Raw genomic sequence first — 916,638 nt, 5'->3', positions numbered from 1 at the left:
ATCGGCACCCCCGCCGAACTGAGCCTAAACCCCGGAAAATTCCAGCGCCCGCTGGCCCAAATTCGGGGTGCACGTCATGTCATATCGTACCCAGCATGTTGTTTGTCGTAGGATGGATTGTCCTTAGATTGAGCCAGCAACTTTGTCTATTGTACGCAATTATTCAAGAAGGCGCCCGCGCAGAAATTTTTCTAATGCTAGACCGAGAAGTAGAGCAATGGTTGCAAACCATAACACGTAGTTAGTATATACAAGTCGATCACTGTATGTTTCGTAATATGCGGTTCTCATCCACTCGACACAGACAGTTACCGGGAGATAAGAGAGAGCGTTTCCTACACTGTACGGTAGATTTGAAGGAATGAATACAGTTCCGGAAAGGACATAAATTACAATTGTTGATAATTGGTACATTGTCATTATCATGGGCTGAAGCATGGATAGCACGCCAACCAGCGTTCCGCACCCTAATGCCAAGTAAATCGTTGCAAAATAACAAATAACTGCTCGCTCAAGATCAGTTGGAAATGGTTTTTCCCCAAGAGCCCACAAAATGATCATGAGAAGGACGATGGTTATTACTGAAGAAATGAATTCCAGCGCCGCGCGCCCAAACAAAACGTCTAGGATCTTTACTCTTGGAAATGCGAGCATCGCCCTGTTTGTTAAAAGCGAATAACCCATAAATCGCGACATATAAACAAATGAAAGTGTTGGTATCAGGCCGGTTGCATAGAATGTGAGCGAACTCTCGCCATACGGAGGCGACGCTCCGTGAAGCGCTACGGCTCTGATCGCCAATATGATTCCCATGTGTGCAAGTGGCCACAGCGGAACAAGAATGAAGCCCATTCCGTGATTAAAGAATCGGCTTCTCATATCTCGCAGCATAACTGCCCATATGGCGTTGCGCTTCGATTGCAATGCCTCAAGGGTCGGTGACCTTGTTGCTTTTCGTTGTGATAGTATTCTCAAGAAGCACCAATTTAGATTCAAGCTAGAAGAACAGTTTTGCTAGAAAGGCACCATGCCCTGTTGCTTTCTTAATAAAGTATATGGCAAGAAATAAAAGCGAAGTAATTAATTTTAATATAATTGAATCATTGGAATAAAAAGTAAAATAGTGATTAGTTTCAGATATATTCTCTTGCTTCTTGAATAACTTCATCTTCTGTCATTCCGTATCGACCCGAGATTGTCTCTCTAGGATGTGACCATAACTCAACCCTCTGGGAAATACAACGAAACTGACACTCACCCTTAAACTGGGGCATAGGGCTTGCAGCCATTCCTGGATGGGTAATTTCAAAACGAACAACATGCTGTACGTGCCGTTGAAAGTTGGTTTCGTTAGCGCGGAAATCTGACGGATAGCTGATAGAGCAGGTCGTTGAGGTGATCACATCGGTCAAGCCGGGTCGGCGTTGGTGTTGGGAGGACAAGGAGCGGCTGGTTGCGACAACGTTTACCCAGGTTGCAAGGGTGGCGTATCGGAGATAGCGCGACCGGCGTGGAAGAGCGTCTGGGTAGCGCCCTCAAGTGCAGACCCACCACTATCACAACACCCATTCTAGACACCCCAACCTAGTTTCCGGTAATCTCCCGTCCGGCCCCAATCACCCCGGACATACGACCCTTCAATGAAAATCGACATCCAGCCAAGCCAGCCAGACACCGACGATCGTCCTTCGGGCGCCAATCATGGTCGTCTTGGCACACGGTTGCGGCTTGCCAGGCAGACGCTTGGGATGACGTTGAAGGCGTTGGCGATGGCGGCGGATTGTTCGGAAAGTCTGCTGTCCAAGATTGAAAACGGCAAGGCGTCGCCCTCGTTGCCGATGCTGCATCGGCTGGTGGAGGTGCTGGGCACGAATATCGGCTGGATGTTCGAAGAGGCGGATGGCGAGGAGGGGATTGTCTTTCGCGCTGGAACGCGCCCACTGATCGGGCTTGATCCGCTGCGGCGCGGCGAGGGCATCTCGCTTGAGCGGATCATCCCTTATTCGCCGGGCCATTTGCTTCAATGCAACATTCATCATATCGAGCCGGGTGGTGAGAGTGCGGGACCCATCCAGCATGCCGGTGAAGAGGTCGGCTATCTGCTTGCCGGCTCGATAGAGCTGATGGTCGGTGAAAAGACCTTCAAGCTTTCGATCGGCGACTCCTTCGTGTTCCGGTCCGAACTGCCGCATTGGTACAGAAACGTCGGAACGACGCGTGCCAGCATCTTCTGGGTCAATACGCCGGCGACATTCTGATCGTCCGATAGGCTCCAGAGCTTTTGTGTTGCTTTCCGGCGTGCTGCGCCGAGTTAAATTCAAGAGACTTGACAATAATTCAAGTCTCTTGAATTATGCCCCCGCTGATAATGCCAATGAGCCCGAACACGGGCCTTTCCGCAAGGGGAACACATATGCGCCTTTCCAGATTTGCAGTGCGTTGCGCTGCTGCCGCAGCTTTGACATTTGCTTTCGGCTCTGCATCCGCTTCCGCCGAAACCTTCGCGCTGGTGACTATCAACCAGCAGGCTCTCTTCTTCAATCAGATCAATGACGGGGCGAAGGCCGCGGCCAAGGCCGTCGGCGCCGATCTCGTCATTTTCAACGCCAACAACGTGCCGAGTGCGCAAAATGATGCGATCGAGAATTACATCACCCAGAAGGTCGATGGCATCATTCTGGTCGCGATCGACGTCAACGGCGTGAAGCCGGCGGTCACGGCCGCCAAGAAGGCCGGTATTCCGGTCATCGCCATCGATGCGCAGATCCCGGATGGCGATAACATCGCCTTCGTCGGTGTCGACAACACCAAGGCCGGCGGTGATATCGGCAAGTTTTATGCTGAATACGTCAAGAGCAAGATGAGCGGCTCCGCCAAGATCGGCGTCGTCGGCGCGCTCAATTCCTTCATCCAGAACCAGCGTCTCGACGGCTTCAAGAAAGCCGTTGCCGATAGCGGTGAGAAGGTGACCTTTCTCGACACCGTCGATGGCCAGAACGTCCAGGACGTCGCGCTTAGCGCCGCCGAAAACCTGATGACGGCCAATCCCGACATGACGACGCTCTATGCGACCGGCGAGCCGGCGCTGCTTGGCGCGGTTTCAGCCGTCACAAGCCAGGGCCGTACCGGTGATATCAAGGTGTTCGGCTGGGATCTGACCAAGCAGGCGATTGAAGGTATCGAGCAGGGCTGGGTCACCGCGGTCATCCAGCAGGATCCGGCCGGCGAAGGCAAGGCTGCCGTCGAAGCGCTTGACAAGGTCAAAAAGGGTGGGACGATCGACAAGATCATCAATGTTCCGGTGACCATCGTCACCAAGGACAATGTCGACAAGTTCAAGGACATGTTCAAGTAAGCAGCCCGAATGTGCGACCGTGGCCATTGAGCGGCCACGGTTCTCGCGACATCCGCATAGCAGAGCTTTTTCTCAGGTGGAAACGCCATGAACGACGACATCTACCGCGTCAAGATGACCGGTATCTCCAAACGCTACCAGACGATCCAGACGCTCGACAATGTATCGTTGACCCTGAAGCCTGGCGAGGTTCTCGGCCTCGTCGGTGACAATGGCGCCGGCAAGTCGACCTTGAGCAAGGTCCTGTCCGGGGCTGTCATTCCCGATTCCGGATCCATCGAAATCGATGGCAAGACGGTGAGCTTCGCATCTCCCGCCGATTCACGCGCCGCTCGTATCGAGATGGTCTATCAGGACCTCTCGCTCTGCGACAGCGTCGATGTGGCCGGCAATATCTTTCTCGGCCGCGAGCCCCGGCGTCGCCTGCTCGGGCTTCCGTTTCTCGACAACAGGAAGATGCATGACGAGGCGCGCGACATGCTCGACCGGCTCGGCATCGTCATTGCCGATACGCGGCTGAAGGTGGAAAACCTGTCCGGCGGCCAGCGTCAATCGATCGCGATCGGCCGGGCGGCATCGTTCAACCCTTCTGTTCTGATCATGGACGAGCCGACGGCTGCTCTCGCCGTCGCCGAAGTCGAGGCCGTACTCGATCTCATCAAGACGGTCAGCGCCCGCGGCGTCAGCGTCATTCTCATTACCCACCGCCTCCAGGATCTGTTCCTCGTCTGTGACCGTATCCAGGTCATGTACGAAGGGCGCAATGTCGCCGAACGCAGGATTGAAGACACCAGCATCGAGGAAGTTGTCAATCTGATCGTCGGTCGTAAATTCCAGGCACGCTCGGCCGGCCATCGCCAAGACCAGGGAGCTCAGGCATGACGACATCCTCTTCTACGGCACATGCGCCCGTTGCGGCGGCGCCGCACTCGCGCATCCACAAGAGCAGATGGCGCGACAAGGTCATGAGCAATGGCAGCATCATTTCGATCGCGCTGTTCTTCCTCGTCGTCTGTGTTTTCTTCTCCGTCTTTACCAGCGCCTTCCTGACGGCGCCCAATCTGTTGAATGTCGTTCGACAGTCGGCACCGTTGCTGATCGTTGCTGCCGCTATGACATTCGTCATCACCACGGGCGGAATAGACCTTTCCGTCGGATCGGTGCTGGCTTTGGCTGCCACCCTTTCGGCGGCAGCGCTGCAGGCGGGGATACCCTGGCCGCTCGCTGTCGTGTTGATGTTGCTTCTCGGCGCTGCTGTCGGTGCCTTGCAGGGATTCTTCATCGCTTATGAGCGCATTCCGGCCTTCATCGTCACGCTTGCGGGGCTCTCGGTCGTGCGCGGTCTGGCATTGCTGATCACCGCCGGCTATTCCATCCCCGTGGATGCGGAAAGCCCGTTCACGGCAATCGGCAGGGCGTGGTTTCTCGGCGTGCCGGTGCCGGCGTTGATCGCGCTCCTTGTCCTGGTTCTCGCCTATATCGTGTTCAACCAAACGCCTTTCGGCCGTTATGTGACCGGCGTCGGCGCCAATGCCGAGGCGGTGCGCCGGGCCGGCGTCAACACCCGCTTTGTCACCCTCTGCGTCTATATGCTGTCCGGTACGGCGGCCGCCCTTGCGGGCATCATTCTCGCGGCTCGTCTCGGCTCGGGATCCTCCAATTCCGGACAGGGTTTCGAGCTCGACGTCATCGCCGCGGTGGTTCTCGGCGGTACCAGCCTGTTCGGTGGGCGAGGCACGATCCTGGGTACGGTTCTCGGCGCGCTGACCGTTGCCGTCATCGCCAATGGGCTCATCCTCGCGCATATGTCGCCGTTTCTCACGCCAATCGTCACCGGCGCCATTATCCTGATTGCGATCTGGCTGAACTTCCGGATCTTCAAGGGTGCCGTCAGGAGCCGATGAAGCATGGATCATCTGTTTGAAACCTCACCGCCGGAGCGGGCGCCGATCGGCATTGCATCCGGCACCGCCATGACGGTCCTGGGGCCGGTCTCGGTCGATGATCTCGGCATCACGCTCATGCACGAGCATATCCTGCTTGACGGTGCGCGGACCTGGAAATGCCCCTGCCATCCCGATGAAAGGCTGATTGCCGAGCAGAAGGTCAATATCGAGATCGTCGGCGAGTTGCGGATGAATCCCTATATGAACCGAGACAATGTCTCGCTTGATGATAGTGATCTGGCGCTGGCCGAGCTGAGGAAATTCCAGGCGCTCGGAGGCCGTACGGTCATCGAAGCGACCAATATCGGCATCGGCCGCGATCCGGAAAAGCTCGCGCGTATCTCACGCATGTCCGGCATGAAGATCGTCATGGGGACGGGGTTCTATCTGGAACATACCCATCCGGAATGGTTGAAGGGTATGGACCTCGACGCCGTCACGGAGTTCATCGTCAATGATGTCGGCGGCGGTGCCGAACAGCCTGACATCATGGCCGGCATCATCGGTGAAGTCGGCGTCAGCAAGGATTTTACCTCCGAGGAGCTGAAGTCGTTGCGCGCCTCTGCCCGCGCGTCTCGTATCACCGGCTTGCCGCTTACGATCCATCTTCCCGGGTGGGAGAGGTTGGCGCACAAGGTGCTTGATGTCGTGGAGGAAGAAGGAGCCGATCTCAGGCACACCGTCCTTTGCCATATGAACCCGAGCCACAACGACCTCGCCTATCAGAAGAGCCTGGCCGGGCGTGGTGCGTTTCTCGAATACGACATGATCGGCATGGACTATTATTATGCCGATCAGGACGCGCAATCGCCGTCGGACGAGGAAAACGCCCGTGCCATCCGGTCGCTGGTCGACATGGGCTTTGTCGACCGGCTGCTGCTGTCACAGGATGTCTTCCTGAAGATCATGCTGACGCGTTATGGCGGCTTTGGCTACGGCTACATCCTCAAGCATTTCGTGCCACGGCTGCTGCGCCATGGTGTCGAGCAGGCGGCCATCGACCGCATGCTCACCGACAATCCGAAATCCGTTTTTTCCGCCGCTTGACCGGCCAAGAAATCTGCATTGCAAGGAGCATACATGTCCAAGAAGAAGATCCTTCTCGCCGGGGAATCCTGGGTGTCGACGGCAACCCACATCAAGGGTTTCGATCAGTTTCCAACCGTGACCTATCACACCGGCGCCGACGAATTGCTGGCGGCGCTGAAGAACAGCGACTTCGATGTCACCTTCATGCCGGCGCACGAGGCGCAGCGCGATTTCCCGCAGACCATCGAGGCCCTGTCGGCCTATGATGCGGTTGTCCTGTCGGATATCGGCGCCAACACGCTGCTGCTGCATCCCGATACCTGGATACATTCCAAGACAACGCCGAACCGTCTGCGCCTCCTGCGCGATTATGTGCGAGGTGGCGGTGGCCTCTTGATGTTCGGTGGCTATTACAGCTTCCAGGGCATCAATGGCGGCGCGCGGTATCGCAAGACGCCGGTCGAAGATGTCCTGCCGGTGGAATGCCTGTCCGTCGATGACCGGGTCGAGGTGCCGGAAGGGTTTGCACCCGTCGTCACTGGCGACGAGAGCCACCCGATTCTGGCGGGGCTCGGCAAGGACTGGCCGGTTCTGCTCGGTTTCAACGAAGTTGTCGTCAAGGACGACGCGGAAGTGCTGGCGACGGTTTCCTCCGATTATGGCTCCCTGCCGCTGCTGGTCACGGGGCGGTATGGCAAGGGGCGCACCATTGCCTGGACATCGGACGTCGGACCGCACTGGCTGCCGCAAGACTTCATTGCCTGGAGTGGCTATAAGACGCTGTTTGAACAAATGCTCGCCTTCGCCACCGCCAAGGATTGATGCACCATGCCGGTCCATGTCGTCGGCAATGTCTGTATCGATACCACGTTTCGGGTCGATCGCTTTCCGCTGCCGGGTGAGACGCTCAATGCGAGAGATCATTCGGACGGTGTTGGCGGCAAGGGCGTGAACCAGGCCGTTGCCGCCGCGAGGACCGGTGCTGAAATCCGGTTTTTCGCAGCACTCGGAACCGATCCCGCGGCCGCTTTCATCAAGGAGCGGCTGAAAGGGGAGTTCGATCTGGGTGGATTGTCGGAAAAGCCCTTACCGAGCGACAGGTCGACTGTCGTCGTCAACCGGGATGGCGAAAACCTGATCGTCAGCGGCGTTGCCTGCGCCGCTGATTTCGATCCCTTGCGGGAGACCGGTCTTCCGGCGCTGATCACTAGCGGCGACATTCTGGTCATGCAGAGCAATCTCAGGGCAACGGTCACCGACGCATGCCTCCGGGCTGCGAAGGATGCGGGCGCGACCACTATTCTCAATCCGAGCCCCTTATCGGGCGCGACACCTGATCTTACGGCGGTCGATATCGTCATCGTCAATCAAGGCGAGGCGTTCGAGATCACCGGCGAGCCCGATCCAGAGCGGGCCGCACGAGATCTTCTTCGACGCGGCGCAAGGGCGGCGATCGTCACGCTGGGTGCCGAGGGATGTTTGCTGCTGGAAGGCGAGAGCGCCAATTTGATCCCCGCGGTCAGTGTGGCTGCGGTCGACACCAGCGGTGCCGGCGACGTCTTTTGCGGATGTCTCGCCGGATGCCTGATGAAGGGGTGGACGCTCGCGCAATCGGCGCGGCTGGCTGTTGCGGCTGCCGCTTTGGCGGTAGGTCGTCCTGGGACACTGGAAGCCTGCCCGAGCCGGGTAGAGCTATCGAAACTCATGAACACAATGGAGGCGGAAAGCCTATGACATCCTCCCAGAAGCCTGTCGGCCAAGCAGCCGGCGATGCGCTTACCTCATTATTCGGCGGGACGAAGGTCGTGATCGGGGTCGTCCACCTGGCGCCTCTCCCCGGTGCGCCGCGCTATGACGGCGAGGCGGTGGAAGCGATCTATCAACGTGGTCTCGACGACGCCAGGGCGTATCTGCATGGCGGCTGCGACGGCGTTATCGTCGAAAATCACGGCGATATCCCTTTCTCGAAGCCCGACGATATCGGGCCGGAGACCGCAGCCTATATGTCGGTCGTGTCCGATCGCATCCGCCGGGAGCTCGGTCGCCCGATCGGCATCAACGTTCTGGCCAATGCCGCGATTCCTGCCTTGTCCATTGCCAGTGCATCCGGCGCGGGCTTCGTGCGCGTCAACCAATGGGCCAATGCCTATGTCGCCAATGAAGGCTTCATCGAAGGCGAGGCGGCGCGCGCGATGCGCTTTCGCGCTAGACTGCGGGCGAACGGCATCAAGATTTTCGCCGATGCTCATGTGAAGCACGGGGCGCATGCGATCGTCGCCGACCGGCCGGTCGAAGAACAGGTCAAGGATCTGGTCTTCTTCGATGCCGACGCGGTGATCGCCACCGGCCAACGCACCGGCCACGCCGCCGATCTCGGCTATATCCGCATGATCAAGGAAGCGGCGGGCCTGCCGACGCTCGTCGGCAGCGGTGTCACGCCGGAAAATGCCAATGACATTCTCGATATCGTCGACGGCGTCATCGTTGCAAGCTCGCTCAAACATGGTGGCGTCTGGTGGAATGCCGTCGATCTGAAAAGGGTCGAGGCCTTCATCGCCGGATTGCGCCGATGAGAGGTAGGCCTGAGGTCGACGGCGAGCGCCTGCTTCGCCGGTTGAGCGAGTTCGCAGAAATCGGCAAGACAAATGCCGGTGGGGTTAACCGGCAGGCATTGAGCAGCGAAGACCGGGCCGCACGGCGTCTTCTCGCAGATCTTGCGGTAGCGCGCGGTTTTAGAGTCTTTCAGGATGCGATCGCCAATCTCTTCATCCGTCGTGAGGGTCGCAATGCGGCGCGGCCACCGATGCTGATCGGCAGCCATCTCGACAGCCAGCCGACGGGCGGCCGTTACGATGGCGCGCTTGGCACGCTTGCCGCTTTCGAAGTGCTGGAGGCTTTGGAGGATGCGGGCCATGAGACCGAGGCCGCTATCGAAGTCGTCGCCTGGACCAATGAAGAGGGCAGCCGCTTTGCGCCTGGCGTCATGGGATCCATGGCCTTTGTCGGCGCAGCGCATCCGGACGATTTTCAGTCTGCGACCGCAAGCGATGGCGCAAACTTCCGGGAAGAACTGGCAGCGACGCTCGCGGCCCTGCCGGACGCCGAGATGCGCCCGCTCGGTACGCCGATCTCGGCCTATCTCGAGCTGCATATCGAACAGGGGCCGTCGCTTGAACGTGAGAACCTGACCGCCGGTGTCGTGACCGCCGTTCAGGGGACGCGATGGCTGACCGTAGCCTTCTCGGGAAGTGCCGGCCATGCCGGCACCACGTCGCTTGCCTATAGGCGCGATCCGATGGTGGCGGCAATCGCGGCGCTGAACCGGCTGCAGATGTCGGTCATGCCGCAGGACGATGATGCGCGACTGACCGTCGGGCGGTTTTCGGTCCATCCGGGTTCGATCAATGCCATTCCGGATCGGGTGACCTTTACCGTCGATATCCGGCATCCGGATGCGGCGACGCTGACTGCCATCGAAGCAAGGGTTCGTTCGGCATGCGAAGAGGCGGCGCTGTCACAGCGGTGCAGCGTCGAGATCGCGACATCCTTTGATATGCCGCCTGGTTCGTTCTCCAAGGTGATGACGGACCGGATCGAGGCGGCAGCGAAGGCGCTTGAACTGCCTTATAAGCGGATGATTTCCGGCGCCTTCCACGATGCCCTGTTCGTCGCTCGGGTGGCACCCGCCGCGATGATCTTCGTCCCATGCCGCGACGGTATCAGCCATAACGAGGCCGAACATGTCGAGCCGGCCGACGCCATCAATGGTGCCCGGTTGCTTCTGGAGGCGACGATGGAAAGCGCGACCTAGCCGTTCGGCTGATGCCCTGCGCGAGCAATAACCTGCGATCGTGTCGGCGCGCCTGAACGGCCGCCGAACACCTCGCATTTGAGCGCAGCGGCGATCGATGAAAGCCGGATGGCATCCTTTGGCGTCTTGCTCTCGGCGATGGCAAGGGCAAATGCGCCGTGGAAGATATCGCCGGCCGCAAGCGTATCGATGGCCTTGATGGCAAGGGCCGGCCAATGCTCGATCTTGCTGCTCTCGTCGTCGAACCAGTAGCTGCCGGCAGCGCCGGCGGTAACGCTGATGAAGGCATGGTTGAACCTCTGCTTCAGGCGATGGACCATCTCCACGACATCGGTGGTGCCGGCGAGCCGATGTGCGGCCGGCTCCGAAAACACGATATGGCTTGCCGCAGGCGCCAGTCGTTCGATAACGCCGTCGGGCGCGACATCGCCGTCGAGAATGGCGGGCTTACCCGCATCTCTTGCCGTTTGCAGGACCTTTAGCGCAAGTGCCGGCCAGCGGACATCGACCAGGACGGCGTCGACAGCTGCGATATCGTCCGCTGTGACAGTCTTCACCGTCTCATGCAGTCTGGGATCGTAAAAGGGTACGATCAGCCGTTCGCCGTCGTCATCGACCAGGATCGTCGACAGTGCCGAGCGCGCTCCCTCGGCGCGCAGCATACCATCGGTGATGATCCCGTCGGCGCTGAGATCGCGGACAATACGCTCGCCGGTCTCGTCGTCTCCCACCGCGCCCCACAGGCTTGCCTTGCCGCCAAGACGCGCGACCGCATAGGCCGCACTTGACGCCATGCCTTCGGCGATCTGCAACATCTCGTAGGGCAGCACCTTTCCCTGGCCTGACGGCAGTGTGTGGACGCGAAACAGCGTGTCGAGAACGGCGGCGCCGACGCAGAGGACGTGTCTCGGTGCACCCGCCGGCGGATCGAAAATCGTAGAAGACATCAGAGCCGCTTGCCGCTCGCCTTGTCGAACAGATGCACGCTGCCCGCATCGATCGCGATGCCGACCGTATCACCGAAGCGAATGTCGAGCCGTTCGCGGAAGAGGCAGGAGATTTCCTGGCCGCTGCAATCGAGCTTGGCGTAAATCTCCGAACCGGTGCCCTCGACAATTTCGACACGTCCCGAAATGCCGCTGGTTGCGGCGCGAATATGTTCGGGCCGGATACCGTAGACCAGCGGGCGCCCGCCATATTGTGAGATGGGCAGATCTTCCGGCAGAGGCAGGATAAGGCCCTTGTCGCTGCGGAATACGCCTTCTTCGATCTTGCCGTCGATGAAGTTCATTGCCGGCGAGCCGATGAAGCCGGCGACGAAGAGATTGGCTGGGCGGTCATAGAGGTCGAGCGGTGCCCCGATCTGTTCGATCAGGCCGCCGTGAAGGACGACGATCTTGTCGGCCATCGTCATCGCCTCGACCTGATCATGCGTTACATAGATCGTCGTCGTGCCGACGCGCTGATGCATGGATTTGATCTCGGCGCGCATCTGGACGCGAAGCTTGGCATCAAGGTTGGAGAGCGGCTCGTCGAACAGGAAGACCTGCGGATCGCGCACCAGAGCGCGGCCCATGGCGACACGCTGGCGCTGTCCGCCGGAAAGCTGGCGCGGAAAGCGGTCGAGCAGCGCTTCAAGGCCAAGAATACCGGCCGCCTTCTCTACTTTCGCTGAAATCTCCGAAGGGTTGGCTTTCCTCAGTTTCAGCGCAAAGCCGAGATTTTCGGCGACGGTCATATGCGGATAGAGGGCATAATTCTGGAACACCATGGCGATGTCGCGATCTCGCGCCGGCAGATTGCTGACCTCGCGCGCGCCGATACGGATCTCGCCGTCACTGACCTCTTCCAGGCCGGCGATCATGCGCAGCAAGGTGGATTTGCCGCAGCCCGACGGGCCGACGAGGACCACGAATTCGCCATCGGCGATATCGACGCTGATATCATGGATGACCTTGACCTGGCCGAAGCGCTTCTGGATGTTTTGTATGTTCACGGGTGCCATGATTGGATCCTGTTCGAAAGGGAGTTCAGCCGCCCTTGACGGCGCCGGCGGTGAGGCCGGCAACGATCTGCTTCTGGGCAAATATTGTGAGAACCAGCACCGGCAGCGTCACGATCAGCGCGGCGGCGGCAAGCGGCCCCCAGCTCACCTGCTCGAAGGACAGCATGTTGTAGACGGCAACCGGCAGGGTGCGCGTCTCGCGGCTGGCAAGCACGATGCCGAAGACGAAATTGTTCCAGGAGAAGATGACCGAGAGGATGAAGGCAACGACGATCCCCGGCTTGGCGATCGGCAGGGCCACCAGCCGGAAGACCTGCCACGGCGTCGCGCCGTCGATGCTGGCGGCCTCTTCCAGTTCCATCGGCGTCGTCTCGAAATAGCCGATCATGATCCAGACGACGATCGGGACCGTCACGACGAGGTGGATGATGATCTGCGGCCAAAGCGTTCCCAGAAGGTTCAGCCATTGGAAGAGCAGGAACAGCGGGATCAGGAAGGAGAGGCCGGGCGTCATCCGCGCGATCATGATGACGACCGCCGATTTCTCCGCCTTCAGCCGCGCGATACCATAGCCGGCGGGAACGCCGATCAAGAGGGCAAGCAATGTCGCGGCGCCGGTCACCAGAATGGAGTTCCAGAAATAGAGGAGGAAATTGTTCTCCTCGAAAACCTTGACATAGTTCGACCAGGCGAAGCGTTCCGGAATGAAGATTGGCGGATAGGCGCCGTTATCGATCTCGTATTTCAGCGAGAGCGAGATCATCCACAGGAAGAACAGCACCACCGGCGAAATCATCACCAGCGCCACGAAGAAAAGACCGATCTTGTCGAGCGTCTTGCGTTTCATCACCGTGTCTCCGTGTCCGACCAGTTCGCGCGCTGTCTTGCCATCAGGAGGACGAAGGAGAGCGCGACGATGAGGATGAAGAAGACGACCGCCATGGCCGAGCCGTAGCCGATGTCGTAGTAGGAAAAGGCGGTGTTGTAGAGATAGATGTTGATCGTCTCGGAGGCGGTTCCCGGCCCGCCCTGCGTCATCGCATAGATGATGTCGAAGCTCTTGACCGCATCGATGCTGCGAATGATGACGGCGATCATCAGGAAGGGTGCGATCATCGGCATGGTGAGATAGCGGAATTTCTGCCAGACATTGGCGCCATCGATCTCCGCGCTTTCATAAGGTTCGCGCGGGACGGCGGCGAGACCGCCGAGCACGATCAGCATAACGAGCGGCGTCCATTGCCAGGTTTCCACCAGCACCAGGGACGGGATGACGGTTACCTGATTGTAGATCCACTCCTGCGGGCCGATGCCGACGAAGGACAGGAGATAGTTGAGCACGCCGAGCTGGGGATGAAGCATCATCGTCCAGACGAGCGCGATGGCCACGGGCGTTGCCATCATCGGCATGACGAAGATGCCGCGCAGGAAACCGCGCAAGGGAAACTCCGCATCGAAGATCAAGGCGGCGAGGGTCCCTAAGAAAACCGGCGCGATGACGGAAAGGCCCGTATAGAGCACTGTATGCCACAGCGCCTCCCAGAACCGCATGTCGGTCGCCAGGCGGGCGTAGTTGGCAAAGCCCGCAAAGCTCTGGGATTGTCCGAGCGTCCAGCTATTGACGCTCATCCATAGGGTAAAGACCCACGGAAAAACGATGACCGCGGCGATGACCACGAGCGCGGGGATGACGAAGGGCCAATAGTTGGGAACAAGCCCTCTCCTGGGCTTGCTCCTTTTCTTGGCGGCGGTCGCCGCGGTATTCTCGATGCTCACGGACGCCATCACCCCTCGCTTCGTGCCAGTACCGGCTCGAACTGTGCGGTTGCATTCTTCAGTTCACTTGCCGGATCCGCGCCGCCGATCATGTTGGTGAGCGCCACGCCGTAGATGTCGCGGAATTCGGTAACCGGGATGATGACGGGCAGGCCGAGTGCCGAGACCTTGCCGGAACCAACGACGGCATCCAGCCAGGCCCCAGGCATCTTGACGCCTTCGCGGACTTTCTTGTCCTCAAGGACGGACTGGCGGAACGGCACGCCGGCGCCGGCCTGCAGTAGCCGCGCGCCCATGTCGTGCGAGATCACCCATTGGCAGAAGAGATAGGCGGCTTCCTTCTTTTGGCTCGCCGCCGTCACGCCGATACCGTCGCCGAAGGTAGCCGCAGCTTGTCCGGCAGGCCCCTTGGGGATGACACTATAGCCGACCTGGCCGACGACGCGGGATTTCTCCGGGTTTTCGATCGGCGGCGCAAAACCGACGCCGTCGAACCACATGCCGATCTTGCCCTGCAGGAAGGCGGATTGGGACTCGGCCCAGTTGAAGCCCGAGACGCCAGGAGGTGCAGCCTTGGTCATCAGGCGCTGATAGAGCTTGGCAGCCTCTACCGCTTCTGGCGAGGTGGTGCGCAACTTGCCGTCCGCAGACAGCGGCGTTATGCCGTAGCCGAGCATGAAGGCGGTCCAGACCGGGGTGTTGGCATTCTTCAGGCCGCGGGCGACGAAGCCGTAGGTATTGGTCGATTTGTCGGTGAGCGCTTCGGCTGCCTTGGCCATGTCCTCGAAGGTCTCAGGGTAGGCGAGGCCCTTCTTTTCGAAGAGCGTCTTGTTCCAGTAGACGATCCAGTAGTCGACCGAGAAGGGCAGGGAGCGCAGGACACCTTTGGAATCCTTGGCGAATTTCAGGCCCGCCTCGGCGAAATCACCTTCCGTCAGCGATGGGTCGGTCAGGGACGGATCCTTCAGGAAGCCGCTGATGTCGGCGAGCCAGCCGCCCTTTTCGAACTGCCGCTTCTGGACGTGATAGCTCAGATGAACCACGTCGAAGCTCGGCTTTCCGGAGCTGAGTTCGATCGTCGTCTTCTGGCGCTGCTGCTGCTCCGGCGTTGCCTCGGCATTCACCTTGATGCCGGTCAGCGCCTCGAATTCGCTGAGGTACTTGATGATGATTTCGCTACGCGGGCTCTTGACCAGATTGACTTCCAGCGTCGTTCCGGAAAAGCGCTTCCAGTCCACGGCCGCCGATGCGGTGCGGACACCGAGCAGGCTTGCTGCCCCCAAGGCTGCCGTGCCCGCCATGAAATGGCGGCGTGTGGGATTGATGAATGACGATGACATCTTGTTCCTCCTCCTTTGGCCGAAAATCTCCTCATTCGCGGCCTGTTTCATTCAAATTTTCAAAGCGCGGTCTCTTGCCCCGTTGATGTGCGAAACGAGAGACGCGACGGCATCTTCCGCCGATCGTCTCTGGATCGCCTCAAGCACCTTGATGTGTTCGACCATGACCGGTCCGACATGTCCGTTGATCCGGAACCGGTCCTGGCTGATCAGCCGCATCTTGATCGAGTTGACGCGATAGGCATTCGAAATAATGGTGTTGCCGAGCGCATCGATAAAGGCATCATGCATGCCCCAATCGACCGATTGCGCATGGAGTTCGAGTTCCTGCGACGTATCGCCGGCCTGGATGGCATCGGCAATGTCGCGGTGCTGCTTCAAGAGTCCGGCAATGGTTTCGTCCGAAGCCGAACGGGTAAAGAGCGCGACGGCTTCCTTCTCCAGAAAAATGCGAAGCTGAAACGCCTCGCGGATAAGGTCGAGATCGATATGGGCAATCTGCAGGCCACGCTGCGGCACGGTCTTGATCAGGCCTTCGGCTTCCAACCGCGGGATCAGCTCGCGGATGGCGCCGAGCGGCAGCCCGGTCAGCTCCACGAGCCTGCGCTGCGAGACGAATTCGCCAGGCCGGACATCACGGGCGAGCAGATGCTGGGTAAAGCTGGCATAGGCTTTTTCCCGCAATGTCGGCTGCTCGTTGATGCCGTCCATTCGTCCCCTCCCTGTCCGGTTCGCCTAAGCGGCTTTGGATCTGAAAAGCGCATTGAAGGCGCCGGCCAGATGATTCCGTCCTTCGCCGGATATTGAAACCAGCGGCGGGCGAACTGCAAGCCAGATTTCATCTCCGGAGAGTTGCGCAACCATGACCTTGACCGCCGCCGTCACTGGAAATTTCAGTAGTTCCTGGACAAAATCCTCGACGCGCGGATCATCCTTTCCTTCTTCGGCCATCAGCCGGACTTCATGGGGCACGAAATTGGCCATCCCTGAGATCGCACCCTGGCCGCCCAGCCGAACACCCCGAGCCAAATGGCGTTCATCGCCGATCAGGATGATGAGATCGCTATGCGCCTTCAGAAGCGCCTCCGTGTAAGGCCAATCGCCGGAGGAATCCTTGACGCCGGTGACAATGCCGGGAAAGGCGCTGTGCAGCCGGCCGATCAGCGCCACGGAGAGCGGCACCATGGTGACGGAGGGGATATTGTAGACGATGATGTCGCGGGCCTTGTCCGCGAGCCGCGCAAATACCGCTGAAAACCAGCGAAACAGGCCCTCGTCGCTGACGTTCTTGAAGTAGAAGGGCGGTGCCAGCAGGATATTGCGCACGCCCCTGGAAAGCGCCGATCCGGCTTGGGCGGCGGCATCCTCGACGGAATCCGCCATGACGCCGACAATGATGCGGTTTGGCGCTATCCCCAGATCGAGGAAGGCGTCGAGCACTTCTTCACGCTCCTGCGTGCCGATCGAGGATCCTTCGCCGGTGGTGCCGAAGAGCGTCACGCTCGAGCATCCCGAGGCAAGGCTCAGCCTGGCCTGCTTGATCATCGGGCCAATGGCGATATCGCCGTTGTTGTCGAAGGGCGTCGTGAGCGCGACCGATAGGCCAAATTTCTGCGACAAGTTCCATTCCTCCAAATGTGTTGTCAGTACATACAGACTAACATGTTAGTTGTATAGCCTGAATCTTATGCCCATGTCGAAGCGTGAAAAAATGTCGCGGAGAAAGTCTGTCAGGGCAGGGTCTGGCGTGATCCTGCACCTTGATGACAGGCCGGTTGATGTTACGATGCCCCCGAAATCATAGCCGGCGGCATCGTCTCCCAGGCCCTGCAAATGCCGCTTTTCCCACAGCCAGGAATGCCCAAATGTCAAAGCCAACCAACGACCAGATCGAAGCCGTGCTTTCTCATGTCGATCAGACAATGGATCAGAGCCTGCAACGGCTTTTCGATCTCATCCGCATCCCCAGCGTCTCAACCGATCCCGCCTACCGCGATCATTGCCGTCGGGCAGCCGAATGGCTTTCAAGCGATCTGGCCAGCATCGGCTTCGATGCATCGGTGCGCGACACCAGCGGTCATCCCATGGTTGTCGGTCATGAGAAACGGGCCGGCGGGCCGCATGTTCTGTTTTATGGCCATTACGATGTCCAGCCGGTCGATCCACTGCCGCTCTGGAAGACTGACCCTTTTGAACCCGTCCTGCAGCCGCTGGAAAACGGAGACACGGCAATCGTCGCGCGCGGCGCCTCCGACGACAAAGGACAGTTGATGACCTTCGTCGAGGCTTGCCGTGCGTGGAAATCCGTGACCGGAACACTGCCGATCAAGGTCAGCATTCTCTTCGAAGGGGAAGAAGAGGCCGGCAGCCCCAGCCTTGCGCCATTTCTGGACAAAACCGCGTCCGAGCTTGCCGCCGATACGGTGTTGGTCTGCGACACCGACATGTGGGACCACGATACGCCGGCGGTGACGACCATGCTACGCGGCCTCGTCAGCCAGGAAATTGAAATCACCTGCGCCGATCGCGACTTGCACTCCGGCATGTTCGGCAATGCCGCCCGTAACGCGCTGCAGGTTCTGTCGGAGATCGTTGCCAGCCTGCGCACGCCGGACGGCGGTGTGGCGATCGCCGGTTTTTACGACGGCGTCCGGGAATTGCCCGAGGCCGTCAAGGCACAGTGGAAGAGCCTGCCCTTCGATGAGGACGGCTTCCTGTGCGATATCGGCCTTTCGATTCCGGCGGGCGAGAAAGACCGCTCCATCCTCGAACAGGTCTGGGCAAGGCCGAGTTGCGAGATCAATGGCATGAGCGGCGGCTATACCGGCGATGGTTTCAAGACGGTCATTCCGGCAAAGGCGAGCGCCAAGATTTCCTTCCGCCTGGTCGAGGGGCAGGATCCCGTTGCCATCCGGGACGCATTCCAGGCGCATGTGCGGGCGCGCATTCCATCGGACTGCTCGGTCAACTTCAAGCAGTATGGTTTGGCACCAGCCACCACCATGCCGCTCGATAGCCCGTTTCTGCGCAAGACGCTGGAAGCGCTGACCACCGAATGGCAGCGCGAGGCAGCTCTTGCCGGCACCGGCGGCTCCATCCCGATCATCGGCGAGTTCAAACGACGCCTTGGCTGCGATGCTCTTCTGGTCGGCTTTGCCCGTTTCGACAATCGCATCCACAGCCCGAACGAGAAATACGACCTTTCGAGCTTTCATAAAGGCATACGTTCCTGGGTGCGTATCCTCGCGTCTTTTTGTGAGATCGAACAAGCGGCGTCTTGAACCGATGGCGTGGCTTGCGCCTTCCTGAAAATCGACGGGGCCGACCGACGGATTTCCGTCGGTCGGCCGTTAAAGCCGAAATGCGTCCATGCGCTTTTGAAGGAAAAGACCGGCCTGTCGGAGATATCGCAAGCACATAGCCTGAGGTCACCGGGTCTGATCGATGGGCTCGAAGCCCTTGTCATCGACAAGGAACAGGCGTGCTATGGGGACGTCACGCGAAACCCGGATGGTGGCGATTGGCAATGAATGGGGATCGCTCACCCAAAGATGGTGATCCGGACGAGGATTTGCTTGGTCGCGTCGCGGCCGGCGATGTCAAGGCAACCCGCGCTCTGATATCGCGGCAGTTGCCGCGCATTCTGGCTGTCGCGACCCGCATGCTTGGTGACGCGAGCGAGGCCGAGGATGTGGCGCAGGAGACATTCCTGCGCGTCTGGCGTAACGCCGGCGGCTGGCGGCAGCGCAATGCGCGCTTCAGCACCTGGATCCACCGCGTTGCGATCAATCTTTGCTACGACCGCCTGCGTCGCCGCAAGCATGTGCTCGCCGAGGATCCGCCCGATGTTCCCTATGAGGGGCCTGCGCCGGATGCCGGCCTGCTGAGCGAGGACGATCCGGGCAGGCGCGTGGAGCGGGCCATGCAGATGATCGCGCCGCGCCAGCGGGAGGCGATCATTCTGGTTTACTATCAGGCAATGTCGAACGCGGAGGCGGCCGGGATTATGGAAATCAGTGTGGACGCATTGGAAAGCCTGCTCGCGCGCGGAAGGCGCTCGCTGCAAACGCTTTTGTTGAAGGAGCGGATCGATGACTGAACATATGGTCATGAGTGCCGACCGATTTGCGGCCCTGGCTGCGGCATATGGCGGCGTGATCGATCGGTGGCCCGAAGAGGAGCGGGCCTCGGCCGAGACGTTCGCAAAGACACCTGCGGGGGTATCCGCACTCGCGGCCGCCGGTGGCCTCGACCAGCTGCTCGACGCCTATGCCCTGAAGGCAAGGAATGACGGTCTCGGGGATCGGATTCTCACGCGATTTGCTCGCCGGTCCCGGATGCGCAAATGGTTTCGCTTTTCCTCCGCCGGTATCGGCCTTGTCGGCGTGGGCGTTGCCGGCGCACTGGCGGGAAGCATTGCCATCGCCGTTCTGACGCCAAACGTAACATCCGACACGACCGTCGCCACGGACCGGACCGCCACGGTTTTCGGCGATATCGGAACCGACGAGAACGCGACACAGGACACCCAATGACAGACCGCGGCTTTCGGATATTCGTCCTATCTCTATTGGTGCTGAACACCTTTCTGATCGGCGCTTTGGCGGGTGGTGGACTGACCTGGATCAGCAGCACGCAGACCCACGTCGAGACGCTGCCGCTTGCCGGCGAGCAGCTTCCCTCCGGGCAGAAAAAAGCCTTCCGTCAGGCGCTCAGCGATGCGCGCAAGGCGGAGCGACCAAGTGTACTGGAATCTCAGCAGGCGAAAATAGATGCAGCCTCTCTTCTGGGGCAACCGACCCTGGATACCGAGGCGCTGTCCGCGGCACTGGCGAGAGCCCGCAACGCCGATATGGCCCTGCGCGCGAAGCTCGAGCAGCGCGCCGTCGATTTTGCCGCCACGCTATCCTACGACGAGCGGCGCGCGCTCGCGGAAAGCTTGATCCGCCGCAGCGTCCCGAAACCCGCTGCCGCAAAATGATCACATTTGCCGGCCGACGGATCCGCCGGTTGCCTGCGTTTAACGGGTAGTTGACGCAGGAGTTGGCAAGGACATGACGCAATCGTCAAATGACGTTTATGCCGCAATCGCCCTTTCGCGCTTTGGGCTCGGCGCCGACAACAATGGCGTCGCCGCCATAGGGTCGGACCCGCGCGGCGCATTGCGGGAAGAGATCACCGAACGTTTCGTGCCGGTGCCTGTGGGCGTGGAGCTGAAACCCACGGCCGATCTTCTCGTGGCTCTCTATGATTTTCAGGAGCAGCGCAAACAAGCAAGGGAACAGCCAGTCGCAGTCGCCGTGCCGCCGATGACGGCTAACCAGAGTCCGCAACCGGCGATGTCGGGTGGCGACATGAAGGCCGGGCAGCCGTCGGCGATGCCAAAAGCGATGGCAAGCCCACCACCGCCAGCCGCGCCCTATCTTCCGCAACAGGTTTTCCTGGCCGAGGCTGAGGCACGCTTCAACGGCACCATCCATCAGCCGCTGATCGGCTTTGGCGAGCGCCTGGCGATGTTCTGGGCAAACCATTTCGCGGTTTCGACGTCGAGCGGGGAGGAGGTCCATATCCTTGCAGGCGCATTCGAGCGGGAAGCCATCCGGCCGCATGTCTTCGGGCGCTTTTCCGACATGCTGCTGGCCGTTGAGACTCATCCCGCCATGCTGACCTTCCTCGACAACCGGCAATCGATCGGGCCGGATTCCAGGGCGAATGCGAAGGGAAAGCGTGGGCTGAACGAAAATCTCGCCCGCGAGACGCTTGAGCTCCACACGCTCGGCGTGGATGGCGGTTATACGCAGGCCGATGTCACGACGCTTGCAAGGATCATCACCGGCTGGACGGTCGTGCGAGGGCAGTCGCCTTTGGGTCCTTCGGGCACCTTCGCCTTCAATGCCAGTGCCCATGAGCCAGGCGACCAGACACTCCTGGGGCTTACCTATGCCGACCATGGCTTCGGGCAGGGCAGGGAGGCGTTGCATGACCTCTCACGCCATCCGGCGACGGCCAGACATATCGCCACGAAGCTCGTTCGCCACTTTGTTGCGGACGTGCCGCCGCCGGCGCTCGTTCAAAAGCTTGCGGCGACCTTCACCAAGACCGATGGCGATCTCTCGGCCGTCTATCTGGCCCTGCTTGGGTCCGACGAAGCCTGGGATCCGAAACTGGTCAAGATCCGGTCGCCGCTCGAATACGTCATCGCGCTTTTGCGCGCCAGCGGCGAGAAGCCGAAACCCAATGTCATCGTCGGCGCTTTGGCCGCCATGGGCCAGCCGTTCTGGGCGCCGTCCGGACCGAATGGATTTCCCGACACGGTCGACGCCTGGGCGTCCGGCCAGGGGCTCAGCACGCGGATGGATGTCGCCAATCTGATCGCCAACGCCGTGCCCCCGCAGATCGATCCCCGTCACTTTGTCTCCGACAGCCTCGGACCGCTCCTTTCCGACGAAACCTTGCAGGCCGTGTCGCGCGCGGAAACCCGTAGCCAGGGGCTCGCGATTGCCTATCTCTCCCCCGAATTTCAGAGGCGCTGATCATGACCTGTGAACTCGTCACCCCCACCCGCCGTGCCGTCCTCGGAGCTTCGGGCGCCTTGTTCGCTTGGGCGTTTATCCCGCGCTTTGCCCATGCAGCCGGCGGCCGCGATCCGCGATTCATCACCATCATCCTGCGCGGCGCTTTGGACGGTTTGACTGCAGTCCCGCCGGTCGGCGATCCTGACTACGAAGCCTTGCGTCAGTCGATCGCGATGACGACCGACGGTCCCAATGCGGCCCTTCCGCTGGACGGCTTTTTTGCCCTGCATCCCTCCATGCCCAATTTCAACCGGCTCTATCGGGCGGGACAGGCAGCCGTCGTTCACGCCAACGCCACGTCCTATCGTGATCGTTCGCATTTCGACGGCCAGGATGTGCTCGAATCCGGCTATGAAACGCCGGGCCGGGTGGATTCCGGCTGGCTGAACCGCATGCTCGAAGGTCTTCCGAAAGGCGACAAGGTCGCGCCCGACAGCACCAATCTCCGTGGGCTTGCCGTTGGCGCGAACGCACCGCTGGTCATTCGCGGCAAGGCGCCTGTTCTCGGATGGTCGCCGTCGAGCCTGCAGCCCGTCAGTGCCGACCTTCCACCCCGCCTGATGGATCTCTACACCCACACCGATCCTCTTTTCGCCAACATACTGGCCGAGGGCATCGCCACGGGCAAGATTGCGGCGGGTGTCGATGTCAAAGCTCGGGGCGGCCCGGGCGATCCCGCGGGGATGGAGCAGATGGCAAGAGGTGCGGCACGCCTGCTGGCACAGGACGACGGACCACGCGTCGCCGCACTCGCCTTCGAAGGCTGGGATACGCATGCGGGGGAGATCGGCCGCCTGACACGGCTTCTGACTGGGCTCGACAATTCGCTGGCGGCTTTCGAGCAGGAGCTTGGGCCAAGCTGGAAGGATACGGCAATTGTCGTTGCAACGGAATTCGGACGCACCGCGCGGATCAACGGCACTGATGGTACCGATCACGGGACCGGCACGACAGCCTTCCTCGCCGGCGGCGCGATCAAGGGGGGGCGCGTCATCGCCGATTGGCCGGGCCTCAAGCAACCGCAACTACGCGACGGCCGCGATCTTGCCGCGACGACGGATCTGCGGGCCGTGATAAAGGGCATTGCCGTCGACCTGCTCGGCGCTTCCCCCGCCATATTGGCCCGCGATGTCTTTCCGGGATCGGGTTTCGTGGCCCCGATGAAGGGGCTGATTGCGTGATTACTTGGTAAGGCGTCGCGCCATCATGATGTCGTCGATTTCCCGGCCGTTGTGGCGGACCCCGCCGGGAATTCGGCCAAATTCGGAGAAACCTTCCCGGCGGTAGAAACCTATCGCCTTCGGATTTTCCGCGCTGACGACCAGTTCGATCTGCACGATGCCCTCGCTCAGCGCGTAGGCAATCACCGTGTCCAGGAGATCCTTCGCAAGACCCATGCCTCGCAGATCCTTGCGCACATAGACCATGATCAGCGTGGCGCGATGCGCCATCTTGCTGGATCGCTGACGCAGCAAGCCCATCACTCCAACGGGCTCATCGTCTCGAAACGCCACGAAAACGGGATCAGTCAGTCGCTGGCGCCATTCCTCGTCGGACAGAACCTCCCAGTCCTCCACGCTGCTCGCAAAGGAAGAGGGCTCGGCGCGAAGCGCCTCCAGGCGAATGCGCCGAAAGATATCGAACTCGTCGGCGCTGATGTGCCTGATCGTTATCCCGTTTGCACTCAATACGGCCTCCCGATGCTGATTCCATCACTATAGATGGCAGAAACAAGAGCAGGCAACGCCTCAAGCAGAGAGATCATCGCGGATGCAGGCCTTGAAATGGCCGGGCGAGACTTCCCGCAGCTTCGGCACGGCGTCGGCGCAGGCCGGCAGCGCATTCGGACAGCGGGTGCGAAAGACGCAGCCGCTGGGCGGGTTGGCCGGGCTCGGAATGTCGCCCTTGAGGATTTGCCGGTCGCGCCGCGCGTCCGGATCGGGCGAGGGGATCGCCGAAAGCAAGGCCCGCGTATAGGGATGCTGCGGCGAGACATAGAGTTCGCTGCTCGGCGCAATCTCCATGATGCGCCCGAGATAGAGCACGATGATCCGGTCGCAGATATATTCGACCACGGCGAGGTCATGCGAGATGAAGAGCATGGTGAGGCCGAGGCGTTGCTGCAGGTCGCGCAAGAGGTTGATGACCTGCGCCTGGATCGACACGTCGAGGGCCGACACGGGTTCGTCGGCAACGAGGAAATCCGGCGCGAGCGTCAGCGCCCTTGCAATGCCGATGCGCTGGCGCTGGCCCCCGGAAAACTCATGTGCATAGCGATGGATGGCATCGGCCGGGAGGTCCACTTGCTCGAGTGCGGTTCGGGCGCGATCAAGCCGCTCCTTCGAGGTGCCGATAGCCTGGATCGTCAGGCCCTCGGTGAGGATTTCACCGATCGTCATGCGGGGCGAGAGGCTCGCGAACGGATCCTGGAAGATATATTGCATGCGCGGCCGGAGCCGCCGCATCGCCGATGTCGAGAGGGTGGTGAGATCATTGCCGTCGAAGCGGATGCTGCCTGCCGAGGGTTCAATGAGGCGCAGCACCGAGCGGCCGATCGTGGTCTTGCCGCTGCCGGATTCGCCGACGAGACCGACCACTTCACCTCTGCCGATCTCGAAGGAGATGTCCTGCAGGACGTTGGTCTTGGTGCCGCGGGCCGTATAGTGCTTCGCGAGATTGCGAACGGAAAGCAGGGGCTCGTTCATCTAGATCTCCTGCCAGCGGATGCAGCGGCTTTGATGGCGCGGATTGATTTCGGCGAGCGGCGGCACGGCGGCGCGACAGGCGTCGATCGCGAACGCGCAGCGCGGCGCGAAGGCACAGCCGGCCGGCATGTTCATGAGGGTGGGCACCATGCCTGGAATGGCAGCGAGCTTTTCGCCGGCCTGCTTCATGCGGCTGGCATCGCCGAGCCTCGGCATCGAGGCCAGTAGCCCGATGGTATAAGGGTGTCTCGGATTGCGGAAAACCTCGCTCACCGGCCCTGTCTCGACAATCCGGCCGGCATACATAACCGCCACCCGATGGGCGATCTCTGCGACCACGCCGAGATTGTGCGTGACGAACAGCATGGCCATGCCGCGCTCGCGCTGCAGTGCTCGCAATAGGTCGAGAATCTGCGCCTGGATGGTGACGTCGAGCGCCGTCGTCGGCTCGTCGGCGATCAGCAGTGTCGGGTCGCAGGCGAGTGCCATGGCGATGGTGGCACGCTGGCGCATGCCGCCCGACAACTCATGCGGATATTGGCCGGCGCGGCGTCTGGCATCGGGAATGCCGACGCTATCGAGAAGCCCGATGGCCGCATCCAGCGCGGCTTTGCTACTCGCTTCACGATGGATGCGGATCGGCTCGGAAATCTGGTCGCCGATGGTAAAGACCGGATTGAGGCTCGACATCGGCTCCTGAAAGATCATGCCGATATCGTCGCCGCGGATTGAGCGCATCTCCTTCTCGTCGAGCAGTACGAGATCGCTGACCTGGCCGGACTTGCGCTTCAGCCGGATGCTGCCGGCCGCGATCATGCCGATATCGCGCGCCAGCAGGCGTATCACCGAAAGGCTGGTCACCGATTTGCCTGAACCGGATTCGCCGACCAGCGCCAGCGTCTCGCCGGCCGCGATAGAAAGACTGAGATCATCGACCGCCGTCACCGCGCCGGAGCGGAGGCGGAAGACCGTCCGCAGCCCCCTGATGTCGAGTATGGTCTCAGTGCTTTCTTGCATCATGACCGTCAGTCAAGCAGGCCGGTGGCGCGCAGAATATCATTGATTTTGCCGGTCTCGGCGTCGTTGAGGGCGGCGCGCGGTCTCGGCATCAGGGCGGTGTCGATGATCCCCAGGCTCTTCATCGCGGCCTTGAAGGCGCCGATGCCGGAGGCTCCGCCGCTGACGCGGCCCTGCGCCACCCAGACGATCTCGAACAGCCGGCAAAGGCGCTCCTGCTCCTTGCGGGCCGCGATCCAGTCGCCACGTTGCGCGGCATCCCAGAGCCGGACATAGCCATGCGGATCGACATTGGCGATGCCGGGCACAACGCCATGCGCGCCCATTAGCAACGCATTGTCGACGACGATTTCCGAGCCGGTCATCAGGAAGATATCCTTCCGGTCGGCGAGATCGAGCAGCAGGTAGCGGAAATTGCCGTCGTCGCCGCTGGAATCCTTGACGCCGATGATCGTGCCTTCGCGGGCAAGCTTGACGGTCGTCTGGCGTTGCAGCTTCGCATGCACGCAGACCGGGATGTCATAGGCGATCAGCGGTACGTCGACCGCGTCGCGGATATAGCGGAAATGATCGAGGATCTCCGGTTGGCTGGTGACGGTGTAGAAGGGAGCGGTAACGACGATCGCATCGGCGCCTGCCGCCTTGGCGACCTTTGCGTGGTCGATGACGCGGTTGGTGGTCGGATCGATCACGCCGACGATCAGCGGCACGCGGCCGTTGATCACCTTGGCCGAGTGCTCGATGATCTCCTGTCTCGTCTTTTCGTCATGGAAAATCACTTCGCTCGTCGAGCCGAGCACGAAGAGACCATGGCAGCCGGCTTCGATCAGATGCTCCAGCACCCGCGTATAGGAGGCGTAGTCGACGGTGAAATCTGCGTTCAGCGGCGTGACGACGGGGGGAACAACACCCTTGAATTTGCTCATGTTAGCTTTCTCTCAGTGGTTAGCTTTGCTCAGTGCGAGGGTCGAAGGCATCACGAAGGCCATCGCCGATGAAGTTGATGGCAAGGACGGCAAGGACGAGTGCGCCGCCGGGGAAGAGCCATTGCCAGGGGTATTGCTCGAACACGGCCGTCGAGCGGGCGGTGTTCAGCATGTTGCCCCAGCTTGCGGCGGGCGGGGCGATGCCCAGCCCCAAGAAGGAAAGGCCGGCTTCGAGCAGGATGGAATTGGCGATCTGCAACGTCGCGAAGACGACGAGAATATCGATCGAGTTCGGCAGGCCGTGGCGCAGAAGCAGATGCGGGAGACCGGCGCCCATGCCGCGCGCCGCAATCACGAAATCCCGCTCGCGCAGTTCGAGGAGGCGCGAGCGGATCATGCGCGCCAGAAGCGGCCAGGAGAGCAGCGAGATGACGAGGACCGTCGGCCAGATGCCGGTGCCGGCGATCGAGGCCAGCACCAGAAGGAAGATCACCGGCGGCAGCGTCATGACGAGATCGACGAAACGCATGGTGACCGCGTCCGCGAAGCGGCCGGCAAGGGCGGAGATCGCGCCAACCAGGAAGCCGATGGCTGCCGAGATCGCGGTCGATCCGATGGCGACGAGCAGCGAGATCCGTCCGCCGGCAAGCACGCGGGCGAACACGTCGCGACCGACGCCGTCGGTGCCGAACCAATGCTTGGCGGTCGGCCCGCTGTTCATGGCAAGCAGGTCGATGTCGTTCGGCCTGAAGCTCCACCATAGAGGATAGGAGAGGATCAGCACGAGCATCGGCACGATCAGACAGATGCCAAAGAGAGCAAGCCGATTGAACAGGAAGCGCTCGAAGGCACGGGCGAGCGGGCCAGGGCTGCGGGTGGGGGAGCGGGCCAGCATCGCTCAACCCACCTTGATGCGCGGATCGATCACCGCATAGGTGATGTCCGTCAGGAGGTTGACGACGATGACGCAGGCGCCGATCACCAGTGTCGCGCCCATGATGACCGGATAGTCTCGCGCGCCGACGGCGTCGACTAAAAGCAGCCCCATGCCTGGCCAATTGAAGACACTCTCGATGAAGATCGCGCCGCCGATCGCAAGGCCGATGGTCGAGCCGATGAGGGTGACGACGGGAAGCAGCGCATTGCGCAGCGCGTGCTTGGCAATGACCCAGAATTCATAGACGCCCTTGGCGCGCGCGGTGCGGACATAATCCTGATTGAGCACCTCAAGCAGCGAGGCGCGCATGTAGCGCGTGATGAGAGCCGCCTGGGCGATGGCGAGAAGCGAGGCGGGTAGAATGAGATGGCGCAGCAGATCGCCGATGGAAAAATCCGCCCCCGGTGTCAGCATGCCGCCGGATGGCATCCAATGCAGCCTGACGGAGAAGATATAGAGCCCGATCAGCGCGCTGAGGAAAGCAGGGCTCGAAATTCCGGCAAGCGCGAAGACGGAGAACGAGACGTCCAGCAGCGAGTTGCGGCGCACGGCGCTGACGACCCCGATCGCGATGCCGGCCACCACCGCAATCAGGATCGCCGAGCCCATCAAGAGCAGCGTTGGGCCGATGCGGGACAAAACGAGGCCGAGGACGGGTTGATCGAACCGCTTGATCGAATAGCCGAGATTGCCGGTGAGAGCCTCTTTGAGCCATGCCAGATATTGCACCGGCAACGGACGATCGAGGCCGAGCTGGGTCCGCAATTCCGCAAGATCGGCCGGCGACATCGGTACGTTCGGGTTGACATAGGCGTCGACCGGATCGCCGGGAGTAAGCCGCAAAAGAATGAAGGTCAGCAGGCTCACGGCGAGCAGCATTCCCAAGCCGATCAAAAGGCACCGGGCACTATATTTGAGCATGAAAACCGTCCCCTGTTGGGGTGGCACGGCTGAGCGCGCCACCCTCACGCTGCGGGAATGTCAGGCCTATTCGGCGAGCGACCACTTTTCCGGATGCGCCTGATAGGGGCCGCCGCCCGGTGCCGGGGTCCAGACGAAGTCCTTCACCTTAGAAGAGACGACGCCATAGCGGTTGGCCACCCAGAGCGTTCCCCAGGGGAGTTCACTGTTCATGACCTTGCAGACGTCCTGGTAGTGCAGGTTGCGCTTGGCGGGGTCCGTTTCGCCGAGCGCTCCGTCGAGCGCTGTGGTCAGATCCGGCATGCGAGCGCGCACCACGTTGGCGCCGGCCGGCGGGATCTGCTTCTCGTTGAGGCCGGCATTGATGCTGCTTGGATCTGGGCCGTTCTGCAGGCCGGCATAGATCATCTGGAACTGCGCGACATCCGGTTTCGGATTGAGCACGATGCTGTTGAAGGTCGGTGTGTCGACCGCGCGCGGCGTGACGTTGATGCCGACCTGGGCGAGCATGGCCTGCAGGGCGGCCATGACATTGGCCGCGAGCGGCGTGCTGTAATAGGTCAGCAAGGTGATCGGCTTGTCGCCATTGATCTTGTCCCAGCCGGCCTCTTTCAGCAGTTGTCGGGCCTTTTCCGGATCATAGCCATAGGGCTCGACATCCTTCGGCACGAGATGATCGGCGACATAGGCGCAATTGGCCTGCTTGGCGGCGCCGCCATAGAGGCTTTGGACGATGGCGGGGCGGTTGACGGCATACATGACCGCTTGGCGGACGCGCAGGTCCTTCCAGATCGGTGAGTCATGGTTGAAGCCGAGATAGTTCACCACGAAGGACTCACCCTCGATCACCCGGAAATCGGCGTTGCCCTTGAAGGTCGATACGTCGTTGGAATCGACATAGGTGAACTGGATTTCGCCAGCCCTCAGCGCTGAGATCGCCGCCGCTGGATCGGCGAAATACCGGTCTATCAGCTTCTCCAGCGCCGGCTTGCCGCCGCGATAGTCTGTGTTGGCCGAAAGCTCCACATATTGGTCCGCCACATAGCGGGTGAATTTGAAGGGGCCGGTGCCGATCGGCGCAGTGGACCACCAGCTATTCTTGGCAAGCTGGTCGGCGGGGATCTGCGATAGCGCATGCTCCGGCAGCATCATGATCTTGGTCATCGTGTCCATCAGACTGGCCGATGGCGTGCTGAGCTTGACAACCAATGTTCTATCGTCCGGTGTCTCGATCGAGGAGACGGCCGTCAGGCGGGCGGCGAGAACGGAGCCGGTCTTGGGGTTCTTTGCAAGCTCTATGGTGAACTTCGCATCCTTAGCCGTAAAAGCCTGTCCGTCATGCCATTTCGCGTCCGTGAGCTTGAAGGTATAGCTGCGCTGATCGGCGCTGACCTCATAGGACGAGGCCAATACGCCGACGACCTTCTGCAGCTTCTCGTCATAGCTTACCAGCGGCTCGTAGTAGATGCTGAGCCAGGTGAAGCCGCCAGTGGCCGCCAGCGGATTGAAGTTACCCTGAAAGCCGCCGGGTCCGACATCGAAGCCGCCGGACAATGTTGCCGCCGACGCCGGAGCGGAAATAGCCGGGATGGTCACCGTTGACGCCAGCGTGGCGAGCGCGATGGCCGATGACAGTCTGGACAGTCGATTCATTATGTTCCTCCCACATTTGAATTCGTCTTGTTATTGGCGATCACCCGGGAAATGCCCTGGTAATGGCGGTCCAGCCTCAGCTTGGCCTCCGCGAGGTCCCGCGCCTCCACCGCGTCGACGATTGCCGCGTGATCCTTCCAGGTGCCGACTGGATCGAGATTGTCGAGGTTGACGAAATCGGAGGCCTTGTAGAAGGCCATCCAGAAGACATCGATGAGCCGGACGAGCGTTTCGTTGTCCTGGCAGCGGAAGAGCAGGCGATGGAAAAGCTGGTCGTCCTCGGCGAAAGCCTCTCCCTTCTCGGCATGTACGCGCATGCGGTTCACGGTTGCCCTGAGCTCGGCGATATCCTCCTCGCCGATGATCTCCAGGGTTTTGCCGATAAGGCCGACTTCCAGCGTGCGGCGGATCTCCAGGACTTCCTCGATCTGGCGGAGCGCGCCGCCAAGTCCATAGGCGAGGTTGTCGAGCAGCGGCTCGAAGGAGAAGGCTTTGACGAAGATGCCGACACCGCGCCGCGATTCCAGCACGCCGAGCGATTCCAGCGCCTTGATGCCTTCCCGCAATGAGTTGCGGCTAACCCCGAGCTGATGGGCAAGTTCCCCCTCGGCCGGCAGCATGGCGCCGGGCTGAAGCGTATTATCGGCGACGTAGGCCCGCAGACTCTCTTGTACGGACACATGCAGCAGCGGCGCGCGGGTTAGAGGCTTCATCGTCTTGAGGGTCATGAAAGGTCTCGCTTCATCATCGTGCCAAAAGCAAATATCCACTTGTAGGATATCTGTCAAATGGATATCTGGTGCAGCGGCGATGATTGACCCTTGGGTGACCGTCTCAGCAGGCTTTTGCACAGGGAGGTTTCGTGTCGCAGGAGGTCGCGGCCTTGACTCCCAAAACGTTTTGGAGTTCATTCCCAAAACGTTTTGGAAGAGGCGATGTCAAACCTCAAGCAGCTTGCCAATTCTCTTGGCCTGTCGATCACGACCGTCTCGCGGGCGCTGGATGGCTATGCGGATGTTTCGCCGGCAACACGCTTGCGGGTGGAAGAGGCAGCACGCCTGGCGGGGTATCAACCGAACGCCTCCGCGCGACGGTTGCGGCGCCAGCGTGCCGAACTGGTCGCCGTGCCCCTGCCGAGCGCGCCGGGCCAGATCAGCCCGCCATACTTCATCGACATGCTGTCCGATTGTGCCGAGCATCTCGCCGTCGCGGGCCTCAATCTGGTGATTGCACCGGTGCCGAGAGGCAAGAGCGAGCTGGACATGTGCCGTCGCTTCGTCGATGGCCACCGTGTCGACGCTATGGTTCTCGTCCGCACGAAACGGCACGACGAGCGCGTCGAGTTTCTGCAATCGCGGGGCATTCCTTTCGTCACCCATGGCCGCACGGAGGCGGGGACGCCGCATGCCTTCATCGATGGGGACGGCCATGCCGGGTTTCGCGAGGCCACGCTTCGCTTCGCGAAAGAGGGCCATGTCCGCATCGGTCATCTCGCCGGGCCGGGCGACTACAATTTCGCGCATTTGCGGCGGACTGGCTGGGAAGCGGGGCTTTCCGAGGCCGGTCTGAATGCGGATCTTTTTGCGGTCGGCGATCCGACCGAGCGCGGCGGATATGAGGCTGCGAAGGCGCTGATGTCGGGCGCGCTCAAGCCCACCGCTATCCTGTGCTGCACCGATGAAATGGCGATCGGGGCTCTCAGTGCTCTTCGCGAGATCGAGGGTGGAGACGCGGTGAGCCTTATCGGGCACGACGATGTGCCAATGGGCGCCTATAGCGACCCACCGCTTTCGACCATGCACATGACCGGAGCAAACGTCGGCGAGCGGCTGGCGTCGCTGCTTTTGCGTGCGATCGCAGGCGAGGATCCCGCGAGACTTCAGGAAATCTATCCGGTGGAATTCGTTCCGAGGGAAAGCCACCGCCGCCGCCCCTGACAGCCGAATGCATGCCCGGCCCACGCGGCCGACGTTTCAAAGAGGAGGAAACCAATGAAGCGCTCATATCTATACGGCCTGGTCGTTGCCGCAAGCTTTGCGACCACCTCGCTTGCTTATGCGGACACGATTTTCCTGTCCACGCAGTTGCGGCCGATCGAAGAGGCGACCGTGGTGCGCGAACAGCTCCTGAAGGATGTGAAGACTCCCGTCGAATATGTGGTCGAGGAGCCGCCGCAATTTGCTGTTCGCATGGAAGCCGAGCGGCAGGCGGGTAAGCACACGATCAGCCTGGTCGGCGCTTTGCATGGCGAGCTGTCGCCGATCGCCGCCAAGGACGGGTTTGTGCCGCTTGACGATATGGCCGCCAAGTTGGAGGCGGCCGGCATGCCGAAGAGCGTGATCGATCTCGGCAAGCTGGGGACGGACAAGCAGCAGTACATTCCCTGGATGCAGGCAACCTATGTGATGGCCGCTAACAAGGAGGCGCTGCAATATCTTCCGGATGGCGCCGATATCAATGCGCTGACCTACGACCAGCTCATCGCCTGGGGCAAGAAGATGCAGGAGGCGACGGGCCAGCCACGCATCGGTTTCCCCGCTGGTCCCAAGGGTCTGATGCCGCGGTTCTTCCAGGGCTATTTCTACCCATCCTTCACTGGTGGCGTGGTGCGGCCGTTCAAGTCCGCTGAGGCGGCCAAGGCCTGGGAGAGCTTCAAGCAGCTCTGGTCGGTCGTCAATCCGAACTCGACCAACTACAATTTCATGCAGGAGCCGCTGCTGTCCGAGGAAGTCTGGGTCGCCTGGGATCATCTGGCGCGTCTGAAAGAGGCTGTCAGCAGCAATCCCGACCAATATGTCGTCTTCCCGGCACCAGCAGGCCCAGAGGGACGCGGCTATATGCCGGTTGTGGCCGGTCTCGCCATCCCGCAGGGCGCGCCGGACGAAGCGGGCGCGCGCGCCGTGATCGAGCATCTCATCCAGCCCGACATCCAGCTCACGGCGGCCGAAAAGGTCGGCTTCTTCCCGACGGTGGATGCGAAACTCCCCGAGAATATCGATCCGGGTATTGCTCTTCTGGCTGGGGGTGTCGATGCGACGCAGAACGCCAAGGACGCCATCGTCTCGCTGCTCCCGGTCGGCCTCGGCGACAAGGGTGGGGAGTTCAACAAGGTCTACATGGATACGTTCCAGCGGATCGTCATCCGCAACGAGCCGATCGATCAGGTGCTGAACGAGCAGGCCGCCGCTCTTTCCAAGATCATGACGGACACTAAGGCGCCGTGCTGGGCGCCGGACAAGGCCAGTGATGGCGCTTGCCCGGTCGAATAGGCCATCCGGTCGCCGTGGGTTCCGGCTGTTGCTGGAGCCCACGATCCAACGCGAGTAATATTCATGACTGCAAACCGCTCCGTGGTTCCCTATCTGCTGATTGCACCGGCCGTCCTTTTCCTGGCGGTCCTGTTCGTCGTTCCGCTTGTGCAGACGATCTGGCTTGCCGTTTCGCAGGACGGGAGCTTTTCGGCCGCCAACTTCCAGACGCTGACGCGCGATCTGAATTTCTCGTCGGCCATCCGCAACACGTTCCTTCTGACGCTTGCCGTGGTCCCGATCCAGATTGCCATGGCGCTCGTCATGGGCAGCATGGTTGCCAAGGTTGGAGGAGGGCGGGAGACGATCCTCTGGATCTGGACGATCCCGCTCGGTATTTCCGATCTGGCCGCCGGCCTGGTCTGGCTCTCGATCCTGCAAAACAGCGGCTATCTCAATAGCCTCCTCTTCGAGCTTGGTATCATCTCGCGGCAGGCAAATTGGCTGACCTACCAGACCCCGGTCGCCCTGTTCATCGGGATTGCCATCGCCGAGATCTGGCGCGGCACCGCGATCGTCATGGTCATCATCGTCGCCGGTCTCAACCAGGTGCCCAAGGAATTCCGTGAGGCGGCCGAGATCTTCGGCGCCAGCCGCTGGACGCGGTTCCGCCGGATCACGCTGCCGTTGATCCGGCCGGCGCTGCAATCGGCACTGATCCTCCGCACGGTGCTCGCCTTCGAAGTGTTCGCCGTCGTCTACGCGCTCGGAGGGACCAACATGCCGGTGCTCGTTGGCGAGGCCTATACCTGGCAGAATCAGAACCAGAATTACGGCGTTGCCGCGGCCTATGCCGTGCTGATCATGGTCATCTCGCTTGCTGCCACCGTCGTCTATCTCAAGGCCGTCAAGGTCGACCCGGAGCGTCTGCCATGAGCGCGTCACGCACAGCGAGCTTCACCGGCGCGCGTACTCTCCTGTTGTGGAGCGGCATCGTCGTGCTCTGTGCCTGGGTCCTGGTGCCGATCTATCTTGTGGCGCTCGGCGCTCTCGGCGGCAAGACGGGCGTCTATAAATGGCCGAAGTCGATCCTGCCATCCAGCATCTCGATCGATCCCTTCCTGCTCTTTCTGAAGACGGAGGGGGTCGCGACCGCCTTCCTGAATTCGCTCGGCGCGGCGGCAATCACCGTCGTGCTGTCGATCCTGATCGGTGCCCCGGCGGGTTATGCGCTTGCGCGCTACCAGTTCCGGGGCAAGGATAGTTTCCGGTTGCTGGTGCTGCTGACGCGCGCCTTTCCGCTGGCGATCCTCGCCTTGCCTCTGACTGTCTCCTTCATCCGCATGGGGCTCTACGACACCGTTGTCGGCGTTGGTTTGGTGCATACGGTGCTGGCGCTGCCTTTTGCCGCGCTCGTCACCCAGGGCATCTTCATGGGCGTCCCACGGGAGTTGGAAGAGGCGGCATGGGTATTCGGCTGCTCGCGCATCGAGGCCTTCTTCCGCATCGTCGCGCCGATTGCGCTTCCGGGGCTTGCGGCAACCGCCGTCTTCGCTTTCGTCATCTCCTGGAACGAGGTGTTCGCGGCATCCGTGCTGACCGTGCGCAACAGGACCTTGACGGCCTATCTCCTGACTGTGCTTGCGGAAAGTCCGCTGCATTATCGTTTCGCGGGAGGGCTGCTTCTCATCCTTCCTTCCGTCGTCTTCATCTTCGCGGTCAGGCGCTACCTGTTCGCGATCTGGGGCATCTCCAGCAAATGAGCGGGATCTGACCATGGCAAATATCAAAATCGATTGCATCAAGAAGAGCTTCGGCTCTTTCGATGCGCTGAAGGAAATCTCGCTGGACATCGGTGATGGCGAATTCGTGTCGCTGCTCGGCCCGTCGGGATGCGGCAAGACGACCTTGCTGCGCATCATCGCGGGGCTGGAAACCGAGACGTCGGGCGACATCCTGATCGGCGGCAAGGCCGTGAATGGCCTGGCGCCTAAGGATCGTGGTCTTGCCATGGTGTTCCAGAACTATGCTGTCTTTCCGCATATGACGGTTTTCGAGAATGTCGCCTTCGGCCTGCGCATGCAGAAGGCTGATGCTATCAGGGTCAAGACGCAGGTGGAGAAGGCGGCGGCGCTGCTTCATATCGAACCCTATCTCGACCGCTATCCGAACAAGCTGTCCGGCGGCCAGCGGCAGCGTGTTGCTGTGGCCCGCGCGCTGGCGGTCGAGCCGCAGGTGCTGCTGATGGACGAGCCGCTGTCCAATCTCGATGCGCTTTTGCGGCTGGAGATGCGGACCGAGCTTAAGGCCGTATTGCAGGCATCGGGCACGACCACCGTCTATGTCACGCATGACCAGACCGAGGCCATGGGCCTCTCCGACCGCATCGCCGTCATGTACAACGGCCGCATCGAGCAGGTAGGGCCGCCTGTCGAGATCTACAGCCATCCGGCAACTCGTTTCGTCGGCGGCTTCATCGGAAATCCTCCGATGAACTTCATCCGGCTACCGGTCGAAGGCGGGACGGTGAAGCTTGGGAGCCAGGCACAGGCCGTGCCGCAGACAAGCGGCGATATCGTGCTTGGCCTGCGCGGCGAGGACGTGGCGCTTGCGCCTCTGTCTGAAGGCCTGCCGCTCGACGTGCGCGTCTCCGAACCGATGGGTTCGCACCTGCTGCTGACCGGAACGATCGCCGGCCAACCCGTCCGGGTGATCCTGCCGTCGGGTGAAAAGGTCAGAGCCGGCGACAGGATCGGGCTGAGGCCTGATCCGAGCCGCTTGACCTGGCTCTCGCCGGATACCGGCATTGCGCTCAACACCGCCGCCAACTGACCAGAATTCCATATAGGACCACGACATGACGGATTTTATTGCCCAGGCCCGGGCCATCCTGAAGACGAACGATCGCGGTGGCTACACGGTGCCGACCGACCGGCTCTATCCCTTCCAGTGGAACTGGGATTCTGCCTTTGTCGCCATGGGGTTTGCGGCCTATGACGTGCCCCGCGCCTATCGCGAGCTCGAACGCCTGGTGGAAGGCCAGTGGGCTGATGGCATGATACCCCATATCGTTTTCCACGCGCCGAGCGACAGCTATTTCCCTGGTCCGGATGTTTGGCGGACCTCGCACACCACCGCGACCTCCGGCATCACCCAGCCGCCCGTCTTCGGCATGGCGCTGAAACGCGTCCATGATGCCGCGGTTGGTAACGGTCTTGCGAATGCCGCCGAACGGTCCGCACCCCTCTTTGAGGCAGCGCTGCGCTGGCATCGGTGGTGGTATGCGGCGCGCGACCCCAAGCAAACAGGGCTTGTCGCCCTGCTGCACCCTTGGGAAAGCGGCAGCGACAACTCGCCGGCCTGGGATATTGCGCTGGCGCGCGTGCCCACCACGACAGAGACCGTCGTCGCGCGCAAGGATACCGGCCATGTGGATCAGGCCATGCGCCCGCGCGATGAGGACTACCGGCGGTTCATCCACCTTGTCGATACCTATGCGGCCTGCGGCTGGGGTCCCGAGCGCCAATGGAAGGCAGCCCCTTTCAAGATCGCTGAGGTGCAGACGACCGCCATTCTCCTGAGATCAGGCGAGGAGCTGGAGCGTCTTGCCATTGTGCTTGGCCGGACTGACGAGGCAGCAGAGCTGCGGCAGATGAATACCCTGTCTCGGAAGGCATTATTGGCACAGTGGCGCCCGCATCTACGCCGCTTTGTCTCGCGCGATCTCATATCTGGAGAGGATGTGGAGGCTCCGACGCAGGCCGGGTTCATTCCGCTGCTGGCACTCGACCTGGAGCCCGCCATTCTGGACGCAGCCTGCGCGGAGATGGAAAGCTGGGCCGAAGGATTGGCAGTGGCCTTTCCGTCAACGCCGCAAGCTTTTGCAGGGTTTGAAGCCAAGCGCTATTGGCGCGGTCCGGTGTGGGGCGTCATAAACTGGCTGCTGATCGCCGGCCTTCGCCGCAATGGTCGTGTTGATCTGGCCGAAGGGCTTCGCGCCGCGACGGTTCAGGCGGTCGAGCGACAGGGTTTCGCGGAGTATTTCGATCCACTGACCGGCGAAGGCTGCGGCGGTCTCGATTTTTCATGGACGGCGGCGGCCTATATTGAGTTCACGCGAAAGGCGACTTGAGGTTGCTCGATCGACCCCATGGTCGCCTGAGCTGATCTGCCGTTCGCAGGCAGGTCGAGCCGGCCCCTGCATACAGGGCCGGCTTGCTGTCGCCAGCCACGGTCATTTGCCGTGGCAGCAGCTCCCTTTTCCTTCCGAAGATGACGGCTGCCGGTTGTCGATACTGTGATGGTTCGTCTTGGCCGGCAGGTTCATCGCGATATTCTCGCCAAAGAAGCCGTTCGGCTTCAGCGTGAAGCCCGCATATTCGACCGGCATGATGGGAAAGTCCTCCGGCTTGCAGACATGCGTGTGGCCGAAGGAGTGCCATAGGACTACATCTGCGTTTTCGATCGGCCGGTTCTGCTTCACATATTTCGGCAGCCCGTCACCGCCGGCATGGACATTGGGATAATCGCCGCTTGCGTACTTCTCCTTGGGATCGAAGGCCGTGACCCAGATGTGTTTGGTCGCAAAGCCGCCGCGCTCGCGCACGGTCGAGCCTTCCTGCGCGAGCATCAACGGGCTTGGCATGACGGCGATCTTGTAGCCGGGGGCACGACCGACGCTGTTTTTCTCGTTCGGATTGCTGACCTTCCAGTATTTGCCGGTGACGCCGTCGGCAACGGCAGGCGAATCCAGTTCGCGTGCGAGTACCTTCGTCGTCGTGTCGAAGACGTTGCCGTAGGGGTTGTCCTTGCCCCAGGGACGCGGCACGAATTCGTGCTCGCTCACCGTGTTGCCGCCGCCGTCAACATCCATGTGCAGGCGTGCGTTGAAGAAATGCTGATGGGTCGGGCCGCCGAGATTTTCGTCGACCATGCCGCCCCATGCATAGGTCTCGCCGGGTGCTACCGCCGCCGTCTGGATGATGCCGGTCAGCTTGGCTTCGAGCTGGATGGTGCCGTCCTGATAGAGATACCAGTAGAAGCCATAGTCGTAGTTTCCGACCGTTGCGAAGAAGCTGATCACCAGGCGGCGCGAGCGGCGCACTTCGAAAATATCGTTGCGGAACTCATAGTGCTTCCAGAGGATGCCGTAATCTTCCTCGTGCATGCAGACGGCATTCTTCATGACAAAGGGCTGGCCGAGGTCGTCGGCTGCCGGAATATCGAAATAGTGGATCTGCCCCAGGCAGTCGCAGCCGAGTTCCAGCGAGTTCGCCAGTCGGCCAAGGCCATATTCACCGGCGTCGAAGGCGCTCTTCCAATAATGGTTTGCCGTCGGATCGGCATAGGGGACCACCATTTCCGTGACACTGGCGCGGAAGATGACCGGCCGCAGCCTGCCCTTGTCGTTGATCGCCAGTTCGTGCAGCACGAGCCCCTCGCGGGGCGTGAAACCGACGCGGAAGCTCCAGTTCTGCCATTCGACCTTCCAACCGTCGACGCTGAAGCTCGGGCCGTCGGGCTGGACGATGTTCAGCGGCTTGACGTCCTTGCGCGTCTCCGGAAAGGCTTCGCGGCCATAGTTTCGCTTCTTCTTCGGAACCGGCGGTGCTTTCTCGTCATCAACGAGGTCGACGACCTTGTTGCTGGTCAGATCGACCACCGCGACGACGCCCTCGATCGGGTGGGCGTAGCCGTTGTCGCGAATGTCCTCGCGCCAGTAGCTGACGGCACGGACGATGCGCTTGCCCTTCTCGAAATCGCGGCCGAAATAGCCCGAGGAAAAAGGGTCAATCTGGACGAGGGGAATGTCCTCTTCGGTGATACCACGACGCTTGACCGCCCCGCGCCAGGCCGGGTCGTTCTTGACGATCTCCTCGCAGCGCATGAACTCCTCGATCATGACCGGCGGCTGGCCGTAAGGCGCCTGATCGAGCGGCAGGCGCTCGAAGCCGTGCACCCGCTTGCGGCTGAGATCGACGATCGCCTCGGCGACCTCGCCGGACAGGGTATCGAGCACCAGCACGAAAGCGAGACGCGGGAGCGCCGCGCCGGATTTCCAACCGGCGATGTCCACCTTTGTCGGCTCCTCCAGCCGGACGATCGGGAAGCGGCATTGCGGTCCGAGCTTGCGCTCCTCCCTGGCGATCAGCACCGCTTCCTCGATTTCGGCGAGGCTCAGGGGATCGAGCGGATGGGTGACGGAAACCTGAGTATCCATGAAACTATCCTTTCTGAATAGGCGCGGCGCTGACGGCTTTGGTGTTGGGATGATGGCAGCCTGGGGCTGCGTTCAATGGCCAGCCGTGGCGGCGTGGCAGATATCGGCAGGCATCATTGCGTCTTCGCCATGAAGGCAGACAATGCCGCAGAGGAGGTGGAAGTGAACGGACGCGGTGAAGAGCATCGCGATCACGGTGGTGGCGATGACCGCGGAAAACCCGCGATCATCGAAGGAGGGAAGAAGGGCCTGCATCATTCGAAGACCTTCCCGAGCGAAGCGTAGAGGGTGGGACGGCTGGACTTCAGCCATACGGCGAACGCAGCCCCCAGCAGGCCGACAAGCGCGATGAGGTAGGGGAAGGATGCGACGATCAGGCTTTCCGAGCCGGAGAGCAGCGACAGGTTGGCGCTGACGAGCCCGAGTGCGCCAAGAAGGCCAAGCAGGCTGATCAGCGGTGCGATCAGGGTCTTCCAGAGGCTGAGGCCGCTGTTCGTCTTGCGGAAGAAGAGGATGATCGCCACGCAGACCAGCACCTGAACGGCGAGAATACCGATCGTCGCGAGCGCCGCCATCCACGAGAAGACCACCGCATACGGATCCTGACCGCCGATGACGAAGCCCGCCAGGATGATTGCGGCAATCGCACTCTGCACAAGGCCGGCAATATAGGGCGACCCATGCTTGGCGTGCACCGTGCCGAGGACTTGGAGCACGATCCCTTCGCGACCGAGTGCGAAGAAATAGCGGTTGATGGTGTTGTGGAACGACAGCACGCAGGCAAACAGGCTGGTGATCAGCAGGATGTTCATCACCTGCACCGACCAACTGCCCAACACGGCGCCGGCGGCGTTGAAAAAGAAGGTATCGAGGCCGGCTTGGGCTGCCCCCGAAACCTTGGATGGCCCGTAATATTGCACGATCGCCCAGGTGGAGAATGCGTAGAAGACGGTGATCAGCAGCACCGCGACATAGGTCGCGCGCGGAATGGTCTTCTCCGGCGTCTCGGCTTCTTCGGCGAAGATCGCCGTTGCTTCGAAGCCGATGAAGGAGCCGATGACGAAGACCAGTGCCACGCCGAGCCCGGGGCCAAGCACGGTGGAGGGGGCAAAGGATGTCAATCCCATGCCTTCCGGTCCACCGCCGGAAAAGACGATGCCGATATCGAGCAACAGCAGGATGGCGATCTCGGCGATCATGCAGACGCCAAGAATATGACCGCTGAAGGCGATGTTTCGCTGTCCGCACAGGGTCACGATGATGATCGCGGCAAAGGAGTAGACCCACCATGGCAGCGTCATGCCGAGCGGCGCGAGAGCGCCACCGACAAAAACGCCAAACAGCGCGTAGATCGCGATCTGGACGGCGCTATAGGTGACGATCGCCATCATCGCCCCGCCGACGCCGGCCGGTTTGCCGATGCCCTGGGCGATATAGGTATAAAATGCGCCCGCGCCGCCGACATAACGGCTCATGGCCGTAAAGCCGACGCTGAAGATCAGGTAGAGCAATCCGGACAGCACGAAGGCGCCGGGGACGCCAGCGCCGTTGCCGAAAGCGAAGGCGGCGGGTGAAGCGCCGACCACCGCCGTCAGCGGCGCTGCCGCTGCGACGACGAAGAAGACGATGTGAAGAAGGCCGATCGAATTCTTCTGAAGCCGGCCTGATGGTGGTTGATTGGGCATGCTCGTTTCGACAGACATGAGAACCCCTCTTTTTAGCTTTTATCGGCTCAGGCTAGGGGCTTCGGTCTGGTCCAAGAATTGCAAGATACGCCATAGTTTCGATAAACCGCGCCACGCGGCGCCATGAAGGTGAATTGAATGGCAGGTGCATCCGATTTCAGCAGGCGCCCTCCCGCGATTGCCGCAATTCGCGCCTCCGTGTTGGTCCCCCTGGTGCAGGAATTGGATAAAAGACACGGCAAAACCGACGTTCTTCTCGCCTGCCACGGGATTTTGCGGTCGCAACTCGACGATCCCTACGCATTTGTACCCTTGGCGCGTTATGTCGCTATCTTCGAAGAGGCAGCCGAAATCTTGCGTGAGCCGACGCTTGGCGCGCGGCTCGGTATCTCGTTCAAACCGGCCGATATCGGCCCGCTGGGCATCTTGTTTTCCGCCTCCTCGACCATCCGCTCCGCCTTTCAACGCCTGTCGAAACATGTCGTCGCGCTGCAGGGCGTGACGCGCGCCGGCCTGATCGAGGAGGGCGATAATCTACTCTGGAGCTATAAGCTGGAGGATCCACGGCTGTGGCCGCGCCATCAGGATACGGAATATTCCCTTGCCGCATCCTGTCAGCTCGTCCGCAGCTCCTTCAGTGCGTCCTGGCGGCCTGTCGAAATCCACTTCGAGCATGCGGCGCCCCGCGACCGGGAGCCGCTGCAGAGGATCTTCCGGGCGCCGCTTCTCTTTTCGCAATCCAGCAACCGGATTGTCATGCTAAAGGCGGATGCCGACCGCCATTATCGCAACGAGGATAGCGATCTGACGGCGATCCTCGAGCGCCATATCGGTGATCTCTCCTCCGGCAATGTCGATCAGGACAGCGTGCGGGAAAAGGTGCTATCGGTCATCGCCATCTATCTCGGCCACAAGCCGATCACCATCGCAGCCATTGCCACCGAGCTGAAGCTTTCGGTCAGAACCCTGCAGCGGCGCCTCGGCGACGAGAACACGTCGGTTCGCGCCCTGGTGCGGGAATATCGTGCCGGGATCGCGCAGCTTTATCTCAGGGCCGGCACATCGGGCTACTCCCGCCTCGCCGACACGCTGGGCTATGCGGACAGCACGGTATTCTGGCGGGCGTTCAAGGCCTGGACCGGCCTGTCACCGTCGACCGTGGCGGCGGAAGACGAGCGCGTGCGGTCGTCCTGATCTCCAGAACTAGACCTGCGTTGCGGGTGTAACCCGGAGGTCCAGTATCAGACGCTCGATATAGCTGGCGACGGCACCCACCATGTCGAAAGATGTCGGGTCGCGCAGCCATAGCATCTGCAGGCCGTCCATCATGGCGATCACCTCGGCGGCGATCGCCGGACAGTCGACTTCCCGCTTCACTTCCTCACGCAAGATGCCATCTTCGAGTTTCGCCGCGATATTCGTCTGCAACTGCCGTGCGCGATCGCTGAACCAGGCCTTTGCCGGATGGTTCTGCGTCAGGCTTTCGGCGTTGAGGATCGCAAAGGCGCGGACGACTTCCGGAATGCTTGTGTTGTATTTCGCGATTTGGATCAGGCCGAGCAGGAAGGCGCGCCAATTCGCCTGACCGACGTCGATCGCGGCCGAACTTTCGAGATCCCGCTTGTCAAGGATCGCCAGCAGCAGATCCACCTTGGTCGGAAAGTGATGCAACAGGCCGGGAAGGGACAGGCCGACATCCTTGGCGACATCCGCGATGGCGGCGCTCTGATAGCCCTCCCGGGAGAAACGATGCATGGCGGCGGCGAGGATCGCCTCACGCCGCGAGGCGCCTTTGGCAGAGTTTCGCCGCTTTATGCCTTCGCTTTGATTTTCGGTGCCCGGCCCGACGGTCATTCCCTGTTCCCCCGATTCCGTTCGGTTCTAGCGCGATTTGTATGCCCCGGCCAACCTGTGGGTACTCCTCTCTTGACTCTTTAAAAAGACCGAGTAATCGGTAGGTTTAATAGTATAAGATATCTCATGTCCATCGTACATGTCAGTCTCGACGCAAATCAGGGCAACGGTGCGCCATGCAGATGGCGCGTTGATAAGGTCAATATTTCGGGCGGCAACGCCTGCCTGATGGTCCCGACCGGATCGGGCTAAGATGAGAGGGTCCCCTATGATCGACGATATTCTCGACAAGATGACACTGGAGGAGCAGGTCTCGCTGCTCTCGGGCGCGGATTTCTGGACGACGGTTGCGGTCGAGCGGCTCGGTGTGCCGAAGATCAAGGTCACCGACGGCCCCAATGGCGCACGCGGCGGCGGGTCGCTGGTCGGCGGCGTCAAATCCGCCTGTTTCCCGGTCGCGATCGCGCTCGGAGCAACCTGGGACCCGGCGCTCATCGAGCGCGCTGGCGTGGCGCTCGGCGGGCAGGCCAAGAGCAAGGGTGCATCGGTGCTTCTGGCTCCGACCGTCAACATTCACCGCTCGGGCCTCAACGGACGTAACTTCGAATGCTATTCGGAAGACCCGGCGCTGACGGCGGCCTGCGCTGTCGCCTATATCAACGGTGTGCAGAGCCAGGGCGTTGCCGCCACGATCAAACACTTCGTCGCCAATGAGTCCGAGATCGAGCGGCAGACGATGTCGTCCGATGTCGACGAGCGGACGCTGCGCGAAATCTACCTGCCCCCTTTCGAGGAGGCGGTGAAGAAGGCCGGCGTGAAGGCCGTCATGTCCTCCTACAATAAGCTGAACGGCACCTATACCAGCGAAAACCCCTGGCTGCTGACGAAAGTTCTGCGCGAGGAATGGGGCTTCGACGGCGTCGTCATGTCCGACTGGTTCGGCTCTCACTCGACGGCCGAGACCATCAATGCCGGGCTCGATCTGGAAATGCCAGGCCCCGCGCGGGATCGCGGCGAAAAACTGGTCGCAGCGGTCCGGGAAGGCAAGGTAAAGGCCGAGACGGTGCGGGCTTCGGCACGCCGTATCCTCCTTCTTCTCGAGCGGGTAGGAGCGCTTGAAAAGGCACCGGATCTCGCCGAACACGCGCTGGACCTGCCGGAAGATCGCGCGCTCATCCGTCAGCTCGGTGCTGAGGGCGCCGTGCTCCTGAAGAATGACGGCGTTCTGCCGCTTGCCAAATCCTCCTTCGACCAGATCGCCGTCATCGGCCCCAACGCTTCCTCCGCGCGCGTCATGGGCGGGGGAAGCGCGCGGATTGCCGCGCACTACACGGTGAGCCCGCTCGAGGGCATTCGCACCGCCCTGTCCAACGCCAACAGTCTCCGCCATGCCGCCGGCTGCAACAGCAACCGGCTGATCGACGTCTTCAGCGGCGAGATGACCGTGGAATACTTCAAGGGACGTGGCTTCGAGAACCGCCCGGTCCATGTCGAGGCCGCCGAAAAGGGTGAATTCTTCTGGTTCGATCTTCCATCCGAAGATCTCGACATCTCCGATTTCTCGGCGCGCATGACGGCGACCTTCGTCCCGCAGGAAACCGGTGAACACGTCTTCGGCATGACCAATGCCGGGCTTGCTCGCTTGTATGTGGACGGCGAACTGGTGGTCGATGGTTATGACGGCTGGACGAAGGGCGAGAACTTCTTTGGCACCGCGAACACCGAGCAGCGTCGGGCGGTAACATTGGATGCAGGACATCGCTACCGGATCGTGGTCGAGTATGAGGCGCCGAAGGCAAGTCTGGACGGTATCAACATATGTGCGCTCCGTTTCGGCGTCGAAAGGCCGCTTGGCGATGCCGGTATAGCGGAGGCGGTCGAGACCGCGCGCAAGTCTGATATCGTGCTGCTTCTCGTTGGTCGTGAAGGCGAGTGGGACACCGAGGGCCTGGATCTGCCCGACATGCGCCTGCCGGGCCGGCAGGAGGAACTGATCGCGAAGGTCGCGGAAGCCAATCCCAATGTGGTCGTGGTATTGCAAACGGGCGGTCCCATCGAAATGCCCTGGCTCGACAAGGTGCGCGCGGTGCTGCAGATGTGGTATCCCGGCCAGGAACTCGGCAATGCGCTCGCAGATGTTCTCTTCGGTGACGTCGAGCCTGCCGGCCGCTTGCCGCAGACCTTCCCGAAGGCGCTCACTGACAATTCCGCCATCACTGGCGATCCGTCGATCTATCCCGGTCGGGACGGGCATGTGCGCTACGCGGAAGGGATTTTCGTCGGCTATCGTCATCACGATACAAGAGAGATCGAACCACTCTTCCCCTTCGGCTTCGGCCTCGGCTACACCCGTTTTGCCTGGGGTGCCCCGCAACTATCGGGAACGGAAATGGGTCCGGATGGTCTCACAGTGATAGTCGATGTCACCAATATCGGCGACAGGGCGGGTTCGGATGTGGTGCAGCTCTATGTTCACTCTCCCAACGCCAGTGTCGAGCGGCCGTTCAAGGAACTGCGCACATTCGCCAAGCTCAAGCTGGCCCCGGGCGCGACCGGCACGGTGGTACTAAAGGTGGTCCCTCGTGACCTGGCCTACTTCGATGTCGAGTCAGGCCGCTTCCGCGCCGACGCAGGTGAATACGAGCTGATCATCGCCGCCAGCGCGACGGATATCCGGGGAGGGGTAAGTATTCACTTGCCGGTCGATCATGTGATGGAGCCGTAGGTTCAACTGCACAAATAGAATTGCGCTGCCACGGTTTTATCCGGGCGGCGCAAGTTACAAATAGGGTCGAACGAATGCTCGGAAGTGGATGGCCTAGAACAGCCGCTCCAGCCAGCCGTGCGTGTCGGGCGCACGACCGTTTTGAATGTCGAGCAGTGCCGTCTTGAGGCGTGTTGTCACCGGACCTGCACCGCCATCACCGATGGTGAAGTTGTGCTTGCGGCCCTTGAGCTTGCCGATCGGTGTTACCACTGCTGCCGTGCCGCAGGCGAAGGCTTCGCGCAAGCGGCCGCTGGCTGCATCCGCCTGCCATTGGTCGATCGCATAGGGCTCTTCGCGTACGGTAAGCCCGAGCTCGCGCGCCAGTATGATCAGGGAATCGCGGGTGATCCCCGGCAGGATCGTGCCGGTCAGCGGCGGGGTCTGGAGCGAGCCGTCATCGAAGACGAAGAAGACGTTCATGCCGCCGAGCTCTTCGACGAAACGACGCTCCACCGCATCGAGGAAGACGACCTGGTCGCAGCCTTCGCGGGTCGCTTCCGCCTGCGCGGAAAGGCTTGCCGCATAGTTGCCGCCGCACTTGGCTTCGCCGGTGCCGCCAGGGGCTGCGCGCGTATAGTTCTCGGACAGCCAGATTGTCACGGCCGACGCTCCGCCCTTGAAGTAGGCGCCGACGGAGGAGGCGATGACGCAGTAGATATAGTCGGCCGAAGGCTTGACGCCGAGCAGGCTTTCGGTCGCGATCATGAACGGCCGCAGATAGAGTGCAGCGCCATCCGTCGTCGGTATCCAGTCCCGATCAATCTTGACCAGCTCGCGCACGGATTCGAGGAAGAGCTCCTCCGGCAGTGTCGCCATCGCCAGCCGCGTGGCGGAATTGAGGAAACGCCGCGCATTGGCGTCGGGACGGAAGAGCGTGGCACCGCCATCGGGCAGGCGATAGGCCTTCATGCCCTCGAAGATTTCCTGGCCATAGTGGAACACCAGTGTTGCCGGATCGAGATTGAACGGCTTGCGCGCCTCGATCTTTGCGTCATACCAGCCACGGCCCTCGGAATAGCGGATAGTCGCCATGTGATCGGTGAAGACACGACCGAAACCGGGGTTCTGGAGCAGCGCTTCGCGCTCGCTGGCCGGAACGGGGTTCGAATTTCTCTCAAATACCAGGGTCTGCGGGCCGCTGTCACTCATCGTCTATTCCTGTCTGTTCCTCATTCGTGGCGGGCCGATTCCCCGCTCGCTCCTGCAGGCTGGTTTAGCCTAAATCGAGTGGCATTTGTTTGCTTTTATATTTGTTCAAATGAAAGTTTTCGCGTTCCTCCTCTGATTTTTCGACATTTCTAGTATTTTCTGCTCGTGGCGGGTAATTGGCGCGTGATGCCGCTCTAATGTATCGGCCCCTTATTTCCGGCAAAATGGATGCGATCGAGATCGGGCTGAATATCCATTCCGAGGTGCTGCGGCATTTTACCGGCGATCTCAAGCACGAGCTTGCGACGGATCGCGACCGCATAATCCTCGATCCTGTCCGGGGCGATCACGAAGGATCTGGGGCCGCCGATGACCTGCTGCCGGAAATAGCCGGGGAGGTCGGCGGTAACTCCCGGTTCGCTGCGGGCAACGGCGATGACGTTGATCACGTAGCCCTTCTTCATGGCCTCATCGCGGCTTTGCTCGACCGGCATGCCGTCATTGTTGGTGCCGTTCGAGGATATGTCGATGATCTTTCTCGTGGCGTGCCCCGGCCAGCGTTCGAGCAGGAAGCTGCTGATGTCGATGGCAAAGGACAGCGATGTCCCACCGCGTCCTCGGCGCTCCAAACCTGCATTGCTGTTATGAAAGATTGCGTCCGCAGCGGCTTCCAGATCCGCACGGCTGCATAGTTTCGTCCATGGCAGGACTGTGTCTAGGTCGCCGACGCTTGCCCATTCGACATAGGTGACTGCAATGCAGCCCGTCATTCCGCCCTCGATCGCGGACAGAACTTCTTTGGAGCGAAGGGCGGCGGCATGGCCGTTGCGCTGAAAATCGGCGGTCATCGGATCGATCGAGGACGATTTATCGACGGCAAGCACGATGGCCGCGTCGACGGTTTCCGGATAGGGGCTGGCTGCGAAAGAGGATACGGTGGGAATAAGCAGAGCCAATGCGCCGGCGAGAGCCGATAGTCTCCATCGGCGGCCATGCCTTGCATCCGTGGCGGGTGAGCTTGGATTCCCCAGCCGGAAGACGTCTTGCCATCGGATCATAATTCTTCCTCCTTGTTGATCAGCCATGTCGCTGCACGAGCGTGACGCCGAGGCCGACGGCAGCGATATCGGCTGCCGAGAAGATGAGGTTGACGGCCATTCCGAGGACGAGGAACTGCGCGCTGACCGGCATCGCAGCGGCAGGATCGACGAATTGCGGCAGGAACGTCAGAAAGAAGAGCGCGGTCTTCGGATTGAGGATCTCGACGACCATGCTGTCGCGCAGGACGGCGGGCTTGTGGTCGGCAGTTTCGCCGTGGCTTTGATGCCGGCCAAGGAGCATCGTCACGCCTAGCCTGACGAGATAGGCCGCACCGGCGAATTTCATGACCGCGTAGACCGTTGGGGCCTGATCGAGGAGAGCAGCAAGGCCGACGGTGGCAGCGGCGATATGAACATAGCAACCGAGATGCACGCCGAGTGCCGCCATCAATCCGGCGCGACGGCCATGCGCCAGCGTCTGCGCGGTCAAGTAGAGAATGGCCGGTCCGGGCATGCAGGCAAAGACAAGCGTCGCAAAGGCGAACGAAGTCCAGTGTTCCAGTGAAAGCATGGCGTATCCTTCGCTTTTGAAGACCGCTCTCCTCACATGGAGCGGTGCGAAGCGGATGGACCCGTATGGATTGCCGCTCGCCGGAAGAGCTACGCCTTATGCGTGCCGGCGCATATACGACGCCTGCCGTATTTCAGCATCGATGGAGGGCTGGTTACGGTGCGCTGGTTAAGACAAGGCGATCGGGCGCAAACCGTCCAGGGAGGCGCGCATGCATGCTTTATCCAGCGGGCAATCCAAGGCGGACGGCATAGGCCGTGACCTCGGCCGTGCTGTGAAGATTGAGCTTGCGCATCAGGTTTTCCCGGTGCTTGCGCGCCGTCAGCGGGCTGATGCCGAGCTGCTCCGCCATCTGCCTCGAGGTCTGCCCCTGCGCCGAGAGAAGCAGGACCTGCCGTTCCCGCAATGTCAGCGGAATGGGCGAGACGATCTCCCCGGTGACCGGCATCTTGCCCGGACGTTCCGGATCGGCGACCGCAAACCGGATCGATTTCGCCAGATAGGTCTTGCCGCTCTTCACGGCCTCGATGGCCGCATCGAGCTCCTCGGGATCGCCGTCCTTGGTCAAATAGCCATTGGCGCCGGCATCGAGCGCTGCTCGCACCGTCCTCGGTTCGATATTCGCCGTCAGCACCAGGATCTTCATGCGCGGCGCCAGTGCCCGTATGTCGGAGATGAACTGGATCCCGGCAACGCCCGGCATGCCGAGATCGAGGATCAGCAGGTCTGCGCGGGTGCTGCGGACAAGATCGAGCAGGGTGTCGCCATTGGCCGCCTCGGCAACGATCGACACATTCGTCATGGCCGAGATCAGCAGCTTCAACCCTTCGCGCACGATGGCGTGGTCGTCGGCTATGATGGCGGTAAAGGGGCGATTCATCTGGCTACCACTTATGGATGTGCGGCTTAAATTCTTTAATCGCTAATTTATTTGAAACAGGTTACCGATAAATCAACCTTGCCGGGAAAGGTTGTTTTCAAGACTTTGTTCGGCGAATTGGAGGGATCCCATGCAGGACGGCAAGATACGCCAGGCTTTGGTCGAGCTCCTGTATCGCAACTCCTATGGCGTGGTCGTCTCCAACATCGTGATCTCGCTTGCGGCGGCCTATATTCTGAGAACCGCCGTTTCCACGAACTGGCTCCTCGGCTGGCTTGGTGGCCTGTATCTGCTGACCGCCATACGCGTGCTTGCCTCCCACCGCTTCTTCAGTCGCGAGCGAGAGCCGGGGTCGATCGCGCGGTGGGCTTGGCTTGCGGCGTCGTTTTCCTGGGTGTCGGCTCTATTGTGGGGCGCGATGGGTTGGGTCGGCTTCCTTCCCGAAGAGCCTGTCGTGCTCTCCTTTACCGTCATCGTGCTGACCGGGCTGGTTTGCGGCACGGTGCCGTCGCTGTCCGCTTTCCCACCGGCGCTGATCGGCTCGATCATCATCACGGTGATACCGATCGCCCTGCGGTGCATTCTCAGCGGTAGCGACATGTCCGGCGCTTTCCTGTTCCTGCTCGTCTCCATGGTGTTCATCAACATCTATTATTGCCGCATCACCTACCGCATGCTCCGCGAAACCGTTGCGCTGCGATTGGAGAACGAGGAACTGGTCGTGAGCCTGCAGGAGGAACGCGACCGTGCGCAGACGGCCGATCGCTCGAAAACCCGCTTTCTGGCAGCTGCCAGCCATGATCTGCGTCAGCCGACCCATGCCTTGAGCCTGCTGGTGTCGACGCTGGCGATCCTCGGGCAGCGTGGCGACGTGGCCTCTCCCACCGCTCGCGAATTGGCGGCCAAGGCCAAAGCCATCGTCGGTAATCTCAGCGGCTTGCTGAATGCGCTGCTCGATATTTCCCGGCTCGATGCCGGCGTCGTCACCGTGGCGAGGGAGCCGGTCTCGCTGAACAGGCTTTTCGCCGAGCTTCGTGATGAGTTCGCGAGCGCCGCCGGGGACCGCGGCCTTGGGTGGCGAACGGTGGACAGCACGCTCTCGGTCGATAGCGACCCGATCATGCTCAAGCGCATCCTCGACAATCTGGTTTCGAACGCATTTCGATACAGCACGAAGGGGCGGGTTCTGCTTGGCTGCCGCCGTCGTGGCGCTTCGGTCGAAATCCAGGTCTGGGATACCGGCGCCGGCATCCCCGCCGATCAGCAGAAGGCGATCTTCGAGGAGTTCATACAGCTTCACAATCCGGCGCGCGACCGCACGCAGGGTCTCGGGTTGGGTCTGGCGATCGTGCGGCGAACCGCCTTGCTTCTCGGCCATCCGTTGCGTCTGGTCTCCACGGAAGGGCGTGGTTCCATGTTTGCCCTCACCGTACCCGTTGCCACCTCAGCCGCCTCCGAGGCGAGGACCGACAGCAGCAGGATCGCAGCCGAGGGCACGCTTGCGATTGCCGTGATCGACGACGAACGCGATGCGCTCGATGCGATCAGCTTGCTGCTCGAAACACTCGGTTACAGGGTCTATGCCGGGCGTTCGGCGGCGGAGGCATGCCATGCTCATGCCGAGGCGTCGCCGGATGGCACAGCACCCATCGATCTCGTCATCACCGATTATCGGCTGGAAGCCGGGATGACCGGGATCGAGGCGATCGAAGAGGTCCGCACCCATGCGGGACGGCGTTTGCCTGCGATCATCTTGACCGGCGACACGTCGCCGGCCCGCCTTCGGCAGGTCACCGAAAGCGGCCACCTGCTGCTACACAAGCCCATCGATGCCGAGCAGATGCAGCAGGCAATCACCGAATTATGTTCTCCGCGCCCGCTGGACAGTCGCGAAGGGTCGAGCAGAGGCTGACCTATTCCGCGCCACTGCTAATGACGTTTCAGGAGGCCGCGCATCCCTTCTGCGTGATCGATCTGCTTGCCTCGCGTGGATTCTGCTGGTAGTGAGCGCTCCCGCAGCTTTTGGAAAGCTCAGGTATCCGGTCGCAGCCCACCCGGTCAAAACAAGGGATCATAGATTATGAAGACCATCGTCGTCTGCTCCGGCGGACTGGACTCCGTTTCGCTCGCCCACAAGGTCGCAGCGGAACAACAGCTTATCTGCCTTGTCTCGTTTGACTACGGCCAACGGCACCGCAAGGAGCTGGATTTCGCCGCCGCTTGCGCCAAGCGCCTCGGCGTGCCGCATGAGATCATCGACATCACCACCATCGGCAAGCATCTGACCGGCTCGGCGCTCACCGACGATGTTGATGTGCCCGACGGGCATTATGCCGAGGAAACGATGAAGGCGACCGTCGTTCCCAACCGCAACGCCATCATGCTGGCGATTGCCTTCGGTCTTGCCGCCGCGCAGAAGGCGGATGCGGTTGCCGTCGCCGTTCATGGCGGCGATCATTTCATCTATCCGGATTGCCGGCCCGGCTTCATCGACGCCTTTCAGCAGATGCAGAACCAGGCGCTCGACGGCTATGCCAGCGTTTCGCTCTACGCGCCCTTTGTCATGACCTCCAAGGCCGACATCGTGACGGACGGCGCCCGGCACAACACGCCTTTTGCTGAGACCTGGTCCTGCTACAAGGGTGGGGAGCGCCATTGCGGCCGCTGCGGCACCTGCGTCGAGCGACGCGAAGCCTTTCATCTCGCCGGCGTCGAGGACCCAACGGATTATGAGGATCCGGATTTCTGGGTGACGGCGACGTCAGGCTTTTCGGCCCAAGAGGTGAAGTGATGTTCCGCATTACCAAGGAATTCCACTTCTCCGCCTCGCATCAGCTGACGCATCTTGCCGACGATCACCAATGCGCCCGGATGCATGGGCACAATTATATCGTCGAGGTCGAGCTTTCGGCGGCCGAGCTCGACGCCAATGGTTTCGTGCGCGACTATCATGAGCTCACGCCGCTGAAGCGCTATATCGACGACAATTTCGATCATCGCCATCTCAACGACGTCCTTGGTCATGGCCGCGTCACTTCGGAATGTCTGGCCAAGCATTTCTACGACTGGTGCAAGGCGATGCTGCCCGAGACCTCGGCGGTGCGCGTCAGCGAAACGCCCAAGACATGGGCGGAATACCGGCCATGAGCGAGGCACGCGAGGCCCGGATCCGCGTCAGCGAGATATTCGGGCCGACGATCCAGGGCGAGGGCATATTGATCGGCCTGCCGACCGTGTTCGTGCGGACCGGCGGCTGCGACTATCGCTGTTCCTGGTGCGATACGCTGCACGCGGTCGACAGCGATTATCGCGATCAGTGGCAGGCGATGTCGGTCGAGGAGATCTGGCAGGACGTAACCCGGCTTTCCGGGGGCAAGCCGCTGACGGTTTCGCTGTCTGGCGGAAACCCGGCGATCCAGCCGCTCGGTCCGCTGATCGCTCGTGGTCACGGCGAGGGCTACAGTTTCGCGCTGGAAACGCAGGGGAGCGTCGCGAAAGACTGGTTCGCGGATCTCGATACTCTCGTGCTGAGTCCGAAGCCGCCGTCGAGCGGCATGGTGACGGATTGGGCCGCTTTCGACGACTGTCTGCGCTCGGCGGCGGATAAGCCGCAGATCGCGCTGAAGATCGTCGTCTTCGACGACCGCGACTATGCCTATGCGCGCGATGCCGCCGCCCGTTATCCGCATCTGCCGGTCTATCTTCAGCCCGGCAACCATACGCCGCCGCCACCGGATGCGGACGACGCGACAATCGACATCGATGGGATCATGGACAGGATGCTTTGGCTCGTGGACAAGGTCATGGCCGACGGATGGTTCGAAGCGCGTGTTCTGCCACAGTTGCACGTCTTGCTCTGGGGCAACAAGCGCGGCGTCTAGCCGTCCGCGCCTGTGCCATCGCGGCACGGCGTTCACGCTTGGATAGGATATTCGAAAAGCACCCTGGGGATGAAGGCCCTTTCACGTTGCCGTGACAGCTCACGGGATGCCATGTTGGCATACATCTGCGGATGAGATGCCGACAAGAATCATCGACGGGAGGGATGCTTGAAACAATTCATTGCCATTTGCGCCATCGGATCATCGATTGCCTTTGCGGCCCATGCCACGGAGCAGCCCACGCTCTCGGCCCACGAAACCAAGACGTTGGTGTCGGACGGGCTTTCGTTCAAGGATCTCAATCGCAACGGAAAGCTCGATCTTTATGAGGACTGGCGCCTGCCGGCTGCCGAGCGCGCCGCCGATCTTGTCGAGCAGATGACACTTGAGGAAAAGGCCGGCCTGATGATGCATGGCACCGCGCCATCCATCGGCCCTGGCGCCGGCATGGGCGTCGGCTCTGAATATGATCTCGACCGAGCCCGGGACATGATCGACCGGCGCAAAGTCGTCACCTTCATCACCCGGCTTGGCGGCGATCCCGCCGTTCTGGCCGGAGAGAACAACAAGCTGCAGGAGATCGCCGAGGCTGGCCGTCTCGGTATTCCAGCGACCATCAGCACCGACCCGCGCAATCACTTTCAGTTTGTGCTTGGCGCCAGCGTGGCGTCCGGTGGCTTCTCCAAGTGGCCGGAGACCCTGGGATTTGCGGCCATCGGCGATGCGACGCTGGTGCGTCGGTTCGGCGATATTGCTCGCCAGGAATATCGTGCCGTCGGCATTCAGGAGGCACTGTCTCCCCAGATCGATCTCGCCAGCGAACCTCGCTGGCCACGCATCAACGGCACCTTCGGTGAGGATGCGCAGATCGCCAAGACCATGGCGGAAGCCTATGTGGCCGGCTTCCAGAACGGAGAGGCCGGTATCAACCGTGACAGCGTCATCGCAGTTGCCAAGCACTGGGTCGGCTACGGCGCGGCCAAGGACGGCTATGACAGCCACAATGCCTACGGCCGGCACGCCACTTTCCCCGGAAATGATTTCGCCGAGCATCTGATCCCCTTCGAGGGAGCCTTCAAGGCCAAGGTCGGAGGTGTCATGCCGACCTATTCGATCCTCGACGGTGTCACCATTGACGGCAAGCCGCTGGAGCCGGTCGGGGCGGGATATAGCAAGCAGCTTCTGACCGATCTTTTGCGCGGACATTACGGTTTTGACGGCGTCGTCCTCAGTGACTGGTTGATCAGCAATGACTGCAAGGACGCCTGCCTTGACGGCGAGAAGCCGGGCGTGAAGCCGACATTGAACGAGGAAACCTTCGGCATGCCCTGGGGCGTCGAGGATCTGAGCCGCGTCGATCGTTTCGCCAAGGCCGTCAATGCCGGCGTCGACCAGTTCGGCGGCGTGACCTCTTCGGATCTTCTGGTGGAAGCGGTGAAGGAAAAGAAGATCAGCGAGGAGCGCCTCGATCAATCGGCGACCCGGATCCTGATCCAGAAGTTCGAGCAGGGCCTGTTTGAAAACCCCTATGTCGATCCGCAAAAGGCCCGCACGATCGTCGGCAACCCGACATTCGCAGCCGAGGCCGCCGCCGCGCAGGCCCGCGCGATGGTGCTGCTCGACAACAAGGCCAAGCTTCTGCCGGTGAAGGACGGCAGGAAGGTGTTCCTCTATGGCGTCGATCCGAAGGTGGCATCGGCCCGTGGTTTCACGGTCGTGGCGAGCGCTCCCGAGGCCGATTTCGCGCTGGTGCGCCTGAATGCGCCCTATCAGCAGCCGCATATGAACTATTTCTTCGGCTCCCGGCATCAGGAAGGCGACCTTGATTTCAAGGACGGCAATCCTGATTTCGAAGCCTTCAAAAGTGCGGCGAAAGCGGTTCCGACCATCGTGACCGTCTATCTGGCACGTCCGGCGATCCTTACCGGCATTCACGATCAGGCCAGCGCCATCCTCGGCAATTTCGGCGCGAGCGACGAGGCGCTGTTCAATGTGATCGAAGGAAAGCAGAAGGCGGAAGGCAAGCTGCCTTTCGAGCTTCCCTCCTCGATGGTCGAAGTGCTGGCGCAGAAGTCCGACGTTCCGCACGATACGCTTCATCCGCTGTATCCGATAGGCTATGGGCTGGCCTATTGATCCGGGTGATGGAGACCTTCGCTCCGGTGGGACAATGGCCATAGTTGCATTGGCGGCATCTCACGGCTAAGTATCTTGGTACGCCATAATACGACTTGCGAACAATGGTCCGAGAAAAACGGCCAATGATCGTGACAACGGTGATGTCTTCGAGACCGGGGTGCAGGGATGAATGATGATTTGCGGGGCGCGGCAATTCGGGTGGAGCGTCCGGCGAAAACCTTGCGCGAGCTGGCGCTCGACAAGGTGCGCGAAGCGATAGTCAACGGGTACTTTCGCCCCGGCGACCGTCTGGTCGAGCGCGATCTCTGCGCTCAACTCGGTGTCAGCCGTACGATCGTCCGCGAAGTTTTGCGTCATCTCGAGTCGGAGGGCCTTGTCGCCAATTTGCCGAACAAGGGGCCGATCGTCGCGCTGCTCGACCTTGGCGAGGCAAAGCAGATCTATGAGATCCGCGGCGCGCTTGAAGGCATGGCGGCGCGGCTTTGCGCCGAACAGGGCAATCCCGCAATCGCCGATGCCCTGGACAAATCGCTGCAGGATATCCGCAATAGCTATCAGGACAAGGATATGCCGGGCGTGCTCGCGCACACCTCGTCCTTTTACCAGACGCTGTTCAGCATGGTCGACCGCCATGTCGCCTGGGGGATCGTTAACCTCCTGACCGTCCGCATCAATCATCTGCGCTCGATGACGATCAAGACGGAGAACCGTGGCGTCCAGGGTCCGGCGCAAATGGCTCGTATCGTCGATGCCATCCGGCGCGGAGATGGGCCGGGGGCCTATCAGGCGGCAATGGATCATGTCGCCAGCGCCAGCGCGATCGCCGAGGCGGTTCTGTCCGGGCAGCAATCGGTCGACTGATTGATCGGTCGCGGGCTGTTCCCCCAAGTCATTTCCTTGAATACGAAAAGTGAACTGGCTTCGCGAGCCGGCTTGTTGTCGCGCGAAATTGCGCCTGAAAACGCGCTGCCAGCTTGACACCGCACTTTGTTCAATGTGACGGTATGCCATAATCAAGAATACCAAAATGGAACGTCAATGAACTGGGATGTCGCTGTGAGGTCGCGCCCTCGCTCTTGAGCGAACGGCGGTCTGTTTTAGCGCCAACTCATTGCTATTGTTATCTTTATCGAACGGCATCGCGGATTTTTCGCGACTCGCAGAAACGAACTTGACAGTTTTGTATGATGGCATACCATAATACAAAATCTTGAAAGCGAGACGACCGATGACCCTTCAAATCCGAAAGACCGTGCTGCAGATCGAAACGACACTGATTGAGGGCGGGAAGGCGGCGGCCATTCCGCTGAAACTGTTTTCTGCATTGGCGGTCGTCAAAAATCCCTGGGCCGGTCGCGGTTTTGTCGAAGACCTGAAGCCTGAGATCCATGCCGTCGCGCCGGTTCTCGGTGAACTGCTGACCAAGATGATCATTGAGGCGGTCGGCTCCGGCGAGGCGGTCGAAGCTTATGGCAAGGCGGCGGTCGCCGGTGTTGACGGCGAGATCGAGCATGCCTCGGCGCTGATCCATACGCTCCGCTTCGGCAATCACTATCGCCAGGCGGTCGGCGCCAAGTCATACCTCGCCTTCAGCAATACCCGCGGCCCGGCCAGTGCGCCGATCATGATCCCGTTGATGGACAAGAACGATGAGGGCCGACGCTCGCATTACCTGACCATCCAGACGTCCATTCCCGATGCTCCGGCTGCCGACGAAATCGTCGTGGCGCTCGGCGCCTCGGTCGGCGGTCGGCCGCATCACCGCATCGGCGACCGCTATCAGGATTTGAGGGATCTGGGGCAGGACGTCGCCAACCCTGCCGGCGTTTGACGGGGTCGGGATGTCGACAGTGGAAACCATAGCGCAACACAATGCCGACGAAGCCACAGCGAAGGGCCTGCCCCGCAGCAGGACGGCAAGTGGCACAGCCTATCATGAGGCCGGCAGCGGCGAGCCGCTCATCCTCATCCATGGCGTCGGCATGCGGCTTGAAGCCTGGGCGCCGCAGATATCTGCCTTTGCGCGGACGCATCGCGTCATCGCCGTCGATATGCCCGGTCACGGTGAAAGCAGCAGACTACCGGCCGCCAGCCCCCTTGAGGCGTTTGTCGATTGGTTCGGCGGGTTTCTGGATGAAATGGCGCTCGACGGCGCAAATGTCGCCGGACATTCCATGGGTGCGCTGGTTGCCGGCGGAAGTGCCGCCACATTCGGTCGCCGGATAAAGCGTGTTGCCTATCTGAACGGCGTCTATCGCCGGGATCCCGATGCGAAGGCGGCGGTTCTCACGCGTGCGGCGGCAATCCCGCTTGCGGGCGTCGACAAGGAGGGGCCGCTCCTGAGGTGGTTCGGTGATGACAGGCAAAGTGCGGTCGCGCGCGAATTGACGCGTAACTGGCTGAGCCTCGTCGATCCGCAAGGCTATGCGACGGCTTACGCCGCCTTTGCCGGTGGCGACGAGACCTATGCGGATCGCTGGCCGGACGTGCATGTGCCGGCCCTGTTCCTGACCGGGTCGGACGATCCAAACTCGACACCGCAAATGGCCGAGCAGATGGCGTCCATCGCGCCGAATGGCTGGGCCAGGATCGTCGAGGGCCATCGGCATATGGTGAATTTGACGGCGCCGGAGATCGTCAACGAGCTGCTCGCCGAGTGGCTCCTGAGCGAGGAGGATGCAGGATGACGACGGAGCAATTGGATCCCAGAGCGCTGCGCGATGCCTTCGGTGCCTTTCCGACAGGGGTCACGGTGGTGACCACGCGCGATCAGGCCGGAGTGCCGATCGGCTTCACGGCAAACTCGTTTACCTCGGTGTCGCTCGATCCGCCGCTTCTGCTGGTTTGCCTGGCAAAGACATCGCGCAATTTTACGGCCATGACGAGCGCCACTTCCTTTGCGATCAACGTGCTGTCGGAGACGCAGAAGCATATATCCAACACCTTCGCGCGGCCGGTCGAAGACAGGTTCGCCACCGTGGAATGGGCGTCGGGTTCTGCCGGCTGTCCGATATTGGCCGATGTTGCCGCCTGGTTCGAATGCACGCTGGAGCAGGTCATCGAGGCCGGTGATCACGTCATCCTGATGGGGCGGATCGCCTCTTTCGAGAACAGCGGCCGCAACGGATTGGGCTATGCCCGCGGCGGCTACTTCACGCCGATCCTCGCCAGCAAGGCCGTTTCGGCAGCGGCAGAGGGTAATATCGAGCTCGGAGCCGTTCTGGAGCGACATGGTGAGGTCCTCCTCCTTGGCGATGACGCCCTTTCGCTGCCGGGCTGTGACGGCAAGGATGGCAGCCCGGGCGACCTCCTGCGGGATTATCTAGAAGAGCTCACCGGTCTCTCCGTGACGATCGGCTTTCTCTATTCGGTCTATGAGGGCAAGAGCGACGGAAAGCAGCACATCGTCTATCGTGCCTTCGCCTCGGATGGCGAGCCACGCAATGGCCGCTTCCTGAAGCCCGATACCTTGACCAAGGCCCATTTCAAGACGAGTTCGACAGCCGATATCGTCGCGCGTTTCGCGGTCGAGAGCCAGATCGGCAATTTCGGCGTTTATTTCGGCGACGAGACCGTCGGCACGGTCCGCCCGGTTCCAGCAAAGGCGGCACGCGCATGAAATTCTCTCTCTTCGTTCACATGGAACGTCTCGATGCCAGCCAGAGCCACAAGAGCCTCTATGAGGAATTCGTCGCGCTCTGCGAGATTGCCGACAAGGGCGGCATGCATGCCATCTGGACAGGCGAGCATCACGGCATGGATTTCACCATCGCCCCCAATCCTTTCGTGACCATTGCCGATCTGGCGCGCCGCACCTCGCGTGCAAGGCTCGGGACGGGGACGGTGATCGCGCCGTTCTGGCATCCGATCAAGCTTGCCGGCGAGGCGGCCATGGCCGACATCATCTGCGACGGCAGGCTCGATATCGGGATTGCGCGGGGAGCCTATTCTTTCGAATACGAACGCCTGCTGCCGGGGCTCGATGCCTGGGGTGCGGGCCAGCGCATGCGGGAACTTATCCCGGCGGTCAAGGGTATCTGGAAGGGCGATTACGCCCATGACGGCGAGTTCTTCAAGTTCCCCTCGACCACTTCGGCGCCGAAGCCGCTGCAGGAGCCGAACCCGCCGATCTGGGTCGCCGCCCGCGATCCGAATTCGCATGAGTTTGCCGTCGCCAATGGCTGCAATGTTCAGGTGACGCCGCTATGGCAGAGCGATGACGAAGTCGAAGGACTGATGGCCCGCTTCGACGACGCCTGCGCCAAGCATCCGCAGATCGAGCGTCCGAAGATCATGCTGCTGCGCCACACCTATGTCGGCTCAACGGAAGACGACATTGCACAGGCCGCACATGAGCTCAGCGTCTATTACAATTACTTCTTCGCCTGGTTCAAGAACGAGAAGCCCGTCAAGCAGGGTCTGATCGAGCGGATACCGGACGAGGAGATCAGGGCAAACCCGATGCTCTCCGACGCGGTCATGCGCAGCAACAACGTCGTCGGCAACGCCGAGACCGTCATTGCGCGCCTCAGGGCCTATGAAGCTCTGGGATATGACGAATATTCCTTCTGGATCGACACCGGTATGTCCTTCGAGCGCAAGAAGGCGTCACTCGAACGCTTCATCGCCGAGGTCATGCCGGCATTTGCGGAGTGAGACCCATGCAACGCTTCCAGGCTTTTATCGACGGCGAATTTTCAGACGGAGAGGCCCGGTTTCCGAGCGTCGATCCGGCGACCGGCAAGGTCTGGGCCGAGATGCCGGAAGCGCGGGAAAACGACGTCGATCGCGCGGTCAACGCGGCCGAAAAGGCGCTCTATGATGGCCCATGGTCGAAGTTGACGGCCACCCAACGCGGTAAGCTCCTCTACAAGCTTGCGGATCTGGTTGCGGCCAATGCGCAAAAGCTTGCCGAGTTGGAGACCCGCGACACCGGCAAGATCATCCGCGAGACGTCGGCGCAGATCGCCTATGTCGCCGATTATTATCGCTATTACGCCGGCCTTGCCGACAAGATCGAAGGGGCCTATCTGCCGATCGACAAGCCGGACATGGATGTCTGGCTGCGGCGCGAACCGATCGGCGTCGTCGCCATGGTCGTCCCCTGGAACAGCCAGTTGTTTCTGTCCGCCGTCAAGATCGGTCCGGCGCTGGCGGCCGGCTGCACCATGGTCGTCAAGGCTTCCGAGGATGGACCAGCGCCGCTTCTGGAATTCGCCCGCCTCATTCACGAGGCAGGCTTTCCTGCCGGCGTCGTCAACATCATCACCGGCTTCGGTCCCTCCTGCGGTTCGGCCCTCAGCCGGCATCCGAAAGTCGCGCATATCGCTTTCACCGGTGGGCCGGAAACGGCGCGGCATGTCGTGCGCAATTCGGCGGAAAATCTTGCCTCCACCTCTCTCGAACTCGGCGGCAAGTCGCCCTTTATCGTCTTTGCCGATGCCGATCTCGAAAGCGCGGCCAATGCCCAGGTCGCGGGCATCTTTGCCGCGACCGGCCAGAGTTGCGTCGCCGGCTCGCGGCTGATTGTCGAGCGCGGCGTCAAGGACAAGTTCCTGGCCATGCTGAAGGCAAAGGCGGAGGCGATCCGTATCGGGGCGCCTCTGGACATGGCGACCGAGGTCGGACCGCTCGCGACGAAGCGCCAGCAGGATCATGTTGCGGCGCTGATTGAAAGATCCGTCCAGAGCGGCGCCCGCCTCGTGACCGGCGGTAGAAGGCCGGAAGGAGAGGGCTATTACTTCCTGCCGACGATCCTCGATTGCGACGATGTGGCTTCGCCGTCGCTTGCCGAGGAGTTTTTCGGTCCTGTCCTGTCGGTCGTCTCGTTCGAAACCGAAGCTGAAGCGTTGCGGCTTGCCAACGATACCCGCTACGGCCTTGCATCCGGCGTCTTCACCCAAAATCTCACGCGCGCCCACCGCCTGATGAAGGGTCTGCGCGCCGGCATCGTCTGGGTCAACACCTATCGCGCCGTGTCGCCGATCGCGCCTTTCGGCGGTTTCGGGCTCTCCGGTCATGGCCGGGAAGGCGGCTTGGCCGCAGCCCTCGATTATACCCGCACGAAGACGATCTGGCTCAGGACGTCTGACGATCCGATCCCCGATCCATTCGTGATGAGGTAACGCCGATGTTCTACGAAATCCGGACCTATCGGCTGAAGAACGGCACGATCCCGCAATATCTGAAGGTCGTCGAGGAGGAGGGGATCGCCATCCAGAAAGCTCATCTCGGCAATCTGGTCGGCTATTTCTTTTCCGAGATCGGAACCATCAACGAGATCGTTCACATCTGGGCCTTTGCGAGCCTCGATGATCGCGAGGCGCGGCGGCAAAGACTGGCTGCCGATCCGCGATGGCAGGCCTTCCTGCCTAGAATTCGCGACCTGATCGAAGTGGCCGAGAACAAGATTATGAAGCCGGCGAGTTTCTCCCCTCAAGGGATCGTCTCGCCCGTCGCATAAGGCATGCCTGTAAGACATTAAAAACAAGGACAAGGGAACATGAAAGCAAGAATTGCACTCGCGGCCTTTGCCGCAATAATGGCAGTGTCCGGGGCCGCCAAGGCCGAGACGCTCGTCTTCACGAGTTGGGGAGGGACGACACAGGACGCGCAGAAGGCCGCCTGGGTGAATCCGTTCACCGACAAGACCGGCATTGCCGTTGCGCAGGACGGTCCGACCGATTACGGCAAGCTGAAGGCCATGGTCGAGGCAGGCCAGGTGACCTGGGACGTCGTCGATGTCGAGGGTGACTATGCCGCACAGGCGGGCAAGACCGGGCTTCTGGAAAAGCTCGACTTCTCCGTCATCGACAAGTCTAAGCTCGACCCGCGTTTCGTCACTGACTATTCGGTCGGCAGCTTCTATTATTCCTTCGTGATCGGTTGCAACGCCGATGCCGTCAGCGCCTGCCCGAAGACGTGGGCCGATCTGTTCGACACCGCGAAATTCCCTGGCAAGCGCACCTTCTATAAATGGTCGGCTCCGGGCGTGATCGAGGCGGCGTTGCTGGCCGACGGCGTTCCCGCCGACAAGCTCTATCCGCTCGATCTCGACCGGGCGTTCAAGAAACTGGATACGATCAAGTCGGACATCGTCTGGTGGTCGAGCGGTGCGCAGTCGCAGCAGCTGCTTGCGTCCGCCGAAGCTCCGTTCGGCAGCCTTTGGAACGGGCGCATGACCGCGCTTGCCGCCAGCGGTGTCAAGACGGACACGTCCTGGAACCAGAACATCACCGCCGCCGATTCTCTCGTCGTGCCCAAGGGCGCGCCGAACCTCGAAGCAGCGATGAAGTTCATCGCTCTGGCAGCCTCCGCCCAGCCGCAGGCCGATCTGGCAAAGGCAACCGGCTATGCACCCATCAACATCGAGTCGGCAAAGCTGATGGATCCGGCAACGGCCAAGACCCTGCCGGATCAGCAGACTGCCAGCCAGGTCAATGCCGACATGTCATATTGGGCCGAGAACCGTGATGCCATCGGCAAGCGGTGGTATGCCTGGCAGGCCCAATAGGCCGAAAGACATCCGAAGGAGCGCCGCGGGCATCTTGTCCGCGGAGCAGGAGAGCGGGTCCGGCGCCCGCATGGGAGCCGGCCGTTCATCTTTGCTCGAGGTGGGAAAGGAATGCCATGTCGACATATATTGACGTCGCCAGCGAGACCGTGCCCGCGTCGAGGGCGGCTAGACCCAATGGCTTCGGCGGGGTTATGCCGGCGCTGATCTTCGTTGCGATCTTCTTTGTCGTTCCGGTCATCGCCCTTCTGCTGCGCAGCGTGATGGAGCCGGCTCCAGGCTTCGGCAATTATGCCGAACTGCTGGGCTCGGCGACCTATCTCAAGATATTTGCCAATACCTTCATCGTCTCCGGTCTCGTCACCGTGATTTCGCTGCTGATCGGCTTTCCCGTCGCCTGGACGCTCGCGATCATGCCGACGAGGCTGGCCTCGCTGATCTTCGCGGTGCTGCTTCTATCGATGTGGACCAACCTGCTCGCCCGGACCTATGCCTGGATGGTGCTGCTTCAGCGCACGGGGCTGATCAACAAGATGCTGATGGCAACGGGGCTGATCGACCGGCCCCTGGCGCTGGTCAACAACCTGACCGGTGTGACGATCGGCATGACCTACATCATGCTGCCCTTCATCATCCTGCCGCTCTACGGCGTCATCCGCAAGATCGATCCGGCCATCCTGCAGGCGGCGGCACTTTGCGGCGCGAGCCGCTGGCAGTGCCTGACCCGCGTTCTCCTGCCCTTGGCCGCGCCGGGCATGGTGGCGGGCGCGCTGATGGTCTTCGTTATGTCGCTTGGCTACTACGTCACCCCGTCTCTTCTCGGCGGCACGGCAAACATGATGCTTGCGGAACTGATCGCCCAATTCGTGCAGTCTCTCGTCAATTGGGGCATGGGCGGAGCCGCGGCCCTTGTTCTCCTCGTCGTCACGCTGTCGCTCTATGCCGTCCAGTTGCGGCTGTTCGGTGTGCAGAATACGGGAGGGCGCTGAGATGCTGCTCAATTTCGACCGTCTCGGCTGGTGGAAATATCTGCTCCTGGCGATAACGCTGCTGACGGCGGCCTTTCTGCTATTGCCGATCGTCTTCATTGCGGCGCTTCCTTCGGATCGTCGCAATGGCTGATCTTTCCGCCTCCCGGCTGGACTCTGAAATGGTATGGCGAGCTATTCTCCGACCCACAGTGGCTGGCATCGGCCTGGACGAGCTTCAAGATCGCGTCGATCGTCACGGTTCTGTCCGTGCTGCTCGGGCTCGTGACGTCCTTCGGGCTGGTGCGCGGCACCTTTCTGTTCCGCAATACGCTGAAAGCGCTTTTCCTGACGCCGATGATCCTGCCCGTCGTCGTTCTCGCGGTGGCGCTCTATGCCTTTTTTCTGAGAATTGGCCTCGGCGGAACCCTGGTGGGCTTCGTCATCTCGCATCTGGTTTTGGCACTGCCCTTTTCCATCCTCTCCATTTCCAATGCGCTCGAAGGCTTCGATAAATCCATCGAGGATGCGGCGGTGTTGTGCGGTGCTTCACCGCTTGAGGCGAAGATCAGGGTAACCCTGCCGGCGATCAGCCATGGGCTGTTTTCGGCGGCGGTCTTCTCGTTCCTGACCTCCTGGGACGAGGTGGTGGTGGCGATCTTCATGGCGAGCCCGACGCTTCAGACGCTGCCGGTGAAAGTGTGGGCGACGCTGCGGCAAGATCTGACGCCGGTTGTGGCGGCTGCCTCGTCCCTTCTCATCCTTTTGACGATCACGTTGATGGCGCTTGTCGCGATCGCACGCAAGGTACTGAAATCATGAGCGAACCCTTTCTGAAGATCAAAGGCATCCGCAAGGAGTACGGTCCCGTCGTTGCCGTGCACGATGTCAATCTCGAGGTTCGGCGCGGCGAGTTCCTGACCTTTCTCGGCCCATCCGGTTCGGGCAAGAGCACGACGCTCTATATATTGGCGGGCTTCGAAAATCCGACCAGGGGTGACATCACCCTCGATGGGCAGACCCTGCTGTCGACCCCGTCGCACAAGCGCAACATCGGCATGGTTTTCCAGCGCTACACCTTGTTTCCGCATCTGACCGTCGGCGAGAATATTGCCTTTCCCCTGAAGGTGCGGCGCAAGTCCAAGGCCGAGGTCGATGCCAAGGTCAAGGAGATGCTACGGCTTGTTCGCCTCGAAGGCTTCGAGGATCGTAAGCCGTCGCAGATGTCGGGTGGCCAGCAGCAGCGCGTCGCGCTTGCCAGGGCCTTGTCCTACGACCCGCCGGTGCTTCTGATGGACGAGCCGCTTTCGGCGCTCGACAAGAAGCTGCGCGAGGAAATCCAGCACGAGATACGACGCATCCACCAGCAGACCGAGGTGACGATCCTTTACGTGACCCATGACCAGGAAGAGGCGCTGCGGCTTTCCGATCGCATTGCCGTTTTCTCCAAGGGCATCATCGACCAGATAGGCACCGGGCCGGAGCTTTACGCCAATCCGCGCACCCGCTTCGTCGCCGAGTTCATCGGCGACAGTGATTTCATCTCCTGCGATCTCCTGTCGTCCGATAATGGTCAGGCGACGATCTCGCTCGGCGGCAAGTCTGTGTTTGAGCGGATCCCAGTCCATGGCAAGGCGACATCAGCTGGGAAGGCGGCTCTGATGCTGCGGCCGGAGCGGATCCGGCTAGGGCGCGGCAACGGCGCGAGCGACGGCTTCAGCGCGACGGTCAGCGACATCACCTTTCTCGGCAACAATGTCCATGTAGCAACGCAAACGGCGGCTGGCGAAGCCCTGTCCGTGCGGTTGCCATTCGGCCATGAGGCAATCTCAGGCCTCAGTCGCGGCGACCGCGTCCATCTCGACTTCGATCCGGATGCCGCGCATGTGTTTTGCTGACGGTCGCGATTGAGGTGCGGCGATGGTGTGGCGCTGTCCATCCTGCTAGCCTGCGCCCGTGTCCAATGAATTCCATATCGGCCGATGCCCACTATGCCGGCAAGGGCGCCTCTTTCTGTTTCGGAATGTCGAGACGGGGGATATCTATGGCCACTGCGAAGAATGTGAGCACGGATACCTTTCACCGGATGATCTTGAAACGGAGCAAGGAGGGTTTCTGACCTTGCTTGATGATGCGGACGCCGAATGGGCGACGCAAGAAGAGGTCGCCCGGAGCGTTTGGGCAAACTATAAGCTCTGGATTATTGAAAAGTAGGCCACATAGCCCTGACAGTCGTCGGTTTATAACCAGCGGCTTGGAGACAGGCTCCGGTATCGCCAGGACGGCATTACGTGTCGCTTTAGCATATGATTATAAGCACGTGCCTCCGTTCAGAGAGTAAATTCTTCCGCTGAAGACGCCTTCAATGCGTTCGATCGATCTCTCTTGCCCCCAACATTGGTACGTCTTTGCCTTTCAAAAGACCATCAAATCTATAGGGTATTGGAATAATATGGAGAGCAGGAGACAGGAATGACATTGTCCAACACCGTCAACGAAGCGGTCAAATTCGCTTACTGGGTGCCGAATGTTTCGGGCGGCCTGGTGATTTCGAATATCGAGCAGCGCACGAGCTGGACGATCGAATATAACAGAAAGCTTGCGCAGATCGCCGAAGCCAGCGGCTTCGAATATGCCCTGAGCCAAATCCGCTTCACCGCCGGCTACGGTGCGGAATTCCAGCATGAATCGGTTGCCTTCAGCCATGCGCTGCTGGAATCGACGACCACACTCAAAGTTATCGCAGCGCTTCTTCCCGGACCGTGGAACCCGGCCCTTGCGGCAAAGCAGATCGCGACCATCAATCACCTGACCAACGGACGTGTTGCCGTCAACATCGTCAGCGGTTGGTTCCGCGGCGAGTTCGCGGCGATCGGCGAGCACTGGCTCGACCATGACGAACGCTATCGCCGGTCGGAAGAATTCATCCGGGCGCTTCGCGGCATCTGGACCGAAGACAACTTCACCTTCCGCGGCGACTTCTATCGCTTCAACGAATATTCGCTGAAGCCGAAACCGATCGATCCGCAGCCGGAAATCTTCCAGGGCGGTTCTTCACGGGCGGCCCGCGACATGGCGGCGCGTGTGTCCGACTGGTACTTCACCAACGGCAATACGCCTGCCGAGATCCGCAAGCAGGTCGACGACCTCAAGTCGAAGGCGAGGGAAAACGGCCATTCCGTTCGCGTCGGCGTCAACGCCTTCGCCATCGTCCGCGAGACGGAAGAGGAAGCCAAGGCCGTTCTTGCCGAGATCATCGAGAAAGCCAATCCGGATGCGGTGAAGGCCTTCGGTCATGAGGTGAAGAATGCCGGCAAGGCGTCGCCGGAAGGCGAAGGCAACTGGGCAAAATCCTCCTTCGAGGATCTCGTTCAGTACAATGACGGCTTCCGCTCGAACCTCATCGGCACGCCGCAACAGGTCGCGGAGCGGGTCGTCGAGCTCAAGCGCGCCGGAGCGGATCTGATCCTGCTCGGTTTCCTGCACTTCCAGGAAGAGGTCGAATATTTCGGCAAGCATGTGATCCCGCTGGTTCGTGAACTCGAAGAAGCCGGTAACGCGCAGGCGGTGGCGGCCGAGTAGAGGCTAGCCAGACCCTCAGTATATCTCGCAAGAGACCGATCATTAGAGCGTGGACCGGAAACGGTCCACGCAGCGGGAAGGTGCGCGCCGCATTCGCGCGACACCCGAAAGCCGTATGGAGGACAGCCAATGCCCGCCGCAAGTTATTCCTTCGACGCGCCGACAACCGGCGCTTTGTCGCAGGATGTTGTCGAACAGATCGGCCGCAACTCTTCGGCGTCCTTGGACGAAAAGAGTGTGCTGAACGTGTCCGAGGATACCAGTGGCCTTGCATTGCACGGGATCAGCCTGTCGTTTGGTGGGGTTGCGGCTCTTGTTGATGTCGACCTGTCGGTCAAGCCCGGCGAGATCCGTGCGATCATCGGACCGAACGGCGCCGGAAAGAGCTCGCTGATCAACGTGATCAGCGGCGTCTATCGTTCGGACCGGGGTCATGTGCGCATCGGCACCACCTCGTATCGGCATGTGCCGACCGAGAGGCTGGCATCCCTCGGTGTCAGCAGAACCTTTCAGAACCTCGCCTTGTTCAAGGGATTGAGCGTCATCGACAACGTTGTTGCTGGTCTGGCGCATCGAGTGCGCTCGACCTTTGCCGAGCAGGTTCTGGGTCTTCCGCGCGCGCGCCGGGAGGAGGCGGATACGCGCGAACGGGCAATCCGCATCCTTGAATTCCTCCATCTCGACCATGTCGGCGGCCGGCTGGCGGGGACGCTGCCCTATGGCTTGCAAAAGCGCGTCGAGCTTGCCCGCGCCCTCGTGGCCCAGCCGAAGATCCTGCTTCTGGACGAACCCATGGCGGGGATGACAGCGACGGAGAAGAACGACATGGCGGACTTCATCCGAGCCGCCCGCGATCAATACGAAACGACGGTGATCCTCATCGAGCACGATATCGGCGTGGTCATGCAGCTCTCCGACCGGATCGCCGTCCTCGATTATGGCCGCAAGATCGCCGATGGGACGCCGGATGAGATCCGTACCGACCAGAGGGTCATCGACGCCTATCTCGGCGTTGCACCGGAGAACGAAGACGGGGAGGGCATCTGATGGCGGATTTCGACTGGGCGTTTTTGATCGAAGTACTCATCGGCGGCCTGCTGTCCGGCGTCATGTATTCGCTCGTGGCGATCGGTTTCGTGCTGATCTACAAGACCTCGGGTGTGCTCAATTTCGCTCAAGGGTCGATGCTGCTGTTTGCGGCGCTGACCTTCGTCAGCCTTGTCGAACGGGGCGTGCCCTTCGCACTGGCATTCGCCATCACCTTCGTAGTCATGGTGTTGATCGGCATCACCATCGAACGTACCGTGCTGCGTCCGCTGACCAACAAACCACCGATCACGCTGTTCATGGCGACGCTCGGGCTTTCCTACATCATCGAGGGCGCGGCCCAATTGATCTGGGGCACGCAGGTCCATGGGCTTGATCTTGGGATTGAAGATGTACCCTTCGAGGTCGGCGGCGTGTTGATCAGCCAGTTCGACATTTTCGCGGCGGCCGTTGCCGCCGGGATGGTGGCGCTGCTGTCGATCTTCTTCCGCTACACGCGGATCGGCCTGGCGTTCAGGGCCGTGGCGGACGATCAGTTCGCAGCACTTGCCGTCGGGCTGAAACTGCCCTGGATCTGGGCGACGGTCTGGGCCGCCGCCGGCATCGTGGCGCTGGTTGCGGGTCTACTGTGGGGCGCGCGGCTCGGTGTCCAGTTCTCGCTGTCGCTGGTGGTGCTGAAAGCGCTTCCCGTCCTCGTGCTCGGCGGCTTCGATTCCATTCTGGGTGCAATCGTCGGCGGCCTGCTGATCGGCGCGACCGAGAAGCTCGCGGAGGTCTATATCGGCGAATATTTCGGCGGCGGCATCGAAAGCTGGTTTGCCTATGTCGTGGCGCTCGCCTTTCTGCTCATCCGCCCCTCCGGTCTTTTCGGACAAAAGCTCGTGGAAAGGGTCTGACCATGGCCGTCGTCACCGCCGATCTTCATTCCACGCAGCCGTCCTATCGCTGGCTCGCGCCGGCAGCGGTGATTGCGACTGCCTATCTCGTCGTGCCGTTCATCGGCTCGACCTATCTCTATGAAGCGATCCTCGTGCCGTTCCTGGCGCTCAGCCTTGCGGGCGTCGGTCTGAACCTGCTCACCGGCTATGCTGGCCAGGTCTCGCTCGGAAGTGCCGCCTTCATGGCGGTTGGTGCCTTTGCTGCTTATAATTTCAATCTGCGCGTCGACGGCCTGCCGCTGATCGTCAGCATTCTGCTGGCTGGTCTCTGCGCGGCGGCGGTCGGCATCGTTTTCGGCCTGCCGAGCCTGCGCTTGAGAGGTTTCTATCTTGCCGTCTCGACGCTGGCCGCGCAGTTCTTCGTGCAATGGGCGCTGACCAAGTTCAGCTGGTTTTCCAACGATTCCGCCTCCGGCGTCATCGACGCGCCGCCGCTGACGCTGGCCGGCGTCGAGTTCACAGGTCCGGTCGGACGCTATCTGTTTTCGCTCACGGTCGTCGTCGTCCTCACCTTCCTTGCCCATCGGCTGGCAACCTCGCAAACCGGCCGCAACTTCATCGCGGTCAGAGACAACGAGACGGCGGCGCGGATCATCGGCGTGCCGGTGCTGAAGACCAAGCTGCTCGCCTTTGCGATTTCATCCTTCATCATCGCGGTCGCAGGCGTTCTCTGGGCCTTCGCCTATCTGCGGACCGTGGAGCCGGCTGGCTTCAATCTCGATCGGTCGTTCCAGATCCTGTTCATCATCATCATCGGCGGACTGGCCTCGACGCGGGGGGCCTTTTTCGGTGCGGCGCTGATCGTCGTCTTCCCGCTCGTCCTGTCTCGCCTCGGCTCATTCCTGCTTGGCGACCTGTTCGATTCCGGTGTGCTCGACATGAGCCAGCGGATCGTGCTCGGCGCCCTGATCATCCTGTTTTTGATCCTCGAACCGGACGGGCTTTCCTCGCTCTGGGGCAAGATCCGAAGGCGGCTCGGCTCGGCTGTCGCCGGGCGAACCTGACCGAGGCGGAGCGTAAGCTCCCAAGACCAACAAACGCATTGCTCATTCAAACCAGATCCGGTCTTGGTGCCGGACAACACCCGGAGTGTATCCAGATATGACCATGCTTACGAAACTGAAAGCCGCAGTCATTGCGGCTGGCCTGGCCGTCTCGGCCGCCATACCGGCGGCACATGCGGACGAACAATATTTCCCGCTGCAGAGCTACCGCGTTGGACCCTATGCGGCTGGCGGCACGGGCTTCTTCGGCGGCTTCATCGATTATCTCAACCTCATCAACACGCGTGACGGCGGCGTCAACGGCGTCAAGCTCACCTGGTCCGAGGCTGAGACCCAGTATGAGGTCGAGCGCGGCGTCGAGGCCTATGAGCGCCTGAAGAGCAATCCGAACATCGCCGCCTGGAACCCGCTTTCCGTCGGCATCGCCTATGCCATGATCGACCGCATCACCCAGGACAAGGTGCCGCTGATCACTATCAACCACGGCCGCACGGATTCCACCGATGGCCGCGTCTTCCCCTATGTCTTTCCGCTGCTCCTCAACCCCTATAGCGAGACCTCGGGCATCGTGAACTATATCGCCTCCAAGCTCGGCGGTGTTGATAAGCTGAAGGGCAAGAAGATCGTCGTGCTCTATCACGGCTCGCCCTATGGCAAGGAAACCATTCCGATCTACGAACTACTGTCGCAAAAATACGGCTTCGAGCTGCAACAGATCGAAGTGCCGCATCCCGGCAATGAGCAGCAGGCGCAATGGCTGACGATCCGCCGCGCCAAGCCGGATTACGTGGTGCTGCGCGGCTGGGGCGTCATGAACCCGGTTGCCCTGAAGACGGCAGCCAAGACCGGTTTCCCCGTCGACCACATCATCGGCAATGTCTGGTCGAACTCCGAGGAAGACGCGATCCCGGCGGGCGATGCGGCCAAGGGATACACTGCGATTACGACACAGGCCTCCGGCACGGAGTATCCGATCGTCCAGGAAATCGTGAAGACCCTCTATGACAACGGCAAGGGCAATCTCGAAGACAAGAAGCGCATCGGCTCGGTCTACCACAATCTCGGTATCGTCAACGGTATCCTGAACGTCGAGGCGATCCGCATCGCGCAGGGCAAGTTCGGACACCGCACGTTGACCGGCGACGAGGTTCGTTGGGGCTTCGAGCATCTGCAGCTCGACCCGGCGCGCGTTGAAGCGCTTGGCGCCAAAGGCCTCTTCCACTCGATCAACGTCACCTGGGACAATCACGAGGGCAACGGCTACGTGACCTTCCAGCAGTGGGACGGCAAGAAATGGAATGTCGTCTCCGATTGGATCGCGCCGGATTGGGCGCTGCTGCGTCCGATCATCGAGAAGTCCTCCGAGGCCTATGCCAAGGAAAAGGGCATCAAGTTGCGCACCTCTGAAGACGCGCAGGCCGTGACGAACTGAGCCTAGTGGCCGGGTATCGGCAAGCGGCGGTTCCCCCGTTCCTTGTCGGTGCCCGGCTGCCCCGCAAACCACACAGAGATCGGGTGGATCATGGCTGGAAAAGACGTCCTTTTGAGCGTCGATGGCATCAAGGCGACCTATAATGGAGCGATCACCGCGCTCCACGGCGTCAGCTTCACGCTCCACCGCGGTGAGATTCTTGCCCTGCTCGGTGCCAATGGCGCCGGCAAGACGACGACGCTGAAAGCCATTTCGAACCTGCTTCCGGCCGAACGCGGTGAAATTACCGCCGGCAGCATCCGTTACGAAGGCCGTGATGTCACGACGGCAACGCCTGCCCAGCTCGTGCGCGCTGGTCTGGTGCAGGTGCTGGAAGGCCGGCACTGCTTTCGCAATCTGACCGTCGAGGAAAACCTCATTTCCGGCGGTCTCGGCCGCAGCGGTTCGCGTGCAGAAATTGCCTTCGACCTGGAGAAAATCTACGCGCTTTTTCCCCGATTGAAAGAAAAACGCCGCGCTCTGGCGGGTCTCACCTCCGGCGGCGAGCAGCAGATGACGGCCATCGGCCGCGCGCTGATGTCGCGTCCGGCTCTTCTGGTGCTTGACGAGCCTTCCATGGGGCTTGCGCCGATCGTCGTACAGGACATTTTCAAGACGCTGCGGCGGCTGAATGCCAAGACCGGCCTCTCCATTCTGGTTGCGGAACAGAACTCCGCGATTGCGCTGCGCTATGCCGACCGGGCGACCGTCCTCGAAAACGGCGTCGCCGTGCTTTCGGGAGAGGCAGCCGAGCTGCGCCAGCGCGATGACGTCAAGGCGTTCTATCTCGGCCAGAAATCGGCTCCCGCACCTGCCCTCACTCCAGCAAACCTTCCATCCGCCTGACTGTCCATGTTCAACGAGGAGAAATCAGCATGACGCTTTCACAGGTTAATACAGAAAACGCCGTTCAGGCCGTGCCGGCGGTGCCCCGCCCAACCGCGCCTGCCCACATCATCAAGGATGATGCCGAGGCGATCGCCGTTGCCAGGCAGCTTGCTGCCGAGTTCGTCAAGGAGTCGGCCAAGCGCGACCGTGAGCGGATCTGGCCCGTTGCCGAGCTGGATGCCTTTTCCCAAAGCGGTCTCTGGTCCATCAATGTGCCGAAGGCGTTCGGCGGCTCGGAGGTCTCCTACGCCACGCTCGCCAAGGTCATCGAGATCATATCGGCGGCGGATTCTTCGATCGGCCAGATCGCGCAGAACCATCTGGGCGTGGTCGCCGCCATCCGGACCGTGTCGGACCCCGAGCAGCAGAGACTGCTTTTCGCCGAGGTTCTGAAGGGCACCCGCTTCGGCAATGCCTTCTCCGAGTTCGGCTCAAAGCGGGCGGTCGATTTCGAAACCCGCTTCACCGATGCCGGCGATCATGTCGTCGTCAACGGGCGCAAGTTCTATTCCTCCGGCGCACTGCTTGCCCATCTCGTGCCGATCGTGGCGCTCGATGATGAGGGGCGGGCCTGGTATGCGATTGCCGAGCGCGATGCGCCCGGTCTCACCGTCATCGACGACTGGTCCTCTTTCGGCCAGCGCACGACACTGTCCGGCACCGTGCTGCTCGACAACGTCAAGGTGCCGAAGACGCATCTCGTGCCGGGATACAAGGGATATGAGGTGCCGACGGCCGATGGCGCGATCTTCCAGATCATTCAGGTGGCAGTCGACACCGGCATCGCACAGGCAGCCATCGACGAGACGGTCAACTTCGTCCGCACCAAGAGCCGCGCCTGGGTGGATAGCGGTGTGGAGAATGCATGGGACGATCCCTATACGATCCAGGCCGTCGGTGACCTGACGCTCCGGCTGCATGCGGCGCAAGCGCTTCTGGAAAAAGCCGGCTACGCGATCGACCGGGCGGTGCTGAACCCGACGGCCGATACTGTCGCCGAAGCGCAGATCGCGACGGCGGAAGCCAAGGTGCTCTCGACCGAAATCGCAATCGCGGCCACCAACAAGCTGTTCGAACTGGCGGGTACCCGCTCGACGCTCGCCGAACATAATCTCGACCGCCATTGGCGCAATGCCCGCACGCACACACTGCACGATCCGGTGCGTTGGAAATATTCGATCCTCGGCAAGTTCTTTCTGAATGGCGAGAAACCGCCGCTCCACGCCTGGAGCTGATGCGGAAAGGCCACTCCGCCTCATTGCGAGGCGGAGTGGCCGGTATCATTGCTTGCCGTCAGGGCAGGTTGACGATTTCGACCCAGTTCGCGCCGGCACTGACCGGATAACGGTCGATCGGCGTGAGCGCGCCATTCACCTGATCGATGACATAGACCGCGATCTTGTCGGATTTTTCACCGGTCGCGACCAGGAAGCGGCCCGACGGATCGATACGCATGCCGCGCGGCTGCTTTTCAGTCGGATAGTTGGTGACATAGGTCAGATTTCCGCTCCCGTCCGCAACATGGAAGAGGGCGATCTTGCTGGTGGTTCGCTCGGTCGTATAGAGGAATTTGCCGTTCGGGGTGATGCCGATATCCGCCGCCCAGACCTTCGGCTTGCCATCATCGACAGGTGCGGCAGCCGGCGTCGTGGCGTTGAATGCTGGCGGGGCCGGCGGGGCAATGCCCGGAGACAGGCCGGCGTCGGCGGGAACGGAGGCTACGCTTTCTACCTCGCTCAGCGTCCCCTTGGCGGGATCGAGCGCATAGTGGATGACGTGGCCGGTCAGTTCGGTGAGGACATAGACCGATTTTCCGTCCGGGGAGAAAATGATATGGCGAGGTCCGAAGCCCGGCTTGGTGGCGACCTGCGCCGGGCTGTTCGGCTCCAGCATGCCGGTCTCGGGATTGAGCACGAACTGAAGCACGACGTCGGAGCCGAGATTGGTCGCAAAGACATATTTGCCGGAGGGGTCGCTGACGATCGAGTGAGCGTTGCGGCCGGTCAGGATCATCTGGCGAGCGCCATCCGTGACGCGGCCATCGGCGCCGATCGGCAGCACGGCGATCTTATTTCCGCCATAGGCCGAGGTGAAGAGCAGACGTCCGGATGGATCGGTCGACACATAGGGCATGCTATCGGGCAGGGCCGCGACTGCCTCTTGCGTGAGATTGCCGGTGGCAGGGTCGATTGCCAGCGTCAGCACCCGATAGGGCTGCGAGCGCACCACGGCGTAGAGATGCTTCTTGTCAGGGCTGACGGTCATCGGCATGACCATCTTGCCCGCGTCGAAGCTCGAGCCAGGCGTCAGTGTGCCGGCTTTCTCGTCCATGCTGTAGCTGTCGATCTTTCCGTCGGTCGCGGCAGAGACGTAGACGAATGTCCTGGCAAGTGCGCTGTCGGTCGCCGTGAGTATCGCCGAGGCGGCGATGACCGAGGCAAAAATTCCAGATGATAACCTAACCACGAGTGTTCCTCCTCCTTCCAAAAGACTGATCGCCGGCTTTGCCGACGATCATTTTCTACGGGACTATGATTTACGCGGCCTTGGCTGTCTCGATGATCTTCGCGAGAGCTGCCAGTTCCTCCGGCGTCAGGTCGGTCAATGGCGGGCGCACAGGCCCGGGATCCTGTCCGAGCACGCGCAGGCCGGCCTTGATGATCGAGACCGCATAGCCCTTCTTCCGGTTGCGCAGGGCAACGAACGGAAAGAAGAAGCCCTTGAGGATTTCATCGACGGTTGCCTGGTCGCTGGTCCGCAGCGCGCCATAGAAGCGCTGGGCGAGCGCCGGTACGAAGTTGAAGACGGCGGAGGAATAGGTCGTGACGCCGGCCGCGAAATAGGCCTGGGCGTAGACTTCATGCGTCGGCATGCCGCCGACATAGACCAGACGATCCTGGAGCTTGGTGGTGATCTCAATCACCTTGTCGACATCGCCAACGCCGTCCTTGAAGCCGATGAGGTTCGGGCACTCATCGGCAAGCCGCGCGATGCTGTCGGCGTTGAGGACGGCATTGTCGCGATTGTAGACGATGACGCCGATGCCGACGGACTGGCAGACCGCCTTGACGTGGGCGATCAAGCCTTCCTGTTCCGCAAACATCAGGTAAGGCGGCAGCAGGAGCAGGCCATCGGCGCCCGCTTTCTCGGCCGCCTTGGCGATCTCGACGGCGATCGCGGTGCCGTATCCGGTTCCCGAAATGATCGGCGTGTTGCCGGCGACCGCCTTTGCTGCCTGAACGACCTGCGGGACTTCGGCGGGACTAAGGGAGAAGAACTCCCCGGTGCCGCCGGCGGCGAACAGCGCGGCTGCATCGTAGCCGGACAGCCATTCGACATGGTGGCGATATTTCGCCTCGTCGAACTTCAACTCGTTGTCAAAATGGGTGACGGGGAAAGACAGCAGACCACTGCCTACGGCCTTTTTCAGTTCAATCGGGTTCATCTTGGAATCCTGTTATCGATTGGTATGGGCAATGGTTCTCAGGCGCCTTCGAGCGACTGAACGAGGGCGGCGATGTAGCCGTAGCAGTAGGCGAAGGCGACGCCGGTCGGGTCGCGGCCGCTGATCGTCGGTACGTGATCGGGCATCAGCATGTATTGATAGCCGATCTCCTTATAGATCCGGGTGGAGCGGACCATGTCCATGTCGCCTTCGTCCGGGAAGGTCTCCATGAAGGACAGCTTCCCGCCGCGGATGTTGCGGAAGTGGACGTTGAAGATCTTGCCGCGCGTGCCGAACCAGCGGATGATGTCGTCGATTTCCTCGCGCGGGTTGTCGAGCATCTCGCCGATCGAGCCCTGGCAGAAGTTGAGGCCGTGATAGGGGCTTTCACGCATCAGCACGAATTTCTTCAGGCCTTCCACCGTGCCAAGGACACGCGTCACGCCGCGATAGCCCGGCGGCGTATAGGGATCGTGCGGATGGCAGGCGAGGCGGACGCGATTGCTCTCTGCTACGGGAACGACGCGCTCGAGGAAATAGTCGATCCGCTCCCAGTTCTCGTCTTCCGACAGGACGCCGGCAAGGCCGGGTGCGGCCTGGTGATCCGCCTTGTCCCAGCGGAAGCTCGCATTCTTCGAACCGCCGCGTCCCAGTTCCTCCGGCGTGCGGGGAATGCCGATCAGGTTGAGGTTGTATTTCGCAGCCGGGATCCCGGCTGTGGCAACATCCTCGATCAGCTTGCAGACGGCATCGATCTGCCGGTCACGATTGGGGCCGGCCAGCAGGATGTCGGGATAGGAGGCCTGCTCGATCGGGTTGGAAGGCAGGGGCAACTGGATCATATCCAGGATGAGCCCATAGCTTTCGACCTTGTCGCGGAGACGTTCCAGATCGGAGAGCGTCCAGCTCTCGGGCTTTCCGGGCGGGTCCGCACAAATATGCTTCAGCCCCAATTGCGCGAAAACGCGGTAATCATCATCGTCCCGCGCGCCGACCTGTGTTCCTACATACACTGAGCGTCTCTCCCATGAGATTGTTTGATGTCATATGACATAATATGAATCTCATGGAGTGTCGAGTGCTATTGCTGCTCGGCAAGCATTCGATAGCGTCTTTGGCTCGCGAGCATATGTGCCCGCATCGCCTGTCGCGCGCGTTCCGGATCCTGTTCGGCGATCGCCGCAAGGATTTCGCCGTGTTCGGCGTGGACCTTGGCGAGATAGGCGGGATCATTGGCTTCCGGCAGGTTTGGAAACTGCCTGCGCGGAATGGTTCGTGCACCGAAATGCCTGAGAACGTCCACGTAAAACCGGTTGTTCGTGGCGGCGGCAATCGCCATGTGGAATTCGTAGTCCGCCTCCACGGTCGGCTGGCCCAATTCGATGAGAGTAGCCATTTTCCGGTTGGCAGCGCGAATCGCCGCCTCCTGCTCGGCGGTGCGGCGATAGGCGGCGATTGCGGCTGCCTCGCCCTCGGCTGCCATGCGAAACTCCAGCAATTCCAGGGTTTCCGGGATGCTCTTGATCTCTACCGGTGTTAGCGACAATCCGGGGCGTTCAGCGAGATCGGCAACAAACACGCCCTTGCCCTGGATCGGCTTGACGAGGCCAGCGGCGCGAAGATCGGCGATCGCCTCGCGCACGACCGTGCGGCTGACGCCGAATGTCGCCTCGAGCTGCGGCTCCGTCGGCAGTTGATCGCCCGTGCGAAGCTTGCCGGTCTCGATCTGAGCGCGCAGCTGATCGATCACTTGTTGTGCCAGTCTTTGCCGGCCCCGGCTGAGTGTTGTCATTCCTGGTCCCCCGGTTCATTTGCATCAAGCCATCCGTGCGGTCTTGCAAACCCTATCGATCTTCGATAAATCATCATACGACATACGGACGACATCATACGTATTCTATACTAATCCAGGGAGGAGGCATAATGAAGCACTTTTCGAAGGCGATGTTTATCGGCGCTGCAATTGGCATGCTGACGCTAACGGCGCCACAGCTTCAGGCTGCCACGCCTAAGGATCAATTGGTGATCGGGACGTCGCTTGCGCAGGTGCTTTCCCTCGATCCGCAGCAGGCCACCGAACCCAAGGCACTCGAAATCCTTGCCAACCTCTACGATCGTCTTGTCGCGACGACGGCGGACGGCAAGATCGTGCCGCAGCTGGCGGAGAGCTGGACGGATGACGGCAAGTCGCTGACCCTGAAATTGCGCGATGCGGCCTTCGTTTCCGGCAATCCGGTCACCGCCAACGATGTCGTCTTCTCACTCACCCGGCTGCTGAAACTCAACCAGTCGGGCTCCTCCTATTTCAAGCGCATCGGCTATTCCAACGAGACGATCGCCGAGCAAATTCATGCGGTAGACGCTAAGACGGTGCGTATCGATCTGACGGACAAGGTGACCACCGAAGGCCTGCTCTATCGGCTGGCGCTCGGCGTTTCGAGTGTCGTCGATAGCGTCGAGGTGCAGAAGCATGTTGTAGACGGCGATTCCGGAAATGCCTGGCTGCGCACCCATTCGGCCGGTTCCGGGCCGTTCACGCTGAACAAGTGGACCCCGAACGAGATTGTCCTCCTGGATGCCAACAAGGCCTATGTCGGCGGAGTGCCGAAGATGCGCCGCGTCATCATCCGCCATGTGCCGGAAAGCCAGGTCGAAAGGTTGATGTTGGACCGAGGCGATATCGATATCGGTAATGCTCTGTCCAAGTCCGACCTCGAAACCTTCGAGACCAAGAGCAATTTCGTTATCCAGCGCGTGCCGACGGGCGGCTTCTATGTGCTGGCGATGAATGCCGGCAACCAATATCTCGCGAACCCCAAGGTTCGTGAAGCCATTGCCTATGGCATCGACTACAAGGGCATCGAAAAGACCATTATGGGTCCTTACGGACGGGCAAGGAATATTCCTGTTCCGGAAAATTTCGAATACGCACTACCGAACCCGGATTGGCACCTCGATGTCGACAAGGCAAAGCAATTGCTGGCGGAAGCTGGTTTCAAGGACGGCTTTTCGCTGACGCTGAAGACGATCTCGCAGACGCCGCGCATCGATCTGGCCACCGCTATCCAGGCCTCGCTCGCCCAGATCGGCATCAAGGTCGAAATCCAGCAGGGCAATGGTTCTGAAATCATCGCCGCCCACCGTTCGCGCAACTTCGATCTGTTGTTGCCGCAGACAAGCGCGCTGATGCCGAACGTGCTTGGCTCCATGGACGATTTTGCCAACAATCCCGACAATAGGCTTGAAGCCAACAATGCCGGCAATTTCGCCTGGCGCTCGGCCTGGGACATCCCGGGGCTGACGGCGCTGGCCCAGAAGACCTCCGTCGAGCCTGATGCCAAGAAGCGCGCGGAACTCTATGCGCAGATGCAGCAGATGTTCGTCGACCTGAAGCCGGCTCTGCTGCCGCTCTTCGAACGGTTCGAGCCCCTCGTTCTCTCCGGCAGGGTCAAGGGCTATCTCGGTCATCCCAACCAGATGACCCGTCTTGAAAATGTGACCAAGGCTGAGGCCGAATAAGCAATCGAAAGCAGCCGATCATGAAGGAACTATCCGTAGCCGAATTCGGCCGACGCATCGCGCATCTGATCGTCAGCCTGTTCATCCTCCTATGTGTCACCTTCGTGATCGGCCGCGTCCTGCCGGCCGATCCGGTGGGAGCGATCGTCGGCGAGCTGGCCGACCCCGCCGCCTATGCGGCGATGCGCCAGCGGCTTGGACTGGATCTTCCCCTTTACGAGCAATTCTTCATCTACCTGAAGGGCCTTGTCCACGGCGATTTCGGCACGGCAATCCTGACGGGAAATCCCGTCTCTGCCGATCTTGCCCAGGCTTTTCCCGCGACATTCGAGCTTGCAACGTTTGCCGTCATCATCTCGACCTTCGTCGGCGTACCGCTTGGCCTGGTCGCGGCGCTGTACCGTGACCGGCTCATCGATAAGGTCGCCCGCGTCGTCTCTCTCGTCGGTCATTCCATTCCGGTCTTCTGGTTCGGGATCGTCGGGCTTGTCGTCTTCTATGCGGGCCTGAACTGGGTCGGCGGTCCGGGCCGGGTCGATGTCTATTATGAGGGCATCGTCACGCCGCGAACCGGCCTGCTGTTGGTCGACAGCCTCTTGCAGGGCGAGACGGATATTTTCTGGAATGCGCTCAGCCACATCATCCTGCCGGCCTTCATCCTAGCCTATGCGGCGGTCGCCTATATCACCCGCATGACCCGCAGCTTCACCCTGGAGCAGCTTAGCCAGGATTATGTGATCGCGGCCCGCGCCAAGGGCGTCAGCCCGGCTGGGACAATCATCGGTCATGTTCTGCCTAATATCGCCGTGCAGCTCATCACCATTCTCGCGATCTCCTATGGTGGGCTCCTTGAGGGTGCGGTGGTGACCGAAATCGTCTTCTCCTGGCCGGGTATCGGCCAATACATGACGAATGCACTGATGATCGGCGATATGAACGCCATCCTCGCCGCGACCATCATTGTCGGATTCTTCTTCATGTTCCTGAATTTCCTTGCGGATATCGCCTATGCGGTCTTCGATCCGCGCACCAGGGAGGCCGCTCGATGAGTGATGCGATCCATGTGGACGTAACTGTTCGTCCGCCAAATTTGATGAGCCGTGTGGCAACGTCGCTGAAAAGCGCCGGCGGCAAGCTGACGCACGAGCCACTCGGTCTCGTGGGCTTCATCATCCTTGGCCTTTTATGCCTGATCGCGATCTTTGCGCCGCTCCTGGCGCCGTATGATCCAAACATGCAGGTGCTCGCCAACGCTTTGCAGCCGCCGAGCCTTGCGCATCCGGCCGGCACGGACGAATTCGGACGCGATATCCTCAGCCGGCTGATCTTCGGCACGCGCATCACCATCCAGACGGTGCTGTCGATTTCCGTGATCGTCGGGCCGATCGGCCTTGTGATCGGCGTCGTCGCCGGTTTCTTCGGAGGTCGCGTCGATGCGCTTTTGATGCGCGCCACCGATATCGTGCTGTCCTTTCCGTCGCTGATCCTGGCGCTGGCTTTTGCGGCGGCACTCGGCGCTGGTCTGACAACGGCGATCATCGCGATCTCGCTGACGGCCTGGCCGCCGATCGCGCGGCTGGCGCGCGCCGAGGCGCTCGTCGTCAGGAACACCGACTATGTTGCTGCGGCGCGGCTATACGGTGCCTCTCGGCTGCGTATCCTGTTTTTCTATATCGCGCCGATGTGCATCCCCTCGGTCATCGTGCGTCTGACGCTCAACATGGCAGGCATCATCCTGACGGCGGCGTCGCTCGGCTTCCTCGGGCTTGGCGCCCAGCCGCCCGCGCCGGAATGGGGCGCGATGATTTCCAACGGGCGCAAATATATGCTCGATTTCTGGTGGGTCGCCGTCATGCCCGGCATTGCGATCCTTCTGGCAAGCCTCGCCTTCAACATCGTCGGTGACACCCTGCGTGATATACTGGATCCCCGCCATGCAAGATCGTGATCCCCATCCCGTCCTCGCGGTCAAAGGTCTGAACGTCCGGTTCGGACGCAACTCCCTGGCGGCCGTCTCCAATGTCAGCTTCGATGTCGGGCGCGAACGCGTCGGGATCGTCGGCGAATCCGGCTCCGGAAAGTCGACAACGGGCCGTGCAATCATGCGCTTGCTGCCACCGATCGCGAGCGTTGCGGCCGAACGCATGGATCTGGACGGCGTCTCCCTGCTCGACAGGTCGGAGCGCCAGATGGGCGCCCTACGCGGCAAGGATATTGCGCTGATCATGCAGGACCCGCGCTATTCTCTCAATCCGGTGCTGACTGTCGGCAAGCAGATCGCCGAGGCGGCGCGGCTTCACATGGGATTGCGAGGCAGCAAGGCGAAGGATGCGGCGCGGGCCATGCTTGAACGCGTCCGCATCAGCGATCCAGAGCGCGTGATGGCACTTTACCCGCATCAGATCTCGGGCGGCATGGGCCAGCGTGTCATGATCGCGATGATGCTCCTGGCAAAGCCGAAACTGGTGATCGCCGACGAGCCGACTTCCGCACTCGATGTCAGCGTTCGCAGAGACGTGCTCACCCTGCTCGACGAACTGGTCCGCGAAAACAATTCCGGGCTGCTGCTCATCAGCCATGACATCCGCATGGTCGCGGCCTTCTGCGAACGCATCATCGTCATGTATTCCGGCCGGATCGTCGAAACCCTGACACGCCTGGAAGATGCGCAGCATCCCTATACGCGTGGCCTGATGTCGGCACTGCCGGATCCGCACAAGCCAGTGCGCCGCCTGGCGGTGCTCGACAGGGCGAAGCTTGATCTGGAGACCAGCCGATGATTAGCGTGCGTGATCTTGATGTCGTCTTTACCTCCGGCAAGACCGAAAACCATGTCGTCCGGCGGGTGAGCTTCGACGTGGGGAAGGGTGAGACCCTGGGGATCGTCGGCGAGTCCGGCTGCGGCAAATCGACGGTGCTGCGCTGCCTCTCCGGCATGGAAAAAGGCTGGTCCGGTGAAATAAAGCTCGCAGGAAAACCCGTGGGCAAGATCCGGTCGCGCGACGAGCTGCGGCATGCCCAGATGGTGTTTCAGGATCCCTATGGATCGCTGCATCCCCGGCATCGCATCGGGACGGCGCTCTCCGAGCCATTGCGGGCGATGGGGCATGGCGATGTCTGGGCGAAGGTGGACAAGGCATTGCGTCAGGTCGGCTTGCCGCCGGCCTTCGCCAACCGCTATCCGCACGAGCTTTCCGGCGGCCAGCGCCAGCGCGTCGCGATCGCCCGTGCGCTGATCCTGTCGCCGCCGATCCTCTTGCTTGACGAGCCGACCTCGGCGCTCGACGTCTCGATCCAGGCCGAAATCCTCAATCTCCTGGCCGACCAGCGTGAAGAGCGCTCCCTGACCTATGTCCTCGTCAGCCACGATCTCGCCGTCATCGCGCATATGTGCGACCGGGTGCTGATCATGAAGGGCGGCACCTTCGTCGATGAGCTGACCAAGGCCGATCTGCAGGCGGGCATAACGCATGATGCCTATACCCGCGAGCTGTTCGAGGCGAGCTTCCTTTGACGCGGATATAGGCTGTAGGGCCGGTGCTGACAGCCTACTTGTCGGCGCCGTTATAGTACTGGATTTCCAGCGAGTTTAATTCGATCGCCGGGACGCAGCGCAGGTTGACCGCCCGCGTCGGCGTGCCATCGGGGCTCGTGGCCATAGAGAATGGCTGCGTACCGCAATCGACGCAAAATTGATGGTCGATTCTGTGGGTATTGAATTTATAGCTACGCAGTGAATCCTCGCCACTATCCAGCGTGAACTTCCCCGTCGGGAAGAAGGCAAGCAACATGCCCTTGCGGCGGCAATACGAGCAGTTGCAGCTGAGCGCCTGGCTCGGCAGATCGGCGTCGACTGTGAACGCCACTTTTCCGCAGTGACAAGTTCCTTGGAATGCCATTTTTTATCCTCCCGATTCTCGAATCGTTGCGCGGATATTCTGTAATATCCCGTCGCAACATATCTCAATATTATCGAACACAGCATTACACTCGTATTTGCTATTCTAGAGGAGCCCCAATCTCTGGAATATGATCGTGTCACAAAAATCCGATGGCAGGACGAGGGTCCTGCTCTGCCCGTCTGGTAGCAACGCAGGCGCCACCGCCAACACTATCTTGAGGTCCCAATGCTTCGCGGTGACGGCAGCTGCTTTTCGATTGGCACAGGTCATGGAAGCATCAGCGTGACATATCAGTATCCAGGTGAGATAATTTCGCGCGCGATAGACCGTGCGATGGGCACTCAAACGAAGGCAGCGGCCTCCGAAATGGCAATGTTCGACCAACCTCATATTCTGATCGTCGAAGACGATACCGACATAGCGCATATGCTGGTCGAACTGGTGAAGAGCAATGGCTTCGAGGCGACATCGGCAGCAAGCGGCGGCGAGATGGATCGCTTGCTGGCGCGCCACAAGTTCGACCTGATCGTCCTCGACGGTATGCTTCCCGGCGAGGACGGCTTCAGCATCTGCCGGCGACTGCGCTCGTCCCGATCGATTCCGATCCTGATGCTGACAGCGTTGCGAGAGGATGTCGACCGCATCCTGGGCCTTGAGCTCGGCGCCGACGATTATGTCACCAAGCCTTTCAATTCCCGTGAGCTCGTGGCTCGCATCAAGAGCATCCTGCGACGGGCATCACTTTCCCAGCAGCCGGAGGAGGACGTCGCGCCGATGACGTTTGCGGGTTGGCGCATCGATCCGAAAAGCCGGCAGCTTTTCGACGCCGAAGGCGCCGAAGTCTCCATGACGACTGCGGAGTTCGACCTGCTTTGGGCGTTTTGCAGCAATCCGAACAAGGTGCTGACGCGCGAACAGCTTCTGTCCATGACGCATGCCGGATCGGCAGGCCCGGTCGAACGCAGCATTGATGCCCATATCAGCCGCGTCCGCCAGAAGATCGAACCCAACCTCAAGGATCCGACCTTTATCAAGACGGTGCGTCTGGGAGGCTATCTGTTCGCCTCCAAGGTGGAGCGTCTGCCGTGAAGGGTCTTCGCACCGCCTCCATACGAACGCAGATACTCGTATTGGCGACGTTGCTCATCATCCTGGTTTCCGTTGTGGCGACGCTTTCCGAGCCGTTTATCTACGGCCGGCATGACAAGGGTGTTGCGATCGGTTTGTTGGCGGGACGAATTGAAAGAGTGCTGGACCAGTATCGACGCGCCAGTTCACCCGACGAGGAAGATGCCGCCTTAAAGTTCGCCGCAACCCTCGGGATTTCAGCGGACAAAATGTCGGCAAGTCAGATCCCTCCGCAAAGCGAGGATGCTGCTGCGTCGAACGACATCGTCGAGCGGGTAAGATCAGTGCTCGAAATCGGTGTGTTCAAGGCAATTGAGAACGTCTTTGCCGATCGGTCTGCGGGGAATATCCTGATCGTCAAAGTCGATGCTGATCGTGCGCTGGTTTTTCACTTGCCCGTGTTCCCCAACTATCTCTGGCTTTTCCCCGCCATGGCCAGCGGGATTTTGAAGATCGTCGTTCCGCTGGCGCTCATGGCCTATTTCAGTAGCTGGCTCATTACCCGGCCGGTGGTCCGGTTCGCCGCCGCCGCCGAGCGGGCAAGCATGGACGACAGCCTGGAAAAGCCGTTCGTGGCTGACGGCGCCTCGGAAATGAGAAGCCTGGCCGCCTCGCTCAATGTGATGCGAAGCCGAATATTGGAGATGGTCGACAGTCGAACGCGCATGCTCAGTTCCATCAGTCATGATCTGAGAACACCGCTGACCCGTCTGCGGATGCGCGCCGAGCGCTGCGAGCAACCCGAGCTTCAGCGTCAGATGCTCGCCGATATCGCCACCTTGGGCTCGATGATCGACGAGAGCCTGACGTTTCTGACAAACGCCTCCCATAGCGTGCCTTCGCGCAAGGTGGATATTTCAAGCCTCCTTCAGACGATCGCGACCGATTTTTCGGACACCGGCATCGAGGTGGGCTTTAAAGGCCCCCGCCGGCTTACCTGCATCTGCAAGCCGCAAGCCATCACCAGAGCGATTACCAATGTCGTCGAGAATGCCTCCCGCTATGCGACCGAGATTGAGATCGAGTTGCAAAGCGCCAGTAATGGCGGGGTTTTGATCAGAGTGAGCGACAACGGCCCCGGCTTGACAGATGCACTCAAAGTGCGGGCTCTGGAACCTTTCTTCAAGGCGGACAAAGCCCGAACGACGGGAATGGGCGGCGGCTTTGGCCTTGGCCTTCCGACCGCGGAAGGGATTGTCAGGAAGGGGCATGGCGGGACGCTCAAACTGCTCGACCGCAAGCCCAATGGCCTGATCGTCGAAATCACCCTGCCGCCAACCCAGGACGAGACGATGGGACGACTTGCGGGCGATCCGAAGAAGGTCCCGTCTACGAGTTGAGTTTCTATTCTTCGCGGTCCACTTTCGGCCGGCTATCGCGCCTCCTATGCTCTCCCCCGAGCGGCGACAGCCCCTTTGACGTTCCGCCATCATCTTCGCGAACATTTCCATATATTAAAGAAAACACTGCAACACACCGTTTCAATAGAACTGGCTCTGGCAACACTCTGCCATATTTTCCAGGAGCCAAATCTTTGCTGAGAACACCCACCATCAGTGTCGCGCTGATCGCCCTGTGCGCGACCGTCGCGGGATGCACCACCGCTGACCCCACCGTTTACGCAGGCCTGGCCTCGGCACCGCAGCTTCAACCGAATCCGGACGATAAAGGCGGCCGCGTACCCTATAGGTACAAGGGCAATGTCGACTGGAGGCAGTACAACAAGATCATCGTCGATCCCGTCACTGTCTATAACGGTCCGGACAACCAGTTCGTGAAGATTGCCGACGAAGACAAATCGGTCCTTGCCGGTTACATGCAGGAACAATTCACGCAAAAGCTGCGGACGCGCTTTGCCGTCGTCAGCAATCCCGGCCCCGGCACGCTCCGGCTCCATCTGACGCTGACAGGCGCCAAGGATACCACCCCGGTCCTCGGACCATTCTCGCATCTTGATGTCGGCGGCAATGCAATCAATGCCGTTCAGGCCGTTCGTGGTCGCGAAGGAACGATGGCAGGCTCGGTGAACTATGCCGTCGAAATTTACGATGCGCCGAGCAATCGTCTGCTCTCGGCCTATGTCGCCAAGCAATATCCGAATGCAATGAACGCTGGCGCGACCTTTTCCCGCTTGAAGGGCTCCAAGATCGGGATCGAGAAGGGTGCCGACGCTCTGCTCGAGCAGTTGCAATAGACAGCACGGCGATCGGCCCTGGTGCGGGCAAACGCACTATTGATATGTGTCGGGAAACGCATTCTGCTTTGCGTTTCCCGACTTTAACCGAGTGCCTTTGACTGCGCGTGGCACAATCTCAATCGGCGTCGAAAATCTCTGTCAAAACCTCGAGAAGCCGGAGCACGTCCGGATGATCGCAGGAGTAATATCTGAACTGCGCCTCGCTGCGAAATTTTATGATTCCCGATCGATGAAGACGCGTCAGATGCCGGCTCAAGGCCGGCTGAGATATGCCTATCCTTCGGGCCAGGCTGTTAACATCCTGTTCTTGGTCCGACAGGAGAACGCAAACCTGCAGCCTGCTCGGGTTGGCAAGCTGGCTGAGAAGATCTGCATGCCATGACAGGCGTTCGTCTCGTGTTGCGTGATCTGAATACATGGAACGATCGATTGTTAGGAACGAATCGGGTGGGCTTGCGGGGAACCCCATGATCCTCCGACGGTACTCGCACTGGCTGTAGAGTTTTATTCTAATTTGTTACGATATGTTGCGTCTTGCGAGGGGCTTCCGGCTGAGCATCTCTGACGAACGATGCACGCCAAACCGTCGACTGAATGTATCGATGTATCACCACGAAGGCCGCTTGCGACAAACTGTAACAAAAACGAACCGATTGCCTTGTTTTGGTCCGGCTTTTGACATCACGCTGCTAATTAGACCGGTTATCTCTGTGTCTAGCGAACAGGAGGTAGCCATGACTTATAAAGAATTGACGATAGCCGATGTTCTCAACGATCCGTTGATCCGACAGGTAATGCGCGCGGATCAGGTGTCCCTGACCGGAATGACGAACCTGCTGCAGGATGCAGCGCATAGGCTGAAAAGCGCGAAAACATTGCGCGGCAAGGCGGATATCGGCTTGCCGGGCGGTATAAACCCGATCGCGGTGGCCAACGTGGCTTGCAATGATGCGTGGCGGCCACATCAATCGTGTGGCCGTTGATGATCGCTTTCGCTGAAGCCCAGCTTCCAAAAACTGACGGCGCGCGTATTCGCGCGTGAGAGGCCGAGATCTTTGCGCCAATAGGTCCTGAGAGCCCGCGCCGTCGCTGATTCCGCTCCGGCCCACAGGCCGAACGATACGTCGCTAGGCGGCCGGATAGCCTTCACTGCCTCTTCGAGCAGCAGCGAGCGCCCGGCGGCCTCGCCGTTTCTATGCAGCCATCTGATATCCATGCCGGCCGGACCCGGAAGCGTCTGTTCCTCGCCCTTGTCGGCCACCTCGATCAGGACAATGCCCTGTGCCGTCTCGGGCAGGGCTTCGAGCATGCGGGCAATAGCGGGAATGGCGGTCTCGTCACCGGCCAGTAGGCACCAGTCCATCGCCGGCATGCTGCCACCGCCGGGACCCATCATGCCGATGACATCGCCGGAACGCGCCGCCTCGGCCCAGGCGCTGGCCACGCCCTGGTCGCCGTGCAGCACGAAGTCGACATCGATCTCGCCGGCGGCAACGTCAATGCGTCGGATCGTATAGGTACGGGTCGTCGGCCGCTTGCCGTAGGGCGGCCAGGCCGGGCGCCCGTTCGGGCCGAGAACTGGCCATTCGGGAACCTCAAGGTCGGCCGGCGGAAACAGCAGCCAGATATGGGGATCGCCGGTGGTGAACCAGTCGAGGTTCTCACCCTTCAACGTAATGCGGCGCATGCGCGCCGTCAGATCGGCGACGGCTGCGACCGTCATGATCCGCAGATTGGGAACGACGCTGCTGTCGCAACCGTCGCCGCTCCAGCGAATATCCGGCTTCTCGCGCCAGGCGAATTCCTCGAGATGGCTCGTCATCACATCCCTGACGGTCGCGAGCGATGGCAGGTCTCCGGCTTCCGCGTATAGACGCAGGCCCTGTTCGGTGACATCCATCGTGCCGATCCCCCAGGGGAATACGGCGCTTCCCATATTTCCCGAAAACGTGGTCGGCACTTCCTCGGCGAAATGTTCGAAGACCTCAGCGAGATATTGTTTCGGCGTAGGCAGGGCGACTTCGGCGCGGGATGTCAGCTTTGTCATGAGGCGGTAAGTCCTGAGTTGGCGATGCGAGGCGGAGCGATGGCGGGATCCGCGCTTCGGCGGGAGAGGGGTCATGGATCGCGAAGATCGGCCCAGTAGGTTCCTTGCATCGGAACCGCGAGAAATTTTTCGTTGATCTCCGACAGCGTCCGTTGCGGGTCGATATCGGCGAAGAGATCCGGGTGAAACCACTTCGCCATCGCCTCGACCGCAAGCACATTGGTTGGAGAATGGAAGAAGAAGAGCCAAAGCGCATGCGCGCGGCCCTTTGCGAAAGCCGAGAGCGTTCCGATCCCCGGCTCCTGCGCCGCGTCCTTCAGCGCGGAATGAACAAGCTCCGTGGAAGCGCCGGGGCCGATCATAAAGCCGCCGCTGCCGGGAAGATCGGCTCCGCCGGCGGCGATATAGACGTCCGGGTCCTGCGACAGGACATATTCCAGGCTGAGCTGGCCAGTCGCACCCTTGATGACCGATTTCGCGATATTCTCGCCACCGGCGAACTCGATGAATTCACCGACCTTGCCGCCAGCCGACCAACAGCACTCCCAGCCGCCGGCGCGGGCATGCAGGAAGACCTTGGGTCTGACGACATAGGCTCCGGCCAATCGCTCCGAAATTCGCCGCATATGGCTCTCGTAGAAATCGATATAGGCCTCGGCACGACCTTCCTGCCCGAGCGCCTTGCCAAGAATCCGCATGCTGGCGGCGGTATTCTTGATCGGGTCGTTGAAGAAATCGACATAGGCGACAGCGACGCCGGCCGCGCTCAACTGCGTCTCCATGGTGGTGGACGTGCCGAACCACAGCGGGACAATGACAAGGTCCGGCCGGAGGCTCAGCGCCTTTTCGACCGAGAACGTATCGGCGGTCGTCCCGCCAACAACCGAGATGTCCGCCATACGGGGAAAGCGCTGCTTGTATTGGCCATAAGTCGATGGGTCGAACCGAACGAAATTATCCGCCCAACCGACGATCTGATCCGTCGGATCGGACTCGAGCAGGGCCAAGGCCATCAGCAACTGGCCATCGGCGAGGATGATGCGGCGGGCCGGGTGGGGCAGTTCGATCGTCCGTCCGGCAATGTCGGTGAAGATCACGGGCTCTGCATTCGCCGCCGCCGCGCCGCAGATGATCGCGGTGCAGGCGACAATGATCAATATGCCGCGCGCGACGAGACGCGCGCGGTAGACTGCCATTGTCCGAAGCAGGAGGTTCAGCCCGAGCACTTGCACTACCACCGATATTTCAGATTGGCGGTAATCGTCCGGCCGTTACCGTAGAAGCACGAAGTCTCGCTCCAGCACGACGACACGAAGGTCTTGTTGAACAGATTGGTCGCGTTGACCGATAGCTGCAGATTTTTCATATCCGGGTTCAGTTTGCCGAAGTCATAGCGCAGGGCAGCGTCCACCAGCGTGTAGGCGGGAACCTTCAAGCTGTTGGCGGCATCGCCATAGGACGAACCGACATAGCGGACACCGGCTCCGAGGCTGAGGCCATCCAATGTGCCGTCGTCGAATTCATAGTTGCCCCAGAGCGAGGCGAGGTTGCTCGGCACGCCATAGGGGCGCTTGCCCTGATAGGTCGTGTCCTCGGTATTCTTGATGTCGATATGGGAATAGGAGGCGATCAGGCTCAGATTGTCGTTGACGTTGACATGGGCTTCGAGTTCGACGCCGCGCGACCGGACCTCACCCGTCTGCACGGAGGCATAGGGATGCGACGTATCCGGGTCCGCCGTCTTTACGTTCTGCTGGGTGATGTCGAACAGCGATGCCGTGAGGAAGCTTTCCCAGCCATCCGGCTGGTATTTGACGCCGACTTCATATTGCTCGCCCTTGGTCGGCTTGAACGGATTGCCGGACCAGTCCGTGCCCAACACCGGCTCGAAGGATGTCGAATAGCTCGCATAGGGCGCGATGCCGTTGTCGAAATTATACATAAGCGCCGTGCGCCAGGAGAAAGCCTTGTCCGACTGGGGCACGTAGGCCGGCGCATAATTGTTGCGGGTTTCGGCGTCGACCCAATCGCCACGGATACCCGTCAACAGCGACAGGTTGCCGAGTTTCATCTGGTCCTGAACGTAAACGCCGGTCTGGTTGAGCTTCTGGCTGGTCACATAGTCGAGGCTCGGCGATGCGATGGTCTGGTAGTAAACTGGATTGAGTACGTCGAGCGGATCGACCGCCCCATAACCCATCTTCACGTCGGCATTGTTGCGGCGATAGTCCAGCCCGAACAGCGCGGTGTGCTGGATCTCGCCCGTCGAAAATTCGGCCTGGGCCTGGTTGTCGATGGCGAGACCATCGAAGGATTCGACCGAATGGATCGACATGCGCGACAGTTGGGTTGGCGTCAGCCATCCATTCTGGAAGACCGACTTGTAATCATAGTCGGCATGCATGAAGCGCAGGTTCTGCCGCACGGTCCAGATGTCGTTGAAGCGATGCTCGAATTCGTAGCCGATCGAATATTGCGATCGCTGCGACTGGTCGAAATTCGGATCGGCCTCGGTGAAGTTGCGCGACAGCTTGCCCCAGGATGCTGATTTCACTGTGCCGACATAGGGAAGATAGTTGAAATTCCCGGCATTCGGATCGCGCTGGGCATTGCCGAGAATGGTCAGCTTGGTGTCGCCGTCCGGCTGCCATGTTACCGCCGGAGAGATCGAGAGGCGCTGATCCTTAGCGAAATCGACCTGGGAATCCGCGTCACGCGCAACACCTGTCAGACGATAGAGCACCGTGTTGTCATTATTGACTGGACCGCTGAAGTCGAAGCCGATCTGCTTGCGGTTGAAGGTGCCGTATTGCAGGTCGACCTCGTGAAGAGGCTCTTCCGTCGGCCGCTTGCTCCAGAGATTGACCACGCCACCCGGATTGACGGCGCCGTAAAGGATGGAGGAGGGGCCTTTCAGCACCTCGACCCGCTCCAGCATATAGGGGTCGATCGAGGGCGCGATGTAGTAAATGCCGCGCGGCATGCGCAGCCCGTCCATCAGCCCGACCCAGTTTGCCTCGGAGCCGCCGGGCGTGCCGAAGCCTCGGATGTTGGGATAGTCATAGCGTCCGGTGCGCGTTTCGGCGGCGACGCCCGGCGTATAGCGCAGCGCCTCGGAAACCGTCTTTGAGTTCTGGTCTTCCATCTGCTTGCGCGTGACGACGGAGACCGATTGCGGCGTTTCGATCAAGGGCGTGCCGGTCTTGGTTCCCGTCAGGGCATTCTGCGCGATATAGCCATCGGTCGGGCCGAAGGCCCCATCCTGACCGGTCACGGTGATCGGCGCGAGTACGGTCGAGCCGTCCGCCGCCGTTCCGCTTGCCGCCGTGGTGGTGGGGTCGACGAGGGCCGCCGAGCCGGGTGCGCCGACGCGAACGACAATGCCGGTGCCGGCGACAAGGCGCTGCAAGGCCTGCGTCGGTGTCATCGACCCGATCGCAGCACCCGATGTCTTGCCGCGTGCGATTGCCGAGGAATAGCTGATCTGCCAGCCGGTTGCGCGAATAAAGGCACCGATGGCCGAGCCAAGCGGCTGCGCCGGAATCTGGAAATTCATCGCTTGCGTGGCGGCCGGACGCGCTTGTTGCGCCATGGTGGGCGATACAGAAGTGACACTGAGGCAGCTTAGAAGTGTCGACGCCAGAAGCGCCCGCACTAGGATGCGCTCCCTGCCTTGTTTCCTGATCTGCTGCCCATGCGATGACATCCGCCCCATTTCCATCTTGCCGATAATCCCTTCTGGCCCCAGAGGGTTCGGACCGCATCGTGCGCAACCGTCACCCTTCAATACGTAGACGCGGTGGGAATGCGGAACCGGCAAAAAAAGTTGAGAAATTATCGCAAGATTATGATTCCGCCCGGAATCCGGGTCATTCCTACGCCCGCGGCGTCCGCCAGGGTGCGAATGGCGCCTTCGATACTGTCGAGGCGATAGTTGCCGGTGACGATCAGCCGGCTGATGCGGCTGTCGGCGACGATGATCGTGCCGCCGTAATAGCGGCGCAATTCGTTGAGCACGGTCCCAAGCGGCTGGTCCTCGAAGACGATGCGTCCATCGCGCCAGGCGAGAGCGCGGGACGGATCGGCCTTTCGCACCGCCGACAATGACGTGGCCGTCGCCGTTACAGCCTCGTCGGGCTCCAGCCTGACCTGCTCGGCCGCATTGCAAAGACAGGTGACTTCGACATGGCCCCGCTCCAGCACGACATCGTCGGAGTCATCGTCGGTACGCACCGAGAACGCCGTGCCGGTCACCTCGACCTCACCGAAATGGCCGGCCACCCTGAACGGATGGGCTGCATCATGCTGCACGTCGAAGAAGGCCTCGCCCTTCAGCAGCCGCACCGTGCGCTGGCCGTTCTGGAAATCGAGCGCGACGGCCGACGCGGTATTGAGGATCATGGTCGAGCCGTCGGGAAGGCTGACTGTGGATTGATCGCCGGTCGCGGTGATGTAATCAGCCTGCCAGTCCAGCATCAGTTTCGGATATTGCCAGGCACCCAGCACGGCCAATAGCACCGCAGCTGCGGCCGCAAGGCGGGGAAGCCAGCGCACCTCTTGTCGCCGCGATGCGGCGGTCTGCTTGGCGGCGCTTTCCGCCATCGGGAGAGAGGCGACCGCCTTTGCTAAGGCGGTGGAACCCCACATTGCCTCAAGGGCGTGAAACTCCTCCGCGTGTCGCGTGTCGCGATCGAGCCAGGCTTGAAACTCTCGCATGGTGCCGGTGTCGGGTTCGGCGTTGCGCAGGCGGGCGAACCACTCGAGCGCCGCATCGGCGATCGGATCGTCGTGAACGTAGCCTTCGCCCGTCTCGTCCTCGTTGTCCGTGCCGTTCCGTCCCACTCAGGCCATCCCATCTTCAGTGCATCGCGGGTCCCTATAACCTAGACGTTCGGCAATCTGAAACCCGGCAAAAAAGGTTTCCCTCGGGCATACGATGTCTCGTAAGCCAGTGACGGGAAGGGGTAACCCTCGCAACGTGATAGATGTCATTGCCATCGGGGGATCATTTCTTGTCGAGCCGCGCGAGCGCGTCCCGGCAATGCCCCATGGCGAGCTTGAGATCATTGAACACCGTCCGCTCGGAAATGCCCAGATGCTCGGCGATGCGGAGGTTCGACCATTCTTCCAGACGGCTGAGAACCATGATCGTCTGCGCCCGCTCGGGAAGTCCGGAAAGCGCCTTTTTGAACCAGCACAGTCTTTCGCGCTCGATGATCGCATCCTCGATAGAGGGGATATCGGCGGCAATAGCGGCGATGGTCGCTTCCTCGACACCTTCGGCCTCGATGCCGGCGCGGGTGTTCTTGCGGCGCAGATGATCCAGCGCGAGATTGCGGGCTGTCTGATGCAGGAAGGCCTCGACATGCTCGATCGGGCCGTTGTCGGCTGCCCGCCGCGCCCTGACATAAGTCTCTTGCGCGAGATCCTCGGCCGTTTGCGGATCGCGCACGATACGCATCACGCTCCATAATAGCGAACGCCGCTGTGTCTCGAATATGGTGTTCAGGACGGAGGACATGACGACGCCTCTTTCCTCAAGCTTGACGATACCCAATAACCGAAATCAACGCATGTCGTGGCGGGAGCCGCGAAACCTGCCGGTTCCCACGCCCGCTCGTGTCCTGTTCCCGTGTCCCGGTCAGTTCGCGTCGACAATCAATCACACCCGCGTCATCAGTCTCTGGCAAAGGGCTTCACCCAAACACCGATCCTGCCATAGGCGGACTGAAAAAACCTTGCAACCGCAGTGATTTAGAATGGATGCAAACTTTCGTGCGGACGTGAATAAAAGTGGATTATAATTGACATGTTTTCTACTTGATTTTATTGCGCCTCTGCCGTCCGGTCAGATGACAGGCGGGGCGTTACACACTCTTGGCAGGCCGTGAATTGATGATCCGGCGTTGCGCCCGTGCAACAGTTTAGCCATGCCGACTGGCCTGCGGACGAAGCCGGTGAAAAAAGTGGGGAATGAGCGAAGATCGGGGCGTCTTGGCCTTGCGGTGTCCGCGGACGATCGGGGATTTGTAGGGCCAAGGCTTGGAAATGTTGATCTCCAGACAGCTCGAGGCTAATCGTTCAAATACTTAATGTCCGTCAGGTCGCTTGCCGCACCGAATGAAGGCAAAGCGTTCTTCTCCACAGGCTCTCCGGGATACCAGCAAGATGAATTCGCACGTCAATGACCTCAATGCGCTCGTACAGCAGCTTTCATCGCAGCAAGAGGAGCATTTGATCGAGGTCCGCCGCGATATCCATGCCCATCCAGAGACTGGCTTCGATGTCGTCAGGACGAGCGGCGTGGTCGCCCGCGAGCTCGCAAGCCTCGGGATCGAGCATCAGACCGGCATCGGCCGTACCGGCGTTGTCGGCTTTATCAAGGGTGGGCGCCCCGGCCCGACGCTTCTCATCCGGGCCGACATGGATGCCTTGCCCATGCAGGAACAGACCGGCTTGCCGTTCGCCAGCCAGATCGAGGGCAAGATGCATGCTTGTGGCCACGACCTGCATACGGCGACCTTGATCGGCGTCGGCGCGATCCTCAAGGAGATTGCACCCCGTCTCAGCGGCAACGTCAAATTGATGTTCCAACCGGCGGAGGAAACCCAGGAAAGCGGCGCGGCGGCGATGATCGTCGACGGCGTGCTTGATGGTGTCGACTATGCGCTCGGCTTCCACAATTATCCGGATGAGCCCGTCGGAACATTCAGCTTCATCCGGGGCATATCGAACGGCTCCTCCGACGAGTTCGACATCACCATCCACGCCAAATCCGGCCACGCCGCGCGCCCGCATGCGGCAATCGACCCTGTCGTCGCCACAGCACATCTCATCACCCAATTGCAGGCAATCGTTTCGCGCGAGGTCGACCCCATGCGCCCGGCTGTCCTAACTGTCGGCTCCATTCATGGCGGCAACACGCACAACATCATCCCCGACTCCGTTGCCATCATGGGAACGGTTCGTTGCCAGGACGCGGAATCCCGCGACGTGATCGAGGCTGCCATGCGCCGCGTCTGCGAGGGGCTGGAAGCATCCATGCGCGTTCGCTGCGAGGTGAATTACGTGCGCGGCGTGCCCTCGCTGATCAATGACGAGCATATTCTGACGACCACCATGTCGGCGATCCGCGAGCATTATGGCGACGTCGTCCTGGAGCGCGAGGCGGGCCTCGGCGCGGAGGATTTCGCTCTGGTCGGCGCGAAGGTTCCGGCCTTCCAGCTCGGCGTCGGTTCCTCCCAGGAAGGCCGCAACGACCGTGTCCACAATTCCGACTATCAGCCGGATGAGCGCTGCATTGCAAACGGCGTCGTGGCGCTGTCGCTGGCAGCCGTAAAGCTCCTGGCTTAGCCGGCGGAGCCTCCATTTACGACACTGGAGCAATTGCCGAGCCTACTTTGCATTTTGTTTCTTCCGGATCGTTGATTTTTAGGAGGAAATTGCGCGCTTGATGTTAGCCGATACCATAGGAAATGTGCCACGCGGCCACCGCGATGCGGAGCCGGAGGCGATAAGATGAAGAGGAACAAATTTTAATGCCGGGCGAAAAGACGATTTCGAACATCCTGCAGCCGACACGGCGCCGGTTCCTGCAAACCGCGGGCGCCCTGTCGGCGACGCTTTCGGCAGGCGGGCTTTTGCTTCCTGGCAGCGCTGCGGCGCAGGCGGAAACGCCGGTCAGGGGCGGACATCTCGTGCTGGGGCTGGATACGGCCTCGAGCTCAGACAGGCTCGATCCTGCCTTCTACACCGAAGCTTATATGTACACGGTCGGCTTCCAGCTCTTCAACACCGTCGTCGAGCTCGGCCCGGATGGCAAGCTGATCGGCGCACTCGCCGAAAGCTGGGAACCGGCAACGCCCGATGGCAGCAAGTGGGTCTTCAAGCTGAAGAAGGGCATCCAGTTCCACAATGGCAAGGAACTGACCGCGCAGGACGTCGTCTATTCGCTCAACCATCATCGCGGCGAAAAGAGCAATTCCGGTGGCAAGGGCCAGCTTCTGGCGGTGACCGACATCAGCGCTTCCGGCACCCATGAAGTGACCGTGACGCTGAACTCGGGCAATGCCGATTTCCCCGCTGCTCTCGTCGACTACCATCTCGGTATCGGCCCCGACGGCGGCGACTTCGACAAGGGCGTCGGCACCGGCGCTTTCATCCTCGAAGATTTCCAGCCCGGCGTGCGCGCGCTCACCAAGCGCAACCCGAACTACTGGGCTTCGGACCGCGCCTTCGTCGATTCCGTTGAAACCATCGCGATGAGCGATGCGACCGCCCGCATGGCGGCGCTGTTGAGCGGGCAGGTGCATATCATCAACCGTGTCGAGCCGCGGGCCGTCAGCCGGCTCACGGCCCGTCCGGGCGTGCAGATCCTGCGTTCGCAGGAAAACACGATGTATTGCTTCCCAATGCGGGTCGACACTGCTCCCTACAACAATCTCGACCTGCGGCTGGCGCTGAAATATGCGATCGACCGCGAGGAATTGCAGAAGAGCCTTCTCGTCGGCACCGGCGCCATCGGCAACGACAATCCGATCGCCTCCTGGAACCCCTATTTCGCCAAGGACATTCCGCAGCGCGCCTATGATCCCGAGAAGGCGTCCTTCCACTTCAAGAAGGCGGGTTCGCCGAGCGGCATCCAGCTTAGCGCCTCCGACAACGGTTTCCCCGGCTCGGTCGATGCGGCACAGCTCTATCAGGCTTCCGCCGCCAAGGCCGGCATCACCATCGATGTCGACCGCGTTCCCTCCGACGGATATTGGGACGAGGTCTGGCTGAAGAAGCCATTCGTCGCCTCCAACTGGTCGGTACGCCCGACGGCGGACGCCATGCTGTCGCTGATCCTGCAGTCCGACGCGCCTTGGAACGAAACCGCCTGGCGCGACGAGTCCTTCGACAAGCTGCTGGCAGCGGCTCGTGTCGAGCTGGACGAGACCAAGCGCAAGCAGATCTATCATGACCTGCAGGTGAAGCTGGTGGATGAAGGTGGCGAGATCATCCCGCTCTTCGTCGACAATCTGGCGGCTGCCAGCGACAAGGTCGGCGGCTATGTGCCGGTCCCGGGCGGCGGTGATCTCAGCGGCTACCGCATCGCCGAGCGCGCCTGGCTCAAGGCCTAAGACACCCCGCAACAGAACGCCTATCGGTCCCCGGATTGCCATCCGGGGGCTCTTTTTTCCCGATAGGGCCGCTAAACCGTTGCGCTAGGCTGTCATTCGCGATAGCGGCCATGCGTGGAATTTTTCGGAACAGACAGATGAACAACCAGCCTCTGGCTGAGGAGATCCAGCTCGAAACGCAGGCATTGACGCCACCGGCACGCAAATCGGCCAGTGGTCATCTCTTGCGCCTGCTTATCAAGCGCCTGGCTCTCGGTCTCGTGCTGTTATGGGCGGTCTCGCTGGTTATCTTTGCAGGAACCCAGATCCTGCCCGGTGATGTTGCAACCGCCATGCTCGGCCAGCAGGCAACGCCGGAAGCGGTCGCGAGCATCCGCAAGGAGCTTGGCCTGGAGAAGCCCGCGCCACAACGCTATGTCGAATGGCTCGGTGGCGCCGTGCGCGGCGATTTCGGGCGCAGTTACAGCAATCGCCAGGATATCGCCAAGAGTATCGCGCCGCGCCTGAAGAACACGCTTTATCTGGCGGCGATGGCGGCGATCATTGCCGTGCCATTATCGATCCTGCTTGGGATCCTCTGCGTGCTTTACGTCGGAACCTGGGTCGACCGGACCATCGGCATCGTCACGCTCAGCGCCATATCGCTGCCGGAGTTTTTCGCGGGCTACCTGCTGATCGCCTATTTTTCCGTGAGCCATTTCTGGCTTCCGAGCAGCGCCACCGTTTCCGACGCTATGCCCTTGGGGCAACGTCTCATCACTATGCTGCTTCCCTGCCTGACGCTGGTTCTCGCCGTCGTCGGACATATGATGCGTATGACACGAGTAGCACTTCTGAATGTCATGGCGTCTCCCTATATCGAGACGGCGTTCCTGAAGGGGCTGCCGGGCTGGCGCATCATCTGGAAACATGCGCTGCCGAATGCCGTATCGCCGATCGTCAATGTCGTGGCGCTCAATCTCGCCTATCTGATCGTCGGCGTTGTCGTGGTCGAGGTGATCTTCGTCTATCCCGGCATGGGCCAGTATCTTGTCGATCATGTCGCCAAGCGTGACGTGCCGGTCGTGCAGGCTGCCGGCCTGATATTTGCCGCCGTCTATATCCTGCTCAACATCATCGCCGACATGGTGGCGATCCTGGCCAATCCCCGATTGAGGCATCCGCGATGAGAAATCTGCCGCGTTTGACGCCCCTGGCGGTGATCGGCCTTGCCGGTCTCATTATCTTTCTCGTCATGGCGGTGCTGGCGCCCTGGATCGCACCGCACCCGGTCTCGCAAGTGGTCGGCGGTGTCTGGGACATGCCGTCCGCCAACGCACTGCTCGGCACCGACAATATCGGTCGCGATCTCTTCTCGCGCCTGCTCTGGGGCGCGCGCATCACTTTTGTCATCGCGGCGCTTGCGACCCTCCTTGCCTTCGTCATCGGCGTATCGCTCGGCTTCTACGCCGCTGTCCGGCGCGGCATCATCGATCAGGTGCTGTCGCGGTTGAACGATTTGGCAATGGCGATCCCGACGCTGATCCTGGCGCTGGTCGTGCTCGCCGTTCTGCCGAAAACCACGATCGTGCTGGTCCTCGTCATGGCCGGGCTCGATGCAACGCGGGTCTTCCGCGTCAGCCGGGCGCTTGCCAGCGATCTCGTTACTCTCGACTATGTCGAAGTGGCGCGCCTTCGCGGAGAGGGCTGGGGCTGGATCATCTTCAGGGAAATCCTGCCGAATGCGCTGTCGCCGCTGCTCGCCGAATTCGGCCTGCGCTTCGCCTTCGCCATTCTCTTCCTGTCGACGCTTTCCTTCCTCGGCCTCGGCGTCCAGCCGCCCATTGCCGATTGGGGCAGTCTGGTGAAGGAAAACAAGGATGGGCTGGTGTTTGGCGTCTTTGCCGCCCTCATTCCGGGTGCTGCAATCGCGATCCTCGTCATCTGCGTCAATCTCGTCGTCGACTGGATGCTCCAGAAGACCACCAGCCTGAAAGGTGTTCGCCGCCATGGCTGATACCTTGCTCAAAGTCACAGATCTGGAAATCAAGGCCGGCGATCAGATTATCGTCGACAAGGTGTCGTTCACGCTGGAAAAAGGGCGTGTACTCGGCCTGATCGGTGAATCCGGGGCAGGGAAATCCACGATCGGGCTCGCCTCGCTCGGCTATAGCCGCGACGGCTTGCGCATCACCGGCGGTCGCGCGGACCTGAACGGCACCGACATCTTGAGCTTGCGCGGTCGCGATTCCAGACGTCTGCGCGGCGCGGCGGTCACCTATGTCGCCCAGTCGGCCGCAGCGGCCTTTAATCCGGCCTACCCGCTGATCGAACAGGTGATCGAAGCCACGCTCTGGCACGGCCTGATGAACCGCAGCGATGCCATAGCGCGGGCAAAAGAGCTTTTTGCTCTGCTCGGCCTGCCCGATCCGCAGAATTTCGGCGACCGTTATCCGCATCAAGCGTCTGGCGGTCAGTTGCAGCGTGCGATGACGGCGATGGCGCTCTGCCCGCATCCCGAACTGATCGTCTTCGATGAGCCGACGACCGCGCTCGATGTGACCACCCAGATCGAAGTCCTCGCCGCCATCAAGCAGGCGATCGAGAAGACCGGGACCTCCGCGCTCTATATCTCGCACGATCTCGCCGTGGTGGCGCAGGTGGCCGACGAAATCCTGGTGCTGCGCCATGGCCGAACGGTCGAGCAGGGACCGGTCGATCGCATCTTCAATGCGCCGCGGGAAGACTACACGAAGCAGCTGGTCGCGATGCGCCAGTCCGAAAAGCCGGCGAAGCCTGTAGCAGATGCGCAGGCCCTGCTTAGCATCAAGGACATAGAGGCAGGATATACGCCCGGCACGACCGTACTCAAGGGCATCAGCCTGGATATCGGTCGCGGCGAAACGCTGACGGTCGTCGGCGAATCCGGCTCGGGAAAATCGACGCTGGCGCGCGTCGTTACCGGCCTGCTGCCTGCCGCCAAGGGCAGCCTGCGTTTCAACGGGCAGGCCCTGTCGGGCGACCTTGCTTCACGCGGACGTGACATCTTGCGCGACATCCAGATCATCAACCAGATCCCCGATCTCGCGCTCAACCCGCGTCAGACGGTCGAGGCGATCCTTGCCCGGCCGCTTGCCTTTTATTTCGGTCTTGGTGGGGCCGAGCTCGACCGGCGCGTGACAGCGCTCCTCGATCAGGTCGAGCTGGCGCAGACCATGCGTGACCGCTATCCCTCGGAACTCTCCGGCGGCCAGAAGCAGCGCATCTGCATTGCGCGCGCGCTTGCGGCGAGCCCCAAATTGATCATCTGCGACGAGCCGACATCGGCGCTTGACCCGCTGGTGGCCGAAGGCATTCTCGGCCTTTTGACGCGACTACAAAACGAGAGCGGCACATCCTATCTGTTCATCACGCACGATCTCGCCATCGTGCGCGCCATAGCCGATACGGTCGCGGTCATGCTCGATGGTAAAGTGGTGCGCTATGGCCGTAAGGACGATGTCCTGGCGCCGCCCTTCGACGCCTATACGGAAAAGTTGATCGCATCGGTCCCGGAAATGCGCCCCGGCTGGCTAGACGAGGCAATCGCCAGGCGGACGCCCGGAAAAGCCGCTCACTGATCGCTGCCGGAATTACGATTTAGTAGAAACAAGGAATGACATGATGACAAAGCGCGGACTTATTCTGGATGGCGGCACAGGCCGCGAACTCGAACGGATCGGCGCACCTTTCCGTCAGCCGGAATGGTCGGCGCTGGCCTTGATGGAAGCCCCAGAATTCGTCCGCAAGGTCCATGACAATTACATTGAGGCCGGCACCGACGTCATCACCACCAACAGCTATGCTGTCGTGCCGTTCCATATCGGCGACGAGCGCTTCGGGGCCGATGGCGCCATGCTGGCCGCCCGCGCTGGCCGGATCGCACGCGAGGCTGCGGACGCATCGACGGATCGCAAGATCCTCGTTGCCGGTTCGCTGCCGCCCGTTTTCGGCTCCTACCAGCCGGATCTTTTCGATCCCAAGCGGGCAGGGCACTATCTCGACACGCTGGTCGGCGGCATGGCGCCTTACGTGGATCTGTGGCTGGCCGAGACCCAGAGCAGCCTGGCCGAGGCGCGCGCCGCCCGCGAGGCGACGCTTTCGACCGGCAAGCCCCTCTGGGTCTCCTTCACCCTGCGTGACGATCTCGCCCCCTCGGACATGCCGGAACCGCTGCTGCGCTCGAACGAGACCGTCAAGGCCGCCGCCGAACTCGTTGCCTCCTTTGGTGGCGAGGCCATGCTTTTCAATTGCAGCATGCCGGAAGTCATGGAAGCCGCGATCGAAACGGCGCGCGCGACCTTTGCCGCCTTGGGCGTGGACATTCAGGTCGGCGTCTATGCCAATGCCTTCCCATCGCAGCAGGACGACGAAGAGGCCAATGCGACACTGAGCGAGATCCGCAACGATCTCGATCCTGACAGCTACGGTCAGTGGGCCGGACGCTGGGCCGCCTCCGGCGCCAGCATCATCGGCGGCTGCTGCGGCATCGGCGTGGATCACATCCACGCATTGTCGGGCCGCTATCGCTGCGTCTGATCTGGCGCTCTACTTTGCGGACGCGATGAGGCGAGGCCGGTCTGACCGGCCAAGCCTTAAAGTGCTCCGCTTCTGTTGAGCGAGATCGCGTAGACGCTCGTCGTCGCGGTGATGAAGAGCTTGTGCTTACCGCGCCCGCCGAAGCAGATATTGGACACGGTCTCTGGAACCAGCAACTTGCCCATGAGATGGCCGTCCGGTGCGATGCAATGGACGCCGTCGCGTGCGGAGGACCAGAGATTGCCGTCGCTGTCCAGCCGCATGCCGTCGGCGCAGCCCGGCGAGATCACATGAAAGACCTCGCCGCCGGTCAGCCGCCAGTTTTCGCCGACATTAAAGACGCGGATGTGCTGCGGATCGTTGCTATGCATGCGGCCGGTATCGGCGACATAGAGCTTCTTCTCGTCCGGGCTGAAGGCAAGTCCGTTCGGGCAATTGAAGTCGGTCAGCACGGCCGATATCGAACCTGAAGCGTCGACACGATAGACATTGCAGGGCGATTCCTGCTCGCTCTTATAGCCTTCATAATCGGTGGCGATGCCATAATGCGGATCGGTGAACCAGATGGCGCCATCGGAGGCGACGATGACATCATTGGGCGAATTCAGCCGCTTGCCCTGATAGCTGTCGGCGATCACCGTGATCGAGCCATCATATTCCGTCCGGCTCACGCGACGGCCGCCATGCTCACAGCTTATAAGGCGGCCTTGACGGTCGCGCGTGTGACCGTTGGAGAAGTTCGACGGCTCGCGAAAGATGCTGGTACCGAGGCCCGGGATCCAGCGCATGATGCGGTTGTTGGGGATGTCGGAAAACAGCAGGCAATTCTGGTCGCCGAACCAGACGGGTCCCTCCACCCAATCGAAGCCGGTGGCAATCTGCTTTACGGGAGCGTTGCCGAGCACGAACCGACCGAAGGCCGGATCCACGATTTCAAAGAACGGCATTTTGACATTACCTCCCATAATGTTGCATCCTGTTATCGATAACATAATCGGATGCGTCCGCAAGCGGGAGGATAGTGCATGAGCCATATTGTGGCGTCGAGTGTCTTGAGCGACGAGGGAGTGATGACGCTGCTGACCGCGGCGATCGGCGAGGCCGCCGCAATGGGACAGCCGCAATGCATCGCCATTGTCGATGCAAGCGGGGTGTTGCTTGCCTCTTTCCGCATGCGTGGATCGCGCTTCCTGTCGTTGAAAAGTGCGCTTGCCAAGGCACGGACAGCGGCGTCCATCGGCGCGCCGAGCCATTCCGTTCCGGAGCATGCGAAGCTCCTGCTGGCGGCTGCCACGCAGGGTGAGGCAACGGGTCTTCGGGGTGGGCTTCCCATCCGCATTGCCGGCGTGCTTGTCGGCGGGATCGGCGTTGGGTCCGGCTCGGGGGAGCAGGACGAGGCGGTTGCCCTTGTCGCGCTGAAGGCAATCGGAGCGGATCTGGACTGAAAAGCCTGGTTATTTGCGAATAGGCCCGCCGGCAAATCATCCTTGCCGGCAGGCCTTGTTCATTTGATGGCTTAGGCGAAGACGATCTGCGCCTTCATCGCGCGGCTGCGGTCCGAGGCGATTTCAAAGGCGCTGATCGCGTCATTCAGCGGCACGGAATGGGTGATCAGCGGCTTTACGTCGATCAGGCCCTTGCGCATCAGATCGACGCCGAAGGCGAATTCCTCATGGAAGCGGAACGAGCCGCGCAGGTCCAGTTCCTTTGCGGTGATGCTCAACATCGGCAGTGTCATATCGCCACCGATACCCAGTTGCACAATGATGCCGCGCGGTCGGAGCGCGGCGATGCCGCCGATGAGGGCAGGGGCAGCACCCGAGCATTCATAGAGCACATCGAAGGTACCCTTGTCGGCCGAATAGGCGGCGAGCGCCTCTGGGTCTTCCTTCGTATTGATGACCCGGTCGGCGCCGGCCTGTTTTGCAAGGGAAAGCGTGAAATCCGACAGATCGGTCGCGACGATTTCCACAGCACCGGCGCGGCGCGCGGCAAGGATCGACAATACCCCGATCGGTCCGCAGCCGGTGACGAGGACGCGCTTGCCAAGCAGCTCGCCGGCGCGCTTCGTTGCGTGCAGGGTGACTGCCAGCGGTTCGGCCATCGCGGCTTCGCCAGCGGTCAGGCCGTCGGCGGGAACACACTGAATGGCGTCGGCGACCAGCGTTTCGCGGAATGCGCCCTGAATATGCGGGAAGGGCATGGCGCTGCCATAGAAGCGCATGTTCAGGCACTGATTGTGCAGGCCCTGCTGGCAATAGCGGCAGGTCCGGCAGGGACGCGACGGGGAAACAGCGACGAGCTGGCCGACTTCGAGCCCTTCGACGCCGGGGCCGAGAGCCGTAACCGTCGCGCTGACTTCGTGCCCGAGGATCATCGGCTGTTTCAGGCGGACGGCGCCGAAGCCGCCGTGATGGTAATAGTGCAGGTCGCTGCCGCAAACCCCGCCGGTGGCGAGCTTCAGCTTGACTTCTCCCGCACCCGGCTCTTCCTCCGGATAGTCCTCGATCCGCAAGTCCTTGGCGGCGTGAGCGACGATGGCTTTCATGTCATTCTCCTTAGAGCAAATCCAGGAAAAGTGCGCAGCGGTTTTCCGTCCGGATTTGCGTAAAAACAATAAGTTAGAGCGTATCAGCGGTTCCGTTAAGCGCTGATACGCTCTAAAGAACGGGTGTCAGCAACGGCTGGCCGGCAAAATGGGCGGCGAGATTGTCGCGGACGAGCTGTCCCATGGCCTTGCGGGTCTCGATAGTACCCGAGGCGTGGTGGGGCTGCAAAAGAACATTGTCCAGCGCCAGAAAGCGCTCATTGAGTTTCGGCTCGCCTTCGAAGACGTCGAGTGCCGCCGATCCGAGCTTACCGGTTTCCAGAGCATCCAGCAGTGCGTTCTCATCGATGTTGGAGGCGCGCGAGATGTTGATCAGCATGCCTTCCGGGCCGAGCGCTTCGATCACTTCTTTTCCGACGATGTGACGGGTCGCGGCCGAGGCTGCGAGCGTCACGAACAGGAAATCGGATTGCTCGGCGAGCTTCACCGGATCGGCCACGAATTCCATGTCGGTCGCGTAGCTCTTTGCCTCGACGTCGGAATAGCCGACCTTCATGTCGAAGCCCTTCAAGCGCTTGGCGACCTCGAAGCCGATGCGGCCAAGGCCGAGCACGCCGGCGCGGCGTCCCCAGACGCGGCGCTTCAGCGGATAAAGGCCCTTGTTCGCCCAGCTGCCGTCGCGCACCCAAGTTTCGGCACCAAGCATGCCGCGAGACTGGCAGAGCATCATGGCGATACCCAGATCGGCGACATCGTTGGTGAGCACGTCGGGCGTGTTCGTCACGCGGATGCCGCGTTCGCGGCAGGTCTGGAGATCGACCGCATCGAAGCCGACGCCATAGACCGAGATCACTTCCAGCTTGGGGCAGGCCTCGATCATGGCGCGATTGGCCCCGAGTTCGCCGCGCGTGGCGATCGCCTTTACCGAGGGACCAACGTCTGCCAGAAGAGCTGTCTTGTCTTCGGATTCGAAGTAGCGATGAACGCGAAACGCCGCGTCCAGAGGCTCCTGATCCCATTGCGGATAGGGTCCGATCTGAAGAATTATCGGCTTGTCCATCTTTTTGCATCCTCCCTTGACATCGAATGTTATCGATAACATAAACAAGGGCAACAGCATTTGTCGAGATAAAAAACGGAGGAAACGATGTCTCTTGGCCTCTTCGATCTGAAAGGGCGGCGTGCTCTTGTAACGGGTTCGTCCCAGGGCATCGGGCTTGCGCTTGCCAAGGGATTGGCCGCAGCAGGTGCCGAACTGGTGCTCAACGGCCGTGACGCGGAAAAGCTCGCGAGGACCGCGGCCCTGTTCGAGGGCAAGGTTCACACGCTGCCTTTCGACGCGACCGATCACGAAGCTGTCCGCAACGCCGTCGACGCGTTCGAAGCCGAGACCGGTGCCATCGACATCCTCGTCAATAATGCCGGAATGCAATTCCGTTCGCCCCTGGAAGAGTTTCCCGCCGATGCATTCGAGCGGCTTCTTCGCACCAACATATCGAGCGTCTTCAACGTTGGTCAGGCCGCCGCCCGCCATATGATCAAGCGCGGCGCCGGCAAGATCATCAATATTGCCAGCGTTCAGACCGCACTGGCACGCCCCTCGATCGCTCCCTACACCGCGACCAAGGGCGCCGTCGGCAATCTTACCAAGGGCATGGCGACGGATTGGGCCAAGTATGGGCTGCAATGCAATGCCATCGCGCCGGGCTATTTCGATACGCCGCTGAATGCCGCGCTCGTTGCCGATGCCGATTTCTCGGCTTGGCTTGAGAAGCGCACCCCGGCCGGTCGCTGGGGACGTGTTGAGGAACTGGTCGGTGCCTGCGTCTTCCTGGCCTCTGATGCCTCCTCCTTCGTCAACGGGCATGTGCTCTACGTCGACGGCGGGATCACGGCATCGCTTTAAAGGGATGCAGCATGCCGCAGGCGGTTTCGGCTGCGGCAAACTCCTGGTCGGCGGGATGAGGACGCGCGGGCCATGACGACGAATATGGATCACCGTTCGTAACGGGCGCCGCGATTGATGTCGCGGCATTGGAGGAGGAACAGCCATGAGCAACAAGGTGGCGCTGATCGGCGCGGGCGCAATGGGCGGAGCCATCGGCACGCGCCTCGCCGAGACCGGCAACAGCCTGACGGTCTTCGACCTCGACAAGGAGAAGGTGGCGGCGTTGACGGCCAAGGGCGCGAGTGCTGCACCCAGCGCGGCGCAGGCGGCTGCCGTATCCGACTATGTCATTCTCAGCCTGAATTCTCCGAACATCGTGCGGGCCGCCGTGTTCGGCGCCGGCGGTGTCGCGGAAGGCGCCAGGCCTGGAACCTTGATCATCGACATGTCCTCGATCGATCCTGATGCCACCAAGGCACTGGCCGCGGACGCGGCGGCAAAGGGACTGCGCTGGGTGGACAGCCCGCTATCCGGTGGCGCTCCCAAAGCGCTGATCGGCCAGCTGACGCTGATGGCCGGCGGCAGCGAGCAGGATGTCGCCGACGCGCATCAGGTGCTCAAGCACGTCGCTTCGAACTACACCCATATGGGACCATCGGGTGCCGGTCAGACCACGAAGCTGATCAATCAGGTGCTCTGCGCGCTGAATTTCCTTGCCGTTGCGGAGGCGACCCAACTCGCGCTCGACGCCGGCGTGGATGCCGCCAAGATCCCGCAGGCGCTGAAGGGCGGGCGGGCCGACAGCGCCCTGCTGCAGGAATACATGCCGCGTTACGTGGCCAAGGATTATCGCCGCACGGGCCGGATCGACAACATGGTCAAGGATCTGAACGGCGCGCAGGATCTTGCCCGGCGCACCAACACGGCCATGCCGCTGACTGCCGTCTGCGCCGAAGTTCACCGCATGCTGACCGCTTCCGGTCTCGGCGGCGAGGATCAGGCGGCGCTGATGGAATTCTTCAAGGGACCGAACAAGGAGATCGCCGGATGATTACCCGATACGCACTATTCGAAGGCAAGGTCAGGGATGGCGAGACGGAAGCGTTTCGTGCTGCGGTCATGGAAACCATTTTGCCGAAATGGAAGCAATTTCCCGGCGCTCTCGATGTTCGCGTGTCCTTTGCCGAGGCCCGGGACGAGGGCGCTCCGGAATATCCGATGATCCTTGCCATCAATTATCCCGATGCGGCCGCGGTCGAGGCAGCTCTTGCAAGTCCTGCTCGAGCCGAGGCCCGTGCGGCAACGGAAGCGGTGCTCTCGCGGTTTTTCGAGGGCCGCATCCACCATCACGTAACGGTTGCCAATGAATTCGTGCTGTAAGCCTCTTGCCGCAGCGCCTGTTCGACGGGAGCCAACCCTCGTTTTCTCGTCTTAGGATAAGCAAAGGGCATGCACTTGCCATTTAGAGGCGATGCATATTACTCTCGTGGTAACGATAACATAGGCTGTCGATGAGCAATATCCGCAAGCCGCCGACCATGGCTGACATTGCCCGCGTCATGGGAGTTTCCCCCATGACCGTGTCGCGCGCATTCAAGGCGGACAGTCTGGTCAGCGCCGAGACCAGGGAGGCTATTCTCAAGGCCGCCGAGGATCTGGGGTATGTCTTCGACAGCACGGCATCCAATTTTCGCTCGCAAAAATCTGATTTCGTCGCCGTCACCATTCCCTCCATCAACAACGCCAATTTCGCGGATACCGTCGGCGGGCTCGCCGATACGCTTGCCACCCGCAACATGCAGATCCTGCTGGGTTACACCAATTACGACATGCAGGAGGAGGAGCGGCTCATCGAGCAGCTTCTGCGCCGCAAGCCGCAGGCAATCGTCGTGACCGGCGGCAAGCATACGCCGCGCGCGCGCCGCCTGCTGGAGACGGTCAATATCCCAGTGATCGAGACCTGGGACATCCCGACCGAGCCGATCGGGCATTATGTCGGCTTTTCCAATGCCGGCGCCGTTCGCCAGATGGTGGATCACTTCGTCAGCGCCGGCCATCGCCGCATTGCCTTCATCGGCGGTGATGTCGGGCGTGATACGCGCGGCAGCGAGCGCCGGGCCGGCTTCATTGCCGCAATGGAAGCACACGGGCTCGATGCGTCCCGCCTGATCGCCGCCGGAGCACCGCCCATTTCGATGCGCGAAGGCGCCAATGCGATGGCACGGCTGATCGAAATCCATCCGGATACGCAGGCCGTGGTCTGCGTGTCGGATCTCGCGGCCTATGGCGCGCTGACCGAATGTCGCCGGCTTGCCGTGCCCGTACCAGAGCGTTTTGCGATCGGCGGCTTCGGCAATTATGAAATCGGCGAGGTCTGCGTGCCCACGCTGACGACGATCAATGCTTTCGCGCGTGAGATCGGTGAAAAGACCGCTCGATTGATCCTGGATATTCTGGATGAGGGGTCGGCTGTCGAGGATGTCAGGATTACGCCGGAGCTGATCGTGCGCGACAGCAGCCGCTAGATTTTTGCCATAGGCCGAATGCAAAAGCGCGGCCCGAAGGCCGCGCCGGTTTTCATATCAAGACGGGATCACTTGCCCCAGATCTTCTGGTACTGATCCTTGTAGCCATTGCCGGGATCGAAGGTGTTCTTCGGGCCTCCGTCCGTTTCGACATTGTCGGCCGTGACCACATGCAGCGGCGACAGATAGCCGGACCATTTCTCTCCCGAAAAAGCCCGGTTGAGCTCGTCGACCAGTTGCCAGCCCTGCAGGTTCAGGGGCTCGGCGACCGTCACCTTCTGATACTGACCGGCGCGGATTCGCGCATAGGCGGATTCTGAACCGTCCCCGGCGGCCACGTTGATCGGCGCGTCCGTGCCGCCCTTGCCGGCGGATGCAAGCGACGGCCCCATGAAGTCGAAATAGAGGTCGTTGATAGCCAGCGAATGGGTCCAGCTATCGCCGTATTTCTGCAGAAGCGAGGTGGTGAGCTGCGGCATGCGCTGCGAGGTCTCGGCAATCGGCGTGTCGACATATTCCAGCACCTTCCCGCCAAGACGTTCGATTTCGGCTTTCATCTTGTCGGCCTTGGCGATGGCGATGGCATAGGTCGAGTCGGTGAAGATGATGACGCCGGGCTTGCCCTTGGCGTCAACGAAGGCCCAGTCGGCTGCGGCCGTCGAGACTTCCATCGCGTCGGTGCTGACATTGGCGAACAGCCCACTCTTTTCATCCGGGCCGATGACGGGGCCTGCATGCCAGGCAACCAGCGGGATCTTTGCGGCCTGCGCCTGCTCCAACGCCGGGGCCTGTTCGATTGCGTCAAAGCCGTCGATGATGATGCCATCTGGCTTCAGGGCCATGGCCTGGCCAAAGGCTGCGGTTCGTCCCCCGATCGAGCCCGCGCCATCCAGAACCTTGACCTGCCAGCCAATTGCCTTGGCTGCTTCCTCGACCCCGTTGCTGACGCCGAGGATGCCGCCGTTCTTCAGGTCGCCGGCCAGCACGACAATGGTCTTGCCGACTTGCGCCTTGGGACCGGTGGTGGGGCCGTCCCATTTGGTGACCGGCGACGCATATTTGTCGACGACGGCCTTCGCGTCGGTCAGTGGATCCGCATAGGCGTGGCTCGCGCATAGCATCAACAGGCCTGTGGTTGCCTGCAGGAAATATCTGCGTTTCATTGTCTGTCTCCTCCCTTTGGTAATCAAAACAATATGATCTTCACTATTCGACTGCCTTGGCGGGCAGTTGCGGCTTTTGCGCCGGCGCCATTCGGCCGGCAAGGCTGCGTCGGCGCTGGGCATAGCCAGCGATCCCGATGGCGACGAGCAGGGTCACGCCGTTAAACAGCGGCTCCACATAGAAGGAGCCGCCGATCTGCTGGATGCCGGCAATGCCGACGGCCAGAATGATGACGCCGATCATCGTTCCCCAGACGTTGACGCGGCCAGGCTTGATGGTGGTGGAGCCGAGGAAGGCTCCGACGAGCGCCGGCAGAAGATATTCCAGCCCGACGCTGGCCTGGCCGATCCTGAGCTTCGAAGCGAGCAAGACGCCGGCCACGGCGGCAAGCGTGCCCGAGGTGACGAAGGCACCGATGACGAAGCGGCGGACGGGGATGCCGTTTAGGGCAGCCGCTTTGGGATTGGCGCCGATGGCGTAGACGTAGCGGCCGATCGGCGTGTATTCGAGTATGATCCACATCACGAAAGCCAGGACCAGGACATAAAGCCCGGTGATCGGCAGGCCGAAGATCATGGTTCCGTTGAGTGCGTAGAAGCCCTGCGGCAGCATGCCGACCACCTGCCGTCCGCCCGTGTGCCAAAGGGCGATAGCGTAAAGCACGGTGCCGGTGCCGAGCGTCGCGATGAAGCTGTCGATCTTGGCGATCTCGACCAGCAGCCCGTTGAGGAATCCGGTCAGCGCTCCGAGCGCGAGTACGATCAGGACGGCGACTGGCCATGGCAGGCCGAACATCGTCTGCAGGCTGATCGCCAGCACATGCCAGAGCACGATGCCATAGCCGATCGTCAGGTCGATGCGTCCAGCCGCCATCGGGATCATCGCGGCGAGCGACAGGATGGCGATGATGGTCTTGTCCGAGATGATCGAACGCAGGTTGAGCAGCGTCGGAAAGGTCTGCGGCAGCAGGATGGAAAATAACAGGATCAGGAAGGCGGTCAGGATGACCAGGCCATAGACCGGCAGCAGCCGCTGGATTTTCTGGCCGAAGCTCATTCCCGCCAGTTCGGCCCGGGTGGGTTCGAGCGCGTTGGATTCGATCGATTGCATGGGGGTTCCTCTCCGATTTAGGCGGCTTCGGATGCAGATGCGGCGGCGATGACCGCCGGTGTCGTGAGTTCCGCGCCGCTCAGTTCCCGCACGATTTGACCGCGTGAGAACACCAGGGCGCGATGGCAGATATGGGCGATTTCCTCGAAGTCGGTGGAGACAACGAGCACGGCAAGCCCTTCCTCCACGGCCTCGGCGATTAGCTTGTAGATGTCCGCCTTGGCGCCGACATCGACGCCGGCTGTCGGGTCCTCGGCAATCAGCAGCTTGCGGCCCGTGGCAAGCCAGCGGCCCACCACGACCTTTTGCTGATTGCCCCCGGACAAGGCTTCGATCGCAAGCGCCTGATCATTGGGTCTGAGACCGACCCGGCTGCCGAGCGAATAGGCCATTTCGGCCTCGCGCTGCGGCGGCAGGAAGGACAGCATGCCTCGCCCGGACGCGCCGGGATTGAGGAAGGTGTTTTCCCTGAGGCTGAGCGACATGGCGACCGACTCCTCCGTTCGGTCCCTTGCGATCAGGCCAATGCCTGCGGCCATGGCGGCCACGGGGCTGGAAAGATCGGGCTCCGCACCGTTCAGCCGGACGGTTCCGCTCGATGGCTCGCAACCGAACAGCGCGCGTCCGATCAACTCCTGGCCGGCGCCTCGGAGCCCAACAAGGCCGAGTAGTTCTCCTTGCCGGATGTCGAAGGACACTGGACCTGCGCCACGGCAGGCGAGATCCTTGACGGTGACGATGGCGGGGCCGGCGGTTCGTTCCGCCTTGACGAAGAGCTGGTCGGCCTTGCGCCCGACGATCATGCGGATCAGTTCGTCTGGCGTGGTGTCGGAGACCGGCTTTTGTCCGACAAGCTGCCCGTCGCGCAGTACGGCGACGCGGTCGGCGATCCGGAAGATTTCGTCCAGCCGGTGTGAAACGTAGATCATCGCAACACCGCGCTCCTTGAGCGGGCGGATGGCGGCAAACAGCTTCTCAACCTCATCGGCGGGCAGACTTGCCGTTGGTTCGTCAAGAACGAGAACGTCTGCTTCGACGGCGAGCGCGCGGGCGATCGCCACCAGGGATTTTTCGGTTCGCGTCAGTTCCTGGACCCGCGTCGACGGATCGAAATCGCATCCGACGAGCTTCAGGGCCTCCGCCGTGCGGCGTTCGGTCGCCCGCCAGTCGATCAACTTGCCGCGCAGCGAATAGCCCTGCGCCAGACCGACATTTTCGCCCACGGTCATCCACTCGATCAGCCCGAGATCCTGATGGATGAAGGCGACCGGTTGGCGCTGATTGGGCTTCGGCGGGCGATGTTGATATGGCTTGCCGCGAAACAGGATCTGTCCGCCATCGGGCTTGTAGATGCCTGCGAGCGTCTTGATGAGGGTGGATTTGCCCGCGCCGTTCTCGCCAAGAAGCGCCAGGATTTCTCCGGGCTTCAGATCCAGCGAGACGTTGGACAGGGCGCGTGTTCCACCGAATTCCTTGGTGATGTCGCAAAACTCGAGCAGCTTTCCGTCGTTCATCCCGCTCCTCCCAAAGCTTCGATGAGAGAAGGCTATGTTATCGATAACATTCCGTCAAGAGGCTCCGACTGACAACGCCGTTTCATTGACGGGATGGCGTCGCTTTCGCCGCGTGCTGATCATCAGCCGCTCTTTTCTGCGTATGGCGGCTATCTTCTGCGTATATCGGATAGGAAATATCTTCAGGCAGATATACTTTGAACCTAAAGCAATTGAGCAACTTAAATAGATGTTTCTTACATATTATGAATGAAGATATGAGCATATCGTCGTTTTACGATGAAGCTAGTAAGACGTGTTCGGGAAATGTTTGGGGCAAGCGGTTGGTTTGCCTGAGAAAAATTCAGGATTTAACGCCTCATTGTGGACAATACTGTCCTCTCTAGCATGATGTTTAAATCGATCGTGCATTCACACTGTCTATGGTTTAGTACTATTTATTGGGAAACCGCGATCTGCGGTCTACCTTTTTGTCGTTTGGTGGCCCTTCGGGTCCGCTCCCAGGAATCGGCCGTTCAGGAGCTTTGATGAGGTACGCTACTCAATCCGTTTTCAAGATTGTGAAAGCCGATGCCGATGAAATGTCGGAGCACTATGCCAGGACCTTGTCGCCCGCAAAGGTGGAGCCCCTTCGGCAGCATTCGCTGATCTCAGTGGAGGATCGTCATTTTTCTGTCGGACGCTTCAGCGTCTGGAACGGACGATGCCAATCCGGAATGCAGGTGACCCTTTCGCAGGCGCCGGATGCCTATGCCCTCTACTTGCCATCCTCCGGGGTAATGGAGATAGACGCGGGCAGCAAACGGCTCATTTCGAAGCCGACCACCGCTCTTCTTGGTGACATGTCACGCTTTGAGAGGCTGACGCTCCACGAGGGACGCGGCCATATGGGCGTGGCCTTCGAAAAGTCCGCAATGATCCAGCAATTGAGCGAATTGCTGGATGCCCCCGTCATCGGCGGCATCGATTTTGCCGACACGATCGACCTGGCAACGGCAAAAGGAGCGCGGGTAGCGGCGCTCAGCCATCTGGTCTGGAGCTGTCTGAACGTCGACGAGGCGGACCGACCATCGTCGGCATTCGTCGAGCGCCTTTTGCAGGCGATGATGATCGCGCTGCTGGAAACAGTCCCCAACAATTACTCGGCGCGGCTGACGAAGCCAATATCCCCGGCAATCCCGAAGCGCCTAAAGAGGGCGATCGAATACATGCACAACAATGTTTCGTCGTCGATGGGTGTCGCCGATATCGCGCGGGAAGCCGGAACAAGTGTGCGCGCATTGCAGGCTGCCTTCCAGCAGTTCAAGGACACCACGCCCCTGAATTATCTGCGGACGATCCGCCTGGACGGCGCTCGTAAAACCCTGACGGATCCGGCTATCTCCCTGTCGGTTGCCGAAGTTGCCCGGAACTGGGGATTTTCCCATATGGGACGTTTCGCTGCGCTCTATCACCAATCTTTTGGTGAGATGCCGTCGAGCACGGCAAAGATGGGAAGAGGCGGGAGCAAGTAACGGACTGCGAGCGGCGCTGCCGGAGCGATGCGATCAGGATCTGGTCATCGGCTCGAACTCCGAGGGCAGTGTTCAACAAACGCAGATTTTATACCGAACACGCAGGAAAGAGGACCTGGAGCTATTACGATCACATGATTGCATTGAAGTTTGCCGCGCAGTGCCCACTCTATGCGACGGATGCTGTGGTTAGTAGCTACTGCTCCTAACGACAGTATCCCCCGCCCGTCGACACCCCAACTTCGATGGGCGGGATTTGTTTATCCGGGCTGTTGTCTTCCAAGTTTCATAAGACCGGCGAACACTCCACCGCGCTCCGGCGTCGCGAGCTATGGAGAGAAGATTAAGCGGTCGCCCCAGTTTGCTTTATCCATATGGCGTCATTTGCATCCTGAATGCGAATGCAAAGTCGCGATCTTGGTGTGGCGGAACACGGTCTTAAATAATTCTTAGCCATATTGCATCTGATTACCCAGCTATTCCAGCGAGTTATTGTTCTGGCTGCAATTTCATAAAGGTATTTTCCGATGCGACTTACGATTAAAGCCACTCTTCTTAGCTTGTTTGGAGTTCTTGCCACAATTTCCGTTGTGCAAGGCCTCGTCTCGGTGAACAGGCTGACCGTGATCAGCGAAGCGAACCGCTCGATCGCCGACGATACGATCCCGTCCGTGCTGTCACTGAGCCAGTTGAATACGGACTACGGCGATTTGCGCGTCGAACATGAGGGCTATCTGCTCGCGCGCAGCGAGGACCGGCAGTCCATCCTTGCGGATATAGCGGAGACGCGGGCGAAAATTGCCAAGGACGTGCAGGATTATCTACCCGCGATCACAAGCGACAGCGAACGTGCCGTCTATCAGAGGTATGTGGATGCGGATGCGGAATATCAGCGAATTTGGGAGCGTGCCAAGGCCCTGAAGGACGGTGGCAACGATAGCGAGGCTACTGCGTTGCTGTTGGGCGACGGCAAGAGGGCGTATGACAAGGCCGGGGACACAATCCAGGAGGACGTGGATCAGAATGTCGCCGACAACAAGGTCAGTCTAGATGCGACGAATGCTGCGGTCGCTTCGAGCTTGAGCGCTGCCTATGTCGCCCTTTGCATTGCCATTGTCGGTGCGGTCGGTGCCATGGTTCTGACATTGCGGCGCGTCATTTCCCCCCTCGGACGGATCACCGGCTACATGAACCGGCTTAGCAACGGCAATACGGCGGACGCCGTGCCGGATCGTGACCGACTGGACGAGATCGGCGAGATGGCCGGTGCCATCGAGGTATTCCGTCAGGCGGCAATTGAAAACAAGCGGCTGGAAGAAGAGGCCGAGGCAAACCGTCATCGTGCGGAACAAGATCGAATTTCCGCGCAGGAGATGGCAGAGGCGGATGCCGCCGCGCGGCTCAAAGTCGCAACGTCCGGTCTTGCCGCGGGGCTGAAGCGGTTGGCCGCCGGCGATCTCGCCTTCCAGCTTAACGATGCATTTGCGCCTGACTTCGAAGCGTTGAGACATGATTTCAACGCTTCGGTTCGGCAATTGAATGAGGCGCTCGCAGCGATTTCGCAGGCGACGGCAACGATCGACGGCAATTCGCTTGAGATCAGCCAGGGGGCGAGCGATCTGTCCAGACGCACGGAACAGCAAGCCGCCTCGCTCGAGGAGACGGCGGCGGCGCTTGATCAGATCACGAACAATGTCGGTAACTCCGCCCACCGCGCCGATGAGGCGCGCGCCGTCGCCAACGAAGCCAATGTCAGCGCGAAGCGATCGGGAGAGGTGGTCGCGAACGCCGTCGACGCCATGAGCCGGATCGAGCAATCCTCAAACCAGATCTCCAACATCATCGGCGTCATCGACGAAATTGCTTTCCAGACCAATCTGCTGGCGCTCAATGCCGGCGTCGAGGCCGCTCGTGCCGGAGATGCAGGCAAGGGCTTTGCGGTTGTCGCCCAGGAAGTGCGTGAACTGGCGCAACGCTCGGCCCAGGCGGCCAAGGAGATCAAGGCGCTGATCCGCTCGTCCTCGGTCGAAGTCGCAGGCGGCGTTCGCCTCGTCAGCGAGACCGGCGACGCGCTCCGGATCATCGAAGCGCACGTCGAGACGATAAACCAGCATATGGAAGCGATCGCGATTTCCGCCAAGGAACAGTCGATCGGGCTTTCGGAGGTCAACATCGCCGTCAATCAGATGGATCAGGTCACGCAGCAGAACGCGGCGATGGTCGAAGAGACGACCGCCGCAAGCGCCACCCTGGCTGCGGAGGCTGTCAATCTGCGTAGCCTCGTGGCTCAGTTCATGCTGGAAAATGGTACCACACGCCAGAACCAGGTCGCAGCGCTACGGGCGACCGAAAGCCGATTGGCAGCACCGGATCACTCGATCAAGGCGGGTTACGGAACTGCCCGGCGGTATGGCTGAGGCGTCTCTCGGCGAAGAGCAATGATCTGGCCGCAGCCTCCATATCAACCTTTGATATGGAGGCTGCGGCCCGAAAAGCACCTTCAAATGTCAAAAAAGTATCAGTTCTTGGTGCAGGGCGTAGTAGCGGTTCATGACATCCACGCGTAACCTCTGATTATCAGATCGGGCAGCGTCTCTGGGAGGAGGTGCGACGAGACAATGATCGAAGGCGAAGGGAGGTGTGCAGGATGAACCCCGATTTGGAAGTGGTCGCCATCGGTAGCGGTGAATCCTTCAAGGCCTGGGAGCATGGCTATCCCTACCGCACCGTTCGCTGGCATTTTCATCCCGAATACGAGATCCATCATGTGGTCGCCACCACGGGGCAGTATTTCGTCGGCGATTTCATCGGTGAGTTCGAGCCCGGCAATCTGATCTTGACGGGACCGAACCTGCCGCACAACTGGGTCAGCGATGTGCCGCCCGGCACCTGCCTGCCGCTGCGCTGCCGCGTGCTACAGTTTTCCGAATTCTTCCTGGCGGACGCGACCAAGATCTTTCCGGAGCTTTCCGCCTGCGCCGGCATCCTCGAGATGAGCCGCCGCGGCGCGCTCTTCACGCCCGAGACCGCCGCTGTCGTCGGCCCGATCCTCGGCGATCTGGTCGAGGCGCAGGGTATCCGCCGCATCGAGCTCTTCATGAATGTGCTGAATGCGCTGAGTTCGGCGCAGGGCACCCGGACGCTTGCGAGCGCGCTTTATCATCCCGATCCGTCCGGCTTCATGTCGGCGGGCGTCAACAAGGCGCTTTCCTATATCAACACGCATCTGACCGAGCCATTCAGCGAAAGCGATCTGGCCGAGCTTACCGGGCAAAGCCCGAGCTCGTTTTCCCGCAGTTTTCGCCGGCATACCGGCATGGCGCTGGTGCAATATGTCAATCGCCTGCGCGTCAACTTTGCCTGCCATTTGCTGATGAGCCAGTCGGACATGTCGATCACCGACATCTGCTTTGCGACGGGCTTCAACAATATCTCGAATTTCAATCGCCGTTTTCTGGAGCAGAAGGGCATGGCGCCCTCGCGGTTCAGAGCTTTGCTGGCGCAGAACATAGGAGCGGTGGAGGCCGCCTAAAAAGGGGAGGACAGGGAGGAGAAACCAACAATCCGGGCAGGATGAGACGGGCGACCAGCTAGGCGCCCGAAGGAGAAGTCTTGTCCGAAAATAAGCCCTTGGGCGCCGGCCGCAGAGCCCGCCTTAGGTCAAGACACACGCAAGGCCTCGGGCTCGATTGACGAGCTTGAGGTTTCATCGAAGACTTTACCAGTAGGGATGGAGATATCTAATGACCAAATTCGCATGGAAACTAACAGGTGCCGCGGTGCTTGCCGCTGGCCTTCTGAGCGGCGCATCCGCCTTCGCGCAATCCGCGAAAGTGACGGACGCAACCGTTGCCTTCCTGATGCCCGACCAGGGCTCGACCCGTTACGAAGAGCATGATTATCCGGGCTTCCAGGCTGAGATGAAGAAGCTCTGCGCCGGCTGCAAGGTGATCTACCAGAACGCCAATGGCGATGCCTCGCGCCAGCAGCAGCAATTCAACTCGGTGATTTCGCAAGGTGCCAAGGCGATCGTGCTCGACCCGGTCGATTCCACGGCGGCAGCGTCGCTCGTCAAGCTCGCGCAGAACCAGGGCGTCAAGGTCATCGCTTACGACCGGCCGATCCCCTCGGTCCCCGCCGATTACTATGTGTCCTTCAACAACGAGGAGATCGGCAAGGCGATCGCCAAGTCGCTCGTCGATCATCTGAAAGCGAAGGGTGTGAAGGCGGGTGATGGTGGCCTGCTCGAAATCAACGGCTCTCCGACAGATGCCGCTGCAGGTCTCATCAAGAAGGGTATCCATGCCGGTCTCGCAGATGGCGGCTATCCGGTGCTTGCCGAATTCGACACGCCGGATTGGGCGCCGCCGAAGGCACAGCAATGGGCAAGCGGCCAGATCACCCGCTTCGGCAAGAAGATCCTCGGCGTCGTCGCGGCCAATGATGGCACCGGTGGCGCTGCCGTCGCAGCCTTCAAGGCCGCCGGTGTGGACCCGGTTCCGCCGGTAACCGGCAATGACGCGACGATTGCTGGCCTGCAATTGATCATCGCCGGCGATCAGTACAACACCATCTCCAAGCCCAGCGAAATCGTGGCGGCGGCAGCGGCCAACATCGCTATCCAGCTGCTCTCCGGCGAAACGCCGAAGGCCGACACCAAGCTCTTCGACACGCCGACGCAGCTCTTCACCCCGGCGCTGGTGACGGCGGAAAATCTGAAGGCGGAGATCATCGACAAGCAGGTCAATGGCAAGCCAATCCAGACGCCGGAGCAACTGTGCGGCGATCGTTACGCCGAGGGCTGCAAGACGCTCGGGATCATCAAGTAACCTCCTCCCAAGCCAAACTCCGGCCGCCCAGCGCGGCGGCCGGGGAACCGCTCACGGAAGCAGGCCCAATCAAGGAAAGGCTCGCGACACATGACTGGCGCTAGCGATCAGATAACCCCGACAGGTGAGCTCATTCTCAGCCTCAAGGGCATCTCCAAACATTTCGGCGCGGTCTCCGCGCTCACCGACATCGATCTCGACGTCCATGCGGGTGAAGTCGTTGCCCTGGTCGGCGACAACGGTGCCGGCAAGTCGACGCTCGTCAAGGTTCTGGCCGGCGTGCACCAACCAAGCGCGGGCACCATCACCTTCGGCGGCAAGACGGTCACGCTTGACGATCCGAGCGCAGCCCTTTCCCTCGGGATTGCCACTGTGTTTCAGGATCTGGCACTCTGCGAGAACCTCGATGTCGTCGCCAATATCTTTCTCGGCCGCGAGCTTGCACCGCTGCGGCTTGACGAAACGGCGATGGAAGTCCGTGCCTGGACGCTGTTGAACGAGCTTTCGGCCCGCATTCCAAGCGTCCGCATCCCGATCGCCTCGCTTTCGGGCGGACAGCGGCAGACGGTGGCGATCGCGCGCTCGCTGCTTCTGGAGCCGAAGATCATCCTGCTCGACGAGCCGACGGCCGCTCTTGGTGTCGCCCAGACGGCGGAGGTGCTGAACCTCATCGAGCGCGTGCGCGATCGCGGCCTCGGCGTCGTGATGATCAGCCATAATATGGAGGATGTCCGCGCGGTCGCCGATCGCATTGTCGTGCTCCGGCTCGGACGCAACAACGGCGTCTTCTATCCGGATACGTCGAACCAGGAGCTCGTCAGCGCCATTACCGGCGCCACGGAGAATGCCGTTTCGCGCCGCGCCAGCCGCCGCCAGGCACAGCAGGACATCAGCCAGGAGGGTCAGATATGACCGGCAATGTAAAAGGGACCACGACGCTGCTCGACCGTAGCGATATCCGCGTCAATCACGATGCCGGGCTGGCGGCAACGATCCGTTCGTCGATCGACAAGGTGCGCTCCGGCGATCTCGGATCGCTGCCGGTGGTCGTCGGCCTCGTCATCATCTGGACCGTCTTCGGAACACTCAATCCGACGTTCCTCTCCAGCAGCAATCTCGCCAATCTGCTCTTCGACGCCTCGACCGTCGGTGTGATTTCCCTTGGTATCGTCTGCGTGCTGATGGTCGGCGAGATCGATCTTTCCGTCGGCTCGATCAGCGGCTTCGCCTCGGCCATGGTCGGCATGCTCTGGGTCAACGAAGGCTGGCCGGTTGCGGCTGCCATCCTCGCTGCCCTGATCGTCGGCGGCGTCATCGGATCGCTCTACGCCTTGCTCTTCAACCGGCTGGGCATGCCGAGCTTCGTCTCGACGCTTGCGGGGTTGCTCGCTGTGCTCGGCATGCAGCTCTATCTGCTCGGTAATACCGGCTCCATCAACCTGCCCTATGGCTCGGCGGTCGTGAACTTCGGTCAGTTGCTGGTCATTCCGAAACCGTTGGCTTACTTGCTTGCGCTGCTTCCGGGCATTGCGATGCTGTGGACGGGCTATCGTGTTGCGGAGCGCCGTCGCAAGGCCAATCTGTCGGCACGCTCCATCGGCGGACTGGTGGCGCGATCGGTCGCGCTGACGGCAGCCCTCGAATTCGTCGCCTTCTACCTCAACCAGGAACGCGGCATCCCCTGGATGTTCGCATTCTTCGTCGCACTTGCCATGATCATGAACTATGCGCTGACCCGTACCCAATGGGGCCGGTCGATGGCCGCGGTCGGTGGCAATCGTGAGGCGGCGCGGCGCGCAGGTATCAACGTCCGGCGCATCTATGCGAGCGCCTTCGTCCTCTGCGCGATGTTTGCAGCACTCGGGGGCGTGATGGCCGCCGCGCGTCTTGCCTCGGCAAGCCAGCAGGCCGGCACCGGCGACGTCAACCTGAATGCCATCGCGGCCGCCGTGATCGGCGGAACCAGCCTCTTCGGCGGACGCGGCAGCGCCTATTCCTCGCTGCTGGGCATCATCGTCATCCAGTCGATCGCCAGCGGGCTGACCATGTTGGATCTGTCATCGGCCCTTCGCTACATGATCACCGGCGCGGTTCTTGCCATCGCCGTCATCGTCGATTCCGTCGCTCGCCGCTCCCGCGCTTCGCACGGGCGAGCCTGATATCCCCTAGAACTAAGAGCATAAAGTAGGACCATCATGAGACAGGATCTTTCCGGTAAAGTCGCAGCGATCACCGGCGCCGCCTCCGGCATCGGGCTCGAATGCGCCAAAGCATTGCTGAACGAGGGCGCTAGCGTGGCTCTTGTCGACCGGGCCGAGGACAGGCTGAAGGAACTTTGCGCCGAATTGGGGCCAAGCGCCTTTCCCATCGTCATCGACCTCACCGATCCGGCAAGCGTCGCAACGATGCTGCCGCAAATTCTCGACAAGTTCGGTAAGCTCGATATCTTCCACGCCAATGCCGGCTCCTATATCGGTGGCGAAGTGGTGGAGGGCGATCCGGATGCCTGGGACCGGATGCTCGACCTCAACATCAATGCCGCCTTCCGCTCGGTGCAGGCCGTCCTGCCACATATGGTGGAGCGGCAGACCGGGGATATCATCATGACCAGCTCCATCGCCGGGCTGGTGCCGGTGGTGTGGGAGCCGATCTACACCGCCTCGAAGCATGCCGTGCAGGCGTTCACCCATACGGTGCGCCGTCAGGTCGCCAAGCATGGCATACGGGTCGGCGCCGTGGCACCGGGGCCGGTCGTTACCGCGCTCATCAGCGATTGGCCGCAGGCAAAGCTTGACGAAGCCGTTGCGGCTGGTGGATTGATGGAAGCGACCGAGGTCGCCGAAGCGGTGATCTTCATGCTGTCGAGGCCGCGTAACATCACGATCCGCGACCTCGTCATCCTGCCGCTCAGCACGGATCTTTGACAATGGCTGCGTATTTTATTGGCATCGACGTCGGCACTGGCAGCGCAAGGGCAGGGGTCTTCGATGATAGCGGCAAGCTGATGGGCTCCGCGAAACGCCCGATCACCATCTGGCACGAGGCCGGTCATATCGTCGAGCAATCGAGCGAGCAGATATGGCAGGCCATCTGCGGCAGCGTTCGCGATGCTGTCGCTGAAGCCGGGATCGCGGTCGCCGAGGTGGCGGGCATCGGCTTCGATGCGACATGCTCGCTGGTCGCCGTCAAGGCCGACGGATCGCCGGTTGCGGTCGGCCCTTCTGGCGATCCCGCTCGCAACATCATCGTCTGGATGGATCATCGTGCCGCCGGGGAGGCGGCGGAGATCAATGCCGGCGATCATGAGGTGCTGCGCTATGTCGGCGGGCGTATCTCGCCGGAGATGGAGACGCCAAAACTCCTGTGGCTGAAGCGGAACCTGCCGCAATCCTTCGCGGCTGCCGATCATTTCTTCGATCTTGCCGATTATCTGACATGGCGCTCCACAGGTTCCCTCAGCCGCTCGGTCTGCACCGTCACCTGCAAATGGACCTATCTCGCGCATGAGAAGCGTTGGGATGCGGCCTATTTCCGGGATATCGGCCTTCCCGAGCTTGCCGATGAAGGCTTTTCGAGGATCGGCACAGACATTGTCGATCCGGGCTCAGCCCTTGGTGGCGGCCTCATCGAAAGCGCCGCCCGCGATCTCGGCCTTGCCGCCGGTACGCCGGTTGCCGCCTCGCTGATCGATGCCCATGCGGGCGGGATCGGCACGCTCGGGGCCGAGGGCGCGGACGGCAAAATCAATCTCGAAAGCCGTCTTGGCTATATCTTCGGAACCTCGGCCTGCTCGATGGCGTCGAACCAGTCTCCGATCTTCGTCGATGGCGTCTGGGGGCCTTATTACTCGGCCATGGTGCCGGGGCTGTGGCTGACCGAGGGAGGCCAATCGGCGGCAGGTGCCGCCATCGACCATCTCGTCATCCTGCACCCGGCTTCCGCTGAGGCGCAGTTCAAGGCGGAGGCTGCTGGCCTGCCGCTGGTCGCCTGGCTCGATCGTCAGGCAAGCGAACTCTGCCCTGATACGAAAGAGGCAGTGACGCTTGCGAAATCGATCCATGTCGTGCCGGAGTTTCTGGGCAACCGATCTCCCTTTGCCGACCCCGATGCGCGTGCTGTTGTCGCCGGGCTTGGTCTGGAAAATGATATTTCGGACCTCGTTTCGCTCTATATCGCCGGCCTTTGCGGCATCGGCTACGGTCTCAAGCAGCTCATCGAAACACTTGCCTCTAACGGCATCCACATCGACACCATCGTTGCCAGCGGTGGGGCGGCGCAAAGCAATCTGGTGCGCCAGCTTCTCGCCGATACGACCCATATCCCCGTCGCGGTGACCGATACGGACGAGCCCGTACTCCTTGGCGCAGCCATGCTGGGCGCGCTTGCATCCGGTCAATACCAGTCGCTAGATGATGCCATGCGGGCCATGTCGAGATTTTCTCAAATCTTCGAGCCTGCCGGTGGTGCCACGGCTTCTCTTCATGGGAAGCGCTACAAGGCCTTCGAGCGATTGCAGAGCGCCGAGAGAGAGGTGAGGGCTCTTTTTTCCAACACCGCATCCGCCGGATGATGCGGATGCGCCGGATCAGGCGTGCGGCGGCAGGGGCGCACCAGAGAGCTTCGTTTTGACCCAGTCAGCAACGCGGTAATAGCGCAACGTCATCTGCGGCGCGAAACCCATATAGAAGGGTGCCGCCGACAGCGGCTCGATCTTCAGCGCGAGATCCTTGTCTGGGACACCCTTGGCCCACTCGGAAAGAATGCCGCCCAACATGCTGCCCGTCGGCACGCCGCGGCCGGAAAGACCGGTGAGCGCGACAACGCCCGATGCCAGATCGTAAAGCCGCGGCACGGTCCGGTGCTGCATGTCCAGCTCGCCGTACCAGAGATAGTCCCAGCGGACCTCCCGCTTGATCTGCGGATGCAGCCATCGCAACCGGTCCGACATCACCTGATGGGTATAGGCGAGATCGCGCCCGCGCCGACCCATGGGGAACATCGAGGCGACGATCCGGCCTTCGGCATTGTACTTGTAGACGTAGATATCGCCGCGTCCGTCATGGATCGTGGTGTTCCTTGGTAGGACGCTCAGCCGCTCGTCATCGGAAAGCGGCTGGGTCGCCGCGACGAAAACCCTCTGGATCTTGAAGGTGCGGTCAAGTTTTGGCCAGCCGCCGACGGTGTAGGCGCCGGTGGCGAAGATGACCTTGTCCGCAAGCACCGAGCCTTTTTCGGTTTTCACCGCCCAGCCGGTGCCTTCACGTTCGCAACCGGTGACCGGCGATTGCGTGTAGACGTGGCCGCCTTCCTGAATGACGGCGCGCGCCAGGCCGCGTGCGTAGCCGAGCGGATTGAGGTGGCCGCCCTCTTCGTGCAGCCAACCGCCGTAGAAACGAGGGCTACCGGTGATCGCCTCCACCTCTGTCTTGTCGATAACCCGGGTGCGGGCGCCGACGGCATTGTAGTCACGGGCTTTCGCTTCGAGCGTTTTGATAGCCTTGGGCGTGTGGGCGCCCATGACATAGCCGTTCTGCTGCCACTCGCATTCGATCTGGTAGTGCCGGATCATGTCGGAGACCTGATCGTTGGCCCTCGTCTGGCGGGCAATCAGCCGCTCGGCCCAGGGCTCGCCCAGCATGCGGCGAAGTTCCGGCAGGCTGTAATGCGTGAAGGTCGGCGTGCAGTGGCCGGCATTGCGGCCCGACCCGCCGAAACCGATCTCCTGCGCCTCCAGCAGCACGACACGCACGCCATCCTTGGCGAGGGCGAGCGCGGTGGTGAGGCCAGTATAGCCGCCGCCCACCACGCAGACATCCGCCTCCACGGGGCCTTCGAGTGGTGTCGTTGCCGGAGCTGCGGTCGCAGTCGCGTACCAAAGCGACGTTGCGAAGGGAGAGAAGACCGTCACCGCTGTCGCCTTTCTCAGTTGAGGTCGCTGCGCGCGTCCAGCGCGTCGCGCAGGCCGTCGCCGATGAAGTTGAAGCTGGTGACGGCAAGCGTGATAGCAACGCCAGGGACGATGGCAAGCCATGGCGCGCTTGCGAGATATTGCTGGGCGCCGTTCAGCATGTTGCCCCAGCTCGGCAGCGGCGGCTGGATGCCGTAGCCGAGGAAGCTGACATAGGCCTCGAGCAGGATAGCGCGCGCAACCGTCAGCGTGGCGGCGACGATGATCGGGCCAATGGCGTTGGGCAGCAGCTCGCGGAACATGATCCATCTGTTGGTGAGCCCGAGCATGCGCGCGGCCAGCACGAAGTCGCGTTCCCGCAGTGAGCGCACCTCCGCCTCGACGATGCGCGCGGTTTCCATCCAGCTCGTTACCGCGATGATGACGGTGATCATGAAGGGGCTTGGCTTGATGAAGGCGGCGAGCGCCAGCAGCAGGAAGATGCCGGGAAATGAGAGGAAGGCATCGACGAAGCGCATCAGAAGCATGCCGACGCGCCCGCCGTAATAGCCGGCGACGACACCAATCGTGGTGCCGATCAGCGTGCTGAGCACCATGGCGAAGAAGCCGACCAGCAGTGAGATGCGGCCCGCCATGAACAGGCGCACGGCAACATCGCGCCCGAGCGGATCTGTCCCGAAGATATGGTAGCCGGCCGTAAAGGGCGGCGCGAAACGGGCGCGCAGGTCGATGAAGAGCTCGTCATAGGGAAGCAGCGACGGCCCGATCAGGCAGGCAAGGATGATGGTCGTGATCATGGCGACGCCGAGGAGGGCGAGCTTATGGCGGGCAAAGCGGCGCAGCGTGCGGTTCTGCCACCAGCGGCTATGCGCGAAGACGGGCGGGGTGAGAGTTGCTGGGGACGAGGAAGACATCGTGTTTCTCCTAACCGAGCCGGACGCGCGGATCGACGAAGGCGACCAGCAGATCCGCGAGCAGATTGCCGATCAGCACGAAGATCGCCGAGAACATCAAGAGGCCCATGACAACGGGATAGTCGCTGTAGCCGAGGCTATCGAGAAACAGCCGTCCCATTCCCGGCCAGGTGAAGACGGTTTCAGCGACGAGCGCGCCGCCGAGGATCGTCGGCAATTGTACGCCGGCAAGCGTAATCATCGGCAGCAGTGCGTTTCCGACGACATGTCGCATCAGGACGCGCCGGGGCGACAGACCCTTGGCCTTGGCGGTGCGGACGAAATCCTGATTGATGACATCGAGCGTGGCGGTTCGCATATAGCGGCTCCACACGGCGATGTTGACGAGAGCGAGCACCAGGCTCGGCATGATCAGATGGATCGCATAGTCGCTGAACGAGCCGTTGCCGACCGTGTACATGTTGCCGGCTGGTAGCCACTTCAGTTTCAGTGAGAAAATATAGATGGCGATAAGGCCGAACCAGAAGGTCGGGATCGACAGCGCCACCATGGCGCCGATGGTGGCGCTGTAGTCGAAGATCGAATAGCGCTTGGTCGCGCCCCTGATGCCGATCCAGGTGCCGGCCGCGATCGCGATCACCATCGAGGTGCCCATCAGCAGCAGCGTCGCGAAGAGGTGGCCGAGAATGATCGACAGCACCGGCTGGTTGTCGCGATAGGAGTGACCCCAATCGCCCATCAGCATGTGCCGCAGCCAGTCGAGATACTGGATAGGCAGCGGCCGGTCGAGGCCCATCTGCGCTGCGATCCGGTCGAGCGCCTCCTTGGTCATGCCCGGCGTCAGCGTGAATTGCGACAGCGGACCGCCGGGTGCGAGGGTGAGAACGGCAAAGCCGATCATCGATACCAGCAGCAGCAGTATCAGGCTCTGCCACAGGCGACTGAGGAGATAACGAAGCATGGCATTCGTCTCCGATGGTTGCGAGATAGGAAGCGGCCAGCCCTTCGACCCCTCATGGATCGAAGGGCTGGAACGGGACGATCAGGCCTTGGCCCAATACCAGGTGCCAACATTCCATGTGTCGATGCGCACGTTGATGTTGGGGGTGACGTTTTCGACGCCTACCTTGTGGCCGCGCACGGTCGCATACTGGAACAGCGGCAGGAAAGGCAGGTCGTGGCGCATGACCTCCTGGATCTTCTGGTAGACCTTCTTGCGTTCCTCCGGCACGAAGATCTGGCCACCTTCCGCCAAGAGCTTATCGACCTCGGGATTGGCATATTGCCAGCTGTTCTGACCGGCTCCGCCCTTGGCGGTGATCGCCGTGGAGCGGAAATAGTCCGATGTGTCGGGATCGGAACCGGTCTGGAAGTTGATGCCGACGACGACGGAATCGAACTTCGACATTGTCCAATAGTCGCCCCACATGACTGCTGGCGGCAGGTTGGAGATGGTGAGCTCTACGCCGATATCCTTGAAGGTCTGCTGCATGAACTGCTGCACCTGCTCGCGGATATGGTTGCCGGCGGTGGTGGAGTTGGTGAAGGCAAGCCTGACGCCGTCCTTCGCGCGAATGCCGTCGGCACCGGGCTTCCAGCCGGCGTCGTCGAGGATCTTCTTGGCCTTGTCGGTGCTGAACTCCTGCTTCGGCAGGTCCGGATTGTAATAGTAGGACTGCTGCGGAATGTAGCTCTCGGTCGGTGTCGGCAGGCCGTAATAGAGCGCGTCGATGATCGTTTGCTTGTCGATCGCGTGGTAGAGCGCCTCGCGCACCGCCGGATCCTTGAATTGCGGTCGCTCCATGTTGAAGCCTATGGATTCGACGGTAGCGGCGGGAACGACGGCAACGGCCTTGCCATCCAGCGCCTTGGCTTCGTCATAGTGATCCGGCGTAATCCATTGCAGGCCGACGACGTCAATATCACCGGTCTTGAACTGGGTGTAGAGCACCGTCAGGTCGGGAACATATTTGTAGACCAGGGTTTCGAGATAGGGGCCATCGCCGAAATAGTCGGTGTTAGCGGCAAGAGTGATGTGATCGCCGGGGATACGCTCGACCCATTTGAACGGGCCGGTGCCGACCGGCGCATTGTTGAACGGGGCGGTGTTCTTGTCCTTCTCCGCGCCGAGGATATGCTTTGGCACGATGAAGGTCATGGCGAGGATCGACGGGTAGGGCGCAAACGGCTTTTCCATCCGCCAGGTGATTTCCGTCGGTGAGACCACGGTGAGGTCACGCACCAGTTCGTGGCCTGTCTTGCGCCAGCTGCGGAAATCCGGATCGACCATGAGTTCGAGGGTGAACTTGACGTCTTCGGCGGTAAACGGCGTGCCGTCATGCCACTTCACGCCATCGCGCAGTTTGACCTTCCAGTTAAGGCCGTCAGCGGAGATGCCGCCGTTTTCGACGGTCGGGACTTCGGTTGCAAGCGAAGGCGAGAACTTGCCCTCCGGGGTGACGACGAAGAGCGGATCGAAGACGCTGAAATGGATGCCCTCATCGACTTCGATGTGGATCAGGTGCGGATTGAAGACGGTCGGCTCCTGCGAAAAGCCGATGACGAGCTGGCCGGTCGGCTTGGCGGGCGGTGCGGCGAAAGCCTCGCTGCGACCGAGAATATTGGGCATGATCAGCCCGGAAGCGCCGAGCGCCATCATGGTCAGTGCCTGGCGGCGGGTGGGTTTCAGGAGCATAGTGTCGTTTGCATCGGACATGTTGGTTCCCCTTTTTGTTCGTAGGATGTTGGCTGTTCTTCTCTCTTGTTGTTTTTACTGCCTTCTTTTGGCGGGCAGGTCAGAAACCGCTGATCAGTTCGATCTTCGAACCGTCGTGGAAGCGGGAGAAACGGAAATTCTTGCGGTCGACGATCGGTGGCTTGCCGGTGACGATGTCTGCCATCAATCGTCCGGCGGCCGGGCCGATGCCGAAGCCATGGCCGGAAAAACCGGTGGCGATGTGGAAGCCCGGAATATTATCGATCGCGTCGATCACCGGCACGGCATCCGGCGTGACGTCGATATAGCCAGCCCAGCGCTGGGCGATCTCGGCCTTTTCAAACACCGGAAAGGCTTTCTTGAGATTGGCAAGCGCCGTATCGGAAAGCTTGGTCGACGGCTTCGGATCGAGAACGCGGCAATATTCGAAGGGGCTGGCCTCATCCATCGCCCAGCGGTCGGGAATGCGGACCTCATCGAAGAAGCGGCCCGAGAGGCGGAAGTTCAGCGAGCGCCATTCCTTTCGCAGCGCGGGAAAGAACTTGCCGGCATAGCGAAAGGACTTCGGCACGATATCGACGATGTTTTCGTGGCCGGAGGCGATGGTATAGCCGCCATCCTGGCGCTTGCGCAGGGCAAAGCCGTTGGCCCAGATCGCCTGCTCGGGACCACCTTCCAGCGGCTTGGTGCGCAGCACGGAGTTCATCACCTTCAATTGCGGCAGGTCGAGCCCGAACATGCCGGCAAACAGGCTCGACCAGGCGCCGCCCGCAAGCACGACTGCCTTGCAAGCGATCGGGCCGCGCTCGGTGATCACACCGGAAATCCGGCCAGCCGCCGTTTCGATGCCGCGCACGGCGCATTCGGTGAGGATGGAGGCGCCCTTGTCGCGGGCGGCTTCGGCAATCGCCGGTGCTGCCCGCTGCGGCTCGGCGCGGCCATCGGCGGCGGTGTAAAGCGCGCCCTTGATGTCCATTTGCGAACCGGGAACGAGGTTTCTGAATTCGGCACCGCTGACCATGCGGCTTTCGAACTGATAGCCTTCGAGATTGCGGTTCCAGCGCTCGTGGTCGGCATATTCCTTGTCGTTGGCGCAGGTGAAGATGATGCCGGCGCGCTTGTAGCCGGTATCGCGGCCGGTGCGTTTGTCGAGCGTGCTCCAGATGCGCAGGGCTTCCGCCATCAGCGGCACTTCGCGCGGATCGCGCCTGGAGATGCGTACCCAGCCCCAGTTGCGGCTCGATTGCTCCTGGCCGATGCCGCCTTTCTCGCACAATGCGACGCGCAGGCCTTGCTCGGCCAGTTCCAGGGCGGTCGACGTGCCGATGATGCCGCCACCGATGACGACGACATCGACTTCCTTGGGCAGTTCAGCGTCCCCGTGAACGGGGACCACATAGGGGCCGGGCATGGTCAGAAAGACTCCTCTAGCTGGCAGTTGATGGCGAATTCCGCGACGCTTGCCTCGTTCGGCAGCTCGATCAGCATGGCAATGACGCGGGCAAGATCGCGCGGATCAGTCATCTCGCTGTCTGCCTTGCTCGAGAGGCCGCGCGCCATGTCTGTCGCCACGAAACCGGGGCAGATAGCGGTGGCTCGGATGCCGAGATCAAAGCCGGTGTGGCGTATGGCATGGGCAAGCGCGACGGCTGCAAATTTGGAAACGGCATAGAGCCCGGAGTTCGCGGACTTCACTCGCTTTCCCGAGAGCGAAGCGACGATGATGATCCGGCCGCGACCGCTTGAGGCTAGTGCCTCCCAGGCGGACTTTGCTAGCCGTCGCGGCGCCTTCACATTCACTTCGAGCAGATCGTCCAGGTCGGCCTCGTCGGCCTCGATCACGTTTTTCGCGACGATGATGCCGGCATTGGCAACGACGGCATCGATGCGACCGAAGGCGTTGAGCGTCTCTTCGGTCCACAATGACGACGCATCGGGATCGACGGCGTCATAGGCAAAGACGGCGACGCGGGCTGGGTCGGCCCAGGCGGGCATGACCGGTTTGCGCATGCCAAGGGACAGCCGCCAGCCTTTGGCGGCAAGCTCCTCGGCAAGTGCCGCGCCAATCCCCCGGCTGGCTCCGGATATCATTGCAACTCGTTCTTCATTCATGCGTTGCTCTCCATGGCCGGCCCGTTCACGATTGCGCGGCGACACGCCTGTAGGTGCGGCGCAGGATGTCGATGAGGAGCTTGTGTTCCTCGTCGCTGATGTCGGAAAAAAACTCGCGCGATTGTCTGGTGACGATGCCGCGCACGCGCTCGGCCAGTTCGTGCCCTTTTTCGGTGATGTAGAGTTCCTGCGCGCGGCTGTCGTCCGCCGATGTCTCGCGGAAAAGAAGTCCGTGCTCCTCCATCTGGTCGATTAGCCGGCCCGTTGCCGAGCGGTCCTTCAGGATCAGCTTGGCGATGGTGGAGGGCCGGATGCCGGGATTGCCGTCGACGAGAAAAAGGGTGGTGATCTTCCCGGTTCCGCGCGCAACATCCAGCCCTTCGAGCTTCTCATCCAGATCGCGCGAAACGGCCAGGTTGATGCTGCGGATGTAGAAGCTCAGCGTATCCTCGAGGACATCGATATCGATGTCCTTTACGGAAGTCGGCGGACCTTTGGGCGGCGGCAGCATGGCTCGGAACCTTCGAAAGGCAACAAAATAGCGTTCCCGCAGGCCCGGTAGGGCAGCGGGTTCATTATTGTCGGCGGCGGATCGTCGCGGAACTTATGATCGTATGAAAGGACGGATAGTGGACAAATGCAACTATTTTCTTTCGTGGTGCGATAAGTTTTTGAGCAGAAAGAAAAGATGCCTATTTCTGAGACAGGCAGACCTCTCGACGCAGGCATTCACGACAGTAAATGTGCATCATCCGCATGGCTGGTGGTGGAGTTGACGGGTCAGCCCGTCGCCTCCCAGTCGCTGCCGGGAATGGCGGCGAGCAGGCGTTGCGTATAGGCATGCTCCGGTGCCCGGAAGATTTGCGAGGGCGGCCCGCATTCGACGATCTCGCCCTTGTACATGACCGCGACCTCATCGCAGATCTGGCTTGCGACGCGCAGGTCGTGGGTGATGAAGATCATCGCCACTTTCGTATCCTGCTGGATTTCCGCGAGAAGCTTGAGGATCTGCGCCTGGATGGAAACGTCGAGAGCCGAAACCGCCTCGTCCGCCACCAGCAGCACGGGATCGAACATCAAGGCCCGGGCAATGCCGACACGCTGGCGCTGGCCTCCGGAGAATTCATGCGGGAAACGGTCGAAGGCGCCTTCATCAAGGCCGACGCGTTTGAGAAGCCGCAGCGCCTTGGCCTTTGCCTCATGCATCGGCAGGCCATGCGCGATCGGCCCGACGGTCAGGATCCGGCCGATCGTGTGGCGCGGATTGAGCGAGGCGAACGGGTCCTGGAAGATCATCTGGATATAGGGACGCAGCGGGCGAAACTGCTCGTCCGTCAATGCCGCGATGTCGCGGCCATCGAACAGGATCCTGCCGCTGTCCGATTTCAGAAGCTTCAACAGCACCCGGCCAAGGGACGATTTGCCGGAACCGGATTCGCCGACGACGCCGAGCGTGCGTCCCTTGCGGATCGAGAAGCTGACATCGCTCACCGCCTGAACCGTCCGCGCCTTGGACAGAAAGCCACCGCCGGAGCGATAGGTCTTGTTGAGCTTGTCTACTTCCAGCACGACGGGCGTATCGGCGATAGCATCGCGATCCCTTGTCGTCATCCGAGGCACCGCGGCGATCAGGCGTTGCGTATAGGGATGGGTGGGCGCATTCAGCACCTGGGTGGCCGTTCCCTGCTCGACGAGATGGCCCTTCTCCATGACGATCACCCGATCGGCGATCTCCGCCACCACCCCGAAATCATGGGTGATGAACATGACGCTCATTTTTTTGCGTCGCTGGATCTTGCGGATCAGTTCCAGGATCTGGGCCTGTGTGGTGACGTCGAGGGCGGTGGTCGGCTCGTCGGCGATCAGTACGTCCGGATCGAGCGCTAGGGCCATGGCGATCATCACGCGCTGGCGCTGCCCGCCGGACAGACGGAAGGGATATTGGTGCTGCAGGAGATCGGGATCGGGCAGGCCGACTTCGGTAAGCAGCTCCTTCACCTTCTGCCGGCGGCTTTCCGGTGTGCCGACTTTATGGGCATCCAGCACCTCGATGATCTGCTCACCGATCGTCATCAGCGGGTTGAGCGCCGATAGCGGGTCCTGAAAGATGATCGAGACGGCTCGCCCCCTCAAACCTTGGAGCGTTACGTCGTCCGCGCTCAACAGGTCCATGCCCCTGAACCAGATCGAGCCGGCCGTCACCTGGATAATCGACGGCAGCAGCCCCATGACCGCGCTGGCGGTCACCGATTTGCCCGAACCGGATTCCCCGATGATACAAAGGATTTCGCCATCCATCAGATCGAAGGAGACATCAGTCACCGCATGCGGGCGCTCCATGGCCTTCGGCAGGCTGATCGTCAGGTTCTTGACCGAGAGAACGGCTTCCCGGGTTGGCGAGGACTGAGCGGCATCGATCTGCGTCATGGGGAGCCTTCCTTTGCATGGAATGTCTGCCTGTGCGCCCGACCGAGCCGGACGACCGATCGCGGGCGGGAACTAAAACGCAAGAAGCATGCCGGTCCGCGCCCGCGTACAATTCACCGATCAGTTCAACCTGGCAAGCGTTCTTCCCTCTTGGTCGAAGAGATGGCAGGCGGCCGGGTCGATCTGGAGCGAGATCGGTGTGTGTAGCGGGGTGGTGTCGGTGCCTTCCGTCTGCACGACGAGGGACTGGTCGGACGCGATATCGACGTGAAGAACCGTTAGGCCGCCGAGCCGTTCGGCAAGGATCGCCTCCCCGGTGAACTGGCCACCTTGGCCGATGCGGATATGTTCCGGCCGAATGCCCAGTGTCAGCGTCGAGCCCGTCTTCAATGCTCCGGCGGTGACCGGAACGGTGATGATGCTTCCACCCGGCAGCGCGACGGAGATACCGCTCGGGCCGGTCTTCTCGACGGTTGCCGTCAGAAGGTTCATCTTCGGCGAACCGATGAAGCCGGCGACGAAGATGTTTGCGGGGCGATTGTAAAGATCGAGCGGAGAGCCGACCTGCTCGATGCGGCCGCTGTTGAGAACCACGATCTTGTCGGCCATGGTCATGGCTTCGATCTGGTCATGGGTAACGTAAATCATCGTCGCAGCCAGTCTTTCGTGCAGGCGCATGAGTTCCAGACGCATGTTGACCCGTAACGCCGCATCGAGATTGGAAAGCGGCTCGTCGAACAGGAAGATCTTCGGATTGCGCACGATGGCCCGGCCGATGGCGACACGCTGGCGCTGGCCACCCGACAGATCCTTCGGCCGGCGGTCAAGTAGATGCGATAGCTCCAGAATCTGGGCCGCGTCCTTGACCTTCCGCTCGCGCTCGGCCAATGGAATGCCGGCAATTCTGAGCGCGAAGCCCATGTTCTCGGCGACCGTCATATGCGGATAGAGCGCATAGGATTGAAACACCATCGCCAGGCCACGCTGCGATGGATCAATGTCGTTGGAGCGCGTGCCGTCGATCACCAGATCGCCGCTGTTGATTTTCTCCAGACCGGCGATCATACGCAGAAGCGTGGACTTGCCGCAGCCGGAAGGGCCGACGAAGACGACGAATTCGCGGTCGTCCACATCCAGATCGATGCCCTTGATGACTTCGAGGGCGCCGTAGGTCTTACGGGCGTCACGGAGCTTGAGATTAGCCATTGCTGGCCTCCTTTGTGCCGGCGGACGTATCCGCACCAATATTGTTCGAGCCCGGAAGGTTCGATGGTTCGGGGCTGGATGTTGCCTCGCTTCCGAGGATGAGGCTGGCTGCACCGATCAGGCCCGCATGTCGCCCAAGCTGCGCGGCAACGATCGGCACATCGCGATAGGCCGGCATGGCCCGGTCGTGAATTGTCGCCATGATGGTGTCGTGGAGAAGGTCGAACCCATGGGATATGCCGCCGCCCATCACCAGAACGTCCGGGGAGTAGAGGTGAAGCAGGTTGGTGAAGCCGATCCCCAGCCATCGTGCCTCGGCATGCAAAAGTTCCAGTGCCAGCGCATCGCCGTTTCGCGCTGCGTCGACCACATGCCGACCTGTCACATCTGTATCGGCCGACAGCGCGCGCAGCATCGAGCCATCGGATCGCCGGGTGCGCGCCGTTGCTCGCCTGCCGAGGGCCGTGCCGGAGGCCACGGCTTCAAAGCAGCCGACTGCGCCGCAAAAACATTGCTCCCCGTCGCTCGTGATCGTCATGTGGCCGATTTCCGCTGCCAAGCCACGCCTGCCATGCAAGATCCGCCCGTCGGCAATCACGCCGCCGCCGATGCCGGTCGAGACGGTGACGAACACGATTGATCTTGCGCCGCGGCCGGCGCCATATCGCCATTCGCCAACTGCTGCCGCATTCGCATCGTTTTCCAGCCGCACCGGCAATTGGAAACGGCTGGAGAGAATATCTGCGAGGGGAACCTCGTTCCATCCGGTCAGGGTCGGCGCCGCAATGACGACACCGGCTTCCGGATCGAGCGGGCCAGGCGCGCCGATCCCGATGCCGACGGGCAGAAGATCAGGCGTTTCCGCCAGCACGGCTGCTGCCAGCAACTCGATCTGCCGGATGACCGCATCGGGGCCTCCGGCTGCTTGCGTCGGCACGGCGGAAAACGACAGAAGGTTTCCCTCCTCGTCCACCAGTGCGGCACGAAGCTCGGTTCCGCCGAGATCGAAGGCAAGAGCGACCTTTTTCACGAAATCCGGCTCTCCAGTCCATGCAGCCATTCTATCCGCTTGCCCAGGTCCTTATCGCCGAAGGCGAGCGACCCAAGAACGACCGTCTGCGCCCCGGCCGCACGCAGCTCCGGCACCGTCTGCTCACGAATGCCGCCATCGGCCGCCAGGATCACCTGATCCTCCCTGCCCGCCTGCTTCAGCAATGCCCGCGCCTCGATCAGCCGGCCGCATGCCTTTTCGGAAAGACTTTGTCCTTTGACGCCGATCGAGGTACCGAGCAGGGTCACGAAGGCGACATGGTCGATGAACGGCTTGATCGCCGAGACGGGCGTTTCCAGCCGCAGCACGACGCCGGCTTCGGCGCCGAGCTCCTTTGCAAGCGTGACCGCACGCAAACCGGCTTCGCCGTTTTCGGCATGAACGCTGATGAGATCGGCGCCGGCTTCGATGAACTGGCGCGTTTGCTCTTCGACGATTTCGGCCTCGACCATCAGATGAACATGGATCGGCTTGGCGGTCGATTTGGCGATGCGCGCGACGAAATCCGGAAAGAACAGGAAGCCTGGCGTAAAGCGCGCATCGGCAACGTCGATGTGATGCAGGTCGACATAGGGCTCGATGCGTTTGAGATCGGTTTCCATATTGGCGAGATCAGCCGACCAGAGCGAGAATTCGCCCAGCAGCCGGTTGCGGGGCAGGGCGGCGATGGCCGCCGGGCCTGAAAGGGTTTTGGACGTCATGATGGCGCGAGGCTCCGGATTGTCTTGGATGCGAGGAAACGGGTGATGGCGTCTTGGACTTCGGCAAAATGGCGCAGCTTGTCGGCGGCCTTGGGGGTGACTTCGACAAAGCTTGCGCCCGGAATGGTGTCGGTGAGAGTTTGTGCATGGGAGAGTGGATGGATCGCGTCTTGCTGGTTGCCAATGATCAGGGTCGGGATGGCAAGGGCGGCTGCAGCTGCTTGCGATACATCAGGTCCATCAGCGGCGATGTCGGCCAGCACGTCCGCGAAAGCGACAGCATCTGGCCGGTCGAAATAGCCGAGCAGGGACGCGAAATTGTCCGGCGCGTCGGTCTTTATCCGCATGCCGATTTCGGAGTCTGCAAACAGCGCCTGCGCCTTGTCGATCGGATGCGAGCGGAGCAGGGCAGCAACGGCGCGGATCGGCTCGAGATTGTCGGGCGCTGCGGCAAAGATCCAGGCGGGGCGGACAAGAATGAGTGCGGCTATGCGCTCCGGGTGATGATGGGCGAGATGCAGGGCAAGTGCTGCGCCCATGGAAATGCCGCCGACGACAAAGCGATCAAATCCGCGCTCGCTCGCCGCAGCCAGCACATCCTCGGCAAACATCTGGAGTGAGAAGGGCCGCACACTGCCGAGCGACGACGCGCGATGTCCGCGGCAATCCACCGTGATCCGCCGGAAGTCTCCACCTGGCGGAAAGGTTTGCGCAACCTGCGCCTCGTCTCCGCCTAAGCCATGCTGAAAGACGACAGGCAGCCCTTGCCCGCCATCGAAGACGGACAGGCTGGCATCGCCACGCATGAGAGTTGTCGTTCCGCCCATCAGACCAAGTCCTTGAGAAAGGCGGCGACCTGAGGTGCTTCGGCTGCGGACAGTCCGTGAGTGACGAGGGGACCATCGAAGCCGGTAGATTTTAGCCGTGCGATGAAATTGGGAAAATCCACGACGCCCTGGCCGGCAGTTGCGAAACGTCCATCGGCATAGCGATCCTTGGCATGCGCCATGGCGATATGCCCGGCCGCCGTTTCAACCGCGCGCTCGACGATATCTCGGGATTCCGCTGGCGTAGCGCTTTCGAAGAGATTGGCCGGGTCGAGGACGATCCGCAGTCTTTTCGATCCCATCTCAGCGATCAGCCGCTTGGCGTCCTCGGCCGACGTCACGATATTGGCCTGTTCCGGTTCGATGCCGAGATCGACACCACGCTTTTCGGCCAGCGCCAAGGCTTTCGACATCTCCGTCACCATGTCCGCCCAGGCCGAGGGGTCGGTATTCTCAGGATGATGCGCCCACTGATCGGCCGCATTGCGGGTGCCGGTGCAGAGCGTGACGAGCGGAATGGAGAGGGCGGCGGCCGTCTCGACTACCACGGCAAGCTGGCGCAGACCCGTTTGCCGCACCGAGATATCCGGGTGGGCCATATTGTAGGTTCCGGACAGGGCGACCAGTGAAACACCCGTCGCTTCCGTCGCTGCCTGGATTGCTGTTATGACGGAGTCCGGCACTGCGTCGGGCATGGACGGCAGCCCGCAGCAGGCGAGGTTGAACTGGGTGGCCGCATAGCCGCTGTCGCGCACCGCCGTCAGCACGCTCAGGGGATCGGTCCCCGGAAAGGTCTTGGCGAAGATCCCGAGCTGCATCAGACGGCTCCCGTCACGGACGCAAGCTCGACCCGTTCGCCGGTTTCCACCGACCGGGCGATCGCCACCATCGCGCGGATCGAAGCGATGCCGTCCTCGACATTGGCGCCGCGCATCGGTGCGCCGTTCAGCGCTGTGTCGGCGAGACCCTCGAGCTGGCGGCGGAAGAAATGTCCGTCCGCGCCAAGCGGCTTCCGGCTCGTCGCATCCTTCTCGTGGAAGATCTCGACCTCGCTGGAGCGGAAGTACCATGGGTTGAAGGTCTTCGCGAGTACGGAGCCGTTCTCGCCGTAGAGCTGGAAGCCCTCGTGCCAATCCATACGGACGGCGACCGTGAGATCGAGATGGCCGAGGGCACCATTGGCGAACTCGGTTTCCACGAACCAGCAGTAGGCCCCGGCACGTTCCAGCAGGCGCGCGCGCACGGCAACGATATCACCGCAGAAGAAGCGGGCGGTATCGACCAGATGCGAGCCATGCGCCAGCATGAAATATTGCCTGAGATCGGCCTTCGGATTGCCGCCCGGCTTGCGCGCAAGCTTGCTGGTAACCGGAAGCGGCTGCACCGCATCGGTGTTGGTATAGCGGTGGGTGGAGTCGCAATACCAGGCTTTCAGCGCGAAAATCTCACCGATATCGTCGCGCACGAAATCGCGCGCAGCTTCCAGCGCCGGGTCGAAGCGCTTCATATGCCCGACCTGCAGGATCTTGCCGGAGCGCTTGACGGCATCGGCCAGCTGCTGCCCTTCCTCGACGGACACGCCGATCGGCTTTTCGCAGAGCACATGCTTGCCAGCCTCAAGCGCCTTGATGGACATCGGCACATGATATGCATCCGAAGTGGCGACGATCACCGTCTCCAGTTCGGGGTCGGCCAGCATGGCGTCATAGTCGCTGAACATCTTCTGCGGCTCATAGGTCGCACCCATGCGTGCCAGCAGATCCGGTGCTGCGTCGCAGATTGCGTAGAGATCGGCATTCCTTGCCTTCACGCAGGATTCCAGATGCGCGAACTGGGCAATTGGCCCGCAGCCGAGCACACCAACACGAAGACGGCGATTTTCCTTCTGGATCATGGTCTTCTTCCTCAAGCCCCGTAGCTGCGCATGGTGTCGCGGTTGGTCTTCACTGCGGCAACAGGATCGGCGCCGGCCGCCTCGGATTCCTCTTCCAGCACCAGCCAGCCATTGAAACGCGGCGCCTTCGCCACGAGATCGATCACCGCCGGCGTGTCGAGGATGCCTTTGCCAAGCATCGCCCAGCGGTCGTTCGCATCGACGTCCTTGAGGTGGAGGTAGCGAATGCGGTCCTGATAGGTGCGCATGGTGTCGAGGATGTCCTCGTGCCCGCGCAGGATATGGCCGGTATCGGGAACCCAGCCGACCAGAGCGGGATCGAGAAGCGCGAAGATCCGGTCGTAGTCGGCGCGGTCGAAGAGCAGGGTATTGTGATGCGAGCTCGGGTGGACGGCGATATCGATGCCGGATGCCTTGCCGAGCGCGCCGGCGCGATTGTAGAACTCGGCGGCAATGGCAAACTTGTCGTCACGCGGTCCTTCGGAGACGACGGTTGCCGAACCGATCGAGACCAGCGCGCCCGGAAACTGCGCGGCATAGTCGATCCAGCGCTGCGTCGTGGCCAGATCGTTGTTGATCGCCTCGGCAACCGTAAAGCCGCTTTCGGAGCCGAAGGCGAAGGAGACCAGCTGTAAGCCGCTATCCTTCAGCGCCTTTGCGAATTCGCCGGGCTTGGCGGCATAGTGGCCGATCATCGTGTCGGTGATTTCGATGCCCGAATAACCGCCGGCGGAAATTGCCGACAGCAGGTCGTCCGGCGTTCCGGTCCAGGCCTTGCCGAGCATTTCCCATGTAAACGTCTGGCAACCGACCTTCAGATCGCTAGTCATGTCACTATTCCTTGATTCCGCCCTGTGTCAGGCCTTCGATAATGTGTCGTTGGAAGAAGAGGACCAACACGATCAGCGGCACCGTGACGACAGCCGAGGCTGCGGCGATGTCTCCCCAAGGCACGTAGTATTGGTTGGTGAAATTGGCGATGCCGACCGGGATGGTCTGGGTGCCGCTATCCGATGTGAAGGCGAGCGCGAACAGAAACTCGTTCCAGGCGGTGATGAAGGCAAGCAGGCCCGTCGTGACCAGGCTCGGCAGCGACATCGGCAGGATGATATGCCAAAGCAGGCCGATGACGCCGACGCCGTCCATGCGCGCGGCCTCATCGATCTCGCGCGGCAGCGTCTCGAAATAACCGAACAGAACCCAGGTCACCAGCGGCAGCCCAAGCGCCAGATAGGTGATGATCAGCGCGGTATAGGTGTCCAGAAGGCCAAGGTCGGAGGCAAGAAGGTAGAGCGGGCCGACGAGCGCGATCTGCGGGAACATCGAGACCGAGAGGATCACCGTCAGGATCCCGAAGCGTCCCTTCACATCGAGACGCGACAGCGCAAAGGCGGCGAGCGAACCGACGATCAGGCAGAGGGCGGTGGTCGCCAGCGAGACAACCAGCGAATTCCATAGATAATGATGCAGGCCCTTTTCGACGAAGGCATTGTAGTAATGCTCCAGCGTGAACGGGCTCGGGATCAGCGACGGTGTTCCCTCAGTCAGCGCCCTGTCGAGCTGGAACGACGTCGAGAATTGCCAGAGAAACGGGCCTGCCGACCAGACGAGGATGAGGAGCGCGCCGAGATAGATCATCACGCTTTGAAAAGGGGAACGGGTGTCGTTCATGTTGTCTTCCTGATCTGTCGGACGAGGAAGAGGCAGAACACCACGGCGATCAGCCCTTCGGTGATGAACATTGCGGTCGAAACGGCCGAACCGTAGCCAAACTGCAGCGTCGAGAAGAGAACCTTGTAGGACAGCGTCGACAGCGTTTCCGTGGAATCGGCCGGGCCGCCGCCGGTCAACACATAGACCAGATCGAAAACGCGGAAGGCGTCGAGCGCCCGGAAGAGCCCGGCAATCAGCAATGTCGGCAGCAGCAGCGGTAGGCGGATGTTCCAGAAGATCGTCCAGGCCCTGGCGCCGTCCATGCGTGCCGCTTCGATCAGTGATTTCGGTACGGTCTGAAGCCCTGTCAGCAATAACAGCGCCATGAAGGGCGTCGTCTTCCAGACATCGGCGAGAATGATCGTTATCAGCGCCGTATCGGGCGACCCGTACCAGTTCACGTTCTGGTCGATCAGCCCGAGATGGAGGAGAATGAAATTGATGATGCCGTGCTGTCCATCGAACAGCCATCCGAACATTTTCGAGGTGACCACCGTCGGCATCGCCCAGGGAACGAGCATTGCCGCGCGGATTATGCCACGGCCGGCGAAGGCCTCACAAAGGATCAGCGCCATGGCGAGACCGATCAGCGTCTCGAGCGTAGTCGAGGCGATGGTGAACCAGATCGTATGCCACCACGCATTCCAGAACGGCGGATCGGCGAGCAGCTGCACATAATTGGCGATGCCGACGAAATCATTGTCCTGCGTGATCAGGGAACGATTGGTGAAGGAAAGATAGACGCCATTGACGATCGGATAGAAGGACACCGATGCAAGCGACAGGAAGGCCGGCAACAGCAGGAGCCAGGGCCAGAGGGCGCTTGGGAGCGCCCTCGTCGTTTTCGGGGTGCGGTCGGACATGGGGACCGTGACTGCGGCAGCCATATCAGGCAACGATCTTGTTGATCTGTTCGGCGGCGGCCTTCAGCTCGGCCTGAACATTGCCGCTGACCAATGCCTTGGAAATGCTCGACTGCAGCGCCAGCGTCACCTTCGCATATTGCGGCGTGATCGGCCGGGGCGTGGCACCGGTGAAGACACTTTGCAGGCTCGCCATGAACGGCTGTTCGGCTTTCAGTTTCGCATCCTGGAAGATCGCCGGGCGCGACGGTGCAAGGCCGAAGTTCAGGGCGAGGCGGGTCTGCGTTTCCGGAGAGGACATCCAGGTCAGGAACTCGATCGCCGCTTCCCGTTTCTTGGAGTTGGCGTTGACGCCGAGCTGGTAGCCGCCGAGACAGGCGGCACTCTTTCCGCCGGCAAAATGCGGCAACGGCGCAACGGCGACCTTGTCCACCACATGTGAGGCTTTCGGATCCTGCGCGATCGGATAGACATAGGACCAGTTGCGCATGAACATCGCTTCGCCCGAGGTGAAGGGCTGGCGGGAAGGCTCTTCATCCCACGAGAGAACGTTCTGCGGGCTGATCTTGGTCTTGTTGATCGTATCGTAGAGGAACTGGATTGCCTCGACCGCCGCCTTGTCGCCGATGACGGAGGATTTGCCGTCTGGCGCAAGGATAGAGCCGCCGTTCGAAGTGATGATTTCCACGGCATCACAGATCAGGACTTCGGCCTGCTTGCCCTGCCAGAGATAGCCGAACTTGGCGTCGCCGGCCTTCTGGGCCGCCGCCGCCATGGTCGCCATGTCGTCCCAGGTTTCGGGAACCTTGCCGCCATGCTGTTCCACCAGATCCTTGCGGTAGTAGAACATGCCGGAATCGACGAACCACGGAAGCGCGGTCAGCTTTTCATTGTAGGTGCAGGCGGCGACCGTTCCGGGGAAATAATCGGCGCGCTTTTCCTTCGGGAAATATTCGTCGAGTGGCAACGCCCATCCGGCCGCCGCGAAGCCGGCGATCCAGACCACGTCCTGGGTGAAAACGTCGGGGGTTCCGTTGCGGCGCGCCAATTGCTGGACAAGGCCCTGATAGACCTCGGTCGACGAGCTCGGCGGCGGCAGTTCGATGAACTTGACCGTGATCCGGTCCTGCGATTCGTTATAGGCCTTGACGAGATCGCCGAGGCCTTCCTTGCCGAAGAAACTGGCGCTGGCAAAGCTGATCTCGGTGCGATCGGCGGCGCGCGCGGGGCGCATGCCAAGTCCCGACGCGACACCAAGGGTCGCCGCTCCGACTGCGGCGCTTGCAGCACCCATCAGCATCTGGCGGCGGTCGAGCAGTGTGGACAATACGGCCACGTTTGAGCCGGCCGGCGTCTTCTTGAAATCAGACATGATTTCCCTCCCAGGAAAACTGGCGACCTCCAAAATCTCCGCGCCAGTATTGTCGTATGTTTCATAAAAAATTGTCGCGCGTCAAGAAATAAGATGCTTTAACTCACTTTAAAGCGCGCCGGGCTGATATGGCTGTCGGTGACGTGCGGGTTATCGGATCCAGGGAGGATTGAGGAATATGACTGGGAACACAAAGGCAAAGCTGGGCATTGGCATCGTCGGCTGCGGCAACATTTCAATGACTTATCTGCGCAACGCGGCGCTGTTTGCTGGCGTCGAGTTGCGTGCTTGCGCCGATATTTCCGCCGATGCCGCGGCTCTTCGCGCCCGCGAATATGGTATTCGGCCGCTGAGCGTCGACCAATTGCTCGCAGATCCAGAAGTCGATCTCGTTCTCAACCTCACCATTCCCGCCGTGCACTTCGACGTCACCATGTCGGCGCTGTCCGCGGGCAAGCATGTCTTCACGGAAAAGCCGCTGGCGACCTCGGCCGCCGAAGGACGGACGCTTGTCGCCGAGGCGAAGACACGCGGCCTGCTTTTGGGCTCGGCGCCCGACACTTTCCTCGGTGCGGCCGGCAGGCGTGCCCGCCGTTTGATGGAGGAAGGCGCAATCGGCCGTCCGGTCAGCGGCACCGCCTTCATGATGGGACGCGGCATGGAGCACTGGCATCCTAATCCGCAATTCTACTACCAGCCTGGCGGTGGTCCGGTTTTCGATATGGGGCCTTATTATTTGACCATGATGGTGAACCTGCTGGGACCGGTGGTGCGCGTCATGGCGATGGCGACGAAGGGGCAGGAGGAGCGCCTGATCACCGCGGACGGTCCGTTCAAGAACACGACCTTCAAGGTCGGCACGCCGACCAACGTGCTGTCGCTCCTGGAGTTCCAGTCCGGCGCGACTGTCAATTTCGGCGCATCCTGGGACGTCTTCCGTCATTCCAACCATCCGATCGAGCTGCACGGCACCGAAGGCTCCCTTCGCCTGCCGGATCCCGATACGTTCGGCGGCACGGTCTCGCTGTCGGAGCGCGGCGCCGACTGGCGTGATTTCGACAGCGACGGCGAGCTTTACGGCAAGAGGAATTGGCCGTTCGCTGCACCGGATCGCGCGAATTATCGCATGCTCGGCGTCGCCGACCTCGCACGGTCGCTGGAGGAGAAGAGAATGCCGCGCGCGTCCGGCGAGCTTGCCCTGCATGTGCTCGAGATCATGGAGGCTATTCTCGCCTCCGGCGAAAGCGGCCAGTCAGTCAGCGTCGGCGGTGATCTGGTGCGTCCGCCGCTTCTGGGCGAAGATGAAGCCCGCAGCCTCCTCGCCTGATTGCGGAAGGGAGAGACGACATGACAGAACAGCTCGATGAGAGTGCCCGACGCCTTCTCGACATGAGCAATCGGTCGAACCCCCGGCCGTTTGAAACCGGCACGCCTCTGGAGGCTCGCATTGACTACAATGCGGGCTGCCCGACGGTTCAGGGCGCGCGCGAGACAGTCGCCTCGGTGGAGGATCGTCAGATCGACGGTCCGAACGGCCCGATCACCCTGCGTATCTATCGCGGCATCGGCGCACGATTGAAGAATGGTCCCAGCCTCCTTTATCTTCACGGCGGCGGCTGGGTGATTGGCAATCTCGATTCTCACGACGAGATCTGCCGCTGGTTCGCTAATCTCGCGCAATGCACCGTGGTCTGCCCGGACTACCGACTGGCGCCGGAACACAAGTTCTCGGCCGGGCTGACGGATTGCACCGCTACACTGGCCTTCATGGCGAAATCCGCCGCCGATCTCGGCATCGATCCGGAGCGGATGGCGGTCGCCGGCGACAGCGCCGGCGGCAATCTCGCCGCCGTTCTGGCGCTGATGGCGCGCTCCGGTGACGCCCCAAAGCTTACAGGGCAACTGCTTATCTATCCAAACACGGACGCCGCGCAGACGGCAGACAGCTATCGTCGCTATGGCGAAGGCTACGGGTTGACCGCATCGGCGATGAAGTGGTTTCGCGACCACTATATCCGCACCGAGGCCGATATCGCCGACTGGCGGGTTTCGCCGTTGCGGGCTGACAGCGTTGCCGGGGTTGCGCCGGCCTTCATGATTACCGCTGGGCACGATATTCTGGTGGACGAGGGCCTGGCCTATGCCGAACGGCTGAAGCAGGAGGGCGTGCGCGTGGTGCTCCGCCACTGGCCCGGCCAGATCCACGGCTTCGTGTCGATGGGACGATACATATCGGGCGCACGCCAGGCTGTGGAGGAGGCCGTGGAGGCATGGCGCAGCTTTGAAGGCGCTTCCGAGTAAACGGACAGCAACCTAGTCCTATGCCGATTGCCGCATGACCAGCGTACCATCCAGGCGAACTTTGTCGGCGATGGTCTGAACCGGCGCGTCCGTGTCGCCGAGCAGCGTCAAAAGCGTGTCGACGCTATTTGCCGTCATCGCGGCAAAATCCTGCGCCATTGTCGTCAGCGGCGGGCAGGTGTAGCGGCTGAGCGGATGGTCGTCATGGGCGGCCACGCGGAGATCGTCACCCTTCTTGCGCCCGACCTTCAGCCCATGCGCGAAGGCGGCCGCCATCACGCCGAAGGCGAGGCGGTCGTTGGCGCAGAGGATGGTCTTGCCGGGAAGCGCCTTTGCGTTCAGCATCTCGTCCATCTGCTGATATCCGATATGCTCGAAGTCCCAGGTATAGGCCGCGTTGGTCTTGATCACCACCGGCTCGTAGCCCGAAGCTTCCATCGTGGCGATATAGCTCGCCAGCCGCTCCGGCGAATTGTGGTTGACATGTGGAATGTCGAGATAGGTCGGCGCCTCTCCGGATCGGCAGAGATATTCGACGATTGTCGCGACGCTCTGATAATTATTGTTGCCGATAAACGGTGTGTTTCCCTCGATATACGTGTCGAAATAAACGAGGGGCACATTCTGCGCGAGCTTCTCGAACGCGCGCGGGTCGGATTTTTGTCCCAACGGCGCGGCAAGCGTGCCCGCTACCTTCAAGGAGAGCATCGTGCTGACGGCTTCGGCTTCCAGCTCCGGCAGTCCGTGCGAGGAAAACACGATCGGCCAATAGCCCTCATTTCGCAGCCGCAACTCCAGGCGGTTGACCATTTCGGCGTAGAAAGGGTCGGTAAGGGCCGGCACCAGGATGCCGATGTTGCGGGTTCTCTTCCGATTGAGATTGCGCGCATAAATATTGGGTTGATAATCGGACGAACGGAGGGCTGCTTCGATCAGCGCGCGCGTCACAGGCTTGACGCTCGTCGGGTCATCGAAATACTTCGAGAGGGTGGGTCGGGAGACGCCGCAGGATTTCGCGAAATCCTCCATTGTCTTGTGCGTCATTTTTTCCATCGAAAGTCGACCATTTCTCGAGCCGATCCGCCCATCTGGGACCTGTTATGCGTCCCCAAGAAGGGAAGCGCAACCATGGAGGTAAGTTCCGAGCAAGTTCTTTTTAGCCTCAAGTTGCTCAAAAATATTACATGCGTCAATTTCTTAATTGACGCATAAAAGTTCAAGCCATAGAAAAGTCGCGTATCGGCCTGCGGCAGTCGTAAGCCGAGGCAAGAGTTTCACCGGGAAGTGGGTGCGCCATCTCATGAAAAAGCTCGTCAGTGCCGGAGAGATCGTCGTCGAAATCATGGCGGATCGGCTCGATCAAAGTCTGGCCCAGCCCGGATTGCTGCACGGACCGTTTCCGTCCGGAGCGCCGGCGATCTTCATTGCGCAAGCCGCAAGGCTCGGCCAGCCGGCCGGTCTGATCAGTGCCGTCGGCGAAGACGATTTCGGGCGAATGAACATCGACAGATTGCGCGACTGGGGGGCGGATATCTCCGCCATCACGGTTCATCAGGGGCAGGCGACCGGCACGGCTTTCGTATCGTACCGAGCCGATGGTTCCCGTCATTTCGTCTTCAACATCAAGAACAGCGCGGCGGGATTGATCGAAACCGGCGATGGCGCGACAGCCCTGCTGGCCGGCGCCAATCATTTCCATGTCATGGGCTCCTCCCTGTTTTCCGAGAGGGCGATCTCCGTTGTTCTGGCGGGCATCGAGACGATCAAGCGCAGCGGCGGCACAGTTTCCTTCGATCCCAATATACGCAAAGAGATGATCGAGCTGCCCGGCATGCGCGAGGCACTGAACCAGGTTCTGGCGCTCACGGATATTTTCCTGCCGAGCGGCGAAGAGCTGTTCATCTTCACCAAGGCGACCGACGAGGCAGAGGCGGCAGCGGAAATGCTCGAGCGCGGGATTTCGGCGGTGATCGTCAAGAAAGGCGCGGAGGGCGCGGTCTATTACGATCGGCATCGCAAAGTTGTGGCATCCGGCTTCGTCGTCGACGAAGTCGATCCGACTGGTGCTGGCGATTGCTTCGGCGCGGGTTTCGTCTCCCTTTGGCTCCGGGGTGCGGCGCCAGAGGAAGCTTTGAGGCTGGCTTGTGCCTGTGGAGCCTTGGCCGTGACGCGCAAAGGCCCCATGGAGGGCATTGCCACCTTTGCCGAGGTACAGTCCTTTCTGTCCGGCGCGACCGCGAGGGCACCGTCATGAGTTCCGCGACGCAGCGACTGGCAAATATGCCGAAAAGCCGTGGCAGCGGTCTACCATCCGGCATCACCTCCGTCTGCTCGGCCCATCCCCTGGTGATCGAGGCGGCTCTGTTGCACGCAAAGGGCCGGAATGCCGATGTGCTGATCGAGGCGACCTGCAATCAGGTCAATCAGGACGGCGGCTATACCGGCATGACGCCCGCCGATTTTCGCTCATTCGTCGAAAAGATCGCGGCGGCAGTCGGCTTCCCCCTGGATCGTCTGATTCTCGGCGGGGATCATCTCGGGCCAAATCCCTGGAAGCATCTGCCGTCCGGCGAAGCGATGCGCAAGGCAGGCGCAATGATCGACGCCTTCGCCGCTGCCGGTTTCACTAAGCTGCACCTGGATACGAGCATGGCCTGCGCCGACGATCCGGCCGCTCTTCCAGACGAGACGATCGCATCCCGGGCAGCCGAACTGGCTGCCATCTCGGAAGCAAGAATACGCCAGTCGAAAACGCAGGCACCGAGCTACATTATCGGCACCGAGGTTCCCGTTCCAGGCGGTGCGTTCGAGGCCCTCGATCATCTGCACGTCACAACGCCCAAGGATGCGCTTGCGACCGTGGAGCTGCACCGCACGGCCTTCTTCAGGCTCGGACTGAACGAGGCTTTTGAGCGCGCGATCGGCATCGTCGTCCAGCCGGGTGTGGAATTCGGCAATGCCGATGTTGTTGCCTATGTGCGGGATGCGGCAAGAGATCTCGTCGCGACATTGGATGAGATGCCGCAATTCGTGTTCGAGGCTCATTCGACGGATTACCAGAGCGGTGAGGCGCTGCGCGATCTTGTCAGCGATGGATTTGCAATCCTGAAAGTCGGCCCCTGGCTGACCTTTGCCTTGCGCGAGGCACTGTATGGCCTTAGCGCCATTGCCGAAATCCTGGTGCCGGATGCGGTCGGTGAGGCCGTTCCCGCCGCCATGGAGCGGATCATGCTGTCATCGCCCGAGCATTGGCTGAAATACTATCCCGGCGATGCCCGCGAGCAATATGTGCAGCGACACTATTCGTTCAGCGATCGCATTCGTTATTATTGGACCGTACCGGCTGCGCAGAAGGCCGTGGACGAACTGATGTTGGCTCTTGAGGATGTTACAATTCCGCGCCCGCTGATCAGCCAGCATCTCGGCCATCTGGAGCCGCTGGTGGCCAACGGATCGGTGGCGCCCCAGGCGCGTACGCTGCTGCTTGCCAGTGTTACGCGCGTGCTCGACATCTATGCGGACGCCATCGCGTCGGCTTCGTAACGGTTTTGGCTTGCGAGGTCGGTGCCCGGCCTTCAGCCTTGCTTGGCGGAAATCCGAAGGGATCCGGCGGGCGTGAGAGTCGCCACGATTTCCTCATAGCTCACAACGCTCGGATGCCGCGTCGACAGCACGGTCTTATGGGTCGCGCTGATCACAGCCACTGCGGCACCGGCTGCTTCCGCTGCTTCTATCCCGGCTGGAGCGTCTTCGAAGACCAGGCATTCCTCTATGGGCTGGCCCAGGGTTTTGGCGGCCAGCAGAAAGCAGTCCGGTGCCGGCTTGCCGTTCTGTACATCCTCGCCGGCGATCAACAGCGGCGGCCAGGGAATGCCGGCGGCCTTGAGGCGGACAGCCGCGAGATCCCGTGGTGCGGATGTGACGATTGCCCAGCGATCCCTGGGTAGGGCGTTCAGGAAATCGACTGCGCCCGGGATCGGTACGACGCCCGCGACATCGGCGATTTCGGCGAGTGTCAGAAGTCTGGCCTCTTCGGCCGGATCGATTCCAGACAGGCCAAGCCGCGTGATCGTTTCCGTCGCTTTGCGTCCGTGCACAATCGCCAGCAGACTCTCGGCATCGACACCGTGGCGCAAGGCCCAGGCCGTCCAGACCCTCTCGGCGACCGCGATCGAGTTCAGCACGGTTCCATCCATATCGAACAGGAAGGCGCCGAAGGAGCGATCGGGGTGCAGGGACAGGGCCATTTTGAGAGTTCTTTCTTAGCTTTTCTGGGAAGCGGCGGATAGGCGATCGAGGATCGCCTGCGCCGTATTGGCGTCCGTCACGAGGGCATTGATCATGCCTGATCTCGCCGCGCCGATGACGCCGGGCGCCTTGGCCGGTGTCGCGGCAACCGCGATGCAGAGAGGAACCCGTCGCAGCTGCTCGGGAGTGGCGGCGATCATGCGCTCTTCGCCGTCCCAATGCAGGATTTCGCCGGCTTCGGTGATGTAGTGCCGCAATACGTCGCCCGCTGCTTGGCTGAGGGCTTTTTCTCCCGGAAGCGCCGCCGTCGCCTCGGACGGATTGGCCGCGTGCGTCAGGCCGACGCCGACGATCGCCGCATCGAGCTTGTTCCAGAGCGCGGTGACCTGCTGCACCGTGGGGTCGGCGAGGAAAGCATCGCGCAGCTCGGAGGACGAAATGTATGGCGCGTGCAGGAAATGCGGCAATCCGCCCATTTGTTCCGCCGCCTGGCGCACGAATTCGTTGGTCTGGAAGTGCGCCGCCGCCTGCTGCATTCCGCCGTTGAGGGCAATGGTGACGATGCCGGGCAGTTGCGGCAGGCCGGCGAGGGTAACCTCCCGAACGGCGCGTCCCCAGCCGATGCCGAGCGTCGAGCCGGAGTGCAGCCCCGTCTGCTGCAGCATGGAGCCGACCGGAGGGGCAAGTGCGCTGAGGACGTTGGAGGACGGCGTGTCGATCACGGCGGCGTTGCGCAGTTTCAGGCCGTCAATCAGTGCCGCACTCAGGTCTTCCGACGGGGAAAGGTCAATCACCTCAATTCGCACGATACCGGCCAGCCGAGCCTTCTGGAGCAGGCGTGAAACCGTAGCCGTTGATAATCCTAGCTTTTTAGCAATGTCGACCTGCGACATGTCGGATTGGTAGTGCAACTTTGCAACCATATGCAGCAATGCACGGTTTGTTGCAGGCTCCTGCGGTTGAGACGAATTCAGGTTGAAATTCCTTTCTGCAATGTGTTACATATCTGAGCGCTGAGGGAGTTATCGCTCAAAATAGCCGATTTCGCAACGGTTATGCGGCGGAGGAGAACTCTCAACATTCATTGGCATCCCTTCCGAACCTTGGAACGGGATGCACGTTCAGCAACCCGTTTCGGGCACGCTATAGGGAGGAGCATATATGTCCAGATTAACCACCGCCGAAATGCGCGGCTACCAGCAGATTTGCGGGAGCGACGGCGCCATGATGGTGATCGCCTGCGATCAGCGCGGCGGCATGCGCAGCCTGCTTGCCAAGGAACCGGAGGCGCAGGCAGCGATCTCCGACAAGACCCTCGGCGACACCAAGGCCGATATCGCCCGATTCCTCGCAAGCAAAGCATCCTGCGTTCTGGTTGATCCGATCTGCGCCGTTCCGGCTCTGGTCGACGACCGCATCATTCAGCGCGATACGGCGCTTCTCATCGGTCTCGATGCATCCGGCTGGGATACGTCGCCGGAGGGATATCGCCTGTCCAAGCTGGTTCCCGGCATCACGGCCCGTCGTGTGCGCCAGCTCGGCGCGACCGGCGGCAAGATCATGGTCTATCTCCGCTCGGACCGGGATGAGGCCAATGTTCACAACATCAAGATCCTGCACCAGTGCATCGAGGATTTCGCCCGCGAAGACCTGCTGCTCGTTGTAGAATTCTTGACTTATAGGTTCGATGACGAGGATGAAGCCGAGTACAAGGCGAAGATCCCCTCCCTGATCGTCGGCGGAAGCCGGATCTGCCTGGATTACGGCGCGAAGGTTCTGAAGATCCCGTACCCCGGAAGCCCTGAGGCTTGCGCGGAGGTCACCAGGCTTGCGGGAGATGTTCCCTGGGCGGTCCTGTCCGCCGGCGTCGATCATTCGACCTTCTTGAAGCAGGTGGAAGACGCCATGCGCAACGGCGCCTCCGGCGTCATCGCGGGCCGTTCGCTGTGGAAGGATTGCATTTCGCTCGACCGCGCTGTCACGAAGGATAGACTGGAAACCGTCGCGGTTCCGCGTCTTCGCGAAATTCAGGCTGTGATCGCCACCCATTTCAAGGGTAGCAAGTCTGAAGCCGTCGGCCGGGGACAGAAAGAACATGCCTGAGACAGCCATTGGCGTGGACATCGGCGGCACGAATATTCGTGCCGCTCTCGTCTCCGATCGAGGCGAGATTCTGAAGAAGCTATCGGATCGGACACCCACCGATCCCTTGCAGGTGGTTGAGCGCGTCGTGGCGATGGTCGAAGCGCTTGATGTGACGGGAGCTGCCGGCATCGGTGTCGGCATTCCCGGTCGTGTCGATGCGGCCAGCCGCACGATCCTTTCGGGCGGTATCCTCAATCTGGCCGGCATCGACTTTGCCGATCGACTGGAGACGCGCCTCGGCAAGCGGGTCGTCATCGAGAATGATTGCAACATGGCACTGATCGCCGAAATGCGCGTTGGTGGCGCCAAGGGATATCAGAGCGTCGCGATGCTGACGATCGGAACGGGCATCGGCGGCGCCGTCGCCCATAATGGCAGCATCTATCACGGCCATATGACGGCCGGGCAGCTGGGCCATATCTCCGTGCTGCAGGATGGCCCGCTTTGCGCGTGCGGACGGCGCGGTTGCGTCGAAACCTTCAGCTCAGGCACGGCTCTGCGTCGGCATATGAACGAAGCCGGCCTTTCGGCCACATCCATCGGCGAGATTTTCGAAATGGCTGCCGAGGGAAATGGTACGGCGAGGGTGGTCTTACGCGCATGGGCATCCCCGCTGCGCACCGCACTCGACAATATTGCGGCCACGATGGATCCGGACGTTATACTCCTGGGTGGCGGGCTCGGCTGTGACGCGGCGCGTGCCCTTGCCGACCTTCCGGCGGTGGCGCCATGGTTCCGGCCGACGATCCTGCCCGCGAAGCTTGGGGACGATGCCGGCGTGATCGGCGCGGCCTTGTCGACCTTCGATGTAGGCGGCGCCGCAGAAAAACATGTCGTGCTCGTCAACGGCGTTCCGGCTTCGGGAAAGAGCCGGCTCGCAAAATCGTTGTCGCAACGCACCGGTTGGCCGGTTCTTTCCCTCGACGGGATCAAGAATCCCTTCCTGGAGCACATCGGCCCCGTCGACCGGGATTTCAATCGGACTTTGGGAAAGGCGAGCTACCAAGCGATCTGGTCGTTCATCCGCGAGGCGCCGGCTGGGTCCACCTTCATCGTCGATGCATGGTTCGGTTTCCAGCCGAAGGCGCTGCTGGAAACCTATATCAAGGATGCTGGTGTGGATCGCGTCGCGGAGCTTTGGTGCAAGGTGCCCGGCGCGGTTGCGGCGGAACGCTATGCCAGCCGCTTGAAAGACCGGCTGCCGGGCCATCCGGGCGCTGAGTATGTCGCCGAACTCGCAGTGCTTGCCGATCGCGCCGAGCCGATGGCGTGCGGCGCGCTGAGGACGGTCGACCAGACGAAGGAACCGGACATGGATAGCATAACCGCCTGGATTTCAGAGATGTTTGGCCAGGCCGGAAAGTAGCCGCCGTCCCGGCGGCAGATGAAAGCTTGATATGACTTCAAACCGTCGCCCAACGCATTGTTGGCGGCGAAGTGTATCGCTTTGCCGATCTTCCAGATTGGCAAGGTATTTCAAATAGATGGCGGAAATTCGTTGCAGAAAAATATTACTTGACGGCCCGCTATAAGCCACTGATTATCCATTCCGCCGGACAAGGGAGATGTTCGGCTTTCAAGGGAGGAAATTATGGAACGACGTTCATTTCTAAAGGCTAGTGCCGTGGCGACGCTTACCACCGGCGTGGCGGCTGTTGCCGGAGGCGCCAAGGCGCAGGACAAGAAGTTTACCATCGCCCTCATTCCGGGCCTGACGACGGATGCCTTCTACATCACCATGCGCAAGGGCGCCGAAGCTGCCGCCAAGGCGGTGGGTGCGACGCTGGTGTTCCAGGGTGCGCCGGACTTCAATCCGGTCACGCAGGTTCCGGTTCTCGACGCGATCATCGCCAAGAAGCCTGACGCGATCCTGATCGCGCCGACCGACAAGGATCAATTGGTCCAGCCACTGAAGAAGGCTGCGGATGCGGGTATCCCGGTCATCACTGTCGATACCTTTATCGGAAGTGGCGTTTACCAGACGGGAAGCGGCGATGCGGATTTTCCACTTTCCTACATCGCCTCGGATAACCTGCTCGGCGGCGCAATTGCCGCTCGCGCGCTGGCCAAGGCCGTCGGCGAAAAGGGCAAGGTCTACGTTTCGAACGTCAAGCCCGGCATCTCGACCACCGACCAGCGCGAGCAGGGTTTCAAGGAAGAGATGAAGAAATTTCCGAACATCACCGTTCTCGACACGCAGTATAATGACGACGATGCCAACAAGGCGGCGTCGCAGCTGCAGGCCGTCTTTGCCCGCAATTCGGACCTCGACGGCGTTTTCGGCGCCAACCTGTTTTCCGCCCTCGGTGCCGCGAACGGCGTGCAGCAGGCGGGCCAGACGGGCAAAATCCGCGTCGTCGCCTTCGATGCGCCGACCACGATTGTCGACAACATCAATTCCGGCCTCGTTGATCTGGCGATTGCCCAGCATCCGGCCGAAATCGGCTATTTCGGCGTGATGGCGGCCTATGCCCACCTGACCGGCAACTCGATCCCGACTGCCATCGGCACCGGCTTCACGGTCATCGACAAATCGAACGTCGCCGACAAGGACGTCGCGAAGTTCATCTACTCCGACTAATCGGATGAAGTCTGTGCCTCGTCCAAGGGACGGGGCACGTCTCTGATCATAATGGAGGAAATGGCGTGACGACATCTGTACGTCCTCGCTCGAGTTTGGATTCATCCATGACTACCGAAGATACCCAGGCCCGCAAGGCGGACCAGCATGTGGCGCCACAGGCGGACCACGGCGATCAGGCAAAAACCATCGTCAACTATATCGCGCAGTTGCGCGCATGGCTCTTCCTTGCCGCGCTGATCGTGACGTTCGAGATCTGGGCACGCATTGATTTCGGCGGCACCTTTATCGGCTCGTCCTTCAACTGGCAATCGGTCGCGGTTTTTGCCGTGGCACCGCTATTGCTGGCGATCGGCCAGACCTTCGTCATCATATCCGGCGGCATCGACCTTTCAACCGGCTTCATCATGGGTCTTGCGGCGGTCGTTGCTGCCCATATCACCAATATCGCCGGTCTCTATATGCCGCTGCCGATGGCGATGGTGCTCGGTATTCTCGTCGCGATGCTCGCCGCCACCGTGCCCGGCTTCATCAATGGCCTCTTGATTTCCCGCCTCAAGGTTCCACCTTTCATCGGCACGCTCGGCATGTTCGGTGTCGCCCGTGGCACGGCCTTTCTTCTGGCCGGCGGCACCACCGTTCCGGTCAAGAACTCGTATTTTGCCGAACTCGGCAATGGCCGCTTCTATGGTGTGCCCTATCTCGTCATTGTCGCCTTTATCTTCGTGCTGATCATGCACTACCTGCTGAGCCAGACACGCTTCGGTCAGCACAATTATGCGATCGGCGCCAATGCGCAGGCGGCGCGGCGCGCCGGCATCGATATCAAGTCTCATCTGCTGCGGCTCTATATGCTCTCGGCGGTCTGCGCCGGTCTCGGCGGCGCGCTTTATGCTGCCCGTTTCACGGCTGGTGCTGCCCAGGCCGGTGAGCCGCTGCTGCTCGACAGCGTGGCCGCGGTCGTCATCGGCGGCGCCAGCCTGTTTGGCGGCTCGGGAACGATCATCGGCACGGTCGCCGGGGCGCTCGTCATTGCCGTCATCCAGTACGGTCTGGTTTTCATGAATGTCGAGCCGTTCTGGCAGTTCATTGCCGTCGGCATCGTCATCATCATTTCGGTGCTTATCGATCAGGCGCAGCGCCGGTTCAGCGGAGCAAAACAGGATGAATAGCGCAACGCCCCTTCTCGAAGTCCGCAACCTGTCGCGTTATTTCGGTGCCGTCCACGCTCTGGATAATTGCTCCCTGGTCGTCCACCCCGGCGAAGTCGTCGCGCTGGCGGGAGACAATGGCGCCGGCAAGACGACGATGATCAAGGCGATCTCGGGCGTCTATCCGCCGACATCAGGCGAAATCCTCATCGAAGGAAAGCCCGTTACCTTCTCCTCGCCACAGGATGCGCGGGAAAAGGGGATCGAGACGATCTATCAGGATCTGGCGCTTGCCGACAATCTGACGATCGGCGCCAATATCTTCCTTGGCCGCGAGCCGATGAAGAAGCTCTTCGGCTTCTTGCCGGTCATCGACCGAAAGGCGATGGCGGAGGCCGCGCGCACAACGATGGCGCAGCTCGATTTCCATGTGAAACGGCTCGACGCGCCGGTCAGCAACTTCTCCGGCGGCCAGCGTCAGGCGGTGGCGATCGGGCGTGCGGTCTATTGGAACGCCCGCATCCTGATCATGGACGAGCCGACAGCAGCCCTTGGCGTGCCGGAACAGCGCAAGGTCGTGGCGCTGATCAAGTCGCTGAAAGCGCAGGGACGCGGCGTGGTCTTCATCTCGCATAATCTGCAGGACATCTTCGCCGTCTCCGACCGGATCGTCGTCCTTCGCCGCGGCATCGTCGCGGGAGAGCGTAAGATCAGTGAGACCACGCATGAGGAAGTCGTCAAGCTGATGATCGGCGGCTAGGCTCGCCGATCATGTCCATCGTCAGGCGACGCCCAGATGCTGGCGGGTGAAGGCGATCAAGCTTTCTATATGGAGAGCGACGGCGTCGCGGGTCTGTTCCGCGTCGCCACGTTCCACGGCCTCGATGATGACGAGGTGCTCGGTGGAATCGGGCTTCAGGCGATCCTTCAGGCGGTCGATCTCGAACAGGCGCGTGGTGGCGCGCAGCTCCCGTAGCACCTTCGCCATGACGGTATTTCCGCAGTGATCGATGATCAGGTTATGCAGATTGTCGTCGGAGACCCAGTGCGCGTCGGTATGATAGGCGGTCGCATCGAGAAGTTCATGGATCTCGCGCCGTACGGCGATCAGTTGCCGGCGCGGAATGTTGGGGATCGCCAGCACTGCCGCCTCGGGCTCGATCAGCAATCGCAGCCGCAGGCTTTGCAGATATTCACCGATATCCACCTGACGCACGACGTAGTTGCGGCCATCACCCTTGCGCACCAGCCCTTCGCCTTCCAGCCGCTGTAGCGCTTCCCGCAATGGGGTGCGGGAAATGCCGAGGGTTTCAGCGAGCCTGGCCTCAACGATGACCTGTCCGCCCTTCAATCGGCGATGGCGGATCATGTCGGAAACGGCTTTGTAGGTCAGCGAGGCAAGATTGTGCTGTCCGCCCGTGGACGACGGCGTCGCCGGCATGATTGAAGTATCTGTCACCCTTACCTCATTTCCCGTGCTGCCCGCATTTCGCACGACAACGCACTTTCTTCGTATAGGCAGCTGTTACATATGATAGCCGATCTCGCAAAGAAGCAAAAAGGGAACTCATGGACGATCGCCTGAACGACGAGGGAGAGGCAAGCCTTGCCGACGAAACCTATCGTCTGCTTTTAGCCGACATTCTCTCCGCCCGGCTGGTGGGTGGGTCGGTGGTGCAGCAAAGGCGGCTTGCAAGCAAGCATGCCGTGTCGCGCTCTCCGATGCGCCACGCACTCGGCCGCCTCGAAGGGGAGGGCCTGCTGGTCCGCAACGACAAGGGCGTGCTTTGCGTCCGGGTCATAACGCTGAAGGATTATCTCGACAGCCTGGCGATGCGGATGCTGCTCGAGCCGAGCGCTATTGCCCTGGCGGCTCCGCATATAGCCGAGGAGGAGTTGGCGTCGCTATCGTCAATGCTCGATGCGATCGAGGCCGAGCCGGATCCGGATCCGGAACTCGTCTGGCAGTTTGACGATGCGCTGCATGGATCGATCGCCGCCGCCAGCGGCAATCCCTTCATGGCAGCCACGATTGGTGAGATGCGGCGCTATACCACGATTTTCGAAAGGCAGATGGCGGTGGTCCGAGCAAAGCCCGGCGTTGCCGAGCATCGGGCTATCCTGGTCGCCCTTTCGGCGCATGATTCCGATGCGGCGCGGCAGGCCATGGCCCGCCATCTTGAAGCCGTTCGACAGGGCGTTCTTACAAATTACTGAGGGGTCTCAGCAGCAGCTCTTGCATCAGTGGTAAAATTTTGTATAAAAGTGGGATCCCAGATGAATGCAAACTTTGGGACGCCAATAAGAAAACCAGCTCCAGAGGTCATCATGCTCCGAATTCAATTGTCCCGCGGCGTTCTCGCCGCTTCATTTCTAGCCCTGACAACATCGTTTGCCCTTGCGCAATCCTGCACGCCGAAGGTTGCGGCCGGCGAGCTGATCACGCCCGGCAAGCTCACCATGTCAACCAATCCGACATTGCCGCCCTTGCAGTTCATCGACTCCAGCGGTGACCTGAAGGGGATGCGCGTCGAGCTCGGCACCGAGATCGCCAAGCGTCTCTGCCTCGAGCCGGAATATGTCCGCATCGAGTTCTCCGCCATGGTGCCCGGCCTGCAGGCTGGCCGTTGGGACATGATCAACACCGGCATCTTCTTCACCGAGGAGCGTGCCAAGATCATGCAGATGATCCCCTACGAGGATCAGGCGATCAGCGTTTCGATCGCGCCGAATTCGACCAAGAAGGTCGCCAGCAAGGACGATCTGGATGGCATGACGATCGGCGTAGAAATCGGTGGCTTCGAAGAAACCAAGACGCGCCTCCTCGACAAGGAATTGCGCGATGCCGGCAAGAAGGGCCTGACGATCCAGACCTTTGACAATTTCGCGCTCGCCTATCAGGCCCTGCGTGCCGGCCAGGTCGATGGCGTGGTGTCGATCGATGCCGTCGCCAAGGACTATGATGCGCGCGGCGACTTCAAGCGTGCTCTGAGCGGCCTCTATCCCGCACCGGTCGCTGTTGCTTTCAAGAGCCCGGCGCTTGCCGATGCCGTATCGGCGACGCTCAAGGAAATGAAGGCCGACGGATCGCTGAAGGCGCTGTTCGACAAGTACGGATTGCCTATGGTGTCCGGTGATTATTCCGTGAAGGGTCCCGGCCGCTGATCGGCCTGATCGGTTCATCGGAATGGCGATGCGCGGATCTTCCGCGCTCGCCTTGAGCAGAAAGTTACGTTCATGACGCTTTGGAGCTGGTCGGGTTTCTTCGGATACCTGTTTAATCCCTTCATCCTCGGTGGGGTCTTCACGACCATCTGGCTGACCGTCGTGTCGCTGACGGCGGGTCTTATCCTCGGATTTGTCCTTGCCCTGATGCGGCGATCACCATTCCGGTTGGCCAAGACACTCGCCAAGATCTACATCTGGCTGTTTCGCGGCACGCCGTTGCTCGTCCAGCTTATCGCTCTCTATACGGCGCTGCCGCAGTTCGGCATTCGCTTCACCGTGATCGAGGCGGCCCTGATCGGGCTCGCGCTCAACGAAGCCGCCTATCTCGCGGAAATCATCCGTGCCGGCATCGAGGCTGTCCCGGAAGGGCAGGCCCGCGCCGCCCGGGCACTAGGGATGACGGAACGGCAGATCATGCGCCATATCGTCATGCCGCAAGCCTTCAAGGTGATCATCCCGCCGCTCGGAAACTCCGTCAACGGCCTGTTGAAGACGACCTCCGTGACCTCGGTCATCTCCATGGAGGAACTTCTGAGGCGCACCCAGGTGCTCATCCAGGAACACTTCATGGTGCTGGAGCTCTTCGCGGTGGCGGCCATCTACTATCTTCTTCTGACCACGCTCTGGGATTTCGTCCAGAACCATATCGAGAAGCGCTTCGGTCAAGCCACCAACTCACGGCTTTCCGTCACCGAAAAGCGCTAGAACCAGGATATCAGACATGACTAGGAAGTTTCGCGGTGTCTATACCGTGATGATCACGCCGTTGGATGCGAACGGCGCCGTGGATCTGAAGGCGCTGGCCGCCTTTACCGACTGGCAGGTCCGCGAGGGCATTCATGGCCTCATCCCGCTCGGGTCGACCGGCGAGTTCCTGTCGCTGAGCGAAGAGGAACGCGATGGCGTGGCACGCACGGTCATCGAAACCGTCGCTGGCCGTGTTCCGGTGTTGATCGGCACCGGCGCGGAAGATACGCGCGAATGTGTTCGTCTCAGCCAAAAGGCGGAAGCCATGGGCGCCGACGGCGTCATGATCATTCCGCCCTTCTATTCCACGCCGACGGATGACGAGCTGGTCCATCACTACCGCACCGTCGCATCGGCGATTTCCATTCCGATCATGGTCTACAACAACCCGGCAACGGCTAATGTCGACCTAAAGCCGGAGCTGGTGAAGCGTATCGCAGAGATCAAGGGCTGCGACTATATCAAGGAATCCACCCTCGAAGTGACGCGGGTGCGTGACATCATCCGTCTGGCGGGCGAGAATATGACTGTCTTTGGCGGCATTCTTGGCTTTGAATCCTTCGTAATGGGAGCGGAAGGCTGGGTCGCCGTCGCTTCGAACGTGGCGCCAGGACCGATGGTGCGTATTTTCGAGCTTGCTGCAGATGAAAAGAAGACAGATGAGGCGCGCGCGCTTTACCTGAAGTGGCTGCCGATCATCCAGGCGGTCGGCGGGCAGGCCTATGTCGCCGGTTCGAAGGCGCTGCTGACGCATATGGGCTTTGCTGCCGGCACGCCACGGCCGCCGCGCCTGCCGCTGCCGCCCGAACAGGATGCCGCCATGAAAAAGCTGGTTTCGGACTTTGGTCTGACGTTCAGCACCTGAGGATCGAGTAATGTCCGCCTCGCATGCCAACCCGCATTCCGGATCGGAACCACCCGTCGAGTTCTTCCTCGACGGCGTGGCTTTCCATGCCGAACGTGGCATGACGATCGCCGCGGCGATCGAGGCTGGTGGGCGGCATGATTTCTCGCGAGGCCTCAAGGGCGAGGCGCGTGGCCTCTTTTGCGGCATGGGCGCATGTCACGATTGCCTCGTCACGGTCGATGGCAGGGTCAGCCAGCGTGCCTGCATGACATCGATCACGGAAGGAATGCAGGTGCGCCGGCCGGCTTCAAAGCCGGCGCCCACGGCGGACCATGCCGACCTCTGCGAGGTGCCGGCGGAGATCCTCTGTCTCGAGATGGACGTGCTGGTGATCGGCGCCGGGCCAGCTGGCCTGGCTGCCGCCGAGGTGGTCGCGAACGCCGGAGCGAGCGTGACATTGGTCGACGAGCGCGCTATCGCTGGCGGACAATATTTCAAGCAGCCCTCGACGTCGAAGGCGGCATTGCGTCTTGGCGACGATGAGCAGGCCCGATCGGGTGCCGACCTGATCCGGCAAGCCCAAGCCGCCGGGGTGTCGATGATTGGTGGAACGCTCGTCTGGGGCGCGGAGAATGGCGAGACCGGCGCAAAGATTGCCTGCTACGGTCCGCAAGGCGCCTTTTACTGTAAGCCCAGAATGATCGTGATCGCGACGGGGGCCTATGAGCGGCCGCCGGCCATTCCCGGCTGGACACGCCCTGGCGTCATGACCGCTGGTGCGGCGCAGACGTTGCTGAGAAGCTACGGCACGGTGCCCGGCGGACGGATTGTCGTTGCCGGCAACGGTCCCCTTAATATCCAAGTCGCCAATGAGATCCGGAAGGCCGGCGGCTCCGTCGTCGCGCTGGTGGAAACCGCTCCCGCGCCGTGGAAACAACCGCTGGCGGCGCTCAAGCTTCTGGCGGCGGACAAAGCGCTTGCGATCGGCGGGTTGCGGCAGGTCGCCGCTTTGCGGACGGCCGGTATTCCGATTCTGTGGGAAAGCCGGATTGCATTGATGGATGGGCAAGCCGGCGTCGAGGCCGTCACGGTCAACGGACCGGACGGCGAAGCGAGACTTGAGGCCGATACCGTTCTGATCGGTGGCAGCTTTGCGTCCTCGAACGAACTTTCCAGATTGCTCGGTTGCGGCCATGAGGTCATCGATGGCGATCTCGTTGCCATCACTAGGGATGATGGCGAGACCACGCTTGCCCATATCCATGTGGTCGGAGAAGCCGCCCGCTTTGGTGGCGCGCATATTGCCATGGCGCAAGGCCGGCTTGCCGGGATTGCCGTGGCGCGCAAATTGGGCTTCGACGTCACGCCCGACGCAGGCGCCGAACGCAGGCTGGCGCGGCATCGGGCCTTTCAGGCGATGCTTTGGACGGTCTTCAAACCAGCTCGCCCGATAGACGACAAACTGCCACCTGACGATGCCGTCATCTGTCGCTGCGAAGGTGTCACCTACGGCACGCTGAGGGCGCTTGGCGAGAACAGCGCCAAGGATATTGCGACGCTGAAGCGGTTGTCGCGTGCCGGGATGGGGCGCTGCCAGAGCCGTTATTGCGGCCACGCGATCGCGGCCGTCGCGGGAGAAACTCGCACGTCCGGAGAGACACGCGGCTTTCTGGCGCCGCAAATGCCATTGCGGCCGGTGCCGCTGGCAGCGCTTGCGGTCGAAAAGCCCGAGTGGGGTGGCCATAGGCGGGCGCTATTGCCCGAAAAACCGCCGCTCGAAAGCCGCGAACCGCTGCCGCTGTCGCAGACCTCGACGCTGGTCATCGGGGCAGGGATTGCCGGGCTATCGACGGCCCTCTTTCTCGCCCGTGAAGGCGAAGAGGTCACCGTGTTGGAGCGCGCCTTTCCGAACTCGCTGGCCTCGGGCGGCAATGCGGGTAGTCTGCATGCGCAGCTCCTCTCCTTCGATCATGGCGCCCGCGCCGAAGGCGGTGGCAGCGCGGCGGCGCAGACGCTGCCTCTGCAGCGCGATTCCATCGCCCTTTGGGCAGCCCTGCAGGATGAACTTGGCTGCGATTTCGAAATGAAGGTGACGGGCGGTCTGATGGTTGCCGAGACCGAGGCGCATATGCGCTTCCTAGCCGAGAAAGTCGGCGTCGAGCAGCGGGCCGCCATTGATTGCAGGCTGATCGGCCAGGCGGAATTGCGAGCACTGGAACCGGCCCTGTCGCCAGATTTTGTCGGTGCCGCCTATTGTTCGCAGGAAGGCAAGATCAATCCGTTGGTCGCAACCCAGCACATTCTTGAAGCGGCGCGAGCGAAGGGCGCCCACATCTTCGAGACATGCGAAGTCCTTCGCATTCAAGCCGTTCCATCCGGCTTCGACGTCACCACGTCGCGCGGCACGATCCGCGCAAAACGTATCGTCAATGCGGCCGGCGCCTTCTCGTCGCGTATCGGATCGATGCTCGGCCTGGATATTCCGGTCTTCGGCGCGCCGTTGCAGATGGTGGTGACGGAAGCTGCCGCGCCCCTGATCTCCTGCCTCGTCGCTCATGCCGACCGTCATCTGACCTTGAAGCAAGCGGCCAACGGCAATTTCATCATCGGCGGCGGCTGGACGGCCGGCCTCGACCCGGTGCATCAGCATCCAAGGCCGCTGCTGTCGAGCCTCGAAGGCAATCTCTGGGTTGCCCAGCATGTGGTCCCGGCGCTGCGCAAGCTGCATATCATCCGCAGCTGGGCGGCGATGAACATCAATATCGACGGCGCGCCGATCCTCGGCGAGCATCCGTCGCAGCCCGGCTATTTCAGCGCCGTGACATCCAACGGCTATACGCTCGGCCCGATCGTCGGCCAGTTGACCGCCCAACTCGTCCTTGGCCGAGAGACCGGCAGAGCACTGCAACCTTTTTCCATCACTCGTTTCGCGAAAGGCCGCTCATGATCGAAATCAGTGGCGTCTCCAAATTCTACGGCAATTACGAAGTCCTGAAGAATTGCTCCGTCAATGTCGATCGCGGCGAGGTCGTCGTGGTCTGCGGCCCGTCGGGCTCCGGAAAATCGACGCTGATCAAATGCGTGAACGGACTGGAGCCTTTCCAGAAGGGCTCCATCCGCGTCCACGGCATCGAGGTGGGCGATCCGAAGACGGATCTGCCGAATCTGCGCACCCGCATCGGCATGGTCTTCCAGAATTTCGAGCTTTTCGCGCATCTGACCATCATCGACAATCTGATGCTGGCGCAGAAAATCGTGCTCGGGCGCAGCGAGACGGCCGCAAAAGCTAAGGCCATGCAGCTTCTCGATCGCGTCGAGCTTGCCGATCATGCCAACAAGTATCCGAGCCAGCTTTCCGGTGGCCAGCAGCAGCGTGTGGCGATTGCCCGGGCACTCGCCATGGACCCCTTGGCGATGCTCTTCGACGAGCCGACCTCGGCGCTCGATCCGGAGATGATTTCCGAAGTGCTTGACGTCATGACCGGTCTTGCGAAGGACGGCATGACGATGATGGTCGTCACCCATGAGATGGGCTTTGCCCGCCGCGTCGCCACCCGCGTGATCTTCATCGATCAGGGCGAGATCGTCGAGGACCGCCCCAGCGAGGAATTCTTCGCCGGCAAGCATAATCCGAGGACGGAAGCGTTCCTCGGCAAGATACTGCAACACTGAGGAAGCGATCCATGTCCGATTTCAATCTCATCATTCAGAACGGCACGGTTGCGACCGCGTCCGACGTGTTCAAGGCCGATATTGGCATCCGCGACGGCAAGATCGTCCAGATCGGTGAAAACCTTTCAGGCGCTGAGCGCATCGTCGACGCGTCGGGCAAGTACGTGCTGCCGGGTGGTATCGACAGCCATGTGCATATCTCGCAGCCATCTGGCGACGGTATCGTCATGGCCGATGATTTTGCCAGCGGCACGCTGTCGGCGGTCTTCGGCGGAAACACGACCCTCATGCCGTTCTGCCTGCAGCAGAAGGACATGTCGTTGCGTGAAGCCCTGACGGCCTATCACAAGCTCGCGGACGGCGAATGCTATACGGATATCAGCTTCCACCTGATCGTCTCGGATCCGACGGAAGCGGTTCTCGGCCAGGAGATCCCGGCACTGGTCGCGGATGGCTACACCTCGCTGAAGGTCTTCATGACCTATGAGGGCCTGCGGTTGAGCGACGGGGAGATCCTGAGAACGCTCGACGTGGCGCGGCGCACCGGCGCCACCGTCATGGTCCATTGCGAAAACGAGGATGCGATCCGCTTCCTGATCGACAAGCACGAGCTGGCGGGCGATGTCGCCCCGCGCGCTCACGCCTCGACCCGGCCGATCGCCGTCGAACGTGAGGCGACGCACCGCGCCCTGTCGCTTGCCGAGATCGTCGATATCCCGATCGTCATCGTTCACGTTTCGAATGGCGAAGCGATGGAGGAGATCATGAGGGCGCGGGCGCGCGGCATCAAGGTCATTGGCGAAACCTGTCCGCAATATCTGACGCTGACCGCCAAGGATCTTGACGGAATGGACTGGGAAGGCGCCAAATTCGTCTGCTCGCCGCCGCCGCGCGACGAGGCAGCGCAGGCCGATTGCTGGCGCGGGATCGAGACGGGTGTGTTTGAACTCTTTTCCTCAGATCATTGCCCGTTTCGCTACGAGGATGAGCGCGGCAAGCTGAACCCGAAAGGCAGCACCAATTTCCGGCATATTCCGAACGGCATCCCGGGCGTCGAAACCCGTCTTCCGATCCTGTTCTCACAGGGCGTGATGACCGGCCGGATCGATCTTCCGCGCTTCGTGGCGCTGACCTCGACGAACCATGCCAAGACTTATGGTCTCTATCCGCAGAAGGGCACGATCGCGATCGGCGCCGATGCCGATATTGCCATATGGGATCCAGCCATTACCCGCACAATCCGCCATGCGGACCTGCATGACGGTGCCGATTACTCACCCTATGAGGGGATGGAGATCAACGGCTGGCCGGTGACCACAATCGTCGCAGGCAAGATCATGGTCGATGACGGCGTGCTGGTCGGTTCGAAGGGACACGGCAAATATCGTTCCGCACAGACGGGACCGATAAACGACATTACCAACGCAAGGAAAGACATCCGATGAAATTAAAAATTACCGCCGGCCCCTTCGAATTCGATGCCGTACTTGAAACTGCGAAAGCTCCGAAGACCTCGGAGGCTTTCCTGAAGCAGATGCCGTTCGAGGGCCAGATCGTGCATGTCCGCTGGTCGGGCGAGGGCGTCTGGATTCCGCTAGGAGACCTCGATTTCGGCGTCGGATATGAAAACCATACCAGCCATCCGGCACCGGGGCATATCCTCCTCTATCCGGGCGGCATCAGCGAAACCGAAATCTTGCTTGCCTATGGCGGCGTCGATTTCTCCTCGAAGATGGGCCAGCTTGCCGGCAATCACTTCATCACGGTAACGTCCAACCTCGACAAGCTGCCCGAACTTGGCCGTCTTACCCTGTGGGAAGGTGCGCAGAAGATCCGTTTCGAGACGGTCGAGGGCTGAGGCTCCGCTAGTGAACCGCGATCACGGACATCGAGATGGTCCGTGATCGCTTGCTTGATCGGCGCGTAAACGCGCACTATCCGATCGACATCAGGCTCGCATTCCCGCCCGCTGCGGCTGTGTTGATGGAGGTCGTCACCTCCTCCAGCAGCCAGTTGAGGCAATAGGCATCAGGCCCTTTCGCGATTTCGTCGCTCGATGCGCCCTGGACAAGAACCAACGGTCCCGGAAGAGCTGCAATCGCCTGCACCGCTGCTTTTATCCTGTCCGCGTCACCTTCGATCAGCGCGCCCGCAAAGGGGCCATCCGCTGCCCAATCGTTCGACCAAGCGATACGGCTTGCGACCCTCTCCGGCAGGCCGCGAAGCTCGTCCTGAAGCGCGGAGGCGGCGTCCACCACGATGGAATTGCCGGTGGCAAGGGCTGCCGCAAGCTGAACGCAGAGGCCCAGCGCCGTCTGCGGCACGAGCAATATCTTCCCACGAGGATGCAGTTGGTAAAGGTTCAGCTCGCCGACGGGGCCGGGTAGTTCGATGTTGAGGCCCAGCGATGACCCGCTGGCAATGGCTCGCGCCCGCTCGGCCGTTTGGGGTGCTCCCTTGCCGTCGAGCCAGGTGAGGAAGTCGCTTGCGGCCTGATCCATCTTGACGCTCGCATCCCGAAGCGGCTCGGTCGGGGAGGCGACCAGCCGGCGAAGATAGAGGGGGCCGCCGGCCTTCGGCCCGGTGCCGGAAAGGCCGCGCCCGCCAAATGGCTGGACACCCACCACCGCGCCGATGATGTTGCGATTGACGTAGAGGTTGCCTGCCTTCACGCGCCCAGTGACATGCGCGATGGTCCCGTCAAGCCGTGTGTGCAGCCCGAAGGTCAGACCGTAGCCCGAGGCGTTCACCGCATCTATCAGCTTGTCGAGCTTCTTGCGTTGGTAGCGGATGATGTGCAGCACCGGCCCGAACACTTCCTTCTTGAGATCTGCCAGGTTCTTCAGCTCGATGATCGTCGGGGCGACGAATGTCCCCTTTGCGGCGGCGGGTGGAAGGTCGAGTTGCTGTACCTTGCAGCCAAGTTCGCGCATGCTTTCGATATGCCCGTCGATGCTCTGCTTGGCGTTGTCATCGATGACGGGACCGATATCGATAGCCAGCCGATCGGTGCGGCCAATCGACAATTCACCGAGCGCACCACGCAGCATGGTCAATGTCCGGTCGGCGATCTCCTCCTGCAAGCAGAGAACGCGGAGGGCCGAGCAGCGCTGTCCGGCGCTGTCGAAAGCCGAGGCGATGACGTCGCCGACGACCTGTTCGGCGAGCGCCGAGGAATCGACGATCATGCCGTTCTGGCCGCCGGTCTCGGCAATCAGCGGGATCTGCTTGTTGAATTTCGACAGCCTCTCGGCGAGTTGCGCCTGGATGAGCCGGGCCACTTCCGTCGACCCGGTGAACATTACGCCTGATGTTTCCGGGGCGCCCACGAGGGCAGCACCCGTTCGGCCGCTACCGGGCACGAACTGGAGCGCGCCCCGCGGAATTCCCGCTTCATGAAGGATGCGAACGCCTTGCGCGGCGATCAGCGGCGTGACGCCGGCCGGCTTGGCGACGACCGGATTGCCGGCGACAAGCGCGGCCGCGATCTGACCGGTGAAAATCGCCAGCGGAAAATTCCACGGGCTGATGCAGACGATCGGGCCGAGCGGAACGCTATCGGGTTTCAGCACCTTGCGCGCCTGTTCGGCGTAGTAGCGCAGGAAGTCGATGGCTTCCCTGACTTCGCCGATGGCGTTGGCCGCGGATTTTCCGGCTTCCCGCATCACCAGGCCGATCAGCGTTTCCATCTCCACCTGCATCAGGTCCGCCGCCCGTTCCAGCCGAGTCGCCCTGTCCGCTGGGCTGACGGCGGCCCATTCCGCAGCCGCTTCAGCTGCAAGACGCATCACGATGGCCGCATCATCGGTGGCCAATTCGGTGACATGACCGACAAGATCGGAATGATCGGCGGGATTGAGGACCGGCCGGGTTTTTCCTCGTGCGGACCCATCCGCGAGCAGGGGCTTGGCGACCCATTCCGTCGCCGCCGATGCGACCAGGCGCTTGGCAAGGCCCGCGAGCGATGTTTCGTTTGACAGATCGATACCGGCCGAATTCCTGCGGACGTCATGGAACAGATCGGCGGGAAGGGCGATCTTGTCGTGTTGCGCGCCGACGATCTGCATCGAGAGCACCACTTCGACCGGATCGGCAATCAGGTCTGCGACCGGGACGGCGGGGTCGGCGATCTTGTTGACGAAGGAGGAGTTGGCGCCGTTTTCAAGCAGGCGCCTGACGAGATAGGCAAGCAGTGTTTCATGTGTACCGACGGGCGCATAGATCCGGCAGGGACGATCGAGATTGTCGCTGCCGACGACTTCCTCATAAAGCGGCTCGCCCATGCCATGCAGGCATTGGAATTCATACTTACCGACGGAAAAATCGCTGCCGGCCATGTGATGGATCGTCGCCAGTGTCTGCGCATTATGCGTGGCAAATTGTGGGAAGATCAGATCGGTTGCCGCCAGCAGCTTCTTGGCACAGGCGATGTAGGAAACGTCGGTATAGACCTTGCGGGTATAGACGGGGAAGCCGTCCAAGCCGTCGACCTGGGCGCGCTTGATCTCGGCGTCCCAATAGGCGCCTTTCACCAGACGGACCATCAGCCGGTGCCCCGAGCGGCGGGCGAGATCGATGATGAAGTCGAGGACATAGGGGCAGCGCTTGCCATAGGCCTGGACGACAAAGCCCATGCCGTTCCAGCCGGCAAGATCGGGGTCGAGGCAGAGTTCTTCCAGAAGGTCGAGCGACAGCTCAAGCCGGTCGGCCTCCTCGGCATCGATGTTGAGGCCGATATTGTATCTCTTGGAGAGAAGAGCCAGCGCCTTCACCTTCGGCAGCAGTTCGCCCATCACCCTTTCGGTCTGCGAGCGCGCATAGCGCGGATGCAGGGCGGACAGCTTGATGGAGATGCCGGGGCCTTCGTAAACGCCGCGGCCCGCCGAAGCCTTGCCGATCGCGTGGATGGCGGCTTCGTAGTCGCGATAATAACGTTCGGCGTCGGCCTGCGTCGTCGCGGCCTCACCCAGCATGTCGTAGGAATAGCGGAAGCCCTTGGCTTCGAGCGTGCGGGCGCGCCGCAGCGCCTCGTCGATCGTCTCGCCGGTGACGAATTGCTCGCCCATCATCCGCATGGCCATGTCGACGCCACGCCGAACGACCGGCTCGCCGCAGCGCGCGATCAACCGCGTCAGCGCGGCCGACAGCCCCTTGTCGTTCACGGTCGAGGTGAGCTTGCCGGTAACGACCAGTCCCCAGGTGGCGGCGTTGACGAACAGAGAGCGACCGCCGCCCAGATGCGACTTCCAGTCACCGTCGGCGATCTTGTCGCGGATCAGGGCATCGCGCGTGGCGGTGTCCGGAATGCGAAGCAGGGCTTCGGCGAGGCACATCAGCGCCACGCCCTCCTGGCTCGACAGCGAATATTCATGCACCAGACCTTCGACGCCGGTTCCCTTGTGTTTGGCGCGAAGAGCTTCGATCAGTATGCGGGCGGTCTCCTTGACGGCATCCCGGACGGTGGCTGGCAAGGTTGCTGCCTCGAGCAGGGGTGGCAGGCATTCCGTCTCCGGACGCCGGTAGGCATCGGTGATTGCCCGCCGGAGAGGACCTTGTTCGCGGATCGGCGGCGCGAATTGTGCGAATGGCGGGGCGGGCGGCGGTGTCGGCTGATCGGCAAGTTTGGCGGTGGCTGTCATGGTAACCTCGAGGTGCAATGGTCTGAAATGCCGATCGCCTGTTAGGCGTCTGTTGCCTGGCCGGAAGGACGCTCCGGTTGCTTCGAGAGACTATATCTTAGCCCGAAAGGGCGTTCTGCCTTGAATTTACGAAATTGCAGTCATATTGAACTTCAATATCCGCTATTTCAAATGGGATTGCCTATAGAAATGACTAAAACCAGTGAAATAGACCAGTTCGATCAGAAGATCCTCGATGCGCTCGTGGAAGACGGCCGCATGTCGATCACGGATCTTTCCGAGCGTGTCGGCCTTTCCAAGACACCCTGCCAGGCGCGTTTGAAAAAACTGATCGACACAGGTTACATCGACGGCTTCAAGGCAATTCTCAACCCCGCCAAGTTCGGCCTCGATCATGTCGCCTTTGCCGAGGTGAAATTGATGGATACGCGTGAGCAAGCTCTGCTCAGCTTCAACAATGCCGTCAAAAAGATCAAGGAAATAGAAGAGTGCCACATGATCGCTGGCCGCTTCGATTATCTTCTCAAGGTCAGGACGTCGGATATCCGCCGATACCGCATCGTGCTCGGCGAAAAGATCTCAAGCCTACCATTTGTGGCGAGCACATCGACCAATGTCGTCATGCAGGCGGTCAAGGAAAGCTGGTCCTAAAGCGCTGCAGATTATTGGTGAAGAGAGACCTTTTAATCGAACATATCGGCCATCAATCTTGCCTTCGTACGGTTCTTCCTACGATACAACTATAGTAAGAGAAATTCGCGTTTTGGGAGGATGCGATGGAAAAATTGTCTGCCGATGCCATTGTTGTGGGAGCCGGCCTGTCGGGTCTTGTCGCAGCGACTGAACTTGCGGATGCGGGTCGCAAGGTGATCGTCGTGGATCAGGAGCCGGAGCAGAATTTCGGCGGACAGGCTTTCTGGTCGCTAGGGGGATTGTTTCTCGTCGATTCGCCGGAGCAACGCCGGCTGGGCATCAAGGATTCCCGCGATCTCGCATGGCGGGATTGGCAGGGCACGGCAGGCTTCGATCGCAACGAGGATTATTGGCCAAGACGTTGGGCGGAAGCCTATGTCGATTTCGCAGCCGGTGAGAAGCGTAGCTGGCTACGCGCCATGGGCCACCGCATCTTTCCGATCGTCGGATGGGCAGAGCGTGGAGGGGCCAGTGCGACCTCGCACGGCAATTCCGTTCCGCGTTTTCATATCACATGGGGAACAGGGCCTGGGGTTGTCGAGCCATTCGAACGGCGTGCCCGAGCGGCTGAGGAGAAGGGCCTGATCCGCTTTTTATGGCGGCATCGCGTCGACAGGCTGACCGTCACCAATGGTAGTGTCACCGGCGTTTCGGGTGCCATTCTGGAGGACAGCGACGCAAGCCGTGGCATGGAAACCTCGCGGGTGGAAGTCGGCGATTTCGAACTGACCGGTGGTGCCGTCATTGTGGCGTCGGGCGGCATCGGCGGCAATCTCGACCTCGTGCGCCAAAACTGGCCGGAGAGATTGGGCAAGCCGCCGCAGACGATGGTCTCGGGCGTTCCAAAGCATGTCGACGGCAGGATGATCGGAATTGCCGAGGACGCCGGCGGACGTCTCATCAACCGCGACCGAATGTGGCACTATACCGAAGGCCTCAAGAACTGGGCGCCGATCTGGCCGAACCACGGGATCCGTATTCTCCCCGGCCCATCGTCGATTTGGTTCGACGCCCGGGGCAACCGGCTACCCCAACCCAACTATCCCGGCTACGATACCCTGACCAGCCTGCAACACATCATGTCGACCGGCTATGACTATAGCTGGTTCATCCTGAACCAGAGCATCATCCGCAAGGAATTCGCGCTTTCCGGATCCGAACAGAACCCTGATTTCACCGGCAAAAGCTGGAAGCTGGTGATACGCCGCGCGCTTGGCAAGACGGCGCCCGCGCCCGTGGAGGCGTTCAAGCAGCACGGCGAGGACTTTGTGGTTGCCAATAGCCTGCCGGAGCTCGTGGCCGGTATGAACCGCCTCGTCAAAACGGAACTGCTGCAGCTGGAAAAGATAGATCGCGAGATTCGCGCCCGCGACGGACAGATCGCGAACCGCTTTTCCAAGGATGCCCAGATCATGGGCATTCACAATTCCCGTAACTATCTGGGCGACAAGATCGGTCGCACCGCCAAGCCGCATCCGATTCTTGACCCTGCCCACGGCCCGCTGATTGCGGTTCGCCTCAACATTCTCACCCGCAAAACCCTGGGTGGTCTGGAAACCGATCTCGAAGCCCGCGTTTTCGATGGTCGCGGCGACATCATTCCCGGCCTTTATGCGGTCGGAGAAGCCGCTGGCTTTGGCGGCGGCGGCATGCACGGCTACCGCGCGCTGGAAGGGACTTTCCTGGGCGGCTGCCTCTTTTCCGGCCGCGCCGCGGGACGCTCCGTTGCCCGGCTGGGGGCTTGAGGTTCGTCCGGCAAGCGATCACCGCGCCGATCGGACAATTGCCTCAAACGAGGCGGTGAGTGAGTGCCGATAATAAAGGCGAGATGATCGGAAATATTGAAGAATAAGGCAGGTTATACATTAATTGTGATGAATCTACTCAAGATAGTGTGATGAATATACGTTCGGAATGCGTATAGGCCGGACGGTTTCCGGCTGGCATTCATGCCACGCTATGTCGATATTGGTATCTGCGTCATCGTCACTCTGAAACGATGATGCTCGACAAGAATGGTTTATGCAAATCGGGGGGGTTGCACGAACCCGTGCGGGGGATGATACATGTTGATAACGGCTAGTGATGGCCAGACTGATGTCTTGGATGCAGCACTCAGACTAATCTGGAAGGATGTTCATGGATGGGTCGGCGATAGAATTCCGCATATTCTGAAGTTTGTTCGCGAGCTTCACGAGGCTGACAAGGTGGAGGGCGACATTCTCGAGATCGGCGTCCACCATGGTAAGCTGTTCTTCCTGCTTGCGGCAGCGTCGAGAGATACCGAGCACTGCGTCGCCGTCGATCTTTTCGAGGATCAACAAAAGAACCTTGATCATAGCGGCAAGGGCTCACTCACGATTTTCGAGCAGCATCTGCAGAATTTCTTCCCGGAGCTTGAACCTCGTGTAACGGCGATTTCGGCAGACAGCATGTCGCTTACGCCGGCGACAGTGCGCGAACGGCTCGGCACAAAGGGTGTCAGATTGATGTCCGTGGATGGTGGACACACGGTTGCGCATGTCGTCAACGATATGGAGATCGCTCAGGAACTCCTCGTTTCCGGTGGCATTGTGCTTCTGGATGACTTCCTGGGAGTGCATTGGCCGACCGTGACCGAGGGGTTTTACAAATACATGGAGGTTGCAAATCGTCGCTTGGCCCCATTTCTGATCTTTCAGAATAAACTGTTCCTGACGACGTTTTCAGACCAGCCCGCAACATTGACCAAACTGCGGGGATTTCTGGATCGAACCTTGCCGAAGGAAATCCATTCCGGGCGCTGGCGTTACGCAACAGTGGGCGAGCACAAAGTTCTTTCTTTTGCGTGAGGCTCGGGCTCCATCATCGCACTTGAAATAGCCCCCCGCTTCCGGCACACAGCCCATGGAACGAGGGCGTGGACATGCGGCACATCTATATTGTCGGTATCGGAACGGGAAATCCCGAGCACCTGACCGTGCAGGCGATCAATACGCTGAACAAGGTCGATGTCATCTTCATCCCCAGCAAGGGCGAAGCCAAGGCCGAGCTTGTCGAGGTGCGCAGGGAGATTTGCGAGCGCTACGTCACGAAGGAGAGTATCCGCGTCGTCGACTATGCCGTGCCCGTGCGCCAGACGGCGGATCGCAGCTATGTCCAGAGCGTCGATGACTGGCACGCGGAACTTTCGGCAACCTATGAACGGCTGTTCCAGGGTCATATTCCGGAGAGCGGCAGCGCCGCCTTTCTGGTCTGGGGCGATCCGAGCCTTTACGACAGTACGATCCGCATCATCGAGCGGGTCAGCGCGCGCAGGCAGGTTGCCCTCGACTATAGCGTCATTCCCGGCATCACCAGCATCCAGGCGCTGACGGCGAGTCACCGTATTCCGCTCAACCTCGTTGGAAAGCCGGTGCAGATCACCACCGGCCGTCGGCTTTCCGAAAGCTTTCCGGGCATGGTCGAAACCGCCGTCGTCATGCTCGACGGCGAGCAGGCCTTCAGCAAGATCGATGATCCCGATGCCCATATCTATTGGGGCGCTTATCTCGGCACCGAGGATGAGATCACCATCGCCGGACGGCTTGCCGATGTGTCGGATCGTATCGTGGCGACCCGTGCGGAAGCGCGGGCAAGGCATGGCTGGATCATGGATATCTATCTGCTTCGCAAGGGCCAGGATTTCGACGATCAGGCATGAGGCGGCGCAGAGCGCCAAATTATCTGCCCGCCGATGCGGATTATGTCAGGACATGTCCTTCATAGGGACGAAGGGCATCGTAACGTTAACCGCACATCGATCAAAATGTGCGATCTGGTGGGATGACCAGATTTATCCGTGATCCTCTTTATCGTCGCCACCGATTTCCTGCGGAGGTGATCGCCCAGGCCGTTTGGCTCTATTTCCGGTTTCCGCTCAGCCTGCGGATGGTCGAGGATATGCTGGCAGCTCGTGGCGTCATCGTCTCTCACCAGACCGTGCGGCTCTGAGCTGGGAAGTTCGGCAGGCACTTTGCCAATGATATCCGGAAGCGATCAGCCGGCAGCTTCGGCTACAAATGGCATCTTGATGAGGTTGTCATCACCGTCGGTGGAAAGAAACACTGGCTTTGGCGCGACGTTGATCAGAACGGCTTTGTTCTCGATGTGCTGGTGCAAAGCCGTCGCAATGCCAAGGCTGCAAAACGTTTGGTGCGAAAGCCTCTCAAAGGGCAAGGCCGTTCGCCGCGTGTGATGATCACCGACAAGCTCCGGTCCTATGGCGCAGCAAAACGCGATATCATGCCCGGTGTCGAACACCGCTCGCACAAAGGCCTGAACAATCCGGCGGAAAACTCTCATCAGCCGATCCGACGACGGGAGAGGATCATGAAGCGCTTTAAATCAGCGCGACAGCTTCAGCTTTTCGTTTCCATCCACGACCCGATCGCCAACCTCTTTCACGTTTCCCGCCACGATATTCCATCTGCCCACCATCGCGAACTGCGAGCGGCAGCCTTGGGTACTTGGCGTCAAATCGCACGTCTTCACACCGCGTGAACCAAGGCCTCACTCCAAGATCTTGTTTTCAGAGCGTTAAGTTTACAGTGCTCACTGCAAGTCGACGGTAAAATCAGCTTCCGTTTTCGCCTGAATTTCCTCGATCGACACGCCGGTTGCCAATTCGATCAAGACCATCTGCGGCTCACCGCGTCTGGCGACGGAGAAGACCCCCAGATCTGTGATCAGAAGATCGGTGACACGCTTTCCCGTCAGCGGCAGCGTGCACTCTTTGAGCACTTTCGACGTACCCTTGGCTTCGTGTTCCATGACGACGACAACCCGCTGCACGCCGGCGACAAGATCCATCGCGCCGCCCATTCCCTTGACCATCTTTCCCGGGATCATCCAGTTCGCAAGATCCCCATTCTCGGCGACCTGCATGGCACCGAGAATTGCCAGATTGATATGGCCTCCCCGGATCATCGCGAAGCTATCGGCGCTCGAGAAGTAGCTGCTTTCGGGCAGTTCCGTGATGGTTTGCTTTCCGGCATTGATCAGATCCGCATCCTCTTCTCCCTCGAAGGGAAAGGGACCCATCCCCAACATGCCGTTTTCGCTCTGCAGCCGAACGTCGATGCCAGCCGGGATGTAATTTGCCACCAATGTTGGAATGCCGATCCCAAGGTTGACGTAGAAGCCATCCTGCAATTCGCGAGCAGCCCGAGCTGCCATTTGTTCACGATTCCAAGCCATTAGTGGTTAGCCTCCACTTGGGGTTTTCTGACTGTGCGCTGCTCTATCCGCTTTATCACGTCGGGAACCTCGACAATCCGGGAGACGAAAATTCCGGGCGTATGGATGAGATCGCCCCCGATCCGTCCATTCTCGACCAGGGATTCAACCTCGGCGACGACAACCTTGCCTGCCGTTGCCATCACCGGATTGAAGTTACGCGCGGTTTTTCGGTAAACGAGATTGCCCTCGGCATCGCCCTTCCAGGCATGAACGAGCGCCAGGTCGGCGACCAGCCCTTGCTCCATGACGTAGTGCTCACCGTTGAATTCTCTAATTTCCTTGCCGTCAGAAATAACGGTTCCGACGCCTGTCTTGGTGTAGAACGCCGCGATACCGGCGCCGCCGGCCCGGATTCTCTCTGCCAGAGTTCCCTGTGGATTGAACTCGAGCTCGAGCTCGCCGCCGAGATATTGTTGTTCGAAAGTCTTGTTCTCGCCGACATAGGAAGAGATCATTTTGCGGATCTGACGGCTCTCCAAGAGGCGGCCCAGACCAATTCCGTCGACACCTGCATTGTTGGAGATGACAGTCAGGTCTTTCACACCGGAAAGCCGAACCGCTTCAATCAGCGCCTCTGGAATGCCACACAGACCGAAGCCGCCGGCCATGATGACCATGCCGTCTTTGAGAAGGCCGGCCAGGACCTGTTTTGTGTCGCTATAAACCTTATCCATCTATCTGCTTCCTCCCAGTCTGCATGTCAGGTTTGTTCAAAAATCTAGCTCTTGAATTCGAGAGTAGGTTAGCCGTATTTATACTGCATGTCTCCCATCGAACTCCGCACCGCTCGGGACAAGGAAGCCCCATCTTTCCGCTTCTCGCTAAGCGATATTCCGGTGCCGATGGTCTGTGCCGCCTACCGGATCATTCGTGACTGTAACGATGCTTTTGCGGGCCTTTTCGGTTATGAACGAGAGGATCTGGTCGATCAGAGTTTCGCACGACTTTACCCGAAAATCTCCGACTTCGCCCGGACCGGTCGGATGTGGCAGGAGCACCTCCATGGCGGACAGTCATACTATGACGAGCGCGTTATGAACCATCAGACCGGTGCGCGGTTCTGGTGCCAGGTCAACGGGCGGACCCTTCAACCGAACGATCCTTTTGCTCTTGCTTTATATTGCTTCCAGAAGATGAACCGGTCCGTCGACGCCGGCCAGTTGCAGCTTACAGCGCGCCAGCGGCAAATCATGGCGCTCGTTGCTCAGGGCAAAACGAACGAGGAGATCGGGCTGGAGCTAGGGCTCTCGAAGCGAACGATTGAATCGCACCGTGCACGGTTGATGTTGCGGGTGGGAGCTTCCAATGGCGCAGAGCTTGTTTCCTGGTTTAGCTAGAAAATGGGATGGAGAGGTCCGATGTGTCGCGCGATCGCGCTTTAATCACCAACATTCCGCCGTCTCAGATGCCAGAGTCGACATTACTTTCGCGGTCGAAAGTTCCATAATCTGGCGTTATGTTCATCCGGTAGCGTCGCCTAATCGGTTCTAGAGTGAAGTGCGACTTGCTAATGATCAGGATGCCATCGACAAGCTGCTCGGCAGTATGTGTGCCACACAATCTCTCATGCTCTCCAGCCATATCCTTACCCTCAGCCGTCGATAATGGCGACGGCCCGTGTCCAACCGGCGGAGGCGCGCTCGATCTTGACGGGGAAGCAGCTGATCTTGAAGCCCGTCGAGGGAAGCGCTTCGAGATTGTGCAGTTTCTCGATATGGCAATAGCCCCGGTGCCGTCCCGCCTTGTGGCCTTCCCAGATCAGGGAGGCGTCGCCGGTTGACGCATATTTTTGGGCGGTATGGACGAAGGGCGCATCCCAGCTCCAGCCATCGGTGCCGGTCACCTTCACGCCGCGCTCCAGAAGATACATGGTCGCCTCATATCCCATGCCACAACCGCTGGCGACATAGTTATCCTGACCGAAGCGTTTGCCGGCGGACGTGTTGACGACGACGATTTCCAGCGGCTTCAGCGTGTGACCGATCCGTTCAAGCTCGGCCTCGACATCCTTTGCCGTGACGACATAGCCGTCTTCGAAGTGACGGAAGTCCAGCTTGACGCCCGGTTGAAAGCACCATTCCAGCGGGATCTCATCGATCGTCAGCGCCGGCAGGCCGTGATCCATGGTGGAATGATAGTGCCAGGGAGCATCGAGATGGGTGCCGTTATGGGTCGTAAGGGTAACGCGCTCGACCGCCCAGCCTTCACCGTCCGGCAGGTCTTCGGCGGCAAGGCCCGGGAAGAACGGCAGGATCTGTGAAAGGCTCTGCTTGTGGTCGATATATTCGATATGCGGGATCTGGATCGGAGGATCCGCCGGGATATCGTTGGCTATCGGTACCGACAGATCGATAATGGATTGCGCCATATTTCATTTCCTCCCTTGAATCCGTCCGTTAGTCCCGGCGGATCACTTTGTTCTTGAGTACACCGATCTTTTCGAATTCCAGCTCGACGGTATCGCCGTCAGACAGATACCGGCCGTGCTCGAGCCCGCAGCCGTTGCCGAGCGTGCCCGAGCCGATGAATTCGCCGGCGAAGATCGTCTCGCTCTGCGACATATGTGCCAGGATCTCCTCGAAACTGAACAACATGCCTTCTGTCGTTCCCTGGGACCAGATTTCACCATTCACTCTTGCCTGCGCCTTCAGCGAGTAGGGGTCGCCTATCTCATCCGGGGTCACAATCCAGGGGCCGATGACGTTTGCACCATCGAAGCTCTTTCCCTTCGCCGGTCCCAGCCAGCCAGGTATTTCCTTGGCCTGCTGATCGCGCGCTGAAAAATCGTTGAAGATCGTAAAGCCGAAGATGTGTTCGCGCGCATTGGAGGCCTTGATGTCTGCCGCCGTGTTCATGGTGACGATACCGAACTCGAGCTCGTAATCCATCACCTTGCTATAACGCGGCCAGACAACGGTCGAACCCGGGCCGCCCACGATCATCCGATTGGTGATGTAGTAGATCGGCAATTCGCGGTAGAGGGCGGGCAGCTCCGCCAGGGGCTCGGCATCGATCTCCGCTATGAGCTGGGCATTACCGTTCGCGTAGAGCTTTCGCATGCCGCGGGGCGACTGGCGGATGTGCAGCGGGAAGCTCATTCCATCGCGCATTTGCCGGGGCAACGGCAGCGGAGCCTGAAGGTCGACCATGTCGGTCGGGACCGAGAGATCTTCCTCCGATCCATATTTCTCAAGGAGCAAGGCCGCGGCATCCAATCCGCGTTTGCCGGCGTCGATCAACGACAGCATCGTGGAAAATGTTTCCGCATCTTGGCCTTGACGGCGGGATGCGGTTGTCAGGTCGAACAGATAGCGGCCCGCGTCTAGGACGATCGCGACGTGCTGTTCGCTATTGCCGTTTCGGAACGTAGCGAGTTTCATGGCATCACCTCGTTGCAAATATATATATTCTGTGTTTATATCGATAAACGAAAAATATGTATATGAAAAGACCTGTCTTGGGAGGAATTGAGATGAGGACTTTTGTACCGGCTGTCGCGGCAGCTGCCGTGGCGACGCTATGCATGTCCGGCGTCGCAATGGCAGAGGACGCAAAAGTCACCGTTGGCTGCACGGCCACGACCGACTGCGCCAGTGCCGCCATTGCCATAGAGGATGGCATCTTCAAGAAGAACGGGCTCGATGTTCAGCTCGTCCTTATCGGCCTCAACTCGAATATTCCGGCAGCGTTGCTTTCAAACTCGATCCAGATCGGCGGGCCGACGCCCTCGGTCCTTCTTCAGGCCGTCGATGGCGGGCTGGATCTTGTCGCGGTCAGCGGGGCGTCCTCGACGGCCGATTCCACGGCGGAGGCGGCCGGCGTCGTCGTTGCCAAGGGAAGCTCGATCAAAACGGCCAAGGATTTCATCGGCAAGAAGGTCGGAGCGCCTGGTATCGGTGCCTTTCTTCAGGTCTTGTTCGTCAAATGGCTGATGGATAACGGCGTCGATCCCAAACAGGTGAACTTCGTCGAGGTCACATTTCCGACCATGAATGACGTGCTGAAGTCAGGTGCGGTGGACGCCGTGGTCTCCGCCGATCCGATCATGTCGCGGATCATTTCGAGCGGCACCGGTACGGCTGCCGCCTACTTCCTCAAATCCCTGCCCGAGAAGCGTCCGCAGATCCTCTATGCCGGCTCGCGCGAGTGGGCGGATGCCAACCCGGATGCGGTCGCCGCCTTCCGCAAGTCGATCGCCGAGGCATCGACGGTGGTCAACGGTCAGCCCGACAAGGCAAAAGCGGCAATATCCCGCTTCACGAAGATCTCACTGGACGTACTCTCATCGATGAAAGTTGCCGTTGCCGACCCCAATCTCACGGCTGAAGAGCTTGGATGGTGGGTTGACGTTATGGACAAGCAGGGCATGCTTCAATCGAAACCGGATGTGGCAAAGCTTATACAAAAATGACAGATACAAAGGCACGGGAAAGCAAGTGGCAGGAACAGGATGACGGCGAGCGGACAGCCGCCGACACCCTGAGCGAACAGGCGGCCAGCCTGGTCGAGCAAGACATCCTTGCCGGACGCTGGAAACCGGAAATGCGTCTCGGGATCCATGCGCTGTCGGCCCATTACGGCATCGGCGCGACACCGCTGCGCGAGGGACTTTCCCGGCTTGTGTCCAAGGGGCTGATTTCCGTTGTCGGGCAGCGCGGCTTTCGCGTTGCCAGCGTCTCGCGCGCGGATCTGGAGGACATTACGAATCTGCGCAAGCTGATCGAGGCCGAGGCCTTGCGGCTTTCGATGCAGAAGGGGGACGACCAATGGGAAGCGGGGATTCTTGCTGCCCTTCATCGCCTTCGCCGCAATGTGGAGAACAATCCCGAGCAGATGCAGGATGGCAATCCGGAGTTCGACATGCTCCACAAGGCATTCCACAGGTCGCTGATCGCTGCCTGCGGCTCGGAGCGGATGCTGGCGCTGCACGACAGCCTCTATCTGCAGGCCTATCGCTATCGCCGCGCGATGATGGGTGCGATCAGGGAGAAAAGCTGGTTCCTCTGGGAGCACCAGGAGCTTGCGGACCTGGCGATCGCGCGGGACGAGGAAACGGCGGTCGCCCGTCTCTCCGCACACCTCCATCATACCTTGGATGTCGTCTATGATTCAGGACAGGCGAACACGGTAAAATGACAATCTCCCTGGCATCACAGTTTCACAGCATCGAGTTCGAACACGTTTCCCTTTCCTATGGAAATCGCGCGGCCATTTCCGATCTGAGCTTTTCCGTCAACAAGGGCGAGATCGTCTGCGTGATCGGCCCATCGGGTTGCGGCAAGACCACGGCGCTCCGAATGGCCGGTGGGCTTGTGCGACCGGACAGCGGCAGCGTCAAGGTGCTGAGCCAGAAGCTGGACGGCCCACGCCGCGATGTCGCGATCGTGTTTCAGGATTACGGCAAGGCGCTCCTTCCCTGGCGAACGGCCCGCGGCAATGTTTCGCTGGCGCTCGAGGCGACTGGCGTGCCGGCGCGACAGCGCGAGGAGCAGATCATGTCACTCCTTGCCAAGGTGGGGCTCGCCTCGCACGCGGACAGGTATCCGACGGAGATGTCGGGAGGAATGCAGCAGCGCCTGCAGATTGCCCGCTGCCTCGCCCAAAAGCCCGACGTCATCCTGATGGACGAGCCATTCGGCGCGCTGGACGCCATGACCCGGCAGAGCCTGCAGGACGAAATGCTGTCTATCGTTTCGGAGACCGGCGCCACGGTCTTCTTCGTTACGCACGATATCGAGGAGGCGATCTATCTCGGCGACAAGGTCATAGGGCTCTTGCCGAATCCGGGCCGTATCGGCCGGGTCTTCGATATTCCCCTGCCGCGGCCGCGCAGCCAACTCGCTACCCGGGAGCTTCCGGAGTTTCTCAAGCTTCGCCGCGAGCTCTTCGCCTTCATCGAAAAGGCGGAGAGATGAGGGCGACGATGAAAGCCCTGGCGGTTCCGCTGGCGTTGCTGATCGTCGCGGAAATTGCGGCCCGCCTGTCGAGCGGCGGCAGTGATGCCGTGGCGCCGCCGAGCGCCGTTCTTGTGGCGCTGGTCCGTGCGGTTGCCGACGGTTCGATCGTCATGGCGACCCTGGAGACGCTGGCAATGGCTTTCGCAGGCCTGCTTCTGGGTGTTGTCATCGGCCTTGTCCTCGGGCTTCTCCTTGGTCTCGTGCCATTTCTTAATGGTGCGCTGGAACTGTCGATCGAGGCGATACGCCCGATCCCCTCCGTCGCCTTGCTGCCCATCGCCTTGCTGGTCTTCGGTTTCGGATTTCGCATGGAGATGACAATCGTCGCATTCTCCTGCATCTGGCCGATGCTGATCCTGACGCGGTCCGCCCTGGCGGGAATAGAACCACGCCTGATGGAAGTGTCGCGCGCTTTGCGGCTCTCTCTGCTGGATCGAATATGGAAGATCATTCTTCCTGCCGCCTTGCCGCGCATCGTGCTGGCGTTTCGTCTTGCCGCGGGCATCGCGCTCGTGGTGGCGGTGACGGTTGAGATCGCCGTCAATCCGCTCGGGTTGGGCTATGGCATTCTCATTGCCCAGCAAGCTCTGAGGCCGGATCTCATGCTTGCCTACCTGCTTTGGGTCGGCATCGTCGGTTATGGCTTCAATTGGCTGCTCGGCGTCCTCCAGCGTCATGCCGGGCGGGCAGCCATGCCGGGGACGCGCTGATGAGAGCGGACCGGCTTTTATCGCTGTTTTCGGGTCTGCTGGTTGCCGCCCTGCTGGTGCTCCTGTGGCAGTGGATTGCCGACCATCGCTTTATCTCGCCGGTCTTCCTGCCGGGACCTGATCGCGCCTGGACTGCGATGATAAAAGGCTTTGCGACCGGCGACCTCCTGACGAAGCTTCTTTCGACGATCGAGCGCATGTTCTGGGGATGGCTGGTCGCATCCTTGGTCGGGGTCGTGCTTGGTGCCGCCGTCGGCACGTCGCCAGCCTTGCGCAGTTATCTTGGCCCGATGCTGGAATTCCTGCGTCCGCTGCCGGCATCCGCAATCATTCCGGTCGCCATCGCGATCCTTGGCCTGACCGACGCCATGGTCCTGAGCGTCGTCGCCTTTGGCGCCTTATGGCCGGTGCTGCTTTCCACGATACAGGGGTTTTCTTCCGTCGAGCCGACGCTTTATGAGGTCGGGCGAGCCCTTGGGCTTTCACGGACTGCAACGATCATGAAGATCGCCTTGCCCTCCGCCAGCCCCGATATTCTGGCGGGTATGCGGCTGGGACTGACCGTGGCGCTCATCGTCGCGATCGTCTGCGAAATGCTTGCCGGTCGGGACGGGCTCGGAAACTGGATCCTGCTTGCCGCGCGGGCGTTCCGGGCGCCGGACCTTTATGCAGGCGTCATCCTGCTCGCCGCTCTCGGATGTTTGTCGTCATTGTTCCTGGCAATCGTGGAGAAGCGGCTTCTTCGTTGGAGAAACAGGGCCAGATAGTCTTGGCAAGCTCCATGCCGCCGCCTTCACACGCGAATATCGGCTGAAACGGGCGGCACGCACGGCCTCGTCTTCGTCCGCCACGCGGATGATCGGCTTCACCGGCCCGAAGGACTCCTCCGTATAGACACGCATGTCAGGGGTGACGTGATCGAGAAGGGTCGCCTCGACGACCGTGCCTGTCCGCTTGCCGCCGGCAACCAGCTTTGCGCCCTCGGCCTCGGCAATCAGTGCTTCCATCTTCTGGGCGGCGTCGAGGCTGATGAGGGAGCCCATCACGACATGGCCGCGCGGATCACCCGCCGGGAGTTTCGCGGCCCGCGCCGCGAGCTTGGCGACGAATTCGTCGGCAACCTTCATCAGGATCGCGCACCGTCCGAGCAAAGGAAGAGAATGGCGGGAGCGATATCGGCCAAGGTTGCGGCGGGGTCGACGCGGGTGATGTCGCTGTCGACACGCTCGTTGCCGAGGACCGCACGGAATTGGCTGAGGATCGGCGTTTCGACCGGCCCGGGGCTCACGGCATTGACGCGGATGCCACGCTCCCTGAGCTGCGGCTGATGGGCAGCTCGCTTCGTCCAGAGCAATGACGTGGGCGGAAAATCGTGGCTCTTATGGCTGAGGGACGGCATATTTTATCCGAAATACGCACGTATATCCTAAGTGCGCAGCGTTCATATATTCCAACGCACCCAGAACTTTCAGATAGCAGTTTATTAAAGAAATTCGGTTTAGCTATAGTGCGAAAGTTCGCTATATCGAATAATTCTGCGCGGCGCCGGCGATAAAAACCGCATCTGTAGTATAGTGCGCGCATTGTGATTGCATGACGCAGTCAATCCTCAAAAATGACGCTTACATTCAGAATGACTCATTCGATTCATTCTGGATTTCCTCGATCTATTGTTATTGCTTATTGGTATTTATGCGAAATATCTAATTTATAGAGGATAAATTGCTATATTAAAGCAACGTAATAGTGAACGTCACTATTTTATGAATTATATATAATAATGTAAAAATTTATAAGGCAATACACCGGTATTATCTATCTGAATTTCGATTCAATATATATTTTCATTTGAGAAAATATAGTCTTATAGGGGCAACTGGCCGCACATATCTGTGCCTCCAATCCCATGTCGTTGGGAGAAGACATGAATTTCCTCAGGAACCTTAAGCTTCAGGCCAAACTTGCTTTGATGCTTGCAATATTTGCAACGTTAACGATTGTATCAGTCGTCTTTGCAACAGCCAAAATGCGTGTCATCGAAGCGGGATATAGCAGCGCCAGCGAGCATCAGGCAGAGGCCGCCCTTCACCTGGCCAGCGCGGGACGCGCGCTCGTTGCCGCTGGAAGATCCGTAGCCGGCCTCACGATAGCCCCGGACGATGACAGGCGTAAAGACGCTCTCGGAGAGATTGCAGAGTCAAAGAAAGACTTCGTGGAGCAGATCAACGCCGCGAAGATTGCCTATCCAAAAAATGCCGATGCTTATGAAAAGATTGCGAGCCAGGCCTCGTCGCTGTTTTCCGAGGCTTGTGCCGAGTCTGCCAAGCTTGGCGAAACGGCGACGTCAAAAGCAGAACTCGTCGCCGCACAGGCCAGCTACATGTCGAGTTGCGAACCTGCATTCGATCCGGTCATCGATGCCATCGATGGTATGACGCAGGCCGCCGATGGCGAGAAGATCAAGATCAACGAGGACCTTACAGACCTGGCGAACAGGGCCATTGTGACCACGTATTGGATGATCCTTGGCGGCCTGGCGATATTCAGCATCGGTGCTTTCCTTGTCGTCCGCAGTGCGCTGGCAAAACCCTTGGTCGAGATCACCAGAACAATTGAGCAGCTCGCGAACGGCGATCTCACCGTTTCGCCGCAAGGTACGGCACGTCTTGACGAGATCGGTTTGATAGCCCGCGCCGTGCAGGTATTTAAGGAAAATGCGTTGAGGACACGCGAGCTTGAAGCCGAGGCTGCGGCCACGCGACAATCTAGCGAGCAGGAGCTTCTGCGCAGTAGTGTTGAAGCGAGAAGGATTGCGGAAGAGGAGATGCAGCAGGCGTCATCCGGCCTCGCTCTCGGCTTGAAGCGGCTGGCTGCCGGCGATCTGGCGTTCGCGTTGACAGAGCCGTTCGCGCCGAATTTCGAATCTCTTCGCCATGACCTCAATGCAGCGGTCGCCCAGCTCGGCGAGACCTTGCGCTCGGTTACCCAGTCGACCAATTCGATCGATACCGGAACACGCGAGATCAGCAGGAGTGCCGACGATCTGTCGAAGCGGACCGAGCAGCAGGCAGCCTCGCTTGAGGAGACGGCTGCGGCGCTTGATCAGATCACCGTCAATGTCTCGAACTCCTCCAAGCGGGCCGATGAGGCGCGTGCGGTGGCCGTCCAGGCAAACACGAGTGCTGCGCAGTCGGGCAAGGTCGTTGCCAGTGCTGTCGATGCCATGCAGCGCATCGAGCAGTCCTCAAAACAGATCTCCAACATTATCGGCGTCATTGACGAGATTGCTTTCCAGACCAACCTTCTGGCGCTCAATGCCGGCGTAGAGGCGGCCCGGGCGGGCGAGGCGGGCAGGGGGTTTGCCGTGGTTGCGCAAGAAGTGCGCGAACTGGCTCAACGTTCTGCAAAAGCGGCCAAGGAGATCAAAGGTCTGATCAGCACCTCCACCAGCGAAGTGGAAAGTGGTGTCCAGCTGGTTCGAGATACGGGTGGGGCACTCAGGACGATCGAGGAATATGTCGTCACGATCAACCATCATATGGATGCGATTGCCACCTCCGCACGGGAGCAATCGACCGGACTTGCCGAGGTCAATACGGCGGTCAATCAGATGGATCAGGTCACCCAGCGGAACGCCGCCATGGTGGAAGAGACCAACGCGGCCAGCGCATCACTTGCCAGCGAAGCGGGACGCCTGCACGCACTGATCTCCCAGTTCAACTTTGGCGCAGGGGACAACAAAGTGCCAAGCGTGGCAGTGCGTCACCAGGTCGCCCCCGTGAAGGGTTCTCCCGTCCAGGTTCTCCCCGGTCATAAGCCCGTGACGTCCCCAGCGCGTAAAATGGTCGCTGACGTTGCCAGAGCCTATGGCGGTGCGGCGGCCGCGGCGAAGGAAAGCTGGGAGGAATTTTGATGAGCGCGCTTCATCAAAATACCCAGCCTAGCGGCCAGACACTGGAGATCATCGCCTTCAGGCTCAACGAGCAGGAGTTCTGCGTCAAGACCACAGCCATCCGCGAGATTCGCGGATGGGCTGCCGCAACACCGATACCCCATGCACCGGCTGACGTTGTCGGTGTGATGAACCTGCGCGGTGTCGTGATCCCGATCATCGACCTTGCCTTGAAACTCGGCATGAAAAGCATCGCGCCGACAGAACGCAGCGCCATCGTCGTCGCCGAGATCAATGGCGTGGCGATGGGGCTCGTCGTTGACAGCGTCTCGGACATTCTGACGATTGATGCAGCGTTGCTCCAGCCGGTGCCCAACATGAACGTGCCCGGCGGCACCAGCTATTCCGACGGCATCATCGCCCAGCACGACAGTATGATCTGTTTCCTGAACCTCGAACGTATGTTCGAGCAGGACGGTGACGCAAATCTAGCCGCCTAGAGCGACTGGAGGCTTCGACGCTTCCTGCCACGGAAATCGGATTGCGGGTGAATTCAGGCGCTGGTCTACCAGATGGCGGCAAGACATTGGAACAGGCTGTAGGGAATGGAACATAGCGAAGCTGCACGCGACGAACATGTAAGGGGGCACAGAACAACTGCCTGGATGCGAGCGTCTACGAGGGATTCAACAATATGATTCTGAAACTGCCAAACCCGCTGACCAAAACGCAATATTCAGTCGAAAAATATATCAGATCTATAGGGCGACATTATCTCAACGCCGTCGTGGTTATGACATTTCTCATCGGGGCCACATATCTAACGGTCATGATCGCCCTCGATCGTCATTCCTTGCAGCAAAACATCAGCTTCCTCACGAGCAGCCAGTTTATCCGGTTTCAGCAGCTTGCCAATCAGACGCGAGCACTGATGCGAGCCTCGGCCGATCCCGATTTGCCGGACTATATCATCGCGCCGATGATCGATGACATCCACGGGGCCATTGCTAAAATTCGAACCACGAGCGGGCAGCTAGAGGAATTGCACCATAAGATCGGGCAGAACTTTCTCGAGGAACTCAATCCTCGCGATGAGACCTCAGAGCAACTGCGTGTCGAGCTCGGTCGGCGACTTGACGATTTTCTTGATCGTGCCGATAGAGTGGCCGCTGCTTCGAAAGAAGATCGGCGGCAACGCTATACCTTCTGGGGGCCAATCGACTTTGCCGTCTCGTCGGACAGTGTCCTGATCCGCCAATTCAGCGACCTTATTGACCGCGCTCATGACCGCAGCGACATCAGCATTGATAACGCCAAGAAAATCAGTTCTGCTCTTCTCGCATTGATAGCAGCAACGCTAATCTTAGCGAGCACATTTCTCTTTAGCCCACTGTTGAAGAAGTTGCGGAACGAACACCGTCGGACGATGGATTTCGAGAACCAGCTGACGCAACTTGCCCATACCGACTCGCTCACCGGGCTCGACAATCGATCCGCGTTCAATTGCGCTCTCGGTAATCTATTCAGTGACTTGGAGAAGAACAAAACCGGGTTCTCCATGCTCCTTGTGGACCTTGACCGCTTCAAAAACATCAACGACAACTTTGGACATCCTGCCGGTGATGCAGTGTTGCGTCATGTTGCAACCGCGCTTCAGAGCACCTTCCGTTCGAGCGACGTTGTCGCGCGTCTCGGCGGCGACGAGTTCGCCGTGCTTCTGCCCGGGATTGCCGACGCAGCATCGCTCGCGGTAGTCGCCAACCGAGCCATCGAAGCGATTGCTGCGGAGGTTCTTTTCGAGGGCCACACCTTTCAGATATCGGCCAGCGTCGGCGGCGCTCTTGTACCAAGCCATGCGACGGACGAGCCAAGCCTTATTCGCGTCGCCGACCTTGCACTCTACGCCGCGAAGAGCGCGCGCAGCTCGGTGGTCATCTTCGACGAAGCATCGCTTGCGCTGCGGCTCGAGGCGAACCAATTGTCCGCTGCCCTGGTTGTCGCGGCCGATCACAACGAATTCATTGTGCATTACCAGCCGAAGGTCAGCCTGCTAACCGGCGAGCATCTTGGCTTCGAGGCACTTGTGCGCTGGAACCATCCCGAACTCGGCATACTTGCCCCGGGCCGTTTCTTACCGCTGATGGAAGGATCGCATCTTATCCGTGGCATGACCCGTGCGGTGGTGACGATCGTCAGTCATGATCTTAGGGCATGGAAGGACGAGGGACTGATACCCGGACCGATCGCCATCAACCTGCCCGAGGCCTTGCTGGTCGGCGAGGAAGGTTACGAAATGCTCTTTGATGCAATTCGGGAGAACGGCCTCGACTGGCACGATTTTGCGGTAGAGGTGACCGAGGACGTCTTTCTCAATCGCAGCGCCGACCAGATTCTCGGGACGGTCACGCGCTTCCGGGAGCACGGCCTGTCGATCTCGCTTGACGACTTTGGGACTGGATTTGCCTCATTGGTGCATCTGCGAGATTTTCCCTTTGACGAACTGAAGATCGACCGCAGCTTCGTCGCCAACATAGGTACCGACATCCGGTCCGAGCAGATCATCCGCGCCATGGTCGATCTCTCCCGCAACTTGGGCAAGCGCTGTGTCGCCGAAGGCATCGAGACTGAAATTCAGCGACGGTTCCTCTTAAACGCCGGCTGCGAGATCGGCCAGGGCTACCTCTTCGCCAAGCCGCAGCCTGCGGCCATGGCAGGCACTCTCCTGCCAAAGAGGTTCACTCGCTCTAAAAAGAGTACTGCGGCGAGGCAAGATGCCGGCCGGACAGCCGGATGGTTGGCGGGGAGCCAGCCACTCTATTCCCCGGAAACGGCTGCTTGATTTTTCTCATGCCAAAGGAAAGACTGCGATGAAGTCCAAGGTCAGATCGTTAAGTTTCGCGGCAACCATTGTGCTTGCGAACCTGTGCCAAGGTCAGCCGGCGGCTGCCGATCAGGCGATGGCGGTTGACGTCGTGCATTTTTGGGTATCGCGGAGTGAGGCGGCCGCGCTCAACGTCTTCAGGCAGGCATGGATCGCGGGAGGCAATCAATGGGCCGATATGCCGACCAAGAACAAGGTGGAAGTCCAGAGGGTCGTGAGCGAGCGTATCGCAAATGGCTACGCACCGGCGGTTATGCAGTGGAACGCCAATGAGGGCTCACGCGAACTTCCGGAAATGGGGATTGTGCGGGACATCGACCAGGTGGCTCAGGCAGACCATTGGCGCGACGTTCTCCCCGCCACTGTGCTCGACCGCATCACCTACAAGGGCAAGATCTACTTTGCGCCGACCAATATCCATGCAGAAAACTGGTTCTGGACAAGTCCGGCTGTTTTCCATGAGGCTGGTTTGGCGCCACCGCAAACCTGGGACGAGATCTTTGCGGCCGCCGACAAGATCAAGGCGAATGGTCGCCTGCCAATTGCTCTCGGTGGAGGTCGCTGGGAAGCATCACTGATTTTCAACGACATCATGTATTACAAGCTGGGACCGGAGGGGTATGCCCGGGTCATCAGCGGTGACCCAGACATGGTCGCAGATCCGCGGATGATCGAGGCGCTGGAGATGCTGCGCCGTCTGTCTCGATATGCCGAGCCTGCGGCCGTGCGAGCGAACAAGACCTGGGCAGACGCCACCGCAGCTGTTGGGCGAGGCGAGGCCGGCATGCAGTTCATGGGAGACTGGGCCAAGGGCGAGCTCGTGGCCCGTGGCTACACGGTCGACAAGGATTTCGGTTGTAGTCTGGTGCCAGGCACCGCGATTGCATACTTCATGGTGATCGATGCCTTCGCCTTCCCGTTGACCAACCGCGAGGGAGCCACAGAGGCACAGCAGGCTTTTGCACGCATGGTGCTAGATCGGGACAATCAGGTCGCCTTCAGCCGCATCAAGGGTTCCCTGCCGGTACGCACTGACGTCGATCCAGGCAAGCTCGATCGTTGCGGCCAGCTTGGTTTGCAGATGATCGCCGAGAAGAAGAGCGTGGTCAGCGCTCAGTCCATGGCAATGCCCACCCAAATGTCGGAGGGTTGGATCGGTATCCTTGGCGACTTCTTCAATGATCCGAATATGTCCTCCCAGGCAGCGCAACAGCGACTGCACGAGGTTGTCATGCAACGTTAAAGCGCGTCGGTTCAACGAAATGACGGGATCGGAAGTTCAAAACGGCCCAAGTCGTCCGTGTTCCTTCATGCTGTGAGGCTTGACGACAGAGACATTATTTTTCGAAGTCTTCCGGGTTCGTTGTAGAACGGCAAACTCAAGCTCTGATATCAGAAGGATGCCATCCGGTTGCTTAAGGAGCAGCATCATGCAAATAACCAAATGGAAGGCGCCTTTCAGCAAAATCCGTTCAGTTTAAGGATCTTATGCGCTTCGATCGATGCTCGAAGTTCGTCCTCGGAAGTGCGGTCGCCTTGGTTGGCATCGGGATGGTGCATTTTGAGCCTTTCCTTATAGCGGCTTTTGATTTCCTCCGGGGTCGCATCCGGTGAAAGACCGAGTGTCTCAAATGCCTTGGCTTCCAGCACCTTGAGTTTGCGTATCTGCAAATCAGCCTTCTGCGCCTTACGCTGGGCGGCAGTTTTGCGGGCATTCAATGCCTTTGCAGAACCAGAACGGACGTTGCCTGGGAGCGGAGTTTCTGAAGCCTGCCTGACGCTGGTCCCCCAGGTCGGACGGCCGCCAGCGGCCGCTTCCTTCTGATAGCGGGCAATGTCCTTGTCAGATAGACCCGTCACGAAATTGTAGCCCTTGTTGTACTCCTTCACATGCTCAAGGCAGAAGAGCAGATATAGGCCTTCTGCATCCCGCCCCACCGGCGCGCGATGCAGACCATTCTTTTCGCAGCCGTCCCATTGGCATCTGGGACCGGTGGGTTCGCTCTGCGGAGCAGCCCTCTTACGAGAGGATTTCAGGCCAACGAATATCTTCGAATCAAGCGTCATGGCACCTATATGGCGGCGGCGCTTCATCTGGGCAAGAAATAGCGAGATGGCCGTTAACGGATTCCAGGCAATCTGCGAATATTCCAGCCAATTCACCAACCACCGCGGTGCGAATGGCACTTGGGATCAAGACGCCACTGACATTCATCGTCGCTGATGATCTGGTGTCAATTCTGGAACATGTACAGTCGACCATGCGTGGAGCGCGCCGAACGCCGCGCCCCACCTGATTGCACTCAGTCCAGCTTGTGTTTCGCAAGCCAATCGCCGGCCACGGCATCGAAGCTGTCATGGTTGGCCAGGCGGCCATTCATGACAACAAGATCCGTGGTCGTCAGAGCAGCAGAGACCGCATCGAGCGTCTTGGTTACGACGTCGTTGACTTTGGGCGTGGCGATCACCGGAACGATGTTTTGAGCAGAGAAGAGATTTTTGACGTCTTCGAGCACAACGAGGTCGTTTTCGGCGATTGCCGGGTCAGTCGAAAATAGATTTGCAACCTGCACCTGGTCATTGACGAGTGCCGCAAGCGTCAAAGGTCCGCCCACATCGAGCGCTCTTAGCGACTTGAACTCTATGCCGTAGAGATCTCTCAGGCCGATCTGGCCTTCCTTGCGCGTCTTCCATTCCGGCGGACCGCCAAGCACGAGTTGTGAGGCGACAGGTGTAAGATCAGCGATCGTCTTCAGCTTGTATTTCTCGGCTGTTTTACGCGTCACGGCAATGCTGTCGGAATCCTGCGCTGCGGAAGGCGTCAGCATTGAGATTCCCTTCGGCAGGGCCGCCTTCAGGGCCGCGGCGACATCACTCGGCGAGTGGGCGGTGGCGTTTTTATCGAGATAATTTAATGTCGCGCCTGCATATTCCGGCAGAAGATCGATCGATCCGTCGAGCAGCGCCGGAATATATACCTCGCGACTGCCAATGTTCAGCTTCGTTTCCACTGGAACACCCTTTGCAGACAGCGCCTTGGCGTAGATCGTGGCCAATAGCTGGCTTTCAGGAAAATCCGCGGAACCGACGACGATGGTCGTGGTGTCGCTTCGCACAGCAGGGGCTGCTGACAGCGGATCGCCTGCTGCCAGTCCTGACGCGGCTGAAAGGGCCATAAGCGCGAATGCGCCAACGGCGGTGATGATCTTGAATGTCATGCAAGCTACTCCGTTTTGTTAAATGTCATTGGGGTGAAAAAATCGGTCTTTGATGAGCTCTGCCGTCCCAAGCATCGCGTCAGTCCAGCAGACACGGTGGACCTCGATATGATGCCGATTAGGACGATTATACTTAGAGAAACTAAGCGGCAGCATTTTAAATGGTCTTGTTCTCCGCAGATGGCTGGTCAAATCGCGATCGCATGAAATTACCCGAAAGAACGTGAGTGACCCCAACTCCGGCAGGCGAGCAAATCTATGATATCATTAGGAGATTATAGCACTGACCCACGGGTGAAGTGGTCGAAAATCATCAACTTTTGCGGGGTGATAGAAAAACATGCCTTCAAGTTGTGCGATAGTGCCATGGCATTCTAAGGCGTCGATAGGATTGGTCGGAATTGCAACTCGCCCGCAATATTTGGAACGAGCAATGTTTCGCGCTCCTCGGCGATCCATCTGTGATGCACGGTTTTATCGATGCATCAGGTCATGTGACAAGCGCGGGCGATTCAACACACCGCACGCACTGTGCCGCAAACCAGGTTTTGAACGACGTCACCATGGGGCGGTTTGCGCTGCGCTGAGGTAGGTTGATGCAATACGGATTTGCGAGCAGGATTCTTTGTTTCGTAGCCACAACCAGACGGCCCGCTTCGACTAGATCGGCGCAGAACAGTCCTTGACCAAGCGCGATACCCAGACCGCCGCAAGCGAAATCGATCGCCGCCATCGATGAATTCGCCGTAATACCGCGTTGCATCTGGCGGTTCGGTGTCAAGCCTGCTTTTTCAAACCAGGTTCTCCATGACGGGAACGATGCGGCGGAAGGTCCCCAGTCCGTGTGGATCAAGGTCGCCCCCAGCATGCTCTCGGTGGAGAGCGACCCGCCATATTTGTCCAGGAATGCGGGCGAGCAGACCGGATAGACGGCGTCAGTGACAAGGTCTTCAACGTGATGCTGTGGGTAATGCGAGCGCCCATAAGAAAGACGGAAATCGATCCGCTCACGTTCGAATGGCACAGGGTCATCTTCCCCTCGCAGGGAAATATCGACCGCGCCGTGTAAGCGAAGAAAGTCCGGCAGGCGCGCGGATAGCCACCCCATTGCCACAGACGGCGCCACCGATATCACCAGTGAGGACCGATGGTCGCCCCCGTCGAGTTCGCGTGCAACGCTGCGCAGGTCTGCGAAGGCGTTGAGAAGTTGCGGGAACACGTCCATTCCTGCTTCCGTCAGCACGACACGCCTGTTGGCGCGGTGAAACAATTTGCGTCCGGCCTGCTCTTCGAGGGCGCGGATGAGCTGACTGACGGCGGCCGCCGAAATCCCGAGCTCTTCGGAGGCCGCGACGAAGCTTCCTGACCGGGCGGCGGCCTCAAATGCCTGCAGACCTCGAAGAGATAGAACACCAGTCATGCATGCACCAAAGTTAAGCTGAGCTTTTCATTCTGGAAGAAATAATCGTTTTTACCGGAATGTAAACTTGCCTAAATTGTCCACACAAAGCGCGTGCTGGGAAGCAGGCGCTGCACTAGCTTACCATCCTGAACCCCGAAATGGAGTGCGGAATGTCGCGCCAAAGCATGATCCTGGCTGGTTTCTTCTTCAATCCGCAGGGAGACCACCGCCTGTCATGGCGGCACCCGCGCGCGCCTCGTCACGAATTTCTCGATCTCGACTACTACCGCCGGCTTGCCAGCATCGCCGAGGGCGCCAAGCTGGACGCAATTTTTATCGCGGACCATCTCGGCGTTTGGGATACCTACGGAAGCGGATTGACCCATTATGCCAATCCCCGGCTGGAGCCTCTCTCGCTCGTCTCCGCCCTATCCGCTGTCGTCAAGGACATTGGGTTCCTGGTTACTGCATCCACTTCCTACACAGAGCCTTTCAACACGGCCAGAATGTTTGCCTCGATCGACCACATCAGCAAGGGACGCGTGGGCTGGAACGTGGTGACGTCGGCACTCGAGGAAGAGGCGGTTAATTTCGGGCGCGATTCAAACATCGATCATGCGACACGTTATGAGCGTGCCAATGAATTCCTCGACGTCGTGAAGTCTCTATGGGACAGCTGGGAAGATGATGCGCTGGTGATCGACAAAAGCTTGGGCGTTTTCGCCAATCGCGACCATGTGCACGCCCTCAACCATCATGGAAAGCACTTCAAGGTCAAAGGTCCCCTTAACGTCCCGCGCCCGCCGCAGGGGCATCCGGTAATTGTCCAAGCCGGCTCGTCGGATGCCGGCAAGGAACTCGCCGCCGCGCAAGCAGATTTGCATTTCGCCGTCGTTCGCAATGAGCAGGAAGGGCTTGCCTATCGCGCCGACCTCAATGACCGGCTGGCAAAATACGGACGCAAAGCCGAAAGCCTCAAGCTGCTGCCGGGCATCCTGCCGATCGTGGCTTCATCGACCTCCGAGGCGCAGGAAAAGCAGGCATACCTGGAATCGCTGATGCTTGATGAGGTCGCTGTCGATCTCTTGTCGAGCTGGGCCGGTACGGATCTTTCTATCTACCCTCTCGACGGTCCTGTGCCAGACCTGCCCGAAGAGGCCAGCTACAATGGCTGGAGAACCTGGCTGGCGATTGTCCGGAACGAGGCCAATAAGGGGCTCTCGATCAGGCAACTGGCGCGCAAGATCGCCAACACGGGTTCCGTGCCGCTCGTCGCGGGGACACCGCGCCAAGTGGCGGACGAATTGGAACACTGGTTCGTTTCGGGTGCGGCCGACGGCTTCAATCTCATGTTTCCGCTCTTGCCTGAAGACTGGGAGAATTTCATGACTCAGGTGGTTCCCGAACTGCAAAGACGTGGTCTTTTCCGTACCGAATACGAACCCGGTACGCTGCGTGAACGCCTGGGCTTGGCTCGTCCGGCAAACAGATTTTCGGGGCCGTAACCAGATACATGCCTGCCGTTCGAGGGGCTGCCGCAGCGAGCCCATCGACCAGGGCGTATTGCTTGTCGATGTTAAGGCCCTGCACCGAAAGCTTTTTTCCACGTAAGTCGATAAAATAAGTAGATTTTATTTTCTAAAACGAACCCGTCTCAAATAACCTGTCGGAATTGATAGGGGAAAATACATCATGCTCGATAGATCAAAGGCCGTGGGCGGAGCACACCCCGCTGCGCGATTGCCGGAGTGGCCGACCGTTGCGCTTTCGGTCGCTATTTATGGTGGTTTCCTAACGGTGACTTGGTGGTGGCAATCGTTGCCGCTGGCTTTGGTGGTGGTCGTCGGGGGATGGTTGATTGCTTGGCATGGTTCACTTCAACATGAGGTCATTCACGGCCATCCGACCAGGCTAAGCTGGGTGAACGACGCCATCGGTTGGCTGCCGCTCTCGCTCTGGCTTCCCTATACGATCTACAAGGAAAGCCATCTCGAGCATCACCGCGACGAGCATCTTACCGACCCGATCGAAGATCCTGAGTCCTCGTATTTCACTCGAGCCGCCTGGGAGCAGCTCGGGGCTGCCGGAAGAATCTTGGCGCTTTGGAATACGACGTTGTTCGGCAGGCTGACCATCGGTCCGGCGGTGATGATCCTAAGCTTTCTGGCGCAGGAATGGCGCCTTGTCCTTGCAAACGAGCCAGGCCGGCGACGTATGTGGGCAGCTCATGGCCTCGGTGTCGCTGTGGTCATTTTTTGGGTAACCGCCATTTGCGGCATGCCACTTTGGCTTTATCTTTTCGGCTTCGTCTACGTTGGTGCAGCGATGACGCGGCTCAGATCTTACGCTGAGCACAGATACGCTGAAAGCCACGACGAACGCACCGCGATTGTCGAAAATAGCCGTCTTTTCGGTTTGCTTTTCCTGTACAATAATCTGCATGTCCTTCACCATCGCAAGCCCGGCATACCGTGGTATCGTTTGCCGCGGATCTATCGCGACAACCGTGAAACCCTCATTCGTTCAAATGGCGGGCTCGTCTATAACGGCTATTGGGATATCATGCGCCGGTTCTTCTTGAAGCCGCATGACGACCCGACGCATCCTTGTCACTCATGAGCGTATAGTCTTGCCGCCCGGAGGCTCGCCTGTCAGGGCCGGAGATAGTAAAAAAGGCGCCGTTAGGCTCGTTTCAGATATTCTGTCAGATCTGCTCTTTCGAGCTATGAAAGTGTGAGAAATGCGCCTTGCAAGCCTTGCGATGTATGTCAGTCCGCCACCGGTGGCAGAAGCCACGACAGCGCTTTGGAGCTTCCTTCGAGATGAGCTGCGCAAGGAAGGCGTCGACGGGGTTCCGGAATCGCTGGACGATCGGGTCCAATACAACGAAGCATGGCTTCATCCGGACCTGTTGCTGGCGCAGACCTGCGGCTATCCCTACGTCAAGCACTTGCGTGGCAAGGTCCGGCTGGTGGCAACTCCGATCTTTGGTCACCCAGGTTGCAACGGTCCCGAAAAGTGCAGCTTCGTCGTCGTCCGAGAGGAGAGCGAAGCGCATTCACTGGAAGACCTGCGCGGCGCCAAGGCGGCAATCAACGAACCCGACAGCAATTCCGGCGTCAACCTGCTTCGTGCCTCCATCGCACCGTTTGCCAGAAATGGTCACTTCTTCTCCTCGGTCATCGAAACCGGCGGACATTTGAACAGCATCGCCGCCGTTTCCGCTGGTCTCGCCGATGTGGCCGCGATCGACTGTGTTACCTATGGTAATACGCTGCGTTTCGATCCGGAGCGGCTTTCCGGAGTGCGGGTCCTTGCGGAGACCGTCAAAGGGCCGGGGCTTCCGTTCATCACCCGGCTAGGCGCCACGGAGGAGGAGATTGTCAAACTTCGTAGCGCGCTCGAAAAAGCTGCGGTCGAACCGGCGATTGCCGAAGCACGCGACACCCTGTCTCTCAAAGGGTTTGCCGTCCTTTCCGATGCGGACTACCAGCCTCTGGCCGATCTTGAGCGTGAAGCGCAACGTCTGAATTATCCTGTTATCGCCTAAGCACCGCTCAGCGAAAAACGAACGATTTTGCCTCGCATTTGCATACTGGCAGGATGTCGCCGCTGGGCCTAAGCGCCGTCGGAATGCCAGGAAACTACGCTCGCATGCGTGCGCAATGGTTGAACGGATTTTTCCTGGTGGGCAGTAGGGAAAGATGCTTATTTCTTTTGTCTACTATTTTTATGGACAATATTGAGGCCGTCGTGGAAATGAACGTCGATGGCTCGTTTCAAGTTGCACCGCGTTGGCGATCTTTCCTTTCTGTCAACGCCGCATCGCCGGCCGCCGAAAGAATGGAGATGTGCGATGCGTCAATATCCAGAAGAAGGAATGAGGAAAGCGGATACACCGAAGATGGAAGAGGCTCCCTGGAGTGTCTTCGCCTTTGCTCGTCGCTATCGTCTGGAAAAGAATGAGGAAGATCGTCTTCTGACGCTGTTTGGCACGGAAGCACCGCTTCGCGAGCTTCTTTTCAATGCAAGACGTCTGTCGTGAACCGGCGATGTGAGGTGAATTCGACGTGAGCGGTATTCTGGAAGAGATTCTGCAATTAGACAAAAGTTCGGCTGCTTTGACATCGCCATTGAGGGCATGAGCAATCTGTACGACCCGACGGTGGGGATCCAGCGTCCCTATTGGTCGAAGAGTTTCAAGCCGGGCGTCCCTTTCGCGAACAGATCCAAATATTCAAACCCGGAAGTGGATCGCTTGCTCGAAACCGCAGACGTCGAGGTCGATCCGAAGAAGCGGCTGGTCATTGAGACCACCCTCCTCCTTGGCCTCAACTTTTCTGCGGTTTGGTGACGGATGAGTCGCTTCCACACCCAGAAGCCCCAGGGCTTCATCCCTCAGACGAATGAACTCCGGGCTTGGGCGCTCCTGCCACGCCGGTTATAGCCGACGAGGCGACAGGCCGCGTTTTCAACCGGTTCGATGGGGACGATATTCCGGCGGCAGTCCATACCCGGTGGGTTGGAGAACAGGCCTGATTCCGAGGCGCGTAATTCGACCAGATCGAGCCCTGCCGCCTGGATGACCAGCGTTGCAACTGAGGAGCCGGGTACGGTGCGATTGGCCAATCGCGGCGGTGGCTTGCGGTCCGTGGGCACTCTTCAGAACCAGCCATTCGCAGGCACTGCGTCGGTCTTTCCGGTTGCACGGGTGATCGATGCGATTATAGCCTCTTTTGTTTCCCTGAATGCGCTTCCGCAGCGAGATCCTGCCAACGAGCTTAGGCAATGTGGCCCCAATGAGCGACTGGCTGGGTCTCCGGTGTGAAATATATTTCATTATGTGAATTATATTGACATATCGATTTCCCCGGGGCTAACTACAGTCACCGGGGTTCGAGGAGGAAGTCCGGTTTCACGAACAAGGCGCGCTGTGCGCCATCGACTTTTTGGGAGGGGCGTCAGCCTCGAGGAGGAACTTTGCGCAATTTTCTGGGCACGACAGCGATGGCTGTTTTGGCTGTCGCGACATTAGGCGCAGCTGCGTCAGCGGCTGAAACGGAAAATCCGTTTCGCTGCAAGCCGGGCGAAAAATACGTCATGAACGTCATGGTTTCAGGTGTCGAATACTGGTTCCCGGTCTATGAAATGTTCAAGCAGGCCGGCCGGCAGCTTGGCTGTGAGACCGCCTATACCGGTACGCCGGAATATGACGTCAACAAGCAGATCGCCACTTTCGATCAGGCGCTTGCGCAGAACCCGGCAGGCATCCTTGTCCATCCGATGAATTCCGACCCCTTCATCGAGCCGATCAATCGCGCGGTCGATCAGGGCACGGCAGTCGTCACCTTTGCGGCGGACTCGCCTCTCTCTAAGCGTATATCCTTCATCACCTCGGACAATAATCGCGAAGGCGCTTATGCGGCCGATGCGATCGCCGAGAAACTTGGCGGCAAGGGTGAATATGCGGTTCTGGAAAATCCGGGGCAAGACAATCACGACAAGCGCATCGCGGCTTTCATCGCTCGGATGGAAACAAAATATCCTGGCATGAAGCTCGTCGGACGGGCCGCATCGAACCAGGACCCCAACAAGGCCTATCAGGGTCTGATGAGCCTGGTGCAGGCGCATCCGAACCTCAATGCCGTGTTCATGCCGGAGGCAAACTCGGCCATCGGCGCGGCCCAGGCCAACAAGGAAAGCGGCGGCAAGATCCTCGTGATGTGCGCCGACGTCAACGCCAATATTCTCGATATGATCAAGGCCGGCGAAGTGTTCGGCTCGATCAACCCGAACCAGGGCATGCAGGGTTATATGGGCTTCATGATGCTGTGGTTTGCCAAGCATCCGGAATTGATTGACCCGATGAACGACGCCAAGCGTTCCGGCTTCAACCCGATGAGCATTCCCTTCGTCGATAACGGCCTGTCGATCGTGACAGCCGCCAATGCCGACGACTTCTATTGGGATAAGTACCTGAAGCGCCGTGGTACGAAGGGTATCGAGGAGTAGACCTTGCAAAGCGGCTGTCCGGGATGAGGAAATCCCGGACAGCCGATGCAGGGACGGTAAGGGAAGAGAGAGGATGTCATGACGCCAGCGCCGGTCTTGGAGATACGCAATGTCAGCAAGCGCTTCGGCGCCATCAAGGCACTGACGGATGTGACATTTGCCCTGGAAAGGGGCGAGGTCCACGCGCTGTGCGGCGAAAACGGTGCAGGCAAGTCGACGCTCATGAACATTATCGCCGGCGTGCTGCAGCCAAATGAGGGGGAGATCCTCATCGACGGCGCGTCCGTGAAGATCGCGTCTCCAGCCGCCGCCCAGTCGCTGGGTATCGGTCTGGTCCATCAGGAAATCGCGCTTTGCCCGGACGCCACCGTTGCCGAGAACATGTTCATGGCGACAACGAACCGGCGCCGCTCGCCCTTCATGAATTTTGCCAGGCTGGAGCGCGAAGCGCAGGCCGTTATGAACCGGCTTGCTCCCATCGATGTCCGCCAGAAGGTCGGCGATCTCTCGATTTCCAGCCAGCAGCTTGTCGAGATCGCCAAGGCGCTGACGCTCGACTGCCGAATTCTCATTTTTGACGAGCCGACGGCCGCGCTGACCGAAGCGGAAGCCCAAGTGCTCTTTGGCATCATCAACGACCTGAAGGCCCATGGCATCTCGATCGTCTATATCAGCCACCGCATGGCGGAGATTTTCAATCTCTGCGACCGCGTCACTGTCTTTCGTGACGGTCGCTATGTCTCGACGGAACGGGTGTCGGCTATCACTGCCGAAGATGTGGTGCGCCGCATGGTCGGCCGCGAAATCACCCAGCTCTATCCGGAAAAACAGTCCGCGGCGGAGCGCAGCGACGAAACTATTCTTTCCGTCCAAAATCTTGGCGACGGCAAGCGCTTTCACGATGTCAGTTTCGAACTGCGCAAGGGTGAAATTCTCGGGATCGGCGGCCTGATCGGCTCCGGCCGGACCGAGATTGCCGAAGGCATCTGCGGGCTGCGCCAGACAACGGCAGGCGAGGCTCGATTGCAGGGTAAGGCGCTCCGGCTAACGTCCTATGCGGATTCTGTGCAAGCAGGTGTCGTTTACCTGTCCGAGGACCGCAAGGGTTCCGGCGTCTTTCTCGACCTGTCGATCGCGCAAAATATCGCCGCTCTCGATTTGAAGTCGCTGACCGGACGGTTCGGGCTCTTAAATGCGAAGGCAGAGGCAAAGCGGGCAGGCGAACTTGCGCGCCGTCTCGGCGTCCGCATGGGGGGCATAGACATGCCGGTATCCTCGCTTTCCGGGGGTAATCAGCAGAAGGTCGCCATTGCCAAACAACTGGCGGTCGATCCGAAGGTGATCCTCATGGACGAGCCGACCCGCGGCATCGACGTCGGCGCGAAATCAGAAATTCATCGCCTGCTGCGTGACCTCTCGCATTCCGGGATCGGCATCGTCGTCATCACGTCGGAACTGCCGGAACTTCTTGGTCTTTGCGACCGGGCGATCGTCATCCGCGAAGGCACGGTCGCCGGCGAGCTCGAAGGAGCAGCGATGACGGAAGAGGCCATCATGCGGCTCGCTTCGGGCATCGGCACCGGACAACACACCACAACGAAGGCATCAGAGCATGCCGTCTGAGAAAAAGGCAGAAACGGGGGACAAGGCAATGACAGATCACGCATTGGCGGTGACGAGGGAGCGTACCTCTTCCTGGCGGCGGCTCGGAACAATGCGGGAAGCGGGGCTAATCGCCATCATTCTCGCCCTCTGTATTCTGATGAGCTTTGCCTCCCCGCATTTCCTGACGCTCGGCAATTTCAGGGCGATGCTGATGTCATTCTCGGTCGAGGGCATCGTCGTCGTCGGTATGACGATCCTTCTGATCGTCGGGGGTATCGATCTCTCGGTCGGGTCGGTCGTCTGCTTCTCGATGGTGCTGTCGGGATCGCTGTTCCTGATGGGACTGGATCCTTGGAGCGCGTCGCTGATCGGCATCCTCGCCAGTGCGTTGATCGGCTGCGCCATGGGCTTCTTCGTCACCGTCATCGGCCTCAACCACTTCATCACATCGCTGGCCGCCATGGTCATTGTGCGGGGCATCTGCCTCATCATTACCAAGGGAACGCCGCTGTCGCTGTTCACGCTACCGCCTTCGTTCAAGGCCGTCGGACAAGGCACGTTTTACGGGGTACCCTATGTGATCCTGATCTTCGTCGCCGTGGTCGCCATCTTCGACTTCCTGCTGCGCCGGGCAACAGCCTTCCGTAAGGTCTTTTATACCGGCAGCAATGAGAAGGCGGCGCTCTATTCCGGCATCAAGACCAACCAGGTGAAGTTCTGGGTTACCGTCCTCTGCGCCACGCTATCGGGTGTTGCCGGCGTCATCTACATGTCGCGGTTTGGCGCTGCGACCCCCACCTTCGGCGTCGGAATGGAGCTCAATATCATCGCGGCGGCCGTTATCGGGGGCGCGTCCCTGAGCGGCGGTTCCGGCACGATCCTCGGCGCCATCCTCGGCATTGCGCTTCTGTCGGTGGTCTCAAGTTCGCTGATCCTGCTCAATGTATCCGTCTATTGGCAGGACATGATCAAAGGCTGCATTCTGCTCGCTGCCGTTTCCATCGACCATTTCCTTCACAAGCGGAAGGCTGCCTGACATGCCGATTGCAAAGCTGAAATCCCCATCTGCGCCTCGCGAAGAGATCGTCATCGCACGCCAGATGCACCAGGCTCTCGTCCTGCACTTCCTTGAGGGCCTGACCCAGGCGCAGATCGCCGACCAACTCGGCCTCTCGCATGCGACCGTCAACCGGCTGATCAAGCGCGGCCGTCAGCTCGGCCTGGTCGAGATCAAGATCAAATCCCCCGTCGAGCCCCTGGTCGACATGGAGGAGCAGCTTCTTGCCCTTGGTGGCATCAGCCGCGCCATCGTCGTGCCAACGGTATCCGACAATCTGCAGACCACGTTGCAGACGGTCGGCGAAGCGGCGGCCCGTCTGCTTCTCGAGCAGATTGCCGATGGCGATACGATCTGCATCACCGGCGGCAAGGGTGTCAGTGCTGTCGTTGCCGGTCTTCAGGCGCCGCGCCGCTTCGATGTCGCCGTCATCCCGGCAACGGGCTGCGTCCAGGGCAAACACTATACCGATGTGAACCACGTTTCGACCATGATGGCCGATCGCCTCGGCGGCCACTCGTTTCAGATTCACGCGCCTCTCTTTGCCGACAGCGCCGCCGAGCGCGACATGCTGATCAACATGCGCTCCGTTGCCGATGTCTTCCGGCAGGCGCGCGAGGCGAAGGTCGCGGTCGTCGGCATCGGCTCCATTCTCTCCGACGATTCCAGCTATTATGACCTGCATCCCTCTTCGAGCACGGACCGTGCGGCCATCGAGCGCTCCGGTGCCTCGTGCGAATTGCTCGCCCATCTGCTCGATGACCGGGGCGGCGTTTGCGACTACAGCCTCAACCGCTCCCTCGTCTCGCTGACCCTTCCGGAGTTTGCGTCGATCCCGACGAAGATCGGTGTGGCAAGCGGCCCGAACAAGGCAGGCCCGATCCTCAGCGTCATGCGCGGTCATCATCTCGATACGCTGGTCACTGATGAAGCGACCGGCGCGCGCGTTCTGGCGCTGGCAAATGGCGAAGGACAACGCGCATGAGCGGACAACAATTGATACGCAAGATAGGCGGCTCAGACGTCAGCGCTTCGGCGGTTGGCTTGGGAACATGGGCGATCGGCGGCTGGATGTGGGGCGGCACGGACGAGGCGGAATCGATCGCCGCGATCCAGGCGTCACTGGATGCCGGCGTCACGCTGATAGATACTGCGCCGGCCTACGGCCTCGGCCGGTCGGAAGAAATCGTCGGGAAAGCGCTTGCCGGTCGCCGCGACAAGGCTGTTATCGCCACCAAATGCGGCCTCGTATGGCACACCGACAAGGGCGGACATTTCTTCGATCAGGATGGCAGGCCGGTTCACCGCTACCTTGGCCGCGACGCGATCTTCCACGAAGTCGAGGAAAGCCTGCGGCGCCTCGGCACCGATTACATCGATCTCTACATCACCCACTGGCAGGATCCCACGACACCGATCGAGGAGACGATGCGGGCGCTGGAGGACCTGAAGACGTCGGGCAAAATCCGGGCGATCGGCGCCAGCAATGTCGGAGCGACGGAGCTTGAAGCCTATATTGCGACTGGTGGGCTTGATGCTATCCAGGAGCGCTTCAGCATGATCGACCGGGAGATCGAGAGCGACCTGCTGCCGTTGACCCGTACGGGCGGTGTTTCGACGTTGAGCTATTCTTCGCTTGCGCTCGGTTTGTTGTCCGGGGCCATCGGACCTGACAGGGTCTTTTCCGGCGACGATCAACGGCGTGACAATCCGCGCTTCTCCGTTTCCAACCGCGAAAAGGCTTTGGCTTTTGCCAGTGCCATCCGGCCGGTTGCCGATAAGCACAAGGCGAGCATTGCCCAGATTGTCATCGCCTGGACACTTGCCCAGCCCGGTGTCACCTTTGCTCTTTGCGGTGCGCGCAATCCCGCGCAGGCGCTCGACAATGCCCAGGCCGGAACCATCCGGCTGGACGCGGATGACCAATCAGCCATCGATGCAGCCATTTCTGCGAAACTGACCGATATGGACAGGTAACGGATCACCATCATGAATCGTGAAGAGACGTTGGACGGGCTTCGCCGGAGCCCGAAGGTGGACGTGTGTGTCATCGGCGGCGGCATCAACGGCATCAGTGTCTTCCGGGAGCTGGCGTTGCAGGGGCTCGACGTGCTTCTGGTCGAGAAGCACGACTATTGCTCCGGGGCGAGCGCCGCATTGTCGCGCATGGTGCATGGCGGCCTTCGCTATCTCGAGAACGGCGAGTTCAAGCTGGTGCAGGAATCGCTCGTCGAGCGTGACAGGCTGCTGCGCAATGCTCCGCACTATGTCGCGCCGCTGCCGACGACCGTGCCGGTCTTCGATATCTTCTCCGGACTTGGCAATGGTCTCGTCCGTTTTCTGGGGCTCTCCCGTCGACCCAGCCGCCGCGGCGCCATCGCCATCAAGGCAGGGCTCAGCATCTACGATTTCCTGACGCGCAAGCGGGCGATGATGCCGCGCCATCAGTTTCGCGGCCGGCGCAGCACGCTCGCCAAGTGGCCGGCGCTCAATTCCGACATCAAGAGTTCCGCCACCTACTACGACGCCTGGGTCAGCCACCCGGAACGCCTCGGCGTCGAGTTGCTGGATGATGGCCTATCCACGGGATCGAGGGCGCTGAACTACGCGGACATCCGCGTGATGGGGGAGGGCCGATATCTCGTGCAGGACACTATCACCGGCTCTTCGGCGGCAATCGAACCCAGACTCATCATCAACGCAACAGGCGGATGGATCGACATTACCAACGGCACGCTCTTTAAACCCGAAACACGGACCGTTCCTCTGATGGGTGGAACAAAGGGATCTCATCTCATCATCGACAATACGGCGCTCTACAATGCGCTCGCCGGCCATATGATCTACTACGAGAACGAGGACGGTCGGATCTGCATCCTGTTTCCTTACCTGGGCAAGGTTCTGGTCGGTTCGACCGACATCCGCATTGATGACCCCGATAGCGTACGATGTGAGGCGGACGAGCGGGACTACATCTTGCAATCCCTGTCCTTCGTGCTTCCCGATATTAAAATCAGGCCGGAAGAGATCAGCTTCCAGTTCTCGGGCGTCCGTCCGCTGCCGGCGAGCACCGACAGCTTTACCGGCCGCATCCCGCGCGATCATTTCTGCACGGTCGTGGATGCCGCCGATGGTGGCCCATCGGTCGTGTGCATGATCGGCGGCAAATGGACGACTTTTCGTTCGTTCGGCGAACTCGCCGCCGATCTCGCTCTGGAGCGGCTGGGGAAGGAGCGGCGCATTTCAACAGCCGACCGGGCGATCGGCGGCGGCCGGCGATTTCCGCTCGATCGTGCTGCCTGGATCGCTCAGGTGGCCGCGGAAAAGGGCGTTCCGGGTTCTCGCATGGCGGCGCTTTTCGGCCGCTACGGCACACAAGCGGAAGCCTTCGCTGGTTTCATTGTCATGGCACCCGACAAACCCATGCCGCATCCGGATTACTCGGAGCGCGAACTGCTTTTTCTCATCCGCAACGAAGCGGCGGAGCATCTTGATGACCTGCTGCTAAGGCGCACAACGCTTGCGATATCAGGCAATCTCTCCCAGCAGATGATGGACGCGGTGCTCGATCTTCTGGTGGGGCACAAAGGCTGGACGCCGGCAGAACGGAATGCCGAGCGTAACCGTTTTCTCACCCTTTTGCGTGAACGCCATGGCGTTACCGAAAGCACCCTTACAGACCGGAACGAACAAAGGAGCATGGAATGCGAAGCAACAGCAAAGTCCGGATGAACCGGCTGTTCAACGGCGGTCGCTGCCTGGACGTGGCGATCGATCACGGTGTCTGCAACGAGCCGTCCTTCCTCAACGGCCTCGAAGACATGCCGGCGGTCGTGAAGACCCTGGCGGCGGCGGCACCCGATGCGATCCAGATGAATTACGGCCAGGCCGACCTGCTGCAAACTATTGCCGCCAAGGACAAGCCGGCGCTGGTCATGCGCATCGACATGGGAAATCCTTATAACCGCACGCGTCACCGGGACATGTGGGCTGTGCTCCAGAACGCAGCCGAGCCGTTGATCGGCGCGATCGAGATGGATGCAGCTTGCGTCGTCGTCAATCTCTTCATGCTTCCCGACGAGCCCGATCTCTTTCGCCAATGCGTTGAGAATATTGCCCGCGTGCGCGCGGACTGCGACAAATACGGCCTGCCGCTGATGATCGAGCCGCTCGTGATGCAGCCGGTGGATAAGGCCGGCGGCTATATGGTCGACGGCGACGCGGACAAGATCGTCACCCTGACCCGATTGGCGCGGGAGATGGGGGCCGATATCGTCAAGGCGGACCCGACCACCAATGCGGAGGATTTTCACAGGGTTGTCGAGGCTGCCCGTTGCCCGGTTCTGGTTCGCGGCGGCGGCAAGGAAGACCTTCGCGCCGTCTTCGATAAATCGGCAGCCTTGATGCGGCAGGGCGCCATGGGCATGGTCTATGGGCGCAATATCTATCAACACGCCAATCCGGGCGCCGTCGTGCGCGGGCTGATGGCGATCATACATGATGATGCTGGTGGTGAAGACGCTTTCGCGCTTTATCAGCGCGGTTGACAATGAAGACGGGAGCCTTGGGAGGGGTTCGGCATGGCAGAATATCTATTGGGGCTCGATGCCGGCAACACCGTCATCAAGGCGGTCATCTTCGACGGTGACGGCAATGAAATCGCGGCCGCGTCAGCGGAGGGGCACAGCCGCATGCCGTGCCCTGGGCATGTCGAGCGCGGGCTCGACGAACTCTGGGCCAACGCCCGTATGGTCATCCGCAGCTGCATAGAGCAGGCGGGAATCCGAGCCGAGGATATTGTCGCCGTTGGCTGTGCAGGTCACGGAAACGGACTTTACGCGCTGGATCGTGACGGGCAGCCGCTGCTCGGGATTCAATCGCTCGATACGCGTGCGGCTGCTCTCGTCGAGGAATGGCAGGCGCAAGGCGTTGGCGACCGCACCTATCCGATCGGCCAGCAGCGGCCGTGGCCGTCGCAGACGCCGACCTTGCTTGCCTGGCTGAAACGGCATCGGCCGGAAACCTTCGCCAGGATCGGCACGGTTTTCCTGTGCAAGGACTTCATCGTCAATCGGCTCACCGGCATGCGGGTCAGCGAAGTGTCTGATATGACCGGCTGTGGACTGCTTGATGTCGCCAATCGCCGCTACGATCGCGTGTTGATGGAGGCCTATGGCCTTGGCGACTGCATGAAGCTTCTGCCACCGTTGATTGAAAGCGCGGATATCGCGGGGGAGATTACGAAGGAGGCGGCCATCGAAACCGGGCTTGCCGCCGGCACGCCCGTTGTCGGTGGTCTGTTCGATGTCATCGCGTCCGCCGTCGGCTCCGGCGTCACGCGAACGGGTGCCGCCTCGATCATTGCGGGAACCTGGAGCATCAATCAGGTCATCATCGACAGGCCGCAACTGGCCGGGCCAGTCTTCATGTCCTCCACGTTCGACCGGGAGCGCTATATGGCGATCGAGTCGAGCGCCACGTCGGCGGCAAATCTTGAATGGCTGGTGCGGGTATTCTTTTCCGACGCTTCGACGGATGGCCGCTCACCTTTCGATCTCTGCGGCGAACTCGCCGCCGCTATTGAGCCGGCTGCGGATGACCCGATTTATCATCCGTTCCTCTATGGCGCGCAGCAGAACGGCAATGCCCGCGCCGGCTTCTATGGCGTTGCCGGCTGGCATACGAAGGGGCATCTCGTGCGTGCTGTCCTCGAAGGCGTCGCTTTCGGTCACCGTGAGCACATAGAGACAATGCGCCGGGCCGGAGCCGTTTTCAACGAAGCGGTGCTTTCCGGAGGCGGTTCCCGCAGCCTGATCTGGCCGCAGATATTTGCCGACGTTCTGGGCCTACCTGTGTCGATTGCGCGCTCACGCGAAACCGGTGCGCTTGGGGCGGCGATTGCCGCAGGAACAGGCGCCGGTATCTTCGCGGACTTTGCCGCAGGCGCGACCTCAATGGTGCGGATAGAGCGTCACTATGTTCCGAACGCAGGTTTCGCGGCTCACTATCAGCGGCGTTACGGCCTTTACCGCGATATCGCCGAGGCGATGGCACCGATCTGGCGACGCCTTGCCTCAGGGGCCGATCAGGTAGCAGGAGCCATGAAATGAGCGGATCTTCGAACGAGGCGATCGCAGATGCCGGTTCCTATGACTTCATCATCGTCGGAGCGGGGTCGGCCGGGTGTGTGCTGGCCAACCGTCTCTCCGCAAATCCGGCAAACCGTGTGCTGTTGCTCGAGGCAGGCGGCAGCGACCGATATCATTGGGTGCACATCCCGATCGGTTACCTCTTCTGCATGGGCAACCCGCGGGTGGATTGGATGATGAAGACTGCCGCTGAGCCCGGACTCAACGGCCGATCGCTTCCCTATCCGCGCGGAAAGCTGCTTGGTGGCTGCTCCTCGATCAACGGAATGATCTACATGCGCGGCCAAGCCGCCGATTATGACGGATGGCGGCAGGCGGGCAATGCCGGATGGGGCTGGGACGATGTGTTGCCGTATTTTCTCAAGTCCGAAGACAATTACCGCGGAAAATCGGCCCTGCATGGGGAGGGCGGCGAATGGCGTGTGGAGCGGCAGCGCCTCTCCTGGCCGATCCTCGATGCGTTCCGGGAGGCTGCGGCGGAACTCGGCATCCCGAAGACGGATGATTTCAACGGCGGCGATAATGAGGGCTCGGGCTATTTTGAGGTCAATCAGCGCGGCGGAGTGCGTTGGAACACCACCAAGGCCTTCCTACGCCCGGCGATGAAAAGGCCCAATCTCAGGGTCCTGACCGGCGCGGAAACGGAAAAACTTCAACTCGATGGCCTCCGGGCCACCGGCGTCCGTTTTCGAATGAACGGCAGGCTGCATGTGGCGCGTGCCGGGCGAGACATCATTCTCTCGGCCGGAGCGATTAATTCGCCAAAGATACTGGAAATTTCGGGGATCGGCAGACCCGACATATTACGGGCCGCAGGCATCGACGTGGCTCATTCGCTGCCCGGCGTCGGCGAGAATTTGCAGGATCACCTGCAGATCCGCACCGTCTTTCGCATCGAGGGCGCAAGGACGCTGAACCAGCTCTACCACAGCCTTTTTGCTCGCGCAGGCATGGGGCTTGAATATGCTTTTCGCCGCTCCGGTCCGCTTTCCATGGCGCCCAGCCAGCTCGGCATCTTTGCAAAGAGCGATCCATCCCTGGCGTCGGCGGACCTTGAATATCATGTCCAGCCTCTCAGCACCGACAGGTTGGGCGAGCCGCTGCATCGCTATCCGGCCGTAACCGTATCGGTTTGCAACCTCCGTCCGGAGAGCAGGGGAACGGTTCATATGGCTGGTCCAAACGCCTCGGCCACACCGGATATAAGACCGAATTACCTGTCGGCCAGCCGTGATCGCATCATAGCGGCCAAATCGATCCGCCATGCCCGCAGCCTGATGCGGACAAGCTCAATCTCGGCCTTCGCGCCAAAGGAAATGCTGCCAGGCACGGAGTTCCAGAGCGACGAGGAACTGATCCGAAGGGCAGGCGACATTGCGACGACGATTTTTCACCCTGTCGGCACCTGCAAGATGGGGAGTGACGAAAGCGCGGTTGTCGACGCCCGGCTGCGCGTTCATGGGATTGGGGGACTGAGGGTCGTTGATGCCTCGATCATGCCGAATATCGTTTCGGGAAACACGAATTCGCCGGTCATCATGATCGCCGAGAAAGCGGCGGAGATGATTGTCGAGCGAGTGTGAGCTGCAAGGAAAAGATCGTGTCATAGGTGCAAGCCACAGAGGCGTCCGATCCACATGCGGTAATCGTGGAACTGCGGCATCCTAAAAGTCGGGCAAATTCTAGAGAGCGACTGCTTTCCGAGAAGAGGAAAGCACGAGGGTGATGTCAGGTTAATTCCGATTGAATGTGATGGTCGTTAGCTGGCGCCATGATCCGGAATCCTGTCAGCTACAAACGCCATCGTTTCCCGTCTTCTGTAATTGCCCAAGCGGTTTGGCTCTACTTTCGCTTTCCGTTGAGCCTGCGCATGGTCGAAGAGCTGCTGCAGCGCGGTCTGCCGAAGCGGATCGTCACCGACAAGCTGTGTTCTTATGGCGCAGCACGGCGGCAGTTGATGCCAACCGTCGTGCATCGATCACACAAGGGGTTGAACAACCGCGCCGAAAACTCGCATCTTCGTCTGCGAAAGCGCGAGCGGGTCATGCAGCGATTTCGCTCGCGGGCCGCTCTGCATCGTCTTGCAGTGATGGCACATTGGAAGGTCGTCACCGGGACATCGGCCTGATCCAGCCGGCATCCCAAGAAGAGTATTTGACCGAGCTAACCTGACATCACCTCCCAAATTGATCTCGGTCCGTTGCTGCTGTCGGCTATTGTGATCAGAACGGACCTCAGCTACCACATGGACCGGTATTCAAGTGTGAGTTTGGAAATCAAAAGCAAACAGAAAAGCGGTTTCGTTGCCAGACGGAATATTGGAAGAGCAGTGAGAGGCCTGGGCAACTCCTGCGTAACGCATATTCCGTGGTGTCCTGGTGGGATCTCGAGTGCAAATCATCCGCTGAGCCTACTTGGATATTGCTATAACATATTGAATATCATAAGAAAAAAGACTGCGCTTAAGAAGGTTATAGTCTCGATCTTATCCTTCATAAGGATTGTCTCATGGCGGTAGCCGACAGGTACAGGACGGAAAGGCACGACGTCGCCTCGCGGCAGGCGGCCGATACCCTTGCCTGTGTTCCCGCGCCGTCGTCTATGGCCCGTGGCGCCTGCCCATCGCTTAGCGCTCCGATGGTGACTGGCGACGGTTTGCTCGTGCGGCTGCGTCCGACAACGCCGGGCCTGACCATCGCGCAGTTTCGAGCGCTCGCCGAGGCGACTGCGAAGCATGGCAACGGGCTGATCGAGATCACGGCACGCGGCAATCTTCAACTGCGCGGCATGACGACGGACAGCATGGCTGGTCTGGCAGCAGACATCGATCGTGCCGGCATCGTGCCGGAGAGCGGAATTGCCATCGAGGTTCCGCCGCTCAGCGGGCTGGACCCGCGGGAGATTGCCAGCGCCCGGGATCTGGCCATGCGGCTTCGTCGGGCGATCACAGCGCTCGATCCTCAACCGGTGTTGGCTCCCAAGCTGACCATCATCATCGATGGTGGTGGGCGGCTGACGCTGGATGCGATCTCGGCTGATATAAGGTTGAGGGCTACAAGAACTGACGGCGGCTCGATCGTATGGAGCCTCGCAATAGGCGGAACGGCACAGACAGCGAAGGTTCTCGCTTCTCTGTCCGCCGAACAGTCCATCCCGGCTGTTATCGAGCTGCTGAAAACACTGGCCCATCTTGGGCCGAACGCACGCGGCCGCGATCTCAATGTGGTCAGTCTGCGGGCAGGATTTCCTTCGACGCAGGACCGTACATTCAGCGCGGCCGACCGGCCTATTTCGCCGATCGGCATTCATCATCTTGGCGACAACAACCTCGTTCTTGGCCTGCGTCCATCTTTCGGACAGATCCATGCCAGAGATGTTCTGAACTTCCTCGACATCGCTGAAGCTGCCGGAGCAAATGAAATCCGGACCGCACCCGAGCATGCCCTGCTGGTGCTGGGTCTTGATGATCGAGCGGCTCAGGATATTCAGCTGATAGCGGCTAAGCATGGCTTTCGCACGCGTGCGGATGATCCGTCGAACCACATAGATGTCTGTTCCGGAACGGGAGCCTGTGCTTCTGCCTTTTACGCCACGAAAGCGGCGGCTGTGGATGTGCTCGATATGGCACCGCAGTTGCTTGATGGGTCGCAGATCGTGCATCTCTCCGGCTGCCGCAAAGGCTGCGCTCATCCGGGCAAGGCAGCGCTTACAATTGTTGGTGCGCCAACGGGCTACGGGATTGTCGTAAATGGGTCTGCATCGAGCGAGCCCGTGGCCTACATCGGAAAACAAGAGCTGAAATCGGTACTCGCGCGGATGAACCGGCTGGTACGGAATAATAAAGGTGCTGGCGAATCGGCGGAGGACTGTCTTACACGGCTTGGCGCCGATGCGGTCGTTACAGCGCTACGACAGGGGTAGGAATGCCAGACTATGATTATATCCGCGAGGGGAATGCGATCTACGAGCGCTCCTTCGCGATCATTCGCAGCGAGGCTGATCTGTCGCGCTTTTCGGAAGCGGAGGCCGATGTCGCCGTTCGCATGATCCATGCCTGCGGCCTGGTCGAAGCATCCGAGCATTTTGTCTTCTCTCCCGATTTCGTCGCCGCCGCACGCGGAGCCCTCTCGCGTGGTGCGCCGATCCTTTGCGATGCCGAGATGGTCGCGCATGGCGTCACCCGCGCCCGCCTGCCGGCCGCCAACGAGGTGATTTGCACGCTGCACGATCCGCGCACGCCCGAATTGGCAAAGACGACCGGCAATACCCGCTCGGCGGCCGCGATGCATCTTTGGGGCGACCGCCTGGCCGGCTCCGTCGTCGCCATCGGCAATGCGCCGACGGCGCTGTTCCATCTGCTTGAAATGCTGCGCGATGGCGCGCCGAAGCCCGCCGCTATCATCGGCATGCCGGTCGGTTTCGTCGGGGCTGCGGAATCCAAGGATGCGCTGGCCGAAAATTCCTATGGCGTTCCCTATGCCATCGTCCGTGGCCGGCTTGGCGGGAGTGCCATTACCGCGGCTGCCCTCAATGCATTGGCGAGGCCCGGCCTATGAACGCGCATTCCACCGGCCGGCTGATCGGTGTCGGCACCGGCCCCGGCGATCCGGATCTCCTGACCGTCAAGGCCGTGAAGGCGCTGGAGCAGGCTGACGTCGTCGCCTATTTCGCCAAGCAGGGGCGGAGCGGCAATGGCCGCGCCATCGTCGAGGATCTGCTGCGAGCCGACGTGACGCTCCTGCCGCTCTATTACCCCGTGACCACGGAAATCGACAAGGACGCGCCGGAATACAGCCGCCAGATCACCACCTTCTACGACGCCTCGGCCGAGATCGTCGCGGCGCATCTGAGGGCTGGGAAAACCGTTGCGGTGCTCAGCGAGGGCGATCCGCTTTTCTATGGCTCCTATATGCACCTGCATGTGCGTCTTGCCGACCGGTTTCCGACGGAAGTCATTCCGGGCGTGACGGCCATGTCCGGCTGCTGGTCGCTCGCAGGCCTGCCGATGGTGCAGGGGGACGATGTTCTTTCCGTGTTGCCCGGTACGATGGCGGAAGGCGAGCTGGCCCGCCGTCTCGGCGATACCCATGCGGCCGTGATCATGAAGGTCGGCCGCAACTTACCGAAAATCCGTCGTGCGCTTGAGACTGCCGGACGGCTCGAAGAGGCCATCTATGTCGAGCGCGGCACGATGATGAACGGCGCGATGACGCCGCTTGCCAGCAGGGCCGATATCGAAGCGCCCTATTTCTCGCTGATCCTCGTTCCCGGTTGGGAAGGCAAGCCATGAGCGGGCGTCTCTCGATCATCGGTACAGGCCCGGGCAATCCGGAGCAGATGACGCCGGAGGCTCTGGCCGTTGCGGCTGATGCCACCGAATTCTTTGGCTATGGCCCCTATCTCGATCGGCTGTCGCTGCGCGCGGATCAGATCCGCCACGCCTCCGATAATCGCGAAGAGTTGGATCGCGCCAAGGCCGCGCTGGAGCGCGCCGTGGCAGGTGCCAATGTCTGCGTCGTCTCCGGTGGCGATCCTGGTGTCTTCGCCATGGCTGCGGCAGTCTGCGAGGCGATCGACAATGGGCCGGACGCATGGCGCAATGTCGATCTGGTCGTGGTCCCGGGCATTACCGCCATGCTTGCCGTTGCCGCGCGCATCGGTGCGCCGCTGGGACACGATTTTTGTGCCATTTCGCTGTCCGATAATCTGAAGCCTTGGACTATCATCGAGAACAGGCTTCGCTCGGTTGCGCAGGCGGGGCTGGTGATCGCCCTCTACAATCCAATCAGCAAGGCACGCCCTTGGCAGCTCGGCAAAGCTTTTGAGATATTGCGGGAGGTATTGCCGGCCGCAACGCCGGTCATTTTCGGCCGCGCCGCTGGTCGGCCGGATGAGCGCATCGTGATTGCGCGGCTTGCAGAGGCCGAGGCATCGCATGCTGATATGGCGACCTGCGTGATCATCGGCTCTGCCGAGACGCGCGTCATCGCTCGCGACGGAAAGCCCGATCTGGTCTACACGCCGCGCTTCATCAAGGAAGAGGTGAGATGATCGATACGGTGCAGGGCAGCCTCGACAGTTTCGACAGCTGGCCAGCCGGCCGCCTGCGCGCGCTCGACCATGATCACTTCGATACCCAATTGCCGCGCAGCCTCGATCTTCGCATAGGTGGCATCGCCACCACTATTCTTGGCGACAACCGCATCGATGCGGTATTGCCGCAGCATCGCCAGTTCGTCTTCCAGACGGAAAGGGCCTTTGGCGTAGATATAGGCGACATCAGGCACCGTCAGAACCGGCTCGACCGGATCGACGCTGCGCACCCAATAATGATGGATGGGCGCGGCATTGGCTTGATGAGCCTCCTGTCGGCCGATCGCCAGGAAGACGCGAAGAGGGGAAGAGCCGAGCACGGCAATCGCCTCGGCAACGCTTCGCACCATGCGCCAGCGATCACCCTCGACTGGCAACCAGGCGGCCCGACGGAGTGCGAAAGCGGCAATGCCAGTGCGGCCGGCGGCGTCGACGGCGTTGGCGGAAATGCGCGCCGCGAAAGGATGGGTCGCGTCGATCAGCAGATCGATCCGCTCATTCTTCAAATAGCGGGCGAGCCCCTCGGCGCCTCCGAAGCCACCGGTGCGAACGGGAACCGGCTGCGGAGCCGGATCGGCGGTCCTGCCCGCCAGCGACAGGATGATATCGAGATCGGCGCGGGCAGCCAGCGCTTGTGCCAACCGGCGGGCTTCCGTCGTGCCACCCAAGATCAGAATGCGGGTTCCGCCCATGTCTGAGATACCTTCCGCTCAACGCTGGCTCACTCTTATCGGCATCGGCGAAGACGGTCCAGCCGGGCTTGGCGGCGAGGCCAAGCGGCTGATTGCATCAGCCCCCTTCGTCTTCGGCGGCGCGCGGCATATCGAGCTCATGCGGCCCTTGATCAAGGGCGAGGCGCGTGCCTGGCTGAGCCCGTTCGAGAAATCCATCGAGACTATACTGGCCCTACGCGGCAAGCCGATCGTCATTTTGGCTTCCGGCGATCCCTTTTTCTACGGCGTCGGCGCGACGCTTTCGCGACATGTCCCCGTCTCGGAAATGACGGTCATCCCCGCACCGTCTTCCTTTAGTCTTGCCGCCGCGCGTCTCGGCTGGCCCTTGCAGGATGTCACAACGATATCGCTGCATGGCCGATCACTCGATCTTATCCGTCCGCATTTGCATTCAGGCCGCAAGATCCTCGCTCTGACCTCAGACGGGCAGGGGCCGGCTGATCTTGCAAGGTTGTTGCAAGCAAACGGCTTCGGCCAATCGATGCTGACAGTTCTTGAAGCTCTGGGCGGGCCGAACGAGCGCGTTTCCACGCAGCAAGCCGCCGATTTTGTGCTCTCCGGCATCAATGATTTGAACGTTTGCTGCATCGAGGTCGTAGCGGGTGAGGGCGCGCGCGTCCTGCCGCTCACCGTCGGGCTTGACGACAACCTGTTTGAGCATGATGGCCAGATCACCAAGCGAGAAATCCGGGCGATGACCTTGTCGACGCTCGCGCCGCGCCGTGGCGAATTGCTGTGGGATATTGGTGCCGGCTCAGGTTCGATCGCTATCGAATGGATGCTCGCCGATCCCTCCATGCGTGCCATCGCCATCGAATCCAACAGTGACCGTGCTGCCCGCATCCGCAATAATGCCGCGAGCTTCGGTGTTCCGGGACTCGCCGTCGTCGAGGGGCAGGCACCGCATGCGCTTGCCGGGTTGCCCACGCCAGATGCGATCTTCATCGGCGGCGGTGGCAGCGATGCTGGCGTCATGGAAGCGGCCATCGATGGGTTGAAAAAAGGCGGCCGGCTGGTTGCCAATGCGGTGACGACCGAGATGGAGGCGATCTTGCTTGCCGAACATGCCCGGCGTGGCGGCTCGCTGATCCGCATCGATATCGCCCGCGCCGCGCCCATCGGCAGCATGACCGGCTGGCGGCCGGCGATGCCGGTGACACAGTGGTCCTGGGTCAAAGAATGAGAAATGAGGGAACGGAATGACGGTGCATTTCATCGGAGCAGGACCGGGTGCGGCTGACCTGATCACCGTGCGCGGCAGGGATCTGATCGGCAAATGCCCGGTCTGCCTCTATGCCGGTTCGATCGTCTCGCCGGAACTCCTGCAATATTGCCCGCCGGGCGCCCGCATCGTTGACACAGCACCGATGTCACTGGATGAAATCGAGGCCGAATATCTGAAGGCGGCTGCGTCCGGTCAGGATGTCGCGCGCCTGCATTCCGGCGATCTCTCGGTCTGGAGCGCTGTGGCCGAACAGATCCGCCGTTTGGAAAAGCACGATATCCCCTACACGTTGACCCCCGGCGTTCCCGCCTTTGCAGCCGCCGCCTCTGCCCTCGGGCGTGAGCTGACCATTCCCGCCGTCGCGCAAAGTCTTGTTCTCACGCGGGTTTCCGGCCGCGCCTCGCCGATGCCGAACAACGAAACGCTGGAGAAATTCGGTGCAACGGGTTCGACGCTTGCCATCCATCTGGCGATCCATGCGCTTGGGCAGGTGGTCGAGGAGTTGACGCCAATCTATGGCGCGGATTGCCCGGTTGCGATCGTCGTCAAGGCCTCCTGGCCAGACGAGCGCATCCTGCGCGGCACGCTCGCCACGATCGAGGCCAAGGTCGCGGCCGAGCCGATCGAGCGCACGGCGCTGATCTTCGTCGGCCCGTCGCTCACCGCCGACGATTTCCGCGAGAGCTCGCTTTACGATCCCGCTTATCAGCGCCGCTTCCGGGGTAGGGAATGACCAGCGGCGGACGCCGTTGCAATTGCCGCCGAAATTTCCTCTAGTCAGGGCATTCGCAAAAGGGGAAAGAGATGCAGCGCATCACCATTACCATCGATGACGATCTTCTGGAGACGATCGACAAGATCAGCGAACAGCGCGGCTATGCCAGCCGCTCGGAAACGCTGCGCGACCTTGTGCGCGATGCCGTCACCCGCGAACAGGTAGCCGTCAGCAGTGAAACGAAGTGCTACGCCACGCTGACCTATGTCTACGAACACGAGACCCGTGATCTCTCTCGCCGCCTGACGACAACGCAGCATCATCACCATGACCTTTCGGTTTCCACGCTGCATGTCCATGTCGACGGACATGATTGTCTAGAGGTCTCGGTGCTGAAAGGCACAGTCGGGGAGATCAAATCCTTCGCCGACAGCGTGGTGACCCAACGCGGTGTGCGCTTCGGGAATTTGCATCTCATTCCGTCGGAACATGGCCCACACGATCATGGGCCACATTCACACGATTGATCCACGAGATCCGGTTGGAATCTCGCGTCGCTATCATCAAACCTGCGCGGACAGATAGGTCATGCTTTGCTTCAACGCCTCCACCGGCTCTTTTAGCGCATGCACATCGGGCGCAAAGGGCTCGAAGGAAAAGGGGCCGGCATAGCCGGCGGACAGCAGCGCCCGCATCTGGCCAGTATTGTCGAGGCGGTCACTGGCGTCGACGAGGATGCGATGCGGGTCGCGCATATCGGAGATCGCGACAGTCGGATCGCTGACGCCGGAGATGTGGACCAAGCCTGTAAACTCCGGGAAAGTGGCCGTCTCGCCGGCAAGGTGATGATGGAACGTGTCGTGGACGAGGCGGAAGGTAGATTGGGCGCCGAGGGATTCGATCGCGGCGGCGGCTTCCGTCTTCGAGCTTAGCGAGCAGATCTCGAAGCCGAGCGGCTCGACCAGGCCGATGATCCCGGCCTTATCCAGCAACGGCTTCAGCGCGGTCAATGCGGTTAGAAGATTTCGCTGACGAACTTCCGGCTCACGGCCGCTGCCGTCGTTGACCGGAACGAGCACCAGCGCCTTGGCGCCGCAATCGCGCGCGTAGTCGATGAGCTCGGCCGCCTCCTTGGCGCGAACCTCATTCCATTCGTTGAAACGTTGCAGCGCGTTGATCGAAATGATGGTCAGCCCATGCTGTGCCGCAAGCGCCTTGACGGTCGCCGCCGGCGTGCCGTCGATGATCGCGTTGCTGGAGAGGTCATTGCGGATTTCGACGCTGTCGATGCCGAGGCTTTTCGCCGTGGAGAAGAAGGAGCCAAGGGATAGGGACGGCGCGCACATATGATTGAGTGCGAAACGAATGGAGCTCATGTGGGTATTCCTCCTCATTGGCCGGCGGGACAATTGCTCGACCGTGTATGCCACAGATGACTACCCAGAATCGCGCGGACGATCCATCACCGAGCGATTGCATCGACTATCATTGATGATAGAAATACCCGTGCGATGATGGGATTCCATCAATTCGGGCTAGATGTTTTCCGAGATGAAAATATCGAAGGGCAGGAAGGATTGCCCCGGCATGCTCGCCTCGCCGCGCTCGACGGCGCCGATCATCAAGCCAAACAGCTCCTTGCAGAGCGAGGGGAGAGGCGTGCCGATCACCATGGTGACGACATCGTCGGCAAGCGCCGCCTTCGATTCGGGCGTCAGTTCGTTGACGACGACGACCAGCTTGCCGGCAAGCCCTTCCTCGCGGATGGCGGAAATCGCGCCCTCCATGCCGCCGCCGCAGACGTAGAAACCGATGAGATCGGGGTGTTTCTGCAAAAGGTTCAGCGTCGCCTCATGGGTGATCTCCGCAGTGTCCAGATTGATCAGCGTATCCAACACCTCGAAATCAGGCGCATTCTCGCGAAAATAAGAGCGAAAGCCGATCTCGCGCAGCTCGTGGCCGTGAAAGCGATGGCTGCCAACGAAGCAGGCGACCTTGCCTGGGTGATCCGCCGACTTGGCGATGGTCCAGGCAGCCGTGCGCCCGACCTTGCGATTGTCGACGCCGATATAGGTTTCGCGCACGCCCGTCGCGAAGTCGGATAGGAGTGAAAAGACGGGGATTCCCTTTTCCTTCAGTTCCTCAATTGCTGTGGTTACCGCGGGATAATCGGGTGCGACAAGCGCAACGGCCTGGGTCCGTGCCGCCATGGCTTTCAACTTTTCGACGATCGCTGACGGTGTCGACGCGGCAACGAAATCGACCTGCGCATGGATACGTGCGGTCGCGACCGTCTGCGCCGTCGCGGCAATCTCCTTGGCGAAGGCCTGATAGAAGGGCTGCGACGGCTTCTGCAACACGAAGCCCAGCCGGTATTGCGGCAGGTCCTCAAAAACGCGCTGCCGCAGCAGGCCCACCGCATGATAGCCGATCGATTGGGCTGCCTCATAGACGCGCCGGGCCGTTTCTTCCCGGACGCGATGCCGCCCGTTGAGCACGCGATCGATCGTCGCGACGCTGACGCCGGATGCTTTTGCGAGATCGGAAATCGTCGGGCGGCGCATATCGGCTCCTGAGGTGTTCTATCAGTAATGACATCGTAGAATGATTGCTTTTGATAGATTCCATCATTCCCGCATTGAGGCAAGTAGAAACTCGGCCTATCCTTTTCGGCATGAGGTGCGGCGCGCCGTTCATGCGTGTCGCGGGAGGAAGAGATGACTGAGATAATCAAACGCGATTACAGCTTGCTTGGCCCGAGCGGCAAGCGGGCCGTCGAAACCGGGCTGGCGGCGGCGGAGTGGTATCACACGGATATTCCCCGCAAGGAGATGAAGGCGCTGATGCAGCGCTCCGACAAAGCCGCCATTCGCGACACGGTCGTCTGGCTGGGCAGCATGCTCGTCTTCGCCGGCCTCGGCATCTATTTCTGGGGCTCGTGGCTCTCGGCTCCCTTCTTCCTCTCCTACGGTGTGCTCTATGGCTCGGCCTCCGATAGCCGCTGGCACGAGTGCGGCCACGGCACGGCTTTCAAGACCCGCTGGATGAATGACGCGGTCTACCAGATCGCCTGCTTCATGATCATGCGCAATCCGGTGACCTGGCGCTGGAGCCATACACGGCATCACACCGATACCGTCATCGTCGGCCGCGACCCGGAAATCGCCGTCATGCGGCCGCCGGATCTCCTGCGCCTGGTCCTGAATTTCTTCGGCATTCTCGATGCTGCCTACGGCATGCTGGATATGATCCGCAATGCCGGAGGCATCGTCAGCGCCGAGGAAAAGACCTTCATCCCCGAACAGGAGCAACCGAAGGCGATCCGCATTGCCCGCATCTGGACGGCCATCTATGTCGTGACGATTGTTGCGGTTCTTTATACCGGCTCGATCCTGCCGCTGGTGCTGATCGGCCTGCCGCGGCTCTATGGCGCCTGGCATCATGTGCTGACCGGCCTGCTGCAACATGGCGGCCTTGCCGACAATGTCATCGATCACCGGCTGAACAGTCGCACGGTGCTGATGAACCCGATCAGCCGCTTCATTTATTGGAACATGAACTACCATGTGGAGCATCACATGTTCCCGATGGTGCCCTATCACGCACTGCCGAAGCTGCATGCGATGATCAAGCATGATCTACCGCAGCCCAATCCGTCCATATGGTCGGGTTATCGTGAAATGATCCCGGCCTTTCTCCGGCAGCTTCGCAATGAGGATTATTTCCTGAAGCGCGAGCTGCCGCCGACGGCGCGGCCCTATCGGGAAGAGTTCCACGGCGCATTGCCCGAAGCGGCACAATAACTGGCAAAAAACTACAAACAGGGAGGCAGGAATGAGCGGCAATTGGATCGAGGTCTGCGCAGCCGATGCGATAGACGAAGAAGACGTGATGCGCTTCGACCATGGCGGACGGACCTTCGCCATCTATCGCAGTCCGGAGGATGACTACTTCGCGACCGATGGTCTCTGTACGCATGAGCAGATTCATCTCGCCGACGGACTGGTCATGGACAACATCATCGAATGTCCGAAGCACAATGGCCGTTTCGATTACCGGACCGGGGAGGCCAAGGGTGCGCCCGTCTGCGTCAACCTCAAGACCTATCCGGTCAAGGTCGAAGGCGGCATAGTCTTCATTGCGGTGTAAGGAGAAGACCATGCCGCATTTCGTCATCGTCGGGGCAGGGGAATGCGGCGCGCGCGCCGCCTTTGCGCTCAGAGAAAAGGGCTTTGAAGGCGACATCACCCTGGTCGGTGGCGAACCGGTCGCGCCCTATGAACGCCCACCGCTCTCGAAGGAAGGGCTTGCCCACGCAGCCGAACCGAAATTCGTGGCGGCATTGGAGCGTTATACGGAACAGCGTATCGGCTTGCGGCTGGGCATTGATGTGATCGACATCGATCCGACTGCCAAGGTGGTCACGCTCGCCGGCGGAGAAAAGCTGCACTATGACAAATTGCTGCTGGCAACCGGAGCATCTGCGCGGCCCTTTCCGGGCCTTGGCGCGACTAGCAAGCGTATACGCGCGCTTCGCACCCATGCCGACGCTTGCGCCTTGCGATCGGCCCTTCATCCCGGCCAGCACATCGCCATCATCGGCGGCGGCTTCATCGGTCTTGAATTGGCGGCGACGGCGCGCAAGCTTGGCGCGGAAGCTACTGTCATCGAGGGCCTGCCGCGCGTCCTGAAGCGAGGCGTGCCGGAAGAGATTGCCGAGGTCATAACAGAGCGCCATCGGCAAGAAGGCGCCGATATCCGCTGCGGTGAGACTATCGTTGCCCTCGAAGAGGGGGGCGATGGCGCGGTTGTCCGCCTGGCAAGCGGCGATATCATTTCCGTCGACCTTGTCCTGGTCGGCATCGGTGCCCTGCCGAATGTTGCGCTGGCGGAAAAAGTCGGCCTCGCCATCGAAAATGGCATCGCAGTCAACGAGCGGCTGGAAACCTCTGAAACCGATATCTTTGCGGCTGGCGATTGCTGCTCTTTCCCGCTCGCGCTTTACGGCGGGCGGCGGATTCGGCTGGAATCCTGGCGCAATGCGCAGGAGCAGGGAACGCTAGCCGCCGGCAACATGCTTGGCGAAGGGAGCTGCATCTCCGCCGTGCCGTGGTTCTGGTCCGATCAATATGATCTGACGCTGCAGATCGCCGGCCTCGCCGATGGCGCGACGACGACGCTGAGGCGCGATCTCTCCGACGGAGCCTTCATTCTCTTTCATCTCGACGATACCGGGCGGCTTCTTGCAGCGAGCGGCATCGGTCACGGCAACGCTGTCGCCCGCGATATCCGCCTTGCCGAAATGCTCATCGCGGCCCGCGCGCATCCAGATCCCGAGGCTCTGGTGGCAAGTCACGTCAAACTGAAGTCGCTTCTGGCCGCCTGATCGGAGATCAAATGCGTGTTCTGGTCTTGACGAGCGGATCGGAACGACAAACTCTCATTATGCGATTATCAAGGGGGGAGTGCGATGAAAATTCTGGGCATATCGGGTAGCCTCCGCAAAGGCTCCTTCAACACGGCTTTGCTGCATGCTGCTGTCGAGCTGGCGCCATCAGGCGTCGAACTCTTCCCCAGCACCATTCACGGCGTACCGCTTTACGACGCCGATCTCGAGGTGGCCGAGGGGATTCCGCAGAAGGTCACCGAGCTCAAGGAGCTGGCCGCCGCCGCCGATGGGCTGATCCTGTTTACGCCGGAATACAACAATTCGCTTCCCGGCGTTTTCAAGAATGCCATCGATTGGATGAGCCGGCCATCGACCGATATCTCCCGTGTCTTCGGGGCAAAGCCCGTCGCCATTCTCGGCGCTTCGCCCGGCAATTTCGGGACGATCCTCAGCCAGAATGCCTGGCTGCCGGTGCTGCGAACGCTTGGCACCAATCCGTGGTTCGGTGGGCGGTTGATGGTCTCGCGCGCCGGCAACGTTTTCGATGCGGACGGTAAAATTGTCGACGAGAAAGTGAAGCATAATCTCGCTGTCTTCATCGAAGGATTTGCTGCCTTTGTCGAGGGTACGAAAAACAGCTGATACGCATATTTCGTGCGTGGGGACCATTTCTAAAGCCTATGATTGAAAGATCGGATGGCCTATTGTCATTGCCAGCGTCGAGTCAGCCGACGCTTCCGGGGCCGCATACAATCTTCCTTTGAGCCGAAATGAAATCCAACACTGCCGGTTATGTCTTCACGCTGTTGGCGATCAGCATTTTCGCCATACAGGACGGCATCTCCAAACATCTTGTCAGCGCCTATCCGCCGCTTTTCGTGGCGATGATCCGCTATTGGGGGTTCATGCTGTTTGCGATCGCGCTGGCGGCGCGCTCGCCGGGCGGATTGCGCGTGGCCGTCCATACCAGGAAACCCGGCCTGCAGGTCGTTCGCGGGCTGCTGCTCGCCTTGCAGATCGTCATCGCCATTTCGTCCTTCGTCATGGTCGGCCTTGCGCATTCGCAGGCGATCTTCTCGTCCGGCCCGCTGATCGTGGCGCTGCTGTCCGTGCCGATCCTCGGTGAAAAGGTCGGCTGGCGGCGCTGGCTGGCAATCTCTGTCGGCTTTGTCGGGGTTCTGTTGATCCTGAAGCCTGAAAGCGGCTTTTTCGATATCCGCTTCCTGGTGCCACTGGCGGGCGCCCTGGTGTTTTCGCTCTATGTCGTCATCACCCGCTATGTCAGCCGGGTGGATTCGTCGATGACGAGCTTCTTTTATACCGGGGTTGTGGGGGCGGTTGCGATGAGCACTGTCGGACCATTTTTTTGGACGCCGCTTCTGCCGTCCGACTGGGTCTTCATGGGCCTGCTCTGCCTTACCGGCATGACGAGCCACTATTTCCTCATCCGCGCCTATGATCTTCTCGACGCGGTGGTGATCCAGCCGCTCACCTATCTACAGCTCGTCTTCTCCGCCATCATCGGCGTCACGATCTTTGGCGAGACGCTCGGCATCAATATGATCATCGGGGCCGTCATCGTCGTCGGCGCGGGCATCTTCACGATCTGGCGTGAAAATGCCCTGGCCAAGTCACGGTCGAAGGGTTCTGGTCGGTAGAGGCTTTTACGCCTCTACCTGAGTCTTCGGATGGTCTTCGGTGTAGTAACTGACATACTTCTGCCGGTAGCGTTCGGTGGCGCCGAACTCGCTATAGCGCGCCAGTTCCGACATGTCGGTCTTGTTGAGGATAACGCCGAGGACGCGCGAGTTGATCTGCGGCTCCTGCTCCAGCAAATCCCTGACAAGGTTGGTCGGCGTCGCGCCCCATTCGGCAACGAGCAGGAAGGCGTCCACCTGCGGCGCAAAAGCCTTGGCGTCGATGACAGGTCCGAGTGGCGCAAGATCGACGACGATATAGTCGAACATCTTACGTGCGTTTTCCATCAGCGTCATCATGCCCTGCGAGGACAGAAGCTCGCTGGTGTGAAGCAGATGATCGCGCAGCACCACCGGCAGGATGGCAAGCTTGGTACGCGGATCGACCTTGACAGCGCTTGCCCAGGGCACTTCGCCGAGAGCAGCTTCGATAAGGCCGACCTGAGGAGGCGTCTTCAGTGTCCGGCTCAAGCCCGGATTACGCAAGTCGGCGTCGATCAGCAGCGTCCGCTTGCCGCTGCTGGCGAGCAAGGCGGCGAAATTGGCGGCCGTCGTTGACTTGCCTTCGCCCGGCAGCGCCGAGACGACGCCGATCACCCGATCCGCACGTCCCTGCAGCATGACATCGCTGGCAAGCTTGGCGTTTCGCAGGGTCTCGGCGAACATCGAACGCGGCGCCTCGACGGAGACACGCATGATGCGTTCGAAAGCAACCCCGCTTTCGCCCTCGTCGGCAGTTGCCGTTGCCATTGCCGGCACTGGACCGGCCTTGCGCTTGTTCTTCTTCTTCGGGAAGCCCTGTTGGCCGAGCAGCGGCAGGTAGCCCAGGAATTTGAGCCCGAGCGCTGCGCGCACATCGGCTTCGACGCGGAAGAAGCGATCCCGGAATTCCTGGAATGCGGCAAAGCCACCGCCGGCCATCAAGCCGAGAATGATCGAAAGCGCCATGACGAGCGTCTTCTTCGGGCTTGACGGCGCCGTCGGAACGCCGGCGGCGGATATGACGCGCGCCTTGGCGATCGGGAAGGACCGCTGTTGCGCCGCGGCTTCAAAGCGGCCCAGATAGGATTCGTACAGCGTCTTCAGCGCCGTCGCCTTCTGGTTCAGCTCGTTCAGCTGCACGAGGGATTTGTTGGCCTCGGAATTCTTGCCGACCATGCCCTCGATGCTGCCACGCAGCGATGTCGCGCGCGATTGCGCCACGTCAAATTCATTCTTGTAGCTCGCCGTCAGTTGCTGGAGTTCCTCATAGATCTGACGGGTAATGTCCTGGCGCTCGGCTTTCAAGGCCACGGCCTGCGGATGGTCGGCGCCGAAATTCTGCGTCACATCCTGTTCGCGCTTCTGCACGGCAAGATAACGGGTCTTCAGGTCCTGCAGGACGCTGTTGCCGGACTGGCTGGACGAGATCGTCGCATTCTTCACCGCATTGTCCGGCCCCTGGTCGATGATCGACTTGTACTGGTTATAGCGGGCGGAGGCGCTGGCGGTATCGGCCTGGGCGATGATCAGCTGCTTGTTCAGATCGGAGATCTGCTGCTCCGACATCAACTCGCCGCCGGTCGAGGTCAAGCCATTCTCGGCCTTGTACTTCTCGACTTCGAGCGATGCCATCTGCGCGCGCTGGCGCAGATCGTTCAGCCGTTCCTGCAGCCAGACGGATGCGCGCTCCGTCGCATCGAAATTGGCGTTGAGCTGGTCGGTCAGATAGGCGTCCGCATAGGCGCTGGTGATCTTTCCCGCCAGTATCGGATCGGTCGAGGTGAAGGATACCAGAATAACGGAGCTGCGCGTGACACGCTCGACCTTGAGAGCGTCCTGCAGCGTGGCTGCGATGAGCTGACGTTTCGCCTCCCGTGCTTCCGCAGGCGTCAAGGGAGGCTTTGCGGGTTTGAAGACGCTGGCGATCAGCTTTACGCCGGATTTGATCAAAGCGACTGGCGACTGCGGCGGATTGGCGAAGGCGTCGTTGTCGATGAGACCGGTCGTATCGACAACGCGCAAGGCCATCTCGTTGGATTTGAGAATTTCGACGGCGCTGGCAATATCCATGTCGGCCTGCTGGCTGCTGGCCGGCGGAGGCTGATCCTCCGCATATTTGGTCATGTTTTCATCGAGCAGTATCTGCGTCGCCGACGTATAGCCCGGGGTGGCGACCAGCAGATAGGCGATCGCCAGCCCAACGAAGACGGCCACGCCGAGCATGATGGTGCGGATGCGGCGGATCACCACCGCCATCAGGCGATCAAGGTCAATGAAGCCATCCTGCTCCTCCGCTTTGGGGGTAGCGCTGTGGAAAGTGAAATTTTTCTGATGCATGGCGACCACCTTGTCGGAGAAGCCCAATTGAATGACGGCTCGGGGCCTGCGGCCGCCGGGGCCGCAGGCGGAGTGATTTGCTTTAAGCTGCGTTCATCTGCGCTTCGTGCGAGAGAACCAGGTTCCGGATCGAGTCATAGACGAGACCGCCAATATCGGCACGCGCGAGCGCGAAGGCGACGTTCGCCTCGATGAAGCCTTGCTTCGATCCGCAATCGTAAGTCCGTCCATTATAGGCCTGAGCATGGAACCCCTGTGTTTCAGACAGGCGCAGCATGCCGTCGGTGAGTTGGATCTCGTTACCGGCGCCGCGCTCTTGCCGGGCCAGAATATCGAAGATTTCGGGCTGCAGAATATAGCGCCCATTAAGGTAAAAGTTAGAAGGCGCCTCCGAAGGATGCGGCTTTTCAACCATTTTAGTCACGCCGAAGCCATGGCGAACCGGCGCTCCCCTGCCGATAATGCCGTAGCTCGACGTTTCTTCAGGCGAGCATTCCTCGACACCGACGACATTGCCGCCGACTTCGTTATAGAGATCCATCAGGCCAGCGGTGCAGCCGCGCACGCCCTGGCAGACCATGTCGGGCAAAAGCAGCGCGAAGGGTTCGTTGCCGATCAGGTCGCGGGCGCACCACACGGCATGGCCGAGGCCAAGCGGCGACTGCTGGCGGGTGAAGCTGACGGAGCCGGCGCGCGGCAAAAGGCGCTCCAGTTCGGACACCTGCTTCGTCTTGCCTGCCCTGTTCAGCGAGGAAATCAGTTCCGGCGTGTCGTCGAAGTGGTCTTCGATCGACGTCTTGTTACGGCTGGTCACGAAGACGATGTGCTCGATGCCGGCTTCGATGGCTTCATCGACGGCATACTGCACCACCGGACGATCGACGATCGTCAGCATTTCCTTCGGCATTGCCTTGGTGGCTGGCAGAAAACGGGTTCCGTTGCCGGCAACCGGAATGACTGCTTTTCTCACAGGAAGCTTACGGTCCATGGCTCTATCCTTTGTTAGAGTGAGGGCCTGCGCCCAAACTGGGGAGGGAGGAGGAGATTTGCGGGGCCGCCGCCACTTCACCGCCCGTGAGGACGGTCGTTTCGCCACGACCCCGAAGGGAGGTGGCGAGACGTCGAAAGCGAGCTGCAATCGGCATGCGCAGGTGGAGGGTCGCGCGTGGATTGCGGCATGCAATCTTCAGCGCGGCCGGTAGGGCGCCATCCTTGAGGCTGTCGATCAGCATCAGGAAGGACAGTACGTCCTTCAGGTTCCGCGTCCGTCGTCGCTGTGCGGCGAGGGCGGCGGCACCAAAAGGATGTTCGGCAAAAAACTTGGCATCGGCGTCGATCATCGCTTCGACATGCTGCCGCTTCAGCACCCGCGAGATCGAACCATCGCGGATGTAATAGAGGTAGCCCGCCGTCGGCTCGACCGCGCAGACGCCGCCTCTGGCGAGAGCGGAGGCGAGAAAGATGTAGTCTTCACCGATGCGGAGGGATTCCTCGAAGCGCAGGTGGTGCATTTCCAGGAAGGCCCGTTCGAAGACCGGCTTTGTGTAGCCGAGATTGTGCTCGGACTGGAAAATCATGTTCGAGGTGATGAATTTCGCGAGTGTCAGGATCGGCATGCGCGCAAGCATCGCTTCGGGGAACATGGCGCCAACGGCCTCGTTCTCGCCCCGGATGACGTCGAGATTGTCGATCACGATCTGCGCCTCGGCCTTTTCGGCCCGGGCGATCAGCCGCGCCATGCGGTCCGGACGGAGCGCATCGTCGGAATCGAGCACGGCCACCCAGCGGCCGCGCGCCGCATCCAGCCCGGCATTGCGCGCAGCGCCTGGACCACCGTTGCGGGGCATGGCAACGAGACGAACGCGCGGGTCCGGATGATTATTGACGATGTCCGGGGTGCTGTCGCTGGAGCAATCGTCGACGACGATGACCTCCATGCTCACAGCGCCCTGCGCCAGCGCGCTGTCGATGGCACGCTCCAGCGTCTCCTCGGCATTGTAGGCTGCGATGACGAAGCTGACATCAGGGATGAAATCCGTCATTGCGGCGCTTTCTCCAGATTTCCGTATTGTTCGATTTCGCGCACGCCAAACAGGCCGCTAACGACGCCGGCATGCATGATGCCGCGCAGGCCATAGCGATGACGCTGTATCGGCAAGGGGGACAGAAGCGTGGCGGCGGCGAAGCAGTAGGCGGACTTGGTGCCGGCAATCGCGATTGCCTTCCAGCGGCCGAGGCCCGCCGCCACCTCAAGAAGCATCCGCCCATGCGTCTGCCCCATGCGGTAGCGCCGCTTCGAAAGCCACGACAGCTTGGCGCGCCCGCTCGGCACGGGCTCATAGACCAAGGCATCCTCGGCAAAGGCGATGCGCCCGCCCGCCTGGTGCATGTGAGCGAAAAATTCCGTGTCCTCACCACCACTGCGTCCAAGCGCAAGGTTGAAGCGGCGACCGGCAAGCGATGGCGCCTTGCGCCGCAAAAGCACGTTGCAGGTATAGCCGGTGCGGATATCGCCCGCGACCCAGACTGGCAGGGTCGAATGGAAATCGCCACGGCGCATCCAGCCCGGCGCCACGTTTGGATAGACGGCGCGAACCGGTCCGAGAACCGCGTCGGCCCCGCTCGTATCCGCTGTCACCAGCAATTCCGTCAGCCAATCCTTCGACGCCGTCTCGTCGTCATCGATGAAGGCGACGAAGTCGCCAGTCGCGTGTTCCAGGCAGGCGTTGCGGGCAATGGAAATATTCGAAGCCGGGCAATGCACATAGGCAATCTCGAAGGGTACAGCCGCGCGCATGGCCTCGACGCGGTCTTGCGCGCTCGGCGTCACATCGTTGTCGGCAACGATAATGCGAACGAGGGCGCCGGTCGGCACGGTCAAGACCGCCAGCGACAACAAGGTCTGGTCCAGCTCGGCACGACGATAGGTGCACACGGCGATATCGATCTTCACGCGCGGGCTCTCAAGGCTTTGCGTCATGACACCACCTTGCGTCCGCGGAATTTCAGGACTTCCAGCCAGAAGCCCATCGACCAGGCGAAATGCATCACCATGGCGGAGATGGCGGCAAGCGGTCCGTATGGGTTCTTCTGGCCAAGGGCGATCCAGAAACCGTAGGCGATGCAGGCAAAGGCCCACAGGCCGATGGGAATGACCGCGATCCAGTTGAGGATGGCGAGGAAAGCGCCGATAAAGATCGGCACGACGGCCAGCGGCAGCATCTGGCGAACGCTCGGCATGCTGCGATGCTTCAGAATATTGCGTGCACGGCCGCGGCCGTAACCGAGATACTGCCGGAACAGCGTCGGAATGCTGGCGCGCGGATAATAGGTCATCGTCGTCTTGTCGGTGAGCCAGATGCGATAGCCGGCCTTGCGCAGCCGGTAGTCGAGCTCGGCATCTTCGTTATGGCTGAAGGTCTCGTCATAGCCGCCGACGGCGCGGAAGGCGGGGACGCGCATCAGCGCATGGTGGCCATGATCGGCCCAATGCCCCTTGGCGCCCTCGCGATGCTTCGAGCCGCCATTGCCGAGCTTGGAGTTCTGCGCCACCGCCGTCGCCTTTTGGAAGGCGCTGAAACCCTGGGTACGCATGGCGACGACGACCGAATCCGCTTCGGTCGCGTCGGCCTCCTCGACCAGTCTCTGGCAATAATCGGCGGGGTAGTCGCCATGGGCATCGATGCGAATGAGATAGTCGTAATCGTTGCCGAAGGTCTCGACGGCGAGATTGATCGCAGCGCTCTGCAGCCGCTTCGGGTTGTCGAGCAGGAGCACGCGCGGGTCGGCCCCGGCAATCTCCGTGACGATCTCCCGCGTCCTGTCCGTGCTACCGCCATCGGCAACCACGATCCTGGCGTCAAGCTCGTCCAGAGCGCCGCCGAGCTTGGCGATCAGCGGCTCGATATGCTTCTCTTCGTTGAGGCAGGGGATGACGATCAGGCAACGCATTTGCTTGGGGTCTCCAGTTTTCATTGCAATCCACCTCTATTGCGATGCAGTTGTGGGAGTGCCTGTAATTCGGCGGTTTGCTCGTTGGTGCGGGTCAGGGAAGCGAGCCGCTGCACCAGTCCCTGGCAGTCGGCACGGTCGGTCATCCATTGCCGGCGGTCCTGCGCAGCCACGGTGTTGAAAGCGGCGAGATAGCGCTCCTCGTTCATGTCGCTCATGAGGGAGACGAGGTGGGCGGGGTTTGCCTTGTCGAGCGTCAGGCCGATTTTACGGCTCGCCAGGAAGCGTGAGGTCTCGGTTCCGTCCATGGCGATCGGCACGGCGCCATAAAGGCCGCCCTCGTAAAGCCGGTTCGGCAGCAGCCAGCTTGAATTCAGCCCTTCTTCGAAGAAATCGATCGCCCAGGAGAATTGTACCTCGCCATAGATGGTCGCGAGGTCCTCCGGGTTCTTGTAGGGGCCGCCGAAATGCATGAAAGGCGCATCGCGCACGATGCCATCGAAGTCGTCGAACTCCGAATGGGCTGGCCGGCCGCGCAGGATGATCTCGAAACGCCCGTCCATCCGGCGGGAAAATTCATCGAGCAGCGCCAGTGATTTGCGGCAGCGAAGAGCGCCGAACCAGCCGATCTTCCAGGGCTCGCCCTTGCCCGGCAGCCGGGGGGAGGGAGCGGCCATATCGTCAAGGCCATCGAGCGCCAGAACCTTGTTCTCCAGCAGCATGATCGGCAGATCGAGGCCGGATTGAGGGCGGAAATAACGCTCGACGAAGGCAGGTGAACTGGTCAGCAGCAGCGCGGCGTCCGTCCCGAAATGACGCTCCACCCCTCGAAGGGCTGCGCCAAGCGTGTCTTTGCGCAGTAGCAGCCGGTGGATATCGAGACACTCGTAGACGACAGGCATATCGCCGCCGAAGATCGATCTCGCCCGATTGGCCAAGGCCAGCATTTCAAGATTGCGGCCGATGATGACGTCTGGCTTCTGCACCGAACGCAACGAGCCGCGCAATTTCAGCGCGGACTTGGCAACGGCCGCGATGCGATGCGTGAATTGCGCATCGCGCGTCCGTCCGAGCTCGATCGGCTCGATACCGTGCACGGCCGCCAGCGCGTTGTCGTCACGCCGGAAGCCCGCCAATGTCACTCGTGCTCCGCCCGCCTGCAGCATCAACACCCGCCGGCGGACGGCGGGGTCGGCAAGATCGTGGACGAAGTAGAGAATATGCAGCATTCAGACTTCCGTTTTCGTGCCCGGTCGAAGCCAGGCGTTTCGTTTGTGTCGCAGCCGGACTGGTTCAATTCAGCTTGCAGGCGATCGATTCTGGGAATTGGCACTTGTCGCCTTCCGCGGTGAAGGCAACACGTTTGATCTGCATGGTCGCCGGGCTGCCGCCATAGGCGAACTTGCCCATCCAGCCGCTCAGCGTGTCCGTGCCCCAAAGACTGAAAAAGATCTTCTGGGCATGTGTCGGTATCTTCGAAGGGTCGGTAACGTCCTGGACCAGTTGGCCGTTCACATAATAGCGAAGCCGATCCTTCTCCCAGACGAAGGCATAGTCGTTGAAGCCCTGATCGGCGCCACCGGGGACCGGAACCAGTTTCTCGTTGCCGCCCTTGGCGGAGATATATTGATTGACCTGGACCTGTCCTGCATTCTTGCCGAGAACCTCGAAATCGATCTCGTCATGCGGTCTTTTGTCGGTTGGACCGATATAGGTGAAGAACGCCGAGTTGAGGCCGGGACCGCTGGCGGTACGATAGCTCGCCTCGTAGGTGCCGTAGCCAAAACGCTTGGTGGTCTGGATTTCGCCGCAGGCATAGTCGCGCTCACCGGTCTTACCCTGGGTGAATTGAAGCTGCAGCATGCCGTCTTGGCGGCTGACCTGCTTCTTCGACCAGGTGCAGTTCTGGTGCGGGCCGTTGTTCCAGCCATCCGAAATGTACCAGCGGCTGCTGTCGATCCTGTCGAAATTGTCGACGAAGGAGGTGCCGTTCGGCCGGTCCTCCTGCGCGGAAACCACGCAAGGAACAAGACCGGCGCTCAAGATGGCCAGTGAAACAAGGCCCAGTGAAACAGGGCTAAGTCTGCGCGCATGGGCGGTCTTTTTCGTCATGTGTCACCTTTGCTCTGAAGTCGCCTGCTGACGTTGGCGGTCGCCTGGGGTCTCCGCGCGCGAACGTGTGCGGCTACCAGTCAACAGGTTGTAGATGGCCGGCAGGGCGGAACGCGCCAGGCCGTTGGTCAGGGGCAGCGCCATCAGGGTGATGGCGGAGGCCAGGAGATAGAAGATCGGATAGATCTCACTGCCGCCGCGGTTCCAGAGAACCCAGAGGCAAAACAGCAGCGGGTAATGGGCGCAGAACACCCAGAAGCTCAGGCCGCCGGTTCCCGCCAGGCTTTGGCCGAGCCGGCTCCTGATGAAGATTGCCGACAGCGCCCAGAAACCGGGAATGCCGACAAGCACCATGAGATTGCGGCCAATTTCGAGCCACAGCGGAAGCTTGGGGCCTGTGAGGTAGGCGGCCGTGGCCAGCAGAGCCGCCAGGGCGACGAAGGCCGGGCCGATCACCTCGGCATACCGGTCGATGATCGTCAGGTCGACGCGATAGAGGCTGAGATAGATGCCGAAGCCGAAGCTGAAAAGGATGGAATTTCGAAGCACGATGCCGAGCGGGATCGGCAATGCCGCCAGCAGCAGCAAGCCCACCAGCGTCGACACGGGAAAGCGGCTGATCAGCATCGCCAGCAGCGGCGACAGCAGGATGCAGACGAAGAGATCGCGCAGAAAATAGAGGGGCAAGTTGATCGGCGTGCCCTCAATCGCGAACAGCAGCGTCGACAGCGTACGTGGGCTGGCACTCGAAATATCCGGCAGAAAGCCGTCGCCGATGCCGAAGTACTGCAAGGCCAGCACGAATAGGAAGAAGGCGCTGTTCCACAAGAGGAAGGGCAGGAGAACGGTCTTCGCCTTGCGGCGAATGGTCTCGGCATAGTCGAGCTTTGCCGTGCCGTGACGGAAAAGAAGATAGCCGGAAATGGCGCTGAGGCAGGGAACGCCGACGCGAAAGAGACTATCGCGCAGGAAGACCCGGAACCAATCGAAGAGCCCATATGCACCGTTGAACGGGCTGGAATCCGTATCGAATGGGATATGCACAAATATGATGCCCGAGATGAGCACGATACGCATGAGATTTATCCGCGAAGACACGTTGGCAGTCACATTCACGATGTCCGTCACCCCTTTTCCAGGTCGCTCCCCCCTTGCGACCGTTTCAACCAGAGCAGACTAGAGCCCACACGCATAACCTAGGGCGATCTCACGAAAAGAAATATGGCAGTGCAGCAAAAAACAAGACTGAATGGCTCCCGGCAGCCGCAATTCCGGGGCAAAAACGGCGGTGAAACAGGCGATTCAGGTGCCCGATATTTGTGGAAGTCTCTGGTATTAAAAGGATTTAAGTACGCTGAAATAATTCGTGAAACGATCTTTAACGCGATGATGCGCCGCCATCGTTTTTTTCGCAATAGGTGAACATTTTTTTGCACCGCCACAGAATCCGTGAGCAAACGTGATCATAATGCGGCAGCGGTGCAAGTTCTCTACGAAAACACGGCAGAATCACTCAGCTACAGGTTGAGCTTCTGCCTTCGGCATTCTGCGTGAACGGACGAGTTCCAGGATTTTGCGCACAAGCGCTCTCTCCGTCAGCAGCACAAAAGCGAGGTAGATTGCGCCGCCCACCACCGAGCCCACGATGATCTGCAGGACTGCACTCGGCATCACCACCTTCAGGTGATCCAGCATGAACCGAACGATGAGCGCCATGATGAGGGCGGTGATCATCGGCCGGTTGCTGACGTAGAGGCCCTGGAAGAATGGCGTGCCGTCGGCGCGGAAAACCGCCCAGGAATAGAAGATCAACGTGATGACGCTGACGATGCAGAGCCATACCATGGCGTTGATCAGATCCCCCGTCATTGCCCCGTAGGCGACAGCGGCGGTGGTGACGATGGCGCGGACGACGGCCGACCAGAACAGGACATTGCCGCGGCCGACACCTTTCAGATACGGAATAAAGGTGCTGCAGGGCGTCAGGATCGCCTTGGAGAGCGCCAGCAGTCCGAGCACCGGCCAGGCATAGGCCCATTTCTGTCCGAACAGCACCAGCATGGCCGGCTCGGCAATGGCCCACAGCCCGAACATCATTGGCGCCAGCAGCACTGTGGTGACCTGCGTGCTTAGCATCAGAGCGTCCGACCGGCGCTTGCGGTCATGCATCATGTGGCTGAAGGCCGGAAACAAGACGCCCATGACGGCCGAGAGCACGACCTGGTTCGGGATGCTGGCAAAGCGGTTGCCGGCGGAATAGGCACCAGCATCGGCCAGGCCAAGATAACGGGCAATGATCACCATCGGCGACTGGAAGGTGACGAAATTGGCGATTTCCGAGCCCATCATACCGAAGGAGAACTTCGTCAGTCCCTTGATGCGGCTAAATGAGAAGGCGAACCGGGGGAAATAGCCGGAGACGGCGTAGAGACCGACGAGGCGAACGGTGCCGGAGACGAAAAGCTGGGCAACGAGCGCCCAGACACCAAATCCGAACCAGGCCAGACCGACCGCGACCAAGGCACCGGAGGACTCCGAAATCATGCTCCAGACCGCATCCTTGCTGAAATTCATCCGCCGCGCCAGGATCGAATAGGCGACATCGGCGGCGAGCTGGATCGGAATCATGAAGGCCATAATGCGCAACAGGTGGGCTGCCTCCTTGGCGCCCAACAATGCTGCGAAGAAATCAGCGAAGACATAGAGAACCACGGCCATCAGCGTCGATACGGCCAGATTTACCCAGAAAACGGAGTGGATGGTCAGCATGTCCTCCTTCTCCTGGATAACGAGAGAGGAGGTGAGCCCGGCGCCGCCGATCATGGAGAGAAATTGCACGACCGTCAGCGCCACGGCGACGACACCGAATTCCTCGGGAGTCAGGATGCGCGCCAGGATCGGCACGGTCACAAATTTCAATCCAAAGGTACTTGTCTTCGATAAAACGCTCCATCCGACATTGTTCGTTATCGAACGGACACTAACTGTTGAGGTCATTGCGACATCCTATCTCTTGGGAGCGGCTGTAATCAGCGATGGAGATTGTCGAAAAAATGCATGGCCGCGACCCTGGGAGGAGGTCGCAAACTCTTTGTTGAAAAACGTAAGGCGAAAAAATGGCGTCAATTACGATTGTTATTCCCTTCTACCAGAAACAGACAGGCATTCTGCAGCGCGCATTGAGGTCGATATCTAGGCAGGTGTTTCAGGATTTCGATATCCTTGTCGTCGATGATGAATCGCCGCTTGCGGCGGAAAGTGAACTTCAATCGCTCGGAAACGACGAGCGGGCGCGCATTACAGTCATCCGCCAAGCCAATGCCGGCCCGGGCGGTGCGCGCAATACTGGCCTCGATAATGTGCCGGCCGCAAGCCGCTTTGTCGCCTTCCTCGATTCCGATGACGAATGGGCGCCGGAACATCTGAGCAATGCTTTTGAGGCACTGACGCGCCACAATGCCGATTGCTATTGGGACTCGATCAGCGGCGGCGAGGGGTTCTCTTATCATTTCGGCATGGACGAACTGGCGAAATTGCCCAACGCCGTGCGTCTCTCCGACACGCCCGCCATCATCGAAATCCCTAATATCGCCAGCGAGATGCTGAAGGACTGGGGCTTCCTGCACCTTTCCTGCATGGTGATCGGCCGGCCGCTGTTTGAAAAAATCCGCTTCGAGGCCTCGCTGCGGCTGGCGGCCGAGGACGTACTGTTTTTCTGCGACTGCATCCTGGCCGCCAAGCGTGTGCTGCTTTGCGAAGACGCCGGAGCCTTGCGCGGCGAGGGCATGAACATCTTTCACAGCATCGATAATGACTCCCCGCAGTTCCTGCGCCAGCAGTTCAATACCTGGACGGCGCTCAACACGCTGGAACAGAGATTTTTGCGCCGGCCGCAGGACATTGCGACCATTCGCGCCTGCAAAAACCGCGCCCGTCAGCAGGCGCTGTGGAGCCAGGCGCGGCAGTTGCGTCATCGCCGAATGCCACAACTTGGACTACTAGCGAAATGGGCCTGGCGCGACCCCGGCATATTGCAGAGTGCAATGCAGCTTGCCGCGGGCAAGTTTACGCCCTAGTTTTCGCACTGCAGCAAAGCTGTTCATGCCACATTCTAGAGCCAATGCATGTGCAGCTACGGTCTAGATCAGCAAGGAGTCCTGTATGAAGCCGTTCCACTGGGAATCCACCCATGGCAATTTCGGTGACGATCTTAATCTCTGGCTCTGGGATTTTCTCCTCCCCGGCCTGCGTGACGTTCATGACGAAACACTGCTTGTCGGTGTCGGCACCGTCTTGAACACATCGCTATTGCCGCCCGATGGTCAGAAGCTCGTGATCGGCAGTGGCTTCGGCTATGGCACGCTTCCTGACATGAGCGACAGGAGCAAATGGGATATCCGGTGTGTCCGCGGCCCCCTGACGGCTGAAAAAGTTGGCGTTCCCGCGGATATGGGCATCATCGACCCGGCCGTCATGGTCACCGAGATGCCGGAATTCAAAAATCTGCCGAAGACCAAGCGCCACACCTTCGTACCGCATTGGGAGTCGGCGGGCGCCGGGCTCTGGCAGGATATCTGCAAGACCGTCGGTCTTTCCTATCTCGATCCGCGCGGCGAGGCGAAGGCCGTGATCCGCGAGATCGCTACCTCCGAGCTCATCGTCGCCGAATCCATGCATGGCGCGATCCTCGCCGATGCCTTCCGCGTGCCGTGGATCGCCGTCAGCACGTCGCGGGCGATTAACAGCTTCAAATGGAACGATTGGGCACGCTCTCTCGGGGTTACCTACGCGCCGAAACATATTCCCGTTTCGACCCGCGCCGAAGCAATCGCCAAGGGCGCCCGTTTCTGGGGCGTCGGTTTCGAACGCGACGAGCAGGCAGCCAGTGAACTGGAGAAGCAGCGGCATGGCGAGACCGTGCTAGCCGATCCGCAGCAGACCACGTTGCGCGTGATGGCGAAGCAGGCGCTTGCCGTACCTTCGGCGCTGGCGCTTTGGCAGGCCAGCAAGGCAAAGCCGCAGCTCAGCACCGACGCGGCCCTTGCCGGTCGCAAGGAGCGCTTCATGTCGGTGATTGAAGGTGTACGGCGCGACTACCTCTGACGCGCCTGTAAATTATTCGGGAACGGCCTGCAGGAGATAACGCAGGCCGTTTGCGCCCGAATGGGCGATTGGCGCGCTGCCGCCCTTGCGGAAGCGCTCGGTCTTATCGGCGAAAATACCGCCGGCTATGGCTGGAATCGCACCTGGCTTGCCCAGGGCGTAGGAAGCCGCTGCCCCCATGCCCGATTTCGATTTGATATCGAGAAAATGCCGCAGCTCGTATCGTCCGCGAATATGCTGCTCGTGGCGGCGGATGACGGCTGCATCGATCGGTGAGAGTCCGCCGGCCGCAAGGATCGCCCGATCCGCCTCATAGAGCCGTCGCAAGTCGTCGGTGCGATGCTGACCGCTCAGGGAATTGCTGCGCACCACGGCACCATAGCCGCAGCTATGGATGATCTTGTAGCGCGCGGCCTTGGCAAGCGCCCGCACATAGAGATCGTAATCCTCGCCGAGACGCAGCGCCTCGTCGTAGCGCAGCCCATGCTTATCCAGAAACGCACGGCGCATCAGCGGCTTCAGGAAACCGATCTCGCCGCGCCGGACACCCCGCTTTGAAATATTGCCTTCGACAAACGCGACCAGATCCAGGAAGCGCGGCTTCGGATCGAAATGATCGAGCATGGTATAGGCAGTCGGAACGGTGTCGGCATCGACGAAGGCGATGTTGTCGGCGACGAAATCCCAATCATTGTTGGCAAGCAGCGGCTTAAATCGCCCTGGGAAAAAGAAATCATCGGCGTCGAGGATGCTGATCAGCGGTGCGCGCGAAATCTCGATCGCGTGATTGCGGGCTGCCGCCGGTCCGCGATTTTTCACGAATTCCTGGATGATCAGGCGGCCGCTGCCATCATCGGCCTGACGCGCGGCGGCAGCCGTGCCGTCGGTCGAACCATCGTCGATGACGACGACCTCGGCCACTTCCGGCTCGCGCAACGCCGAAGCCACGGCGAGACCGATGGTATCGCTGGCATTCTTCGCGGCAATGATTACGCAGACATTGTTTTCGGCACTGTCGATCAAGTCAGCCTCCATGGTTCTGTTGGAGACTTAGGACGACAACAGCCATCCGGCAACCACATGGTCACCAAAAGATGCGCCAAATGGCGGCGTCAGGGGTTGAAGGGTTCGGAACGATTGAGGTTGGCAGCGGGCAGGCCGCTAACCTTGTCACCTTCACGTAGCGGCATTACAGCCGAGCCTTCATTCAACAACGCATTCCTCGCATTGCGTTCTTTCCACACCAGGAAAACAACGCCCGCGAAGTAACCGATCTGTAACAGGACTGCGCAAATCGCAGTTTCGATCAAGGTGATCGAAAGTGAATGCGTCAGGAAATAAGTCGCAATGGCGAATACGGCCAGAGTGCCCGCCATGCTGATGAAGACGCGAGGTGCATACATGGACATTACCTCCTCCCCAGGAATATCTGCATAAAAGTAATCAAGGTCTTGCCTCCCTCAGTAGACCCAGGACTTAAATATATTTTATGATTCATTTAGATTCAACCAAGCGACGACAATGCGTTACGAATTGATACGGATCCTATGTCGCGCCCGTTAAAACTACTCCTCCACAATCAGTACAATTGCATTCATTATCTTTTTTCTCCTCTCGGCACTCCCTCAAAAGTTGTTCGCAAAAAATTCACATACAATTTTCGTACTGCTAATCGATTAGTGCGATCGATTTAGATTTTAAACAATTCAATCAACTTTTATTACAAAGTCCGGTCATCGTTTCGATTGTCATGTGCGTCGCAATATCTTGCTGCATTGCAATATTTTCAATCGGAATCCAGGATTTTTCAGGAACGTTCAAGAGTGACTGAAGCTTCTTTCGAAGAAGCAAGAGGTATGAATCCTAATATTATGAATTTAACATTATAACATACTATATCTTTAAACGTTATATACGAATTCTTCTGGTGTTTATACAGTACGTAGACTGAAAACTTGTGGCCTTTTGGATGGCTGAACCTGGGCCTCCGACCACGTTGGCGGTAGAACCGTACCGTGAATCGGCATTGCCATAAAAAATTGGCTTAAAAAATCCCAATCCCATCCTACACTCCTCGCTGCACTGCACTAACTACGCGTCCGAGACATTTCCGACCAATTCGCCAACATGAATGGAGTCATCTCTATGAAGTCTGCGACGAGATCGGCCACATCGGCTTTTTTCAGCGCTACGGAAAGCGACGTCTTTCCGCCAACGGGTGGAATCCTCAAGAGGGGATTCGACGTTACAGCCGCCCTGATGGGGCTGATCCTCATCAGCCCCCTCTTCCTGATGCTCATGCTCCTGGTGAAGCTTTCGGATCGGGGTCCGATCTTTTATGGCCATCGCCGCATCGGCCATAACGGCAAGACCTTCGGTTGCCTGAAGTTCCGCACCATGGTCGTCGACGGCGACAGGGTGCTGCAGGCCTATCTGCAGACCAATCCCCGGGCTATGGACGAATGGCGCGCAACGCGCAAACTGCAAAACGACCCCCGCGTCACCCTCGTCGGCGCGGTGCTTCGTAAACTGAGCCTCGACGAATTGCCGCAGCTCATCAATATTATCCGCGGTGAAATGAGTGTCGTTGGTCCCCGTCCTGTCGTCGAGGACGAGCTCGAGCGCTATGAAACATCCGCGATCTACTACCTCCAGTCTCGCCCCGGCCTGACGGGTCTGTGGCAGGTCAGCGGCCGCAACGACGTCTCCTACGAAAGCCGCGTCGCCTTCGATACGCATTATGTCAAAAACTGGTCGCTCAGCAGCGACATGATGATTATCGCCAAAACCATTCCTGCGGTTTGCCTTTCGCGCGGCAGCTACTGACGACGAAGCAGATACCGCGGGGAAGGTTCCTGCGGTTTCCCCGCACATGTGGGGCTGCGATCTAATAACAGGGAAGATCCTGCATGATTGAAATTAAGCCTTCTGGTAGGCTCGTTGGCGCAACCACACCTTTTCGTTGCGCCGTTCTCGTCCTCTTCAGCCTGTGCGTTGTATCAGGCAATGCCCGTGCCGATAGCCTTCCCGGATATCACCTGGGCGTCATGGACAAACTGAGCATTCGCGTTGCCGAATGGCAGACGGCAGAAGGCACAATCCGCGACTGGTCGGTGGTGTCGGGTGATTATACGGTCGGTCCTTCCGGCGCGGTTTCCATTCCTTTCATCGGGGACATGCCGGCCGCCGGCAAGACGACGGATGAGATAGCCGAAGCGATCGGCCTCGGATTGCAGAAGCAGTTCGGTCTGCGCGACCGGCCCTCGGCTTCCGTGGAGCTTTCGCAGTTTCGTCCGATCTATCTCTCCGGCGAGGTCCAGAACCCTGGTTCATATCCTTTTGTGCCCAACCTGACCGTTCTGAAGGCGGTGAGCCTGGGCGGCGGTATGCACCGCGCCGAGGCCGGCCAGCGCTTCGCGCGCGATTTCATCAATGCCAAGGGCGATGCGGTCGTCCTCATGGCCGAACGCGGCCGGTTGCTGATGCGCCAGGCGCGTCTTTTGGCTGAAGTCGCCGGCAAGGAGCAGATCGATATTTCGCCGGACCTGCAAAAGCTGCCGCAATCGGCCGACCTGCTTGCCAGCGAAGAGGCCCTGATGAAGACGCGTAGCGTGCGTATGAAAACGCAGCTGCAGGCGTTGGCGGATCTCAAGGTGCTGCTGCAAAGCGAAGTCGAGGCGCTGGCGAAGAAGACCGATACGCTCAGCCGCCAACTCGATCTTGCCAAGGCCGACCGCGACAAGGTCGAGAGCCTGGCGGAACGAGGACTGGAACTTGCCTCGCGCAGGATCTCGGCCGAACAGCGCGCGTCCGACGTGGAGACCAACCTGCTGGATACCGACACGGCATCGCTGAACGCCAAGCAGAGCATCAGCAAGGCCACTCAGGACGAGAATACGGTGCGCAACGATTGGCAGAATTCGCTCGCGCAGGATCTGCAGGACACCGACACCCAGTTGGAAACCCTGCAACTCAAGCTCTCCACCAGCCAGGCGCTGATGCAGGAGGCGGTCGCGCAATCGGCTGATGCCAGCAATATCGATGCCGGCGGGCAGGGCGTGAACGTCGTCTATACCATCATACGGGATGAGAATGGTCAGGCGAAGGAAATCCCGGCCCAGGAGAATACCCTGGTCCTGCCCGGTGATCTCATCAAGGTGAGTGCCGGTCTAGCCATGCGATAAGGAGAGTCGATGCGGATCCGCAAATCGACCTTTATTCATCCGGGCAGCAACGCCACCTATGGCATGGTGGCGATTGCGCTTTCTTTCTTTGCCTTCGCCTATTCCTCCCGCTTCGGGCAGGCTGCCATTCTCGTCTATTACGCACTGTGGTTTCCACTGGTGCTGATGGATTATCGCCGCGTGCTCGGCAGCTACTCAAAACAGCTCTGGATCTTTGCATTCGGCGTTTTCACCTGCCTCTCCATCTTCTGGTCGGTGGTGCCTCCGGTCACCGCCCGCGCCGCAATCCAGTATATGACGCATATCATCTGCGCGCTGATCGCTGTGCGTACGCTCGATATCCGCACATTGACGCGCGGCGCCATTGCCGGTGCCAGTATCGTGCTGCTCTATTCGCTGCTGTTCGGCTATTATGCCCTCGATGCGATCGACGGTACCTATAGCTTCGTCGGTGCCTTCGATTCGAAGAACCAGCTCGGCTTCTATGCCTCGCTCGGGATCTATTTCGCTTTCGCCGCCGTCTTCATCCTTGGTGAGCGCCGCATCTGGCTGCTTGGAGCAGGCGTTGTCGGCCTCATGGCAGCCTACTGTCTGCTTGCCTCGCAATCGGCAACCTCGGTGCTGGTCACCGGGCTGGTCGTGATGCTCAGCATCGGCATGCGCGTCATCCTGTTTCTGTCGCCGCGACAGCGCAAAAAACTCTTTGCGACCGCAGCCATATCCGGCGTCATTCTCGTCGTGGCCGGCGTCTATCTCGGTGCCGTCGATCTCGTGCTCGGCGCTTTCGGCAAGGACTCGACGCTGACCGGTCGCACCTATCTCTGGCAACAGGGAATAGCCGCTGCCACGCTGCATCCCTTCTTCGGGATCGGCTATCAGGCCTATTGGGTACAAGGCTTCTCCGAGCCGGAACGCCTGTGGGAAGAGTTCTACATCACCTCCCGCGCCGGCTTCCATTTCCACAATACCTTCATCGAAACGACGGTCGAAACCGGCTTGATCGGCGTCTTTCTGCTGGTGTCGATATTGCTGACGGCGGTTATCGGCCACCTCAAGCGGTTTCTCAACGATCTCAGAAACGATGAATCCTATGTTCTGTTCGGTGTGGCGACGCTGCTTTTGATCCGCGCCTTCGTCGAGATCGACATTCTCAACCCCTACCAGGTCGGCTCATTCCTGCTGTACTTTATAGCAGGAAAGCTGACGATGAAGGCGCAAGTGCCGCGCATGGCTCCGCTCGTCTCCGATGATCGAATGGAACTTGGGCCGCCTGCAAACTGGGAAGCTCAGGTCAGCAGATGAAAACTCTTTATAGCATCCAATATCTTCGCGCCGTCGCCGCGATCGCGGTTGTCCTTTTCCATGCGGCAGAGCGCAGCGGCGGTCATTTTCAGATCGGCGCGGCCGGTGTCGATGTCTTCTTCGTCATCAGCGGCTTCATCATGTGGACGATCAGCGAGCGGCGGCCCGTGACGCCCTGGCGGTTCCTGCTCGATCGCGTTCAGCGCATCGCCCCATCCTACTGGATCGTTACCGCCATCATGATCGCGGGGGCAGTCGCCGGTCTGTTTCCGAACATGAGGCTGACGACCGGCCATATTCTTGGCTCGATGATTTTCATCCCGGAGCGCTCGCCGAGCAACGGCATGATCTGGCCGGTGCTGGTGCAGGGATGGACGCTGAACTACGAGATGTTCTTCTACGCTATATTCGGCGCAGCATTGCTCCTGTCGCGTCGTATACGGCTCTTCAGCATAGCCAGTGTCTTCGCGGCCTTCGTCATCGCCGGCGTCATCTTCAGCCCACAATCGCCATTGCTCCTCACCTACACGCGGCCAATCATTCTGGAGTTCGTCGTAGGCATCCTCCTTGCCGAGCTATGGCTATCCGGGACAATACCGAAGGCCGGCCTGGGACTTGCCCTGATCGTCGTCGCTCTTTCGGGCTTTGCCGCTATCCAGCTCCTGCATCTCGAATTCAACGAATTGAGCTGCGGGCCGCTCGCCATGGCATTGGTGCTTGGTACGGTATCGCTGGAGCGAAACGGAAAGCTGCCGGATATTCCGCTACTGACCTATCTCGGCAACGCCTCCTATTCGATCTATCTCTGGCACACGCTGGCGGTCTCGGTGGTGATGAAATTGATGGCGCGCACGGAGCTACCCTCCGATGTCTCAACATTCATCTGTCTCGTCTCAGGCGTGCTGCTGGGCATCTGCGCTTATGAATTGGTCGAGAAGCCGCTGCGCAATCTTTTGAAGAACCTGAGCTGGCAAAGATCGCGCCCTTCGCCGGCATGACGGGGGTAGGGCAAGTCTGCTGTTGAACCGGCGCCAGCTGTCATTCGCCGGGCGAGCGGGGTGTCATGCCCTTAACTTGCCGGCTGACGGCGCTTTTGGCCGGGCTTCGGAGCGCTAAAATTCGCGCCAAGAACGATCTCCTGATGATTTGATCGGATTGCCGGCGTCGCAGAGCGCATTTTGCTGTGCGTGGCGTGGCCATCGGCCGTTCGATATGGCTAATTCCTGACGGCGATTGCTGTTAAAATCAGCCAAAACCCAATAAAATCTGTGGGTTGAAGTTGATTTAGCGTAAACTAATTAACGGGAGCTTCCATGACCGGAAGCAGCGTGATCCAACATCCTTTCAACTCGATATGGAGGAAACATATGCCCCGTTATTTTGCCTTTACACAACCCTCGTCACCAGGTCAGGAATTCATCATCGAGTTGACGGATGAAAAGACGATCGACCATGCCTTGAAGATTCTTTCCGGCGAGGAAAAGAACGAAATTCATGTCCATGGCAGGATCGTCAAGAGAACTCAGCCCTACAATCCGAGGTTCAGCTTCTATCTGGACCCACAGACCATAAGATTCTTCTCTATGGCTATCGAAGTCTGCGACGCGAATATGGTCTATGTCGAGGATCATCTCGATGAAGCCGGCGGCGCCTTCCTTCCCGGAAATCATTGGTGCCCCTGGGATTCCAGACTGACCCGCGAAGTGACCAGTAACTAACAAAATTGAATGGGCGGCAATTGAGGCGAGATGATCTCGCCCGGATTGCCGCCCGCTTCAGTAATAGCCAGTGCCGAATATCGTCAGAGACGCCGGCGCCGCAACTGATCGAAATAGACGATCACGATGATCAGCACGCCGGTGATAATGCGCTGCCAGAAGGAATTCAGGTTCAACAGGTTCGCGCCGTTGTTGATGGTCGCCAGGATGAAGGCGCCGATCAGCGGGCCATAGACGGAACCGATCGCGCCAAACAGACTGGTGCCGCCGATAACCGACGATGCGATCGCCTGCAGCTCCCAGCCATCGCCCTGGGTCGCATTGCCGATGGCGATGCGCGAGGCGAGCAGAACGCCGACCAAGGCGGCGCAGGTTCCAGACAGTATATAAGCAAGATAGATCATCCCGTTGACGTTGACGCCGGACAGGCGAGCCGCCTCGCGGTTCGAGCCGACGGCGAAAAGATAACGGCCCCAACGGCTCAAATGCAGGAACACGAAGGCGGGGATCGCCACTACGATCACCATCCAGAACAGGCTCGGAATACCGAGAAAATCGGCGACCGAGAAATTCGTGAAAGCGTCATTGACGATGTTGATGCTCGAACCGTTGGTAATCAGCAGGCCGATGCCGCGCAGGGAGGTCAGCGTTGCCAGCGTGATGATGAAGGGCGGCAGGCCCATGCGCACGATGCCGAAGCCATGGAATGCCCCGATCAGAACGCCGAACAACAGGGTAATGAGGATAGCAGCCCAGATCGGAACTCCGGCCTGGAGCAGCCAGGCGACGACGACGGTGCAGAAGCCGACGATTGCGCCAACGGAAAGATCGATGCCCCCGGTGATGATGACGAAGGTTTGCCCAAGCGCAAGGATGGCCGTCATCGACCCCTGGCGCGCCAGATTGGTGATGTTGAGCTGCGTCCAGAACACGTCTGTCGAGAAGCCGAGCACGACCCATAGCGCAATCAAGAGCAGGATCAGCGTCAGGCTGAAGAGGATGCTCATCTTACGCCGCGGTGCAACGGCGGGGCCTTCTGTCGTGTTCGCGACCATTCTTGTTCTCCTCTTTCGATTTTTTATCGTTCAGACGCCGATGGCCTCGCCGAGGACTTCCTCATGCGTGGCGGCGTGAAAATCATGGCTGGCGACCAGCTGGCCATGGCGAAATACATGTAGACGATCGGCAAGCTCGTAAACCTCGGGCAGGTAGGAGGATATGACGATGATGCCCGCGCCGTCGCGAAGTAGCTTGGCGAACAGCCTATAGATTTCCGCCTTGGTGCCGACATCGACACCCACCGTCGGTTCGTCGAAGATGAAAAGCTTGGCGCCATGGCTCAGCCATTTGCCGATGACCACCTTCTGTTGGTTGCCGCCGGACATCGCCGAAACGAGAACCCGTCGGCTGGGCGTCTTTATGCTGAGATCGCGAATCTGCTTATCGGCGTTAGCAGCCTCGCTCTTGTTGTTGATGATCGGACCGCGGCTCAGCCGCTTAAACACAGGCAAATTGATGTTGAGACCGATCGGCAGGTTGAGGCAGAGCCCCTGATCGCGGCGGCTTTCCGGCGCGAGCGCGATGCCGAGCTCCATCGCGTCACGTTCGTTGCGGATTTGGACCTTACGCCCCTCCCAGTATATTTCACCCGCCGAGACCGGCTGACGGCCATAGAGACCGAGCGCGAATTCGCTGCGGCCGGCGCCGATCAGCCCATAAAGCCCGACGATCTCGCCGGCCCGTACAGTCAGGGAAACATCCTCGAAACCAGGACCGGAAAGGCCGCGCGTCTCAAGGATGGGCTCACCGATCGGGATCTCTTCCTTGTGGTAAATCTGTTCGATTGAGCGATTGATCATCAGCTTGATCAGTTCGTCGTCGTTGGTCTCGGCAATCAGGCGGGTGCCGACATGGGTACCGTCGCGCAGCACGGACACGCGGTCGGCCAGCTCGAAGACTTCCTCCATGCGATGGCTGATATAGACGATCGTCACGCCTTCGCTCTGCAACCGGCGGATCAGCTTGAACAGCTGTGCCGATTCCTTGCGCGTCAAATAGGCGGTCGGTTCGTCGAAGATCAGGAATTGCGTGCCGCGCATGGCGGCTCTTGCTGTTGCGACCAACTGCTGTTGACCAATGGTGAGAGAGCTCAGGAGGTCGGCGGCCGGCAGTCCGAAGCCGAGGTCGTCAAGCACCGTCTGGGCCATAGCGACCATCTGCTTCTTGCGCATCAGGCCGAAGCGATTGACTTCGTCACCGAGAAAGAGATTGGCGGCGACCGTCAGATGCGGGCAAAGGACGACCTCCTGGTGCACGGCGTTGATGCCGCGCGCGATCGCTTCATTGGGATTGGCAAGGGCGACCGGATGGCCGCACCAGAATATCTCGCCGTCCGTCCTGGTGATGACGCCTGTCAAAAGCTTGATGAGCGTCGATTTGCCGGCTCCGTTTTCACCGACAATGGCGTGGATTTCGCCGGCCAGGAACGTGATCGTCGCAGGTTTCAGCGCCTCGACATAGCCATAACGCTTCTGCAATCCCTTGAGTTCGAGGATAGGCGAGCCGGCCGGAATGCGACTTGCTTCCGTCTTGATCGTGTCATCGTGCCGATGGCTGATTTCTTCAAGGCTCGTCATGGGTCTCCTCCCTCTGGCATCACGCTCTACTTTTTGGATTCTAGAGCGAAAAGGCCGCGCCCGACAGATCGGGCACGGCCTCTAGGCTTTACTTGACCTTCGGATTGATCAAGGCCTCAATCTTCGGCTCGCTCATGTTGGCCTTGGTCACGAGGTTGGCGCCGGTGTCGACGTTGGCTTCAACCTTTTCACCCTTGGAGACGGCGAGAGCGGTCTTGATGCCGTCGTAACCCATGCGGTACGGGTCCTGAACGACGAGGCCGGCAATGGCGCCGCTCTTGAGGAAGCCGAGAGTCTTGTCGTCGCTGTCGAAGCCGATGACCTTGACCTTGTCACTGAGCTTGTTTTCAGCAATGGCCTGGCCGACACCCTGCGCCATGATCAGATTGGAGGCAAAGACGCCAACGATCTTTGGGTTTGCCGTGATCAGGTCAGTCATGATGTTGAGGCCGGTCGTTGCCTGACCGTCAGCATACTTGTCGGCGACGACCTTCAGGCCCGGATACTTGGTCTTGACCTGATCCAGGAAGCCCGTGCGGCGCTGTTCGAGAGAACCGGCGCCGGGCGTGTTGGTGATGATGACGACATCACCTTCTTCCTTGCCGGTCATTGCCTTGATCGCGGCGGCAAGCCCATCAGCGGCGATGCGGCCGCCCTGCGTGTTGTCGGTCGTCAGAAATGACTTGAAAGCCTTGGAGTCTGCGCCGGAGTCGATGCCGATAATCGGAACGGACTTCGCTGCTTCGTCCACCGGCTTGCCAAGCGCCTTGAACTCGGTCGGCGAGATGACGATTGCGGCCGGCTTGCCGGCGACAGCGTTTTCAAGAATGCTGATCTGACCGTTGACGTCGGTTTCAGCCTGCGCACCCAGCTCCGGCACCTTGACGCCAAGATCCTTGCCGGCTTTGCGGGCGCCGGCGAGAACGATCTGCCAGTAGAAGGATGTCGTGTCCTTGACGATGATCGGGATCGTCACTTCGGCCGCGAAGGATTGCGCCGGCATGGCGACGGCAATCATGGCCGCGCCGGCAAGACCGGCAAAGGTGCGGCGGGACAGAAGGGATTTGGCGATGGTCATTGGTTTCTCCTCTCAACGCGCTCTTCTCCTGCACACCGGCCGTTGAACGCTTGCGGCTCGGTACCGTGAACACCAGATGGTTCACGCATCGCGGAGCGGCACACAACCGACCCCGCCAAAACAGGCTTTCCTCCTCTTTCAAGCCGCCTTTCCCGACGACTCGATAGCTCCTTATTTCTTCATTAGACCCGAACGGCGCCGTCTCCCAACGGTGGCGCGACCAGGGTCAATCCGTCGAACTCCGCATAGAGGCTTGCCGGAAGCTCAGGCTCCACGAGCTGCATGTTGCGGGTGAGACTAGATGCTTTTGCCGTGCCGATCAGCACCGAAGCCACGGACGGGTGGCGTAGCGGAAACTGGATGGCCGGTGCTGCAAGCGGCAGGCCGTGACGGCGGGCGATCTCTTCCATCGCCCCTACCTTCGCCAGGACATCCGGTGTAGCCGGAAGATAGTCGAAGTGTGCGTCGGGTACGGGGCCGGTCGCGAGAATACCGGAGTTGAAGACACCGCCGACAACAAGCGACGTGCCCTTCTTTTCGCAAAGCGGCAGCAACTCCGCGACCGCCGAACGGTCAAGCAGCGTATAGCGGCCGGCCAGAAGGATGCAGTCGATATCGGCCGCATGCATGACGTCGAGGCAGACCGGGACTTCGTTGACGCCGAGACCATAGGCCTTGATCGTGCCCGATGATTTCAGCTCCTCCAGCGCCTTGATGCCGGAGCCGAGAAGCTGGCCGAGATAGCGCTCGTTCAGCGCCTTGCCGTGGGTGTAGCCGCCGATATCATGGACGTAGAGCATGTCGATGCGGTTGAGGCCGAGGCGGGCATAGCTGAACTCCACCGAGCGCATGATGCCGTCATAGGAATAATCATAATCCGCATCGAAGGGCAGGGGATCGACATAGCCGTAATTGGGCACCTTGTCGGTCGGAACGGGTCGCATCAATCGCCCGACCTTCGTCGACAGCACATAACTGTCTTCCGGCTGACCGCGCAGGAAATCGCCGACATATCGTTCGGCGAGACCGAAACCATACCATGGGGCGACGTCGAAATAGCGGATGTCGCTATCCCATGCCGTCTGCAGCGTTTCCATGGCCTGATCGCGAGGGCAGGCGCGGTAAAGACCGCCGAGCGCCGCGGCACCGAAACTGATTTCGGTGACCTCCAGGTCCGTCCTGCCGATTCTTCTCTTCTTCATCACCTCTCCCTTGTGATGATTAATCGCTTGGTTTCCGCCCGCCTGGCTTGTCAGAGGGCCGGCACAACGGCGTGGAATGCACTGACTATCTTACAACGTCGCCCCAAGATGCCAGGGCACGAATTCGTTATCGCCGTAGCCGAAGGTTTCGCTTTTGGTCTTCTTGCCCGACGCGATCTCGATGATCAGTTCGAAAATCTCGCGGCCCTTGCCCGATATCGTCGCCTCTCCCGTAGCAATGGTGCCGCAATCGATGTCCATGTCTTCTTCCATGGAATGATAGAGCGCCGAATTGCTTGACAGCTTGAACGACGGTGCCGGACGTGAGCCGAAACAGCTGCCGCGGCCGGTCGTAAAGGCGATCATATTGGCACCGCCGGCAACCTGACCTGTTGCGGAAACCGGATCGTAGCCGGGCGTATCCATGAAGACGAGCCCATGCTCCGTTACCCGTTCGGCATAGCCATAGACCGCAGTCAGCGGTGACCTGCCGCCCTTGGCAACAGCCCCGAGCGACTTTTCCAGAATGGTGGTCAGCCCGCCGCGCTTGTTGCCGGGCGAGGGGTTATTGTCGAGCGAGGCGCCGTGCAGCGCGACATACTTTTCCCACCAGTCGATTTTCGCGTCGAGCTTGGCGGCGACCTCGTCGTTGACGGCCCGGCTTCGCAGCAGGTGCTCGGCGCCGTAAATCTCCGAGGTTTCCGACAGGATCGTCGTGCCACCGGCAGCGGCCAGCAGGTCGGCGGCTGCACCTAGCGCCGGATTGGCGGTGATACCGGAGAAACCGTCCGAGCCGCCGCATTGCAGGCCGACGATGATTTCGCTGATCGAGATCGGTTCGCGTCGGGCCTGACCGACGTCTTCCGAAATTTCCTTCAGGACCCCCATGGCAAGCGCCACAGCGCGGCGTGAGCCGCCGGCATCCTGGATATTGAAGTGCCGCTTGCTGGCCCCGGCGCCGCTCTGACCATAGAGCGTCAACTGGTTGACCTCGCAGCCAAGGCCGATCATCAGCACGCCGCCGAAATTCACATGGCGTGTATAGCCGGCAAGCGTGCGATGCAGCGTCTGCATGCCGTCGCCGGTCGAGCTCATGCCGCAGCCCTGGTCATGCACGATCGGCACGAAACCGTCGATGCCGTCATAGTGCGGCAGGAGCGTCCGGTTTGCCTCTTCCGCGATGGCGCGGCAAACCGTGGTGGAACAGTTCACACTGGCGATGATGCCGATATAGTTGCGCGTCGCGGCCCGGCCGTCGGCGCGGCGATAGCCCATGAAGGTGCGGGCCTTGTCGGCCTCGGTCGCTTCCTCCGGCGCCGCATTGGCCGTTGCCGCCAGCCGATCGTTTTCGAAATGCAGATTGTGGCTATGGACGTGATCGCCCGCCTTGACCTCGGCGGTGGTGCGCCCGATGGCCTGGCCGTATTTCACCACAGGCGTGCCGAGAGGGATGTCGCGGATGGCGAATTTGTGGCCGGGGTCGATCTTGCCTCGCGTCGAGACACCGTTGGCGACCGCGACGCCGGGCTCAATGGCCGCCGTTGCCACCGCGACATTGTCGCCTTCCGACAGAAGGATCCAAGGCTGGCTGTTCAAAGTTCTCTCCCAGAACAATCTTGCAGTTCGGCGAGCCTCTCCCGGGCCATTGCCGATTGCTTTTGTTTTTTATCTACAATAAACATTTTGAAGTCAACGAGGAAATCATTCGGCGGTTCCGGGGAGGAGGGAGCGACGCACACAAGTGGTGCTCCCGCGCTTGATTGCTATCCGAGCAGGCTACAGAGATCGCCGCCGATAGAGAGCAGCGAATGATAAGCGAGGGAGGAAATGGCGAGACAGAACACGCTCTTCAAGGATGCGTATAACCGCTACGTCGCCGGTCTGAAGCCGGACGCCGCCCTGCCGACCGAGCCTGAAATCGCAGCCGAACTCGGCGTCAGCCGCAGCACGGCGCGCGCCATCCTGATGCGTCTAAGTGACGCTGGTATCATCCGCTGGAACAAGCGGCAGAAGACCGTGCTGCGCCAGCCGACCGAGGCGGACTTCTTTCCGCAGGAAGAAACCAATTCGCTGCACGACATCATCGAGCGCAGTTTCATGCTGCGCATTCTCTCCGACGAAGCGCAGCCGGGCATGCAGATCAACGAGTTGGAACTGGCACGCGAAATCGGCACGGGAACGTCGGTGGTGCGTGAATTCCTCATTCGCTTCAGCCGTTTCGGCCTGATCGAGAAGCGGCCGAACAGCCATTGGATCCTGAAGGGCTTCACCAGCGAATTCGCGCTGGAGCTTGCCGACGTGCGCGAAATGTTCGAGCTGCATTCGGCGGCCGAATTTGGGCGCTTGCCAGCGGAGCATCCGGCGTGGGCGGATCTGGCCGTCATCCAGCAGGAGCACTATGATTTGCTAGAGGATTTCGATGAGCGCTACCGTGATTTCTCGCGGCTCGACGAAAGATTCCATCTTCTCATCCATCGTGCCTCGAAGAACCGCTTCATCGCCGATTTCTACGACGCAATCGCCATTGTCTTCCACTATCACTACCAATGGAACAAGGCTTTCGCCCGCGTGCGCAATTCACGCGCCATCGCCGAGCATCTCGACTATATCGAAGCGCTGCAATCGCGTGATCTGAAGCGGATCGACATGGCCTGCCGTAAGCATCTGGCCTCAGCACGGCAAACGCTGCTGCAATCCATTCCGCAGAATGCGAGCGAGATTGAGGGGCCGGCGGTCTGAAAAGCAGAGAGCCGGCGTCCATTTTCCTGCATTTAAGCCGCCGTGGTCTCCTCCTCGGAGATGCCAAGTGCCTGCCTGCGGCTTTCAATGAGCATCCTCGCCTGATCGACCGCAAAGCCTTCATAGGCAATGGGATAGCGCGATGAGGCCTGCTCTTTCGCAGGCGATGTGAAGAGAAGAACGCCAGGCTCGAGAAATGTCTGCCGGTTGCCCAGGTCCAGATAGGTCTCAGCCGGAGCACCCTCGGCCCAAACGATATCATGAGCTTCAAGCTCGATATGGAAATAGGTGATGGGCTGCAGGGTGAGTATCTGCGAGATGGTCGTTCCGTTGATGAACAGTTTTGCGGGTATCAGCGTATCGGCCACATAGATGCAATGGTCAGGTGAAACAAAGAGATCGCTGTGTGGAATGTTGTCCCCCAAGGCGCCGGCTATGATGCGCACCGGCAGGTGCTCCCGCGGATTGTCCACCATTTTCGGATCGATCGTTCGGCGTCCAATCCACTTCACCGGTGCGGCCACATTCTCCAAGGTCAGTACCTCGTCGCCTTCGCGCAGGCTGTCCACGAGGACTTCGCCGGTGGGCGTTGCGATCCGCGTGCCCTGCAAAAAGCAGTTGGAGGTAAACGTCAGCGTCTCGTCGCCTGGGCGGTAAAGATACTGCACACCCTCCGGGATAGTATAGGATATCAAGTGGACGGGAAGCCCTAGGAGCGCCGGGGCATAGAACGAAATCACGTTCCCCGATTGCCCGATGGAGGTTGAGCCCACCACGGTGATGCGATCGCCGATGCGTACATTGGTGACCGTCGGAGGGCCGCTGACAGAGAGGCCGATCACCGGCGGCGTGAAGATAAAATGTCCACCACCACCTGAGTTGGTGAAGTCAATAGTCGTCGCCTGGAGAAGGCCGACGCTCAAAAGCCCCGAATTGATCGTCAGCGTCGAGTTGAAGCCGATCTGATAGCTCATGACGGATCCCACACCCAAGGTCAGAAGGCTGGGATTGACCGTGACGTTGCCGGCATTGACCAATTGAATGACGGTGTTCGAGAGTACGCCTCCGCCGATAATATTGGTCAGATTGACGTCGATGTTGTCGATTATCAAAGTGGAGCTGGCGACCACGTTCAATTGCAGCGTATTGGTGGATGTCCAGTTGCTGGCGTTCAGTGTCGTTGTTTGATCTTGCAAAAGTTCGATTGCGACGAGAGCCATGACTTTAGTCCCTTTCGATCTGGCCAACGGTGTTAATTCGCCTGCTGTAAAAGTTGGCCGCATGAATAATCGATCGCGCGAACGGTGGCTCGGCGACATTGACAGCACATCGGCGCCATCAAGTTTTCCGTCCGGGGGTGGCGGAAAAACAAGATCGATGATGATTCTTTCGTCGCGTGCACACGACAGGACATGTATGCATCTATGCTATTGGCGATGCCGCATCCATAAGTGGAGTTAAGCAATGCCGACGCCGGAACGCAAGTGCTTTTTCAATCCTGCGTATAAATACAAAAAGTACGCAACTTTCACGTTTTCACCGGAAAGTGCTCCAAAATCGGACATGCGGGATGTCATGTTTGCGGCTTGGAAGGCTCTAGTCTTGGAAGAGAGCGGCTATAATCAGCCGTGTCATCGTCGGACGGTCACGCTGGCGATCGGACGATTGCCATCGTCATGTCGGATGTTAGCTACGCCGGATTACTAGGACCATAGGTCGCGTCGGAGCGGCTGAGGATTGTGCGGATATTTCGCATCGCAGCCGCTCCTTCGACGTGTTACTCCGCTGTCAATGTCACAGTCCGGCTTGCAAAGCGCGCCGAAGATACCTCGACGGTGATCGCACCAGCCTCGCCGGTTGCCTGCAACCAGAAACCCGTTGTGCCGCCCTGGAAGGCCACGGCCTCCGGCCCGATCAGCTTGGCGGGGCCGGTGACCTTGATGGTCGCGATGTCGTTGAGAAAGGGCAGGCGGGTGCCGGCCTGGTCGAGCGCACGGATAATGACACGGGTGGTGTCGCGCTCAGTGGCACGCAGCGTCAGGCTGTCGGCCTGCACCTCCAGCCTCGTCGGGAGCGGATTGGCGATCATGTGCAGCTCCGCGACCGGCTTGCCGTTGACGTAGCCGGTGAAGTGCGCGTCTTCCCATTCCATGCCCCAGACGCCGAGTTCGTCCGGGGTGAAATTGCGATGGTCGAAAATGACCGGCGGATGCGGCAGATGCGGGAAGCTCTCGCGATCAGGACCGAGGCGCTTGGTGAGCGAACCGTAACGCAGCTCGACCTCGTCGCAATTGGTCAGCACGATCAGTGGCAGCGCGCCGCCGATATTGCGCTCGCCGCGCGCCCAGATCGTCACCGGCTTCATGATGACATCTTCGGAAGGCTCGCACTGGCTGGCATAGGCATAGGCTGCGAATTTCGGCTCGCGGAACATGTCCATGACGCCGTGGTAGCAGATGCGGTCGCCGGAACCGAAGTCGCTGTGAGTATTGTAATCGAACATGCACCAGCCGATGGCGCCGGAAATGGAAGGGTCGCCATAGGCCGCGTTCAGCACCTCCAGATGCCGGCGCACATGCTCGGCCTGACGTTGCTCCTGATCGTAGATCTTCGTCGGATACATATGGCCGCCGAATTCGGTGATCAGATAGGGCACGTTCTTCGACAGGCCGGTATTTTCCTGTTGCGGCCGCAGCGGCGTGCGCGGGCGATTGGCGCCCGGCAATTCCTCGTTGCCGAGGATGAAGTCGTTCATCGTGTAGACGTCCTCGAGCATTTCGCTCTCGGTGATGTAGCGCACGCCGCCGGTCTGGCGGGTCGAATCAAGTTCTCGCGCCAGCCGGTTGGTCTCGGCGTAGAAATCATGCGAATCCTGGGACTCGTTGATACGCACGCCCCAGATGATGATCGACGGATGGTTCCAGTCGCGCTCGATCATGCGGCGGACGTTGTGGATCGATTCCTGCTGCCATTCCTGGCCGCCGATATGCTGCCAGCCGGGGATCTCTTCGAAGACCAGCAGGCCGATACGGTCGCAATGGTCGAGGAACCATTTCGACTGCGGGTAATGTGAGGTGCGTACGACATTGCACTTCAACGTCTGCTTCATGATCTCGGCGTCGCGCTCCTGCGCCGAGCGGCCCATGGCATAGCCGGCGTATGGAAATGCCTGGTGACGGTTGAGACCGCGCAGCTTCAGCTTGCGGCCGTTCAACAGGAAGCCTTCATCGGTGAACGTGGCGGTGCGGAAACCGAATGTCGTCGAATATCGGTCGGCGCCATGATCAGTCTTCAGTTCGGCCTCAAGCGTGTAGAGCACGGGACTGTCGAGGTCCCACAGCGAGATGCCGGCTAGATTGTCGAAGGAGAAGCTTACGCTGCCGCTCGAGGTCTCGGCGGTGGCAGATGCCAGCACCTTGCCGTCCGGCGTGCGGAGATTGGCTGTCACTGTGCCGCTAAAGGCGAGGGCCTGTGGATTGGCAATATCGCAGCGGACGGTTGCTGACTTCACATCGTCCAGCACCTTGCCCGTCTCGACCTTGATATTGGTGATCGAGACGGGTGCGGCAACCTTGAGCCAGACATCGCGATAGATACCGGCATAGGTGAGATAGTCGATGCGGCCGCCAAAGGGCGGGATCTCCGGGTTCTCGCTACCGTCGATCTTGACGGTGATCAGGTTGTCGCCTTGCTTCAGGCGGCCCGTCAGCCGCGCTTCGAAGGGCGTGTAGCCATCCCTGTGCGCGACGATTTCTTCGCCGTTGAGATAGACGACTGCGTCTGCCATGGCAGCATCGAAAACGAGCGACACTTCGCGCCCGGCGAAGTCGGCGCTCCAGGGCAGGATTTTCTGATAGGTGAAGGCGCGCTGATAGGATTTCTCATCGAAATAATTGAATGGCAGTTCGACCGCCGTATGCGGCAATGCGACCGGCTGCCCTTCCTGGCGGCGGCCGGCGTCGGCGGCCGAAAAGCCTTCGTGAAAAGTCCAGGATTCGTTGAAAGCGACAACAGAACGCATATTCAATCCTATCAGAAGAGCCCGTCTCACCCGGGACGAACAGATGTTGCTTAGACAAAGAGGCACGGCCGTGACGCGATCATGGCCGCGGCGGGCGATATCTATACAGGCCCCCAGCCATGGCGCAACGCAATCGGAGGCGAGATCGGTAATTCTGCCGAAAACGTTTTCGACCAACCTTCTCCGAGCTTACTTCTGCGGCCGTTATGTCAAGAAAGTTAGGCTCTTAGCGCTAATTGGAAGACATGCTGCGGCGGCATGCCGCAGGACCATCAAGGGTGATTCGGCTGTTTGCCTTTCGCGCCTCTGCCGTCGTCCCCAGGACTGCGCACGGCCGCATACATGCCGGTGGTGCGGAATTCGGTGGGATTGATGCCGTAGATGCGGCGGAAGGCTTTCGAGAAATAATTGGCGTCGTCAAAACCCGACATGATCGCCACCTCCTTGACCGGAATGAATGCCGCCTTGGTCAGAAGCTTGGCCGCTCGCTGCATGCGCTGTTGCAGGACATACTCGGCTGGTGGCAGGCCCTCGCTATCGGCAAAGACGCGGGAGAAATGGGCGCGACTGAGGCCGCTGACCCTGGCAAGCTCGCTGACGGGGAGGGGCTGGTCGAGATTGGCAGCGACATAGTCGATGACTGCCTGCATGGCGGAACGATCGGCGGCGACGGCGTGCGAGCCGAAGACATCGTCATAAAGCGCCATCGCGGCCTCATAAGCCACCGCCGAAGCGGAGGCCGGTGTCGCGGCGCCCCGTACCAGCCGCAGGCTGCAATCGGCGAGATGATCGATCGTCGCCGGCTGCAATTTCAGCACCGGTCCGCCGGCGGCGAGAATCAGGCGGTGGATGCGCAGGGCCTCCTCGCCATTCATCGATATCCAGAAATACTCCCAGCGCTCGTCTTTTTCCAACCAGTAGCGGTGATTGTGCGGCACCATCACCAGCAACGTATCGCCGGGACCGACCCGGTAGTTGCGGTTCTCGTAACGTAGCCGGCCGCTGCCGCTGATCGTGTGTTGCAGCACGGTGAACGGCGTCAGGCCGCGCCGGCGTCCATCCCAATCGTAAACCTCGTTATCCCTTATTTCGTAGCCGGCGCTGGTCGGCATGGCGTGCAGCCGGTGGCGGCCGCGCGGCAGCGAAACAGTCCGCATGGTTTGGCCGTTGGCGATCAAATCTTGCAGCACAAAATTACCCTTGAAAGCATAATTGTTCTCTGGTCCATCCGGCGATTATAGGCATAATCCCGCCAGAAAACAGCATGTACCTGCCGATGAGGACCGGCAGGAGGAGGAGAAAATGCTCGTTTCGCCCTCTCGCCCGACGCCGTGCGATCATGGGACGAAAACACCATTCTCTTTTCCGCTGCTGATTGTTCGATCGACTTCAAGGTGAGGATCATGAGTTTCAAAATCGCCATTATCGGTGCCGGTAGCGTCGGCTTCACGAAAAAGCTGTTCACCGACATTCTCTGCGTGCCGGAGTTCCGGGACGTCGAATTCGCGCTGACCGATGTCAGCGAGCATAATCTTACGATGATCAAGGCGATCCTTGATCGGATCGTCGAGGCGAACAAGCTGCCGACGCGGGTAACGGCCACCACCGAGCGCCGTAAGGCAATCTCCGGTGCGCGCTACGTCATCAGCTGCGTGCGGGTTGGCGGGCTCGAAGCCTATGCCGAGGATATCCGCATCCCGCTGAAATACGGTATCGACCAATGCGTCGGCGATACGATCTGCGCCGGCGGCATTCTCTATGGCCAGCGCAACATCCCGGTCATTCTCGATTTCTGCAAGGACATCCGTGAGGTTGCCGAACCCGGCGCGAAGTTCCTGAATTATGCCAACCCGATGGCGATGAACACCTGGGCGGCAATCGAATACGGCAAGGTCGATACGATCGGTCTTTGCCATGGCGTCCAGCATGGCGCCGAGCAGATCGCCGAGGTTCTCGGTGCCAAGAACAAGGCGGAGCTCGACTATATCTGCTCCGGCATCAACCACCAAACCTGGTTCGTCGATCTGCGCCTCAATGGCCGCAAGATCGGCAAGGATGAGTTGGTCGCCGCATTCGAGGCACATCCGGTCTTCTCGCAGCAGGAAAAGCTGCGCATCGATGTACTGAAGCGCTTCGGCGTTTACTCCACCGAAAGCAACGGCCATCTCTCAGAATATCTGCCCTGGTATCGCAAGCGGCCGGACGAGATCAACAAGTGGATCGACATGTCCGACTGGATCCATGGCGAGACGGGCGGTTACCTCCGCCATTCCACCGAGACCCGCAACTGGTTCGAGACCGAATTCCAGCAGATCCTCGACAGCGCGTCGCAGCCCATCGACCCGGCTCGACGCTCGAACGAACACGCAAGCCATATTCTCGAGGCATTGGAGACCAATCGCGTCTATCGCGGCCACTTCAACGTCAAGAACAATGGCGTCATCACCAATCTTCCGGCTGACGCCATCATCGAGTCGCCCGGCTTCGTCGATCGTTTCGGCATCAACATGGTCGCCGGCATCACGCTGCCGGAAGCCTGCGCCGCCACCTGCATTTCCTCGATCAATGTCCAGCGCATGTCGGTCCATGCCGCCATCAGCGGCGATCTTGATCTGCTGAAGCTCGCCGTTCTGCATGATCCGCTGGTCGGCGCCGTCTCGACGCCGGAAGAAGTCTGGCAGATGGTTGACGAAATGGTCGTCGCGGAAGCACGCTGGTTGCCGCAATATGCCCATGCCGTCGAGGGCGCTAAGGATCGCCTGTCGCGGGCCAAGGTGAAGACCCGTGACTGGAAGGGTGCTGCCAGCCGCAACGTCCGCTCGATCGAGGAATTGAGAGCGGAGAAAGCGGCTTTGAAACAGGCCGGCTAGCGCATGAAAATTTGGGACATAGTGGTCGTGGCGGGGCTTTCAGGAGGAAGGCCCCGCCGCATCAAGCCAACTGGTTTCCCGTTCGATGGAGGAGTGCGGCGTTCCCATCGGGACGTTCGCGATAAGTAAGGGGAGAGAGAAAACGATGAGACATTTTCGACCGATCAGCATTTTAGCGGCGCTGACGATTGCCACGTCGGCAATTGCCATGAGCGCCTACGCATCCGAACCGACCGCGCCGCCGGTGCCGCCGGTTTTCCCGGCGGAAGGCAAGATCAAATATGTGCCGCGCGACTCCATCCTGGAATTCAAGGCGTTGCCGGAATATCATGAGCCGGATTGGGTCACTGAGAAGTTCGTCAAGACCGGCAAGCTGCCGCCGGTCAAGGATCGCCTGCCGAAGGAGCCGCTCGTCTACAAGACCGGCAACATGCCTGACGGTATCGGCGTCTATGGCGACACGTTGCGCCATGTCATCGGCGGCCGGCCGGAAGGCTGGAACTACGGCGCCGGCCAGACACAAGGCTGGGGCGGCATCGATATCGCCCTGTCCGAGTGCCTGACGCGCACAGCACCGCTGTTCCAGGTCGAGGCAAAGGATACCGAACCGCTGCCGAATCTCGCCAAGGGCTGGGAATGGTCGCCGGATGGCCACAAGCTCACCATGCACTTGATCGAAGGTGCGAAATGGTCGGACGGCGTGCCCTTCAATGCCGATGACATCATGTTCTACTGGGAAGACGAAGTCATCGATCCGAACGTCTCGCCGCTTGGCGGCGGCGCGTCGCCGGAGGCCTTCGGCGAGGGGACGACGCTCAGGAAAGTCGACGATTATACCATCGAGTGGACCTTCAAGGATGCCTTCCCGAAGCAATATCTCTACACGATGGCCTATCCCAATTTCTGCCCAGGCCCGTCGCATATCCTGAAGCCGCAGCATCCGAAATATTCGAAGAACACCTACAACCAGTTCAAGAATGCCTTCCCGCCGGAATTCATGAACATGCCGGTGATGGGCGGCTGGGTGCCGGTCGAATACCGCTCCGACGACATCATCGTTCTGCGCCGCAACCCCTATTACTGGAAGGTCGACGAGAAGGGCAATCAGCTCCCTTATCTCAACGAGCTGGACTACAAGCTCTCCACTTGGGCTGATCGCGACGTGCAGGCCGTTGCCGGCTCCGGCGACCTTTCCAATCTGGAACAGCCGGAAAACTTCGTCGCTTCGCTGAAGCGCGCCGCCCAGCCGGATGCCCCGGCTCGTCTCGCCTTTGGACCACGCCTCATCGGCTATAACCTGCAGATGAACTTTTCCGCCAATGGTTGGGGCACTCCGGATGCGCGCGGACAAGCCGTTCGCGAGCTGAACCGCAACGAGGACTTCCGCAAGGCCGTGACCATGGCGCTCGACCGTAAGGCGATCGGCGACTCCCTGGTCAAGGGTCCGTTCACGGCGATCTATCCGGGCGGCCTGTCATCCGGTACCAGCTTCTACGACCGCGCATCCACCGTCTATTATCCGTTCGACCTCACTGGCGCGAAGGCGGAGCTGGCAAAGGCCGGTCTCAAGGATACCGACGGCGACGGTATCGTCAACTTCCCCGCAGGCACGGCCGGCGGTAAGAATGTCGAAGTCACCCTGCTGGTCAATAATGACTACACCACCGACAAGAGCCTTGCCGAAGGTGTCGTCGGCCAGATGGAGAAACTCGGAATTCGCGTCATCATCAATGCGCTCGATGGGCCGAAGCGGGACGATGCCAATTATAGCGGCCGCTTCGACTGGATGGTTCGGCGCAACAGCACGGAACTGGCCTCGGTCGTGCAGAATACCGAACAGCTTGCGCCGGTCGGCCCGCGCACCAGCTGGAACCACCGTGCGCCGGAAAGCGGCGAACTGGACCTGATGCCCTTCGAAAAGGAGATGGTCGACGTCGTCAACAAGTTCACCGCCTCGAAGGATAGCGACGAGCGCGTGGCCCTGATGAAACAGTACCAGAAGCTCTCGACAGGGCACCTCTACAATATCGGCCTGACGGAGTATCCCGGCGCGCTGATCATCAACAAGCGCTTCTCGAACGTTCCTCCGGGCACGCCGATCTTCATGTTCAACTGGGCTGAAGATTCCATCATCCGCGAACGCATGTGGGTCGCTGCCGATAAGCAGGGGAAATACGAGCTGTTCCCCGAACAACTGCCGGGCGCACCTGGCAGCGCCGGTCCGGTCAAGTGAGTGTAGCAATCGGCCAATAGGCCGGCTGTCTGACCAACGTCAAAAAGTCCGGCTGCATCGCGGTGCAGCCGGGTAAATGTGAACACAGCCGGTCCGTGCGATCCCCATGGGGATGCAGACCACCGGCGGCAATAAGAGAGCGAACCGTTCCATGTTGCGATTCCTGCTCATGCGCATAGCCTCAGCCATACCGGTGCTCCTGATCCTGAGCGTGGTGACCTTCGCCATCATCCAGGCGCCGCCCGGAGACTATGCCGACTATATCCGCTCGCAATTGATGAACCAGGGCGGTGCCTCCTTTGCCCAGGCCGACGCCCAGGCGCAGGCCTATCGCCAGGAGCATGGGCTCGATAAGCCGATGGTGGTGCAATATTTCAACTGGATCGGCGGCATCGTCACGAGGGGCGATTTTGGCTACAGCATGTTCTACAACAAGCCGGTTGGCGAGGTTGTCGGCGAGCGTCTGCCGCGGACTTTGCTGCTCGCTCTCGTTTGCCATATCCTGGCTTCCATCCTCGGCATAGGCTTCGGCATATGGGCGGCGACACGGCAATATAGCTGGATCGACAGCCTGCTCTCCGGCATTTCCTTCCTCGGCATGACGGTGCCGCGCTTCCTGATGGCGCTGATCATCGTCTATATCCTGGTCTTCCAGCTCAACGTCTCGGAGATCGGCAGCTTCTATTCGCCGCAATATGGCGGTGCGCCATGGTCGTGGGACAAGTTCGTCGATCTGGTCAAACATGTCTGGCCGGTCGTGGCGATCGCCACCTTCGGCGGGCTTGCCTACAATATGCGCGTCATGCGCGGCAATCTGCTCGACACACTGAATGCGCAATATGTCGAGACCGCGCGGGCCAAGGGCCTGTCCGGCGGCGCCGTCGTCATGCGCCATGCCGTGCCGAATGCGCTTCATCCGCTCGTCATGTATCAGGGCGTGGTGCTGCCCTACATGCTGACCGGCGAGATCGAAACCGCCATCATCTTCGCGTTGCCCACCGTCGGGCCGGCGATCGTCGGCTCCATGGCGGTCGGCGACGTCTATGTCACCGCCACGTTCATGCTGGTGCTGTCGGCGACGCTGATCGTCGGCAATATCATTGCCGATGTACTGCTCGCCCTGCTCGATCCCCGCGTTCGCCAACAAGGAGGGATCCACTGATGCTCGCCTTCAGCACATCCCCACCGCCGCTTGAAGAAAAAGTAACGCTGAGAGGCGGCAATGAGAGCTATATCGCGCTCGTCTGGCGGCGTCTGAAACGCTCCTGGACCGGCATGGGCGGCCTGATCCTCGTGATCCTGCTGCTTCTGATGGCGCTCTTTGCCGAATTCATTTCACCTGACGATCCCAAGGCAACCGATACCGGCTTTGCGCCGCCGCAGGTGATCAGCTTTCACGACAAGGATGGTAATTTCGTCTTCCAGCCGCGCGTCTATGCGCTAGCCGAGACCGACGAGCTCGATCCCGTCACCTTCCAGCCGGTCGTCGGACCGGACTATAACAATCCACGCCTGCTCGGTTTCTTCGTCAAGGGAGCCCCCTACAAGCTCTTCGGCCTGATCCCGGGCGACCGCCATCTCTTCGGCTCGACCGATGGGCAGCCGGTGCATTTCCTCGGTACCGACAAGTTCGGCCGCGATGTTCTCTCCCGCGCCATCTACGGTTCGCGCATTTCGCTGATGATCGCGCTGACCGTCGTCTTCATCGTCACGGTTGTCGGCACGACGGTGGGCATGGTGTCCGGCTATTTCGGGGGCGCCTTCGATACCTGGGTCCAGCGCTTCGTCGAGCTGGTGCTCGCCTTTCCGCAACTGCCGCTTTATCTGGCGCTGACGTCGCTCATCCCGGTGACGGCGCCGACCAATGTCTTCCTCGCCTTCGTTATCATCGTCATGTCGGCGCTCGGCTGGGCACAGATGTCGCGTGAGGTGCGTGGCAAGACCATGGCCCTGGCCAGAATAGATTATGTTCGCGCCGCGATGGCGGTCGGGGCGACCGACCGGCGCATTATCCTGCAGCACATCTTTCCGAATGTCATGAGCCACGTCATCGTCGCCGTGACGCTGGCAATCCCGAGCGTGGTGCTGCTCGAATCCTTCCTCGGCTTCCTCGGTTTTGCGGTCAAGCCACCGCTGATCTCCTGGGGGCTGATGCTGCAGGATACCTCCACCTATTCGGTCATTGGCTCCTATCCCTGGATCCTCTCGCCCGTCGCCTTCGTGCTTGTCACCGTCTTTGCGTTCAATGCGCTCGGCGACGGCTTGCGCGACGCGATCGACCCCTATTGAGAGGAGACGGATCATGGCCCTCACACTCGTCAACCCCTTCGCTCCCGACATCAGGCTCGATGCCGCCGGCAAAACAGTGTCGCCCGTCATCGACGCCCGCAATGTCGCAGTCAAATTCAAGGTCGAGGACGGTATCGTCGATGCCGTCAAGGACATCTCCTTCCAGCTCTATCGCGGCGAAACCATCGCGATCGTCGGCGAATCCGGCTCGGGAAAATCGGTGACCGCCCGCACGATCATGGGGCTGCTCACTAAGCGTGCTGTGGTCTCGGAAAAATCGAGCGTCAACTATGACGGCAAGAACGTCCTGAAATTTTCCGAACGCGCCCGGCGCCAATTGCGTGGCGACCGCATCTCGATGATCTTCCAGGAGCCGATGAGTTCGCTCAACCCGATCTATACGATCGGCGGCCAGATCGTCGAGGCGATCCGCGTCCACCGCAGGGTTAGCCGGCGCGAGGCGGAAAAACGGGCGCTAGACCTGCTCAAGCAGGTGCAGATCCCCGATCCGGAGGCGCGGCTGAAACAATATCCGCACCAGCTTTCCGGTGGCCAGCGTCAGCGCGTGATGATCGCCATGGCGCTTGCCAATGATCCGGATGTGCTGATTGCCGATGAGCCGACGACCGCGCTCGACGTGACCGTTCAGGCACAGATCCTGAACTTGATCCGCAACCTGCAAAAGCAGCTCGGCATGGCGGTGATCCTGATCACCCATGACCTGACGGTCGTCCGGCAGTTCTCCGACTATGTCTATGTCATGCAGCATGGCGAGATGCGCGAGCACAATACGACGGAAGAGCTTTTCGCTGATCCGCAGCATCCCTATACGCAGCATCTGCTTGCCTCCGAGCCGCGAGGGCAGGCAAAGCCGCTGCCGCCGGATTGCGGCACCATCCTTGAGGGCAAGTCCGTGAAGGTCGCCTTCATGCTGCGCCATGGCGGCCTGTTTAAGCCGGATCTGCGCGAGCTTGTCGCCGTCGGTGGTCTGAGCCTGGAGCTTCGCCGCCACGAAACGCTTGGCCTTGTCGGCGAATCCGGCTCCGGCAAGACCACATTCGGGCAAGCGCTGCTGCGGTTGATCGATGCCGATAGCGGCAAGATCTATTTCGACGGTCAGGCGATCCAGGGTCGCTCGCGCGCCGAGATGCGGCCGTTGCGTTCACGCATGCAGGTCGTTTTCCAGGATCCATTCTCCTCGCTCAACCCGCGCATGACCATCGGCCAGATCATTTCCGAGGGGCTGGTGGTCAACAATATCGGCGCCAACAGGGCCGAGCGGCTGGAGCGGGTGAAGGAAGCGCTGGTGAGTGCCGGCATGCCGTCGAATATCCTGTCGCGCTTCCCGCACGAGTTCTCCGGCGGCCAGCGCCAGCGCATCGCCATTGCCCGTGCCATCGCGCTCGAGCCGGAATTCATCCTGCTCGACGAGCCGACCTCGGCGCTCGACCTCTCCGTCCAGGCACAGATCATCGACCTCCTGCGCAAGCTGCAGGATGAGCGGGGCCTGAGTTACCTTTTCATCTCGCACGACCTCAAGGTTGTCCGCGCCCTTTGCCATCGCGTCATCGTCATGCAGCACGGCAAGATCGTGGAAGAAGGACCGGTCGACGACGTTCTTTCCCATCCCAAGACCGCTTACACCGAACGCCTCGTCAAAGCGGCGTTCGAGGTAGCTTCCTAGCATTCAGGAGATTTTACATGACAGGCAATCCCAAGATCACCTTTATCGGCGCCGGTTCCACCGTCTTTATGAAGAATATCATCGGCGATGTTTTGCAGCGCCCGGCCCTTGCGGGCGCAAGATTTGCGCTGATGGATTTGAACCCGCAGCGGCTGGAAGAAAGCGCCATCGTCGTGCGCAAGCTTGCCTCGACGCTTGGTGCGCCGGCCACCGTCGAGACCTTTACCGATCAGCGAAAGGCGCTGGACGGCGCCCATTTCGTCGTCGTCGCCTTCCAGATTGGCGGCTATGAGCCCTGCACGGTGACCGATTTCGAAGTGCCGAAGAAATACGGCCTGCGCCAGACGATCGCCGATACGCTCGGCGTCGGCGGTATTATGCGTGGGCTGCGCACCGTGCCGCATCTCTGGAAGATTTGCGAGGACATGCTCGCCGTCTGCCCCGAGGCGGTGATGCTGCAATATGTCAACCCGATGGCGATCAACACCTGGGCGATCGCCGAGAAATACCCTACCATCAAGCAGGTCGGCCTTTGCCACTCGGTACAGGGCACGGCGATGGAACTGGCTCACGATCTCGATATTCCCTACAACGAGATCCGCTACCGCTCGGCCGGCATCAATCACATGGCCTTCTACCTGAAGTTCGAGCATCGCCAGCCGGATGGGTCCTACCGCGATCTCTATCCGGATCTCGTGCGCGGCTATCGCGAGGGACGCGCCCCCAAGCCCGGCTGGAATCCGCGCTGCCCGAACAAGGTGCGCTATGAAATGCTGACGCGGCTTGGTTATTTCGTTACCGAAAGCTCAGAGCATTTCGCCGAATACACGCCCTATTTCATCAAGGAAGGCCGCGAGGACCTGATCGAGAAATTCGGCATTCCGCTCGATGAATATCCGAAACGCTGCATCGAGCAGATCGCGCGCTGGAAGAACCAGGCCGATGAATATCGCAATGCCGACAAGATCGAGGTCACGCAATCCAAGGAATATGCCTCCTCGATCATCAACTCGGTCTGGACCGGCGAGCCCTCGGTCATTTACGGCAATGTGCGCAACAATGGCTGCATCACCTCGCTGCCCTATAATTGCGCCACCGAGGTTCCCTGCCTGGTCGATGCCTCCGGTATCCAGCCGACCTTCATCGGCGATCTGCCGCCGCAACTGACCGCGCTCATCCGCACCAACATAAATGTGCAGGAATTGACGGTTCAGGCCTTGATGACTGAGAACCGTGAGCACATTTACCACGCGGCAATGATGGACCCGCATACGGCCGCCGAGCTCGATCTCGACCAGATCTGGTCGCTTACCGACGATCTGCTGGCCGCGCACGGCGACTGGTTGCCGGAATGGGCGCGTGGCGCCCGCAAGGTTCAGGCCGCCTGAAACCACTCTCTCCCGGTTTTTGCGGCCGGAAGGGCCTCGCAGCATCGCTGCGGGGCCTTGCCCATTTAACCTTCCCGAAGAAGGTAAAAATCCAAAAACCTCTATTTTCCAAGCCGATATCGGATGGAAAAGCCGATCTGACTGCGCTAGAAACGACGGCAAATCTTGGGAGAGAGCAAAGACATGGCCAGTTCGGGCATTTTTAGCACAGGCACCTTTGTCGGGCGCGTTTGGCGCCCCGATTTGAAGGGGCCGGCCCTTGTCGTCGTTCGCGACGGTGTGCTCTACGACATCACCTCGAAAGAGGCGCCGACCATGCGCGACCTGTTGGAAAAGGACGACCCGGTCGCTTTTGTTCGTGCGCAGAAGGGCGAGACGGTCGCAAGGCTCGATGACCTGCTCGCCATCAAGGCCAACACGTCGGCCATCCACCTTCTTGCCCCCATCGACCTGCAGGCGATCAAGGCTTGCGGCGTCACCTTCGCCCGCTCGATGCTCGAACGCGTTATCGAGGAGCGCGCCGCCGGCAATCCGGATCTTGCGGAATCGATCCGCGGCAAGGTCACGGCGCTCATCGGCGACAGTCTGCGCAACCTGAAGGCCGGTTCGCCGGAAGCCGCCAAGGTCAAGGCGGCGTTGATCGAAGAGGGTGTCTGGTCGCAATATCTCGAGGTTGGCATTGGTCCAGATGCCGAGGTCTTCTCGAAGTCGCAGGTCATGTCTTCGATGGGGCCGGGCGCCGATGTCGGTCTGCATCCGATTTCGAAGTGGAACAATCCCGAGCCGGAAATCGTGCTGGCCGTCGACAGCAAAGGTCGTGTCAGGGGCGCGACGCTCGGCAATGACGTCAACCTGCGCGATGTCGAAGGACGCTCGGCGCTGCTGCTCGGCAAGGCGAAGGACAACAACGCTTCCTGCTCGATCGGTCCCTTCATCCGCCTGTTCGACGAAACCTATACGCTCGATGACGTGCGCAATGCCGATCTCGATCTCAAGGTCGAAGGCGAGGACGGCTATGTCCTGCACGGTCGCTCGTCGATGAAGGAAATCAGCCGCGATCCCCTCGACCTCGTCTCCCAGACCATCGGTCGCCATCATCAGTATCCGGATGGCTTCGTGCTGTTCATGGGCACACTCTTTGCCCCAGTGGAGGATCGTGACACGCCGGGACAAGGTTTCACCCACAAGATCGGCGACATCGTCACCATTTCCAACGACAGGCTCGGAGCGCTCCGAAACCGCGTGTTGCTGTCGACGGAATGCACGCCCTGGACCTTCGGAGTATCGCATCTGATGCGCAATTTGGCTGGTCGCGGGCTGATTTGATGGGGCGTGAAGAGGGCCTTGGCGGGGCGAGCTTTTCGCCCTTTGGCCGTCCCGCTTAATCGAATGCGTCATGGTCCGCAAAGGCGGCCATGGCGCCTCACTGCATTACGGAGACCCCGGCTTCCGCCGCCGCCTTGATCAGCGCTTCGCGTGCGGCGCTTGGGTCGACTGTACCCATCATCGCGTCGAGGCATATTTTTATCGCGCTGAGATACTCTTCGCCGTCTTCGATCGGCCAATGTTCCAGCAGCGTCTTGGTGGCGGACTGTACCGAATCGATACGTCGATATTCTCCGGCACCCTGCATCACCAGTGTCACGGCAGGGAAGGGCCGCAAAGTGTCCCGTTTCAAAACGCATTACCTCCAAAGCACACATACTTTGATAACCATTGCAAAATGCGTTCCGGATAGAGCGTCGAGATCATCAAATTACACCGGGCCTATAGCGTCTGCGGAGAGGTAGGCAAAAGAACGGCACAATCGGCTGCGAAATGTGCCGGCTGACTTCGACATTCGAGCCTTTATGGGGCCGACAGGATCTGCTGCCGGGGTGCCGCTCCGGCTCGCGCAGTCACGATCCAGACGGACGCCAGAAGTTCTACCCTCGAAGGCTCCCCCAATGCGGCGAGGGTTTTCCGCAACAGAGGTTCGGCAGTTGCCCGAAGAGCGGGATTTTCACGAACGATTTTTCCGAGTGGCCCCACTTTCAGAAGCACCCAAGTCATCGCTTCCAGATCTCCGCTGGACACCTTCTCATTGTGCGATTGGATGATGATCTCTTCGAACCCGGCAGCCTCAAGAGTGCGGCGAATATATTCGAGGTCGGCAAAGCTGAAGGGGCTCTCATCGACAGACGACTGTAATCCCGCCGCTGAGAGCGGGAGGTGATCCAACTCGTTTTCCTCCAGGGAGCGCCAGCAAGTAAATGCCAGCATGCCTGACGGTCTGAGAATTCGACGGAAATTGGCAAACGCGGCGACCGGATCCTTGAAGCTCATGACGCCGAAGCGAGAGAACACGGCATCCGCACTCTCGGACGGCAGATCCAGGGACTGAGCGTCTGCCTGGATCAATCTCACCTGGCTAAGCGCTTCGCTTCTCCGACTGGCGATTTCCAGAAGCAACGGCGCCAGGTCCACCCCGATCACCTGGCCTTCTGCTCCGACGCGCTCTGCGAGTTGGAGAAGAGTTTGCCCGGTGCCGCATCCTATATCGAGGATAATATCCCCCGCCCCAAGATCCAGTGTTTCAATGGCTCTCAGCCCCAAGGGAGAAAGCTGAAGGTCGATTAGCTCATACGCCTCTGCCCACGCTTTTGCGTGGAGGAGAGCGGGAGACGAAATATCAGCTGAACCTTGATCTGGCATTGGAATCCATGACCGGCGCGACAAGCCACATCCCATCGCACCCGCATGGGACTTGCGGCATAGGATCTGCTCCTCGCATGAGGACTTGGCGCTACCTCAAAAGGTAAGGGCGGAGTTCGATCTCAATGCGTCGACATCGAATGCGGCTGCTGCTGACGGCTGCGGGCGGCGGTGAGTTCGGAAGTGGTGTGATTGAGGCGGTCGGCGAGGACACGCATGATTTCGACGGCCATTTCGGGGAAATCGCTGAGCAGCTTCAGAAAGTGTTCCTTGCTGATCTTCAGCGCCTCCAGCCGCGATGTCGCCTTGACGGTGGCGGTACGGGAGACATCACAGAGAATGGCGATCTCGCCGACGATGGAGTTGACGTCGACTTCGGCGACTTTGATCTCGCCGGCGGGACTATCGACAAGAATATCAGCAGTTCCTGAAAGAACAACATAGGCCGCGTCGCCCTGGTCGCCCTGATGAAACAGCGCCTGTCCGGCATTATAGCTGACGCGATCCGAGGTGAATGCCAACAACTTCAATTTCGCGGGTGCGATGCGCGCAAAAATCGGCACCCGTTTCAGCATTTCAACTTCGTCCTTCAGAAGCATGAGCTTCAAATCCCCGGTTTCAGGCCCCAGATATCCCCGCGCGATAGGATATTACGATAATAGTTCTTTGAACATCCCGTTTTTTTCTAAAAGATCGGTCGTTGTGCCGCTTTCAACCAGGCTGCCATGGTTGAAGACCAGAACGCGATCGAACAGCTCGGCAAAATTCGGGTTGGACAGCACCCAGATAAGTGCCGGCTTATCCGCGCTCCCTTCGAGTTCAGTCAGGATGGAGCGGAGGATCTGATCCTGGATACGATGGTCGAGCGCCGGCAGCGGGCGGTTGCAGATGATGTAGTCGGCTCGCTTCAGCAGGGCGCGGCCGAGATTGAGCTTCTGCCGCTGTACGTTGGTGAGCCGCTTGCCGCCGGAACCAACGTCGAAATCCAGCCCGATCGACAGCACGCTGTCCTGCATGCCAAGCCGTTCGAACACGTCGTACATGATGGAATGAATGCGCTCCGGAGCGTTTGCCTGCTGGTGCGCAATCCTGCCGAACAGCACGTTGTCCATCAATGTCGCCGAGGCGGTGAAACGCTCGGGGTCGTACCGCTCAATCACTTCGGCGAGATCGGTCGGGATGTGCTCGTAGAACTTCGCGCGCGTCGTGACGATCTTCTCCATCAGCGTCTGGGTCAACAGGCCGAAGCGGTGACGAGGTTCGATATAGGAGAAGCTGAGGCGGATGATGGCTGACCGTTCGTCGGATGACGCGGCCGAGAAGCCCTTGCCGTTCAGCTTCTGCAACAGCGCCTCGTAGGTCGGAATATCTTCCGGCGTCATGAAGGTGAGCTGCTGGAAGAAGGGGTGGTCCGGCGGCAGGTCGGTGAAGAGCTCGACGGCATTCTCGGCAATTTCCAGGCCCATGTCGTAGAGGTCGGTGTTGAGGCCGGTCTCCGTGAACAATTGCTGGAAATAGGGATGCGCGGCGAGCTTTCGGTTGGTCATCTGCGGCCGCTTCAACGTGCCGAACAGCAGGTTTTCGCCGACTGTCGCCTGCGGGTTGTAGGCATCGAATTCGAAAGGTACGACAAGCTCTTCGAGATTTTCCTCTTTCAGCCTGAGCCGTAGCGCCTGGCGCAGCTCGACGATGCGCGAGGTGAGATCCTCATGCGCTTCCGTATCGACAGCCGAGCGCAGCGCCATGTCGAGGATGTCCTGGGACATGGCCACGATATCGAGAACGGGACGAATGACGGCATAGATATCGTTTGGACCCGTCGCGCCAGCGGCGGCATAATCGACCCAGTCGCTGTTAAGGTCCAGTTCCGGATTGCCGGCGCGACGCGCCTCGATCATCTGCCATTTGAGTTTGTTCGCCGTCTTCTCGTCATAAGCGACTGCGGTCAGGGGTGCATGCTTCAGGCCATAGAGAAGATTGCTGCGCAGCGTGCCGTGGAAGAAGAACGTGTCTGACGACGCATAGGCGATGCGCCGTCCCGTGAGCGATTCCGGCAATTCCAGCAGGTCGCGTCCGTCAATGGTGGTACGGCCCGTATCCGGGCGAACCAACCGGCCTAGTGCCTCGGCAAGATATTCGCCACCGGCGCCGCTTTCGCCGACAATCGCCACCGTCTCGCCGGGATTGATTTCGACGGAAACGTGATCGAGCACGCGGGCACCGCTGTCATCGACCACGGTGATATTGGTGGCGACCAGAGGATGGGTGATGCGGCCGGCGGGAGCCGGCGAGACAAGCTGGATCTTCGGGTCGATCAGTCCGTCAACACTGAACTGCTCGACCACCTGATTGTATTTGACCTGAACGTCCTGGCGCGACTGATCCCAGTCGATGAGTTCTTTTAGCGGCCCCGGCAGGTCCTTATAGGCATTGATGACGGCCACAAGCTGACCGATATCGAGCCGGCCCTGCAGCGCCAGAAAACCACCGATCGAATAAAACAGGAAGGGTGTGACCTGGGCGAGGAAGTTGTTGATGAATTTCACCATGAACTTCCACTGGTAGAGATCGTAGCGGATCGAGAAGATCAGCCCGAGACGAGCAGCGATGTCGGCACGCTCCAGGTTGGACGTGTCGTTGGCATGGATCGTGCCGATACCCTCGACGATCTCGCCGACGCGGCCGGACAATTCGCGCGCGGTCAATTGCCGCTGGCGTCCGAGTTCGAGCAGCCGCTTGCGCATGCGCGGAATGACGATGGCCTGCACGGCGACGATGGCGGCCGCGATCATGCCCAGCCAGAAATTCTGCATGATGATGAAGATGAGCGCAGTCAGCGCCTGGCCACCGAGCAGGGCCGGCTGCACGAAAGCGTCCCCGGTGAAGCCGCCCATCGGCTCCACCTCATCCTTGATCATGGTGGCGATCTCGGCCGGCTTCACCCGCTTGAAATGCGCCGGTGGAAAACGCAGCACGCGGTCGATCAGCTCGAACCGGATGCGACGCAGCATGCGTTCGCCAAGCCGGCCCTTATAGGTGTTGATATAGAGCTTGAAGAGGCCGTTGAGGACGACGAGCGCCAGGAACACCAGGCTGAGTGCGATCAACATCCAGAAGCGGGTGAGATGCAGACCCTCGAATACCTCGACATGGCCAATCAGAGGCAGGTCGAAGGCGATATGCATGAAGGTTTGGGTGTCGCCTGGATGTTCGAAACCCTTGCCCTGAATCGGTCCGTTGACGATCTGCTTCGGCAGGTCGAAAGACAGAAAGTAGGGGATCATCGAAGCAGCGACGATCGTCAGTATCCAAATCTGCTCCAGCCGGGTATTCGACCAGATGTAACGCGCTAGACTTTTTTCCATCGCTTATTGCATGCTTCCAAATTCAACAGTCTTCGCCGTCAATGCCAGCGCCGATGTTGCAGAGGTGCGGGAGGAGTTCATTTTGGATGCGCGGCCCCATATCGAAAACGGGACGCCCCCGGTCTTTCGTCCAGGTTCCCCCCGATTCATTGAATTCTCATTTTATATCACAAGATTGCGGAAAACGAGGGGGTCAAAACGACGAGGAGAAGTGACAGACCGTCACCCCGAATTTCACGATAATTGACGGATGATCGCCGAGGTCTTTTCGGCGCCGGTGAGGTCGATATCAAGCGTTGAAGGCCTCGGTTGAGAGAGCGCCTTGTCGATGGCCTCGACGAGTTGATCCGTCGTCAGTCCCGCTTCCGGTAAGGCCAGCGCCAGCCCGAGCTTCTCCAATCTCTCGGCGCGCACGGACTGTTCGGTTTCGCCGCCTGCGGTGAACGGAACCAGGATGGAGCGGCAACCGGTGACGAGGAGATCGCCGACCGTGTTGTAGCCCGCCTGCGAGATCGACAGCTCCGCACCCCTGAGCAGAGACGGGAAGTCCTTGCGGAAGCGAACGACGTCGACATTGCCGGGCGCATCCCCGGTCAAAGCGACAAAGTCCTGCTCCGGCAGGTTCGGCCCGGTCACCAGCAGCCAGCGGCGATCGATCGCGATCAGGCTGGCCGCTTCCAGGCAAGTACGAATCAGGTCGCGCCCGACCGCGCCGCCGCCGGCGGAAACGACGATGTCGAAGATCTCGGCCGGCTCTGGCGGCAGAGGCGGCGCGACGATGCCGGTATAGGTGATCTTGTCGGCAATGGCTGCCGTCAGCGGAAAGGTCTCCTCGAGCCGGACGAAGCTCGGATCGCCATGCACGAGCACGCCGTCGAAATGATCCCGCAACAGGCCCACGGTCTCTTCGTCACGTCCCGGCTTTTTCTGCTGCTGCAGGATATCGCGCACCGAACTGTAGAGTCTCGGCTTTGGATTGCTCGATGCTATGGCTTCAAGCAGGGGCAGCAGCTCGAAGCGCATCTGACGACGGCCGAAGGGAAAGGCCTCGATGATGACGACATCGGGCGCGGCGTCGCGGAAAGCCTCCAGCAAGAGGTTGCGGCGCGCAGAGAGAAATTCTTCGCCGACGGCATTGCCCGATTGATCGGCAAGGCCGGAAAAACCGGCGCTGCTGGCGACAACAGGCGGGAGTACGACCGACGTGACATCCGGGCCGGGAAAACCGCTCACCGGTGCGCCGCCGGTGACGACCGTCACCTGACAGCCATCCTTTGCCATCGCGCTGGCAATGCGGCTGGAACGAGCAAGATGACCGATGCCGAGCAGGTGCTGAACATAAAAAAATACGCGTGGAGACGACGTATGGGGGGCTGTCATGCCGATTTCCGCCATTGCTCTTCTTTTTGCCACTGCTCCTCGAACAGCCGCGTCAATTGCCGAATGCTGGAATGATGGTCGAAATGCTCGCGCACGCGCTTCTCGGCAGCGTCGCCAAGCCGGCGGCGTAGCGCCGGATCACGGATCGCCTGTTCCAGTGCCGCTGCCAGTGCCTGCGGGTCTTCCGGCGGCACGACGAAGCCGTTTTCGCCGTCAGTCAGCAGTTCCGGCACACCAGAGATATTGGTCGACAGGCAGGGGAGGCGCTGGCTGGATGCCTCGACCAGCACATTCGGCAGGCCGTCGCGGTCGCCATCGGCCGCCACGCGGCAGGCAAGCGCGAAGAGGTCCGCCTGACGGTAATGGGAAAGCACATCCTCCTGCGCCAGCGCACCCTTCCAGGTGATGCGATCGGCGATACCGAGCGTGTCGGCAAGGGCCTTCAGCTTCGCTAGTCCATCGCCGCCGCCGATATGGGTAAAGCGCCAGTGGAGATCGGCGGGCAGCAACGCCAGCGCCCTCAAAAGCACGTCATAACCCTTCTTCTCGACCGCGCGGCCGACGCTGAGGAGGAAGGCGGGATCGGAGGCCTGCGAGCCGTCGCGACCGGAATGCTCATCCGCGAAGGGGCCGAAGCGGGCGAGATCGAGGCCGTGATAGCTCAGATGCACATGATCGGGCATCGAGGTCAGATCGCGCATGTGCTCATAGCCGCTGCGGGTGCAGGTCACCGTCCAGCGGGCGCGCCCGAGCTTTTCCGACAGTTCCCAGTCCGGCGAGGTCCAGATATCCTTGGCGTGTGCGGAGCAGGTCCAGGGAATGCCGGTCATGATGCTGGCATAGGCCGTCACCGAGGCCGGCGTATGGATGAAATGCGCGTGCAGCCATTCGCCGTTGTCCGGCCATTCATGCGCCAATACCAGTGCCTGGCCGAAACGGCGAAAGCGGTTCGGCGTGATGTCCCGCTTGAGGTCGGCCCAGAACTGCCTCAGCAACGGCTTGAAGCCGGGCTTGCCGATACCCGCGAAGAAGGCGCGCAATACGCGCAGCGGCTCGTCGTGGAGATATTCCGGCAGATAGACCACCCGCGCCTTGATCTCGTCATGGACGGGATGGCGCTTCTTGTCCGTCGGCCTGCGCATCGAAATCAATGTCAGGTCGAAGCCGGCCCTCTCTAGGCCGAGCAGCTCCTGTGCGATGAAGGTCTCGGACAGGCGGGGGTAGCCCTTGAGGACCACCAGGATCTTTTTGCGCATCGATGGGTTCCGATGCTCTATTCGGCGACGACCGACAGCGGCGGATATTGCTCGCGGTCGTCGAACCATTCGCCGACGATGCGGGAAATATGCACCAGCCCTTCCAACCGCATGTTCTCGCTGCTCGCCGACGGCGGCGCGCGGGTCGGCAGGCGCTTCAGCGCGGCGGCAAGCTGCTTCGGATCGGCGGACTCTTCCGGCAGCAGCATGTCGACGAGGCCGAGCTCGCTTGCCCGCTGGGCGCGGATCAGCTGCTCCTCGCGCGGCCTCGTGCGCGGGATGATCAGCGCCGGCTTGTCGAAGGACAGGATTTCGCAATAGGTGTTGTAGCCGCCCATGGCGACCACGCCCTTGGCGCCGGCGATCAGCTCCTCCATCTTGTTGTCGAACTCGATCACCTGAAGACAGGCAATCTTGCTTGCGCGCTTCAGAAGCTGAATGCGCTCCTTGGCCGGCATATAGGGGCCAAGCACGATCAACGTCTTGTGCTGCAGCGTGTTGTCCTGCTCGAAAGCGCTGACGACATCATTGACGAGATCGGCGCCGTCGCCGCCGCCGCCGGTGGTGACGAGAAGATAGTCTTCATCGGGCACATGCTCTGACTTCGCGCCTTGCGTGGAGACGCTGCGCTGCAGGAAGCCGACGAATTCCATTTTCCGGCGCACGCCCGGCGGAACGTCGAGGCCAACCAGCGGATCGTGGAAGTCCGGCGGTCCGTAGACCCAGACGCGGTCGTAGAACTGGTCGATCTTCTGCAGCACGCTGTTCTTCTTCCATTCGGCTTCGAGCAGATGCGGGGCATCCATGACGTCGCGCATGCCGAGCACCAGCGTCGTGCCGCGCGCCTTCAGATAGTGCAGGGTCTCCTCGACCTCGCCCTTCAGGCCCATCGGCTCCTTGTCGACGATGAAGATGTCCGGCTGGAAGGTTTCCGCCGTGTGACGGATGATCGACTGACGCATCTTCAGTGTTTCCTGAAGATCGACATGGCTTGCCATCGACGTATATTCGCCGTCGCGCAGCTTGATCACGCTCGGCACCTTCACGAAATCGACTCGCGCTCGATAATCGAAAGCGCCGGCGATCGTCGCGCCAGAAATGATCAGGACCTTCAGTCCACGATAGTTCTCGACAAGCGCATGCGCGATGGTCCGGCACCGTCTGAGGTGACCCAGACCGAAGGTGTCGTGGCTATACATGAGGATTCGAGCATCTTCTAAGCGCCGCTTCATGGGCAAAACCTCAGGACTGAAAGTCATTTTCGCGGGTTCTCTGCAAACGACGTCCGCGGCCGCTCTTCGAATTGCAATCCATTTCGGGGCCACGCTTTCCGCTATTTGTAGGGATCGGCCGCGTCGCGCAAGCCGTCTCCTAAAAAGTTGAACGCCAGAATGACCAAAATCACCGGCACCATCGGGAAAAGGAGCCAGGGATAAAATGCAATGACGCTGGCGCCGCGAGCTTCGGTCAAGAGAATGCCCCAGCTGGTGATCGGCGGGCGAAGGCCGAGGCCCAGGAAGCTCAGCGCGGTTTCGCCGAGAATCATGCTGGGGATCGAAATCGTCGCCGTCGCGATCAGATGCGACATGAAACCGGGCACAAGATGCCTGCCGATGACGCGGGGCGAGCTCGCACCCATCAACTGTGCAGCAAGAACATAGTCTTCTTCTCGCAAAGACAAGAGCTTGGAGCGGACGGCTCGTGCCAGCCCCGTCCAGTCGAGAATACCGAGAATGATGGTGATGCCGAAGTAGATCAGGATGGGGCTCCAGCTCACCGGCATGATCGCCGCAAGCGCCATCCATAGCGGCAGGCTCGGCAGCGATTGCAGCACTTCGATGACGCGCTGGACCAGTAGATCGAAGATGCCGCCATGATATCCGGCGAGGCCGCCGATGACGATCCCGAGCACGAAGCTGATGGCGATGCCGATCAATCCGATCGTCAGGGAGATGCGTGCGCCGTAGATGATCCGGGACAATACGTCGCGGCCCAGGCGGTCGGTGCCGAGCAGGTACATTTGTCCGCCGACGGCGGGGCAGACCAGATGGACATCCGAATCCACCAGGCCCCAGAAGCGATAGGGGTCACCACGGCAGAAGAAACGGATCGGCTGAACATCCTTAGAGTTTTCGGTATAGACCCGCCGCAGCGTATCGAGATCGAGCGTCATCGCGCGGCCATAGACGAACGGGCCGACGAACTTGCCCTGGTCGAAAAGATGGATCGCCTGTGGCGGCGAGTGGATATATTCGACATTGCGGGTATGCAGACCGTACGGCGCCAGAAACTCCGAAATCAGGATCGTGCCGTAGAGTAGGATCAGGAAGATGCCGGAGGCAAGCGCAAGCTTGTGCCGCTTGAATTTCCACCACATCAGCCGCTTTTGCGAGGCCTGGTAGTAGCGTGCCTGACCGGCGGACATGGCTTCGAACTGATCCGGATCGAAGGCGGCGGTCGAAACGTAGTGCTCCAATGGGGCGCCGGGGCGCGGCAGGGGTGCGGTCACTTTGTGCTCCTGCCTTGCAAGCGGATACGTGGATCGAGGAAGCCGAGAGCGATATCGGAGATCAGCACGCCGATGACGTTCAGGAAGGCGAGGAACATCAGGAACGAGCCGGCGAGATACATGTCCTGGCTCTGCAACGCCTTGATCAGCATCGGCCCGGTTGTCTCCAGCGACAGCACAATGGCGGTGATTTCCGCGCCGGAAATGATCGACGGCAGGATGGAGCCGATGTCGGCAACGAAAAAGTTCAGCGCCATGCGCAATGGATATTTCACCAGCGCCTTCAGGGGATGCAGCCCCTTGGCGCGGGCGGTGATGACATATTGCTTCTGCATCTCGTCGAGCAGATTGGCGCGCAGGCGGCGGATCATGCCGGCCGTACCCGCCGTGCCGACGATGATGACCGGAATCCACAGATGCGACAGGATCGAGCGCGCCTTTTCCCAGCTCATCGGCTGCGAGAGGTATTTCTGGTCCATCAGGTGGCCGATCGAGACGCCGAACCAGACATTGGCGAAATACATCAGGATCAGCGCCAGCATGAAGTTCGGAATGGCGATGCCGAGCAGCCCCAGGAACGTCAGGCCATAATCGCCCCAGCTATACTGATGGGTGGCGGAATAGATACCGATGGGGAAAGCGATCAGCCAGGTCAGCAGGATCGTCGTCATCGAGACGAGGATCGTCAGCCACAGCCTGTCGCCGACGACTTCGGAAACCGGTAACTGATATTCGAAAGAATAGCCGAAATCGCCATGCAGCATGCCCGCGGCCCAATAGACATATTGCAGGGCCATGGGTTTATCGAGCCCGTATTCGTGGCGAAGGGCCTCGATTTCCTGCAGGTTGGCGCTTTCGCCCTGGGCGCGAAGTTCGGCGATCTGGCTTTCGAAGAAATCGCCTGGTGGTAGCTGGATGATGGTGAAGACCAGCATCGAGATAACGATCAGCGTCGGAACCATCACCGCAATGCGCCAGAGGATATACTTAAGCATGCGCCGGATCCTCCTTCAGCCAGAAGGTATCGGGCATGTAGACGCCGAGATAGCAGGTTGGATCGAAGCCGTAGAGCGCTTTCTCCGGCACGTTCTGCAGGCGCGAGGCATGCAGGATCGGCTGCATCGTGCCGTTGATCAGGCCGATGGAGAAGACCTGCTCGGAATAGATCGACAGCATCTTATGCCATATTTCGGCGCGCTCGAAGGAAGAGGCCGCCTTTCCCCATTCACCAAGAAGCCTGACCAGCTCCGCCGCCTCCGGCACATCAGGCGCGACGCCCTGTGTCTGGCGGGAAAGATAATACATGCCCCAAAGAGGCCATTGCATCTGATCGTCCATCGTCGGTGCGAGCTGGCCGGGATTCATGTCGGCGGTGGCCACTCCGTTGTCGAGGCCATACCAGATCGACATCATGATGCGGCCGCCCATGGCGCGGCTGCGGAAGATGTCGCGTTGCGAGACCCGGGTGAAGAGCGCGATGCCGACCTTGCGCCAATGATCGGTGATCAATTCCAGCACATCGGTGTCGAGCGTGCTTTCGCCCGGTGTCTCGACCGTGATCTCCGCCCGCCGGCCATCCGGCAGCAGGCGGATGCCGTCCTCGTCGCGCTTGTCGAGACCGGCGGCATCAAGCAGCGCATTGGCCTGATCCGTATCATGCGCAATCCATGCGGCGGCATATTCCGGCTTGTAGAGCGGGCTTTCCGGCAGCACCGTGTCGGCGCTTTCGGTGCCCAGACCATAGAAGACCGCCATATTGATCTCGTGCCGGTCGATCGCCAGCGATAGCGCCCGGCGCACGCGTACGTCGCGCAAGACCTCGCGCCAGACGGGATCGGCGCTGTTGAGGTTCGGCAGCAGAGCGACGCGTGAACCGCGCGTCAATTTCCAGAGATTGACCTTGATCTTGCTTGGATCGCGCTTTTCCGCCTCCTTCAGGAAGGTATAGTCATTGAAGTCGAGGCCTGTCGCTTGCAGGTCGCTTTCGCCGGCGCCGGTCTTGGCCGCGATGATCGCCGCTGAGCTGATACTCAGAACGAAACGGTCGACATAAGGCAGTTGCAGGCCATTTTCGTCGACGCGGTGGAAATAGGGATTGCGTTCGAAAACGAATTGCTCCGCCGGCGGCGCGGTCGTGTTGCGCCAAGGATCAAGCACGGGCAGCTTGGGATTTTCCGGCCTGTAGGCGCGGCCTTTCTTGATGTGCATGTCCTGCCATTTGCGCACACGGGATTCCTGCATCAGCGAGGCAAGCCGGATACTGTCCTGATATTTCTTGTGGAATTGCTTCAGGTAATGCGCCGGGCCGGAGATGATCAGCGGCTGGGGTGCGGCCAGGCTTGGCAGGAAATCCGGATTGGGCTCATCCCAGGAATAGCGCACCGTCAACTCGTCGAGCACCTCGAAGCGCGGCAGGCTGCCATGCGGGCGCAGCTCCAGCGCACCGCCGCCCGGCGTCAGCTCCTTGTTGAGAATGACGTCTTCCCACCAATAGCGGAAATCATCCGAGGTAAAGGGTCGGCCGTCCGACCACTTATGCCCCTTGCGCAGCTTGAAAGTGAAAACGCAATCATTGAGAGCGGAGTAAGATTCGAGAATATCAGGCTGCAGCGTCAAGGTCCGGTCATAGCCGACAAGGCGGGCATAACCGTAGATCGTCATGAAACGAATATCGTTCTGGCTGCCGATGATCGTGCGTACCGTGCCGCCATAATGGCCGGGCGCGCGGCCCAGCGCCTTGACGTTGACGACACGCGGAAATTTCGGCAGGCGCTTGACGAGCGGCGGCATCTGGCCGGAGCGGAGCCAGTCCGCCAGATAATCCGGCTCGTTGTCGACTTCCGCGGCCAGGGCAGGGAATGGCAAAACGCTGGAGGCCATCAGGCCAAGGAAGGTTCGACGGGTTACCACGCGCGCAATTCCTGAACATCGGCGCCGCGGCGAGCGCGCACGAAATGACCGCCGCCAAGATCGGCATAGGTGAGGTCGCCGCCGTCTTCTTCCGCAAAATGCGGCCCCCAACTCTGCTTGGCGGCCGGACCTTCGCTGTTCAGCGCCGAGAAATCAAGCGGCCGGTCGAGGTCGGGGAAGGGGACGGCGGCCAGCAGCGAGCGTGTATAGGGATGGACCGGATCGCGAAGAATAATTTCGCGCGGCGCGATTTCGACAATGCGGCCGCGGGCCATGACGGCGATACGGTCCGCCATGTAGTCGACGACGGCGAGATTGTGCGAAATGAAGAGATAGGTGAGGCCAAGTTCTTTCTGCAAATCCTTGAGAAGATTGAGGATCTGTGCCTGTACGGAGACATCGAGCGCCGAGACGGGCTCGTCGAGGATCAGGAGCTTCGGCCCGAGCGCCAGAGCGCGGGCAATGCCGATGCGCTGACGCTGGCCGCCGGAAAAGCTATGGGGATAGCGGCTCAGATAGTGCTGGTCGAGCCCGATCGCCTGCATCAGCCCCTTGACCTTCTCCTTGCGCTCGTCGCTGTCTCCATGCCGATGGATTTCCAGAGGCTCGCTCAGGATATTGCGAATCGTCATGCGTGGCGACAAGGAGGAAACCGGATCCTGGAACACCATCTGGATCTTCGTGCGCAAATCCATGAGTTCGTCGCCCTTGACGGCCAGCACGTCGATCTTGCCGTCGCCATCGTCGAAGCTGACTGAACCGCTGTCGGCGCTGACGGCGCGCATCAGGATCTTGCTGACCGTCGTCTTGCCGCAGCCGCTTTCACCGACGAGCCCCAGACATTCGCCACGGCGGATATCGAAGCTGACATCGTCGACGGCGCGGAACCTCGTCCCCTCCCGGCGACCGAACAACCCACCGCCCTTGGAGGTATAGGTCTTGACGAGATTGCGGACCGTAAGCAGCACGTCCGGCGCCGCCGTGGCGTTGGTATTGGCTTTGGCGATTTTCTTCTTGCCCGAGAAGGTGCCGAGATTGACCGGCACATCACGCAGCGATTTCAGCCGCTCGCCCGGCTTCATGTCGAAATGTGGCACCGCCGACATCAGCGCCTTCAGATAACGATGTTGCGGCTTGCGGAAGATGGTCTCGACCGGCCCGGCTTCCATGATCTCGCCGTGATAGATGACCACGACTTCATCGGCCATGTTGGCGACGACGCCGAGATCATGGGTGATCAGCAGCATGGCCATGTTGAATTTCTGCTGCAGGCCGCGTAGCAGGCCGAGGATCTGTGCCTGGATGGTGACGTCGAGCGCCGTCGTCGGCTCATCGGCGATCAACAGCGCCGGATTGCAGATCAGCGCCATGGCGATCATCGCGCGCTGCCGCATGCCGCCCGACAGCTCGAACGGATACATGTCGAAGGTGCGGTGAGGATTCTGAAAACCGACGAGACTGAGCATCTCCTCGGTCTTTTCGCGCTGCTCGGCCTTGCTGAGGGCAGGGTTGTGGATGCGCAGGGCTTCGCTGACCTGGTTGCCGACCGTATGCAGCGGCGACAGCGAGGTCATCGGCTCCTGAAAAATGTTGGCCATGCGTGCGCCGCGCATCTGGCGGATGGCGATGCCGTCGCGCGGCAGTTGCAGAATGTCGGTGGTCTGGCCGTCGAGCGGATCGGTAAACAGAATACGGCCGCTCGCCTGCGCGGGCGTCGGCAGGATGCCCATGATCGACTGGCTGATGATCGACTTGCCGGAGCCGGATTCGCCGACCAGTGCCGTCACCTTGCCGGGGAGGACCCGCAGGTTGGCGTTTTTCACCACGCGCAACTTGTCCCCGTAAATCGAGAACGAGACGTCGAGGTTCTCGATACGCAATAAATCAGTCCCTGACGTCATGCCTGTGTAGTCCCGATTGCACGACCTTATACGGCCCCATTCGGCACACTAACGTAGGCCATAACGGGTGTCCAGTTGGTCAAAGCAAGACCTGAACAGTAAAAAAACTGTCATTCTTCCAATGATCTATCGGGAAATGCTTAACTAAGCATGCCTTATTATCATTGAATAAATTTTTCGACTTGCGGGCGGTTTTCGAACTTCTTGGCATCCCGGTGCAGTAGAATGACCTGTTCGGCCTCCGATAGGCCATCGATGGCCGCATCGTCAAAGACTTCCGTCGTACCGTTGAGCACGGCGTTAGCCTTTGGATGCACGACCGTGAAACGCTGCCGGACGCCGCGCAGCCGCTCTTCCCCGAGCGTCACCCATTCGCTGCCGGTGTAGCCGGAGAAAGCCTGGCTCGCGACCACTTCCGTCGAATATTTCTTGGTCAGCGACTGTAGCCGCTGCACCTCGTTGACGGCAGCGCCAAAGGCCGAGAAGGTCAGCCGGTCCTTCAGCCCGACATTGCCGAACATAACGTTGCCGACATGGAGCCCGATGCCGTAGCGGACTTCGCTCAGGCCGCGCGTCTGGCGATCCTTGTTCAACGCCGTAACCCGGCTCTGCGCCTGGAAAACGGCCGATAGCGCCGCCTCGCAGGCGACCTTGGAGGGATCTTTGTGCCGGCCGCAGGGGTAGACGGCAAGAAAGCCGTCGCCAAGGAAGCTCAAAATCTCGCCGCCGTTGCGGTTGAACGGTGCGGCGATGGCGTCGAAGAACTCGTTCAGCGTATCGATATAGGCTTGGCGGCCTTCCTTCTCGGCATACACGGTCGATTGCCGCATGTCGCCCATGACGAGGGCGGCGCGGATCGTCTCGCCATCACCGCGGCGGACCTGGCCGTTCAGCACGCGCTTGCCGGCGTCGCCGCCGAGATAGGTGGTCAGCATATTGTTGGCGAGCTTGCCGAGAACCGCCACCTTGGCGGCCATCGACAGGTGGTTCTGCATACGCATCAGCGCGCCGATCATTTCCTCGCTGAAGCCGCTGATGCTGTCAGTCGACCAGGAGCCCATCATTCCCTGGGCCGAACCGGCACCGAAGGTTTGCACGAAGGCGATGTAGTCGGTGATCTTCTCCTCGCGCAAATCCTTGAAGACCGGGAATTCCAGCGGCCCGTCGACATCGATCCGTCGGCGCAGATGCAGGAGATTGTTCGAGAGCAGATAATAATAGGGGCTCTGCACGAAGCGTTCCGGCTTGTCGTCCATGTGCCGGTAGCCCTCGATCGTCAACCCGCCGGCCCGCCGCCAGGTGAAGCCGAGCGCGTCATAGAGCGGATGGAGCATAGAAAAGGTCAGGTGCACGCGGGCGATCGGCAGGCCGGAAGCCGCCATCCGTTCGCAGAAACCGCGAACGATGGTCTCCAGGTCTTCGCCGGTCAGCGCTGCCTGGGTCAGCCATTCCGCGACCTTGTCCAGAAAAATATCGGAAACACTCGAATGAACTGTCATCGTCCCCACGGCCTATCCTTGCGATCAAAAAGATGCTCATCCGACAACGCACCACCGACCGTATCACATATAGCCGTGGCGGCGATGTCGTTTCCAAGCCTAGTGGCGCAGGTTGGATGAGCGGAACATGCGACTGGCGGCGGCACATTCCCCTCGAAATTGCGAATTGCGCCGACGCCGTGAAAAGGTTTCCTCGCGCCTTCTACGCATCCTGGCGGACATATGGCGCATTGGAAAAGAGGGCCGGCAAGTCTGCCGACTCTCGTTTTGTTCTCTTTCAGATAAGGTTCTCATCTCGCTGAAACAATGGTCAGAAATGACGAGGCCTGAGAAAAAACAGTACTCGGCCAAAATCGTCACGGCATGCCGGGTGACGGCAAGGTCGCAGCCTCGTCGGTCTGCAGCTTGTCCCGCAATGCCATTGCCGCCATCGCATAACCGCCGCTGGCGCCGTCGATGAAGTGCATATGGTCGCGCATCAGCGGTGTCGGCACGAAACAGGTCATGAGCGCGCTGTCCTGCCGATGCAGCCCATAACGGCACACGCCCTCCGCCTCGGCCGCGCGCAGCCGCGCTTCGATGCGAGAGAAACGTGCAGCGTCGACATCGATGGTCATCTTCAGGCCGTCGTCGAATTTGCGGAAATCGGAATTAGCGGCGAGGTCGCGCCGATAAATTTTGGCATCGAAGGTCGCCGTGCGGATGCCCAACTTGTCGAGGATGCAGACGAGAACGATCTGTGCGCCGATCGCAAGTTTGCGCCGCCAGCGATTAGCGTTCGGCCCCGTCGCCCGCGCCTCCATTTCTGCTCCCAGGAAGTTAAGCACCGGCTTCGGTCCCTCGACGGGTACGGGATGACCATCGCGGTTCTGCTCTATGGAAATGGCGATGATATCTGCAACAAGGCGCCGAAATTCCGGGCCGCTGCCTGCTTGATCGGGAACGGCGATGATCGAGACGATCTCGCCATTATGGGCCTTGATCGGATTCCATCGGCAGGAAAGGCCGGTCAGGTCCGGCCGCGTCTCCGGTGCTGCCGCTTCGACGGCAAAGCGTCCGGCCTTCATCTGCCTTTCCGCCCAGCTCGCACCACCGCCGGCGAGCATGGCGTAGGACACGAAATCGCTGGGGCTGAAGCGGGCGACCCGTACGTCCAGTCCTTCGGCGCGGACATCCGCCATGGGCACCAGCGCGGTGCGCAGGTTGAGTTGCAACTCCTCCGTCACCCAGGTCCGCACCGCCGAGAGCGCCTCCCGCACGCGCGCTTCGCCGGAGCGAGGAATGGCGACCAGAGCGCCGTCGCCGCCGAAGACGAAGGGATAATCGCCCTTGTCCAGCGCGTTGAGCACGGCGGAAATCACGCTGGCGCCGGCCATGTTGACGGATTTGTAGTGGCCAGAAGCGATCGCATTGGTCGAGCTGACGATATCGGCCACCGCCAGTAACCAGTCATCCGGAAGCGGCCGGTAATTGTCGCTGTCCGTCACGCCCTCGAAATCGGTGAAAACCGGTAATGCACGGAAGAAATCGTCGTTCGGATCGGTCATGACACATCTCCCTTACATGCGCGCCGCAACAACCTATCCCTATAGTAATCGCATCGAAAAACCAGCGGGCGGTCGACGCGGCGACATGCGCCATGCTACTCCGGCTGCGGGAGAGACACCACGATGCCAAGGACAAGACATATACGATGAGCCGCCTGGATAGTTTCATCCGCCGCCTGACCGCGCAACGCGACATCCTCAACGGAATTGCAGATGAGGTTAAAACACTCGACGGTCCCGTGCTGGAGCTCGGGCTCGGCAATGGTCGTACCTTCGATCACCTGCGCGAGCTTTTCCCCGACCGCCGCATCGTCGCTTTTGACCGCGCCGCCAATGCTTACGGCCCTTCGATGCCGGAAGCGGGTAATCTCGTACTCGGCGAGATCAAGGATACCGCGAGGGATTTCATCGGGATCGGCGCCTCGCTTGCCCATGCCGATATCGGCACCGGCTATGAGGAGAAGGACGCGGTGACCCTGACCTGGCTGCCCGAGATCATGGTGGGCGTGCTGGCTCCACGCGGTATCGCCGTCAGCGGTCTGTCCCTCGATCATCCCGATCTCGAGCCATTGCCTTTGCCACCGGGCGTGAAGGCGGGACGCTATTTCATCTATCGGCGCCGATAGGCGCTAGCGCAAAAAGAGGACGTCGAACTGCTCGCCTCCGGTCGGCAGGTCGGCGACCTTCATCGGCACGGTGCGATCCTCGAAAAAAGCGAGGCATTCTGTATAGTAGCCGGAGAGATCGACGATGAAGGCGGATGTCTGTTCCTTACCGTAAAAGGCCGGTGTGAACTCCATGTAGAGCGGCACCCTGAGGGCCATCAGCGCCTGCATGGACCTGACGGCAACGGGCTCGTAGCCCTCGATATCCATCCAGATCAGCCCGACATCGACTGGTTCGACGCCGGCCTCGCCGAGAATATCGGCGACAGGCCGCACCGGCACGGAAATCTTCTCGTCGCTCGGGCTTTGGCGCAAGGCGCTGCTTTTGCCATGGTTCTTGTGGTTCAGGTAGAAATCGAGCTGTCCATCGCGGTCGCCGGCGGCACAGTTGACGGCGGTCACCCGATCCTGAAACCCGTTATCGGTGATATTGACCGACAGGAGCCGGAAATTGCGCGGGTCGGGCTCGACGGTGACGATGCGGCGATAGGCGCCGCTGAGCGCGAAGTAGCAGGTCTGCGTGCCGATATTGCCGCCAAGTTCGAGCAGCACCGTCCCCTTGCGCAGCAGGCCGCGCTCGCGCAGCACCGTCAGCAGCCGGTCGACATGGTCGCGCTCGAAATGCCCTTTGCGGAACACCTTGCGGCCGATGTAATCGGTCGGCGAGAAGCTCATGACATGATCGCCGCAATCCACCGTCATGGTCTGCACGCGCGGCCCGATGGCGCTGATCAGGATATCGCGGCCGAGGCGGGTGTCGAACAGGCGTGTGGCGACGCGATCCCTGGTCTTGCGAAGGGTACGCTTCCAGAATTTAACGGTCAGAATCTTACGGTCGAACATCTGGCGCCATCCCTACACGCCTGAACGGTCTATGCAAAGCGGGCACTTTCGTCCTTCCGAACGATATAGACGCGCAGAGGCTCGCCGCGGCCGCGAACGGCGATCTCCCGGCTTTCGATGCCGGCGATATCGACGCCGGAGAGGCCCGCCACCGGTTCGGAGAAGACAAGCGTGCGGTTGAATTCCTTGGCGACGCTTTCGAGACGGCTTGCAACGTTGACCGTATCGCCGATCGCCGTCACGTTCTTGACGTTGCCATAGCCCATCGAACCGACCACCGCCGAGCCGGTATGCAGGCCGATGGCGATTTCGAGTGGCGCCGCGAGGTCATCGGCCAGTTCCGCGCTCAACTTGTCGATTTCCCGGACAATTTCCGCCGCCGCCTTCAGCGCCTGCCGGTTGGCTTCCTTCGGCGTGGTGCGCAGGCCGAACAGCGCCATGGCGCCGTCACCGATGAACTTGTCCATCCGTCCGCCATTCTCCTCGACGATGCGGCCGACGATGGCAAAGTAACGGTTGAGCAGAAAGACGATGTCGAAGGGCAGGCGTGCCTCGGTGAGCGCGGTGAAATGGCGCAGGTCGCAAAAAAAGACGACGATCTCGCGCTCGCGCCCGGGGCTTGCCGTCTGGCTGTAGACGGGAATGGCCGCCTCCGCCATCGGCGTCAGTAGCGGCACGACGCTGATGTTTCCCGTCGGGCGCAATTGGCAGGCGAGGCGGACATCCGGCGTGGCGCCGATCCGGTTCAGTGTCTTTTGCTCCAGCCCTTCGGGTGGTGGCAGATTGTCCGCGCCCTCGATGATCTGGACGCGGCAGGTGGAACATTGTCCCTTGCCGCCGCAGACGGAATAATGCGGGATGCCGCCAAGGCGGCTTGCTTCGAGCACGGTAAAGCCGCGCGGCGCATGCACGACTTCGCCGCCCGCATAGCGGATCGCCACCTGATGCTGCCGCTCGCGCAGTCTTCGATGGGTGCGGAAGGCGAAGAGGCTGAGGATCGACATGCTGAACGCGCCATAAAAGCCGGCGCGATACGGCCATAGGGTAATGCTTACCTGGCTGCCCGGTAAGGAGCCGGCTTCGCCTAGGCTGCGCACATCGCTGTAGTAGCCGCCTCGAAGACCTCGCTCGTCATCCTGTACCGCCTCGTGCGATACCGTCTTTCCCATCGCGGCGAACCCGAGCAGGGCGAGAACCGGCAGGGTGATGGCGAAGGACAGCATGACCGGTGCGATGGCCGTGTACCAGGCGCGATAGCGCAGCCAGAAATGAATGCCGATGCAGCCATGGAGCCAAACAAGCAGCAGCACGATCGACTGGCGCAGGCCGTTGAGTGGTGAAGTGACCCAGAGGCCGCGAACGATGGCGCGGTAATTGTCGTGATAGCCATAGATCTCATGAACGATGCGGGTGGCGATGATGTGGTCGATCAACAGCAGGGGCACCAGCAAGCCGGTAACGATCTGGAAAGCCTCGCCCGCCGGCATGACCAGCGTGCGGCGCCTGTAGAGCATGCGCAGGACGAGGAGGATATGGACGATCAATGCACCGTAGAAAAGAACGGTGCCAACCGGGTTGCGCCAGATCGCCATGAACCAATGCTGCGCCTCGGTGGCAGCGCTGAGCGAGATCAATCCGAGGGAGTGATTGGCCAGATGCATGATCACGAAAACGAAGATGATCAAACCGGAGCCAAGCCGGAATTTGCGCACGAGACGATCGGATATGATGGGTTTTCTTGCCTCTGTGGTCATCAAATCCAATTTACATTGCCCGTTCACAAGGGAACGGAAAACAGTTATCGCCTAATCATCTAGCTGCAATGCCGCATGCTGTCGAGAATGCGGTCGTTGAAGCCAGGGCCTTAATTGTCAAGCAACCCGCCGGAATTCGGGCGTCTCCCGTCACATTTTCGGGCCAAACTATCACTTAATCGTCAACTATTGGCCCGTGCCATGAAGATCGCTTTCTACGCCCCTCTGAAATCGCCCAACCATCCGGTGCCGTCTGGCGACCGGCTAATGGCGCGGATGATCATCGCGGCCTTCGAAATGGCAGGACACCAGGTCGAACTGGCCTCCGAACTGCGCAGTTTCACGCCGACGCCGGAGGCGGGGCCACGCGCCGAAATCGCCCGGAAAGCGGAAGCGGAAATCGACAGGCTGCTGGAAAAATGGCGCGGCGAGACTGCGCCGGACCTCTGGTTCACTTACCATCCCTATTACAAGACGCCCGACATGATCGGTTCCAAGGTCGCGGCGAGCCTCGGGATCGCCTATGTCACCGCCGAGGCTTCCTATGGCAGGCGGCATGACGATAATGGCTGGGGCGACAACCAGCGCCTCGTTGCCGACGCCGTACGGCAGGCCGCTGTCAATCTGTGCTTTACCGAGCGCGATCGGATCGGCCTTGCCGACGCCATCCCAGAGGGGCGATACGAGCGCTTTCTGCCGTTCATCGACACCGCGCATTTCGGACCTCTGGCCGCTGAGCCTGCGCCGCATCGGCTGGTCACCGTTGCGATGTTGCGCCGTGGCGACAAATTCGACAGTTATGTGATGCTCGCCCAGGCACTGGAGCTGATTTCCGATCGGGACTGGACACTGACCGTCATCGGCGATGGACCGATGCGGGCGGAGGTGCGAGCGCTGTTTGCCGGTTTTGATAGCGACCGCATCACCTGGCTCGGGGAACGTACAGCACCGGAGATCGTGGAGCAGTTGCGGGCAGGGGGCATCTATGTCTGGCCCGGCTGCGGCGAAGCCTATGGTCTCGCCTATCTTGAGGCGCAGGCGGCAGGCCTGCCGGTCGTGGCGCAAGCAACCGCCGGCGTACCGGAAGTGGTGATGAATGGGGTAACGGGAATTCTGACGCCCGAAGGCGATCTGAGAGCCTATGCCGATGCAATCGCACGGTTGCTAGACGACGAACAGGGACGGCAAGCGATGGCCAAGGCGGCCCATCGTTTCGTTCACGAGGAGAGGTCCTTGACCGCGGCCTCGAAACGACTTGAGACCATTCTGCGGAAATATCTGGGAGACACCTATTATGCGAGATAGAGCTGAATGGCAGCCCCTGCGCGATGAGTTGCAGCGCTGGGCCGAGGCCGGGCGAAAGGCGAAGTTATGGTTCCGCGACGACGACGCCATCGAGCCGACCGCCGCCCTCGACCAGTTGCTGGCACTCTCGGACAAATACGATGTTCCCATGGCTCTGGCCGTCATTCCCGAACCTACCGGCAAGCCGCTCGCCAAGCGCCTGGCGCGCCAGGAAGCGGTGACCGTCACTGTCCATGGCTGGACGCATCGCAACTATGCGCCTGATGAGGCGAAGAAGCAGGAGCTCGGCCTGCATCGCCCGCAGGCGATCGTGCTCGACGAACTCCGCCGTGGTTTCGATAAGCTCAGAGAGCTTTACCCCCGGCAATTCGCGCCGATGCTGGTGCCGCCGTGGAACCGCATCGACAAGGCGCTGCTGCCGGAGCTTGCCCCCTTCGGCTATCGCGCCGTTTCCGTCTACGGGCTGGCAAAGCCGCGGCCAATCGCCCTGGTCAACACCCATGTTGATATCATGGACTGGCACGGCACGCGCGGCGGGCGTCCGCATGGGGAACTGGTGGAGGTTTTGGTCGGCGAGCTCAAAAACCGCTTCGGCGGCAATGACGAGCCGATCGGCATCCTCACGCATCACCTCGTCCATGATGCGCTCGCCTGGGATTTCATCGACACGCTATTTCAGGAAACGGCCGGCCATGCCGCCATCGACTGGCGTCCGGTCGGCGATTTCGTGGCTTAAAGCTCGAGCATCTGGCGGTCGAAAGCGGCAAAGGCGCCGGGGAAGCTTTCGCGCGCATCGCGCTGCATATCGTCCAGGTCCTTGTCCGTGCGCCATTGCGCATGGTGGAAAAGCGCAAGGCGCTTCGCACCCGCCTTTTTCGCCAATCTGACACCTTCCTGCCAGGTGGAATGTCCGAAGCCTTGATGCTTCGACATCTCCGCCTCGGTGTAGGTCGTATCATAGACAGCGAGATCGGCCCCGGCCATCAGTGAAAGGGCGGCTTCGTCCATATGGCCGTTCACATGCTCGGTATCGTAGACCAGCGCGATGATCCGGCCGCCCCATTCGATCCGGTAACCAATGCAGCCACCCGGATGGTTGAGTTTTGCGGTGTGGATGACAATGCCCGGGTGCGGTTTCAGCGTGTCGCCGGCCGCAAAATCACGGAAACCCATGGTGGCGCGACAGATATCCGGCTCCACCGGAAACCAGGGCGGCCGCATGAACTGGCCGATCAGTTGCCGCGTCGTCGTTTTGCCCGCGAGGTGGCCCGACCAGAGATCGACGCTGACCCCGGGATCGTAGATAGGCTTGAAGAAGGGCAGGCCGATCATGTGGTCGTAATGCGAGTGGGTGAAGAAGATATCGACCTCGTGCACGCCATCTTTGGCGAGCGACGATGCCGCTTCCCGCGCTCCGGTTCCGGCGTCAAAAATAATGCGCCTGCCGTCATGCCGTAACTCGATGCAGGACGTATTCCCGCCGTAACGCTCGAATTCCGGTCCCGATACAGGGATACTTCCCCGTACACCCCAGAATCTAAGCTCGAAACTATCGTTTTTCATAGAAGTTTTGACACCATTCCCCTTTCCGTCAACGTAAGCACACTTTTCCTACCGTGCGAAGCCAGCAATTTTCACAAAAGTCACGCTGCTGTGAAAACAAAATCCCGTCGTTTCATTGGCGCGAGTGCTCGGCTGACGTTCAACAACAGATCGCACTGATTTAATATAGGTACGCGGAGGCGGAATAGATAATCTTTCGAGAGCCAAGTATGGCCTCGAAGAAGAAGGGCATCAGGTGCCTTTAAAAACGATTACAAGGTCGCGGCCGACCGGGCTGCCTGCTCGTAATAGCCCGACAGCGTCCTCAGATGCGACGCGATCCGAGAAAGATCGTCCTGCGACAGGCCGGAGACCTTGGTCGCCTCGACCAGCAGCCGCTCGCGGATTTCGGAATAGCGTGTGAGCGCCTCCAGGCCCCTGTCGGTCACCTGGATCTGTTTTTCCTTGCCACTCTTGCCGGTCTTGACGAGGCCGGCGGCCTCCAGCTTTTTCACGGCGTAGTTGGCGACATGCGTGTCCTCGATGTCGAGCACGAGGCAGAGATCGGAGAGTGTCTTCGGCCGGTCCCTGTGCCGTACCGAATGAATGATCAGGATCTCAATCGGCGAGAGGCCGGGCACGCCGGCCGCCGCCATACAACGCACCATCCAGCGATTGAACGCGTGCGAAAACAGGATCGATCCGTATTCGAGCTCGGAGAGGGCCGGAGAGGTGCCGACCGCCAGATGGGCGGACGACACGATCAGGTCACGCGGAGATTTTGGTTCTTTCGACTTGTCCAAAGAGCGCTCCTATAGGTCTTTCTTGCCGTAGCCGCCGCCGGTCGGCGTGACCACAGTGAAGGCCTCGCCCGTTTCCAGCACCGTATGGGCGGAGCCGATTAGTTCCTCGATCGCGCCGTCGTTGCGCCGGACATAATTGCGCCCGGTCTGGCCTGGCTCACCGCCGTTGACGCCGAAGGGTGCGACGCGACGATGGCCGGAGAGCACCGCGAATTCCAGTTTTTCCCGGGTGCGGATGGTGCGCTGCGTACCATCGCCGGCATTCCACTGTCCGCGTCCGCCGGAATTCGGGCGGATGTGGAAGTCTTCCAGTACCACGGGGAAGCGGGTTTCGAGGATTTCCGGGTCGGTCAGGCGCGAATTGGTCATGTGCGTATGAACTGCATCGGCCCCGCTAAAGCCGGGGCCGGCGGGCGCGCCGGAGCAGATCGTCTCGTAATATTGGTAAACTTCATTGCCGAAGGTGAGATTGTTCATCGTCCCTTGGGCGGCGGCAAGCGTGCCGACCGCGCCGAACAGGCAGTTGGTGACAGCCTGGCTCACTTCGACATTGCCGGCAACGACGGCGGCCGGATACCTGGGCGTCAGCATCGTACCTTCGGGAATGATGATCCGGACCGGCCTCAGGCAGCCAGCATTCATCGGGATATCGGCCTCGACCAGAACGCGGAAGACATAGAGCACGGCAGCGCGGGTAACCGGCTGCGGAGCGTTGAAATTGTCGGCGCGCTGCTCGGAGGTGCCGGTGAAGTCCACCGTTGCCTCGCGCTTATCCCTGTCGATCGAAATCTTGACGACGATCTTGCAGCCCTGATCCATCTCATAGCTGAATTCGCCATCGGGCAAGCGGTCGAGGACGCGGCGCACGCTTTCGGCGGCATTATCCTGCACATGGCCCATATAGGCGTCGACCACATCTTCGCCGAAGTGGACGATCATCTTCTTCAGCTCAGAGACGCCCTTTTCATTGGCGGCGACCTGCGCCTTCAGATCGTTGACGTTCTGCGCCAGCTGCCGCACGGGATAACGCGCGCCAAGCAACAGCGATGACAATTCCGCTTCGCGGAAACGGCCACGATCGAGCAGCTTGAAATTGTCGATATAGACGCCTTCCTCCTCGATATGGGTGGCAAGCGGTGACATCGATCCCGGCGAGATGCCGCCGATATCGGCGTGATGGCCACGGCTGGCGACCCAGAAGCGGATTTCCTTGCCGGCATCATCGAAGACCGGCGTGCAGACGGTGAGGTCCGGCAGGTGCGTGCCGCCGTTGTAAGGCGCGTTGATCAGGAAGACGTCGCCGGGATGGATGACCGGGTTCTCGCGGATGGCAGTCGCGACCGAGGCGTCCATGGAACCGAGATGCACCGGCATATGCGGCGCGTTGGCAACGAGATTGCCCTCGGCGTCGAAGACCGCGCAGGAAAAGTCCAGCCGCTCCTTGATATTGACCGAATAGGCGGTGTTTTGCAGCGTCACGCCCATCTGCTCGGCAATCGACATGAAGAGATTGTTGAAGATCTCCAGCATCACCGGATCGGCCTTGGTGCCGATGGCGGTGCGCTGTGGCAATGTCTTGATGCGGGTGAGAACGACGTGATCCTTCGCCGTCAGCTTCGCCTGCCAGCCGTCTTCGATGACGATGGTCTGGTTCGGCTCGATGATGATGGCCGGTCCGGTCACGGTCTGGCCGGGCAGGATCGCCTCGCGCAGCACGACGGCTGCGTCATGGCTTTCACCCTGGGAATGGAATGAGGTGCGGCGGGTAGCAGCGGCTTCGCCCTTGCCCGCCTCTTTCCGTTCGAGATCGATTTCGGCCGCTGCTCCCCCGATGGTCTCGACTTCGACAGCCTCGACCACCAGCGGCTTGTCCTCGGCGACGAAGCCGAAGCGGCGCTTGTGTAGCACTTCGAATTCTCCCCGCAGCCGCGCGGGATGGTCGAGCTCGGGAAAGGTCACTTCCACCGCCAGCATCGTGTCCGTGCCGGCATAGCGGATATGGGCGCGCTGGACGGTGCGGATGTCGGCCAGTGCCACGCCTTGGACTTCCAGTTCCGGCAGGCACTCGCTTTGCAGCTCCTTGCCCAGCACGGCGATGGCGGTCGGTGCTGTCGCATCGAGCGGCACGCCGAGTGCTTTCTGGCGCGTGGCGCGGATATCGGCAAGGCCCATGCCGTAGGCTGAAAGCAGGCCGGACATCGGATGCAGGAGGATGCTTTTCATGCCGAGCGCATCGGCAACCAGGCAGGCATGCTGGCCGCCGGCACCGCCGAAGCAGTTGAGGGCATAGCGCGTCACGTCATAGCCGCGCTGCACCGAAATCTTCTTGATCGCCTCGACCATATTGGCGACGGCAATGCGGATGAAGCCATCCGCTACTTCTTCCGGGCTGCGGCCGTCGCCGATCTTGGCTGCGAGGTCGGCAAATTTGCCGCGCACTCTCTCGACATCGAGCGGCTGATCCTGGTTCGGCCCGAAGATCGCCGGGAAGAATTCCGGCAGCAGCTTGCCGGTCATGACATTGGCGTCGGTGACCGCGAGCGGGCCGCCGTTGCGGTAGCAGGCGGGGCCGGGAAAGGCGCCTGCGGAATCCGGGCCGACGCGGAAGCGGTCGCCATCGAAATGCAGGATCGAGCCGCCACCGGCCGCGACCGTATGGATCAGCATCATCGGCGCGCGGACACGGACACCGGCGACTTCCGTCTCGAAAGCACGCTCGTATTCGCCATCGAAATGCGCCACATCCGTCGACGTCCCGCCCATGTCGAAGCCGATGACATTGCCGAAACCGGCCTGTTCGCCGGTCTTGGCGAGACCAACCACGCCGCCGGCCGGGCCGGAGAGAATGGCATCCTTGCCCTGGAACATATCGGCGGCCGTCAGACCGCCCGACGACATCATGAACATGACGCGCGCGCCTGTGCGGGCGATATCAAGCTCGTCGGAAACCTGACCGATGTAACGGCCGAGCACCGGCGATAGATAGGCATCCACCACAGTCGTATCGCCTCGGCCGACCAGCTTGATCAGCGGCGAGACCTCGTGGCTGACGGAGACCTGTTCGAAGCCGATAGTGCGGGCGATCCTGGCAACGGCTGCCTCGTGCGTGGGAAATTTATAGGCATGCATGAAGACGATGGCGACGGCGCGATAGCCCTTGGCGCGCAGGTCCCGCAGCGCGGCTTCCGCAGCCCGTTCGTCGAGAGCCTGCTCAATCGCGCCATCGGCCAGCACGCGCTCATCTAGCTCGACGACATCGTCGTAGAGCGCTTCCGGCTTGATGATCTCGGTCGCGAAGATCTTCTTGCGTTCCTGATAGCCGATGCGCAGCGCGTCGCGGAAGCCCTTGGTCGTCACCAGCGCCAGCCGCTCGCCTTTGCGCTCCAGCAGCGCATTGGTGGCGACTGTTGTGCCCATACGCACCTCGCCGATGAGGCCGGCCGGGATCGGCTCACCATTCGAGAGACCGAGATGCAGGCGAATGCCATAGACGGCAGCATCGCGATAGGCCTCGGGATTTTCCGACAGGACCTTGCGGGCATGCAGTTCTCCCGAGGGATCACGTCCCACGACGTCGGTGAAAGTACCGCCACGATCGATCCAGAAATCCCAATGACCCGCTACGCTGCCTGACAAGACTGCCTCCATCAAAATCGATCGAACATTCACCGATAAAATATCGATAAATCGTCGATGTTTTATCGTCAAGAGTGAATCGGAACTGGCCCCGGCAGGGGTAAATGCGACGCTTCGCGCCAAATCGGGATTAATGGTTTCCGCACGCACAGCGGAGATGATATCTGTGTTATGCTCCATCGATGAGAACCAGAGTTGAGAAGATGCGGGCATCCGCACACAATCCGATCCTGCATTCTCAACATCGAATTCTTAGCCAGATCATCGTCAAGACAATCCAGAAATGACCGCTTCACGTCCCTTTCTCGACTTTCCCGATCGCCTTGCGGACGGCCGCATGCCGCGCGCGGTGATCTTCGGAGCTGGTTACGGCAGCACCTATGCTGGCAAGGACAGCAGCGGCCATGCCTTGGCTGCCGACGCCATTCGCGCTGCGAGTCAGGACGATGCAGCGCTTGTCGAGCACTGGGATTTCGATCTCGGCGGCCCGCTGTTCGACGGCAAGCCAGCCTGCTGCATCGACGCCGGTGATGTCGAGACCATCATGCATGACAATGTCGGCAATCGGACCCGGATCGAGGTGAAGACACGCGAGATCCTGGCATTGCCGGCTGTGCCGATCCTGCTCGGCGGCGACTGTTCCGTGACCATTCCCTTCGCCGCCGGGTTTGCGGATCACGGGCCGGTCTGGATCCTGCAGATTGACGCCCATATCGACTGGCGCGACGAGGTGCATGGCGAGCGCCACGGTTATTCGAGCCCGATGCGCCGTGCGAGCGAGATGCCGCATGTCGCCGGCATCGTGCAGGTCGGCCTCCGTAGTGTCGGCAGCGCGCGCCTAACCGATATCGAAGCGGCGCGGCACTACGGCAGCCGGTTCGTGACCGCTCGCGAGGTTCATGCCCAAGGCGTCGAAGCCGCACTCCGGCATATTCCCGGGGGAGCGCGGGTCGTCGTCACTCTCGACTGTGATAGCCTCGATCCCAGTATCATGCCGGGCGTGGCGGCGCGGACACCCGGCGGTCTCACCTATACGCAGGTGATCGACTTGATTGCGGGCCTTGGCAGGCGGGCAAGGATCTCAGGGTTTGACCTTGTCGAACTCTATCCTCCCGCCGACATCGACGGTCTCTCGGCCCTGACCGCCGCTCGTCTTCTCGTCAATGTGATTGGCACCGTCGTCCGGCAGGTTTGAGCCCGGCTTTCCTCTTGTAAGCATGATAGCTCGGCAAAGTTCTATCCGCCGCCGGGAGGATGCTCCCATGCGTCCGGTGTCCGCGAAATCGCCTAGTGCAGACCGCCAACACCGAGCAGGCGTTCGACCGTCTCGTGATCCTCAGAAAGCGCACCCGGCGTTCCCTGCCAGGCAAGCCGGCCGCGTTCGAGGATGATCACCTGATCGGCGAAATCCAGGGCGCTCTGGATGCGCTGTTCGACTAGCAGGATGGTCATGTCGCCGGTCTTGGCGAGATTGGTGAAGGCGGTCATCAGCTCCTCGCAGATGACGGGGGCGAGACCCTCCAGTGGTTCATCAAGGAGCAGCACCGACGGACGGCCGAGAATGGTGCGGGCGGTCGACAGCATCTGCTGTTCGCCGCCGGAAAGCTGGTTGCCGAGGTTCTTGCGCCGCTCCTTGAGACGCGGAAACATGTCGTAGGCTTCCTGCAGCGCGGTCTTGGGGCGGCCTTTCAAACCGACGGAGAGATTTTCCTCCACCGTCAGCGTCGGAAAGACATCGCGGGTCTGCGGCACGTAGCCGAGACCTCGATGCGCTCGCCGGGCGCTCGGCAGGCCGGTGACATCGGTAGACCCCAGGCGGATGCTGCCGTCATAGCGGCGCGTCTGGCCGGCAAGGGTGGCAAGCAGCGTCGTCTTGCCCATGCCGTTGCGACCGAGCACGGCGAGCCGTGTGCCGGCGGGAACGGAGAAAGACACGCCTTCCAGCACCCGGGTCGGACCATAACCGGCCGAGAGGTTTTCCACTTCAAGCGGCGTGGCCGGCATTGGCGTAGCTCCCCAGATAGGCCTCGCGCACCCGCGCATCCTTGGTGACGTCGGCGGGCGAGCCGTCGAAGATGATGGTGCCGGCGGCGAGCACGACGACGCGTTTGGCAAAGCGGAAGACCAGATCCATGTCGTGCTCGATCATCAGTACGGCAAGATCGCTGGGCAGATCGGCCAGTGCTTGCTCGATGCGGCCGGTATCGCTCTGTGGCACGCCGGCGGCTGGCTCGTCGAGCAACAGCACTTTCGGCTTCAGCGCCATGGCGACGGCGATCTCCAGCAATCTCTGCTGGCCGTAGGCGATTTCGCTGACCTTGCGATGCATGAGATCGGCAAGGCCGAGCTTGCCCAGCAGATCACCGGTCTCGGCCATGACATCGCGCATGGCGAGGAAGTTGCCGAACATGCGTCCGGAGCGGCCGGAGCGCTGCAGGATGGCCAGCGCCACATGCTCCGCCGGCGTCATATCCTGAAAAAGCCGGGTCACCTGGAAGGAGCGCACCAACCCGCGCCGGACGCGGCCGATCGCGTCGATTTTGGTCACTCTCTCGCCGCCGAGACTGACCTCGCCAGCATCCGCCCGTAGATTGCCGGTGACCAGATTGACGAAGCTGGTCTTGCCAGCACCATTCGGCCCGATCAGCGCCACGCGATCGCCCGGCGCCATCGACAAGCTGACATCATTGGTTACCGTCAGCCCGCCAAAAGCCTTTTTGAGATGATTGACCTCGAAGACTGCGCTCATGAGCGGACCTCCCGGCGGCGCGCGAGATAGGCCGCGGCCGTGCCATAGATGCCCTTCGGCGCGAACAGCACCACGAGGATTAGCAACAGGCCGACGATGGTCAGCCAATGGAAGGGATTGGCGGCGGAGACATAATCCTCGAACAGCATGAAGACCAGTGTGCCGGCGAGCGCGCCGAACAGCGAGCCGGTGCCGCCAAGCACGAGCATGACCAGGGCCTCGGCCGATTGCGTGAAGGAGAGGCTGTCGAGCCCGACCACCTGGGTGGAGATCGCGTTCAGCGCGCCGCCAACGCCGGCGACGGCGCCTGAGATCATATACATCTTGATCAGCATGACCTTGGGCGAGACGCCCATGGCGCGGATGCGCAGGGGGTCCTGCCTTATGCCGCGACAGAGCATGCCGAAGGGTGAGCGTACCAGAAACCGCAGCAGGATCAGGACGATCACTAACAATGCCACGCCATAGAAATAGGCCGTATGTCCATAGAGATCGAATTCGAACAGGCCGAACAGCGGGTCGGTGGAGATGCCGGAGAGCCCGTCGCTGCCGCCCGTCCAACTGGATGCCTTGTTGGCGAATTCGTGGAAGAGGTAAATCAGCGCGATCGATAGCACCAGTTGCGGCAGGCCATGCGCTCTCAGAATGACGATGCCGCAGATCAGCCCCGCAACCGCGCCGGCAACGATACCCACCAGTGTCATCAGCAGGGGATCGTTGATGCCGTAATGCGCTGAGGCGATGCCGGCTGCATAGGCGCCGGCGCCGAACAGGGCCGCGTGACCGAGTGTGGCCACACCGCAATAGCCTGTGACCAGATCGAGAGAGAGGACAAGCAGGGCAATGGCGATCAACCGTGTCAGGAGCGCCAGATTGTCGGGGAACAGCAGATAACCGGCGGCTGCCAGAACAAGGATGACCGCTATGGCAATGCCATCGCGCCTGAGCGCGAGACGGTTACTCTTGGCGGCGATGGTCTCTCGATCCATGGTCAATGCCATATCACTTCGCCCTTCCGGCTAGACCGCGCGGGAAGACGCAGACGATGGCGATGACGGCGAGATAGAAGAAGAACTCGCCATATTCCGGCATCAGATAGCGGCCGGTGGTATCGATGCCGCCAAGGATGAGGCAGGCAAGCAGCGCGCCCCCGATCGAACCGGCTCCGCCGACCGAGACGACCACGAGAAAGGTCACCATGTAGCGCAGGGCGTAATAGGGCTCGACCGGCAGCAGTTCGGCGCCGACGACGCCACCGAAGGCGGCAAGCCCGACGGCAACGGCGAAGCTGACGGCATAGACGATCTCGGTACGCACGCCGAGAGCCGCCGCCATCGAGGCATTGTCGACGGAGGCGCGAAGCTTCACCCCGAACGAAGTCTTCTCGATGATGAACCATAGCGCCAGCGCGACAACGAGCCCGCAAATGATTGCGAAGATGCGATGTGTGCCGATGGTCCGAAAGCCGAGATCGACGGAGCCTTGTAGCTCACTTGGCAACGGGATGGTCTTCAGCGTCGGGCCGAAGACATAATTGGCGATGCCGATGATGCAGAAGGTAATGCCGATCGTCATCAACACCTGCGTCAGCTCCGGCGCGCCATAAATCCGGCGATAGAGCAGCCGCTCGATCGGGATGGAGATGATCACCGTGCCGACCACGGCCAGCAAAACCGCGGCGGCATAACCCAGGCCGAGATCCCGCGCCGCATAGGAGGCGATATAGCCGCCGATCATGGCAAAGGCGCCATGCGCGAGATTGACGACGCGCATCAGCCCCATGGTGACGGAGAGGCCGATGGAGATCACGAACAGCACCATGCCGTAGGCGAGGGCATCGACTGCAATGCTGAACACGGTTTGCATGGGGCAGGCTGGTCCGTTTGCTTTCTGCTCTTACCTTAATCTTCTGCCGCGGGACCGGACGCAAGCCGCCCGTTCCTTAGCCATGTCGAAGGGCGGAGGAAGAGCGAACCTATTTCACCGCCGCCAAACCGGGGTCGCCCTGCTTTTCGAAGGTCTGGATTTCCTTGTTGTAATAGGTGCCGTCGGCGGCCTTGGCGACTTCGCGCAGATAGATGTTCTGGGTAATGTGCCGGCTTTCCGGATCGATGGTCACCGGGCCGCGCGGGCTGACCCAGGAGAGACCCTTCACCGCGTCGACGGCCTTCTGGGCATCCTGCTTGCCGCCGGTCGCCTCGATCATCTTGTAGATAACGTGCATGCCGTCGAAAGCGCCGACTGCCGGGAAGGTGAGTTCGGCCGGATTGCCGATCGCCTTGTCGGCGGCGGCAACGAAGGCCTTGTTTTCCGGGGAGTCATGCGAAATCGCATAGTGGAATGTCGTCTGCATGCCGAGTGCTGCGTCGCCAAGCGCCGGTAGGTCGGATTCCTGCGTCAGGTCGCCGGGCGAAAACAGCTTGATGCCGGCGCCCTTCAGGCCGTTTTCATTGTAAGCCTTGACGAAGCCGAGCGTGGTCGGGCCGGAAGGCAGGAAGGCGAAGACGCCTTGCGCGCCGGAATCCTTGATGCGCTGCATGATCGGGCTGAAATCATTGGTCGACAGCGGCATGCGTACCGCTTCGACCACCTGGCCGCCGACCTTCTCAAAACCGGCCTTGAAGGCGTTTTCCGCATCGACGCCGGGACCGTAGTCGCTGACGACGGTGACGACCTTATTGACGCCGCCGTCATGCGCGACCTTGGCGATCGGTGTCGATGTCTGCCAGGTCGTGAACGAGGTTCGCACCACCAGCGGACTCTTGGTGACGATCGCCGATGTCGCGGCGTTGAAGATCACCATTGGCACATTGGCCTGCTTGAGGATTGGCGTCACCGCCATGGCGTCCGGGGTGAAATAGAAGCCGGCGAGATACTGCACATGCTCCTTGACCACCAATTCCTGCGCCGACGACTTCGACTGCGCCGGATCGGCCCGCGGCACGTCGCGGTAGATCACCTCGATCTCATTGTCGCCAACCTTGCTGCCATGCATGGCCATATAGGCATCGATGCCGGCCTTGAAATTCTTGCCCTGCAGGGCGAATGGCCCCGAAAACGGCCCGATGACGCCGATCTTGATCGTGTCGGCATAGGCGGCACCGCTGATGGCGACAGCCGCGATCGCGGCCAGAATAATCCGTTTCATAGTTTCTCCTCCCCTGCTGGCCTGCTCCCCGGGCCAGTTTGCTTTTACGCAAATTTGCTGCGGTCAATCTGGCATACGAAATAGTGATGTAAAATGAAATAAACGCTCGCATCGATAATGCCAGGGTTATGTTTGTTTCTTGAATTTCAGCTCAAGAATTTATTCCCAACCGCCTCACGTTCCCAATTAATTCCCGCGCCGATCGCAGCGACGCTGCTGTTGCCATCACTATCTGCGGCAACAGCAGCCATTCGAGCGTCCAGGCGGCACCTGAGCGTTCCTGCTCATGCACCATGGATTGATGGATGCCGGAGAGCTGGACGGCGTTGAAGCGGGCAAGCGTGACCAGGGTCTCGGCTGCGACCGGGTTCTGCTTGTGCGGCATGGCCGAGGAGCCGCCGCCGCCGGCAAGCTCGATTTCCTCGCCGGTCTGCGCCAGAAGAGCGACATCCTGGCCGATCTTACCGAGACTGCCTGAGATCAGCGAGAGCAGGCCGGCGAACTCGGCAAGGCCTCCCCGCTGGCTCTGCCATTGCGGTGCGTCGGTGAGATCGAGTTCCTGCGCCAGCGATGCGCGGACAGCGGCGGCATTCGATCCAAGCTTTTCCAGCGTGCCGACCGCGCCGCCGAACTGGAGAGGGAAGCTCTCCTGGGTCAGCCGGTCTCGATATGTGTCGAGCGGCGTGCGCCAGGCGCGCAACCGGTCGGAGACCGTCATCGGAATGGCGGCCTGCATGCGGGTGCGGCCCATCAGCCGGTTCGCACCACATTGCTTGTCGAGTTTTTCGAGCCCAACCGTGATGGCGTAAAGACGACCGGTGAACAAAAAGGCAACCGCCTTGAGACGGATCATCAGACTGCTATCGATGACATCCTGGCTGGTTGCGCCGAAATGCACATGCTGCGCCGCATCGCCGCCAACCGCCTTGCGCAACTGCTTGACGAGATCGGGAATGATGACGCCGTCCGTGGCGGTCGCCGATTTCAGGCTGGCGGTGTCGGGCTGGAAGGTGCCGCAGACCTCCGCGATCCGCTCAGCCGCTTCTTGCGGAATGACGCCATGCCTAGCCTCGGCTTTCGCAAGCGCTGCCTCGAAGGCGAGCATGGCGCGGATATCGGCTTCCGCTGAAAAATAAGCGGAAATCTCCTCGTCGCCGAGGAGGCCGGAGAGAAACGGATGGTCGAAGGCGGAAATGCTCATGGTCTATATATCGAGGAAAACCGTTTCCTTGTCGCCTTGCAAATGCACGTCGAACGTATAGACCGCCCCCTCCTGGCTGGCGATCAGGGTGGCGACACGTTGGCGATGCTCGATGCGGGCAAGCAGAGGGTCCTCGGCATTGGCCTCGGCCTCGTCGGGAAAATACATCCGCGTGTGCAGGCCGATATTGATGCCGCGTGCCACGATCCAAAGCGTGATATGCGGCGCCATCTTGCGCCCATCCTTATAGGGCGCGCGGCCGGGCTTCACCGTCTCAAACGAGAAGACGCCGTCTTCGGCGCTGGTCGGGCAGCGGCCCCAGCCGGTGAAATTCGGATCGGCTGTGCCGCGCATCTCCGAAGGGCTGTTGTAAAGCCCGGCGCTGTCGGCCTGCCAGATTTCGACGACGGCATCTTTCACAAGCGTATCGGCGCCGTCGAAAATCCGGCCCTTGACCGTGATGCGTTGCCCCAGTGTCTTGTCGTTGACCATGGACGTGCCGAGATCGACATCATAGACGCCACGGATATCGCAGAAGTTCGGCGTCAGGCCGATATGGACATAGGGGCCGGCCGTCTGCGACGGGGTTTCCTTGAGGTAGCCGAGTTCCTGCAGCATCAGTTCCCCTCCAGCCGGTTTTCGAACAGGGTCGAGCGGCGTCCGCGCAGGACGATATCGAACTTATAGGCGCGCGCGTCCATCGGGATCGTGTTGCCCCAGTCGAGCGGCGCGATCAGCTGCTCGATCGCCTTTTTGTCGGGGATCGTGCCGACGATGGGACATTTCCAGATCATCGGATCGCCCTCAAAATACATCTGCGTGATCAGCCGTTGCGCAAAGCCGTGGCCGAAGACGGAGAAATGAATATGCGCCGGCCGCCAGTCGTTGACGCCGTTCGGCCAGGGGTAGGCGCCGGGGCGAACCGTACGGAACGCATAATGGCCGTCCTCGTCGGTGATGGCGCGGCCGCAACCGCCGAAATTCGGATCGAGGGCGGCGAGATAGGTCTCTTTCTTGTGGCGATACCGCCCGCCGGCATTGGCCTGCCAGAATTCGAGCAGAGCCCCCGGAACCGGCCGATTGCGCTCGTCGAGCACGCGGCCATGCACGATGATGCGCTCGCCGATGGCGCTTTCGCCAGGCTTGGCGAAATTGTGGATCAGGTCGTTGTCGTGCTCGCCGAGAATGGAATGCCCGAAGACCGGGCCGGTGATTTCGGAGATCGTGCCGTCCAGCGACAGGAGCGCGCGCTGCGGAGACCGCAGCACCGAGGTCTTGTAGCCCGGCGTGAAAGCCGGCGCATGCCAGGCCCGATCGCGACCGAAAAAGGCGCCGGTTTCCGGCCTGCTATTGCTTTTGTCAGACATTGTTGCCTCGCTTCAGGCCGCCTTCTCGGCGTCCATCTGTTCGAAAACCTGCTTGGCGATCTTGATCGCGTGATTGGCCGCCGGCACGCCGGCATAGATTGCGACATGCAGCAGCGCTTCGCGGACATCGTCGCGTGTCGCGCCGGTATTGATCGTTGCGCGGACGTGCATCGCCACTTCGTCATCCTGGCCGAGCGCTGCCAGAAGCGCGATCGTGACGATCGAACGCTCGCGCTTGCTGAGCGTCGGACGCGACCAGACATGGCCCCACGCCGCTTCGGTGATCAGCTCCTGGAAAGGCTGGTCGAACTCCGTCGATGCCGACTGCGCACGGTCGACATGACTATCGCCGAGAACGGCGCGTCGGGTTGCCATGCCCTGGCGATAGCGCTCGGACGGGGCGTTGGGTTCATTCATGGGCCTTTTCTCCATGCAAGGCGAAATCGATGAAAGCGCGAATGACGGCGGTTAGCGCCTCGGGCTGTTCGACGCAGGGAATGTGCCCGGCGTCCTTGATCACTTCATAGCGTGCGTTCGGAATGAGCTTGGCGGTCGACAACACCAGCTCCGGCGGTGTCGAGCCGTCCTGATCGCCGACGATGCAAATGGTCGGCACTGCGATCTTCTTCGCTGGCTCGGTAAAATCAGCGTCGCGCAGTGCGGCGCAGGTTGCCGCATAGCCAGCCGTTGGCTGACGGGTCAGCATGTTGGAGTAGCCGGCGAAGGCCGTGTTTTCCGGGCGGCGGAAGGCCGGCGTGAACCAGCGCTCCATGACCGCGTCGACGATCGATTCGATGCCATGAGCTTCGACCTGTGCGATGCGGGCATTCCAGCTGTCGGCGGTGCCGATCTTGTGGGCGGTGTCGCAAAGGATCAGCGCCCGCACCAGATCCGGACGGCGCTGGTAGAGCGACTGCGCGATCAGTCCGCCGACCGAGAGGCCGCAAATGATGGCGTTCTTGACATTGAGCAGATCAAGCAGTCCGGCGAGATCGATGGCGTGGTCCTCGATCGCATAGGGCACCTGGCCAATATCGGAGAGGCCGTGCCCGCGCTTGTCATAGAGAACGATGGCAAAATCGCCGGCGAGGCGCACGATCACGTCGCGCCAGATGCGAAAGTCGGTGCCGAGCGAATTGGCAAAGACAAGCACCGGCTTGTCACCGGCAGCGCCGATGATCTGATAATGGATCGTGACGTCGTTGATACGGGCGAACTGCACTGGAAATCTCCTCGACAGCGAGATTGTAGATTTAATCTGGTTAAGTAAAATGATATTTTATGGCTTTCCGATAACCAAAAGGTTATTTTTACCATGATCGACACGCGCGTCAAATTCCGCCATCTCCAGACTTTTGTCGAGGTCGCGCGGCAGAAAAGCGTGGTCAAGGCGGCCGGTCTCCTGCATGTCAGCCAGCCGGCGGTGACCAAGACCATCCGCGAACTCGAGGAGGCGTTGGGCGTCGCGGTGTTCGAGCGCGACGGGCGCGGCATCAAGATCACCCGCTACGGCGAAGTCTTCCTGCGCCATGCGGGTGCTGCGCTGACGGCGCTTCGGCAGGGCCTCGATTCCGTTTCGCAGGAGCGATCCGGCGAGGCGCCGCCGATCCGGATCGGCGCGTTGCCGACGGTGTCGACGCGGATCATGCCGCGGGCGATGGAACTGTTCCTGAAGGAAGAAACCTGGAGCCGCATCAAGATCGTCACCGGTGAGAATGCCGTGCTTCTGGAGCAGCTCCGCGTCGGCGATCTCGATCTCGTCGTCGGACGCCTGAGCAGCCCAGACAAGATGGCAGGTTTTTCCTTCGAGCATCTTTATTCCGAGCAGGTCGTCTTCGCGGTGCGGGCAGGGCACCCGCTGCTGAAGGCCAGGCAATCGCTGTTTTCCAATCTCGGCAAATACACGATCCTGATGCCCCCTCGCGGCTCGATCATCCGGCCCTTCGTCGAGAGTTTTCTGATTTCCAACGGCGTCGCCAGCCTGCCGAACCAGATTGAGACGGTATCGGATTCCTTCGGTCGCGCCTTCGTGCGCTCCAGCGATGCCGTCTGGATCATTTCGACCGGAGTCGTCGCTGGCGACGTCGAGGATGGTCTGCTCAGCCTGCTGCCGATCGACACCAGCGAGACAAGGGGACCAGTTGGGCTCACCATGCGTACCGATGCCATTCCCAGCATGCCGCTGTCGATCCTGATGCAGACGATCCGCGAGGCGGCCGACGAGGTTGCGAAGAAGCGCTAAGTCGCCTCAATAGGGCAGGCCGACGTAGTTCTCGGCAAGAGCGGTCGACGCCGCGCGCGAGTGCGTGAGGTAGTCCAGCTCCGCCTCCTGGATCTTCTGGTCGAAATCGCCGGTGTCGGGGAAGCGATGCATCATCGTCGTCATCCACCAGGAAAAGCGCACTGCTTTCCAGACACGGGCAAGCGCCTGGGCGGAATAGGCGTCCAGGCCGGTATTGGAGCGATCATGATAATGCTCCGCCAAGCCTGAGAAGAGATAATGGACATCGCTTGCCGCAAGGTTCAGGCCCTTGGCGCCCGTCGGTGGCACGATATGGGCGGCATCGCCGACGAGAAATAGGCGCCCGAAGCGCATGGGCTCCGTGACGAAGGAGCGCAGCGGCGCGATCGATTTCTCGAACGAGGGCGCGGTGATCAGGGCCTCGGCATGGTGTGCGGGCAGGCGGCGGCGCAGCTCGTTCCAGAAGCGGTCGTCGCTCCAGTTCTCTATCTTCTCATCCAGCGGGCACTGGATGTAATAACGGCTGCGCGTCATCGACCGCATCGAGCAGAGCGCAAAGCCACGCGGATGGTTGGCATAGATCAATTCATGATTGACAGGCGGGGCGTCGGCAAGCAGGCCAAGCCAGCCGAAGGGATAGATCTTCTCGAAGCTTCGGATCGATTTTTCCGGAACTGCCTTACGGCTGACGCCATGAAAGCCGTCGCAACCGGCGATGAAATCGCAGTCGATGCGGTGGGCGACGCCGTCTTTCTCATAAGTGAGATGGGGAGCTACGCCCTCGAATTCATGCGGGCAAACGTTGGCGGCATCATAGATCGTCAGTCCCCCACTTTGTTCGCGGCGTGCCATCAGATCACGGGTCAGCTCTGTCTGGCCATAGATCATCACGCGCTTACCGCCGGTCAGGCCGTGAAGATCGATGCGGTGATCGCGGCCATCGAACGCCAGCGAAAAGCCGTCATGCGGCAGGCCCTCGGCATGGAGGCGCGTACTGGACTTTGCCCTGTCCATCAGCCAGACCGTGCCTTCCTCCAACACGCCGGCGCGCACGCGGCCGAGAATGTAATCCTTGCCGGCGCGGTCGAGAATGACGTTGTCGATGCCGGCTTCGGTCAGCAATTGGCCAAGCAATAGGCCGGAAGGGCCTGAACCGATAATGGCAACCTGAGTACGCATGGTCTCCTCCCGCGCTTCGTCTTTTGTAGAATTCTGCGCGGCGGAGAGGGTGGTAACAATGGACATTTCACCCGGAAACTTGCACAAATCGAACATAGTGAAGGGAGGGAGCCATGTCGAGACCCGTGCCAACCTATGAACTTTACGGTGAAAATACCGGCCGGAAGCCTGATTTCTGGCTGCATTGCGAAACCATACCCTCTCGCAGCAGCCTGCATCATTGGGAAATCCGACCGCACCGCCACGAGAGTTTCTTTCAGATCTTGTACATAGACGCCGGCTCGGGCGACGCGATCTTCGACGGCGAAAGCCACGCGATCATGCCGCCCGCCGTGATCACCGTGCCGCCGCGCCTCAACCACGGCTTCCGTTTTTCGCGAGATATAGACGGCTTCGTCATCACCATATTGATCTCGCACCTCAAGACTTCGCCTGGCGACCGCAGCCGGCTCGGCGAATGGCTGGCCAAGCCGCATCTGACGCGGCTCGATATGGACAATGAGGACGCGGCCTACGTTGCCGGAACGTTGAGGCGGCTTGGCGAAGAATTCGCCAACCGGCGTGGTGGCCGTAACGATCTGCTCGAAGCCTATCTGACATCGGCACTGCTCCTGACCGCCCGCCTTTCGCAGCAGGGGGGAGAAGGGCAGGGTGCGTCCGACGAAAGCGAGCGGCGGATGGAGATATTATACGGCCTGATCCAGCGGCATTTCCGCTCTCATAAGCCGGCGGCTTTCTACGCCGAAGCCCTCGGCATCTCACCAACCCATTTGAACCGCATCGTGCGCGGAAAGACAGGTCAAGCTATCCACGAACTGATCGCCCGCAAACTGATCGATGAAGCCAAGCGCGAACTGGTCTTCACCTTCGGTTCGGTGCAGGAAATCGGCTATCGCCTGGGTTTTGCCGATCCCGCCTATTTCTCACGTTTCTTCCTGAAACAGACCGGCGAGACGCCGCGCGTCTGGCGCGTTGCCGAGCGGGAAAGGCTTGGGGTGTGAGCAAGGCGATCTGGACCGCGGGCAGCCACCTGCCCTCGTGGTTCGATGGCGCTTGCGCGCCACCTCACCATGAGGGCTCATCCCATCGTTCTGCTGCCGAAGAGCTGCAAGCTGCACAGAGACGCTACTCGCTCCATCCTCATGGTGAGGAGGCCCATAGGGCCGTCTCGAACCACGAGGATGGCCCCAGAAGGCATGAAGGTTACCGCAAAACCAATCTCAACGCCCTTTGCGTCTCCCGCAGCAGCGGCAGAAACCGCTCCGCCATTTCGGCGGCGGCGACATAGGCGGCTGGGGCGCCGATGTTGATGGCTGCGACCGTCTGGCCGCGATCGTTTTCCACCGGAACGGCGATGGAGCAGAGACCGATTTCCAGTTCCTGGTCGATAACGGCATAGCCTTCAGTCCGTACCCGGCGAAACTCGGCCATCAGCTCCTCCGGGTCCGTCTTTGTATTCGGCGTATTCGCCTTGAGGTCCGTCCGCGCCAGAATGGCGCGCGCCTCGCTCTCCGGCAGGGCGGCCAGCAGGACGCGGCCCATGGAGGCGCAGAAGGCGGGCAGGCGGCTGCCCGGCGTCAGATTGATCGACATCACCCGGCGTTGCGAGGCGCGAGCGATATAGACGACCTCGGTACCATCGAGCACCGAGGCCGAGGCATTGTGGCCTGCCTGTTCCGCAAGTTGATCGAGATAGGGCTGGATGATCGTCGGCAGCGGCGTGGCGGCGAGATAGGCATGGCCGAGCCGCAGGATCTTCGGCGTCAGCGTGAAGAATTTCCCGTCATAGACGGCATAGCCGAGTTCGGCCAAGGTCAGCAGCGAGCGGCGCACAGTGGCGCGGTCGAGCCCGGTCAGCTTCGACGCCTCGGCGATCGACAGGCGTTGCTGCGTCTCGCCGAAAGCCTCGACGACCTTCAGGCCCCGCGCAAAGCCGCTTACGAAATCGGTTTCCCGCATGATGCCCTCCAAATTCGCCTTTGATTTGTGCGATATATGAACAAATATCAGATACCGCACAAATCAATTGCCGTCCAGCCTAGGCTGATCTATTTCGAGGGGAGAGGACGGGCCGTCTTTATCCGCCCGCAATGGCAAACGGGAGTTTCCGCATGGACAAGACAATTGCGAGCACGGCGGCGGCCGTCTCGGACATTGGCGATGGCGCGACGATCATGATCGGCGGCTTCGGTGGCTCCGGCGCCCCGATTGAACTCATTCATGCGCTGATCGACAAAGGCCCAAAGAACCTGACCGTCATCAACAACAATGCCGGCAACGGGCGTATCGGCATTGCGGCGATGATCGATGCGGGCATGGTCAAAAAGATGATCTGCTCTTTCCCGCGCTCCTCCGATCCACGCGCCTTCACCGACCGTTATCTGGCGGGCGAAATCGAGCTGGAACTAGTGCCACAGGGGACGCTGGCCGAGCGCATCCGCGCCGGCGGCGCCGGCATCCCGGCCTTCTATACCCCGACCGCCTATGGCACCGAGCTTGCCAACGGCAAGGTCATCGCCGAGTTCGATGGCCGCAACTATGTTCAGGAGCGCTGGCTCAAAGCCGATTTTGCCATTGTCAAAGCATACGTTGGCGACGTGCATGGTAACCTCATCTACAACAAGGCCGGCCGCAACTTCAATCCGCTGATGTGCATGGCTGCTGCCAGGACGATTGCGCAGGTCTCAAGAATTGTCGCAGCCGGCGAGCTTGATCCCGAGCACATCGTTACCCCCGGCATCTTCGTCAACGGCGTCGTCGAAGTCGCCAATCCGCAACAGGAAGAAGACCTCATTCGGGCCGGAGTGGTATACGCATGACCATCGACACACGCGACGACATCAAGCTCTCCAACGCCCAGATCGCCTGGCGTGCGGCGCAGGACATCGAAGACGACGCCTATGTGAATCTCGGCATCGGCTTTCCGGAAATGGTCGCCCGCTACCAGCCCCCAGGACGCCAGGCGATCTTTCACACGGAAAACGGCATCCTGGATTTCGGCGAGCCTCCGGCCGAGGGTGAAGAAGATTGGGACCTGATCAACGCCGGCAAGAAGGCCGTGACCTTGAAGCCCGGCGCTGCCTTCTTCCACCATGCCGATAGCTTCGCGATGGTGCGCGGCGGTCATCTCGATGTGGCGATCCTCGGTGCCTATCAGGTGGCCCAGAATGGTGACCTTGCCAACTGGCGCGTCGGCTCCAAGGGCGTGCCTGCCGTTGGCGGCGCCATGGATTTGGTGCATGGCGCCAAGCAGGTTTTCGTCATCACCGAACATGTGACGAAGGACGGCAAGCCGAAATTGGTGGACGCCTGCACCTTCCCGCTGACCGGCGTCGGCTGCATCACCCGCGTCTATACGAGCCATGCCGTCATCGATATCGCTAATGGCGGCTTCGTCGTGCGGGAAAAGCTGGCTGCCATGACCATGGACGAGCTGCAGGCGATGACCGGCGCTCCGCTCCATACCGACCGCCCCGTTACCGACCTCGTCGTGCCGGCGCTCTAAGGAGAAGACTATGACCGAAGCCTTCATCTGTGACTATATCCGCACGCCCATCGGCCGTTTCGGCGGCTCGCTCTCCTCGGTCCGCGCCGACGATCTCGGCGCGGTGCCCTTGAAGGCACTGATCGAGCGCAACGGCTCGATCGATTGGGAAGCCGTCGACGACGTCATCTACGGCTGCGCCAACCAGGCGGGCGAAGACAATAGAAACGTCGCGCGCATGTCGTCGCTGCTCGCCGGCTTGCCGGTCTCGGTTTCCGGCACAACGATCAACCGCCTGTGCGGCTCCGGTATGGATGCCGTCATCGCCGCAGCGCGTGCCATTCGCGCGGGCGAGGCGGAGCTGATGATTGCTGGCGGCGTTGAGAGCATGTCGCGCGCGCCCTTCGTCATTCCCAAGGCCGACAGCGCCTTTTCGCGCAATGCGGAGATCTACGACACCACCATCGGCTGGCGCTTCATCAATCCGCTGATGAAAAAGCAATATGACGTCGATTCCATGCCGGAAACCGGTGAGAACGTTGCCGAGGATTATAGGGTCAGCCGCGAGGACCAGGACGCCTTCGCCGTCCGCTCGCAGGCCAAGGCGGCAGCTGCACAGGAGAACGGCCGTCTCGCCAAGGAGATCACCCCGGTGACGATCCCGCAGCGCAAGGGCGACGCCATCGTCGTCGGCAAGGACGAGCATCCGCGCGCCACGACGATCGAGACTTTGGCCAAGCTCGGTACGCCCTTCAGACAAGAGGGTGGCACGGTCACCGCCGGCAATGCTTCCGGCGTTAACGACGGTGCTGCGGCGCTGATCATCGCTTCGGAAGCGGCGGTGAAGAAATATGGCCTGACGCCGATTGCCCGCATCCTCGGCGGCGCTGCCGCCGGCGTGCCGCCGCGCGTGATGGGCATCGGCCCGGTCCCGGCGTCGCGCAAGCTGATGGCCCGTCTCGGTATGCGCCAGGAACAGTTCGACGTCATCGAACTCAACGAAGCCTTCGCCTCGCAGGGGCTGGCCGTCCTGCGCGAACTCGGCATTGCCGGCGACGATGCCCGCGTCAACCGCAATGGCGGGGCCATTGCGCTCGGCCATCCGCTCGGCATGTCCGGCGCCCGCATTACCGGCACGGCGGCGTTAGAGCTGAAGGAAACCGGTGGTCGCTATTCGCTGTCGACCATGTGCATCGGCGTCGGCCAGGGCATCGCTATCGCGCTCGAGCGGGTCTGATCCCCTCACGATGAATTGACGGCGGGCCGTGCGGAACGTTCCGGGCGGCCTGTTTTTGTTTGCCTCGCGCGCATTGCCGTGCCGCGCTTCCGCCTGATATTACAGTCGCGATTTCATCGTATGATTTATTATCGACTTTCAGGAGGAGCCGTCATGACAGAACTTGCGCAATCCCTCGCATTCATTCGTATTCCCGACCTCGCCGACAAGCGGGTGTTGATCACCGGCGCCTCGACCGGCATCGGCGCGGCCCTTGCCCGCGCCTTCGCGCAGCAGGGCATGAAGGTCGGTATCCACTTCAACGCCAGCCGCGAGCCGGCCGAAAAGCTCGTCGCAGAGATCGCCGCCGCCGGCGGGCAGGTGCATCTGGTCCAGGGTGACGTTTCGCAGGAGGGCGAGACCGAGCGCGTCGTCAACGAAACGGCGGAAGCTTTCGGTGGCCTCGACGGCCTGATCAACAATGCCGGCGGCATGCTCGGCCGCGTGCCGACGTCCGAGATGACCGACGCACATTACGAGCGTGTGATGAACCTCAATGCTCGCTCGGTGCTTGCCGCCACCCGCGCCGCACACCCGCACCTCAAGAAGCAGGGCGGCTTCATCATCAACACCACCTCGATCGCCGCCCGTAATGGCGGTGGCAACGGCGCGATCCTCTACGCCGCCTCCAAGGGCTTCGTCTCGACCATCACCCATGGCCACGCCAAGGAATTCGTTGGCGACAAGATCCGCGTGAATGCCGTGGCGCCGGGCGTCATCGCCACGCCGTTTCATGAGCGCTATACCAATGACCAGCAGATGGAATTGCAGCGCAAGACCATTCCCATGGGCTTCGTCGGCACCTCGGAAGACTGCGTCGGCGCTTACCTCTTCCTCGCTTCGCCAACCCTTTCCGGTTACATCACCGGCCAGGTCATCGAGGTCAATGGCGGCCAGCTGATGCCGTAAGGCGTCGCCGGCAATCGACTTTTAGCGCCGGGCAATGATAATCTGTGCCCGGCGTAGCACCGATGACGGAGCGTATGCGGATGGCAAAGACGCCCATACTGGACCTTGCGAAGACCTCCGTGCAACTGACGCATCCGGAGCGGATCTATTGGCCGGATGATGGCGTCAGCAAACAGGATCTTGTCGACTATTACGCGCTCGCCTGGCCGCGCATGGCACCTTTCATTGTTGATCGACCGCTGGCGTTGCTGCGCTGCCCCGACGGCATTAAAGGCCCGCGCTTCTTCCAAAAACATGCCTGGAAGGGCATCAATCCGCACATCGAGGAAATCGCCGATCCTGAGGACAGGGATGGTGAAAAACTGTTGCGGATCAGGGATTTTGACGGACTTGCCGCGCTCGTCCAATCCGCCTCCCTTGAAATTCACCCTTGGGGTACGACGACGGCTCGTTGGGAAAAGCCCGATATGATCATCATGGACCTCGATCCCGGTGACGATGTCGCCTGGAGCGCAGTCATTGCGGGCGCGCAGGAGATAAAGGCGCGGTTTGCGGAGATGGGCCTTGCCTCCTTCGTCAAGACATCGGGCGGCAAGGGATTGCATGTTGTCGCGCCCCTCAAACCGCAGGCGACATGGCCGGATGTCAAGGCCGTAGCCGAAGCGATGGCCCATGGTATGAGCGCCGACAGCCCGGAAAAATATCTCTCGGTTGCCGCGAAAGCGAAGCGGACCGGCCACATCTTCATCGACTATCTGCGCAACGGCCGCGGCAATACCGCCGTCGCGCCCTATTCGACACGCGCAAGGCCGGGGGCGGCGGTTTCAATGCCGCTTGCCTGGGATGAGTTGACCGAGAAGATCGGTCCGGCTTCCTTCACCGTCAAGAATGCGGCTTCGCGGCTGAACGATCGCTTCGCCGATCCATGGGCCGATTTCTTCGAAGCTGCGAAGCCTCTGAACGGCTAGCCTCTATTACACGAACGGAAACAGCGCCGGTGTCGTCGCCTTGTAGTCCACATAGGCCTGCCCGAATGTCTCGCTCATCCAGCGCTCCTCGATGTCGACACGGCGCAGGACGGCGTAGAGCATGAAGGCGATCGCCAGCAAGGCGGCGATGTCACCACGCGCAAGTGCTGAGCCGATGATGGCAAGCAGCAGGCCGGTATAGATCGGATGACGGACGATGGCGTAGGGGCCGGTGCGGATCAGCGCATGATCCTCCTTGACCGTAATCACGCCGCTCCAGTTGCGGCCGAGATGATAGCGCGCCCATACGGCAAAGCTTAGGCCTGCAACGGTCATCACCGCGCCGATGCCGTAATAGATCAGATTTTGCGGAACGATCTGGAAAGAGAGTGGGCCAAGCCGGGCTGGGGGCACCAGCAGCAGGAGGCCGCATATCCAGATCGGGGCGGTATTCGAAAACCGTGACAACGGATCCTCGCTCCGCGTCGTCTTCTTGACACTGAACGCTGCGACAGCCCAGATCAGTCCCCAGATGCTCCAGCAGGCCGGAAAGAATACGGTCAGCAACCTTGCTTCGCTCATGCCGCGCTCCTGTCCAGCTCGGGATAATGCCGGAAGATATCATCTTCGTTGAAGGGAATGCGGCGCTCGGATGTGAGGTAGCGGGCAATGTTCGGTCGTCTCGCAACGGTCTCGCGCAAAGCCGCCAGATGCGGATACTCGTCGCTCAGATGCGCTGTTGCGCGCGGAAAGGCATAGCGCAGCCCTTCGAACACCTGGAACAATGACAGATCGACATAGGTGAGCCGGTTGCCGAATATATGCATTGGCCCTTTCGGATTCTGCTCCAGGACGCGCTCGAAATAGCCGAGGAATTTCGGCATGCGATTGTCGAGAAACTCGGCGGTGCGGGCCTTGGCTTCCTGCTTCTGTTCCTCGTAATATTTCGAGGTGGCGATCGGGTGGTGTGTGTCGTGCACCTCGGCGACGAGATCGGTGATCGTCAGTTGCAGGCCGTTGACCACATGGCGATCGCCTTGATCCTCCGGCGCGAGGCCGAGTTTGGGACCTAGATACATCAGGATATTGGCAACATGCGGGATGACGAGATCGCCATCTTTCAGAAAGGGCGGGGCGAGCGGGATATGCGCCTCCGCCCTGCTCTCCATCACGGCAAACATCGCCCGCATGCCCTGGCCCTCACTCGCCGAGCCACGGCTGACGTCGATGTAATCGGCGCCGGCCTCCTCAAGGGCGAGGCGCACGAATTCGCCACGGCCCTGGATGCCATCCCAGTAGTAGAGCTCATAGGCCATTCGAAGATCCTCCGGTCTCTTGTGCCGCCTGCTATGTCTGCTCGATCGTCATGGAAGCTTAGCATCGGCGTGGCGGAACGGAAGGGGCTGGACCTGCGACCATTTCTTCTAGGATAGGGCCGTATAGCCGCTTTCCGCAAATGCCAGGCTAATGGTGAGCCTGTTGCTCATGGCGCTTGCGGGTGGCGGCCGCTTTCTTCGCGGATGCCGAACGTTCGGGGGCAGGGCGGCTCGCGGAGGCTTTTCCGCCGATCCGGCCGCCCTTCTCGGACGATGCATGGTTTTCAGGGTGCCCTCGGCCGGAGCCGGACTTCTTGCCGCCGCTTTCCTTGTTGACGGTCGCCCAGGCGCGGCGCTCGGCCTCATCCTCGGAAACGCCACGGCTTTCGTAGCTTTCCTCGATGTGCTCGGCCTTGCGCTTCTGCTTGTCGGTGTAAGCGGATTTGTCTCCTCTTGGCATGGTCTTTCTCCTCTTTGCAGATGAGGAGACCAACCCGTCGCCATGGAAAAAGTTCCGATCTCAGCGGGATGCAGATGATTGCTTCGACACATCCGGAAGCGGCCGGCGATTGGCTACACGCCTTTGCTTGCCCGATGCGGGAAACATGATGCCGACGGAGCGGTCGATGATGAGGATCACCACAAGCGTCGCTAGAAGATAGAGGGTTGCGAGAATGAGGAGTGATGTCATGGCATCACATCGGTGCAGCCATGAAATGGCGACCGGCCGTGGCAATGGTCGGAACAGACATGCCCCATGTAATCCGAACACCTATCGTTCATGGTGAAGCTCACTCTTCACCTGATAGCATCGATGTATGACATCTGTTTGTGCCTAGCAGGCAACTGGTCGAAATCGCCGCGAATTTCAATGGCCGGGAGCGTCAGGAAAACGGCCCGGTGATTAATGCCGGGCCGCTCATTGCATGGATTGGATCATGAAAGGCGAAGTCCGCTTTAAACCTTCGCTTCGACCGCCTTTTTCGCTGCCCGTTTCGGTGCGGTCTTGGCCGGCAGACCCAGCGCCTCGGTAATTGTCGCTTGGCGTTTTGCTTTGGGCGTGACGGAGGTTTTTGCCTTCTTCGTCTTGCTCTTCTCGAAGATTACACGTTCGTTGCTTGCCTGTTCCCAGTGAACCGTATCGCGGCCGGAAGGGTAACCTTCGGCCTCCCATATGGCATAGGCACGTTTCTCGATCCATTCATCCCGCGATTCCAACATTGCCGATCTCCGTTCGCATCATTGAACATTGGTTGATGAAAATACCCGTTCTTGAAACGCGGGCTTGCATGCCTCCCCCGAGCACTCGAGACGCTGGCTCAGATAAGCCATGGAGAAAATCCATGCGTCTCGACTCTCGAACCACGCCGGGCGCTTCGCACCAGCAATATGATGTCCCGCAACGGACGGTAGCGAAGCGGCCGAAGCATCACTATGACCACAGCGCGATCTTCGTTCAATTAAAAATATCTAATGCACAACCTATCCACATCCCCACTGCTACTGGTCGAGCCATGCGGATGAGGCGTACGGCTGATTGCAGCTTTCGTGCGCAAAGTTATACTCCTCTCATGTTCGATTTGCTGATCGCCCATTGGGGCCAATTCCTCGCCGTCCTGTCCATCGCCATGGGGACGGTGGCCGCCATTCATGCGGCGATGACGAAGGAGGATGTTCGTGCCGCGATCGGCTGGGTTGGCGTCATCATCCTGTCGCCCATCGTCGGGGCGGTACTCTATGCCGTCGCCGGCATCAACCGCATTCGCCGGGCATCGCTGAGCTCGCAACGCAGTGTTCTCTTCCAGAAGGATGCCGCGGGCGAGCTCGCCAGTTTCGACGCGCAGGGCGACATCGTGCGCCGAACCTTCGGCGAACGCTTCGGATCGATGAAGACGCTCGGCGACCGCGTGTCGCGTTATCCGATGAGCACCGGCAACACCGTCGAGATGCTGGAAAGCGGCGATGCCGCCTATGCGGCGATGAAAGCGGCTATCGACGGCGCCGAGCGTAGCATCCTGCTGGAGACCTATATTTTCGATCGCGATCCTATCGGCCTGCGTATCGCCGATGCGCTGATCGCCGCCGTCAAGCGCGGCGTCAGCGTGCGCGTGCTGATCGACGCCGTCGGTGCCCGCTATTCAGTCCCGAGCATCATGGGCTATCTCAGCAAAGGCGGTGTTGAGGTCTATGTCTTCAACGGCAACGTCATCATCGGCCTGCGGTTGCCCTATGCGAACCTGCGCACCCACCGCAAGATCCTGGTCGTCGACGGGCGCATCGCCCTTACCGGCGGCATGAACATCCGCCAGGGTTTTACCCGGGAGTTCGCCGCTGATCATTACGCCCATGACACGCATTTCTGCATTACCGGCCCGGCCGTGGCCGACCTTTTCAACACCGCTGCCGAAGATTGGCGTTTTGTGACCGGCGAAGTATTGAGCGGCGATCACTGGCGAATCGCGACGCCCGCGAGCGAGCCGGGAGCGCCGGTCTTCATGCGTGTCATCGTCTCCGGACCTGACCGCAGCCTTGAGACGAACCACAAGATGCTCATCGGTGCGCTGTCGATCGCCCGCACCTCCATCCGCATCATGTCGCCCTATTTCCTGCCGGACCGCGAGCTGATCAGCGCCCTGGTGACGGCGGCAAGACGCGGCGTTGAAGTGGATATCGTCGTGCCGGCCGCCAACAATCTCGTGCTGGTCGATCGCGCCATGACGGCACAGTTCGACCAGATGCTGAAGGACTATTGCCGAATCTGGCGCGCTAGAGGTGCCTTCGACCATTCGAAGCTAATGGCAATCGACGGCACCTGGGCCTATGTCGGCTCCTCCAACCTCGACCCTCGTTCCCTGCGGCTGAACTTCGAGGTTGATCTGGAAGTGATCGACCACGGTTTTGCCCGCGCGATCGAAGCCCGCATCGGCACCGTCCTTGAAACGGCAAAGCCGGTCGACCTCGCCAAGCTTCGGGCACGCCCCTTCATCGTCCGGCTGATCGAGAAAATCCTCTGGCTCGGTTCGCCCTATCTCTGAGGAAAATGACGTAGCTGTGTTCCCGGCTACAAGCCTTTTCACATGACAAGCCCGGCAATCGGTTCATATACTGACGAGGACACAGCTCGGGGGGCTTTGAGAACGGAAACGGCCAGCGGACAGATGCGAAAAAAGAACGAAAATCTCCGGACAAGCATCTTCGAGTCCCTGAAGAACCGAAAGACGTCGCGGGCAAGGCAGGCTGGCGACCGGACGCGTCCGGAAGGCACCTTGATCGCCTCCTACAATGTCCACAAATGCGTCGGCGCCGACCGCCGCTTCGATCCGGATCGGATCAGCCGGGTCATTCATGAAATCGATGCCGATGTCATCGGCCTGCAGGAGGCTGATACCCGTTTCGGCGAGCGCACCGGCCTGCTCGATCTGCGCCGGCTTGAGCGCGACACCGGGCTTATTCCCGTGCCGGTGGCGGGCGCCAGCAAGGCGCATGGCTGGCACGGCAATGTCGTGCTGTTCAAGCAGGGCACGGTGCGCGATGTGCACCAGATCAGCCTGCCTGGGCTCGAGCCGCGCGGCGCGCTGCTTGCCGAGATAGAGCTGGCCCGCGGTGGCGTGCTCCGGATCATCGCCGCCCATCTCGGGCTGCTGCTCCGCTCCCGCGCCCAGCAGGCGCGTCTGATCGTCGAGCTGATGAGCAGGGATAACGACACGCCGACCATCCTGCTCGGCGATCTCAACGAATGGCGGCTTGGCGATCGCTCGTCGCTCAACACTTTCCAGGCTGCCTTCGGTCCGCTGCCGCCGGCGGTGCCGAGCTTTCCGTCCACGCTGCCGCTTTTGGCTCTCGACCGCATCATGGCCAACCGAAGCGGGCTGATCTCGACCGTCGAAGTCCATGATTCACCCTTGGCGCGTGTAGCCTCGGACCACCTGCCGATCAAGGCCGTGGTCAGCCTTGAGACGCTGAGGGCCGAAACAGAGGCGCGCGCCGCAACGGCCTGAAATGCGAAGGCTTTTGAAATCATCCGGGCGCAGACAGGCTAAACCGTTGCGCGCAATGCACTTCCCATCCATGATGACCTCGAATCCTCATCCGACAATGCGGACTGCTGATGCGCATCTTTCTCGTTCGACACGGCGAATCCCTTGGCAACATCAGCGATCAGGCCTACCGGCAGTTCGGTGATCATAATGTTCCGTTGACGCAGTGGGGCTATCGGCAGGCGCTAGAGGCCGGACGGGTGATCGCTGCCTATCTGGAGGGATTGCCGTCCACTGAGTTGCGGAAACAGAGCATCTGGTACTCACCCTACTTGAGGACACGACAGAGCAAGGATGCCCTGCTCGAAGCCTTGCCGAACACATTGGTCGAGGATGTTCGCGAAGATTACCTTTTGAGGGAACAGGATTTCGGTCTCTTCACCGAAATTTACGATCATGCCGAACAGAAACGGAAGTTTCCCGAGGAGTTCGAAAAATGGGCCAGACTGCGCAACAATAGTGGGAAGTTCTACGCACGGCCGCCGGACGGCGAGAGCCGGGCCGATGTGGCGCAGCGCGTCCGTCTGTTCCTTCAGACCGTCATGCACGACGCGAAGAATGGCAAGAGTAACGTCATCATCGTCGGTCATGGCGTTACCAACAGGGCGTTCGAAATGAATTTCCTGCACCATTCCGTCGACTGGTTCGAGCGCTCGGACAATCCGGGAAATGCCGATGTCACCTTGATCGAGGCGACCCTAGAGGAAGGTTATACGTCAGTCTTGCTCCATAAGGCGGCTGACCGGGTGGCGGGACAGACAGAGTTGCGCGAAGCCTATGGTTCCGAGCTGACGGTGGCGCCGAAGGCGGGGCAATAGACCTATCCACCTCAATCTTTCAGTCGATCTTGCTCGGGCGTCTCGCGGCATCCCGCATCTCCAGCTTTTCAAGCGCGGACGGTACGGATAGTTGGTGACGAGCGAAAGCCCATCTTATAGGTTCCGCTTCGACGAGACCCATAGGGAGGAAACCCATGCTGAAGACCCTGTTGATGACCGGAGCCGCAGGCGGCGTCGGTCAGGCGCTGAGACCGCTTCTTTCAGAGATCGCCGAAAACGTCGTGCTCTCCGACATTGTCGCGGTGGACGATCTGCGCCCGAACGAGCGCTTCGTCGCCTGTGATCTTGCCGACCGTGGCGGTGTCGATGCGCTGGTCCAGGGTGTCGACGGCATCATCCATCTCGGCGGGGTCTCCACCGAAAAAGGCTTCGATCTCATCCTGCAGGGCAATATTATCGGGCTTTACAATCTCTATGAGGCCGCCCGGCATGCCGGCATGCCGCGTATCATCTTTGCCAGCTCCAACCATACGATCGGCTATTACCGCCGCGACGAGCGCATCGATAGCACCGTGCCGACACGCCCGGATTCACTCTACGGCGTTTCGAAAGTCTATGGCGAAGCGGTGGCGAGCCTCTATTTCGATAAGTTCGGGCAGGAGACGCTGTCGGTGCGGATCGGCTCGTGCTTCCCCGAGCCGCGCAACTCGCGCATGCTGGCGACGTGGTTCAGCGTTCGCGATTTTCTGTCGCTCTGCGGCCGCGCCTTCGAGACCTCCCGCCTCGGGCACACGATCGTCTACGGCGCCTCCAACAATGACGAGCAGTGGTGGGACAACCGCAATGCCGCATTCCTCGGCTGGAAGCCGCAGGACAGCGCTGCGGCCTGGCGCGAGAAAATATTGGCAAACGCCGCTCCGGAAGACCCAACCGATCCGGCCGTCATCTACCAGGGCGGCGGCTTTGCGGCAGCGGGGCATCCGGAGGATTGAGGCGCTAGAGCGTTTCAATCAACGTTGCGGAACAATTTCCAGCGCGTTGGCTTGAAGGCGATGCGGTTACGGTCAAGCGCGTCGGCCTTGTCCGGCGAGAGCTCGATTTCGATGGTTTCGTGCTGCTCGCCGATATTCATCTCGATATGCCGAGTGCCGGCAACGCGGCGGCTGGAGGTCAGCAGGCCGGCGATACAGCCGCCATCGCCCTCATGAAGCTCGATATCGTGCGGGCGGAAATAGAGATAGGCCTCGCCATCGGGCTCGTGCGGCGTGCTCAAGCCCAGCGGGCGTTCCTCAAACCAGATCTCGCCATTGGTGACGCGCACCTTCACCCGATTGGACTGGCCGATGAAGCCGTAGACGAAGGGCGAATTGGGCGTGTCGTAGATCTCGTCCGGCGTGCCCACCTGCTCGATCGCGCCCTTGTTGAGCACGACGACGCGGTCGGCCAGTTCCAGCGCCTCTTCCTGGTCGTGTGTCACGAAAACGGTGGTATGGCCGGTACGATCGTGGATCTCTCGCAGCCATTTGCGCAGATCCTTGCGCACCTGCGCGTCCAGCGCGCCGAAGGGTTCGTCGAGAAGCAGCACGTTCGGCTCGACCGCCATGGCGCGTGCCAGCGCCACGCGCTGCCGCTGGCCGCCGGATAGCTGGGCTGGATAGCGCTTCTCAAGACCGTTGAGCTGCACCAGTTCCAGCAGTTCGACGGCGCGGCGATGGATTTCGGCGCGGGGAGGGCGGCGCGATGCGGAGCGGACCTTCAGGCCGAAGCCGATATTGTCCAGCACCGTCATATGGCGAAACAGCGCATAGTGCTGAAACACAAAGCCGATATTGCGCTGCTGGACAGTCTTCCTCGACGCATCTTCCTCGCCGAAGAAGATCTGGCCCTCGGTCGGAGATTCCAATCCGGCAATCAAGCGCAAAAGCGTCGTCTTGCCCGAGCCGGAAGGGCCGAGCAGCGCGATCAGTTCGCTGGAGCGGATATCCAGGGAGACATCATGCAACGCCGGAAAGCGACCGAATTCCTTGCGTAGGTTTTGAACGCGAACTTCCATTAACAATTCCCTCAGTGACGCCGGCTGCCTGCGATCTCATCGCTATAGCGCAATTCCAGCAGCGTCTTTAGTATAAGTGTGACAAGGGCAAGCAGGGCGAGAAGCGTGGCTACCGCGAAGGCCCCCGAGAAATTATATTCGTTATAGAGAATTTCGACCTGCAGCGGCATGGTGTTGGTCTCGCCGCGAATATGGCCGGAGACGACCGACACGGCACCAAACTCGCCCATGGCGCGGGCGTTACAGAGCAGAACGCCGTAAAGCAGGCCCCATTTGATGTTGGGCAGCGTCACATGCCAGAAGGTTTGCCAGCCATTGGCCCCAAGCGACAGGGCCGCCTCTTCGTCGGCATTTCCTTGTTCCTGCATCAGCGGGATCAATTCGCGGGCAACAAAGGGAAAGGTGACGAACATCGTCGCCAGAACCAGGGCAGGAACCGCGAACAGGATCTGAATGCCATGGCTCTGGAGCCAGGGGCCGAGCGTGCTGTTCGAGCTGAACAGCAGTACGAAGACCAGGCCGGATATCACCGGCGACACTGAGAACGGCAGATCGATCAAGGTCGTCAGGAACGCCTTGCCCTTGAATTCGAACTTCGCGATCGCCCAGGCGGCGGCGACACCGCAGACAAGATTGAGCGGTACGCTGATGCCGGCAACGATCAACGACAGCCGGATGGCCGCGAAAGTTTCTTCATCCACCAGCGAGCTGAAGAACTGTTCGACCCCCTTGCGGAAGGCTTCGACGAAGACGGCGGCAAGCGGCATCATTACCATCAGCGTCAGGAAGGCGAGCGTGATAGCGACGAAAATCCAGCGCGCAAGCCAGCTTTCGGTGATGACCGAATGAACCGCGTCGGCAGAGGAGGGGGCATCATGCGCCATAGCCGTACCTCCTTCTGCTCCAGGATTGAATGAGATTGATGACCAGCAACATGATGAAGGAGATGATCAACATCATCGTCGCGATCGCTGTCGCCGCTGCGTAATTATACTCCTCGAGCTTGATGACGATGAGCAATGGCGCGATTTCGGAGACATAAGGTCTGTTGCCGGCGATGAAGATCACCGAGCCGTATTCGCCGGCCGCACGCGCAAAGGCGAGCGCGAAACCGGTGAGGGCGGCTGGCGCCAGGCCGGGCAGCAGGACGCGGGTGATCGTCTGAAAACGGCTTGCGCCGAGCGTTGCCGCGGCCTCTTCGACCTCGCGGTCGATCTCCTCCATAACCGGCTGCGCCGTACGCACCACGAAGGGCAGGCCGACGAAGATCAGCGCGATGACGATGCCGACGGGCGTGAAGGCGATCTTGATGCCGAGCGGCGTCAGGAACTGCCCGATCCAGCCGTTCGGCGCATAAAGCGTCGTCAGCGCGATACCGGCAACCGCGGTCGGCAGCGCAAAGGGCAGGTCGACCATGGCGTCGACGATACGCTTGCCCGGAAAGCGATAGCGCACCAGGACCCAGGCCATGATCAGCCCGAAGACTGCATTGACGATCGCCGCGATGAAGGCGCCGCCAAAGCTCATGCGCAAGGCATTGAGCGTGCGCTGATCAAGCGCGATGGCCCAGAATTGGGACCAGCCGAGAGAACTACTCTTCCACAGCAATCCCGTGAGCGGGATGAGAACGATCAGGATGAGCCAAGTCAAGGTAACGCCGAGCGCCAATCCGAATCCCGGAATGACACTCGGCTGCCGAAACCGCCACCGTTTGCGGGTTATTGCATGCATTCAGAATTATTGTCCCGGCTTGTAAATCTGGTCGAAGACGCCGCCATCGGCGAAGAACTTCGGCTGAGCTTGAGACCATCCACCGAAATCGTCAATGGTTGCAAGCTTCAATGCGGGGAACCGGGCAATATCCTTGGGATCGGCAGCTTCCGGCTTGATCGGCCGGTAGTAATGCTTGGCCGCGATCTTCTGGCCCTCGTCGGAATAGAGGTAGTTGAGGTAAGCCTCTGCTTCCTTGCGGGTGCCCTTGGCATCGACATTGCCGTCGACGACGGCGACCGGCGGGTCGGCGCGGATCGAAACGGTGGGCGTTACGATCTCGAACTTATCCGGGCCGAGTTCTTCGAGCGACAGATAGGCTTCATTTTCCCAGGCGAGCAGAACATCGCCGAGACCGCGCTGGACGAAGGTCGTGGTTGCGCCACGGGCACCGGTATCGAGCACCGGCACATGCTTCAGAAGCTGGGCGACATAGTCCTGCGCCTTGGCGTCATCGCCGCCATTGGCCTGCTTGGCCCAGGCCCAGGCTGCCAGGATGTTCCAGCGGGCGCCGCCCGAGGTCTTGGGGTTCGGCGTGATGACTTCGACGCCGTCCTTGACCAGATCGGACCAGTCCTTGATGCCCTTCGGATTGCCCTTGCGCACCAGGAAGACGATCGTCGATGTGTAGGGAACGCTGTTGTTGGGGAACTTGGTCTTCCAGTCGGTCGGGATCTTTTTCGTGGCCTTGGCAATGGCGTCGATGTCGCCTTCCAGTGCCAGCGTCACGACATCGGCATCAAGGCCGTCGATGACCGAGCGAGCCTGCGCGCCCGACCCGCCATGCGACGCCTTGATATTGATGGTTTCACCCGTATCCTTTTTCCACTTTGCGGCGAAGGCTGCGTTGAAGTCCTTGTACAGTTCGCGCGTCGGATCGTACGAAACATTGAGAAGCGTCTTGTCCGCGGCCCATGTCGGCGCTATGGCGCCAGCCAGCGAGAAACTGCCAATGAGAACTGCGGTGGCGAGAAGCCGGGAAAGCTTTATCGTCTGCATGGGTGACCTCCTTCGTTGTTACTAAACCCTATCAACTTGGTCGTATAAAGTAACGAAGATTGTTCCCGCTTGGCGCGCATACATAGAACGGAATCCCATATAATCAAGGAATGTGAAATCACATTCCCGCGCTTTGGCTGCAGCCGGCAGTTAGTATCCTATCAAATCGAGTCAGACATGAAAACCGAGTAGAGTTCGTCGGCGGTTTTTGCCTGTCGCATGGCCGTCAGAACGCCTTCGGCTCTCAGCCGCCTGGCGATGGCGGCGAGCACGTTCAGATATTCGCTGCGGCCGTTTTCGCCAAAGAGCAGGACGAAGGCGAGATCCGTTGGCACATCGTCGATCGCCTGGAAGTCGACGGGTTGGCCAAAACGTACCATCAATCCGCGCGGTCGCGTCATTCCGGCGATCGCCGCATGCGGAACGGCTATGCCGTTGCCGATGCCGGTCGTTCCCAGATTTTCCCGTCCCTCCAATGCCTGCAGGACTGTGGCTTCATCCAAGCCAAGGCAATGGGCCGCCTTCGACGAAAGAAGCTGCAGCGCCCGCCACTTTGTCGGCACCGAAAGGCCGACGAAGACATGTTCGGGCAGGATGATGGTGGAAAGGTCCATGGTCACTCTCGGGCTCGGGCATCGATAATTCGGACATGACTTGGCCTCGTCGGTCTTTGCGACGAGGCGCTGTTTAGCACGCAGCCAAGGGATCACGGCTTCATTCCGGCTCGCGCAAGCGGTAGCCAACGCCTGTCTCCGTGGTGATATATTGCGGTTGATCCGGAATCTGTTCGATCTTCTGCCGGAGCTGGCGGACGTAGACGCGTAGATATTGCACATCCGCCGCCGGTCCCCAGACCTGCTTCAACAGGAACTGATGCGTCAGCACCTTGCCCGCATGCTGCGCCAGCACCCGCAGAATGTCGTATTCCTTCGGCGAGAGCTTCACTTCCTTGCCGTCGACCTTGACGATGCGCTTGACAAGATCGAGCGACAGGCCGCCGGTCTGGAAGATCGCCTTTTCGCCCTGCTGCTGCAGGCGGTGGCGGAGGGCGACGCGGATGCGCGCGGCGAGTTCATTCACGCCGAAAGGCTTGGTGACATAATCGTCGGCGCCGGTTTCCAGCGCCTTGACGATGCCGGCTTCGTCGGTTCGGCTCGAGAGAATGACGACCGGTATTTCCAACCCATCCTCGCGCCATTCCTGCAGCAGGTCATGACCGGGCTTGTCGGGCAGGCCGAGGTCGAGAATGATCAGGTCGGGCCGATCTTCCTGTACCGACAGTTTTGCCGCCGCGGCGTTCGGGGCCTCGTTGACCAGATAGCCCTGAGCGCTCAAGCCGACACGCAGCAATTTGCGGATCGGCGGCTCGTCATCGACAACGAGTATCTTGACGGCGGTCGTGTTCATTTCAATTCATCCAGCTTGGGGAGATCTGTTGGTTTCGGCAGGCGAATGGTGAAGACCGCGCCCTGGCGGTCCGTGCGGTTGCCCGCGGTAATCGTACCGGCCATGGCCTCGATGAAGCCACGGCAGATGGAAAGGCCAAGGCCCGTGCCGGCCCGCACCTGATCGCCTTTGCGGACACGATAGAAGGTGTCGAAGACGCGCTCGAGATCAGCTGGCGGAATGCCAAGGCCTTCGTCCATGATCCGGAAGACGACATTGTCGACATCGGCCCAGGCCTCCAGGCGGATGGTGGAATCCTCGGGTGCGTATTTGGCGGCATTGTCGAGCAGATTGAACAGCACCTGCTCGAAGAGCACTGGATCGACCCGCACCATCGGCAGATCGGTCGGCATCTGCGTTTCAACGCGATGTCGGGCGAGAATTTTCGCCCCGCGCCGGAGCGCACTGCCGACGATATCGCCACCATAATGCAGAGCATAATTCGGCTCCATCGCGCCGGACTCGATCTTGGTCATGTCGAGCAGATTGGCGATGAAGCGGTTCAACCGTTCGGATTCATCGACCACCGTCGACAGCAGATCGACGCGATCCTCATGCGACATGGTTTCCAGATAGTCGCGCAAGGTGCCGGCGGCACCAAGAATGGCGGCAAGCGGTGTTTTTAGGTCGTGCGAGATCGAGGTCAGTAGGGCCGAACGCAGCCGGTCGGCTTCGACGGCCAGCTTGGCGCGGTCGACGTCGGCGACCAGTTGTACGCGCTCGATGGCAAGTGCTGCCTGATCGGCAAGCGCATCGAGAAGCCGCTGCTGCTCCGGCGTCAAAAGCGGACCGTCGCGACGGTCGCTGTCGAGGCCGATGACGCCGACGGCGGTGCGGCCGGTACGCAGCGGCACATAGAGGCGCTTGGCGCCCGGCAACGTATCGGCGCCGCGTCCGGCTGCATGATTATGTTCCCAGGCCCAGCGCGCTGCGGCGATATCGGCATCATCGAGCGTATCGTCGGGTGGATAGCCCGCCTTGACGGCAATTGTGCCGTCTTCGGGTAGTAGCAGCACCACGCGCACCTTCAGCATCGAGGCGAGCTGGAAAGCCGTTGCCCAGAGCACGTCATCAAGCGTGCCGGTGCCGGCGAGTTTCTTCGAGAAAAGATAAAGATCTTCCGTCGTCCGCGCCCGCTGTCGCGCCGATGCCGCTTGCCGCTGCACGGTTGCAGTCAGATTGCTGGCGATGATGGCGACGCCGAGGAAGAAGAAGAAGGCAAGCACGCTTTCGGGGTCGCTGATCGTCAGCGTATAGCGCGGCGGCAGGAAGAAGAAGTTGAAGGCGAGCGCGCCGAGCAGGCAGGAATAGAGCGCCGGGCGCAAGCCTTGAGTGACAGCCGTGGCGAGCACCGCCATCAGGAAGACCAGCGCCAGGTTTCGGACGTCGAGCACCTGGTCGAGGATGACGCAAAAGCCGAGGGCGACGGCGACATAGAGCGTTGCCAGGATATAGCCACGCAACTGGAACGGCGTCGGCACGGGTGCCGACTTGACGCCATGGCTCGCCCTCGACGCCTCTGCGTCAGTGCCTGAGATGACGTGAACGCTGATGTCGCCGGCCTTGCGGATCAGTTCGTAGGAGACCGAAGCCCTGGACCAATCCCGCCAGGTACCGACCTTCGGCGAGCCGATGACGATATGAGTGACATTGTTGCTGGCGGAATGGCGAAGCAGCTCTTCGGCGACTTCGCGGCCGGGAATGGTGATGGCTTCACCGCCAAGCTGCTCGGCAAGCCTGAGCGTCGCGGCGATAGTGTCGCGCTGCGCCTCGGTCAGGCTGATCGCCCGGTTGGTCTCGACATAGACGGCCGCCCAGGGTGCGCGCAGGCGCGAGGCCATGCGGGCGGCATAGCGCACCAGCGACGCGGAACGCGGATGATGATCGATGGAGACCAGCACACGTTCGCCCGCAGCCCATGGGCCGGGGATCGCATGCGCCTGCATATGGGTCAGGAGCTGGTCGTCGACCCGCTGTGCCGTGCGCCGCAGCGCCAGCTCGCGTAGCGCCGTCAGATTGCCGGGTGTGAAATAATTGGTCAGCGCCCGCTCGGCGGTTCTCGACACATAGACCTTGCCGTCATGCAGGCGCTTGATCAGGTCGTCGGGTGTCAGATCGATAATCTCGACATCGTCGGCCATGTCGATGATCGAATCCGGCACGGTTTCACGGACGCGAACGCGGGTGATTTGTGACACGACATCGTTCAGGCTTTCGACATGCTGGATGTTCAGCGTCGTATAGACGTCGATGCCGCGATCGAGCAGCTCCTTGACGTCGAGATAGCGCTTCGGATGCCGGCTGCCATGGGCGTTGGAGTGGGCGAGTTCATCGACGAGCACGAGGCCGGGCCGGCGTTTGAGAATGGCATCGAGGTCCATCTCGTCGAGCGCGCGGCCCTTATAATCGACATTGACGCGGGGAATGATCTCGTAGCCTTCGAGCAGAGCCTGCGTCTCGCGCCGGCCATGGGTCTCGACCACGCCGACGACGACATCGACGCCGTCGGCAATCTTGGCCTTGCCGGAAAGCAGCATTTCGTAGGTCTTGCCGACGCCGGGTGCGGCGCCCAGAAAGATCTTCAGACGGCCGCGCGTTTCCTGCCGAGCCTTCTCCAGAAGCGCGTCGGGAGAGGGCCTGTTCAGCGTGTCGCGGCTATCATCTGGCATCGATCGATCTTTCTCGACGGGCGATAATTGAGGCGGTGATGGCCGCCTCAACCTCTTGGTCTTATTGAGTCATAGAAGCATCCAACGCCCGGTTCAATGCCAGGACGTTGACGACGGGCTCACCGAAAACACCGAGTTCGCGGGGTTCGACAGCGGCGTCGACGATCGCGCGGAGCTTGGCCTCATCCAGGCCGCGCGCTTTGGCGACACGCGGGATCTGGAAATAGGCATCCTCCGGCGAGATATGCGGATCGAGACCGCTACCTGACGTGGTGACCAGATCGATCGGAACCGGCGCATTCGGGTTCTGTGCCTGCAACGTTGCGACATCGCCCTTGATACGGGTCATCAGGCTCGAACTGGTCGGACCGAGATTGGAGCCCATCGAGTTGGCCGCGTTGTAGGGCGCGGCAACTGTTTTGGTCGCGTCGTTCGGGTCCGCACCCGTCGTCGCCGACGGGCGTCCGTGGAAATAGCGGTCGGTGGTGAAGCTCTGCCCGATGAGGCTGGAGCCGATCACCTTGCCGTCCTTCTCCACCAGGCTGCCGTTCGCCTGATGCGGGAAGAGCGCCTGGGCAATCCCTGTCATGGCAAGCGGATAGGCAAGGCCGGTGACGGCGGTGGTGACCACGATCATGACGATGGCCGGTCTGATTAATTTCAGCATGGGAAAGACTCCTTAGACCAGGCCGATGGCGGTGATCGCCATGTCGATGGCCTTGATGCCGATGAAGGGCACGATGATGCCGCCTAGGCCGTAGATCAAGAGATTGCGGCTGAGCAGGGCGCCGGCGCCGATCGGGCGATAGCGAACGCCCTTCAGCGATAGCGGGATCAGCGCAATGATGATCAGAGCGTTGAAGATGATAGCGGAGAGGATGGCGCTTTGCGGCGTTGCCAGCCCCATGACGTTCAGCATCTTCAGCTGCGGATAGAAGGCGATGAACATCGCCGGGATGATGGCGAAGTATTTGGCGATGTCGTTGGCGATGGAGAAGGTGGTGAGCGCGCCGCGGGTCATCAGCAACTGCTTGCCGATTTCGACGATCTCGATGAGCTTCGTCGGGTCGCTGTCGAGGTCGACCATGTTGCCGGCCTCGCGGGCGGCAACCGTGCCGGTGTTCATGGCGACGCCAACGTCTGCCTGGGCAAGCGCCGGGGCGTCATTGGTGCCGTCGCCGCACATGGCGACGAGCTTGCCCTTCGCCTGCTCCTCGCGCATCAGCGCCAGCTTCATTTCCGGTGTTGCCTGGGCGAGGAAGTCGTCCACGCCGGCTTCCGCGGCAATGGCGGCGGCTGTCAGCGGGTTGTCGCCGGTGATCATCACCGTGCGGATGCCCATGCGGCGCAGTTCGGCGAAGCGCTCGCGAATGCCGCCCTTGACGATGTCCTTGAGCTGGATGACGCCGAGCAGGCGACCATCGCGGGCAACCGCAAGCGGCGTGCCGCCGGCCTTGGAGATCTCGTCTGAAATCGCCTGCAATTCGCGGACGGTCTCACTGCTGGTGCGCGAGATTACCGTGGCGCCGGCGCTGGAGGCGGTAGTTGCGCTGCCGCTGACGTAGGCCAGAACAGCGTCCACCGCACCCTTGCGGATGGAGGAGCCTTCGACGTCGACACCGCTCATGCGGGTCTGGGCAGTAAAGGGCACGAAGGTAGCCTTCAGGCTGGTCATGTCACGGCCACGGATCGCGTACTTCTCCTTGGCGAGCACGACGATGGAGCGTCCCTCAGGCGTTTCGTCGGCCAGCGAGGCGAGCTGTGCCGCATCGGCCAGATCCTGCTCCGTCACCCCCTTGACCGGGCGGAACGAGGTAGCCTGACGGTTGCCGAGGGTGATCGTGCCGGTCTTGTCGAGCAGCAGCGTATCGACGTCACCGGCGGCCTCGACAGCGCGACCGGACATAGCAAGCACGTTGAAGCGGACCAGACGGTCCATGCCGGCAATGCCGATGGCGGAGAGGAGCGCGCCGATGGTGGTCGGGATCAGCGTTACGAACAGGGCGACGAGGACGACAGTTGGGATCGAGCCGCCGGCATAGGCGGCAAAGCTCGGGATCGTTACCGTGGCGAGTACGAAGATCAGCGTCATGCCAGCGAGCAGGATGTTGAGCGCGATTTCGTTCGGGGTCTTCTGACGTTCAGCACCTTCGACGAGTGCGATCATGCGGTCGATGAAAGTCGAGCCGGCAGCAGCGGTGATGCGGACACGGATCTCGTCGGAGAGCACTTGCGTGCCGCCGGTGACGGCCGAGCGGTCGCCGCCGGATTCGCGAATGACAGGCGCCGATTCACCGGTGATCGCCGCTTCGTTGACCGAGGCCACGCCTTCGATGACTTCGCCATCGGAGGGGATGATGTCGCCGGCTTCGACCAGCACGACATCGCCGACCTTCAGGCTGGTGCCCGGCACCATCTTGTAGTCAGTGCGGCTGTTGCCGGAGAGAAGCTTCGCCTGGGTTTCTGTGCGCGACTTGCGCAACGATTCAGCCTGTGCCTTGCCGCGACCCTCGGCGACGGCCTCGGCGAAGTTGGCAAACAGCACGGTGAACCAGAGCCAGATGTTGATCTGGAGGGAGAAGCCGAGATTGCCGCCGCCGGTCAGAAGATCGCGCAGGAAGAGCACGGTGGTCAGCGCCGAGACGACGGCGACCACGAACATGACGGGGTTCTTGGCAAGCGTCCGCGGGTTCAGCTTCTGGAAAGCGGCGCCCACGGCCGGAACGAGGATGCGAGAATCCAAAATACTCGCGGATTTTAACTGGCTCATAAGAGACTCCAGCGTGAAGAGGGAAACGGCAGACCGGGATTGCCCGGTCAGCCAAGCAAGAAACCGAAGACGACAAGGCCGAGGAACAGCGTGACCATCGCCACCAGGATGGCATCGGAAGCACAGGTCGCTCGGGCCGGGCCACGCCCCCTGTCTGAGGGGCGTGGATCGATGAGCTTTCGAAGCCTGGGCATGAGTGGCTGCGTCATTGCGCTTATCCTCAGAAGGCCTGGCCGGCGATCATCGACAGATGCTCGACGATGGGGCCGAGCGCGAGTGCCGGGAAGAAGGTCAGGCCGCCGACGATCAGGATCGTGCCCACCAGCAGGCCGACGAACAGCGGACCGTCCGTCGGGAAGGTGCCGGCAGAGGCGGGAACCGTCTTCTTGGCGATCAGCGAACCGGCAATGGCCAGCGCCGGAATGATGACCAGGAAGCGGCCGATCAGCATGACGATACCGAGCGTGATGTTGTACCAGGTTGTATTGGCGGAGAGACCGGCGAAGGCCGAGCCGTTATTCGCTGCTGCCGACGAGTAGGCATAGAGGATTTCCGAGAAGCCGTGCGGACCTGGGTTGCCGATGGCCGCGACGGCGCCGGGCAGGACGACGGAGATCGCGGTGAAGATCAGCATGCCGGCAGGCAGGCAAAGCACGGCGAGCATCGCCATCTTCACTTCCTTGGCTTCGATCTTCTTGCCGAGATATTCCGGCGTGCGCCCGACCATCAGGCCGGCGACAAAGATGGCAATGATGACGAACATCAGGATGCCGTAGAAACCGGCGCCGACGCCACCGACGATGACTTCGCCGAGCTGCAGGTTGATCAACGGGATCATGCCGCCAATCGCCGTGAAGCTGCCGAGCATGCCGTTGACCGCGCCGCAGGAGGCAGCCGTGGTGATGACCGCGAAGAGCGACGACATGGCGATGCCGAAGCGGACTTCCTTGCCCTCCATATTGCCGCCCTGGACGCCGAGTGCATGGACCAGCGGATTGCCGGCGGCCTCAGCCCAATAGGTGACGATGACGCCGGCGATGAAGAGCGTGCCCATCGCCGCGAGGATGGCCCAGCCCTGACGCTGGTTGCCGACCATGCGTCCGAATACGTTGGTGAGCGCCGCGCCGATGGCGAAGATCGCCAGCATCTGGATCAGGTTGGAGATAGCATCCGGATTTTCAAAAGGGTGAGCGGAGTTGGCGTTGAAGAAGCCACCGCCATTGGTGCCGAGCATCTTGATCGCAAGCTGCGAGGCAACCGGACCGACGGCAATCGTCTGTTGCGCACCTTCGAGTGTCGTGGCGTTGACATAGGGTCCGAGCGTCTGCGGCACGCCGAGATAAACGAAGACCAATGTCATGACGATGCAGGCTGGGAGCAGGACATAGAGCGTCGCCCGGGTCAGATCGACCCAGAAGTTGCCGATGGCCTTGCCGGAGGCGCGCGAAAAGGCACGGATCAGCGCAATGGCGAGCGCGATACCGGTTGCGGCGGAGGCGAAGTTCTGGACGGTGAAACCGGCCATCTGCACGAGATAGGACATCGTGCTTTCGCCGCCGTAGTTCTGCCAGTTGGTGTTGGTCACAAAGCTGGCGGCGTTGTTGAACGAAAGCTCCGGGCCGATCGAGGTCATGCCTGCGGGATTGTAAGGCAGGCTCGCCTGGAACCGCTGCAGGATATAGAGCAAGAAGAAGCCGGCGAGGCTGAACAGCAGCATGGAGATCGCATAGGTCGTCCAGTGCTGCTCCTCGCGCTCATCCGTTCCCGCAATGCGATAAAGCCCCCGTTCCAGCGGACCGAGGACGTAGGAGAGAAGTGTGCGCTCGCCCGTGAAGACACGCGTCATGTAACCGCCGAGCGGTTTGACGAGCACAAGGAGGATCCCGATATAGATCAGGATCTGAAGCCATCCATTGAAGGTCATGGGGGTAACTTTCCCTATCTGGCGCTAAAAATTAAAAGCGCTCAGGGCGAATGAGGGCGTAGATCAGGTAGGCGGTGAGAAAGAGTGTCACTCCGCCGCCGAGAATATAATCCAGAAGCATTTGTGTCTCTCCGACTAGAGGCTGTCGCAGGCTTTGGTATAAGCGATGCACAGAATGAAAAATAAAACGCCGATCCCGATAAGAAGAATGTCCATCATCGATCGTTGATCCTTGATTGTTCTTGTGGAACACCGAAATGGACCGAAGGCACCTTCAAAGAAGGCGCCTTTCGTTTCTTCCCGGTATGGAGATCATCCTTTAGATGTCTCTAATGTCAATATGCAACCAAACCGCATTAAGGTTCGAGACGGCGGGAAGGGGAAAGATATAAAAATCTTATAAATGCCGGCTGCCGTCTGGGCTCCATCCATGGCCGCTTTGTTGCAAGCGACACCGTCATCCAGATTTCGCCATTCGAATCAGATCAGTGCGCCGGATCGACAATAACGAGACGGAAAATTGATGACGCCGAACGAAAGCGACCGGAGCCTTATCGAAGCGATGAGACGGTACTTTGCGGTGAAAGCCGATGTGAGTGAATTGAAAGCGCGCCTGGAAATGGCAAGGCGCGAGGCCGGCGAGGATATTGAGACCTTTTACAATCCGCGTACCAACCCCAATCATGCGATCGATATCCTGCGATCGCATGTGTTGAAAAAGGAAATGGTCGCCCTGATGAGCCAGGCGGAAGCCTGGGCGAGGGGAGCGGACGTGGCTCAGGACTTCGGCCAGAATTTTGACTCGATCCAAGACGCCGACATTGTGAGCGCTGAGTAGCTCACAGTCAGCCGGGCCGCGGCAGCCACACGCAGGAGATTAATCCGACAGGCTCGAAATTCACCCCTGTTCATCGACGGTCTTGTTAAATCAGAAATGCTGATATAAATGAAGGTAATTGATGGGGCACGCAGGAAACGATGAAACGCGGCTTTCTAACGATCTATGCCGGTGAAAATGCTGCGGCGTTGCGGGCGCTCTCAGTGCCCGCGCGCGTGGACATGCTCAGGTTGCTGTGCTCCAAAGGCCCGCTGAATGTCAATGAAATCGCACGGGCTCTGGACCTGCCGCAGTCGACGGTTGCGACCGGAATCATGATCCTGGAAGAGGCCGGGCTGGTTGAAACCAAGGCGGCAAAAGCCCGCAAGGGATACCAGAAGATCTGCTCCGCACTTTACGATGAGATTCTTGTGAGCTTCGAGGATGCTGCCTTGAAGCACGACGAGGATGTGATCGAGGTGGCAATGCCGATCGGTCTTTATACGAGCTGCGAGACCCATGCGCCGTGTGGTCTTTGCTCCACCGAGGGCGTGATCGGCCTGCTCGATGTTCCCGACTATTTCCTTGATCCGCAGCGCATGCAGGCTGGTCTACTCTGGTTCGGACGCGGCCATGTGGAATATAAATTTCCCAACAATGCCAAGATCCTGAACAAGAATGTCAATGCCATAGAGTTCTCGATGGAGCTCTCCTCCGAGGTTCCGGGAACCAATCCGGACTGGCCCTCCGACATCACGATCTGGGTCAACGGCGTTGCCGTCGGCACATGGATGTCGCCGGGCGACTATGGCGACAAGCGCGGTGCTTTCACGCCGGGCTGGTGGAAACTCGAGGGCTCCCAATATGGTAAGCTCAAGACCTGGCGGATCTCGAAAAAGGGTACATTCATCGACGGCGTTGCCGCGTCGGACGTCACCATCGACGACCTTGCCATCAGCCAGCATTCCTCGATCCGGCTCAGGATTGGCATCGCCGAGGATGCACGCCACACGGGTGGCGTGAACATATTCGGCCGCGGCTTCGGCAATTACGGTCGCGATATCCTGATGCGGATTGATCTTTCGTAAGTTCAAATCACAAATTGTGATATATAGCCGGCATTCCTATGGAATGGCGGTCTCCAGTCATTTTTACATAATTCATTGAAATTGCTATTTTTTGTCTAAATTTTCCGCAGTGCAAGATGATTTTTTAGCTTGGACGACGCATAAATTGGCGTTGACGGCTTGCCAAAAGTGTATCAGCATCTAGGTATAAGAACGAAATATCTGATATATACGGGAGGATAGCAGTGAAGGCGCAAGTGGTCATCCATCGCGATTTCCGGATTGCCGATATCGACGATCGGCTCTACAGCTCGTTTCTGGAGCATCTGGGCAGGGCGATCTACGGGGGCATCTACGAGCCCGGCCATCCGACTGCGGATGCGGACGGATTTCGTCAGGACGTTATCGAACTGGTCCGCGAGCTTAATTCGCCCTACTGCCGCTATCCCGGCGGCAATTTCGTATCAGCCTACAATTGGGAAGATGGTGTCGGCCCGCGTTCGGATCGCCCCGTGCGGCTCGATCTAGCCTGGCGTACCCGCGAGAGCAACCAGATCGGCGTCAACGAGTTCGTCGATTGGTGCAAGAAGGCCAACACCAAGCCGATGCTGGCCGTCAATCTCGGCTCGCGCGGCCTTGATGACGCACGCAACTTCCTTGAATATTGCAATCATCCAAGCGGGACCTATTGGTCGGACCTGCGCCGCAAGCATGGCTGGGCCGATCCGCATGGCGTGAAGCTATGGTGCCTCGGCAACGAGATGGATGGTCCTTGGCAGGTTGGTCATAAATCGGCTTACGAATATGGCCGCTTGGCCGATGAGACGGCTAAGGCGATGCGCGGCTTCGACAAGTCGCTAGAGCTGGTCGTCTGCGGTTCGTCCAATTCGGAAATGAAGACCTATCCGGATTGGGAAGCGCAGGTTCTGGAGCAGTGCTACGATAGCGCCGACCATATCTCGCTGCACATGTATTTCGCCAATCGCGAGAAGAACACACTCAACTATCTCGCCAAGGCGGAGAAGCTCGATCGCTATATCGGCACGATCGGTGGCGTCATCGACTATATCAAGGCGAAGAAGCGCTCGAAAAAGACGATCGGCATTTCCTTCGACGAATGGAACGTCTGGTATCACTCGAACCAGCAGGACAAGGATATCCTTGCGCGCGACGAATGGCCGGACGCGCCGCACCTCCTCGAAGACGTCTATAATTTCGAGGACGTTCTTCAGGTCGGCGGCATTCTGAACACATTCATCCGGCGCTCCGATCGCGTGCGTATCGCCTGTATCGCCCAGCTCGTGAACGTGATCGCGCCGATTATGACGGAAGATGGCGGTCCCGCCTGGCGGCAGACCATCTATTATCCGCTGTATTTCGCCTCGAAATACGGCCGCGGTTTCGCGCTTCGGCTGGTCACCGACGGCCCGACCTACGACAGCGACGAGGCCGACGATGTGCCCTATCTCGATGTCTCCGCCGTTCACGATGCCACGGGGAATACGGTCACCCTGTTTGCCGTGAACCGCCATCTGGACTCGGCGCTCGACCTCGATACCCGGCTGGAAGGTTTCCCCGGTGCGCGCGTCGTCGAGCAGTACGAGATGGTTCACGAGAAGCTTGAGGCGGTCAATACGGCGTCCCGGCCCAATGCTGTCGTTCCCGCCAAGACGGGTGACGCAAAGATCGAGGATGGCCGGCTTCGCGCTACGCTGAAGCCACTGTCCTATAACGTGATCCGGCTGTCTGTATGACAGCTGGTTGCCGGGACGCGGTAAAACGCGTCCCGGTCTGCAATGACGTTCGGCATGTCGCGAGGAGGCGATGCATGTCGGTACGGTGGTCTGTTGCGAGCCGGTTTGGACATCAAGTGTTCAAGGTCCGGCTAACGCAGGGAGTTTGAAAGTCACGGCTTGCCTCACCTTGTTTGGTATGCCGTCCGATGGATAACTAGGGAGGAGATCATGCAGAAGTGGAAGAAGCTTGCTTTTGGTGTCGCGCTGGCCACGTTCGGCCTGGTCGCGGCGGCTACGGCACAAGATTATGCTACCTTGCCACGCAAGGAGACGCTGATCGTCGAGAACCCGGAAGGGACGATCAAGAATCCCGGCTGGTTCAATGTCTGGGTCAATGGCGGCGGCGGTGTTTCGACCGGCCTGCAGCAATTGACGATGGATACGCTTTGGTACATCGACCCTGAACAGGGGCTCGGTGGTTCTGCCTGGGACAATTCGCTCGCCGCCGACAAGCCACAATATAATGACGACTTTACCCAGATGACGGTGAAGCTGCGCAAGGGGCTCTACTGGAGCGACGGCGTCGAGTTCACCGCCGATGACGTGGTCTATACGGTCAAGACCCAGATGGATCATCCGGGCATGAATTGGAGCGCTGCCTTTTCCGTGCAGGTCGCCAGTGTCGAGGCACCGGATCCCTATACTGTCGTATTCAAGCTGAAGAAGCCGAATTCGCGGTTCCATGCCATCTTCACCGTGCGGTGGAACGGCGCCTGGATCATGCCGAAACATGTCTTCGAAAAAGTTGCCGATCCGGTTCGTTACGATTTCGCCAATCCGGTGTCGCTCGGCGCCTATAAGCTGAAAAGTTTTGATCCGCAGGGAAAATGGTACACTTGGGAAAAGCGCGATGACTGGCAGCGCACTTCGCTCGCCCGCCTCGGCGAACCGGGTCCGAAATATGTCACTTACGTCGATCCAGGTCCGCCGGATAAACGTACGATCGCCCAGCTGGAGCATAATCTCGATATCATTCACGACAACACGCCCGAGGGCATGTTCACGCTGAAGGAGAAATCGAAGACGAGCGAAAGCTGGTTCCCGGGGTTCCCCTTCGCCCATCCCGATCCGACATTGCCGGCGGTGATCTTCAACACGCAGGATCCGCTGTTCAAGAACGCCGACGTTCGCTGGGCGCTCGCACTCCTCATCGACATCAAGGCAGTCGACATGGCGAGCTATCGGGGAGCAGCAACTCTTTCAGCGCTTGGCGTTCCGCCGACGGCGATAGCCATGAAGGATTATCAGGCGCCGTTGCAGGATTGGCTTAAGGATTTCGAAGTCGATACCGGCAAGCGCAAGATCAAGCCATATGATCCGACGATCGGCCAGCAGGTCGCGGATATGCTGCGCAAGCAGCCCAAATACAAGGATCAGATTCCGACCGACCCGGCGGCCATCAGCGCGGCCTTCGGCTATGGCTGGTGGAAGCCCGATCCGCAGGCGGCGACCGAACTCCTGGAAAAGGCCGGCTTCAAGAAGGTTGGCGGCAAATGGATGACGCCGGACGGCCAGCCCTTCAAGATCCGCCTGACGGTGGAAGGCGATACGCGCTCGGTCTTCACCCGCGCAGGCACCCTGATCGCCCAGCAATGGGCAGCCTTCGGCATCGACTCCAAGGCCACACCGACCTCTTCTATCGGGCAGGTGCAGGCCACTGGCGACTTCCAATGCATCATCTCCTGGAGCGTTGAAACATGGGGTGGCGATCCGGACTTGTCGTTCTTTCTCGACAGCTGGCATTCGGATTTCGTTGCCAAGAAGGGTGAGAACCAGTCGGCCCGCAACTGGCAACGCTGGTCCAATCCGGAGCTCGACAAGATCATTGAGAGCATCCGTCGGGTCAGTGCTGACGATCCGAAGGGCACCGAGCTTGGCAAGGACTATCTGAAGCTCGTCGCTCGTGAAATGCCGACCATTCCGCTGATGTCCTACAACGTCTTCACGTCGATGGATACCACCTACTGGAAAGGCTATCCGACGATCGCCGACCCCTACACCGACCCGGTTCCCAATTGGGCGAATTCCCGGCTGATGATGGTCAAGCTGAAGCCGGCGCAGCCATAACTCCTCCCAACCCTGACGCGGCGTCAGCCGCGTCAGGCACCTGTCGCCGGACATTAAGCGAGTCCGGCGACCTTCTTTTTTTGAAAAGTGATGAAGCGCAAGCAGCAAGGAAAACGACGGTATGGCGTCCTATCCCATTTTCGTATTGAAGCGATTTGGCCAGTTCCTGCTCGTTGTCTTTCTCGGCATTTCCGCGACCTTCTTCATCACCCATATGACGCCGATCGATCCCGTCGAGCAGAGTATCGCCGCCATCCAGCAGATGGGGCAGTCAGACCCTCGCGCCGTCGATCTCATGCGCCAGTCGCTTCGCGAACTCTACGGCATGGAGGGCTCGATCTGGCAGCAATATGTGCATTTCTGGACGCGTCTTGCGACCGGTGATCTCGGACCGTCTCTTTCTGCCTTTCCAACGCCCGTCTCGACCATCATCCTGCGGTCGCTGCCGTGGACGATCGGGCTGATGACCGTTGCGACGCTGTTCACCTTCATCCTCGGCAACACGATAGGCGCGCTCGCGGGCTATTACCGCAAGAGCATGGTGCTCAAAGCCGTCAGCCTCGTCTTCATCGCGATGCAGCCGATCCCCTATTACATCCTCGCCTTCGTGCTGATCATCCTGTTCGGCTATCTCTGGCCGATCCTGCCGATCAATGGCGGCTACGAGATGAATACCAATCTGGAACTGTCCTTTTCGCTGGTTCTCGACATCTTGAGACACTCCATCTTGCCGGCGCTGTCGCTGATCCTCGTCGGCACGGGCGGCTGGCTGATCGGCATGAGGGCGCTGGTCTCCAACATCATCACCGAGGATTACGTGACGTTCGCCGAACTCGGCGGGGTGCCGAAGAGCCGCATTCTGCGGTCCTACATAGCGCGCAACGCGATGGTGCCGCAGTTTACCGGCCTTGCCATGTCGCTGGGGGCGGTCTTCAACGGCACGATCATCACGGAGATCGTCTTCGGCTATCCCGGCATCGGAAACCTGCTGATTTCAGCGGTGCATGCCGGCGATTACAGCCTCGTGCTCGGGCTGAGCGCACTGTCCATCACCGGCGTTGCCGCGGCGGTGTTCATCATCGATATTCTGGGTCCGCTGATCGACCCGCGCATCAGGGTGGAGTAGGCCATGTTCACCATCGTTCGCGACCTCGCTCGCCAGAATGCGGAATTCCTTTGCGGCCTGCTGCTGTTCGCAGTGATCGTCGTGCTGATAGTCCTGTCCTATTTCTCGCCCTACGGTCCCTCGGACATCTATGTCCTGCCGCCCGACATGCCGCCTGACGGCGATTACTGGCTCGGCACGACCTCGCGCGGCCAGGATGTTTTCTGGCAGCTCACCACCGCTCTCAGGAACACACTCTATTTCGGCATCGGGGTGGCCTTCCTGTCGCGCATTATCTCACTGGTGGTCGGTCTCGTCGCGGGTTATCTCGGCGGTGTGGTCGACCGGGTGCTAATGGCGATCAACGACAGCATCATGGTCATTCCGCAGTTTCCGCTGCTGATCCTGTTCTACTTCGTGCTCAAGGACGGCATGACCTGGACCGTGCTCATCGTGGTGATGGCCTCGCTCGGCTGGTCTTACGATGCGCGCCTGATCCGGTCGGTGGCGATCAGTCTCAAGAGCCGGCCGTTCACGACCCAGAGCGTCTATTCCGGCATGAGCATGTATAAGATCCTCGTCCAGGAGCATCTGCCCTATGTGCTGCCGATCGTCTTTGCCACGACGATGAACAACATGATCTGGTCGATCGGCATGGAAATCACGCTGTCGGTGCTCGGCTTCACGGATATCGAAACGCCGACAATGGGCATGATGATCTATTGGGCGAACGCGCATTCGGCGCTGATCGCTGGAATATGGTGGTGGGTCGCTGCACCGGTCGCAGCCATCGTCGTGCTGTTTACGGCGCTCTTCCTGCTGTCGATGTCGATGAACGAATACAACGATCCGCGCAGTCGGCTGAACCGGATGGGGGGCTAGGTCATGGATGCTGTGGTCGAGGTCAAGAATCTCAAAGCCTATTACAAAGCCTTCCTCTACGGCGTCGATCGCGAGGTGCGCGCCGTGGATGATATCAGCCTGACGATCGGCCGAGGCGAAATCTACGGCGTCGCCGGGGAATCGAGCAGTGGCAAGACGACGCTCATCAAGACCATCGCCGGCGCCATCCGTCCGCCGTTGCGGGTTGTAGAGGGCAGTGTCACCTTTCATTTCAACGGCGGCACGCAGGACATCTATGGTATGACGCCGGAGGCGAGGGCGGCGCTCCGGTGGCGGCATCTGTCCTACATCATGCAGGGCTCGATGAACGTGCTCAATCCCGTGCGGCGCATTCGCCACTCCTTCACGGATTTTGCCTTTCGCCACATGAAGGTGGAGAAATCCGCCTTTTTCGGGCGGGTCGCGAGCCACCTGCAGCGGCTGAAGCTCGATCCCCAGCTTCTCGATGCCTATCCCCACGAATTGTCCGGCGGCATGCGCCAGCGCATGACCATTGCGCTTGCCACCATCCTGACACCGGAATTCATCATCGCCGACGAACCGACGACGGCCCTCGATGTCATCGTGCAGCGTGACGTCCTGACGATGATCCGCGAGATCCAGCGTGACATGGGCTCCTCGTTCCTGTTCGTCACCCACGACATGGGCGTTCACGCCGCCGTCTCCGACCGCATCGGCATCGTCTATGCCGGCCGCCTGGTCGAGGAAGCGCCGACCCGCAAGCTCTTCCATCTGCCGCTGCACCCTTACACGCAGCATCTGGTCGCGAGCCTTCCGCGGATCGGCGATGCAAGCTCCCGGCCTTCGCTGGAAGGGCGCCCGCCTAATCTCGCCATGCCGCCGGAAGGCTGCCGTTTTCATCCGAGATGTCCGAAGCGCATGGATATCTGCAGCCGCGAGGTGCCCCCGATGGTCGAGGTCGAGCCGGACCGGCGCGTGGCCTGCTTTGCGGTGACGGGAGAACGGGTTTGAACGATCTGCTTTCGCTCTCGCATGTCACGAAAATCTACCGGCAGGGCGGCCTGCTCGGCGGGCGCCATATCACCGCCGTCAAGGACGTCAGCCTGACGCTCGGGCAGGAGCCGGAGATCCTGTCGATCGTTGGCGAATCCGGCTCGGGGAAGTCGACCATTGCCGCGATGATCCTCGGGCAGACGGCGCCGACGGAGGGACGGCTGGATTTCCGGGGCAGCCCCGTCGCGGTTCATGGCAGGGTCGAGCGGCGTGCTTTCATGCGGCAAGTCCAGCCGGTGCTGCAAAACCCGTTCGAAGCCTTCAATCCGCTGAAGCGGGTGGATCGCTATCTCTTCGAGACGGCTCGGAGCTTTGCGCCTGATGGCAAGCGACCAAGCCGCGAGGAAATCGAGCGCATGGCGGATAGAGCACTGCAGCATATCGGCCTAAGCTTGGCCGAGGTGAAAGGCCGGTTTCCCCATGAGCTGTCGGGCGGACAATTGCAGCGCACGGCAATTGCCCGCGCGCTCATACCGCAACCGCGGCTTCTGGTCGCCGACGAGCCGGTTTCGATGGTCGATGCGTCGCTCCGGATGGCGATCGTTAATCTCTTCAGCCAGCTGAAGAAGGATTTGGGCTTGTCGATCATCTATATCACGCATGATCTTGCGACCGCCTATTACATCAGCGATCGCATCGTCATCATGAAGAAGGGCGAGATTGTCGAGCAAGGGCAGGCGCGAGCCGTTTTGGACAATCCACAACACCCCTATTCGCAGGCGCTCAAGGAAGCGGTGCTGTCCACGACGCCAGAGATTTGATGTTTGATATCAGACTTTAATGGTACATTTCCGATGCGCCCTGTTTCAGGCGCATCGGAACGCGTCATGCGGCCCGGTGTTAGCTATGGGTTTCCGGCATCGCCGACGAATGGTGCGACGTGATCAGCCATTTTCCATGTTCGAACTTATAGGTGAAGGTGTAGCGGGCCGGTACCTTCGTGCCGTCGCCAAGCGTGAAGGTATAGGTGCCGGTATCGATCACCTTGTCGCAGCCGATCTTGATCGTGCGGCTGTCGATCTTGCCCTGCGGCTTCTTCTTCAGGAAGTCCGTGAAGTAGGTCATCCGCTCTTCCTGCGTCAGGCGCGGCTTGTTGGAGAGCGTCGGCAGGAGAACCGCGTCGGGGGCGTAGTTCTCGACAACCTTCTCCGGGCTTAGCGTTGCAAGCGATGTGTTCCAGCGGTCGAAGAGGCCTTCCACCTGCTTTTCGGTGATCGGCGTGCATTCGGCGGCCATTGCCTGGCCAGCCAGGACAGTAGCGACGGCGGCGACCATGACAAGTTTATACATAAGGGGTATCTCCAATTTTGACTGTTTTCCCCGGCCTCATCGCCGGTGACCTGAAGATAAGTCTGCTCAAATGCTGAAACGATCTGCTGGTTGGCGGTGAAATGATATGCCGGTTGGCGTATGTTCATCGGCTTACGGAATGTCTATCTAAGACGACACCGGGGCATCAGGCGCCGGCCCATGCTAGAGACCAGAGACAGTGGAAAACCTAGAATCTCCCGTGAGAGAACTGCGCCGGCTCTATAGGGAGTCTGAAGCGAAGGCCGCGCGCCTGAGGCTGATCGTCGAGGCGCGAAACATCCTCGACACAATGGACTTCGAGATCGCCGCCCGGCAGGTGCTTGCCCTTGTCTGTTCCTTCTGCGGCGCATCCGCCGCGCGGATCGAGTTTCCCGGCGATCCGGCGACTGAGGCCATTGGTTACGAACGCGGTGGGTCGCAACCGCTCTTGGGGATCGTTTTTACCGTCAACCTTGAGGGAAACGATCCCGATATTTCCCTATCCCTTGCACCCGAGATAGAGGCCCTGACCCCTGACGAGGACCAGCAAACACTGAAAATCGTTGCGGATCAGCTTCTGGCGGCTCTCAACGACAAGAGGCGGCGGCAGGACCGCGAAGCTTTCACCGAGGCGCTGCGGAGCCGCGAGGCCATGCTTGCCCATCTCGTCGGTGAGATGATCGGCGCCCAGGAAAAAGAGCGCGCCCGCGTTGCCTATGATCTGCACGACGGTGTCGCCCAGAGTCTCGTCAGCCTGCTGTTTCATCTGGAAGCAGCAACGGTTGGCCCGGATATTGACGTGCAGACCGCGCAGAAGCTGACCAACTGCATCGATCTCGCCCGCCGTTGTGTCGGCGATATCAGGCATGCCATCGCTGATCTCAGGCCGGCCGAACTCGATGATCTCGGTCTTGCCGCGGCGATCCGGGCGAAGCTGGATTCGATGCGGATCGAACATGTCTCCTTCTCCGATCATCTCGGCGAGACACGGCTTCCGCGCGCCGTCGAGATTGTCCTTTATCGCGTTGCCCAGGAGGCGCTCGCCAACGCGGAAAAACATGCGGCCTGCAAGCATGTCCGCATTGAACTTGCCGAAAACGCGGAAGGGATCGTCACGCTGACGGTATCCGACGATGGGCGCGGTTTTGCGGCTAGCGATCACAGGCCGGAGAGGGGACACGGGGTCGGCCTGCCGGCGATGCGCGAGCGTCTGTCGCTGGTCGGCGGAACCCTGTCGATTGAGAGTGCGCCGGGCGCTGGAACCCGGCTGCTGGCGGAAGTGCCGACTGATTTGAACCGGGAATCCTCTCCATGAAGACTGCATCGATCGTCATTGCCGACGACCATGATCTCGCGCGCTCCGGGATTGCCGCTGTCCTTGCGACATCGGGGAGCCTGGACATCGTCGGTCAGGCACAGAACGGGCTGGAGGCGGTCGAGTTGTGCGATCGCTTGCGCCCGGATCTCATCCTCCTCGATATCCGCATGACGCCGCTCGATGGTCTGGGTGCCGCCGCGGAAATTCGGAAAATCGCGCCGGACACCAAGATTGTCATGCTCACCATGCATGAGAGCATCGACTACCTCAGTGCGGCGATCAAGGTCGGAGCGAGCGGCTATCTCCTCAAGGATGTCAGCCGCGAGAGCCTGCTGCGCACCATCGATATCGTGCTGGACGGACAGGCGTTTTTCGACGCGGATCTGATGCGCAAGATGCTGGCGAGGATAGATCGTGAATCGCCGGCGGAGACGGTCATTGAGAGACTGACGAACCGGGAGCGCGAAATTCTCTGTAGCCTGACCACGGGCGAAACCAACAAGGGCATCGCGCGAGCACTGTCGATTTCACCGGGAACGGTGAAAGTGCATGTCGAGCGCATCCTGAGCAAGCTCGGGGTCAATGATCGCACGCAGGCGGCGGTTCTGGCGATCCAGGCGGGTCTCCTGCGAAAGGACGAGCTTTGACGAGTGGCGACATGACCGACAAGACGGGCCTCTCCCTTCGTTTCCTCGATCAACCCCTCGCCCGCAAGGGAGTGATCGTGATCGCCCTTCCATTGATCTGCCTGCTGATCGCTCTCGGATCGGTGTTCCTGGCCGATCGGGAAAGCCGTCGCGCCGAAGATTATGTGCGCGTGACCTTCGCCATCCAGTCCGACATTCTGGAGCTGCATGCGCTCCTGGCGGAGGGCGCTTCGGGCGTTCGCGGCTATCTGCTGACCGGAGATGCGGCGTTTCTCGCGCCCTTCGAAAAGGCCAATGCCGAACTCCCAAGCGTTTTTGCCGCCATGCGGCCATTGATAACCGACGCCGAGCAGCGCGCGCGCCTCGACGGCATGGAGCCGCTGGTCTTCCAAAAGCTTGCTGGCCTCAACGACCTGCTGGAAAAAGGCCGTGGGAGCAATCAGTCGATCAATGACGACATGCGCCGGACGCTGGTGGACAACAAGGTGGTGCTGGACGAGCTGCGCTCTCGCATTCAGCAGATGCGCGAGCGCGAGGATGCGCTTCTTGAAGAGCGGACGAAGCAAGCCGATGCCATCCGCGACAGAGCCCAGTGGATCACGATCATCGGCGCGATCGTTGGTCTGGTCGGCTGCGTGGTGGCGATCATTCTGATGTCGAACGGTATCGTCCGGCGGGTCACCTCCTTGCAAAAGACGGCTGGCCTTCTGGCAATGGGGCAACCGGTGACATCAGGAGAACAAGCACGAGACGAACTCGGTGCGCTCTCGCGAGCGCTTCACGAGGCGAGCCTTCTCCTGAGGCAACGCGAAAACGCGCTTCGTGAAAGCGAGGAGCGTTTCCGCCTCCTCGTCGATGGCGTCCACGACTATGGAATTTTCGGGCTCGACCAGCAGGGGCGGGTGGTCAGCTGGAATGCGGGCGCCGAGCGGATCAAGGGATACACAGCCGACGAGATTATCGGCGAGCATTTCTCGCGGTTCTATCCGCCGGAGGTTCGCGATACGCTGCCAAGCCAGGAGCTTGAGCGGGCGGAGGCCGATGGTCGCGTTGAAGATGAGGGGTGGCGGGTGCGCAAGGACGGCTCGCACTTCTGGGCGAATGTCGTTGTCACCGCGCTGCACGACGAGAACGGCAATCCCCGGGGTTTTTCGAAGATCACCCGCGATATCACTGACCGCAAACGCAATGAAGAGGAGTTGCTTGCGGCGCGATACAAAGCCGAGCAGGCGAGCGAGGCCAGAAGCGCCTTTCACTCGCGCCTGAGCCATGAGTTCAGGACGCCTCTCAACTCCATTCTCGGCTTTGCCCAGATTCTGGAAATGGATCTGAACGAGCCTGAAACGCAGGCAAGTCTGGCGCAGATTCTGAGGGCCGGCCGGCATCTTCTCAGCCTGCTTGACGATTTGCTTGACCTGGCCCGCATCGATGCCGGGCGGATGGAGCTCTATATCGAAACGCTGGATGCCGGCGAGATCGTCGGGGAGGCCGTCGACCTTGCCCGCCCGCTGGCCGCGCCTCGCAAGGTCTCCATTGCCGTCGAGATCGATCATGCCGCCGGCGCTGCTGTCACTGTCGACCGTCGACGTTTCCTCCAGGTGCTTCTGAACCTTCTGTCGAACGCGATAAAATTCAATCGCGAAGGAGGAACGCTGCGTGTGTCTACCCGGCTTGTGGGCGGCGATATGCTTGCCATCGACATCCACGATACTGGTTTTGGCATTGCTCCGAACAAGAAGGAGCGGCTATTTCAGCCTTTCGAGCGTCTTGGGGCAGACAGCAATGCCACGTCGGGGACAGGGTTGGGGCTCGCTTTGTCGCAGCATTTGATGCAGGCGATGGGCGGTAGACTGGAGCTTGGTTCTACCGGCGCTGAGGGCACGACGTTCACCGTCTTTGCGCCGGCAGCACCGTCGTCGCTGGTCGCACCGCGTCCGACCGCCGAGTCTCCGGCTCCTCTCGCGGGCAAGCGTGAACTGGATGTCGTCCTCTGTATCGAGGATAATCCCGCCAGTCTGAACCTGATCGAAAATGTGCTGTCGCGGTATTGCAGCGCCAAGGTCATTCCGGCGATGCTGGGCGGTCTCGGAGTGACGCTGGCGCGCGAGCATCGGCCGAATCTTATCCTGCTCGACATCAATCTGCCGGATATCAGTGGCCTGGAGGTATTGAAAAGTCTAAGGGCTGATAGTGAGACGCGGGCTATACCGGTGATCGTCATCAGTGCCGATGCGACGGAAGCGATGCGGCAGCGCGTGCTGCAAGAGCGTGCGACGCGCTTTCTTGCGAAGCCGCTCGATATAAGGCAGTTCCTTCAGACGCTCGACGAGGTTATGGCGCAATGAACCCGCAAATCGATATCGCCGCCGAGGCGAGCGTACTGGTCATCGACGACGAAGCCGCCAATGTCGCTCTTCTGGAGCGCCTGTTGCGCCGTGAAGGCTTCAAGAAGGTGACGACGACGACCGATCCCAGGGATGCTGTCCAGCTTTTCAACGAGGTGAACCCGGATATCATCCTGCTCGATCTGATGATGCCCCATATCGATGGTTTTGCGCTTCTGGACGCCTTTTCCCGGCTGACGGGGCCGGCGTCCTTTATCCCCATCGTCGTGCTGACGGCTGATATTTCGATCGAAACTCGGCGCAGGGCTCTGTCGCTCGGCGCCAAGGATTTCCTGGTGAAACCGATCGATGCGGTGGAAACTCTTTTGAGAATATTCAATCTGCTCGAAACACGCTTCCTGTTTCGGGCGTTGACCGAGCTGACGGGGCAATCCCCGTTTGTTCGGCGCGGTGGCGATCCCACCAGCCGCTGACGGCTGAAAGGCTTAAACGACAAAGGCGCCGATGGTGTCGGCGCCTCATGCTTAGACGTTAAGATTAGCGGTCTTTAATCGCAGACGCGCATCCGCTCATAATGCCAGCCGTCGTCATATTCGTTCTGAACCGGACGGCTTTCACTCCAGCATCTCGGCGGAGGCGGAGGAGGAGCTGCGTAACCATAGCCACCGCCGCCGCCATTGACGATTGCGCCGCCGATCAAGCCGCCGATAAGCCCGGCGGCGACGCCGCCAGCGATGGCACCGCCATTATGGTGATGATGGCGCCGCGGACCATCGTTCCAATCGCGGTACCGACCATATTCCTGCGCCTGGGCAAAGCCGGCTGGGGCCAACACGCTGCCGGCGACCGTAGCTGCGAGCAAAACCGTGAGAATTGTCTTCTTCATCATGATCACCTCCGACGCGATGCGTCTTGAAATGCAAATCTTCGACTCGGTTAATCGAGTGTTTCCAGAATGACTCTGCGCATGTGAACATGGCGTGAATACGCCGTTCACCTAAATTCGGCCGGGAGGGTCTTTGTTTCCGACGGCTCAAATCAGCTTGGAAATGCCTTGTTGAGTTCTGCGACCGCTTCGAGGGAAAGGGGGGAGGTCTTCCGGTCTCCCAATAGGAAGAAGAGCTTGGATGTCTCTTCCAGCTCCTCATAGGTGTAGACCGCTTCTTCCAATGTCTTGCCCGAAACGATCGGCCCGTGATTGGCGAGAAGCATGGCGCGATGGTCACGGGCGGCAAGGCGCACGGCTTCCGCCAGGGCTCTGTCACCCGGCCGGAAGTATTTCAGTAGCGGGAGCTTGCCGACCCGCATGACATGATAGGCGGTCAGCGGCGGCAGCACATTGTCGGTATTGTCATGGCACAGGCAGGAAACGGCCACCGAATAAGTGGAATGAAGATGCACGACGGCGCGCGCAGCTGGCCGTTCTTCATAGACCGCAAGATGGAAGAATGCTTCCTTCGAGGGCGGATCGCCGGCGAGAAGCTCGCCGGCGGGAGAAACCTTGGATATCCGGGCAGGGTCCAGAAATCCAAGGCTTGAATTGGTGGGCGTCACAAGGATCGAACCGTCTTCGAGGCGGACGGAGAGATTGCCGGCACTACCATGGGCAAGCTGGCGATTGTAGAGCAGCGCGCCCATGCGGGCGATCTTGTCGCGCAATTCCGCTTCTTCGGTCATGGTGTCCCTACCTCGATTGCCTAATGCATCATGGAAAGTGCGGCGGCGAAGAAGTCGTCGCCGCCGAAGTTTCCGGATTTCAGGGCGAGTAGCATATTCCCCTGGGCATTTCCCACCGTTTGGAGAACGGGCACCCCCGGCGCGATTTCCGGGCCGATCAGGAAAGCGGGAATGCCGAGCCTGTCAACGGCAGCACCGGATGTCTCGCCTCCGGCCACGACCAAGCGACGCACGCCGCGAGACACCAGTTCGGCGGCAATAGCCGATGTGGCATGTTCGATGGCATGGCCGGAGGCCTCGCGACCATAGCGCGCCTGCACACGGCCGACGGCTTGCGGGTCGGCGCTCGCGGCGATCGCCACCGGCCCAGCCGATATCCGGTCCCCCGCCCAGGAGATTGCGGCTGAGAGTTCGTCCGGTCCCGCAAGCAGTTTTTCAGGGTCGAGCCGCAGAACGGGCATCGAACGTTCGGCATCGGTAAGCTGGCGCAGCGTTGCCGTCGAGCAGCTACCCGCGACAATGGCGGCGAGACCGCCGACAGGCCCGATCGCATCCTCGGTTGCTTGCGCCGGATGCGAGATCCTGCCGGAGCGCACGAGCGCTCGCGCCAGACCAAGGCCGAGGCCGGAAGCGCCTGTGGACAGCGGCGTTTCCAGTGCGATAGCACCCAAGGTTTCCAGATCGCTTTCGAAAACGGCGTCGGCGATGACGGCCGTCACGCCGGTTTCGCGAAGAGCCGCAAGCCTTGCGTTGACGGCGTCCGGACCGCCGGCGACGGTCGTGAGATCGACGAGCCCGACGCTACCGGAGGATTGCCGCGCAAGAACTCGCACAAGGTTGGCGTCGTGCATGGGATTGAGCGGGTGGTCCTTCAACGGACTCTCGTTAAGCGGCACGCCGTTGACGAACAAATGGCCGGCATAGACGGTGCGGCCGGTTTCCGGGAAGGCGGGGGTGACGATGACAGGGCCGCCCCCCGCCGTGCGCAACGCATCGGTTACCGGACCAATATTACCGGCGTCGGTGGAATCGAAGGTCGAGCAGATCTTGTAGAGGACATGGATCGCGCCGCGGGCGCGCAGCCAGGTTTCGGCCTTGCTTGCCGCGGAAATAGCATCCTGTGCCGCGACCGAGCGGATCTTGAGAGAGACGACGACTGCATCGACATCGGGTAGCATCAGGTAGGGATCGGGAATGCCGATCGTCTGCACCGTGCGCAGGCCGTTCTTCGTGAACGTATTGGCAAGATCCGACGCACCGGTGTAGTCGTCGGCAATCGCTGCGAGCAAGAGTGTCATCCCTTTATCCTTTTGAACGGTGCAAACCAGCCGAGGCCGTGGAGCGTATGGTTTCGCGGAATATATTCGCAGCCGATGAAGCCCTCATAGCCGAGCCGGTCGATCTCGGCGAAAAGAAAGGCGTCGTTGAGCTCCTCGCTGTAGGGCTCCTGCCTGGAGGGCACGCTTGCGGTCTGGATATGGCCAATGATCGGCATCATCTCGCGCAAGGCTATCGCGACATCGCCATGCATGATCTGGCGATGATAGATGTCGAACTGGAGCTTGAGATTGGGTCGGCCCAACTCCCCAATCAGCGCTCGTGCACGATTGAAATCATTGAGGAAGTAGCCCAGCATGTTGCGCCCGTTGATCGGCTCCAGCACCAGGTCCAGCCCTTTTTCGGCAAGCCGTCCGGCGCAATACTCGACGGAACGGCGATAGGCGCGAATAGCTTCCGCGTCCTCGGGCTTGGCCAGTCCGGCCATCAGGTGCAGGCGCTTGACGCCGGTTGCCTCGGCATAGTCGAGCGCTTTCTCCACATTCGCCTTCATCTCCTCGAAGCGATCGGGAAGGGCTGCAAGCCCTCGCTCGCCGCCATTCCAGTCGCCGGGCGGCATATTGAACAACGCCTGGGTCAATCCGTTGCGCTCAAGCCGCTCCGCGATTGCTTCCGGCGCAAATTCATAGGGAAAGAGGTATTCGACGGCAGTAAAGCCTGCTTCCGCCGCCGCGTCGAAACGGTCGAGAAACTGCCACTCGTTGAACATCATCGTCAGATTGGCCGCAAAGACGGGCATGCTGATTGTCTCCGTTTATCACTTGCGCGTGTCGTCGCTCATGTGTTCGGCAGAACCGTGCCCGAAAGCTGCGCATAGAGCCGGGCAAGCGAGGCGTCGTCGTCACGTCCCATGCCGGCACCTGACGCGGCAAGATACATCTGCAGCGCGGCGGCGGCGAGCGGGGTCGGATAGCGTTCGGTACGGGCCATGTCCTGTACGATACCGAGATCCTTGACGAAAATCTCGATGGCGCTGCGCGGCGAATAGTCTCCCTCAAGGACGTGCGGCACCCGGTTTTCGAACATCCAGGAATTCCCCGCCGAAGCGGTGATCACCTCGTAAACCTTGTCGAGGTCGAGACCCTGCTTGGCTGCGAAGGTGATCGCCTCGCAGGCGGCGGCGATATGCACGCCGGCCAGAAGCTGATTGATCATCTTGAAGGCCGCGCCGGTGCCGGCGTCGTCGCCCAGCTCGTAGACCTTGCCGGCCATGGCGTCGAGCGCCGGGCGGGCGGCATCGAAGGCTGATTTGGTGCCTGATGCCATGATGGTCAGCTCGCCGCTGGCCGCCTTGACCGCGCCTCCCGAGATCGGCGCATCGAGATAGTGCAGGCCAAGTGCCGTGCAACGTTCCGCCAGATCGCGGGCGACTGCCGGATCCATGGTTGCCGACGAAATGAACACTGCGCCGCGCTTCATGGTGCCTGCGACATTGCCCGCGCCGAAGAGGACGTCCCTGGTCTGTGCGCCGTTGACGACGACGGAGACCACGATGTCGGCATCCTCTGCCGCCGCTGCCGGGCTTGCGGCGCCCCGTCCGCCCTCACTGACGAAACGATCGACCGCGGCGGCCGATATGTCGTAGCCGACGACGTCGAGGCCGGCGCGCTTCATGGACCGCGCCATGCCGAGGCCCATGGATCCCAAACCGATCACGGCGGCGACAGGCTGGTGTTGCGAGTTTTCAGCTAGGGATGACATGTCCATATCCTTGCGATGTCTTTGGGCGGTGTCTTGGGGTGTGCGGTCCCCCGGCGATTGAAGCCGGAGGACCTTTCATTCTAGCGATTGACGCTTTTTGCCGGAACGGTCAGCACGGCGATGGATCCGATGACGAGCGCTGCCGCCAGGAGATACATGCCGGCTGAGGTGCTGCCGGTGAAGTCCTTGAGATAGCCAACCAGAAACGGACCGAGGAAGCCAGCGAGATTGCCGACCGAGTTGATCCAGGCAATGCCTGCCGCAGCCCCGGTGCCGGCAAGGAAGGCCGTCGGTAGCGACCAGAACAAGGGTGCGCAGCTGATGGCGCCCGCCGCGGCAAGCGAAAGAGCGATGATCGAAAATGTCGTGCTGGTGCTGGCGGTCGCGGCGATGAAGCCGACCGCGGCGATCAGGGCGGGTACGATCAGGTGCCAGCGGCGTTCGCGATGCCGGTCGGCGGAGCGGCCGAGCGCGATCATGACGATGAAGGTGCAGATATAGGGGATGGCCGAGACCAGCCCGATATTGAAGTTTCCGACAACGCCACTCGCCTTGACGATGGTCGGCATCCAGAAGTTCAGGCCGTATTGCCCAAGCACGAAGCAGAAATAGATCAGGCACATCAGCCAGACGCGGCCGTCGCGCAGGGTGCTTGCAACATCATGCGGGCTTGACGATTTGGCGCGGTCCTCAGCCTCGATGTTGGCGGTCAGAACAGACTTTTCGTCGGCCGTCAGCCATTTGGCATCGCTGATCTTGTCGTCAAGATAGAAGAAGACCAGTACGCCGAGCAACACGGCCGGAACGGCCTCGATCAGAAACATCCACTGCCAGCCGGAAAGGCCATGCGTTCCGTGGAAGCTATCCATGAGGAAGCCGGACAGCGGATTGCCGAAGATGGCGGATACGGGGATTGCCGACATGAAGGTCGTGATGATCTTGGCGCGGTGGCGAGCCGGATACCATGATGTGAGATAGAAAATCAGGCCCGGAAAGAAGCCGGCTTCGGCAATGCCGAGCAGGAAGCGCAGGATATAGAAGACGGTTTCCGAGGTGGTGAACATGAAGGCAGCTGAAACGATGCCCCAGGTCACCATGATACGGGCGATCCATACCCGCGCGCCGACCTTGTTCATGATCACATTGCTCGGCACTTCAAACAGGAAGTAGCCGATGAAGAAGATGCCGGCGCCGATCCCGTATGCGGCTTCCGACAGGCCGAGTTCACTCGACATCTGCAGCTTGGCAAAGCCGACATTCACGCGGTCGAGATAGGCGACGATGTAGCAAAGCACCAGAAAGGGTACGATTCTCCAAAAGACTTTGCGGTATGCACGGTCTTCGACCGGGTTGGCGGCGCGCTCGCCCTGGGCTGCGGCCTGCGCTTGAAATGTCATGATGTCCTCCTCCAAATGGAAAAGCCGGGGTCCCTCCAGAACCTTCTTCCGGCCGCACGCCTCAAGATTGGCAGCGCTGCCATTTCTCGTTACTGCATTTTGGCAGCGCTGCCAACATGAATTTGGCGGCGCTGCCAAAAATCTTGTGTTAAAGGAGCGGGAGTGGAAAATAGCCATGAGAAACACGAGCTTCCGTGCCGCTGTGATCCGGAACCGTAAATGGATCTTTCAGGGAAACATGAATATCAAGCTTCAGCCCACGGTCACGCTTGCAGAGGTAGCCGAAGCGGCCGGAGTGGGGGAGAGCACGGTCTCGCGCGTGCTTCGCAATCATGGTTCATTTTCCCAGAAGACGCATGATCGTGTCATGGCGGCGGTCGAACGCCTCGGCTATGTGCCCAACCGTATTGCGGGAGCGCTCGCCTCGGCGGGATCGCGCCTCGTTGCCTTCGTCATCCCGTCGCTTTCCAATATCGTGTTTCCGGACGTGCTGCGCGGAGCGGGCGGCGTGTTGGAGGCAAGCCATTATCAATCGGTCTTCGCGGTAACGGACTATGATCCGGGTAGGGAAGAGGCGATGGTTGCAGCCATGCTCGCTTGGCGGCCCTCGGCAGTCATGCTGGCTGGCCTGGAACACAGCGAGGGTACGGCGAAAATGCTGCGCGCGAGCGGTTGTCGCGTCGTGGAGTTGCTCGACCTCGACGGTACGGCGCTCGACCTCGCGGTCGGTTTCTCAAATGCCGCCGCGGCGCGCGCAAGCGCGGAGTTCATGCTGCGACGCGGCTATCGCCGCATCGGCTATGTCGGCCATGATTTGGTGCGCGACACGCGCGCGGGCAAACGTTTTGCGGCGTTCTGCAGCGCGCTACAGGCCGAAGGCAAGCCGCTTGCGGGCCACGAAATTCATGCCGGTCCTTCCTCGGTCGAAGCTGGCCGGCTCGGCCTCGAAAGGCTGCTCGAGCGCATACCGGACCTGGATGCCGTCTATTTCTCTAACGACGACATGGCGCTGGGTGGCTATTTCCACTGCATGGCACGCGGCATTTCCATTCCGTCGCAACTGGCCATTTTCGGTTACAACGGCCTGGATATGGCAAGGGTGACGCCGCAACCATTGTCGACCATCCGCACCCCGCGCGTGGCGGTGGGGCAGGTCGCCGCTCAGCTCGTGCTCGACGACGCGCCGTCGCAAACCGTCGATCTTGGCTTTGAGCTGATCGAAGGCGAGACCGCCTGACGGCAAGCGGATGTAATCCGGGCCGTTTCAAACCACCTCTGACTATCGATTGAAATCGGTACGCTCCGTGCGTGCCTCCTGCTGGTGTCTATGAAGGGCACGAGTGCAGTTGCAGTTGCGCGCGCAGATTCTGCTCCTCCCGACACTTGACAATTCCCAAATTGCGTCGCTGAATACGTAAATCCAATAAACTGGACATATGTCCATAATATTGGACATTAAAAACAACCATCCGACAGGGGAACGTCATGACCGTCTCACTCCGCGCCAGCCTGCTTTCGCTGGCCACAGCCTTCCTTATTTCCGCAATGCCCGCCGCCGCGCAGCAGGCGAAAAGCAAGCTCGACGAGGTGCTCGCGCGCGGCCATCTCGTCATGGGCACCGGCAGCACCAATGCGCCGTGGCACTTCAAGAGCGCCGACGACAAGCTTCAGGGATTTGACATCGACATGGGCCGCATCGTCGCTAAAGCGCTGTTCGGCGATCCCGATAAGATCGAATTCGTCAACCAATCTTCCGACGCGCGTATCCCGAACATCACCACCGACAAGGTCGACCTGACCTGCCAGTTCATGACCGTCACCGGCGAACGCGCCCAGCAGATCGCCTTCACCATCCCCTATTATCGCGAGGGCGTCGGGCTGATGCTGAAGGCCGATGGCAAATATGCGGATTATGCCGCGCTCAAGGCCGCCGGGTCGTCCGTCACGATCTCCGTGCTTCAGAACGTCTATGCCGAGGCGATGGTGCATGCCGCTCTGCCTGAGGCGACCGTCGACCAGTATGAATCGGTGGATCTGATCTATCAGGCGCTGGAATCCGGCCGTGCTGACGCGGTCGCAACCGACCAGTCGTCGCTTGCCTGGTACATGACGCAGAACCCGGGCCGCTACAAGGACGCCGGCTACGGCTGGAACCCGCAGACCTATGCCTGTGGCGTCAAGCGCGGGGACCAGGACTGGCTGAACTTCGTCAACACCGCCCTGCATGAGGCGATGACCGGCGTCGAGTTCGATTTCTATGCCGCCTCTTACAAGAAGTGGTTCGGCAAGGATCTGACACCGCCGCAGATCGGCTTCCCGGTCGAATACAAGTGATGTCGTCGAGGACGGAAGGTTGCCTTCCGTCCTTTCCTCACCCTTGATTGCAGGATTGCGCCATGGGTTATACGCTCAATTTCGCCGCCGTCTGGCGCAGCTTCGATCAGCTTCTCGAAGGTCTGCTGCTGAGCCTCGGTCTGGCTTTCGTTTCCATCCTGATCGGCGCCCTGATCGGCCTGCTCGTCGCCTTTGCCCTGACGGCGAAAAGCGGCTGGGTCCGGCGGCCCGCGGCACTATACGTGACGATCATCCGCAATCTGCCGATCCTCGTGCTGGTGCTGTTTGCCTATTTCGCCTTGCCGCAGATGGGCTTTCGCATCGGCAAGGTGCAGAGTTTCATTGCGGTGCTCTCGATCTATTCGGGTGCCTATCTGGCGGAGGTCTTTCGTGCCGGCCTGCTGTCCATTCCGAAGGGACTATCTGAGGCCGGCCTTGCCATCGGGTTGACGCCGATGCAGATCCGCGTCTCGATCATCGCGCCGCTGATGTTCCGCAATGTGTTGCCCTCCCTTTCATCGACGGTGATCTCACTCTTCAAGGATACGTCTCTTGCGGCGGCGATTGCCGTGCCGGAGCTGACCTTCGAGGCGCGCAAGATCAATGTCGAAAGCTTTCGCGTCATCGAGACATGGCTTGTGACCTCCGGCCTTTATGTTTTCACCTGTGTCGTGCTGGCCGCGCTGATGCGCGTCGTCGAGCGCCGCCTTGCCGTTCCGAGGTGATGTCATGACCGATTTTACCGCCTTTCTCGATCAGCTCTGGATCGCGCGTCTCGCCATTCTCAAGGGGCTTGGCTTAACCGTGTCGATCTCGCTGCTTGCGATCGTCGTCGGCTCGCTGCTTGGCGTCCTCGTTGGGCTTTGCCTCGTCTATGGCAATCCGGTGCTGCGTTTTTTCGTGCGGGCCTATACGGACTTCATCCGGGGAACGCCGGTCCTCGTCCTGGTTCTGGCCAGCTACTATGTCCTGTCGACCATCGGGATCGATCTCGGCCCATTCCAGGCCGGTATCTTCGCGCTCGCGGTCTTCTGCTCGTCGCATGTCGGCGAGATCGTGCGCGGCGGATTGCAGGCGATCCCGAAGGGGCAGACCGAGGCGGCGAAGGCGATCGGGCTCACTTTTCGCCAGACCTTTGCCTATGTGCTCTGGCCGCAGGCGCTGCGCCAGTTCCTGCCGGCCTGGGTGAACACCGCGGCCGAGATGGTCAAGGCTTCGACGCTGTTGTCCGTCATCGGCGTCGCCGAGCTGCTGCTGCGCATGCAGGAAATCATTTCGCGTAATTTCATGAGCCTCCAGTTCTATTTCTTCGCGGGGCTTTTGTACTTCGTCATCAATTACGGCATCGAGCGTCTCGGCAAATATGTCGAGCGCAAGACCGCCGTTCCGTCGTGAGGGCTCGATTATCATGAGCAAGATACTTCTCGAAATACAGGGGCTGCGTAAGCAATACGGCCCGGTCGAGGTGCTGAAGGGTGTCGACTGCACCATGCAGGAGGGTGAGGTCATTTCGATCATCGGCTCCTCCGGCTCGGGCAAGACGACGATGCTCCGCTGCATCAACATGCTGGAGGAATTCCAGGGCGGGCGGATCCTGCTCGAGGGCGAGCCGATCGGCTACGACGACGCCGGTGGTGCGCGCCGGCGCAAGAGCGAGAAGGACATAGCGCGCCAGCGGGCGCTGACCGGCATGGCCTTCCAGCAGTTCAATCTCTTCCCGCATATGACGGCTGCCCGCAACGTCATGCTGGGGCTCGTCAAAGTCAAGAAGATGCACCGCGACGAGGCGCGCGCGGTTGCCGAGAAATGGCTCGACCGGGTGGGCCTGGCTTCCCGCGCCGATCATTATCCGGGCCAGCTTTCCGGCGGTCAGCAGCAGCGCGTGGCAATCGCCCGCGCCATTGCCATGACCCCTCGGCTGATGCTGTTCGACGAGGTGACCTCGGCGCTCGATCCCGAACTGGTCGGTGAGGTGCTGCAGGTGATCAAGGGGCTTGCCGCCGATGGCATGAGCATGCTGCTCGTCACCCACGAGATGCGCTTTGCCTACGAAGTCTCATCGCGGGTCATTTTCATGAACCAGGGCCTTATCGGCGAGGAGGGCGATCCGAAGGAAATGTTCGTCAAGCCGAAGACCGAACGACTGGCCGAGTTCCTGAAGACGTCCAGCTTCAACTGAATGACGGGCGGCCTTGCGCCGCCTGCTGACACATAGAATCCAGAAGAAAAGAGAGATGTCATATGACTATCAAGCGTTACGGTGCCGGCGAAACCGGAGCCGGCGGGCAAGCCCTGCCTTTTGCCCGTGCGGTCGAAGCCAATGGCTGGCTGCATGTTTCCGGCCAGGTTGCGATGGAAAAGGGTGAGATCGTCGGCGGCGGCATCATAGCGGAAACCCGCAAGGCCATCGAAAACCTGATCGCCATCCTGCACGAAGCCGGCTATGGCATCGAGGATGTAGTTCGCGTCGGCGTGTGGCTTGACGATCCCCGCGACTTCTGGAGCTTCAACGGCGTCTATGCGGAGTATTTCGGCAAGAACCCGCCGGCCCGCGCTTGTGTTCAGTCCCGGATGATGGTCGATTGCAAGGTGGAAGTCGATTGCGTTGCCTATCGCGCCGATAGAGGTTGAGTTGTTCGGGCGCGACTGTCACGGTCGCGCCTATTCCCCGGAAATGGAGCATGTTTGATGGCTGATGGCGCAGACGATATCGTATCGCGACGGACGCGCGGCCTTGATCGTGCCTTTGAGATTCTTGAGTTTCTGCGCACCAGGCGCCAGCCGATGCGGCCGAACGAAATCGCGGTCGAGATCGGCGCACCGCGCTCGTCGATCTATGAACTCGTCAATCTTCTCCTGCGCCACGGCATGCTCGATTACCAGGGCGGTGATGGCCGGGTCTTCCTTGGGCGCAAGCTCTATTTTCTCGGCACGGCCTATGCGGATCAGTTCGACCTGATGCGCGAGTCCGATACCCTGTTGACGCGGCTTGCCGAGGAGACGCGCGAAACGGCGCAGATGTGCATGCTGGAAGGCAACAAATACACCGTCGCGATGATGCGCGAGGGCATCCGTCCGTTCCGTATTTCCTCGAATGTCGGCGAGCTCGTTTCAATTCCGTGGACAGCATCCGGCCGCCTGCTGGTTTCCCACCTCAGCGACACCGAGATACTCGATTTCATCCCGCCGGAGGATTTTGTCCTGCCGAGCGGCAAGCAGCTCGACCCGAGCCGTTTCATCGGCGAAGTTCGTCAGGCGTCGATCGACGGTTATTTCACCTTCAACAGTGAAGTGGAAAACTTCACCCATTGCTTCGCCGCGCCGATCAAGCAGGAAGACGGGCGATGCATCGCCACGCTTTGCCTGGTGGCACCGAAAGAGGATGGCTTGAGAAACCGGGAAAGCTATCTCGACAGCCTTCTTCGCGCCGTGGACGAGATTTCGGAGCGGTTGGGCTTCAATGTTTCCGACCGCGCCAACGTGAGACAAGGTCGCTCGTCCTGAGCAAAAGGCGCCAGCCCGAGACACGTCGACAACATTTCTTTGCAATTCGCCTGCTCTCGGCCACTTTTCGGCAAAAGGGGTGCCGCAATTGTGGTGTGAACTCTCACCTTAGACAAATGTCGAATGGAGAGAGCAATGAGCATGCAGCAAACCAAAGTGCCTGCTGCCGCAGGCGAGCTGGCCCGAAAAGTTGGCGTCGGCCTCTTCGTCTGCGGAGTGACGGTTGCCGGACTTTATGCGGTTGCGCGCACGGAGGCGGAAGCGCCGCTGATGTCGTCGGTCGACGTCACCGGACGCGGTGCGATCGAGGTTGCCGATGCCAGGAACTTTGCGACGGCGAACGATCTTCAGTCGGCCATCGACGCCAGCCCGGCCGTGCTGCCGACGCCGACCTTCAGGCCGGCGACTGCGAAAGTGACCACGCCGGTCAAGCGGGTTGTAGCTCATGCTAAGGTTACGAGCGTCAAAACTGTCGCTTCATCGGATGTAACGACGTTCGACCGTTGCATGCCGCAATGCGATACTCGCGATCCGATGATCGTCGGATATTCCGAGGCCGAACAGCCGCCCCAGGATCTGCAGGAGCAGGCGCTTTACGTGCCTGAGCCGCCGGAGGATCGCTCACGCATCCATGGTGTGCGCTATATCCTGCACCGTGCCGCCGAAGCCCCGGCCTTTGCCATCCGCAAAGGGCGTGATGCGATTGACGGCGTGCGTCAATTGGAGTGGTGAGGTCGCCTGCAAGGCAACCTCTAACCTCGTTTGCTGAAAAGATCCGGACAGATGCGCGGTCAGGCCCGCTTTGGCCGGGCGATGTCATTGACGCCGTCGAGATCCGGCGCCTGGCCATAGCTCATATTCTTCATCTGCTGTAGCACGCGCGCCATCTCCTCATCCGGCAGGACAGGCGGTTCGCCGAGCGTCAGGGCCTGCACGTAGAGCCGTGAAAGCGTCTCGACCTCGATGGCAAGCGCCAGCGCTGACGGCAGAGTCTTGCCCAGCGAGATCTGGCCATGCTGGCCGAGCAGGCAGGCGAGGCGATCCTGAAGAGCTTCCAGCGCATTGTCGGACAGAGCCTGCGTGCCGAATGTCGCGTATTTCGCGCAGCGGATCGTCGTGCCGCCGGCAACACCCGTCATGTAATGGAAACTCGGGATCGTCTTGTGATGGCAGGCGAGCGTCGTCGCGTAGACCGAATGGCAATGCAGCACGACATCGATGTCGTCGCGCGCGGCGAGGATATCGCGATGAAAGCGCCATTCGGACGATGGGCGACGGCGGCCTTCATAGGTGCCGTCGAAATTCATCTGCACGAGATCCTCGGGTTTCATGTCGTCATAGGGCAGTGAGGTCGGCGTGATCAGGAAGCCGGTGGGGTTGCGGATCGAGACATTTCCGGCGGTTCCCTGATTGATGCCACTCGCATTCATCTTGCGGCAGGTTTCAACCATGGCCTCCCTTTGGCGGCGATCGTCATAGTCCATCATCTTGTCCTCCAGTTTGGGCCGCGCGCAGCCAGCGCTCGCGGTATTCATCAAGGGTGGGGTGTAAAAAGGGTACGGCCGCTTTAAGGGCCAAGGGGGCTGGCGCCCGCCGTGTTTCATGGGACGCCAGCAGGGCGGCGCCTGTCGCGGTCCCATATTGATCAGCGTTGACGAACACGCGGCGGTCCGGATTAAGCGCGGCGACAAGAGCGCCGTAGAGCGGGTCGCGAACGAACGAGCCGTCCAAAACCACTGTCGACGTCTGGACGAGCCGAAGGCATCTGTCCGTGAGAAGCGCGGCATAGAGCAGGGCGAGCGCATGGCGCAGGTCCCGATGGTCGGCAAGTGGACCTATGAGGCGACCTTTTCGCGACGTTCCCGGAAACAGACCGTCATCGCTGCCGAAGGAGGGCAGTGCCATCGTGCGCGTCTCGATCAGGTGCGCGAGGTCGTCCGCGCTCGTCGGACGATCATCGTCCCCGGCCACCATGGCAAACTCCCGGCCTCCCATGGTCAGCATGCCGGGAAGGGGCTTGGCCTTGATATCGGCATTGCAGCAAAGGCCGGCACGTTCGATATCGAAATCAGGGCCGGAGCGGTCGCTGATCGCCACGATCCAGGTGCCGGTGGAGACGACGGTGACATCACTGAGACCGGCCGCCTGGTACTGATAGAAATTCGCGGAAGAATCATGGATGCCGCACAGGATCGCCGTTGTCGGCTTCAATCCTGTCCGTCTGGAAATCTCCGGCTTGATGTTTGCTAGTGTCGACCAAGCCGGCTGCAACGGCGGTATTAACCGTTGCCAGTTCCTCGCTTCGATCAGCCTTGCCGGTCTGGCATCCGCCGAGCACCAGAGATGCGATTGCGCCGCCAGGCTCGTCACTTCAGAGGCGGCGATGCCCGACAGCCGCCAGGCCCAATATTGCGGAGTGGCGAGAAAATGCCGCGCTCGCGCGAAGGCATCCGGCCAGCCGCGCTCCAGCCAAAGCATCTGCCGCGCCAGATGGGCGGCGCCCAGCATGACCGCGCTGCCCCGCTCGCGAAACGATCCCGCGATCTCTCGATACTCCTGGTCGACCTCCATTGGGACCGCTTGCTCATAGTCGATCATCGGCATGACCGGCCCTTCGTCATCGACCAGCACCCCGCCTGAGCCATGCGCGGTGCAGACGATGGCGTCGATGTCGTGGCGGTCTGCCAATGTGGCGAGCCTGTCGAGCAGCCAGGCTTCGATGGCCGCAAGGTCATGATGCCGGTAGGGCGGGCCGTCCTGGACGGTATTCGGTGTCGATAATGTCTCGATCAGCCCGCCGGCCTCGTCGGTGACAGAGAGCTTGATGTTCGTCTTGCCGGTATCGAAAACGGCGATGGTTCTCATGGGCGGTCCGCACGTCTGTTATGTCGCCCGAACAAGAAGGTGAGATAGGGGTACGCAGTCTGCACCGCCATCACGAGAATGAGGATGAGGCCCCAGATGGCTGTCGTCAGGTAAGGGCTGATGCCGAGTTGGTTGAAGCCCGAGGAGATGATTTGCAGGATGGCGAGGGCGATCATCAGCCCGGAGACCTTGCCGAACCCCCCGAAGGGATCGACGCCGCCCAGCACGGCCGCAAGGATGGTCACCAGCAGGTAGGATTGCGAATAGTCGGCGCTTGCCGAGTTGAAGACGGCAAGCGAGACGGCTGCGGCGACAAAGCACAGCACACTCGACATCGTATAGACGCCGACCAGAACCCGCCTTGTATCGATCGACGAAAAACGGGCAGCTTCCATGTTGGAGCCGATCATGGCGCAGCTGATGCCGAACGGTGTCTTGCGGAGAATGATGCCGACGATCACGGCGACGACGACCAGCAGGATGAACGTCACCGGTATCCCCACGATCGCGGAATTGCCGACGATCGAATAGGACTGCGGAAAGCCGGAGAGGGCCTCGCCGCGCGTCATATAGATGCTGATCCCGTCGATCAGCGATTTTGTGCCGAGCGTGACGAGGATGGGATGCACGCCGGTATAGGCGACGATCGTGCCGGTCACGACGCCGATCACCAGCGCAAGCAGAAGGCCGGCCAGAAGCGCCAGGAGGATGACGCCGAGGACTTGCGCCGAAGACGAGTCCGCCGTCGTCATGCTGCGCATGATCCAGGCCATCAACAGCGCGCATTGATTGGTCGTCGCGATGATCGCCAGATTGAGGCCGCCGGTGATGAGCGGCACGACCATCGCCAGCGAAAGAAGCCCGAGGATGGGCAGTTGCACCGCGAAGGAATTTAGGGTGCCCCAAGTGGCAAAACCGGGGATCGTCAGCGAAAAGGCGATCACCAGAGCCAGCAGCAATCCGAGCAGGCCGGGCTTGCCGTCCTTTATCCTCGCGACAAGGGAGGACAGGTTGTCGGTTGCGGATTGGGTCGAGTCAGCCATGGGCCACGTCTCCTATCGGATTGAGGCGGCGGCGCTTGCGCGCGCTGATCACCGTGATCGAGGTGGAGATCAGGATCGTCAGGCCGATGACGATCTGGAAGAAGTAGGAGGAGACACCGAGAAGATTCAGGCCGTTCTGCAGGATGGCGAGCAGCACGATGCCGAGCAGCACGCCCGGCACGGTACCGATGCCGCCGGTCAGGCTGGCGCCGCCGAGCACGGCAGCCGACAGGACGGAGAGCTCGGTATTGTACATGGCATTGGGCACGCTTTCGCCGACGCGGTGCGCCTGCAACAACCCGCCGACCGCTGCCATGAAGCCGAGGAAGCCGTAGGCGATGAATTGCAGTTTTGCGATATTGACGCCGATGCGGCGGGCGGCCTCCGGATTTCCCCCCATCGTATAGAGCTGCCGTCCGGTTTTCGTTCTGGTCATGAAGAACCAGGTAAACAGCGTTGCCGCCAGCATCACCACGATCGGAAGGGTAATGCGCGTCAGGTCGCCATTGGGCGCCTCGTGCTCCCAGAAGACGATGCGCTCGGTCCACCAGTCCGGCAGGGTGTAGATGGATTTTCCCTGCGAAAAATACATCAGGAGCGAGAACGACACGCTCATCATGGCGATGGTGGCGATGATCGAGGTGATGCGGATGAAGTGGATTAGCAGCGCGTTGATGCAGCCGAGCAGGATGCCGACAGATAGGCCAAGTCCGATGCAGACGAAGGGCGGTAGTCCCGACTGCGTCGCCAGAAGTGCTGTCACATATTGGGCGACCGATGCGGTCGCCGCGAAAGAGATGTCGATGCCGCCAGAGACCAACACGACGAAAAGCCCCATCGCCATGATCGACTGGACGCTATAGGTCTCCAGCAGGTCGACCACGTTGGCCAGAGTGAGGAAACCCGGCGCCGTCGCGCTGAGCGCGATGATGGCGACGATGATCACCAGGGCGAGCCAGACCTCGGGACGGCGCTGCAGCTTTCTGATGTCCGGCATCTCAGGCATAGATTTTCTCCTCGAACTCATGTTCGCTGGTCTGGCCGGGCACGACCTCGCCGACGATGCGGCCGGCGCGCATGTGCAGGACGCGATCGCAGGTCGCGTAGACCTCCGCGGCTTCATCGGAGATGATCAGGATGCCGACGCCCTGCCGGGCGAGGTCGGCGACGACTTTGTAGATGCCTTGCTTGTTCTTGATGTCGACGCCCACCGTCGGGCTATCGAGGATCAGGATCTTGGGCTTTGCCGCCAGCCATTTCGCCAGGACCACGCGCTGCTGGTTGCCGCCGGACAAAGTTCCAACCGGCCTGTCGAGGCCGGGTATCTTGATCGCCAGGCGGTTCACCCATTCTGTGGCGAGCGCTCGCCGGCTGCGGTCCGGTATCAGGCCCAACCGACCGCGCAGGCTTTTCAGCACCGCCAGTATGAGATTGTCGCCGATCGACTGGCGGAGAATGACGCCGAGGCTCAATCGGTCCTCCGAGACATAGGCAATGCCGGCGTTCACAGCGTCGCGGTTGGAGCGGAGCGACAGCTTGCGGCCATCAAGCGTCATCGTGCCGCTGTCCGGCCGGGTCATACCGAAAAGGCTGAGCGCAAGTTCTGTCCGCCCCGCGCCGAGGAGACCGGTGATGCCGAGTACTTCTCCCTGTCGGATGGTGAAGCTGATGTCCTTGTATTCGCCACGGCGGCTGAGCGAGGAGACCTCGAGCAGCGGCTTTTCGGCGGACATGTCGCGAGCGACGACGGATTGGAAAATATCGATCCCGGTCATCAGATGCCCAATGCGCCGCTGATCGACCTCGGACGCCGGATACGTCCCCACCTTGCGGCCGTCGCGCATGACCGTGACGCGCTCGGCGATCTCGACGATCTCATCCAGCCGATGCGAGACGAAGACCACGGCGATGCCATCGGCCTTCAGCCGGGCGACGATGGCAAGCAGCCGCTTGACCTCGCTGCGCGTCAGTGATGCGGTCGGCTCATCCATGAAGATCAGTCGCGCTTCGGCGGCAATGCCCCGGCAGATCGCGACGATCTGCCGTTCGGCGACTGAGAGGTCCGCAACTGCGGCATCCGGATCGAGATGAAAATCCAATCGTTTCAAAGCCGAAAGCGCGAGTTTTCTCATGCGGGTATAGGACACCGGTCGTAGATCGCTTTTCAGATGGCTTTCGATGGCGATGTTTTCAGCGACGGTGAGGTTCGGAAAAAGCGAAAGGTCCTGGAATATGACCTGAATGCCGAGCGCGCGCGCTGAAGACGGGGTGAGCGGCAGAACGGACTTGCCTGATATCTCGATCTCGCCTGATGTCGGCGGATGCACGCCGGCCACCGTCTTGATCAGGGTGGACTTGCCGCAGCCGTTTTCGCCGACCAGGCAATGGATTTCGCCTGCCCGGACCTCCCAATCGATATCGTCGAGCGCCAGCACGCCACCGAAGCGCTTGGTGATCTTGCTGAGACGCAAAAAAGGATCCTGTGCACTCATCGGAAAGTCCCATGTTCGGCTCGGTCATCGCGTAGGAGACACCGGCCGGAGGGGCGTTGAAATCCCTCCGGCGGCGTCGCCTTCTTGGCAAGGCGGGGGCTTAAAGCCCCAGATCTGCCAATCGCTGGATGTTTTCCTTGTCCAGGGACTCAAGCTTCTGTGCCTGGATCAGGCGCTTGTCGGGGAAGACCTTGACGGGTCCGACCTCGACCAGCTCCATGCCGTCGGTGATCTCCTTGCCAGCCGCGAGTAAGGTCGCGAGCTGCACGAAGACTTGGCCTGCAATCAGCGGATTCCAGATATAGCCGCCGCGGATCACGCCGCTTTTGACATATTTGATCCCCTGGCCGGGCGAGAAGCCGCCAACGAGCACGATGGACTTCGCCTTGCCGCGATCGTCGAGCACCTTCGCGGCGCCGATCGGCCCCTGCGATCCGAAGGTCAGGATACCCTTCAGATCGGGATGGGCACGCAGCTGGTCCTGCGTCGTCTTGATCGAGTCATCGAGGCTTTCGGCAACGCCGAAGCGATCGCCGAGCATCTCCATCTTCGGATATTTCTTCTTCTGGTAGGCAATCGCCGCATCGGCCCAGGCATTGTGCAGCGGCACGGTCAGGGAGCCGACATAGACGATATACTTGCCTTCTTCTTTCATTTCCTTGGCGATCAGATCCATGTGCTGCTCGCCATAGGCTTCGACGGTGGTCAGCTCGAAGTCCCAATCATTGTTCTTCTGGTTGGGGCTCTCATGCGAGATCACCTTGATGCCGGCAGCCTTTGCCTTGCCGAGTACCGGCTCCAGGGCGGCTGCGTCGTTCGGCACCACGCCGATCACGTCCACCTTGCGGGCGATCAGATCCTCAATGGCGCGGACCTGCTGGGCGGCGTCGGCCTGTGTCGGGCCGATCATCCATGCATTCGCCTTGAGGGCCTGGGATTCCTTCTTGATGCCCATCTCCATGGCGTTGAACCAGGGGATGCCACCGATCTTCACCACGATGCCGGCCTGAACCTGCTTCGCCTGCGCCATCGTCAGGTTCGGCAAGCCGAAGACCCCTGCCACGGCTCCGCCGGTCAGCGTGCCGAGTAGACTGCGTCTTGTAATTTTCATGATGTTCTCCTCCTCCGTTTTATTTCAAGCAGCCGTGCTCGACCGCCCTCCTTCTCGCAGCGTCGAGCCGCGAACCTCCACCGAGCACGCCAGGCGCAAAGTCCTGACGGGGTCGGCATTCCCTCCCATTCGACGGGAGAGCTGCTGCCAGGCGGCCGTTGCCATTTCCTCAATTGGCTGACGGACGGTGGTAATTGCGGGCCGAACGAGGCGCATCCATTCGGCTTCGTCGAAACAGGCAAATGCAAGATCGCCAGGCGCTGAAAGACCGAGATCGGTCATCGTCTGGTAGGCGATGAGTGCTGTGATATGGTCGAGCGCGAAAAGCGCTTCCGGCCGCCGCTGCGTCAGCGTCTCGTGCAGCTGCTGGCGAATGCCTTTCGCCTCAAGCCCGACTTCGAGCATGGAGAGAGCCATGCCCCCGGCGGCCGAGGCGGCACCTTCCCAGCGTTCGCGAATATTGCTGATCGACAGCATGCTGCCAGCAACCGTGCAGGACCGATAGCCTTGCTCCGAGAGATGGGCACTGATCGCGGCGGCCGATTGCGCATTGTTGACGGCGATGAGGTCGAAATCCGGCTCGTCCGGCAAGCGGTCCACGACGACGATCGGCATATGCATGGATGGGGGTGTCCGATCGCTGAGCGCGCCGTCGCAGGGAATGACGATCAGGCCGGCGGGCCGCCAGGAACGGATGGCGTGCAGGCGCTCCTTCTCCTGCTCCACATCATTCGCGGCGCTGACGACCAGCAGATCGAAGCCATCTTCTCTGGCGAGTGTCTCAAGAGTGGAAACGAAGGTGCCGAACATCGGGTTGGAAAGATCCGGCACCACGACACCAGCGAGCGAATGCTTGCCGGAGCGCAGACGAGAGGCGGCGCTGTCGGTCACGTAACCCAGCTCGGCCACCACACTGCGGACGCGTTCGATCAGCTCGGGCGCCACACTCGGCTTTGCGTTCAAGACGTTCGAAACCGTGGCGGGGGAGACCCCCGCGCGCTCGGCAACTGTCTTGATCGAAACCGGTGGTCTGCGCTTCAACGTGCTTTCCCGGCGGTGCCGAGCCTCCCGTAAAACGTTTTATGAAAAGCTAGACTTTCCGTTCGAGCGTGTCAATATTGCTCCGGTTAGCACTTTTTGGGGTGGCTGATCGTGCGGCGGGGAACCTGAGGCGCCGCCGGAGATGGAGGAGGAGACATTCAATGAACAAGCTCGGTGTGCATGCATTCGTCTGGGAAAAGGGCTGGAGCAGGGAAGAGAGCAGCCGAGCGATCGCCCGCTCTGCCGCAACTGGATACGACCTGATCGAAGTCTCGGCGATGGATATGAACGAGATCGATCCGGCCCATACGCGGGCGGAACTCGACAGACATGGATTGGGGTGTACATTCTCATTCGGGATGGGAGCGGAGGAGGATATTTCGAGCAACGACCCCGATAAGATGAAGCGGGGCGAAGCCAAGTTGGAGCGCGCGGTGGCGCTCGCCCGGGATCTCGGCGCGACCCACATCGCCGGTATTCTCTATTCCGCTTTCCAGAAATATGCCGTGCCGCCGACCGCCGACGGCATCAGCCATTCCGTCGATATCCTTCGCCGCGTCGCTGAAAAGGCGGCAGCCAGCAACGTCATTATGGGGCTGGAAGTGGTCAATCGCTACGAGACCAATGTCCTCAACACGGCGGCTCAAGGCGTCGAAATGTGTAAGCGCATTGGCGCGCCGAACGTCAAGGTTCATCTCGATGTCTATCATATGAACATCGAGGAATCGGATATCTCGCAGGCGATCATCGAGACGGGCGATTACCTCGGCTATTTCCACACCGGCGATTCCCATCGCGGTTATATGGGTTCGGGCTCGATCGATCTGGCGAGCGTATTCCGGGCGCTGGTGAAGGCGAACTACAACGGACCGATCACCTTCGAATCCTTTTCGTCCCGGGTCGTCGGTCAGCCACTTGAGGGGATACTCGGCATCTGGCGCAACCTGTGGGACGACAGCGAGGATCTGGCGGCTCATGCCCTGATGTACACCAAGGCACAGTTGAAGTCGGCGCAGGAAGCGCAAAACCAGAAAGCACGAAGCCGCTTGCCGGCATAGGCCGGCGCAAGAGGCCTTTTCGTTTATCCTGTGGCCGCGTGCAGATCACGCGGCCTCCAGTGCTTACCCATGGCGATAGGCCCATTCGGACAGCGCGCTCATGCCCAATCGCTGCATGAGTTCGTAGGCAACCCGGCGGTTGATGGGGTTGTGCAGCCGGATGACCTTGGAGCCTAGAAAATCCATCTCGGTCTGTTCGAACGGCCTGAGATGCGAGGCCTCCTTGACTGTCGCCTGATAGAGATCGTGAAACTCCCGGCGGCAAACATAGGTCTTATATTTCGTCATGCAGAAAGCCGCGAACGTATCGCTGTTCCTGCGCAGGAAATCCGAGACGCCGATGGTGACCTCAGGCCAGGCGGGATTGAAGGTGTCATCGAAAGCGATGATGCCGTGATCCGCCAGAACGTTTTTCGCGAGGCGGCTGTCGGCGACGACATGATGCAGCAGATGTCCGCCGTCGATGCTGAAGAAGCGAACCTGGCCGATCTTGTCGGTGATCGCCTGTGGATCGAGCCTGGTGCTGTCGCCGGATATGACGAGTTCCTCGTCAACGGGGATACCCAGCGATTTGCCATTGTCGAGGAAACGTTGGTACTGCGCGTCATCCGCTTCGATATCGAAAAGGTCGATGGCGAGCACATTGGTGTCTGGCGCGCTGAGCTTTCGCAACAGAAAGTAGGAGCGGCCGTAATAGACGCCGATTTCGGCAAGACCGCCGGACAAGTTCTCTTCATTCTGTTTTCCGATCAGTGACAGGAAGACCAGGGCGTCTGGCGGATCAATGTAGCCATCGATTTTCTGCAGATCGTGAAACACAAATTTCCGAACGTTCGACTTCAAAATCCAAAACCTCACTGATTGTCGTCATGCATCGCGCAGATCGTTGCGCGCCGTTTGGCCCGCACACAGATCGGATGTGAAATGCAGATCTCTTTTCCAAAACATTTCTGAAATGTTTCCAGATATCTCCGGTTGGTTACAAACCTACCGAAATTGGGGCATGCACGCGTCAATGCCAGCGTGGTCAGGGTAGATTTCGACTTTTGTGTCGCGTTGCGTATCGTGGTTGCGCAGGTTGGATATTGTCGTCGGAAGGTTGCGCCCGGCGCCACAGGCTGGTTCGGTTATGAACGCAGACGCGGTTATGTGCTTGGTCTCAAGCATTATTAGCGCATCCGTCCTGAACGGAGGGATGCGCTATGGCGACGTTTTACGTGGGCGTGCTGCGATGCAGACTAGCTACATGCGAAGATGCTTTCAGGATGTTTTATGCTGCCAGATCTCACATTTGTCCGATGCCGCTCAGGCCTATGAGCGCACCTGCGGCGAGCACGATCAGCGGATGAATACGGGTCGTGGTTGTTGCCAAGGCAGCGATGACGACGATGAGCGCCAATATCCATTCCTGGGCTGATGCCTCGGTGATGACAGATGCGCTGGCGGTGACGAGGCCCGCCGTCATCGGCACGAGCCCGGCCTGCACGATGCGGCGCCAGGGGTTGTCCTTGAAGCGTTCCCAGACATGCAGGGCAATCCCGGTCAGAAGCGAAGACGGTCCGAACTTGGCCAGCGACGTCACCAGCACGCCGGCGCCGCCAGCCACATGCCATCCGACGAGCGGCACGATCATCATGTTCGGGCCGGGAGCAGCCTGGGCGAGGGCGAACATTGCGCCGAATTGTTGGGCCGACATCCAGTGATGGATATCGACGACCTGCCGCTGCATCTCGGGCAGGATTGTGTTGCCGCCGCCGAAGGCCAGCAGTGAGAGCTGCGTGAAGATCACGGTCAGAGCAAGAAGCGTCGCCATCATGATTGCAGCCTCCAGGTCAGCAGGATGCTAAGCGGCGCAAGCACCAGCATGGTCGGCAACAACGGTAGCCGCAGGATTGCGATAGCGAAAAAACAGAGGACGGTAATCGCGATGGCAACGGGTTTGCGGCGTAAGGGCAGGACAATCTTGATCGCCATGGACACCAGGAGGCCGGCGGCGGCGGCGGCCAGTCCGGCGAACAGATGCCGGATATGAGGATCGTCATAGAAGCGATCATAGAGCATGCCGAGCGCAATCACGATCACAGTCGGCGCGGCGATCAGCCCGAGAAGTGCGGCGAAGGCTCCGGCAATACCGCGAAATTTGAGGCCGATGGCGACGGACATGTTGATGATATTACCGCCCGGCAGGAACTGACACAGGCCGAGAAGATCGGTGAATTCCTCGCCGCTGAGCCAGCGACGTTCCTCGACCACCATTCGCCGCGCTAGCGGCAGCACGCCGCCAAACCCGATCAGGCCGAGGAATAGGAAGCCGGTGAACAGTTCGGTCGATGTCGGCGTGTCACGCTCGACGATGTCAGGGGGAGCAGAAATTGCCATGATCTATCCTGTCGTGTCGTCTCTAAATTCTGACGACAGGATAAGCCTCGCGCGAACCAACGTCCAATATATGGATAGTGAGCCATCCATATGTTATGCATATGGATATGATCGAGCTTCGCCATCTTCGCTATGCCGTCGCTGTTGCGGACGCCGGGCATATTACCCGCGCCGCAGAGCAGCTGGGTATCCAGCAACCGCCGCTCAGCCAGCAGATCCGCGCGCTGGAGACCATGATCGGCACGCCGTTGTTCCATCGCCTGCCGCGCGGAATGGCGCTGACCGCCGCCGGACAAACCCTGGTGGACAGAGCGCGCATCATTCTGGCGGATGTGGATCTCGCCATTGAGGCCACGCAACGCTCGGCGCGCGGCGAGCAGGGCAATCTTGCCATCGGCTTCACGAGTTCAGCCGCGTTTCATCCGCTGGTCTCCTCGATGGTCCGCTCTCTCAAGCAATCGGCGCCGGATGTGTCACTTGCTCTCGAGGAGGCCAGTACGGGAGATCTTATCGAGGCTCTGCGGGCGCAGCGGCTTGACGTCGCCTTCGTCCGCTCGCCGGTCGACGCTTCGGCGGGACTGGTGATCGAGCCGATCCTTGACGAGGAAATGCTGGTGGCGCTGCCAGATCAGCATCCTCTGGCGACGGGGGCGGTCTCGCGGCGCATCCCGCTTCTCGACCTGGCAAACGAGACTTTCATTCTCTACCGACGTCCGTCAGGCCCCGGACTCTACGACAGCATCATCGCGGCATGCCGCGCGGCTGGCTTTAGCCCACGGATCGGTCAGGAGGCGCCGCGTTTGCTGTCGACACTGAGCCTCGTTGCCGCCAGCCTCGGGATTTCGATCATCCCTGAATCCATGGCGCGTCTGGAAGCGAATGGCATCGTCTATTTTCGGATTGAGAAGGCGGCGGGTCTGGTCGCGCCGCTACATCTGGCTTACCGGGACGAAACCCCGTCCGGGGTCGTCAGGCGCTTCATCGAGAGCGTGCGACAACATCGGTAATTCGGGCGCAATCGACCGGCTGCGTGAATCGCGGATCGGACCCCTCGCAGAAGCGGTCTAATTCAGCGGCCGGCGACTTCGGTGCCTTGGTCGGTGTAGGTGCCCTCACCAAGCCGAGCCTTCAGCCGGTTTTCCTGGCGGCGCTTGGTATAGGCCGTGCTGCGCGCCGCGGTCTCCTGCACCAGGGGATCATTGCGCATGTCGACGGCGGCGATGGCTTCGTCGCTATAGGGAAAGAGATCCTGACGGCCCCAGGCGCGCCAGGCTTTGGCGACAGTGAGACGCAGCCGGATATAGGTATAGGCATAGGCCGCGATGGTGCGCGCAAAGCGCCAGGCATAGCGGGCGTAGAAGGGAATCGGATTTTCGCGCGGCATGCCATAGCGCCGCTCATGGCGGTCGATGATGCGGCCGAGCCCGAATTCGGCGAAGGCAACGCCCTCGCGCCGTGGTCCCTCACGATAGGCAATCAGATTGTAAAGCGTCGTCAGCCGCATGCCGTTCTTGAGCTGTACCCGGCGCTTGAACACCCGTTCCATATGCTCGAAGTCGTAATAGCGCGCGCTGGCTTCGTGAAAAACGGCGTCGAGTTCGGCGTCGCTCATGCGTGCGTGATGGGTGACGCGGTGATTGAGATCATATTTGTTGAAGTCGGGGTCCATCCATACGCCCGCATCCTTCATCTTCTTGTGATCCTCGCTGCCGGGCAGAGGAGTGAGAATGTTGAAATAGAGGACGTCGATTGCCAGTTCCCGTTTGATCAGATCGACATCGCGCAGGATGGATTCCCGGGTATCGGCCGGAAAGCCGATGATGTAGCCGCAGCTGACCACCACCGGATGCCGCTTCCAATCCAGCACCATTTCACGATATTCCTCGATACGGTTCTGGCGTTTCTTGGCTGCCTCCAGATTGTCGGGGTTGATGTTTTCCAGCCCGATGAAGATCAGTCTCACCCCGGCCTTCACCACCTTGTCGATAAAGCCCGGGATGCGATGCGCCATGGTGTCGACCTGGATCAGCAGGCGAACCTCCAGCCCCTCCCGTTCGCGCAGCTCGATCAACCGGTCGCAATAGGCTTCCCAGTTGCGGTTGCGGGCAAAATTGTCATCGGTTACGAAAAATTTGGTGACGCCGGCTGCTGCGTTCAGGCGGACAATCCTCTCGAGTTCGTCTGCCGTACGGAAGCGGCTATGACGCCCCTGCACATTGATGATGGTGCAGAAGGAACACTCGAACGGACAGCCGCGGCCAAGATCGAAACTCGACCAGTGCGTGAAGGAACGCCGCACGATAGGCCCCGGCAGCAGCGGCACCGGCGAACCCGGCAGGACGGGCTCTTTCTTGAGATGGTTATAGAGTGGCTTCAGCGTGCCCGCCAAGGCGTCTTGCAGCACGGCATCCAGACGGTCGGGCTCGGCTTCACCGGCAAACTGGCTGACGCCCAGCTCCCGGGCCAGAGCCAACTCCTCGGCATCTTCGCCGAGCATGGCGACACAGCCGGAGACATGGAAACCACCGATACAGACCGGCACACCCGCTTGGCGCAAGGGGCGCGCGATATCCATTGCCCGAGGATACTGGTTGGTCTGTACGCCAACAAGCATGACGATAGCCCGTGTTCCCTCGGTGCTATGGCTCTTCAGGATGGCAGGAATATCGACCCGCGTATTTGTTTCGTCAATGGCGTGGACCTGTACATCGATCCCCGCACCGAACACGCCGCGCGACGCCGCATCATCGACCAAGGCCCAGACACAGGCGAGCGAATTGGAGGGAATGGCGGAGCGGATCCAGCGGATCGGATAGCCATTGTCATCATACCGCGTGGCCTTGATGAGCCATATGTCTACGCGGCTTATAGGTACTATTGGAGAAAGACTGTCATTCGCCGACTCGATGAGTGGATGCCCCCGCATGCGATGCCCCCAATCCAGCTACTTCTAATTTAGCTTTATGTACTCCCATTGCTACGTCAAGGGGATATTAGAAGATCTTGATGTGATGGGCGCTAAAGTGACGCAAATAACGGGAGCATCGGCCAATGTGTAACGCCGGAGGCGCGTTAAGGCTCGTCTGACCGGGCTTACGGCGAGATGATGGCGGGTCGGCGGTCATTGTTCGGTATTCGGTCGTAACTGGAGCGCGGGGCAACCCCGTGCTCCAAGGGCAACGGCTCGGCGGCGCGAGCGGTTGCCGGTCTGCTTGTTTGGCGTTATGCCTGTCTCGCCTTGCGACTGGCATAGCGACGGTCGCGCTCAGCCTTCCGGGCGGCTTCTTCCTCGATCTCGCGAGCGATGCGGTCACGCTCGGCCGTCTCGCGTGCTTCGATCTCGGCTTTGGCGGCGGCTTCAGCGGCAGCCTGACGTTCTATGGCTTCAGCCTGCAGGCGCTCGCGTTCTTCGAGCTTTGCCCGCTGCTGCTCGGCGTGTCGCTTTTCCCTGGCGGCGGCAACGGCCTGGCGCTCTGCCTGCTTGGCAAGCTTGCTGGGATCGTTACTATCTTTTGCAGCGCGAAAGGCGTTAAGAAGAGCAGCTTTCGCTTCCTTGGCCGCACCGCGGCGATCGGAAAGTTCGTTGTTTCTGGCGTTTTTCAAGGCTCGGTCCTGGTTGTTGGTCTTCTGAGCCGAAGCTCAGATTTTTCCTGCGCGTTTTGCGGCAAGGGCAGTGGCCACTTTCAGCCGCGTCTCGGATTCTTTTGCTTCGCGGGCTTCCCGCAGCCGCAAGGTCTTTTCCTGCCGTGCGCGGACAAGCGAGTCAAGTTCGTCGACCGCGCTGTTGCGCGCAAAGAACTGCGACTGCGCATCACCGAACGCAATTTCCGCCTGCTGGCGAGATTTGCTGTGTTTCTCTGTCATGGTGCGTCCTGAATTTGAGGGCCGCTAGGCGGGCGTCAATAAAAAAGGCCAGGCAACTTGCCTGACCTCGCTGGTATCATGCTCTCAACAGTGCCGGTACATCCGCGGTCAAAGGAAAGCAGATCTCAATTCAAGCAGCCTGAAGGTTGCAAGCGGACAGTTTGCCCGACTTGTTGTCACGCTCAAGTTCGTAGGCGATCTTCTGGCCTTCGACGATTTCGCGCATTCCGGCGCGCTCGACGGCAGAGATGTGAACGAAGGCATCAGCGCCGCCGTCGTCAGGCTGAATGAAACCGAAGCCCTTGGTGGAATTAAACCATTTAACTGTGCCAGTGGTCATGATGAACCCTTTCATAGCAATATTAAAGAACCACGACGCCAATGCGTCGCGGATGATGATAACGATTTTTGAAAGGAAGGTTCGTTCAGGGCGCGGTGCTAAACGCGCGGTAACCAAAGCTCAGCAAGCAAATATCGACTTTCAGACCCTAGTCGTTCTTATTATGTTTGTCAACTTTTAGTTTTTTGTCGCGCTTGGCTGCTTTGTATAGTTGTATTTTCTGATCCTGCAATTGGGTGAGATCGATGGCGGTCCGCTTTGATCCCGCCGAAGCTCACATCGCTGAAGGCATGGCGGTATCATATCGTATAAGTGTGACGCCGTCTGTATTGCGGATATTGCACCCCCCAATATCGTGCACTGGCTGGAACTGTGGAGGATGTGGGAGCGAACCGTTTGCCCATGGGGAGGTGATTTTTATGAGAAATACAATTCTCCACTTCAAATTTTCCCATGCGTGCCTTTTGCTTTGCACAATCGCTCCTTCCAGTGGTGTCTCCGAGGATCTGCAGAACTCCGGCAGGCTATCAAGTGCGGCTGAGGTTCAGCGCGTTGTTCCATCGCCCACGGGAACAGTGAACGCGCTGGATTATGGCCTCGTAAGTGACCCTTCCTGCGCGATTGATGCAACGAAATCGCTGAACGCAGCTGTCGTGGCAGCCGCTGGCAGAAAACTCATTTTACCTGCGGGAACATTCTGCCTAAACACGGCGACAAGCACTTTGAAAATTGTTTCCACCACGGAAATCCAAGGACAGGGCGGCGCAACCATCATTCAGTGGAATGCGCCAAGCGGCTCCCCTGCTGCACCCGTCGTTGATGTACTCGCTTCGGCACCCGGCACCGTCATTGACAATCTAAGCATAGACGCACTGCCGAAGGGAGCGTCCTATACGACGCCAACATATTTCGGCAGCAATCCTTGGGGCGGCGTTGCATTCGTGATCCAGGCCGATCGGTTTCACGGCACGAACCTACGGGTCAGCGAGGGATATAATAATTGCATTGGTATCGGCGCCATGAAGGGCAGCGTGGGTGTCTGGGCAAGGCCTTCCTTTGTAATTCTCGATAATATTCATACCTCGAATTGCGGCTCCGGCGATGAAACGAGTGGTCCTATCTTGGGGCATAATGGCGCGGGGATAGACAATGGCGCCGGCAGTGGCGCGATTATCTCCAACGCAATTGACGTTCAATCCTATGTCGGCTTCATCAACGACATCGGCGGGGGAGCGTACGGGACCTGGAGCAATATCTCCTCGTACGGTGCCAAGATCGACCCGAAAAACAGTCATCTGGACCAATCCGGAATTGGCTTTGCCACCTATTCCCCAAATTCGGTTTACAGCAACATCGCAGTCTATAATGCTGAAAACTATGGGATATGGAGCGATTTCTACGCCTATGATTCCGTTTGGTCGAACGTCCTGGTCAAGAATCCCAATAAGTACTGTGTGAACATCAAGGGGCCGGCGACATTCAATAATCTGCAATGCACGGACCCGAGTGCTGCCGGATTGGCGGCATATCCCGCCCTGCTCATCGATACCTCGGGTGCGCCCTGGGTCCAAAACCTGACGATAAACAACTTCAGCCTGTCGGGGAAAAATCAAAGCGTTGCCATTCAAGCAACGAGCAGAGCCACCAAGAACAATATGATGGGCCTGATCACGGCCGGCCCGTTGAGCGGCGTTAACGCCGCATACAGCATCGACAGCACGATTACTGGCTTGCAGATCGTTAGCAAAGGCGCGCATGGCGTTGGATATGGAAACCCCTTTGCCGCTTACCCATGGGATTTCGCTGGAACACTGAGAGCGCAGGCATCTGCCGCAAATGCCTCCTGGAAAACCTGCGCCTATGGGAGCAACACCTGTGCCAACAGCGGCAATGTCTACATCGCCGACTTTGCCTCTCCGGAAAAACGCCTCGGCATGGGGTATGATCCGGTCAATGATCTCTTTGTTTTTCAAAGCATTCAGGCGGACGCCTTAACAAAGCCGCTGGCGCTTAATCCGTCCGGCGGCAGCGTCCAAGTAGGGCAGCAATCATTGTCCACCAATGCCTCTACCGGGTTCCCATACATACCTGCAACAGCCGGCGCTCCCACAGGCGTACCGACCCCGGTGAACGGTATGGTGCCGATGCAATACGATACGACCAACCACAAATTTTGGATCTATGACGGCGGCTGGAAGAGCGTCACCGTCAATTGACCTGCTTGCTCCCGGTAGCGCTTCGCCTCGAAGCAGCGGCTCATGGATCAAGCAAAATCATCTCACGATATGCTCACTTTATTTTGACGCCGCAACGCCGACGAATGGGCGCTCCGGCCATTTCCTTTACGGCATCCCTTTCTTATTTCGCACTTGCACAAATATGCATGTGCTAATTTGCCGGGCTAGGGTGCACCCCCAGCCTTCCGTCCGGCCCCTGAGCAAAAGGACCAGACATGAATGACTTGCTAAAAGGTATCTCGAGCTTTCGCGGCGCGGTCTTTCCGAACCATTCGGCGCTTTATCGGAGGCTCGCGCAGGAGGGCCAGCAGCCGCAGGCCTTGATGATTTCCTGCGCGGACAGCCGGGTCATGCCCGAGACAATCACACAGTCGGGACCGGGGGAATTGTTTGTATGCCGCAATGCCGGCAACATCGTTCCGCCGTTCTCCACCGCAAATGGCGGCGTCTCCTCTGCCATCGAATATGCCGTCGTAGCGCTCGGAGTCCGTGACATCATCGTTTGCGGCCACTCCGATTGCGGCGCGATGAAAGGGCTATGCTGCCCGGAATTGCTGAAGCCGATGCCGAATGTCGCTGCCTGGCTGAAACACAGCTATGCCGCTCACTCGATCGTTTGCGAGGCCTATCCGGCCGACCTGTCCGAACGCCAAAAGGTGCGGGCCGTCGCCATGGAGAATGTCGTGGTCCAGCTGAACCATCTTCGCACGCATCCCTCCGTTGCGGCCAAGCTTGCGACCAACGACGTCACGCTGCACGGCTGGTTCTTCGATATCGAAACCGGCGAGGTGCAGGTCTATGATGGTGCAGCCGCGCGCTTTACCGAAATACATGAGGACCGGCCATTGCCGGTCGCCGTGACCGGTCGCGGTCATCTGCGTGTCACGCCGCAGTCTGCTGCTGCCCTTGTTGCGGAGTAGCTCCATGACCAACAGCTCTACGCTTTCCCGTGACCTTGCCTCCTCCCTGGTCGTTTTCCTCGTCGCCATTCCGCTCTGCCTAGGCATTGCCGTCGCCTCCGGCGTGCCTGTGGCGATGGGCCTGATTTCCGGCATCGTCGGTGGCATTGTGGTCGGCTTCCTGGCTGGGTCGCCGCTGCAGGTCTCCGGCCCCGCCGCCGGTCTTGCCGTGATCGTTTTCAGCTTTGTCGAGCAATATGGGATCGCCATGCTCGGGCCGGTGCTGGTTGTCGCCGGGCTTTTGCAAATCCTGGCCGGTTTCCTCCGGATCGGCTCCTGGTTTCGGGCAATTTCGCCGGCTGTCGTCCACGGCATGCTCGCTGGCATCGGCATCCTCATTATTCTCGGACAGGTGCATGTGTTGATGGGCGCCCAGCCGGCGGCTGGCGGCATCGAGAACGTCACCGCCATGGAGAGGACGATCGGGCGCCTCTGGGGAACTGGGCTGACGAAGGAGGCCGCCGCCTTGCTGGTCGGTCTGATTTCCCTGCTTGCCATGATCGGATGGGAAAAATTCCGGCCGAAATCATTGACGCTGGTGCCCGGCGCGCTTGTCGGCGTTGCGGCGGGAACGGTGCTGACCGTTGCCCTGCAATTGCCGATCGCCAGGGTCGAGGTGCCTGCCTCATTGATCGAGAGTATCTCACTGCCGACGATGGAAAGCTTCCGGCAAATGGTACAGCCGGGCATTATCGTCACGACCTTGGTAATTGCGGTCATCGCCAGTGCCGAGACGCTACTATCAGCCGCTGCCGTCGATCGCATGCATGACGGCGTCAGGACGCGGTTCAACAAGGAACTGTTCGCGCAGGGCATCGGCAATGCGTTATGCGGTTTCCTCGGTGCTCTGCCGATCACCGGCGTCATCGTCCGCTCTTCGGCCAATATCCAGGCCGGGGCGCGGACACGAGCTTCGGCGGTCCTGCACGGCGTCTGGATCCTCGGGCTTGTGGCGCTTCTGCCGCAATTGCTCGGCCTTGTGCCGTTGACGGCGCTGGCAGCCGTGCTGCTTGTCACTGGATGGCGGTTGATCAGCCTCCATCATGTGCGCCATCTCTTCGATCATCACGGCTGGGTGCCGGTGGGGATCTGGGCGGCGACCGTAGCCATGGTCGTCGTGCAGGACCTGCTTGTCGGCGTTGCGCTTGGCCTAGCGCTGTCGATCCTGGAGGTCTTCCCGCATCTGCGCCGCAAACTTGCCATTGACCGGTCAGAGGATGCGGACGTGGTCCATGTCGCTCTCGCCGGGGTGGCGACATGCAAGGATGTGCCGGTCCTCCTGAATATGCTGGAGACACTTCCAGCGAGCCGCAAAGTGCGGATTGCTGGCGGGGACCTGCACTATCTCGACCACACCTGCGCGGAAACACTGCGCGAATGGCTGAAGCGGCAGAAGAAAATAGGCCGCGCTGTTGAAATCCAGCATCCTCCCGCCGGCCGTCACCCTCGGCTGATACCGATTTTCGAGCGATTGTCGGCCGAAGTTGCATGAGGCCGAACAAGACAAACCGAAGCCTTGGCATGCAAGGCTGAAGGGCTTGATCTGAAATAGCGAACTTGTTGATTGGGATGGTCGGAACAGCTTTCGGCCATCCCGATTGGTACGAATATAAGCCGGGCCTTTCGGCCCAAGTTAGTCCCCGGTTGAGTATCTCCAGGGGTGTGACCTCATGGAGCCCATCGGCTGCGATTCGGTATCGTTATGAGTGGTGCCGATCGTCTGTCCGGAGATGTGGCTTTCGGCTTTCTGAGAGAGCTGCTCGGTGTCTGGGAGCTGCTCGCACCGGTACTCTTGCCCCGCTTGCTCGGGGGACGACGGGGAAGGGCGGTGCTCGGGCTTGGTTTGCTTGGCTTGCTCATTCCCAGATAGCGGGCGATGGCATCGAAACCCGGTTGAACCGCGCGTTTCACTTCGGTCGTGAGTTCGCTCTCCATGTCGCAAGCAAGGGCGATCGCCTGCCAATCGATCTTTCCGGCTCTTGTGGGGGGATTCGATCGAAACTGAACGAGACCAATCATGTAGGCCCGGACGTTTTCGAACGTCCGCTGTTGCAATAATGGCGCCAGCCGCAACGTACAGAAGTCGGAGATCTTGCGTTGGAAGATCTCCGGGGTGGAGGATTGATAGTGGGGGGCCATTCATGAATTCCTTGCATGCGACGCGGCGTAAACGCCGGGGTGTGGGCTGCTAAGGCAAGCGGGTTAACGAAACATAAATATTCAGCTTCTGATAAGAAAAAGAGCGACTTAACTTCTTGAGGCCAAATAGGGAAGACCTTCTTGTGTCGGTGTGCGGCGCCGAAAACGTTATCGCCGACCGTGTCGTGCGAATGGGTGCTCTCTATGGCATTTTCGACACAGGCGACGTCGTCCTGTCATAATCTCCGTGATAGCAGGCTCGCTCGCCGAACGAATGCGGAGCCGGACCAAAATGACGAAAAGCAGTTCCACAACACCTGATCGCCGCGGCCTCCACATTGAATTGGATGGCCATCGCTGTCTCCTCAAATGGCATCGCGGACGGCGCTTCGCTGGTGACATCGCATTCACGCAGGCACGGATCATCGAGGGGATGGCGATCGGCGCCAGCATGGAGATCGATCTGCAGCGCTACGGCGGCGATGGTTTCGTTGTGCTGCATGACGAGGATCTGCATCCGGCGACCACCGGCAAGGGGCCGCTTGCCTCTGCCACGCGCGAAGATTTTGCCCATTTGCGTCTGCGCGATAGCGATAGAAACCGGACGGCTCACCCGATCCTGCTGATTGAAGACCTGGCGGCGCTCATCCGTGACGCCGGCTATTCGCCGGATGCGGTGCTGCAACTGGACCTGAAGGCGCCGTCCTCCAGCATAGGCGAAGGCGATATTGCCGCTTTTGCGAAGGCGATTGCTCCGGTCGCGCGGTCCGTCATTCTGTCCGCCGGCGATGCCGAAGCGGTTGAGCGGCTATCGGAAGCGGTCCCCGCTATGCCGATAGGCTACGATCCCTGCCACAATGGCGCGAGCGCGCGGTTACGGCAAAGCCGGGATTTCACAGGATTTGTTGCCGGTGCCATCGCGGCGTCCCCGCGCGCGCGAATGATATATCTTGCCCACGAGCTGATATTGTTCGCCGATGCCGAAGGGTTTGATCTGATCGGGGCATTTCATGCCCATGGCCTGGAGATCGATGCCTACACCATTCGCGCGGCAACATATGAAATATTGCCGAAAGTGATGCGTCTGCTTGCGCTTCGGGTGGATCAGATCACCACCGACGATCCAGTAGGGCTCGAAGCGCTTGTGGCAGGGGAAAGCTCAGGTAAATAAACCGCGACCGTTTTGGGCGAGGCCAAAATGGCACGTCCCGCCCACCCGAAACCGGGTGAACGAGAACGGTGATGGTGTCTGCCACGATCAGGGTGATCCAGCGAAGAGGCGTTGTCGCGACAGGCGCTTACGCTGCGGCGGAGGGCAGGGCCTCGCTTTCGTTTGCGGGTACCGCGTCTTGCGTGGCATGAACCGCCTGGGCGGGCGTACCGGCCCAGGATGTCCCCGCCGGAATGGTTTCGCCTTTCATCACGAAGGTCAGGAGACCGATTTCGGCGAAATCCCCGACGCTCGCATCATGCAGCACGGTACTGCCGGAGCCGATCGTTACCCCAGCGCCGATCTTGATCCGGCCCACCTTCATGATGCGGTCCTCATAGAGATGTGTCTGGGGGCAGGAGCCCATATTGAGAACAGCGTGGTCGCCAATCTCCGTGCAATCGAACTCGCAGATATCGGTCGTGTTGATCCAGGTGCCACGACCGATCTTGGTGCCGAAGGGACGGAGCAGCCACGGTAGGAACGGCGTGCCGCGCAGATAATCCAGCAGTGCCTTGCTGGCGAGCCCGCCATAGAAGACCGCGACGGCCTCCGTACGCATCGCCCACCAGGACCACATTGGCTTGTTCATCGGCTTGTAGGTGCCGATCAAGGTCCATTTGAACGCGACCGCCACCAGATAGAGGATGCCGGACGTCGCCAGTCCCGTTGCCATCAGCATCCAGAATAACCGGCCCCAGGCTCCGTCATCGACGGCATTCGCCAGGAGATTGGCGGTTGCCATCGCCATGACGATGAGGATGGCCGTCGGCAGCGAGGTGTGCATGGCTTCGAACGCCACGCGTACGAGTCGCATGCGCAACGGTGGCGCATAGGTGCTGGCCGCTGCTGCCTGCAGCTTCTGGCGGGTTGGCAACTGGAAGGCCGGGCTGCCGCACCAGGTTTCACCGGCCTTGACATGCAGGCTATCGGGCAAACGCGTCTTGATGCCCACCAGCGCGTCATCCTCGATCACCGCGCCCTGCGAGATGACGGAGGAATTGCCGAAGAAGCAGCGGTCGCCGGTCTTGAGGCGCTCAAGGATCATCCAGCCGTTCCGGATCTCTTCGTCGCCGAAAACGGTTTCGTCGCCGATGAAATTGTCGCGGCCCATCTCGATGAGATCGTAGCGGCCGGCAAAACTTGCCGAGATTTCCGTACCCTTGCCGATCTTGGCGCCCATCAGGCGATACCAGTTGCGCATGAAGACGGTGGCATAGAGCGAGTTGAGGGTTTCGAGCATCGCCTCGGTGGTCAGGCCAACGACCCATTTGCGGAAATAGAGATTGCCGAAGATGGAATAGCGGCCGGGCACGACATGGGGCAGCAGCGCCCAGCGCAGCACGACGACGACGGCCATCGACACGACGATCAGCACAAGGGCCGCGGGCCAGGCGAGCGTGGTGACCATCCACCAGGAAAGAGGTTCATCAGTGCCGGGCGACAGCATGCGCTGCACGGCGGAGAACAGGAAGAAGGCCGGAAAGATCGGCAGGAGCCCGATGACCAGGCTCAGATTGTAAGCGACGAAATAGCTGGCGAACTGAAACGCGCGCGCCACGGCCCCAAGTTCGGGATGAGCGGGATCGGAGGTGGGCTCCACTTGCGACGTCTGGCGAGCTGGCGAACCATCCCAACGCGTATGGGCTTTGACATTTGTGCCTGCCGCTATGGCCGTCAGATCGCCGATTTCAGCGCCATCGCCAATCTTGACGTTGTGGCCGATCACGCAGCCATTGCCGATCTGCACGCCTTCGCCGATATCGATGGTGCCGACATGGATCTGATTGCCGATGACTTCGACGTTTGCGAGCTTGAGCTTGACGCCAAGGCTCGATCTGGCGCCGATCCGCACCAGATCGATTGCACCCTCTTCGAATTCATCGATCATTACGTTGCGGCTGACATCGGCGCCAAGCGCGCGCATATAGACGCGTATCAGCGGCGAGCCCTTGAGGAATTTGGGCGCCGTGAGCTGGACGATGCGCTGCATCAGCCAGATGCGAAAATAATAGCTACCCCACAAGGGGTAAACGCCCGGACGGGTACGGCCGATGATGAGCCATTTGAGGCCGACGACCATCAGCTTCTCGCCAAGGTTCAGGCCGACATAGATGGCGCCGAGAATAAGCATCTCATTCCACATCGGAACGCCATCCTGAATGAGCAGGATGGAGGCCAGCAGCAGGCCGATCCATTGCAGCGTGGCAAGTGCGATGATGAAGGGCAGCACGACAGCTTGAGCCAGGCCGCAGAGGAAGCGCCGGCGCCAGGGAACGGGCGTGAAGTCGACGCGATCCGGCTCGGAAGAATGATCGATGCCGGCTTCCAGGATTGCTGCGATGCCTCTGAGAGTGCGACCGGCATAGACGTCGCGCAGGGCGATGCCGGCGAGCGGCTTGATCTTGCGGACCTCGGACACGAACCGTGCAGCCAGCATGGAGTGGCCACCGAGTTCGGTGAAGAAATCGGCTTCGAAGTTGACCACGCGGACGCGCAACACTTCGATTGCTGCCTTCAGGAGCTGCGCTTCGGCCCAGCTGCGGGGCGGCTCCTGGGTTTGGGTCGTCTGATCGTTTGCCAGCGGTATTGCGGCAAGCGTTTTCCTGTCGATCTTGCCGGAGGCCAGCCGTGGCAGCGAGACATGGCTATGCCAGGCGCCAGGAACCATGTAGGGCGGCAGCTTGGTGGCCAAGGCGGCACGCGCCTTTTCACGGTCAAAAACGTTGCCCGATGCCACGACATGGGCGACCAGCATGTCTTCGCCATCGGGCGTCCGGTGCACCACCACCGAGGCCGTCTTCACTTCCGGAAGGTCGCCGATGACGGTTTCGATCTCGCCGAGTTCGATGCGGTATCCGCGTATCTTCACCTGATCGTCGATGCGCCCGAGAAAGTGAAGTTGGCCTTCCTCGTCCATCAGCACCGCGTCGCCACTGCGATAGAGCACCGGGTCGCCGTGAGGTGCAAAGGGGTTGGCAACGAACTTCGAGGCGGTGAGCTGCGGCAGGTTGCGGTATCCGGCCGCGACGCCCGGCCCACCGATGAGCAGTTCGCCCGTATCGCCGCGCGCAACGAGCGCCAGGTTTTCGTCGACGACATAGGCCGTCGTGTTGGCGATCGGGCAGCCGATCGTGATCGGTCGCGACGGGTCGAGTTCGGCGTAGGTTGCCACGACCGTTGTCTCGGTCGGACCGTAGGTGTTGATCAGGCGACGATCAGGTCGCGAAAAGCGGCTGACGATCGCGGGCGGACATGCTTCGCCGCCGACGATGATGACGCGCAGGCTTTCGACATCGCGCTCCAGCATGGTGAGCAGCGTCGGCACCGTGTCGATGACCGTGATCTTTTCCGCTTCGAGCACGTCGGCGAGCCGATCCAGTTCGGCCATGACAGCCGCAGTCGCCACCTTCAGGGTCGCACCGACCAGATAGGGTACGAATATCTCCTCGAGCGAGAGATCGAAGGCGACCGAGGCTTGCTGAAGGACGATGTCCGATCCGTTGATCCCGAGGATATCGTTGCCTGCCCTCAGATAATGGCAGATGTTTCGATGTGAAATCACGATCCCTTTTGGCTTGCCTGTGGAGCCGGACGTGTAGATCGCGTAGGCGGGGTCGTCGTGGGTAGCAGCGCGCGGTACGATGTCCGTGATGTCATCGGCAAGCAACGTTTTCAGGAGAAGGGTTTCACCGTCGAAAGCCGGCGCGAGTGCCGCCAGGCCGTCATGGGTCAACAGCCATCTGGCGCCGCAATCGGCAAGACTCGTCGCCACACGGTCCGCGGGTGCGGCGGCATCGAATGGGATATAGCCAGCGCCCGCCTTGAGGATCGCGAGAAGTGCGACGTGCAGCTCGAGGGAGCGTTGGAACCACAGGCCGACGAAGTCACCCGGGCCGATGCCGCGCAAGCTGAGGGCACGGGCGGCTCGATCAGAGAGCTGGTCGAGCTCGGCATAGGTCATCGTTTGATCGGTTCCGATCAAAGCAAGTGCCGTTCTGTCGGGTGCGCGGGCAACTGTGGCCTTGAATATGTCCACCAGTGTCTCGTCGCGAATGAACTCAGGTCGGATATTGCCGGAGAACACGGACAGGCTGGCATTTGAGGTAATCGACGACATCTGGATAGTCATGTAACTTCTGCGACACTTGTGTTGACACGATCGGGACTCGATCCGTTGATGCTTATATACCTTTCAATTTGCAGCTCTCTTACTGGCGCTGTCAGCGAACTGTAAGGTTGGCGCAGCTATGCTAAGGCAGCCGCGGGCCTTGCCTGCGTGGCAGTGTCGATAGAAGGATGAATGGCGTTGTGCATCTACGGGCAAAGAGCCGGCTGGCCCCGCTGGCTGGCTGTTCTTTTGGCGGCGACTTTGCTGTGCTTCGAAAGCGTGAATGCCTCGGCCAATCCGCACAACAATGCCTCTGTCGAAGCGGCGGAGGCCCTGCGGCCGTTGCGCGACATATACGCCGTCGTCGCGCGAGAAATGCCGGGACGGGTCCTGCGCATCAAACGGATACGCCGCGCGGGGCATCAGGCTTATGCGGTGCGCGTGCTGAGAGCCGATGGAAAACGTGGCGACATCGTGCTGGACGGCTCGACGCTCGCCGTGATTGAGAGACACTGACGATGCGGATCCTGATCGCGGAGGATGAGCCCACCATCGTATCCGACATGCGCCGTTGTCTGGAAGACCAGCACTATATCGTCTCGACCGTCACCGACGGCGAGGAGGCGTGGTATCGCGGCGATGTCGAACATTTTGACCTTGTTATCCTCGATCTCGGCCTTCCGAAACTCGACGGCTTGACGGTGCTGCGGCGCTGGCGCGCCGGTCGGCGCGGCATGCCGGTGATCATCTTGACCGCTCGTGACGGCTGGCGCGACAAGGTGGACGGCATGGATGCCGGGGCGGACGATTACCTTACCAAGCCATTCCGGATGGAAGAGCTTCTGGCGCGCGTACGCGCCCTGATGCGCCGGGCGGCGGGTCAGTCCTCGCCCATCCTTTCCAACGGCGTATTGGAGCTCGATACGCGCCAGCGCACGGTTTCGTTTCGCGGCCAGCCCGTTCAGGTCACCGCGCTCGAATACCGCCTGCTCGCCTATCTCCTGCACAATGCCGGCACGGTACTCTCACGCTCGCAGATTGCCGACAGCATCTATGACGAGGAGACGGAGCTTCTGTCGAATGCGCTCGAAGTCGTTGTCGCGCGCCTTCGGCGCAAATTCGATGGAACGGTGATCGAGACCCGCCGTGGCCAGGGCTATCTCATCCCGAGCGAGGTGCCGTCGGTATGACGCCATTCTCGCTGCGAGGGCGGTTATTGCTAGGTTCGGCGGTGGCGATCGTCGTGGCGACCTTTCTTGCCGGCATCGGCATCAATGCCATTTCCGGGTTGGCCGTGCGGGCTCTGGCGCTTTCCGAAATTGACGAGGAATTGCGAGTCCTGCTGGCGGCGGTCGATATAAACGCGTCCAACCAGCTGGTTCTTGATGAGATGCCGACGGATCCGCGCTTTGGCGTGCCCAATGGCGGCTTCTATTGGCAGGTCGGCCGCAACGGCACGGTGGAACTGCGCTCTCAATCGCTGTGGGAACAGGATCTGCCCTGGGTTCGCTCTCGCCCGCGAGAAGCGGGTCGCGCGACGGATATGTCGGGGCCTAACGGCAGTCAGCTCCTGGCCGTCGAGAGGTCGGTCTCGATTACGTCGGCAACCGGCGATCAGACGGTCGATATCGTGATGGCGCTCGACAACGGCGAACTTGCGCCGGCGCGCTGGCGCTTCTTCTATGCCATGGCGCCTTCTCTTGGGGTGCTGTCGGTCGCCTTGATCGGTGCGGTCGTGGCGTTTCTGCGGTATGGATTGCGGCCGCTGCATGATCTGCGCATTGCGTTGATGGCGGTACAGGACCGATCCGCGCGGCAGATAACCGGCCAGTTCCCGCACGAGGTCCAGCCTCTCGTCGACGACCTCAATGGCCTGCTGACGTCGCGCGAGACGCAATTGGCGCAAGCACGAGCCCGTGCCGGTGATCTGGCGCATGGTCTCAAGACCCCGCTGGCGGCGCTTGAAGCGACGGCGCGCGCGCTTGCGGAAGAGGGCATGCCGGCGCGAGCGACCGCGATCCGCAACGAGATTGGCCGCATGGAAGCGCAGATCAAGCGTACGCTGGCGCAGACCCGGGCAAGCTTGGCGGCCGCTCATACGGTTGGCGTTCTGAATGCAAGCGCCGATCTGAAGAAGATCATTTCCGTCATGCAACGCCTGACGGTTGACAGGGAGATCGAGTTCGAACTCTTCGAGCAGCCGGAGGTGTGGTTGGCGATAGACGAGACAGATTTTGCCGATATCACCGGCAACTTGATCGACAATGCCCGGAAATGGGCGAGGGGGAAGGTGAGGGTTCGTCTGTCTGTGCTGGAGGAGCAGGGTGGTGTGGAGTTGATCATCGATGACGATGGACCCGGCCTGCCGGAAGGTGTGAAAGAGGCGTTCATTCGACGCGGCAGGCGCCTTGACGAAAGTATCACCGGCACCGGCTTTGGTCTCGCGATCGCCAAGGATCTGGTGGAAGCTTACGACGGCAAGCTTGTACTCACCCGTTCGGATCTTGGCGGATTGTCGGTCACCGTCAGTCTGCCGTCACGGTTGATCAAGGATAGGCAGGCGGTAGCGGGCTTGTTGACATAAGAGGTTGCCAGACATGCAAGCGGCTATCCGGATAGTGGTCGCAAAATACCCATTGCAGTTCGCGCTTGCCCAATGATCCAGCGCTACTCCATCGATTCCAGCAGGCCTACGACCGCCTTGCGAACCTGTGGCATTGCCGCGACGAACGCCTTCGCGAGACGCCGGCCTTCGGCGGTATGCTGGATGACCGTGACGCTTTCTCTTTCCACGTCCGTCGGATCCCTTTCCGCCGCATTAACAAACCCTTCAAAGAAATAGGAAACGGGCCTTTGCAGGGCCGTCGCTATCTCGAACAGCTTCGACGCGCTGACGCGATTGGCGCCGATTTCGTACTTCTGGACTTGTTGAAATGTCACTCCGAGGCATTTCGCGAGAGCCTCTTGAGACATCCGCTGCGTCTTGCGCGCAAGGCGAATTTGTTGCCCGACGTAGGTGTCCACGGGATGGCATCCCGATCCACCGGCTGATGCATGATAAGGTTTTCTGCTCGTGACTATGTTGCTCATGTTGGCGCCCGATCAGTTTTGCTTCCCCGCACACAGATGGCGAGTAGCATCTTCATAGATACAGCCACAATTATTCTGTCTTATAAATAGATTATCTTGCCAAAAATTTACTATATATTCGTGTGATAATAATCAATTAAGCACAATCTACCACAAGTACATACGTTACTTCAAGAATAACAATTTAAAATATCTAAAATTTCGCTTTTTAATTGATGAATATGGAGGGTGCCGTATCGCCCCGCTAGAAGGCTGTCGAAGCTCGCCGTCGCAGCCGCCATGCGAACGCATCGTCCCCGCCAACGCCTACTCAATTCAGGAGGAGCCTGCGCGCCAGCACATGCTTTGGACCCGGCCGGAACTATCCGGCCCACCCACTCGTTTCCTTGGATATCGCAACCATTGGCGATGCCGCACAAGGAACATGCGAATGTCGAACAACGTCGTGACGGGCGGAAATGAACCGTTCAAGGGAACCAGTAGCAACGCTGCCGGGCAATCGGTGGAAAGCCAGGCTCAATTGCGCGACGCAGCCAGAGAGTCATCGACGTTTGTGGGACGCGGCGAGATGCTCGGCGTCTACGAATTGGTGCCTATCGCGGCCTTCAATGATCCCAATTGGGATATTGCACCCTGGCGCGGCAAGATGTTGGTCGCGGCACGGACAACAGGCGATGCGCGTGTGGTGGCGGCCGCCTTTGACGGCAACTTCATGAAGGCCAAATCCATGCCAGGCGAAAGCGTTGCAACGATGGGAGCAAGCGCTTTTCGAAACGAGAGACTCTATACGGTCATAGAAGTCGACAGAGACCGCCGAGATTTGGACCGTGGGGTGATGGAGATGTCCGATCCCGCGTTGATTGCTAGCGACGCCTTAAGGGCTGATTTCGAAGTGCGCTCTCATAACGCCAAGTCGCCCAGTGCCGGATCGTTGGCACGGTGGGACAACGAAGGCGGCGCCAATCCCTGATCGGAGCCGTACGCCAGACGGCATCCCTGCATCACTATGATAGTCAACCAACGGAGCTATAAACCGATGTCCAAGAAGAGAATGGTCGAAGCAACCGTCAAGAAACGCGGTAGGCGCGTCGCGGTCGGAATCATGAACACGACCCAAGCACTCGATATGCCCGAAACGGAGGGTATGGAGTTTTCGCATCCGGACGAGACACCGGGAGAGACTGAGGTGAGACTTACACAAAGCGAACTTGCCGAGGTCGTGAAACCCTGAACGTGCCCGTGAGGCAGATGACCGAAATTGAACACGAAGGTGAAGCACTACGGCGTTGAGATGATCCCGCTGTGATCCATGGGGTTTTCATCGGCCCTGTCCTTTTGCCGAAAAACCAGGCTGATGCCCATTGCATTTTCGTATGAGGCCTGAACCGCTTCTATGGCCAATTGCGCCGATGCGGCATAGCCTTGGCGCAGGACTTCGAGGCCGGGATCGGATCCGGTCGTGCTCGACCAATGCCAGAGACCGTTGAAACGCGGCCGCGGCTCGAGGAAAACCCTGCCGATCATCCTGTCACCCGAAAATCCCACGAAGTCATTTTCCGGCGCCAGTTCGAGCGGGCACCAACGATAGGCAGGCACTGCCTCATTCGCGATTGTCATGGATTGATCTTTCATGATGGGGAAATACCGGCGGCTTGCACGATTGGCAGACAGATGTTGATCACATGTGGACGATAGACACCTTTGCTCCCGGCTTGGCGGCGATCGTCGTGAACTCGGCATCGAGTTGTTTTGCCATCGCTTCGACGATTCCCGTTCCCAGACCGGGCTTGGAGCCTGCCGGGTCCGCAGGAATGCCGATGCCGTCGTCGCGCACCGACATCGACCATTGCGTGTCGTTGGAGTGATAGTCGACGATGATCTTGCCATTGCGATGGCCGGGGAAGGCGTGTTTGAGAGCATTGATCACCAATTCCGTGACGATGAGGCCGAGGCTGACTGAGACGTTGGCCTTGGTCTTGCTGTCGTCGACATTGACTTCGATGGAGCGCTCCTTCGGATCCTGGATCATCGATGCGCCAAGGCTTTTGCAGAGCTGCTCAAAGTATGACCGGAGCTCAACGTCGCCTAGTCTTGAGGCCACCAACTGTTGCTGGACGGCAGCGATCGACATCACCCGACTATGCGCCGACTGCAGATGTGTGCGGGTTTCCTCCGATTGCACTTTTCGCGCGCTTTGCATGAGGATACTGGCAATGATCTGCAGGCTGTTTGCCACCCGATGCTGGACCTCCTGCAGAAGGATTGCCTTCTCCCGCAGGAGATCATCCTTGAGTTTTTCGGCAAGGCGGGCGTCGGTGACATCGGAGACGGAAAGAAGAAGCCGGATATGGGCGGGATCTCCGTAATCGAGCTTCTGCGCGTTCAACACCAGGCGCCGCGATGTCTGGCCCTCACGATCGAGGTCCATTTCATAGGCGTCGACACTGGCGGCCCCGGCGGCGGTGGCGTGCAGCAAAGAAGACAATTGCCGCACATTCCACTCTCCATTGCCCAGGGCTGACAGCTGGCGGTTGGGCAGTGCGACCGGCTCGATCTGGAATTCCTGATAGAACGATGCACTTGCGGCGATTACCATCAGGTCGCCGTCGAGAAGCAACAGGGGAGCGCTCGATGAAGCGATCACCGCCAGCGCAAGGTTAAGCCCGCCTTCAGGCTGTAGGGATGGGAGGATGGTCATGGTTGATGTCCTCAGGGGCCGGAGGCTCGCGGTGCGAAAGCCTTCCCCGGTATGGACGTCGTCGCTCAAGACAGCGCCTGCTGCTATGCACGTTAGCGGACAATAACACGGATCGATAAGGCAGTGGGAGGAATCCCGTGCACGTACTCGTGATGGCCAGGCCTATCACCCAATATCATCCCTTTACGCATAGCGCGGCAATTTCCGTTGTGCCGATTGTCCAGCCGTTTAATGGAACTACGGTCGCGACCGGACGTTTCCATATGGCTATATCGGGCACTACCGGCATTTCGTCGGCACTCCCGAATGGGAGGAAAACATGAAAACGCTGCTGATCGCGATCGGCCTCTTGGCCGCAACGGCATTGCCGACTCTGGCGGCCGAGCCCGTCAAGATGGTCGACACCAAAATGGGCAAGGTCATGGCCACCGAAAAGGGCATGACCCTCTATACCTTCGATAAGGATGCCCCCGGAAAATCAAACTGCGATAAGGATTGCCTGAAGAAGTGGCCAGCCTTTCGCACTGCCGACAAGGCCAAGGCAGAGGGCGAGTGGTCTTTGGTCAAGGATGCGGACGGTCAACAAATGTGGGCCTATGGTGGTAAGCCACTCTACACCTTTGCCGGCGATAAAAAATCCGGAGACATGACCGGTGATGGCATTGGCAAGGTTTGGCATGTAGCCAAATAGCTGGACGGTGCACATTTGGGAGAGGGCGGTCCTTGGATCGTCCTCTGTCCGCAATAACAGAACCGCCGCGTTCAGGTCACCGGACTCACTCCATAGGGCATGATGTGCCTCTTAGGCTGTTGCCCTTCATATCAGGTGGTGCGCTGTTCCCGTCAGCTGAGCACGCTCACCGTTTCAATCTTGAATTCGCGGCCCGGCTTTCGTCTCGGCATTCACACGTTCCGGTGCCGATGACAACATCTCGTCTTGGTGTCCGCGAAACGGGCTATAGTTAAAAAAACCGGTTCCTATACCAGAAGACCTCCGACGATCACGCCCGAGCAATTTCACATAGACGACGTAGAACAACAGGTGCGGGAAAACGTAACCGGCTTCAAGGATGACGGCCAAAAGTGCGGCCCATGAAAAAATCTCGATTGCTGAGCTCGCTGTGCCGATATTCATCACCGCGTAGCCCACCACGATAGCCAATACTATGATGGTGAAGTGAAGGATCGGCACTCTTAGAGCGCATAAAGCACCGACAGCAAATGAAAGAACGAGGCCCCATGCCATCAAACGTTCAACTCCGAGCATCCAATCCAGAATCGAGATTGGTATTGCTGCCAGTATCAATTATCTCCGCTCGTAGAACAAGCCGAAATCATTGCCAAGCCTAGTAATTCGGGGAAGTTACTGGACTTCCTTGCAATAACAATACAGCCTGAAGCATGCTTCGCTATCATAAAGCGAACTGAGTGCTAATCGGATCACACGATAAACGTGAGTTGCCGCGACGACACGGATTTTTCGCTCTCACGCCGCCGCCGCATGTGTGCAATCTTCGAGCGAAAAAATCAGGGCTCAGGGGGAAATGGCGGGCTTGATGCTGTTGTTCGTGGCCTGCTCGGAAGGCGCCGTCTTTTGGTCTTCCACGCGAATGACATCCCCCGGGACGACCGGATCATTATCGCCGACGACGATGGTCCGCAATGCGCCGTTGACGATGCGGTCGATGGTCGTGACAAGCGTGCGCTGGGTATCGTCCGCGGCCATGTTTGCCGCCGCCGCCGGAGCGCGCGCCTGGATATTCTCAAGCAGCCCGCGCGTCGTTATCGTCTTCTCCTTGTTGGAGGCGAGGCGGTCGCGTACCTCTGTCGCTTCGGTCAATGCCTGGACACGGTAGCGGTTGCTGGCATCGGCAATGTCGCCGTCTGCCTTTGCAATGTCCTGCCGGGCCTTGAGATTGGCGAGTGCAACGTCGAGGTTCTGGCTTTGGAGCTGCGCCAGGTTCTGGTTGGCCCCGAGCTCGCGGGACGACACGGTCAATCCCTGCGAAATCAGTTTACTGACCGTCCCCACATCCTTGTTGGCAAGCTCGATCTGCTTGGCAAGCGAGACGGCCTTGGAATTCAACGCCTCTATCTGGTTGGTTGCAAGCAGCTTGGCCTGATTGAGGGCGTCGATCTCGGTACTCAACGACCGCTGGCGCGTATCGAAGAGATCCTGCTCCTCTCTCATCATGCGATCGACCGTTGCGTCACTTGCCCGCGTCGTCAAATCCGGCGGAAAGGTGATCGAGGGTTGGTCCTGTGTGACGGCGTCCAGACGCGCCTGTCTGGCAAGAAGGCTGAGGCGCTCGACCTCCAGGGTCCTGAGGTCGCCGCGAGCGACCAGAGCGTCACGCTGTAGGCCGACAAGATTTGGGTCGATCAATCCAAAGGTTCCCCCCGCCATGCTCAGCGCCTGAACGACCGTGAGGCCGGGGCTGTAGCTATATTTCCCCGGCCGGGTCACCAGCCCGGTGAGGAAGAACGGACGATATTCAGCGACCTCGACAGATGCATTGGGGCGCTTCTGCATGCCGACTTGCGTCTTCAAGCGCTCGCCGATGGAGTCGGAGACTTGCTCAAGGGTCATGCCGGCCGCCGGCACTGTCCCGATGATGGGCATCGACAGGTTGCCCGCCGGCGATACGACAAACTCCCCGGTGAGCGGCGCCCACTCGACCGCTGCCCCGGCCATCGGCCGCCATTCGAACACCCGGATCTTCAGTCTGTCCTGGGGGCCGAGCACATAGTCATCTGCCCAGGCACTGGAAATGCCCAGTATTTCGAAGAGGGCGATCGCAGCCAGAAAGGAGAGCCGGCAAGCCGAAAAACGGCGAGGCCTGGCACGAACGATAACCGGCGCGTGGCTCGCTTGCCGATGGGTTAAAGCAACATCTGATCGCATGACGTTCCACTCCTGTCCGGCACCAGCCGCGACCCTCTACAAATGACCGACATTGGCGCGCTCACCGATTGATTTGCCGACGAAAAACTTGAATTTCTCGATGAAGACGTCCGTCCTGAACTCGGCGGCGCGGGCAACGGCATCCGCCGGATTGAAATCCATTCGCTCCAGGCGCTCGACAGCATCGATTATGGCTTCGGTTGTCTGTATGTCGAAGAAGACGCCCGTCTTGTCCGCCACCACCGTTTCGGTCGCGCCGCCGCGGCCAAATGCGATGACAGGCCGCCCGCTCGCCATGGCTTCCACCGGCACGATCCCGAAATCCTCCTCGCCAGGAAAGATAAGCGCCTTGCAGCGCGAATACTGTTCTCTCAGGACATCGAATGGCTGAGGACCCATGATCGTCACGGTAGGTCCTGCTATCTTGCGCATACGCTCGAGCATTTCACCGCCGCCGATGACGACGAGCTTCGCTTTCATGAGATTGAAGGCCTCCACCGCAAGGTCGGGCCGCTTGTAGCTTACCAGTTCGCCCACCATCAGATAATGGTCGCCGACCTCAGACGAGGGGACCGGGTGAAAGGCAGTGGTGTCCACCGGGGGATGAATGATCTCGGAATCCCGTCGGTAGTAGCTCTTGATCCTCTGAGCAACCGTCGCCGAATTGGCGGCAAAGTGATCTACTCGATTGGCCGTGGCAACATCCCAAGTTCTCAAGTAATGGGCGAGCGGCGGCATCATCAGCCGGGTCATCAGGCCCGAACTATCATAGTATCTATTATACATGTTCCATATGTATCGCATCGGCGAATGACAGTAACAAACATGTAACGCCGCCGGACTTGGTATTATACCCTTGGAAGGTCCGGACTCGCTGCTGATGACGAGGTCGTATTCATTGAGGTCCATCTGCTCCAGGGCCATCGGCATCAAAGGCAGGTATTTCTTGTAGAGCTTCTTTGCGCCGGGAAGCCGGTCGATGAAGGTCGTGTGGATCCTGTGCTGCTTGATGACGTCGGAAACGGCTGATGCATCATAGACATGTGTAAAGATGTCGGCGCACGGATACATTCTGCAAAGGGCCTCCAGAACTTTTTCTCCTCCACGCATTCCAACCAGCCAATAATGTATGATTGCAACGCGCATGAAGTACTCCGGAAACAAAATAACAAATTCAAAGTTTACGCGCAGATCTCTTGGGTAATTTTATGTATTATTCGTCTGCTTGCATCAATTTAAAGTTGGCGATATTGCGATTGAGCTGTCTTCAATCGAAAGCTCTTCGCCGAGGAGCGGGTCTCATCGGCTGGCTTCGTCCAACTGTAAGGTTTGAAGCTTTCAGCGTGGCTTTCGACGAATGCGCGGATATTGGCTTCCAGTTCGCTGGTTGAGGTGCGGACGTCACGCTGCAATTGCTTGCGGCCTAGTTCGGCAAACCAGCTCTCCACTTGATTGAGCCAGGAAGCCGATGTTGGGGTGAAGTGGACATGATAACGAGGATGGCGGGCGAGCCAGGATCGGACAGCCGCAATTTTATGGGTTGCATGGTTATCCATGATAATGTGGACTTCGAGATCGAAGGGGACGCTGGCATCGATCTGTCTGAGAAAATCGAGAAGCTCTGTGGCCCTGTGCCGCTTATCGTAATTGCCGATCACGAAGCCGGAGATGAGGTCAAGCGCTGCAAGCAAGGGGGGCACACCTGGTTGCGCCTGGGAATGCATGTGCCGCTCCGCCTGGTCCGGCATCATTGATGGGCCGGATTGCCCATGATTATGCGCTCGTCCATGGCTCTTCTTATCGACGCTGAGCGCCAGCACACGGTTGGGTGGCGCCAGATGGAGCCCAACGACATCGCAGACCTTATCGATCAACGGCGGAACGCTCGACGGCTGAGATGTTTGCGAATGATGTGGTTGGAGTCCGAACGCGGCCCAGATCCGCCGGATCGTCGTGTGCGAGAAGCCTGTTGCCGCCGCCATGGAACGGATCGACCACTGACTTCCATCCTCGGGTGTCGACTTGAGAGTACGTTCGATCACGGCGGCAATCTGATCATCGTTGATCGTGCGCGGCCGGCCTGAGCGGTCGGCATCGAAGAGCCCCTCGATGCGATCCCGCAGAAAGCGCCGCCGCCACTTGCCGACGGTGTTTTCATGGACATTCAGTTCCGCGGCCACCGCCTTGCTGGCGATACCGTCGGCGCAGCGCAGAATGATCCGGCAGCGCTCGGACATAGACCGAGCGGCCGCCTCTTCCTGGGAAGCCTGCTGCCTCAAATACGCCCGCTCTTCCTCAGTCAGAACCAACGGCGCCGTCGGCCGCCCAGTCGTGCCCGCCATCGTTAGGGTCCCCCAAATCAAGTACAGAACAATGATACGAACTTAAGTTCCAATTGAATATGAATAAATTCAAATATATAAAACTGAAAATCTAAAAACTAGACTTAATAACACCAACTTTCTTTCTGTATTAACACAATTGTTGGTGTTTGATACACACATATTGCGTCGCAATAAAGACATTGTCAATTTATTTATTATTTGTTAACGTAACTCTACATTCCGAAATCGGCGATGTCTGAGCATATCAGGCGGTATTTCTTTATATCTTTCGAGTATGGAGCAAGCAGATGAGGGAAATTGATCTGAGAAGCGAATTAGACACACTGGATAGTCTGCGGATGCGACGACGGGCCGGTGTTTCGGCGGGTTTGGCGACTTCAAGGAGCTCGACCACTCGTGTCGCGTCGGATTCCGCCAAGTATTGCATCGACAGTATTTTGGCTGGGATCGCTCTGATGGTACTATTGCCGATGATCCTGATGGTGGCGGCAATCCTTCTGGTAACGCAGGGCCGGCCGATCTTCCTGTCCCATCGGCGCGTCGGCAGGAACGGGGTGTTGTTCTCCTGCCTCAAGTTTAGAACGATGGTCACAAACAGCGAGGAAGTGCTTGCGCAGCATCTCGAGGCTCATCCTGCCGCCATGGCTGAATGGAAGGCCACGCGGAAGCTCAGGGATGATCCTCGAGTCACGCCGTTCGGCAAGCTTCTGCGCAAGAACAGCGTCGACGAAATTCCTCAACTCCTGAATGTACTTCGGGGAGAAATGAGCCTTGTTGGCCCACGTCCGATCGTTCCGAGCGAGGCCGAGCTCTATGGCGCCTATTTTGCCGACTATATGAAGGTGCGTCCTGGCCTGACCGGTCTCTGGCAGGTCAGCGGGCGCAGCGACACCAGCTACAATGCGCGTGTCGAACTCGACGCACGCTATGTGGCCGAGCGGAGTTTGTGGGGCGATATGGTGATTATGGTCAGGACCATTCCAGCGGTTCTGTCCTCGCGAGGCAGCTATTGAGCTGTCGCGACGCTTCATGCGCGACGCCGGGATAATCCAGTAGGGACTTGAGACGGTACGCCGTTGACGAGCGGAAGTAACCGGCGGCTTTTCGCGGCCGCGTTGCTGCTTTCCGTGACGGCCTGCCAGAACTGAACTTAGTATCTCAGTATAAGGATAGTCAGTTTTGCAGGATATTTATGTTTCCGATCAGTATGCTGAACTGAACCCCACCTGGCACGAAGAGGATTCTCCTTGGAAAGCGCGCCAGATCGAGGAGATCATCAGAAAAAACGGGCTTCGCTTTGATAGCCTCTGCGAGGTCGGCTGTGGCACGGGCGAGATTCTTCTCAATCTGTCCCGCAGCTTTCCAACGGTCCAGTTTGCGGGCTACGAGATTTCTCCCCATGCCTATCAGCGCGCCAAGACGAAAGAGAAAAGCAACGTTTCCTTTCATCTAGCGAACGTCGTCGAGGAAAAAGACAGCCACTACGACGTTGTCGTCATTGCCGATGTGATAGAGCATGTGGAAAGTTATATTTCCTTCATCAAGGATCTGCGGCCCTGCGGCCGCTACAAGATCTTCCACATTCCGCTGGATCTTTCAGTGCAGTCGGTGCTGCGTGCATGGCCGATAACCAAGCTTCGCGCCAATGTCGGGCATCTGCATTACTTCTTCAAGGATACGGCAATTGCCACGCTCAAGGACTGTGGATACTCGGTCATTGACTATAAGTACACGGCAAGTCGTCTGGAGTTGCCCAATCAGGCATTCAGCAGCGCGTTGATGCGACTGCCGCGAAAGCTGCTCTTTTCCATCAATCCGGATTTGGCCGTGCGGCTGCTTGGCGGCTACTCGCTTCTCGTTTTGGCAGAGTAGACTTCCATGCCGCTGCCCGGGACGAATGTCGCAGCTCAACACACGATAGGTCGGAACATCCATCCCGGCGAGCCTTTCCTTTGCCTGCCCGTGCGTGCGCGGCGAGAATGCGGGGAGGCAATATCATGAGTATCGAGCCGATCGGCATTGTCGCCATCTTGAGTGGGTTGCTCTGCCTGTTTCTCGGCAACGGGGCGACGGTTGTGATGCTGGCGGTGACGGCGGTGCTTGGATCGGCGGCGGCAATGTTCATCGGTTCGGCGAACATTCAGCCGGGCCATGTTCTTCTCGGCTTCCTCGTACTTGGCGTCATTACGCGCGAGCGGACGGCAGGGGCGTTCGTCCATGCGCTACGCCCTGGTGAACCCGGTTTTTGGTTTGCACTTCTGGTTGTCTATGGCGTGATGAGCGCCTATTTCGCGCCACGGCTCCTGACGGGGGTGACGCAGATCGTGCCGCTCGGAACCACGGTCTTCGGCGATACGCGGTCCACCGTACCGCTGGTGCCGGTATCGAGCAACTTCACGCAAAGCGTCTACATGGTCGGTAACCTCATCTGCTTCGCAATGACGGTTGCGGTCGCATCAAGCTATCGTGGCTTCCAAGCCGTTCTCGCCGGACTGCTCGCCTATAGCGTCGCCAACACCGTCTTCGCACTGCTCGACATCGGTACTTATTCGACAGGCTCGCAAGGTATCCTCGCATTCATGCGGAACGCCCAATACACGCTTCATACCGATGACCAGATTGCCGGCGTGAAGCGCATCGTTGGGTCGTTTACCGAGGCATCCTCCTTTGCCCGCTCAACGCTCGGCGTCTTCGCTTTTACCGGGACGCTCTGGCTTTGCGGTCGCCGGCCCTACATTAGCGGCCCGATCGCCGCCATATCCCTGGTGCTGGTTGTGATGTCGACGTCGTCGACCGGGCTCGTCGGCGCTCCGGTCATGGTGCTCATCCTTTTTGCAACCGCCTTGCAGGTCAGCGGACGGAAGAGTACCAGCCGCACCGCCACGGTCGCGATCGTCTTTGTGCCGTTGGTGTCGTTGGCGGTTGGCCTCCTGGCCGCGATCGACCCGGACATGTCGAAGCTTATTTATAATTACATCGACATCGTGGCCCTCGGCAAATCCACGTCCGATTCCGGGATTGAACGCAATTCCTGGAACATGGCCGCAATCCAAAATGTCTTCGACAGTCTGGGAGTGGGGGTTGGTCTCGGGACAGCCCGTACCTCCAGTTTCCTGCTGGCGCTGCTTGCGAATGTCGGCGTTCCCGGAACGATCTTCTATCTGGCTTTCGCATTCGACGCATTGATCAAAAAGCGTGGCGTCCAGGGAAGTTTCATGGCCGACGCGCGCCTCGCAGCGCGCAACGGCTGTTTGGGGTTGCTGGTCGGCGACATGCTGGTGAGCCCGGTCATCGATCAGGGCCTGTTCTTCTGCATGTTGGCCGCCATGGCCTCGGCCCAACCGGAGCGCGGCACACAGGTCGTGCGCGCCAGTCGTCCGATAGGAGCAACCATATGAATGCCGCTGCCCTCTTCGCGGTCAATGGCCGCTTCTTCACGCAGAACGCAACGGGCGTGCAGCGTTATGCGTCGAATGTCGTGCGCGCATTGGATGAGGCGCTCGCTGCGGCGGATGCGCGGGCGGCGATCATTGCTCCGTCGGGGACGCCAAACCCGGGTTTCAGTCATATGCCTCTGATCCAGTCGGGACCTCTTTCTGGGCACCCCTGGGAGCAGATCACCTTGCCTTCCCAGTGGCCCGGTCGGCTCCTCAACCTCTGCAACACCGCGCCGGCCTCCAAGGCCGATCAAATCGTCTGCATCCATGATGCCAACGTATTCTCGGCTCCCGAGAGCTATAATCGTACCTTTCGGATGGTTTATCAGACGCTGCAGCCGCTTCTCGTGCGCCGGTCCGCGCGGATCGCCACGGTTTCCCATGCCGCGGCGCGCCAGATCGCCCGGCATCTGCCAATCCGGATCGAGGACATCGCCGTGCTTCCGAACGGCCATGAGCACGCTTTGAGCTGGGACCCGGCGCTCGCGCAAATGGCGCCGGGCTTAATTGCCGAAACCTTTGGGCAGAGCGATCGCCGGTTCATTCTGGCTCTGGGCTCCAGGGCGCGTCACAAGAACCTCGCGCTGCTCGTCGATGCGGCTCCCGGGCTTGACGAGATCGGCGTGGATATCGTGATTGCCGGTGGTGGTGCCGAGATCTTCGTACCCGGCGCTCTGAAGCAGCGATCGAACGTCCATCTGATCGGCCGCGTGTCGGACCACGATCTGGCCTATCTGCTCGAAAGGGCGCTCTGCCTCACCTTTCCGTCGCTGACGGAAGGTTTCGGCCTTCCGATCGTCGAGGCCATGGCACACGGTTGTCCAGTCATCGCGTCGTACACCGCGAGCATGCCGGAAGTCTGCGGCGACGCCGCTCTGCTCGCTTCACCCTCGGACCCGGCCGCCTGGATCCGGCATATCCGCGCGCTCAAGGAGACGCCGGAGCTGCGCAGCGAGCTGGTCGGAAAGGGATATGAGCAAGTCCGGCATTTTTCCTGGTTGCAGACGGCCGCCGGCTATATGGAACTGCTTGAGCGGCCGGCAGCGCACCCGAAGACCTATAGACCGGTCACTGCGAGCGTTCCGCGCACGGCCGTCGTCATCGCCACGCGCGGGCGCCCTGGTGTCGTGAGCGCCACGGTCCGCCATCTGCTTGCCACGCAAACGCTGAAGCCTGAGGCCGTTATCGTGTCCTGCATCGATCTTGCGGATGCGGGCGATCTGGTCGGGCATTCGGAAGTGACGGTGGTGACCGGTTTGCCGGGCCTGACCACACAGCGCAATACGGCGCTTCTGAGCCTGCCGGAAGAGACCGAGATCGTCGCCTTCTTCGACGACGATTTCATTGCGGACAGGAATTGGCTTGCCGCCGCCGCAAGGTCGTTTCGTGACGACAGCCAGATCGTCGGCTTTACCGGGCGGGTGCTTGCTGATGGTGTCAACGGCCCAGGCATCGGTTTCGAAGAGGCATTGCGCTTGGTGGAGGCTGCTACGCCGAGCGACTGGAGCTGGATCGAGCCCTACAGTCCCTATGGCTGCAACATGGCATTCCGCGCGCAAGCCATCGGAGAGACCCGTTTCGACGAGCGTCTCGTGCTCTACGGCTGGCTGGAGGATCGAGATTTTGCCGCGGCGCTTGCCAAGCGCGGCGGTCGTTTCGTCAAATGCGCGGAAGCATTCGGCGTGCATATGGGGGTGAAGAACGGCCGGATAAGCGGCGAGCGCTTTGGCTATTCGCAGATCGTAAATCCCATCTACATGCTGCGAAAAGGCACGATGACGGGCGCAAAGGTCGCGAACCACATCATTTGCAACATGGCCATGAATTTTACACGCGCGGCATGGCCCGAACCCTTCGTCGACAGGCGCGGACGGGCCAGAGGCAATCTGATCGCAATCGCGGATCTTCTTCGCGGCCGCTTGGAACCCGAGCGCGCGGCAGGGCTGACAGCGAAAAACAGCACGGGGCAACTTAAGTCGGAGGTGACGACTAGATGACGCAGAACAATCCGTCTCTTTTGGAACGCTCGTCCCGGCTTTGGCGGCTCGATGACGCTCCTACGGAAAACCCCAATGAAGGACCGGTCGCCCTCCTGCGATCGATGTGCGCGCTTGCCCTGCAGCACAAAACCAAACTTATCCTATGCACGGCCGTCGGGATCGGTCTGGCGGCATTCCATGCCCATTCCCTGCCGCGGATCTATACGGCAACAGCGACGCTGCTGCTTGAACCGCGCCGCGCGACCTTGGCTTCGGGTCAGGACGGGAGTGGTGCGCAGAATCTCGACCTGAACAGGGCAGACAGCGAGCTTCAGATTATCCGTTCGGAGCGCCTGCTCTCGGCAGTTTTCGACAGCTTGAATCTGCAAAACAGTGCGGAGCTCGGTCCGCAGCCGCCTCGGATGCTCGATCTTATCGTCAGCAATATGCGTCGTATCTTGAGCGAGCCGGGGACAGGAACCGGTGCGGTAACATCGGAGACTGGCAAAACAGCCCGGCCCGATGGGGTGGCTGCGGCAAGCAATATCGCGCCCCCCGCCACCGATGCGCGTCAAGCGGCATTCCAGAATTTCGCTCAGCGTCTGGACGTCCGCCGGGTTGGCCAATCCTATGTCATGGAAATCAGTTACTCATCTTCCGATCCGGCCCTTGCCGCCCGTGTCGCCAATGCGGCCGTGTCGGGCTATATCCTGCAAGCGGTCTCTTTCAAGGCGGAGATGGCCCAGGCGGGAACCGAGGTGCTTCAATGGCGCCTCGATGCCCTGGCCGCGCAAGTGGATGCTGCGACGGAAGCCATGGAGCAGGGCAAGCTGCCGGCCATTCCGACGCCGGACGGCGATGCCCGCATTATCGGCGCCGCGCTGCCGCCATTGAGCCCGTCGGCGCCGCGCGCATCGTTGATCACGGCGCTTGGAGGTGTTCTCGGGCTGCTCGCCGGCTTCTCCTTGATTGCGCTCAACCTGGCGCTGGATCGCAAGGTTCGCAACGCCAAGGATCTGGTGCGGGACACGGGGATACCATGTCTCGGAACCTTGCCGGACGCGGCAAGCCGGGCGAGCCTCAGGCGAGGCCCGTACAGCAGCAGAACGTCCCTCGTCGTCAACCTGCCCGGCAGCGCCTATGCCGTGGCGATACGCGATCTCAGGACATCCATCGAGATCGCCTGCTCGGCCATTCGCAACGAACGAGGCATCGTGATCGCGGTCGCGGGCTGGGAAGCCGGCAATGGCGTGTCGACGCTGTGCCTGAGCCTGGCGCAATTCATCAGCCGGAGCGGTCGGCATACGACGCTTTTCAATGCCGAGATGGGGCAGATCGACCTTATCGACGATGGTCCCGATGCTTTGCCGACAACGTCGTTGGCCGATGCACTCGTTGCCGACATGCGGCCGGAACAGGTGATCTTCGGGAATGGGCGTGGAGACGATGACGGCATTGCCGTGCTCCCCATACATTCCGCGAATGCCTTGACAAATCTCTATGTCGATTTCCGCGACCGGCGTGTCGCGCGTGTCGTCGAGGCAGCCCGCGCCAGGGGTGACGTGCTTCTCGGTTTGCCGCCGGTCGGCGACTCGACGGATGCGCAGGCGCTGGCGATTCACGCCGATGCGGTTCTGATCGTCGCCAGTGCCGGGCGGACGACCACAGAACAAGTCAACGACACTTTACAGCAATTGCGACGCTCTGGCGCCAATGTGATTGGCACTGTGATCAACCGGGCAAAGGCATGACAAGAATGGAAGCTCCGAAAATCGCCGTTGTTATTACCTGCTGGAATTATGAAACCTATGTGGCGAAGGCGATCCGTAGCGTCGTTTCACAGGGCCGCGACGATTGCGAGCTCGTCGTCATCGACGACGGCTCGACCGATTCGTCCTGGGACGTCATTCAGGGTGAGGGCGTGACCGCCTATCGCATTGAAAACAGCGGGCAACGGGCGGCAGGTCTTTACGGATTGGAGCGGACGCAGGCGCCGTTCGTTCTGTTTCTGGATGCGGACGACGAACTGGCTCCAGGTTCGCTCGCAACGATCATTTCGAAGCTGGACAGCGGCGTTGCCAAGCTTCAATTCTCGCTGACCCGGATCAATGACCGAGGTGATGTCACAAGTGCCGCAACGCCTCTGAAAGCGTTCCGTGAACGTGAAGCGATTGCCGATCTCGTGCTGCGCACAGGCGTCTACACCACCCCGCCGACATCCGGAAACGTGTTCAGGCGTGACCTGTGCGAACATCTTCGAGAGATGACTTACGACCGCGCGGTGGATGGAGTGATCCTGTTTGCCGCGCCGTTCATGGGCGATGTCGTGAGCCTGTCTGATGAACTGGGCCGCTACCGCGTTCATGGCCGCAACATTTCCGGGCTGGGCCGAGCTGTCGAGCCGGCTTCATTGCGTGGGGAGTTGAACCGCTTTGTCCAGCGGATGAGCCACCTGCGGCGGATTCTGGCGCAGTATGGTCGGGCAGACGAACTGGTTCAGCCCGAGCGGGCCTATTTTTATCTCGAGCGCAGTTTCTACCTGGCGATAGCCGAAGGGCGGCGCCCACCGATCGGGCGTCTGCTTGAATTGCTTCGCCAGCTTTGGCGGGAGGCCTATCCGATGAAGACCAAGGCGACCGTCGCCGCATTCTGGTTGCTGACCATGGTGCTCCCAAACCGACGGGCACGCGGCGGGCTTGCCTATCGGCTGAATGGAGGCAAGCGCTCGACCCTCGGGATGATTCAGTCGCTGCTGTAACACCCATAAGCCCGACCTCGGATTGGGAGGTAGGGGATCACCGACGACGGTCAGCCAGTTCGAGCCGTCCACGTCCGGCGATCAGTCGTACGCCGAGGGCAAAGAGCGTCCCGACATAGGCCGCCGCACCCGTCGCCACGACGAGGGCAAGCTCCAGGACATGGTTCCAGGACCGTCCCGCCAGCTCGTCTCGCAGCATGAGAACCCACACGACCATGACGATCGCGGCAAGGCCGATCTTCCATATGTTTTTCAGCTGCGCTCCGATACCAAGCCCCAACAGCCGCCGGGCGTCGTTCAGGTAGAATGCGAACATGATGGCCGAGAGGATAACCCTCGCCACGCTGACACCGCCGGTCGAAAAGAAATAGAAGCCGATCGAGATCAGAACAATCCTGAAGCAGAGGTCGATGGCATTCAGCCGGAAGAGAATATGAGGGCGGTCAAGAGCGAGGCTGGCCGAATACAGTGTCTGGAAGTAGGGTATCGGGATCACCGCCAATGAAAGCATGCTCAGCAGAGGAGCAGCATCCTTCCATTTTTCTCCGAGCAGGAGATCGGTGACAAGGTCCGATGTCAGCGAGATCCCGACGCAGGCGGGCACCGAAATCAGCATTGCAAAACGGGCGGCCTTGAGAAAGGCCAATCTCATTCGCTGAGGATCCGAGTTGATCTGCGAGAAGGCAGCCATCACCGGCTGCAGTGCCGGACCGATCAGGCTTTGCGTCGGCACCACAGACACGTCGCTCGCCACGGCATAGCGGCCGAGCGTGGTGCTGTCGGTGCCAGCGCCGATCAGAAAGCGGTCGAATTGCCAGTTCAGCGCCGAGACCAGTTGCGCGGAGCTGAACCAGCCGACGAAGCCGGCAAAGTCTGATAGTCGCGCCAGCGAGAGCGCCGGCCGGTATGGGGCAAGCACATAGGACATAGCCACGGCCGCTATCGAATTGGTGACGAAGTTGGCCGCGATGGCCCAATAGGCCCCTCCGGAAAAAACGATGATGATGGAGACGACGAAAGCGCACAGCTTTCCGGAAAACTCCATCATGAAGGTCTGCTGGAAGCCCATATTTCGGGCGAAATGCACCATTGCCGGACTGTAGAACCCTTTCACGATCGGGCCTAATGCCAGCATGGCAATCAGCGGGATCAGTTGAGGGTTGTGATTGAACATCGAAAAGGGCCAGGCGGCGGTCATGACGATGAGCGCGATCAATGCGCTCCTCATGACGCTCAGCGTGAAACCGGTGTCCAGATGGCTCTTGTCGATGACGTTCAGCCGGACCAGAGCCTGCGTCACCGGCACCTCAAGGACGGTGTCGACGACGACGACAAGCGACATTGCTAGCGCCGCCAGACCGAAATCGGCGGGGGTCAGGATACGAGCGAGGAACAGAAGCGTGAAGAAGTCGATGATGCGCCCGAGGAAGCGTGACACGATGAGCCAGCCGGCTCCTTTGAAGGCTTTGAACGCGAGCATCCTGAACCTCTAAGACCTCGCCCATCGCCATGGTAACCCGACATTGGCTCCATGCCGTTCCATGGTGGGCGGAAGCTCTTCTGGTTGTGCTTCGACGGAACCATGCTTAAGACGCGTTACAATAGTCATGGACATGTCCTTGGCATAAAATTCAACGATATAGGCGAGCCGAAACCCCTCGCAGCACATGCGCCATTTCAAGCGCGGCAAGCAGCGGCGGTTTGAGCAGAGGGAAGTCGCGCGCAATTGCACCCTCGCGCCACAGATGCGATTTGACCGACATCAGTTTCTTGGAGAGAGCCGCGTTCTGCGGACGATTGAGCACATGCACAACGTCGGAACGGCCGAAGTCGACCGAGCGGGCGCCAACACCGAGTGCGACGATATCGATCCGGCTCGGATTGGTGATGGCTTGCTTCAGGCGCAACCAGGCACAATCGGCGTCACGCAAGACCTGCGCACCGCTACTGATCCGATCGATATATTGCAGGGCTCCGGACAGAAGCGGATTACCCGCCGCCGGATCCAGCTTGCCATACCGGATATCGCCGGAATTGGCGACGACAATGCCGTCGGCATCCTCGCTGAACTGACGAACGGACGGCAAGGCAGGCTCAAACAGGCTCTCGATGATCTGCCAGTAGCGCAGGATCACGGTTTCCACCTTGAAGGGATTGTACAGGTTCTGCTCAACGACGAGGCCAGCGACCATCGGAAAATGGTCTTCGCTCAGTCCCTTGTAATTGCAGCGCGCAAATTGGATGGTCTCGAACCGGCGATCGGGAAGGCCGGCGCCCAGCAGTCGCTGGGTGCTTCCGTAAAGGCCGGTATCGCAAAGAACGATGCGTTTTGCCTGATCCGAAATCTGATCGAGATGGCGAATGAACAGGTCGTTCTGCTTGCGAATGTCATCCAGCACCGCTTGGCCGACACGGCTATCGAGCAGCGTGAAAAATCGCTTTGGATCGAAAACCTGTTGCCAAGGCTCCTGCAATTCGTAGCTCTGTCCACCCAAGGCGCGGGCGACGTCCGCGAAGCTCCCGTTCTGGAACTCCCGGCCAAGTTCGTCCAGTACTGCTGGGCTCCTGGTCATGATCGCCGAACGCGCGGCGACAAGCCTTGAAATCAGAATATTGTCACGCTTGAGGTCAAGCGGCAGGCCGAGCGCCTGCAAAACCCGCTCGAAAGCCTCCCTGATGCCAATGCCGCCTCTGGCGCAGAACAACAGCGAGGTGTCGCCGCCAACTTTTGCCTGCGTGGCATATAGCCAGATGAACAGACAGAACTCCGCGACGATTGGCCCGAAAACCTCTCGGCCGAAGGAGACCTTGTCGTTTGGCGCCGGAATATCCTGGCCGTGATGCGCCAGGCGCTGGCGGATCTGTCTGACCGCTTCGGTGGCTGCGCCGTCCGCGCGCGAGGCGTAGCGATCAAAACGGCTTCTTGGAAGGTGAACCGTCTTGATCCCCATTGCGCCGGGTATCCGGACATCGGCCGTCACATCGTCACCGATGTGCAGAACCTGGGATGGAGAAACGGCCTCGCTTTCAAGCACGATGGAGAACAGCCCGCCATAGCGTTTGCTCGCCTGGGCATCGGCGCTTGAATAAATCCTGTCGATCAACCCCGGACCATGGAAATGGTTGATCAATTCGGCAAGGTGGTCGGTGGAAAGCCCCGTGTCGCTCACAGCGACAATTCGGGCGCCTGCCTGTCGATATCGCCTCAGTAAGGTGGCGAGCGCTGCGTTTGCCGAGAGAGACGTCTTTTCGACGGCCAGTTCTATGGCGAGGCGCTCCTCTGTCAGGCTTTCCGGTAGGCCGAGCAACGCCAGTTGGCTGCGGATGATATCGGTGAGGCGAACTTCACCTGTACCACCGCCTGCATTGAGCGCGCGGTAAGCAAATTTCTGAGCAAGGAGGCGAGCTCTGACAAGTTCGTTCTTGCCGATGGACAGGCCACGATCTCTTAGGAGATGCGCAAAACGCGCTTCACCCGCAGCGATCCGGGAACGCTGCGACTTTCCACGGCGCAACAGTAGCGTGTCGAACACGTCGGTAGAAATCAGCTCGATTTCGTCGGCATGCTGATAGAAATCGTCGAGGCTTCGCCGTAGCACTAAACACCCCCTCGGCGTGCACCGAATTCAGTCGATTTTTCCAAGCAAGATATGATTTTCAATATCGAACTGCTTATAACAATGGTTCGATATCGATTTGAAGCATAGACTAGCAGCATAGAGTAAAATATATCAAGTACTATTCGGAAATATAAAGGAAATCACCTGAATTTATGTTCCATTTTTCTCCCAGAGAGGATTAGTATGCACTGTAATATCCGAATTATTTAGATTATATGTTTGAATTCAACTTCCAATATCTCAAAAGATAATCTACGCTTGCAAAACGGCTGGAGGTGAGGGTGACTCCATGAATGATGCAGGCCATCAGACCATCATCGACCCCGTCACCGAGGCGGAACGGTTTGATGCCGTCGTCCTTGGGGCCGGTATTTCAGGACTGGTTTCCGCGTCGGTACTGCTGCGGCAGGGCTATGCCCGGGTTCTCATCGTCGACGAATATGACCATATCGGTGGAAACCACATCGACTGGTCCTCCGGAGGATACACCTTCGATATCGGCAGCCTGATTTTCCAGGACGATTCTCCCCTGCTTGAGCACTTTCCCGAGCTGTTGCCTTTATATGTGCCGATCAATCCGCAATGGGCACGGCTGAACCCTCAAGGGATGATCACCACCTATCCGATTTCAGTTCGAGACGATATTTTCGGTGCGGGACTACTGGAAACCGCGCGGATTTTCGCGTCCGTGATCTATGCCCGTCTGTTCCAGCGGAAAATGCGCAATGCACGAGAGTTCGCGCGCTACTGGATTGGTGGACGGTTGCTCCATCGCTCCGGCCTGGAATCCTACATGAGACGCTTCTACGGGGTTGCGACGGATGGGATCGATATCGATCTCGCCCGGAAGCGGATGCTTTGGATCAGCGAGCATGCCTCCATTCAGAATCTTATTTCCCGCGTGTTGAAGCCGAAACGGCAAGGCCCGACCAATCGGCAAATGGCGCGCCCTAAGGAGGGATTTCGATTTCTTTACAAAGCCGCTGCCGATCGGCTGGAAAAAGACGGCGCCGCGTTTCATTTGGCTGCTGAAATGCTGAGGATCTACAAGATCCAGGACCAATTTCATCTGCAACTCAAAGATAGAATTGTCGCATGCGACCGGATCATCTCGACCATTCCTATTCACAGGGCGGAAGAATTATGCGGGCTCGATTCCGGGCGAAAGCTCGACACGATCACGCTCATCGGTCTCTATTTCAGCTTCTCCGGCGATCGCGGGTTTCGTCAGTCGATCATCTATAATTTTTCCCACGAAGGCGCGTGGAAGCGCCTGACGATGTATTCCGACTTTTATGGTTGCGCCGACGGTCGTGAATATTTCACGGCTGAGGTCATCGGCAATCACGCCGGCGGCTCGGTACAGCAGGCCGAGGACGACTTCAGGGAGCATGTCCGCGCCAATGGACTGTTCCAAGGCGACCTCAAGCTGGAAGGAAGCTATGTCCTGGAAGAGGCCTATCCGATCTATAGTCGAGGCGCTGCTCAACACGCCGCCGAAGCTATTCGGCAACTCCAGGCGTTCGGCCTCGAATCTCTCGGACGTCAGGGTGGATTCAACTATCAACCGACCGCACGCGCCTCCACAGTGGAGGCCGAGGCAGCGCTCCGCGTCAAGCAAATTGTCTAGATAGTTTTCCGCGCGGTCGTGGAAAAATGAAGCATATGCATGTGCCGGATAGGCTTAAAATCTTGATGATGGCTGACATTTTGGCGGGATATAGCCGGGAATATTGAGCGATAACCCAGATTTATTCCGGCATCGAAAAATTTGTATTTGTCGACAATGGTATTGGGTGCGGTTTCATGCGGATTTTGCATATTCTCAATCACACGAACAGGCTGAACGGACATGTCCATGCGGCGGTCGATCTGGCCTGTGCGCAAGCCAAGCTTGGCCATGATGTCTGCGTCGCGAGCGGTGGTGGCGATTTCGATCAGCTGCTCCACAGACACGGCGTCACGACAGTGGTGATCGATCATCAGAGAAAACCGTTCAACCTGCTGAAATCCTCGTACGCATTGCGCAGACATGTTCGCGCATGGCGGGCGGAGATCGTTCATGCCCATATGATGACAAGCGCCGTGTTGGCCTGGCCGATCTGCAAAGTCGCCGGCATCCCGCTTGTCACCACGGTCCACAATGAATTCGAGAAAAGCGCGATCCTGATGGGTCTCGGAACGCGCGTGATCGCGGTGAGCGAGGCCGTCGGCGCGTCAATGCTGAAGCGCGGAATCCCGACATCGAAGCTTCGTGTCGTCCTCAATGGCACGATCGGTTCGGCGCGTATCGAAAACCGCAGTCCGTTGCCCGTCGTTCTCGGGTCTCCGAGCATCCTCTTTGTCGGCGGTCTGCACCCTCGAAAGGGCCTCCCCGATCTTTTCGAAGCCTTCCGGCTCGCGCATGAGAAGCATCCGACGGCGAGGCTCTACATCGTCGGGGAGGGGCCGTTCCACGCAGAGTATCAGGAGACGGTCGCGAAGATGGATTGCGCGGCGGCCGTCACATTCCTGGGCGCAAAGGAAGATCCTTTCCCCTGGATGGTGGGCGCCGACATTTTCGTATTGCCATCCCACGCCGACCCGGCCCCCTTGGTCCTCTCCGAGGCGCGCGAGGCGCGCTGCGCCGTCATCGGGACGAAAGTGGATGGCATTCCGCAACTGCTGGAATATGGCGCGGCCGGAATTCTCGTGCCGCCGCACGATCCGCCGGCGCTGGCGGCAGTGCTCTGCGGCCTGCTTGAAGACCCCAGTCGTATCGGGGAATGGCAGGACAAGAGCCAGACACGGATCGAACGCATGACGATCGACCGTGTCGCTCGCGAGACCATGGATGTCTATGCGGGCGCCCTTGAACCGAGCTCGAAAGTCGCACAAGCCGCCGCCTAGCTGGCGACGTGGCATCGAAGCGCGCGACAGGATCAACAGAGGACAGGAAATGACGATCGCAACGTCTCGGCGCAACGTCCTGATAGGAGCTGCCTCGCTTGCCGCCGCCGGTGGACTGCTCTTGACGAACAATCGGCCCTCCGCCGAAGAGGCTCCCGATCCGACCGAAGGCCGCAACCTTATCTTCGACGAAGGGTTTACAGCGCTCGATACGACGATCTGGCATGCCGGTCCCAAGGCGACCACTTTCGATACCGGCTTCTACGGGCGATCCGCCTTCAGCCGGATTGATGGCGAAGAGGGATTCAATCCCTATGCGATCGTGGACGACCCATCAGCGAGCAACGGCAAGGCGCTGCAAATCTCGGCCCAGTATATTGGACGCCAGATGAACGTGCCGAGCTATTACGGCAATAACCTGCCTGAATACCAATGGATTTCCGGCAATATCCAAACCGCCAAGTCCGACGGCACGATCCTCAAAGGGTGGCGGCAGGGGTATTTCGAGGCGCGCATGTGGTTTCCCGCCCACCCCTTGAGCTTTCCCGCCTTCTGGCTGATGAACGGCAGGAGCATTCTCTTTCCGCAGACGAGCGTCGAACTCGATATCGTCGAACAGAAGGGATGGGAACACGATCTCTATGGCGCATATCTGCACGAATGGGGCAAGCCGGGCGAGCATCATGAGGGCATCGGCGTCCCGACCAGCGTCGACATCACCACGGGCTATTTCCGCTATGGCCTGCTCATTGAGGGCGCCCGCTGCCGCTTTTACTTCGAGCGCAAGCAGATTCGTGACCCGAAAACCCAGCAGCCGATCGACTGGACGCTGGGGCGCGCGGCGGAGATGGATGCGGGCGGCGATGTGTTCTGGCCGCTGCTTACCCTTGCCTTGCGGTCGGACGTGCCGTTCCCCAATCCGCTGAAGCCGGAAGACCGGCTAACCCATATGCGGGTCGATTATATGCAGGTTTATGCATAACGTATCATCGATTTGCCTCGTCGGCGATCGTCACCAAGGCCTATGAAATCTCTTTCGCGGCAACCCGCAAGGCGTCCGCATGCACATCGACAACCCGCTCTGTGTCGAAACTGTCTATGAAGCTCTGCCTGAATTCTGCATGGGACAATTCATCCTGCAGGTTGTCGCAGTAATAAATCATCGCCTTGACCAGTTCATCGCCGCCGCTCACCGGAACGAGGCGTCCGAGACGCCTGTCGACGAGAATGTCGCTCGGACCGAATTCGCAGTCGGTCGAGATGACCGGCAGGCCAAACCTCAAGGCTTCGCATATCGCCAGCGACCAGCCTTCCCAACGCGATGTCGATACGTAGACGTCACTGGTGGACAAGGCCGGCTGCGGATTGTCCGGGTGGTGCTCGATGCTCACCACATCATCAAGTTCCAGCCGTCTGATCTGATCGCGCAGTTCGGCCTCTCCCGCGCCATAACCGACGACCTTCAGTCTGACGTTCTTGCGAACCTTGCAGAGTTCGGCGAATGCGTCCAGCAGGATATCCTGCCCCTTTTGATAGGAAAATCGGCCGACATTCACGAAGGTAACGCAGTTTACGTCCTCAAGAGGTTTTATTCTTCCGGCATCGAATTTTCTGACGGGATTTGGCAGCCAGTATTGCGGGGTCTTGCTGGCAAACATTGCCTTGAATGACTCGAGCTGCTTCGGCGATGTGCCGAAGACATAGGACAGGCGCTTGATGAAATAGATCTTCATCAGGAAGAACAGGATCTTGGCCTTCAGGTGGCTCGGTTCCAACCGTGGATTGCCATGCAGATGCATGGCGAAATTCCTTCGGATTCCGAGGCAAGCCATCATGCAGATGACCGTCGGCTCGATCTGCGGGACGACGATCAAGCCGTAGTCCTTGCTCTTGAACACGCTTCTTAAGATAGACACCAATTCTCGTCTGTTGTGCGCAATTCTATCGATCGTATTGTAGCTTTGCTTTCCGGCTGGCCGGTTTTTGTGCTGCGACGTGTAGAGGACGTCAATCTCGAAATCGGCCGCATATTTTTCGGACAGGGCAGAGCATATCGTATCGACGACGCGCTCAATGCCGGCAAAAGAGCTAGTACCGGGTTGAATATAAAGAATTTTTATGCGGCTGTGAATTGGTGCTTGTTCTTTCCCGCTCGGCAACTCAGCTTTCATTTGCATGCGCGCGTCCTATTCGAGCTGACAGGTCTTGATGGCACGATGCAGAGTACAGCATTAATAATAAATGGCGAGTGCCTTCAGTATTATTCAGAAGAGAAATAGTAATATTCGCAGCTTGAAATTCGATAAGTATCTCCCTCATCTGAACAGCCTATAAAGTGGATTTTGCTGCAGCTTGAAAAATGATGAAAGCCTTGCCGGCGCCTTGCATCAGGCTTGAGTAGAGCAGCGGTCTCTCGATGGCCGTTTTCAATTCGTTGACGCATGAGTCAATGAATCGTTTGAATAGCAGCCCTGTGCATGCTAATGCCCTTGCGTGGTAACTGGGCGTAAAGGCCGAAGAATGAAAAGATTTAGCCTGTTTCTGATAATGGCCATGCTCACCTCATGTGCGGGCCGCCCAGGACCTGAGGTATTGGAAACGGTCTCCAAAGCGCCCGCAACGACGAATACGTTCACGGTCTATTCGGCAACGACCAGGCCAAGAAAAGATCCGGCGCAGAATATTTTCACGAACGGACGGTCGATTTCAACGAACTACGCCCGCTTCACGATCTCCATCCCTCCGACGCATAAGAGCGGTCAGATAGAATGGCCCCGTCCGAAACCGGACCCGCAGAAGACATTCGCGGTCACCGGCCAGGCCGTCCTTAACCGGGAGAGTTTTTTGAAGACGCTTCCCGACAAGGGCGAAGAGCGCCGGGTTGTCGTCTTCGTCCACGGTTATAATTACAACTTTCAGGAATCCCTGTTTCGGCTTGCCCAGTTAAGAGCGGATTCAAATCTCCCGGCCGTGCCGATCTTGTTCTCATGGCCGTCGCAGGCAGCTTTAGCGGGCTATATAGCCGACAAGGATTCAGCCACATTTTCCCGGGATAATCTGACGCAGCTTCTCGTGGATATCACCAGGGATCGCAAGCGTGGCGAAGTCATGGTGTTCGGTCATAGCATGGGCGGCTGGTTGACCACCGAGGCTCTCAGGCAATTGAAACTGGAAGGCCGCGAGGATGTGCTGGCCAAGCTGACTGTGGTGCTGGCGGCGCCGGATATCGATGCGGATGTGTTTATCTCGCAGCTGAATGTCATCGGCAAAATGTCTCCTCCTTTGACGGTGCTCGTCTCGCGGGACGACCGCGCGCTGGAAGCCTCGACATTTTTGGGAAGCGGTGTGCCCCGCGTCGGTGCGCTTGATGTCAGGGATGAATTCGTCCGGCAGGCGGCGGTCAAGGCCGGTGTCCGATTGATCGACATTTCAGAGCTCAAAGCGTCCGATCCCGGTAATCATGATCGCTTCATCGCTCTGGCGTCGATGAATCCGAATTTTGATGCTGGCACGAATGGAAAAACGAACGCGGTCGGAAAGGCCGGAGCCTTCGTCTTCAATGCCATCGGCGCAACGATATCCAGCCCCTTCCGACTGGCTAGCCGAGCGGTCAATCCGCAGTAAAGCTTCCAATATATGGAATCGGGCGCGGCTGGGATTCAGCCGCGCCCAAATGCATTTAGGTCCGGATCAGATCAGATCGAAGCGATCGGCGTTCATCACCTTCGTCCAGGCCGCCACGAAGTCACGGACGAACTTCTCCTGCGTGTCGCCCTGACCATAGACCTCGGCGAGTGCCCGCAGCTGCGAGTTGGAGCCGAAGACGAGGTCGATACGCGTGCCGGTCCACTTGACTTCATTCGTATTGCGGTCGCGTCCCTCGAACACATATTTCGAGTCCGGGGAGGCCTTCCATGCCGTGCTCATGTCGAGCAGGTTGACGAAGAAATCGTTGGTGAGCGTTTCAGGGCGCTTGGTGAAGACGCCATGCTGGGATTGTCCGGCATTGGCGTTCAACACACGCAGGCCGCCGACCAGAACCGTCAATTCCGGCGCGGTCAGCGTCAACAGCTGTGCCTTGTCGATCAGCAACTCCTCGGGCGAAATGGTGTATTCGCCTTTCTGATAGTTGCGGAACCCGTCGGCGATCGGTTCCAGAACGGCAAAGGACTCCACGTCGGTCTGTTCCTGCGTGGTGTCGGTACGGCCCGGCGTGAAGGGAACCTCGATGTCGTGACCGGCATTCTTCGCCGCCTTTTCGACGGCTGCAGAACCAGCAAGGACGATCAGATCCGCGAGCGACACCTTCTTGCCGCTAGACTGGGCGTCGTTGAACGCCTTCTGGATGCCTTCAAGCGTTGCGAGCACGGTCGCCAGTTGCGCCGGCTGGTTGACCTCCCAATCCTTCTGCGGCGCAAGACGGATGCGTGCACCGTTTGCGCCACCGCGCTTGTCCGAGCCGCGGAAGGTTGACGCCGAAGCCCAGGCGGTGGAGACCAGCTGCGAGATCGGCAGTCCCGATGCGAGGATCTTGCCCTTGAGATCGGCGATATCCTTGGCGTCGATCAGGGGGTGGTCGACGGCGGGGATCGGGTCCTGCCAGATCAGTTCTTCTGAGGGAACTTCCGGGCCGAGATAGAGCACGCGCGGACCCATGTCGCGGTGGGTCAGCTTGAACCAGGCGCGGGCAAAGGCGTCGGCGAACTGATCCGGATTTTCGAAGAAGCGCCTGGAAATCTTCTCATAGGCGGGGTCGAAGCGCAGCGAAAGGTCCGTGGTCAGCATGGCCGGTGCGTGACGCTTGGACTGGTCGTGCGCGTCCGGCACGGTGCCGGCGCCGCCGGCATTCTTCGGCGTCCACTGGTGGGCGCCGGCCGGGCTCTTCGTCAGCTCCCAGTCGAAGCCGAAGAGATTTTCGAAAAAGTTGTTGCTCCATTTCGTCGGCGTCGTTGTCCAGATGACTTCCAGGCCGCTACTGATCGTGTCGCCGCCCTTGCCCGTTCCATAGCTGCTCTTCCAGCCGAAGCCCTGCTCCTCGATATCGCCCGCCTCGGGATCGGCGCTGACATGTGCGGCGTCGCCCGCGCCATGGGTCTTGCCGAAGGTATGACCGCCGGCGATGAGGGCGACGGTTTCCTCGTCGTTCATGGCCATGCGTGCGAAGGTCTCACGGATGTCACGGGCTGCGGCAAGCGGATCCGGGTTGCCGTTCGGGCCTTCCGGGTTGACGTAGATCAGGCCCATCTGCACGGCGGAGAGCGGCTTTTCGAGCTCGCGGTCGCCGGAGTAACGCTTGTCGCCAAGCCAGGTGTCCTCGGAGCCCCAATAAACGTCTTCCGCCGGCTCCCAGACATCGGCGCGGCCGCCGGCGAAGCCAAAGGTCTTGAAGCCCATCGATTCCAGTGCGACATTGCCCGTGAGGACGAGCAGGTCGGCCCAGGAGATCCGGTTGCCGTATTTCTGCTTGATCGGCCAGAGCAGGCGGCGGGCCTTGTCGAGGTTGACGTTATCAGGCCAGCTGTTGAGCGGCGCGAAACGCTGCTGACCGGCTCCGGCGCCCCCACGGCCATCGCCAGTGCGGTAGGTGCCGGCGCTGTGCCAGGCCATGCGGATGAAAAGCGGGCCGTAGTGGCCGAAGTCGGCCGGCCACCATTCCTGCGAATCGGTCATCAGCGCATGGAGGTCCTGCTTCAGGGCTTCCAGGTCGAGCTTCTTAAACTCCTCGGCATAGTTGAACGCCGTGCCCATGGGGTCGGACAGGGAGGAGTTCTGATGGAGAATCCTGAGGTTGAGCTGGTTCGGCCACCAGTCCCGGTTCGACCTGCCGCCGTGGGCCGTGTGCGTATGCACGACGGGACATTTGCCCGCGTTGTCGACTTTCGTATCCATATTTCTCTCCCTTGAGATTCCTTGAATTGAGCTGGTCTGAAAAAGACCGTCCTGAGGCGAACGTGCTTGGGGCGTCAGCGTTCTGGATAGTCCGGACATCGATGATCTGCGCACGGTCTGTCGCGACTGTATGAGCCGTATGTGACAGTGACGCATTCCACCTCTGCTTTCGAGACTATACCGAAGCGGCTTCATTAATTTAAGTTGGATTTTCTGATCGTCGCGATAAGGTGAGGTTATGACAAACTTGACACTGAAGCAGTTTCGCTATTTCGAGGCCCTGGCACGACAGGGACATTTCGGACGCGCGGCCGATATCTGCGCGATCTCCCAGCCCGCTCTGTCGATGCAAATCAAGGAGTTGGAGGAAACGCTCGGTACGGAGCTCTTCGAGAGAGGCGCGCGCCAGGTTCGGCTGACCAGCTTTGGAGAGGCGTTTGCACTGCGCGTGCGCGAAATCTTGCGCTCGGTCGACGAATTGGGGGATCTGGCGCGGGCCTCGCAGGACAGGCTGGTGGGACGGCTGCGGATAGGTATCATCCCGACGGTCGCACCCTATCTGTTGCCGGCGATCATCGGCAATCTCACCCGCCTGCATGACGGCCTTGAGATTCATGTGCGCGAGACGCTGACCTCGAAGCTGGTGCAGGAGCTGGCGGAGGGCCGGCTCGACACGGCGATTGTTGCCCTGCCGGTCTCCGAGCCTTCGCTGACCGAGGTTTCGCTGTTCTCGGAGAATTTCGTGCTGGTCCGGCCTGGCGAGGACGAGGGCAAGCCAGTACCCAATCGTGAAGCACTACGGGAGATGAGGCTGCTTCTGCTCGAGGAGGGGCATTGCTTTCGCGATCAGGCCTTGTCGTTCTGCAACATACAGTCGGCACTGCCGCGGGAATTGATGGACGGCAGCTCTTTGTCGACACTGGTCCAGATGGTCAGCGCCGGCATCGGCGTCACCTTGATCCCGGAAATGGCCGTTGGGGTGGAGACGCGCTCGGCGTCAGTGTCCGTTGCGCGTTTTCAGAACGTCCAGCCGTCGCGAACGATCGGCATGATCTGGCGCAAGACAAGCCCACTGGCCAAGCAGTTCCTGCAGATTTCCGAAGTCGTCCGGCAGTCGGCCGATGCGATGCGTGCGCAATACAGTCCGACATTATCGACCCGGGAGCCTGGGGTTGATGGTCTTAACGTAGGGATGGTGGAGGGCGGTGCGAATTGAGCGATCTTTACATCGAAGCAGCTGCCGGTAATATTTTCGATTTATCTAACTCTACTTATAGATGATAAGTATATATCATTACTAAGATACAAAATACGAAATGATATCCAAATTACGCAGAAAAATATGCACAATGATTGCGATCTTGTCCAGTTATAGCAAGAATCCATGAAAGATTAACTTTCGTGTGTCCGTGATACTCATCACTTTTTTGTAATTTTAGTGATGGTGGTTCTTGAAGCGGGATATTTTAAACAACCGATTCTTCGCTATATTGCGCGCCTTGGGAAGGAACCGCAGCGGCAATGTCGCGATCGTTGTTGCCCTCACCATGGTGCCGATGTTGCTCGCGGTCGGTGCCAGCTTTGACTATATCCGCGCCTACAATGTCCGCCAGAGTATGCAGAGCGATCTCGACGCGGCGCTGATTGCCGCAGTCAAGAATGTCGACGCTGGTGATGCGGCCGCCCTCAAGCAGAAGGTTTCCGACTGGTTCCATGCGCAGACGGAAAGCAGCTATTCTCTCGGCGATATCGAAATCGATACGACCAACCATCGCATAACGGCGACGGCGAGCGGGACTGTTCCCACGACCCTGATGAAGATCGCCAATATCAATACCGTCCCCGTCAGCGTCGCCAGCGCCGTCAAGGGACCGGCATCATCCTACCTCAACGTCTATATCGTGATCGACAAATCCCCATCGATGCTCCTAGCAGCGACGACCGCGGGTCAACAGGCCATGTATAAGGCCATCGGATGTCAGTTCGCCTGCCATGACGGCGATAAGCAAACTGTCGCAGGTGCGGAATACGCCAACAATTATGCTTATAGTTCTGAAAAGAAAATCAAGCTGCGCGCAGATGTTGCCGTGGATGCTGTTCATGAAGTGATCAACATGATCAGTGCCTCCGACACCAATCATGAGCGAATCAGGGTTGGGCTGTATAGTCTGGGCGATACGATTACGGAAGTTTTGGCGCCAACCTTGGACACCACTGCCGCTGGTAATCGCGTGGATTCGGACCTTACAAGCGCAACGTCGACGACCTATACCTATTTTGATGTCTCTCTGGCTGCCTTGAAGAATAAAGTCGGAACGGGCGGGGACGGTTCCTCTTCGGCTACGCCACTCAAATTGGTGCTCCTGTTGACCGATGGCGTCCAATCACGGCGCGAATGGGTAACCAGTGGCGCGAAAACTCAGCCGAAGGTGGCGCCGCTCAATCCGGCCTGGTGCGATTACATCAAAAAACAGTCTGCCACCATGGCGGTTCTCTATACCGAATATCTGCCGATCACCACGGATTGGGGCTACAACGCAACCGTCGGCTCGACCATGGCGAGCGCCAACTGGAAAAGCACCTGGGGCGGCACGATGGAAAGCGGCGTGCCAACCAGCATCTCAAGACGCGACTACATCCCCTATGCGTTGTCCGACTGCGCTTCCTCGAAAAGCCTGTTCATGTCTGCCTCCTCTGCGACGGACATTACGAACGGCTTGTCGGCACTCTTCACGCAATATCTTGCCTCCGTTCGGCTGACCCAATGATGCGTGCTGGGCCATTTGCATCGTTCCGCCGCCTCCTCGCTGACCGGAAAGGCGTGGCCGCGATCGAGTTTGCGCTCCTGGCCCTGCCGCTGTTCATGCTGATCTTCGCGATCATCGAGATATCGGTGATGTTTTTCGTGAATTCAGCAATGGACGCATCGGTTCAAAAGATTTCCCGAATGATCCGCACCGGAGAGGTTGCTTCCTCTAAGATCACCCAAGCCGCCTTCAAGGCCAAAATCTGCGACGATATGCTTCTAGCGTTCAGTTGTTCCAGCAATCTCCTTGTCAAGGTTGACGTTCTCTCGGCTCTGTCGTCCGCCACCAGTGCCAATCCCATCAATGCCAGCGGTAATCTTGCCGTGACCGAGACCTATAATATTGGCAAGGGCAGCGACTACATTCTGGTTCAGGCGTTTTTGCCATGGGATGCCGTCGTCAACTTCTTCACCTTCTCGAGCAACAAGATGGCCGACGGTCGTTATTTGCTGGGATCCTCCGTTCTGTTCCGCAACGAGCCCTTTTGATGATGAAACGGAGCTTGCCCATCCACCGGTTTGCCGCGTTCTGCCTTCGCCGTCTGGCGCGTGACCGGTCCGGCACTTCGGGTGTGGAATTCGCAATCGTCCTGCCGATCCTGCTGCTCTTGCTTGTGGGAACCGTCGATCTCGGCCATGCGCTCACCGTCAGCCGGAAGATCGATGAGATCGCCTCCACCACGGGGGACATGATTTCCCAGCAAGGCGCCTGGACGAAGTCCGACGTCGCCAATATTCTTTCCGGTGCCAGCTTTATCCTGCAGCCCTATGACACCACAGGGCTCACGATCACGATTGCAGTGGATGATATCAGCAAAAGCGGCAACGCCACGGTCAACTGGTCTGCCGCGCTCAATACATCTGCCTTGACCTATGGGGCGGCAACGCCGATCGACGTCCCCTCCCAGATCAAGGAAGCGGGCGTGCAAGTCGTCCTAACCCGGGTGCAATACACCTTGACGACGCCGGTCTCGGCGTTGTTTGCAAGCTTTACCGGAACGAACGGCTATAGTTTCGACCGCCACTTCTTCAATCGGCCCAGGGCCGGGAACACGATCACCTATAAATAGCTAAAGTTCTTTCGTCGCAGCTTCAGCCCGCTTCGGCACCCTCGGCGCGGATCCATTGGCGAAATTCTGCGACGGCGGCTTTCTCGGAAAAATCCGGGCTGGTCAGGATGTGGTAGCTCTCGCCACTTTGTATCTCGATATTGAAAGGGCGGATCAAACGTCCGCTCTTGAGGTCGTTTTCGACAAGCATGTGGTTGGCGAGCGCAATACCCTGGCCTTGCACCGCTGCATCCAGCAACAGACCGGCATCGTTGAAATAGAGCGTCTCATCGAAATTGACGCTGGCGACGCCGGCGGTCGCGAACCATGTGGCCCAGAGGCTGGAATTCATGTTCTGCAGCAGGGTATGGTGGGCAAGATCGCCGGGGTTGACGATCGGAGGCCCCTCGCGCAGGACGGAGGGGCTGCAGACCGGGAACAGCTTGTCGGGGCCGAGACGCTCCACTCTTGCTCCCTGCCAGTCGCCGCGACCCCAGCGAATGGCGATGTCGATATCCTGGCGGTCGAAATTCACCGTGTCGTTGGAGGCGAGCAGCGTTACCTTGATCTGCGGATTGAGCTGCATGAAACGCTTCAGGCGCGGTACCAGCCAGCGCGAGGCGATTGCCGGCGGCGCGTTGATGCACAGCACCGTGGGCGCCATGGGGTCGACGATGCGCTCGCAGGCCCGGGCCAGCAGGGCAAGCGATTCATGCACGGCGCTTGCAAGCTGGGTGCCCTCGCGCGTCAGCTCGACCCGGCGTGGCAGGCGGCGAAACAGCCGCACATCCAGTAGATCCTCGATCTGGCGGATCTGCTGGCTGACCGCGGATTGGGTTACGCAAAGCTCGTCGGCGGCAGCCGTGAAGCTGCCGTGACGCGCGGCCGCCTCGAAGACGCGAAACAGGTTGAGCGGCGGCAGTCGATTCATGCGGCGCCCTGAGCCTCCGGATGGCTGGCAGTCCTGCGGTGCGGTCGGCACCGCCTCATTCGTGGCGATCTCGATCGCCTCTCCCAGCAACTTGGTTCCGAAGGGGCGTTCGTTCATGCGGCATCCCTTAACGTCGTATTGCGCAGTTCCACGAGGCCCTCGAGCTGGGGGATGACATCGCAGCCGAAACGCTCGATCGAGGCGAGCGTTTCCCGCCGCCCGATGCCGGCAAAGCCCATGAAGCAGGAAAGATGCGTCGGCTTGAGGGCCTCGATTTCCCCGGCAAGTTTTTCCGCGCAATAGCTTGCTGGCCCGATAACGGCATTATCGAGGAAATCGTCGAGCGGCGGCTCGTCGTTAAGCGGCATCAAGCGCAGGAACGGGCCGTCACGCGTGGGGTCGGCCGTCGAAAGCGGCACGGCCGCGCGGGCGAGGTCGCGTACGCACTGCGCCGCATGGCGCGCATCGTCGCGGTCCTCGGTGACGTAGACATAGCGCTGTACGGCGAGCGGCATCGTGTCCGGATTGCCGCCGGCGTCGGCCCAACTTGTAGCAATCCTGTCCTTGAAGCTGCGCGCCGCGCTCAGGCCGCGATGGCCGAAGCTCATGAACGGCGTGTGATTGCCTTTGACCATGCGCGCGATCGGATCGGGGTGGCTGGTGGCGACAAAGACATCCGGCATGGCGAGGCCGAAGGGGCGCATGGAGAGTTCGGTACGCGGGATCGAAAAGTGCCTGCCGCTGAATTCGACGACACCGGCTGTCAACCCCTGTTCGAGGATCGTCCAGGCTTCGAGCATGATCGAATGCCGCTCTTCCGGCTGCACGCGAAACCGCTCGAATTCGTGCGGCTGGTAGCCGCAACCCAACCCGAGCACGAGCCGGCCATGCGTCAGAAGATCGGTGAAGGCCGCCTCCTGCACCAGGCGCAGCGGATCGTAGAAAGGCAGCGCGAGCACGGCGGGCGCCAGCCGGATCTGCTTGGTCTCGGCGGCGCAATGGGCAACCATGAGCATGGAGGAGGGGCAGATCGAATGATTGGTGAAATGGTGCTCGGCAAACCATGCGACATCGAAGCCGAAATCCTCGGCCATCTTCACCGCGTCGACCGTCGTTTTCAGCACGGAGGCCGGCGACGTGTTCCTGTCGTAAAGCCCCATCAGGTTAAAGAGGCCGAGCTTGACCATATTTGTCTCTTTCCCTAGTCCCGGCCTGCGTCATGGCGCGGACGGCATTTGATTTTCTCCGGCATTCGCCAAGTAGCCTAAATGATAGGCATGGATCGTTCGGCCCACAAATTAGCTTATCTAATGTGCACGACAGTACAGCTTCAGTCAGCCCTGTCATAGCGTCTGCGCTTATCGGGTCATGAGAAGAGATCGTTTGCCGATTGTCCAAAGACCGGAGACAGTCCCGCATCGACATTCGAAACCGGCAAGGTGAGGCCGGCCAAGCGGGGTATCATGAAGAACCAGACCATGATTGTAACGGGTGGTGGCAGCGGGCTCGGTAAGGCCGTTTCGCTCGGGCTTGCGGCGGAAGGCGTGCGTGTCGCGATCATCGACATCGATCCGAAGGCTGCCGACGCGGTGGTTGCCGAAATCGAATCTTCCGGCGGCGCGGCATTCGCCATCATCGGCGACATCACCACCCGCGCCAGCGCCGCCGCACTCGTCGGCGATGTCGTCGCCAGAGCGGGTCGCGTTCATGGCCTGTGCAATTGCGCCGGCGTCTACCCAAGACGGCCGATCCTCGACATCAGCGATGAGGATTGGGATTTCAGCTTCTCGGTCAATGTGCGTGGCCTCTACGCCGTATCCGTCGCCGTTATCGCGCATATGAAGGAAAATGGCGGCGGGCGCATCGTCAATGTCGCCTCCATCGACGCCCTCAAATCTCATCCGAAGAACGCCCACTACGCGGCGATGAAGGCGGCGGTGGTCAGCCTGACCAAGAGCCTCGGCGAGGCCTGCGCGCCGGACAATATCCTCATCAACGGCGTGGCACCCGCCGGCATTGCGACGGAAAAGGCGCGCGCGGCGGGCTTTCTGCCGGAGCTTGCGGCCCAGACCGCCATCGGCCGCGCCGCCGAGCCTGAAGATGTCGCCGATGTCATCGTTTTCCTCCTGTCGGAGAAGAACAGGTACATGGTCGGCGAAACCGTCGCCATCAGCGGCGGCTACTTCATCGCCTGATCCGTTTCCCCAATCAAAGCAGGGCACTTAACATGCATTTCGGCATTTTCAACCTTATGAGCCTGCGCGACAATCCGGGCGGGATCGGCGGTATCATCGAGGACACGCGCACCATGGTCAGGCTTGCCGAGGATATCGGCTTCGAGATCGCCTGGTTCGCGGAGCATCATTTCACCAATTATTCGATCAGTGTTTCGCCGCTGATGGTCGCCGCGCATATGGCGGGGATCACCAGCCGCATCAAGCTCGGCGCCGGCGTCGTCGTGCTGCCGCTCTATCATCCGATGCGCGTGGCGCAGGAGATCGCGCTTCTCGACCAGTTGAGCGGCGGCCGGGCCGTTCTCGGCGTCGGGACCGGTTACCAAGCCTATGAATTCGAGCGCTATGGCGCCGCGGTGACGGAAAAGACCGATATCTTCCTCGAATACTGGAGCATCGTCGAGCAGGCCCTGACGGAAGGGCGCGCGGCGCTGAAGGGCCGCTACGTCGATGTGCCGGAAGCCGTCTTCACGGTGCGGCCCCAGCAGAAGCCGATGCCGCCGGTCTATTGCACCTCGCCGCATCCGCCGATCCTGAAGGCGCTCGCGAAATGGGGCGGGATCCCGTTCGTCACCGCCGGCTGGCGCGGATCGCAGGCGCTTCCCGGCATTACCGAGAAAGTGCGCGACGCCTGGGTGGCCGGCGGCCTGGATGGCAGGTCCATGCCGGTTGCGCTGCAACAATACGTCCATGTGACCGACAGCAAGGAAGAGGCGCTGGAGGCGGCTGAACGCGCCCGCTGGGTGGGAAGGCTGGTGCACGGATTGCGCAGCAACGTGCTGACGTTAGACGGCTCGCATGTGGTCGCCGCACCCTTTCCGGACGAGCCGCCGCTTGAGGTCTTCCGCGACAATCTCCTGATCGGCGACGCCCATTATGTCGCCGAAAGGCTGATTGCTGAAATCAGGACGTTCTGGCCCAGCCACTACAATTGCTTCTTCCAGTTCGGCGACATGCCGGTCGCCCGCTCGCGCCGCTCGCTGGAGCGCTTCGGTGCCGAAGTGCTGCCGCTGGTCGAGAAGGAGCTGGGTCCGCTCGACAGGATCGGCCGATAGAAGCCGTCTAGAGATCGCGTAGGGAAGGAAGACACCTCGGAAGGACAGACAGGGAATTTCAGCAGATGACGTGAACGCAACGACGCTCACGGGGACAATCGAACCAGAGGGAAACGACATGTTGAAAGAATTCGCAGCAGCGGTGTCGCTTACGACATTGCTCATGACGACCATTGTATCTTCATCTTCCGCCGAAACGCTGGGTCCCGTGACCGACGATATCGGCGTCGTGAAAATCGCCAAGGGAGATCCCATCCTGATCGGCGGCTACACGTCGCAATCGGGCGGCGACACCAACCAGGGTATCGACGAATTGCGCGGGGCGGAAATCGCCATCGCGGATCAGGGTGGCAAGGTGCTGGATTTCCCGGTGAAGCTTCTCGGCGAGGATGCCCAATGCACCGCCGAGGGCGGGCAGACCGCCGCCACCAAGCTTGCCGGTAACAAGCAGATCGTCGCCGTTGTTGGTCCGACCTGCTCGAGCGGTGCGCGGGCCGGCCTTCCGATCCTCGCCAATGCCGGGATCCCGAGCGTCGGCATCGGCGCCACGGCTCCGGCATTGACCGCGGCGGATCGCCCGGCCGAATTCAAGGGCTTCCTGCGTGTCGTGCCGAACGACCTTCTGAGCGCCTCCTTCACGGTCGACTACGCCGTCTCGAAGCTCGGTCTGAAGACGGTCGCCACGATCCATGACGGCAGTCCCTATACCGAGCAGCTGGTGAGGGCTTTCGAGAAGGATTTCACTGCCAAGGGCGGAACCGTCGTCGCCAGCGAAGCGATCTCCCCGACCGATACCGACATGCGTCCGGTGTTGACGCGCATCTCCACCAAGAAGCCGGACCTGATCTTTACGCCCGTCTTTACCTCCAGCATCGGATTCATTCTGCGCCAGCTTCCGGAAGTGCCGGATCTTGCCAAGACGACGGTGATCGGTGGCGAAGGCGTGTTCAGTGCCAATGTCATCGAGGCGGCGGGCAAGGATATTGTCGGCTTTCGCCTCGTGGGTCCGTCGACCGAACTCTTCTCGGAACGGTTTCCGGTCTTCGTGAAGAAGTTCAAGGATGAGTACGGCGAAGCGCCCACCGGCGGTTTCAGCGCCTATGGTTATGACGCCACGCTGCTGACGCTGGACGCGATCAAGACGGCGGCGAAGACCGATGCCGAGGGCAATCTCTACATCGGCCGCAAGGCGCTGCTCGACACCATGATGGCCTCGAAGAGCGTGCCTGGGCTGACCGGTATGCTCTCATGCAATGCCTATGGCGATTGCAGCGCCGCAACCTATGCCGTGTGGCAATTCGTCAGCGACGATGCCTCGTCCTTCGCGCCCGGCGAAAATCCCAAGCGGATCTACCCATGAACGCGCGCGCCGTCTCCGTGACGATTAGCGACGGGATATCGGAATGGCTGCGCAGATCGATTTGGGTCGATCATCTCATGCTTGCCATCCGTATCGCCGTGGCGGTGGTCGTCTTGGTGGGTCTTGCCGGCGGAGTGACCGCCGGCACCTACTCTCTCACCAATTTCGTCTCCTTCGTGGTCTTCGGGCTGACGATCGGCAGCGTCTATGCCCTGATCGCGCTCGGCTACACCATGGTCTACGGGATATTGAGGATGATCAACTTCGCGCATGGCGACGTGATGATGATCGGCTCCTTTGCCGGCCTGTTCGCGGCGCTGGCACTTGCGGATGCCGGCCTGACCAGTGCCGCGCCGCTTTTGGCACTGCCCATCGTGCTGGCGGTTGCCATGGGAACCGGGGCGGCGGTGTCCATGACCATCGAGCGCATTGCCTATCGGCCGTTTCTGCATGTCCGCTCGCTTGCGCCGCTGATCTGCGCGATCGGCCTATCCTTCGTGCTGCAATATGGCGCTCGCGGGTTGTTCGGCACCCGCAACCGCGCCTATCCGTCCTTTGGCTGGATGGAGGGAACGGTCAACCTTGCCGGCCTCGTCATCCCCATTCCGCAGATCGTCGCTTTTGTCTTCGCGGCGATCGCGCTCGCCGGCCTGGCAGCCGTGGTTCGCCTCACTCCTCTCGGCAAGGCGATGCGTGCGGTTTCCGAAGATCGTGACGCGGCCGCCCTGGTCGGGATCGATGTTTCCCGCACCATCGTCTTCACCTTTGCGATCGGCGGTGCGATGGCCGGCGTTGCCGGCGTTCTCTATGCGCTGGTCTTCAAGCAGATCACCGTCTTCATCGGCTTTTCGCTCGGCATCAAAGGCTTTGCGGCGGCGATCCTCGGCGGTATCGGCAATCTTGGCGGCGCGATGCTCGGCGGTCTGGTTCTCGGGCTTGCCGAGGCGCTCGGGCCGGCCCTCCTGCTGGAAGGATATGGCCTGCCCGCGCCCTACCAGCTCAAGGATGTGATCGGCTACGGCATGCTGGTGCTCATTCTCATCTTCAGGCCGCAGGGCCTGCTTGGCGAGCGGCTTGCCGCGAAGAGGGCTTGAGCCATGTCCTTCAACGTCGTCACTTCATCCTACAGGCTTGTGCGCAAGCGCCGGAGTGCGGTGCGCGAAGCCTTGCGCATTGGCGTGCTCGCCGGTCTTTCGGCCGTGGCCTTCGCGCTGATCGGCGCCTATGTCCTCATGGACAAGCGCTTCATTGTCGAGGACACGCTCACCCTCTCGCAGATCGTGCTCGCGGTCACCGCATGCGTCGCCGGCTATTGTGGTGCGAAGGCCGTAGACGAGATCGGCCTGTCCAAAGCGCCGGTATTTGCCTGGGGCGCCGCCGCCGGTCTCATCGCCGCCATCTGCCTCATTCTCATGCTGGTCGTGGTCGCGACGACCAGTATCCGCACGATCCTCGTGGCTGCCAGTCCGATGTTGTTGAATGCCATGAGCTTCGGTTTCGCTAGAGCATCATGGCAGTCCTTCGCGGTCATTCTCGCGGGCTCTCTGGTCTTCGCCCTTGCCGGAGCAGGACTAGCTCAGATGCGTAGAAACCTGCGCCGCGCGATCCTGACGGGCCTTGCAACGGCGCTGATCGCTGGATTGTTTCGCGATGTTCTCGTTGCCACGATACAAAATCTTCCAGGCGGCGCCTCGCTCGCGCGCGCGGCATTCGGATCCATGGGGCTCAATCCGCTGGCCTGTGGCATCCTCATCGCCGCCGCCGCGCTGATGTCCTACATGAGGTCCTTGCGGCCAGCGTCTCCGCGCAACGGACAATCGCGGCTTGGGCTTGCGGCACTCCTGGTCGCGGTTCTGCTGCTGCCGATGATCACCAGCGATTTCGTGGCCCAGATCGCCATGCTGGTCGCGCTTTACATGCTGATGGGCATGGGGCTCAACATCGAACTCGGGCTTGCCGGCCTTGTCGATCTCGGCTTCGTCGCCTTCTTTGCGGTCGGTGCCTATACGATCGCTTTGCTCTGCTCTGACGGACCGCTGGCGATCGCCGACATCTCCTTCTGGCTGGCCATGCCGATTGCCATCGGCTTGGCCGCCACGGCTGGCTTTCTCTTCGGTCTGCCGGTACTGCGTGTGCGCGGCGATTATCTCGCCATGGCCACGCTCGGCCTCGGCGAAATCGTTCGGGTTCTTGTCCTCTCCGACGCACTGGCGCCGATCCTTGGCGGCTCACAAGGCATGATCGGCATCAAGCGGCCCATGCTTGGCGATATCGTACTGAACCAACCCGCCGAGCTCTATTATCTGGCGCTGGCGCTGGCCGCCGTGGTCGCCTTCATCTCCTGGCGGCTTCAACGCTCGCGCATCGGCAGGGCCTGGCTTGCCATACGCGAGGATGAGGATGTCGCGCAGGCGCTTGGGATCGATCCGGTCGCTTCGAAGCTGGTCGCCTATACGGTAGGGGCCGCTTTTGCAGGAGCAGCCGGCGCCGTCTTCGCGGTGTTGATCGGTTCGGTCTTCCCGTCTTCGTTCCAGCTCCTGGTGTCGATCAATGTGCTGGCGATCCTCGTCATCGGCGGGCTCGGCAGTCTGCCCGGCGTTCTGGTGGGGGCGGCCGTCTTGATCGGCCTGCCGGAGTTGCTGCGCGAGTTCGGCGAGTTCCGCTATCTCTTCTACGGCCTGGCGCTCGTCGTGATGATGCATGTCCGTGCCGAGGGACTGTGGCCGGTCAAGGTCGCTTCCGCCGGAAAGGGGCCCGCCCATGGCTGACGTCCACAAGCTTCTCGAAGTTGATGGCCTCTATAAAAGCTTTGGCGGCCTGCACGCGGTCAACAATGTTCATCTGAGCATTGCCGCCGGCAGCATTCATGCCATCATCGGGCCGAACGGCGCAGGAAAGACCTCGTTGTTCAATTGCATAACCGCTTTCGTCAAACCCACCGCCGGGACCATCCATCTCGCCGGCGAGCGGATCGATGGCCTTCCCGCCCATCGCGTGGCGCGATACGGCATTGCCCGCACCTATCAGAACGTCCGGCTGTTTCCGGATATGACGGCGGTGGACAATGTTCTGGTTGGGCTGCATCGCCGGCTGTCGTGCCCGATATGGCAGGCCGTTGTCGGTACGCCCCGGTATCGCAGGGAGGAGCGCGAGGCGAGGGAGAAGGCGCACGAAATCCTCTCCTTCGCGGGCATTGAAAACCGGGCGAACGAGCTTGCCCGGCATCTTTCCTATGGCGACCAGCGGCGGCTGGAAATTGCCCGGGCCATCGTTGCCGATCCACGGCTTCTGATGCTCGACGAGCCGGCGGCGGGCATGAACCCGGCGGAAGGGGTGGCCCTCGTGGAGCTTATTGAACGGATCCGAAACCGGCTCGGTATCACCGTTATCCTGATCGAGCATCACATGAAGGTGGTGATGGCGGTTGCCGAGCGCATCACCGTCATCGATCGCGGCACAGTCCTGACGGAAGGGACGCCATCGGAAATCCAGGCCGACGAGCGGGTGATATCAGCCTATCTCGGCAGTCGTCGCGTCCGGGCACCGCAAGCGGGCAGGAAGGTGGCCGTCGAATGAAATCCCTCGAAGTCAGAAACCTGACAGTCGCCTATGGTGAAATCGCTGCGGTGCGCCACGCGAATTTCCAGGTCGCGGCCGGCACCATCGTCGGCGCGAACGGCGCCGGCAAGACCACGATCCTCAATGCGCTTTGCGGTTTGCGGGACGTGCGATCCGGCGCCGTGCTCCTCGACGGGGAGGACATCACGGCACTCCCGCCACATTTGCGGGTGCGCGAAGGTCTCGCGCAGGTCCCGGAAGGGCGCCGCCTGTTTGGGCGCATGACGGTGTTTGAAAATCTCGAGATCGGCGGCTTCGCGCGCAAGGACAAGACGGGGCGCAAGCAGGATCTGGACGAAATAATGGAACTCTTCCCGCGCCTTGCCGAGCGGCGGCGCCAGCTTGCCGGCACGTTGTCGGGCGGCGAGCAGCAGATGGTTGCGATGGGACGCGCCATGATGACCAAGCCCGGCGTGCTGCTGCTGGACGAGCCGACGATGGGTCTTGCGCCGCAGATCGTCGATACCGTTCTGGACGCGGTACAAAGCATCAATCGACAGGGTGTGACGGTGCTGCTGGTGGAGCAGAACGCTTACCGCGCGCTCGAGATCGCCGATCATGCTTTCGTGCTGGATACCGGTGAGGTCACGCTTTCCGGCTCGGGTGAGGAGCTGCTCAACCATCCCCGCGTTCGCAGCGCCTATTTGGGAGAGGAGAAATGAACATGTCATTCGGATCGGCGGCAAATACCTGTATCGACCCGCCCGTGGCCGCGGACGATTTTCGTGCCGCCATGCGCGAATTCGCCGCCGGCGTTACCGTCGTCACCACGCTTTCGAAGGACGGAAAGCGTGGTTTGACGGCAACCGCCGTCTGTTCGCTTTCCGCCGAACCCTCGACGCTGCTTGCCTGCATCAATCGCAGTTCCGACGGGTACAAGGCGATCTGCGAGAGCGGCTTCTTCTGCGTCAACGTGCTTGCTGCCGAACAGAGTGAAGTCGCCAGCCGCTTTGCCGGACGCGACGGCATTCGTGGCGAAAAACGCTTCGATCTCGGCGATTGGGAGAACATGCGAACCGGCGCGCCGGCGCTTGCCGATGCGCTTGCGGTGTTTGATTGCCGCACGGCTGGAACCCTCGATTGGGGAAGCCACACCATTTTCATCGGCTCGGTGGTTGCCGCCCGCGTGCAGCCCGGCCGCCCCGGACTGGTCTATCGTGCCGGCAGTTTTTACGGCGCATGATCAATTGAATTGAATAGGGAACATGACCTCATGACGCGTCTGGATGGAAAAGTGACAATCATCACCGGCGCCGGATCCGGCATCGGCCGGGCGATGGCGCAGGCCTTCGTGATGGCCGGCGCCCGGGTCTTCGCCGCCGACCTCAGCGCCGAAAGGCTGGAGGAGACGGCGGCGATCATCGGCGCACCGGAGAGCTTTGCAACCCACGTTGCCGATGTCAGCAAGGCGGAACCGATTGCCGGCATGCTGGCGGCGGTGGAAGCCCGCTTCGGTCCAGCTGAGGTGATTTGTAATAATGCGGGCGTGCTCGACCGCATGGCGCCTGTCGACGAGACCGACGATGCCCTCTGGCAGCATGTGCTTGATGTCAACCTCACCGGCCCATTTCTGGTCACCCGTGCCGCACTGCCTGGCATGTTGCAACGCGGCGCCGGCGTTTTCGTCAACACCTGTTCCATCGCGAGTTTCCAAGGGGGCAGGGCGGGGTTTGCCTATACGGCCACGAAGCACGGCGTTCTTGGCCTTACCCGTTCAGTGGCAGCGGCCTATGGCGATCGCGGCATACGCTGCAACGGCATTGCACCGGGATCGGTGAAGACCAATATTGCATCAGGCAGCGAGCCGTCTCCTTCGGGATGGGAACTGAGAAAGAAGGGTTTGCCGACCCGGCCGCCGCAGGCGACGGGGGGTGATATTGCGCCCGTTGCCGTCTTCCTGGCCTCGGAAGACGCCGCCTATATCAACGGAGCCTGCATCGTCGCCGATGCCGGCTGGACAGTGTACTGAAGCGGGAGGAACAATGGCTGTAAAGCGTTTGCAGAATACGTGGCTGGTTGCAGGAGATGTCGCGGCGACCAGGGATTTCTACGAGCACCTCTTGGGGCTGGAGGTGAAATTCGCCGACGGCAGCCGCTGGGTGCAGTTTGCCGCCGGCGGCACCAATTTCGCCATCGGGGCGGCCGAGGAATATCCCGCCGGAGTGCAGGTCAGCCCATCCGGTGCCATTCCGGTCTTCGAGATCGATGACATGGATGACCGAAGGCAAAAGCTCGTCGCAAGCGGCGTGGATGTGCTGGAGTTCCGCGATATGGGCTCGCACGGTCGTGTATTGACCCTTCGCGATCCTGGCGGTCATCTCATTCAATTGTTCGAGAAGGCGGCGCAGGTTTGACAACGCTCGCCTTTCCGGTGTGCTGCTACAGCATCATGCGGCGAGGGCTTTCTCGGCCATCGTCACCCAATAGCTGATGCCATAGGGCAGCACGTCGTCGTTGAAATCGTAGGCCGGATGGTGAAGGCCGGCGGTATCGCCATTGCCGATGAAGATGAAGGCGCCGGGGCGCGATTCCAGCATGTAGGAGAAGTCTTCCGCTCCCATGCGCGGTGCCGCGTTGGCGTCGACGCCGGTGACGCCCGCAACCGAGCCCGCAATGCCGATCGCGAATTCGGTTTCATTGTCATGGTTGAAGGTGACCGGATAGCCGCGGTGGTAATTGATCTCGGCCGTTGCGCCATAGGCCAGCGCGGTTGCCTGCGCGACTTCCTTGAGGCGTTTTTCGGCGAAATCCCGCGTTTCGGGCAGAAGCGTACGCACCGTTCCCGTCAAGGTGACGAAGCTCGGAATGACGTTATGCGCCGTACCGCCATGCGTCGTGGTCACCGAGACGACCAGTGATTTCAGCGGGTCCACTCCGCGTGAGACGATCGACTGCAGGGCAATCACCACATGGGCGGATACCAGCACCGGATCGATCGAGAGATGCGGCGCGGCGGCATGGCTGCCATTGCCGTTGATGGTGATCTCGAAACTGTCGGCGGCGGCCATCAGCGATCCCTTGCGGATCGCGAAATTGCCGACCGGCATGCCGGGTGAATTGTGCATGCCGTAGACTTCACTTATGCCGAATTTGTCCATGATGCCGTCGTCGAGCATTGCGAGCGCGCCGGCGCCGCCTTCTTCCGCCGGCTGGAAGATCACTGCGACCGAGCCCTTGAAGTTGCGGGTCTCCGCCAGATATTGCGCGGCGCCGAGAAGCATGGCGGTATGGCCGTCATGGCCGCAGGAATGCGCCTTGCCGGGCACCTTCGACGTCCACGGCTTGCCGCTGGTTTCGGTGATCGGCAGGGCGTCCATGTCAGCACGGAAGCCGATCGTCGGCCCGTCGCCATGCCTGCCCTTGATGATGCCGACCACGCCGGTCCTGCCGAGGCCGGTCTCGATGATGTCGCAGCCGAAGGCTTTCAATTTCTCCGCGACGAAGCTCGATGTTTCGTAGACATCGTAGAGCAGCTCCGGCGTCTCATGCAAATGGCGCCGCCAGCCGGCAACTTCTTCCTGCATCTCGGCGGCACGGTTCAATATCGGCATTCTCTCGTCCTCGCTCGTCCGGGTCTAGGGGGATATGGCAGTATATTGCGCTACGCAAATCTGATTTTGCAAGCTTCAACTTTCATTCTTGAACGAAAAATAGGCCTGTGCTTAGATGGCTCAAAATTTGAGCATCGCCTTTGACGCGAGTGCCGACAAACGGGAACAATAATAGCGGGCGGCGGCCGGAGAGAATTCCTGCGCGCATAAATGGTTGAGTTCTGATCGAGAAAGAACTGAGCAATTTCAGGAGGTTATTATTCTGTCGATTTGCGAAGAGCCCCTAGTGGTCGCAGACAACTTGCGCCTGAATCAGTCGGGGCGATCAAGGGGTGCAAGACCCAAAAGGGTCGCCCAACTGGTGGCTTACGCGGCCTTCCGGTATCGCCGGCAGCCTCTGCCGCCGAAAGACCTTCCATCCCATTCCATCATGACAAGTGAAATCAGTGAGCGGCGCGACATCGGCCTGTGGCGGGCCGAAGCCGGGATCTCGATAGCGCGGATTCCTGTCCCAACAAGTCGCCTTTCGGCGGATGGGTACTCTCGGAACTGAGCCTTTGCGACGCGGCATATGGGATATGCCGCGTCGATCATGCAACGCACAAAAATCACATAGGGGAAATCAAGATGAAGAGACGCAATATCCTTCTTGCCAGCGTGGTTGCGGCATTCGCCATGGCAGGCTCCGCCGCCCACGCGGAACGCGGCGGCGATGGCGAGCTGAAGATCCTGTTCTGGCAGGCTGTTTCGACGCTCAACCCATATCTCTCCGGCGGCACCAAAGAAGTCTACAGCTCGTCCATGGTCATCGAACCTCTGGCCCGCTACGACGAAACGGGCAAGCTCGTGCCGACACTGGTGACGGAGATCCCCACCTTGGAAAACGGCGGCATCTCGGCGGATATGACGAGCATGGTCTGGAAGTTGAAGCCGGACCTCAAATGGTCCGATGGCACCGACTTCACAGCCGACGACGTGGTGTTCACATGGAAATACTGCACCGCGCCGGATGGCGGCTGCGCGCAGAAAGCGCAGTATGAGGGCATCAAGTCGGTAGAGGCCGTGGATCCGCACACCGTCAAGATGACCTTCACCGAGCCAAAATATTACCCCTATGGTGCCTTCGTCGGTGGCCAGTCGCCTATCATCCAGAAGGCGCAGTTCAAGGATTGCGTCGGCGCGGCTGCACCCGGCTGCACATCCGCCAATTTCGGCCCGATCGGCACCGGCCCCTTCGTCGTCAAGGAATTCAAGCCGAACGACGTCATCACCTTCACGGCCAACAAGAACTATCGTGACCCGGCCAAGCCCGCCTTCGCCACCGTAACGCTGAAGGGCGGCGGTGATGCGGTATCCGCAGCCCGCGCAGTGCTTGAAACCGGTGAATATGACTATGCCTGGAACATGCAGGTTGAGCCGGAAATTCTCGCAACCATGGTGGCAGCCGGCAAGGGCGAGCTTGTGACGGCCTTTGGGTCACAGGTCGAACGTATCAACATCAATCACTACGCCGTCGACCCGTCGCTCGGCGACAAGCGCTCGACCAAGGAGGCCGGCCCGCATCCGTCATTGTCGGACCCGGCTGTCCGCCGTGCATTGTCGATGGCGATCGATCGTGATGTCATCAACGAGACGGGATATGGCGCGGCCGGCAAGCCGACCTGCAATATCGTGCCTGGCCCGGAGGTCTATGCCTCGACGGCGAATGACTGGTGCCTGAAGCCGGATGTCGATGGTGCCAACAAGCTCCTGGACGAGGCCGGATGGGTCAAGGGTTCGGATGGCATCCGCGCCAAGAACGGTGTGAAGCTCTCCTTCCTTTACCAGACGTCGACCAACTCGGTACGTCAGGCCACGCAGGCGCTGGTGAAGGACATGTGGGCGCAGATCGGCGTCGCTGCGGAACTGCGCAATGTCAGCGCCTCCGTCTTCTTCGGCGGCGATCCTGCCAGCCCGGATACGTTCCAGAAATTCTATGCCGACGTAGAAATGTACACCAACAATTTCGACGGCACGGACCCGGAGAAATATCTGGCGGAATGGCTGTGCAACAAGATCCCGGCGCCCGAGAATGGTTGGCAGGGGCAGAACATGCCGCGCTATTGCAATCCGGACTATGACAAGCTGGTCATCGAACTCTCCAAGACCGCCGATCTCGCCAAGCGCGCGGAAATTGCCAAGAAAGCCAATGACATGCTGACGGAAGAGGGGGCTCATATCCCGCTCATCTACCGCGGCCAGGTTTCGGCGCGCTCCGTGACCCTCGATGGCGTCAAGATCAACGGCTGGGATTCCGAACTTTGGAACGTCGCTGACTGGTCCCGCAAGAAGTAAGATACAGCGATCGTCGGTTCCGTCTTCAGATGGAGCCGGCGTTTTGCGTCGCCTGAAGGTCTGGAGACTTTCCGATGTTTAACTTTACCCTGCGACGGCTGTTCTTTGCCGTGCCGACATTGCTTGTTATCAGCTTTGTCATTTTTGCTCTTCTCGACCTCGCGCCCAATAATCCGACCGGCGACCTGCCATTGACGATCCCGCCGGAGGTTCGCGAACAGATCCGCGCAGCACTTGGTCTCGATCAGCCCTTCCTGATCCGTTATCTCAGATGGCTGCATCAATTCTTCATCAACGAGCCGCTGAATATTCTCGAACAGATCACCGGTTGGCAGTTTGGCGATGGCCACAGACTGCGGGTGCTCTCATGGGCAACACGCAGCCCGGTGGTCGATCTTGTCGTCCAGCGCATGCCGCAAACACTGTGGGTGGTGGGCCTCTCCTACCTCTTCGGCGTGTTGCTGGCGATCCCGATCGGCGTTCTCTCCGCCTACAAGCAATATTCGATCTTCGACCAGATCGGCACCTTCATCTCCATGGTCGGTTATTCCGTGCCGACCTTCTTCACCGGCGTGCTGCTGATCGTCGTCTTCAGCTCTTATTTGCACTGGTTCCCATCGGTCTACGACACCAATCTGCGCGTGACGGATTGGTCCAGCTTCGCGGCGCAGGTCAAGCAGATGTTCTTGCCGGTCATGGTGCTGACGCTCTACAACGTCTCGCATATCAGCCGTTTCGTGCGCGCCTCCATGCTCGACAACCTGCATCAGGATTATGTCCGTACCGCGCGCGCCAAGGGCGTCAAGGAAAAGACCGTGCTTCTGGTCCATGTGCTGCGCAACAGCCTGATACCGGTCGTGACTGTCATCGCGCTTGGGGTGCCGACGATCTTTTCCGGCGCCATCATCACCGAACAGGTCTTTCGGGTGAACGGCCTTGGCCAGCTTTTGATCGTCGCGGTGCAGGGGGGGGACATCCCGATGGTTCAGACTCTGACCTTCATCTTCGCCGTGCTGATCGTTCTCTTCAACCTGATTGCCGACGTGCTCTACGGCATTCTTGACCCGAGGATCCGTTATGACTGACGTAACAGCAATCCCGACGACGGCCTTGACCGCGCCGCCACGCTCGATCATGGCCGCCACATGGCGGCAATTCCGGGCTCATAAAGGTGGCTTTGCGGGCTTGATCGTCTTCATAGCCATCCTGCTGGTCGTCTTTGTCGGCCCGCTCATCCACAGTGTCGACCCGAACAAGATCGACATCCGCGCCAAGAACCAGGGGCCTTCTCTCCTTCACCCTTTCGGCACCGATAATCTTGGCCATGACATGCTGGCGCAGGTGATGGCGGGCGGGCGCATCTCGCTGGCGGTCGGCATCACCGCCATGCTGCTGGCGCTTCTGCTCGGAACCTTGGTCGGCGTTTTGTCGGGCTATTTCCGTCGCCTCGACGGACCTCTCATGCGGCTGACGGATCTGTTTCTGGCATTGCCGCTGCTGCCTCTGCTGCTGGTCATCATCATGCTGTTCCGCGACACGCTGCGCGCCTATTTCGGCCCGGAGACCGGGATTTTCATCCTGATCGTCTTCGTGATTGGCATCACGAAATGGATGCACACCGCTCGCATCGTGCGTGGTGACGTCCTGACCATGAAAAAGCAGGAGTTCATCATGGCCGCCAAAAGCAGCGGCATGCGGGAATACCGGATCATCCTGAAGCATATCCTGCCGAACGTCATGAGCTCCATCATGGTGTCGGCCACGCTCGGGGTTGCCGAGGCGGTCATCACCGAATCCTCTCTGAGCTTTCTGGGCCTCGGCTTCCCGTCCGATTTTCCGACATGGGGACGTCTGCTCTTTGACGGCGCAAGCTTCCTCCAGCTCACGCCGTCCCGCGTGCTGTGGCCCGGCCTTGCCATTTCGCTGACGGTCTTGAGCGTCAACTATCTCGGCGACGCGGTGCGCGATGCGCTCGATCCACGTATGCTGAAAAGTTGAGGAGAAACACCCTGTAGAGGCTGCGTGGCAGCAGCCTCTACCCCCTCGGCGTCAACAATGCGTCGAGAATACCGGCGTTTTCCTCCTGCACGACGATGCCCGGATCTTGCGCCACGACGAATGCCAGGACGTGTTCGATATCGTCGAGATGCTGACGCAATAGCCTGTAGGCCTCGTCCTCGTTATGGGTACGGATGGCCTCGTAGATGGCGCGATGCTCTTCCACCACCTCGTCGAAATAGCCCGACTTCGGGTAGGCACGGCGGCGGACGCGGTCGAGCTGGCCGGTGGCGTTGCGGATCGTGTGCCAGACATTGGGAAAGCCCGCAGCCCTGCTGATCAGCTGATGAAAGGCGTTGTCGACGGAAAAGGCTTCGTCGTAGTCCTGCCGCTTGGCTGCGTCTCCCTGCAGGAACATCAGGAGATCGAAATCCTTATCGAAAATCGGATCATAGGTCCGGGCGGCGAGACGGACCATTCGCAGCTCCAGGCTGGAGCGGACGATCTGCCCTTCGATGACGCCGCGAACGGAGATCTTGCTGATGAAGGTGCCCCCGCTTGGAACGACATTGACGAGGCCTTCCTGGGCGAGCCGCAGCACGGCTTCGCGCATGGGTGTTCGGGAGATGCCGAGCTTTGCGCAGGTCTCCTTCTCGCTCAGCATAGTCCCAGGCTCGAAAGCCATAGTGATGATGGCGTCACGTATGACGTTATAGGCCCATTGTGCTTTCGGCTGACCGTTGCCGTCAGGCCGCGGCTCGGGCCGCTTGATGCGCGCATTCACCCGGAATGATCTCCTCTCCCTGGCATTTTATCTCTCGGTTGGACCCGGTATCGTCTTTCATACAATGTCTGTAAGCACGCTCTCCAGCGTTTCCAGAAAGATATCGGCGTGTTTGCGCGAAAATGGCAAGGGCGGCCGGATTTTCAGGACGTTTCCGTGGATTCCGGCGGCGCTGATCAGCACGCGACGGGTGCGCAGTCCGTTTACGACCGCAAGCGCCAGCGCGCCGTCCGGCGTGCGGCCTTCGCGGTCCTTGACGAATTCCAGCCCGAGGAACAGGCCAGCGCCCCTGACATCACCGATGCAGGCGAACGTCCCTTGAAGCGCCCGCATACCCGCGAGCATGTGTTCGCCAGTGGTCGCGGCGTTCTCCATCAGCTGCTCGTCGCGGATGACATCCAGTACGGCGCTGGCCGCGGCGATGGAGACATGATTGGCGCCGAAGGTGTTGAAGTATCGGACGTCCTTGCCGAACCGCTCCTGGATCTCGGCCTTCATCACGGCGGCGGCAATCGGTATGCCATTGCCCATCGGCTTGCCCATCACGGCGATGTCCGGCACGATCCCATGGCGCATGAAGCCCCACATATGCGAGCCAGTACGGCCAAAGCCGGGCTGGACCTCATCGGCGATATAAAGCGCACCGGCCTTATGGACTACATCCAGCGTCTTCTGCAAGAAGCCTGCCGGATCGGGCAGGATGCCGTCTGTCGAAAAAATGCTGTCGGCGATGAAGGCGGCGGGGCGGATGCCGTGGCGGCGCATGAAAGCGATTGCCTTGCTCACGTCCTCGGCAAGCGCGTCCGCCACATCTCGACCTTCGGCACGATAGGTGTCCGGCGCCGGAACGGTAATCACATGCGGACCGAGCGGCACGCCCGAACCCAGCGACGGTGAAATCTCGACGGCGGCGGCGGTGACGCCGTGATAGGCGTTCTCGGTGATAATGATGCCCGTTCCGCCGGTATAGTGGCGGGCAATGCGCAAGGCCAGATCGACCGCCTCGCTGCCGGTGCAGGTATACATCACCCGGTCGATCTCGTCCGGGAAGGTCGCCAGCAACCGTTCGGAATAGTCGAGAATGGTGTCGTCCAGATAGCGCGTGTGCGTGTTCAGGACGGCGGCTTGCCGGGCGATCGCCTCCACGACGCGTGGGTGGCAATGTCCGACGGAGGGCACGTTGTTGTAGACGTCGAGATACGCCTCTCCGTCGGCGTCATAAAGCCATACGCCTTCGGCGCGCACCACATGCAGCGGATTGTCGTAGAACAGTCGGTAGGACGGCCCGAGCAGGGCCTGGCGGCGCTCCACCATCCGGCGTTCGCGTTCGGGCAGGGTGGCCAGTTTCGATGCGTCGAAACCGTTGATCATGACAGGCGCGGTTTTGGCGGCTTCGGGGCTCGTCATGGCTGTCTGTTTCCTTGCTGGCAGGCTGCGGTGAGCCGCGCAATGATTGTTTCGGTCGGAATGGCATCGAGGCGGGCGAGCTGCGCCCAGACCGTTGGGGTGTTGCGGACATAGAAATCCCGGTTTTCCGGGAAGAGCCCGGCCCGCCACTGCGGGATGGCAAGACGCATGACCATGCGGGTGAGGATGGCGGGATAGAGCACCGCAATCTCCTGTTCGCTCAAACTGACAAGCGTCGAATATTCCGCGAGGAAATCGCAGATGGCCTCGACCGGATCCACAGTGTCGCCCATCTGGTAGGCCGCCCCCACCGCGACATCGAACACTCTAGGCGCGTGCACCATATCGCCGAAATCGATGACGCCGCTGACCGTCTCCGGTGTCTTGGGATCGACGAGGATGTTCTCCATGTTGAAATCATTATGTACCACCTGCGCGGGGAGCGAGGCCATGACGGGCACGATCTGCTTTTCGAAATTGTCCATTGCCGCTTCCAACCGGCGGCGTTGCACCGGATCTGGGAAGACCGGCAGCAGATCGCGCACGCCGATGGCGTGCTGCATATCCCATGTGATGCGGTGACTGGCGGCCGGGTGGGTGAAGCTGGAAAGTGCTATCTGCATGCGCGCCAGCAGCCCACCGACATTGCGGCGCTGTCTTGGCGAATGCGGCGCGGCCTTCTGGGCGATGCCCGGCAGGAAGGTCACCATCCGCACGCCGCGTGTGCCACCGTCCGCGTCGATCATGCGGAAATCCGCCTCGCCATCCAGCGTGCGAATGATGCGCTGCACGGGGATGCCGGGATCGACCGCTTCGACATGCAGCAGCGCCTGGCTGTGCATTGAGGTCATGCCGGGATCTTCGGCGGGGTTGAGAACCTTGAAGAGATAGTCTCGCCCATCCGCCAGCGTCAGCCGATAGTTCGAATCCTTCTCTCCCCACAGCCATTCGACACGGCCATCCAGCCCATATTTGTCACGGGCGATGGCTTCGGCTTGATCGGCGGGGATGGCCGCCGCGTCCGTTTTCAGTTCGGCACCGATACCGGCATTGCGGGTGGAACTGCTTAACATGGGTTTCCTCTGTTTTTGTGTTCCTTGGGTCGAGGGGGGGGGGCCCCCCCCCCCCCCCCCCCTCGACCGGCCTTCCTCTCCACGAGCATGAGGGGGAAGTTTTTCTGCTGAAATACCACTATAGCGCGCGAGGCGCCGAAGGGAGTTTTTCCGGAAAGGCCGTCTGATAGGCGGCGGCGAGTTTCAGCACGATATCGTCGCGGTAGCGCGGGCCGACGAATTGCAGCCCGATCGGCAGACCGCCCGCGTCAAAGCCGCAGGGAACCGAAACGGCCGGCTGTCCCGTCATGTTGAAGGGATAGGTAAACGGCGACCAGTCCGACCAGTCCTTGCCTTCGATGCCATCCGGGAAATCGACACCGGCCTCAATGGCCGTCGTCGGCATGGTCGGCAGCATCAGCACATCGTAGGTCTCGTGGAACCGCGCCATCTTCACCTTGAGATCGGCTCGCACCTGCTCCGCGATCACATAGTCGATGGCAGTCAAGGCGCTGCCCTTGGCGTGAATGCGCAAGAGGCCGGGGTCCATCAGCTTCTTCTGCTCTTCGGTCGGATTGGCAAGATCCACCGTCCGCGCTTCCGCCGCATACCAAAGGGCGAGCAACGCGTCTTGCGGATTGGAGAAGCCGGGGTCGATCTCCTCGACGATGGCGCCCATCTCGGTAAGGCGGGACGCGGCTCGCTCGACGGCGGCGGCGACATCCGGCTGGACTTGGGCATAGCCGAGATTGCGGCTGTAGCCGATTTTCAGTCCCTTGATGTCCGCGCCTTTTATGGCCTCGCGCCAGTCCGGAACCGGGGTAGGGCAGTAGCCATACATGGCATCCGTGGTCGGGCCGGTAGTGGCATTGAGGAACAGTGCGGCGTCTTCGACAGTGCGTGTCAGCGGGCCGCGATGGGCGAGTTCGAACAGGGCTGTCGGCGTGTCGGACGGTATCCAGCCATAAGTCGGCTTGATGCCGAAGACGCCGCAGAAGGATGCGGGGATGCGGATCGATCCGGCACCGTCGGAGCCCTCATGTAGCACGCCCATATTGAGCGCGGCAGCCACTGCCGCCCCGCCTGAGGACCCTCCAGAGGCGCGATCGGTGCGCCATGGATTGAGCGTGTTGCCGAATGCCGGGCCGTGGGTGACGCCCTTCCAGCCAAATTCCGGCGAGGTGGTGGTGCCGAGAATGGTAATGCCGGCGCCGCGCAGGCGCTTCATGATCAGGAATTCCTTGTCGGACGGTTCCTTCGAGCCGAGCGCCGAGCCGCGCCGCCATGGAATGCCCTTGACGGGTGTCAGCTCCTTGATGGTCGTCGGGGCGCCATCGATGGGGCTGAGCGGCTCGCTCTTTTGCCAGCGGGCCTCCGATTCCCTTGCTGCCGCCAGAGCCATCTCCGGCACGACATAGGCAAAGGCGTTGACCGAGGGATTGAAGCGCTCGATGCGTTCGAGCGAGGCCTTGGCCGCTTCCACCGGGGAAGCCCGTCCGGATGCGAATAGCGCTGACAGCTCCGCTGCGCTCATCTCGCCGAGATCTGTTTTGACCGATGTATCCATGACTATCAAATCCCCATCAGGCTCTTGTTTTTTCGACCGTGTCGAGCGCGCGGCTGACCGCGTCGAACATATCGTCGATCTGCTCGGCGGTGATGATCAGCGGCGGGCAGAAGCAAAGCGCCTCGCCGATATTGCGCGAGATCACACCCTCTTCCTCAAGAGCCGCCGAAACGGCCGCCGCCGCATCGCCGGGCTTGGCATCGTTCCACGGCTTGATTTCCAGCGCGCCGATCAGCCCGACGCCGCGCGACGAATGCGCCAATGAGTGTTTGGCGAGCTCCGCAAGGCGGCCTAGGAATTTCTCCTCGAGACGCGCGGCATTGCCGACGAGATCGCGCTCCTGAATGATCTTCAGGTTCTCAAGACCGACCGCTGTCGCAACCGGATGCCCCGAAGCCGTGAAACCATGGCCGAACACGCCGATGCGCTCGGATTCGTCGGCGATCGGCTGATAAAAGGCGTCGTTCATGATGATCGCTGAAAGCGGCATGTAGGAGGACGAGATCTGTTTCGAGACGATCAGCACGTCCGGCTTGATATCGTAGGTCTCGCAGGCAAACATCTTGCCGGTGCGGCCGAAACCGCAGATCACTTCGTCGGCGACCAGCAGGATATCGTATTTCTTCAGGATCGCCTGCACGCCTTCCCAATAGCCGGCCGGGGGAACCAGAACACCACCGGCGCCCATGACAGGCTCGCCCCAGAAGGCGGCGATGGTCTCAGGCCCCTCCTTAAGGATCAGCTCTTCCAGATCGTTCAGGATGCGCGCCGTGAAATCGGCTTCGCTCTCGCCGTCCTTTCCGAAATGCACATAGGAGGGGCAGGACGTGTGGATCATCCGGTCGAGCGGCAGGTCGAAGCTTTCGTGGTTGCGCGGCAGGCCGGTGATCGAGGCGGCGGCGATCGTGACGCCATGATAGCCCTTGATGCGGCCGATGATCTTCTTCTTGTCCTTGTTGCCGAGCGCATTGGAGCGATACCAGACCATTTTGCAGGCGAGATCGTTGGCCTCGGAGCCGGAGGAGGTGAAGTGAACCTTCGACATCGGTACAGGCGCGATCTTGATGAGCAGTTCGGCAAGATCGATGGAGGGGCCATGCGTCTTGTAGGAGAAGGTGTGGTAATAGGGCAGCTTCTCCATCTGGGCCTTGGCGACCTCCGCCAGGCGCTTCTCACCGAAGCCGAGCGCCACCGACCATAGGCCGGCCATACCCTCGATGTAGCGCTTGCCGTTGTTGTCGGTGACATAGATGCCGTCGCCGGATTCGATCACCAGGCCGCCGGTCTTTTCATATTTGCGCAGGTTGACGTTGGGATGCATCTGATAGGCGATGTCCCGGCCTTCGATGGAATTGGACACGATACGCATGTGCAGTGGCTCCTTGGACGCTTCAGCCGTCTGTTCAAATTCAAGCACGTTTTGACATCATCTGCGATTCCCGGTCCCGGCCGGGGATCGCCTCAATCAGGCTCTGTGTGTAGGCGTGTTTCGGCGTGGTGAAGATGTCCGCGCCGGTGCCAAGTTCGACCACCTCACCCTTCTGCATCACCATGACACGATCACAGATCTGCGCGGCGACGCGCAAGTCGTGGGTGATGAAGACGAGCGACAGGTCGAGCTCCTTCTTGAGCTTGCCCAGCAGCTCCAGCACCTGCGCCTGGATGGAGACGTCGAGCGCTGACACCGCCTCATCGGCGACGATGATTTCCGGCTCGAGCGCTAAGGCCCGAGCGATGCCGATACGCTGGCGCTGGCCGCCGGAGAACTCATGCGGAAACCGGTTCGCGCCCCTCGGATCAAGACCAACCAGCTCCATCAGTTCGGCGGCGCGCGTCAGCGCCTTTTTCTCGTTTTCACCATAGGCGATCGGACCATCGGCAATGATGCGCCCGACCTTTTCGCGCGGGTTGAGCGACGAGAAGGGATCCTGGAAGATCATCTGCATGCGCCGGCGCATGCCGCGAAGTTCCGCGCCTTTCAGATGCGCCATGTCCTTGCCGCCGAGCAGAACGCGGCCGCTATCCGGGTCCTGAAGGCGAACGAGACAGCGTCCGACCGATGATTTGCCGGAGCCGCTTTCGCCGACAATGCCGAGCGTCTCGCCGCGTCCCAATGTGAAGGTCACGCCCTTGACCGCATCGACGGATTTCGGCTTCGAAAACAGCCCGCCACCCATGCGGTAGGTCTTGGTGAGATTCTCGACCGACAGCAGCGTCTCGCGTTGCGGCTGCGAGACGCTGCCGCCGCTCGGCTTCGGGATCGCAGCGATCAGTTTTCTCGTATAGGGATGCCGTGGCGAATAGAGCACATCCTCAGCCGGGCCTTGCTCGACGATGCGGCCGAGTTGCATGACGGTGACATAGTCGGCGATCTCCGCCACCACGCCGAAGTCATGGGTGATGAACATCACCGCCATGTTGCGCTCAGTCTGCAGGCGGCGGATCAGTTGCAGTATCTGCGCCTGGGTGGTGACGTCGAGGGCGGTCGTGGGTTCGTCGGCGATCAGCACCTGCGGCTCCAGCGCCAGCGCCATGGCGATCATGACGCGTTGCCGCTGGCCGCCAGAAAGCTGGAATGGGTAGGAGCCGGCGGCACGTATCGGGTCCGGCAGGCCGACCTCGGTGAGCAGATCGAGCGCTTTCGCCTTGCGCTCCCTAGGGGTTAGCAGGCCATGCGCCTCAAACACTTCCTCGATTTGCGCCGACACTTTCATCAGCGGATTCAGCGCCGACATCGGCTCCTGGAAGATCATCGCCACGCGGCGGCCGCGGATGCCGTAAAGCTGTTCGGGCGCCAGCTGCAACAGATCAACGCCTTCGAGCAGAATGCGTCCCTGAGCGGCGCGAACCGTTTCGGGCAGAAGCCCCATCAGCGCATTGGCCGACATCGACTTGCCCGAACCGCTTTCGCCGACGACGCACAGCATTTCCCCCGGATGCAGCCGGAAACTGACGCGATCCACCGCGTAAGGCCGATCCGCGCCTTCCGGCAGCGCAATGCTCAGCCGGTCGATATGCACCACCGGTTCGCCACGCTCGATACGGTCCGGATGGATGTCGGCGTCGAACGATATCTCTTCGGTCATCATGTTCCCTCACTTTCCACGGCGCGCGAGGCGCGGATTGAGGGCATCGTTCAGCCCCTCGCCAACAAGGTTGAGGGCGAGCACGGTGAGCAGGATAGCAAGGCCCGGAAAGAAGCTGACCCACCAGGCCTGCCGGATCACGGTGCGGCCCGCACCGATAATATAGCCCCAGGACATGACGTTGCGGTCACCAAGCCCGAGGAAGGAGAGCGAGCTCTCGATGAGGATGGCGGCCGCCACCATCATCGAGGCAAGCACGATGATCGGAGATAATGTGTTGGGCAGGATTTGCCGCCAGATGATGGTCGCGTGCGTCTGTCCGGACAGTACCGCCGCCTCGACGAATTCCCGTGAGCGCAGCGACATCACCTCGCCACGCAGCAGCCGGGCGACCGGTGGCCATGACACCACGGCGATCGCCACCACGATCGATGCGATGGACGGCTGGAAGATGGCGACCAGTACGACGGCGAGCGCGAAGCTCGGCACGCTCTGGAAGAATTCGGTGAAGCGCATCAGACAATCGTCCACCCAACCGCCGAAATAGCCGGCGATCGCGCCGATCGGTATGCCGATTACCAGCGACACCACCGTCGAGACGAAGCCGACGAGCAGCGAGACCTGCGCGCCGTGGGCGAGGCCGGAGGCGAGATCGCGGCCCATTGGATCGGTTCCCAACGGGAACCGATCCATGGTGAAGGGCGCCAGGAACGGCCGTTGCACCATGGCCCAGGGCGATTTTGGGTAGAGAAATGGAGCGACAATTGAAAGGGCGATAACAGCAAACAGAATAAGGAGACCAATGACGGCGCCCTTGTTGCGGGAGAAGCGTTTCCAGAAATCCTTCATGACGTCACCCGGATACGCGGATCCACGATGCGATAGAGCACATCGGTAATCAGATTGAAGAGAAGCACCATGGCGGCGGAGACGATGAAGACGCCGAGGAGCAGGTTATAGTCGCGCTGCGATAGCGCATCGAACATCAGCCGACCGATGCCCGGCCAGGCGAAGACCGTTTCGATCAACACCGCGCCGCCCACAAGTTGCCCGGCCTGGAGGCCGGCCAGTGTCACGACCGGGAGGATGGCGTTGCGCAGGACATGGCGGCGCTGGATGACGGCGGGGCGCAGTCCCTTGGCCTTGGCGGTCTTGACGAAATCCATGCGGCTCACTTCCAGCATCGAGGCGCGCGTCATCCGTGCATAGACGGCCATAAAAAACAGCCCGAGCGTCAAGGCAGGCAAGATGAGGTGATAAAGAATATCGAAGGAGCGAGTAAGACCTGTGTAATCGGCGCCGACTGTCTCGTAACCGAAGCCCGGCAGCCAGCCGAGCTGCACGGAAAACAAAAGCACCGCCATCAGCGCCAACCAAAAGAGCGGCGTCGCATAGAAGATAAGTGCCACCAGCGAGATGATCGTATCCGACCAGCGCCCCTGTCGAGCCGAGGCGACAGCTCCGGCGAGGATGCCGAGGCCGAGCGAAATGACGAAGGCGGTAAGCGAGAGAAGAAGCGTCGCCGGAAGGCGGTCCGCGATCAGCTGGATGACCGGGAGCTGCTGGCGGTAGGAATAGCCAAGATCGAGCCGTATGACGGATGAGACATAGATCCAGAGCTGTACATAGAGCGGCTGGTCAAGTCCGAAACGCTCCCGCAATTGTTGCAGGAAGGTGGCGTCGGTATCGCCGGCCTCTCCCGCCATGACCGCCGCGGGATCGCCAGGAGCGGCATGAATGAGGAGGAAGTTCAGAATTGTTATGCAGATCAGGATGACAGCAGCCTTTAGCAATCGTCCTGTCACGAAGCGCACCATAACAGCCCCCTGGTTAGGGTTTCCATGCGTTGCGGGAGAGCTGCGCGAGACATATCTCGCGCAGCAGTTCACTGCTCGATGTAGGTGTCACGAAGGGAATCGTTCAAACCCATGCCGGTGGTGATCAGATCCTTGAATTTGCAGTTGTAGATCGTCGGAAAGCTGAGTTCGAGAAGCCAGGCCACGGGCACGTCTTCCTGCAGTTTCGCCTGCACCTGATCGTAGAGGACCTTTCGCTTCTCCGCCGGGAACGCAAAGGCCGCTTGCTCGAGAAGCTTGTCCACATCCGCGTTGCTGTAGCCTTCGACATTGTTCCAGGGGGAACCCTTGGCGATCTGCGCCGACTTGTAATTGCGCTCGACGCCAACCGCCGGGTCGCCATTCTGGTAAAGGTAGGTAAATGCCAGGTCGTAATCCCAGTTGCTGACCTTCTGGTTCCAACCCGCCACGTCCGTGGCCTCGATTTCGACCGGGATGCCGACATCCGCAAGGTTCTGCTTCACGGCCTCGGCCCAACGCTGCCAGGTTTCGCCATATGGCAAGGGGAGAAGCCGAAGCGGTTTGCCGGTGTAGCCGATCTCTTTCAGCAGTGCCTTGGACTTGTCGGGATCATAGGGGTATTCCGGGCCACCTTGCGCATAGAAGGGCAATCCGGACGAAAAGGGACCGGTCGCAACCTTGCCCATTCCATTCCACAGGGCATCGCGCGCGAACCCCCGGTCGAGCGCATACATGATCGCTTGACGGAATTTCGGATTGTCCATGGGGGCGGTGCGGTTGTTCAGCCACAACCACGAAAGAGGTGAGTAAAACTCCCAGCCTTTCTGTGTCACGCAGGTATTGGGAAGGGCGGACACCCTGGGGACGTCGAAATTCTCCACCGATCCGCCGGGCAGGACATCGACCTTTCCTGTCTCGTAGGCAACCGATCTGGACGCAGCGTCCGGGATGATGTGGTAGTAGACTTCGTCAAGATAGGGCTTGCCCTTGATGTAATAGTCCTTGTTCTTCTCCAGCTTGATGTAGCTGCCTTTTTTCCATTCAACGAATTTGAACGGCCCGGTCCCGATCGGCTTTTCGTTGGCCGGATTGGTCATGTAGTCCGTGCCCGCATAGATATGTTTTGGAATGATGGGCATTGCGCCGTAATCCATGGCGCGGATGAACGGCTCGAAGGGCTGCTTGAGCTTGAAGACGACCGTCTTGTCATCCGGCGCAGTTACGCTTTCCACGCGGGCCATCGTATTTCGATGCTTCGCAAGCGTTTTGGGCAGGAAGTCCTTCACAGAAAACAGCACGTCCGCTGATGTCATCGGCTGCCCGTCATGGAATTTCACATTGTCCTGCAGGTGGAAGGTGTAGGTCAGTCCGTCGGATGAGATTTCCCAAGATTTCGCCAATGACGGCATTGGCCGCAGTTTGTCGTCGTAGCGCAGCAGACTTTCATAGATTTCACCGCCGACAAGTCCGCTTGGACCGTTCGAGACGATGCCGATCATCAGCCCCGGCGGCTCCGGCTGAACGATGAGATTGATCTTGCCGCCCTCGACCGGCGCGGCGTGAGCCGCGCTTGCGGTGAGGATCAGGGCTAGGGACATGGAAAGCAGGCGTCGCATGAAGTTCCCCTTATGGATTTTCGTTTGGCTTGCGGACGTTACTTTGCATTGCGGCATCGCTCCGAAAGCCGGGCTGCGGCTGTCAGAAGGGGCGGTGCATATTCAACGGATCGGAGCTTTTTGCGTGTCGGCCGAGGCGAACGACGCTCCGATGGTCAACCGATATACTGGTATATGTTTGCATCAATGGTCGCATTAAGAGCCTCCCAAGCCCGACCTGTCAAGCGGCTCCCTTGGAAAATTCGCATAAGTTTTGAGCGCGCTCTTGGAGTGCGTATTAATTGTTCATATTGGACGCGGGCAGGCTGGGAGTTGCCTGTATTGCCGAAAAAAGCACCGGTCTCGGGGCTGGTGCTGAAACAAACATCCGAGATGAGCGCGAGGGAACGGCGAAAGTAGATTAAAGGTCTACGGCTGCGATTGGTGTGTGCTGCCGAGAGAGCCGCTGTCACGGGAAAGGCAACGAGCCTTTGGGTGGGCGTTCAGCCCACCCAGTTCATGACCCAATAGACCAGCGCGGAAATCGCAGCGGCGGCGGGCAGTGTCACCACCCATGCGATGACGATGTTGCCGGCGAGCCCCCAGCGCACCGCGGAAAGCCGCCGGGAAGCGCCGACGCCGATAATGGCGCCAGTGATCGTGTGGGTCGTCGAGACCGGAATGCCGAGCCATGTCGCCGCAAACAATGTGATCGCGCCGCCGGTCTCCGCGCAGAAGCCCTGCATCGGATTGAGTTTGGTGATCTTCGAGCCCATCGTATGCACGATCCGCCAGCCGCCGAACAAGGTTCCGAGCGCCATGGCCGACTGGCAGGACAGCACCACCCAGAGAGGCACATGGAATTCCCCGCCGCCATAGCCCTGGGAATAGAGCAGCACGGCGATGATCCCCATCGTCTTCTGGGCATCGTTGCCGCCATGGCCGAGCGAATAGAGCGACGCCGAGATGAATTGCAGCACACGGAATGTGCTGTCGACGGCAAACGGTGTCTGCCGGACGAAGATCCAGGTCACGCACAAGACGAGGAGAAGCGCGAGGAGGAAGCCTATCAGCGGAGAGAGCACGATGGCGCCGGCCGTCTTCAGCAGGCCCGACCACACGATCGCGCTTGTGCCGACCTTTGCTAGGCCCGCCCCGACCAGCCCGCCGACCAGCGCGTGCGACGAGCTCGACGGGATGCCGAATATCCAGGTGACGATATTCCAGACAATGGCGCCCATCAGCGCGGCGAAGATGACCTGCGGTGTCACGATGCCCGGATCGATGATGCCGGTGCCGAGGGTCTCGGCCACGTGCAGGCCGAAGAACAGGAAGGCGATGAAATTGAAGAAGGCCGCCCACATCACGGCATATTGCGGCCGCAGGACACGGGTGGAGACGATGGTGGCGATCGAATTGGCCGCATCGTGCAGCCCGTTGAGAAAATCGAAGAACAGCGCGACGGCAATCAGGCCCGCCAGCAGCGGAAGGGCGAGGGTGGCCTCCATCAGACGTTCTCGATCACGATGCCGCTGATCTCGTTGGCGACATCCTCGAAGCGGTCGACCACCTTCTCAAGTTCGCCATAGATCTCGCTGCCGATGATATAGGCCATGGGGTTCGACCCGCCATAACGGCGGAAGAGATCCTTAAGCCCCTGCTCATGCAGCTCGTCGGAACGGCCCTCGACTTTCACCACCTCTTCGGTGAGCACGCTGAGGCGGGCCGAGTTGGCGCTCATGCGATCGAGCAGCGGGATTGCCTCGGCGACCAGCTTGGCGGCCTGGACGATAGCTGCGCCCATTTCCTGCATTCTGGGATCGAAACTGGTCTGTTCGAACAACCGGATGGTCTTGACCGTCTTGTGCATCATGTCGATGGCGTCATCCATCGACATGATCAGGTCCTTGATATCACCCCGATCGAAGGGCGTAATGAAGCTGCGCCGCACGGCGAGCAGCACTTCGCGGGCAATCTCATCGGCCTCGTTCTCAAGCGCGACGATACGCTGGCAATGCTGCTCCGTATCGTTGCCGGCCAGCAATTCGTTCAAAGCTTCGGCCGCGCCGACGATGGTGCGGGAATGCCGCTCGAAGAGATCAAAAAAGCGATCTTCTCGCGGCATCAATTTACGAAACCAGTTCACTTTCGGCGCTCCAAACATGCGTTGTCATAAATCCGTCATAAATGACGGAGCGTGACATGAAAAGCCGATACGCCTGCGAAACGACGCTCCCCAGCAGCGTCATCCCAAGGTTTGAACCGTTTACGCGTGTTCTATCCTGTTTCCCTCGCCGTCGAAGAAATGCAGGGCGTTGGCGGAAGCGGCAACCACAAGCTCGGCATCGATCGCGATCTGGGACCGCCCGGAAACGCGAAAGACGATGTCCTGATCGTCTTGAAGGACGCCATAGACATAGCTTTCAGCGCCGACCAGTTCGACCGCCAGGACACGCACCCTCGCGCTTAAGGCGGCGGCGTTTCCGGCTTCGGCAAGATGAAGGTCTTCGGGCCGGATGCCGATGGTCGCGTCGCTGCTGACGGGGCCGGCGCTCGCCGAAAGCGCAAGGCCGCTTTTCTCGGTAATCTTCAGCAGGTTCATCGACGGCGAGCCGATGAAGGTCGCAACGAAGGTCGTGGCCGGACGCTCATAGAGTTCGATGGGCGTGCCGACCTGCTCGATGCGGCCACCATTCAGTACCACCAGCCGGTCAGCCAGCGTCATCGCCTCCATCTGGTCATGCGTGACATAGACGCTGGTGGTTGCGAGCGATCGCTGCAGCCGCTTGATTTCGACGCGCATCTGCACGCGCAGCTTGGCGTCGAGATTGGAGAGCGGCTCGTCGAACAGGAAGGCTGCCGGCTCGCGCACGATGGCGCGGCCCATCGCAACGCGCTGGCGCTGCCCGCCGGACAATTGGCGCGGTTTGCGCTCCAGGAATTGCTCGATCTCCAGCGAGCGGGCGGTCTTGGCAATCCGCCGCTCGATCTCGTCCTTCGGCATGTTGCGGTTCTTCAGCCCATAGGCGAGGTTCTGGCGCACCGTCATATGCGGATAGAGCGCGTAGTTCTGGAAGACCATGGCGATATCGCGGTCCGACGGTTCCAGCTCGTTGACCACGCGATCATTGATCGACACCGTGCCCGATGTGATGCTTTCCAGGCCGGCAATCATGCGGAGCAGCGTGGACTTGCCGCAGCCGGAAGGCCCAACCAGCACGACGAGTTCGCCGTCGGCAATATCGAGCGACACGCCCTTGATGACGTCTATGCCGCCGCCATAGGTTTTGCGGACATCCTTGAGGGTGATCCCAGCCATTATTTCTCCGTCTCCACAAGACCTTTGACGAACCAGCGCTGCATCAGCACCACGACGACGATGGGCGGAATGATCGCCAGGATCGCCGTCACCATCACGAAATTCCACGGCGTCGCCGCATCGGCGAAATCCACCATTTTTCTTAGCCCGATGATGATCGTCGACATCTTCGCGTCGTTGGTGACGAGCAGCGGCCACAGATACTGCGTCCAGCCATAGATGAAGAGGATCACGAACAGGGCGGCGATATTGGTCTTCGACAGCGGCAGCAGGATATCGCGCATGAAGCGGAAGGGCCCGGCATTGTCGATGCGCGCCGCCTCCAGCAACTCGCCCGGCACAGTCAGGAAGAATTGCCGGAACAGGAAGGTGGCCGTTGCCGATGCCATCAGCGGCAGGGTCAGGCCGGCATAGGTGTCGATCATGCCGAGATCGACGATGACCTTGTAGGTCGGCAGGATGCGGACCTCGACCGGCAACATCAGCGTCACGAAGATCATCCAGAAGAAGACCATGCGCAGCGGAAAGCGAAAGAAGACGATCGCAAATGCCGACAGGAAGGAGATCGCGATCTTGCCGACGGCGATGACGACCGCCACGACAAACGTGTTCCAGAGCATACGCGGCAGGCTGACACCGACCACGCGCTCGACGCCGCCGGAGAGCGCTTCCCCATAGTTCTCGACAAAATGACCACCGGGCAGCAGCGAGATGGGCGGTCGCAGAATTTCGGCTGACGTCATCGTCGAGGCGACGAAGGTGTAATAGATCGGGAAGGCGACGATGATGATGCCGAGGATCAGCATCAGATGGCCGATGAGATTGGCGACCGGACGTTTTTCGATCATCGGCTTACCTCACGCATAATGCACGCGCTTCTCGACGAAGCGGAATTGGAAGGCCGTGAGCGCGATGACGATCACCATGAGGATGACGGACTGGGCCGCCGAGGAGCCGAGGTTGAGATTGACGAAGCCGTCATTGTAGACCTTGTAGACGAGGGTCTCGGTCGCCTTGGCCGGTCCGCCGCCGGTAACGGCATGGATGATGCCGAAGGTGTCGAAGAAGGCGTAGACGGTGTTGACCACCAGCAGGAAGAAGGTCGTCGGCGCCAGCAGCGGAAAGACGATCGTCCAGAAGCGCCGGCTGCCGCGCGCGCCATCGATGGAGGCGGCCTCAAGCAGCGATTTGGGGATTGCCTGCAGGCCGGCAACGAAGAACAGGAAATTGTAGCTGATCTGCTTCCACGCGGCGGCAACGATCACCAGCACCATAGCCTGATCGCCGTTCAATAGCGGATCCCAGGCAAAGCCGTTGCGGCGGAGAATATAGGCGAGGGTGCCCATCGCCGGATTGAACATGAAAAGCCAGAGCATGCCGGCGACGGCGGGTGCGACCGCATAGGGCCAGATCAGCAGCGTGCGATAAAGCGTCTGGCCGCGCACCACCTTGTCGGCGGCGGTCGCAAGCGCCAGCGCAACGATCATCGACAGCAATGCGGTCGCGACGCTGAAGACCACCGTCACCTGCAAGGAGTGTAGATAGGTCTCGTCGGACAGCACGGCGCGGAAATTGGCGAGCCCCACGAAGCCGCTCTTCAGCCCGAAGGGATCCTCGCGCTGCATCGACTGATAAAGCGCCTGGCTCGCCGGCCAGAAAAAGAAGACCACCGTCAGGATGATCTGCGGAGCGACGAGAAGATAGGGAAGGATCTTGTTGGGAAAGACGACGCGCTGCACGGCGATCTCCTAGCACAGGGAAATTGCCCGCAGCCTCAGTGGCTGCGGGCTGGACCGCATCAATGCGTCAATTGCCGATGGCCTGCTGGATGGCGGCGTTGCCGCGCTGGACGGCCTTGTCGAGCGCGGTCTTTGCGTCTTCCTTACCGGCCAGCATCGCCTCGAACTCCTCGTTCATGATGTCGCGCACCTGCGGCAGGTTGACGAGGCGCACGCCCTTGGAGTTGGCGGTCGGTGCTTTGCCGAGCATCTGCAGGATCGGCGTTTCGCGACCGGGGTTCTTCTCGTAGAAGCCGGACTTCTTCGTTTCCTCATAGGCCGCCATCGTCACCGGCAGGTAGCCGGAGACCTGATGCAGCCGTGACTGGATCTTGGTCTGAGAGAGGAAGTGGAAGAATTCGGCGATGCCCTTGTATTCGGTATCGCTCTTGCCCCCGAAGACCCAAAGGCTGGCGCCGCCGGGAATTGTATTCTGCGGCCGGCCTTCGCCGTCGTAATAAGGGAGCTGTCCGATGCCGTAATTCATGCCGCTCTTGACGATGTCGCCGAGACCGCCGGAAGATTCCGTCAGGATGCCGCATTCTCCGGAGGTGAAGAGCTGCTTGGCTTCCGAGGTGCGACCGCCGTAGCGGAATGTGCCGTCCTTGGCGAGATCGGTGATTGCCTGGAAATGCTTCTCGAAGAGCGGTGTGTTGAATTCGAGTTTGACGTCGGTGCCGCCAAGGCCGTTTTCATTGCTGCCATAGGCGACATTGTTCCAGGCGGCAAAGTTCTCGGTCTGGATCCAGGTGAGCCAGGTGGAGGTGAAGCCGCAGGCCGATGCACCGCTCGACTTGATCTTCTTGGCGGCGTCGAACACCTCCGGCCAGGTCTTCGGCGGGCTTTCGGGGTCAAGCCCGGCCTTCTTGAAGGTGTCCTTGTTATAATAAAGGATCGGTGAGGAGGAATTATAGGGGAACGACAGCATCGTCCCGTCGGGCCTGGAATAATAGGAGACGATACCAGGCAAATACAGCGACTTGTCGAAGGTATAGCCGCCCTTCTTCAACACATCTGCTGCCGGCATGATCGCGCCTTCGGCCCCCATCATCACGCCGCTGCCGGCATCGAAGACCTGGAGGATTGCCGGAGCCTGCTTGGCTCGGAACGCGGCGATGCCGGCATTCAGCGCTTCCGGATAGGTGCCCTTGAAGACCGGGACGATCTTGTAGTCCTTCTGGCTCTCGTTGAATTCCTTGGCCAGTTGTTCGACGACCTCGTTATTGGCGCCCGACATGGCGTGCCACCATTGCAGCTCGGTCAGTGCAAATGCGTTCGATGTCACGGAAAACGAGGCGGCGATCGCCGCAGCTGAAGCGCAGATAAAACGTATGGACATGTTTCCTCCCAAGTTTCCCAACAGGCGCAGACCGCACCCAGCCCTATTTCCGGCGAGGATCCTCCTCGATCCCCATACCGGACATTCCGTTCGAAAGCCGCTGTTTGCAACGGATTCCTCGCGGCAAGAACGATTGCCCCTTCGTCATTTCTTCGCTCTTTTTGGAAAGAGGCAATGACGACTGAATCATCCGAAGCATCTATTTATGCTGAGAAATGAGAATATACGACAGTTTTGTGACAGTGCGGCTTGTAAAGATTCCGCCTGTGGGAATCTCACTCGCCGTTGCGCAAGTTTCCTTCGGTTGAACCTTGGAGGCGGTGCCGGCCTGCTTCCTGGTTTCCATCGGTCAGCGGTCGACGCCAAAGCTCCGCGAGAATGACACCGCTCATGGTTAGGGCTCCGCCGAGGATGAGGCTGGCCGTGAGTTGCTCGGATAGCAGCGGGATCGCCAGGATGGCGGTCACGACGGGTACGAAGTTGAAGAACAGCGATGCCCGCGCCGGGCCGATGTGATCGATCCCGTGCATCCAGAGCAAGGGTGCCGCAATGGAAGCTGCGGCGCCGGCATAGGCGATCAGCGGCAGGCTGGCCGCGCTGATGCCTAGCCTGGGGGATAGGAGATAGATCGGCAGCAGCGAGATGGCGGCGGCACATGCCTGAAGATAAAGCGATTGCAGCAAGGGCAGGCCGTTCGGCCAGCGCTTGAGAAGCACGGTGTAGAGGGCATAACAGACCGTTGCCGCCAGCATGATCGCGTCGCCGATATTGGGGCCTTGGGTGAGGAGGGTCTCGATCTGCCCATGCGAGGCGACGACCGCAACGCCCAGGAGTGAGACGATTCCGCCGGCAAGTGCGCCGTAGGTCATCCGGTGGCCGAGCAGGCCAATGGCGAGAACGAGAGACAACAGAGGCATCAGCGACTGGATGATGCCGAGATGCATGGCCGATGTGTATCGGGCGGCAATGTAGGAGAGATAGGGCAGTGCCGCGCCGCCGAGAAAGCCCATGATCAGCAGGCGCCAGCCATGGGTGGTGAGCACCGCGCGGTTCATCCAGACCTGCCGGGCGACAAACGGTGTCAGGATCAGAATTGCCACAACCCACCTGTAGAAAGCGATTTCCGCCGGCGAGATAACACCGGCCGATGCCTTGGTGACGATGGCGTTGCCGCCCCAGATCAGCGCCGTGATGAGGAGAAGGATGTAGCTCATCCGCCTTGTCCATTTGGTTCAAGGCCAGCGTAGATCGCGTCGCCTTCTCAGTATATACTTCGATTACGACAAAGGATAATGCGAGACTGACAGATGCCGACCATCGCCGTGCCGCCGCCTTTGGAAGATCTGCCTTCGGATGTCTATTTCCGAGCGGAGGATTTTGGTCCCGACACCTATATGGCGCCGCACGCGCATGTTTTCGGTCAGTTGAGCTTCGTTTCCTACGGCTCGATGAATATCGATGTGGAGGGCAAGCGCTTTCTGTCGCCGCCGCACTATGCCGTCTGGATCCCACCGCGCTGGAAACACAGCGCCTATAATGAGACGGCGACGGCCTATCGCTCGGTTTATATTTCTACCCCTTGTTCCAAGCGTTTTTCCGATCGGCCCTGCGCGCTGGAACTGAGCCCGATCTTGCGAGCGATACTCGTTGATTTTGCCGAGCGTGATATCCATGTGCCGGAGACCGGTCGCGATCGGCGGCTGGCCGAGGTCTTGCTCGATCAAATCGAGATCGCGCCACCGCACGACGCCTATCTGCCGCATGCCGCTTCGGCTGAAATCCAGTCGATCCTGGATGCGCTCCAGGCCGATCCGGCAAGCGACCTGCCGCTCGCGGCCTGGGCGGGGCGGTTCCATATGACGGTACGCACGCTGGAGCGGCGTTGCCAGCGCGAACTCGGCATCTCGCTGGGCGAATGGCGGCAGCGGATGCGCTTCCTGCGCGCTGTCGAGTGGCTCGACATGGGCCGCACCATACAGGCAATCGCCTTCGACCTTGGCTACAGTACGCCCTCGGCCTTCATCGCCATGTTTAAACGCCTGTCCGGCAAGACTCCGGAGCAATACCGGTTTGGTCGATAGGCAAAGTTTTCCTTATGCTTCGCATAATCGCCAAAAGCTTCATTCATGATCTGCCGTTCTCCATGATGCGGCATCGTTAAGACAACGGCTTGTTGAGAAGAGATTGAGCAATGAAAAGCGAGCAGACCTTGGAAGATCGAGACATACCCATTGAGCGGGATCGGCCCGTCATTCGCGATGCCAGCGATGGGGATATGGAGGCCATACGCGACATCTATACGCATCATGTTCTCTATGGGCTGGCGACGTTCGAGGAGGTGCCGCCGTCGGTTGACGAGCTTCGGTCGCGCCGGGCATCCGTGTTCGCCATGGGGCTGCCCTACCTCGTTGCCGAATTGAATGGCGAGATCGTCGGTTACAGCTACGCGACCGCCTATCGACCTCGCCCCGCCTATCGTTTCTCGATCGAGGATTCGGTCTATGTCGCGGATGGTCTCGGCGGCCGGGGTGTCGGCAGCGCGCTTCTCCGGGAGCTCATTGCCCGCTGCGAGAAGGGACCATGGCGGCAGATGCTGGCCGTCATCGGCAATAGCGGCAATGCCGGCTCGATCGCGCTGCATCGCCGCATGGGGTTCCAGCCCATCGGGACGTTCAAATCCGCCGGCTTCAAGCTCGGGCGGTGGGTCGATACGGTGCTGATGCAGCGGGCCTTGGGTGAGGGCGATGAAACGGCGCCGGAGCAAGCCGGACCGGAAGCGGACCGGTGATTTCCGGCAGAACGATCCTGTGCCTTGCGCTGTCGCAGCTCGTCGCCTGGGGCGTCACTTATTATCTGATCGGCGTATTCGACAAGTTGATGGCTGCCGATCTCGGCTGGTCAAGTGAGATCATCCATGGCGGATTTGCGATAGGCCTGTTGGCGATGGGCGTGGTCTCGCCGCTTGCCGGGCGCTCGATCGATCGTCTGGGTGGACGAAAGGTGATGATCGCCGGGGCGGTGCTGACCGCGATCGGATGTTTCGCGCTCGCCATTTGCGAGACGCTGATGGGGTATTACGCTGCCTGGATCTGTCTCGGCATCGCCATGCGGCTCACCCTTTATGATGCGGCATTTGCGGCGCTCGCACGGATCGGCGGCCTCAAGGCCCGGCGCCCCATGTCCCAGATCACCCTGTTGGGCGGCCTTGCCTCCGCCACCTTCTGGCCTGTCGGTCATTTCCTTGCCATCACGTTCGGTTGGCGCGGCGCCGTTGCTGTCTATGGCGGCCTCGCTCTTTTGACAATCCCGCTCTATCTGGCGATCCCCGAAGGGCGGACGGAAGCCTCGTCCGAGACCGCCGCGCATTCTCCGCCGCTCGCAACCGATCCTCGGGAGGTCCTCATCTTCGGCGGGCTCTACGCATTGCTGACCGGCCCTGCCAACTTCCTGAACGCCGGTATGTCTGCTCATATGATCGGTATCCTGACCGGTCTTGGTCTTGCTGCGTCGGCAGCCGTCTGGATCGCCGCCTCGCGCGGCATCGGGCAATCTGTCGCACGCCTCTGCGAGGTACTTTTCGGCCGCGAGATCGATCCGCTCACGCTTACGCTGCTGGCATCCCTGATGCTTCCGGTGGCCTTTGTTGCGGGTCTATTTGCCGGCACTTCGATGGCGGCGGCCATCGTCTTTGCAGCTCTCTACGGCATCGGCAACGGATTGCTGACGATCACACGCGGCACGCTGCCGCTCGTCCTGTTCGATCCCCGCAGCTACGGCTCGGTGGTGGGGAACCTGGTCGCCCCGAGCTTCGTTCTCTCCGCCACGGCGCCGGTGATCTATGCATTCGTCATCGATGAGTTCGGACAAGCCGGTGCGCTCTACATGTCGGCCGGCATTTCGATAGTCGCGCTGATCGCGGCCGCAGTCCTGCACCTACTGGGCAGGCGGCGTCTCGTTCTCCCCATCTAGGCGATTGATCAAATTCCCCCGAAAGCCAGCCGAAAATAGGGTCAGATTTAGCCAGTCAAACTGTCGCTTTCGCCATTCGATAAAAACTGATGGTTGCAGACTACTCTTCCTTAACTAGGTCACTTCACTCGATATTGGGATTTTCATGGCATAACCGTTTCAAAGAAGAGGGCGCTATGAAAGAGTTTCCAGTTTCATCGAAAATTATTAAATCCGTCGCTTTCCACCCCGAGGACGGACGTCTTTATATTCGCTTCAAGAACGGCGAGGAGCGTCTGTTTGCCGGCGTTCCGGAAAAGGCCGCTATCGCCATGGTCAAGGCGGCTTCGCCCGGCCAGCATTATATTGAACATATCCGCACCCGCTTCGAGCGCGTCGCCTAATACCCGATGCTGGCTGGACCTTGCTTCGTGGCAGGTCAAGCCACTGTGACCGGAGGCCGGATGGCGGCCCTCGGTGGATAGATGAGCGGCGTAAGATTGAAACGGTATTTTTCGAACGTCGCGTCAAAAGAACCAGAATGCCTTTAGTCCACTAATTTTATAGACAATATTCTAAGCACGGGATTGCCGATGCGTTGCAAGTTTGCACGCTGGCAGGGCCGGTCAATTTTGATCGTTTCCAATATCGGGGCTTAGAATATGAGACGTACAGTCTTTGGAGTTTCGTTAAGAAGCAGCGTCCGCGCGGTCGTTGCTTTTTCTTTCCTTTCTCTGGCCAGTCCCCATGCCTGGGCGGCGTCCGAGGGCGCCAAGCCCATCGATGGTGGCATCCTCAAGGTTGGCTTGGGGACGGATACAGCCATCATCGATCCGTCGATTACCGGCAGTTCGATTACCGCCGTCATTACCCGCAACATCGTCGACTCGCTGGTCGGCCAGGCCGAGGACAACAGCTTTGCGCCCTGGTTGGCAGAACGCTGGGAAATCAACGGTGACAACACGGTCTATACATTTCATCTGCGGCCGGGCGTGACCTTCAGCGATGGCACGCCGCTCGATGCGGCGGCGGTGAAGTATAATTTCGATCGCATCCTCGATCCGAAGACGACCTCGAGCTACGCAAAGTCGTTGCTCGGTCCGGTCGACAAGATCGAGGCGCCGAACGCAAATACCGTAGTGATCAGCTATCGTCAGTCTTTCGCGCCGCTGCTGCAGGGACTTAGCCTGCCTTATCTGGGGATCCAGTCCCCGACCTATCTGCAAAAGGCGACCAGCACGACCAATACCGTTGTCGGCTCCGGGGCCTTTGTCCTTGATAGTTTCGTGAAGGGCAGCGGCAGCAAGCTGAGCCGGCGCGCCGATTACAATTGGGGACCCGGCTACGCCACCCACAAGGGGCCGGCTCATTTCAATGAGATCGATTTCAAATACCTGCCGGAAGCCTCCGTTCGCCTCGGCGCTCTGGCGAGCGGGCAGGTGGACGCCATCGATGCCGTTCCGCCCGCCAACTTCCGCTCGGTGCAGAGCAATGGCAAATTGCAGGTTGTGACGAAGGAGAACCCGGGCGTTACCAGTGCCTTTCTCCTGAATATCTCGAAGGGTCCTTTCCAGGACGTCAAGGTTCGCCAGGCGTTCCAGAGCGCGGTGAATGTCGCTGCGGCCGTGAAGGCGGCCTACTTCGGCACGTTGAAGCCGGCCGACAATATCCTCGGGCCTTCGACGCTCTATTACGAACCCCGCCTTGGCGGCAAATGGGGCTTCGATCTTGCGAAGGCGAACCGCCTGCTCGATGAAGCCGGCTGGAAAGAGAAGGATGCCGATGGCATCCGCAAGAAGGACGGTCAGCGCCTGGCGCTTCACTACGTCTACGACACCGCCCAGGTCGGTGACTCCGATATTACGCTTGCACAGGCGGCTCAGTATCAGGTGCGCCAGGCCGGCCTTGATCTTCAGCTCGACCCTACCGATGCTGGTGGTCTGATCGCCCGCGCCAATGCCAATGACTACGATCTTGTCTCGCTCAACTATGTGCGTGCCGAACCGGACATTCTGCGCACGGTGTTTCACTCGGCCTATGCGCCGCCGAACGGCGCGAATTACGCCCGCGTCAGCAGTCTTGACGAAAAGCTGAGCAAGGCGATCGGCGCGAGCGATGCGGAGCGCAAGCGGCTCTACGCCGAGATCCAGACGGAGATCATCGATCAGGCCTATGCTGTGCCGCGCTATGTCGCCGCCTACCAGCTTGGCGCCTCCAAGAAGCTTCTCGGCATTAGCTGGGCCACCAACGCCAAACCGAATTTCTATGATGCCTGGCTCAACCCGTAACCTGATCCATGCCGTCGCAAGGCGGCTGGGTGTGATCGTCGCCGTGTTGTGGGGCGCGGCGACGATCGCCTTCATCGCCGTCAAGCTCATTCCCGGCGACCCGGTCTCGATCCTCTCCGGCGGCGAGAATGTCGTCGATGCGGCCGAGCGGGCAGCTTTGGTCCATCAATATGGGCTGGATCAGCCGCTGGTGCTGCAATATGCGCGCTATATCGGCAATGCGCTGCTCGGCAATTTCGGGGAGAGCTATCAGTACCGGCAGCCCGTCATCGACGTCATAACGGAGGCTGCCGGTCCGACGCTGCAACTGGCGGGTAGCGCCATCATCATCGCGCTCAGCCTGGCGATAACCATCGCCCTGGCGACTGCGGGCCGCAGGCGAGGGCTGGCGGTGACGCTTTCCGGTCTTGAGCTGATGTTGCTGAGCACGCCCGTCTATTGGATCGGCATCGTGCTTTTGTCGCTCTTCAGCTTTCAACTGCAATGGTTCCCGGTGACCGGTAATGAAGGATTTGCCTCGCTCGTGCTGCCGGCGATTGCGCTCAGCCTGCCCCTGACCGCGCTTTTGAGCCAGGTCTTGCGCGACGGTCTGGAAGAGGCTTTGTCGCAACCCTTCGCGCTGACGGTACGTGCCCGCGGCGTCGGCGAAACCCTGCTGCGGTTTCGCCACGGTCTGCGCCATGCGGCGCTCGCCGCGTCCACCCTGACCGGTACCTTGTTTGCCAGCACGCTCGGCGGCTCCATCCTCACCGAAACGGTCTTCGGCCGGTCCGGCATTGGCCAGATCACGCTGCAGGCGATCAAGACCCGCGACATGCCGCTGGTGCTGGGGCTGGTGATGCTGTCGGCCTGCGTCTTCGTCATCATCAACCTGCTGGTCGATGCCCTCTATCTGCTGATCGATCCTCGTCTACGGAGAGTGCCACAATGAGCAGCGCGGAATTATTCGATGCGGCGCTACGCCGGCGTCAAGATGGCGGTGCTGGCGCTAATCCTTGGCTGGCGCCCGGCCTGCTCATTCCACTCGCCATTGTGGTGGTTCTCACTGTTGCTATCTGGGAGCCGCAATGGTTCACTGCTTTTGATCCGGAAGCGGTGGATACGGATGCGATACTGATGCCGCCGGATTTGCGGCATTGGTTCGGGACCGACGAACTCGGGCGTGACCTGTTTTCGCGCGTCGTGCACGGAACATCGCTATCGCTTGCGATCGGCATCGGTGCCACATTGATCGCTACCCTCGGCGGCATTCTACTCGGCACGGCAGCAGCGCTTGCACCGAGGGCGGTCAGCCGCATTCTGGTCCGCCTGATCGACATTCTCCTCGCCTTTCCGGAAATACTGCTGGCGTTGCTAGTGATCGCCGTGCTTGGGCGAGGGCCATTGAACACGCTGCTTGCCGTCGGTTTTTCCAATGTCGCCTCCTATGCGCGACTGGTCCGCTCGCAGGTGATGCAGGTGAAGCTTTCGGGCTATGTCGAGCATGCCGTCACGCTCGGCGAACATCCCTGGACGATTGTCACCCGGCATATCGTGCCGAACACCATCCGTCCGCTGCTGATCCTGGCGACGATCGGGGTCGGGAGTTCCGTCCTCTCCGCGTCGGCGCTGAGCTTTCTCGGCCTCGGTGTCGTACCGCCAGCGCCGGAGTGGGGCGCGTTGCTGGCTAACGGCCGCAATTTCCTTGACATCGCCCCCTGGACCAGCCTGCTGCCGGCGACGGTGGTCGCCATCTCCGTGATCTCGATCACCCTTCTCGGCCGCCGGCTGCAAAACCTCTTGTCGAAGGGGGAAGCCCGTTGAACCTGGATCAATCCATCCTGCGGAGCCATTTCGCGGCTGTTCCTTCAAGCCCCGTGCTGTTGGGTGTGAAAGGGCTCAGCGTAACCTTTCCGACGCCGCGCGGGCGGGTGCAGGCGGTAAGGGACGTTTCCTTTCAAATCGCAGCCGGAGAAATCCTCGCGCTCGTCGGCGAGTCCGGGTCGGGGAAATCGGTGACGGCTCGCGCACTCGTCGGGCTTGCCGGATCTCGCGCCGAGGTCTGGGCTGACGCGATGACGCTGGTCGGCCATGATGGGCAAGCGCTTGATCTTTTGAGCCTTTCCGAACGGTCCTGGCGTCAGCTTCGCGGCCGCGAGGTTGGCTTCGTCCTGCAGGACGCCTTGGTCTCCCTTGATCCCTTGCGCACGGTCGGCCGCGAGGTTGCTGAACCGATCCTGGCGCATCGTTTGCTGCCCCGATCGCAAGTGGCAGAGCGTGTCGAGGAACTGCTCGGCCGCGCCGGCATCCCCGAGCCGAAGGTTCGCGCCGCCCAGTATCCGCACGAGCTGTCCGGCGGGTTGCGGCAAAGAGCGCTGATCGCCTCGGCGCTGGCTGCCCAGCCGCGCCTGCTGATCGCCGACGAGCCGACCACGGCGCTGGATGTGACGGTGCAGCGGCAGGTTCTCACGGTTTTCAAGGAACTGGCGCAGGCCGGTCATGCCGTTTTGATTATCACGCATGATCTCGCGGTTGCTGCGCAGCTCGCCGACCGCGTGGTCGTGATGCAGAATAGTCAATTGGTGGAAGCTGGTCCAGCGCGGGAAGTGCTGTCCGCGCCGCTGCACGACTATACGCGCCGCTTGCTGGCGGCCGTGCCAACGGCCGCGACCCGTGGCCGCTGGCTCAGTGCAACCGATGGCGCGCCCATCCGCCGGCAGGTCGTGGAGGCTGAAACACCGCTCTTGGAGATCCGCAATGTCTCGGTGAGCTTCAAGTTGCCCGACGGCCGTCGGCTCGAAGCGGTCCGGCAGGTTTCACTAGATGTGGGCCGGGGCGAGACGCTCGGCATCGTTGGTGAGTCCGGTTCCGGCAAGACGACGCTCGGCAAGGTGGCGCTGGGGTTGCGCCACGCGGCAAGCGGCGACGTGCTCTTCGAAGGCAAGCCGTGGAGCAGGCTTGCCGAAGCAGAGCGGCGCCCGCTGCGCAGTCTCATCCAAACCATCAGTCAGGACCCACTCGGCGCTTTCGACCCACGCTTCACCGTGGAGCGCATCATCGACCAGCCGCTGCGGCTGCGCAGGAAGCTCGACCGGGCGGCGCGTCGGCGGAGAATAGTGGAATTGATCGAACTGGTCGGCCTGTCGCCAGAGCTTCTTGCGCGCCGGCCGAACACCTTGTCTGGCGGCCAGCGGCAGCGCGTCTCCATTGCCCAGGCGCTTGCAGCCGAACCGAAACTGCTGATCTGCGACGAGCCGGTGTCCGCGCTGGATGTCACGACGCAGGCGCAGGTGCTGGACCTGCTGGTGGATCTTCAGGGACGGCTGGGATTGTCGATGGTCTTCATTTCGCATGATCTCGGCGTGGTGCAGCATATGAGCCATCGCATCGCCGTCATGAAGGATGGCGTGGTTGTCGAAACCGGGCCAGTGGAACGGCTCTTCGATCAGCCGCAACATCCCTATACGCGCGACCTGATCGCCTCCGTGCCCATGCTTACGGCCCGGGAGAGGGAATAACGACCAGCATGCCGATGAACCTATTCGCGCATAGCATCGCATTTGATATCATTTCTTTCCTCGGATCCTAATGCTTCTCGAGCACTCCATGCTCGTAAAGCTGATCCATGCTCAAGGAGGCGACGGCGGCAAACGGGGTTTGGTTGCGGACGCCGCCGTCGCCGAGAATGACGATTTCGTCGCAAAATGAAATAGTGCTGCGATGATGGCTGATGACGATAGTCGTGCGGCGGCCGGCTCTCGACTTCAAGGTCTCGACGATGGCCGCTTCCGATAATCCATCCACGGCGTTGGTGGCTTCGTCAAGGATCAGGATGTCGGGATCACGGACAAGCGCCCTCGCCAGCGCTATTCGTTGCCGTTGGCCCGCCGACAGGCTTGCCCCCCTGTAGCCGACCACTGTTTCATATCCGTCGGGTAGCTTCTCGATGAATTCGTGTGCCTCGGCAAGCCTAGCTGCGCTCTCCGCCTCTGCGAGCGAAGCATCTTGTCCATAGGTGATATTTTCCAGGATTGTGCCATCCACGAGCTCCAGGTCCTGGCTGGCAAGCGCAATCCTGCCTCGCCACTGGGTAGGGTCGATCCGGCTCAATGGCAATCCGTCGATAAGAATGTCACCCTCGTCGGGCTCGACAAACCGGCAGAGAAGATTGACGATCGTCGTCTTTCCGGCGCCAGACCGGCCGATGATCGCCGTCGAGCAACCCTGGCGGATCTCGAAGCTGGCGGAGCGCAGCACCATGGGCCGGGAGCCGGAGCCGGGATATTTGAAGGTCACCCGGTCGAATTTGATCCGCTGGCGGAGTTCATGCGCAGGTTCCTGTCCCGTCGGTGGCTTCGGCTTGTCGGAGGAATCCAGTAGCCATCGGACCTCCTCCAGAGAGCCGCTCCAGCCCTGCACCTGGCTCCATCCTTGCTGCAAGGCGCGCACATGCGGCTGCAGCCTGTAGAGCAGGACCACGAAAGCAACGATGATCGGAAAGCTTATACCCCAAAGCCATGCGCTCACGACCACCGACAGGAAGAGCACCGAATGCAGCACTTCGGTCAGCGGCGGCAAGACGCCCTGACGGGTCTGGAGGACGAACCCCGCTTTTCGCACGGCATTCGACGCCCCGTCGAATATGACTTTCTCGCGCTCTTCCTGCCCGAATATGCGGATGAGCCGTCCGGCATGAACAAGATGAAGCATTCTGGTGGCAAGTTCGTTGTTGAAGGATGTGACATCACGGCTGGGCAGTTTGAGTCCGGCCGACAGGACCGCATGCGCGATCTGGACAAGGACGAGGCCAATGGCGACGCAGAGCGTCATCTGCCATGACAGGAGCAGCAGAAAGGCCAGAAGAATGATGGCGGCCGATGCGTTCACGATCGCCGCAAGCGCCGTCTGTATTGCATCCGACGCTCGCCAAGATTCATTGGAAATGATGTTCAGTAGCCGCCCCGGGCTTTCTTGCAGGAAGAACGGATATCCAATCTTCAAAAGCTGGTCGGCAAGCGCGCTTCGGATCGCATAGCCGGCTTTGCCGTAGATGAAGTTGGTCAGCACGGTATTGGCGAAGGCCAGGACATTCTTCAGGGTGATCAATGCAAGCACGGCAGCCGCGATGAACAGCAATCTCTGCCGATCATCCAGGCTGGATCCTACCTGCTGGAAGGCGGCGGAGAGGCCGCCCATTCCCGACGGATCTTTCTGGCCGCCTATGATGCCGAGCATGGGAATAATCAGGCCGATGCCTGCGCCCTCCAGCACCGCGCTGCTTAGCCCCAAAATGACCACGACCGGAAGCAGGCGCGTTTGCCGGCCCAATGCGTGGCGCAATAGCTGCAGGCCCGGCAGAAAGAATTTCAGCATAGCGGATATCACCTCAGCGAACGGGCTGCCTGTTTGATCTGGTTTACGTCTGGCTGCTCCCGCCGGACGGTCACAGTGAGACGCACGAATTCGGCGGCGCCCAGCAAATTCATGAATATGATTGGCCAGTGCGATAGAGAGACTTCCGGGTCAAAACGAGATCCACCCAACAGCTCTTGCCAGGCCGACCGAAGGGTCCAGCAGAAATGACGAAGCAACCACGGTGCCTTGAATACGTGTTTCAGGCAAAGCCCTCCGTTTCCAAGGCTGTAGCTCCGGTGAAGACGCTCGATCGCCTCGCGCGTATCTCGCCCATGATAATGGAAAACAGTCATGTCGGGCACATATTCGATCGGGATGCCGAGTTGGAAGGCGCGGACCAGATAATCGGTATCCTCGGCGGATTGCAGGGCGGCGCCGGCGCCGAACCGCTCATCAAAGAGACCGACGCGCATGGCGACTTCGCGGTGCATGGTCATGTTGCAACCCAGTATGAAGCCGCCGGGATGGACGTCCGGGCTGAAAAATGCGCGTTCCGGCGATCGCTTGATCGTAAAGGGCAGATCACGGGCGCTGCCGAGTTCGACACGGCCGCCCCGAATGATATATTGCTCCCCGGTCAGATAGTGCCGCTCCAGGTCTTGCAGATAGCGGCCGTCGATCTCGCAGTCATCGTCGATGAAAACCAGGATCTGGCCGCGCGACCGCGCCATGCCTGTATTGCGGGCGGCGGCTAGACCGCGGCGTGGTTCCGTCAGGGGTATGATCGCCATGCTCGAGGTCGAAGCAATATGAGCCAGACGCTCGGCGGTATCGTCAGTTGAGCCATTGTCGACGACTACAAGTTCGCTCGCCATCGTCGCATGTGAGCGACAGGCGACCTCGATCGAGCGGATGCAGGCTTCGAGCGCTTCGGCGCGGTTGCGGGTGCAGACGATGAAGCTCACCACGGGATCCTGCCCTCCGGAAGAGGATGGAGCTTTGGCTGCTTCCTGCGTGTGCTCTCGCACTATGTCGGGGCGTCCCCCGGACATGCTATGCGAGACCCTGAAGCGGTGGCACCGCTTTGACAGGCACTGATTGCCTATATCGTGCCAGCGCGTCCAGCTGCGTGCTTGCCTCGCTCCAGACGCGGCTGCACCATGGCGCATAGGCGCCGGCGCGAAGGCCATACCGTTCTCGGCGCCGGATGAGGTGCCATTTTCCGGTGCGCGTCAGGAATGCGTGCGTCAGTTGCGGTTGCTTTTCGTCAGCGATGAGCTGGTAGAGGAAGTAGAAGAAACACAAAGCGCCATCTTCATAACTTGACGACGGTGCCTCGGCGCGAGCCGCGATTTTCTCTTCCATGGAGACAAGACAGTCGGCGGCGCGGCGAACCGTGTCGGGCGTTACCATCGCACCGATGTCGTGGAGAGCGTCCGGATCGTCGATCAAGGATTCCCGCAGAAGATTCTCGGCGGCGATCTTCAGATGGGTCCGGCGCATTTGCCGTTTATGCTTGTTCGTGACGCTCTCGTCGTGAATGCGGTATGCGACCAGGCTCTCCTCGATCATGGCGGCCGGAAACTCTCGCGTGATCCGCCGGAACAGATCGAAGTCTTCCGCATGCACATAGCTCGCGTCATACATCAGCATGCCTTGGGGGATGACATTGCGATTGTACATCACGGTCGAGTGCATGAAGACGGTGTAGAACATCGACAGTACATGCCAGTCCGCTGAGAGATGGATCGGGTTTTGCGTGCCGCGCACGACACGATTGCCGATGAGCCGGTCGATGCCCGTGCCACTCATCGCAAGCTCGGGTCGCTGCTTGAACAAGGAAACCTGTCGCGAGAGGCGCGTCGAATAGGAAATGTCGTCGGCGTCCATTCTGGCGACTAGATCGCCTTTCGCCAGAGTCATGCCTTCGTTCAAGGTTGCGATAAGACCACGGTTCTCCCGCGAGACGATGCGGACGCGATCATCCGCCTTTCGATACTGTTGCAGGATATCCAGTGATCGATCGGTGGATCCGTCGTCAATCGCGATGACGTCGAGGCGCTCGTGATCCTGGCGCAGGATGCTTTCGATCGCCGCGGCAAGATAAAGTTCGCCGTTGTAGACGGGCAGTACGACGGAGACCAATGGAACAGTCATTATTCAGCTCGCATGCTTATTGGAGATCGGAGGTCTGGACCGCCCGCAATCGCGGTTGGCGTGGCAAGGGCATGGTCTTTCGCGACCACGTAAGGGAAGTAGCGCTTGAGATTGTTGAGCGGCTTTTCGAGCATCACCCAGGAGATCGAGGCGAGCATTAACGTGGCCGTACTGCCGATGACGAAGCGGGCAGGCCCTTGTTCCGAGACATCCATAGGGATCCAGGGTTGCGCCTTGACGATCAGCGACAGGACGATCGGATGGAAAAGGTAAATGCCGTAGCTGATGCGCCCGATGGCCATTATAGGCGGGAGCTCGAGCAGCCGGCCGAGGGGGGCTCCTAGCCCTGACGAACAGCACCCGACCAGCATGACCAGCGGTACGAGCGGGAAAACTTCGCTGCCGATCCAGACTGTCCAGTCGAGCAGCGGTGTCGTGGGTTCCGATCTCAGCCATAGCGCGATGACGGCTGCGGCCGTAAGCGGCATCCAGCTCAGCCGCATCCATTGCGGCCAGGCATCGGTTCTGTCGCGATAAGCTGCGAGCAGCGCGCCCGCTGCCAGCGCGTCCATCGACGCTGAGGGAAGCAGATCGCGCATGAGCGAAGGGGTTCCCGTCAGCGGCCAACAGAGGCGGTAAGCGATTGAGCACGCAATGACGGCAACGCAGATCCGTTCGATCATCCGGCGTGGTGCCAGCAGCATCACCAGCGGCCAGGCAATATAGAATTGCTCCTCGATGCTGAGACTCCAGGTGTGGCACAGAACCCAGGGTGTCCATTGATCGCGAATGGCATACCAGTAGTTCGACAGATAAAGCGCGTGCCATTTCAGGCCACCGCGAGCGCCCTCGAGGTTGACGAACCAAACGAAGCCCAGCAGCGCGAAATAGGGAGGAAATATACGCAGCGCGCGGCGAATATAGAATGATTTCAGCGCGGTGACCGGCTCATATTGAACGGTGGAGCGCGCGTCCAGCAACAGTCGCGTTATCAGGAATCCACTGATTACAAAGAAGAGACGGACACCGAGATGCCCCCAAAAATTTCCGTCGGCCGCGACGAAATGTGCGTATAGCACCATTGTGACGGCAAGCGTTCTCAACCCGTCCAATTGGCGGTCGCGTGTATTCGACATAGACACCCCCGGCTTTCAGCCTTTGTCGGACACTCTCCTTGACGGCGCCAACTCCCCAATACTGTTCTTGTCGTTTGCGTTTTACTCTTCTTCCTAAGCCTCGCGGGGCCGGTAAAACGCCATGCAACCTCCCGAGCGTTCATGAACGAATCCGGCCAAACTGTGACAAATTTCACTAAATTAACCGACGGCAATCACATGTCTGAAACATACGAGCATCCAGCAGGCATTCGGAGTTATTTTTGCCCCGCGGCAGAACGGAATGCCACAATCATAATGCTAGTCTTGATCTTTTTGGGTCAACCCAATGCGGTAATTGTCACCCTACGAGACATTTCATTAGAAAGTGCATCCGTCTGGTGGTCGTCGGTGATGTGCTTTGCCGGCTGTAGCGCCTTTTTCTCCATTGCCAGTGGATGGCGAGGTGGAACCCGCGCGGGCCGTCTTGTTTTTCAATCGCTTTTAGATTGAAAAACGCCGGGCTGCGCTATCTACATGGTCCAGCTTTGCCCCAGGGAGGAAATGACGTGGTTGATGAAAAACAGCTTATCTCCAAGATCACTTGGAGACTTATGCCTTTTCTAGGTATTCTCTATCTTATCGCCTATATCGATCGCCAGAATGTCAGCTACGCGAAACTGGAAATGGTTGGCGCCCTGGGCATGAGCGAGTATGCCTACGGCTTGGGCGCGTCGTTGTTTTTTATAGGCTATTTCCTGTTTGAAGTCCCGAGCAACCTGCTCCTCGACAGGTTCGGGGCGAGCAAGTGGTTTGCGCGCATTCTGGTGTCCTGGGGCATTGTCACGGTCGCATTGGCCTATACCCAGAACCCGACCATGTTCTACATCCTGCGCTTCCTGCTTGGCGCCTGCGAGGCAGGGTTCTTTCCGGGTGTCCTCTATCTCCTGACGCTTTGGTATCCCTCGGCCTATCGTGGCACCATGGTCGGGTTGTTCATGATCTTCAGTGCCTTGGCCAACGCGATCGGCGCGCCCATCGGTGGCCTTCTGCTTGATATGGACGGCCTCTATGGTCATGCCGGATGGCAGTGGGTTTTCATCGTCACCGGTATTCCCGCCATCATCGCCGGTTTCGTGACCTTCTTCTATCTGTCCGATCTGCCGGAAAAGGCAGGCTTTCTCAGCGTCGAGGAAAAGAAGTGGCTCAAGGATCGGCTTGCCGCTGAAAATGCAGGCATGGAGCAGCATGCATCGGATGGCTTCAAGGCTCTGATCAATCCGCGCGTTCTGCTGATGGCGATTTGCTATGTCGGCTTTCCGCTGGCAGCCTACGGCCTCAGCTATTGGCTGCCCACCATCGTCAAGGGTTTCGGGGTCAGCAACACCACCAACGGGTTCCTGAACATCATTCCCTGGCTGCTCGTTGCGGTCGCCCTCTATGTCGTTCCTTCAATGGCGGACAAGGCTGAATCCAAGACGCCCTACATCGTCATCTCCGCGTTGACGGGAGCTGTGTGCCTGGTGCTGTCGGCGGTCATTCCCAATCATACACTACAGTTCGCATTCCTCTGCGTCGCCGCAGCTGGCATCTTTGCCGGGCAGCCGGTTTTCTGGAGCTTGCCGTCGCGCTTTCTGCAAGGGGCTGGTGCCGCTGCTGGTCTGGCGGCCATCAACTCCATCGGCAATCTCGGAGGTTTCGTCGCGCAGAATGTCGTGCCTTGGATCAAGGACACCACCGGAAGCACCATCGCACCGATGTTCTTCCTCGCCGCCTGCCTGACGGTCGCTGCCGTGCTGGTTCTGTTTGTCGGGCGCGTGGTGGCTCGCGCGTCGACATCGCGCGATCTGAAAGGCGCAGGTCCTTCACGGGTCTGATCAGTCGAAAAAGGCCCGCCTTCCAATCTGCAAGGCGGGCCTTGTAACCTGATAGTTTCGAACCGAAGGAAGCGCCTCAGCCGAGGGGCGGCCGTGGAATGCCGAGATGATCGCGCAGGGTCGTGCCTTCGTACTCGGTGCGGAACAGGCCCTTTTCCTGCAGGATCGGCACCACTTCGCGAGTGAAATCCTCAAGCCCGCCCGGAAAGAAGGGCGGCATGACGTTGAAGCCGTCGGCGGCGCGGTTCTCGAACCATTGCTGCATGCGCTCGGCAATCTCGATTGGCGTGCCGAGGACGATGTGATGGCCGCGGCCGGCGGCGACGCGCAGCGCCAGCTCGCGGATCGTCAGCTTTTCGCGGCGTGCCAGCTCGGTCAGCAGTTCGGCGCGGCTGCGCAACTGATCCGAGATCGGCAGGTCCGGCAGCGGGCCGTCGAGATCATAATCGGCAAGGCTGTGGCCGAGCCGCTCCTCCAGGAGAGGCATCGCGCTCTTGATCTCCGTCCAGCGATTGAGAACATCGAGCTTCTCGCGAGCCTCGGCCGCCGTTTTGCCGATCACCGGCAGGAAGCCCGGCATCACCGCCACATCCTCAGGCTTGCGCCCGAAGCCGACAACTCGGCCCTTGAGGCTTTTGTAGAAGGCCTGCGCCTCGTCAAGGCTTTGCTGTGCGGTAAAGACGATATCGGCGGTGCGCGCGGCGAGATCCTGGCCCGGACCGGAGGAACCGGCCTGGATCAGGATCGGATGACCTTGCGGGGAGCGCGGAATATTAAGCGGTCCTTTGACCGTGTAATACTTGCCCTGGTGGTCGAGTACGCGCACCTTGGACGGATCGGCATAGACGCCGCTTTCCTTGTCCTTCGGGAAGGCATCGTCGTCCCAGCTATCCCAGAGCCCACGCACCACATCGACGAATTCCTCGGCCACGGCATAGCGCTCGTCGTGTTCCGGATGGCTTTTGGAGAAGTTGGCGGCGGTGCGCGCATAGGAGGTTGTGACGATGTTCCAGGCGGCGCGGCCGTGGCTCAGATGATCGATCGAGGCGAAGGCGCGGGCGAGATGATAGGGCTCGCCGTAGGTCGTTGATGCCGTGGCAGCGAGGCCGATCTTGTCCGTGACCATGGCGAGCGAGGCAAGTAAGGTCAACGGCTCGAAGCGGGCGATCATCGATGGATGCGCGTCGATGCCGCTCGTCAGGCCGTCCGCCAGAAACAGCATGTCGAACTTGGCGGCTTCCGCCATTTGCGCCACGCGGCGTAGCAGGTCGAAGTTTTCGCTGCCGGCCTCTGCGTCTGGATGGCGCCAGCCGGAGACGTGATGGCCGGCTCCCTGCAGGAAAAGGCCGAGATGGATCTTGCGGGTCTTGCTCATGGTTTCATGCCTTGGAATTGCGGAAAAGGATCAGGTCAGCCGCTGGCCGAGCACGTCGAGGAACCGATAGAGATCATCCTCGCTCAGCATCGTCCTTGCAAGTTCCGGAACGGCTGATACGGCCGGATGGTTGCCGGTCGCGCCGCGGAATTTGTCCGTGGGATCAGTGACGCCCGGCAGGCCCTTGAACTCACGGGTCAGTCGCTCGCCATTGGTGAGCGTGATGTCGGCAATCACGAAACGCGTTTTCGGATCGCTGGACAGGCGAGGGGCGGTCTCGTCATGACGGCGCCGGACGCGGCGGGCAACGGCCATCAAGTCCTCGCGCACCGGCGTTTCGCCGAAATGATCGATCCGGAGCGCTCCGTCGATGAGAGCCGTCGCAAAGACATATTCGGCGCTGAAGCGCGCATCGATCCCGGTCACCGGGTTCGTCACCACCAGCGCGGCGTCGCCGCCCGGCGGGAAGGTGATGGTGACGGTATCGATAGTCTCCGCGCGCAAGCGTTCCTGATGCAGCTGAATGCCGATCACGCCGACGGGATGGCTTGCCGTGCAGCAAGGAAAGGCCTTCAGCGTCAGGCCGGGCGCGACGATCTGCCAGGGCGAACCCCAGTTTTCCACCGTGGCCTGCGGGCGTTCTTCGCCAAAGGCGAAGGCGGAGAAGAAGCCGATGGGATTATCGAGGAAATCCCTGGCGCCTCCGAAACCGGCCTTGGCGAGCTTCGCGGACAGCAAGCCTGAGCGAGCGGCCATGCCGGCATGGTAGGGCTTGGCATCATAGCCGAATTGCAAGCGCAATCCGCTCGAATGAGTGGCGGCGAGCCCGAGCGCCACGGCGGTCTCCTCGACCGAATAGCCAAGCACATGGGTGACGGCCGCAGCCGCACCGATCGTGCCGAGCGTCGCCGTCGCATGGAAACCGTTCTCGTAATGCTTGGTGCCGAGCGAGAGCCCGAGGCGTGCCATGGCTTCCAGCCCGACCACATAGCCCGCAATCAATTGCTCGGCGGAAAGCCGGGTTTCCGAGGCAAGCGCCAGAAGTGCCGGAACGATCACCGTGGTCGGATGGCCGCGCACGCTTGAGTGCACGTCGTCGTAGTCGAGCACATGACCGGCATGGGCGTTGATCAGCGCGGCCGTCAGGGCATCGGTTCGACGTGCTTGTCCGATAATCACTGCGGCCCCGGTGCCGGGGGAAAGCTGGTCGAGCAGGATCAGCGTCGTGCGATCGAGCGCGCCGCCAAAGGCGCAGGCCAACCAGTCGATGATTGCGGTGCGCGCTGCCTGAATGGCGGCTTTGTCCTTCAGAGGCTCGGACGAGACGATGGCCTCGGCAAAGGCCGTGGTAAGCGGAAAGACCTTGTCCATAATCGATCCCTTCAGATGCCTTCGCCGTCTTCCAGAGCACCACGCCCGCCAGCCAGCCCGTTGACGAAGCGGCGGATGCGTGGATTTGCCGACTTCTGGAAGATGTCCTCGGGCGAGCCCTTGTCAACGATGAGGCCGTTTTCGGTGAAGACGACGACGTCGCTGATTTCCTCTGCAAACCGCATCTCATGCGTGACGAGAATGCTGGTCATGCCCTCTTTTACGAGGTCGCGGATAACGGCGAGCACTTCGCCCACGGTTTCCGGATCGAGCGCGGAGGTGACCTCGTCAAACAGGACAAGATCCGGCTTCATCGCAAGCGCGCGGGCGATCGCCACGCGCTGCTGCTGGCCGCCGGAAAGCTGTCCCGGATACATCAGCGCCTTCTCGGAAAGCCGCACTCGCGCCAGAAGATCCTTCGCGTGACGCTCGGCCTCGGCCCGATCGACGCCGAGAATGCGGATCGGGGCGAGGGTGATGTTGTCAATGACCGTCAGATGCGGAAACAGATTATACTGCTGGAAGACGATGCCGATCTTCTGGCGCAGCTTGATCCTATCTGTTTCGCTGGTCATCAGATCGACGCGCGCGCCGTTGACGGTGATGCGGCCGGATTGCGGCGTCACCAGCGCGTTGATGCAGCGCAGGATCGTCGATTTTCCGGATCCGGAAGGGCCGATGATCGAGACGGTCTCGCCCCGCGCCACCTGTAAGTCGATCCCTTTCAGCACCTCTGTGGGTCCGAAGGACAGGTGCACGTCCGCCAGTTCGACGATCGGATTGGTCGCGGCTTGGCTCATGCCCAGCTCCTCATACTTTCAGGCGACGCTCGAGGCGGCGCGTCAGGCTGGAAATAGGATAGCAAAGAACGAAGAACGCCGTCATCACCACGATATAGGCAAGCACGGTGAAATCCAGCCGGCGAACGGCGGTGCTTGCATCCGTGGCGGCGTGCAGGAGTTCATGAACCCCCACCAGCGAGGCGAGCGCGGTCCCCATGGTGATGGAGGCGAAGAGGTTCATCCAGGGCGGCAGCGAGCGGCGGGCGCATTGCGGCAGGATGATCCAGCGTAGCGCCTGCAGCCGGGAAAAACCGAGCCCCTTGGCCGCTTCCCATTGCGTCGTGGCGATCGATTGAATGGCCCCACGCGTGATCTCGGCCACATAGGCGCTGGCCGGGATGGCAAGCCCGATCACCGCCTTCAGCCAGTCGGGGAAGGGCAGATAATGGCCGGCCACCACGATCTCGAAGGGGAAAATGTAGGTCGTGGCGAAAATCAGCACGAGATGCGGCGCGTTGCGGAAAACCTGCACATAGAAGACGACCGGGTAGCGGACGACCTTCAGGGGCGCGAGTTCCAGAATGCCGAGGATCACGCCCACAGTCGTGCCACCCGCCATGGCGAGCAGGCTGATCAGGATGTTCATGAGGAAGCCGCTGCCGAGATAGGGCAGCCACTCGATAAGCGTCGACAGCAGCGACAGATCGGCAAGCAGCCAGAGGACGGCAATGGCGATCAGAGCGCCGAACAACCATGGCAGCCGGCTGTGCGCCGACGCGGAGAGGATCTTGGTGTTGGTCATGATCCCACCCCGAAGCCCGGCACGGCCAGGCGCTTCTCGACCCAATGGCCGATACGGGCGACCGCCAGGTTGATGGCGCTGAAGAACAGCAGGATGACGATCATCAACTCGACGACGTTGTCGCGCTGCGTCCAGACCATGATCGAGGCATAGGTGATCTCGCTCACCGCGATCGCATTGCCGACGGTTGTGAGCTTCACCAGATTGATCAGATTGTTGACGAGGGCCGGCAGAGAGGCGCGGATCGCGAGCGGTGCTTCCACAAACCTCAGGATCTCCAGGCGGCTGAAGCCGATAGCGCGCGCCGCCTCTACCGTCTGCTCCGGTACGGCTTCGATGCCGGCACGGATGGCATCGGCGTGCAGAGCAGCCACATGCAGGCCAACGACGGCCACGACCCAGAAAAAGGGCGAGAGCGGATTGTTCTGCGCCCCGCCGAGGACATTGGAGACGAGCGTGTTCAGCACCAGGAAGCTGAACATCAGCTGCACCAGCGTCGGCGTATTGCGGGTGATTTCGATGAATGCCCGGACGGGCGCCGATACCAGCTTACGGCTGGATGTCAGCATGGCTGCGAACAGCAGGCCGAAAGCGAGGCTGACCGGAATCAGGAGCACAATGAGATAAAGCGTGGTGATAAAACCACCACGCCAGATCTGCGCCTCATAACCGCTGGCGAGGAACTCGTAGTTGAGCCCGATCTTGCCCGTCCAGTCTATGAAGGCCTGAAGAAGGGAATTCCCCATGAGCCGCCTTAATTCAAGAAACGAAAAGCGTCACTTGCCTTCGCTCTCGAGCTTCTTGTGCTCTTCCTCGAGATAGGAAGTGTTGAGCAACCGGTTGGCCTTCGCATAGTCGAGCAGCTTGCCATTGGCATGCAGCTCGCGGATGACCTTGTCGAGTGCATCGCGCGTATCGGTCTCGCCCTTGCGCAGCCAGATCACGGAGTCCGACGGGACGAGTTCGGTCGGGAAGAGGATGGTGTAGTCTTTCCATTCTTCCGGGCGATCCTGGAGGAGAAGGCCGACGGTGGCGCCGACATGGACGGCGGCGACGCAATTGCCACCCTGCAGTGCCAGCAGCGATTCCGGCTGGCTGGGCAGAGCCTTCACTTCGGCGCCATACTGCTCGATGAGCGGCTGCGTGTAATTCGAACCCTGCGATACGCAAACCGCCTTGCCCTTCAGGTCGCTCCAGTCCTTCAGCCCGCTATCCTTGCGGCCAACGGCGGCACCGCCGCTGCGGTCATAAGGGGTGGGCACATAATCGAGAATCTTAGCGCGCTCTTCGGTGTACTGCATGTTGGCGATCAGGATATCGACCTTGCCCTGCTGCAGGAACTGCACCCGGTTCGGCGGCGTGACCGTTACCGTTTCCAGCTTGACGCCGAGCTTCTCGGCCAGCGCCTTGGCGATGTCGATATTGTAGCCCTTCTGCTCCTGGCCGGCCGGATCGATATAACCGAATGGCGCGCCGGACAGGATGACGCCGACCGTCAGCGAGCCGCGTCCCTTGATGCGGTCGAGCGTGGCGTCGGCATGGGCGATCGTGCTGAAAAGCGCACCGATGGAAAGAGCGGCGGCAAAAAGCGTCGCCGAAGTTCGCTTGGCAAAGTTCATGGGTTTAAAACTCCTTGTCGGCGCGGAAACTAGAGAGGCTGGCCAGAGCGGGCGAGGAATCGCATGCTATTTCTTCAGGCTTCATAGAACGAATTACCCACGGAATATATGGGTTTTAATACAATCGCTCTGTCGTTCGGGCCTGCTGCAGGCATGGCGGATGAACTTACATTCTTGCTGCCCGGGAAGACGTTTTCACGCCGAAGGTCGGGTGTGCTGAGCGAGAGCGGTTCATTCTTCAACGTCTTTCACGCTGCCTGGTAGTGTTAGGAATATCGTACAGGTGCCAAGTCCCTAGACCGATCTGACATTCGTGTTTATTTTCAGATTGATAAGACCATTTCCTCAACGCTTGCTGGGGCGGATGGAGCTGCGCAGGTTGATAAGGCGGTCGAGGGATTGCAGCGTCGTTTCCTGGGCGGCGGTCGCGAGCGCGAGCATCATCGATTCAAGGCAGACGAGGGTCGGGCCGTGGAGCGCGACATGTTCAACTTTGGCGCGGGGAATGATGATCGATGCATCGGCATGCTTGCGCAGCACGGTGTCTTCTTGCCCCAGCAGCATGACGATCGGGATACCGAGGCGCTGGGCCTCGGTGATGGTCGTCATGCCCTCGCGATGCGCCCGGCCATAGGCCATCATGATCAGCGCATCGCCCTCTTCCATGGTCAGAAGCTGTTCGGCGAGTGCGATCCCGGTCAGGTTGAGCGCATAGGAGGGGTAGCCGTTGCGCGAAAAGAGACGGGCGGCATAGGTCGCGAGCACGCCGGAGGCGCCGATGCCGAAAACGCCGATGCGCTTTGCCCCGAGAATGACCGCGATGGCATCCGTCATGCCTTGGCGATTGGATGGCGCGGAGAGGGCTTCCATGGCATTGCGGTGATCGTTGATGACGAAATCGATGGCGGAATCGACATTGCTGTTCAACTCGCGCGCTGTCGTCGCCATCTTCTCTGAGGGCGAATCCGTTTCGCCGATATGGGCTCCCAGCGTGTCCTTGAGGTCGATCAGCCCTTCGAATCCCAATGCCTGGATCGCGCGGATGACCGTCGCGTCGGAGGTGCCGGTCTCGTTGGCGATTTCGAGCGCGGACTTGCCGAGGATGGCGTGGCGATGCTGGTCGATAAAATCGACGACGCTGAGCAGGCTCGGCGACAGGGAGGCGCGGCGGTTCTTCAGTCGTTCGCCGAAGCGGTCGATCCGGCGGGTCTTCTTCTGGATTCTGGAGGCGGCGTCCATGGCCGGTAAGATACCTTCCTTAGATAATCATATTAAGGAGGCCACATTGTCCTATTCCTACCGATTTTGAAAGTCTTGGGCGCATCACTGTTGCGGCTGCTTTAAGCCGGGGCGCCCCGCAACATGAGATTGCACCATCGACACCATCAGATTGAGAGCTGCATAGGAATTGGAGATCGCCTCTTCACGCGGCAACAGGATGTAGCGCCCTTCGCGGCAGGCGGCGAGGAACTGGCAATAGTCCGGGAGCACCTTGTTCATCGCTGCAATTTCCTCGGCCGGCGTGCCGCCGGTGTCCGAGCGGTAGGTGTCGAAGATGAAATCGGCGTCGAGTTCCTGCAGCCGCTCGGCGCTGACCTCGATCCGACCGCCTTCCGGGATCTTTTCGATAATGTCGGGAAAGTGGAAACCGGCATCGCGCAGAACACGGCCGAGCGCGCGATAGGTATGATAGATGCTGATCTTGCCGTTCTGCGCCTGCAGCACCGAGACAGTGACCTTGGACGGATCCACCACCTGTTTCAGTTCTTCGATCTGTGCGCGGTAGCGCCGGTCGAGAATGGCGAGCCGGTCCTGCGTGCCAGTGAGATCGGCAAGGCGCTCGTAGATATATGGTGCGCTGCCGACGGTATTGTCGATGACGACGGTCGGCGCGATCTTCTCGAGCTGCTCGACCGGCGTCGCGCGACCGGGTTCGGTGATGATGAGGTCGGGCTTCGCCGCGACCACGGCTTCGAGATCGACGGTGACGGCGCCGATATAGCGCATGCCGGAATTATCGAAATCGATGCCGGTCAGGATCGGCCCTGAGCGCAGATAGGCCTTGCCATCGGTGCCCGTGCGGCCGTGGCTCGCAACCGGGCGCACGCCGAGTTCGATCAGCGGGATGGTGATGTCGAGATCATGCATGGAGACGATGCGTAGCGGATGCACCGGCACCTCGACCTTGCGGCCGAAATCATCGGTGAAAACGCGCTTCTCGATATCCTGCGCTAGCAGCGGACCTGCGGTAACGGCGAGCACGAGAAGAGCGGCGGTAAAACGTCTAGACATGACAATCCTCAAAGAAGGTTGCGGCGCTTCCAGAGCAGAAGCAGAAGGACGGGAACGCCGACGATCGCAAGCACGATGCCGGCGGGAAGCTGGAGCGGTGCAAAGGCAAGGCGGCCAATGCTGTCGGCGATCAGCACCAGGGCCGCGCCGAACAGTGCGCTGCCGGCCAGAAGCGCCGTCTGGCCGCCGCCACGGATCGCCAGCCGCGCCATATGCGGTGCGATGAGGCCGACAAAGCCGAGGCTGCCGACGCAGGACACGCAGGCCGCGGTCAGAAGAACAGGTGTAACGAAGCGCAGGATCGAAAGCCGCCGCAGCGATACGCCGAGCCCGATCGCCAAGGGATCGCCGAGAACGGCGGCGTCGGCCGCGGCTGCGGTCAGGAACAGGATCGCGGCACCAAGACCGGCGCAGACAAGCGCGATCGGCACGACATCCCAGGAGACGGCGTTGAGGCTGCCGGCAAGCCAGACCATGGCCGTCTGCACGTCGCGAATATCCGAGGTGGTCAGGATCACGGATAGCGCTGCCGACATCAGCCAGGAAAAGCCGATACCGATCAGCACGAAGCGCATGCGTGTCAGGTCGCGTGCGAGCGACGCCACGATCAGCGCGCTGAGAAATCCGCCTGCCATGCCGACAAGCGGTCTGAGATAAAGCCCGGCCGATGGCATGAACAGGATGAGTGTGATCACCGAAAGGCTGGCGCCTTCCTTGACACCGAGCAGGCCGGGATCGGCGAGGCCGTTGCGTGTCAGCGATTGCAGCGCGGCACCCGAAAGCCCGAGCATCGCGCCGCTTAGCACTGCCATGACGATGCGTGGCAGCCGGAAATCGCGAATGATCTGATGACCTTCGCCGGTTGCCCGGGCCGGGTCTAAGAGCACAGTCAGGAGATCGCTGAAGCCTGCCTCGTGGCTGCCGAGCGGAGCCATGGCCAAGGCCGTGGCAACGACGAAGAGGAAAAGCAAGGCAAGCACGATGCAACTACGCGAGTGGATGCGGCGCGACAGCGGGCCTAGTACGACCAGATGATAGCCGTTCTGCCGAGCGACGCTCATCGGAAATACCTCGAGGCAGCGACAATGAAGACCGGCGCGCCGATGATGGCGGTCATGATGCCGGTCGCAAGCTCGTGCGGGCTCATCAGCATGCGCGCGGCGATATCGGCGGCAAGCAGCAGCGCCGCGCCGCCGAGCGCCGCAAGCGGCAGGGCGAGCCGGATGTCGCCGCCGGAAAGCTGCCGGGCTGCGTTGGGAACCATAAGTCCTATGAAGCCAATCGGGCCGGCGACGGCGACGGAGGCACCGCAGAGAAGCGCCGTGGCGGCAAGCCCGATCAGTCGGGTGCTCCTGACCGGCACGCCGAGCCCGGTCGCTGCGGCATCGCCGAGCGCCAATGCGTTGAGCCGTGGAGCGATCATGATGGCGAGCAGCATTCCGATGAGGATAGGCGCAAGCGCGGCTCCAATCAGGTCATAGCCGATCCCTGCGAGATCGCCGGCAAGCCAGAGCCGCATCTCCTGCAATGTCTCTTCATCGAGGATGAGGATTGCCGAGGTGAGGGAGGAGGCGAGTGCGGAAAGCGCGATGCCGCAGAAGGTGACCTTCAGCATGGTCATTCCGGCCCGACCGGCGGAAGCGAGCGCGATGACGGCGGCAAAGAGCAAGCCGGCGCCAAGTGCCGCCACCAGCGGGCGGGCGAGGCCGCCGGCCAGAAACGGCAGGCTACTGGTCAGCACGACGGCAAGGCTTGCCCCAGCATTGAGGCCGAGAATATGCGGCTCTCCCAGCGGATTGCGCAGCAGCGATTGCAACAGCAGCCCGGCGACGCCGAGGGCGGCGCCGACGAGAAGGGCAGCAGCAAGCCGGGCGAGCCGCAGCTTTACCAGGATCTGATGCTCGAAATTATGGCTGTCGAAGGCGAAGACGGCCTTGAGCAGCGTTGCCGGCGCCACCGGTCGTGCGCCGATGCCGGCATGGATCGAAGCCAGCACGAGAATGATCGCCGCCAGCGCCATAAGGGCGAAAAGGCTGCGCATCGGACGAGCGCGCCGTGGCGTGGAACTGGCAGAAACCGAGATCGCACTCATAGCTCCCTCTTGGCCCCCTTGGTCGAGGGAAGAAAAAGGGGCAGGCCTGTTTCCGGATGCGCGAGACGAACCACCTCGGTGTTGAAGACATCGCGGATGAGTGCAGCGTTGCATTCGCCGGGGTGTTCGGCGATGCCGGCAATCGCGCCGTCCTTCAGGAAGATCAGGCGGTCGGCATATTGAAGCGCGAAATTGAGATCGTGCAACACGGCGACGATGGTGCGCCCGTGTTCGCGGGTGAGGTGCCGCAATAGGTCGAGGACTTCCACCTGGTAATGCAGGTCGAGGAAAGTGGTCGGTTCGTCGAGCAGGATGACGGGCGTTTCCTGCGCCAGCGCCATGGCGATCCAGCAGCGCTGACGTTGGCCGCCGGAAAGGCTGTCGACGGGCCGGCCAGCGAATTCGAGCGTATCGGTCACTGTCAGCGCGTGTTGAACAGCCTCTTCGTCGGCTTCCGTCCACTGCCGAAGGAAACCCTGATGCGGATAGCGTCCGCGCGAGACGAGGTCGTAGACGGTCAATCCTTCCGGCAGCAGCGGGCTTTGCGGCAGAAGACCAAGCTTGCGGGCCACCTCGCGCGTCGGCATGGCGTGCAGTGCCTTGCCGTCAAGGTTGACCGTTCCGCCCATTGGCTTCAGGAGGCGTGCCATGACCGACAGCAGCGTCGACTTGCCGGAGCCGTTCGGCCCCACCAGCATGGTCATGGTGGCTTCCGGAACGGACAGCGAAATGCCGTCGAGGATCAACTGCTTGCCGTAGCCCGCAGAGACGCCTTCGACGGATAGCAGAGGAGTGGCCGCTCCGCTCTGTCGTTCAGAAATCTCTTCTTGTCCTTCTCGCATGCACTCTTTCACGTCTGTTTCCGTTCGAGGGAAAGTATTCCTGAGTGTAGTAGTCAAATTTTTTGCGTTGTAAATTCCGCGGATTCTTCGCGACGGCGGGCGCAGGACGGATTGGGAGGTCAGTCGGGGTTGATGTCGGAAGATAAGAGAACTTTCGTATCTCGCTGAAAAGTCTGGAATTTCCGGATGGTCTACTTGAGTAAATGGATGGGTTTCATTCATTCGTGCTTAACGCCGCCACGCCCGGTGGGAAAGAATTCATCGAATTAAAAGTTGACTACTACATTCAAGAAAAGAATAAGCCGCCAAACCCACGGTTACGTGGGTCTTCACATCAGGCGCTGGAATTGGACGATATCCGCAAGGATATGGGGGTAGAATGAAGCAGGGGCAGACGGCGGTTACGGGCGCAACGATCCATCATGTGCGAACGGCCTTTTTGATATTGAGCGCGTGCGCGGCCTATCCGGCGATGGCGCAAGAGGCCGTGGTGCAGCCGAAAAAATCGGAAGCTGTGGCGGCCCAGAAGAGTGACAGGGCTGAGGGTGATACAGTTCTGAAGCCGATTACCGTCAAGAGCGGCGGCCAGGACGGTGCGACCAAGGGGTATCAGCCGGTGTCGACCGTTACCGCGACGCGCGCCGACACGCCGCTGATCGATATCCCGCAGGCCGTCAATATCGTCAGCCAGGACGTGCTGAAAGACCAGAAGGCGCAGTCGCTGGACGACGCGCTGTCCAATATCAGCGGCATCAGCCAGTCGAACACGCTCGGTGGTACGCAGGATTCCGTTATCCGCCGCGGCTTCGGCGACAATCGCGACGGCTCCATCCTGACCAATGGCCTGAAGACAGCGCTGCCGAGAAGCTTCAATGCCACAACCGATCGGGTCGAAGTGCTGAAGGGTCCGTCCTCGACGCTCTATGGCATTCTCGATCCGGGCGGCATGATCAACGTCATCACCAAGAAGCCGCAGCAGACTTTCAGCGGCGAGATTTACGGGACCGCTTCCAGCTTCGGCGGCGGCTCAACGGGCCTCGACTTCACCGGACCGATCGAAGGCACGGATTTCGCCTATCGCCTGATCGGCGAATACAAGAATGTCGATTACTGGCGCAATTTCGGCAAAACCAAGGACTGGATCATCTCACCGTCGCTCTCCTGGTATGGCGAGGACACCGAAGTCACGGTCTCTTATACGCATGAGGATTACAGCGTTCCCTTCGACCGCGGCACGATCTTCGACCTCAATACCGGCCATGCCGTCAATGTCGATCCGAAGATCCGTTTCGACGAGCCCTACAATATCTCCAAGGGCAGCTCGGACATGGCGACGATCAACGTCAAGCACGAGTTGAATGAAAACTGGAAGCTGAGCCTTGATTACGGCTACAGCTATAACGAATATTCCGACAATCAGGCCCGCGTCATGGCCTATAATGCTAAGACCGGTAACGTCACCCGACGCGCCGACGCGACGCAGGGCTCGACGATCTACAATCACGCCGTCCGCGCTGATCTCAGCGGCGATGTCGACGTCGGTGGCCTGCGCAATGAATTGCTGTTCGGTACCTCCTACGACTATGCCGATACGCTGCGCACCGACCTCATCCGCTGCGGGCAATCGGTGAATTTCAACATCTACAATCCGGTCTATGGAAAAATGCCGGCTTGCACGACCGTCTCGAAGGCCGACAGCGACCAGACAGAGCAGATCTCCACCGCCTCTGCCTATATCCAGGATTCGCTCCATCTCGACGATCAATGGATCCTCGTCGGCGGCCTTCGCTATCAGTATTACGATCTGATGGCCGGCAAAGGCCGCCCCTTCATCACCAATACCGACAGCCACGGCGGCAAATGGGTGCCGCGCGGCGGCGTCGTCTACAAGCTGACGCCGGACATCTCCTTCTACGGCAATATCGCCAAGACCTTCCGCCCGCAGTCTTCGATTGCGAGCTATTATGGCAATCTGCCGCCGGAGGAGGGCATCTCCTATGAGATCGGCAGCAAGTTCGAGATTGCCGAGGGGCTGACGGCCAATGTCGCGCTCTATACTAGCGACAAGAAGAATGTCGCCTATTCGGAAGTGATCGACGGCGAAACCTACGTCAAGACTGCCGGTCTCGTTCGTGCCCGGGGCGTCGAGGTCGATATTGCCGGCGAGATCACCGACGAGCTCAGCATGATCGCCAGCTATGGCTTTACGGATGCCAAGGTCCTTGAAGACCCCACCTACGCCGGCAAACAGCTGGTCAATGTGCCGCGCCACACCGGCTCGCTGTTCTTTGCCTATGATTTCGGTGAGGTCGGCGGCAGCAATACGCTGAAGGTCGGCGCGGGCCTTCGTGGCGCCGGCAAGCGGGCGGGCATGAACACCAATGCCTATTTCCTGCCCGGTTATATCGTGGCGGATGCCTTCGCCGCCTATACGTTCCAGATGGAACGGCCGCTGACGCTGCAGCTCAATCTGAAGAACATTTTCAACAAGACCTACTATACCTCGTCGATCGGAACGACCAATCTCGGCAACCAGATCGGCGAACCCTTCAGCGCAGTCCTCTCCGCAAGCGTCAAATTTTGATCGCTAGCTGAAATCAAGGGCAATGGGCGAGCACCCGCTTAAGGAAGGCGGGTGCATCTCATGCGGACGACGTCGGTGCGGCTGACGAGGGGCGAACCCCTTCTTCTACGTCGTTGCGAAAGGTTTGGGCCAAGGCCGGGCGTCCAACGTGATAGCCTTGGGCGTAGTCGATGCGCAGCTCTCGCAGCAAAGCGAGCTGCTTCTCGGTTTCCACCCCTTCGACCAGGATCTTGGGACCACGGTTGCGGATGAGGCCGATAATGTCCTGAAGCATGGCCTTGCCTCTCGCGGTCGAACTGCCGTGGAGGAAGGAGCGGTCGATCTTCACCGTGTCGAAGTCGATAAGGCGCAGCCATGATAGCCCGGCGAAGCCAGTGCCAAAATCGTCGAGCCAGATCCTGATCCCCAGCGTTTTCAGATCGTTGATGCATCTCAATATGTCGGAATGCATTTCCATTTCGAGGCCCTCGGTGATCTCGAAAGCCAGCCTGCTGCCGGAAACGCCCGTCTCGTAAAGGATCGCCGCCACGCTTGCCGCGAAGCCCGGCATTTTGAGCTGGATCGGGGAGACATTGATGCTGGCGATCTGGACATGATTGTCCGCCAAAAGATCGTGGCATGCCGTGCGTATCACCCAGCGGCCGAGTTCGAGGATCATGCCAGTGCGTTCGGCGATCGGAATAAAGAGGTTCGGAGGGATGACGCTGCCGTCAAGCGTCCTGAGGCGCATGAGCGCCTCGACTACGTCCTGCCGCCTGGAGGCGACATCCTCGATCGGCTGATAGACTAGCGACACAAGATTCTGATTAATGGCGATCTTCAACAGCGCCGCGATATTTTCGCTTTCATCACTGCTGTAGGGATCGTTTGGATCGAACAGGCGCGTGCAGTTGCGGCCACTCGCCTTGGCGCCGTACAAGGCGCGGTCTGCCTCATGGATGATCTTTTCGAGTTTCGCGCCGCTCTGCTCCCTCGTGAAGGCAGCCCCGATGCTGACGGTCACTACCGAGGTGCCGTCGCGCCGTTCTTCATGGAGAAGGCGCAGTTGCTCGACGGTGCTGCGGATCCGTTCGGCGAGGTAGGCCACCCGCTCTTTCTCGTTGAACTGGGCGAGCACGATGAACTCCTCGCCACCATAGCGACCGATCGAGCCACCAAGGGGCGCCACGGCCTCCTTGATCGATGCCGCGATATGGATAAGGCAGCGGTCGCCTTCCTGATGGCCGTAGAAATCGTTGTATTTCTTGAAAAAGTCGACATCGACAAGGATTGCCGTGAAGCCACGGCTATTGGCCTGCCATTCTTTCCAATAGTTTCTCAGCCTGTGGTCGACGGCCCGTCGATTTTCGAGACCCGTCAGATAGTCGGTATTCGACATCCGCAGCAAAGCCTCGCCGCGTTCGGTGGCCTCCCTGTGCTGCAGCTGTGCTTCGAGCGCGTTCAGGAAGACGTTGTACCGCTCGTGGTTCAGTTTCCAGTTCACGTAGGATGTGAAGACGAAACAGGAGAGATAGAACGTGCTGAAGGCCAGCGCATAGATATTCGTCGGCCAGAAGGCCGTCAAAGACAGCAGGAAAGTGGCCAGCACGGCGCTCGAAGCGATCACCGATAGCAGGAATCGGAAGCTGAAAAACAGATTGGCGCCCATCATGAAGATGGCGCCGAAGATCATGTAATAGGACAGGCTATCGGTATGGATGGTCCGGATCGCGGGGAATATCCACACGGCATATCCCAGGACCAGCGCCATGGCGCTGGTGCGGTCGAGATAAGTAATGCCGACCTTCAGGTGTCGCTGGCCTTCGAAGACGGCAAGCGCAATCACACCGACCGTCAAACGGGCTATGATCGTATAGGTCGCCACATCCGGGATCAGCAACAGGTCCGTGGTCGAGAACAGTATATAGACGAGGACAGCAATCCACAGGCCCTGCCGCGCGGCTTCCTTGCGGGCCATCTCGTCATCTCGTCGATAGAGTTCGCGAAGCTCAGCCGGAGACGGCCTCTGCAGTCTCTTGTCGAGATCGATCTCTGCCGAATTGGCAAACATGCGCTTCATGCACTGTTCCATTCGCTCGTACTACGCTTCGCAGTGCATCTTCTCTGCGGATTCCATTAACGTATCGTGCGGTCGCTGATCCATCCCTGGACTGAGAAGATGCGTTAGACCGGCCATTTTCCCACCTAATAGGCCGTCGTTTTTTATATCCCGTTAAAATCAAGTCGAAAATGCGCGGCGTTAAGCATGTTAGAGAATTCCTATGGTTAATCAAAAGTTTCACATTATGATAGAAATTAGTGGAACACCGACCTGTTGAAGAAGTTCTGGGTTCCATCAACGGCAACTTATAATTTACTCATATTTAACAGAGGATAACTCGCATGAACCAACGGAAGATGGATTTCGATGGCCATAGCCTGATTACCCCGACGGCAATCGCGAACGAGCTGGAGCTACCCAAGAGCGACCGTTTCGATGAGCAACTGATCGTCGGCAAGGGGCAAATCGCCCTGTTGCTCGAACTCGCCCGCCAGCAATTCGAGAAAGACCATAACCCGACCGAAATTATCGATCGGGTTACGCTTTCGCTCCATGAAACCCGCCATTCGCTGCATCCGCGCGTTTGGCAGGAATTGGTGCCGATCATCCAGAACCACCCGGTATCCGCGTTCTTTCAGGAAGATCCGCTGACCAAGTGGTCCGTCGATAAGCCGAGAGGCTATTCGGGCGACGCCGCGCTGCTCGACTTTATCTATCGGCACGAAAGCATCATGGACAGCGTCGCCAAGGCCACCGAACGTGGTCGGGCGCTTTTCGAATACACCAGCACCGCTCCCTCCTCGCTCGCCAATTGGGATCGCAGGGACATCCTGGCGCGTCATGTGGATGAAGTCGCGGCGGCGAAGGGGCCGGAAACGGAAGTCCTCAGCGTGGCCGCCGGACATCTGCGCGAGGCGGCCCATTCCGTGGCGCTGCGCGAAAAGGCGCTCAAGCGCTGGGTTGCCCTCGACCAGGATCCGATCAGCATCGGCACGATTGCCCGTGATTTCCATGGAACCGCGGTCGAAGCCATCAACGGTTCTGTTCGCGACCTGCTGACACGGCGGTCGAGCCCCGGCCAGTTCGATCTCGTCTATGCCTCGGGTCTTTATGACTATCTGGTCGACAAGGTCGCTATCAAGCTGACGCAGCGTTGCCTGGAAATGCTGAAGCCGGGCGGCGTCTTCCTGTTCGCCAACTATTCGTATCCCATTCTGGTCGATGGCTACATCGAGACCTTCATGAACTGGGCACTGTTGCTCCGTTCTGAGGCAGACATGTGGAAGATCATCCATGCGAGCACGGATGGGCAGGATTACGAGGCAAGCGTGTTCTTCGGCAAGAACCGCAATATCGTCTACGGCGTGCTCAGGAAGCGCAGCTAAACTGAGGAAGCGATACTAGCGTTTTCAATAGCCGACCGGGGGAAACTCCGGTCGGCTTTTTGCTGGGCACGCCCGGTCACTTCGAGGGCAGGCGCAGTTCGGCTCTGAGGCCGTGGTCTTCGCGGTTCAGCAGAAACAGGGTGCCGCCATGGGCCTTAACGATGCTGCGGGCGATCGACAGCCCCAGTCCCAGGCCGCCCGTTTCCGTGCTTCGCGAGGGTTCGAGGCGAACGAAGGCCTCAAAGGCATCCTCGATCTCCTCGTCCGGTATGCCGGGTCCATCATCCTCGACCGATATGATCACTTCGCCATCGGCATCTCTAAGAGTAACGGATGCGCTGCCACCGTAGCGAATGGCGTTCTCCACCAGGTTTCTCAAGGCTCTTTTCAGGGCGACGGGGCGGCAGGGGTAGGGAAGCGACGGCAAGGCGGCCAGATGCACATTGCCTTTGGTCAGCCGAAACTCCTCCGCAACCTGCCGGATGAGGTCGGCCAGATCGACCATGGCGGTGTCTTCCGTGCTGACTTCGGCCCGCGTGAAGGCAAGCGTGGCTTCGCAGATAGTCGTCAACTCGTCGATCGTGGCGACGATGTCCTCCCGGACCTCGTCATTATCGATGAACTCGGCCTTCAACCGCAGCGTCGTCAACGGCGTTCGCAGGTCGTGGCTGATGCTGGCAAAGAGGCGCAACCGGTCGCGCATGAACTGGCTCAATCTCTGATACATCGTGTTGAACGCCTGGATCGTTGCCGCGACTTCGGACGGACCGCTGACTTTCAGGGGCGAGAATGTCTCTCCACGGCCGAACCGCTCGGATGCGCTTGCCAGCATGCGCAGGGACTTCGTCTGTGATCGGACGGCGATTGTCACAGCGACGATTGCCGCCAGCGACGACAGGAAGAGGGAGAGAAAGGCAACCGGACTCCAGAAGGTCGGCAGGGCTATGCCATTGTATACGACAAGCCAGCGCCCGTCCGGCAGGGGCACCTGCGTGATGACCGTAACGATCCGCGACGGATATGGGAAATCGTCACCCGCTTGCAGCTTCGGATCAGGCAGTTGTCCCGAATTCTCCGGTCCGTTTGCGAGATCGAGGCAGGGAGCCATGTTCTGCTCGATGGCGATGCGAGGGGCGTCGAAATGCAGACCCTGGAGCTGCCGGAAGAGGCGATCGGCAAGGTCCTTTTCCGTCGCGTTCATCTGACGGTTGACCGCAGGGGCCGTTTCGATCCCGGCGCACAATTGCCTCGCCCGAAATGCTTCGAGGATGCGATCCTGCTCGTTGACCGGGGATGTGGCTAGGAGCTTTGCCAGGGTGGCGGTCACATTCAAGGTCTGGCCATGAACGACCCGCTCGGCAATGCCGTCCTGTTGGCTGTTCAGGATGACGATCAGGGCGACCTGCGCAAGCGTGAGAGCCGCGACAAGCGAGATGATCAGCCGCGCGGCAAAGTTTTGCGGCCATATCCACCAGCGCAAATGCTTCACGACACCTCCTCGACGGTCCCGGCGAAGGTGTATCCATCTCCCCATACGGTCTTGATGAGCGTCGGCTGCTGGGGATCGTCTTCGATGCGGCGGCGCAGGCGGCTGACGAGATTGTCGATGCTGCGGTCGAAAACCTGCGCGGACCGGCCGGCGGTGATGTCGAGCAACTGATTGCGGGTGAGAACGACGCCCGGCCGCGAAACGAGGGCGAGCAGCAGACGGAACTCGGCTGTTCCCAGCGCCGCTTCGCTGCCGGATGCATCGACAAGCGATCGCTGCGAGACGTCGAGCGTCCAATTTCCGAAGCGGTACCGCTTGTGCTCCGGATCCGATGTCACCGCAGCAGTGGCATTGGCGCGGCGAAGCAGCGCACGGATGCGCGCCAGAAGCTCGCGCGGGTTGAAGGGCTTGGTGACGTAATCGTCCGCGCCGAGCTCCAGGCCGATGATCCTGTCGGTCTCGTCAGACACCGCCGTCAGAAGCACGATCGGCACCATGCTCGTCTGACGCAGCGACCTGCAGAGGGATAGTCCGTCCTCCCCCGGCATCATGATGTCCAGAACGACCAGGTCGATCGTGGCGGTCCGCAACTGCTGGCGCATCTCCGCCCCGCCGTTCGCCGTGCTGACGCGCAGTCCGTTCTTGGCAAGATACTTGGCCAGGAGGTCGCGGATCTCCTTGTGGTCGTCGACGACGAGGACATGGGGTGTTCGTTGCATTGCAGGTTCCTTTGTTTCCAAAGGCTTCCGCCCGAGGAACGCTTGATATGCGTCTTTGAAGTTTTCGGGACGTTTCCCGCAACATCAAAATTGTAACCAAATGTCACGGCCGCCGGACCGTGACAGAATTGATTACCGAATTGCCCGCTGTTGGCAAACTTTGATGACATCTCTCGGAGATGGTCCGCTCAACTTGATCCGGCTTTCCGGATGCTGGCGTTGGAGCCGTGTCTACGGACATCGCGCTGACGGCCACATCAAATCCGCCATCCGGCCCTTTGCATTGTTGAATTCGCGATTGGACAGATCCCTTATGAGTATCAAATTTCGCCTTAGCCACTTGCCGCAACTCCGGCCCGCCTGCGCGCCAGCCGTTCACAATAGAATCTCGATGTCGGCACTGATGCTTCCAGCGCTGCTGTCGATGGGCATCACGTTGCAGTCATGCTCCGAGCAATCGAGCACACAGAATCCGATGGGCGCGGTCAAGGTGGAGGTCAGCGCCATGACGCTGCATCCGCAATCGGTGGCCATCACGGCGGAAGTCCCCGGTCGCACGGTGGCCTCCTTGATCGCGGAGGTTCGGCCGCAGGTCGGCGGGATCATAAGGGCACGCAATTTCAAGGAAGGCAGCGAAGTTGCCGCCGGCGACGTGCTCTATGAAATCGATCCGAGTTCCTACCAGGCTTCCTACGACAGTGCCGTTGCCTCCTTGCAGAAGGCGGAGGGTGCCGTGCCGAGCGCCCAGTCGAAGGTGGATCGTTACAAGGGTCTGACGGCGCAAGACGCGGTCAGCAGGCAGGATCTTGACGATGCGCTATCCACCCTGGCGCAGGCAAAGGCCGATGTCGCTTCCGCCAAGGCAGCCCTGGAAACGGCGCGCATCAATCTCGACTACACCAAGATCCGCGCGCCGATTTCCGGGCGCATCGACGCCTCATCGGTCACCGTGGGAGCGCTGGTCACCGCCGAGCAGACGACGGCGCTCGCTACCATCAACCAGCTTGATCCGATCAATGTCGATGTGACCCAATCGAGCACGAACCTCCTGGCTTTCCGCCGCGCGGTCGCCGAAGGCCGGTTGAAGACCAGCGGCGACAACGTCTCGGTCAATCTCAAGCTTGAGGACGGATCGCAATATTCCGAGCCCGGGACCTTCGCATTCCTCGAGGCATCCGTGTCCGAAACCGTTGGGACCGTCACCGCTCGCGCGGTCTTCCCCAATCCGGACCGCCTGCTGCTGCCCGGCATGTACGTGCGGGCAACGATTGCGGAGGGTGTTGCGCCGAACAGCTATCTCGTGCCGCAGCGTGCCGTCTCTCGCAACACAAAGGGCGAGCCCACCGCCTTCTTCGTTGATACCGCTGGCAAGGTCCAGCAGCGCGTTCTCGCCGTCCAGCGCAGCATCGGCAATAGCTGGCTGGTTAACCAAGGCCTTCAGGATGGCGACCGGGTCGTTGTCGAGGGGCTGCAAAGGGTGCGCGACGGCCAGGAGGTGAAGGTCGACGATGTCACGGTCAATGATGCGACGGGGGAACTTTCGCAGGCATCCTCCAGCGCGTCCGGCCAGCTCAAAGAAGCCGCCAACGTTGCAATTGTGAAGTGAGGTGGTTTGATGTCTCGTTTTTTCATCGACCGGCCGATCTTTGCCTGGGTCATCGCCATCGTCATCATGCTTGCGGGCGCGCTGTCGATCCTGACGCTGTCAATCTCGCAATATCCGCAGATTGCCCCGACGACGGTGCGTATCACTGCAACCTATTCCGGTGCTGACGCCGCAACCGTCGAGAATTCGGTGACCAAGGTCATCGAGCAGGGCATGACCGGCATCGACAATCTCGACTACATGACATCGACGTCGACCTCGACGGGCCAAGCCTCGATCTCGCTGACCTTTACCAACAAAGCCGACGCCGACGTCGCGCAAATGCAGGTGCAGAACAAGCTGCAGCTCGTCACCGCGCAATTGCCGACGACCGTCCAGACCACCGGCATCACGGTCTCGAAATCGACCTCGAACTTCCTGATGGTCATCGGCTTCGTCTCGTCCGACGGCAAGCTCAATTCCAATGATATCGCCGACTACATCAACAGCACGCTGAACGATACGCTGAAACGTGTTTCCGGTGTCGGGGACACACAGCTCTTTGGTTCCGGCTATGCCATGCGTATCTGGGTCGATCCGGACAAGCTGGCCAAATACCAGCTGATGGTGGGCGACGTCACCACCGCGATCGAGGCGCAGAACTCGCAGGTTTCGGCCGGCCAGCTAGGTGCGCTGCCGCAGCGCAAGGGCCAGCAGCTCAACGCGACGGTGACGGCAAAGAGCCGTCTTCAGACGCCGGAACAGTTCAACAATATTATTCTCAAGAGCCTGTCGGACGGCTCGCTGGTGCGCCTCAACGATGTCGCGACCGTCGAGCTCGGTGCGGAGAGTTATACGAGCTCGAGCATCTATAATGGTCACCCCTCGGCCGGTCTCGCCATCATGCTTGCCTCCGGCGCCAATGCCATCGACACGGCCGAGGCGGTGCAATCGACCATCAACAATCTGAAGGAGACGCTGCCGCCGAATGTCGAGGTGGTCTATCCCTATGACACGACACCCTTCGTAAAGCTGTCGATCGAGGATGTGGTCAAGACACTATTCGAGGCCATCGTACTCGTCTTCATCGTCATGTTCGTCTTCCTGCAGAGCTTGCGGGCAACGCTCATCCCGACACTTGCGGTGCCGGTTGTCCTGCTTGGAACCTTCGGCATTCTCTCTGCCTTCGGATACTCCATCAACACATTGACGATGTTCGGCATGGTGCTGGCAATCGGCTTGTTGGTGGACGACGCCATCGTCGTCGTCGAAAACGTCGAGCGCGTGATGGAGGAGGAGGGACTATCGCCGCGCGAGGCGACGCTGAAATCCATGAACGAGATTACCGGCGCGCTGATCGGTATCGCGACCGTGCTATCGGCCGTGTTCATTCCGATGGCCTTTTTCTCCGGCTCCGTCGGCGTCATCTACCGGCAGTTCTCGGTGACGATCGTCTCGGCTATGGTGCTCTCCGTCATCGTTGCCCTCATCCTGACACCCGCACTCTGCGCAACGATCCTGAAAAAACCCGAGCATGGATCGAAGCAACGCGGCGCCTTCGGCTGGTTCAACCGCAATTTCGAACGTGGCACGCGCGGCTATCAGCGTAGTGTCGGCGGCATCATCAAGCGGACGCCGCTCTTCATCCTTGTCTTCGTGCTGATTACGGCTGCGGTCGGCTATCTGTTCAACCGCCTGCCGAGTTCGTTCCTGCCGGATGAGGACCAAGGCATCCTGATTACCAGCGTCCAGCTTCCCGCCGGAGCTGCCGACGATCGCACCGAGAAGGTGTTGAGGCAGGTTACCGACTACTATCTCAACAACGAGAAGGACTATGTCGACGGCGTTATGGGGGTTGCGGGCTTCGGCTTTGGCGGTCAGGGCCAGAATGTTGGTCTCGCCTTCATCAAGTTGAAGGATTTCGCGCTGCGTACCACGCCGCAATCGAAGGCGCAGGCGATTGCCGGCCGTGCCATGGGCGCCTTCTCGAAGATCAAGGACGGCAGCGTCTTTGCGCTTTCGCCGCCGGCGATCCCAGGCTTCGGCAACAATAGCGGTTTCGATTTCTTCATCAAGGACATCAACGGCGCCGGCCATGCCAGCCTGATCGCCGCCCGCAACCAGTTGCTGGGTGCCGCCGCAAAGAGCACCAAGCTCAGTGGCACGCGTCCGAACGGTCAGGAAGATACGCCGCAATACTCGGTCAATATCGATGCTGAAAAGGCAAGTGCGCTCAACATAACGCTCTCCGACATTGATACGACGCTGTCGACTGCCTGGGGCGGCACCTACGTCAACGAATTCATCGATCGCGGACGCGTCAAGAAGGTCTATGTGCAGGGGAATGAAGGCTCCCGCATGCAACCGGAGGATCTGGATCGCTGGTACGTGCGCAACTCCGGCGGCGACATGGTGCCGTTCTCGGCCTTCTCCAGCGGCGAATGGACCTATGGTTCACCGCGCCTGGAACGCTATAACGGTTCGTCGGCCGTCGAAATCCAGGGTGCTGCCGCTCCCGGCGTCTCCTCCGGCGATGCCATGAACGAGATCGACCAGATCATGGCGACCCTGCCGCCCGGCTTCAGCCATGAATGGACCAGCCTGTCGGCCCAGGAAAAGCTCTCCGGCAATCAGGCAAGCCAGCTCTATGCCATCTCCATCCTGGTCGTCTTCCTGGCGCTCGCCGCTCTCTACGAAAGCTGGTCGATCCCGCTTGCCGTCATGCTGTCAGTGCCGATCGGCATCTTCGGCGCGCTGCTGGCCGCCACCCTCTTCGGCCAGTCGAACGACGTCTATTTCAAGGTCGGCCTGCTGACGACGATAGGATTGGCGGCCAAGAACGCCATTCTGATCGTCGAATTCGCCATCGAGCAGCAGAACAACGGCAAGAACCTGATCGACGCGACACTGGAGGCATCGAGGCAGCGCCTGCGCCCGATCCTGATGACGTCGCTTGCCTTCATTCTCGGCGTCATGCCGCTGGCGATCGCCAATGGTGCCGGCTCGGGCAGTCAGAACTCGATCGGCATCGGCGTCATGGGCGGCATGATCTCGGCGACCGTCCTCGGCGTCTTCTTCATCCCGCTGCTCTTCGTCTCCGTCCGACGCATCTTCAAGGGCAAGGTGCTGGCGACGGCGGACGCGAAACTCGATCCGGAAAGCTGAGGGACACCTCGGCTTTCCGCCTCTTTCAGTCATCATTTTCACAGAAAAGGGATTTCATGTCAGTCCTTCATTCGACGCAGCATGCGCGCCCGGTGCGCCGGACATCGAAGTTTATTCCATTGGCAGCGATACTCTGCTGCACGACGATCCTCACGAGCTGCGTTGTCGGGCCGGACTATGAAAAGCCGAATGTCGCCTTGCCAAGCCATTGGAGCGGGCAGGCTTCGTCGAAGAATGCGTCCTCGCCCAATCTCACGGAATGGTGGAAGCAGTTTCGCGATCCGACCTTGAACGCGCTGATCGAGGAGGCCGTGCAGACGAACCTCGACGTCGCGACAGCCAAGGCGAAGATACGCGAGGCGCGCGCAACCTATCGGGAACAGAAAGGCGCACTGCTTCCGACCGCAGAGGGAACTGCCTCTGCGACGCGTAACCGGGTGGCTGCTTCCGACGGCACAGCTGCCAGCGTTTACAATGAGTTCCAGCCAGGATTTGATGCGAGCTGGGAGCTCGATCTCTTTGGCGGCAACAAGCGCTCCGCGGAAGCCGCGCGCTATGGCGTCGATGCCGCTGAGGAGGATCTGCGCGACACGCTGGTTACGCTGGTGGGCGACGTCACCACATATTACGTGCAGGCACGCGAATATCAGGCGCTGCGGGATCTGGCCAAGAGAACGGCGGTGTCCCAGCGAAAGACGGCCGCTCTCACTCAGGAGGAATTCGCGGCGGGAACCGTGACCGGCGTGGACGCGGCCAATGCCAATGGCGAAGCGAGCAGCACGGAAGCCGATATTCCAACCTATCAAATATCCTATGCGCAGTCGGTGCATAAGCTCGCGGTGCTGCTCGGAAAACCGCCGGCGGCACTCGACGATCGCCTGAAGGCGACAGCTGCGATCCCACAGCCCCCGCTCAAGGTTTCAACCGGCATTCCCGCCAACATACTGACATCGAGACCGGACGTTCGGCTCGCCGAGCGCCAGCTTGCGCAATACACCGCGAAGATCGGCGTGGCCGAGGCGAACCGCTACCCATCGATCTCTCTCACCGGCAGCATAACGTCGTCGGCAACCGATCTCGCCGATCTCGGCCGCAAGTCGACCATCGGCTGGGCCTTCGGGCCGACGCTTACCGTGCCGATCTTCCAGGGCGGCCAGCTGAAGGCAGCCGTCGATGTCGCCAAGGCCGAGCGCGACCAATATTACATCGCCTACCAGGCAGCTGTTCTGACCGCCATGCAGGATGTCGAAAATGCCATCGTCTCGCTGACGCAGGAAAAGATCAAGAACGCCAAACTCGTTTCCTCGGCCTCCTCCTATCGCACGGCCGCGGACCTTTCGCGCCAGCTGAACAAGGCCGGCGCCACGGACTTCCTCAATGTTCTGGATGCCGAACGCTCGCTCTACAGCGCGGAAAGCTCTCTCATCCAGAGCAAGGCGGCGATCGCGACGGATTACATTTCTCTCCACAAGGCGCTCGGCGGCGGATGGGACGGCGTGATCGACAGCTCTAAGCCAGCCGTGGTCGATGCGGGCAGCCCAATTCGGCTAAGATCACCCTCTTAGGGAAGGCGATCTTGCCTTCAAGATTTTTGCGTGATTGTCGACTGGGCGATGAAATCGACCAGGGTTCTGATGTTGTGGGACGGGCTGCTGCTGGCTGGCCATAGGAGGCGGAGAATGCCCGCTTCCCTAACGCAGTCCTGCAATAATGGCACGAGCCGGCCATCCTGAATTTGCGTCGAGACGGACATCGATGGAACGCAGGCAATACCGACGCCTTGCTCCGCCAATTCTATCCTGGCCTCGACCGTATTGACGACCGCTGTCACCGGGAGATCGAGTTCTATATCCGCGCCATTCTCGGCAAGGGGCCATGTGTCGATCCTGCCGGTTTCCGGGTGCCGGCGGTGCAGGCAGAGGTGTCGCAGCAGGTCCTCGGGGCGTTGCGGAATGCCGTGGGCGGCGAGATAGGCGGGGCAGGCCACGATCGTGTGTCGGAAGCGCCCGACCGTGCGGCTCATCAGCCGGGAATCGCGCATGTCCCCGGTGCGGATCACAAGGTCGTAGCCTTCATCGATGACATCGACCAATCGGTCGGTCAGGTCGAGTTCCAGCCGCGCCTGCGGATAGATCTGCATGAAGCGGGCAAAGACTGGCATGAATGTCACGGCCCATGTCGGCAGGCTGACCCGCATCGTGCCGCGCACGACCATCCGAGCCTGCCGCATCTCCTGCGTGGCAAGCTCCATTTCCGCAAGGATGCGGCGGCATCGTTCGAGGAAAATCGATCCTTCCGGTGTTAGGCTGACGCTATGGGTGCTTCGGTGAAAGAGGCGCACGCCAAGGCGTTCTTCAAGTCGCGCGACGGATTTGCCGATGGCCGAGGCGGAAAGGCCGAGTTGCCGACCGGTGTCGACGAAGCTGCGTGTTTCGGCCACCCGGACGAAGACCTTCAGTCCACTGAAATTTTCCATGGGTCAAAACTCCGTTGCGGACAGAATAGTCCGTATAGACCGGAAAGCCAGTGCCTTTCGCTCATACGCTCGAAAGCTATAACTGCCTTATGATTCAACTTCTTATTCCACAGAGCTGTTTAAGTGTGCATCAACGGGTGTCGTGCCGCTTGCGTCCGCTCCGCAGGTGGCGGAGCTTGTGCCATGCATAGGGTGAGCGGGTGGAATGTTGTATTGGCGCTGGCTGCCGGCATCGTGCTGGCCGTCATGATCGACTGGAACAGTTTGTTGGCACGGCATAGTTCGCCGCTTTTTGCCTCCTGGACCGCCCATGGCATTGGTGTCCTGGCAAGCCTTGTCCTTGTGACGCTTCTGCCGGCCCGAACGACCACTGCCCAGGCGCCACTGGAGGGCCGATGGCCGCTCTGGTCGTATCTTGGCGGCATCCCGGGCGCTTTCACCGTGCTGCTGGCCGCCGTCACGGTCAACAGCGTCCTCGGGCTTGCGGGAACGCTGGCGCTCATGCTGATCGGTCAGATGGTGTTTGGGATCGCGGCGGATGCCTTCGGGATACTGGGTCTGCGGCGTGCCTTGCCGGACCGCCGAGATATCTGCGCTATCGCGCTGGTGCTGTGCGGAAGCATCGTCATCATCCTGGCGCGGAGCTGAGCGATGCTTTTGTTTGTCTCGCTTGCTCTGCTCAACGGCATTTTGATCGGCACGAGCCGCGCGATCAACGGTCACCTCGGCAAGAAGGTTGGGCCGCTCAGGACGTCGCTCTGGAACCATGCCGTCGGTTTCATTTTTCTCTCGCTGCTGATCGGCCTGTTCTACAGGAGCGATCTTGCCGTGGGGATGGGCGCGCCGGTGAATGCTTGGCTTGGAGGCGTGCTGGGCGTCGTCTTCGTCGCATTGAACAGCCATGTCATTCCGAGGCTGGGAGCGAGCAAGACCACCAGCCTTGTCGTTGCCGCGCAGATGCTGGCAAGCGTCGCTATCGACAGTTTCGGTAAGCCGGTTTCCAGCGCGACGGTCGTCACCCTTATAGGCGCCGCTTTGATCATTGCCGGCGTCTGGCTGTCGGCATCTTCCGCGAAGAGGAATTCGGTACGCGAACCTGCGCAAGATGCGGTGCCTCCTCATGATCCGGCGCGTCGCGCTATTCCGTAATATCCGGACCGATACACCAGATCCGACATTGTGATCGCCGCTCGGTTGACGTTACTGTGCCTCGAATAGTGAGCCCATTTCCCGAGGACGTTCCATGAGTTCCAGCCCGAGCCCGATGCCGATCGAAGCGGGCATCTTGCAATTCATGGAGATTTGCGATTCTTTCTACCCGCCGGATGCGGTGACAGCTTCCATAGAGCAGCAGCGAGAGTGGTATGATGCGCTCTGTCGCCACTTCGACCGTCCGCTGCCGGACGGCATGCATATCGAAGACGAGCTGGTGATGGACAGGATCCCGGTCCGGCGCTATCGGCCAGGGACGGTCAGAACCCCGACATGCCTGCTCTATCTTCACGGCGGCGGCTTCGTGGTCGGTTCGCTGGAGAGCCATCATGCCATCTGTGCCGAGATCGCCGATTATGCCGGAGCCGAGCTCATATCCGTTGATTATCGTCTTGCGCCGGAACATCGCTGGCCGGCGCAGACGGATGATTGTTTCGCTGTCCTCAAGCACCTGCTCAACGCGGGAAAGACCGTCGTGCTGATCGGCGACAGCGCCGGCGGCAATCTGGCGGCGGGGCTGGTGGTTCGGGCAAAGGGCGAGGGGCTTTCCGGCATTGCCGGGCAGGTCCTGATCTATCCGGCACTCGGCGGCGATCTCGTTTCTGGCTCCTACGTGGAAATGGCCAATGCGCCGGGGCTGACGACGGCGGATGTCGTCTATTACCGCAACGTATTGCAGGCGCCGACTGGCGATCCCGTCGCCGGAGCACTCGCCCAATCCTCTTTTGCCGGCTTGCCGCCAACATTCATCACCGCCGCCTATTTCGACCCGTTGCGTGACGACGGCCGTAACTACGCGGCAAAGCTGGCACAGGCGGGTGTCGAGGTCTGGTTCCGCGAGGAGCCGCAGATGGTGCATGCCTGGCTGCGCGCGCGCCACATGAGCGATGGCGCGCGCACCGGCTTTCGCGCCATATGCGACGCCGTCAGCCGGTTTGCCGGATCGAACTGATCACATCAGATCGCGGGGAATTCGCTTTTCTTCGAAGAGCTTCTCGAAGATCTGCGTCTCGCCTTCGAAGGCGGTGACCGAGGCGCTGATGATCCAGTCTGTCGCCGTGCAGGAAATCTTGGATGTCGAGAGCGTGCGGACGAACCATCCCGGCCGTTGCATGTCACATGTCCAGATTGAGGTGCCGCTCATCGACAACGGATCGTTCGGCGTGATCGACCATACCTCGTCACGCAACTGGCGGGTCGAAAGACCGGTGCCGGGATGCTCGAAAAGGCCGGTATCCTCGCGGATTTCATAATGGGTCTTGTTGGCGGCGAGGTCGCGAAGGACCTGGCGCTTGGTCGATCCTGGCGCGTGTTCGATGTATTTCGGCAGCGGGTCGGGATTATCGGGCTGCTTAATATCGATGACCTCATGCGCGCCGAGCTTCGGCAAAGCGAGGCCAAGCGAGGCGATGTCGATGATCAGGCCCGGATCTTCCGGTGGCGGCAGGACCATCGGCCAATAGGCGGTCGACAGCGACAGGCGGATGCGATGACCCTTCCGGAAACGATAGCCGCAGGCATCCAGCGTCAGCGTCACCGTGGTGCGCTCGCCCTTTTGCAGGGGCTTCGGTTCGGCATTGTCGTCGCGATGGGCAAGGTTGAGCACGCCGAAGGAGACGCGCGTCGCGGTGCCGTCCGGATGCACGTCGACAAGCCGGGCGCAGAGATTGGCGATCTCCGCATCACAGCGCAGCGAGAGGGTGATGACCGGACGCCCGAGATAGTCATGATCGACGGTCAGCGGCGCAGTCTGGAACGTCAGCGAGCCGGCATCGTCACCTCGCTGATCGAGCGCCATTTCGGCATCCGGCTTCAGCGTGAACCATTCGCCGGAGGCAGTGCCGGTATCGAGCGGCGAGCGCAGATAGACGGGATGTTCCGGCGCATGCGGGATTGGCATGCCCTCCATCAGCGTGCCGAACTGCTCGACATAAAAGCATTGCATCTCCGGCTCTTGCCATTCGCGCTTGGCGACCCAGAAACCCGGATCGAAATCGCGACGCGGTGCCGGTTTGATGGCATCGAGAATATAGGCGCGCACTGAGGGCATGCTCTCCGCGCCGTTCTGCTCGCCGCGCAGCCAGCGGTTCCACCAGGCGATGGCCTCGCCGTGGAAGTCTGTGCGGGGTTTCGGCCAGGCAAAATGCGGATATTTGTGCACCCACGGACCGATCAGCGCTTTCGCCGTATCGCCGAGACCTTCGACCGCCTTCAGCGGCGTGTTGCGATAGCCATCCGCCCAGCCGGCGATGACCAGGGCTGGAACGTCGAACTCGGCGAAATTCTCGCAGATCGAGCCATGCCGCCAATAGTCGTCGCGGCGCTGATGCTGAAGCCATTCTTCCATGAAGAACGGCTCGTTCTCCAGGCGTTCCAGCCACATATCCTTCCAGCGGTCGCCGACGATCTCAGGGTCGGGAGCGCGCGACTGATAGGCGAGCATGGTCGCTGCCCAGGAAAGCTGCGCCGAGAGATGGCAGCCATCCTTGTAGTGAATGTCGTCATTATAGCGGTCTACGGTGGAGGCGATGGATATGACCGCTTTCAGCGCCGGCGGCTTCAGGGCCGCGACTTGCAGGCAGTTAAAACCGCCCCAGGAAATACCCATCATGCCGACCGAACCATTCGACCATGGCTGTGCGGCGATCCAGGCGATCAGCTCGCAGGCATTGGCAAGCTCCAGCTCGGTATATTCGCCGTCGATGACACCATCGGATTCGCCCGAGCCGCGAATATCGACCCTGACACCAGCGATCCCGGCGGCTGCAAACACCGGATAGGTGGATTCATCGCGGGGGCTCGTCCCGTCGCGCTTGCGATAGGGCAGGAACTCGAACACCGCCGGCACCGGATTGCTTTCAGCATTGTCCGGCATCCAGATGCGCGCCGCCAGGCGCGTACCGTCCTTGAGGGTGATCCATTGGTTTTCGATGGTGTTAAAGCTGCGGTCAGCCATGATCATATATCCCGAAGACGTTTAAGCATCAAACCATACACGGCTGCCGATGTAGCCATTGGACATATCATTGCCGATGTCATCGACATATCCCTTCACCGTCCTCGAGGCGGCCATGATGTAGTCGTTGAAGACGGGCAGGATCAGGCCTCCGTCGTCTCGCACCATCAGAGCCAGTTGCCGATAAAGCGCTTTGCGTTTTACCTCATCGAGTTCTGACCTTGCCTGCAGCACCATCTTGTCGAAGTCCGGGCGCTTGAAGCGCGTGTCGTTCCACTCTGCGGTCGATAGATAGGAGGTGGAATAGCGCGAATCCTGTGTGGGACGGCCGCCCCAGAAAGAGGCACAGAAAGGCTGCTTGTTCCAGACGTTGGTCCAGTAGCCGTCTTCCGGTTCGCGCTTTACGTCAAGTGTGATGCCGGCCTTGCGCGCACTCTCCTGGAACAGGATCGCCGCATCTACGGCGCCCGGAAAGGCTGCATCGGATGTGAGCAACTGAATTGGACGATCGATGCCCGATTTCTTGAAGTGGAAGGCGGCCTTGTCGGGATCATATGGGCGCTGTTCGATGTCGGTTGGCGCGAGGGCGTAGTTGGAATTGACCGGATAGTCATTGCCGATCGTTCCGTACCCGCCCAGTACCTTGTCCAGGATCGACTGTCGGTCGATGGCATATTTCAGCGCGAGCCGAAGATCGTTGTTGTCGAACGGCGCCGTGTCGCAATGCATCAGAAAGCTATAGAAGCCCTTGCCTGCATTCCGGACGATTTCGACATTCGGTGCTCGCTTCAGCATCGGGACCGTCTTCGGATCGACATTGTTGACGAAATGAACCTGACCGGAGGCAAGGGCGGCAATGCGGGCGGTGTTGTCGTTGATGACGAGGATTTCCACGCTGTCGACAAAGCCGCGATCGGAGCGCCAATCCTTTGGGTTCTTCTCAAAGGTGGCGCGAACGCCGGGTTCAAAGCTTTTCAAGACGTAAGGACCGGTGCCAACAGCGGCTCCTGGCTTTTCGACGCCACCCTTCGGCTGGATGATCAGGTGGTAGTCGGTCAGGAGGAGCGGCAGGTCCGCATTGCCCTCCGAGAGCGTCAGGACAAGGTCACCCGCCTTTTCCTCAATGCCGGTGATCGAGGCCATCAGCCCAAGAGCGCCCGACTGCGAATTTTTGTCCGCATGTCGCTTCAGAGTCGCGACGATGTCGGCGACGGTCATCTTGCTGCCGTCGTGAAACTGCACGTCGTTCCGGATCTTGAAAGTCCAAACGGATGCGTCCGCTGATGGCGTCCAGGAAGACGCCAGTGACGGCAAGGGCGCGCCGGTCTTGGGATCGGATTCGACAAGCGTATCCCCCCAAAGCCGGCCAATGACGAACAGCACGGATGCGCTGTAAGTCGCCGGATCGAGCGCGTCGCTGGTGGCGCCACCCTTGAGGCCGAGCTTCAGATGGCCGCCATGTTTCGCTTCCTGAGCGCGCGCGTCACGCGTCATCAACAGGCCCGAGGCGAGGCCCGGCAAAGCGCCGAGGGCGACGGCCCCGCCGAGAAAGCGGCGGCGGCCGATTTTCAGATCCGAAAATTGATCTTTTTGACGCGTCATTGCAGTTCCCTTTTTGAATTTTGTAGGAGGGAACGTAGAGGTCGGCCTAGCTCAAGCAATTTCGCGACTTGACGCACCTTTAAGCGAGTTTACGCTGTGATGATCAAGACGGAGCTACCCTATGCCTCACCTGGTCGAGAACCTGAAGATTGCATGCGCCACGCAGCGTTCCATTTCGCATGTATGCCGTGCAATTGATATTAATCGGCAGCAATTCAATCGATACATCAACGGCGAAACGAGGCCGTCTGCGCATAACCTGGCTCGTATTGCCGCCTATTTTGATCTCGATGCAGCGGATTTTCTTCTCGCCCCCAAGCTTTTTCGCACACGGCTTCGCGGCCCTTCCGTCGGGCTCAATGAAAGTTCCGAGCTTTTCAAGGCGTTTCCAGGAAATCTTCATGCCTTGAGACGCCATATCGGCTATTTCCAGACCTATCATCGCTCACCGTCCTGGCCAGGCATGGTCGTGTGTTCGTGCAGCCGCCTTAGCGAGCAGGGTGGGTTGGTGCGCGTCAAGTCAATGGAGCGGCTTCGGGATCCTGGAAACGGCATCCAGCAGTTTTCAAAATATGTGGGCTTGGCGGCGTTTTACAGGAACCGAATCTTCATTACGGAGCGTGTTGTCGGTCCGAATTCCATGTTGTCGCAGACGATCCTCCTGCCATTCGACGAGCATCAGCGGGTCTATTTGCGCGGAACGACCATGGGTGTCTCCTGGCGAAAGGAAAACCTCCCCTATGCTTCGCGGATGATCTGGCGGCACGTCGGTGCAGAGCCCGATCTGCGCGAACTTCTGTCGCGCTGCGGGCCGGTCCCGCTATCATCACGCCAGCTGCCGCCGACGGTACGCTCGTTCCTCGCGGACCCATCCGCCGAGGTATATGCGGTGCCGGCAGAGTATTGATGACACCAACTATCGAAACGAGGCCCTCGATCCGGACTAGATGTCTAGGGCTTGGCCTTCCGGCCGCCCGACGGTCAACCCTCTTAAAATCGAAGAGGAAGTTGTGTCTTTACGCAATATATTAAGAGTCGCTTTATGAGAATGCTGTCTATCGTATCGCTCGGTGGCGCATGCTTTGACATTTGGGGGTGCCTAGATGCTTTTGTCTACGAAAACGGATGTAGATTCCAGCCAGCATGCCCACCTTTGCGATCTGTTTCGCCAAGAAGCGAAGATCAATTTGGACAGCGACGCAGACATTCCCGATGCTGTTTCAGTCAACCGGGTCTTGAATTTCATCAAGCGCTGGTGGGGTGAAACCGGAGAGGAGATGGATGTCAATGTATTCTATCGTCACCGCACCCTCGAAGCCCTTGGCCTTGCAACTGCCAATCACGAAGACCTCTCAGCCTCACCAAAAATCATAGAACTTCGAGGCGGGGAAGATGCGGCGCCGTTGCTGGTATTCGCCGGCGGGCCAAGCTGTTTTCTGGAAATGCAGCATCTCATTAAGGAAATCCGCTTTCCTGGACCGATCCTCGGCGTCGCGTTGACGGCCTTCAACCGCGACCCTCAATATCCGGCGACCGTACAAGACGAGGTTGAAAGCACGCTGAGAGCGCTACAAACAGCAGGGATCGGAGAGCCCTATCGATTGCTCGGCTATTCCTTCGGTGGTGTTTTTGCCTTGGAGCTTGCGCGTGCCTTGAAGGCGCAGGGACAAAAGATTGCTTTCCTCGGGATGCTCGATACGCCGTTTGGTGAGCAGGAGTGGCCACTGACGACCTGGGGCAAGTTCATGTGGCAACGCTGGCGGAGAGCTCGGAGCAGAAAGAAGACCCTAACGAAAACCGGTCATCAGGCGGTCGGCCAAGCACCTGCAAAGCCCAGCTTGCCGGTAATCGAGCGACAAGAATACCTCGCGAGAATGTTGAAGCCACTCTCTTTCCGCTACGTTGACCCACGCAAGGCCTATTATCCGGAGCTGGCGCCTCAATGGATAGGGGATTATCCCCCGCGTTTTGACGCCGCCGCCAGACAACTTCTACGAATGAAAGGTCTTTATAAGCCAAGCCGTTATGACGGGGAGCTAACTTTCTATCGCAGTCTTCAAGGATCTCCGGTCGATTGCGATCCAAGGTCTATATGGGGGCACCTTCTTGTTCATGCGGACTGGGTGGACGTTTCCGGCAATCACCAAAGTATGATTGTTGGGCGCAATGCCAGCACGCTCGCTCGTGGACTCAGCGAACGCCTTGTGCGCTGAGCCTTCTATTGGCATGAAAGCGAGCAAGTACTGAACCACTAGGGCTTGATACTCGAGTCATCAATTGCCGGCGCTTTCCATCTTCCTGGTCGTCAGCACCTTCTCCAGCCAGCCGATCTCCATTTCCGGCACCGACTTCAGCAGCAGATCCGTGTAGTCGTCGAAGGGCGGCGACAGCACCTTCGATTTCGGCCCGAAGCGCACGAGTTTGCCGCGATGCATGACCGCGACGCTGTCGGCGATGGCGCGGACGATGGCGATATCGTGGGTGATGAAGATATAGGAAAGATGCGCTTCCGCCTGCAATCTCAGAAGCAGGTTGAGGATGCCTTCGGCGACGAGCGGGTCAAGCGCTGAAGTGGGTTCGTCGCAGAGGATGATCTCCGGCTTGGCCGCAAGGGCTCGGGCAATCGCGACGCGCTGTTTCTGGCCGCCGGATAGCTCGGCCGGATAACGGTCGATGAAGCCCTTGCTCATCTCGATCTGCTCGAGCAATTCCTTCACCCGCGCGGTTTTCGCCGCACCTCGCAGGCCGTAATAGAAGGTGAGGGGACGGCCGATGATGTCACGCACGGTCTGGCGCGGGTTCATTGCGGTATCGGCCATCTGGTAGATCAGCTGGATACGCCGCAGCTCGTCGCGCGAGCGGTTCTTCAGGGCCGGCGTCAGCGGCTTGCCGTCGAAGGAAATCCCGCCGTCGCTGGGCGGCAGCAGGCCAGTGATGACGCGGGCAAGCGTCGATTTTCCGGAGCCGGATTCGCCGACGATCGCCAGTGTCTGGCCTTTCGGTACATGAAGAGAGACGTCGTGCAGCACCTTGAAACCATTCGAGTATTGCGCACTGACGTTCTCGACCTTCAGAAGCGTGTCGGATTGATCTTTCGCCTCTTCCCGCGCCGTCTGGCGAACATTGACGAGGGCGCGGGTATAGTCTTCGCGTGGCGCCTCGATGATCTGCTGGACAGTGCCGTATTCGACTGTCTTGCCGTAGCGCAACACCATGATGTCGTCGGAGATCTGCGCGACGACGGCAAGGTCGTGGGTGATGTAGAGCGCCGCCGTGTGGGTTGCCTCGATGGCATGCTTGATCGCCGCCAGCACGTCGATCTGGGTCGTCACGTCGAGCGCTGTCGTCGGCTCGTCGAAGACGATCAGCTCCGGGTTGGAGCAGAGTGCCATCGCCGTCATGGCGCGCTGAAGCTGCCCGCCTGAGACCTGATGCGGGAAACGGTCGCCGAAGGTCTCGGGATTGGGCAGGCCAAGCACCTGGAACAGATAGAGCGCCCGCTTCTTCGCTTCGTCCTTCGTCATCAGTCCGTGCTTGACGGAGGCTTCGATCACCTGTTCGCCGAGCTTGTGGGCCGGGTTGAAGGCGGCTGCCGCCGATTGCGCGACGTAGCAGACGCGAGCGCCGCGGATTTTTCGGATGCCCGATTTCCCCAAGGGAAGAATATCGACGCCATCGAGCAGCACTTGGCCGCCGGTGATCTCGGCGCCACCACGGCCATAGGCGAGCGCCGAAAGGCCGATGGTGGATTTGCCGGCGCCGGACTCGCCGATCAGGCCGAGCACCTTGCCCTTTTGCAGGTCGAAGGAGACGCCGTCGACGATGGTAACGCGTTTGGGCGGCTCGCCGGGCGGATAGCTGGTTGCTTCGATCTTCAGATCGCGAACGGAAAGTAGCTCAGGCATCGCCACGCCCTCCCTTGAGGCTGGAGGTGCGCTTCAAGAGCCAGTCGACCACCAGATTGACACAGACTGCCAGCGCCGCGATCGCGGAGCCCGGCACGAGAGCGGCGGAGATGCCGAAGATGATGCCGTCCTTGTTGTCCTTGACCATGCCGCCCCAATCGGCGGACGGCGGCTGGATGCCGAGCCCGAGGAAGGAGAGCGTCGAGAGGAACAGGATCGAGAAGGCAAAGCGCAGGCCGAATTCCGCCAGCAAGGGCGAGAGCGTGTTCGGCAGGATCTCGCGGAAGATGATCCAGATCTTGCCTTCACCACGCAGCTTGGCGGCCTCGACGAATTCCATGACCGCAACATCCAGCGCCACGGCGCGGCCGAGGCGATAGACACGGGTGGAATCGAGGATCGCCATGACCAGGATGAGCACGATTAGGTTCTGCGGCAGCACCGCCAGCACCACGAGCGCGAAGATCAGCGTCGGGATCGACATCATCAGATCATTGAACCGCGAGAAGACCGCGTCGATCAATCCGCGTGAGACGGCGGCGGTGAAGCTCAAGATGATGCCGAGCGAGAACGAGATGATCGTTGCGGCAAGCGCCACGAACAGCGTCGTGCGGGCGCCGTAGATCAGACGCGAGAGGATATCGCGGCCGAGATTGTCAAGGCCGAAGAAATATTGCGCGTCGGCCACCTGCCAGACATTGCCGACGACTTCGGTCTCGCCATAGGGCGCGATCCAGGGGGCGAAGATCGCACAGATGAAGGCGAGCAGGATGCCTGCCATGCCGACCCAGGCGGTGATGGGGATATCTCTCAATCTCATCGCGGATGCCTCAGGCGTGGGTTGGCAACGATCGCGAGGATATCGGCGATCATGTTGAGCAGGATGTAGACGGCAGCGAAGATCAGCCCGCAGGCCTGAACCACCGGCATGTCGCGGACGGTGACGGCATCGACCATGTACTGGCCCATGCCGGGATAGACGAAGACCACCTCGACCACGACGACGCCGACGATGAGATAGGCAAGGTTCAGTGCGATGACGTTGATGATCGGCGCCAACGCATTGGGCGCTGCATGCTTGACGATCGAACGGAAGGCACTAAGGCCTTTCAATTCGGCCGTCTCCATATAGGCCGACGACATCACCGAGAGGATCGCGGCCCGCGTCATACGCATCATGTGGGCAAGCACGACGAGCACCAAAGTCGCCGTCGGCAGGGCGATGGCCTTCAGCCGATCGAGAAAATCCATGCCGTCATAGACGGTTGCCGGAAAGGTCGCGATTCCGAATTTCACGCCGAAAAACAGGATGAGCAGATAGCCGATGAAGAATTCCGGTAGTGAAATCGCCGCCAGCGAGATCACATTGATGATCTTGTCCGGCAACCGATTTCGAAAGTGTACGGCCAGCATGCCGAGCCCGACGGCGAGCGGTACGGATATCAGCGCAGCGAAGGCCGCAAGAAAGAGCGAATTGCCGAGGCGCTTGCCGATCTGCTCGCTGACGGAATTCTTGCTGGCCCAGGAGGTGCCGAAATCGCCATGAACGGCGTTACCGAGCCATTCCACATAGCGGGTCGTGATCGGCCGGTTGAGACCAAGATCGGCACGGATGTTGGCAACGGCCTGTGGGGTTGCCGACTGGCCGAGATAGGTCGTCGCGAAATCGCCTGGCAAAGCTTCAAGGCCGCCGAAGATGAGGATCGAGACGGCAAAAAGCAGGACGAGGCTGAGCACGCAGCGCTCGACAATGAGGGACAGCAGCGGAAAACGCTGCTTGAACCTCAATCCGGGCAGCACCGTACTGGGTGGTGTATTGGACATGATGGATGCCTCGCGCAGAAACGTCGGGAGGACCGCGAAGTGTCTCCGCGATCCCGGTTTCGTTAGAGATGAGGGCGTTTTCGCCCGGCTTCGAGCATCAGGCGTCCAGCCAGACGCGGGTCGCGACGTAGCCGTTCGACATGTCGTTGCCGATGTCGTGAACGTAGCCCTTCACCTGCTTGGTGGAGGCGTTCACGAAGTCGTTGAACATCGGCAGGATAACGCCGCCTTCGTCGCGAACCATCATCGCCATGGAGCGATACATCTCCTTGCGCTTGGCCTCATCGAGTTCCGAGCGGGCCTCAAGCAGAAGCTTGTCGAAGTCCGGGCGCAGGAAGCGGGTGTCGTTCCAGTCCGCCTTTGAGAGATAGGCGGTGGAATACATCTGGTCCTGTGTCGGGCGGCCGCCCCAGTAGGAGGTGGAGAAGGGCTGGACGTTCCAGACGTTGGTCCAGTAGCCGTCACCCGGCTCGCGCTTGACCTCGATGTTGATGCCCGCCTTCTTGCAGCTTTCTTGATAGAGCACGGCGGCATCGACAGCGCCCGGGAAAGCGACTTCCGAGGTGCGCAGCAGAACGGAACCGCTGTGGCCGGACTTCTTGTAGTGGAAGGAAGCCTTGTCAGGATCGTAGGCACGCTGCTCGATGCCTTCGGGGAAGAGGGCATAGGTGCTGTTGATCGGGAAGTCGTTGCCGACCTTGCCGTAGCCGCCGAGGATCTTCTTGACCATGGTTTCGCGGTCCATGGCGTATTTCAGCGCAAGGCGCAGGTCGTTATTGTCGAACGGCGCCGTGTTGCAATGCATGATAAACACGTAGTGGCCACGGCCGGCGGTCGCCAGGATTTCGACATTCGGCGCGCGCTTCAACAGGTCGACGGTCTTCGGGTCGACGCGGTTGATGTAATGCACTTGGCCCGACGACAGCGCGGCAATACGTGCCGTCGCATCGTTCATGCCGATGATCTCGATCGAGTCGACATAGCCGCGATCCTTGCGCCAGTCGTCCTTGTTTTTTTCCAGCGTGGCGCGCACGCCGGCCTCAAAGGTGACGAGCTTGTAGGGACCGGTGCCGATCGAGGCGAAGGGATCATCGTTGCCGCCGTTCGGCTGGATGACGAGATGGTAGTCGGTCAGGAGCAACGGCATATCGGCGTTGCCTTCGGTGAGCGTCAGGACGAGGTTGTCGCCATCGGCCTTGATCTCCTTGATCGACTTCATGACGCCGAGGGCGCCCGATTCCGACTTGCTGTCGGTATGGCGCTTGAGGGTGGCGACGACGTCGTCGATCGTCAGATCCTTGCCGTTGTGGAACTTCACGCCCTTGCGGATCTTGAAGGTCCAGGTGACGGCGTCCTTCGACGGCTCCCAGGATTCGGCAAGCGACGGCACGGCAGCACCGGTGAGCGGGTCGGATTCGACCAGCATGTCGCCCCAGCAACGGCCGATACAGAACATGAACTGCGACAGGAATTTTGCCGGGTCCTTGCTGTCGGTGGCGGCACCGCCTTCAAGGCCGAGTTTCAAATGGCCGCCGTGCTTTGGCTCGGCTGCCATTGCGCTTTCGGTGAAAAGTGCGTCGGCAAGTGCCAATGTCATGCCGGCTGCCATGGCGCGTCCCATGAATTCGCGGCGGCTGAGGCCGCCCGAGGTCACGCGGCTTGCGAGATGTTTCGTGTAATCGCTCATTCCCCAGTTCCTTCTTTTTGATGCGTTGATAGAATTCTCGGGCTGGGCTTCAAGAAGCGGTTTCCTCTTCCGCCTGAAGCTTGGTTGCCCGCGATCATGCAGGAAAATCACACGGTTGCTACCGTTTTCTCATTTTCCTTTCCAAATTGGGGCTCGCTTTTCTGCGAAAGCCTTGGCGCCTTCCAACTGGTCCTCGCTCGAATAAAGGGTGTCGACCGTCGCAAACTGCCTTTTGGTGATCTTGTTCATGGCAGTCTGAAATGTCGTTCCCTCGGCTTCGCGAACGATTTCCTTGATGGCAGCGTAGACGAGCGGCGGACCGCTTTCCAAAAGGCGGGCAAGTTCCCATGCCCGATCCATCAATTTATCCGCCGCGACGATTTCGTTGACGAAGCCCCAGCGGTTCGCCTCGACGACATCAAGCCAGCGGCCGGTCAAAAGCATGTCCATCGCGATGTGATAGGGTATGCGCTTCGGCAATTTGATCGACGCGGCGTCCGCGACCGTTCCCGAGCGGATTTCCGGAAGGGCGAAGGTCGCGTGTTCGACGGCGATGATCAGATCAGTGGAAAGGGCGATCTCCAGACCGCCGCCGCAACAGATGCCGTTGACGGCGCAGATGACGGGCTTGTTGAGATCGCGGAGCTCCTGCAGGCCGCCGAAACCGCCGACGCCATAGTCACCATCGACCGCGTCGCCGGCCGCGGCTGCCTTCAAATCCCAGCCGGCTGAAAAGAATTTCTCGCCGGCACCGGATATGATCGCCACGCGCAGCTGGGGATCGTCGCGGAAATCGCGGAAAATAACGCCCATCTCACGGCTGGTCGCAAGGTCGATGGCGTTCGCCTTCGGCCGGTCGATAATGACCTCCAGGATACCGTTGTCGCGTCGAACGCGAATGGGGCTGTGCAACTTCCGCTACCTCCTTCGCCGGATGAGGGCGTCTGCGGCAACGACGCCACGATTGTCTGGCAAAACCATCAACGGATTAATGTCTAGTTCTTCAAGCCGCGCGGCGTGTTTTACGACATATTCTGCCGTTGATACGACGGCATCGACAACTAAATCGAGATTGCCTTTCGCGCCGCCGCGATAGCCTTCGATCAGTTTTTTGACTTTCAGGCGTGAAATGGCCTCAAGAACGTCCGCTCTTGTCACCGGAAGAGGCAAAATGACGGAATCTTCAAGCAATTCAACCAGGATTCCCCCCGCACCGACCGTCAAAGCCAATCCGAGGACAGGATCGCGCACGGCCCCGATGATCAGCTCGGCGACCGGACGCTCGATCATCCGTTCAACCAGATAACCGGAGGCAACATGCGCCATTCCTTGGGCAGCACTTCGTACAGCCTCCATATCCCTCAGGTTGAGCACGACAGCGCCGGCCTCGGACTTATGTTCGACGCCCAACGCCTTCAGGGCGACGGGGAAGCCGAGGCGTTCTGCCTGCTCGGCAGCCTCGCCCGGACTGGCTGCCGTCGCTCCGACGGGAACGGTAAGACCAAAGGCGGATAGCTCCGTCTTGGCGACCGCCTCGTTCAAGGTTTCGATCTCGCCTCCGGTCAAGGCGGTATCGAGCAGCGGCAGTGGTGGCTGAGCGCGCCACGCCGCCCCGATCTGGCTTGCAATTTCGGCCGCCGCTATGGTTTCGCTGATGCCGCAAAGAGGCACGAGGCCATCTTGAATAAGCAGCAGGGCAATCGCCTCGGGCATGTTTTCCGGCAGGGTCGCCAGGATCCCGGCACGGGCGCTCGTCCGCTTTACCGAAGCGGCGACGGCGACGATCGTCGTCATCCAGTCCTCACCGTTGCAGCGATCGTTCCGCGGGAAATCAAGGACAACGAGGTTTAGCGCGTAGCCGCCCTCGAACATGGCCGTGAAGGCCTCCGTCTGACGATCAAGATCACCCCAGACGAAGGTGTGATAGTCGAGTGGATTGGACAGAGTGACCATCTCGCCGAGACTACGCCGCAAGGCAGGCAGCTGCTCGGGCTTCAAAGCACGGAAATCCACGGCTCGGCCGGTGGCGGCATCGGCCATCAACGAGGCCTCGCCGCCGGAGCAGCTCATCGAGGAGATGGCATCGCTTGTCAGTGGACCGGTGACGTGCAGCAGTTTCAGCGTTTCGATCAGTTCCGGCAGCGTGGCGACCCGGCCGATACCGAGACGGGCGAGGATCGCATCGGCAACGGCGTCGCTGCCGGCGAGCGATGCCGTATGCGAGACGGCGGCGCGCTGTGCCTGTTCGGACTTGCCGACTTTCAGCGCGACAACGGGCTTCCGCAGTTCGCGGGCGCGCATGGCAAGTTTCTGTAGCGCCTGGACGTTGCCGAATCCCTCGATGTGAAGGCCGATTGCCGTAACGCGCGGATCCTCTAGGACGGCGAGAGCCAAATCTGACAGTCCGATTTGCGCCTGGTTGCCCGCCGTCATCAGATAGGCGAGGGGCAGGCCGCGTTTTTGCATGCTTAAATTGATGGCGATGTTGGAGGATTGGGTGAGAATGGCGACACCGCTTTCGACGCGCACCATTCCGTGCTGGTCGGGCCAAAGCAGGGCGCCGTCCAGGCCATTGATCAAGCCATAGCAGTTCGGCCCAACAATCGGCATGTCCCCGGCTGCTTCAATGAGAGCAGCTTGCAGAGTTGCGCCATCAGCGAGTTCGGCAACCGCTTCGCTGAAGCCTGAGGCGTAACATACCGCGCCGCCCACTCCTCTGGCTGAAAGCGCGCGGACGATATCGACGGTCAGCAGACGGTTGACGCCGACGAAGGCGGCATCCGGTGCTGACGGCAATTCGTCCACCGAACGATAGCAGCGTCGGCCGAGCACGCTCTCCAGCGTCGGATGCACCGGCCAAATGTCGCCGGCAAATCCCATCCGATCGCATTGTTCGATGACCCGGCGCGCCTCGCGGCCGCCGAAGACGGCGATCGTATGCGGTCTGATCAGGCGGTCGAGCGAGCGTTGGGTCATTCGGTCATGCTCCGAAAGGCCGCAAGAGATCGCGGCTGATGATATGCCGCTGGATTTCCGAGGTTCCGTCCCAGATGCGCTCGACGCGCGCATCACGCCAGAAACGGGCGAGCGGCAGATCGTCCATCAGCCCCATGCCGCCGAAAATCTGGATGGCTTCGTCGGTGACGCGGGCGAGCATTTCCGAGGCGTAGAGCTTGGCCGAGGCGACTTCGCGATTGGCGGAAAGACCCGCGTCGAGCCGCCAGGCGGCAGACAACGTCAAAAGGTCGGCGGCGTCGATCTCAGTGATCATGTCGGCAAGCTTGAACGATACGCCCTGATTGGCGCCGATCGGCCGGCCGAACTGCTTACGTTCCGCCGCATAGGGGAGTGCCATATCGAAGACACGGCGGGCACGCCCGACGCAGGTGGCCGCGACCGTCAGGCGCGTGCCGTACAGCCATTCATTGGCGATGTCGAAACCGTGATGCACCTCCCCGAGCACCTGGGATTTCGGAAGCCGGCAGTCCGTGAAATTCAGGATGGAGTTGTGATAGCCGCGGTGCGAGACCGATTCATAGCCCTTGCGGATATCGAAGCCGGGTGTGTCACGATCGACCAGAAAGGCCGTGATCTTCTTCTTGATGCCCTTCGGCGTTTCTTCCTCGCCGGTGGCGGCAAAGACAATAACGAAATCAGCGACATCGGCATGAGAGATAAAGTGCTTGGTTCCATTGAGGATGAAATCGCTGCCATCCTGCCGCGCGGCACATTTCATGCCGCGCATGTCCGAGCCGGCATCGGGCTCGGTAATGGCAAGAGCATCGATCTTTTCACCGCGCACGGCCGGCAGCAGATATCGCTCGCGCTGCTCGCCTTCGCAGGCCATCAGAATTCCGGAGGGGCGTCCGAAGAAGACGGTCAGCGCCATCGAGCCGCGGCCGAGTTCGCGCTCGACGAGAGTAAAGGTGGTGTGGTTGAGACCGGCGCCGCCGACCTCTTCGGGAAAATTGCAGGCATAGAAACCGAGATCGATGCATTTGCGCCGAATCTCTTCTCCAAGCTCCGGCGGCACGATGCCGGTGCGATCGACCTCGTTCTCATGCGGATAGATTTCCGTCTCGACGAAGTCACGGACGGTCTTGACGATCATTTCCTGTTCTTCGTTGAGCCCGAAATTCATTTCCGCTTCCTCCTAGCGCTTTTGTCCGACATGGCGCCCGATGCCATCCGGCAGGGGCAGTTTTGCATGAGCCTCGGCGATCGACCCTATTTTGCGCAGCACCTCCTCCGGCGCGGGGGCAGCTTTGCTCGCCTTGGCGTCGACATGCAGCAGCATATGTTCGGCGGTGGCGATAACGTCGCCCGTCGCCGTGTCGTGGATCGTGTGGAACAGATGCAGCCGCTTCTCATCGGCGGACAGGAGCTGGCAGGTCGAATGGATTGCCTGACCGAGCTTGGCTTCGCCGATGTGGCGAATATGGGTTTCGACCGTGTAGTAGCTGTGGCCACGTTCGACATAGTCAAAGTCGACGCCGATCAGGCGTAGCAGTGCGTCCGATGTATCGCCGAACACCTGCAGATAGCGATGTTCGGTCATGTGGCCATTATAGTCGACCCAAGCGGGGCTCACCTTGGTTTCGATGAGACGCAGCGGTCTTGCCAAGTCGTGAAGTTTCTTTTCGCCGCCGCCGGTTGCCCAGAGACTTTGCTCGAAATCCTTGAGCAGCTTGCCGGCGCCCCAGCCCTTGCCGCCATGGCTGCCCTTCAATGTCTGCAGGATGCCAACGAGATTTTCGTCGCGGATGCGCTCCAGTTCACGGATCGACAGGCCAGCGGCTTGCTCGTCCGATTGCTGGCCGATCTTCTCGACCAACGCGTCGTCGAGGTCGACGACATCCATCAGCTTGGTCCAGTTCCATTGCAGAGCCGGGCCGAATTGCGCCAGGAAGTGCCGCATGCCCGCCTCGCCGCCGGCAATACGGTAGGTCTGGAAGAGACCCATCTGCGCCCAGCGCAGGCCGAAGGAATAGCGGATGACGTCATCCAGTGTTTCGACGGTGCAGATGTCGTCCTTGATCAGCCACAGCGCCTCGCGCCACAGCGCTTCCAGCAGACGGTCGCCGACGAAGGCCTCGATCTCCTTGGCGATATGAACGCCCTTCATGCCGATGGGCGGCAGCCGGTCCATGGCGGCCTTGATCGTTTCCTTCGACGTCTTCTCACCGCCGACGATTTCGACCAGTGGCAGCAGATAGACCGGATTATAGGGATGGGCGACGAAGAGGCGTTCGGGGTGGCGCATGTCGCGCTGCAGGTCTGATGGTAGCAGGCCAGAGGTCGAGGAGCCTATCAACGCATCCGGCCTTGCCGCCGCATCGATCTGCGTCAGTACCTTGCGCTTGAGATCAAGCCGCTCGGGAACGCTTTCCTGAATCCAATCCGCGCCGGCGACGGCTTCTTCCAGCGTCTCGCGGAAGGTGAGCTTGCCGCGCGCGGGAAGCGGTGCGCCGGTCAGCATCGCATAGGCCTTTTCGGCATTCGCCAAGACTTCGCCGACGATGCGGGTCGCTTCCGGATGCGGATCGAAGACATCGACATCGATGCCGGCCAAAAGAAAGCGCGCGATCCATCCGCCGCCGATGACGCCGCCGCCGATGCAGGCTGCCTTGTTGATCTTGGTCATCGATGCCTCAGCGCTTCGTCAGTTTCAGTTTCTTGCGGACGTCTTCAGGACCGATGATGCGCGCACCCATGCCTTCGATGACCTGCACCGCCTTTTCGACGAGCTGCGCATTGGTCGCAAGCAGACCCTTTCCGGCATAGAGATTGTCTTCAAGGCCAACGCGGACATTGCCGCCGGCAAGCACGGCCGCGGCGGGATAGGCCATGGCATTGCGGCCGATGGAAAAGGCCGAGAAGGTCCAGCTCGGTGGAACGTTATTGACCATCGCCATAAAGGTGTTGAGGTCATCGGGCGCCCCCCAGGGGATGCCCATGCAGAGCTGGATGAGGACCGGGTCCTCAATAAGACCCTCCTCGGCAAGCTGTTTGGCAAACCAGAGATGACCGGTATCGAAGGCTTCGATTTCGGGGCGAACACCGAGATCGGTCATCTTCTTCGCCATCGCCCGCAGCATTGAGGGCGTGTTGGTCATGACGTAGTCGCCGAGACTGAAGTTCATCGTGCCGCAATCGAGCGTGCAGATTTCCGGCAGGCATTCGGCGACATGGCTGACACGCTCCGTTGCGCCAGCCATGTCGGTGCCCCTGACGTTCAAGGGCAGGGGGCTTTCGACATCCCCGAAGATCAGATCGCCGCCCATGCCGGCGGTCAGGTTGAGCACCACATCGACATCGGCCGAACGGATGCGGTCGGTCACTTCCCTGTAGAGATCGTTGCGGCGGCTGGCAGCCCCGGTTTCAGGATCGCGGACATGGCAGTGAACAACTGCCGCCCCAGCTTTGGCGGCGTCGATCGCGGATTCCGCGATCTGCTTGGGAGTGATCGGAACGTGGCTGGATTTCGAAACGGTGTCGCCGGAACCGGTGACGGCGCAGGTGATGAAGACATCGCGGTTCATTGCAAGAGGCATTTTTGTTCTCCCTCGTATTGAGGGCATTACGCTGCAAGCGATGGCTTCATGCTTTGCATTTACGGAAGCAAACGATACATTATCGGAAATACGAGAGATGCCCATGCTCACGCCATCCGATACGCCGCTCGATATCGACCTGCTGATCCTGCCGGAGACGAACCTGATCCTGATCGCGTCAGTGATCGAACCTCTGCGCGGGGCCAACCGAATTTCCGGGAGCGAACTCTATCGCTGGCGGCTGTTCACGGTGGACGGTTCGTCGGTGGAGACGACCAGCCTGATTCCGGTTCCCGCATCGGGCAATTTCCGGCCATCAACCGACACCGCTCCGCTCTTCGTGCTCGCGAGCTACAATTGGCGGCGCAGCGCCACACAGGCGCTGAAGATGCAATTGTCGCAGACTGCGCGCCATCGTTCGATGATCGCCGGCATTGAATCCGGCAGCTGGCTGCTGGCCGAAGCGAGCCTTCTCGATAATGTGTCGGCGGCCGTCCATTGGGAGGATACAGAGGATTTCGCGCTGGCCTATCCGCAGGTGCGCGCCGTCAAGGATCGTTTCGTCATCGACGGCAAGCGCATCACTACCGCCGGTTCGATGCCAACGGTGGATCTGATGCTGGAAATCATCCGGCGGCGGCAAGGCTATTCGCTGGCGCTCGAAGTCAGCCGGCTCTTCATCTACGAGCCGGCGACCGTCTATGGCGCCATGGAGCTGTCGCCGTCGACCGCCGGCTTGCGTCTGCGCGACCCGCGCGTCGCCCAGGCCGTGCGGCTGATGGAAGAGCATATCGAACAGCCGCTGGTCCTGACGCGCTTGGCGCGGCGCATCGGGGTCAGCGCCCGTCATCTCCAGGCCCTTTTTCAGGACGATTTCGGCGCGCCGCCGCATGTGCATTATCTGGCGCTCCGGCTCAACGCGGCGCGTCGCAAGGTGATCGAGACCAAGGAATCCTTTGCCGAGATCGCCGCAGCGACCGGCTTCAACTCGGCCTCGGCCTTTTCCCGCAGCTATCGTGCCAGTTTCTCGGAAAGTCCGTCGGGCACGCGTCGGCGCTTGCGCGGGCGCTCTACGGCTGCAGGAGAGCCGACATAGGCTGGAAGGCTTCGCGCACCATTTCCGCCAGCTCCCGGATCGCTTCGCTGGAATGATAGGGGTTACGGCGCAGTACGACGCGGGAGGAATCGACCGGCGGAAATCCATCGTCACTCGTCAGCTCCCGGCAGCCATGCGGAATGTTGCTGCGCGAAAGCGTCGTGACGGCGAGGCCGGCGGAAACGGCATTCTTCAGGCCGGAACTTGTATCGGCGATGAAGGCGATACGATAGCGCCGCCCCTGCTGCTCCAGGGAACGCAAGGCAAAGTCACGGCACCATGTCGAGTCGCGATAGATCGCGATGGGCAGCGGTACTGCGTCATGCAGCCGGTGCACCAGCGATGTGACCCAGACCGTCGGGTCGATGCAGAGCACCTCGCCGGTGGTCTGGTCGCTCCAGTCGAAGACAACAGCGAGATCGAGCTCGTCTCGCTCCAGGGCAGCAAGATTGTGTGAGGTATAGTCGCAGGTAACGGTGACTTCGACGGCGGGGTGCCGAATAGCGAAGGCAGCAAGCGCCGCCGGTAGTATGGTCTGGCTGTACTCCTCCGGAATGCCGATCCGGACCGGGCCGTCCAGCGGCTTGGTGCGGATGGTGGCTGCCGCCTCGGTCAGCAGGTCGATCACGCGTTGTGCATAGGGAAGCAACTGATTGCCCGCCCGGGTCAGTGCGACGCCACGCGCGCTTCTGTCGAACAATGCTTTGCCAACGATTTCCTCGAGGCGCTTGATCTGGGCGCTGACCGCCGATTGCGTACGGCCGATGCGCTGGGCGGCGGCGGAGAAATTTGACGTCTCGGTGATGACGAGAAACGTCCGGAGCAGATCGCTTTCGATGGGTTCGCGCATAACGGATCACAAATTTTTCTGATGGCTACTATCTCTACTATTCGTTTGTCTGATGTCAAATATCGGCGCAGACAGATGACATTCAACCCGATGCTTCACTCCTTGAGTCCCGTTAGATGACCATTCAGATTCCTGCCCGAACCTTCTCCTCAAGCGAGTATGAGAAGGGCATCGTTCTTGTGGCCGTGGCAACGCTTGCGTGGAGCTGCAGCGGTATTTATGCCCGGCTTCTGACGACCGACATATGGACGGCGATCGCCTGGCGGTCACTGTTTGGCGGCATATTCCTGTTGATCCCGAGCTTCTTCCTCGAGGGCGGGTTTTCGCGGCGCCAGTGGAGTTCGATTTTTCATCCCGCCGGATTGGCGATGATTGTCTGCCAGACCATAAGTCAGGCCTGCTTTATCGGTGCGCTCTACATGACCACGGTCGCGAACGTGACCATGATCTATGCAACGGCGCCGTTCATCGCCGCCTTTCTCAGCTGGACGATGCTGAAGGAGCGCGTTGCGAAGCGAACGTTGATTGCCGGTGGCGTTTGTCTCGTCGGGGTGGCGGTAATCGTCGCTTCCTCGATTGGGGGCGGCACCGGCGTCGGCGATCTCCTTGCGCTCGGCATGACGGTCACCTTCGCTCTCATCATCGTCATCCCGCGCATCGACCGTAGTGTGCCGATCCTGCCGTCAAGCGTCGTCAGCGGATTCCTGACATTCGTGCTCTTCCTGCCCTTCGCCTCGACTGCCTCGCTCGACACCTATAATTGGCTGCTGCTGGCGGCATTTGGCGCGACGAATTTCGCGCTCGCCTTCGTCCTATTCCTTTTCGGGTCAAGGCGAATGCCGGCGGCCGATGCAGCCCTCATCAGCTCGATGGAGATCGTGCTCACCCCCTTCTGGGTCTGGCTCTTCTTTTCCGAGAGGCCGCCGATGGCAACGTTCATGGGCGGTGCGATCATCCTTGCGACGATCGTGTGGCATACCGCCGTCGATCTCAGGCATGGCCGCCGCGCCCGCATGCCGGCCTAGAATGTCGTAACTGTCCGTTTCTGTTCCCGAGAAGATGGCAGGCTTTCGCCTCACGGCACGGTCGATCGCGGTGCCGCCACCGAGCCGCGCCGGATCAGGCTGGTCTCGACGATCGTGCGTTCGATGGGCGGCTCCTCGCCGCTCAGCCGCGAAATGAGCCTTTCGGCTGCCTTTTTCCCCATTTCGTAGACCGGCTGGTCGACGACGGTGATCGGCGGAGCGGTAACCGTGGTCCAGTCTGCATCCAGGAAGGAAATCATCGATATGTCCCTGGGAATGGAAAGGTTCAGGGACTGCAGAGAGCGGAATACCCTGAGCCCGACGAGGCTGTCGGACGCCACGAGAGCGGTCGGCGGGTTTTTTTCCGCCAGCAAGCGCTTCACGACGGCATCCGTCCGCTGCTGATCCGTGGCGCCAAGCCGGACGTAGTACTCCGGGTCCTTCAGCCCAGCGTCGGTCTGTACGCTCAAATAGCCCTCCACACGCTCGCGCACTGCGGAGTTGGATATCTGTCGGCTGTCCGTGAACGGACCGGCACCGGTGTCCATGGCGGATATATAGGCGATGCGGCGATGTCCTGCCTCAAGCAAATGTCTCGTTGCGTTCATGGCAGCGTCGCGGTCGTCGCCGGTCACCGCATCGACCCCAAGTTCCGGAATGCTTCTGTCGAAGAGGACGAGCGGTACGCCAACGCGGCGAATATCCTGCAGATGCTCCATGCGGTCGCATCGCGCCGGTGTCACGATCAGGCCATCGACACGCTTGCCGATCAGCAGGTCGACCGCCGATTTCTCGGCGTCGAGCTGTTCTCCTGAATTGGCGATGATGACATTGAAGCCCGCCACGCGTGCGGCGTCGCTGATGCCTCGGACGGCGAGGCTGAAAAAGGCGTTCTCGATGTCGCCGACGATAACGCCGATGATGCCGGATTTACCCGTCGTCATGCTGCGGGCAAGCTCGTTCGGCCGGTACTCGAGCTCTGCAGCCGCAGCCATGACCTGAGCGCGGACCTTGTCGCTGACCACACCGTAACCGCCGAGAACCCGCGCTGCCGTGGCCTTCGAAACCTTGGCCGCTTTTGCGACATCGGCGACGGTGACGGAGCGTTTTGGAGGGACAAGGTTTTCCATGCGACGACGGTTACAAGAGTTGTTGACGGAAGGTCAATCTCAAGTTAACAAATATCCATTGAGACCGGTCTCTTTATAAAAGATACCGGTCTCTTGTGCAAATCCTTCCTTCGGCAGTGTCCGACGAAGGAGCGGATCATCACGCATAAAAATGCCGATAAGAGCACCCTTCAGAGCGGAGAATGAACATGAGCAAATCTGGCATATTCGCAGCCGCCATCGCTCCTTTACGAGCTGGCGTCCTGGCCTATCTTCTTGCAGCCGGCATCGGATCCGCATCCGCGGCCGACAATCCCTATAATCTGATTAGCCCGCAGACCATCAGCGTCGGCACGATGGGCGATGCAAAGCCCTACACCTTTGCCACTGCTGACGGCCAGTTCACCGGCTTCGACATCGAGCTGTTCCTGAATGTCGTATCGCGCATGGGCTTCCCGAAGGACAAGGTGACTTTTACCGGTCAGGAATTTTCGGCCTTGATGCCGTCCGTCGCCAATGAACGCTTCGACGTAGCGGTTGCCGCGATCGGAACCACCGAGGCACGCAAGAAGACCGTCGACTTTTCCGACGGCTATCTAGCCGGCTATCTCTCCGTCCTGACGCCGGAAGCGAGCATCAAGGATGCCGATACGCTGAAAGGCAAGCGTCTCGGCGTGGTCCAGGGCACTCTGCAGGAAATTTACGCCACCAAGAACTTTGGTGGAGCCGATCTTGTTAAGTTCCCCGATAACAACTCGGCGGTTGCAGCGCTCAACAATGGCACGATCGATGCTCATTTCCTCGATTACGAAGCGGCCAAGCAATATGGCACTCGCTATCCCACGCTGAAGATCGCCGTGAACATCCCGTCCTTCGATGCGCCGGCAGGTTTCGTGGTCCGAAAAGGCAATGATGCCTTTCGCACGGCGCTGAACAAAGCGCTTCATGAGGCTATGCAGGATGGAACCTGGAAGACGCTTTATGAGAAGTGGTTTCCGGGCTCACCGATGCCGGACCAATATCTACCCAAGAAATAAAGCTTGTAGCCGCCCGCGTTTGCCGGGCGGCTCCTCCACGGCATTGCTGATATCCGGCCGGTTGGCTGCATCCGTATGCCCCGCAAGAACTTATGGGGAATGGAATGAATTGGCTTGAAAATCTCCGCCGCAGCTTCCTGGATTGGGATGCAATGGCGGAAGTGCTGCCGAGCATGATCACCGTCGGCCTGAAGAATACGCTGATCCTGGCTGCCGCCTCGACGGTGCTTGGCGTCATCATCGGAATGATACTGGCCGTCATGGGCATATCGCAGTCACGTTGGCTGCGCCTGCCGGCGCGGATCTACACCGATATCTTCCGGGGCCTGCCGGCGATCGTGACGATCCTGATCATCGGCCAGGGCTTTGCCCGCATCGGACGCGAACTGTTCGGCCCCTCGCCATTTCCGCTCGGCATCATCGCGCTCAGCCTGATCGCTGGCGCCTATATCGGCGAAATCTTCCGGTCCGGCATCCAGAGCGTCGAGCGTGGTCAGATGGAAGCCTGCCGTGCGCTCAGCATGAGCTACGGGCAGGGAATGCGGCTGATCGTCATCCCGCAAGGCGTGCGGCGCGTCCTGCCGGCGCTCGTCAATCAGTTCATCGGCAACGTCAAGGATTCGAGCCTTGTCTATTTCCTGGGGTTGCTTGCCTCGGAGCGCGAGATTTTCCGTGTCGGCCAGGATCAGGCCGTGGTGACGGGCAATCTGTCGCCCTTGCTGCTTGCCGGGGTGTTCTATCTCGTCATCACCGTGCCGCTCACCCATTTCGTCAACTATATCGACACGAGGCTGCGGCTTGGACGACAAGGGCGTGGCTCGGGGGCGACAAGCGGTCTCGTCGAGGTGGGTGAATTGCGGGCTGCTTCCAACACCGCCATTGGCAGCGAACCACGCTTCAAGGCAGGTGCCCTCAAGGTCCGCGATCTCAGCATGGCCTATGGCGATCTCGATGTGCTGAAGGGCGTCGATCTTGATATTGCTCCAGGGACAGTGACCTGCATCATCGGGCCATCGGGTTCTGGCAAGTCCACGCTTCTGCGGTGCCTGAACCGGCTGGTGGAGCCGAAGCGCGGCAACATTCTGCTTGATGGTGAAAGCATCCTGGTGATGAAGCCGGAGAGTCTGCGCCGGCGTGTCGGCATGGTGTTCCAGCACTTCAACCTCTTTCCCGACCACACAGCGCTCGAAAACGTCATGCTGTCGCTGACGAAGATCAAGAGGATGCCCAGAGCCGAAGCGCGGCGGATCGCTGAAGCTCGCCTTGCTGAGGTCGGTCTTGCCGAACGCAAGGATCATCGGCCGTCTGGCCTGTCGGGCGGACAACAGCAGCGCGTCGCCATCGCCCGTGCGCTGGCGATGGATCCCGAGGTCATCCTGTTTGATGAAGTGACGAGCGCGCTCGATCCCGAACTGGTCAAGGGCGTTCTCGACCTGATGGCGAACCTTGGGCGGCAGGGCATGACGATGGCTGTCGTGACCCACGAGATGGGATTCGCCCGCAGGGTTGCCGATCAAGTCGTGTTCATGGATGAAGGCCGCATCATCGAAGCGGGTTCGCCGCAGCAAATTTTCGACAGTCCGCAAAGTGAGCGGTTGAAGCGCTTCCTCGCGGAAGTTCTTTGATGCCGCTCGGCCATTACGGATTTTCACAACCAGACAACGTCAATAGATAAGGTTATCCAACATGCATGCTTCCACTCAGCCTTCGAAGGTCATCGTCGTTGGCGGCGGGATTTTCGGAGTTTCGACCGCACTTCATCTCGCGCGGCTCGGTGTCCGCACGGTGATCATCAATGACGGTCCGCTGGCGAACGGCGCCTCCGGCCGTTCGCTCGCCTGGCTCAATTCGGCGCGAAAGCGTTCCAACGCCTATCATCGGCTGCGCATGGCCGGCATCGACCGTTACCGGACGCTCGCCGCCAAATATCCGGATGCGCAGTGGCTGCGTTTCGACGGCGGGCTGACCTGGGATGCGGATGGCCGGGGCAATGAGATCGCCGAGGTTTTCGAATACGAACGCAATCTCGGCTATCACGCTCTGCTGCTCGCCCCGTCGAAGGTCGCCGAGACGACGCCGGGCGTCGATGCCAGCACGGTGACGCCGCAGGGTGCCAAGTTCAATCCCGGCGAGGGCTGGGTCGATCTGCCATCGCTGATCGGCGCTCTCGCCGAGGAGTTCAAGGCGCTGGGCGGCGAGATCGTCACCGACGCCGGACGCGCGACCATCAATGTCGAAGAGGGCCAGGCTTGCGGCGTGACGACATCGAACGGTGTCCGCTGGGATGCCGATGCCGTGTTGCTTGCGGCCGGTGGAGCCGTTCCCGCGATCGTGGCCGAGGCGGGTCAGCACATCACCGACGGAACGCCGATTGCGCTTCTCGTCAGAACGAAACCGATCAAGCACCCGCTGAAAGCGGTCTTGAACACGCCACGCGTCGCCATTCGCCCGACACCGGACGGTGGTTTTGCGCTCGATTCCGCTTGGTCCGAGGAGGAAGTCGGCGTCAATGCAGACGGGAGCTACGAGATAAAGCCTTCCACGCTCGAAGGCCTGCTTCGCGAGGCATCGAAAGTACTTGAGGGAAATCCCAAGCTCGAACTGGCGGACTATGGTGTTGGGCCGAAGCCCATTCCGGGCGACGGCGACCCGGTGTTCGGAGAATTGCAGTCCATCCCCGGCTACTTCGTCGCCTTCAGCCACAGCGGCGCGACGCTCGGACTGATTGCCGGTGAGCTGCTCGCCGATGAGATCGCCACCGGAAAGCGTCATCCACTGCTGGCCAATTTCCGGCCGGAGCGTTTTTCCAAGTAGGTCATATAGGGCGATTTGGCCTCGCCGTTTCGGCGGGGCTTTGCTCAGTGGATCGAGCCGAGCAGGACGGGGCTCGAGGCGAGATTATCGACGAGCACCGTCATGGCGTAGCAGGCGACAAGCAATTGAGCCGAAAAGGTCAGCACCGGCCTCCAGTCCTTGGCGGCCGGTGGGCGATTGTAAGGCGAGGGAGAGCTATTCCCGGTTTCAAGCGGGATGGTCTCGAAGGTCTTTGCTCCGAACGCCAACAGGCAGAGAATGTTGAAAATGATGAACTGGCGGGCGCCTGCGCCGATGACGCAAAACATCGCGTTGCAGCCGAGACAGCCGGCCCAAAGATAGACGCGCCCCTGCTGGCCGAGATAGCGTCTGACACCCGTCAGCCCATTCAGCAATTGTTCCGGATCGCCTGATCCTGCATTGCGGGTTTGTTTCAAATCCGGTCTCCTTGCCCGAATCCGGGCCGATACAAGGAAACCAGTTTTCGCCTGCCACATGTGTTGCATTGTATTGCGACGTGTTTTTTTAGTTTGCTGCGGGTGGGCGCGGCGGCGGATCATCAAGCGACCGCGCCGCAACAAAATGTAACAACATATAACATTGCATTACGCCGGAATTGCTATGATAGGGCCGTATTCGAATATGAGGTCGTAAATGCTAGCTGATTCCCTTCCATCCGATCGCCCGGCGGACGTGCTGATTTGTCTCGACAATCCGCAGGCCGCTACGAGCATCGGCTCGGTCCTGTCGGCGCGCGGCCTCTCGGTCGCTGCAATCTCGATGTCGGGAATGCAGAGCGAGTTCGAGCCGAACGGGTGCCGGGTTGTGATAACGCATACGGCGATGATCGGTCGGGTGCGGAACCGGTTGAAGCTGCCGATCGTCAATGTCGAGGCCTTCATCTTCGAGCGTCAGGATGGTTCTGATGCCGGTTCGCCAAAGCAGTTTGATGGCGTCGCTTTCGTGAAGCGCGTGCTGACGGTCATGAGCGACGCCGAAAGACGCGCGCCACGCTGATGCGTAGCGGGCGCGAGCATGCGGAAGTATCTGAGACTATCTCCGGTCAAACTCTGACGGAGCTGAGAAACGCCTTAGTCTGGTTTCTGGAAGCCTCCATCGCCGTGGTTTTCGGCTTGTCGGGTTTTTTGAAGATATCGAAACCGATCGAGTATCTCGACAATCTGGGCATGGATTCCGTGATGGTCCTTCCCCAATGGGCCGTTCGTACCGTGGGCATCGTCGAATTGCTGTCGGCAAGCGCCTTGCTGGTGCCGGCCATGCTTGGCGTGCTTGTCAGCCTCGCACCATCTGCCATCATCGTCCTTCTGGCCGTTGAAGGTTTTGCCATCATCCTTGAACTTTCGGTTGTTCACGGCGATTACGCGCTGACCATGAATATTGTCCTGCTCGGCTGTCTGGCGGTTGTCGCCTGGCACCGTCTCCAAGCCATCCGATAATGGCTTGGGCTTTCACAGGCGCTGCTGGGTGACCTTGTCGAAGAAGTGAACATTCGACGATTTGAAGGAAAGCTGCACCTTCTGGTTCGGGGCCAGCTCCGCGCGCTCCCGCATGACCCATGTCAGCTCCTTGCCCTCAACCTCCAGTGCCACATGGGTCTCGGAACCTGTGGGTTCGATGACTGTAACGGTTGCAGGTACACCGCCGTCGGTCGCAAAGGAGATGTCTTCGGGACGAATGCCGATGAGGACATCCTTGCCCTCCGCTTGAGCCGGCGCATCGAGGAGTTCGACCGGTGTGCCGCTCGGTAACAACAGGGTTGGCTTCGGGCCGCCGGTTAGCCTGCCTTCGAGGAAGTTCATCGCTGGCGATCCGAGAAAACCTGCCACGAAGACATTTCTCGGCCGGTCGTAAAGCTCGAGCGGCGTTCCGATCTGCTCGACCTTGCCACCCTGCAACACGACGATCTTGTCGGCCATGGTCATCGCCTCGATCTGGTCGTGGGTGACGTAGACGATGGTCGTTTTCAGCCGCTGATGCAGCGCCTTGATCTCGGCCCGCATCTTGACGCGCAATTTGGCATCGAGATTGGAGAGCGGTTCATCGAAGAGGAAGACCTTCGGATCGCGCACGATGGCGCGGCCCATGGCGACGCGCTGGCGCTGGCCGCCGGAAAGCTGTGCGGGCTTGCGGCCGAGCAATGGCTGAAGCCCGAGAATTTGCGCCGCCTCGCCGACCTTCCGCTCGATCTCGGGACGCTTCGCGCCGGCAAGCTCCAGCGCGAAGCCCATGTTCTGGGCGACGGTCATCTGCGGATAAAGCGCATAGTTCTGGAAGACCATCGCGATGTCGCGATCCTTCGGCTGGAGATTGTTGACGACGCGCCCGCCGATGGAGATCTCGCCGCCGGTGATTTCCTCCAGCCCCGCGATCATCCGCAGAAGCGTTGACTTGCCGCAGCCCGATGGCCCGACGAGAATGACGAATTCGCCGTCCGATATGTCGACATCGACGCCATGGATGATATCCACTGCTCCGTAGGACTTCTTAACGTTCTTGATGCTCACTTCGGACATGAAATTCCTCCCTGTGAGGCCTGATCAGTTCTTTTTACGGATGCGAAGGGCCTGGTATGGCTTGCCCGGCAGTTCGACACCAAAGGCGGCGTCCGGCTTGCCGCCGCGCACGATCGCGCCGTGCCGCGTAGGATGCGGGATCGGAGCGTCCACTTTCCTTGCCGGGGTAACGGTCATCTCCCAGGTATCGATGACGTCGACGTCGTAGTCGGTGCCATCCTTGGGCAGGCCCGTCGACCAGATGACGGGCTGGTGTTCGCCGAGATAGATATAGCTGACATTGCCGTCGCGAGCCCCGGAGACACGCGTCCAGGGCCATTCGCCATAGGCCCCGAGCGGTTCGAGCCCGCCAACGACGTCCTGCTCCAGCAAGTCGCGCAGGAAGCCGATGCGCTTCCATGCCTCGCCGCGCAGTTCGCCGCCCTTGGCCCACCAGATGAGATCCTGCGGATGCGAGTAGGTTTCGCCGTGGCCGGCATAGCCGCCGCGCATCATCGTGAGCCAGAAGCGATGGACGAGCTCCTGCGCCGTCAGGTTGCCCCAGGACTGGATGATGTCGCCTTCATATTCCGGCTCGTCGTTGACGACAGGCTTGCCATAGGCGTCCCGCCATTCCTGCGTCCGCTTGACGTCCCAGTTCTGGATGCAGGTATGGGTGACCCAGGGCTTGCGATGGTCGAAATTCATCGTCTGCTCGCCGTTGTGGATCGATTTCAGATGGCCGTAGGGATCGTTCTCCTCGAGGATATGGAAATAGCGATCCCACTGCGCCATCGGTTTGGTGTCGAGGAGGAAGTCGTATTCGTTGGCGAGCGCCCACCAGACGTTCCGGTAGGCTGCAAGCCGGGCGGCGAGATATTCGACATAGCGGAAATCCTGCTCGGCCGACATGTCGGCATAGCCCCAGCGATCATAGGGATGGAACATGATGATATCGGCTTCGATGCCGAGCGCGCAAAGGGCAGCCACCTGTTTCTCGAAATGCCGGAAGAGAATTGGGTTCGGACGGTCGAAATCCTCTTTGCCATCGGCGCCCTTCTCGAAGCAGGGATAGAGAGGTTCGTTGACGTTGTAGGGATAGTCCTTCGGAAACACACCCATGCGGATCTTGTTGAAGCGTGCGTTCTTCAGCGTCTCAAGCGTCTGCGCCTGCATTTCCAGCGGCTGATGCGTCCATGCATAGCAAGTCGTCCCGACGGAGAGAAATGGCTCGCCGTCCGCATAGGCGAAATGGAATTTGTTGCGCACGCGCACAGGTCCGTGGTTGCCGTCGGACGGTTCTGTGGCGATGAGCGAGCCGGTGTTGCCGTCGAGCTCCGCGGTCTTGGAACGCGTCCTGAAGGACCATTCGCCTTCGTTGTCGGGCATGAAGCGGACGCGATAGATGCCGCCGCCATCGTAGAAGCCGGGCACGCGGACCTCACGGCTGTTCTGGCTGAAAACGGCATCGAATGCCACGTCGAGATAGGGATTACCGCCCGAAGGACCGTTGAAGGCTGCCTCGAAGACGCCCCATTTTTCGACGGTTGCATTGGACATGATGTTCTCCTCGAAAGACTTTGGAATTTGGGGCTCAGCCCTTGACGGCGCCGGAGGTGAGGCCGGAGACGAAGTATCGCTGGAAGATGAGGTAGACGAGCGTTGCCGGCAGGACGGTCATGACGATCGCTGCATTGAGCTGTCCGTAATCGTTGGAAAATTGCCCCTGGAAGGACATCAGCCCCAGCGGCAGCGTCCACATATGCTGGTCCTGAAGAAGTACCAGCGCCATGGCGAACTCGTTCCAGGTGGACACGAAATCCAGGATCAGCAGCGCGGCGAGCACTGGCAGGCAGACCGGCAGGAATATTCGGCGGAAGATGGTGAAGTGGCTCGCGCCATCGATCAGGGCGGCTTCGGACAGCTCCTTCGGAATGCCCTTGAAGAAGCCGTGCAGGATGAAGACCTGATAGGGCACGCCGAAGGCGATGTAGGGCAGGATGACACCGGGATAGGTGTCGATCAGCCCCAGCGAGTTGACGAGCGTAAACAGCGGCGCCAGCATGACCTGAAACGGGATCATCGTGCCGAACACGACGAGAAGCAGCAATGCCTTGCCGGTCTTCAACGGTATCTTTGCGAGCGCATAGGCCGCCATCGCTGAAAGCGCCAGCCCCAGCGGAACCTTGATGACCGTGATGATGGCGCTGTTGAAGAATGCGTTGGCGAAATTGCCACGGCTCCAGGCGTTGCTATAATTCTCGAGGGCGAGATGGGCGGGCGGCATGAAGGCGCCGGTGCCAGTAACATCGGCCTTCGTCTTCAACGATGTGAAGACGATGAACACGAAGGGTGCGACCCAGATCAGCGCGACGACGATGAGTGCGATCCAGAGCCCGATCAGGATCGGATCCCGTCTTGGTTTTCCGATGGTGGCCGTGTCGAAGGTAACAGCAATGGATTCGGCAGGTGCGACGGTCATTGCTCGGTCTCCTCATGCTTCTGAGTCCATCGCAGGTAGGGAACGACAATGGCGATGGTAATCAGCAGCAGGACGACCGAGATTGCCGCGCCACGGCCGAAATCGAAGATCTGCATCGCCTGCGTGAAGGCCCAGAGCGCCAGCATCTGCGTGGATTGCGCCGGTCCGCCGCCGGTGAGGCCATAGACGATGTCGAAGGCCTTAAGCGACGAAATGATCGACAGCACGAGTACGATCGTGATGGTCGTGCGAAGGGCAGGGAAGGTGACGTGTTTGAAGACGGCCCAGCGTCCGGCGCCGTCGATCCGGGCAGCCTCGACCAGTGACTGCGAAACATTCTGCAGTCCGGCGAGGAAAAGGACCATGGAGAAGCCGACCGACTGCCAGAGATAGGCGACGAAGACGGAATAGAGCGCGATGTTCCGGTCGCCGAGCCAGTCCTTGATCCAGCTCTGCAGGCCCATGGATGTCAGCATCTCGCTGAAGAGGCCGAAGAACGGATCGTACATCCATTTCCACATCGTCGCGACGGCAATGGGGGCGATGATGACCGGCAGGTAGAAGATGGCGCGGAACGTGTTGCGGCCGAAGAGCTTCTGATTGAGGCTCAATGCCAGGAGCAGCCCCACCATTGGCGGGAACACCAGGCACATGATGGTCCAGATGACCGTATTCTTGAAGGCGACCCAGAAGACGGGATCGCGCGTGAAGATGTATTGATAGTTCGCAAGGCCGACGAAGGGGCGCTGAGGGTCGAGCCCGTTCCACTTCTGGAAGCTCAATATCGCGACATTGACCATCGGATACAGCGCGAAGATCGCGTAGATCGCTAGTGCCGGGGCGAGCAACAGGAATGCCTGCACGCGGGGGTCATGTGTTCGGTTTCGCAATGACATTTTCATCTGCTCCGGGCGACAGGTGGCTGGCGCGTGGGCTTTTTTGGGGCTCGGGCAACAACCGGCCCCGATGGACAATCGGGACCGGTCAGCGTCCTGGGAGGACTCAGGTCCGGCCTGCGATGAAGGTCTGTAGCTGCTTTGCGGCGTCTGCAGGCTCGATGTTTCCGGACGCGACGTCATTGATCACGCGGAAATATTCGGTTGTGACATCAAGCGGAAACGCCTGATCGCCGTTCATGTAGACCTTGCCGTAGGTCTTGAAGATATCCAGCCATTTGGCTTCAAGCGGCTTCTGATCGGTGTATTGGACGTTCTTGTTGACCGAGATCGAGCTGATCTGCCCGACCAGATCCTGCTGGACCTTGGTTGACAGGAAGTAATCCAGGAATTTCGCAGCAAGATCAGGATCTTTGCTCTTGGTGCTCACATAGTTGTATTCGGCGAAGCCATAAAGGCGGTTGGTGTTCGTCGGGAACGGGAAAATCCCGTAATCGTCGAGGTTTGCGCCGCTGCCGCTCAACTGGCCGACGAGCCAATCCCCCTCCAGCATCATCGCCGCGCGACCCGCAACGAACAGGCTGTAGGATTGCTGATTGCTGATCCCCATGAAGGGCTGAAGCGTGTAGTTCTTGGTCCACTTTGCGAATTCGGTGAAGGCGTCCGTCGCGCAAGGCTCTTTCGTCCAGTCCACCTTCATCGCCATAAGCGCGTCGTGCTTGTCGGCACCGCATTTGGTCTCAAGGATGACGTCCATCAGCCGCATGACGTGCCAGTTGACCGAGCCGCCAAAGGTGAAGGCTGGAATTCCGGCAGCCTTCAGCTTCTCGGCATCTGCAAGGAAATCCTCGTAGGTTTTCGGCTCTTCGGTGATGCCGGCCTGCTGGAACAGCTTCTTGTTGTAATAGACCGCCTCACCCTTGAAGGTGAAGGGGACGCCATGCTTGCCGCCCGGATAAAGGTCGGCGAAAGCGGCCGCCGAGGGGAGGAGTTCATCGCTCCATTTGTATTGCGTGTAATATTTGTCCAGCGGCAGCGACAGGCCGGCTTTCACATATTCGCCGCCAAGACCAAGCCCGGCCCAGCTGAAATAGATATCGGGACCCTTGCTGGAGCCCGCTGCCACGCGAAGAGCGGTCTTGTGTTCATCAACGCCACGCTGGACGATTTCGATATGCGTTCCCGGGTTTGCGGCCTCGAAGTCGGTCGCCACCTTCTTCAGCGCGGTATTGGCGCCACCATTATCGAAATTGAGTGTCCACAGCGTCAGGTCCTGCGCTTTCGCACCGGTCGCCGTCAGGGCAGTCGCAACAATCGCGGCCGCGCCAAAACCTCTCGCATATTTGGAGTTGATACGCATTTTTCCGTCCTCCTCTGAAGAATGCTGAGGGCGGTTTTGGCAAATCACCAGATACATGTCAACTGGTATGATGAGCTCATCATCATTAAGGCAAGAAGAAGGCGTGGAAGCATGCAACGACGACAGTTGCCGAGGCGGCTCCAGGGTCGATGTGACCCAGGGCGCGCTCGCCAAGCCTGGAAGAGCGCCCCTTCGTGGCGATCATATCCTTCGTTGCTTCCATGCTGGTCTGAGCTGCGGCGAGCGCTGCGGAAAAGCATTCTTCGAGTGGCATTCCCTGCTCCCGCGCAGCCTGGCAGGCAGCGGCGGCGGGTGCCCAGACGTCGACCATGGTCTTCTCCCCAACCTCGGCCTTGCCGCGATCCTGGATCCCCTTGGCAATCGCCGCGAATGCAGCGACCATGTCGTCGGCGGTGAGCGATGGCTTGCCTTTAACCGCGGCACCCGCGCGCATCAGGCCGGTTGCGTAGAGCGGGCCTGAGGAGGCGCCGACCGCGTTCAGGAAAGCCTTGGCTGCCGTGTTGAAGACGAGGGTGGGGTCGGTCGTTGCCGAATCCAACTCCGCTGTCGCCTTCGCGGCTGCCGAAAAGCCCAGCTCCATGGCGATCCCGTGATCGGCATCGCCGATCACGCCGTCAAGCTCGCAAAGCCGGTCTCTTTCACGCGTCATCGCCTCCGCGATGAGGGAGATGAGAGATTTCAGATCGTCGGCCGTGATCGTCGTCATTAGAGTGCCTCGCCGGAACGGAACATCGCGCAATCGCAGGGATGATCGATCAGCCGCTGCAATTCGTCATCTAGATGCATCAGCGTGATCGAGGCGCCGGCCATTTCCAGCGACGTGCAATAATTGCCAACCAGCGACAGGTGGATCTCCACGCCCAGCGCATCGAGCGTCATCTTGACCTTGCGCATGATGATGTAGAGTTCCATCAGCGGCGTTGAGCCGAGCGAATTGATGAGCACCGCCACGCGGTCACTCCGCTTGGGCTTCATCTCGCCGAGGATCCTATCGAGCAGTTCGGTGGTCACGTCATCGGCAGGCTTGAGCGGACCACGGGCAACGCCGGGCTCGCCGTGAATGCCCATGCCGATCTCCATCTCGTCGTCGCCGAGCTGGAAGTTCGGCTTCAGCGTCTGCGGCAGCGAGCAGGGCGAGAGTGCGACGCCCATCGTATAGGTGCGGTCATTCGCCCATCGTGCGACCCGTTCCACCTCGTCCAGGCTGTACATCAGATCGCAGGCCGCACCGGCAGCCTTGAAGACGAAGACATTCCCGGCGACGCCGCGCCGGCAGTCCCGTTGGTCGATGGAGGCGGAGGCGACGTCGTCGGTCGTCAACACGGTACGGACTTCGATGTCATCCATGGTAAGCATCTCGGCCGCCATGTCGAAGTTCATGACATCGCCGGCATAATTGCCATAGGCGAAGAGGACGCCGGCGCCATTGTTGACGGCCTTGGCGCATTCGATGATCGGGTCCGGCGGTGGTGAGGCAAAGACATTTCCGACAGCAGCCGCATCCGCGAGCCCCTTGCCGACGAAACCCAGGAAGCTCGGCTCGTGGCCGGAACCGCCGCCGATGACAAGGCCGACCTTGCCCGCGCGCGGGCCGTGCTTTGCCACGATCGACCGCGGCGATCCGTCAATGGCGCGAAGGTGGTTGGGATGGGCGGCCAGCACGCCGGCCAGCATTTCGTCCACGGCCGCCGCGCCGTCATTGATAAGCTTCTTCGTCTTCACGCCAGTCCTCCCGAGCATTGCGATTCTGAAGACTAAGATGCGCGTCTCGCGGGCTAGGTCAATCCGCCAAAGCGATCGAACTGACTGCATAGGGTTCAAGACTGAGAAGCTTGTCCGTCAGTTTATCGGCTGTGCGGAATGAGCTGAGATCGACTTGCTGCGGCGTGTGCGTCACATTCACCAGCAGCAATTGCGGCGCCTTATGCGCTGGCGCAGCGATGAAAGCGAGGATCGCCGCTGGGTCGGATGAGATGCATTCCCGCCATGGACTGCGTGCGAGGCGGGACAACATGGCAATCGTGTTGAAGATCGGGCGTCTGCCGCCGGCTGGAGACGGTTCATCCCTGCCGGCGATCACGCCGAACAGTCCCGTTAGCGCCGAAAGAGTGAGGCATTCCAGGTCGGCATCGAGCACCTTCGCCGCATAGCCGAGCGCGAAGGCTTCAGCGAAACGGCCATTGTGCCGGGGATCCGTGTTGGCCATCGCAATACGGTTGCCAGTGGGATTGTCCATCGTCCGGCTGCCATAGGGGTTCTGACGCATGGGAATGGTGGAGGGGCCGATGCGATAGGGCTTGTCGCTGTAAATAGCACGAACGGAGCGCGTGATGAACGGCAGCGCTTCCAGCGTCTGCATAACGCTCAGATCATCGGCGGCGTGCACGATCGGGTTGGTGCAATGGGTGATGAAGTCGAGCGGTCCGGACGGAACGCGCTTGCGGTTGAGTTCGGTGAAATAGCTGAGCATGCCGCCGCCGAGGCGAATGCCCGGAAAGGCAGCGCGGGCCGCTGCATAGACCTCTTCAAGCGGTGGGCATTCGGGCCATCGGCTGCCGGGAGGGGTTGATTGTCGATCTACGGAGGGGGAGATGACGATCGCATCCGGTTTGAAGCCGGCGGCTTGCATCGAGGCGGCAATCTCCATCGTCTCCGCGAGCGGCGATTGCTTGCACGGCAGAGCTATTTCCAGCGTCGAGGTTCCGGCATTGAGCGCGTCAATGGTGCTGAACGCTCTGAACGCGTCCGCGCCATGGCCGGCATTCGGATCGAAATGAAACTGCAGTTCCTGTGGCCTGATCTCTGCCAGGACATCGCGCGCCGCAAGCGTCGCCTCGGCCTCCTCGGGCGTGATCACGAGACCGATCGCCGGCATTGTCCCACTCTTGGTCCCTTCCGTGATCGTGACGGCTTGGCTGTTTGGCGAGAAGGATGGGGGAGCGTTCAGTGTCTCCCGTTTGTCGTCGATGCTAAGAACGACCCGCTGCTGGACGGGCTGTCCTGTCGGTATTTCGTAGGGCCAGGGCAAAGCGAGAGGACGGACATAGGTCTTGTAGGAGGCATCCGACCAGTTGCGCTGGTCTTCCATCTCGAAGATGTCGCCTTCCATCCCGCATTCCGCCGTGACCTGCGGCATGACGCTATGCGTGATCGCGCGCATATCCTTGAACGGCTGCCATGGCTCGATGAGATCGGGAAAATGGGTATCTTCGCGATGGCCGTCGACATGTTCGACCGAGACCGGTGTGCCGGCGACGCCGACAATCGGATGAAGGATGCAGAAGCCGCAGCGATTGGTCTCAAAGCCGGTTTTGGAGATTGCTTCCGCATCAAAGGTCACAGTGGTTCCGGCTTCAGTGGAGATCTGCACATGGATTTCAAGCGTGGTTCCGTCGGGTGCGGTGCAATGCGCGACGTAACTTAGGGAAAAGGCATCATTGCCTTGATCGATTTTGAGGTTCGCTATGGATGGTGCATAGGTGCCCCAATCGCGGTCCCGCACCAGATAGGAGACCGCCCGCAGCACCTCGGTTCCGTCATAGGTGATCGTGCGGAGATTGCCATCCTTGAAGTCGACGGCAAGCCGGCCAGCGGTCAGCCGTACCGGCGGGATTTCGGTTTCTTGCGTGCCGTAAAGCACAAAAGGATCGACCTCGGTCGTCATCGCAGCATCGCTCCGATGTCGACAGTCCTCCCTTCGGTCGCGCTCTGATAGGCGGCTTCGACGAGGGCGAAGGTCTTCAAATTATCCGCACCGGAGGTCGAGGTTTCGGCGCCGGACGCGAGCCGGTCCGTCCAGTGCTGCTGGATCGCCAGCACGCTTTCCTGGATGTTGTGCCATGGGCGAGACGCCCAGGAAAGAAGCCGCGGCGAAGCATCGGAGACCGTCGTGCCGTTCGGGCCGGTCACCTCGAGACGATAGCCTTGCGAGAGGCGGATCGTTCCTTGCGTGCCATCGATCTCGATCAGCGTCTCGGGAAAGGGCTCCGTTCCGAGTTTGGTCGCATAGCTGACATCGACGATCGATGTCGCGCCGTTCTGGTGGTCGAGCAGGATGGTTGCGACATCCTCGCCCTTGATCTTCGGATTGACCCGTTTGGTGCGGGCGGTGAGCGTCGCAACGTCGCCAAGAATGAAGCGGGCGATATCTAGCGTGTGGATGCCGAGATCCTCGATGATGAAGCGTTCACCTTCGGCAAGGTAAGGCTGGCCGGAGAAGACATCGAAGCCGGAGCGGAAGGAAAAGCGGCCCCAGAACGGTTCGCCGATGGCGCCTGATTGCAGGACGTTTTTCACCGCCTGTATCGGCGTCTGCCAGCGGAAATTTTCGTGCACCATCAGAGGTATGCCAGCGTTTTCGCATGTGCGGACCATTGCTTTGGCATCGCTCAAGGTCTTCGCAAACGGCTTCTGGCAGATGGCCCGGACTTTGTGGGCCGCTGCCATTTCCACCAGTGCACGGTGGCTTTGAACCGTTGTGGCTATATCGACGAAATCGAAGCCACCGTCGGCGAAAAGTGCTGCCGCATCGCTATACCGGCGCTCAATGCCGAACTGGTCGCCGACGATCTTCAGCCGCTCCGGATCGCGGTCGCAAATCGCGATTATATCCGCGCCATTGACGTCCTTCCACGCATGCATCTGGTTGACCGCGAAGAAGCCGCAGCCGATGAGCGCTCCCTTGAATTCCCCCATGTTAGCCTGCCTTTGCCATTTGCATGAGCGTCACGCGCTGTTGCAGACGGCGCTGCGCCTGGTCGACGACCACGGCGATGATGATGACCAGCCCCTTGATGACCATCTGCCAGAAGGACGAGACGCCCATCATAACCAGCCCGTCGGACAGGATGCCGATGACGAATGCGCCGATGATCGTGCCGCCGATCGTCCCGCGTCCGCCCGACATCGAGGTGCCCCCAAGGACGGCGGCGGCGATGGCGTTGAGTTCGAAGCTCTCACCGGTCGCCGGATGCGCGGCCATCAGCTCCGACGAAATGATGATGCCGACGATCGCCGCGCAGAGGCCTGAGAACATATAGACGAAGATCTTCACGACATCGACGCGGATACCCGACATGCGCGCCGCGCGCTCATTGCCGCCGACGGCGAAGATGTGCCGGCCGATCGGCGTCGAGCGGGAAACATAGGCGGCGATCAGCGCGAGAAAGATGAGGATCCAGATGGAAACGGGAAGGCCGAGCAGCCTGCCTGCGCCGAAGACATCGAAGCCGGTGGTGTCGAATTCCGGCCTGCCGACCAGGTTCGGAAAGGTCTGACCGTCCGAGGACAGCAGCGCAAGACCGCGAGCGACGTAGAGCGTTCCGAGCGTGGCGATGAAGGGCGCGACGTTCAGCTTGGTGATGAGCAGCCCGTTGATCAGCCCGATCAAGAGCCCGACGGCGAGGGTGATCAGGATGATCTCGTATATGTTGAAATAGACAGTATATCCGATCGGCAACGCGACGCCGTTGAGGATGAGGGCGCCCGCCACCATGCCGCACAGGCCGACGATGGAGCCGACCGAGAGGTCGATACCGCCGGTGATAATGACAAAGGTCATGCCCATCGCCAGGAAAGCGTTGAGCGCGACGTGCTTCGACATCAGGATCATGTTGGCGGTCGAGGTGAAGTTCGGCGCGAAGATGGCGAAGAAGATGATGACGGCAAAGAGCGCGATGAAGGTTCTGAGCTTCATCAACGTCAGGAGCGCAGAGCCGTTCGACCGTTTGGCCGCAAAAGAAGTGGAGGTATCTGCCGTCATGACGCGAGTTCCCTTGTATGTCCGTGTCCCTTGGCCGAAGCGGCGATGATGGCTTCTTCCGTGGCGTCGCTCCTGTCGAAGACGGCGACCAGCTTGCCGTTGCTGAGCACTGCGATGCGGTCGGAAAGCGCCATGACCTCTTCAAGGTCCGATGTCGAAAACAGGATTGCCAGACCCTTGCCGGCAAGCCGGCGCATGGTGCGGAAGACATCGGCCTTGGCACCGACGTCGATGCCCCGGCTCGGCTCATCCATCAGAAGAACCTTGGGGTCGGTCATTAGCGCCTTGCCGATGACGACTTTCTGTTGGTTGCCGCCGGACATCGACGTCACCTCGAAATCCGGGTTGGGCGCCTTGATGGAGAGATCACGGATCATGTCGCGCGTGGCCTGCTTTTCGGCACCGGCATCGATGTGAAAGAAGCGAGCGAAGCGCCCGAGACTTGCGAGCGTCAGATTACTGGCGATGGATAGCACCTGCACCAGTCCCTCGCGCTGTCGGTCCTCCGGTATCAGCGCCAGACCGCGCCGGATCCGGCGGGTGGTGTCGCGTTCGCGAACCTCGACGCCGTCGATGAAGATCTTGCCGGTCGAATGCATGTGCCGACCCATGACGCATTCGAAGAATTCGCTGCGGCCGGCCCCCATCAAGCCATAGATGCCGAAAATCTCTCCTGCACGTACAGAAAGCGAGACATGGTCGACGGCAAGGCCGCCCGTCGAGCGCGGCAGGCTGATCTCCTCGGCGCGGAAGGCTTCCTTGCCGATCGCATGCCCACCGTCCTTGGCAAAGTCCTTGGCATCCGATCCGATCATCGACCGAACGATCCATTTCGTATCGATATCGCGAACCATCGCCTGGCCGGTGATCTGCCCATCGCGCAGGACGGTGATGTAATCGCCGATCCGCATTAGCTCTTCCAGCCGGTGCGAGATATAGACGATCGCCACACCTTGCGCCTTCAGCTCGGCGATCACCTTGAAGAGAATGTCGACTTCCGCCGCAGACAGTGCTGAAGTCGGCTCGTCCATGATCAGGATGCGGGCGTTGAGCGAGATCGCCTTGGCGATTTCGACAAGCTGCTGCTGCCCGATCGGCAGATCCTCGATCATGGTCTCAGCGTTGATGCCCGCGTCCAGCCTCTTCAGGAATTCATTGGCCTTGGTGACCTGCGCCTTGTGGTCGATCCCGAAGATGCCGTGCGTAATCTCGCGCGTCGCAAAAATGTTTTCGGCGACCGACATGTTGGCAAAGAGGTTGAGCTCCTGGAAAATCATGCCGATGCCGCGAGCCTGTGCGTCGGCCGGGCTGTCGAAATGAACGGCTTCGCCTTCGAGAATGATGCGTCCGAGGGTCGGCCGTTCGACGCCGGCGATGATCTTCATCAGCGTTGATTTGCCGGCGCCGTTTTCACCGACCAGCACATTGACCGCGCCGCGCCGCAGCTCGAGATTGGCGCGCTTGACCGCGACAATGCCGGAATAGACCTTCGATACGTCTTCCAGGCGAAGGATGATGTCGTCCTCTGTCGTGTCGCCCATGCTCATTGTCCCAACGCCAGCGCCGAGGGGGTAATCAGGGGAAGCTGGCCGGATGCGGGCAGCGGATAGGCACCAGTCACTGTGACGGTCTTGCCCACGAGGCCATCGCGCGGCAGGGCCGCGAGGAAGGAGGTGTTTGCCTTCTCGTTGAACGCCTTGCCGAACTGCGCCCATTCGATCTGGTTTCTGAATTCGTTGAAATCGAGGAAATCCAGCGCGTCGCGCAACGCCGTGCCACGGATTGCCGGGCCGATCTGCACCTTCGCGTCCGCCTTGCCGTCGCCGTCCACATCAACGTCGAGGGTTCCGGCGCGAGAGGCCGTATCCGCGGCGACGATCTTGCCGCTGAGTTTGACCGCGTAGGTCCAGGGCGATGAGGTCTGCTTGCGCGGATTTCCGTATTTCGCGCCGGCCTCGTCCGGGTTCGATGCGACCGCCTGCAACACCGTCTTGAAGTCGCCCGTGCGCTTCTCAAGGTCGGGAAGCACTTGCGACTGCCAGATCGCCTCGACCTTGGTCGCGGGATCGAAAGCGGTCTTTGCCGCTTCCGCCGCCTTTTCTTCAGGTGTCGGCGTTTTAATAATCTTGCAGCCAGGCAGCGCTGCGACCAGCATGACGGCCACGACCGCGCCTCTGATCCTCAACATGCAATGCACCTCTATCTCTCAGGAAACATATCCGGAGAGCGTGGGTTTCCCACGCTCTCCGTGGTGCTCGGTCCGCCGTTAGTTTTTCAGCGCGAAGGTCTCAAGCTTGTCGGCATTATCCGCATTGATGAGGACGCAATCCATCAATTGCTTCTCGTCCTTCGGGACCGTCTTGTTCTTGATGTAGGCGTCGGCCTGCACTACCGCGATCTGGGCCTGGGCATAGGCCGGCTGCATCACAGTCGCCTTGATGCCGCCCGCCTTGATCGAGTCGCGCACGTCGTTGGAGCCATCGAAGCCGACGACGATCACGTCCTTGCGGCCGGCGGCCTGAAGAGCAGCGATCGCGCCCATCGCCATGGTGTCGTTGCCCGAGATCACGCCCTTAATATCCGGGTTCGCCTGCAGGATGGTTTCCATCTTGGCGTAGGCTTCGGTCTGGCTCCAGTTCGCCGATTGTTTGGCGACCAGCTTCAGGTCCGGGTAGTCGTCGATGACATCATGATAGCCCTGCGAGCGGATACCGGCATTGGTATCGGCTTCGCGACCGACGAGTTCGGCGTAATTACCCTTCTCGCCCATCAGCTTGACGAACTCCTGCGCGCCGAGCTGTGCGCCCTGGTAGTTGTTGGAAACGATCTGCGCGACGGCGATACCGGTGACATTGATTTCGCGGTCGATGAGGAAGGAGGGAATGCCGGCATCCTTGGCCTTCTTGATGGCGGCAACGGTCGCATCGGCGCCGGCATTGTCGAGAATGATGGCCTTGGCGCCGCGGCCGATGGCCGTGTCGATCATTTCGGACTGCTTGTTGGCATCATCGTCATGCGACATGACGAGCGTGTCGTAACCCAACTCCTTCGCCTTGGCTTCGGCGCCGACGGACTCAGCCTTGAAGAAGGGATTGTCGAAGGCCGGCGTGATGATGGCGATTAGATCCGCCGAGAAGGCAGGTGCGGCCGTGCCCAGGGCAAGAACGCTTGCAAAGGCCGCAAGTGTCAGTCTGCGTGTCAGTTTCATGGTTTCCTCCCAGTTATGAAACAAGCCCTGTTCCCAGCAGGGCAGAAAGGGGAGGACAAGCCCTCCCCAGGATCTCCTCAGGTAATGCGCTGGATGCTGGCTGCGATTTCCTTCGGCTCAAAAACATTTTTCCAATCGTCGCGCATCAGCGCCGGAATGCCGAATTCGATGGCCTTGTTGCAGGCGTCCGAAAACACGCCGTCGACTTCCTTGAAGATGACGGCGCCGAGAACGTTCATGTGACCGAGCAGGAAGTCGCGGGCAGCTTCTTCCGGAACGCCGCGCGCAACGCATTCGTCCATGGCCTGGCGCATCACGACCAGCAGCGACGCGCAGACGGTTTCCGACAGACCTGGCTCGAGCATCGCCATCTGCTCAACCGTGACCCGGTGCGACCGCATGACCGGCGCCCAGATGACCTTGGCGATCTCCTCGCCGAGCGCATAGGCGCTTTCCGGTCCCTGCATCAGCGCGGAAACGATATGCTGCTTGGCAAACAGACCACCGAAATGGTCCTTCTTCGCCTGCATCTCGGTTTCATCATTGAAAATAGGAGGATGGCAGGGATGGGTGACAAAATAGGTGAGATTATCGCGCTGCGGCAGATGGCCTGCGAAGGGAGCGGCGGCATCGAGCGCCACAACCATTGTTCCCGGCTTCAACTTGTCGACGATCCCAGCGGCAACCTTGCCGATGGCGGTGTCCGGAACGGCGAGAATGACGACTTCGGCGTCGTTGAGTGCCTCATCCGCCGGCACACAGGACAGATCGAGATCGTTCTTCAACCGCGCCTTACCAGCGTCACTGACTTCGACATGACGGACATCGAAGCGTGAACCTTTCAGGTTCTTGGCAAGCCGATATCCCATTTTTCCGCCGGCGCCGAAAAGAGCAATTACAGTCATGTTTTCTACCTCGTCCATTTTCAAATCGTGGTATCGCAAGTGGTATGATGAGTCAATGATCATCCCAATATACGGACGGCGATATCTAGTGTTTACTAGGCTTTTCGTCCGTCTCGAATTTGGGAGAAATAATCGTCGGTGCCGACCTGGCCGCCCTTCAGCGCGATCTGCAATCCGTTGGTCGGTGTGTAGCCGCCATGGGCAAGGCAAAGCGGCGACCCCGGGGTCTGCGGCAGCGGGAGCAGCGTCGTCAGGGCTTCCACGCGCAGTTCCTTCAGGGCGTGGCTCGACGTGTCGCCGCCGGCAATGACCGCACGGGGGAGTCGTTCTTCCTCGATAATACGGCGCAGGATGATGCCGAGAGCCTGTCCTAGCCGATGCCGGGCGCCGGGAACGCGATCGATGTCGCCGCCGCGATCGGCCGAGGGGCCGAGCGCCGTATGCAGGATGACGCTGCGGCCCGCCTTCAGGCTGGCGATGCCGGTGCCGATCGCATCTTCGATCGCACGATCGGCGCTTTCGCCAACCAGCGCCAGTGGATCGACATCGACGCCGTCGAAGCCGTCGGCCATAGCGCGTCGTATCTGTCGTTCAGTCGTCGGAGAAACGCTGCCAGACACCACGGCGAGGCGTCCGACCTTACCCGGCAGGGCAAATTCGGGCCGTTCATCGATCAGGCCCTTATCGCGCCACGCGTTGAGTAGCGCATATTCCACGCCGGAGGAGCCGGCGACGAAGAAGCCGTTGTCAGCCTTCAGACGCCAAAGCTGCCTTCCCGCAGCGGCCTGCGTTTCTTGACTATCGACATCCATGAACAGGATGCCGGAGGCCTTGGCAGCGAGTGCATCGAGTTGCTGGTCGGCATTATCAGCCGACACCGTCACTAGATCGGCGAGGCTGACGGGCAGGGATGTCTGCTTGCCGAGATGCAGCGCCAGATCGGCTTCATCCATCGGCGTGACCGGATGGCGGCTCATGACCGGATGGCGGTCGATGCGGAAGACCTGGCCCTGATAGGCCGCAAAGAGATGACCGAATGCGGTGTAACGCTTGAGCTGTGGCGCACCCACCACAACCGGCACGAAGGGCTGCTCAAACAGCTCCTTGCCGATCTCGATTGCCTTGCCGATATTGCCGATCCGCGGGCTGGAATCGAACGTAGAGCAGACCTTGTAATGGCATATTGCCGCCCCGAGGTCCTTCAGCCACTCGAATGTCGGGGTAAGATGCTGCTGCATCCATTCCGGGGTTTCGCTGCGGCTTGTCCCGGCAATACCGATCGCCCGGCATTCCCGGAAGCGGTCCAGCATATCGGCGCTGGGAATACCCAGAAAGAGCACGGTCGGAACCCCGTTCGATGCCAGGGCTTCCATCACGTCGGTCGAACCGGTGAAATCGTCGCCGTAATAGCTGAGAAGAAGATTGCTCATCGTCCCTACGCGCCCTTGCCGTCGCTGAACTTTGCGATTGATGCGGCGAGCTCCGGATGATCTTTGGCATAGTCTGCAAGCGGGATATCGGCGACTGCTGCCTCCCAGGCTTGCTGGACAGCACGCACGCCGGCGGCCGGTCCGGAGGGATGGCTGACGATACCGCCCCCGCAAAGATAGAGCAGGTCCGTGGTCCTGCCGGTCCGTTGATAGGTCTCCGGTGCCTGACCACCCCACTGGCCGGAACCGGCGACGGGAAGAGGGCAATCGGATGGATCGAATAGCGGCGTGCTGACGGCCTTGAAGGATTCAACGAAGCTTTCGTCCGGCTCCCAATATTTGACGCGGATGCCGTTGATCTGGAATTGATCGACGCCGAGCAGCCGCCAGAATTGTTGGTAGACCTTGAAATCCAAGCCCGCACCCGGATCGCGTGTCAGGACATCCCAGCCGTTGCGATGGGCATGCAGGACCAGGCCCGAGCGCTTGCGAAGAAAACTCATGCCGCCGAAGCCGATGGAATTGATGTTGACGACGGCGCAATTGCCGCCGGCTTCCAGCACGAGGTCGTGATTGCGCATCATCTCGTCGGGATCGGCATGCGAAATGCCAAAGGCATACATGACCTTCTTGCCGGTCTTCTGCTCATGATTGAGGATTTTCGGCATGATCGCGGCGACACGCTCCTTGAGGGGCGAGTACGCCGGGCTCATGAGCTTTTCGTCGTCCTTGATGAAATCGACGCCGGAGCTGATGAGTTCGCCGACCAGTTCGGCGGTTTCGGCTGGGCGAAGGCCGAGCGCCGGCTTGACGATCGTGCCGATGATCGGGCGTCCCTCGACCCCGGTCAGACGCTTGCTGCCGGCGACACCAAATTGCGGGCCGGGATGCGCGCCGCGAAAAGCCTCCGGCAGCTTCATGTCGACGATGCGGATGCCGGTCATGCCCTTGATCGAAAAAACACCGCCGATCGCGATCGTCATCAGCGCCGAGAGATCGGTGCCGATCGCATCGAGCGGAAAGGCGATGTCGACATCGGCGCGGCGAAGCGGGCCGTGGCCCTCGGCGACCTCAGGCCAGGTCGGTCGTTTCGCATCCTCAAGCTGGCGGATGCCCAGGACCCTTGCCGCCACCCGCGATTTCAGCTCTTCCGTCTCGCCTGGAACCGGCACAAAGGTGCCCGTCGACTGGTCGCTGGCAATCTTGTCGGCCATGGCCTCGATGCTGCCCGGCGTTTCGATGCGGTAGGTGATGGTTATGCTCATGAAGTGCCGGCTGCTCCTCTCGCCAACGATTTTGTCGTGGCGTCAACTTGTGATCTGGTATAATGAGTATTCCAACTTGTGCAACGATTTTTTTGTTTAGGAGCGGTCTGCCGTTCTGAACGGGCTTTCTCGACTCCATTTGACATTGCATAAGGGAGGAAAGCTTTGAGCCAGCGAGATGTCATGAGCCAACCAATCGAACAGATCGTCCGTCGGAAGCTGTCTGACGAGGTATTCGACCGGCTAGAGCGGTTGATTACATCGGGAGAACTCAAGCCCGGCGATGAAATGCCGTCGGAGCGCGTGCTGATGGAACGCTTCGGCGTCGGTCGCCCGGCGATCCGCGAGGCGATGCAGTCTCTCGCCAATATGGGATTGGTGAACATCTCGCATGGTGAACGGGCGAAGGTGCTTCAGCTTACCGCGAAATCGATTTTCCGGCAGGTGGATCTGACCGCGAAGATCATGCTGTCGCAGTCTTCGGACTCTCTCGAGCATCTGAAGAGCGCCCGTATATTCTTCGAACGCGGCATGGCCCGCGAGGCCGCTCAGCGCGCGACTGAAAAAGATATCGCCGATCTCAAGGATATCATCGAACGGCAGCGCCAGTCCTTGGGGCATGCCGAGGAGTTTATTTCGGCCGACATGCAGTTTCACACCCGCATCGCGCAGATTTCCGGAAACCCGATCTTCGCCGCTGTCAGCGAGGCGATGCTGGCCTGGCTCAAGACCTATCATACGGATCTACTCATCTGGACGGGCAAGGAAAAATTCACGCTCGCCGAACATGAAGAGATACTGGAGCAACTTTCCATCCATGACGCCGATGGCGCCGAAGCGGCCGTGATGAAGCATCTGGAAAGGTCGCGGGCGCTCTACAGCAAATAGCGGATGCTTCTTCCTTTCGCATTGCGCCCTGTCCGATGCTCGTTTTTCAGCGCCGGTTCATTTTCATATCATACCTCGTAAGTCCGGCTGCCTAGACATCGGAGAAAGAGGTGCGTGATGGTTAGATTCATTCATCGGAACATGGCGCTCGTCGTGGCGCCGATCATGACGGCAATTGCCATCGTGTCGTACAATGTGCTGAACCTTTTGATGAGGCATCACCACACAGCAAAGCACGACATCTACCACGTTGTCGGAGCGCTCTTTGTTTTCGGCGCCTTCTACGGCGTGATTCGTTACATGCAGGCTTTGCCTGACGAAGACGAATAGGGTCCAAAGAACCGCCGGAGCGCAGCTTCGTCACAATCGACTGGAGCCGTTGCCCGATCTTCGGCTTCCATCCCAATATGAGATCGGGGCGGATATGTCATGAACGCCGCCCCAATAACTATCAACGATGCTGACTTGCAGCATGGATATAGTGCGCCGTTCGGGCCATCAGGTCCGAACGAATAACCGAGGATGTTGATACGTGGCTGATGTTTGTACGCAGGGTGTGGATACGGGTTTTGTTGCCCTGGGCTACGCCAAGATCGCACTGCTTGGTGTTGTGCAAGGTCTGACCGAGCTGCTGCCGGTTTCCTCCACTGCCCACATGCGGCTTGTGCCGGCTCTGCTCGGTTGGCAGGATCCGGGTTCGGCATTTTCTGCGGCGATGCAGCTCGCAGCACTCGCCGCGATCATCTCCTACTTCTGGAGTGACGTTCGCTATGTTGCCTTCGGATCTGTCGAAGCGATCCGGCAGAGGGATTGGCGGTCACCCGCGATACGGCTTGCGATTGCCATCATCATCGCGACGATCCCGATCGGCATCGCCGGCTTGCTGCTATCGTCGTCCCTGAACGCCTGCGGCACCTCCCTTCGCAGCCTCTGGGTCATCGGCATCGCCTGCCTCGTCATGGGCCTTCTTTTGGCGGCAGCCGAACTTTACAGCCGGCACAGGAAAGACATGGAGCAGATGACTTTGCTCGATGCGTTGTTCGTCGGCATTACCCAGGTCGGTGCCCTCATCCCTGGTGTATCGCGGTCCGGCTCGACGCTGACCGGAGCGTTGTTTCTTGGCTTGAAGCGCGACGAGGCCGCCCGGTTCTCCTTTCTCTTAGGATTGCCGGCAATCGCCTTGGCCGGACTGAAGGAGCTATTGACGCTTTATAAGGCGCATATTCCGATGGAGGCATGGTCGGTGCTGATCGTCGGGCTGATCGTCGGCTGCGTCTCGTCCTTCGTGGCGATTTGGGGCCTGATGCGCTTCCTCGAGCGCTTCTCCACCTGGCCGTTCGTGATCTACCGCGTCGTGCTGGGCGTCGTCATCCTCTTCGGCGTGTTCGCCTTGGGTTGGAGCTAAGCGGTCTCTTTTGCGCTATTCGACCTGTTTGCCACCTGCTATGTGGCCCGGCAGACGAGACATAGCGACGGGACCAGAATGATGGAAGTAAGAGACAGCAACGGAACACTGCTTGCCGACGGCGACAGTGTGACCCTGATCAAGGATCTGAAGGTCAAGGGAACATCCGTGACCTTGAAGCGCGGCACGCTGATCAAGGGCATTCGTCTCACCGGCAATGAGGACGAGATCGAATGCCGGGCTGAGAAAGTCAAGGATCTGGTTCTCAGAACCGAGTTTCTGAAGAAGGCCTGATGTGGTGTCATTGCCGTTTTCGCAAAAGCGGCAATGACTTGCAGATGACGGTAATAGCGAAGCTTTAGCGACGCTACCCGAAGACCAACCCGCCATCCACGATAAGGTTCTGACCGGTCACCGCCCGCGCCCAGGGGCTTGCGAAGAAGAGCACTGCATCCGCCGCTTCTTCCGGTGTCGTCACGCGGCGAAGCGGCGTGTTTGCGGCAATGAGATCGAACACGGCCTCTGGCGTGGCGCTGCTGGCATCGGTGGTACGGAGCAATCCGCCGGACACCATGTTGACCGTGATGCCCTGCGGCCCGAGTTCGGCTGCAGCCGTTCGCGTCAGCGAGAGCAGGGCGGCTTTGGCGGCGGTGTAGTCGTGATAGGGCACGACCGGGTTCTGGAAGAGGTTCGTGCCGATGGTGACGACGCGACCGAAGCCGGCTTTTGCCATGGAGGGGCGCGCGGCCTGAATAAGATTGAGAGCGCCTTGCAATGCGGTGTCGAGTTGCGCGGCAATGGCCGTCCAGTTCAACTCGTCGAGCTTCGAACGGGCGTCGCCGTTGAAGCTGAAATCAGCAAGCGCATTGTGGACGATGGTGGTCGGCGCGCCGAAATGCGCCGTGACTTTCTCCACCAGTCTTTTCGTTTCGTCCAGGCTGCGGATATCCGCCTGGAACGCTTGGGCGTGGTCGCCGAGCCGGGCTGCTAGTGCCTCGGCAGGCTCGCGGCTGGCGCGATAATTGATGGCGACCTTCGCGCCTTCGCGGGCAAAGGCGCCCGCGATCGCCGCGCCGAAGCCGCGGCCGGCGCCGGAGACGATGACGATTTGCTGGTTAAGAGGCAGGCTCATTTTGTGCGTCCTTCTATGTCTAGCCATAGTTCATGAAAATGCTGAACCGGCCCGTGGCCGCTGCCAACCGAGAGCGTTCCGGCCGCGGCAACTGCGCCGGCAAGATAATGCTTGGCGGTGGCGACGGCTTCCGTGAGCGCTGCGCCCTTGGCGAGTTCGGCGGCCAGGGCGCTGGACAGGGTGCAGCCGGTTCCGTGCGTGTTTTTGGTCGGAACGCGGCTGGCTTCAAACCAGATCAGGCCCTCCGGACTTGCAAGCACATCAGGGCTTTCATCGCCATCGAGATGGCCGCCTTTGATCAGAACGGCCAGAGGGCCGAGCTTTGCCAGAGCTTGCGCCTGTCGCGCCATCGCCTCGCGATCTTCAGCAACCGGTTCGTGCAGAAGGGCTGCCGCTTCGGGCAGGTTGGGCGTCAGCAGCGTGGCGAGTGGCAACAGCCGCCGGGTCAGAACATCAACGGCGTCGGCGGCAAGCAGTGCCGCACCGCCCTTGGCGATCATCACCGGGTCGAGGATGATCGGAACGTCTCGATGCGGCGCGAGTGCGTCGACGACGGCCTCGGCGATGGCTGCATTCGCGATCATGCCGATCTTGACGGCGTCGACGCGGACATCGGCAAAGATCGCCGCGATCTGATCGGCGACGAATTGCGGCGGGACGGGATGAACGCCTGAAACGCCTTGTGTGTTCTGAGCGGTCAGGGCGGTCAGCGCCGCCATCCCGTAGACACCACGCGCCGAAAAGGCCTTCAGATCCGCCTGGATGCCGGCGCCGCCGGAGGGGTCGGAACCGGCGATGGAAAGAACGTTCCGGATCATTGGCGTGCCTCTCTGATGGCTTTGGCGATCTTAGTGGCTGCGGCCTGTGGATCCAGTGTGCCGCATATGGCGGAAACAACGGCGATGCCGTCGGCACCGGCTAACAGTGCTTCGGCCGCATGCCCGGCCTTCAAGCCGCCAATTGCGACTGACGGGACGGGGCAGAGATCGATCATACGGGCAAGGCCCGCAAAGCCGATCGGCTGCTTGTGGTCAGGCTTTGTCGGCGTCGCGAAAACCGGACCGATCCCGGCGTAATCTACGAGGGCGGGGTCAATGGCGGCGGCAAGTGTCTCGGTTTCTACCGAGAGGCCGAGGATCACATCCGGGCCGATCAGACGGCGAGCGGTGCGGGCGTCCATGTCGTCCTGGCCGATATGCAGGCCGTCGGCCTCGATTGCGATTGCCGCCTCGACATCGTCATTGACGATCAGGCGCGCGCTCGTGCCTGCCAGTGCCTGCTTCAGCGCAAGGCCGGTTTCGATCATGCTTGCGGTCGAGGCATGCTTGTCGCGCAGTTGCACGATGGTGGCACCGCCGGCAACGGCGGCGCGTGCGGTTTCCACCATGCCGATACCGGCGCAGAGCACCGGATCGAGGACGAGATAGAGGGAGAGATCGAACTGCTTCATAGTGAGATGACTCTTGCTTCGCTGTCGATCGCCTTTTCATCAAGCGCGGCCAGCGCATCGAGGAAGCGCCATGAAAACGAACCGGGTCCGTCGGCTTCGCGGCCTGCTCGTTCACCTGCCACGGCGAAGGTGGCGAGTGCTGCGACGGTTGCGGCAAGCGGGTGGTCCGGTCTTGTCGCCGCGAAGGCGCCGACGAGGCAGGTGAGCGAGCAACCGAGCGCGGTCACCTGCGGCATGAGCGGCGAACCGCCCTCGATGCGGCTGGCCCTGTTTCCGTCGGTGACGAAATCCGTGGCGCCGGTGACGGCAACGATCGACCGATGTTTTTGGGCAAGCAGGACCGCGCCTTCCTCGGCCAGTTCGACCGGATCGCGGCTGTCCACGCCCTGGCCTCGGCTGACGCCGCCGGCAAGCGCAATGATTTCCGAGGCATTGCCCCGGATGATCGTCGGATGCAGTTCCAGCAACTGCGCGACCGCCCTGCGCCTGAAGGCGGTGGCATAGTGTGCGACGGGATCGAGAACCCAGGGCTTGCCGGCCTTGTTTGCCGCCTGCGCCGCCGATGTCATGCCGGCCAGCCAGCCGCTGGAAAGCGTACCGATATTGATCGTCAACGCGCCGGAGATCGCAGCGAACTCTCCGGCCTCCTCTTCTGCATGCACCATCGCGGGAGAGGCGCCGGCGGCGAGCATCACATTCGCGGCGATGTTCATCGCGACGAAGTTGGTGATGCATTGCACCAGCGGCGGGTTTGCCCGCATGGTCGTCAATAGACTGCCTGGAGTGGTCTGGTCTTGCATGTCGCCCTTTCGGGCGGGGCGAGACGCGAAGGGAGACGACGCAACATGCCGGGACCCCGAGCGACTCCCTCCGCCAGCATGATCTGGTTCAGGTTCAAAGGGTACTTCTCAGCCCGTCATCGACGGACGCCCCTGTCTCTCAATCGCTATCGTTTTCGCAGAGAAAGATTGCCCTGTCACCAGCAAATCGCAGATCGCTGTACGGGCGAGGGGAGGCAGAGCGGACGGGCTACCTGTCGTATGCTGCGTGACCCATGCGCCGTTTGCATGGGTGCACTGAAGTCTTGTCTATACAATCAACGAGGGTTTCGCACTATATCACTCTCATCGAAGCGGATGGAGCGCCAAGCACGGCAGCTCAGCTTCGAATACCCTAGGAAAGGGGATCATCATGAACGTAGCACGCTCTTTTAACAACTGGCTCAAGTATCGTCAGACGGTCGCCGAACTGGGCCGTATGTCCACGCGCGAACTGCATGACCTCGGCATCGGCCGTAGCGAAATCCGCAACGTCGCTCGTGCGGCCGTTGTTCGCTAACAGCGTAAAACGCTGATCTACAGTCAAAATTCTGCTGGCGCCTGCTTCTTCCCGAGCGGGCGCTTTTGTTTTGAGTGCACGCTAGGTGAAGCTCGGCCCTTCGGGTGAGGGATCTGCGGCCTGGAAGCCTCCTGCTTTTCGCATAACGCATAGCTGCCCTGCAAATAAATGCCTATGAAGTAAGCAGATCTAGTGTATAGTCATATTTATCGAAGCGATGCACCTCCTCCCGCAGAGCTTCGATGATGTGGGCGCCTTATCCTCCTCCCAAGGTCGCCTGCGGGAACAGCAGCACTCCTCCTCCCAGCTGCTGTTCGGTTCTTTTCGAAAAGCCTGCCGCACCTCCTCCCGCGGCAGGCTTTTTCGTTTCTGGGCCGAGGCTGAATTTCTCCAGCCGCTCGGCTGGGAAGTCATCCATAACCTGGCACCAAATTCCTGACGCCAATGTGATCCCGCCCTCTCGTAAAAATTGATCGTGCCCCCTATGTGCGTAGTAGAGAACGCGCTAGATCGGTCGTTACATCGCAATTGTATCTGCCGAAAATCAGGAGTTTGAGCATGACCGATTCTGCCGAATACACGCCGCCGAAGATCTGGGTCTGGAACAAGGCGAATGGCGGCCAGTTTGCCAATATCAACCGTCCGATCGCCGGGCCGACCCACGAGAAGGAATTGCCGATCGGCCGCCATCCCCTCCAGCTCTATTCGCTTGGAACGCCGAACGGGGTGAAGGTCACGATCATGCTCGAGGAGCTGCTGGCTCTCGGCCATAGCGGCGCCGAGTATGATGCCTGGTTGATCAAGATCGGCGAAGGCGACCAGTTCGGAAGCGGTTTCGTCGACGTCAATCCAAACTCCAAGATCCCGGCGCTGCTGGATCGCAGCAGCCCGACGCCAATCCGGGTCTTCGAATCCGGCTCGATCCTGACCTATCTCGCCGAAAAATTCGGCGCTTTCCTGCCGACTGAGCAGCCGGCGCGCGCCGAATGCCTGTCCTGGCTGTTCTGGCAGATGGGGAGCGCTCCCTATCTCGGTGGTGGCTTCGGCCATTTCTATGCCTATGCCCCCACGAAAATCGAATATGCGATCGACCGCTTCGCCATGGAGGTGAAGCGCGAACTCGACGTGCTCGACCGCCGTCTGGCCGATAGCGAATATCTTGGAGGTAAGGACTATACGATCGCCGACATCGCTGTCTGGCCCTGGTATGGTGGTCTGGTGAAGGGCTGGCAGTATGGCGCGGCCGAGTTCCTTCAAGTGCAGGATTACAAGAACGTTCAGCGCTGGGCCGAGGCAATCTTCGCACGGCCTGCCGTGAAGCGCGGGCGCATGGTCAACCGCATGTCCGGCGACCCTTCCGAACAGCTGCGGGAACGCCATGACGCCAGCGATTTCGACACCAAAACCCAGGACAAACTAGCGACCGCGAGCTAAGCAACCAGCTACTTCGCCTTTCAGCCCGTCGCCACCATGGCGGCGGGCTTTTCATATCTGCGATTCCTTAAGGCCTGTCTGATCGACACGTCAGCCTCGCTCCATCTTGTTTGGCCAAATGTCTCATAGACATCGATGCGCGCATCTGAGGTGCGTCGACAAAGGACCGCAAGAGGAATGCCGCGCATGCAAAAGAGCTTTGACGACCGTGTTTCCGGCCTTGCCTCGAGCAGCCAGTTGGACAACGATCGTGATGCGCTTCTCGCTTGCCTCATTTCCGGTGGAGACGAAAGGCTGGATTGCGAACCGGTGACTGGCCTCAACATGTACGGCCATGGTCCATCGCCCCGGCCGCTGGACCTTGCCTTCGGTTCCTCGACGGCATCGACTATTTCCGCACCCGCTTTCGCGGCAGTCGGTGCCTATCATGCAGAGCTTCTCCGGGAGATGGAGATGCATCCCGCCGCAGACATCTATGCGCGAGAGATTGCCAAGGTCCGCACGGAGCTGCTGCATCTGCTTGGCCTTGATGGCGGCCCGGAGCAAGTGGACGCCGTGATGGCCACGTCCGGTACAGACCTCCATCTTTTCGTCGCCGCGCTGCTGGCGCGCGAGGACGACCGGACATTGATGACGATAACGCTGATGGGTAACGAGACCGGGAGCGGGGTTATGGCCGCCGCCGCCGGCCGACACTTTATGAGCCGCGTCAGCAACGATCGCTCGGTTGCCAAGGGCGAGGAGCTTAGCCCCGGACAGATGACGCGAAACACTTCCGTCGCGGTGCGCAACGCGGATGGTACCTTGCGCAGCGACGACGAGGTCGAGAGCGAGTTAAGGGGTCTGATCGAGCTTGCCCGCGCGGCCGGTCTCAGATGCCTTCTGGTCGTCACGGATGTCTCCAAGACCAGCCTGCTGGCGCCGGGCCTCGATACGGTGTTCCGCTTGAAAGCGCGTTTCGGCGCCATGCTCGACATTATGATCGATGCCTGCCAGTTCCGCGTCTCCGCCACCACGATCAGCGCTTACCTTGCCCATGACTTCCTTGTGGCGCTGACGGGATCGAAGTTCCTGGCCGGGCCGATTTTCAGCGGGGCGCTGTTGTGCCCGCCGCGACTGTCGGCTCGCCTGAAGCAGCGAGCTTTGCCGGCGGCGCTTGCCGATTATTGCGCGCAAGCGGACTGGCCGGAAGGCTGGGTGGCCAGGGACGGGTTGCCGCATCGCGCCAATTTCGGCCTCCTGCTGCGATGGACGGCGGCGTTGTTCGAACTGGAACGTTTCCTCAAAGTGCCCGAGGAAAAGGTTGTTGCTGTCCTGTCCACCTTTGCTGAAGCGGTGCAGGCTCGGCTGGAGAGCGACGCCGCCTTCGAACAGCTTGATACGCGCGCCATAGATCGAAACCGTCTGGGGGATCGGCCGCGCGGATCGCGTTGGGACGAGATCCCGTCGATCTTTTCATTCTACCTGAGGAACCCCTATCGCGGAGGCCTCCTGACGGCGGCGGAGACTGCCGCCGTCTATAAGGACCTGACGGTCGAACAGGGTGACCTTGCGCCGGCGCGCCTTGGTCAGCCGGTTCGCTGCGCCGATTTTGGCGACATGCCGGCGAGCGCACTGAGAATCTGCCTGAGCGCACCATTGATCGTGCAGGCCTGCGAGAGTGCGCAGGCGCTGGAGAGCCTGGTTGATCAGGCCATGGCGGTGCTGGACCGGACAGCCTTCGTGGCGGCGCAATCAGCACCCCGGATGGACACAATCCGCGCATCGGGCGCTTAAGCGGCCGCCCTTTGTTCGTCTCTCGCCGTCGTCCAGACCTCGCGCGCCGCATCGGCATTCATCGCGGCGATGCCTATGCCGACGATAAGGTCCGGCCAGGCGGAGTGCCACAGGAACGCTGTCACGATACCGGCCGCGATGATGGCTATATTGGCGAACGCATCGTTGCGGGCGGAGAGAAAGGCAGCGCGGGTCAGGCTGCCGCTATGGTCTCGGAAGCGAACCAGCATCATGGCGCAGGAGAGATTGACGACGAGCGCGCCGAGGCCGGTCAAGGACAACGGCAACGGCTCCGGGGCAACCGGAACCAAGAATTTATGCCAGGCGGTCCAGATGGTCGCCAGTCCGGGGATAAGCAGGATCCCCGCCAGCGCCATGCCGACGCGGGCACGATTGCGAATGCTCCAGCCGAGCGCCATCAGGATCAGAAGGCTGACCGAGGCGTCTTCAAGAAAATCGATGCTGTCGGCAAAAAGCGAAACCGAGCCGATGGATAGGGCTACGGCAAATTCGACACCGAAATAGCCAAGATTCAACAGCGCAACGCGTTTGACCGCGTTGCGGAGAGCAATGTCCGTCATATCTCCTCCATTCTCCTCACCGCCCGGCCGGCAAGAGCAACCGGGCGTCCCTCACGTCTATCTAACGCTCGATATCCGCTTGAACAGATGGAGATGTGGAAGATTATTGCCCACCATCCTTTAGCCTGGCGTCGCTAGTCCTCGCCGTCAAAACCGGCAAATTCGCTACGGACGATGCCGTGACGCTGGAGCTTGTCGTAAAAGGTCTTGCGCGGGATGCCGAGCGCTTCGATCGTCCGGCGGACATCGCCGCCGTTCTGAGCAAGCGTTTCACGGATGAGGTCGGCCTCGTAGCGCTCGACGCGGGCGGGCAGGGGTAGCACTGTGTCGGCCGAAGGGGTTTCTCCCGGCGTCGAGCCTGCCGCAGATTCCAGGCCCAGGACGAAGCGTTCGGCGAAGTGCGACAGCTCGCGAACATTGCCCGGCCAGTCGTGATGCTGCAAATGACGGCGAACAGCGGCGGATACGGTCGGCACATCGCGCTTGAAGCGGCTGGCGGCGCGCTCAGCGAAGTAGCCGAAGAGCAGCTGGATATCGTCACGCCGATCGCGCAGCGGCGGGATGGAGATGGTGACGACGTTGAGGCGGTAATAAAGGTCTTCGCGGAAATCGCCGCGCTGGCGCGGATCGCCGAGATCGACCTTGGCGGCCGCGACGACGCGAAGGTCGACGGGGCGCACCTCGTTGGTTCCGAGCGGCGTGACTTCGCGCATTTCCAGCACGCGCAGCAGCTGCACCTGCACGGCGGGCGGCATGCTCTCGATTTCGTCGAGAAACAGCGTGCCGGCGCTTGCGTGTTCGATGCGGCCGATACGCTTTTTCTGTGCGCCGGTAAAGGCGCCGGGCTCGTGGCCGAAGAGCTCGCTTTCGATGACGGTTTCCGGCAGGGCGCCGCAATTGAGCGCAACGAAATTGCCCTTCGCTCGCCGGCTCCAGCGATGCAGCAGGCTCGCGACCACTTCCTTGCCGCTGCCGGTCTCGCCGGTTACCAGCACATCGACGTCGGTATCGGCGATCTGGCGCAATGTGTGGCGCAGCCGCTCCATCGCCGCCGTCTGGCCGATCAGCGGTAGATCGCCCTGCGCCTGCTCGGCGGCAATGCGCAGCGCGCGGTTTTCCAGAACGAGCCGGCGCTTTTCGGCCCCGCGCCGCACGCTTTGCACCAGCCGGTCGGTGGCGAAGGGTTTGGCGATGAAATCGTAGGCGCCATCCTGGATCGCCTTCACCGCCATCGGGATATCGCCGTGACCGGTGACCAGGATGACCGGAAGATCCGCGTCCCGTGCCTTGACGTGATCGAAGAGCTGCTGCCCGTCCATCTGGGGCATGCGGATGTCGGAAACCACGACGCCGGGAAAATCCGCTTCCAATGCCCCGAGCGCATCCGCCGCAGCCGAAAAGGCGGAGACGGAAAAGCCGGCGAGTTCAAGCGTTTGCTTCGTCGCCTTCAACAGATCCTTGTCGTCGTCGATGAGGAAGACCGGGGATGCGTCGTTCATGAACTTGCCTTGTGCAAATGAATGATGAAACGGGTGCCGCTCTCGCTGCTCTCAACCTCGATCCGGCCGCCATAGTCGGTGACGATATCCTTGGAGATGACGAGGCCAAGGCCGAGGCCCTGTTCCTTGGAGGTGTTGAACGGCGTGAACAGTGAATCAAGGATCGCGGGCGGAATGCCGGGGCCATTGTCGGAGACTGTGACCTCGACGCCATCGGCAGTTTCCCGGGCGGAGACCTCGACCCTGGGCCGGTCGCGCCCTTCCAGCGCTTCCAGCGCGTTCTGGAAGAGGTTGATCAGAACCTGCTCGAGCCGGATGCGCGTGCCGACGACGGTGAGACCCGCCGGCGGGAGATCGATCGCCAGTGCGTCGAGCCGGCCGGCGAAGCGGCTTCTGAGCAGGACCACGGCGCCTTCGATAACGCTTCTGAGTTCCACCGGTTTCGGCGCGCTCCGCCCCTTGCGGGCAAATGCCTTCAGCTCCTCGGTGATCGTGCCGATCCGCTCGGTCAGGGCCGCGATAGAGGTCAGATTTTCCTTTACCGGCGCGATCTGCTTTCGATCCAGGAAGATATGAGCGTTGTCCGCATAGGCGCGGATGGTGGCGACCGGCTGGTTGATCTCGTGGGCGACGCCGGCGGCGACCTGGCCGAGAATGGCGAGACGATTGGCCTGCACCAGCTCCTGCTGCACGACTTGCAGCTTCGCCTCCGTCGTCCGGTGATCGGAAATTTCCGCCTGCAGCCGGTCGCGGGCCTGGCTCAGATCTTCGGTACGTTCCAGCACGCGCCGTTCCAGCTCCTCGCGCGCCACTCTTCCGACCGCTATCTGCATTGCCGAGACATGACGGCGCCTCAGCAAAAAGGCGGCAATTGCCAGGATCGGCACGAGCACCGTCAAAGCCAGGAAGCGCGTCTCGCGAACGGCGGAGGCAATCGCCTGATCCGTCGGTATAAGGTAGTCCAGCCGCCAGGGCGTCGATGGGACCGGTATCGTCAGCCGCAAATATTCGGCGGCGCTGCTGCCCGGCAGGACCGCGCGAACGATCGACACTTCCGAGCCAATGGGTTCCGGGCGGGAGATCGGCAGGGGTGCCAGAGGCGCGCCGCCGAACTGCAGGCTCTTGCGAATGGCGGCAAGACTGTCCGGCGGCAGCGGCGCCGTCGTCATGAACCGCCAAGAGGGAATGCTGGTGATCAGCACGACGCCGTGTTCGTCCGTGACATAGGCCGGACGGGCGGCTTCGCGCCAATCTTCCTCGAGTTGGTCGAACTCCATCTTGACGACGACGACGCCCAGCGCCGCACCCGCCTCGCCGACGCGACGGGAAATATAGAGGCCAGGGCGATTGCTGACGGTACCGAGCGCGAAATGTTCGGCCGTCCCCGTCTCCATCGCCCGGCGGAAGTAATCGCGGAAGGAATAGTCGTTCCCGACGAAACTCAGCGGCTCGCGCCAGTTGCTCGAAGCAATCGCTATGCCGTCCTTGCCGGTAACATAAAGCACCGCAGCACTGGTGCCGGAAACAAGGGTTTCCAGCTTGCGGTCAAGCGTGATGACGGCGTCGTCCTTGCCGCTCGCGAGCGCATCGCGCACCTGCTGATCTTCCGCCAGAAGAAGCGGTAGCGCGCGCGGCCGTTCGAGCACGGCGCGCAGCAGCGCGACCTTCAGATTGGCATCGGTGTGGCCCTGGCCCTGCAACGCCTCGATTGCAGTCATGCGACCGTAGAAGCTGGCGCCGTAAAGGGCGGCCGCGATGATGGCCGCGCAGAATACCACAAAGACCATCCAGACACGACGGGAACGTCGGCCGAGTTGCTCCGGCGTTGAAAATCGTTCCGTGGTTGGTCGTTGCAGCATCCGCTTATTGTGCATGATTTCGCGCGCATCGCAATTCATCTTGTGCGGATTGTCGCACAGGTTTGCTGGCGCGGTGGGAGCTGCCCAGGAAAAGCCATCTTTAAATCAAGGCGTTGTCCAGTTTCCTGCCATTTGGCACGCTCGTTGCTACTGAATACGAAACAGTCGGAGGCTGTTGATTTTTAGTCTTTGCCCGGAGGGCCGAGGGATCGGTTGGGCACAACGGAGGACATCATGATTGCTCCCATCGCTGCCGACGCCGAAACGCGCGTCAAACTACCCTTCTACCGGCACCTTTATGTGCAGGTTCTCACTGCCATCGCCGCCGGCATCCTGCTCGGCCATTACTATCCGCAGCTCGGCACATCCCTGCAGCCGCTCGGCGATGCCTTCATCAAGCTGGTCCGCATGGTCATTGCGCCGGTCATCTTCCTGACGGTGACGACCGGTATTGCCGGCATGTCGGACCTGAAGAAGTTCGGTCGCGTCGTCGGCAAGGCCTTCATCTACTTCCTGACCTTCTCGACGCTGGCGCTCATCGTCGGTCTCATCGTCTCGAACGTCGTGCAGCCGGGCGCCGGCATGCATATCAATCCGGCGACGCTGGATACGAAGGCGGTCAGTAATTACGCCGCGCAGGCGCATGACGCTTCCGTTGTCGGCTTCCTGATGAACATCATTCCGGACACCATCGTCGGTGCCTTCGCCAAGGGCGATATTCTCCAGGTGCTGTTCTTCTCGGTGGTCTTCGGCATCGCGCTTGGCGCGGTTGGTGATCGCGGCCGTCCGGTTGTCGACTTCCTGCAGGCACTGACCACGCCGATCTTCCGCATGGTCTCGATCCTGATGAAGTTCGCCCCGATCGGCGCCTTCGGCGCCATGGCCTTCACAATCGGCAAATACGGCATCGGCACGATCGCCAACCTGGCGTTCCTGATCGGCACCTTCTATCTGACCTCCATCTTCTTCGTGCTCGTCGTCCTCGGCGGTGTCGCCCGCTACAACGGCTTCTCGATCCTGGCGCTGATCCGCTACATCAAGGAAGAACTGCTGCTGGTACTCGGCACTTCGTCTTCGGAAGCTGCACTGCCCGGCCTGATGAACAAGATGGAACGTGCCGGCTGCAAGCGCTCCGTCGTCGGCCTCGTCATTCCGACGGGCTATTCCTTCAATCTTGACGGCACCAACATCTACATGACGCTGGCGGCTCTCTTCATCGCCCAGGCGACCGATACGCCGCTGTCTTTCGGTGACCAGATCCTCTTGCTGCTGGTGGCGATGCTGAGCTCCAAGGGCGCTGCCGGCATCACCGGCGCCGGCTTCATCACGCTGGCCGCGACGCTTGCCGTCGTGCCTTCGGTTCCGATTGCCGGCATGGCACTGATCCTCGGCATCGACCGCTTCATGTCGGAATGCCGCGCGCTCACCAACTTCGTCGGCAACGCCGTTGCGACGATCGTTGTTGCACGCTGGGAAAACGAACTCGATCAGACGAAATTCGCGGCCGCCATGGCCGGGAAGCTGACCGGAGATCTCGAGACGCCCGCGCTGCAGGCCGCTGAATAACGGCATCATCGACAATCTGCGAAAACGCGAAACGGCCTCCCAACGGGAGGCCGTTTCAGTTTGGGGACACGCCGTCACTTGCCCGCGAGGACGATGAGTTCGAAATGTGATTGCAAATATCCGCAACAAGGCCGGAACCGATCGCCCCTTCATCTGTTGTGGTAACAGGCCCTCGGGAGAGGGCGCTGCGATCAGCGGGGAAGCGGGCGCCGCCCGATGTTGATCACGTCAATGCACAGGACACGGCGTCCGATGATGGAGGAACCGATGAAAGTTCGTGACGCCATGACGCACGATGTGCGAATTACCAATCTCGACGAAACAATCCTCAGTGCGGCTCAGACGATGGCGGATCTCGATGCCGGCATCCTGCCGGTTGCCGATCATGACCGCTTGGTCGGCATGATCACGGATCGCGATATTGCCATCCGTGGCGTCGCCATGGGCATGGGTCCGGATGCGAAGGTCCGGGACGTGATGACATCAGACGTCAAATATTGCTTCGACGATCAGGAGATCGACGATGTCTGCCGCAATATGGGTGATATCCAGGTGCGCCGCCTGCCGGTGCTGGATCACGACAAGCGGCTGGTCGGTATTCTCTCGCTCGGCGATATCGCTGTGGCCCACAAGAATGGTTTCGCCGCCGAGGCCCTAAGCGGCATTTCGCGCCGTGGCGGGGAACATAGTCAGACGGCGTAAACGCCGTTGCGCGATGAATAGGCAGATCGCCGGGCGTGGCTTATGCAGCCCGGCGGTAAAAAGTTGCATGCCTGCTTCTGCTGACCGAGCGAAAGATGCAGCGAGTGAAGACGAAAAAGAAGAAAACATCCGTCAGCCCGCCTGCGCTCGCCCGCTCATGGCCAATCTGAGTGGAATGCGCGTTGCGGCCAATGCCGGTAATGCGCCGCCGATGGCGCCGATGATCAGGGACAGCCAGACCGCCTTCATCACCAGGGGAAGAGAGAGCACCAATTGAAACCCGATCTGCGTGCGATCGGGGCTTATGGTCGACGCCGTCCAACCGTTGAGGACGAGATAGGAAAATCCGACACCGGCCAGGCAGCCGAGGCAGGTCAAGACCATCGCCTCGATCCATGTGCCGGCAAAGGCCGCCCTACGGCTGAAGCCGATGGCGCGGACAGTGGCGATCTCGGTGCTGCGATCCGACACGGAACTGAACATGGTTGTCATCGCGCCGACCACGGCGCCGGCAGCCATGGTGATCGCCAGTGGCCAGCCGAGGAGAAGGATCAGCTTCGATGTGCGTTCCGCAAGCCCGGCAAAATAGTCCTGTTCCGACCGCAACGTTAGCCCAATCTGCGGCGTAGCAGTCGCAATGGATTGCAGTGCCGGCAATGCCTCCGGTGTGGTGAGCTTGATCCTGACGCTCTGGACCAGATTAGGCCGGTTGAACAGCGTCTGCACGACGCCGATATCCGCCAGCATTTCGGATTCGAAGACGGAGCCGCCGGCATCGAAGATGCCGACGACAGTCCATTTCGATGTGCCGAACGTGAGCTGCTCGCCGATCTCCAGCCCCTTATAGCCAAGGCTCAGTCGCCGACCGACGACGATCTCGCTGGCGCCGAGATTGAACATCCGGCCACGAGCTATCCTGACATTCGGGCGCACGCTGAGGCCGAAGGGACCGATACCACGCAACGATAATGTCGAAAGCAGTCCGCCGGCCTTCTCCGGCACTTCCACGGGCACGACCATTTCCGGCGACATCACCGAAGCGCCGGCCGCATCGACGGCGATGCCGGGTGCACCGTCGAGATAATGAAGCTGGGAAGGCTCGATGCGGCTGCCGAGTTCCGTCGCCGCCCCTTTGCCGAGGGCAATGGCTATGTCCTCGGAACCGGCTTGCAATAGCGACGTCCGGAAGCCGTTCGACATCGCCAGAAAGCCGAGCAGGACGGTGACGACCATCGCCACGGAAAACACCATCGAGAGGGAAATCCATACCCGGCGACGAAGCGACTTCAGATTGGATAGGGTGAGGGCCAGAGATTGGCGGGAGATCGTGCTCATGGTCTCATCTTTCTCTCAAAGCGGCGCTGGGCGGCACTCGCATGGCGTTGAAGGCTGGCGCTAAGCCTGTTGCAAGCGCCAGCAGGGCGGCGAGGGCGATCGCCTGAACAACGATCAAGGGCGTTAGCGTCAGCTCCGGTACGATGGTGCGCAATGGCTCTCGCAGAAGCAGAATGGCCGCAAAGGCGAAGCCAAGAGCGATGCCGAGCCCCGCGGCGAACAAGGCGGATGTCTCAGCCAAGACATTGCCAAGAACGAAGAGCCGCGAGAAGCCGAGGACCTTCAATACGCCGATTTCCCTGGTCCGCTCCCGGATGGCGAAGAACATGGTGTTGGCGACGATCATCAGGATGGTGATGAAGGCGACGCCGACCACCAGCCGCACGATGGTCGCGATATCGGCGAATTGCGCGATGAAGGCCTTCATGAACTCGGCCTCCGTGCGTGTCCGGGTCTCGTAGGCGGAATTGGCAAAGAGAGTGTCGACGGCCTTGATGATGTCGTCGGTGCGAACATCCTTCTTTGGCAGGATGCGGAAGCCGGTCACGGTGTCGCGGTCCATGCCGCGCTCCGCATTGATGTAGTCGTAGCGCGCCATGACGAAATGCGTGTCGGCGGATTTCTTGCCGTCCAATATGCCGACGATGGTGAATTCAAAATCCGAGCTGCCATCGGTTTTGACGAAACTCGACGTGTTCAGCGTGATCGTCTGCCCGAGCGTCCAGCCTTCCTGAGAAGCAATGCTGCGGCCGACAATGGCGCCATTGCGGACCCCTCCGAAGCGGGCAAGGGCCTCCGCGGGAATATCATATTCATCACCGATAAAGGCGGCGAAGCTGCGCGGCTCCACAGCTGTCAGGCCCATAAAATTCGTTGGCGATCTATAGGTCGCGCGGCTGCGCGCCATGTAGGTTGCCTCGGCGATGCCTGGCAACGCCAGGATCTTGTCGTAGTAGCTGATCGGCAAGGGCAGGGCATCGCCGACCTTGTTGGTCAAGATCAGCCGCTCCGAATCCACCTCGCCACCGAGAAAGCCGTGTTGAAAGCTTGTCAGGACGAGATAGATGAAGAAGGCGATGGCGATGCTTGTGATGAGCAGGACACTCCGCGTCGGTTTGCGTACCATGGTCCGGCGGAGAAGGGTGAAGCGGTTCATGATGCTCACGCGGCCTCCCGTTCGACGAACTGGCCCTTGTCGAGGCGCAGCACACGCTTGGCGGAGTGCGCCGCCATATCGTCGTGCGTGACCATGACGATGGTCTTGCCGAGTTCCGCGTTCAGGATGCGCAACATGGCGAGCACCTCTTCGGCGGAAGAGCGATCGAGATCGCCTGTGGGCTCATCGCAGAGCAACAGCTTCGGATCGCTCGCCAGCGCCCTGGCAATCCCGACGCGCTGCTGCTGGCCACCCGAAAGCTCCGACGGCAGATGCTTGCGTCGATCGATGAGACCGACAAGCGACAGGATCGTCTCGACCCGTTCCCGACGCTGGCGCGTGGTCAAGCTGGTCAGCAGCAGCGGAAGCTCGATATTCTGCTCCGCCGTCAGCATCGGCATCAGATTGTAGAACTGGAACACGAAGCCGACATTGGCGCCGCGCCATTTCGTCAGTGCGCTTTCGTTCATCCGGCTAATGCGTGCATGCCCGAAATTGATGTCGCCGCCATCGGGACGGTCGATACCGCCGATGAGGTTCAGGAGCGTCGACTTGCCGGAGCCGGAAGGGCCGACGATCGCGACGAAATCGCCGGCGCCGATGGTCATGGTCAGATCCGAAAAGATTGTCACGGCATTCTTGCCGATCCGGTAATCCTTGCGCACATTGTCGATCACAATCCCGTCGTCTGGCGCATATGTGCTGTTGTCCATCTCAAAGTCCTCTTTCATTTGCGTTTGCCTGAAGTTGTGGAGCATCCAGGGTGATCTTCGCCGCCATGTTCGGTAGCACGCGTGTGGGTGATGCGAGGAATTCCAGCCGGACGGCTACCGTGCCCTTCTGCAACGAAGCCGCCGGCACGATCGTCCGCACCCGCATCTTGAATTTCCGGCCGGGAAAAGCGTCGAGAACGGCGACCGCTGTCTGGCCAGGCTCTATGCGCGCAGCATTGGATTGGGCGATATCGACGTCGATGGTCAGGGAATTCGGGTCGAGGAGGATGGCGATCCCGTCTCGCGGTCCGCCTCCATCCGTTCCCGAGGCAACCGTATCGCCCGGGCCGACGAGCCGGGTGACGATCACGCCGTCAAAAGGTGCAACAATCTGGTGCAGCGCCAGATTTCTTTCCTGCTTCTCCACCTGTAGCCTGGCGGTCTCGGCCGTTTGCTGGGCAACATCGAGATCGCTGGTCAATTGCACGACGGAAAGGCTGTTGCTATCGAGGCTGCTCACGGCAACCGCACCACGCTCTACAAGCGATTTGGTGCGTTCCAGGGTCTTGCGGGCTTGTGCCAAAGAGACCTCGACTCGGCGGGCTGCCGCGCTTGCTCCTGCGGCCTGGGACCTGGCGATCAGGAGCTCGATCTCGTCCGTTGTCGTATCCAGTCGCGCAATAACCTGTCCGGCGGCGAAATGATCGCCGACATCCAGCGGCAGCTCCGTCACCTTGCCGCCGATCTCCGGCCGCAGGGTGATCATCTTTTCGGCGACGACATAACCGGAGCCGATCACAGTCTGAGGCGCAGGGGGAGTCGGTGGCAGTCGGACGGGGAACTTGTCTTGCGCCGTGGTATCTACTTCCGGCTGGGAAGTGGCTTCCATTACCGGCGGTCTCCACACACTCTCAACAAGCGGAAGCAACATGTAAGCTGTTGCCGCGAGCGCTACGGCCACGCCGACCAGCGCCACCCTGCGCATCGGGAAGCGATGGCTCGCTGCTGTATCCGAGAGTGGGTTTCCTCCGCGCTCGATCGACAGCGACCGAAGCCGGTTCGCGATATTCGCTTCTGCATTCATGAGGGGTCTCCAGACGTTGACGGCGTGATTTTCCGCCGCCGGAACGTCTGGCGCGACCTCGATCGTGATTTAGGACGTCGCAGAACGCGATCTAGATCGCCGGAAGCCGCGAGTCAGGCCATAGTGGCGACAAATATAGTCGCCCCGGGGAGGGGTCTTATGCTGTTCGTGCCGTTACCGTTCGTCGTTGCTCTCCTGCTTCTTCTGCTGTTTCTGGCGGTGGTGCGACGGGATGACGAGCTTGCTGCGAACCGGCCCTTTCTTCTCCTGCTTCTGCTCTGCGCCGTGCAATCGGTTCTGGTCGGCCTGCGTCTGGGTTATGGCGTGCAGTGGATTGGTTATCTGGCGCTCGTTATCCCAACGGTCATGCCGCCGCTGATTTACGCCGGCGTGCGCAGACTGGGCGTGGATAGCCGGCGGCGCTGGCCCGCCCTCTTGGGCTTTTATAGCTTTCCGCCCGTTGTCATCGCCGCGTTGGCCGTTATTAGGCCCGAGGCCATCGATATCGCGATGATCCTCATTCAAGTCGCGTATGCCTTGGCTTTGCTCTGGCTCGTCCGGCCGGGTCCCGACGCACTGCGTCTGGCATCGTTCGAGGCGGCACGGCCGGCCCACCGCGCGCTTGTTTTTGCCGCTGGCGCGCTGTGTTTTTCGGCATTGATCGACGCGCTGGTGCTGTTTGATTTCGGGTGGACCCATGGCGCACATGTCGGCCTGATCGTTAGCATCGCCAATCTTGTCGGCCTGCTTGTCCTGGGCACTGCGGCCGCCGCCGCTAGCCGGAACTCTACGGACGCGGAAATGGCGGAAATCCTGCCTGCATCCGATGCTGCTGAAGACAAAGACACTGTCGAGAGGATCCATGCGTTGATGCAGGAGAAGAAGCTCTACCGCGACGCCAATCTCAATCTCGAACGGCTAGCCCGCAAGGCCGGGATACCGTCGCGCCGCATCTCAGGCGCCATCAACCGGGCCACGGCCAAGAATGTCTCGCAATATGTCAATGATTACCGGATTGCCGAAGCCTGCCGGTTACTCGCCGAGACGGAACAATCGGTGACCGAAATCATGCTTGAGGCTGGCTTTCAGACCAAATCGAATTTCAATCGCGAGTTCCGCCGAGTCACCGACATGACACCTGTCGCGTGGCGTGAGAAGTGCGCCTATTCCGCAAATCCGGCCTGACGCGAGGGTGCTTAAGATTTCGCCCTGTACCCAAGGCTGCGGCTGATATCGTCGGCGGTCTTGCGTAGCATCGACAGAAGCGCTTCGCGCCGCTCGATATAGCGGCTAGTCAGCGTACCCAGATTGAGGGCGGCGACGACGTGGCCGGCGGCGTCGAAAATCGGCGTGGCGACGCCTGTCGAGCCGGTGACGAATTCCTGATCGTTGACCGCATATCCATCCCGCCGCACTTTGCCGAGGATCTCCCGGATCTCCTGCACATTGGTGATCGTGTAGGGCGTGTAGGACAGGAACTGCACGCGGGAAAGATAATCTTCCAAAGTCTGCTGCGGCGCGTGGGCGAGAAGGACGCGGCCCATGGCTGTGCAATAAGCAACAATGGCGGCGTCCAAATTCACGTCATAGCGTATTGGCTGGCGGCTCACGCTTTTTGCCAGACGGCGGACATCGCAATGGGCATTTATGGCGCTGAGCAGCACGGTCTCGCCGGATTCGTCGCGCAGGCGCTCCATGAACGGCATTGCCTTCATCACCAGCGGCTCTTCGTGGCGGCGAAAGGGGAAACCGTGCCGGCCCGCTTCGACCAACATGTAGCGCCCCGTCGAATCTTGCACGAGATGGCCACGCGCGGCGAGGGTTTGGACCAATCCATGTGCGCTGCTTTTCGGCAGCGTCAGATCCCGGACGATCTGCGACAAGGCAACGGCTTCCCGCCGCCCCGCCATATATTCGAGGATATCGAGGACACGTCCGGCGCTCTTCACTTCCGAGTTCATGTATGTGAACGGCCTTCCCGTTGTTGGCCTGGCGATCGGCCTGTAACAGTTGTGCCGAGAAAAGCGACAACCGGCAAGACGGGGGCAGCGATGAGCGAGACGAAAAAGCAAGTAGAGTTCACCGAACCCTGGCTCTGGCCGGACGAAGTCTGGCGGAGCCGCGTCGACAAGGTGCGCGCCGGGCGGTCGTTGCGGCCGGCCAAGTGGAAGAATGGCGCCCGTATGGCGGTCGCCTTGTCCTTCGATTCCGATCACGAGACGTTCGAATTGCGCAATGGCGGCGTTTCGATCGGCCGGATGAGCCAAGGGCAGTATGGGCCTCGTTCAGGCATGCCGCGCATTCTCAAGCTGCTGGAGAAATACGCCGTTCCGGCCTCGGTCTTCATGCCGGCGGTGTCGGCGATGATCAATGCTGATGAAGCGCGCGCCGTCGTGGCCTCGGGCCATGAACTCGGCATGCATAGCTGGATTCATGAGTTCAACTCGCGCCTGGATGAGGCGACGGAACGCGACCTTGCGCTGCGCGCCACCGATGTGCTGGAGCGCATTTCCGGTGTTCGACCGGTCGGCATGCGTACCGCCTCTTGGGATTTCAGTCCGCACACGCTGAAGATCGCTCGCGAGATGAAACTGCTTTACGATTCCTCGCTGATGGCCGATGAGGAGCCCTATGAACTGCTCGAAGACGGCGCGCCGACGGGCATCGTCGAAATTCCCGTGGAATGGATCCGCGATGACGCTCCCTATGTGGCGATGGACCGCATGACGGGTGCACGGCCCTATGGCGGCCCGTCGATGGTTCTCGATATTTTCCAGCGCGAGCTGGAGGTGGCCTATGAGGAGGGCGGGCTTTTCCAGCTCACCCTGCATCCGCATCACATCGGCCATCGTTCGCGTATCTTCATTCTGGAAGAGGTTATTCGCCAGGCGCAGGCCAAGGGGGACGTATGGTTTGCCACCCATGCGGAGCTTGCTGCCTATTGTGCTTCGGAAGCCGGCCTGAAGACATTGCACCAATAAATGATGAGCGTCCGGCGGCGCGCGACGACGTTTTTGAATTTCAAAAGGGGGTAGTAGATTATGCATTTCAAGTTCTTATCCGCAGCGGTCCTTGCCGTGGGCCTTCTGGCGCCGGCAGCCCATGCGCAATCGGCGAAGGATACGCTGACGATCGACCTGCCGAATGATGCGGCCACGCTCGATCCGCATCTTCAATGGGACACGGACAGCTACAGCGTCTATCGCAATATTTTCGACAATCTCATCACCCGCGACACATCGGGCGCGATCGTGCCGCAGATCGCGACGTCCTGGAAATATCTCGATGACAAGACCCTCGAATTCCAGATCCGCGACGATGTGACCTTTCAGGACGACAGCAAGCTGACGGCCGAGGATGTCGCCTACAGCGTCAACCGCATCATCGATCCGGCTCTGAAGAGCCCGCAATTGTCGCAGTTCAATCAGATCATCAGGGCCGAAGCCACCAGCCCGACCATGGTGAAGATGACGACGAAGTCGCCCTATCCGGCACTGATTGCCCAACTCGTCAAACTGTCGATCGTACCGAAAGCCTATGTCGAGAAGGTCGGAGCCCAGGAATTCAATCTGAAGCCGATAGGCAGCGGTCCTTACAGGTTGGTACAATGGCAGAAGGGCGTACAGACCGAGCTTCAGGCGAACGATCACTACTGGCGCGCAAAGCCGCCCTTCGAACATGTCGTCTTCCGCGCCGTGCCCGATGTCTCCACCCGCATCGCTGATCTCAAGACCGGCAAGGCCGATCTCGTTCGCGATCTTCCTTCCGATCAGGCAATTGCGCTGAAGAGCAGCGAGGAGGCGCAGGTATTGTCGGTTCCGACCGAGCGCGTTGGCTATATCTACATCAACGCCCAGGCCGGTGCGACGCAGGATGTCCGCGTGCGCCAGGCGATTGCCTACGCCATCGACCGGCAGACCCTGGTCGATGCGCTACTCCAGGGCTTCGGCTCCCCGGTCAACGTCGTCGGTGCCAAACCGATCTTCGGTTACACCGAGAGGGTCGAAGGCTACCCCTTCGATCCGGACAAAGCGCGTACGTTGGTCAAGGAAGCAGGCGCGGAAGGGGCGAAGATCGAGTTTCTGACCTCACCCTCCTATGATCGTTCGATGGTGGAAGCCATCCAGCAGATGCTGAACGATGTGGGTCTCGATACGACGATCACCTCGCTCGATCAGGCGACCTTCCTGAAGCGCCGCCAGGGAGACCCCAAGGATGCGGGCAGTATGGCTTTCGGCCGTTGGTCCTGCGCCTGCCAGGACGCGGACGGCATCATCTTTCCGCTGTTTCGCACCGGCAGCAGTTGGGCGAAATACAGTAATCCGCAATTCGACGCTCTCGTCGATGACGCCCGTTCGACGCTCGACAGCGACAAGCGGCTGGAGGACTATCGGAAAGCCTATGAAATCCTGAAGCAGGATGTGCCGGGTATCGGCCTCTATCAGGGCGATGCCGTCTACGGCGCCAGCAAGAATCTCAAGTGGCAGCCAAGTCCCAACGAAGCCATGTTCGTCATGGACATGAGCTGGCAGCAATAGGCCGGGCAGATTGTGGATTTGGCCGGTGACTGGGGCCTGCCTTTCTGTATCAATAGGCTAGATGTGTCCGGCGATTCTGATCCGCCGGACACCATGTCCTCCCGCCTTTGACCTTTCGTTCGGATGGCTTTCATGACCCTTGCTATTTCCCCCGATGATATCGACCAGGCCGCACTGCTTTCGGAATTGCGGCGCTGGGTGGAGATCGAAACCCATACGCCCGACGCCGATGCCGTGAACCGGCTGGCCGATCACGTCGAGGCGATTGCCAAGGCGGCAGGTCTGGAAACCGAGCGGACGCCCGGAACGATGGGCTTCGGTGATATTCTGGCGGTGCGTTCGCCTCGTCCCGCCGGCAGCAACCAGAAGAGCACGCTCATCCTGGCGCATCTGGACACGGTTCATGCGGCCGGCACGATCAAGAACCAGTTGCCTTGGCGGCAGGAGGGTGATCGTCTTTACGGGCCTGGTATCTACGATATGAAGTCCGGCGCCCTGATGGCGCTGGAGGCAATGAAGCTCGCGGTCGGCCATGGCTCCGGCCCCAAACTCCCGATAGATCTGTTGTTTATGCCGGATGAAGAGATGGGCAGCTTGAGCTCCCGCGCGCTCATCGAGGCCTATAGCCGCAATGCCGGCTGCGCCCTGGTGGTCGAGCCCGCTCGTGATGGCGGCAAGATCGTCGTCGCTCGCAAGGGTGTGGCCATGTACGACATCGTCGTCCGCGGTCGCGCCTCCCATGCCGGCACCCGGCCGCAGGATGGACGCAGCGCCGTCCGCGCCGCCGCGCGGCTGGTGCTCGAACTTGAAGCATTGAACGACCCAACGCGCGGCATCACGGTGACTGTCGGCACCATCCATGGCGGCACCGGGCGCAATACCGTGCCGGCGGAATGCCAGATGCAGGTTGACGTTCGCGTGCCCGACGAAGCGACGGCGACGGAAATCCTCGGCAAGATCGAGGCTCTGAAGCCGGTCGATCCGGATATCACGCTCGAAATCAGTGGCGGTCTCAACAGGCCGCCATTTCCCCAATCCGAAGGTGGCAAGCGGCTTTTCGCTCATACCGCGGGAATTGCCGCCGAACTCGGAATCAAGCTGGAAGGCGTCAGCACCGGCGGCGGTTCGGACGGCAATTTTACCGCAGCCCTCGGTGTCGCCACGCTTGACGGACTGGGGGCGGACGGCGCCGGCGCTCATACGTTCGACGAATATATCTTCGTCAGCAGCGTCGCGCCGAGGACGGCCTTGCTTGCCAATCTCATGTTGACGCTCGACGGCAAGGAATGATGCCCGGCGGCGGATGAGGTTTTCTTTTACCGGCGGCTCAGGAACTGAAGCGATGGGCGGCGCTCTCGAGCGGATTGGCCCAGACCATGGCGCCAGGCGCGAAGGGTGTCTCTCCTTCCGCGCGCACGACCATTTCTCCCATATCGGGAACATCGAGATAGATGATCGCTTCGGCGCCGAGGCGCTCGACATGACGGACCTTGCCTTGCCATCGGCCGTCGGTTTGCGACAATCTGATATGCTCGGGGCGGATCCCATAGGTCTTGCACCCGAAGCGCTCGGCGATCTCGCCGCTGTAGAGGTTCATCTTCGGACTGCCGATGAAGCCGGCGACAAACGGGGTGACCGGATGGCGATAGAGTTCCATCGGACTGCCGACCTGTTCGATCTCGCCGCCTTTCAGGACGACGATCTTGTCGGCCATGGTCATGGCTTCGACCTGGTCATGCGTGACATAGATCATCGTCGTTTTCAGCCGGGCATGAAGCTCCGATATTTCCAACCGCATCTGGGCTCTCAGGGAAGCATCAAGATTGGAGAGCGGCTCGTCGAACAGGAAAACCTTGGGGTCGCGCACGATGGCGCGGCCGATGGCAACGCGCTGCCGCTGGCCGCCGGAAAGCTGTTTCGGCTTGCGGTCGAGCAATTGAGAGAGCTGGAGCGTGTCGGCGGCGGCGCGAACCTTGGCCTCGATCTCCGCCTTCGGGCGACGAGCAAGCGATAGCCCGAAGCCGATGTTTTCGGCGACGGTCATGTGCGGATAGAGCGCGTAGCTCTGGAACACCATGGCGATGCCGCGCTCGGAAGGTTCGGCATGGGTCACATCCTTGCCGGCTATGGTGAGCGCGCCCGAGGTCGATTCCTCCAGACCGGCGATAATGCGCAGCAAGGTCGACTTGCCGCAGCCCGATGGGCCGACGAAGACGACGAACTCGCCGGAGCGCACCTCAAGATCGATGCCCTTGATGACTTCGAGCGCGCCAAAACTCTTGCGGACCTGCTTCAGAGTGAGTTCAGCCATTGCACTAACCTTTCACGGCGCCGGCCGTCATGCCCGCTACGATCTGCCTGTTGAAGAAGATGAAGACGATCAGGGGAGGGATCGTGACGAGAAGGATATTCATGAAGAGCAGGTTGTACTGGCTCGTATACATGCTCTGGAAATTATAGAGCGTGAGCTGCACGGTGACGTTCTCCTTGCCCGGCAGGTAATAGAGCGGGTTGGTGAAATCGTTGAAGATCGCGATCGACTGCACGACGATGTTGGTGACCGTCACCGGCTTCAGGAGCGGCAGGATGACCCGGAAGAAGATCTGCCAAGGCTTGGCGCCGTCGATCCGCGCCGCTTCGTCGAGATCGCGCGGGATGGTCGCAATGAACGACCTGAAAAGAAGGGTTGAGAAGGAGAGGTTGTAGGCGACCTGGATCAGGATCATCCCGCTGATGGTCTTGAAAAGGCCGAGCTCCTGCAGCAGCCCGATCGTCGGCACGACGGCGGGCGGCATCATCAGGCCCATGAAAAGAGCGACGGACGCTACCGTATTCCAGCCGGTCCTGCGCCGCTGCATCACATAGCCGACCATGGCCGACAGCAGGATCAGGATCGTGACGGAGACGACGGTGATCAGCGTGGAATTGAAGTAGGCGAGAATCAGCTGATAGTCGCGCGCCTTGAATACGGCGACCAGATTGTCCCATAGCAGCCATTGTTCCGGCAGGCCGAAGTTCAGCCGCGAGGCCTCGGATTTCGATTTTGCCGCTTGCAGCAGCACAAAGACGAAGGGCAGCACGAAGATCACCATGGCAACTGCCAGCGCGATCAGTCCGACGATATAAGGTCGTATCTTTCTCATTCTTCGACCTCGCGCCGGTTGAACCACAGGGTAAGGGGCAGGATGATGATGGCAATCAGCGTAAACAGGATGACATTGCCGGCAGTCGACAGGCCATAGAAGCCGGCCTGGTACTGCTTGTAGATGACCGATGCGATGACATCGGACGAAAAGCCCGGTCCGCCGCGGGTCATCGACCATATGAGATCGAAGGATCTGAGACCGCCGATCAGGGACAGAGTGATGACCGTGACCGTAGCCGGACGCACAAGCGGCAGAGTGATGCGCCAAAATTGCTGGAATCGTGTGGCGCCGTCGATGCGGGCCGCCTCGTAGTAGTCGGGACTGATCGCGGCAATACCGGCGATGAAGATCAAGGTCGCAAGGCCCACGCCTTTCCAAAGGTCGACGAGCGCCACGGAGAAGAGCGCGAGCGCCGGATTGGTCAGCCATCCGGGGCCAGGGATCCCGAGCGTTTCCAGTGCGACATTGATGATGCCCCTGGTCGGATGCATCATCACCGTGAAGGTGATGCCGATGCCGATGGTTGAGACCAAGACGGGGAAGAAGACCAGCGTGCGCAGGAAGCCGCGGGCGAAGATGTTGCCGGTCAGCAGCACGGCCAGCAGAAGGCCGCATACGGTTTTCAGTCCCGATGTCGTCACGGCGTAGATCAGCGTGTTCACGAGCCCCTGGACGAGAAAAGGCTCGGAAAAGAACTGCCGGAAATTCTCCAGCCCGATGAATTCCGCCGTGCTGAGATCCCAGCGTGTCAGGCTGAACCACAAGGAAGAGACCGTGGGGGCCAGAAACAGCACGCCATAGATGATGGCGGCCGGGATGAAGAACCACAGGGGGTAGGGTGATGTGTGCGAGCGCGGGCGTGTCTCAGTCATAGCTCCCTCTCCGATCGGGTGAAACCCCGCCCGCGAAAGGCGAGGTCGATTTTCCCGAAGGGCGCGCTACCAGTTGGGGATGCCGAGTTGCTTCGCCTGCTTGCGCACATCGTCGTCATAGAGTGCCGCAGCGTCGGCCGGCTGGCGAATGCCGGAACCAACCTCAACAGTAATCTGCTCCAGCGACGGCCCCTTGATGGGCGAGGAGAATTCCAATGCCGGCGTCGTCATGCCTTTTGTCTCGAAATATGGGAGCATGTCCTTGACCGAGGGCGGCACGTCGGCGGGCAGGGGGCAGCCATTGACGAGAGACGGCCCCTGCACGGTATTGGTTGCCATCATGATCTTGCAGCCCTCGACGCTTCCAACAAAATCCACGAATTTCTTGGCTTCGTCGATATGCTTGCTGCCGGTCGGGATGTAGGCGGCCGCCGGCATCCAGACCGTCAGGCCATTCTTGGATGCGTCGTCTCCCGGCTGGGCAAAGAAGCCGACATCATTGAGATTGTCGGAATAATCCTGCTTGAGGGCGCCGATAGCAAAGGTCAGCATCGGATAGTGTGCGGCTTCTCCCGTCGCCACCATTCTGAGCCCATCATCATAGCTGGCGGCGCCAAAGTCTTCATTCATCAGGCCGGCGTCGTGTACCTCCTTCAGATGCTCGAAGCCTTTCATGGCGGCTGGCGTCGTGGCGTATTTGATCTTGTTGTTCGTGTAGTCCTCCGCGAAATTCGGCACTGCGACATTGAGATTGTAATAATCCGCCAGCACGAAGAGTTGCGAGGTCCAGGTGTCGCGATAGGTCTGCGCGATGGCCACCTTGCCGGCGGCCTTCACCTTCTCGTTATTGGCCATGAATTCAGCCCATGTCTTTGGAACGGAGAGGCCGAGTTCCTGATAGATCTTCCTGTTATAGAAGATGCCGCCGCCCTGGGCTGTGCCGAAAGGGACGCCGTAGACTTTGCTGCCAGCGCGCACGACCGCCTTGAAACTCTCATTCACGTTTGCCTGAGCCGGCAGCCCGCTGAGATCGACCAGTGTCTGCCCGGGCTTGATGGCCTGCATCAATGATCCGGAGTTATAGAGGAACACATCGGACATCTCGCCGGTGGCAAGGCGCGTCTTGATGATGTTGTCTCCCTCACCGCCGCCCGGTCGCTGTTCGATGTCGATCGAGACATCGGGGGCTTTCTTCTCGTAGGCCGCAACCAGCGCCTCGGCGGCCGCGACCGTGTCGGGACTGTTGTCGATCAGAAATGAAAGCTTGGTTTCGGCCTGCGACGGGCCGGCCGCGATCAATGCGGCAAGCGCCGACACGGTCGCGAAAATGACTCCAGTACGCTTTGTCATGACGTTCCTCCTCCGAACGATGAGACATTGAACGATTATGTAGCTTCAGGGCTTGGGAAGCGTGAAGGCGATCTCATGCGTTCCCGGATCGACAATCGCCTCCCCGACGACTGGCTTTCCATCGACCAACGGGTTCTGGTGCCGATGCCCCGGACGGAACCGCCCGATGCACCCCTTCGGCAAGATCAACCGATAGGTCACCTTGTCGCCGCTCAACTCCCACGCGGCTTCAATGCGGCCCTGACTGACATCATGATGGGCGGTAACGGGCGACAGCGACGGGATCGGCGCCGGATCGATGATGACTTCGGCAAACCCTGGCGCGCTCGGGCTCGGCGAAATGCCGGCAACGCTTTCGAACAGCCATTGGCAGACGGCGCCATAGGCATAGTGATTGTAGCTGTTCATGTCCGGGTCGTAGATGGTGCCGTCGGGCGCCAGAGCATCCCAGCGTTCCCAGATCGTCGTCGCGCCCTGCGCGACCTGGTAGAGCCAGCCTGGCACCTCTTGCTGCAGGAAGACCTTCTCGGCAAGATCATCCAGACCCAGCTTCGTCAGGGCCGGCAGCAGGGCCGGCGTGCCGATGAAGCCGGTGCCGATCTTGTAGTCGGCGTCGATGACCACCTGCCGGAAATGCCGTTTGGCCGCGTCCCGGTGCTCGGCGGGGATCAGATCGTAGAGAAACGCCAGTGCATAGGACGTCTGGTCGTTATGTGCGAGGCGGCCCGACGGGGTGATGAATTCGTGCGCGAAAGCTTCTCTGATCTTGTCGACGCGTGCCTTCATGCGTGTTTCGAGCCCGTGATCGCCGAGGACGGCTGCGATCTTTGCCAGAAGGTCGCTGGAGATAAAGTGGTAAAGCGTTGCCGCGCAGTCATCGCCGATAGTCGGGCGCGGTTTGCGATTGTCGCCGATTGGCTGTAGCCAGTCGCCGAAGGTAAAGCCCCGGTCGCCCCAGTGGGATGGCGGTCGTACGATTGGGCCGTCTGAGATCGACCAGACGAAGTCGACCCATCGCACCATTGAATCCAGGCACTCCGAGAGAACCTCGCGGTCGCCATAATGGGTATAGAGCACCCAGGGGATGACGACGATCGCATCGCCCCAGCCGGTCGAACCGGCAAAGCCGGGGAAGTGTTCCGGATGCAGGCGCGTCGGGTCCGGCGAAAAATGGGAAACCGCTCCATCCGGCCGCTGATCGGCCATGACATCGCGCAGGTATTTTCTGAGGAAGGACTGGCTGTCCGTCAGCCAGCATGCCGTTGCGGCAAACACCTGGGCGTCGCCGGTCCAGCCGAGGCGCTCGTCGCGCTGCGGGCAATCGGTTGGCACCTCGATGAAGTTGGCGCGCTGCGACCAGATGGTATTTTGCACAAGCCGATTGACGAGCGCATTGCCCGAGGTGAAACCGCCGGCAAGGATGGGGACGGAGGAGATCGGGACCGAGGCGATCGCGACGATTTCCGCCTCGCCCTTGATCGTTATCCGGGCATAGCGAAAGCCCTGGAAGGTGAAATGCGGGGCATAGGTCTCATCGCCACCGCCGCGCAGCGTATAGATCGTGTGTGCCGGAGCGGTTCGGTAATTGCGGTTGTCGAAATAGCGATCCGGTCCTAAAATCTCGGAATGCTCGACCAGCACTTCTGCGCCAGCCGTACCGCGAACCGTATATCGCACATAGCCGCCGACGTTCTGGCCGAAGTCATGGATCGTGCGGCCCTCTTCGTCGCTCCAGCTTTCGACCGGGGCGATCGGCTGCAGTTCCTTCACCGGTGCGGTTTCATGGCCGACCAGTAGCGTCTCGTCGAAGGATAGCTTCTCCGTGCCGTGGGTCTCGGAAAGCGTTTCCTCGCGGGCGTCATAGATCTCGCCAAAATAGATGCCGGATTTTTGGATCGGCAGCAGTCCGCTTCGCCAGCTTGTATCCGTGGAGAGAATGACGCCACTCGGGCCAACCAGGTCCACGATTGCCGCGGTCCTGTCGCCCCAGCAATCGGGAATGGCCTTCCACATGAGGGGAGAGCGATACCACCCATCGGCAAGCCAGATCTCGATACGATTCTCGCCGGATTTGAGCAGACCGGCGACGTCGTAACGCTGATAGGCAATGCGGTCGTCATAGTTGGTCCAGCCTGGCGTCAGCAGGTCGTCGCCGACGCGCTTGCCATTGATGAAGCAGCGATAGAGGCCGAGTGCCGAGATGAAGAGTTCGATGGGGCCGACCGCGTCGTCCAGATTGAACGTCTTGGCGATGAAGCTTGCGGCCGTGCCCTGACCTTGGTCCGACAGTGGCGCGATCATCTCGCCTGCCCATTTGCGCGACACCCGGCTGCCTTTGATGGCGGATGGCTGAAAGTTCATCAAATCCTCCCATTTGTGTAGAACGTTCTCCGTATAACGTTCTACATTTTTTGCCGATATGCAATAGAAAGTTTGCGGGTGTTCTGTCATGGTGAGTGGACGCGTGTCGCGCGACTCGCGGATCAGGTCTGGGAAATTTATGTCAGTCGATAGTAGAAAACCGCCGGAACGGGCCGATCGGGTGACGATCCGAACGGTTGCGGCGCATGCGGGCGTGTCGGTCGCCGCAGTCTCCAAGGTGATGCGTAATGCTTATGGTGTCAGCGACAGCCTTCGCGCCAGGGTGACCGGTTCGATCGAAGAGTTGGGATATCGTCCATCCAGGGCGGCGCGAGGCTTACGCGGACGAACCTTCACGATCGGGCTGCTCCTCGTCGACATCCGCAACCCGTTTCTTCCCGAGGTTATCGCCGGCGTGAATGCCGTTCTGGCGCCGGGACATTATCAGGCGATGATCGGCGTCGGCGAAGCCCGGATGCAACTGGAGACGTCCCTGATCGAATCGATGATCGACTACAAGATGGACGGTCTTATTCTGGTCGCGCCGCGACTGCCGTCCGAGATCATCGCGAGATTTGCCGCGCAGATTCCGATCGTCGCGGTCGGCTATCACGATCCGACGGCGGATGGTTTCGATACGATCAACGCCGATGATCAGCGCGGGGCGGAGATTGCGGTCGAATCGCTTCTCGAATGCGGCTATCGCGATATCGAGATGCTGAGCCAGCTTGCGCGCGAGGGCCACAAGGTTTCCGTCGTTCGCCAGCGTGAAATAGGCTATCGGCGCGCCATGCAGCGTGCCGGCTTCGGCTCCTCGGCGCCGATCACCAATATTCCGCTTGAATCCCCCCGGCGCGAGGAGACCATTCGCAAGTTCCTGACACGCAGCGACAGGCCTCGCGCCGTTTTCTGCTGGAGCGATATCGATGCCATCGTTGTGATGAGCATGGCGGCGGAATTGGGCGTGCACGTGCCGGAAGACCTGGCGGTTGTGGGTTACGACAATTCATCCATCGCCGCCCTCGGCCTCGTCAATCTTGCCAGCATCGACCAATCCGGCCGGGAGCTCGGCCAGACAGCCACACGCACGCTTCTGTCGCGTATCGAAGGTCGCAGCGAGGCAGTGCATATCCTGCAATTGCCATCATTGGTGACCAGGCGAAGCCTGGCGGGGTGAGGATCGGGGTGTACGCGATCCCAGGATCATGGCTCGTAGCGGCTGACCTCAATGCCCATGCCGACAGGTAACAGCACGCTCGTGATACCGGCCTTGGCGCGGACGGCTCGGCCATACGCCTGTACATCCTCGTTTCCGGGGCGGATCATGTTGTCGGCGATGATGATGGCGCCCGGATTGAGCTTGGGGTAGAAAGCCTCCAGGCAGGGCACGTAGAGATCCTTCCAAAGATCGACCAGCACGAAATCCACGCCAACCGTCAGCTCGGAGATCATCTGCACGGCATCGCCGACCTTGAAGTCGATATGGTCGGCAAGTCCGGCCTTTGTCGCCCTGTCGCGGGCATAGGCCGATTTATAATCGTGCAATTCCATTGTGATCAGCCGGCCGCCGGTCGCGCGGGCGGCTTCCGCCAGCCAGATGCCGGAATAGCCGAAGGAGGTGCCGAGTTCGAGGATGTTCGGCGCCTTGAGGCTCTTGGCGATGATGTTGAGCAGACCACCGGTTTCCGGGCCGACGGCGCGCATCCGACGATCCTGACCGCCATCGCGGCCGCCCGGCGGCATATCGCGCGGCTTGCTCTGCTCTTTGCGGATCAGCTCGTGATATTCATCAAGCACTGCCAAGATTTTGTCGTCCATATCCGATCCTCTATCCAACTGCGGACTGCGGCGCGCACGATAGGAGCGAATTTTGTGGCCGTCGAGGCTACCGGGCAGCCGGTTCGGTTCGTGTCACTCTAACGTGATCGATCAAATCGCCCCGTCGACGATCACCATGGGGCTGCCGCGGGAACATGTCTCGACGCGGGCATCGATCTTGTAGATATCGCGCAACATCCCGGTGGTAATGACGTCGGGTGTCGCGCCGCTTGCCGCCATCTTGCCATGCGCGATCACGATGGTGTTTTCGCAGTAGCGGAGCGCATGGTTGAGGTCGTGAAGGGCGATCAGGACGATCATGCCGTCTCGCTTGGCGAGATCGGTAATGAAACTCAACACCTCGATCTGCCGGTGGAGGTCGAGCGCTGAGGTCGGTTCGTCCATCAACAGGATTTCGGGGCGACGAATAAGCGCCTGTGCCAGCGAAACGAGCTGGCGCTGGCCGCCGGAAAGCTCGCCGAGGCCACGAAACGCCAGGTTTTCGATATGCAATGCCTTCAAGATGGCGTCGATCTCGGCCAGTTCGTCGTCGGCGACCCGCCAGCCGCTGCCTTGCTTTGCCGAAAGCAGGACCGACTCGTAGACGGTGAGAACCGCATTGGCGCCTGTGTCCTGCGGCATGTAGCAGATCGAGCGCGGTCCTCGTTCCGTGTCGGAGAGCTCTACCAGTCCCGGCCCCTTGATCAGGCCGGCGATCCGCTTGAACAGCGTCGATTTGCCGGCGGCGTTCGGGCCGATGATCGCCGTGACGCTGCCGCCCTTGAGGTCGCTGAGGGTGACATCGGACAGCACTTTCACCTTGCCGTAGGAGGCTCCGACCTGATCGAGTGCCAAACCTACCATGAACGCCTCCTGCTGCCGAAAATCAGGATGAAGAAGAAGGGAACGCCGACCAGCGCGGTAATCACCCCGATCGGCAGGATCGCACCCGGGATGATGATCTTGCTGAGAACCGAGGTTGCCGACAGGAGCAGAGCGCCGCAGACGACTGACGCGGGCAGGAAGAAGCGCTGGTCCTCGCCGACGATCATGCGCGCCATATGCGGTCCGACGAGACCGACGAAGCCGATCGTGCCGACGAAGGATACCGGGATGGCGGCAAGCAGGCTGACGAGCATCATCGTTCTCAGGCGCAGCGCCCGCACGTTGACGCCCATGCTCGCGGCCTTGTCGTCACCGAGACGAAGCGCCGTCAGCGCCCATGCGTCCCGCATGAACAACGGCAGGATGACGACAAGCATGCCGGCGATGATCGCGACCTTGGGCCAGGTTGCCTTGGTGAAGCTACCCATCGTCCAGAAGACGATTGCCGAAAGCGCCTGTTCGGATGCCAGATATTCGAGCAACGACAGGGCTGCGTTGAAGGTGAATACCAGGGCGATGCCAAGCAGGACGATGGTCTCGACGCTAACGCCGCGCATGGTCGAGGCAAAGTGGATAAACATTGCCGCCGCCATCGCCATGATGAAGGCATTGATCGGCACCATATAGGCGACCGCGCCGGGATAGAGCGCGACACCACCGACAAGGGCGAGGGCCGCGCCGAAACTTGCCGCAGCCGAAATGCCGAGCGTGAACGGGCTTGCCAGCGGATTGGCGAGGATCGTCTGCATCTCGGCGCCGGAAACCGACAGAGCGGCTCCGACGACAACAGCCATCAGCGCGATCGGCATGCGGATATCCCAGATGACGACGCGCAATTGAATGGCCGCATTGGCGGGATCGAAAATCGCGGACAGAACCTGCTGCAGGGTATAGTTGGCCGGGCCAAGCGCCATGTCGAGCGCTATGCTCATACAGAGCGCGACGCCGAGAAGCGCCAGAATGATCAGGCGGCGGAAGACCCGGAAGCGATATTGCTCGCCTCCGGTCACGATCGTTTGAAACGTCCCAACGGACATGACGGCTTGTCCTTCGGCAAATGCGAGAGGCCGGCTTACGCTCGAAGATCGACCATAAGCCAGCGCCAGGCTCGAGCCATCGCTCGATGAAAACTGAGACCCTCTATGCTTTTATGAGGAAAGCAGTCAAGTTCAATTTGGCAACGAGCAGGCGAAGGATCAGAAATCCGCAACCTTGCCCCAGACCGAGCCGTTCAACCGGTCCGGATAGTAGGGTTTCGGATCGACGATCGGCTCTGCGCCCGTGACGAGATCAGCGGCAAGATGGCCCGCTCCGGGACCAATCCCGAATCCGTGGCCGCTGAAGCCTGCCGCCAGAATCAGTCCCGGCAGGGTCGGTATCTCACCGATCGCCGGAACGCCGTCAGGTGTGCTATCGATATAGCCGGCCCAGGTGGCCGTAACCGGCGTCTGAGCAAGCGCCGGAAGCAGCGCCCGTGCCCGCTCCAGAGTCGCTTCGATCTGTTGGCGATCCGGACGGGGATCGAGAATGCGGTTGCGCTCCATCGGCGTCGGCCGATCGAGCCGCCAGCGCGACAGGGTTTCATGACCGTTCTTTAAGCCTTCCAACCCGCCGGGGGCGAGGCTGCGTCGGCGCTTGATGAACATCGGCACGAAATGGCGCGCGAAGCGGAGTTGCTGCAAGGTCGGATCGACGCGGGCGCGGCCGCTGATGGCGAGCGTATAGCCGCCGTCCCTCCGACGCGTAGCCGAGACCGCAGCAGTGTGCAGCGCTGCCGGCAAGCCCTCGGCGCCAGAGGCGACCGAGAGGATCGAGGAACGGATTGCGGCTTGCGGGAAGCGGATGCCGAGCTGCCGGCAAAAGGACGATGCCCAGGCGCCACCTGCCATGACAACCGTTCGGGTGCGGATCGTGCCAGCCTCGGTGACGACGCCGCTGACACGGCCGCCTTCGACTTCCAGCCCGCGAGCGGCACACATTTGGTGGACACTGCCACCGAGTGCCATGATGGCGCGGGCGACCACCGGAGCTGCCCGGGACGGATCGGCTGTGCCGTCGGTTGGCGAGAAGACCCCGCCTTTCCATTGCTGGCCGGTCGCTACTCCGAATTCGCTCGCCTTTTTGCCATCGAGCATGTGGGTGGTGACGCCGACGCCGCGGGCAAAATCGCCCCAGCGCGCCCAGCCGGCGAGCTCGGCATCGTCATTGCTCAGATAGAGCAGGCCGCAGCGACGAAAGCCGGTATCCTCGCCACTGTCCTTGCCGAAATCCTCCCAAAGGGCCAAGCTCTTGGTGGAGATCGGTAGCTCTCTGGCATCCCTGTTCTGCTGCCGGCACCATCCCCAGTTCCGGCTGGATTGTTCGGCACCGATCCGGCCCTTTTCGATAAGAGCGACCTTCAGACCGCGCCGCGCGAGATAATAGGCCGTGAAGACACCGACGATGCCGCCGCCGATCACCACCGCATCCGCCATGTCAGGCAGAGCGGGCGAGGTTTCGATATGCAGAAGGGGGGCGGGCATGGCTTTCTCCGGGTTTCAGCCCAGCATTCTAGCCGAGCTTTCGCCACGCAAATGCTGCAGATCGCCGCCAGACAGCATTTCCTTTGGTAGCGCCCGTCTATCGCGAATGCTTGTGCTAAGATCAGGATTTTACGAGATTATATCGACATGATCAGAGTTGATTCCGCTTGCTAACCGAGGCTTTCCGCCTAAAATGACGAAAGATTATTCCGTATGGCGGCGTGCCGCTGCCGATAAGAGGGGAGCACGCCGATGAAGCTCGACCGGATCGACATCAAGATTCTCTACGAATTGCAGAAGAACGGCCGCATCACCAATGTCGAGCTGGCTGAACTCGTCAATCTTTCGCCCAGCCCCTGCCTGATGCGGGTGAAGAAACTACAGTCGGAAGGCTATATCGCCGGTTATTCCGCGCAGATCAACATCGCCAAGCTCGGCCAGACGTTGACGGTCTTCACCGAAGTCACACTCAAGAACCATCGCCAGATCGATTTCGCCCGCTTCCTCGCGGCGGTCGAGAAGGTAGACTCGGTCGTGGAATGCCATCTCGTTTCCGGTGGCTACGACTATCTGGTGAAGTTCGTCACCGCCGGCATTGCCGAGTACCAGACGACGATGGAACGTCTGATCGACATGGAGATCGGGATCGACAAGTATTTCAGCTTCGTCGTGCTCAAATCGCCGATCGTCAAGGCACATATGCCGCTGACCAGCCTGTTTCCGGTCTGACGTCTTTGCGGCGTGCGAAACACCTGTCAGCGTTTCGCGAAAGCCCGCATCAGTTCGGGATCCTGTTCCAGTCCGTCCAGCCAGCCGGTGTCGAGCTTCGGTACGGAGGAGAAGAGCAGCTTGGAATAGGGGTGCTTGGCGCCGCCGGCGAGATCGGCGGATGCAAGCTGTTCGATCTTCTCGCCGCCATACATGACAATGATCTCGTCGCAGATGGCCTGCACCGTCGACAAATCATGGCTGATGAAGACATAGGAGAGGCTGAGCTCGCGTTGCAATTCCTTGAGAAGGTCGATGATGGCGGCGGCAACGACCGTATCGAGGGCTGAGGTGATTTCGTCGCACAGGATGAGTTTCGGCTCCGCCGCCAGCGCACGCGCCAGGTTGATGCGCTGCTTCTGGCCGCCGGATAGTTCCGGCGGACGCCGGTGCCTGATTGCCCTGGGCAGATGAACCATGTCGAGCAACTGTTCGACGCGCGCTTCGCGCTGTCTGCCGCCGAGATTGTGATAAAAGGCCAGGGGCCGGCCGAGAATTTCACCGATTGACTTGGCGGGATTGAGTGCGGTATCGGCGAATTGGAAGACGATCTGCAGCTTGCGTAGCTCTTCGCGCTGCCGGTGCCTGGCGTCCGCTGCAAGCTGCTTGCCGTCGAAGATGATATCGCCGGAAACCGGCGCCAGGATCCCCGCAATGGCGCGAGCAAGCGTCGATTTTCCGCAGCCGGATTCGCCGATGACGCCGAGATTGCGGCCCGCTTCGAGCTTGAGACTCACCGATTTGAGCGCCGTTGCTATGGGCAGGCCGTCCGGCTGGATCTGTCCATAGCCTGCCACGATGTTCGTGACCTCCAGCAAGGCCGGCGTCTTTTGTGGATCGGTCGGGGCGGGGGAGGCATAGAGCTTGGGTTCGAAAGCGCCGAGCAACTGGCGCGTATAGGGGTGCGACGGAGCCGTAAGGATCTGTTCGGTCTTGCCGATCTCCTGGATCTCGCCGCCCTTTAGGACGACGATCCGGTCGGCCACCTGGGCGACGACCGCGAGGTCGTGCGACACGTAGACACCGGCAATGCCACCCTTCTTCATCACTGATTTGAAGGCCCGGAGAACCTCGATCTGCGTCGTCACGTCGAGCGCGGTCGTCGGCTCGTCGAAGATCACGAGTTTCGGATCGCCGATCAGCGCCATTGCGGCTGAAAGACGCTGTAGCTGGCCGCCGGACACCTGATGCGGATAGCGCGAACCGATCGTCTCCGGGTTCGGCAAGCTCAATGCCTTGAAGAGCTCAACCGCACGCGCCTTTGCCTCTTCCGCCGGCATGAGATCGTGGATACGGGTGATTTCGATCACCTGCTCCATGATGGTCTGCGCCGGGTTGAAGGCGGCCGCTGCACTCTGCGGGATATAGGCGACTTCGGTGCCGCGAATGCGGGCTCTCGCCTTTTCCGACAGGCTTGCCATGTCCTTGCCGGCAAGCAGGACCTCGCCGCCGCTGATCCGGCACCCCGGCCGCGCATGACCCATCAGGGTGAGTGCGATCGTCGTCTTGCCCGAGCCGCTTTCGCCGATCAGGGCGACGATCTCGCCGTCTTCGATATCGAAGCTGACGCCACGGATGATCTCGACCAGACGGCCGGAGTCGGTCTTGGCCTCGACCTTCAGGTCGCGAATTTCGACGAGCTTGGCCATCAATTGCTCCGGTCTCGGATTTTCTGGGGCAGGTTGTCGATCAGCAGGTTGACGCTGATCGTCAGGCTGGCGATCGCAATGCTTGGGAAGATCACCGCCGGTGCGCCGAAGGGCAGGCCGCCGATATTTTCACGCACCAGCGCGCCCCAGTCCGCGTTCGGCGGTTGCACGCCGAGGCCGAGGAAGGAGAGGCCCGACAGCAGCAGCACGATGAAGACGAAGCGCAAGCCTAGGTCCGCCATCACAGGCCCGAGGATATTGGGCAGAATTTCCGAGCGGATAAGGTAAAGCGCGCCTTCGCCGCGAGCGCGGGCAACCGTGATGAAATCCATGGTGTTGATGTTGACGGCGAGCGCGCGCGAGAAGCGGTAGGCGCCCGGCGTATAGATGACGGCAAGCGTCATGATCAGCACCGGGATCGAGGAGCCGACGCCGGCCACGACCACGAGGCCGAACAGCTTGCTGGGGATCGAGTTCAGCGCATCGAGAAAACGGCTGAGCGCGCTGTCGAACCAGCCGCCTGTCACCGCCGCGATCATGCCGAGCGCGACGCCGGTGAAACAGGAGATGCAGACGGCGGCAAGCGAGATGCCGACAGTATAGCGGGCGCCCATCAGGATACGAGAAAAGATATCACGGCCGAGATAGTCGGTGCCCAACCAGAACTTCGCGGAGATTGGCCCGAAGTAGTCGAAGTCGACGATATCGCCGATCGGGTAGGGGATCAGCAGCGGCGCGAAGATGGCGATCAGCGCCCAGGCGAGAATGACGCCAAGGCCGATCATGCCGACAATGTTGAAGCGGAAGCCGAGCTTGCGGGGAGTGAACGCGGTAAGGGCCATGGTCAGCGCAACCTCGGATTGGACATGATGGCGATGATGTCGGCGATGGTGATCAGGAGCAGATAGACCAGACAGAAGATCATCGCGCAGGTCTGGATCAGCGGCAGATCGCGGGTGGCGACGGCATCCACCATCAGCTTGGCGATACCTGGATAGTTGAAGATGGTTTCGACGATGATCACGCCGCCGAGCAGGTAGGAAAGCGAAAGCGCTACCGCGTTGACGATCGGGCCGAGCGCGTTCGGAAGCGCATGCTTCAGCACCATGCGTCGTCGCGAGGCACCTTTGAGCAGTGCCATTTCCACATAGGGCGTGTTCAGCGTCTCGATCACGGCCGCGCGGGTCATGCGGATCATCTGTGCCGATATCACGAAGCTCAGCGTAATGACCGGCATCGCGAAGACGCGCAGCATCTGCGAGAACGAGTGGATCTCATTGGCGAAGGCAAGCGCCGGCAACCATTTGAGATAGACGGCGAAAATCAGTACCGCCGAGGTGGCCACCATGAATTCGGGCACGGAAATGACGCCAATCGAGACCACCGTGACGATGCGGTCGTAGAGCGATCCGCGCAGCATGGCAGCGGTAATGCCGAGCGTGAGCGCGATCGGAACCGAAAACAGCGCGGTTGCGGCTGCAAGCTTCAACGAGTTTCCGAGCCGGGAACCGATCAGGTCTGCGATCGGCATGTTGTTGGCATAGGAAATGCCGAGATCGCCGGTGGCAAGGCCGGCGAGCCAGCGTACGAAACGCAGGATTGCCGGATCGTTCAGATGCATTGCCGCGCGCAGGCCCGCAACTGCCTCTGGGGTTGCCGCCTGGCCCAGCAGGATCTGGGCGATGTCGCCCGGCAGCATTTCGGTCGCGGCAAACACCGTGAAGGACACGATGAGCAGCGTGATCAAGGCCACGATCACACGGCCGAGCACGAGAGAAAGAACGTGGCGGTTCATATCAGATCCCCATCGTGAGAACGAATGTGCCGAACATGCGGCAATGTACCCGACAAGTGGTGTCGAAACACCACCGGTCGGGCACGAAGGCAGGGATCAAGCATCAAGCCAGACATATTCCGCGAAGGCATAACCCATCATGCCGCCGAGCGGGTTGGCTTCCAAGCCGTGCAGCTTCGAGGAGATCGCGTCGACGTTGGAGATATAGGCCGGGATGGCGGTGCCGGCATCTTCGGCGATCATCACCTGCATATCGCCGTAGATTGCCTTGCGTTTGGCCTGATCGAGCGAACCGCGGGCTTCCAGCATCATGCTGTCGAACTTCGCAGACTTGAACTGGCTTTCGTTCCAGGGCGCGTCGGAGGAATAGAGCAGCGAGAAGAGAATGTCCGGTGTCGGGCGCGGGTTAATATTGCCGAAATGCATCGGCGCCTTCAGCCAGTAGTTCGACCAGTAACCGTCCGACGGCACGCGCTGGACATCGAACTTCATGCCGATTTCAGCGCCAGCCTGCTGGAGCACCATCGCCATATCGATGGAAGAGCCTGCCGCTTCCGATGCCACCACCGGAATGGACTGGCCGAGAAGACCCGACTTCTGGAAGTGGAACTTGGCCTTTTCCGGATCGAAAGCTTTCGGCTTCAGATCGGCATTGTGGTAGATGCTGGCCGGCGGCACGGGCTGGTCGTTGCCGATTTCGGCAAGGCCGCGCAATGCCGATTTCTGGATGATCTCGCGGTTCAGCAGGTACTTGACGCCGGTCACGAAGTCCTTGCTGCTGCCTGGGTTCATGTCGAGACGCATGTTGAGATCGGTGTAGTTGCCGGAGGTGGTCTTCGACATTGCCACGCCCGGCTGGCCGTCCAGAAGTCGCATGGAACGCGGGTTGACGGCGGCGGCGAGATGGATGTCGCCGGACAGCAGCGCATTGACGCGCGCCGAATCGTCCGCGATCGCAAAGAACTCGAAGGAGTCGAGGTGAGGGCCACCCTGCTTCCAGTAGTTCTTGTTCTTGGTGGCGAGAGAGCGAACGCCTGGTTCGAAGACTTCGCAGACAAAGGCGCCCGTGCCGTTGGCCTTGCTGAAATCGGTCGTGCCGTCGGCAAGGATCATGAAATGATGCATGGCCAGGATCGTCGGCAGGTCGGCATTCGGATTGGCAAGGGTGATCTCCACGGTCAGCGGATCCACAGCCTTGATGCCGGTCATCTGCTTGGCGATCGCATTGACCTTCGAGCCGACCGCCGGGTCGAGATGGCGGTTCAGCGAATAGACGACGTCGGCCGAGGAAAGGGCCTTGCCGTTATGGAAGGTAACACCCTTGCGCAGCTTGACGGTCCAGACCTTGGCATCGGTGCTTTCGATGCTTTCGGCGAGTTCCATCTGCGTGACGCCGGCCTTGTCGAGGAAGGAGAGGCGATTATAGAAGGCGCAGCAGCGGACATAGTCCGTGGAGAGCGACGCCTTGGCCGGATCGAGCGTGTCGGCGGTCGAGGACGACCAGCCGGCAGCCTTCAGTGCGCCGCCGGAGACCGGGGTGGCAGCAAGAGCTGACGAGGCACGTCCGAAGATCGCGCCGCCTGCAACGGCTGCGACACCGCCGGCGAGCAGCATCTGCAGAAGATCGCGGCGGGTAGCGCCACGGCGAATGGCATTTTCGACCATGGCATCGTCTGCGCTGGTCCAATTCGTGATCTTGTCGTTCATTGCGTTCCCCTTATTGTTAAAGTCGATTTGGCGTCCCGTCTTTTCCTGCGGGATCAATTCCGGGTATCACTGTGTCAGGCGGCCTTCACTGCCTCCACTGCATCGGCAAGCCCAGCCATGGAGGTGAAATGGTAGTCGGGCTTGGTGAATTCCTTGGGCTCGATCGTGCCGCCGTAGCCGTTCTGGGCGTGGCGCCGCTGGATCCAGCAATTGGTCATGCCGAGCTGCCGCGAGATGCCGATATCATGATACTGGCTTTGCGCGACATGCAGGATGTCGTCCTTCGAAGCGCCTTCCTTGCCGACAAAGGCAAAGACCTGTTCGAAGAAGGCCGGATCGGGCTTTTCCGTGCCGGTATCGTCGGCGGTGAATGCGGCATAAAACGGATTGCCGAGTTCCTTGGAGAAATGCTCGAAAGCCCAACGGCGCGCATTCGTCATGGCGATCAGCTTGTAGCGCTTCGACAGGCGCTTGAGGGCTTCAGCGCTATCGGGAAAGCCTTTCCAATTTTGGCAGGAATCGCGCAGGCGTTCGCCATATATCTGTTCTGCCGGCAGGCCGAGCTTCGGGGCGATGGCGAGATAGACGCGAACCAGATCGTCGGGAAACAGTCCGGCGTCGCCGGAATAGCGCTCAGCGCGATAAAGCGCGAGCGCCTCTTCGCCGTCCACGGAGACGCCTTTTTCCGCTGCGATTGCGGCGAGACAATCCTTAATGCCGCCTTCAAAGTCGATGAGGGTCCCGACGACGTCGAAGGTGAAATATTTGAAATCCGCTAAGCTCTTAACCAAGTGTCTGTCCTCGATGGAATGCGACCAATTCTGGTCGCCTCGGCTGAATGCAGAAGAATATGCTGTTCCCATACTGCCGAGGATTTTCTTGTATCTCCCGAAAACCTTGGCTTTTCGGGCTTTGGGTACCTTCAGCCATTTCAGTTTCGCAGTTAAGGCTCGCCGGATTCTCTGAATGGGAGAGCTGTGGCGGCACAAAATTGCGAATATGGCGGTAAAGCAGTATTTCGCTCATCCCGCCCATCAGCCGATGCGAAGCGCGCCGGCCGATGGCGAAATGTTCTGCGTGCGCTCAGGCGAGGGCCGCGCGGACATCAGGATCGTTCAGCGTCTGGTCTAGCGTCTTGGCGGTGCGCTCGACGATCGCGTCGATCTCAGCCTCGGTGCAGCAGAGCGGCGGCGCATAGCCGAGAACACCGTTGCCGAAGGCGCGAATGACGAGCCCATTGTTCCAGGCGCGATCGAAGATCCGTCGTGACGGATCGGCGGCAGCGGGCAGGGGCGTCTTGCGCTCCTTGTCGACCACCAGTTCGATGGCGGCAAGCATGCCGCGCCCGCGCACGTCGCCGACCAGCGGATGCGAAGAGAGCGATTGAAGGCCGGCCATCAGCCGCGCGCCCGCTTTGACGCCGTTTTCCAAGAGGCCGTTCTCATAAAGGCGCAGTACCTCGAGGCCGACCGCAGCGCTGACGGGATGGGCGGAATAGGTATAGCCGTGGCCGATCGCGGCGGCGCCGGCGCCGTCGGCGATTGTCTGGTAGACCTTCTCCGACAGGAAGACGGCGCCCATCGGCACGTAGCCGGAGGTTAGGCCCTTGGCGGTGGTCATCAGGTCGGGGACGATGCCTTCGTCAGAGCAGGCAAACAGCGGGCCGGTGCGCCCGAAACCGGTGATGACCTCGTCGGCGACGAACAGAATATCGAGCTCGGTGCAGACATCGCGCATTGCCTTCATCCAGCCGGTCGGCGGAACCAGCACGCCGCCCGAGCCCTGGATCGGTTCGACATAAAAGGCGGCCACGCGCTCGGCGCCGATTTCCTCGACCTTGGCGCGCAGCGCCTTGACCGAAGCGGCAATGATCGCCTGCGGATCGGTGCCTACGGGGTTGCGATAGGCATAGTGCGTCGGAATCTTATGCTGCCAGTCGAGGGGCATGCCAAAGCCGGCATGGAAGACTGGAAGCGCCGTCAGGCCCGCGCCGACGGTGGACGAGCCGTGATAGCCCTGTTCGAGCGAGATGAACTGATCCTTCGTGGGCTTGCCCAGCGAGTGATAGTAGTAGCGGATGAAGCGGACCGTGCTGTCGACGGCGTCGGAGCCGCCAAGCGTGAAATAGACGTGGTTGAGATCGCCGGGCGTCCGTTCGGCGAGTTCAGCAGCAAGCCGGATGGCCGGTTCGGAACCAAGGCTGAAATAGCCGGTGGCGTAGGGCAGTTCGCGCATCTGGCGGGCAGCGGCCTCCACGATGCTTTCATGACCATATCCGGCATTGACGCACCAGAGACCGGCAAAGCCGTCAAGCATCTGATGGCCCGACGCATCGGTGACGGTTGCGCCCTTGGCGGATTTCAGCACGCGGACGCCGGCCTGCTCATGGCCGCGATAGGAAGCGACCGGATGGACGAGGTGGGCGCGATCGAGTTCGATGAGGGAATTGCTCAGCATGATATCTCTCTTCAGCCTAAAGCCTGGCTGGCCAGGGCAAATGTGTGAACGCTTGGAACGGGTGAGGAAGCGGATGAGGGTGTGCGGCGCATCGGGATGCCGCCGCCGACATGGACAAGGCCATGTTCGAGCAGGAACGATGCAAGACCGGTCTCAACGCCGGTATCGACACGCATGAAGACACCGGGCCGGGCCGCGAACAGGAAGCGCAGGAGGTCTTCCGCAGCCTGGGCGGTCTCCGCGATCACCGGGCCGCAGAGTTCGCCGCGTCCGAAAGGCCGCCAGGCGGCATAACCGTGAATCACCCCGGATTCGCGCAGGACCGCCAGCCGGCCGGCGCGGAACAGCTTCTGGATGAGCCCACTGCGATCCGCGGGATAGGCGATACGGTCGAGAGCGACGATCTCATCGAGATCGGCCCCAGTCGCCCATTCGATTGTCTCCGGTGCGGTGCAGGCGGCGAGTGTGCCCTGGTGCTGAACGATTGTGCCTGTCTTCCTGAAACCGAGGTTTTCATAGAGCGGCAAGCCATCCGCCGTCGCTACCAGCCGGCACTCCCGCTCGCCGACGATATCGAGAGCCGTCTGCATGATGCGCCGGCCAATGCCGCGTCCGCGCATCGATTCATCGACGATCACCATATTGATGGTGGCGATCTGATCGCCATAGGGGGTGACAAAAGTCGTCCCAACGACTTTTTCGTTCTCGACGGCCACGAGGCCATGGCTGAGCTCCAGCAGCATCTGCCATTCCTCCAGCCGGTGCGGCCAGCCGGCTTGGCGTGACAGCGCCAGCGCCGAGTGAAGGTGAGATTGGTCGAGGGGGCGAAGGTCGATCGCGGTTGCCTGCACAGGCTGTGTCTCCCATCCGTTGCTTTTCTTTTTGATAGACCCGCAACGGAAGAAGATCGTCCCGACGAAAGCATTGCGGCAATATCTTCCACCGTTCGCCGGCATGCCCGCCGCATCTTATGCCGCCCGTTTGAGGCGATGGGGTGCTTTTGGACCTCATATTGGCCGATTATCGGCAGTACGGCGGGGTGAAGTGCGCAACTCTCTGCCAAAGCGAAGCGTGGATACAAAACTTTCTGCTTCGTGGCGACGCAAATGCGGTGAACCGATGGAGAAAGGCTGCCTATGATGTCTTCATATCATCAAGCGCCTGCGCGGCACCCTGCAAGGATCCAAGACATGACGACGTTCCGGCCGAAATACATCACCTTCGATTGCTACGGCACCTTGACGAATTTCCAGATGGCCGAAGCTGCCCAGAAGATCTATGGGGAACAGCTCGACCAGCCGCGTATGGCGCAGTTCATCAAGAATTTCGCCGCCTACCGGCTGGACGAGATTCTGGGGGACTGGAAACCCTATAATGAAGTGATCCACAACTCCATCGAGCGCACCTGCCGCAAGAATGGTGTCACCTTCCGCGACGAGGATGCCCGCTCGATCTACGACACCGTGCCGAGCTGGGGGCCACATGCGGATGTTCCGGCCGGGCTTGCCAAGGTGGCCAAGGAAATCCCGCTGGTCATCCTCTCGAACGCCATGAACGAGCAGATCATGCACAATGTCGAGAAGCTCGGCGCACCGTTCCATGCCGTCTTCACCGCGCAGCAGGCCAATGCCTACAAGCCGCGCTTCCAGGCGTTCGAATATATGTTCGACATGCTCGGCTGCAATCCGGAAGACGTGATGCATTGCTCGTCGTCCTTTCGCTACGATCTGATGTCGGCCTATGATCTCGGCATCAAGCACAAGGTCTGGGTCAACCGCGGCCACGAGCCCGCCAACCCTTACTATGAATATACCGAGATCAAGGATATCTCCGGCCTGCCCGGCGTTGTCGGGCTCTGACGGGAGGCCGCCATGCAATTCAAGTCCTACTGGCACGACACCGCCCCGCGCTTTGAGAAGCAGAGTGCCTCGCCGCTCGAAGGTCACTACGACGTCGCGGTGATCGGCGGCGGCTTTACCGGGTTGGGGGCAGCACTTCAGCTCGCCAAGGCCGGCGCCAAGGTGGTTGTGTTGGAGGCAGGCACGGTCGGCTCCGGCGCGTCCGGCCGCAATGGCGGCCATCTCAACAACGGCCTCGCCCACAGCTTCATCTCCGCAAAGGCCGAGCTCGGAGTCGAGCGGGCAAAGGCGCTTTATCGCGCCTTCGACGATGCCGTCGATACTGTCGAGCGGATCGTTGCCGAGGAGGCGATCGATTGCAACTTTCGTCGCGCCGGAAAGCTAAAGCTCGCGTCTAAGCCCGCTCATTTCGAGGGGATCGCCAAGAATTTCGAGGCGGTCAATCGCGAGATCGATCCGGATACGGCGCTGCTGACGGCCGACGATCTCAAAGGGGAAGTCGGATCGACCGCATTTCACGGCGCGATGCTCTCCAAGAAGAGCGCCATGATGCACATGGGCCGCTATGCGGTCGGCCTTGCCGAGGCCGCGGTTCGTCATGGGGCCACGATCTTCGAAAACGCCGCTGTCACCGACCGGAAGATCAATGGCGGCCGGCATGAATTGACGACAGCACGCGGCAAGCTTTCGGCCGACACTGTGTTTCTGGCGACCGGCGCGTATACGCCCAGCATTTTCAGCTATTTCCGGCGGCGTATCATCTCTGTCGGCAGCTTCATCATCGCCACGCGGCCGCTGACCAAGGCCGAGATCGCCGCCACTATGCCCGGCAATCGCACCTGCGTCACCTCGCTCAATATCGGCAATTATTTCCGGCTTGCTCCCGATAACCGCCTTATTTTCGGCGGCCGGGCGCGCTTTTCAGCGACGTCGGATCAGCGCTCCGACGGCAAGAGCGGAGAGATCCTGCGCGCGGGCCTCGCCGAGATTTTTCCGCATCTGGCCAAGGTCGAGATCGACTATTGCTGGGGCGGTCTGGTCGATATGACCAAGGACCGTTTTCCGCGCGCTGGCTATGTCGATGGGCTGTGGTACGCGATGGGCTATTCCGGCCATGGCGCGCAGATGGCGACCCATATGGGCATGATGATTGCCGACGCCATCCTCGGCAAGGCGGATCGCAATCCCGTCAAGGATCTCGCCTGGCCGGCGGTGCCGGGACATTTCGGCAAGCCCTGGTTCCTGCCGCTGGTCGGCGCCTATTACAAGACGCTCGACCGCTTTCAGTAGCCGGGGATTTCCGGAATCACGCCTTCGCTGGGATGCGGGCAATGACCTTGATCTCGAAATCGAAGCCGGCGAGCCAGTTCACACCGATCGCGGTCCAGTTCGGATAGGGCGGCTCGCGGAAAACCGTCTGTTTCACGGCCATGATTGTCGGAAACTGGTTTTCAGGGTCGGTGTGGAACGTCGTGACATCGACGATATCCTCGAGCGTGCAGCCTGCGGCATCCAGCGTTGCCTGGAGGTTTTCGAAGGCCAACTGCACCTGGCGTTCGAAATCGGGCTCGGGCGTTCCGTCGGAACGGCTGCCGACTTGTCCCGATACGAACAGGAGGTCACCGGATTGAATAGCGGCGGAATAGCCGTGCTCTTCATAAAGGGCATGCCGGTTGGCGGGGAAGATTGCTTCGCGTTTGGTCATTCCTGATCTTTCTTCATCGATGTTGATGGCCGACAGACAAGCGCAGCACGAACTGTGAGCTTCACAGGCTGCTGCATCATCTGATATACGGTACGTATGTGAAATAGCCATATACGCCTCGTATGTCAAATTGATATACGAGGCGTATATGAAATTGAGGGCAAGATGGCCAAACGACGTGTCGAGACGATGGAGGAGAACCGCGCCAAGCTGATAGCGGCCGCACGAAAGGCCTTCGCCGAAAAAGGGTATTCGGCTGCCTCGATGGACGAATTGACTGCCGAAGTCGGTCTAACGCGAGGTGCGCTCTACCATAATTTCGGTGACAAGCGCGGGCTTCTGGCGGCGGTTGTCGATCAGATCGACTCGGAAATGGCGTCGCGCGCCCAAGAGGTCGGCGTTCTCGCAGGCGATGATTGGAAGGGTCTGCTTGCCGAAGGCGCGGCCTATATCGAGATGGCGCTTGTTCCGGAGGTCCAGCGCATCGTTCTGCTCGATGGGCCGGCGGTATTGGGCGATCCGTCGAAATGGCCCAGTCAAAGCAGCTGCCTTCAGGCAACCAAGCGGACAGTGGAGCGTCTTATCGCCCAAGAGGCCCTCAAGCCGGTCGACGCGGAGGCGGCCGCCCGACTTCTCAGCGGCGCCGCGCTCAATGCAGCTCTCTGGGTCGCTGCCAGCGACGATCCGCAGTATGTGCTGCCTAGGGCTATCGAGACCTTTCACGCTTTGGCCTCTGGCCTTCTTATGAAGGCGTGAATCTTGACGGCGAGGAAGCCGCCAAGATGTCCATGCTGCAAATCAGTTAGGGCGCGGCTTTCGCCGGCGCCCCTTCTTCTTCTGATATCTCAGGCAAGCCCACCGATGTGGAAGGTCTTGATTTCGAGATATTCGTCGATGCCGAGTTGAGAGCCTTCGCGTCCAAGCCCGGATTGCTTGACGCCGCCGAAGGGGGCGACTTCGGTGGAAATGGCGCCGGTATTCAGGCCAACCATGCCAAATTCCAGCGCTTCGCCAACCGCCCAGGAACGCTTGAGGCTTTCGGTGTAGAAATAGGCGGCCAGTCCGAACGGCGTGCCGTTGGCAATGGCGATGGCCTCGACATCAGTCTTGAAACGGAAGAGCGGTGCGACCGGCCCGAAGGTCTCTTCGCTGGCAAGCAGCATGTCCGTGGTCGCGCCTGAGAGCACGACCGGGGCGGCATATTGACGGCCTTCCGGCAGGTTCGGCGCCTTGGCGATGATCTTCGCGCCCTTTTCGACGGCGTCGCTGACGTGGCGTTCGATCTTGTCGATGGCAGCCGCATTGATCATCGGGCCGATATCGACACCCGATTGTGTGCCGGGGCCGACCTTCATGACGGAAACGCGAGCCGCAAGCTTTTCGGCAAAGGTGTCATAGACGCCGTCCTGCACCAGGATACGGTTGGAGCAGACGCAGGTCTGGCCGCCATTGCGGAATTTGGAGGCGATGGCGCCTTCGACGGCGAGATCGAGATCCGCATCGTCAAAGACGATAAAAGGCGCGTTGCCGCCAAGTTCGAGGCTGAGCCGCTTGATGTTGTCGGCTGCGCCGCGCATCAGGAGTGCGCCGACTCGGGTCGAGCCGGTAAAGGAAATCTTGCGCACCGTTTCGTTGTGCATCAACTCGTTGCCGATTTCGGTCGGCATGCCGGTGACGATATTGATGACGCCGGCGGGAATGCCGGCGCGTTCGGCCAGAACGCCAAGCGCCAGCGCCGAATAGGGCGTGAAATCGGATGGCTTGATGACGACCGTGCAGCCGGCGGCAAGCGCGGGAGCCACCTTGCGGGTGATCATCGCATTCGGAAAGTTCCAGGGCGTGATGATACCGCAGACGCCGACCGGCTGCTTGAGGACGACGATGCGCCGGTCGCGGGTCGGCGAGGGGATGGTCGTGCCGTTGATGCGGCGGGCTTCCTCGGCGAACCATTTGACGAAGGAGGCGCCGTAGCGGATTTCGCCGCAGGCCTCGGCGAGCGGCTTACCCTGCTCGGTCGTCAGGATCAGGCCGAGATCATCGCAATTCTCGATCATCAGATCGTACCAGGCTTCAAGCAGCAAGGCACGCTCGGCATGGGTCTTCTCGCGCCAGGCCGGGAAGGCGGCATTGGCGGCGTCAATGGCGGCGCGAGTTTCCGCTCCGTCCATATCGGGAACGGTGCCGATCACAGCCTGCGTGGCCGGGTCGATGACATCGACGGTCTTGCCGGAGGCGGCATCGCGCCAGGTTCCACCGATCAGGCCTTGTTGGCGAAACAGGCTCTTGTCCTTGAGGTCCATTAGTGTCGCTTCCTTGTCGTTCAGGCGAGTGCGTTCAGCACAGCATAGGTGATTGCGTCTGTCTTGTCCTTGCCGGGAACCGTACCGATACCGGCCTCGGTCGCGGCGGAGATGGCATGCATGATCTCGGCCGCGGCAGCCCTTTCGCCGAGATGATCGAGCATCATGGCGGCCGACCAGATCGCGGCGATCGGGTTAGCAATGCCAAGATGGGCGATATCGGGCGCCGAGCCGTGCACCGGCTCGAACATCGACGGCGCGCTGCGGTCAGGGTTGAGGTTGGCGGAGGCGGCGAAGCCGAGGCCACCCTGAATGGCAGCACCAAGGTCGGTCAGGATATCGCCGAACAGATTGGAGGCGACAATGACGTCGAGGCTTTCCGGCGCCATCACCATGCGCGCCGCCATGGCGTCGATATGGTAATTCGTGACGCTTACATCGGGATATTCGGCGGCCAGCCGCGCGGTCATCTCGTCCCAGAAGACCATGGAATATTTCTGCGCATTCGACTTGGTGACGGAGGCAAGCTTACCGCTCCGCGAGCGGGCCTGCTCGAAACCGAAGCGCAGGATGCGCTCCACGCCCGCCCTGGTGAAGATCGATGTCTCGACGGCGACTTCGTTTGCCGTACCCTGATGCACGCGCCCGCCGGCACCTGAATATTCACCCTCGGTATTCTCGCGAATGCAGACGATGTCGAAGTCGCGCGCCTTCAGCGGTCCTTCGACACCCGGCAACAGCCGATGTGGCCGGATATTGGCATATTGCTCGAAGGCCTTGCGGATTGGCAGCAGCAGGCCGTGCAGCGAAACGGAATCTGGGACTTCCGCCGGCCAGCCGACCGCGCCGAGCAGGATGGCGTCGAAACCGCGCAGCGTCGCAATGCCGTCAGCCGGCATCATCGCGCCCGTTTCCTTGTAGTAGGCGCAGGACCAGGGGAAGCTGGTCGGCTGAAGTCCGAAGCCCGCCTTGGCGGCCACTTTCTCCAAGACCTGCCATGCGGCGGCGATGACGTCCGTGCCGATGCCGTCTCCGGGGATGAGAGCGATTTTATAGATCTTCATGTCAGGTCCTCAAATGTTGATCAGCACGGACTTGCTGCGACGATTGGCGAGATAGGCGTCGCGGCCGAGGTCCTTGCCGATGCCGGAGCTTTTGTAGCCGCCGGTCGGCAGAATATGGTCGCGCGAGCGCCCGTAGCGGTTGACCCAGATGGTTCCCGCCTGGAGTTGGCGCGTGATGCGAACGGCGCGGGAAAGATCGCGCGTGAACAGCCCCGCTGCAAGCCCGTATGTCGGATGATCGGCAAGCAAAAGCGCCTCTTCCTCCGTCTCGAAGGTTTGAAGCGTCAGGACCGGCCCAAAAATCTCCTCGGTGACGGCCGGCGATGCCTGGTCGACGCCGGCGAGCAGTGTCGGGGCATAGAAATAGCCCGACCGGTCGAGCCGCGAGCCGCCGGTCAAGCATTCCGCACCGGCGTCGATAGCAGCCTGCACGAGGCTATCGATCCGGCCGATCTGACGCTCCGAGATGATCGGCGAATATTGGCTGTTCTCGTCCCAGGTCGGGCCGGGCTTGATATTGCGCATATGCCGCAAGATCGCTTCCGCCAGAGGCTCGGCAATCGAGCGCTCTGCGATCAGCCGCGAGCCCGCGACGCAAGCCTGGCCGGCATTGGATAGGATATTGCGAGCGATCGCCTCGGCAGCCAGATCGAGATCGGCGTCGGCAAAGACGACCTGCGGGCTCTTGCCGCCCAGTTCCAGCGTCATCGGTTTTACGCCGGTGCGGGCGATGTTCTCCATGATCGCCGAACCAGCGCCTGTGGAACCGGTGAAGCTGATCTTGCCGATGCCGGGATGGCCGGTGATGGCAGCACCCGTGGTCGGGCCATCGCCAAGCACGATGTTGATCAGGCCGGCGGGAATGCCGGCGCGCACCGACAGCTCCGCCATATAGAGCGTCGAGAACGGCGTCATCTCGGAGGGTTTGAGCACGATGGCGTTGCCGGCCGCAAGTGCTGGGCCGATCTTCCAGCCGGCCATGGAAATCGGGAAATTCCAGGGTGTGATCGCACCCACGACCCCATAGGGTTCGGTCATGATCATGCCGAGGCTGTTGCCGTCGGTCGGTACGAGGTCGCTGCCTTCCTTGTCGGCGAATTCGGCGAAGAAGCGGATCTGTTCGGCGGTAATCGCGACGTCGCCGGCGATAAGCTGTCCGATCGGGCGGGTCGAAGACACCGCCTCCAGGCGCGCCAGCTTCACGGCCTCCTCTTCCATAAGGTCGGCCCACCGCACCAGGGCCTTGGTCCGCTCACGCGGCCGAAGGGTCGCCCAGCCGCTCGTCTTCAACGCCTTGCTCGCGGCTTCGACGGCCTGATCGACGATATCCTTTCCGGCGATCGGACAATCGGCAAAGATCGCTCCATCCGAAGGGCGACGCATGGCCATTTCGCCGCGTGCCTCCACATAGCGGCCGTCGATGAAGTGTCCGCCTGGAAGTTCGAGCGAATCTGGGTCGAAACTGAGGGTCATGGCTGTTCCTTGCCGCCGGGTCGCCCAAGCCTATCGTCTGCGTGCTGGCAGTTTCCATCGAGTCCTTGCAATGTCGCGATGGAATATCCCGTTTGCCCTTGGTGTTTCAGCGCAAGATTCGGCGCCTCGAAGACCAGGAGGTCCACGAGGCCCATCATCACGTGACCGTTACGTAGATCTTGCGGACAGTCTCTATCGTCCGCCATACACCCTTGTAGCCCGGCTTCATGACGAAGCTGTCGCCTGCGCGATAGGTTACCGGTGCGCAGCCTTCCTCGGTCAATTCGATGACACCCTGAAGGATATGGCAGAATTCGAAGGTCTCACCCTTGATAGAATGGTTTTCGCCCGGGGTCGCTTCCCATACGCCGGTATTGATCATCCCGTCTCGGGCGCTGTCTTGCGCCCAGGTCTTGAAGGATGGATCTCCCGAGATCAGCCGTTCCGGCAGGGCCTTGGACTGCTTCGGCTCGAAGGACGGCGCGGGATCGATGGTTTTCAGCAGGGACATGGGATTCCTTTCGCGATGATGATCAGTAGCCGCGGCTGCGGTCGACAAGACCGATCGGGTCAAGTCCGGCCTCGTGGCGGCGAATATTGGTGATGACTGTCTGTGCCGCCGTTTCCGGCTGCGTGGCGCTGGCAATGTGCGGCGTCAGGATGATCCTGGGGTGGCGCCACAGCGGGTGGTCGAACGGCAGCGGTTCCGGATCGGTGACGTCGAGAACCGCGCCGCTAAGGTGGCCGCTATCGAGTGCATCGATAAGGGCTGCTGCATCGAGCTGCTGGCCGCGGCCGGCATGTACGAGGCTGGCGCCTTGCGGCAAGGCCTTGAAGAGATCGGCATTCAGGATGCCCTGCGTTTCGGACGTCAGCGGTAGCAGGCAGACGAGAATATCGACCTGCACCAAGAATTCCGGCAGCTGGTCCATGCCGTGATGGCAGGCAACGCCTTCGACGGCACGCGGCGAGCGGCTCCATCCGGAAAGTGGAAAGCCGAACAGGCGCAGGCGCTCGAGGGCGGCAAGACCGAGATTGCCGAGGCCGAGCACGCCGACGCGCCGATCGGGCGCCTGACGAACCGGCCGAACGGTCCATTTCTCCGCGCGTTGCTGCTCGATATAGCCTGGCAGATCGCGATGCAGCGCGAGCACGCCGAGCGTCACATATTCCTGCATCATCCTGGCAATACCGTCCTCCACCATGCGGACGAGCTTTACGTTCTCGGGCAGTGTGGCAAGCGGGAACTGATCGACGCCGGCGCCGATCGAAAACAGGATTTCGAGGTTGCGATAGCGGGCGAGGTCGGCCGGCGCCGTCCAGGTGATCAGATATTTGACCGTTTCCGGATCAGCGCTGGTCGCATCGGTGATGAAGGGGAGTGAGGGCAGTTCGCGCGCAAAGGCGGCTGCGAAAATCTTCGCCCGTTCCGCATCGGAGTTGAATAGAAACGCCATGGATTCCCTTGTACTTGCTGAGGGTATTCTGCCGGGTTCGCCACAGCAGGATACGTCGAAGTGGACTTGATCGACCGCATGTCGATCCGATTTTGTCTATTCAGACGGCGTTGATCGCTCTAGCAGGCATCACAACATTCCCGGCTTTCCGAGATCAGTCCCGTCGATCATGCGTTCATAGCGGAAGGGCGTTGGATCGACGGAGGGCTTGTCGCCGCGAATAAGATCGGCGGCGAGCATGCCGGCCCCAGGCCCGATCCCGAAACCGTGACCGCTATAGCCCGCCGAAACGAACAGGCCCGGACGCGATGCGATCGAGGAAATCACCGGTATGGCATCCGGGGTGGAATCCACGATGCCGCCCCAGCTTTGCGCCGGGCGAATGCCGGCAAGAGCGGGATAGGTCGACACCAGCCGGTCGATACCGCGGTTGACCAGATGGGCGTCCGGCTGCGGATCGAGCGTACGAATGCGTTCGAAGGGTGAGATGCCATCCGCCTTCCAGCGGGCGATCGCTTCCGGACCTTCGAAAAACGGACGTCCGAAGGCGTAGGTCAGGCCCTTTCGCCTGATCTGAAAGGTGCGCCAGAATTCGCGCGACTGCAGCAGGCCGTAGGGCGTGATCTGCAATTGGCCAAGACCGCTCAGGCCGACGCTATAGCCGCCATCGAGCCGGCGGCGCATCGTTACGTCTTCCATCGCGATGCCACCTTCCGTCACGGCTGGCGCAGAGGTGGTGTAGAACGAGGTGGATTTGACGCTTGCCTGCAAGAAGCGGATGCCGTGATGGCGAAGGAACATGCCACTCCAGGCGCCGCCGGCAACGAGAACGGCGGAGGTGCGGATACTACCCTTTTCCGTGACGACGCCGCTGATGCGCCCGGCTTCCGTTTCCAGCTCGCGGACAGCGCAATTCTGGAGAATGACGACGCCGAGCCGCTGGGCGGCTCGCGCCAAGGCGGGTACGGCAAGCTCAGGTTCTGCTCGTCCATCGGTTGGGGAATAGACGCCGCCGTTCCAGCGACGGCTGTTGCCGGGCAGCATCTTGGCGCATTCGCTCTCCGTCAGCATTCGCGTGTCGACACCGAAGCCCCTGGCGATGACGCCCCATCGCTCCCAGGTGTCGATGCTGGCCTTCTGCGTCGAAGCATAGATGAGGCCGGTACGGCGAAAGCCGGTCTCCTCGCCGAGTTCCGAATTGAGCTTTTCCCATCGGCGCAGGGCAAGCTGTGCCAGCGGCAGTTCCCGCGGATCGCGGTTCTGCTGGCGGCACCAGCCCCAGTTGCGGCTCGATTGCTCGCCGGCGATCACGCCCTTTTCGATGAGAACGACCGACGTGCCGCGCCTGGCAAGCTCATAGGCCGCCGCGACACCGGCCATGCCGCCGCCGAGCACGACGACATCGGCCGAGTTCGGAAGGTCGTGGTTGCTGGCGACGCGGCCGACGGGAGGAGACATCGATGAATCTCTGGAGCAAGGGGAAGGAGCGTATTCCCAGGAGAAGGAAACTTTCCCAAGAATAAGGCAGGGGCCGTCTCCTGTCTGCCGAAAGCTTTGCGGCTTTGGTGGAATCTTCTGATTTTACCGTAGTTTCAAGCGCATTCTGTTGCGCGGCCGCGGCTACAACCGAAGTTGGGTATCATTGCCCGCGAAAATTCGAAAGCCTATTCATCCAGATGCCCAGCGGGTGTTTGAGCGCATCGGGGAACGCGGTTGGCGGGAGGGGAGACAGTTATGGCGAAATCTAGCTCGATCCAACTGGATTCCTTCGAACTGACCATGGGCGATATCAAGGACGCCGATCTCGATGCCCTGCATGCGCTGTCCCTGTCGGTCGGCTGGCCGCATCGTGCCGAGGACTGGCAGATCGTTCGCGACATGGGACGGGGTATCGTAGCGCATGATGCCATCGGCCGCGTGCTCGGCTCGGCCATGTGGTTCGATTTCGCGCCTGATTTCACCACCTTTGGCATGGTGATCACCTCACCGAGATTGCAGACGCTGGGAACCGGCCGTTGGATGATGGAGCATGTCATTGCACAGACCGGTTCGCGGGCGCTCGGCCTCAGTGCGACCCGCTCCGCCAAGCGGCTCTACGACTCGTTCGGGTTTCGGACCGAGGGGATCGTCTATCAATGCAACGGCGAGGCGATCGCTCCGCCCGTGGAGCCCTTGCCGTCGGGCACGCTGTTGCGATCGCTCGATGAAACCGATCTTGCCGAAATCACGGCTCTGGATCTGGCCGCCTACGGGGCGGATCGTACGCCCATTCTTGCGCGCCTTCTGAGCGTTTCAAAGGGTGTGGCGCTCGTCCGGAGCGGCCGAATAATCGCCTTTTCGCTGTGCCGCCGATTCGGGCGCGGTCATGTGATCGGCCCCGTTGTGGCCGCAAGCGACGAGGAGGCGATCACAGTGACGCGACCGCATGTGGTCGAGCATGCAGGCAGCTTCCTGCGGATTGACACCCGTCAGCAGACCGGTGCCTTTCCCCGTTTCATCATGCAATCGGGACTGCCAATCTACGACACCGTTACCAGCATGTCGCTGCGGCGCTGCTGGCTGCGCGGTGACGGCGCTCCGCCCGCCGACGGGTTGCCGCTGACCTACGGTCTGGCCAGCCAGGCGCTCGGATAGCGATCGCGTACTGGAGCCTTAGTGCCAGGAAAATCCTCCCCGGTTCGAACGAACTCCTCTTCAGCGCGTTGACTGAGGTGCGAATGCCCAAGGAGGAAACCTCATGAAAAACTTTGCTCTCGCTGTCGCTGCCATTTCACTGGCTCTCGGTGTCCCCACCGCCGATGCCCAAACGATGCATCGGTCACACAAGCAACCCCATAAGGAACAGGCCGCGGCTGGGCCGAAGGAACGTCTCGGCACGTTATCCTGCCAGATTGCCGGGGGTGTCGGAATGGTGATCGGCTCCAACAAATCGGTCGATTGCCTGTTCAAGCGGCGAGCCGGACCGGCTGAACGCTACGTCGGATCCATCGGCAAGCTCGGTCTCGATATCGGCATTACGGGCAAGTCCTATCTAAGCTGGGTGGTCTACAGCACCCAGGCAACCCGCGCCGGAGAGGGCGCTTTGGCCGGAAGTTATGTCGGTGCGTCGGCAGGCGCCTCGGTCGGCCTCGGTCTGGGCGCAAACGCGCTTGTCGGCGGGAATTTGAAAAACTTCGGCCTGCAGCCGTTGAGCGGCGAAGCGGGAACGGGGCTTAACGTTGCCGCCGGCGTATCGAGGCTGCAATTGCGTACCGCCACGAGATAAGCTGGGAAATCCCCTTCGCCGCGTGCCATGGGAGTGTGCGCGGCGAAGGCAAGCAAGGCGGAATGGCTGCCGTCTGGGCATGCCGATAAATCGGAAAATCCGGCCCTCGAACCGGGTGGATCGTACCGATTAACTTCGGCACTTGTTTGCTAAGGATCTATGACTATATTGGCCGGGCGCTCGGCCGTGTCTGTTTAGGTCGAGATTGCTCATGGCTGCATAGCTGCCTTCACCCGGCAATTTGGCTTGCCGGTGGACTTTGGAAGGAGAAATTCATGTCCATTACTCCCAGCAACCTCAATAGTTCGAAAGCTTCCGTGGTTCCCCATTCTGAAATCGGCGCCGCCGTCAGGCGTTCCCGCGAGGCCATCGGCTATACGATCGCCGATCTCTCAGAGACCTGTGGCCTTACCCAAGACGAGATTTCCGAGATCGAGCTTGGTGCTGATGCAGATCCGGCAAAACTTCGGCGGCTCGCGGCTGCATTGCAGGTTGCGCCATCGACCTTTCTGGTCATGTGAAAACGGGGCGCACCCAAATGGGTGCGCCACCCCTGACCGCTGAACGATCGTCTTTGATACTATTGCGAGTTTTCAAAACATCTCCTGTACCTCGAGCGCCTGCAATCGGCGGTCAAAAGGCAGGGTCAGATAGCATTTCCCCGCCGCGTCAGTTCCGACTTTATCTGATCGAGAAGATTGCCGATCATCTGTTTGAGTTCATCCGTTGCCATGCTTTCAGGGTAGGAGATGGCGACGCCGATGATCTCGCCGCTCTCAGGATCGCGCAAGGCGATGCCTTGAGAGGAAACACCGTGCTGTGTTTCGTTGGAGGCGGAAGAGCGTCCTGTCGTTCGGATTCCCTGGATACGTTCCAGAAGGGCGTCGTGGTCGAGTGGACTGTTCGGCGACACGAAGGGCAGGGGATCCGGTACACGGTGGCGCCACTCCCGGTCGCTCAGCAACGCCAGCATGGCGCGACCGCTTGATGTCGCATGCAAGGGCATGCGATGGCCTGGCACGGCCGCGATCGCCAGGGGGCTGGAGCCGCGAACGATCCTGAGGGCGACCATCTGTGTACCGTCGAATACCGAAATGTATCCCGTGTGGCCGCCGATTCTGCAGATGTCTTCCAGGCGTTTCTGGAGCATATCCAGAAAATCATGATTGGAGCGGCAGATCTGTCCGAGTTCGAAGAGCCGAATGCCGGGGGAATAGAGCCTACGTGTCGGTTCGAACTCCAGGATTCCACTCTCCCGCAAGCTGCGCATAACACGGGAAATCGTTGCCTTCGGACGTCCAACTCTCCGTGTCAGTTCGGCTTGGGTCAGCGCCGGTTCTTCCAGCGAAAAGCAAGCCAGAACAGCGACTGCATCCTCAAGGGAGCTCATTTCAATACTCTTCAATGCCGATGACTTACTGTTCCACTATTGGAACTCGATGTCAAATATGAGACTGGCGCTGGACTTCACAACCAGAAACACGTATAAATATGATGATCTGGAGATAAGCCTAACAATTCGGCACATACCAATCGATGACTTTTATTGGTATTATGTCTGTCAAGAAGCGCCGGCTGGCCCTAATTGGGCCATGAGAATTGTTTTAGTGCGACTGGAATTATTAGTGAAGCACTGTATCGCGGCTGTGCAGGTCCGTTAGCTAGGCGGGTTTGGTAGGCAATTGTTAGGAAATATTGGCATGTGGCAGAATAATAAGAGCCTTCGCGCCGACATCGATCTCGGCGGCACTTTTACAGATTCCATCCCAGTCGACATCTCCCAATCCGCAGCGCATATGCAAGCATGTCTGGCAACAACAAAAGATCCCTTGCTTGGTGGCTCCGATAAGTTCGTCGGGGATGCAAGAATTGCAACCTCCGGCGGCAATGACGTCGCTCTTGGCGCGGGTATCGAAAAAAAGATAGAGAAGCTCGGTCGGGTGACCGCCAAGCGCTTTCGAGAGATGCTGGAAAGCGGCAACGACCCGGCGGCTGCCAATCTTCCAGGCTTTGCGCCAGTCCAAATTGAGATCCTGGGCGGCGGATATTACGTCGTCGATACCGTCGAAAAAGCAGTCGAATGTCTCACAGGCCAATGGCATGGCCTCAAAGGAGACGCCTTCGAGGCGGCACTTCAGGCCTGTATCGATGGGATCAATCATCGGGTTTCACCGGAAGAGGTCCGCCAAGCCTTTATTAAGGCCGTCAGCGACGCAGGTATCCGCATCATCCTCTGACATCTAGGAATTCCGCCGGTCGCTGACGGGTCGCCGCAGATGGCCGATGCCGTCACTTTGTCCATTTTTCAATATTCGTCCGCTCAAGCAGATGACGGATACTGTCGTCTTTGCCGAAGGTGGAGGTCCGACCATCGCTCCGAGCCATTAGCCGGACCTCCTGCCATCGCAATTTGGCGGTTGCGACAGCGGCACAGATGTGTACCGCTTATGGCGGACAGTCCATGCGGGAAACGACAGCAGAGGTCTGATTGCGCACGGCGGATCGAATCGTGCCGGGTGAAAGGTCAGACGTGCTGGGCGAGCACTGGGGCATAACTCCATCCGTCTTATCCGATATCGCGTCGAACCGGGTTTATGCGGTTGCCGATCTATATCGGCATTCGCGCCACGGACCGGCACCTCGCGCGGATCATCCGCAAGCAGAAAAACCGTTAAGTTTAGCGACCTTGTTCGTTGGAAGGTTCCGCTGGCTGAGTGACGGAGGGGAGGCTCAACGACCCAATTGAGTGGTCCGCCCCGTTGAGCCTCCAGCTGCCACGAATCTCAATCTGCAGCAGCAGGACAAACCTGACGATTGCGGCAAAACCGGTCTATTTGAAAAGCGACAGAACGAGCCCAATGACGCCAGTACTTGGGCTTATGACTGCAGGCAGCCGGTATGGAGATGAGTTCTGTGTTGGTCGAAGACGCATGCCTGCTTTGTGTTGGTAGCCACCGCCTGGCGGCGCGTCAGAATCGGCAACATCATATCAGCGCTACCGCATCTGCGAACGAAGTCGCGCATCGTCACTGATATTGCCAACTCCAAACCGATGCTTCGCGGTATTTTTCAATACGAATTACGACATGCTTATACATGGAAAGCTTACATATCGGAAATATATATGAGTACCTTCGTATTTACACATATAATCAAGTCTATATTATGGCTGCGACGTCAACTTGCTGAAGTTGCATGTTAATCCGGAAATTGCCTGAGGAGAATTTAGAATGCATAAGGTACTTGGATCTGCTGCTTTCCTTTTCGCGTTTGGTATGGCGAGTGCGGCTTACACCGCGGATCTTTCGGTCTCAACGCCACCAGCCGCGCCGATAGAGCAGCCGGTATTTACCTGGACAGGCTTCTATGTTGGTTTGAACGGCGGCGGCGCCTTCGGCGGCGATGACAAATTCGGTTTGCGCTCCGGCGATACCTTTCTTGGCAGGTTCGGCAAGCTCGAAGGCTCCGGCTTCTTCGGCGGCGGTCAGATCGGCTACAACTATCAGATCGATCCGAATTGGGTAATCGGTCTCGAGGCAGATTTCCAGGGAGCTGATATTCATGACTCCCTCACCAACGACGGCGCGCATGCCTCCTCGAAAATCAATTGGTTTGGCACGCTCCGTCCGCGTGTCGGTTATGCCTACGACAACACCCTGTTTTATGGCACCGGCGGTCTTGCCTATGGGCACGTCGATTACAAGGCATCGCTGGATGGCGTCGGCAGCTTCAGCGAAGACAAAACCAAAGCCGGTTGGGTACTCGGCGCCGGCGTGGAACACGCCTTCACGGATAATGTGACTGCGAAACTCGAATACCAATACGTGAATCTAGGGAGCTTCACCGCAGGGGGGGACGTTCTTTCAAGCAAAGCAACTGCCGACTTCCACAGCATTCGGGTGGGGGTGAATTACAAGTTCTGACAAGTGGTTCGTCTTAGTATCAGAGAGAGGACAGTAACATGGCTTTGATTAATATTGGTCTCCTAAACGGTGGTACAACCACCATCAACAGCTCCAATGCTGGCACCAGTTCCGACACGATTTCGCTGGGGCTCGTCTCCAACGGCACGGTGATTGTCGATGGCGTCAATGTTACCATCAGTGCCCTTGTTGGCGGAGGTGTACTCTCCAACACGGTCGTTGAGGCTATCAACGGTGCACATGTAACGTTTACTGGCGGTCTTGCGGGGGTAGCGGCCGGTTCGACTTTTGTCTATCAGCCCGGCGCGAATTCCACCATCGAAGTCCAGACAGGCCTGCTTAATGTCGGTCTGCTGAACGGCGTTACCGTCGACTTCGCCAACGCTGGCGGCACCGGTACCTTCATTTATAACAGCGGCGGTATCAACCTGAACCTTTCAACGCCGCCGAATGTTATCAATGTTCAGATCGGTGACAAGATCGAGGTTGTCGGGACGACCGCCGTCTCGCAATCGGGCAACACGATCACCTTCACGACACCGGGGCTTCTTGGTATTCCTACCGCAGTCGCTTCTTACACGATCCCCGCCGGCGTGACGTACACCTACGACGATGCTTCGGATACGCTGACCTTCACAAGCTGCTTCCTGCGCGGCACGCTCATCAGAACGCCGGAAGGAGACTTGCCGGTCGAGGATCTGCGGGTCGGCGACCTGGTGGTCACCCATAAGGGCGTGGCGGAAATCAGGTGGGTTGGTCGTCGCAGGCTTGATCCGAAGGCGATCGACAAGCCGCGTGATACGCTGCCGGTCCGCATGAAGGCAGGCTCGATCTCGGAAAATGTTCCGGAACGTGACCTCCTGATTTCTCCGGACCATTGCATGTTCATGGAGGAGTCGCTCATTCCGGCGAAGTTCCTCGTCAACGGAACGACGATCACCCAGGAAACGGTGCTCGAGCCGTTCGAATATTACCACATCGAGCTGGAGCAACACAGCATCATCCTCGCGGAAGGCGCGCAGACCGAGACCTATCTCGATCTGGGTGGGCGTTTGTCCTTCCTTGAGCCCGGTGTTCTGCGGTTCGGCTCCTATGCCGGTACACGGAACTGGAACGACTGGTGCTATCCGCCGGTTTACGCCGGTGCGGTACTCGAAAAAGCCCGTAATGTCCTCAGCGCCCGTGCGCAGGAACTGGGCTACATCGTCGAAGACGCGAAGGCTTCCTAAGCCGATTGAACCACAGGGCGGACGGCTTCGGCCGTCCGCCTCAAAAAAACGAACCGGGAGGCGGTGGTTCCAGTATTCAATCCTTCGTCTGACAGCGAAGCCTTGTTAGTACGGCATCCCGCCTGTTTCCTTTGTAGCAGGGGCTTGGGAGTGGTGAATGCGTTATGAAGGTGTCGTGTCGCCCTATTCGCTCGATGCTGGGGGCATCGACGAAAAATCGTTGATCGAGAAATTTTCCGGCAAGACCGTCTTTTTCGACGGAGTGTTCAAGGGCGACTATAGCCTTGCGATCGTCAATCGCCATCTGGCCCGCGCGCTGATCGACCTCGGCGTCAATCTCATATGTCATACGGCTGAGGAGGATTGGCAGACCGACGCCCGCCTCGTTGCCGCGCCGGACATCATGCGCCACATGCGCGAGGATTATCCCGCGAACGAGCGGTTCGACATTCACCTCAGAAACACCTGGCCGCCAAAGACCCACGACATGATCGGAGAGGTCAATGCCTATGTCGGGTTTGCGTGGGAAGAGCTCGAGTTCCCGCAATATCTGGTGGACAGGTTCAATCAGGATCTCGATCTCATCATGGTGACCGCGAACTTTGTTCGCGACGCCTTCCAGCGCTCCGGCGTAACAATTCCGATCGAGGTCATCGGCAATGGCTGCGATCATGCATCGACCTCCAGCGGCAATACGATCTCGCCCTTGCCGGAAAACGGGCGCAAACGCATCCTGCATGTCTCCTCCTGCTTCCCGCGCAAGGGCATCGATGTCCTGATCGACGCTTATCTGCGCAGCTTCCGGCGAGACGATGCGGTGGAACTGGTGATCAAGACCTTTCCAAACCCGGACAGCATATTGGCGTCGGTGCTGGCGGAAAAGCGCGAGCAGCTTTCGGGCGCGCCTCCGATCGTCATCGTCGACCAATATTATGACGACCAGCAGCTTCTAGCTCTTTATCGCTCCGCTGCCATGGTGGTGGCGCCCAGCCGCGGCGAAGGCTTTGCCTTGCCCCTGGCCGAAGCCATGCGGCTCGATGTGCCCGTGGTGACGACAGGTTATAGCGGGCAACTCGACTTTTGCCGTCCCGATACCGCCTGGCTGGTCGATTACCATATGTCGGCGTCCCGAGCCCATGTGGCGGGCTCCTTCAGTCTTTGGGCCGAACCGTCCGTGGAGCATCTGGGGGCACAGATGCGTGCGGTGCTGGATCATCCGGGCGAAGCTCAGGCCCGCAGCGAACAGGCGCAAAAGCTGCTCGCGGCGCATTTTACCTGGCATTCAGTGGCGCGCCGTGTCCTTGCCGCCCTCGCCAAGCCGCCTCGTGTCGCTGCCGAATCGAAGCTCGATTGGACCATCGATCTGGTCTCCTCATGGCAGCAGCAGTGTGGCATTGCCACCTATTCACAGCACCTCTATTCGCAACCGGCCTTTTCGAAGAAGATTGATCACATCTTTGCCCGGCGGATCATGAACGACGCCTTGCCGGAAGAGACGGACGCGACGACGTACGGGCTATCTCGGCTCTGGGGCTACGATCTCGCCTCGTTGAAGCGTTTCGTTGCCAGGCTTGAGCACGGGCGGGCGGATGTGCTGTGGATGCAGCATCACCCGGGTCATTTCTCCACACCCGACATGGAAATGGTTGCCCAAGTGCTGCCGTCAACCAGGCACCGGTTGCGGGCCATCACGATGCACAGCGTAAAGGAGGCTCTTCGCGGCGGCCCATTGCGGTGGACGAAAGCCTTCGATGTCGTTTTCGTGCACTCCGCGGAGGACGCAGCGACCTTGTCGGCGGCGGGGCATCCGAATGCGATCGTCATTCCGCATGGCGTTCTTCTCGAACCGGAAAATGCGCCCAAGCCGGATCCATCGCAATTCACCATCGGTTCTTTCGGCTTCTTGATGCCGCACAAGAATATCGATCGTCTCGTGCTCGCTTTCGCGGAGGCGCGGACCTACGATCCAAGATTGCGGTTGAAACTCCTGAACTGCATGGTTCTGAATGATGAATCACGCGCCGCACGCGCCGCCATCGAGAATCTGATCGAGTATCTGGATCTCTCGGAACATGTGACAGCGCGCTTCGATTTCGTGCCCGAGGAGGAGTTGCGTCGCGAACTTATGACCTGCGACCTGCTTTCCTTCCTTTATGGTCACTCCACCGAAACTGCGACAGGGGCCGCGCGCATTGCCATGAGCGTGAACCGCCCACTGTTATGTTCCCGCTCACCGGTTCTGCGCGACATGTGGCCGATCAGCCATGTGGTCAAAAGCACGGAAATCGAATGTATCGCCGAGGCACTCCTCAGCCTCGCACAGAACCCGCTATTGCTGAAAATGCGCGACAATGAACGCATTCAGGCGGCACATTGGTATTCCTATCCGCGCACCGCTGCGCGGCACGTCGTAGCGATCGAACAAATGTTAGGGGGCAATATTGACCGTCGCCGAGTTGCATAGACAAAAGCCCGTGGATGTTGTTCCGAAGGACATATTCACCTTGCCGGCAGAATCCTTTGTTGATGCTTGGGCAGCGGCATTGGATCTGACGGAGATCGAACTGACTCAGGACGATAGGCTCGCCCTGGCAAACGCCATTCGCGGTGGAACCAACCGGTTGCGCGTCGTTGATGCGATCAAGGCGCGCCGCCCCATCCCGGAGGCGCTCAGCGAACGATCCGGCGTGCAGGCGATCCGGCGCGAGCCGGACCATTATGCCATCCTGGAAAACTTCACCCGGTTCGCACCGGGCGACGATCCGACGTTCCTTCGCTATGCTTTCTCGCGGATTTGCGGCCGTGATCCGACGTCGGCCGAACGGCTTGGAGTGGAATTCGACCTTAGACGCGGCGTGACCACCCGGGCAGCGGTCGTGAAGAAGATCGTTGCCATTGCGCGCCGGGATGGTCAGACGGCTTTCTGGGACACCCTGTTGCCCGGAAACGAAAGCGAACCTCATGCAGACTCCGATCCGTCCAATGCCCGCCTCTCACCGGCGGGTCTGCTGGTTGATATGGAGGGCCAGGCCACGGCTATCTTTGTCCGCGAAGTCGAGAATGTCGGCTGGATGATTGCTCCCGACCATCTGCGCCAACCGCTTCAGATCAACGAGGGGAACTGGAAAGTGCAGCCTGGTTGGCTGCTGACTGGCCCCAAGCGCAGTTTTGCGGAGGGAACCTGGCTGCTCGATCTTGACCTGATCCAGCCGCCGAACGCCAGACTGGATGTTGAAATCGTCGCAAATTCGGGCCTGGACTTTCTTCAAAGCATCACATTGACCGGCTCGTTTTCGGGAACCTTGTGTGTCGCCATCCGGCGCGACCATCGCTTCGTCGAGTTGCGCATACGCGTCCATGAGCGCAGCCCGGAAGATTCCTGGCTGCGTCCTCGCAACATTTCCATGCGGCAGGTACCATGAGACGAGAGCTTCGCATCGCATCCACATTCCTGCGCGCCGGCCACGCGACGGGTGACAGGGCCGAGGCCGGCATATCAGTCAATCCGTTGGCGGAGGCTGATGTCGCCCGCGATCGGCGAGACTGGGCAAACGCGGCATTCTACTATCATGAGGCGCTGCAGCGGAACCCGACTCGGATAGACCTGTTCGTCCAGCTCGGCCACGCCTACAAGGAACTCGGGGACTTCGACGCTGCGCTGGAAGCCTATGGGCGTTTCCTCGACAAGGAGCCGCATGATGCCGACATTCATCTGCAGCTTGGCCATCTCCACAACCGGATGAACGATCCGGAAACGGCGCTTGAATGGTATAGCCGCGCCAGTGCCCTGGCTCCAAATGACCCAGAAATCGCCCGGCATGTCGATACGGCAGGTCTGCGACTGTCTCGGTCCGGCATAGAACGCAGGCGCCAGAAGGCTCTGGATCTTGTGCAATCGGGGCAATGGCAGCAGGCACGCGAGCAGTTGCGGAGCCTGGTCACTGTTGACGGAGAGGTCGATCTAATCGCCGTCTATGCGAATGTGACCAAGGAGGCCGGTGATTTCGAGGAAGCGCAACAGCTATACGAAGCCTATCGCGAGTATGCGAAGACCAACCAGCCGGCCTCGCTAAGCGACGTCGAGATCCAGCTTGGGCATCTCAACAAGGCCAAGCGTGACATAGGCGCTGCCTTGCAACACTATATTCGTGCTCGTGACGCCGAATTTCAGCTGTATGGTCACGTTGCCCCCAATTCCGTCTGCGAGAGTGAAATCCGTTCTTGCATGGGGGAAATCTATACCTGCTTCTGGCAGGCGGACTGACATGGCCGGCTCCGGCTAAAGCCGGCCATGTTGCATTATGCTCAGCCGCCGTCGTGATCCCGGATCGCGGTCAGCAGGAGCCAGCCGAGCAGATAGGCGAGGCTCGTGGTCAGGAACACGATGAGGATGTTCTTGAGGGCCAGCGGCAACTCCGCCTCGTCAGGCAGATGCGGCGGCACCACCACTTCCAGATAGAGTTGCTGCCGGCGTGCGTCGGCTCTTGCCGCCTCGAGTGCATCAAGGGCGGTGACCATTGCCTTGTTGGCGAATTCCCGCATCAAGACCAAGCTCTCATAATCCGCGATTTTGGGGGCAAGGGAGCTATCATTGCCGACCATCTTGCCGCGCTCCGTTTCGATCTGCTGTTCGAGCGCTGCGATCTGGCTCGTCACGAACGGGACCGCGTTGCTGTCCGGCGCGGTCTTGCGCATCTCGGCGAGGCGGGCTCGCGCGTTGGCCAACTGGACGGAGAGTTGACCGATGAGTTCGACCATGGAGGTGGAACTGGCATTCGGATCGATCATCAGCTCCTTGTTGCGGAAGATCGTGATTTTTTTCTGCGCGTCGATAACCTGCTGTTCCGCTTCCTTCACTTCGTTATCGGCAAACCGGACAGCGTCGCCCCGGGCGCGATCGTTCATGCGCAGCAGCAGCTTGCCCCCAAGCGCAAGCAGGGTGTTGTTCAAGTCGTAGGCGTCGCGCGCGTGAAAGGCGGTGGTGCGCAACACCGTGATGCCGGTCGTATCATTATGGATGACTTCGACGCGATCCGAGTAATACTGATAGAGTTCCTCCTCGCTATTGTTCTCCCAGAAGCGCGGATAACGCATCAGCCGGTCGGCCTGCGGACTTCCGAAAATAGCGCGCACGGGCATTTCCTGCCCAAGTTCCTTCAGGGCTTCTCGCGAGCGTATGTATTCCTGAACGGAGAAAGTGTCGTCCTGCGATCGTGTTATACCGCTGTTCTGGAGCAGGTTGCCGAAGGCGCTTGAAGATGGCGGTGCAGCCATACGCACGACAAACGAAGCTTCCGACACGAAGATCGGCGCTGCGAAGAAGGCATAGTAGACGCTGACCGCCAGCGTCGGAAGGAGGACGATAAGCATGAACAGGTATCGCCGCTTGGACTTCTTTCGACGTTTGCTGGCTTTCGCCGGCCTGAAGGCTGGCGACGGAGCCCTGTAATCGAATGTCTGTGGGCGTTGTTTTTCTTCAGGCAGCTTGTCCTTAGCCTCGGAGGTTATGAGAACCATGACAGCACCTTTCCAATTGATTGTTTGCGGACATATCGAGACATCCGCGCGTCACCTACCGTAATTGTCCAAAGCTGACGCAAAGAACATTGAGCGGGGAGCCTTCGCCGGTATCGTGGGACGACCCATCGACAACGCATGGGCGAGGAAAAGGAGACGCCCGCATGGACCCGACATATGGTGAATCTCACGGCCGCGGGCAGTTCATCACAGGATTGAAAATTCAGGCCCGTGTTCTCGGTGCCATGATTATGCGCGAAGTGGTGTCCCGCTATGGTCGGGAGAACATCGGCTTTCTCTGGCTGATGCTGGAACCGATGATCCTCACGGGTGGCGTGATGATCATGTGGACTCTCTTGAGGCACGAGGCGCACGGACTTGCGGTCGTCGCCTTCGTTCTTAGCGGTTACATGCCGTTGACCCTCTGGCGTCATGTGACGGGTCATGCCGTCTCGTGTCTGCGCCAGAATTTGCCGTTGATGTATCACCGCCAGATCCGCCTGCCTGACGCCCTCATTTCCAGAGCGCTTCTGGAGATCGCCGGCACGACGACGGCGCTGATCATTGTCTATACCGTGGTTCGGCTGGCGGGGTTCATGCCGCCTTACGATAATCTCGGATTGCTCCTGGCGGGTTGGTTGTTCATGGCTTGGTTCGCCTTTGCCGTCGGGCTGATTTTCGCTGCCGCATCGGAAAGATTTGAGTTCGTGGAAAAATTCGTCCAGCCGATGCAGTATCTCACGCTGCCGATTTCCGGCATGTTCTTCATGGTCGCCTGGCTGCCGAGCGGGGTACAGAAGCTTGCGCTCTATGTTCCGCTCGTCCATTGCTTCGAAATGTTTCGCGCCGGCGTATTCGGGGATACGGTGAAATCCTTTTATGATGTCGGCTACATTTTCAAATGCTGCCTGTTCACCACGGCCGTTGGCCTCTTTCTCGTCAACTGGGCGCGCCATCATGTGAAGTTCGAATAGAGCGTCGTTGGTCATATGCCCGATGGCTTCACTGCTTGGCATAATATTTCACCTGGTTCTGGAACTCGAACGAGCGTAGCAGCGTGTCTCGCAGCTCCTTGCGATTGGCGAGGGCGTAGTGATTGAGGAAGGTCAGGGCCGATTCCGGCTCACGCCCCAGGATCCAGCGAAACGCCGCGACGACGTCGTGCGATTCGATAGGTTCGACAAAATGGCTTGGAGCGGGGCTTTGGATTTTCGCAAACAAGTAGGGCAGTGCGCCGTGCAGGATATCGAGACCGAACCTTTGCAGGTCCGGCTTCGATAAGGCGGTCTTGGAAAAGGCGTCCATCAGACCGGAATAGTTTGTGAGCGTCGACACCAGGTCGCATGAACGCCCCAGCCCGCTAAAGCCGCCATTGGCGTGATAGATTTCAGCTGTCTCCATCCACACTTCCGCTGCGTAATGCATCGGCGCCGGGCCATAAAGTGCGGCGTCGTCGGAGTAGAGCGGGACCGGCGGTGTCAGTACGCGGCTGTTCTTGATCCGCGCCAGGCAGAAGTCGATCAGCATGCGGCAGATCGGATAACGCATCTGCCACCGGCAGAAATCCGTCATGTAGGTGTTGCTGTCCGTCAGCGTCCCGCGGTAGTCGGCCGTGGGCGGGACGTCGAGAAAGATGACTTCCGTCTCCGGCAGGTCGGCGGTCAGGAAGTCGCAGAATTTCTGCAGTGCCTCGGTCACGAGCGTCCAGAATTCGCGACTGCCAAAAGGCATGATCTTGAAGAGGCTGAACGCTTCGAGTTGTTGATGCGGGCCGGCTTCGAGCAGTTCGTAGGGAACTGTCAGGACACTATTTTTGTAACGCATGATCGAGGCCCGCGACGCGCGGGAAAAATCCACGATAAGCGTTTGCGGGGCGGCCTCCTTCAGCCTGTCGCGAAAGCCCTTCTTTGCTTCGTACAGCAACTTCTTCTTGATTTGATCAGGCCATTCCTCGATGCCCTTGATGCTGGCTTTCCTGTCATTCATGAAGCTGGCAACGTTTATTCCATAGCAGAAGAAACCGAGCCTGCTTTCCGGAAAGGCATATTTTACGAATTCCTCGCTGGGACATGAGCCGTAATAGGCAATGACGCTCATGCGATTGACCCGTTCATTGTATTTCCCCCATATCAAGTACCGACGATCCGGCATCCCCGACGAACCCGGACACGGCGGCTGGTTAGAGCGCAGCCTCCTTCACGCGGCTTCGCTTGGTCTTCGGTTTCATCGCTTTCACTGAATTGTCCGCCGTCCTGGGCTCTGTCGGCGCCCCTGGTTTCCCGGCCAAGTCCACGCCGAAAGCCAGAAGGCGTTCACGCACCTGATCCATACGATCCTCGTGAACGGCCAGAATATTCCCCACCTTGCCGATCGAGAACTCCAGGTCGAGTTCAGTGGCTGTCTCTACCTGCGTCACCTGTTCCCGGGCACTGCTCCAGATGCGGTAACCCAGTTCAGACAGGCGTCGGTGAATGGAGCCCGGCGTTGTTTTCGACAGGACTGCGAGCATGTCGCGATTGATTTCCATCAACAGCGTCGGCTTGTGTGCGGTGAGCGTGCGTTTTGCGCCATCGAGGAAAAGGCCCTCGGCTCCCTCGATGTCCACTTTCATCGCATCCGGCCGCATACCGCCGATCACCCGGTCGAGCGTCTCCACTTCGACCGACCGGTTGGTTTTTGCGGTGTCGCTGTCGGCAACCAACCTTGTCGCACCTGCGTTGCTTGTATCCTCGGCATTGCTGAGCCGCATTTCTCCTGGCCCGTCGGCAAGAGCTTGCTGCCGGACGCTGACTCGGTCGGCGAAGCCATTCTCCCGGATAGAGCGATTGAAGAGCTCCCACAGCTTCGGTAGCGGCTCGAAGGCAAGTATCTTGCCTCTGAATGCGGGGCGAGCGGCCACGGAGAGCGAATAATAGCCGACATTGCCGCCGACATCGATGAAGTGTCCGTCATCCGGCACAATCGCCTTAATCAGGCCGACGTCGAATTTCTCATACTCACCGCTCATGATCCCAAAGGAGATATGGTACTGCCGGAGATCGAGATACAATTTGAAATTGTACTTCGTCTCGAAAAGCACGAAGATCGATTTCGGAATGAAATTGTTGAAAAGCAGCTCGCTGTGCCGATGGTGAAACTCGCCGGAGGACAGAAAGCGCTTGCGATGCTCCTCCAACGGAATGTCGGTGAGCTGTAGGAGATTTTTGGCTATGGCATCCCTTTCGTCTGCGTTGAGCGGACGACCGAGGATGAATTTGTAGCAGTTTTCAATATCGTAATAGCTGGTCACAGTGCTGGCCCTTCCTCCTGCTGGCGACGTGAAAATGTCCCGTTCCCTTTTGATGCGGCGATCGCCTCTTGCTGAATTCATCTTAATGTTCATGACAACGCTCCAAATGACATCGCCGGCGAACGCTGCGGTGCGCGCTGCGCGGAATACCTGCGCGCCGCGACATCACTTTCGATCAGGGTCTCCAGGTCGGCGAAATGCATATCCCATCGGTTCGCGGTGCTTGCCCTCGTCCGGCGCAGCGGCGAGGCTGTGATCGCATCCACCGCCGCGCGCCAGTTGAGGCCGTCAAGCGGGTTCAGGAAGATCGCCTCGTCGATGCCGGCGGCCTCCCGGTGCGATGCAATATTGGAAGCGATGACCGGCGTGCGCAGTGCCAGCGCTTCGGTAATCGGCATGCCATATCCTTCCGCGAAGGATGGCGCGAGCAGCGCGGCGGCGCCGGAAACGAGGCGCGCCAATGCTGCATCTTCCAATCCCGGCACCTCGATCACAAGTCCCGGCAAGGCTGGGCAGCGTTCGAGCATCGCGAGGATGTGGCTGTTCTCCCACCCTCTTTTCCCTACGATCACCAGGCGGGGCGCTTTGGGACCGTCGCGCTCGGCCAGGTATTGCCAAAGGCTGAGCAGCAACATGTGGTTCTTGCGCGGTTCGATGGTTCCGAGCGTGACGAAATAGGGATTTTGCGGGCGCTCGATATCTTGCGGCGGCTTCAGGAAGCACTGTTCGACGCCCGGCGGCAGAACGGCGATCGAGGGCAGTTTCCGATTGCTTTCCTGGGCATAGGTGCGCAGGGCTCGGGCGGTGACCTGCGAGTTGCAGAGGACGAGTGCGGCATGCTGCAATACCGTGTCCATCCTGCGGCGATGCCGTTCCGGCTCTTCTGGCCGGACGAACTCAGGATGAGACAGAGGAATGAGGTCATGCACATAGAATATGCCATTACGGCCCGTTTCCCTGAGCCAGGAAAAGGCGGAGGTGCGCTCGAGCCGGCTATGGGAGACATGCACGAATGAGGCATCGCGAGGCACCGGCAGGCCATGGGAGAAATGGGTGGTGACCATGTGCGCAAGCTTGCGCAGTTTGCGGGAAGGGGCATCGATACCCTTCGGCGCAGGCGTCGGTTGCCAGGAAATCTTGCCATCGATTGCGGCGAAGATTTTCTCCAGAAGGGCAGTCTGGGAGGTAGAGATCTCGGTTGTGGCCCAGCGGTCGTTGAGGGTGGAGATCAGGCTATCCGCCCGCGGAGCTCCGATGGATATTGCCCCATGATAACCCGTTTCGATGAACGATGGTGCCTGCGAAAGCAGGATGTCATTCGATGGCGCAGCTTGTTTGCGGCGCTCGTTAAGCCAAAGCGCATAGTGAAGTTCGTAGCGATCAATACCGGTCGGTGTCGGGCAATGCGCCCGCTCAATGAGCCGGGAAATATCCATGACAACAGATTTCATCGCAGCCTTCTTACTCCGGACATGTGGATCATATGGGCCAGCCATCGGCGCCTTGACGGGTCAGGCGCGGAGCCCTGGCGGGCGCGGTACAATTCGGCAATGACATCTTCCACCTCGCAAGGCAGGTCGGCGATATTCGACCAATAGTGCGGGTAGAGGATAAGCGTACCGGCCACGAGCGCATCGAGGCTCAAGGTCCGCTTGCGTCGGAGCGAAACGACGGCATCGTTGGTCAGACCCCAGCCGGCGTAGAAAGGCAGCCCGTAGCACCATACCGACCGCTCCCGCAGAAGCGCTTCGAAGCCGATCTGCGAGGTTGCGACATGGACTTCATCGGCGGCGTGCAGCAGTCCGTTCAGATCGACATTGCCGACGACCAGATCTGCGATGTCGTGCGGCGGCCGGCTTCGTCCCGGATGCATGAATGGCTCGGCAAGGAGATCCGGATGCTGTTTGTAAATGATGAATGCGTCGGCGCGCGCGCGCCGGACGGCTCTCAGGAGCTCGGTGTCGGAATCATGGCTTGCCATGCCGAGCCGCAGCGAGGCATCGTTTGGTACCTGTCCGGCCACGAGAATGATGGACCGTCCCTTGGCTTGCTCGCGGTAGTCGGGGGAGGGCTGCGCCGGCAGATTATACTTGGTGATCCCCGTCGAAACGATGGCGCGACGGAGCCTTCTCGCACGCTCGAGGAGAGCGTTGTCGAAATCCGCGGTGCTCAGTATCGTTTCGAGCCTGCTCGGCTTGGATGCATCGAAATAAATGCCCTCGGCATCGAAGCAAAGCGAAGAGGGCGGGACGAGCGATGTTCCGAGCCCGGCGGAGCGGATAAAGCCGTCTTCCACCCGAATGATCGGCCGCCGTCTTCCCTGTCTCCATAGGGTGCTTTCCTCGGGTGGCGCGCTGTTGCCCCACAACACAATCTTGTCTGCCGCCTGGATCTGGGCAACCGTGGGCCGGTTCGTGAACTGGACCTGTGACGATGGGCTGGTCAGGTAACGGCGTAAGACCGAGCGCTTATGCAGCGCGAAATTGAGGCAGAGATAGCGACCGGACAGCGAAGACGCGCGCCTGCGCCATTCCAGCAGCCGCTCGACAGCTTGTTCCGCCTGGACTGGCTGGCGCGTTACCGGATCGACATACAGACTATATTGAAGAAGCATCGCATGGGCGAGTTCGTCGATGTTGATACGGCGTGTCCGGCGGGTGCGTGCGGCGGTCGCGACGATGCTGTCGGCGCGGTCCTGTGTCAGGCCCCATCCGGCATAGGCCGGCATCCCGAATGTAACGACGGTCATGCCGCGCAGCAGCGCATCCAGGCCGAGCTGGCTGGAGACCGTCCAGACTTCATCGACGATATCAAGGATCGAATGGGGAGAAACGGCGCTGTCGACGAGCTGGACACGGCTATCTCGCGCGTGCGACGCCAGATAGCCGCGCGCACGGCCGGCCACGACGTCGGGGTGGCTCTTGATGATGATGTCCGCGTTGCTCTCGGCGCGCGCGGCACTCCACATCCTCAGAAATGTTTTGGCATCGGCACCTGAGCCGGCGATGGAACGGTCACCGACGACCTGGTCCACCAGCAGGATGCGTTTGCGGCGCGTGGGCCGAAGCGAGATGTTTCCGTCCGCCAGATGGTTGTATTTGGAAAGCCGCTCATGGACGATCCATTCGCGCAGTTTTTTTGCCCGTGCCAGATCGGCGCCGGGGGTCCCGTCCTGCAACAATGTCTCCAGTCGGGATGCCGTGTGAGCCGAAAAATGAATGCCAAGATCATCCGCGATCAGGGAGACCGAGGGAGCTCCAGCCTTGCCGAGGCCGACGGAGCGCAGGAAACCGTCTTCCAAGGTCCAGTAGGGAAGCTTGCGCATATGCGCGTAGCGGCGGGCGATGCGCGCAAGCGGCTTGTCGCCCCAACCAACCACGCCGTCAGCCGTTCCTCTCGCGAGTTCGATCGGCTGAAGCGATGCGGAGAGCGTCGAACCGATCAGCGGGAAGCGCCAACGCGTTGGAAGAAAGGCGAGGAGACGCGCATCCGTCGGCGGCAGCCAGGATGCACGCTCGTTCTGTTCTGTCGGCGCCGGCCGCTCCTCATTGGGAAAAAGTGTGAAATCTGAGAACATCTGCAATCTCCCGATCCCACATTACGTTCCGCTGCGACCGCCGAAATCCGGCTGTTCCAGCAGAGTTGTGTTGTCCGGGTGCAGGAAGGCGACCGTCTTCGCGACAGTGGCGGACGGAAGTTGCGCGCGAATGCGCTGCACGACGCGTTCGGCGGTATCTTCGATATAGGCGCGGAGATAGAAGCTGCCGTTGATAAGGCTCTGACGATACATGTGGCGTACGAATTGCTGCACACGCTCCTTCTGCGGAGCGATCGGGTTTTGCCAGAAGTCGTCTATGGCCGCGGCAGACAGCGCGTCATTCTTGGGCAGGCTCGCAAGCCCTTCGGCGCCGTAGAACGTATCGCCGAGAGCGAGGAGCGGCTTCCCGTGGTTGAGTGCGAGCAGACCGGACGTGCTGTTGACGGTGATGAGGCCGAGGGAGTGACGGATGAGAAGGCCGATCGATCCGTCGTCGAGGACCTGCACACGGTCCTCGCATTTGCAGAGCATGGCCAGCTGCTTCACGAACGGCCGATAGCTCTTGTGTCCGCGATCCATGGGATGAATCTTGAAGACCAGCTGATGCGCCGGGTCCGCGCGGCGCGCGAAGGATCTGATCGTCTCGGTGATCAGCCGTTCCATCGTCCATCCACGGCCATGGCTGAGAAGCTGCTGATCGTCATGGACCTGCAGCGCTACGACGAAGTAACGGCCTTCCTGGTTCTCGATCAGATCGACCGTCAGATTGTTGTTTCTGGGGTAATAACGCAGTTTGCGATAGAAATTGCGCGTCCAGAGGATCACTTCCGACAAGATCGCCCGGTTGCGGTGATGTTCGTTGCCGAAAAAGAATGGAGATCCCAGCGCCTTCACTACGTAGTAGGCGATCCCCTCCATCGCCATCGACCGAAACAGGTTGCCGCGTATCATTTCCGCAGGCTCTAAAGGTGTTTCCACATCGCTGGCCTGGGGGGCGTCGATGCGTAGCGGCGAGCGGGCATTGTTGCCGCCCCACTCGCAGGAAATGAAATGGGGACGGGCATAGCCCTCTTCGAAGCAAAGCACGGGCACGCCCAATTGCCTCGCGACATCGATGGCCGTCCGGTGATACGGGCGGCAGTCGCCGAACAGTACGATGACCAGCGGCGCGTCTCTCTTGATGAAGGCCTTCAACCAATCCGCCCAGGCATCGGTCGTGCCGCAGAAGTTCACGGCGCCCTTGCCGTGGGAAAACAGCCAGTCGCCGCCGTTGAAATTGACCTTCAGCGTATCATAGCCCCCGGCGGTGAGAGTCCTGGCCAGGGTGTTGAAGAACGGGCCGACCGGCCCCTGCAGGAGGAGAACGACGGACTTCGAAGCGGACGCGTTGCCCGTGGGCGATCGGGAGTGATTGATCGCCCTGAAGTTCATGTGATCGCGCAGGTTTACAAAATTGCTGCCGCGGTCAGAGACTCCTCCGAACTTTCCCATTCCGAATTCCTTGAACAGCAATGAAGGATCAGCGGCTAAGTGGCTGACATTTATTGCTGCGACATTTTACCCACGCCATACGGATCACGCCGCCAAAGTATTAATTGCGACAGGAGGCCATCTATTTGAATTTATAAAGAGAAAATCTCTATTGATTGCGAAATATATTTGACTTTAAAAGGATATATGGGAACCTGTCGCGCAAATCCGTGTCTCTTTGGATGTTGTACGGCCGCGAGACATGGTGATTTGGCATGAATGAGATGGGAGGCTCTCTGACGTCTTGATGATGACTCCGGAAAACTACAGAGATGTCCCCATTATTCTCCACGAGAGAGATTTGACGGCCCTGATATGACCCGCATCGAGAACAACAGGGAGTTCGCCGATTTCGTAACGCTGGTAACCGTGCGCTCGTCCGCCACGGCTTCCGGCGGCAATGTGAGTTGGTGGAGCGCGCGCGCGCGCTGGCTCCGATCACATCTGCTGCTGCTTTTTATGCTGGTGATCCCCGGTGTGCTCGGCGCCGTCTACTACGGTTTCATCAGCGCCGAGCAGTATGTTTCCGAGACCCAGTTCGTGGTTCGTAGTCCCAACCGGAACGCGGCGGGCCTGCTCAGCGGCTTCCTGCAAAGCACGGGCTTCGTGCGGGCACAGGACGACAGTTATATTGTCAGCGAGTTCATGATGTCGCGCGCGGCCGTGGACGAACTCGCCGCAAAGAACGGTTTGAAGGATATCATGTCCCGTCCCGAGGCGGACTTCCTCAACCGGTATCCGTTGCCATGGGCCGCGGCGAATAATGAGGAGCTGTTTCAGCACTACAAGAATTTCGTCAAGGTCGATACCAATAGCAGCAGCGGCGTTACAACTCTGGAGGTATATGCCTTCCGGTCTGAGGACTCCTTCAATCTCGCCAATGCCCTGCTTCAGCATGCCGAAGAGCTCATCAACCAACTTAACGACCGGGCGAGGGGGGATGCCATCCGCTATGCGCAGGTCGAGCTGACCGACAGCGAGGGCAGGCTGCAATCCACGCAAAAGAACCTGACGGATTTCCGTAACCGCGAAACGCTCATCGATCCGACCAAGCAGTCGGCGGCAGCTCTCGACTTGATCGCACGGCTTTCGGACGATGTTGCCGACAGCAAGGCCCGACTGGCGGCGCTTGACGATCAGGCGCCCCAGAGTCCGCAAGGAGAGGCCTTGCGGGCGCGGGTGACGGCGATGGAGCGCCAGGTCAGCGACGAACGGGCACGGGTCGTCGGTAGCGACAGTTCGATGGCGCCGCGCATCGCGCAGTATGAGCAACTTCTTCTGGAAAGGGAAATGGCGGCCAAGATGTTGGCTTCAGCCACCACCTCGCTGGAAAATGCCAAGATCGATGCGCAACGTCAGCAGCTTTATCTCGAGCGCATCTCCAATCCGAATCTGCCTGATCATCCCCTCTATCCAAAGCGCATCAAGTCGTTTCTGATGTTCCTGGCGATATGCGGCGCCTTCTACGTGATCGTGCAGTTCTTTGTCTCCCAAGTTCTGGAACATGCGGCATCCGAATGAACAACATTCCCACCAGCCTCGCCGAGTTTGCCGCGCCGAAGGAGCCGCCGCAGAACGACGTTTCGGCGCTGCCGGATGGGATCGTCGGTGTGTTCGACATCGTCAAGGAATATGAGGTTCACGGTCGCATGCGGCGCGTGCTTGATGGTATCAATTTCAAGATCTCGCGCGGGGAGAAGATCGCTGTCCTCGGCCACAATGGCGCCGGTAAATCTACCCTTGTGCGTTTGATCGCCGGGATAGAGGAACCCACCTCGGGCAAGATCGTGCGCAGCATGTCCATGTCCTGGCCTATCGCGCTCAGCGGCGGCTTCGGCGGATCGATGACGGGCTACGACTGCATGCGGTTTCTGTCGCGCGTCTATGACAAGCCATTCGACGAAATCCGCGATATGGTGGAGGATTTCAGCGACCTTGGCAAATATCTGCGCATGCCGCTCAAGACCTATTCGTCCGGGATGCGTGCGCGGTTGGCCTTCGGCATGTCGCTTGCCATCGATTTTGACTGCTATCTCATCGACGAGGTGATGGCTGTCGGCGACAAACGGTTTCAGACCCGTTCTTTTGAGGAGCTTTTCGTCAAACGGAAGGACCGCTCGATGATCGTGGTCGGTCATAACTTAAATGTGATCGCCGACATCTGCACCTCGGCACTCGTTCTGAAGAATGGTCGAGGCCGTGTTTTCGACGATGTCGAGTATGCTTTCCGTATCTATTCGACACTCTGATCGAATCACCTTCAGGGATCACCGGCCTCGAACTGCCGATTCTCTCCGCAGATCGTCTCAAAATGACACAGTATCCTTGGGTGACGGCCGTTCATCCGCCTCCGGTAGAAGCATGCCATGCAGGTGGATTTAAGGGGCGCACGGTCTGTCGTGAATTTATTCAAGTAAAGTATACTAAATTAGCAAAATGGAAATTAATTCCATTTATAAGTGGTTGCTCGTGACGACCACTCTTGCAAGGAGCGAATCTATCGATGCTTTTGCCTCTTTCGGCAGGCAACTATTCTCCGCTGGATTTGACCTTGCATTTTAGCGGTTCATTCTGCAACCTAGAACCGTTATTCACAATATGAGCAAATACTTCAATGGTCGCTTTTTGTCCGACGTCGTCTTAACGAAAAGTTCACGTCCTGCGGGAGAAGCCTAACGGCGCGAATATGTATAACATTGTCATTATCTGTACTGTTCGGAAGAAATCTACTATGCTAATTTAACAGCGCTTAATGTAATTTAAGCTGAATGATTATGCCGTGTTAGGATGATTGAAGGAGTGCGCCTATGGTCTCACCCTTAAATGGAATTCGCGAAATCTGGCCTAAGTGAAAATCGAGTGCTTGCAATTGTTGGGATGCAACTTTAGATTTTGAGTAGGGTGGCAGATGACTATGTTGGGAAGAGTTGTCGAGCAATGCGTGGGCACCTTTGAGGTGTATTCTCGTGATGCGATTGTTCGCAATCTCGATGTTTTAGAGCCGAACTGGAAATGGACGGTGCCGTCGGATCCCGGCGGAGATTATTCCTTCAAGTTCAGCAAGCAGCCCCTCCAATCAGCGTCGATCATCAGCGCTGAGCATTCGGGTAGCCTGGAGGGGGTTGCCAAGCATGACATGCCTCGCGTCAGCATTGTCTTCGTCCTGGCGGGGGAGGTGGAGGCGCATGACAGGCGTACGCGCAGGTCCGTGCGTATTTCCGCTAATAATGTCGCCAGTATCAGCGACCGGATGGGGAAGCGTCTGGAAATCAAGCCGAGAAGCTCCTGGCTGATGTTCCAGGTTCCGGAAGCAGTGCTGCGTCAGCACTTCGAGGAACTGACCGGCAGACCCTATGTCCAGGAATTCGTTCTATCTTCGGTCAGTTTTCGGCAGGGTGGGGCACAGGGATTGTATCAGACGTTGAGGCAGGCTGAGAAGGATCTCATGTCGGCCCGTCCGGCGGAAAGAGTCATGCTTGCCAAAGCATATGCCGAGCTGGTGCTGGTCAAGCTTTTCGCGAAGCTGCCGCACAACCTGTCCGATGCGTTCACCCGAGGCGCGTTGGAAACGGCACCTCGCCAGCTCCTGAGAGCGGAAGCGTTCATGCGTGACAATCTGCACAATTCAATCATGCTGGAGGATCTCGCCAATGCCGCCAGCTGCAGCCCACGCGCGCTCCAGCGAATGTTCCGAACCTATCGGGGCGACACGCCGATGGGGATATTGTGCAATTACCGGCTTGCCGCCGCCCATGGCGCTATTAAAGGTGGCCATGCTGAGAGTATAACTGATCTTGCAATGAGTCTTCAGTTCTCAAACCCGGGCCGTTTTTCTGTCCTATACAAGCATGCGTATGGTTTCAGCCCCTCGTCGATCCTCCGTTTTACCCGGGAACGGAGTGACGAGGCCGGGATGGCATGATGCGCGCGCAGGTTAGGATAAGTTATCACTGTCTCTCTGCCGCTCGGGATTGGTAATGCAACTAAAAATTGGGATTTTCTGTGTTCTTGCCTGCCTTCTGACGGGTTGTGCGTTACCTGATTCTGGTCCTAAGACCTCACGGATATTGGAAGAGGCGGCCGGGCGAGCCTCGCCGCCGTTTGCCTTGGTCGACGTCAATTCGCCGTCGCTGATAAGAAATGTGGAGCGCCCGCGGCTGAGCCTTGCTGCCAGATTTGGCGAAGGACCGCGCGATCCCGGTTTGCGCATTGCTGTTGGAGACGTGGTTTCGGTCAATCTCTGGGAGGCGCCGCCCGGCAGTTTGTTCGGCACGGCTGCCAGCAGCACCGGCCAGCAACAGGCTTCCGGCAGCTCGGTCACCATTCCGCCCCAGGTGGTGAGTAGCGATCGGACTATCGGCATTCCTTATGTTGGCCGCATCAATGCTGCCGGACGCACGCCTGCGCAAGTCGAGAGCATGGTGGTAGCAGCGCTCGCGGGCAAGGCGGTGCAACCGCAGGCGCTGGTGACAGTGCAGCAGAGCACGGCCAATACCGTGACCGTCACCGGTGAAGTTGCTGGCGGTGCGCGCGTCACGCTATCGCCGGCGGGGGACCGAATACTGGATGTGATTGCCGCGGCGGGCGGATTGCGCGCTGGGGTCAGCGAGAGCGTGGTCTATTTGACGAGACGGGGAGCAACCATGGCTCTCCCCTTCGAGACGATCGTCCAGTCGCCGCGCGAGAATATACGGCTGCGCCCGGAGGACGTGGTGACTGTAGTGCGTGAACCAAGGACCTTTACGATTCTTGGCGCGACCGGCCAGAATGGCGAAGTGCCCTTCAGCTCGCAACGCGTCACCATGGCAAATGCCGTGGCGCGCGCTGGCGGGCTCCAGGACAACCGTGCCGACGTGACGGGCGTATTCCTGCTCCGCTACGAACCGCTTGATGTGGCGCGCAGGGTCGTTCCGCCGAATAATCCGCTTCTGCGCAGAGGGACCGCAGTTCCGATCGTCTACCGGTTCAATATGAGGAACGCGACGACGTTGCTGGCCATGCAGAGTTTCGAAATCCAGCCGCGCGACATCGTTTACGTGTCCAACGCGAGCTCGGTCGACGTGCAGAAGTTCATGGGCTTGTTCCAGGGCCTTACTTCACAGGCACTATCCGCCACATCCGTCGGCATATCCGCGGCAGCGGCGAATTGATGAAGATCTCGTAGTTCTAGTTTGCGTATGAAGGGTATCGAGATGCGTACACGAGCAGAAAGGGGCCATCACCATGATGTCGGGCTTACGGACTGCTCTGCGCACCGGCTGGTCACGGAGAGTTGACATGAGTACGTCACCGCTGCTTCACCTTCATGAACTTATGGCGTTTGATCGGCGCCAGGCCGAGACAGCTATCCTGCAGCGTGTGACCAGCACCTATCTCGGTGACAACACGGCTCTGGTGCGTGTCCTCGGGCGTTACAAGCTTTATGTGGACACGCGCGACAGAGGGTTCGGCTCCCACATCCTGCTCGATGGTTTTTGGGAAATCTGGCTTACGCTGTTCTGTGCCCGCAACGTCAAACACGGCATGACCGTCGTCGATGTCGGTGCGAATTTCGGATATTATTCCTTGCTTCTGGCCGAACTTGTCGGCGACGAGGGCCAGCTTATCGCCGTGGAGCCCAATCCCCATGCGGCGGACTTCCTGAACCGCAGTGTCGATCTTAATGGCCTGTCCGGGCGAACCAAAATCGAGACCGTCGCTCTCGGCAATGTCAACGGCGAATGGGCATCCCTTTATATTCCTCGAAGCGAGCCAAAGAATGCGTTGATCGTTTCCGATCACTTTGTTCCTGACGCTGAGAGCGGCGCAGTGGTGCAGGTTCCGGTCACGACGCTGGATCGGCTTTGTACCGCTTCCACGCGGATCGATTTCATCAAGATCGACGCCGAGGGGGCGGAGGAGGCTATATTCGAGGGAATGAGCGAGACGATCGCTCGCCACAAGCCGATCATTGTCGTTGAATTCAATGCCGGGCGCTATGTCGATGCAGGCGATTTCCTTGATCGATTGACCGCCGTCTACGGATCGCTCCGACGCCTCGATTTTAGCGGCGAAGCCGTGTTGGTTACGCGTGAGCAGCTTCTGACTGAGTATGGGGGCGACGATTCGCTTCTCGTCCTTTCCCGCGACAAGCCGGCCTGAGGCCGCTGTCCAAATAGGCAATGATGGTGGGAGAGGTAAGAGTGGGTCAGACGATTCTTTACGACGGTCTCAATCTTTCACTCAAGAAAGGCACGGGTGTCGCCACCTATACCCGAAGCCTGATGTCGACGGCGCAGGCCCTCGGCTATAAGACTGGCGTTGTCCATGGCATTCAGGGGAACATCCCACGCGACCCGATGTTACGGGAAGTCATCCTGTTTGATGACAGCAGCGAACGCCCGACCGGGCCGCTTTTCACTGCCCGGCGCTGGTTGCGGCGGCGCATTGCCGCGCCGTTCGGCCTGAAGCCCGTACCCATTCCGCTGAACGGCACGGTCATCCTGAAATCGCTTCAGGCACAACTTGGCGATTCTGGATTGCTCTACGCCTCGAACGACCTGTTCAATCTCGCGCGTCATCATTTCAAGCGCTATGGCAACAATCTTGCCTTGAGCTTCGAGAGCCAGCCGGATCTTCTGCATTGCACCTACCCAATGCCGATCGCCGCAAAGAGAGCGTTGAATGTCTATACGATCCACGATCTCGTGCCGTTGCGGCTGCCTTATCTGACCGAGGACGACAAGCGCTATCATTATAGGATGCTGCGGTCCCTGGCGCGTCGCGCGGACCATATCATCACGGTTTCCGAGACGTCTCGCGCCGACATCATCAAAGTGCTGGGCGTGGACGAAAAGCGCGTCAGCAATACCTACCAGGCCGTCCAAGTGCCAGATGCACTCCGCGCGAAGCCGGACGATGTGGTGGCCGACGAGATCGCCGGTATCTTCCATCTGGACTGGAAGGGATACTTCCTGTTTTTCGGCGCTTTCGAACCGAAGAAGAATATTGCGCGCCTGATCGAGGCCTATCTCGCCAGTAAGACGGAGCTGCCGCTGATCATTGTCGGCGCCCCTGGCTGGAAAGGTGATGCAACGCAAGAATTGATCGACGACGAGCGTTTTCGCTTCTTTCGGCGCGCCGATGATCGGATCATTCCGCAGCGCCAGATCCAGCGTTTCGATTTCGTCTCCTATCCTCTGCTCATCAGCCTGATCAGGGGCGCGCGAGCCGTGCTTTTCCCTTCGCTCTACGAGGGTTTTGGATTGCCGGTGCTCGAATCCATGCAGTTGGGAACCCCTGTGCTCAGTTCGACGGAGGGATCTATTCCCGAGATTGCCGGCAAGGCTGCCTTGCTCGTCGACCCGTACAATACCGATGACATGCGCAAGGCCATATCCAGCCTCGCGCAGGATGACGGACTTTGCTCGCATTACGCCGAGGTTGGCCCGAAGCAGGCTGCTCGTTTTTCCGCGGACCGATACCGTCAACGGGTTGGCGAGCTCTATGACACTCTCTTCCATGGATAGATCGGGGAGGATACTTGCATGACAATCCTCTTTGCTTTTGGCATGCCAGGCGTGATGTCATCCTGGGGCGCCGCGGCGCTTCATGCGGTGGCGCGCGAGGCATATGGCGAGTATGCGGTCATTTCGACCGATAAGGTCGAGGATCTCAGGCGGCATGTACAAAACCGGACAAAGGCACATGCCGTCCTTGTTTCACAGTTTCCCGAGGCGAAGCTGTCAGAGCTGATCCTGCGCGTGAATCTGCCCTACATGCTGTTCCTCGAAAATCCGATTGATGCCGTTTCCTATCTCGCGCGCTCCACCGAACAACGAGATCTCGGGCTCGTCAGGGCCGTCTCGGCAAGCCTTGCCTGCCTCGAACCCATCGCGCACGCTCCCACCGCGCTTATCATGCGCCGCAACGATGTTGTCGGGCGAAGCGGCATCGACATGCTGCTGAAGCAAATAGACGAGCATTTCAGCATCGATCTCACCGCCGACCAGATTGCCAACGCCCTGCTGCACCTTGGGATGACCGCGCCGGGTAAAAAATTGCTGGCAAAGCCACCGAAGTTGGAGGAGGCAGCGGCGGCGGTCATTGCCGGATATGCGCCGCCGCAGAAAGACGGATCCGAACTTAGCCAACCTCTGCATCAGGCGATCGAGAAGGTTCTCCTTCCGCTGGAGATCGGACGTGACGATATTGCCGGGCAGCCTATTTCCTGGCCGCGCGAGACGTTCTTTTCGGGCGACAGACCTAACGAGAGCATCGAGGATTCGATTGATCTCACCGGCGGTGCGCGCTGCATCATCTACGGCCCTTACTTTCATCTGCCTCCCGGTCGCTGGGACGCCAAGCTGGCCTTCAATATCGATGAGGACTGCTATGGTCAGATCTTCACCATAGAGGTCCATTCCGGGGAAACGCTCGGCAAGCTTCGCGTTTGTCCGGAAGGGACAGGTTCGTTTGAGACGACCATGCACGTCGACATCGTCGAGCCGCAAATCCCCATTGAGATCCGGTTCATGATGGACAGCGGCGCCATTGAAGGTCGCCTTTCCGGCTGGACCGTCGAATGGCAGCGCGCGGCATAGCCTATTTGCACCCGGCGCTCGCCCTGTTCCATTGCTCAACATTTCCCTCGGCGATATTTTTGTAAATCAATGTTTCCTGCAGGAATTTTTGCGCGTCTTGCCCGTGAAAAGTCTTCTTTTGAATGGGAGTTGGTATAAAACTTAGCAAAAATGGAACTGTGCCCATGACACTGACTACCGCGCCTGATGTCCTTATCGTTGACGACGACCACGAGATCCGCGCGCTCCTCAGCCGCTATCTCGAGGAGCAGGGTTTCCGCGTCTCGACGGCAAGTGATTTGCGCGGCTGTAACGACGCTCTCAACCGGCGCGCGCCAGATCTGCTGGTGCTCGATGTCATGCTGCCCGATGGATCGGGCCTTGATCTTTGCCGCGACCTCAGAAACCGCCGACCCCGCGTGCCCGTCATTCTCCTGACTGCCTTGAAGGAGGATATCGATCGGATCCTGGGGCTTGAGATCGGCGCCGACGACTATCTCGGAAAACCATTCAATCCGCGAGAACTGGCAGCGCGCATTCGGGCCGTTCTTCGCCGGGTGAACGAGGACTTAACCCCCGAGCCGGAGCAGCGACGTTATCATTTCGCCGAGATGACCCTGGACCCGCAGCTTCGCCGCGTCACCAAGGATAACGGCGAGATCATTGGGCTGACGGGTGCCGAATTCGATCTGCTCAAGGCCTTTCTCGAACGGTCCGGCCGGCTGTTGTCGCGCGACCAGTTGCTGGATCTGACACAGGGACGGGATCGCGATCCGGCGGATCGCTCGATCGACGTCCTGATGAGCCGGTTGCGCCGCAAGCTGGGTGAAACGGCTGAGGATCCGGTCTTCAGAACGATCCGGAATAGTGGCTATCAGCTCGTGGTTCCGGTGACGGCGGTCAAAGGCGATCCATGAAATCCCTGGGTGCTCGTCTGGCGCTTCTCCTGCTGACGGCCATTGTATTGGTCGTCATTACCTCCTCCTTTGTCGCAAGCCTGGTGATGCGGGGGCCGCGTCCGGACATGACGATGGAACCGGTGGCGCGCCAGCTGTCGATCCTTGCAACATTTGCGGAGAACGATCGGAACGCTGCGGTCTCTTCCGGTCTGGTAATTGCCGCCCTTCCGGCGGACGGGCCTCGCGATGAGCACCTTTCCAGAGTCCTTATGGAGGCGCTAAGTCGCATAGCGACAGCGCGATACGCAACCATAACACGTCAGATGCGCGGGGAGACGACTGCATCGATCAAGCTTTCCGATGGTAATTGGATGATGATGCCGATGCCGGAATTCGGGCCACCGCCCGACGGTTGGACGATACTGGTGGGATGGCTCGGCCTGATCATCACAGGAAGCGTGCTGGTATCCATCTTCGCCGCCTCGAAGATCATGAAGCCGCTTCGTCTGCTGGAGCGCGCCGTGGCTGAGATGGGTCCGGATGGAACGTTGCCGCACGTGCCGGAAACCGGCCCAGGAGAAATCCGGGTTACCGCGCAGGCTCTGAACGGACTATCGGCACGCGTGAAGGCAGCGACGGAAAGCCGGATGCGGCTGGTTGCGGCCGCCGGACATGATCTTAGAACCCCTATGACACGGATGCGGCTGCGCGCCGAATTCATCAAGGATGATGAAGACCGGCGCAAATGGCTCTCTGATCTGGAGGAGCTCGATACGATCGCCGATAGCGCCATTGGATTGGTTCGCGAGGAAATCTCCAGCGACGGCCTGCAATGCGTGAGACTCGATATGATTGTCGGGGATATCGTCGAGGAACTTGCCGCGATCGGCATGAATATCGAGAGCGGAGAACTGCAGCCAGCGTCGATCTCCGCAGGCGTCCTGGCACTTACCAGGGCTTTGCGCAATCTCCTTATCAACGCTGCCACGCATGGCGAATCGGCAGTCGTCACGGTCGCCCATTTTGGTGACAAGGCTATCGTCAGAATCCTCGATACCGGCCCCGGCATTCCCGAAGAGCGTTTGAACCAGGTGTTCGAACCCTTCTTCCGCATCGATATTGCGCGGCAAAGATCCTTTCCGGGGGCGGGTCTCGGAATGGCCATCGCCAAGGAGATCATCTCCAGGTTCGATGGCGAGATCGTCGTGCGCAATCGGCATCCTCGGGGCCTGGAGCAGTTGATTACCTTCAAGACTCCCAACCAGAGCATCAGCCGCAGGCCCGTATCCTGACGGATTGCTGGTTGCTGGAATTCCAACGTACTGCGGTCGGCGAGGGGACAAGAGTTGCCGCTATGGCGGGATCCCGACCATAATTTAGCGGTGCGACAAATAATATCCTTGCCAGAAGTATGAAAAACTGGCTGATTGCGACCGACAAACAACTTCGTTCGGCTTATTAAATAAAGTCCTGCAGAAGGGCAATGTCGGGACAATAAATTTCCCGAAAACTCCTTGTTTCAGCAATGTTCAGAAATGTTGTGGCCGCCGGTTCATGTAGAATTGGTGCTGGTCGTAAGCTTTGCTCGAGCAAGCTTTTGACCGCCCCCGCATACCGGCTTCGCCATGACGCCCCCCAACACGGATGGCGAAGCCGGATTACCCCTCAAGTCTCTACTGTTCGTTTCGACGACGTCAGTCTCTTGATAGCGCCGCGACCGGATCGAGCCTGGAAGCATTGCGCGCCGGCAGATAGCCGAAGGTGAGGCCGATCATGCATGAGCATGTGAAGGCAAGCACGATTGAACTTACCGAATAGACCAGCGTGAAGTTGGAGCCGAGCCGGTTGAAGGCAAAGCCGAAGCCAAGTGCTACGGCGATACCGAGCCCGCCACCCAACAGGCAGACAAGAACGGCCTCGATCAGGAACTGCTGCAAGATGTCCTGCCGCCGCGCGCCAACCGCCATGCGAACCCCGATCTCCGCGATACGCTCGGACACCGAAACCAGCATGATGTTCATGACGCCGATGCCGCCGACGAGCAGCGAAATGACCGCAATCGCGGAGACAAGCAGCGTCATCGTCCGGATCGTGCTGGTGATCGCCTGGCGGATATCGTCGGTATTGAGAATGAAGAAGTCCCTGGCATTATGACGGCGCTCCAGAAACTGCGTCACGGCCGCCTCTGCGGTCGCACTTTCGGCGTCGTCACTGACGCGCACGGTAATGCTGCGCAGCGACATGTCGCCAAGAAACCGGGCTTGCACGCTAGTATAGGGAAGATAGACCGAGAGATTGTCGCTGGAGCCAAACCCGCCTTGCTGTGAGGCAATGACACCGATGACCCGCACGGGTACTTTCCCGACAAAAACCGTCTGACCTAAGGGATCGAGACCTTTGTCTTCAAAGAGCGTCGTGGCCGTATTCTGGTCGATGACCGCATCCTGCGCCATGCGCTGAACGCTGTCGTTGTCGAACAGGCGACCAGTGACGAGCTTAGAACCCTTGACCGAGAAATAGGCGTCGCCGACGCCATTGATCAGTGCATTGGCCTCCGTCGAACCGAAACGCACGGTGCTGCTGGTCGAAACCGTCGGTGTGACGGCGGCGACGTAAGTGAGCTTGGCCAAGGCATCGGCATCGCTGACCATCAACGTCTTGATGCGTCCGGAGCGCATGTCCCCGAAGCTCTTGCCGGGAAAGATTTCCAGCGTGTTTGTCCCGAGATTATTGATGTTCGACAACACCTTGCGCTGGGATCCTTCACCAAGCGCGATAACGCAGACCACCGAGGCAATGCCGATGATGATGCCGAGCATGGTGAGGAACGTGCGCAGCCGATGGGCCTTGAGCGCAAGGACCGCCATGAGGAAGGCCTCGGTCAGGCGGCCGCCCAGCTCGCGCCAGCCGGCCTTGCCTGCAGCCGTTCTGGGAGAGGACTTGTGATCGCGCGGACCTTCCTTGGACGAGCGCCTGTCCGCAACGATATCACCATCGGAGATTTCGATAATACGATCAGCGCGGGCCGCGACCTTCATGTCATGGGTGACGATGATGACCGTATGGCCTTCGGCATGTAGTTCCGCAAGGATACGCAGTACTTCTTCGCCGCTCTCCCGATCGAGCGCACCGGTCGGCTCGTCCGCCAGAATGACCTGGCCGTTGTTCATCAGGGCGCGTGCAATGGAGACACGCTGCTGCTGGCCGCCTGAAAGCTGCCCCGGCCGATGTCCGGACCTTTCGGCCATGCCGAGGCGCTGAAGAAGAGCGGCGGCTCGCTCGCTGCGCGCATGGCCGGGCTGCCCCGCATAGATCGCCGGCACCTCGACATTGCCGAGCGCCGTCAGCTCTGAGAGCAGATGATAGCGCTGGAAGATGAAGCCGAAGTGTTCGCGGCGCAGCTGCGAAAGCGCATCGCTGTCGAGCAGATGGGTTTCGGAATCGGCGATGGCATAGGTGCCGTTGGTCGGGCGATCGAGCAGGCCGATGATGTTCATCAGCGTCGACTTGCCGGAGCCGGAGGGGCCGACAATGGCCACCATCTCGCCTTCGGCAATCGACAGATCAATGTCCTTCAGCACGGCGATGGTGCGATCGCCGGACTGATATTCACGGCGGACGCTTTTCAGTTCTATGAGAGGAGAAGACACGGTTAGAACCCCATCGGCGGCGGGCCGCCACCCATGCTGGTTTTCGCGGCAGTCGCACTTGCCTCGCCGATCACGACGCGGTCGCCTTCGGAGAGACCGGATAGAACCTCGGCGGTAACATTGTTGTTGAGCCCGATCACAACCGTCCTTGCCACCGGCTTGCCGTCGGCAGCAACGACGTGCACGCCATAGGAGCCGTCGGTCGTCTTCGCGCTGAGCGCCGAGGATGGAATGGTCAGCGCATTCTTGGCCGCACCGAGCACAATATGAACTTCGGCCGACATATAGGTGCGGAAATGGTTATCCTGGTTCGGCACGGCGAAGACGCCATTGTAATAGATCGCTGAGGACGAGGAAGACGACGTCGAACTGCTGCTGGACGAGGTGGTGGTGCTGGAAGACGTGACGCTGCTGTCACTGGTGATCGATTCAGGCGCCGGCTCGATCGATTGCAGCACGGCATCGTAGCGGGTGGCGGGGTCGCCGAGGATGGTGAAATAGACCGGCTGGCCCACCGTCACTCTGACGACGTCGGCTTCGGAAATTTCGGTGCGGACGATCATCGTGTCGAGTTCGCCGAGAATGACGATCGTCGGCGCCGACTGAGCCGCATTGACCGTCTGGCCCTGCTGGTTGACAATGGCAAGCACGGTGCCGTCCATCGGCGCGGTGATCCGGGTATAGGAGAGATTGGCCCGAGCCGTCTCGACTGCAACTTCCGCCGCAATGATCTGCGCGTCGAGGGCCGCGATCTGGGCGGTGATCTTTTTGACGTTGGCTGCCGCCGTATCGAGGTCGGCCTTGGAGCCGGCCTGGCTGCGGAAGATGGTCTGCTGCCGCGTCAGCGTCAGTTGCGCATTTTCGAGATCAGCTTCGCTTTCCTGGCGCTGTGCCTTGACGTTGGCAAGCGAGGCCTCTGCGGTTTTCAGATCGTTGCTTTGCGTCGTGGAGTCGATCTGGGCAATCAACGTGTCCTTCTGGACCTTGTCGCCAAGCTTGACATTCAGCGCGGTGATCCGCCCGGAGACCTGCGCGCCGACGGCGACGAGCTTGTTCGGCTTGAACGTACCCGACGCGAGCACGGCTTCCTCAACATCACCGCGGACAACCGCGCCCGTGATGGCGGATGAAGTCTGCTCGGGGAAGATCGCATCACGAAACAGGAATGCGCCGGCGCAGACGAGCAAGGCCGTTGCAACCAGAGCTAGGCCAGGGCGTCGAAACCGCTTGTATCGCGACGGGCTCGTTGGCGTGGCACGCAGCACGGTTTCGCGCACTTGCTCCGGTTCGGTTCGTATGGGTATCCGGTTTGGGGAATTCAGCATGTCATCATCTGCTTGCGGTCAAGGTGGGAGTTGTCGATCCGGCTGATCCATTCTCCGCGAATAAGTTATCTATCTCCGGTGAGAGATAGCCCTGCACGAATTGGTCCGAGGACGCCGGGCGGGGCGTCCTCGGACCTGTCGACCCTTTGCGGAGGGCCGCTCCTTCCATCCGATGAGGATCGGATAACCGCGTCCGGTTGGGGGGACCCTTGGCGGATGGAGGGGGAGGTGGAATGGCTTGATCGAGATCTGTTTCGTCCTAGTGGAAACCGTGTGGGCCAGGTTCCAGCGACCGTTCAGCATCTTCGAGCTTGGCGAATTGGTCGGGGGTCAGAACGTTGTGAAGTGCCGTCGCCTTGTCCTTCAGCACACGCGCCTTGGCGGCGCGATCCAGCGCGCGATCGGCAGCCTGTTCGCCGAACAGTTCGTTCGGTTTCCCGGCGCCACTGTCGGCATTTGCCGGCTTTGTGCCGTCGACCGGCGGCGGCCCCATCGGCTCATGTCTCGGCGAAGCGAAGAAATCCGTCAGAGCGCTGGTGTAATCCCTCCAGGCATCGAGCTGGGCGGAATGGATGCCGATCAGTGTCTCCAGTGCCGACAGCTTGGATGCAAGCTCCAGCGCGGGGTCTGGCCGATGGAAATCACCGGGCATTCCATGCGGCGGCGGGAAGGGCATGCCTTTCCCGAATGCCATCATGTGCTCATCCATCTCGGGGCCACCGCAAGGGCCGGGGCATGGCGGTCCTTGCGGCGCCATGGCTTCCGGCATGGGATGCGTCATCTCGGCGCCGGGGAGGGCCTGGTCGGTGGGCGTGATTGCGGGTTCTGCGGCAAGAACAGTGGTGCTCATGCCGCCAATGGCGGTCATCAATACAGTCGCGACGATACGCAGTTGCCTCATCATCAGTGCCTTTAGTCTGGTTCAATTCACTGAAGCTAATCTAGTGAGGCTAGATGAATGCAATGCGTCTCTATATTTCTGAATGTTTCTACGGACGGGGACTATTGCGAACAAAGTTTGCAGGGAGCCTTCCTGCCACAATTGATTACAAATTTTTTCTGGAGTTCACTCGCGCTACTCAAGCCTCCGCCACCGTGATCATCGGGAATCCTCAAATGATTCCCGGCGAAAAAATGTTGCTGGAGGCGGCAGGAGCGCGAAACAGGCTTGAACATCACTGCCGATGCGGACGAAGATCGGCTGAAAAGCCCACTGGCGGTAGACAAAGATAACGATCATCAAATCGGGGTACAGAGATGACATTCGATGAGGAAAAGCTGAGTGCGCTGCGCGAGAAATATGGCGACAACCATGGCGGCGAACTGTTCGACGCCAAGTTCCGCAAGGTCGCAGACAAGATTTTCTCGAAAAGCGGAACCCGGCTGGCACCCTATGCGGGCGTGCCGACCTTCCTTTCGGCGCCTTACATGCCGGTCGATGCTGAAAGCCCGGACTTCGGTAACCTGCAGGTGGCGATCCTCGGCGTACCGATGGACCTCGGCGTCACCAACCGGCCCGGCTCCCGCTTCGGGCCGCGTGCGCTGCGCACGATCGAGCGTATCGGTCCCTATAATCATGTCCTAGGCTGCGCGCCCGTTTTCGATCTCCGTGTCGCCGATATCGGCGATGTTCCGTTCCAGAGCCGCTATCGCCTCGAACTTAGCCATGACGATATCGAAAAGCGCGCCAACCAGATCGTCGATGCCGGTGTGGTTCCGCTTTCGGTCGGCGGAGATCATTCCATCACCCATCCGATCATGAAGGCCGTCGGCAAGAAGACGCCGGTCGGCATGATCCATATCGATGCCCATTGCGATACCGGCGGATCGTTCGACCAGACGAAATTCCATCATGGTGGCCCCTTCAGAAACGCGGTTCTCGACGGCGTGCTGGACCCGACGCGAACGATCCAGATCGGTATCCGAGGCTCGGCGGAATATCTCTGGGAGTTTTCCTACGAGTCCGGCATGACGGTCATCCATGCGGAAGAGGTGACCGGCCTCGGCATCCCGGCGATCATCGAGAAGGCGAAGCAGATCGTCGGCGATGGGCCGACCTATCTCTCCTTCGACGTCGACAGCCTCGATCCGAGCTTTGCGCCTGGCACGGGAACGCCTGAGATCGGTGGGCTTACGACCCGTGAAGTGCTTGAGCTCATTCGCGGCCTGAAGGGCATCAATCTTGTCGGCGGAGACGTGGTCGAGGTAGCCCCGCAATATGATGCGACGACCAACACGGCTCACGCGGGCGCGCAAGTGCTGTTCGAGATTCTGAGCCTAATGGTCTTCAGCCCTTCGGTGAAATAGGACGCAGGCCCATAGTTTCATGTCGAGCAGAGTGACGACAGGGCAGCGGAGGAGATTCCGCTGCCCATTCTGCTCGCACCTTCCGACAAAGCGGTTGAGAAGGCGATCGATATCGGTGTAGCAATCGGTTTCAAAAGGATAATCGATATGCCCGCCGCAGAACCCAATTCGCTCATCGCCCGCCTCTCCCCACCACCGATTCCTTCCGTCGTTGCCTGGAGCCGTGAATATTCCGGTGGCAGGGGACCGTTGATCGATCTGTCGCAGGCCGTGCCCGGATATCCCGCCCATCCCGAGATGCTGCGGCTTCTTGGCGAAACAGCTTCCTCGCAGGCGATGACGGGATACGGGCCGATCGAGGGAGAGACTGTGCTGCGGGACGTCTACGCCCGGCACGTCAGCGAGGTTTATCGCGCGCCGATCCAGGCGGAAAATGTCCACATCACCTCCGGCTGCAATCAGGCGTTCATGTCCGTGGCGATCGCGCTTGCCGGGGCGGGCGATACCGTGGCGCTGACGAACCCCTTCTATTTCAATCACGAAACGACCCTGGCGATGCTCGGCATCAAGCGCGCGCTGGTGCAGTGTGATGCGACGAACGGCTTTCTCCCGGATATCGCCTCCGCCGAGCAGGCACTTGCCGCCGGTGCGTGCGTTCTGGCGGTGGTCACACCCAACAATCCGACCGGGGCCGTCTATCCTCCGGCGCTGCTGCGCGAGCTTTTCCTGCTCTGCCGGAAATATGGCGCATGGCTGATCATCGACGAAACCTATCGCGACTTCCTTGCCGAGGGCTACGGACCGCCGCATGCGCTTCTGTCAGAGCCGGGCTGGGAAGACACGCTTGTCCTGCTCTACAGCTTCTCCAAGTCCTTCTGCATTCCGGGCCATAGGCTCGGAGCGGTAACGGCCGGGCCGAAGTTTCTCGCCGAGATCACCAAGGTCATGGACAACATGCAGATCTGCGCGCCACGTTCCGCGCAGCATGCCGTGGCTGCGGCGCTGCCGATCCTCGCCGACTGGCGGGCCGGTAACCGGCTGGAGATTGCGCGCCGCGCGGAGGCGCTGAAGAGCACCATGTCGGAATTGCCCGGCTGGGATATCGCGGCAATCGGCGCCTACTTTGCCTTCATCCGCCATCCCTTCGCCGAGCAGTCGTCAACGACGGTCGCCGAAAGGCTGGCAAAACAGGCGGGCATCATCTCGATCCCCGGAAGCTATTTCGGCGAAGGGCAGGAGCGTTACCTGCGCCTCGCCTTCGCCAATGCCGATGTTGCCTCGATCGGTCTGCTGGGTGAACGCCTGCGGTGATGCAGGCTATGCCTTCGCAAACCGGTTGACAGGCATCGAGAGCCCGAGATTTTCGCGAAGGGTCGAGCCCTCGTATTCTTCGCGGAAAAGCCCACGACGGCGCAGTTCCGGCAGGACGAGCGTGACGAAATCGTCAAGGCTCGCCGGCAAGGTCGGGAACATCAGGATGAAGCCGTCGGCGGCGCGCGTCTCGAACCATTCTTCCATGAAGTCGGCGATCTGCGTCGGCGTGCCGGTAATGCCGTTACCGGTGTGCTTTTCCGCATAGTGGCGGATGAGCTCACCGACCGTGTGGCCGCTCTTGACGAAATCAACCAGCTCATCGAAGAGCGCCCGGGAGCCTTTGGGCGCGGCGGGCAGTCGATCCATTGGAAAGGGCTGGTCCAGCGGTACGCCGCGTAGATCCGCCTCGAGGAATTCGGACAGCATCAACCGACCGACATCGGGATGCATCTTGTCGATCAGATATTTGACCTTCGCTTGCGCCTCGGCCTCGGTCTCGCCGACATTGATGACGACGCCTGGCATGATCTTCAGATCGTCCGGATTGCGCCCATAGGCCGGCATGCGTTTCTTCACATTGTCGTAGAAGGCTCGATTACGATCGATGTTGGAGGCAAGACTGAAGACGATTTCGGCGGTGCGAGCCGCCATGTCCATGCCGGGCTCCGATCCGCCAGCCTGCGCGATGATCGGACGGCCCTGCGGCGAACGGGCAATGTTGAGCGGGCCGCGCACCTGGAAATGCTTGCCCTTGTGGTTCAGCGTGTGATGCTTCGTCTTGTCGTAATAGATGCCGCTTTCCCGGTCGAGAAGCAGGGCGTCCTCTTCGAAACTGTCCCAGAGCCCGAAGACGACATCGACGAACTCATTGCCACGCTCATAGCGCAGGGCATGCGGGTCCAGTCCCTCGCGGTTAAAGTTGTAGCCGGTCTCGTCATGATCGGAGGTCACGACGTTCCAGCAGGAGCGGCCGCCGCTCAGGTGATCGATCGAGGCGAAGAGGCGGGCAACGTTGTAGGGCTCGTAGTAGCTCGTCGAAACGGTTGCGACGAGGCCGAGATTCTCGGTGGTGACCGACAGGGCCGATAGCAGCGAAAGCGGCTCGAAGCGGTTCATCTTGGTCGGAATACGCGCAAGGGCATCGGGATCGCCGACGGCGGCGGCCGGCGAATCCGCCATGAACATGAAATCGAATTTTGCTGCCTCCGAGCGCTCCGCAACATCAAGAAGATGGCGGAAGTCATTGGCGCCGTTGACATCGCTTTCCGGATGAAGCCAGGACGCCGGGTGGAAACCGAACGTATAGACAAAAGTGCCCAGCTTCATCTTGTCGGTGCGTGCCATGAAATGCTTCCAATCTCGATCGTTGATGTCTGCGCAAATTATCGCCACGCACGTTTTTTCATCAATATCGCTGAAGCTATCTTCCGTTTTAGTTTTTCTAAAACGTCATGACGGGGCGGATATCCGCGCCTGCTGGCGGGAAATGGCAACGACCCAGTCGCGAAACGCTGCACCATAGGGTTTCTGAAGGGCTGATCTGTCCCAAGCAAGGAAATAGCTTTCGCGTAGCGGGATCCTGATATCGACGGGAATGACGAGCGTCTGTGCCTCCAGCTCATCGGTGATCATCGACATCTGCGCGAGAACGACACCCCGCTTGTTGACGGCGGCGTCGATTGCGCTGCTCGACAGAGTGAAAGACAGTCCGGATGCCGTTTCCTTGAGCGATACGCCCACTTTCGCGGCGAATTCGGTCCAACTGGGGTAGGGCGTAAAATGCCGCTCCCACTCAACGTGTAGCAACGGATGCGAGAGAAGCTCGGAAACCGAGGGCTCCTGACCCTGTATCAGTGCCGGGGAGCAGGCGGGGACAACCCAGTCGCGGAACAGTTCGGCATAATGTTCGTGCTGGAGCACGTCCGATCCGTAGCTGATGCGGAAGTCGATCTCGTCGAAGCCCATGCGGGGCTCCTTGTCGCGACCGATGATCCTGACATGCGCGTCCGGATGGAGAACCTGCCAATCGAAGATGCGCCGGCCGATCCATTTGTTGACAACGGAAGACAGCGCGCTGAGCACCAGCGCATTCTCGTTGCGTGCCCGCTCCAGCTTCTGTTCGGCGATGGCGAACTGTTCGAAGCCCTTCGATATCTCCTGATGGTAGAGCCTGCCCCATAGGGTGAGCTCGGCGGTGCGGCCGTTGCGCTCCAAAAGCGTAACGCCGAGAAAGCTTTCGATCTTGCGGACCTGCTGGCTGATTGCGCCGGGGGAGACCTTCAATTCCAAGGCCGCGGCCGTAACGCTGCCGCAGCGTCCCACAGCTTCGAAGGCCTGAAGTCCCTTGAGCGGAATGGTTTTGAAGGGGCGTTTGTCGGTCACGTCGCGCTTCTCCGGGCGAGATGCTCAGGCATTTCTTTATTTGCCGGCTGAAAATCGCCGGCAAATTGAAAGCGGTCGCCGGGATGCGTGATCTCGACATAGGTGACGGTGCCGCCATTCTGCCATGTCTGGCGGATGAGCGTCAGGCAGGCTTCGCCGCGTTCGGTCTCAAGCAATCGTGCCGTCGCAGCATCGGCTGAAACCGCGCGAATGATATGCCTGGCCTTCGACCAGGGAACCTGCTCCAGCAGCCACTTGGCCGGCGGCACGGAGGCAAAGGTCTCGTCTCTGGCGAGCGGCACCGCATCGAGCATGATGATCCGTCGTTCGATAGCGTTCGGCTTGCCGTCGACGAGGTGCAAGCATTGAAGCCGCAGGATCTCCGCGCCCGCAGGCTCACGCAACAGCACGGCGTCGGACGCATCCAGCCTTTCGACCCTGCGCATCAGCATGCGATAGTCGTGTTCATACCCGGCAAGCTCCGCTTCGGTGCTGATGTCCTGGATATCCATCACCGTGCGGTCGATCTGCTGCGTGGCGACGAAGGAGCCGGCCTTGCGCCGGCGCACGATCATGCCGCGCTCCGCCAGCGCCGACAGCGCTTTATTGACCGTCATCCGCGAGCATCGATAGTGCGCGGCCAGTTCGTGTTCGATCGGGATGCGCTGGCCGGGCTGCCAGTCGCCGCTCATGATCCTCGTCTCGATATCTCGGAAGATTCTCTGATGAATTGCGACCAACGTCTACCTCGATCCAGCGACAGCGCTCAAATCTGGAAGCCTGCATCTGTCGCTTCCAATTTGGCCGTCCGGCACAATTTTTGCGTTCCCTGAGTTTTACATTGACAGTGTAGGCCTGCCTATATCTATTTGTATAGACAAAAGCGGGCCATAGAAGCCCGCTCAGTGGGAATACGCTGAGGAACGTGAACTCTTCCGCTGGAAGGGCAAAAAACTGGAGAGAAGACCATGAAGAAAAATTCATTGCTCAAGGGGCTGGTCGGCGCCGCGTTCCTGTTTGGAGCGACGCTTTCCGCGCATGCGGCCGACACGCTCGCAGCCGTCAAGGCGGCCGGCACCCTGAAGGTGGGGACCGAAACGGCTTTCGCGCCGTTCGACTTTATCGATGCCGGCGAACATGCTGGTTTGAACGTCGACCTCTTCACCGAGATCGGCAAGGAACTCGGCGTGAAGATCGAGTGGGTGGCGCTTCCCTGGGACGGCGTTTTCCCCGCTCTCGAGGCCGGCAAATTTGACATCGTCGCAGGCCCGGCGACGATCACCAAGAAGCGCATGGAGCGCTACCGCTTCACGCCGCCGATCGCCGAAGCCACCATCGCCATCCTCAAGAAGGCTGGCGACACGACGATCAACAAGCCGGAAGATATTGCCGGCAAGAAGATCGGTGTCGGCAAGGCAACCTCGCAGCTCGACCAGCTCAAGGAATTCTCCGACACGCTGCCGACCAAGGCGGAGATTCGCGAATATCCGGCCTTCACGGAATCCTACGCCGATCTCGCAGCCGGCCGCATTGCCGGCGTTGCCAACTCGCTGCCGAACATCGCTTTCGTTGCCAAGCAGCGCGAAGGCACGTTCGAAGTCGTGCTGCCGCCCTTCGGCAAGAAGTCCTATTTCGGCTTCATCGGCCTGAAGGATGCCGACCACGCGCCGTTGATGGATGCGGTCGACGCCGCTCTCCTGAAGATCAAGTCCGATGGACGCATGGCTACGCTGCAGAAGAAGTGGTTCGGTGCGAGCTTCGACACGCCGGATTCGATCAAAGACCCGGCATTCTGATAGGCCCGTCAGCAATCGATCATGCCTCGGGGTTTGCCGAGGCATGATCCATGACCGTCAAGTGGACGACATCCGAACATATGTCCTTCAAACTCTTTGAATTGCTGCTGCAGGCGTCGATCTACACGGTGACGATCAGCGTCGTGTCGATCCTGATCGGCTTTGCGATCGCGATCCTGCTGTCGGGAATGCTTCTGTCGCAGCGGCGGCACCTCATGCTGCCTGCCCAGATTTTCATCAGCTTTTTCCGTGGCGTGCCGCTGCTGGTGCAACTGCTGCTGATCTACAATCTGCTGCCGGTCATCGGCATCAATGTGCCGAGCATCGTGGCGGCCATTATCGGCCTGTCGCTTTGCACGGCGGCCTATCAGGCGGAGAACCTGCGCGGCGGCTTTGCCAGCGTTCCCACCGGCCTGGTCGAATCCGCTGAAATGGTCGGCCTCTCGCCGAGCCAGATCTTCCGTCGCATCAAGGTTCCGATCGCCCTGCGTCTGACCTTTCCGGCTCTCGTCAATGAAGCAATCCTCATTCTCAAGGCGTCGTCGCTGGTCTCCGTTGTTGGCATCGTCGAATTGACGCGCATGGCGCAGGACCTTGCCGGCAGCACCTTCCTGCCGCTGCAGCTTTTCGCGTCTGCCGGTCTCATCTATCTGGCGATCAACTGGATCGTCGCGCTGGCCGGCGGCCTGATCGAGCGCCGCCTTCCGGGAGTGCCGCGATGAGCTTCGACATCAATGTCCTTCTCGATCAATGGCCGGCGATCGTCAGTGGCGCCGGCGTCACGATCATGATCTGGATTGTCGGTACGATCGCCGCCGCCATCATCGGCTTTCTGGTGGCTGTGGGACGGCAATATGGCGGGCTGTTGCTCGACAAGGTGCTCGGCTTCGTCGTCGCGATCCTGCGTGGCACGCCCTTCTTGATCCAGATCTTCCTCGTCTATTATGGCGGCCCCTTCGTCGGCCTGTCGCTCGATCCGCTGCCGGCCGGGCTGATTGGTATTTCGATCTATGGCGCCGCCTATTTCAGCGAAATCTTCCGCTCCGGTTTTCAGGCCGTGCCCAGGGGGCATATCGAGGCCGGCGAATGTGTCGGCCTAACGCAGGGCCAGATTGTCCGGCGTATCCTGCTGCCCGAAATGACCATGCTGGTGCTGCCACCATCGCTCAATATGGCGATCATCCTGATGAAGGAAACGGCGGTACTGTCGATCATCACCGTGCCGGAATTGACGGCGACGCTGAGCGCCATCGGATCGCAACAATATGCTTTCGTCGAGGCGCTCTCCATGCTCGCTCTCTTCTATTGGGCGCTCGTCGAACTCACCGGTTGGCTTGGCAATCTCGCCGAAACGAAACTCTCCAGATTCAGGTTTTTCAACGCATGAGCGTCCCCGCAATCGCAGTCAAGAATCTCGTCAAGAAGTTCGGGGACAGCACCGTCCTGCACGGCATCGATGTCGAGATCGCGCAAGGCCAGGTCTCGTGCCTGATTGGCCCGTCCGGTTCCGGCAAAAGCACGCTTCTGCGCTGCATGGCCTTTCTCGAGGAGGCGACGCGCGGCACGATTACGATCAATGGCGAGGTGCTTGGGTTCACCGAAAACGCTCAAGGCGTGCGCGAGCGTATTTCGGCCGCCACCAATCGGTCGATCCGCGCCCAGATCGGCATGGTCTTCCAGCAGTTCAATCTCTGGCCGCATATGACGGCGCTCGGCAATGTCAGCGAGGCGCTGAAGACGGTGCACAAGATGAGCCGCAAGGCTGCCGAGGACGTGGCGATGGCGCAGCTCGTCAAGGTTGGGCTGGAAGCGCGGGCGGGGCACTATCCCTCGCAGCTTTCCGGCGGACAGCAGCAGCGCGTCGCGATTGCGCGTGCGCTGGCGCTGAAACCGAAGATCATGCTATTCGACGAGCCGACCTCTTCGCTCGATCCGGAGCTGACAGGCGAAGTGCTGAACGTCATGCGCGATCTGGCGGCCGAGGGCATGACCATGGTGGTCGTCTCCCACGAAATCGGCTTTGCCGCGACCGTCGGCCAGCAGATCATATTTCTCGATCACGGCAAGGTGCTGTTTACCGGCGAACCGAAAGAGGTTTTCAAAAAGCCGAGAAACCCGCGTCTTGAACAGTTCCTGGACACCTATCTCGATCGCGGCGCGTCGATGCTTCTTTAGGCACGCGGCTCGCCGAGCATGCGGGCTTTCAGCTATGGAAATACGCCTCCATGGCGGTCTTCTTCGGTCGACGATGACTGAGGCCGTAGCGAATGCCTTCTGGGCAAGGATGCGCCGCTGCTGCGCAACGCGGAAGGACATTGCTCCAACGCGATGGCGAGAAGCGTCACAGCCTCCGCCAGCGCCTTCTCCGCCTCAGTAAACGGGAGCGCCAAGCCTTCCTCCCTTGCCTGGCTATATATTTCGGCTGAGGCGAGGACCTGCTCGGCACGGTAAATGCATTCGGGTGTCGGTTCGACAAGCTTCAAGGCGAGCCGGAGATTGAAGGCAACCTGAAGGGCAAAAGCCGAGGCTGAGAAATCCGCTATGGCACCAGGCGGTTGCGCGTGATCGAGATATGTCTTCCAATGCCTCTTCATCGCGACGTTATCCGTGCTGGGCCAAAAGTTGATGGATGACCCACGGTATCCATGACAAATTATCCATGACAAATTGCCCCGTTTCTGCCAGCGACAGAGCCTGATGAAGGACGCTCATCTGTGTTTCCCCTTTATTTGATCCATCCACTACCCAGTGGGCAGTAGTAACCGTGCGGCAGACGCTCTTTCAATCTTGGTCTTCGCCATCGGGGCTTCAGTCGAGTTGACCTTAGGACCTTAGTCTGATGGTGGATGGGGCGAAGGTCCCGATAGGGCTTGCAAAAAGCCCGACATTAACGTTTTAGCGCAGACAAGTGTTGACGCTTGCGTCGCAGAAGCGATCTGATGTCGTTGTGGAGACACTTTCTCAAACACAATGGCTGGCGAATCTCTCCCGGCTCTTTAGTTCATGCATCCGAAAGCCTGTGAAAAGCCCATGTCTTCTTTACGCGGAAAGTCGATCTCTGTTTCTCTCTGCACTCTGTTTACGCTGGTGCTTGCGGCAACTCCCTATCACGTCGAGATTCGCGGATCGTCGATCGGACTTGTCGCACAATCCGCCGACGCAAAAGGCGGGAATGGCAATGGAGGAGGCAACGGCGGCGGTAACGGTAACGGCGGCGGCAATAGCGGGAACGGAGGTGGAAATGGGGGCGGCAACGGTAACAGCAACGGCAATGGCAATGGTAACAGTAATGGAAATGGGAATGGCAAAAGCTCCAGCGGGAAAAGCGCCAAGCAAAGCCAGGACAACACCGATGCCACGACCAGTTCAGACGATGCGTCGATGGCGGTTGAGCACACAGACGGCATGAGCGAAGCCATCCAGAACGGGCGCTACGTCATGAAGGATGCAAAAGGGCGCACCATCATCAATCGCGGTGCGACGGCCGCTGACCAGAAGCGGCTGAAATCCTTCCAGCACTAGACGCAGGTGGCTGCCCGCAATAGCCGCGATCATTGATCCGTTAACCAGCGAAATGCACGATTTAGGAAATCCCGACCACCTTCGGTTATCGGCTCCCCGTGAGCCATCAGCACTTTTTCGGCTGGCCAGTCCAGGATGCGCCTGATCGAAGCGCGCGCGGCGGGCCGATCGGTAAAAGCAATGCGAAACTTCCGAGGCACAGACGGTTCAGCCGCGACCATCAAATCCAGTCTTGCGACGATGGCCCGCCAGCCCTTGAACCATTGGGGCTGAAAATGCTGAATGAGATCAGTGAAGAGCGCCGTGGTGCTCTTGCGGTGAAAAAAGACCGCCTCGGTTGTGATCAGGTTGCCCCGCATGACGACCAGATCGATGTCTTCGGCCCAATCCGCAATCGGGGCATCGCCAAGGTCGCCGTCAAATTTGAGATCCTTACGCTTTTGCCGCAGACCCGGTGGGGCATAAGCTTTGGCATTGGGATAAGCCTGCTGCCAATCGCCAACGAAGAGATGGTGAAGCGAATTGGGGGCGATCAGGTAGCGTACGTCGCCCAAGATCTCCACTTCGGCGCGAAGATCCTCCGTAAGAGCTATCGGCGACCATAAGAAGAGGCCACCATCCGACAATCTGATGATCGCCATGCGCGTGGGATAGTGGAAGCCAGCGGCGGCCGTGACGGCCGGACCATCCGCAATCCATATCTCGGAGCCGAATTCCTGAAGAACGCCTGTCATTTCACACAAGCCTGGTGCTGATCTTAGCCGTTTCTTTCCAGTGCGTCGCGAAACGTCATTGCCGCTTCAGTGCGGTTCGCGACGCCGAGCTTCGTGAAGATCTGGGTCATATGATGCTTGACCGTCTTCTCATGGAGATCAAGCTTGAGACCGATCTGCTTGTTGCTCAAGCCGGTTGCGACAAGCTGAAGCACTTCGCTTTCCCGATCCGTCAGTTCGCGGATAAGATCCGACTTCACCAGCGCAGCGCCCTGGCCGGAGATCAGGCGAGCGGAAAGGGTCGGCCCGACATAGGTTTCACCCGAGGCCACCGTGCGTAGGATCTCGGCCAGTGCTCTCGATCCGACGCCCTTCAACACATATCCCTTTGCCCCGCTTTTCAGCGCCGTCGTTACATCGTCGCTGGCTTCTGAGACCGTCAGCATCACGATTTTCTGGTCCGGCACATGCTCGAGGATTAGCGGGATCGCTTCCAGTCCTCCGCCGGGCATGGAAATATCCATCAACAGAACATCCGGGCGCGCTTCTATGGCTATGCGAACGGCGTCGTCTCTCGTGCTGCCTTCGCCCAGGATCGAAAAACCGCCAATCTCGGCGAGGCTGCGAACGACGCCCTCACGAAACAGCGGGTGATCGTCGATGACCGCTAGGCTGATTGCTGTCGTCATGTCTGTTCCATTTCCATCGCGCTGAGCGACATCCGAACGATGGTTCCATCCTTGGAGGAACTGAGCTCGAACGTGCCGCCAACACTCTCCACTCTTTCCCTGAGGCCCGCCAAACCGAGGCTGCTTTCAGGAATACGCGCCGGATCGAAACCCGGGCCATCATCTGATACCGCAATCGTGACGTGTTTGCCATCGGCACCCTGGTCAACCCGTTGCACCGCGCCGTCGCCGTGACGATAGCCATTGTTCAGCGCCTCCTGGACGAAGCGATAGATGCAGATCTTGGCGGAGGTCGAAAGCTCCAGCGACGTGTCGGAAAAGGACAGGCCAACCACGGTTCCGGTTCGCTGCTCGTGGGCGCGAACCGCGCGTTGCAGCAGCTCCGAGAGGTTCGCCGCCTCGATCTGCGGCAGGACGAGCCCGCTGCAGATGCTTCTGATCTCCGCCATGGCGTCGTCAAGGCTCGATTTGATTGCGGCAAGCGACAGCTCGCGCTCCCGCGCCGGAGCAGCCGGATTTGCCAAGGCCTCGCTGTCCAGTCTCAATGATGCATATGCGACGAGCTGTGCGGGGCCGTCATGCAGATCGGCGCCGATGCGCCGGAGGTAGCTTTCGTTGAGGGCGGCCGCGCGTTGCGAGGCTCTTTGAACGCGGGTGCGCAGGATCTCGTTTTGCTGCAGGAGGGCCGACAATTCGCCGATGCGCGCCTTGAGCGCCCCTCGCTGGCTTTCGATCGTCCGGCTTCCGCGAAGCACGATCATCGACAGGATAAGGAAGAAGGCCAGGGTGAACACGCCGACGGCCAGCCAGCTTCGGAAGCGAGCCTGGTTCAAGCTGCGCTGGAAATCATACGCAACCTCGTGAAATTCCGAGACCGCGACAACCATGCCAGACCAGGGTTGGAGGACCGGATTGTAGATCTCCAGAAGCGGCTTGCCGCTGTCACGCTCGGCAACGCTTTCGACGCCGTCAAGCTGATTGAACTGCGCCGTCATCATACCGGAAAAGGCCGTCTTCAGATCGTCGCTCAGCGGGAACTGCTTTCCCATCAGGTTCTTGTCGTTGGAGTAGAGAACGGTTCCGTCGCTGCGCCAAAGGCGAAAGGACATCAGGCGGCTGCCAAGCGCTCCTTCGCCGAGCGTTTCATCCAGTGCACGCGTCACCGTATCGTCCAGCATCTTGGTTGTCTGCATATCCGGGAGAAGCGGCGCGATGACGCTGTCGACATAAAGAGCGGTGCTGGCGGCAGAATTGCGCGTGACGGCATCCTCGATGAGGCTGGTGACAACTGCGCCGACGACGAGCATGGCGCAGGCCGCGACGAGGCCGCCGATCAGCAGGAATTGCCGTGCCAGGGATTGGGAGTTCCAGCCGGTGATCAAACCAACCGGCGACAGCAGTGATTTGAGATTTGTCTGCATGTCTGGCCACTTTCAACGATAGTCATCCAAATGCCGGCAGATCCCGGGATTGATGCAATTCCCATCGATCGTACCCTCTGGACTTTGGGCCATCGGCAATCAGGCTAAGGTCTGATCCCCTGAGGCATTGGTCCGTCCCCCGTGGAAACTTCCATTTCCAGCAATATTATGACGAGCAGCATGAATGCTCGTCCCGCGCCGCAGTTGTACTGCGTCGGCAGAGCATAGTCTGGAATGAGAGGAATACGCAGATGAAATTCAGTTCAGCCTTTGGAACGACTGTTGTTGCCTTGGCATTGGCTGTCGCTCCGCTAGCCGACGGCGCCCTCGGTTTTGCAAACATGGCCTACGCCAAGGGCGGCAACGGCAATGGAGGAGGCAACGGCGGTGGCAATGGAAATGGCGGAAGTCATGGCAGCAGCAATTCCAGCGATGGAAAGTCTAGTGCCGCGCAATCGGACGATAGTGATGGAAGCGTCGGGAGCCTGAAACATGCGGCGCATTCCTCAAAGCCCGCAGCTGCAAACAGGAAGCTCGAAAAGACGAGCTCCACGAAAGTGAAGACGGCAGCGGCGGAGCTTGGCAGCCTCAATTCCCTGAAGCGGAATTATCATGCCTACATGAATTCGAAGGATCCGAAGATGGCGGCCGTCAGGGCCTATGTCATGGATTACGCCGAGTTCGAACTCAAGAATGGAACCAATGCCGTGCCGACGGACCCGGCTCTCAGTGACGAGGCGCTGCGCTCGGCTTTGGCTCAGGCGTCGAAAACAGGTGTGATCACCGACAAGACGCTGGCGGAAGCCAAGGGTATTCTGGGCGTTGGTCCTGCTGTCGGGAAAATAGACCAGGTGCGCGACGCGTTGGAGCAATCCACAGCCACAACGACATCCGCGAACTGAACGTCTTTATGGAAAAGCAAAGCCGGCAATCGTTGACCCGCGATTGCCAGCTCTTCTGTATCAGGCAGCCTGGCGCACCTCGGAGGGGCGGGTAGCGGCAGCCTTTTCGACCATGGCGCTGACTTCGGCGCGGCGGGCGCCGGACAGCGGCAGACGCGGCATGCGGACACGCTCGGAGCCGCGGCCCATGATCTGCTCGGCAAGCTTGATCGACTGCACAAGATCATGCTCGGCATCGAGATGCAGAAGCGGCATGAACCAGCGATAGATCTTGCGGGCCTCTTCCCAATCGCCACGTTCGGCGGCGGCAACAAGCTGCACCGATTCCTGCGGGAAGGCGCTGGTCAGGCCGGAAACCCAGCCCTTGGCGCCGAGCATCAGACCTTCGAGCGCGACATCGTCGAGACCGGCGAAAATATCGAAACGATCTCCGAAGGCATTGATGAGGTCGGTAAAACGGCGCGGATCCGGCGCGCTTTCCTTGACGGCCTTGATGTTCGGCACGTCGGCCAGCGCCTGCAACACGTCAGCGCCGATATTGACGCGGTAGGCCGGGGGGTTGTTGTAGAGCATGATCGGCAGCGAGGTCGCTTCAGCGACCGTGCGGAAATGCGCGATCAGCTCCTCCGGCTTCGGCACATAGACCATGGCCGGCAGAAGCATCAGTCCATCGGCTCCGAGCTTTTCGGCATCGCGGGCATAGGCAACGGCGCGGCGCGTATCGAGTTCGGAGACGCCGGTGACGACGGGAACGCGGCCGTTGACCACCTCGACGGCGGCCTTCAGGATCGTGCGCTTTTCCTCCGGGTCGAGCGAGTTGTTCTCGCCGCAGGTCCCCATGACGATCAATCCGTTGACGCCGTCATTGACCAGCGCATCCTGAACGCCCTGCGTGGCCGGGAGATCCACGGAAAAATCTTCCTTGAACTGTGTCGTTACGGCGGGAAATACGCCCTTCCATCCAGTCGTCATCGCTTGATCCTCATTGAAAGCTGACGGCGTTATATACAAACTGTCGACAAAGCTCAAGAAGCGCGATAGAAAAGTTTCAGGAAGGGCAGGTGGTCTTGCGGAGCCCTGCCAAAACGACATACGAAGATGTGGGTCGCGAGGGACATCCGAATGCATAATGATGCGGAAAATGTGCGCGTGCGCGGATCGGGCACGCAAAGCGTCTATGCCGCGTTGCGCCGGGAAATCCTGTCAATGGCGCTCGAACCCGGCAGCCCGCTTGACGAAGTGCGACTGTCGGAGCGCTTCAAGATGTCGAGAACGCCGATCCGCGAGGCGCTGCTGCGACTTGTTGCCGAGGGGCTGGTCACGACCCTGCCGAACAGGAACACGATCGTGGCGACCATCGATTTCGCCAGCCTGCCTACTTATTTCGAGGCACTGACGCTGATGTACCGCGTCACCACGCGGGGTGCGGCTGAACGGCGCGATAGCGGGATCATGAAGACCATCCGCGCCCACCAGCAGGATTTTGCGGACGCCGTCCTTGCCCGCGATGCCTATGCGATGATCGAGGCGAACCGCGAGTTTCACGTCGCGATCGCCGAGCTTGCCGGCAATGCCTATTACACCACCTTTTTCGCCCGTCTCCTCGACGAAGGCCGGCGCATTCTTCGTCTCTATTATTCGACATTCGATGACCGCCTGCCGCGCCAGTACGTCGATGAGCATGAGGAGATGATCGACGCAATCGAAGCGGGCGATGTCGACCGCGCCGACCGGCTCGCAATCGATCACGCCGCGCAGATTGTCCGGCAGATCCAGGACTATGTTGCCCGCAACCTGGACCGGCCGGTGGCGATCCCATTGTCCTGAAACCCCGCGACGAAAACACTTTTATCTCCGCCTCTCGATCGAATGGATTGGAAAACCGCATGTCTTGGCAGCATCCCGTACCCCGCATAACTCAGGACGAGAGGCAGCTTCGTCTCTCGAAACTCCGCCGGTCCATCGAGGCCGAGGGTTTGTCCGGCGTGCTGCTCGGGCCGACCGAGAGTCTGCGCTATTTCACCGGACTGGTCTGGCACTTGAGCGAACGGTTTCTCGGCGCGCTCGTGACCCCGACGGAGCTTTACTACATCGTTCCGGGCTTTGAGCGCAGCCGCGTGGAGACGCTGCCGCATCTGCCCGGAGACATTCTGGTCTGGCAGGAAGAGGAAAGCAGCGTTGCCCTGATCTCCCGCCTTGTCGGCGGCTCCGGCAAGCTCGCACTTGATGATGACCTGCCGCTTTTCTTCTACCACGCGCTGGCGGCGAAAATCGGCGTTGAGAGGCTGACGGATGGCGGGCGTCTGACCCGTGATCTCCGCCGGATCAAATCGCCGGCGGAGATTGCGCTCATTCAATATGCGATGGATCTGACGCTCGATGTTCACAAGCAGGCGCATGCACTTCTGAAGCCCGGGATCAAGGCATCCGAGGTGGTGGATTTCATCGACCGCCGACATCGCGATGCCGGGGCCGATGGCGGCTCGACCTTCTGCATCGTCTCTTTTGGTACCGCAACCTCGCTTCCGCACGGGGCGGATGGCGACCAGATCCTCGCCGATGGCGACGTTATTCTGGTCGATACCGGTTGCCGGCTTGACGGATACCATTCGGATATCACCCGAACCTACACCCTGGAGAGCGGCCACAAGGAATTCGAACAGGCTTGGGCAATCGAGCGCGAGGCACAACAGGCCGTATTCGATGCAGCCCGGCTTGGCGTTGCCTGCTCAAGCCTCGATGACTCAGCCCGCAAGGTGCTCGCGAAGCATTCGCTCGGTCCGGACTATCGTCTGCCGGGGTTGCCGCACCGCGCCGGTCATGGGCTCGGTCTCGAAATCCACGAGGAGCCCTATATCGTCCGCGGCAACGCGACACCGCTTGCCGCCGGCATGGTTTTCTCCAACGAGCCCATGATCGTCTTTCCGGAAAAGTTCGGCATCCGGCTGGAGGACCACATCTACATGACGGAAGATGGGCCGCGCTGGTTCACCACGCCGGCGAAGGGGCCGACCGAACCCTTTGCCGATTGAGGAAAACCGTCATTGCCGGCGTGCTGAGCAGGCAACCCTTGGCTCACGCCGCCCGTTTGCCGTCTTGGTCGAACACATGCAGATGTTGCGCCGGAAACGATACGTTCACCTGCGGACCCGCGCTCAGCGCCTCGCGATTGAGCGTGAACACCTTGAATGGCAGGCCGTGCAGCGACAGGTGAAGGATGATGCCGAAGCCGGTCGGTTCGATCAGTTCCACATCGGCACTGAGATCGGCACTATCCGTTGACAGAACCACATGCTCGGGGCGAATCCCAACCGTCGCCTTCGCGCCGACCGGCAGGCTTAGCGGTGCCGGCAGTGGGACAATGGTTCCGTCCTTCAGCCTCATGCCGCCGGTCTCGTAGGTCGCGTCGAGGAAATTCATCCCCGGCGAGCCGATGAAGCCAGCAACGAAGAGATTGGCGGGACGGTCGTAGAGTTCGAGCGGACTGCCGACCTGCTGCACCACCCCGCCATGCATGGCGACGATCCGGTCCGCCAGCGTCATCGCCTCGATCTGATCGTGCGTCACATAGATCGAGGTCGCCTTCAGAACGCCATGCAATTTCTTGATTTCGGCCCGCATTTGTTCGCGCAGGCGCGCATCTAGGTTCGACAGCGGCTCGTCGAACAGAAAGGCCTTCGGCTGGCGCACGATGGCGCGCCCCATGGCGACGCGCTGACGCTGGCCGCCCGAAAGCGCCTTGGGACGGCGCTCCAGCAGCGGATCGAGGCCGAGCTTGGATGCGGCGGCGGCGACGGTGCTCGCAATCTTGTCCTTTGCGATCTTCCGCAGCTTGAGACTGTAGCTCATATTGCCGGCGACGTTCATGTGCGGATAGAGCGCATAGGACTGGAACACCATGGCGATGTCGCGGTCCTTCGGGTGAAGTTCGTTGACGCGCTTGCCAGCAATGCGAACCTCGCCGCCGCTGATGTCCTCGAGACCGGCGATCATCCGGAGCAGCGTGGACTTGCCGCAGCCCGAAGGCCCGACGAGGACGACGAATTCGCCATCCTTGATCTGGAGATCAATGTCGTGCAGCACCTGCACATGCCCATAGGCTTTTCTAACGTTCTGAATATCGATCGATGCCATTTGACTAACCCTTGACCGCGCCGGCCGTCAGGCCCTGCACGAGATAACGCTGGATGAGCAGGAAGAAGAGGCAGGCCGGAATGAGCGCCATGACGCCCGCCGCCATCATCTGCCCGAAATCCACGGAGAATTTCGAAACGAAGGTGAGAAGCCCGACGGGGAAGGTCGCGGCCTGATTGCCGTTGATGAGCATCAGGGCAAACAACAGCTCGCTCCAGGCGGCCGTGAAGACGAAACCGAGTGTCGCGGCGATGCCGGGTAGCGTCAACGGTAGGATGATCTGCCGGAACGCCGTGAACTGCGTCGCGCCGTCAATCATGGCCGCCTCTTCCAGGTCCTTCGGAATGCCGTCGAAGAAGGACTGCATCAGGAAGGTCGCGAAGGGCACGTTGAAGGCTGTGTAGACGATGACGAGGCCGGTCAGGCTGTTGGTCAGATGCAGCGGCGTCAGGATCTTGAAGATCGGCGCCACCAGCATGACCAGCGGGAACATCTGCGTCAGCAGCATCAAGGCCACGATCCAGTATTTGGCGCGGAAATTGAAGCGCGAGAGCGCATAGCCGGAGAGCGATGCGCAGATGGTGACGGCAATCGCCGTCGATCCGGAGACGATCAGGCTGTTCTTGAAGAATGTCGGGAAGTCGCTGTGTTGCAGCACGAAAGCATAGTGCTCCCATGTCGTGCGCGACGGCCACATACGGACGCCTTCCGTATAAAGCAGGTCGTTCGGGGTGAGCGAGACCTTGAAAAGCCAGAAGAGCGGGAAGAGTGCGAAAACCACGTAGCAGAGGATAGCCAGGCGATGCGCGATGGTGGGGAGGATGGATCGTCTCATGGCTCAATCCTTGTTCAGCAGGGTCTGCCGCAGCAGGATGATCAGCATGGAATAGGCAAGCAGCAGCACGAGCAGTACCAGCGCGATGGCCGAGGCATAGCCGAAATCCAGTCGCTTGAAGGCCTGGGTGAAGATGTAGCTTGCGACGATCTGGGTACGATCGGCCGGTCCGCCTCCGGTCATGACCACGATCAGATCGGCGAAGTTCGAGACCCAGACCGTGCGCAGCAAGACCGTGATGGCGATGGTCGGGGCGAGAAAGGGGAGCGTGATCGAGCCGAAGCGCTGGAACCAGCCCGCGCCGTCGATGGAGGCCGCCTCATAGAGATCGCGCGGGATCGCCTGGAGGGCGGCCAGCAGCGTGATCGCAAAGAAGGGAATACCCCACCAGACATTGGCAACAATCGGTCCCCACATCGCATATTGCGGATCGGAGAGAATGTTGCGGGGTTCGCTCATCAAGCCGAGATCGAAAAGCCAATGCGGGATAGGCCCGATCACCGGATTGAACAGCCATGCCCAATTGAGGCCGGCCAGGAAGGATGGAACCGCCCAGGGCAGGAACACCAAAGCCTGCACCAGCGCCCGGCCGAAAAACGGCTTGTCCAGCAAAAGAGCCAGGATCAGCCCGAAGACAAATTGCAGGAGAACCGAGGCGCCAGTCCACCAGAGTGTGTTCTTTAGCGCGCCATAGAAAGCCGCATCCTTCGAGAGTTCGCGAAAATGCTCCAGGCCGATAAAGCCGCCCGAAAACGGATTGAGCAGCTGGATATCGCGAAACGCATAGGAAATGCCGATCGTCAGCGGCACCAGCATGACGGCGATAATGAGGATGAGGGCAGGGGCGCTATAAAGATAAGGCTCCGCGGCATCGGCAAGACGCTTCAGCCACGGCCTGCGGTCGCGACGCCTGTCGGCGGTCATGGTCATAAATCAGTTCCCATTCGCGGCGTTCGAGCGCCGTCTGCTTCATGTGCGAAAAACGGCGGCGGATTGCTCCGCCGCCGGTGATGGATTTACTTCTTGGCGAGGAATTTCTGCTGCGCCTTGGTCAGGTAGTCAGCCCATTGGTCGGCCAGATCCTTCGCCGAGATATCGCCAATTAGTGCCTGCTGCGAGGTCTTGATGGCGAGCGAATCCTTGAAGAAGGCGAATTCCTCTAGGTAGGTCGGCATGACGGTCGGGACCGTGTTCTTGTCGGCGAGTTCCTCGAACCAGCCCTTGAACTGATCCGTTGCATAGAAAGGATCCTTCTCGGCCGAGGTATAGGCCGGCAGGGCGCCGATCTTTTTGTTCCATTCGAGGTTGCCCTCTTTGCCTTCAAGTGTTGCTATCAATTTCCAGGACAAATCTTTGTTCTGGCTGGTAGAAAACATTGACCAACCGGCATAGCCGATGGTCGGGAACGACTTGCCGTCCGGCCCCTTCGGCAGCGGCATGACGCCGAAATCGTCCTTGCTCATGCGCTCGGCAATCGCGATCAAGGCATCCGGGTCCTGGTCGAGGAAGGCGCAGGTGCCGGAATAGAAGCCGGCGACGACTTCGTTGAAGCCCCAGTTGACGCTATCCTTCGGTGCCAATCCCTTCTTGTAGAGATCGACCATCCATTCGATGCCCTTCGCCCAGCCGGCGCTGTTCATCGTGGAGGTGCCATCGGCGGTGAAATACTTGTTGTCGCCCGCCATGGAGGCGGCGAAAATCATCCAGCCGTTCAGGCCGCCCGGGCCGCCGCGCATGCAGTAGCCGTATTTTCCGGGGAGTTTGGCGACCGCCTCGGAGGCCTTGACGAACTCGTCCATCGTCTTCGGCGGCTCGGCAACGCCGGCCTGCTGCAGGAGTTTCTTATTGTAGAACATGGCGCGAAGATAGAAGCCGTAAGGCAGCATATAGGCGGTGTTCTTCACGTCGCGACCAAGCTCGAGGGCGCGCGGCGTCAGTTCTTTCGTGTTGTCCCATTTGGCGAGGTAAGGCTCGAGGCTTTCGAGCATGCCGTTATTGCCGTAGAGCGACAGCCAAGTATCCGGCATTTCCATCACATCCGGCGTATCGCCGGCCGAGACCATGGTCGCGAACTTCTGGAAGGCTTCGTTCCAGGGCAGCGAGATGATGTCGACCTTCGTGCCCGGATTGGCCGCCTCGAATTTCCCGACGATCGATTTCAGCGTCTCGGTGCGTTCAGGGCTAGTGATGACTTCAACGAGTTTGAGGGTCGTATCGGCAAAGGCCGTACCGGCCATCATTGCGGTAAAGAGTGCTGCTGTAATCAGTCTTTTCATGCTCAGTTCCCCCTTTTTAGGTTTTTCTCTTCAGGTTGCAGGTTTTACGAGGCAGCGGCGATCGCTTGCTCGATATCTCTCCACAGCGCCTCGGTTCCCTCGAGACCGACATGGAGACGTACGGACCTCGGGTTGATACCGAAGGTATGCGCGGAATTCGGTTGTGCCTTCTGCTGAAGCACGACTTCGCCCGGTACGATCAGGCTTTCGTGCCCACCCCAGCTCACACCCAGTTTGAAGAGCTTGAGGTTATCGGCAAAGGCTCTGACATCGACGCCTTCGCGGAAGATGAAGGAGAACAGGCCCGAGGTACCGTTGAGGCCGGCAGGAAGGCGGTTGGCTAGGCCCGGATGGCAGACCTGCTCGACAGCACCGAGTTCCTGCAGCCGACGCGCAATCGTCAGGGCCGCGGTCTCATGCGCCTGCATGCGGATCGGCAGAGTGCGCAGGCCACGGATCAACAGCCAGGCATCGAAAGGCGACAGCTTGCCGCCGAGATAGGGATAGGCTTCGGCCTTCAGCCGCGCGATCATCTCCTTGGAGCCGGCAACAACACCGGCGACGACATCGCTATGGCCACCCAGATATTTGGACGCGGAGTGGATGACGAGATCGACACCGAGCGTCAGCGGACGCTGGAAATAGGGAGTGGCCCAACTGTTGTCGATCATCGAGACGACGCCATGCCGCTTGGCGAGTGCTGCAAGCGCGCCGACATCATGGGCTTCCATCACCCAGCTTGTCGGGCTTTCCATATAGAAGACCTTGGCGCCCGGAAGCGCCTTGGCAACAGCTTCCTCGTCGCGACCGTCCACATAGGTCACCTCGACCTTCATGCGTTTCAGGATGGTGCCGAAGAGGCGGAAGGCGTCGGGATAGACATGTTTGACGGCGACGATCCGGTCGCCGGGTTCGACGAAGCTGAGCACCGCGGACGAAATCGCGGCCATTCCGCTTGCAAAGCCAAGCGCATCCTCGGCACCTTCGAGCTTGGCCAGCATTTCCTCGAACATCCGCACCGTCGGGTTGAGGCCGCGCGAATAGATTGGCCGTATCTTTTCACCGCGATAGCAGGAGATCATCTCGTCGTAGCTGGAAAAGGTGAAAAGCGACGCCTGGAAAATCGGCGGCACCACAGCATCGGCAAAATTGCCGTCGTCATGGGCCGTAATCAGAGAAGCGAGTTCGAACGGCTCTAGCCCGTCAGTCATTGGGACATTTCCTTGATATCTTCCTCGACAACGTCGAGAATTTTCAGTGTTTCGGCGCGTGCCGCCTCGGGATCCTGGGCGACGATCGCGTTGAACAGGGTGCGGTGAAAGGGGAAGGACCGGCGGGCGAAATCCTGCCGGTCGAAAGGGTGCGTCCAGAAGCGTTCGAAGGTTCCGCGCATCTGTTCGAGAAGCTGTTTGAACAGCGGATTGTGGCTGGCGTCGTAGACGGCCAGATGAAACGCAAGATCTTCCGGGCCGGAGGTGCCCTTGGCGATATGGACCCGCTCCATCTCGTTGAGTTTCTCCTCGATGATGGCGATATCCGCGGCCGAGCGCTTCCTGGCGGCGACCATTCCGGCCTCGCATTCGATGCCGCGGCGAACCTCAAGGGTCTGCAGCAGCACGTCACGCAGATGCGTGGTGTCGAGCGACAAGGGCATATGGATGGTCGATTTGGAAACTGGTTTCAAGAGATAGGTGCCGCTGCCCTTGCGGGTTTCCATCACGCCCAGAGCCTGAAAATGCGTGAGCACCTCCCGGATGGTCGAGCGGCCCACCGAGAGGGCGGCCATCAACTCACGTTCGGTCGGCAGCCGCTGGCCTGCCTGTAGTTCCGACGCCTCGATGAAATCGGACAGCGCGTCGATCACTTGCTGTGTCCGATCGATCGAGGGGAGTGGGGTGAGCATCGCCTTGGTCATCATGACAGCTAAATTGGTCTGACATCTGCTATCAGGTCAATCTCTTTTCCTGTCCGTCACCCTATTTTTTTAGGGGTGCTTCCATCAATGCTGTGGCGTCGGCTCTCTTCAAGAGCGGGAAAAGCCCTGATAGAAGGAGCCTGATTGAGTCCCGGATTGGAAAAGAATGGCAGCGCGAGATCGATATTCACGAAAGCTGGAATGCTTGAAGTGCGGCCATGCCGGCTTCGCGGAAGTTTCCGAAAGCGACGATCGCTCTGGACCCAGCCGGGATTTCAGGATCGATGAAATGCCGCGTGGCTTTTCCACTGAACGGCCATCGGCCGATCCGCGAAAGCACATGATTCGTTGCAGCTGCGGGACCGTCTTCCGCTTCGAGCAGAACACCGTCTATGCGCCTGGCGGCGAACCCCGGCGATAAAGCCGGCAAGAGCCGCGTCTCGGCCGGCACAATCTTCACAAAAGAAAAAAGGCCCCGCGGAAGCGAGGCCAAGCTTATGCCGCTCCGGGGAAATCGGAAGCAGCGCGGCGTGATGTAGCGCTGCTGTCCCGTGCCGACTAGGTCATATTACGTCATATCGGTACGGCTGGCAGAAAAAGGGTACCGAGGAGGCGATTTTTTCGAAATCGACACATTTCCTCACAGGGCATAATCTTCTCAAGCAGCAGAAGAAAGCCGCTTCTATCGCCCTTTCCAACAAGGTTTGAGTGTGGTGACAAACATGATATCTCTCTTATAAAGAGCATTCATGTTCAGCTAGCGTTCATTTAGCGGAAGGCAAATAGGTAACAGCCGCAACGCCTTGCGGCTGGTTGAGGCTCGACTACTGATAAAGCTCACGAGGCCGGTGGTCGGGCCTCTCACGTTCCAAAAGAACATGGATGCTCGCATGCGGCTGTTTCAAGCTTTGATTGACTGGATACTAGGGCGACGCCGGGAGCGGTTGGATCACGAGGCGATTCAATATTCCGCCGACGACCCATGGGTGATCCAGCAGATCGAGGAATTCGAGCGGGAACTGAAAAAGTAAAGCGCTGTCCGCTGTTCACTTACGGTGTCGAAAAGCCGATTCGCTTCCCAAGCTAAGGACAGGCTATTATGAAGCCTGGGCCATTCCAATGGCGAAGAACCTTACCGAGGACGCGGAATGCTGACACGCCGTTCGATGCTGGCAGGAATGGGTGCCGTGTCATTCTCCCGCAAGGTGCAGGCCGCCCCCGTTGCCGCCTCGCTTCCGCTTTGGCCGGCACTGCCACCCGGCGGTGGCGGCCCTTCCGATCCCATGACGATCAATGCCTGGGGTGCGATCACCAACATCGCGATACCGTCGATTACCGTCTATACGCCGGCACATCCCAACGGCGACGCCATGCTTGTTGCGGCAGGTGGCGGTTACAAGCGGATCGAAGAGGGCCAGGAAGCGCTTCCGGCGGCCTCGTGGCTGAACGATCGCGGTATAACGGCTTTCGTTTTGCGTTATCGGCTTCCGGGGGAGGGATGGACCAATGGCCCGCTCGCGCCGCTGCAGGATGCCCAACGCGCCATCCGCCTCATTCGGGCCAATGCAAAGAGTTTCCGTATCGATCCGAAACGGCTGGGTGTCCTCGGTTTCTCGGCGGGTGGTCACCTGTTGGGTCTTGCCTCGGCACGGTCGGCCTTCGCCTCCTATCCCGCCGCCGACAAGATCGATGCGCTTTCGGCTCACCCGGATTTTGCGGCATTGATCTATCCGGTGATCACGCTGGAGCCGCCTTACGATCACACCTCGACCCGGCGCATCTTTGTCGGCGAACATCCAAGCCTCGAGATGAGCGCCATGTGGTCGGTCCAAACATATGTTGGCAGCGATTGCCCGCCGATGTTTCTCGTTCAGGCGGAGAATGATCCTGTTTCCAATCCGGTCAATACGCTGATCATGCAGGCCGCCTGCGAACGAGCCGGCGTGCCTGTCGAGTTGCATCGCCTCGCAAGCGGCGGGCACGGGTTCGCCATGGGCAAGAAAGGCATGCCTTCCGGCGAATGGCCTGACTTCTTTGCCACCTGGCTGCAAAAGACCGTCCGAACCTAGCGGACAAACAGTTGCTCTTCAGTACGATGGACGAAGCAGCTGTGCCGTAGGACGGCTGAATGTCTGCCGACCGTTTTTCCATCCGGCGATCGGAAGGCGGATTTCGCGGATGGCGGAAAGCGGATCGGCTGCGTCGAGTATGACGATATCCGCCGGCGCTCCCAATTGGAGAGCGTATTCGCGCCGCATGAGGCGGGCGGCATTGCTGGTCACCATGTCAAATGCCGTGTCGATATCTTCATCGCGGGAAAGCTGCGCCGCATTGGCAAAGAGATTGGCTATCCGGCCGAGCGAGGCGTCACCGTAAGGCGTGAAGGGATTGAGCACGTTGTTGGTCGCGGCCGTGACCGTGACGCCATGTGTGGCGAGGAGCAGTGCAGGGGCTATGCCGCGCGGCACGAGATGATCTCGGTCGCGACCGAGCAGGAACATATCGGTCGCGGGGAGAACCGTAACGGCGATGCCGGCATCGGCGAGCCGCATGGCGACCTCGGCGACCTCCTGCTTCGGCATGGCGGAAAGCTTGGTGGCGTGACCGATGGAAACGCGCCCGCCATAACCACGCCGCCGCGTCTCGGCGATAACGGCAGGAATGGCCGAGTTCGCCGGATTGAGGTCGAAATCGAGATGGAAATCGACATCGACACCGTGGCGCTCGGCCAGATCGAAAATCCCCCGGATATGTGCCTGCGGATCGGGGTCGGTATAGGGGCAGCCACCGATCAGGTCGGCGCCGGCGCCAAGCGCTTTGTCCAGCATCGATGCCGTCTCAGGCTCATTGGTCAACCCTTCCTGCGCGAAGACACAGATCTGGATATCGAGTGCCCAGCGATAATCGTGCTTGATTTGCCGGATAGCCTCGAACGATCGAAAGCCGGCGCGCGGGTCAACTTCCACGAAAGTTCGCATCGCCGTCGTGCCGTTGACGATGGCGCTCTCCACGACACGCGCGGCCCGCGCATAGACATCTTCAACCGTGAAGGCGGATTTGGCCTTCGCCGTTTCGCGCACCGCCTCTTCCAGTGTGCCTTCGCAGATCAGGCAACGGTCGAGAATGCAGGCCTTGTCGAGGTGGATATGGCTATCGATAAAGCCGCCGAATGCAAAACAACCGCACATATCCTGACGCGCTGCATCGGACACGAGACTGGTTTCGAGTGCAGCGATCCTGCCATCCTTGATGCCGATGTCGAGCGGCTGATCGTGGCCGGCGATACGCACGTTCGAAATCACCAGATCAAGCATTAAGACACCTTTTCAAATGATTGATGAAAAATTTGAATGCCAGACCTTAAAAATGCCAGACCTTAAATACGTCACGCCCGAATGACGACTCCGTTCCTGGCGACGAGCCGGCCGGCCTTATAGACCGAGCGCTCTTTCGGAATGGCGACGACTGCTTCAGGCACATGCTCCGCCTTCAACGTCACAAAATCCGCCTTCGCGGCGATCTTCAATCCATAGCCGTCGAGACGCAATGCCTTGGCGCCGCAGTCTGTGACGACGTCGAAGGCCGCCTTCAATTCGTCGTCGGTATAGAAGCCCGAGCGATAGCCGATCATCATCGCGCGGCCGAGCATGTCGCCATCGCCATAGGGCCACCAGGAATCGCGGATATTGTCGCTGCCGCTAAAGACCGTGACGCCTGCCGCGCGAAGCAGGGCGACTGGTGGGAAAGCGTGATTGCCAGGTGCGTTGGTCATGATGGACACGCCGCTGGTGGCGATGATCTCGGCGGCGCGCTTTGCCGCATCCACCGGGAGATCGCCGAGCCCATAGGCATGGCTGATGGCAACATGTCCCTGCATGGAAAGGGCGCGCGTGCGGGCACAGATCTGCTCGATAGTGAAGAGGCCAAGCGTGCCGCCGTCGTGAAGATGGATGTCGACATCGACGCCGTGCTTTTCGGCAATGCCGAAGACGACGTTTAGATGTCCCTCTACATCGCGGTCGAAACTTGCCGGGTCCAGGCCGCCGACGAGATCGGCGCCCAGTGAGATGGCTTCATCCATCAGTTGCGGCGTGCCCGGGCTCTTCAGGATGCCGCTCTGGGGGAAGGCGACGAGCTGGATATCGATATAGTCTCGATACTCCTCACGGACGGCGAGAATGGCTTCCAGCGATTTCAGCCCTACCGATCCATCGACCATGACATGGCTGCGCATCTGCGTGCTGCCATTGGCGATGCAGAGATCCAGCTGATTGCGCGCGCGCACGTCCATGGGAGCGGCCTGCGCCATGTTCTGCGTCTGGAACGCGACGCGCTCATGCACGTCGAAGCCGTTGGTGCAGGGCTTGTGCGGTATCCAGGCATCACCGAAAAAACTGGTATCGAGATGGATGTGACCTTCGACGAAGCCGGGCACGACGAGCGCACCGCCGAGATCGACGCTTTCGGCAAGGGGAGCCTCAGCACTGGATGGCTCGATCGAAATGATGCGGCCGGCGGATACGCCGATGTCCTTGAGGGAGCCATCGGCGAGTTTTGCACGGGTGAAAAGGGTTTCAATCGGGCTCAAATCTATCTCCGTTGGATTTAATGAGGAGGAAACCCCGAGACCCATGCCGATGGGTCGGTCTATTGCTCGAAGGCTTCTCTCAGGCCGACGCTCTTGCGCTCACGCAGATCGAGATCGGCTTCGATATGGGAAATATGGTGGAGCATGAGATGGCAGGCCGTCTCAATATCCTTGCGCTCTATGGCGGCAATGATGTCGCCGTGCTCCGAATGACCGCAGCTTGATACGCTCGACTGGCCATAAAGAGCGATCACCAGGGATGAGCGGGCGACAAGCTCTTCCATGAAGCGCTGCATGATCAGATTACCGGAGATCGAGGCGAGCACGAGATGAAAGTCGCCGGAGGCCTTGATCTCGGCGCGGCGTGCGGTCTGACCACGCTCGGCCATGAGCCGACCCTCTTCGAGCAGAAGCTGCTTCAGGTGCTGGATCTGCGAGGGCGTAATCCGTTCGGCCGCTTCCTTGAGAATGCCCGGCTCCACCAGGCGGCGGGCAGCGAAGATCTGCCGGGCCTCCTCGGGCGAGGGATAGGCAACGAAGGCACCACGGTTCTTCTCGACGCTGACAAGCCCTTCATAGGACAGCGCCTGCAGGGCGGCGCGCGCCAGCGTGCGACTGACATTGAACAGATTGCCGACGTCGCTCTCGGAGAGTTTCGTGCCTGGCGAAAGCCTGCGCTCGACGATCGCCTCGCGAATGGCGTCGCGGATCTGCTGGGCGCCGGTTTCTGTGGAGTCGCTGGTCGTCTGGAGCGCGTCGGCTGTGGAATTCATGAGAGCGGATACCTGATAATCGACGGAATGATATCCGCGTTCGCCGCAAAAGTTAAACGGAATTTGTCGCAAAAGGAAAGCGCAATTGTATACGATCTAGTGCACATATTGCAGACGAAAGCCTATTTCATGTGCAAACACCTGTTTTCCTTATATAAGGCACCCTGTTGCTGCCGTGCCGAAAAGTCATTTTTCGCAAAGGGTTAGCGCCACGCAACAGACTTGGCACGCCAGATGCATCGTCCGTCCCAAACAGAAGGAGATACGATGTCGAAAGCGGCAGAGATCGATATAGCGTCCGTTTCGAAGGTCTATGGCACGACGACCGCGGTCCATGCCATCAGCCTTAAGATACCGGCTGGCTCCTATTGCTGCTTTCTCGGCCCCTCCGGCTGCGGCAAAACTTCCACGCTTCGCATGATCGCGGGTCACGAAAGCATTTCGTCGGGCGATATCCGGCTCGGGAATGTCGTCGTCACCGACTTTCCGCCGGCCAAGCGCGGCACGGCGATGATGTTCCAGTCCTATGCGCTCTTTCCGCATCTCGACCTCATCGACAACGTCGCCTTCAGTCTGAAGATGAAGGGCGTGGACAAGGACGAGCGCCGCGCCAAGGCGCTCGAGATGCTGAAGCTGATGCAGATGGAGGCCTATGCCACACGGCGTCCGGCGCAGCTTTCAGGCGGCCAGCAGCAGCGCGTGGCGCTGGCCCGCGCGCTGATCACCGATCCCGAGGCCTTGTTGCTCGACGAGCCGCTGTCGGCGCTCGACCCGTTCCTGAAGATCCGCATGCGCGCTGAGCTGAAGAAGCTGCAAAAAACGCTCGGGATCACCTTCGTCCATGTCACGCACAGCCAGGAAGAGGCCATGGCTCTCGCCGATATCATGGTGATCATGAACGACGGCAAGATCGAGCAGGCGGCGTCACCACGAGAAGTCTTCGAGCGCCCTGCGACCGCCTTCGTCGCCCGCTTCATGGGGGACCATAATGTGCTCTCCGGTCGGGTGACGTCCAGCGAGGACGGCGTGCTGACATTGACCGCGCCGGAGGGCCAGAGCTTTTCCGTGCGCGGGACCGGCAGGGACGTGGGCGAGGCCATCGATATCGGCATCCGCACCGATCGCGTCCGGCTAGCTTCCGCCTCCGACAAGGGCGTTGGCTTGAATGGCGTCGTTTCCAATATCGAATATCGCGGCGCCTCGGTGAAGATCACCGTCATTGGCGCGGGCAGCGACGACTTCACGGTTATCGCGAGCGACGGCGATTATTTCTCCAAACCCGTATCGGTCGGCGATGCGGTGTCTTTGAGTTGGGCCTTGGAGGACGCAGTCCTCCTAGGTCGTGTTTCCGCATGACTCTTAAGCATCAAAAGAAGGGGAACTGACATATGACGACTGAGAAGAAGACAACCAAGGCAGCAAAGGGCATCTCCCGCCGCTCGCTGCTGAAGACCGGCGCTGCCGCCGCCGGTGCCATCGCCGGCTCTGGCCTCATCACCGGCTTTCCGACCGTCTGGGCGCAAACGAAGATCACGCTTCGCCAGTTCGGCACCGGTGTGTCGAACATCAATGCGATCGCCGAGAAGTGCAAGGCCGATCTTGGCATCACGCTGGAGATGACGGCGACCGATTCCGACGCCGCCGCCCAGCGCGCCGTCACCCAGCCGAACAGCTACGACATCGCCGACATCGAATACTGGATCGCCAAGAAGGTGTTCCCGGCCGGCGTGCTGCAGCCGATGGACGTCAAGAAGCTCAAGTACTACGACAAGATCGTGCCGCTGTTCATCAACGGCAAGCTGAAGCCGGACAGCGTCATTGCGCAGGGCACCGCGCCGCACACGGTCGGCTTCGTCGAAGCACAGGGTTCCAAGAAGTTCGCCAAGGAGCCGACGCAATGGATGACGATGGTTCCGACCATCTACAATGCCGACACGCTCGGCATTCGTCCCGACCTCACCGGCCGCCCGATTACCAGCTGGGCTGACATTCTCGATCCCGCTTTCAAGGGCAAGACCGCGATCCTCAACATTCCGTCGATCGGCATCATGGATGCCGCGATGATCATGGAAGCCGCCGGCAAGATCAAATATGCCAACAAGGGCAACATGACGAAGGCGGAAATCGACAAGACGATCGACTTCCTCATCAAGACCAAGGGCGAGGGCCAGTTCCGCGCCTTCTGGAAATCCTTCGACGAAAGCGTCAACTTGATGGCGTCGGGCGAAGTCGTCATTCAGTCGATGTGGTCGCCGGCCGTTGCCGCCGTCCGCTCGAAGGGCATCGCCTGCACCTTCCAGCCGCTCAAGGAAGGCTATCGTGCATGGGGCGGTGGCCTCGGCCTCGCCGCGCATCTCAAGGGCGCAGAGCTCGACGCCGCCTATGAATACATCAACTGGTACACGTCCGGCTGGGTCGGCGGCTATCTCAACCGCCAGGGCTACTATTCCGCCTGCATGGAAACCGCCAAGGGCTTCATGTCCGCCGACGAATGGGGCTACTGGATCGAAGGCAAGCCGGCGCAGGGTGATATCCTGTCTCCGGAAGGCAAGGTCATGGAGAAGGCCGGCGCCGTTCGCGACGGTGGCTCCTTCGAAGCCCGCATGGGTGCTGTCGCTTGCTGGAACTCGGTGATGGACGAAGACCGCTACATGGTCCGCCGCTGGAACGAGTTCATCGCTGCCTAATCGGTATCGCCTCTGCCTATCAAATCCTCTCCCCGCGCAAGTGGGGGGAGGAAGCCGCTAACGGAGAAACCGGACCATGGCGACGATCGCTTCATCAGAAACGGACCAGGCAACAGCAAAACCAAGGCGCGGGTTTCGCGTGCCCCTGGGGCTCGTTTCCTATCTCCAGGCGGCGCCGCTGTTTCTGATCCTCGGCTTCTTCTTCCTGCTACCGATCGCGATGATCGGTGTCGTCAGTTTCTGGGACTATGACTTCGCCAGCCTCTATCCCGCTTTCCTGACCACGAACTACACCGATACGCTTGGTTCATGGGTTACTTGGAAAACCTATCTCAACACATTGAAATTCACAGTCATAGTCTGGTCGCTGACATTGTTCATCGGCTTCTGGGTTGCCTATTTTCTCGCCTTCCATATCCGTCGCACCTCGACGCAGATGATCCTCTTTCTCGTCTGCACCGTGCCGTTCATGACGTCGAACATCATCCGCATGATCTCCTGGATTCCGGTGCTCGGACGCAACGGGCTCGTCAATTCGACGCTCATTGAAATGGGGCTCATTCCAAAACCGATCGAATGGCTGCTTTACTCCGATTTCGCCGTCGTTCTGGCCATGGTGCATCTCTATACGCTGTTCATGGTGACGCCGATCTTCAACACGCTGATGCGTATCGACCGCTCGCTGTTCGAAGCGGCACGCGATGCTGGCGCCAGCGGCTGGCAGATTCTTTGGAATGTGGTGGTCCCGCTGGCCAAGCCCGGCATCGCGATCGGCTCGATCTTTGTCGTTACCCTGGTCATGGCGGATTTCTCCACCGTGCAGGTGATGTCGGGCGGCCAGAGCGCCTCCATCGCGCTGATGATGAAGAACCAGATGTCGCTGCTGCAATATCCGGCGGCGGCCGCCAATGCCGTCGTGCTCCTGATCGTCGTCCTTATGATGGTCGCGGCCATCCTGCGCGTCGTCGATATCCGCAAGGAGCTTTGAGATGAACCACGAAAAGCGCACCTTCGAATTCTACGTTCTGGCGATCTTTTTCATTGTCTTCGTGCTGTTTCTCTACGGCCCGCTTTCAGCGATCGTCATCCTCTCCTTCCAGGGGCCTGACGGCGGTCTGACCTTTCCGTTGAATGGTGTCTCCTTGCATTGGTTCGCCAACCTGTTCGAGAAACAGGCAGTCGGCGATTTCGGCGCATCGTTCCAGCGGTCTTTCATCCTCGGCCTGATGGTCATGATCGTCACCGTCGTCGTCTCGCTGCTGGCGGGGCTGGCCTTCCGCCGCCGTTTCCGCGGATCGTCGCTGCTGTTCTACGCGACCGTCGCCAGTCTCGTGGTGCCGTCCATCATCATTTCCCTCGGCATCGGCGTCGTCTTCCAGCAGGGCGGTCTTCCCCCGGCGTGGTATTCCTCGGCCTTTGGCGCACATCTGACCTGGACGCTGCCCTTCGGCGTGCTGATCATGTTCGCCGTCTTCAACCGTTTCTCACCAGCTTACGAGGAAGCCGCGCGCGATCTGGGTGCGAGTTCGTGGCAGACCTTCCGCCATGTCGTGCTGCCGATGATCGCGCCGAGCCTGATCGGCGTCGGCCTGTTCGGCTTCACGCTATCCTATGACGAGTTCGCACGCACCTTGATGACCTCGGGCACCTACAACACGCTTCCCCTGGAAATCTACGGGATGACCACGAACGTCACCACGCCTGTGCTCTACGCGCTGGGAACGGTGACGACACTTTTCTCCTTTACCATCATTCTCCTGGCGCTCGGTATCATGACCATGCTCGGTCGCCGGCAGGCCAAGAAAAGCTGAGAACATGCGCTTATTGCTGATCAATCCAAACACCACCACGTCGATGACGGAAAAGGCGGCGGTCGCCGCACGCGCGGTCGCGGCTATCGGCACGGAGATCATCGCCGCGACATCGCGGATGGGACCGCCTTCCATCGAGGGATATTACGACGGCGCTCTTGCCGTCCCTGGCTTGCTCAGCGAACTCAAGGAACAACGCGCGGCGGGCTACGACGCGGCGATTATTTCCTGTTTCGACGATACCGGTCTCGAGGCGGCGCGTGCCTTTTCGGATGTGCCGGTTCTTGGACTTTGCGAATCCGCCGTTGTGACAGCCGGTTTTCTGGCGCAGCGCTTCACGATCGTCACGACGCTCGAGCGCTCCCGCGTGCTGATCGACAATCTCGTCCGCCACTACGGCATGGGTGGACGGGCGAAGGTCAGGGCCTCCGATATCGCGGTACTGGAACTTGAGGATGGCGCCCCGGAGGCAATCGGCAAATTGAGGGCCGAGATCGAACGTGCGCTGGACGAAGATGGGGCGGAGGCGATCGTTCTCGGTTGTGCCGGCATGGCCGACCTTACCCGTGAGCTGCAGGAAATCTACGGTGTGCCCGTCATCGACGGCGTCGCGGCAGCGGTCAAACAGGCCGAGGCGCTGGTCTCGCTGGGCCTTACCACCAGCAAACGCAGCTCCTATGCCGCGCCGCTTTCCAAGTCCTTTACCGGCGCGATGAGCGATTTTTCGCCGGTTTGAACCTCTGTTCGAGAGGGCTGCGTCAGGGCAATCCTTCACTCCTACCGACGCACCACGCCGACCCTCGCGAGCACCTCGCTGGGGATCGCGTAACGTTGGACAAGATCGCGGCCATTTTTCAGCCCGCAGATTTCGCGCTGGATAAAGAAGGCCCAGACGGCATCGGCGGCCTTGTTCACAAGGTTTTCTCGCTCGTCGACGCTGTGACGGTCCGTGCTCCACGCCTGCAATTCCGCCAGCGCGGTTTCCACCTTCAGGCCGTGACGTCCAAGAGAACTGGCGCGCTCCGCCATCAGTTCGTATTCGAGGACGTTGAAACCGCTGTCGGTTGAATGAAACTGCCGGAGAGATTGCGGTGGGCGAACGCTCATCGGATTTATCCTCAAGCCTTAGCGGGCCGGCGAACCAACGATCTGAAAATATCCCCAGGCAGCGGCGAACACCGCAAGCACGACAATGACGACAAGCAGTTTCCGCAGCCCAGGACGCGGTGCCTTGGGCGGCGGTTTCGGCTTTCGAAACTTGATGACGTTGTCGTTCATGTGTCCTCGGCTATCGAATATCTTCCACCGCCTAGTTCACCCGAATCCTTCCGGGGATCAAGAGCGTTTCCTGGCAGCCCAGCACGGATCGAACATGCCGCCGCCTGGCGACTTCTGATCAAGACGCTCACGCCCAGCGTGCATGCATGCTTTGCAACTTATTTCCTCACTTGGCCGCGCGAAGAGAACGTCGTTTCTTATAATATATGCAGTCTACGTATTTTATAGACTATTGAAGCGGTGCTGCGGCGCCGGAGCGACAATCGGATGACCCCACATGTCCTATCTTTTGAGCCTTCTCGACAAAAGCCCCATCGAAGCCGGTAAGAATGCCACGGATGCATTGCGGGCAACCGCCAAGCTGGCCATCCGCGCCGAGGAGCTTGGTTATCACCGTTTCTGGGTGGCCGAGCACCATAATATGGCGAACCTTGCGAGCTCCGCGCCCGAGGCCTTGATCGCCTATCTGCTCGCCAAGACATCGAAAATTCGCGTCGGCTCCGGCGGCGTGATGCTGCAGCATTACAGCGCCTACAAGGTGGCGGAGATCTTCAATCTCCTGTCTTCGCTGGCGCCGGGCCGCGTCGATCTCGGCGTCGGCAAGGCGCCAGGCGGCTTTCCTCTGTCCACACGGGCATTGCAGGTAGCGATCGATCCTGAGCGCAAACCGAGCTTTGCCGACCAGCTTACCGACATAAACACCTACCTTTCGGCTGAACCCCAGGCGGATGCCGCCATCGCTACGCCGCTTCCCTCGGTTGCGCCTGATCGCTTTCTGCTGGGCGCTTCCGTCGAGAGCGCGGTACTGGCAGCGGAAAAGGGCTGGGAGCTGGTCTTCGCCGGTCATCTAAACGGCGATCCCGAAAACCTGCGCAAGACCTTCGAGGCCTATGAGAAGGCAAGCGGCGGCAAGAGCCCGATCCTGGCGCTCGCGGCCTTTGCCGCTGAGAGCGAGGAGCAGGCGCGCGAGCGTGTCGGCGATCTGCGCATCGTCAAACTTTTCCTGCCGAACGGCCAGACCGTCAATGTCGGCAACGAGGAGCAGGCGGCCGAGTTTGCCCGCCAGGCCGGCGTCAGCGACTACCGGACCGAGGAGAAGGTGCCGAGCGTGCTGCACGGCACGGCGCAACAGATCCGCAAGGAGCTTGACGAGCTGCATCGCTGCTACGGCGTCAAGGAATTCATTCTTGACACACCGGCGCTGCCGGCCGCCGAGCGCCTCGCCTCCATCGAGCTGCTCGCCAAGGAGCGGCTATCACTCGCCGCCTGATATTCGCTTTGGAAAGGACTGATCCCATGGCTCAGAAGCACGTCACATTCGGCATCATGCTGCAAGGCCCCGGCGGCCATATGAACGCCTGGAAACATCCGAGCGGCCCGGTCGACGCCAGCGTCAATTTCGGCTTTTTCGTCGATACGGCGCGCAAGGCCGAGGAGGCAGGCATCGCTTTCGCCTTCGTCGCCGACGGTCTTTACATCAACGAGCAGTCGATCCCGCATTTTCTCAATCGGTTCGAGCCGATCACGATCCTGTCGGCACTTGCCGCCTCGACCTCTAAGATCGGGTTGGTCGGCACGCTCTCGACCTCCTACAGCGATCCCTTCACCGTCGCCCGGCAATTCGCATCGATCGACCTGATCAGCGGTGGTAGGGCCGGCTGGAACGCGGTGACGTCGCCGCTCGAAGGCTCCGGCCGCAACTATAGCCGTGAGCATCCCGAACACGAACTGCGCTACGAGATCGCCGAGGAATATATCGAGGCGATCAAGGGTCTTTGGGACTCCTGGGATGACGACGCCTTCGTGCGTAACCGTGAAACCGGCGTCTACGCCGACAAGACCAAGATGCATCGCCTGGACCATAAGGGCCGCTTCTTCCGCATCGAAGGGCCGCTGAATATCGGCCGATCCAAGCAAGGTCAGCCGGTTGTCTTTCAGGCGGGAGCCTCGGATTCGGGCATCCGGCTTGCCGGCAAACATGCCGATGCAGTCTTCACCAATGGCGGACCGATCGAGGATGCACAGGTCTTCTACCGCCAGCTCAAGGATAGCGTGATCGCGCAGGGCCGCAGCGCGGCGGAAGTGGGCATCTATCCGGGTATCGGCCCCATCGTCGGCGCAACGAAGGAAGAGGCCGAAGCGAAGTATCAGGCGATCCGCAATCTCGTCACCATCGAGGAGGCGCTCCTTTATCTCGGCCGCTTCTTCGATCACCACGATTTCAGCGTCTATCCGCTGGACGAACCGTTCCCTGATCTTGGCGATATCGGCCGCAACAATTTCCGCGCCACCACCGACCGAATCAAGAAGACGGCGCGGGAGAAGGGGCTGACGCTCCGCCAGGTCGCGCTCGATTCCGCAACGCCGCGCACCGCCTTCATCGGCACGGCGGAGCATATCGCCGACGAGATCATTCGCTGGGTGGACCAGGATGCCGCCGATGGCTTCATCCTCGGCTTCCCGGTGATCGCCGAGGGCTTCGACGACTTCGCCAAGCATGTCCTGCCGATCCTGACCGAACGCGGCTATTTCGATCCGGTGCTGAAGGGTTCGACGTTGCGTGACCATCTGGGGCTACCCTATCGCGAAAGCCGCTTTGCGGGCGCGAAGGACGAAGCCGAACAGGGAAGGGCGATCCGTGCCTGAGGCACGGACGATCAAGCCATGAACGTCATTTCCCAGCACCACCGACCGGCAGATGACATCGACAAGGGGATCTCCTCCTTCATCGATGAGATTATCGAGCTTCGCCATGATCTGCACCGCTATCCGGAGCTTGCCTTCCAGGAACTGCGGACTAGCAAGATCGTCGCCTCTCTCCTTTCCTCCTGGGGTTACGAGGTGACGACAGGTGTCGGCGGCACCGGCGTCGTCGCTACCCTTCGGGGTGGCGACGGCGAAAAACGCATCGGTATCCGGGCGGATATGGACGCCCTGCCGATCGAGGAGGCGACGGATCTTCCCTATGCCAGCGACAATCCGGGCGTCATGCACGCCTGCGGCCATGACGGGCATACCTCGATCCTGCTGGCGGCGGCACGCTATCTCGCCGAGACCCGCCGTTTCTCCGGCGTGCTGACGCTGATCTTCCAGCCGGCCGAAGAGATCGGCGCGGGTGCGCGCAAGATGATCGCCGATGGGCTTTTCGAACGGTTTCCGGTCGACGCCATCTTCGGCCTGCATAATTGGCCGGGCGTGCCAACGGGCCAGTTCGGCTTCGTCGCCGGTGCTGCCATGGCCTCGGTCGACCAGGCCGTGATCCGCATTGTCGGCAAGGGTGGCCACGGGGCCGAGCCACACAAGTCCGTCGATCCGATCCTGGCATCCGCTTCTTTCATCACTGCGCTGCAAAGTGTCGTCTCGCGCAATGTCGATCCCCAGGACATGGCGGTCGCCACTGTCGGTTCGATCCATGCCGGGTCGGCATCGAACGTGATCCCGGAAAGCGTCGAGCTGAAGCTGACCATGCGTGCCTTCAGCGAGACGGTCCGGCAGCAATTGCAGGAGCGTATTCCCGCACTTGCCCGCGCCCAAGCCGAAAGTTTTGGCGCGCAGGCGGATGTGAACTATCGCCTTGGCTTTCCGGCCCTCATCAACCATCGCGACGAGACGGATTTTGCGCGGTCGGTCGCTCTGGAGGCCTTTGGGGAAGGGCAGGTCGCCAAGGATTTTCGTCCGCGCACCGCGAGCGAGGATTTCGCCTTCATGCTGCTGGAGCAACCGGGCAGCTACCTCTTCGTCGGCAATGGCGACAGCGCCCCTCTACACAGCGCCCACTACAATTTCGACGACATAATCATAGCGCCCGCCGCCCGTTACTGGGTGCGGCTGGTCGAGACTTTCCTTTCATAGTGACCACAACAGGACGGCTGATGAGATGAGTGACAGCTTTCTCTACACGACCCCTCTCGACCCACGCGCCAGGCCGCTGATCGATGAGCTGATCCATGAATATGATAGCCGCTACGGCAATTATTTCAGCGCCGAAGGCGCGGCAGCGGAGCTCAACCGCTATCCGCCGGAGTACTTTGCGCCGCCGGACGGCAATTTCCTGCTCTTGATCCGCGACGGCGAAACCATCGGCGGCGGCGCGTTCAAGCGCTACGACGAGCGCACGGCCGAGTTCAAGCGCATCTGGACTCGTCACGATCTGCGCCGGCAGGGACTGGCGCGCAAGCTTCTGGTCGAGCTGGAATCGCAGGCGGCCCGCCAGGGCTACTCCCGCATCTACCTCACCACCGGTTTTCGCCAGCCGGAGGCCGTCGGTCTCTATCTCGGCTACGGCTACACCGCGCTGTTCGATCAGACCGTCGATCCCGAAATCCACAAGACGCTGCCCTTCGAGAAGGATGTCAGCCATCTGGCCGAACCGGAGCTGCGCGTGGCCGGCGGCAACAGGTGAAAGCGGCAACAGACCGATAATCCATAAAAGGGAAATATCATGGCACTGACGACAGATTTCGCCGGGATTGATCCCGGAAGCCGGATCGCCGATCAAAAGCAGGATCATTCCCGCTACCGGATCGTGCCGGCGCGTCATCCCGCCCGGCTGGCGGGCACCATTTTCGCCGCTGTCGTCATCGCCGCCGTGCTCTATTCCACCTTCACCAATCCGCGCTGGGGTTGGGGCGTCTTTGCCGAATGGTTCTTCGCCGAGCCTGTTCTCGTCGGCCTCGGCAGGACGCTGCTTCTGACCGTGCTGGCCGCCATCTCAGGTTCTATACTTGGCACGGCACTGGCGCTAGCCCGCGTCTCCAAGTCGCCGCTGCTGTCGGGCCTCTCCTGGGGCTATATCTGGCTGTTGCGCTCGATCCCGATGATCGTGCTGTTGCTGGTGCTGAACAATCTCGGCTACCTCTACGAGACGATCAAGATCGGTGTTCCTTTCACCGATGTGGTCTTTCTCGACTATCCGACGGTACAGTTGCTGACGCCATTTGCCGCCGCCTTCCTCGGGTTGACGCTCAACCAATCGGCCTTCTTCGCCGAGATCGTGCGCGGCGGCATCCTCTCCGTCGATCAAGGACAATTGGAGGCGGCCTCCGCCCTTGGTCTGTCGCGACGACGCCAAGCCTTCCGTATCGTTCTGCCGCAGGCCATGCGCTCGATCCTCCCGACCGGCTTCAACGAGCTCATCGGATTGGCGAAGAGCACGTCCATGGTCTACGTACTCGCGCTGCCGGAACTCTTCTACACCGTCCAGGTCATCTATCGCCGCAACCTCGAAGTCATCCCGCTGCTGATGGTCGCGACGGTCTGGTATCTGATCATCATGACCGTGCTGTCGATCGCGCAGTATTATATCGAACGCTATTTCTCCAGGGGTGCACTGCGCAACCCGACGCCGCTCCCCTTCCAGGCCTTCTTCTCCGGCTTCCGGCGTCCGCTGCCGGTGCTTGAGGCGACGACGGATGTTGTACGCAAAACCGGCTTCAGCGATGTGGCAAGTTTGAGGGCGTCTGGTGGCGCGGTGCGCATTCATGGCATTTCGAAGAGCTTTGGCGCTCTGAAGGTGCTCGACAATGTCGAACTCAATCTTCCGCCCGGCAGCGTCACCGCCATCCTCGGTCCCTCCGGCTCCGGCAAGTCGACGCTGCTGCGCGCCATCAACCATCTGGAGCGCGTCGATAACGGCTTCATCTCCATCGACGGCGATTTTATCGGCTATAGCCGGAAGGGCGATACGCTCTATGAGCTGAAAGAGAAGGACATTCTCAAAAGCCGCGCCGATATCGGCATGGTCTTCCAGAGCTTCAATCTCTTCCCGCATCTGACCGTGCTCGAAAACCTCATCGAGGCGCCGATCCAGGTGCGCGGCGTAAGTCGTGAGGAGGCCATACAGCTGGCGCAGGAACTGCTTGCTCGCGTCGGCCTCAGCGACAAGATCAACGCCTATCCACGCCAATTGTCCGGCGGCCAGCAACAGCGTGTCGCCATCGCCCGTGCACTGGCGCTCCGCCCCAAGGTGCTGCTCTTCGACGAGCCGACCTCGGCGCTCGATCCGGAACTGGTCGGCGAAGTGCTCGATGTCATCAAGGAACTCGCCCGCACCGGCACGACGCTCGTCATCGTCACCCATGAGGTTGGTTTTGCCCGCGAGGTTGCCGACACGGTGGTCTTCATCGAAGGCGGCCACATCCTCGAGGTCGGCCCACCATCCAGAATCTTCAATGACGCCGAACATCCGCGCACGCGCGAGTTCCTGGCAAAAGTTCTCTAGCGAAAACCGGCCCCACTTCGCGAAAGGAAGAAAGCATGCGCAACCACAACCCTAGAATGAAAAGAAGGTAAGCTACATGACTGTCTTCAAGAAAACGACATCCCTGGTGGCCGGCGTGATTGCCGTGGCTGTTCTCGGGCTCGGCTCCGCCTATGCGGCGGAAAAGTTCAATCTCAGCCCTGATACGTCAAATCGGATCCGTTCCGAAAAAGACGAAGCTGCGATCAAGGCGATCGCGCCGGGCTTCAAATTCGTCAACCCTGGCAAGTTCACGGTGGCGATCAACCCCTGGGATCCGCCGGTCGCAACCTATGCCACCGACGCCAAGACAGTGGTCGGTACCGATCCGGAGTTCGCGCAGCTGCTTGCGGATTCGCTCGGCCTGCAGCTGGATCTTGTGGCGGTTGCCTGGGAGGATTGGCCGCTCGGCGTCTCCTCCGGCAAATATGATGCCGTCATCAGCAATGTGACCGTCACCGAGGAGCGCAAGCAGAAATTCGATTTCTCCACCTATCGTAAGGATGTGCTCGGCTTCTACGTCAAGTCCGACAGCAAGATCACCGCGATCAAGGAGCCGAAGGACGTCGCCGGCCTCAAGGTTATCACCGGCGCCGGCACGAACCAGGAGAAGATCATCCTGGAGTGGGACCGGGAGAATGTCGCCGCTGGCCTGAAGCCGGTCGAGGTGCAGTATTACGACGACCGCGCCGCCGCCGATCTGGCGATCCAGTCCGGCCGCGCCGATGTCGAGTTCAATCCGAACGCCACGCTCGCCTATAGCGCTTCCATCAAGGGCAGCACCAAGCTGGTCGGTACGGTCAGCGGCGGTTGGCCGTTGACGGCCGAGATTGCGGTAACGACGCGCAAGGGCGCGGGTCTTGCGGATGCGGTCACCATCGCGCTCAACGACCTGATCAAGGATGGCAAATACGCGGAAGTGCTGAAGCGCTGGAGCCTCACCTCCGAAGCCGTCGACAAGTCGCAGACCAATCCGCCCGGCCTGCCGAAGAGCGGCTCCTGATCGGTTCTGACGCAAGTAACGGCCGGCTCCGCAAAAGCGTGAGCCGGCCTTTCATGAAGACGGGATATGGAGACTATCATGACAGGCATACCGGCCATCCGGGCATGTTCATTCGTTTTGATGATGACGGCGTTGACGTCTTTCGGCGTGGCTCATGCCGATAATCTGAGTTTCGACCTGAGCCCGGAACAACCAGGCCGCATTCATGTCGAGCAAGATGCGAAGGCCATCGCAGCCATCCCCAAGGCTTTCAAGTTCGTGACGCCGGGCACGCTCACGGTTGCCGTTGCACCCGGCGGCCCGCCGCTTGCCACCTATGCGACTGACGCCAGGACCGTGGTCGGCGCCGATCCGGATATAGCGACCGCCATCGCCGACAGCCTTGGGCTCAAGCTGGAACTCGTGCCGGTCGCCTGGATCGATTGGCCGCTAGGCCTCACCTCGGGCAAATATGATGCCGTGATCTCCAATGTCGGCGTTACCGAGCAGCGCAAGGAAAAGTTCGATTTCTCCACCTACCGCCAGGGTCTGCACGGCATTTACGTCAAGTCGGACAGCCAGATTGGCTCGATCAAGGAGCCGAAGGATGCGGCGGGTCTCCGCTTTATCGTCGGCGCCGGCACGAATCAGGAGCGCATTCTGCTCGAATGGAGCAAGGAGAATGTCGCCGCCGGGCTGAAACCGCTGGAGCTGCAATATTACGACGACGATGCCGCCAGCCTGCTGGCGCTGGCGTCAGGCCGCGCCGACGTGATCGTCCAGCCGCATGCGCAGCTCGTCTACATCGCCGCCCGCGACAAGAATATCAGGAGCGTTGGCACGCTGAGCGCCGGCTGGCCGGATCGCTCGGATGTCGCGGTGACCACGCGCAAGGGGAGTGGCCTGGCCGATGCTTTGACCGTCGCCACCAATGATCTCATCGCCAACGGCAGTTACGGCAAGATCCTCAACCAATGGCATCTGGCGGAAGAAGCCCTGCCGAAGTCGGAAACCAATCCGCCCGGCCTGCCGAAATATTGATCGTCGGAAAGTGTAAATAGGAGTGATGCCATGAGCGGCCGCAAGATCTCGATAAGCCATATCGGTTTCCTGACCCCAGGCAATTATCCCGACGACGATCCGTTGGCGGGGCTGGAGCAGACGCTGCAGCAGTTGCGATATGGCGAGGAGCTGGGCTTCGACAGTGCCTGGGTCCGCCAGCGGCATCTGGAGCCCGGCATTTCATCGGGCAGCGCCTTTTTGGCCGCGGCAACCCAGCGCACCAGCCGGATCCAGCTCGGAACGGCGGTGATCCAGATCGGCTATGAAAGCCCTTATCGGCTGGCCGAAGACCTTGCCACCGTCGATGTCCTGTCGCGCGGACGGCTGAATATCGGCGTCAGCGCCGGCCGGCCACTGCATGCCGACCTGATCGCGCCGCTGGTTTTCGACGGCGATTGGCAGAGCAATGATTTCTCCCACGATCGCGTCTTGCGCTTTGCCGACAATCTGCGCGGCACCCCTCTCGGCGACGAACAGACCTTCATCAAGACGCCCTTCGGCCCGATCCGGCCGCGCCTGCAACCCTATGCCAAGGGGCTGATAGACCGAATCTGGTATGGCGGCGGATCGCAGCGCTCAGCTGAATGGGCCGGCCGCAACGGCTTCAACCTTTTGACCGGCAATGTGATCACGGGCGAGGGGACCGACGACTTCCTCGTTGCTCAATCGCGGCTGATCGAGACCTATCGTGCCGCCGCTGGAACTCGGGGACGTGTCGCTTTAGGGCGCGTCATCGTTCCGTTCGACAGCGCCGATGCCGCTACGCGCCGCCGGTATCAGGACTATGCAGCGGGCCGCCATGAGCGGACCCTGACGCCACAAGGCGAACGGCACACCCTGTTTGCCCGCGACATCATCGGCACTTCGGAGGAGGTTTTGGAGCAGCTTTTCGCCGATCCGATCCTACCCAAGGTCAGCGAGTTGCGGCTGGAACTGCCTTACGAGTTCGAGCACGAGCAATATCGCCAGATCCTCCACGACTTCATCACGCGGATTGCGCCTGAACTCGGCTGGTCGGGCGCGGGCTCGACTGTCTCCGGCAAAGACGAAAAACGCTACGCCTGAGCAACTAGGCGAAATGACCCCACACCAAGGCAGACCCCATGGCAGACAATGACGACATCTCGCCCGCTCTCGGTCCCAACACGCAGCTCATCCGCGCCGGACATGACCCGTTCGACTATCATGGCTTCATCAATCCGCCGGTCGTTCGCGCCTCGACGGTGCTTTTCCCGAATGCCGAGGCGATGGAAAAGCATGAGCAGAAATACACCTATGCGACGCGGGGAACGCCGACGACCGATGCGCTCTGCGATGTGATCAACGAACTTGAAGGTGCTGCGGGAACCATCCTGGTGCCATCCGGCCTTGCCGCCGTCACCATTGCATTTCTGGCCTATCTTTCGCCGGGCGATCACGCGCTGATCGTCGATTCCGTTTACGGCAACGTTCGTCATTTCTGCGATACGATGCTCGCCCGCTTCGGCGTCGAGGTCGAATATTATGATCCTTCGATCGGCGCGGCGATCGAGGCGCATTTCCGACCGAATACGAAACTCGTGCATCTGGAAGCGCCGGGCTCCAATACGTTCGAAATACAGGATGTTCCCGCCATCACCGCCGTTGCCCAGCGGCATGGGGCGATCACGACCATGGACAACACCTGGGCGACGCCGCTGTATTTCCGGCCTCTCGATTTCGGCATCGATGTATCGATCCAGGCATCGACCAAATATCCAGCCGGCCATGCCGATGTCCTCATGGGCACCATCTCGGCCAACGCCAAACACTGGAAGCGGCTCCGGCAGGCAAATGGCGCACTCGGCATATGCGGGACCGCGGACGATGCCTATCAGGTGTTGCGGGGGCTGCGCACCATGGGCGTCAGGCTCGAGCGCCATCAGGCGAATGCCCTCGACATCGCGACCTGGTTGGAGGCTCGCGACGATGTTGCACGCGTGCTGTATCCTGCGTTGCCGAGCTTTCCCGGCCACGACATATGGAAGCGGAATTTCAAGGGTGCAAGCGGGGTCTTTTCCTTCGTCCTCTCCGTCGCCCGGCCGGAGGATTTCAAAGCCAAGGCACAGGCCTTTCTCAATGGCCTTTCGCTGTTCGGGCTCGGCTATTCCTGGGGCGGTTTTCCGAGTCTGGCGTTGGAGGTCGACCTAAGCGACCGAATCCTGTTGAGGCCGCCGGAGGAGGGGCCTCTACTGCGTCTCCAGATCGGCTTCGAGGATGTTGCCGATCTAAAAGCCGATCTCGAGAAGGGATTCGCGGCGGCAAAAAGGCCTGATGGCCCTTCAGACGTTCCCGCGGCCGTTTCTCCGCGAGGTCTCGGTCCATTGATGTGACGCACGCCGCGGCACTCCACGCAGCGCATTGTTGATATTGCAACGCGGCGTCATTCAATGCAGCGACAGTTTCAGCTTTTTATTGCAATTTAGGCCGTTCCTATATAGGGCCACATCTCGCCAACGGGTCTAAAAATTCAAAAATGAATGTCGAGCAGGCAATCCTTCATAAGTCCCCGCCTCAAAAGAAACATAGTGCATTATTCCGTTTGCTGCTTCGCCACATCGTCAGGGGTGTGATCGCGGGAAAGCAAGGGGCGAAGGAGCATTCCGTTTTTTCCAAGAGCATTTCCGGAGATTTTCCCAACGGCGGCGACGTTATATTGGCGGCCTGCAATGACGATTATTTCAGGAAGTTTGCGATCGACCTTATACGTTCGGTCGAGTCGCATGGAGCACCTCAGAAGCTACATCTTCATTTGCTGGAGCCATCTGAAACTGTCCTCGAGGAGATCGCTCAATTGCGGGCCACTCTCGAGCACGTTCAGCTTACGGTTACCATCGATCCATGTGTTCTCGCTGAAACGATCCCTTATCGTACCGTTTATTACACGGCAGCCCGTTTCCTCTTGGCGCCCATGCTGCTTAAGGCAGGTGTCGATCGACTGCTGATCATTGATGTCGACGCCGTGATGAACAAGTCGCCATGGCAGTTCTTCGACAATGAGGCGGCCCTTCGAAGCGGTGGCTTCATATTCCGGCGTGAAAAACGCAAGCACTGGTATCGTGTGCTGGCTTCAGCGGTTTTCTTGAACGGATCTCCCGGATCCGTTCGCCTTGCTGAAAACCTGGCTCGCAGCTTGGCTCGAACTCTACGGTATAAGCCGCGTTATCATATAGACCAGATTTCGCCGTACTATATCTGCGAACTGGCTGAGCGTCGGTTCTCGGATTTCGCCACTTTCGACATTCCCAAGGAAATCATGGGTTATTCCTATGAGAGTGAAGCCGCGTTCTGGACGGTGAAAGGTAAATCCAACATCGATCAGTTTCTCGTCGAACGCGACAAACTCCTTTCATCCCGAGACGCATCTTGAATTTTGGGGAACCGGATCGGTGACGAAAGAGGTTTGATGGCCTCTGACAAGCCAAAGCGCATCGAGCAGTCAATTATCCGCGTCATGGCAAGCTAATGTAGCTCCTGCCATCCAAAAGCCACAAAGCTGCCGAGGCTGGCAACAGTACAGACAAGTTCAGACTTCGTCTTCGCCACCCGTCGGCTAGCACGTCAGTGACAGCAGATTCTTCACGTTGAGAAGCTGTGCTTCCCGAAACGGGTTTTCCCCAGGACCTGAATGAGAAGGTTCGCCGCGACCAAAGCAATATTGCGAGGTTCAATGCGATGCACTCCATCCCAGACCGTGCTTCCGTTTCCATCATCATTTCGAACTACAATTACGCACGCTTCCTCCGCCGCGCTGTTGGCAGCGCGTTGGAGCAGGATTACGACAATGTGGAAGTCATCGTCGTCGACGATGCGTCCACCGATGACTCCGCCAATGTCATCGCCTCCTACGGATCGCGCATCAAAGCATGCCTAAAAGAAACCAATGGCGGCCACGGCGCGGCCTTCAACACCGGCTTTGCCGCAAGCAGCGGTGAGGTCGTCCTTTTTCTCGATGCCGACGACTATCTCTACCCGAATGCGGTGTCCGAGATCGTCAATGCTTGGGAGGACGACACCGCCCAGGTGCAATTCCGATTGCACCTCGTCGACGAGGACCAGCAGGTAAAGGATGTCTTTCCGCCCTCGGAGCTGCCGTTCGATTCCGGCGACGTCACCGCGAAACTGCTGCAGAGGGGGCGCTATCAGACCACCGTCACCAGCGGCCTGGCTTTCAGGCGCGCGGTTTTGGAAGCGGTCATGCCGGTTCCGGAAACGGATTTCCGACAGGGTGCCGATGGCTATCTCGTCACGGTGGCGCCTCTTCACGGACAGGTAACGTCGATCGAGACCTGTCTCGGCGCCTACCGCATTCATGGCGCCAATCACTCCGTCTTCGCGGACAAGCTCGGTCAACGCGCGCGCTGGCGCATGGAGCATGATTTTCACCGCATGGATGCCTTGTCGGATCAGGCTGCCGAGGTTGGCCTGACAGTGCCGCAGGACGTCAATCTCCATGATCCCGTCCACCTGGAAGAGCGCCTGGCATCGCTCTGCATGGATAGTTCGAAGCACCCCATGACCAGCGATTCCAGATTTACCCTCGGCACCGCCGGTGCCGTGGCCAGTATGGAAATGAATGCATCCCTGCGCCGCCGCACCATGCTGGCAGCATGGTTTCTATCCGTCGGCGTCCTCCCCCGGCGCATGGCGAAAGCGGTTCTGTCGTGGAAGCTCGTCGCCTCATCGAGGCCCGCCTTCCTCCTGCGCATTTCGAAAACCATTCGCCACGCCGTCGGATAGACCAGACATAGCGGCGCGTCGATTGCGCCGCTATCCCGCCACGGCCCTGGCGATCCGTTCTTCGTTCAAGTTGCGATAGCTGGCGCCCGGATGCGGCGCTTGCAGCCTTGGTCCCTTGCCGCCGAGTTTTTCCCGCAACGTTCCCTGGCGATAATCCGTCTTGTAGACGCCGCGCTTCTGCAACTCCGGCACCAGCAAGTCGACGGCATCCTCGAAGCTTTCCGGCGTCACGGCGTAAGCGAGATTGAAGCCGTCCACATCCGTATCCTCGACCCATTCCTGCAAGAGATCGGCGACCGTTTGCGGCGAGCCGACGAAGACCGGACCGAAGCCACCGATGCCAACCCAGTCCGCCATTTCGCGTACGGTCCAGACCTTATCGGGATCGATGGTGGTGAAGGTTTCGACGGCCGATTGCACGGCGTTGGTATAGCGGTGCCTGAGCGGTTCGTCGGGCGAGAACTGGCCGAAATCGATGCCCGTCCAGCCGGAAATCAGCGTCTGCGCACCTTCGTAGGAGACATACTTGCGGTATTCGTCAAACTTTCGTTTCGCCTCCGCATCCGTTTCGCCGAGGATGACGGTCTGCAGGTTGAAGGCGAGGATTTCGCGAGGATTGCGCCCAACTCGTTCCGCTGCCTCGCGGACATTGGCGACGTAGCGCTTCAGAACCGGCTTCGATGGTGCGGCGACAAAGATGCATTCGGCATGCGCACCGGCGAAATCCTTGCCACGGCTCGACGCGCCGGCCTGATAGAGCACTGGCGTGCGCTGTGGCGACGGTTCGCTCAGATGAATGCCCGGCACGGTGAATTGCTTGCCCGAGTGATGGATAGGATGAACCTTTTCCGGATGGGTGAAGATGCCGGCCTCGCGGTCGCGCACCACCGCATCATCCTCCCAGCTTCCTTCCCAGAGCTTGTAGCAGACCTCGAGATATTCCTCGGCAAGGTCGTAGCGATCGTCATGCTTCGTCTGCGCCGCCTGGCCGACATTCAGTGCACCGCTGTTCAGGTAGGAGGTGACGATGTTCCAACCGACGCGACCCTTGGTTAGATGGTCGAGCGTCGAGATGCGACGGGCGAAGGTATAGGGATGCTCGAAGGACAGCGACGCCGTCAGCCCGAAACCAAGATGTTCGGTGACATAGGCCATCGTCGGAATGAGCTGGAGGGGATCGTTGACCGGCACCTGCGCCGAATGACGAAGGGCTGCGTCGACATTGCCGTTCAGCACGTCATAGACCCCGAGCACGTCGGCGATGAACAGACCGTCGAATTTGCCGCGCTCCAGCGTCTTGGCGAGATGGACCCAGTAGTCGAGATCCTTGTACTTCCACGACTGATCGCGCGGATGCCGCCAGAGGCCGGGCGACTGGTGTCCGACGCAGTTCATGTCAAAGGCGTTCAGCCTGATTTCGCGGCTCATTTTCGGCTCCTTGTGGGATCGGAGGTAGGGGCAGGATGTCAGGAGTTGGTACGGCCGAGGCCGTAGGTCAGGGCGAGCGCTCCGACGAGCACGGCGCCCTTGACGAAATCCTGGGTGTAATAGGGAGCGTTCAGCATGGTCAGCCCGTTGAGCAGCACGCCAACGAAGACGGCGCCGACAAGGGTGCCGAGCACGTTCGGACGGCGCAGACCAAGCACCGCGAAGCCGATCAGCGAAGCGGCAACCGCATCCATCAGCAGCGAACCACCGGAGGAGACATCACCGCGTCCGACGCGCGCGGCGATAACGATGCCGCCGAGCGAGGCGAGCGTGCCGGATATGACATAGGCCAGCGTCTTCAGCCGCGTCGTGGAGGCCCCAGCCAGCCGCGTCGCCACCTCGTTGCCGCCGGTGGCGAAAAGCAGCCGGCCGATGCGGGTCCGCTCGGTCAGCACAAAGAGCACAAGGGCAACCAGAATCATCAGTACGACGGAAACGGGTACGACACCGAACAGGCTATAGCGGCCGATCAGCAGGAATTGCGGATCGTAGCTGCCGGCGGCCTTGGAACCGCTGGGCAGGATCAGCCCGGAGGAGATCGAGCGTCCGGCGGTCGGGATCAACTGCAGGCCGGAGAGCAGGAACATCATCGACAGCGTCGCCAACAGGTCCGGCACTCTCAGCCGAACGATGATGAACGCGTTGATCAGGCCGATTGCGGCACCGAAGGCGAGCACCAGCGGCACGGTGGCATAGACATCGAGCTGCCACACGATCATCGCGTAGCTTGCAGCCATGACGCTTGAGGCGGCGACCGCGCCGATCGACAGATCGAACCCGCCGACGGCCAGCGTCACGGTAACACCGGCACCGAGGATGGCGACGACGGAGACCGCCTGCAGGATGCTCATGAGGTTGTTGATGTTGATGAAGGCTGGCTGGGCGGCTGTGAAGCCGATGATGAGCGCAACGAGCAGGATGAAGACCGCGCCGGAGCGCAGGACGGTACTGACCCCGGCAAGCCAAACGACTATCGGATTGACGGCGACAGCCGTCTCTGTCCGTTCCGCCGGCTGTGGGAAGCTCTCATTATCAACGGATGTCATGCGGGGATGTCCTCAAGGGCGTCTGGGGTGGTCGCAGTGGCGACAGGGCTCAGGCTATGCCGGTCGATCACGAGAATGCGGTCGGCCACTTCGAAGGCTTCCTCCGGGTCGGAGGTGGCAATCAGCGTGGCGCGATCGCTGCGGCTACGAATGGCCTGGATGATGTCGTGCCGGGCGCCGACATCGACGCCCTGAAAGGGCTCGTCGAGCAGGAGCAGCCGGCTTTGTTCGGCTTCCCAACGCGCCAGCACCACCTTCTGCTGGTTGCCGCCCGAGAGCGTCCAGACGGAGGCAAGGGGACCCGGGGCTTTGATCCGCAAGCGGTCGATCGCCTTTTCCGCCTCCTGCCGCTCGCGGTTACCGAAGAGGAATCCGTTCGGGTACCAGCGGGCGAGATGAGGCAGGCTGATGGTGGCGGCGACCGAATTGCCGGGCCAGGTGGCGGGCATCAGCGACGAGCGATGACGGTCCTCGGCGGCCATCGCGACACCGGCGGCGATCGCCTGTGCCGGCGTTCTCGGTCGATAGGCTTTGCCGTCGAGAAACATCTCTCCTTCGACAAGTGGATTGAGGCCGAAGATCGCCGAGAGCAGGCGGCTCTTGCCCGCGCCGAGCACGCCGGTAACGGCAACAACTTCACCTTCGCGAAGCGAGAGATCGAATGGGATGGCATTCGGCACGAGGCGCGCATTGCGCATTTCGAAGACCGGCTTGCCTGCGAAATCGCGCGCACCCGGCCGCGCCGATTGCAGCTTGCGTCCGATCATGGTCTCGATGGCGGCCGAAAAGTCGATCGGGCGCGTGAAGGAGCCGACGACCCGCCCGCCGCGCATGACCAGCGCGCGATCCGCGATCGCATCCAGATCCGCCGTGCGATGGGAGATATAGAGAATCGCCAGTCCCTGGCTCCTCAGCCGCAGGAGAATATCGAACAGGCGGCGGCTTTCCTGCCCCGAAAGGCTTGCCGTGGGTTCATCGAGGATCAGCAGGTCTGCCTGATCGGCCAGTGCACGCGCAACCGCCACCAATTGCCGGTCCGCCGCCGGCAGATCACCGAAGTCCCGATCAAGCGGTAGGGAAAAGCCCGCGACGTCCAAGATGGCTTGCGCCCTGGCGCGGATGCGTGCGCGCGAAACGAAGAACGGCATCCGGCGATCGGCAAAACGCGGCAAGAGCAATGCATCCGCGACGGTCAAACCGGGAGCGCCGACGAGGTCGGTCGACTGATGGACGGTGACAATGCCGGCTTTGGTCGCTTCAGCGGGGGTCGCCGGCGCGAAGCCATGTTCTTTGAACCGGATATTGCCGCCGTCGGCGGTCAGCGAGCCGGAGAGTATCTTCACCAGCGTCGATTTACCGGCGCCATTCGCACCCATCAGGGCGACGATCTCACCCCGCTCGATGGTCAATGTCGCATCGGCAAGCGCACGCGTCGAACCAAAGTTGCGCGTCAGATTTTCGACTTGGAGCAGGGGCATGCAGTCTTTTCCGGTTTCACCCGATAATGCCCCGGCGCGTAGCCGAACTTCCAGACACGCCATTTCCGGGACGAAGCCGAAGATGGAACAAAGAATCTCCGGAAGCGGCAAAATTCAGATCATTTACTCTACTAAAAAGATAGAGATTATTTCTAATAGATTGACGCGTCGCCGGGAACCCGTTGCCCATCAGACGATGCTTTCGATCGACCATAAGGAACACGACGATGAAATCTCTCGCACGGCTCGCTCTGTCTGCCGCCGTCATTCCATTCGTCTTCTTGCAGCCGGCCCATGCCGATGGCATCGCTGGCGCACCGGCGCCCTTCGACAAGGGCGGCGTCAAGCTGGCGCTGATCAGCTACATCTCCGCCGGCGATTTCTTCCAGGCCTATCAGGCTGGAGCGGAAGCGCAGGCCAAGGCGCTCGGCATCGATCTTCGCGTATTCCCCGGCCGTCAGGACGCCGCCGAACAGCGCGAACAGATCCTCCAGGCCGTCAATCTCGGCGTCAGCGGTATCGTCATCGATCACGGCCTGCCGGAATCGCTGAGTGACGTTGTGCAGCAGGCGCTCGACAAGGGCATCAAGGTCGTCGCCTTCGACGTTAACCTTAACAATCCGAAGATCCCGCAGGTCGAACAGAGCGACCACGAGCTGGCGCAGCAGGCGCTCGACCAGGTAGTGAAGGACAACGGCAAGAGCTTTGCCGCCGGCTATGTCTATGTCGCGGGTTTCGCGCCGCTCGATCGCCGCAACGAGGTCTGGGACAAGTTCAAGGCCGCCAATCCGGGCGTCGTCGAAAAGGCGCGTTTTGGCAACGTCAGCGATACGACCGCCACCAGCACTGCCGACCAGGCCAAGGCGGTATTGACCGCCAATCCGGATATCAAGGTCGTGTTCGCGCCCTATGATGAGTTCGCTCGTGGCGTGAAACTCGCAGCCGGTGATCTTGGCATTTCCGACAAGATCAAGATCTATTCCGCCGACGTCTCGACCGCCGACATCCAGGAAATCGTCGAGCCTGGAAGCCCGTGGGTCGCGACGGCCGCCACCAATCCGGCCGTCGTCGGCGCTGTTTCCGTCCGCGCGGCTGCCCTGCAGATCGCCGGACAGGATGTTCCGCACCAGATCACCGTCAAGCCGACGCTTCTGACCCAGGAGAGCCTGCGCGCGGCTGGCGTCAAGACCATCGAGGATCTGGCCGCGAAGATCCCCGCCTTCAGCACCAGCGATGCGGTGACGGCGAGCTGGATTCCAGCCAAGCTGTTCTAAGCACGGCAACAGGACTTATGCGGCGGGCTATTTTCGGTCCCGCCGTATCATCACTTCAAGCGATCGATGGATCGGGAGTTCCCACATGAGCAAATCCAATGTCGTCTTCGCCGCCAGCCATGGCACCGGACGGGACGCACTATTTTCAGCCGCGACGGAGATTTCCGCCGATTTCGCGAAGCGTGCGGCCGAACTCGATCGAGAAGGGCTGCCGCCACTGAAGGAGATCATCCGGCTTAAGAACTCCGGTCTCCTCAATGCGCTGCATGCGCCGCAGATCGGCGGCGGCGGGCTCAATTGGGTCGACGCATTGAAGTTGGTACGCATCATCTCGCGCGGCGAGAGCTCGCTCGGCCAGCTTCTCGGCTATCACTTCGTCAATAGCCAATATATTTATTGGGCGCTCGATGATGTCGCTCGCGCCCATGCGCTCGGCGCCGAGACGGTGGCGAAGAACCATTATTGGGGTGCCGCCGTCAATCCGCGCGATCCGGGCCTTGAGCTTACCCGGCGTGGCAACGCCTACGTGCTCAACGGCCGCAAGTCCTTCTCAACGGCCGCCCATATCTCCGACTACATCAACGCCAATGCCGCGCTTGACGGCAAGGTCGCCAGCTTCGCGGTGCCGACCAGCCGGCCGGGCTATATCGCCAATGACGACTGGGACAATATCGGCCAACGGCTCTCCGACAGCGGCACTGTCGAGTTCCGCGATTTCCCGGTCTACGAGGAGGACTTCATCGCGCCGCCCTCCGAACCGGATGCGCCGCCGGCGGTGCTTTCGACGTTCAACACTCCGCTGATACAGCTCGTCTTCGTCAATTTCTACCTCGGCACGGCCGAAGGGGCACTAGAAGCCGCGCTCGACTATGTGCGGACAACGACGCGACCCTGGATTACGTCCGGTGTCGAGAAGGCCTCCGACGATCCCTATATCCTTGAGCGGGTCGGAGAGTTTACCGCCTCGCTGAAAGCCTCGGCGGCCCTTGCTGACAGCGCTGCCGAAGCGGTCCAAGCAGCCCTTTCGCGTGGTAGCGATGTCACGGCGCGGGAACGCGGCGAAGCGGCGGCGGAAGCCTATGCGGCAAAGGTGCACGCCACCAATGTTTCGCTCGACATCACCTCGCGCGTCTTCGAACTAACGGGTGCCCGTTCCACAGCATCGAGCTATCGGTTCGATCGCTTCTGGCGCAACGTCCGGACTCACACGCTACACGATCCGGTGTTCTACAAGGCCAAGGAAGTTGGTGATTTCGTCCTGAACGGTACGATCCCGACCGTCAGCCTTTATAGCTGATCAGCATCCTCCCAAGATGCATGAAGAAAGGCCCGTTCCGGTTTCCGGAGCGGGCCTTTTCGTTGAGAGGTTACAGCGCGCCGTTCTTCGGCGGCGTCACATCATTCAGATAATAATTGCCGACCACATGATATTTCCAGCGCACGGGATCGTGCAGCGTATGGGTGCGCGCATTGCGCCAATGGCGATCGAGATTGAGACCGACACGGACGGACGACGTACCGGCGAGTTCGAACAGCGTGTTCGATGCCTCCAGCGCGATCTCCGTCGTCAATACCTTGGCGGTCGCAACAGCAAGCGTCGCCGCCACCACATTCGCTTCGCTCGGATCGATCTGGGCGATATCGACCTTCCGGCCGGCGCGTTCGACGACGGCCGTCGCCGCCTCGAGACGAATGGCAATCTGCCCGACTTTTGCGATGGTCAGTGGGTCGTCTGCCGCACGTTCGACGCCGCTATTCATCCAGGGGCGGGCGCTCGTCTTCACGAACTCGACCGTCTCGGCAAACGCGGCGCGCGCGATGCCCAGATCGACACCGGCGTGGATGATCTGACCGACGGAACCGATCGTTGTGGGGCGTTCGAAACCCTTTTGATGGGAAACGACGGCGTCCGCCCGCACATAGACATTGCTGAGGATGGTGGTGCCGCTACCTGTCGTCCGCTGGCCGAACCCATCCCAATCGTCGACGATCTCGATGCCTTCGGTACCGCGCGGCACGAAGGACATGGTCAACCGCTCTTCCTCGTCCAATGCGAATACCGTGATCCAATCGGCGAAAATGACGCCGGTGGAATAATATTTGCGGCCATTGATCCGATAGCCAAGCCCCTCGCGGGTGATGAGGGTATTGTAGTGGCCGACGGTCTTGGTGCCTTTTTCGGACAGGGCATTGCCAAACCGATCACCCGCCAGCGCCCGGCCGAAGAAAAACCGCTTCTGCTCCTCACTCCCGTCGGTGCGCAGGGCTTCGAGAATGTAGAAATGGTTCTGCGGTATCTGCCCGATCGATCCATCCGCCTCGGCGAGAATGGCCGTGACCTCGGCCAGAACCGTATTGGAGACATCCAATCCGCCATATTCGGAGGGAACGGTGATCGCAAGCAAACCCGATTGCGAGAGCGCGTCGAGCTCGGCATACGGGAGCAGCCGGTCGATATCGCGGCTGGAGGCAGATTCGGCGAATTGCTTTGCCAGCACGCGTGCCGTCGCAATTGCCTCTTCCTCGCTCGCCAGTCGGACTGCCACCGGGCGAATTCGATCCGTGTGTTGAACGGCTAGATCCATCTGCGCTCTCCTAATTCCAGCGGCCTATGGGTGCCGGATCTGGGAGCCGAAGATAAGGGCGTAAATTCTATAGATATACTGCATTATGAAATGTTTTTCGGCCGGCAGCGCCGGGAGTCGTCCGCACGTATTGACGGCGGTGGATTGCTGAAAAATGGCTCGTAGCCGTGGCAGCTGGAGAGCAAACGACGTTTGCTCTCCAGTTCCGATTTAAGGCAGCCGATAGGCGATGACATAGTCGCCGGGCTTGGTGCCGACAGAGCCATGGCCGCCGGCCACCATGAGGACATATTGCTTGTCGCCGGCGGTATAGGTCATCGGCGTTGCCTGGCCACCCGCCGGCAGACGAGCTTCCCAAAGCTGCCGCCCCGTCGTGACGTCATAGGCACGCAGATAGTTGTCGACCGCAGCCCCTAAGAAGGCGACGCCGCCTTTGGTGACGATCGGCCCGCCGATGCCGGGCACGCCGACCTTGAAGGGCAGGGGCAGCGGCGTCATGTCATGCACAGTGCCATTCTTGTGCTTGTAGGCGATTTTCCCGGTCTTCAGATCAGCGCCGGCGACGTAGCCCCATGGCGGAGCCTGGCAGGGGATGCCGAGCGGTCCGAGGAACGGTCCCATATAGACCCCGTACGGAGCGCCTTCGTTGCGGTTCAGGCCTTGCTCGCTGCCCTTCTCACCCTGACCTTTCGGTGCGATTTCCGAACGCGGAACCAGCCGTGAGGTGAAGGCCAGATAGGTCGGCATGCCGAACATGATCTGACGCTCGGGATCGACGGCAACACTGCCCCAGTTGAAGGTGCCGAAATTGCCGGGATAGATGATCGATCCCTCAAGCGACGGCGGCGTATAGCGGCCCTCATATTTGTAGCGGTGGAAGGCGATGCGGCAGGCAAGCTGATCGAACAGCGAGACGCCCCACATGTCCTTTTCCTGCAGCGGAGGCGGCGAGAAGGTAAGATCCGAGATCGGCTGCGTCGGCGACGCGTGATCCTCGGGGATGGTGCCGCCCGGAGCCAGTATCTCCTTGAACGGAATGAGCGGCTCGCCGGTGCGCCGGTCAAGCACGTAGATGTCACCCTGCTTGGTCGAAGCAACAAGCGCGGGCACCACCGAACCATCCGACTTGGTCATGTCGAAGAGCACAGGCTGCGCCGGGACGTCCATGTCCCAGAGATCGTGGTGCACGAATTGCTGCACCCATTTGAGCTGTCCGGTGTTGATATCCAGCGCCACCACCGAGGAGGAGAAGCGCTCGACATTCGCGCTGCGGCCCATGCCCAGCTGATCTGGAACCTGATTGCCGAGCGGGATATAGATCAGGCCCAACGCCTCATCGACGCTCGATACCGACCAGCTGTTCGGCGAATTGGTGGTGTATGTCTGCCCTGCCGGCAGGGGCGTGGTCTGGTCCGGATTGCCGGAGTCCCAGTTCCAGAGAAGCGCGCCGGTCTTGATATCGAAGGCGCGGATAACACCGGATTGCTCCTGGGTGGAGTAATTGTCGTTGACCGCCCCGCCGACGATGATCTTGCCCGCCACGGCGACGGGCGGCGAGGTCGAGTAGTAATAGCCGGCAGGATTATATTTCATCCCGGTTTCGAGGTGGAGCACGCCCTGGTCGGCAAAGCTCGTGCAGACCTTGCCGTCGGCCGCGTCCAGCGCGACCAGCCGTGCATCCGAGGTCGGCAGGTAGACGCGGTCTGCGCAGGGCGCACCGGCTGTGGCGGCCTGATCGTGATAATAGGTGACCCCTCGGCATGTCTGGTGCTGACGGTCAGAGTTCATCCCGGGTTTGGAGTCGAACCGCCATTTCTCCTTGCCGCTGACCGCATCGAGTGCGATCGCAATATTATGCGGCGTGCACAGGTAGAGCGTATCGCCCACCTTGAGCGGTGTTACCTGATAGGTCGTCTCGCCGATATCGTCCGGACGCTTTACGTCGCCGGTCTGATACCGCCAGAACTCCTGCAGGTTGGCGACATTCTGGACATTGATCTGGTCGAGCGGCGAATAGCGCTGGCCGTAAGGCGTGCGGCCATATTGATGCCATTCGCCATTCGGCACATCGCCGCCCATCGGCGCGTTGGCCGCCACTGTGGTCGGAAGATCGCCGGAAAGATCGTGCGGATCGGTGGTCATCGAGTAGCCGGCGACGATGATTGCCGCGAGCAACGGCAGGCCAAGCGGCCAGGGACTGGCGGCATATTGCACGCCGTCGAGGCTGCGGAAGCCGAGCGGACGCCGTATCCATGGCGTCAGCAGCCAAAGGCCGATCAGGATGATCAGGCCGCCGCGCGGCCCGAGCTGCCACCAGTCAAAACCGACCTCCCAGATCGCCCAGCCAAGTGCCGCAAGTACGAAGATCGCGTAGAGCCAAAGGGCGGACGCCTTGCGCAGGAACAGCAATATCGCGGTCGCAAGAAATGCCAGGCCAGCAAGGACATAAAAGAAACTGCCGCCAAGCTGGACGAGCCACAACCCGCCGCCGCCAAGCGCCAGCCCGATAAGCGCCAGAACGAATGATGTGATTCCAATAGCCATGATCTACTCCAGTCTATCCGCCGAATTGACAGTGATTGATCGAGGATAAGCGGCAGCGATTGGCCACGATCCCTGTCGGGATCAGATGTCCGACGGCGCCGAATTTGGAAGGAATGATTCGGGTGTGACGACCCCCAGTGATTTCGTAGTGATCCATGGAGTCCCCCAAAACGAAATCGACTTTTCAACGTTGTATTGGCAGAAATGTTCCATTCCAGCGAGCATTTCAAGCGCGATGAGGCGTAATCGAATTTATTAACGGACGTCGTTAATTTTTTAACAACTTTTGCGAATACTAATGGAAGCAGACGCAGGATCAAGGGGTTCTGCGTCACCGCTGGAGGAAACGCGATGAATTTGAAGATCGTCACCGCTCAGTCGGAAGTGGAAACCGATGATACCGGAACCTATCCGGACGGTCTGGTCGAGCAAAATCGGGTCGACCTGTCCTTGAGCCGGGAACGGCAGCACCGCAGGTCCCACGAGCGCGACTACGGCGCCGGCAAACGAATCGCTCCGCTTCCGATCGGACTGGTATAAAAAGCTACGCGTGGAAGCCTAACCACCCCCGCGCACCTGAGTGCGGGCGGGGATCTTTCATCATACGTACAGCGGCGTCATCTTGCGCCAGGCGCCCGCCCGATGGGCGCGTCCATCCCAGACATGCAGGTGATGATCGATCCGTTTCTCGGCCAGAAGCCGGCTGAGATGGCGATTGTTGTCGAGAAAAGGATCGGCGTCGCCAATGACAAGCACGATGTCGATCTCACGAAGCCTCTGCAGCCGCCGTTCGCAGGTAAGACCCGGTAGAAAATGCGTCGGAGTGTGGAAATAGACCGTGTCGTCGTAATAGCCGTCGAACAGGTCTCCAAAGGATTCAACCTTCATCGTCAGATCGTAGCGGCCTGAAAAGGCGACGAGCTTGCGGAAGAGGTGAGGGTGACGGAAGACGAGGCTTGCGGCCTGGAATGCGCCGAGGCTGCAGCCGTGCACGATGATGCAGTCATTGGGATTTTTCTCTGCCATCAGCGGCAGGACTTCGTTCAGGATATAATCTTCGAAGGCGGCATGGCGGCGAATGCGTTCAGCCGGATGGCGTTGCAGCCCATAGAAGGTCTCGGTCGCCAGACCCTCGATACAATAGAGCTGCAGCTCTCCGGCTTCCAATTTGTCTGCCAGGCTGGCGACAATGCCGAGCTGTTCGTATTCCCAGAACCGTCCGTCCCGCGTCGGAAACATCAGCACCTTGGCCCCTGCATGGCCGAACACCAGCAACTCCATGTCACGATGCAGTCGCTGGCTGTACCAGTGCAGATATTCGCGGTTCATGGCACCTCGAAAAATCGTCTGACCTTTTCGTTGAGTAGTATATTTTGTTCCATGCAACCAGGATAGTCGAAATGGCCGGCATCGAGGATGAATATTTCATTAAATTTCGGCGACGCGTTTGCTATAGCAAACTGGCAGGGCGGCGCCACCGCCGGGTCAAATAGTGCGGGCGCAACGAGCATCGGCACCTTGATGCGGGTCGCCGCGCTTGCCGCATCAAACAGACGCAAGCTCTCAAGCATGCTTCCGTGTTCCTTTTGATAGGCTTGGACCGAATCGGCGCTGCCGACCGTTGGCAAATTCAACCATAGTGACCGATCCCCAAAGGTCGGCACGACCAAGTGCCCACGATCGATCCGCTCATCGAAGGGGATCGCCAATGCGCCGATACCACCGCCGAAGCTGATGCCGCTATAGCCGATATGCCCTTCGAGCCACGGATAGAGATCGACAAGCGTCGAGACGGCAATCCACAGATCATCGACGCAGCCGCCGATGATATAGCGATCGGGCTTGCCGATATCGTAGAGCACATGCCCGGCCGCATCCGCTGGTATAGGCGGACGAGCACTGCGGGACAGACCACGACAGCAGGGAAATAAGATTGCCGTCTCTCTCACCGGCAGATCGAAGTCGGGCAGATCCCTGCCGCCATAGCCATGGCCCACGACAAGGCCGCGCCGTACCTGTCCTTCACGAGGAAGCAGCAGCCAGCCGCCGATCTGAAACGAACCGGTCGACGAATAGGTGATGTCGAAGACGTGCCAGTCGGGATGGTGCGTCTTGCTGCGGCGAAGTTTCGGCTGCGGGTCGACGGCGATCGCCCGACGATACCGCTCCTTCCAGAAATCATCAAAGCCCGGCGGCGCCTCCGGTGGCTTGATGGCAAGAAGCTGCTCAAGCTCCATGCCATAGGTGGGATCGAAGGCGAATGGGTGGCTTGTCGGAACGCTCATGCGACGGTTGTCTCGTGAAAGCGTAGGCGACGCAAGACCGGAGCTGCGCCTCCCCGACGTCTACGCAGCCGAAGTCTTGGTCAATGTCTCGGCAGTTCCCGTCGTGCCGCCGGATGTCTCGAAGTCGAAGAACTTCTGCGTGACGAGAGCCGCCGCTCCCCGTGCCCAAGAATTGTCCTCCCAGTCTGGAAGCAGAGGCGGCGATGCGCGAAAGGTGTGGGCGGCCATGGTCGATCTTAACGGCTCGAAAAATGCCTCGCCGAACGATACGGCTTCTCCGCCCACCACGATCACTTCGGGATCGGTGACATTGACGAGGTTTGCCAAAGCCTTTCCAATCCCGATGCCCGCTTCCCTGAGGATATCGCCAACGGCTGTCTCACCCTCCTCAACCGCATTAAGCATTTCAGGCAAACCATCGCTATTGCTACGATTTGTCGTCTCACGCCATGTGCGTAGCATTGAGGTCTGGGAATGATAGGCCATGAGGCAGCCGCGCTTGCCGCATTCGCAAAGGCGGCCGTTTTCCTCATGCAGCGTATGCCCGAACTTGCCGGCCGCGCCATTGGCGCCACGATAGAGTTTGCCCTCGATGATGAGCGCGCAGCTGATGCCGACGCCGATGGCGAGCACTGCCATGTTTCGATGCTGCCGCCCGACGCCGAAGAGCTGCTGGGCGATCGCATAGGCGTTCGTGTCGTCCTCCAGCCAGACGGGTACCTTGACCTTCTGCGCCAAAATCGAGGCGAGGGGAACGTTGTTCCAGTTGAAGCGGTGGCTGCGCACGCAGGTCGCCTGATCATTGCCGATGACGCCGGGCATGGAAATTCCGATGCCGGCGAGTTGCGCATTCGGCCGGGCGGCATATTGCACGAGCAAGGGAACGGCTGCGGCGAGCGTCTTGGCGACGTTTTCCGGATCGTGATCCGCAAGCGTCAGCCGCATGGATCCAAGGGGGCTGGTGGCGAGGTCAGTGACAACGCATTCCACCGAGCCGACCATCAGTTTAAAGCCGATCGCCAACCCATTAGTATAATTGATCTCGACAGGGATCGGCCGGCGTCCCGAAAACCCCGCTACGGCCTTTCCTTCGGTGACATGGCCTTCCTCGATCAGGTCCGCGATGACGAAGGTGACGGCGGCCGGGCTGAGGCCGGTAATCGTCGCAATCTCCGCGCGGCTCTTCGGTCCCTCCTGCCTCAGGAGGTTGAGAATGAGCCGCCGGTTCATGGCGCGCGAGGTACTCTGGTCGCCTTTCAGCTTCACGATTTCTCTTTCTTAATTTTGTAAATTAATTATTGCGTCTGTTTCAGACTTATGCATAACTTCACCCGTCGATCAACATCCGGCCGTGTGCAAGCACGAAGAAGTCAGAAAAAGGGACTCACAGCTTCACGAACCCAAATATCCGGGCAGCACATTCGCTGCCTCGGCGGGTTTATTGCGGCCATGCGTCCGGAGGCAAACGGAAAACGCTCGGAGGGCGTCCCGCTGGCTCATCGGCTGAGGGTGGAGACAGGCGTTAAAACGGGAGGAATTCAAATGACTTTCAATTTGCTTGGAAGGCCGTCGAGCCGACGTACCTTTTTGAAGGGGGCAGGGGCGGTTTCCGCCACCGCACTCGCGGGTTTTCCGATGCCGGCGATTGCGCAGGCGCAGGACATCAATATCATTTCCGACGAGAACAACGCCGATGCGCTGGCGATCCTGCGCAAGATCGGTGACGATTTCGGCAAGCAGGCCGGCGTCAAGGTCGTCATCAACAATATGGACCACGAGGCCCATAAGACCGCGATCCGCAACTATCTGGTCGCAGGCGCGCCGGATATCTGCTTCTGGTTTTCCGGAAACCGCATGCGCGCCTTCGTCAAGCGTGGCCTTTTCGACGACATCTCCGATCTTTTCGAGAAAGAGAAATACAAGGACGTGCTCGGCGCGACGGCAGGCTCCGTTACCGTCGACGGCAAGCAATACGGCCTGCCAACCGGCGGAACGCTCTGGGGCATGTTCTATCGCAAGGATGTCTTTGCCCAACTCGGCGCAACGGCGCCGGCAAACTGGGATGATTTCCTGGCATACGGCGCCAAGTGCAAAAGCGCGAACCTGACGCCAATCGCCATGGGCACCAAGGAATTGTGGCCGGCAGCCGGCTGGTTCGACCAGATGAACCTGCGCATCAACGGCCTCGACAAGCACATGGCGCTGATGAACGGCGAGATGAGCTATCTCGATCCGTCATTGAAGCCGGTCTTCGATCAGTGGGAAACGCTGATCAAGCAGGGCTTCTTCACGCCGGACAATACCTCCTTCGGCTGGCAGGAGGCGGGCGCGCTTCTGGCGCAGAAGAAGGCGGGGATGATGAATCTTGGCGCCTTCGTCCGCTACGCCTTCCCGAAAGAGGATCTTGATCAGCTCGCTTTTGCGCCATTCCCGACGATCGACCCCAAGGTCGGCCGTTTCGAGGAGTTTTCGTTGAATTCGGTCCATATTCCGGCGAACGCAAAGAACAAGCAGGGCGCCCGTGAGTTCCTGGCTTACTTCTACCGCCCGGAAAATCTCGGCCCCTATCTGGAGCCCGGCGGCAATATCCCGCCGCGCAACGACCTGCCGCCGAGCAAGGACCCGCTGGTCAATGCCGCCGTCGACGTGTTGAAGACGCTACAGGGCACGTCGCAATATTACGACCGCGACAGCGATCCCGACATGGCGCAGGCCGGCCTCTCCGGCTTCCAGGAGTTCATGGCGAAGCCGGAACGGCGCAACGCCATCCTGCAGCGGCTCGAAGGTACGCGCAAGCGTATCTACAAGCTCTAGCTTTCCTCCCAGCGACCGAGAGGCGGGGCCGCGGCTCCGCCTCCCCATATCGATAGAGGATAAAATGATGATATTTTGGCGTCACCATCGCTGGTGGCTCACTCCAACTTTGCTGATTTTACCGGCCGCCATTCTCTTTTCCGTCGTGATCCTGTGGTCGGCGGTCGAGAGCATCTGGATCAGTTTTCACGACTGGGACGGCTTCAGCCCGATGGTCTGGACCGGCCTCGGCAATTACGTCGAGCTGTTCAACGACCCGCAATTCTACGTTTCCCTGAAGAACAACGTCATCTGGCTGGTCATGTTCATGGCAGCACCACCCTTGGGGCTGGCGATCGCGCTTCTCGTCAACCAGAAGATCCGCGGCATGCGGTTGATGAAATCATTGTTCTTCATTCCGCTGGTGCTGGCCTCCGTCGCCGTCGGCGTCGTCTTCACCTGGGTCTACACGCCGCAACTGGGGTTGCTTGCCCTGATCTTCGGTTTCTTCGGCGCGACGGCACCGGCACTGCTCTCCAATGAGCATCTCGTGACCTTCGCGATCGTCATCGCCGCCCTCTGGCCGCAAATCGCCTTCTGCATGGTCCTCTACCTCGCTGGCCTCAACAATCTCAGCGAAGAGCTGATCGGCGCGGGCAGGGTGGATGGAGCGCGGGGCTGGAACATGCTGCGCCATATCGTTCTGCCACAGCTGACACAGGTCACCTTCATCGCCATTGCGGTCACCGTCGTCGGCGCGCTCCGATCCTTCGACATGGTGTCGGTCATGACCCAGGGCGGGCCGTTCGGCTCCTCCGAAGTGCTCGCCTATCAGATGTTCGAGCAGTCGATCTTCTCCTACCGCTTCGGCTATGGCGCGGCGATCGCCTCGGTTCTGTTCGTGATCATGGCGGTGTTCATCGTCTGGTACCTCACGCGGATCATCCGCATCGAAGAAAGAGGGGCCTGATGTATCCGCGCCCGATCCCCGAAGATGCCATCTGGCATCGCCGTTTCTATTTCACCGCCGTTCTCGCCATCCTGATCCTGTGGCTGTGCCCGCTATTTGCCGTCATCCTCACCTCGTTCCGCTCGACGCAGGATGTGATGGGCGGCAATCTCTGGGGCTGGCCGACACAGTTCGGCCTGATCGACAACTACACCTCCGTCTTCACCCAGACGCCGATGGCGCGCTATTTCCTCAACAGCCTGATGATCACCATACCCTCCGTCATCGGTGTGCTGGTCATGAGCACGCTCGCCGGTTTCGTGCTGGCACGTTACCGCTTTCGCGGCAACATGCTGGTCTTCGCGCTCTTCGTCGGCGGCAATTTCCTGCCCTACCAGATCATGATGATACCGGTGCGCGACCTGATGGTGCGGATCGGTCTCTATGATACGCTGGCGGCGCTGATCATCTTCCATATCGCCTTTCAGACGGGCTTTGCGACACTGTTCATGCGCAACTTCATCGCGGCCCTGCCGGATGAGCTGTTCCAAGCCGCAAGGGCTGAGGGAGCATCACCGTTCCAGACGCTGGTGCATGTGGTGATCCCGCTCGTTCGCCCGGCGCTGGCCGCACTCGCGATCCTGATCTTCACCTTCGTCTGGAACGATTACTTCTGGGCCGTGGTGCTGACGGTGAGCGACACGGTCAAGCCGGTGACCGCCGGGCTTGCCAATTTGCGCGGCGAATGGGTTTCCGCCTGGAACCTGATCTCGGCCGGCACGATCATCGTCGCCGTGCCGCCCGTCGTCATGTTCTTCCTGATGCAGCGGCACTTCATTGCCGGGCTTACCATGGGGGCGGTGAAGGGATGACGACTTTATCCACCACGACCGTCCATCCCGCCCCTTGTGCCAATCCTTCCTTTGCGAGCCGAAAAGCATGACCAGTCTCGAACTTCGACACGTCAACAAGAATTATGGCGCCTATCATGCCTTGCGCGGCATCGATCTTTCCGTCGAGCAGGGCGAATTCATCGTCATGGTCGGCCCTTCCGGCTGCGGCAAATCCACGCTGCTGAAGTCGATCGCCGGTCTGGAAACCATCTCCTCCGGCCAGATCATGATCAACGGCCGCGATGTCACCATAGCTGAACCGGGCGATCGCGGCATCGCAATGGTGTTCCAGTCCTATGCGCTCTATCCGCATATGACCGTCGCCGAAAACATGGGCTTCGGCCTGCGCATGGCCAAGCGGCCGAAGGCGGAGATCGATGCGGCGGTGGCGCGCGCCGCCAAGATCCTCCGGATCACCGACCAGCTCGACAAGCGCCCGAAACAGCTTTCGGGCGGCCAGCGCCAGCGCGTCGCCATCGGCCGCGCGATTACCCGCTCGCCGGAGGTCTTCCTGTTCGACGAGCCGTTGTCGAACCTCGATGCTGCCCTTCGCACCCAGATGCGCGTCGAGTTAAGCGGCCTGCATGCCGAACTCGGCGCGACAATGGTCTATGTCACGCACGACCAGGTCGAGGCGATGACGATGGCAAGCCGGATCGTGGTGCTCAATCGCGGCATCATCGAGCAGGTGGGCTCGCCGCTGGAGCTCTACCGCAACCCGGACAATCTCTTCGTGGCCGGCTTTCTCGGCGCACCGCGGATGAATTTCTTTCCGGTGACGGTCGACCAGGTTTCCGGAAACAGCGTCACCGTTTCCGCTCCGGGGCTTGCGCCGATCGCGGTGGATCTGGCAGCCGGCGCCTCGGTCCAGAAGGGGGCGACCCTTACCCTCGGCATCCGGCCGGAAAATATCACCGTTTCGGATGCAGCATCCCCGGGTGCCGCGATCACCGGCCAGGTCCGTCTCGTCGAACATCTCGGACGGGAGACCATCCTCTATGTCGACGCCGGGGAGCTACAATGCGTCAGCTCCGAAAGCGGCACCGGCAACATCACCGTGCAAATCGGCCATGTCACCGGCGTTGCCGCCGACGCGCCGATCAGCCTCCGCATCGATCCGCGCGAGGTCTACCTGTTTTCCGCCAATGACGAGCGGACCATCACCGTCCGCAAGCCAATTCTCGACAAATGATCCTTCAGGAGCCTGATACAGTGTCAGTCAATACCAGCACCAAAGACCTTTCCGTATGGCGCACTATCAAGACCGACAGGTTTCTCGTCGGCACGCCGCATTATCCGGAACATGTCGATGAAAGCTATTGGGAGCGCGACGCCAAGCGCATGGCCGAGGCCGGCTTCAATGTCGTTCGTCTCGGCGAGTTCGCCTGGCATATCTTCGAGCCGAAGCTCGGAAGCTTCGACTTCGATCTCTTCGATCGCGCCATCGCGGTCCTTGCATGCCACGGCATCAGCACCATCATGTGCACGCCGACAGCTACACCGCCGCGCTGGCTGACGGCAGCCCATCCGGAAGTTCTCCGCGTCGACGGCAATGGCCGGACGATGAGCCACGGTTCGCGCCAGCATGCCGATACGGCAAGCCCGGTTTTCCGCGAGCACAGCAAGCGCATCACCAAGGCGATGGCCGAGCATTATCGCGATAATCCCGATGTCATCGGTTGGCAGACGGACAACGAACTCAACACAAGCATGCCGGAATCCTTCTCTGCCGCAACGCTAAAGGAATTCCAGGCCTATCTCGCCGAGAAATATGTCACGATCGACAAGCTCAACTTCGCCTGGGGCGGCGATTTTTGGGCGACCGCCTATGACGATTTCGGCCAGGTCGTGCTTCCCATCGATTTCGGGCCGACCTTCCCGAGCCCAGGGCATCTGCAGGACTACCACCGCTTCCTGGCCTTCTCGACGGCGCGGTTCCAGCACGATCAGGTGGAGATCCTCCGCGCCACCAAGGCCAACTGGTTCATCTTCCACAATCTCGGCGGCCTGCGCGATATCGACTTTCGCGGCCAGTTCTCCACCGATCTCGACTTCGTCGGCTATGATATCTACCCGATGCTCTATGACGAGTTCCAGCGCATCGGCAACCACGCCAAGGTGCAGGCGCTGCATCTCGATATCTGCCGTGGTTTCTCGGGCAATTACATCATCCCGGAACAGCAATCCGGCTTCGGCAGCCAGCCCGGCTTCTGCACGCTGACGCCGGAGCCCGGCGAGATGCGCCGCATGGCGATGTCCTCGGTCGCGCGCGGCGCCGATGGCTTGATGTTTTTCCGTTGGCGGCCAGCGCATTTCGGCGCGGAAATCTACTGGATGGGCATCATCGACCACGACGACGTGCCGCGTCACCGCTATGACGAGGCCAAGCGCTTCGCCACCGAGATGACGGCGCTGAAAGACAAGATCCTCGGCACGCATGTCCGCATGGATGTCGGCATTGCCGGCTCCGACTTCGACAATCAGGAGGCGCACAAGACCTACTCGATCGGCCTGCCGAGCCCGCAGGACGACGCTGTGCTGCTGCACCAATATTGCTACGACCGCGGCATCGCCTGTGGCTTCATCCATCCCGAAGACGATCTTTCGCGGTTGAAGCTGCTGTATGTCCCGCATTGGGTGATGTGGAAGGATGGCTGGACTGAGCGGCTGGAAGCATTTGCGCGAGGCGGGGGCACCGTGATTGTCGGAGCCCGCACCGGCACGCGCGATGAAAACAACCACGTCATCCGCGAAGCGGCGCCGGGTTCGTCGCTGACGCGACTGACCGGCGTCACCGTTGAGGATTTCGGTCGGCTTGCCGCTCCGGGTGCCAACGGCCTCTTCGACGTCATGTCGCGCTCCGGTGGGCTGATGATCCCGCCAAACCGCCCGGCCGAATCCCATCGCCGCGTTCGCCGTTTCACCATCGGCAACCGCGAGCTGGAAGGTGCTCATTTCTACGAGAACCTGGCGGTGGCCGACGATGTCGAGGTGGTGGCGACCTGGTCGAACCGCTATGCTGAAGGCGTGCCGATGGCGACATCGCGCAAGGTCGGCAAGGGCAGGGTGCTCTATCTCGGCACGTATCTGACAGCCGATCTGACGGCAGCGCTGTCCGACCGTACCTTTGCGGATGCGGGCGTCGAACCGCTGATCGCCGATCTGCCGGATGGTGTCGAAGTGACGATGCGCCAGAATGATGAAAGGCATCTTCTGTTCATCCAGAACTACACCGACCAGCACGCGGAACTGACCAGCGTCCCGCGCGGTGTCAATCTCCTCGACGGCGGCAAAGCGGTGTCCGGTGCGCTGTCGCTCGAAGCCTATGGCTGCGCGATCATCGAGTTGGGGTGACGATCAAGCGGAACGAGGCGATCGGCTGTATGTGGAGCCTGCCGATCGCCTCGTATCAACATCGCTATTAGCTATCGGCAAAAGCCTTCAGCGTATCGCCGGCCAGCCGGTAGCGCACCCATTCGTCCTGCGGCTCTGCTCCGATGGAGCGATAGACGCGGATGGCCGGCTCGTTCCAGTCGAGCACGCTCCATTCGAACCGGCCGCAGCCTTTCTCGATCGCGAGCTTCGCGAGATATTTCAGCAGCGCTTTGCCGGCGCCTGCCCCACGCTTCTGGGGCGTGACGTAAAGATCCTCGAGATAAAGGCCGTTACGGGCAAGCCAGGTGGAATAGGTATAGAACCAGACCGCGAAACCCACCGGCTCGCCATCGACCTCGCAAATGACGGCATGGGTCACGGATTGAGAGCCAAACAGGGACTGCTCGATGGAGGCCGTCGTCGCCTCAACCTCGTGAGCCGCCTTTTCATATTCCGCCAGTTCGCGAATAAATCGCAGGATGAGTTCTGAATCGGATAGCTGCGCCGGGCGTATTGTTATCGTCATTTTCGTTCATCTATCGCTTCGGCATTTGCCTCGCGCATGGCGCATTCGGCAATTGCGCAGTTCGTGACTATAGCGAATTGCGTGTAAGGGTTGCGGACGACTTAGGCAAGCGTGCCCGAAACGCCTTTCGCGCGCCACGCCAGACGCTGAGCACCGCGAGCCATGACAGGAGGATAAGCACCGATATAACCGATACCGGCAGCAGAACGTAGAAGGAGGCGGGGATCAGTGCAATTGGGATCATATCGAGGCCGTGATGGCTTCCTGTGGTTTGTGAAACAAGCAGAGGTTTATTGGATATCTGTGGTCTCTTCTCGGTAGACTACCTCTGAGCCGTTCGTCATCAAAAGATTTGAGGCGCGATCGATGGGAGAAGCCTTTATTTTTATCGCTCTGATTGACGGGAATAAAAATCGAGTTGCAACGAAAATAAAGCGGATGCGATATGGTGTAGTCGAAGCTCTCAAACCCGTTGACTGAAAACAGTAGGAAGCCCGAATGAATTCAGTGCGTCGTGGCGTTCTCGCATTTTTGGGCGGACTTATTCTGGGGAGGCCATCTCTTAGTCGAGCGTCGAGCAAACAGCCGGCCTTCGCCGCGTCCCGTTCCAGCTACACACCGCGTCATGTGCTTTGCTTTCTCGGCAAGGAAAATGGCCTTGCGGCGCTCCAGCAAAATGCCCGCGCTGCTATCGACCTGTTTGCCAATGACTTTACCGTGGACAAAGAGTTTTCGCAGGACGAGCCGGATGATCGGATGGAACGATCATTCAATGTCTGCTGGGACCGCGTTGATCCCAACGCCTATCAGGAGACGGATGAAGACGCGGTCGCCGGGCACGGCTCGGTCCTCTATGTGCTGGGTCCATCCATGGCGGCGGACATAGCCGTAACCACATCCGCAAAGGCCTTGATGTTTGTACAATACATGCTCGATCATGGTGCGATCGCCGCTAAGGGCGAGAGCGCGGGCGTCGCCCATGGAGTGCGCCGATGGAAGGAACTTTTCGAACAGGCGCGCGACGCGGCGGCATCCCGCGATTTGCTGATACTTGCAAGAACTTGCCGTCTCGCCTTTGCGCGCCGGCCCATCGGCGATGATGCTGAAGGGATGGCGAGCGTCGGGTTTCACCTGATCGGATTGCCTGATGTGCTGGTCACCTTTGGCCGAAAAGACGATCAGAAGCCGTCCACCAATGCCGAACAACTTAAGATCGCAGCCCTGATCGATGATATCGCTGATGAGATGACCCGGGAAGGCGTTGAGACAGCCTTGGCGGATCGTCATGCCGCTCTAGCCGACGACACCCGGTACGAAGAGGATGGATACAAATTCAATCCGTTTGGAGTGGCAAGCATTCAAGAGAAAAAGCTTTGACGAAGAAACTGTTGAAACTCGCTCTCGTTCTGGCGGTTGCGATCATCGGAGTTTCCTTTCTTGTTCCAACCTACCCTGATGCTCCCGTGGAAACGAACGAACCTGTCGTCGCGCTCAACGTCAGCAATTCGGGTGAACGGCTGCTCCTGCGAACGCTCGCTCACGACTACGATTTCCTAATGCCGCCAAACCGTCTAAACGAGCTGTCGTCGACACGATATGATCAACTCAGCTCGCTCGGTGGAACGAGAGCCTATCTCGGCAAGATAAGAGTGCAGTCGACGGGCATGGCAACGACCAAGATCAGCATTATGCTGGGCGGCTATGATTCCAGTCTGAGCGAAACAAAGAAAGGCATCTTGCCCGACAATCTCAGAGCCGACCTGGCAGCGCTTGGCTTCGAGCCGTCCAATGGAAATGTCGTTGGCGATTTCGACGCGCCGCTTTACATGGTCTGGAGCACCGAATTGTCGGGACGGCAATACCCCGCAAACAGTCGCGAGGCGTACACCGGAAGAGACCTGATGACACCAACGGCATCTGACGTCCTGGTCACCTCTGATGATCAGCCGGCACAGGAACAGAACCGGCGGCTCAATGCCATGTTGCGACCGTTGACGGCTCTGAGAGAAGGCGTGGAGACCTCGGCAATCGTGCTTTTCATGTTCGTCATTGGAGCGAACCCAGCTCCCGGCGGATGAAAACGAATTGGGATGCATATAACCTCGGCGCGGTGGACTTGATCATCTGGGGCAACGAGAATCTTCGGAGGTTTGGCGATGATCTGGCTGGACGCGGCACCTGAACGACCGGTGGACGCCACTCTCATGAAAAATGCGCTGGCTGCGGTGCTGCGTGTGGACACAAGCACCATCGAAGTGGTGAACGACCTGTCACAGGCGCAAGACAAGGCGGTACTATGCGTCATTCACGAAGGCGACGGATCCGACTTCTCTCAGGTCATATCGATCTACGCGAAGGAAGAGCTGACACCGCCAAGTCTTCTGGAGGGCGGCTCGCAGATCGCCAGGTTCGTCCAGACAGCGATACTATTGGCCAACGATGAAAGTGCAGATCCCTACTCATTCGTACTCGCATCTCCCTCCGGCTCGCTGGTCAATGTCCTAGTGGACGCAAACGAACTCGACCGACACGACCGCTACGTGATCGTGGCCTATGACGGAGCTCCTCGATTTGCCGAAGGAGGCAACACTTGATGCAGCCGCTGACAAAGCCCGATGCGATCCGGCTTCAATTTGAAGCAGGGATTGTGCGATCGCGCGATGATCTCTTCGTGGCGTGTTCCAATGAGGACGAGCGCTTCGACGGTTTCGCTCGCCTTTGTGGGTATCGGGCCGGAGAAAGCCAGCCATGGACCTATGTCGACCTGGAAATGACGATTTCTGATGGGACCCTTTTCTCACCCAGGAGAGGCGCTGATCCTGTGAGCGCGCAACCCGCCTTCGTCTTCATGTCCGAAGACGGCGACGTCGTGCATCTGCCGATCGACGGCGACATAGTCACCGAGCGCATCATTGGGTCTGGCCTGTGGGCGAATGATTCCCATGGCTGGGGTTGCATGTGCAGAATTGTCCAGATCGGCACACGACTGCATGCTTGCGGTAACGGTGGTCAGGTTTATCGACGGCTCGACTCCGGCGCATGGGAGCATATCGATGCCGGATTGCTGCAGGATGAGGCTGACAAGGAAGACCTTACACTCAAGGCGATTGCCGGTGTCAGCGAAAACGAGATTTATGTTGGCGGCTGGCGCAAGAATGTAAACGACGGCGTATTGTTCTGCTGGGATGGCCGCCGCTGGATGTCCGTCGCCAGGGATATTCCGGCCATCAGCAACATTCATGTAGAGCACGCTGGTTCAGTCTGGGCTTGCGGGCGTCAGGGTACCTTGCTGCATGGCAACCATATCGACGGCTTCAGAAAGCTTCTGGAACCCGATCGAGCTCGATCCTATGTCGGCGTCACTGTCTATGATGGCCAGGTTTTCCTGGCGACCGAAACCGGTCTTTATATTTATGACGGTGCTTCGGTGCAGCGGATACAGACAGGACTGGTTCCGGAGTATAGAGACGGGCATATCCTGCAAGTAGCGGACGGTTTGCTATGGTCTATTGGTTATGCCGACATCGTGCATTTCGACGGCACGAACTGGGAGCGTGTTCCGTTTCCAAGCAATTCACCGATCCGATAAGTATCTGGCGAAACGGACGATGGAAGTCGAAGCGCTAACGTGGCCTTCAATGGCGCGACACGGCCGAACCGGCTTGGGCAATCAAGCTGCCGTCCATGCAATGCGCCGGAATCGGATCGTTCGGCCCGATAAAGCGGACTTCCGGATAGAGATGCAGCCGCGCCTGCAAACGATCCATTAGCCTCTTGCAGGCAGAAGCATTCACATCGTCCTCGCCAGTCAGCCTGCCAACCAGACGCATGAACCAGCTGTCATAAGCCTGGACATAGAGGAACCAGCGCGGCTGGCTTGCCGTATCTGGCGGCGTGTCGCGGCAAAGCCAGATGGCCCGCGCATGCTGGAAGAGTGGCTGAAGCGTACTTTGTAGCAAGGCGAGTTCGGACGCATCCATTCCGTGAGGAAAGAGACCTTTGGATACTGGTCGGTTTACATCTTCTTCGGTCCATAATTGATCGGCGATCTGCCGATGGTGCTCCGCCACTGGCTTGTCTCCCACCCGCAGGTAGAGTTCGCAAAGGTGGCGATGAGCCTGATACTCGGACGTGGAAGGGGACTGACTGATGCGAAACCATAGGGAAATTGCACCTTTGATATCGCCAGCTTGCTCCAGATCGCTGGCCTTTAGCTGAAGAAGCGCCGGGTCATCAGGGGTATGCTGCAACCCTTGTGCAATCGCCTCGGGGCGAAGCGTGCCTGCCGGATCGAATGCCTCGGCCAGTCGAGCCAGTTCCAACCAGTCTTGCTCATCAAACACCTGCTGCTCGCGACGCTGCAGGAGCTTTGAGAATTCGCGCTGTTGATAGGCGTGCCATTCTTTTGCATCCCGCCAGCCTTGCGCCGCGGTTTCGCGCCAATCGGCATCAAGCTGCGCGGCGAGACCAGGGGCTTCCGCCCCCAGCCAATCTACGGCCGCCGACGTCTCTTCAAGGTGCCAGGCTAGATGATCGGGTAGGGGGCTTGCCGGATCAAATCCTGTCGCGGCAATGCGCTCGAAAAAGACAGGATGTGTGCTGTGAATATCCGGTTTCTGGCAGAGGCTTTCATGCAGCCAGATGGCCGCCTGCGCGCCGTCGCGCGGACGGCTACTCGCTGGCTCTGTCAAAAGCTGCATAAATGGCCGCATCAGAGCGATATCGTCATTGCCCGCCTGCGCAAATATATCCGGCCAGAACCGGCTGGACATGGCCTTTTGCCGCAACGCCAGGGCCGTTTCTGCCTCGAATGCGATATCGCCGCCGCAAACCGCAATTGCCTGCGCATCAGCAACCATCTCGCAACGGCGGGAAAACTCCAGTGTCTCGCGCATCATGCGGGGCACGTACCAGGAGAGAAACAATCTGAGCGGCGCGGTGATCAGCCGATGATTGCGCTCATGCAATTCACCAAGCGTCGCCCAGCGTTGACGCGCCACATAGGCCCAACGCGCAAGATGGCCGTGCTGTCGGGAAATATGCGCGTATTCATGTGCTATGACGACTGCGGCTTGCTTTCCTGTCAGCAAGGCGAGAAGCGGCAAGCCAAGCACCAGAACATGCTTCGGCTGTCCGGCACGGGACCCTGTCTGGTAGATGGAGGCGTTAAGCTCGGCGTTGATATAGACGGCCGTGAAGGCGGGCGCATCGCAGGCAAGCCGCAATCGTTCGAGCTCGCCGGCCAGAGCTGGAACCTTGCCGGGATCCAGTAATATGCCATTCGAGACCGGTGGCGCGGGCACTGCCACATAGGCACGCAGGACCATCAGTCCGTAAAAGACCCATGACAACGACGGCAGGGCAAGAAGCACCAGCAGAAGCCGCGAAGGCAGCAGCAATGCAAGCAGGAGAGGGGACAGGACCAGCACGGATCCGCTGACAAGCAAAAACGCATCACCGGAGGCGAGCCAAACCAGGGCTCGCCATCTGCCTTCACGCGGTGACGGTAGGGGAGTGGCCATGGTGACGCTTATTTCGGCGGAAGATGCTCGCTAGACAATTTCTTACCGAGGAAGAACGCCTTCAACGCCCGCCCGGCCATTTGCATTCCCGTCGCTCCATAGACCTGCGTTTCCATCCACTCCAATGTCGAATGGTCGGGGAAAAGCTCCTTGTAACGGTCGAACCACTGCATGGCGACAAATTCGCTCTTGGGGACACCGTCGCCGTATTTATATGCCAGGACGACCTGGCCATACGCCTCTCCGGCAATGTGATCGTCATCGTGAGCGACAAGGGATTTCATATAGGCGACGGCCTGCTCTTTTTCCTCCGCAGTTCCATGCCGCCGGTCGACACTCGCAACCCTGATCATTGCCACTTCCACGCCGCCATTCATCGCGCCGACATAAAGATTGCGGACGCGTTCGAAATTTTCCCGGACCGTCAAATCAATATCGTCAACGTTTTCAAGGCGCCAAGCATAATTGTGGAGAGCAACGGCTTCACCGTCCTCGACGGCCAGTTCAAGCCAGTGATCGGCTTCCTCGCCGTCAAGCAACTCCGGATCGGTATCGGGCCGGATCCCTCTTGTGATGTCGTACATGCTCGCGGCGGCGGAGTAGACGCGTCGCTCGGCAAAGGCGCGGGTAAGATAGGTCGCCTCCTTCTGAAACCCTCCGTCCCACATCATCCGGCAGGCATGCATCGGCGTAAATTCATCCGGCTCATAGAGCGGCTCAAGCTGAGCTACCCGGTCTATCAACCGCGTGGCAACCGCCGGATCGGCCTTGATCCCCCACATGCCGAACTGCCACGCAAATGCTGCGACAGTCAGCATCGTTGGTTCGTCAAACCGCCGAACGGCGGTTTGCAGGACGCTGGCATAGGCGCCCTCATGATCCTCGAAATGCTTGATCAGCATCACATTGGTAAAGTCCCGAAACGGGCCGTCAATGGCCGGATAGGTTCCCGGCGGCTTGCAATAGCGGATGGATTCGACATGGCGCTGATGCGCCAGTTCCCCGTCGGCGAGCGAGTAATTGGTAAAATTGGCATACTTGCCGAGAGAAATGAAACGCAGGCGATCGGAGAGATCCCGGGCCAGCCAGTTTTTGAAAATCTTCTGTCTGGCCGCGATCTCGCGCGCGTCGCCCGGTTGCGGATATTCCGGGAGCGTCAATGCATCCTGAATTCCCGACCAGCGGACGGAATTGCGTTCCTGTTCGCTCAGCGAAGAGCACAAGGGACCTGTCGCGAATTTTTCGACCTCTCCATCGCGGCCACCCCATCTGGGGCTCAGATACTGTGCGTAATCAACCAGGATATCTGGCCATCGCGGTCTCAGAGAAAGGCAGTATCGCAGCCAGTAAAAGCCGGAGTTCTCGACATCCTCCTCTTTGATAGGCGGAAGAGAGGAGGGAAGGGTCGCCGTTACCATGCCGGGCGACTCCAATCCATGTCTGGCGAGCTGGGCACATGCCGCCTCATAAAGGTGCGGTTCAAACTCCTCGCGCTGCATGGTTTTTTCAGCGGGCAAGCCACGAAACAGCGCATCGACGAAGTCCGGCTGGCCGAGATACTGGCTGATCTGCATCATGGTTTCAGCGGCAAGCGCCGGTCGCTGCGAGAGCGCCATCGCCTTCAGCAGATGTTCGGCCGCGGCTACGCAGGCCATGTGGGCGGCGACCCATTGGTCCTCGCCGACTTCGGACGCCCAGGCCGCCGTTCGGATGTCGCAGGCCCGCCGAAAATAATAGTGACCGAGGATTTGCCTTGCATGATACGAGCCTGGATAGGCTTGGCTCCAGGCATTCAGCAATTCAAGCCTGAGGGCAGCGTCGACGCTGGCATTGTCGAATAGGGCGGAGCTGGTTGCGAGGAACGTGTAGCGGTCATCGGGCAAATCAGCAGGCTGCCACCACGCCGCTTCGAGCGCCACCATGATGCGTTCGACCTCGTCGAAGCGCCGCTCAAGCATCGCCTTTCGCAGTTCTTCCTGCTGGCGGAGCCGAGCCCATTCGGGACCATCCAGCGGCAGGGGAGGCGAGCTTGTGATTGTCTGCATGCGTGGCTCCTCAACATGTATGGCGGACCACGATTGTCAGGTAGATCATTCCTTGGAACGAATCCGGGCCGCCGCGCGTCCGATGTGTAACGTGAATGCGTCGGCAATTTCAACCACCGGCCGTACTATCCAAAGGCAAACGTCGAGCAACACAGCCTCCTCGTGCGATGTCAAAGCGTTCACGCCGGATGGCCAAGGCCAGGTGAATGGCCTAGATACATCGCTGAAATCGGATGGAATAATCGGGGAGTATGGAAATATATAGTCGAATTATCATCCTGATCGCAGCGACCTTGCTTGGCAGTTCCGCCTTGGCGCGGGACCGACAGATCACTGACCTGAAGATCGCCGCCTTTCATTCCGAAGCACCCAATCGGTGCCGCAAGTCCGATGTTGCCTTAACCGCCGCGAAGGCCCAGGAGTTCTTCAAACGCGCAAAACAGATCGACGCCAAAATCCTGCACGACGATTATGACCTTGCGCCCTGTTACCTGGAAGGAACGTTAAGATGGCGTGGGGAACTGTGTGACTGGAAGATACGGGCAGGTGCCACAGGCCATGTTCAATGCAGCAAGCATGAAATCTACTTCGCTTGCGAGGCCTGCGGCGATCTGTTCGACCAAAAATAACGGTTATTGTTCCACGCGGTTCGGCGTCCGGGCGCAAGTTCAGCTCCGTGGGAACCCTTCCGTGGGATGACCCGAAATTACGGGAATGCCTCGGAGACCATTAAAGACGCAGATCGGCGGATGCGTTCTTCGCTCTACTTGTTCTTCAGAAGCCAGATCTTGCCAGCCATGGTTATGGCGTAAGCGTCCTTTCCAGCATCATCGTCGACGTGGAGACGTTCAAGAAAGCCGGGCTCCCGCAATTCTTCCAATGTCTTATCGCTTATGAATTTGATTTTCTGCGGCCGTTCTTTCCAACGGTCGGTTTTTGCGTAGGTCACGGTAGCGTTCTGGTGCGTCCACTTCTTCGCCGACTGCGGATAAAGGTCTCCTTGCTGCGCAAGTTTCAGTCCTGCGATCTGTGACGGTGTTAGTTCAATCATTGGCGCGAAAAATCTCCATCGCTGTTGCTATTGAGCGCACTTAACACAAAAGACGGTCGAGTGTTTCGCAAAAACACTTGTCGCGGGAGAATCTCTGCCAAGTGTGGCATGGCCGTTTTCAAGGGAGGGGTTGGAAATAGAATGTACCAAGTTACATAAGGTTTATTATGGAACCAAAACCCATATCCGATATGCCGCGTTACCGCGACCAGACCATATTCCCAGAACACTAAACCAGGCTCGTGGTCACCGCAGCGAGCACAACATATCGTCCAACCTTCGCGACGGTCACCAGCAACAAAAATGTCGGCAGCGGCTCGCGCAGGACACCGGCGGCAACCGTGATCGGATCACCAACGATCGGCAGCCAACTTGCCAGCAGCGACCATCGTCCATAGCGTCGATACCATGTCTGCGCCCGGTCCATCGCCTGTTCGCCAACAGGAAACCATCGCCGCGAGCGGAAGCGTTCCATGCCGCGACCAAATATCCAGTTGAGCAGTGAGCCGAGGACATTGCCGACGCTGGCAACCGCCACCAGCACCGGAGCCGCATATTCTCCCGTCAGGAGCAAGCCGACCAAGGCAGCCTCGGACTGCATCGGCAGAATGGTGGCTGCAGCAAAGGCTGCCATGAATAATCCGAAATAGATAGCAAGTTCAGCCATCGGTCAAAGATGCGCAATGATGGTGTTGAGCTCGTTGGTCCAACGAAGTCGATCTTTCGGAAACATACCGATAGCTTTCTCTATACGACGACCACGGCAGTCTCGATCCAACACATGCTCGATGGGACGATATCATAGTGGCGACAGACAAGGCCGAGCAAGTGCTTGCGTGACAATTAACAAGCTTTGAGATTGTCCCCCTTGCAAGGAGTGGCCAATCGGCGATGACCGATCAGCGCTTTCTCATCCGCAGCCACTTCATCGCATAGTAGGTCAGGACTATGTAGAGGCCTACGATCGCGATGCAATGGATGAAGAAGCCCGCCACGGACTCCTCGAAATTCCACCAGTCCAATGTCACCTGCATTGCGAGCTTGGTGCCGAGGCCCAGCGCGAACGAACTCCAGACTCCATGAATGGCGACGACAATGGCGATCGCCCGAAGCACAAGGCTTCGCGCCGCGCTCGGTTTGGAGATGCCGAACAGATTGCGTGCCACGCCCATGATCATCGGCCAACGCAGGCCCAGATGGACTGCAACGATGACCAGAGCCCAGTAAGCGGCAAGCGTATGAATCTGACGAACCGTGAAGCCGCCATAGGGTGACATGATGCCTGACAAGATGTTGGAGATCAGCACGCTGGTCACCAGCAGCACCAGCATGGCGACGAGCAGCAGCGCGGTGATCACGATATTGATCAGGCCCCTCGCCTCGCGCCCTCCTCTGGAGATCGTGCCGTACCAGCGCCTGTTGAAGACGTTGTGCACGATCACCAGCAGAAACATGGCTGTGCCGACGATCTCATGGACGGTGTTGCCGAGCCACCAATAGGAAAGGCCGATCAGCAGCAGACCAGCGGCGATGAAATCGAACGCCAGCCGTAGGAGAAATACGGAGCTCAAGGCATTGGCCCTCAACCTATTCGACCGGCGTGCCGTTGAATCTTGGAATGCGATAACCGGTATAAAGGTAATCGCTGTCCGCTTGCCCTTGATGGCAGGATTGGCAGCGGGCGGTATTCTCGCTCATGTTGATCGTCTTGTCGGGCCAGAACCACTGGAATTGCCAGTCGCCGGTGCGGCGGCGCTCGTCATAGTCGGCGCCCCAGCCACTGCCCTTTTCCATGACGAAATATCGGTAGAGCTTGCCATCCCGATGGTCGACGAGCACGAAATAGGTGCCGCTCGGGATCGGCTGTCCCTTTTTGACGGCTTCCATCGCCTCGGGTGTGGTCATGATGTGCTCGGTCACATTGCCGCGCCGGACGGTCGTATAGTGCACCAGCTGGTCGAGGTTTTCGGGGAATTTCACGCGATTGGTTTCCGCGTCCGCCTGCCATCCGACAAGCAAAACAACGCCGGCGATCATGGCGGTCATAAGAAAGCGGCTTATAAACATCTTCATGAGGAACCTCGGTCAAGCTTATGAAATAAATTGGAAAATGTACCGATCATGCCTAGCGGCGGTATTGCTCGTCCGAAACCTGCTCCATCCAGTCCACAGATTTGCCATCCAGCGCTTCAGCAATCGCGATATGGGTCATGCCGGTGATGGCGGTGGCGCCATGCCAATGCTTAGCACCCGGCGGAATCCAGACGACGTCGCCGGGTCTGATTTCCTGGATGGGATCACCCCAATGTTGGACTAGGCCGACCCCAGCCGTGACGATCAACGTCTGGCCAAGCGGGTGCGAGTGCCAGGCGCTGCGCGCACCCGGCTCGAACGTCACGATCCCGCCGCCAATCCGCGCCGGTGCCTCTCTCTGAAACCGGGAATCGACACGCACGGAGCCGGTGAAATTGTCGGCGGGTCCCGAGGTGGAGGGTTGCGAGCCGACGCGTGTCACGACGACCGCCCGCTCGGGCTCGCCCAAAGCCGCCGAAACAAGGAGGGATAGCGAGAAGATAGTCAGCACAATTGCCTTCATTCGAATTCCTTTGTCCCAGCGCAAAAACGCAGACACCAACTCGGGGTCAGTCGAGGTTCTTCTCGTCGAGGAACTTCGACACCTGATCCGCGATCTCGACGTTGTTCAGGTCCGAAAAGGGAAAGTGCGTATTGCCCCTGATGCCGATCTCCGGCAGGTGCACGACGGTCACATCGCCGCCATGCTTGTTGACCGCATCCCGCCATAGCCGGGCCATCTGAAGTCGAGCACGCCAGCTATCCTGCGCCGGCAGATCCACCGGATGGTCGGGAATATTGTCGCCGTAGAAGACGAGGATCGGGATCCGCGTCAGCGCCATGAACTGCTCCATCGGGACCGTCGCGCCTTGAACGGTATCAAAAGCGCTCGGGATCGGAGCGGGCACCTCGCCCTCGGGGAAAACGAAGCTGCTGCCGGGCTCGAACGAGACGATCGCCTTGACGTTCTGGTTCTTGATGGCCGCGAGCCAGCCGGGGCCGCCGCCTTGCGAATGGGTAAAGAGAATGCCGGGACCGATCCGGTTGAAGAGCGCTGAGACACCGTCGGACGTCACGTTCATGTCGAACGGCCCGGTATTGGGCGTCATCGACCGGAAGAACTGGTTGAGCGTTTCCGGGCTGCGGTCGAACTGGACGCCCTCAAAATAATTCGGCCAGAGGCCGACGCGGAACTGGTTGAACCAGAGCTGCTCGTCCGGCGTCGGCTTGATTGTCGTCTCGACCATGCTGCGGCCTGCGTCGCCCCGACGCGGCTGGTCAATCAGATAGGTGGAAAAATGCCGGCGCAGAAAGATGGTCTGGAAGCCCTCGCGACCATCGGCCGTTGTCTCCCATGTCTTGGAGAACTGGCCGGCACCATGCCACATGACGATCGGAAACTTCCGCGGATTAACGGGAACCTGATAAAAGGCGTAGAGGTGATCGCCGTGATAGGTCTGTCCCGCAGGCTCGAGCGGCTTTCTCGGATCGAAAGTGCCGGGCGCCGTTGCAACACTCCCCCCGACCGCAAAGCTGCCCTGCTCCTGAATGACCAGAGGCTCGGGCTTGCTCGCCTGTTGAGCCATTGCCACAGGCGATATCAGGATGCCGGCTGACACCAATAAGGGTGCGAATAGATACTTCCAGGCGCTCAAAGTCGGGTCCTTCTATCAAATCAAGACGACCCCAACGCTAAACGTAATGTCACTTTTTGATTAGACAGCTAAGTCTGATAGGCTCTAGAAGCTGAGCTAATCAATCCATCGACCAATCATTTTCAGAAGCACGAACATGGGTGCGAATCGCACCCATGTTCACTTGAAGAGACCTGATCAACTCGGCAGTTGTGGCCTAAGACTGACCCATCACCTGCTGATCGCGCCACGTAAAATATGACGTCCGTTTTGAGATCAGCCATTGGCTGCCCTGACGGACATACTCGTCGTTGTAATACACGCCATTGGTATGTCTGGTCCTTTTGCCGTCCACCGTATTGACGAGGACAACGAGGCAGTAATGAACCGCCGTCGCGCGGTCTCCATCCAGTTCGGCGGTATGTTGTCCATTTATGTGATAGGAGGTCTCGAAGTTGGCCATGAAGCCCGAAAAAGTATCCTCGATTTCCTTGCGTCCTTTGAGCGACGCAAAAAGCTGTCCTTCGAAATACGTGTCGACGACCGCGTCTTCGGTGAACAACAGAGCCTGAGTGGCCAAGTCCTTCTGATCTGCAAGGTTCGAGAATGCGTCGACGAGAGCCTTGAGGGCTGCCTTGTCTTCGAGTGTCTGGATTCGTTGTTCTAAACTGTCGTGTTGCACGATTTTCTCCTGGCATTGTTCGATGAAAAATTAGAGAGGTCGATTGTATTAGGTGGCGTGAGCAGCCGGTTGCGAGCAGGATCCGCCACCTGTCTCATTGAAGGAACGAACGCGCCCTGGCGTTATCCAGGACCTCGGCGACCAGCGTTGGCTCTTGAGCGAGTGGCATGTTGGCGACGTCATGCACTGCATCGAGGGCGCCGACTTCGTCCGCGTCCACCGCATTAAAGAGCCGATCGAAATCATCCGATGCCGGGCCGGTCTCGGCAACGAGCTCGAATGTCTTGCGTAGCGCCTGTTCCGATGTGAGGCTGCGGACCAGTACCTCCGCGAGCTGGCGCCGTGCAATCACGCCGTCGCGCGGGGTGCCGGATTGCCGCTTATCCCCCTGCAGCAACACGAGCCGGAGTTGGTTGGCGTCGTTGTAGTCGAACCAGCCGGGACGCACGATCGTGTAGGGCAAGCCGCTTGCGCGAACCAACCGCTCGGCGCGCCGTTTCCAATCATGCGCCCCTCTACGATCGGTCACGCCGATGGAGGTCATCAACGCAATACGGACCCGTCGGTCTCCCAATGCGGCCAGAATGTTGCGAACCCCACCATAATCGATGGCTTCGGCTGCGGATGCACCGCCGTGTGAGCCATGGGTGAACACGATCGCGTCGACACCATCCACGGCGGCCAGGAGCGTCTGAGGCTGCGTCAGGTCGCCGACGACAACCTCCGCCTCCGACGGAAAAGAAAGCTTTCCGCGACTGCGCACCAGAGCGCGGACGCCGTGTCCCTCGCGCAAGGCTTCCTCGACGACGTATCGGCCAATGCTTCCGGTCGCGCCGACAACCAGAATTTTGATCTGCGACTTACTCATGGCGTTTCCTCGTTATGGCTGATTGCTATTTTTCATGTGACGTTCCCAGAACCGGATGGCAGCCACGATCCATCCTTCGGCGCTGGTGCCGATGCCTGGTCCGAAGCCATGACCAAGACCCTTGTATTTATGATATTCGACCTCGGTGCCGGCTTGGCGCAGGGCCGCAATGCGCCTTTCCATGAGGGATGGAGGTGCAATTCCGTCTTGCTCGCCAACCACAACAAAAGTGGGAGGCTCCGTTGACGAATGGTCCGAATGGCCGGTGTAAGCCGTCACGACCGCTGATGGCCTGGGAAGATCGTCGCCACCGAAGGCCGCGACGCCATGCGAGCCGATCGCCGCCGCCATCCTTGCCCCGGCCGAACTGCCCCACAGGGAGTAGTCCCTGGTGTTGACACCGAAAGCACCGGCGTTCCTGAAGATGTAGGAGATGGCCGCCGCAAGATCTTCGGTTGCGACCCGGCCGCCATATCCGGCCCGATATCTCAGGACAAAGGCATTGTATCCACGGCTGCTGATCTCCTGGGCATAGGGAAAGCCCTCGTGAACCGAACCAACATAGGCATACCCACCGCCGGGAGAGACAACAGCGAAGGGTGCCCCTGGTTTGCCGCGAAAGAAAAACAAGCCGGCGTTCTCTTTGCTCGGATCTTCCCGTTTCTGCGCCTCAGTGTAAAAACCGTAGAATACCGTTTCGCCCTTGTTCACGTCATCAATCATGCGATTGAGCGCGGCGACGACATTCACCGGATCCACATGACTGTGATAGGGCAGAAGCGAGCCGATATTGCTGAGGCGCATCGTCTCGTCATAGGCACGACCATCCCACGGCAACAGTAATCGACCGAAGCCCGCCAATGCCGGATTGCCCAGCATGTCGGCTATCCGGCTGTCAGGGCGCAAATGCGCGGATACTCTTTCGTTTGAGTGACGCTCCAGACGCATCGTAGCGTCTCCATCGGATTGCGCTCGGTCGCTTGCGCCAGCTTCCACGGAAGCTGACGCAAGCAACATCGACAGGGCCATGCAGGCAAAGTGCAGACCGGAGGTGCCCATTTGCCAGCCTTTACCGCCCAGTCATCTTCAGCGCGGCCTCGGGAAGACGCTCGCCCTGAACTTCGATCTTCGACACCGCCGTGTTGATTTCGGCGAGATCGTCCGCGCTCAGTTCGAGATCGACCGCTCCAAGGTTCTCCTCAAGGCGATGCAGCTTGGTGGTGCCGGGGATCGGCACAATCCAGGGCTTTTGGGCGAGCAGCCAGGCGAGCGCGACCTGAGCCGGCGTTGCCCCCTTGCGCTCACCGACGGCCTTGATGAGATCGACCAGAGCGAAGTTCGCCTTGCGGGCCTCGGGTGAGAAGCGGGGCACATTGTTGCGGAAATCGCTCGGATCGAACTTCGTGTTCTCGTCAATCTTGCCGGTCAGGAAGCCGGCGCCCAGCGGGCTGAATGGCACGAAGCCGATGCCGAGCTCCTCAAGCACCGGCAAAAGCTCTACCTCAGGCCCCCGCCAGAACAGCGAATACTCGCTCTGGACCGCCGTGATGGGCTGGACGGCATGGGCACGGCGGATCGTCTGAACACCTGCTTCGGAAAGACCGAAATGCTTGATCTTGCCCTCGGAAATCAGATCCTTGACGGCGCCAGCCACATCCTCGATCGGCACTTCCGGGTCGACACGATGCTGGTACAGGAGATCGATACGATCGGTCCGCAGGCGCTTGAGGCAGGCATCGACAGCAGCCTTGATATGCTCCGGTCGACTGTTCGTGCCCCCGCGGCGCTCGCCGGTTTTCAGGTCGACATCGAAGCCGAATTTGGTGGCGATAACCACCTTGTCGCGGATCGGCGCGAGCGCTTCACCAAGGAGCTCCTCATTGATGAAGGGACCATAGGATTCGGCCGTATCGAAGAGCGTCACCCCGCGATCATGGGCGGCCCGGATAAGCTTGATCATTTCGGCCCTGTCGGCCGGTGGTCCATAGAGAGCGCTCATGCTCATGCAGCCAAGGCCGAGCGCTGAAACGTCTAGATTACCGATCTGTTTCTTTTTCATTGTCGTTCTCCTTGATGTCTGAAGGTGTCAGTTGGACGAGCGGGACGGTTATTCCTGAGTGACGGCCGGGATGATCTCCGCTTCCAGGGCGGTTACCGGGCTTGTCCGGGGTCGCATGATCAGCGTGACCACGAGCAACAAAGCAAGGACGAGCATTGCCGCAGCAGCAGTCATCGCGTTTTCAACTCTGTGCGTGAGCAGCTCAGAACCGCTAAGCGCGCCTGAATCTAAAGCCGAGGCGGCAACCAGCACACCGAGGCCGAGGGAACTGCCGATCTGATGGGCAACGTTGACGAGACCGGAGGCAGCACCTGCGTCTTCGACCGCGACGCCGGCTATGCCGAGAGCTGTGAGTGGGCCTAGAGCCCCACCCTGACCCATGCCGATCAACAGCATCGGGACGACGAGGCCACCGATATAAGTCGTGTCGACGGTGACTTGGGCAAGCCAGAACATACCGCACAGGCCGATGGCGATGCTGATTGCGAGTGCGCGCGCGTTTCCGATCCGTTGGATCAGCCTGGGAGCGGTCATGGCGGTCACGAAGTTGACGATCATTGCCGGGAGGAACGCGACGCCCGTCAGCGCGGGACCGAACTTACTCACCCCTTGCATGAACTGGGTCGAAAAGAAGAAGAACCCCATATTCGCGCCGAGAAAGAGAAAACGCACGGCATAAGCGCCGGAGCGTTCGCGACTGGCGAAGAGCCGCAGCGGCATGATCGGCTGCTTTGCCCGCCATTCCGTCAACACGAAGATCGCAAGTGATCCGGCGCCGACTGCAAGCACCTGGATGGTCAGGGTGTCAGTCCAGCCATCAGTCGCCGACCGGACAATGCCAAAAACAAGCGCACTCATGCCAATGGTCGATGTCAGCGCGCCGGCAATGTCGAACTTGCCCGACCGCAGCTCGGTCTCGGCAACATATCGCCGGGCTGCCAGGATCAAGGCGAGCCCAATCGGCAGGTTGATGAAAAACCCGACACGCCAGGAAAGCCAGTCGGCCAGGATGCCACCCACGACGAGCCCTATGCTGGCGGATACACCTGCGGCTGAGGCGTAATAGGCAACCGCGCGTGTCCGCTTCGGCCCGGCGGGAAAGTTGGTCTGAAGCAAAGCGAGCGTCGACGGCGCCAGAATGGCAGAACCGATACCCTGAACCGCACGGGCGGCAATCAGCCAGGAGGGCGATGGCGCCAGGCCGATCGTAACGGAAGCGAGCGCGAACACGACAAGGCCGGTTACGAACATGCGCCGACGGCCGAGAATGTCACCGGCGCGTGCGCCTAGCAAAAGGAAACCGCCAAATGTCAGCGTGTAGGCGTTCGATACCCACGACAGGCTTGCATCCGAAAAACCGAGTTCCTGATGAATTTTTGGAAGGCCGGTAATCACAATCGACGTATCGAGCACGATCATGACGTAACTTACGAGAATGATCGCCAGAATCGCCGTCTGGTTGACAGGGATGGAGGATTGTTTGGGCGCGGCCGTGGCTGGGCGTCTTCCGTCCGTTAGAGAGGAAGCGATATCAACGGCGGGCGTCGAACCCTCGCCAGAGCCTTCAGCGAACAATTGCGCGCCGCTTCTTTCGATTTCCATGTCCTGAGCACCTTGCTCCGCAACACCATCTATTTCGTCATTTTGCGGATTGGCCTGAATTTAACGTGTCTGGCGCCATGCGATTAGATGTTATAATCTGCATGTTCCTATAAGATGGGCTAATCAATGCCGCATGAAAACTTCAACGACCTCGCTGCTTTCGCCACCGTCGCGAAGGAGCGCAGCTTCACAAAGGCGGCAGCAAAGTTAGGGATCTCCCAATCCGCCCTGAGCCAGACGATCCGAGCCCTGGAGGAACGGCTTGGGTTCCGCCTGCTCACCCGCACAACGCGCAGCGTGGCTCCAACCGACGCCGGTGAACGCCTGCTGCAAACCGTCGCGCCGAGGTTCGAGGAAATAGAAGCCGAACTGGCGGCGTTAAGTGCGTTGCGCGAGAAGCCAGCCGGCACGATACGCATCACTGCTGGCGAGCACCCGGCCATCTCCGTGCTTCAACCCGCTCTCAAGCGCTTCCTGCCGAACTATCCCGACATCAACGTCGAGATCATCGTCGACTACGGCCTGACCGACATTGTCGCCGAGGGCTTTGATGCCGGCGTCCGCATGGGCGAGCAGGTGGCAAAGGACATGATCGCGGTGCGTATTGGCCCTGAGATGCGGATGGCAGTCGTCGGATCACCGGCCTATTTCGAGAAGCGACCTGCCCCGCAAACGCCGCAGGACCTGACCGCGCATAGCTGCATCAATATGCGGCTTCCGACCTATGGCGGGCTCTTTCCCTGGGGTCTCGAGAAGGATGGACGAGAGGTGAAGGTGCGAGGCGAAGGGCAGCTCGTGTTCAACAATCTCGGCATGAGACTGCATTCGGCTCTGGACGGGCTGGGGGTGGCCTACATGCCGGAAGATCAGGTGCTCCCCTACGTTGCCGAGGGGCGGCTTATCCGGGTTCTTGAGGACTGGTGCCCCTACTTCCCCGGCTATCACCTCTACTATCCGAGCCGAAGGCACTCTTCACCCGCCCTCACCCTGCTCGTCGACATCCTCCGCTATCGTGGGTAGCCGACGCAAACAGGGTTCTAGCCAATCAGTCCAACTCCCCGGCCAACAGCGCCCAGAAGGCGAGGAACGGTGTCTCGACCGATCTCATGGCGTGTTTGATTCCGGGCTCATTGTAAAACGACCCGCCGATGCCGGGAGAAAACCAGTCCCCCTCCCCTTGCCGAAACTCTCCCTTGGACAGGACGAGGTAGACTTCCTCGGGCGCGTGATCATGGTCCGGATAACGCACATGGGGCATCATCAAGGTGACGCCAATCCACAGGTCGCTTCGTTCCTCCAGTCCGCCGGGACCGATAATCATTGCATTGGCATGGCCATCGGCAAAATTTGCACTCTCCGTGCCGTCACACCTGGTCCGCAGGCGCCATTCAAGGTTCGGCTCGATCCCCTTGAAACCTTCGACCAACCGTTGAAGCAAGGGCTCTGACGTATCGATGGAAAGCGCCTCGTCAAGGTTCTTGCAGACAGGAAGACGGCACCCAGGCCCACCCCGTCCGGGGCCTGAGTGCTCGAGCAGCGTAAAGATCTGGCGGATGGAACGGCGGGCCTCCGGTGCCTTGGCGAATTGGTCGAACGCCGCAGATACCGCATCCATGAAAAATTGCATGTCCTCGCTACGTTCGATCATGTCGTTGCCTCCAGAAACGTGGATCGACGAACCGGCCCACCCGCACCATCAGATGTCTTTTGCGATACGCAGGCCGTCGTAGATGGCCGCGTGGGTGTTTCGCGCGGCGACAGCATCGCCGATGCGGAACAGCTGGAACTTTCCATCGTCATTCCGAACCACGGACTGAGGTTGACCGTTCAGAAGCTCCTCATGCGAGATTTCGCCGAGGTTGCTCGACAGCGGCTTCAGCTCGAAATAGAGCTCATCCAGCGGGATGGTCCCGTGATTGATGACGATCTGGTCGAAGCTTCGTTGCTTGGAAACCCCGCCGTAATCGCTGCCGACATGGGCCACCAGCTGGTTGCCGCTCTTCTCCACCGCGTCCAGCCGGTAGGTGACGGTGAAGGTCACATCCTGCTTCTGCAGGGAACGCATGTACGGCACAAGGTTCATTGCCATGACTTCCGGAGCAAAGGAGCGGTCCGGCGTCATGATCTCGACCTTGGCGCCGGCCTTGGCGAGGAACTCCGCGGCCTGAAGGCCGGCATGATCGCCGGCGTCGTCGAAGACCAGGACATTGCTGCCCGGCTTGACGTCGCCCGAGATGATGTCCCAGGAGGAAACGACGAATTCGTTGCCCTTCGACAGTACCTCGGTATGCGGCAGGCCGCCGGTGGCGACGATGACGACATCGGGATTTTCAGCCGCGATGGTTTCGGCGTCCGCCCAAGTGTTGAAGCGAAAGACGACGCCATGCTTCTCGCACTGGCTCATACGCCACTCGATGATGCTGATCATTTCTCGGCGGCGCTCGCTCTGCGCCGTCAGCCGGATCTGCCCGCCCGCATTGTTGGCAGCCTCGAACACGACGACCACATGGCCGCGCTCGGCGGCAACACGAGCGGCCTCCAGACCGGCCGGACCGGCACCGACGATCACAACCTTCTTCCGAACATCGGCCTTGGCAACGACATGCGGCATGGTTTCTTCGCGGCCCGTCGCCGCATTATGGATACAAAACGCCAGTCCGCCCTGGTAGATGCGGTCGAGACAGTAGTTGGCGCCGACGCAGGGGCGAATATCGTCTTCGCGCTTCTCCATGATCTTTCGGATGATATGCGGGTCCGTCATATGGGCGCGGGTCATGCCGACCATGTCGACCTTGCCTGCGGCGATGGCGTGGCGGGCCGTTGCCACATCCTGGATCTTGGCGGCATGGAAAGTCGGGAAATTCGTCGCCGCACGGATTTCACCGGCAAAATCGAGGTGCGGAGCGCTGGCCATGCCCTGGATCGGAATGACGTCGGTCAGGCCTGGGTCGGTATCGATATGGCCGCGAATGACGTTCAGGTAGTCGATCAGGCCGCTTTCCTTCAGGCGCTTCGAGATTTCGATTCCTTCGGCCTTGTCCGTTCCGCCGGGAAGACATTCGTCGGCGGTGTAGCGAACGCCGAGAATGAAATCGTCCCCTACCCGTTTTCGCATCGCCGCGAATACGTCGAGACAGAAGCGCATACGGTTTTCAAGCGAGCCGCCGTAAGGACCCTCAAGCTCGTTGGTGACCGGAGACATGAACTGATCGATCAGGTGGCCATAGGCTTCCAGTTCCACACCGTCCATGCCGCCCGCCTTCATCCGCTCCGCCGCATCGGCAAAGTCCTTGATGATGCGCTCGATGTCCCAATCCTCCAATTTCTTCGGAAAGGCGCGATGAGCTGCCTCGCGATGATGGGAGGGCGCCAGAACGGGGAGCCAGTCGCCCTTGTCCCAGCGCGTGCGCCGGCCAAGATGCGTGAGCTGGATCATGATCGCGGCACCCTGTTCGTGCACGGCATCCGTCATTTCCCTGACCCAGGGAACGATCTCGTCCTTGTAGGCAAGCAGGTTGTTGAAAACAGGTGGGCTGTCGCGCGAAACCGCGGCCGATCCCGCCGTCATCGTCAGCGCCACGCCGCCCTTTGCCCGCTCGACAGTATACGCGCGATAGCGCCCCTTCGGCATGCCGTCCTCCGGATAGGCCGGCTCGTGGGAGGTCACGATAATACGGTTCCGCAGGGTCAGATGCTTGAGTTTGTAGGGCAGAAGGAGGGGGTCGTTCGACATGGGTCGTGCTCCGGATTTAAAACGTCGGCATCGACGCTAAGTGCAATGTACACATGTGTCAACAATGAAAACAGACAAGTCGCTCTTGTGGACACTTATGTACATTTACATTGTGCGACGCCCTGCAATTTGTTAGGAGGTAACCTATGGATCAGACTTTGAATGACACCGGTTGGCGAGGATCGCAGGAAGGGTGGCTCGAGGCCGCCTATCTCTCCCTGCTCGATTCCGGCGTGGATTCGGTGAAGATTCTCCCGCTCGCGAAAAGGCTCAATCTGTCACGGACGAGCTTCTACTGGTTCTTCAAGGATCGCGAGGAACTGTTAGCCGCGCTCGTTACGCGATGGCGCGACAAGAATACCGGCGGCATTGTCAGGCAGACGGAGGCTTATGCGGAATCGCTGGCCGAGGCGATGCTCAACGTCTTCGATTGCTGGCTCAACAACGAGCTGTTCGACTCAAAGTTCGAATTTGCGGTTCGCAGCTGGGCACTGCAATCCGACGAAATCCTTGAACAGGTTCGAGAGGCCGATCAGACGCGCCTCGAAGCCCTGAAGCGCATGTTCATCCGCTTCGGCAACTCCGAGATCAATGCGGATGTGAGGGCGCGGACGACCTATCTGGTGCAGATCGGCTATATCTCCATGCAGACGCAGGAGGACCTCGCCGTCCGCATGAAGCGGATCCACGAATATATCGCGATTTTCACTGGTCAGGAGCCGCAGCAAAGGGAGCTCGATCGCTTCTTTTCCCGGCACGGCTACAAGCCTGACTAGGAGGAGCGCGGATATGGACGGCTCCTTGAGAATTGGCATTGTCGGTGGCGGCGGCTGGCTCGGTGGAGCCATTGCCGGTGCACTCCTTGATGCCGGCTTGATCAAGCCGCACAGGCTCTCGCTGTCCTATCGCAAGGAGCAGCCGCAACGTTTTGCAAATGCTGTCTGGACGACCGACAATCAGGCACTTGCCGACCGATCGGATGTGATCATTCTCTCCGTCCGGCCGGCAGACTGGAATGGCCTGGCCGTCGACGCCCGAGGCAAACTCGTTATCTCCGTTATGGCGGGGATCCGCCTAGGTGCTCTGTCCGACCGGCACAATACGGGCCGCGTGATCCGCTCCCTCCCCAACGCCGGCGCAGAAGTCGGCAAATCCTACACGCCCTGGATCGCCGCAAGCGCGGTCAACGAAAAGGATCGCGCTATCGTTCGAACCATCTTCGACGCATGCGGGTCGCAGGATGAGGTGACAAGCGAGACGGATATCGATTACCTCACCGGGCTTTCCGGGTCCGGACCAGCATTTCCCGCCTTGCTGGCATCCGCGATGATGCGTGACGCGATTGCCTATGGGCTCTCCGAAGAGATCGCCCAGCGGGCGGTTACGACGGTGCTGGCGGGTGCCGGGCGCCTGATCGAGCACCGAGAGGACTGTCCCGACGACATTGTTAAGGCCTTTCTCGACTACCGCGGCACCACCGCGGCGGCCATTGAAGGCATGCGTGCCGCAGGCTTCGACGCTTCCGTCGCGAACGGGCTATCAGCCGCATTCAAGAAATCGGTAAGTATGGGAGACGCTTCCTGACAACCGGTGGGTGGGTGTTCTGCGGCGCCCCACTCAGTTCTGAAGGCCGCACAATAAAGGGAACGAGAATGAAAACATTACTTGCCTCCACATGCTTGATGTTTGGCCTGCTCGCAGGAACCTCCTTTGCCAGCGCCGCCGAATGCGGCAGCGTCACCATCGCCAGCATGAACTGGCAGAGCGCCGAGGTCCTTTCCAATCTCGACAAGATCATCCTGAACGAAGGTTACGGCTGCCAGGCTGAAATCACTGTCGGCGACACGGTCCCGACAATCACCTCCATGGCGGAAAAAGGTCAGCCGGACATTGCGCCGGAAGCATGGGTCGACCTGCTTCCAGACGTTGTGAAAAAGGGAACGGAAGAGGGCAAGATCGTTGCGGTTGGCTCCCCGTTGCCGGATGGCGGCAACCAGGGCTGGTGGATCCCGAAGTACCTTGCGGACGCCCATCCTGATATCAAGACCATTCCTGACCTCCTGAAGCATCCGGAGCTCTTCCCGGATCCCGAAGATCCGTCAAAGGGCGCCATCTTCAACGGCCCGCAGGGCTGGGGCGGCACTGTCGTCACCTCGCAGCTCTATAAAGCCTTCGGCGCGGAAAAAGCCGGCTTTACGCTGGTAGACACGGGATCGGCAGCCGGTCTCGATGGCTCCATTGCCAAGGCTTATGAAAGCAAGAAGGCATGGGTAGGCTACTATTGGGCGCCAACCGCTTTGCTCGGCAAATATCCCATGGTGAAATTGGAAGCAGGCGTTCCGGCCGACGCCGCGGAGTGGAAGCGCTGCAACACGGTTGCGGATTGCCCGGATCCGAAGCCGAATGCATGGCCGATCGACAAGATCGTGACCCTCACGGCCAAGCCCTTTTCCGAAAAGGCCGGCCCCGACGTCATGGACTATCTCGCCAAGCGCTCCTGGAGCAACGAAACCGTCAACAAGCTGATGGCCTGGATGACCGACAATCAGGCAAGCGGCGAAGACGGCGCCAAGCACTTCCTGAAGGAAAACAAGGACGTCTGGACGAAGTGGGTTTCGCCGGAAGCAGCCAAGAAGATCGAAGCTGCCCTGTAAGCGTCTATCCTGCGGTGCGCGAAAGCGCACCGCCTCTCAACAGCCGACAAAATCAAAAAGACTTGAGCCACGGCTTCTTGCACAAAGAAGGGGAACCGAATGGAATGGTTTTATAAATTTCCTCACATGGACGATGACGCGCTGCGGAACCTGAAGAAGGCGATAGACGATGGCTTTCGCGGCTTTACCCGCGCTTATGGCGATACGATCGAAGGCCTGTTCTCGCCGTTGCAACGCTTTCTGATTGCCGCCGATCGCTTCATGACACAAACGCCGTGGCCAATCATCACTCTGATCATTCTTGTGATCGCCTGGTTTGCGACCCGCAGCCTGAAGATCGTTTTCGGCTGTCTCGTCATTCTGCTGCTGATCGGCTATTTCGACATGTGGGACGACACCATGCGGACGGTCTCGATGATCTTCGTCTGCACCATCCTGTCGATCGCCATCGGCATTCCGATCGGGATCCTGATGGCGCGCTCCAACACGGTTCAAAGGATCATCAACCCGATCCTCGATGTGATGCAGACCATGCCGAGTTTCGTTTACCTGATCCCGGTCGTCATGCTGCTCGGGATCGGTAAGGTGCCGGGCCTGATCGCCGTGGTCATCTATGCCATCCCGCCCATGATCAGATTGACCGACCTCGGCATCCGTCTCGTCGACAAGGACGTACTGGAAGCAGCGGACGCGTTTGGAACCTCGAACGCACAAAAACTCTTCAAGGTTCAGCTTCCACTTGCCTTGCCCACGATCATGGCCGGCATTAACCAGACCATCATGATGGCCCTTGCCATGGTTGTCGTCGCCTCGATGATCGGTGTGCAGGGCCTCGGCCAGCCTGTCCTGAAGGCGATTGCCAACCAATACTTCACCTTGGGAATGTTCAACGGCCTTGCCATCGTCGGCATCGCCGTCATCTTCGACCGGGTCAGCCAGGCGTATGGCAAGCGGCTCCAGAAGCATCGGGAGATCGTCCATGGCTGATCAACATTTCGGTGGGATCAAGATCCGCCATCTCTACAAGATTTTCGGTCCCAACCCGATGGCTCATGTCGATGCCGTTCAGAAAGGGCTGACGAAAGCCGAGCTGAACGAAAACCATGGACATGTGCTCGGCCTGAGAGACATCAATATCGAGATCTCGTCGGGCTGCATCCAGGTCATCATGGGTCTCTCCGGCTCGGGAAAATCGACCCTCATTCGACACATCAATCGACTGATCGACCCGACCGCCGGCGAGGTGCTGGTTGACGGCGTGGATGTCGTCACGATGAACGAAGCCGAGCTGCGCACCTTTCGCCGCCATCAGACGGCGATGGTCTTCCAGAAGTTTGCCCTGCTGCCGCATCGCAACGTCCTCGACAACACGATGTTCGGTCTCGAAGTTCAGGGTATCGATCGGTCGAAGGCCCGCGAGGTCGCCATGCGATGGCTGGAACGGGTTGGATTGAGAGGCTTCGAGCAGAAATATCCCAACCAGCTTTCCGGCGGCATGCAGCAGCGTGTCGGCCTGGCCCGCGCCCTTTCCAACGACGCGCCGGCCCTGCTGATGGACGAGGCCTTCTCGGCGCTCGATCCGCTGATCCGCATGGACATGCAGACGGTTCTCCTCGACATCCAGAAGGAGATCAGGAAAACCATCGTCTTCATTACCCATGACTTGGATGAAGCGCTTCGCCTGGGCGACCAGATCGCCATCCTGCGCGATGGCGAAATCATCCAGCAGGGCACCAGCCAGGACATCGTCCTGCACCCAGCGGACGAATACGTCGCCAACTTCGTCAAGGAGGTCAATCGCGGCCGGGTGGTCCACGTCGAGGCCGTCATGAGGCCCATGCGGGCTGGCATGGCTTCGACTGGAGCCAGGATTGCCGCGGGGTCAACCGTTGAAGAAGCCATGCGACTGCTGGCGGCGGCGCCGGATGGCGATGTCGTGGTGACCTCGACTGCGGGAGAGGCATTAGGATTGGTCAATTTGCGTGAACTCGCCGGTGCCATGGTCAATTCGCACACCTCCGCTCCTCCGGCGGTCGCGGCGCAATGAACCAGCCGTGATCGTAAGATGTGGCCTGATAGGCATCAGGACACATCTTACGTGAGTTATCCGAGCACGCCAGACTTTACCCACTGGGAGCCTGATTGCTCGCCGTTTACCCGTGCAATGCAGCAGTAAGCCAGGCCGCGGCGCGATCGCGGGCAAGCGTACGCCTTCCCTTCAGCGGCAGCAGAACATTGTAACGGCCCTCCGCCGCAAATTCTGTTTCATCAAGCGGCACGAGTGTCCCATCATTCAGGAATGTGCGAACCAGGACTCCCCAGCCAAGCGCGACCCCTTGTCCCGCGCGTGCCGCGGCGATCGCCTCCGTATAGTGATTGAAGCGAAGTGACGGCTTGATGTCGAAGACCGTTCCTCTTTCTCCAAGCCACCGTCCCCAGGAAACCCACGACCGATCGGGAACCTCCGTCTCGATGAACTCGTCCGATGGCGACAGCGGACCCGCCACACGGTTTTTCAGATAGTCCGGAGAGCAGACAGGCATGATGATGTCGCCTTGAGAGGCAATGACCGTCCCATCGCTGAAGGGCGGCAGACCATAGCGAATGACGATATCGATCTCACCGCCGTCGAGGTCGATCCGGTCATCCTGCGAGACGACGCGCACCTGAACACCGGGATTGAGGCGGCGAAAGTCGGCAAGTCGTGGAAGCAGCCAGAATGACGAAAACGCCACGGTCGCTCCTATGGTTACGACATCCTGGGCGGACAATTTGATCGCTTCGATGCTCTCGGCGATGTTCGCGAAACTCTGAGCCAACGTCGCCCCCAGCGTAAGACATGCCGCCGTTGGCTCGATCGCGCGATGCTTGCGCAGGAACAATGATTGACCAAGTTCCTCCTCCAGCGTCGCGATCTGCCGGCTCACGGCGGCCTGCGTGACGCCGAGTTCGCCCGCGGCCAGGGTGAAGCTTTTCCTTCGAAGGACGGCCTCCAAGGTGAGCAAGGCCGTCAGCGATGGAAGCCGTCTCCGGAAATGCATCTTGGATGCCTTTCGCATTACATCAAGTTATGTCAAGGCAATATTAAATGCCGTTGAAGAGCGTGAACTGCAAGGGCAATCTGCAAATACTCACGCATAAGAGGCAATCATGTTAAACAGGCTTCCTTCTTCCATTTCGGCGCTCCTCGCCGCCCGCGCCGACGGGCATTCATTGCCGGCGGGTCTTTACACGCGCGAAGACGTCTTCGAGGCGGACCTGGACGTCTTCTTTCATCAGCACTGGATCTGCGTCGGCGTCGACTGTGACGTGCCGGAACCGGGTGACGCCACCGTCATCGATATCGGCAAGACGAGCCTCATCCTTCTGCGGGACGATGACGGAGACATCCGGGTTCTGCACAATGTCTGTCGCCATCGCGGGTCCCGTCTGCTTAATCCGGGCAAGACGATCGTCTCGAAACTCGTGTGCCCGTACCACACCTGGACCTACGAACTGACGGGAGAGCTCAGCTATGCGCCGCATATGGGCAAGGATTTCGACAAGGACTGTCACAGCCTGAAATCCGTCACTTTCCGGTCGATCGGCGGGCTCATCTATGTCTGTCTTTCAGACAATCCGCCCGAAGACATTGCTCTCCTTGAGCAGACGATGACCGAGCGCCTCGCCCCTTATGATATCCGCAACGCAAAAGTCGCCTATCAGACCGATGTCATCGAGGACGGCAACTGGAAGCTCACGATGGAAAACAATCGTGAATGCTACCATTGCTCGGCAAATCATCCGGAGCTTTGTGTCTCCTTCGTCGATCTCGACTTTGGCTTCGATCCCGAGACCCTGAGCCTTGAGGATCGCGAACAGGCGGAGGAGCATTCCAGGCTCTATGAAGAGCGTACAAAGGCATGGGAGGCAGACGGCTATCCCTCGACCGCCGTCGAGCAACTCGGCGACTGCGCCACGAACTTCAGGACCCAACGCCTGATTATTGCTGGAGCCGGCGAATCCCAGACGCACGATGCCACGGCCGCATCCTCGATACTGCTGGGCCACATGACCCGCAAGGACCTCGGCGACACGCATCTCTGGGGCCATAATAGCTGGAACCATTTCATGGGCGACCATGCCGTGGTGGCGACCGTCATCCCACTCTCCGCTGGCAAAACGCTGGTCAGAACCAAGTGGCTCGTACACAAGGACGCCGTCGAAGGGATGGACTACGATCTCGACAAACTGACGGACGTATGGATCGCAACCACGGATCAGGACGCCGACCTCGTTGCGCGTTCCCATGCCGGCACCCTCGACCCTGCCTATCAGCCGGGGCCTTATTCGCGGTTTTCGGAGACCAATCTCGATAAGTTCGCCATTTGGTACATCGATCGGATGCGCGCCCATGGATACTAGGAGCCCGCAGATTCCAGCCCCGACCACTGCCCTTCGCGACATCTGGAATCCGGACGAAGACGACGCCCTCTTGTGCCTCGACGTCCAGACAGAGACGCACGACGTCAAGACGTTCACCTTCGCGTCCCGCGACGGGAAGCGGTTCGCATTCAAGGCGGGCCAATATTTCCTGTTTGATCTCGAACACAATGAAGATGCTGAAAGCAGATGTTACAGCATCTCCTCCTCACCGCACCGAACCAATGCGTTTTCCGTAACGGTCAAACGCGTTCCCGGCGGCAGAATTTCCAATTGGCTGCATGACACGCTCATCCCGGGAGCAACGATCAGGGCGAACGGCCCGCTTGGCCATTTCGTCCGGCCGCCGGGCCGCAAACTTCTCCTGCTCTCCGGCGGCTCCGGCATTACGCCGGTGATGTCGATGGTGCGCGATCTCGCTGACAGTTGCGATCCCGCTGATGTCGTCTTCATGCATGCTGCCCGGACGCCGCAGGACCTGATCTTCCGCGATGAGTTGACTTGCATCGCGCGAAAGCTGAAAGGCCTTCGCCTGCACTTTCTTCCCGAGAGCGTCGTGGGTGAACCGTCCTGGTCAGGTCTGACCGGCCGCATTTCGACCGACTACGTGCGGCTTGCGGTTCCCGATATTGCTGATCGAACCGTTATGTGCTGCGGCCCTGCCCCGTTCATGGCGACGGCTCGCAGCGTCGCCACCGAACTCGGCGTCGCTGGCGCGAATTATCTTGAGGAAAGTTTCGATGCCGCGACTATCGACGATTCGGCAACTCCAGCCGTTCAGGAGACCGCGACAAAGACCTATCAGGTCACATTTTCGAAACAATCCCGCAGCATCGGGGTGGCCGGCGAACAGACCGTACTCTCATGTGCAAAGAAGGCTGGGATCAGAATACCGTCGTCATGCGCGAACGGCGTTTGCGGCACCTGCAAGTCGAAACTCGCCTCTGGTACCGTTGATATGAGCCACAATGGCGGAATACGTCAGCGGGAAATCGACGCGGGTTTCTTCCTCCCCTGCTGCTCCAGGCCGCTCAGCGACCTCGTCATCGAACGTTGAGTGTTCGGAGCGAAAGGTCTCCGACCGGCTTCCTGCCGAGCAGCGAATTGGTGCAAAGACCCGGGGCATGGCACGCGGCATCGTCGTTAGCATACGACAGACGGCACCTTTTCTGACCGGTTTACGGATGTCATCGAGCAGATCGCGAGACCTATTATGGCGAAAATAACCGCGGCTACGCTGTTTTTCCGGCCGATATCGAAACCTGAGACTGCATCTGCCTTGGGAAAAGCTCGCTCTCTTGTAGCCGACGGGGCCTATGCGCTATAAGGTCGGCGCGCGCGCTAAATGGCCGTGGAAGTGAAGAGGAAGTGTTATGCCGACTGGTACTGTTAAATTTTTCAATGAAGACAAGGGATTTGGCTTCATTACCCCCGAGAATGGTGGAACGGATGTGTTCGTGCACGTTTCCGCTCTGCAGCGGGGCGGTTCGCTCAGAGAAGGTGAAAAGGTCAGCTACGAACTGGGCCAGGATCGCAAGACTGGAAAGTCGAAGGCCGAGAACGTCAGCGTGCTCTAATCGCATGCATTGAATGATCGACCACGGATTTAGCCTGTTTCATTATTGGAACAGGCTAAATCCATCCTGAGTGAATTCGAACCGACGTCCCCCCATAGGCGATGGTAGATGGCTATTGTCAGGCCGGTAAGCGCTACCAGGCTGTCGCTCGTGGTCGTATGCGCGAAGGTCATGCCGCGAGACTGAACCACCAACCATGGAAGAGACCGGATCCCGAACGGCTTCGCTGAACGAGAAACGTGAACTCTGCAAGATCGACTACCTCCAGGGCTAGTCTTGGCTTCAGCAATCCTAGGCCCGCTGAAACTCTCCGGGCGATGATCCGGTCAAAAATACCATGAATGTGCTGCTCGACCAGGGTGCGGCTATGGTCGATTACGGGCTCGACGAAACCGTCATAAATGGCGCCTGCCGCGACACGCGGTCATCCGGATCTACGAATATCCGGTGTTTTCCCGTGGCTGCTTCGCCTGCAATCTTGCGATCCTCCCTTGGGCGAGCAACCTATCCCCATGCTGGACGACATGGTGGAACGGATGGGGCACCGACCCGCTAGACTGGCAAGCTCCGACCGCCTTCTATATGTCTGAAATCCCTAATGTTAATAAGTTCTGTTGCTGTATCTGCATTGCTCAATTCAAGCCAATTTTTCTTGACTAAATAAATCATATTATATAGCTCCTAGCCTCGCGTGTAGGGATCAATGAATTCGCGTTTTTAGCGAATCCAAGGGGGCATAGTGTGAATAAGCGTATTGGACTTCTGTCCGCGCTGATGGCGGGAGTGTGCACTCCCGCGGTGGCGCAGACTGCGACCGAGTTGCAGCCTATCATCGTCAAGGCATCGGATAACCCGACTGCCCTGCCGGAGGAATATCCGGGCGGGCAGATTGCGAAAGGCGGCCGCGTCGGGATGCTCGGCAACCGCGACGTGATGGATACACCCTTCAGCACGACGAGCTATACGGCCAAGACGATCGAGGACAAGGGAGCAAGCACCGTCGCGGACGTGGTTGCGAACGATCCGTCGGTCAGGAACACCCATGCCTCCGGCGGCATGCTCGATTCCTTCTATATTCGTGGCTTCCCGGTCAACGAAGGCAATTTCGGGGAAGTCGCCTTCGACGGTGTCTATGGTATCGCGCCGACCTATCGTGTCTTCACCGATTATGCGGAACGGGTGGAAGTGCTGAAAGGGCCAAGCGCCCTGCTTTATGGCATTTCGCCGAACAGCAGTGTCGGCGGCGCGATCAATATCGTGCCCAAGCGTGCGCCGGACGAGGATCTGACGCGAGTGACCACCGATTACACGTCCGATCTGCAGGGCGGCACGCATCTCGATTTTGCGCGCCGGTTCGGCGAAGAGCGGCAGTTCGGCATGCGCTTCAATGGCAGCCTGCAGGGCGGGAACACCCCGATCGACGATCAGACCCAGCAAGCCTATGTTGGCGCGCTTGCCCTCGACTATCAGGGGGAGAACTTTCGCGCGAGCGTCGATGTCATTGGCCAGAAGCAGCATTTCGACGCTCCGCAGCGCCCCTTCTTTCCAGTGGCAGGCATCGCCATTCCCGATGCGCCCGACGGCCGGCTGAATATTCAGGAGCCCTGGGAATGGTCGAGGAGCCGGGATTTTTCCTGGCTGACCCGCGCCGAATATGACGTCAGCGATACGGTTACGATCTTTGGCGCAGTCGGCGGCGGCAACTCACATGTTGCAAGACTTTTCGGCACACCAACGCTTCTGAATTCGGACGGCGATGTCAGCGTCATACCGCAGAACTTTGTGTTCGACGTCGACAGAGTGACGGCCGAAACCGGCGCGCGCGCAAAGTTTGACACTGGTCCGGTCTCGCACACAGTCACTTTGCAGGCCACCTATTTGCGGCAGACATTGGATCGCGGTTCCAATTCGGGCACTGCTCAGCGCACCAATATCTATAATCCGGTATTGCGCCCCGAACAGAACGTGCTGGCGCCGCGAAACGTGGGAAAAGCATCGGAAAGCATTCTGTCGGGCATTGCATTGTCCGATACGCTTTCGATCCTCGACGAACGCGTACAATTGACGGTTGGCGGCCGCTGGCAGTCGATCGATTCGAAGAATTTCAACGCAACGACGGGCGCGGTCACCTCTTCGTCCGATGAAACAGCGGTCACGCCGCTCATCGGTCTCGTGGTCAAGCCATGGGAAAACGTGTCGCTCTACGCCAATTATATTGAAGGTCTCGGCATCGGCGATACCGCGCCGGCGACGGCCGTGAATGCCGGTGAAACGCTGGCGCCATATCGCACGAAGCAGTATGAGATCGGCGCCAAGTTCGATCTCGGCCGGGTCATGCTGAGCACCGCCCTTTTCCAGATCGAAAAGCCTTTCGGACAGCTTGAAAGCCAGGGATCCGGCCTGGTCTTCGTGAACGGGGGAGAACAACGCAATCGCGGCCTCGAGATCAATGTCGCTGGTGAAGTTACCTCCGATGTGCGGCTGCTTGGCGGGGTAGCGTTCATTGATGGCAAGCTCACCAAAACCAATAATCCAGCCACGGTCGGAAACAAGCCGATCGGCGTCCCCTCGATTCAGGCCAATCTCGGTGCCGAATGGGACACGCAGTTTCTGGAAGGCCTGACGCTTGCTGCAAACATGATCTACACAGACGGGCAGTTCGCCGACACCGCCAACAAGCAGGAACTTGCCTCCTGGACGCGGTTTGATCTGGGCGCCCGATATGCGACCAAAATCGAGGATCGCCCCGTGACCTTCCGCGCCTCCGTCGAAAATGTCTTCAACAGGGATTATTGGTCGGGTGTTGCAAGCTTCGGCACCATCTCACAAGGGGCGCCCTTGACCGTCAAGCTGTCGATGACAACTGACTTCTGAGGAACAGGACTTCCTGGATCGCCGTGTAAATTGTCGGCGTGCCTGCTCATCTATGGCAGGCGTGTCTTCTTGTTTGTGGACGGCTCGACAAAAAAAAGGCCGACGGAGGAAATAGAGTTCCGTCGGCCGTGATACTTTTTGAGAAGCAGGTTCTTACGGTGTTTTTGTCGTCAGGCTGACGCTATAGCCCGGCTTGTAGGCAATCGGCAAAAAGCGCCGATGATATTCCGCGAAGGTCGCATCGGGATCGAGATCGGCGAAGAGATCAGGGTGAAACCATTTCGCCAACTGCTGAATGGCGACAAACTCATAGGGGCTGTTGTAGAACTGATGCCAGATGCCGTGGAAATTGCGGGTCTTCTGCGCCTGGGTCCCGGTATAGGCATCGCGCGTCAGATACCATTCAAGCTTTTTCCGCAGCATTTCGGGATCGGCACCCGGACCGAGCGGAATCCAGTGACCGCCCGGAGTATAAGCCTGCCAGTCGGAGCTGGTGACAACGACGTGCTGCGGATCTGAAACAATGACCTGCTCGGGATTGATCTGACCAAACGTCGTCGGCAGAAAGTCGCTGCCGATATTGTGACCACCAGCCACTTCGACATATCTGCCGAAATTTTCCGCGCCGAAGGACAGGCAGCAGTCGTCCGAATAGCCGCCGATACGCTCGACGAATACACGCGGACGATCCGGTTTCACCTTATCGAGTACATCGGTGACGCGGGCGACCGCCTGTCGGCGGAAGGCAATGATCTCCTCGGCGCGCTCCTTGCGATCCATGATTTCGCCCAGCAGGCGGATAGTCCGCTCTGTATTTTCGAGCGGATGGTGGCGGAAATCGACATAAAGCACCGGGATACCCAGAGATGCGAGCTTGTCGACATAATTGGCATCCTCATTGGCGCGCATCGCCTCGATGTTGAGGAGCACCACGTCGGGTTTGCGAATGATGGCCGATTCGATGTCGATCAGACTGCCTTCCTGTCCCGAAAAGGTCGGCAATTTCGCAAGATCAGGAAAAACCTCGAGATATTGGGCATATGTTCCCGGATCGGCTTGGATCAAGTCATTACGCCAGGCGACGATGCGCGACAGCGGGTCCTTGGGCTCCAGCGAGGCGATTAGATAGAGTTGCCGGCCTTCCCCGAGCAGGATGCGTTTGACCGGCGCATTGAGCGTCACCTTGCGATTGGCCACGTCGGTGACGGTGATCGGTGACTGCCCTTCCTGCCCCATGGCCGGAGCGTGCCAAAAGGCAAGCAGCACCAGAACGGCCATTGCAGCCTGATGTATCGAACGCCGTCTTCTCACGAATAAACCTCTTCTTCGAATGTCTTGCGCGACTTAAGCCATAGAGCCAATGCAAGGAAAAGCGACACTATGTAAAGGGTCGAAACCAATGGAAATGCAGCTTCCAGACCCAGAAATTGCGTTGCGCCGACACCGGCGGCGATACCGGCGATGGAGGCCATTTGCTGGCAGGTCTGGGCAAGGCCGAGGACCGAGCCTTGCCGGTCGGCTGGCGTCGCCGCCGATATCAGGGCAAGCAGCATGGGAGTGGTACCTCCCAGAAGCGCACCCCAGATCAGATACATGACGGCAAACAGAACGATCGATGTCGTCAGGCCCGCGAGAGTGGACACCAGGGCACAGCTTGCCGAAATGACGATCATCCAGCCAAGAACCATCGTTCTCGGACTGCCTTTCAAAAGCCGCGCCCAAAGCGGCGCGCCGATCACGAAACCGAGGGCGAGTAATCCATAGCTAAGACCGGCCATCCAGTGGCGGGCGCCGAAGACTTGCGTCATGTACAAAGCGAAAGGCACCTGCAGCACCATGCGGCTGGCAAGCAGCAGGCCGATCAGCCAAAGGAGCCCGGTGACCGAGGGGTCCTTGGCAGGGACGGATTTCTGGGTTTGCGTCTGAGCGGCAGCGGCGGGCGCGACCCGGCTCGACGGCAAGGGAAGCGTGGCCCAGGCGACGACCGCGCACAGGGCGCAGACGGCGCCGGCGGTGAGATTGATGTCCGAGAAGGAAGCCGCGTCCAGGATAAGGCCGCCGAAGAACGCACCGCCGAGCGATCCGACATTGGTCGCGACTTGCAGCCAGGCGAACAGCCCTGCCCGGTCACGACCGCCGGTGATCTGCACGCCGTAGGCCTGCGCCGGCGCGATATAGCCGGCGAAGGCGCCCTGCAGGAACCGCAGGGCGAGGATCGTCCAGACGTCCTGGGCGAAGGCGACGAACAACTGCGTGACGGCGAGCCCCGCAAGCGCGCGCACCATCATCAGCCGATTTCCGTAACGATCTCCCATCCGGCCCCAGAAGGCACTGGTGAGCGAAATGCCGATCATCGGGCAGACATAGACGCCGATACTGGCAAGGGAAAAGACGCTCTCGGAAGAACTGAGCGTCTCGATTTGAATCGGCCAGAAGGGACCGCTCATCTCCATGGCGCCCATGGAGATGAACTGCAACGCAAAGAGAAGCAGAAAGACCGGTCCGAAACTGCGGATCGCAAGAGCGGCATGCTTCATTTCGCGGCCGCCAACGGATTATCGAGCTGATGCTCGACGCGGTAGTCGCGATATCGTTCGAGATGCATCCGCAGGACCGAACGCGTCGGCCAGGGTTTTTCAAGAAAGGCTTGCCGCTCTTCTGCCCAGAATGCATCTGACAGCATGCGGGCCCTCAAGAGATCGAAAGCGGCCTGCGTTTCCTCGCGCAGGATCTGCCACGGATCGTCAATGGTGCAATGCTCCGCAAGGCAAAGGGCCATCTCGTGAAGATGGCAGACGAAACAAGCATCGATCACGAAGGAGCGCACGAGGCTGATGTCATCATTGAACGTCGTCGGCAAAATGCCCTTGCGGCTGAAAGGCGCCAGCCGATAGCCACGCTCTTCGAAAAGCGGCGCGAAGCTGCGCCCGTCGCCAAAATCGCGAATGAGCAGCTTCCGGGGATTACCCGATCTGTCAAAAAGTATGGTGCTATTTTGCTGGTGCGCCTCGAAGGCAATGCCGTAGAGCAGATACATGGCAAGTGTCGGCTGGATGACCGTGCGCGCATAGGCTCTGAAAAAGGCGGATGCACTCTCCTTCCCCCCTTCTGAATTCCTGGCAATCAGTTCGCAGACGAGCGGCCGCTGAACCAGCGGACTTTCGGCGAGAAGGGCAGCCACAGTCACAGGGATGAGGCCGTCCTTGCGGGCGAGTGCATTGACCTCGCGGTAGACGACCGACAGGAACCGGCCCGGATGCTCGTCGCCGGTTTCCGGATCGTGCAGAATTGCGCCGAGCTCCTCCGTGAAAATCTCCAGCGAGCCCTTGAGCAGATCCTCATTCGCGAGAATGTCGCTGATCAAGGTACTCAGGCGCGGCCCCATATGGATCGACTTCGCCTGCAGGGTTCTCTGCTCGCTGGTCATCCAGATGGCAACCGGCAGCTTGATGAACGGCTGCGGTTCCGGAGTATCCGGCAGCATCGTCCGGAAGGACATGGCAGGAATCGTGACGATATCCGGACCGTCCACATCGAGAATGCCCGAGGCGATCTGTGACGCGAACTCGCGGCGAACGAAGTTTTCCAAATGCCATCCGTGGATCGGCATGGGAAGCCAGTCGCTCACCTTCCTTCCCCGGCTCAGAAGACCGTCACTCCACTGTTCCCACACATCCGTGAATGCGTTTGCGAACCATTCGGAATAGTCGGTGACATGGGACATCGCCTCGACATAGGCCCAATCCCTGCGCAAGGCGGCAATGCGCAGCGGAACGCGTGCACCGAACTCCGGTGAAAGAGCACTGATTTCTTCCGCCGACAGTCCGGGCTTGGCTTTCCAGGTGGGGTAGAAGGGATGACCCTCCAGCGAACCCCATTGATCGAGCGCCATCGCAACCAGATGCGTCGGCTGGCTTTTCTCGAGATGATCGATGAAGCCACCCGCGCCGCTGCCCGCTATCGCATGGCGAAGCTCGACGCTCCATTCCTCGCGATAACCGCGCGCCAGCACGTCGTTTTTCATGCTGTCTTCCACATCCCGCAGAAGAACCTCGAAGCCGTCAGGCGCGGATGAGATATTGAGCGCCGGCGCGATCTCCTTGAGAAGAGCCGCCGGATCGTCCAGCCTTCGGCGAACGCCATTTTCCTCGATCACCTCGATGGCGCCGCGATTGAGCAAGGTGTCGGCTGGCGCGTGCTGCAGGCGGGTAAAATGCAGGACCCGGCGCGACACCCAAAGCGGCAACCAGGCCTGATCTCCGTTTTCAGCCCATAGCAGGGCCTTGGCATCGAGCAGTTTTTCGGCAAAGACGCAGCGCACCAGACGCCGGATCGCGTTTTGCGTGGCGGCTTCCCAAAGTTGGCTTTCGCCGGTCGCGCCTTGTGTCTTTTCGGAAATGGTTTCGGTCATCGGGCGACCTCCGGCCAGTTGGTTGGAACATGGGCATGCGAGGGTTGAGGCAATGCGCCATGATAGTCCCGCGCCCAGGAATAGGTTTTCGTGATCGCCGGGATCGGCACGCGCAGGCGCGAGGCCACCTCCACGAGAAGGGCGAGCCCGAAGGCGATATCCTCGTGAAAGGCCCTGCTCTCGCGATCGATCAGGTAACCGGCGCCGTGAGGATTGGGCACGAGCGGCGCCTGGATTCCGGCATAGGCGCGATTGGTGCGCAGCAGGGAATACATGCTGCGATCATCCTCGATCTGATCGCCGTAAGCCTCGATAAGCTCCTGGCGCAGCGGCTTCACCGAACTCAGGTCGATGCCGAAACGTTCTTGCGCCGCGTTGCGGATCGCCTGATTTTCTGCGTCACAGGCTTCCAGCAATTCGGCGCCTTCGCGCGGGCAATCGCTCCACCAGCATAAGGGCGTTTCGAACGGCTTGTCGTGCCATGGGGATTCGGGACCGAGGAGCCCGTAAAGGACGGCGGGATGCATCAGGGCGTTGCCCGGCGTCAGGGTGATTTCGAGATAGTTGTCGAGCATGGTGACCGGCGCTTCGAAAAGCTGTCCGAGCATGTGTTGTAGCCGATCGCGGTCGGCCGCGCTTTCGCGCGCATGCAGCGCGGCGAAAAGCTCGGCCTTTGCGCCGCCCATGCGAACCTGCTTGCCGGCAACCAGCTCGAATGCGGTATGGGGCACGTCTTTCATGCCCCAGATCACCACATTGTCCAGACCGGCAAACGCCTGCGCGGCCAGCCAGTCGAAGCCGCAAAAGCCTGGAATGGCGCCGATATAGACCGGCTTGTCGCGCGGCAGATGCGGCGCAATCCTCGCCAGGAGATCGGGACGGACATGGGCCGGCTGCGTAACCACCACAACATCCGCGTCCTCAAGCGCCCGGCCGGGATCGGTTCCGACATGATCGGGCCGCCCAGAGAGCACCTGGCCCTCCGGAGCAAGCGCCTGCCATATGTCGCTTCCGGTCGCCCACCGCTCGGCCACGGAAGCCGAGCCGGTCAGCACGGATACCACCGTCTCCGGCCTCTGTTTGAAGAGGACGGCGTTCAAATGGCCGGTACGACCGGCCCCGCAGATTGCTACTTTCATGCTGCCCGCGCCCTGTTCACCAACCAGCCGTCGAGTTGGTCGGCGATCGACGGATCGAGAAGGCCGCGCTTTTCCATCCACTCGTCGTCGAAGAAGGAGCTAAGATATTTCTCGCCGCCATCGGCAACGGTCGTTACCACGTTGCCGCTCAGCTTGCCGGCCACGATGAATTCCAGCGCCTTGTAGATAGCGCCGCCGGTCGAGCCGCCGACCAGAAGCCCCTTGCGCCGGGCGATATAGCGGGCCGTCTCGAAAGCCTGCGTGTCAGTGACCTGAACACCTTCGTCGATGCAGGAATAGTCCAGCACCTTGCCAACCTCGTCGCCGGCGGGCGTGCCCGTACCGGACTGGTAATAGGGATAGCCCGGCTTCCCGAAGACGATCGATCCGGCGGGCTCGACGGCAATTGTCTTGATACGGGCATTATGCTTCTTGAGACCCTGGGAAATACCGGTCATCGAGCCGCCGGTGCCCACGCAACCGACGAACGCATCGATGCCCTCAGGCAGCTGGGTCAGAAGTTCCTCGACGAAACCAGCATAACCTTCGGGATTTGCCGGATTGTCGGACTGGTTCATGAACAGCGCGCCCGGAAGCTGGGCACCGAGCTGTGAGGCGAGACGCTGGCGTTCGACCACGGCGACCTCATCCTCGCGGTAGGTGCCTTCGACATAACGAATCTCCGCTCCCAGTGCCCGCATCGTGCGGATCTTGTCCGGAGCGGCGTGATGGTCGACCACCGCGATGAAACGCATGTCAAACTCAAGGGCGGCGAGCGCAAGGCCGATGCCAGTATTGCCAGAGGAAGATTCGACGATGGTGCCGCCCGGCTTCAGGCGACCATCATTCAGCGCGGCAACCACCATACTGCGCGCCATGCGATCCTTCATCGAGCCGCCCGGATTGTTCTTCTCGATCTTGAGGATCAGGGTCGCGTTCCGGCCGGGCAGTGCTATCGACATCAACGGCGTCTGGCCGATAAACTGGGTTATCGTCGTATAGGTCATAGGTACATCTCCAAATCGTCGAGGGTGAGAAAAGGCGTGCCGTCTGCATCGTGATGCACGCGCAAACGCCTGGGCATTGGATGGCGATGGAATTCGTTTTCGAGCAGATCCATCTGGTATCCGGCCGTGTTGGCATAGACCAGAAGATCGCCGGCGCGAGGCATGGCTGGGAAATCCAGCCAGCGGTTGCTCAATACGTCCTCGTCGAGGCAGCTATGGCCCGCGAGATAGGCCTTGAACGGCTTGTCGGCAGGCGTGTACGCAGCGACAGGAACGATGATCGGATCGATCAGGAACTCCGATGCGAACCAGGTCTCGCAGGCACTGAAGCTGCTGCCTTCCACGAAGATGACGGCCGTATCCGGCCCTAGCGTCTTTACGCGGGTAATCCTGAAGACGGAGATAGCCGCCTGGTCGGCCAGGGCGCGGCCGGGCTCCAGGGCCAGCGTGAGGTTCTCGTCCCTGAAATAGTCGGCGATGCTTCGGCCATCGTCGAGGGCCGAAGCAAGCAGGGAGACCAGCCAGTCGGCGGCGGAAATCTCGCCGCCATAGGGATAGAAGGAAGACGGCAGTTTCTTGTTGCGATAATCCGCGGCGCTCTGACGCTCGATGTGCGCTTGATAACCACTTGCGTCGACATAGCGTATCGGCAGTCCGCCGCCGATATCGATCATTCTGGGAGCGAGACCGATCGCCCGCGCCTCGCTAATCAACCGGGAGGCTTCTCGGATGGCGGCCGTGCGCGTTTCCCAGCGATAGCCGGAGAGGTGGAAATGCAGACCATCGAAGCGCAACCGCTTATCGGCAGCAATGACCGACAGGCAGAGCAGCACATCATCCGCGTCCATGCCGAAACGGCTGCCAGCCTGGCTGCCCGGCCGCAGGCGCAGCAACACCGGCTGCGGTTCGCCGTCATCCGGCAGACGGGCAGACAGATCATCCAGCTCTTCCGGCGAATCGACGGAAATCAGTGCCTTGCAGGCAATGAGCGCATCGTGAAATGCTTCTGTCTTCGCCGGGCCGGTCGCGACAATGCGCTCCCCGATGGCGCCGAGCGCCAGCGTGTCCCGCAGTTCATAGAGGCTGGAGACGTCGACGCCGATACCGGCATCAAGCGCGGCATGCATCAAACCCGGCGACTTGTTGACCTTCGCGCCATAATAGAGCGCATGATTTACCCCATTCTGTGCGAGCACGTCGGTCAGAGCACGCGCATTTTCGCCCAATGCCTCGGGGCTTACCAGATGAAATGGGGAGCCATGCTTCTTCACCCACTCGATCAGCAACGTGCCATTGTGGCTGATAAGATCAGCTGTTCGGGGGCGCAGAATGGGAGAGAGACCGGCATCAGATCCTTGCCGATACAGCGTCATAGCGATGCTCCTGCACCGGACGTCGCAAAGGAGGCGTGCGCTGCCGGCCAATCCGAACGCAGACGCTCAAGCGGGACCATGCACGACGGCAAAGGCACATCGACGATATGGCGCGTCGTTTTGAATGGGAATTTGCCGCCGCTTCGGGCCATGGCAAAAATCTTTTCGGGCGTGATGGTTTCGCCGCTACGCCAGCCTTCCACGCGGACGAGATCGTAGCTCAGCATAAAGACAGGGACAGCAGTCAGCTGCAGCCGTCGCGCAACGCACAGGCGATGGTGGCCGTCCATAACGAGAAGCTCGTCCTTCTCTACCATGATCGGCACCGTCCAGTAGCCGGCTTGGAGGATCTGAGCTTCAAGGATTTCGACGCGATCTGGATCGACCTCCTCGGTCTGGATCAACTGATCGGGGCATAAGAAATGGTATTTCATCGATCCGCCTTCTTGGTCAGGGGCTGTTGGCGACGGCGATAAAGCTGAGAGATTTTGTCGAGTTTAAGGCGACGAGTATTTTAATTTGAAGCTACTATGAATTGTAGTAAAGTAGAAAAAATCCTCGATCTGCACCAGGAACAAGCGTTGCAAATTGCGTTTTAGACACGCGAAGATAGTAGTCAGGCTTAACCGACAGCCCCGCCTATTGTAATACGACGCCCATGTCTCGGACGCGGTGTAGCTTTTTACCTGGCGAACATCGACACACAGCATAAACATGACTATTAAAATCATGTTATGTGCGAGTATTTAATATAATCACTATCTTACATTGTGGAAATGTCGTTACAAAAGGAGCGAATCATGGAAGCCGGCCACCACGCAGGACGGTCCTGGCATACCCCGCAGACTCATCCGGGTCTAATGTTAGTGCAAACTGAGCTTTGCTCATCTGCGGATCATCGTTGTCATAAGGCGCCCTACGGTTTGAACCCATAAAGGTGGTTTGGACTGCTTCCCCCGGTATTCCTACCTGGGGCTCAGGGCCGCAACGCGATCGAGAGCGGCCGAGAAGCCCTGCAGCGACACCGGAAAGCTCAGTGGTTTGTCCGCATCGGCGGTAACCCTGAGGTTCAGGCGTGAACCGTTCCGTAATTTGGCAAGTGTCGCGGCATCGATCGGAAGCAAGGCTATGCATCCTGTCGGCAAACAGGTGCGGAAGCGCACCGGCTTGAAAGGCGGCTGATCATCAACATTCGGCGTCACGCCGGAGTCGAGGACGATGCCGAACGGGAGGAGAAGCGTTGCGACCGCGCTGCCATCGGGACGCATCTGCATCTCGACGGCCAGCAGCCGCTGACCATTCTGCTGGGTCTGATCCTGGGAAATCGCGCATGACGGCGCCTTGTCGCGCTGGCCGCATGTAACCCGCCAGTCCTGATAGGTCTCCTGCAGGGTCGATGCGCCGTTTGGTAGGGCCGATTGGGCAAAGGCAGCGGGGGCAAGACCGAACGCGATGCTCGAACAAAGAAGAGCGAACTTCGCACCAGACATGCGGTAAACTATCTTATGAAGAGAAATCAATATCGATATGGACAAAGGGATACGTCTTTCCATTTAGAGGAGGACAGGTCTTCAGTTGTGCCGCAGCGTGGTGACGGACGGGAAATCGAGGTCCGCAACGACCGCCAAAAGTTCGGCCGCCACGGCTTCCATCCTGGCGGTCCTAAGTGGTTACGATCGGATCATGTGCACACCCATTCGCGGATTTTGCATTGTGTCCCCGAAAGCCCGCATGCCTTGAGGGCCAAGTCTTCGGCTTCCCGGCGCGTTGGCGCCGAATTTGCGCCCCATGGCGTCACGCGATTGTTCTCTTCCTTGCTGATGGCGAGCGCGCCGCAATGATTGTAGGGAAAACCGGTATTGTCGTCGTCATCCCAATGCCGGTGATTGCGGAATACGGTGACCACGGTGCATTTGCTGCCCCCGTCCCGCTCGCAATGCTTGAGCGCGATATCCATGGCCTCCTGCCGCTTGTCCGCACCCCAGAAGAAGCCATGCTTTTCATCGGGCGTGGAATAGGCGATCGCCGCCCAGATGCCGCGTTCCTCCTGAGGCGGTGGAGCCGGCGGTTCCTCGGCCGTAAAGAGATCAGCCGCGCCCAACTGCCCCGTGGAAACGAACAGCATGCCGATTGCTGCGATGATGAATCTCGATCTCATTTTGCGCTCCCTTGTTTTCCTGCTGCCGAAGCCACGGAAATGACGACGCAGCCGTTTCCGGTCGGCAGAAGCATCGCGTCGCCTCCATCATTGGCCAGTTCGTAGACGCCGATTTGTCCGAGATTGTTGACGAGCTTGCTTCCGTTTGGAAACTTGGCGGAGATATCAGGGCAAGAGGCGGTAAACGGCGCGACACGAACCATCGAGCCCTCGCAGCCGGATGCGACGGGTGCCGCGAAGACGACGCCGGCCGCCGGGCCGCTGTAGCCCTGAGTGGCATAGTTCATGCCCACAAGTGCCTGTACCGCATGCTTGTCGGCCGCCTCGTTGTTCCAGATCGACTGGACATTGTATTGGGTGCCGCTCGTCAGCAGCTCTCCGAGAACCGGAAAGACGGTGGAGCAGGATTGCAAGCCAGCCTGCTTGGTGTGCTGCAGAAACGGCGTATCCGGCAGAGCCGGATTGGCGTCATTCGTCCCGGCAACAGCCGGCTGCGATATGAAGTTCCCAATCACATTGTAGCGCACGGCGGCGTAGCCGACGGCACCGACAACGGCAATTGCGAGCAACGAAAGAACCGTCGCTTTCCACCAGTTCCGCTTCGGCTTTGCCTGGTCGTCATCGGCGCTCTGAACAGCAACGCCGCCCTGGCTCCTGGACATGATTCGATCGTGGATTGATTGTTGGTTCATTGAAAATCTATCCGTCACTTGATCGCCTTAACGGCGGTGGAAAGGCCCTTGAGGGTTGCGGTTAGGCTAATCGTCTGCCCATCCATCGTCGGATAGGAGATTGTGGGTGCCGAGCTTTTTGAAATCTGTTCACGCATTGCGGGACCCACCGGCAGCATGCCGACGCAAACCGTCTTGCTGCATCCGTCGAGCCGAACCTGTATCGGTTCCTTCCGCCCCTCGAACGTCAGCGAGATTCGACCATCGCTCTTGGCAACCGGCGCGGTGCGCAGGATCATATAGGGATCGCCTCCTTTGGTGGCCGCAAGCGACCAGCTGAACGCAATCTGTCCTGCCTCGTTCGTGATGATCTGGGTGGCGTTGCAAACCCGCTGGCGAGCCTTCAGGTTTTCGTCGCAGATCAGCGTCCAGTTCTCAAACGGACGAATGGTCCTCTGATAATCGCCAAGTTTCACCTCCGCAGGCACGACGACTTCGGAAGGCTTTATTCGATAGTTGGAAACAGCTGCCTCCTGTCCGGCCGCATGTGTGCCGGACAGGAGCAAGCAGGTCATGAAGGCGGGGACGCCGGAAAGCGCTCCTTTGACCATGACGGGCTCAATTCAAAGTGAAGCTGAGGCCGGCACCGATGCCCACTTGTCCACCGGCTGCCGTACCCGACAGGTTCCCACGAACCCGGCCGTTTTCGCTGGTGTAACCGGCGCCGAAGGCGAGAGCGCTTTCACCCCTCCACAAGCCGCCGCCGACCGCCACGCTGAGCTTACCGGGACGATCGTCATAGCGAAGCGATGCCGCGGCAAGCCCGATTGCGGCCGCCTGTCGTGCCTCCGACCGTACGTCGCCAATCTCTCGGTTCAACTGACCGAATTTCTGGTCCGTATAGTTGTTGGCCGCAGTCAAGCCACCGGCAACAGCCGTGTCCGTGTAGGAATTGGCCTGGGTGATACTGTCGCCCAACTGAGCGACATTGACGGCATCGGTCGGGGCTACACCCTTGCCGACGTTGGAGATGACCACCGGCGCGTTGACGTCACCGCCCTGTAGGGTGATGCTGTTCTTCTTGCTGCCATCCGGATTGAGATCATAGGTAACGGCGTTTTTGGTGATCGTCCCGACGCCGGTCTGCAGATCATTGATCGCCGAATTGGTCGCGTTGAGCTGCGATCCGTTGATGGCGTCGGTGCTGTCGGCGGAAATACGGCCGGCGGCGACGTTCGTGATGGTTCTTTCCGCCCCCGCAGCGCCCACACTCACGGTTCCAACGGGCGCGGTGCCGGCAAAATCATAGGTCTTGCCCTGAATGACGGTGCTGGAGGTGCCAACGGCCGCCTGTGTTACGGAACCGGAGCCCAATGCCACATCACTGGCATTGTTGGCCTGCGCGCCCTGGCCGAGAGCAACAGCCCCCTGCCCCACAGCCGTGGCTCCATGTCCGGCCGCTAGGCTGTCCGTGCCGCTGGCAACGCTTTCCGGACCAATCGCAACGCTGTTGGTGCCCGAAGCTGCGGAATCCGCCAGCGTCGAGTTGGCATGGAAATATTTGATACCGCCGCCGCTGGTGATATTGGTCAACGTGCTATCGACCGCGCCGAAGGCGTCATAAACGGTCGAATAATTGTTGCCCTGAATGTTGTAGGTCGGACCGGTGACCGACCCATCCGGGTTCAACGTCGTGTTGCCACCGATCAGGCTGGTGATGTTGGTACCGAGACCCTTGAGCTGGCTAACATTCACGGCATCGGTGTCTGCGGAACCGGCTGCAAGATTGGTCAGCTTGCGTTCCGATCCGGCTGAACCGATCGACACTTCGCCGACCGAGGTTTGCGGGCTCGTAAGGGCAAAGGCGGTATAGTTCGTCTGCGCCCCCACGGAGGTTATGGATTGCGCGCCGAGCGCAACGCTATTGATGTTGTTGCTCTGCGCACCGGCGCCGATGGCGACCGATTGAATGCCCGCCGCCGTCGAATTCGTGCCGATCGCCACGCCGTCTGCCAGCATGACATGAGCATTCTGGCCTATGGCCGTGCCGCCAGGCGCGACCTGATCGACGACCGCGCCATTGCCGATACCGATGCCATTGTCGCCGTTGACCACCGTCGTCGGGCCGACCGCCACCGACTCGGCGCCGACGGCGAGGGAATCGCCGGCGGCAGAGTTGGCATGGAAGTATTTGCTCGGCGTCGTTGCGACAGAAGCGATGGCGCCCTGCAACTGGCGAACCGTGACCGCATCCTGAGCGCTGGTGCCGTCAGCGACATTGGTGATTTGCCGGTAAGACGTGCTCGAGCCGACCGATACTGCGCCCAACAGCGTTTTATCGGTCGTATTGTATTGGATGAAGTTCGTTGGACCGGCGGCAAGCTGGCCGGTGGCTGGCGCCAGGGCACGGTCGGAGATCGATCCCGAGCCGAGCGCTACGCCGCCGTCGATGGTGGCCTGACTTTCTCGTCCAAGCGCGAGCGAACTGTCGGCAACGGCAGTCGCATTATATCCGACCGCGGTGGAGCCGATACCTTGAGCGGAGGAGTCGCTGACGGCAAGCGTCCTGTCATTGGTCCTCACATATCGGATGCCATCGCCATTGGCGTCGGTATAGGTCGTCGATGTGTCGCCGGCGATATTGTTGATGGTATTGCCGAGATTGCTGATGTCGGTCGTGTTCTGCGTCACCTGGCCCCCGATTGTCGTGACCTGGCTGCCAAGGCTGTCGACCGCCTGGTTGGTCGCAAAGAGCTGCGAACCGTTGATCGCATCCGTCGAAGACCCGCTGATGCGGCCCGCCGCCACGTTGGTGATGGTGCGCTCGGCACCGACCGCCCCAACGCTGACCGTCGAGGTCGGCGTGGTGCCCTGGAAGGTGTAGGTCGTGCCGTTGATCACGGCGCTTGCTGTGCTGACGGTGACGTCGGTGACACTGCCCGAACCCAGCGCCACGTCGCCCGCGTTACCCGCAGCGGCGTTGGCGCCTATCGCGACCGCACTCGCGCCGCCGGCATTGGCGTTGACACCGAGAGCGGTTGCCTGAACGGCGGTCGCAAACGCGTTCTGGCCGATCGCGGTGGTGGATGTGGCCGTCGCATTGGCATCGGCGCCCATGGCGGTGCTAAAGTCACCCGTGGCCTTGGATATGTACCCAAACGCCGCTGCATCGAGGCCGGAGGCACCCGAAGCGTTGCCGGCCGCGATAGAATTCGCCCCTGTCGCAGTCGAGAGAGGTCCGATCGCGACTGATTCCGCACCTGTCGCCGACGAGTCCGTCCCCGCCGAATTGGCATGGAAATATTTGATGCCACCGCCGTTGTTGATGTTGGTGACCGTCGTGCCGATGGCGTCGACCGCCTGGTTGGTCGCAAAGAGCTGCGAACCGTTGATCGCATCCGTCGAAGACCCGCTGATGCGGCCCGCCGCCACGTTGGTGATGGTGCGCTCGGCGCCGACCGCGCCGACGCTGACCGTCGAGGTCGGTGTCGTGCCCTGGAAGGTGTAGGTCGTGCCGTTGATCACCGCATTGGGCGTGCCGACTGCTACGGCAGTCACTGAGCCCGAACCCAGGGCCACATCGCCAGAACTCGCCGTCGCCGTCGCGCCGTTGCCCAAAGCAATGTTGCCGACGAAACCACTTGCCCCTGCGGTGGAACCGTTGCCGAGCGCCACGGAGCCTTGGCCGATCGCCTTGTTGTTGTTGCCGATCGCCACCGCGCCGCTAGCCTGGTTGGCGGCGGTGGCAGTCGCCGTGCCGTCGCTGTTGGCGATATTGTTAGCACCGCCGGTGAAGGCGCCGGTGCCGCTTGCGTAGCTCGGATCGCCGATCGCGACCGCGCCGTCGCCGTAAGCGGTGTTGCCGGAGCCGATGGAGACGGCCTTGCCGCCTGTCGCTACTGCATTGTTGCCAACGGCAACCGCTTCGGCAGAGGTCGCTTGGGCTGCTGTCCCGATCGCAATCGCGTTGTCGCCGCCCCCGTTCGCGTTGATGCCCAAAGCGATCGACTGAAGCCCGCTGGAGACCGACCCGCCGCCGATTGCTGTGCTGCTCACACCACTGGCGGTGGAGGACTCGCCTAAAGCCAGGGTGTTTGACTGGCTTGCGGCGGCATTCGCGCCGAAGGCTGCTGCATTGATGGCAGTCGCCTTTGCATTGAATCCCAAGGATGCGGCCCCACTCCCCGAGGCATTTGCGCCGGGGCCGACCGCGGTGGCTAAATTGGAACCGGCGTTTGCATTGTTGCCGAGCGCGATGCCGGAGGTCGCGCCATTTGCCACAATTGCGCCCGAGCCTATCGCAACAGCACCGCCACCGGCGATTGCCTGTGCCTGGTTACCCAAGGCAACACCGAAGGCTCCCGACGCAACCGTAGTAGGACCGATGGCGAGCGAATTGGTTCCCGAGGCGGCAGCTGATGTGCCAAGGGCGATGGTATCGGTGTTTGAGGCGGTGGCGAGATAACCCATTGCCGAGCCTCTCAAGCCGGAAGCAGTCGCCCCATTTCCGATTGCGGTGGACTGGTTGGCCGACGCGGTCGCCGACGTGCCGAAGGCACTGGCTCCAGTCCCCGTCGCAGATGAGCTGGAACCAACCGCATTCGCCCATGCTCCCGTGGCCGTCGCAGCGGAGCCTAACGCAACAGACTCGAACGTGAAGCCGGAAGGAGCGGTGCCGCTTGCATTGGCATTCGTACCGATGGCAATCGGAGAGCCGCCGCCTGTTCCAGCGTTAGCCTTGGAGCCTACGCCCATGGCAATGGCGGAACCGTTTGAAGATGAGGCGTTGGAGGCCAACCCAATCGCTACCGAGGCGCCACCCGAAGCGCTGGCCGTAGAGCCGAGAGCGACGGCGTTCGCCCCGTTTGCAGTGGTGTTGACGCCGAAGGCCGAAGCTCCGTCCGCCAGTGCGCGGGCGTTTCCGCCCACGGCAAGAGCATTGACGCCGGTGGCGTTCGCGAAGACACCCATGCCTATGGCGTTGAGACCATTGACACTCATCGTATAGCCGATGGCGATCGAAGCATCGCCCGTTGCACTGTTAGAGGTGCCCAACGCCACGCTGTTCGCGCCATTCGCTTGGGTAGCGTTACCGATGGCGACGGCGTTGCCGCCGGTTGCCGTGCCCCCGCCGGCGGCATACTGCGCCAGCGCTGGCGTGGTGATGCCCCCGAATGCGATCGCACCCAGCGCCACCGCCCCGCCCATTCCCAGCGACCCCAGCCCCAACCGCTTGCGCTTCATGCCGAGCGCCCTATGCGCCATCCGCAGCACGGCCATGAGGCGGCGGCGGAGCGAACGATCATCACTTCCGCCTGAAATCCAATTCCCGACAAATCCGGCTTGAGACTTAGACTGCAGACGTTCCCCAACGCACTTCATCATGCTGCTTTCTCCTCGCTGTTGTCTGAACGACCGAGCGCGCTTGTGTCCGCTTCGGCGGCTGTGTCGTCGTTGAAATTATGTAGTTCCAGAAGCGTGTGCCCCATCCTGACGGCTTGGCTTTCTATCTGCTCACGCGCACTTACGACCCATGACTCCGTCGGTTCCGGAACCGCATGCAATGCGGCATCCGCCCGACCGGGGGGAAGTTTCATCGCCACCAACGCGCGGCAGATATCGAAATGAAGGGCCGGTTCCCGCTCGGCATAGGCCGGAGAGGTCAATCCGAAGACGAGGCAGGCAAATAGATGATCAAGCTCCGCGCCGGTGAGGCGGCTGGCGTATTGCCGTTGCAAGGCAGTCCAGGCTACCTCGACTTTCGGAGCAAAGATTTCAAAATCCGAGAATTGAATGTCCATAGCGCACCGAATGGTTACGACGGCGAGCATGGCCTTATTTGCGACACCGGTATTTTAGAAAATTCCGGACTATTTTTAGAAAATTACGGTTTTTTGCTTAGCCAGCGACAGGTGTATCAGCTTTGCCACACTGACTTCCGGCAGCTAATATTCCAATGATATGGCGAGGGTAGCGCCCGCGTCGATCACGAATCGGATGGAATAGCGTTGCCGCCACGCATGGCCTTCCCTAGGCACGCGTTTTCAGTGGCAAGTCTGGAAAATCGGCCTTTGGCCGGATCTGTTCGAGGCGCCAGCGCTGAAGCTCGCGGCGATTATCCCATAAATCGCAGCTCTGTCGGCGTCTTGCCCCTGTACCGCTTCATCGTGGTGGCCAAATGGCTTTGATCCGAAAATCCGGCCATATAGGCGATTTCGGCAATCGCGATCTCGCCGTCGATCAGCAGTTTTTCGGCGAAGTCCAGGCGCAGGTTGATCAGGTAGCGATGCGGCGGCATGCCGAACGTCCTGGCGAACCGCAAGATGAAATGGTTCGGTGAAATGCCGGCGACCGCCGCGAGCTCGGCGACGTGAACCTTTTGGGTAAAATGCTCGCGAAGATACTCTTCCACGCGTCGAGCGCTTTTGGCGGAGAGCCCACCCTTGGGCAATGGAAGCTGTTTCATGGGACTTGCGTAGGTACGAAGCAGATGAACACCGAATAGGGTAACCAATGAATCCAGATAGAGTTCATTCGGAGTTGCCTTCCCAGTTAACTCGACGGAAATCCTCCGGGCCATGTCGAGGGCACGGAGGTCGACGGTGCCGAAAGCGGGCGGCTGAAGCTCTACAGTGGCGAGATCGAGCTCCTGCAGAGCCAGCTCGGACAGTGTTTCCGGAGGTATCGCTACGACGAGATTTTTTCTGGTTTCCGTCCAGGCAAGACTACTGTCCACGCCGGCGGGATTAACGGCGATGCAGCCAACCGGTGCATCATATTCCGTGATCCTGTCGCTGCCGAGCGAGGCTCTCAACCCGGATGCAGGGGACAACACGATGGCCACCGCATGCTCCTTGGCCAGGAACGTCTGCGACCCAGGACTGCGGATGGAGTGTATCACGCTTCCACGCGTGGTGGCCCTTCTCGGGCCAGCGCTTTGAGGAATTATATCGAAGACATATCGATCTGTCCGCCCGGAATCGACGGCGCGGTAGCCGCCTCGTTCCCGAGCCTCTTCCGAATCATTCATTCTGTACCGCCCCGCCGAACGAAATACTGCATGCACGAATAAGCAGGTGGAATTTCAATCAAAGATTGAAATTCCTTATTTTCCCAACCCTGCTTGCGCAACGCCGCCCGCAAAATCGGCGTATCGCAACAAAATCAGATAGGGCAAAACATTCGGTTGTGAAGGAGGAATCGTATACAAGGCGAAAGAAAGAAATAATCGATGCAATTCAATGACAGTAGCGCTCTTCGCCGATAAAAGGGAGAACTCGGCGATTGACCGGTCCGGCTCGAGGCTAACGGGCAGCAACTCTATCCTATCGCGTATCTACAGCCCCGATTCCATACTATTATTAGTTGTAACTAATGTAATAATAATCAATGTAAAAGAGAGGTATCGCAGACCCGTCGAACCATATCTGCTTATTACGGATCGTCGCGGTGATTTTCATACAGATCCCATCCGAGATCCACCAAAGCCAGAAGAACATCCTTCTGATTCCATCCAGCCACAACCGCCGCCTGGACCATCTCTTGAACGATAGGCAGCAATTGGCGCTGGCACTCGCTCGAGATATCGGCAGCGGCATCACCCGCTGGAGGCTCATTGAAGTTGAATTCGACCATTGGTAATCCTACGCCATGAATATATATTGGTTATGATATTCCTAATATAAAATTAATCCAGGATGAAACATAGAGTCTTTTCAAGACAACGCCAAATCACACCAACTCTATGCTTCACGGCGCAAGCTCCGGACAGGATGACTTCATTAGTGACTTGTTACTTGATCGAGCGACATATTCAAAATACTAGACATTGCAATATGTCTATTAGTCGATCTAAGAGCCCATAAACTTGGCATTGATTGGGCAGTAGCATACAAAGCACGGTGGGCCTTGGCGTTTTGTACGCCCTCAAAAGCGGCCCCAAATGGGACTAATGCGCTGAAAGTCAGCACCGTTCGCCTTCGAAAACGTCCTTCGCAATTCCAAAAGCGACGCGCGACCATCGCGAGGGACATGGCGAATTGCGGCAACTTGAGGCAAGCAAATGCATGATGCTATCGCGCTCAATCCACATAGCTACGCCGCCGCCGGTCGTCTCGTCGGCGACAGCTCGCTCCTTATGCACGCCGGGGATTGCATGGCCGGTATTGCCTCGTGGAAAAGGCCGGCGGCTGACATCACCCTACCAAAGGTGAAGAGGGCATCCCACAAGTCATTCGCCGCTCACGCGTAGCGGACTTCCACACCCAGTTTTTCCACCCGGTTGCGGATGCTGTGGGGCATGTTGCTGTCGGTGATGATCAGATCGACGCGCGACAGGGAAAAGGCCTTGGATGACGCTCCAATATCCCATTTGCTGGAATCCGCCACGAGAACCACGCGGCGGGCCATGCGGACCAGATTGCGTTTGGTGCGGGCAATATCTTCCGAGACATCGACGACGTCGAAGGATTGGTCGATTGCGTGGGCGCTGACGAAGGCCTGATGGGCAACGAGACCGCCGAGCGCCTTGTCGGAATCCGAGACGATCGTGCTGACGGTGCTCGGAAAGACCCGGCCACCGATCATGTGCACATCAAGTCCCGGTCGGTACATCAGATGCTGCGCGATGTTCATGGCCGTCGTCGCCACCACCACGTTGGAGACCGGCGGCATCTGCATGGCCACTTGCAACAGGGTGGAGCCGCTGTCGAAGACGATCGATTGGTTGTCGATGATCTGACGCGCGGCCAACTGAGCGATCCGCCGCTTGGCGTCGAAATTGCGCTGCATGCGCTCTTCGAAAGCGGCAGCCGGGGAATCGGCGGGAAGGGCGATCGCCCCTCCATGGGTTTTGATCAGCTGCTTCTTGGCGTCCATGATTTCGAGATCTGACCGGATCGTCACTTCCGAAACCTCGAAAAACTCCGCGAGTTGACGGGTGCGCGCCTGACCGACCCGCTGAAGTTCCAACAAGATCTGATGCCGTCGTTGTTCTGCAAGCATATGCGACCCCAAAACTGCCTTTGCCGATGATCGGCCCATTCTTTCGAAAATCGAAAGATTACCTATCGCACCATCTCGCTTCCAAAAAGCAAAAAGTCGATACTATCGGGTGATAGCACGGTGAAAAATCCAAAAATGGATCAAAACGAAAGAAATCGAAATATTGAATATTGTTTTATTTTCGAGTTAGGGTCCACGCGACATCAGCACCCGCAACCGTAAAGGGATTTTTTGAAATGGGTCTCGGAACAAAAATTCGCCTCTCCCGTCTGTTCTCAAATCCGTCAGGTAATCTTTTCGGAGGCGCGGTCGATCATTTCGTCGGCTATGGCAATGTGCGCGAAGGTGGGCTTGCCGATCTGCCGGGCGCGCTGAGGCGCGTCATGAGTGGCCGTCCCGACTACATCAGCATTCAGCCGGGTGCCGCGCGGCATCTCTGGTCGGAATATGCCGGCAAGGCGGCGCTGGTCATCCAGGCCGGTTGTTTCACCGCCGACGACCGCATTCGCCAGCTCATCGCGACACCTGAGGACGCGGTACGTTACGGCGCCGATGCGCTCGCAGTCGCCATTCCGGTGCGCGGCGATACCGAAGGCGAATATATCCGCTGGTTGACCGATACGGTGAATGCCGCCTCCCGCTTTGAAATGCCCGTTGTCGCGCATGTCTATCCGCGCGACTTCGCCAATGGCGGCAAGATCGTCTTCACGCCGGACGAAATCGCCTATGCGGTGCGTATCGGCTATGAGACCGGCGTTGACGTCATCAAGGTCGGCTACACCGGCGATTTCGACAGCTTTCGCGAAACAGTGGCGACCTGCCCGGTCCCCGTCGTCATCGCCGGCGGCCCGAAGACCGATACGCTGCTTGGCGCCCTGAAGCAGACGTCCGACGCCCTGCGGGCCGGCGCCAAAGGTGCCGTGGTTGGCCGTAATCTCTGGGGTCACGGTGACACCACCAAGGCCGCGCGCGCCTTCAGGCTCGTCATCCATGATGGAATGACGCCGGAAGAGGCACTGACCGCTGCCGGCGCGTAAGACATGTCGCGCCCTTTCCATGTTCTGGGCTTCGGCGCCCTGGCAATCGATGACATCATCTATGTCGACCGGGTGCTGACGGCCGGCAAGGGAAAGGTGACGAAACGCGCCACTGAACATGGTGGCAACGTGGCGACGGCCCTGGTGGCCGTTGCCCGGCTCGGCGGCCGAGCCGCATTCATCGGCTGGCTGAACGACCAACCGTCAACCGATGTCGGCGGCAAAGAGCTCGAGCGGGATGGCGTCGATATATCCCTCGCGCCGCGCCATCCCTCCGCTCAGCCGATCCGGTCGGTGATCACGGTCGGCCCCGACGGCGACCGGTTCATTGCCTATGACGACGACGTGTTGCACGGGACCTCGGAAGCTCTGCCGGATGACGTGCTGATGCAGGCGCCGGTGCTCCTGATCGACGGCTATTCCGTGCACTCGCAGTCGGTCGTTGCGCGCGCACGCTCGCTTGGCCTTTCCATCGTCGCCGATATCGAATGGACTGTCGGCCCGGCGACCGATCGGATCGTGGCCCTGGCCGATCATCTGGTGCTGCCGATCTCCTTCGCCAGGTCCTATACGGGCGAGAGCGATCCTGCCGCAATCCTCGAAAAGTTTTGGTCTCCCGAGCGCTCCGCGGTCGTGCTCACCGATGGCGATTGCGGCTCCTACGTCCGGCAGAAGGATGACGCTAACCTTTGGCACGTTCCGGCTCATGCGGTGCAGGCGATCGATACGACCGGCGCAGGCGACTGTTTTCACGGCGCCTATGCTTTCTCCCTGGCGGAAGGAAACAGACCGCTCGATTGCGTGGCCTATGCCACAGCCGCCGCCGCCATTTCCGTAACGGCTCGTGGCGGACGCAGGGGATTGCCCGACAACCGGACATGCCAAGCATGGATGACGGGTGAAAATGCACCCGTCCCCCGCGCGCTTGATGCCGAAACAAGATCCAGATCGGCGCCTGAATAATCGGGCACAGCCGATGACCATATCGATAGCATTGCGATGTCCGCCTGTAGCAACCCCACGAAAAGAGGGCTGGAAGGTGGTGAACGAGGGCCGCCGCCAGATGCGGTCGAGAGTGGGAACCGGGAGGAAATGACGTGGCTACAGTTGTACTGGACAAGATCTACAAGACTTTTGGAAACAACTTCCATGCGATCAAGGATTTGAGCTTGACGATCCATGACGGCGAGTTTCTGATTCTGGTTGGCCCTTCAGGCTGCGGAAAATCGACGGCGCTGCGCATGATCGCCGGGCTTGAGGAGATCAGCAGTGGAGCATTGAGCATCGGCGGCCAAGATGTCGTCGATCTCTCGCCCAAGGACCGTGATATCGCCATGGTCTTTCAGAGCTATGCGCTCTATCCGCACATGACCGTCTTCGACAACATCGCCTTCTCGATGAAGCTGGCGGGCAAGAGCAAGGACGAACGCACCAAACGCGTTCACGAAGTCGCCAAGATCCTCCAGTTGGAGAGTTTGCTGGGCAGCAAGCCCGCTCAGCTCTCCGGCGGCCAGCGCCAGCGCGTGGCGATGGGGCGCGCAATGGTGCGCGAGCCCGCGGCCTTCCTAATGGACGAGCCGCTCTCGAACCTCGATGCGAAGCTGCGCGTGCAGATGCGCGCCGAAATCGTAAGCCTCCAGCGGCAGCTGGGCGTCACGACGATCTACGTCACCCATGATCAGACCGAGGCGCTGACGATGGGCGATCGCGTCGCGGTCCTGAAGGGCGGCGTGCTGCAGCAGGTGGATACACCAAAGGCGCTCTACCACCATCCGATCAATGCCTTCGTTGCCGGCTTCATCGGCTCGCCGTCCATGAACCTTTTTGAAGGGCGCCTGCAGGGCGACAGCATCCAGACGCCGGCGTTCTCCATCCCCTTGCCGGAGAGCGCCTTCACGCGTGCCCCTAGCCTTTCCAATTTCGAAGGAAAGACCGTCGTCTTCGGTATCCGGCCGGAAGATCTCCACGACAGACACCTGCCTTCGGGTGCCGCGCATCCGACGATCCCGGCTCTCGTTAAATCGATCGAGGAGCTTGGCTCCGAACTGATCGTGCACCTCTGCATCGAGGCGGTTCGCGTCGACTCCGGCGATCCTGATACCGTCTCGGACCTCAACGGTGCGGCCAATGCCGTCGCGAAGTTCGAAGCCGTCAGCACGGTCGAGGCGGGTAAAAGCATCGATCTGGCCATCAATCCGGCTAAGCTGCATTTCTTCCACCCGCAGACGCACATGGCGCTGTGATAACGGCGTTTCCCGCTTTGCCGACGGCCTCCCGATCTCACTGTCGGACGCTCGCCGTCCTCGATCGCATTTCTTACGAAAATCGAAAACATGTTTGCGATACTGTGCTCTCAATGTTGCATCGCAATAATCCTTCATATGTTGATAGAATAGCGGAAAATCATCTCCCGTAAGACGCAATAGATTGAATTTCGATTTATTGCTTAAACTTTCATTTGCTTACGAAAATCGAGGGAAGCATCTCGCAAACGGCGTAAACGAGGCAGAAAAAGCTTGGCGATGAGATTCTATTTTATCGTTTTTTATCAACGGTTTGTAAGGAGGCCGTTTTTGGCTCGAGATCCGCGCCTGTTGCCGATCGCAGTTCTTCGTTGACAGGCAGAGGCCTCAAGAACCTATTTTCATCGCGATCTGTGGGAGGATCGATCAACAGAAAGTTCAAAGGGAGGGAAAAATGAATATCAGAAAATTCGGCATGACAATGAGGGTCGCCGCGGTTGCCTGGGCGCTCTGCGCCACGACGGCATTTGCCGACACCACCATCGAGTTCATCCAGTGGTGGGAACCCGAAATGCCAGCGGGCGCCCTGCGTCACATCATGGACGATTTCGAAGCCAAGAACCCCGGCATCAAGGTCACGCTCGTCAGCGGTCCCTATGCCACCACGCGTGATCAGATTGTCGTCGGCGCCGCTTCGGGAACCCTCAGCGACGTGGTTGGTCTCGATGGCGCCTGGGTCAACGGCCTTGCCAAGCAGGGCGCCATCACATCGATGGACGAGCTGATGACAAAAGCGAACTACGACAAGAGCCAGATCGCCGACATCATCAAGGTCGATGGCAAGAGCGTGATGTTCCCGCTGGCGTCCTTCGTTTACCCGGTCTTCGTCAACCTGGATCTGGCCAAGGCAGCCGGCGTCGACAAGATGCCGACGACCCGCTCCGAATTCGCCGCTGCCGCGAAGAAGATGACCGACGCCTCCAAGAACCAGTATGGCTGGGTATTGCCGCTATCGCTGCAATCGCCGAGCGGCATACAGAACGACGTTATGTCATGGGTCTGGGCATCGGGTGGATCGATGCTGAAAGACGGAAAGCCCGATCTCGAAAACCCGGCCGTCGTCGGAGCGCTCGAATACATCGCCTCGCTGCACAAGGACGGCGTGATTTCGCCGGGCATCTTCGCAAAGAAGGAACAGGACAAGGTCGAGGAGTTCGTCAATGGCCGTGTCGGCATGATGGTCGACTCCCTCGCGCACGTAAACCTTATCCGCGAGCGTAATCCGAAATTGAATTTCGGCATCTCCGCATTGCCGGCCGCCGACGGTTACACCGGCAAGCGCGGCCTTCCCTATGCATCCTGGGGAATAGGCATCAGCGAAGCCAGCCAGCACAAGGAGGAAGCCTGGAAGCTGGTCGAATATCTGATGAGCCCAGACGTGAACGGTCGCCTCGTCTCGATCGCCAACGCCTTCCCCGGCAACGTCAAGGCAAAGCCCGACTTCGTCGCCTCCGACCCGATTTTCGCGGAGGCCTTCAAGATCTTCCAGAGCGGTTATCCGGCCAACGAGTTCGTCGGCCTGCCCGTTGCCGAGGAACTGATGCGCGACATGAACATCCAGGTGCAGAAGGAGTTCGATGGCGGGCAAACGGCCAAGGAAGCCGCGGCCAATACGCAGAAGGCGTGGCTCGCCAAATTCTAAGCTATGGCGCATTGCCGAACGTTGGCGGCGCGATCCCGCGCTGCCAACGTGGTCGTTGTCATTTTCTGTAGAGTGGAAAGTCACACCACATGGATCATTCCAGCTTGGCTCTGGTCGCTACGCAACCAAAACGGCGCAAGAAGAGGAAGTTTCATTCCAAGGCGTTGCGGCGTCTGGTGCCCTATCTGTACGTCTCGCCGGCAACGCTTCTGCTTGTTCTGCTGATGCTGTTTCCGATGATCATGGTCTTTCGCTATTCCCTGATGGATGGCGCCATCATGAAGAAGAACGCGGCATTTGCGGGCTTGCAGAACTATCTGACCATTTTCGAGGATCCGGTCTTCTGGCAGTCGGTCGTGCAGACGCTCTATTTCACGGTGATGAGCGTAGTCTTCCACTTCATCATCGGTCTTGCCTTCGCTCTCCTGCTCAACACGAACCGGGTCGATCCGCTCATTCGCAGCATCCTGCGGGTTCTCTACATCCTGCCGTGGCTGTTCACCGCCGTCATCATCGCCATTATCTGGCGCCTGCTGCTGGATCCCAACGGCGTCGTCAACAGCATCCTGATGGCGCTCCATATCGTGAACTTCAAGGTGGAGTGGTTCTCCTCGACGAGCACCGCAATCCATGCCCTGACATTTGCGAACATATGGGCCGGCTATCCCCTCTACATGGTCAGCCTGCTCGCCGGCCTTCAGGGCATTCCGAAGGAACTTTATGAAGCGGCGGGCATCGACGGCGCCAACAGCTTTGAGAAATTCTGGCACATCACCATCCCGCAGCTGACGCCGATCATCATCAGCATCGCGCTGCTGGATTTCATCTGGACGATGCAGGTCTTCCCGCTGGTGTGGATGACGACAGGCGGCGGTCCGATCTATTCGACCGAAGTGCTCAGCACCTTCACCTACAAGCTCGCCTTCTCCCGCTATGAATTCTCACTGGCCTCGGCGAGCGCAATCATCATCCTCATCATGTCGATGAGCGTCACCTACTTCTACATCAAGCATCAGCGGCAAAGGTGAGGGCCATGGCAAAACGCTCCTTCAAAAACTCGGTATTGCCGACCGTCCTGACCTATATCGGACTGGCAGCCGGACTGGTCTTTGCCACATTTCCGATCGTGTGGATGTTTTTCAGCTCGCTGAAATCGAACACCGAAATCTTCGCCCTGCCACCCAGGCTTTTGCCGGAAAACTTCACGATCGCGGCCTATCTGACGATCTTCAACGACCCGGTAAAGGTGCGGTTTTTCATCAACAGCTATTTCGTCGCCGGCGTCGTCACCGTTCTGACGCTCGTCATCGCCATCCTCGCCGCCTATGGCTTCAGCCGCTATTCCTTCCGCTTCAAGAACACGCTGAACATCTTCATCATCAGCACGCAGACTGTCCCGCCCATCACCCTTCTCATTCCCTATTTCGGAATGGTGGTAGCCTTCAGGATCTTCGACACCTACCTGGCGCTGATCCTGACCTACATGGTCTTCACCCTGCCTTACGCCATCCTGCTGATGACCGGTTACCTCAACACCCTGCCGAAGGAGCTGGATGAAGCCGTGCTGGTAGATGGTGGCTCTAGCTGGACGGCCCTCTGGCGGGTGATCGTCCCCATTTCCGTTCCCGGCATAGTCGCCACGGCTGTCTACACCTTTCTGCTTGCCTGGAACGAATTCCTCTTCGCCCTGACGCTGACAAAATCGATGAATCTCAGAACCGTCCCGATCGGCATCCAGCTTCTGATGGGCCAGCATGCCTTCGAATGGAACGAGATGATGGCAATGAGCGTGCTCGGATCGCTTCCGCTTCTTGTGCTTTATCTGGTCGCCCAGCGCTACTTTCTGGCGGGCATGACGGCCGGCTCGGTCAAGAGTTGAAGTGCCGAGGCACCGCTCTCAAACAGCCCGCAGTGCCGGACAACGGCCCTGCAATGTTATTCGCCAGATCAGCCACGGCTTCTGAAAGCCGCCCCGTCGATGCCATGGCGCTGCAGCCGGGCGTAAAGACTTCGTCGCGGCAGCTTCAGGGCTTCGGCGGCCTGGCCCACATCCCCCTGGGCGCGGTTGAGCGCCGCCTGGATGATACCGATCTCGAAGCGATCCATCTGTTCGGATAGCGAAAGCCGGTCGCCATCGCCGTCATTGGCAAGCCCGAGACCGAGCACAGTCTGTGTCGCGAAGTTTCGCAACTCGCGAACATTGCCGGTCCAGTTGTCCGAGATCAGCCGTGCTTCGATTGCGGCATTGATCACCGGGCGCGGCCGCCCGAATTGTTTGGCGGCCTCGCCGATGAAGTAGGCAAAGAGCAGCCCGACATCCGCCCGCCGCTCGCGCAAGGGCGGAATTCGCAACCGAACCGTCTCGAGCCGATAAAGCAGGTCGGAGCGGAAGCGCCCGTTTGCGACGGCGCCGGCAAGATGGTCCTTGGCGGCAGCAATGATCCGCAAATCGACGGCGCGCGGCTCACCCGCGACCGAGGGCAATTCGCGCTCTTCCACCACCCGCAGCAGTTTCCCCTGCAATGCGGACGACATGCTGTCGATCTCGTCCAGGAAAAGCGTGCCGCGGTCCGCATCGGCGATCCGCCCGCGCTGGAGCCGATTGCCGAACAGCGCCTCGTCGGCAATGGCATCAGGCAGAGCCGCGCAGTCCACGGCCACGAAGCGCCGGGCGCGGCGTGCGCTCCAGCGATGCAGCAATTGCGCGACGAGCTCCTTGCCGGTTCCTGTCTCGCCTTCGATCAGCACGTCGACGTTGACACTTGCCAGCTGACGAATGGTCTCGCGCAACCGAACCATGACCGGCGTCTCGCCAAGCAGCGGCAAACTCTCTTCGGCCTCGGCGGCTGCCAGACGCAGGCGACGATTTTCCAACACCAGACGGCGCATCTCGAGCGCGCGGCGGACGCTGGCGATCATGTGATCCGTGGCAAACGGCTTTGCGATGAAATCGAACGCGCCCTGCTTCAATGCGGCCACCGCCATGGCGATATCGCCATGGCCGGTCATCAGGATCACTGGAAGTTCCGGATCGCGGGCCAAAGCGGCATCCAGCACGCCATGTCCATCCACGCGAGGCATGCGGATATCGGTGACGAGGACACCCGGAAAGTCGGCGTTCAAGCTCGCCAATGCGGAGTGCCCGTCGCTATAAGTTTCGATATCCAGCCCGGCGATTGCAAACGAATCCGCCAATGCGACACGAAAAGCATCGTCGTCGTCGACAAGCATTAAGCGCAACGTTTCGATCTGTGTCATGCTCGTCTTACCTTGACCACAAAAGCCGCGCCCCCGAGCGGCGACGGCATGATTTTCAGCGTGCCGCCCAATTCGGCAACGATGTCCCGCGCGATACCGAGCCCAAGACCCAAACCGTCGGGTTTGCTGGTCACGAACGGGCTAAATATTTTTTCGCCCAACTCGGGATCGATACCGGGGCCGTTATCGGCGACGACAAGCATGGCCGATGTCTCGTCTCCGTCGACGCTCAGGACAACGCGTGGATCGGAACGGCCCGTCACCGCGTCCAGCGCATTCTGCAGCAGGTTGACGAGCACCTGCTCCAGCTGAACGCGATTGGCGAGCACATCGGGCTGGCCGGGCTCCGGCAGATCAAGGCGCACCTCCGCATTACGAAAGCGATCGCCGATCAGAAGCAACGCACCCTCTATCATTCCATCGAGCGGCACCCGGCCGGTTTCGCCCTTCCCGCGTCGCGCGAAACGCCGCATTTCCTGGGTGATCGCGCCGATCCGGGCCGTCAGCTCGACCGTCGTCGCCAGATTGGCGGCAACGCGATCCATGCGGGCGTTTGCCAGATGATGCTGCGCGTTTTCGGCGAGCGTGCGGATGGTCGCCACCGGCTGATTGATCTCATGGATCAGGCCAGCGGTGATCGAACCGAGAGAGGCCAGCCGGTTTGCCTGCGCAAGTTCTTCCCGCGCTTCGCGAAAGCGGCGGTCCGCGCGTTCGCGTTCGGCCATCTCGGTGCTCAGTTCGGCGGTGCGTGTCGTGACGGCGGCTTCGAGCACCGCCCGATCCGCGGCGATCCGAGCAGCGCGAGTCATGCGCCAGTAGATCGTGACGGCGATGGCAACCAGAACAATGGTCGCGGCAATGGAGGTCAGCCACGCAAGATCGCGCGCGCCGCGCAGTGCCGGCGCCGCCTTCACCACATGGATCAGCCTCAGTTTTGTCTCAGCGATCGGCTCGTCAACCGGCATCAACAGCGCGCCTGATGGATCACGCATCATTCCATCCGCCACGAAGCTGTGGCGGCTAGGCTCCAGCGGCACGTTGCTGAACTGGCCGCTTTTGGCAATCTGCGCACGGTCCACGTCCGAAAGCGGCCGGAATGTCCGCAACTCCTCTCCCGGATCGGTCGAGGCAAGCACAATGCCGCGCGGATCGATCACGAAGGTCTGACCCAGATCCTCTGCCCAGACACGCAGCAGCGCCTGAAACTCATATTTGACGACCACCACCCCGAGAGCGCCCTGAGCGCTGCCGACCCGCCGCGACAGAAACAGGCCCGGGCGCCCGCTGAGATCGCCGACGGCATAATACTCTGCCGAGCCGCTGGACAACGCATCGGTAAAATAGGGACGAAACCCGTAGTTGCGGCCGACGAAGCTTTCCGGGGTATCGGCGTTCGAGGCGGAAATGACCCGCCCATTGCCGTCGATGATGTAAATGACGGGCGCTCCGGTCTGTGCCGCCAGAAATGCAAGCTTGTTGTTAAGACGCGAGGCTACCGCAGACGATCCGCTGGCCAACGCGTCTTCCAGGTCGCTGTATTCCCCGAGCGCCACGGGAAGCAGCCGATATTTGGCAAGTTCGCTATCCATGAACCGGGTTTGCTGACGGGCAACAAGCTCCGCACTCGCCTCCAGCCGCGCGAGCGCGTCCTTTTCCATCCAGAACGTCACCAGATTCCACAGCCCCGCCATCAGCAGCAGGATTACGATCGGCACCGCGATTTTGGCTTTCAACGACAAATGCTTCATTAGTGCAGGATACTGCAATCCCCTTATATTCGCTATGCAAGATTTTGCACAAAATCGCATTGCGCTGCAGCAAAAATATAAAATTATATGATCTAAAACAGTAATTTAGATCAAACTTTCTTTAGCGACTAGTAGCATGAGGTGATCTCCTGCATCCTGCGCGGAGCGTCGAAGTGTTGGGCCTATCGGAGAGGAAAGGGTCATGTCGCCGGACAATCAAAGCAATTTCCGCGCACCGATGATGCCGGCAAAATGGGGAGCGCGGCTCGCCCTGTTTACGTTGCCCGATCGGATCCTGCCGCAAAATTCGCCGCTTGCTGACTTTGACAGCGATTATCTGGCGCGGGGTTTTTGATGCGCGATTTCAACCCGGGCAAGGCCCTTGCCGGGCCGAAGGATTGCGAAGAACCGCCAACCGTCAATACCCGACAGGATGCCTGCCCTCGGCATCATCATTGCCGACCCGACGGCGAGCGCAATTGTCCGCGCGAGACGGTGCGCCGGCAGACGACACACCTCGGCGATGCAGTCGAGGACGATCATGGCAAGCTCAGGCGGTCGATTGGACCAGCGATGGGCTGCCCGTCGATGAAGACGACCTACTCCACGCTGAAAGGCTTCAAGGTGACAAGTGCGTTGAGCAAAGACCAGACCGTAGTCTGGCAAGATGGGGACCGCGCCGTGGGAGAAAAGTGTCCGATCAACGGGCCGTTCGGCATCTAAGCGGTCTGAAGCAGCAACCAAAGACCCGTTCTGCATCCGCCGCCGTTCTCTAAAGCAGGGTTTTCAAAAGAGATATGGATTTAAGGATTTAAGAATGACTAGGAAGGAGAGACGTCTCCCGATTTCTCCGGCGCAGGCCGGCATGTGGATCGGCGAGAAGGTTGGGGCAACTGGCCTTATCTTCAATCTTGCGGAATCTGTCGAAATCCACGGGCCGGTTAATCCGGAGAATTTTCGGCGGGCACTACGCCAATTGACGGAAGAGATCGACGCCACCCGGCTTCGCATTCACGAGATCGAAGGGCAGCCTCACCAGCTCGTGCTGGAGGAATTCGAAGGCGAATTCAGCGTGGTCGATTTTTCCATCACCGAGGAACCGCGAAAGGCAGCGGAAGCCTGGATGGCAGCGGAAGTGCTGGCGCCCCTTGATCTTGCGCATGACAGGTTGTGGGACAGCGCGCTCCTCAAGCTTGCCGGCGATCACTGGCTATGGTTCCAGCGGGCGCATCACATCGCCTTTGATGGCTTCACAGCCGGCTTGTCGTCGCGCCGTGTCGCCGAGATCTATACGGCGCTGGAAGAAGGACGGGAACCCGCACCGGTCGATTACGGTACACTGGAAGAGATGCTGGAGGCCGATCGGGCCTACCGCACGTCACAGCATTTCGAGCGCGATCGCGCCTATTGGACGGACCAGCTCCAGCAAACACCGCCGCCGCCCACGCTGGCCAAACGGCGCGCGGCGCCGACAGGCGGCATGCTCCGCCACAGCACTTATCTGAGCGCCGAAAATGCCCATACCCTCGGCAGCGTCGCAAAGGAGCTGGGTGCCTCCGTTCCGCAAATGCTGATCGCGCTCGTCGCAGCTTATTACGCCCGGGCGACCGATTACGAAGATCTGGTCATCCTGACGATGCTGACCGCGCGCATCAACCCGGCCATGCGCCGCATTCCCTGCATGATGGCCAATGCCGTTCCGCTGCGCTTCAAGCTCTCGCCCGACCTGACGCTGCAGGAGCTCGTCAAGCAGGTGTCGCAGCAGATGATGCGGGCGCTGCGCTACCAGCGCTATCGCTATGAGGACATGCGCCGGGATTTCGGTCTTCTGCGCCACGACGAACAGATCGCCTGGCTCGGCGTCAATATCGAGCCGTTCGACTACGATCTTCGCTTCGCCGGCCATCCGACAACCGTTCACAACCTGTCCAACGGCTCGATGAACGACATGACGATCTTTGCCTATGATCGCGGCGACGGCAGCGAGATTCGCATCGATTTCGACGCCAATCCGGGTCTTTACAGCCTGGAGGAACTCCAGTCGCACGAGGCGCGCTTCACGCAGATGATGAACACGCTGCTGACGGAGCCTGGGCAGAAATTGAGCTCCTTCAGCCTGCTTTCGGATGAAGAGAGACAAAAGGTCCTGGTGGAGTGGAACGATACGGCGCGTGCGGTCCCCGATCTCACATGGCCGGAACTTTTCCGCCAGCAGGCGGCCAACAATCCGAATGCGGTTGCCGTTGCCTTCGGCGACAAGGAGCTGACCTATGCCGAGCTGGATGCCGCCTCGGACAACTGGGCAGGCCTTCTGAGCAAGCGCGGTGTCGCGCGCGGCGATCTGGTGGCAGTAGCTGCCCCCCGCTCGGAGCAGATGCTCGTCGGTCTGCTTGCCGTGCTCAAGGCGGGAGCCGCCTATCTGCCGCTTGATCCTTCCGATCCGCCAAGCCGTATCGGCATCATTCTCGAGGATGCGAAGCCGAGCGCGATCATCACCACCAGCGAGGCTGCGGCCAAGCTTCCGGTGGAGGGTATCCCGACGGTGCTCCTCGACCACCCGGAGGATTGCTCACCACATCTGGTGACCGGCGCGCCTTCCCCCGACGACAGGGCCTATGTCATCTTCACATCCGGTTCCACCGGACGACCGAAGGGCGTGGAGATCCCGCATCGCGCGCTGACGAACTTCCTGTTCGCCATGCAAGACCTTCTGAAAATGACGGCAGAGGATCGTCTTCTGGCCGTCACCACAATCGCCTTCGATATTGCAGCGCTGGAGCTTTACCTGCCCCTCCTGGCGGGCGCACGAACCATCATCGCTCCTCGCGAAACCGTGCGGGATCCGGCGGCTCTTGCACAGCTTCTCAAGCAATCGAAGGCCACCATCATGCAGGCGACGCCATCGCTTTGGCGTGCCTTGCTCGAGGATCACGGCAATGGGGTGCGTGGCTTGCGCCCGGTGGTTGGCGGCGAAGCGCTTCCCGCCGATCTCGCCCATAAGATGGCAAGGTTCGATCATGCGGTGCTGAACGTCTATGGCCCGACGGAGACCACGATCTGGTCCACCGCCATGCCGCTGAAGGGCAAGGATCTCGACATGCCCCCGATCGGCCGCCCGATCTGGAACACCAGGCTCTACGTTCTGGACCGCAACGGTGCCCCCTTGCCGCCCGGCTTCGCGGGGGAACTTTACATTGGCGGCGCAGGGGTTGCGAAAGGTTACCTCAACCGACCCGACCTCACTCAGGAACGCTTTCTGCCCGACCCGTTCGCCGGCGATGGCAGCCGCATGTATCGCACCGGCGATATGGCCTGCTGGCGCAATGACGGCGTGATGGAATATCTTGGCCGGAACGACCATCAGATCAAGATCCGCGGCTTCCGTGTCGAGCCCGGCGAGATCGAGGCTGCTCTGGTTTCGCAGCCTGAAATCCGTCAGGCGGTTGTCATTCTTCGCGAGGATCCGGGCCAGGGCAAACGGCTTGTCGCCTATCTGGTCTCGGCGCTTGGCGATGCAATCGGCTCGACTGACATCTCCGCCAGACTGGCCCACAGCCTGCCGAGCCATATGATCCCCTCGGCCTATGTGATGCTGGACGCCATACCGCTCAACGTGAATGGCAAGATTGACCGGCATGCGCTGCCAGCACCCCAATGGCAGATCCAGGAAGGCTTCGTTGCGCCTCGAAGTGAGGCGGAAAAGATGATCGCCCGCATATGGTGCGAAACGCTCGGGCTCAATGAGGTCGGCATCCACGACAGCTTCTTCAAGCTCGGTGGCGATTCCCTCGCCGCCGCCAGAATGATCGCCGCCGTACGCTCGAAAATCAACGCGGCCATTCCGCTGGGCGCAATTTTCGAATTGCCGACAATTGCCAGCCTCGCCGTGCTGATCGGCAATCCCACTCCGAAAAACGAGTATCTCGATCCGGTGCTGCCGATCCGTAAAAAGGGGAATTCAGCGCCACTATTCTGCATCCATCCGGTTCTCGGCATGGGCTGGGCCTTCCATTCGCTTGCCGAGCATATCGCACAGGACATGCCGATCTACGCCCTGCAATCGGAAGGACTGAGCGATCCCTCCGACTTGCCCGGCACAGTCGAGGAAATGGCCGAGCGCTATGTCGACCGCATACGCAAGATACAGCCCAACGGCCCATACCATATCCTCGGATGGTCCTTTGGCGGCCTCGTCGCCCACGAGATGGCCCGGCAATTGCGGGAGGAGGATGAGACCGTGGCGTTCCTCGGCCTGCTGGATTCCTATCCCTATCGCCAAAAGGACCGTGAGGCCTCATCGGATGACGTCATTCTGGTCCAGGCGGCGCTCGGCTTCCTTGGCGTCGATGTCGATATAACGGCACTCGACCCCAGCCGGCCCGCCTTCTCCATCCTGTACGACTATCTGATTGCCCAGTATGATATGGGCAATCATCCGCTGATCCATGAAATCCAGACATATGAGCCCGATATTCTGGAGAAGGCGCGCGCGATCATCATCCATCACCTCGGTCTTGCCCGGAAATTCAAGCCGGGATTTGCCGAGCTGGACATGCATTTCTTCTCAGCCAATCGCGGCAAGGGAGAAGCCATCGATGACGTGATGAACTATCGCGCCGAAGCGTGGCTCCCCCATGTCGGCGGGCGGGTCTATCGTCGTCATCTCAATTGCCATCACGAAGAGATGCTCGATGCCGCCCCGGCGGCGGAAATCGGTGCCGTCGTTCAGGCCGAGGTGCTTCGCGAATTCCTGGTTCTGCGGGCACCCGACTATTCCGAAAATGCCATGACGGCATAGAGGACGACGAGCTCATGAGAATTGCCATTTTCACCATTGGGACGGAAGGTGATGTCCGTCCCCTGGTCGCCCTTGCATTGGGGTTGCGGCGGGCGGGCCATCAGGTCCGCATCGCCACCGATCCGAGTTGCGCCGATCTGGTAAGGGATGCCGACATAGAATACGCTTGCCTGAACGGCGATTTTCTCGCCTGGATGCGAAGCGACCAAAGAACGATGGAGCGCGGGCTTGCCTCGTTCGCCATCATGGCGGAAGCCCGCCGCAGATTGCTGGCCATGGCCGTCGACTGGGCTGAACAGGGTCGCGCCGCCGCGCAAGGGGCTGATCTGCTGATCGGCAACGGCATGGTTTATTATCTGACTGCGTCGCTCGGAGAGCGCCTTGGGGTGCCAGTCGTCGAGAGCCAGTTGATGCCGACGCTGCCGTCCCACACATCTCCGCCACTGCCCTTGCCGCAATGGATGTACCGCCTTCCGGGTTTTGCCAACAAGGCGCTCGGCCACGCGGCCCGTCTTCTGGTCTGGAAGACCCTGAAACCCGCCTATAACGAGATCGTCAGGCCTGCTCTGGGACTACCGGCCTACCCGCGCTTTGCACCCTTTCAGGATAAATTTCTCAACCATCCGCGCCTTTTCGGCTTCAGCCCGACACTGATCGAACCTTCGGCAGGCTGGCCCGAGCAAACTCGTGTGACCGGACCATGGTATCTGGAAAGCAAGGAGAAATGGCGGCCCTCCGAAGCGTTGATGCAGTTTCTGGAGAGTGGTCCACCGCCCATTTACATCGGCTTCGGCAGCATGATGCATCATGATGCGGCGGGATTTACCGATACGATACTCGGTGCGGTCAAGATGACTGGCAAACGCGCCGTCCTGGCGACAGGATGGGGAGGTCTGAGCGAGAAGGCGGACTTCGATAGCAGCACGATTTTCGCCCTCGAGCGCGCGCCGCATGACTGGCTACTGCCGCGCATGGCCCTGGCCGTGCATCATGGCGGCGCGGGAACGACCGCCGCCGCCGCCAGAGCCGGCATCCCCTCGGTCATCACGCCTGTTTTTGGCGATCAGCCCTTCTGGGCTGCAAGGCTCGAACATTTGGGTGTCGCCCCCAGAGCATTGCCGAGAGAAAAGCTGACCGCCACTTCGCTCGCCTCGGCAATTTTGGACGCCGACGCACCACACATGTGCGAGGCGGCGAGAAAGCTCGGCGAGAAACTGAGGGCGGAGCACGGCATTGAAAGCGCCATCGATGCGCTGCGTGTCTGGGGCCTACTGTCTTCTTCCACCAAGGTCCCCCAAAGCGGCAAGAGGTTCAAATCCGCCTGAGTGAACTCTCTCTGTTCGATGCATTGCGATCGGGCGCTCTCGAGCTTTCGGCTCCATGGCGCCCGAGGCTCAACTGTGATTGCACTGCACAATCAAAAAATTTTGAGAAAAGCTTTTCTCATCTTGACTCTCAATATGAGAAAAGCTTTTCTCACTACAAATAATTCGGGAGAGGACATCTGGAAAATAAGCGTATCAGAAGCGGGCGGACGACGATTCACGATGTTGCCGCCGCCGCGGGTGTGAGCATTTCGACGGCATCGAAGGCATTGAACAATACCGGTCGAATGGGCGACGAGACGCGTGAGCGGGTCAAGCGGGTCGCGACCGAGATCGGTTTTCGGCCGAACGCCTTGGCCAAAGGTCTGCTCAGCAATCGCAGCTTCACCATCGGTCTTCTGACCAACGATACCTATGGCCGTTTTACCCTCCCGGTGATGGCAGGCATTACGGAAGCGCTCGTGGATCACGGTGTCTCGGTGTTTCTCTGCACGATCGAAGACGATCCTGCGCTCGGAAAGGTTCATGTGGACGCCATGCTCGACAAACACGTCGATGGCATTATCGCCTCGGGAAAGAGGATCGACCGGCGGCTGCCGGTGGATCTGTCCAACCTGCCGGTGCCGGTCGTCTACGCTTTTACTGAGGGTACGCCCGACAGCGTCACCTTCTGCGCCGACGATTTTCAAGGGGCGACGCTTGCCGTCGAACGGCTGATAGGCCTCGACCGCCAACGGATCGCCCATATCACTGGTCCGGACAGTTTCGTTTCGGTGCGCGAGCGCGCCAGGGCCTATCAGGATCTCGTCGGCGATGCATTGCCGGTGATGTATGGCGAATGGTCAGAGGCCTGGGGGCACGAAGCCGTTGCCAGGCTGTGGAACACGCCCGGACCAAAGCCGGACGGGATCTTCTGCGGTAACGACCAGATCGCGCGGGCGGTCGTGGATGCGCTGCGCGAGCGCGGTGTACGGGTGCCGGAGGATGTGTCCGTAGTCGGTTTCGACAATTGGGAGATTGTCGCCGCCCAAACCCGGCCGCCGCTGACGACGGTGGATATGAATCTCAAGGCGCTCGGGCGGGAAGCCGGGCTGACGGTTCTGGCGCTGGCGGAGGGACGCGCCGTCGAACCGGGGATCAGGACATTGCCGTGCGAACTGATCGTGCGGCAGTCGTGAAGGGAAACCTCGAGAATTGACTGGTTGAGGAAAAGGGCGGGAGAAACGCCCATGGGAGGAGAGAAACATGATGAAGCGACTTCTGGCCGCAACTGGCCTCATATCCTTATGCTTGATGACAAGTGCGTCTGCCGCCGAAAACATCTCGATGTGGGTGCGTTCCGGCATCGGCGATTCCTTCAAGAAGGTCGTCGAGGCATATAATGCCGCCCACGACGACAAGGTCACCCTCACCGAGGTGCCCTTCTCCGAGCTCGTGCAAAAATATGCGACCGCGATCGCTGGCGGCCAGGCCCCCGACGCGCTGTCGATGGACTTGATCTATACGCCGGCCTTTGCCGCCGCGGGCCAGCTCGCGGACCTGACCGATTGGGCCAAGAGCCTGCCCTATTTCAACTCGCTCTCGCCCTCGCATGTGAAACTCGGCACCTATGACGGCCATGTTTACGGCCTGCCGCTTTCCGTCGAGACCTCGGTCTTTGCCTGGAACAAGGATCTCTACAAGAAGGCCGGCCTCGACCCTGACAAGGCGCCGACGACCTGGGACGAAATCGAGAAGAATGCCGAAAAGATCCGGGCGCTTGGCGGCGATACCTACGGCTTCTACTTCTCCGGCGGCGGCTGCGGCGGCTGCATGATCTTCACCTTCACACCGCTCGTCTGGGGTGCTGGCGCCGATATTCTTTCGGTTGATGGTAAGAAGGCGACGCTGGATACGCCGCAGATGCGTAAGGCGGTCGATATCTACCGCAGCATGGTCAAGAAGGATCTGGTTCCGGCGGGCGCCGCCAGCGATACCGGCGCCAACTTCCTCAGCATCAGCAATGGCAGGATCGGTCAGCAAACCATCGGTGCCTTCTCGATCGGCACGCTGATCACGCAATATCCCGATATCCATTTCGGCGTGACCCTGATCCCAGGCGTGGATGGCAACCCATCCTCCTTTGCAGGCGGCGATAATTTTGTCATCTCCAAGGGCACGAAGAAGCTCGATGCGGTGAAGAAATTCCTCGAATACACCTATTCGCTGGAAGGTCAGAAAATCATGGCCAAATATGGCAGCCTGCCGACGCGCGGCGATATCGCCAATCAGGTGCTTCAGGGCCTAGATCCGCGCATGCAGGTGGGCCTGAAAGCCATCGCCGTTGCCAAGACACCCTATACGCTGCAATTCAACGATCTGATCAACAGCGCCAACGGGCCATGGGCCGGCTTCACCAATGCCGCGATATTCGGCAACGATGTCGACACTGCCTTTTCCAATGCCCAGTCGGAAATGCAGTCGATCATCGACAACGCCCAGTAACAAAAATCGCTCGATCAACCGGGAGGCTTAACGTCTCCCGGTCCTTCCCATCGGAACATCAGGAGCATTCCATGGCTGGGCCTGGAGCTATCGGAGCAGTGCGGCGCCGTACTCGGCGGCGACGTGCCAGCTGGCACGGATTTCTCTACATCGCGCCGGCCATGGCGCTCGTCATCGTCTTCTTCATCGTACCCGTTCTCTTCACCGGCTGGATGAGCCTGCACAACTGGCCATTGCTCGGCAATCCGCGCTGGATCGGCTTTAGCAATTATACGAGAATGCTATCGGATGTCCGCTTCATGGCGGCTTTGCGTTTCACCGCCTATTACACGGTGATCGTCACCATCGCCATCTTCGCTGTCGCCTTTCCCCTAGCGCTCTACGTCGAAAAGCAGCGGCCTTTCGTTGGCTTCTATCGCACCATCATCTTCCTGCCCGTCGTTGTCGGTCTGGCGACCGCTTCGCTGCTCTGGGTCTGGCTTGCCAATGTCGACAGCGGCTTTTTCTCGCCAGTGACGCAAGCCCTCGGCCTGGTCGACAAGAAGCCGAACCTGCTGGCTGATTTCGACATGGCCTTTGCCACCATCGTCGTCATGGTGGTCTGGAAGATCGCCGGCTTCACGATGATCATCCTGCTGACCGGCCTGCAGGCCATCCCATCCGAATTGACGGAAGCCGCCCGCATCGATGGCGCCAGGCGCTGGCAGCGCTTCCGCTTCCTGACACTGCCGTTGATGCGCAAGACCATTGCGCTTGCCCTGATTATTTCGGTCACCGGCTCCGTGCTCGCCTTCGACCAGTTCTACATCATGACCAGCGGCGGACCGCAAAACCGGATGATCTCGGTGGTTTATTACATCTTCAACCAGTCCTTCGTGTCCTTCAATCTAGGCTACGGCGCGGCGCTGTCGATCGTTCTCCTCGTCATTCTCGTGCTGATCAGCATCGTCCAGCTCTGGCTGCTGCGCGTCGGGGAGGATCGTCCATGACCGTCACGAACTTCACACCCGCCAAAGAACGGCGCGCGCGACGGAAATTGTTGGGCGGCATCGGCTATCACGGCGTCGGCTTCATCATTGTCATCTTCTTCTTCGCGCCTTTTGCGATCGCCCTGCTCTCGTCGTTCCGGCACGGCACGGAAGCGAGCCTGCCGCCATTGCCGCCGTGGCCGACAACGGGCTTCAGCCTCGACGCCTATCGTTCCCTCGATGGCTTTGGCGCCGGCGTGTTGCAGCACACGCTGAACTCGCTCTTCGTCTCGGTGGCAACCGTCATCCTGACGGTCACGGTCAGCCTGCTCGCCGGTTACGGCTTCTCGCGCTACCAGTTTCCGTTCAAGAACGTCTTCTTCGTCCTGATCATCGCAACGCTGATGATCCCGTTCCAGTCGATCCTGACACCGCTTTTCATCATGCTGACGAAGTTTGGGCTCAACAATTCGCTCATCGGGCTGACGCTCGTCTATGTCACCCTGCAATTGCCCTTCTCGGTCTTCATGATGCGCAATGCCTTCGATGCCGTGCCAAAGGAAATCGAGGAAGCCGCGCGCATCGACGGGGCGCGGGACCTGAAGCTGCTGTTCCGAGTGCTCTTGCCTCTGGTGCTGCCCGGCGTGGCAACGGTTGCGATCTTCGCCTTCCTCAACGCCTGGAACGAATTCCTGGCGGCGCTGATCCTGCTCTCCAGCAGCGAGAAATTCACCCTGCCAGTGCTGATGATCGCCGTCAGGACCGGGCGGCTCGGCGCGGTCAATTGGGGTGCGGTCCAGGCCGGTATCGCCGTCATGACCATCCCCTGCGTCATCGTCTTCCTGCTTCTGCAACGCTACTACATGCGCGGCCTGATGGCCGGCGCGGTGAAATAAATACTCTAACGAAACGGATTAACGCTATGTCAAACAAGAAAAATCGCCAATTCCGTCCGCTGCCGGTTCCGAATGTCGAACTGCACGGCCTTTTCGGCGCCCGTCAGGACGCGATCTGCAATTCGACGGCAGCAACCCTGCTCGACCGCTGTGTCGAGGCCGGCATGATCCAGGCGATCGACGTCGAGCAGCCAAGCCCCGGCATCGTCATCCCGCTCCAGACATGGTCGGGCTCGACGCAGATGTTCTGGGATAGCGATCTCGGCAAATCGATCGAGACCATCGCCTATTCCCTCTACCGCCGCCCGAACCCGGAGCTTGAGGCGCGCGCCGACGCCATCATCGACATGTACGGCAAGATGCAGGACAAGGACGGCTATCTGAACGCCTGGTTCCAGCGGGTGCAGCCCGGCCGCCGCTGGACCAATCTTCGCGACCATCACGAGCTCTATTGCGCCGGGCATCTGATCGAGGCTGCCGTCGCCTATTGCCAGGCGACGGGAAAGCGCAAACTGCTCGACATCATGAGCCGCTTTGCCGACTACATGATCACCGTTTTCGGCAATGGCGAGGGCCAGCTACGTGGCTATTGCGGCCATGAGGAAGTGGAGCTGGCGCTGGTCAAGCTCGCCCGCGTCACCGGCGAGAAGAAATATCTCGACCTCGCCAAGTACTTCGTCGACGAGCGCGGGCAAGAGCCGCATTTCTTCACCGACGAGGCGCTACGCGATGGCCGCGACCCCGCGAAATTCGTGCAGAAGACTTATGAGTACAATCAGGCGCATGAGCCGGTGCGCGAGCAGACCAAGGTTGTGGGACATGCGGTGCGTGCCATGTATCTCTATTCCGGCATGGCGGATATCGCGACCGAATATAACGACGACAGCCTGACCTCGGCACTCGAAACGCTGTGGGACGACCTGACCACCAAGCAGATGTATGTCACCGGCGGTATCGGGCCGGCAGCTTCCAACGAAGGCTTTACCGACTATTACGATCTGCCAAACGAAAGCGCCTACGCCGAGACCTGCGCCTCGGTCGGCCTGGTTTTCTGGGCGAACCGCATGCTCGGTCGTGGCCCCAATCGGCGCTACGCCGACATCATGGAGCAGGCGCTCTACAACGGCGCCATGGCCGGGTTGTCGCTTGACGGCAAGACTTTCTTCTACGAGAACCCACTGGAAAGCGGCGGCAAGCATCATCGTTGGACCTGGCATCATTGCCCCTGCTGCCCGCCGAACATCGCCCGCCTGCTCGCCTCGATCGGTTCCTATATGTATGCTGCGGCAGATAATGAAATCGCCGTCCATCTCTATGGAGAGAGCAAGGCCCGCGTTCCGCTTGCGAGCGGCGTCACGGTCGAACTCGCTCAGGAGACCCGCTATCCTTGGGACGGAGCCATCCGTTTTGAGGTCAAACCCGACCGCAACGCCCGCTTTGCTCTATCGTTGCGCATACCGGAATGGGCTGATGGCGCGACGCTTGCCGTCAATGGAGCATCCGTCGACCTCTCCGCCGTCACCATCGACGGCTATGCGCGCATCGAGCGCGACTGGCAGGCTGGCGATAAAGTCGATCTCAATATTCCGCTGATTCCGCGCACCCTGTTCGCCAACCCCAAGGTACGCCAGGATGCCGGCCGTGCGGCGCTGATGCGGGGGCCACTGGTCTATTGCGTCGAGACCACTGACAATGGCGCGGATCTCAACGGCATCTCGCTTGCCGGCGATCCGGCATCCGCGCAAACGGCTGAGATTGCCGCACTCGAAGGTGCCGTTGCGCTCGACATTCCCGTAAAGCGCGACGATGCGGACTGGGGAACGGATCTCTACCGGACAGTACCACCACAAAGCCGCTCTACCACCGCGCGTTTCGTCCCCTATCATCTCTGGGACAACCGCGAGCCAGGCGAGATGCTGGTCTGGATCCGTGCCGACCAGTTGCAACGCGGAGCCTGACATGGCGAAGAACAGCATGAGGCTGACCGGCGTCCGCAAGAGCTATGGCGGGCTGGAGGTCATTCACGGCATCGATCTCGAAGTCGAGGAAGGTCAATTCGTCGTCTTCGTCGGCCCCTCCGGCTGCGGCAAGTCGACCCTGCTCCGGATGATCGCCGGGCTGGAGGAAGTGACGGATGGCGAGATCGCCATCAAGGGTCGGGACGTCACCGATCTCGACCCGTCCGAACGCGGCATCGCCATGGTCTTCCAGTCCTACGCGCTCTATCCGCATATGAGCGTGCGCGACAATCTCGGTTTTGGGCTGAAAATGGCCCGAACCGATGTCGCCGAGATCCAAGCGCGCGTTGGCGCCGCCTCGGCAATCCTCAAGATCGATCATCTGCTGGAGCGCCGTCCGGGCCAGCTTTCCGGCGGCCAGCGCCAGCGCGTCGCCATCGGTCGCGCGATTGTGCGCAAGCCGGACGTCTTCCTGTTTGACGAGCCGCTGTCCAACCTCGACGCAGAGCTGCGCGTCTCCATGCGTATCGAAATTGCCCGGCTCCACCGCGAGCTCGGCAACACGATGATCTATGTGACGCACGACCAGACCGAGGCGATGACGCTTGCCGACAAGATCGTGGTGCTCAAGGACGGCAAGATCGAGCAGGTCGGCAGCCCGCGCGAGGTCTATGAGGATCCGGCCAACATCTTCGTTGCCGGCTTTATCGGTTCGCCGCGGATGAACATGATCGCAGCCGAATGGGGCTCCGATGGCCTTGTCAAAATCCCGGGCGGCTCCGTCAAGGCCGATATAGGGCCGACCAATCTCGCAGCTGGCGAAAAACTGATGCTGGGCATGCGTCCGGAGCATCTGGTCGTCGTTGCCGATGGCAATGATGCGGTCCAGGTAAAGGTCGATTTCGACGAATATCTCGGTGGCACCCGCTATCTCTATTGCCAGACGGAGGACGGCCAAAGCCTGATCGCCGAATATCGCGAGGGTCCGGATATTCAACGCGGCGACACGCTTCATCTGCGCTGTGCACCCGAGAGACGCCGCTATTTCGACGGACAAGGAAATCGGCTGCGCTGATGCGCTGCTCTGTCAAAGTGATGCGGCCTAATCGTTTGACCAATAACGAAAATTATGGCGATGTTCACCCCGTCAGATCGGATCAAGGGGGGAGTTTTGGTGGCGAAGACCTATGATTTCATCATTGCCGGCGGTGGCTCGGCGGCGTGCGTCGCGGCCATGCGCCTGGTGCGCGATTTCGGCCTTTCCGTACTCATCATCGAGCGCGGGCCGCGCAAGACCGCCAAGCTGATGGCCTTCCCGGCCGGCTATATGAAATATCTCGCTCGCGACGACTTTCTCGAAATGCACCATACGGTTCCGCAGCCGCAGCTTGGCGGTCGCGGCCCCATCGTTCCGGTCGCCAAGGCGCTGGGCGGCGGTAGCGCCGTCAACGCCATGGTCTATATGCGCGGCCAGAGAGAGGATTACGACGGCTGGGCCGCCCATCTCGGCAACGGGAGGGAGTGGTCCTACGAGGACATGCTACCGCACTTCAAGGGCATCGAAGCCAATACGCGCTTCAACAACGAGTACCATGGCATCTCCGGCAATCTGCGGATCTCGGAGCCTCAGCACACCTGCGACACGACGCAGGATTTCCTGCTGGCCGCCCAGGGGCTTGGCCATCCCTATAATCCGGACTTCAATGGCGTCAGACAAAACGGCGTCGGCATCATGCAGCACACCTACGGCCAGTGGAACGGCAAGACTGAGCGCTCCGACGCCAAGAAGGCTTTCCTCGATCCGCTCGATGGAGATCCACGCCTGGACATCATCACCGACGCCCGCGTCGATCGCATCGTCATCGAAAACGGCCGTGCGACAGCTGTCGCCTACACACGGAATGGCGAAAGCCACACGGTTCGGGCGGAGCGCGAAATCCTCGTCGCCTCGGGCACTTACAACAGCGCAAAGCTGCTGATGCTCTCCGGTATCGGCCCGGCCGACCATCTGCGAGAGCACGGCATTGCCGTCGCTCTCGATCTTCCCGGCGTCGGCGCCAATCTGCAGGATCATCATGAAGTCCCCGTGATCGCCACGACGAAGGGAAAATCGGGCTATTTCGGCGAGGACAAGGGCTGGCCGATGCTGCGCAACGGGCTGCAATATCTGCTCTTCAACTCCGGCCCGGTGACGACGACCGGCATCGAATCCTGCCTGTTCTACGACCCGGACGGAAGCGAACGGCCGTCGATCCAGCTCTATTGTGCCCCGATCGTCTACCTCGACCGCGACGTCTCCTCCGCCAAGCCGACCCACGGCGTCACTTTCACCTCTTGCCTGCTACGCCCGAAAGCGCGCGGCAGCGTCAAGCTGCGCTCGGCCAACCCGGACGATCAGCCCTTGGTCGACTGCAACTTCTTCGGCGATCCAGACGATCTGCGCTTGACACTCGCCTCTCTGAAGGTCGCGCGGCAATTGCTGGAGACGGAACCCTTCAAATCGAAGATTGCCGACGAAATCCTTCCCGGCCGGGCGCTTCAGGACGACGAGGCTCTGGCCAAATTCGCCGGCCAGACCGTCAAGACCAATTACCATCCGTCCGGCAGCCTGCGGATGGGACCGGACAGTGACCCGATGTCCGTGGTCGACGGTACGCTTCGCGTGCGCGGCATCGATGGCCTGAGGGTCATCGATTGCTCGATCATCCCCTTCATTCCCTCGGGCAATACCAATGCGCCGGCAATGGCGATCGGCTCGAAGGCGGCGGAGATGATCGGGAAGGGTTATTGAAGCCTGATGCGGCGCTAGAATTCCCAAGGTGATATGAGCTCAAGGCCCGTTGTCTGAAAATCGGGTAAATTGCGGGTCGCCAAGCGGCCGCCGTTCACGCGAGCAATGGCAGCAACCATCCCGTCCGCGGTCGACATTGGCCGCCCTTGCCGCTTCGCAGTTCCCATGATGTCGCCATAAGTCAATGCGGCCTCCTCCGTGAGGCCGAAGATTCGATCGGCGAACCGGCGGCGCCATTCGGACAATCGTTGCTCCAGCCGTGCTGCACGTTGATCAGGTACGATCTTCTGAATACCGAAAGCGATTTCGGCAATCGCGACCGTCGGCAAGGCGATCTCCGCATCATGCCGGTCGAGCCAAGCGATAACGGCCGGGTCGGGCAACTTCCGCAGTGTCTCCGATATGACGTTTGTGTCGAGAAATATCACAGTTCAATTCCGTGATTGACCTGCCGTCCTTCGCGAATAACGGCCTCCAGATCAATATCCTCGTCGTCGCTCATCGCCATCCGAGCATAAAAAGACGAAGCCGGCTCGCGGCCAGCCTCGCGAATTTCATAGGATTCGAGCGCGCGTTCGACGATATCCGCGATGGTGCGGTTCTCACGTCGGGCCAGCCGATGAGCAAGATCACGCGCCTTAGCGCTGCGGACAGACAGTTGCGGTTCAGCCATAGTGGTCTCCTATCCAACCAATATAAGCCGTCCCAATCTAGCCATCAAGATGGCAAGTGATGGCTAGATGGCAGATTCAAGCAAGTTCGAACAGCGGCGCGATCGTCATCTCCGGCACGAGCACCAAGCCCTTATCGGTGATGCGGATTTCCGGAATGACGGAGAGCGGAATCAGGTTGAAGCCCATATAGGGGATGGTGCAGCCCGCCTTTTCCCACTCGATCTTTAGCGCCTTCACCTCCTCGGCGACCTCGTGCACGCGCTTGTCGGAGAGCAGCCCGGCAATCGGCAATGGCACCATGGCCGTCACCTTGCCGTCCATGACGACGCAGGCGCCACCCTGTTTGGCCTCGATCGCATCCAGCGCGACCTGCATATCCGCCTGATTGGTGCCGGCAACGATAATGTTGTGGCTGTCGTGGCCAACGGAAGAGGCGACCGCTCCCTTCGTCAAGCCAAAGTTGCTCAGAAGGCCATGCGCGACATTGCCCGACGATTTGCCGTGGCGCTCGACCACGGTAACGAAGCAGAGACCGTGACGGTCGAAATGCGTCTGCCAGTCATTGGCCGGTTCTAGTTCGACCGTGACATGACCGAGCACGATGCCCGGCAATTCGGTCTTGATCGTATGGGCGATGACCGGTCCGGTCGGCAGCTCTGGTGTCAGCTTCAGGTTCTTTGGCAGTTTCACCGTATGGTAGGCGGCTTCCGGATAGCGGTAGGGCTTGGACAGGGCGGCATCGAGAACCGGCGTGACCTTGCGGTCGTCGACCACCAGTTCGCCGCCATACCATGTGCTCACCGGCTTCAGATCGTCCGTCAGAAGCACGAGATCGGCGCGCCGTCCGCCGCCGAGGCCGCCGATTTCGTTCTCCATGCCGAAGCGTGTCGCGCCATGCAGCGAACCCATGGCCCAGGCCTGTTCCGGCATCATGCCGGCCACGACCGCCTGGCGCGTGACCCAATCGAGACCGAAGAGCAAAAGATCGTCGGCGTCGCGGTCGTCGGTGCACACAGCAATGCGCTTGTGGGACGCGCCGAGTTCGGTGATGGTCTTGATCGCATGCGGCAGGCTGTGCCACGCCGTCGTCGGTGGGCCGCCGCGCAGGAACAACCAGATGCCGGCCTCCAGCAGATCGTCCGCGATTTCGCGGTCGATCGCCTCATGCGTATCGGTCACGCCGGACGCGGCATAGGCAGCCACGAATTCCCGGCCGTAGACATGGCCCGAAACCGGGCGACCGCGCTCCAGTGCTGCCGCCAGGATGGCATGGCTGCGCTCGTCGCCCATCGCCACGGGCACGAAATCCATCTTCTCGCCGAGAGCCACGGCTTCCGGCCACTTGTCGAACAGATCAGCGATCTTTGCGGGTGTCAGGTCGCCGCCAGCGGTCTCAAGCTCAGGCGACGTGGCCGGCACAGTGCTCGGCACGGTCAGGAAAATCGACAGCGGCGCCTGGCGGGCATCTTCCAGCATTGCCTCGACACCGGCGACATCCATGACATTGCCGATCTCGTGACTGTCGCAGAAGATCGTCGTCGTGCCGTTCAACAGGGCAGCCTCGGCATAGGCACAAGCAGTCACCATGCTCGACTCGATATGGATATGCGGGTCGACCAGGCCGGGCGCGATAATCCCTCCCCTGGCGTCGTAAAGCTTGGCGCTGCTACCCCTATAACTGCCGGCCGGTTTGACCGCCGCGATACGACCGCCAGAAATCCAGATTTCCTTGTCGGCAAGGATACGCTCGGAATAGGTCGAGAGTACGCGTGCGCCCTGAATGACCAGATCGGGATCACGGCGGGCGGAAGCAACGTCGGCGAGCGTGCGCGTCATGGTCGAGAGCGGCTTAACGGAAAAACGTGTGAGTGTCATCGGATATCCAATTCAAAATCAATGATAATCGGGAATGCCGGGCATGGTGCGAAAGCCGTCGATGGAGCGGAAGCGACGCAGCCATCGGCGCAGAGCCGGATAGTCGTCGTGATTGACGCCGTAATCGCGACTGAGCGCAAAGGACGGGAACAGGGTCAGATCCGCAAGCGTCGGCCCATCGCCGACGAACCACTCGAACCCGTCGAAGTGGCGGAGTGTCATATGATCGTCCATGATGCGGAAAGCCTTGCGAGCGGCGGTGCTGAGGACCGCTTCGTCGCCCGGCGTATCAAAGAGCGATTGCAGGCGCGCGGCAACGGCTGGCGCAAGCGCTGTCGCGGAGAAATGCAGCCACATCGTCGTCAGGCCGAAATTCGCCGCCTCTTCCGGCAACCAGCGCTGCGCCGGATCATAAGCCTTGGCGAGATAGGCGAGGATAGCTTCCGTGCCGTGAAGCACAAGGTCGCCGTCGGTGAACACCGGCATGGTGCCGAGCGGATTGAGTGCCAGCATTGTCGGCTTGCTCTCTTCCTTACCTGGAAACATATCGACAGCGATGGTCTTGTATGGCAGGCCCAGCATGGAGAGCAGCAGGCGGACGCAATAGCTCCCCTCGTCCATCTCGTAATTATAAAGCGTGATCTCCGCCATCAGGCGACCTCCGCCGCATGTTCAAGACCGAAGCGAAGTTCCTCGGCCCATTGTGCATAATGCTTCTGCTTGGCCCCGGCATTGACCGCTGGCGAGCCGAGAATGACGATGTGAACAGCGGTCTTTTCCGGCGAGACGACCTGAACAGCAACCAGCAATCTGTCGTCGCCGAGCTGCAATATGCCGACATTCCTGGCGAGATTGGTCACGCCAGCCTTTTCCAGCGCCAGCAAGATATCATCCTCCCTGCGCTCGACATATAGGCTACGCACCGGGGTGACGCCCATAGCGGCGTCGATGTCCGGCGAGGAGGCTTCCGACGCCGTTGTCGCCCAAATGATCCCGTATCTTTCCGCGGCGACGTAAGTCGGCACCTTGATTGTCTGCGGCACCTCCAGGCTCGGATGCGCGGGAATGTAGCGACATTGCCCCGCGGTATCGTACTGCCAGCCATGATAGAGACAGGCGATGTGATCGCCGCGGACGAAGCCGAAGCTCAGGCGCATGCCGCGATGCGGACAGCGATCCTCCCAGACATGTGCCTTGCCGCTAGTGTCGCGCCAGACGACGATCTCGCTGCCCTCGACGACGGCACCCGCCGAGGTCCCCGGCTCGATCGATCCCGACAGGGCGATGGGCACCCATCCCGCTTCCAGTTTCATACGTCACTCCGCTCGATATCGAGAATAATACAATCATACGGCCCAAGACTGCAGGCCATTTCGAAGGCGTCGACCAGATCTTCCTGTCCTTTGACGGCGAGCGTCGCCGACATCGCGTCACAAGATTCCATCTCGATATCCAGATCCAGCCGCCGGGCTCGATGCTGCGCAAACTCGATGAAACTGTCGCAGACCATCTGCCCTCGAAAGGTAAATCGCGCCGTTTCGGTCATGTCGCGGAATGTCCGTTCACCCTAGCCATGCCTTATCCTACGCATAAAAAATACTCATGATGCATAAAAATTATACATGCTTGACTTTTAGGCATTCTAACCGCCCTCCCCATAAAAATTCAAGGGACTATGCGGAGCTGCCAACAAGCCATGTGAGCAGAGCCCCCCAGAGTGCCTCCTGCAACTGGCATAATTGTTGCGTCGATTTCCTCCGGACGCGGTTGGCGTGCCAAACCAAAAGAGGATTTCATGATTGACTTGCGTTCGCTGTCCCGTCGCGGATTTTTGAATATGAGCGCCGCTGGCGCTGCCGCTTTGACCCTGCCTGCCGGCCTTGCCAGCCAGGCGCTCGCGGCGGCATCCTTTCCGGCGATCAAGGAAGAGGATGCGGTCGTCGGCTTCGGCCATGTCGGGCCGATTTCGGATGAGGGCTGGACCTGGGCACATCACCAGGGTTTGCTCGCGGTCAAAGCCGCCTATCCGAAACTGAAGAAAGTCCTGGAAGTCGAGAACATCCCCTATTCGGCCGACGCAACGCGCACCTATCGCCAGTTTGTCAGCCAAGGCGCCAATATCATCTTTGACACCTCCTCGAATGGTGACTTCCTGCACACCGTCGTCAAGCAGGCTCCGGAGGTCGCATTCCTCGAATGCGGCGGCCTCGTCAACATGGACAATCTCGGCTGGTATTACCTGGCGCACTGGTATCCGACCTACGTCATCGGCGTTGCCGCCGGCCACCTGTCGAAGACGGGCAAGCTCGGCTACGTCGCGTCCTTCCCGGTCTCGTCTGTGTTCGCCTCCACCAACGCTTTCTTGATGGGCGCTCGCTCCGTCAATCCGAATGCGACGCTGCAGACCATCGCCATCAACTCCTGGTTCGACCCGCAGGCCGCCACCCAGGCCGGCACGGCGCTCATCGATAATGGTTGCGACTTCCTGTTCGGCATCATGGACGAAGCCGGTTACCTGCAGGTCGCGGAAAAGCGTGGCGTCTGGGCCGCAATGTGGAACACCGACGTCCGCCGCTATGGCCCCAATTCCTACGTCTCGTCCGTCCTCATCGATTTCAACAAGTTCTATGTCGATCAGGTCGCCAAACTCCTTGCCGGCACCTGGGCACCGAGCGACACGCTGTTTGCGATGGGCGCCGGCGTCGATCGCGACAAATGGGGCGAGAAGGTCCCGGCCGATGTTGCTGCCGCGGCCGATGCGGTGCGTGCCAAGATCATTGGCGGCTGGTCGCCGTTTGCCGGCGAGATCAAGGATTCGACCGGTAAGGTTCGCGTCGCCGCCGGCCAGGCGATGACCGACAACGACCTCTACAACTGGGATTGGTCGGTCGAAGGCGTCACGGGCCTCAGCGCCTGACCGATTTCCTTGCCTAACAAAAACCTGGCCGGCACGTCCGGCCAGAGTTGCTATTCATGACATTCTGGTGCCCTTCCGATGACTGAGACCGCGACACCCTTCTCCGCCCCCCCGGGCACACCGCCTCTGGTGCAACTCAAGGGCATCGCCAAATATTTTCCGGGTGTCATCGCCAACGAGGATGTCGATCTCGACGTCTTGCCAGGCGAGATCCACGCGCTGCTCGGCGAAAACGGCGCCGGCAAATCGACCTTGATGAACATCCTGACCGGCATCTATCAACCCGACGCCGGCGAGATCATCATTGACGGCTATGCCAAACAGTTCGCCACGCCGCTTCAGGCGATCGCCGCCGGCATCGGCATGGTGCATCAACATTTCAAGCTGGTGCAGGCTTTTACCGTGGCCGAAAACATTCATCTCGGTTGGTCGGAGACGCCTCGCCGCGCCTCCGCGCAGGTGCTTGAGGCACGCACAGCGGCATTGGCTGCGAAATTCAATCTGCAAACCCGCCCCGGCGCCCGCGTCAGCGATCTCTCCACCGGCGAGCAGCAGCGTGTCGAGATCCTGCGCGTCCTGGCGCGGCAGGCCCGCGTGCTGATCCTGGACGAACCGACCGCCGTGCTGACGCCGGCCGAGGCGCGTGAACTGTTCAAGGCACTGCGCGATTTCGTGGCGCAGGGCAATGCCGTCATCTTCATCAGCCACAAGCTCGATGAAGTCCTGGAGATTTCCGAGCGCATCAGCATCCTGCGCGGTGGTCGTAAGATCGCCACGGAAAAGACAGCTGACTGCAATCCGCGCATGCTGGCAAAACTGATGGTTGGACGTGACATCGTGCTCGCCGACATGCGGCAACGGGTGGCGGGAGCCGCGCCGATCTCTCACGAGCCGGTGCTCAGCCTCGACAATGTATCCGCCCTCAACGATGCCGGCGACGAAGCCTTGCATGGCATCTCGCTGCAGGTCCACGCGGGCGAGATTCTGGGAGTGGCGGGCGTGGCGGGCAATGGCCAGCGCGAACTCAGCCAGGTACTAGCGGGCATGCGGCCGGTCAGCAGAGGCCGTATCCTAATCGAGGGAGAACCTGTCGGCCGCAGCAACGCCGCCGCCTTCGTCGAGCGTGGCATCGGTCATATTCCGGAAGACCGATTGCATAGCGGCCTCGCGCCGGCGCTCAGCATTACCACCAATGCCGTGATGCGCGAATACAAGCACCCTCCGGTTTCATCCGGCGGCGTGTACCGTCCGGGTGCAGCGACGGCGCTTGCCAAGGAGATCGCGGCGATCGCGGATGTCACGATCCCGGATTTCGGCATGCCCATCCGCAACCTCTCGGGCGGAAACCAGCAGCGCCTCGTCGCCCGCCGCGAGATGCGTGTCGCGAACAAGGTCCTGATCGCCGCCTATCCAAGCCGCGGCCTCGACGTCGGCGCCATCAATACCATGCTGCGCTATATCGTCGAATTGCGCGATGCAGGCGCAGGCATCGTGCTGATTTCCGAAGAGCTGGAAGAACTCTTGAATCTCTCGGACCGCATCGCCGTCCTCTATGAAGGCAAGGTCATGGGGATTGTGGAAAACGACAAGGCCGATATCGACCAGATCGGCCTGATGATGGGCGGCCGCGCCCAAGTGCGCGAGGTTGCCTGACATGGCCGCATCCTGGCGTTTCCAGCGCATGCCCTCCGCCTCGCCCGTCATTGCCTTTGGCGCGCGCATCGCCGCCATTCTTCTGGCATTGGTCTTCGCCGGGCTCATCCTGGCCGCCACTGGCGCCAATCCGCTCGAGCTTGCCTGGGAAGTGGTCGATGCGAGCTTCGGCTCCAGCTTCGGCCTTCAGGATCTAGGCGTTCTCGTGATACCGCTGATCTTGACCGGGCTTTCGGTTGCGGTCGGCCAGCAGATCGGTGTCTGGAATATCGGCGCCGAGGGGCAGTTCTACGCCGGTGCCTTTGGCGCCGCCACGGTCGGCCTCTTTGTGCCCGGACCGCCGGTCGTGATCCTCCCGTTGATGTTCGTTGCCGGCCTGGCCGGCGGCGCCGTGTGGATCCTTATCCCGACGCTCGCTCGCGCCTATGGCAACGTCAGCGAGCTGATCACTACGCTGCTTCTTAACTTCGTTGCCATCCTCCTGGTCTTCTACGTCGCCACCAGCGCCTGGCGCGACCGGATGGCGAATTCGGCGACGCGGAGACTGTCGGCCGAGATTCCGGAACTGTGGGGATCGGTCCATTGGGGGTTTGCAATCGCCGTTCTGGCCGCACTCATGGTCGCCGGCGTGCTGGCCTTCTCACGCTGGGGCTATGAAGTCCGCCTCGTCGGCTCCAATCCGTCCGCGGCACAGTATGCCGGCATGCCGGCACGTCGCCATCTGATCACCGTCATGCTGCTCTCCGGCGCAATTGCCGGCCTTGCCGGCATGCTGGAAATCGCCGGCACGGTACACCGGCTGCAGGGCGGCATATCCAACAATTACGGCTATCTCGGCATCATGGTCGCGGTTCTCGCGCGCAACTCCGCCATCGGTGTGATCTTCTCCGCCGCCCTGATGGCCTTCATCCTCAACTCCGGCATCATCCTGCAGACCCAGGGGCTGACGACGTCGGCGGTGCTGGCAATCACCGGCCTGATCCTGTTCCTGACGGCGATCGGCGACGAACTCGCCCATTACCGCATCGCCCGCGACAAGGTTTGAAGGGAAAAGAGACCATGGAACTTCTGACCGGCCTCCTCACCACAGCCTTCCTCGCCGGTGGGGTGCTGGCGCTTGCTGCTCTCGGCGAAGTGCTTGCCGAACGTGTCGGTGTCGTCAATCTCGGTGTCGAGGGACTGATGGCGATGGGGGCCATAACGGCGATCGCGACGGTCGCAGCTTTCCCCTCGCCGGCAATCGGCTTTATCGCCGCGCTGGCAATCGGCGCGGTCTTCGGCATGATCTTTGCCGCCGCCACCGTTTTGCTGCGCGCCAATCAGGTGCTCTGCGGCCTGGCGCTGACACTGATGGGCAACGGCATCGCTTCCAGCATCGGTCGCGCCTATTCCGGCATGCCGGCCCGCGCCACCTTTTCCGGGATCGAGATCCCGCTGCTGAGCGATATCCCCATTCTCGGCAAGGCGTTCTTCTCGCAGAACATCCTCGTCTATCTCATCTACATCATTCTGCCGGTGGCGTTGAGCTACATCATGTTCCGCACCCGTCACGGCCTCAACCTGCGCGCCGTCGGCGAAAACCCAGCAGCAGCCGACGCCGCAGGCATTCCCGTCAATCTCATCCGCTTCGCCTATGTGACTGCCGGTTCGGCCCTTGCAGCCGGGGCCGGCGCCTACCTTACGCTCGCCTTCGTCCCTTCCTGGTCCGACGGCGTCATTGCCGGGCGCGGCTGGATCGCGGTGGCTTTGGTCATCTTCGCCGGATACCGGCCGATCCCCGCGGTTCTCTCCGGCCTGCTCTTCGGCCTCATCACTGCGCTCGGCTTCGTCGGCCAGGCGCGTGGCTGGCCGATCGCGCCCGCCTTCCTCTCCATGCTGCCCTATCTCAGCACCATGGCCTTCATTATCGTGCCGGTTCTTGCCTGGCAGCGCATGCGCCGTATCATGGCAGCACCCGCCGCAATCGGCCTGCCCTATTATCGCGATGTCCGCTAAGGTATCGATGGACAAAAAAGGAGCGCCGCATGAGCCAATGTTCCGACAAGGCAGCCCTCGACCAGTGGTACGCGCTTGAGACTGAAAAGGAGATTCCGTTCGGAACCTCCGCAAACCGTCTTCTCGGCACCAATCTCACGGTCACGCGCGACAAGGACGGCACGGTCGTTGTCAAAGCCGACGGTCTGGAAGAGCCTCTGCCGCTGATCAAGCGCTTCGGCCTCGTCTGGACCACGCTCGGCACACCAGCCGGTGGTCTTTTCGATTTGCCGGAAGCCGATGAGCCGGATCGGCGCGTCGTCAATTGCGGTACGGTCGCTGTGCGCGCCTCCGGGCTCAGGATCGTCGAGAACTTCCTCGATCTGGCGCATTTCCCTTTCGTCCACACCGACATTCTCGGTGCCGAGCCACATACCGAGGTGACGCAGTACAATGTCGAAATCCGCCGCGATGTCGATGAGGTCTGGGCGACCAATTGCCAGTTCTTCCAGCCGCAGGCAGCCCTTTCGGCCAGCGAAGGCATCATGACCGACTACATCTATCGCGTCATGACCCCGTTCACGACCCTGCTCTACAAGACCTGCCCGAATGCGGCCAACCGCTGGGATGTGATCTGCCTGTTCGTGCAGCCACTCGATCCAGACCGCTGCCGCGCCCATCCGGTGATGTTCCTGATCGACGACGTCTCGACGACGACGGAGCTGGTGCATTTCCAGCAGCTCATTTTCCTCCAGGACCGCATCATCCTTGAGAACCAGCGCCCCGTGCTGCTACCACTGGAGCCGCGCGCCGAAATCCCGACACGCGCCGACGCCACCTCGATTGCCTATCGTCGCTGGCTGAAGGAAAAGGGCATCACCTACGGCACGACGATCATCGCCGCCTGAAAGAGAATGCAATGGATTTACGCGGCAAGACGCTGAGCGCGTCGGGATTTCATTCACCCGAGCGCGGTACCATCGATGTTCTGGACGACGTGCTGATCGAAATCGATGCCGGCGGCGCGATCACCGCCGTTCATCGCCACGGCGATCCGAATTACCGGACCATCCGCGATGCCCGTGATGCCTCCGGTGAGCTCGTGGCTCTGCCAGCTGGTTCTTATATCCTGCCCGGCTTCGTCGATCTGCATGTGCACGCGCCACAATATCCGCAGCTCGGCGATGCGCTCGACGTGCCGCTGGAAGTCTGGCTTCAGAAATACACCTTCCCGCTGGAAGCGCGTTACCAGGACGCAGCCTTTGCCCGCCGCGTCTATGGCCTGCTGGTCGAGGACCTGCTTGCCAACGGCACGACGACCGCGCTCTATTTCGCCACCATCCATCAGGAAGCGACACGGGCGTTGGTCGATATCTGCCTCGAAAAAGGTCAGCGCGCCTTGATCGGCAAGGTGGCGATGGACAATGCCGAGGAATGCCCGGACTATTATCGCGACCTGTCGCCGGAAGAGGCGCTCGATGGCACGCGGGCACTGATCGACTATGTCCGCGGCCATCCGGACAATGGAGAAGCGCGCGTACTCCCCGTCGTCACGCCGCGCTTCATTCCCTCCTGCACCGATGCGACGCTCGAGGGTCTCGGGGCCATCGCCAGGGAATGTGGCTGCCATGTGCAGACCCATTGTTCGGAGAGCGATTGGGCGCATGGCTATGTGCTCGCCCGCCACGGCATGACGGACACGGATAGCCTCGATCGCTTCGGCCTGCTTGGACGAAAGACGGTTTTGGCGCATGCGAATTTTCTGACGGCGAGGGACATGGAGACTGTCAAGGCACGCAAGGCAGCGGTTGCGCATTGCCCGCTGTCGAATGCCTATTTCGCCAATGCCGTCTTTCCCTTGCGGGCTGCGCTGGAAAAGGGGCTGCATGTCGGTCTCGGCACGGATATTTCCGGCGGCCCGAGCGCCTCTATGCTCGAAAACGCGCGGGGCGCGATCCTCGTCTCGCGGATGCTGCAAAGCGGCGTCGACCCGAACCTGCCGCCTGCCGCGCGCTCGACCTTCGGTCCGGCGCAGATCGATTTTCGCGATGCCTTCTATATCGCCACATCAGGTGGCGGCATCGCGCTCGATCTGCCTGTGGGGCAGTTTGTGCCCGGCTATCAGTTCGACGCCGTGCTGATCGATACCGAAGCCGAGAAAGGCACCGTCCGGCTATTCGAAGACCGTGATGAGGGTGAAGGCATCCTGCAGAAAATCATCTACACCGCGTCCAAACCAAACCTCACGACCACCTGGGTCGGCGGTCGCAAGGTTTAGAGACACCAAGGCTATGCAGCCTTGGTAATCCGCACCGGCAGTGATTTATAGGACGGTGTGCCGCTTTGCTTGTCCTGATAGTCGATCGGGATGAGGCAGTTTGCTTCCGGATAATAGGCGGCGACAGAGCCCCGCGCGATATCGTAGGAAATCGCCGTCAGCTTCATCTGCCGCTTGCCGCCGGAGGGCAAAGCCGTCGAGATCTCAACGAGATCGCCGTGCTCCAGGCCGTTCGCCGCCAGGTCTCCATCATTCATGAACAGTACGTCGCGGCGGCCGAAGACGCCGCGATAGCGATCGTCGAGACCGTAGATCGTCGTATTGTACTGGTCATGACTGCGGATGGTCGCGAGCTTCAGGACGCTCGCGTCGGCAAGCTCCTTGTCCTCGTTGAGGCCCGGAAACAACAGAAACTCCGCCTTTCCCGACGGCGTCTTCCAGACGCGTTCGGTAGGCCCGATGGGCAGGCGGAAGCCGCCGGGCACGCGGATGCGCTCATTGTAGCGCTCGAAATCCGGGAAGACGATCTCGATCTTGTCGCGGATGCGGTCGTAGTCGTCGACCAAATACATCCACTCGACCTTGCTGTTGAGCAATGTCGCCTGCGCCATGGCGGCAACGATCGCCGGTTCTGACCGCAATTGATCCGAGGCCGGTTTCAGCTTGCCGCGTGAGGCATGCACCATGGACATAGAATCTTCGATCGTCACCGATTGCGGGCCGGACGCCTGGATATCCACCTCCGTGCGCCCGAGCACCGGCAGGATGATCGATTCCTTGCCGACCAGCAGGTTCGAACGGTTGAGCTTGGTGTTCATGTGGACGGCAAGATCGAGCTTGCGCATGGCTTCGGCACAGAGCTCCGGATCGGGAAGCGCGATGGCGAGATTGCCGCCAAGGCTCAGCAGCACCTTCGAGCGCCCCTCCGCCATCGCCTGCATACCGGCAACCGCGTCATGCCCATGATGTTCCGGCGGCTTGAAGCCGAAAGCGCGCTCGATGCCGGCAAGCAATGCTGCATTGGGCTTTTCAGTGATCCCGACGGTGCGGTCGCCCTGGACGTTGGAATGGCCGCGCAGCGGGCAGATGCCGGCGCCGGGCTTGCCGAAATTACCGCGCAGCAGCAGCAGATTGGCGATCTGTTGCACATTGTAGGTGCCCTTGGCGTGTTGGGTAATGCCCATGCCGTAGGGAATGATCGTCGCCTTGGATTTGACGTAGGCGTCGGCAACCCGCTCGAGATCGACGCGCGTCAGGCCGGAAACCCGCTCGATATCGGCCCATTCCGTCTGCTTGAGATCAGCGGCGAGCGCATCGAAACCGTTGGTGTGTTCGGCGATGAAGGCATGATCGATGGCATCCGGCGATGTCTCCGCCAGCGCCAGAACCGCCTTCATGATGCCCTTGAGTGCCGCAGCGTCACCACCGATCTTCACCTGATAATAGGAGGAAGCGATCCGCGTCGAGCTGAGCGTGCCCATCTCGATCGGGCTCTGCGGATCGGCAAAGCGCTCAAGCGCCCTCTCCTTCAGCGGATTGAAGACGATAATCGGCACGCCGCGCTTCGAACACTCATGCAGCGTCCCCATCATGCGCGGATGGTTCGTGCCGGGATTGTGACCCATCGAGATGATCAGGTCGCAATGGTCGAAATCGTCGAGCGATACCGTGCCCTTGCCGATGCCGATCGAATTCGGCAGGCCGGTGCTCGTCGCCTCGTGGCACATGTTGGAGCAATCGGGGAAGTTGTTGGTGCCGTATTCGCGCGCATAGAGCTGGAACAGGAAGGCGGCCTCGTTGGAGGCGCGGCCGGAGGTGTAGAACTCCACCATATCCGGATCGGGCATGCTGCGCATGACTTCGCCGATCCGGGCAAAGGCTGCCTCCCATTCGATCGGCTTGTAGGTGTCCGTCGCACTGTCATAGACCAGCGGATGCGTCAACCGACCGGCATTCTCCAGATCGTAATCGCTCCACTGGAGCAGCTCGCTCACTGTATGCTCGGCAAAGAATTCGGGCGTCACGCGCTTGTTCGTCGCTTCCCAGGTCACGGCCTTGGCGCCGTTTTCGCAGAACTGAAAGGTCGAGGTATGTTCCTTGTCGGGCCAGGCGCAGCCGGGGCAGTCGAAACCATCCGGCTTGTTGGTGCGAAACAGCAGCAGCGGCGCTTCGGTCACATCCATCTGCTCGCGGACGGCTTTTGCGGTGGCTTTAAGCGCACCCCAGCCGCCGGCGGGGCCGCTATAAGGACGGATACCCGGGACTTCACGTTTCTGCACCATAGCTCGCTCCTTCAATTGTCTTCCAAGACTCCCTCCCCGAGCCTGGACGATTGACGAATATTCTTCGGACGTTAGTGAGTAAAGTGCAATAGATCGAGCGGTTGGAATTCAGTTCTTGAAAACCAGACAGCTGCCGCCCTGTTGACGGATTTGGGCGCAAACTTGTTCCGCTTCCGCGCGCGTTTCCCGGCCGATGCGGGCGGCGTAGCGAACGCGAAAACCAAAGCTGCCGTTGCGCTGGCGCACGATGAGCGGCTTCTCCTTGTTGAGCGGTGCGGAAAGCTTGCTGATATCTTGCGAAAACAGGCGGCGAGCGGCGGCGGGCTGAAAATGCTCGGCAAGCTGCACGCCCCAGGGCGCCCAGGCACGCTCTTGCTGCAATGCGACCTGTTTCAGCCGGCGGGTGCCGGCGAGCGCCACGCAGGCCTCCAGAAAGGGTTTGCCCTTGTCGAGCTCCGGTGCCGCGATCTCAGGCGGATCATCCTTCCATTGCTCGACCGTATAGGCGGTGATCGCCGCCACGTAGCTGCGCGTCTCATAGGGAAGGCTGCCGGAATTGAGAAAATTCGCCAGGCCGTTTTCGCCGGCATTATAGGCCGCGGCCGCGAACCCCAGATTGCCGAAACGGCCACGCAATTCATCGAGATAGATCGCCGCCTTGCCCAGCGCCTCCAACAGATCGTAGCTGTCGCGAACGCCGCGCAATCTTGCTGTTCCCGGCATGAACTGGGCAATGCCCTGCGCCCCCTTTGGACTAATGGCGTCCGGCCGAAACATGCTCTCGCGCCAGATCAGCCGGGCGAGATAGTCCGGCGGAAGCTTATTGGCTTGAGCGAAATAGTCGATCGCCTTGCAGAGATCGCGATTGTAGCTTTCCTTGCGGATGCAGAGGGTTTCGCCGGTATCGGTGATGAACGGTCCGGAAATGCAGGATGGCGGCACTACGCTCCATTCGGGTTGCGCCCTTGCGGGAACAACGGCGGACATCAAGACGCCGAACGCAACAACAAAGCCTATGGTCTTTCCGGCAAAGCCGGGCCGAAGCTGTCTGCCTGCCATTCGTGCGAAACCCATTGGAAACCGTCAAATCGCTAGCTCTGCTCTAGATAGCATCGATGCGCGATGACGAAAACCGTAAAGGCTGCAATGGTGGCAGCGATACAATCTATTCGGCAAGACGGCCGCCGCGCATTGGCCCGGGCACGCCTGTCGTACCGGGGAAGCTGATCGGCAGGCCCCGAAGCACGCGCACGGCCAAAAAGGCAAAGCATTCGGCTTCGACAGCATCACCGCGCCAGCCAAACATCTCGGCCCCGATCGGCGTTGCGCCGGCGCGCGTCTCGAGCATCGACATGATCGTCGGATTGTGACGGCCGCCACCGCTCACCACCAGCTTCTTCGGGCGGCGCGGCAGCAGGTCCAGCGCCTTACCGACGGCCGAGGCTGTAAAAGCGGAGAGCGTTGCCGCCCCATCCTCGACGCCAAGCCCATCGGCCATCGAGGCTCCGAAATCGAAGCGATCCAGCGATTTCGGATAGGGAGCGCTGAGATAGGGATGCTCCAGAAGCTTGGCGAGCCGGGTTTCGTCTACCGTCCCCGCCCGGCCAAGCGCGCCATCGCGATCCATTTCGCCAAGCCCATGGGATTTGATGAAGTCATTGAGCGGCGCATTGGCCGGCCCGGTGTCGAAGGCGACGAAATTGCCCTCACCGTCCGACCAGGTGATGTTGGCGACGCCGCCGAGATTGAGGATGGCGGTGTCATCGCCGGTGCCCGCGCTGCGCAGCAAGGCTGTATGATAGGCGGCGGCGAGCGGCGCACCCTGCCCGCCCGCCCGCACATCGGCGGAACGGAAATCATAGGCGACCTTCGTGCCGAGGATAGAATGCATCAGCTCGCCATCGCCGAGCTGGCGTGTATCGCCGAGGCGACCTTTCTGCGGAGCGCGATGAAGCACGGTCTGGCCGTGGAAGCCGACCACCCCAATATCGGCCATCGTCAGCCCAAAGCCTTCGACAAGCTCCTTGACGGCAGCCGACTGGGCGCGCGTCAATGCCTCCTCAGCCTCCTTGAAGATGGCCGGCTCCGGCCCATTAAAATTCCACACCCTTGCCTGCGCCAAGGTCTCTTCCAGCAGCCGCCTGATCCAGTCCGGATAGGGCGCCAGGGCGTAGGGGCCGAATTCCGCAATCCGCTCGCCATCGGTCTTGATCAAGGCGACATCGATATTGCCGTCGAGAACGGTTCCGGTCATCAGACCGACTGCCCAGATTGGTTCCATGATCAAACTCCTAGGCTCTATTGATAAGATCGCCGACGCTCTGGCGAAGCATCAGGATCCCGCTGTCGAAATGGCGTGTCGGATGAATGCGGTTGGTGAGGAGGGTCCAGGCCCTGCCCTTGTCGAAATCGATCCAGAGGCCGGTGCCGGTAAAGCCGGTATGGCCGATCGTGCCCGGCGAGCATAGCTTGCCGCCGGACCAGTCATCATAGGGACGCTCCCAGCCATGGGTGCGCGTCGCCGATAGAGGCGTCCGCATCAGGGTGATCGAGCATTCGGCGGCACCGGCGCCGGTCAGCAACCCCTCGGCGAAATCGAGGACCGAAGCGACAGTTCCGAAGAGGCCGGCATGACCGGCACCCTCCAGCGCCGAGCAATTGTCATCATGGACCTCGCCCGAGAGCACGCGATGACGCCAGGTGCAGTCTTCCGTCGCGGCCGCCTGATCGGGCGCAGCGGAAAAGGCAAACCCGGGTCCGGCGTCCATATCGCGGATCGTCTGCCCAGTCAGGCGCTCCAATGCAAAGCCGAGCAGAATGAAGTTGATGTCGGAATAGACAGGCGGACCCGCCCGCCACTCGCGCTGCAGAATGAAGGCACGAAGTAGATCGGGGCTTTGGCCATAGGTATAAAGCGGCGCGACGGCGGGAAATGGCGTCTGGTGGCCGAGGCATTGGCGAAAGGTCACCTTCCGCTCCCAGGCAGTCGCATCATATTGGCGCAGGTCCGGCAGCAGCGTAATCAGCGGCGCGTCGAGATCGATCGTGCCCGCCTCAGCCAAAGCCAGGATGCGCGGCGTGGTGAAGATGACCTTGGTGAGCGAGGCCAGATCGAACCATGTGTCGGTAAGCATCGGCCGCGTAACCGGAACCGTCTGCGCCGAGCCGACCGCGTGGACCATGCGGCCGCCATCAAGATCGACAATGCCGAGCACGCCGCCGGGAATGCGCCCGGCCGCAACGGCGGCTTCGACAGGGGAGAATGCCCGGTCGAAGCGCTGTGCGAAGTCCATTTTTCCCGCTGCCGTCATGTCCCTCCCCGCCACCTCTCTCTCAAGCTTCCGCCTGGGCCATGTGATCCCCCGAGAACCGGTGCCATTCGGGTGCGTCCGGCTCGAAACCGATCGGGCGAACCAGAGACGGAACCTGGCGCGTATCGAGCGCAAAACTCTCCCGTCGGCGATCGACCGTAGGCACGGCCGAGATCAGCCGCCTGGTATAGGAATGCTTCGGCTGCGACAGCACCGAAGCGGCATCGCCGATCTCGACGATCTCTCCGGCATAGATCACGGCGATCCTGTGCGCAATCCGCTCGACCACCGCCATGTCATGCGAGATGAACAGATAGGCGAGACGATATTCGCGCTGCAATTCGATCAAGAGGTCGAGGACCTGCGCCTGGACTGACACATCCAGCGCTGAGACGGCCTCGTCCAGCACCAGTACCGAAGGGTTCAGCATCAGCGCCCGGGCGATGCACAATCTCTGCCGCTGCCCGCCCGAGAACTCATGCGGATAGCGCTCAAGACTGTTCTCGGGCAAGCCGACGCGCTTCAGCAGCGTGACCATCCTGTCGCGCGTCTCGCCGGAGGCGCGGCCGCCAGCGGCAATGACGGGTTCCGCCAGGATGCTATCGATGCGAAGCCGGGGATTGAGCGAAGCGTAGGGGTTCTGGAACACCATCTGCACTGCACTCGTGCGATCCGCTGTCTTTGCGCCCTTCGCCGTAAACGTACCGCGCGTCGATTTCACCAAACCGAGGATTGCTCGCGCCGTCGTGGATTTGCCCGAACCACTCTCGCCCACGATCGCCAGCGTTTCGCCGGGCAGCAGATCGAAATCGACACCTTCGACCGCATGCACTGCGCCGGTCGGACGATGAAAGAAACTGCCCGATACGGGAAAGCGAACAGTCAGCCCTTCGACCTTTAAGGCTGGCGCAGGTTCAGCCACTTCGTCGCGACTAAAATCCGATCGCGCCGCACGGCCAGCCGAAAAGTGCGGAACGGAATGAAGCAGATGCTGCGTATAGGGATGCGTCGGTCTGTCGAGGATCTCGTTCAACTCACCCTGCTCGACAGCCTGCCCTGCCTGCATCACCATGACCTTGTCGGCAATGCCGGCAACAAGGCCGATATCGTGGGTGATGAAGATCATCGACATGCCGGTCTCGCGCTTCAGCTCGGCGAGAAGCGCCATGATCTGCGCCTGTACCGTCACGTCCAGCGCCGTCGTCGGTTCATCCGCGATCAGCAAGCGCGGATTGCAGGCGAGCGCGGTCGCGATCATCACCCGCTGCAACATGCCGCCGGAAAGCTGGTTCGGGCAATATTGAAGTCTCCGAGCGGCGTCAGGGATACGAACGCGATCCAGCGCATCCTTCGCAGCCGCTCTTCCCTGGCGTCCAGTCAGCCCGCGATGCAGGCGGAAAGACTCCTCGATCTGCGTGCCGATGGTCAGCACCGGATTGAGCGAGGTCATCGGCTCCTGGAAGATCATCCCAATCTCGGCGCCACGGATTTTCGTCAGTTCTGCCTCGCTCGCCGTCGTCAGGTCGAGAATGCTGTTCTCGGCGCGCTTCAATCTGATCGAGCCACCGACAATGCGCCCGCCGCCGAAATCGACGAGGCGGTTGATCGACAGTGCGGTAACCGACTTGCCCGAACCGCTCTCGCCGACGATGGCCAGCGTCTCGCCGGCGGCAAGATCGAAGCTGACGCCACTGACGATCTTATTGGCTTGCGGATTGCGTCCGAAACCCACCTCCAGATTGGAGACGGAAAGCAGAGGAATCATGGGCCTGCCCTCCGCATTTTCGGATCGAGAATATCGCGCAAGGCATCGCCGAGCAGGTTGAAGCCGAGGATGCTGATCATGATGGTGATGGCGGGGAAGATCAGCAGCCAGGGAGCGGTTTCAATCAGGTTACGGCTGTCGCTCAGCATCAGCCCGAGCGAAGATGCCGGCGGCTGCGTGCCGAGCCCAAGGAAGCTCAAGCCGGCTTCGGTCAGAAGCGACCACGCCAGCGCCAGCGTGATCTGCACTGTCAGCGGTGCGACGAGATTGAGCAGCAGGTGCCGCGTCAAAATATAGCGCTTGCTGCTGCCGAAGGTGCGGGCGGCATCGACGAAATCGCGCGCTTTCAGCGAGAGCGCCGGGCCGCGAACGACGCGAGTAAAGATCGGCGTGTAAACGATGGCAATGGCGGCGACGCTGGTCCAGGTGCCAGGTCCAACGATGGCGATGATCAGGAGGGCAAGAAGGATCGCGGGGAAAGCCAGGAGCACATCCATCATCCGCATGATCACCCCGTCCCAACGCTTCCCGAACCAGGCGGCAGTCAAGCCCAGCACGGTGCCGATCAGGCTCGCGAGCGCCACCGAGAGGAAGGCGACGGTGAAGGATTCGCCGATGCCGTTCATCAGCCGGCTTGCGACATCACGACCGAAGAGGTCTGTGCCCATCCAGTAGACGGCGTTCGGTGAATGCAAGCGGTCGATCCGGTTTTGGGTCAGCGGATTGTGCGGCGTTAGCCCCAGCATGCCGAGAACGGCAAGCATGAAAAAAATCAAGACGATCACGCCTCCGATCCGGCCGCTCGTGTGCCCGAAAATGGCCTTGACGATACGCATCAGCCCTCTCCCAGACGAACGCGTGGGTCGAGCGCGACATAGGCGAGGTCAACGAGAAGATTGACGACCATGAAGTTGAAGGCGATGAACAACACACTGCCCTGCACCAGCGCGTAGTCACGCTGCAGGATGGCATCGAGCACCATGCGCCCAAGCCCCGGCAGGGCGTAGATCTGCTCGACCAGAACAGCACCGCCAAGCAGATAGCCGAACTCGACACCGCTCAGCGTCACCACCGGAATGAGCGCGTTCGGCAGAGCATGCCGCCAGATGACGCCGCGCGCCGGCACGCCGCGACTGCGGGCGGTGCGGACATAGTCATCGCTCAGAACGTCGAGCATGGCTGAGCGCACAACGCGCGTGACGGAAGCCGCGAAGGCAAAGCCGAGCGTCAACGCCGGCAGGATCATCTGCCCGAGATTTCCGAGGGGATCCTGCCAGATCGGCGTGAAGGCACCCATGGTCGGCAGCACGCCGAAGCCCGCCGAGAGCGCATAGATGATGAGAAGACCGAGAACGAAATTCGGGGTGGACTGCCCGATCATGGCGGCGATACGCACCAGAAGATCGGACAGTTTCCCATTTCGTGTCGCGGCAAAGACGCCCGCCGGCAGGCCGATCAGGAGCGCAATGACCATGGAGAGCAGCGCGAGCTCAAGGGTCAGCGGAAACCGCTCGAGAATGATGTCGAGTACCGGCTTGCCGTAGGTGACGGAGAGGCCGAGATTGCCTTGCAGCAGGCCAAACAGCCAGCGCCAGTACTGCACGAACCATGACTGGTCGATGCCGAAATAGGCGGAAAGCGCCTGTCGCTGCTCCGGCGTCAGCAGGCCTGCATTGGTTCCCAGCATCGCCGTGATAGCATCACCCGGCACCAGCCGGATGGCGACAAACACGAGGACGGACACTCCCAGCATGATCAGCGGGAATGTCATCAGCCGGCGCGCTAGATACCCCATGAAACGTCCTCTAGGTCAGGCATTCCATCACTGGATGGAGACTTTGCTGAGACCGAAGAGCGAGCCCGTCGGCGTCGGCACAAAGCCCTGAACGTTCTTCTGTTCGGCCGTGTAGCCATAGGCGGTATAGAGCCAGATCCAGGGCGACACCTCGGCGATGTGCTTTTCGAAATCGGCAAAGATCGCCTTGCGCTTGACCGGATCGGTCTCGACGCGGCCCTTCTGCATCAGACTATCGAGCGTATCGTCAATATAGTTCGCCACTTTCTGCAGGTTGCCGGTTTTCGTCCAGTAGCGGTTATACATCGTATAGGGATCGGCACTGCCGCCATTGAGCGCGACGGCCATGTCGAAATTGCCCTTCAGCCAGGCGTCAACATAGACGTTGAGCTCCATCACCTTGATATCGAGCTTGATGCCGATCTCGGCGAGCTGCGACTGGATGACCTGGGCTTCGGCGGTGGCAGTCGGCGGCTCGCCGGTCGCCGCGATCACGGTTGCCGAAAAGCCATCGGCAAAACCGGCATCAGTCATCAGCTTCTTGGCTTTTTCAACATTGCGCTTGTAGCAGAAGAGCTGGTTCGGATCGGTCGCGTAGAGCGGCATGGTCAACGGTCCCGTCACCTTGCCCTCGCCGAGCGCCGCCGTATCCATCACATCCTGCCGGCCGATGGCGCAGGAGATCGCCTGACGCACGGCGAGCTGATCCATCGGCTTATGCGAGGGATTGAGTTGCAGGACATTGTAGGAAAGCCCGGGTGTCCGCGTCAGTTGCAGTTTCGGTTCCTTGGGAACGAGCGTTGCCACCAGCGGGTCGTTCAGCAGCGCGAAATCGATCTGACCGGTACGCAGCGACGCCAGGATCGCCGTCTCGTCCGGAAGGACGCTAATATTGATACCATCAACACCGACCGCGCCGCCGGCCCAGGCCTTGTTGGCGCTCAGGACTTCCTTGGAATTCGGCACCCAGCTGTCGAGCTTGAAGGGACCGGAACCGATCGCCTTCGTGCCGATGGAGCCTGCGGTAATCTCGCTGGCCGGAACGATAGAGGCGTTGAGGCTGGTCATCGCCGTCAGGAGCGGAACGTCCGGCTGCGATAGATGGAAGACGACGGTGGTGGCATCGGGTGTATCGATGCTGGCGATCGACAGGAAATTGGCGCGGGCAACGGCGGCGGTCGCCTGATCGAGAATGCGCTGGAACGATGCCTTCACATCGGCCGAGGTGACCGCAGCGCCGTTCTGGAACTTGGCATTCGCGTTGAGCTTGAAGGTCAGCTCCTTGCCGTCGGACGAAAACTGCCAGCTATCGGCAATGGCCGGTACGATCTGCAGATTGCCATCGAGCCGGACGAGCGGCTCATAAATCAGCTCCAGCAGGCGGATCGAGGAGAAGGCGGTCTGCTTGTGCGGATCGAGCCCTGTCGCATCCTGCGACCATGCCATGCGCAGCGTCGCCGCATGCGCCTGCGCAGAGATCGCCGCGATGCCGAGACCGGCCGCCAACGCGACACATGACATCAGTCTACCTGGAAAATACCTTTTCATTCTTTTTGCCCCCTGAGCTTGTTACCCCAGCCGATTTTGGCCATTTCTTTATGATCGCGATATTACTTCACGCGGTCTTCGCGCTGATTGCCTTGCGCAGGAAGCCACCAGCGTTTTGCAACGCCGCGCGGGCTTCTTCAATGCCCATTCCGGTAATTTCCATGAGAATGGCGAGTTTGACGTCATTGCCTGTCTGGTCGAGCACGTGGCGCGCATCCCCCTGCGTGCAGCCCGTCGCCTGCATGACGATCCTGGTGGCGCGGGCGACCAGCTTCTTGTTGCTCGCATGCACGTCGACCATCAGGTTCTGATAGCTCTTGCCGATGCGGATCATGCTCGCCGTCGTCAGCATGTTGAGAATGAGTTTCTGCGCCGTACCGGACTTCAGCCGCGTCGATCCCGTCAGGATTTCCGGGCCGACGACGGGAGAAATCGCCAGATCGGCAATGCCGGCAATGACGGAGTTGGGATTGCAGGAGAGAGCGACGGTCACGGCGCCGATGCTCTTCGCATAGTTCAGTCCGCCGATAACATAGGGCGTGCGGCCGCTGACGGCGATGCCGACGACGACATCCACAGCCGTCAGCTTGATGTCCTGCAAAGCCTGACGGCCCTGCTCCGGATCGTCTTCGGCGCCCTCGATCGAGTTCTGCAACGCCTCTGGGCCGCCGGCAATCAGGCCAATCACCATGTCAGGCGGCACGCTGAAGGTCGGCGGGCATTCGGATGCGTCGAGAACGCCAAGCCTGCCGCTGGTGCCGGCACCCATATAGATCAGCCGCCCACCCTTCTGGAAGGCGGCGACGATCTGGTTCACGGCGGCGGCGATCGCCGGAATGACCTTTTCGACCGCTGTCGGAACGGTCTGATCCTCATAATTGATCTCGCGCAGGATATCGAAGGTCGGCAGCAGATCGATGTGCATCGTATTCGGATTGCGACCCTCGGAAACCAACTGCTCCAGTTCGGATATCAACCTCTGTTCTGTCATGGGCCTGTTCTCGAAATTATGCGTCGATATCAATGGATCAGGGATAGCAAGCTCGATCGATCGCGATCGAACCAGCCGCGGCAGCGGTTAAATTTTCAACGCAACAAAACGCTCTACATCAGCTCAGGCGGCCGGCCTCTTCGGCTTCGTTCTCCGCCCATTCCCTGTTTACCTTCGTTAAGATTATGTCCATTTATTCCGTCAGTCAATTGCTAAAGGAATAAAATATTCCAAATTTGACGGGAAGAATCCGCGCCAAATGCATCGTTCTTTCAATGGCTGGAGGCTGCCTTCCTGGCGAGAATAATGGCGCCCGAGACGGCATCACCATCAATGGGCTTGAGGCGACGGCGGACATCCGGCGCCAGCCATGGCTCAAGCGGGCTGGAGAGACCGCCAAGCAAGGACACGCGCGGTGCGCCCTTGTCGAAGAGCGTTCGGATCAGCGTGTCGATGTGTTCGGCCGCACTCTGGACAATGCGCCGCCCGGCGGCATCTCCCTGATCGGCGTGGCGCATGACCATGGGCGCCAGGGCGGCGTAGTCCGTGGCGGAAGCGCGGTCCATCCAGGCGACCGCTTCCATCGGATCCTGCTGAAACCGCTGCATGATCTCGGCTAACAGCGCCGTCTTTTCGTAACGGCCGTCATGGGCGCGCAGCGCAAGCTGCACGGACTTTAACCCGAGTTCCGCCCCACTGCCCTCATCGGAGATTGGAAAACCGTAACCGCCGACCCGCAAACGGTGACCCTCGACGAAGCCGAGGCCAATCGATCCCGTTCCGGCAATGACGATCGCACCATCACGTCCTGAATGAGCGCCGAGGCATGCGCCTTCGCCGTCACTAACGAAATCGATACTGGCAAAGGGATGCTTTATGGTCCGCAGCACCTCGAGCGCGCCCTTGCGTCCGATCCCGGCAAGCCCGACGCCCGCATGAATCCGCCCGATCTCGTCGGGACCCAGACCTGCTTCCTCGATCGCCGCACCAAAGGCCCTTGCGATCGATGCCCAGGCCTCCTCTATGCCGAGCCGCGTGGTTGCGGGGCCGGACAGGCCCTGCCCCAGCACACTTCCGTCCGCATCCTCAATACGGGCACGGCAGCCTGTGCCGCCGCCGTCGATGCCGAGGAAATAGCGCGTACGTTCCGTCTCGGCACTCATGACGTCAGCCGCTCGATGTCTGCGCCACAAAGGCGGAGCTTGCGATCCAGTTGCTCATAGCCACGATCGAGATGGTAGACGCGGTTGACGATGGTTTCGCCTTCCGACACCAGCGCCGCCAGCACGAGGGAAACCGAAGCGCGCAGATCGGTCGCCATCACCTGTGCGCCCCTTAGAGGCGTTCCACCGCGCACCAACGCCGTCGTGCCTTGCAATTTGATGTTCGCGCCAAGGCGAATCAGCTCGGGAACATGCATGAAGCGGTTTTCGAAGACGGTCTCACGGAACAGCGACGCGCCCTCGGCGCAGCAGGCGAGCGCCATGAACTGCGCCTGCAGATCCGTCGGAAAGCCCGGATAGGGTTCGGTGGTGATATCGGCGCCCTTGAGCGGACCATCCCTTGAAACAACAAGGCCACGGTCGCTCGGCCAGATACTGACACCCATAGCTTCCAGCATTTGCACAACGGAGGCCAGGTTCTCGAGCCGGGCGTGGATCAGTTCGAGCTGTCCGCCGGTGATGGCGGCCGCCACGGCATAGGTGCCCGCCTCGATCCTATCGGGTATGCCGTGATGCTTCGCAGGACGCCAGCTCGTGTCGCCGTCGATCAGGATGCGGTGCGTGCCGGCACCCTCGATCTTCGCCCCCATGGCGCTGAGACAGACAGCAAGATCGGCCACCTCCGGCTCGCGCGCCGCATTCAATATCTCCGTCTCGCCCTTGGCGGCACAAGCCGCCATCATCGCGGTCTCGGTCGCGCCGACCGAGGGAGAACTCAGAACGATCCGCGCGCCCTTCAGTCCTTTCGGGGCCGATGCAACGATCAGCCCGTTCTCAATCGCGATATCGGCGCCGAGCGTCGCTAGAGCCTTGATATGCATATCGACTGGCCGCGCGCCGATGGCGCAGCCGCCGGGCAGCGACACGCGGGCATGACCGAAGCGCGCCAGCAGCGGCGCGAGCACCAGCACCGTCGCCCGCATCCGCCGCACAGTGTCGTAGGAGGTTTCCTTCGAGACGATGCCGCTCGCATCGATCGTGGTGCCGTGTGCCGAACGGGTCACGATAGCCCCATGAAGCGAGACGACGCCGAGCATGTTCTCGACATCGGTCACGGCCGGCAGGTTCGTCAATTCCAGCGGATGCGAGCTCAGCAGCGCTGCCGCGATCTGCGGCAAGGCGGCGTTCTTGGCGCCGGCGATCGTCACCGCACCCTGCAGCCGTCGTCCACCCGATATACGTAATCTGTCCATGATATGAAACCCGCCGAAGAAAGGGGCGAAGGAGCGGACGATAGCGCGCCCGACTCTCATTCAAGACTATTCGGTCATTCCATCATGTCAATGTTGTTTGGAATTTTTTATTCCAATGTTTATGATAACATCAGCAGGCAGCCGGCCCAAAGCATGGTTGTCCGTTTCCGGCCGAATGCTATCTTTGTGGCTCGACCGTATCGAAGCATGAACCGGCCTCCATGGCCTGAAGGGGCGGATGTCTATCTTAAAGAAAATCAGCGCGAAGCTCGAAGTCATGGCGCCGGCCGACCGCCAGATCGGGCAGTTCATCGTCGAAAATCCCGACCAGATGCTGCGCCTGTCATCCGCCGCCCTTGCCGCCGAAACCGGCCGCAGCCAGTCGAGCGTCGTCAAATTCAGCCAGAAGCTTGGCTATGCCGGCTATCAGGAGCTGAAGCTTGCCGTCAGCGAGGCCAAGGCACAGGAATGGCAAGCGCCAGCCGGCATGATCCATGGCACGATCGAAGTGGACGACGGCTATCTGACGATCCTGCAGAAATTGCTCGGCAGCAAGCTGCAGGCGATGCAGCAAACCATCGCCGTCAACAACGAGCTGGATATCGGCCGGGCACTGAAGGCGCTGCACGAGGCCCGGCGCATTCATCTCGCCGGCGTCGGCGCATCGTCGCTGGTCGCGCGTGACTTTTCCTACAAGCTGATGAAACTTGGGCGCATCGTCCTGCATGACAGCGATAGCCATGTGCAGATGGCCAACGCCTCGACGCTCGGCCCCGACGATCTGCTCTTCGCCCTCTCCTATTCCGGCGCCAGCATCGAGACCTTGCGAATTGCCGAACTCGCCAGCCAGCGCGATGCGACCGTCATCGCCGTCACCGGCCTCCAGGACAATCCCCTGACCCGCGTTGCCGATATCCGCCTCTATACCGTCGGCGATGAAGACCGCGTCCGCTCCTCGGCGATCACGGCGCGCGATGCGCAGCTGATGCTGACCGATCTGCTGTTCATCCTGCTGATGCAACGGCAGCCCGATGCCCATGACTATGTTCACAACAGCGAAGCGGCCGTCTCAGTGCTGAAGGCCAAGCGCCTGTCTTAGCCGCAACTGGAATCCGGTAAACAGGTCGTGACGAAAGCGATACGACCTGTACTCCGCCGTCACCAGGACATAGCTTCCGGCTCCCATTGCAATCCATGCGGAGAGAATCAAATGGACCTCGGTCTCGCCAATAAAGTCGCCCTTGTTACCGGCGGCTCGAAGGGCATCGGCTATGCCTGCGCCCGCCTGTTCCTGTCCGAGGGCGCACGGGTCGGTATCTGCTCGCGAGCACAAGCCAATATCGACAAGGCATTGTCCGGCCTGCCCGGCGCCCATGGCTATGCCGCCGATCTGACCTCCGACACGCAAGCCCTTGACGTCGTCGACAGGATCGAGAACGAAATCGGCCCCATCGATATTCTCGTCAACAGCGCCGGCGCCGCCACCCGAACGCCTGCTTCGGAGCTCACGCCAGCTGCCTGGCGCGCCGCGATGGATGCGAAGTATTTTTCCTATATCAACGTGCTCGATCCGGTCATAAAGCGCATGGCCGCGCGTGGTTCGGGTACCATCGTCAACATCATCGGCAATGGCGGCAAGATCGCTTCGCCGGTCCATCTTGCCGGCGGAGCCGCCAACGCGGCGCTGATGCTCGCAAGCGTTGGTCTCGCCAATGCCTATGCCAGCCAGGGCGTGCGTGTCGTCGGCCTCAATCCGGGCCTGACCGAAACGGACCGGGTTGCGGAAGGTTTGAAGGCATCCGCAAAACTTGCCGGCTCCACCGAGGAAGAGGCGCTGGCGGAAGCGCTTAAGCGTATTCCCATCGGCCGCATGGCGAGCCCTGATGATATCGCCAATGTCGTCGCCTTCCTGAGTTCATCCAAGGCAAGTTATGTCACCGGCGTCGTCATCAGCATGGATGGAGCGCAGGTTCCGACCGTAGTCTGACGGAGGTCTATGCAACCGCTTTCCAATCCAGCCCGATATCGAGCGTCGGGGCGCTATGCGTCAGCCAGCCGACGGAGATGAGATCGACGCCGGATGCGGCGAAGGCGGCGGCAGTTGATGGCGTGATGCGGCCCGATGCTTCTGTGATCGCCCGGCCGGCAACCATGCCCACAGCAGCACGAAGCTGGTCGGGCGTCATATTGTCGAGCAGCACGGCGTCGACACCCTCTTCCATGGCCTCGCGAAGCTGATCGAGCGTATCCACCTCGACCTCGATCTTGACCATATGGCCGACGCCGGCCTTGGCCCGGCGGATCGCTTCAATGACACCGCCGGCGATCGCCACATGATTGTCCTTGATCAGCACGGCATCATGGAGCGCAAAGCGGTGATTCATGCCGCCGCCGGCCCGCACCGCATATTTCTCCAGCGCCCGCAGCCCCGGCGTCGTCTTGCGGGTGCAGACGATCGACGCCTTCGTGCCGCCGATCGCCTCGACGATGCCGGCCGTCACCGTGGCAATGCCTGAGAGATGGCCAAGGAAATTCAGCGCCGTCCGCTCGGCCGTCAGCAGGCCGCGAGACAGACCTTCTATGATCGCGATCACGTCGCCAGCCTCGACCTTGGCGCCGTCGTGAAGATGGCGGGTCATGACGATGCTGGGATCGACGAGCTGAAACGCTAGCTCGGAAGCATCGAGACCGGCAACCACGCCCGGCTGGCGGGCCACCATGGCGACCTTGGATCGATGATCCTCGGGAATGACGGCCGCGGAAGTGACATCTCCGGCGAGGCCCAGATCCTCCAACAGAGCGTTGCGGACCAGCGGCTCGACGATGAGGCGCGGAAGAGAGACGAGGGTCATATCAGGCGCTCCTGGCGAAAGAATAGGGAATGACGGATCGGGCGATGTCCAAGGCATCGGTGAGGCGCATCATCCGGCGCTGCGCATGTTGCTGCTTCAAGGGGAAATCCGTGCGGGCATGGGCGCCGCGCGATTCTGTGCGCAGGCTGGCAAAAACGGCGATCAACAGTGCCACAATGGCGGGATCGGCGGCCGCATTGTCGCTTTCGGCAAGCGGCAGCAACGCGGCAATCGCACCATGGATGGCGCCGGCATTGCGAAGCACGCCGAGATGCCGCGACACGATCGGACGGACGAGGGAAGCATCCGGAGCCGCCAAGCGTGAATCCTCCGACAGCGGCGCCGTCGGGCGCGTAAGCACGCTGCCAATGTCCTGTGCTGCGCGCATGCCCAGGACGGCAGCCTCCAGCAACGAATTGCTGGCGAGCCGATTGGCGCCATGCAGGCCGGTCGATGCGGCCTCTCCCGCCACCCAAAGGCCAGGGACGGAGCTGCGACCGCTTTCATCCGTTGCGACACCACCCATGTGATAATGGACGGCTGGGCGCACGGGAATGAGCTCACAGGACGGATCGATGCCTGCTTCCCGGCAGAGCGCATCGATCACTGGAAAGCGGACGGCGAAACGGTGGCCAATTGCTTCGCGGGCATCGAGGAAGACGCGACCGCCCCGAGCGATTTCCGCGCTGATGGCGCGGGCGACAACGTCGCGCGGCGCCAGCTCCGCGCCGGCAACCTGCGCCATGAAGCGCTCGCCTTTCTCATTGACCAGCAAGGCCCCCTCGCCCCGCACGGCTTCGCTGACCAGCGCCAGCGGCCTGCGGCAGGAATCGAGCGCGGTCGGATGGAACTGCACGAATTCCATATCGGCCAGAAGCGCTCCGGCTCTTGCGGCAAGCGCGATCCCCTGGCCGAAATTGCCCGTCGGATTGGTTGTCGCATCGAAGAGGCCGCCGATACCACCCGTGGCCAGAAGCACCCTGGATGCCGGCAGGATCACCAACCCTTTCGGGGTTGCGCAGAGCAGGCCGCTGATCTGACCTCCGTCCAGAAGCAACCGGCGGGCTTCATGTCCTTCAAGCACGGTGATCGATGGCGTGCGGGCGACAGCCTCAACCAGCGCGCGGACAATCGCAGCGCCCGAGCCATCGCCCTCGGCATGCACGATACGGCGGCGCGAATGCGCGGCCTCAAGGCCGAGCGACAGGCTGCCCTCGATGTTCCGGTCAAAGCGGATGCCCGCCCGCTCGAGCGAAGCAATCGCCGCCGGCGCCTCCGCGATGATGTTCGCGGCGACGGTCGGATCGCAAAGCCCGTCGCCGGCGGCAAGTGTGTCGGCGAGATGCAGCTCCGCGCTATCGTCTTCTCCCATGGCGGCGGCAATGCCGCCCTGCGCCCAGGCGCTCGATGTTTCCGCACCGAGAGCCGCGCGGGTGACAATAACGGTAGGCTGCGGCGCCAAGGTCAACGCCGCCATCAGCCCGGCAAGACCGCTACCGACGATGACGACGCGGCCAGAAAGATCGTAAAGAATCTGGGTCATATCGCCAACATCCTTTCCACCGAGCGGCGGGCGGCGACGGCGATCGCCGGGTCGACCGTGACTTCGTGCCGGTTTTCCTCAAGCGCCTTGCGGATATTGCCGAGCGTGATGCGCTTCATGTGCGGGCAGAGATTGCAGGGCCGGATGAACTCGACATTCGGGTGGTGCACGGCGACATTGTCACTCATCGAACATTCGGTGAGGAGCACCACGCGCGGCGGCTGCTTGCTTCCGACATAGTCCGACATGACGGCGGTGGAACCGGTGAAATCGGCTTCCTTGACGACATCAGGCGGGCATTCCGGATGGGCAAGCACCATCACACCGGGATAGTTTTCGCGCAGCTGGCGGATGTCATCGGCGGTGAAGAGTTCGTGCACCTCGCAATGCCCATGCCAGGCGATGATCTCGACATTGGTCTCGCGCGCCACGTTTTGCGCCAGATATTCGTCGGGGATCATCAGCACCTTGGGAACGCCGAGCGATTCCACGACTTGGCGGGCGTTGCCCGACGTGCAGCAGATGTCGGAGGCCGCCTTCACCGCAGCGGAGGTGTTGACATACGTGACGATGGGAACACCGGGATGGGCCTGCCGCAGCAAGGCGATATCCTCCGGTGTGATCGAGTCCGCCAGCGAACAGCCGGCAGCCATGTCCGGGATCAGCACGGTCTTTTCCGGATTGAGTAGCTTGGCGGTCTCGGCCATGAAATGCACGCCGGCAAGCACGATGATATCGGCATCCACATTGATCGCCTTGCGCGCAAGCGCCAGACTGTCTCCGACAATATCGGCAACGCCGTGGAAGATCTCCGGCGTCTGGTAGTTATGGGCGAGGATGACGGCGTTGCGGCGGCGCTTCAGCTCGAGGATCGCCTCGACATCGTCCTGAAACGTCATCCATTCGGCTTTGGGAATGACGCGGCTGACGCGCTCATAGAGGGAGGATGCGGATACGGGGGAATTCATGACCGGCTCCTTATTATACTCAGATTGAGCATATTATGCGCAAATAGATATTCTCGATATGAGCATATGTCAATTGCGAGAGAGCGGCAATTTCGTTCCGGCGAGTTCACGTTCTTCGCGGATGGCATGGCGGAAGCGGAAGAGCTTGGCCGGGCGGCCGCCCGTTTCGCTTTCGGTGCCGCCGGTTTCCTCGACCAGGTCCTGCTGCTCGATGAGGCGGCGGAAATTCTGCTTGTGCAGCATCAGCCCCGCCAGCGCCTCGACGGTGCGTTGCAATTGCAGGAGGGTAAAACTCTCGGGCATGAGTTCGAAGACGACGGGACGATATTTGATCTTTGCCCTCAATCGCGCCATGCCGGTCGCGAGAATGCGCCTGTGGTCGGCGAACATCGGGCGGCCGAACCGAGCCGATGGCGCGCAGCCCGCTTCTTGAACCAGGCCCGCCTCGTAAAGAATCTCGTAGCGCTGCAGCACCAGGTCTTCATTCCAGGCTGCACCATTGAGCCCAAAGGCATAGTCGACGCGGCGGCCGCGCGGATCGCATTTGCCGCCATCGCTGTCGATCCAGTCCCCCAGTCGGGCGGCGATGTCATCGATGACGGCCGGACGGCCGCTGCGGTGATCTTCCCATGGGAAATATTCGTACCAGCCGTGCCAACCCGACGGACCAGCACCCGGAGCAGGCTGTTCGCGCACGAGGCCGAGATAGCTGATCGAGATTGTTCGCCCGCCGAGGATTTCGTTGTTCCGGTCACGGTCGGCAAAGGTATAGAGCTGCTCGAGATAGCCGACCGGATGCGCCGTCTGCTCTTGCACCCATTCTCGAAGCCCACTTTGCAGCGTCCGGTGCCCGAGCTCGAATGGCCCGGACGGTAAAGCCTCGCCGGAGCGCACTGTCATCACCCGCGGCTCGTGGCCGGTGACAGCCGTCAAAACCGCAATCAATTCAGCGTGCGCAAGCCCGATGGTCAAGGAATCTCCTTATCTTGTCTTACGCATACTTTGTCGCACGAAGAGCAGCCGAAGCCAAATGCTCGGCACTTGTCAGCGGACGATATCAACATAAGAGGCCCTATCGACGGACATAATCCGGATATTGTTCGCAAATCAGATCGATGATCGACAGCGTGCCGGAGAGATGTTTACGCAGGGCCGCGACCGCCTGTTCCGCGTCGCCTGACTGGACGGCGTCGACAACGGCGCGATGGTCGGCCATGACCTGTTGCAGCTTGCCGGGCATCGGCAGGTTCAGCCGGCGCAGCCGGTCGAGATGGACGCTCTGGCGGCGAACGGTTGCCCAAAGCCCCAATATGCCGACCCTCTCGAAGAGAACGCGGTGAAAATCCTTGTCGAGCGAATCGAAGAAATCATAGGTCTCGGGCGACATGACATGTTCTTGCCGGGCCAGAACCTGCGCCAGCGCGGCCGCCGTCTCCGCCGGCTCTTCGGCTGTCAGGCGCCGGATGGCCTCCAGCTCGATCGACAATCTCAGGAAATGCGCCTCCCGGGCGTTGCCGATATCGATCCGTGAAACGACGGTAGCATATTGCGGATAGACCTCGACAAGCCCCTCCTCTTCCAGCCGTATCAAGGCGTCGCGAACTGGCGTCTGGCTGACATTGAATTCGCTCTGCAGCGAGATTCGCGACAGCACCGTTGTCGGCGGTAGGCTCATCGAAAGAATGCGTGACCTCAGGATTTCCAGGATCTGCGGCGCGACCTGGCGCGAACGGTCCAGGGTGAATTCTTTCGGATTTACTCTCACGCGGTCACCTTCCCCATCGAAACTCTCAGCCCATTAAACACAATTTAGGCCTTGATGCACTGATACATTAGTGCTTTAGTCCATCCATGCCAACGCAGTCTCATGCGTCTGGATCATTTTTGGGAGGAAATGATGAGAGCTTTTCTTCGCGGCCTGACCGCGACCTGTCTCGTGTTTGCCGGCACATTGTCCGCCGGTGCCGCCGAAAAGACGGATATTTCGATCACGCGCCAGCCGGGCATCCTTTATCTCGTCAGCCACGTCATGGAGACGCAGAAGCTGATCGAGAAGCGGGCCGAGGCCGATGGTCTGGCCGGCGTCAAGGTCGATTGGCGCACCTTCAGCGGCGGCGGCGCGCAGACCGATGCGCTGCTCGCCGGCAATGTCGATATCGTCAATACCGGCACCGGCAATCTGCTGCTGCTCTGGGACCGCACCAGAGGCAAGGTTAAGGGCATCGTCACCAATTCCGCCCAACCGGTCATCATGGTTTCGCGTGATCCACGCATCAAATCCCTGAAGGACATCCAGCCGGGCGACAGGATAGCCGTGCCGACGGTCGGCGTTTCGACGCAGGCAATCCTGCTGCAGATGGCCGCCGCCCAGATGTACGGCGACGATCAGGTGCACAAGTTCGATACCAACACGGTGCAACTTGGTCACCCCGATGCGATGGCCGCACTTGCAAACCAGAACCACGAAGTGAAGAGCCATTTCTCGGCGCCGCCCTTCCAATATCTGGAGCTAAAGCAGCAGGGCGTTCATGAAGTCGTCAACTCACGCGATATCATCGGGGGCGAGCTGACCCAGGGTACTTTCTTCACGACCACGCAATTCGCCGAAGCCAATCCGACTGTCGTCAAGGCTGTGCGGCAAGCCACAGCCGACGCCATCGAGGTGATCAAGAAGGATCCGAAGACCGCCGTCGAAGCCTATAAGACGGTGAGCGGCGACAAGACCAGCGTCGACGATCTGTTGGCGATCCTGAACCAGCCGCACATGATGGAGTTCCGCATGGATCCGCAGGGAACCATGAAGTTCGCTGCCCATCTCCACAAGGTCGGAACCCTGAAGACGATGCCGAAGGCCTGGACGGATTATTATCTGCCCGAAGCCGCCGATCTCAACGGCAATTGATCCTGAAAGGCAGCGCGAATGCCGCCTCTTGATCCAATTCTTGAAGGAGCCTCCATGCTTCAGGCAAAAATCGCAGCCGATCCGACAACGATCGAGGCGGCTACCGCTGCCACACCGCTCTTGAACGTCGATAAGGTGACGCTTCGCTACAAGACGCCGAACCTTTTGATCACCGCCACCGAGGACGTCAGCTTTTCCGTCGAGACGTCCGATCGCTTTGTGCTACTCGGACCGTCCGGTTGCGGGAAATCGACCCTGCTGAAGGCGATCGGCGGCTATATGACGCCGACGAGCGGCCGCATCGAGATCAAGGGGCAGTTGGTCAAGAAACCGGGCGCCGACCGGATGATGGTATTTCAGGAGTTCGATCAGCTCCTGCCCTGGAAGACCGTGCTCGAAAACGTCATGTTTCCGCTGACGACCGCCCGCCGCCTGCCCCGCGCCGAGGCCGAAGCCATCGCTCGCGACTACATCGACAAGGTGAAGCTGACCCGCGCCGTAGACACCTATCCGCATATGCTTTCAGGCGGCATGAAGCAGCGCGTGGCGATCGCCCGTGGCATGGCCATGCAGCCCGATATCCTGCTGATGGACGAACCCTTTGCCGCACTTGACGCGCTGACACGCCGGCAGATGCAGGACGAGCTTCTCCAGCTCTGGGAAGACACGCGTTTCACCGTCATCTTCGTCACGCATTCGATCGCCGAGGCGATCAAGATCTCCAACCGCATCCTGCTGCTGTCGCCGCATCCCGGCCGCGTGAAGGCCGAGGTTCGCAACGTCGAATCCGTCCGCAATGACACTGCCGCCGCCGCCAAGCTGGAGCAGGACATCCATCACATGCTGTTTGCCGAAGCCGGACATAGGGAATAGGCCATGAGCGCACCACAAATCATTCTCGCGGCCGAGCCGGCAGATGCCGCCGGCCATATCGCCGCCGTCGAGCAGAAGCTCGGTACCCTCGAACTCCTTTGGCAGTCGAGCTTCCTCCGCAAATCACTGCTGATCGTAATTCTCGCGATCATCTGGGAAGTCTATGCGCGGCACCTCGACAATCCGCTGCTGTTCCCAACACTCAGCGACACGCTGAGTGCGCTCTATGATCGTTTCGCGGACGGCGTTCTGCCCGAGCGCATCTGGACGACGCTGAAAGTGCTGATAACCGGCTATGTGACCGGCACCGTGCTCGCGGCTATCCTGACCGTCGTCGCGATCAACACCCGCATCGGCACCGATTTTCTCGAGACCATGACGGCGATGTTCAATCCGCTGCCGGCGATCTCGCTGCTGCCGCTTGCCCTTATCTGGTTCGGCCTCGGGCCGGCGAGCCTGGTCTTCGTGCTGATACATTCGGTGCTCTGGGCGGTTGCTCTCAACACCCATGCCGGCTTTCTCGGTGTCTCGCGTACCCTGCGCATGGTCGGCGCGAATTACGGGCTGACCGGGCTTTCATACGTCTTCCGCATCCTCATCCCCGCCGCCTTCCCCTCGATCCTGACCGGCTTGAAGATCGGCTGGGCCTTCTCCTGGCGCACACTGATCGCCGCCGAGCTCGTCTTCGGCGTCTCCTCCGGCCAAGGCGGCCTTGGATGGTTCATCTTCGAAAACCGCAACCTTCTCGACATACCCGCAGTCTTCGCCGGCCTGCTGACGGTTATCGTTATTGGGCTTATTGTGGAGAACTTCGTCTTCCAGACGATCGAGCGCCGTACCCTACTGAAGTGGGGCATGAAGGAATAAGGCGACGCGCGGATTTATCTCTTCGACTAACCGTTGAATACAAGGCTGGAATACAATGAGCAGCAAAAAGAAACCGGCAGACCTGCGCAGCGCCAGATGGTTCGCCCCCGACGACCTCAGAAGCTCCGGGCATCGCTCGCGCACCATGCAGATGGGCTATGCGCCGGAAGAATGGGCCGGAAAGCCCGTCATCGCCATCCTCAACACATGGTCCGACGCCAACCCCTGTCACGCACACTTCAAACACCGTGTCGAAGACGTGAAGCGCGGTGTCTTTCAGGCCGGCGGCTTCCCGCTCGAACTGCCGGCGCTGTCGCTGTCGGAAAGCTATGTGAAGCCGACCACCATGCTCTATCGTAACATGCTGGCGATGGAAACCGAGGAGCTGCTGCGCTCGCATCCGATCGACGGCGCCGTCCTGATGGGCGGCTGCGACAAGACCACGCCGGGCCTCGTCATGGGCGCGCTGTCCATGGGCCTGCCGATGATCTACCTGCCGGCCGGCCCGATGCTGCGCGGCAATTATCGCGGCGAATATCTGGGGTCCGGCTCGGATGGCTGGAAATTCTGGGACGAACGTCGCGCCGGCACGATTACGGAGAAAGAATGGGTCGATGTCGAGGCCGGCATTGCCCGCTCCTACGGCCATTGCATGACCATGGGCACGGCGAGCACGATGACGGCAATCGCGGAGGCGTTGGGCCTTACCCTGCCCGGCGCAAGCTCCATCCCGGCGCCGGATGCCAACCATATTCGCATGTCATCTGCCGTCGGCCGCCGCATCGTAGATATGGTCTGGGAGGATCTCGTTCCATCGAAGATCGTCACCGCAGCCGCCTTCGATAATGCCGTCGCGGTCGCCATGGCAACGGGCTGTTCTACCAATGCCGTCGTGCACCTGATCGCGATGGCCCGCCGCGCCGGCGTCGACCTTACGCTGGACGATCTCGACAAGGCCGGCCGCACGACGCCGGTGCTCGCCAATATCCGGCCGACCGGCAAGACCTACCTCATGGAGGACTTCTACTATGCCGGCGGCCTCAGGGCCTTGATGGTGAAGCTGTCCTCGAAACTTGACCTCTCCGCCCTCACCGTGTCGGGCGTCACTCTCGGAGAAACGCTCGAAGGCGCCAAATGCTACAATGACGACGTTATCCGCTCACTCGACAATCCGGTCTATCATGAGGGCTCGCTCGCCGTCGTGAAGGGCAATCTCGCGCCGACGGGCGCGGTCATCAAGCCCGCTGCCTGCGACCCGCGCTTCCACAAACACCAGGGACCGGCGCTGGTGTTCGACAGCTATCCGGAGATGAAGGCGGCGGTGGACGACGAAAATCTCGACATCACGCCAGACCACGTCATGGTGCTGCGCGGCGCTGGCCCGCAGGGTGGACCGGGCATGCCGGAATGGGGCATGCTGCCGATCCCGAAAGCGCTACTGAAGCAGGGCCACCGCGACATGCTGCGCCTTTCCGACGCCCGCATGAGCGGCACCAGCTACGGCGCCTGCATCCTGCATGTCTCACCGGAATCCCACGTCGGCGGCCCCTTGGCGCTGTTGAAGAACGGCGACATCATTCGCCTCGACCTCGAAGCTCGCCGCATCGACATGCTGGTGGACGAGGACGAGTTGCAGCGGCGGCGTGACGCCTGGGTGAAGCCGGCTGAAAAATTCGGACGCGGTTACGGCTGGATGTTCAACCGCCATGTTGCGCAGGCCGATACCGGCTGCGACTTCGATTTCCTGGAACCCGGTTTCGGCCCGACGCCGGGCGAACCCGATATTTATTGATCGCAAAGGATATATCTTATGAGCAATTACGTGCTGAGCAGCGAGACGCGCAACAAGCTGTTGGGCGTCGCTACGCCGACGATCGCCACCGCGCTCTTCAAGCGGGGCTTGCGCAACCAGTTCATCCAGGATGTGCACCCGCTATCGACGAAGAAGGCGAACATGGTCGGCCAAGCCTTTACGCTGCGCTACATTCCGGCGCGTGAAGACCTGAATACGCTTGAGGTCTTCCGCAATCCAGAGCATCCGCAGCGCGCCGCCGTCGAGAGGTGCCCGCCCGGCGCGATCCTCGTCATGGATAGCCGCAAGGATGCTCGCGCCGCCTCGGCCGGCTCGATTCTGATCTCGCGGCTACAGGTGCGTGGTGTCGCCGGCGTCGTTACCGATGGCGGTTTTCGCGACAGCCCGGAGATTGCGGCCCTCGATATCCCCGCCTATCATCACCGCCCCTCCGCGCCGACGAACCTGACGCTGCACCAGGCGATCGAAATAAACGGTCCGATCGGCTGCGGCGATGTTGCGGTTTTCCCCGGCGACGTGCTTGTCGGCGACAATGAAGGCGTCATCGTCATCCCCGCCCACATTGCCGACGAGATCGCCGATGAGACCGTCGAAATGACCGCCTATGAGGATTTCGTCACCGAGGAAGTGCTAAACGGCGCGACCATCATCGGCCTTTATCCGGCAACCAGTGACGCCCCCAAGGCCAAGTTCGCCGAGTGGCGGAAGCAGAAGGGTCGCTGATCTGGCGATAAATCGAAACCCCGCCGGCGATTATGGCGGCGGGGTTTTGCATAAAATAATAGAGACTTAACCGGCCCAGCTCATCCGATTCAGGAAGAAGCTTTCATTCGGCGTAGGCTGGAAGTTCAACGGCTTTGCGGCACCGTAGATCGCAATCATCTGGTAGAGCGGCACGGCGAGCACATCATCCACGATCAACTGGCTGATCTTTTCATAATCCGCCAACCGCTTCTGCTGATCGAGCGATGAGCCCGCATCGTCCAGCAGTGCATCGATCTCTGGCTTGGCGACGATTGCCCAGGTGCTACCCGTGTGGAAGAGATAGTTCATAACCCCATCGGCATCCTGGCAGGCGCAGGAATTGGTGCTGATCGCCAAGGTCGGAGCTTCGATCGGGCCTTTCTGAACCAGTTGTAGGAAGGTCGGCGTGTCGACCTGCGAAATCTCGACGTCGAAGCCGACTTCCTGCAATTCCTGCAATATGGCTTCGGCCACACGCTGGTCGAAGAAGGTGCCGACGGTCAGCTGGAACTTCGGCGGCTTGCCGACGCTGGCGATCAGAGCCTTTGCCTTGTCCGGATCATAGGGCAGTCCGGTAATCTTATCGCTCCAGCCGAAATGCGCCGGGGTCATCATCTGGACGACCGGCTTGTCGAACCCACCGAGAATGCCTTGCGTGATGCCGGCCTTGTCTATGGCATAGGCGAGGGCCTGGCGGAGCTTTAAATTGTCGAAGGGAGGCTTGTTCGGATTGATCCGGATAAAGGACATTCTCTCCGTCAGGATCGGCAGGGCCTTGACCGTTTCCGACCCCGCCAATTGCGCCGCCTGATCGGACGTCAGAGCGCGGGCGAAATCGGCCACACCGGCCTGTAGGTCCGCGAGCCTGGTCGAGGCATCCGGCACTGCGCGGAAGACTGCCTGCTCGAATGGGCCTTTGTTGCCCCAATAGCTGTCGTTGCGAACAAGCGTCACGGCAACGCCGCGATCCCACTTGGCGAACTTATAGGGGCCGCTGCCGACGGGTGCCAGATTGAACGCCTGGTCGCCGACTTTCTGCACCACATGTTCGGGGATGATGGACAACTTGGTGAGCTGCGCAAGCAGCGGCGGATAGGGGCTCTGCAGCGTCAGCGTCACCTCATGCTCGCCGGAGACCTCAGCCTTTGCGATCTTGGCGAACTGGCTGCGCTGAGGGCTCGCCAATTTCGGGTCGATGATGCGATTGACGCTGAAGGCGACATCCTCGGCCGTCAGTGGCGTGCCGTCGTGAAAGGTGACGTCCGCGCGCAGGGTGAAGACGATTTTCGTATCCGACAGGCTCTTCCAGGAAGTGGCAATTTCGGGAGCGATCTTACCGCTATTGTCGCGCGTGACGAGGTTGTCGAAAATATTGCGATAGACGAAATAGCTGTCCGGATTCCATTGCAGCTGCGGATCGAGCGTCGACGGCTCGTTGACGAGATCCACGACGATCTGCTGCTTTTCGGCAGCCTGGGCCATCATGGTGGACGGAAGAAGAGCGAGCCCGAAGACCGCCGTTAAAACAAGAAGCTTTCGAAACATCATCATCTACTCCTTTAAGAAATCAGGCGTTTTCACATGGCATGCGGCGGAATGGCCGCCCGGCTGAAGCGCTTCGAGTTCAGGCGATACCGTCCGGCAAATGGGCACGGCGATGGGGCATCGGGTCGAAAAGCGGCAACCCGGGGGTGGATTGGCAGGACTCGGCAGATCCCCTTGCAGAATGATGCGCTGCCGGCGACGCTGTGCCTTGGGGTCGGGCAGCGGCACGGCGCTGAGCAGCGCTTCCGTATAGGGATGAACGGGGTTCGCAAAAACCTCCGCCGTCGATCCGGTCTCCGCGATCCGGCCAAGATACATCACCGCGACCCGATCCGCGAAGTGGCGCACCACGGAGAGATCATGCGAGATGAAGAGATAGGATAGGTTCAGGCGCCGCTGCAATTCGAGCAGCAGGTTCAGGATCTGCGAGCGGATTGATACATCAAGCGCCGAAACCGGCTCGTCGAGGATAAGCAGCTTGGGCTGTAGCGCGATGGCGCGGGCAATAACGATACGCTGGCGCTGGCCGCCGGAAAAGGCATTGGGCTTGCGGTCGGCATGGCCGGGATTGAGCCCGACGAGCTCCAGCAACTCCCCGACCCGTTGCCGGCGCTCCTCCCGCGTGCCGATACCGTGAATGATCAGCGGCTCGGCAATGCTTTCCCCGATGGTCAGTTTCGGATTGAGGGCAGACACCGGATCCTGGAACACGATCTGGATGTCTCGCGAAAGATCGGCACGGCGCACCGAGGCATCGCTCGTCACATCTTCGCCCGCGAAGATGATCCTGCCCGATGTCGCCCGCTGCATTCCAAGGATGGTGGCGCCGAGAGTGGACTTGCCACAGCCTGATTCACCGACCAGCGCCAGGCTTTCCCCCGGTGCGATATCGAGATCGACCCCATCGACGGCCTTCAGCCAGCCGACCGGACGGCCGAGAAAGCCGCCACGGATCGGGAAATGCACACGAAGGTCGCGTACGGAAAGAAGCGGCCCGGTCATGCGAGCCCCCCGGTCAGGTCCTGATGCCAGCAGGCGGCGCCGCGGTCCGCGCCTGCGGCGACAAGCGGCGGCGTTTGCCGACAGTCCTCGTCGGCCAGAGGACAGCGCGTCGAAAACCGGCAGCCTTCCGGCCAGGCGCCGATATCCGGCACCGTGCCGCTGATGGTCGGCAACAGTGCCTTCGCCTCGCCATCTAACCTCGGAATGGTCGATAGCAGCATCCGCGTATAGGGATGCCTCTGTTCTTCGAAGATCGCGTCGACGGAGGCCTCTTCGACAATCCGGCCGGCATACATCACCGCCACACGGTCGGCGATATCGGCAACGACGCCCATGTCGTGGGTGATCAAGAGGATCGCCGTGCCGGTCTCGGCGCGCAATCGTTTCATCAGCTCCAGAATTTGTGCCTGGATCGTCACGTCAAGCGCCGTCGTCGGCTCGTCGGCGATAAGCAGGCGCGGCCGGGTGATCAGCGCCATGGCGATCATCGCGCGCTGGCACATGCCGCCCGACAGTTCGAAGGGAAACTGATGGAAGCGCATGGCCGGTTCGGGAATGCCGACCTCTTCGAGCATGGCGATCGCCTGCCGCTGTGCCTCCCTGCCCCTTACCCCGCGATGGACAATCAGGCTTTCGGCAATCTGCTTGCCGATCGGCATCAGTGGATTGAGCGAGGCAACCGGCTCCTGAAAGATCATCGCCATTTCGTCGCCACGCAGGCGCTTCATGGCGGCGTTGTCGAGGCCGGCGAGCTCCTTGTCGTTCAGCCGGATCGACCCTTTGTTTCTCGCCGCAACGCGCGGCAACAGACCCATGACCGAAAATGCTGTCATCGACTTGCCGCAACCGGATTCGCCGACCAGCGTGACGATCTCGCCGGCGGAAACCGAAAAACCGACGCCATCGACGACGGGTTTGCCGCCGATGGAGATATGCAGATCTTCGACGATCAGGACCGGAGCGGTCATATGGGGTCAGCCTCGCGAACGGCAGCCCATGGGTTCTTTGGGTGAACCATGCCCGAATTGATGCCGTTACGACGGAGAATCGCCGAGGGAACAGCGAAGTTGACCGGGTAGAGCGTGTCATCGATGACTTCGACGCTGAACTCGGACGCGACGATCGGCGCCACATCGGATGCCGCTGTCCGATTGACGCGGATGGTCGTGCCGCTGGCGTCGATGCGCGGACTGAGGAAGGCATCCTCCAGCGATAGGCCGTAAGCCGCGACATAGGTGAGAATCTGCGTCACGGCCGGAACGATCTGTCGGCCACCAGCCGCACCCAGCGCCAGCTCCGGCACGCCGTCGCGCGTCGCGACGATCGGAGACATATTGGCAAGCGGCTTGCTGGCCGGCGCGATGGAGTTGGGTTGGCCCGGACGCGGATCGAACCACATCATGCCGTTGTTGAGCGCGAAGCCCGTCTCCGGCACCACGACCTTCGAGCCGAAGCGCGACAGCAGCGTGTTCGTGAGCGAAACCATGGTGCCATCGGCGTCGACAACACTGAGATGGCTGGTGCAGCTTTCGCCGGCGGCATGGCCGAGATGCTTCAGCCTATATTCGCTGGCACGCCGGATAGCGCGGGCAAAGGCCAGGGCCGCAGCCCCGCCGAAAGGATCATTCTCCGGCAGGCTGGTTTCAAGTTCAGACAATGCCGCGCAGAGGGTCGGGCCACCCGAGAGCTCCGGTACGGCATGGACGACAAGGCCCTTGAACTCCTGCGTCAGTGGCGCCAGCCAACGCGGCGCGTAGCCGTCGAAATCCTGTTTCGAAAGCACCGAGCCGCCGTAGGTAAGCCCCTTGATCAGTTGGTCGGCAAGCTCACCCTCATAGAAATCACGCGGGCCAGCAGCGGCCAGCCTTTCCAGCGTTCTCGCCTTCGCCTTCATCGGCAGGAAGGCTTTGCGTCCAGCCTCCGGCACGCGCGGCGCGCGACCATTGTGCAGGAACAGTTCCGATGCCGCCGGAAATTGTGCCAGATTGGCGCCGTCGATCGCCAGCGCCAACGCCGCATACCAATCAAGCTGCAGGCCAAGATGCGCCTGCTCAATAGCTGGGGCAAGAGCATCGGCCCAGGAGATGGTGCCGAAACGGGCCAGCGCCTCGGCAAAACCGGCAATGGCGCCCGGCACGCAGATCGAGCTGTAACCGATCAGATTGCGATCACCTTCGACCGAGGGCCAATCGAACCAGTCACCGTCGCGTCCCGGAACCAGCGGATAGTCGGCGGGATTGAACGCGGCAGGCGAGATCACGTTGAAATCGAGAACATCGACCGCGCCACCAGCATCGGCACGCACCATAAAGCCGCCGCCGCCGATACCCGACAACCACGGCTCGACAACACTGAGGACAAGTGCCGTCGTCACCGCCGCATCGATGGCATTGCCACCCGCCGAAAGCACGGCGGCTCCGGCTTCCGCCGCTCGCCAATTCTGGCAGGCGACCATGCCGTGTTTGCTGCGCGTTTCATGCTTGCCGATCTGCCAGGTCTCGCTCATGCGCGCACTCCAGATAGAAAGGGTGAAAAGCCGTGGCCGGGCTCGACCGTATCCTGGCCCATGTCCAGTTTTCTCCCGACTTATAATGGCTTCTTCTTCGCCTGATAGACGGCAAGCGATCCGATGGAATTGCCGCCATCGGCCGCCAGAGTCGAGCCGGTGATATAGGCTGCGGCATCGGATGCGAGAAAGAGGACAGCATTGGCCGCATCTGTCGGCTGCGAGGGACGGCCGAGCGGAATATTGCCGAGCACGCTGTCGATATGCTCCTGTGTCAGGTGGCTAACTTCACTGCCGGGCGCAAAGCCGGGCTCGACGATATTGACCCGGATGCCAAACTCGGCAAGCTCGATGGCAAGGCCCTTGTTCAAGCGATCAAGCGCCGTCTTGGACACGCAATACGGCACAACACTGCGCCGCATCTTGCGTGCCGCGCCGGAGGAGATGTTGATGATCGAGCCCTTGACGCCCTGATCGATCATCTGGCGCGCGACACCCTGCGACAGAAGGAACGGCGCGCGCAGATTGATGCCGAAGATCTTGTCCCAGTCGTCGGCATCGATATCGAGGAGGAAACCGGATGGATAAATGCCGGCATTGTTGACGAGAACGTTCGCTGCGCCCCAGCTCTCAGCGACATAGGCCAGCAATGCCTTGATATCGGCATCCGATGTCAGATCCGCTGCAAATTTCAGATGCCCGTTGCCTGCGAGACTTTCGGTAGCGGCGCTGAGACGTGCCGGATCTTTGTCCGTCAGAAGGACGTGTGCACCAGCATTTGCAAAAGCCTGTGCGATCCAGCCGCCAAAGATCCCCGCAGCGCCGGTGACGACAACGCGCTTTCCTTTGAAATCCTCTGAAAAATCAACCATGTGACTCAACTGCTCCGTGGGTCGAGGCGATCACGCAGGTGATCGCCGATGAAATTGACGGAAAGAACGAGAAGAAAGAGCGCCGCACCAGGCATGACGGAAAGCCACCAGGCTGTTGCCACATAATTGCGCCCGGTCGAAAGCATCGCCCCCCAACTGGCTGTCGGCGGCTGCACGCCGAGACCAAGGAAGGAAAGACCAGCCTCGAACAACACCATCAGCCCAAATTCGAGCGTTGCGACGACGATCAGCCCACCGGCGATGTTTGGCAGGACATGCCGCCAAAGGACTCGAAACCAGCCCGCTCCCATGAACCGCGACAGACGCAGATAGGGCATATTGACGACCGTCAACGTCTGGCCGTAGGCAACGCGCGCATAGCGCGGCCAGCGGGTCAACGCCAGGATCAGCACGACATTCAAAAGACCGGGACCGAGCACCGCCACCGTGATGATCGCCAAGAGGATGGCGGGCACGGAGAGAACAATATCGACCAGTCGCATGATGAGCGTCTCGGTCCAGCCACGATAAAATGCAGCGAGCATGCCAATGACGGAGCCGAAAATTCCCGACAGCAACACGGAGGCGACGGCGACGAACAGCGAGACCTGCGCGCCGTAGATCAGACGGCTGAGCGTATCGCGTCCCAGTTCATCGGAACCGATCAGATAGAGCGCGTTACGCGCCACCGTACCCGGCGGCTTCAACCGGCCGAGGAGATTTTGCGTATTCGGATCGTGTGGCGCAATCAACGGCGCAAAGATTGCCGTCAGCACGATCAGGGTCAGGACGACGACCGAGATCACGACGCCCATAGGTGTGCGGCGAATAAGTCTCACCGATCCGGCGGCCGAAACGCTCATGCCTGCCTCCCCGAAAGACGAATGCGTGGATCGATGACGCTGTAGAGAACATCGGCGAGAAGATTGAGCAGAATGGCGGCGGCGGCGCCGATCAGCACGATACCCTGCACGATCGGGAAATCCCGCGCGCTGATTGCCTGTATCGTCAACTGGCCAAGGCCCGGCCAGGCAAACACGGTCTCGATGATGATGGCGCCGGTCAGCAGATTGGCGATTTCAAGCGCCGATATCGTCACCAGCGGCACCGCCGCATTGCGCAACAGATGGCGTATGACGATGCGTGCCGTTGACAGGCCCTTGGCATGGCCGGTGCGGACATAGTCCTTCTCCAACTCATCCAGAACGGCCGTGCGGGCGACACGGGCGAAGGTCGCCATCGACAGGAATCCCAGGGCGAAAGCAGGCATCAGCAGGCTTGTCATGCCGCTTGCACCCGATGTCGGCAGCCACCGCAGCACCACACCAAACAGCATGATCAGCAGAATGGACGTCCAGAAGGTCGGCATCGACTGGCCGATCAGCACGAAGCTCATCAGCCAGCGCGATTCCCAGGAATGGCGGCGGACGGCGATGAGAACGCCGATCGGCACGCCAAGACCAAGTGCGACCACCAAGGCGCCCGATGCCAGCGACAAGGTATAGGGAACACGGCTGCCGATAATATCCAGCACCGGCAGATGCTGAACATAGGACTGGCCGAGATCGAAGCGCAACAAGCCTGCCAGGAAACGGAGATATTGAAGATAAAGCGGCTGATCGAACCCGAGGGCGGCCCGCATGATGTCGATATCGGCCCTGCTCGCATCCGGCGGCACGAGCAGCAGTACGGGATCGCCGGTCAGTCGCTGCAGAAAGAAGACGAGCGTCACCACGCCGAACAAAGCGACGAGGGCCTGCAACAGACGCTTGGCGATGAATGCAGGCACGTCTTGCTCCCGTTATTGGAGACCGCAGGAAAACTGAAGGGGGAGTTAGCTCATCCGCTTCGGATTGGTTTGATTTTTGGATGAAGCCGCTGTGGAAAAATCGACGGCTGGCGTCTTTGACTTCTTGGGAGCGACCTCGATGGCTGCAACGTCAGCTTCCAGAAATCGCGCCTGAGTGAATTGCGCAAAAGTCTCGCAGACCTCGATCAGATATTCGCGCGCCTCCTGCACGCGGCCCGAGCGCTTGGCATCGATAAAGACGCTCCAATCGGTCAGCGGCAGTTTTCGACCATCACTCGCCTCGAGGAAACCGACATAACGCTCTGATTTATCCCAGAGATTTTCGAGCCAACTGGCAATCAACGGTGCTCTCAGATGCGTCACCAGCGAATGCTTCAATTGACGCTCGTAGCGCCGCGCCGGAACGATCTGCTCGTCCAGGCCGGCGGTGTGTGCGGCAGCAAAAGCCGCATGCATGTCACACAGCGTCTCCAGACGCCTGAATTCCTCAGCCGGAAGCTCGACATCAGCCAGCAGCGGTTCAAGCTGGCGACGGCCAAGGATCACCTCCCGCAGGCCAATGGCGGTAATCGGAGTAACCTTCCAGCCGCTGCGTGGTTGAGATGTGACGAAACCGGAATGCGCCAGCCTGGCAAGAGCTGCACGCACAATGCCACGCCCCACGCCATAGTCCTTGCAAATCCCGACCTCGGACAGCCGCTCACCGGGCGCAAGCGCGCCGGATATGATGGCGTGCTTCAGCCTATCCTCGGCAATCGAGACGGCATCCGGCATGCCGGTCGGCAGGAATGGACTTTGAGTATCGAACATGAGAGCAAAACTAACATCTCAGTTTGAGATATTGAAGTGTCAGTTTTGCGCGAACGAGCGATATTGCGGACTATTTTGCTGAGCCTGGGATTGGTTCGGGAAAAAATTGGCAATGAAAATTAGCCGCGCCATCCTCCAATCGGAACATAGCGCGGCCATAGCCGGAAAAAAGCCGGTTCAGCCTTCGAGTGCGGCGGCACTTCTGCTCAGCATGCAAAGGAAGTCGACATCGTCGCCAATCAGGCCGTCAATCAGCCTGTCCTTGACGCAACGCCGGATCATGGGAAGCGGGTCCCGGCCGCGCTGCCAGAACTTCACAATCCGTTCCGGCAGTGGCAGGCTCAAGCGCACCGCAATCCCGGCTTCCTGCAAAGCTTCCGCGTCGGCGCGATGAAAGTAATTCAGTTCCAGCGAGACACCATCGATACCACCTGAACGCATGGAGTTGATCAGATCCACCGGACGATGATGCAGGATCGCCTCCGTCTGCAGGCGTGGCTCGATTTCCTTCACGCGACGCAGATCGATATGATCGAAAGAGGAGATGGCGACATGTTCGAACGCATCCATGTCCCGCAGCGTGCCGATCATGACATCCGTGAGCCGATCGGCGCGGTCGCGCTCCTTCATCTCGATGGCAAGGCGCGTGTCGGTCTGCTTGGCCCAGGCGATCGCTTCGGCAAGCGTCGGCGCGCGGGTGCCGGCAAAGCGAGGATCAAATTTCGCACCGGCGTCCAGCGCCAGAATATCGTCGAGGTCACGATCGCCGACAAAGCCCCAGCCGTCCGTGGTGCGCTCCAGCGTGCGGTCGTGCATGACGACGATCTTGTCGTCGCGGGTCAGCATCAGATCAATCTCGCTCTCGTTGGCGCCGGCATCCACACCCTTCTGAAAGGCGAGAATGGTGTTTTCCGGAAAGTGCCGGCTGAAACCGCGATGGGCGGCAATGCGAAGCGATCCGTGGCGAGCGGCGTGAAGAGACAAAGGCAAGGGAATTCTCCTTGGATATGAAGCGGTTATTGCTGAAAGCTCAGTGCAGCGTCGGATCGAGAGCGTCGCGCAGATAGTCGCCGATCAAGCTGATCGACAGCGACAGCAGGAAGATTACGAGCCCCGGCAGCATCGAGATCCACCATTCGGTCATCATGTAATCGCGTCCGGCTCCCACCATGCTGCCGAGGCTAACGAGTGGCGGCTGGATGCCAAGGCCAAGGAAGCTCAGCACCGATTCCTGCAGCAGGATTTCCGGCAGCACCACTGTCAGGTTGACCAGCACGACCGAGAGGATGTTCGGCAGCACATGCATGAATGCAATGCGCGCGGTGCTCGCGCCATTGCGCTTCAGCGCCGCGACATAGCCGCGCTCAAGCTCCAAACCGGCCATGGTGCGGACGAGCCGGGCATAGCGCTCCCAACCGTAGAGGCCAAGCAGCCCCATGAAGAGCCAGAGGTTGTCGCCGAAGAAGGCAAGCACGGCGAGCGCGATGATCAGGAAGGGCATCGACGCCTGGAAATCCACGGCCACGCGGATCAGCATGTCGGCAAATCCACGACGAAAGGCGGCGAGCAGGCCGAGCATCGTGCCGAGCGTGACGCTGATCGCCGATGCGCCAAGCGCGATCAGCAGGCTCGTGCGAAGTCCGTAGAAGACACGGCTCAGAATATCGCGGCCGAGCTCATCCGTGCCGAGAACATGCTGAAACGTGCCGCCGAAGAAGAGCGGTGGCGCCTTGCGGGCATGAAGATCGATCTGCGCGAAGCCATAGGGCGCGAGCAGATTGGCAAAGACGGCAGCCAGGATGAAGGTAACGAGGACGAGCACGCAGATTGCGGTCATCAGATCCAGCCTGGCGCTACGCGGCGATCTCCCGGCCTTGGCCTTGGTCAGATCGTCCACGCCGGTTGCGGCATTCGCCATGGTGATACCTTTCGAAAATACGGCTCAGGCCGCTGCCCGATGCCGCAGGCGCGGATCGGCGAGGATATAGAGAAAGTCGATGAGCAGGTTGGCGCTCACCATGGTGGCGGTGACGAGAATGACGATGGTCTGGACAACGTTGAGATCGCGCTGCGCGACCGAGGAGACGAGAAAGCGGCCAACACCTGGCCAGGCATAGACGGTCTCGACCACCGCCGCGCCGCCGATCATGCCGCCGATCAGGAAGCCGAGCATGGTCAAAAGCGGCAAAGCCGCATTGGGCATGACGTGCTGCCACAGCACGGCGCGCTCGCCGATCCGCTTGGCGCGGGCCGCCAGGATATAGCGTTGCCCCAACACTTCCAGCGTACTGGAACGCACGAAACGGGCGATGATGCCGGCATTGTAGAGGCCGATGACCAGAACCGGCATGACCAGATGCGCCGCCGTCGATCCGCCGCCGCTCGGCAGCAGCCGAAGCGATACGGCAAAAAGCTGGATCAGCAGGATGGCGATAAGGAAATTCGGGAGGGAATGCATCAGCACCGCCAGAGCCATGACGAAGCGGTCGATGAGGCTGCCACGGTTTTGCGCGGCGAGAATACCAAGGGGCACGCCAGCACCGAAGGCCACCACCAGGGCAGCTCCCATCAGTTCCAGTGTGGCGGGAACCTTGGAGAAGACCAGCGTCAGCGCATTCTGCCCATTCACCAGCGACGTGCCGAAATCGCCGCGCAGAAGATGGCCGAGATAGGAGAAATACTGGATGTAAAGCGGCTGATCGAGGCCCCATTGCTGACGCATCAGCGCCACGACTTCCGGCGGCGTCTCGATCGGCAACAGCGAATGCAGGGGATCGCCGCTGACGCGCAGGATGATGAAGGTAAAGGTTATCGCGAGGAAAAGCGTGACGACGGCCCTAAGAAGGGCGCGGATGACGGCCTGGAACATCGCGGGTCTCCCTAGAGCGTTTCGAGAACGGTATTTGTCTGGCGCAGCCTCTGCCGGCGCCCGTGCGGGACGGCAGCCAGAAGTTTCGCGGTGTAGGGATGCGCGGGGTTCGAGAAAACCTCTTCGGTGCGGCCGGTCTCGACGATCTCACCCGCTTCCATGATCGCCACACGATGCGACACATGGCGAACCACCCGCACGTCATGGCTGATGAACAGCAACGAGAGACCGCGAGCACGCTGGAGTTCGAGCAAAAGATTGAGAACCTGGGCTTGCACCGACACGTCGAGGGCCGAGACCGGCTCGTCGCAGAGGAGGATTTGCGGCTCGACGATCAGGGCGCGGGCAATGGCAACGCGCTGGCGTTGGCCGCCGGAAAGCTGGTGTGGGAATTTCTGCAATGCCGAGGCTGGGAGGCTGACGGCCTTGAACGTCTCGGCTGCGCGGTCGTGCCGGTCGGCGGGCTCGCCGATTTTATGAATTGCCAGCGTTTCCAGCATCTGATGCCCAACGGTGCGGCGCGGATCGAGCGCGCCAAGCGTATCCTGAGAGATCACTTGCAGGCGCTTTGCCAGCCCTCTCCTGTTCGGTTTCATCAGGTTGGTGAAAGATTGGCCGAACAGCTCGATATTTCCCGAGGTCGGCAACCGGTCGCCGCAAAGAAGCGAGGCGAGCGTCGACTTGCCGCAGCCGGATTCCCCGACCAGCCCCAGCGTCTCGCCGGGCTTCAATTCCAGGCTCACATCCTTGATCGCGTGGAATCCCTGGGTTCGTCGCGGCAACAGGGAGAAACCGGACGAGTAGGAGAATTGCAGATTACGGGCTGCGAGAGCGAGAGCCGCCCCATCCCCATTCAACTGCGACCTTGTCTCAGACATCGTGGGCACTCCATGGATTGAAGCAGGCAAGCGATGCCGCGCCCGCGATCAGTGGCGGAACTGCGGTCGCGCAATGCGCCTCGACGCGCGGGCAGCGCGGGGCGAAGGCGCAAGCGGACGGCATGGCGTCATGCAGTTTCAGTTCGCCGGGAATATCCGCCAACTTTTCCAGCGGCGTGCCGCGTCCGGGCATCGCCTCCAGCAGCAGCCGCGTATAGGGATGGCGCGGATTGTCGTAGATGTTGTCGGTGGTGTTGAGTTCGACCAGCGATCCTGCATACATCACCGCGATGCGGTCGCAGACCTCGGAGACGAGATCGAGATCGTGGCTGATGAAGATCATCGGGATGCCGCGCTCGCGTACCGCCTTCACCAACAGCGCCACCACCTGCGCTTGAACGGTAACGTCGAGCGCCGTCGTCGGCTCATCAGCGATGATCAGCCGTGGCTGCATGGCAAGCGCCGTTGCGATCATCACGCGTTGGCACATGCCGCCGGAAAACTGCGCCGGATAGGCGTTGTAACGCGTCTCCGGCTGTGGAATGGCCACTTCCGCCAGAAGCCGCAGCGCTTCGGCCTTCGCCTCGCTTGCCGACATGCCGGCGCTCATCGCCGCCTCGGCAATCTGCGAGCCGATCGTCCGCACCGGATCGAGACAGGAGACCGGCTCCTGAAAGATCAACCCAATGGACGGCAGCTTCGATCGTACCATCGCCCCGAGTTCGGCCGCATCATACATGGCGTCCTCGAAGGAGACGAACCCGGTGGCGCTTGCCGTCGGCCCCAACAGACCGGCAAGGGCGAGACAGGTCACGCTCTTGCCGGAGCCGCTTTCCCCGACGATGCCGAGGATTTCACCCTCGGCAAGGTCAAAGGAGACATTGTTGACCGGATGGGACCGGCCGGTCTTGGTCCGAAACGTCACGCTCAGATTGTCGACCGAAAGAACTGGAGTCGCCATTCCGAACGGCTCAGCTCTTCTGCGTTTCGAGGGTGAGGCTGCCGGGACCGAGATCCATCTGGAAGGCCGGCAATGGCTGCCACTTTACGCCGTTGCGAATGCCGAAGAAGACGGCGTTCTGATGCAGAACCGTTTCAGCCGGATCTTCCCATTCCGCCAGGTGCAGCATGTCGCGGAATATCTTGGCGCGGTCGGCAGGGTCGACCGCCGTTTCCATCTTGGCGCCAAGGGCGTCGAAATCGGCATTCTGCCAGATCTTGAACGAGTTCAGGTTACCGGCTGCTCCGAACTGGGTATAGAAGGAAATGAAGGGATCCGGGATCTGCGCTGTGCTCGACCAGTTGCCTGTTGCGCGGTTGGACGTGCCTTCGAACAGCTTGCCGCCTTCGACGAACTTCATCTTGGCATTGACGCCCACGGCCTGCCACATGGCGACCACGGCCTGCGTGACGGGATTTTCCGCCGCGTAGTAGTTGTTCTGCGAACGGACCTCGATTTCCCCGCCGTTATAGCCGGCATCCTTCAGAAGCTGCATGGCCTGGTCCGGGTCGTATTTATAGGCCGGATAATCTTTGAGATAGACGGGGCCATAGAGCTCGAACTGCAAGCCGTTCGGAACCCGCGTGCGGCCGTTCCAGATCGTATCGACGATGGCCTGGCGGTCGATAGCGAGGATCAGGGCCTGGCGGACGCGCGGGTCCTTCAATGCCGGATTGGTCTTGTCGAAGAAGAGAATGCGGTGGTTCGGAACCGGGCCGCCGACGATCGCGTGGCCGGGGCTGTCGGAGACGGAGGAGAGCTGATCGGGCGGTAGGTCGGTGACGATGTCATAGTCACCGGCAAGAAGACCGGCGATGCGCGAGGAGACTTCCGGCACGATGCGCAAGGTCACGCGCTTGGCGGCGGGCTTGCCGCGAAGCGCCTGGTCGTGGGACACAAGGACCACGCTTTCGTTGGCGGTATAGCTCTCAACCTTGTAGGGACCTGCGCCGACCGGCTTCTGGCGCCAAGTCGTCCAGTTGCCGCCGTTCTTCTGCCAGGCGTCCTTGCTGATGACGGAGGCGGCATAGCATGCGAGGCGCTGCAGGAAGATCGGGTCCTGAAACTTGGTGACGAAGCGCACCGTCAACGGATCGACCACCTCGACATGATCGAGGCTGGTGAAGCTGGTGCGATAGGTGGGATAGCCCGGCGCATCCTTGTTGAGCAGTCGCTCGGGACCGAAGGAGAAGGCCACGTCTTCAGCGGTCATTTCGCGACCATCGTGGAAGATCACGCCGGGACGCAGCTTCATTTCCAGAACGGTCGGCGAGATCCAGGTCCAGGACGTGCCGAGATTGGGCTTTACCGAGAAGTCCCCCCGCATATCGAGAGCAAGAACCGTTTCGTGGATCGAGTAGTTGTTGCGGAAAGCGACGTTGCTGGCAGCATCGACAGTCTCCTGCGAGACCGGGTTCAGCTGAACGGCGATGCGAAGCTCGGGCCTGCTGTCGCCAGCATCGTCCGCAAAGGCGGGCAGCGCCGGCATCAGGGTCGAAAGGCTGGCGGCCGCCCCCATCAGCAAGGTCGTACGGCGGGTAATGACCGTATTCAGGCCATTGAAGGTGTTCTCGGACATCGACGGGCTCTCCGGTTCTGGCTTGCACAAACGTTTGCGCAAAAGAAAAAGGACCACCTGCCGTGAAAAACTACTCTTTCAAACTAGGCAGGAGGAATTTGCCGCAAACTAGGGATGTCCGATGACGCACGTATGACAAGTTCCGGCGGAACAAGCCGCATGGGCCGCGTGGCAGCGCGAGCCTCCGGAGAAAGGCCCACCAGCTCAACGAGCAGATCGAGCGAGGCTTCGCACAGGCGGTCGGTCGGCTGCGCCACCGTCGTCAGCGGCGGCGACCAGTAGGCCGTGTCGGGGACATTGTCATAGCCGACGACGGATACATCATCAGGAATTGTCAGCCCTATATCCCGCAATGCCGCCACGACCTCGATCGCGAGCCCGTCGCTTCCGCAAATCAAAGCGGTTGGCCCTGTCAAAGGCGACGCCAATAGCTGACGAAACGTCTGCCGAGCCGCCTCATCTCTTTCAAAGGAAATGACACCGCCCTGGATCGCTCCGGCGCTTTCGCTGACCATTTCCCCGAAAATCGATCGGCGATCACGAAGAGCGCTCCGGCTTTCACGATAGACAAACGAGATACGGCGATGTCCGAGCCCTACCAGATGATCGAACAGCAAACGCATGCCGAGCCATTCATCGGTCAGCACCGCCGGTTTCGAGCCGGTAAGACCGCCGCAGAGCGTCACATGCGCCTTGCCCATGCGATCGAGATGGTCGCACAGGGCTTCATGGCCGGGCAGATCAGTGACCATGACCACGCCATCGAAAAAATCATCCTGAAACAGATGCAACTGTCCGGCGACCTCGCCGGCATCGGCTTTTGCCTGCGCGACCAACAGCTCCATCCCTCGCCTCTGCGCGGCCGCCTGCAGGCAGCCGGTCAGATGCGGCTGGTAGTGACCCGAAAGACTGCCGACGATGGCGCCGAAGACGCCGGTGCGGTGGGTTCTGAGCGAGGTGGCCAGCCGGTTGACGACATAGCCGACCTCGCGCGCCGTCGCCCTGACCCGCTCCTGTGTCTCCAGGCTGATACGGGCATCCGTGCGGTCGTTCAGGACGCGCGACACCGTCGCAGCCGAAACCCCCACCAGCCGCGCCACGTCCATGATTCCTATTCTCGCCGGAGTCTTCACATCCCCCCCAAAAGGCTCATCCGCTGCGCGGCGACAATGGCGAAACACCACCGGCAGGGCAAGCCGCCTGCTCTGATATCAAGCTGCACATGCATTCACCTGACGCGCTTATGCCGTTCCGGAACATCAGTTTCACCGGATTTCTGCCGCGCGACTACGCTTCTTTGCGTTGCCAAGCAGGAGAACCCCGGTCTAGCTAGGGCGGATCAATTTAGCGCGCAATAAGCATTTGTTATTACAGGAGCGACCAGTCCATGTCCGTCATACGCGAAACTTTGACCCTATCTCACTCCGGCGCGGTGCAGGCGCTTGCGGCCGCGATTGCACATGCCGAGAAAATCGGCGTTCCGCAATGCATCTTCATCGTCGACGCAAGCGGCGAGACCATCACCAGCATCCGGATGGACGGCGCGAAGTATCTGAGCATGCATACGGCGCGCGCCAAGGCCCGGACGGCTGCATCGAGCAACGCGCCGACCGGCACCATGTCCTTCGAATTCGGCACGGCCGCCGGCATCGCTTCGCAGGGCGGCGTTACGCATCTGCCCGGCGGCTTGCCCATCCGCTTCGGTAGCCGGTTTGCCGGCGCCATTGGTGTGGGGTCCGGCACCGGGGATCAGGATTTCGAAGTCGCTCGCGCCGCCCTTGCCGCTATCGGAGCGGATGCGGTTTAAAACGCGCCTCTTCACCGGAGCCTGCGTTGGGCGTCCAGCGCAGGCGCTACCGTATCCATAGCGGCGACGGCTTCTACTGCTCTCTCACCAGTTTCAACACAAGCTGCTGGAGATTGCCGCCGTCGCTGAACTCGACCTTGTCGAAGTCGCTGTTTCGCTGCCGCTCGCTTTTGGAAATCTCACCAAGCCGCTTCGTCAGCTCTACCCGGATCGTGCTGCATTTCGGGTCATTGGGCACGGAGAAACCGACGCTCATCGCTTCGATTTCCTTGACCATGTCCTTGATGAACCCACCATGCACACGCTCATGCGCTTCGACGCCGGCAATGAAGTGCTGCCAGCTCCTGCGGGTCGCACCAATCAACTGCGCGGAGGGTTTCGGCAATGTGTAGGTGATGATCAGCTTCGGTATGTTGACAGTGATCATGCAAGCGCCGTCCGGCTGAGGCTCGTATTTCCGCGTCCAGGTCAGCTTGAAATCGGTATGGGCAATTGCCCTCGTCTTACCGCCGAGGAATGGGCCACGTTCGCCGATCGATTCGTAGAGTTCCGCGCCGGATTTACCCGCGATGGCATAGGTCTGCACCTTTTCAACCGCTTGCCATTCCGCCTGTGCGACCATTGGAAACGAAGAAAAGCTGATCGTCAGTACACAAAGTCGAACGCTTGTCCTCACGAAAATCCCCACCGAGCCAATACCTTACGACGGTGAACTTAACCGTCATGAGCTTCGCGTTCAATGATCGACCGCACTCAAGAGGTAGTCGAGGAGCTCAGGAATTCCTCCGCGTCCTCCCGGCTCATATCGAAAACCGTCTTGCCGATCCCGAAACTGAATCCGTTGCGAGCGAAGGCCGACAATTCCTTCGCCTTCCGCTTCTCATCGAGATCGCCGCGACGGAATGGCCCGAAGCCGCGCTTTCGCGCAAAGATGACCGCTGCGCGCGCATCGTCCGCTCCATCCAGCGCCGCAATGACCGTTTCGCTGTCTATCCCCTTCGAGGAAAGCTTGAAGGCAATGGCCTTCTTCGATTTGCCGGAGCGCACGGCCGAGCGCGTGCTGATCTCGGCATAGGTGACATCGTTGAGCGCATTCTGGTCGTAGGCAAACTTGACCGCATAATCCGCGACGGCCTTGATCTGCTCGTCGCTGATGTCTTCGAACTTCTGCTTCGCCTTTTTGGTGATCGCGTCGAACAATTGCTTTTCGGTCATCATCTTGCGTTCAAGACGATAGATCGTCGAGTTGCGTGCCCAGGACAGCATTCGGGGTGTTGGTATCGGAGTTTCGTCCATGGCTGAGAGATATTCGCGGATCGATGAGGCGAAGATTCGGAGTCCGCGATTGTTACGTCACGCTCTCCACTTGCGCAATGCGCCGCTATTCCGCGAAGAAATCCGCATTCTCGGCGGCGATGCGCTCGATAGCGGCAAAGGCGGTGCGCAGATGCGCCTGCATCACCTTGGTGGCGCCTTCGGGATCGCCCGCGACCACGCGATTGACCAGATCCTCATGCTGGCGAAAGATCATCTCCAGCCAATCGATACGCTCGAGTGAAAGATAGCGAAGACGGTCGAGCGAAACCTTTGCCGAGGCGATCATACCCCAGACATGGGGATGTCCGGCGATTTCCATCAGTGCGCGGTGCATCGCCTCGTCCGACAGAAAAAAGCCGATATGGTCGCCCTTGCCGATCAGCCGGCGCTGATCTTCCAGAAACCGATGCAGCCGGGATTCCTTGTCTGTAACGGACGATGTGGCGGCCTCGGCAACGGCGCTGCATTCCAGCATTTCGCGCACAAACTGCGCATCACGAACCGCACTGATCTCAATGGGCGCGACATAGGTGCCCACTTGCGGCACAACCACCAGAAAGCCTGCATCGGCAAGCCTTTGAAACACTTGCCGAACGGGCGTCCGGCTCAACCCTACCTCGTCGGCAATCTTCGTTTCCGAAATCGCCGCGCCCGGTCTGAGCTCACCGGTCAGAATCCGCATATAGAGAACGTCGTAGAGGTCCTTAATGCTCATGCGGGGGCGGATTGGGGATACGGTCATCGGTTCAATGCGCCTCTGCTGTGATGGTGCTGAGGAAGCGCCGCGCCCGTTCGCTGCCTGGATTGGCGATCAGCGCGCGAGGCTCCCGGTCTTCCACGATCTTGCCTTCGTCCATGAAGATCATTCGCGTGCCGACATCGGCGGCGAAGCGAATTTCATGCGTGACGACTAGCATTGTGCGCCCCTCGCGAGCAAGATCACGCATGACGCCAAGCACTTCGCCCACGGTTTCCGGATCGAGTGCCGAGGTCGGCTCATCGAAGAGCAGGATGTGCGGCTCGGCGCAAAGCGCCCGCGCGATCGCCACGCGCTGCTGCTCACCGCCCGACATCTGCGCCGGGTAGGCATTCATCCGGTGGGACAGACGCACCCGCTCAAACAGCGCTTTTGCCCGGGCCTCGACCGTCTTTCGATCCTGCTTGTGCACGACGACCGAGGCGAGCACGACATTCTCCAGAGCCGTCAGGTGCGGATAGAGATTGAAGTGCTGGAAGATCATGCCGATGCGGCGACGAACAGCCGTTATCGCCCCGCGCTCATGCGCGAGCACCGGCTTGCCTTCGAAGCGGAGCTCCCCGCCCTGGATATCTTCAAGCCCGTTGACGCAACGCAGCAGCGTCGATTTTCCCGTGCCGGAAGGGCCGATGAAGCAGACGATTTCGCCCGTCTGCACCTGCATCGAAATACCGTCGAGAATGGTGCGCTTTCCGAACCGCTTCACCACGCCGTCAAATTCCAGGACTGCCTGTGTCATTGTCCGCCTCCCGCGAGCAAGGGCTTCGTTCCGACGTTGTAGCGCCGCTCAAGCACGCCTCCCGCCAACGAAATTCCATAGTTGATGAGGAAATAAAGGACGCCGAGCATCAATAGTGGCGCGAAGCCTCCGCCGGTACTTTCGCGCACCAGAAGACCCGTTTTGGTCAATTCGACATAGCCGATGATCGAGGCAAGTGAGGATTCCTTCAGCGTCGTGACATAGACGCCGACCGAAGGCGGCAACACGACCCGTAGCGCCTGCGGCCCGACAACGTGCCGCATCGTCTGGCCAAAGGTCATGCCGGACGATTGCGCCGCTTCCCATTGACCGCGCCCGACGCTTTCGATCCCGGCGCGCATGACCTCCGACATCGTGGCCGTTGCATGAAGCGCCAATGCAAGGGTCGCTGCGGTGAAGGTCGAGATATCCAGACCGAACATCACCGGCAACCCGAAATAGGCGAAGAACAGCACGATCAGGATCGGGATGGACCGGAAGAATTCAACGAAGATCAGCGCGAGTATTCTCAACGACAGCCAGCGGGATGTTCGCGCCAGCGCCACGAGGCCACCGGCGACGGCACCAATCATCAGCGCCAGCCACGACAGCCAGATCGTCAGTGCAGCCGCCTTCAGGAACAATGGCAGATAGGAAAACAGATCGTGGTTCATCGGTGCGCACCATTATCCCTGAAAAGCATCCAGCCGATCGCAAGGCGAATGAGGTTTACCGTCTGGCAGAGAACCAGATAGACAGCCGCCGCCACCAAGAAGGTCTCGAAGAAGCGGAAGGAGGTGGAACCGACCGTCTGCATCCACGAGGCCACATCCTCGACGGCAACCGCCGAAGCGAGCGACGACGCAAGGATGACCGCGATCACCTGATTGCCAAGCGGTGCGTAGATGACCCGAAAGACCTGCGGCAGGATGATATGCCGGTAGGTCTGCACAGGGTTGAACCCTTGCGCCCGTGCCGCTTCGAACTGACCGTGGGCGATGGCAACGAGCCCGGCGCGGATGATCTCGGCCATATAGCCGGCGCTGTTCAGCGTCAGTCCGATCAGGGCAGCCGCGAAGGAGGAGAAGCGCAACCCCATGGCGGGAAGCGCGAAATAGACGATGTAGAGAATGACGAGAAGCGGCGTATTCCGCATGACCTCGATATAGGCGACCGCCACAAAGCGCGTTAGCCGGCTCTGGCTCCGGCGCATGATCGCCAGTCCGCAGCCAATGATGACGCTGAGAATGATCGCCAGAATCGACAGGTATAGCGTCGTGTAGGCGGCATCCCAGAGCAGCGGCAGATATTCGCGAATGCTGCGAAACTGGAGCGTATAATGCATGGTCCTCTCCGCCTGATCTCGTCGCCGGGTGGTGGAGCGGCCGAAGCCGCCCCAGCGGGATCAGTATTGCGCCTGTAGCGACGGCTGATCGAAGCCGAACCACTTGTTAAACAGCGCCTTGTTGTCGCCGGAAGCGTTGAACTGGTCGACGAACAGGTTGACGACCCGCAGCCAATCAGCGTCGCCCGCCGGGACGCCGATGGCGATCTCGGCGCGCGCAAGTGATCCATCGACCTGGCGAAGCTTACCCTGGTTGTCGCTGATGGCCTTGCGATTGTAGAAATCGTCTTCCGCCATGGCATCGACCTGCCCGGACAAAAGAGCGCTGAGTTCATCGGCCTGCGTATTAAAGCGGACGATCTGGGCGTTGGGCAGATGGGCCGGCACAGCGCGCTCCGCCGTACCGCCGCGCGAAATGGCGACGCGGATCTTGGCGGCATTGGCCTCTTCGATCGTCTTGTAGGGCGCGCTTTCCGGTACCAGCAGCCGCATGTTGGTCACGACATAGGGGTTGGAAAAGGCAACCGATGTCGAGCGCTCGACGTTGCGGGTGAAATCGGCGATCGTCACGTCGACCTTGCCGGTCTGTAGCGAGGTCACACGGCTCGGAATGTCGGTGACGACGAATTCCGGCTCGACCTTCAGGGCCGCCGCCAGCTTTTTCGCGATGTCGATGTCATAGCCAACCGGCACGCCATCGGCGCCGACCGTCGCATAGGGCGGCAGGCTGCCGAGCACGGCAATGCGAAGCTTGCCGTTGGACAGAACCGACTGAAGAACGCCGCCGGATTCGGCGGAAGCCGGCATGGAGACGGATGCGGCGATGGCAAGACCGCCGATTAGACCGAGAAATGCGCGTTTCAAGAACATGGATATACCCTCCCAAGGTAACAAGAATGAATGCTTCCGCCACACGAATACGGTGACGGTCATGCGTCGAAGGCGAGTTGGACTTTGAGTGTCTTCTCTGGGTGCCGTTCGATAAGGTCAAAGGCAGCCGCGGCATCGGCGGCGGCAAAGGTCTGCGTGATCATGGCAGCCGGCTTGAGGGCGCCGCTTTCCAACCAGCCGACCACTTCCGGAATGAAGCGGCGATTGAGGCGGGAGCCGACGAGGCTGAGTTCCTTGCGGACGATTTCTTGCTGGCTGACGTTGCAAGGGGCAGACGAAAACCCGAGCAGCCCGATCCTGCCGGCTGGCGCCGCCACACGGCAGGCCTCCTCCAGCAGCGCGGGGATGCCGGCGCCATCGATAACCACCGAGGGACCGAGCCCATCCAGTTCGCCGGCGACCATGTTCGCAACGGACGTCTCCAGCGAATTGAATGCGACGTCGGCGCCGAATTCGCGGGCACGCTCGAGACGCTGATTATCAATGTCGGCGACGATGCAGCGCGCGCCCTTCATCCTGGCGACCTGCAGCACGGTCAAACCGACGGTGCCCGCGCCATAAATCAAGACCACATCCTCCGGGCCGCAGCCGGTGCGCGACAACACGTTGGCAGCAACCGCCAGCGGCTCGGCAAGGGCGGCAATATCCAATCCGAGAGCAGGCGAAACCTTTACCGCATTCTCCTCCGGCATCACGGCGACCGACCGGAAGCCACCGTCGCGATGCACGCCGATCACCTGCAGATTGGCACAGACATTCGAGCGGCCGATGCGGCAGGGATGACATTTTCCGCAGGAGATGACCGGATCGGCAACCACGCGGTCGCCGATCGCCAGACGCGAAACGCCAGCGCCGATCGCCTCCACTATGCCGGCAAACTCATGACCGATGATGCGGGGATAGACGACGAAAGGGTTCGAACCGTGCAGGATATGCATGTCGGACCCACAGATACCGGCCCTGACAACCCGGATCGACACTTCGCCCGGCGCCAATTCGACAGACGAATTATCATCCTCCAGCGCCAGCCGATGAGGCGCGCGCACTGCTATCGCAACCATGTATCCTCCCTGCCCCAACCAACGGCGCCGCCTCCAAAAGAGGCGACCAAAGTGAAGCTTGCATACTTGTATCCAAGAATACAGGAAGGTGCAAGATCAATTTTACGCGGAACGATCGACCGGCAGGTTCGTCGTCATTGAAAGGACTTCAGCAAGGAGTTGACCTGATTTCTCCAGGCCCTGCTTGCTTGAAGCTCACCGGGGAAAAGTCCCGCTATGGCGAAGAAGGAGGCCGTTTCGTCCGCGGACGCTGCGTCTGCCGTAGCTTTCTGCAGCTCCCTGGCGCGCGGATCGTCGACGGTCTCGGCCTGCTTGAGATACGCGATCCAAACCGCTGTCGCGAAAGCGAATTCTGCGGCATCGTCGCCTGAAGAAAGAGCATCGACAGCAGGCTGGAAGAGGCGCTGCGGCAATTTTTGGGAACCATCCATGGCGATCTGCTGCGTGCGGTGCGCGATAGCCGGATTGGCGAAACGCTCCACCAGCTGATCCATATAATAAGCGAGATCGATGCCCGGCACAGGATCGAGGGTTCGAACCGCCGCCTGCATGTGCCGCCGGACAAGCGCGACATTCTCCGGCACGGCCATGACGTCGCGGACGAATTCAAGCTTCTGCAACTGCCCGAGATAGGCGATCAGCGAGTGCGAACCGTTCAGCAGCCGCAGCTTCATCTTCTCATAGGGCTCTACATTCTCAACGAAGAGCGCGCCGCCCGCTTCCCACGCGGGGCGATGGCCTACGAAATCATCCTCGATCACCCACTGCGAGAAGGTTTCGGCCTCGATCGACAGCCTGTCTTCCACGCCCACCAGCTTTTCGGCTCTAGCGCGCGTTTCCGCTGTCGCAGCCGGGACGATGCGGTCCACCATGCTGCACGGGAAGGACACGGTCTCCGATATCCATTCCGCCAGGTCAGCGTCCCTCGCCGCTGCCATCTCGGTCACAAGACGCCGGACGATGCGGCCATTGCTCGGCAGGTTATCGCAGCACAGCACGGTGAAGGGTGGCAGACCAGCAGCTTTCCGGCGAGCAAGCCCTTCCGTCAGGTAACCGATGACACCTGTCGGGCGGGTCGGCGATTTCAGATCGTTGGCGATTGCAGGATGGGCATGGTCGAGTCCACCATTCACGGGGTCGATGCCATAGGCTTTCTCGCTGACGGTCAGGGTGACGATATGGATCGCCGGATCGGCAAGCCGTGCGAGAACCGCTTCTCCATTTTCGTTGGCCGCAAGTGCCTCGACGATCGAGCCGACCACCCGGGCGCCATCGCCGGAGCGATCGCGCGCAACGACACTATAAAGGCAATCCTGTGCCCGCATATCCTGGGCAATCTCCGTCGAGCGCAGGCTGACACCGACAATGCCCCAGTTTCCAAATGTATGCGCCAGCGCGGTATCGGTGTAGACTGCCTGGTGCGCGCGGTGGAAAGCGCCGAGACCAATGTGAACGATCCCCCGATTCAGCGCCTGCCTATCGTAGGCGGGAGATTCAATCAGATCATGCAGTTGTGTCCGGGCGCTCAAGCGTTCCATCAGCGGGTCAATCCATATTCGGGATGAGACAAGGCCCGCTCGATGCCGCGCAACTCCGCAAGCCCCTTCAACCGGCCGATTGCAGGGTAACCCGGCTGCGCGCCGCGTGCCACGTCGTCCAGAATTTCCTGTCCGTGGTCGGGCCGCATGAAGATCGTATGATCTGCGCGTCCCTCGGCCCTGCGCCGTCGCTCCTCGGAAACGATCGCGGCAATCACCGCGACCATATCGGCATTTCCCTCGAGATGTTCGTCCTCGAAGAAGGAACCGGGCTGCGATGTCGTCTCGCGGCGAACATTGCGCAGATGGACGAAGTGAATGCGCGAAGCCAGTCGCGAGATCATTGCCGGGAGATCATTGTCCCCGCGCGCACCGAGCGACCCCGTACAGAAGGTGACGCCGTTGGCGGAGCTGTCGACCGCCTTCAATATGTGGGTGTAGTCCGCCTCGGTCGAAAGGATGCGCGGCAGGCCGAGAAGCGGCCACGGCGGATCGTCTCCATGGGCGCAAAGCCGCATGCCCAGCTTTTCGGCAACCGGCACCACCTCGGACAGGAAATCGACCAGATGGCCACGAAGGCGCTCGGCATCGATCGCGCCGTAACGCGCAAGCTCGGTGCGCAGCTCCGCCAGCGTGTAGGCTTCCGCCTGTCCTGGAAGGCCTGCGCCGATGCTGCGGGAAAGAACAGGACGCCGTTCCTCCGGCATCTCGGCAAAGCGCCGCGCGGCTGCCTCGACCAATTCCGGAGAATAATCGGCTGCCGCATCCGGCCGCTGCAGGAGATGCAGATCGAAGGCAATGAAATCGACGAGATCGAAGCGCATGGCCCTGGCGCCGCTCGGCGTCGCCCAGTGCAGATCCGTACGGGTCCAGTCGAGCACGGGCATGAAATTGTAGCAGACGGTCGAGATCCCGGCTTCAGCCAGGCGGTGCAGCGTCTCTACCCAGGCCGTTACATGCGCTTTCCAGTCGCCGGACATGGTCTTGATGCTTTCGGAGATTGGAATGCTTTCGACCAGCTCCCACTCCAGTCCACCTTGGCGGACCTCTTCCTGCCGCTTGCGGATTTCCTCCAGCGGCCAGGCGACACCGGTCGGGATATGATGGAGAGAGCTGACGATACCGTCCGCACCGGCCTGAACCGCGTCCTTGACGCTGACCTTGTCGATCGGCCCAAACCATCTCCACGTATGTCTCATCCCGACTTCCTTTGAAAACCAACGCCACCAGATCCGGCGATATTCGCTCTCGATTCAAATACACTACCATGGTAATATGTCAATTCAGCAGGGTCTGAGCATATCCGTGCACATGTGATAGAAGCGCTCTGCCCGTACCGGAGAACAGTCTTGGCCCAGACCGAAAAACAATCGACAACCCTGCTTGCGATCGATCCGAAGCTGCCGATGGCGCCGCAGATCTACGGCAGCATTCGCCAGTCGATCCTCGATCTCCGCCTTACGCCCAAGCAGGCCTTGAGCGAGAAGGAGCTGGCCCTCATGCTCGGCGTCAGCCGCACGCCGGTTCGCGAAGCGCTGATCAAGCTCTCCGAGGATGGTCTGGTCGATATCTTCCCCCAGCGCGGCACATTCGTCGCGCCGATCCGTGTTGCGGAAGTTCTGGAAGCGCAGTTCATTCGCGAGGCGCTGGAGGTTTCCGTCGTCGCGCGCGTCGCCGAAATATCCGACCCCACGGTCATTTACCGCCTGCAAGAGAGCCTGGCGCGACAGAAGCGTGCGATCGGCAATGGCGATCCCGACGGCTTCCTGGCGGAGGACGAGAATTTCCATTTCATCCTGTCGGCATCCGTCAATCTGACGCGGGCGTGGAAAGTCATCCAGAACGTCAAAGGTCAGCTCGACCGTGTTCGTGTTCTGAGCCTGCCGGAGCCCGGCCATCTGGCCGAACTCTACGAGCAGCATCTGGCGATAGTTACGGCAATTGAATCCGGCAACTCGGCGGCAGCGAAGAAGCATATGACCAAGCATCTTCAGCAGGTCTTCCGCACCATTGATAAGCTGTTGGCACGGAGGCCCGAGATCTTCTTTGATTGATCGATGGCGCGACAAAACGACACCGTCCGAGCGCGAAATCCGCTTGGTCGAGGGCACATGATTGGCTATGGTTGCCGTACGGCCCTCACGCGGAGGCGTTGAGCGCCGTACATCATTCGACGGCGGAGGCCGTCTCAAGCACGACATCGCTATAGATCACGGAGCTCCGGCTCTGCCGACCGTTTTGTGGATCGGATGCGGGCGCTCCATCAGAGGAGGCAGGAATGGATTATCGCAAGCTCGGCCCCAGCGGGGCCGTCGTCACCGCCTATTGCCTTGGCACCATGACCTTCGGCGCAGAGGCAGACGAAGCGGCATCCCACAGATTGCTGGACGATTATTTCGCCTGGGGCGGCAACTTCATCGACACCGCCGATGTCTACAGCGCCGGCAAGTCGGAGGAGATCATCGGACGCTGGCTGAAGGCCCGGCCCAACGAGGCACGGCAGGCCGTCATCGCCACCAAGGGGCGCTTTCCGATGGGCAACGGCCCGAACGATATCGGCCTGTCACGCCGGCATCTCAATCAGGCATTGAACGACTCGCTGCGTCGCCTCGACGTCGAGCATATCGACCTCTACCAAATGCATGCCTGGGATGCTCTGACCCCGATCGAAGAGACGCTGCGCTTTCTCGACGATGCCGTTTCCGCTGGCAAGATCGGCTATTACGGCTTCTCCAACTATGTCGGCTGGCACATCGCCAAGGCCGTCGAAATCGCCAAGTCGCGCGGTTATACGCGGCCGGTCACACTGCAACCGCAGTACAATCTGCTCGTTCGCGATATCGAGCTCGAAATCGTTGGGGCCTGCCAAGATGCGGGCATGGGCCTGCTGCCATGGTCGCCGCTCGGCGGCGGATGGCTGACCGGAAAATACAAGCGCGATAACACACCGACCGGCGCCACCCGTCTCGGCGAAAACCCCAATCGCGGCAGCGAATCCTATGCGGCGCGCAATGCGCAGGATCGCACCTGGGCGATCATCAGCGCAGTCGAGGAGATCGCCAAGGCACGCGGCGTCAGCATGGCGCAGGTGGCACTGGCCTGGACGGCGGCGCGGCCGGCCGTGACCTCCGTCATCCTCGGCGCCCGCACGCCGGAACAGCTCGCCGACAATCTCGGCGCGTCGAAATTGGCGCTGTCGGAAGCCGAAATGGACAGGCTGAACGAGATCAGCGCGCCACATCCGGCAGAATATCCCTACGGCACGGGCGGCATCAACCAGCGTCACCGCAAGATCGAAGGCGGCCGATAAGACAGAACCTGGCGGTGGTCGGCTATCGCCCTTCCGCCGCTAGCCGCCTGTAGACACGGGGAAGTATCTCCAATTTACGGTGATACTTTTCAACTCGAAGCGGCCAAACCCCAGGACTGACGGATATGAAGCTCCGTCAGTCGCTTCAACTCTTCAACGTCACCCTTCTCGATAGCATCGATCATCAGATGATGCTCCCGGCCGGATTGATCGACGCGGGCGCGGGTGCGCCATTGCGAGACCGGCGCTGAAGAGGTGCGCTGCCGGATTTCCGCGACGAGATCGACCAATTCCTTGTTGCCGCCAAGCGTCAGCAATTCGCGATGAAATGCGAGATTGGCTTCATAGAGCTCGAGCATGGTGCCGAGGAGGACCATCTCGTCGAAGCGCTTGGCAAGTGCGCGCAATTTCAAAATGCTCTCGCGAGATGCATTCGCAACGATCTGGCCGGCGATCGCCGTCTCCAGAATTACACGGATATCGCTGACTTCCACTGCACGTCGACCATCCTGCTCATAGACGTGATAGCCCCGGTTGGGCACATGCTCGACAAGTCGCTTCTGCGCCAGCCTGTCCAGTGCGCGGCGTACTTCGGGCCTGGTGCATCCATAGCGCCGTTCGAGATCGATCTGCTTGAGCCAGGTGCCGGGAGGAAGCAATCCGCCGAGAATATCCTGAAGAATCTGATCGGTAACATCGCGGGACATCTCACCTTCGATATCCGCCACGTCGCTCTTCAATTCGACATCGTTCATCGCGACTCCCCTGCCATTGCGTGATCGATATCACGTTGCCGCGGATTTCTGTAGCCGGCTGCATCTAGTGCACCGTACGCCTTCTGATGAAAATTTATCCATGCCGATATATTGCGCAGAATTTTTTTGTATCCTAAATTGGCGCCAATTTTGGTAACTCTATAATCCGGGCTCGGTCGAAACGCCATGAAAAATTCATCAGAAATCTGGGATGTGGTCGAAGCAAAGCGCCAAGCATTCTTCGATCTTAGCGATCGCATCTGGGGCATGCCCGAGACCAATTATGAGGAATTCCGCTCCGCGGCCGAGCACGAGCGGCTTCTCGAACAGGAAGGCTTTCGCGTTCACCGCAATATCGCCGGTCTGCCGACGGCCATCATGGGCGAGGCAGGCGAAGGTGGCCCGGTGATTGCCATTCTCGGCGAGTTCGACGCCCTGCCCGGCCTCAGCCAGGAAGCGGGAATTGCCGAAGAGCGCCCGATCGTCGCCGGCGGCAACGGCCACGGCTGCGGCCATAACCTGCTCGGCTCGGGTTCTATGCTGGCCGCCGCCGCCGTCAAGGATTACCTGGCCGCCAACGGCCTGAAAGGACGGGTGCGCTACTACGGCTGCCCGGCGGAGGAAGGTGGCTCGTCCAAGGGGTTCATGGTGCGTGCCGGCGTCTTCGATGATGTCGACATCGCCATTTCCTGGCATCCGGCCGCCTTTGCCGGCGTCAACAATCCGATCTCGCTTGCCTGCAACGAAATCAATTTCCACTTCTCCGGCCGTGCCTCGCATGCCTCCGCAACGCCGCATCTTGGGCGCAGCGCGCTCGACGCGGTGGAGCTGATGAATGTCGGCGTCAACTACATGCGTGAACACATGCCCTCGACGGCACGCATCCACTACGCCGTCACTGACACCGGCGGCAACGCGCCGAACGTCGTGCAGGCGCGCGCAACCGTTCGTTATCTGGTGCGGGCACGGACACTTCCGGAATTGCTGACCCTTGTCGCACGGGTCAAGAAGGTCGCCGAAGGCGCGGCCCTGATGACGGAGACCACCGTGCGCAGCGAGATTATCAGCGGCGACGCCAATCTGGTCGGCAATACGCCGCTGGAAGAATTGATGTTTGCTAATCTCGAAAGGCTCGGGCCGCCGACCTACGACGACGCGGACGAGGAAACCGCACGCAAATTTCAGGAAACCTTCAGCACGGAGGATATCGCCGCTTCCTACGGCCGCTTCGGCCTGAAGCCAAAGAAGGGCCAGGGACTTTGTGATCTCGTTTTCCCGCTTGGCGCCGGCGACGGGACGCTGGTCGGCTCCACGGACGTCGGCACGGTGAGCTGGGTCGTACCCACCGTACAGATGCGCGGCGCAACCTACGCCATCGGCACGCCCGGCCACTCCTGGCAACTGGTCGCGCAAGGAAAGCTTCCGGCCGCCCATAAGGGCATGGAGCATGCGGCCAAGATCATGGCGAGCACGGCTCTCGATCTCATGCTTGACCCCGCCCGCATCGAGGCAGCCAAGGCGGATCACAAGGCACGCCTCGAGGACACTCCCTTCGTCAACCCGATCCCCGATGACGTCAAGCCGCCTTTGCCGGAGAACAACCATGGTTGATGCCGCGGCCCCGTCGACAAACGAGATCATGACCATGTCGCGTTCCAATTCCATGCCGTCGCGCAGTGACCGGCTGGCCCGACAATGAACCAGCCGGGTTTCTTCGATATTTTGAGCTTCGGACCCGACGGCTGGGCGAAGGCATTGTTAGCCGGCGCGTGGATGACGGTTCTCATTGCCATCTCCGGCTATGCCATCGGCATTGTCATCGGCGGGTTTGGCTCCTGGGCCAAAGTCTCGGGTGGTCGCACCACCCGCATTATCGCCGATACCTATACGACCGTGTTGCGCGGCATTCCGGATCTGCTGATCATTTACCTTCTTTATTTCGGCGGAAGCGCTGCCGTCACGGCTGTCGGCCGCCTGTTCGGCGCGGAGGGCTTTGTCGGCTTTCCAGGCTTTCTGGCAGGCTCGCTGGCCGTCGGCATCACGTCGGGCGCGCAGCAGACGGAAGTTTTTCGCGGTGCCTTCAAGGCCGTGCATAACGGCGAGATCGAGGCCGCTATCGCCTGCGGGATGTCGCGCTGGCTGCGGTTCCGGCGCATCGTCGCGCCACTCACCCTGCGTCACGCCCTCCCCGGCCTCGGCAATGTCTGGCAGGTGGTGCTGAAGGAATCCGCCCTGGTCTCCATCACCGGCGTTGCCGAATTGCTGCGTCAGGCTCAGGTCGGCGCCGGCTCTACCGGCCTGCCCTTCGACTTCTATCTGATTGCCGGCCTCCTCTATCTGGCAATCTCGACGGTGTCGGGCGTGTTGATGCGGCAGGCGGAACGCTACTTCAACCGCGGCGTCAGGAGGGTCTGATGGACTGGAATTTCCTCAGCGAAACCTTCGTCAGCCTGATCGCGGCCATTCCGCTGACGCTCTCGCTCGCCGCCCTGTCGATCCTCTTCGGCGCGGTGCTGGCACTGGGGCTCGCCATGGCGCGTCTGTCGGGTATTACGGCGCTCGACGGGTTCGCGCGCTTCTATGTCTTCCTTTTCCGTGGCACGCCGCTGCTCGTGCAGATCTTCCTGATCTACTACGGTCTCGGCCAATTCCCGGCGGTTCGCCACAGCATCTTATGGCCGATCCTGCGCCAGCCCTATTGGTGTGCCGTCCTCGCGCTCACGCTGAACACCGCCGCCTATGCCAGCGAGATCATTCGCGGCGGCCTGCTGTCGGTGCCGCATGGTCAGATCGAGGCGGCGCGCGCCTGCGGCATGGGGCGCTTCATGCAGTTTCGCCGCATCATCTGGCCGCTCGCCATCCGCCAGGCGCTTCCGGGCTACGGCAACGAGATGATATCGATGGTCAAGGCGACCTCGCTTGCCTCCATCATCACCCTGATGGAAGTGACCGGCGTTGCCGCCAAGCTCATCTCGGAGACCTATCGCGCCATCGAGGTCTTCATTGTCGCCGGCGCGATCTATCTCGCCATCAACTTCCTGCTGACCCGCCTCATCCAGCTGCTCGAATACTGGCTGAGCCCGCATCTCCGTCAGCCGCGCCCCTTACTCATACCGACCACCGAAGGAGATGCGCCATGACCGACACGGCTCCAGCGCTCAGCGTCCGGAACCTGCACAAGAGCTTCGGCCCGGTCGAAGTCCTCAAGGGCATATCACTCGACGCACAACAGGGCGATGTCATCTCCATCCTTGGCTCCTCGGGATCGGGAAAATCGACCTTCCTTCGCTGCATCAACATGCTGGAAACACCGGATTCCGGAGATATCACGGTGGCCGGCGAAACTATCCACATGCAGTCCGGCCGCATGGGCAATCGCCTGACCGATCGCAGGCAGGTGGATCGCATCCGCTCCAGGCTCGGCATGGTCTTCCAGAGCTTCAATCTCTGGAGCCACAAGACGGTTCTGGAAAACATCATCGAAGCGCCCATTCATGTGCAGCGCCGCCCCAGGACGGAATGCATCGAGGAGGCCGAGGCACTGCTTGCCAAAGTCGGCATCGCCGACAAGCGCAACCATTATCCCTCGCATCTTTCCGGCGGACAGCAGCAGCGTGCCGCGATCGCCCGGGCGCTTGCCATGCAGCCGAAGGTGATGCTGTTCGACGAGCCTACATCGGCGCTCGATCCGGAGCTGGTCGGCGAAGTCCTGCGCGTCATGCGCGGGCTTGCCGAAGAGGGCCGCACCATGCTGATCGTTACCCACGAGATGGGTTTTGCCCGCGACGTCTCCAGCCGCGTGATCTTCGTCCATCAGGGACTGATCGAGGAAGACGGGAAGCCGCACGAAGTTTTCGCCAATTCGAAATCCGAGCGATTCCACCAGTTCATTTCCAAATAAACCACCTATACGACCACAAAAAAGGGAACAACTACAATGAAGTATCTGACGTCTCTCATGAAGGCCTTCAGCCTTCTGACACTTATGTTTGCGTCCACCGTCGCGCATGCCGACGAGAAGAAATGGACGCATGTCACGATCGCCACCGAGGGTGAGTTTCGTCCCTGGAACTTCACCAAATCAGACGGCACCTTGGACGGCTATGAGATCGATCTGATCAAATATCTCTGCGATCACATGAAGGTGGAATGCACGACCGTCGTCCAGTCCTTCGACGGCATGATCCCGGCTCTGCAGGCCGGCAAGTTCGACGCCATCATCTCCGGCATGTCGGCAACGGCGAAGCGCGAGGAAGTCATTGCCTTCAGCGATTCCTACGGCACGACCGGCCAGACCTTCGCCACGCTGAAATCCGATCCGCTGGCGCAAATGCCGCTGAAGGACCAGGTCTTCTCGCTCGGTTCGAACGAGCAGGGTGCGATCGACGCGCTCAAGCAGCTCGAACCCTTGCTGAAGGGCAAGACCATCGGCGTCCAGACGGCCTCGATCGCCGAAAATTTCCTGCAGAAATACCTGAAGGACGTCGTCACCATCCAGGAATACAAGACGACCGAGCAGCACGATCTTGACCTCAAGGCCGGCCGCGTCGACCTGATCATGGCTTCCACCGCCTATCTTTCGACGGCGGCGTCCAAGCCCGGCAATGAGGATTTCGCACTAACCGGCCCGCGCTTCCAGGGCGGCCTGCTCGGACGCGGCAGCTCCGTCGGTCTGCGGAAGACCGATCCGGAACTGAAGGCGATGTTCAACGACGCCATCGCCGTCGCCAAGGCTGACGGAACGATCGCAAAACTCTCGCAAAAATGGTTCGGCTTCGACGTTACGCCGCGTTGAGATCTTTCTCCAAGGAACGGTCACCTTCTGGGTGACCGTTCCTTGGTTGTAGCCGAAAATGCAACGATAGTTCTTGCGCCTCCATCCACGCGGGCGCTATCCATTGTGACAAAAGAGGCCCATTGACACGAACCGCTAGCATTGCGGCTTGAAGGTGAGAGCAGAGAATGACGAGACCCGTGATCGGCGTCATCGGGAACGCCCGCCTTGTGGAGAGCCGCTTCGCCGCGCAGATCGTCGGAGACAATAATCTCCGGGCCATAACCGAAGTCGCCGGCGCTCTGCCGCTGATGTTCGCCGGCAGCCCGAGCCTCACCGATATTACGGATCTGCTAGACACCGTCGACGGTGTGCTGCTGACAGGCGCCCGGGCCAATGTGCATCCGAGCCACTTCAACACCGAGCCCAATCCCAAGCATGAGCCGTATGACGAGGATCGCGACGCCGTGGCGCTGCCATTGATCCGGGCCTGCGTCGAGCGCGGCTTGCCCATCCTAGGCATATGCCGCGGCTTTCAGGAGATGAATGTGGCCGCCGGCGGCTCGCTGCATCCGGAAATCCGCGAATTACCCGGACGCATGAACCACCGGATGCCGCGTTTGGAGAACGGAGAAATTCATCCCGATCTGGAGGTGGTTTTTGCCGATCGCCACGATGTTAGGCTCGTGCCGGGCGGAACGTTTGCCCGCATTTTCGGCCGAGATGTGATCCGGGTGAATTCGCTGCATGGACAGGGTGTGCTTGAGCTTGGCGAACAGGTGGTCGCGGAGGGGATTGCCGAGGATGGTACGATCGAGGCGATCCGCTTCAAGGATGCTCGGGAATTTGCACTCGGCGTGCAATGGCACGCCGAGCATGATCCGCAAACCAATCCCGTGAACCGCGCGCTGTTTCAGGCGTTCGGGGACGCGGTGAGACGGCACAAGAACAGCCGTTAGCTAGCGTTGCGAAATCGGATCATATACATCAGGTAAGCGGCGGATTTAGTTTAGCAAATCCATCCTGGTTCCTGTAGGGGAAATATGGATAGGGCGACATCACCGCACTCACTTTGTCGAGCTTGTCAATCTGCTCCTTGGACAATGACCAACCGACGGCTCCGAGGTTTTGCCGAAGCTGCTCCTCGTTCCGCGCGCCGATGATGACGCTTGAAACGGTCGGGCGGCCTATGAGCCAGTTGATGGCGATCTGCGGCACGGTTTTGCCGGTCTCGGCTGCGATCTCGTCAAGCACCTCGACAATATCGAAGAGCTTTTCGTCATCCACCGGCGGACCAAAGCTCGCCGTCTCGTGCAGCCGGCTTTTCTCGGGAAGAGGCTGGCCACGGCGGATCTTGCCGGTCAGCCGACCCCAGGCAAGCGGGCTCCAGACGAGTGCGCCGACATTCTGATCGGCGGCAAGCGGCATCAATTCCCATTCATAGTCGCGACCCGCAAGCGAGTAGTAGACTTGGTGGGCGACATAGCGGGGATAGGCATGCTTCTCCGAGATAGCCAGCGACTTCATCAGTTCCCAGCCGGCGAAATTGGAGGCGCCGACATAGCGGAGCTTTCCCGCTGTCACTAGGCCATCGAGTGTGGAAAGCACCTCCTCTATCGGCGTCGAGGCATCGAAAGCGTGCAATTGCAGCAGGTCGATGTAATCGGTGCCGAGACGGCGCAGGGCACCGTCGACGGATCGGATCAGACGGGAGCGCGACGTGCCCCAATCGGCAGGTCCGTCGCCAGTCGGAAGCGCCGTCTTGGTCGAGATCAGGACGGCATCGCGCCGGCCCCGGATTGCCTGGCCGAGGACGTCCTCCGATGCGCCGGCGGAATAGACATCCGCTGTGTCGAAGAGATTGATGCCCGCCTCCAGGCAAATGTCCACGAGACGGCGCGCCTCCACCGCGTCGGTTGTCCCCCAGGCGCCGAACAGCGGCCCGCTACCGCCGAATGTGCCGGCCCCAAAGCTCAAGACCGGCACCCTCAGGCCCGATGCGCCGAGATTTCTGTAGTCCATGGATCTGTCTCCTGTCGTTTCAACTGAGATAGACGCTCCACCGAAGGTGATATAGATTGCCTAAAAGAAACTCATTTGTGATTTGAATTCATCATGAGCCGTCAGGACATTAATCGCTCCGGCGAGATGGAAGTTTTCGTGCGCGCGGTCGAGCTTGGTGGCTTCACCGCCGCGGCCAGTGCCTGCCGCATGACGCCATCGGCCGTCAGCAAACTGATTTCGCGTCTCGAAGCCCGACTAGGCGCGCGCCTCATCAACCGCTCGACTCGGCGGCTGCAACTCACGTCGGAAGGATGCGCCTTCTATGAGCGCAGCATAGCGATCCTTGCCGACATCGCCGAGGCCGAACGCTATGCCTCGGCGGGCGAGCAGGCTGCCGGACCCATCCGCATCAATACCAGCGGCTCCTTCGGCAACCATGTGCTGGCGCCGCTCATTCCGTCCTTCATGGCGCTATACCCTGCCGTCTCGCTCGAGATCGTTCATACCGACAGGGTCGTGGATCTGATGGAGGAGCGTGCCGACGTTGCGATCCGCACCGGGCCGCTCAAGATTTCCAGCCTCACCGCCCGCAAGCTCGGCACGACCCGCAAGATCATCGTCGCCTCGCCTGACTATTTCCGACGTCATGGTGTGCCGCGATCAATCGACGAACTCCAGAAGCACTGCCGTATCGGCTTTGCCTACGCACGCGCCGTGGAGGGATGGCCGCTGCTAGGCGCCGGCAAGACGATAGAGGTTCCCGTTACACCGGGCCTGCAGGTCAGCGATGGCGAGGCCATGCGCCATCTTGCTCTCGCCGGCGCCGGCCTGGCGCGGCTTCCCGCTTTCACAGTCAAAACCGATATCGAGGCCGGCCGTCTGGCACCCGTACTCGAAGATATCAATCCGGGCGACAGCGAGGAGTTCTATGCCGTCCATATCGGCCAGGGCGGGCCGCTTCCAGCGCGCGTGCGGGCGCTTCTGGATTACCTGCACGACAATGTCAGGCTGTGAAGAAGCCTGCTTGGCTTACGGCGCGTTCAGAGCGCCGGCTGCTTGGTCTTGCGTAGATAGGGCAGCACGGTATCGAACGAGCCGAAGCGGCTGATGGCGTCCTCGTTGGATACGGCGGCGGTGATGATGACATCCTCACCCTGCTGCCAGTTCGCCGGCGTGGCGACCTGGTGCTTGGCCGTCAGTTGAATGGAGTCGATGGCGCGGAGGATTTCGTTGAAGTTGCGCCCCGTCGTCATCGGATAGGTGAGGATCAGCTTGATCTTCTTGTCCGGCCCGATGACGAAGACCGAACGCACCGTGGCATTGTCGGCGGGCGTGCGTCCTTCCGAGCTTTCGCCAGCGCCGGCCGGCAGCATGTCATAAAGCTTGGCGACCTTGAGATCCCTGTCACCGATCAGCGGATATTCGACATCGAAACCGGTCGCCGTCTTGATGTCACCTTTCCATTTGGCATGGCTTTCGACCGGATCGACGGAAATGCCAATGACCTTGACGCCGCGTTTCGAAAATTCCTGCTCCAGTCCCGCCATTGCTCCGAGTTCTGTCGTGCAGACCGGCGTGAAATTCTTGGGGTGCGAGAACAGTACCGCCCAGCCATTGCCAATCCAGTCGTGGAACTGGATCGGTCCCTGTGATGTGTCGGCGGTAAAATCGGGTGCGATATCGTTGATACGCAGGCTCATGATCGGTCCTCCAAATATAGGGCTGTCGCTGTCAAATGACCGGCGACACATGTTGGGCAAAAGAAATCCGCCGCAGAATGACGATGAATGCTGTCGAAGAAAAGTCTCCTCAAGCGGTCGCCACCGCTGCCGATGCGGAAACATACGGCCTCCGGTGTCTGGCGCGCGCCTTCAGCGTATCCAGCAGCGCATACCCGCTCGGCCAACGTCCAAAACCGCTTGCGACATTGATATGGCCCGCAAGGCCGATATTCTTGATGTCGGAGTTCCAGAGACGCCCGAACATCGTAAGGCGGTCGAGCGTCATATAGATATCGTTCAGGCTGCCGATCGTCATGCTGGGAAATGGCAGTGTTTCGGTGGGCATAGTGCCGAAGGAGACCTGCCCCGCATGCAGCGTTTCCGTCGCTGAGAGATCGCAGGGCGCAACAAGCAGTGCACCCTTGACGCGGCGCGCGGCCGGCCGGCTCGCCAGTTGGGCAGCCAGCAGGCAACCGAGACTATGGGCAACGATATAGGCATCGCCCGCTTCCTCCAGCGCCACTTCGAGTTTCTCCATCCAATCACGAAGGTTCGGATGATCCCAGTCGTCCTGATCCACCACATGGCCGTCCGGCTGATCCTGCAGCCAATAGCGCTGCCAATGCCCTTCCCCCGATCCGAACAGGCCCGGCAATATCAGCACCCTGCTCATCGCGCCTCCGCTCTTTCGATCAAGGGCAATTGATGCTCAGGAGCGGTCATCAGAATGCCCCTGCCACGAGTGCGAACAGAAAAATGAAGGAAGAGACGACGGTACAAACTTCGACACCGCGAACGAGACGGGATCGAATGTCATGGGGAACGCGTCTTGCAACCGGTCGCCGGAGATCGAAAGCCAAAGCCATCGCGGGTTCCTCTCAATACCAGGCAATCGGCGTGGAGCACCAGAAATAGAGCTCGTAATCGCGCGCTGATGGCTCGCGATCATCGTCGGCCGCAGCTGGTCTATCGATCAGATGAAGAGGCTCGTCTTTCCAGTGAATCCAGAGCTGGCCAAAGGCAGTCTTCAAGCGGGTGATGACATCGAATTTCATGCTATCCTCCATCTCGTTGATCCAATTTGCTTAAGTAAAAGATGTTGCCTTGGGACGATCGGTCACTCGGCCGCGGCAAGCAGTGCCGTCGCGCCGGGAAAGAAGGCGGCGAGTTCATCGACCACCTCGTCGATGCGTTTCGAGAGCGGTTCGGACGAGATCTTGTAATCCGTGAAGTCGCGATCCGAGGCGTAGACCGCCGTCGGCAGCGTATGCGCCATGAAGAAGCCAAAGAGCGGCCGCAGCTGATGTTCCACCATCAGCGCATGGCGATCGCCGCCGCCCGTTGCCGTGATGATGATCGGCTTGGCGCGCAGCTCATGCGGATCAATGAGATCGATAAGGTGCTTGAAGAGGCCAGGGTAGGATCCCTTGTAGGTGGGCGAGCCGATGACCAGCACATCGGAGGCGACGATATCGTCGACCACCCGCTTTGCCTGATCGTCCAAATCCCTACGCCACTGAGCCGCACCAAGCGACGGGCCGACATCCTGCAGGTCATAGATGCTGCTCGTAAAGCCATACTGGTTGGTTGCCAGATCGGCCACGTTCTGCACAAGCGCATAAGTCTTCGACGGGCGGTTGAAACTACCGGCGATGCCGACGAGTTTGCGGGCAACCATTCTCATTCCTTTCCGAGCTTCGAACGAGCTTTCCAATGAACGAATATTGTCTATGAAAATGATAGATTAAAAGGAACGACCATCTCTCCTTGCCCGGAAAACGGGAAATCTGTTCCGTCCTTCAAGGGGCTGCTTCGGTGTGCAGCGCCCGTAACCCGCGCAGGCAGGCGATATTTCCACCTTGAAATGCAAAAAATTTTGCCGAGGGGCTGGGCAACAATGCCCACGGCCCTATCTCGTTAAATAAGGCGCGAAAAATGTTGGCTTTGTGGAGGAGACAACCTAACGCAACGGAAGAGGTTGCCGATGACCACGAGTGTTCTCAATGCCCTGGGCCAGCCGCTCTATTACAGCGGAACGTCGACAGGTTTTTTCTCCGCCACGGGCTCCGGCCCGACACTCTACGGCACCGATGGAAACGATTCCATGTGGGGTGACGCCTCCGTCAACGTGACGATGCATGGCGGCACCGGCGACGACATCTACTATCTCTATTCCAGCATCAATCATGCCTACGAAGCGCCCGATGGCGGCATCGATACCATCAGCACCTGGATGGACTATACCCTCCCGGACAATTTCGAGAATCTGACGGTGACCGGCAATAACCGGCATGCCTATGGCAACAGTGCCGACAATATCATTACCGGCGGCTCGGGAAGCCAGACCATCGATGGCGGTGCCGGCAACGACGTTCTGACCGGCGGCGGCGGTGCCGACACCTTCATCATCTCCAAGGGTAACGGCAGCGACCTGATCACCGATTTCAGCGACGACGACAAGGTGCGCCTGAACCAGTACGGGTTGACCTCCTTCGATCAGGTCGTCAGCCACAGCACCCAGGAAGGCGCCAATCTGCGGCTGGATCTGGGAAATGGCGAGAGCCTGGTGTTCGCCAACAAGACGGTGGCCGATCTTCACGAAGATCAGTTTCAGCTCGGTCTCGACCGTTCCTCGCTGACGCAAACCTTTTCGGACGACTTCAACTCGCTTTCCCTCAGCGACGGGACGCAGGGCACCTGGGAAGCGAAGTTTCATTGGGCGCCGGACAAGGGCAGCAGCCTGAACAACGAGCTGCAATGGTACATCAACCCGTCCTATGCGCCGACCTCGTCGGTCAATCCGTTTTCCGTTTCCGACGGCGTTTTGACGATCAGCGCCAAAGCGACGCCCGATGCGCTGAAATCGATTGTCGAAGACCATGATTATACTTCCGGCATCCTGACCAGCTACTCTTCGTTCTCCCAGACCTACGGATATTTCGAAATGCGGGCGGAGATGCCGCATGATCAAGGCGCATGGCCGGCCTTCTGGCTGCTGCCGGAAGACGGTTCCTGGCCGCCGGAACTCGACGTGGTGGAAATGCGCGGGCAGGATCCGAACACCGTCCATGTGACGGCACATTCGAACGCGACGGGCGAGCACACGATGGAATCCATCCCCGTGTCGGTTCCCAGCACCGACGGCTTCCACACCTACGGCGTTCTATGGGACCAGGACCAGATCGTCTGGTATTTCGATGATGTTGCCGTCGCGCATGCCGACACGCCCGCCGATATGCACGGCCCCATGTACATGCTGGTGAACCTCGCGGTCGGCGGCATTGCTGGTACGCCGGGAGACACCCTGAAGAACGACGGGTCGGAAATGAAGGTCGACTATATCAAGGCCTATTCGCTGGATGACCACACGACGCAGACAGCCTCGGCGGTTCAGTCCACCCATACCACCGACTGGCACATATGATCCGATGCCTATGATATCTTGGGCGCCTGGCGCGGCCGTTTAGAATCACGACCGCGCTTTAATTCCCTTTGAATGCCCGCTTGATCTGATCGGTCATCGGTTTGGTCAAATAGGCAAGAACGCTCCTCGAACCGGTTTGCAAGAAGGCTTCCACCGGCATGCCGGCAAGCGGCGTCAGCTCACCCAGCCGGTCCCATTCCTCCTTCGACGCCTTGGCGCGAACCACATAGTAGCTCTGGCCAGAATGCTGATCTGTCGTCAGATCCGCCGAGATGGTCTCGACGCGACCGTTCAGTTCGGGTGTGATACGCTGGTTGAAGGCAGAAAATCGCAAGGCGACGACCTGCCCGACGGAAACCTGGGCGATGTCCTGTGGCGCGAGCTTCAGCTCGGCGACAAGCGCGTCCTTGTCCGGCACGATCTGCATGATCGTTTCCGCCGGCCCGATCACCGCACCTGCCGCATGGACATTCAGCTGATCGACGATCCCCGCCTGCGGCGCCCTGATATCTATCCGCCGCAGATCGTCTTCGACGGCAATCAGCCGCTCCGAAAACTGCCCGGTATCGCTCTCAGCCTGCCGCAGCTGATCGGAAACCTCCGAACTGCGATCGTTGTCGATCTGAATGATCTGAAGCTCGGTCTCGGTGATCTTGCCGTTGGTCTGCGCAATCGACGATACGAGATTGCCAAGCTCACCTGTCAGCCGGGCGCTGTCCCTCTGTAGCGAATAGACCTTCGTTGCCGAGATAATGCCCTGATCCAGCAATTGCTGGAGGCTGCCGAGCTCCTTGCCGACAAGTTGGATCTCGACCCGCTTGCCCTTCTCCTGCGCGACCAGGCCCTCGACTTCCTGTTTCAGCTGCTGAACTCTCTCGCGCAACTGGGACTTCTGGCCCTGTCGTGATGCCATGCGATCGTTGAAAAGGCGCTGCTCGCCGGCCAGTATATTCTTCACGTCATCATTGCCGTCATTGGCCAGCAGATCCGCCGGAAAGGTGATCGCATCCTTGCCGTCCCGCTCCGCAACCAGTCGTGCCGTTCGGGCGGAAAGCTCATTCAGACGCTTTCTGAAAATGGCGAGACTGGCTCGGGTTTGCGTATCATCCAGACGGATCAAGACCTGGCCGGCATCGACGCGGTCGCCATTCTTCACGTTGATCGTGCTGACAATGCCTCCCTTAAGATGCTGGACAGGCTTTACATGGCTGTCGACGACGAGCGAACCGGATGAGATGACCGCTCCCGAGATCTTTGTCGCCGCCGCAAGGCCGCCCATGATGCCGAACAGCAGGAGGATCGTCGCCAAGACGAACATGGACAGGCGACGGATGGCACGGTCGGTGGAAGACAGGCTCGTATTCTTCATCCACTCACATCCTCGCCGGCAATCATCAATCGGACTGGCCCGGTCCCCGAAGGCTTCGGAGACGTTCCCAGTATCTCGTCCTTGGGTCCGAATGCCTGCAATTGGCCGTTGGCAATGATCAGGACCTTGTCGGCGGCAGCAAGCGCACTTGGCCTGTGCGCCACGACGATTGCGATACCGCCCCGAGCCCGCACGCCGATCAAGGCTTTGGTCAGGGACGCCTCCCCTTCGGCATCCAGATTCGAGTTCGGCTCATCCAGAACCACCAGGAATGGATCGCCATAAAGCGCGCGCGCCAAGGCGATGCGCTGCCTTTGACCGGCGGACAGCCGCGAACCGCCCTCGCCGATGACCGTATCGAACCCGTCCGGCAGCTTGACGATCATGTCATATACGCCGGCCGCCTTCGCGGCCGCGATGATCGGCTCGGGCTGCATGTCCTTGGCGAAGCGGGAAATGTTTTCGGCTATCGAGCCATCGAACAGGCCGACATCCTGCGGAAGATATCCGACATGTTGCCCAAGCTCGCTTGGCTCCCATTGCGACAGCGCAGCCTGATCGAGCCTGATCGCGCCGATGGTGACCGGCCACAGTCCGGTGATCGCCCTGGCAAGCGACGATTTCCCCGAGGCACTTGGACCGACGACACCGAGCACCGTTCCCGCCGATATCTTGAACGAGATATTGCGCAGGATGAAATCGCGGCTTCCCGGGGACGTCAGACCGATATTTTCAACGCTAAGATCTTTTTGCGGTGCCGGCAGCGTGACCGCCCACTGCTCATTGGGGATCAGATTCAAAAGTCTGTTGAGACGCGCCCAGCTTTGCCGGGCGCCGACAAAGCCCTTCCATTGTCCGATCACCAGTTCGACCGGGGCCAGAGCGCGAGTGACCATGATCGAGCTTGCGATGATGATGCCGCCGGTTGCCTGCTGCTCGATGACGAGGATCGCGCCGACAGCCAGAACGCCGGACTGAAGCATCATCCGCGATATCTTGGCGATCGTGGTCAGCGTGCCGGCAATATTGCTCGCAGCCAACTGATTTGCGAGATAGTCCTCGTTCATCGCCGCCCATTTCTCAGTGAGGCGACCGCTGAAACCCATGGCGACCACGGCTTCCCAGTTCCGCCGCGCGGCCTGCGCGAAGCTGAGACGGGCGGCCGAGGATTTGGCAGCCTCGAGCGCCGGCCGATGCGACAGCACCTCCGCGAGCACGGTCAGAATGACAAGCAGAATGGCGCCGCAAAGCGCGGTGACGCCGATCCAGAAATGGAACAGGAAGCACAGGACCAGGTAAAACGGCATCCAGGGCAGATCGAACAGCGCCGCGCATCCGGCTCCGGACAGGAACGAGCGGACCTGCTCCAGATCACGAACGGACTGGAGCCCGTCGTCGGACGTTTGCATTCTGGTCGGCAAAAAAACGAGCGAGCCAAAAACCTTTCGGTTCATCCGCTCATCAAGGGATGCGCCAACGCGCGCAAGGAGCATCGAGCGCAGCAGCTCCAGCGCGCCCTGAAATATGAACAGGGTCGCAGCGATAATCGCGAGACCCGCCAGTGTCGGCAGACTGCGACCCGGAATAACCCGGTCGTAGACCTGCAGCATGAAGAACGAACCGGTGAGCGCCAGCACATTGATCGCCGCACTGGCGAGCGCGATGCTGAGAAACGCCTTTCGAAGCGACGACAGCATCAGGAAGACGAATGTTTGCGGTGGTTCTTTCGAAACAGCAAGCACGTTGCTTCAATCCTTAAGTTAGCCCTTGGATGGCAGCAAAGTATCCACAGCATTGCCCCGCACAGTCCCTCTCAAGCGAGGACACCGGAATGACGCAAAGAGCCAACCATATTCCGATGGCGGCGATGAAAACTGCTTACGACCCCTTACCTGATCCGCAGCCTGAAAGCCGGCTGCTTCATGCACAAGTATCGAATATTATTTGCATTTTATGAAGTCGAAATTTACCAAACCTCCAATTTCAGTGAACCCGATCTTAGGATTTCGGGCCATGTTCCATGGCGGCACATTGTCCGGTTGCGACACGCAATCGAACAATCATGTCATGGTGGAAATCGTGGTCGCTGGCTGCTTCCGGTTCATCGAGGCCCTCATGCAAAAAATCCCCCGGCCAGTGGCCGGAGGATTGTGCAGTTGAGTATGCGATCTTTAATCGAGCAGCCTCAAGCGGCGCGCACGGTTGCGTTCAACGGAATTTCGACATCGATTTCCAGCGTCGAAACGTGCTCGTTGCAATCCATCTTGACCTGAACCTTGTCCCTGTCGAGCTGCACATGCTTCTCGATCACGGCAAGGATTTCCTCGCGCAGCAGAAACACCAGGTCCGATCCCACGGACGAGCGTTCGTGGGCCAGAAGCAGTTGCAAGCGTTCGCGCGCGGCCGGCGCGGTCCTTTGCTTTCCAAAAAGACGAAAAATGTTCATGCGGCCCTCCGTCCGAAGATCTTGCCGAAAAGGTTCCTCTTTTCGCCGGGAATCGTGATCGGCAGAACCTCGCCAGCCAGCCGGCGAGCAGCGTCGAAATACGCCATCGCGGGCGCGCTGCGGCTGTCAGCCAGCGTGACGGGGGCGCCGATATTGGAGGCTCGCAGAACATCGCTGCTTTCCGGAATGATGCCGAGAAGCGGGATGGACAGGATCTCCAGAACGTCGTCGACCTTGAGCATGTCGCCGCGCTCGGCGCGATTGGCGTCGTAGCGGGTCAGCAGCAGATGCTTTTCCATGCGCTCGCCGCGCTCTGCCTTGAGCGTCTTCGAGTCGAGCAGGCCGATGATGCGATCCGAATCACGCACCGACGATACCTCAGGATTGGTGACGACCACAGCCGTATCCGCATGACGCATTGCCAGGGTCGCGCCGCGCTCGATCCCGGCCGGGCTGTCGCAGATGATCCAGTCGAAATGCTGCCTCAACTCGTTGATGACGCGCTCGACACCTTCGGGCGTCAGATTGTCCTTGTCGCGGGTCTGCGATGCCGGCAGCAGAAACAGCGTTTCCAGCCGCTTGTCGCGGATCAACGCCTGCGGCAGCTTGGCGTCACCCTGGATGACGTTGACGAGATCGTAGACGACCCTGCGCTCAGCACCCATCACCAGATCGAGATTGCGCAGCCCGACGTCGAAATCGACAACGACCACCTTCTCGTTCCTTTGCGCCAGAGCCGCTCCGAGCGCGGCAGTCGAGGTCGTCTTGCCAACCCCACCCTTGCCTGACGTCACTACGATGACTTTCCCCATCTTGCTCTCCTGTTTCCTGGCCGGTTTCCGGCTCAGATAAGTTTCTCTGCTTTGATGGCATCGCCTTCCAGCCAGAGCTGGACGGCCTGCCCGCGAAGGTTGGCGGGCATGTCTTCCGCCATCTTGTAGATGCCGTCGATGGCAACCAATTCTGCCTCGAGCTTGCGGCAGAAGATGTGCGCGGAAGCCTTGCCCAACGATCCCGCCATGGCCCGGCCGCGCAAGGTTCCATAGATATGGATCGAGCCACCGGCAACGATCTCCGCTCCCGAAGCAACAGACCCGACGACAGTCACGTCACCTTCAGGAAAGATCACCGATTGCCCTGAGCGCACTGGTTCCCTGATGGTGATGGACTGAACCGACGGACGGGCCTCGGGCACCGTGGCCGGCTTGTTTTGCAGCTCGATGGTCGGCTCCTTCTCGGGAACCTCGAAGTCGGAAACCGCGCGGCCACCTTTGAGAGCGGCAGGCATGCCCGGACCCAGGATCGACGGGCGAGCGCCCTCGATTCCCATGATGCTGACGTTGCGCTGGCCAAGCTCCGCGATGAGCTCTTTCAGCTGCGAACGGTCGATCGGCAGATCCGTCACGTCGAGCACGACCGGTCGCCCAAGGAAGAATCCGGCCGAGCGCGCAGCAAGATCATCCAGTCTTATCAACCAGTTATCGAACGGAAGATCCGGAGAAAGCATGACCGCCAGAAAGGAGCGGCCCTTGATGCGAATGGAGCGAGGGTCTGTTATCACTTTGGTCATCTATGTAAATAAATCGTTGATATTGTGTACCAACGCCATGGTTAACAAATGGTTAATTTCACCCCATAAACCGTAAATCGCAGCCGCCTCAAAACCTCAAAATGGCGTCCCGCCTACAGTCCATTTTCGGGTGATCTCCCATTGCATTTACCATCGTCGAAAGGCACCAAAGCGGAACCAGTTCGGCTTCGGAGGGTTCCTTGGCCGTGACCATCAATGGCCTGAAAGGGATGTACAGAATGGAAAATCAAGCCACTAACGCAATCGTCGCCACGCAGACGGCGCTCAGTCAGGCAAGTGCCCTCATCGTTCACTACGGCTTTTCGACCGTAGGAGCGATTGTCCTGCTTGCCGGCGGCTGGGTTCTTGCCAGCGTCATCAGTCGATGGGCCTATAAAGGCATCTCAAAGATTCACGGAATCGATGAAACGCTGGCCCGATTCTTCGAGAAGGCGCTCCACTACGGGCTGCTGATTCTCGTCTTCGTCACCGTCCTCGGGCAATTCGGCGTCCAGACGACCTCGATCGTTGCGACATTGGGTGCTGCCGGCCTCGCCATCGGGCTCGCCCTTCAAGGTACGCTACAAAACATAGCAGCCGGAATCATGCTGCTCGCACTGCGCCCCTTTCGTGTCGGCGAGTACATAGAAGCCTCGACCGTTGCCGGCAAAATCGTCGAGGTCGGACTGTTCGCTACCCAACTGCGCACCGCCGACGGCCTGTATCTGCTCGCGCCGAACTCGACGCTATGGAACACGCCGATCGTCAATCATAGCCGCGAACCCAATCGCCGCCAGGAACTGTCGGTCGCTGTCGGTGACGATGCCAATCTGAAGCTCGCTTCGAAAACCCTTCTGGACGTCGTCACCGATGATCGCCGCGTAAAGAGCAGCCCTACTGCCCGTGTTTATTCCGACGAGCTGACCGCCGAAAAGACGACGTTGAAGATCGAATATTGGGTGAAGACTAGCGACTGGGCGGAGACCCGTCATGATCTGGTCGACCGGATGAGAATCGCGCTTGCGGACAAGGGAATCGTCATCAAATAAGTGCGCGGACTTCCGCCTGTCACAATAGAAAAATTTCGCTTAGATGCTTGGACTTGGCTGAGTCGGGAGAACAGCCGGAATGCCGGGAAAGGGACGGAAAAATGTCGCCAGCTAGATCAGTCTATCGCTTCAACTCCGCCATCGTTCGCGAGCCATCACGCTCGGTGGTTGACGGCCTGCGCGCCGAGGAGCGTGGCAGCCCGACCTATGAGGCCGTGAAGGCTGAGCATGATGCCTATATCGCGGTACTGCGCGGTGCCGGCGTCGAGGTGACCGTCCTGTCGGCGCTCGAAGCCTTCCCCGACTCGATCTTCGTCGAAGACCCCGCGCTCGTCTTTACTGAAGGTGCGATCCTATTGCACCCCGGCGCGGCAAGCCGGTCCGGTGAAGCGGCGGAAATCGCCCCGACCTTGCGCGACATGTTTGGAACTGTGCTCGATCTTCCCGCAGGCTTTGCGGATGGCGGCGATATTCTGGCAACGCCAAAGGGCGTCATGATCGGCCTCTCGGCACGAACCGACAGGGCCGGCGCCGAAGCGCTGATCGGCTGCCTCGACAGGCTTGGCCACAAGGCGGAATTGGTCGCCACGCCGGAGGGCGTGCTTCATTTCAAGACCGCCTGCTCGCTGCTCGACGACGAAACCATGCTTTCGACCGCCCGCCTCGCCCGCTCTGGCGTCTTCAAGGATTACAAGCAGATCATCATCCCGGAAGGCGAAGAGCCGGCGGCAAATGCGCTGCGGATCAACGACATTCTCATGGTCCCTTCCGCATATCCGCGCAGCCTCGAGCTTCTCGACAAGCATGGCTATAAGATCATACCGGTGGCAACGACGCAGATCGAAATGATCGACGCAGGCCTCTCCTGCATGTCGCTGCGCTGGTATCGCGACAACAAATAACGCCGAACGGACCGCGTCGGAATTAGCGAAAGTCGCCGAAGGCCTGGGAGATTCGTTCAGCCGGGCTTTGTGTGGCGATCAGCGCCGCAAGCAGGATGCGCGCCTGGCCGGGCCGAAGCGTGTGTGCGTGGACTGCGCCGGCAACGGCAAGATCGTGTCCGCCGCCACCGCCGCCGTAGCTCGCGACGAGAAGGCCTTCGGGAACCCTGCTGGAGACGATTACGGGAACGCCGCTGTCCGCACAGCGTTTTACCGCGTCGATGATATCGCGATTGGCATTGCCGGAGCCGAGGGCCGCAAGCACGATTCCGTCCGCACCTGCATCGAGGCTCGCCTGGATATGAGTGGGGTCGCAGCCGGGATAAATGGCGACTATGTCGACGCGGACGCCTGCAACCGGCGTGGACAGATGCGGGCTTTCGACACGCTCGATCGGCCGCGCCGAGCGGAATGCGTCGGGCTTATCCGTGCTACGCTTGTAGACGCCCCATGCGGGCAGAAGCCTGCCGCCGAAGGATACGAGAACGCCTCGACCGGCATTGTCCTGGTCCATCGCGGCTTCGATCGCCAGCGCGAGATTGGCCGGCCCATCGGCATGCGGATGATCGGCGGTGAATTGAGCACCGGTGAAGACGACGGGCTTGCCGTTCGCTTGCTGCAAATGAACGAGCAGCGCGGTCTCCTCCATCGCATCGGTGCCATGCAGGACGACGACACCGGCAATGGCCGGATCATCGAGCTGCTGTCTTACGGTATCGCTGATCCGTTGCATGTCGGCCAGCGTCAGGCTGGCTGAATCTTTCGACATTAGATCAATGGGTTGCAGCCGGGCGTTGACCTGCGGAACAAGTGCAAGAAGATCTTCTCCCGTCAGGCTCGGCGTGCTGGCGCCATCGGCGCCACGCTTGCTTGCGATGGTGCCGCCGGTGGCTATGACTGCCACCAGCGGAAGGATCCTTTGCGCGTTCAATGCGGCGCTTCCGCACTGACCATACGTTCGCCGGCCAGGCGATGGATACGCTCGCGCAGCAGATACCATCCGACGACCAGCGCCGGAATAATGATCACCAGCGAAGCGATGGTCCAAGTGCCGACAGGATAGTCGAAGGCCATGAGCACCAGCACGCCGAAGAGGAAGACAAGCGTGAGGATGCCGGTATAAGGAGCGCCGAACATGCGAAAGTCAGGCCGGACCAGCTCGCCGCGACGCGACAGGTGCCACAGCTTGAGCTGGCAAAGGACGATGACGCCCCATGCGCAGATGATTCCGAGTGCGGACAGGCTGAGCGCGATCTCGAAGGCCGCAGCCGGCACGACCGCATTCAGCGCCACGCCGAGAACCGTCACGGCGGCAGTCACCGCAATGCCGCCATAGGGTACGCCAGCCTTGTTCATCTTCGCAAGCGCCGCGGGGGCGGAGCCCGACACAGCCATGGAATGAAGAATACGACCGGTCGAATAGAGACCTGCATTCAGCGAGGAGAGCACGGCGGTCAGGACCACCAGGTTCATGATGATGTCGGCACCTTCGACGCCAATGGAGCCGAAGAAGGTCACGAAGGGGCTCTCGCCGGCCTTATAGGCCGTGTAAGGCAGGAGGAGCGAGAGTAGCAGCACCGAGCCGACGTAGAAGATCAGAAGACGAGCGACGACGGTGCGGATGGCGCCGGGGATGACCTTGCGGGGATCGGCGGTTTCGCCTGCCGTGGTGCCGATCAATTCAACCGAGGCATAGGCAAACACGACGCCCTGAATGATGACGAATGCAGGCAGGATGCCGTTGGGGAAGAAGCCCCCATTATCGGTGATGATGCTCAGACCGACGGTGTGCCCCTCCAAGGGGGTGCCGAACACGACAAAGTAGATGCCGACCACCAGGAAGGTCGCAAGGGCCATAACCTTGATCAGGCTGAACCAGAATTCAAGCTCGCCGAACACCTTGACCGACAGCATGTTCATCGCCAGGACGACCAGAAGCGCCGTCAGTGCGAATACCCACTGGTCTATCCCCGCCAGCCACGGCACGTAATGCTTGAAGAAATTCATGTAGAGGGCGACGGCGGTCACGTCGGCCACCGACGTCATCGCCCAGTTCAGCCAGTACATCCAACCGGCCGCAAATGCCATCTTCTCGCCGTAGAACTCGCGGGCATAGGAGACGAAGGAGCCAGAGCTCGGGCGATGCATGATCAACTCGCCGAGCGCGCGCAGCACCAGGAACGCGAAGAAGCCGCAGAGCGCATAGACGAAGACCAGCGCGGGGCCGGCTTGAGCAAGTCGCCCGCCTGCCCCCAGGAACAGTCCTGTGCCGATGGCGCCGCCGATGGCGATCATCTGGATCTGCCTCGGCTTGAGGGCCTTGTGATATCCGAGCTCTTCCTCGACGAATACCTCGCGGTCAGCCGATGTGGTTTTCATTGATTCCATTGATATCTCTCCTCCCAATGAATTCGTTTTCAGTTGGCTGCCTCGCGCTGCGTCGGGAAATCAAGCGCATCCGGCTTAACCCGTTCGCCGCCCAATGGCTGCGAGGACAGACAACCAATTTCAAGGCAGCCCTGTAAAGCTGCATGACAGATTTTATTTCCTCATAGTCTTATAGAAACTCGCACGTCAAGTGGCATCTGCCCTTATTGACCATAGTTCCTCGATTGATTACGGCCTAAATATCTGTCAGACAGCTTTACAGATATTAGCGTCGTCTCGAGCCATTGGAGGATAATGTGGTCACGACTCGCAGGGAGCACGATTTGCTGGGAACCAAGGAGATTCCGGCAGATGTTTATTGGGGTGTGCATACGGCACGGGCGGTCGAGAACTTCCAGGTCACGGGCATGACGATCGGGCGCAATCCCTATCTCGTCCGGGGTTTGACCTTCGTGAAAGAGGCCGCGGCAATCGCAAATCACGAACTCGGGCTGCTCGATCGGGTGCGGATGGATGCGATCGTCCGGGCCTGCCGCGAGATCCGCGCCGGCGCACTTCACGACCAGTTCGTCGTGGACGAGATCCAGGGCGGAGCCGGCACCTCAACGAACATGAACGCGAACGAGGTCATCGCCAATCGTGCCCTTGAACTGCTCGGCCATAGCAAGGGCGACTATGCCCACCTGCACCCGAACGACCATGTCAACCTCAGCCAATCGACCAACGACGCCTACCCGACGGCGATCAACATCGCGCTGATCGAGGCGATCGACGACCTCGCGGTTTCCATGACCATCCTGAAGACCGCCTTCGACCGCAAGGCGCAGGAATTCGCCCGGCTTATCAAAATGGGGCGGACGCAGCTGCAGGACGCCGTTCCGATGACGCTCGGACAAGAATTCCGGACCTTCGTCGTGATGCTCGGCGAGGACAAGGCTCGCCTTCTCGAGTCCGCCGCGCTGCTGCACGAGATTAATCTCGGCGCCACCGCCATCGGCACGGGGCTGAATGCCCCGCGCGGATATGCGGCACTGGCATGCGAGCATCTATCGCGGCTGACGGGGCGCCCGCTTGTCACGGCGGAAGACCTGATCGAGGCGACACAGGATCCAGGCGCGTTCGTGCATCTTTCAGGGGTGCTCAAGCGTGTCGCGGTCAAACTGTCGAAGACCTGTAACGACCTTCGCCTGCTCTCCTCCGGTCCGCGCGCCGGCATCGGTGAAATCACCCTGCCCGCCGTGCAGGCTGGATCGAGCATCATGCCCGGCAAGATCAATCCGGTTATCCCCGAGATGGTCAATCAGGTCGCCTATGCAGTGATCGGCAACGATATCACCATCACCATGGCCGCCGAAGCAGGCCAGCTTCAGCTCAACGCCTTCGAGCCCATTATGGTGCGCGCGCTTTCGCAAAGCATCAGTCAGTTGAGCGCCGCCTGCCGTATATTGGCTGAGCGGTGTGTCGATGGCATCCAGGCCAATCCCGCCATCATGGCCGAACGGGTGGAGCAATCGATCGGCCTTGCCACCGCGCTCAATCCGCTGATCGGCTACTACGCTGCGACAGAAGTCGCGCAGGAAGCGCTCGCCAGCGGCCGCACGGTGTCAGAAGTCGTCCTCGAACGCGGACATCTGACCGTCGAACAACTGCAAAAGGCGCTGAGCCCCGAGCACCTCGCCAACCTGCCCGCTATCGTCATCGCTGAGCCTGATCTTCTCCAATGATGGTGGTCACCACCTGCTTCACCTGACCGAGGTGGAGCTCCATTGCGTCGCGTGCCTCCTGCCCTGAGCCCGCCTTGATCGCTTCGACGATCCGGCGGTGCTCAAGGTTTGAGGCCGAACGCCGGCCGGCCATCATGTTTACCATCTCCGATTGCAATGACAGGGCATCACGAGCATCGGCCACGATCTTCGCAAACAATGCGTTGCCCGACGCCTCCGCGATCAGGCCATGAAACTGCGAATCGAGCAGCACCCACGGATGCGGCTCCTCTTCCTTCTCCATTTTGTCGCACAGCTCCAGCAAGACGGCCAGCTGATGCTCCGTGCGGCGTAGCGCCGCCCAGCCGGCGGCGGGCACTTCGATGAAGGGACGTGCCTCGATCAGATCGCGCGCCGAGTAGGCGCCATAGTTCAGTTCTGGGCTCGGAGTCGCGGTCACGACATAGGTGCCGCTGCCGGTGCGGGTCTGTGTCAGCCCGAGCGTTTGAAGGGATCGCAGGGCTTCACGGATGATGGGCCGGCTTACGCCATACCTCTCCGCCAGTTGAGCCTCCGATGGTAAGCGGGTGCCGATGGTCAGCTGCCCCGAGCCAATGGCCGAACGCAGATCGTCAAAGACCGCCTCGGCGGCGTTCTTCCGACTGATCGGCCTTGTCTCGGATAACCAGTCAGCCAATTCGCTCATACTCCCGCTTGATAGACACTTCAGATCTGTCAAACAGCTAAGCTGAATCTCGGCGGGCATCAAGCGCAGACACGCGAGAGTTGCTCTTTGAGCCCAGATTTGCGGGACCCTACCGGTGCGTTCGCGGATAAGGATTACGCTCCGGGAAGCTCCAGCCGGCGATGATCTCGGGATCGGCCTGCCACACTTCCACTTTCAGTGGATAGCATGCAGCCTCGTCGCTCGAATGGCCGCTGCCGCAATCACCCCCGGGGCATGCGGAGAGCGCACCCAGAAGATCGATCTCGGCGAAAAACTCGATGAAATCGCCTGGCCGCACAGGGCTGGCCTTCATGAAATACTGGTGGGTATCGCGCGTGAAGCCTGTGCACATGAAGACGTTTAGGACGTCGTGGACATGAGCTTCGGCCTCCTGAACGGACATGTTCCGTTCCTCGGCCAGCGCCCGCGTCAGGTTCGAATGGCAGCAGTGATGATAGTCGTTCCCCTTCAGCAGCCGGTTGGTATAGGGATCGCAGCGGGTACCAATGACGTCATGGACGCCGGCGCCGTCATCATCCCAGCCGTACCAGCCGAGCGTATCATGGGTGATCGTCGCCATCGGCCGCAGAGACGGCATGCTGCTCCACAGTCGATCGCCGACGCCCACATGGGTGGCATGTAAGGCGCGTGTCTTGCCGCTGAAGAAGCGTTCCGACAAGTCATTCGCATTCCAAAGATTGAGATCGCCGACCTGCGAGCCCTCTACGCTGACGATGCGGAAGAAATGTCCTCTGGGAACGTGAAAGCTGCGCGCCTCCCTCGGCGGGACGATAGCCTCGCTCACCTTCGTCAGCTTTTGCCGCGCTCTATTCAGAAGGCCAAGATCGGCAGCCGGAAGCGTCTCGACCGGATACACCACCACCGGCGGCTTGCTGCGACGGTCGAGTGCGTCGGAAGGGATTAGCGGCATGGATGAAGTCTGCATTACGATCACTATCCCTTATATGCTTGTATGATGATGGCCCGAGCGCTTGCCGAACGCATATCAGAAGCACCAGATTCGGCGGCACTCTAGCGAAATGGCGCCGGCAAACAACATAGTTTGTTCTTGTCCTTTGGCCAAGTCTGACTTAGTCATTATCCATGAGTAACCTTCCCCTTGCCTCCCTGCGCGCCTTCGAGGCAGCCGCGCGTCACGAGAGTTTCGTCAAGGCCGCCGCCGAGCTCAATCTGACGGCCGCCGGTGTCAGCCAGCATGTGCGAACAGTGGAAAACTGGCTGAACCTCCCGCTCTTCTTGCGGCAGACGCGTGGTGTCGCGCTCACCGCCGCCGGCCGCGAGTTCGGGGCAGCGGTGACACACGGGCTCGGACATATCGAAATCGCCGCCCAGCAATTGCGGCTCGAAATCCACAGCCGCCCGATCAGCATTGCCTGCATCGCATCGATGGCAACGCGATGGCTCATTCCGCAATTGCCGAGATTTAGGGAGGCTTATCCGGACCTCCGCATCAACATCGTCTATGCGCTGGAAGCGAAGACGCCGGAAGCAGCCGGCGTCGATCTGTTGATACGTCATGGACTACGGCCAGGCCCAAGCGCGATCGAGCTTCTGAGTGCCGAAACGCGCCCGACCTGTTCGGCGGAATTTCGCGCCCGTCACGACAAACTTGAAACACCTCGCGATCTGGCCAGCGCCGAACTCCTCCATGACGAGACCATCGATGCCTGGGCACGCTGGTTCGCCATCGCAGGCCTTCACGAGACACCCAAGGCCGGCCCAATCTTCGCCGATTTCAACTTGATGATCGGATCGGTCATCGGCGGCCAGGGTGTCGGCCTTTGCCCGACGGCGCTGATCGCAGATGAGTTGGCACAAGGATCCCTGGTGACGCTGTTCGACACAGCCTCGGACATGGACAAAGCCTATTGGCTCATCGAGGCAAAGAGCCTTTCCCATGAGGCCGCGATATTTCGGGACTGGCTGGTCGCTGCAAGCCGGGAAGGCTCCATCCACGGCTAGTGGGGGCTGGCGGTCGGTCGAATGATGATCTCGCTGACATCGACATCTTCAGGTTGGCTGAGTGCGTAAAGGATCGAATTCGCCACGGCTTCCGGACTGATGGCGGTCGCTCGCCAGATTCGCATCGCCTCTCGCGCGCTGTCGTCGCTAATTGTGTCGGTAAGTTCCGACGTAGTGACGCCGGGCGATATGATCGTGACGCGGATGCGGTCTTCCTCCTGCCGAAGGCCTTCGGAGATTGCCCGAACTGCGAATTTCGTGGCGCAATAAACCGCGGCCGTAGGCGAAACACTGTGGCCACCGATCGATGAGACGTTGACGACATGACCCGTGCCTTGCGCCTTCATGATCGGCAAGGCGGCGGCAATTCCGTAAAGCACCCCTTTGATATTGACATCCACCATCCGGTCCCATTCATCGACCTTCAGCGCCTCCATCGGCGATAGTGGCATGACGCCCGCATTGTTGACGATGGCGTCGAGCCGGCCGAATTCAGCGACGGCATGGTTCGCGAAGGCCCTGACATCTTCTACAGATGTCACATCAAGCCTCCGTGTCCGGACTGAACCGCCAGCCGCGCTAATCTCATCGGCCAGTTCCTTGAGCCGATCCTCGCGGCGCGCACCGATGACGATGCCGGCTCCTGCTGCAGCCAAAACCCGTGCGGTCGCCGCACCAATGCCACTGCTCGCACCCGTTATGGCAACTACTTTTCCTTTAATGTTGGACATGTTTACTCCGTGCATATTTCGAGGATGAAGAGTCGTCAGGAAGGGAAATCGGCGCTGAGCGTAGTGTCCGCCCAGGCGTCAAAATTCGCTCGGAGAGCGTCGAGGCGTTCACGCGCGATCCTTAACGCAGGCGCGCCGAGCAGCAGCCGCAGCGGCGGCTCTTCCTCCTCATAGGCAGTGATGATTGCAGTTGCGGCGCGGGCGGGATCGCCCGGCTGGTTGCCGGAGACCGCGCGGGTCGCTTGCCGGCGCTTGCCGGCCGTTTCCGCATAATCGTCGATCACGATCCGGGATTCGATCATCGAGCGACCCGCCCAATCGGTACGGAAGGCGCCTGGCTCCACGATGGTCAGCTTGATTCCGAGCGGCGCGACCTCATGGGAAAGCGATTCCGACAAGGCTTCGACCGCAAACTTCGTGGCGTGGTAGTAGCCGGTCGCCGCGAAGGCGACGAGGCCGCCGAGCGACGACATGTTGAAGATGTGACCGCGGCGGCGGGCTCGCATGCCCGGCAAAACTTGTTTCGTAACGGCGATCAGGCCAAAAACATTCGTCTCGAACTGATCGCGGATTTCCCGATCTTCGCCTTCCTCAATCGCGGCGAGATAGCCGTAGCCTGCATTGTTGACGAGGACATCGATCGCTCCAAAATGTCTTTGCGCGGCTGTAACAGCCTTGTCGATCGAGGCCTTGTCGGTCACGTCAAGCGGCAGCGCCAGCGCGCGGTCGCCATGGCGCGAGGCAAGTTCCGCCAGCGCCTCGGTATTGCGGGCTGTGATTGCCGCGCGCCAACCGCGTTCGAGAACAGCTTCGGCCAGAGCACGGCCGAGCCCGGAAGAAGCGCCTGTGATAAACCAGGCTGGATTTGTCGTTGTCATGTCTCATCCTTTCGGCCGGAAACCGGCCTCGTTCTTTCTGTGCGGCAAGATCCGGCGTCACTGACGACGAAGGATCATGCCGGCATGGTGGAGGGTGTTTTCATCAACGAAGTCGCCGTCGGCGGTAAATCCGGTGTCGTCCCAATAGTCGATATGGGTGCCGGCAACCTCATATCGCCCGCGATAGGCACTCCGGCGATTGCCGCGTGCCTCGTCGTAACGGCCACTGGCAAGAAGTTCATGCCGGATATGGCCGTCGGCGGTGACCCACATGCCGACATAGGGATGGTCTGCCATGTCTTTCTCCTTCGTACCTGTTCATCGTTGAGCGATGCGTGGAACATAGGACGATGCTTTGGCGTGATCGAGTTGCCAATTGCAGACAGACTGGTTAGTATAGATAACCAATGGCCGACGACTTTGAAGGTATTTCTGTATTTCTGGCGATCGCGGAAGCACGCAATTTTCGCGTGGCCGGCGAGCGTCTCGGCGTCACGCGATCGGCGATCAGCCAATCGCTGCAGCGACTTGAGGACAGAGTTGGAGTAGCCCTTGTTCAAAGGACAACCCGCAGCGTCCGCCTCACCGAGGCCGGGGAGTTATTCCATGATCTCGTCCGCCCGTCAGCCGATCAGGTATCTCACGCTATCCAGGCAATTCGAGAAGTTCAGGCGCGACCGAGCGGCCTTCTCAGAATCGCCACATCATCGATCGCCGAGCGTTTCATATCGGGGCCATTGCTGACAGGCTTTCTCGAAGCCTACCCGAACGTCAAACTCGACATCACCGTCACCGATGACGAATTCGATATCGTTGCGGCCGGATTTGACGCCGGTGTCCGACTTGGAGAAGTCATCGCGCAGGACATGATCGCCGTTCCTGTTTCGGCGCCGCAACGGCAATGCGCGGTGGCGGCGCCGGCCTATCTTGAGCGTCGTGGAGCGCCTCAGCATCCACGCGAACTCGTGGAACATGTTTGCATCGGCTGGCGCCCAAGGCCGGATGCAGCGCCCTATCGCTGGGAGTTCACGGAAGGAGGGCGAGATTACGATATCGCTGTCAATCCAGCGCTCACGACCAACGACATGGGAATGATGATCCGCATGGCCCGCGCCGGCGCCGGCCTCACCTTCGGCATGGTCGAAACGTTCGAACCCTATTTTGCGCGCAACGAACTCGTGCCTCTATTGGAAGACTATTGCCCTGCCTTCGCGGGTTTTTATCTTTATTATCCCAAAAGGCACCGACAGCCGCTCAAACTGCGCGCGCTTGTGGAGCACGTCCTCACATTCGAAAGTCGGACCGCGGATTAGTAACCTCCGTATCAACTGCCCACACAAGCGGCCAACCCGATTTCCTAAAATAGCTGTCTCAGAAGCCCATGAAGCCTGGTTGATCGGCAAGCTTCGGCGCCTTTTCCAGAGCCGCCAGATCAACCTTCAGGACACCGAATTCGGTGTCGCCGGCAAGAATTTCCTCGATCGTCGGCCGCCACCTGCAAGACGCCGGCGTCATCGTGGCGCCGACCGACGATCTGCAGGCCGAACGGCATGCCGAGCATATCGCGGCCGACCGGAATGGTGATCGAGGGATTGCCGGCAAGGGTCGAGGCATAGGCCATGGCAAGCCAGGAACGTTGGAGTACCTGACGGCACGGCGCTTGTATCCTGCCAGCGATTTCTGCTCACTCACTTGGGATATTCAAACAGCGTCTGCAGCCAAATCAGAACCTACCATCGTTTGGGCCGCTCTCCGGCGTTCGGCGGCCTTTAGCATATCCACGAAGGCACGAACCCTGGCGGGACGAAACCGCGCCGGCGGAAAGACGGCATGAATGCCGCCGGCAGGCAGGCTCCAGTCCGGCAGGATGCGAACCAGCCTTCTCGCCTCGATGTCCTTCGCCGCCATGTAGTCCGGGAACACCGAGACCCCTACCCCGGCAAGAACGCAGGCATAGGCCGCCGGTGTCTTGTCGGCGGTCACCGGGCAATTGACGTCAATCGTGACTGTCTCCCGCTCGGCATGCGAAAAAATCCAGCGACGCGGGTTTCGCAGTGCAGCGTTGGCGACCCATGGCAGATTGGTCGCATCGGCCGGTGATGACATGGAAGGCATCGCGCCGATCAGGGAGGGCGCGGCGACGAGATATTGATCAAAGGTGCCAAGACGCCGCGCCTGATTGCTGGAATCAGCAAGCCAGCCAACGCGAATGGCGAGGTCTACCTGACCGGCAACCAAGTCCATGACATCGTCATCGAAGATCACGTTGACTTGCATCTGGGGAAAACGCTGGCGATAGGCCGCGATTGTCGGCGCGACGACGGCCGCGCCATAGTCGAGCGATGCGGTCAGCGTCAGCATGCCCGAAGGCTCGCTCGCCTTTTGCGACATCTCGGCATAAGCCGCCTCCGCCTCGCGCAGAATGATGACACAGCGATCATAGAAAAGACGGCCTTCATCCGTCGTGTGAAGTCGCCGCGTGGTGCGGCTCAGCAGCGTGACACCCAATTCATGCTCCAGCCGGGCAACCTGATGGCTGACGACAGCCTTTGCCACACCGAGCCGTTCGGCGGCCAACGTAAAGGAACCGGTGTCGACGACCGTTGTGTAGAAGATCAGCCGGTTCAGATTGAGAAGGTCGCTCATGGTGCTTTGTCAAATCAGATCATACAGTCTGTATAATTGAGCGATATTTATCTCCTAATCAATGTCTGTGATAGAATTTGCTCAATCTTTGGCTGCCTCGCACTCCACCAGATCGGGAAAACTGACATGATCACACGACGCGACACCTTCAAGCTTGCAATGGCAGCCGGTCTAGCCGCCGCTCCGCTCACCCTGGCGCGTGCCGCGAACGGCAAGCTCGAGTGGACGTATTTTCAGGCGGGTGAAACTGGCTTTCGCCGCACGCCTGTCCTCCTGACGGGCAAAAAGAACGCCATCCTGCTCGACGGCGGCTTTACGCTCTCCGACGGACGCGCCGTTGCGGATGCCATCAAGGCTACGGGCAAGCGGCTGACAACCATTTTTGTGAGCTGCAACGATCCCGACTACTACTTCGGCCTCCGACCCATTGTAGAGGCCTTCCCGAAGGCGAAGGTTATCGCCAAGCCGGTCACCGTCGAGGCGATCAAGGCCAATGTTCAAGCCAAGCTGGAGGCCTGGGGACCTCAACTCAAGGAAAACGGCCCGCAGAAACTGGCCGATGTCGTCATTCCCGAACCATCCGACGTGACCTCTCTCGATCTCGAAGGGGCTCGCATCGAGATCATCGAGGTGCCCGGATTGCACGACCGACGCTACAACTGGGTGCCGTCGCTCAAGGCCGTCTTCGGCGGCGTTCTCATCAGTTCCGGCATCCACGTCTGGGTCGCCGACACGGCAACACCGGAGCTGCGTGCCGCATGGGTCAAGGCGCTTGATACAATCGCAGCGCGCAAACCGAAGATCGTCGTTCCCGGCCATCAGGCAGAGGGAGCCGAACAGGGGATCGCGGCAATCACCTTCACGCGCGACTATCTCCTCGCCTTCGAGGAGGAAATGGGGCGAACGAAGGACAGCGCCGAACTGATCGCCGCGATGACCAAGCGCTATCCCGACCTCAAGGACGTCGGCTCACTTCAGCTCGGCGCCAAGGTCGCCAAGGGCGAGATGAAGTGGGGTTGACCATCGTTAGCCCGCATCCCGATCATTCTTTCCTGACGTTGTCGGGAAAGTTGCCGATCTAGAAGCCCATGAAGCCCGGTTGCTTGACGAGCGCCGGGGCCTTTTCCAACGCGGTCAAATCAACCTTCGGGACGCCGAACTCGGCGTCTCCGGCTAGAATTGCCTCGATCTCGGCCGCCACCTGCAAGACGCCGGTGTCATCATGACGCCGGCCGACGATCTGCAGACCGAAGGGCATGCCTAGCGTGTCGCGGCCGACCGGAATGGTGATCGAGGGATGGCCGGCAAGGGTCGAGGCATAGGCCATGGCCAGCCAGTGGTAGTAGCTTTTGGTCGGCTTGCCGTCGATCTCTTCCGGATAGAGTTCGTGCCAGTCGCGCGGGCTGATCGTTACCGCCGGGCAAAGCACATAATCATGGGTTTCAAAGAATGCCTGCCAGTCGCGGTAATAGCGGCCTTGCTTGACGAGCGCATCGGCGATGTCGAGCGGACCGTAGCTCAGGCCCTCTTCGACATTGGCGCGGACAAGCGCCCCGACCTTATCCGGATGGGACAACATCAGCTTGTGATGTGTGCCCAAGAACATCACGCCGCGCAGGACCGAAAAGATGCGGTCGGCATCCGCGCAATCCGGATGCGTCTCTTCAACCATGCCAAGATGATTCGACAGCCGCTTCGTCACCCGCCTGAAACTATCGCGGATGACCCGTTCGGTCGGCGCAAAGCCGAAATCCTCGGTAACGGCAATGCGCAGGGAGGCGAGGTCGGGGCGACGACCGGCTCCAAACCGATCCGCCTGCCAGGCGGTCTTGCCATCAACGACGACCGTATAGGGATCGAGCCTGTCCGGCCGCGCCAATACGGATAGCATCAGCGCCACATCGGCGACATCGCGACCCATAGGCCCACTCGTCGGCAGCGGCATCAGGGCCATGGCGCGCGTATCGCCGGGCACGACGCCCGGCGAGGGGCGAAAGCCGACGACGCCGCAAAAAGCGGCGGGATTGCGCAGGCTGCCACCCGTATCCGATCCAGTCGCCAGCGGCGCCATTCGGGACGCAAGGAGCACAGCCGAGCCGCCGGAGGAGCCGGCTGCACTCTTCGTCGTGTCATGCGGATTGGCGGTGGCACCATAGACGGCATTGCGGGTATTGCCGCCAGCGCTCCATTCCGGATTGTTGGTCTTGCCGAGCGGGATCGCCCCTGCCCCACGCATGGCTGCAACGATCGCGTCATCCTTGGTAGCGATATTGTCGCGGTAGATTTCCGAGCCGAAGGTAGTCGGCAGGCCGGCCACGTCGATCATATCCTTGACGCCGAAAGGCAGGCCATGCAGCGGGCCGAGCGCTTCGTTGCGCGTTACCTTCTCTTCGGCCAGTCTTGCCTCGTCTAGAACCCTGTCGAAATTATAGGCCACCAGAGCGTTCACCGCCGGGTTAAGCCTCTCGACCCGCTCGATACAGGCCTCCGCCAGTTCAACCGGCGAAAGACTCTTACGCCCGATCAGCCGGCGCGCCTCCAGCGCACCGAGATCCGCGGGGTTGGACTTGCTCATGGCGACACCTTTCTGAAGGATAGGATGGAGTATCAGCAAGCCATCAGGCGTTTGCCGTCAGGTTGACTGCGTTCTCGGCGATATCGAGGAACAGCGCCGTCATCACCTGCATACCTTCGCGCGCGATCGGGATCAGAACATGCTCGTTCGGTCCATGTTGGCCGCATTCGGCATAGGAATGCGGAATCCAGATCGTCGGCAGCCCGAGAATCTCGGTGAAGGCATCGTTCGGCAGCGACCCGGCGAGATTGGGCAGGACATGCGGGCGGCGACCAACGCTGCGCGTCAGGGACTCCTCGACGAACCGCACCCATGGGTGATCCGGTGAAAAGCGCGTCGCCTGGAAGGCCTCGCCACGCGCGGCGCGCACCTCGACCATCGGAAAACCATTGGCGTCGAGATGGCGGCGCAGGGCCGGGATGATATTGTCGATATCCGTGCCGACCACAAAGCGCAGCTGACAGGCGGCCCGGGCCGAACCCGATATGGCATTCTGCGGCGCATCGATATTGCCGGAGGAGAGCGCGAGAACGGCAAAGGAATTCCAGCCGAAGACCCGTTCGCTCGGCGTCAAATCGCTCTCGCCCCAATCGGCATCATGCTGGCGCGGCGGCAGGTCGCGCAGGACGGCGCGGATATCGGGCGTGAGGCTGGTCGGGCGCCATTCGGCAATCTTGATCTGGCCGCGCGCATCGGTGATCGTCGCGATTGCCTGGGCGAGAATAATGGCCGGATCGGCGAGCAGGCCGCCGAAATTGCCGGAATGATGGTCTCCGTCGCGCAGATTGACGATAAGATTGAAGGACATGCCGCCACGCGACCCCATGAACATGGTCGGCGTGTCGATGGCCAGACGCGGCCCGTCCGAGGCGATCAGCACATCCGCCGAGAGCCGGTCGCGGTTGGCGGTGAAGAACTCCCGCAGGCCGAAAGAACCGGTCTCCTCGGCCATCTCCAGAATGATCTTCGCATTGAAGCCGAGGCGACCGTTCTTGCGGATCAGCAGTTCAAGCGCCTTGATGTTGATGAGGTGCTGGATCTTGTTGTCGGCCGTACCGCGGCCGTAAAGCTTGTCATCCTCGCGGGTAAGCCTGAACGGCTCAAGACCCTCGCGCCAGCGATGCGCCTCGCCATTGCAGACATCGCCATGGCCATAGACCAGCACAGTCGGCAATTCGTCACCCTCGATGCGGTCGGCGATCAGGAGCGGCGCTCCTCCCTCTCGTGGATTATCGAAGATCTCGACGGAAAAACCCATGGAGAGCAGCAGCGGCTGCATTTCCTTTTCCAGATAGGCCTGAAGCTCCTCCCACCGGCCCTCGGACTGGCTGACCGAGCGTCGTGCCACAAGCCTCGCGAGGTCCACCTCGAGCCCGCCGCTGTCGACATAATCAAGGGCGGCCTCGATCACTTGCACTCTGTCCATGGAACTGCCTACCTCGTTGCGTCGGCAGCCGATAATGCTGCCATATTGGGCGCTTCCCAGCCGCGGCCGGGCATGGCGGCGAGCAGTTGGCGCGTATAGGAATGTTGGGGATTACCGAAGATGTCGTCAACGGCGCCGTATTCGACCACCTCCCCTTTCGACATGACCAGAATATGGTCTGAAATCTCGGCGGCAACCCTTAGATCATGGGTGATGAAAATCACTGTCAAACCAACGCTCTTCCGGATGTCATCGAGGAGTTTCAGCACATCCTTCTGCACTGAAACGTCAAGCGCCGAGACTGCTTCATCGGCAATCAGGATCTTCGGCTCGACCATGAGCGCGCGAGCAATCGAAATGCGCTGGCGTTGCCCTCCGGAAAACTGCACCGGATAGCGGTCAAGCGCATCCTCCTCAAGGCGGACGATCCGCATCAGTTCCCGTGCCTTTTCCATTGCCTGCTTGCGCGGCACGCCGAAATTGACAGGCCCCTCGACCAGGAGATCGCCAATGGTCCGGCGCGGATTGAGCGAGCCGTAGGGATCCTGGAAGACGATCTGGATATGCTTGCGGAAATTCCTCCGTCCGTCTGCGGTCCTCATGTCCAGCCGGTCATTGCCGATCCAGATGGAGCCGTCATCAGGCTCGACCAGCCCCATGAGACAGCGCACAAGCGTCGTCTTGCCGGACCCCGATTCCCCGACGATGCCGAGCGTCTGTCCCTCGAGCACGGTGAAATCCGTCGGTTTGACGGCTTGAACCTTGCGGGCCGGCTTGAAGAATGTGCGGGCGGTCGAGAAGGTCTTCTCGATACCGGCGACGCGCAGTGCAATCGGCGCGGACATCTCCGGATCTCCCTTGCCGCCATGCCGCTTCGGGACGGCATCGATCAGCATCCGCGTGTAGGGATGGAGAGGGTTGTTAAGCACTTGTTCGACAGGTCCCTGCTCGACCACCACGCCCTTCTGCATGACGACGACGCGATCGGCGATCTCTGCCACCACATCGAAATCATGGGTGACGAACAGAATGCCGGCCTTGCGGCTTTCCTTCAGCGCCTTGAACATGTCGAGGATCTGCGCCTGCGTGGTGACGTCGAGCGCCGTGGTCGGCTCGTCGGCGATCAGCAGACGCGGCTCCATGGCAAGCGCGATGGCGATGACGATCCGCTGGCGCTGACCGCCGGACAGCTGGTGCGGATAGGCATGGTAGAGCCGCTCGGGTTCCGGAAGCCGCACCTCCTTGAGGAGCGCCATGGTGCGCTCGCGACGCTCGGTCTTTGAGAGCGTGGTGTGAGCCTTGAAAACCTCTTCGATCTGATCGCCGACCGTGTAGCACGGGTTGAGCGCACTCATCGGCTCCTGGAAGATCATGCCCATGCGGTTGCCGCGCAGGCCAGAATGCTCGGCCTCGGAGAGCTTGAGCACGTCCCGTCCCTCGAACAGGATCTCACCGGCGGAAGGCTTCAGCACCTTTGGCAGCAGCCCCATGGCCGCAAAGGAGGTGATCGACTTGCCGGAGCCGGACTCCCCGACGATACAGAGGATTTCCTTCTCACGGATATCCAGCGACAGATTGCTGACGGCATGCGGACGATCGCCTCCCCTTGGGAGATCGATGGTGAGGTTGCGGATCGAAAGGACGGGTTCGGCAACGTTCGTCATCAGTTTCTGCCCTCCGGCGCGGTGATGTCGCGAATGCCGTCGCCCAACATGTTGATCGCAAAGACCAGAACGAACAGGGCGATGCCCGGAATGGTGATCAGCCAGCTCTCGAACAGCAGCATTTCCTTACCCTCGGAAATCATCAGGCCCCAGGACGGGGTCGGTGGCTGCACGCCAAGGCCGAGGAAGGAGAGCGCGGCCTCCAGAATGATGGCATGGGCCATTTCCAGCGTGATGATGACGATCAGTGCGTTCATGACATTCGGCAACACGTCCTTGAAGAGGATGCGCGGCAGGCTGGCGCCGAGCACTTCCGCCGCCGCGATGTAGTCCGTCTGGCGCACCTGCATGGTCGCGCTTCGCAGCACCACCGCGAACCGATCCCAGAGCAGCAGGCCCAATATCGACACCACGACCGTCAGCGAGCCGCCGAAAAGCGCAACGACGGCGAGAGACACCAGCGTCGCCGGCAGGGCCAGCCGCACCGATACAATGAACATCACGACAGCATCCACCTTGCCGCCGAAATAACCGCCAAGAATGCCAAGCGTGGTGCCGATCACAGCAGAGATCATCGCTGCGGTAAAACCGATCATCAGGGAGACGCGAGCGCCATAGATCAGTCGTGAGAGGTAATCCCGGCCAAGCGCATCCGTTCCGAGCACATGCTTCCAGTCGCCGCCGAGGAAGACCGGCGGCACGAGGCGTGCCAGCAGATCCTGTTTATAGGGATTGTGCGGCGCGATAAGCGGCGCAAAAAGCGCGATCAGAGTGACCAACAGCAGGATGACAAATCCCGCCATGAAGCCGCGATGCTTCAGCGCCCTGCGCATGATGGCCCGGGACGGCGCTGGCGTGGCTACGGCCTGGATGACGGTTGCTGTTTGGGACATATCGTTCATCTCAGGCGGCCCTCAGACGTGGATCGAGCCATGCGTTCAAAACGTCGGCCAGAAAGGTGAAGACGATGTAGAACATCGCAAAGATCAGGATCAGCGCCTGCATGGTCGGCAGGTCGTTGCGCGAGATCGATTCCCACGCGAGGAAGCCGGCGCCATGCAGCGCGAAGATCGTTTCCACCACGACGGAGCCGCTGAACATGAAGCCCAGCTGCACGGCGCTCAGGCTGACGACCGGAATGATGGCGTTGCGCAGCGCATGCTTGAACAGCACCTTCCTTGGCTTCAGGCCCTTGGCCCGGGCGGTCCGGATATAATCGGACGACAGGACTTCCAGCATGCCGGCGCGAGTGAGCCGCATGATTGCGGGCGTCGCGTAGTAACCAAGAACGATTGTGGGCAGGATATAGCCCGTCCAACTCCCGGTTCCGGACGCCGGCACCAGGCCGAGATTGACCGAGAAGATCACAATCAGGATCAGGCCGAACCAGAAACTTGGTATGGCCTGTCCGACGACGGCAATGCCAAGTGCCAGCCGATCGATGATGGTGTTCGGAAAAGCGGCGGCGAGGACACCCATCGGGATCGCCAACAACAGCGCGAAGCTCATGCCGAGAAAGCCGATCATCATTGTCACCGGCAACCGATCGGCAATCATTCCGGAAACCGGCTGCTTGAAATAGTAGCTCATGCCGAAATCGCCGGAGAGCGCCCGCATCAGCCATTCGACATATTGGAACATCAATGGCTGATCGAAGCCATACTGGCTACGGATTGCGGCGATCACCTCCGCTGGAGCGCCCTCGCCGGCAATCGCGATGGCCGGATCGCCAGCCATGAACAAGAGAATGAAGCTGATGAAAGACACAGTCAGCGCCACCAGCGCCGCCATACCGAGTTTGGTCAGGACAAATTTCAGCATCGTGTACCCTTAAACGGGAGGCGCGACCGGGCTGGCCGCTCCTGTCACTCTGAAACACCTCGTTCGGCGCACCCATGGATGCGCCGAACGACGGATGCACATGTCATTTCCAGCCGATCTCGTTGAAACGGACCAGTTCATCGGGCGTGGGGGTGAAAGAGACGTCTTTGCTCATGATGTAGTTGGTCGAATAGTTCCAAAGCGGCACCCAATAGGCCTTGTCGGCAATCGTCGACAGCGCCTGCTTGTAGAGCGTCTTGCGCTCAGTCGGATCGACGGAGGAATCGGCTTTCTCCAGAAGATCCGACAGGTTCTTGTCGCGTGCGTCGTCTTCGCCGCCCATGGTGAAGAATTCGCTGGTGATGGCCGAGGCATCAGCGATGGAGTTGGAGCCCCATGTCAGAAAGGACATAGGCACGCCTTCCTTGATGCGCTTTTCCCGCAGCGCCGCATATTGCAGGTATTTGAGGTTGGCCTTGATCCCGACTTCGGCCAGCATGCCGATCATGGCTTCCGCCAGCGGGCGATCGCGATAGGCATAGAAATCGATCTCGAAGCCATTGGGATAGCCTGCCTCCGCCAGGAGGGCCTTCGCCTTGTCCGGATCGTAGGAATAGGAAGCGACGTCGGCAGCGCAGCCGAACTGGCTTGGCGAGCAGGCGCTGTTGATCACCTCGGTCGTGCCCTTCATCAGAGCCTTGACGATGCCGTCACGGTTGATCGCGTGGTAGACCGCCTGCCGGACCCGCACGTCCGTCATCGGATTTTTCGCGCCGCTCCGACCAGCTGCATCGAGTGAAAGATAGCCGACGCGCATCGTCGGCGCGTTGACGACCTGGAAATTGCCCCGGCCGGCCATCTTGTCGGCCTGGTCGGACGGCACCTGCCAGACGAGATCGATCGTGCCGTTGAAAAGCTCGGCCATCTGCGTGTTGATGTCGGGGATGGTGCGGATATCGATCGTTCCGACCTTGGCTTTCGGCTTTGCGGCAGCAAAATAATCGTCGTTACGCTTCAGCACATAATGCTTGCCGGGCTCGACACTGACGACCTTGTAGGGGCCGGTTCCGATCGGCTTGGTTGCAACCCCAGCCGGTCCGACGGCCGCGTAATATTCGTTCGGCTGAATGATGACAGGCCCCGCGAGATATTCGAGCGCCGCCGGAAAAGGTCCGTTGGTGTGAATACGGACCTTGAATTGATCGATCTTCTCGGCCTTTTTGATCCAGCTGGTCGCCACCGTGTTCTTGGCGCCATTCTTCGGATCGATCATATAGTTCAGCGTATAGACCACGTCGTCGGCGTCGAACGGCTCGCCATTGTGGAATTTTACCCCTTGGCGCAGCGTCAATTCCAGCGTCGTCGAATCCACCCACGACCAGCTGGTTGCGAGATTGCCGACATACTGGCCCGACTTCGGATCGCGATAGAGAAGGCCGTCCCAGACAGCGTTTCCAAGCAGAACGCCCTCGCGCGCCGTGTTGAAATAGGGATCGATATGCTCGAGCTCCTTCGAAAAGGCGATCGAAATGGTGTCGTCCGCTTTCCCGGCATTGGCAGTAGGCGCCAGCAGGAGCGGCAAAAGCAGGGCGGCGGCAATAACAGCTAGTCTCATTGAAGTCCCCTTTATTGCCCATTATATGGGCATTTTTATTTGATGCCTATACTATATCCAATTCTGATTTACTGTATACAAAAATTAAAGATTGCACGCATAATTTCCATTTTGCGCGCAACGTCTTGTTATCGTAGGCATTGGGCAGCACAACTTCGGCAGGAGAGATCATCGTGGCTCAAAACAGACCGCCAGCGTCGGACGCGCTCTACGAACGCATCGAGACCCTGATTGCCGAAGGGGTTCTCAAGGATGGAGAGCGCCTGGACGAGGTGCGCCTCGCCGGCGATTTCGGCGTGTCGCGCACGCCGCTTCGCGAGGCCTTGCGCCTGCTCTCCTCGACCGGACTGGTTGAACTCATCCCGAACCGCGGCGCCTTCGTGCGGCAGCCGAGTTTCACGCGCCTTGTCGAGATGTTCGAAGTGATGGCAGAAGTCGAAGCCTGGTGCGCGCGGCTTGCCGCCGGTCGCATCACCAAGGCACAAGTGCTGCTTCTGCGCCAGACGGCATCCGCCTGCGAGGCAGCCTTGCAGGTGCAGGATTACCATCGCTACTACGCCGAAAACGCGACGTTCCACAATATGATCTACGAAGCCTCCGGTAACGGTTTTCTTGTCGAGGAGGCGCGTAATCTGCAACGGCGCCTGAAACCGTTTCGCCGGGCGCAACTGTCTTTTGGCGACCGGCTTTCCCAGTCGATGAGCGAGCATCGAGAAATCCTGATGGCGCTCGAGGCCGGCGATATCTCTCGCGCCGAAACGGTGATGCGCGATCATATTCGGGTGCAGAGCAGCACCTATGAGGAATACCGCCTGTCGATCGTCGACGTTCCGACGACCGAGCACTCCGCCTCCTAGACGGACGGCAATACGCGCGAAAAGAGCCGCAGTCTGGGCACCGCCGCCCTCTCGCGAGGGAGGAGACTGTTGTGACAATGTCCACCTGGTCGATCTCGCGCTGCCCATATACCTCCTGAGCCATCCTTGCCCGGTTGCGCGATCCGGCCGGGAGGTCCCGGTCGGATCGCGTATTTCAACACTCAGCCGTTGCGGAACGTGTAGGCGTAGCCGTTGATTGCCGGGGCGCCACCGAGATGGGCGTAGAGAACCTTCGAGCCCTCCGGGAAATACCCCTTCTTCACCAGGTCGATCATACCCTGCATGGATTTGCCTTCGTAGACCGGGTCGGTGATCATCCCTTCCAGCCTTGCGCAGAGCCGGATGGCCTCCTTGGTCTCATCCGATGGCACGCCGTAGACCGGATAGGCATAGTCCTCGATCAGGACGATATCGTCCGACGAAAGCTCCCGGCCGAGTTCGACCAGTTCGGCGGTGCGCTGGGCAATTTCCAGCACCTGCGCCTTGGTCTGCTCGGGCGTGAAGGATGCGTCGATGCCGATGACCTGGCGCTCGCGGCCGTCCTTGGCAAAGCCGACGGTCATGCCGGCATGGGTTGAACCCGTCACCGTGCAGACGACGATATAATCGAACTTGAAGCCGAGCTCTTCTTCCTGGGCGCGAACCTCCTCGGCAAAGCCGACATAGCCAAGCCCGCCATATTTGTGCACGGATGCACCGGCCGGGATCGGATAGGGCTTGCCGCCCTTGGCCTTGACGTCCTCGATTGCGTCTTCCCAGCTCTGCCGGATGCCGATGTCGAAGCCTTCGTCGACCATCTGCACATCCGCACCCATGATGCGGCTCAAGAGAATATTGCCAACGCGGTCATAAACGGCATCTTCATGCGGAACCCAGCTTTCCTGCACGAGCCGGCACTTGAAGCCGATCTTGGCGGCAACGGCGGCGATCATGCGCGTATGGTTGGACTGAACCCCGCCGATCGACACCAGCGTATCCGCGTTCGAGGCAATCGCATCGGGAATGATATATTCCAGCTTGCGCAGCTTGTTGCCCCCGAATGCCAGCCCGGAATTGCAGTCTTCTCGCTTGGCGTAGAGCTGCACCTTGCCGCCGAGATGTTCGGAGAGCCGTTCCAGCTTCTCGATATGGGTCGGACCGAATGTGAGCGGATAGCGCTCGAATTTCTCCAGCATGAATTCCCCTTCAGCTTGTCGTGATACGAGGAAGACGCTAGCATCACTTCAATGAAAGGTGCTCTCGAAGGTGAAGCTTATATTTCTTCTTTGACGCGTAAAATTCCAAATCTAAATTCTTTTCATCCATAATATCCCATATTTTCGGAAGATTCTTTCATGGCCTCAGAACTGGACCGCATCGACCTGAAAATGCTCCGCCTGTTGCAGAAGAACGGGCGTCTCAGCAATGCCGAACTCGCGCAATCGGTCGATGTCAGCCCCGCAACCTGCCATCGTCGCACGCAGCGCCTATTCGAGGAGGGCTACATCAAGACCGTGCGGGCGATGATCGAGCCGCAAAAGGTCGGGCGGGGTGCTTTGGTGATGGTCGGTGTGGTACTCGACCGGTCGACGCCCGAGAGCTTTGGCGCATTCGAAAAAGCCGTTGCCAAATTGAGCTTCGTTCTCGACTGCAATCTCGTTGCTGGCGATTTCGATTATTTCCTGAAGATCCGCGTCGGTGACATGGCCGATTTCAACCGCATTCACGGCACGCAGTTGATCGCCCTGCCCGGCGTCCGCCAGACCCGAACCTTCTTCGTCATGAAGGAAGTAGTGGACAATGCCTTACTGGAATTCTAGCTGGCCGCGCATCTCACGCGACCAGCAGATATCTCAGAACAGGTGTTACCTCAGACAAGCCCTGGCACAATCAGGACAAGCCAGGCGACGATCGGGCCAATGATGGCGATCAGGGCGCTATAGATCAGCAAAGTTTTCAGCACGCTCTCCCGCTCGGTTTCCTGCGCGTTGGCGACGACCAAGGCGCCGTTCGTCGAAAACGGGCTGGTATCGACGATGGTCGTGGAGATCGCGATTGCGGCGACCACGCCCACGGCACTGATATGCCCTTGCAGGAGGAAAGGCACGGCAAGCGGAATGATCGCGCCCAGAAGGGCCGTCGACGAGGCGAAAGCGGAGACGATGGCGCCCGTGAAGCACAGAAGCAACGCCACCAGCAACGGCATCCCCAGACTGGAAATGCCATGCGCGACGTAATCGATCGTACCGATTTTCTCCATGACGCCGACATAGGTGATGATGCCGGCGATCAGGAGCACGGTCGACCAGCTCACTTTGTCTATTGCCGCCTTCTGGGTCTTCGGTGACAGCAAAGCCAGGACAACAGCGACGGTGATCGCCACCAGGCCGACATTGAACTTGAAGACCAGCGCACCGACCGCCAATGTGGTCAAGCCGACCAGCGTCGTCAGCCGCTCCGCCGTCAGACCGGCAAGCGCCGTCTCTTCTTTCGTTTCCACCTCAAAGACATGATGGCTGATGGGTGCTGCGCGCGTGCCGCCGTGGCCGACGATGGCGCGCGTCACGCCTTTGGGATGCAGGTCCGGCAAGGGACCGGACGCGGCCGGCTGCTTGCGCAAAATCTTCGGACCACCGAAGATGAAGAAGACCAGAACGGCGATGGCGAGGTTGAAGAAGAAGCTCGACAGGAACAGCGAGGTCGGCGCGAAGGGCAGCCCGGCCTTCTGAACGATCTGGTTGGTGATGCCGCCATAGACGCTGATCGGCGAGAAGCCGCCCGCTTGAGCCCCATGGATCACCATCAGCCCCATCATCACAGGACTGATGCGATACTGGAACGCGAAACCAAGCGCCACCGGCGCAAGGATCGCGACGGCTGCCGGACCGAGCGCGCCAAAACCGGTGATGATCGCGGCGACAAGGAACATGACCCAGGGAATCCAGGCAACATGTCCGCGCACCAGCTTGACCGCGCCCTCGATCAGCCAATCGATGGTGCCGTTGATCTGCGCGATCGCAAAGAGATAGGTGACCCCGACTAGCGTCAGGAACAGGTCGCTCGGAAAGCCCGCGAAAATCTCGCTCGCCTTCATGCTCATGACGAGCGAACCGATCAGGAAGGCGCAGGCAAAGGCGAGCGCACCCATATTGATCGGCTGAATCGTTGCAATGACGAACATGCCGGCAAGCAGCACGATCGACAGGATCTGGATATTCATAACTTCCTCCCTCCGGCAACCTCCTCAGGTGCCGGTCCCCATTTTGATGAATGCATAATCAATTCCGCGCCGGTGCTACTCCCAAGCACCAAGGCGGGGGCAAGCGCCTCTCAGGTGGCCTTCTCGTAAAGATCCTTGAATTGGTCGCGCAGCAGGTTCTTCTGAACCTTGCCCATCGTGTTGCGCGGCAGTTCCTTCGTGAAGATAACCCGCTTCGGCTGCTTGTAGCGCGCAAGGCGATCCTGCAATGCGGCGAGCACGGCCTTTTCGTCCAGTATCACGCCGCGCTGAAGCACCACGACAGCCGTCACGCCCTCGCCGAAATCCGGATGCGCGACACCGATCACCGCGCTCTCGACGACGCCGTCGAGCTGGTCGATCTCGTTTTCGACTTCCTTCGGATAGATGTTGTAGCCGCCGGAAATCACGAGGTCCTTGCCACGGCCGACGATATGGACATAGCCATCCGCGTCGATCTTGCCGAGGTCGCCGCTGATGAAATAGCCGTCCTGGGTGAATTCAGCCGCCGTCTTTTCCGGCATGCGCCAATAGCCCTTGAAGACATTCGGGCCCTTGATTTCGATTATGCCGGTCTCGCCGGCTGACAGCGTCGCTCCTGTGGCCGGGTCGGTAATCCTCACTGTGACACCCGGCAGCGGGAAGCCGACCGTCCCGGCCCGGCGCTCGCCATCATAGGGGTTGGAGGTGTTCATATTGGTCTCGGTCATGCCGTAACGTTCGAGAATGGCGTGACCAGTGCGCTGCTGGAATGAAACATGTGTTTCCGTCAGAAGCGGCGCCGAGCCCGAGATGAATAGCCGCATGTTGGCGACGGCATCCCGGTTCAATCCCTCGTGTTGAAGCAATCTGACATAGAATGTCGGCACGCCCATCATCAGCGTTGCCTTCGGCATCAGCGATAGGATTTCGGCAGGATCGAACTTCGGCAGCAGGAACATCGATGCGCCGGCAACCAGCGTGACGTTGGTCGCGACAAAGAGACCGTGCGTGTGGAAGATCGGCAATGCGTGGATCAGCCGGTCCGCCGCCGTCACGCGCCAATATTCGCGCAGCGCAAGCGCATTCGACAGCAGATTATCATGCGTGAGCATGGCACCCTTGGAGCGGCCGGTGGTGCCGGATGTGTAGAGGATCGCGGCGAGGTCATCGGGAGCGCGGGCAGCGTCGATAAAATCAGCGGGCTCCTCCCGGGCGAGATCCGTCAGCGATCCCGCGCCATCCGCATCCAGCGTCTCTACGATCGCGCCATAGCGCTGCGCAAGCTTCTCGACGTCGGCCCGAGCCTTCGGTGAGACGACGACGAGCCTCGGCTCGGCATCGCCGATGAAATAGTCAAGTTCAACAAGCGTATAAGCGGTGTTCAGCGGCAGATAGACCGCTCCTGATCGAACGCAGGCGAGATAGAGCATCAAAGCCATCGGGCTCTTCTCCACCTGAACCGCGACGCGGTCACCGGGGCGAACGCCAAGCGCGTCGATGGCGCTGGCAAGCTGCCCGGAAATGCGCAGCGCATCCCCATAGGTCCATCGCTCGCCGCTAACGGTTTCGATGAAAACAGCATCGTCGGACGTTGCAGACGCCCTGATGGCGTCGAACAGGTGATTGCCCATAACTCTCCTCCTAAATCTGCTGCTCAGGTCTTTTGCATTTCGCCATGGCGCCGCCGGATCGGGCTGCCGAGACCAGCGTCGGACGCACCCGTCTCGGCCAGTTTCTTCACCTCCGGAGAGGCCGCGACCTCGCCGTGTTGCGCAAGGGCTTCGTGGTTTTTCTCGATATCATCAAGCTTGTAAAGATAGTTGACCATCAGCCCATGGGACTGGCGCATCGCCTTCGGTGACCGATCGGCGAGAAAGTTCAGCCGCTCCAGGCGGGCACCGTTGCCGAGATGAAAACGGGCGACCGGATCGATTGGTCGTCTGCCGTTGCCTTGCTCCTTGACGAAATAGCGCGCCGCGAGCGGCAGCAGCACGGCCTTGACGGCCTGCGATCGCTCGGGATCATCCGCCCAGTCCGGTTCATCAAGCAGGGCAAGGGTTTTCAGCGTCTGCTCGCTAAGGCCGGCATCGGCCGCCTTGCGCAATCTTGCCAGCCAGCCGGCAAAGCCCGGAACGGGCGACAGGGTGACGAAAGTCTTCAGGCCGGGCAGATCCCGGCGCAGATCCTCCACGACCTGCTTGATCAGGAAATTGCCGAAGGAGATGCCGCGCAGCCCTTCCTGGCAATTGGAAATGGAATAGAAGACCGCCGTCGTCGCATTCTGGGCGGCAATCGGAGACCGGCTTTCGTCGAGCACATCCGTGATGGCGGCGGGGATCGCCGTGGTCAGGGCCACCTCGACGAAGATCAACGGATCGTCGGCGAGACGCGGATGGAAGAAGGCGAAGCAACGGCGATCGGGCGGCACCAGCCGTCGCCGCAGTTCATCCCAGCCGGCGATCTCGTGCACGGCCTCGTATCGGATGATCTTCTCCAGAAGATCGGCCGGGGTCGACCAGTCGATCGGACGCAGCGTCAGGAAGCCGCGATTGAACCAGGATCCGAAGAGATGGGCGAAATCGGCGTCCACGGCACGGAATTGCTCCGTTGCATCCTTCATGCCCAGCAGGCGCTCACGCATCTCTACCAGTTTTGCCGTACCCTTGGGCGCAAGATTGAGCCTGCGCACCAGCTCCTGGCGGCGCGGCTCAGCCGCCTGATGCAGATCGATAAGCGCGTTCGAATTCCTGTCGCTGCGATAGCGGTCGATGGCCTTGTCCAGTTTGAGAACATCGGGGCCGAATTTGTCGTGGAGCATCAGCATAAAATCTCGCTGGCCAGTCGGATCGAGTTCAGACCAGCGCTGAAGGATCTCGGCGGCCAGAGCCATGCCTGAGGCTTCGCCCCGGCTCGACAGGAGCATGTTGCACAACGTTTCGAGCGTCGTCTCGGCTTGAACCGGCTCGGCGCGCGTGCCCACCGCGAGCAGCCTGCGTCCGCGATCCGTGATGCTCTGCATCATGTCGCTGAAGAAGGAGATGCCTGCCATGTCAGTATCCTCCTGGCGAAGCGGGATTGGGGTGGAAACAGCCCTCCCAAGCGTTTCCGGTACATAAAGCAGCTCTGACGAGCGCGCTCATTTGTGTGCGACATATCTATTGTGGTATCGTTCTTAAGTTACCTTGTGCGCAAAGTAAACAATCTTGCATACAAGAATTTGATTTTTGCATTGGAGAGCGTGGAAAACATGTCCGAGAATGTCGTTCAACGCCTGCGCGACGAGATCGAAAACGGTATCATTTCAAACGACTTCGCTCCGGGCGAACGGTTGGACGAGGTGCAACTGGCCACGCGCTTCGGTGTGTCGAGAACGCCGGTGCGCGAGGCGCTGATGCAGCTGAACGCGATCGGACTGGTGGAAATCCGTCCGCGCCGCGGCGCAATCGTCATCGATCCGGGGCCGCATCGCATTTTCGAGATGTTCGAGGTAATGGCCGAGATCGAGGGCATGGCCGGTTCGCTGGCGGCGCGACGACTGACGGACGCCGATCGCGCTGCGATTCTCACAGCCCATGCCGACTGCAAGCGCTCGTCCTCCGCCGGCGACAGCGACGCCTACTATTACGACAACGAGCGCTTTCACAGGGCGATCTATGCCGCCAGCCACAATGATTTCCTCTCGGAGCAATGCGTGGCGCTGCACCGCCGCCTACAGCCCTATCGACGTCTTCAACTGCGCGTCCGCAATCGTGTCGCGACATCGTTTTCCGAGCATGATGCGGTTGTGGAGGCGCTTTTTGCCGGCGACGCGGAACACGCACGCACGCTTCTACGTCAGCATGTCAGCATCCAGGGCGAGCGCTTCAGCGATCTCGTGTCGACCTTGTCGCGCAGGTAGACTGTCGGGGCCGACGCATCACTTCTTTGGCAGCGACACGGTGCCGGCTGTATCCAAAGCGGGAACTGTGCCATGAAGCATGGACTTTAAACACAACATCTTTGAGCGGTGCGATCATGAAGAAAATCGGTTTCCTGTCGTTCGGGCACTGGACGCCCTCACCGCAATCGCAGACCCGCTCGGCTGCCGACGCGCTTCTGCAGTCCATTGATCTCGCCGTCGCGGCCGAGAAGCTGGGTGCGGACGGAGCCTATTTTCGCGTCCATCACTTCGCCCGCCAGCTTGCGTCGCCCTTCCCGCTGCTGGCAGCCGTCGGCGCCAAAACCAGCAGTATCGAGATCGGCACGGCCGTCATTGATATGCGCTACGAAAACCCGCTCTACATGGCTGAGGATGCCGGCTCGGCCGACCTCATCGCCGGCGGGCGCCTGCAGCTCGGCATCAGCCGCGGCTCCCCTGAACAGGTCATCGATGGATGGCGTCACTTCGGCTATGCGCCGCCCGAAGGCGAGAGCGAATCCGACATGGCCCGGCGCCATGCGGAAGTCCTGCTCGACGTGCTGCAAGGCGAAGGCTTTGCCCAGCCGAACCCACGGCCGATGTTTCCCAACCCTCCGGGCTTGCTGCGGCTAGAGCCGCACTCCGAAGGCCTGCGCGAAAGAATCTGGTGGGGCGCAAGCTCCAATGCCACGGCGCTCTGGGCGGCCAAGCTCGGGATGAACCTGCAAAGCTCCACTCTCAAGGACGATGAGAGTGGGCTTCCCTTTCACGTCCAGCAGGCCGACCAGATCAGGGTGTATCGCGAGGCATGGAAGGCGGCCGGCCACAAGCGCGAGCCGCGCGTGTCGGTCAGCCGCAGCATCTTCGCGCTTATGACCGATCGAGACCGCACCTACTTTGGAAACGGCAATCAGGGCGAAGACAAGATCGGCTTCATCGACGACAAGACCCGGGCAATCTTCGGCCGCAGCTATGCGGCCGAGCCCGACGCTCTGATCAAGGAACTGGCACAGGACGAAGCCATCGCGGAAGCCGACACGCTGCTCCTCACCGTGCCGAACCAGCTCGGCGTGGAGTATAACGCGCATGTGATCGAGGCGATCCTCACCCACGTCGCCCCGGCCCTCGGCTGGCGTTAACGCCAGCCGCAGATTGAGGTTCCCCTGCCGGCGCGTCTCATTGGTCGAGATAGCGCTCTGTCAGGCGCGCCCACATGGCGGCCCCGACAGTCAGGCTTTCATCGGCGAAATCATATTTGGCGCTGTGCAGGATTGCCGAATTGACGCCGTTGCCAAGGCGAAGAAAGCTGCCCGGTCTGTGCTCGAGATAATGGGAGAAATCCTCGCTGCCGGGAATGAGCGCACAGGTGCCGACCTTGTCGGCGCCGACGAGTTCCTCGGCAACGACACGGGCAAATTCCGTCTCCTTTTCGGAGTTCACGACAACGGGGTGGCCATGCAAATAGTCGATGGCGACCTGCGCTCCATATCCTTCCGCCACCGCTTCCGACAATTTCCGGATCCGCGCTTCGAGGAGTTCGCGCACCTTCGGATCGAACGAGCGGATGCTGAGCAGCATCTTCGCGCTTTCCGGGATGACGTTTGCCGCTTCGCCCGCATGGATCGAACCTACGGTGATCACGGCTGTCTGCGTCGGATCGATGCTGCGGGAAACGACCGACTGCAAGGTAACGACGAGATTGCAGGCGACCACGACGGGATCGATGGTCAGGTGCGGACGCGAGGCATGGCCGCCCTTGCCGGTGATGGTGATCTCGGCAGTGTCGGCCGCGGCCATCAGCGGGCCGGAGCGCATGAGCCAGGTCCCCTCAGGTGCGCCGGGATGATTGTGCAGACCGAAGATCGCGTCACAGGGAAAGCGCTCGAAAAGACCGTCATCGATCATCGCCTGGGCGCCGCTCCTCGCACCGGCCTCTTCGGCTGGCTGGAAGATGAGGTTCACGGTGCCGTTGAAGCGACGGGTGCGTGCCAGATATTCGGCCGCACCGAGCAGCATCGTCGTGTGGCCATCATGACCACAGGCATGCATCTTTCCCGACACATTGCTGGCATAGGGCTTGCCGGTCTGCTCATTGATCGGCAGCGCATCCATGTCGGCGCGGATGGCGATGCTCTTCGTGCCTGCACCAACCTTCAGACGGGCGACAACACCATGGCCACCGACATTGCGGTGAACTTCGTAGCCCCAGGCCTCCAGCTTCTCAGCCACGAAGCGGGCGGTCTCTACCTCTTCGAAGGATAGCTCCGGATTGGCGTGAAGGTGCTGCCGGATACCGGTCAGTTCGGCTTTCATCGGTTCGAAATCCGAGAGGCGGGCAAAGTCGTTGTCGAGGGTCATGGCTGTTCCAGTGGTTTGCATGAGCGGCACGTCAGGCCCGCATGAGGCCGGCGGTCTCGCATCTGATCGGAAACTGTCGCGCTAGATGAAGCGCGACAGGAAGCTTCTGGTTCGCGGATGCTGGGGATTGCCGAGCACATCGTCCGGCCGGCCCTGCTCGACGACCTTGCCGCCATCCATGAACACAACACGGTCGGCCGCCTCGCGAGCAAAGCCGATCTCATGGGTGACGACGATCATCGTCAGCCCCTGCTTGGCGAGATCCCGCATGGTGGCGAGCACCTCGCCGACAAGCTCCGGATCGAGCGCGGATGTCGGCTCGTCGAAAAGCATCAGCGTCGGCTTGATCGCCAGCGCCCGAGCAATCGCCACACGCTGCTGCTGGCCACCGGAGAGCTGGCGCGGGTAATTATCGGCTTTGGCCGAAAGCCCAACCCGATCCAAGAGGACGCGCGCATTCTCGATCGCCCTGGCGCGGCTTTCGCCATGGATGCCGACCGGAGCCTCAATGATGTTCTGCAGCACCGTCATATGCGGATAGAGATTGAACTGCTGGAACACCATGCCGATCTTGCGCCGCTGCAGGGTAATCGCATGGTTGGACAGGCGCTCCAGCCGGCCCTTGCGAAAGCGATAACCGATCTGCTCCCCATCGACCTCGATCGATCCGCGATCGATGGCTTCCAGGTGGTTGATGCAACGCAGGAAGGTCGATTTTCCGGATCCGGACGGTCCAAGAATGACCACCACTTCCCCCGGCGCAACGTCGAGATCGATGCCTTTCAGGACTTCGAGGTGATCGAAAGACTTATGGACGTTACGAGCCCGCACAAGTGGCACCACGGTCGCGATCGCGTTCATTGGCCTGCCTCCTGTGCTACCAGCTGGGACGGGGTCGGTGCAGCCAACGCAATTTCTCTCACAGGCTTAGCCCCGCCGGAACGGCGGTCACCACGGCCGTAGTAGCGCTCGATATAGCTCTGGCCGACATTGAGCACCGAGGTGATCAACAGATACCAGATGACGGCGACCAGCAGCATCGGCACGACTTCGAAAGTGCGATTATAGATCGACTGGACCGAATAGAGCAGATCCGCCATGGCGATGACGCTGACGAGCGAGGTCGCCTTGATCATGCTGATAAGCTGATTGCCGGTGGGCGGCACGATCGAGCGCATGGCCTGTGGGATGATGATACGGCTGAGCGCGCGGGCACGCGTCATGCCGAAGGCCTCGGCCGTCTCGAACTGGCCCTTGTCGACGGACAGCAGGCCGCCGCGGATGATCTCCGCCATATAGGCAGCCTCATTCAGCGCCAGACCGGCGATCGCCGCTGTCATCGGACTGATGACCGAATTCGTATCCCAGCTCACGAAGGTCGGGCCGAAGGGAATGCCGATCGAAAGCGTCGGAAACAGGGTCGAAAGATTGTACCAGAAGATTAGCTGAACGAGCAGCGGCGTGCCGCGGAAAAACCAGATGAAAAGAGAGGCCAGCGAATTCGCCAGACGGTCCTTCGACAATCTGGCGATTGCCAGCAGCAGGCCGAGCACGATACCGAACGCCATGGCAACGACTGTCAGGCCCAGCGACACGTAGAGGCCGCTGATGACAGTCGGATCGAAGAAATAATGCGCCACGACCGACCAGCCGAAATTCTCATTGCCGGCGACCGACCAGGCGAAGTAGGCCGCAATTGCCAGCGTGACCGCCCATGCCGCCAGCCGGCCCATGGGGAAAGGGCTGTGAGCATTCGCCACATCCAGGGCATTCGCATCACCAGCTGGTGATGCGATCTTGTCGGCCGCCGTACTCATTTCGGCAACGTCCCGCCAAGGTTGATCCCTGGCTCCTTGATCATGTTGTTCTCAAGGCCCCACTTCTTCATGATCGCGGCATAGGCGCCATTGTCTATCAGAAGCTTGACGGCATCCTTGAGAATAGGTCCGAGCGGCGAGCCCTTCGGCACGACAGCGCCCTGGTAAAGATCCTCGAAGCCGTTCTTCTGGCCGACGCCGGTCAGTTCCAACTGGCCGTTTGCCTGCGAAACGAAATAGGTGAGCGGCGCCTGGGAGGAGAAGAAGGCATCCGATCGCTTTGACCGGACTGCAAGAATGGAACTCGGCTGATCGGTAAAGGACTGAACCTCGATTGCGCCCTTGCCGTCGGTCTTGCACTTCTCGGCCTGAACCTGAATAACCCTCTCGGCGGAACCGCCCGCCATGACGGCGATACGCTTGCCGCAGGCCGTCTCCAGCGAAGTGATGCCCTTTGGATTGCCCTTCTGGACGGAGAAGACGACGAATTCCTGAACCCAGTCGACAAAATCATTCGCCTCTTCACGGCTCTTGAAATCGCCCACCGGGCCAAAGGCGAATTGATAGCGGCCGGAATTGATACCGGCGAGCAGGGCGGGAAGGCCGCCGACCGTCTCATGCGCGATCTTCACGCCGAGCACCTCGCCGATGGCATCGGTCAGATCGGCGCTTGCACCGGTCAATTCGGTGCCGGTGACGATCTCATAGGGAGGAAACGAACCATTGTTGACGGAAATCATCTTGCCGGCCGCGCGGATACTCTCGGGCAGTTTGGCCCGGAGCCCCTCGTTCACGGACAGCTTCGGAAGGCCGGCATCCTGCGCAAACGCGGCACTGGAGATCATCAGGCTTGCCAGAGCAAGGCAGGTTACTTTTTTAAACGACATGCACGTTCCCCTTTTTTGGTTTGTATTCCTGCGTGTCAGCCGGCGCTTTGGTGTCGATACGGCTGCCATCGGTGTCGAACTGAAAGAGCTCTTCCGGCGTCAACAGCCGAGGCAAAACGCCCTGCACATGCAGCTCATTGGCGAAATCATGGATCATCGCGCGATTTACTGCAAAGCCGCTCGCATCCCAGCCCTGCGGCAACTCGACCGATGACTTCAGAAGTTCATCGAACATCCAGGGCGTGGTCTCGGCATATTTACGCCGTTTGTTCAGCCACATACGCTGGGATTCATCGATCAGCGCGCTGAGTTCGGCAATCACCCAGGGATGGTCGGCAACGAAATCGGCCTTCAGGCCGATGAGATGCATGCCGGGGACATAGCCGACCTCGTCGAAGTATCGACGCTCGGCACCGCGAAAATCGGACAACACCTGTCGGAAGGGCGAACCCTCTGCAAAATAGCCGTCCGGCATAAACGGCGTGAAGATCGCGTCCAGTTCGCCATCTCTCAGAAGGTCGACCATGGGCCGCTCGCCGGGTGCAGCCTCGATGCGGCCGGCACGGCCAAAGCCATCGAGACGATCGACGATCGGATGCGCCTCGGTCAGCCGCCCCGCGTACCACATGGCATCCTCGACGCCGACGCCTTCGCGACGGAGCGCTGCCCGGGTCCAGGTATTGCCGGAATCGCGCCAACCGGTGACACCGATACGCTTGCCCGCCAGATGCCCAAGCTCGGTGATCGGGCTGTCCTTGGTCGTGATCACGCAGCGGTGGCGAAAGCCGCGCATGATGAAATTCGGGATACCCACGACGCTTTCGTCGCCATCGATGCGAAGCTGCGTATAGCGGCTGAACGACATTTCCGCCGCATCATACGCCTCGCTCTTTCCGACGTGCGAAACTAGGGTGCCGATCCTGTCCACCTTGATGTCAAGCTTTGGAGAGGAGACGTCGCCGAGGACGAGCGGCGTCATGTAGTCCCAGTCACGAAGGGCAAGGCGGAGAGTCAGAGGCATGGACATTCACTCGCTGAAATCTTGTTTTCGAAGTGAATAAATGTTCAAATAGAGCCGATCAAATGTTATTACGTTATTGAACATTAAAAATGGCGCAGAAATGAGCGAAGTCAAAAATGCCGGCTGGTTTGCCGAAAAATTGAGCGACAAGACCATTCGGGGAATCGCTATTGGAACCAGTGCATTGATCCGGGCTGGCGCCCTGCCGGTCGGCACGAAGCTGCCCCCTATTCGCGATCTTGCCTTCGCGCTCGGCATCAGCCCCGCCACCATCTCGGAAGCCTGGAGTGAACTCAGACGCCAGAAGATCATCAGCGGGCGGGGTCGCAACGGCACCTGGGTCAGCGGCGATCGCTTCGTCGCCAAACCGGCTCGATTGGCAAGCAACGGGCGTTACAGTGAGGATGTCCTCGACCTCACCGCCGCCGTACCGGATGTGAGCCTTCTTCCAAAGCTTGCCGAAGCGATGGCTTACGGCGCCTCGGCGGAAAATCTCAACAGCTATGAACGCAATCGCATCCTGCCGGAGCTGGAGGCGGCGATGCGCAAGACATGGCCTTACGAGCCGGAGGCGTTTCTTGCAACGAATGGCGGCTATAATGCCGTCTATACACTGGCGCATGCCTTGATCGCGCCGGGAGAAACGGTCGCGATCGAAGACCCGACAGGCATGCGCCTTCTGGATATTTTCGAAGATCGCGGCGCGCGCGTCATCCCCGTACAGTGCGATTCCGAAGGTCCGCTGCCTTTGTCGCTGCAGGCGGCGATGGAACATCGGCCGGTGGCGTTCATCTTCCAGCCGCGCCTGCATTCGGTCACCGGTCAGACCGTCAGCCGGCAGCGCATGCAAGCTCTGGAAAACATCCTACGCGATACCGATACGCTGATTGTCGAGGATGATGGCATGGGCGACATCTCCGCCGCACCGCGCCATTCGCTCGGGCACCGTTTTCCCGATCGGGTGATCCACATCTTCTCGTTTTCGAAGACGCACGGCCCGGACCTGCGCCTTGCCGTGCTGTCGAGCTCGCGGGCAATCGTCGAGCAGATCCAGTCCTATCGAAGCTTCAGCGCCGGCTGGACGAGCCGCATTCTGCAAGCTGCAACCGCCTGGCTGCTACGCGATGAGGCAACACAGGATACCCTGCATCGTGCACGCGCCATCTATCAGACCCGGCGCGACAACCTCATCGACGCCCTGCGCGACAGGGGCGTCGCAGCTGAACAGGGCCACGGCCTTTGTGCCTGGATTCCCGTTTCCTCCGAACAGTTTGCGATGGTGACACTCGCGGCGCGCGGTATCGCCGTTCATCCCGGCGCGAAATTCTCCAACCTGTCGAGCAATCATCTGCGCGTTGCGACCGCGACGCTCTCCGACCGCTGCGAGGAGGTTGCAAGCTCGATTGCGTTGTCGGCCATCTATGACTGAGGCACTCTATCAACGAGCTTAGCCGGCGAGCACCCCATCGCTGTTTTGCACACTGGGCACCTCACGGGGCCGCGTGCAGCAGAGGACGAAACGCCGATAAAGCAGCGTCCGCAGCCGATTTCTCAGATTGGTGGTCCGTCGCTGGGCAGCGGCGATCGGTAGATGGGAACCGATCTCTATGCCCTCGAAGCCTGCGGCTTCAATCAGCGGCGCAAGCCTTTCCACGGTGAGCCCGGCGCCAAACGGCAGCCGCCCCATGATGCTCTGATGCCGGTCGCTCATCGCGCCGTCATAGTGTGGATCGATCCCGGCCACGCGGTCGATCAGGCCGATGGCGAAAGAGGCGAACCGTCCGACAAGCGTGGGCTTCGCCCAATCGCCGTCAAAGATCAGAAGCTTTCCGCCCGGCTTCAGAACCCGGTACCAGTCCGCGAATGCCTGATCCGGTTCCGTCAGCGTCCAGACGAGATGGCGGCAAACGACGGCGTCATAACCGGCATCAGGCTCCATCGTCCGTTCCGCATCGGCGAGGATAAAGTGCACACCTTCCCGCTTGGCATGTTTACGGCGTGCAACCGCGAGCATCGCCTCGGAGAAATCGAGCGCCGTCACTTGATGACCAAGAGACAGCAACACGTTGGTCACCTCTCCTGTACCACAGGCAAGCTCGAGTACCTTCAGCGGCGCGCGGCCAAGACCGCGTTCAACTGCCGCGGCCCAAGCATTCAGTTCTGGCCCAGGAGGAATTCGGTGACCGAAGGCGAGGTCGAAAGTCTTGGATCGTTCCGACCAGTATTCACGGATATCTTCTTTCAGATGATGATTATGGCCCTGCATGTTTACGACGCCCTGGCCTTGGCGCCCTCGGGCTGGATGTCATCGATGACGCGTAATGACCGGCGCGGAGCCGCCGTCGCCCGGTAGCGGATCAAGCAGCCGCCGTCATTATCGTGCTCCACCTCGACATCCACGCCAAACACATCGCGGATGCATTTCGCCGTTAACACCTCACACGGCGTACCGAGCGCCACCAGTCTTCCATTGTTCATGACGGCGAGGCGATCGCAGAACATGGCGGCGTGATTGAGATCATGCAAGGCTGCGACCACGGTCAGGTCCTGCCGGCGCACAAGATCCAGCAAGCCGATCTGGTGGCCGATGTCGAGATGGTTCGTCGGCTCATCGAGGAGCAGGATCTTTGGCTGCTGTGCGAGCGCGCGGCCAATGTGCAATCGCTGGCGCTCTCCGCCCGAAAGCGTGTGCCACAGCCGGCCGGAAAGATGGAGCATGTCGACATTGGCAAGGGCAGCTTCGACGATCGCGTCATCCGTCGCCGACCAGGGCGATAACGCACCGAGATAGGGCGTGCGGCCGAGTTCAACGGCCTGTCTGGCGGTGATCCGCTCGCCGGTATCTGCCTGTTGCTCCACCAGGGCCAGACGCCGGGAGAGTTCGCGCCGCCCGAGAGAGTGGATCGGCGTGCCATCCACGAGGATCTCCCCGGTCTTCGGCTTGCGGATGCCGGACAGCATCATCATCAGGCTCGTCTTGCCTGAGCCGTTCGGCCCGATGATGCCGAGAAACTCGCCAGCACGGACATCCAGCGATATATCCTGCACAATGGCTTGCCCGCCGGCATTCCACGAAACATTCCGTGCCGACAGGTTCATGCGCGTGCTCTCTTCTGGCTCAAGATCAAGGCGAAGGCGGGCGCTCCGACAAGAGCGGTGATCACCCCGATCGGCAGGACCTGGCCGTGTATCAGGGTGCGCGACAGGATGTCGGCCGCAATCATGAAGATGGCACCGATCAGGGCCGCTGCCGGCAGAAGCACGCCATGGCGAACACCCACCAGCATCCGCGCCGCGTGCGGGATGACCAGTCCGACAAAGCCGATGGAGCCGACGATCGACACCATGACGGCGGTCATCATGGCGGATGTGCCGACGAGCACGAGATAGGTGCGACGCACCGAAATGCCGAGCGAGGCCGCCGATTCTAAGCCGAAGGTGAAGGCATCGAGCGACCGGGCATGCCAGAGGCAGATGATGAGCCCCAGTAGTGCGGCGGGAATTGCCAGCCAAGCATCCGGCCAGCGCACGCCGGAGAGATTGCCGAGCAGCCAAAACATGATGCCGCGCGCCTGTTCGGCCGTCGCCGCCTTGGTGACGATGAAGGAGGTGAGCGCATTGAAGAGCTGCGAGCCCACGACCCCCGCCAAAATGATCGCGGCCGTCCCACGCCCGGCCCTGACGGCCAGCAAGGCAACGAGGGCGAAGGCGACGAGCGCACCGAGGAAAGCGCCCATCGGCATCGTCAGGACGCCCGCGCCCAGCCCGAGGATCGCGACACCGACGGCGCCGGTGGAGGCGCCGGCGGAAATTCCGAGAATGTAGGGATCGGCCAGCGGATTGCGCAACAGCGATTGCAGCACGACGCCGGACAGGGCCAGTGCCGCCCCGCAAGAGGCTCCAACGACCGCGCGGCTCAGCCGATAGCTCCAGACGATACCCTCATCGATCGGTTCGAGCGGATAACCGGCGCCCCAAAGCCGATTGGCCACGGTCTTGGCGACGGTCTCAAACGGGATCGAGGTCTCGCCGATCGCCGCGCCCAGCCAGAGCGCGGCAACAAGAATGGCGAGCGCCAAGGCGATTGTACCCGTTCGCCCGATCGATGAAAGAGCGCGACTCACTGTGTCAGGCCGGCCGCAGCGATGGCGTCAGCAAGCGCCTCTATGCCTTCGATGGTACGAATGGTCGGGTTCATCGCCTGCGCATCCATCTCGAAGATATGACCACTTTTGACGGCGGGCATCAGGCTTGCGACAGGATCCTTTTCCAGGAATTTCCGCTTAGCCTCCGCGCTATCCAGCGGATAACGGCGCCGCTCCATGGCAGCCGCCACGATCATGCTTGGATTGGCCTTGGCAATGGTCTCCCAGCCGACGGTCGGCCACTCATCATCGGTCTCGATGACATTCTTGATGCCGAGCGCCGACATGATGTAGCCCGGCGCGCCGTTGCGGCCCGCCACATAGGGATCGGCATCCTTGGCGCTGGAAAACCAGAAGACGGCGGAAAGCTTGCCCTGTGCGGAAGCAACCTTGGCACGGGCTGCCGCTTCGCGCTGCTTCAGATCATCGACCACTTCCTCGCCCTTGTCCTGCACATTGTAGATCTTCGCGAGATCGCGGATCTCCTGATAGACGAGACCCATGGTGAAGACCTGATGGCGAACGCCGTCACTGGAGGCGGAGTTCTCCTTGCCGACGCAATCCGACGGCGAGGTATAGACCGGGATGCCCAGCTCTTCGAACTGCTCCGGCTTGGCGACCACGCCTTCCGGCCCGACCTGCCACTGGAACTGAACAGTGACGATATCCGGCTTCTTTCCGACGACGCTTTCGAAGCTCGGATCGTTGTCGGCAAGGCGCTCGATCTTGGCGTTGACATCCTCATAGCCCTTGAGCACCGGCCCAACCCAGAGTGCTGTGCCGACCACCTTGTCGGCAACACCGAGGCGATAGAGGATTTCCGTCGTGCTTTGGCCGATAGAAACCGTGCGCGACGGCGCCTTCTGGATGGTGATCTGCCGGCCGCAATTCTGGAGCGTGAGAGGGTAGCTGGTTTCAGCCGCTCCCGCCTGCCCCGGCAAGCCGGCGACGATCAACGACATGGCAAATAAACCGGCGCGCAATGGCCGCTTGAAAATGGTCTTCATCATAATTCCCCGAAGTGATGTGAACGCCGCCCGAAAAGGGCGGTGGTGAAGGTCAGAATGCCCAACAGGCAGTCCGAGCGGTCGAATGATCGTCAAAATTCGGGGAAGGCAGCGCACCAAGGCGCTGCGAAGCGTGAAGGATAGTCATGTCCTGCTCCTGTTTCGGGCATCCCCGCCCGTGACATTGGATAGATCTTCGACGGCAGGTCTCCTGGCTCACGGATATCAGTCGTCCATCTGCCTTCCCGCATCCGATCGACGCAGTGGCACGGCACCTTTCGGCGCCACGAGGATGGACGGCAATCCGCTTACAGTTGCGGGGGCAGCCACGGTCTCAGTCCCTTTTGGGTCGTCCTCACCGTGTTCCCTATTAATCCCCTCGGAGTCATCGTCGGGGAACCGTCGCGTCCAGTTATGCCAAGCACGACGGTTGCGTCAAGCTGCGAAGACGCCCACTTGAAAATACCCCTCGCGACCATCGTCGATCTCAGTGTCATGGTAAACCAATTCGGTAATGTAATAACATTACACTCGCTATCAAACTTTCTGGCGCCTGTCCAGTTCACATGATCCAATCTGTGAAACGCTGGGAATTATTAGCCGATACCGGCACCATCAAGCAGTGCCATGCGTGACGGCCGGCCGACGGCTCCGCACGGAAACGATAATCCGGCTACGGGTCACATTCATTCTCTTGGCAGGCCTTCCGGCCGGAGATGCTTCTTGAGTGCGGCGATGCGGAAGATGGCATTCGGGGCGCCATATCCCCGGTAACCACCGCGCTGAACGATCTCGAAGAAGAAGCCCTCACCGAAGGTGCCGCTATAGAGCTGGAAGAATTCGCCGTGCTCGTCGCGGTCGTAGAGAATGTTCTCTGCCTTCAGCCGCTCGGTCAGTTCCGGATCGAGACCGAAGCGCGCTTCGACATCACCGTAATAGTTCGGTGAGATGGGCAAGGGCTGGAAACCGTTCTTCCTCAGTGCTTCCGCTGTCTTGAAAATGTCGTCGGTCTGGAAGGCGAGGTGCTGCACACCGGAGCCGAACTTTTCCGCGATGAAGTGACCGGCGAGCGTCCGGCGGTTCTCCGCGCCGTTCAGCGTGATCCGCAGCGTGCCGGCGTCATTTTCCACCACCTGGCTACGCACCACGCCGGCCGGATCGATGATGTCGACCATCGGCGTCTTGTGGGTTTCGAAGATCGAGCTGTAGAAGAGAAGCCAGGTCAGCATTTCATCATAGGCGACCGTCTGGGCGATGTGGTCGACATGCCGGAGGTGGGCCGGCACGACCTCCACATCGTCCTCGACGGCCAGGAAATCGATTTCTGCGAAATGGCCGAGATCGCCCTTGTCGTCGATGAGATAGATCAATCCGCCGCCGACGCCGCGGATCGCTGGCATCTCCACTTCACCCGGGGCAACCGGCTGGCCGAAGGGCTCAGCGCCGAGAGCAACGGCGCGGGCAAGCGCAGCCTGGGCATCGTCTACGACAAGCGCCATCGCATAGGCCGAAGTGCCGTGCACGGCAAAGGAGGAATTGGCAAATCCCGCTCTGTCGGTATTGACGAGAATGCGGATATCGCCCTGCTGAAAAAGACTGACCGTCTTCGTCCTGTGCACCGCGACCTTGCGGAAGCCGAGCGTATGCAGGAGGCCGGTGAGATCGCCCGCATCGTCCTCGTCGGTGGAAAATTCCACGAAGCCCACACCTTTTACCGGTACGCGCTCGGGCATAGCCGGGACGCTCAGACCGCTGGCATTGGGATTGCGCCGCACCTGGTCACCGAGATAGATCAGCGAGCGATATCCGTCGGCAGCGATTGAGCGCGACGAGCCACCGCGGAACTGGTCGTTGAAGATTTCCAGCGAGAAATAGCCATCATAGCCGGTCTCGGCGACAGCCGTCGCAAAGGCCGTCACGGGCAGATCGCCCTCGCCCGGCATATTGCGGAAATGCCGGCTCCAGTAGAGCAG

The 916,638-nt window shown here is 60.3% G+C and carries 821 protein-coding genes, 7 pseudogenes and 2 riboswitches (1 of these 830 running past the window's edge); of the genes and pseudogenes, 391 read left to right on the top strand and 437 right to left on the bottom strand.

From position 1 onward, the window contains the following. Nucleotides 1-159: 159 nt before the first annotated feature. Nucleotides 160-852 carry an ABC transporter permease gene (locus AC1RO0_RS13385; RefSeq protein WP_498593353.1) on the bottom strand — a complete coding sequence of 231 codons (693 nt, stop codon included), beginning with the start codon at nt 850-852 and terminating at the stop codon, nt 160-162. Nucleotides 853-1,640: 788 nt separating this feature from the next. Between AC1RO0_RS13385 and AC1RO0_RS13380 the strand changes: the two genes are divergently transcribed. The 9 genes from AC1RO0_RS13380 to AC1RO0_RS13340 all read left to right on the top strand — a co-directional run bounded on the left by AC1RO0_RS13380 (nt 1,641) and on the right by AC1RO0_RS13340 (nt 10,141). After that, on the top strand, nt 1,641-2,258 hold the full coding sequence (locus AC1RO0_RS13380) for a cupin domain-containing protein (protein ID WP_498593352.1): 618 nt from the start codon (nt 1,641-1,643) through the stop codon (nt 2,256-2,258). A gap of 155 nt (nt 2,259-2,413) precedes the next feature. After that, complete coding sequence (locus tag AC1RO0_RS13375) at nt 2,414-3,355, top strand: ABC transporter substrate-binding protein (RefSeq protein WP_498593351.1); 942 nt, start codon at nt 2,414-2,416, stop codon at nt 3,353-3,355. Nucleotides 3,356-3,442: 87 nt separating this feature from the next. Further along, nucleotides 3,443-4,237 carry an ATP-binding cassette domain-containing protein gene (locus AC1RO0_RS13370; protein WP_498593350.1) on the top strand — a complete coding sequence of 265 codons (795 nt, stop codon included), beginning with the start codon at nt 3,443-3,445 and terminating at the stop codon, nt 4,235-4,237. After that, the gene (locus AC1RO0_RS13365; protein ID WP_498593349.1) at nt 4,234-5,259 is read left to right on the top strand and encodes an ABC transporter permease; all 1,026 of its coding nucleotides are present in this window, start codon (nt 4,234-4,236) and stop codon (nt 5,257-5,259) included. Before AC1RO0_RS13370 ends, AC1RO0_RS13365 begins: the two co-directional genes overlap by 4 nt. A gap of 3 nt (nt 5,260-5,262) precedes the next feature. Next, on the top strand, nt 5,263-6,348 hold the full coding sequence (locus AC1RO0_RS13360) for a phosphotriesterase family protein (RefSeq protein WP_498593348.1): 1,086 nt from the start codon (nt 5,263-5,265) through the stop codon (nt 6,346-6,348). A gap of 33 nt (nt 6,349-6,381) precedes the next feature. After that, complete coding sequence (locus AC1RO0_RS13355) at nt 6,382-7,152, top strand: glutamine amidotransferase (protein WP_498593347.1); 771 nt, start codon at nt 6,382-6,384, stop codon at nt 7,150-7,152. Between the two features lie 6 nt (nt 7,153-7,158). Next, nucleotides 7,159-8,064, top strand: coding sequence for a ribokinase (locus tag AC1RO0_RS13350; RefSeq protein ID WP_498593346.1), 906 nt, complete (start codon nt 7,159-7,161; stop codon nt 8,062-8,064). Continuing rightward, entirely contained in the window at nt 8,061-8,903 is an 843-nt protein-coding gene (locus AC1RO0_RS13345; protein ID WP_498593345.1) for a BtpA/SgcQ family protein, read from the top strand. The genes AC1RO0_RS13350 and AC1RO0_RS13345 overlap by 4 nt, the downstream gene beginning before the upstream one ends. Then, nucleotides 8,900-10,141, top strand: coding sequence for a Zn-dependent hydrolase (locus AC1RO0_RS13340; RefSeq protein ID WP_498593344.1), 1,242 nt, complete (start codon nt 8,900-8,902; stop codon nt 10,139-10,141). Before AC1RO0_RS13345 ends, AC1RO0_RS13340 begins: the two co-directional genes overlap by 4 nt. Here AC1RO0_RS13340 and AC1RO0_RS13335 read toward each other — a convergent pair. From AC1RO0_RS13335 to AC1RO0_RS13305, 7 genes are read right to left on the bottom strand one after another with little or no spacing between them, the layout of a single operon-like run. Further along, nucleotides 10,138-11,088: a sugar kinase gene (locus AC1RO0_RS13335; protein ID WP_498593343.1), complete on the bottom strand. Its 951-nt coding sequence runs from the start codon at nt 11,086-11,088 to the stop codon at nt 10,138-10,140. The genes AC1RO0_RS13340 and AC1RO0_RS13335 overlap by 4 nt on opposite strands. Continuing rightward, nucleotides 11,088-12,146: an ABC transporter ATP-binding protein gene (locus AC1RO0_RS13330; protein WP_498593342.1), complete on the bottom strand. Its 1,059-nt coding sequence runs from the start codon at nt 12,144-12,146 to the stop codon at nt 11,088-11,090. Before AC1RO0_RS13330 ends, AC1RO0_RS13335 begins: the two co-directional genes overlap by 1 nt. A gap of 25 nt (nt 12,147-12,171) precedes the next feature. Continuing rightward, entirely contained in the window at nt 12,172-12,993 is an 822-nt protein-coding gene (locus AC1RO0_RS13325) for a carbohydrate ABC transporter permease (protein WP_498593341.1), read from the bottom strand. Further along, complete coding sequence (locus tag AC1RO0_RS13320) at nt 12,993-13,931, bottom strand: carbohydrate ABC transporter permease (protein WP_498593340.1); 939 nt, start codon at nt 13,929-13,931, stop codon at nt 12,993-12,995. The genes AC1RO0_RS13325 and AC1RO0_RS13320 overlap by 1 nt, the downstream gene beginning before the upstream one ends. After that, a complete protein-coding gene (locus tag AC1RO0_RS13315; protein ID WP_498593339.1) occupies nt 13,931-15,262 on the bottom strand; it encodes an ABC transporter substrate-binding protein in 1,332 nt (443 codons plus the stop codon). The genes AC1RO0_RS13320 and AC1RO0_RS13315 overlap by 1 nt, the downstream gene beginning before the upstream one ends. 51 nt (nt 15,263-15,313) lie before the next feature. After that, nucleotides 15,314-15,973 carry a GntR family transcriptional regulator gene (locus AC1RO0_RS13310; protein WP_498593338.1) on the bottom strand — a complete coding sequence of 220 codons (660 nt, stop codon included), beginning with the start codon at nt 15,971-15,973 and terminating at the stop codon, nt 15,314-15,316. Nucleotides 15,974-15,997: 24 nt separating this feature from the next. Then, nucleotides 15,998-16,882, bottom strand: a complete 885-nt coding sequence (locus AC1RO0_RS13305) for a dihydrodipicolinate synthase family protein (protein ID WP_498593337.1) — start codon at nt 16,880-16,882, stop codon at nt 15,998-16,000. Between the two features lie 245 nt (nt 16,883-17,127). Between AC1RO0_RS13305 and AC1RO0_RS13300 the strand changes: the two genes are divergently transcribed. From AC1RO0_RS13300 to AC1RO0_RS13275, 6 genes are all read left to right on the top strand, one after another. Beyond that, nucleotides 17,128-18,543, top strand: a complete 1,416-nt coding sequence (locus AC1RO0_RS13300; RefSeq protein WP_498593336.1) for a dipeptidase — start codon at nt 17,128-17,130, stop codon at nt 18,541-18,543. 245 nt (nt 18,544-18,788) lie between these two features. Beyond that, nucleotides 18,789-19,361: an RNA polymerase sigma factor gene (locus AC1RO0_RS13295; RefSeq protein WP_498593335.1), complete on the top strand. Its 573-nt coding sequence runs from the start codon at nt 18,789-18,791 to the stop codon at nt 19,359-19,361. Then, complete coding sequence (locus tag AC1RO0_RS13290; RefSeq protein WP_498593334.1) at nt 19,354-19,797, top strand: hypothetical protein; 444 nt, start codon at nt 19,354-19,356, stop codon at nt 19,795-19,797. The genes AC1RO0_RS13295 and AC1RO0_RS13290 overlap by 8 nt, the downstream gene beginning before the upstream one ends. Continuing rightward, nucleotides 19,794-20,243, top strand: a complete 450-nt coding sequence (locus tag AC1RO0_RS13285; RefSeq protein WP_153363598.1) for a periplasmic heavy metal sensor — start codon at nt 19,794-19,796, stop codon at nt 20,241-20,243. The genes AC1RO0_RS13290 and AC1RO0_RS13285 overlap by 4 nt, the downstream gene beginning before the upstream one ends. A 73-nt stretch (nt 20,244-20,316) precedes the next feature. Beyond that, a complete protein-coding gene (locus tag AC1RO0_RS13280) occupies nt 20,317-21,795 on the top strand; it encodes a DUF1800 domain-containing protein (protein ID WP_498593333.1) in 1,479 nt (492 codons plus the stop codon). 2 nt (nt 21,796-21,797) lie between these two features. Beyond that, the gene (locus tag AC1RO0_RS13275; RefSeq protein ID WP_498593332.1) at nt 21,798-23,018 is read left to right on the top strand and encodes a DUF1501 domain-containing protein; all 1,221 of its coding nucleotides are present in this window, start codon (nt 21,798-21,800) and stop codon (nt 23,016-23,018) included. Here the strand turns inward: AC1RO0_RS13275 and AC1RO0_RS13270 are convergent, their stop codons facing one another. The 8 genes from AC1RO0_RS13270 to AC1RO0_RS13235 all read right to left on the bottom strand — a co-directional run bounded on the left by AC1RO0_RS13270 (nt 23,019) and on the right by AC1RO0_RS13235 (nt 30,724). Then, nucleotides 23,019-23,525, bottom strand: coding sequence for a GNAT family N-acetyltransferase (locus AC1RO0_RS13270; protein WP_498593331.1), 507 nt, complete (start codon nt 23,523-23,525; stop codon nt 23,019-23,021). A gap of 60 nt (nt 23,526-23,585) precedes the next feature. Next, entirely contained in the window at nt 23,586-24,542 is a 957-nt protein-coding gene (locus tag AC1RO0_RS13265) for an ABC transporter ATP-binding protein (protein WP_498593330.1), read from the bottom strand. After that, nucleotides 24,543-25,559: an ABC transporter ATP-binding protein gene (locus AC1RO0_RS13260; RefSeq protein ID WP_498593381.1), complete on the bottom strand. Its 1,017-nt coding sequence runs from the start codon at nt 25,557-25,559 to the stop codon at nt 24,543-24,545. An 8-nt stretch (nt 25,560-25,567) separates the two neighbouring features. Next, nucleotides 25,568-26,485 (bottom strand): dihydrodipicolinate synthase family protein, encoded by a 918-nt coding sequence (locus tag AC1RO0_RS13255; RefSeq protein WP_498593329.1) that lies wholly within the window; start codon nt 26,483-26,485, stop codon nt 25,568-25,570. Between the two features lie 19 nt (nt 26,486-26,504). Beyond that, nucleotides 26,505-27,380, bottom strand: coding sequence for an ABC transporter permease (locus tag AC1RO0_RS13250; RefSeq protein WP_498593328.1), 876 nt, complete (start codon nt 27,378-27,380; stop codon nt 26,505-26,507). Between the two features lie 3 nt (nt 27,381-27,383). Then, nucleotides 27,384-28,343, bottom strand: a complete 960-nt coding sequence (locus tag AC1RO0_RS13245; RefSeq protein ID WP_498593327.1) for an ABC transporter permease — start codon at nt 28,341-28,343, stop codon at nt 27,384-27,386. A 66-nt stretch (nt 28,344-28,409) separates the two neighbouring features. Then, nucleotides 28,410-29,996: an ABC transporter substrate-binding protein gene (locus tag AC1RO0_RS13240; RefSeq protein WP_498593326.1), complete on the bottom strand. Its 1,587-nt coding sequence runs from the start codon at nt 29,994-29,996 to the stop codon at nt 28,410-28,412. Further along, entirely contained in the window at nt 29,996-30,724 is a 729-nt protein-coding gene (locus AC1RO0_RS13235) for a FadR/GntR family transcriptional regulator (protein WP_498593325.1), read from the bottom strand. The genes AC1RO0_RS13240 and AC1RO0_RS13235 overlap by 1 nt, the downstream gene beginning before the upstream one ends. A 207-nt stretch (nt 30,725-30,931) precedes the next feature. On the opposite strand from AC1RO0_RS13235, the gene AC1RO0_RS13230 reads away from it, so the two are divergent. The 6 genes from AC1RO0_RS13230 to AC1RO0_RS13205 all read left to right on the top strand — a co-directional run bounded on the left by AC1RO0_RS13230 (nt 30,932) and on the right by AC1RO0_RS13205 (nt 37,376). After that, nucleotides 30,932-31,933 (top strand): LacI family DNA-binding transcriptional regulator, encoded by a 1,002-nt coding sequence (locus AC1RO0_RS13230; protein ID WP_498593324.1) that lies wholly within the window; start codon nt 30,932-30,934, stop codon nt 31,931-31,933. Between the two features lie 54 nt (nt 31,934-31,987). Next, on the top strand, nt 31,988-33,265 hold the full coding sequence (locus tag AC1RO0_RS13225; RefSeq protein ID WP_498593323.1) for an ABC transporter substrate-binding protein: 1,278 nt from the start codon (nt 31,988-31,990) through the stop codon (nt 33,263-33,265). A gap of 63 nt (nt 33,266-33,328) precedes the next feature. Further along, nucleotides 33,329-34,180, top strand: a complete 852-nt coding sequence (locus AC1RO0_RS13220; protein WP_498593322.1) for a carbohydrate ABC transporter permease — start codon at nt 33,329-33,331, stop codon at nt 34,178-34,180. Then, nucleotides 34,177-35,007 carry a carbohydrate ABC transporter permease gene (locus tag AC1RO0_RS13215; protein ID WP_498593321.1) on the top strand — a complete coding sequence of 277 codons (831 nt, stop codon included), beginning with the start codon at nt 34,177-34,179 and terminating at the stop codon, nt 35,005-35,007. The genes AC1RO0_RS13220 and AC1RO0_RS13215 overlap by 4 nt, the downstream gene beginning before the upstream one ends. 13 nt (nt 35,008-35,020) lie before the next feature. Then, complete coding sequence (locus AC1RO0_RS13210; RefSeq protein ID WP_498593320.1) at nt 35,021-36,076, top strand: ABC transporter ATP-binding protein; 1,056 nt, start codon at nt 35,021-35,023, stop codon at nt 36,074-36,076. 25 nt (nt 36,077-36,101) lie between these two features. Beyond that, entirely contained in the window at nt 36,102-37,376 is a 1,275-nt protein-coding gene (locus tag AC1RO0_RS13205; RefSeq protein ID WP_498593319.1) for an MGH1-like glycoside hydrolase domain-containing protein, read from the top strand. A 102-nt stretch (nt 37,377-37,478) separates the two neighbouring features. Here AC1RO0_RS13205 and AC1RO0_RS13200 read toward each other — a convergent pair whose 3' ends face one another. From AC1RO0_RS13200 to AC1RO0_RS13190, 3 genes are all read right to left on the bottom strand, one after another. Then, a complete protein-coding gene (locus AC1RO0_RS13200; protein ID WP_498593318.1) occupies nt 37,479-39,464 on the bottom strand; it encodes a primary-amine oxidase in 1,986 nt (661 codons plus the stop codon). A 72-nt stretch (nt 39,465-39,536) separates the two neighbouring features. Further along, nucleotides 39,537-39,722, bottom strand: coding sequence for a hypothetical protein (locus AC1RO0_RS13195; protein ID WP_498593317.1), 186 nt, complete (start codon nt 39,720-39,722; stop codon nt 39,537-39,539). After that, on the bottom strand, nt 39,719-41,167 hold the full coding sequence (locus AC1RO0_RS13190; RefSeq protein ID WP_498593316.1) for an APC family permease: 1,449 nt from the start codon (nt 41,165-41,167) through the stop codon (nt 39,719-39,721). The genes AC1RO0_RS13195 and AC1RO0_RS13190 overlap by 4 nt, the downstream gene beginning before the upstream one ends. A gap of 120 nt (nt 41,168-41,287) precedes the next feature. Between AC1RO0_RS13190 and AC1RO0_RS13185 the strand changes: the two genes are divergently transcribed. Continuing rightward, nucleotides 41,288-42,343 carry an AraC family transcriptional regulator gene (locus AC1RO0_RS13185; protein WP_498593315.1) on the top strand — a complete coding sequence of 352 codons (1,056 nt, stop codon included), beginning with the start codon at nt 41,288-41,290 and terminating at the stop codon, nt 42,341-42,343. Between the two features lie 9 nt (nt 42,344-42,352). On the opposite strand, the gene AC1RO0_RS13180 is transcribed toward AC1RO0_RS13185, so the two are convergent. Next, the gene (locus tag AC1RO0_RS13180) at nt 42,353-43,003 is read right to left on the bottom strand and encodes a TetR/AcrR family transcriptional regulator (protein WP_498593314.1); all 651 of its coding nucleotides are present in this window, start codon (nt 43,001-43,003) and stop codon (nt 42,353-42,355) included. Nucleotides 43,004-43,271: 268 nt separating this feature from the next. Between AC1RO0_RS13180 and AC1RO0_RS13175 the strand changes: the two genes are divergently transcribed. Then, the gene (locus AC1RO0_RS13175; RefSeq protein WP_498593313.1) at nt 43,272-45,728 is read left to right on the top strand and encodes a beta-glucosidase H; all 2,457 of its coding nucleotides are present in this window, start codon (nt 43,272-43,274) and stop codon (nt 45,726-45,728) included. 93 nt (nt 45,729-45,821) lie between these two features. Here AC1RO0_RS13175 and AC1RO0_RS13170 read toward each other — a convergent pair whose 3' ends face one another. The 4 genes from AC1RO0_RS13170 to AC1RO0_RS13155 all read right to left on the bottom strand — a co-directional run bounded on the left by AC1RO0_RS13170 (nt 45,822) and on the right by AC1RO0_RS13155 (nt 49,410). Then, complete coding sequence (locus AC1RO0_RS13170) at nt 45,822-46,919, bottom strand: branched-chain amino acid aminotransferase (protein ID WP_498593312.1); 1,098 nt, start codon at nt 46,917-46,919, stop codon at nt 45,822-45,824. 194 nt (nt 46,920-47,113) lie between these two features. Beyond that, complete coding sequence (locus AC1RO0_RS13165) at nt 47,114-47,977, bottom strand: DUF1194 domain-containing protein (RefSeq protein WP_498593311.1); 864 nt, start codon at nt 47,975-47,977, stop codon at nt 47,114-47,116. Between the two features lie 19 nt (nt 47,978-47,996). Then, the gene (locus AC1RO0_RS13160; protein WP_498593310.1) at nt 47,997-48,530 is read right to left on the bottom strand and encodes a LysE family translocator; all 534 of its coding nucleotides are present in this window, start codon (nt 48,528-48,530) and stop codon (nt 47,997-47,999) included. Nucleotides 48,531-48,750: 220 nt separating this feature from the next. Beyond that, the gene (locus AC1RO0_RS13155; RefSeq protein ID WP_498593309.1) at nt 48,751-49,410 is read right to left on the bottom strand and encodes a response regulator; all 660 of its coding nucleotides are present in this window, start codon (nt 49,408-49,410) and stop codon (nt 48,751-48,753) included. A 130-nt stretch (nt 49,411-49,540) separates the two neighbouring features. Here AC1RO0_RS13155 and AC1RO0_RS13150 point away from each other — a divergent pair, with 130 nt between their 5' ends. The 23 genes and pseudogenes from AC1RO0_RS13150 (at nt 49,541) to AC1RO0_RS13040 (ending at nt 74,076) form a co-directional block, all read left to right on the top strand. Beyond that, nucleotides 49,541-51,322 (top strand): hybrid sensor histidine kinase/response regulator, encoded by a 1,782-nt coding sequence (locus AC1RO0_RS13150; protein ID WP_498593308.1) that lies wholly within the window; start codon nt 49,541-49,543, stop codon nt 51,320-51,322. Nucleotides 51,323-51,490: 168 nt separating this feature from the next. Beyond that, nucleotides 51,491-52,201, top strand: coding sequence for a 7-cyano-7-deazaguanine synthase QueC (gene queC, locus AC1RO0_RS13145; RefSeq protein ID WP_498593307.1), 711 nt, complete (start codon nt 51,491-51,493; stop codon nt 52,199-52,201). After that, nucleotides 52,201-52,557 carry a 6-carboxytetrahydropterin synthase QueD gene (queD, locus tag AC1RO0_RS13140; protein WP_498593306.1) on the top strand — a complete coding sequence of 119 codons (357 nt, stop codon included), beginning with the start codon at nt 52,201-52,203 and terminating at the stop codon, nt 52,555-52,557. The genes queC and queD overlap by 1 nt, the downstream gene beginning before the upstream one ends. After that, nucleotides 52,554-53,291, top strand: a complete 738-nt coding sequence (queE, locus tag AC1RO0_RS13135) for a 7-carboxy-7-deazaguanine synthase QueE (protein ID WP_498593305.1) — start codon at nt 52,554-52,556, stop codon at nt 53,289-53,291. Before queD ends, queE begins: the two co-directional genes overlap by 4 nt. Before the next feature lie 168 nt (nt 53,292-53,459). Continuing rightward, nucleotides 53,460-55,427 (top strand): glycoside hydrolase family 3 protein, encoded by a 1,968-nt coding sequence (locus AC1RO0_RS13130; protein WP_498593304.1) that lies wholly within the window; start codon nt 53,460-53,462, stop codon nt 55,425-55,427. Nucleotides 55,428-55,595: 168 nt separating this feature from the next. Next, a complete protein-coding gene (locus tag AC1RO0_RS13125; RefSeq protein ID WP_498593303.1) occupies nt 55,596-56,291 on the top strand; it encodes a GntR family transcriptional regulator in 696 nt (231 codons plus the stop codon). 367 nt (nt 56,292-56,658) lie between these two features. Beyond that, on the top strand, nt 56,659-57,261 hold the full coding sequence (locus AC1RO0_RS13120; protein WP_498593302.1) for an amino acid synthesis family protein: 603 nt from the start codon (nt 56,659-56,661) through the stop codon (nt 57,259-57,261). 10 nt (nt 57,262-57,271) lie between these two features. Beyond that, the gene (locus tag AC1RO0_RS13115) at nt 57,272-58,117 is read left to right on the top strand and encodes an alpha/beta fold hydrolase (RefSeq protein ID WP_498593301.1); all 846 of its coding nucleotides are present in this window, start codon (nt 57,272-57,274) and stop codon (nt 58,115-58,117) included. Beyond that, nucleotides 58,114-59,049 carry a flavin reductase gene (locus tag AC1RO0_RS13110; RefSeq protein ID WP_498593300.1) on the top strand — a complete coding sequence of 312 codons (936 nt, stop codon included), beginning with the start codon at nt 58,114-58,116 and terminating at the stop codon, nt 59,047-59,049. The genes AC1RO0_RS13115 and AC1RO0_RS13110 overlap by 4 nt, the downstream gene beginning before the upstream one ends. Then, a complete protein-coding gene (locus tag AC1RO0_RS13105; RefSeq protein ID WP_498593299.1) occupies nt 59,046-60,086 on the top strand; it encodes an LLM class flavin-dependent oxidoreductase in 1,041 nt (346 codons plus the stop codon). The genes AC1RO0_RS13110 and AC1RO0_RS13105 overlap by 4 nt, the downstream gene beginning before the upstream one ends. 5 nt (nt 60,087-60,091) lie before the next feature. After that, on the top strand, nt 60,092-61,555 hold the full coding sequence (locus tag AC1RO0_RS13100) for an aldehyde dehydrogenase (protein ID WP_498593298.1): 1,464 nt from the start codon (nt 60,092-60,094) through the stop codon (nt 61,553-61,555). 5 nt (nt 61,556-61,560) lie between these two features. Next, nucleotides 61,561-61,893 carry an NIPSNAP family protein gene (locus AC1RO0_RS13095; protein WP_498593297.1) on the top strand — a complete coding sequence of 111 codons (333 nt, stop codon included), beginning with the start codon at nt 61,561-61,563 and terminating at the stop codon, nt 61,891-61,893. A gap of 39 nt (nt 61,894-61,932) precedes the next feature. Then, on the top strand, nt 61,933-62,943 hold the full coding sequence (locus tag AC1RO0_RS13090) for an ABC transporter substrate-binding protein (RefSeq protein ID WP_498593296.1): 1,011 nt from the start codon (nt 61,933-61,935) through the stop codon (nt 62,941-62,943). Nucleotides 62,944-63,059: 116 nt separating this feature from the next. After that, a complete protein-coding gene (locus AC1RO0_RS13085) occupies nt 63,060-63,932 on the top strand; it encodes an ABC transporter permease (protein ID WP_498593295.1) in 873 nt (290 codons plus the stop codon). A gap of 1 nt (nt 63,933) precedes the next feature. Then, nucleotides 63,934-64,733 (top strand): annotated as a pseudogene (locus AC1RO0_RS13080) (ABC transporter permease). After that, nucleotides 64,730-65,809: an ABC transporter ATP-binding protein gene (locus AC1RO0_RS13075; protein WP_498593294.1), complete on the top strand. Its 1,080-nt coding sequence runs from the start codon at nt 64,730-64,732 to the stop codon at nt 65,807-65,809. The pseudogene AC1RO0_RS13080 and the gene AC1RO0_RS13075 overlap by 4 nt, the downstream one beginning before the upstream one ends. Before the next feature lie 574 nt (nt 65,810-66,383). Then, nucleotides 66,384-67,493, top strand: a complete 1,110-nt coding sequence (gene sfnG / locus AC1RO0_RS13070) for a dimethylsulfone monooxygenase SfnG (protein WP_498593293.1) — start codon at nt 66,384-66,386, stop codon at nt 67,491-67,493. A gap of 129 nt (nt 67,494-67,622) precedes the next feature. Further along, a complete protein-coding gene (locus AC1RO0_RS13065) occupies nt 67,623-68,540 on the top strand; it encodes an ABC transporter ATP-binding protein (RefSeq protein ID WP_498593292.1) in 918 nt (305 codons plus the stop codon). Then, nucleotides 68,540-69,436 (top strand): branched-chain amino acid ABC transporter permease, encoded by an 897-nt coding sequence (locus tag AC1RO0_RS13060; RefSeq protein WP_498593291.1) that lies wholly within the window; start codon nt 68,540-68,542, stop codon nt 69,434-69,436. Before AC1RO0_RS13065 ends, AC1RO0_RS13060 begins: the two co-directional genes overlap by 1 nt. 2 nt (nt 69,437-69,438) lie before the next feature. Then, complete coding sequence (locus AC1RO0_RS13055; RefSeq protein WP_498593290.1) at nt 69,439-70,482, top strand: branched-chain amino acid ABC transporter permease; 1,044 nt, start codon at nt 69,439-69,441, stop codon at nt 70,480-70,482. Between the two features lie 97 nt (nt 70,483-70,579). Further along, nucleotides 70,580-71,914, top strand: a complete 1,335-nt coding sequence (locus AC1RO0_RS13050) for an ABC transporter substrate-binding protein (protein ID WP_436033289.1) — start codon at nt 70,580-70,582, stop codon at nt 71,912-71,914. Nucleotides 71,915-72,004: 90 nt separating this feature from the next. Continuing rightward, a complete protein-coding gene (locus AC1RO0_RS13045) occupies nt 72,005-72,799 on the top strand; it encodes an ABC transporter ATP-binding protein (protein WP_498593289.1) in 795 nt (264 codons plus the stop codon). 29 nt (nt 72,800-72,828) lie between these two features. Then, nucleotides 72,829-74,076, top strand: coding sequence for an SfnB family sulfur acquisition oxidoreductase (locus tag AC1RO0_RS13040; RefSeq protein ID WP_498593288.1), 1,248 nt, complete (start codon nt 72,829-72,831; stop codon nt 74,074-74,076). Between the two features lie 58 nt (nt 74,077-74,134). Here AC1RO0_RS13040 and AC1RO0_RS13035 read toward each other — a convergent pair whose 3' ends face one another. From AC1RO0_RS13035 to AC1RO0_RS13020, 4 genes are all read right to left on the bottom strand, one after another. After that, on the bottom strand, nt 74,135-75,307 hold the full coding sequence (locus tag AC1RO0_RS13035) for a lactonase family protein (RefSeq protein WP_498593287.1): 1,173 nt from the start codon (nt 75,305-75,307) through the stop codon (nt 74,135-74,137). Nucleotides 75,308-75,377: 70 nt separating this feature from the next. Continuing rightward, on the bottom strand, nt 75,378-76,286 hold the full coding sequence (kdgD, locus tag AC1RO0_RS13030; protein WP_498593286.1) for a 5-dehydro-4-deoxyglucarate dehydratase: 909 nt from the start codon (nt 76,284-76,286) through the stop codon (nt 75,378-75,380). 38 nt (nt 76,287-76,324) lie between these two features. Further along, nucleotides 76,325-77,299 carry a mannonate dehydratase gene (locus AC1RO0_RS13025; protein WP_498593285.1) on the bottom strand — a complete coding sequence of 325 codons (975 nt, stop codon included), beginning with the start codon at nt 77,297-77,299 and terminating at the stop codon, nt 76,325-76,327. 68 nt (nt 77,300-77,367) lie between these two features. Then, entirely contained in the window at nt 77,368-78,078 is a 711-nt protein-coding gene (locus tag AC1RO0_RS13020) for a FadR/GntR family transcriptional regulator (protein ID WP_498593284.1), read from the bottom strand. 131 nt (nt 78,079-78,209) lie between these two features. Between AC1RO0_RS13020 and AC1RO0_RS13015 the strand changes: the two genes are divergently transcribed. Genes AC1RO0_RS13015 through AC1RO0_RS12995 form a run of 5 tightly spaced genes read left to right on the top strand, consistent with a single transcriptional unit; the run spans nt 78,210 to nt 83,319 of the window. Next, nucleotides 78,210-79,805: an ABC transporter substrate-binding protein gene (locus AC1RO0_RS13015; RefSeq protein WP_498593283.1), complete on the top strand. Its 1,596-nt coding sequence runs from the start codon at nt 78,210-78,212 to the stop codon at nt 79,803-79,805. A gap of 20 nt (nt 79,806-79,825) precedes the next feature. Next, the gene (locus AC1RO0_RS13010; protein ID WP_498593282.1) at nt 79,826-80,854 is read left to right on the top strand and encodes an ABC transporter permease; all 1,029 of its coding nucleotides are present in this window, start codon (nt 79,826-79,828) and stop codon (nt 80,852-80,854) included. After that, nucleotides 80,851-81,753: an ABC transporter permease gene (locus AC1RO0_RS13005; RefSeq protein ID WP_498593281.1), complete on the top strand. Its 903-nt coding sequence runs from the start codon at nt 80,851-80,853 to the stop codon at nt 81,751-81,753. Before AC1RO0_RS13010 ends, AC1RO0_RS13005 begins: the two co-directional genes overlap by 4 nt. Continuing rightward, nucleotides 81,740-82,585: an ABC transporter ATP-binding protein gene (locus tag AC1RO0_RS13000; RefSeq protein WP_498593280.1), complete on the top strand. Its 846-nt coding sequence runs from the start codon at nt 81,740-81,742 to the stop codon at nt 82,583-82,585. The genes AC1RO0_RS13005 and AC1RO0_RS13000 overlap by 14 nt, the downstream gene beginning before the upstream one ends. After that, a complete protein-coding gene (locus tag AC1RO0_RS12995) occupies nt 82,582-83,319 on the top strand; it encodes an ABC transporter ATP-binding protein (RefSeq protein WP_498593279.1) in 738 nt (245 codons plus the stop codon). Before AC1RO0_RS13000 ends, AC1RO0_RS12995 begins: the two co-directional genes overlap by 4 nt. Before the next feature lie 34 nt (nt 83,320-83,353). Here AC1RO0_RS12995 and AC1RO0_RS12990 read toward each other — a convergent pair whose 3' ends face one another. After that, on the bottom strand, nt 83,354-83,704 hold the full coding sequence (locus tag AC1RO0_RS12990; protein ID WP_498593278.1) for a GFA family protein: 351 nt from the start codon (nt 83,702-83,704) through the stop codon (nt 83,354-83,356). 369 nt (nt 83,705-84,073) lie between these two features. Between AC1RO0_RS12990 and AC1RO0_RS12985 the strand changes: the two genes are divergently transcribed. From AC1RO0_RS12985 to AC1RO0_RS12975, 3 genes are all read left to right on the top strand, one after another. Continuing rightward, nucleotides 84,074-84,796, top strand: a complete 723-nt coding sequence (locus AC1RO0_RS12985; RefSeq protein WP_498593380.1) for a response regulator — start codon at nt 84,074-84,076, stop codon at nt 84,794-84,796. Further along, entirely contained in the window at nt 84,793-86,175 is a 1,383-nt protein-coding gene (locus AC1RO0_RS12980; RefSeq protein ID WP_498593277.1) for an ATP-binding protein, read from the top strand. The genes AC1RO0_RS12985 and AC1RO0_RS12980 overlap by 4 nt, the downstream gene beginning before the upstream one ends. A 194-nt stretch (nt 86,176-86,369) precedes the next feature. Beyond that, a complete protein-coding gene (locus tag AC1RO0_RS12975; RefSeq protein WP_498593276.1) occupies nt 86,370-87,029 on the top strand; it encodes a DUF3313 domain-containing protein in 660 nt (219 codons plus the stop codon). 118 nt (nt 87,030-87,147) lie between these two features. On the opposite strand, the gene AC1RO0_RS12970 is transcribed toward AC1RO0_RS12975, so the two are convergent. Beyond that, nucleotides 87,148-87,450: an ArsR/SmtB family transcription factor gene (locus AC1RO0_RS12970; RefSeq protein ID WP_498593379.1), complete on the bottom strand. Its 303-nt coding sequence runs from the start codon at nt 87,448-87,450 to the stop codon at nt 87,148-87,150. Between the two features lie 184 nt (nt 87,451-87,634). Here AC1RO0_RS12970 and AC1RO0_RS12965 point away from each other — a divergent pair, with 184 nt between their 5' ends. Continuing rightward, a complete protein-coding gene (locus AC1RO0_RS12965) occupies nt 87,635-88,015 on the top strand; it encodes a hypothetical protein (protein ID WP_498593275.1) in 381 nt (126 codons plus the stop codon). Here AC1RO0_RS12965 and AC1RO0_RS12960 read toward each other — a convergent pair. From AC1RO0_RS12960 to AC1RO0_RS12940, 5 genes are all read right to left on the bottom strand, one after another. After that, nucleotides 87,997-89,079, bottom strand: coding sequence for a siderophore-interacting protein (locus AC1RO0_RS12960; protein ID WP_498593274.1), 1,083 nt, complete (start codon nt 89,077-89,079; stop codon nt 87,997-87,999). The genes AC1RO0_RS12965 and AC1RO0_RS12960 overlap by 19 nt on opposite strands. Nucleotides 89,080-89,150: 71 nt before the next feature. Next, complete coding sequence (locus AC1RO0_RS12955) at nt 89,151-90,317, bottom strand: ABC transporter substrate-binding protein (RefSeq protein WP_498593273.1); 1,167 nt, start codon at nt 90,315-90,317, stop codon at nt 89,151-89,153. Beyond that, entirely contained in the window at nt 90,311-92,785 is a 2,475-nt protein-coding gene (locus AC1RO0_RS12950) for a TonB-dependent siderophore receptor (protein WP_498593272.1), read from the bottom strand. The genes AC1RO0_RS12955 and AC1RO0_RS12950 overlap by 7 nt, the downstream gene beginning before the upstream one ends. Before the next feature lie 128 nt (nt 92,786-92,913). After that, nucleotides 92,914-93,921 (bottom strand): FecR family protein, encoded by a 1,008-nt coding sequence (locus AC1RO0_RS12945; protein WP_498593271.1) that lies wholly within the window; start codon nt 93,919-93,921, stop codon nt 92,914-92,916. Between the two features lie 163 nt (nt 93,922-94,084). Next, nucleotides 94,085-94,600, bottom strand: coding sequence for an RNA polymerase sigma factor (locus AC1RO0_RS12940; RefSeq protein ID WP_498593270.1), 516 nt, complete (start codon nt 94,598-94,600; stop codon nt 94,085-94,087). A gap of 647 nt (nt 94,601-95,247) precedes the next feature. Between AC1RO0_RS12940 and AC1RO0_RS12935 the strand changes: the two genes are divergently transcribed. The 6 genes from AC1RO0_RS12935 (at nt 95,248) to AC1RO0_RS12910 (ending at nt 102,758) form a co-directional block, all read left to right on the top strand. Continuing rightward, nucleotides 95,248-96,432 carry a M20 metallopeptidase family protein gene (locus AC1RO0_RS12935; RefSeq protein WP_498593269.1) on the top strand — a complete coding sequence of 395 codons (1,185 nt, stop codon included), beginning with the start codon at nt 95,248-95,250 and terminating at the stop codon, nt 96,430-96,432. 185 nt (nt 96,433-96,617) lie between these two features. After that, nucleotides 96,618-98,201, top strand: coding sequence for an ABC transporter substrate-binding protein (locus tag AC1RO0_RS12930; protein WP_498593268.1), 1,584 nt, complete (start codon nt 96,618-96,620; stop codon nt 98,199-98,201). 137 nt (nt 98,202-98,338) lie between these two features. Beyond that, entirely contained in the window at nt 98,339-99,370 is a 1,032-nt protein-coding gene (locus AC1RO0_RS12925; RefSeq protein WP_498593267.1) for an ABC transporter permease, read from the top strand. After that, complete coding sequence (locus tag AC1RO0_RS12920; RefSeq protein ID WP_498593266.1) at nt 99,367-100,197, top strand: ABC transporter permease; 831 nt, start codon at nt 99,367-99,369, stop codon at nt 100,195-100,197. The genes AC1RO0_RS12925 and AC1RO0_RS12920 overlap by 4 nt, the downstream gene beginning before the upstream one ends. Next, nucleotides 100,190-101,800 (top strand): ABC transporter ATP-binding protein, encoded by a 1,611-nt coding sequence (locus AC1RO0_RS12915; protein ID WP_498593265.1) that lies wholly within the window; start codon nt 100,190-100,192, stop codon nt 101,798-101,800. Before AC1RO0_RS12920 ends, AC1RO0_RS12915 begins: the two co-directional genes overlap by 8 nt. Before the next feature lie 40 nt (nt 101,801-101,840). Beyond that, nucleotides 101,841-102,758, top strand: a complete 918-nt coding sequence (locus AC1RO0_RS12910) for a homocysteine S-methyltransferase family protein (protein WP_498593264.1) — start codon at nt 101,841-101,843, stop codon at nt 102,756-102,758. 56 nt (nt 102,759-102,814) lie between these two features. Here AC1RO0_RS12910 and AC1RO0_RS12905 read toward each other — a convergent pair whose 3' ends face one another. After that, nucleotides 102,815-103,705 (bottom strand): SMP-30/gluconolactonase/LRE family protein, encoded by an 891-nt coding sequence (locus tag AC1RO0_RS12905; RefSeq protein ID WP_498593263.1) that lies wholly within the window; start codon nt 103,703-103,705, stop codon nt 102,815-102,817. Between the two features lie 78 nt (nt 103,706-103,783). Between AC1RO0_RS12905 and AC1RO0_RS12900 the strand changes: the two genes are divergently transcribed. Continuing rightward, nucleotides 103,784-104,203 carry a GlcG/HbpS family heme-binding protein gene (locus AC1RO0_RS12900; RefSeq protein ID WP_498593262.1) on the top strand — a complete coding sequence of 140 codons (420 nt, stop codon included), beginning with the start codon at nt 103,784-103,786 and terminating at the stop codon, nt 104,201-104,203. Nucleotides 104,204-104,274: 71 nt separating this feature from the next. Here AC1RO0_RS12900 and AC1RO0_RS12895 read toward each other — a convergent pair whose 3' ends face one another. Both AC1RO0_RS12895 and AC1RO0_RS12890 read right to left on the bottom strand, forming a co-directional pair. Beyond that, on the bottom strand, nt 104,275-105,306 hold the full coding sequence (locus AC1RO0_RS12895) for an L-idonate 5-dehydrogenase (RefSeq protein WP_498593261.1): 1,032 nt from the start codon (nt 105,304-105,306) through the stop codon (nt 104,275-104,277). Nucleotides 105,307-105,418: 112 nt separating this feature from the next. After that, entirely contained in the window at nt 105,419-106,366 is a 948-nt protein-coding gene (locus AC1RO0_RS12890) for a 2-hydroxyacid dehydrogenase (protein ID WP_498593260.1), read from the bottom strand. A gap of 87 nt (nt 106,367-106,453) precedes the next feature. On the opposite strand from AC1RO0_RS12890, the gene AC1RO0_RS12885 reads away from it, so the two are divergent. The 4 genes from AC1RO0_RS12885 (at nt 106,454) to AC1RO0_RS12870 (ending at nt 109,719) form a co-directional block, all read left to right on the top strand. Next, nucleotides 106,454-107,212 carry an SDR family oxidoreductase gene (locus AC1RO0_RS12885; RefSeq protein ID WP_015917930.1) on the top strand — a complete coding sequence of 253 codons (759 nt, stop codon included), beginning with the start codon at nt 106,454-106,456 and terminating at the stop codon, nt 107,210-107,212. A 145-nt stretch (nt 107,213-107,357) separates the two neighbouring features. Continuing rightward, nucleotides 107,358-108,245, top strand: a complete 888-nt coding sequence (locus AC1RO0_RS12880; RefSeq protein ID WP_498593259.1) for an NAD(P)-dependent oxidoreductase — start codon at nt 107,358-107,360, stop codon at nt 108,243-108,245. Beyond that, nucleotides 108,242-108,574: a hypothetical protein gene (locus tag AC1RO0_RS12875; protein ID WP_498593258.1), complete on the top strand. Its 333-nt coding sequence runs from the start codon at nt 108,242-108,244 to the stop codon at nt 108,572-108,574. Before AC1RO0_RS12880 ends, AC1RO0_RS12875 begins: the two co-directional genes overlap by 4 nt. A 131-nt stretch (nt 108,575-108,705) precedes the next feature. Then, nucleotides 108,706-109,719, top strand: a complete 1,014-nt coding sequence (locus tag AC1RO0_RS12870; RefSeq protein ID WP_498593257.1) for a LacI family DNA-binding transcriptional regulator — start codon at nt 108,706-108,708, stop codon at nt 109,717-109,719. Between the two features lie 68 nt (nt 109,720-109,787). Here AC1RO0_RS12870 and AC1RO0_RS12865 read toward each other — a convergent pair whose 3' ends face one another. From AC1RO0_RS12865 to AC1RO0_RS12855, 3 genes are read right to left on the bottom strand one after another with little or no spacing between them, the layout of a single operon-like run. After that, nucleotides 109,788-110,882: an ABC transporter substrate-binding protein gene (locus AC1RO0_RS12865; RefSeq protein WP_498593256.1), complete on the bottom strand. Its 1,095-nt coding sequence runs from the start codon at nt 110,880-110,882 to the stop codon at nt 109,788-109,790. 43 nt (nt 110,883-110,925) lie between these two features. Further along, complete coding sequence (locus tag AC1RO0_RS12860) at nt 110,926-111,993, bottom strand: ABC transporter permease (RefSeq protein WP_498593255.1); 1,068 nt, start codon at nt 111,991-111,993, stop codon at nt 110,926-110,928. Nucleotides 111,994-112,010: 17 nt separating this feature from the next. Beyond that, the gene (locus tag AC1RO0_RS12855; protein ID WP_498593254.1) at nt 112,011-113,507 is read right to left on the bottom strand and encodes a sugar ABC transporter ATP-binding protein; all 1,497 of its coding nucleotides are present in this window, start codon (nt 113,505-113,507) and stop codon (nt 112,011-112,013) included. Between the two features lie 527 nt (nt 113,508-114,034). Between AC1RO0_RS12855 and AC1RO0_RS12850 the strand changes: the two genes are divergently transcribed. The 8 genes from AC1RO0_RS12850 (at nt 114,035) to AC1RO0_RS12815 (ending at nt 124,420) form a co-directional block, all read left to right on the top strand. Beyond that, nucleotides 114,035-115,021 carry an AraC family transcriptional regulator gene (locus tag AC1RO0_RS12850; RefSeq protein ID WP_498593253.1) on the top strand — a complete coding sequence of 329 codons (987 nt, stop codon included), beginning with the start codon at nt 114,035-114,037 and terminating at the stop codon, nt 115,019-115,021. A 527-nt stretch (nt 115,022-115,548) separates the two neighbouring features. Next, nucleotides 115,549-117,438 carry a methyl-accepting chemotaxis protein gene (locus AC1RO0_RS12845; protein ID WP_498593252.1) on the top strand — a complete coding sequence of 630 codons (1,890 nt, stop codon included), beginning with the start codon at nt 115,549-115,551 and terminating at the stop codon, nt 117,436-117,438. 230 nt (nt 117,439-117,668) lie between these two features. Continuing rightward, a complete protein-coding gene (locus AC1RO0_RS12840; protein WP_153363675.1) occupies nt 117,669-118,553 on the top strand; it encodes an AraC family transcriptional regulator in 885 nt (294 codons plus the stop codon). Nucleotides 118,554-118,764: 211 nt separating this feature from the next. Next, entirely contained in the window at nt 118,765-119,850 is a 1,086-nt protein-coding gene (locus AC1RO0_RS12835; RefSeq protein WP_498593251.1) for an ABC transporter substrate-binding protein, read from the top strand. Nucleotides 119,851-119,940: 90 nt separating this feature from the next. After that, a complete protein-coding gene (locus tag AC1RO0_RS12830; RefSeq protein WP_498593250.1) occupies nt 119,941-120,762 on the top strand; it encodes an ATP-binding cassette domain-containing protein in 822 nt (273 codons plus the stop codon). Next, nucleotides 120,759-122,009: a sugar ABC transporter permease gene (locus AC1RO0_RS12825; protein ID WP_498593249.1), complete on the top strand. Its 1,251-nt coding sequence runs from the start codon at nt 120,759-120,761 to the stop codon at nt 122,007-122,009. Before AC1RO0_RS12830 ends, AC1RO0_RS12825 begins: the two co-directional genes overlap by 4 nt. A 36-nt stretch (nt 122,010-122,045) precedes the next feature. Next, a complete protein-coding gene (locus AC1RO0_RS12820) occupies nt 122,046-122,774 on the top strand; it encodes an SDR family oxidoreductase (protein ID WP_498593248.1) in 729 nt (242 codons plus the stop codon). Nucleotides 122,775-122,776: 2 nt separating this feature from the next. Continuing rightward, the gene (locus AC1RO0_RS12815) at nt 122,777-124,420 is read left to right on the top strand and encodes an FGGY-family carbohydrate kinase (protein WP_498593247.1); all 1,644 of its coding nucleotides are present in this window, start codon (nt 122,777-122,779) and stop codon (nt 124,418-124,420) included. A 15-nt stretch (nt 124,421-124,435) separates the two neighbouring features. Here the strand turns inward: AC1RO0_RS12815 and AC1RO0_RS12810 are convergent, their stop codons facing one another. The 18 genes from AC1RO0_RS12810 to AC1RO0_RS12725 form a co-directional block, all read right to left on the bottom strand. Then, nucleotides 124,436-125,758 (bottom strand): NAD(P)/FAD-dependent oxidoreductase, encoded by a 1,323-nt coding sequence (locus AC1RO0_RS12810; protein ID WP_498593246.1) that lies wholly within the window; start codon nt 125,756-125,758, stop codon nt 124,436-124,438. Between the two features lie 14 nt (nt 125,759-125,772). Then, nucleotides 125,773-126,672, bottom strand: coding sequence for an ABC transporter permease (locus tag AC1RO0_RS12805; RefSeq protein WP_498593245.1), 900 nt, complete (start codon nt 126,670-126,672; stop codon nt 125,773-125,775). A 10-nt stretch (nt 126,673-126,682) separates the two neighbouring features. Next, nucleotides 126,683-127,633 carry an ABC transporter permease gene (locus AC1RO0_RS12800; protein ID WP_498593244.1) on the bottom strand — a complete coding sequence of 317 codons (951 nt, stop codon included), beginning with the start codon at nt 127,631-127,633 and terminating at the stop codon, nt 126,683-126,685. An 81-nt stretch (nt 127,634-127,714) separates the two neighbouring features. Next, the gene (locus AC1RO0_RS12795; protein ID WP_498593243.1) at nt 127,715-129,388 is read right to left on the bottom strand and encodes a peptide ABC transporter substrate-binding protein; all 1,674 of its coding nucleotides are present in this window, start codon (nt 129,386-129,388) and stop codon (nt 127,715-127,717) included. Nucleotides 129,389-129,467: 79 nt separating this feature from the next. Continuing rightward, complete coding sequence (locus tag AC1RO0_RS12790) at nt 129,468-130,799, bottom strand: NAD(P)/FAD-dependent oxidoreductase (protein WP_498593242.1); 1,332 nt, start codon at nt 130,797-130,799, stop codon at nt 129,468-129,470. Nucleotides 130,800-130,801: 2 nt separating this feature from the next. Further along, nucleotides 130,802-131,500, bottom strand: a complete 699-nt coding sequence (locus AC1RO0_RS12785) for an SDR family NAD(P)-dependent oxidoreductase (RefSeq protein WP_498593241.1) — start codon at nt 131,498-131,500, stop codon at nt 130,802-130,804. A 25-nt stretch (nt 131,501-131,525) separates the two neighbouring features. Then, nucleotides 131,526-132,011, bottom strand: coding sequence for a MarR family winged helix-turn-helix transcriptional regulator (locus AC1RO0_RS12780; RefSeq protein WP_498593240.1), 486 nt, complete (start codon nt 132,009-132,011; stop codon nt 131,526-131,528). Between the two features lie 269 nt (nt 132,012-132,280). After that, nucleotides 132,281-133,927, bottom strand: coding sequence for an ABC transporter ATP-binding protein (locus AC1RO0_RS12775; protein WP_498593239.1), 1,647 nt, complete (start codon nt 133,925-133,927; stop codon nt 132,281-132,283). 120 nt (nt 133,928-134,047) lie between these two features. Further along, nucleotides 134,048-135,133, bottom strand: a complete 1,086-nt coding sequence (locus AC1RO0_RS12770) for an ABC transporter ATP-binding protein (RefSeq protein ID WP_498593238.1) — start codon at nt 135,131-135,133, stop codon at nt 134,048-134,050. Continuing rightward, nucleotides 135,126-136,163 (bottom strand): ROK family protein, encoded by a 1,038-nt coding sequence (locus AC1RO0_RS12765; protein ID WP_498593237.1) that lies wholly within the window; start codon nt 136,161-136,163, stop codon nt 135,126-135,128. The genes AC1RO0_RS12770 and AC1RO0_RS12765 overlap by 8 nt, the downstream gene beginning before the upstream one ends. Then, nucleotides 136,160-136,885, bottom strand: coding sequence for a ribulose-phosphate 3-epimerase (locus AC1RO0_RS12760; RefSeq protein WP_498593236.1), 726 nt, complete (start codon nt 136,883-136,885; stop codon nt 136,160-136,162). Before AC1RO0_RS12760 ends, AC1RO0_RS12765 begins: the two co-directional genes overlap by 4 nt. Continuing rightward, nucleotides 136,882-137,712 carry an alpha/beta fold hydrolase gene (locus tag AC1RO0_RS12755; RefSeq protein ID WP_498593235.1) on the bottom strand — a complete coding sequence of 277 codons (831 nt, stop codon included), beginning with the start codon at nt 137,710-137,712 and terminating at the stop codon, nt 136,882-136,884. The genes AC1RO0_RS12760 and AC1RO0_RS12755 overlap by 4 nt, the downstream gene beginning before the upstream one ends. Beyond that, a complete protein-coding gene (locus AC1RO0_RS12750) occupies nt 137,712-138,530 on the bottom strand; it encodes a sugar phosphate isomerase/epimerase family protein (protein ID WP_498593234.1) in 819 nt (272 codons plus the stop codon). Before AC1RO0_RS12750 ends, AC1RO0_RS12755 begins: the two co-directional genes overlap by 1 nt. Continuing rightward, nucleotides 138,530-139,606: a Gfo/Idh/MocA family protein gene (locus AC1RO0_RS12745; protein ID WP_498593233.1), complete on the bottom strand. Its 1,077-nt coding sequence runs from the start codon at nt 139,604-139,606 to the stop codon at nt 138,530-138,532. The genes AC1RO0_RS12750 and AC1RO0_RS12745 overlap by 1 nt, the downstream gene beginning before the upstream one ends. 11 nt (nt 139,607-139,617) lie before the next feature. Next, on the bottom strand, nt 139,618-140,436 hold the full coding sequence (locus AC1RO0_RS12740) for a sugar phosphate isomerase/epimerase family protein (protein ID WP_498593232.1): 819 nt from the start codon (nt 140,434-140,436) through the stop codon (nt 139,618-139,620). A 4-nt stretch (nt 140,437-140,440) separates the two neighbouring features. Continuing rightward, nucleotides 140,441-141,277, bottom strand: a complete 837-nt coding sequence (locus AC1RO0_RS12735) for a carbohydrate ABC transporter permease (protein ID WP_007702440.1) — start codon at nt 141,275-141,277, stop codon at nt 140,441-140,443. Further along, nucleotides 141,274-142,206, bottom strand: a complete 933-nt coding sequence (locus AC1RO0_RS12730; RefSeq protein WP_498593231.1) for a carbohydrate ABC transporter permease — start codon at nt 142,204-142,206, stop codon at nt 141,274-141,276. Before AC1RO0_RS12730 ends, AC1RO0_RS12735 begins: the two co-directional genes overlap by 4 nt. A 1-nt stretch (nt 142,207) precedes the next feature. After that, nucleotides 142,208-143,554, bottom strand: a complete 1,347-nt coding sequence (locus AC1RO0_RS12725; protein WP_498593230.1) for an ABC transporter substrate-binding protein — start codon at nt 143,552-143,554, stop codon at nt 142,208-142,210. Between the two features lie 178 nt (nt 143,555-143,732). Between AC1RO0_RS12725 and AC1RO0_RS12720 the strand changes: the two genes are divergently transcribed. Together AC1RO0_RS12720 and AC1RO0_RS12715 are read left to right on the top strand one after the other, a co-directional pair. Continuing rightward, a complete protein-coding gene (locus AC1RO0_RS12720) occupies nt 143,733-144,881 on the top strand; it encodes a Gfo/Idh/MocA family protein (RefSeq protein ID WP_498593229.1) in 1,149 nt (382 codons plus the stop codon). 20 nt (nt 144,882-144,901) lie between these two features. Then, nucleotides 144,902-145,855, top strand: coding sequence for an alpha/beta hydrolase (locus AC1RO0_RS12715; protein ID WP_498593228.1), 954 nt, complete (start codon nt 144,902-144,904; stop codon nt 145,853-145,855). A gap of 18 nt (nt 145,856-145,873) precedes the next feature. Here AC1RO0_RS12715 and AC1RO0_RS12710 read toward each other — a convergent pair whose 3' ends face one another. Beyond that, nucleotides 145,874-146,908 carry a LacI family DNA-binding transcriptional regulator gene (locus tag AC1RO0_RS12710; protein ID WP_498593227.1) on the bottom strand — a complete coding sequence of 345 codons (1,035 nt, stop codon included), beginning with the start codon at nt 146,906-146,908 and terminating at the stop codon, nt 145,874-145,876. 247 nt (nt 146,909-147,155) lie between these two features. Here AC1RO0_RS12710 and AC1RO0_RS12705 point away from each other — a divergent pair, with 247 nt between their 5' ends. Both AC1RO0_RS12705 and AC1RO0_RS12700 read left to right on the top strand, forming a co-directional pair. Next, entirely contained in the window at nt 147,156-148,109 is a 954-nt protein-coding gene (locus AC1RO0_RS12705; protein WP_498593226.1) for a sugar kinase, read from the top strand. Next, entirely contained in the window at nt 148,106-149,398 is a 1,293-nt protein-coding gene (locus AC1RO0_RS12700) for a D-tagatose-bisphosphate aldolase, class II, non-catalytic subunit (protein ID WP_498593225.1), read from the top strand. The genes AC1RO0_RS12705 and AC1RO0_RS12700 overlap by 4 nt, the downstream gene beginning before the upstream one ends. Nucleotides 149,399-149,430: 32 nt before the next feature. Here the strand turns inward: AC1RO0_RS12700 and AC1RO0_RS12695 are convergent, their stop codons facing one another. Further along, the gene (locus tag AC1RO0_RS12695; protein ID WP_498593224.1) at nt 149,431-150,102 is read right to left on the bottom strand and encodes an HAD-IA family hydrolase; all 672 of its coding nucleotides are present in this window, start codon (nt 150,100-150,102) and stop codon (nt 149,431-149,433) included. Nucleotides 150,103-150,117: 15 nt separating this feature from the next. Beyond that, nucleotides 150,118-151,026 carry a sugar-binding transcriptional regulator gene (locus AC1RO0_RS12690; RefSeq protein ID WP_498593223.1) on the bottom strand — a complete coding sequence of 303 codons (909 nt, stop codon included), beginning with the start codon at nt 151,024-151,026 and terminating at the stop codon, nt 150,118-150,120. 238 nt (nt 151,027-151,264) lie between these two features. On the opposite strand from AC1RO0_RS12690, the gene AC1RO0_RS12685 reads away from it, so the two are divergent. The 5 genes from AC1RO0_RS12685 to AC1RO0_RS12665 all read left to right on the top strand — a co-directional run bounded on the left by AC1RO0_RS12685 (nt 151,265) and on the right by AC1RO0_RS12665 (nt 156,740). Next, on the top strand, nt 151,265-152,206 hold the full coding sequence (locus tag AC1RO0_RS12685; RefSeq protein WP_498593222.1) for a tagatose-bisphosphate aldolase: 942 nt from the start codon (nt 151,265-151,267) through the stop codon (nt 152,204-152,206). Then, complete coding sequence (locus tag AC1RO0_RS12680) at nt 152,199-153,614, top strand: ROK family protein (protein ID WP_498593221.1); 1,416 nt, start codon at nt 152,199-152,201, stop codon at nt 153,612-153,614. The genes AC1RO0_RS12685 and AC1RO0_RS12680 overlap by 8 nt, the downstream gene beginning before the upstream one ends. 225 nt (nt 153,615-153,839) lie before the next feature. Next, nucleotides 153,840-154,829, top strand: a complete 990-nt coding sequence (locus AC1RO0_RS12675) for an ABC transporter substrate-binding protein (RefSeq protein WP_498593220.1) — start codon at nt 153,840-153,842, stop codon at nt 154,827-154,829. A 107-nt stretch (nt 154,830-154,936) separates the two neighbouring features. Next, entirely contained in the window at nt 154,937-156,001 is a 1,065-nt protein-coding gene (locus tag AC1RO0_RS12670) for an ABC transporter permease subunit (RefSeq protein WP_498593219.1), read from the top strand. Beyond that, nucleotides 155,994-156,740, top strand: a complete 747-nt coding sequence (locus AC1RO0_RS12665; RefSeq protein ID WP_498593218.1) for an ATP-binding cassette domain-containing protein — start codon at nt 155,994-155,996, stop codon at nt 156,738-156,740. The genes AC1RO0_RS12670 and AC1RO0_RS12665 overlap by 8 nt, the downstream gene beginning before the upstream one ends. A gap of 21 nt (nt 156,741-156,761) precedes the next feature. Here AC1RO0_RS12665 and AC1RO0_RS12660 read toward each other — a convergent pair whose 3' ends face one another. After that, the gene (locus AC1RO0_RS12660; protein WP_498593378.1) at nt 156,762-157,421 is read right to left on the bottom strand and encodes a GntR family transcriptional regulator; all 660 of its coding nucleotides are present in this window, start codon (nt 157,419-157,421) and stop codon (nt 156,762-156,764) included. A gap of 128 nt (nt 157,422-157,549) precedes the next feature. Between AC1RO0_RS12660 and AC1RO0_RS12655 the strand changes: the two genes are divergently transcribed. From AC1RO0_RS12655 to AC1RO0_RS12620, 8 genes are all read left to right on the top strand, one after another. Next, complete coding sequence (locus AC1RO0_RS12655; protein ID WP_498593217.1) at nt 157,550-158,197, top strand: GntR family transcriptional regulator; 648 nt, start codon at nt 157,550-157,552, stop codon at nt 158,195-158,197. Nucleotides 158,198-158,308: 111 nt separating this feature from the next. Then, nucleotides 158,309-159,145, top strand: coding sequence for an ABC transporter substrate-binding protein (locus AC1RO0_RS12650; protein WP_498593216.1), 837 nt, complete (start codon nt 158,309-158,311; stop codon nt 159,143-159,145). Between the two features lie 72 nt (nt 159,146-159,217). Further along, nucleotides 159,218-159,913 (top strand): amino acid ABC transporter permease, encoded by a 696-nt coding sequence (locus tag AC1RO0_RS12645; RefSeq protein WP_015917887.1) that lies wholly within the window; start codon nt 159,218-159,220, stop codon nt 159,911-159,913. A gap of 16 nt (nt 159,914-159,929) precedes the next feature. Further along, nucleotides 159,930-160,820, top strand: a complete 891-nt coding sequence (gene dapA, locus AC1RO0_RS12640) for a 4-hydroxy-tetrahydrodipicolinate synthase (RefSeq protein WP_498593215.1) — start codon at nt 159,930-159,932, stop codon at nt 160,818-160,820. A gap of 10 nt (nt 160,821-160,830) precedes the next feature. Continuing rightward, a complete protein-coding gene (locus tag AC1RO0_RS12635) occupies nt 160,831-163,749 on the top strand; it encodes an FAD-dependent oxidoreductase (RefSeq protein ID WP_498593214.1) in 2,919 nt (972 codons plus the stop codon). Next, a complete protein-coding gene (locus AC1RO0_RS12630; protein WP_498593213.1) occupies nt 163,746-164,474 on the top strand; it encodes an amino acid ABC transporter ATP-binding protein in 729 nt (242 codons plus the stop codon). The genes AC1RO0_RS12635 and AC1RO0_RS12630 overlap by 4 nt, the downstream gene beginning before the upstream one ends. A gap of 11 nt (nt 164,475-164,485) precedes the next feature. Then, nucleotides 164,486-165,919: a dihydropyrimidinase gene (gene hydA, locus AC1RO0_RS12625; protein ID WP_498593212.1), complete on the top strand. Its 1,434-nt coding sequence runs from the start codon at nt 164,486-164,488 to the stop codon at nt 165,917-165,919. Then, nucleotides 165,916-166,332 (top strand): DUF3830 family protein, encoded by a 417-nt coding sequence (locus AC1RO0_RS12620; RefSeq protein WP_498593211.1) that lies wholly within the window; start codon nt 165,916-165,918, stop codon nt 166,330-166,332. The genes hydA and AC1RO0_RS12620 overlap by 4 nt, the downstream gene beginning before the upstream one ends. 76 nt (nt 166,333-166,408) lie before the next feature. Here the strand turns inward: AC1RO0_RS12620 and putA are convergent, their stop codons facing one another. Then, nucleotides 166,409-170,113, bottom strand: coding sequence for a trifunctional transcriptional regulator/proline dehydrogenase/L-glutamate gamma-semialdehyde dehydrogenase (putA, locus tag AC1RO0_RS12615; protein WP_498593210.1), 3,705 nt, complete (start codon nt 170,111-170,113; stop codon nt 166,409-166,411). Nucleotides 170,114-170,302: 189 nt separating this feature from the next. Between putA and AC1RO0_RS12610 the strand changes: the two genes are divergently transcribed. The 5 genes and pseudogenes from AC1RO0_RS12610 to AC1RO0_RS12590 all read left to right on the top strand — a co-directional run bounded on the left by AC1RO0_RS12610 (nt 170,303) and on the right by AC1RO0_RS12590 (nt 175,327). Next, complete coding sequence (locus AC1RO0_RS12610; RefSeq protein WP_498593209.1) at nt 170,303-170,764, top strand: Lrp/AsnC family transcriptional regulator; 462 nt, start codon at nt 170,303-170,305, stop codon at nt 170,762-170,764. A 125-nt stretch (nt 170,765-170,889) separates the two neighbouring features. Beyond that, on the top strand, nt 170,890-172,551 hold the full coding sequence (locus AC1RO0_RS12605) for an FAD-binding dehydrogenase (RefSeq protein WP_498593208.1): 1,662 nt from the start codon (nt 170,890-170,892) through the stop codon (nt 172,549-172,551). Between the two features lie 321 nt (nt 172,552-172,872). Further along, complete coding sequence (locus AC1RO0_RS12600; RefSeq protein WP_498593207.1) at nt 172,873-173,637, top strand: class I SAM-dependent methyltransferase; 765 nt, start codon at nt 172,873-172,875, stop codon at nt 173,635-173,637. 74 nt (nt 173,638-173,711) lie between these two features. Beyond that, nucleotides 173,712-174,488, top strand: a complete 777-nt coding sequence (gene cobF / locus AC1RO0_RS12595; protein WP_498593206.1) for a precorrin-6A synthase (deacetylating) — start codon at nt 173,712-173,714, stop codon at nt 174,486-174,488. A gap of 122 nt (nt 174,489-174,610) precedes the next feature. Further along, nucleotides 174,611-175,327, top strand: a pseudogene (locus AC1RO0_RS12590) (IS6 family transposase). A gap of 51 nt (nt 175,328-175,378) precedes the next feature. Here AC1RO0_RS12590 and AC1RO0_RS12585 read toward each other — a convergent pair. Together AC1RO0_RS12585 and AC1RO0_RS12580 are read right to left on the bottom strand one after the other, a co-directional pair. Beyond that, the gene (locus tag AC1RO0_RS12585) at nt 175,379-176,023 is read right to left on the bottom strand and encodes a 3-oxoacid CoA-transferase subunit B (RefSeq protein ID WP_498593205.1); all 645 of its coding nucleotides are present in this window, start codon (nt 176,021-176,023) and stop codon (nt 175,379-175,381) included. Continuing rightward, the gene (locus AC1RO0_RS12580; RefSeq protein WP_498593204.1) at nt 176,023-176,739 is read right to left on the bottom strand and encodes a CoA transferase subunit A; all 717 of its coding nucleotides are present in this window, start codon (nt 176,737-176,739) and stop codon (nt 176,023-176,025) included. The genes AC1RO0_RS12585 and AC1RO0_RS12580 overlap by 1 nt, the downstream gene beginning before the upstream one ends. Before the next feature lie 87 nt (nt 176,740-176,826). Here AC1RO0_RS12580 and AC1RO0_RS12575 point away from each other — a divergent pair, with 87 nt between their 5' ends. Further along, complete coding sequence (locus tag AC1RO0_RS12575; RefSeq protein WP_498593203.1) at nt 176,827-177,402, top strand: PAS domain-containing protein; 576 nt, start codon at nt 176,827-176,829, stop codon at nt 177,400-177,402. Between the two features lie 254 nt (nt 177,403-177,656). On the opposite strand, the gene AC1RO0_RS12570 is transcribed toward AC1RO0_RS12575, so the two are convergent. Together AC1RO0_RS12570 and AC1RO0_RS12565 are read right to left on the bottom strand one after the other, a co-directional pair. Next, a complete protein-coding gene (locus AC1RO0_RS12570; RefSeq protein WP_498593202.1) occupies nt 177,657-178,433 on the bottom strand; it encodes a cyclase family protein in 777 nt (258 codons plus the stop codon). A gap of 28 nt (nt 178,434-178,461) precedes the next feature. Continuing rightward, entirely contained in the window at nt 178,462-179,445 is a 984-nt protein-coding gene (locus AC1RO0_RS12565; RefSeq protein WP_498593201.1) for a fumarylacetoacetate hydrolase family protein, read from the bottom strand. A gap of 92 nt (nt 179,446-179,537) precedes the next feature. Between AC1RO0_RS12565 and AC1RO0_RS12560 the strand changes: the two genes are divergently transcribed. From AC1RO0_RS12560 to AC1RO0_RS12540, 5 genes are read left to right on the top strand one after another with little or no spacing between them, the layout of a single operon-like run. Beyond that, the gene (locus AC1RO0_RS12560) at nt 179,538-180,476 is read left to right on the top strand and encodes an ABC transporter substrate-binding protein (protein WP_498593200.1); all 939 of its coding nucleotides are present in this window, start codon (nt 179,538-179,540) and stop codon (nt 180,474-180,476) included. Then, nucleotides 180,473-181,201 carry a GntR family transcriptional regulator gene (locus AC1RO0_RS12555; RefSeq protein WP_498593199.1) on the top strand — a complete coding sequence of 243 codons (729 nt, stop codon included), beginning with the start codon at nt 180,473-180,475 and terminating at the stop codon, nt 181,199-181,201. The genes AC1RO0_RS12560 and AC1RO0_RS12555 overlap by 4 nt, the downstream gene beginning before the upstream one ends. Next, on the top strand, nt 181,198-181,980 hold the full coding sequence (locus tag AC1RO0_RS12550; protein WP_498593198.1) for an ABC transporter ATP-binding protein: 783 nt from the start codon (nt 181,198-181,200) through the stop codon (nt 181,978-181,980). The genes AC1RO0_RS12555 and AC1RO0_RS12550 overlap by 4 nt, the downstream gene beginning before the upstream one ends. An 8-nt stretch (nt 181,981-181,988) precedes the next feature. Beyond that, nucleotides 181,989-182,732 (top strand): ABC transporter permease, encoded by a 744-nt coding sequence (locus tag AC1RO0_RS12545; RefSeq protein WP_498593197.1) that lies wholly within the window; start codon nt 181,989-181,991, stop codon nt 182,730-182,732. Continuing rightward, a complete protein-coding gene (locus AC1RO0_RS12540; RefSeq protein ID WP_498593196.1) occupies nt 182,732-183,499 on the top strand; it encodes an ABC transporter permease in 768 nt (255 codons plus the stop codon). Before AC1RO0_RS12545 ends, AC1RO0_RS12540 begins: the two co-directional genes overlap by 1 nt. 36 nt (nt 183,500-183,535) lie before the next feature. On the opposite strand, the pseudogene AC1RO0_RS12535 reads toward AC1RO0_RS12540, so the two are convergent. Further along, nucleotides 183,536-183,853: pseudogene (locus tag AC1RO0_RS12535) on the bottom strand (aldehyde dehydrogenase family protein); the annotation flags it as partial. A gap of 11 nt (nt 183,854-183,864) precedes the next feature. Then, nucleotides 183,865-184,086 (bottom strand): annotated as a pseudogene (locus AC1RO0_RS12530) (SDR family oxidoreductase); the annotation flags it as partial. A 570-nt stretch (nt 184,087-184,656) separates the two neighbouring features. Here AC1RO0_RS12530 and AC1RO0_RS12525 point away from each other — a divergent pair. The 4 genes from AC1RO0_RS12525 to AC1RO0_RS12510 all read left to right on the top strand — a co-directional run bounded on the left by AC1RO0_RS12525 (nt 184,657) and on the right by AC1RO0_RS12510 (nt 190,748). Next, a complete protein-coding gene (locus tag AC1RO0_RS12525) occupies nt 184,657-186,645 on the top strand; it encodes a methyl-accepting chemotaxis protein (protein ID WP_498593195.1) in 1,989 nt (662 codons plus the stop codon). After that, a complete protein-coding gene (locus AC1RO0_RS12520) occupies nt 186,645-187,124 on the top strand; it encodes a chemotaxis protein CheW (RefSeq protein ID WP_498593194.1) in 480 nt (159 codons plus the stop codon). Before AC1RO0_RS12525 ends, AC1RO0_RS12520 begins: the two co-directional genes overlap by 1 nt. Nucleotides 187,125-187,318: 194 nt before the next feature. Further along, the gene (locus tag AC1RO0_RS12515; RefSeq protein WP_498593193.1) at nt 187,319-189,463 is read left to right on the top strand and encodes a putative bifunctional diguanylate cyclase/phosphodiesterase; all 2,145 of its coding nucleotides are present in this window, start codon (nt 187,319-187,321) and stop codon (nt 189,461-189,463) included. A 28-nt stretch (nt 189,464-189,491) separates the two neighbouring features. Then, on the top strand, nt 189,492-190,748 hold the full coding sequence (locus AC1RO0_RS12510) for an ABC transporter substrate-binding protein (RefSeq protein WP_498593377.1): 1,257 nt from the start codon (nt 189,492-189,494) through the stop codon (nt 190,746-190,748). 215 nt (nt 190,749-190,963) lie between these two features. Here AC1RO0_RS12510 and AC1RO0_RS12505 read toward each other — a convergent pair whose 3' ends face one another. The 3 genes from AC1RO0_RS12505 to AC1RO0_RS12495 form a co-directional block, all read right to left on the bottom strand. Then, a complete protein-coding gene (locus AC1RO0_RS12505; protein WP_498593376.1) occupies nt 190,964-191,572 on the bottom strand; it encodes a J domain-containing protein in 609 nt (202 codons plus the stop codon). A 236-nt stretch (nt 191,573-191,808) separates the two neighbouring features. Continuing rightward, nucleotides 191,809-192,723 carry an ABC transporter substrate-binding protein gene (locus AC1RO0_RS12500; protein WP_498593192.1) on the bottom strand — a complete coding sequence of 305 codons (915 nt, stop codon included), beginning with the start codon at nt 192,721-192,723 and terminating at the stop codon, nt 191,809-191,811. A 490-nt stretch (nt 192,724-193,213) separates the two neighbouring features. Next, the gene (locus AC1RO0_RS12495) at nt 193,214-194,143 is read right to left on the bottom strand and encodes a LysR substrate-binding domain-containing protein (protein WP_498593191.1); all 930 of its coding nucleotides are present in this window, start codon (nt 194,141-194,143) and stop codon (nt 193,214-193,216) included. Nucleotides 194,144-194,295: 152 nt separating this feature from the next. Here AC1RO0_RS12495 and AC1RO0_RS12490 point away from each other — a divergent pair, with 152 nt between their 5' ends. The 19 genes and pseudogenes from AC1RO0_RS12490 (at nt 194,296) to AC1RO0_RS12400 (ending at nt 214,999) form a co-directional block, all read left to right on the top strand. Continuing rightward, nucleotides 194,296-195,630, top strand: coding sequence for an LLM class flavin-dependent oxidoreductase (locus AC1RO0_RS12490; RefSeq protein ID WP_498593190.1), 1,335 nt, complete (start codon nt 194,296-194,298; stop codon nt 195,628-195,630). Between the two features lie 187 nt (nt 195,631-195,817). Then, nucleotides 195,818-196,744, top strand: coding sequence for a fatty acid desaturase (locus AC1RO0_RS12485; RefSeq protein ID WP_498593189.1), 927 nt, complete (start codon nt 195,818-195,820; stop codon nt 196,742-196,744). A 121-nt stretch (nt 196,745-196,865) separates the two neighbouring features. Continuing rightward, entirely contained in the window at nt 196,866-197,675 is an 810-nt protein-coding gene (locus AC1RO0_RS12480; protein ID WP_498593188.1) for a phosphate/phosphite/phosphonate ABC transporter substrate-binding protein, read from the top strand. A 330-nt stretch (nt 197,676-198,005) separates the two neighbouring features. Beyond that, entirely contained in the window at nt 198,006-198,170 is a 165-nt protein-coding gene (locus AC1RO0_RS12475) for a hypothetical protein (RefSeq protein WP_498593187.1), read from the top strand. Nucleotides 198,171-198,245: 75 nt separating this feature from the next. Next, nucleotides 198,246-198,428, top strand: a pseudogene (locus AC1RO0_RS12470) (ABC transporter substrate-binding protein); the annotation flags it as partial. A gap of 677 nt (nt 198,429-199,105) precedes the next feature. Then, the gene (locus AC1RO0_RS12465) at nt 199,106-200,137 is read left to right on the top strand and encodes a substrate-binding domain-containing protein (RefSeq protein WP_498593186.1); all 1,032 of its coding nucleotides are present in this window, start codon (nt 199,106-199,108) and stop codon (nt 200,135-200,137) included. A gap of 78 nt (nt 200,138-200,215) precedes the next feature. Then, complete coding sequence (locus AC1RO0_RS12460; protein WP_498593185.1) at nt 200,216-201,760, top strand: sugar ABC transporter ATP-binding protein; 1,545 nt, start codon at nt 200,216-200,218, stop codon at nt 201,758-201,760. Nucleotides 201,761-201,788: 28 nt separating this feature from the next. Then, the gene (locus AC1RO0_RS12455; RefSeq protein ID WP_498593184.1) at nt 201,789-202,778 is read left to right on the top strand and encodes an ABC transporter permease; all 990 of its coding nucleotides are present in this window, start codon (nt 201,789-201,791) and stop codon (nt 202,776-202,778) included. Between the two features lies 1 nt (nt 202,779). Further along, nucleotides 202,780-203,784 (top strand): sugar-binding transcriptional regulator, encoded by a 1,005-nt coding sequence (locus AC1RO0_RS12450; RefSeq protein ID WP_498593183.1) that lies wholly within the window; start codon nt 202,780-202,782, stop codon nt 203,782-203,784. Further along, nucleotides 203,781-204,776, top strand: a complete 996-nt coding sequence (locus AC1RO0_RS12445) for an aldo/keto reductase (protein ID WP_498593182.1) — start codon at nt 203,781-203,783, stop codon at nt 204,774-204,776. The genes AC1RO0_RS12450 and AC1RO0_RS12445 overlap by 4 nt, the downstream gene beginning before the upstream one ends. Nucleotides 204,777-204,788: 12 nt before the next feature. Further along, nucleotides 204,789-206,531 carry a glycerol-3-phosphate dehydrogenase/oxidase gene (locus AC1RO0_RS12440; protein WP_498593181.1) on the top strand — a complete coding sequence of 581 codons (1,743 nt, stop codon included), beginning with the start codon at nt 204,789-204,791 and terminating at the stop codon, nt 206,529-206,531. After that, a complete protein-coding gene (locus AC1RO0_RS12435) occupies nt 206,504-207,346 on the top strand; it encodes a class I fructose-bisphosphate aldolase (protein ID WP_498593180.1) in 843 nt (280 codons plus the stop codon). Before AC1RO0_RS12440 ends, AC1RO0_RS12435 begins: the two co-directional genes overlap by 28 nt. 33 nt (nt 207,347-207,379) lie before the next feature. Further along, nucleotides 207,380-208,909, top strand: a complete 1,530-nt coding sequence (locus AC1RO0_RS12430) for an FGGY-family carbohydrate kinase (protein ID WP_498593179.1) — start codon at nt 207,380-207,382, stop codon at nt 208,907-208,909. Continuing rightward, entirely contained in the window at nt 208,906-210,531 is a 1,626-nt protein-coding gene (locus AC1RO0_RS12425) for a GMC family oxidoreductase (protein WP_498593178.1), read from the top strand. Before AC1RO0_RS12430 ends, AC1RO0_RS12425 begins: the two co-directional genes overlap by 4 nt. A 188-nt stretch (nt 210,532-210,719) precedes the next feature. Continuing rightward, nucleotides 210,720-211,076, top strand: a complete 357-nt coding sequence (locus AC1RO0_RS12420) for a DDE-type integrase/transposase/recombinase (RefSeq protein ID WP_498593177.1) — start codon at nt 210,720-210,722, stop codon at nt 211,074-211,076. Nucleotides 211,077-211,456: 380 nt separating this feature from the next. Continuing rightward, on the top strand, nt 211,457-212,869 hold the full coding sequence (gene cobG, locus AC1RO0_RS12415; RefSeq protein WP_498593176.1) for a precorrin-3B synthase: 1,413 nt from the start codon (nt 211,457-211,459) through the stop codon (nt 212,867-212,869). Nucleotides 212,870-212,871: 2 nt separating this feature from the next. Further along, complete coding sequence (locus AC1RO0_RS12410; protein WP_498593175.1) at nt 212,872-213,504, top strand: precorrin-8X methylmutase; 633 nt, start codon at nt 212,872-212,874, stop codon at nt 213,502-213,504. After that, a complete protein-coding gene (locus AC1RO0_RS12405) occupies nt 213,501-214,238 on the top strand; it encodes a precorrin-2 C(20)-methyltransferase (protein WP_498593174.1) in 738 nt (245 codons plus the stop codon). Before AC1RO0_RS12410 ends, AC1RO0_RS12405 begins: the two co-directional genes overlap by 4 nt. Next, nucleotides 214,235-214,999 (top strand): precorrin-3B C(17)-methyltransferase, encoded by a 765-nt coding sequence (locus AC1RO0_RS12400; RefSeq protein ID WP_498593173.1) that lies wholly within the window; start codon nt 214,235-214,237, stop codon nt 214,997-214,999. The genes AC1RO0_RS12405 and AC1RO0_RS12400 overlap by 4 nt, the downstream gene beginning before the upstream one ends. Here the strand turns inward: AC1RO0_RS12400 and AC1RO0_RS12395 are convergent. Then, nucleotides 214,963-215,733, bottom strand: coding sequence for a cobalt-precorrin-6A reductase (locus AC1RO0_RS12395; protein ID WP_498593172.1), 771 nt, complete (start codon nt 215,731-215,733; stop codon nt 214,963-214,965). The two genes, AC1RO0_RS12400 and AC1RO0_RS12395, sit on opposite strands and share 37 nt — an antisense overlap. Here AC1RO0_RS12395 and cbiE point away from each other — a divergent pair. The 3 genes from cbiE to nikR all read left to right on the top strand — a co-directional run bounded on the left by cbiE (nt 215,732) and on the right by nikR (nt 218,242). Further along, the gene (gene cbiE / locus AC1RO0_RS12390) at nt 215,732-216,958 is read left to right on the top strand and encodes a precorrin-6y C5,15-methyltransferase (decarboxylating) subunit CbiE (RefSeq protein ID WP_498593171.1); all 1,227 of its coding nucleotides are present in this window, start codon (nt 215,732-215,734) and stop codon (nt 216,956-216,958) included. The genes AC1RO0_RS12395 and cbiE overlap by 2 nt on opposite strands. Nucleotides 216,959-216,974: 16 nt before the next feature. Continuing rightward, nucleotides 216,975-217,733, top strand: coding sequence for a precorrin-4 C(11)-methyltransferase (gene cobM, locus AC1RO0_RS12385; RefSeq protein WP_498593170.1), 759 nt, complete (start codon nt 216,975-216,977; stop codon nt 217,731-217,733). Nucleotides 217,734-217,804: 71 nt separating this feature from the next. Beyond that, nucleotides 217,805-218,242, top strand: coding sequence for a nickel-responsive transcriptional regulator NikR (nikR, locus tag AC1RO0_RS12380; protein ID WP_498593169.1), 438 nt, complete (start codon nt 217,805-217,807; stop codon nt 218,240-218,242). A 36-nt stretch (nt 218,243-218,278) separates the two neighbouring features. Here nikR and AC1RO0_RS12375 read toward each other — a convergent pair whose 3' ends face one another. Continuing rightward, nucleotides 218,279-219,091, bottom strand: a complete 813-nt coding sequence (locus tag AC1RO0_RS12375; RefSeq protein ID WP_498593168.1) for a TIM barrel protein — start codon at nt 219,089-219,091, stop codon at nt 218,279-218,281. Between the two features lie 159 nt (nt 219,092-219,250). After that, the gene (locus tag AC1RO0_RS12370) at nt 219,251-220,279 is read right to left on the bottom strand and encodes a LacI family DNA-binding transcriptional regulator (protein ID WP_498593167.1); all 1,029 of its coding nucleotides are present in this window, start codon (nt 220,277-220,279) and stop codon (nt 219,251-219,253) included. Nucleotides 220,280-220,432: 153 nt separating this feature from the next. Here AC1RO0_RS12370 and AC1RO0_RS12365 point away from each other — a divergent pair, with 153 nt between their 5' ends. The 5 genes from AC1RO0_RS12365 to AC1RO0_RS12345 all read left to right on the top strand — a co-directional run bounded on the left by AC1RO0_RS12365 (nt 220,433) and on the right by AC1RO0_RS12345 (nt 224,762). Further along, nucleotides 220,433-221,518: a fatty acid desaturase family protein gene (locus AC1RO0_RS12365; protein ID WP_498593166.1), complete on the top strand. Its 1,086-nt coding sequence runs from the start codon at nt 220,433-220,435 to the stop codon at nt 221,516-221,518. Between the two features lie 31 nt (nt 221,519-221,549). Beyond that, entirely contained in the window at nt 221,550-221,864 is a 315-nt protein-coding gene (locus AC1RO0_RS12360; RefSeq protein WP_498593165.1) for a MocE family 2Fe-2S type ferredoxin, read from the top strand. 10 nt (nt 221,865-221,874) lie between these two features. Continuing rightward, nucleotides 221,875-223,101: an NAD(P)/FAD-dependent oxidoreductase gene (locus tag AC1RO0_RS12355; RefSeq protein WP_498593164.1), complete on the top strand. Its 1,227-nt coding sequence runs from the start codon at nt 221,875-221,877 to the stop codon at nt 223,099-223,101. A gap of 84 nt (nt 223,102-223,185) precedes the next feature. Then, nucleotides 223,186-223,746: an NADPH-dependent FMN reductase gene (locus AC1RO0_RS12350; RefSeq protein ID WP_498593163.1), complete on the top strand. Its 561-nt coding sequence runs from the start codon at nt 223,186-223,188 to the stop codon at nt 223,744-223,746. 128 nt (nt 223,747-223,874) lie between these two features. Continuing rightward, nucleotides 223,875-224,762 (top strand): DMT family transporter, encoded by an 888-nt coding sequence (locus AC1RO0_RS12345; RefSeq protein ID WP_498593162.1) that lies wholly within the window; start codon nt 223,875-223,877, stop codon nt 224,760-224,762. 6 nt (nt 224,763-224,768) lie between these two features. On the opposite strand, the gene AC1RO0_RS12340 is transcribed toward AC1RO0_RS12345, so the two are convergent. The 8 genes from AC1RO0_RS12340 to AC1RO0_RS12305 form a co-directional block, all read right to left on the bottom strand. Continuing rightward, complete coding sequence (locus AC1RO0_RS12340; RefSeq protein ID WP_498593161.1) at nt 224,769-227,120, bottom strand: polysaccharide biosynthesis tyrosine autokinase; 2,352 nt, start codon at nt 227,118-227,120, stop codon at nt 224,769-224,771. 82 nt (nt 227,121-227,202) lie between these two features. Continuing rightward, the gene (locus AC1RO0_RS12335) at nt 227,203-228,108 is read right to left on the bottom strand and encodes a UTP--glucose-1-phosphate uridylyltransferase (protein ID WP_498593160.1); all 906 of its coding nucleotides are present in this window, start codon (nt 228,106-228,108) and stop codon (nt 227,203-227,205) included. A gap of 4 nt (nt 228,109-228,112) precedes the next feature. Further along, complete coding sequence (locus tag AC1RO0_RS12330) at nt 228,113-229,162, bottom strand: glycosyltransferase family 2 protein (RefSeq protein WP_498593159.1); 1,050 nt, start codon at nt 229,160-229,162, stop codon at nt 228,113-228,115. After that, the gene (locus tag AC1RO0_RS12325) at nt 229,159-230,100 is read right to left on the bottom strand and encodes a glycosyltransferase family 2 protein (RefSeq protein WP_498593158.1); all 942 of its coding nucleotides are present in this window, start codon (nt 230,098-230,100) and stop codon (nt 229,159-229,161) included. Before AC1RO0_RS12325 ends, AC1RO0_RS12330 begins: the two co-directional genes overlap by 4 nt. After that, entirely contained in the window at nt 230,097-231,095 is a 999-nt protein-coding gene (locus tag AC1RO0_RS12320; RefSeq protein WP_498593157.1) for a glycosyltransferase family 2 protein, read from the bottom strand. The genes AC1RO0_RS12325 and AC1RO0_RS12320 overlap by 4 nt, the downstream gene beginning before the upstream one ends. Continuing rightward, entirely contained in the window at nt 231,092-232,300 is a 1,209-nt protein-coding gene (locus AC1RO0_RS12315; protein WP_498593156.1) for a glycosyl transferase family 1, read from the bottom strand. Before AC1RO0_RS12315 ends, AC1RO0_RS12320 begins: the two co-directional genes overlap by 4 nt. Before the next feature lie 64 nt (nt 232,301-232,364). Beyond that, complete coding sequence (gene exoK, locus AC1RO0_RS12310; protein ID WP_498593155.1) at nt 232,365-233,183, bottom strand: endo-1,3-1,4-beta-glycanase ExoK; 819 nt, start codon at nt 233,181-233,183, stop codon at nt 232,365-232,367. A gap of 3 nt (nt 233,184-233,186) precedes the next feature. Then, nucleotides 233,187-234,260 carry an acyltransferase family protein gene (locus AC1RO0_RS12305; protein WP_498593154.1) on the bottom strand — a complete coding sequence of 358 codons (1,074 nt, stop codon included), beginning with the start codon at nt 234,258-234,260 and terminating at the stop codon, nt 233,187-233,189. Between the two features lie 144 nt (nt 234,261-234,404). Between AC1RO0_RS12305 and AC1RO0_RS12300 the strand changes: the two genes are divergently transcribed. Further along, on the top strand, nt 234,405-234,605 hold the full coding sequence (locus AC1RO0_RS12300) for a hypothetical protein (protein ID WP_368509687.1): 201 nt from the start codon (nt 234,405-234,407) through the stop codon (nt 234,603-234,605). Nucleotides 234,606-234,692: 87 nt separating this feature from the next. Here the strand turns inward: AC1RO0_RS12300 and AC1RO0_RS12295 are convergent, their stop codons facing one another. Further along, complete coding sequence (locus AC1RO0_RS12295) at nt 234,693-236,180, bottom strand: lipopolysaccharide biosynthesis protein (protein ID WP_498593153.1); 1,488 nt, start codon at nt 236,178-236,180, stop codon at nt 234,693-234,695. Between the two features lie 119 nt (nt 236,181-236,299). On the opposite strand from AC1RO0_RS12295, the gene AC1RO0_RS12290 reads away from it, so the two are divergent. Together AC1RO0_RS12290 and AC1RO0_RS12285 are read left to right on the top strand one after the other, a co-directional pair. Further along, nucleotides 236,300-237,259 (top strand): glycosyltransferase family 2 protein, encoded by a 960-nt coding sequence (locus AC1RO0_RS12290; RefSeq protein ID WP_498593152.1) that lies wholly within the window; start codon nt 236,300-236,302, stop codon nt 237,257-237,259. A gap of 85 nt (nt 237,260-237,344) precedes the next feature. Then, complete coding sequence (locus AC1RO0_RS12285; RefSeq protein WP_498593151.1) at nt 237,345-238,286, top strand: polysaccharide pyruvyl transferase family protein; 942 nt, start codon at nt 237,345-237,347, stop codon at nt 238,284-238,286. Nucleotides 238,287-238,298: 12 nt separating this feature from the next. Here AC1RO0_RS12285 and AC1RO0_RS12280 read toward each other — a convergent pair whose 3' ends face one another. Then, nucleotides 238,299-239,309 (bottom strand): glycosyltransferase family 2 protein, encoded by a 1,011-nt coding sequence (locus AC1RO0_RS12280; RefSeq protein WP_498593150.1) that lies wholly within the window; start codon nt 239,307-239,309, stop codon nt 238,299-238,301. Between the two features lie 89 nt (nt 239,310-239,398). Further along, nucleotides 239,399-239,689, bottom strand: a complete 291-nt coding sequence (locus AC1RO0_RS12275; protein ID WP_498593375.1) for an exopolysaccharide production repressor protein — start codon at nt 239,687-239,689, stop codon at nt 239,399-239,401. A gap of 742 nt (nt 239,690-240,431) precedes the next feature. Here AC1RO0_RS12275 and AC1RO0_RS12270 point away from each other — a divergent pair. The 5 genes from AC1RO0_RS12270 to AC1RO0_RS12250 all read left to right on the top strand — a co-directional run bounded on the left by AC1RO0_RS12270 (nt 240,432) and on the right by AC1RO0_RS12250 (nt 245,490). Further along, nucleotides 240,432-241,112: a sugar transferase gene (locus tag AC1RO0_RS12270; protein ID WP_498593149.1), complete on the top strand. Its 681-nt coding sequence runs from the start codon at nt 240,432-240,434 to the stop codon at nt 241,110-241,112. Nucleotides 241,113-241,195: 83 nt separating this feature from the next. Continuing rightward, complete coding sequence (locus AC1RO0_RS12265; RefSeq protein ID WP_498593148.1) at nt 241,196-242,470, top strand: polysaccharide biosynthesis/export family protein; 1,275 nt, start codon at nt 241,196-241,198, stop codon at nt 242,468-242,470. A gap of 9 nt (nt 242,471-242,479) precedes the next feature. Next, entirely contained in the window at nt 242,480-243,772 is a 1,293-nt protein-coding gene (locus tag AC1RO0_RS12260) for an O-antigen ligase family protein (protein ID WP_498593147.1), read from the top strand. Further along, nucleotides 243,769-244,770, top strand: coding sequence for an acyltransferase family protein (locus AC1RO0_RS12255; RefSeq protein WP_498593146.1), 1,002 nt, complete (start codon nt 243,769-243,771; stop codon nt 244,768-244,770). The genes AC1RO0_RS12260 and AC1RO0_RS12255 overlap by 4 nt, the downstream gene beginning before the upstream one ends. A 369-nt stretch (nt 244,771-245,139) precedes the next feature. Then, nucleotides 245,140-245,490, top strand: coding sequence for a BP74-related protein (locus AC1RO0_RS12250; protein WP_498593145.1), 351 nt, complete (start codon nt 245,140-245,142; stop codon nt 245,488-245,490). Between the two features lie 83 nt (nt 245,491-245,573). Here the strand turns inward: AC1RO0_RS12250 and AC1RO0_RS12245 are convergent, their stop codons facing one another. From AC1RO0_RS12245 to AC1RO0_RS12225, 5 genes are all read right to left on the bottom strand, one after another. Further along, entirely contained in the window at nt 245,574-246,545 is a 972-nt protein-coding gene (locus AC1RO0_RS12245) for an ABC transporter permease (protein WP_498593144.1), read from the bottom strand. Between the two features lie 30 nt (nt 246,546-246,575). After that, nucleotides 246,576-248,126 (bottom strand): sugar ABC transporter ATP-binding protein, encoded by a 1,551-nt coding sequence (locus AC1RO0_RS12240; protein ID WP_498593143.1) that lies wholly within the window; start codon nt 248,124-248,126, stop codon nt 246,576-246,578. Between the two features lie 88 nt (nt 248,127-248,214). Beyond that, the gene (locus AC1RO0_RS12235; protein WP_498593142.1) at nt 248,215-249,204 is read right to left on the bottom strand and encodes an ABC transporter substrate-binding protein; all 990 of its coding nucleotides are present in this window, start codon (nt 249,202-249,204) and stop codon (nt 248,215-248,217) included. 182 nt (nt 249,205-249,386) lie between these two features. Then, the gene (locus AC1RO0_RS12230) at nt 249,387-250,406 is read right to left on the bottom strand and encodes an aldo/keto reductase (RefSeq protein WP_498593141.1); all 1,020 of its coding nucleotides are present in this window, start codon (nt 250,404-250,406) and stop codon (nt 249,387-249,389) included. Between the two features lie 90 nt (nt 250,407-250,496). Then, nucleotides 250,497-252,002: a UxaA family hydrolase gene (locus AC1RO0_RS12225; protein ID WP_498593140.1), complete on the bottom strand. Its 1,506-nt coding sequence runs from the start codon at nt 252,000-252,002 to the stop codon at nt 250,497-250,499. Nucleotides 252,003-252,233: 231 nt separating this feature from the next. Between AC1RO0_RS12225 and AC1RO0_RS12220 the strand changes: the two genes are divergently transcribed. After that, nucleotides 252,234-253,145: a GntR family transcriptional regulator gene (locus tag AC1RO0_RS12220; RefSeq protein WP_498593139.1), complete on the top strand. Its 912-nt coding sequence runs from the start codon at nt 252,234-252,236 to the stop codon at nt 253,143-253,145. Nucleotides 253,146-253,177: 32 nt separating this feature from the next. Here AC1RO0_RS12220 and AC1RO0_RS12215 read toward each other — a convergent pair whose 3' ends face one another. The 3 genes from AC1RO0_RS12215 to AC1RO0_RS12205 all read right to left on the bottom strand — a co-directional run bounded on the left by AC1RO0_RS12215 (nt 253,178) and on the right by AC1RO0_RS12205 (nt 258,323). Beyond that, on the bottom strand, nt 253,178-254,365 hold the full coding sequence (locus tag AC1RO0_RS12215) for a Hint domain-containing protein (protein ID WP_498593138.1): 1,188 nt from the start codon (nt 254,363-254,365) through the stop codon (nt 253,178-253,180). A 557-nt stretch (nt 254,366-254,922) separates the two neighbouring features. Then, the gene (locus AC1RO0_RS12210; protein ID WP_498593137.1) at nt 254,923-257,166 is read right to left on the bottom strand and encodes a glycoside hydrolase family 2 protein; all 2,244 of its coding nucleotides are present in this window, start codon (nt 257,164-257,166) and stop codon (nt 254,923-254,925) included. 272 nt (nt 257,167-257,438) lie between these two features. Continuing rightward, the gene (locus AC1RO0_RS12205; RefSeq protein WP_498593374.1) at nt 257,439-258,323 is read right to left on the bottom strand and encodes an AraC family transcriptional regulator; all 885 of its coding nucleotides are present in this window, start codon (nt 258,321-258,323) and stop codon (nt 257,439-257,441) included. A 246-nt stretch (nt 258,324-258,569) separates the two neighbouring features. Here AC1RO0_RS12205 and AC1RO0_RS12200 point away from each other — a divergent pair, with 246 nt between their 5' ends. The 7 genes from AC1RO0_RS12200 to AC1RO0_RS12170 all read left to right on the top strand — a co-directional run bounded on the left by AC1RO0_RS12200 (nt 258,570) and on the right by AC1RO0_RS12170 (nt 268,956). Beyond that, nucleotides 258,570-260,036, top strand: coding sequence for an alpha-glucosidase/alpha-galactosidase (locus tag AC1RO0_RS12200; RefSeq protein ID WP_498593136.1), 1,467 nt, complete (start codon nt 258,570-258,572; stop codon nt 260,034-260,036). Between the two features lie 145 nt (nt 260,037-260,181). After that, the gene (locus AC1RO0_RS12195; RefSeq protein WP_498593135.1) at nt 260,182-262,269 is read left to right on the top strand and encodes an ABC transporter substrate-binding protein; all 2,088 of its coding nucleotides are present in this window, start codon (nt 260,182-260,184) and stop codon (nt 262,267-262,269) included. A gap of 151 nt (nt 262,270-262,420) precedes the next feature. After that, nucleotides 262,421-263,431 carry an ABC transporter permease gene (locus AC1RO0_RS12190; RefSeq protein ID WP_498593134.1) on the top strand — a complete coding sequence of 337 codons (1,011 nt, stop codon included), beginning with the start codon at nt 262,421-262,423 and terminating at the stop codon, nt 263,429-263,431. Beyond that, nucleotides 263,431-264,558, top strand: coding sequence for an ABC transporter permease (locus tag AC1RO0_RS12185; RefSeq protein ID WP_498593133.1), 1,128 nt, complete (start codon nt 263,431-263,433; stop codon nt 264,556-264,558). The genes AC1RO0_RS12190 and AC1RO0_RS12185 overlap by 1 nt, the downstream gene beginning before the upstream one ends. A gap of 13 nt (nt 264,559-264,571) precedes the next feature. Then, complete coding sequence (locus tag AC1RO0_RS12180; RefSeq protein ID WP_498593132.1) at nt 264,572-266,242, top strand: ABC transporter ATP-binding protein; 1,671 nt, start codon at nt 264,572-264,574, stop codon at nt 266,240-266,242. A gap of 17 nt (nt 266,243-266,259) precedes the next feature. After that, entirely contained in the window at nt 266,260-267,630 is a 1,371-nt protein-coding gene (locus tag AC1RO0_RS12175; RefSeq protein ID WP_498593131.1) for an alpha-glucosidase/alpha-galactosidase, read from the top strand. A gap of 183 nt (nt 267,631-267,813) precedes the next feature. Continuing rightward, a complete protein-coding gene (locus tag AC1RO0_RS12170; RefSeq protein WP_498593130.1) occupies nt 267,814-268,956 on the top strand; it encodes a fumarylacetoacetate hydrolase family protein in 1,143 nt (380 codons plus the stop codon). Nucleotides 268,957-269,053: 97 nt separating this feature from the next. Here AC1RO0_RS12170 and AC1RO0_RS12165 read toward each other — a convergent pair whose 3' ends face one another. The 13 genes from AC1RO0_RS12165 to AC1RO0_RS12105 all read right to left on the bottom strand — a co-directional run bounded on the left by AC1RO0_RS12165 (nt 269,054) and on the right by AC1RO0_RS12105 (nt 286,691). Next, nucleotides 269,054-269,308 carry a DUF982 domain-containing protein gene (locus AC1RO0_RS12165; RefSeq protein ID WP_498593129.1) on the bottom strand — a complete coding sequence of 85 codons (255 nt, stop codon included), beginning with the start codon at nt 269,306-269,308 and terminating at the stop codon, nt 269,054-269,056. A gap of 170 nt (nt 269,309-269,478) precedes the next feature. Beyond that, on the bottom strand, nt 269,479-270,324 hold the full coding sequence (locus tag AC1RO0_RS12160; protein WP_498593128.1) for a class I SAM-dependent methyltransferase: 846 nt from the start codon (nt 270,322-270,324) through the stop codon (nt 269,479-269,481). A 122-nt stretch (nt 270,325-270,446) separates the two neighbouring features. Next, entirely contained in the window at nt 270,447-270,923 is a 477-nt protein-coding gene (locus tag AC1RO0_RS12155) for a cyclic nucleotide-binding domain-containing protein (RefSeq protein ID WP_007691876.1), read from the bottom strand. Nucleotides 270,924-270,974: 51 nt separating this feature from the next. After that, nucleotides 270,975-273,689, bottom strand: a complete 2,715-nt coding sequence (locus tag AC1RO0_RS12150) for an ABC transporter transmembrane domain-containing protein (RefSeq protein ID WP_498593127.1) — start codon at nt 273,687-273,689, stop codon at nt 270,975-270,977. A 234-nt stretch (nt 273,690-273,923) separates the two neighbouring features. Continuing rightward, nucleotides 273,924-275,069 carry a glycosyltransferase family protein gene (locus AC1RO0_RS12145; protein WP_498593126.1) on the bottom strand — a complete coding sequence of 382 codons (1,146 nt, stop codon included), beginning with the start codon at nt 275,067-275,069 and terminating at the stop codon, nt 273,924-273,926. Continuing rightward, nucleotides 275,066-276,325, bottom strand: coding sequence for a glycosyltransferase family 4 protein (locus AC1RO0_RS12140; protein WP_498593125.1), 1,260 nt, complete (start codon nt 276,323-276,325; stop codon nt 275,066-275,068). The genes AC1RO0_RS12145 and AC1RO0_RS12140 overlap by 4 nt, the downstream gene beginning before the upstream one ends. Nucleotides 276,326-276,342: 17 nt before the next feature. Then, complete coding sequence (locus tag AC1RO0_RS12135; protein WP_498593124.1) at nt 276,343-277,557, bottom strand: glycosyltransferase family protein; 1,215 nt, start codon at nt 277,555-277,557, stop codon at nt 276,343-276,345. 101 nt (nt 277,558-277,658) lie between these two features. Continuing rightward, nucleotides 277,659-278,834, bottom strand: coding sequence for an ABC transporter permease (locus tag AC1RO0_RS12130; protein WP_498593123.1), 1,176 nt, complete (start codon nt 278,832-278,834; stop codon nt 277,659-277,661). After that, nucleotides 278,831-279,829 carry an ABC transporter permease gene (locus tag AC1RO0_RS12125; RefSeq protein WP_007691870.1) on the bottom strand — a complete coding sequence of 333 codons (999 nt, stop codon included), beginning with the start codon at nt 279,827-279,829 and terminating at the stop codon, nt 278,831-278,833. The genes AC1RO0_RS12130 and AC1RO0_RS12125 overlap by 4 nt, the downstream gene beginning before the upstream one ends. Continuing rightward, nucleotides 279,822-281,744, bottom strand: a complete 1,923-nt coding sequence (locus AC1RO0_RS12120) for an ABC transporter substrate-binding protein (protein ID WP_498593122.1) — start codon at nt 281,742-281,744, stop codon at nt 279,822-279,824. The genes AC1RO0_RS12125 and AC1RO0_RS12120 overlap by 8 nt, the downstream gene beginning before the upstream one ends. Beyond that, nucleotides 281,738-283,645: an ABC transporter ATP-binding protein gene (locus AC1RO0_RS12115; protein ID WP_498593121.1), complete on the bottom strand. Its 1,908-nt coding sequence runs from the start codon at nt 283,643-283,645 to the stop codon at nt 281,738-281,740. Before AC1RO0_RS12115 ends, AC1RO0_RS12120 begins: the two co-directional genes overlap by 7 nt. A 161-nt stretch (nt 283,646-283,806) precedes the next feature. Next, nucleotides 283,807-285,144 (bottom strand): adenylate/guanylate cyclase domain-containing protein, encoded by a 1,338-nt coding sequence (locus AC1RO0_RS12110; protein WP_498593373.1) that lies wholly within the window; start codon nt 285,142-285,144, stop codon nt 283,807-283,809. A gap of 356 nt (nt 285,145-285,500) precedes the next feature. Beyond that, entirely contained in the window at nt 285,501-286,691 is a 1,191-nt protein-coding gene (locus tag AC1RO0_RS12105; protein WP_498593120.1) for a DUF3095 domain-containing protein, read from the bottom strand. 146 nt (nt 286,692-286,837) lie between these two features. Between AC1RO0_RS12105 and AC1RO0_RS12100 the strand changes: the two genes are divergently transcribed. Further along, complete coding sequence (locus AC1RO0_RS12100) at nt 286,838-287,317, top strand: class I SAM-dependent methyltransferase (RefSeq protein WP_498593119.1); 480 nt, start codon at nt 286,838-286,840, stop codon at nt 287,315-287,317. A 3-nt stretch (nt 287,318-287,320) separates the two neighbouring features. On the opposite strand, the gene AC1RO0_RS12095 is transcribed toward AC1RO0_RS12100, so the two are convergent. Both AC1RO0_RS12095 and AC1RO0_RS12090 read right to left on the bottom strand, forming a co-directional pair. Beyond that, a complete protein-coding gene (locus AC1RO0_RS12095; protein ID WP_498593118.1) occupies nt 287,321-288,199 on the bottom strand; it encodes an FkbM family methyltransferase in 879 nt (292 codons plus the stop codon). A gap of 29 nt (nt 288,200-288,228) precedes the next feature. Continuing rightward, nucleotides 288,229-289,953: an adenylate/guanylate cyclase domain-containing protein gene (locus tag AC1RO0_RS12090; protein ID WP_498593117.1), complete on the bottom strand. Its 1,725-nt coding sequence runs from the start codon at nt 289,951-289,953 to the stop codon at nt 288,229-288,231. Between the two features lie 201 nt (nt 289,954-290,154). On the opposite strand from AC1RO0_RS12090, the gene AC1RO0_RS12085 reads away from it, so the two are divergent. Beyond that, nucleotides 290,155-291,258 (top strand): glycosyltransferase family 4 protein, encoded by a 1,104-nt coding sequence (locus AC1RO0_RS12085; protein WP_498593116.1) that lies wholly within the window; start codon nt 290,155-290,157, stop codon nt 291,256-291,258. Continuing rightward, complete coding sequence (locus AC1RO0_RS12080) at nt 291,248-291,994, top strand: polysaccharide deacetylase family protein (RefSeq protein WP_498593115.1); 747 nt, start codon at nt 291,248-291,250, stop codon at nt 291,992-291,994. Before AC1RO0_RS12085 ends, AC1RO0_RS12080 begins: the two co-directional genes overlap by 11 nt. On the opposite strand, the gene AC1RO0_RS12075 is transcribed toward AC1RO0_RS12080, so the two are convergent. The 3 genes from AC1RO0_RS12075 to AC1RO0_RS12065 all read right to left on the bottom strand — a co-directional run bounded on the left by AC1RO0_RS12075 (nt 291,991) and on the right by AC1RO0_RS12065 (nt 297,251). After that, nucleotides 291,991-292,821 carry an MBL fold metallo-hydrolase gene (locus AC1RO0_RS12075; RefSeq protein ID WP_498593114.1) on the bottom strand — a complete coding sequence of 277 codons (831 nt, stop codon included), beginning with the start codon at nt 292,819-292,821 and terminating at the stop codon, nt 291,991-291,993. The two genes, AC1RO0_RS12080 and AC1RO0_RS12075, sit on opposite strands and share 4 nt — an antisense overlap. Before the next feature lie 251 nt (nt 292,822-293,072). Beyond that, nucleotides 293,073-293,603, bottom strand: coding sequence for a winged helix DNA-binding protein (locus AC1RO0_RS12070; RefSeq protein ID WP_498593113.1), 531 nt, complete (start codon nt 293,601-293,603; stop codon nt 293,073-293,075). Nucleotides 293,604-293,612: 9 nt separating this feature from the next. After that, nucleotides 293,613-297,251, bottom strand: coding sequence for a hydantoinase B/oxoprolinase family protein (locus AC1RO0_RS12065; RefSeq protein ID WP_498593112.1), 3,639 nt, complete (start codon nt 297,249-297,251; stop codon nt 293,613-293,615). 271 nt (nt 297,252-297,522) lie between these two features. Between AC1RO0_RS12065 and AC1RO0_RS12060 the strand changes: the two genes are divergently transcribed. Then, entirely contained in the window at nt 297,523-298,434 is a 912-nt protein-coding gene (locus tag AC1RO0_RS12060) for an agmatinase (protein ID WP_498593111.1), read from the top strand. A 92-nt stretch (nt 298,435-298,526) separates the two neighbouring features. On the opposite strand, the gene AC1RO0_RS12055 is transcribed toward AC1RO0_RS12060, so the two are convergent. The 10 genes from AC1RO0_RS12055 to pcaD all read right to left on the bottom strand — a co-directional run bounded on the left by AC1RO0_RS12055 (nt 298,527) and on the right by pcaD (nt 306,926). Beyond that, a complete protein-coding gene (locus AC1RO0_RS12055) occupies nt 298,527-299,243 on the bottom strand; it encodes an ABC transporter ATP-binding protein (RefSeq protein WP_498593110.1) in 717 nt (238 codons plus the stop codon). Then, nucleotides 299,224-299,988 carry an ABC transporter ATP-binding protein gene (locus AC1RO0_RS12050; protein WP_498593109.1) on the bottom strand — a complete coding sequence of 255 codons (765 nt, stop codon included), beginning with the start codon at nt 299,986-299,988 and terminating at the stop codon, nt 299,224-299,226. Before AC1RO0_RS12050 ends, AC1RO0_RS12055 begins: the two co-directional genes overlap by 20 nt. Further along, nucleotides 299,985-300,989 (bottom strand): branched-chain amino acid ABC transporter permease, encoded by a 1,005-nt coding sequence (locus AC1RO0_RS12045; protein ID WP_498593108.1) that lies wholly within the window; start codon nt 300,987-300,989, stop codon nt 299,985-299,987. The genes AC1RO0_RS12050 and AC1RO0_RS12045 overlap by 4 nt, the downstream gene beginning before the upstream one ends. A gap of 1 nt (nt 300,990) precedes the next feature. Further along, nucleotides 300,991-301,854: a branched-chain amino acid ABC transporter permease gene (locus tag AC1RO0_RS12040; protein WP_498593107.1), complete on the bottom strand. Its 864-nt coding sequence runs from the start codon at nt 301,852-301,854 to the stop codon at nt 300,991-300,993. A 109-nt stretch (nt 301,855-301,963) separates the two neighbouring features. Next, nucleotides 301,964-303,136, bottom strand: coding sequence for an ABC transporter substrate-binding protein (locus tag AC1RO0_RS12035; RefSeq protein ID WP_498593106.1), 1,173 nt, complete (start codon nt 303,134-303,136; stop codon nt 301,964-301,966). Nucleotides 303,137-303,287: 151 nt separating this feature from the next. Next, nucleotides 303,288-304,337, bottom strand: coding sequence for a 3-carboxy-cis,cis-muconate cycloisomerase (locus AC1RO0_RS12030; protein ID WP_498593105.1), 1,050 nt, complete (start codon nt 304,335-304,337; stop codon nt 303,288-303,290). Nucleotides 304,338-304,340: 3 nt separating this feature from the next. Continuing rightward, the gene (gene pcaG / locus AC1RO0_RS12025) at nt 304,341-304,952 is read right to left on the bottom strand and encodes a protocatechuate 3,4-dioxygenase subunit alpha (protein WP_498593372.1); all 612 of its coding nucleotides are present in this window, start codon (nt 304,950-304,952) and stop codon (nt 304,341-304,343) included. 2 nt (nt 304,953-304,954) lie between these two features. Next, nucleotides 304,955-305,704 (bottom strand): protocatechuate 3,4-dioxygenase subunit beta, encoded by a 750-nt coding sequence (pcaH, locus tag AC1RO0_RS12020; RefSeq protein ID WP_037219882.1) that lies wholly within the window; start codon nt 305,702-305,704, stop codon nt 304,955-304,957. A gap of 12 nt (nt 305,705-305,716) precedes the next feature. Next, nucleotides 305,717-306,121: a 4-carboxymuconolactone decarboxylase gene (pcaC, locus tag AC1RO0_RS12015; protein WP_015917817.1), complete on the bottom strand. Its 405-nt coding sequence runs from the start codon at nt 306,119-306,121 to the stop codon at nt 305,717-305,719. Continuing rightward, entirely contained in the window at nt 306,114-306,926 is an 813-nt protein-coding gene (gene pcaD / locus AC1RO0_RS12010; RefSeq protein ID WP_498593104.1) for a 3-oxoadipate enol-lactonase, read from the bottom strand. The genes pcaC and pcaD overlap by 8 nt, the downstream gene beginning before the upstream one ends. Before the next feature lie 93 nt (nt 306,927-307,019). Between pcaD and pcaQ the strand changes: the two genes are divergently transcribed. Further along, the gene (pcaQ, locus tag AC1RO0_RS12005) at nt 307,020-307,946 is read left to right on the top strand and encodes a pca operon transcription factor PcaQ (protein WP_498593103.1); all 927 of its coding nucleotides are present in this window, start codon (nt 307,020-307,022) and stop codon (nt 307,944-307,946) included. A 6-nt stretch (nt 307,947-307,952) separates the two neighbouring features. Here the strand turns inward: pcaQ and pobA are convergent, their stop codons facing one another. Beyond that, entirely contained in the window at nt 307,953-309,125 is a 1,173-nt protein-coding gene (gene pobA / locus AC1RO0_RS12000; protein WP_498593102.1) for a 4-hydroxybenzoate 3-monooxygenase, read from the bottom strand. 113 nt (nt 309,126-309,238) lie between these two features. On the opposite strand from pobA, the gene AC1RO0_RS11995 reads away from it, so the two are divergent. Beyond that, nucleotides 309,239-310,126: a helix-turn-helix domain-containing protein gene (locus tag AC1RO0_RS11995; protein ID WP_498593101.1), complete on the top strand. Its 888-nt coding sequence runs from the start codon at nt 309,239-309,241 to the stop codon at nt 310,124-310,126. Nucleotides 310,127-310,328: 202 nt separating this feature from the next. Here the strand turns inward: AC1RO0_RS11995 and AC1RO0_RS11990 are convergent, their stop codons facing one another. Then, entirely contained in the window at nt 310,329-311,084 is a 756-nt protein-coding gene (locus AC1RO0_RS11990) for an IclR family transcriptional regulator domain-containing protein (RefSeq protein ID WP_498593100.1), read from the bottom strand. Nucleotides 311,085-311,236: 152 nt separating this feature from the next. On the opposite strand from AC1RO0_RS11990, the gene AC1RO0_RS11985 reads away from it, so the two are divergent. From AC1RO0_RS11985 to ligD, 5 genes are all read left to right on the top strand, one after another. After that, entirely contained in the window at nt 311,237-311,944 is a 708-nt protein-coding gene (locus AC1RO0_RS11985; RefSeq protein WP_498593099.1) for a 3-oxoacid CoA-transferase subunit A, read from the top strand. Beyond that, nucleotides 311,941-312,630, top strand: a complete 690-nt coding sequence (locus AC1RO0_RS11980) for a 3-oxoacid CoA-transferase subunit B (protein ID WP_498593098.1) — start codon at nt 311,941-311,943, stop codon at nt 312,628-312,630. The genes AC1RO0_RS11985 and AC1RO0_RS11980 overlap by 4 nt, the downstream gene beginning before the upstream one ends. A 10-nt stretch (nt 312,631-312,640) precedes the next feature. Beyond that, entirely contained in the window at nt 312,641-313,846 is a 1,206-nt protein-coding gene (gene pcaF, locus AC1RO0_RS11975; RefSeq protein WP_498593097.1) for a 3-oxoadipyl-CoA thiolase, read from the top strand. Between the two features lie 153 nt (nt 313,847-313,999). Beyond that, a complete protein-coding gene (locus AC1RO0_RS11970; protein ID WP_498593096.1) occupies nt 314,000-314,794 on the top strand; it encodes an SDR family NAD(P)-dependent oxidoreductase in 795 nt (264 codons plus the stop codon). An 80-nt stretch (nt 314,795-314,874) separates the two neighbouring features. Continuing rightward, nucleotides 314,875-315,762, top strand: a complete 888-nt coding sequence (ligD, locus tag AC1RO0_RS11965; protein WP_498593095.1) for a non-homologous end-joining DNA ligase — start codon at nt 314,875-314,877, stop codon at nt 315,760-315,762. A 6-nt stretch (nt 315,763-315,768) separates the two neighbouring features. Here ligD and AC1RO0_RS11960 read toward each other — a convergent pair whose 3' ends face one another. The 5 genes from AC1RO0_RS11960 to AC1RO0_RS11940 form a co-directional block, all read right to left on the bottom strand. Continuing rightward, nucleotides 315,769-316,344 carry a methyltransferase family protein gene (locus AC1RO0_RS11960; RefSeq protein ID WP_498593094.1) on the bottom strand — a complete coding sequence of 192 codons (576 nt, stop codon included), beginning with the start codon at nt 316,342-316,344 and terminating at the stop codon, nt 315,769-315,771. After that, entirely contained in the window at nt 316,341-317,078 is a 738-nt protein-coding gene (locus AC1RO0_RS11955; protein WP_498593093.1) for a glutathione S-transferase, read from the bottom strand. The genes AC1RO0_RS11960 and AC1RO0_RS11955 overlap by 4 nt, the downstream gene beginning before the upstream one ends. Nucleotides 317,079-317,226: 148 nt before the next feature. Then, nucleotides 317,227-317,538, bottom strand: a complete 312-nt coding sequence (locus AC1RO0_RS11950) for a plasmid stabilization protein (protein WP_498593092.1) — start codon at nt 317,536-317,538, stop codon at nt 317,227-317,229. Nucleotides 317,539-317,598: 60 nt separating this feature from the next. After that, nucleotides 317,599-317,769, bottom strand: a complete 171-nt coding sequence (locus AC1RO0_RS11945) for a hypothetical protein (RefSeq protein ID WP_498593091.1) — start codon at nt 317,767-317,769, stop codon at nt 317,599-317,601. A gap of 266 nt (nt 317,770-318,035) precedes the next feature. Beyond that, on the bottom strand, nt 318,036-318,299 hold the full coding sequence (locus tag AC1RO0_RS11940) for a DUF2934 domain-containing protein (RefSeq protein ID WP_498593090.1): 264 nt from the start codon (nt 318,297-318,299) through the stop codon (nt 318,036-318,038). A gap of 350 nt (nt 318,300-318,649) precedes the next feature. Between AC1RO0_RS11940 and AC1RO0_RS11935 the strand changes: the two genes are divergently transcribed. The 4 genes from AC1RO0_RS11935 (at nt 318,650) to AC1RO0_RS11920 (ending at nt 322,886) form a co-directional block, all read left to right on the top strand. After that, nucleotides 318,650-320,113 (top strand): phospholipase D-like domain-containing protein, encoded by a 1,464-nt coding sequence (locus AC1RO0_RS11935; protein ID WP_498593089.1) that lies wholly within the window; start codon nt 318,650-318,652, stop codon nt 320,111-320,113. 123 nt (nt 320,114-320,236) lie between these two features. Next, nucleotides 320,237-321,076 (top strand): endonuclease/exonuclease/phosphatase family protein, encoded by an 840-nt coding sequence (locus tag AC1RO0_RS11930; protein ID WP_498593088.1) that lies wholly within the window; start codon nt 320,237-320,239, stop codon nt 321,074-321,076. 110 nt (nt 321,077-321,186) lie between these two features. Further along, nucleotides 321,187-321,933, top strand: a complete 747-nt coding sequence (locus tag AC1RO0_RS11925; protein ID WP_498593087.1) for a histidine phosphatase family protein — start codon at nt 321,187-321,189, stop codon at nt 321,931-321,933. Between the two features lie 155 nt (nt 321,934-322,088). Then, entirely contained in the window at nt 322,089-322,886 is a 798-nt protein-coding gene (locus AC1RO0_RS11920) for an NAD-dependent epimerase/dehydratase family protein (protein ID WP_498593086.1), read from the top strand. Nucleotides 322,887-322,900: 14 nt separating this feature from the next. Here the strand turns inward: AC1RO0_RS11920 and AC1RO0_RS11915 are convergent, their stop codons facing one another. The 12 genes from AC1RO0_RS11915 to kdpF form a co-directional block, all read right to left on the bottom strand. After that, nucleotides 322,901-323,947, bottom strand: coding sequence for a sulfate/molybdate ABC transporter ATP-binding protein (locus AC1RO0_RS11915; protein ID WP_498593085.1), 1,047 nt, complete (start codon nt 323,945-323,947; stop codon nt 322,901-322,903). Nucleotides 323,948-323,958: 11 nt separating this feature from the next. Beyond that, nucleotides 323,959-324,831 carry a sulfate ABC transporter permease subunit CysW gene (gene cysW, locus AC1RO0_RS11910; protein ID WP_498593084.1) on the bottom strand — a complete coding sequence of 291 codons (873 nt, stop codon included), beginning with the start codon at nt 324,829-324,831 and terminating at the stop codon, nt 323,959-323,961. Further along, on the bottom strand, nt 324,821-325,678 hold the full coding sequence (gene cysT, locus AC1RO0_RS11905) for a sulfate ABC transporter permease subunit CysT (protein ID WP_498593083.1): 858 nt from the start codon (nt 325,676-325,678) through the stop codon (nt 324,821-324,823). Before cysT ends, cysW begins: the two co-directional genes overlap by 11 nt. Nucleotides 325,679-325,684: 6 nt before the next feature. Continuing rightward, the gene (locus AC1RO0_RS11900; RefSeq protein ID WP_498593082.1) at nt 325,685-326,716 is read right to left on the bottom strand and encodes a sulfate ABC transporter substrate-binding protein; all 1,032 of its coding nucleotides are present in this window, start codon (nt 326,714-326,716) and stop codon (nt 325,685-325,687) included. A gap of 161 nt (nt 326,717-326,877) precedes the next feature. Further along, complete coding sequence (locus tag AC1RO0_RS11895) at nt 326,878-327,330, bottom strand: PTS sugar transporter subunit IIA (RefSeq protein ID WP_498593081.1); 453 nt, start codon at nt 327,328-327,330, stop codon at nt 326,878-326,880. A gap of 100 nt (nt 327,331-327,430) precedes the next feature. Further along, the gene (locus tag AC1RO0_RS11890) at nt 327,431-328,123 is read right to left on the bottom strand and encodes a response regulator transcription factor (protein WP_498593080.1); all 693 of its coding nucleotides are present in this window, start codon (nt 328,121-328,123) and stop codon (nt 327,431-327,433) included. Next, on the bottom strand, nt 328,120-330,831 hold the full coding sequence (locus AC1RO0_RS11885) for a DUF4118 domain-containing protein (protein WP_498593079.1): 2,712 nt from the start codon (nt 330,829-330,831) through the stop codon (nt 328,120-328,122). The genes AC1RO0_RS11890 and AC1RO0_RS11885 overlap by 4 nt, the downstream gene beginning before the upstream one ends. Nucleotides 330,832-330,892: 61 nt before the next feature. Continuing rightward, a complete protein-coding gene (locus tag AC1RO0_RS11880; RefSeq protein WP_498593078.1) occupies nt 330,893-331,498 on the bottom strand; it encodes a K(+)-transporting ATPase subunit C in 606 nt (201 codons plus the stop codon). A gap of 12 nt (nt 331,499-331,510) precedes the next feature. Beyond that, on the bottom strand, nt 331,511-333,601 hold the full coding sequence (gene kdpB, locus AC1RO0_RS11875; RefSeq protein ID WP_498593077.1) for a potassium-transporting ATPase subunit KdpB: 2,091 nt from the start codon (nt 333,599-333,601) through the stop codon (nt 331,511-331,513). A 47-nt stretch (nt 333,602-333,648) separates the two neighbouring features. Beyond that, nucleotides 333,649-333,810, bottom strand: a complete 162-nt coding sequence (locus tag AC1RO0_RS11870; protein ID WP_498593076.1) for a hypothetical protein — start codon at nt 333,808-333,810, stop codon at nt 333,649-333,651. 11 nt (nt 333,811-333,821) lie between these two features. Next, the gene (gene kdpA, locus AC1RO0_RS11865) at nt 333,822-335,525 is read right to left on the bottom strand and encodes a potassium-transporting ATPase subunit KdpA (protein WP_498593075.1); all 1,704 of its coding nucleotides are present in this window, start codon (nt 335,523-335,525) and stop codon (nt 333,822-333,824) included. A gap of 31 nt (nt 335,526-335,556) precedes the next feature. Continuing rightward, the gene (kdpF, locus tag AC1RO0_RS11860; protein WP_034509905.1) at nt 335,557-335,646 is read right to left on the bottom strand and encodes a K(+)-transporting ATPase subunit F; all 90 of its coding nucleotides are present in this window, start codon (nt 335,644-335,646) and stop codon (nt 335,557-335,559) included. Nucleotides 335,647-336,048: 402 nt separating this feature from the next. Here kdpF and AC1RO0_RS11855 point away from each other — a divergent pair, with 402 nt between their 5' ends. The 8 genes from AC1RO0_RS11855 (at nt 336,049) to AC1RO0_RS11820 (ending at nt 345,055) form a co-directional block, all read left to right on the top strand. Next, nucleotides 336,049-336,363 (top strand): hypothetical protein, encoded by a 315-nt coding sequence (locus AC1RO0_RS11855; protein ID WP_498593074.1) that lies wholly within the window; start codon nt 336,049-336,051, stop codon nt 336,361-336,363. 140 nt (nt 336,364-336,503) lie between these two features. Beyond that, nucleotides 336,504-337,430, top strand: coding sequence for an ArsR/SmtB family transcription factor (locus AC1RO0_RS11850; protein ID WP_498593073.1), 927 nt, complete (start codon nt 336,504-336,506; stop codon nt 337,428-337,430). Nucleotides 337,431-337,654: 224 nt separating this feature from the next. After that, nucleotides 337,655-339,163: an arabinosylfuranosidase ArfA gene (gene arfA, locus AC1RO0_RS11845; RefSeq protein WP_498593072.1), complete on the top strand. Its 1,509-nt coding sequence runs from the start codon at nt 337,655-337,657 to the stop codon at nt 339,161-339,163. 210 nt (nt 339,164-339,373) lie between these two features. After that, the gene (locus AC1RO0_RS11840) at nt 339,374-341,272 is read left to right on the top strand and encodes an ABC transporter substrate-binding protein (RefSeq protein ID WP_498593071.1); all 1,899 of its coding nucleotides are present in this window, start codon (nt 339,374-339,376) and stop codon (nt 341,270-341,272) included. Nucleotides 341,273-341,393: 121 nt separating this feature from the next. Continuing rightward, nucleotides 341,394-342,398, top strand: coding sequence for an ABC transporter permease (locus AC1RO0_RS11835; protein ID WP_498593070.1), 1,005 nt, complete (start codon nt 341,394-341,396; stop codon nt 342,396-342,398). Between the two features lie 3 nt (nt 342,399-342,401). Further along, nucleotides 342,402-343,259 (top strand): ABC transporter permease, encoded by an 858-nt coding sequence (locus tag AC1RO0_RS11830; protein ID WP_498593069.1) that lies wholly within the window; start codon nt 342,402-342,404, stop codon nt 343,257-343,259. Between the two features lie 3 nt (nt 343,260-343,262). After that, complete coding sequence (locus AC1RO0_RS11825; protein WP_498593068.1) at nt 343,263-344,252, top strand: ABC transporter ATP-binding protein; 990 nt, start codon at nt 343,263-343,265, stop codon at nt 344,250-344,252. Continuing rightward, nucleotides 344,249-345,055: an ABC transporter ATP-binding protein gene (locus tag AC1RO0_RS11820; RefSeq protein ID WP_498593067.1), complete on the top strand. Its 807-nt coding sequence runs from the start codon at nt 344,249-344,251 to the stop codon at nt 345,053-345,055. Before AC1RO0_RS11825 ends, AC1RO0_RS11820 begins: the two co-directional genes overlap by 4 nt. Nucleotides 345,056-345,134: 79 nt before the next feature. On the opposite strand, the gene AC1RO0_RS11815 is transcribed toward AC1RO0_RS11820, so the two are convergent. Continuing rightward, the gene (locus AC1RO0_RS11815) at nt 345,135-345,530 is read right to left on the bottom strand and encodes an SgcJ/EcaC family oxidoreductase (protein ID WP_498593371.1); all 396 of its coding nucleotides are present in this window, start codon (nt 345,528-345,530) and stop codon (nt 345,135-345,137) included. A gap of 274 nt (nt 345,531-345,804) precedes the next feature. Between AC1RO0_RS11815 and AC1RO0_RS11810 the strand changes: the two genes are divergently transcribed. Genes AC1RO0_RS11810 through AC1RO0_RS11795 form a run of 4 tightly spaced genes read left to right on the top strand, consistent with a single transcriptional unit; the run spans nt 345,805 to nt 350,367 of the window. After that, nucleotides 345,805-346,899 (top strand): sensor histidine kinase, encoded by a 1,095-nt coding sequence (locus AC1RO0_RS11810; protein ID WP_498593066.1) that lies wholly within the window; start codon nt 345,805-345,807, stop codon nt 346,897-346,899. After that, entirely contained in the window at nt 346,896-347,549 is a 654-nt protein-coding gene (locus AC1RO0_RS11805) for a response regulator (protein ID WP_498593065.1), read from the top strand. The genes AC1RO0_RS11810 and AC1RO0_RS11805 overlap by 4 nt, the downstream gene beginning before the upstream one ends. Before the next feature lie 11 nt (nt 347,550-347,560). Then, nucleotides 347,561-349,894, top strand: coding sequence for a PAS domain S-box protein (locus AC1RO0_RS11800; RefSeq protein ID WP_498593064.1), 2,334 nt, complete (start codon nt 347,561-347,563; stop codon nt 349,892-349,894). Beyond that, on the top strand, nt 349,891-350,367 hold the full coding sequence (locus AC1RO0_RS11795; RefSeq protein WP_498593063.1) for a response regulator: 477 nt from the start codon (nt 349,891-349,893) through the stop codon (nt 350,365-350,367). Before AC1RO0_RS11800 ends, AC1RO0_RS11795 begins: the two co-directional genes overlap by 4 nt. Nucleotides 350,368-350,441: 74 nt before the next feature. Here AC1RO0_RS11795 and AC1RO0_RS11790 read toward each other — a convergent pair whose 3' ends face one another. The 6 genes from AC1RO0_RS11790 to AC1RO0_RS11765 all read right to left on the bottom strand — a co-directional run bounded on the left by AC1RO0_RS11790 (nt 350,442) and on the right by AC1RO0_RS11765 (nt 356,007). Further along, on the bottom strand, nt 350,442-350,780 hold the full coding sequence (locus AC1RO0_RS11790; protein WP_034516770.1) for a hypothetical protein: 339 nt from the start codon (nt 350,778-350,780) through the stop codon (nt 350,442-350,444). A gap of 152 nt (nt 350,781-350,932) precedes the next feature. Next, nucleotides 350,933-351,571, bottom strand: coding sequence for a 3-oxo-tetronate 4-phosphate decarboxylase (gene otnC / locus AC1RO0_RS11785; protein ID WP_498593062.1), 639 nt, complete (start codon nt 351,569-351,571; stop codon nt 350,933-350,935). A 20-nt stretch (nt 351,572-351,591) separates the two neighbouring features. Then, complete coding sequence (gene otnK, locus AC1RO0_RS11780; protein ID WP_498593061.1) at nt 351,592-352,869, bottom strand: 3-oxo-tetronate kinase; 1,278 nt, start codon at nt 352,867-352,869, stop codon at nt 351,592-351,594. After that, on the bottom strand, nt 352,866-353,648 hold the full coding sequence (gene otnI, locus AC1RO0_RS11775) for a 2-oxo-tetronate isomerase (RefSeq protein ID WP_498593060.1): 783 nt from the start codon (nt 353,646-353,648) through the stop codon (nt 352,866-352,868). The genes otnK and otnI overlap by 4 nt, the downstream gene beginning before the upstream one ends. A 38-nt stretch (nt 353,649-353,686) precedes the next feature. Next, nucleotides 353,687-354,610 carry an L-threonate dehydrogenase gene (gene ltnD, locus AC1RO0_RS11770; RefSeq protein ID WP_498593059.1) on the bottom strand — a complete coding sequence of 308 codons (924 nt, stop codon included), beginning with the start codon at nt 354,608-354,610 and terminating at the stop codon, nt 353,687-353,689. A gap of 80 nt (nt 354,611-354,690) precedes the next feature. Beyond that, nucleotides 354,691-356,007 carry an MFS transporter gene (locus AC1RO0_RS11765; RefSeq protein WP_498593058.1) on the bottom strand — a complete coding sequence of 439 codons (1,317 nt, stop codon included), beginning with the start codon at nt 356,005-356,007 and terminating at the stop codon, nt 354,691-354,693. Between the two features lie 238 nt (nt 356,008-356,245). On the opposite strand from AC1RO0_RS11765, the gene AC1RO0_RS11760 reads away from it, so the two are divergent. The 8 genes from AC1RO0_RS11760 to AC1RO0_RS11725 all read left to right on the top strand — a co-directional run bounded on the left by AC1RO0_RS11760 (nt 356,246) and on the right by AC1RO0_RS11725 (nt 362,577). Continuing rightward, complete coding sequence (locus AC1RO0_RS11760; RefSeq protein ID WP_498593370.1) at nt 356,246-357,244, top strand: LacI family DNA-binding transcriptional regulator; 999 nt, start codon at nt 356,246-356,248, stop codon at nt 357,242-357,244. Between the two features lie 248 nt (nt 357,245-357,492). Next, nucleotides 357,493-358,341: a transporter substrate-binding protein gene (locus tag AC1RO0_RS11755; RefSeq protein ID WP_153363907.1), complete on the top strand. Its 849-nt coding sequence runs from the start codon at nt 357,493-357,495 to the stop codon at nt 358,339-358,341. Nucleotides 358,342-358,403: 62 nt separating this feature from the next. After that, complete coding sequence (locus AC1RO0_RS11750; protein ID WP_498593057.1) at nt 358,404-359,066, top strand: amino acid ABC transporter permease; 663 nt, start codon at nt 358,404-358,406, stop codon at nt 359,064-359,066. A 4-nt stretch (nt 359,067-359,070) separates the two neighbouring features. Continuing rightward, nucleotides 359,071-359,736 carry an amino acid ABC transporter permease gene (locus tag AC1RO0_RS11745; RefSeq protein ID WP_498593056.1) on the top strand — a complete coding sequence of 222 codons (666 nt, stop codon included), beginning with the start codon at nt 359,071-359,073 and terminating at the stop codon, nt 359,734-359,736. 13 nt (nt 359,737-359,749) lie between these two features. Further along, nucleotides 359,750-360,520, top strand: a complete 771-nt coding sequence (locus tag AC1RO0_RS11740; RefSeq protein ID WP_498593055.1) for an amino acid ABC transporter ATP-binding protein — start codon at nt 359,750-359,752, stop codon at nt 360,518-360,520. 62 nt (nt 360,521-360,582) lie between these two features. Beyond that, the gene (locus AC1RO0_RS11735) at nt 360,583-360,972 is read left to right on the top strand and encodes a RidA family protein (protein ID WP_007691716.1); all 390 of its coding nucleotides are present in this window, start codon (nt 360,583-360,585) and stop codon (nt 360,970-360,972) included. 57 nt (nt 360,973-361,029) lie between these two features. After that, complete coding sequence (locus tag AC1RO0_RS11730; protein WP_498593054.1) at nt 361,030-361,845, top strand: IclR family transcriptional regulator; 816 nt, start codon at nt 361,030-361,032, stop codon at nt 361,843-361,845. Nucleotides 361,846-361,980: 135 nt separating this feature from the next. Next, the gene (locus AC1RO0_RS11725) at nt 361,981-362,577 is read left to right on the top strand and encodes a hypothetical protein (RefSeq protein ID WP_498593053.1); all 597 of its coding nucleotides are present in this window, start codon (nt 361,981-361,983) and stop codon (nt 362,575-362,577) included. Nucleotides 362,578-362,636: 59 nt separating this feature from the next. Here AC1RO0_RS11725 and AC1RO0_RS11720 read toward each other — a convergent pair whose 3' ends face one another. The 7 genes from AC1RO0_RS11720 to AC1RO0_RS11690 form a co-directional block, all read right to left on the bottom strand. Next, nucleotides 362,637-363,329, bottom strand: coding sequence for a class II aldolase/adducin family protein (locus tag AC1RO0_RS11720; RefSeq protein ID WP_498593369.1), 693 nt, complete (start codon nt 363,327-363,329; stop codon nt 362,637-362,639). Continuing rightward, entirely contained in the window at nt 363,319-364,710 is a 1,392-nt protein-coding gene (locus AC1RO0_RS11715) for an FGGY-family carbohydrate kinase (RefSeq protein ID WP_498593052.1), read from the bottom strand. Before AC1RO0_RS11715 ends, AC1RO0_RS11720 begins: the two co-directional genes overlap by 11 nt. Continuing rightward, complete coding sequence (locus AC1RO0_RS11710) at nt 364,707-365,753, bottom strand: ABC transporter permease (protein ID WP_498593051.1); 1,047 nt, start codon at nt 365,751-365,753, stop codon at nt 364,707-364,709. Before AC1RO0_RS11710 ends, AC1RO0_RS11715 begins: the two co-directional genes overlap by 4 nt. Further along, complete coding sequence (locus AC1RO0_RS11705; protein WP_498593050.1) at nt 365,746-366,759, bottom strand: ABC transporter permease; 1,014 nt, start codon at nt 366,757-366,759, stop codon at nt 365,746-365,748. The genes AC1RO0_RS11710 and AC1RO0_RS11705 overlap by 8 nt, the downstream gene beginning before the upstream one ends. Then, a complete protein-coding gene (locus AC1RO0_RS11700; protein ID WP_498593049.1) occupies nt 366,752-368,245 on the bottom strand; it encodes a sugar ABC transporter ATP-binding protein in 1,494 nt (497 codons plus the stop codon). The genes AC1RO0_RS11705 and AC1RO0_RS11700 overlap by 8 nt, the downstream gene beginning before the upstream one ends. Nucleotides 368,246-368,345: 100 nt before the next feature. Next, on the bottom strand, nt 368,346-369,356 hold the full coding sequence (locus AC1RO0_RS11695) for a substrate-binding domain-containing protein (RefSeq protein WP_498593048.1): 1,011 nt from the start codon (nt 369,354-369,356) through the stop codon (nt 368,346-368,348). A gap of 24 nt (nt 369,357-369,380) precedes the next feature. Further along, on the bottom strand, nt 369,381-370,397 hold the full coding sequence (locus AC1RO0_RS11690) for a LacI family DNA-binding transcriptional regulator (protein WP_498593047.1): 1,017 nt from the start codon (nt 370,395-370,397) through the stop codon (nt 369,381-369,383). A gap of 161 nt (nt 370,398-370,558) precedes the next feature. Between AC1RO0_RS11690 and AC1RO0_RS11685 the strand changes: the two genes are divergently transcribed. Beyond that, complete coding sequence (locus tag AC1RO0_RS11685; protein WP_498593046.1) at nt 370,559-371,455, top strand: sugar phosphate isomerase/epimerase family protein; 897 nt, start codon at nt 370,559-370,561, stop codon at nt 371,453-371,455. A 63-nt stretch (nt 371,456-371,518) separates the two neighbouring features. Here the strand turns inward: AC1RO0_RS11685 and AC1RO0_RS11680 are convergent, their stop codons facing one another. The 3 genes from AC1RO0_RS11680 to AC1RO0_RS11670 all read right to left on the bottom strand — a co-directional run bounded on the left by AC1RO0_RS11680 (nt 371,519) and on the right by AC1RO0_RS11670 (nt 373,834). Further along, a complete protein-coding gene (locus AC1RO0_RS11680) occupies nt 371,519-372,298 on the bottom strand; it encodes a class I SAM-dependent methyltransferase (RefSeq protein WP_498593045.1) in 780 nt (259 codons plus the stop codon). Nucleotides 372,299-372,740: 442 nt separating this feature from the next. Continuing rightward, nucleotides 372,741-373,271 (bottom strand): chromate transporter, encoded by a 531-nt coding sequence (locus tag AC1RO0_RS11675; protein WP_498593044.1) that lies wholly within the window; start codon nt 373,269-373,271, stop codon nt 372,741-372,743. After that, the gene (locus AC1RO0_RS11670; protein ID WP_498593043.1) at nt 373,268-373,834 is read right to left on the bottom strand and encodes a chromate transporter; all 567 of its coding nucleotides are present in this window, start codon (nt 373,832-373,834) and stop codon (nt 373,268-373,270) included. The genes AC1RO0_RS11675 and AC1RO0_RS11670 overlap by 4 nt, the downstream gene beginning before the upstream one ends. Before the next feature lie 107 nt (nt 373,835-373,941). Here AC1RO0_RS11670 and AC1RO0_RS11665 point away from each other — a divergent pair, with 107 nt between their 5' ends. After that, nucleotides 373,942-374,841, top strand: coding sequence for a LysR family transcriptional regulator (locus tag AC1RO0_RS11665; protein WP_498593042.1), 900 nt, complete (start codon nt 373,942-373,944; stop codon nt 374,839-374,841). A gap of 62 nt (nt 374,842-374,903) precedes the next feature. Here the strand turns inward: AC1RO0_RS11665 and AC1RO0_RS11660 are convergent, their stop codons facing one another. The 4 genes from AC1RO0_RS11660 to AC1RO0_RS11645 form a co-directional block, all read right to left on the bottom strand. After that, complete coding sequence (locus tag AC1RO0_RS11660; RefSeq protein WP_498593041.1) at nt 374,904-376,760, bottom strand: B12-binding domain-containing radical SAM protein; 1,857 nt, start codon at nt 376,758-376,760, stop codon at nt 374,904-374,906. 296 nt (nt 376,761-377,056) lie between these two features. Next, on the bottom strand, nt 377,057-377,437 hold the full coding sequence (locus tag AC1RO0_RS11655) for a DUF6481 family protein (protein WP_498593040.1): 381 nt from the start codon (nt 377,435-377,437) through the stop codon (nt 377,057-377,059). A 36-nt stretch (nt 377,438-377,473) separates the two neighbouring features. Next, on the bottom strand, nt 377,474-377,698 hold the full coding sequence (locus AC1RO0_RS11650; RefSeq protein ID WP_007691662.1) for a hypothetical protein: 225 nt from the start codon (nt 377,696-377,698) through the stop codon (nt 377,474-377,476). A 130-nt stretch (nt 377,699-377,828) separates the two neighbouring features. Continuing rightward, nucleotides 377,829-378,038, bottom strand: coding sequence for a cold-shock protein (locus tag AC1RO0_RS11645; protein WP_007691656.1), 210 nt, complete (start codon nt 378,036-378,038; stop codon nt 377,829-377,831). Between the two features lie 419 nt (nt 378,039-378,457). Between AC1RO0_RS11645 and AC1RO0_RS11640 the strand changes: the two genes are divergently transcribed. From AC1RO0_RS11640 to AC1RO0_RS11625, 4 genes are all read left to right on the top strand, one after another. Next, complete coding sequence (locus AC1RO0_RS11640) at nt 378,458-380,254, top strand: hypothetical protein (RefSeq protein ID WP_498593039.1); 1,797 nt, start codon at nt 378,458-378,460, stop codon at nt 380,252-380,254. 236 nt (nt 380,255-380,490) lie between these two features. Continuing rightward, nucleotides 380,491-381,195 (top strand): carbonic anhydrase, encoded by a 705-nt coding sequence (locus AC1RO0_RS11635; protein ID WP_498593038.1) that lies wholly within the window; start codon nt 380,491-380,493, stop codon nt 381,193-381,195. 4 nt (nt 381,196-381,199) lie between these two features. Next, on the top strand, nt 381,200-382,726 hold the full coding sequence (locus AC1RO0_RS11630) for a SulP family inorganic anion transporter (protein ID WP_498593037.1): 1,527 nt from the start codon (nt 381,200-381,202) through the stop codon (nt 382,724-382,726). A 939-nt stretch (nt 382,727-383,665) separates the two neighbouring features. After that, a complete protein-coding gene (locus AC1RO0_RS11625; RefSeq protein ID WP_498593036.1) occupies nt 383,666-384,544 on the top strand; it encodes a glycerophosphodiester phosphodiesterase in 879 nt (292 codons plus the stop codon). A gap of 127 nt (nt 384,545-384,671) precedes the next feature. Here the strand turns inward: AC1RO0_RS11625 and AC1RO0_RS11620 are convergent, their stop codons facing one another. Further along, a complete protein-coding gene (locus AC1RO0_RS11620; protein ID WP_498593035.1) occupies nt 384,672-388,715 on the bottom strand; it encodes a Pls/PosA family non-ribosomal peptide synthetase in 4,044 nt (1,347 codons plus the stop codon). 171 nt (nt 388,716-388,886) lie between these two features. Between AC1RO0_RS11620 and AC1RO0_RS11615 the strand changes: the two genes are divergently transcribed. Genes AC1RO0_RS11615 through AC1RO0_RS11605 form a run of 3 tightly spaced genes read left to right on the top strand, consistent with a single transcriptional unit; the run spans nt 388,887 to nt 391,278 of the window. Next, nucleotides 388,887-389,210 (top strand): PepSY domain-containing protein, encoded by a 324-nt coding sequence (locus AC1RO0_RS11615; RefSeq protein WP_498593034.1) that lies wholly within the window; start codon nt 388,887-388,889, stop codon nt 389,208-389,210. A gap of 2 nt (nt 389,211-389,212) precedes the next feature. Beyond that, nucleotides 389,213-389,884 carry a response regulator transcription factor gene (locus tag AC1RO0_RS11610; protein WP_034516109.1) on the top strand — a complete coding sequence of 224 codons (672 nt, stop codon included), beginning with the start codon at nt 389,213-389,215 and terminating at the stop codon, nt 389,882-389,884. Beyond that, complete coding sequence (locus AC1RO0_RS11605; protein ID WP_498593033.1) at nt 389,881-391,278, top strand: ATP-binding protein; 1,398 nt, start codon at nt 389,881-389,883, stop codon at nt 391,276-391,278. Before AC1RO0_RS11610 ends, AC1RO0_RS11605 begins: the two co-directional genes overlap by 4 nt. A gap of 83 nt (nt 391,279-391,361) precedes the next feature. On the opposite strand, the gene AC1RO0_RS11600 is transcribed toward AC1RO0_RS11605, so the two are convergent. Next, a complete protein-coding gene (locus AC1RO0_RS11600; protein ID WP_498593032.1) occupies nt 391,362-391,718 on the bottom strand; it encodes a helix-turn-helix domain-containing protein in 357 nt (118 codons plus the stop codon). A gap of 496 nt (nt 391,719-392,214) precedes the next feature. Between AC1RO0_RS11600 and AC1RO0_RS11595 the strand changes: the two genes are divergently transcribed. After that, entirely contained in the window at nt 392,215-392,754 is a 540-nt protein-coding gene (locus tag AC1RO0_RS11595) for a hypothetical protein (RefSeq protein WP_498593031.1), read from the top strand. Nucleotides 392,755-392,820: 66 nt separating this feature from the next. Continuing rightward, nucleotides 392,821-393,015, top strand: coding sequence for a hypothetical protein (locus AC1RO0_RS11590; RefSeq protein WP_498593030.1), 195 nt, complete (start codon nt 392,821-392,823; stop codon nt 393,013-393,015). Nucleotides 393,016-393,062: 47 nt separating this feature from the next. Here AC1RO0_RS11590 and AC1RO0_RS11585 read toward each other — a convergent pair whose 3' ends face one another. Both AC1RO0_RS11585 and AC1RO0_RS11580 read right to left on the bottom strand, forming a co-directional pair. Beyond that, on the bottom strand, nt 393,063-393,401 hold the full coding sequence (locus tag AC1RO0_RS11585) for a hypothetical protein (RefSeq protein ID WP_498593029.1): 339 nt from the start codon (nt 393,399-393,401) through the stop codon (nt 393,063-393,065). Nucleotides 393,402-393,462: 61 nt separating this feature from the next. Then, a complete protein-coding gene (locus AC1RO0_RS11580) occupies nt 393,463-394,482 on the bottom strand; it encodes a sensor histidine kinase (protein WP_498593028.1) in 1,020 nt (339 codons plus the stop codon). A 319-nt stretch (nt 394,483-394,801) separates the two neighbouring features. Between AC1RO0_RS11580 and AC1RO0_RS11575 the strand changes: the two genes are divergently transcribed. After that, complete coding sequence (locus AC1RO0_RS11575; protein ID WP_498593027.1) at nt 394,802-395,173, top strand: COG4315 family predicted lipoprotein; 372 nt, start codon at nt 394,802-394,804, stop codon at nt 395,171-395,173. 174 nt (nt 395,174-395,347) lie between these two features. Here AC1RO0_RS11575 and AC1RO0_RS11570 read toward each other — a convergent pair whose 3' ends face one another. The 4 genes from AC1RO0_RS11570 to AC1RO0_RS11555 all read right to left on the bottom strand — a co-directional run bounded on the left by AC1RO0_RS11570 (nt 395,348) and on the right by AC1RO0_RS11555 (nt 399,729). Continuing rightward, nucleotides 395,348-395,788, bottom strand: a complete 441-nt coding sequence (locus AC1RO0_RS11570) for a hypothetical protein (RefSeq protein ID WP_498593026.1) — start codon at nt 395,786-395,788, stop codon at nt 395,348-395,350. Nucleotides 395,789-396,016: 228 nt separating this feature from the next. Then, nucleotides 396,017-397,387 (bottom strand): polysaccharide biosynthesis/export family protein, encoded by a 1,371-nt coding sequence (locus tag AC1RO0_RS11565; protein WP_498593025.1) that lies wholly within the window; start codon nt 397,385-397,387, stop codon nt 396,017-396,019. A gap of 36 nt (nt 397,388-397,423) precedes the next feature. Next, nucleotides 397,424-398,497, bottom strand: coding sequence for a glycosyltransferase (locus AC1RO0_RS11560; protein ID WP_498593368.1), 1,074 nt, complete (start codon nt 398,495-398,497; stop codon nt 397,424-397,426). 125 nt (nt 398,498-398,622) lie between these two features. Further along, on the bottom strand, nt 398,623-399,729 hold the full coding sequence (locus tag AC1RO0_RS11555; protein ID WP_498593024.1) for an IS630 family transposase: 1,107 nt from the start codon (nt 399,727-399,729) through the stop codon (nt 398,623-398,625). Between the two features lie 290 nt (nt 399,730-400,019). On the opposite strand from AC1RO0_RS11555, the gene AC1RO0_RS11550 reads away from it, so the two are divergent. From AC1RO0_RS11550 to AC1RO0_RS11525, 6 genes are all read left to right on the top strand, one after another. Next, the gene (locus AC1RO0_RS11550) at nt 400,020-400,745 is read left to right on the top strand and encodes a sugar transferase (RefSeq protein ID WP_498593023.1); all 726 of its coding nucleotides are present in this window, start codon (nt 400,020-400,022) and stop codon (nt 400,743-400,745) included. 166 nt (nt 400,746-400,911) lie between these two features. Then, nucleotides 400,912-401,604: a class I SAM-dependent methyltransferase gene (locus AC1RO0_RS11545; protein ID WP_498593022.1), complete on the top strand. Its 693-nt coding sequence runs from the start codon at nt 400,912-400,914 to the stop codon at nt 401,602-401,604. Between the two features lie 125 nt (nt 401,605-401,729). Further along, on the top strand, nt 401,730-403,130 hold the full coding sequence (locus tag AC1RO0_RS11540; protein ID WP_498593021.1) for a hypothetical protein: 1,401 nt from the start codon (nt 401,730-401,732) through the stop codon (nt 403,128-403,130). Further along, nucleotides 403,127-405,166 carry a glycosyltransferase gene (locus AC1RO0_RS11535; protein WP_498593020.1) on the top strand — a complete coding sequence of 680 codons (2,040 nt, stop codon included), beginning with the start codon at nt 403,127-403,129 and terminating at the stop codon, nt 405,164-405,166. Before AC1RO0_RS11540 ends, AC1RO0_RS11535 begins: the two co-directional genes overlap by 4 nt. After that, nucleotides 405,163-406,899, top strand: a complete 1,737-nt coding sequence (locus AC1RO0_RS11530; protein WP_498593019.1) for an exopolysaccharide biosynthesis protein — start codon at nt 405,163-405,165, stop codon at nt 406,897-406,899. The genes AC1RO0_RS11535 and AC1RO0_RS11530 overlap by 4 nt, the downstream gene beginning before the upstream one ends. Before the next feature lie 5 nt (nt 406,900-406,904). Next, nucleotides 406,905-407,906, top strand: a complete 1,002-nt coding sequence (locus tag AC1RO0_RS11525) for a glycosyltransferase family 2 protein (protein WP_498593018.1) — start codon at nt 406,905-406,907, stop codon at nt 407,904-407,906. A gap of 37 nt (nt 407,907-407,943) precedes the next feature. Here the strand turns inward: AC1RO0_RS11525 and AC1RO0_RS11520 are convergent, their stop codons facing one another. Together AC1RO0_RS11520 and AC1RO0_RS11515 are read right to left on the bottom strand one after the other, a co-directional pair. Continuing rightward, entirely contained in the window at nt 407,944-409,386 is a 1,443-nt protein-coding gene (locus AC1RO0_RS11520; RefSeq protein ID WP_498593017.1) for a lipopolysaccharide biosynthesis protein, read from the bottom strand. 151 nt (nt 409,387-409,537) lie between these two features. Then, nucleotides 409,538-411,505 (bottom strand): hydrolase, encoded by a 1,968-nt coding sequence (locus AC1RO0_RS11515; protein ID WP_498593016.1) that lies wholly within the window; start codon nt 411,503-411,505, stop codon nt 409,538-409,540. A gap of 310 nt (nt 411,506-411,815) precedes the next feature. Here AC1RO0_RS11515 and AC1RO0_RS11510 point away from each other — a divergent pair, with 310 nt between their 5' ends. The 3 genes from AC1RO0_RS11510 to AC1RO0_RS11500 all read left to right on the top strand — a co-directional run bounded on the left by AC1RO0_RS11510 (nt 411,816) and on the right by AC1RO0_RS11500 (nt 415,397). Further along, on the top strand, nt 411,816-413,156 hold the full coding sequence (locus tag AC1RO0_RS11510; protein ID WP_498593015.1) for an NAD(P)-binding protein: 1,341 nt from the start codon (nt 411,816-411,818) through the stop codon (nt 413,154-413,156). A 176-nt stretch (nt 413,157-413,332) separates the two neighbouring features. Continuing rightward, on the top strand, nt 413,333-414,415 hold the full coding sequence (locus tag AC1RO0_RS11505; RefSeq protein ID WP_498593014.1) for a glycosyltransferase family 4 protein: 1,083 nt from the start codon (nt 413,333-413,335) through the stop codon (nt 414,413-414,415). A 49-nt stretch (nt 414,416-414,464) separates the two neighbouring features. Next, nucleotides 414,465-415,397: a LamG domain-containing protein gene (locus AC1RO0_RS11500; RefSeq protein ID WP_498593013.1), complete on the top strand. Its 933-nt coding sequence runs from the start codon at nt 414,465-414,467 to the stop codon at nt 415,395-415,397. 40 nt (nt 415,398-415,437) lie between these two features. Here the strand turns inward: AC1RO0_RS11500 and AC1RO0_RS11495 are convergent, their stop codons facing one another. Then, nucleotides 415,438-416,592: a glycosyltransferase gene (locus AC1RO0_RS11495; protein ID WP_498593012.1), complete on the bottom strand. Its 1,155-nt coding sequence runs from the start codon at nt 416,590-416,592 to the stop codon at nt 415,438-415,440. Between the two features lie 370 nt (nt 416,593-416,962). Here AC1RO0_RS11495 and AC1RO0_RS11490 point away from each other — a divergent pair, with 370 nt between their 5' ends. Beyond that, nucleotides 416,963-418,039 (top strand): alpha/beta hydrolase, encoded by a 1,077-nt coding sequence (locus AC1RO0_RS11490; RefSeq protein ID WP_498593367.1) that lies wholly within the window; start codon nt 416,963-416,965, stop codon nt 418,037-418,039. A 66-nt stretch (nt 418,040-418,105) separates the two neighbouring features. Here the strand turns inward: AC1RO0_RS11490 and katG are convergent, their stop codons facing one another. Further along, a complete protein-coding gene (gene katG / locus AC1RO0_RS11485) occupies nt 418,106-420,304 on the bottom strand; it encodes a catalase/peroxidase HPI (protein ID WP_498593011.1) in 2,199 nt (732 codons plus the stop codon). Between the two features lie 238 nt (nt 420,305-420,542). Between katG and AC1RO0_RS11480 the strand changes: the two genes are divergently transcribed. From AC1RO0_RS11480 to AC1RO0_RS11465, 4 genes are all read left to right on the top strand, one after another. Next, nucleotides 420,543-421,520, top strand: a complete 978-nt coding sequence (locus AC1RO0_RS11480; protein WP_498593010.1) for a hydrogen peroxide-inducible genes activator — start codon at nt 420,543-420,545, stop codon at nt 421,518-421,520. A gap of 235 nt (nt 421,521-421,755) precedes the next feature. Further along, nucleotides 421,756-423,072 carry a TadE/TadG family type IV pilus assembly protein gene (locus AC1RO0_RS11475; protein ID WP_498593009.1) on the top strand — a complete coding sequence of 439 codons (1,317 nt, stop codon included), beginning with the start codon at nt 421,756-421,758 and terminating at the stop codon, nt 423,070-423,072. Further along, complete coding sequence (locus AC1RO0_RS11470) at nt 423,069-423,599, top strand: TadE/TadG family type IV pilus assembly protein (protein WP_498593008.1); 531 nt, start codon at nt 423,069-423,071, stop codon at nt 423,597-423,599. The genes AC1RO0_RS11475 and AC1RO0_RS11470 overlap by 4 nt, the downstream gene beginning before the upstream one ends. Then, nucleotides 423,599-424,180: a TadE/TadG family type IV pilus assembly protein gene (locus tag AC1RO0_RS11465; RefSeq protein ID WP_498593007.1), complete on the top strand. Its 582-nt coding sequence runs from the start codon at nt 423,599-423,601 to the stop codon at nt 424,178-424,180. The genes AC1RO0_RS11470 and AC1RO0_RS11465 overlap by 1 nt, the downstream gene beginning before the upstream one ends. Nucleotides 424,181-424,202: 22 nt before the next feature. Here the strand turns inward: AC1RO0_RS11465 and gcvA are convergent, their stop codons facing one another. Both gcvA and AC1RO0_RS11455 read right to left on the bottom strand, forming a co-directional pair. Beyond that, complete coding sequence (gene gcvA / locus AC1RO0_RS11460; RefSeq protein WP_498593006.1) at nt 424,203-425,207, bottom strand: transcriptional regulator GcvA; 1,005 nt, start codon at nt 425,205-425,207, stop codon at nt 424,203-424,205. Next, nucleotides 425,204-426,277: an LLM class flavin-dependent oxidoreductase gene (locus tag AC1RO0_RS11455; RefSeq protein ID WP_498593005.1), complete on the bottom strand. Its 1,074-nt coding sequence runs from the start codon at nt 426,275-426,277 to the stop codon at nt 425,204-425,206. The genes gcvA and AC1RO0_RS11455 overlap by 4 nt, the downstream gene beginning before the upstream one ends. A gap of 276 nt (nt 426,278-426,553) precedes the next feature. On the opposite strand from AC1RO0_RS11455, the gene AC1RO0_RS11450 reads away from it, so the two are divergent. The 10 genes from AC1RO0_RS11450 (at nt 426,554) to AC1RO0_RS11405 (ending at nt 435,711) form a co-directional block, all read left to right on the top strand. Next, entirely contained in the window at nt 426,554-427,285 is a 732-nt protein-coding gene (locus AC1RO0_RS11450; RefSeq protein ID WP_498593004.1) for an SDR family NAD(P)-dependent oxidoreductase, read from the top strand. Between the two features lie 32 nt (nt 427,286-427,317). Continuing rightward, the gene (locus AC1RO0_RS11445) at nt 427,318-428,379 is read left to right on the top strand and encodes an LLM class flavin-dependent oxidoreductase (protein ID WP_498593003.1); all 1,062 of its coding nucleotides are present in this window, start codon (nt 427,318-427,320) and stop codon (nt 428,377-428,379) included. A 118-nt stretch (nt 428,380-428,497) separates the two neighbouring features. Beyond that, nucleotides 428,498-429,739, top strand: a complete 1,242-nt coding sequence (locus AC1RO0_RS11440; protein WP_498593002.1) for a branched-chain amino acid ABC transporter substrate-binding protein — start codon at nt 428,498-428,500, stop codon at nt 429,737-429,739. Then, nucleotides 429,736-430,833, top strand: a complete 1,098-nt coding sequence (locus tag AC1RO0_RS11435; RefSeq protein ID WP_007691559.1) for a branched-chain amino acid ABC transporter permease — start codon at nt 429,736-429,738, stop codon at nt 430,831-430,833. The genes AC1RO0_RS11440 and AC1RO0_RS11435 overlap by 4 nt, the downstream gene beginning before the upstream one ends. A 3-nt stretch (nt 430,834-430,836) precedes the next feature. Next, nucleotides 430,837-432,507, top strand: coding sequence for a branched-chain amino acid ABC transporter permease (locus AC1RO0_RS11430; protein WP_498593001.1), 1,671 nt, complete (start codon nt 430,837-430,839; stop codon nt 432,505-432,507). Continuing rightward, entirely contained in the window at nt 432,500-433,315 is an 816-nt protein-coding gene (locus AC1RO0_RS11425; protein ID WP_498593000.1) for an ABC transporter ATP-binding protein, read from the top strand. The genes AC1RO0_RS11430 and AC1RO0_RS11425 overlap by 8 nt, the downstream gene beginning before the upstream one ends. Next, a complete protein-coding gene (locus AC1RO0_RS11420) occupies nt 433,312-434,019 on the top strand; it encodes an ABC transporter ATP-binding protein (RefSeq protein ID WP_498592999.1) in 708 nt (235 codons plus the stop codon). Before AC1RO0_RS11425 ends, AC1RO0_RS11420 begins: the two co-directional genes overlap by 4 nt. Next, entirely contained in the window at nt 434,016-434,540 is a 525-nt protein-coding gene (locus tag AC1RO0_RS11415) for a flavin reductase family protein (protein WP_498592998.1), read from the top strand. The genes AC1RO0_RS11420 and AC1RO0_RS11415 overlap by 4 nt, the downstream gene beginning before the upstream one ends. A 30-nt stretch (nt 434,541-434,570) precedes the next feature. Continuing rightward, the gene (locus tag AC1RO0_RS11410; RefSeq protein WP_498592997.1) at nt 434,571-435,326 is read left to right on the top strand and encodes an SDR family NAD(P)-dependent oxidoreductase; all 756 of its coding nucleotides are present in this window, start codon (nt 434,571-434,573) and stop codon (nt 435,324-435,326) included. A 13-nt stretch (nt 435,327-435,339) separates the two neighbouring features. After that, nucleotides 435,340-435,711 (top strand): VOC family protein, encoded by a 372-nt coding sequence (locus AC1RO0_RS11405; protein ID WP_498592996.1) that lies wholly within the window; start codon nt 435,340-435,342, stop codon nt 435,709-435,711. Nucleotides 435,712-435,744: 33 nt separating this feature from the next. Here AC1RO0_RS11405 and AC1RO0_RS11400 read toward each other — a convergent pair whose 3' ends face one another. Continuing rightward, nucleotides 435,745-436,908: a M20 aminoacylase family protein gene (locus AC1RO0_RS11400; protein ID WP_498592995.1), complete on the bottom strand. Its 1,164-nt coding sequence runs from the start codon at nt 436,906-436,908 to the stop codon at nt 435,745-435,747. A gap of 627 nt (nt 436,909-437,535) precedes the next feature. Between AC1RO0_RS11400 and AC1RO0_RS11395 the strand changes: the two genes are divergently transcribed. From AC1RO0_RS11395 to AC1RO0_RS11385, 3 genes are all read left to right on the top strand, one after another. Then, entirely contained in the window at nt 437,536-439,242 is a 1,707-nt protein-coding gene (locus tag AC1RO0_RS11395; protein WP_498592994.1) for a peptide ABC transporter substrate-binding protein, read from the top strand. 74 nt (nt 439,243-439,316) lie between these two features. Beyond that, nucleotides 439,317-440,327 carry an ABC transporter permease gene (locus tag AC1RO0_RS11390; RefSeq protein WP_498592993.1) on the top strand — a complete coding sequence of 337 codons (1,011 nt, stop codon included), beginning with the start codon at nt 439,317-439,319 and terminating at the stop codon, nt 440,325-440,327. After that, nucleotides 440,320-441,240 carry an ABC transporter permease gene (locus AC1RO0_RS11385; protein WP_498592992.1) on the top strand — a complete coding sequence of 307 codons (921 nt, stop codon included), beginning with the start codon at nt 440,320-440,322 and terminating at the stop codon, nt 441,238-441,240. Before AC1RO0_RS11390 ends, AC1RO0_RS11385 begins: the two co-directional genes overlap by 8 nt. A 37-nt stretch (nt 441,241-441,277) precedes the next feature. Here AC1RO0_RS11385 and AC1RO0_RS11380 read toward each other — a convergent pair whose 3' ends face one another. The 16 genes from AC1RO0_RS11380 to AC1RO0_RS11305 all read right to left on the bottom strand — a co-directional run bounded on the left by AC1RO0_RS11380 (nt 441,278) and on the right by AC1RO0_RS11305 (nt 460,198). Continuing rightward, nucleotides 441,278-442,024: a GntR family transcriptional regulator gene (locus AC1RO0_RS11380; protein ID WP_498592991.1), complete on the bottom strand. Its 747-nt coding sequence runs from the start codon at nt 442,022-442,024 to the stop codon at nt 441,278-441,280. A 57-nt stretch (nt 442,025-442,081) separates the two neighbouring features. Next, a complete protein-coding gene (locus AC1RO0_RS11375) occupies nt 442,082-443,431 on the bottom strand; it encodes an aspartate aminotransferase family protein (protein ID WP_498592990.1) in 1,350 nt (449 codons plus the stop codon). Next, nucleotides 443,428-444,504, bottom strand: a complete 1,077-nt coding sequence (locus AC1RO0_RS11370; protein ID WP_498592989.1) for a phosphotransferase — start codon at nt 444,502-444,504, stop codon at nt 443,428-443,430. The genes AC1RO0_RS11375 and AC1RO0_RS11370 overlap by 4 nt, the downstream gene beginning before the upstream one ends. Before the next feature lie 118 nt (nt 444,505-444,622). Further along, on the bottom strand, nt 444,623-446,050 hold the full coding sequence (locus AC1RO0_RS11365; RefSeq protein ID WP_498592988.1) for an amidase: 1,428 nt from the start codon (nt 446,048-446,050) through the stop codon (nt 444,623-444,625). A 16-nt stretch (nt 446,051-446,066) separates the two neighbouring features. Beyond that, complete coding sequence (locus AC1RO0_RS11360; protein ID WP_498592987.1) at nt 446,067-447,419, bottom strand: aspartate aminotransferase family protein; 1,353 nt, start codon at nt 447,417-447,419, stop codon at nt 446,067-446,069. A 40-nt stretch (nt 447,420-447,459) separates the two neighbouring features. Next, entirely contained in the window at nt 447,460-449,139 is a 1,680-nt protein-coding gene (locus AC1RO0_RS11355; RefSeq protein WP_498592986.1) for an ABC transporter ATP-binding protein, read from the bottom strand. A 6-nt stretch (nt 449,140-449,145) separates the two neighbouring features. Next, nucleotides 449,146-449,985, bottom strand: a complete 840-nt coding sequence (locus tag AC1RO0_RS11350) for an ABC transporter permease (RefSeq protein ID WP_007692878.1) — start codon at nt 449,983-449,985, stop codon at nt 449,146-449,148. Further along, nucleotides 449,982-450,953: an ABC transporter permease gene (locus AC1RO0_RS11345; RefSeq protein WP_498592985.1), complete on the bottom strand. Its 972-nt coding sequence runs from the start codon at nt 450,951-450,953 to the stop codon at nt 449,982-449,984. Before AC1RO0_RS11345 ends, AC1RO0_RS11350 begins: the two co-directional genes overlap by 4 nt. Nucleotides 450,954-451,021: 68 nt before the next feature. Beyond that, complete coding sequence (locus tag AC1RO0_RS11340; protein WP_498592984.1) at nt 451,022-452,569, bottom strand: ABC transporter substrate-binding protein; 1,548 nt, start codon at nt 452,567-452,569, stop codon at nt 451,022-451,024. A gap of 482 nt (nt 452,570-453,051) precedes the next feature. Then, nucleotides 453,052-454,056: an inorganic phosphate transporter gene (locus AC1RO0_RS11335; protein ID WP_498592983.1), complete on the bottom strand. Its 1,005-nt coding sequence runs from the start codon at nt 454,054-454,056 to the stop codon at nt 453,052-453,054. Then, the gene (locus tag AC1RO0_RS11330) at nt 454,056-454,712 is read right to left on the bottom strand and encodes a DUF47 family protein (protein WP_498592982.1); all 657 of its coding nucleotides are present in this window, start codon (nt 454,710-454,712) and stop codon (nt 454,056-454,058) included. The genes AC1RO0_RS11335 and AC1RO0_RS11330 overlap by 1 nt, the downstream gene beginning before the upstream one ends. 102 nt (nt 454,713-454,814) lie before the next feature. Next, nucleotides 454,815-455,867, bottom strand: a complete 1,053-nt coding sequence (locus AC1RO0_RS11325) for a sn-glycerol-3-phosphate import ATP-binding protein UgpC (protein ID WP_498592981.1) — start codon at nt 455,865-455,867, stop codon at nt 454,815-454,817. Further along, nucleotides 455,867-456,715, bottom strand: coding sequence for a sn-glycerol-3-phosphate ABC transporter permease UgpE (gene ugpE, locus AC1RO0_RS11320; RefSeq protein WP_007692888.1), 849 nt, complete (start codon nt 456,713-456,715; stop codon nt 455,867-455,869). Before ugpE ends, AC1RO0_RS11325 begins: the two co-directional genes overlap by 1 nt. Before the next feature lie 9 nt (nt 456,716-456,724). Continuing rightward, nucleotides 456,725-457,606 carry a sn-glycerol-3-phosphate ABC transporter permease UgpA gene (ugpA, locus tag AC1RO0_RS11315; protein WP_498592980.1) on the bottom strand — a complete coding sequence of 294 codons (882 nt, stop codon included), beginning with the start codon at nt 457,604-457,606 and terminating at the stop codon, nt 456,725-456,727. A 67-nt stretch (nt 457,607-457,673) separates the two neighbouring features. Continuing rightward, nucleotides 457,674-458,984 carry a sn-glycerol-3-phosphate ABC transporter substrate-binding protein UgpB gene (gene ugpB / locus AC1RO0_RS11310; RefSeq protein WP_498592979.1) on the bottom strand — a complete coding sequence of 437 codons (1,311 nt, stop codon included), beginning with the start codon at nt 458,982-458,984 and terminating at the stop codon, nt 457,674-457,676. A gap of 275 nt (nt 458,985-459,259) precedes the next feature. Further along, a complete protein-coding gene (locus AC1RO0_RS11305) occupies nt 459,260-460,198 on the bottom strand; it encodes a DMT family transporter (protein WP_498592978.1) in 939 nt (312 codons plus the stop codon). Between the two features lie 93 nt (nt 460,199-460,291). Here AC1RO0_RS11305 and AC1RO0_RS11300 point away from each other — a divergent pair, with 93 nt between their 5' ends. From AC1RO0_RS11300 to AC1RO0_RS11265, 8 genes are all read left to right on the top strand, one after another. Beyond that, nucleotides 460,292-461,065 carry an AraC family transcriptional regulator gene (locus tag AC1RO0_RS11300; RefSeq protein WP_498592977.1) on the top strand — a complete coding sequence of 258 codons (774 nt, stop codon included), beginning with the start codon at nt 460,292-460,294 and terminating at the stop codon, nt 461,063-461,065. 110 nt (nt 461,066-461,175) lie between these two features. Next, nucleotides 461,176-461,772: a GNAT family N-acetyltransferase gene (locus tag AC1RO0_RS11295; RefSeq protein WP_498592976.1), complete on the top strand. Its 597-nt coding sequence runs from the start codon at nt 461,176-461,178 to the stop codon at nt 461,770-461,772. Further along, complete coding sequence (locus AC1RO0_RS11290) at nt 461,769-462,953, top strand: MFS transporter (RefSeq protein WP_498592975.1); 1,185 nt, start codon at nt 461,769-461,771, stop codon at nt 462,951-462,953. The genes AC1RO0_RS11295 and AC1RO0_RS11290 overlap by 4 nt, the downstream gene beginning before the upstream one ends. A gap of 176 nt (nt 462,954-463,129) precedes the next feature. Continuing rightward, on the top strand, nt 463,130-463,336 hold the full coding sequence (locus AC1RO0_RS11285) for a KTSC domain-containing protein (protein WP_015917704.1): 207 nt from the start codon (nt 463,130-463,132) through the stop codon (nt 463,334-463,336). Between the two features lie 258 nt (nt 463,337-463,594). Then, nucleotides 463,595-465,220: an ABC transporter substrate-binding protein gene (locus tag AC1RO0_RS11280; protein WP_498592974.1), complete on the top strand. Its 1,626-nt coding sequence runs from the start codon at nt 463,595-463,597 to the stop codon at nt 465,218-465,220. Continuing rightward, a complete protein-coding gene (locus tag AC1RO0_RS11275) occupies nt 465,201-466,151 on the top strand; it encodes an ABC transporter permease (RefSeq protein ID WP_498592973.1) in 951 nt (316 codons plus the stop codon). Before AC1RO0_RS11280 ends, AC1RO0_RS11275 begins: the two co-directional genes overlap by 20 nt. Continuing rightward, complete coding sequence (locus AC1RO0_RS11270; protein ID WP_498592972.1) at nt 466,148-467,023, top strand: ABC transporter permease; 876 nt, start codon at nt 466,148-466,150, stop codon at nt 467,021-467,023. Before AC1RO0_RS11275 ends, AC1RO0_RS11270 begins: the two co-directional genes overlap by 4 nt. Then, a complete protein-coding gene (locus AC1RO0_RS11265; protein WP_498592971.1) occupies nt 467,020-468,717 on the top strand; it encodes a dipeptide ABC transporter ATP-binding protein in 1,698 nt (565 codons plus the stop codon). Before AC1RO0_RS11270 ends, AC1RO0_RS11265 begins: the two co-directional genes overlap by 4 nt. 67 nt (nt 468,718-468,784) lie before the next feature. Here AC1RO0_RS11265 and AC1RO0_RS11260 read toward each other — a convergent pair whose 3' ends face one another. From AC1RO0_RS11260 to AC1RO0_RS11245, 4 genes are read right to left on the bottom strand one after another with little or no spacing between them, the layout of a single operon-like run. Beyond that, nucleotides 468,785-470,572 carry an ABC transporter ATP-binding protein gene (locus tag AC1RO0_RS11260; RefSeq protein ID WP_498592970.1) on the bottom strand — a complete coding sequence of 596 codons (1,788 nt, stop codon included), beginning with the start codon at nt 470,570-470,572 and terminating at the stop codon, nt 468,785-468,787. An 8-nt stretch (nt 470,573-470,580) separates the two neighbouring features. Next, entirely contained in the window at nt 470,581-471,606 is a 1,026-nt protein-coding gene (locus AC1RO0_RS11255) for a glycosyltransferase family 2 protein (RefSeq protein WP_498592969.1), read from the bottom strand. A gap of 1 nt (nt 471,607) precedes the next feature. After that, on the bottom strand, nt 471,608-472,711 hold the full coding sequence (locus AC1RO0_RS11250) for a glycosyltransferase family 2 protein (RefSeq protein WP_498592968.1): 1,104 nt from the start codon (nt 472,709-472,711) through the stop codon (nt 471,608-471,610). Next, complete coding sequence (locus tag AC1RO0_RS11245) at nt 472,711-473,847, bottom strand: acyltransferase family protein (protein WP_498592967.1); 1,137 nt, start codon at nt 473,845-473,847, stop codon at nt 472,711-472,713. The genes AC1RO0_RS11250 and AC1RO0_RS11245 overlap by 1 nt, the downstream gene beginning before the upstream one ends. A gap of 527 nt (nt 473,848-474,374) precedes the next feature. On the opposite strand from AC1RO0_RS11245, the gene AC1RO0_RS11240 reads away from it, so the two are divergent. Beyond that, entirely contained in the window at nt 474,375-475,682 is a 1,308-nt protein-coding gene (locus tag AC1RO0_RS11240; protein ID WP_498592966.1) for an MFS transporter, read from the top strand. 76 nt (nt 475,683-475,758) lie between these two features. Here AC1RO0_RS11240 and AC1RO0_RS11235 read toward each other — a convergent pair whose 3' ends face one another. From AC1RO0_RS11235 to AC1RO0_RS11185, 11 genes are all read right to left on the bottom strand, one after another. Next, nucleotides 475,759-477,057: an LLM class flavin-dependent oxidoreductase gene (locus AC1RO0_RS11235; RefSeq protein WP_498592965.1), complete on the bottom strand. Its 1,299-nt coding sequence runs from the start codon at nt 477,055-477,057 to the stop codon at nt 475,759-475,761. 30 nt (nt 477,058-477,087) lie between these two features. Next, nucleotides 477,088-478,428 (bottom strand): MmgE/PrpD family protein, encoded by a 1,341-nt coding sequence (locus AC1RO0_RS11230; RefSeq protein ID WP_498592964.1) that lies wholly within the window; start codon nt 478,426-478,428, stop codon nt 477,088-477,090. 11 nt (nt 478,429-478,439) lie between these two features. Beyond that, entirely contained in the window at nt 478,440-479,228 is a 789-nt protein-coding gene (locus AC1RO0_RS11225) for an amino acid ABC transporter ATP-binding protein (protein WP_498592963.1), read from the bottom strand. Between the two features lie 10 nt (nt 479,229-479,238). Beyond that, nucleotides 479,239-480,012 (bottom strand): amino acid ABC transporter permease, encoded by a 774-nt coding sequence (locus tag AC1RO0_RS11220; protein ID WP_498592962.1) that lies wholly within the window; start codon nt 480,010-480,012, stop codon nt 479,239-479,241. After that, a complete protein-coding gene (locus AC1RO0_RS11215) occupies nt 480,009-480,758 on the bottom strand; it encodes an amino acid ABC transporter permease (protein WP_498592961.1) in 750 nt (249 codons plus the stop codon). Before AC1RO0_RS11215 ends, AC1RO0_RS11220 begins: the two co-directional genes overlap by 4 nt. A gap of 30 nt (nt 480,759-480,788) precedes the next feature. Then, nucleotides 480,789-481,631, bottom strand: a complete 843-nt coding sequence (locus tag AC1RO0_RS11210; RefSeq protein ID WP_498592960.1) for a transporter substrate-binding domain-containing protein — start codon at nt 481,629-481,631, stop codon at nt 480,789-480,791. A 345-nt stretch (nt 481,632-481,976) separates the two neighbouring features. Then, the gene (locus AC1RO0_RS11205; protein ID WP_498592959.1) at nt 481,977-482,870 is read right to left on the bottom strand and encodes a MurR/RpiR family transcriptional regulator; all 894 of its coding nucleotides are present in this window, start codon (nt 482,868-482,870) and stop codon (nt 481,977-481,979) included. An 84-nt stretch (nt 482,871-482,954) separates the two neighbouring features. Next, nucleotides 482,955-483,923 carry an ABC transporter substrate-binding protein gene (locus tag AC1RO0_RS11200; protein WP_498592958.1) on the bottom strand — a complete coding sequence of 323 codons (969 nt, stop codon included), beginning with the start codon at nt 483,921-483,923 and terminating at the stop codon, nt 482,955-482,957. Nucleotides 483,924-483,931: 8 nt separating this feature from the next. Next, nucleotides 483,932-484,984, bottom strand: coding sequence for a FecCD family ABC transporter permease (locus AC1RO0_RS11195; RefSeq protein ID WP_498592957.1), 1,053 nt, complete (start codon nt 484,982-484,984; stop codon nt 483,932-483,934). Beyond that, the gene (locus AC1RO0_RS11190) at nt 484,981-486,015 is read right to left on the bottom strand and encodes a FecCD family ABC transporter permease (RefSeq protein WP_498592956.1); all 1,035 of its coding nucleotides are present in this window, start codon (nt 486,013-486,015) and stop codon (nt 484,981-484,983) included. The genes AC1RO0_RS11195 and AC1RO0_RS11190 overlap by 4 nt, the downstream gene beginning before the upstream one ends. Continuing rightward, nucleotides 486,012-486,857: an ABC transporter ATP-binding protein gene (locus tag AC1RO0_RS11185; RefSeq protein WP_498592955.1), complete on the bottom strand. Its 846-nt coding sequence runs from the start codon at nt 486,855-486,857 to the stop codon at nt 486,012-486,014. Before AC1RO0_RS11185 ends, AC1RO0_RS11190 begins: the two co-directional genes overlap by 4 nt. Nucleotides 486,858-487,236: 379 nt before the next feature. Here AC1RO0_RS11185 and AC1RO0_RS11180 point away from each other — a divergent pair, with 379 nt between their 5' ends. Then, nucleotides 487,237-489,441, top strand: coding sequence for a TonB-dependent siderophore receptor (locus AC1RO0_RS11180; RefSeq protein ID WP_498592954.1), 2,205 nt, complete (start codon nt 487,237-487,239; stop codon nt 489,439-489,441). Nucleotides 489,442-489,499: 58 nt separating this feature from the next. Here AC1RO0_RS11180 and AC1RO0_RS11175 read toward each other — a convergent pair whose 3' ends face one another. Next, nucleotides 489,500-491,500: a putative bifunctional diguanylate cyclase/phosphodiesterase gene (locus AC1RO0_RS11175; RefSeq protein WP_498592953.1), complete on the bottom strand. Its 2,001-nt coding sequence runs from the start codon at nt 491,498-491,500 to the stop codon at nt 489,500-489,502. A 323-nt stretch (nt 491,501-491,823) separates the two neighbouring features. Here AC1RO0_RS11175 and AC1RO0_RS11170 point away from each other — a divergent pair, with 323 nt between their 5' ends. Beyond that, the gene (locus AC1RO0_RS11170; protein WP_498592952.1) at nt 491,824-492,867 is read left to right on the top strand and encodes a class I SAM-dependent methyltransferase; all 1,044 of its coding nucleotides are present in this window, start codon (nt 491,824-491,826) and stop codon (nt 492,865-492,867) included. A 76-nt stretch (nt 492,868-492,943) separates the two neighbouring features. Here AC1RO0_RS11170 and AC1RO0_RS11165 read toward each other — a convergent pair whose 3' ends face one another. Then, entirely contained in the window at nt 492,944-494,356 is a 1,413-nt protein-coding gene (locus AC1RO0_RS11165; protein ID WP_498592951.1) for an ATP-binding protein, read from the bottom strand. Further along, a complete protein-coding gene (locus AC1RO0_RS11160) occupies nt 494,353-495,075 on the bottom strand; it encodes a response regulator (protein ID WP_498592950.1) in 723 nt (240 codons plus the stop codon). The genes AC1RO0_RS11165 and AC1RO0_RS11160 overlap by 4 nt, the downstream gene beginning before the upstream one ends. Nucleotides 495,076-495,388: 313 nt before the next feature. Here AC1RO0_RS11160 and AC1RO0_RS11155 point away from each other — a divergent pair, with 313 nt between their 5' ends. Genes AC1RO0_RS11155 through AC1RO0_RS11145 form a run of 3 tightly spaced genes read left to right on the top strand, consistent with a single transcriptional unit; the run spans nt 495,389 to nt 501,390 of the window. Further along, nucleotides 495,389-496,681 (top strand): efflux RND transporter periplasmic adaptor subunit, encoded by a 1,293-nt coding sequence (locus AC1RO0_RS11155; protein WP_498592949.1) that lies wholly within the window; start codon nt 495,389-495,391, stop codon nt 496,679-496,681. Between the two features lie 9 nt (nt 496,682-496,690). Continuing rightward, nucleotides 496,691-499,825, top strand: a complete 3,135-nt coding sequence (locus AC1RO0_RS11150) for an efflux RND transporter permease subunit (protein WP_498592948.1) — start codon at nt 496,691-496,693, stop codon at nt 499,823-499,825. Between the two features lie 56 nt (nt 499,826-499,881). Then, nucleotides 499,882-501,390, top strand: coding sequence for an efflux transporter outer membrane subunit (locus AC1RO0_RS11145; RefSeq protein WP_498592947.1), 1,509 nt, complete (start codon nt 499,882-499,884; stop codon nt 501,388-501,390). A 17-nt stretch (nt 501,391-501,407) separates the two neighbouring features. Here the strand turns inward: AC1RO0_RS11145 and AC1RO0_RS11140 are convergent, their stop codons facing one another. Beyond that, complete coding sequence (locus AC1RO0_RS11140; RefSeq protein WP_498592946.1) at nt 501,408-502,301, bottom strand: LysR family transcriptional regulator; 894 nt, start codon at nt 502,299-502,301, stop codon at nt 501,408-501,410. A 183-nt stretch (nt 502,302-502,484) separates the two neighbouring features. On the opposite strand from AC1RO0_RS11140, the gene AC1RO0_RS11135 reads away from it, so the two are divergent. From AC1RO0_RS11135 to AC1RO0_RS11125, 3 genes are all read left to right on the top strand, one after another. After that, nucleotides 502,485-502,949, top strand: coding sequence for a DMT family transporter (locus AC1RO0_RS11135; RefSeq protein WP_498592945.1), 465 nt, complete (start codon nt 502,485-502,487; stop codon nt 502,947-502,949). A 3-nt stretch (nt 502,950-502,952) separates the two neighbouring features. Further along, complete coding sequence (locus tag AC1RO0_RS11130) at nt 502,953-503,450, top strand: DMT family transporter (RefSeq protein WP_498592944.1); 498 nt, start codon at nt 502,953-502,955, stop codon at nt 503,448-503,450. A gap of 94 nt (nt 503,451-503,544) precedes the next feature. After that, the gene (locus AC1RO0_RS11125; protein WP_498592943.1) at nt 503,545-504,465 is read left to right on the top strand and encodes an alpha/beta hydrolase; all 921 of its coding nucleotides are present in this window, start codon (nt 503,545-503,547) and stop codon (nt 504,463-504,465) included. Here AC1RO0_RS11125 and AC1RO0_RS11120 read toward each other — a convergent pair whose 3' ends face one another. Both AC1RO0_RS11120 and AC1RO0_RS11115 read right to left on the bottom strand, forming a co-directional pair. After that, nucleotides 504,466-506,469, bottom strand: coding sequence for a CocE/NonD family hydrolase (locus tag AC1RO0_RS11120; protein ID WP_498592942.1), 2,004 nt, complete (start codon nt 506,467-506,469; stop codon nt 504,466-504,468). Nucleotides 506,470-506,490: 21 nt separating this feature from the next. After that, nucleotides 506,491-508,071, bottom strand: a complete 1,581-nt coding sequence (locus tag AC1RO0_RS11115) for an ABC transporter substrate-binding protein (RefSeq protein WP_498592941.1) — start codon at nt 508,069-508,071, stop codon at nt 506,491-506,493. 121 nt (nt 508,072-508,192) lie between these two features. Here AC1RO0_RS11115 and AC1RO0_RS11110 point away from each other — a divergent pair, with 121 nt between their 5' ends. Further along, nucleotides 508,193-508,978 (top strand): helix-turn-helix domain-containing protein, encoded by a 786-nt coding sequence (locus tag AC1RO0_RS11110; protein WP_498592940.1) that lies wholly within the window; start codon nt 508,193-508,195, stop codon nt 508,976-508,978. Nucleotides 508,979-509,174: 196 nt separating this feature from the next. Continuing rightward, nucleotides 509,175-510,284: a thioesterase domain-containing protein gene (locus AC1RO0_RS11105; protein WP_498592939.1), complete on the top strand. Its 1,110-nt coding sequence runs from the start codon at nt 509,175-509,177 to the stop codon at nt 510,282-510,284. Between the two features lie 60 nt (nt 510,285-510,344). Here AC1RO0_RS11105 and AC1RO0_RS11100 read toward each other — a convergent pair whose 3' ends face one another. The 9 genes from AC1RO0_RS11100 to bcoG form a co-directional block, all read right to left on the bottom strand. Next, nucleotides 510,345-511,976 (bottom strand): ABC transporter ATP-binding protein, encoded by a 1,632-nt coding sequence (locus tag AC1RO0_RS11100; RefSeq protein ID WP_498592938.1) that lies wholly within the window; start codon nt 511,974-511,976, stop codon nt 510,345-510,347. Next, complete coding sequence (locus AC1RO0_RS11095; protein ID WP_007694889.1) at nt 511,969-512,796, bottom strand: ABC transporter permease; 828 nt, start codon at nt 512,794-512,796, stop codon at nt 511,969-511,971. Before AC1RO0_RS11095 ends, AC1RO0_RS11100 begins: the two co-directional genes overlap by 8 nt. Continuing rightward, on the bottom strand, nt 512,793-513,800 hold the full coding sequence (locus AC1RO0_RS11090; protein ID WP_498592937.1) for an ABC transporter permease: 1,008 nt from the start codon (nt 513,798-513,800) through the stop codon (nt 512,793-512,795). The genes AC1RO0_RS11095 and AC1RO0_RS11090 overlap by 4 nt, the downstream gene beginning before the upstream one ends. Before the next feature lie 97 nt (nt 513,801-513,897). Next, complete coding sequence (locus AC1RO0_RS11085) at nt 513,898-515,487, bottom strand: ABC transporter substrate-binding protein (RefSeq protein WP_498592936.1); 1,590 nt, start codon at nt 515,485-515,487, stop codon at nt 513,898-513,900. Nucleotides 515,488-515,616: 129 nt separating this feature from the next. Continuing rightward, a complete protein-coding gene (locus AC1RO0_RS11080; RefSeq protein WP_498592935.1) occupies nt 515,617-516,399 on the bottom strand; it encodes a carnitinyl-CoA dehydratase in 783 nt (260 codons plus the stop codon). Between the two features lie 6 nt (nt 516,400-516,405). After that, nucleotides 516,406-518,463, bottom strand: a complete 2,058-nt coding sequence (locus tag AC1RO0_RS11075; RefSeq protein ID WP_498592934.1) for an acetate--CoA ligase family protein — start codon at nt 518,461-518,463, stop codon at nt 516,406-516,408. Between the two features lie 4 nt (nt 518,464-518,467). Next, on the bottom strand, nt 518,468-519,628 hold the full coding sequence (locus AC1RO0_RS11070) for an acyl-CoA dehydrogenase family protein (protein WP_498592933.1): 1,161 nt from the start codon (nt 519,626-519,628) through the stop codon (nt 518,468-518,470). 12 nt (nt 519,629-519,640) lie between these two features. Beyond that, nucleotides 519,641-521,131 (bottom strand): carnitine 3-dehydrogenase, encoded by a 1,491-nt coding sequence (locus AC1RO0_RS11065; protein ID WP_498592932.1) that lies wholly within the window; start codon nt 521,129-521,131, stop codon nt 519,641-519,643. A 7-nt stretch (nt 521,132-521,138) separates the two neighbouring features. Next, nucleotides 521,139-522,041, bottom strand: a complete 903-nt coding sequence (bcoG, locus tag AC1RO0_RS11060) for a 3-dehydrocarnitine:acetyl-CoA trimethylamine transferase BcoG (protein WP_498592931.1) — start codon at nt 522,039-522,041, stop codon at nt 521,139-521,141. Nucleotides 522,042-522,144: 103 nt separating this feature from the next. Between bcoG and AC1RO0_RS11055 the strand changes: the two genes are divergently transcribed. Continuing rightward, nucleotides 522,145-523,137, top strand: coding sequence for a GlxA family transcriptional regulator (locus tag AC1RO0_RS11055; RefSeq protein ID WP_498592930.1), 993 nt, complete (start codon nt 522,145-522,147; stop codon nt 523,135-523,137). On the opposite strand, the gene AC1RO0_RS11050 is transcribed toward AC1RO0_RS11055, so the two are convergent. Next, on the bottom strand, nt 523,112-523,987 hold the full coding sequence (locus AC1RO0_RS11050; RefSeq protein ID WP_498592929.1) for a LysR substrate-binding domain-containing protein: 876 nt from the start codon (nt 523,985-523,987) through the stop codon (nt 523,112-523,114). The genes AC1RO0_RS11055 and AC1RO0_RS11050 overlap by 26 nt on opposite strands. 116 nt (nt 523,988-524,103) lie before the next feature. Here AC1RO0_RS11050 and AC1RO0_RS11045 point away from each other — a divergent pair, with 116 nt between their 5' ends. Beyond that, nucleotides 524,104-525,012 carry a DMT family transporter gene (locus AC1RO0_RS11045; RefSeq protein ID WP_498592928.1) on the top strand — a complete coding sequence of 303 codons (909 nt, stop codon included), beginning with the start codon at nt 524,104-524,106 and terminating at the stop codon, nt 525,010-525,012. 50 nt (nt 525,013-525,062) lie between these two features. Here the strand turns inward: AC1RO0_RS11045 and AC1RO0_RS11040 are convergent, their stop codons facing one another. Next, nucleotides 525,063-526,142 carry a LacI family DNA-binding transcriptional regulator gene (locus tag AC1RO0_RS11040; RefSeq protein WP_498592927.1) on the bottom strand — a complete coding sequence of 360 codons (1,080 nt, stop codon included), beginning with the start codon at nt 526,140-526,142 and terminating at the stop codon, nt 525,063-525,065. 188 nt (nt 526,143-526,330) lie between these two features. On the opposite strand from AC1RO0_RS11040, the gene AC1RO0_RS11035 reads away from it, so the two are divergent. The 3 genes from AC1RO0_RS11035 to AC1RO0_RS11025 all read left to right on the top strand — a co-directional run bounded on the left by AC1RO0_RS11035 (nt 526,331) and on the right by AC1RO0_RS11025 (nt 529,972). Then, nucleotides 526,331-527,158: an ABC transporter substrate-binding protein gene (locus AC1RO0_RS11035; protein WP_498592926.1), complete on the top strand. Its 828-nt coding sequence runs from the start codon at nt 526,331-526,333 to the stop codon at nt 527,156-527,158. Nucleotides 527,159-527,262: 104 nt separating this feature from the next. Beyond that, nucleotides 527,263-528,783: an amino acid ABC transporter permease/ATP-binding protein gene (locus AC1RO0_RS11030; RefSeq protein ID WP_498592925.1), complete on the top strand. Its 1,521-nt coding sequence runs from the start codon at nt 527,263-527,265 to the stop codon at nt 528,781-528,783. 61 nt (nt 528,784-528,844) lie between these two features. Beyond that, nucleotides 528,845-529,972 (top strand): NAD(P)/FAD-dependent oxidoreductase, encoded by a 1,128-nt coding sequence (locus AC1RO0_RS11025; protein ID WP_498592924.1) that lies wholly within the window; start codon nt 528,845-528,847, stop codon nt 529,970-529,972. Between the two features lie 44 nt (nt 529,973-530,016). Here AC1RO0_RS11025 and AC1RO0_RS11020 read toward each other — a convergent pair whose 3' ends face one another. Continuing rightward, nucleotides 530,017-530,409 carry a hypothetical protein gene (locus AC1RO0_RS11020; protein WP_498592923.1) on the bottom strand — a complete coding sequence of 131 codons (393 nt, stop codon included), beginning with the start codon at nt 530,407-530,409 and terminating at the stop codon, nt 530,017-530,019. Between the two features lie 217 nt (nt 530,410-530,626). On the opposite strand from AC1RO0_RS11020, the gene AC1RO0_RS11015 reads away from it, so the two are divergent. Together AC1RO0_RS11015 and AC1RO0_RS11010 are read left to right on the top strand one after the other, a co-directional pair. Further along, nucleotides 530,627-530,989: a hypothetical protein gene (locus AC1RO0_RS11015; protein ID WP_498592922.1), complete on the top strand. Its 363-nt coding sequence runs from the start codon at nt 530,627-530,629 to the stop codon at nt 530,987-530,989. After that, nucleotides 530,989-531,429, top strand: coding sequence for a DoxX family protein (locus AC1RO0_RS11010; RefSeq protein ID WP_498592921.1), 441 nt, complete (start codon nt 530,989-530,991; stop codon nt 531,427-531,429). Before AC1RO0_RS11015 ends, AC1RO0_RS11010 begins: the two co-directional genes overlap by 1 nt. A 12-nt stretch (nt 531,430-531,441) precedes the next feature. Here AC1RO0_RS11010 and AC1RO0_RS11005 read toward each other — a convergent pair whose 3' ends face one another. The 16 genes from AC1RO0_RS11005 to oiaX form a co-directional block, all read right to left on the bottom strand. Then, nucleotides 531,442-532,506, bottom strand: a complete 1,065-nt coding sequence (locus AC1RO0_RS11005; protein ID WP_498592920.1) for an ABC transporter ATP-binding protein — start codon at nt 532,504-532,506, stop codon at nt 531,442-531,444. A gap of 24 nt (nt 532,507-532,530) precedes the next feature. Then, nucleotides 532,531-534,045 (bottom strand): DUF5060 domain-containing protein, encoded by a 1,515-nt coding sequence (locus AC1RO0_RS11000; RefSeq protein WP_498592919.1) that lies wholly within the window; start codon nt 534,043-534,045, stop codon nt 532,531-532,533. Nucleotides 534,046-534,079: 34 nt separating this feature from the next. Next, a complete protein-coding gene (locus AC1RO0_RS10995; protein ID WP_498592918.1) occupies nt 534,080-534,967 on the bottom strand; it encodes a carbohydrate ABC transporter permease in 888 nt (295 codons plus the stop codon). Then, complete coding sequence (locus AC1RO0_RS10990) at nt 534,964-535,863, bottom strand: carbohydrate ABC transporter permease (protein WP_498592917.1); 900 nt, start codon at nt 535,861-535,863, stop codon at nt 534,964-534,966. The genes AC1RO0_RS10995 and AC1RO0_RS10990 overlap by 4 nt, the downstream gene beginning before the upstream one ends. A 106-nt stretch (nt 535,864-535,969) precedes the next feature. Beyond that, on the bottom strand, nt 535,970-537,223 hold the full coding sequence (locus AC1RO0_RS10985) for an ABC transporter substrate-binding protein (protein ID WP_498592916.1): 1,254 nt from the start codon (nt 537,221-537,223) through the stop codon (nt 535,970-535,972). An 85-nt stretch (nt 537,224-537,308) separates the two neighbouring features. Next, the gene (dhaL, locus tag AC1RO0_RS10980; RefSeq protein ID WP_498592915.1) at nt 537,309-537,950 is read right to left on the bottom strand and encodes a dihydroxyacetone kinase subunit DhaL; all 642 of its coding nucleotides are present in this window, start codon (nt 537,948-537,950) and stop codon (nt 537,309-537,311) included. Next, a complete protein-coding gene (locus AC1RO0_RS10975) occupies nt 537,950-538,966 on the bottom strand; it encodes a dihydroxyacetone kinase subunit DhaK (protein ID WP_498592914.1) in 1,017 nt (338 codons plus the stop codon). Before AC1RO0_RS10975 ends, dhaL begins: the two co-directional genes overlap by 1 nt. Before the next feature lie 58 nt (nt 538,967-539,024). Continuing rightward, a complete protein-coding gene (gene apnL, locus AC1RO0_RS10970; RefSeq protein WP_498592913.1) occupies nt 539,025-540,908 on the bottom strand; it encodes a D-apionate lactonase in 1,884 nt (627 codons plus the stop codon). Continuing rightward, nucleotides 540,905-541,939 carry a Gfo/Idh/MocA family protein gene (locus AC1RO0_RS10965; RefSeq protein ID WP_498592912.1) on the bottom strand — a complete coding sequence of 345 codons (1,035 nt, stop codon included), beginning with the start codon at nt 541,937-541,939 and terminating at the stop codon, nt 540,905-540,907. The genes apnL and AC1RO0_RS10965 overlap by 4 nt, the downstream gene beginning before the upstream one ends. A gap of 1 nt (nt 541,940) precedes the next feature. Continuing rightward, nucleotides 541,941-543,005, bottom strand: a complete 1,065-nt coding sequence (locus AC1RO0_RS10960; protein ID WP_007697701.1) for an ABC transporter permease — start codon at nt 543,003-543,005, stop codon at nt 541,941-541,943. Next, nucleotides 543,002-544,552 (bottom strand): sugar ABC transporter ATP-binding protein, encoded by a 1,551-nt coding sequence (locus AC1RO0_RS10955; RefSeq protein WP_498592911.1) that lies wholly within the window; start codon nt 544,550-544,552, stop codon nt 543,002-543,004. The genes AC1RO0_RS10960 and AC1RO0_RS10955 overlap by 4 nt, the downstream gene beginning before the upstream one ends. Beyond that, nucleotides 544,549-545,193 carry a DUF2291 family protein gene (locus tag AC1RO0_RS10950; protein ID WP_498592910.1) on the bottom strand — a complete coding sequence of 215 codons (645 nt, stop codon included), beginning with the start codon at nt 545,191-545,193 and terminating at the stop codon, nt 544,549-544,551. Before AC1RO0_RS10950 ends, AC1RO0_RS10955 begins: the two co-directional genes overlap by 4 nt. A 78-nt stretch (nt 545,194-545,271) precedes the next feature. Further along, nucleotides 545,272-546,213 carry a D-ribose ABC transporter substrate-binding protein gene (locus AC1RO0_RS10945; RefSeq protein WP_498592909.1) on the bottom strand — a complete coding sequence of 314 codons (942 nt, stop codon included), beginning with the start codon at nt 546,211-546,213 and terminating at the stop codon, nt 545,272-545,274. A 77-nt stretch (nt 546,214-546,290) separates the two neighbouring features. After that, entirely contained in the window at nt 546,291-547,118 is an 828-nt protein-coding gene (locus AC1RO0_RS10940; RefSeq protein ID WP_498592908.1) for a phosphogluconate dehydrogenase C-terminal domain-containing protein, read from the bottom strand. Nucleotides 547,119-547,213: 95 nt separating this feature from the next. Next, nucleotides 547,214-548,548, bottom strand: a complete 1,335-nt coding sequence (locus tag AC1RO0_RS10935; protein ID WP_498592907.1) for a four-carbon acid sugar kinase family protein — start codon at nt 548,546-548,548, stop codon at nt 547,214-547,216. 5 nt (nt 548,549-548,553) lie between these two features. Continuing rightward, nucleotides 548,554-549,813, bottom strand: a complete 1,260-nt coding sequence (oiaX, locus tag AC1RO0_RS10930; RefSeq protein WP_498592906.1) for a 3-oxo-isoapionate-4-phosphate decarboxylase OiaX — start codon at nt 549,811-549,813, stop codon at nt 548,554-548,556. A 183-nt stretch (nt 549,814-549,996) separates the two neighbouring features. On the opposite strand from oiaX, the gene AC1RO0_RS10925 reads away from it, so the two are divergent. The 4 genes from AC1RO0_RS10925 to AC1RO0_RS10910 all read left to right on the top strand — a co-directional run bounded on the left by AC1RO0_RS10925 (nt 549,997) and on the right by AC1RO0_RS10910 (nt 552,400). Beyond that, complete coding sequence (locus AC1RO0_RS10925) at nt 549,997-550,701, top strand: transcriptional regulator NanR (protein WP_498592905.1); 705 nt, start codon at nt 549,997-549,999, stop codon at nt 550,699-550,701. Between the two features lie 117 nt (nt 550,702-550,818). Next, nucleotides 550,819-551,031, top strand: coding sequence for a hypothetical protein (locus AC1RO0_RS10920; protein ID WP_153364177.1), 213 nt, complete (start codon nt 550,819-550,821; stop codon nt 551,029-551,031). 202 nt (nt 551,032-551,233) lie between these two features. Continuing rightward, complete coding sequence (locus AC1RO0_RS10915; RefSeq protein WP_498592904.1) at nt 551,234-552,106, top strand: undecaprenyl-diphosphate phosphatase; 873 nt, start codon at nt 551,234-551,236, stop codon at nt 552,104-552,106. Nucleotides 552,107-552,187: 81 nt separating this feature from the next. Continuing rightward, entirely contained in the window at nt 552,188-552,400 is a 213-nt protein-coding gene (locus tag AC1RO0_RS10910) for an alkylphosphonate utilization protein (RefSeq protein ID WP_498593366.1), read from the top strand. Between the two features lie 73 nt (nt 552,401-552,473). On the opposite strand, the gene AC1RO0_RS10905 is transcribed toward AC1RO0_RS10910, so the two are convergent. Genes AC1RO0_RS10905 through thiM form a run of 4 tightly spaced genes read right to left on the bottom strand, consistent with a single transcriptional unit; the run spans nt 552,474 to nt 555,488 of the window. Further along, on the bottom strand, nt 552,474-553,238 hold the full coding sequence (locus AC1RO0_RS10905) for a 3-oxoacyl-ACP reductase (protein ID WP_498592903.1): 765 nt from the start codon (nt 553,236-553,238) through the stop codon (nt 552,474-552,476). After that, complete coding sequence (gene thiD / locus AC1RO0_RS10900) at nt 553,235-554,056, bottom strand: bifunctional hydroxymethylpyrimidine kinase/phosphomethylpyrimidine kinase (RefSeq protein WP_498592902.1); 822 nt, start codon at nt 554,054-554,056, stop codon at nt 553,235-553,237. The genes AC1RO0_RS10905 and thiD overlap by 4 nt, the downstream gene beginning before the upstream one ends. Beyond that, nucleotides 554,053-554,688: a thiamine phosphate synthase gene (gene thiE / locus AC1RO0_RS10895; RefSeq protein ID WP_498592901.1), complete on the bottom strand. Its 636-nt coding sequence runs from the start codon at nt 554,686-554,688 to the stop codon at nt 554,053-554,055. Before thiE ends, thiD begins: the two co-directional genes overlap by 4 nt. Continuing rightward, nucleotides 554,685-555,488 carry a hydroxyethylthiazole kinase gene (thiM, locus tag AC1RO0_RS10890; RefSeq protein WP_498592900.1) on the bottom strand — a complete coding sequence of 268 codons (804 nt, stop codon included), beginning with the start codon at nt 555,486-555,488 and terminating at the stop codon, nt 554,685-554,687. Before thiM ends, thiE begins: the two co-directional genes overlap by 4 nt. A 48-nt stretch (nt 555,489-555,536) precedes the next feature. Continuing rightward, nucleotides 555,537-555,632: riboswitch (TPP riboswitch) on the bottom strand. A 247-nt stretch (nt 555,633-555,879) separates the two neighbouring features. Here thiM and AC1RO0_RS10885 point away from each other — a divergent pair. The 3 genes from AC1RO0_RS10885 to AC1RO0_RS10875 all read left to right on the top strand — a co-directional run bounded on the left by AC1RO0_RS10885 (nt 555,880) and on the right by AC1RO0_RS10875 (nt 559,236). After that, a complete protein-coding gene (locus tag AC1RO0_RS10885; protein ID WP_007697761.1) occupies nt 555,880-556,026 on the top strand; it encodes a DUF1127 domain-containing protein in 147 nt (48 codons plus the stop codon). Between the two features lie 558 nt (nt 556,027-556,584). Further along, entirely contained in the window at nt 556,585-557,460 is an 876-nt protein-coding gene (yghU, locus tag AC1RO0_RS10880) for a glutathione-dependent disulfide-bond oxidoreductase (protein ID WP_498592899.1), read from the top strand. 186 nt (nt 557,461-557,646) lie between these two features. After that, the gene (locus tag AC1RO0_RS10875; RefSeq protein WP_498592898.1) at nt 557,647-559,236 is read left to right on the top strand and encodes a hypothetical protein; all 1,590 of its coding nucleotides are present in this window, start codon (nt 557,647-557,649) and stop codon (nt 559,234-559,236) included. Here the strand turns inward: AC1RO0_RS10875 and AC1RO0_RS10870 are convergent. The 3 genes from AC1RO0_RS10870 to AC1RO0_RS10860 form a co-directional block, all read right to left on the bottom strand. After that, nucleotides 559,233-559,817: a cation efflux transmembrane domain-containing protein gene (locus tag AC1RO0_RS10870; protein WP_498592897.1), complete on the bottom strand. Its 585-nt coding sequence runs from the start codon at nt 559,815-559,817 to the stop codon at nt 559,233-559,235. The genes AC1RO0_RS10875 and AC1RO0_RS10870 overlap by 4 nt on opposite strands. 134 nt (nt 559,818-559,951) lie before the next feature. Beyond that, nucleotides 559,952-561,316 carry a sigma-54-dependent transcriptional regulator gene (locus AC1RO0_RS10865; RefSeq protein ID WP_498592896.1) on the bottom strand — a complete coding sequence of 455 codons (1,365 nt, stop codon included), beginning with the start codon at nt 561,314-561,316 and terminating at the stop codon, nt 559,952-559,954. Further along, nucleotides 561,313-563,175 carry a sensor histidine kinase gene (locus AC1RO0_RS10860; RefSeq protein ID WP_498592895.1) on the bottom strand — a complete coding sequence of 621 codons (1,863 nt, stop codon included), beginning with the start codon at nt 563,173-563,175 and terminating at the stop codon, nt 561,313-561,315. The genes AC1RO0_RS10865 and AC1RO0_RS10860 overlap by 4 nt, the downstream gene beginning before the upstream one ends. Before the next feature lie 234 nt (nt 563,176-563,409). Here AC1RO0_RS10860 and AC1RO0_RS10855 point away from each other — a divergent pair, with 234 nt between their 5' ends. Continuing rightward, nucleotides 563,410-564,741, top strand: a complete 1,332-nt coding sequence (locus AC1RO0_RS10855) for a dicarboxylate/amino acid:cation symporter (protein WP_498592894.1) — start codon at nt 563,410-563,412, stop codon at nt 564,739-564,741. A gap of 267 nt (nt 564,742-565,008) precedes the next feature. After that, a complete protein-coding gene (locus AC1RO0_RS10850; protein WP_498592893.1) occupies nt 565,009-565,443 on the top strand; it encodes a CBS domain-containing protein in 435 nt (144 codons plus the stop codon). 132 nt (nt 565,444-565,575) lie between these two features. Here the strand turns inward: AC1RO0_RS10850 and AC1RO0_RS10845 are convergent, their stop codons facing one another. From AC1RO0_RS10845 to AC1RO0_RS10830, 4 genes are read right to left on the bottom strand one after another with little or no spacing between them, the layout of a single operon-like run. After that, nucleotides 565,576-566,778 carry an ABC transporter permease gene (locus AC1RO0_RS10845; RefSeq protein ID WP_498592892.1) on the bottom strand — a complete coding sequence of 401 codons (1,203 nt, stop codon included), beginning with the start codon at nt 566,776-566,778 and terminating at the stop codon, nt 565,576-565,578. Nucleotides 566,779-566,782: 4 nt separating this feature from the next. Beyond that, nucleotides 566,783-567,934: an ABC transporter permease gene (locus tag AC1RO0_RS10840; protein ID WP_498593365.1), complete on the bottom strand. Its 1,152-nt coding sequence runs from the start codon at nt 567,932-567,934 to the stop codon at nt 566,783-566,785. 5 nt (nt 567,935-567,939) lie between these two features. After that, entirely contained in the window at nt 567,940-568,647 is a 708-nt protein-coding gene (locus tag AC1RO0_RS10835; protein ID WP_498592891.1) for an ABC transporter ATP-binding protein, read from the bottom strand. A gap of 1 nt (nt 568,648) precedes the next feature. Then, the gene (locus tag AC1RO0_RS10830) at nt 568,649-569,731 is read right to left on the bottom strand and encodes an efflux RND transporter periplasmic adaptor subunit (protein WP_498592890.1); all 1,083 of its coding nucleotides are present in this window, start codon (nt 569,729-569,731) and stop codon (nt 568,649-568,651) included. A gap of 159 nt (nt 569,732-569,890) precedes the next feature. On the opposite strand from AC1RO0_RS10830, the gene AC1RO0_RS10825 reads away from it, so the two are divergent. Then, complete coding sequence (locus AC1RO0_RS10825; RefSeq protein WP_498593364.1) at nt 569,891-570,916, top strand: helix-turn-helix domain-containing protein; 1,026 nt, start codon at nt 569,891-569,893, stop codon at nt 570,914-570,916. A gap of 11 nt (nt 570,917-570,927) precedes the next feature. Here the strand turns inward: AC1RO0_RS10825 and AC1RO0_RS10820 are convergent, their stop codons facing one another. Further along, nucleotides 570,928-571,692: an IclR family transcriptional regulator gene (locus AC1RO0_RS10820; protein ID WP_498592889.1), complete on the bottom strand. Its 765-nt coding sequence runs from the start codon at nt 571,690-571,692 to the stop codon at nt 570,928-570,930. Between the two features lie 90 nt (nt 571,693-571,782). On the opposite strand from AC1RO0_RS10820, the gene AC1RO0_RS10815 reads away from it, so the two are divergent. From AC1RO0_RS10815 to AC1RO0_RS10805, 3 genes are all read left to right on the top strand, one after another. Then, a complete protein-coding gene (locus AC1RO0_RS10815; RefSeq protein ID WP_498592888.1) occupies nt 571,783-572,712 on the top strand; it encodes a polysaccharide deacetylase family protein in 930 nt (309 codons plus the stop codon). A gap of 60 nt (nt 572,713-572,772) precedes the next feature. Next, nucleotides 572,773-574,269 carry an ABC transporter substrate-binding protein gene (locus tag AC1RO0_RS10810; RefSeq protein ID WP_498592887.1) on the top strand — a complete coding sequence of 499 codons (1,497 nt, stop codon included), beginning with the start codon at nt 572,773-572,775 and terminating at the stop codon, nt 574,267-574,269. Nucleotides 574,270-574,401: 132 nt separating this feature from the next. Then, complete coding sequence (locus AC1RO0_RS10805) at nt 574,402-575,559, top strand: M20 family metallopeptidase (protein ID WP_498592886.1); 1,158 nt, start codon at nt 574,402-574,404, stop codon at nt 575,557-575,559. A 37-nt stretch (nt 575,560-575,596) separates the two neighbouring features. On the opposite strand, the gene AC1RO0_RS10800 is transcribed toward AC1RO0_RS10805, so the two are convergent. The 5 genes from AC1RO0_RS10800 to AC1RO0_RS10780 all read right to left on the bottom strand — a co-directional run bounded on the left by AC1RO0_RS10800 (nt 575,597) and on the right by AC1RO0_RS10780 (nt 581,998). Next, entirely contained in the window at nt 575,597-576,580 is a 984-nt protein-coding gene (locus AC1RO0_RS10800; protein ID WP_498592885.1) for an ABC transporter ATP-binding protein, read from the bottom strand. A gap of 4 nt (nt 576,581-576,584) precedes the next feature. Further along, nucleotides 576,585-577,412 carry a carbohydrate ABC transporter permease gene (locus AC1RO0_RS10795; RefSeq protein WP_498592884.1) on the bottom strand — a complete coding sequence of 276 codons (828 nt, stop codon included), beginning with the start codon at nt 577,410-577,412 and terminating at the stop codon, nt 576,585-576,587. Next, nucleotides 577,409-578,287: a carbohydrate ABC transporter permease gene (locus AC1RO0_RS10790; protein WP_498592883.1), complete on the bottom strand. Its 879-nt coding sequence runs from the start codon at nt 578,285-578,287 to the stop codon at nt 577,409-577,411. Before AC1RO0_RS10790 ends, AC1RO0_RS10795 begins: the two co-directional genes overlap by 4 nt. 66 nt (nt 578,288-578,353) lie before the next feature. Next, on the bottom strand, nt 578,354-579,637 hold the full coding sequence (locus AC1RO0_RS10785) for an ABC transporter substrate-binding protein (protein ID WP_498592882.1): 1,284 nt from the start codon (nt 579,635-579,637) through the stop codon (nt 578,354-578,356). Nucleotides 579,638-579,682: 45 nt separating this feature from the next. After that, nucleotides 579,683-581,998, bottom strand: coding sequence for a family 78 glycoside hydrolase catalytic domain (locus AC1RO0_RS10780; RefSeq protein WP_498592881.1), 2,316 nt, complete (start codon nt 581,996-581,998; stop codon nt 579,683-579,685). Between the two features lie 139 nt (nt 581,999-582,137). On the opposite strand from AC1RO0_RS10780, the gene AC1RO0_RS10775 reads away from it, so the two are divergent. After that, nucleotides 582,138-583,175 (top strand): LacI family DNA-binding transcriptional regulator, encoded by a 1,038-nt coding sequence (locus AC1RO0_RS10775; RefSeq protein WP_498592880.1) that lies wholly within the window; start codon nt 582,138-582,140, stop codon nt 583,173-583,175. A 26-nt stretch (nt 583,176-583,201) separates the two neighbouring features. Here the strand turns inward: AC1RO0_RS10775 and AC1RO0_RS10770 are convergent, their stop codons facing one another. From AC1RO0_RS10770 to AC1RO0_RS10755, 4 genes are all read right to left on the bottom strand, one after another. Continuing rightward, nucleotides 583,202-583,816, bottom strand: coding sequence for an O-methyltransferase (locus AC1RO0_RS10770; RefSeq protein ID WP_498592879.1), 615 nt, complete (start codon nt 583,814-583,816; stop codon nt 583,202-583,204). 111 nt (nt 583,817-583,927) lie between these two features. Then, entirely contained in the window at nt 583,928-584,680 is a 753-nt protein-coding gene (locus AC1RO0_RS10765; RefSeq protein ID WP_498592878.1) for an ABC transporter ATP-binding protein, read from the bottom strand. Beyond that, entirely contained in the window at nt 584,674-585,738 is a 1,065-nt protein-coding gene (locus AC1RO0_RS10760) for a FecCD family ABC transporter permease (protein WP_498592877.1), read from the bottom strand. Before AC1RO0_RS10760 ends, AC1RO0_RS10765 begins: the two co-directional genes overlap by 7 nt. Nucleotides 585,739-585,897: 159 nt before the next feature. Further along, nucleotides 585,898-587,223, bottom strand: coding sequence for an NAD(P)/FAD-dependent oxidoreductase (locus tag AC1RO0_RS10755; protein ID WP_498592876.1), 1,326 nt, complete (start codon nt 587,221-587,223; stop codon nt 585,898-585,900). A 252-nt stretch (nt 587,224-587,475) separates the two neighbouring features. Between AC1RO0_RS10755 and AC1RO0_RS10750 the strand changes: the two genes are divergently transcribed. Further along, nucleotides 587,476-587,952 carry an Lrp/AsnC family transcriptional regulator gene (locus AC1RO0_RS10750; protein ID WP_007697831.1) on the top strand — a complete coding sequence of 159 codons (477 nt, stop codon included), beginning with the start codon at nt 587,476-587,478 and terminating at the stop codon, nt 587,950-587,952. A 26-nt stretch (nt 587,953-587,978) separates the two neighbouring features. Here the strand turns inward: AC1RO0_RS10750 and AC1RO0_RS10745 are convergent, their stop codons facing one another. The 7 genes from AC1RO0_RS10745 to AC1RO0_RS10715 form a co-directional block, all read right to left on the bottom strand. Next, the gene (locus AC1RO0_RS10745; protein WP_498592875.1) at nt 587,979-589,640 is read right to left on the bottom strand and encodes an ABC transporter ATP-binding protein; all 1,662 of its coding nucleotides are present in this window, start codon (nt 589,638-589,640) and stop codon (nt 587,979-587,981) included. Further along, nucleotides 589,640-590,482, bottom strand: coding sequence for an ABC transporter permease (locus tag AC1RO0_RS10740; protein ID WP_007697838.1), 843 nt, complete (start codon nt 590,480-590,482; stop codon nt 589,640-589,642). Before AC1RO0_RS10740 ends, AC1RO0_RS10745 begins: the two co-directional genes overlap by 1 nt. Before the next feature lie 2 nt (nt 590,483-590,484). Further along, nucleotides 590,485-591,435: an ABC transporter permease gene (locus AC1RO0_RS10735; protein ID WP_153364247.1), complete on the bottom strand. Its 951-nt coding sequence runs from the start codon at nt 591,433-591,435 to the stop codon at nt 590,485-590,487. A 96-nt stretch (nt 591,436-591,531) separates the two neighbouring features. Next, the gene (locus AC1RO0_RS10730; RefSeq protein WP_498592874.1) at nt 591,532-593,142 is read right to left on the bottom strand and encodes an ABC transporter substrate-binding protein; all 1,611 of its coding nucleotides are present in this window, start codon (nt 593,140-593,142) and stop codon (nt 591,532-591,534) included. A gap of 74 nt (nt 593,143-593,216) precedes the next feature. Further along, nucleotides 593,217-593,933 carry an HAD-IA family hydrolase gene (locus AC1RO0_RS10725; RefSeq protein WP_498592873.1) on the bottom strand — a complete coding sequence of 239 codons (717 nt, stop codon included), beginning with the start codon at nt 593,931-593,933 and terminating at the stop codon, nt 593,217-593,219. A 292-nt stretch (nt 593,934-594,225) separates the two neighbouring features. Beyond that, nucleotides 594,226-595,599 carry an aspartate aminotransferase family protein gene (locus AC1RO0_RS10720; protein WP_498592872.1) on the bottom strand — a complete coding sequence of 458 codons (1,374 nt, stop codon included), beginning with the start codon at nt 595,597-595,599 and terminating at the stop codon, nt 594,226-594,228. Nucleotides 595,600-595,610: 11 nt separating this feature from the next. Further along, nucleotides 595,611-596,450, bottom strand: a complete 840-nt coding sequence (locus AC1RO0_RS10715; RefSeq protein ID WP_498592871.1) for a GNAT family N-acetyltransferase — start codon at nt 596,448-596,450, stop codon at nt 595,611-595,613. A 339-nt stretch (nt 596,451-596,789) separates the two neighbouring features. Between AC1RO0_RS10715 and AC1RO0_RS10710 the strand changes: the two genes are divergently transcribed. Both AC1RO0_RS10710 and AC1RO0_RS10705 read left to right on the top strand, forming a co-directional pair. Then, on the top strand, nt 596,790-597,458 hold the full coding sequence (locus AC1RO0_RS10710; RefSeq protein ID WP_498592870.1) for a haloacid dehalogenase type II: 669 nt from the start codon (nt 596,790-596,792) through the stop codon (nt 597,456-597,458). 12 nt (nt 597,459-597,470) lie between these two features. Continuing rightward, the gene (locus AC1RO0_RS10705) at nt 597,471-598,748 is read left to right on the top strand and encodes an NAD(P)/FAD-dependent oxidoreductase (RefSeq protein ID WP_498592869.1); all 1,278 of its coding nucleotides are present in this window, start codon (nt 597,471-597,473) and stop codon (nt 598,746-598,748) included. A gap of 16 nt (nt 598,749-598,764) precedes the next feature. On the opposite strand, the gene AC1RO0_RS10700 is transcribed toward AC1RO0_RS10705, so the two are convergent. Further along, nucleotides 598,765-599,163, bottom strand: coding sequence for a RidA family protein (locus AC1RO0_RS10700; protein ID WP_498592868.1), 399 nt, complete (start codon nt 599,161-599,163; stop codon nt 598,765-598,767). Nucleotides 599,164-599,328: 165 nt separating this feature from the next. On the opposite strand from AC1RO0_RS10700, the gene AC1RO0_RS10695 reads away from it, so the two are divergent. Then, entirely contained in the window at nt 599,329-599,919 is a 591-nt protein-coding gene (locus tag AC1RO0_RS10695) for a TetR/AcrR family transcriptional regulator (protein WP_498592867.1), read from the top strand. An 89-nt stretch (nt 599,920-600,008) separates the two neighbouring features. Here the strand turns inward: AC1RO0_RS10695 and AC1RO0_RS10690 are convergent, their stop codons facing one another. From AC1RO0_RS10690 to AC1RO0_RS10665, 6 genes are all read right to left on the bottom strand, one after another. Continuing rightward, complete coding sequence (locus AC1RO0_RS10690) at nt 600,009-601,463, bottom strand: NAD-dependent succinate-semialdehyde dehydrogenase (RefSeq protein ID WP_498592866.1); 1,455 nt, start codon at nt 601,461-601,463, stop codon at nt 600,009-600,011. Nucleotides 601,464-601,483: 20 nt separating this feature from the next. After that, nucleotides 601,484-602,527, bottom strand: coding sequence for a tartrate dehydrogenase (locus AC1RO0_RS10685; RefSeq protein ID WP_498592865.1), 1,044 nt, complete (start codon nt 602,525-602,527; stop codon nt 601,484-601,486). 9 nt (nt 602,528-602,536) lie between these two features. After that, entirely contained in the window at nt 602,537-604,000 is a 1,464-nt protein-coding gene (locus tag AC1RO0_RS10680) for an aldehyde dehydrogenase family protein (protein ID WP_498592864.1), read from the bottom strand. A gap of 157 nt (nt 604,001-604,157) precedes the next feature. Continuing rightward, nucleotides 604,158-604,511, bottom strand: a complete 354-nt coding sequence (locus AC1RO0_RS10675) for a cupin domain-containing protein (RefSeq protein WP_498592863.1) — start codon at nt 604,509-604,511, stop codon at nt 604,158-604,160. 22 nt (nt 604,512-604,533) lie between these two features. Continuing rightward, nucleotides 604,534-605,457: a 2-hydroxyacid dehydrogenase gene (locus tag AC1RO0_RS10670; protein WP_498592862.1), complete on the bottom strand. Its 924-nt coding sequence runs from the start codon at nt 605,455-605,457 to the stop codon at nt 604,534-604,536. A gap of 129 nt (nt 605,458-605,586) precedes the next feature. Beyond that, entirely contained in the window at nt 605,587-606,915 is a 1,329-nt protein-coding gene (locus AC1RO0_RS10665) for an NAD(P)/FAD-dependent oxidoreductase (RefSeq protein ID WP_498592861.1), read from the bottom strand. 276 nt (nt 606,916-607,191) lie between these two features. Here AC1RO0_RS10665 and AC1RO0_RS10660 point away from each other — a divergent pair, with 276 nt between their 5' ends. From AC1RO0_RS10660 to AC1RO0_RS10650, 3 genes are all read left to right on the top strand, one after another. Beyond that, the gene (locus AC1RO0_RS10660) at nt 607,192-608,091 is read left to right on the top strand and encodes a GNAT family N-acetyltransferase (RefSeq protein ID WP_498592860.1); all 900 of its coding nucleotides are present in this window, start codon (nt 607,192-607,194) and stop codon (nt 608,089-608,091) included. Nucleotides 608,092-608,194: 103 nt separating this feature from the next. Further along, nucleotides 608,195-608,722: a DUF992 domain-containing protein gene (locus AC1RO0_RS10655; RefSeq protein WP_498592859.1), complete on the top strand. Its 528-nt coding sequence runs from the start codon at nt 608,195-608,197 to the stop codon at nt 608,720-608,722. Between the two features lie 275 nt (nt 608,723-608,997). Next, complete coding sequence (locus AC1RO0_RS10650) at nt 608,998-609,243, top strand: helix-turn-helix domain-containing protein (protein WP_183689307.1); 246 nt, start codon at nt 608,998-609,000, stop codon at nt 609,241-609,243. Between the two features lie 125 nt (nt 609,244-609,368). On the opposite strand, the gene AC1RO0_RS10645 is transcribed toward AC1RO0_RS10650, so the two are convergent. Continuing rightward, nucleotides 609,369-610,112: an IclR family transcriptional regulator gene (locus AC1RO0_RS10645; protein ID WP_498592858.1), complete on the bottom strand. Its 744-nt coding sequence runs from the start codon at nt 610,110-610,112 to the stop codon at nt 609,369-609,371. A gap of 310 nt (nt 610,113-610,422) precedes the next feature. Here AC1RO0_RS10645 and AC1RO0_RS10640 point away from each other — a divergent pair, with 310 nt between their 5' ends. The 6 genes from AC1RO0_RS10640 to AC1RO0_RS10615 all read left to right on the top strand — a co-directional run bounded on the left by AC1RO0_RS10640 (nt 610,423) and on the right by AC1RO0_RS10615 (nt 618,138). Continuing rightward, nucleotides 610,423-610,959 carry a DUF982 domain-containing protein gene (locus AC1RO0_RS10640; RefSeq protein ID WP_498592857.1) on the top strand — a complete coding sequence of 179 codons (537 nt, stop codon included), beginning with the start codon at nt 610,423-610,425 and terminating at the stop codon, nt 610,957-610,959. A 993-nt stretch (nt 610,960-611,952) separates the two neighbouring features. Beyond that, nucleotides 611,953-612,645, top strand: a complete 693-nt coding sequence (locus AC1RO0_RS10635) for an outer membrane protein (protein ID WP_498592856.1) — start codon at nt 611,953-611,955, stop codon at nt 612,643-612,645. 38 nt (nt 612,646-612,683) lie between these two features. Further along, on the top strand, nt 612,684-613,874 hold the full coding sequence (locus AC1RO0_RS10630) for a Hint domain-containing protein (RefSeq protein ID WP_498592855.1): 1,191 nt from the start codon (nt 612,684-612,686) through the stop codon (nt 613,872-613,874). A 157-nt stretch (nt 613,875-614,031) separates the two neighbouring features. Further along, complete coding sequence (locus AC1RO0_RS10625; RefSeq protein WP_498592854.1) at nt 614,032-616,338, top strand: glycosyltransferase family 4 protein; 2,307 nt, start codon at nt 614,032-614,034, stop codon at nt 616,336-616,338. Next, complete coding sequence (locus AC1RO0_RS10620) at nt 616,316-617,296, top strand: hypothetical protein (RefSeq protein WP_498592853.1); 981 nt, start codon at nt 616,316-616,318, stop codon at nt 617,294-617,296. Before AC1RO0_RS10625 ends, AC1RO0_RS10620 begins: the two co-directional genes overlap by 23 nt. Continuing rightward, nucleotides 617,293-618,138, top strand: a complete 846-nt coding sequence (locus AC1RO0_RS10615; RefSeq protein ID WP_498592852.1) for a tetratricopeptide repeat protein — start codon at nt 617,293-617,295, stop codon at nt 618,136-618,138. Before AC1RO0_RS10620 ends, AC1RO0_RS10615 begins: the two co-directional genes overlap by 4 nt. Before the next feature lie 41 nt (nt 618,139-618,179). Here AC1RO0_RS10615 and AC1RO0_RS10610 read toward each other — a convergent pair whose 3' ends face one another. Continuing rightward, complete coding sequence (locus tag AC1RO0_RS10610) at nt 618,180-619,244, bottom strand: KpsE/RkpR family capsule polysaccharide export protein (RefSeq protein ID WP_498592850.1); 1,065 nt, start codon at nt 619,242-619,244, stop codon at nt 618,180-618,182. A gap of 311 nt (nt 619,245-619,555) precedes the next feature. Here AC1RO0_RS10610 and AC1RO0_RS10605 point away from each other — a divergent pair, with 311 nt between their 5' ends. Beyond that, the gene (locus tag AC1RO0_RS10605) at nt 619,556-620,365 is read left to right on the top strand and encodes an ABC transporter permease (protein ID WP_498592849.1); all 810 of its coding nucleotides are present in this window, start codon (nt 619,556-619,558) and stop codon (nt 620,363-620,365) included. A gap of 28 nt (nt 620,366-620,393) precedes the next feature. Here AC1RO0_RS10605 and AC1RO0_RS10600 read toward each other — a convergent pair whose 3' ends face one another. The 5 genes from AC1RO0_RS10600 to AC1RO0_RS10580 form a co-directional block, all read right to left on the bottom strand. Continuing rightward, nucleotides 620,394-621,488: a DUF6270 domain-containing protein gene (locus AC1RO0_RS10600; protein WP_498592848.1), complete on the bottom strand. Its 1,095-nt coding sequence runs from the start codon at nt 621,486-621,488 to the stop codon at nt 620,394-620,396. Nucleotides 621,489-621,570: 82 nt separating this feature from the next. Continuing rightward, nucleotides 621,571-622,680, bottom strand: a complete 1,110-nt coding sequence (locus AC1RO0_RS10595) for an FkbM family methyltransferase (protein ID WP_498592847.1) — start codon at nt 622,678-622,680, stop codon at nt 621,571-621,573. An 89-nt stretch (nt 622,681-622,769) separates the two neighbouring features. Beyond that, nucleotides 622,770-624,131, bottom strand: coding sequence for a glycosyltransferase family 4 protein (locus AC1RO0_RS10590; RefSeq protein WP_498592846.1), 1,362 nt, complete (start codon nt 624,129-624,131; stop codon nt 622,770-622,772). After that, entirely contained in the window at nt 624,128-626,257 is a 2,130-nt protein-coding gene (locus AC1RO0_RS10585) for a capsule polysaccharide biogenesis protein (protein WP_498592845.1), read from the bottom strand. Before AC1RO0_RS10585 ends, AC1RO0_RS10590 begins: the two co-directional genes overlap by 4 nt. Before the next feature lie 21 nt (nt 626,258-626,278). After that, the gene (locus tag AC1RO0_RS10580) at nt 626,279-627,709 is read right to left on the bottom strand and encodes a capsular polysaccharide export protein, LipB/KpsS family (RefSeq protein WP_498592844.1); all 1,431 of its coding nucleotides are present in this window, start codon (nt 627,707-627,709) and stop codon (nt 626,279-626,281) included. 354 nt (nt 627,710-628,063) lie between these two features. Here AC1RO0_RS10580 and AC1RO0_RS10575 point away from each other — a divergent pair, with 354 nt between their 5' ends. The 9 genes from AC1RO0_RS10575 (at nt 628,064) to AC1RO0_RS10535 (ending at nt 638,500) form a co-directional block, all read left to right on the top strand. Then, a complete protein-coding gene (locus AC1RO0_RS10575; RefSeq protein WP_498592843.1) occupies nt 628,064-629,269 on the top strand; it encodes a KpsE/RkpR family capsule polysaccharide export protein in 1,206 nt (401 codons plus the stop codon). Continuing rightward, the gene (locus AC1RO0_RS10570) at nt 629,266-629,997 is read left to right on the top strand and encodes an ABC transporter ATP-binding protein (RefSeq protein WP_498592842.1); all 732 of its coding nucleotides are present in this window, start codon (nt 629,266-629,268) and stop codon (nt 629,995-629,997) included. Before AC1RO0_RS10575 ends, AC1RO0_RS10570 begins: the two co-directional genes overlap by 4 nt. 659 nt (nt 629,998-630,656) lie before the next feature. Continuing rightward, nucleotides 630,657-631,670 carry a helix-turn-helix transcriptional regulator gene (locus tag AC1RO0_RS10565; protein WP_498592841.1) on the top strand — a complete coding sequence of 338 codons (1,014 nt, stop codon included), beginning with the start codon at nt 630,657-630,659 and terminating at the stop codon, nt 631,668-631,670. Nucleotides 631,671-631,725: 55 nt separating this feature from the next. Beyond that, nucleotides 631,726-632,898 (top strand): polysaccharide biosynthesis/export family protein, encoded by a 1,173-nt coding sequence (locus AC1RO0_RS10560; RefSeq protein WP_498592840.1) that lies wholly within the window; start codon nt 631,726-631,728, stop codon nt 632,896-632,898. Nucleotides 632,899-633,025: 127 nt separating this feature from the next. Next, nucleotides 633,026-633,889 (top strand): FkbM family methyltransferase, encoded by an 864-nt coding sequence (locus AC1RO0_RS10555; RefSeq protein ID WP_498592839.1) that lies wholly within the window; start codon nt 633,026-633,028, stop codon nt 633,887-633,889. Between the two features lie 41 nt (nt 633,890-633,930). Then, nucleotides 633,931-635,256 carry a glycosyltransferase family 4 protein gene (locus AC1RO0_RS10550; protein ID WP_498592838.1) on the top strand — a complete coding sequence of 442 codons (1,326 nt, stop codon included), beginning with the start codon at nt 633,931-633,933 and terminating at the stop codon, nt 635,254-635,256. Nucleotides 635,257-635,274: 18 nt separating this feature from the next. Then, nucleotides 635,275-636,330 (top strand): hypothetical protein, encoded by a 1,056-nt coding sequence (locus tag AC1RO0_RS10545; RefSeq protein WP_498592837.1) that lies wholly within the window; start codon nt 635,275-635,277, stop codon nt 636,328-636,330. Nucleotides 636,331-636,494: 164 nt separating this feature from the next. Further along, a complete protein-coding gene (locus AC1RO0_RS10540; RefSeq protein WP_498592836.1) occupies nt 636,495-637,226 on the top strand; it encodes a response regulator in 732 nt (243 codons plus the stop codon). Beyond that, entirely contained in the window at nt 637,223-638,500 is a 1,278-nt protein-coding gene (locus AC1RO0_RS10535; protein WP_498592835.1) for an ATP-binding protein, read from the top strand. The genes AC1RO0_RS10540 and AC1RO0_RS10535 overlap by 4 nt, the downstream gene beginning before the upstream one ends. Before the next feature lie 402 nt (nt 638,501-638,902). Here AC1RO0_RS10535 and AC1RO0_RS10530 read toward each other — a convergent pair whose 3' ends face one another. From AC1RO0_RS10530 to AC1RO0_RS10520, 3 genes are all read right to left on the bottom strand, one after another. Next, complete coding sequence (locus AC1RO0_RS10530) at nt 638,903-640,858, bottom strand: MacB family efflux pump subunit (protein WP_498592834.1); 1,956 nt, start codon at nt 640,856-640,858, stop codon at nt 638,903-638,905. A gap of 2 nt (nt 640,859-640,860) precedes the next feature. After that, nucleotides 640,861-642,183, bottom strand: coding sequence for an efflux RND transporter periplasmic adaptor subunit (locus tag AC1RO0_RS10525; protein ID WP_498592833.1), 1,323 nt, complete (start codon nt 642,181-642,183; stop codon nt 640,861-640,863). Nucleotides 642,184-642,442: 259 nt separating this feature from the next. Beyond that, nucleotides 642,443-643,087, bottom strand: a complete 645-nt coding sequence (locus tag AC1RO0_RS10520; RefSeq protein WP_498592832.1) for a hypothetical protein — start codon at nt 643,085-643,087, stop codon at nt 642,443-642,445. 353 nt (nt 643,088-643,440) lie between these two features. Here AC1RO0_RS10520 and speB point away from each other — a divergent pair, with 353 nt between their 5' ends. After that, entirely contained in the window at nt 643,441-644,490 is a 1,050-nt protein-coding gene (gene speB, locus AC1RO0_RS10515; protein ID WP_498592831.1) for an agmatinase, read from the top strand. A 147-nt stretch (nt 644,491-644,637) separates the two neighbouring features. After that, a complete protein-coding gene (locus AC1RO0_RS10510; RefSeq protein WP_498592830.1) occupies nt 644,638-645,801 on the top strand; it encodes an aminotransferase in 1,164 nt (387 codons plus the stop codon). Nucleotides 645,802-645,807: 6 nt separating this feature from the next. Here the strand turns inward: AC1RO0_RS10510 and AC1RO0_RS10505 are convergent, their stop codons facing one another. From AC1RO0_RS10505 to hutC, 3 genes are all read right to left on the bottom strand, one after another. After that, a complete protein-coding gene (locus tag AC1RO0_RS10505; protein WP_498592829.1) occupies nt 645,808-647,148 on the bottom strand; it encodes an LLM class flavin-dependent oxidoreductase in 1,341 nt (446 codons plus the stop codon). Between the two features lie 105 nt (nt 647,149-647,253). Continuing rightward, nucleotides 647,254-648,186 (bottom strand): LysR family transcriptional regulator, encoded by a 933-nt coding sequence (locus AC1RO0_RS10500; RefSeq protein WP_498592828.1) that lies wholly within the window; start codon nt 648,184-648,186, stop codon nt 647,254-647,256. Beyond that, nucleotides 648,183-648,926, bottom strand: a complete 744-nt coding sequence (gene hutC, locus AC1RO0_RS10495; RefSeq protein ID WP_498592827.1) for a histidine utilization transcriptional repressor HutC — start codon at nt 648,924-648,926, stop codon at nt 648,183-648,185. Before hutC ends, AC1RO0_RS10500 begins: the two co-directional genes overlap by 4 nt. A 228-nt stretch (nt 648,927-649,154) precedes the next feature. On the opposite strand from hutC, the gene AC1RO0_RS10490 reads away from it, so the two are divergent. From AC1RO0_RS10490 to AC1RO0_RS10470, 5 genes are all read left to right on the top strand, one after another. Beyond that, entirely contained in the window at nt 649,155-649,982 is an 828-nt protein-coding gene (locus tag AC1RO0_RS10490; protein ID WP_498592826.1) for a transporter substrate-binding domain-containing protein, read from the top strand. Between the two features lie 80 nt (nt 649,983-650,062). Next, the gene (locus AC1RO0_RS10485; RefSeq protein WP_436032493.1) at nt 650,063-650,704 is read left to right on the top strand and encodes an amino acid ABC transporter permease; all 642 of its coding nucleotides are present in this window, start codon (nt 650,063-650,065) and stop codon (nt 650,702-650,704) included. Beyond that, complete coding sequence (locus AC1RO0_RS10480) at nt 650,701-651,369, top strand: amino acid ABC transporter permease (RefSeq protein ID WP_498592825.1); 669 nt, start codon at nt 650,701-650,703, stop codon at nt 651,367-651,369. Before AC1RO0_RS10485 ends, AC1RO0_RS10480 begins: the two co-directional genes overlap by 4 nt. Beyond that, nucleotides 651,366-652,157 (top strand): amino acid ABC transporter ATP-binding protein, encoded by a 792-nt coding sequence (locus AC1RO0_RS10475; protein WP_498592824.1) that lies wholly within the window; start codon nt 651,366-651,368, stop codon nt 652,155-652,157. The genes AC1RO0_RS10480 and AC1RO0_RS10475 overlap by 4 nt, the downstream gene beginning before the upstream one ends. 855 nt (nt 652,158-653,012) lie before the next feature. Continuing rightward, nucleotides 653,013-653,504: a hypothetical protein gene (locus AC1RO0_RS10470; RefSeq protein WP_498592823.1), complete on the top strand. Its 492-nt coding sequence runs from the start codon at nt 653,013-653,015 to the stop codon at nt 653,502-653,504. 29 nt (nt 653,505-653,533) lie between these two features. Here AC1RO0_RS10470 and AC1RO0_RS10465 read toward each other — a convergent pair whose 3' ends face one another. The 3 genes from AC1RO0_RS10465 to AC1RO0_RS10455 are packed head-to-tail and all read right to left on the bottom strand — an operon-like array spanning nt 653,534 to nt 656,327. Further along, nucleotides 653,534-654,238, bottom strand: a complete 705-nt coding sequence (locus tag AC1RO0_RS10465) for a DUF4336 domain-containing protein (RefSeq protein WP_498592822.1) — start codon at nt 654,236-654,238, stop codon at nt 653,534-653,536. A 23-nt stretch (nt 654,239-654,261) separates the two neighbouring features. After that, complete coding sequence (locus tag AC1RO0_RS10460; protein WP_498592821.1) at nt 654,262-654,906, bottom strand: LuxR C-terminal-related transcriptional regulator; 645 nt, start codon at nt 654,904-654,906, stop codon at nt 654,262-654,264. Further along, complete coding sequence (locus AC1RO0_RS10455) at nt 654,903-656,327, bottom strand: sensor histidine kinase (protein ID WP_498592820.1); 1,425 nt, start codon at nt 656,325-656,327, stop codon at nt 654,903-654,905. The genes AC1RO0_RS10460 and AC1RO0_RS10455 overlap by 4 nt, the downstream gene beginning before the upstream one ends. A gap of 251 nt (nt 656,328-656,578) precedes the next feature. Between AC1RO0_RS10455 and AC1RO0_RS10450 the strand changes: the two genes are divergently transcribed. Next, entirely contained in the window at nt 656,579-657,229 is a 651-nt protein-coding gene (locus AC1RO0_RS10450) for a hypothetical protein (RefSeq protein WP_498592819.1), read from the top strand. A gap of 60 nt (nt 657,230-657,289) precedes the next feature. Here AC1RO0_RS10450 and AC1RO0_RS10445 read toward each other — a convergent pair whose 3' ends face one another. Further along, on the bottom strand, nt 657,290-658,201 hold the full coding sequence (locus tag AC1RO0_RS10445; protein WP_498592818.1) for a dihydrodipicolinate synthase family protein: 912 nt from the start codon (nt 658,199-658,201) through the stop codon (nt 657,290-657,292). Nucleotides 658,202-658,351: 150 nt separating this feature from the next. Between AC1RO0_RS10445 and AC1RO0_RS10440 the strand changes: the two genes are divergently transcribed. Both AC1RO0_RS10440 and AC1RO0_RS10435 read left to right on the top strand, forming a co-directional pair. Continuing rightward, a complete protein-coding gene (locus AC1RO0_RS10440; protein WP_498592817.1) occupies nt 658,352-659,056 on the top strand; it encodes a GntR family transcriptional regulator in 705 nt (234 codons plus the stop codon). 59 nt (nt 659,057-659,115) lie between these two features. Beyond that, nucleotides 659,116-660,261: a M24 family metallopeptidase gene (locus AC1RO0_RS10435; RefSeq protein WP_498592816.1), complete on the top strand. Its 1,146-nt coding sequence runs from the start codon at nt 659,116-659,118 to the stop codon at nt 660,259-660,261. A gap of 43 nt (nt 660,262-660,304) precedes the next feature. On the opposite strand, the gene AC1RO0_RS10430 is transcribed toward AC1RO0_RS10435, so the two are convergent. The 6 genes from AC1RO0_RS10430 to AC1RO0_RS10405 form a co-directional block, all read right to left on the bottom strand. Beyond that, the gene (locus tag AC1RO0_RS10430) at nt 660,305-661,363 is read right to left on the bottom strand and encodes an ABC transporter ATP-binding protein (RefSeq protein WP_498592815.1); all 1,059 of its coding nucleotides are present in this window, start codon (nt 661,361-661,363) and stop codon (nt 660,305-660,307) included. Between the two features lie 4 nt (nt 661,364-661,367). Further along, on the bottom strand, nt 661,368-662,198 hold the full coding sequence (locus tag AC1RO0_RS10425; protein ID WP_007698012.1) for a carbohydrate ABC transporter permease: 831 nt from the start codon (nt 662,196-662,198) through the stop codon (nt 661,368-661,370). Between the two features lie 3 nt (nt 662,199-662,201). Next, nucleotides 662,202-663,128: a carbohydrate ABC transporter permease gene (locus tag AC1RO0_RS10420; RefSeq protein ID WP_047453150.1), complete on the bottom strand. Its 927-nt coding sequence runs from the start codon at nt 663,126-663,128 to the stop codon at nt 662,202-662,204. Nucleotides 663,129-663,214: 86 nt separating this feature from the next. Further along, entirely contained in the window at nt 663,215-664,474 is a 1,260-nt protein-coding gene (locus tag AC1RO0_RS10415; RefSeq protein ID WP_368511429.1) for an ABC transporter substrate-binding protein, read from the bottom strand. 44 nt (nt 664,475-664,518) lie between these two features. Next, nucleotides 664,519-665,685: a PLP-dependent transferase gene (locus tag AC1RO0_RS10410; protein WP_498592814.1), complete on the bottom strand. Its 1,167-nt coding sequence runs from the start codon at nt 665,683-665,685 to the stop codon at nt 664,519-664,521. Continuing rightward, on the bottom strand, nt 665,682-666,377 hold the full coding sequence (locus AC1RO0_RS10405) for a FadR/GntR family transcriptional regulator (protein ID WP_498592813.1): 696 nt from the start codon (nt 666,375-666,377) through the stop codon (nt 665,682-665,684). The genes AC1RO0_RS10410 and AC1RO0_RS10405 overlap by 4 nt, the downstream gene beginning before the upstream one ends. A 178-nt stretch (nt 666,378-666,555) precedes the next feature. Between AC1RO0_RS10405 and AC1RO0_RS10400 the strand changes: the two genes are divergently transcribed. From AC1RO0_RS10400 to AC1RO0_RS10390, 3 genes are all read left to right on the top strand, one after another. Beyond that, nucleotides 666,556-666,810: a hypothetical protein gene (locus tag AC1RO0_RS10400; protein WP_498592812.1), complete on the top strand. Its 255-nt coding sequence runs from the start codon at nt 666,556-666,558 to the stop codon at nt 666,808-666,810. A 469-nt stretch (nt 666,811-667,279) separates the two neighbouring features. Then, on the top strand, nt 667,280-667,420 hold the full coding sequence (locus AC1RO0_RS10395; RefSeq protein WP_498592811.1) for a hypothetical protein: 141 nt from the start codon (nt 667,280-667,282) through the stop codon (nt 667,418-667,420). Between the two features lie 117 nt (nt 667,421-667,537). Continuing rightward, entirely contained in the window at nt 667,538-668,458 is a 921-nt protein-coding gene (locus AC1RO0_RS10390; RefSeq protein ID WP_498592810.1) for an alpha/beta hydrolase, read from the top strand. An 18-nt stretch (nt 668,459-668,476) separates the two neighbouring features. Here AC1RO0_RS10390 and AC1RO0_RS10385 read toward each other — a convergent pair whose 3' ends face one another. From AC1RO0_RS10385 to AC1RO0_RS10375, 3 genes are all read right to left on the bottom strand, one after another. After that, entirely contained in the window at nt 668,477-669,703 is a 1,227-nt protein-coding gene (locus tag AC1RO0_RS10385; RefSeq protein WP_498592809.1) for an amidohydrolase family protein, read from the bottom strand. 71 nt (nt 669,704-669,774) lie between these two features. Further along, nucleotides 669,775-670,977, bottom strand: a complete 1,203-nt coding sequence (locus AC1RO0_RS10380; protein WP_498592808.1) for an amidohydrolase family protein — start codon at nt 670,975-670,977, stop codon at nt 669,775-669,777. A gap of 59 nt (nt 670,978-671,036) precedes the next feature. Further along, nucleotides 671,037-671,750 (bottom strand): GntR family transcriptional regulator, encoded by a 714-nt coding sequence (locus AC1RO0_RS10375; protein WP_498592807.1) that lies wholly within the window; start codon nt 671,748-671,750, stop codon nt 671,037-671,039. Between the two features lie 267 nt (nt 671,751-672,017). On the opposite strand from AC1RO0_RS10375, the gene AC1RO0_RS10370 reads away from it, so the two are divergent. From AC1RO0_RS10370 to AC1RO0_RS10350, 5 genes are all read left to right on the top strand, one after another. After that, complete coding sequence (locus tag AC1RO0_RS10370; RefSeq protein WP_498592806.1) at nt 672,018-673,106, top strand: ABC transporter ATP-binding protein; 1,089 nt, start codon at nt 672,018-672,020, stop codon at nt 673,104-673,106. Between the two features lie 32 nt (nt 673,107-673,138). Continuing rightward, nucleotides 673,139-674,437, top strand: a complete 1,299-nt coding sequence (locus AC1RO0_RS10365) for an ABC transporter substrate-binding protein (RefSeq protein WP_153364372.1) — start codon at nt 673,139-673,141, stop codon at nt 674,435-674,437. Nucleotides 674,438-674,513: 76 nt separating this feature from the next. After that, entirely contained in the window at nt 674,514-675,425 is a 912-nt protein-coding gene (locus tag AC1RO0_RS10360) for an ABC transporter permease (RefSeq protein WP_498592805.1), read from the top strand. Nucleotide 675,426: 1 nt separating this feature from the next. Beyond that, on the top strand, nt 675,427-676,248 hold the full coding sequence (locus AC1RO0_RS10355) for an ABC transporter permease (RefSeq protein ID WP_498592804.1): 822 nt from the start codon (nt 675,427-675,429) through the stop codon (nt 676,246-676,248). Nucleotides 676,249-676,252: 4 nt separating this feature from the next. Then, nucleotides 676,253-676,984: an aspartate/glutamate racemase family protein gene (locus AC1RO0_RS10350; RefSeq protein ID WP_498592803.1), complete on the top strand. Its 732-nt coding sequence runs from the start codon at nt 676,253-676,255 to the stop codon at nt 676,982-676,984. Nucleotides 676,985-677,025: 41 nt separating this feature from the next. Here AC1RO0_RS10350 and AC1RO0_RS10345 read toward each other — a convergent pair whose 3' ends face one another. Both AC1RO0_RS10345 and AC1RO0_RS10340 read right to left on the bottom strand, forming a co-directional pair. Then, nucleotides 677,026-677,355 carry a DUF6665 family protein gene (locus AC1RO0_RS10345; RefSeq protein WP_498592802.1) on the bottom strand — a complete coding sequence of 110 codons (330 nt, stop codon included), beginning with the start codon at nt 677,353-677,355 and terminating at the stop codon, nt 677,026-677,028. Nucleotides 677,356-677,373: 18 nt separating this feature from the next. Beyond that, entirely contained in the window at nt 677,374-677,526 is a 153-nt protein-coding gene (locus AC1RO0_RS10340; protein ID WP_202903673.1) for a hypothetical protein, read from the bottom strand. 277 nt (nt 677,527-677,803) lie between these two features. Between AC1RO0_RS10340 and AC1RO0_RS10335 the strand changes: the two genes are divergently transcribed. The 11 genes from AC1RO0_RS10335 to AC1RO0_RS10285 all read left to right on the top strand — a co-directional run bounded on the left by AC1RO0_RS10335 (nt 677,804) and on the right by AC1RO0_RS10285 (nt 690,566). Beyond that, on the top strand, nt 677,804-678,796 hold the full coding sequence (locus AC1RO0_RS10335) for an MsnO8 family LLM class oxidoreductase (protein WP_498592801.1): 993 nt from the start codon (nt 677,804-677,806) through the stop codon (nt 678,794-678,796). Nucleotides 678,797-678,822: 26 nt separating this feature from the next. Further along, nucleotides 678,823-680,172 (top strand): LLM class flavin-dependent oxidoreductase, encoded by a 1,350-nt coding sequence (locus tag AC1RO0_RS10330; RefSeq protein ID WP_498592800.1) that lies wholly within the window; start codon nt 678,823-678,825, stop codon nt 680,170-680,172. Nucleotides 680,173-680,190: 18 nt separating this feature from the next. Further along, nucleotides 680,191-681,378, top strand: a complete 1,188-nt coding sequence (locus AC1RO0_RS10325; protein ID WP_498592799.1) for a M20 aminoacylase family protein — start codon at nt 680,191-680,193, stop codon at nt 681,376-681,378. A 25-nt stretch (nt 681,379-681,403) separates the two neighbouring features. After that, nucleotides 681,404-681,928 (top strand): GNAT family N-acetyltransferase, encoded by a 525-nt coding sequence (locus AC1RO0_RS10320; protein ID WP_498592798.1) that lies wholly within the window; start codon nt 681,404-681,406, stop codon nt 681,926-681,928. A gap of 39 nt (nt 681,929-681,967) precedes the next feature. Next, the gene (locus AC1RO0_RS10315; protein ID WP_498592797.1) at nt 681,968-683,746 is read left to right on the top strand and encodes an amino acid ABC transporter permease/ATP-binding protein; all 1,779 of its coding nucleotides are present in this window, start codon (nt 681,968-681,970) and stop codon (nt 683,744-683,746) included. 76 nt (nt 683,747-683,822) lie between these two features. Further along, nucleotides 683,823-684,767, top strand: a complete 945-nt coding sequence (locus tag AC1RO0_RS10310; RefSeq protein WP_498592796.1) for an ABC transporter substrate-binding protein — start codon at nt 683,823-683,825, stop codon at nt 684,765-684,767. Between the two features lie 78 nt (nt 684,768-684,845). Further along, nucleotides 684,846-685,787, top strand: a complete 942-nt coding sequence (locus AC1RO0_RS10305) for an ABC transporter substrate-binding protein (protein ID WP_498592795.1) — start codon at nt 684,846-684,848, stop codon at nt 685,785-685,787. A gap of 30 nt (nt 685,788-685,817) precedes the next feature. After that, the gene (locus AC1RO0_RS10300; protein WP_498592794.1) at nt 685,818-686,873 is read left to right on the top strand and encodes an LLM class flavin-dependent oxidoreductase; all 1,056 of its coding nucleotides are present in this window, start codon (nt 685,818-685,820) and stop codon (nt 686,871-686,873) included. 38 nt (nt 686,874-686,911) lie between these two features. Continuing rightward, entirely contained in the window at nt 686,912-688,159 is a 1,248-nt protein-coding gene (locus AC1RO0_RS10295) for a cystathionine beta-lyase (protein WP_498592793.1), read from the top strand. A 143-nt stretch (nt 688,160-688,302) separates the two neighbouring features. Next, the gene (locus AC1RO0_RS10290) at nt 688,303-689,196 is read left to right on the top strand and encodes a hypothetical protein (protein ID WP_498592792.1); all 894 of its coding nucleotides are present in this window, start codon (nt 688,303-688,305) and stop codon (nt 689,194-689,196) included. A 305-nt stretch (nt 689,197-689,501) separates the two neighbouring features. Continuing rightward, nucleotides 689,502-690,566 (top strand): glycosyltransferase family 2 protein, encoded by a 1,065-nt coding sequence (locus tag AC1RO0_RS10285; RefSeq protein ID WP_498592791.1) that lies wholly within the window; start codon nt 689,502-689,504, stop codon nt 690,564-690,566. 30 nt (nt 690,567-690,596) lie between these two features. On the opposite strand, the gene AC1RO0_RS10280 is transcribed toward AC1RO0_RS10285, so the two are convergent. From AC1RO0_RS10280 to AC1RO0_RS10270, 3 genes are read right to left on the bottom strand one after another with little or no spacing between them, the layout of a single operon-like run. Further along, on the bottom strand, nt 690,597-691,994 hold the full coding sequence (locus AC1RO0_RS10280) for an LLM class flavin-dependent oxidoreductase (RefSeq protein ID WP_498592790.1): 1,398 nt from the start codon (nt 691,992-691,994) through the stop codon (nt 690,597-690,599). A gap of 38 nt (nt 691,995-692,032) precedes the next feature. Next, nucleotides 692,033-693,100 (bottom strand): ABC transporter permease, encoded by a 1,068-nt coding sequence (locus AC1RO0_RS10275; protein ID WP_498592789.1) that lies wholly within the window; start codon nt 693,098-693,100, stop codon nt 692,033-692,035. Then, a complete protein-coding gene (locus tag AC1RO0_RS10270) occupies nt 693,097-694,578 on the bottom strand; it encodes a sugar ABC transporter ATP-binding protein (protein WP_498592788.1) in 1,482 nt (493 codons plus the stop codon). Before AC1RO0_RS10270 ends, AC1RO0_RS10275 begins: the two co-directional genes overlap by 4 nt. A 227-nt stretch (nt 694,579-694,805) precedes the next feature. Between AC1RO0_RS10270 and AC1RO0_RS10265 the strand changes: the two genes are divergently transcribed. Together AC1RO0_RS10265 and AC1RO0_RS10260 are read left to right on the top strand one after the other, a co-directional pair. Further along, nucleotides 694,806-695,852 carry a substrate-binding domain-containing protein gene (locus AC1RO0_RS10265; protein ID WP_498592787.1) on the top strand — a complete coding sequence of 349 codons (1,047 nt, stop codon included), beginning with the start codon at nt 694,806-694,808 and terminating at the stop codon, nt 695,850-695,852. Between the two features lie 85 nt (nt 695,853-695,937). After that, on the top strand, nt 695,938-697,149 hold the full coding sequence (locus AC1RO0_RS10260) for an acyl-CoA dehydrogenase family protein (RefSeq protein WP_498592786.1): 1,212 nt from the start codon (nt 695,938-695,940) through the stop codon (nt 697,147-697,149). A gap of 70 nt (nt 697,150-697,219) precedes the next feature. On the opposite strand, the gene AC1RO0_RS10255 is transcribed toward AC1RO0_RS10260, so the two are convergent. After that, nucleotides 697,220-698,437: an SfnB family sulfur acquisition oxidoreductase gene (locus AC1RO0_RS10255; RefSeq protein ID WP_498592785.1), complete on the bottom strand. Its 1,218-nt coding sequence runs from the start codon at nt 698,435-698,437 to the stop codon at nt 697,220-697,222. A gap of 210 nt (nt 698,438-698,647) precedes the next feature. Further along, nucleotides 698,648-700,981 (bottom strand): glucose/quinate/shikimate family membrane-bound PQQ-dependent dehydrogenase, encoded by a 2,334-nt coding sequence (locus tag AC1RO0_RS10250; protein WP_498592784.1) that lies wholly within the window; start codon nt 700,979-700,981, stop codon nt 698,648-698,650. Between the two features lie 351 nt (nt 700,982-701,332). Here AC1RO0_RS10250 and AC1RO0_RS10245 point away from each other — a divergent pair, with 351 nt between their 5' ends. Further along, complete coding sequence (locus AC1RO0_RS10245) at nt 701,333-701,521, top strand: hypothetical protein (RefSeq protein WP_498592783.1); 189 nt, start codon at nt 701,333-701,335, stop codon at nt 701,519-701,521. Between the two features lie 60 nt (nt 701,522-701,581). Here AC1RO0_RS10245 and AC1RO0_RS10240 read toward each other — a convergent pair whose 3' ends face one another. The 3 genes from AC1RO0_RS10240 to AC1RO0_RS10230 are packed head-to-tail and all read right to left on the bottom strand — an operon-like array spanning nt 701,582 to nt 704,532. After that, entirely contained in the window at nt 701,582-702,310 is a 729-nt protein-coding gene (locus AC1RO0_RS10240) for an esterase family protein (RefSeq protein ID WP_498592782.1), read from the bottom strand. Continuing rightward, entirely contained in the window at nt 702,307-703,266 is a 960-nt protein-coding gene (locus AC1RO0_RS10235) for an acetylxylan esterase (RefSeq protein ID WP_498592781.1), read from the bottom strand. The genes AC1RO0_RS10240 and AC1RO0_RS10235 overlap by 4 nt, the downstream gene beginning before the upstream one ends. A gap of 60 nt (nt 703,267-703,326) precedes the next feature. Then, the gene (locus tag AC1RO0_RS10230) at nt 703,327-704,532 is read right to left on the bottom strand and encodes an ROK family protein (protein ID WP_498592780.1); all 1,206 of its coding nucleotides are present in this window, start codon (nt 704,530-704,532) and stop codon (nt 703,327-703,329) included. A 276-nt stretch (nt 704,533-704,808) separates the two neighbouring features. On the opposite strand from AC1RO0_RS10230, the gene AC1RO0_RS10225 reads away from it, so the two are divergent. From AC1RO0_RS10225 to AC1RO0_RS10205, 5 genes are all read left to right on the top strand, one after another. Next, on the top strand, nt 704,809-706,080 hold the full coding sequence (locus AC1RO0_RS10225) for an ABC transporter substrate-binding protein (RefSeq protein ID WP_498592779.1): 1,272 nt from the start codon (nt 704,809-704,811) through the stop codon (nt 706,078-706,080). A gap of 64 nt (nt 706,081-706,144) precedes the next feature. Then, entirely contained in the window at nt 706,145-707,029 is an 885-nt protein-coding gene (locus tag AC1RO0_RS10220; RefSeq protein ID WP_498592778.1) for a carbohydrate ABC transporter permease, read from the top strand. Continuing rightward, a complete protein-coding gene (locus AC1RO0_RS10215; protein WP_498592777.1) occupies nt 707,029-707,880 on the top strand; it encodes a carbohydrate ABC transporter permease in 852 nt (283 codons plus the stop codon). Before AC1RO0_RS10220 ends, AC1RO0_RS10215 begins: the two co-directional genes overlap by 1 nt. A gap of 67 nt (nt 707,881-707,947) precedes the next feature. Beyond that, nucleotides 707,948-709,093: an ABC transporter ATP-binding protein gene (locus AC1RO0_RS10210; protein ID WP_498592776.1), complete on the top strand. Its 1,146-nt coding sequence runs from the start codon at nt 707,948-707,950 to the stop codon at nt 709,091-709,093. Further along, nucleotides 709,090-711,255, top strand: a complete 2,166-nt coding sequence (locus AC1RO0_RS10205) for a beta-galactosidase (RefSeq protein WP_498592775.1) — start codon at nt 709,090-709,092, stop codon at nt 711,253-711,255. Before AC1RO0_RS10210 ends, AC1RO0_RS10205 begins: the two co-directional genes overlap by 4 nt. A 67-nt stretch (nt 711,256-711,322) precedes the next feature. On the opposite strand, the gene AC1RO0_RS10200 is transcribed toward AC1RO0_RS10205, so the two are convergent. Continuing rightward, the gene (locus AC1RO0_RS10200; RefSeq protein ID WP_498592774.1) at nt 711,323-711,802 is read right to left on the bottom strand and encodes a GNAT family N-acetyltransferase; all 480 of its coding nucleotides are present in this window, start codon (nt 711,800-711,802) and stop codon (nt 711,323-711,325) included. 498 nt (nt 711,803-712,300) lie between these two features. On the opposite strand from AC1RO0_RS10200, the gene AC1RO0_RS10195 reads away from it, so the two are divergent. The 4 genes from AC1RO0_RS10195 (at nt 712,301) to AC1RO0_RS10180 (ending at nt 715,391) form a co-directional block, all read left to right on the top strand. Beyond that, nucleotides 712,301-713,179, top strand: coding sequence for a hypothetical protein (locus AC1RO0_RS10195; protein WP_498592773.1), 879 nt, complete (start codon nt 712,301-712,303; stop codon nt 713,177-713,179). After that, nucleotides 713,176-713,880, top strand: coding sequence for a hypothetical protein (locus AC1RO0_RS10190; protein WP_498592772.1), 705 nt, complete (start codon nt 713,176-713,178; stop codon nt 713,878-713,880). The genes AC1RO0_RS10195 and AC1RO0_RS10190 overlap by 4 nt, the downstream gene beginning before the upstream one ends. Before the next feature lie 78 nt (nt 713,881-713,958). Then, the gene (locus AC1RO0_RS10185; RefSeq protein WP_498592771.1) at nt 713,959-714,396 is read left to right on the top strand and encodes a hypothetical protein; all 438 of its coding nucleotides are present in this window, start codon (nt 713,959-713,961) and stop codon (nt 714,394-714,396) included. Then, a complete protein-coding gene (locus tag AC1RO0_RS10180) occupies nt 714,396-715,391 on the top strand; it encodes a beta propeller repeat protein (RefSeq protein ID WP_498592770.1) in 996 nt (331 codons plus the stop codon). The genes AC1RO0_RS10185 and AC1RO0_RS10180 overlap by 1 nt, the downstream gene beginning before the upstream one ends. 46 nt (nt 715,392-715,437) lie before the next feature. Here the strand turns inward: AC1RO0_RS10180 and AC1RO0_RS10175 are convergent, their stop codons facing one another. Together AC1RO0_RS10175 and AC1RO0_RS10170 are read right to left on the bottom strand one after the other, a co-directional pair. Next, nucleotides 715,438-717,174, bottom strand: coding sequence for a M48 family metallopeptidase (locus AC1RO0_RS10175; protein WP_498592769.1), 1,737 nt, complete (start codon nt 717,172-717,174; stop codon nt 715,438-715,440). A gap of 158 nt (nt 717,175-717,332) precedes the next feature. Beyond that, a complete protein-coding gene (locus tag AC1RO0_RS10170) occupies nt 717,333-719,369 on the bottom strand; it encodes a DUF4034 domain-containing protein (RefSeq protein ID WP_498592768.1) in 2,037 nt (678 codons plus the stop codon). Nucleotides 719,370-719,620: 251 nt separating this feature from the next. On the opposite strand from AC1RO0_RS10170, the gene AC1RO0_RS10165 reads away from it, so the two are divergent. Further along, entirely contained in the window at nt 719,621-719,998 is a 378-nt protein-coding gene (locus AC1RO0_RS10165) for a hypothetical protein (protein ID WP_498592767.1), read from the top strand. A gap of 134 nt (nt 719,999-720,132) precedes the next feature. Here AC1RO0_RS10165 and AC1RO0_RS10160 read toward each other — a convergent pair whose 3' ends face one another. The 11 genes from AC1RO0_RS10160 to AC1RO0_RS10110 form a co-directional block, all read right to left on the bottom strand. Beyond that, nucleotides 720,133-720,420, bottom strand: a complete 288-nt coding sequence (locus tag AC1RO0_RS10160) for a hypothetical protein (protein ID WP_007698176.1) — start codon at nt 720,418-720,420, stop codon at nt 720,133-720,135. 229 nt (nt 720,421-720,649) lie between these two features. Further along, entirely contained in the window at nt 720,650-721,087 is a 438-nt protein-coding gene (locus AC1RO0_RS10155) for a YqaA family protein (protein ID WP_498592766.1), read from the bottom strand. 232 nt (nt 721,088-721,319) lie between these two features. Beyond that, entirely contained in the window at nt 721,320-721,991 is a 672-nt protein-coding gene (locus AC1RO0_RS10150; protein ID WP_498592765.1) for a DUF4405 domain-containing protein, read from the bottom strand. 16 nt (nt 721,992-722,007) lie between these two features. Further along, entirely contained in the window at nt 722,008-722,493 is a 486-nt protein-coding gene (locus AC1RO0_RS10145) for a cytochrome P460 family protein (RefSeq protein WP_498592764.1), read from the bottom strand. Nucleotides 722,494-722,545: 52 nt separating this feature from the next. After that, nucleotides 722,546-723,016 (bottom strand): (R)-mandelonitrile lyase, encoded by a 471-nt coding sequence (locus tag AC1RO0_RS10140; protein WP_498592763.1) that lies wholly within the window; start codon nt 723,014-723,016, stop codon nt 722,546-722,548. 46 nt (nt 723,017-723,062) lie between these two features. After that, nucleotides 723,063-724,079 carry an alpha/beta hydrolase gene (locus AC1RO0_RS10135; protein WP_498593363.1) on the bottom strand — a complete coding sequence of 339 codons (1,017 nt, stop codon included), beginning with the start codon at nt 724,077-724,079 and terminating at the stop codon, nt 723,063-723,065. A gap of 265 nt (nt 724,080-724,344) precedes the next feature. Continuing rightward, the gene (locus tag AC1RO0_RS10130; protein ID WP_498592762.1) at nt 724,345-724,809 is read right to left on the bottom strand and encodes a nuclear transport factor 2 family protein; all 465 of its coding nucleotides are present in this window, start codon (nt 724,807-724,809) and stop codon (nt 724,345-724,347) included. Nucleotides 724,810-724,903: 94 nt separating this feature from the next. Then, on the bottom strand, nt 724,904-725,677 hold the full coding sequence (locus AC1RO0_RS10125) for an SDR family oxidoreductase (protein ID WP_498592761.1): 774 nt from the start codon (nt 725,675-725,677) through the stop codon (nt 724,904-724,906). A gap of 12 nt (nt 725,678-725,689) precedes the next feature. After that, nucleotides 725,690-726,625 carry an alpha/beta hydrolase gene (locus tag AC1RO0_RS10120; RefSeq protein WP_498592760.1) on the bottom strand — a complete coding sequence of 312 codons (936 nt, stop codon included), beginning with the start codon at nt 726,623-726,625 and terminating at the stop codon, nt 725,690-725,692. 121 nt (nt 726,626-726,746) lie between these two features. Further along, complete coding sequence (locus AC1RO0_RS10115; RefSeq protein WP_498592759.1) at nt 726,747-727,736, bottom strand: aldo/keto reductase; 990 nt, start codon at nt 727,734-727,736, stop codon at nt 726,747-726,749. Nucleotides 727,737-727,784: 48 nt separating this feature from the next. After that, nucleotides 727,785-729,338 carry an MFS transporter gene (locus tag AC1RO0_RS10110; protein ID WP_498592758.1) on the bottom strand — a complete coding sequence of 518 codons (1,554 nt, stop codon included), beginning with the start codon at nt 729,336-729,338 and terminating at the stop codon, nt 727,785-727,787. Nucleotides 729,339-729,464: 126 nt separating this feature from the next. Here AC1RO0_RS10110 and AC1RO0_RS10105 point away from each other — a divergent pair, with 126 nt between their 5' ends. Further along, entirely contained in the window at nt 729,465-730,358 is an 894-nt protein-coding gene (locus AC1RO0_RS10105; protein ID WP_498592757.1) for a LysR family transcriptional regulator, read from the top strand. A 25-nt stretch (nt 730,359-730,383) separates the two neighbouring features. Here the strand turns inward: AC1RO0_RS10105 and AC1RO0_RS10100 are convergent, their stop codons facing one another. Both AC1RO0_RS10100 and AC1RO0_RS10095 read right to left on the bottom strand, forming a co-directional pair. After that, nucleotides 730,384-730,986 (bottom strand): dimethylsulfoniopropionate lyase, encoded by a 603-nt coding sequence (locus tag AC1RO0_RS10100; protein ID WP_498592756.1) that lies wholly within the window; start codon nt 730,984-730,986, stop codon nt 730,384-730,386. Nucleotides 730,987-731,034: 48 nt separating this feature from the next. Next, the gene (locus AC1RO0_RS10095) at nt 731,035-733,071 is read right to left on the bottom strand and encodes an oxidoreductase (RefSeq protein WP_498592755.1); all 2,037 of its coding nucleotides are present in this window, start codon (nt 733,069-733,071) and stop codon (nt 731,035-731,037) included. Between the two features lie 146 nt (nt 733,072-733,217). On the opposite strand from AC1RO0_RS10095, the gene AC1RO0_RS10090 reads away from it, so the two are divergent. The 5 genes from AC1RO0_RS10090 (at nt 733,218) to AC1RO0_RS10070 (ending at nt 737,772) form a co-directional block, all read left to right on the top strand. Continuing rightward, complete coding sequence (locus AC1RO0_RS10090) at nt 733,218-733,847, top strand: TetR/AcrR family transcriptional regulator (protein WP_498592754.1); 630 nt, start codon at nt 733,218-733,220, stop codon at nt 733,845-733,847. 13 nt (nt 733,848-733,860) lie between these two features. Then, the gene (locus tag AC1RO0_RS10085) at nt 733,861-734,655 is read left to right on the top strand and encodes a pyrroline-5-carboxylate reductase family protein (RefSeq protein ID WP_498592753.1); all 795 of its coding nucleotides are present in this window, start codon (nt 733,861-733,863) and stop codon (nt 734,653-734,655) included. Nucleotides 734,656-734,723: 68 nt separating this feature from the next. Then, nucleotides 734,724-735,725 (top strand): ABC transporter substrate-binding protein, encoded by a 1,002-nt coding sequence (locus AC1RO0_RS10080; RefSeq protein WP_498592752.1) that lies wholly within the window; start codon nt 734,724-734,726, stop codon nt 735,723-735,725. 99 nt (nt 735,726-735,824) lie between these two features. After that, a complete protein-coding gene (locus AC1RO0_RS10075; protein ID WP_047457882.1) occupies nt 735,825-736,712 on the top strand; it encodes an ABC transporter permease in 888 nt (295 codons plus the stop codon). Further along, nucleotides 736,705-737,772: a quaternary amine ABC transporter ATP-binding protein gene (locus AC1RO0_RS10070; RefSeq protein WP_498592751.1), complete on the top strand. Its 1,068-nt coding sequence runs from the start codon at nt 736,705-736,707 to the stop codon at nt 737,770-737,772. Before AC1RO0_RS10075 ends, AC1RO0_RS10070 begins: the two co-directional genes overlap by 8 nt. Nucleotides 737,773-737,878: 106 nt before the next feature. Here the strand turns inward: AC1RO0_RS10070 and AC1RO0_RS10065 are convergent, their stop codons facing one another. Next, nucleotides 737,879-738,766 (bottom strand): LysR substrate-binding domain-containing protein, encoded by an 888-nt coding sequence (locus tag AC1RO0_RS10065; RefSeq protein WP_498592750.1) that lies wholly within the window; start codon nt 738,764-738,766, stop codon nt 737,879-737,881. A gap of 109 nt (nt 738,767-738,875) precedes the next feature. On the opposite strand from AC1RO0_RS10065, the gene AC1RO0_RS10060 reads away from it, so the two are divergent. The 4 genes from AC1RO0_RS10060 (at nt 738,876) to AC1RO0_RS10045 (ending at nt 744,598) form a co-directional block, all read left to right on the top strand. After that, entirely contained in the window at nt 738,876-740,129 is a 1,254-nt protein-coding gene (locus AC1RO0_RS10060; protein WP_498592749.1) for an aromatic ring-hydroxylating oxygenase subunit alpha, read from the top strand. After that, on the top strand, nt 740,119-741,204 hold the full coding sequence (locus AC1RO0_RS10055) for an FAD-binding oxidoreductase (RefSeq protein WP_498592748.1): 1,086 nt from the start codon (nt 740,119-740,121) through the stop codon (nt 741,202-741,204). Before AC1RO0_RS10060 ends, AC1RO0_RS10055 begins: the two co-directional genes overlap by 11 nt. Before the next feature lie 316 nt (nt 741,205-741,520). Beyond that, nucleotides 741,521-741,724, top strand: a complete 204-nt coding sequence (locus AC1RO0_RS10050) for a cold-shock protein (RefSeq protein ID WP_007693942.1) — start codon at nt 741,521-741,523, stop codon at nt 741,722-741,724. A gap of 774 nt (nt 741,725-742,498) precedes the next feature. Next, complete coding sequence (locus AC1RO0_RS10045; RefSeq protein ID WP_498593362.1) at nt 742,499-744,598, top strand: TonB-dependent receptor; 2,100 nt, start codon at nt 742,499-742,501, stop codon at nt 744,596-744,598. A gap of 153 nt (nt 744,599-744,751) precedes the next feature. Here AC1RO0_RS10045 and AC1RO0_RS10040 read toward each other — a convergent pair whose 3' ends face one another. From AC1RO0_RS10040 to AC1RO0_RS09965, 16 genes are all read right to left on the bottom strand, one after another. Next, nucleotides 744,752-745,876, bottom strand: a complete 1,125-nt coding sequence (locus AC1RO0_RS10040) for an ABC transporter substrate-binding protein (RefSeq protein WP_498593361.1) — start codon at nt 745,874-745,876, stop codon at nt 744,752-744,754. A gap of 29 nt (nt 745,877-745,905) precedes the next feature. After that, nucleotides 745,906-747,135 (bottom strand): MFS transporter, encoded by a 1,230-nt coding sequence (locus tag AC1RO0_RS10035; protein ID WP_498592747.1) that lies wholly within the window; start codon nt 747,133-747,135, stop codon nt 745,906-745,908. Continuing rightward, a complete protein-coding gene (locus tag AC1RO0_RS10030; protein ID WP_498592746.1) occupies nt 747,132-749,009 on the bottom strand; it encodes an IucA/IucC family protein in 1,878 nt (625 codons plus the stop codon). The genes AC1RO0_RS10035 and AC1RO0_RS10030 overlap by 4 nt, the downstream gene beginning before the upstream one ends. Beyond that, a complete protein-coding gene (locus AC1RO0_RS10025; RefSeq protein ID WP_498592745.1) occupies nt 749,006-750,148 on the bottom strand; it encodes an NAD/NADP octopine/nopaline dehydrogenase family protein in 1,143 nt (380 codons plus the stop codon). Before AC1RO0_RS10025 ends, AC1RO0_RS10030 begins: the two co-directional genes overlap by 4 nt. Further along, complete coding sequence (locus AC1RO0_RS10020) at nt 750,145-751,155, bottom strand: PLP-dependent cysteine synthase family protein (RefSeq protein WP_498592744.1); 1,011 nt, start codon at nt 751,153-751,155, stop codon at nt 750,145-750,147. Before AC1RO0_RS10020 ends, AC1RO0_RS10025 begins: the two co-directional genes overlap by 4 nt. After that, nucleotides 751,152-752,528, bottom strand: a complete 1,377-nt coding sequence (locus tag AC1RO0_RS10015; RefSeq protein ID WP_498592743.1) for a Y4yA family PLP-dependent enzyme — start codon at nt 752,526-752,528, stop codon at nt 751,152-751,154. Before AC1RO0_RS10015 ends, AC1RO0_RS10020 begins: the two co-directional genes overlap by 4 nt. Continuing rightward, nucleotides 752,525-752,962 carry a ParB N-terminal domain-containing protein gene (locus AC1RO0_RS10010; protein WP_498592742.1) on the bottom strand — a complete coding sequence of 146 codons (438 nt, stop codon included), beginning with the start codon at nt 752,960-752,962 and terminating at the stop codon, nt 752,525-752,527. Before AC1RO0_RS10010 ends, AC1RO0_RS10015 begins: the two co-directional genes overlap by 4 nt. 531 nt (nt 752,963-753,493) lie before the next feature. Next, nucleotides 753,494-754,018 carry an invasion associated locus B family protein gene (locus AC1RO0_RS10005; RefSeq protein WP_498592741.1) on the bottom strand — a complete coding sequence of 175 codons (525 nt, stop codon included), beginning with the start codon at nt 754,016-754,018 and terminating at the stop codon, nt 753,494-753,496. Between the two features lie 191 nt (nt 754,019-754,209). Beyond that, nucleotides 754,210-754,686: a DUF4189 domain-containing protein gene (locus AC1RO0_RS10000; RefSeq protein WP_498592740.1), complete on the bottom strand. Its 477-nt coding sequence runs from the start codon at nt 754,684-754,686 to the stop codon at nt 754,210-754,212. Next, nucleotides 754,683-755,378, bottom strand: coding sequence for a hypothetical protein (locus tag AC1RO0_RS09995; protein ID WP_498592739.1), 696 nt, complete (start codon nt 755,376-755,378; stop codon nt 754,683-754,685). Before AC1RO0_RS09995 ends, AC1RO0_RS10000 begins: the two co-directional genes overlap by 4 nt. Before the next feature lie 14 nt (nt 755,379-755,392). Then, nucleotides 755,393-755,968, bottom strand: coding sequence for an invasion associated locus B family protein (locus AC1RO0_RS09990; RefSeq protein WP_498592738.1), 576 nt, complete (start codon nt 755,966-755,968; stop codon nt 755,393-755,395). 7 nt (nt 755,969-755,975) lie between these two features. After that, nucleotides 755,976-760,742, bottom strand: a complete 4,767-nt coding sequence (locus tag AC1RO0_RS09985; protein ID WP_498592737.1) for a YadA-like family protein — start codon at nt 760,740-760,742, stop codon at nt 755,976-755,978. Then, nucleotides 760,739-761,158, bottom strand: coding sequence for a hypothetical protein (locus AC1RO0_RS09980; protein WP_498592736.1), 420 nt, complete (start codon nt 761,156-761,158; stop codon nt 760,739-760,741). Before AC1RO0_RS09980 ends, AC1RO0_RS09985 begins: the two co-directional genes overlap by 4 nt. A gap of 314 nt (nt 761,159-761,472) precedes the next feature. Next, complete coding sequence (locus AC1RO0_RS09975) at nt 761,473-762,201, bottom strand: helix-turn-helix domain-containing protein (RefSeq protein WP_498592735.1); 729 nt, start codon at nt 762,199-762,201, stop codon at nt 761,473-761,475. A 590-nt stretch (nt 762,202-762,791) separates the two neighbouring features. Next, the gene (locus AC1RO0_RS09970) at nt 762,792-762,992 is read right to left on the bottom strand and encodes a hypothetical protein (RefSeq protein ID WP_498592734.1); all 201 of its coding nucleotides are present in this window, start codon (nt 762,990-762,992) and stop codon (nt 762,792-762,794) included. A gap of 606 nt (nt 762,993-763,598) precedes the next feature. After that, entirely contained in the window at nt 763,599-764,360 is a 762-nt protein-coding gene (locus tag AC1RO0_RS09965; RefSeq protein WP_153367625.1) for a DeoR/GlpR family DNA-binding transcription regulator, read from the bottom strand. 236 nt (nt 764,361-764,596) lie between these two features. Here AC1RO0_RS09965 and AC1RO0_RS09960 point away from each other — a divergent pair, with 236 nt between their 5' ends. From AC1RO0_RS09960 to AC1RO0_RS09935, 6 genes are all read left to right on the top strand, one after another. After that, complete coding sequence (locus AC1RO0_RS09960; protein WP_498592733.1) at nt 764,597-765,397, top strand: aldolase; 801 nt, start codon at nt 764,597-764,599, stop codon at nt 765,395-765,397. Between the two features lie 3 nt (nt 765,398-765,400). Next, nucleotides 765,401-766,360 (top strand): PfkB family carbohydrate kinase, encoded by a 960-nt coding sequence (locus tag AC1RO0_RS09955; RefSeq protein ID WP_498592732.1) that lies wholly within the window; start codon nt 765,401-765,403, stop codon nt 766,358-766,360. Nucleotides 766,361-766,494: 134 nt separating this feature from the next. Continuing rightward, nucleotides 766,495-767,640, top strand: a complete 1,146-nt coding sequence (locus AC1RO0_RS09950) for an ABC transporter ATP-binding protein (RefSeq protein WP_498592731.1) — start codon at nt 766,495-766,497, stop codon at nt 767,638-767,640. A gap of 454 nt (nt 767,641-768,094) precedes the next feature. Then, a complete protein-coding gene (locus tag AC1RO0_RS09945) occupies nt 768,095-769,342 on the top strand; it encodes an ABC transporter substrate-binding protein (RefSeq protein ID WP_498592730.1) in 1,248 nt (415 codons plus the stop codon). Nucleotides 769,343-769,431: 89 nt separating this feature from the next. After that, on the top strand, nt 769,432-770,370 hold the full coding sequence (locus AC1RO0_RS09940) for a carbohydrate ABC transporter permease (protein WP_498592729.1): 939 nt from the start codon (nt 769,432-769,434) through the stop codon (nt 770,368-770,370). Nucleotides 770,371-770,375: 5 nt separating this feature from the next. After that, on the top strand, nt 770,376-771,221 hold the full coding sequence (locus tag AC1RO0_RS09935) for a carbohydrate ABC transporter permease (RefSeq protein ID WP_368511835.1): 846 nt from the start codon (nt 770,376-770,378) through the stop codon (nt 771,219-771,221). Nucleotides 771,222-771,289: 68 nt separating this feature from the next. On the opposite strand, the gene AC1RO0_RS09930 is transcribed toward AC1RO0_RS09935, so the two are convergent. Together AC1RO0_RS09930 and AC1RO0_RS09925 are read right to left on the bottom strand one after the other, a co-directional pair. After that, nucleotides 771,290-772,600: a sigma-54-dependent transcriptional regulator gene (locus AC1RO0_RS09930; protein ID WP_498592728.1), complete on the bottom strand. Its 1,311-nt coding sequence runs from the start codon at nt 772,598-772,600 to the stop codon at nt 771,290-771,292. Further along, nucleotides 772,597-774,348, bottom strand: coding sequence for a sensor histidine kinase (locus AC1RO0_RS09925; RefSeq protein WP_498592727.1), 1,752 nt, complete (start codon nt 774,346-774,348; stop codon nt 772,597-772,599). Before AC1RO0_RS09925 ends, AC1RO0_RS09930 begins: the two co-directional genes overlap by 4 nt. A 202-nt stretch (nt 774,349-774,550) precedes the next feature. Here AC1RO0_RS09925 and AC1RO0_RS09920 point away from each other — a divergent pair, with 202 nt between their 5' ends. The 11 genes from AC1RO0_RS09920 (at nt 774,551) to AC1RO0_RS09870 (ending at nt 789,568) form a co-directional block, all read left to right on the top strand. Further along, nucleotides 774,551-774,703, top strand: a complete 153-nt coding sequence (locus tag AC1RO0_RS09920) for a hypothetical protein (protein ID WP_498592726.1) — start codon at nt 774,551-774,553, stop codon at nt 774,701-774,703. Next, the gene (locus AC1RO0_RS09915; protein WP_498592725.1) at nt 774,703-775,071 is read left to right on the top strand and encodes a hypothetical protein; all 369 of its coding nucleotides are present in this window, start codon (nt 774,703-774,705) and stop codon (nt 775,069-775,071) included. Before AC1RO0_RS09920 ends, AC1RO0_RS09915 begins: the two co-directional genes overlap by 1 nt. A gap of 94 nt (nt 775,072-775,165) precedes the next feature. Then, complete coding sequence (locus AC1RO0_RS09910; RefSeq protein ID WP_498592724.1) at nt 775,166-779,146, top strand: amino acid adenylation domain-containing protein; 3,981 nt, start codon at nt 775,166-775,168, stop codon at nt 779,144-779,146. 14 nt (nt 779,147-779,160) lie between these two features. Beyond that, a complete protein-coding gene (locus tag AC1RO0_RS09905) occupies nt 779,161-780,471 on the top strand; it encodes a glycosyltransferase (protein ID WP_498592723.1) in 1,311 nt (436 codons plus the stop codon). 179 nt (nt 780,472-780,650) lie between these two features. Beyond that, nucleotides 780,651-781,649, top strand: a complete 999-nt coding sequence (locus tag AC1RO0_RS09900; protein WP_498593360.1) for a LacI family DNA-binding transcriptional regulator — start codon at nt 780,651-780,653, stop codon at nt 781,647-781,649. Nucleotides 781,650-781,716: 67 nt separating this feature from the next. Beyond that, complete coding sequence (locus AC1RO0_RS09895) at nt 781,717-782,955, top strand: ABC transporter substrate-binding protein (RefSeq protein WP_498592722.1); 1,239 nt, start codon at nt 781,717-781,719, stop codon at nt 782,953-782,955. 71 nt (nt 782,956-783,026) lie between these two features. Then, a complete protein-coding gene (locus AC1RO0_RS09890) occupies nt 783,027-783,944 on the top strand; it encodes a carbohydrate ABC transporter permease (protein WP_498592721.1) in 918 nt (305 codons plus the stop codon). Then, the gene (locus tag AC1RO0_RS09885; RefSeq protein ID WP_498592720.1) at nt 783,941-784,819 is read left to right on the top strand and encodes a carbohydrate ABC transporter permease; all 879 of its coding nucleotides are present in this window, start codon (nt 783,941-783,943) and stop codon (nt 784,817-784,819) included. The genes AC1RO0_RS09890 and AC1RO0_RS09885 overlap by 4 nt, the downstream gene beginning before the upstream one ends. A 26-nt stretch (nt 784,820-784,845) precedes the next feature. Next, entirely contained in the window at nt 784,846-786,777 is a 1,932-nt protein-coding gene (locus AC1RO0_RS09880; RefSeq protein ID WP_498592719.1) for a glycoside hydrolase family 127 protein, read from the top strand. Between the two features lies 1 nt (nt 786,778). Beyond that, nucleotides 786,779-787,852 carry an ABC transporter ATP-binding protein gene (locus AC1RO0_RS09875; protein WP_498592718.1) on the top strand — a complete coding sequence of 358 codons (1,074 nt, stop codon included), beginning with the start codon at nt 786,779-786,781 and terminating at the stop codon, nt 787,850-787,852. Between the two features lie 99 nt (nt 787,853-787,951). Continuing rightward, nucleotides 787,952-789,568 carry a GMC family oxidoreductase gene (locus AC1RO0_RS09870; protein WP_498592717.1) on the top strand — a complete coding sequence of 539 codons (1,617 nt, stop codon included), beginning with the start codon at nt 787,952-787,954 and terminating at the stop codon, nt 789,566-789,568. A gap of 14 nt (nt 789,569-789,582) precedes the next feature. On the opposite strand, the gene AC1RO0_RS09865 is transcribed toward AC1RO0_RS09870, so the two are convergent. From AC1RO0_RS09865 to AC1RO0_RS09840, 6 genes are all read right to left on the bottom strand, one after another. Next, nucleotides 789,583-789,996, bottom strand: a complete 414-nt coding sequence (locus AC1RO0_RS09865) for a type II toxin-antitoxin system VapC family toxin (RefSeq protein WP_498592716.1) — start codon at nt 789,994-789,996, stop codon at nt 789,583-789,585. Next, a complete protein-coding gene (locus tag AC1RO0_RS09860) occupies nt 789,993-790,241 on the bottom strand; it encodes a plasmid stabilization protein (protein WP_498592715.1) in 249 nt (82 codons plus the stop codon). The genes AC1RO0_RS09865 and AC1RO0_RS09860 overlap by 4 nt, the downstream gene beginning before the upstream one ends. A 76-nt stretch (nt 790,242-790,317) precedes the next feature. Then, the gene (locus tag AC1RO0_RS09855) at nt 790,318-792,117 is read right to left on the bottom strand and encodes an adenine deaminase (protein WP_498592714.1); all 1,800 of its coding nucleotides are present in this window, start codon (nt 792,115-792,117) and stop codon (nt 790,318-790,320) included. Between the two features lie 18 nt (nt 792,118-792,135). Continuing rightward, the gene (locus AC1RO0_RS09850; RefSeq protein ID WP_498592713.1) at nt 792,136-792,768 is read right to left on the bottom strand and encodes a glutathione S-transferase family protein; all 633 of its coding nucleotides are present in this window, start codon (nt 792,766-792,768) and stop codon (nt 792,136-792,138) included. Further along, the gene (locus AC1RO0_RS09845) at nt 792,768-793,430 is read right to left on the bottom strand and encodes a Rieske 2Fe-2S domain-containing protein (protein WP_498592712.1); all 663 of its coding nucleotides are present in this window, start codon (nt 793,428-793,430) and stop codon (nt 792,768-792,770) included. Before AC1RO0_RS09845 ends, AC1RO0_RS09850 begins: the two co-directional genes overlap by 1 nt. Then, the gene (locus AC1RO0_RS09840; protein ID WP_498592711.1) at nt 793,427-793,663 is read right to left on the bottom strand and encodes a hypothetical protein; all 237 of its coding nucleotides are present in this window, start codon (nt 793,661-793,663) and stop codon (nt 793,427-793,429) included. The genes AC1RO0_RS09845 and AC1RO0_RS09840 overlap by 4 nt, the downstream gene beginning before the upstream one ends. A gap of 249 nt (nt 793,664-793,912) precedes the next feature. On the opposite strand from AC1RO0_RS09840, the gene AC1RO0_RS09835 reads away from it, so the two are divergent. The 6 genes from AC1RO0_RS09835 (at nt 793,913) to guaD (ending at nt 800,939) form a co-directional block, all read left to right on the top strand. Next, nucleotides 793,913-795,034 (top strand): BMP family ABC transporter substrate-binding protein, encoded by a 1,122-nt coding sequence (locus AC1RO0_RS09835; RefSeq protein ID WP_498592710.1) that lies wholly within the window; start codon nt 793,913-793,915, stop codon nt 795,032-795,034. 78 nt (nt 795,035-795,112) lie between these two features. Further along, on the top strand, nt 795,113-796,687 hold the full coding sequence (locus tag AC1RO0_RS09830; protein ID WP_498592709.1) for an ABC transporter ATP-binding protein: 1,575 nt from the start codon (nt 795,113-795,115) through the stop codon (nt 796,685-796,687). A gap of 1 nt (nt 796,688) precedes the next feature. Further along, nucleotides 796,689-797,732 (top strand): ABC transporter permease, encoded by a 1,044-nt coding sequence (locus AC1RO0_RS09825; RefSeq protein ID WP_498592708.1) that lies wholly within the window; start codon nt 796,689-796,691, stop codon nt 797,730-797,732. 14 nt (nt 797,733-797,746) lie between these two features. After that, on the top strand, nt 797,747-798,682 hold the full coding sequence (locus AC1RO0_RS09820; protein ID WP_498592707.1) for an ABC transporter permease: 936 nt from the start codon (nt 797,747-797,749) through the stop codon (nt 798,680-798,682). A gap of 29 nt (nt 798,683-798,711) precedes the next feature. After that, complete coding sequence (locus AC1RO0_RS09815; RefSeq protein ID WP_498592706.1) at nt 798,712-799,569, top strand: aromatic ring-hydroxylating dioxygenase subunit alpha; 858 nt, start codon at nt 798,712-798,714, stop codon at nt 799,567-799,569. Between the two features lie 11 nt (nt 799,570-799,580). Beyond that, nucleotides 799,581-800,939 carry a guanine deaminase gene (gene guaD, locus AC1RO0_RS09810; protein ID WP_498592705.1) on the top strand — a complete coding sequence of 453 codons (1,359 nt, stop codon included), beginning with the start codon at nt 799,581-799,583 and terminating at the stop codon, nt 800,937-800,939. An 11-nt stretch (nt 800,940-800,950) separates the two neighbouring features. On the opposite strand, the gene AC1RO0_RS09805 is transcribed toward guaD, so the two are convergent. The 11 genes from AC1RO0_RS09805 to murA all read right to left on the bottom strand — a co-directional run bounded on the left by AC1RO0_RS09805 (nt 800,951) and on the right by murA (nt 815,047). Continuing rightward, nucleotides 800,951-803,221, bottom strand: a complete 2,271-nt coding sequence (locus AC1RO0_RS09805) for an FdhF/YdeP family oxidoreductase (RefSeq protein ID WP_498592704.1) — start codon at nt 803,219-803,221, stop codon at nt 800,951-800,953. A gap of 108 nt (nt 803,222-803,329) precedes the next feature. Further along, on the bottom strand, nt 803,330-804,280 hold the full coding sequence (locus AC1RO0_RS09800) for a lytic transglycosylase domain-containing protein (RefSeq protein WP_498592703.1): 951 nt from the start codon (nt 804,278-804,280) through the stop codon (nt 803,330-803,332). A 106-nt stretch (nt 804,281-804,386) separates the two neighbouring features. Continuing rightward, nucleotides 804,387-805,502, bottom strand: a complete 1,116-nt coding sequence (locus AC1RO0_RS09795) for an anhydro-N-acetylmuramic acid kinase (protein ID WP_498592702.1) — start codon at nt 805,500-805,502, stop codon at nt 804,387-804,389. A 10-nt stretch (nt 805,503-805,512) separates the two neighbouring features. After that, a complete protein-coding gene (locus AC1RO0_RS09790) occupies nt 805,513-806,532 on the bottom strand; it encodes a serine hydrolase domain-containing protein (protein WP_498592701.1) in 1,020 nt (339 codons plus the stop codon). Nucleotides 806,533-806,554: 22 nt separating this feature from the next. Then, complete coding sequence (locus AC1RO0_RS09785) at nt 806,555-808,297, bottom strand: ABC transporter ATP-binding protein (protein ID WP_498592700.1); 1,743 nt, start codon at nt 808,295-808,297, stop codon at nt 806,555-806,557. Then, nucleotides 808,294-809,133, bottom strand: coding sequence for an ABC transporter permease (locus AC1RO0_RS09780; RefSeq protein ID WP_498592699.1), 840 nt, complete (start codon nt 809,131-809,133; stop codon nt 808,294-808,296). Before AC1RO0_RS09780 ends, AC1RO0_RS09785 begins: the two co-directional genes overlap by 4 nt. Next, nucleotides 809,133-810,092, bottom strand: a complete 960-nt coding sequence (locus AC1RO0_RS09775; RefSeq protein WP_498592698.1) for an ABC transporter permease — start codon at nt 810,090-810,092, stop codon at nt 809,133-809,135. The genes AC1RO0_RS09780 and AC1RO0_RS09775 overlap by 1 nt, the downstream gene beginning before the upstream one ends. 27 nt (nt 810,093-810,119) lie before the next feature. After that, nucleotides 810,120-811,613 carry an ABC transporter substrate-binding protein gene (locus AC1RO0_RS09770; protein WP_498592697.1) on the bottom strand — a complete coding sequence of 498 codons (1,494 nt, stop codon included), beginning with the start codon at nt 811,611-811,613 and terminating at the stop codon, nt 810,120-810,122. Between the two features lie 94 nt (nt 811,614-811,707). Continuing rightward, a complete protein-coding gene (gene murQ / locus AC1RO0_RS09765; RefSeq protein ID WP_498592696.1) occupies nt 811,708-812,631 on the bottom strand; it encodes an N-acetylmuramic acid 6-phosphate etherase in 924 nt (307 codons plus the stop codon). A gap of 272 nt (nt 812,632-812,903) precedes the next feature. Beyond that, nucleotides 812,904-813,794, bottom strand: a complete 891-nt coding sequence (locus tag AC1RO0_RS09760) for a glucosamine kinase nucleotide-binding domain-containing protein (RefSeq protein WP_498592695.1) — start codon at nt 813,792-813,794, stop codon at nt 812,904-812,906. Beyond that, nucleotides 813,791-815,047 (bottom strand): UDP-N-acetylglucosamine 1-carboxyvinyltransferase, encoded by a 1,257-nt coding sequence (gene murA / locus AC1RO0_RS09755; protein ID WP_498592694.1) that lies wholly within the window; start codon nt 815,045-815,047, stop codon nt 813,791-813,793. The genes AC1RO0_RS09760 and murA overlap by 4 nt, the downstream gene beginning before the upstream one ends. Before the next feature lie 238 nt (nt 815,048-815,285). Here murA and AC1RO0_RS09750 point away from each other — a divergent pair, with 238 nt between their 5' ends. Together AC1RO0_RS09750 and AC1RO0_RS09745 are read left to right on the top strand one after the other, a co-directional pair. Further along, complete coding sequence (locus tag AC1RO0_RS09750) at nt 815,286-816,146, top strand: MurR/RpiR family transcriptional regulator (protein ID WP_498592693.1); 861 nt, start codon at nt 815,286-815,288, stop codon at nt 816,144-816,146. A 111-nt stretch (nt 816,147-816,257) separates the two neighbouring features. Continuing rightward, nucleotides 816,258-817,034 carry an SDR family oxidoreductase gene (locus AC1RO0_RS09745; RefSeq protein WP_498592692.1) on the top strand — a complete coding sequence of 259 codons (777 nt, stop codon included), beginning with the start codon at nt 816,258-816,260 and terminating at the stop codon, nt 817,032-817,034. A 7-nt stretch (nt 817,035-817,041) separates the two neighbouring features. On the opposite strand, the gene nadC is transcribed toward AC1RO0_RS09745, so the two are convergent. The 5 genes from nadC to AC1RO0_RS09720 form a co-directional block, all read right to left on the bottom strand. Further along, entirely contained in the window at nt 817,042-817,899 is an 858-nt protein-coding gene (nadC, locus tag AC1RO0_RS09740; protein WP_498592691.1) for a carboxylating nicotinate-nucleotide diphosphorylase, read from the bottom strand. A gap of 1 nt (nt 817,900) precedes the next feature. Then, nucleotides 817,901-819,442 (bottom strand): L-aspartate oxidase, encoded by a 1,542-nt coding sequence (locus AC1RO0_RS09735; protein ID WP_498592690.1) that lies wholly within the window; start codon nt 819,440-819,442, stop codon nt 817,901-817,903. After that, complete coding sequence (nadA, locus tag AC1RO0_RS09730; protein WP_498592689.1) at nt 819,439-820,410, bottom strand: quinolinate synthase NadA; 972 nt, start codon at nt 820,408-820,410, stop codon at nt 819,439-819,441. The genes AC1RO0_RS09735 and nadA overlap by 4 nt, the downstream gene beginning before the upstream one ends. Nucleotides 820,411-820,479: 69 nt before the next feature. After that, entirely contained in the window at nt 820,480-821,382 is a 903-nt protein-coding gene (locus AC1RO0_RS09725) for an NUDIX hydrolase (protein WP_498592688.1), read from the bottom strand. A gap of 100 nt (nt 821,383-821,482) precedes the next feature. Then, entirely contained in the window at nt 821,483-822,175 is a 693-nt protein-coding gene (locus tag AC1RO0_RS09720) for a GntR family transcriptional regulator (RefSeq protein ID WP_498592687.1), read from the bottom strand. A 129-nt stretch (nt 822,176-822,304) separates the two neighbouring features. Between AC1RO0_RS09720 and AC1RO0_RS09715 the strand changes: the two genes are divergently transcribed. From AC1RO0_RS09715 to AC1RO0_RS09695, 5 genes are read left to right on the top strand one after another with little or no spacing between them, the layout of a single operon-like run. Then, nucleotides 822,305-823,312 (top strand): ABC transporter substrate-binding protein, encoded by a 1,008-nt coding sequence (locus tag AC1RO0_RS09715; RefSeq protein WP_498592686.1) that lies wholly within the window; start codon nt 822,305-822,307, stop codon nt 823,310-823,312. Between the two features lie 54 nt (nt 823,313-823,366). Beyond that, nucleotides 823,367-824,185: an ABC transporter ATP-binding protein gene (locus tag AC1RO0_RS09710; RefSeq protein WP_498592685.1), complete on the top strand. Its 819-nt coding sequence runs from the start codon at nt 823,367-823,369 to the stop codon at nt 824,183-824,185. A gap of 3 nt (nt 824,186-824,188) precedes the next feature. Then, complete coding sequence (locus tag AC1RO0_RS09705) at nt 824,189-825,052, top strand: ABC transporter permease (protein WP_498592684.1); 864 nt, start codon at nt 824,189-824,191, stop codon at nt 825,050-825,052. 55 nt (nt 825,053-825,107) lie between these two features. After that, the gene (gene araD / locus AC1RO0_RS09700; protein ID WP_498592683.1) at nt 825,108-826,844 is read left to right on the top strand and encodes an L-arabinonate dehydratase; all 1,737 of its coding nucleotides are present in this window, start codon (nt 825,108-825,110) and stop codon (nt 826,842-826,844) included. An 18-nt stretch (nt 826,845-826,862) separates the two neighbouring features. Further along, a complete protein-coding gene (locus tag AC1RO0_RS09695; RefSeq protein ID WP_498592682.1) occupies nt 826,863-827,588 on the top strand; it encodes a ribonuclease activity regulator RraA in 726 nt (241 codons plus the stop codon). Nucleotides 827,589-827,654: 66 nt separating this feature from the next. Here the strand turns inward: AC1RO0_RS09695 and AC1RO0_RS09690 are convergent, their stop codons facing one another. The 15 genes from AC1RO0_RS09690 to AC1RO0_RS09620 all read right to left on the bottom strand — a co-directional run bounded on the left by AC1RO0_RS09690 (nt 827,655) and on the right by AC1RO0_RS09620 (nt 843,586). Further along, nucleotides 827,655-829,154 carry an ABC transporter substrate-binding protein gene (locus AC1RO0_RS09690; RefSeq protein WP_498592681.1) on the bottom strand — a complete coding sequence of 500 codons (1,500 nt, stop codon included), beginning with the start codon at nt 829,152-829,154 and terminating at the stop codon, nt 827,655-827,657. A 6-nt stretch (nt 829,155-829,160) separates the two neighbouring features. Next, the gene (locus tag AC1RO0_RS09685) at nt 829,161-830,156 is read right to left on the bottom strand and encodes an ABC transporter ATP-binding protein (protein WP_498592680.1); all 996 of its coding nucleotides are present in this window, start codon (nt 830,154-830,156) and stop codon (nt 829,161-829,163) included. Further along, nucleotides 830,153-831,124 (bottom strand): ABC transporter ATP-binding protein, encoded by a 972-nt coding sequence (locus AC1RO0_RS09680; RefSeq protein WP_498592679.1) that lies wholly within the window; start codon nt 831,122-831,124, stop codon nt 830,153-830,155. Before AC1RO0_RS09680 ends, AC1RO0_RS09685 begins: the two co-directional genes overlap by 4 nt. Further along, on the bottom strand, nt 831,121-832,662 hold the full coding sequence (locus AC1RO0_RS09675; protein ID WP_498592678.1) for a gamma-glutamyltransferase family protein: 1,542 nt from the start codon (nt 832,660-832,662) through the stop codon (nt 831,121-831,123). The genes AC1RO0_RS09680 and AC1RO0_RS09675 overlap by 4 nt, the downstream gene beginning before the upstream one ends. A gap of 80 nt (nt 832,663-832,742) precedes the next feature. Beyond that, on the bottom strand, nt 832,743-833,534 hold the full coding sequence (locus AC1RO0_RS09670) for an SDR family NAD(P)-dependent oxidoreductase (RefSeq protein WP_498592677.1): 792 nt from the start codon (nt 833,532-833,534) through the stop codon (nt 832,743-832,745). A gap of 5 nt (nt 833,535-833,539) precedes the next feature. Further along, the gene (locus AC1RO0_RS09665; RefSeq protein WP_498592676.1) at nt 833,540-834,397 is read right to left on the bottom strand and encodes an ABC transporter permease; all 858 of its coding nucleotides are present in this window, start codon (nt 834,395-834,397) and stop codon (nt 833,540-833,542) included. Beyond that, nucleotides 834,394-835,323, bottom strand: a complete 930-nt coding sequence (locus tag AC1RO0_RS09660; RefSeq protein WP_498592675.1) for an ABC transporter permease — start codon at nt 835,321-835,323, stop codon at nt 834,394-834,396. The genes AC1RO0_RS09665 and AC1RO0_RS09660 overlap by 4 nt, the downstream gene beginning before the upstream one ends. 45 nt (nt 835,324-835,368) lie before the next feature. Then, nucleotides 835,369-836,154: a GntR family transcriptional regulator gene (locus tag AC1RO0_RS09655; protein WP_498592674.1), complete on the bottom strand. Its 786-nt coding sequence runs from the start codon at nt 836,152-836,154 to the stop codon at nt 835,369-835,371. A 177-nt stretch (nt 836,155-836,331) separates the two neighbouring features. Further along, entirely contained in the window at nt 836,332-837,144 is an 813-nt protein-coding gene (locus tag AC1RO0_RS09650; RefSeq protein WP_498592673.1) for a glycerophosphodiester phosphodiesterase, read from the bottom strand. 40 nt (nt 837,145-837,184) lie between these two features. Then, nucleotides 837,185-838,072 carry an ABC transporter permease gene (locus tag AC1RO0_RS09645; RefSeq protein WP_498592672.1) on the bottom strand — a complete coding sequence of 296 codons (888 nt, stop codon included), beginning with the start codon at nt 838,070-838,072 and terminating at the stop codon, nt 837,185-837,187. 24 nt (nt 838,073-838,096) lie between these two features. Beyond that, entirely contained in the window at nt 838,097-839,023 is a 927-nt protein-coding gene (locus AC1RO0_RS09640) for an ABC transporter permease (RefSeq protein WP_498592671.1), read from the bottom strand. Nucleotides 839,024-839,034: 11 nt separating this feature from the next. Then, on the bottom strand, nt 839,035-839,901 hold the full coding sequence (locus AC1RO0_RS09635) for an ATP-binding cassette domain-containing protein (RefSeq protein ID WP_498592670.1): 867 nt from the start codon (nt 839,899-839,901) through the stop codon (nt 839,035-839,037). Further along, nucleotides 839,894-840,862, bottom strand: coding sequence for an ABC transporter ATP-binding protein (locus AC1RO0_RS09630; protein WP_498592669.1), 969 nt, complete (start codon nt 840,860-840,862; stop codon nt 839,894-839,896). Before AC1RO0_RS09630 ends, AC1RO0_RS09635 begins: the two co-directional genes overlap by 8 nt. A 10-nt stretch (nt 840,863-840,872) precedes the next feature. After that, on the bottom strand, nt 840,873-842,480 hold the full coding sequence (locus AC1RO0_RS09625) for an ABC transporter substrate-binding protein (protein WP_498592668.1): 1,608 nt from the start codon (nt 842,478-842,480) through the stop codon (nt 840,873-840,875). 83 nt (nt 842,481-842,563) lie between these two features. Beyond that, nucleotides 842,564-843,586 (bottom strand): LacI family DNA-binding transcriptional regulator, encoded by a 1,023-nt coding sequence (locus AC1RO0_RS09620; RefSeq protein WP_498592667.1) that lies wholly within the window; start codon nt 843,584-843,586, stop codon nt 842,564-842,566. Between the two features lie 281 nt (nt 843,587-843,867). On the opposite strand from AC1RO0_RS09620, the gene AC1RO0_RS09615 reads away from it, so the two are divergent. Then, complete coding sequence (locus AC1RO0_RS09615; protein WP_498592666.1) at nt 843,868-844,287, top strand: GlcG/HbpS family heme-binding protein; 420 nt, start codon at nt 843,868-843,870, stop codon at nt 844,285-844,287. 73 nt (nt 844,288-844,360) lie between these two features. Here the strand turns inward: AC1RO0_RS09615 and AC1RO0_RS09610 are convergent, their stop codons facing one another. The 10 genes from AC1RO0_RS09610 to uxuA form a co-directional block, all read right to left on the bottom strand. Further along, the gene (locus AC1RO0_RS09610) at nt 844,361-844,909 is read right to left on the bottom strand and encodes a DUF922 domain-containing Zn-dependent protease (protein WP_498593359.1); all 549 of its coding nucleotides are present in this window, start codon (nt 844,907-844,909) and stop codon (nt 844,361-844,363) included. Nucleotides 844,910-845,040: 131 nt separating this feature from the next. Continuing rightward, nucleotides 845,041-845,583 carry a recombination regulator RecX gene (gene recX / locus AC1RO0_RS09605; protein WP_183689474.1) on the bottom strand — a complete coding sequence of 181 codons (543 nt, stop codon included), beginning with the start codon at nt 845,581-845,583 and terminating at the stop codon, nt 845,041-845,043. A gap of 85 nt (nt 845,584-845,668) precedes the next feature. Next, nucleotides 845,669-846,346, bottom strand: coding sequence for a GntR family transcriptional regulator (locus AC1RO0_RS09600; protein WP_183689475.1), 678 nt, complete (start codon nt 846,344-846,346; stop codon nt 845,669-845,671). A gap of 4 nt (nt 846,347-846,350) precedes the next feature. Beyond that, complete coding sequence (locus AC1RO0_RS09595; RefSeq protein ID WP_153367748.1) at nt 846,351-847,100, bottom strand: amino acid ABC transporter ATP-binding protein; 750 nt, start codon at nt 847,098-847,100, stop codon at nt 846,351-846,353. Further along, the gene (locus AC1RO0_RS09590; RefSeq protein ID WP_498592665.1) at nt 847,097-847,774 is read right to left on the bottom strand and encodes an amino acid ABC transporter permease; all 678 of its coding nucleotides are present in this window, start codon (nt 847,772-847,774) and stop codon (nt 847,097-847,099) included. The genes AC1RO0_RS09595 and AC1RO0_RS09590 overlap by 4 nt, the downstream gene beginning before the upstream one ends. Beyond that, nucleotides 847,771-848,445 carry an amino acid ABC transporter permease gene (locus AC1RO0_RS09585; RefSeq protein ID WP_498592664.1) on the bottom strand — a complete coding sequence of 225 codons (675 nt, stop codon included), beginning with the start codon at nt 848,443-848,445 and terminating at the stop codon, nt 847,771-847,773. Before AC1RO0_RS09585 ends, AC1RO0_RS09590 begins: the two co-directional genes overlap by 4 nt. 60 nt (nt 848,446-848,505) lie before the next feature. After that, nucleotides 848,506-849,315: a transporter substrate-binding domain-containing protein gene (locus AC1RO0_RS09580; RefSeq protein WP_498592663.1), complete on the bottom strand. Its 810-nt coding sequence runs from the start codon at nt 849,313-849,315 to the stop codon at nt 848,506-848,508. Between the two features lie 59 nt (nt 849,316-849,374). Further along, on the bottom strand, nt 849,375-850,397 hold the full coding sequence (locus AC1RO0_RS09575) for a Zn-dependent oxidoreductase (RefSeq protein ID WP_498592662.1): 1,023 nt from the start codon (nt 850,395-850,397) through the stop codon (nt 849,375-849,377). 134 nt (nt 850,398-850,531) lie between these two features. Beyond that, nucleotides 850,532-851,938 carry a mannitol dehydrogenase family protein gene (locus AC1RO0_RS09570; protein WP_498593358.1) on the bottom strand — a complete coding sequence of 469 codons (1,407 nt, stop codon included), beginning with the start codon at nt 851,936-851,938 and terminating at the stop codon, nt 850,532-850,534. Further along, the gene (gene uxuA / locus AC1RO0_RS09565) at nt 851,935-853,134 is read right to left on the bottom strand and encodes a mannonate dehydratase (RefSeq protein ID WP_498592661.1); all 1,200 of its coding nucleotides are present in this window, start codon (nt 853,132-853,134) and stop codon (nt 851,935-851,937) included. Before uxuA ends, AC1RO0_RS09570 begins: the two co-directional genes overlap by 4 nt. 150 nt (nt 853,135-853,284) lie before the next feature. Between uxuA and AC1RO0_RS09560 the strand changes: the two genes are divergently transcribed. After that, nucleotides 853,285-853,989, top strand: a complete 705-nt coding sequence (locus AC1RO0_RS09560; RefSeq protein ID WP_498592660.1) for a GntR family transcriptional regulator — start codon at nt 853,285-853,287, stop codon at nt 853,987-853,989. 224 nt (nt 853,990-854,213) lie between these two features. Then, entirely contained in the window at nt 854,214-855,245 is a 1,032-nt protein-coding gene (locus AC1RO0_RS09555; protein WP_498592659.1) for an aldo/keto reductase, read from the top strand. 89 nt (nt 855,246-855,334) lie between these two features. Here AC1RO0_RS09555 and AC1RO0_RS09550 read toward each other — a convergent pair whose 3' ends face one another. After that, nucleotides 855,335-856,000, bottom strand: coding sequence for a GntR family transcriptional regulator (locus AC1RO0_RS09550; RefSeq protein WP_498592658.1), 666 nt, complete (start codon nt 855,998-856,000; stop codon nt 855,335-855,337). A gap of 186 nt (nt 856,001-856,186) precedes the next feature. Here AC1RO0_RS09550 and AC1RO0_RS09545 point away from each other — a divergent pair, with 186 nt between their 5' ends. The 6 genes from AC1RO0_RS09545 to AC1RO0_RS09520 all read left to right on the top strand — a co-directional run bounded on the left by AC1RO0_RS09545 (nt 856,187) and on the right by AC1RO0_RS09520 (nt 861,733). Beyond that, a complete protein-coding gene (locus tag AC1RO0_RS09545; protein WP_498592657.1) occupies nt 856,187-857,611 on the top strand; it encodes a M20 family metallopeptidase in 1,425 nt (474 codons plus the stop codon). An 84-nt stretch (nt 857,612-857,695) separates the two neighbouring features. After that, complete coding sequence (locus tag AC1RO0_RS09540; RefSeq protein ID WP_498592656.1) at nt 857,696-858,415, top strand: ABC transporter permease; 720 nt, start codon at nt 857,696-857,698, stop codon at nt 858,413-858,415. After that, nucleotides 858,415-859,140 carry an ABC transporter permease gene (locus AC1RO0_RS09535; protein WP_498592655.1) on the top strand — a complete coding sequence of 242 codons (726 nt, stop codon included), beginning with the start codon at nt 858,415-858,417 and terminating at the stop codon, nt 859,138-859,140. Before AC1RO0_RS09540 ends, AC1RO0_RS09535 begins: the two co-directional genes overlap by 1 nt. Next, complete coding sequence (locus AC1RO0_RS09530) at nt 859,137-859,901, top strand: ABC transporter ATP-binding protein (protein ID WP_498592654.1); 765 nt, start codon at nt 859,137-859,139, stop codon at nt 859,899-859,901. Before AC1RO0_RS09535 ends, AC1RO0_RS09530 begins: the two co-directional genes overlap by 4 nt. A 36-nt stretch (nt 859,902-859,937) precedes the next feature. Then, on the top strand, nt 859,938-860,795 hold the full coding sequence (locus tag AC1RO0_RS09525) for a transporter substrate-binding domain-containing protein (protein WP_498592653.1): 858 nt from the start codon (nt 859,938-859,940) through the stop codon (nt 860,793-860,795). Nucleotides 860,796-860,962: 167 nt separating this feature from the next. Further along, nucleotides 860,963-861,733, top strand: a complete 771-nt coding sequence (locus AC1RO0_RS09520; RefSeq protein WP_498592652.1) for a gamma-glutamyl-gamma-aminobutyrate hydrolase family protein — start codon at nt 860,963-860,965, stop codon at nt 861,731-861,733. Nucleotides 861,734-861,761: 28 nt separating this feature from the next. On the opposite strand, the gene AC1RO0_RS09515 is transcribed toward AC1RO0_RS09520, so the two are convergent. After that, complete coding sequence (locus AC1RO0_RS09515; protein WP_498592651.1) at nt 861,762-862,796, bottom strand: aldo/keto reductase; 1,035 nt, start codon at nt 862,794-862,796, stop codon at nt 861,762-861,764. A 93-nt stretch (nt 862,797-862,889) separates the two neighbouring features. Between AC1RO0_RS09515 and AC1RO0_RS09510 the strand changes: the two genes are divergently transcribed. After that, entirely contained in the window at nt 862,890-863,792 is a 903-nt protein-coding gene (locus AC1RO0_RS09510; RefSeq protein WP_498592650.1) for a LysR family transcriptional regulator, read from the top strand. 26 nt (nt 863,793-863,818) lie between these two features. Here AC1RO0_RS09510 and AC1RO0_RS09505 read toward each other — a convergent pair whose 3' ends face one another. From AC1RO0_RS09505 to msuE, 4 genes are all read right to left on the bottom strand, one after another. Continuing rightward, on the bottom strand, nt 863,819-864,478 hold the full coding sequence (locus AC1RO0_RS09505) for a peroxiredoxin (RefSeq protein WP_498592649.1): 660 nt from the start codon (nt 864,476-864,478) through the stop codon (nt 863,819-863,821). Nucleotides 864,479-864,587: 109 nt separating this feature from the next. Further along, nucleotides 864,588-865,172, bottom strand: coding sequence for an RBBP9/YdeN family alpha/beta hydrolase (locus AC1RO0_RS09500; protein ID WP_498592648.1), 585 nt, complete (start codon nt 865,170-865,172; stop codon nt 864,588-864,590). A 205-nt stretch (nt 865,173-865,377) separates the two neighbouring features. Further along, entirely contained in the window at nt 865,378-865,554 is a 177-nt protein-coding gene (locus tag AC1RO0_RS09495; protein ID WP_498592647.1) for a hypothetical protein, read from the bottom strand. Nucleotides 865,555-865,616: 62 nt separating this feature from the next. Then, on the bottom strand, nt 865,617-866,177 hold the full coding sequence (msuE, locus tag AC1RO0_RS09490) for an FMN reductase (RefSeq protein WP_498592646.1): 561 nt from the start codon (nt 866,175-866,177) through the stop codon (nt 865,617-865,619). A 306-nt stretch (nt 866,178-866,483) separates the two neighbouring features. Here msuE and eglC point away from each other — a divergent pair, with 306 nt between their 5' ends. After that, on the top strand, nt 866,484-867,923 hold the full coding sequence (gene eglC, locus AC1RO0_RS09485) for an endo-1,3-1,4-beta-glycanase EglC (protein ID WP_498592645.1): 1,440 nt from the start codon (nt 866,484-866,486) through the stop codon (nt 867,921-867,923). Nucleotides 867,924-867,981: 58 nt separating this feature from the next. Here eglC and AC1RO0_RS09480 read toward each other — a convergent pair whose 3' ends face one another. Together AC1RO0_RS09480 and AC1RO0_RS09475 are read right to left on the bottom strand one after the other, a co-directional pair. Further along, on the bottom strand, nt 867,982-869,292 hold the full coding sequence (locus AC1RO0_RS09480) for an HlyD family type I secretion periplasmic adaptor subunit (RefSeq protein WP_498592644.1): 1,311 nt from the start codon (nt 869,290-869,292) through the stop codon (nt 867,982-867,984). Further along, complete coding sequence (locus tag AC1RO0_RS09475) at nt 869,289-871,034, bottom strand: type I secretion system permease/ATPase (RefSeq protein WP_498592643.1); 1,746 nt, start codon at nt 871,032-871,034, stop codon at nt 869,289-869,291. Before AC1RO0_RS09475 ends, AC1RO0_RS09480 begins: the two co-directional genes overlap by 4 nt. Nucleotides 871,035-871,123: 89 nt before the next feature. On the opposite strand from AC1RO0_RS09475, the gene AC1RO0_RS09470 reads away from it, so the two are divergent. Then, on the top strand, nt 871,124-871,249 hold the full coding sequence (locus AC1RO0_RS09470) for a hypothetical protein (RefSeq protein WP_498592642.1): 126 nt from the start codon (nt 871,124-871,126) through the stop codon (nt 871,247-871,249). 228 nt (nt 871,250-871,477) lie between these two features. Here the strand turns inward: AC1RO0_RS09470 and minE are convergent, their stop codons facing one another. From minE to minC, 3 genes are read right to left on the bottom strand one after another with little or no spacing between them, the layout of a single operon-like run. Further along, entirely contained in the window at nt 871,478-871,738 is a 261-nt protein-coding gene (gene minE, locus AC1RO0_RS09465) for a cell division topological specificity factor MinE (protein ID WP_007691232.1), read from the bottom strand. Then, complete coding sequence (gene minD / locus AC1RO0_RS09460; protein ID WP_498592641.1) at nt 871,735-872,550, bottom strand: septum site-determining protein MinD; 816 nt, start codon at nt 872,548-872,550, stop codon at nt 871,735-871,737. Before minD ends, minE begins: the two co-directional genes overlap by 4 nt. A 32-nt stretch (nt 872,551-872,582) precedes the next feature. Further along, on the bottom strand, nt 872,583-873,308 hold the full coding sequence (minC, locus tag AC1RO0_RS09455) for a septum site-determining protein MinC (protein WP_498592640.1): 726 nt from the start codon (nt 873,306-873,308) through the stop codon (nt 872,583-872,585). Nucleotides 873,309-873,547: 239 nt separating this feature from the next. Between minC and AC1RO0_RS09450 the strand changes: the two genes are divergently transcribed. Beyond that, on the top strand, nt 873,548-874,357 hold the full coding sequence (locus AC1RO0_RS09450; protein ID WP_498592639.1) for a mechanosensitive ion channel family protein: 810 nt from the start codon (nt 873,548-873,550) through the stop codon (nt 874,355-874,357). A gap of 101 nt (nt 874,358-874,458) precedes the next feature. Next, complete coding sequence (locus tag AC1RO0_RS09445; RefSeq protein WP_498592638.1) at nt 874,459-875,259, top strand: arginine deiminase-related protein; 801 nt, start codon at nt 874,459-874,461, stop codon at nt 875,257-875,259. Nucleotides 875,260-875,281: 22 nt separating this feature from the next. Here AC1RO0_RS09445 and AC1RO0_RS09440 read toward each other — a convergent pair whose 3' ends face one another. Both AC1RO0_RS09440 and AC1RO0_RS09435 read right to left on the bottom strand, forming a co-directional pair. After that, entirely contained in the window at nt 875,282-876,229 is a 948-nt protein-coding gene (locus tag AC1RO0_RS09440; protein WP_498592637.1) for an asparaginase, read from the bottom strand. Then, nucleotides 876,226-877,686, bottom strand: coding sequence for an amino acid permease (locus AC1RO0_RS09435; RefSeq protein ID WP_498592636.1), 1,461 nt, complete (start codon nt 877,684-877,686; stop codon nt 876,226-876,228). The genes AC1RO0_RS09440 and AC1RO0_RS09435 overlap by 4 nt, the downstream gene beginning before the upstream one ends. 296 nt (nt 877,687-877,982) lie before the next feature. On the opposite strand from AC1RO0_RS09435, the gene AC1RO0_RS09430 reads away from it, so the two are divergent. Next, a complete protein-coding gene (locus tag AC1RO0_RS09430; protein WP_498592635.1) occupies nt 877,983-879,410 on the top strand; it encodes an aspartate ammonia-lyase in 1,428 nt (475 codons plus the stop codon). On the opposite strand, the gene AC1RO0_RS09425 is transcribed toward AC1RO0_RS09430, so the two are convergent. Further along, entirely contained in the window at nt 879,382-880,095 is a 714-nt protein-coding gene (locus AC1RO0_RS09425) for a FadR/GntR family transcriptional regulator (protein ID WP_498592634.1), read from the bottom strand. The genes AC1RO0_RS09430 and AC1RO0_RS09425 overlap by 29 nt on opposite strands. Nucleotides 880,096-880,204: 109 nt before the next feature. Then, on the bottom strand, nt 880,205-881,062 hold the full coding sequence (locus tag AC1RO0_RS09420) for an urea carboxylase-associated family protein (protein ID WP_498592633.1): 858 nt from the start codon (nt 881,060-881,062) through the stop codon (nt 880,205-880,207). Nucleotides 881,063-881,220: 158 nt separating this feature from the next. Here AC1RO0_RS09420 and AC1RO0_RS09415 point away from each other — a divergent pair, with 158 nt between their 5' ends. Then, a complete protein-coding gene (locus AC1RO0_RS09415; protein ID WP_498592632.1) occupies nt 881,221-882,099 on the top strand; it encodes a LysR substrate-binding domain-containing protein in 879 nt (292 codons plus the stop codon). Here the strand turns inward: AC1RO0_RS09415 and AC1RO0_RS09410 are convergent. The 3 genes and pseudogenes from AC1RO0_RS09410 to AC1RO0_RS09400 all read right to left on the bottom strand — a co-directional run. After that, the gene (locus AC1RO0_RS09410) at nt 882,096-882,830 is read right to left on the bottom strand and encodes an SDR family oxidoreductase (RefSeq protein WP_498592631.1); all 735 of its coding nucleotides are present in this window, start codon (nt 882,828-882,830) and stop codon (nt 882,096-882,098) included. The genes AC1RO0_RS09415 and AC1RO0_RS09410 overlap by 4 nt on opposite strands. Nucleotides 882,831-882,865: 35 nt before the next feature. Further along, a complete protein-coding gene (locus tag AC1RO0_RS09405) occupies nt 882,866-883,708 on the bottom strand; it encodes an oxidoreductase (protein ID WP_498592630.1) in 843 nt (280 codons plus the stop codon). A gap of 57 nt (nt 883,709-883,765) precedes the next feature. After that, a pseudogene (locus AC1RO0_RS09400) lies at nt 883,766-884,005 on the bottom strand (Atu4866 domain-containing protein); the annotation flags it as partial. A gap of 110 nt (nt 884,006-884,115) precedes the next feature. On the opposite strand from AC1RO0_RS09400, the gene AC1RO0_RS09395 reads away from it, so the two are divergent. Continuing rightward, the gene (locus AC1RO0_RS09395; RefSeq protein ID WP_498592629.1) at nt 884,116-885,021 is read left to right on the top strand and encodes a LysR family transcriptional regulator; all 906 of its coding nucleotides are present in this window, start codon (nt 884,116-884,118) and stop codon (nt 885,019-885,021) included. Between the two features lie 58 nt (nt 885,022-885,079). Here the strand turns inward: AC1RO0_RS09395 and AC1RO0_RS09390 are convergent, their stop codons facing one another. The 3 genes and pseudogenes from AC1RO0_RS09390 to AC1RO0_RS09380 all read right to left on the bottom strand — a co-directional run bounded on the left by AC1RO0_RS09390 (nt 885,080) and on the right by AC1RO0_RS09380 (nt 886,354). Continuing rightward, nucleotides 885,080-885,223, bottom strand: coding sequence for a hypothetical protein (locus AC1RO0_RS09390; RefSeq protein ID WP_498593382.1), 144 nt, complete (start codon nt 885,221-885,223; stop codon nt 885,080-885,082). 43 nt (nt 885,224-885,266) lie between these two features. Continuing rightward, nucleotides 885,267-885,329 (bottom strand): annotated as a pseudogene (locus AC1RO0_RS09385) (hypothetical protein); the annotation flags it as partial. A gap of 80 nt (nt 885,330-885,409) precedes the next feature. Further along, nucleotides 885,410-886,354 carry a LysR family transcriptional regulator gene (locus tag AC1RO0_RS09380; protein WP_498592628.1) on the bottom strand — a complete coding sequence of 315 codons (945 nt, stop codon included), beginning with the start codon at nt 886,352-886,354 and terminating at the stop codon, nt 885,410-885,412. Nucleotides 886,355-886,480: 126 nt separating this feature from the next. Between AC1RO0_RS09380 and AC1RO0_RS09375 the strand changes: the two genes are divergently transcribed. Further along, nucleotides 886,481-887,374, top strand: coding sequence for an MBL fold metallo-hydrolase (locus tag AC1RO0_RS09375; RefSeq protein WP_498592627.1), 894 nt, complete (start codon nt 886,481-886,483; stop codon nt 887,372-887,374). 58 nt (nt 887,375-887,432) lie between these two features. Here the strand turns inward: AC1RO0_RS09375 and AC1RO0_RS09370 are convergent, their stop codons facing one another. The 6 genes from AC1RO0_RS09370 to AC1RO0_RS09345 form a co-directional block, all read right to left on the bottom strand. Further along, nucleotides 887,433-888,929, bottom strand: coding sequence for an amidase (locus AC1RO0_RS09370; RefSeq protein ID WP_498592626.1), 1,497 nt, complete (start codon nt 888,927-888,929; stop codon nt 887,433-887,435). A 43-nt stretch (nt 888,930-888,972) separates the two neighbouring features. Continuing rightward, nucleotides 888,973-890,355: a M20 family metallopeptidase gene (locus AC1RO0_RS09365; protein ID WP_498592625.1), complete on the bottom strand. Its 1,383-nt coding sequence runs from the start codon at nt 890,353-890,355 to the stop codon at nt 888,973-888,975. Nucleotides 890,356-890,363: 8 nt separating this feature from the next. Further along, nucleotides 890,364-892,019: a dipeptide ABC transporter ATP-binding protein gene (locus AC1RO0_RS09360; RefSeq protein ID WP_498592624.1), complete on the bottom strand. Its 1,656-nt coding sequence runs from the start codon at nt 892,017-892,019 to the stop codon at nt 890,364-890,366. Next, nucleotides 892,019-892,921 (bottom strand): ABC transporter permease, encoded by a 903-nt coding sequence (locus tag AC1RO0_RS09355; protein WP_498592623.1) that lies wholly within the window; start codon nt 892,919-892,921, stop codon nt 892,019-892,021. Before AC1RO0_RS09355 ends, AC1RO0_RS09360 begins: the two co-directional genes overlap by 1 nt. A gap of 1 nt (nt 892,922) precedes the next feature. Next, nucleotides 892,923-893,840: an ABC transporter permease gene (locus AC1RO0_RS09350; RefSeq protein ID WP_498592622.1), complete on the bottom strand. Its 918-nt coding sequence runs from the start codon at nt 893,838-893,840 to the stop codon at nt 892,923-892,925. A 103-nt stretch (nt 893,841-893,943) separates the two neighbouring features. After that, nucleotides 893,944-895,455 carry an ABC transporter substrate-binding protein gene (locus AC1RO0_RS09345; RefSeq protein ID WP_498592621.1) on the bottom strand — a complete coding sequence of 504 codons (1,512 nt, stop codon included), beginning with the start codon at nt 895,453-895,455 and terminating at the stop codon, nt 893,944-893,946. A gap of 173 nt (nt 895,456-895,628) precedes the next feature. Between AC1RO0_RS09345 and AC1RO0_RS09340 the strand changes: the two genes are divergently transcribed. Further along, a complete protein-coding gene (locus tag AC1RO0_RS09340; protein WP_498592620.1) occupies nt 895,629-896,312 on the top strand; it encodes a GntR family transcriptional regulator in 684 nt (227 codons plus the stop codon). 182 nt (nt 896,313-896,494) lie between these two features. On the opposite strand, the gene AC1RO0_RS09335 is transcribed toward AC1RO0_RS09340, so the two are convergent. Beyond that, nucleotides 896,495-897,508, bottom strand: coding sequence for a 1-aminocyclopropane-1-carboxylate deaminase (locus AC1RO0_RS09335; RefSeq protein ID WP_498592619.1), 1,014 nt, complete (start codon nt 897,506-897,508; stop codon nt 896,495-896,497). A 159-nt stretch (nt 897,509-897,667) separates the two neighbouring features. On the opposite strand from AC1RO0_RS09335, the gene AC1RO0_RS09330 reads away from it, so the two are divergent. Next, nucleotides 897,668-898,132, top strand: a complete 465-nt coding sequence (locus tag AC1RO0_RS09330) for an Lrp/AsnC family transcriptional regulator (protein ID WP_183689516.1) — start codon at nt 897,668-897,670, stop codon at nt 898,130-898,132. Nucleotides 898,133-898,182: 50 nt separating this feature from the next. Here the strand turns inward: AC1RO0_RS09330 and AC1RO0_RS09325 are convergent, their stop codons facing one another. The 3 genes from AC1RO0_RS09325 to AC1RO0_RS09315 form a co-directional block, all read right to left on the bottom strand. Continuing rightward, nucleotides 898,183-899,532: an SLC13 family permease gene (locus AC1RO0_RS09325; protein WP_498592618.1), complete on the bottom strand. Its 1,350-nt coding sequence runs from the start codon at nt 899,530-899,532 to the stop codon at nt 898,183-898,185. 110 nt (nt 899,533-899,642) lie between these two features. Next, on the bottom strand, nt 899,643-901,163 hold the full coding sequence (locus AC1RO0_RS09320; protein WP_498592617.1) for a malonate--CoA ligase: 1,521 nt from the start codon (nt 901,161-901,163) through the stop codon (nt 899,643-899,645). A gap of 23 nt (nt 901,164-901,186) precedes the next feature. Then, nucleotides 901,187-902,581: a malonyl-CoA decarboxylase gene (locus AC1RO0_RS09315; RefSeq protein WP_498592616.1), complete on the bottom strand. Its 1,395-nt coding sequence runs from the start codon at nt 902,579-902,581 to the stop codon at nt 901,187-901,189. A gap of 198 nt (nt 902,582-902,779) precedes the next feature. Between AC1RO0_RS09315 and AC1RO0_RS09310 the strand changes: the two genes are divergently transcribed. Beyond that, entirely contained in the window at nt 902,780-903,430 is a 651-nt protein-coding gene (locus AC1RO0_RS09310) for a GntR family transcriptional regulator (RefSeq protein ID WP_498592615.1), read from the top strand. A 116-nt stretch (nt 903,431-903,546) separates the two neighbouring features. Continuing rightward, a complete protein-coding gene (locus AC1RO0_RS09305; protein ID WP_498592614.1) occupies nt 903,547-904,569 on the top strand; it encodes an LLM class flavin-dependent oxidoreductase in 1,023 nt (340 codons plus the stop codon). A gap of 37 nt (nt 904,570-904,606) precedes the next feature. Here the strand turns inward: AC1RO0_RS09305 and AC1RO0_RS09300 are convergent, their stop codons facing one another. From AC1RO0_RS09300 to AC1RO0_RS09280, 5 genes are all read right to left on the bottom strand, one after another. Then, on the bottom strand, nt 904,607-905,788 hold the full coding sequence (locus tag AC1RO0_RS09300) for a M20 aminoacylase family protein (RefSeq protein WP_498592613.1): 1,182 nt from the start codon (nt 905,786-905,788) through the stop codon (nt 904,607-904,609). An 81-nt stretch (nt 905,789-905,869) separates the two neighbouring features. Continuing rightward, the gene (locus AC1RO0_RS09295) at nt 905,870-906,649 is read right to left on the bottom strand and encodes an amino acid ABC transporter ATP-binding protein (protein ID WP_498592612.1); all 780 of its coding nucleotides are present in this window, start codon (nt 906,647-906,649) and stop codon (nt 905,870-905,872) included. Beyond that, complete coding sequence (locus AC1RO0_RS09290) at nt 906,646-907,605, bottom strand: amino acid ABC transporter permease (RefSeq protein WP_498592611.1); 960 nt, start codon at nt 907,603-907,605, stop codon at nt 906,646-906,648. The genes AC1RO0_RS09295 and AC1RO0_RS09290 overlap by 4 nt, the downstream gene beginning before the upstream one ends. Then, entirely contained in the window at nt 907,602-908,492 is an 891-nt protein-coding gene (locus AC1RO0_RS09285; protein WP_498592610.1) for an ABC transporter substrate-binding protein, read from the bottom strand. Before AC1RO0_RS09285 ends, AC1RO0_RS09290 begins: the two co-directional genes overlap by 4 nt. Then, nucleotides 908,482-909,513, bottom strand: a complete 1,032-nt coding sequence (locus AC1RO0_RS09280; RefSeq protein ID WP_498592609.1) for a substrate-binding domain-containing protein — start codon at nt 909,511-909,513, stop codon at nt 908,482-908,484. The genes AC1RO0_RS09285 and AC1RO0_RS09280 overlap by 11 nt, the downstream gene beginning before the upstream one ends. A 100-nt stretch (nt 909,514-909,613) precedes the next feature. Between AC1RO0_RS09280 and AC1RO0_RS09275 the strand changes: the two genes are divergently transcribed. Further along, the gene (locus AC1RO0_RS09275) at nt 909,614-910,942 is read left to right on the top strand and encodes an aminotransferase-like domain-containing protein (protein WP_498592608.1); all 1,329 of its coding nucleotides are present in this window, start codon (nt 909,614-909,616) and stop codon (nt 910,940-910,942) included. A gap of 18 nt (nt 910,943-910,960) precedes the next feature. On the opposite strand, the gene AC1RO0_RS09270 is transcribed toward AC1RO0_RS09275, so the two are convergent. From AC1RO0_RS09270 to AC1RO0_RS09250, 5 genes are all read right to left on the bottom strand, one after another. Next, the gene (locus AC1RO0_RS09270; RefSeq protein ID WP_498592607.1) at nt 910,961-911,779 is read right to left on the bottom strand and encodes a class I SAM-dependent methyltransferase; all 819 of its coding nucleotides are present in this window, start codon (nt 911,777-911,779) and stop codon (nt 910,961-910,963) included. Between the two features lie 2 nt (nt 911,780-911,781). Next, complete coding sequence (locus AC1RO0_RS09265) at nt 911,782-912,612, bottom strand: ABC transporter ATP-binding protein (protein ID WP_498592606.1); 831 nt, start codon at nt 912,610-912,612, stop codon at nt 911,782-911,784. Next, the gene (locus AC1RO0_RS09260) at nt 912,609-913,637 is read right to left on the bottom strand and encodes a FecCD family ABC transporter permease (RefSeq protein ID WP_498592605.1); all 1,029 of its coding nucleotides are present in this window, start codon (nt 913,635-913,637) and stop codon (nt 912,609-912,611) included. The genes AC1RO0_RS09265 and AC1RO0_RS09260 overlap by 4 nt, the downstream gene beginning before the upstream one ends. Continuing rightward, on the bottom strand, nt 913,634-914,665 hold the full coding sequence (locus tag AC1RO0_RS09255; RefSeq protein WP_498592604.1) for an ABC transporter substrate-binding protein: 1,032 nt from the start codon (nt 914,663-914,665) through the stop codon (nt 913,634-913,636). Before AC1RO0_RS09255 ends, AC1RO0_RS09260 begins: the two co-directional genes overlap by 4 nt. Nucleotides 914,666-914,849: 184 nt before the next feature. Beyond that, nucleotides 914,850-915,083: riboswitch (cobalamin riboswitch) on the bottom strand. 268 nt (nt 915,084-915,351) lie between these two features. Next, a protein-coding gene (locus AC1RO0_RS09250; RefSeq protein WP_498592603.1) for a bifunctional sugar phosphate isomerase/epimerase/4-hydroxyphenylpyruvate dioxygenase family protein crosses the window boundary here: on the bottom strand, nt 915,352-916,638 show its 3' portion. The gene runs 603 nt beyond the window's last position; 1,287 of the gene's 1,890 nt are visible here — the last part of the coding sequence; its start codon lies beyond the right edge, outside the window; it ends in the stop codon at nt 915,352-915,354.

It is taken from the genome of Rhizobium sp. GW821-FHT14E12 (assembly GCF_058803745.1).
This window is presented reverse-complemented; position numbering and strand designations above follow the sequence as displayed.

Bases quoted from the DNA above. Each gene is read 5' to 3' on its own strand.
- minD (WP_498592641.1), bottom strand. From the start codon at position 872,550: ATGGGGAAAGTCATCGTAGTGACGTCAGGCAAGGGTGGGGTTGGCAAG.
- AC1RO0_RS11650 (WP_007691662.1), bottom strand. From the start codon at position 377,698: ATGACAGAGAAACACAGCAAATCTCGCCAGCAGGCGGAAATTGCGTTC.
- AC1RO0_RS09800 (WP_498592703.1), bottom strand. From the start codon at position 804,280: ATGGCAGGCAGACAGCTTCGGCCCGGCTTTGCCGGAAAGACCATAGGC.
- AC1RO0_RS12990 (WP_498593278.1), bottom strand. From the start codon at position 83,704: ATGGCATTCCAAGGAACTTGTCACTGCGGAAAAGTGGCGTTCACAGTC.
- AC1RO0_RS10735 (WP_153364247.1), bottom strand. From the start codon at position 591,435: ATGAACCGCCACGTTCTTTCTCTCGTGCTCGGCCGTGTGATCGTGGCC.
- AC1RO0_RS09540 (WP_498592656.1), top strand. From the start codon at position 857,696: ATGAACCAGCCGGGTTTCTTCGATATTTTGAGCTTCGGACCCGACGGC.
- AC1RO0_RS11275 (WP_498592973.1), top strand. From the start codon at position 465,201: ATGCCTGGCTCAACCCGTAACCTGATCCATGCCGTCGCAAGGCGGCTG.
- ugpE (WP_007692888.1), bottom strand. From the start codon at position 456,715: ATGATCGAAAAACGTCCGGTCGCCAATCTCATCGGCCATCTGATGCTG.
- AC1RO0_RS11180 (WP_498592954.1), top strand. From the start codon at position 487,237: ATGAAGCAGGGGCAGACGGCGGTTACGGGCGCAACGATCCATCATGTG.
- AC1RO0_RS12675 (WP_498593220.1), top strand. From the start codon at position 153,840: ATGGAACGACGTTCATTTCTAAAGGCTAGTGCCGTGGCGACGCTTACC.
- AC1RO0_RS10505 (WP_498592829.1), bottom strand. From the start codon at position 647,148: ATGGCACGCACCGACAAGATGAAGCTGGGCACTTTTGTCTATACGTTC.
- AC1RO0_RS10535 (WP_498592835.1), top strand. From the start codon at position 637,223: ATGAAATCCCTGGGTGCTCGTCTGGCGCTTCTCCTGCTGACGGCCATT.
- AC1RO0_RS13325 (WP_498593341.1), bottom strand. From the start codon at position 12,993: ATGAAACGCAAGACGCTCGACAAGATCGGTCTTTTCTTCGTGGCGCTG.
- AC1RO0_RS09360 (WP_498592624.1), bottom strand. From the start codon at position 892,019: ATGACGAACGTTGCCGAACCCGTCCTTTCGATCCGCAACCTCACCATC.
- AC1RO0_RS09415 (WP_498592632.1), top strand. From the start codon at position 881,221: ATGAGTAACCTTCCCCTTGCCTCCCTGCGCGCCTTCGAGGCAGCCGCG.
- AC1RO0_RS10075 (WP_047457882.1), top strand. From the start codon at position 735,825: ATGGAATGGTTTTATAAATTTCCTCACATGGACGATGACGCGCTGCGG.
- AC1RO0_RS09665 (WP_498592676.1), bottom strand. From the start codon at position 834,397: ATGAGCGTTTCGGCCGCCGGATCGGTGAGACTTATTCGCCGCACACCT.
- AC1RO0_RS11185 (WP_498592955.1), bottom strand. From the start codon at position 486,857: ATGCGAGAAGGACAAGAAGAGATTTCTGAACGACAGAGCGGAGCGGCC.
- AC1RO0_RS10795 (WP_498592884.1), bottom strand. From the start codon at position 577,412: ATGAGAAAGATACGACCTTATATCGTCGGACTGATCGCGCTGGCAGTT.
- AC1RO0_RS09555 (WP_498592659.1), top strand. From the start codon at position 854,214: ATGGATTATCGCAAGCTCGGCCCCAGCGGGGCCGTCGTCACCGCCTAT.
- minC (WP_498592640.1), bottom strand. From the start codon at position 873,308: ATGACCAAAGTGATAACAGACCCTCGCTCCATTCGCATCAAGGGCCGC.
- AC1RO0_RS11520 (WP_498593017.1), bottom strand. From the start codon at position 409,386: ATGCTCGCGTTCAAAGCCTTCAAAGGAGCCGGCTGGCTCATCGTGTCA.
- AC1RO0_RS12870 (WP_498593257.1), top strand. From the start codon at position 108,706: ATGAGCAATATCCGCAAGCCGCCGACCATGGCTGACATTGCCCGCGTC.
- AC1RO0_RS09610 (WP_498593359.1), bottom strand. From the start codon at position 844,909: ATGGTCGCACAGGCGGAATGGCAAGCGGTTGAAAAGGTGCAGACCTAT.
- AC1RO0_RS10590 (WP_498592846.1), bottom strand. From the start codon at position 624,131: ATGAAATCTGTTGTCATGGATATTTCCCGGCTCATTGAGCGGGCGCAT.
- AC1RO0_RS12210 (WP_498593137.1), bottom strand. From the start codon at position 257,166: ATGCGTTCTGTTGTCGCTTTCAACGAATCCTGGACTTTTCACGAAGGC.
- AC1RO0_RS12550 (WP_498593198.1), top strand. From the start codon at position 181,198: ATGACAATCTCCCTGGCATCACAGTTTCACAGCATCGAGTTCGAACAC.
- AC1RO0_RS11835 (WP_498593070.1), top strand. From the start codon at position 341,394: ATGGCGTCCTATCCCATTTTCGTATTGAAGCGATTTGGCCAGTTCCTG.
- AC1RO0_RS10685 (WP_498592865.1), bottom strand. From the start codon at position 602,527: ATGAAGATCTATAAAATCGCTCTCATCCCCGGAGACGGCATCGGCACG.
- AC1RO0_RS10805 (WP_498592886.1), top strand. From the start codon at position 574,402: ATGACCCTTGCTATTTCCCCCGATGATATCGACCAGGCCGCACTGCTT.
- AC1RO0_RS11095 (WP_007694889.1), bottom strand. From the start codon at position 512,796: ATGAGATTGAGAGATATCCCCATCACCGCCTGGGTCGGCATGGCAGGC.
- AC1RO0_RS11125 (WP_498592943.1), top strand. From the start codon at position 503,545: ATGAGTTCCAGCCCGAGCCCGATGCCGATCGAAGCGGGCATCTTGCAA.
- AC1RO0_RS09805 (WP_498592704.1), bottom strand. From the start codon at position 803,221: ATGGTGCAGAAACGTGAAGTCCCGGGTATCCGTCCTTATAGCGGCCCC.
- AC1RO0_RS11455 (WP_498593005.1), bottom strand. From the start codon at position 426,277: ATGGTCAAGCTCGGCCTCTTTAACCTGATGGGGCTTTACGACAGGAAC.
- AC1RO0_RS10840 (WP_498593365.1), bottom strand. From the start codon at position 567,934: ATGAACCGCTTCACCCTTCTCCGCCGGACCATGGTACGCAAACCGACG.
- AC1RO0_RS12045 (WP_498593108.1), bottom strand. From the start codon at position 300,989: ATGGCATTGACCATGGATCGAGAGACCATCGCCGCCAAGAGTAACCGT.
- AC1RO0_RS12140 (WP_498593125.1), bottom strand. From the start codon at position 276,325: ATGCGCAAAAAGATCCTGGTGGTCCTCAAGGGCTACCCCCGCCTGTCC.
- AC1RO0_RS10785 (WP_498592882.1), bottom strand. From the start codon at position 579,637: ATGACAAAGCGTACTGGAGTCATTTTCGCGACCGTGTCGGCGCTTGCC.
- AC1RO0_RS09710 (WP_498592685.1), top strand. From the start codon at position 823,367: ATGCTTCAGGCAAAAATCGCAGCCGATCCGACAACGATCGAGGCGGCT.
- AC1RO0_RS10265 (WP_498592787.1), top strand. From the start codon at position 694,806: ATGAAATCTCTCGCACGGCTCGCTCTGTCTGCCGCCGTCATTCCATTC.
- AC1RO0_RS10415 (WP_368511429.1), bottom strand. From the start codon at position 664,474: ATGAAAAGACTGATTACAGCAGCACTCTTTACCGCAATGATGGCCGGT.
- AC1RO0_RS09580 (WP_498592663.1), bottom strand. From the start codon at position 849,315: ATGTTCTTGAAACGCGCATTTCTCGGTCTAATCGGCGGTCTTGCCATC.
- AC1RO0_RS13195 (WP_498593317.1), bottom strand. From the start codon at position 39,722: ATGATGCAGGCCCTTCTTCCCTCCTTCGATGATCGCGGGTTTTCCGCG.
- nadC (WP_498592691.1), bottom strand. From the start codon at position 817,899: ATGACCCTCGTCTCTCTTCCGCGCCTCATCGTCGAGCCGCTGGTCCGC.
- AC1RO0_RS13165 (WP_498593311.1), bottom strand. From the start codon at position 47,977: ATGATCCGATGGCAAGACGTCTTCCGGCTGGGGAATCCAAGCTCACCC.
- AC1RO0_RS12125 (WP_007691870.1), bottom strand. From the start codon at position 279,829: ATGCTTAAGTATATCCTCTGGCGCATTGCGGTGATGGTTCCGACGCTG.
- AC1RO0_RS10205 (WP_498592775.1), top strand. From the start codon at position 709,090: ATGATCCTTCAGGAGCCTGATACAGTGTCAGTCAATACCAGCACCAAA.
- AC1RO0_RS09995 (WP_498592739.1), bottom strand. From the start codon at position 755,378: ATGAACCAACAATCAATCCACGATCGAATCATGTCCAGGAGCCAGGGC.
- AC1RO0_RS10450 (WP_498592819.1), top strand. From the start codon at position 656,579: ATGAAATTCAGTTCAGCCTTTGGAACGACTGTTGTTGCCTTGGCATTG.
- AC1RO0_RS09585 (WP_498592664.1), bottom strand. From the start codon at position 848,445: ATGCATTATACGCTCCAGTTTCGCAGCATTCGCGAATATCTGCCGCTG.
- AC1RO0_RS09775 (WP_498592698.1), bottom strand. From the start codon at position 810,092: ATGGGGTATCTAGCGCGCCGGCTGATGACATTCCCGCTGATCATGCTG.
- AC1RO0_RS10745 (WP_498592875.1), bottom strand. From the start codon at position 589,640: ATGGCCAAGCTCGTCGAAATTCGCGACCTGAAGGTCGAGGCCAAGACC.
- recX (WP_183689474.1), bottom strand. From the start codon at position 845,583: ATGGACGAAACTCCGATACCAACACCCCGAATGCTGTCCTGGGCACGC.
- katG (WP_498593011.1), bottom strand. From the start codon at position 420,304: ATGGATACGAAAGTCGACAACGCGGGCAAATGTCCCGTCGTGCATACG.
- AC1RO0_RS10945 (WP_498592909.1), bottom strand. From the start codon at position 546,213: ATGAAACTGACACGCAGACTGACACTTGCGGCCTTTGCAAGCGTTCTT.
- AC1RO0_RS11625 (WP_498593036.1), top strand. From the start codon at position 383,666: ATGACGAAAAGCAGTTCCACAACACCTGATCGCCGCGGCCTCCACATT.
- AC1RO0_RS11005 (WP_498592920.1), bottom strand. From the start codon at position 532,506: ATGTCCGAAGTGAGCATCAAGAACGTTAAGAAGTCCTACGGAGCAGTG.
- AC1RO0_RS12800 (WP_498593244.1), bottom strand. From the start codon at position 127,633: ATGCTTCGTTATCTCCTCAGTCGCCTGTGGCAGAGCCTGATACTGCTG.
- AC1RO0_RS12350 (WP_498593163.1), top strand. From the start codon at position 223,186: ATGAAAATTCTGGGCATATCGGGTAGCCTCCGCAAAGGCTCCTTCAAC.
- AC1RO0_RS10015 (WP_498592743.1), bottom strand. From the start codon at position 752,528: ATGACGCTGTATCGGCAAGGATCTGATGCCGGTCTCTCTCCCATTCTG.
- cbiE (WP_498593171.1), top strand. From the start codon at position 215,732: ATGTCTGAGATACCTTCCGCTCAACGCTGGCTCACTCTTATCGGCATC.
- AC1RO0_RS10485 (WP_436032493.1), top strand. From the start codon at position 650,063: ATGTCCTTCAAACTCTTTGAATTGCTGCTGCAGGCGTCGATCTACACG.
- AC1RO0_RS11150 (WP_498592948.1), top strand. From the start codon at position 496,691: ATGTCTCGTTTTTTCATCGACCGGCCGATCTTTGCCTGGGTCATCGCC.
- AC1RO0_RS10390 (WP_498592810.1), top strand. From the start codon at position 667,538: ATGCTGACACGCCGTTCGATGCTGGCAGGAATGGGTGCCGTGTCATTC.
- AC1RO0_RS12100 (WP_498593119.1), top strand. From the start codon at position 286,838: ATGAGCCGCCTGGATAGTTTCATCCGCCGCCTGACCGCGCAACGCGAC.
- AC1RO0_RS12745 (WP_498593233.1), bottom strand. From the start codon at position 139,606: ATGATCCAGAAGGAAAATCGCCGTCTTCGTGTTGGTGTGCTCGGCTGC.
- AC1RO0_RS11755 (WP_153363907.1), top strand. From the start codon at position 357,493: ATGACCGTCTCACTCCGCGCCAGCCTGCTTTCGCTGGCCACAGCCTTC.
- AC1RO0_RS10005 (WP_498592741.1), bottom strand. From the start codon at position 754,018: ATGTCTGGTGCGAAGTTCGCTCTTCTTTGTTCGAGCATCGCGTTCGGT.
- AC1RO0_RS10445 (WP_498592818.1), bottom strand. From the start codon at position 658,201: ATGACGACTGGATGGAAGGGCGTATTTCCCGCCGTAACGACACAGTTC.
- AC1RO0_RS11450 (WP_498593004.1), top strand. From the start codon at position 426,554: ATGAAGAACCAGACCATGATTGTAACGGGTGGTGGCAGCGGGCTCGGT.
- AC1RO0_RS11850 (WP_498593073.1), top strand. From the start codon at position 336,504: ATGAAACGCGGCTTTCTAACGATCTATGCCGGTGAAAATGCTGCGGCG.
- AC1RO0_RS12680 (WP_498593221.1), top strand. From the start codon at position 152,199: ATGCCTGAGACAGCCATTGGCGTGGACATCGGCGGCACGAATATTCGT.
- AC1RO0_RS13315 (WP_498593339.1), bottom strand. From the start codon at position 15,262: ATGTCATCGTCATTCATCAATCCCACACGCCGCCATTTCATGGCGGGC.
- AC1RO0_RS12965 (WP_498593275.1), top strand. From the start codon at position 87,635: ATGTATCACCACGAAGGCCGCTTGCGACAAACTGTAACAAAAACGAAC.
- AC1RO0_RS10210 (WP_498592776.1), top strand. From the start codon at position 707,948: ATGACCAGTCTCGAACTTCGACACGTCAACAAGAATTATGGCGCCTAT.
- AC1RO0_RS12610 (WP_498593209.1), top strand. From the start codon at position 170,303: ATGACTAAAACCAGTGAAATAGACCAGTTCGATCAGAAGATCCTCGAT.
- AC1RO0_RS09860 (WP_498592715.1), bottom strand. From the start codon at position 790,241: ATGGCTGAACCGCAACTGTCTGTCCGCAGCGCTAAGGCGCGTGATCTT.
- AC1RO0_RS11155 (WP_498592949.1), top strand. From the start codon at position 495,389: ATGAGTATCAAATTTCGCCTTAGCCACTTGCCGCAACTCCGGCCCGCC.
- AC1RO0_RS12040 (WP_498593107.1), bottom strand. From the start codon at position 301,854: ATGCAAACCGTGTTCAGCATTGCAGTCGATGCCCTCGCCTACGGCATG.
- AC1RO0_RS12395 (WP_498593172.1), bottom strand. From the start codon at position 215,733: ATGGGCGGAACCCGCATTCTGATCTTGGGTGGCACGACGGAAGCCCGC.
- AC1RO0_RS12455 (WP_498593184.1), top strand. From the start codon at position 201,789: ATGACAGATCACGCATTGGCGGTGACGAGGGAGCGTACCTCTTCCTGG.
- AC1RO0_RS10295 (WP_498592793.1), top strand. From the start codon at position 686,912: ATGGCAGACAATGACGACATCTCGCCCGCTCTCGGTCCCAACACGCAG.
- AC1RO0_RS09325 (WP_498592618.1), bottom strand. From the start codon at position 899,532: ATGAATATCCAGATCCTGTCGATCGTGCTGCTTGCCGGCATGTTCGTC.
- AC1RO0_RS09890 (WP_498592721.1), top strand. From the start codon at position 783,027: ATGGCTGGGCCTGGAGCTATCGGAGCAGTGCGGCGCCGTACTCGGCGG.
- minE (WP_007691232.1), bottom strand. From the start codon at position 871,738: ATGAACATTTTTCGTCTTTTTGGAAAGCAAAGGACCGCGCCGGCCGCG.
- AC1RO0_RS10905 (WP_498592903.1), bottom strand. From the start codon at position 553,238: ATGAGCCTGCCTCTTAACCAGCAAATCGTCATCGTCTCCGGCGCCGGC.
- AC1RO0_RS13045 (WP_498593289.1), top strand. From the start codon at position 72,005: ATGGCTGGAAAAGACGTCCTTTTGAGCGTCGATGGCATCAAGGCGACC.
- AC1RO0_RS09595 (WP_153367748.1), bottom strand. From the start codon at position 847,100: ATGACACAGGCAGTCCTGGAATTTGACGGCGTGGTGAAGCGGTTCGGA.
- AC1RO0_RS09760 (WP_498592695.1), bottom strand. From the start codon at position 813,794: ATGAGTGCCGAGACGGAACGTACGCGCTATTTCCTCGGCATCGACGGC.
- queE (WP_498593305.1), top strand. From the start codon at position 52,554: ATGAGCGAGGCACGCGAGGCCCGGATCCGCGTCAGCGAGATATTCGGG.
- AC1RO0_RS10815 (WP_498592888.1), top strand. From the start codon at position 571,783: ATGAGCGAGACGAAAAAGCAAGTAGAGTTCACCGAACCCTGGCTCTGG.
- AC1RO0_RS10435 (WP_498592816.1), top strand. From the start codon at position 659,116: ATGTCTTGGCAGCATCCCGTACCCCGCATAACTCAGGACGAGAGGCAG.
- AC1RO0_RS10285 (WP_498592791.1), top strand. From the start codon at position 689,502: ATGCACTCCATCCCAGACCGTGCTTCCGTTTCCATCATCATTTCGAAC.
- AC1RO0_RS09620 (WP_498592667.1), bottom strand. From the start codon at position 843,586: ATGGACGTGGCGCGGCTGGTGGGGGTTTCGGCTGCGACGGTGTCGCGC.
- AC1RO0_RS10345 (WP_498592802.1), bottom strand. From the start codon at position 677,355: ATGAGCGTTCGCCCACCGCAATCTCTCCGGCAGTTTCATTCAACCGAC.
- AC1RO0_RS12090 (WP_498593117.1), bottom strand. From the start codon at position 289,953: ATGACCACAGAGGCAAGAAAACCCATCATATCCGATCGTCTCGTGCGC.
- AC1RO0_RS10855 (WP_498592894.1), top strand. From the start codon at position 563,410: ATGATTGCTCCCATCGCTGCCGACGCCGAAACGCGCGTCAAACTACCC.
- otnC (WP_498593062.1), bottom strand. From the start codon at position 351,571: ATGACCGAAGAAGCGGAATTGCGCGACAAGATCGCCCGCATGGGCGCG.
- AC1RO0_RS12985 (WP_498593380.1), top strand. From the start codon at position 84,074: ATGGCAATGTTCGACCAACCTCATATTCTGATCGTCGAAGACGATACC.
- AC1RO0_RS13250 (WP_498593328.1), bottom strand. From the start codon at position 27,380: ATGCTGGCCCGCTCCCCCACCCGCAGCCCTGGCCCGCTCGCCCGTGCC.
- AC1RO0_RS09365 (WP_498592625.1), bottom strand. From the start codon at position 890,355: ATGGACAGAGTGCAAGTGATCGAGGCCGCCCTTGATTATGTCGACAGC.
- AC1RO0_RS13150 (WP_498593308.1), top strand. From the start codon at position 49,541: ATGCAGGACGGCAAGATACGCCAGGCTTTGGTCGAGCTCCTGTATCGC.
- AC1RO0_RS10300 (WP_498592794.1), top strand. From the start codon at position 685,818: ATGAGCGGCCGCAAGATCTCGATAAGCCATATCGGTTTCCTGACCCCA.
- AC1RO0_RS10180 (WP_498592770.1), top strand. From the start codon at position 714,396: ATGCAGCCGCTGACAAAGCCCGATGCGATCCGGCTTCAATTTGAAGCA.
- AC1RO0_RS11385 (WP_498592992.1), top strand. From the start codon at position 440,320: ATGACTGACGTAACAGCAATCCCGACGACGGCCTTGACCGCGCCGCCA.
- AC1RO0_RS12895 (WP_498593261.1), bottom strand. From the start codon at position 105,306: ATGAAAGCCATCGTCGCTCACGCCGCCAAGGACTTGCGGATCGAGGAC.
- AC1RO0_RS11550 (WP_498593023.1), top strand. From the start codon at position 400,020: ATGAGGGAAATTGATCTGAGAAGCGAATTAGACACACTGGATAGTCTG.
- AC1RO0_RS13310 (WP_498593338.1), bottom strand. From the start codon at position 15,973: ATGGACGGCATCAACGAGCAGCCGACATTGCGGGAAAAAGCCTATGCC.
- AC1RO0_RS12150 (WP_498593127.1), bottom strand. From the start codon at position 273,689: ATGGAAAAAAGTCTAGCGCGTTACATCTGGTCGAATACCCGGCTGGAG.
- AC1RO0_RS12905 (WP_498593263.1), bottom strand. From the start codon at position 103,705: ATGCCGTTCTTTGAAATCGTGGATCCGGCCTTCGGTCGGTTCGTGCTC.
- AC1RO0_RS10950 (WP_498592910.1), bottom strand. From the start codon at position 545,193: ATGTTGAGGATCAGAGGCGCGGTCGTGGCCGTCATGCTGGTCGCAGCG.
- AC1RO0_RS12525 (WP_498593195.1), top strand. From the start codon at position 184,657: ATGAATTTCCTCAGGAACCTTAAGCTTCAGGCCAAACTTGCTTTGATG.
- AC1RO0_RS12170 (WP_498593130.1), top strand. From the start codon at position 267,814: ATGGCCAGTTCGGGCATTTTTAGCACAGGCACCTTTGTCGGGCGCGTT.
- AC1RO0_RS13275 (WP_498593332.1), top strand. From the start codon at position 21,798: ATGACCTGTGAACTCGTCACCCCCACCCGCCGTGCCGTCCTCGGAGCT.
- AC1RO0_RS13115 (WP_498593301.1), top strand. From the start codon at position 57,272: ATGTCGACAGTGGAAACCATAGCGCAACACAATGCCGACGAAGCCACA.
- AC1RO0_RS10135 (WP_498593363.1), bottom strand. From the start codon at position 724,079: ATGGCTCAACAGGCGAGCAAGCCCGAGCCTCTGGTCATTCAGGAGCAG.
- AC1RO0_RS12735 (WP_007702440.1), bottom strand. From the start codon at position 141,277: ATGAACGACACCCGTTCCCCTTTTCAAAGCGTGATGATCTATCTCGGC.
- AC1RO0_RS11915 (WP_498593085.1), bottom strand. From the start codon at position 323,947: ATGGAAGTTCGCGTTCAAAACCTACGCAAGGAATTCGGTCGCTTTCCG.
- AC1RO0_RS10440 (WP_498592817.1), top strand. From the start codon at position 658,352: ATGCATAATGATGCGGAAAATGTGCGCGTGCGCGGATCGGGCACGCAA.
- AC1RO0_RS13260 (WP_498593381.1), bottom strand. From the start codon at position 25,559: ATGCAAGAAAGCACTGAGACCATACTCGACATCAGGGGGCTGCGGACG.
- AC1RO0_RS10775 (WP_498592880.1), top strand. From the start codon at position 582,138: ATGTCAGTCGATAGTAGAAAACCGCCGGAACGGGCCGATCGGGTGACG.
- AC1RO0_RS11435 (WP_007691559.1), top strand. From the start codon at position 429,736: ATGAACGCGCGCGCCGTCTCCGTGACGATTAGCGACGGGATATCGGAA.
- dhaL (WP_498592915.1), bottom strand. From the start codon at position 537,950: ATGACGACGATCACGGCCGACGATCTGAAATCTCTCATCTCCCTCATC.
- AC1RO0_RS12865 (WP_498593256.1), bottom strand. From the start codon at position 110,882: ATGAAACGCAGATATTTCCTGCAGGCAACCACAGGCCTGTTGATGCTA.
- AC1RO0_RS12060 (WP_498593111.1), top strand. From the start codon at position 297,523: ATGACCGCTTCACGTCCCTTTCTCGACTTTCCCGATCGCCTTGCGGAC.
- bcoG (WP_498592931.1), bottom strand. From the start codon at position 522,041: ATGCCTCTTGCAATGAACCGCGATGTCTTCATCACCTGCGCCGTCACC.
- AC1RO0_RS12710 (WP_498593227.1), bottom strand. From the start codon at position 146,908: ATGGAAAAAATGACGCACAAGACAATGGAGGATTTCGCGAAATCCTGC.
- AC1RO0_RS11640 (WP_498593039.1), top strand. From the start codon at position 378,458: ATGAGAAATACAATTCTCCACTTCAAATTTTCCCATGCGTGCCTTTTG.
- AC1RO0_RS12840 (WP_153363675.1), top strand. From the start codon at position 117,669: ATGAACCCCGATTTGGAAGTGGTCGCCATCGGTAGCGGTGAATCCTTC.
- AC1RO0_RS11715 (WP_498593052.1), bottom strand. From the start codon at position 364,710: ATGAGAACCATCGCCGTTTTCGATACCGGCAAGACGAACATCAAGCTC.
- AC1RO0_RS10365 (WP_153364372.1), top strand. From the start codon at position 673,139: ATGACGACTGAGAAGAAGACAACCAAGGCAGCAAAGGGCATCTCCCGC.
- AC1RO0_RS11335 (WP_498592983.1), bottom strand. From the start codon at position 454,056: ATGGAGGCCACCCTCGCCCTTCCGCTGCTGGCGGGCCTGATTGCCGTC.
- AC1RO0_RS10825 (WP_498593364.1), top strand. From the start codon at position 569,891: ATGCTGTTCGTGCCGTTACCGTTCGTCGTTGCTCTCCTGCTTCTTCTG.
- AC1RO0_RS12500 (WP_498593192.1), bottom strand. From the start codon at position 192,723: ATGACATTCAAGATCATCACCGCCGTTGGCGCATTCGCGCTTATGGCC.
- AC1RO0_RS12570 (WP_498593202.1), bottom strand. From the start codon at position 178,433: ATGGCGCAATCCATTATCGATCTGTCGGTACCGATAGCCAACGATATC.
- AC1RO0_RS09825 (WP_498592708.1), top strand. From the start codon at position 796,689: ATGGCCGCATCCTGGCGTTTCCAGCGCATGCCCTCCGCCTCGCCCGTC.
- AC1RO0_RS09255 (WP_498592604.1), bottom strand. From the start codon at position 914,665: ATGAAGACCATTTTCAAGCGGCCATTGCGCGCCGGTTTATTTGCCATG.
- AC1RO0_RS11675 (WP_498593044.1), bottom strand. From the start codon at position 373,271: ATGATGGCGACGCTTCTTGCTCTGACCGTGATCTTCACGCAGCTCTCA.
- AC1RO0_RS11645 (WP_007691656.1), bottom strand. From the start codon at position 378,038: ATGACCACTGGCACAGTTAAATGGTTTAATTCCACCAAGGGCTTCGGT.
- AC1RO0_RS13110 (WP_498593300.1), top strand. From the start codon at position 58,114: ATGACGACGGAGCAATTGGATCCCAGAGCGCTGCGCGATGCCTTCGGT.
- speB (WP_498592831.1), top strand. From the start codon at position 643,441: ATGACATTCGATGAGGAAAAGCTGAGTGCGCTGCGCGAGAAATATGGC.
- AC1RO0_RS13120 (WP_498593302.1), top strand. From the start codon at position 56,659: ATGACCCTTCAAATCCGAAAGACCGTGCTGCAGATCGAAACGACACTG.
- AC1RO0_RS10580 (WP_498592844.1), bottom strand. From the start codon at position 627,709: ATGGGAAAGTTCGGAGGAGTCTCTGACCGCGGCAGCAATTTTGTAAAC.
- kdgD (WP_498593286.1), bottom strand. From the start codon at position 76,286: ATGAACCCGATTGAACTGAAAAAGGCCGTAGGCAGTGGTCTGCTGTCT.
- AC1RO0_RS10030 (WP_498592746.1), bottom strand. From the start codon at position 749,009: ATGACCGAAACCATTTCCGAAAAGACACAAGGCGCGACCGGCGAAAGC.
- AC1RO0_RS10035 (WP_498592747.1), bottom strand. From the start codon at position 747,135: ATGAAGCATGCCGCTCTTGCGATCCGCAGTTTCGGACCGGTCTTTCTG.
- AC1RO0_RS10480 (WP_498592825.1), top strand. From the start codon at position 650,701: ATGAGCTTCGACATCAATGTCCTTCTCGATCAATGGCCGGCGATCGTC.
- AC1RO0_RS12560 (WP_498593200.1), top strand. From the start codon at position 179,538: ATGAGGACTTTTGTACCGGCTGTCGCGGCAGCTGCCGTGGCGACGCTA.
- AC1RO0_RS10145 (WP_498592764.1), bottom strand. From the start codon at position 722,493: ATGAAGATGTTTATAAGCCGCTTTCTTATGACCGCCATGATCGCCGGC.
- AC1RO0_RS11980 (WP_498593098.1), top strand. From the start codon at position 311,941: ATGACCATCGACACACGCGACGACATCAAGCTCTCCAACGCCCAGATC.
- AC1RO0_RS09535 (WP_498592655.1), top strand. From the start codon at position 858,415: ATGGACTGGAATTTCCTCAGCGAAACCTTCGTCAGCCTGATCGCGGCC.
- AC1RO0_RS10770 (WP_498592879.1), bottom strand. From the start codon at position 583,816: ATGGACGACAAAATCTTGGCAGTGCTTGATGAATATCACGAGCTGATC.
- AC1RO0_RS11805 (WP_498593065.1), top strand. From the start codon at position 346,896: ATGAAGACTGCATCGATCGTCATTGCCGACGACCATGATCTCGCGCGC.
- cobG (WP_498593176.1), top strand. From the start codon at position 211,457: ATGGCGGTAGCCGACAGGTACAGGACGGAAAGGCACGACGTCGCCTCG.
- AC1RO0_RS11070 (WP_498592933.1), bottom strand. From the start codon at position 519,628: ATGAATTTCGGGCTCAACGAAGAACAGGAAATGATCGTCAAGACCGTC.
- AC1RO0_RS12660 (WP_498593378.1), bottom strand. From the start codon at position 157,421: ATGCCGGCGACGCCGTCGTCCACGGGCGGACAGCACAATCTTGCCTCG.
- AC1RO0_RS09675 (WP_498592678.1), bottom strand. From the start codon at position 832,662: ATGAGCGAGACCTGGCAGATCGGCAAGCATGAAACGCGCAGCAAACAC.
- AC1RO0_RS11925 (WP_498593087.1), top strand. From the start codon at position 321,187: ATGCGCATCTTTCTCGTTCGACACGGCGAATCCCTTGGCAACATCAGC.
- AC1RO0_RS13170 (WP_498593312.1), bottom strand. From the start codon at position 46,919: ATGAGTGACAGCGGCCCGCAGACCCTGGTATTTGAGAGAAATTCGAAC.
- AC1RO0_RS10850 (WP_498592893.1), top strand. From the start codon at position 565,009: ATGAAAGTTCGTGACGCCATGACGCACGATGTGCGAATTACCAATCTC.
- AC1RO0_RS10610 (WP_498592850.1), bottom strand. From the start codon at position 619,244: ATGCTTATCGTCCTCCTTCCGACGCTGGCGGTCAGCGTCTACTATGCC.
- AC1RO0_RS12935 (WP_498593269.1), top strand. From the start codon at position 95,248: ATGAATTCGCACGTCAATGACCTCAATGCGCTCGTACAGCAGCTTTCA.
- AC1RO0_RS10670 (WP_498592862.1), bottom strand. From the start codon at position 605,457: ATGGCGTTTCTATTCAACTCCGATGCGGAACGGGCGAAGATTTTCGCA.
- AC1RO0_RS10875 (WP_498592898.1), top strand. From the start codon at position 557,647: ATGCAAAAGAGCTTTGACGACCGTGTTTCCGGCCTTGCCTCGAGCAGC.
- AC1RO0_RS12360 (WP_498593165.1), top strand. From the start codon at position 221,550: ATGAGCGGCAATTGGATCGAGGTCTGCGCAGCCGATGCGATAGACGAA.
- AC1RO0_RS12620 (WP_498593211.1), top strand. From the start codon at position 165,916: ATGAAATTAAAAATTACCGCCGGCCCCTTCGAATTCGATGCCGTACTT.
- AC1RO0_RS12820 (WP_498593248.1), top strand. From the start codon at position 122,046: ATGAGACAGGATCTTTCCGGTAAAGTCGCAGCGATCACCGGCGCCGCC.
- AC1RO0_RS09380 (WP_498592628.1), bottom strand. From the start codon at position 886,354: ATGAGCGACCTTCTCAATCTGAACCGGCTGATCTTCTACACAACGGTC.
- AC1RO0_RS12265 (WP_498593148.1), top strand. From the start codon at position 241,196: ATGATTGAAATTAAGCCTTCTGGTAGGCTCGTTGGCGCAACCACACCT.
- AC1RO0_RS10665 (WP_498592861.1), bottom strand. From the start codon at position 606,915: ATGTCTCCTCCCGTCGGCCGCGTCGCCAGCAACCACGACCTTCCGAAC.
- AC1RO0_RS12630 (WP_498593213.1), top strand. From the start codon at position 163,746: ATGATCGAAATCAGTGGCGTCTCCAAATTCTACGGCAATTACGAAGTC.
- AC1RO0_RS12055 (WP_498593110.1), bottom strand. From the start codon at position 299,243: ATGCCGGCCACGCCGCTTGAAGTGGAAAACCTCTCGGCCGGTTATGGT.
- AC1RO0_RS11840 (WP_498593071.1), top strand. From the start codon at position 339,374: ATGCAGAAGTGGAAGAAGCTTGCTTTTGGTGTCGCGCTGGCCACGTTC.
- cobM (WP_498593170.1), top strand. From the start codon at position 216,975: ATGACGGTGCATTTCATCGGAGCAGGACCGGGTGCGGCTGACCTGATC.
- AC1RO0_RS11425 (WP_498593000.1), top strand. From the start codon at position 432,500: ATGGCTGACGTCCACAAGCTTCTCGAAGTTGATGGCCTCTATAAAAGC.
- AC1RO0_RS10170 (WP_498592768.1), bottom strand. From the start codon at position 719,369: ATGCAGACAATCACAAGCTCGCCTCCCCTGCCGCTGGATGGTCCCGAA.
- AC1RO0_RS11695 (WP_498593048.1), bottom strand. From the start codon at position 369,356: ATGAAAATTACAAGACGCAGTCTACTCGGCACGCTGACCGGCGGAGCC.
- AC1RO0_RS13015 (WP_498593283.1), top strand. From the start codon at position 78,210: ATGAAGCACTTTTCGAAGGCGATGTTTATCGGCGCTGCAATTGGCATG.
- AC1RO0_RS12355 (WP_498593164.1), top strand. From the start codon at position 221,875: ATGCCGCATTTCGTCATCGTCGGGGCAGGGGAATGCGGCGCGCGCGCC.
- AC1RO0_RS10655 (WP_498592859.1), top strand. From the start codon at position 608,195: ATGAAAAACTTTGCTCTCGCTGTCGCTGCCATTTCACTGGCTCTCGGT.
- AC1RO0_RS11410 (WP_498592997.1), top strand. From the start codon at position 434,571: ATGACGCGTCTGGATGGAAAAGTGACAATCATCACCGGCGCCGGATCC.
- AC1RO0_RS12855 (WP_498593254.1), bottom strand. From the start codon at position 113,507: ATGAACGACGGAAAGCTGCTCGAGTTTTGCGACATCACCAAGGAATTC.
- AC1RO0_RS11035 (WP_498592926.1), top strand. From the start codon at position 526,331: ATGAGCAAATCTGGCATATTCGCAGCCGCCATCGCTCCTTTACGAGCT.
- AC1RO0_RS12770 (WP_498593238.1), bottom strand. From the start codon at position 135,133: ATGGCTAATCTCAAGCTCCGTGACGCCCGTAAGACCTACGGCGCCCTC.
- AC1RO0_RS10235 (WP_498592781.1), bottom strand. From the start codon at position 703,266: ATGAGCGTTCCGACAAGCCACCCATTCGCCTTCGATCCCACCTATGGC.
- AC1RO0_RS11050 (WP_498592929.1), bottom strand. From the start codon at position 523,987: ATGCGCGAACCCATCGAAAGCGATCTGCTCCGGACGTTTCTCGTCATC.
- AC1RO0_RS12435 (WP_498593180.1), top strand. From the start codon at position 206,504: ATGCGAAGCAACAGCAAAGTCCGGATGAACCGGCTGTTCAACGGCGGT.
- AC1RO0_RS12245 (WP_498593144.1), bottom strand. From the start codon at position 246,545: ATGGTCGCGAACACGACAGAAGGCCCCGCCGTTGCACCGCGGCGTAAG.
- AC1RO0_RS09375 (WP_498592627.1), top strand. From the start codon at position 886,481: ATGATCACACGACGCGACACCTTCAAGCTTGCAATGGCAGCCGGTCTA.
- AC1RO0_RS09345 (WP_498592621.1), bottom strand. From the start codon at position 895,455: ATGAGACTAGCTGTTATTGCCGCCGCCCTGCTTTTGCCGCTCCTGCTG.
- AC1RO0_RS09885 (WP_498592720.1), top strand. From the start codon at position 783,941: ATGACCGTCACGAACTTCACACCCGCCAAAGAACGGCGCGCGCGACGG.
- pcaQ (WP_498593103.1), top strand. From the start codon at position 307,020: ATGATCGACACGCGCGTCAAATTCCGCCATCTCCAGACTTTTGTCGAG.
- AC1RO0_RS09550 (WP_498592658.1), bottom strand. From the start codon at position 856,000: ATGAACGATGTCGAATTGAAGAGCGACGTGGCGGATATCGAAGGTGAG.
- AC1RO0_RS13235 (WP_498593325.1), bottom strand. From the start codon at position 30,724: ATGACCCTCAAGACGATGAAGCCTCTAACCCGCGCGCCGCTGCTGCAT.
- AC1RO0_RS12885 (WP_015917930.1), top strand. From the start codon at position 106,454: ATGTCTCTTGGCCTCTTCGATCTGAAAGGGCGGCGTGCTCTTGTAACG.
- AC1RO0_RS10780 (WP_498592881.1), bottom strand. From the start codon at position 581,998: ATGAACTTTCAGCCATCCGCCATCAAAGGCAGCCGGGTGTCGCGCAAA.
- AC1RO0_RS09750 (WP_498592693.1), top strand. From the start codon at position 815,286: ATGTCTATCTTAAAGAAAATCAGCGCGAAGCTCGAAGTCATGGCGCCG.
- AC1RO0_RS10050 (WP_007693942.1), top strand. From the start codon at position 741,521: ATGCCGACTGGTACTGTTAAATTTTTCAATGAAGACAAGGGATTTGGC.
- AC1RO0_RS13380 (WP_498593352.1), top strand. From the start codon at position 1,641: ATGAAAATCGACATCCAGCCAAGCCAGCCAGACACCGACGATCGTCCT.
- AC1RO0_RS09850 (WP_498592713.1), bottom strand. From the start codon at position 792,768: ATGGCGGAGATCACGCTTTATAATTACGAGATGGACGAGGGGAGCTAT.
- AC1RO0_RS11510 (WP_498593015.1), top strand. From the start codon at position 411,816: ATGAATGATGCAGGCCATCAGACCATCATCGACCCCGTCACCGAGGCG.
- AC1RO0_RS12080 (WP_498593115.1), top strand. From the start codon at position 291,248: ATGCGAGATAGAGCTGAATGGCAGCCCCTGCGCGATGAGTTGCAGCGC.
- araD (WP_498592683.1), top strand. From the start codon at position 825,108: ATGAGCAGCAAAAAGAAACCGGCAGACCTGCGCAGCGCCAGATGGTTC.
- AC1RO0_RS09350 (WP_498592622.1), bottom strand. From the start codon at position 893,840: ATGCTGAAATTTGTCCTGACCAAACTCGGTATGGCGGCGCTGGTGGCG.
- AC1RO0_RS12370 (WP_498593167.1), bottom strand. From the start codon at position 220,279: ATGCGCCGCCCGACGATTTCCGATCTCGCAAAAGCATCCGGCGTCAGC.
- AC1RO0_RS10355 (WP_498592804.1), top strand. From the start codon at position 675,427: ATGAACCACGAAAAGCGCACCTTCGAATTCTACGTTCTGGCGATCTTT.
- AC1RO0_RS10425 (WP_007698012.1), bottom strand. From the start codon at position 662,198: ATGAGACGATCCATCCTCCCCACCATCGCGCATCGCCTGGCTATCCTC.
- AC1RO0_RS10740 (WP_007697838.1), bottom strand. From the start codon at position 590,482: ATGGCCCTTACCGCGTTCACTCCCCGCAAGCTCGGCTTCCGCTTCAAC.
- AC1RO0_RS11610 (WP_034516109.1), top strand. From the start codon at position 389,213: ATGCGGATCCTGATCGCGGAGGATGAGCCCACCATCGTATCCGACATG.
- AC1RO0_RS11930 (WP_498593088.1), top strand. From the start codon at position 320,237: ATGCGAAAAAAGAACGAAAATCTCCGGACAAGCATCTTCGAGTCCCTG.
- AC1RO0_RS12175 (WP_498593131.1), top strand. From the start codon at position 266,260: ATGACAGGCAATCCCAAGATCACCTTTATCGGCGCCGGTTCCACCGTC.
- AC1RO0_RS11300 (WP_498592977.1), top strand. From the start codon at position 460,292: ATGCCGACCATCGCCGTGCCGCCGCCTTTGGAAGATCTGCCTTCGGAT.
- AC1RO0_RS12095 (WP_498593118.1), bottom strand. From the start codon at position 288,199: ATGTTCGACCGTAAGATTCTGACCGTTAAATTCTGGAAGCGTACCCTT.
- AC1RO0_RS12705 (WP_498593226.1), top strand. From the start codon at position 147,156: ATGAAAAAGCTCGTCAGTGCCGGAGAGATCGTCGTCGAAATCATGGCG.
- AC1RO0_RS12775 (WP_498593239.1), bottom strand. From the start codon at position 133,927: ATGACGCAGATCGATGCCGCTCAGTCCTCGCCAACCCGGGAAGCCGTT.
- AC1RO0_RS12160 (WP_498593128.1), bottom strand. From the start codon at position 270,324: ATGCCAGATCAAGGTTCAGCTGATATTTCGTCTCCCGCTCTCCTCCAC.
- AC1RO0_RS09285 (WP_498592610.1), bottom strand. From the start codon at position 908,492: ATGTCGTTTAAAAAAGTAACCTGCCTTGCTCTGGCAAGCCTGATGATC.
- cobF (WP_498593206.1), top strand. From the start codon at position 173,712: ATGCGGCACATCTATATTGTCGGTATCGGAACGGGAAATCCCGAGCAC.
- AC1RO0_RS09670 (WP_498592677.1), bottom strand. From the start codon at position 833,534: ATGGTTGATTTTTCAGAGGATTTCAAAGGAAAGCGCGTTGTCGTCACC.
- AC1RO0_RS10340 (WP_202903673.1), bottom strand. From the start codon at position 677,526: ATGAACGACAACGTCATCAAGTTTCGAAAGCCGAAACCGCCGCCCAAG.
- thiE (WP_498592901.1), bottom strand. From the start codon at position 554,688: ATGAAGCAGTTCGATCTCTCCCTCTATCTCGTCCTCGATCCGGTGCTC.
- AC1RO0_RS10625 (WP_498592854.1), top strand. From the start codon at position 614,032: ATGCGTTATGAAGGTGTCGTGTCGCCCTATTCGCTCGATGCTGGGGGC.
- AC1RO0_RS13330 (WP_498593342.1), bottom strand. From the start codon at position 12,146: ATGGCACCCGTGAACATACAAAACATCCAGAAGCGCTTCGGCCAGGTC.
- ligD (WP_498593095.1), top strand. From the start codon at position 314,875: ATGGCAAAGACGCCCATACTGGACCTTGCGAAGACCTCCGTGCAACTG.
- AC1RO0_RS09655 (WP_498592674.1), bottom strand. From the start codon at position 836,154: ATGTTCGATACTCAAAGTCCATTCCTGCCGACCGGCATGCCGGATGCC.
- AC1RO0_RS11935 (WP_498593089.1), top strand. From the start codon at position 318,650: ATGTTCGATTTGCTGATCGCCCATTGGGGCCAATTCCTCGCCGTCCTG.
- AC1RO0_RS11195 (WP_498592957.1), bottom strand. From the start codon at position 484,984: ATGAGCGTCGCTCGGCAGAACGGCTATCATCTGGTCGTACTAGGCCCG.
- AC1RO0_RS12600 (WP_498593207.1), top strand. From the start codon at position 172,873: ATGTTGATAACGGCTAGTGATGGCCAGACTGATGTCTTGGATGCAGCA.
- AC1RO0_RS13210 (WP_498593320.1), top strand. From the start codon at position 35,021: ATGGCAAATATCAAAATCGATTGCATCAAGAAGAGCTTCGGCTCTTTC.
- AC1RO0_RS09520 (WP_498592652.1), top strand. From the start codon at position 860,963: ATGACGAGACCCGTGATCGGCGTCATCGGGAACGCCCGCCTTGTGGAG.
- AC1RO0_RS10560 (WP_498592840.1), top strand. From the start codon at position 631,726: ATGCAACTAAAAATTGGGATTTTCTGTGTTCTTGCCTGCCTTCTGACG.
- AC1RO0_RS10280 (WP_498592790.1), bottom strand. From the start codon at position 691,994: ATGAGCCGCGAAATCAGGCTGAACGCCTTTGACATGAACTGCGTCGGA.
- AC1RO0_RS09615 (WP_498592666.1), top strand. From the start codon at position 843,868: ATGTCCGTCATACGCGAAACTTTGACCCTATCTCACTCCGGCGCGGTG.
- AC1RO0_RS09790 (WP_498592701.1), bottom strand. From the start codon at position 806,532: ATGACGGCAGCGGGAAAAATGGACTTCGCACAGCGCTTCGACCGGGCA.
- AC1RO0_RS12405 (WP_498593174.1), top strand. From the start codon at position 213,501: ATGAACGCGCATTCCACCGGCCGGCTGATCGGTGTCGGCACCGGCCCC.
- AC1RO0_RS09930 (WP_498592728.1), bottom strand. From the start codon at position 772,600: ATGACACAGATCGAAACGTTGCGCTTAATGCTTGTCGACGACGACGAT.
- AC1RO0_RS09695 (WP_498592682.1), top strand. From the start codon at position 826,863: ATGAGCAATTACGTGCTGAGCAGCGAGACGCGCAACAAGCTGTTGGGC.
- AC1RO0_RS12575 (WP_498593203.1), top strand. From the start codon at position 176,827: ATGTCTCCCATCGAACTCCGCACCGCTCGGGACAAGGAAGCCCCATCT.
- AC1RO0_RS12110 (WP_498593373.1), bottom strand. From the start codon at position 285,144: ATGACAGTTCATTCGAGTGTTTCCGATATTTTTCTGGACAAGGTCGCG.
- msuE (WP_498592646.1), bottom strand. From the start codon at position 866,177: ATGGTTGCCCGCAAACTCGTCGGCATCGCCGGTAGTTTCAACCGCCCG.
- AC1RO0_RS09295 (WP_498592612.1), bottom strand. From the start codon at position 906,649: ATGAACGCGATCGCGACCGTGGTGCCACTTGTGCGGGCTCGTAACGTC.
- AC1RO0_RS09635 (WP_498592670.1), bottom strand. From the start codon at position 839,901: ATGTCTGAGACAAGGTCGCAGTTGAATGGGGATGGGGCGGCTCTCGCT.
- AC1RO0_RS11800 (WP_498593064.1), top strand. From the start codon at position 347,561: ATGACCGACAAGACGGGCCTCTCCCTTCGTTTCCTCGATCAACCCCTC.
- AC1RO0_RS12960 (WP_498593274.1), bottom strand. From the start codon at position 89,079: ATGACAAAGCTGACATCCCGCGCCGAAGTCGCCCTGCCTACGCCGAAA.
- AC1RO0_RS12320 (WP_498593157.1), bottom strand. From the start codon at position 231,095: ATGAAAACTGGAGACCCCAAGCAAATGCGTTGCCTGATCGTCATCCCC.
- AC1RO0_RS13175 (WP_498593313.1), top strand. From the start codon at position 43,272: ATGATCGACGATATTCTCGACAAGATGACACTGGAGGAGCAGGTCTCG.
- pobA (WP_498593102.1), bottom strand. From the start codon at position 309,125: ATGCGTACTCAGGTTGCCATTATCGGTTCAGGCCCTTCCGGCCTATTG.
- AC1RO0_RS09510 (WP_498592650.1), top strand. From the start codon at position 862,890: ATGAGCCGTCAGGACATTAATCGCTCCGGCGAGATGGAAGTTTTCGTG.
- AC1RO0_RS10525 (WP_498592833.1), bottom strand. From the start codon at position 642,183: ATGCTGAATTCCCCAAACCGGATACCCATACGAACCGAACCGGAGCAA.
- AC1RO0_RS12860 (WP_498593255.1), bottom strand. From the start codon at position 111,993: ATGCAATCGATCGAATCCAACGCGCTCGAACCCACCCGGGCCGAACTG.
- AC1RO0_RS10395 (WP_498592811.1), top strand. From the start codon at position 667,280: ATGCGGCTGTTTCAAGCTTTGATTGACTGGATACTAGGGCGACGCCGG.
- AC1RO0_RS11230 (WP_498592964.1), bottom strand. From the start codon at position 478,428: ATGGACAAGGTCTTTCCGCTTACCACGGCCTTTGCCGAGGCCATCGTC.
- AC1RO0_RS11765 (WP_498593058.1), bottom strand. From the start codon at position 356,007: ATGACATTTCAAGCGCAGGCCGCAGCCCAGGGCGAGCGCGCCGCCAAC.
- AC1RO0_RS09515 (WP_498592651.1), bottom strand. From the start codon at position 862,796: ATGGACTACAGAAATCTCGGCGCATCGGGCCTGAGGGTGCCGGTCTTG.
- AC1RO0_RS09270 (WP_498592607.1), bottom strand. From the start codon at position 911,779: ATGCAGGGCCATAATCATCATCTGAAAGAAGATATCCGTGAATACTGG.
- AC1RO0_RS11400 (WP_498592995.1), bottom strand. From the start codon at position 436,908: ATGCCGATATTGAACCGTGCCGCCGAGATGCAGGAAGAAGTTGCCGGC.
- AC1RO0_RS12695 (WP_498593224.1), bottom strand. From the start codon at position 150,102: ATGGCCCTGTCCCTGCACCCCGATCGCTCCTTCGGCGCCTTCCTGTTC.
- AC1RO0_RS10675 (WP_498592863.1), bottom strand. From the start codon at position 604,511: ATGTCCCTGCTGAAAACCATCGATCCCGCGCCGTCCTTCGAGCCGAAG.
- AC1RO0_RS12300 (WP_368509687.1), top strand. From the start codon at position 234,405: ATGGCAGTGCAGCAAAAAACAAGACTGAATGGCTCCCGGCAGCCGCAA.
- AC1RO0_RS12420 (WP_498593177.1), top strand. From the start codon at position 210,720: ATGATCCGGAATCCTGTCAGCTACAAACGCCATCGTTTCCCGTCTTCT.
- otnK (WP_498593061.1), bottom strand. From the start codon at position 352,869: ATGACACTCTTGCTCGCAGCGATTGCCGACGACTACACCGGTGCGTCG.
- uxuA (WP_498592661.1), bottom strand. From the start codon at position 853,134: ATGAGACATACGTGGAGATGGTTTGGGCCGATCGACAAGGTCAGCGTC.
- AC1RO0_RS11270 (WP_498592972.1), top strand. From the start codon at position 466,148: ATGAGCAGCGCGGAATTATTCGATGCGGCGCTACGCCGGCGTCAAGAT.
- AC1RO0_RS12910 (WP_498593264.1), top strand. From the start codon at position 101,841: ATGATGACAAAGCGCGGACTTATTCTGGATGGCGGCACAGGCCGCGAA.
- AC1RO0_RS10800 (WP_498592885.1), bottom strand. From the start codon at position 576,580: ATGGCTGAACTCACTCTGAAGCAGGTCCGCAAGAGTTTTGGCGCGCTC.
- AC1RO0_RS11350 (WP_007692878.1), bottom strand. From the start codon at position 449,985: ATGAAGGATTTCTGGAAACGCTTCTCCCGCAACAAGGGCGCCGTCATT.
- AC1RO0_RS11200 (WP_498592958.1), bottom strand. From the start codon at position 483,923: ATGTCTAGACGTTTTACCGCCGCTCTTCTCGTGCTCGCCGTTACCGCA.
- AC1RO0_RS11920 (WP_498593086.1), top strand. From the start codon at position 322,089: ATGCTGAAGACCCTGTTGATGACCGGAGCCGCAGGCGGCGTCGGTCAG.
- AC1RO0_RS11635 (WP_498593038.1), top strand. From the start codon at position 380,491: ATGAATGACTTGCTAAAAGGTATCTCGAGCTTTCGCGGCGCGGTCTTT.
- AC1RO0_RS12830 (WP_498593250.1), top strand. From the start codon at position 119,941: ATGACTGGCGCTAGCGATCAGATAACCCCGACAGGTGAGCTCATTCTC.
- AC1RO0_RS09290 (WP_498592611.1), bottom strand. From the start codon at position 907,605: ATGAGTACGGCGGCCGACAAGATCGCATCACCAGCTGGTGATGCGAAT.
- AC1RO0_RS11985 (WP_498593099.1), top strand. From the start codon at position 311,237: ATGGACAAGACAATTGCGAGCACGGCGGCGGCCGTCTCGGACATTGGC.
- AC1RO0_RS13040 (WP_498593288.1), top strand. From the start codon at position 72,829: ATGACGCTTTCACAGGTTAATACAGAAAACGCCGTTCAGGCCGTGCCG.
- AC1RO0_RS10360 (WP_498592805.1), top strand. From the start codon at position 674,514: ATGGCGACGATCGCTTCATCAGAAACGGACCAGGCAACAGCAAAACCA.
- AC1RO0_RS12505 (WP_498593376.1), bottom strand. From the start codon at position 191,572: ATGACGCTTGATTCGAAGATATTCGTTGGCCTGAAATCCTCTCGTAAG.
- AC1RO0_RS12440 (WP_498593181.1), top strand. From the start codon at position 204,789: ATGAATCGTGAAGAGACGTTGGACGGGCTTCGCCGGAGCCCGAAGGTG.
- AC1RO0_RS12700 (WP_498593225.1), top strand. From the start codon at position 148,106: ATGAGTTCCGCGACGCAGCGACTGGCAAATATGCCGAAAAGCCGTGGC.
- AC1RO0_RS13230 (WP_498593324.1), top strand. From the start codon at position 30,932: ATGTCAAACCTCAAGCAGCTTGCCAATTCTCTTGGCCTGTCGATCACG.
- AC1RO0_RS11235 (WP_498592965.1), bottom strand. From the start codon at position 477,057: ATGAGCAAGACCCGCAAGATCCATCTCGGCCTTTTCCTGCAGGGAGCC.
- sfnG (WP_498593293.1), top strand. From the start codon at position 66,384: ATGACATTGTCCAACACCGTCAACGAAGCGGTCAAATTCGCTTACTGG.
- AC1RO0_RS10680 (WP_498592864.1), bottom strand. From the start codon at position 604,000: ATGACCCTCAGTTTCGACCCAGATTCGCTCGAACTTCCAGGCGGACAC.
- queD (WP_498593306.1), top strand. From the start codon at position 52,201: ATGTTCCGCATTACCAAGGAATTCCACTTCTCCGCCTCGCATCAGCTG.
- AC1RO0_RS11580 (WP_498593028.1), bottom strand. From the start codon at position 394,482: ATGACCATCCTCCCATCCCTACAGCCTGAAGGCGGGCTTAACCTTGCG.
- AC1RO0_RS11970 (WP_498593096.1), top strand. From the start codon at position 314,000: ATGACAGAACTTGCGCAATCCCTCGCATTCATTCGTATTCCCGACCTC.
- AC1RO0_RS10820 (WP_498592889.1), bottom strand. From the start codon at position 571,692: ATGAACTCGGAAGTGAAGAGCGCCGGACGTGTCCTCGATATCCTCGAA.
- AC1RO0_RS10645 (WP_498592858.1), bottom strand. From the start codon at position 610,112: ATGAGCTCCCTTGAGGATGCAGTCGCTGTTCTGGCTTGCTTTTCGCTG.
- AC1RO0_RS10245 (WP_498592783.1), top strand. From the start codon at position 701,333: ATGAATTTGAAGATCGTCACCGCTCAGTCGGAAGTGGAAACCGATGAT.
- AC1RO0_RS11470 (WP_498593008.1), top strand. From the start codon at position 423,069: ATGATGCGTGCTGGGCCATTTGCATCGTTCCGCCGCCTCCTCGCTGAC.
- AC1RO0_RS11895 (WP_498593081.1), bottom strand. From the start codon at position 327,330: ATGGACCTTTCCACCATCATCCTGCCCGAACATGTCTTCGTCGGCCTT.
- AC1RO0_RS12445 (WP_498593182.1), top strand. From the start codon at position 203,781: ATGAGCGGACAACAATTGATACGCAAGATAGGCGGCTCAGACGTCAGC.
- AC1RO0_RS11885 (WP_498593079.1), bottom strand. From the start codon at position 330,831: ATGCCAGATGATAGCCGCGACACGCTGAACAGGCCCTCTCCCGACGCG.
- AC1RO0_RS13360 (WP_498593348.1), top strand. From the start codon at position 5,263: ATGGATCATCTGTTTGAAACCTCACCGCCGGAGCGGGCGCCGATCGGC.
- AC1RO0_RS11430 (WP_498593001.1), top strand. From the start codon at position 430,837: ATGTCCTTCAACGTCGTCACTTCATCCTACAGGCTTGTGCGCAAGCGC.
- AC1RO0_RS12545 (WP_498593197.1), top strand. From the start codon at position 181,989: ATGAAAGCCCTGGCGGTTCCGCTGGCGTTGCTGATCGTCGCGGAAATT.
- AC1RO0_RS12115 (WP_498593121.1), bottom strand. From the start codon at position 283,645: ATGACGTCAGGGACTGATTTATTGCGTATCGAGAACCTCGACGTCTCG.
- AC1RO0_RS12655 (WP_498593217.1), top strand. From the start codon at position 157,550: ATGGACGATCGCCTGAACGACGAGGGAGAGGCAAGCCTTGCCGACGAA.
- AC1RO0_RS11330 (WP_498592982.1), bottom strand. From the start codon at position 454,712: ATGTTTGGAGCGCCGAAAGTGAACTGGTTTCGTAAATTGATGCCGCGA.
- AC1RO0_RS11615 (WP_498593034.1), top strand. From the start codon at position 388,887: ATGGCGTTGTGCATCTACGGGCAAAGAGCCGGCTGGCCCCGCTGGCTG.
- AC1RO0_RS10700 (WP_498592868.1), bottom strand. From the start codon at position 599,163: ATGACCAAACGCGAAGCAATCTTCCCCGCCAACCGGCATGCCCTTTAT.
- AC1RO0_RS12480 (WP_498593188.1), top strand. From the start codon at position 196,866: ATGCGCCTTGCAAGCCTTGCGATGTATGTCAGTCCGCCACCGGTGGCA.
- AC1RO0_RS10105 (WP_498592757.1), top strand. From the start codon at position 729,465: ATGCCGCATGAAAACTTCAACGACCTCGCTGCTTTCGCCACCGTCGCG.
- AC1RO0_RS12515 (WP_498593193.1), top strand. From the start codon at position 187,319: ATGATTCTGAAACTGCCAAACCCGCTGACCAAAACGCAATATTCAGTC.
- AC1RO0_RS09495 (WP_498592647.1), bottom strand. From the start codon at position 865,554: ATGAAATTCGATGTCATCACCCGCTTGAAGACTGCCTTTGGCCAGCTC.
- AC1RO0_RS11710 (WP_498593051.1), bottom strand. From the start codon at position 365,753: ATGGCTGACTCGACCCAATCCGCAACCGACAACCTGTCCTCCCTTGTC.
- AC1RO0_RS11225 (WP_498592963.1), bottom strand. From the start codon at position 479,228: ATGAGCCAAGCCGCGACCAATCCGATCGTCGAACTGGCGGACGTGCAC.
- queC (WP_498593307.1), top strand. From the start codon at position 51,491: ATGAAGACCATCGTCGTCTGCTCCGGCGGACTGGACTCCGTTTCGCTC.
- AC1RO0_RS11190 (WP_498592956.1), bottom strand. From the start codon at position 486,015: ATGAGTGCGATCTCGGTTTCTGCCAGTTCCACGCCACGGCGCGCTCGT.
- thiD (WP_498592902.1), bottom strand. From the start codon at position 554,056: ATGATCCGGAACGTTCTTTCCATCGCCGGTTCCGACCCCTCCGGCGGC.
- AC1RO0_RS12725 (WP_498593230.1), bottom strand. From the start codon at position 143,554: ATGTCTGATTTCAAGAAGACGCCGGCCGGCTCAAACGTGGCCGTATTG.
- AC1RO0_RS10570 (WP_498592842.1), top strand. From the start codon at position 629,266: ATGAACAACATTCCCACCAGCCTCGCCGAGTTTGCCGCGCCGAAGGAG.
- AC1RO0_RS13180 (WP_498593314.1), bottom strand. From the start codon at position 43,003: ATGACCGTCGGGCCGGGCACCGAAAATCAAAGCGAAGGCATAAAGCGG.
- AC1RO0_RS09780 (WP_498592699.1), bottom strand. From the start codon at position 809,133: ATGCGTATCGTCAAGGCCATTTTCGGGCACACGAGCGGCCGGATCGGA.
- AC1RO0_RS11740 (WP_498593055.1), top strand. From the start codon at position 359,750: ATGAGCAAGATACTTCTCGAAATACAGGGGCTGCGTAAGCAATACGGC.
- AC1RO0_RS13280 (WP_498593333.1), top strand. From the start codon at position 20,317: ATGACGCAATCGTCAAATGACGTTTATGCCGCAATCGCCCTTTCGCGC.
- AC1RO0_RS11260 (WP_498592970.1), bottom strand. From the start codon at position 470,572: ATGCTGAAATTCTTTCTGCCGGGCCTGCAGCTATTGCGCCACGCATTG.
- AC1RO0_RS13050 (WP_436033289.1), top strand. From the start codon at position 70,580: ATGACCATGCTTACGAAACTGAAAGCCGCAGTCATTGCGGCTGGCCTG.
- AC1RO0_RS13200 (WP_498593318.1), bottom strand. From the start codon at position 39,464: ATGGATACTCAGGTTTCCGTCACCCATCCGCTCGATCCCCTGAGCCTC.
- AC1RO0_RS10575 (WP_498592843.1), top strand. From the start codon at position 628,064: ATGACCCGCATCGAGAACAACAGGGAGTTCGCCGATTTCGTAACGCTG.
- AC1RO0_RS12740 (WP_498593232.1), bottom strand. From the start codon at position 140,436: ATGACTAGCGATCTGAAGGTCGGTTGCCAGACGTTTACATGGGAAATG.
- AC1RO0_RS13100 (WP_498593298.1), top strand. From the start codon at position 60,092: ATGCAACGCTTCCAGGCTTTTATCGACGGCGAATTTTCAGACGGAGAG.
- AC1RO0_RS12230 (WP_498593141.1), bottom strand. From the start codon at position 250,406: ATGAAGAAGAGAAGAATCGGCAGGACGGACCTGGAGGTCACCGAAATC.
- AC1RO0_RS12785 (WP_498593241.1), bottom strand. From the start codon at position 131,500: ATGAATGAAGAACGAGTTGCAATGATATCCGGAGCCAGCCGGGGGATT.
- AC1RO0_RS10475 (WP_498592824.1), top strand. From the start codon at position 651,366: ATGAGCGTCCCCGCAATCGCAGTCAAGAATCTCGTCAAGAAGTTCGGG.
- AC1RO0_RS10225 (WP_498592779.1), top strand. From the start codon at position 704,809: ATGACTTTCAATTTGCTTGGAAGGCCGTCGAGCCGACGTACCTTTTTG.
- AC1RO0_RS11170 (WP_498592952.1), top strand. From the start codon at position 491,824: ATGAACCAACGGAAGATGGATTTCGATGGCCATAGCCTGATTACCCCG.
- AC1RO0_RS12220 (WP_498593139.1), top strand. From the start codon at position 252,234: ATGGCGAGACAGAACACGCTCTTCAAGGATGCGTATAACCGCTACGTC.
- AC1RO0_RS10315 (WP_498592797.1), top strand. From the start codon at position 681,968: ATGGCACTGACGACAGATTTCGCCGGGATTGATCCCGGAAGCCGGATC.
- AC1RO0_RS11100 (WP_498592938.1), bottom strand. From the start codon at position 511,976: ATGCCTGAGCTACTTTCCGTTCGCGATCTGAAGATCGAAGCAACCAGC.
- AC1RO0_RS11355 (WP_498592986.1), bottom strand. From the start codon at position 449,139: ATGATGACCGAAGAGATATCGTTCGACGCCGACATCCATCCGGACCGT.
- AC1RO0_RS11630 (WP_498593037.1), top strand. From the start codon at position 381,200: ATGACCAACAGCTCTACGCTTTCCCGTGACCTTGCCTCCTCCCTGGTC.
- murQ (WP_498592696.1), bottom strand. From the start codon at position 812,631: ATGACAGAACAGAGGTTGATATCCGAACTGGAGCAGTTGGTTTCCGAG.
- AC1RO0_RS11135 (WP_498592945.1), top strand. From the start codon at position 502,485: ATGCATAGGGTGAGCGGGTGGAATGTTGTATTGGCGCTGGCTGCCGGC.
- AC1RO0_RS11295 (WP_498592976.1), top strand. From the start codon at position 461,176: ATGAAAAGCGAGCAGACCTTGGAAGATCGAGACATACCCATTGAGCGG.
- AC1RO0_RS12565 (WP_498593201.1), bottom strand. From the start codon at position 179,445: ATGAAACTCGCTACGTTCCGAAACGGCAATAGCGAACAGCACGTCGCG.
- AC1RO0_RS10790 (WP_498592883.1), bottom strand. From the start codon at position 578,287: ATGACTGAGACACGCCCGCGCTCGCACACATCACCCTACCCCCTGTGG.
- AC1RO0_RS11815 (WP_498593371.1), bottom strand. From the start codon at position 345,530: ATGGCCGCCGAATGCACGCCGATCACCGAAAAGCAGGTGGAAGGCCTC.
- AC1RO0_RS10085 (WP_498592753.1), top strand. From the start codon at position 733,861: ATGGACGGCTCCTTGAGAATTGGCATTGTCGGTGGCGGCGGCTGGCTC.
- AC1RO0_RS12510 (WP_498593377.1), top strand. From the start codon at position 189,492: ATGAAGTCCAAGGTCAGATCGTTAAGTTTCGCGGCAACCATTGTGCTT.
- AC1RO0_RS10660 (WP_498592860.1), top strand. From the start codon at position 607,192: ATGGCGAAATCTAGCTCGATCCAACTGGATTCCTTCGAACTGACCATG.
- AC1RO0_RS09690 (WP_498592681.1), bottom strand. From the start codon at position 829,154: ATGTTTCGAAAGCTTCTTGTTTTAACGGCGGTCTTCGGGCTCGCTCTT.
- AC1RO0_RS11700 (WP_498593049.1), bottom strand. From the start codon at position 368,245: ATGAGTGCACAGGATCCTTTTTTGCGTCTCAGCAAGATCACCAAGCGC.
- AC1RO0_RS11370 (WP_498592989.1), bottom strand. From the start codon at position 444,504: ATGTTAAGCAGTTCCACCCGCAATGCCGGTATCGGTGCCGAACTGAAA.
- AC1RO0_RS10940 (WP_498592908.1), bottom strand. From the start codon at position 547,118: ATGACTGTAATTGCTCTTTTCGGCGCCGGCGGAAAAATGGGATATCGG.
- AC1RO0_RS12780 (WP_498593240.1), bottom strand. From the start codon at position 132,011: ATGCTGCCGCCGCCCAAAGGTCCGCCGACTTCCGTAAAGGACATCGAT.
- AC1RO0_RS10045 (WP_498593362.1), top strand. From the start codon at position 742,499: ATGGCGGGAGTGTGCACTCCCGCGGTGGCGCAGACTGCGACCGAGTTG.
- AC1RO0_RS11685 (WP_498593046.1), top strand. From the start codon at position 370,559: ATGAACAAGCTCGGTGTGCATGCATTCGTCTGGGAAAAGGGCTGGAGC.
- AC1RO0_RS11405 (WP_498592996.1), top strand. From the start codon at position 435,340: ATGGCTGTAAAGCGTTTGCAGAATACGTGGCTGGTTGCAGGAGATGTC.
- AC1RO0_RS11995 (WP_498593101.1), top strand. From the start codon at position 309,239: ATGTCGAGACCCGTGCCAACCTATGAACTTTACGGTGAAAATACCGGC.
- AC1RO0_RS11730 (WP_498593054.1), top strand. From the start codon at position 361,030: ATGGCTGATGGCGCAGACGATATCGTATCGCGACGGACGCGCGGCCTT.
- AC1RO0_RS13255 (WP_498593329.1), bottom strand. From the start codon at position 26,485: ATGAGCAAATTCAAGGGTGTTGTTCCCCCCGTCGTCACGCCGCTGAAC.
- AC1RO0_RS12585 (WP_498593205.1), bottom strand. From the start codon at position 176,023: ATGGCTTGGAATCGTGAACAAATGGCAGCTCGGGCTGCTCGCGAATTG.
- AC1RO0_RS12495 (WP_498593191.1), bottom strand. From the start codon at position 194,143: ATGACTGGTGTTCTATCTCTTCGAGGTCTGCAGGCATTTGAGGCCGCC.
- AC1RO0_RS09915 (WP_498592725.1), top strand. From the start codon at position 774,703: ATGCGCGATTTCAACCCGGGCAAGGCCCTTGCCGGGCCGAAGGATTGC.
- AC1RO0_RS12970 (WP_498593379.1), bottom strand. From the start codon at position 87,450: ATGTATTCAGATCACGCAACACGAGACGAACGCCTGTCATGGCATGCA.
- AC1RO0_RS12315 (WP_498593156.1), bottom strand. From the start codon at position 232,300: ATGCTGCATATTCTCTACTTCGTCCACGATCTTGCCGACCCCGCCGTC.
- AC1RO0_RS11065 (WP_498592932.1), bottom strand. From the start codon at position 521,131: ATGACCAAGATCAACAAGGCAGCCTGCATCGGCGGCGGCGTCATCGGC.
- AC1RO0_RS12940 (WP_498593270.1), bottom strand. From the start codon at position 94,600: ATGTCCTCCGTCCTGAACACCATATTCGAGACACAGCGGCGTTCGCTA.
- AC1RO0_RS12900 (WP_498593262.1), top strand. From the start codon at position 103,784: ATGAGCCATATTGTGGCGTCGAGTGTCTTGAGCGACGAGGGAGTGATG.
- AC1RO0_RS11220 (WP_498592962.1), bottom strand. From the start codon at position 480,012: ATGACCAACACCAAGATCCTCTCCGCGTCGGCGCACAGCCGGCTGCCA.
- kdpA (WP_498593075.1), bottom strand. From the start codon at position 335,525: ATGACCTTCAATGGATGGCTTCAGATCCTGATCTATATCGGGATCCTC.
- AC1RO0_RS10065 (WP_498592750.1), bottom strand. From the start codon at position 738,766: ATGCATTTCCGGAGACGGCTTCCATCGCTGACGGCCTTGCTCACCTTG.
- AC1RO0_RS10935 (WP_498592907.1), bottom strand. From the start codon at position 548,548: ATGAGCAATCTTCTTCTCAGCTATTACGGCGACGATTTCACCGGTTCG.
- AC1RO0_RS11325 (WP_498592981.1), bottom strand. From the start codon at position 455,867: ATGGCTGGGATCACCCTCAAGGATGTCCGCAAAACCTATGGCGGCGGC.
- AC1RO0_RS13060 (WP_498593291.1), top strand. From the start codon at position 68,540: ATGGCGGATTTCGACTGGGCGTTTTTGATCGAAGTACTCATCGGCGGC.
- AC1RO0_RS11245 (WP_498592967.1), bottom strand. From the start codon at position 473,847: ATGTCGAATACACGCGACCGCCAATTGGACGGGTTGAGAACGCTTGCC.
- AC1RO0_RS11120 (WP_498592942.1), bottom strand. From the start codon at position 506,469: ATGGCTGACCGCAGCTTTAACACCATCGAAAACCAATGGATCACCCTC.
- AC1RO0_RS10615 (WP_498592852.1), top strand. From the start codon at position 617,293: ATGAGACGAGAGCTTCGCATCGCATCCACATTCCTGCGCGCCGGCCAC.
- AC1RO0_RS10460 (WP_498592821.1), bottom strand. From the start codon at position 654,906: ATGACGACAGCAATCAGCCTAGCGGTCATCGACGATCACCCGCTGTTT.
- AC1RO0_RS09895 (WP_498592722.1), top strand. From the start codon at position 781,717: ATGATGAAGCGACTTCTGGCCGCAACTGGCCTCATATCCTTATGCTTG.
- AC1RO0_RS09305 (WP_498592614.1), top strand. From the start codon at position 903,547: ATGAAGAAAATCGGTTTCCTGTCGTTCGGGCACTGGACGCCCTCACCG.
- AC1RO0_RS13005 (WP_498593281.1), top strand. From the start codon at position 80,851: ATGAGTGATGCGATCCATGTGGACGTAACTGTTCGTCCGCCAAATTTG.
- AC1RO0_RS10260 (WP_498592786.1), top strand. From the start codon at position 695,938: ATGAGCAAATCCAATGTCGTCTTCGCCGCCAGCCATGGCACCGGACGG.
- AC1RO0_RS10405 (WP_498592813.1), bottom strand. From the start codon at position 666,377: ATGCTCACCCCACTCCCCTCGATCGATCGGACACAGCAAGTGATCGAC.
- AC1RO0_RS12205 (WP_498593374.1), bottom strand. From the start codon at position 258,323: ATGCGGACTGTTTCGCTGCCGCGCGGCCGCCACCGGCTGCACGCCATG.
- AC1RO0_RS12485 (WP_498593189.1), top strand. From the start codon at position 195,818: ATGCTCGATAGATCAAAGGCCGTGGGCGGAGCACACCCCGCTGCGCGA.
- AC1RO0_RS12715 (WP_498593228.1), top strand. From the start codon at position 144,902: ATGACAGAACAGCTCGATGAGAGTGCCCGACGCCTTCTCGACATGAGC.
- AC1RO0_RS10255 (WP_498592785.1), bottom strand. From the start codon at position 698,437: ATGGATCTAGCCGTTCAACACACGGATCGAATTCGCCCGGTGGCAGTC.
- AC1RO0_RS12720 (WP_498593229.1), top strand. From the start codon at position 143,733: ATGACTGGGAACACAAAGGCAAAGCTGGGCATTGGCATCGTCGGCTGC.
- AC1RO0_RS11830 (WP_498593069.1), top strand. From the start codon at position 342,402: ATGTTCACCATCGTTCGCGACCTCGCTCGCCAGAATGCGGAATTCCTT.
- AC1RO0_RS11490 (WP_498593367.1), top strand. From the start codon at position 416,963: ATGGCCATGCTCACCTCATGTGCGGGCCGCCCAGGACCTGAGGTATTG.
- AC1RO0_RS11390 (WP_498592993.1), top strand. From the start codon at position 439,317: ATGTTTAACTTTACCCTGCGACGGCTGTTCTTTGCCGTGCCGACATTG.
- AC1RO0_RS10470 (WP_498592823.1), top strand. From the start codon at position 653,013: ATGTCTTCTTTACGCGGAAAGTCGATCTCTGTTTCTCTCTGCACTCTG.
- gcvA (WP_498593006.1), bottom strand. From the start codon at position 425,207: ATGAACGAACGCCCCTTCGGAACCAAGTTGCTGGGAGAGGCGATCGAG.
- AC1RO0_RS09445 (WP_498592638.1), top strand. From the start codon at position 874,459: ATGTCGCCAGCTAGATCAGTCTATCGCTTCAACTCCGCCATCGTTCGC.
- AC1RO0_RS11255 (WP_498592969.1), bottom strand. From the start codon at position 471,606: ATGTCCGGGGGACGCCCCGACATAGTGCGAGAGCACACGCAGGAAGCA.
- cysT (WP_498593083.1), bottom strand. From the start codon at position 325,678: ATGCATGCAATAACCCGCAAACGGTGGCGGTTTCGGCAGCCGAGTGTC.
- AC1RO0_RS09770 (WP_498592697.1), bottom strand. From the start codon at position 811,613: ATGTCATGTGTCGCGTTGGCGGCCGGTCTCGGCATCGCGGCGATCTCT.
- AC1RO0_RS11725 (WP_498593053.1), top strand. From the start codon at position 361,981: ATGAGCATGCAGCAAACCAAAGTGCCTGCTGCCGCAGGCGAGCTGGCC.
- AC1RO0_RS12670 (WP_498593219.1), top strand. From the start codon at position 154,937: ATGACTACCGAAGATACCCAGGCCCGCAAGGCGGACCAGCATGTGGCG.
- AC1RO0_RS12730 (WP_498593231.1), bottom strand. From the start codon at position 142,206: ATGGCTGCCGCAGTCACGGTCCCCATGTCCGACCGCACCCCGAAAACG.
- AC1RO0_RS13320 (WP_498593340.1), bottom strand. From the start codon at position 13,931: ATGGCGTCCGTGAGCATCGAGAATACCGCGGCGACCGCCGCCAAGAAA.
- AC1RO0_RS10490 (WP_498592826.1), top strand. From the start codon at position 649,155: ATGAAGAAAAATTCATTGCTCAAGGGGCTGGTCGGCGCCGCGTTCCTG.
- AC1RO0_RS12085 (WP_498593116.1), top strand. From the start codon at position 290,155: ATGAAGATCGCTTTCTACGCCCCTCTGAAATCGCCCAACCATCCGGTG.
- AC1RO0_RS11900 (WP_498593082.1), bottom strand. From the start codon at position 326,716: ATGCAGACGATAAAGCTTTCCCGGCTTCTCGCCACCGCAGTTCTCATT.
- AC1RO0_RS10565 (WP_498592841.1), top strand. From the start codon at position 630,657: ATGACTATGTTGGGAAGAGTTGTCGAGCAATGCGTGGGCACCTTTGAG.
- AC1RO0_RS11175 (WP_498592953.1), bottom strand. From the start codon at position 491,500: ATGAAGCGCATGTTTGCCAATTCGGCAGAGATCGATCTCGACAAGAGA.
- AC1RO0_RS12635 (WP_498593214.1), top strand. From the start codon at position 160,831: ATGTCCGCCTCGCATGCCAACCCGCATTCCGGATCGGAACCACCCGTC.
- AC1RO0_RS10605 (WP_498592849.1), top strand. From the start codon at position 619,556: ATGGACCCGACATATGGTGAATCTCACGGCCGCGGGCAGTTCATCACA.
- AC1RO0_RS10465 (WP_498592822.1), bottom strand. From the start codon at position 654,238: ATGACAGGCGTTCTTCAGGAATTCGGCTCCGAGATATGGATTGCGGAT.
- nikR (WP_498593169.1), top strand. From the start codon at position 217,805: ATGCAGCGCATCACCATTACCATCGATGACGATCTTCTGGAGACGATC.
- AC1RO0_RS12580 (WP_498593204.1), bottom strand. From the start codon at position 176,739: ATGGATAAGGTTTATAGCGACACAAAACAGGTCCTGGCCGGCCTTCTC.
- dapA (WP_498593215.1), top strand. From the start codon at position 159,930: ATGACTAGGAAGTTTCGCGGTGTCTATACCGTGATGATCACGCCGTTG.
- AC1RO0_RS12200 (WP_498593136.1), top strand. From the start codon at position 258,570: ATGAGTTTCAAAATCGCCATTATCGGTGCCGGTAGCGTCGGCTTCACG.
- AC1RO0_RS12835 (WP_498593251.1), top strand. From the start codon at position 118,765: ATGACCAAATTCGCATGGAAACTAACAGGTGCCGCGGTGCTTGCCGCT.
- AC1RO0_RS11045 (WP_498592928.1), top strand. From the start codon at position 524,104: ATGACCATTCAGATTCCTGCCCGAACCTTCTCCTCAAGCGAGTATGAG.
- AC1RO0_RS12325 (WP_498593158.1), bottom strand. From the start codon at position 230,100: ATGACGCAAAGCCTTGAGAGCCCGCGCGTGAAGATCGATATCGCCGTG.
- AC1RO0_RS12195 (WP_498593135.1), top strand. From the start codon at position 260,182: ATGAGACATTTTCGACCGATCAGCATTTTAGCGGCGCTGACGATTGCC.
- AC1RO0_RS10410 (WP_498592814.1), bottom strand. From the start codon at position 665,685: ATGACTGACGGGCTAGAGCCGTTCGAACTCGCTTCTCTGATTACGGCC.
- AC1RO0_RS13205 (WP_498593319.1), top strand. From the start codon at position 36,102: ATGACGGATTTTATTGCCCAGGCCCGGGCCATCCTGAAGACGAACGAT.
- AC1RO0_RS09705 (WP_498592684.1), top strand. From the start codon at position 824,189: ATGAGCGCACCACAAATCATTCTCGCGGCCGAGCCGGCAGATGCCGCC.
- AC1RO0_RS13240 (WP_498593326.1), bottom strand. From the start codon at position 29,996: ATGAATCGACTGTCCAGACTGTCATCGGCCATCGCGCTCGCCACGCTG.
- AC1RO0_RS11735 (WP_007691716.1), top strand. From the start codon at position 360,583: ATGACTATCAAGCGTTACGGTGCCGGCGAAACCGGAGCCGGCGGGCAA.
- AC1RO0_RS12065 (WP_498593112.1), bottom strand. From the start codon at position 297,251: ATGGAGGCAGTCTTGTCAGGCAGCGTAGCGGGTCATTGGGATTTCTGG.
- AC1RO0_RS12375 (WP_498593168.1), bottom strand. From the start codon at position 219,091: ATGAGCTCCATTCGTTTCGCACTCAATCATATGTGCGCGCCGTCCCTA.
- AC1RO0_RS10420 (WP_047453150.1), bottom strand. From the start codon at position 663,128: ATGACCATGACCGCCGACAGGCGTCGCGACCGCAGGCCGTGGCTGAAG.
- AC1RO0_RS09300 (WP_498592613.1), bottom strand. From the start codon at position 905,788: ATGACCCTCGACAACGACTTTGCCCGCCTCTCGGATTTCGAACCGATG.
- AC1RO0_RS10760 (WP_498592877.1), bottom strand. From the start codon at position 585,738: ATGTCCGTTGGGACGTTTCAAACGATCGTGACCGGAGGCGAGCAATAT.
- AC1RO0_RS09395 (WP_498592629.1), top strand. From the start codon at position 884,116: ATGGCCGACGACTTTGAAGGTATTTCTGTATTTCTGGCGATCGCGGAA.
- AC1RO0_RS10510 (WP_498592830.1), top strand. From the start codon at position 644,638: ATGCCCGCCGCAGAACCCAATTCGCTCATCGCCCGCCTCTCCCCACCA.
- AC1RO0_RS11745 (WP_498593056.1), top strand. From the start codon at position 359,071: ATGACCGATTTTACCGCCTTTCTCGATCAGCTCTGGATCGCGCGTCTC.
- AC1RO0_RS10325 (WP_498592799.1), top strand. From the start codon at position 680,191: ATGAACGTCATTTCCCAGCACCACCGACCGGCAGATGACATCGACAAG.
- AC1RO0_RS10165 (WP_498592767.1), top strand. From the start codon at position 719,621: ATGGAAATATATAGTCGAATTATCATCCTGATCGCAGCGACCTTGCTT.
- AC1RO0_RS11560 (WP_498593368.1), bottom strand. From the start codon at position 398,497: ATGCGTGGAGGAGAAAAAGTTCTGGAGGCCCTTTGCAGAATGTATCCG.
- AC1RO0_RS09500 (WP_498592648.1), bottom strand. From the start codon at position 865,172: ATGAGCAGGGTGCTGATATTGCCGGGCCTGTTCGGATCGGGGGAAGGG.
- AC1RO0_RS09505 (WP_498592649.1), bottom strand. From the start codon at position 864,478: ATGAGCCTGCGTATCAACGATATCGCACCCGATTTTACCGCCGACACA.
- AC1RO0_RS09640 (WP_498592671.1), bottom strand. From the start codon at position 839,023: ATGTTCCAGGCCGTCATCCGCGCCCTTCTTAGGGCCGTCGTCACGCTT.
- AC1RO0_RS12425 (WP_498593178.1), top strand. From the start codon at position 208,906: ATGAGCGGATCTTCGAACGAGGCGATCGCAGATGCCGGTTCCTATGAC.
- AC1RO0_RS11530 (WP_498593019.1), top strand. From the start codon at position 405,163: ATGACGCAGAACAATCCGTCTCTTTTGGAACGCTCGTCCCGGCTTTGG.
- AC1RO0_RS13185 (WP_498593315.1), top strand. From the start codon at position 41,288: ATGGCAGGTGCATCCGATTTCAGCAGGCGCCCTCCCGCGATTGCCGCA.
- AC1RO0_RS09330 (WP_183689516.1), top strand. From the start codon at position 897,668: ATGGCCTCAGAACTGGACCGCATCGACCTGAAAATGCTCCGCCTGTTG.
- AC1RO0_RS11010 (WP_498592921.1), top strand. From the start codon at position 530,989: ATGCGTAGCGGGCGCGAGCATGCGGAAGTATCTGAGACTATCTCCGGT.
- AC1RO0_RS11525 (WP_498593018.1), top strand. From the start codon at position 406,905: ATGGAAGCTCCGAAAATCGCCGTTGTTATTACCTGCTGGAATTATGAA.
- AC1RO0_RS11575 (WP_498593027.1), top strand. From the start codon at position 394,802: ATGAAAACGCTGCTGATCGCGATCGGCCTCTTGGCCGCAACGGCATTG.
- AC1RO0_RS10810 (WP_498592887.1), top strand. From the start codon at position 572,773: ATGCATTTCAAGTTCTTATCCGCAGCGGTCCTTGCCGTGGGCCTTCTG.
- AC1RO0_RS12260 (WP_498593147.1), top strand. From the start codon at position 242,480: ATGCGGATCCGCAAATCGACCTTTATTCATCCGGGCAGCAACGCCACC.
- AC1RO0_RS10025 (WP_498592745.1), bottom strand. From the start codon at position 750,148: ATGAAAGTAGCAATCTGCGGGGCCGGTCGTACCGGCCATTTGAACGCC.
- AC1RO0_RS09855 (WP_498592714.1), bottom strand. From the start codon at position 792,117: ATGACACTCACACGTTTTTCCGTTAAGCCGCTCTCGACCATGACGCGC.
- AC1RO0_RS12490 (WP_498593190.1), top strand. From the start codon at position 194,296: ATGTCGCGCCAAAGCATGATCCTGGCTGGTTTCTTCTTCAATCCGCAG.
- AC1RO0_RS13190 (WP_498593316.1), bottom strand. From the start codon at position 41,167: ATGTCTGTCGAAACGAGCATGCCCAATCAACCACCATCAGGCCGGCTT.
- AC1RO0_RS10520 (WP_498592832.1), bottom strand. From the start codon at position 643,087: ATGATGAGGCAACTGCGTATCGTCGCGACTGTATTGATGACCGCCATT.
- AC1RO0_RS10350 (WP_498592803.1), top strand. From the start codon at position 676,253: ATGCGCTTATTGCTGATCAATCCAAACACCACCACGTCGATGACGGAA.
- AC1RO0_RS12145 (WP_498593126.1), bottom strand. From the start codon at position 275,069: ATGACAGCCCCCCATACGTCGTCTCCACGCGTATTTTTTTATGTTCAG.
- AC1RO0_RS09735 (WP_498592690.1), bottom strand. From the start codon at position 819,442: ATGACCCAGATTCTTTACGATCTTTCTGGCCGCGTCGTCATCGTCGGT.
- AC1RO0_RS10965 (WP_498592912.1), bottom strand. From the start codon at position 541,939: ATGGGGGAATTCAAGGGAGCGCTCATCGGCTGCGGCTTCTTCGCGGTC.
- AC1RO0_RS12295 (WP_498593153.1), bottom strand. From the start codon at position 236,180: ATGACCTCAACAGTTAGTGTCCGTTCGATAACGAACAATGTCGGATGG.
- AC1RO0_RS10220 (WP_498592778.1), top strand. From the start codon at position 706,145: ATGATGATATTTTGGCGTCACCATCGCTGGTGGCTCACTCCAACTTTG.
- AC1RO0_RS09910 (WP_498592724.1), top strand. From the start codon at position 775,166: ATGACTAGGAAGGAGAGACGTCTCCCGATTTCTCCGGCGCAGGCCGGC.
- AC1RO0_RS10270 (WP_498592788.1), bottom strand. From the start codon at position 694,578: ATGCCCCTGCTCCAAGTCGAAAATCTGACGCGCAACTTTGGTTCGACG.
- AC1RO0_RS10290 (WP_498592792.1), top strand. From the start codon at position 688,303: ATGAATGTCGAGCAGGCAATCCTTCATAAGTCCCCGCCTCAAAAGAAA.
- AC1RO0_RS11705 (WP_498593050.1), bottom strand. From the start codon at position 366,759: ATGCCTGAGATGCCGGACATCAGAAAGCTGCAGCGCCGTCCCGAGGTC.
- AC1RO0_RS13245 (WP_498593327.1), bottom strand. From the start codon at position 28,343: ATGCTCAAATATAGTGCCCGGTGCCTTTTGATCGGCTTGGGAATGCTG.
- AC1RO0_RS09835 (WP_498592710.1), top strand. From the start codon at position 793,913: ATGATTGACTTGCGTTCGCTGTCCCGTCGCGGATTTTTGAATATGAGC.
- AC1RO0_RS10055 (WP_498592748.1), top strand. From the start codon at position 740,119: ATGGATACTAGGAGCCCGCAGATTCCAGCCCCGACCACTGCCCTTCGC.
- AC1RO0_RS09905 (WP_498592723.1), top strand. From the start codon at position 779,161: ATGAGAATTGCCATTTTCACCATTGGGACGGAAGGTGATGTCCGTCCC.
- AC1RO0_RS11590 (WP_498593030.1), top strand. From the start codon at position 392,821: ATGTCCAAGAAGAGAATGGTCGAAGCAACCGTCAAGAAACGCGGTAGG.
- AC1RO0_RS12520 (WP_498593194.1), top strand. From the start codon at position 186,645: ATGAGCGCGCTTCATCAAAATACCCAGCCTAGCGGCCAGACACTGGAG.
- AC1RO0_RS12685 (WP_498593222.1), top strand. From the start codon at position 151,265: ATGTCCAGATTAACCACCGCCGAAATGCGCGGCTACCAGCAGATTTGC.
- AC1RO0_RS10750 (WP_007697831.1), top strand. From the start codon at position 587,476: ATGAAGCTCGACCGGATCGACATCAAGATTCTCTACGAATTGCAGAAG.
- AC1RO0_RS10060 (WP_498592749.1), top strand. From the start codon at position 738,876: ATGTTAAACAGGCTTCCTTCTTCCATTTCGGCGCTCCTCGCCGCCCGC.
- AC1RO0_RS09405 (WP_498592630.1), bottom strand. From the start codon at position 883,708: ATGACAACGACAAATCCAGCCTGGTTTATCACAGGCGCTTCTTCCGGG.
- AC1RO0_RS10375 (WP_498592807.1), bottom strand. From the start codon at position 671,750: ATGAATTCCACAGCCGACGCGCTCCAGACGACCAGCGACTCCACAGAA.
- AC1RO0_RS13370 (WP_498593350.1), top strand. From the start codon at position 3,443: ATGAACGACGACATCTACCGCGTCAAGATGACCGGTATCTCCAAACGC.
- AC1RO0_RS12755 (WP_498593235.1), bottom strand. From the start codon at position 137,712: ATGGGCGGAACGACAACTCTCATGCGTGGCGATGCCAGCCTGTCCGTC.
- eglC (WP_498592645.1), top strand. From the start codon at position 866,484: ATGACCACGAGTGTTCTCAATGCCCTGGGCCAGCCGCTCTATTACAGC.
- AC1RO0_RS12790 (WP_498593242.1), bottom strand. From the start codon at position 130,799: ATGCCCGGCCCCTATGTGGTCCCCGTTCACGGGGACGCTGAACTGCCC.
- AC1RO0_RS09685 (WP_498592680.1), bottom strand. From the start codon at position 830,156: ATGACCGGGCCGCTTCTTTCCGTACGCGACCTTCGTGTGCATTTCCCG.
- AC1RO0_RS12335 (WP_498593160.1), bottom strand. From the start codon at position 228,108: ATGGACCGTAAGCTTCCTGTGAGAAAAGCAGTCATTCCGGTTGCCGGC.
- thiM (WP_498592900.1), bottom strand. From the start codon at position 555,488: ATGCAAGACCAGACCACTCCAGGCAGTCTATTGACGACCATGCGGGCA.
- AC1RO0_RS10845 (WP_498592892.1), bottom strand. From the start codon at position 566,778: ATGAGCACGATCTCCCGCCAATCTCTGGCCCTCACCCTATCCAATCTG.
- putA (WP_498593210.1), bottom strand. From the start codon at position 170,113: ATGACAGCCACCGCCAAACTTGCCGATCAGCCGACACCGCCGCCCGCC.
- AC1RO0_RS09965 (WP_153367625.1), bottom strand. From the start codon at position 764,360: ATGCTTGCAGAACAACGACGGCATCAGATCTTGTTGGAACTTCAGCGG.
- AC1RO0_RS11870 (WP_498593076.1), bottom strand. From the start codon at position 333,810: ATGACGCAGCCACTCATGCCCAGGCTTCGAAAGCTCATCGATCCACGC.
- AC1RO0_RS11160 (WP_498592950.1), bottom strand. From the start codon at position 495,075: ATGCAACGAACACCCCATGTCCTCGTCGTCGACGACCACAAGGAGATC.
- AC1RO0_RS11210 (WP_498592960.1), bottom strand. From the start codon at position 481,631: ATGAACTTTGCCAAGCGAACTTCGGCGACGCTTTTTGCCGCCGCTCTT.
- AC1RO0_RS10430 (WP_498592815.1), bottom strand. From the start codon at position 661,363: ATGGCATCGATCGATATTCAGAACGTTAGAAAAGCCTATGGGCATGTG.
- AC1RO0_RS09980 (WP_498592736.1), bottom strand. From the start codon at position 761,158: ATGGACATTCAATTCTCGGATTTTGAAATCTTTGCTCCGAAAGTCGAG.
- AC1RO0_RS09435 (WP_498592636.1), bottom strand. From the start codon at position 877,686: ATGGAATCAATGAAAACCACATCGGCTGACCGCGAGGTATTCGTCGAG.
- AC1RO0_RS10185 (WP_498592771.1), top strand. From the start codon at position 713,959: ATGATCTGGCTGGACGCGGCACCTGAACGACCGGTGGACGCCACTCTC.
- AC1RO0_RS12410 (WP_498593175.1), top strand. From the start codon at position 212,872: ATGCCAGACTATGATTATATCCGCGAGGGGAATGCGATCTACGAGCGC.
- AC1RO0_RS11025 (WP_498592924.1), top strand. From the start codon at position 528,845: ATGCATGCTTCCACTCAGCCTTCGAAGGTCATCGTCGTTGGCGGCGGG.
- AC1RO0_RS11465 (WP_498593007.1), top strand. From the start codon at position 423,599: ATGATGAAACGGAGCTTGCCCATCCACCGGTTTGCCGCGTTCTGCCTT.
- kdpF (WP_034509905.1), bottom strand. From the start codon at position 335,646: ATGCTTCTGGATTATATTCTCGGCGGCGGAGTGACACTCTTTCTCACC.
- AC1RO0_RS12920 (WP_498593266.1), top strand. From the start codon at position 99,367: ATGAGAAATCTGCCGCGTTTGACGCCCCTGGCGGTGATCGGCCTTGCC.
- pcaH (WP_037219882.1), bottom strand. From the start codon at position 305,704: ATGTCTGACAAAAGCAATAGCAGGCCGGAAACCGGCGCCTTTTTCGGT.
- AC1RO0_RS12915 (WP_498593265.1), top strand. From the start codon at position 100,190: ATGGCTGATACCTTGCTCAAAGTCACAGATCTGGAAATCAAGGCCGGC.
- AC1RO0_RS09335 (WP_498592619.1), bottom strand. From the start codon at position 897,508: ATGCTGGAGAAATTCGAGCGCTATCCGCTCACATTCGGTCCGACCCAT.
- AC1RO0_RS11040 (WP_498592927.1), bottom strand. From the start codon at position 526,142: ATGGAAAACCTTGTCCCTCCAAAACGCTCCGTCACCGTCGCCGATGTC.
- AC1RO0_RS09925 (WP_498592727.1), bottom strand. From the start codon at position 774,348: ATGAAGCATTTGTCGTTGAAAGCCAAAATCGCGGTGCCGATCGTAATC.
- AC1RO0_RS12555 (WP_498593199.1), top strand. From the start codon at position 180,473: ATGACAGATACAAAGGCACGGGAAAGCAAGTGGCAGGAACAGGATGAC.
- AC1RO0_RS09955 (WP_498592732.1), top strand. From the start codon at position 765,401: ATGTCGCGCCCTTTCCATGTTCTGGGCTTCGGCGCCCTGGCAATCGAT.
- AC1RO0_RS11620 (WP_498593035.1), bottom strand. From the start codon at position 388,715: ATGACTATCCAGATGTCGTCGATTACCTCAAATGCCAGCCTGTCCGTG.
- AC1RO0_RS09820 (WP_498592707.1), top strand. From the start codon at position 797,747: ATGGAACTTCTGACCGGCCTCCTCACCACAGCCTTCCTCGCCGGTGGG.
- AC1RO0_RS09315 (WP_498592616.1), bottom strand. From the start codon at position 902,581: ATGGCAGGCATCTCCTTCTTCAGCGACATGATGCAGAGCATCACGGAT.
- AC1RO0_RS09830 (WP_498592709.1), top strand. From the start codon at position 795,113: ATGACTGAGACCGCGACACCCTTCTCCGCCCCCCCGGGCACACCGCCT.
- AC1RO0_RS13385 (WP_498593353.1), bottom strand. From the start codon at position 852: ATGGGCTTCATTCTTGTTCCGCTGTGGCCACTTGCACACATGGGAATC.
- AC1RO0_RS13020 (WP_498593284.1), bottom strand. From the start codon at position 78,078: ATGACAACACTCAGCCGGGGCCGGCAAAGACTGGCACAACAAGTGATC.
- AC1RO0_RS09525 (WP_498592653.1), top strand. From the start codon at position 859,938: ATGAAGTATCTGACGTCTCTCATGAAGGCCTTCAGCCTTCTGACACTT.
- AC1RO0_RS13350 (WP_498593346.1), top strand. From the start codon at position 7,159: ATGCCGGTCCATGTCGTCGGCAATGTCTGTATCGATACCACGTTTCGG.
- AC1RO0_RS10115 (WP_498592759.1), bottom strand. From the start codon at position 727,736: ATGAAAAAGAAACAGATCGGTAATCTAGACGTTTCAGCGCTCGGCCTT.
- AC1RO0_RS11890 (WP_498593080.1), bottom strand. From the start codon at position 328,123: ATGAACACGACCGCCGTCAAGATACTCGTTGTCGATGACGAGCCGCCG.
- AC1RO0_RS10585 (WP_498592845.1), bottom strand. From the start codon at position 626,257: ATGTTCTCAGATTTCACACTTTTTCCCAATGAGGAGCGGCCGGCGCCG.
- AC1RO0_RS13055 (WP_498593290.1), top strand. From the start codon at position 69,439: ATGGCCGTCGTCACCGCCGATCTTCATTCCACGCAGCCGTCCTATCGC.
- AC1RO0_RS13085 (WP_498593295.1), top strand. From the start codon at position 63,060: ATGTCGACATATATTGACGTCGCCAGCGAGACCGTGCCCGCGTCGAGG.
- AC1RO0_RS11480 (WP_498593010.1), top strand. From the start codon at position 420,543: ATGACAAACTTGACACTGAAGCAGTTTCGCTATTTCGAGGCCCTGGCA.
- AC1RO0_RS12275 (WP_498593375.1), bottom strand. From the start codon at position 239,689: ATGTATGCACCTCGCGTCTTCATCAGCATGGCGGGCACTCTGGCCGTA.
- AC1RO0_RS09935 (WP_368511835.1), top strand. From the start codon at position 770,376: ATGGCAAAACGCTCCTTCAAAAACTCGGTATTGCCGACCGTCCTGACC.
- AC1RO0_RS10995 (WP_498592918.1), bottom strand. From the start codon at position 534,967: ATGACCGTCGCACCTGCCGAATCCATTGCTGTTACCTTCGACACGGCC.
- AC1RO0_RS11585 (WP_498593029.1), bottom strand. From the start codon at position 393,401: ATGACAATCGCGAATGAGGCAGTGCCTGCCTATCGTTGGTGCCCGCTC.
- AC1RO0_RS12845 (WP_498593252.1), top strand. From the start codon at position 115,549: ATGCGACTTACGATTAAAGCCACTCTTCTTAGCTTGTTTGGAGTTCTT.
- AC1RO0_RS11940 (WP_498593090.1), bottom strand. From the start codon at position 318,299: ATGTTGGAATCGCGGGATGAATGGATCGAGAAACGTGCCTATGCCATA.
- AC1RO0_RS09945 (WP_498592730.1), top strand. From the start codon at position 768,095: ATGAATATCAGAAAATTCGGCATGACAATGAGGGTCGCCGCGGTTGCC.
- AC1RO0_RS12875 (WP_498593258.1), top strand. From the start codon at position 108,242: ATGATTACCCGATACGCACTATTCGAAGGCAAGGTCAGGGATGGCGAG.
- AC1RO0_RS10000 (WP_498592740.1), bottom strand. From the start codon at position 754,686: ATGAGATCGAGATTCATCATCGCAGCAATCGGCATGCTGTTCGTTTCC.
- AC1RO0_RS11945 (WP_498593091.1), bottom strand. From the start codon at position 317,769: ATGACATCACTCCTCATTCTCGCAACCCTCTATCTTCTAGCGACGCTT.
- AC1RO0_RS10955 (WP_498592911.1), bottom strand. From the start codon at position 544,552: ATGAGCATGGGCGACACGACAGAGGACGACATCATCCTTCGCCTGGAA.
- cysW (WP_498593084.1), bottom strand. From the start codon at position 324,831: ATGGCGCATGATGCCCCCTCCTCTGCCGACGCGGTTCATTCGGTCATC.
- AC1RO0_RS13225 (WP_498593323.1), top strand. From the start codon at position 31,988: ATGAAGCGCTCATATCTATACGGCCTGGTCGTTGCCGCAAGCTTTGCG.
- AC1RO0_RS10455 (WP_498592820.1), bottom strand. From the start codon at position 656,327: ATGCAGACAAATCTCAAATCACTGCTGTCGCCGGTTGGTTTGATCACC.
- AC1RO0_RS10110 (WP_498592758.1), bottom strand. From the start codon at position 729,338: ATGGAAATCGAAAGAAGCGGCGCGCAATTGTTCGCTGAAGGCTCTGGC.
- AC1RO0_RS09425 (WP_498592634.1), bottom strand. From the start codon at position 880,095: ATGAGCGAATTGGCTGACTGGTTATCCGAGACAAGGCCGATCAGTCGG.
- AC1RO0_RS10080 (WP_498592752.1), top strand. From the start codon at position 734,724: ATGAAAACATTACTTGCCTCCACATGCTTGATGTTTGGCCTGCTCGCA.
- AC1RO0_RS12180 (WP_498593132.1), top strand. From the start codon at position 264,572: ATGGCCCTCACACTCGTCAACCCCTTCGCTCCCGACATCAGGCTCGAT.
- AC1RO0_RS10540 (WP_498592836.1), top strand. From the start codon at position 636,495: ATGACACTGACTACCGCGCCTGATGTCCTTATCGTTGACGACGACCAC.
- AC1RO0_RS09785 (WP_498592700.1), bottom strand. From the start codon at position 808,297: ATGATTCCTCTGCTTTCCGTCTCCAATCTGGAGGTGGGTTTCGGACGC.
- AC1RO0_RS10090 (WP_498592754.1), top strand. From the start codon at position 733,218: ATGGATCAGACTTTGAATGACACCGGTTGGCGAGGATCGCAGGAAGGG.
- pcaF (WP_498593097.1), top strand. From the start codon at position 312,641: ATGACCGAAGCCTTCATCTGTGACTATATCCGCACGCCCATCGGCCGT.
- ltnD (WP_498593059.1), bottom strand. From the start codon at position 354,610: ATGTCATCCCTAGCTGAAAACTCGCAACACCAGCCTGTCGCCGCCGTG.
- AC1RO0_RS12285 (WP_498593151.1), top strand. From the start codon at position 237,345: ATGAAGCCGTTCCACTGGGAATCCACCCATGGCAATTTCGGTGACGAT.
- AC1RO0_RS13220 (WP_498593322.1), top strand. From the start codon at position 33,329: ATGACTGCAAACCGCTCCGTGGTTCCCTATCTGCTGATTGCACCGGCC.
- AC1RO0_RS11955 (WP_498593093.1), bottom strand. From the start codon at position 317,078: ATGGCCTATGAGCTCTACTACTGGGATGGCATCCAGGGCCGTGGCGAA.
- AC1RO0_RS11115 (WP_498592941.1), bottom strand. From the start codon at position 508,071: ATGACGCGTCAAAAAGATCAATTTTCGGATCTGAAAATCGGCCGCCGC.
- AC1RO0_RS11365 (WP_498592988.1), bottom strand. From the start codon at position 446,050: ATGGATACATCGGTCAAAACAGATCTCGGCGAGATGAGCGCAGCGGAG.
- AC1RO0_RS10960 (WP_007697701.1), bottom strand. From the start codon at position 543,005: ATGACGGCAGATACCTCCACTTCTTTTGCGGCCAAACGGTCGAACGGC.
- AC1RO0_RS09530 (WP_498592654.1), top strand. From the start codon at position 859,137: ATGACCGACACGGCTCCAGCGCTCAGCGTCCGGAACCTGCACAAGAGC.
- AC1RO0_RS11345 (WP_498592985.1), bottom strand. From the start codon at position 450,953: ATGGTGCGCTTCGTGACAGGACGATTGCTAAAGGCTGCTGTCATCCTG.
- AC1RO0_RS11790 (WP_034516770.1), bottom strand. From the start codon at position 350,780: ATGAAGAAGACAATTCTCACGGTTTTGCTCGCAGCTACGGTCGCCGGC.
- AC1RO0_RS12995 (WP_498593279.1), top strand. From the start codon at position 82,582: ATGATTAGCGTGCGTGATCTTGATGTCGTCTTTACCTCCGGCAAGACC.
- AC1RO0_RS13010 (WP_498593282.1), top strand. From the start codon at position 79,826: ATGAAGGAACTATCCGTAGCCGAATTCGGCCGACGCATCGCGCATCTG.
- AC1RO0_RS10140 (WP_498592763.1), bottom strand. From the start codon at position 723,016: ATGAAGGCAATTGTGCTGACTATCTTCTCGCTATCCCTCCTTGTTTCG.
- AC1RO0_RS12290 (WP_498593152.1), top strand. From the start codon at position 236,300: ATGGCGTCAATTACGATTGTTATTCCCTTCTACCAGAAACAGACAGGC.
- AC1RO0_RS10990 (WP_498592917.1), bottom strand. From the start codon at position 535,863: ATGTCATTGCGAAACCGAACACATGACCCCCGCGTGCAGGCATTCCTG.
- AC1RO0_RS12805 (WP_498593245.1), bottom strand. From the start codon at position 126,672: ATGTCTTCCTCGTCCCCAGCAACTCTCACCCCGCCCGTCTTCGCGCAT.
- AC1RO0_RS10860 (WP_498592895.1), bottom strand. From the start codon at position 563,175: ATGCTGCAACGACCAACCACGGAACGATTTTCAACGCCGGAGCAACTC.
- AC1RO0_RS11030 (WP_498592925.1), top strand. From the start codon at position 527,263: ATGAATTGGCTTGAAAATCTCCGCCGCAGCTTCCTGGATTGGGATGCA.
- AC1RO0_RS12750 (WP_498593234.1), bottom strand. From the start codon at position 138,530: ATGCAGCTCGGGATCTTCGCCAAGACCTTTCCGGGGACCGATCCCCTG.
- AC1RO0_RS10385 (WP_498592809.1), bottom strand. From the start codon at position 669,703: ATGCTTGATCTGGTGATTTCGAACGTGCGTATCGCCGGCCACGATCAG.
- AC1RO0_RS11285 (WP_015917704.1), top strand. From the start codon at position 463,130: ATGAAAGAGTTTCCAGTTTCATCGAAAATTATTAAATCCGTCGCTTTC.
- AC1RO0_RS10010 (WP_498592742.1), bottom strand. From the start codon at position 752,962: ATGAAATACCATTTCTTATGCCCCGATCAGTTGATCCAGACCGAGGAG.
- AC1RO0_RS12030 (WP_498593105.1), bottom strand. From the start codon at position 304,337: ATGAGCATTTCCGCCTTCGACCATCCGTTTCTCTCCGGCCTCCTCGGC.
- AC1RO0_RS12185 (WP_498593133.1), top strand. From the start codon at position 263,431: ATGCTCGCCTTCAGCACATCCCCACCGCCGCTTGAAGAAAAAGTAACG.
- AC1RO0_RS11420 (WP_498592999.1), top strand. From the start codon at position 433,312: ATGAAATCCCTCGAAGTCAGAAACCTGACAGTCGCCTATGGTGAAATC.
- AC1RO0_RS10400 (WP_498592812.1), top strand. From the start codon at position 666,556: ATGGCAGCGCGAGATCGATATTCACGAAAGCTGGAATGCTTGAAGTGC.
- AC1RO0_RS10125 (WP_498592761.1), bottom strand. From the start codon at position 725,677: ATGAGTAAGTCGCAGATCAAAATTCTGGTTGTCGGCGCGACCGGAAGC.
- AC1RO0_RS13155 (WP_498593309.1), bottom strand. From the start codon at position 49,410: ATGAATCGCCCCTTTACCGCCATCATAGCCGACGACCACGCCATCGTG.
- AC1RO0_RS10545 (WP_498592837.1), top strand. From the start codon at position 635,275: ATGACAATCCTCTTTGCTTTTGGCATGCCAGGCGTGATGTCATCCTGG.
- AC1RO0_RS12330 (WP_498593159.1), bottom strand. From the start codon at position 229,162: ATGACGGATTTCATCCCTGATGTCAGCTTCGTCATCGCAGCCTACAAT.
- AC1RO0_RS10865 (WP_498592896.1), bottom strand. From the start codon at position 561,316: ATGAACGACGCATCCCCGGTCTTCCTCATCGACGACGACAAGGATCTG.
- AC1RO0_RS11075 (WP_498592934.1), bottom strand. From the start codon at position 518,463: ATGACCCAACGCTCGCTCGACCGCCTGATCAGACCGCATACGATCGCC.
- AC1RO0_RS10925 (WP_498592905.1), top strand. From the start codon at position 549,997: ATGAGCCAACCAATCGAACAGATCGTCCGTCGGAAGCTGTCTGACGAG.
- AC1RO0_RS10215 (WP_498592777.1), top strand. From the start codon at position 707,029: ATGTATCCGCGCCCGATCCCCGAAGATGCCATCTGGCATCGCCGTTTC.
- AC1RO0_RS10630 (WP_498592855.1), top strand. From the start codon at position 612,684: ATGGCTTTGATTAATATTGGTCTCCTAAACGGTGGTACAACCACCATC.
- AC1RO0_RS12105 (WP_498593120.1), bottom strand. From the start codon at position 286,691: ATGACCGATCCGAACGACGATTTCTTCCGTGCATTACCGGTTTTCACC.
- AC1RO0_RS10555 (WP_498592839.1), top strand. From the start codon at position 633,026: ATGAGTACGTCACCGCTGCTTCACCTTCATGAACTTATGGCGTTTGAT.
- AC1RO0_RS10155 (WP_498592766.1), bottom strand. From the start codon at position 721,087: ATGGCTGAACTTGCTATCTATTTCGGATTATTCATGGCAGCCTTTGCT.
- AC1RO0_RS10250 (WP_498592784.1), bottom strand. From the start codon at position 700,981: ATGGCTATTGGAATCACATCATTCGTTCTGGCGCTTATCGGGCTGGCG.
- AC1RO0_RS11555 (WP_498593024.1), bottom strand. From the start codon at position 399,729: ATGGCGGGCACGACTGGGCGGCCGACGGCGCCGTTGGTTCTGACTGAG.
- AC1RO0_RS11415 (WP_498592998.1), top strand. From the start codon at position 434,016: ATGAACATGTCATTCGGATCGGCGGCAAATACCTGTATCGACCCGCCC.
- AC1RO0_RS10985 (WP_498592916.1), bottom strand. From the start codon at position 537,223: ATGCGTATCAACTCCAAATATGCGAGAGGTTTTGGCGCGGCCGCGATT.
- AC1RO0_RS09875 (WP_498592718.1), top strand. From the start codon at position 786,779: ATGGCGAAGAACAGCATGAGGCTGACCGGCGTCCGCAAGAGCTATGGC.
- AC1RO0_RS09985 (WP_498592737.1), bottom strand. From the start codon at position 760,742: ATGATGAAGTGCGTTGGGGAACGTCTGCAGTCTAAGTCTCAAGCCGGA.
- AC1RO0_RS12215 (WP_498593138.1), bottom strand. From the start codon at position 254,365: ATGGCTCTCGTCGCAATCGAACTTTTGCAAGATCAAACAACGACACTG.
- AC1RO0_RS13365 (WP_498593349.1), top strand. From the start codon at position 4,234: ATGACGACATCCTCTTCTACGGCACATGCGCCCGTTGCGGCGGCGCCG.
- AC1RO0_RS12650 (WP_498593216.1), top strand. From the start codon at position 158,309: ATGCTCCGAATTCAATTGTCCCGCGGCGTTCTCGCCGCTTCATTTCTA.
- AC1RO0_RS09630 (WP_498592669.1), bottom strand. From the start codon at position 840,862: ATGGCGACTCCAGTTCTTTCGGTCGACAATCTGAGCGTGACGTTTCGG.
- AC1RO0_RS10635 (WP_498592856.1), top strand. From the start codon at position 611,953: ATGCATAAGGTACTTGGATCTGCTGCTTTCCTTTTCGCGTTTGGTATG.
- AC1RO0_RS13075 (WP_498593294.1), top strand. From the start codon at position 64,730: ATGAGCGAACCCTTTCTGAAGATCAAAGGCATCCGCAAGGAGTACGGT.
- AC1RO0_RS11055 (WP_498592930.1), top strand. From the start codon at position 522,145: ATGCTCACGCCATCCGATACGCCGCTCGATATCGACCTGCTGATCCTG.
- AC1RO0_RS11375 (WP_498592990.1), bottom strand. From the start codon at position 443,431: ATGACGAGCCCCGAAGCCGCCAAAACCGCGCCTGTCATGATCAACGGT.
- AC1RO0_RS12930 (WP_498593268.1), top strand. From the start codon at position 96,618: ATGCCGGGCGAAAAGACGATTTCGAACATCCTGCAGCCGACACGGCGC.
- AC1RO0_RS13105 (WP_498593299.1), top strand. From the start codon at position 59,046: ATGAAATTCTCTCTCTTCGTTCACATGGAACGTCTCGATGCCAGCCAG.
- AC1RO0_RS09680 (WP_498592679.1), bottom strand. From the start codon at position 831,124: ATGACCGCTCCGGTCCTGATCGTCGAAGATCTGCATATCTCCATCGGC.
- AC1RO0_RS11665 (WP_498593042.1), top strand. From the start codon at position 373,942: ATGATCGAGCTTCGCCATCTTCGCTATGCCGTCGCTGTTGCGGACGCC.
- AC1RO0_RS13215 (WP_498593321.1), top strand. From the start codon at position 34,177: ATGAGCGCGTCACGCACAGCGAGCTTCACCGGCGCGCGTACTCTCCTG.
- AC1RO0_RS10120 (WP_498592760.1), bottom strand. From the start codon at position 726,625: ATGCGTCTGGAGCGTCACTCAAACGAAAGAGTATCCGCGCATTTGCGC.
- AC1RO0_RS10720 (WP_498592872.1), bottom strand. From the start codon at position 595,599: ATGCTGAGCAATTCCCTCATCGAACTCGATCGCGCCCACCTCGTCCAT.
- AC1RO0_RS10730 (WP_498592874.1), bottom strand. From the start codon at position 593,142: ATGAACGACAAGATCACGAATTGGACCAGCGCAGACGATGCCATGGTC.
- AC1RO0_RS11205 (WP_498592959.1), bottom strand. From the start codon at position 482,870: ATGGACGCCGCCTCCAGAATCCAGAAGAAGACCCGCCGGATCGACCGC.
- AC1RO0_RS09265 (WP_498592606.1), bottom strand. From the start codon at position 912,612: ATGAACCTGTCGGCACGGAATGTTTCGTGGAATGCCGGCGGGCAAGCC.
- AC1RO0_RS13290 (WP_498593334.1), top strand. From the start codon at position 19,354: ATGACTGAACATATGGTCATGAGTGCCGACCGATTTGCGGCCCTGGCT.
- AC1RO0_RS09795 (WP_498592702.1), bottom strand. From the start codon at position 805,502: ATGGAACCAATCTGGGCAGTCGGTCTGATGACCGGAACCGTTCTCGAC.
- AC1RO0_RS12270 (WP_498593149.1), top strand. From the start codon at position 240,432: ATGAAGTCTGCGACGAGATCGGCCACATCGGCTTTTTTCAGCGCTACG.
- AC1RO0_RS09715 (WP_498592686.1), top strand. From the start codon at position 822,305: ATGATGAGAGCTTTTCTTCGCGGCCTGACCGCGACCTGTCTCGTGTTT.
- AC1RO0_RS12250 (WP_498593145.1), top strand. From the start codon at position 245,140: ATGCCCCGTTATTTTGCCTTTACACAACCCTCGTCACCAGGTCAGGAA.
- AC1RO0_RS09745 (WP_498592692.1), top strand. From the start codon at position 816,258: ATGGACCTCGGTCTCGCCAATAAAGTCGCCCTTGTTACCGGCGGCTCG.
- AC1RO0_RS12850 (WP_498593253.1), top strand. From the start codon at position 114,035: ATGAGGTACGCTACTCAATCCGTTTTCAAGATTGTGAAAGCCGATGCC.
- AC1RO0_RS12365 (WP_498593166.1), top strand. From the start codon at position 220,433: ATGACTGAGATAATCAAACGCGATTACAGCTTGCTTGGCCCGAGCGGC.
- AC1RO0_RS10195 (WP_498592773.1), top strand. From the start codon at position 712,301: ATGAATTCAGTGCGTCGTGGCGTTCTCGCATTTTTGGGCGGACTTATT.
- AC1RO0_RS10100 (WP_498592756.1), bottom strand. From the start codon at position 730,986: ATGATCGAACGTAGCGAGGACATGCAATTTTTCATGGATGCGGTATCT.
- AC1RO0_RS13125 (WP_498593303.1), top strand. From the start codon at position 55,596: ATGAATGATGATTTGCGGGGCGCGGCAATTCGGGTGGAGCGTCCGGCG.
- AC1RO0_RS11990 (WP_498593100.1), bottom strand. From the start codon at position 311,084: ATGCGGGAAACCGATTTCGTAAGCGGCTTTGCGCGGGGCCTGAAGGTC.
- AC1RO0_RS11670 (WP_498593043.1), bottom strand. From the start codon at position 373,834: ATGGCAATTTCTGCTCCCCCTGACATCGTCGAGCGTGACACGCCGACA.
- AC1RO0_RS11565 (WP_498593025.1), bottom strand. From the start codon at position 397,387: ATGCGATCAGATGTTGCTTTAACCCATCGGCAAGCGAGCCACGCGCCG.
- AC1RO0_RS09645 (WP_498592672.1), bottom strand. From the start codon at position 838,072: ATGGCGAATGCCGCAACCGGCGTGGACGATCTGACCAAGGCCAAGGCC.
- AC1RO0_RS12135 (WP_498593124.1), bottom strand. From the start codon at position 277,557: ATGAAGCGGCGCTTAGAAGATGCTCGAATCCTCATGTATAGCCACGAC.
- kdpB (WP_498593077.1), bottom strand. From the start codon at position 333,601: ATGAGCCAGTTAAAATCCGCGAGTATTTTGGATTCTCGCATCCTCGTT.
- AC1RO0_RS12235 (WP_498593142.1), bottom strand. From the start codon at position 249,204: ATGACCATCGCCAAATCCCTTCTGTCCCGCCGCACCTTTGCCGGTCTT.
- AC1RO0_RS09990 (WP_498592738.1), bottom strand. From the start codon at position 755,968: ATGGTCAAAGGAGCGCTTTCCGGCGTCCCCGCCTTCATGACCTGCTTG.
- AC1RO0_RS11880 (WP_498593078.1), bottom strand. From the start codon at position 331,498: ATGCTGAAATTAATCAGACCGGCCATCGTCATGATCGTGGTCACCACC.
- AC1RO0_RS13090 (WP_498593296.1), top strand. From the start codon at position 61,933: ATGAAAGCAAGAATTGCACTCGCGGCCTTTGCCGCAATAATGGCAGTG.
- AC1RO0_RS11505 (WP_498593014.1), top strand. From the start codon at position 413,333: ATGCGGATTTTGCATATTCTCAATCACACGAACAGGCTGAACGGACAT.
- AC1RO0_RS09920 (WP_498592726.1), top strand. From the start codon at position 774,551: ATGTCGCCGGACAATCAAAGCAATTTCCGCGCACCGATGATGCCGGCA.
- AC1RO0_RS11960 (WP_498593094.1), bottom strand. From the start codon at position 316,344: ATGAGCGAAGCAAGGTTGCTGACCGTATTCTTTCCGGCCTGCTGGAGC.
- AC1RO0_RS11950 (WP_498593092.1), bottom strand. From the start codon at position 317,538: ATGCCAAGAGGAGACAAATCCGCTTACACCGACAAGCAGAAGCGCAAG.
- AC1RO0_RS09420 (WP_498592633.1), bottom strand. From the start codon at position 881,062: ATGCAGACTTCATCCATGCCGCTAATCCCTTCCGACGCACTCGACCGT.
- AC1RO0_RS12050 (WP_498593109.1), bottom strand. From the start codon at position 299,988: ATGAGCGCAGTCTTCGAGGTCAATCATCTCAAAAAGGCTTTTGGCGGG.
- AC1RO0_RS12155 (WP_007691876.1), bottom strand. From the start codon at position 270,923: ATGCTTCTGAAGGACGAAGTTGAAATGCTGAAACGGGTGCCGATTTTT.
- AC1RO0_RS11145 (WP_498592947.1), top strand. From the start codon at position 499,882: ATGTCAGTCCTTCATTCGACGCAGCATGCGCGCCCGGTGCGCCGGACA.
- AC1RO0_RS11535 (WP_498593020.1), top strand. From the start codon at position 403,127: ATGAATGCCGCTGCCCTCTTCGCGGTCAATGGCCGCTTCTTCACGCAG.
- AC1RO0_RS11250 (WP_498592968.1), bottom strand. From the start codon at position 472,711: ATGACTGTTCCATTGGTCTCCGTCGTACTGCCCGTCTACAACGGCGAA.
- hydA (WP_498593212.1), top strand. From the start codon at position 164,486: ATGTCCGATTTCAATCTCATCATTCAGAACGGCACGGTTGCGACCGCG.
- AC1RO0_RS12890 (WP_498593260.1), bottom strand. From the start codon at position 106,366: ATGGACAAGCCGATAATTCTTCAGATCGGACCCTATCCGCAATGGGAT.
- AC1RO0_RS09310 (WP_498592615.1), top strand. From the start codon at position 902,780: ATGTCCGAGAATGTCGTTCAACGCCTGCGCGACGAGATCGAAAACGGT.
- ugpB (WP_498592979.1), bottom strand. From the start codon at position 458,984: ATGTCCATACGTTTTATCTGCGCTTCAGCTGCGGCGATCGCCGCCTCG.
- AC1RO0_RS11795 (WP_498593063.1), top strand. From the start codon at position 349,891: ATGAACCCGCAAATCGATATCGCCGCCGAGGCGAGCGTACTGGTCATC.
- AC1RO0_RS13340 (WP_498593344.1), top strand. From the start codon at position 8,900: ATGAGAGGTAGGCCTGAGGTCGACGGCGAGCGCCTGCTTCGCCGGTTG.
- AC1RO0_RS11660 (WP_498593041.1), bottom strand. From the start codon at position 376,760: ATGCGGGGGCATCCACTCATCGAGTCGGCGAATGACAGTCTTTCTCCA.
- AC1RO0_RS11440 (WP_498593002.1), top strand. From the start codon at position 428,498: ATGTTGAAAGAATTCGCAGCAGCGGTGTCGCTTACGACATTGCTCATG.
- AC1RO0_RS09940 (WP_498592729.1), top strand. From the start codon at position 769,432: ATGGATCATTCCAGCTTGGCTCTGGTCGCTACGCAACCAAAACGGCGC.
- AC1RO0_RS12925 (WP_498593267.1), top strand. From the start codon at position 98,339: ATGAACAACCAGCCTCTGGCTGAGGAGATCCAGCTCGAAACGCAGGCA.
- AC1RO0_RS11445 (WP_498593003.1), top strand. From the start codon at position 427,318: ATGCATTTCGGCATTTTCAACCTTATGAGCCTGCGCGACAATCCGGGC.
- AC1RO0_RS09960 (WP_498592733.1), top strand. From the start codon at position 764,597: ATGGGTCTCGGAACAAAAATTCGCCTCTCCCGTCTGTTCTCAAATCCG.
- oiaX (WP_498592906.1), bottom strand. From the start codon at position 549,813: ATGAGCATAACCATCACCTACCGCATCGAAACGCCGGGCAGCATCGAG.
- AC1RO0_RS10640 (WP_498592857.1), top strand. From the start codon at position 610,423: ATGTGGCAGAATAATAAGAGCCTTCGCGCCGACATCGATCTCGGCGGC.
- AC1RO0_RS13355 (WP_498593347.1), top strand. From the start codon at position 6,382: ATGTCCAAGAAGAAGATCCTTCTCGCCGGGGAATCCTGGGTGTCGACG.
- AC1RO0_RS12825 (WP_498593249.1), top strand. From the start codon at position 120,759: ATGACCGGCAATGTAAAAGGGACCACGACGCTGCTCGACCGTAGCGAT.
- AC1RO0_RS10830 (WP_498592890.1), bottom strand. From the start codon at position 569,731: ATGAATGCAGAAGCGAATATCGCGAACCGGCTTCGGTCGCTGTCGATC.
- nadA (WP_498592689.1), bottom strand. From the start codon at position 820,410: ATGAATTCCCCCGTATCCGCATCCTCCCTCTATGAGCGCGTCAGCCGC.
- AC1RO0_RS12460 (WP_498593185.1), top strand. From the start codon at position 200,216: ATGACGCCAGCGCCGGTCTTGGAGATACGCAATGTCAGCAAGCGCTTC.
- AC1RO0_RS10095 (WP_498592755.1), bottom strand. From the start codon at position 733,071: ATGTCGAACGACCCCCTCCTTCTGCCCTACAAACTCAAGCATCTGACC.
- AC1RO0_RS12690 (WP_498593223.1), bottom strand. From the start codon at position 151,026: ATGGTTGCAAAGTTGCACTACCAATCCGACATGTCGCAGGTCGACATT.
- AC1RO0_RS11015 (WP_498592922.1), top strand. From the start codon at position 530,627: ATGCTAGCTGATTCCCTTCCATCCGATCGCCCGGCGGACGTGCTGATT.
- AC1RO0_RS10870 (WP_498592897.1), bottom strand. From the start codon at position 559,817: ATGACGGACATTGCTCTCCGCAACGCGGTCAAACGCGTTGCGCTGTTG.
- AC1RO0_RS10160 (WP_007698176.1), bottom strand. From the start codon at position 720,420: ATGATTGAACTAACACCGTCACAGATCGCAGGACTGAAACTTGCGCAG.
- AC1RO0_RS09970 (WP_498592734.1), bottom strand. From the start codon at position 762,992: ATGGTCGAATTCAACTTCAATGAGCCTCCAGCGGGTGATGCCGCTGCC.
- AC1RO0_RS11360 (WP_498592987.1), bottom strand. From the start codon at position 447,419: ATGCGTATCGTGTCCAATTCCATCGAAGGCCGGGACATCGCCTATCAG.
- AC1RO0_RS12665 (WP_498593218.1), top strand. From the start codon at position 155,994: ATGAATAGCGCAACGCCCCTTCTCGAAGTCCGCAACCTGTCGCGTTAT.
- AC1RO0_RS12305 (WP_498593154.1), bottom strand. From the start codon at position 234,260: ATGCGTATCGTGCTCATCTCGGGCATCATATTTGTGCATATCCCATTC.
- AC1RO0_RS09390 (WP_498593382.1), bottom strand. From the start codon at position 885,223: ATGACGCCGGCGTCTTGCAGGTGGCGGCCGACGATCGAGGAAATTCTT.
- AC1RO0_RS12880 (WP_498593259.1), top strand. From the start codon at position 107,358: ATGAGCAACAAGGTGGCGCTGATCGGCGCGGGCGCAATGGGCGGAGCC.
- AC1RO0_RS09450 (WP_498592639.1), top strand. From the start codon at position 873,548: ATGGAAAATCAAGCCACTAACGCAATCGTCGCCACGCAGACGGCGCTC.
- AC1RO0_RS10705 (WP_498592869.1), top strand. From the start codon at position 597,471: ATGCAATTCAAGTCCTACTGGCACGACACCGCCCCGCGCTTTGAGAAG.
- AC1RO0_RS11855 (WP_498593074.1), top strand. From the start codon at position 336,049: ATGACGCCGAACGAAAGCGACCGGAGCCTTATCGAAGCGATGAGACGG.
- AC1RO0_RS10885 (WP_007697761.1), top strand. From the start codon at position 555,880: ATGAACGTAGCACGCTCTTTTAACAACTGGCTCAAGTATCGTCAGACG.
- AC1RO0_RS12645 (WP_015917887.1), top strand. From the start codon at position 159,218: ATGACGCTTTGGAGCTGGTCGGGTTTCTTCGGATACCTGTTTAATCCC.
- otnI (WP_498593060.1), bottom strand. From the start codon at position 353,648: ATGCCCGTCTTTGCGGCCAATCTGACGATGATGTTCAACGAGTGGCAG.
- AC1RO0_RS12345 (WP_498593162.1), top strand. From the start codon at position 223,875: ATGAAATCCAACACTGCCGGTTATGTCTTCACGCTGTTGGCGATCAGC.
- AC1RO0_RS09840 (WP_498592711.1), bottom strand. From the start codon at position 793,663: ATGACCGAAACGGCGCGATTTACCTTTCGAGGGCAGATGGTCTGCGAC.
- AC1RO0_RS10690 (WP_498592866.1), bottom strand. From the start codon at position 601,463: ATGGACCTCAAGGACAAGAGCCTGTTTCGCCAACAAGGCCTGATCGGT.
- AC1RO0_RS12605 (WP_498593208.1), top strand. From the start codon at position 170,890: ATGGAAAAATTGTCTGCCGATGCCATTGTTGTGGGAGCCGGCCTGTCG.
- AC1RO0_RS10765 (WP_498592878.1), bottom strand. From the start codon at position 584,680: ATGGTAGGTTTGGCACTCGATCAGGTCGGAGCCTCCTACGGCAAGGTG.
- AC1RO0_RS09600 (WP_183689475.1), bottom strand. From the start codon at position 846,346: ATGACCGTATCCCCAATCCGCCCCCGCATGAGCATTAAGGACCTCTAC.
- AC1RO0_RS11395 (WP_498592994.1), top strand. From the start codon at position 437,536: ATGAAGAGACGCAATATCCTTCTTGCCAGCGTGGTTGCGGCATTCGCC.
- AC1RO0_RS12815 (WP_498593247.1), top strand. From the start codon at position 122,777: ATGGCTGCGTATTTTATTGGCATCGACGTCGGCACTGGCAGCGCAAGG.
- AC1RO0_RS11280 (WP_498592974.1), top strand. From the start codon at position 463,595: ATGAGACGTACAGTCTTTGGAGTTTCGTTAAGAAGCAGCGTCCGCGCG.
- AC1RO0_RS09880 (WP_498592719.1), top strand. From the start codon at position 784,846: ATGTCAAACAAGAAAAATCGCCAATTCCGTCCGCTGCCGGTTCCGAAT.
- AC1RO0_RS10020 (WP_498592744.1), bottom strand. From the start codon at position 751,155: ATGACCTATACGACGATAACCCAGTTTATCGGCCAGACGCCGTTGATG.
- AC1RO0_RS11540 (WP_498593021.1), top strand. From the start codon at position 401,730: ATGAGTATCGAGCCGATCGGCATTGTCGCCATCTTGAGTGGGTTGCTC.
- AC1RO0_RS13375 (WP_498593351.1), top strand. From the start codon at position 2,414: ATGCGCCTTTCCAGATTTGCAGTGCGTTGCGCTGCTGCCGCAGCTTTG.
- AC1RO0_RS12340 (WP_498593161.1), bottom strand. From the start codon at position 227,120: ATGCATCAGAAAAATTTCACTTTCCACAGCGCTACCCCCAAAGCGGAG.
- yghU (WP_498592899.1), top strand. From the start codon at position 556,585: ATGACCGATTCTGCCGAATACACGCCGCCGAAGATCTGGGTCTGGAAC.
- AC1RO0_RS13065 (WP_498593292.1), top strand. From the start codon at position 67,623: ATGCCCGCCGCAAGTTATTCCTTCGACGCGCCGACAACCGGCGCTTTG.
- AC1RO0_RS11105 (WP_498592939.1), top strand. From the start codon at position 509,175: ATGCTTTTGTCTACGAAAACGGATGTAGATTCCAGCCAGCATGCCCAC.
- AC1RO0_RS13265 (WP_498593330.1), bottom strand. From the start codon at position 24,542: ATGAACGAGCCCCTGCTTTCCGTTCGCAATCTCGCGAAGCACTATACG.
- AC1RO0_RS10835 (WP_498592891.1), bottom strand. From the start codon at position 568,647: ATGGACAACAGCACATATGCGCCAGACGACGGGATTGTGATCGACAAT.
- exoK (WP_498593155.1), bottom strand. From the start codon at position 233,183: ATGACGAAAAAGACCGCCCATGCGCGCAGACTTAGCCCTGTTTCACTG.
- AC1RO0_RS09545 (WP_498592657.1), top strand. From the start codon at position 856,187: ATGAAAAATTCATCAGAAATCTGGGATGTGGTCGAAGCAAAGCGCCAA.
- AC1RO0_RS11140 (WP_498592946.1), bottom strand. From the start codon at position 502,301: ATGGAAAATTTCAGTGGACTGAAGGTCTTCGTCCGGGTGGCCGAAACA.
- AC1RO0_RS11305 (WP_498592978.1), bottom strand. From the start codon at position 460,198: ATGAGCTACATCCTTCTCCTCATCACGGCGCTGATCTGGGGCGGCAAC.
- AC1RO0_RS10650 (WP_183689307.1), top strand. From the start codon at position 608,998: ATGTCCATTACTCCCAGCAACCTCAATAGTTCGAAAGCTTCCGTGGTT.
- guaD (WP_498592705.1), top strand. From the start codon at position 799,581: ATGGATTTACGCGGCAAGACGCTGAGCGCGTCGGGATTTCATTCACCC.
- AC1RO0_RS13160 (WP_498593310.1), bottom strand. From the start codon at position 48,530: ATGCTTTCACTGGAACACTGGACTTCGTTCGCCTTTGCGACGCTTGTC.
- AC1RO0_RS10755 (WP_498592876.1), bottom strand. From the start codon at position 587,223: ATGCCCGCCCCCCTTCTGCATATCGAAACCTCGCCCGCTCTGCCTGAC.
- apnL (WP_498592913.1), bottom strand. From the start codon at position 540,908: ATGACGACCGAGGTCGATCCTTTTGTGCTTTACGGCACGCAAGAAACC.
- AC1RO0_RS09480 (WP_498592644.1), bottom strand. From the start codon at position 869,292: ATGAAGAATACGAGCCTGTCTTCCACCGACCGTGCCATCCGTCGCCTG.
- AC1RO0_RS10335 (WP_498592801.1), top strand. From the start codon at position 677,804: ATGTCCTATCTTTTGAGCCTTCTCGACAAAAGCCCCATCGAAGCCGGT.
- AC1RO0_RS09575 (WP_498592662.1), bottom strand. From the start codon at position 850,397: ATGGTTGCGATAGCAGTGCGCGCGCCTCATCGGCTGGCGCTGGAGGAT.
- murA (WP_498592694.1), bottom strand. From the start codon at position 815,047: ATGGACAGATTACGTATATCGGGTGGACGACGGCTGCAGGGTGCGGTG.
- AC1RO0_RS10305 (WP_498592795.1), top strand. From the start codon at position 684,846: ATGACAGGCATACCGGCCATCCGGGCATGTTCATTCGTTTTGATGATG.
- AC1RO0_RS13345 (WP_498593345.1), top strand. From the start codon at position 8,061: ATGACATCCTCCCAGAAGCCTGTCGGCCAAGCAGCCGGCGATGCGCTT.
- AC1RO0_RS12795 (WP_498593243.1), bottom strand. From the start codon at position 129,388: ATGTCCGATGCAAACGACACTATGCTCCTGAAACCCACCCGCCGCCAG.
- AC1RO0_RS11750 (WP_498593057.1), top strand. From the start codon at position 358,404: ATGGGTTATACGCTCAATTTCGCCGCCGTCTGGCGCAGCTTCGATCAG.
- AC1RO0_RS11500 (WP_498593013.1), top strand. From the start codon at position 414,465: ATGACGATCGCAACGTCTCGGCGCAACGTCCTGATAGGAGCTGCCTCG.
- AC1RO0_RS10200 (WP_498592774.1), bottom strand. From the start codon at position 711,802: ATGACGATAACAATACGCCCGGCGCAGCTATCCGATTCAGAACTCATC.
- AC1RO0_RS11110 (WP_498592940.1), top strand. From the start codon at position 508,193: ATGCCTCACCTGGTCGAGAACCTGAAGATTGCATGCGCCACGCAGCGT.
- AC1RO0_RS09355 (WP_498592623.1), bottom strand. From the start codon at position 892,921: ATGAACGATATGTCCCAAACAGCAACCGTCATCCAGGCCGTAGCCACG.
- AC1RO0_RS12760 (WP_498593236.1), bottom strand. From the start codon at position 136,885: ATGACGTCCAAAACCCTTTCAGGCCCGGCGGCCATCGCCGCCCTGCCC.
- AC1RO0_RS09320 (WP_498592617.1), bottom strand. From the start codon at position 901,163: ATGGGCAATCACCTGTTCGACGCCATCAGGGCGTCTGCAACGTCCGAC.
- AC1RO0_RS11760 (WP_498593370.1), top strand. From the start codon at position 356,246: ATGAATATCAAGCTTCAGCCCACGGTCACGCTTGCAGAGGTAGCCGAA.
- AC1RO0_RS13295 (WP_498593335.1), top strand. From the start codon at position 18,789: ATGAATGGGGATCGCTCACCCAAAGATGGTGATCCGGACGAGGATTTG.
- AC1RO0_RS10320 (WP_498592798.1), top strand. From the start codon at position 681,404: ATGAGTGACAGCTTTCTCTACACGACCCCTCTCGACCCACGCGCCAGG.
- AC1RO0_RS13300 (WP_498593336.1), top strand. From the start codon at position 17,128: ATGTCAAAGCCAACCAACGACCAGATCGAAGCCGTGCTTTCTCATGTC.
- AC1RO0_RS10920 (WP_153364177.1), top strand. From the start codon at position 550,819: ATGGTTAGATTCATTCATCGGAACATGGCGCTCGTCGTGGCGCCGATC.
- AC1RO0_RS10910 (WP_498593366.1), top strand. From the start codon at position 552,188: ATGGAAGTAAGAGACAGCAACGGAACACTGCTTGCCGACGGCGACAGT.
- AC1RO0_RS11085 (WP_498592936.1), bottom strand. From the start codon at position 515,487: ATGAGCGATTACACGAAACATCTCGCAAGCCGCGTGACCTCGGGCGGC.
- AC1RO0_RS11090 (WP_498592937.1), bottom strand. From the start codon at position 513,800: ATGTCCAATACACCACCCAGTACGGTGCTGCCCGGATTGAGGTTCAAG.
- AC1RO0_RS11825 (WP_498593068.1), top strand. From the start codon at position 343,263: ATGGATGCTGTGGTCGAGGTCAAGAATCTCAAAGCCTATTACAAAGCC.
- AC1RO0_RS09470 (WP_498592642.1), top strand. From the start codon at position 871,124: ATGACGCAAAGAGCCAACCATATTCCGATGGCGGCGATGAAAACTGCT.
- AC1RO0_RS10070 (WP_498592751.1), top strand. From the start codon at position 736,705: ATGGCTGATCAACATTTCGGTGGGATCAAGATCCGCCATCTCTACAAG.
- AC1RO0_RS11340 (WP_498592984.1), bottom strand. From the start codon at position 452,569: ATGCGACGCCTGCTTTCCATGTCCCTAGCCCTGATCCTCACCGCAAGC.
- AC1RO0_RS09815 (WP_498592706.1), top strand. From the start codon at position 798,712: ATGAGCCAATGTTCCGACAAGGCAGCCCTCGACCAGTGGTACGCGCTT.
- AC1RO0_RS10040 (WP_498593361.1), bottom strand. From the start codon at position 745,876: ATGGCCGTTCTGGTGCTGCTTGCCTTTTGGCACGCTCCGGCCATGGGG.
- AC1RO0_RS09845 (WP_498592712.1), bottom strand. From the start codon at position 793,430: ATGAAACTGGAAGCGGGATGGGTGCCCATCGCCCTGTCGGGATCGATC.
- AC1RO0_RS09280 (WP_498592609.1), bottom strand. From the start codon at position 909,513: ATGCCTCTGACTCTCCGCCTTGCCCTTCGTGACTGGGACTACATGACG.
- AC1RO0_RS11215 (WP_498592961.1), bottom strand. From the start codon at position 480,758: ATGGGGAATTCCCTTCTTCAGGCCTTCATAGACTGGACGGGCAAGATC.
- AC1RO0_RS12430 (WP_498593179.1), top strand. From the start codon at position 207,380: ATGGCAGAATATCTATTGGGGCTCGATGCCGGCAACACCGTCATCAAG.
- AC1RO0_RS10275 (WP_498592789.1), bottom strand. From the start codon at position 693,100: ATGACATCCGTTGATAATGAGAGCTTCCCACAGCCGGCGGAACGGACA.
- AC1RO0_RS09275 (WP_498592608.1), top strand. From the start codon at position 909,614: ATGAGCGAAGTCAAAAATGCCGGCTGGTTTGCCGAAAAATTGAGCGAC.
- AC1RO0_RS11595 (WP_498593031.1), top strand. From the start codon at position 392,215: ATGTCGAACAACGTCGTGACGGGCGGAAATGAACCGTTCAAGGGAACC.
- AC1RO0_RS12240 (WP_498593143.1), bottom strand. From the start codon at position 248,126: ATGACGAGCCTTGAAGAAATCAGCCATCGGCACGATGACACGATCAAG.
- AC1RO0_RS12950 (WP_498593272.1), bottom strand. From the start codon at position 92,785: ATGTCATCGCATGGGCAGCAGATCAGGAAACAAGGCAGGGAGCGCATC.
- AC1RO0_RS12475 (WP_498593187.1), top strand. From the start codon at position 198,006: ATGAGGAAAGCGGATACACCGAAGATGGAAGAGGCTCCCTGGAGTGTC.
- AC1RO0_RS10310 (WP_498592796.1), top strand. From the start codon at position 683,823: ATGACTGTCTTCAAGAAAACGACATCCCTGGTGGCCGGCGTGATTGCC.
- AC1RO0_RS13095 (WP_498593297.1), top strand. From the start codon at position 61,561: ATGTTCTACGAAATCCGGACCTATCGGCTGAAGAACGGCACGATCCCG.
- AC1RO0_RS10240 (WP_498592782.1), bottom strand. From the start codon at position 702,310: ATGAACCGCGAATATCTGCACTGGTACAGCCAGCGACTGCATCGTGAC.
- AC1RO0_RS12190 (WP_498593134.1), top strand. From the start codon at position 262,421: ATGTTGCGATTCCTGCTCATGCGCATAGCCTCAGCCATACCGGTGCTC.
- AC1RO0_RS13000 (WP_498593280.1), top strand. From the start codon at position 81,740: ATGCAAGATCGTGATCCCCATCCCGTCCTCGCGGTCAAAGGTCTGAAC.
- AC1RO0_RS09625 (WP_498592668.1), bottom strand. From the start codon at position 842,480: ATGTCCGAGAACACCTTCAATGGCCTGAATACGGTCATTACCCGCCGT.
- AC1RO0_RS11130 (WP_498592944.1), top strand. From the start codon at position 502,953: ATGCTTTTGTTTGTCTCGCTTGCTCTGCTCAACGGCATTTTGATCGGC.
- AC1RO0_RS10710 (WP_498592870.1), top strand. From the start codon at position 596,790: ATGACGACGTTCCGGCCGAAATACATCACCTTCGATTGCTACGGCACC.
- AC1RO0_RS09590 (WP_498592665.1), bottom strand. From the start codon at position 847,774: ATGAACCACGATCTGTTTTCCTATCTGCCATTGTTCCTGAAGGCGGCT.
- AC1RO0_RS12400 (WP_498593173.1), top strand. From the start codon at position 214,235: ATGAGCGGGCGTCTCTCGATCATCGGTACAGGCCCGGGCAATCCGGAG.
- AC1RO0_RS09410 (WP_498592631.1), bottom strand. From the start codon at position 882,830: ATGTCCAACATTAAAGGAAAAGTAGTTGCCATAACGGGTGCGAGCAGT.
- AC1RO0_RS10695 (WP_498592867.1), top strand. From the start codon at position 599,329: ATGGCCAAACGACGTGTCGAGACGATGGAGGAGAACCGCGCCAAGCTG.
- AC1RO0_RS11720 (WP_498593369.1), bottom strand. From the start codon at position 363,329: ATGGACTATGACGATCGCCGCCAAAGGGAGGCCATGGTTGAAACCTGC.
- AC1RO0_RS12075 (WP_498593114.1), bottom strand. From the start codon at position 292,821: ATGAAAAACGATAGTTTCGAGCTTAGATTCTGGGGTGTACGGGGAAGT.
- AC1RO0_RS12035 (WP_498593106.1), bottom strand. From the start codon at position 303,136: ATGAAACGGATTATTCTGGCCGCGATCGCGGCTGTCGCCATCAGCGGT.
- AC1RO0_RS12450 (WP_498593183.1), top strand. From the start codon at position 202,780: ATGCCGATTGCAAAGCTGAAATCCCCATCTGCGCCTCGCGAAGAGATC.
- AC1RO0_RS09370 (WP_498592626.1), bottom strand. From the start codon at position 888,929: ATGAGCAAGTCCAACCCCGCGGATCTCGGTGCGCTGGAGGCGCGCCGG.
- AC1RO0_RS12540 (WP_498593196.1), top strand. From the start codon at position 182,732: ATGAGAGCGGACCGGCTTTTATCGCTGTTTTCGGGTCTGCTGGTTGCC.
- AC1RO0_RS13335 (WP_498593343.1), bottom strand. From the start codon at position 11,088: ATGTCTTCTACGATTTTCGATCCGCCGGCGGGTGCACCGAGACACGTC.
- AC1RO0_RS11000 (WP_498592919.1), bottom strand. From the start codon at position 534,045: ATGTCCAATGCAACCGTCGAAAAATGGGGCGTCTTCGAGGCAGCCTTC.
- AC1RO0_RS10370 (WP_498592806.1), top strand. From the start codon at position 672,018: ATGTCGAAAGCGGCAGAGATCGATATAGCGTCCGTTTCGAAGGTCTAT.
- AC1RO0_RS13285 (WP_153363598.1), top strand. From the start codon at position 19,794: ATGACAGACCGCGGCTTTCGGATATTCGTCCTATCTCTATTGGTGCTG.
- AC1RO0_RS10600 (WP_498592848.1), bottom strand. From the start codon at position 621,488: ATGAGCGTCATTGCCTATTACGGCTCATGTCCCAGCGAGGAATTCGTA.
- AC1RO0_RS11495 (WP_498593012.1), bottom strand. From the start codon at position 416,592: ATGCAAATGAAAGCTGAGTTGCCGAGCGGGAAAGAACAAGCACCAATT.
- AC1RO0_RS12255 (WP_498593146.1), top strand. From the start codon at position 243,769: ATGAAAACTCTTTATAGCATCCAATATCTTCGCGCCGTCGCCGCGATC.
- AC1RO0_RS11605 (WP_498593033.1), top strand. From the start codon at position 389,881: ATGACGCCATTCTCGCTGCGAGGGCGGTTATTGCTAGGTTCGGCGGTG.
- pcaC (WP_015917817.1), bottom strand. From the start codon at position 306,121: ATGAATGAACCCAACGCCCCGTCCGAGCGCTATCGCCAGGGCATGGCA.
- AC1RO0_RS10330 (WP_498592800.1), top strand. From the start codon at position 678,823: ATGGCTCAGAAGCACGTCACATTCGGCATCATGCTGCAAGGCCCCGGC.